The sequence below is a fragment of the Fictibacillus sp. 26RED30 genome, assembly GCF_015903845.1.
GTDB classification, from domain to species: domain Bacteria; phylum Bacillota; class Bacilli; order Bacillales; family Fictibacillaceae; genus Fictibacillus; species Fictibacillus phosphorivorans.
In genome coordinates this window covers 1,844,503-2,492,632 of the sequence record NZ_JACZDV010000001.1, presented here as the reverse complement: position 1 = coordinate 2,492,632, position 648,130 = coordinate 1,844,503, and the positions used below count along the sequence as shown (strand labels likewise).

Genomic DNA, 648,130 nt, shown 5'->3' with positions numbered 1-648,130 from the left:
TTACATATTCGAATCGAGGGTTCTTCAACGTCAAACTTCTATTTCATACCAGAGATGGTATAGCCTTCAATAATGTGCTTTTGGAAGATGATGAAAATGATGACGATTGGAACAACCATGAACGTTGATCCTGCCATCTGCAACGCGAAGTTTCCTCCGTATTGTCCTTTCAAAAGGCTTAATCCGACAGACAGTGTATACAGACTTTCGTCATTCGCGATGATTAACGGCCATAAGAAGCTGTTCCAGCCCGCGATAAAAGTTAGAATACCTTGAACGGCCATAATCGGTTTAGATATAGGCAGGACGAGTTGCATGAACACGCGGAACTCACTTGCTCCATCTAGACGAGCAGCTTCAAGCAATTCGTCTGGGATAGTAGACATGAACTGGCGGAACAAGAAGATGCTGAATGCACCAACTAATCCTGGCAGAACAACACCAGCCATCGTGTTCGTCAAGCCCATCTGGTTTAAGATTAAATAAACTGGGATCATCGTTACTTGTCCAGGAATCATCATTGTTGCTAGTACAAGGTAGAAAAGCTTTTCTCTTCCTTTAAACTTGTACTTCGCAAATGCGTATCCAGCCATCGCATTAAAGAAAAGTCCGACGAAAGAACAGAGGACGACGACGATCGTATTTCGTAAATAAACACCAAAGTTCATGTTCTCAAACAGGTAGATGAAGTTCTCTGTTGTAAAGGTTTCAGGCCACAGAGTCGGTGTGAGCTGAAGGACTTCACTTTCAGGTTTGAATGCAGAAAGGATCATCCAAATAAAGGGGATGGCTACTAAAAGACCGCCAAGCGTTAAGACGATTCCTGCGATCCATTGCTGCATTTTGTATGCTTTTTTCGCATCAGATACTTTTGATTTCATGTTCTCACCTCACGTCCTAAATGTCGGTATCTTTCTTTTGCAATCGGAACTGAATCATCGTGATGATGATGATTGTTACAAACAGTACAAAAGATCCTGCAGCGGCATAACCAAAGTTGCTTAGCTGGAACCCGTTGCGATAGATGAAGAGGGCAACAGATGTAGTGCTATCTAGCGGTCCGCCGTTCGTCATAACGAATGGTTCTTCGAAGAACTGAATCCATCCGATCATCGTTGTGATCGACACGAAGAAGATAGCGTAACGAAGAAGAGGAATCGTAATCTTTGTAAGCTGTTTCCAGTTGTTTGCACCGTCTAGTTGAGCTGCCTCATAATACGTTTTCGGAATTCCTTGTAAAGCTGCTAAGAAAATAATCATGTTCACACCAATCGCGCGCCAAACAGCTAATGCGATCAATGATCCTTTGGCGATCGTTGGGTCTTGTAACCAGGGTATAGCAGGAATGCCGACTAGACCGAGTAGATAGTTGAACAGACCGAACTGTGGGTTGTATAGATACGTCCACACAACAGCTACTGCTACAACGTTTGTGATCGAAGGCATATAAAAAACAAGACGAAAAGCCTTGAAGATACGCGCTGTACCAAAGTTGATCAAAAGAGCGATACCAAGTGAACATGCGATAACGAGAGGAACACCGAATACGACATAAAAGACAGTGTTGCCGATCGATTTTAGAAAAATAGGATCTTTAAAGATATTGATATAGTTTTCGATTCCAATAAAGCTAATATTTGAATAGTCTGCAAGTCCAGCTAGGTCAATATCTGTAAAACTAATCACCAATGCAAGAACAATGGGAAAAAGAGAGAATAAAGCCAATAGTGCAAGCGCTGGTCCAATGAAGAGGTAAGGAGTCGTTTTTGAATAGCTTTTCATGTTTTCACATCCTTCATCGTTACCCGTGTTGATGATAAAAAGGTAACGAGCAGGATAACCTGCTCGTTATACCCCGGATCAACAGGATTTATTTCTTTAAGATCTCTTCAGCTTTTTTGTCGAAGTTATCTAATTCTTTCTGAACATCTGCTCCGCCTCTGTAGATCTTCTCAAAACTCTTTAAATAAGATTGAGCGATTTCTTCCCATTGCTTAATAACAGGCATCGGTTGTGAAGCTTCCATCTGTTCACCGAATGCTTTGTAAAATTCATTTCCAGTAAGAGATTCGTCTTCCCATGCTTTTTGGGTTGCCGGAAGGGAATTTGTCATCTCCATCCATTTTAATTGTGTTTCAGGCTTACTCATATATGCTGCGAATTTTAACGCTTCTTTTTCGTGCTTCGTATGTTCAAATACAGAAAGGTTAGATCCACCTAGTGCTGAAATGTTATTTTCTTTTGCCGGAAGAACAGCCGTACCCCATTTACCTTTAAGCTCAGGAGCTTGATCGTTAATCAGTTTGATCATCCAAGGACCACTGATGAACATTGGCAGAATTCCGTCTCCACGGAAACCTTGAACGATGTCCATTCCTAGTTCTTCTTTTGGAGCTGCTCCACTTTCATAGAAGCTGTTCAAGTACTCAACCGCTTCAACGAACTTAGGATCATTGAATTTAGGCTCATTGTTAGGTCCTAATAGTTCAGCGCCGTTTTGGCGTGCGAACATGAATGACAAGCTTTGTTCTTTAGCATCGATCGAAATTCCATATTTCCCTTTTCCACGATCAGCTAGCTTGTCAGCGGCTTCCTTCAACTCGTCCCACGTTTTTGGAGCTTCTTTAAATCCAGCTTTCTCGAGCAGGTCTGTACGATAGTAGAGCAAGCGAGTATCTACGTACCAAGGTACACCGACCATTTTGTCTTCAAACTTTGTCGTTTCAACAGAACCTTCAAAGAAATGTTTTGGATCTAGTTCCGGGTAATCTTTAACATGAGGTGTTAAATCTTTTAATGCCCCAGCTGATGCAAACTCAGGAATCCAAGTTGTACCCATCTGAACAACATCAGGTCCTTTTTTAGAAGCAACGGCTGTTAAAAGCTTATCGTGTGCTTGATCCCAAGGAAGGGCTTGTACTTTAACGTCAATCTTTGGATTTTCTTTTTCAAATTCTTCAGCGATCTTAGGAAGTGACTTTGCTTCTTCACCCATTCCCCAAACCGTAATTGTTGTTTTTCCGTCTTCTGAACCTGAAGAGCAGCCAGCTAAGACGCCGGATAGTACAAGTGCACCAACCATTGACGTAACCATCGATTTTTTAAACCAACGTTTTTTCATGTGAGTTCCCCCTATAATTTGCCTGTGAAAGCAATCAATTTTTATTATTCCCGAATTTTCTTTGAGATTATTGTTGAAACGTTTCGATAAGCACATTATAATTCAAGTTGTAATCGTTTACAACATGGAATTTTCAAAAAGAGGTTTCCTTCCATAAATTGTTGGAAACATAAGGTTTCATATACTATTTTCCTTGTTACAAAAGGAATAAAGAAGATAACAGTATGAAACTCAAAAACCTAGAAACTCTCTTGAATTTAATTGAAACGTTTCGATATAATGCTTTCATTTATCTTAAAAGAGATGAAAACTTCATGTTTATATCAACAGAATTTACCTTATTACAAAATAGACATCATAAAAGAATTGAGGGATAGACAATGACAACATTAACGAAAGGGAACATCACGATTAAAGCTGGTGACTTTGCATTTGCGTTCTTAAGTACTGGTGATATCTACAAAGCTTCCCACCATGATACGATGATCAACCAATGGATGAGTAATCCGATCGATGGTTCTTTGAACAATCTTTATTTACGTGTGTTCAACAGTGAGGGTATCCATGTAACTCCGCTTTTGGGTAGGAAATCTAACAGCACCGTTTCGTATAATGAGAATCAAGTTTATTGGAGTGGTACGTTTCAAGACATCTCTTATATAGTCACTTTTTCATTAAAAGAAAGTGGTATATGGTTTTGGGATGTTGAACTCGAAGGAAAGGCTGAGAAGGCTGATATTATTTATGGGCAAGACGTGGGACTTGCTCATATCGGAGCTGTTCGAACAAATGAAGCATTCATCGCTCAGTATGTAGACCATGGTGTGTTTGAAGATGAGAAGCTAGGTTATGTGATCTGTTCACGTCAGAATCAGCCTAATGGAAAAGCCTTTCCTTACCTACAACAAGGATCGTTAACGAAATCTGTTGGTTATATAACTGATGGTTTTCAGTTCTTCGGTACTTCATATAAAGAAACAGATGTACCACAAGCACTTTATAACGAGAACTTAGCGAGTGAAGTGTATCAATACGAATTCGCTTATATTGCACTTCAATCAGAGCAATTTGCACTTAATGGTAAACATCACATCAATTTTTATGGATGTTTTAAAGAGGATCATCAGGATGCTGTTACGTCTATTGAATATAAGGATGAGATTGAATTAGCTTGGAATGAAGTTCAAGCTCAGCTAATTGAAGATACGATTGCGCTTGAAAAAGTTAATCGTAATGACCAGTTTGACGGAACATTAAAAACAGTTGATCTTCAAATGGAAGAAGTGGAAGCTCTTTTCCCGGAGCGTATTTTAGAAGAGTATGAAGGAGATACGCTTCTATCCTTTTTTACACCGACCTATGAACATATCGTTTTAAAAGAAAAAGAAAGAATCGTAGAGCGACCTCATGGACATATTCTCGTTACGGGAGATAACGTGTCATTAAAAGAGGACACGATCACGACTACTTCTTATATGTATGGAATCTTTAATTCACAATTAGTAGTAGGAAACACTTCTTTTCATAAGATGATGACGAATGCACGTAATGCGTTGAATGTTATGAAAACATCGGGTCAACGAATCTATGTTGAGTCAGATGGAAAGTTGAAACTATTAACCATGCCTTCGTTGTTCGAGATGGGCTTTAACTATACGCGCTGGTTTTATAAGACGGAAGATGAGACGTTCATCATCACAAACTATACAACAGTCGATACCCCGGAAGTTGAGCTGCATGTTAAGGCTATGAGCGGAAAGGCTTACCGATTCGTTGTGACGAACCAAGTATCCTTGAATAATCAAGAATATGAAGTGCCATTTAAGATGGAAAAAGAAGATGGAGTTCTTTCGTTCTTCGCGGATGCTGCTTCAGACAGTGCGAAAACGTATGAAAATTTAAGTTATCGAATGAAGATTACGGGAACCGAGTGGAGCGTAACAGACGAGACAATCTTTGGTGAAAATATGGATAGTGGTTCTGCTTCTCTTGTGGTTTGCGATCTTGAACCAACAAATGAGTGGGGCATCTCTCATCAGGGATTGATCGAAGGGAAGAAGATTCCGTTTACAAGTAAGACGATTGAAACGGAAATTGAGCGTTACCGTACATTTATACAAAACACGAACCGAGGATTCCGTTTGACGAAGGATGGAGTCGAGACACACGAGCTTCAGAAGATGAACGCGTTAGCACATTGGTATACACATAACATGCTTATTCACTATTCTGTTCCTCATGGTCTCGAGCAATATGGTGGAGCAGCGTGGGGTACTCGAGATGTTTGCCAAGGACCTGCTGAATACTTCTTAGCAACTCAGCATTATGGTGCAGTAAAAGACATCTTGCTTACTGTATATTCTCATCAGTTTGAAGAAACAGGGAACTGGCCACAATGGTTCATGTTTGATCAATACTTCAAAATCCAGCAAGATGATTCACATGGAGATATTATCGTATGGCCACTGAAGTTAGTGACTGATTACCTTGCTGCTACGAATGATTTTGATATTTTACGTGAGGAAGTTCCTTACACGTCTAACCGTGATTTTAACTTTAATGAGAAAAAAGAAACATTATTACAGCATATTCAAAAACAGATCGGTTACATGAGAGAGAACTTTTTGCATGATACACACCTTTCCTCATATGGAGACGGTGATTGGGATGATACGCTTCAACCTGCAAATCCACAGCTTAAGAAATACATGGTAAGTTCATGGACGGTTGCGTTAACCTATCAAGTCATGACTCAGTTCTCCCAGCAATTACAGCATGTGGACGAAGAAGAAGCTGCAAAACTGAGCGAGCTCGCTAAAAACATTAAGGCAGACTATCAAGAACATATGTTAGGCACAGATGTAATCCCAGGATTTGTTTACATGGAGGATCCAAAATCACCAAAACTGATGCTCCATCCTAGTGATAACACGACAGGTATCAACTATCGTTTATTACCGATGACGCGGAGTATGATTGCAGAATTGTTAACACCTGAACAAGCAAAACAGCACCTTGATCTGATCATGGATAAGTTTTATTGCCCAGATGGCGTAAGATTGATGGACAAACCTGCTCATTACAAAGGCGGTGTGAGTACGCATTTCAAACGTGCTGAACAAGCATCAAACTTTGGACGTGAAATCGGACTTCAATATGTTCATGCTCATATTCGTTTTGTTGAAGCGATGGCGAAGCTAGGCAAAAAAGAAGAAGTGTGGAGTGGTTTAGAAAAAATCAATCCTGTTATGATTCAAGAAAAAGTTCCAAACGCAGAGCGACGTCAGAGTAATGCTTATTTCTCAAGCTCTGATGGTGATTTTAAAACTCGCTATGAAGCTCAAGAACGTTTTGGTGAACTAAAAGATGGTGAAGCCAAAGTTAAAGGTGGATGGAGAATTTATTCTTCTGGTCCGGGAATTTACATGAACCAGTTGATCTCAAATTGTTTAGGTATCCGTCCACAAGGGGAGAACCTAATTATTGATCCAATATTAACAGAAGAAATGAATGGTCTAGAATTGCAGTATATGATCGACAACAAACCTGTCAAAATGGTATTCCGAGATCGCGGTGGAGAAACGAAGCGACTCGTCGTTAATGGTCAAGAAGTGGAGAGCAGCACATATCAAAATATCTACCGAAAAGGTGGAGTGAGCGTGAATCGCTCTGAATTTGTAAATAAATTGTCAGCAGACGTGAATACCGTAGAGATTTATTCATAACCTTTCGTTATAATAAAGGAAACGTTTGCAACATGAGAGATAGGAGAGAAGTTCGTTGGTAAGTATTAAAGACATTGCAAAACAAGCAGGTGTATCCATTTCCACGGTCTCCTATGCCTTGAACGGAAGTCCGAAAGTTACGAAGGAAACATCAGCCCGAATTCTAGCGATCGCTAAAGAACTTAATTATATCCCAAGCGCAGCCGCTCGTTCCTTGAAAAAACGAGAAACAAAAATCATTGGTATCTATTTAACGAACTATAGTGGGGCTTTTTATGGTCAGCTTCTGCAGGGAATGATGGAGACATTAAGCGAGAACGGCTATGAATTAATCGTATGTAGCGGAAAAGAGTCACATCGTTTTCTTCCCGAGCGCATGATTGATGGTGCGATCATTCTAGATGCCACATATGAAACGAAAGAATTGTTAAGTCATGCAGAACGAGGACATAAGCTGGTCGTAATGGATCGCAGAATGGATCATCCGAACATCTCTCAAGTACTGCTTGATAATAAAGCTGGGGCTACCCTCGCGATTGATTATCTGGCTGAAAAAGGTCATCGAAAGATCTGTGTTGTTAAAGGTCCAGATATCTCGTTTGATGCGAGGCAGCGATTAGAAGCTGTACAAAAAGCGGTACAACGCTATTCGCATATCGAGTACATCGAAATCGATGGTGATTTTAACAAGCATTCAGGTGAAGAAGCAGGAAAGAAGATTCATCAAGACTTTACAGAACCTGTAGGTGTATTTTGTTTGAATGATGAGATGGCGATCGGTATGTATAATTATTTCAGCCGCACAAATCTACGCATTGGTGAAGATGTTCATATTATCGGTTTTGATAATATTGAAGTGTCTCAATATATCCAACCGAGACTTGCGACGATCAATTATTCAAAGCATAAGTGGGGAGCATTAGCTTCTGAACTGCTGCTGAATTTAATCCAAAAAAAGCAAAGTCCTGAACATGAGAGAATCAACGTAAGCCTGATCGAAGGGGATTCCGTACGAAAACGATAAATAAGGAAGAGGAGCTACGATAAGCTCCTCTTTTTGTATTCAATTATTCAGCTTGTGATTGTGGTGATTTTTCTTTAGAGAGAAACCAACCGCTTACAGCGATCAAGATGAGAACAACATAAAACGTGATTTTCCACTCTGGTGACTTTGCGAAACCTTCAGAAAGGATTGCTAAGTCAGGATGTGCGAGTGTATATACGGCCAACTTAACCCCAACCCAACCTACGATGAGAAAGGCTGCAATTTCAAGGCCGGGTTTCGATTGTAAAAGCTTAACAAAAAAGTTAGCGGCAAAACGCATGATGATGAGGCCGATCAACCCACCGGCAAAGATCACTAAGAACTTTCCACCATCCAGACCGCCGATGTTCGGAAGACCTGAATCGGGAAGTGCCACCGCTAATGCAACAGCTGCTAGGATTGAATCCACAGCAAATGCGATATCAGCTAGTTCAACTTTTAATACTGTAGTCCAAAAACCAGATTTCTTCTTTTCAGATTTAGACTTTTCCGTAGAATCATCTGCTTTTTTAACCACAACTTTTCTGAAAATATGGTTGAGGGCGATAAACAGAAGGTACACAGCTCCTATAGCTTGAACCTGCCATACGTTGACTAAGAATGAAATGGCAAACAGTGATGCGAAACGGAAAAAGAATGCACCAACTAAACCATAGAATAATGCTTTTTTTCGTTGTTCTTCTGGTAAGTGTTTTACCATAATGGCTAAGACCAGTGCATTGTCTGCCGCTAGTAAGCCTTCTAATGCGATCAGCACTAACAAGATCCAACCATATTCTAACAAGATAGATAGTTCCATTTTGGTTCCTCCTTTAAAATGATAGATGCATGAATGAAACGAGAACGATTTACATGAAGCGACCTCCTGATAACAAATAAAAAAGACCTCTACCAATAGCAGGTAAAGGTCTAACATAGAAAAAGACCTTTACCAACCGAACGGTAAAGGTCTTGCTAACAACGAAAAGGTTGCCAATATAGCCGAGAGCACGAAGCTCCGAAATGACGACTATACTGTAAAAGCTACTCCCCTTTAGGAGTTATGAAGTTACTATTATCATATTATGCTCTCTTGGAAATTGTCAATTATTTTATGTGAGGAAAAATGTAGACACAACTAATTGTAGTATCTTTAACATATATACAGGAAAAGAGTGGATGAAAGTTGGACCAACATCAATACATAATAGACATGATAAAAAATGATGATTGGATGATGGAGATTTTACGTGCTGTCAAAACGTTAGCTTTACCAGATTGGTGGATATGTGCAGGGTTTGTTCGATCTAAAGTTTGGGATACACTTCATGACTTTCAAGAAAGAACGAGAATAGCAGATATTGATGTTGTTTATTTCTATCCTGAAGACCTCAAAAAAGAGAGTGAAAGAAAGTATGAGGAAATGCTTTTAGAACTCATTCCAGACTTGCCGTGGTCTGTAAAAAATGAAGCGAGAATGCATCTCGTCAATGATGATTTCGAACCGTACACGTCAACAGTAGATGCGATCTCCAAATTTCCTGAAACGGTAACAGCTCTAGGTGTTAAGCTAAATGAACAGGATGAAGTAATTCTTGCTGCTCCATGTGGAATTGAAGATGTACTAAGCATGGAAGTAAGGCCAACAGACAGCTATAGAAGCACTGACGATCGAAGAAAAAAATATGCAGAGCGCGTGAAAAAAAAGAATTGGGAAGCCGTTTGGTACAAAGTTAGAGTGGTTGAATAGAGAAAAGCTTGAGTGTTAGTGCTCAAGCTTCTTTTTTTGACCTTAGTTTTTCTTCATCCCCGCGTTCCTCTCCCTTAAACAGTACTTTTACTTCTGTATCTTCTTGCGTCAGATGGACCTGAAGGCTTTTTAGGCTCTTTCGGATCACGTTTTTTTCTTGGTCGGAATAAAGCATAACTTAAACAAAAACCAATCGAGCAAGTGATCCCATAACCAAATACAGCAAACGTATTCAGTCCTTCAAACTTAGCCCAATAGAAGATAGTGAAACGGTATATCAAAAGAAAAACAATACTTAGTGCTACATATAAAAGAAGATGAAACCTAAATTTTAACCTCATTCTATCTTTAGAAGATTCAATAATAAATGCAATGGGCAATGTGCAAAAAAGAAAAAAGGGAAGTGCTGTAACAATTCCAAAGAATAGACCGAATAACACACCTTGTAGATCAAGCTTAAATGGATTCCCACCTGGAATAGCAAAAAAGAACAGTGCTCCACAAAGTACCGATATTACTGATGAAATGATGACTCTCATAACTATCTCCTAACTACCTGTCGAAGCTTTTCGTTCAAGGCTTCTGAATCTTTATATTCAAATAATCCTAAGCGGTTTCCCCAAGGATCGGAAAACGTAGCCCATTTAACAGGAACTTCGACACGCTCAAAAATTTCAAACTCTTCAATATGTAAAACATCCATTAATCGTTTTCGCTCAGCATGGAGATCAACAACACCTAAACGAAGAGGTCCGTTTCCAACAGTGGGTGTTCCCTCAGCAACTTGCAACCAACAATTAGGAAGCAGCTCCCATTCAGCAAATCCTTCATGTGGAGTGAAGTCAGGCTGACGATTCAACAGAATTTCATAATATTTTTGACCATCTTCCATGTTCGATACACGAACTTGAACTGTCATTTCATATATCATATGTAATTCTCCTTTACTTCATTTGTTATCTACTAACAACGTTTTTAGTGAGGCAGAGGTTTCATAACGTTTAATTACTTATTCATACCTTTATTCCTTTATTAATAATTGATAACAATAACTTTTTCTCGAAATCAGGAAGATTTTCACTTAATCGTGCTGCCGCTATCGGAATCATCCAACTCTCTAACGTTTTTAAGGAGAACTGGTAATGTCTAGTATAACTTTTTCTATAATACATAGCTAAAAGTTTTCGTACATATAAAGTAGTTCTAAAATTTAGAAAAGATGTGCGATCTTGCAATCCGCCGTAACGCAAGATAAGTAGGGTTCGAGCTAAGTCTGCCATACGGTTGCCACATGTAGCATCAACCCAGTCAATGATTACAGCATTATCCTTTGTGATTAAAATATTGTCAGGATGAAAATCACCGTGACACAGAGATTTGCCTTTAGGCAGTTTTTCTAACTCTTCAAGAATTCTTTTCTTTTGATCTTGAGTTAGTTCTTTCACTGAAGAAATCTTTTGTTTCAACACATCAAATTGTGTGGGAAGAGTAGGTAGCTCCTTTTCATGGACACTTGCTTGAAGAGACGCCATCCTCCTCAAGTGATGAAGTGCTTTTCTAGGTTGAGACTCTAATAAACTCGTTAACGTGGTACCCTCGACCCTTTTATATATCAGCGCTCTTTTTCCAAAAATCGGTTTACTACACCTAACCTCAGGAACCGAAAGCCTTAACTGGTTGATCATTTTATTGACCTTATACTCATGCTCAACAAAATCATCAGATATGTGACCATGAAAAAGCTTAACAACTTCGTTAGGAGAAAAGATAATGACCCGAGCGGTACTACCCTCGCCTATTATTTGCTTGTGCTCCACGTAAGTTTAAACCCCTCTGCTTGAGTATCTATATGGATAATTTTAACACAATTAGCAAGAATTAAAGTTTGAATTTTTCATTTGACTGACTGGTCATGACCCGAGTATACTAACTAATGGTAATCATGACTAATTGGTCATATGATAGATGTATAATAAGTAGTTATAACTCAGTGGTAGTACTTATATAATTGCAAAGTGCATCTCATGACTAACAAAGAAGTCTTTGAAATAGAGGCATGGGCAATACTTAATCATGTGAAGGGTTTAGTTTATGAAGGAAAAAGTGACCATATAAAATGAATTTAAAAAACTTGGACGGGATCTTACGTCCAGCTTAATAAGGAGAAAGATGAACATGGAGACAACGCAAAAGCCATTAAACACAAAATTGATACTAGCTGGTTTGATTATTGGTATGTTTTTTAGTGCCTTAGAACAAACGATTGTTGGTACCGCGATGCCAACGATTATTGCTGACCTAAACGGGTTTTCTATATTTGCTTGGGTGACGACAGCCTATTTGATCACTTCAACTACTGTAGTACCAATCGTAGGTAAACTTTCTGACCTTTACGGAAGAAGAAAGCTATATTTATTAGGGAATTTTATATTTATACTAGGATCTGCACTTTGTGGAACAGCAAATTCTATGGAAGAACTTATCATTTATCGTGGGATACAAGGAATTGGCGGAGGTATGATCATGCCTCTATCTCAAACGATTATCGGTGATATCTTTACAGCTGAACAACGTGCAAAGTGGCAAGGTGTATTTGGTGCGATCTATGGATTAAGTTCAGTAATCGGTCCTTTTATCGGTGGGCTCATGGTCGATCATATTAGCTGGCACTGGATTTTCTTGATCAATGTACCATTTGGAATCATTTCTACAGCAATGATCGTGATCGGAATGAAGAACGAATCGATCAGAGCGGCAGTCGGGAAAGTAAATATTGATTATTTTGGTATTTTTACACTAATCCCGGCTGTTGTACTGCTCTTATTAGGACTTACGTTTGGCGGAGATAAATTTGAATGGCAGTCTACAACAAGCTATTTGTTGTTTGGTGGAGTCATTGTATTATTAGCATTATTTATCACGATTGAAAAACGTGCTGTAGAACCTATCTTAAATCTGTCACTCTTTAAGAATAGAGTGTTTGCAACAACAAATATTTTAGGCTTTTTGCTTGGTTTAGGTATGTTTGGAGCTATCATGTTCGTTCCAATGTACATGCAAGGAATACTAGGGGTGAGTCCGACAAAAGCAGGATCGACGATGACTCCTATGATGATTGCGCTCATTACAGCAAGCATTATTGGTGGCCGTTTGTTATTAAAGCTTAAATTCAGAACAGTACTAACATCTGGTATGGTGATAACAGCTATTGGGTTCTTTTTAATGAGTACGATGGATGTGGATTCTAACGAATTTACGGCATATGCTTATATGGTTATTCTCGGTTTTGGTATGGGTTTAGTTATGCCAACGCTCATGATCGCTGTACAAAACGAGTTTCCAAAATCTCAGCTCGGAGAAGTAACATCTGCTTCTACTTTCTTCCGTTCTATTGGAGGAACGATTGGGATTACGATCTTAAACGCAGTCATGAACCATTCACTAACAAATAAAATCAGTGAAGCGGCAAGTGATGCTTCAAATCCGGTTCTTGGAAAAGCGCTCGAAGAGATTGGGAAGAAAACAGATGCGATGTTTGGTATCTTAATCAATCCTGATTTGTTGCCACTTCCGACTGATTTAAAAACACCTGTCATTGAAACGATTAAAGACGTGTGGTCAACTTCATTCTCAAGCGTATTCTTAACGGGACTTATCTTTATCGGAATTGGAATTTTTGTTGCTTTATCGGTAGGGAACAGCCGTATCAAGAAAGAACCGGTCGACCCAAACAAGGAAAGCGAGCAAATGTCGTCTAACCAGGCAGTTACAGAATAAACAATAAAGAGCTGATCCATGATCAGCTCTTTTCATTTTGATTTCAATCAATTGTGCTTACCGTTGTTTATTCACCATCATATCTAAAAGCACAGAATCGGTTGTACTAGATGTTTCAGCACCTAATCGGCAAAAGTTTTCAATCGTCTTTTCTACATCTTCTTCAATAAATCCATTTGTGGAAGGGATACATAATCCGTTTGATGCAAGGACAGCCGATTGGACAGCGGCACTTGAACAAGTAGCAACCTTCATAGCGCATCCGGCTTTTGCGCCGTCACATACCATTCCACTAACGTTGCCTAGCGTATTCTGTATAGCAGCTTTCATTTTTTCTAGGTTATCATCAAGTAAGTAGGTGATAGCTGCAGATGCACTCGCACCTGCGACGGTCACACCGCAAAGTGCAGACAATCGGCCGAATTTTGATTTCATATGAATCGATAGAAGGTGGCTCAATGTCACGGCTCGTAACATCTTTTCTTCAGTTACACCTAGTTTTTCTGCAGCTGCAACAACAGGCATCGTAACCGCGATTCCTTGATTTCCGCTGCCCGAATTTGCCATTACCGGCATAGTCGAACCAGCCATTCGTGCGTCAGACCCTGCAGCAGATAACGCCATACTATACGTAGCTAAGTCATCTGAAAGAATACCCTTTTTTGTTTGGTCGTATAACGTTCTACCGACTCTTAAACCATAGTCATTTGAAAGGCCTTCTTTACAGATTGCAGAATTCAATTCGACACTTCGTTTAACAAGATCCAATCGATGAAGTGGAACTTCAGTAATGAACGTATAAAGGTCTTCGATCGTTAACTCAGGATTATCAGCTTTTTTAGAACTTGAGGACGGACCTGGCCGCGATTCATCTACTAACACTTTTCCGTTTTGAGAGATAAAGCTTATGTTCGTATGGTCACCAGAGATCACAACAGTCGCTTTCTCTGTTGCGGTTTTCACTTCGACTTTAATATATAATTTTTCAGGACCGTCTGCAGTTGCAACTGAAACAATGCCTCTCTGGACTAAATCAATAGCTTTATCTTCCTCATTACGCGTAACACCTTCAAGTACTTGAAGTCCTTTCGACGGATCTCCTGCAATCATACCGAGAGCTGCAGTAAAATCGATACCTGTATGATTCATGCCGGGAATCCCTACAGATAAAGCGTTCTTGATAACATTTCCGCTCGCTTTGACAGAGATTGATGTTACCGGTTCACTAATATATTTTTTGGCAGTAGCTGATGCGAGAGCGATTGCAACAGGTTCTGTGCACCCAAGTGCAACAACGAGTTCTTTTTCAAGAAGTCTACAGATGTTTTCGTTAATCATGAATTCCACCTCATTCCGCTATATTCTCTTTCTTTACAATAACTGGTGTGAGAGGTAAAAAGAAAGAGGTAAATCTTATAAATTACAAAGTAAACGCTTAAAATAATAATTTTGAAGGGTCATAAAAATGATTAAAGGAGAAAATTGTAATTGAAAACAATTTTAACAAAGATTTTACTAAAATATTTTAATGGAATTGATGGAATATCCATAGAAGAAGAACTGCACAAAACGAGTTGGCACAAAGATCTTCATTATAAAGTTAGGATCAATGGCAGGTTGTTTGCTGCTCGTTTTCTTCCGAATGATCGTTCACCCAACCAGGAATTTGGTAAGCTTACTAATGATGATTTATTAGAACAATTAAATTTTTGTCTCTTCCTTAATATGCACGAAGTACCATTTATGAAGTTACGAACAACAGTAGAAGGAGAATTGTTCACAATTGTTGAGATTGAGCATATCATATATCGATTTGTCCTTTTTGACTGGATAGAGGGTCATCATATTACAAGTTATGTTGGTACAAGTGCAGAAAAATTCGGACGAGCTGCTCGGGAATTTCACGAGATAGCTAGTCAGTACACATCAGATATTTTTAGTAAGACGTCTCATACCGTTGGCTATACATCATTTTATGACCAACTCAATAAAAAAATATTAAACGTTGAATTGTCGATACACGATTCACCACAAATGAAATACTATTTAGAGATGTGTAAATTCCATTTGGAGAACGCAAGCACTAGAGAATTGGATTTTATTGTTCAATCAGATTTAAATCCCCTTAATGTGCTTTGGGATGACGAAGAGAGCGTTAAAGGGTTTGTTGATTTTGAGTCTATTGGATATACCGATCGAATCGAGGGATTAGCATGGTTAATTAAGTGGTACTCGAGAACGAATGGCATCCATTCTCGAAAGATGTCTTCAGAGGTAGCAGCAGCATTTCTGAAAGGATATGAAATAGATAGAGATATTCTACGATCTGAAAAAGTAAGATTATCTTCATTATTGTGGCTATCGGGCTGCTTAAATTGGAATTTTGTAAAAAGAACGATACAGATTTTAGAAAATCAGCCTGAACTTCTCAATGACCACCTTACATGGTATAGAGAAAGAGGTGATTCACTTACTGACTTACTACATTTTGTTTGAAAGAAAACGATTTCTATTAAAGAAGTTTGATTTTACTGTTTAGGAATATATCGATTTTCCCTCTCAATAAAACCTTGTTTTACTGTTTTCCAATCTTCTTTTGTAATAGAATACAAAACAGCATTGCGAATATAGCCATTTGAGAGAATGCGTTCGTTCCTAATAAGTCCCTCTTTCACAGCACCTAATCGTTCAATCGCTTTTTGCGAGCGCTCATTTCGCTCGTCAGTTTTAAATTGCACACGAATAAAACCTAAAGTTTCAAAGCAGAACGTGAGAAGCAGTTGCTTACATGAAGCGTTTACGAATGTACGCTGATAATCTTTTCCGTACCAAGTGGAGCCTAACTCACACGAACGTTGAGTAGGATTTATTTCGTAAAGACGAGTAGTACCTACAATTTTCTCGTTTCTCTTGTTCACAATAGCAAATGGTAGAGCTAAACCTTCTTCGCGAAGTTGTATCGCATTATTAACCCATGTATTCATTTCCTGTTGAGTATCGATTGTAGTTACCATATAAGCCCAATTTTCAGAGTGATTAATTTGAAATAGTGGTAAAGAGTGTTCCAATTCTAAAGGAATTAGCTTAATATCGTTACTTTCTAAAGTAGGTGGATTTGTAAATAAAGTCTGGTAATTCATTTTTATCTCTCCTAAAAAAGTGATACATATATATGTTAATATTTAGTTATTTCATACAAAGAGGTGACTAAAATTTATGGAGTTTTTTATTTTTATAATATTAATCGTGTTTTTGTTCGACGCTGCAAAAATCCGTAAGCAAAATGAAACCGTTATTTTGCAGAATGAAAAAATGATTGCACTACTAGAAGAGATAAAGAATAAATAAATTACTCTTCTTTATAAAGGTTAAAAAATTGATAATGATCTTTACCGGTAATCTTTAATATGAGTTTTTTATTTTCTTTTAGACGATGAACTTCCCCATCAAAAGTTAAGCTTATTTGGTTTGGAAACTGATTCATCGAAAAGGTATATTCGCCAATCTCTGTTTGCTTTTTTTCTTGACCATAGGCTGTACTAAGCGTGAACGTTAGTTCTTTCGGCAGATTGTTTTTATCGTCAATATGTGTGAGCTTAAGTGAATTTGTTTTATCTACAGAGAACCTTGCTCGCCAGTAGTCATTTTCTCCAGAATAAATGATTGCGTCATTTTTGGATGTTGGTCCCTTGGTACTTGAAGTTGGAGCTGAGTCTTTAAAGAAGATCGTTAAAACAGAAACAAATCCTATTAATAAAACAGCAGCTAAAATCAGCTTCTTTTTCATCCTCCACCGTTCCTCTCATCCACTACATAACAGTGTATTCTTTATTTAATGGTGAATTCCTTGTTTCAATCATTTCTAGAACGGAGGCCGATTCGTGAAAATTAGAATGTATGAGAGTAAGGATTTTCAGTCTGCAATGGAGTACTGTTTACCACCAGAACAATCATTATTTACGTCTATGCCTGACGAGGTACTGAAAACGTTTCAAAGTGATATCTTCAATCAGCCTTTTGTGATTTATTTTGATCAACAACTTGTAGGTTGGTTTGCTTTATACACAGATCAATCAGGTAATATTTATACGAATAATAAGCAGGCCATTTTATTAAAATCATTTTCAATCGATGTCAGATTTCAGAAAAGAGGATTTGGGCTCGATTCTCTGAAACTACTACCGAATATTGTGAAACAGCAGTACAAAGGTAAGAATGAAATTATATTAACCGTTCATGAAACGAACGATGCCGCAATATCTCTTTACAGAAAAGCGGGATTCATCCATAAAGGTGAAAACTATAATGGGGAATATGGCATAGAAATGATTTTTCGTATGGGTATTTAGACCTTTACAAACTCTTAACCAAACCTTTACACCACTCCTTAGTAAATATTGTAATAATTTCTATACATAGACAAAAGGGGTGGCAAGTTTGAAGAAGGTTTTTCAACAAATGCGTTCACAAATTAAGAGTGTAAAGATTTCTGAACAACTGAAACGAATTACATCACAGAAATTAAAGCTTCATTTACAGACAAAGCTATTATTGATGATGCTATCGTTATTTATCTTAACCATTTCGATCGTAGGTCTTTTTAGTTATAACAAGGCATCTGAAACTACTAAAACAATTATTGAAAATCGTTTAGAACGTGAAACAGAAACTACATATGACATTGCAAAGAATCTTAAATTTAGTTTTATAAGAGATGAAGAAATGTTTAATCAGCGTGTGGCTGAAAGTATCAATTCACAGTATGTAGGCCTTCAGCAAGATGATATGAAAGCAACTATTTTCTTACTACAAAATGGTACGGTGATTCCGTATAAGACGAGCGGTAAAAAGCCTGTTGCTTTATCCTCAGGAAGTATGAAGAAAATCAGCGAACTAGAAAATGGTGTTCTTCACACGCATATTCAAGACAAGCCGTATACACTAGCAATAAAACAGATCCAAGAGCTGAATGGCATCTACGTGATAGCTGTGGAAACAGAAAGTTACATGCAACCCGTTTATGAACTCAGAAACTTTATAACGGTTGCTGTAGTCATTAGCATTCTTTTAACTGCATGGGTAATTATCTTCGTTATCAGAAGCATTACTTCACCGTTATCAGCGCTCAACCAAGTTATGAAACGTGTTCAAAAAGGCGATTTTAAACATAATGTGGATTATCGTTCTAGACATATTGAGATTCAGAGACTCATTGATAGCTTTAACCAGATGATGTTGTTTATTAGAAATATACATGATCAGATTCAACAAATATCAGGTGAACTAACTGTTCAAGGCAATAAACTTGAACATACGTACAACGAGGCAAACCAATATAATGAACAACTTGTGAAAAAGATAGAGAATGTGATGATAGGTGCGAAAGAAACGGCAATAAGTTCAGAGCATAGTGTGCGACTATTCACAGATATGCAGGAAAAAGTGAGTGATTTGAACAAAACGGTGATGACTGTAATGGATGAGTTTTTATCTATGAATCATAATGCTGTTGCAGGTCAAGAAAAAGTAGAGAAGTTAGTTGGTGAGATTCATGATAACCATGACCGTTTCTTCCAACTAAACAAGATCATTGATGAGATGGGTACATACTCGAGTCACTCTCAAAATGTCATTTCTACGATTAAAGAGATTTCGGAACAAACAAAACTGCTAGCATTAAACGCTCGAATTGAAGCGGCACGAGCAGGAGAAGCAGGAAGAGGTTTTGCAGTAGTTGCTGATGAGGTAGGAAAATTAGCAGACCAATCGAGTAAAGCAGCGGCAGATATCATTGCGACAGTAAACCAAATGAACCAAACAGCTTTACAGGCGATTCAGGAGTCTCGCCTTCTTGGGGAAGCGAATCTATCACATGTGCAAAAGGTGAAGGATACAACTGGATTCATTCAATATTTAATGAACTCAGTCTTAGACAATAATGAGCGAATGGGTGAGATGAGTGTAGCTCTGCAACAATTAAAAGTAGCATTGCCTGAGATTGAAACAGCTGCTATTCAATTTTCAAGCATTTCTCAAGAAACTTTAGCAAGTTCAGAAGAGATGTCTGTAACTTCTGTTAAACAAAATGAAAAGATTAAACAAGCCTATCTCGTTGGAGCAACGTTATCTAGCCTGTCTCATCAATTAACACAAGAAAGTCAGTATAAGCGTGTAAGTGAAGGTAAAGAAACAGCATAAATGAGGAAAGTGACGGGGGATGGTGATTCGTCACTTTTTTTGTTTGGCTTTATAGAGGTAGACTTGTAGATATAGAGACAATAATGATTTTTTCTGGAGTAGGTATAGAAGAGATTGTTATTATTCACTCTTAACTAGATTCTTTAATAAAGTGATAAATACTCGTGATATACTTAATGCATAACGTTATCTAAATCACGTACATTTACATACATCCTAGATTAGGGAGGAATAAATCATGTTTAATAGTGAAGCTGAATTAGTTCTACCTGCAAAAGCATCTTTAGGTGAAGGACCGTGCTGGGACTCGGAACAAGGCGTCTTGTATTGGGTTAGCATTTTAGATAAAAAAGTAAACATCTACGATCCACGCTCCCACCAAAATCGAGAGATTCAACTAGATCAGATGGTAGGAACGGTTGTACCGAGGGAGTCAGATGGTGTAGTAGTAGCTCTTCAGAACGGATTCTTTTTTCTAGATCTTAACACGGAAAAACTTACACCTATTATTGACCCTGAACAAGAGCTTCCTGAGAATCGCTTTAACGATGGGAAGTGTGACCCGTTCGGTAGGTTTTGGGCAGGAACGATGAGTTTAAGTGAAGAAGCTGAAAAAGGCTCTCTTTATTGTTTAGATCACGATCTTCAAGTGGAAAAGAAGCGAGAAAATTTAACGATTTCGAATGGTTTGGCGTGGTCGCCTGATCAATCCTATATGTATCTAATTGATACACCAACGAAAAAAGTAACGAGATTCCAATATGATCTTCAAACGGGCCATATCCAAAATGCAACAGAAGTGATTTCCTTTCCAGAAGGAGTAGGTGCTCCAGATGGAATGACGATTGACGAAGAGGGCATGCTTTGGATCGCTCATTGGGGCGGTGCGCAAGTCTCCCGGTGGAACCCAGAAACAGGCGAACAGCTATATTCTATTCCCATCCCATCCTTAAATGTTACATCATGCACGTTTGGCGGAGAAAATATGGACGAGTTGTATGTAACAACAGCTAGGAAAAATACAAGTGCAGAGAACCTAGAAAGGTTTCCAGAAGCGGGCGGGTTGTTTAAAGTAAGACCAGGTGTGAAAGGAATGCCATCATATTCTTTCAAAGGGTAAAAGCAGGACAGCGTTATTAAACGCTGTTTTTTTTTGATTAACAAAAACTTGCAATCATCGTTTGTCGTCTAATAATAAGAGAGGGGGGAATTGGTATGGAAAACATGTTAGTTGATGTGAGTTCTGTAGAAGATAAAGAGCACATTTTAAACGAAGCCATGAATGAATACGGACAAGACTTGCTGCAGCTCGTTTATTCTTATGTGAATCATACAAGCGTTACTGAAGATTTAACACAAGATATCTTTGTAAAGTGCTATAACGCACTGCATACATATAACGGCAAATCTAAATTTAAAACATGGCTATGGCGAATTGCCATTAACCATTGTAAGGACTTTTTGAAAAGTTGGTACAACAATAAAGTAGTAACCACCGATGATGAGTCTTCTTTTCATCGAACTGAGGTGGATGTCGTTGAGCATGAAGTCATACAAAAAGAAGATGATGAGAATTTAATCCATGCAATTATGCAGCTGGAAATTAAATACAGAGAGGTTATCTATCTTTTTTATTATGAAGAGCTTCCTATTAAGGAGATCGCTTTAGTCACTGAAGTGAGTGACAATACAGTCAAAACAAGAATGCGCCGAGCTAAAGAACTATTGAAAATATGTTTGGAGGGTTAGGGATGGAGAACCGTTTAAAAAACTTAAAGAAAATCATGGACGAAAAAACCTTTTCGCAAGTAAGGTTCACCGAAAAGCATCGCGAAATCATACAGAATAAATGGATTAATCAAGAAGATAAGGAACAGATTGTATTAAATATTTTGCAGTTGTTGAATCAAGAAAAGACAGGTTATCAGTTAGCGAACTTACTTCTTGCACGTGGGGTAAAACAATTTGATGACAATGAAGGATCTCTCTATGTATTGTTGCACCGTTTAGAGAGTAAAGGAGTCGTTCAATCTGGATGGCTATCGAAAGAGAAAACCAAGTATTATCAGTTAACAAGTAAAGGGAAAAGATTATTGAAGCAAGCAGATCATAAGGAAAAACGGTCATCAGTCATTCTGCAGCAGTTGATAGGAGGAGCGGAATGGAAAATCGCAGAAAGTCGTTTCTAAACGAAGTTACAAATCAGATTCGTTCAAAGGAAGCAAAAGAACAAGTTTCTGCTGAGTTGAATTACCATATGAAAGAAGCAAAAATGCGATGGGTAAATAAAGGATACTCTGATGTGGATGCTGAACAAAAAGCCATTGAGCAGATGGGAAGTCCGATCACGCTAGGTATTCAGTTAAACAAGATTCATCGTCCAAGAATTGATTGGATTTTGCTCGCGTTATTGACTTCTGTACTCTTGCTAGGTTTTTTACCTGTACTTTCTTTGGGAAATGATAGCAATCATTACTTTTTAATGAGAAAGATGATATTGGTTGTCCTTGGTATGATTGTGGCTTTAGGCCTCATGTTTGTTGATTATCGAAAGTTAGTAAGGTGGGGATGGGTGTTTTATGGTGTAGGTATTTTGTTGCTACTATCTTTGCTCTTCTTTTCTAGTGGTACGATTAATGGGAAGCCATTCTTACTAATCGGAGGGCTAACAATAGAAAGCATTGCTGCACTTCCATTCTTTATGATTGCCTGGGCGTGTTCCTTTAATCGAGATACCTTCAAAGTCTATCAATTTATATTATTATTCTTTGTTTCGCTGTTATTATTCTTTATGATTCCAAGTATTGCAACCACTTACTTGTATCTTGCCATGGTGCTATCCATGTTATGGTGGAGCAAATTTTCGACTCGTCAAAAAGGTGTTGTTTCAGGGATTACGATGGGTTCTTTACTATTAATTGGTATTTTCTCTTGGAACTATCAACCTTATTTTATAAAAGATAGAATGCTAGGTTTTCTGAATCCTGGAAAAGTAGCTGATGGAGCAGGGTATCAGGTGCTTCAAATTCAAGAGTTACTGTCTAAAGCGGGATGGTTTGGAGGAAATAAGAGTATTCAACAGTTCATACCTGAAGCACACACTGATTTTGCATTTGTTAGCATCACGTATCATTATGGCTGGATAGCAGCGATTTTTCTTATACTTATCCTTTTATTAATACTTACAAGAGTGGTTATCGCCACACAGCATGTAAGAGATTACTTTGGAAAACTTCTGATCATAGGCAGCTTATCTTTATTACTTTTTCAAATGGTAAGTAATATTGGAATGGCGTTCGGATTTTTCCCTCTTACTAGTATGTCACTGCCGTTTATTAGTTACGGGTTAGTTCCCATTCTATTAAACGCTGTATTGATTGGAGTTGTGCTGAGCGTTTATCGTAGGAAAGAATTAACCAGATCAGCTCTTTAAATTTCTTTAGTGGCTTTGTCGATTTTGAGGGTTTCCGTTCGTTGTATACTTAAAAGAAGAAAAAATAGTTTTTGCATACAAGGAGGAAACGGCTATGCTATTCATGCTGATTGTTAAAGCTTCAAAAAACTCGGAAGGTGGTAACCGTCCAAATGAAGAGCTTAATGAAGCGATGCGAAAGTACAATGAAGAATTAGTTAAAGCTGGCGTTCGAGTTCTTGCTAAAGGATTGCATCCAAGTTCCAATGGTATGCGAATTTCTTATCTACATCCAGGAGAAAAACCAGTGGTTACGGACGGGCCTTTTACGGAAACGAAGGAATTAATCGCTGGGTTTATTCTGATTGATGTGAGCTCTAGGGAAGAAGCCGTAGAATGGGCGATGAAAATGCCTGATCCACAAGGAAACGGAGAAGGTCAGATTGAATTAAGGCAAGTATTTGAGTGATTTATTCATGCTACATTTTAAATGGATAGATTGCAAGAGAACCTCTTCTATATTGGGGTTCTTTTTTTATTAATAAAAATTATTGATTTTATTTATTTTTGAAAGTAATATAGACTAAAATAATACGAAATGAAGGTTTTATGTTATGGATACGTATGATAAGAAATTAATAGAACTGTTACAGAAGAACGGAAGAATGAAATGGGCAGACTTAGCTACTCAGGTAGGTCTATCCGCCCCAGCTACCGCTGAACGTGTTAACCGCTTGGTGGAAAATGGTGTGATCAAGGGATTTGCTGCAAGAATTGATGCTGAGAAAGTGGGAAGTGAAATAACAGCTTTTGTTGCCGTTTCACTAGAGCGTCCAGAGCATCGCGCTCCATTCTTAGCACGTATTGAAGAGTTGATAGAAGTGATGGAATGTCATCATATTGCGGGAGAAGATGATTATTTATTAAAAATTCGATCACGAAATACGAAGGATTTAGATCGAATCATCAGCTATGAAATAAAAGGACTAACAGGGGTTGTTCGTACCAAAACAACAATTGTGATGGATACGACAAAAGAATCGATCGAAGTTCCTTTGCAACCGCATTTCTTTTCAGGTGATAAAAGGTGCTTTACGAACTTTATTTAAAAGGCTTAATTATGGGGATTTCAATAGCGGCTCCAGTTGGACCAATCGGTGTATTATGCATGCAGCGCACATTAACGCAAGGTCGTGTGGTGGGAATTGTATCGGGATTGGGTGCTGCATGTGCAGATGTTATTTATGGTTTGATTGCAGGGCTTGGTCTCACGATGGTTTCTCAATTCATAATGAGCCATAAATTGTGGATTCAACTAATTGGGGGAGTATTCCTATTGTACTTAGGTCTGAAAATCTTAACTTCTAAAGCAAGACCTATGGATGGCACACCCCAAAAGAGTAGTAGTCTTACTTCCGCTTTTTTTACAACCTTTCTACAAACCTTAACGAACCCCATGACCATATTATCCTTTGCTGCCATATTTGCGGGGTTAGGTATCGTTAACACTCACACAAGTACTATCTCTTCCATCACATTGATAGTTGGCCTCTTTTGCGGATCTACTGCCTGGTGGTTGTTCTTAACATTTATAGTGAGCATGATGAGTAAAAGAATGAATCAGCAGCACATGGTTATGATTAATGTTATATCAGGAATTATTATAGGTTTGTTCGGTGTTTTTTCACTTATACGTTTAATGATTGGATAGTGAGTTTTGAATGTTATTACTAAAGAGTATTATTTTAGGTTTTTCTATATCCGCTCCAGTTGGGCCGATCGGTTTGCTTTGTATACAAAGAACACTCTCCCAAGGAAAGTCGGCGGGATTTTTAACTGGTTTTGGAGCAGTAACAGCTAATATTGTTTATGCGAGCATTGCAGTATTAGGCTTTTCAGCTGTGTCATCATTATTGATTCAATACGATATGTTGCTAAAAATTATCGGTACTCTTTTTTTACTCTACCTAGGGGTGAAAACATTCTTAAAGAAAGTACCAACTCAAGCCGCTCATTTAGCAGGGGAAAGCAAGTTGATGATGTTTGCTTCTACGTTCTTCTTAATGATTACAAACCCTGTTACGATTTTAAATTTTACAGCAATGTTTGCAGGTCTTGGGTTTGGTGAGAGTGAGATGTCATTACAAATTGCAATCCTCTTAATAAGCGGTGTGTTTATCGGCGCTACCTGTTGGTGGATGTTCTTAAGCATAGTGGTAAGCCTGTTAACAAAAAGTATTCAGCCGCACTTAGCTACTATCAATAAAGGAGCAGGATTAATAATTATTGGCTTAGCTTTAGCGAATATCCTAGCGTAATAATTAATATATAAATATTCGGAAAATTATATTTACTTTTACATCCATTTATTTTACAATACAAGAGGTAAGGAAAAAATTTCAAGATAAGGAGGCGTTGGACATGATTAAATTTTTAGACACTACACAATCAACTTTATATTGTCCAATACACAACCTTCTTTTTGAGAACTCGATCTAACCATTGATACGTGAATCAGAGCCTCAGGATGTGTATACATTCTGGGGCCTTTTTATGTATTTTTGTACCTAAAAGTCACCCATCTATTTCTGGGTGGCTTTTTATTTTGAAGAAGCTGAGTAGAACGAACAACGGTACGATATTGAATATTGAAAAAGCGGAGGTTAGAAAAAATGGAAGTATTGAATACGCACATTACCGATCAGATTACGATAGTAGAATATGATCCGAGCTATGCCGCAGCAGTCGCTGAAATGTGGAATAAGAGCCAAGATGGCTGGGGCGGCGGAAACTCAATCATGACGGAAGATCAAGTATTGAAGAAAGAATCGAACTCATCAAACCTCCATTTATATCTCGCACTCGATGGAGACAAAGTCGTCGGCTACTGCAGTCTGGGCGAATATCGGGAAGATGAAGGAGCACTCTACATTCCGTTGTTAAATGTTAGAGGAGATTATCATGGTAAGAAGATCGGCAAAAAGCTTGTACTAAAAGCGCTACAAAAAGCGGTTGAAATGAAGTGGCCACGTTTGGATCTCTATACATGGCCAGGGAACACGAAGGCAGTGCCGTTGTATAAAAAATGCGGCTTTTTTTGGGAAGATCGGGATGACACGACACACCTTATGAACTTCATGCCTTCTGTGATGCAAACAGAAGCGGTTTTGGGTTATTTTACAGATGGAAAATGGTATGAAAATAGTACGCGTACCATTGAAACGACCCCTGATGGAAACAACGAAAATGAATTTCATTATTATGAGTATGCTTGGAATCACGAGACTCTGGGTAACTTGAAGATGCAATTCGAGCGTTTCGGAAGAGGGCTTCGCTACATTGAAACAGATGACTATAAAATCTCAGCAACTGTTGAACACTTTAATCTTGTTTTTGGCTCTGAATACAAGATTCGATACCACATGACGAATAAAACAGGTAAGCCATTAACCGTAGAGATTCAAGGTGTGGATGATAAGAACATTCAGTTTGCGACTTCAAAAAAAATCACTGTTCAAAAGGAAGAGGAGATTGAGATTCCTTTTGTGGTAAATCCGATTACTGAAGATCAAAGTGTATGGAGAACGCACCCAGCTGTTACTTCTCAATTACTAATCAATGGGAAGAAAGCGGAATTTAGAGTAGGTATTCGTCCTAAGTATCCCGTTAAGTTAAGCTGTAACACGCCAGGTAACCTTAGTTTTGTTGGTAGTTCTTCTCATCTTTATTTTAACTTTGAAAATAACTTTGATGAACAAGTAACGTTTAGCTTTGAACTTCCGTCATCAGAATTGGCTACCATTCAAGATCGTAAGGTGAGTGTTACACTAGCACCGAAAGGAAAGCAATCGGTATCTGTTCCTTTCACGCTAGTAAAACACGGATTTTACTCGGCTGACATTGAAGTCTCGGCAACTAAAATTAATGGAGATATCGTTACTTTTACGAAAAAGCTAGGTGTAGCACTGCAGGGAATTGGAGCTAAATTTGCTGGCGAGTGTGATGATTTTTATCACGTATGCAACGGGCAATATTCAATAAGACTAGATAAGTTCAATAACTGGATTGCTCCTGGTAAAGGTGATGTGGATTATAAATTGGCTTTCATGGTGCCTCAACTCGGCAAACCTTTCTCTGAGGAAATTACACGACTTCGTCCAGAAAAAATTGAACCATTGGTGGAAGATGGTTACTCAGGATTAAGAGCAACTTTCCAATCACAAGCGTTTCCAGAATTGCAGCTTGCAACTGTTGTGAAATTGTACGGTGAAGGTCTAGTAGAAAGATACGATGAAGTAACAAATATTAGCGATGTAGAATCTGCCGCAGAAGTATGGCTGAATACACCGATTATGTGTCCGATGTTAGACAAGGGTGTATTGCCTTACGAGGGAAGATACGTTGAACTCAATGATTCAATGGGATCTGGTTTATCCTATTGGGATCCTAGTAAAATTACGGAAAACTGGCTTTTTCTTCGTGGAAATGATAACCCTAGAGGCATCTCATGGCCGAGAGAAGGGAAGGTGAATTTTTCCGGTTGGTTCATGTATTTTGAAAATAAGTTAGGCAAGATTGCTTCTCAAGAAACAGTTGCGACAAAACCAATCACGATGACAATTGGTGCTTTCCGTGATTGGCAATCATTCAGAGAATTTGCGACGCAAAAGAATGATAAACCAGCCAGTTTGACCAATCATATGAACGTATCGGTTAACGGGGGAAATCCTTTTGTTGATAATGGTAAGTTTAAGGCAGTTGTTAGAGATTATAAGTCCTCATTTTTCAATGGCTTTATTGAGATGAAACTAGAGGAAGAGATTCTGCAGAGTCACCTATTCGCTTCAGATGAAGAGCTAACACATGCCGAGTTTGATATTGAATTACTTGACGATAGAGGCATACATGTCTTAACTTCCAAAATGAATTTAGGTGCTGTTCATATTACACGGCAATCAGCCGCTTTTGTGATGAAGAATACACCCGTTCAGTTGGAAAAGTCGATAAAAGAAGGTCTCGAAGTGTATACCGTAGATAATGGAGAAATGAAGATTTCTGCTTCAGCACAGTTCGCACCATCATTGTTCTCTCTTCAATACAGAGATCAAGAGTGGATGGATTCACCGTTTCCAAAGCCGACACCTAAATCGTGGTGGAATCCTTGGTTCGGCGGAATCGCAGGCCTTCTGACAGGCACGAGTCTTCATTCCTTATTAAAAGAGGAAAGCACTGTTGACTTTGTAGAAAAGGAAGATAGCAAAGGGAATGTGTGGAAAGGTTTCAAAGTCTCTACCATCTACAAAAAACACGAGACGTATAAAGGGGTTCAGATTCATAAATACTTCTTGATGCTGCCAGGAGTTCCGGTACTCTGCCATACAACGGAAATTGTCCAGAACATGAAGAGTTACTTGGATGGTAAGAACTTTTACACAGGATGTTTTTTAAATCCAGGAACAGAGCCTGCGAAGAGCTGGGGAAGCTTCCAGGCTGAAAATGGGGATTGGACCATGGTTTCTGGTGCGAAAGGTGAGCAGGAAATGACTGTTGAACGTAGCGTAATTTACGGATCTGATGATCATGAAAACAAGCTTCAAATTGTAGCGGACCAAAACGCTACACAAGTTGATTCTTATATCAATTTAGAAGTCATTGAGCTTGGGTACTCAGAAAAGATGAACCTTGAGCACGGTGCTAAGCAATTCACTTCCCCTGTGTTTTATGTATTCAATGATAAAGTTATTCCAGATACAGCTTTAGAAGATCTGAAGAAAATAAAATTCAGCTAGAAAGGGCAAACTCATGAAAATTATCGATGCACACATGCATTTTTCAAACATTGAAAGCTTTAAACATACGGCAATAAATCTTTCTAAACTTGACTATTCGTATGAAGGAATTATCAAAGAGTACCGAGAATCTGGCGTTGTGCTTGGCATCGCGATGGGATTAACAGAAAAAGAGGTAGAGGGTTTTCCTGACCCTCTAGCTCCAACTCCAATGGGGATTGATCTGGATAAGCACATACCTGAAAACGTCGTGTATTGTGCTGGCATCAATCCGTATCATTTAGGTGAAAGTGAAATGATACAGCTTGAAGAAACGGTTCAGCTTCCTGAAGTTGTTGGTATTAAAATCTACCTCGGTTATTACCCGTACTATGCGTATGATGAGGTGTATCAGCCGGTTTATAAGCTAGCTGCTAAATACGGATTGCCAGTTGTTTTTCACACAGGTGATACTTATTCAGAGCGCGGTTTGTTGAAATACTCTCATCCCCTGACACTAGATGAAGTAGCGGTTATGCACCGAGACGTAAATTTCATGATGGCGCATTTCGGCGATCCGTGGACATTAGATGGAGCAGAAGTTGTTTACAAGAATCGTAATATGTATGCCGATCTGTCAGGGCTCGTTGTAGGAACAAAAGAAGATATTGCAAGATACAAAGATTCACCACGCTTCTTTAATCACTTGCGCCATGCCTTAACGTTCACGGATAACTACGAAAAGTTTTTGTTCGGAACAGACTGGCCACTTGTGCCAGTAGAGCCGTATATTGACTTTATAAAAGAAATCATTCCTGAAGAGCATCATGAAGATGTCTTTTACAACACAGCGGTAAAGCTTTTCCCGAAGATTAAGGCGTTTGTAAAATAAACAAATACTTGTGAGAGGGGTGATGCCAATGGTACGTGTCTGTGGTTTTTATAAGGCGTATTTTAATAGATTACGAACTGAAAGAAGGGATCACCACTATGATATCCGGTAAAAAAGTAGAATTACGACCTGTTTCACTTGAAGATCATAAGCGAACATATCACTGGCGAAACGATGAAGAAACCGCTACATTTGATGCGGGCTCTGGTTATTATCGATACAGTCACATGCCGCTTGAACAGATCGAAGCAAGCTATGAAAAAGATATTCGTACGATTGATAAACGTGAAGTAGGAGAATTCTCGATCTATACAAGAGGGGAAGACGCGCGTCATATTGGTTCGATCGGATACCGCAGCCTAGATATAATCTCACGTCGGTGTGTAGTAGGAATCGGAATCGGTGAGAAAGAGCTTTGGGGCAAAGGATATGGAACCGATGCATTAAAAGCTTTGCTTCATTACCTATTTCATACGATGAATTTAAAACGCGTGCAACTGGATACATGGAGTGGTAACGAACGCGCGATACGCGCCTATGAGAAGTGCGGTTTTGTGATTGAAGGCCGTCTCAGAAACGATGCTTTTATCAATGGCAAATACTATGACACGATTGTTATGGGCGTTTTGAGGGAAGAGTTTGAGTATAATAATGAAATAGTAGTTAAATGTTGATTTAGCTAGGAGTAATCATGATAGAGTTATTCAGAATTGGTCTAGTAATGATACTAACTTGCCAAGGATCTTATTTTATATTACTTATTTTACTATATGGGACCATGATGCACTGGTACGAGTGGGGAACGTTTCCGAAACCAAGTAATATATTTGAGAAGACTGTTAATTTCCTAACTGCTCTAGTCTTTGGTGTCGCTTATTGGGCAGGTTTAAAAGTGAAAAAGCGGAAATGGTTTTTGAGACCAGTGCTACTAAGCGGTTATTTATTTCTTTATATTATCCTTGCAATGATTGCCTTTAAACTGATAAATTCTGTTCTCATTTACCTCGAGAGGAATGTTTACTTGCCATGACTGAACTAGTAAGAATTGGCTTAATGGCAATATTGGGCACGCAAGGAGCTTACTTTTTAGCCATATTTTTAGCAGGAAACACAATGATTAATTGGTACGAATGGGGAACGTTTAGGAACGTGGATACCGTTTTTACTAAAACGGTGAATGTACTCTCAGCTCTGTTTATGGGAATCGCTTATTGGTCAGGGAAAAGAGTTGATCATCATAATTGGTTTGTAAAAAGAGTTTATCTTTTAGGATATGCATTTCTCTATACAATTGCAGGAATAATCATTTATGAATTATGTGACTATGTTTTAAGGTTCATTGAGAACCATTAAAGAATGCGCTAGATGGCAACCTCCAATCAACAGGATTGGAGGTTCTTGTTTGTTATAAAAAGTTTTGACAACTTCCATAAAACTGATTATACTAATAAAAATTTAACAATTTATGGCTATGAAGAGAAAAGTAGTTAAGTAACATTATTTTCAGAGAGCTCTTGGTTGGTGTGAAAGAGCAATAATACCTTAACGAAAAAAGACTCTGAGCTTTGTACGGATGCAAAGATATCTTTGCTGATACTACAACGGGATCTCCCGTTATAGAGATAGGGTATACGCAAGTGATTATTTTTCATTGCCGTACCTGAAGAGGTTGATATGGTGACATATGAACAAACTGAGGTGGTACCGCGAACGCTAATAAGCTCTCGTCCTCAAGATGAATAATCTTGGGGGTGAGGGCTTTTTTGTTTTTCTTTCATAAATAATGAGGAGTGATTTAAACATGCATTGGGCATTTCGAATAGCAGAAGAATTATTAAGAAAGCACCCAAATCGTGAGACGTATGTTTGTGCGTCAGGCATCAGTCCATCGGGCTCGGTTCATATCGGAAATTTTCGAGAAGTGGTTACCACATACTTCGTTGTAAAGGCATTGCAACAGCTTGGGAAGAAAACGCGTTTTATCTTTTCATGGGATGATTTTGATCGTTTTCGTAAGTCCCTAAAAATGTGGATCCTACTTTTGAGCAATATATTGGAATGCCATACTCAGAGATTCCATGTCCCTTTGGATGCCACAGTTCTTACGCTGAGCATTTTGAAAAAGAGTTTGAACAGTCACTGAGAGAATTTGGGATCGTTCCTGATTTCATCTATCAAAGCAAGGAGTATGGGGCTAGAAGGTATCAAGCTCAGATCGTCTATGCTCTTCAAAATCGCAAGCAGATTTATGATATCTTAATGAACTTTAAATCTAGTGAACACAATATGGAAGAGCGAGAGCGCTTTTATCCGATAAATGTGTATTGTGAAGTTTGCAGGAAAGACACAGTAAACATTCACAGATTTCAAGATGAGAGATTAAGTTACACTTGTTCATGTGGTCATTCAAATTCTATCAAAGTAGAAGAAGCGACAAACATCAAGTTGAATTGGAAAGTGGATTGGCCGATGAGATGGCAGGCTGAAGAAGTGGTGTTTGAACCAGGTGGAAGAGACCATTCTTCTGCGACTGGAAGTTTTAATGTTTCCAAGGAGATCGCATTAAACATCTATAACTTTCAAGCACCAGAGTATGAACCGTATGATTTTATTAGTATTAAAGGATCTGGTGAGAAGATGTCGAGTTCTTCAGGCAACAATATTACACCCGGAGAGTTGTTGAAGATCTATACACCTGAAGTGATCCTTTTCATGTTTGCAAAATATCAGCCGAATGCGCCCTTTCATATCGGGTTGGATGAAGATGTGATTCGAAACTATATGGAATTTGAGAGGTTTAGTCAGGCAGATCAGGGTCTGCTGAAAGAGGAGATCAGATCCGCGCTAGATTTGTCAGCTGTGAATTCTGGAACACGTCGAGTGCCAAGGTTTAGTCATGTGGCGAGCATCTTGCCACTTGTAAATTTCGAAGCTTCTTTAGTTCGTGACGTATTAGGAAGAACAGGTGAGGAGTATGCGTTGGAAGAGGTAAGAGAAGTTTGTGCGCGAGCGGAATATTGGCTGAGAAACTGGTGTCCTGAGAAAGTGCTTGGAGTTAATGAACAAAAGAACCAAGAATATTATGCTTCACTGACTGATACGGAGAAGGAGTGGGTTGTAGGATTTGTAGGCGTGCTGCAGGATGAATTACAACTACAGGATGATGAGTTTATGAGAAAAGTTTACAATATCTGTCATGTGGATGATCCCAAAGTGAAAAGAAACAACCAAAAAAGGTTGTTCAGCATCATCTATCAGCTTGTTTTGAACCACAATAGTGGTCCGCGCATACCTTTACTTCTTCATTCTGTAGGGAGAGAGCGGTTGGTTGCTTTACTGCAACATTAATACTGTCCACTTTGGGAGGGTTACTGTCCAGTTTTTAAAAAATACTGTCCACTTCTGAAGATTTACTGTCGACTTTTACCAAAATACTGTCCACTTTCAAATAAATACTGTCCATTCGACAATTAAGCCATTATAAAAGGTGACGCCACCAAAGCGTCACCTTTCCTTATCATCATTTCTTCAATTCCTGCCCCATGCCTTTCAAAAAGTGAAGACCAAAGCCGATCGCTCGATTAATATCAGGGTCTTTCAGCGACTTCACAAGATCGAACGCCCCAACCTTCTTTTCGCTCTCCACAAAATCTTCCCCTTGCTTCAAGCCAGAAACAACACTATCAAGCAACTTAGCGGTAACTTCAGGATCCATTTTCGTCAAGATGCCTGCTGCACCCATCAGGTTGTTGATCATGTTCGTAACGGGTTCCCGGGTTGCTTGGCCAAGTGCGATGCTTGCAATTTTATCTTTTGCAACAAGCATGGAGTTTGCCGCTTCCAATGCGCCGATTTTGTCTAGCTCCCCAATAAAATCAAGTGCCTTAGTAAGTGCAGCATCTTTTTCAGCTAATGCTTTTTGCAGTTCAGTTAGCTTCTCTTGTTGAATCTGCTCTTCGGTTTTTACACTCTTTTTTATAACCGTAGTTGGTTGTGCCATATGAATTCCGCCCCCCTTACACTTCGTCCGTCAGGTGAACATAGCCCGGACGGTTCCATTTACGCTGTACTTCAACACCGTTCTGCGGATAGCGTTTTTTGTTTCTTGGATTGTTGCCAGGAAGTTTCACTTCACCTTCACGGCTAATAATCTCCATACGTACTTTAGTCTGCTTGTAAGCCGGTGTATGTGTACGATGATCAACAGCTGGACCGGTTAAAAAGTTGATAGCTGTCTCGTTATTCACGGAGTTCATCGGAAGATACAGTTCGTTGTTTTTTACACGATCTGTAACGAGTGCGTTTAACTTCACAGCTCCAAACGGCGAGATCAACCGAACGACGGATCCATCGATCACACCGCGTTCTTCTGCAAGACTAGGTGAGACTTCAACAAAAACATCAGGCACTTTATGCTGAATGCCTTTCGATTTGTTCGTCAGATTGCCTTCATGAAAATGTTCGAGCATGCGCCCGTTGTTGATATGAAGGTCGAACTCTTCTGGAAACTCTGCCGGGTGCATCCAGTCTGATAGTGCAAATCGTGCTTTTTTATCAGGGAAGTTAAAGCCATCTGTGTAAAGAAGCGGTGTGCTTTTACCACTAAAGTCTCCCCAAAGGAAGCTGCCCCAGCCTTCTAATACATCATAGTTTGCTTCTCCAAACAGGGGAGCAAGTCCCGCCATCTCTTCAAAAATTTCACTCGGATGACTGTAGTTCCAATCTGCACCCATTCGAATGGCGATCGCTTGGATGATTTCCCAGTCCGGTCGCGACCCTCCTGTTGTTGGCAAGGCTTGATACAAACGCTGCACACGACGTTCCGTATTTGTAAATGTTCCTTCTTTTTCTAAAGAAGGAGCTGCAGGCAGAACGACATCCGCGTATTGTGCAGTTTTCGTTAAGAAAATGTCTTGGACCACAAAGAATTCAAGCTGACTGAGCATCTCATGAACATGGTTGGAGTTTGAATCAACGAGCGCCATGTCTTCACCGACTAAATACATCGACTTAATCTCGCCTGTTCCGATGCCCTCGACCATCTGGATGTTGTCTTTACCAGGTTTGCTGCTGATCGTAACACCGTATGCTTTTTCAAACTTCGCTCGAGCGAGGTCATCTGTAATATGCTGATACCCCGGAAGCCAAGCAGGTAACGTCCCCATATCGCAAGCGCCTTGAACGTTGTTGTGGCCACGAAGCGGGTAAGCACCTGCACCCGGACGACGATAGTTGCCGGTAGCTAACAATAAGTTCGAGATGGCAGCAGAAGTGTCACTTCCACCCGTGTTTTGCGTTACACCCATTCCCCAAAGGACGCATGTGCCGTCAGCGTCGCGAATCATTTTTGCCACGTCTATGATTGTTTCTTGTGAAAGACCCGTAATTTCTTCTGCATATTCAAGCGTATACTTTTCAAGTACTTCTTTAAACTCTTCTAAGTAATGCACGTTCTCATCAATAAATGTCTGATCGTGCCAGCCTTGATCGAGCATGTATTTCGTAACGGCCATGAGCCATACTTGGTCTGTGCCTTGCTTTGGACTCATGAAAATATCTGAGCGTTCAGCGAGTTCATGTTTACGAAGATCCGCTACGATTAATTTTTGTCCGTGTAGCTTATGTGCACGCTTTACACGAGTGGCAAGAACGGGATGTCCTTCTGTCGGATTCGCACCAACGACAATGACAAGGCCAGCTTGCGCGATATCCTGAATCGTTCCTGCGTCACCACCCATACCAACCGTACGGAACAATCCGTCGGTTGCAGGAGACTGACAATAGCGAGAGCAGTTGTCAACATTGTTCGTGCCGATGATTTGGCGCGCGAACTTTTGCATCAAATAGTTTTCTTCATTTGTTATTTTAGATGACGAAACAAAGCCAAGCGCGTTGCTTCCGTGTTTTTCTTTTATCGTGCTCATCTTATCAGCTATTACTGTAAGTGCTTCGTCCCAAGTGGATTCTACAAAAACACCGTCTTTACGAATAAGTGGTGTAGTGAGGCGTTCTTCGCTATTTACAAAATCCCAGCCGAACTTTCCTTTGACACAGGTGGAAATCGCGTTTACAGGACCTTCACTTGGTTCTACTTTTAAAATCTTTCTGCCTTTCGTCCAAACTTCGAACGAACATCCAACACCACAGAACGTGCAAACCGTTTTTGTCTTTTTCGTACGTGTTTCACGCATAGCGGCTTCCACTTCAGAAATGGCAAAAATACCACTATAGCCAGGCTCAACTTCTTTTACGAGTTCGACCATCGGCTCAAGTAGATCTTCTTTCAATCCTGTCATGAAGCCCGCTTCACCAAGCATTGACTTTTCCATTAGAGCGTTACACGGGCAAACGGTAACACATTGTCCGCAACTGACACATGAGGAATCGTCGATACTTGAACCGGCATCCCAAATTACACGTGGACGTTCGCGTTCCCAGTCAATTGAAAGGGTCTCGTTCACCTGCAGGTTTTGACACACTTCAACACACTGACCGCAAGTGATACATTGATTGGCATCATAACGGTAAAACGGGTGAGACATATCAAGGTCCACCGGCTCTTCTTTTGGCGAGTAAGGAACCGCTTGATGTTCAATCTCCATCAGTTCTGCTGTGTTATGCAGCTTACAATTGCCATTATTGTTATCACAAACCGTGCAATAGAGAAGGTGGTTCTCAAGTAAGCGATCCATCGCCTCATTCTGTGCATCCTTTGCTCTTGTAGAAGAGCGCTCGATCGCCATACCGTCGAGTGCCATCGTTGAGCATGAACGCATCAGCTTGCCGTCAACCTCTACGATACATGTATCACACGTTTCGATCGGATCAACTTGTGGGGTGTAACAAATTTGAGGGTGAGTTAGTTCGTTTTTATTTATTATATCGAGAATGGATGTGCCAGAAGGAGCTTCGTACGTGTTGCCGTCGATTTTAATTTGAATCATCTTATCCATTAAGAATCTTCCTTTCGTTTGATACTTCTAATATCGTAAACGTATGATCGTACAAAAAAATCCACCACGAAAGCACAAATTCTATAGACGTACAGAAAATGTGAGTTCATGGTGGAATAGTGTAATAGCAGGTCATACCATTAGGCCAATCCAGCATTGGATCTCTTTTATTTGGAATAAAAGATAGATCATTATGTAATTTAACAAGATGGAAGAAAAAACAGTGTGAACGATCTTCTCTACCAACTTTTCTCTTTTATTATAGCGTTTACATCATCAAGAAACAACAAGACTTGTATTCTAGCTTTTCATTTTAATCACGTGCGAAAAGTAAGTACATCATGTATGATTAGTAAAAAATGGAGAAATAGTGGTGATGTTCGAATGACGAAGAAAGTGCATGACTTCAACGATATTATTCGTAAGCTTCGTAAGAACTTATTAGGAAAAGGACCTGAGAAAATTCATACGGTCTTTGTGGAAAACATGGCGATCTCAACCATGTACGGAAATTTAACACCAACTGAAAAATTCATCGCCCGAACGGCTGAAGGCAAGGAGATGGTGCATGCTGCAAGGACTCGCCTGATTCAGGACGTTTACGCAACAGCTCCACCCGAAGGATTAGAAGATGTGACCGGTGCAAAATTCGTTCATCTGTTCTCAGATTTTAAAGTGGATGAAGACATGGCTGTGTCTGTCTTTGTTTTTGATAAACCGATTGCATAGCGAAAGGGTGATTGTCTTATGAAACCGATTGTGACTAAGCGCAGCATTCTGCAGATTAAGAACGGACATGCAGTGAACATAGAAGACACTATCGTAACCGAGCTTCCTGTAACGATCAAGATCAATGGGGAAGAATTTGTTACTATGGTATGCAGCCCTGAGTACATTGAGGATATGGTAGTAGGCTATCTCGCCTCTGAAGGAATCATCCGAAACTATAAAGATATTAAAGACCTATGGGTGCAGGAAGACGGTGGCTTTGTACACGTGACAACAGATCGCTTGAACCCTGTGTATCAAAATCTGCAGAATAAAAGATACATAACATCATGTTGTGGCATGAGCAGGCAAGGCTTTGTTTTTGCGAATGATGCTCGTACGGCGAAATCTATGAATGAAGTCAGGGTGCGAGTTACGCCTGAGGACTGCTTCCGTTTGATGCGAGAGATGCAGAAAGGAGCAGGCATTTTTCAAGAAACAGGCGGTGTGCATAACGCGGCACTTTGTGATCTGAACGGAATTGTGCTGAGCCGAATGGACATCGGGCGTCACAATGCACTCGATAAAATTTATGGATACTGCTTGAAGAATGATATTTTCATAGGGAATAAGATTCTCGTGTTCAGTGGGCGGATTTCTTCTGAGATTTTGTTAAAAGTAGCGAAGATTGGCTGTGAAATCGTCCTCTCTAAATCAGCTCCCACAGAATTTGCGCTGCAATCAGCGGAAGAATTAGGAATTACTACAGTTGGTTTTGTAAGAGGGGATTCTATGAATGTGTATACACGTCCTGAGCGGATTGTTGTACATAAATAAAGCAGTTCCGCCGATTATAGCGAAACTGCTTTCTTGTTTTACCAACCGCGTTCTACCCATTCGTTTTGAACGATTGTTAATCGCTTCTTCTTTCCGCGCCGGTCACTTCCATATACATCATCTACATACCATCCTCTACCGTTTACAGAAGCATCGGTTTCATAGAGGAAGCGTACAAACTTTGTTCCTTCAGGGAGCTTTACCTTTTCGCGATCCCATGTTTCTTCTTTTCCAGTATATGTGTTCGGTAGTGTTGTCCACGTTTCATTGTCACTTGAAACTTGAACGGAACCTCTGTCACTTCCATCTTCAATACTGAACCAATGGTTAAAATGAAGAGTATCCTGATTTTTACCGACTTCAAAAGTTATTCCTTTTTTCAGGTTATCGCCATATCCGGCAAACCAAGCTTTATCTCTGTGATGAAGCGGCACTGAGATCGTATCAGCTGTTAGTTGTGCGACTTTGCGTCGTATCGGATTCATAGAGACCGTCGCTCGAGAAGGGTGGACGCGATTCGTTAAGGTAAGTACAATCGTTTTATTCTTAGGTGAAACAACCATTGAGGTTCCGGTATATCCAGTGTGTCCGAGTGTTTCTTCATTGCTGAGAGCATCCATGTACCACCCTTGATTCAACTCCCAGCCTAGTCCGTGTGAGTTTGATGGAAACTGTGGCAGCTGGTTTTCCGTTAATAAGGAAACCGTTTCAGGCTTTAGAATCTGTGTTTTACCATACTTACCATTCTGTAAAATCATATGGCCAAAAATAGCGAGGTCTTTAGCGGTGGAAAAGACACCGGCATGTCCTGCAACGCCATCTAAACTCCACGCGTTCTCGTCATGCACACTGCCCCAGACCATGCCACGGCCGATTGCTGGCTGATATTCAGTAGCAGCGATTCTGTCACGAAGATCTGCCGAAGGGTTGTACATTGTATCTTTCATTCCGAGCGGTTCAGTGATGTTCTTTTTTACATATTCATCAAGATGGTATCCTGACAATCTTTCAACTAAAACTCCAAGTGTAATTAGATTTAAGTCACTATATGTATACGTTGTGCCAGGCTCATTTTTTAGTGAATATTTTAATGCGATCTGCAGTCGTTCCTCGCGATTTGCTCCCATACTGTATAGAGGAATCCATGCAGTAAACCCTGAAGTATGCGTCATGATCTGCCGGATGGTTACGCTCTCTTTTCCGTTTTCATTGAACTCTGGAATGTATTTTCCGACAGGATCATCTAGATGGAATTTTCCTTGTTCATAAAGCTTCATTGCAGCTGTTGTTGTGAAGAGCTTGGAGATTGAGGCGATATCAAAAATCGTGTCTTTTTTCATCTCAACAGGCTGATCCATTTCTGTGAACTGATCGTCTATGTAGCGCGCGGAATAGCCGTAAGCATCATGCTTTGCGATACTTCCACTTCTAGCGATGAGAACTACAGCGCCTGGCATGGTTCGTTTCTCAATCTCACTCTCAATAAACGGACCGATTTGCTCTAGTGGTTCTCGTTTTAGTGAAGCACTTTCTGGTGTTCCCGGATGTAGAACAGGTGATGATTTAGAGGGCTGGTTCCAGTCACCGTGGTGCGTTCGATTATGATGTTGGGAGGAGGAGCCCTCTGCAAAAATGGCAGGAGTAAAACTGGATAACAACATGGCTGTACTAAGCATGGTACAAACTAAAACACGTTTTCCTCTCATAAGTCATTCTCCTTATTCTGAATATTCTTACACTTACTTACAGTAGCAATCTGGAGAAAAGGTGTCTATCACTCGGAAGTCCCACAGCATTTTGTACTAGTTAAATTGTATAGAAATTGTAGGGGGTCTGACCCGGGTCAGACCCCCTACAATTTAAAGGAACTTTTCATCTTTTCTCGAATAGTTACAGTGGACAAATAAGAGAGGAGACTACAGTCGTGTTGTTACAGCTAGCACCTGCTTTTATCACATTTTTATTAACAGTAATATTTGCGCCTCTGTTGATCATGACGTTAAAAAAACTAAAGCTCACACAGCCCATTCGAGTAGAACTTCCACAAGATCATCAGGAAAAGAAGGGGACACCCTTAATGTTAGGTAGTGTGTTTTTTGTAGGGATTTTCGTTGCGCTTTATTATTACACGACAAGTCCCATCATGCTCTTTTTAATAGCAACGTTTATATTGTTTAGTTTTATTGGTTTTTTAGATGATTTTTGGAAAGCTTCAAAACAAGATCCTGGCGGGGTATCAGGAAAAACAAAACTAAAATTCCAGTTCGCGTTCACCATTCTTCTCTTATATGTTGGCATCGATCTTTTTGACATTGATACAAGCATTCGGGTGACGGAATCATTTAACATTGTTCTCCCTTACATCATTTACCTTATCCTGATCACATTGTTTATTGTCGGGACGGCAAATGCGATTAATTTTACAGATGGTATGGATGGACTTCTAGGCATGGTTGCGATTCCTACTTACTTCTTTTTCTTTGTAATCACAGAGTATACGGAAGTGAAAGTCTTTTGCTTAGTCATGATCGCTACGATTTTAGGATTCTTAATCTATAACTTGTATCCGGCAAAAGCGTTTATGGGTGACACGGGATCACTCGCTATTGGAGGAACCTTATCGTTTCTCGCCATCATCGAAAACGTAGAGATTTTAATACCTATCCTGTTCATTATCTATCTCGCAGAACAGCTTTCTGTCATCATTCAAGTCGCTTATTTTAAACGAACAAAAAAGAAGCTGTTCCGGTTCACACCCATACATTATCACTACGGAATAAAATATGGATGGTCAGAAAATATGATCGTAACCGTGTTTGCGATGGTTTCGTGGGCTGCGTGTGGCATTTGTCTCATCTATTATGAGTTATTACTGTAAAACTAGTTTATAGGGGTTACACTCTGCCCTTTTAAGCTAGTTTTACTTTGTTATTTTAAGGATTTGCTGTGGAACACGGCCCATGAGGTGGAAAAGAGGCGTTTACAAGTGGAACGAGGTTGCTTACAGGTGAAAGTAGAGGCATTAGCGGTTAATTCATGTGAATCTCAGGTGAAAACAAAGCATTTACCGGTGAAAGTGTAACAAAAATAAAAACACGTACCGTAACGTAAACCTTGCATCTTCCTCCATCACATAACGAAACAAAGGGCAGACTCTAAAAATGGAGTCTGCCCTTCGATATAGGGATTGGCGTCACAGCCAATTTCCTACCAAATTTCCTCAGCCCATTCTGGGTGATCGATGAACGGGTTACGATTATGCTGATAATCTTCATAGATGATGTTGTTTCGGTTTCGCTCCCAGTTATCAACCGGATCCTCTAAGTGCCATTGCAGCAACACAGACATCTTACCGTGATAAGGAGCCGTACCATTATTAACGTTGTTGTTCAATTCTAGTTGTGGTTCACCGCTGTCCCCTTCATAACGAACAGCCATGTAAAACAACATGCGGGCAACGTCGCCTTTTACTGCATCCCGTGGTTCCCATGAGTCGCTGTCGTAATAGTTGCCAAGTGCCTCAGAATGCTGCGAGCCGCCATTATCAAAATCAAGGTTTCCGCGAGAGCTGTTAACACTTACATCAGTTGGACGCAAGTGATGGATATCTGTACCTGGACCCATCGCTGTTCCAAAGTCTCCATGTGATTTTGCCCAAACGTGCTCACGGTTCCAATCGTTTACGTTCCCACCGTTAGTGGTTTTGCTCTGCGAACGGCCGGTATATAGAAGGATGACATTGTTGCTGTTGTTTGGATCTTGATCGGTTACTTTAAGTGCGTTCCATACGGCATCATAAGAGAGTTCAGTATGATCGTCGATAATATTGTGAAGAGCCGTCTTTAATGCTGCGCCAGTTTTTCCTTGAGCAGGATCATAATACGATTCATCAAAAGTTGGTGGGTCAGTAGGATCTGTAGGCGGATCTGTAGGTGTTGTACCAGATGCTTTCTCCATAGCTGTTGGATTTTTTAGGCCAGCATGCGAGAAGTAAGCCGCCAGACTGCCTGTTACTTTAATGGATTGACCTTTTAAAGTAGGGTTTGTTTTTAGACCAAACTGTGATCGGTAAGATGTTGGAATCTGAACATAAACCATATTAGCTGTGTTTGTTTCAGTGGGACTGTCTGCTAAAGCAAGTGCATAATCATTTGGATAATTGCTTGTTACTACGGTTGTTGTTGCGGTAGGTTGTCCTACTACATAACCTTGAACAGTCTTTGCAGAATTGTTCTGATTCGAGATACTTTGAGAAACTGAATAAGGACTGGACCACGATCCATCTCCAGCCGCTTGAAGAGCTGGTATAAATGCTAACGTGCTGACCACTAACGCAATTACTACTGAGAAAAGCGAAAGAAACTTTTTGTTTTCATGCCTTTTCATCATCAACGCCTCCACCCATTTAATTTTTACACCTTGCACTTTGTATTTCTAGTTGTTTCACATATTTCAAAATGTTGGTGAAACAGGTTTTATTCTACAATACTTTTATTAATTTCATTTTACAGATTTGTAAAACGAGAAAACTAGCTACAAAGGGAGGAACTAAAGAGGCGTTGAAAAACAGTTATATGGACCTAATAAATGAAAAGAAGTTAATTACTTCTTACTTTCTTACTGCGTAGAACCGAGATGAAACCGTCTAATATCTCATGACTGACTGTAAATCCTTTACGTTGATAAAAGGATAATGCGTCATCGTTCCCATTGGAAACGTAGATAAAGTAATCATCCACTTCATCAAAAAGAGAAAGCCAGTTCATAGACATGTTAAATAATTTAGAACCCACTCCATATTGTCTGTACTCATCCTTAATATAAAACTGTGAAAGGCAACCGACGGCTTCTTTCTGAACGGAATTCATATCAAAAAAGGTGGCAAAATCGTTGCGATACACCTCTTTCGGAGAAATGTTAACATATACGTATCCAACAGGTTCATTTTTATCTTTGACTACGACGATATAGTTATGCATTGCTTTACGTACGGACGGAATCAAGCGCGTTTCAAAGTTCATGGAGTCAAATAATTCAGGACTTATGTTGGCTATTGATTTTTGATACTTCATGAGCTCGTTACAGAGTTCTCGGCAAACCTCGATCTCATGATTAGGAATAATCTCGTATTTTAATTCCATATTAATCACTCCCCTACGTAGTTCATTACGCTATAATTTTATTACATTGAAAATGGAAAACAAGTATGCAGTAATTTCTTACTAAGTCAGTAAAAACTGAGTAAAGGAGCCGTAAAATGAGTGAGGAAGAATATAAAAGAAAAGAAGATTGCCCGTTAACCTTTGCTCTAACACTAATCGGTAGTAAATGGAGACTCCCTATCATATGGGCATTGTGGAAAAATAAAAGAATTCGTTATAACGAATTGAAGCGTCAGGTAGATGGAATCACAAACATGGTTTTATCTCAGTCTTTAAAAGAGATGGAAAAACAAGGTCTGATCGTGCGAACGCAATTCATGGAAATACCTCCTAGAGTGGAATATTCATTAACAGAGGCAGGAGAAGCTTTAATTCCATCACTAAAATCTTTGGCAGAATGGGGAAAAGAGATGCAGATAAAGGTGAAAGCTCATGTCTGAGTGCCCGTTATGTAAGGGAGATAATGTCTGTGCAATTTCAAACGGAAAGAACCCAGAAACGTGTTGGTGTATGAACGTTCAGATTTCAACTCAACTTCTTGAATTTGCTGCATCAGAACGTGAAACGTGTATTTGCCAAACGTGTGTGGATGAATGGAATAAGAAGAGGTGCTGAAAATAAGTGGTCAGCACCTAGGTTTTTTACAGGTTAAAAGTCTTTATATGAATCCCTTAACTTTAACATCTTGGAAAGTAAATCTTCTCCAATCTCACTTTTGAAATCTCGGTACACAGTCTCCCAACGATTCGCCCACTCTCTTTTTTCTTCTTTTGTCAGATAATGAATATCAATTGAAGAGTTTTTCTCAATCAATGCAAGCTGTTCTTCGTTCATCGCGAAGGATTGAGTCTGGTTCCAGGAAGTGGATTCGTTCAAAGCTTCAGATATAATGTTCTGTTGCTTGCTACTAAGGTTATTCCAATACTCACCATTCATGATTACGGCATAACCTAAAAATCCATGATTGCTTATCGTAAGGTGGCTTTGTACATCAAAGAACTTTTTAGAATAAATATTAGAGATCGTGTTCTCCTCACCGTTCAATTCTCCAGATTCCAATAATCTGTACGTATCGTTAAAATCCAATCCAACGGCTTTAGCTCCGACTTCATCAAATTGATTCTGGAGCACTGTACTAGGCATGATTCGCAAGTTTTGCCCTCTTAGATCATCGGGGTGAACGACTGGCCCGTCGTTTGTTGTAATCTGTTTAAAACCATTGATCCATAACGTTAGGCCTTTCATATTTTTCTCTTCTAGTGACTGAAGCAACGTGTTCCCAATGTTTCCGTTTAACGCCTTTATAATGCTTTCGGAAGTAGGCATGGCATAGGGGAGATCAAGAACTTGCCATTCTGGTGAAAAAGAGCTTAGTTTTGTAGTAGCTGGTGCGATCATCTGTACATCACCACGCTGCAGAGCTTCGAGTTCTTCTTGGTCGGAATAGAGTCCACCGTTTGGAATCACTTCTATTTTTATCTGACCACCTGATTTCTCGTTTACCCGTTTTGCAAAACGCTGTGCAGCGAGGCCTTTCGGTGTGTTCTCTGCAACCACGTGACTGAACTTGATGACGACCTGGTCCTTTATTCCTTTTTGATCATCGTCATAGGGAAGTGTTCCTTCTGACATTTTTGTATGAAAACCAATCCAGATCGATACTGCTAAACCTACGATTAGTATCAGCGCGATCCCAATGAACGATTTCATCATGAATTCCCCAAATCCGTTACTTTTTTAAATAGTCTAACATATTGAAGTTGGAATGATACAATAGGAACAATGAAAAGGAGGATGCTAGTAAATGACGATAAAACGATTACCCATTCGAACAAAAATAATGATACTTACGTTGGGAATCGTGCTCTATGCTATCCTTATCGGCGGAGTCGTCATAATTGGTAAGATCCTCGATATCCAAGAAGAAGAGCTCGGTAAGCGGGCAATGATTACTTCACGCACGGTAGCGCAGCTTCCAGAAGTGAAGAAATACATTCAAGTAAATAAGGGCTGGAACGAGATAGAACCAGTCGTTGAAAAGATTCGTGTCATTAATGAAGCAGATTATGTCGTGGTCATGGACATGGATCATATCCGGCATTCCCATCCTGTTAAAGATATGATTGGTACGGTGTCTAAAGGAAGTGATGAAGGTGCAGCGTTTGCTGACCATACGTTTATTTCAAAAGCTAAGGGAGAGATCGGTACAGCCGTAAGGGCGTTTGTTCCTATAAAAAATGATGAGTTGGAGCAGATCGGCGTTGTGGTGGTCGGTCATGTGATTCCAGGATATTATGAAGTGTTTCACGATCTGACGGATGAGATGACTCTCATCTTACTCTTAGTTCTCTTGTTTGGTGTGATCGGCTCCTATCTGTTAGCTCGTCATCTTAAACAGCAGATGTTCTATTTGGAACCGCACGAGATCGTTCGAATGTTCGAAGAAAGAACAGCAACGTTCCACTCCATGCATGAAGGTGTGATCGCCATTGATAATCAGGAACACATCACGATCTTTAATGATAAAGCTAAAAGTATATTCTCCGTGAGTGGAGACGTCGTAGGAAGGCAGATTCGTGAAGTGATTCCAGATACTCGTCTGCCAGAAATTATAGAACTAAGTCGTCCTGTTTATAATCAAGAGATTCGTGTAAGTGGAAAGGTCATCATGAGTAATCGTGTACCGATTAAAGTGAAGGATCAAATTGTTGGAGCTGTTGCTATTTTTCAAGATAGAACAGAGGTTGCGAAAATGGCGGAAGAACTGACAGGTGTAAAGGCATTTGTGGAGGCGCTGCGTGTTCAGAACCATGAACACATGAACAAGCTTCATACGATTGCAGGGCTTCTGCAGTTAGGAAATATGAAAAAAGCGATGCAGTATGTTTTTCAAATATCAGAAGAAAAAGGATCACTCACTCGTTTTTTAAATCAAAGGATTAAGAATGAGAGTCTAGCAGGTCTATTGTTAAGCAAAGTCGGACGTGGTAAAGAGCTCGGAATAAAAGTGGTCATTGATAATGAAAGCTTACTAAAAACGTTTCCCGATCAGCTTGATCAGCATGATTTTGTTACGATTATTGGTAATTTGATAGAGAACGCGTATGATGCTCTAAAAGGAATGCGGGATGGCAGGATTGATGTTTCCATCGCGCAGGATTCTGAAATATGTGCTATTTTGGTTGAAGACAACGGTTGTGGAATGAGTCAGGAAGTTCAGCAACACATGTTTGAAAGAGGATATACGACAAAAGGAAACAACGGGTCTGGAATTGGGTTGTACCTAATTCGTCAGATTGTAGAAAAAGGTAATGGAGAGATAGAAGTAACATCACACGCAAATCAGGGAACAAGTTTTGTTATCGTATTTCCGATGAATGATAGAGGTGAAGAAGATGAGGGAGATAAAGGTTCTATTGATTGAAGATGATCCGATGGTCTTAGAAATCAACAAAGCGTTTATAGAAAAAGTCAAGACATTTAAGGTAATTGAGACGGCATCAAATGGAACAGAAGGGCTGAAGCTGATAAAAAAACATAAGCCAGATCTCGTCGTGCTTGATATCTACATGCCAGAGCAGGATGGTGTCGAGACACTTCTACAGATCCGAGCGGAAAAAATTCAGGTAGATGTAATGATTATCACTGCCGCAAATGACTTAGAGACGATTCGTTCTATGATGCAGAACGGTGCGTTCGATTATATTATCAAACCGTTTAATTTTGAGCGCATTGAAAAAGCATTAAGTAAATATAGAACGTATCACTCTACAATGTCTCCATCAGGAACCGCTACACAAAAAGATCTGGATAACCTCTTCTTTTCTGAAATACGCGAAGTTCCTGCTACGATGGAACTTCCTAAAGGATTAAACGAGCTTACGCTAAAACAGATCGGCAGCTTTATAAAAGTACAAACAGAGGCCAAGTCCGCAGAAGAGGTAGCTGAAGGAATAGGAATCGCACGAGTGACAGCACGAAGATATCTCGATTATTTAGTGAAGAGCGGCACGATTCAAATGGACATTCAGTACGGTACGGTCGGAAGGCCAGTGAATCGTTATCTTCTTAAAAAATAGTTCAAGACCAAAAAGACCAAAACGTCCAATAAGTTCTTAATATTCTAACAAAATACTGAAAGCGTTATCATTACCTTTACAAATGATAACGCTTTTTTCTATGGCTTGTTTAAATTGTGTGGAAATTGTCTGGGGTCTGACCCCGGGTCAGACCCCAGATAATTTAACTCTTAGAAGTTCATTTTCAAACTCGAAAGGAGAAGAACAATGAAAAAGTTATTTAAGAACTTAACGTTTCAGGTTTTAACCGCTATCGCCGTAGGTGTACTAGTAGGACTCTTCTGGCCAGATTTCGGGAAACAGATGAAACCTGTAGGAGATACATTTATTAATGCCGTCAAGATGGTGATCGCGCCAATTATCTTCTTAACGATCGTACTTGGCATCGCGAAAATGGGTGACATGAAGAAGGTAGGTAAGGTGGGAGGTAAAGCTTTCATTTACTTTGAAATCGTTACGACCCTCGCACTCGTTATTGGGTTGATCGTTGTTAACGTGTTAAAACCTGGAGCGGGATTAGACTTTGATAAGCTGGAAAAGGGTGATGTTTCACAATACACGTCTGAAGAAGGCGGTAAGATTGATTGGATCGAGTTCGTTACACATATCGTTCCAAGCAACATGGTCGATGCATTTGCTAAAGGTGATATTCTGCAAGTGCTATTCTTTTCCATTCTATTTGGTGTAGGACTTACAGCACTCGGAAATAGTGGGAAGATCATTATCGAGTTCTTCGAAAAGTTGCTCAACGTCTTTTTCAAGATTGTCGGATATATCATGAAAGCTGCGCCACTTGGTGCGTTCGGTGCTATGGCGTTTACAATAGGAAACTATGGTCTAGAGTCACTCGTACCGCTCGGCAAGTTAATGATTGCGGTTTACACGACAATGTTCTTCTTCGTTTTTATCGTATTGAATTTGATCTGCAAGATGTATGGATTTAGTCTGTGGAAGTATTTGAAATTTATAAAAGAAGAACTCTTAATTGTACTTGGAACGAGCTCTTCAGAATCTGTATTGCCAAGAATGATGAACAAGATGGAGAAGTTTGGATGCTCGAAGTCTGTTGTAGGTCTTGTTATTCCAACCGGCTACTCCTTTAATTTAGATGGAACGTCCATCTACCTCTCGATGGCAGTCGTCTTTTTAGCTCAAGTTTTTGGCATCGATCTCAGTATCACGCAGCAGCTAACGATCATCGCTGTATTGATGTTAACGTCAAAAGGTGCAGCAGCCGTTACGGGTGGCGGATTCATCGTTCTTGCGTCAACGCTAACAGCTATGCAAGTTATTCCTGTTGAAGGACTAGCACTGCTATTAGGAGTTGACCGCTTCATGAGTGAAGCGCGTGCCATTGTGAACTTAATCGGAAACGGAATTGCAACGATCGTTGTGTCCAAAAGTGAAAATGAGTTTGATGAAGGTAAAAGTGAAGAGGCCATTCAGGCGATGTACGAAAATAGAAAAATTGCGGTATAACGTTGGAAGGAGCTTTGGTCGGAACAGACTAAAGCTCTTTCTTTTTGATATGCTTATTTAAAAGATAAGAAATGGAGGAAGTTAACTTATGATCTGTAGCATGCTCAATATTAATTATCCTATTATACAAGCAGGCATGGCAGGTGGACCGACAACACCTGAATTAGTAGCAGAAGTAAGTGAAGCGGGAGCATTAGGAACACTAGGTGCAGGATACATGACTCCTCAACAAATTGAAGTTGCGTTACGAGAGATTCATCAACTTACACAATCCCCAATTGCAGTTAATTTATTTCTTCCCCAGACTTACGAAAGAGATGAGAATGCCATTCTAGCGATGCAGCAATACTTGAATACTTACCGCACAAAACTTGGGATTCCTAAGATTAATAACATTCCAGACATGGAGGATCTATTTGAAAAACAACTCGCTACAGTGATAGAAGCAGGTGTAAAAATAGTAAGTTTTACATTTGATGCACCGACTAAGAGATTAGTAGAGAAATTACACGCTTCAGAAATCATAGTTATCGCAACAGCAACTTCTGTTAAAGAAGCGGTTCAGCTTGAGTCCAATGGTGTAGATATTATCGTTGCACAAGGTGCTGAGGCAGGTGGACATAGAGGGACGTTCTTAAATGTTGAAAATGAATCTATGATTGGTACATTGGCCCTCGTTCCACAAGTGGTAGATGCTGTCTCCTGTCCTGTTGTAGCAGCGGGAGGCATCATGGACGGCAGAGGAATGGCGGCAGCACTAGCTTTAGGTGCCGCAGCCGTTCAGCTGGGTACAGCATTTTTAACAGTTAAAGAGAGCGGAGCGAACAATATTCATAAAGAAGCCATTCTAACTAGTAGCGAAACAGACACGAAAATCACGAAAGCTTTTTCTGGAAAAAGTGCGAGAGGTTTTAAGAATAAGATGATGGTAGAATTGGAGAGTCGTATAGAAGATGATCTGCCTCCATATCCATTGCAGCACATATTAACATCTGATATTAGAAAAGAAGCAGCAAAGCAAGGAAATAAAGAGATGATGTCGATGTGGGCCGGGCAAGCATCAGGTCTAGCGCAAGTGAGATCTGCGAGGAATTTGGTTGGGAATTTGGTTGATCAATGTGATGAAGCACTCCAAAGAGCTTCATTGAATTGAAGTTTTCCTTAAACAGCTAAGGAAAATGGTCTTTTTTCATCCGAAATATAATAAGATTTGTATAAGTTATACAAATTTTATCGATTGGGGTGAAAATCATGGATTTTATGACCGATTTTGCGCCGTACGTTGGTTTAGCTGTGATTTTATATGCAATTCGTCATACGGATCGGTTTTCGAATAAGTATATCCCCATTGTTGCTGTTGTCTTAGGTGTTCTTTATGCTTTTTGGGAAGCTGGTGGAGCTACACCAGAGGCTACATTGATCGGGTTAAAATACGCACTTTTAGGAATAGGAACCGTCGCAGGTATAAAATATTCATTAGAGCAAAACTTAAAAAAATAAGAGTAAACAATAACAGTGCTAAAAATACAGCGCTGTTTTTTTGTTGTACAAAAGCTATATAATTATTTGACTGAACGTGTATTAAATGTTTAACATATTTAACTTATGGGAAATGAAAAATATCAAAGGAAGTAAACAGGAGGGTGTTGCTATAATGAACATACGACATGACCTTGAGAGTAAGGGTTTAAGCCGATTGCTCCAAAAGGATACAAAAGCTTTAAAACAGATGGTCGATTCATATAGCGCACTACTATTTCAAGTTGCCCTCCGAATTACAGGTGATAAGCAAGTAGCTGAACAGATTCTGTGCGAAGTATTTCGTGACTTATGGGAAAATCCAAACCATTACACTAAAGTGAAAGACAAATATATTTCAAGTTATCTAATAAAATTATGTAAATTAAAGTGTGTTGATCGCGAGGAGGTACATATCACTCGGTTATTGTCTAAAAAGTCAAAAAATTATGTTGCGCATAATGCGACGATCTGATATTATAAAAACGCTTACAATAATATAAATAGTAATGGAGAAAATACAAGATCTGTACTTTTTCTATTCTACTTTAATGATGAATGAACGCTCTGCACGAGTATGTAGAGCTTTTAGGCAACATTCTACAAAGACTTATTTGAGAAAATAAGTACTTTTGAATGTTGTCTTTTTATTTGTCTCACATTAGGGTAAGTTTCAAGAATGTTTAACTTCATTAACTTTTTAGGGGGGAATTAAGAATGAAAAAGTCTAAAAATCGTTGGCTCATTGCTCTATCAGCTGTAGGGATTCATATTTCTATCGGCTCCGTGTATGCTTGGAGCAACTTTACAAATCCATTGATTGAAAAATTCGGTTGGACAGCTTCTCAAGTACAGATGACATTCAGTATCGCTATCCTATTCTTAGGTCTGTCGGCAGCTTTTTTAGGACATTTTGTTGAAAAACATGGTCCCAAGAAAGCGGGTCTGCTTGCAGCCATTTTCTTTGGTGTTGGAATTGCAGGCTCAGGGATTGCAGTCAATATAGGTTCGTTAACTCTGCTCTACATCTTTTATGGAGTGCTTGGTGGAATCGGACTCGGGGTAGGTTATATCGCGCCTGTATCTACATTGATTAAATGGTTTCCCGATCGTCGTGGCTTAGCAACAGGACTTGCTATTATGGGATTTGGTTTTGCAGCAGCGATCAGTTCACCAATCATGGATGCACTTATTAAATCGGCAGGTATCGCTAACACGTTCTTTATATTAGGGGTTGCGTATTTTGCTGTTATGACTTTGTCCTCTCTTTATTTAGAAAAACCAGAAGAAGGATGGCTTCCTGCTGGTTTTAAAGAAAATGTAGAAAGTGGTAAAGTGAAAATCAAACAAGACCTCTCGCAACTAACAGCCAACGAAGCGGTAAAAACACGACGCTTCTATTATCTGTGGATCATGCTGTTTATCAATGTGACTTGTGGCATTGCAATACTTTCTGCCGCTAAACCTCTTGCTGAAGAAAGTATTGGATTAACTACTGCAGAAGCTGCAGCACTTGTGGGTGTACTAGGATTGTTCAACGGTTTTGGTCGAATCGGATGGGCATCCATTTCAGACTACATCGGGCGACCTAATACATATACAACATTCTTTGTCTTGCAGATCGCTCTTTTCTTCATGCTGCCACAAACTTCATCATCGATTCTTTTTCAAGTCATGCTCGCAGTCATCTATACTTGTTACGGTGGAGGATTTGCATCAATTCCAGCATATATTGGTGACCTTTTCGGAACAAAACAAGTTGGAGCGATTCATGGTTACATCTTAACAGCATGGGCAGCAGCAGGTCTTGCAGGTCCGTTATTCGCGGCATGGATCAAGGATACAACGGGATCTTACGCGAACAGCTTAACTTTCTTTTCTGGACTGTTTATTCTTGCACTCATTGTGTCCATACTCGTCCGTTTTGATATGAAAAAACTAGCTGAGAAACAAGAAAAATCCGTAGCATAATCTACTGTAATGCAGTGTCTTTATTAACGGGAAGGCACTGTTTTTTATTATTGTGAATTTGAGAGCAATCTGCCTATTATTCATATGTTATAATATGGTAAACGAAAGATGTAATTTACATTCAAAGGAGATACTATGACACAAAAACAAGTTACAATCGCAGAATTAAACGCAGAAAATTGGTACGAATGCTGCTTTTTAGAAGTTGCAGACAATCAAGTGAGTCATATTGAACCTAACGCAGTTTCCATTGCACAATCCAAATTTGAACCAAGCTTAAAGCCTTACGCTATCTTTTTCGAAGGTAAAACAGTTGGTTTTCTTATGTTCAACTCAATGGAAGAAGAATTAGATGGGTATTGGGTCTATCGTATTATGATCGATAAAAATTATCAGCAAAAAGGAATTGGAAAGGTCGCAACACAGTTGATGATTGATGAAATGAAGACATTGTTGAATGCTAAACGAATTGTAGTGGGATATCATCCGGAGAATAAGGGTGCACACCAATTGTATGCGAGCTTAGGATTTGTGGATAAAGGTGACAGATTTGGTAAAGAAATGGCTGTTGTTCTAGAAAATTAATACATAGTTCTACGTTGGTAAATACTTCTGAAATCTCATGCCACCCTCAAATTTTTAATAAATGCTTTCGAATAATTAATGTTGAGTATATAAAAGTTTTGTAGAATTATTGAACTCCATGTTTTAATGGAGTTCTTTTTGTTTTGTTTCATCACAAAAGGGAACGTTTGATACGAAGGAGTGAATTAAATAGATGAGAAGGTCAGAACGCAAAAAGTCAAATAAGAGAAATGTGGTTTTATTCAGTGCATTAGGAGCTGTTCTTTTAGCATTATTATTCTTACCAAAAGATGCGCTGCTTATGGGCGGTGAAGAGAAGTCTGCTACAAAAGAAAAAAATCAAGAACCAAAACATAAAGTGGTCAAACTTCAGCCAGACAACGAAAGTGCTTATGAAAAAGATGAAGATAAAGAAGCAAATAGTGGGGACAAAGCAAAAAAACAAGAACCTTCTGAAGAAATCGGAATAGATCCTGAAAAAGAAACGGATAAAAAGAAAAAAGCAGAAAAAGCAAAAAAAGCTGAAGCAGAAAAGAAAAAACAGCAAGCTTCCGGTGACAAACCTGTTCTAAATAAGCCGATCGGTACGTCTCAAACAGGACCACATACTTCTAGTTATGATGAAGGCAGCGTGGACTGGAATGAAAAATTGAAAGCGATTCGTCTTGCCACAGGACTTGATGAAAACATGACGGTGTGGAAGATTGGTAACGGTGGCAGTCCTCAAAAATCAGTCGCAGAAGTAAGTCCGAATAAACAGCCGAACGAAAAATACACCGTTAACCTCGAGTGGGTTGATGAAAAAGGCTGGATGGTGACGAGTGTTCAGAAGTAGTCTCAAAACAAGTGGACAGTAAAATGTTGAAAGTGGACAGTAAAAAGCGATAAGTGGACAGTAAAACATCAAAAGTGGACAGTAAATTTAGAAAACTGGACAGTAAATCTTTATCTTCCTAACAATCCACCAGAACATTCTCAAGAAAAGCTGGCTCAGCGCGTTCAAATTGAACGATCGCCGGGCCAGCTTTTTAAATTTCCTTACTTTTTCCTCGCTTTTAGTAGAAAACGATGCTGTTTCACTTCAAAGTATCCATTATTTTGAATCATCTCATGAATGTGATGTAGCTTCTCCACAGAATCTTCAATTTTAAAATCTGGCACCTGCCAAGGTATGGCATCTAGGTAATAAAGCAGGGCGCCAATATCATAAAAGCGCTGAATAGGAAATTCTTCTTTTGCTTCTAGTATTTCGAATCCACTCTCACGTAATTCATGTTCAGCAAAACGCAAATTCCAATGTGAAAATTCTTCATTAATTGGATAGCCGATCATTGTATTAATTTCAGCACAGTCCGAACCACCAACTTGTTGTGTAAGAAAAATCCCGTCCGCAGTTAATACGCGTTTTACTTCAAGTGGAGAATAGGATTCGTGTTTATTAATGATAAGGTCAAACGTATGATCTTCAAATGGAAGAAGATCGTCGTCACCAATTTGAAATACATTTACACCTAGAGGTTCAAGACGTTCTTTTGCAATTGGGACGTTTGGAGGGTATCCTTCTGTTGCACAAACCACTGCGGGAAATGGCTGAAGCTTGGACAAAAGTTCTCCACCTCCAGTGCCCATGTCAAGCATCGATGGCACTTTGCCGATAAGAGGGGTCACCATACTTCCATAAGACCAAGAAAGCATTCCACTTGCCATTCGACCAGACTCAGTTATATATGAAAAATCCCATCCTGAAAATGGTTTGTTAACTTCTTTAATATACATTTCAAAATCTACATCACGTTTCATACGTGCACCTCCAAAAATTTATGTTTCATTATGATGAGTCTTTAAGGTTCTGTTGGAGGTCCCCTTGATAAGTAGCAGTTTTATATCTCGTGTTCAAAATAATTCATAATGTTCTCCTTATAACAAGAGTAATTGTATCTTCTGTATTCAATTCTTCAAAACAATTCCAACTCCTCTTGAAACTTCACAAATAGAGGGAATCATATCGTGTTGTCGAAAATAGGCAAAAGGCTGAAGAATGAATTAAAGGGAGAGGACAATATGACTCATCACGCAATAAAAATGTACGAATATCACATATGGGCGAACAAGGAGATATTAAATCGTTTATTAGAACTCGGAGATGAGGTATATCACCAGGAAATGCAAAGTGTTTTTACATCCATCTCTAAGGTGGTTTCACACATGTACATCGTTGACCAGCTTTGGTTTCATATCGTCTCAGGCACGAGTATGACAGAAGCGCTCGAAATCGAAAAAGTAGAGTCTGATACAAAGAGAATTGAGGAGATCATTACGATGTTCAATGTTTTAACGATACAATATAAGGACTTTCTTAATAGATATGATGATTTGGACAAAATGTTAATACTAGATACACCTTGGGCAGGAAGAAGAGAAACGAGTATCTCTGAGATGGTGATGCATATTACGACTCATGGTGCCTATCATCGAGGTAATATTACAGCTATGCTGCGTCAAAATGGTTACAGCTCGGTTACGACAGATTTAACGAGTTATTGGTATTCTGACTAACAAATCGCTCTATACATAAATGAGGAGAAATAAATGAAGAAAATAGTCATATACGTAAGCGTTGCGATCATTCTATTAATAGGATTGGCATACAGCGGTTTAAAGTTAAGCAGTTCTAGGGACTTTCAATTTTTCGGAGGTTTAGTAACAAGTGCAGATACTACTGAAAAAGTAGTTGCCCTTACATTTGATGATGGCCCTACAGATAACACTGATGAAATTTTAATGATTTTAAAAGAAGAGGAAGTTAAAGCTACTTTTTTTGTAACTGGCAGAGAGATAGAAGAGAACTTGGAAGATGCAAAAGAAATAGTTGCAGCAGGACATGAGCTCGGAAATCATTCCTATTCTCATGAACGAATGGTTTTGAAAACACCTTCTTATATAAAAAGTGAGATTGAAAGAACGGATGATTTAATCCGCAAAGCAGGATATAAGGGAAATATTCAGTTTCGCCCGCCGTATGGTAAAAAGTTAATCGGGCTGCCTTATTACTTAGATAAACACGATCGAAAGACAATTCTTTGGGACATAGAGCCAGAAACATATCCAGAAGTTGCATCTGATTCTACCAAAATAGTGAAGCATGTGAGTCGAAATATTCAGCCTGGTTCGATAATTCTGTTGCACGTTATGTATGACAGCCGCACAGAATCGATGAAATCTGTTAAAGGTATCATCAAGGATTTAAAGGCAAAGGGATATACGTTTAAAACGGTGTCTGAAATGATTCAATAAAATAGAGGAGCCCATCTTTTAAAGAGGCGCTCCTCAAACAAATTAATTGTTATTTAGAAACAAGTACAGGTTGGTGCGCGTTAGAAACAACCTTTTGACTAACGCTTCCTAAGAAAAGTTTTTTAAATCCGCTATGGCCACGATTACCAATGACGATGAGATCGATGTTATGGCTATCCGCATAACCACAAATGGTGGTAGTCGGGTCACCATGCAAAATGGCTGTTGTTGTCTTTATTTGATGATCAACACGTCCTAACGCTCTGTTTAGGATTTCTTCACCATGACTTTGCTCCAAAATTTCTGCTTTTCTTACTTCTACAGTTGAACTCGCTACTCCGCCTGGGTGTACGCCACCATACAAAGGCAGAACCAGCTCATTGGTCACATAAAGTAACGTTAACTCAGCTCCTGTATGCCGTGCAATCTCATTACCATTGTGAAGAGCGGTGTAACTTCCTTCAGAGCCATCAAAAGCAACCAGAATCTTGGTATATAACATCACGTTGATCTCCTTTCTTGCAGATTTGGCAACTCGTATGAACATGTTACCTTATAAAAACATTACCCCTTGATATTTTATGTAAACAAAATACAATTTTCTGTCACAAAGCAAAAGCCAGAATCGTCATGTTTGTAAAATCAGAAAGTGGTGATTACACATGAATACATTTGATGTGGCGATTGTTGGTGGTGGTATTGCCGGTTTGACGTCTGCGGTGTATTTAGCACAAGCAGGAAAGTCTGTCTTAGTACTTGAGAAAGCTAGTCAATTAGGAGGTCGTGCACAAACCATCTCTAAAAACGGAGCACTATTCAACTTAGGTGGGCATGCATTATATAGAGGGGGAGCGGCTGAAGAGATTTTAAATGAGTTAGAAGTAAATGTTTCTGGAGCAGTTCCTGATACCAATGGATACGCGATCTGGAATGATAAACTTTTTGAACTGCCAGGATCATTAGGTGCAATGTTCAAAACAAAACTTTTAACATGGTCTAACAAGACGGAATTGGTAAGAGTGATGTTAAAGCTTAAAACGATTGACGCTGCATCGATCCCTCATATGAGTTTACGAGAATGGGCTGAGAAAGAAATTAAAAATCCCATGGTACGTAACATCTTTTACTCATTGACCAGAACATCAACATATTGCATAGATTACGATCAACTATTAGCGAATGCAGCTATCCAACAAGTTCAACTAGGTCTGAAAGGAGTCCTCTATGTAAACAATGGTTGGCAATCCATCGTTGAAAGTCTTCGCAATAAGGCTTTGACTGCTGGAGTAACCATTTATACAAACAAGAAGATTTCTTCTATTGATTATGGGATTACACATCAACTCTTCTGTTCAGATGGAGATACATTCGAAGTTTCAAATGTCCTACTAACAACAGGACCAGAGCAATCAATGAAACTGGTGAAGAATGCAGTAGGGACATTACTAGAAAAGTGGAGTCAGCAAGCTTCTCCCGTATATGCTGCATGCCTAGACGTAGCTTTGAAAAGACTCCCTAAATCAAATCATCATTTTGCGATAGGAATCGATCAGCATATTCTGTTCTCTAATCACTCTCGAGCGTGCTCGTTAAGCGAGGATGGGAAGAATGTTATTCAATTAATAAAATATTTAGGTACTAATAAAGAGGGCAATCCAGATTGTCATAGAAAAGAGCTTGAAAGTATTCTTGAGCTCATGCAGCCGGAATGGAGAAAAGAACTTGTAGCTCAACAGTTTTTACCAAGAATGATAGTGGTGCAAGATATGATCAGCATCAAAGACACTCAATATTTTGGTCCGAGTATACCTGAAATACCAGGACTCTACATTGCAGGAGACGGTGCAGGACATGGAGAAATGTTGGTGGACGCAGCATTTGCTAGTGCTAAAAGAGCAGCAAAAGCTATTGAACAAAATATAGGATTAAATCGTTTGCGAAAGGAGGCTTAATGGATGAATGATGTTCAAACTGAGCTTCTATTTACAACATATAAACCCCTCTTGTTTTCATTAGCATATAGAATGCTAGGAAGTGTGCAAGATGCGGAAGATATCGTGCAAGATGCGTATTTTACTTGGAGTGAACAAGAAATGGATCTTGTTCAGAACCCAAAAGCTTATCTTTGTAAAATCGTCACGAATCGCTGTTTGGATCTGCTTAGGTCTGCTCGTAAACAACGAGAAACATATGTAGGACCCTGGCTTCCAGAGCCTTTATTAGCAGAGAATAAAGAAGACCCAGCGTTACAATATGTAATGAAAGAATCTCTTTCTACCGCATATTTACTTTTATTAGAGCAGCTATCAGAAACGGAACGTGCTGTATTTTTACTTCGTGAAGTTCTAGAGTATGATTATCGTTTTATCTCAGAAATGGTCGGAAAAAGTAGTTCAAACTGCAGACAAATTTTTCACCGTGCAAAAAAGGCGATAGGCAATCATACTACTTCTACGATGTCACCTCCAAAAGCTTCCGCACTAACTGAACAGTTCGTAGCAGCAGTAGTTTCAGGAAATGTAAGTAATCTATTAAATCTGCTTGCCGTAGATGCAAAGCTCATTTCAGATGGTGGAGGGAAAATAAAAGCTGCTCTCGTTCCAATCCTTGGAGCAGAGCGGATCTCACGCTTCTATATGGGAATCATGGCAAAAACAACGGAAGACTTTTCATTCAAATATACGAATGTTAACGGCGAACCAGGCATTGTACTGTATGTGGAACAACAAGTATATGGTGTTCTGTCCTTACAGATTAAGAATGACTTAATACAAACGATATATTGGGTAGTAAACCCTGACAAACTTACTCACATTACCTAACAGATACTCGGAGGTACACTTTGAAACCAATTTTAATAAATTTCCCAACTGAATTTACAACAGATCGACTGCTAATTCGTATGCCAAAGCCTGGAGATGGCAAAGCGATGTTTGAAGCTATTCATGCTTCACTAGATGAATTAAAGCCTTGGCTACCTTTTGCCCATTTTGTTCAAACAGAGGAAGATGTAGAAGTTAATATTCGGGAAGCGCATTTGAAGTTTTTAAGCAGGGAAGATTTAAGATTGCTCGTATTTTTAAAGGACAGCGGGAACTTGATTGCTTCATCAGGATTACACCGTATTAATTGGGAAATTCCAAAGTTTGAGATTGGATATTGGATTGATACTCGCTATGCAGGAAAAGGATATATGACAGAAGCCGTTAATGGAATTACTGATTTTGCTGTTAAGGAGCTTAAAGCACGAAGGGTTGAGATCCGTTGTGACACACGTAATACGAAAAGTGCAGCCATCCCTGAACGGTTAGGATTTACATTGGAAGGTATTCTACGCAATGATTCATTGGAGATTGGTTCAACAACAAGCCTTCGAGATACTAGTGTATATGCAAAGATTTTTTAATAGGGGGAGAAACCTTGGTTAAAGCAGTTTTCTTTGATCTGTATGAAACGTTGATTACGGAATGGAAAGATGGATATAAGAAAGCCAAGTATTCTATCGAACCTTTAGGATTAGATAAAGATATTTTTAAAGCAGAGTGGGATCTAAGAAGAGAGCTTAGAATGAATGGAACGTTTCCAGATCACCAGAGTGTGTTAAGAGATATTTTAGATTCACATGGGATTACACCAAACGTAGAAGCTATTGAGTACGTTCACCTAGAAAGATTGTCAGCTAAGAGCATTCCTTTTCAAGAGATCGATCCTCAAGTGATAGAACTGCTTCAAACTTTAAAATCTAATGGCCTGAAGCTCGGTCTGATCTCAAATGCTGCTCCAGAAGAAGTGGTTGCCTGGGAAACAACTGAACTGCCAGACTACTTTGATGAAGTGATTTTCTCCTATGAGGTACGAGTAGCGAAACCGCAAAAAGAAATCTATCAACTGGCTTGTGAAAAGCTTGGTGTAATACCGCAAGAATCAGTATTTATTGGTGACGGTGGATCTGACGAATTAAGAGGTGCTACAGAAGCAGGAATGACAGCACTTCAAGCAACTTGGTTTTTGCCAACAGTGATCAGTGAGAGAACGACAGGTTATCCAAAACTCAAAAAACCACAAGACTTACTGCTTCATGAGAGCATAAAATCAATTACAATCTATTAATCTAAAGCTAGCACTAATTAATGTGCTAGCTCTTTTTGTTTTGCATCTTTATGATAATTTTCTTTTTTATTGTGATAAAAGTACATTAATACATTAAGTGTTACGGCAAAACAGATGATGAATAGAGATATTCCGATGACAACTTCTTTAACATTTAACCACTCACTTAAGAAACTAGCAAATAGGATGATAACGATAAGACTTATACTTTGAAAAAACCCTAACATAGCTCCAACTCTTCCCATTTTGTTAGACGGAATACTTTGTTGGAAAAAAGTTTGGAATCCGGTGTTAGCAAATGATGAAAAGAAACCTAGAATAATAAAACCTATACATGCGGAAAAGAATGAATGAGAGAAGGCATAAATTCCATACCCTAAACTAAAAAGCGTGGAAGCAAAGCCAATAAGGTAGGGAACAGGAAATTTATTAGCCATTACAGCGAGAAGTAAAGATCCGGTTAAATAGCCAATTCCAGTTATACTCACAAGCAAACTATATTGACTTTCTGAAAGACCAATAATAGTTTGTGTAAAAACCACTTCTTGAGAATCTAATGCAATGGCTAAAGTCATGATCATTTGAAAAAGGATGTATGTAGTTAAGAATAATCGTTGTTTCTTTAAAAAATCACCTACTATCCTCCAGTCATTTATCATTAATCTTATTTTGCTAGAATAGGAAGAAGAAACCCCTTGTTTATCATATAAACTTGGTAGAAAAGAAAGAATGCATGCTGATAAAAGAAATGAACCAGCATTACACCAGATCGCAAAGTTATATGAACCAAAATGGACGAGTGCCCCAGCAATAGCTGGTCCTATAACAAGTGCACCAGTCGTTAGAACAGAAGAAATTGAATTATAGCGCAGCCTTTGTTCTTTCGGTACGAGTTGAACGGTGTAGGCTGAAGATGCTGGATTAAAGAATGAACTACAGAGGCTAACGGCAAACAAGATCGTATAAATCATCCACAATTCTGTTAAGAAGGGGATACAGGCAACGAGTAGCGCGCGCATAATATCAGTGATCATCATGATTGATTTTTTATTTAATCGATCGATCAAGCTGCCAGACCATAAGCTTGTCACGATTCCAGCTAGAGGGCCGATTAACCATAAACCAGCAACTGCTGCAACAGATTCCGTTTTTGCAAAGATAAATAAATTTAAAGAAACTAAGTAGATAAAGTCACCAATATATGAAATACCCACCGCAGATAACAATAGGGCGGGAAATTTCCACTCGCTGTTTAGTTTCCTCATTACGCATTCACCTGAAACGTGCAATAGACCTTATATTCTTTTTTAGTGCTATCATTTGTGACTTGGCTTTCCCATCGAACGAAAAGCTGTTCTAACTCTAGTAGGAACTGCTTCTTCTCTTCATCATCAAGTAAAAGGTTGGTTGAAATAGACGAGGGTTTAGTGTTATCTTCGTCAATTAATTCAAAACGAGTGGATTTAGAGCGGTAGTATTTTTCTATGATTCCGCCTTTCTTTTGTTCTTTTACAAGTTCTAATATGCCGCCGTTATAGAGAAGCTGGATGTGGTAATGAATCGTACCAGCTGTTTTTCCCAGTTTAACTGCAACTTCTTTAGCCGTTAATTCCTCATTCTTTAACAAATGGATAATTTGGATGCGAGTTGCATTTGCAATTAATTTTTGTTGATCAGCTGATATGGAAAGTGAGTTAGTCATCTGTTATGCCTCCTTAATCTAATAATATAAATCATTCTATTTTTTTAGAACATCTCCTTCTTTTTATTTAACAAATTTTAGGTAAAAAAGAACTACAAAGAAAATATGCCATCAGACACTGTGATTTTATTTCCTATTTTTTACTCTAGTAACAACTAATTAACTTTCTGAAAATTCATATAAATAGAGTTCGAGAGGTGATATGATGTTGCAAACAAAGTAAATAAAAGGAAATTGGAGGCGTGACAATGACAAAGAAGAAGTGGGTTGCAATGGGGATTGCGGCAACATTAATCGCAGGTGCGTTCGGACCATCAGCAATGGCTGCCACAGAGCAAGTAAAGGTAAAAGTAAGCAGTGATTCTGGGACACCAGCTTTTTTAGCAGGTAAGTTATCTTCTAAATCAAAAGCTTCTGCACAAAAGGTACTATTCAATTATGTGAACAGTCATAAATCGATCTTCAAACTAGGAAATACAACAGCAGAAGATTCCTTCTCTATTTTAGAGAGTACAAAAGAAGCGAATGGAAATACGGTACTAAGACTTCAGCAAGAATACAACGGTGTTCCAATCTGGGGTTATACCCAAGTGGCGCACATTAATAAAAACGGTGAACTAACTGTAATATCGGGTGAAGTTGCTCCAGAAATGGACAAGCAATCAAAGTTAAATAACGCAAAGCAGATCAGTGGTAAAAAAGCGGTAGGCATCGCAACTGCTGCACTTGGTCTAAAACCGCAATATGAGAAGGAGCCAAAAGCGGATAAGATCGTGCTAATTAAAGAAGGTAAAGCGCACTTTGCTTATCTTGTAAACTTAAACTACTTAACACCTGAACCTGGAAACTGGAACTATTTTATTGATGCACAGTCAGGTGAAATCCTAAATCGTTATAACGACATGCACGAAGTAACAGGAACGAACACGACCGGAACAGGAAAAGGTGTACTAGGTGATTCAAAAACACTTAAACTCACATTATCTAGCGGAAAGTATTATATGCAAGACAACACGCGTGGAAACGGAATCTTCACTTATGATATGAAGAACCGTACGTTCCTTCCTGAGTTCTTCTTGCCAGGAACGCTATACAATGGAACGGATAACGTATTCGACAGCTCATACGATCAAGCAGTTGTTGATGCTCATTACTTTGCCGGTTTAACTTACGATTACTATAAAAATACACATGGACGTAATTCTTATGATAATAGAGGAGCACAGATTAAATCGTCTGTTCACTTTAATAAAAACTACAATAATGCTTTCTGGAACGGTTCGCAAATGGTATATGGCGACGGTGATGGCACGAACTTTATCGCCTTCTCTGGGGGGATTGATGTAGTTGCTCATGAATTGACACATGCAGTAACAGATACAAGTTCAGACCTTGTCTATCAAAACGAGTCAGGTGCACTGAACGAAGCGATGTCTGATATATTTGGTACATTAGTTGAGTACTATAACGGTAAAAATCCTGACTTTGAGATCGGTGAAGATGTATACACGCCTGGAGTAGCGGGAGATGCACTTCGCTCGATGTCAGACCCTGCGAAATACCAAGATCCAGACCACTATTCTGTTCGTTATACCGGAACAGGTGACAATGGTGGCGTTCATATCAACAGTGGTATCATCAATAAAGCAGCATATCTATTAAGTGAGGGTGGCAGTCATTATGGCGTGTCAGTAACCGGAATCGGACGGGACAAACTAGGTGCGATCTTCTACCGTATGAACACGGTGTACTTAACGTCATCATCAAATTTCAGTCAAGCGAGAGCAGCGGCAGTACAGTCTGCAACAGACTTATATGGTGCATCTTCACAAGCAGTTACTTCAGTAAATCAAGCATTTAATGCAGTAGGCATTCAATAAATTTTGATGAGCTAGAACCATGTTCGTGGTTCTAGCTTTTTTGAAGAAGACACTTGAGGAAAATATCGAATGTTGAGGATTACCGACTCGTGGATTGGGAGCCGAAACTTGTGGATTGGGAGCCGAAACTCGTGGATTGGGAGCCGAAACTCGTGGATTGGGAGCCGAAACTTTTGAATTGAGAGCCGAAACTCGTGGATTGGGAGCTAAAACTCGTGGATTGGGAGCTAAAACTCGTGGATTGGGAGCCGAAACTCGTGTATTGAGAGCTAAAACTCGTGGATTGAGAGCCGAAACCCAGGGATTGAAAGCTCAATCTCATGAAATTAACCCTCATAGGAGGACTGCTCCTGTCGATATAGAATAAGTAAATCGATAACTTAGCAAAAAAGGTTAAGAACGAATGAACGTTCGTGTATATGATGGAAGTAGGGTAGGTGATGGAGATGGATTATGAAGTTTGTATTCAGCGGACACTTGACTATATTGAAGAGAATTTGCAGAACCGCATCACATTAGAGGAGCTTGCAGAGCTCGCTTGCTTCTCGCCTTTTCATTATCATAGAGTGTTTCAGTTTCTAGTCGGCGAATCCGTTATGGATTATGTGCGGAAAAGAAGACTCTCACACGCGGCAAAGCGATTGTTGCAATCAGACGATAAAGTGATCGATATCGCTTTTGATCTAGGGTTTCACTATCATGAATCGTTTAATAGAGCATTTAAAAAACAGTATGGCCGATCGCCGCGAGAGTACCGTAATGCATCCGTTCATCCCGTCTCACTTCATCAAAGGACTTACCTGAATATGAACCGTTATACAGGAGGAATAAACATGGAAATGAAAATCATTAAAAAACCAGCTTTCCACATCATCGGGTATGACTTAAACACACGAAACACAGATGGACAAAATAATGTAGATATTCCAAAGTTTTGGCAAAATTATATTCAGAATAAATTAGGAGAAAAGATTCCAAACCCTCTAAACAAGAACCAAGAACTGGGGTTGTGCACAGAATACAATACAACAACCGGTGAGTTTGTTTATATGATTGGAATGGAAGTGGATAAGGGTACACCTGCTCCAGAAGGAATGTCCTATAGAAGTTTTCCAGAGATGGAGTATGCTGTTTTTACAACGCCAAAAGCTTCAGAGGAGAACTTCGTACAATCGATCCAGCAAACATGGGTTGAAATCTTCTCCAAATGGTTTCCTGATTCAGGATATGAGCATAATGGAAAGTTAGAATTCGAGCTTTACGATGAACGTTGCTATGGAGATGAGAACAAACAGATCGACATTTACATCCCGCTCGTTAAGAAAGCTGAAAAAGTGAAATAAATGGTGTGTGGCCCTTTTTGCTCCATGAGCTGAAAGGGTTTTTTAAATCTGAGAAATTGGAATTTTGTGTTAAACTAATAATCTGAATATTAATGAAAATCCAAGCAGATAAACGAGGAAGGATACATCAAATTATGAAGTTTACGGTTGATCAAAAAGTATTTAGTAAAGCTCTTTCTGATGTGGGAAGAGCCGTTACTAAAAAATCACTCGTTCCCATTCTTTCCGGCATAAAAGTGGTAGCAGAGGATGAGGGGATAACGCTCATAGGCACAAACTCAGATATTATCATTAAACGTTTTATTTCTAGAGACATAACGTCCCGAAATATCAGCATTGATCAAGCAGGAAGTGCAGTCGTTTCAGAGCGATATTTTACAGAGCTCATTCGCAAGCTACCTGAAGACGTTCATATCGAAGTAAGCAATACTCAAGTGTTAAAGGTTAGATCGGGGGACATCTTCACTCAGCTGAATGGGTTTAGAGCGGACGAATATCCACAGTTACCTGAGATTGATCAAATAAACTTTATTGGTATGGATGCAAACGAATTAAAAGAGATTATCAAACAAACAGTTTTTGCAACAGCTAAAAATGAAACGAGGCCAGTACTTACTGGTGTTCATTTTACGTTCTCAAACAATAAGCTAACGGCAGTTGCCACTAATTCACAACGTTTAGCTTCTAGAATAAACGAAGTTCACGTATCGAATGAGACCTCGTTTATTGTTCCAAGCTCCAGCCTGAATGAACTTGTAAAACAAATCAGTGATTATTCAGGTATCGTAAAAATGTACTCAGCAGACGGTTACATCCTTTTTGAAACAGATGAGATTTCACTGTATTCTAGATTAATTTCCGGGCAGTATCCGAATACGTCCAAACTCATTCCGAATGAACAAAAAACAGTATTGACTCTAGATAGAGAGATTCTTGTAAAAGGAATTGATCGCGCCTGTTTGTTTGCTATTGAATGGAAAAACAACAATATTACGTTAAGTATTAAAAATCGTAAACTGTGCATCTCATCAGGCTCTTCAGAAATGGGTCACATTGAAGAATTACAAGAAATTAAGGACCTAGCAGGTGACGATGATCTTAAGATTTCAATTGATGGTCACTTTTTGAAGGAAGCCTTACATACGATTATGGACGAAGAGATCAACATAAAATTTAACGGCTCGATGAGACCAATCGTAATTGAATCCACACATCAAAAATCAAGTTATCTTCATCTCATTTCACCCGTTAGATCTTTTTAGGGAGTGTGTTCCATGAAGTACAAAGATGGAGAAAAACGAATCACATATGTTTTAGACCAGGATTTGTGCGTTACAAAATTCCTCTCGTTAGTGAATGCTGTATGGCCAGGTGAGTACCATGAACAGTTTACAAAAGAAGCTATACAAAAAACATTAAACATCACAGCATGGGATGATAAAGAACTCGTTGGCTGTGTTCGAATTCTCACTGATGGCTATTTCTTTGGAACCATCACTGAAATTCTTATTAGGCCAGACTATCAAGGCAGGAAGATAGGCAAACATCTAATGGAAATAGCTTGGAAACAAAGTCCAACATCCCTCTTTATAGGTGCTCAGCCAGGGAAAGAACATTTCTTTGAAAAGTTAGGTTATACAAAGTCCATTCAATCTTTTCAAAAGAAAAAACAAAGAAAATAGGTGAAAACATGCAAAAGGTACTTCCAAAAGTACAACTTAGAGATCTTGTTCTAGAGGATGCTGAAGAACGTTATGCGTGGTGTTTGGACGTAGAAGTGACAAAGCACCTAAACATGCCTGACAAATATCCACCATTTAGTATGGAAGAAACAAGGAATTGGATAAGGCAGTGTATCGCTAAGAACAGCGGTTATGAGCAAAAAGCAATACTTAGTGAAACAGGCGAACATATTGGATGGGTCGATCTGAAAAATATAGATCGATTGAATCAACATGCCGAATTAGGCATAGCCATTGGTGAAAAAGGTTATTGGGGCAAAGGCTATGGTATTGCCGCTATGCATGAGATGCTAAAGTATGGTTTTAATGAACTCTCCCTTAATAAAATCTGGCTTAGAGTCGAGATCGATAATAATAAAGCCATCTCCTCCTATAAAAACGCAGGTTATGTAGAAGAAGGCATTCTAAGACAAGACCGTTTACGTGGCGGCATGTTTGTTGATCGGTTACGAATGAGTGTGATAAAAGATGAATATTTTGCAAATAGTGTTTCGCATCTTTAATTGTTGTATTCCATATTCATACCTGTAAAATTTTATAAGATAAATGGAATAATTACTCATTTTAAGGAAAATCTAAAACTATACAAAGAACAGGTTTGCCACTTGTTTCACACAGGACGATACTCAAATTATCGTCCTATTTTTTTATTAACAAATACTACCTTTTTCTGTCGCGCATAAGAACGATTCATTGTGGGATTATAATCTTAATTCAACAAGGAGGTGAAAATAACATGGCTAACCAAAACCAATTAGTAGTACCAGGTGCACAACAAGCTATCGACCAAATGAAGTATGAAATCGCTTCTGAGTTCGGAGTAAACCTTGGACCAGATTCAACTTCTCGTGCTAACGGATCTGTAGGTGGAGAAATCACAAAACGTTTAGTTGCTCAAGCTCTTGGCGGAAAGCGCTAATTAAATTAAATATCATGGCTTGGCTATCTGTTCATCGCAGATAGCCTCTTTATTTTTTTACATAAGAAACTCTTCTGTTTGACATTTGAAACAAAGTATTTTATATTAGTTGACGTATCAATTATTGAGCTATCAATTATCCGAAGGAGGGGGATGCTGTTGTCCAACTCATATATAGATGATGAGAAGATTATTAACCGATTGTATGAGATACATCGCAGAACGGTTCCTAAGTTTGAAAGCTGTACAGGGATCAGTCAGACTCGCTTAGAGCTTTTGCATGAATTATATGAAGTGGAAGAGATTAGTCAAAGAGCTCTTCAAAAGAAAGTGAATATTGATCATGCTGCCGTAACTAGGCATCTGAAACAACTCGAAGATAAAGGAATGGTGATCCGCAGGAAAGATCCTAAAGATCAACGATTTACGTATGTTTCTCTATCAGAGGAAGGTCGTTTGAAAATCATTCATTACCTGGAAGAAAAGGAACGTTTTATTTCTGGTGTATTACATGATTTTTCTGCTGAAGAAAGAAAAACTTTGCTTGAGATGTTAACACGTATTCAGCACAATATTGTACATTTTGAGTAATCACAATCAAGCACAACCAAGACTATTACACATAAAGGAGAATGTATGATGCAACAAACTAAAATCAACAACTTCAACGAAATTATCACTGGACGTCGATCCATTCGCAACTACGACCCATCAGTAAAAATCTCTAGAGAAGAGATGAAAGAAATCTTAACAGAGGCTTCTCTTGCTCCATCTTCTGTTAACTTACAGCCTTGGCGCTTTGTCGTAATTGATACACCTGAAGGAAAAGAAACGTTAGCACCTCTAGCTAAGTTTAACCAACGTCAAGTAGAAACATCATCTGCTGTAATTGCTGTATTTGCAGATAACAACAGCTTGGATTACCTTGAAAAAATCTACGACAAAGCCGTAGACGAAGGACATATGCCTCAAGAAGTTAGAAATCAGCAAGTGCCAGCTATTCGTGGACTGTTAGAACAAATGACTCCAGAGCAATTTAAAGATATGAACTTGATCGATGCAGGACTTGTTTCCATGCAACTGATGCTTGTTGCTCGTGCACACGGATATGACACGAACCCGATCGGTGGATACGAAAAAGCTGAAATTGCTGAAGCGTTTGGTTTAGATAAAGAACGATATTTCCCAGTTATGCTGCTTTCTATCGGTAAAGCAGCTGATGCAGGATATCAATCTGTTCGTCTATCAGTAGAAGAAACAACAGAGTGGAGATAAGGAAAGGGGAATAAATAAATGATTATTATTCACGCAGGTTTAACGGTTCAAAAGGATAAGGAAGAAGCATTTTTAGCTGAGGTGAAAACGTTAGTAGAGGCTTCGCGCGCTGAAAGTGGTAACATTCAATACGATCTTAAAAAAGATACAGAAAAAAAAGCAACGTATATGATGGTAGAAGTTTGGGAGAACCAAGAAGCGGTTCAAAATCATAACACAAGTGAGCACTTTGTGGCGTTCGGTCAAAAAGCAGCAAGCTTTATGGCTGCTCCAATGGATGTAAAAGTGTACGCTGGAGAACAAGTAAAATAATGATGAAAGGAAGGCGCATTAAATGTGCCTTCCTTTTTTTGTGGTCCTATTCTGCTTTCGTATACTTTCGCTCTTGCTCAGCGATTAGTTCGTCATCCTCCGCGTTATCACGAGTAACTTTTTGCGTAAGGATTGCGCCTACTGCGACCAATATCATCACGGCAATATAATACCCTTTTTCGTTCAGTTGCAAATTGTCTGCATTGTAGAGTCCGATACAAAACATGGACACTCCAGCAATGAACGTGAAATAAGCTAAAACGGTAAAAGCAGGTGTGTTTCTTCTTCTATGACGTTGCATATGTAAACCTCCTTCATTTTCTTTAATATGGATAAAAATATATATGCCAAAAGCTATCTTCATTATAATCAATAAATAGTCTTATTTCCTTATTTTTCTTATTTCCATCCTTTAAAACATATACGGCCCAACAACAAGCGATAAAAAGAAAGTATTTAATACAGCAAAATAACAAATAGCCGTTAATTTGCCCCAATCTTGTTTTCTTCCATACCAGACTGCGGCACCACTAAGTAGTGCCACTACCACAGGAATAACAATGGAACTCCCTGCAAACGCCAAGTAATCGGGAGCATACATGTAATAATGCGTATTAAACAATTTCTGAATAAAGATGAATTGAACACCGAGGAACAGAGCTAAGATGGTGTACAAAATGCGCTTATCTTCATCTTCCATCCATTTAATCTTTACTATGTAGATAACTAATGCAAAAAGGACTGCAGGAGTGATCCAATACACCGAACTCATCACAAAGATTAATCCTTGAAAAAGAGATAATACCGTTGCAGAAACAGCTTCCTTAATATCTATCTTTGTTATTTTAAGACTCTTTTCAATAACATCAGGATTTTTAGAAGCTCCACTAAATTTGTACTCTTTGTAACCCACTAAGTTTGACCACATAACTGAATCTTCACCAATCCAGTAAGGGTGAATGGACTGATAGTTTGTTGTACTCCGTAGTTCAGTTTTCCAAACATTTTCATCAGCTCGTGCTTCATATACATTAACAGCTTCTTTTTCGTTAGATTTTAATGCACGAGTAGTAAACAGTACTTTTGCTTGACCATTCTCATCAACGCCATATTGAATAAACTTTGGATTTTCAAGCTTCGTTCCTTTATTGTCTATGAATGTCATGATAGAAAAATCCCAATCAGTATTTGCATTCAATTGGTTGGTCCCTTGATAGATCTTATATGACTTACCTCCAGAATTATTATTAAACAGAGAATAATAAACCGTCACATCATTTCCATTCTCAATAAAGTAAAAGCCAAAATGATTTTCATGAATCTGTTCATCTATATTTAAAATTATGTATTCCTTAAATCCAGAGTCAAACTGATTATCAGGTTGGTGAAAAGTAACCTTAACTTGTTTAGTCGTTTCCTTAGAAGATTTTCTAACACTAATAAACGAATCAGATTTGTCGTTTAGAACAACTGAATAAATTTGTTCAGGCACTTTCTTTAAAGATTGAACACTCCATGAACTCTTATCTACTGCCAAAATTTCGTTTTCTTTAAAATAAATGATGTTGTTTGGATTAGAATCCATACCTCTAACGTCTTGATCAAGAACGTTTTCATTCTTCCCGTCATAGTAAATGAGCTTCTTGTCCCTTACGAATACGTACTGATCACCTTGTACCCAGAAGTCTTGGGGACTTGGAATAGAAAGAGGAACGGTTTGTTTATTTTTCACTTCTAATTTTTCAGTAACTTGAAAACTCAAAACTTCATTTTCTTTCGGAACATATACACGCTGCATTCCGTTTTGTTCTTGAAATACAGGCTTAACTTCACCTATCTTCTCTGTTTGTAATGGCAGTGACCGGCTCCAACCTTCAATAGGTAGTTTTTGTTCAGTCTTTAAATTTTCTAAAGTGAACGAAATAAAAATAACCAAGAAGAATAGAAGTGGAATAACAAAAGGCTTTATTTTATTCATTTTATTTCCCCCTTATTCCAAAATTCGACGAAAGTCCATATTTTTCCTTTTTTTGAATTAAGTATACAATAAAGTTAGGAGGAGTTTATCTTGGAAATCAAAGATATTTTTACGAACTTACCAACATTAGAAACAGAGCGTCTTCTTTTAAGGAAAATAACAGTAGGGGATGCACAAGATATGTTTCAGTATGGATCGGATGCAGAGGTTTCACGCTATGTTACTTGGGATGCTCACAAAACAATAGAGGATACGATGGAATTCATCGGTTTCGTGTTAAGGAGATATGAAAGTGCTGATTTAGCCCCTTGGGGAATTGTTTTAAAAGAAACCAACCAACTGATTGGTACGATCGACTTTGTCTCATGGCAGATCAATCATAAAACTGCTGAGATCGGTTATGTGATCGCGAAGAACTATTGGGGTCAGGGCATTACGACTGAAGCAGGTAAGGAGCTTCTGAATTACGGTTTTAAAAACATGAATTTAGTACGAATTCAGGCAAGATGTTTTATAGAGAACGGTGGATCTGAAGGGGTTATGAAAAAGCTAGGGATGAAATATGAAGGTACGTTAAGAAAAGCGATGTTTACAAAAGGAGAGCATCGAGATCTAAAGATGTACGCTGTCTTAAAAGAAGAGTTTGAAATGAAGCATAGCCTTTAAAACTTGATAAACGTATCGAGATAAGATCTTCTACCCACTCCTAAATTACTAAATTTACCTTTTATTAATTATTTTTACAAATTTCGTAGTTATTATGATGGGCTTTTTAACTCTCTTTGTACATCCTTAAGTATGATTGAATTTTCTGATAATAAAGTTACACTTACCTTATATATACATAGGAGGTGTGCTTGTTATGAAAAGAAATAAGAGATGGCTATCTTCTGCACTTGTATTATCAACTGTTGCAGGGATTACTTTTTCAACAATGGATTCAGGTATAGCGCCACCGGTTGCTGAAGCTTCATCCCTTAAAATACAGCCAGAAGAATCTGTTTCTCTCGTTCAGCTTGCTGTTCCTAACACGAAGGAAGCGATGAGGAAGATTGAAGAACTTGGTATCGATCTGACACACAGGATGCACGTTCATAATGGACAAATTGAAGTAGATGCGGTCGTAACACCATCTGAAGTTGCGATGCTGAAGCTCTATGGAATTAACGTAAAAGAAACGCTGATTACTGAAAACCAACTCAACCAGCGTGCCTCAGAAAGAAGAATGGCAGTTAAGCAAGAACAAAAGCTAACAGCTGCTGAAGAAACAGTAACGATCCTGAGAGCAAACCACTTCACGAATCAATCGGACACTTTCCTTTATGTTGAAGCAAAATCCACATCTGGTGCTGTTTCGAGCACAATCCTTACTGCTAAATGGACAGAAAATGGAGAAGAGAAAACCACAACACTGCAACAGATTCAGGATGCTGGAGAGTATCTCTATCATTCCTTTATGCTGCCAGTAACAGCGATACCGAAAGACATAACAATTGAAAGCTCATTAGGAGGATCAGCCACATCTAAAGTAACCGAATGGCTTGGTGAAGGAAAGCCGGACAAGCCTGGAAAACATTATGTAAAAAACTTTGTTGACCATTATATGGATCCAACAGAAATTAACGCGAGAATTGAGAACTTAGTAAAAGAATACCCAGAGCTTGCTGAAATTGTGGAGATGCCGAACAAGACGAACGGATATCGCAGACAAGCACAAGCGACTCTAGGAGCGATGCAGAACACAGCTGTTGTTGTGACGTCTAGAGACTGGGGACATGAAGGCGGAAATGCAATCAGCATTGAATTGAAAAAGGCATCAGCTGCAGGTGCTCCTCTTTCTGTTGGAACAAGCGGGAACAAAATCATCGTTACGCTAGCGACAGATGCCGCAGGTAACGCAAAAAGTACGGCTAAGGAAGTTGTAGATCTTCTGAATGCAGAAGCGAGTAATCTTGTCTCTGCTACGACTTACCGTGGAAATACAGGTAACGGAATTGTTGAACCTGCTATATCTAACCTTTCGGATAACTTAAAAGCACCTGCCACCGTATCGCGTGATCCTTTTACTGTTAAAGCGATTCGGATCGGAAAGCACCGAGATGGTACTAAGCCTGGTGTACTCGGTTACTCACAAGAACATGCTCGTGAATGGGTAACACCGCTAGTTTCCGTTGAAACCGCTGAACGACTTTTACGAAATTATTCGCATGATAAAGAGACAAAGAAACTTGTTGATAATCTTGATATCTTTATTATTCCGTCCATGAATCCTGATGGAGGGCACTATAGTTTCTATGACTTTAATTCACAACGTAAAAACATGACGAACCATTGCTCACCTCATCAGTCTGATAATGGTTATCGCAATTCATGGGGCGTTGATTTGAATCGTAACCATGATGTGGGTTCTGCATTTGATGGGTATGTTGGAGCATCAACAACGAATTGTTTAAGTGGCACATATGCGGGACCTAGCGAGCATTCTGAACCTGAAAGCCGAAATCTAGTTTGGTTAACGGATGAGAATCCAAACATTAGATTTGCAATGAACATTCATAGCTATGGTGGTTATTTCATGTGGTCACCAGGTGCGTATACGCCAGAACGTGAAACATTGCCTCGCCCGTCTGCTGGGGAAGAAGCTTATTATTGGCAAGCATCTGACCATATATTAAAAGAGATCAAAAAGCATCGTGGAACGGTTATTTTACCGAGTCGAACAGGGCCAATTCCAGACGTACTTTATTCTGCTGCAGGAAACTCAGCAGATCACCTCTGGTATGAAAAAGGAATCTACGCTTGGAACTTTGAAGTAGGGGCCGATCTTTGGAACAAAGAAACAAAACGTTGGGAACTGGTTGGTTTTCAGCCTCCGTTTGAAGAAGGGCATGAAGAAGCCATGGAGTTTTCAAACGGATTATTAGGACTTATTGATGTGGCGTATCAATATTCTAAAGATAAAAAAGCGCCAAAATCAAGTATCACACCAAATGGCGGAAAACACGAAGATAAAGTTGAAGTCAGCTTCAAAACGAGTGAACCTGCTACAATCTACTACACGTTAGATGGCAGCCGTCCAACGTTTGATTCTCAGAAATTGCAGTTGAGCGGTACACGTGAAGGACCGGAAACATTAACGTTTGAAAAGACGACAACGTTAAACTGGTTCTCAGTCGATGCGAGCAAAAACGTAGAGAATCGATACGAACCAGGAAACAACAAGAAGTACAACACGAAAACTTTCTTTATCAAATAATGTATGAAAGGAAGAGGCAGAAGGCTTCTTCCTTTTGTCTTTTAGAACAGTTTGATGCATGCGTTGACATTTAATGTTTACGACCATATACTAACAATTGTAAGTAGAAGTCATTTTGGAAAGGAACGGTACTACGCTGATGTGGAAAACTCTTATTTTCTTAGGCTAACTCAATATTGAGACCTGGAGAATAGGATAAGTCTGCCCATTTTGCGTATACACGTAAATATCCCTTATGATTTCACACAAAGAACATGATGTTCTTGTGTTTCTTTGGATACGTGTTATTACCATATTTGTGCGAACTCACCAACCTCTCTGGGTCTCCAGGGAGGTTTTTTTGCGAGCCTCCTTTACGAACAAGAAAGAGGTGAGCTGCATGACGACTGTATTACAAGTTAAACGATTGCAGAAAAAATTTGGAGATAAAGAAATATTAAAAGATATCTCATTTGATATCAGGCAAGGTGAAAAAATTGGTTTAGTAGGTTGGAATGGCAGTGGGAAAACAACGCTCGTTAACATCCTTATGAAATGTATTAACCACGATCATGGATCAATTACGACCTGGCCGGCAAATCTGCACATGGGGTATTTACCACAATCAACAGATTATGTGTTAGATGTTGAACGGGAGTTGATGGAAACAGGTGAAGATTTGCTGCGAACAAGTAAGCAGTTAGGGCTTCAAAAACATTTACTTCAAAAGAGTGAATTACAACATTTGAGTGGTGGAGAACGATTAAAGGTATCTATCGCCAAAATATGGGCGAATCATCCAGAGTTCCTTATTTTAGATGAACCGACAAATCATTTAGATCTTCAAGGAATCACTTGGCTTACAGAAGAGGTTCAAAACTATAGAGGAGCAGCCATTATCATCTCTCACGATCGTTATTTTCTTGATAGAACGGTAGAGAAGATTTTTGAACTGGAAGACGGCATTCTCACCATTTACGAAGGGAACTATTCATCGTATAGAAAAGAGAAACAACGTCGTTTTGAACAACAACAAAGAGATTATGAGAAACAACAAAGAAAAATACACATGATTCAGCAGCAAGTGAACACGTTAAAAACGTGGTCTGATAAAGCTCACCGGGAAGCAGGTAAGGGTGGAACCGCAGCTGAGAACAGACAGATGGGGCTGAAAGAATATGAACGGATGAAAGCAAAGAAAAAAGATAATCAAATTAAATCAAAATTAAAGCGCTTGAATCTAGAACTCTCGAAAACAGGGATCGATAAGCCCAAAGAAGAAAGTGACGTTTTCTTTCAATTTGATTCCACTGGAAAGAGAGGAAAAAGACTCATCGAAGCCCGTGGTCTAACGAAACAATATGGAGATCGAACCCTCTTTAAAGAAAGTCACTTTTACATTAAACACGGTGAAAGAATAGCGTTGCAGGGTCCGAACGGATCGGGGAAGACAACATTTATTAAAATGTTGCTTGGCGAGGAGTCTGTAACGAAAGGATCCATCTGGAAAAGTGAATCGATGAAAATTGCTTATCTATCCCAAGATGTGAGTGATCTGCCAGAAGAAAAAACGGTGTATGAATATTTTGATTTAGAGGAGAAGCATCAAGTGACGCAGGCAAGAACAATCTTTGCCAACATGGGGATCGAGGACCGAAAACTTTCGAAGCCAATCTGTCACTTGAGTTTAGGAGAGCGAACACGCGTTAAGCTGGTCCTGATGATTTTGCAGGAATATGATGTACTCATTCTGGATGAACCCACAAACCATTTGGATCTGCCGAGCCTGGAGCAGTTGGAGGAAACATTGTTACAGTTTTCAGGCACACTTATCATCGTCTCGCACGACAGATTCTTCGTTGAAAAGCTGTGTGATAAACTGCTAGTGATTGAGAATCAGCAGCTCAAGAGGATAGAGATTGGCCTTAGTGAACATGAAGAACAAAGTAAACGTTCTACAAATGAAGGTGCTCAGCATCTAGCTGAAGAATTAGCTTTAGTAGAAAACAAGATTACAGAAATGCTTGGAAAAATAAGTTTTTGTAAAACGGGGACGGATGAGTACAGAGCGGTTGATGAAGAGTTACGACTATTAATGAGTAAAAAGCGGCAGCTCGTACAAAAAATATCTCTGTAAAACAAAGTCAGGTGGAAGTATCCGCCTGGCTTTGTTCAGTTGGATGAGCCTGAAAATTGATAATCACATAAATATTTGAAGGAATCACATAAAAAATGGAGTCGATCATATAAAAGTAAGACCTCATCACATAAAAAACACATATAATCACATAATTCTAAATTTTTAAGCAATAACCATTGAAATTTCAGATAACTCGTTTATACTCTCTTAAAAAGGAGAGTGACAACCATGAGATTTTTAGAGAAAGTAAGTAAGACAGCGGGCAACACCTTTGCGATTTGGGTGATTCTTTTTGCCATTGCAGCATTTTTGATTCCAGAAGGCTTCACATGGATCGCTCCCTATATTCCTCTATTATTAGGAATTATCATGTTCGGGATGGGGCTGACCCTTTCGCTGAATGATTTTAAAGCAGTGTTTCAAGCTCCAAAGAGTGTTTTTATTGGTGTGGCAGCACAGTATACGATCATGCCGCTTCTTGCGTTTGGACTAGCAACGGCATTTCAATTACAGCCAGAAGTGGCAGTTGGAGTTATTTTAGTAGGATGCTGTCCTGGTGGAACGGCATCAAACGTGATGACTTTCCTAGCAAAAGGTAACACCGCTTTATCGGTTGCGGTGACATCTGTGGCAACACTGCTCGCACCGATCTTAACACCAGCTCTAACGCTGCTGTTTGCGAGCAAATGGCTTTCAGTATCTGCGGGCAGCTTGCTGTTATCAATCGTTCAAATTGTAATCGTACCAATTGTATTAGGTCTAGTTGTAAAACTCTTATTCCGTAAACAAGTGGAAAAAAGCGTGGCTGCACTACCACTAGTATCAGTAGTTGGAATCGTAGCTGTAGCATCAGCTGTTGTAGCAGCAAACGCAAAACAAATTGCTGAGACAGGATTATTAATCTTATCCATAGTGGTTCTTCACAATGTGCTGGGACTTTTAATCGGTTTTCTGATCGCGAAAGGTTTGAAGTTGGACTTTGCCGACCAAAAGGCCATTTCCATTGAAGTCGGAATGCAGAATTCTGGTCTAGGTGCGGCGCTTGCAGTGGCTCACTTTTCGCCGTTGTCTGCTGTGCCGAGTGCAATTTTTAGTGTGTGGCACAACATATCAGGACCATTGCTTGCAACATGGTGGGGAAAGAGAACGGAACGTGATGCCGTACAAACGAGCACTCACACTACATCATCTAAAGTGGTTTAACAGTGAGAGAAGCAAACCTTTATACATTGTGGGGTTTGCTTTTTCTTTTATTAATTGGTCATTTCAAAAACCATGTTAGATAATCTTACATGGGTGTAGAATCTGCGCCAGAACTGTATAGAATGAAAGAAACAGTTCAGTAGGGGGCGTTCAGATGGAAGATATCATGTTTTCATTAAACAGTGTTTGGCTTGTGCTAGGTGCACTTCTTGTCATTTTAATGCAAGGCGGGTTTATCTTACTTGAAGCGGGATCGACTCGAATGAAAAATGCCGGCCACATTGCCGGAAAGACTGTCTTTACGTTTGGTTTAGCATCAATCGTATTCTGGGCAGTTGGATATGGATTTATCTTTGGAGGTAACTCAAACTTTTTTATCGGGTTGTCTGATTTTTTCTATTCAGGTGATCAAGCTGAAGGAATGGCCTACTCGACAGCGGCATTCTTCATGTTTCAGCTCGCGTTTGCAGGAATCTCCTTAACAATTGCGTTCGGAGGATTTGCTGAACGAGCGAAATTATCAGCCTATCTCGTGTTTGCTATTCTTTTCTCTGTAGTGGTCTATCCGGTTGTAGCTCACTGGATTTGGGGCGGAGGTTGGTTGGCAGAACATGGTAAGCAGGATTTTGCAGGGTCTACGGTAGTTCACTTAACAGGTGCGATGGCAGCCTTTGCAGCGACACTTCTCTTAAAACCGCGTATCGGAAAGTTCAATAAGAACGGTACATCTAATAACATTTTCGGTCACAACCAAGTGTACACAGCTTTAGGGGTTATCGTCCTTTGGGTAGGATGGTTTGGGTTTAATGGAGGAAGTACCTTTGTAGTTGATGATGGATTCTTTGGATTTGTTGCGTTAAATACAAATCTTGCTGCTGGGGCAGGTGCGGTTGCCGCCCTGATTATTTCATGGATGGTCCTTGGTAAATCGGACATTCCGACAATATTAAACGGTGCGTTAGCAGGTCTGGTTGCGATCACAGCTTCTTGTGCATTCGTTGAAACGTGGGCAGCAGTTCTGATCGGATTTGTTGCAGGAATCTTAGTATTCTATTCTGTTAAATTTTTCGATAGATTAAAAGTAGATGATCCGATCTATGCGTTGAGCGTTCACGGAGCAGCTGGAGTATGGGGGACATTATCTACAGGGTTATTCGCTACGCCAGAACTTGCTACAGTAGGAAAGCCCGGATTGTTCTATGGCGGTGGATTTTCTCAGCTTGGCGTTCAAGCGATGGGTGTGTCTGTGTCAGCGTTATACGCATTTGTTGTTTCCTTCGTTCTTTTATACGCTATGAAAAAAGTCATGAAAGGTCTTCGAGTTTCTGAAGAAGAAGAAATTATCGGTCTGGATGTTAGTGAACACGGAAACTATGGTTATCCAGAGGCGTTCATCGCAAACGAAGAAAAGAATAGAATAGCAAATTAATAGTGGATAAAAGCATTGGGGTCTATTCCTCAATGCTTTTATCACATAGGATGTGTAAAAATGCCTTATTCACAGATAAAAAAATGGCGTGATGATAAATGGAACGACCATCAAGATTCATCTCATGCTTTAAATGATTTTCATGATGAACTGATGTTGAAAGTATTCGAAGCAGCTCTTGAAAGGCATATCTCAGAGTTTGGTCCTGTTCCTTGCCGTTATACGTGGTTTGTAATGGGGAGTGCAGGTAGATTTGAACAAGCGATCATCTCAGATCAAGATCATGGTCTGATCTATGAGGAAAAAAACGAAAAAACGAATCGATACTTTATTACATTCGGAAAAGAATTAGCGAATGGGTTAAACGAAGTTGGTTATCCGTATTGTGATGGAAATGTAATGAGCTCAAATCCTGTTTGGAGTAAATCAATAATAGAGTGGGAAGAGCAGCTGTCAAAGTGGTTAACTGAAGAGAGCTTTGAAAGTATACGATTTCTTCTGATCTTCTACGATGCGCGAGTGCTTATTGGTGAAGAAGCATATTGCAAGAAACTTAAACAAATCGTACATGATTACATTAAGAAGAATCCGCGTTTTCTAGAACGCTTGTTAGAAAATACACAGCATGTAAAAAAAGCGGTCGGGTTCTTTCATCAATTTTTAACAGAACCACATGGCGCACATGCAGGCAGTATTGAGCTAAAGCAATCAGGTTTCTTTCCGTATGTTAATAATGTGCGTTTGCTTGCAATGAAAGAAAGTCTAGAAGCTACTTCAACTCTTGCAAGACTAAAAGCGCTTAATAACATGTCTAAATACAAACAAAATCTTAGTTGGTGCGCTAAAGAATTTGAAAAATTGCTTCATTACAGGCTGCAGTATCATAAAAAAAATACAGAAAACTATGATGATATACACTACTTAAACATTAAAGAACTCAGTAAAGACGAGAAAAAAGAGATGAAACATATTCTATTAAACGGTCAAAAACTCCAAGAATATACTCAATCCGTCATTAAAGGAACGATAGAAACATGAGGATGAATCCGCTTATTCAATTTATGAAGCAAGTACAGGGGAAAATAAACTCAAGTGTTTATGCGTCGTTACAAGGGCAATCTAGTCCTCAACATGTCGCATTTTTAAGGCAGCTTGAAAAAGAGTTGAAAAGGGAAGAGAGTTTAACTGTACCCCTCAATGATTTGAATGTAGTGGTTTTTGATCTAGAAACTACTGGTTTTTTTCCTGAGCAAGGAAACCAGATTCTATCAATCGGTGCTGTGAAAGTAAAAGGTGGAGAAGTGAGGCGTGAAGAAACTTTTTATTCTCTCGCGCATTGTAAGGGTGAGCTTTCTCCTGAGATCAAAGAGCTTACAAGAATAGAAGAGAGTGAACTTGAGAATGCGCCTCAATTATCCAAAGTGCTAGTAGATTTTTATGATTTTGCAAGGGGTCATGTCCTCGTGGCTCATCATGCAAGTCACGAAAAGAAGTTTCTGCAACATTATAATTGGAAGCTATTTCGAAGTCAGTTCAAACACCGAATAGTAGATACTTCATTTTTACTAAAAATTGCTGAGCCAAACGTTAATCTTGTTACTTTAGAAGATTGCTGTAAGCATTGTAACGTGCCTGTGATTGATCGACACCATGCCTTAGGAGATGCGAAGATGACGGCTGAGCTTTGGAGTGTTTATGTAGCGCGCGTTCAAAAGTTAGGAATTAAGAATTTGAGAGAGGTATATGAACGACTCTCCAGATAAAACAGCTGGCACCTTGAAATGTGGAGCCAGCTGTTTTTTAATTTCTCATATTAAATTGCGCGTTAATCTGTCCGCGAATCATTTTATTACGTTCGTCACGTTTCTGTCTTTTCGTAAGTTCTTTTTTAATCTCAAATGTTTGCACACCATCTTCAATTTGATCAGCAATTTCCATAAGACGTTCGACATCCGAAAAAGAGTATTTACGCGTGCCTTTACCTGTTCTTTCTGGAAAGATCAGTTTTCTTTCTTCGTAGTAACGGATCTTCCGCTCTGATAAACCAGTAAGTTCACTGATGATACCGATAGACATGACCTTTTTATCTTTATAAGATGATTTATCAACAGGCATTTTGAGCCTCCTATCCTAAGAAGTGAAGAACCAGACAATTCTAATTATTGTTACTTATTATACCATATTGATGTTAGATTTTCTTACATATATTTTATTCCAATACATTTTTCTTGGTGAATACAATTTTATACCGTTGTTTAGTTTCTTATAAGTATGAAAGAAGTCCTTTTCTAAAGAGCTATTTTAAAGAAGGAATGGGTACAAAAGGAGTTGATAAAATATTCAGACATATGACATAATTAGCAGATGTTCTATTGAAAGCGTTTTATTTAAGGGATAAGGAGGAGCTGAATTTGAACAATGAAGTGAAATTAAACAATGAACTTAATACTGTTGCTGCTAGTGAACCAGTACCACCTCAAACGATGGGTCAAAAGCTGAAAATGATCGGTCCTGGTTTCGTAGTAGCGGCAACTGGTGTAGGTACAGCAGATTTAGTAACTGCCATTGTAATCGGTACCTCATTCGGGATGACTTTTGTATGGGCGATTGTTATCGGTTCTATTTTAAAGTATTTCTTAAACGAAGGGGTCGGACGCTGGTATCTCGCGACAGGTCAAACCATTCTACAAGGTTGGCATTCATTAGGGAAGTGGGCGACTGGCTATTTTGGTGTTTACTCCGTTATCTGGGGTTACATTTACGGTGCCACCGCAGCGATGACATGTGGACTAGGTATGCATGCGATGCTTCCGATCATGCCGATCTGGGCTTGGGCAATCGTTCATTCCCTATTAGGTTTTGCACTTGTTTGGACAGGCCGTTACTTGCTTTTTGAAAGAATCATGACGGTATTAATCGGTGTCATGTTCATCACAATTATTGGTACCTCATTGCTCTTTTTGCCTTCAATTGGTGAATTTGCGGGTGGTTTTGTACCCAGAATGCCAGACGGATCGCTCATGTTAGCTCTTGGATTGATTGGAGGAGTAGGCGGTACGATTACTATGGCTTCTTATGGATATTGGCTAAGAGAAAAGAATTGGAAAGGAAAAGAATTTGTTCCCATTATGAGACTTGATACGAAAGCAGCCTATGTAATTACAGGAATCTTCACTATGGCCGCACTCGTAATCGGAGCTAAGTTCTTATTTGGAACGGATGTAAAGTTAGAAGGAGACCAAGGTCTTCTTAATCTTGCAGAACTGTTAGGTCAAGAATTCGGAACACCGTTACGTTGGTTATTCTTAATCGCGTTCTGGTCTGCTGCTTTTACTTCACTCCTTGGCGTTTGGAACGGTGTGCCTTATCTGTTTGCGGACTTCTTAAGAACAATCAAGACGAACAAGGAAGACTTACATTCGGTTAAGCCGGTTACGGAAAAAGATAAGTCATATCGTGCTTATTTAGCGTGGCTGACATTCCCTCCAATGCTTATCTTTTTTTTAGGAAAGCCTGTTCAGCTGATTATAATATATGGTGTGCTAGGTGCATTGTTCATGCCATTTCTTGCAATCTCACTCATTATCTTATTAAACTCTAAAAAAGTTGATGTTGAGTATCGCAACAAGTGGTTAACTAATGCAGTCTTGATCGGGTGTCTTCTCATGTTCGCCTTTTTAGGATTAAATGAGCTGCAAAAGCTGTTTTAAATAGGGAGGACTTTGCTATGAAGAAGAATATCGGAAAAGTTGTAGGTTTTGAACTTAGCAGTCAAGAACCTGAAAAGGCGGTAACTTTCTATCGCAATGTATTTGGGTGGCAGATTGCAGAACCTCAATGGGATTATTGGGCAGCTACAACTACTGAAGGTGAAAATAAGAGTGTTAATGGTGGAATCGCAAAAGGTCCTCAAGATTTTCCACATGGAACTCGTATTCAAATCGAAGTTGAAGTTATTGATGATGCGATTGAGCATGCCGTTCTTAACGGAGCGACTATTGTAAGAGAAAAGATGGAATTTGAAGAGTTTTATCTGGCTTACCTTAATGATCCAACAGGTATAGGTTTTGGACTAATACAGAATAAAAAATAAAATACGAACAAATAAAGCTCAGAGGCTGCTCTGAGCTTTTTAAAAATTAATGGACGATAGATAATAACACCCGACTAGAACCATTACGGGTTAAAATAAGGTGTTTTGTATGTGAATGATCTATTATCTCACCATCTGCTTGACGAGTTCGCGATTACGTTCTTTAAACACCTCATTATGTGAGGATACCATCGCAACTTTTTGTGCATCAGGCTGGATGAACTGCTTTGCTTTATTTACTGCATTTGCAGCGTCTTGAAAAGCACCAGAGATTAAATTTAGCTTTCCGTCATGTTTGAGGATATCCCCAGCTGCATACAATCCTGGAATAGAAGATTCACTATTAGCATTTCCTGCGATATAAAAATTGTCCGCTAGTTCAATGTTCAATCCGCTGTTACCTAACAGAGATGTATCTTGTTCATAGCCATGGTTAATGATGACTTCATCTATAGGAAGGTAAGAGATCTCACCTGTTTCGTGATTCGTTAACTCAATCTGTTCAATAACTTCATGGTTGGGACACGCAAATAATTTTGAGATCGATGTGTTAAAAATGCAATCAGCACAGCTGTTCATCAATTGTGTTACTTGCGCTTCATGTCCAGCTAGATTTCCTTTTCGATAAGTTAGATACACTTTTTTAGCGATCGGAACTAATTCATTCGCCCAATCGATTGCAGTATTTCCGCCACCTGATATAACAACAGTCTTATCTTTAAAATGCTGAAGGGATTTAACCGTATAGTTTAAGTTTGACACTTCAAACCTTTCAGCACCTTCGATATCTAGTCGTTGAGGGTTCAAGATACCGCTTCCAACCGCAACGATAACCGTTTTAGAAAAATGCTGCTCACCGGAAGAACCTTGCAAAATAAAAATTCCATTCTCATCTCGTGAGAGAGATTCTACTTTTTCATTTAGTGCTACTTCAGGATGAAACGTAAGTCCTTGTTCCACGAGTTTTTCAATAAGTTTTGCACCAGGAAGTGGAGTATGTCCTCCAACATCCCAAATCATCTTTTCTGGATATACATGAATCTTTCCGCCTAACTGCGGTTGAAATTCGATAATTTTTGTTTTCATTTCACGAAGACCACTGTAAAAAGCTGAATAAAGGCCTGCTGGACCGCCGCCGATAATGGTAACATCGAAAACGTTATGTTGATCCATAATGTTCGCTCCCTTATTGGAACATAATATTGATTATCATTCTCAATTAGTAGTATACAATCAGTTTTAAAACTTTACAATCAGGAAATTGAAAGTGTTAGAAAGAAAGGGGATTAGCCGAAGATGTAGAAGGTTTAGACATAAGAAGGTTTTTCTTCAAAATTCACATTAAAAAGGAGCAATTTATGTACGAGCAAAAGACAAAAGAAACAGATCAGAGTGTCGTGGAGTTTATTGAGAGTGTAGATCAACCAAAAAAGAGAGAAGACGCATACAAGCTGCTTGATATATTTACACAAACAACTGGATTTGAAGCGAAGATGTGGGGACCGAGCATTATTGGATTCGGCTCCTATCATTACAAATACAAGACAGGCCATGAAGGGGACGCGCCTCTTGTTGGCTTCTCACCAAGAAAAGCAAAGACTAGTCTGTATTTTGCCCCAGGGGACCCAGGTCGAGCTGAGCTGCTTCAGCACTTCGGTAAGCATACAACGGGTGCCGCTTGTGTATACATTAATAAACTAGCTGATGTTGATGTGGGTGTGTTAAAAAAACTAATCAACAATTCTGTTGAGTTTTTGTTAAGAACGTATCCTCAAGAATAGGTATCTGTACGGAGTAACAATCGTCAAGAATTTGTGCGTGCTCTCAGGTTCCTTATTCGTAAAGGAGGTGAGCCGATTATGAAGAAAGGTACTAAACCTAATAAAAGCGGAATGGCAATCGGAATTGCAATTGGTGTAGCAATCGGCATTGCACTTAAAAACGTTGGATTAGGTATTGGTATAGGCATTGCATTAGGAATTGCTTTTGGTCTTGGATCAAAATAGAATGATATTTGAAAAGGAGCCCGATAGGACTCCTTTTTTAATTAATGTTTTTTATGACAGCCGCAGCTTTTCTTCTTCTTTTTCTTGCAACGCTTACATTTTAGATAGATATAGTGTGAAGAAGACTCACATTTGTCTTTTTTCCAACAACCCATTTAAATCACCCCATTATTTTCACAACACCTTTGTTTGGTGCTGGTAATACATCATATGCAGAAAAAGGACAAGTTGATTAGACGTCAAGAGGAGTAAAAACGTACATTTTTTTGTAATTCAGCAATATGTAATGTTTTGTAAAACATGCTATCATAAAGCAAAACACTAGGAGTTGATTGAAAATTGAAACAAGAAATAATGGATCGGTTTATTACATACGTAAAAGTAGATACACAATCTGATGGAAGAAGTGATACGACTCCATCTACAGAAGGTCAGTGGACTCTGGCAAACATGCTTGTTGAGGAACTAAAAGAAATTGGTATGGAAGAAGTAACAGTCGACAAAAACGGATATGTTATGGCGACATTACCATCCAATTCCGATAAGGAAATCCCGGTCATCGGGTTTCTTGCACACGTAGATACAGCTACTGATTTTACCGGAACGAACGTTAAACCACAGATTGTTGAAAACTATGATGGAGAAACGATTATCTTAAACGAAGACTTACATATCGAATTGTCTCCAAATGACTTTCCTAGTTTAAAAGATTATAAAGGGCATACATTGATCACAACAGACGGCACAACATTGCTCGGTGCAGATAATAAAGCGGGCATCGCTGAAATCATGACTGCGATGAAGTATTTGATCGAACACCCAGAGATTAAGCATGGAAAGATCAGAGTGGCTTTCACTCCGGATGAAGAGATTGGACGCGGTCCTCATAAATTTGATGTGGCAGCGTTTGGAGCAAAGTATGCCTATACGATGGATGGCGGCCCTTTAGGTGAATTAGAGTATGAGAGCTTTAACGCGGCTAGTGCTAGAATTCGTATCTTAGGAAAGAACATTCACCCTGGATCTGCAAAGAATAAGATGGTTAATGCAGCGAAAATTGCGATGGAACTGAATGGTAAGCTTCCTGTTGAAGAGGCGCCCGAGCATACGGAAGGCTATGAAGGGTTCTATCATTTAACGGGTCTGAAAGGTGACGTAGAACAAACGGATATTTCATATATCATCCGCGACCATGACAAGGAACTTTTTCAAAAGAGAAAAGATAGAATGCAAGAGGTCGTGGACGAACTGCGAGAAAAGTATGGACAAGATAAGATTCAATTAGATATGAACGACACGTATTATAATATGAAAGAAAAGATTGAACCTGTAAAAGAGATTGTTGATCTCGCTTCTCAAGCGATGAAAAAGCTAAACATAGAACCAAACATCAAACCCATTCGAGGCGGTACTGACGGATCACAGCTGTCATTCATGGGTCTGCCGACTCCAAATATCTTTACAGGCGGAGAAAACTACCACGGCCGTCACGAATATATCTCGGTCGATAATATGATCAAAGCAACTAAAGTTATCATTGAACTTGTGCAGTTGTTTGAGCAGGAAGCGTAACCTATAAAGCTAACCAACTTTGTATTGGTTAGCTTTTATCTTTCACTAGGGGGAGTAAAGATGTTAGCGCAAGGTGTTGTTATTTCTGATGGAAAGGTGCTATTAGTAAAACAAAAAGTAAAACGCGGGGACATTGTATGGAACTATCCGGGTGGGGGAGTTGAACCTGGCGAGACTTTCGAACAAGCATGTATACGAGAAGTATTGGAAGAAACGGGCTATACCGTAAAAATAATAAAACCACTGATTCAAAGAAAAGAAAAACAAGCATTTCTTTGTGAACTAATCTCAGGAACGCTTACAATCGAGGACGATGAAGACATACTTGCTGTACGCTGGATCGACCTACAAGATGATATGTATTTTGATGATGTTTCAAGACCTGTGGTTGAAATGGTGATAAATAATAGGGAGGTTGTGTAAATGAGCTATCCTATTCGTGTTAGAGCAGGTTCTTTAATTATTGAAAATGATGCGATTCTTTTAATTGAGTTTCATGATGAGAATGGACTACATTATAATTTACCGTCAGGTGGTGTTGAAGCAAATGAATCTGTAAAAGAAGCAGCAAAACGTGAGGCGAGAGAAGAGGCATCCATTGATGTAGATGTTGGTCCACTCGCGTTCACTTATGAGTATGCGCCGCATCTGACAAAAAATAGATACGGAACGATACATTCACTAGGAATGATGTTTGAATGTAACAGGGTTGGAGACTCCGAACCTAGATTACCGGATAAGCCAGATCCGTACCAAACTGGCGTAAAATGGATTCCTCTAGAAGATTTGGAACATATCATTTTGTATCCGAGAGTACAAAATCATATTCAGGAGTATGTTAAACACAAACAGATCAATTCTTTTATTGAAGAACATTTGTTAGATACCTATCAGAAAGTATAGGTAATGCATTTATAAAATTCTGAAAAAAGCTGTTAATGCTATGGAAAAATCTTTATACTATAGATATATATAAATAAACTAATCAGTCGATTTTAATTATTTTAAGGAGGATCCACATGGAGTCTTATTTTTTTGAACGTAATCGTAGTAGATTAAAAGAATTGGTGCCGAATGAATCATTAACCATTCTTTTTGCAGGAAAAGCTCCGCAAAAATCAGCAGATGAACAATATCCGTTCACACCAAACCGAAATTTTTACTATCTAACTGGGATTTCGGAACAAAACGTGATCCTCTTGCTAAAGAAGAGCGGTGGGAAATTTGAAGAAACACTTTTTATCGTAAAAGCTGATCCAGTCATGGAAAAGTGGGTCGGGAAAACCGTGTCTAAAGAGGAAGCAGAACATCAATCTGGGATAAAAGATATTAAATATGTGGATAGCTTTGAGTCGTTTGTTGCCAGTCAATTCTTTACAAATCAAGCTCAGCACGTTTGTTTAGATCTAGAACGCCGTGGATGGTCGGGTGCCCCAACTGAAACATCACAATTCGCAAAACATATTCGAGAGCATTATCCGCATTTGACGATTCACAACGTATATCCTGAAGTCGCTGAACTGCGTGTGTTCAAAACGACAGAAGAGATTCAAAAGATTAAAGAAGCGATCTCCATTACGAAAGAAGGCATCTATAATGTGCTGAAACACGCGAAAGCTGGAATGAAAGAAAATCAACTCGAAGCACATTTTGACTTTACTTTAAAATCAAACGGTGTGCGTGATTTCGCATTTAAGACGATTACGGCTAGCGGAAAAAACGCTACGATCCTTCATTATGAGCATAACAGCGCGCAAACGAATCCCGGTGAGCTCGTTCTTCTCGATCTAGGAGCACAAAAGAATTATTATAACGCGGATATCAGTTATACTTTCCCAGTAGATGGGAAGTTTACAGAACGTCAAAAGGTTCTCTACAATATCGTACTTAAAGCGCTAAAAGAAACGACGGCTATCATTCAGCCAGGTCTTGCCTTTGCCGAACTTAATAATCATACGAAAAAAGTGTTAGCAGAAGAATGCAGACGTATCGGTTTAATCCAAAATGATGATGAGATCTCTAAGTATTATTATCATGGTGTGAGCCATTTCCTTGGACTTGATACACATGATGTGGGTTCTTACAAAGACCGCATTTTAGAGCCTGGAATGGTGATTACAATTGAGCCTGGGCTTTATATCGAAGAAGAAGCGATCGGTATTCGAATTGAGGATGACATCTTGGTAACAGAAGATGGATTCGAAAACTTATCTAAAGATATTTTCCGTGAGGTAGAAGAAATCGAGGAATTTATGGCTACTCAAGGTGCTCATACGGTAAAAGCTTAATAGGTTTTGAAAAAAGAGGTCCTTTGTCAAAGGCCTCTTTTTTTATGCTCTTTTCTAAAGGCTGTTTTCGTATTCATTGTTGCTTTTGACAGTTTTTGATTTCCGTTGCAGATGCTCGCTTTCCGCGGGGCAGGCGGTGAGCCACAGTCGTACGTTTCACTTTTAAGTGTCTCACCTGGCTAGTTGCAGTGGCTAGCCCCTCGAGGTCAAAAGGTGAACGGTCAATAAGGCAAAATGCGCCTTCCTAGCCCATTCACCTTTTGCTTGTCGGGGCTGGACGAGCCACTTCCACTTTTCTGACTGCCCGACTTAAGAAGTTCCTTGCTCCTGCGTCTACAAGTGATGCTTCGTAGTAAGCTTCCTCGTCGCATGCCTTGCAAGGAGTATCTCATGTGGTAGGCACGCACCTTCCACTACAATCAATGTCAAAGAAGAAAATAATAATGACTTAAAAGCAACAATTTTAAGAAAATAGCTTTTTTTTTATCATTTTTTCGAGATTCATAGCTTTCAATACATACATAAAAAATAATACAAAATTTCTTCAATATTTGTACGTGAGTTGGACAAAAAAAGGGAAACAATAAATTACCAATAAAAAGAATGAACCAAACGAAGAGAAGTAACGTTAGCTTAGTGGAGGGTGAGTATACGATGAAAAAAATGAGATTGTTGGTTTGGATAATGCTGTATTTATTCGTGTCAGCATGTTCCCCATCAACGGATGCAGCAAAAGAATCTAAAGCCATATTGAAAAAAGATTGGCGAGAAATTGAAGAGACCACTAAGAACAAGACAGTCAGAATGTACATGTGGGGTGGAGACACAGGGATCAATCGTTATATGGATGATTGGGTCGCTCCACGGTTAAAGAAAGAATATAACATTGCATTGAAGCGAGTACCGATGGATGCACCAGAATTCTTAAAAAAGCTATCAAATGAAAAAAGAGCAGGGAAAGATGAAGGAAACATGGATATCATCTGGATCAATGGCGAGAATTTCAAAAATGCAAAAGACAATGGGCTATTATTTGGTCCCTTTGTCAATAAGTTGCCTAACTACAAAAAATATGTGGATGCTGAGTCATTAGATATTCAATATGATTTTGGAACAAAAACAGAGGGCTTAGAAGCACCATGGGGAAAAGTGCAGTTCGTTTATCAATATGATGAAGAAAAGGTGCCAAATCCACCTCAATCATTTGAAGAATTAGCTCAATGGGTAAAAGAAAATCCAGGAAAATTTACATACCCTGATCCTGCAGACTTTACAGGTAATGCTTTTGTTCGTCAATTATTTTATGAATCTAGTGGAAACGTAAAGAACATTTTGGACAATGGCTATGAAGAGGATTTTGCCCAGAAAAATAGTGTGAAGATGTGGGATTATTTGAACGAGATCAAACCTTATTTATGGAGAGAAGGGAAGACATATCCGAATAATTTAACAGAACTAGATCGTTTGTACAGCAAAGGCGAAGTATATATGACGATGGGTTATAACGAGGCGCGAGCAGAGAAATTAATGAATCAAAGTGTATTCCCCGCAACAACGAGATCGTTTGTTATGAAATCAGGTTCTTTAGGAAATGCTCACTTTTTAGCGATTCCTTTTAATAGTCCCAACAAAGAAGGTGCGATGACGGCTATTAACTTTATGCTATCTCCTGAGGCTCAGTTAACAAAGTTAGACTCGGAATTTTGGGGTGAAAATATGTCCCTTGATCCAGCTCGACTTTCAGCGGCAGATCAAAAGAAACTTCAAACCATCAAACGTGGAGAATCTGTATTACCCGCTGAAACTTTAAAAAAATATTTGCAGCCAGAAATAGATTCAGAGTACGTTGCTTGGCTGAAGGAGAATTGGGTTAATGAAGTGGTTCAGAACAAGTAATCCTTATGTACTTTTGGCTCCAGCTGTTCTAATAACCATTCTTCTCCTCGGCTATGGAATAGTAATGGCGTTTCTAGAGAGTATTAAGTACTATAATCAACCAACTTTAAGCGTTTATCGAGAGCTGTTTAGTGATGAAATCTTTATCACATCTATCCTATACAGTCTTCGAATTGCTTTTATATCAACGATTCTTTCCATTCTAATCGGGCTGATCATTGTCAGATCACTATATCCGATTCTAAAAGATAAGTTTCCAAAGTTAATCGCCTGGATGCCAATGGTCTTTCCACATTTCATTTGGGGATATATGCTGTTTCTTCTCTTTTCCCAAACGGGGTATATTTCTTCGTTATTAAATGGAATGGGGCTAATTGACCTGCCCAATGAGTTTCCTGTTCTGTTTAAAGATTCTTTTGGAATAGGTATCATTATCACTTACGTGTGGAAAGAGGTACCTTTTGTCATTCTGATGCTTCTTCCCGTATATGAACAACTATCGAACGCTCAAAAAGAGCTAGTGTATACACTTGGAGGGAGAAGATGGGATGTCTTCTGGCATGTTGAGCGGCCGTACGTTTTTCCTGTCATGTTAGAGACGTTTTTTATCATCTTTGCTTTTGTTGTTTCCGCTTATGAAGTTCCTGCACTCCTAGGAGCAACCTACCCTAAGATGATTCCTGTCATCAGCTATGACTGGTTCTTTGGATCAGATTGGACAAAGCAGCCGTACGCTTTTGCGGCAATGTTTCTTTTGACAATATTTATCGTTTTTATTGTCTTTTTGACATACGTGTTCACTAGGAAAGGAAGGATCCACTTATCTCAAAGCGCTGGATCATTTCACGATGTAAAAGCAGAAAATAGTAAGTATTCAAGAGTCCTGTTTTTTACTATGTTAGGAATGACGTTTCTGCCTATATTCATACTAGTTTTGACTAGTTTTGTTCAAAGATGGGGATATGGCGAGCTCCTTCCAAGCTCATTTACGACCCGAGGCTGGTACGAAATACTATGGCATGGCTCAAAATTTACAGAGGCGATCTATACTTCGTTAGGCATAAGCTTGCTAGTATTATTGCTAAATCTATTGATTGGACTGCCAGCTGCTAAGGGTCTCGCGTTTCATATCTTCCAAGGTAAAAGTGTGGTAGAGACGTTATTATTGTCACCTATCTTAATACCTTCTATTGTAATTGCGCTTGGTGTACATCTAACTTTTATTAAGCTTGGAATTGCTAATCATTGGACAGGAGTAGTCATTGTCCACCTATTACCAACTCTTCCTTACACGATAAAAGTGTTGCGCGCAGGATTTGAGCAAATCGGCAAAAGACAGGAAGAAATTGCGGTTTCTCTTGGTGCTGGTGCATGGGGGATATTTCGAAATGTTTATTTGCCGCAGCTCATTCCAAGTATCCGAAGTGTTGTTTTTCTTGTTACTGTGATTTCACTCGGACAGTATTTTTTAACCGCACTTATCGGCGGTGGAGAAGTTAACACGATGGCAATCTTATTCTTTCCTTATTTTCAAACAACAAATGATGCAGTGATCGCAAGTTTTTCGATTTTATTTGCCATGATACCTATAGCTGTGTGGCTGTTAATCGAAGGTGTTTTAAGACTACTTATTCCAAAACAACCGAGGTGAAGAATGGGATCTCATTTTATTGAATTAAGTGACATCAGAAAAGTTTACAAAGATAAAGAAGTACTGAACGTGAACCAACTGAGTGTAAAAAGGGGAGAGATTATTTCCGTAGTCGGTCCTTCGGGTACTGGGAAATCTACTTTACTTAGACTGATAGCTGGATTAGAGAAGACAGACACTGGAGAGATCAAGATTGATGGTGAATATTTAACAAACGTACCTCCACAACAAAGGCCGGTAGTCTATATGTTCCAAGAATCACTTCTATTTCCACACATGAACGTCTTAGAAAATGTAGCTTTCGGACTAAAGATGGCAAAAGTCAGTAAAAATAAGAGATATGATAAAAGTAAAGAAATGATGAAAAGAGTGGGCTTAGAAGGTTTAGAATCTCGTTTTCCTCATGAGATTTCTGGTGGTCAGAAACAACGGGCAGCTTTGGCACGGTCTCTGATCGTACATCCTAAAGTTCTTTTATTGGACGAACCTTTCTCAAGTCTTGATACGGAACTTCGAAAAGAGACGAGGAGATGGATCAAACATCTATTAAAATCGGAAAACATAACCGTTTTGTTCGTCACGCATGATTTGGAGGAAGCGATGGCTTTTGGAGATCGTGTAGCCGTGTTAAATGAAGGTAAGCTCGAACAGCTCGACAGTCCACATGTTTTATATGAATCTCCAGTTAATTCATTTGTAGCTTCGTTTCTTCAAGGTGGCATATGGACAAAAGAGCGCTTCATCCCCGTAAACTGTCTTAAGATGGGACGAAATGATGATCGAAATGGAAAAAGTGCTGAAGTGATAGAAACGTATTATCAAGACGGAAAGTTTAATAGTGTTTTATCTATCGAGCATTCAGAGGCTGTTATTACACTAACAACTGAAGAAAAGGTGAATGTTGGTGAACGAGTAAAGGTTTACGAAGGATAAGTGGTGTTAAGATTGGAGAAATAAGAGATGAAGAAGACGACTTTCTCTATTATATTTTTTGTTATTTTGGTTGTTTCACTCATTGTTTTGAATCAAACGGTTCTAGACGTTACTCCTCGATCAGTTCGTAGATGGATCGTAACAATGGGAGCTGTGGCACCTTTCGTATATGTTTTATTGTATTCCGTTAGACCTTTTGTTTTGTTTCCTGCTTCTGTTCTTTCTTTGACAGGAGGTTTAGCATTTGGGCCGGTGTGGGGATTCATTCTTACTCTTACTGGAGCTACGATTGGCGCTCTTCTTGCCTTTTTTGCTGCAAGAAAGATAGGGGCTCGTCGAATTGAATCTAGATGGGGAAGGAAATTGCACAAATTACAGAACGTGCTAGAAAAGAATGGATTTTTAGTTATCATCCTACTTCGGCTTATTCCGATTTTTCATTTTGATCTGATTAGTTATGCAGCGGGGATGTCTAAAGTAAAAAGCATCCAATTCTTTTTCGGGACATTAATAGGCATTGTTCCAGGAACTTTTGCTTATACGTTTCTAGGTGCGAGCACGGCAGCTGATACTTCAACTATCCTTTATATTGCAATAATTTTATTTATTATCATTACAGTTCTTCCCGTACTATATAAAAAACAGATCAAGCGATATTTATCGGTGGAAGATCAGAAGTGAGGAGAAGTATATGCTAGATACTCATGCAAGAAAGTATGTGCAGCCGACTATTCTGAGTACGGCAAAGCTATTATTGAAAGCGGGACTTAGTGCGAATCAAGTTACTTGGATCGCTTTTATCATTGGGACTTCATCCGGTGTTTGGATCTATTTTGATAGACCAATCCTAGCTGTATGTGTCCTATGGTTTTCAGGGTTTCTCGATGCAGTTGATGGTTCGATGGCACGACTTACAAAACCATCTCCTTGGGGAACTGTATTAGATATTACGTTCGATCGGATTGTAGAGATTAGTGTGATCATTGGGTTAGCGCTTGCGTTCCCTGATTCACAGCTAGCACTTTTGCTCTTATCCGTGTCGATTATCGTTTCGATGACAATCTTTCTTACAGTAGGGGCAGTGAGTGAGAAGCAAGGCATGAAGTCATTCTACTATCAAGCAGGTTTAGCTGAACGGACAGAAGGCTTTATCTTGTTCAGTCTAATGATCTTATTCTCTAATTATTTGACGCTCATAACATTATTATTTTTTGTGATTGAACTTTATACAGCATTGCAAAGATTGCTTGAAGCTAAGAAAATCTTGCAACACAAGGAGAGAGAGATGTGAAGAAGTATGATGTTGTCATTATCGGCGGAGGTGCTGGAGGGCTTACAGTAGCTTCTGGAGCTAGTTCTCTTGGCGCGAAAGTAGCACTAATTGAAAAAGAACGGCATCTAGGTGGTGACTGTCTTCACGTTGGCTGCGTACCTTCAAAAGCTCTTATACAAGCTTCAAAGGATATTTTTACTGCTAGAACCAAAGCGAAGGAACTTGGTCTTGATGTTTCTGGATCTGTTGACTTAAGAAAGGTAAATGAGCGTGTACAGCAATCCATACGTGCGATCCAAAAGCATGATAGTGATGAACGGTTTACGTCACTAGGTGTCGATCTGTATAAGGGAGCGGGAGCATTCACTTCGGCAAACACTGTAAGAGTGGATGATCAAGAGATATACGGGAAAAGGATTGTTATTGCTGCCGGTTCACGACCTCTCGTACCGCCGATCGAAGGTTTGAAGGAAGCGGGGTTTTGGACGAACGAAAACTTATTTGAGCAAAGAGAATTGCCAGAGAAGCTTGTTGTGATTGGCGGTGGTTCCATAGGGCTGGAACTATCACAAGCTTTATCACGATTAGGCTCCAAAGTTACTATAGTTGAAAAGGGAAAGAAACTCCTATCAACTGAGGATGAAAGTATCCAAAAAGCAGCGCTTTCCATATTGGAGAAGGAGTTAACGATTCAGTTAAATTCAGAAGTCAAAAAAGTAGAAATAACATCAAACGGAAGAAAAAGAGTCACGATACAAAAAGGTAATGAGCAATATACAGAGGAATATGACCAGATTCTTTTGGCTGTCGGTAGAAAACCAAATAGTGAACGTTTGAATCTGAATGTTGCGGGGGTATTTCAGGATGAGCGAGGATTCATCCCAACAAATGAAAAGTTGCAGACGAATGTACCTCATATCTTTGCAATCGGAGACATTAACGGTAAATTCGCATTTACACATGTAGCTGGGGAAGAAGGAAAAGTTGTCGTTCAGAATGCAATTCTTGGTGTACCAAAGAAAATGAGCTATGATCACATCCCCTGGAACATTTATACGCAACCCGAGATTTTTCATATGGGCATGACGGAACAAGAAACGCGAAAGTTAGGAATTAAGTTTTCGGTTTATGAAGTTCCTTTAACAGATGTTGATCGGTTTATCTCAGATCAAGAAGCGGATGGATTGATAAAAATTATTACCGACCAGAAGGGTAAGATCCTAGGTGGGCATGCGATAGGAAATGGTAGTGCTGATTGGATGCAGTCTGTTATTTTTGCAATGAAAAAGGGGAGCAAAATTGGAGACCTTTCACAGATGATCTATCCATATCCTAATCATGCCGCTGCTATTCAACGAACCGCTGATTTATACTGGAGGAGCAAGTTGTTTAGCGGAACATTACCAAAACTAACAAAAAAGTACATCAGTTGGTTTAGATAGAGTGGTACGAGCAGAAAATGTTCTGCTCGTTTTTTTGAAGACTTAATCAAAAGAATTTCATAAATAAATTGCGGCTTGAATTAAAGGTGTTTGTTCATGAATTTTTGATCAATTCTATTCTTTAAGCTCCATGCCCATTTTCCATAAGTGACAAAATCACCATAAGTAAATAAACCGTGCTTTTCACCGGTCGAAAGGATAGAGACGAACTTTTTTTGTGGTTTGAACGGTACTAGTGGTCTGCCTGTGATTAAACGCTTAATATTTTTCCATAAAACAGGTCCTTGTCTAACCGCATAGACACCATTCTTCGGAAGATTAGGATAACCAGCCAAAGAGACACAATCACCAGCTCCAAACACATACGGATAATCAGCGTTCTGTAGTGTGTCATCAACGAGTAAATACCCTTTTTTGTCAGTCGAAAGCAATGCTTGTTTAAATAGAGAGCTTGCTTTTGGTCCGGTTACGGGCAGGATTGCTGAATACGCTATCTCTGTATCCTTATCAGTAATGATGATGTTGTTCTTCAATTTCTCTATCTTTTCATTTTCGTAGTATACGAGATTATGGTCATTAGCAATTTCTCTAATTTTCTGTGTCGCTTTGTTTCCATAAGAATGAAGAAGCGGAGAGGAGCTGATCAAGGTTACCGGGTTTTTCAAACTATGATTTTGTCGCCAAGCAGATGTCGAAAGGGCAAGCTCTACTCCAGCAGAACCACCTCCGACAATAACAGGGCTTTCGCTTGAACGAAAGTCTTTGATCTGCTCTGTAAAGCGGTAGTTCGGTTTAATGTTCAAACCAACAGTTTGGATTAAGTCCGATGAGATCCCAGAACCAATATCAAAAGAAATCACATCAAAGTAATAGATTCCTCCAGAAAACCCCAATAACACTTTCTGCATGGGATCAAATGAGATGATGGTGTCCTCTATAAACGAGACAGAAGCTCGAGTGCATAACGACTCTAGATCAATACGGATTTCTTCTTCGTCATAAAGACCTTCTGTAAATCCTGAAAACATCCCTGAATAATATTGATATTTTGACGATGTAATAAGTGTAACTTCTAAATCATTAATTTCTTCATGCAAAAGACTACGGAGAATGGAAAGGTGAGCATGTCCACCACCGATTAATAAAAGCTTTGTCAATATGAACACTCCAGTTAAATTGATGAGTATTTTTACTTAATCATATAAGGATGATGTAAATCGTGCGAATGATTTGTTTAATTAAAGGTAAAAAAAGAGAAATGTAACAAATGAGTTGGTATTAATGTTAGTTTTTGGATGTATTATATGGTATTTTACTAGATGGTGATAAAAATGATAATTGTTAAACAGCTTTTTGCTAATCTTGCAATCTTAGTCGCACTATTGTTTCTGTATACCCAAATTAAGAGAGATCCACCGCTTAGAATGAATTCTTCTATAAAGAAAAAGCTCACAACAGGAGTTGCAGGGGGATTGTTCAGTAATATCCTCATGCAATACAGCATTCCGATCGGTACAACTCTGATTGATCTTCGACATATCCCGATTATTCTACTAGCCTATTTTGGTGGAGCAGTGCCGGCATTAGTAGGTATGGCTTTGGTTATTGTGGGGCGTTTTTTAATTGGGATAAACATCTCATCTTATACTTCAGGTTTGTTGATGATCGCTATTACATTGTTTGCTATCATAATTGCAAGAACGAACTTGAGTCATCAGATAAAAAAATGGTCGATGCTAACTTTTGCAAATCTATTAACTACCCTCTTATTTTTCTATCTGATTAAAGACCCGCAGTTGCTACTTTACTTAATTCCTGGCTATTGGTTCGTGTCGTTTCTCTCAGGTTATGTAGCGTTTCAGGTACTACATATTTTATTTAAGAGTCAGATGATGTTTGATAAGTATAAAGCAGAGTCTACGATCGATCCATTGACGGGGCTAAACAATGTAAGAAAATTTGATGAAGTATTTAACAGTTGTATGGCAGATCTTGAAAAGAAGAAAAAGCTGTCATTACTGTATATTGATATCGATTTCTTTAAAAAAATTAATGATACTTATGGGCACTCAGAAGGTGATGTAGTTTTAAAAGATTTAGGATTAATCCTTAGATCATGCGCACGGCCAACGGACATTGTCAGCAGGAACGGCGGAGAAGAATTTACTGTTTTACTCGTAGATTGTTCACTGGATCAAGCAAAAAAAATTGCGGAAAGAATTAGGACAACCGTGGAAGAGCATGCATTCCTCTTAAACAGTGGCACAGAAGTGAACATTACGGTTTCAGTTGGATTATCTAACTTTCCTGAAACAACAACGATTGGAAGCTTGGTGATTAAAGACGCAGACAAAGCACTATATGAAGCAAAGAGAACAGGCAGAAATAGAGTTTGTATTGCTAAACAATAGAAGATATAAAGAAAGGAACGAGGATTATGTCGTTCCTTTTTTTTCTAGAATGAAACAGAGTTGTTATTGTCGTTGACTCCTGGGGGTCCGATGGCGACGACGCTAATATTTCTGCAATCAATAATAAAAGTGCGTGTAATTCCTAAATCGTCTATATAAGAAAAGTAAGCGCAGCAGGAATTCGAATCAAACTTCAACAGTTGAAATATAGTGGAGCCTTCTTGCAACTCTCCTGTAAGTTGAATAGGGTCCCGTGTTCCTTTATTTAAAAGAAATATAGATGGATTCATACTGGCATCACAATTCGTGGAAAGTTTCTCTGCTAGTTCCTTTAAAACACAACATGCACATCCACTGCATTTTGAATGGCTTGAACAGCCACAGTTTTTTAGCATAAGTGCTCCTCCCCTTTATTGAAGCGGTACGATTCCACTGATCTCGTGACAGTCAACTGCGACTTGCAATGTAACAGTATTTTGTTCAATTCTGATTTCAAAGAATGTACAGCAACTTTCTGGATCAAACCTAAGAAATCGAAAAGGAATTGGTGTTTCGCCGACTGGTTGATTTTGACCTTTAGGAAGAATGTAGAAAAACTGATTATTTGCCGTACATCCATCTGTACATTCTTCGTTTATTCTCCTGAAAATTTCACATATACAGCTATCACAGTTATTAAAATCAATCTTTTTTTCCAAATGTGACGGATGATGCTGTGAGAATAAGCTGTTTTTTGATTGCTTCATCATCAGAGCCTCCCCCTAATATAATCTCGAGAATAATATATGCATAGGCAACAGCGGAGTGACAAAGATAATGGGATTACAAGTATTCAACAAGAGGGAAAAGGCTATGAATTAGTGAATTAATATATATATAATGATCGATTTGTTCGTTTTTTTCGTATTCTTTCTATAGGTTCTTTTACGACATTCATAAGTTTAGATTGCATCTAATAAATCATGCTAAAGAAGGAGAGAAGGGTAGAATGAACATTAAAGGCTTATTTCAGCAGAACATGAATTTTGGTAAGAAGTTAATCCGCCTGCACCATATAAACGCTCTCCTTTTTTTAGTTTTAAGTGTAACGGGCTTTGTTTTATTTTCATCTTCATTCCGCTCAACACTTCCAACATTCAGAGTATGGATAAAAGATATCCATATCTGGATCGGCATCGTTTTTTGTTTGCCCCTCCTTTTTTATATACCTAAAATGCGAAAACACCTTAAAACTTTAAGTAAAAAGAAAGAACACCGTGTGAACCTGTATGTTGTACTTAGTATTGTAACGGTACTGATCATAACCGGACTGCAGCTTACGTTTCATCGCCAATTTCCACCAGTCGTAAGTTCTGTATCATTATTTTTTCATGATGCTGCAACATGGTTCGGGGTTCCTTACGCCACGTATCACAGCATAACGCGAAGCAAGTGGTTTAAACGATTAACTGCAAACAAGACTGTCGATCTGCCTCAGGAAGAACCGATGATTATTAGTGAAGAGAATCCAATCTATAGAAGACGGACATTTTTAAAACTTTTAAGCGGAAGTATTATTGCGGTGACGTTTCTGCCTTCATTCTTAAAATGGATCAAACCATTTTTGCCTGAGAATACAGGACCCAGTGAACAAGCTTTACCGGATGGAAACAACTTAAATCCGCTGCCAAGTCCAAGTCCAAAGTCTGCCCCTCCTGTTGGTGGTGGACGAAGAGGAGAATTCCGCTATTACACCGTGACGGAGATTCCAGAGATCAATAATGATAATTTCAGCTTAGCGATTGATGGACTTGTAGAAAGAAAACAAAAGTGGAATTGGAATCAGTTTGTGAACGTACACCGTGACGTGCAAGTTAGCGATTTTCATTGTGTGACAGGGTGGAGTGTATATGATGTTACATGGGAAGGGATTCCGCTCAAGAAATTGTTACAAGAAGCAGGTGTGAAGGAGAAAGCAAAATATGTGAAGTTTTATTCGGCTGATGGTGTCTATACGGATACGCTTACGGTTGAGCAGGCGATGATGGATGACATCATGGTGGCTGTGTTGATCGATGGTAAACTGATTTCACAGAACAATGGAGGACCAGTCCGATTAATCGTACCTAAAATGTATGCATACAAATCCGTAAAATGGCTGAATCGAATTGAGTTAATACAAAAGGAGCACGTTGGGTATTGGGAAAAAAGAGGATATGACAAGAATGCCTGGGTAAAATCAATCTAAAGTGCTGACAGCTAAAAGGATTTAGTCACTTTTTAAGAGGTGTATTCTACATGTGGACAATCATGTTTTCATTGTACATATCGCGCGAACATCTTGTCCTGAAGTTAAACAACCTCCATTAATTCACGGTAACTTCTCATATATTCACGGATAGCGTTAATAATTTCACGGATAACTCTCATAATTTCACGTATAAAATATTTTATCCGATTTTCGACAAATCCCCTTTCTTTTCCATGAAAATGAGTATTAAAATAAATGAAAAGCAATGTGATGAGGGGGTAAAGGGAATGGAAATTGTTGAGATACGGAATGTAGACGAATGTAAAGACGAGCTGTCTGATCTATTAATAAAAGTAGTAGAAGAAGGAGCTTCTATCGGATTCTTGCCTCCGCTAAAAAAACAAGAAGCTGATGATTTTTGGAAAAACTGTGTTAGCCCTGACATCATGTTTTGGGTTGCAAAAATAGATGGTGCGATCGCAGCGACCATTCAGCTTCACTTGTGTAAAAAACCAAACGGCACTCATCGGGCAGAGGTAGCGAAGCTGATGACACACCCAGCGTTCAGACAAAAAGGAATCGGGCGAAAACTGCTGCTTCACGCAGAACAAAGAGCAAAAGAAATTGGACTGTCGCTGCTTGTCTTAGATACAAGGGAAGGGGATCCGTCAAATCTACTTTATCAGTCGTTTGGTTTTCAAGAGGCTGGGCGAATACCCTTTTTCGCTAAGAATGAAAAAGGTGGATTAGACACAACCGTCTTGTACTATAAATCGATTTGACTCATAACGTTTTGCCGTCACTTTTCGAGTACGGCTTTTTTTGTTCTTAATGTTACTTAACGTGTGTTATAAATAGCGAATTCAATCCTGATCCCTTCCATTTAAGAGGTAAGTTAACGAATTCGCCATAAAATTGTTACGAAAGTATGAATACCCTTATTTTCCCTATTAATTATTTCCCAATCCTTTACAATTGAATTGAAGAATATGGTGAAGGAAGGGAGAGGTATTTATGGATCGCCAACTATTAATCTCAATTGTCATTATCATCATTTTATTTGAGAGTTTGCTTATTTACTTATTTCTTATGTATAAGAAAGGAAACATAGATCAGAACCCTCTATTATTACTCATTAAAAAGGAGTGGAACATCTTATATCATGCTCTCTTTAAATGGAGAACCAAAAAACATATGATGATTCAGAATGATAGTTACCTCTTTCATAAAAACTCCAACTATTTTTATCTATTTCTTGCATTAATCCACGAGCAGATCATTGAAATGATCGTGTTTCATATTTACTTAAAAAAAGAAGAGCCTGATATAGCTCTTATTATGCTAGTTTTACATATTTACAGTGTAATTTACATGTTGGGTGATTATAACTTATTGAGAAATACCCCATTTCGTATCACCAAAGATAAAGTAGTGATGAAAATTGGTGCTAGACGATCTCTTTATTTCGATTTAAGCCAGATTGACTATATACAGCCTGCCTCAATAAAATACAACAAAAGTGGAAGTATCATAAATGAAAAGAAAGTATTCCATGCTACGGCTTTTCCAAGAATACTTACAATTATTTTTGGGATTAGCGACGAGCTGAAATATGAGATCGTTTTTAAGGATCCAGTACATGCAAGAGGTTACTTTGGACAAAAAGAAGAGATTAATAAAGTGCATCTTTATTTTGACCATGCGGGAGATTTTGTAGAGTCACTTCAAAATAGAATGGTGAAAATAGAAGGCGCAGTTAAGAGTAGTATATAAAATCGTTACGCTATTAACTTTTGGAAAACTTCTAAACTTCTAGAAAAACAATATAGTACGTCTCTCTTATGTATAATGGTAATAATTCTAGCTTGAGGAGTGATGAAGGTAATGAACGTAGCTCTACTCAGTAAATGGCACGTGCATGCGGTTGATTACGCACGAGAAGCAATGGAAAATGAAGCGATCACTATAAAAACGGTTTGGGATGAAAACCAAGAGCGGGGTACCCAGTGGGCGGAAGAATTAGGGGTATCGTATGAAGCGGACCTACAGAACGTCCTAGATGATTCAAACATCGACGGAGTCATTGTGACAACGGCAACCAACCGTCATAAAGAGGTCATTATAGCCGCTGCGAACCATGGGAAACACATTTTCACTGAAAAAGTCCTCGCTTTTACTGTAAAAGAATGCGAAGAAATTTTAGAGGCCGTAGATAGAAATAACGTACAATTAATGGTCAATCTACCAAGACTGACAGAAAGCTTTTATCTCTACGCCCAACAAGCTTTGGACAAAGGACTCCTTGGAGATATTACATACATCAGATGCCGTGTTGCACATAACGGATCTGTACCTTCAGAAGAAAATCCAAAAGGATGGCTTCCACCGCACTTTTATAATAAAGAAGAGTGTGGCGGAGGTGCGCTGATCGACCTTGGGGCACACCCGATCTATTTAACGAATCGTTTAGGGGGGAAAGTAAAAGCTGTAAGCGGTAAACTAAATGAATTATACAAATTAGGTGTAGATGATAACGCTGTCGTTATGGTGGAGTATGTATCAGGTGCTATGGGTATGATTGAGACGGGCTTCTTATCTTATGGAAGTCCGCAGCAACTTGAACTTTACGGCACGGAAGGTACAATCATGGTAGAAGGGCAAGATGTAAGGATTAAAAGTAAGCACCTTAACACAGAGGATTGGGTAACCCCAGAGCTGCCGAACCCGATTTCTTCTAATATGGAGCAATGGGTTGATGCCATTGAAAAAGGTACAAAGTCGACGATTTCAAGGGATGATATCGTAAATTTAACCGCCATAAATGAAGCAGCAGCAATTTCAAGTAAAGAAGGTCGTCGTGTACAGTTATCAGAACTAGAAGTGAAGCAAAATATTTGAAGTTAATAAAAAGGAATCCAACCTCCTGGTGCAGAATGTATGTTCGTAAACAGTTCTGCACAAGGAGGTTTTTTTATGTATCAAAAAACGATTTTATTAAATCAAATGGCAGCCAACCATAATGAACCAAACTGGTTTGTCCCCGTTGATCTGGCACTTGAAGGACTTACGGCTGAACAAGCAAGAGAAAAAACAGGAGATAGCAACTCCATATGGGAGATCGTCAACCACTTGATTTTCTGGAACGAACGCTACTTACAGAGGTTTAAAGGAAATTCGCCCCAGCAAAAGATTGAAAGCAATGATGATACGTTTGAGAACGAAAACAGTCATGACTGGGAAACAGCTAAGAATCAATTGTTTGCTGTACTAACGGATTGGGCCACTGTTGTAAAAGAAGCGGATGAGAGTATTTTTGAGATTTCTGCTCATGAAGACCGTCACGATCCTTGGTATTCTGTGCTTGCCAATGTAAACATCCATAATGCCTATCATATCGGGCAGATCATAGAGATCAGAAAATCTAAAGGGAACTGGGATTCTAAAAAAGGTGTTCATTGAGGAGGCGAGAATGTGGAAAATCTGAAGTTTGTATATGTTACTTACATAGAGACTTCTACTAAGAAAGTGTGGGAGGCTCTGACTAATGGAGATCTAACAGAACAATACTTTTTCGGCAGTCGAGTGGATTCAGAATGGAAAGAAGGTTCACAGATTACGTATTCACGGGGCAGTAAGGTTACTGATTGGGGAGAAATCTTAACGTGTGAGCCAGAAAAGAGGCTTTCCTTTACTTGGATCAATAAGTGGGATGAAGAAGAGCGACAAGAGCCAACTATTGCGACATTTCTGCTAAAGGAGATGAACGGTACAGTGCGATTGACACTGCGTCATGAGAATTTGAAGGATGCAGATCTTGTAGAGGATGAAGATACGTTCGTAGGATTTAACAACGGCTGGCCAGCGATCTTGAGCAACTTGAAAACAATGCTAGAAACTGGACGAACATTGCCACCAGTAATTTCTTGATTACTACTTAAAAAGGGGAGAGAGATTCGCCCTTTTTTTATGTATTGAACCATTCACCTTTAAGCGCAGCGATTATTATTAAAATAAAGGCCAGGTTGTTCGCTCACAATTTTATTTCTGTAATTACCAGAGCAAAACATCTCATCTAATGTTGTCCACTCTTGACTCTTAGGATAAATGTATTGCTTTTCTTCTTTTACAGATTACACATTCATCTAGTGAAGTAGAAGATTTAGGATAATTGTACGAATGTTGTACATAGAAATTCTTCCACATTGTTGTGCCCCCTTCTAAAATATTAAAGGCTAAGTCTAGTAAAGAAACTATGGAAATTATTGTTAAATCACTTAACAGTTCATAGGTCTCAGTTTTAAAAAATTGGAGAAGGGAATTATTAAACAAAACATAAAGGAGGTGGCTAGCATGTCTGTTTATGACCAGATCAGCTCTTGTTGCAGCAGGATCGAGAAAGCAGACACAAAGGAAGATGTACTTCGCGAAGTAGATAAGCTGGACAACTACGCCTCTTATCTAAACGCAGAGAAAGCAAAACGACTTCATATTTATTGTGATAACATTCGTAAATTAAATGTTGATGTTCGAACAGAAACGGTCAACCAAGCAGGGTTTATTCGAAATTTATTTGCCTAACATAAAGATCCCTCATGATTTTTTCATGAGGGATTCGTACGTTAATCGTACCTTGTTTCCTGCAGTGCAGCTTGCGTTTCATGAAGATGTCTCAAATATTCTTTGGCATGATGAATGTGTTTCTTTTCTTCATCTGACATTCCTTCACCTGCGTCATGTATGGATTGCTGAGCAGTTTCGAGCCTTAATTTTGCTGTTTGAAAACAAGAGGGCGTTTGGTTTGCTTGAGCTTCTATCATAGCTTCATCCGCACGTTTTACATGGTCTAGTGCTTCTTGAATCTTTGGACTTATTTGATGATCCATTTCTATGATCTCCCATTCATTATTTGATTTTAGGTCTGTTTAGAATTCCCTCCGAATAAGATTTAAGACAAGCATGAGTTGTCCATCTTATACGTGGAGGTCTTCAATGATTATATTTTTTAAATATGTACTGCTAGGTCTATCTCTGGCGGCTCCCATTGGTCCGGTAAACGCTGCACAGATGGACCGTGGAATCAAATATGGATTTTGGCAAGCTTGGATGGTCGGGTTAGGTGCAACCGTTGCAGATGCATTCTATATGCTCATGGTGTACATGGGGCTTGTTAGCTATATCAATACTCCGTTCATCAAAACTTTTCTCTGGCTCTTTGGCAGCTTTGTTCTCCTTTACACTGGAATCGAGACATTCAAAAAAGCTTCAATGGAAAGAAAGAGCAGTCAGCAAGATTACACAGTACATAACAGCAGGAGCTTTCTGGCTGGTTTTCTAATGTCTCTTACCAATCCTCTTACCATCTTATTTTGGTTAGGAATATACGGTTCTATACTCGCAGAAACTGCAACGAAGTATTCGCTGGAAAGTTTACTTCTCTATAGTATGGCCATATTTTCAGGCATTCTCTTATGGGATTTCGCGATGGCTGTTGTATCCAGCAGTTTCCGGAAAATGCTGGCTGATCGCATTTTACATGGAATTTCAAAATTATCAGGATTATCACTGATCGGATTTGGATTTTATTTCGGGTATAAAGGTATATCGTTTTTATTATCGTAAACAAACAGCTTTGGAATTTTTCTAATGCTGTTTTTTTCTTACGCCAATGAATATTCAAACGCTTAAGTAAAACAATAATACTTGTAAAGCAGGAGGGTATTATTGTGAAGAAATCTAGTTGTAATGGACCGGTTCAACCAAATCTTGATCAATCAGAAGCAAAGGATATGGCTTGGTGGCAGCTCTCTCTTGTTGGAGTAGGATGTACAATTGGGACAGGTTATTTTTTGGGATCCACAATTGGGATTCAACTTACCGGCCCTTCAATTGTTTTTTCTTTTATATTGGCAGCTATAGGAACTTATATCGTGTTTCAGTTGCTAGCCAAAATGACAGCGGCTGATCCTCAAAAAGGTTCGTTTTGTTACTATGCCACTCATGCTTATGGAAGATGGGCGGGTTTTAGTTGTGGCTGGAATTATTGGGTCTCGAGCATATTGATCATGGGGAGCCAGCTTACTGCGCTCTCGATCCTTTCTCAATTTTGGTGGCCACATGTTCCGCTTTGGATCTTTGCAGCATTCTACGCGGTGTTAGCCATTATTGTTGTTTTAGCAGGTACGAAGAAATTCGATCAAGTTGAAAATTTGCTGGCTGTCATAAAAGTGGCAGCTATCGTGATGTTTATTATTTTGGCGATTGCAGGATTAATCGGTTTTGTGGACGGTAAAAGCTATGACTTGGATATACCAAGAACGTACAACGGTTATTTTACAGGTGGGTTAAAAGGATTTTGGTCCTCTCTAATCTATGCGTTTTATGCATTTGGCGGAATTGAAGTGATCGGCATGATGGCGATGCAATTGAAAAAGACAGAAGAAGCTTCAAAAGCGGGAACGATCATGCTTTTTATCCTTACCATCATCTACGTTCTATCGATCGGACTTGCCGTGTCTACTGTCGCTATAGAAACATTTGATCATAAAGAAAGTCCGTTTGTTACGGCGATGGAAAGGTATCATCTAGGTTTTTTCCCTCATGTATTTAATGGTGCCATCATCGTAGCTGGGTTTTCAGCGATGGCGGCAGCTCTATTTGGAGTGACCAACTTATTAAGGACGCTTGCAGAAGATGGAGATGCTCCAAAATTGTTTGCGAAAACCATAAAATTTAAAAAACTGCCGCTTCCTGCAATGGGTTTAGGAGCAGGAGGGCTTTTAGCAAGTATTATCACAGCCCTACTTCTCCCAGGGAAGATCTATGAATACATTACAACCGCAGCTGGGATTTTACTTCTATTCAACTGGTTGTTTATCATTATGTCTTCGATGAAGATGTTGCAGCAATCCTTATGGCTGAAGATGATTTCGATTGTTGCTATCCTATTAATTTCTTTAGCCGTTACAGGAACTTGGTTTGAAGAAACAATCCGGCCGGGGCTATACGTTAGTATCGGAATCTCAGTGATTATAGGGATCGTTTCAATGATTATACAAAAGAAACGAAACGATCAAGAAGGTAATATGATTTAATTCTGCTAATTTAAATCACTCGCTTCTCTTTAAAGCATTAACACCTAAATTTTTGAAGGATTATAAGCCTATTTACTCATATTGATACAAAAAATGATCTGATTCGACATCCACTTCGTTAGCTTAGTGCAAGACAAAAAAATTACAGGAGTGTGATGAATCATGATGAAGAAATTTGCGAGTACAGGACTAGCTTTGGGATTGTTATTAGGTGGAGGTACTGCATCCTTTGCTCAAGATGACAACACCACTGTAGATCTTAGCGCGAAGCTCAATGCTGCGATTGAAAATAATGAAACCGTAACTTCCGCTGAATTTGTAGCCTGGGCAGAAGCGAATCATTGGGAGATGTCCGATCTTCAAGCTTGGGCAGAAGCAAAAGGAATGACAGAGAGTGAAATTCAAGCTTGGGCAGAAGAGAATGGCTGGAGTGAGGAAGACAGCGCTTCTTTAGATTTAAACTTAGATGCTAGCCTAGATCTGGACAACATTTTGGATCGTAATGACAACGACCACTGGGAAGACGATGAAAATGATGACGAAGGAATTCTTGATGATATCCTTGGTGATCTATTATAAGAAATGTGAACAAAGAAAGCCGTTCCCGAGGGAGCGGCTTTTTCTTTATACTCAGAATGTATATCTTGTTTGCACGATCAACCAAAACATACGAAGTTTCGAATCTGGGAAAATTGGTATCGTACACGTTGTCTGCGGCCGCCTATCCAAATATAGCCGGTAACGCTGTTTTGACGAATTGCTACAGGGAAGAACCAAAAATCACGACCAAACTGACCTGGGCGACGAAGCCCTAAGAGTCCCCAATTTCCTAAACAGCTGCACAACCGGGCACGAATTTGAGGAGGTTGGAATGTTTGAGTGAAAAAAGGTTGTGGTATTTGGCTTTGGGCAAATTGTTGTGGCGGTGGAGAAAATGGACCTGCTTCATCTTCTTCCGTTTGGCGTTCTAAATAGTGTGATTCATCTATGGAATGCTGATGTTGATGATAATATGGGTGATTGTTCATCGGATTATTATTCATAAGTTTGTTTCCTCCTTCCACTAAACAGTTTGTTCGATATATGAATATGATAGCTGTTCCTTTTGAGTAGCTTGTTCGTTGTACATAATAGTAAAATCAGAATGAAATGGGCTATATGATGGAGGTTTAATGTGAAGAATGAAAGCAATGACAATCGATCGTTACGGCAAGGACGTAGCATTACAAGAAACAGAAATGCACAAACCTGAAATGGGTGATCAGGATCTTTTAGTCAGAATACATGCCGCAAGTATTAATCCAATTGATTTTAAGATTAGAGATGGAAAAGTAAAAATGCTGTTATCTTATGACATGCCACTAATTCTCGGTAATGATTTTTCAGGAACCGTCGAGCAGGTAGGGAGTAAAGTTTCTACGTTTCAACCGGGAGACAAAGTGTATGGAAGGCCAAGAAAAGATCGAATTGGAACATTCGCCGAATTTATTTCGGTACACGAAGATGATGTAGCAATCGCACCAAGTAACATTTCTTTGATTGAGAGTGCTTCTCTGCCGCTAGTTGGCCTGACCACTTGGCAAGCGCTTCATGATGTAATTCAATTGAAAGAAGGACAAAAAATTTTAATCCACGCTGGTGCGGGTGGGGTTGGTACATTTGCGATACAGCTTGCAAAAGCCATGGGGGCATACGTAGCCACTACAGCTAGTGAAAAAGGATACGATCTTGTAAAGTCTTTGGGAGCTGACGAGATCATTAATTACAAAGAACAAGCTTTTGAGAAAGTCCTTAAAGGTTATGACGCTGTTTTTGATACGTTAGGTGGACCTTCTTTAGAAAAATCATTCGAAGTGTTGAGACCAGGTGGAAAGATCGTTTCAGTTTCTGCCGTTCCGAATAAAGAATTTGCAGAACAAAACAACATGGGTTTATTCAAAAAAGTGATTTTTTCTATCGTGAGCAGAAAGTTAACGATGCTTGAAAAGAGACACAACGTCCGCTACCATTTCCTATTTATGAAGCCGAGCGGAGAACAGTTAAGAAGGATTGCTCATTTGGTAGAAAAAGAAGATATCGTACCTGTGATTGATAAAGTCTTTTCATTTGACGATGCACAGAAAGCAATTGAATACGTGGAAACAGGGAGAGCGAAAGGTAAAGTTATCATCAAGGTGGAATCACCTCTAATTGCAAAAGGTTGAAGGAACTCTTACTTACTTTGTGGAAGTTTAGTGGACACAGAAAAATACAAAAAGTAGGATGATTTCAGATGATTAGATATCCATTATTAAAAGAAGAAGCATCAATCGGAGTAACTGCCCCTTCATCAGGTGTACAATCGGCTTTTCATGACATGTTCAAGCAAGCCTGTCTGCGAATGGAGAATAGAGGCTATGAAGTAACTTGTGGTGATACGGTATGGACGCAAAATAAGGCGAAGTCTGCACCAGCAAAAACACGAGCTGTTGAATTTAATGAGATGGTAAGAGACCCAAAGATAGATGTAATCATCCCTCCTTGGGGTGGAGAGCTATTAATCGAAATGTTAGAGCATGTTAATTTCACGAATTTGCCGAATAAGTGGATTTTAGGTTATTCAGACACAAGTACTCTTCTCCTTCCCATCACTTTGAAAACAGGAATCGCCACAGCACATGGCACAAATTTTGTCGATTTAAGAGGTGAGTACTCTGATGAAACCACAGCAATGTGGGAAAAGGTACTCTCTACAAGAGAAAATGATATCGTTCTTCAGAAGTCTTCTGAGAAATATCAAAAAGAGTGGCAACACGACGCACCAACACCATTCGTGTTTCATCTAACTGAAGATACAGAGTGGAAGACGGTCTCAGGTAAATACGAAAAGATTTCTGGACGTCTGCTTGGAGGTTGTATTGATGTGATTCGTCATCTGGTAGGAACACCTTATGGCGACGTCGCTCATTTTAATAAACAGAAGATTAATGGAGAACCCATCGTTTGGTACTTAGAGAATTGTGAAATGAACACAGCTGATTTGAGAAGATCACTTGTTCAAATGAAGCTAGCCGGCTGGTTTAATAATTGTTCCGGTATTCTGTTTGGCCGAAGCCCTGCAAATGAGCCTGTTAATCATTACACAAAGGAAGACGTGTATAGAGAAATGGAAGATGAGCTGAAAATACCTATTATTTACGATGTGGACTGTGGACATGTACCACCTCAGATTACTTTTATAAACGGGGCTTACGCAGAAGTTGAGGTTGAAGGTGGTAGAGGGAAGGTTTCACAGCATTTTCGTTCATGATAGCGTCTTATATCATTAGTACAGTTGAAAATTTGAATAAAGAATAATTTAGAAGTTGTCTCCTTAGTGAAGGGGACAACTTTTTTTCTGACCACAATTATAGATGAGATGGTAAATTGTAAAAAATTTAAAAATATGGTTTAAGTTTAAAGTTTAAGTGGTACATAGATTATACAAACATATTACATTTATTGTGCATTTGTTTGTATACCCTTTGTGAGGAGAGATGAAATGAAAAAGTTTTTTGGGTCTGCACTAGCTGCAATCATGATGTTTGCTTTGATGGCATCGGGGGTTTTCGCTGAGTCTAATGATGCGATGGTTCGTATTGTACATGCTTCGCCTGATGCACCTGCAGTTGATGTCTATGTAGATGGAAAACCAGTAGTTGAAGGGGCTGAATTCAAGGCAGCAACTGATTACATGCCATTGCCAGCTGGCGAACATAAAGTTGAAGTCTTTGCAGCAGGAACAAAAGATAATGCAGTCATTTCACAAAGCTTAACGGTAGAGGCAGGTAAAGCTTATACGGTAGCTGCGGCAAACATGTTAGAAATGGTTGAGTTGGTAGTAGCAGAAGACTCCATGCAAGCAACTGAAGGAAAAGCAAAAGTACGTATCGGGCATCTTTCTCCTGATGCGCCAACAGTGGATGTTGGTTTAATTGGTGGTGATGCTTTGTTTAGTGGAGCTTCATTCAAAGCATTCACAGATTATAAAGAATTAGATCCAAATACGTATGATCTAGAGATCCGTACTTCAGACGGTACACAAGTGCTTGACCTCTCAGGAACAAAGCTTGAAGCAAATATGGTATACAGCGTGTACGCAATTAATACTGCTGATAAACTTGAAGTATTAGTTCTACAAGACTCAATGGTGATGCCATCAGAAATGCCTAAAACAGGAATGGGTGGAGCATCTGATGAGTCATCATCAAACTATACAGCAGGAATCATCGCAGCAGTGGCTGGGTTTGGAGCAGTAGCGTTTGTCCTATATCGCAAACGTACAGCTCAATAATGATGAAGAAACAAATAATCTTATTTACAACCATATTCCTGCTGAGCAGTTGCTCAGCAGGATATAACTCTGAAAGTGATGAGAAACAAAAGTATAGGCAGAACGAGATTCTAGTTTCATCACAAGAAGAAAGAGGGAAAACAAATTCAAAATCAGCCCAACAAACCGAGTCTATGATGAAAATGAATAACGAGGATACAAAAAAAGATCGGCCAGATGAGACTGAATCTATAGGTATTGTTCCAACAAAAATAGAGATTCCAGCTTTAAAAGTTAGCGCTTCTGTAAACGGACAGGGACTAAACAAAGACGGACAGATGGAAGTACCAGATAACGGGGAAGATGTTGGTTGGTATGAACTGGGTGCTAAGCCGGGTGCGAATGGAAATGCGGTTATAGCTGGCCATGTGGATGATTATACGGGACCTGCTGTATTTTATTATTTAAAGAACTTGAAAGCTGGTGATCTCATTCACGTTTATGGAAAAGAAAATGAAAAAGTTTCTTTTCAAGTGGAAAAGGTTGTTTCCTATAAAAAAGACGAAGCACCTTTACGTGTGATTTTTGGACCTAGTCAGCAGCCTAGGTTAAACCTCATAACATGTACAGGTGTATATAACAGGAAAAACAATGAACATGAGAAACGGTTGGTCGTTTATGCAAAGCGAATCAAACAATAAAAAGAGCAGAGACCATCTACTGAAGATGATTCTGCTCTTTATTTGTAACTATTACATCTGTTTAACGCTCATCTTCTCAATCAATCTCCATTCAACATGCCGAACACGCCTTTAGCAATGCTGCCTTCATCGCTAGATCCACCTCTATGAGGAGCTGCAGCAAAGACACGACTTGCTAAGCGACTGAATGGAAGAGATTGAATCCAAACCGTTCCCGGTCCTCTTAATGTGGCAAAGAACAAGCCCTCACCACCAAAAAGCGCTGTTTTCACGCCTTTAACCATCTCGATATTATAATCGACACCGCTTGTCATCGCAACCAAGCATCCTGTATCTACACGCAACACTTCTCCAGGTGCCAATTCTCTTTTATGAATGGTTCCACCGGCATGGACGAAAGCCATCCCATCGCCTTCAAGCTTCTGCATGATAAAACCTTCACCACCGAAGAAACCTGCTCCAATTTTACGTTGAAATTCTATGCCGACTGTTACACCTTTCGCAGCCGCTAAAAATGCATCTTTTTGGCAGATCACTTTACCACCAAGCTCACTTAAGTCCATTGGAATGATTTTCCCAGGGTATGGTGAAGCGAATGAAACGTGTTTCTTTCCGCGCTCTTCATTCGTAAATGTTGTCATAAACAGACTCTCGCCTGTCAGAACGCGCTTACCGGCATTAAAAAGTTTACCCATTAAACCGCTTCCGCCTGATGAACCTGAACCGTCCCCAAAGATGGTTTCCATCTCGATGCCGTCTTCCATCATCATTAATGCACCAGCTTCAGCGATTACCGTTTCTTTTGGATCTAACTCTACTTCGACGAACTGCATATCATCGCCGTAAATTTTATAATCGATCTCGTGGTTATTCATGTTCTGTTCCCCCAATAATGTTTAATCTGTGTTTCCTGAGACCATTTCAAAGTTTGAAGATTTACCGTTTTTGTATAATTGAATGGTTTCATAGGCTTTGTTTAATTCTACCTCATACAATAGTTGTTTTTCTATGTTCTTATCTTCATAATCAGCAATCGTCTCTTCTTCATCGAAGGCTCCTTAAGATTACTGAATGCACAAGTTATTACGCGTTAATAATCTTTTAGTTTCAATTAGTGTTTAAAAAAATTTTGTCACACCTGTTAAGGCTTGAAGGATATGAAAACGTAAGTGAGATAATCTAACAGCTTTGTTGAAAGAAAGATTCATTGAGATATAGTAAAAAGAGGGGGTAGGGCGAAGGAGTGGCTACACTATGTCTTTTGAAAATACACCATATAAAGATAAGAAGGTTATTTCAATAGGTATTGTAAGTGAGTTAACAGGATTGTCATTCAGACAGATTCGTTATTACGAAGAAAGAAAATTGATCTTCCCAGAACGTACTGAAAAAGGGACGCGGAAATATTCGTTTTCGGATATTGAGAAGCTGGTTGAGATTGCAAATAAACGAGAAGACGGAGTACAAACACATGAAATTAGAACTGAGATGAAAAAGGGGAAAGAAAAACAGTCAGAAAAGAGTTTGCTTAAAGAGATGCTTCGTGGCCAATTTAATGCTCATTTTAAGAGCAATCATGATCGAACATCATAAAAAGGCAGTCTCGGGTGACTACCTCTTTTTGTTTCCTACTAATCTCATTGTAATTAACCTTTCTAGTATCTTCCATGGCAGGATGCTTTTTAGCCATAACGTTAATCTCACACCTTTGCCAATCGGATAACGGAGTTTAGGAGTTTTTGTAGAGATAGCAAGTTTAGTCACAAGGTTTGCGACATCAATAGGGTTTCCATGACCTGCCTTGCTGCTTTCCATGTTTTTCAGGAGTGCATCCATATAAAAGGAATAAGGAGACTGAGAATCGATAGTCAAGTTGTCGATCGAAGACCAAATGTTTGTTTGATAAGATCCAGGTTCTATAAGAACGACATCTATTCCGAACGGTCGCAGTTCCAAACGCAAACTTTCGCTGTATCCTTCCAACGCGTGCTTAGATGCCGTATAAGGTGATAGACCAGGAAACCCAAACTTTCCAGAGATGCTGCTCATATTAATGATGCGCCCTCGCTTGTTTTTACGCATGAAGGGAAGGACGGATTGGGTAACTGCCATAACACCAAATACATTTGTCTCAAACTGCAGACGATATTCATTGATTGATAGCTCTTCTGAAAAACCGCCAAGTGCATATCCCGCATTATTTACTAAAAGATCAATGTTAGGAAGCTCTTTGATATAGCCTTTAAATGTTTGGATAGAATCTGTTGATGTTACGTCCAGAGCATGAAGAAAAATTTGGTCACTTACCTTGTTTTCGTCTGCCAACTTTAAAAGAGCTTCCGCACGCCCGACATTTCGCATCGTACTCACTACATTAAAACCGGCCTTTGCAAGTTCAATTGCACAATACATACCAAACCCGCTAGAAGTGCCTGTAACAATGGCTGTTTTTCTGTTCATTTCAATCTCCTCATGATAAAAAAGTTCGTTAAGTTATGTACTAAACGTAAACGAACTTTTCTAAGCAATCAACTATTTATACGGATTGTTTGGCCGCTTATCTCGATAGTTGTAAATGACAAACACGAAACCTGAGTATGATCCAACCGCAGCTACTCCATAGATGATTCCCATTACGATTCCAGTCCAAAGACTATGTGGGTGTGCAATTAAAACAGATATGATTAAGCCTAGCATGCAGGCGATCGTTGGTATCCAAGCAGAGATGTAAGGAAAGAAGATCTTGAGGATTTCAATCATGATAATGATGGCGGGTATAGCAATCAATGCATCCCAAAAGTTAGTAAGAATGAACGGGAACTCCAAATAGATGCCTCCTTACCCTTTTTTGCCCTTTATATACTCTATACAGAATACAGCTAATCTTTCCTTCTATTTGTCCACATTCCCCAAAAATTTATTTGGATGATGTTTGTGCCGTTTATAGTCTAGTTACGTATGGTACTACTTCATACCTACCTCTTATTTCCTTTACCTTTTCAAATATTACAATGTGTAATTTCTCATACATTCTGCAGAAAATTGTTAAACCGCTGTAACTCCCTCACAATGTCTTTGTCATCTCTGCCTGTTAGTATGAGACAGGTCAGATTAAATAAGAAAAGGGGATGTTACTTTGAAAAAAGCAGCAGCAGGATTAGCAATAGCAGGTGTCGTGGCGTTCAATCCGATAGTGGGTGAAGCCGCTCTTGGAGATCAAATGCTGAAACCTGAGACGCAGCATTCAGACGTACAAGACCTCCAACAAACGTTAGATAAAAAAGGATATTTTTCATATAGCAAAACAACGGATTATTACGGTGACTATACGACAGATGCGGTAAAGAAATTCCAAGCAGATAAAGGTATCACAGTGGATGGCATCGCAGGTGATGAAACATTTAAAGCGTTAGGAATCGATACTTCAGAAAGTGATTCTTCAATTGTTGATGTAGCTAAAAAGTACGAAGGAATAGCTTATCAATGGGGTGGAGCGTCACCAGATGGTTTTGATTGCAGCGGATACTTACAATATATCTTTGACGAAGCAGAGAATGTTGAGTTACCTCGTACAGTGGATGATATTTATGCAGAAGGAACAAAGGTTGATTCACCAGCAGTAGGAGACATCGTATTCTTTGATCTAGAAGGTGACGGGCCGAGTCATGCTGGTGTATATATCGGGAACGACCAGTTCGTACATGCTTCTTCTTCAAAAGGCGTAACAACTTCTGAACTTAATAGCTCTTATTGGTCAGAAAGCTATATCGGAGCAAAAAGTTACGAATAAATTTCATAAGCATGTGAAAACGTCCACTTCAAGTGGGCGTTTTTTTTATGGTGAAGAAGCTTTAGCGGCGAAACTGATTGAAACTCAGGTGTCAATCACTTTGTTGCAGGTGGAACTTGGGCACTTGTAGGTGATCATTAATGTGTTACAGGTGAAAAACACCACTTAAACGGCGACCATGTAATAAATATAATATCACGTACCGTAACAGTAATAGAGACGCATAAAAAAAGATGACCACGTTAGAAAACGTGAATCATCTCTCGACAGATGCACTTTGCTTTAGCGTATGCTTAACCACCTTTGTGACTTTAAGGTGTTCAGCGCGACTTCCACCAAACTTAAACATGATAACGCCACCGATAATGACGAGCACCCCTAATAACTGCTGAGAGGTAAACGGTATTTTTTCGAGACCGAACAAACCGAGTGAATCCCACATGAGTGCAGAACCTAGCTGTGACGTCAGGACGATTGATATCGCAAATGTTGGACCGAGCAGTCGTGTACCTTGTACTAAACAAACAACAACCCCGACACCAATCAATCCGCTGAACCAAAACCATGTCTCCATGTTCTTCAGTACGAACAATTCTTTTCCTTCAAAAACAACACCTAGTGTCATGGAAGCAAGAAACCCTAAACCTAACACAAGAGCTGTAGTCGACCAAGTTCCTGCGTGGTCATTGACTCGGGTATTAAAAATATTTTGCAGACCAACAAGTATGCCTGCCAGAATTGCAAAGAGTAAACCGATAATCATGTTGCACGCTCCTTTATTTTTCGTATATATTCCGGTGATTAGCTAGTTCACTTAAGCCTTCTCTATTCTTCACTTCAATGAACCCTTTATGCCGTTCCACAAGGCCATCTTTAGAAAGGTGTTGGATGACTCGGTTCAAGTGGCGATAGCTCGTTCCGATCAAGTTAGCGGCATCTATAAGATGACTCGTGCTCAACTTACCGCTATATAAAGCATCGGATTCGTCAAAACAAACCGACAAAAGATAGCTCGCAAAACGAACTTCGACCGGATACAGAAGATTAAAGCTTAGAGAACTTGATTTTACATAAAACTTCTTGGTGATCACGTTCAACAGAAATTTTAAGAGCGGAGTATGATCGCTACCGTATTTTTTCAACCAGCGGTGATGAATAGCGATCATATGCACTTCAGAAACGGCTTCAACCGTATTGATAAAGTCAGTTCCTTGAACGTACTCAATATCACCTACAACATCTAGAGGTGTTTTAAATGAAAGAATGAGTGTTCTTCCTTCAGGTGAGGTGTTGAAAATCTTCAGTTTTCCTTTTACTAACAAATAGAGGTGGTTGTAAGGATCACCTTGTGTACAGATTAATTCACCATGATCATAGCGGTATAATGTTAGATAAGGTAGAAGCTCATCATTTAAAATAGGTTTGATTTCAAAAGTCTGCAAATAATTCTGAAGCAGCTCAGGATCGTGAATTTCTCTCAATTTTCAAACACCTCATCTCATTCTTCCTTAAAATTTCAAGATGACAACTCCCGCGATCATCATCGCGATTCCAATAAATTGTGGAAGCTTCATCTCTTTCTTCAATACACCAAACCAGCCTTTGCCATCGATTAAGAACGTGATCGCTAGCTGTGAGATCAAGATTACCGCGATCGTTAATGTCACACCTATAGAGTGGATTCCATAAATATTTCCATAGATGACGACTGCAGCAAATGATCCTCCCGTTAAATAAATCGGTCGTACTTTCTTAAATTCTTTCCATTTTTGATCTTTTACGATCAAAACAATTAAGATGGCTGCGACAAAACCAGTCAATTGAGTAATCGTGGCTGCTTGCCATGAGCCAATATCCTGGCTGATCCGTGCGTTCGCTACACCTTGCAGAGTAATAAAGGCGCCGGCAAAAAAAGCAAACATTATTCCTTTCATTTCATCACTTCCCAATACAAAATTCTATAACCATTAAAGAATAAGAGAGGATATGTTGGGAAGGACATATGTCCTAAAACTTTAAAATGTATGTTACGCACATGATAGTTACATGATGAAATGTTCCTTTTCCTTTCCACTTTTACATATTTCGTTTAAAATAAAAAGCTGCACGACAATCTCTATGAAAGAGGTAAGAATATGAAACGATTAAAGAATTTATCAAATAATACTAATAAAAACAATGAACAATCAGCAGAATTTAAGAATCGTGAAAGCTGGTTAAAGATTATTATCATCGGTGCTTTTGCTTTATTGATCTTTTATAAAATAGCCACGGCACCATTCGTATTCCGCTTTTCAGATTTTATTTCCGTATTTAGTTCGTTGTTCGCTATAACCATATCTCTAATCTATTTTAACAAGGTCAGCAAGTTAGAGAAGATGATTGAGTCTTTCACGTCCAAAGAGAGGGCTGTTCAGACTTATGAAACATCTCCGGCAGCAGCTGCAGTAGTTGATGAGCCTGAACAAGAGCAATTAGAGCTGTTCGAGGAAAAGGAAGAATTGATTGAAGCTCCTGTTTCTGAAGTAGAAAAAGATGAAGTAATTGAAGAAGATGAAAAAGAACAAGAAGGAAAAGAAGAAGTAATAGATGAAGAAGAAATCTGGGAAACACAGCGAATAAAAGAAGAAGAGCTAGCCAAGATTGAGATGGATAAAACACAGATCTACAACGAGCTCTTTACACGTGCACAGTTAAGCAACGAAGAAATGACATACTTTAACGAGAAAATCAGAGAAAAAGAAACGGAAAGCTTTAACACAAAACAAGAATTGAATCAGTTTAAAGATCGTATTCAAAATGTGTTCAAGAAAACTCCGCAATTTTTCCAAAAAAGAGATTCACGGATCGAAGGAATTGTTCGCATGATGAATCCAGTCACCCTCAAGAATGCGTCTCTTGAAGACTTAAATCAGCGTATGGATCAAGTGATTGATGTTATTCCTGAAGAAACGCTAAATTCCTTAATTAGAGATGGATTATTAGATGAAACATACCACCTGACACGCTCTGGTTACCGTGAATTCATGCACGTAAGTAAAACATTTCAATAATAAATGATAGAAAAAAGGTGTGCCTTTGGATTAAGGGCATACCTTTTTGTATATGTGTAAAGCTAGGCAGGACAATATATACAGATTGTTCGTTCAGAAGAAACAGGAAAAATAATTTCACGGTAATTCAGATTATATTCACGGTAATCAGCAATAATTTCGCGGATAACTAGCATAATTTCAGGTATAAATTAATTTAAACAACTTTCGACAAAACGACATCCTCACCACAACAAACAAGTTCTCACAAATTTATTTTGCAAAAAGGTGATTGCCGATCTTCGTAACCGAAGCTCTTGAAAATATCCAGGTATCCGTTGCAAGTTCAGGGTTGTAGTAATAAACAGATCCGTAAGTCGGATCCCAGCCTTTCATTGCGTCAAGCACTGCACGATATGCATAGCTGGACGGCTTTAAGTGATATTGCCCATCATGAACGGCTGTAAATGCGTTTGTCTGATGAATAACATCACTTACATGACTAGGGAATGCAGGATCTTCTAAACGATTTAATATAACAGCGGCTACAGAAACTTTGCCTATGTAGGATTCACCACGTGCCTCACCGTGAACAACACGTGCCATTTGTTCTACATCTTGTAGCATTAAAAAGGTAGCAGGACCAGCAATGCCATCTGATGAAAGATTCGTCTCATACTGAAAGTTAGCAACTGCTCGTTTAGTAATAGGGCCATAATATCCAGTAACAGGTCCATAGAATAAACCAAGTACTTTTAGTTTTTCTTGTAGGATGGAGACCTCATAGCCCTGACTTCCTTCAGTTAATAGTCCATGCGCTTGAACTTTAGTCGGAACGAACAAAAACGCCAATGCCACAAAAAAGAGTACCAGCTTACTTAGTAGGTTTCTCATTGTAATCACCCTTCCCTTCATGATTTCTATATATTATCAATAAAGGATGATTTAAACATGAAGCGCATTCTCTATTTTTTTGCAGCAGTACATGTCCCTCTAAAGTAGGGAAATATGACAATTCATGTTACAAAACTACTAACTCGTTATATAAGCGTTTCAATGCAGAGTGAACGGGTAAATAAATGGATTGGTTAAGAAACGATCCTTACATAAAAATAAACCCATTTAACATTTTGTTAAACGGATATTGTCAATCACTCACAAATCGTGGATTCAGGAAAGAAGCCCGGATATTTGTTGCAAAGTTTTTTGTATTCAATTGGATATTGCTTGCTTAAAAAATGAATATAACAGAGGATTCTATGATTTTGGATATATTTTCTGTTCTTAAAATTCAGTTGATATTCCTGTCCAATAGGGAGGTTTAAAAGAGGCTTGTTCTTAAAAAAGAGAGGAGTCATGCAATTTGAGATGGCATCGTGCACATTTACAACTCGGATACTGTTTATCACTTCTTCATAGAACTTTTTAGTAAAATCTTCATTAGCGATCGGCAAACTAGCAAAACTATAGAGAATAGGATTTATAAAATTAGTGTTAACTGCCGCATCAAGTGTGAATAATGCAGCTAGACTGCCACCAAGGCTATGACCTGTCACGAGTAGCTGTTTATCACCTGTATATAGCTGGTTGATATCCGCTAAGAGAGCATCTCGAAATGTACTATAAATCTTTGTGATTCCTCGATGAGTTAACCCGCTATCCGTAACATAGATATATGGGACTTGTGAAACATCTAGGTATGAGCTTACGTTATCGATGGTCTTTGTTCCCCGAAAAGCCACAACGAGTGAATCCTCAGATTCAGCAATAAATCCAAATGTTTCTCCTGAATCTGAGACGATTGCACGTTTCATCTCGTAATGCTTCGGTAATTCAATCGTGCTAAGTTCGTGAACGATATAGGCTTTGTAAGACATCACTGCCAAGAATAGAGCCATTTCTCCATCGAACACAAATAACTCTTTTGTTATTTTCATACAAAATCACATCCTTCACTTATCCGATTTAATAGTATATGAAGGAAGCAGTGGACAAGTATAGACGCGTACACTGAGAGAATTAACTATTTTTCTTTAAAGTGGATGTCGTGGTTTATTAAAAGAGGAGATCGATACATACTAGTTGAGTGTACTTATTTGATAGTGGGAGAGGAGTTTGTAGATGACAAAAACAGTTCTTAGTTTCATATTTGTAATCGGGTTTGCACTTGTCCATTTAAGCTCTAAGTACTTAAGTTTTATTAAAGACTCTCCACGAAGTAAATTTTTATCTTTTTCAGGGGGCGTAGCTGTTGCTTATGTTTTTCTACATTTGCTCCCTGATTTAAACTACTATCAACAAAAGGTAGGGGAATCGCTTAAAAAAGGGATTGGACACTACGTAGAGGACCATATTTATTTAATTGCGATGCTCGGTTTGGTACTTTTCTATGGGCTAGAGCGGTTAGTCAAGAATTCAAAAAAGAAAAAAGATGCACAGTCAAACTCTGAAGAAGTTGCTGTTTCTTCAGGTGTATTCTGGATACACGTGACATCGTTCTTCCTATACAATGCGGTTATTGGCTACTTGCTCATAAGAGAAGAGTACGAGACGAAATGGGGAATGTTTTTCTTCTTTTTGGCATTGAGCATTCACTTTGTCGCCAATGATCATGGCCTGAGAAAGGATCACAAACAAAAATATGACAAGTATGGAAGAGCGTTGCTTACAGTTGCGATTTTAATTGGTTGGGCAGTCGGAGCTATCACCGTAGTTCATGTACTGATCGAATCTATATTAGTTGCTTTGTTAGCTGGAGGTATCATATTAAATGTCCTAAAAGAAGAACTTCCAGAGAATCAGGAAAGCAGTTTTGTCGCGTTTATCGCAGGATTAACTGGTTTTTCGATACTGATGATGTTGGTTTAGAAGATTAGTCATTAATTTTCTTGAAAAGCTCGTTTAACTTTGTAAAAGAAAGCTTTTCTTCAGATGTTAATGGTGAAAGTGATGAAGAAATAATTTCGTTTTTTTTAACCAGCAACCTAGTGATTTCCTGTGAACCATTCTCTGTTAAAGATACATAGACTTTTCTGCGATCAGATTCTGTATATTGCCGATGGACCATTCCTTTTTTAGCAAGTCGATCAATAAGAGTAGAAGTTGAAGCTGGAGTTGTATCGATTTTTTTAGCAAGTGCAGTTATTGTTTGATTTTGATTCTCAAGCAAATAAATCATCGTTTCTATTTGAAGATAATTCAGTTTTTCATCATGAAGAAATGATTCTTTAAAATTTTTAACAAATTTAATCAGTTCGTAGATCTCAAAGTTGTTATTGTTATTCATAATCATTCTCCTAAAGTAAATGAAAAGACGACACTTCTTATTAAGTGTCGTCTCATTTTACTTGATTTTTAAATATTAAAACTTTATATTTTTAACTTTATTAACTTATTGCCTACTGTAACATAGTGTATACACGTGTTCAATTTGAAATAAATGGATGAAGGCTTGCCGAAGCCTTCATCATTGACAACTAAAAGAAAAAAATAATTTATCGAATGCTAGAAGAATGAATCTGTTCGTTCTGTTCATTTCTATATTTCAGTAGTAGAAATGAGATTCCAATCCCGATTACGGTTAAAAGAAGCGTAACACCGTAAATAGCATGAACCCCAGAAGCAATTATTTCTTGAAGTTGATCCAATTGGCTAGCTTTTAGTTCACCACCGTGTTCAAAAGAAGCGTTCAAATCAAGGTCTTGTCCCGCTTTTTCAGCTTTAGAGATGGTAATCAAGTTAAAAATCGTTCCGAAAACAGCAGATCCGAGCGTCTGGCTGAATGTATTCGTAAATGTATTTGAAGCTACAGCTACTCCGCGTTTGTTGGAGGGTACAGAAGCTTGAATGATTAGCATGTAAATTGGCGTAATGAGTCCCATCCCAAGGCCAAGAACACCTGAGGCAATATAGATTAAGTATGTTGGAGAATGAGCATCTAACAGATAGAAAAGTAATGAAGCCATGCTTACTACGCTAATTCCAAGAGTAATAATCCAATTATCCTTTAACCGTCCTACTAAGTTGCCAGCAAGAAGTGAACCTAAAGTCCACATAACAGGAAGTGGCATCAAAACAAAACCAGCTTGTGTAGCCGTTTTCCCCATAACTCCTTGGCTCCATATCGGTAAATAAATCGTGATACAAATAACGACAGCACCAGATATCAATGTGAGTGAGTTTACGATCAACACACTCTTATTGGTGAAAAGGTTAAGTGGAATGAGTGGTTCAGGTGATTTTTTTTCTATATATACAAACAGTACATAAAGCAGGATCGCAGTTAGGAATAGTCCGATAATGATAGGGTTGCTCCACTCTTGAGTTTGGCTGCCTGTTAGAAGTGCATATAGAAAAGCGATCGTACCAAGGGAAAACGTGACAGCTCCCCAATAATCAATATAAGGTTTACCTTTTGTAAGCTTTTCTTTGTAATTTGCTGCGAGCATGAAGAAAGCAAGAAGTCCGAACGGGATATTTAAGAAGAAAATATATCGCCATGATAGCGTGTCAACAAGAAAACCACCAGCTAAGGGTCCAAGAACACCAGCAACTCCCCATACTGCTGAGATCCAGCCTTGTGCTTTCGCTCTTTCCTTTGCCTCAGCATACAGATCTCCAATGATCGTCATCGTAATCGGCATAACTGCACCAGCACCGAGCCCTTGAATAGCACGGTAGAAGATGAGTTGTTCCATTGACATGGCGATTCCGCAAAGAGCAGAGCCTATCAAAAATAGAATAATACCTGCAAGAATTACCTTTTTCCGGCCGAATAAATCCGCAAGCTTTCCATAGATCGGAGTCGATACGGCAGTAGCCAGCATATAAACCGCGTAAACCCAGCTCACCAGTTCAATGCCGGAAAGATCGCTCGTGATACGTGGAATGGCTGTACTCACAATCGTACCTTCCATCGCAGCCAGAACAGTTACTAGCAATAAAGCGGTCATAATTTGTTTTCTCATATATGTCCTCCTTCGTAAAAAAAATGACAGAATCATAAGTAGTTCACTTTGTTAAATGAATAATAAAAAAGAGGCTAACCAAGAAATTAGTTTATCACGTCATTGGGGGATTAGCTATCTTGCAGTATTGCAGAAAGGGGATGGATTAGGCACTGAGCTGTAATTGGACAGATTATTCCCATGTTTGGACAGATTCCTCTTTAGATCGGACAGATTATCTCAGACATTGGACAGATTAGCCTCTAGATCGGACAGAATATCTCAGACATTGGACAGATTATCCTCTAGATCGGACAGATTATTCCCAAGTTTGGACAGTTTCCTCTTTAAATCGGACAGATTATCTCAGACATTGGACAGATAACGATTATAATCGGACAAATTATGACTGAAAGCGGTGAACGGCTGATCTCGTTTGTTATACTTTTTAATAGGTGATGCTAATGTTTTTAAAAAGAATAAAGCTGTTATGTGATGAAATTAAATCATTTGAAGAGTTTCCGTTCACTATTCCTGCAATCAGTAAACTGGATGAGATACATCTCGAAAAGAACGTGACTTTTTTTGTAGGAGAGAATGGAACGGGGAAATCGACGCTGTTAGAAGCGATCGCGGATAAGTGTGATTTTCATACAGCAGGTGGTGGTCGCAACAATATGTACGACGTGTACGCTTCGGAATCAGATCTAGGAGATTATATTCGCCTTTCGTGGTTGCCGAAAGTATCGAACGGGTTCTTTTTACGTGCAGAATCGTTCTACAGCTTTGCTACTCATCTTGAGGAAGTAGACAATACAGGATTCCGTGATTATGGAGGGCGGTCCCTTCATGAACAATCTCATGGTGAATCCTTCCTATCTCTTTTTTTGAATCGTTTTAAAGGAAAAGCGATCTATTTACTAGATGAACCTGAGGCGGCCCTTTCACCTTCAAGACAACTCACTTTCTTAAAGATTATTCATGATTTAACAACCCAAGGTGATACGCAGTTTATAATTGCGACTCATTCTCCGATTTTATTAGGTTATCCGAATGCAGATATACTAAGTTTCGATGATGGAAAGATATCTACCATAGATTATGAATCTACAGATCACTTTCAAGTAACCAAGTACTTTTTAAATAATAGAGAGAAAATGATGAAAGAGCTTCTTAAAGACGATGATGATTAATTGAATTTGAAAATGATGTAAATGAAGCAAGGAGAACTAGTATTTATGTATCTAGTTCTCTATTTGTCGTTAAGCCAAATGGATCATAGATCATTACAAAAGTAGAGAAGGGAATCTCATCACTCGTAATCTCTTCAACGAGTGAAAAACCTAAGTGCTTATAGATTCTCACATTTTGCACTGTTTCTGTTTGAAGCAAACAAAAGGTTCTTTTCTCGTTGGTTTCTGCAACAGCGGCACTCATCATAGTGGTCATGTGACCTTGATGTCGGTGGAGTGGGTCTACGCATACTGAATCTACCAACAGAAAGTTTTTATAGTTATTCTTATAATAGTTAAGTTTGCTGTTAGATGATTGTAAACGGCTCGCTTTTCTCAAAAAATCTACTATAGATAGTTGTATGAAAACACCGGGCAGACGAAATGCGCATGATAGAGCAGCAAGTATTGATTTTCCTAGCTTTGTTTTCTCTCCGTGCTGAGATACACAAAAGAGTCCCTCTACATGATCAGAAGTTACATATAGTGAGCCGTTAGATTGCAGAATACGAAGGACCATAGGGAAGACAGAACGTAAAATTTTTCTCCTTTTATTCGGGATAGGAAAAAAGTACACAAACATTGGATTATCATTAAACGAATTCGTTAAGACTTCACTTGCTTTTGTGAGGTGTTTTTTTTGCAGTTTTTTTAAGTGATCATACATGAAGTAAACTCCCTTCAATGATGAAATCCAACAATATGTCTGCGAGCCTAGCATTACTCTAATGAATATCATTTACTGGGAAAAATCAAACTTCTATGTTAACTTATGTGAATATTCTAAAAAGGTGGTTGAAAGATGATTAATTACGACGGAAAAATATTCGTGTCAGTTCAAAACTCTTCGAACGGTGAAGTATCCTCACAAACAACGTTTCACTACAAACAAGAGGGGAATATCGTGACTGCTTCCTAAGGAGGTGGAGATATCTTAAAAGGCACGTTAATCGGAATAGCTAATGAAGATGGCAGCTTGAACTTCAGATACAATCATGTGAACACATCTGATGAAATATGGGGTGGGGCATGTGTTTCACAACCTGAGATCTTGAGTGATAGAAGGATTAGATTGTATGAAAAATGGAGATGGGTTGAGGGAAGCTCTGGTGAATCCATAATTGAAGAAGTAAAATAACTACCTTTTATATGATCGGAAAATCCCGTTGAAATGGGATTTTTAAGTGTTTTCCCTATCTGACACCGTAACAAAAACTCGAAAATAATAAATAAATGTTATAAAAAGTGATCCAAACTGAAAAACCTCCCGTTATCTAGATAAGAAAGTTAGCTAACTTCAAAAATTTCTAGAGACAAGGGAGAGAACTTATAATGAACTTGAAAAAACTAATCGTACCCGCATTAAGCGTATCCTTACTGATTCCTACTGCTGGAAATGTACAAGCAGCTGAGAAACCAACGGTGAACACACCAGCTTCTCAGTTAAGAGCTGACTTGGATTATCTATTATCTGAACACTTTGTCTTAGCTGTTACAGCTATGACTAAATCGTACGATGGAGCGAAGGATGCTGAAGCAGCGAACAAAGCTCTAGATCAGAACGCTCTTGATATGACACCTGCAATTGCATCTGTATATGGTGAAGAAGGTGCAGCTGAATTCGAGAGAATCTTTAGAGAACACAATAACTACACAGATGATCTTGTAAACGCAGCAAAAGAAAAAGATGAAAATGCTCGTGCAGATGCTGAAAAAGAAGTAGCGGAATTCGTTGAAGAGTTCTCCACGTTCTTAAGTACAGCAACAGAAGGTAAACTTCCAAAAGAAGCTGCTACAGAAGCAGTAAAAGTACATGAAGCTCAAGTATTAGAAGTGTTTGATAATTATGTAGAAGGCGATTATAAAGAAGCGAACGAAACGTTCCGTGAAGGTTATAAACACATGTACGTAATTAGTGATGCTTTATCAGGAGCAATCACTACACAAATGCCTGAGAAATTTGAAAACACGAAATCTGACACACCAGCAGCAGATTTACGTTCAGCACTGAACAGCTTAGCTGCTGAACACTTTGCATTAGCTGCGACAGGCATGCAAAAAGGATTTGATCAGAAAAAAGACTACGATTTTGTAAGCTGGGCGGAAGATGCTCATACAAGTGATTTCAAAGCAGCTATCGCTTCTATCTATGGTGAAGAAGGAGCAGCACAGTTTGAAAAAGTTTGGCAAGGAAACCATATTAACGCACAATCTGAAATCGTTGCAGCAACACTAGAAGGTGATGAGGCAAAAGCAAAAGAAGCAAAAGCAAAACTTGATCAGTTTGCAATGGATTTCGGAGCATTCTTAGGAGCGGCAACGGCTGAAAATCTGCCAGCTGCTGATGCTGAAAAAGCGATCAAAGCACACGAAGACCTAGTAAGACAAACATTTGATCAATACGTGGCAGGAGATTATGATGCATCATACGCTTCATTCCGTGAAGGATACAAATACATGTTTGGTGTAGGTCAAGCATTGGGTGGTGCGATTGTAACTCAAATGCCAGACAAGTTTGCAGGAAGTGAAATGCCTTCAGATATGCCGAAGACAGGATTTGGTGGAGCGAGTGAATCTACATCTGCTTCTGCAATTGCTCTGACTGGTCTTGGCTCACTATTAGCAATGTCAGCACTATTCTTATTCAGAAGAAAGTCAACTAATCAGTAATTAAAACATATATGGAGAGGGGGAAACCTCTCTTCTTTTTTTATAAAAGAGGTGTAATGATCACATGAAAAAAATCATCTTTCTTTCCATCAGCAGTCTGCTTTGTTTTGTCCTGGCAGCTTACAATTACGGAATCTTTCCATCTCAAGCTTCTTCTCTACAAGAGAAATCTAAAGGAGAGCGTATTGAATCCAACCTGGAGAATGCAACACAAACACCTGATACAACTAAGAGTCCTTTAGCAAAAGAGTTCACACTTTTAAAGTCTGAAGTAAAAAAGCTGACTGAAGCTCAAGCAAAAGAGTCTGCGGAAATGAGAGGCATTGTTCCTGTTCGCATTGAGATTCCCGCAATCAATGTTAAAGCACCTATTGAGCAGGTAGGTATTTTAGAAAACGGACAGATGGGTGTTCCAGAAGATACGAATAGTGTAGGATGGTTTGAACCGGGTGCAAAACCTGGTGGAAGAGGAAGCTCAGTTTTGGCAGGACATGTTGATAGCAAAACGGGGCCAGCTATTTTCTTTGATCTCAAGAAATTAAAGCAGGGTGATGAGATCATTATTACCGATAAAAATGGAGCAGCACTGACGTTTGTGGTGAACAAACAAAAAAGCTATCAGAGAAACTCAGCCCCTATCAATGAGATCTTTCAAACTACTAGTGGCCAGAATCTGAATCTAATTACTTGCTCTGGCGTTTTTGATCGAACAGAAGGTACACACGAAGAACGACTTGTTGTATTTGCTGAATTAAAGAAAGAAAACTTTGAAAAACCCGTTACACCGCCTGAAGCTCCTGAGAATGTGGAGGTTAACGGAAGCTTTGTAACCTGGCATGCTGTTCGAAAGGATAACATCGTTGGTTATCGAATTTATAGAAGTGAACAAAAAGATGGGAAGTTCGAACAAGTTGGAAGCATCTCTGCTCATGAAAGAAAGAATTTCACAGATGAAAATGCTGAGAGTTACTATTATTATGTTACATCCATTGATACTTTAGGAAAAGAATCGAAACCTTCTTCAATTGCTAAGGTAAAATAATGACCTCATTAAAAGTACTGCGCATTTAGCAGTGCTTTTTTTGTTTTAGGTAAAAGTGCAGTGATTGTAACGTTCAAGAATAATTATCATTGACTCGTGTGATGAAGTGATGATATTATTTAAAAATTAAATCGTAATAATTACGATTTACAATAAAGTGTATGGAGGTTCTAGTGAAAGAGAGATTTCAATTATTACTATCTTTGAAAGTCACTGAGTATGAGATCAATGAACTTTCAAAGTTTGCCAAAGAATGTGATGAGTGTTATGAGCTATTAAAAGTAAAACTTGATAGTCTTCATCATTTTATGAGAGATCCTACTAACCTGCATCGATGGCGAGAGTGGGGTGAAGATAAGGACATAGTGTCTTTATCTGAAAAGCTGCGGGAAGCTTCCGTACAAGCTCTTTGTGAGATGGAAAAATATCAGAGTTTGCGAACATGTAATCATCAATTGAATGCAAGTGAATACATAACTACACTTTCACAAACGGTGAAACAAGAATTAGATGAATTACATATTAACGAGAATTCAAAAGTGTTATTTATAGGTTCAGGAGCGTTTCCCATTTCCGCTCTTACCATTGCGAGTGAAAAGAATGCAGAAGTTCATTGTATAGACATTGACGAAGAAGCGGTTGAGATGGGCAGAAAAGTTTCTGAGATTACAGGACTTCAAGAAACTGTTAGATTTTCTAAGTCCGTTCGAAACGATGTGCCTTTTGCTAAAAGAACGACTCATGTAATAATCGCTTCTCTAGTTAGAAACAAACGGGAAGTACTAAATGAAATAAAGGATTTGGTACAGCCTCATACAAAAATTATACTCCGATACGGAAACGGTTTAAAATCAATCTTTAACTATCCGTTAGAGATGAAGTTGACTAACGATTGGGAACTGAAGAGTGTAAAGAGATCAGAAGGTATCTATGACACGATGGTCTTAGAGAAAATGAATGTATGAATGTAATGAAGGAAGTGAGTGAAATCATGAATGATATTAGGCCAAGCGACTTAGGGAATACCCTAATCGCAGGCGCTGGGCCAGCTGCTATTCAGACAGCCGTCCAACTATATTCAGGTTTTAGTGAAAGGATAGGACTGTATAATCGCCCTGGTGTACATGCGCAACGTATAAAAAAAGAACTGATTCATAATAATTTTGAAGTTAGCCTGACTATCCAAGGTAAAGAGGCGGAATCAACTGCAAAGATTGATTGTTTTTTTGATGATGTATCCAATTTACCTGATGAATGGGACACCATAATTCTAGCAACTCCCTGTACGAGTTATGCAAATGTAATGAAGTCTCTTCAAACTGCAGAATTAAAGCGAGTAAGAACTATAATCCTCTTAGCTCCTAACATTGGTTCAAACGATTTAGTAAAAAGTTTGATAGCAAAAGAAACAGTTGAAGTAATCAGTATGTCAACTTATTATGCTGCAACTAAATTTCATGCTGATTCTGCAGTCACTGCTCATACGAAAGCATTTAAAAAAAGGATTTACTTAGGTTCTTCAAAAGGCAAAAGCCGTATGGAAGGTGTCCTGAAAGAATTTCTAAAATCGTTGAATATTGATGGGGTGATCGTTGATCATCCGCTCGACGCGGAATGCAGAAATATTACAACCTATGTGCATCCAGCCTTCTTTTTAAATACATTTACTTTAAATGAAATATTCGATGTTCAACCTAAAGATAAGAAGTATATGTATAAGTTGTATCCTGAAGGGCCAATCACACAGCAAAGAATAAAAACAATGGTACGGCTCTGGAAAGAAATCTCAACTTTAATAAAAGAATTAGGAGCGGATCCCATAAATTTATTAAAGTTTTTAAATGACGATAATTATCCAGTACCAATCGAATCTATACCAAGAGAAGATATTGATAACTTTTCAGAATATGAGGAAGTCAAACAGGAGTATCTGCTCTATATACGCTATGCTTCTATTCTAATCGACCCATTTTCAAAGCCTGATCATGAAGGAAGATATTTTGAATTCTCAGCAGTTCCCTTTAAAAAAGCAGAAGAAGAAGAGGGAGTATGGAGTAACCCTAGGATACCCTTTGAAGACTACCAAAAATTAATCCTAATCTATGGTCTTGCAGAAAGGTTAGGGATATCAATGCCTGAGATGAAGATGCTCATAAAGAATTTTGAAATAGAGTGTCAACAGATTGAAAAGATGTTAGGAATAACAGAGTCATTGATTGAAGCTAGAAGACTATCTTCATTGCGAGAAGTAACAGACATCGTGAAGGAAAGAGAGAGGCGTTATTCATGAAAAACGGTGTTTTGCTCGCCATCCTATCTTCCTTTGTTTTCAGTATTATGAACGCTCTCGTTAAGGCAGTAAGTCTAAACATCCCTTATTCAGAAAGTGTATTCTTTAGAAGTTTGATAGGCACAATCATTATCTACATTATTATGAAAAAGAAAAAGGTAGCCTTCTCAAAGACAGGTGTACCAATGCTTATGGTTCGAGGAGTCTTTGGCGCGTTGTATCTATTAGCCTATTTTTATACAATCGCAAAAATTCCATTAGCAGATGCTAGTATCCTGGCCCATCTGTCTCCCATTTTTGCCGTAGTATTAGCAGGTTTGTTTTTAAAAGAAAAACTAACGAAAACGCTTCTATATATTCTTCCTGTCGTGTTAGCAGGGGCGCTCTTGCTGATTAAACCACAAGATTTCTCGTCCTATTCCATGTATGCGCTAATTGGTGTAGGAAGTGCTTTTTTCGCAGCTTGTGCGGCCACTTCTATACGCTATTTAAGCAACAGACATCATGCTTATGAAATCGTATTTTATTTTCTCGCTACAGCAACGATAGTTAGTATACCTTTAATGTGGAACCAATTTGTAATACCTTCACCATTAGAACTGTTTTATCTGATCTGTATCGGAGTTGTATCTTTAGTAGGACAGTTATTCTTAACAAGTGCATTTACGCATGAAAATGTCGTTGTTGTAGAGGTTACCCGTTACATTGGAATCGTCTTTAACGCTTTTTGGGGCTTTTTATTCTGGTCAGAGATTCCAGATGGTCAAACGGTTCTAGGAGGTATGTTGATTATTGCTTCATGCATCTTCTTATCTCGAAGACGATCACTGGAAACAAAGGTTGGTAAACTAAAGTTAAATAAAGTAGCGATGAATACAGGTGCGAAAAGGTAAGGAGAAAACGCTCGGTTACGAGCGTTTTCTTTTGTTAACTCACCATCTTTTCTTGATTCGGGTTAAGTGATTTTCTTCTAAACACATACGTTGCACTTATCAATAAATAAATGCCTAGGGTTACACTAGTGATTATAATTGAAGTGGTGAGTACAATGCCGATCAATATAGCAAGTAAAGACAGAATAGCAATCCAAGTGGTATAAGGAAACCATCTTACATAATAGCCGGAAAGCTGTTCATTCTTATTTCGTGACTTTAAATGTGCAAAGGCAATGATTAACCATATAAACAATACGGTATAGCCAAGTGATCCCATAAGATAGTTAAAGGTTTTGTCGCCTGCAAAAATAGAAATGAGTACACCTGCATATAGAGAAGCTGTACACATCAGAATAGCGATAAAAGGAACTTTTTTAGATGAAAGTCGAGCGAAAATCTTAGGAACACGACCATCAACGGCTTGTGTATACAGCACACGTGATGAACCATATAACCCTGAGTTCATGGATGAGATGATCGCAAGAAGAATCACACCATTCATCACATGATCTGCACCAGGAATTCCGATCATCTGAAACACCATGACAAAAGGACTTTCATTCACGCCATTTACTTGATTCCAAGGAATTAAGCCAACAATGATAAAGAAAGGAAACAAGTAAAACGCAATGATACGAGTTAATGTACTGCGAACAGCTTGTGGTACTACTTGTTCTGGATTCTTCGTTTCAGCTAAGGTTACACCGATAATCTCCGTTCCACCATACGAATAGATCACGACTAACATAGCTGTCATAAGACCGGCTGAACCGTTCGGGAAGAATCCCCCCTGCTCTGTTAAGTTCGTAAAATTCGGTGCAATATGATCACCAAACGACACGAATAAAAGCAAAAGTCCTGAAAGAATAAAGATGACGATGACACTAATCTTAATAAGTGCTAACCAATACTCCGTCTCAGCAAATATTTTAACGGATAATAGATTTACGATGGTGACGGCGATTGAAACCAAAAAGGCTAGCAGCCAAATTGGCGTATCCGAGAACCAATATTGAAGAAATATCGCTGCCACCACAGCTTCTGCCGCAATGTTTAGCACCCACATCTTCCAATAAATCCAATCAAGAAAATAAGCGGGGAACATGCCTAATACAGATTGAACAAGGTCACGAAACGTTCGGGCACCACTGTTTTGAACAGCCATCTCTGCTAAACCTTGCATCACAAATAATAAAATGATTCCGCCGATCAAATAGGCTAGAACAACAGAGGGACCAGCTGAATCAATAGCCGCACTGCTGCCTTTAAAAAGTCCAGCTCCGATACTGCCTCCAAGAGCCATCATCATAATATGACGAGAAGTCATCGTTCGTTGTAAGTTCTCTGTGCTTTTTTTCATCTTCATAACCTCTCTTAAAGTGATGTTAGAATCTATAAAACAAATAACAAAAAAAGGCTTACCATCTCTGATCTCATTTGTGAGAAAAGAGACGATAAGCCTTTGGCTGACCGCGGTACCACTCTTGTTGATTCGTCATAGAATCCTGCTTGTAGAACCTGTTAACGAAGGTTAGTCGTCAAAACATAGAGAACGCGTTCTTTTTGTCTTGCTGCTCCAGGGCGAGTTCAAAGTTTTCATAGACTGCGTTCCACCAACCCGCAGCTCTCTAGACTACAAAATGACTTTTACTACTCCCGTTCGTTGCTTTTATCAAAATGATTATTCAGAATAATATGGATTACTATAAAGGCTGTATCTTGGGCTTGTCAACACATAAATTTTAAATGAACCAGCACAAGGTAGTATGGAAACGGTATCATTTATCCACTTTCTGAAGTTATTTCTAGCTGTTCTTAACATGTCATGAGGTGAAGAATGCTAAATAAAAAAAGGGTGCAGGAGGATTTGAAATCCCCTAGCACCGTTACTTATTTCTTTATAGCTAGCTTTTGAAAATAATATTTTCCTACATGGTTCACTTGCGCGTTAAAATCATTTCTTCCATTTTCTTTAAAAGAAGGACCACAACTAGAAGACGTTACTTGAATAACGGAATACTTAATATCTTCACCGTTTCTACCTGAAAAACCACCGTTTGATCCAAGACTGATACACTGGTCGTTGATTTCTTTTCGTTTGCCGTTTTTATCAACATAATAATATTTATCATTCACAACCCCATAGATCATGTCCTTCGTTGAGGTGAATGAAACACCATACTGACTGATCTCAGTATCTTTTAGTACATCCAAAGTCTTTTCTTTTACAGGAATTACTGTGTAATCATCTTCTTTTTTTAAAGCGGGTTCGTCTGGCATGTTATAGAACGTAAAGATAGAGCCCTCAAAGCCTTCTGGAATTAAAAAGATGTTGTTTGTAGTCTCTTGTTTGTTATAACTACAGCCTGCTAAAAACAATATAGATATCGCAACAATTATATATTTTTTCAAGTGCATTCACTCTTTCGATTCATTTTCTTTATTGTATCATTGTATCCAAAATTCCAATAACAACTAACAAGCTTTCCACAGAATTGTAACGAGTTAAACAAATTTTTCCAAAAATAAACCTGTATTATACCATCTTTTTGTATAATGAAAATATAGAAATACAAAATGGGGGTAGAAAGATTATGACTACTTTGTTCCAAAGCGACAAAACCGTTGAAGAAAGCGAATTATTAAGGCTTTTGACTTCAATAAATAACAAGGAAAAGACATGGGAAGATGTAGATCAGGAAGTTGTTTTAGATGCGATGATTCTACATATTGGGTCACCTAATAGTGATCTACGAGAGATGGTTTATCGATCGTTTTATATGTCAATTATCCACGATCAACTCGACTACGAGACATTAAAGAAACTTCTAGATTATAGTGTAACGCACCTTTTATTTAAAGGAATCGGCGAAAGTGGGACAGATTCTGTTTTCACACGAGCTTTCACGACGATATTAATTGCTGTGATCATCCATAAAGATATTGAAGTGGACTTTCTTTCAAAAGAAACACTTATTGAAGTGAAAAATGAAATCAAAAAGTACATAGAATTGGAACGAGATGTTAGGGGTTATGTACCCGTAAAAGGTTGGGCACACAGCATTGCTCATGTGGCGGATACATGTGATGAATTGATCAAGAGTGAAAAAATTGCCGAAGTTGAATACTTTCTTATCATCGAAATTCTTTTGAAAAAATATTGTACGACTCCGACTGGATTTTTGCATGGAGAAGACGATCGTGTTGTTATTGCTGTTCTAACAATGCTCAAAAAAGAGGTTGGATTAGAAGAATTAAAAATGTTTGTCGAAGGTATTCCTGGTTTTTTAAAATCTCAAAAAGAAGAATTGTCATCTGAAAAGTATTGGTTCGTTATGGCTAACTGTAAGTCCCTGCTAAAAAGCCTCTTCATAGGAATTAGTGATGATCCAATATGTAACTCATTACAACATACGATTCAAAAATGCTTATCACAAATTTAAACAAGCTAAAGGAGGCAGGCCATTGGTTTAGAGCACTGAACCTCCTTTTGTTATGCTAAATCTCCGTGCTCTGTTCCCCATTCATGCATCTGTTTTAAAATGGGCATTATTGTCGAACCGAATGCAGTCAATGTATATTCTACCTTCGGAGGTACTGTATTGTACGATTTCCGATCAATGAATCCGTCTTCTTCAAGTTCCTTTAATTGCTGAGAAAGAACTTTATGTGTCACTCCTGACAACAGGTTTCTTAATTCGTTGTATCGTAAAGTACCATCTACACCTAAGTGCCATAGAATAACCGTTTTCCATTTACCACCGATTTTTTGTAATGTATATTCAATTGAACATTTTAGCTTGCCATCGTCATGTGTTGATATTTTCACGAAACTAACATCCTTTCTTACTTCTAGGATAGTATGTCACTTTAAAGTGCGTTCTTACATAGTAGGAGAGTGTCTGGGTATAATGATTCCTGTAATCAACAAAAACAGGGAGGAAGATGAATATGCCAATCTATCCAAGAACATTTTCTCATATTGGATTGTCCGTGCCAAATCTAGAAGAAGCGATTAAATTTTACACAGAGGTTTTCGGATGGTACGTTATCATGGAGCCTTCAGATGTAGAGAATGACGATACACCAATCGGTCAAATGTGCCGTGATGTTTTCGGTGATGACTGGGAAACATTTCGAATTGCACATTTAGCAACAGGTGACAAGATTGGAGTAGAGCTTTTTGAGTTTCCTCATAACGAAAAGCCTGAAAACAATTTTGAATATTGGAAAACAGGTTTGTTCCATTTCTGCATCCAAGATCCGGATATTGAAGGAATTGTAGCTAAAATTAAAGAGTATGGCGGCAAACAGCGCATGCCAATTCGTGAATATTATCCGAACGAAAAGCCTTATAAAATGGTCTATGTAGAAGATCCATTCGGCAACATCTTTGAAATCTATACGCATAGTTATGAGCTTACCTACTCTCAAGGAGCATATTAATATACAAGAGAACCGCTGACTATTTTTGTTCAGCGGTTTTTTCATTGCACAGAAAATCAAAGAAAAGAAAAGACTACTATTTATTTTTTTACTTCTGTAAGCTTGATTTAATGAGATTACGTAATGGAGTGAAGAAAATGACAAAGAAATTCAAGGTGAATCTGCCTAAAATTCAGGGAGATTTAGAAGAAGCAAGATTTCGGGATTTGTATTTGGAGGAAGATCCTTATCTTCATGACTGCTCGATAACGGGAGCTTTTTTAGAGAATGAAGAAATCGACAAACTCATCCTATCCAAAGTGAAATTTAATAATGTGACACTAATCCACTCCAGTTTTTATAAAGTGGACATGACCGATGTTGTATTTGAAAACTGTGATCTTTCCAACACAAATTTTAAAGAAGGTATCCTTTACTGCGTTCATTTTAAAGAATGTAAGCTGATGGGTGTAGACTTCGAAAAGGCGAATCTTAGAAATGTAACGTTTGAGAACTGCATGTTAGACATGAGTGAGTTTGTAGAAACAGATCTTAAACCCGTTTTGTTCGATCAATCTTCGCTTAAGAATGCTAACTTTTATGAAACAAAACTTAATAAAGTGAAATTTGAGACGTGTAATATCGAGGAAATCGATTTTACAGAAACAGCATTAAACGGGATTGATATTAGTACTTGTAAATTCAATAACATTAATGTGGACATCTCAAGTTTAAAGGGATGCACAGTATCTCGAGAACAGGCAATCGTGTTTTCAACATTGTTAGGATTAAAGGTAAAAGAGGAATAAAATTAATATTAACGACCAATTGGATAATTATGTTAAAATTAAAGTGTAGGCACATATGGCATTACTTCATGTATAAAATCATTTTCCGCTAGGAGAGATGAAATGAAGGAGAACCTTACACTAGCTTGGATTGCTGCGTTATTTGCTCTTATAGGACAGCTGTTGTTTTTTATAATAATCGCTATTTATTCCGGTGAATGGCGCTTCGTGATGTGGAGTTTCATCGTGAGTATGAGCGTTGGGGTTCCTAGTATGATCCACGTTTGGCAGGCGCAAAAACGTACGAATCTAAACAGAAATTAAGAGAATTCTGGTACACTATAAAGCTCATTTCCCATTTTGAGGGAAATGAGACTTTTTTGTTTTATTTTCTTTAACAAATGAAAAAGAAGGTACCATCCTCCTTTAAGAGGAATATGAAATGAAGATGATAATAGGGAGATGGTTTTCGATGAGTGGGATTTGAAGCTTTACGGAATTTTTATCAGAAGAGGGATGGAGAACTGCCGTTACAGCGGAAAAAATTAATGAGAACTATAGAACAAGACCTAGTGGCAGATAAAAATGTTTTAGCCGTTTTTTATGGCGGGTCGATCGGAAAAGAAAGCACAGATCTCTATTCAGATATTGATCTTCGTGTTGTCGTGCGAGACGCAGTTTTTGAGAAGTTTCGAGAGAATAAAAAGAAAAGAGCGGCCAATTGGGGGCAAGTTCTTTTCTATGAAGATTTTCCTTGGACAAACTATTCTATCGCTCATTATGACTTCTTTATTAAAGTGGATACTTTCTATTACAAGAAAAAAGATCTTCAGCCTTCTATATGGATGCAGCATTTAAAAATAGTTTACGATCCTGAAGGTCATGTAAACTCAATAAAGCAACAATCACTTCAGCTATCCTACTCACCAACGATAGAAGAAGTAGAGATTTGGCGTACTAAATTCTTCGCATACGTTCATGAGTTCTATAGGCGAGTCATGCGTGGTGAACTCTCATACGCAAAACAATGTTTAGAAAACGGAATCTATTCTATGGTGTCTGGATGGTATATGATGGCAGGTCTACAGCCAAATAACTTTGCTGATTGGTCTAAGGTTGAAGGAATGAGGAGTCCGTTAGCTAACTGGCAGCGTATGCTTCTATCTGAATGGCGCTACAATTCAAACGAAGAGGACATGTTACGAGTCTTAATAAACATCTTACCTCAATTTCAAAAGTTGCATAAAGAGTTATGTGAAGTTGTTGAAATTACGTATGACCAGAATTGGGAAGAAGATATTTTGAGAAAGGTCCTATTTAATTTTTAAACTTGAATGAGGTGGTGAGTGTATGGGTGGGGCTTCAGGGCTAGCGTTTATGGGCTTATTTACTTTTATTTTTCCAATAGCTGTAGGAACCTTTGTGTTGGTCATGCTGTATCGAATGAATCAATCACTTAAAAGAATACCAGATCGACTAGATGAGAAATAATAGTCAAACAAAAAATAGCTGTCCCTGTGTGGACAGCTATCTTTATTTATATCGCTTTTCTATGATTATTCTCTAAAGAAGTATGTTTTTTGAACTTAGGTATCTTTAAGTAGACGACCAAGCGTACAAGATATTCCATTGGACCGATGGGTAGATGTTTTAAATAAATCGAACTAAGGAATGCTTGAGTTCCGAAGATTATAACACCTACTACAGTGGCCAGAATTACACCAAGATCACCAAACCAACCTAAACCATAGCCGTAAAAAAGAAATGTACAAATCATCGATTGCATTAAATAATTTGTTAATGATAGTTTTCCCATACTCTCAAAACCACTTAAAAAGCGTTTGAACTTCTGATGGTTGTAAATGTAAACGAACAGACTGATATAACCGATAGCAAGCATACTTCCTCCGATCATACTCATATCTAAACGATAATCCCACTGCTTGCTGAGGAGAGGGGTAGCTTTTAGTAAGAGACCGATTGGTATAAATAAACCACTTAGGATTGTGAACTGTTTGATCTTAGAAGACGTGTTTTGCAGCCATTTTCGATGTGCTGCATACATACCAATCAGAAACATCGGACTAAGAACAAAAGGAGTTAATAATAACATGAAGGCGGCTTCACCACCACTCATATCAAGCATTTCGTCATTAAGACTGTGTGCTCTTATTTCTGAGTACGTTCCTGATCCATAGATCTCTTGTGTTTGTTTCATGTATAAATCTATCTTATCAGCACGAATCATTTTGATTTCTTCTGCCTCAAACAGAGAGCCAATGAAGAGAAGAGAGAATAGTAGAACAGCCCAAATCAATAGTGTCTTTGGTTTGCGATTTACCATGACCAAAAGCAGAAGACCCATAAGCCCATATACAAAAAGAATATCTCCTTCCCATAAATACGTACTATGCAAGATCCCAAGAGTCATCAGTAAAGCAAATCTTCTGAACAGATGCCACTTTACGCGTTTGTTATTTTCCTTTAACTTGTTACGCATAAGAATGAGAGAGTACCCAAATATGAACATGAAGATGGGAAGGAATGCGCCTTCAATCACCACTTTTGTGAAGTAGTAAGCATATGTATCAACGATTGATAATTGATAATAATGAATTTCATCCTTTCCAAAGATTCCGAACTGGAAAATGAGTAGGTTTGCTAAAAGAATCCCTAATAAACTAAATCCCCTAATACCATCGATGATGTTAATTCTCTGTTTGACCAATGACATGTTAATGATCCCCTTTTTCTACATAATTACCAATACCTAACAAATGCGTCGACGACATAACTATAACAGCGCATTTTATAAAATTCAACAATTATTTATTGTTTTACGATAAAAAAATAATGATTATTGAGATTTTATCCTTCTTTTATGGTATGTTAAATTTATGAAATTAAAGAAGAGGAGCAGAAAGATGAAGTGGAAAATTTTTTATAAATATGGAGCGAAATTATGCTCAGTTCTTTTTTATGTTATTGGTCTTATTGGTATTTTTACCTTGGTATATCATTTGTCTTATTTAATGAGTCCAACAGGGGAATTGGCAAAGTCTTTCGGTGCATTTGATCCTGTGTACAGCAACTTAACGTTAGTTTTTGATACTCAACCTTTACTTTATAAGGATGAAGAATTCATCGTCCTCTCATTGGTGACCTCTATCATTATGTTTGTTTTTGCATTAATTTTCTTAAGACTCATGAGAAAATTGTTACAGAATTTACACCAAGAGAGTTTATTTATGATGGAGAACGTTAAGGTTTTATTCAAGATGGGTATCACCATTCTTGTACTTGGGTCAGCTTTTACCTTTATGGACGAGCTTTTAATGACAAAAGCACTTAAGGAAATACATGTAACGAACGCTTCTGTAACATATACAGGATTAGCTTATGTTGATACGTTTTTCACAGGGATTTTCGTAATGATTCTAGCCTCTGCACTAAAGGTTGCCGTAGAGGCAGTAGAAGAAAATAAACACACAATCTAAAAGTGGAGTAGGGATTGCAATGATTAGAATAAAATTAGATGTTATGATGGCACAGCGAAAAATGTCATTGAACCGATTGTCTGAACTGGTTGATATCACCCCTGCTAATCTTTCTGTACTTAAAAATGAAAAAGGAAAAGCGATTCGTTTTTCAACACTAGATGCCTTGTGTAAAGTACTAGAATGTCAGCCAGGCGATCTCATCGAATATATTGAAGACTAAAATAGAGGGAGAGAGGATTTTCACATGAAAAAAGTAGCTGTTAGCTGGAGCGGCGGGAAAGACAGCTGCTTAGCTCTATATCGATTGCTTCAAGAAAAGCATGAAGTTGTATGCTTGATATCCATGGTTTCTGAAGAAGATGTCCGAAATCATGCCCATGGTATTCCATTAGAAATATTACAATTACAAGCAGATGCGATCGACCTTCCTTTAATTATGGTGGATTCAGCTGGGGAGTATGAAGTTTCTTTGGTAAAGTCTTTAACTTCTATAAAGGAACAGTTTGGGATAGATGCGATCGCATTCGGCAGTTTGTATATGGAAGAAGACCGGAAATGGAATGAACAGGTTGCGGAAAAAGCAGGTCTGGATGCTCTTTTCCCCGTATGGATCTTAAAAGAACAAGCCTCTGAACTATTGGAAGAATTTATTTCATTAGGTTTTCAGTCGATTGTTTGTCGAGCTTCAGCAGATATCTTGGACTCGACTTGGACAGGTCGCGAGTTGAATACAAGTTTTTGTGAGGATATTGAAGTTACCAAGAGCTGCTCTATGGGTGAACATGGAGAATATCATACATTTGTTGTAGACGGACCAATCTTCGGAAAAAGGCTTGAGATTGTTCACTCAGATGTTATCTTAAATTCAGGATTATGGTCGCTCGACATACATTCATGCAGGTTCATAGATAAGGATACGGAGGCTGTTATGAAATGAACATTCACTTTAGAAAGATGTTAAAACCTGAAGAAAACGTAGTAGAAGCTTTAAATCGTTGGGAGAACGACACAAAGCTTGTTCCATTAACACGACCGAATAAGGATAGAGTAGAACTCGTAAGTAAACGAATTATCACGATGGAAGACTTGTATCAACGTTTAGAGTTTCACGAGATTTATTTGATCTTTGTAGATGATCAATTAGTAGGTGAGATGAACTATATGGTCGATCCTCCTCACCTTTTTAAGAGAACGGAAGGAACGGCATGGTTAGGTATTACAATAGGTGAATCGGTTGGAAGAGGTAAAGGAATTGGTTACCAAGCGTTGTCGTACTTAGAGAATGAAATGAAAAGAAATGGTTTGAAACGCATTGAGCTTGGTGTATTTGAATTCAACACCACCGCACAAATGCTTTATCAAAAACTGGGATACTCAGAAATTGGTAGGGTCGAGGCATTCACGTATTATCAAGATCGAATGTGGGCGGATATTCGAATGGAAAAGATGATCAAGTAGTAAAAAATAAGACTATAAGCTGTCCAATAGGGCAGTTTTTTTAATTTAAAGGAATTTTATGGATTTTATTGAATTGTGAAAGCAAGAAGGATAAAAAAGAGGGATCATAATGAAAATTATTGATACTGTTCCATTTTTTCTAGAAAACTATCAACCGTCCATTTCATTTTTAAAAGAATATTATAAGAGGAATCCATGTATCTTTCATGAATATTTTTCTTATCACTGCAAAGACACAGAGGAAAGACATAATTCATCAATTGAAAAGTATCAAGACTCTTGGTCGTCTATACAACGTGTTCACGAGATGATAAAGCCGATTATTCAGGAAGTTGTTCAAGCTTATGAAGAAGCATATGGTGTAATTTTTCCTGTTGAAGTAAATCTAATCGTTGGTGGTTATGGCTCTAATGCTTACACGCATAGACAGATTATACCTAATATTACGTTTGCGTTAGAAAGGTTGTCTCCAGACTGCCATCATTTAAAAACCATCGTAGCTCACGAATTTGGGCATGCCACACAAAATATTTTGACAGATAAAACAATTATGAATTGGGAGAGAGTGAATTGGAGCAGTCCAATGACCTGGTTGAATCAAGAAGGCGCTGCAACCCATTTTTCTCAACAAATTGTAGCAGGACTCCATCCCTCCGTATACTTTTCTTTTGATAATCATGGATGTGATTGGTTTGAGTTTGCTCAAAAAAATGAAGATAAAATCTTACTTGCATTTGCAAATGATTACAATTCATTGCCCTCTCAAACGATCTTTTCTGAATGGTTCTCCATAAATGGTGGAAAGAAATTTGGTTACAGTAGATTTGGCTATTACTTAGCGTATCTGTTCTTTCAAGACCAAGTCAAAATGCTGGGTGAGCGAGATGCGATAACGGCTTGGAAAGATGATGATTTCATAAAGAAAGCTGAAACTTGGGTTCGCCAACGCTCAGGAATAAGAAATAATCATTTGGAGCTGATGTGATGAGCATGAAACAAGAGAAACCCTTGATTATGATAGTAGGTACTTTTCATATGAGATACACACCGGACCTTCAACGTATGGACTTAGATGATTTATTAGCTGATTCCAGACAACAAGAAATTCTTACGGTGGTGAAGCAATTAAAGAAGTTCAAGCCATCAAAGGTTGCATTAGAGGTGGTGAAAAGTGAAGAGGATAAATTAAATCGGGAATTTCATCAATACAGAGAAGGTGAACTGAAACTAGAGGTTGATGAAGTTCACCAGCTTGGGTTTCGAATAGCTTCAGATCTTCAACATGAAAAAGTTCATGCTGTGGATTGGATGGATACAGTAAGGAATAGAGGATTGGGTCAGGTTTTTGAGTGGGCAGAAAAGAATCAACCTGAGCACTTTCGTTATATAAATGAAAACTATCGTTCTAATCATGAGCTGTCAATAGGGAAAAAGAGTGTATATGATATTATCAAATCACAAAATCATGAGTCATTTATAGAGAAACAGCATGAGATGTATATGGCGATAGCACGAATTGGCTCTAACGTAGAATACATTGGCATTGATTGGATCAGATGGTGGTATCAACGAAATCTAATTCTTTATTACAATTTAACTCAGATTACATCGACATCAGATCGTACCTTATTAATTATCGGTGCGGCTCATGTACATCTAGTTACTCAATTTTTAAAAGAGAGTAACTCATTTAGTGTTGTAAATCCTTTAGACTATCTTGCATAATGTTGAGTATAATCAACTATTATTTATTCTTTCAATCAACGAAATCGTTAAGAATACGGTAAGAGAAGCTACTATAATGAAGGCTGCAGTGTTAGAAATATAATTAAAATCTAATTCATGAACGATTTTAGATTCTTCACCATAATAGTTTAGTAATTCCATTGTTTGGTTTTCATAGTCTAATAGAAAATAAGAAAGAACACTTCCGATGATTGCTCCGAAAATTAGTGAGAGCAATGTTTTATTCATACAACTTAGCACTCCCATTCATATATTTATTTATCGAGTAACATATGTATTATTGTACCATTATATTCCATCAAGGAGGAGCTTATGAATTCAGGTGCTGTGTTCGGAATTGTATTGACTCTAAGTCTTTTTGTGTTTAACTACTTTCCATATACTTTGAAAGAAAAGCTCAGACTGCCTTATTGGGTTTCAGGTATCCTCATTTGCTTTTTAGGACCACTGGTTGCAATGGGGGTAGGATCTTATCTATTAGATGAAGCTCATCGGGATGGTAGCGACGGGTTCGGAGCAGGAATAGCAGGAGCGATTATAGCTATAGTCCTTATTGCAAACGGTGCTCTCTATATAATCGGAAGTGTGGTTTCTGCCATAGAACAATATGTTACACGACGAAAGAAAGACAAAACGTATAATTAGCAAATAAAAATAAACGAATTCCACTTGTTATACTACTTTGACTTTGAGATATCTATAGATAAAAAACACTGCAAAATATCGCAGTGTTTTATTTATTGTTATCATTCAAAATATATTGGTCTGATATATTGAATTTCTCGTCTATAAGTATATAAGGATGTGTTTTCAATAAACTTGTCTGTAAATGTTCTGGCATCCTTTCACCTTCATATGCACAAATGAGTGGGAATGCAAGTTCATTTACCGCACCATCCACGACTCTCTCAAGATCCTCGACCAGATGAAGGGGATCTTCCATCGTGCCCCATTCAACATGTGCCCATGAGCGAAAAGGTTGGTTATTATCTACATATGATTTAACCGTTTTGAAAAAGTAATCAATTATTGCAGGCGGATGATAACTGCCGCTTGAATAGTAAAAATCGAAGTTATTTACATGATGGACAAGCTTCATTTGTTCTGGTGTTAAACAAGTAGTAAGCTCTTTATGAACCATTCGATAGATTCGTTCGTTTTCTATAACCACAACGTATTCTCCTAGAGAGGTACCTTCTTGTATATAACTAACAATTTGTTCCATGTAATTTTTCATTCCATTGTAAGAATAAAGCACATGAACACTTCTTCTTTGTTTAAACAACTCGTTCATATTCATTTTAAATCATCACAACTCTCGGGTATGTATTTCTATTAGTGTACTAGTTTTAAAGGATAAAAGCTAAGGGAAGTATTGTAAAAGCTAAAGTTGTTTTAAATGACATTCAAGTAGCGGTTTTATCACTTTATTTTTGGGCTACTATAAGAGATGTAGCGATAGAACAATAATTTATATTGTTGTTGATCAATGTAAAAATATGTATTGAAAAGGAATTGATGATATGAAAGCCGTTCAAGTGACTGGTTATGGGGATGTAAACAAATTAGAAGTTGTTGAAATAGACATTCCAGAGCCAGGAGAAAATGAAGTATTGGTACAGGTAAAGGCTTGTGGCATCAATAATACTGAAATTTGGATGAGAGAAGGAGCATATGGGAAGGATTCCAAATCCGGATGGCGTCCAGAAGGCGTTCAATTTCCGAGAATTCCGGGATCCGATATTACAGGTACAGTTGTGAAAACAGGTAAACAAGTTGCGACTTCTATAATAGGAAAGGATGTTGTTCTGTTCCCTTTTACATCAACTGGAGAAGACGGCTTCGAACATATTTCTGATGATATGTCTTTTATAGGGTCAGAGTATGACGGAGGATATGCTGAATACGTAGTGTGGCCAGCTGAACTGTGTTTTGATATGCCTTTACAAAGTTTCACAGAAAGTGCAGTTTTCTCAGTGAGCGGTTTAACTGCTTGGCACATGGTTGAACAGATACAAATTCAACCGAATGAGACCATCCTTGTAACAGGTGCCAACGGTGGTGTAGGCTCACTGAATGTACAGATTGCTGCTAAAGTTTTTGGTGCTAAAGTAATTGCAGTAGTAGGTGACCTAACGTTAGAGGGAAAACTAAAAGAACTCGGTGCAACTCATGTCTTGTCATATAAATCGAGTGACCTTGCAAAAGAGATTCAACAAATAAACGGGGGTCCAATTGACTCTGTATTAGATGTAGTTGGGGACGCGTTGTTTTCTATTTCTCTCCAAGCATTAAAAAATGGAGGCAAGTACTGTATTTCAGGATCTGCCGGTGGACAGAAAACAGAACTTGATTTTAGAACCTTATATTTAAAACACATAACACTTTATGGTTCTGTCTTAGGAACAAGGACTGAATTTGTTCGAATGCTTCAAGCGATTTCTCAAGGCAAGATTGTGCCAGTTATAGATCGAACGTTTCCTCTCCAAGAGGCGAGAGAAGCTCAAACGTATTTTAAGAAAGCTGGAAAGTTAGGAAAGATTGTATTAATTCCTTAGTTCATATGTCTTGAAAAAGGAAGTAAAACTAGTTCACACCAAAAGTGAAGAATGGGCTGCCCAAATTAAGTGTTCTTAATTTTTAGGCAGCCTTTGTCATTTAACTTGTTCTTTTTACTTGATCCTCTATAGCATTATCGTCAATCTGCAAACGGGTACGTATTAAGTAATATATACCTGGAACGGCAATAATCACTCCAATAAGAAGGTAAGTCATGCGCGTACTCATTCCTAAGAAACTGGAAGAAGCAAATAAAATTCCGAGTGGCATGGTTATACGTAGAAAAAGTAACCTTACCGCGCTTAATTGTGTTAAGCGTTCTCTAGGGGCTTTCTGTTGAAATAGAGCAGAGCTTTGCGCATTGAACATAGGGAATAAGATTCCTCCTAAAAGCTCGCATCCCCATGCAATATAAATGGTAGGTGCAAAGTATAACGCGATGAAAGACAATCCACCGCCTAAAAGACCAGCGTACATGGTTTTGTTGTTCTTAGGTAACTTTGTAAGAAGTAGCATGCCAAGCGCATATCCGATCGGAAACATTCCCGCGAAAATGGCATATTCCCAAGCTTCTCCGGATAATTCTCCTCTTATAAAAGGCACGTTTAATACCAAAGTAGCTCCCACTGCAAATTGCACAGAAGATGATAATAGAGTAAGTCTTAATAGCTGTGGAAATTGAATGAAAGTTTGATACCCAGCTTTTGTTTCTTGCCACCAGAACTTTTTTGACCATGTCGCTACTCTTTTTGTGCTTACTTGAGGAATTTGAGAAAGCGATATTGAACTAAGTAAGAACATAAGACTGGATAACCCATAGATGATATATAGAGGACTGACTAAGAGAAGTAAGGATGTAACGCCTGGTGCGATAAAACTCATGAGGCGCATAGTTCCGTCGAGTATGCTGTTGGCTGAAACTAATTCTATTTCTTCACAAAGGTCGGGTAGTAAGGAGAACGAAAGACTAGCGTAGATCGGCTGCAAAAGTCCCAACACACATTGCAATACTACTAATCCAGCTATCGTACCCATTTCTGTACCACTTACGTATCCGATCAAAGGAAGGATATAAGCAAATGAGCGGACCCGTTGAATATTTTTAAGCATTCGTTCTTTGATAACGTGATTTAAGAACGGAGCACTAATGCCTTGCAGAATTAAGGAAGGAAGAAAGTAAACTAGCCAAAGTGCTCCCATCCACTCTTTTGAACCAGTTATCTCAAACAATAGAAGTCCGTTTATGATTCCACCGGCAGCACCTCCGAATTCGGATATGATTTCTCCGATCCAGAGAGCTTTAAATGGTCTGGATAATGACTTATTTTTCATTTGTCTATTCTCCTAAATAGTGCTGAAGTTGGTTGGAGAACGAATGAATCTGGTGTGTGTTAGCTGAATAAATACCTCTTTCAACCTTAACAAATTTAGCAGCTTTTAAAAGTGAAAGCTGGTGATGTAGAGTTGTTTTTGATACGTTGAACTGAATGGTTAATTCTTGAAGAGAGAGTGGTCCTCTCATTAGTTGATACAATACCTTTAATCGCAGCTCGTCACCTAGTGCCTTATGACCTCGTACAAGCTCGTTTGGAGGAGAACCGGGCTCTAATAATGCTTCATCAGTTAATGGATAGAAGATCAGCTTTGTATCTGTTGTTTTTTGTTCCAAAATCCATGGTCTGTACGAGACATGTGGAATGAGTTTTATGTTCCACACGGAAGGTTCTGGTACGTATTTTGCGCCTCTTGTAATACGTTCAATTTCTTCTAATGGTTTTTGGTTATCAAGAAGACCATGCTGTTTTTTTTCAAATGAGAGAGCTTGCATCCATTTTTTCCAATCCGTATTTTGGCTGAGCCAGTTGTACCATTCCGAAAGTGTATCAGTTAGCAAGGAGTGCAGTTCATCGCGGCTAATACTCCCAAGCGTTCGTACATATCCCTCTAAATAATCGTGTTCTTTAAATAGAGACGCATATTGATAGAAAGCATCAGGCTGTTCATAACTTTTCGCTGTCTCAGTTCTGTGCGACTCATATGAACGATTTTTATAAGGTAAAAGTGTTTCATAGAAAACGGTAGATGGTAATTCAGAAACCTTTACTGAAAATTCTCTTATTGAAGAAGCTGAAACCTTGTTCTGCAGCATGATCATTCCATACCACAAATTTGTCTGCTCAATTTTATCTAGATTGTTCTCCAAGGATACAGTCATTAAGGACTTTCGATTCGTCCACTGTTCATCTTGCTCAAATGTGTGACGCAGCTTCGCATATGTATAACCCGCAATTCCTAAAGCTAGCTCCCATATCGGTGAACTTTCGATTGACAGTGATACCGTTTCATGAGAATGAGGAGAATGGATATTTTTCATGTCGACCTCCTAAATGTAATGAATTCTAGTTTTTATTCTAATTCAATGAAACTTAAAATTCAATATATTTAGAATATGTAATTCGAAGTAAATTGAAACTTTTCTTAAAATCAGTAAAACCTCTTTTTTGCCTATCTATGTGCTAAAATTAGGAAAAAAAGGGGTCGGAGGTTATGTTTGTTTATAAAATTGACGAGGAGCTATCTCTTCGTATGTTCAATGAAAAAGATGCAACAGAGTTCTTCCAACTAACCATACAATCTAAAGAGTATTTGAAAGAATGGTTAGGCTGGTTAGATTATACAAATGAAGAAGAGGACTCTTTAGCGTTTATAAAAGCAACCTTAAACGGAGTAAAAGAAACAGGGGGCTATCCAAAGACTACAGCAATCATCTATAAAGGAAAAATCGCTGGAATTATTGGGTTTAACGAAATTAGTAGGTTACATAAGATCGGTGTTATGGGTTATTGGCTCGGTCAACAGTTTCAAGGAAAAGGAATTATGATGAGAGCGTGTAAAGCTTATATAAAATATGGCTTCCATGATCTCGATCTTAATCGAATTGAAATACGAGTAGCTGAAGAAAATAAAAAAAGCCGTGTGATTCCTGAGAAACTAGGATTTCAGGAAGAGGGCAAAATTCGCCAAGCAGAATGGCTTTATGATCATTATGTTGATCATGTGATATATGGCCTATTGTCTGAAGAATGGAAACAAAATAACTAGGATGTTAATGAAAGTTGACACGAAAAGGTTTTAACTTACCTTTTTGCTGTCGGCTTTTTTGTTTTAAGTGGGATTATTTAAACAAATGTTACTAGAAAGTGCCTATCGTACTTGAAAGTGCGTACTATTAATTTTAGTTAAAGAGCGTATGATTACAATCATAAACGAAAATTTTTTCATAGGAGGGCACGACCAACAATGAATCCATTCATAAATCATCGTTCTTACAATCGAATGTATAAAGAGGGTGAATTGACACTTGGGTTACACATACCTCTTGAAAATTATAGATTTGCCACACCGACGATGGAACAACAAGTTGAACTGTCGCAGTTAGCTGAACAATTAGGTTTTACAAGTTTATGGTTTCGTGATGTTCTGATGGAAGATCCGAATTTTGGAGATCCAGCGGTAGGACAGATTTACGATATGATGATCTATATGACTTATTTAGCAAGTCAGACAAAGGAAATCGCTCTAGGAACAGCAGCTGCAGTCTTACCGTTAAGGCATCCGTTGCGTGTTGCAAAAGAGATCGCAACATTGGATCAATTGTTCCCAGAACGTGTATTACTCGGTGTATCTTCAGGTGACAGGCGTGCTGATTTTTCTGCATTAGGCGTAGCGCACGAAACAAGAGGGGAAGCGTTTGTGGAGGCTTTTCAATATCTTAACGAGGTGCTATACAAAGAGTATCCTAGTATCCGTTCATCTCGAGGAATCGTGCAAGGATCGAACCTTGTACCTAAGCCAACAAAACGAATTCCAACATTTATTACAGGCTATGCACAACAGGAAATGGAGTGGTTTGCAGAGCATGGAGATGGGTGGATGTACTATCCTCGCAGTCCAAAATATCAAGAAGTAACGATCAAGAGATGGAGAGAATTAGTAGAGGGTTATCATCCTGATACGTTCAAACCATTCACTCAGCCGATGCATCTTGATCTAGCAGAAGATCCTAATGAAGCTCCGAAACCGATTCGATTAGGATTTAGAATTGGCCGCAATCCATTGATCGAGCTGTTGCAAGTGTATAAAAAATCTGGAGTAAATCACTTGTTCTTTGCGCTTTTTGATAGTGAAAGACCAGCGAAGGAAGTTATACAAGAACTAGGTGAAGAAGTGATACCGCATTTTCCAGCTTTAAAACATTAACTCGTAACAATAAAGCCAAGCTAGCTGCTAGACGCAGTAGCTTGGCTTTTGCTTAGTATAGAACGTCTTGAAGAAAATTTTTCTAAAGCGTAAATATGTTGAAACTCCAAGCACTCATGGCTGTCCGTTGCATGACTCCTGTGCAAACATAAAATGGCTGATCGGAAGGAATACACCGACCAGCCTTCTTCTTTAACTCAGATTTCTTAAAAAGTACCATACCAAATTAGTAAACGTTTGGGCTTGAGAAGAAATAGGTGATTCTTCAAAGCACTTTTGAAATGGCTTCAATAATGGCTGAAGAACAATCTTACGAATACGCTCACGTTGAAGTTCACTCATAATCGCATCAAAAAGGTCTTGCTGTTCTTCTGTAAAGGTATAATCCTGCTGTAGTTGATCAGCGAGTGATAGAATGTCATCTATTTTAACTTGTTTTTTATTTGCATTTGTACGAAGTAAATCAATAGCTGAAAGAGGGATGAGAACAGATTCGTTCGTCATCATCTTCGGTACGATCAATTCAATATAAGAAAGAAGTGTATCAACGACATGCTCTAAGGAGTATGTCGTATTTGTAATTTTTAATGTAAACAACATATGGTGCATCATTCCGAAGAACAGGATGGTAGCTTCAAAAACATGCTCCCGAACTTCGTCGCCTAAGATCTCAATAAATCGATCGGATATCCATTCCATCTCGTATAACCGGTGCTGCATAACGAGTTTTTTGAGGTCAGCTTCATTAGAAGATAGAATCGCTTCAAAAAGTGGCTGAAGGTTTCTTTCCTGGTTTAATCGCATAATGATTACAATTTGTTCGATGAAAACATCCCGATCGCCTGTATCCTTACCAATCTGAACGGCTATTCGCTGTTGACTGGCGTCATAGCGTAAAAATTCTAATATGTCTGCAATACAGTCACTCTTTGATGAGAAATAGTTATAGAACGTACCTTTAGATATATTGGCTTTATCAATGATTTCCTGTATAGAAGTCTGCTGAATACCTTTTTCTATAAAAAGCTTTAAAGCGGTGTCAGCAACTTTTCTTTTCCTGTTATTCATTTGTTCCTCCTAAGTCCAACCCTTATAGCTAGTATAAATTTCTTCAGATGGAAACACAACGCTTTTAGACTGACGGTATAAAATAGTTGATATTTTTATACTGAGGGTATAAACTTAATAAAGTTAAGTAATTATTTTAATACAGAGGAGAAATGACATGGGGAATACAGATTCCACTTTACAACATAAAAAACCGCCCTATTTGATGCTTGCGATCTTGTTCGTTGGAGCGTTCGTAGCTTTCTTAAATAATTCATTGCTGAACGTAGCATTGCCTACCATCATGGTGGATTTAAATGTTAAAGACTATTCGACCGTTCAATGGTTGGTAACCGGATTCATGCTAGTGAGCGGTGTTTTGATACCTGCTTCGGCATTTTTAATCACTCGATTCTCAAATAGAATGTTATTTATTACAGCGATGGCTATCTTTACAATCGGTACAGCGCTATCGGCTTTTGCTCCTAACTTTGGTTTGTTATTAACTGGACGAATGGTGCAAGCTGTAGGTTCATCTGTGATGGGACCAATCCTAATGAACGTTATGCTCGTTAGTTTTCCACGCGAAAAACGAGGTATTGCCATGGGGATTTTCGGGTTGGTCATGATAACTGCTCCAGCGATCGGTCCAACTTTGTCGGGGTATATTGTAGAATACTACGACTGGCGTCTGCTTTTTGAAATGATTCTGCCTTTAGCTATCTTGAGTTTACTATTTGCAGTGTGGAAGCTTGAAAACGTGATGAAGCAAAACAAAAATGTTTCACTAGATTATCTTTCACTCGTGTTGTCTAGCATCGGTTTTGGTGGCATTCTTTACGGATGTAGCACAGCGAGTTCGGACGGATGGACAGATACGGTTGTTCTATCAACACTAATCATTGGTGGTATAGCGTTAATTATTTTCATCCTACGACAACTTAAGTTAGATGAACCATTGTTGAACATTCGAGTGTATAAGTATCCAATGTTTGCTCTTGCATCTGTAATTGCGATTGTTAATGCAGTTGCCATGTTTTCAGGCATGATTTTAACACCAGCTTACGTCCAAAGCGTGCGAGGCATATCGCCGTTAGATTCAGGGTTGATGATGCTTCCTGGAGCAATCATTATGGGTATCATGTCTCCGATTACTGGTAAACTTTTTGATAAATTTGGACCGCGTGCTTTAGCGGTTGTAGGACTTTCAATCACTGCGGTTTCAACTTATATGCTCGCTCACTTACAAGCTGATTCGGCTTATTCTTACATCATACTGATCTATTCCATGCGCATGTTTGGATTATCAATGGTTATGATGCCGATTATGACGAATGGTCTTAATCAGCTTCCAACGAGCTTAAATCCGCACGGTACAGCCGTTAATAATACAGCACAGCAAGTTTCAGGTTCGATTGGTACAGCGATACTAGTTACGATTATGAACACTGTTACGAAAACTGAAGCAGAAAGCTTAATGAGCGGAGTAGATCCAGCGACGATTACCGAAGCCTCAACCGCTGCTTTAACACAACAGGCTCTTCTGTCAGGTATTCAATACTCATTCTTTGTAGCATTCGGAATTAACATTGTTGCTTTAGTGCTAGCCTTTTTCGTTAAACGCGTAGATACAAGTGCTGAAGCAGTAAATAAGATTGAAAAAGGTAACAAAACATCAACTAAGTCAGTTACAGCTTAAAATATACTTATAAAACCGACACTAAATTGGGTACGATTAATACCCAATTTAGTGTCGGTTTTTTCTTTTTCTTTAAGAATTAGGACCAGAATGTAGTAGCTGAGTACGCCTGCAACATTAAACAGTATATTTACAGGTGAAGGTGCCTTGATCTCAGGTGAATAGGTTAACATTATCAGTGAAAGTTAAGTGTTTACCGGTGCTCAAAATAATTCTTAGGTGATTACACTCCTTTTATCGGAGAACGTGTAACAAATATAAAAACACGTACCGTAAAACACTTTAGATCAACTAGTCATGTGTAGTATCTATATGTATTTGGGTAAAGTAATAAGCAGATTGATTTACATCGTCTAAAAATAGGAGTAAGGTCTTAACTAATCTTTTGTAAGTAAAAGGAGTGGAAATGAAGATGAATAAAATGAACACCGATTTTTCAAATATATATATTAACGGCGAATGGAGAAAAGGAAGCAGTGATAGCTTCATGAAAAACACAAATCCGTTCACAGATGAGGAGCTTGTTACGATTCAAGCTGCGACGAAAGAAGACTTGGACGAAGCTTATGAAGCGGCGAGAATTGCTCAAGCTGAATGGGCAAACGAACTTCCACAAAACAAGCGTGCTGTTTTAGAAAAAGTAGCTGACGTTATGCAAGAGAATGAGGAGCTTATTATTGATTGGATCATCAAAGAATCAGGCTCAACGTATATGAAAGCTATCTCAGAATTTCGGGCATCTATCAATATTTTAAAAGAATCAACAACATATCCTTATCGTATGGAAGGAAAGATTCTTCCATCACAAACAGCAGGGAAGGAAAATAGAGTGTACCGTAATCCATTAGGTGTAATTGGAATTATCAGTCCTTGGAATTTTCCGTTCCATCTGGCTATTCGATCCATCGCACCTGCTATCGCGACTGGAAATGCTGTCGTAATTAAACCAGCTACAGACACACCGGTAACAGGTGGATTAATCTTTGCGAGTATTTTTGAAGCGGCTGGCCTTCCAAAAGGTCTGATAAACGTTATTGTAGGACGCGGTTCAGAAATTGGGGATGAAATTGTTACACATCCAACTCCGCGTCTGATCTCGTTTACAGGTTCAACGGAAGTCGGCAGACACATCGGTGAACTTGCTGGTAAGAACTTAAAGAAATCTGCTCTTGAATTAGGCGGTAATAACGTATTTATCGCGTTAAAAGAAGCAGACATTGATCAAGCAGTAGATTCAGCCCTGTTTGGAAAGTTCTATCACCAAGGGCAAATATGTATGGCAATCAATCGTATCTTTGTTCATCAAGATATTTATGAAGAATTTGCAGAAACCTTTGTTCAACGTGCAAAAAACCTAAAATTTGGTGACCCGTCCAAAAAAGATACGAACGTTGGTCCATTAATCAATAGAGACCAAGTTGATCGAATCTTAAAAGATATTGAAGACAGTGTTTCACAAGGTGCGAAGATTCGTATTGGTGGAGATGCCGACGGAAATGTTTTAGAACCTACTGTAATAACAGATGTGAATAACGAAATGCCTTTAGCGAAGAATGAAATTTTTGGACCAGTAGCTATTCTTATTCCGTTTGAAAAGGATGAAGACGTTGTTCAAATGGCAAATGCTTATCCGTACGGACTGAGCGGAGCCGTTCATTCTAAAAACATTGAACATGCAACAAACATAGCTCATGACATTCATACAGGTATGATTCACATCAATGACCAATCTGTTAACGATGAACCTCACATGCCATTTGGTGGAGAAAAAGATTCAGGACTTGGTCGATTTAATGGTGAGTGGGTGTTAGAAGAATTCACTACTCTAAAATGGTTATCTGTGCAACGTAATCCAAGAAATTATGGACCTTTCATTAGCCAATTAAAGTAAATAAGTACAAAAAGCATCCGGATGTCTACATTCGGATGCTTTCTTTATTTGAAGCAATTTTATGATGTTTTTCGAAATGGGTAAAAACTCAACTTATTTTTACCCGTGTTCTTTGAAACGTATAGTGCCTCATCTGCATATTCAAGTATGGTTTGTGGTGAAACGTCCTGAGCTACCCATTCAGCTGATCCCATGCTGCATCCAATTTTTATAGAATGTTCCTGAATAAAAAATGGTCGGTTAAGAGTGTCTATGAGGAATTGTGAGATCTCGGTTATTTCATTCAGATAATTCTCCTGAATCGGAAGTACAACTACAAATTCATCTCCACCCAAACGTGCTGCAAAATGTTCCTTCTTTATTAATGAATCAATGATACGCTTACCAACTTCTATTAAAAGTAGATCTCCTGCATGATGTCCATGTGAATCATTGATTGATTTAAAACCGTCCAGGTCCAAATAAAGCACCCCATAGCTACCATTAGAACAATCAAAGCGAACTGAATTCATGTACTCTAAAAGAGCTAACCGATTCGGCATACTTGTCAGATAGTCGGTATGTGCCATGTTCTCCATCTTGTCTAACTGTTTTTCTGTTTGTTTTAATGATGAGATTAAGCTTCTAAAAGAAGAACTTAGAACTTCTATATCTTTGATTCCTCGCAACAAAGGAATCTCTACGATCTCACCATCTTTCAACTTGTCAGCGGAAATAGCCAAGTCAAAAAGAGGACGAGAAACTCTCTTAGTGATAAACCATCCTATTACAGCCATAAGTAGAGAAATCACAATACCACAGACTAAAATGAATGTTTGCAGATATTGGACGGATGCATAAGCCGCTTGTTCTGATTGACGAATGACAACCGTCCAGCCTAATCCTGGATAATTTTGATATCCGTCGCCAAAAGCATAGCCTGTCACATACTCTTTTCCATCTGGCCAACGTACAAAATTCCACTCGTTTCTCTTTCCTTTATTATCGAGATCACTTATCTTTATTTTTTTACCTAGATCATTTTTATGGCCTAATAATACTGTATCTTCTTTACTGATTATGTACACTTCCACATCTTTTTTCTGCTCTTTTATGGGCTTTAGAATCGCGGCTTCCACTTCTTTAGACCATTCCCAGCTGAGATGGGCGGCTAACACACCTTGGAAAACACCATTTTTATCTGTTAATGGTGTACTGATATCAACTAATTGTAAGGGTGAACCATCCTTGGTTGGAATCAGTTTGGATAACAAAAGTGCATCATGAACATCACCGATAAAAGGCTGTTCAGTTGCTTTTTGAAAAACGGGACGAGCAGATATATCTTGGTTGATGAGAAGTTTCTTTGTTGAAGCTTGAATGACTCCTTGTTGATTCGTTATTCCAACCCAAGAGAAGGAGGGAATTTTATTTTGAAGCTGATCGATCAGAAATTGTGCTTCATTTATTCTTCTTGGGTCTTTCAGAACTTCCTGTTCACTCAAAACTTGTAGTTCCTGGTATCTGGACCACATAAAAGAATCAAGGTTGTGGGATAGTTGAAAAGCTGAAGAAGCTAAAGAATTACCTATTTCTTTTTCTAATAATTCGCTAGATTTATCACTGATAAAGATACTAAGAAATAATGATGTGGCTAATATGATCAATGAGATGCTCACGGACAGATACGTTTGAATTTTGATAGACATAAAACGTGACTCCTATAATAATTAAATTTATTTCATCAAGAACCCTTTGTTATATCGGAACAAGTATTGAAATGATTAGGAATCTATTAGATAAACGATTAGATAAAGTTCTCAAACGAGAATTATGGCAGTTGATTATGCTACACTACGAGGACAAGTCATATACATTAAAGGTGATGATGAGATGCTAATTAATGATAAGATACGCCAAGATTTGTTTGCAGAAGTGGAAGGAATAAATGACGAAAATCTAAATCAAAAACCTTCGGAAAATGAATGGTCCATTAAGCAAATTTTGGAACATCTATATTTAATGGAAGGTGGAATCGCAAGAAACATTAACCATCAACTCCAAAATGGTAAAGTGGTAAACGCAGACAAGAAGCCGATCGAAGCAACAATCAATAGAGATATTAAGGTAGATGCTCCAGAATTTGCAGTGCCAACTTCAGAATGTGCATCTATTGAAGAGCTAAAAATGAAATTGGCTGCGACGCATAAAAATTTACTAGATATCGAGAAGACTGCTGATGCAAAAGATTTAGAAGCAAAAGGCTATCCCCATCCTATCTTCGGTGACATAAGTTTAAAACAATGGATTCCATTTGTGGCCTACCATGAACAACGACATATCCTTCAAATTAAAGAAGTGAAAGAAAAGTTAAGTCTTTAAAATAGATAACGGTCAGTACATTCTCCAAGGAGGAGGATGTACTTTTTTTATTGAATGAAATGAGGATAACAAGAATGAAAGTTTCGGTTTAGGTGCAATACTGATTGAAAGAATGAAAAAAGGAGGACTGAAGATGTTGTTGAAAAACAAAATCGCAGTCGTTTATGGTGCTGGTGGTGCAATTGGCGGTGCTGTTGCACGCGCTTTTGCAGAAGAAGGAGCTTCTGTATTTCTGGCAGGAAGATCTATGGATTCACTTCAAATTGTAGCAGATGAGATAACAAATGCTGGAGGCAAAGCAAAAGTTACAAAAGTAGATGCTCTGAATCAAAATGAAATAGTAGGACATCTGGATCGAATCGTTCGACATGTGGGACAAATAGATATTTCCTTTAATGCAATAGGAATACGTGGGGACCTTCAAGGAACTCCACTAATTGAAATGTCAAAGGAAGACTTTATGACTCCTATTCTAACAGGTGTCCAAACTCATTTTCTAACAAGTACTGCAGCGGCAAAGCATATGATCAACCAAAAATCAGGGGTTATCCTAACTCTCTCTGCTTCAACTGCAGCATTGTCAGGCAGAGACCGAACCTATCATTTAACAGGAGGTTTTGCGTCCGCATGTTCAGCCATTGAAGGATATACACGTAGCTTAGCCGGTGAGCTCGGTTCAAAAGGCATTCGTGTCGTAGCTATAAGATCAGACGCTATTCCAGAAACATGGAAACCAGATTATAATGAGATTCAGGCGTATATGGAGGAAGGAACAGCACTAGGACGTCTTCCAAAATTAAAGGAAGTTGCAGATGCAGCAGTATTTATTGCTTCTGACCGAGCAAGCGCAATAACGGGTGCCGTTATGAATGTAACGTGCGGTTCAATAATGGACTGAGTCATTTATTGGGTTTTTATGTTAAAATTAACTCTATTGGAATATGAAAGCTAAAGGAGCATATAAGAATGTCACATACAAATTGTGTAACATGGTCTCATGAGTAGACAAAGATGTTTATTCATGAAGGGTTAATGTTTATTTTCACCGATTCTCTATGAATGATGTCTCTGTTTACTCCCTTCTAATGATAAAAAAATAGAATGGAGAGATAGCATGATTCATTTAAACCTACTAACTGAGCAAGAATTTAAGGAATATCAAACATTCATGATTTCAGATTATGCCCTTGAAATCACTAAGAACTTTAACCTATCGTTACAGTCAGCATTAGAAGAATCAGAAATGATGATGAAGGACCTATGGAAAGATGGGTTGTTTACTGAAGGTCAGTATTTATACAAAATTAAAGACTCCAAAACCAATGAAAAAGTAGGAATCCTCTGGTATGGATTGATACCAGAAATCAATCAAGCCTACGTGTATCATATTTTCATAGACGAGCTCTATAGAAGAAAAGGATACGGAAAAGGTACATTAGAAAAGCTTCAAAGTATGTTAAAACAGTCAGGTATAGACTCTATTGGGTTAAGTGTTTTTGGGGAAAATGAAGCCGCTTATCAGTTATATAAGAAATTAGGGTATAAAAATACAAGAATATCAATGGAATTCATCTTATAGAACATTATTAAATATAGGTTTGTGGTAAAGCTTAGGGTCATGGTGACTCTGAGCTTTTTTCATTCTAATAAATGTGATTTACAGTAACAGGAATTAAATTCCAGAAGGAGAATATAGAGAATTAGAGGTGATTGTATGAAAAAAATACTTGGCTTTTTACTTTTAATCATGTTGGCAGCTTGCAGTGAAAAAGGAGCCGTAGAAAAGCTGAAAATGAATTATCCGAGTGTAAAGAAAGAGATAGAGCAAATGTCGACAGAGGTGCAGAATAAAATGGCAGCTCCAGAAAAACTTCCTTTTCAGCCAAAAGATGTCCAATTAACATATGCTGCAGAACCGGCGGGAGATCCAAAAGGGGATATCTTACACACTGAATTTATTTATGGTAATGAAAAAGGTTCTGTCCTTCATGTAACCACGTTTCAAAATAAAAAGGCAACTTTTAATGATGAAGGTGAGAAGAAGACAACAAAATTGAAAGATGGAACTGAGGTTGTTATTGAAGCTGAATCATCTGAAGTTATAGCCATTCGTTGGAGGAAAGACGATGTTTATTACGGGATGATGTTAATGGGTTCTGAATTTAAGATGGAGGATCTTTTGAAATCAGCAAATTCGATGGACTATTAGGAGGTGTTTATTTTGAGTGAAAAATACAGTTATATTTCGTTACTCTTAAGTGCTTCTACAGTCGCTTTCTTTCTTTTTATACAAACATATGCCTTTTCTATAGAGTATTTGCGGTTTATCTTGTGGGTAGGAGTACTCTCTGCCATGTATTTTGCATTTCGGTCACCTAAAAAGATCGGTATTCGGGGATTGGCAATTACAGCAGCACTCATTCTCGCAGTTCCTCTTTTACTTATGGAGTTGGTCGGATTAGCTTGGCGTAATGGTGGATTCGGAAATTAAGTGAGACATTTGTAAAAAAAGTAATAAGTTATCTCAAGAATTCTCAAACTATGGGGGACTAAATGATTTTACATACTGAAGTTATAGGAATTGGAGAACCTGTAATCTTCCTGCATACAGGTTTACAAACAGGTAATACAGATTATGAATACCAAAGTGAATATTTTAAAAACAACTATAAAGTAATTAAACCTGATTTAAGAGGTCATGGAAAGTCATATACAAATGATTGTTCTAATTTCTTTCAAGACTCTGCCACTGACCTCCTAGAAACAATGGAACATTTACAAATAAAAAAAGCGCACATAGTTGGTTGCTCGCTAGGTGCATTAGTGGGTTTGATTCTTTCACAAAATTATCCCCATAAAGTTCAGTCATTAACAATTTCAGGTGTTTTACCAGAAAAGCCTTCTAACTGGTTAGAACTACATCAAAAAGACGTAGAAAATCAATCGAGTATCTTAGAGAATCAAGAAATAATCGATTATTTTAATAATCTCCATGGTGAAGGATGGAAGCAGTTTATTCTTATGGGTAGAAAAGAAGATTGGTATCCTTTTAAAGAAACTAGTGGATTGAAAGAGATGAGTCTACCTATTTTATTTTTAGTTGGAGAAGGTAATGTTAATGAAACAAAAGGGGCAATTATCTATCCAAAGTTAAATAAACATGTTCATGTTTCAATCATCCCTTACGCATCTCATTTAGTGCATTCAGAGCAACCAGAAATATATACAAAGATTTTAGAATTATTCTTAAATAAACATATAATCATTCAGCTTTAGATAACGATTACCGAAACTTTCCATCACCTATAACGTATTAAATAATAAGACAAAAAATCGGGGTGGAGAGTAATGATTGAGGTTAGTGTAAAAAAGATAGATAACAACTTTATTATTCGATGGCAGCTATTAAGGGTAGAGATTCCTGCCGATGAAATTCTTAATGTAGGATTAGACGATACATATGGTGGAGAAAATAAGGAAGCTATCCGTATTGGTTTCCCGTATGGAATGACAGATCGGGTTTTTATTGAGACAAAAAAACAAACCTATATTTTGTTTACTTCTAATCCATCAGCTATTATGAAAAAACTAAGTGCTTAAGGAATGATATCATTTAGACAGAACTCGGATTAAATTTTTCCGAGTTTTCTTATGATCAATTACTTTCTAATCAGAGTAATATACAGATAACAAACAAAGACAGATCTAATATGTTAAGGTGGAATTAGAAATCAAGGATATAATCATATAAAAGAAGGTGTTCTTCTCATGACGAAAGTAAAAGGGTGGAATTTAGATAACAGTTATGCTGAACTTCCAGATAAATTTTTCTCTATCATCGACCCAAATCCAGTTGTTTCACCAAAATTAGTTGTGCTTAATGAATCGGTGGCTATGTCTCTTGGATTGAACGCAGAATTCCTTCGAGATGAAGATGCTGTAAACGTATTTGCAGGTAACGAGCTTCCGGAAGGTGGATCTTCTATAGCGCAAGCCTATGCGGGACATCAGTTTGGTTATTTTAATATGTTAGGTGATGGACGAGCATTAATGGTAGGAGAGCAGATCACTCCTGATGGGAAACGTTTTGACATTCAACTAAAGGGTACAGGAAAGACTCCCTATTCTAGAGGAGGAGACGGACGGGCAGCTCTTGGTCCGATGCTTCGTGAATATATTGTGAGTGAAGCGATGCACGCATTAGGCATTCCAACGACCCGAAGTCTAGCGGTTGTGACGACTGGTGAATCAATCATGCGTGAAAAGGCTCTTTCAGGAGCAATCATGACCAGGGTAGCGTCAAGCCATCTACGAGTGGGTACGTTTGAGTTTGCATCAAAATGGGGAACACTCGATGAATTGAAAGAGTTAGCAGATTATAGTTTGAAGCGTCATTATCCTGAAGTGGAAAGTGACGGAAATCCATATTTGAGCTTGCTCAAAAAAGTGATTGAACAGCAGGCGTATTTAATTTCGAAGTGGCAGCTCGTTGGTTTTATCCACGGTGTTATGAACACCGACAATATGACAATCAGCGGAGAAACGATTGATTATGGCCCTTGTGCATTCATGGACAAATATGATCCACTAACTGTTTTCAGTTCAATTGATAGAGAAGGGCGTTATGCTTACGCTAACCAGCCTCGAATAGCTGGTTGGAATCTCGCTCGATTTGCTGAAACCTTATTGCCACTCTTACATGATGATCAAGAAAAAGCGGTTGAATTGGCACAAGAAGTTCTATATGGTTTTTCTGATCTGTATCATGGTAACTATTTTAGAGGAATGCGATCAAAGCTTGGACTATATAATGAAGAGAAAGAAGATCTATCTCTGATAGAAGAATTACTTTCACTCATGGCTCATCATAAAGCAGACTATACGAATACATTCCGTTCCTTAACGCTTGGCAACAAAGATTGTTCTGATCTTTTTGAAGGGGAAGATTTTAAGACTTGGCATCAAAAGTGGGAAGAAAGAAAAACGAGACAACCAAAGTCCAAGGAAGAAACATTGCAGTTGATGCGAAACAACAATCCATCCATCATTCCAAGAAATCATAGAGTGGAAGAGGCTATTCAAGCAGCTGAAAATGGTGATTACAGCGTACTGGAAAGACTTCATCATGTCTTATCTATGCCTTACGATTATTTACCAGATCAAGAAGAATACACGCAACTACCACCTGAAACAGAAGGACCGTACCGAACATTTTGTGGGACATGATCACATAAAAAAAAATGAAGAACATATAGATAAAAAGCTGCTCAGAAGAGTAGCTTTTTCTGGTATGCATAATATCTCATGGAAATAAAGGAAGGTATGTTTCGTTGACTTTTTAGTTAATAAGGTGTACTATTTTTTATATTGTTTTCCACGAAAGTAATTGATAATGAACTAAAAATAAACTAGAATGATAGATTGGTTACCGAAACTTTAGAGGTGAGAGAATGATTAACCAAAAACAAATATTGAACAAACATATGGGATTTTTCCTGCTTACAGTTGTTTTAGTTTGGATTAAATCTTATGCCGCTTATAAAACGGAATTTAATCTGGGAGTCGAAGGTGGATTTCAAGAATTCATCTTGTTTATCAACCCAATTGGCTCAGCACTCTTATTTGTAGGATTTGCCTTGTTTGCAAAAGGTAGAAAATCATACGTTTGGATGATTATCATCAATACGGCAATGACCTTAATGTTATTTGCAAATATGCTTTATTACCGTTTTTTCACAGATTTTATCACGCTGCCAACTTTAACGCAGACAAAAAATGCTGGAACGATTGGAAACAGTATTGGAGCACTTTTCAATCCGTATGACATACTGTTCTTTCTAGATATCGTTGTACTGTTAGTATTAGTTTTAACAAAGAAAATTAATCCAGAACCAATCAGAGTAAAACGAAAAAGTATCTTAACGGTTGGTCTAGCTGCAGTTATTGCATTATCTGCAAACTTATTGTTAGCGGAGATGGATCGCCCGCAGTTGTTGATTAGAACGTTTGACCGAAACTATATCGTAAAATACTTAGGGATGTATAACTACACGCTCTATGATGCTGTACTAAGCTCGAAATCTTCCGCACAGCGTGCACTTGCAGACACAGATGATGTTACAGAAGTAGAGAACTATGTGAAGGCTAATTATGCTGAACCTAATCCGGAATATTTCGGAAAAGCAAAAGGCATGAACGTCATCTATCTTCACTTAGAGTCGCTGCAAAATTTTGCGATTAATTACAAATTGAACGGACAAGAAGTAACACCTTTCTTAAACTCGTTAACACAAGATAAAAACACGTTGTATTTTAACAATTTTTATCATCAAACATCACAAGGTAAAACAGCTGATGCTGAGTTTATGATTGAGAACTCGTTATATGGATTACCACAAGGAACAGCGTTTACAACAAAAGGCGAAAACACTTATCAAGCAGCACCAGCCATTATGGAGCAACAAGGTTATTCAACAGCTGTCTTCCATGGTAACTACAAGTCGTTCTGGAATCGAGATGTGATCTATAAGCGCTTTGGTTATCAAAAGTTCTTTGATGCAGAACATTACGATATGAACGAGGAAGATGTTGAGAATTATGGTCTAAAAGATAAGCCGTTCTTTGAAGAATCTATGCCGATGCTTAAATCGTTAAAGCAGCCGTTCTACTCTAAATTCATTACACTATCGAACCATTTCCCTTATCCGATCACAGAAGAGGAAGCTACGATTGAGCCTCACACAACAGGAGATGGAACGGTAGACCGTTATTTCCAAACGGCAAGATATATGGACGAAGCTCTTCAACAGTTCTTTACGGACTTAAAAGAAGCGGGATTATATGATAACACTATGGTCGTGATGTATGGTGACCATTACGGGATTGCCGAAACACGTAATAAATCAATGGAAAAAGTACTCGGAAAAGAGATTACACCTTTTGAGAACACACAACTTCAAAAGGTACCATTATTTATTCATGCACCAGGTTTAAAAGGTGGAACCATTGATAAAGTTGGAGGTCAGATCGACATTCGTCCAACGCTAATGCATTTGTTAGGAATGGATACGAAAGAGTACATTCAGTTTGGTACTGATCTATTGTCTAAGAATCATGACCAAGTCCTTCCGTTGCGTAATGGAGATTTTGTTTCACCTACTGTAACCGGAATTGATGGCAAATATTACGACTCTAAATCCGGTGAGTCTGTTAAGGAAACAAAAGAAATTAAAGCCATCGAAAAAGAAGCAGAGACGAAGTTGGACCTATCTGACCGAACCGTTTACGGTGACTTGCTTCGATTCCATAAAGTAAAAGGGTTCAAGCCAGTTGATCCTTCTAAATATGATTACAACATCAAAGAAGAAGAAAAACCTAAAAGTGAAACAAACGACTAACATAAAAAAGCCGTCCAGATTTTGGATGGCTTTTTTGCTTTAAAAAGACAAGAAGCTCAACATGTATAAATGTTAAGCTTCATTTATAGAACAGTCTTAAATTTCTTCTAGTTTTTCACCCAAAAGCTGAATATCGCGTACTAACTTTTGTTTGTGTTTTTCACATTTACAGCATTTATATTCTTCAAACAATAGACCTAATTTTTTTATTATTTTTATTGCTATTTGGTCATCACACATCTTTAAAAACATCCTAGTCTAGTTATATTATCCTATATAAGAGCGTAGCACATAGTGATTAACTAGGAAACCTTCTACTGTAAACTTTTTATTAAATTTTATAAATATATTAAGAAAAACCTGGATAGCGTTAGAATAAACTTGCACACCCATATTGTAGAATTAATATTTTATTGATACGCCATTTAATAAATGGTCCCAAGTATCATTATGTGTAATGGGATCTATTTTTACAGGTACATAAATGACACACACATGCTTCATACCCCAATTTACTTCTGTTAGTTGTCCTACCTTGTCTGTAGGATAAATCATTAGAATGATAAAATCACCTTTTACACATGTGGATAATACCATCTCTAATTCAGCAGTTTCTTTTTTCAGTTGCTCTTCATCGATATCAATAAGCGACCATCTAATAAATAATATAGAAGAGCTCTTTCTAAACCATTCGTACATTCTCTGCACTCGTTGCTTGATGGTACGTCTAAAGTTTAGATAATTTAACTTACAATGTTGTTCTGGAATAATGGGGCTCTCTGTTTCAATAATTCTTGTAAAAAAACAACCTTCGCAAAGAAGGTTGTTTCTATATCGTTAATCGCTTACCGCAACCCCAGAGAAGCTTTCAGGTCCTACTCGGACAACGCCAACTAAACTTACTGAAATATAAGCTGAATATGTTTGTTGAATATCCGCTGGAGGATTAAAATCAAGCGCGTTAAATGCAAAAGTCTGTGGTCCTAAAATATTTAAGTCCATATTTTCACTGGCAGAATAAACTAGAGGAGAGTTTGGGCTTGTACCCCGCACGACTTGAATCGTTATCGTAGTGACGGCAGGAAGTAATGGCAGCTGCAGCGAAACGGCACCTTGTAAGAGCACCCTAATATTAGGGCCAGCTCCAACTGTACCTAAACCGATTCTTCCGAATAATTGGGGAGCACCTGCTACAGTAATCGGTTGGGCAATCGAGTTAGAGTAACTTGCATTTTGACTTGTTCTTAAATCAAGAAATTTAGCCAAGTAATCACCTCCCCTCTGTTTCAATATATGGTTCTTGGTGAAAATGGCTTGTACAACAGTACAAAAAACAAGAAAATTGAGGGAAAAGATTCAGCAGTATCGTCGTTGAAGTTAAATAAGACAAATCTTTTAGTGAAAAAAGGTTGGTGTACGTCCTTAATCGTTGTATACTGATATGAAAAACTAAAGGCAGGCGTTATCAAATTCATGAAAGTTGCATACTTAGGTCCACAGGGAAGTTTCTCGGAAGAAGCTGCCTTTCGTTATTTTGCAGATCAAGAGAATGAATGGCATAAATGTGATTCTATTGTAGATGTACTTGAAGCCGTAGAAGAGGGTATAGCAGATAAAGGGATCGTACCCATTGAAAACTCAATTGAAGGCACGATTAATATTACGGCAGACGGATTGTTGAGACATGATCTCTTTGTAGAAGCTGAGATCATCTTTCCCGTTTCCTTGCACCTTCTGGCATTAAAAGGAGCTCATTTAGAAGAGATACGTGAAGTATGGTCAATCGTTCCTGCTCTCGCGCAGTGTAGAGATTTTATTCGAGAAGCAAAAGTAAAGAGCAAGCATTATGATAGCACATCTGCAGCGGCACAAGCTGTTAACAATCAAGAAAGAAAAGATGTTGCCGCCATTGCATCCAAATATGCTGCCGAAGTCTTTGATCTAGAAATCATTAAAAGTGGGATTCAAGACAACAGCAATAACCATACGCGCTTTGTTGTGATCAGCAAGGAGAATAAAGAAATTCACCCCGAGAACACAAAAACGATGTTGTTGATTTCACCAACATCAGATTATTCGGGTGTCCTTTCATCCATATTGAACGTATTTACGGCGCTATCTATCAACTTAACGTGGATTGAATCGAGACCCACGAAAAAGCAGCTTGGGACGTATCATTTTTTTGTAGAAGCTCAAAATGGTTTTCATGAAGAGAAAATGAACAAAGCAATTACGATACTTGAAGCCTTCGGACATGATGTACGAGTATTGGGAAGCTACAGAACTACAAAGCTATAACTGGGAAAGAGCTCCGAGAATGTGGGGGCTCTTTTTATTTGGTCACTTATTTTGTTTTCAGTAATAATACAATGCAGTAAAGCATAGCGATCCCTACGATAAGCCATGTGTAAATCAACGAAAGGCCGAGTCCTAAAGGTGTACTAAGATTATCCCGAGGACTAGTCAAACCTGCAATAATAAGGGGGAGTGCTCCGATTAGGTAAAGGAATAGAGTCGTACATACGTTTTTAGAAGTGTGTTTTCTTAGAAAGAGAATAAGTATAAACGAGGTAAATAAAAATAGTTCACTGACAAAAATAACGCTTTCCAATTCATAACCTCCTTAACATGTTAACGGTGCTAATTGATGATGATATACTTAATTGTAAATATATAGTATGAGTGTAAGGGGGGATTTTAGGTGTATCCAACACATCATATTCTTGAAACGTGGAAGAAGTTCGATTCTTTTCCTATGGAAACCTTAACGAAGGCTTGGTACTTCCATAAGGAAACGGCAAAAAAACAAAGAGACGTCTCGTTGATGAAAGAGCATAGGATTCAATACGGCAATACGGGAAACTGCTTTGATCTAGCACTATGGTTATTAGATGAATGTAAACAAGATAGAATCAAAGCCTATCCAATTGGTTCAAAGTTTCATTCCGATGAAGCACATGTAGCTGTTGTGGCATTAGACGAGAATGGTAACCGCTATTTGTGTGATTTAGGTGATCAGTGGCTGGAGCCCATCCTCGTTGAAACAAATAGTAAAGACTTTTCAAATGAAAAGTTAAAAGGGTTCTTTCCTGCGGCTGAAATCCAAGTCCAGTCTAGAAATCAAAACCAGATTGAAATCCTTTATCATAGACCAAATGGCAAAGTTTCAAATCAAATATTTGATCTGACTCCTATTGATACTGATATCTTCTTAAGAGGAGCTGAATATTCGCAGAATCTTATATATCCAAAGCCTCTCTTTGAATGTAGAGTACCTTATAAAGATGAGACTGCACACTGGGAGTTCTTCGATTGGGAAAGTTTTTTAAGTACGAGTGAAGGCTTGATTAAGGGAGATCAAACCGATTCAATTGAACATTGGGTGGAAGTCATTCATCAGAAAAGCGGCTATCGGAAAGACTTTTTAAATGAAGCGTTGTGCAGGTATTGATAAGTTGTTTAATAGGGAAGTGAATAAAATAAAATTTAAGGCGATAATTAACAAACCTGTCCTGCTAGTTCTAATCATTGTTACAGGTTTATATTGTGTAGTGCATATCATATTTGATCTTTCTTTTAATCCCACAATAAAACTTGCTACAAATATCATCGAAGCTTTGCTTTTTCTTTTTTCATTCATTTATGTAAGCGTTGATTTTGAAAAATGATTAAATATGGCCGTCTTATCATCGACCTATCATCACGAAATCATGGGAATAACTTCTAATTGAACCTATGATGAAATAGGGTAATAGAAATCTATTTATTGGAGGTCATAGTGATGATAATGCCAACTCATATTGTGGCAGTGGCAGGATATGTGGAAGATGGTAAAGGGAATGTATTATTAGTAAAAACGATACATAACGGCTGGGTGTTTCCTGGAGGACAAGTAGAAGCAGGAGAAAATTTAATCGACGCATTGGTTCGTGAAATAAAGGAAGAGAGCGGTATTGATACTACCGTTTCATATCTCTCGGGTGTGTACTCGAACACGGCACAATATACATGGCATGATGGAGTCACGAACGTTCCAACGAAAGTGATGTTTGATTTTGTGTGTAAACCGATTGGCGGGGAACTAGGGGTGTCTGATGAAACGACAGATAGCCGGTGGGTGCCAAAAGAAGATGTTTTAGGCATGTTAACAGGAGAGGCATATCTGACACGTTTTAGTGATTACTTAAAAAATGAAGGAAAAGTTATCTACAAGGAATATGTGACCAAACCTAATTTTGAATTGAAGGTCGAGAGAAGCGTATAAATCTAGATTTTGGCTCAGATGTAAAAGGCTTTTTAATCTTAAGCGTTATAGGGGATAAGTTTGATGATAGGAATAAGTATAGCGACGAAGTGGGAATATGAAGCGACCTTAGAATATTTCAGCATAAAAGAGACAGAACGCTTCGAATATCCTTATGGCGAGTATTTCATGAGAATAATGAATGATTCCGAACTTGTTTTTTATCGTACAGGTGTAAGGAAAGTAAATGGTGTTGGTGGTAATCAGTATATGATTTCAAGATTCAACTTAACGAAGGTAATCGTAGCTGGAACATGTGCAGGCATAGACGATGCGTTTAGTAATTTGGATATCTTCGTACCCGATAAAGCCGTTCAATATGATTGTACAGTAAAAGAAGTTGAACCTTTTATTAAGCAATCCTTCATCGTTGATATTGATTTATCGAAATACGGAAATGATTTTAACACGGGAATAATTGGCACAGCTGATAAAGCAGTCGTTATGTGGAAGGACTATTTAGAGCTTAAAGAAAATCAAATAACAATCGCCGATACAGAAGCGAGTGCAATTGCTTATATCTGTAAGAAGAATGACGTTGAATGTATTATTATCAAAGGTATATCTGATTTTCCAACAGATGAAAGAAACTCTGATAAATTCGTATCAAACAAGGAACAGATTAATGTTTATTTTGAAAATACTCCCAAAGTGATGAACAAAATATTCGGTGAATATTTAAAGAGGTTTATATAATTAAGGAATTATGGCTTTAGTGAAAAAACGCAGAGGATACTAATCCCTCTGCGTTTTTCTAATATGCGATTTGCCATACTAATGCTCTGCTATTTCTTGGGAATTTCACAGCCATCATCGTCGCAGCTCATTCCATCTTCATTGTTTAGTATCGTGATTTTGTTTTCAGCTATGATTTTGTTCAACGCTTGTACAAAAACATCTGTCGGCTGTGCACCAGTAAGCGCATATTTTTTGTCGATGAGATAGAAGGGTACACCTGTTACTCCATAAGCTTTTGCTGTTTCTTCATCAGCTCTAACCTCATCAGACAACTTATCGCTTGAAAGCATCTGTCTGACAGCTTCTCTATTTAAACCAACATCTTCTGCAAGATTTGCTAATGTTTCATGATCTCCAATATGTTTGGATTCTGTAAAAAAGGCATATAAGATGCGTTCTGTCATCTCCTGCATCTTACCTTCTTTTTTAGCAAGCATCGTCAAACGGTGAGCATCAAAGGTATTGGTTAGAATCATCGTATCCATGTGATACTCTAGTCCGGAATCCTTTGCCATTTGTATCACGTTTTGCGTGTTTGCTTTAGCGGCGTCAATACTCATGCCATACTTTTTAGATAATTTTTCATAGATGTTTTCGTTAACGTCACGTTCCATTGTAGGATCCAGTTCGAAGCAGCGATACGTTACTTCAACAGGATGATTTATCTTTTTAATAGCGTCCTCCAGACGCTTTTTGCCAATATAGCAGAATGGTCAAGCAAAGTCTGTCCACATTTCAATGTGCAACATAGGTATCCCCCCAATTTATTATTTCACCTATAGTATATAAGGATTCGATTATTTTTACACGTTGTTTGATCGGTCAGCTGGATAAGCAAGTCCAACCTGTCTTCTAGCCTCATCCATAATCTTCATTACTGCAAGTGAATTCGCATGTGAGTTCACTTTAGACTCAAGTTCACCACGTTCGACCAGCTCGATAAATTCTTTTGCTTCGTAATACATCTTTGGTTTGTTCTGCTCTACTGTAATGTCCTCCGTACTTCCATCACGGTAGCGGATTTCAATCTTTGTCATGTCCTGTATATGATCGATCAAAATACTTCCGTTCTCTCCTTGAATTTCAGAAGGTACGTAAGAGTTTGAGATTTTGGAGTACATCACAACGGCTTCACTTTCGCCATAGTTTAAGAGTATACTCCCTTCACCATCGACGCCAGACTCTAGCAGGTAGGCGTTTGCTTTAATATCTGCAGGTTCTCCGAAAAGGACGACCATTGGATACAAACAATAAATTCCGATATCCATTAACGATCCATTTGAGAACTCAGGTTTGAAAGCGTTAAGAATCGTGCCTTCTTTATATTTATCGTAACGGGAAGAATACTGGCAGGAGTTTGCAAAATAACGGCGGATCTTACCGATTTTATGCAGGTTCTCTTGAATGCTCTTAAAGTTCGGTGTCACGGTCGAACGCATAGCTTCCATCAGCAGTACGTTGTTTTCTTTAGCGACAGCGATCATTTTTTCTACTTCTCGTGCATTCGATGCCATAGGTTTTTCACATATTACATGCTTGCCATGGTTCATGAGCGTGATGGCATACTCTGCATGGAAAGAGTTCGGGCTGGCAATATACACCGCATCAATTACATCACTAGCTGCCATCTTTTCTAAATCTGTAAACGTATGTTCAGCACCATTCTTCTCAGCAAATTCTTTCGCTTTTTCTTCTGTACGCGAATAAACTGCGCTCAATGTAAAACCTTTAACTTCTTTAGCGGCAGCAATAAAGCTCTCTGTAATCCAATTCGTTCCAATAACTCCAAATTTCAAGATGACTCATCCTTTCACACGCTGTAGGCAGTACCTGTTGCTTATCATAGTATGTATTCTACTCCTATAGTCATGATTTAGACAAATAATGAGGACTGTCGCACTATTTTTGTAGAAAAAGGTTTCTTACTATAACATACGGGGTAAATAGAAGTTAAAACCTGGTAAGGAGGGATGAGTTATGCTTACTATGACCAATCATAACCAGCAAACGATAAAGCCTTTGGATTTGCCAGTATCACGATACGTGCTTAAAGAACAGTCTGTAGTTGAACAAGAAAAGCGCAAGCCAGAATTTGAATTAACGCCTTTGAATCCGAAATAAAAGACGCTATATATGAAATATGAAGAAAGCGAAGACCTTAGGGGATCTTCGCTTTTTTTGTTTTATTTTTTTGGATTATCCTAAAACAGACAACGAGATTCCGATTCCGTTCACAACTCCATGAATGATGATCGCTGGAATAATGGAACCCGTCTTTTCATATACCCAGCAAAAGACAAGACCTGATGCAAAGTTTACTGGCAATGTGTTATACGTAGGTATGTGCACAATCATGAAAATGAACGAACTTAAAATCATCGCCTTTTTAACACCCCATCGTCTGAACCATGTATACAAAAAACCACGGTAAAAAATCTCTTCATAAATAGGAGAAACAACAGCAGCGGATAGGAAACCAATCACAAATGTAAATGGTGTAAGATCAGCCTTTAAACTGTCTGTCTTAGCATTATTTGTTCCTATGGTGAGGAAATCCATCACTACGACAATTGCGATACTAATGAGTATAAGAAGTATTGTCCATAGAACAATTGTTTTCCACATTTTTTTTGTGAGTGGTGCAATACCCACTGCACGCCATCCTAACTTGTTTGGTTTTAAAGCGATCCAATAAACACCTAAAGTAAATACGATTGCCATGCAGAAACCAGTTAATGTTCCCGCGTACAATGTGCTATCCAACCATTGAAGCAACTGATCATAAAGTACATTCTCTAATAGAATGGGTACGCCAACTAAACAAAGACTCAATAAAAGTATGAGTTCACGACCATTCCATTTTCTCTCTGTAGTAACTATCATTGTATTGTTCCTCCTGATTAACTTGTTATAATATGTTAATAGTAAGTGGTGACGTAACGTAACCTGCAAGAGAAAAAGGAGAGTTTATTAATCATGAGCTTATTTTCAACAGGAGAGGTTTCAAAACAATATGGCGTTTCGGTAAGAACACTACGATACTATGACCAAATTGGACTGCTTTTACCGAGTATCAAGAGTGATAGCGGTACAAGAATGTATACGAAAGAAGATCTGCAACTATTAGAAAAGATTACACTCTTAAAATCTTTGTCTCTACCTTTAACAGAGATAAAAAAAATAATAGGTGAAGTAACGATAAAAGATATTCTTGCAGCTCAGAAAAAAGATGTACAGACACAGCTGAATCAGCTTCAATCAGCGTCTGAAAAAATAAATACACTCCTACATATCCTAGAGCTTCAGGGAGAGTTGGATTGGGAGCATATCCTTTCCCTCGTTCAAGCAAATGAAGATACAAAGATCGCTGAGAGAAATCAAACCTGGGAAAAGTTCTTCTCTGATAATGAGAGACAGATGCTTCAAACCTCCCTCCCAAAACTTGAGGATGCAAGTACAGCAAAATGGGTGAACATCATAAAACGAATAGAGATCTGTTTGCAAAACAAAAGAGAACCATCGTCCGACGATGGTCAATTGATCGCTTCAGATGTATTACTCTTATCGCATGAAATGTTTCAGGGAGACACCGAGTTAGAGGGAAAATTCTGGACCGCTAGAAAATCAGAAACTTCATCACAATCATTGAATTTATATCCTGTTAGCAGCGAAGTCTTAGAATTTTTGGATAGAGCTATTATCAGTTATCAAACGATTAACCTATGACCAAAGTTTTATAAAAATGTAAAACTTTGGTTTAATAACCTGTGGGTAAAGGGTATCAAGAAATAGACTCCAAAATTATCCATGAGGTGAAAAGAAATATGAAAAAGTTATTGGTGATGGTAGTAGCGCTAAGTGTAATCGTTTTAGGTGGTTGTAACATGTTGATCGAAGATGATTTTAATACGTATTTGGATGATCGCAATAAACTTATAAAAAAAGATATGGAATTATCTAAACAAGTGGAAACTGACTTTGAAAAAATGTTACAAGACCCTACTGCGAAAGAAGAACTAGAGACCACAATTGCCGATTATGAAGCATTGGCAAAAGAAGCTGAAGGAATAAGCTTGAATGAATTAGACGATTTAAAGAAATCACAAGATCTTTTTGTGAAAAATATAAAGACTAGAGCAGAAGCAATGAAATTAAGTTTAACTGCAATAGAAGAACAAGATGTAGAATTAGATGAAAAGTCGTATACAATGCTTGAGGAAGCAGAAAAAATGAGCGAAAAAAGTCAGAGTGAATTAGAGAAGTTTGCGGAAGACAACAACTTTACATTAGAAGAAACAGATTTAAAATAATTGGGTTTGAGGAGCTGAACATACTCAGCTCTTTTTTAATTCTGTAATAAATTCTGGAAATAAAAAGGGTATTACAGGTAGACTAGAGAATGTGTAGGGTGGTCTTGATGGATTGTAAGGTAAGGTTAAGTTAAGGGGTTGTACTAATGAACGTTCATATAATGTTTGGAGAATCTTCGGCTGGCGCGATGAAATGGATGCTAAGTAAGGAAAAAATCCAGGAACATGTTATAGGGTTTCCTTGCCAAAAAGGTTCTTAAATAAGAAACGGAGAGAATGTATGATGAATCAAATTGTGGAAACAAATGTTAAATTAACAGGAGACAATATCTATATTAGGTTATTGACCGTTGAGGATGCAGAGGATATGGTGAACCTTCAATTAGAGAACCGGGAGTTCTTTAGTCAGTTTGCTATGGAACGCAGCGATGATTTTTACTCCCTTGAAAATCAGCAAAAACGTATTCAAATGTTAGTAGAGAATGCAAAACAAGATTTAGATTACTATTTTGGTATTTTTACAAAAGATGGAGAGATTTTGATCGGAACAATCAATTTGTTCGCCGTGATGCGCGGATCAATTCAAAGTGCGTTTGTCGGTTACTTTTTAGATCAAAAGCACAATGGAAAAGGCTATACGACAGAAGCTGTACGTTTGATCGTAAAATACGCATTTGATGAACTTAAACTTCATCGAGTAGAAGCGGGTGTGATGCCGCATAACATTGGTTCTATTCGAGTGTTAGAAAAAGCTGGTTTTGAGAAAGAAGGACTAGCACGTAAAAACGTGAAGATTAATGGAAAGTGGGAAGACCATCAACAAATGGCTATTATCAATCCTGCTGATTGATGAAGGAAGCGATCAAGTGATGAGGGAGTCTAGGTGATAGGTTCTTGTCCTGCGGGAAGTTCCAGTGTATGGAAGGTTTAGTGAGTTGAGCAGGTAGTATGCTTGCATGCTTGTTGATAAATGTAAAAAATCTTTACATTCTTTATTTGTTATATCCGTTGAAATGATAAGAGCGTAATCCCTCAATGCTCCAACATGTGCAGTCTTAGAGGTATGAAAACAGGCTGCACACTCCCATTTAGCGTTTATCCGATTCATTTGAGTGTTACATTTTGAGCAAAGCACCCCTGTTATCAACTCACTTTTATCAATTCCATAATAGCTTAAGATATCGGGATTATATGGTTCGTTTAGCTTCATCAATAATTTTTTGATCTTTTTCCTTTCTTTCATCAAGAGCACATCCTTTTTATATTGAGCATTGAATTCTTCATACTTACTAAGTAACATCGGGCTTTTAATTACTAACTTTAATGCATTTTTATATGTCTCTGAACTATCAACAAAAGTTCGTGAGTTAGTAATAACAACTAATGTTTCAATGGGGATCTTAGGGATTTTGTGCTGTTCTAGCACCTGAGTTAAATGGAAAGATTGTCTTTTTACTTGTTGAATAGGGTCTTCAAAGATTTCTCTTCCTTTACTTGAGGTCCGAATGAGTTGTCCATATTTATCATCAAAGAACAGTTCTCCTGTATAGTTTTTTATCTCTAACAGAATAAGAAATTTAGAAGTAATAATAAGTGTATCGATCTGAAAAAAGAATTCCATGTGCTTAATTCGAATATTATGGATAATGTCAGCCTCTTGTTTTGGTAGATACCGATAAAAATACTGTAGGGATTTTTCACCGTTATGGCCAGCCATATATTTTGCCAGATTTCCTTCCAATTTTGAACGTTTTTGATGACAGCTTTCTAATCTGTCAATAACTGTGCTGAGTTTTTGTATGACATAGGGGATGTGCGGTTGTTTTTTTATAAAATAACCTCCTTTAGGCTTATGAACTCATTATAGGACTCCATAATTTGGCTTTCAATAAACGAGTTTCTGAATAACTGAACCTTAAAATAGTGTGAATCAAATAATTTCTTAGGGAAATCACATAAAAATTTGCACTCATCACATAAAAAATGGGGATTATCACATAAAAAATGGGGATTATCACATAAAAAATGGCATCCATCACATAATTTTATAATCCAGAGATATTAGTACTGCCTACGGAACTATCGCCGCCGCCGCTAATGTAGTATAATTCAAATTACTGCTTGAAATAAGCACAAGAACGGTCATGGAGTGATTAAAATGAGTAAAGCAAAAGGCAAGAAAAGCGGCGTAGGGCAAGGAACTGGGAAAAAGGGATGGAACCGTTGGAAATCCAGCAGTAAGAAAAAAGGTCCAAAGCCTTATGTGAGTAAAGGTAAGAATAAACCAGAGAACGAAAGTGGAACAGAAAACAATTAACAAAAATAGAACAGCCCAATGCTGTGAATGAGCCATCTACTACTAAAGTTAGATGGTTTTTATTTTGGAATAAATCACTCAAATCTACCATAAGATGAACTATTCATTGGTAAATGGGAGGGACGAGCTTTGACTACACAAAATACGAACTATACCATATCAGAAGACTTGATCATAAAATATAACAAACTTAACGAGAAGAAAAAAGAATTAGAAAAAGAACTAGATGAACTAAAAAAAGTCTTTCATATTTATTTTGATCATTTAGTTGGCCAAAACGAGAAAGGTGAAGTAACAGTAAACAACTACAAATTGCAGCGGCAGATCCGAAAATCAGAGAAGCTTCACGAAGAAAAGACAGTGAACAGACTCACTCAGTTGAATATGACAGATCTCATTCATCATGTACCAAAACCAGATGAGGAAAAGGTAAAGTCTGCGATCATGCTCGGCTTGTTAAGTGAAGGAGATTTGGAAGGGTGCTTAATTAAGAGTGCTTCACAAGCGATTGTTGTTAAAACACTTAAAGCATAAACGGTAAAAAGCAGCTCCCTAAAAGGGAACTGCTTTTCTTATTCTGCCTTCTGCAGGACACCGACAGCTTTTGAATTTCTGATTTTCTGCAGAATACCTTGAATGGACGTGTATTCGTCATAGAGGAAAACAAGTGTATCACCAGGCTCTGAGCATTCCCATGCTTGGATCAAGGCCTCAGCTTCTTTAGGATAAACAGAAACGGATGTAATGCCCTCCGCTTCTTTTACACCTGTATATAGGTGATGAACCGTTTCTCCAGGAATCCGTCCCCTTAGGTTTACATCTTCTTTGATGATAAAAATATCAGAGTGAGCTCCAAAGATTCGGCCCATCTCTTGTATCGTTTGGTCTTGTCTGTCTCCAGCTGCTGATCCAACCGTTATTACTCGACCACTCTTTAGTTGATCTACCGTTTCAAAAAGTGCCTTCAAGCCAGCAGGGTTATGCGCATAATCTACTACAATTGTACGATCATGAATGTTTAGTACATTAAAGCGTCCTCTGTTTTGATTTTCCGATGAAAGAAAAGTGATCACTTTGCTTCTTAATTCAGACAAAGGTCTTCCTAAAGAATGAGCGGCTGCGAGTGCGCCTAGGACATTTGCGATATTGTGTCGGGCAGCGCCATTAATCGTAATCGGAATGTGTGATACAGGAAGGAACCTTTCCGCTTTACCGTTCTCGTTAAATACCACCCAGTCATCTTCTAGATACCAAACTTTTAACCCTTGCTTTAACTGATCTTGAATAACTGGATTCAATACTGATAGGGAGAAAAAGATTACTTTGCCATTTGTATGATTCGCCATATCCACACATCGTGAATCGTCAGCGTTCAAAACACATGTACCTTCAGGAAGAACAACTTCAGCAACTGTTTGCTTTAATTTCTTCAAATCGTCTAATGTTTCTACCCCATTTAAGCCAAGATGATCTTCACTAACGTTTGTTACGATTCCAACATCACAATAGCGAAACGCAAGGCCTTCGCGCAGCATTCCACCACGAGCGGTCTCTAAGACGGCAATATCGACAGAAGGATGAGATAGAACTTTACGAGCACTTCTTGGTCCGCTGCAATCTCCTTCGTCTAGTTGCTGATCACCAATCCAAACCCCATCAGAGCACGTATATCCAACCGTGATGTTTTCCTTTTGTAAAAGATGTGATACAAGACGAGTGGTCGTCGTTTTTCCATTTGTACCTGTTACAGCCACAACGGGAACCGCAGCTTCCTCACGAGAACCAAACAGATAGTCCACGATTGCTCCACCAGCATCTCTACTTTTTCCTCGTGATGGATGAAGATGCATACGGATACCAGGAGCTGCATTCACTTCAAGAATGGCAGCTTCACCTTCAATAAAGGAAACCGTTACATCGGGCGATAAAATATCGATTCCTGCAATATCAAGACCTACTGCAGCCGCAGCTTCAATGGCCATGTTACGGTAGTCAGGGTGAACGTCTTCTGTCACATCGATTGCCGAACCACCTGTAGACAGGTTTGCGTTACCTAATACTTCTAGAGACTCTCCTTTGTTCAATACGGATTGAAGAGAATAGCCACTCTTCTCAAGATGAACGACCGTACGTTCATCTAAAGGAATCTTGCTCATCGCTTTTTCATGACCATCACCGCGCAATGGATTTAAGTTTTCTTCATCAATAAGTTCAGCTATCGTCTTATATCCGTCACCGATTACGAATGGCGGGAGACGAAGACTTGCTGCAACTAACTCGTTATTTACAACGAAAAAACGGTAATCGTTGCCTGCATAATATCGCTCTAGAATATATGAAGTACCTTCGCTGAACACACAGCGGAAAGCAGCAATTAAATCTGTATCATTTTGAATATTTGTTATGATGTTCTGACCCTGTCTCCCATTAAGCGGTTTAATGACAAGCGGATAACCAATTTTTTCAGCAGATTGCAGCAACTCATATTCATTGGAAACTACATCACCTTTCGGAACTGGGAGCCCAGCACCTCTTACTAATGTTTTGGTCATATCTTTATCACAAGAATTTTCTACTGCTAAATATGACGTTTGGGAGGAGATGGTTGCCTGGACGGATTTTTGCTTTTTACCTGTTCCGATTCTTAAGTAGCTGTTTGTTCCGATACGCTCTACTGGAATCTTTCGTTTTCTAGCAGCTTCATAAATGGCCTCTGTACTCGGACCTAATTTATGTAGATGGTACAGGTCAGAGGTGTGCGAGATGTACGAGTCAGCGCTGATTTCATCTCCTGCTAAGATAGCGGTTACAATTTCAAGTGCAGCTTCGAAAGCGTATAGACCTGATTTCGGTTCTGCATAATCATAGGTTACAAAATAAATTCCTTTTCGTTCACTTGTGATCGTTTTGCCACGTTTGACTGTGATACCAGCAAGATGTTGAATCTCAAGGGCGATATGCTCTAATATATGGCCAATCCACGTTCCTTCATGAAGGCGTTCTACGAACCCGCCCGCATAACCCCTTGAACAAGTATGTGTGTGAAGGGATGGAATGACTTTTAACAATGAATCTACAAACCCTGGTAATGTATTAGAGGGTTTTTCCTCAAATTCTTCTATATCAAGCTCAATCCATATAGTAGGTTTAAAGCTGTAAAGGTTCGGTCCTGTTAAATAATTGACGCGGTTGATTTTCATTAAGACGTTCTCTCCTTAAGTGATGATTAATTCTCGTTTGTATAAGTCAAAAACAGCACCTGCTCCTAGTGTATGGAAACGGATATCGGAAATCGTCATATTTCCTTTATTCTCAGCGATGTCTACGTAAGTCGAGGTTTTGCCATCAAATATGCTGACGTTGTACTCACCGATTACCTCAAACTGCTTACCGTCGTTATGAACCCAGATTGCCGTGTTTTCATCAATTCCGATGCCAATGATCTGAGGATTTAACGCGATAGCTCGCATGAGACGACTAAAACGGTCACGCTGAGAAAAGTGCTGATCAATAATTACGTCTTCTAAAAATCCAAAGCCTGAACCTAACTCAAGTATGGAAACATCTTCTTTTTCAAACAGTTTTGATGATATTATCATCAATCTGCTCATTACAGCAGCACCGGCACTCGTTCCACCGATGATCAAACCGTCTTTCCATTCTCGAAAGAGGTGTTTATAAAAAGATGTCCCACCTAAAATGCTTGTTAATCGTAATTGATCGCCGCCTGTCATGAAAAGACCAGACAGGGAAGAAAGCTGTTCGGGTAATTCAGGATCTTCCGCTTTTTCACGGGAATCTAAATGGAAAAGTAGTGGCTTCGTACCATGCAATGTTTGAAACAGTTGATAGTATTCACTGCCTACTTCTTCCGGATAGCCGGATGCAGTTGTCAGGATTCCGATCGGTCCCTGACGATTTTTACATAGTGCAGAGAATCTAGATAAGATTATTTTCTTTTCGCTCTTGTCCTCATTGCCACCAATGATCAGCAGATCACCTTTTGCCATCTTTCATCAGCCTCTTATTCATTAAGTAGTAGGAAAAACAGGTCGAAATAATCGTCCATTTCGCCCTGTTATGTATTCCACGATCCGCTAGTATTCAAACCTATTTGAGGAATTATTTAACTATTTATTTAAATAGTTAAAATTTTTGTAAAATTATATAGATTCTTGTCAAAACAATTAGTATAATTTACCTATTGGGAGTATTTTACTTTCTAATTTTTTAAAGGGGAGGAGTTATGATTCGTTTAACTATTTAAAGGGAGGATGTATAAATGGAAAAAACATTACTTCTTCGATCCTACGAAATTAACACGAGCACGATGGCACTCTTACCGTTTTATAACGAATACGGAGAGGTTCAAACCGAGATATTAGAAAGCGAAAAAAACGAAAGAGTTGCACTCAGTCCAATCAAGATCATTAACGAGAGCTGTTTGTTCTTTGGATCTAGCTATGAAGGCAGGCGTGAAGCAGTGCGTCGTTCAATGGGCTATGTTAGTCTATCTCCTATCATGATTAACCTCGAACTTGGCATTTTCTTTTTTCCTGTAGAATCTCCTAAGAATGAAACGTGCATCTGGTTATCCCAATCACATGTTCAACGGATAGATTCTATAGATTCCGACACATGCAGTGTCCACTTTAAAAACACCGCAAATTTAATCTTACCCCAATCTAAATATGCATTAGAGGCTAAACTTTTCCGAACAGCACAATATAGATATATTCTTAGTGAGCGAGTGAGTGAAAGAATAATAAGATATTAAGAGAAGTAGAATAATAGAATCACGCCCGATGCAATATGCATGGGCGTTTTTTCATTCAATGTTTTTCATTTATCTGGAACTTTCTTCCTTGTGATGCGTATAACCAGTTAAGGAGGGGATGTTATGAAACACGTAATAAGCTGCATCGTAACCGTAATATTAATGCTAGTCGTTAATTATGTGGTTGCAAATCTATTAGGAGTGGCGTTTATTGATACTTCATTATTTGTTGGTTTGATTTTTGCTCTCACGATTCGATTTTTCACTTCGAAAGGTGGACTTTCATCAAACATGGTTCGCATGCAGGCACAAGCTATGACCGGAATCAAGATTGAAGAAGAAAAAGCTACGTTCAAACCAAGTTATCCTTATTATACAGCTATTATTTATACGCTTGTTTCGTTAGTCTCCATCTTTGTTTATTATAAAGATTATTTTATTTAGTAGATAGTTGATTTTTGATATAAAAATGGCAACAATGGATATTGAACTTCATTTGAAGAATTTAAACAGGAGTGTGCCATATATTGAATCTGCGTTTTGGTCGTTTATCATTATGGTTTTGCATAGCGGGAATTGTTCTTGCTGGCTGGCCATTCATCGTTCGAGATGATGTAGCTCAACAGGTTGCTGTCTTTCTTTTTAGTGGAATCATGTTGTATTTTATCGGTGTCATCTTTAGCGTTATAGCTATTGTAAAGAAAGAAGCTGGAAAAGCTAAGTTTTTTGGACTGTTTTTTATCTTGTTCATGGCTTTGATCTCTATATTCGGTCTGCTGTTGTTATCGTTAGGAATCGGTGGTAAATAATCTTATGCATTAGCTATTGAAATTGTTGGATAAAAAGAGAAAAGCCTTTCCCGAGGGAGAGGCTTTTCTATATTTAAGCTTGTTTTCTTCCTTCTTCTACATCATCAAGTGCTACATCTTCATCGAAAGGTGTGTCGAACTCAGTTGAAATTGGAGCGGTGAATAAGGAAATACCCACTATACTCACCAATCCAGCAGACATACCATAAAGAATGGGATTCGTAGCTGTAAGTCCTTCAATAAACAATCCTGCTAGTACAACAACTGTAGAAATTAAGATAGCGTAGAATCCTGAATTAGGAGTCGCTCGTTTCCAAAAGAATGTCATAACAAGTGGGATGAAGATTGCTCCAGATAGTATTGCATAAGCCACATCAAGTGCAACGAGTACATCTTGAATCCATATGGAAAAGGTAATGGCGATTAAACCGATAATAAGCGTTGTGATCCTTGATGCTCTAATCATTTGTTTGTCAGTAGGAGATTTTAAGAAATACTGTTTTAGGATGTCGTTCGTTATTAAAGTAGAAGACGCAAGTAACGAACCAGATGCGGTTGACATAAGTGCTGAACACACACTTGCAAGTACAAGTCCTAAAATACCAGTAGGGAGAATGGTAAGAGCCATCTCAGCAAACGTGTTCTGCGGATTATCTAGGGTAGGCAGCACCAAGAATGCACACATTCCAATGATGCTTCCTGCAATCGCGTATGCAAAGCTATAAACACCCGCGAAGATAGAGCCGTTTCTAGCAATCTTACTAGATTTTGCTGTGAATACTCGTTGCCAGATGTCTTGTGATACGACCATACCAAGTGCAAACAACAAAAAGTATTGGAAGATCTGCTGATAACCGATACCTGTGAAATCTAAGTGAGACTGAGGAAGTTCTGTTAATAGATTTCCTAACCCATCGACTTTTGAAAGACTCATAGGAACCATAATGAAGAAGACACCGACCGTCATTACGATAAATTGAATAATATCCGTAACTGTAACACTCCACATTCCGCCAAGGATTGTGTAGAAGAGAACGATTCCTCCGCCTACTAACATGGAAGTCGTTAAGCTCCAGCCTAAGAGTACATTAATGATCGTTCCCATCCCGATTACTTGGGTAACTGCAATCATCAAAGTATATATGGATGCCACGATGGCACTTAACAGACGTGTTTCGGATTTGTATCGTTTTCCTAATAATTCACTGATTGTTGTAACTTTTAATGAATCGATCTTTTTTATAAATATAGTACCTAAAAGAATAATGCCTAAACCGATCATAGATACAAACCAAATGCCGGAAATTCCAAACTGATATCCTAGCTTTGTCGTTCCAATCGTAGCTGCACCGCCTAAAATAACGGCAGACAAACATCCAAGATACATAAACATGCCAAGGTTTCGTCCTGCAAGAGTAAAATCTTCAGAAGTCTTTGCTTTAGTAGAGCCAATGATTCCTGCACCGATCAATACGGCAAAATACAAAAGAATAATAACAGTATCAAAAGTTTGCATAATAAAAAACCTCCTTTTTAGTGTAATGCTTTAACCGTGTCATTTAAGTGTTTTGATAGTTTTCCGAGAGTTGAGCATGAACCTCATCCAAATATTCTTCAAGTGACTCTTCAAGGACTGCAAGACCTTGATCAATCTGCTCATGATTGATGGTAAGAGGAGGGATCATTCTAATTACTTCACCATGATTTCCACAAAGATAAAAAAGAACGCCTTTCTCTAAACACTTGTCTAGAATTTTCATTAGTGCTTGACCGTCTGGTTTACCTGTAAAAGGATCGATGATTTCAATTCCAATCATAAGTCCTACCGCACGAATGCTGCCGATCAACGGTGTACGTTCCTGAAGTTTTTTCAATTTTGCACATGCATAATTTCCCATGTTTTTTGAGTTCTCAATGAGCTTTTCTTTTGTTAGGACATCAATAGTAGCGAGCGCTGCTTCACAAGCGATCGGATTTCCACCAAATGTTGTACCATGACTGCCGAGGGGCCATTGTTGCATCAGTTCTTTAGAAGCAACCGTTGCACTTAGTGGCAGTCCTGAAGCAATCCCTTTTGCGATAGCCATGATGTCTGGTGTAACTCCAAATGTTTGAGCAGCGAACCATTCACCTGTTCTTCCAAAACCGGTCTGAACTTCATCGAAAATCAGCAGAATGCCATGTCTGTCACAAACTTCTCTAATTTTCTTCAGCCAGCCACTCGGTGGAACGATGTAGCCTCCTTCACCTAGAACAGGTTCCACAATCATACAGGCGACTTCTTCTGGTGTTACTTGATGGTTGAACAATGTTTCAAAATCTTTCTCAAGCTTCTCGATGACATACGTTTCTGGATCTTCACCAGCTGGAGCACTTTTTACATCGGCATACGGAACTTGATAGGCAAGACCGTTCGGTTGTAGAAACTTGCGGTATTTACTTTTGGAAGTTGTCACGCTCAACGCACCTAGTGATCGACCATGAAAGCATCCTGTAAAAGAAATAACGTAAGGTCTTTTAGTCACGTGCTTAGCGAGTTTCAGAGCACCTTCTATGGCTTCGGTTCCACTGTTGGCAAAAAAGAAACAGTCCAAATCACCTGGTAGAACATGAGCTAGTTCCTTTGAAAGTCTCAGGATTGATTCATACATGATGACCCCAGATGGCCCGTGCATGAGGTGATCTGCTGCATCTTTGATAGCTTGGACCACCTTTGGATGACGATGGCCAGTATTGGCTGTTGCGATACCAGATGTGAAATCAAGATATTGCTTTCCATCCAATCCATAATAGTAGCAGCCTTCTGCTTTTACGACGGGTAGGTTCGGATGATCTTTTGCCATACTAGGCGCTAAAAGGTTAGGCATTTCGGTTACAAGGTTGCTCCAGTTGTTCATTGACACGTGTATTACCTCCTTGATATTCCATTCTCATGTTGTATAAATAATTTCTATATAGAATATCCATGCAAGGATCATGCCAAAAAACTAAATAATCTGATATTTTTTCATTTTTCTTACGATTGAAGGCTGACTAGTGCCGAGTGCTTCTGCCATCCGTATGGTCGTTTTAAATTTCTTTCTTGCTGTTAATAAAATTTGTTTCTCTGTTTCATCTAACATTTCTTTAAGTGTTTGTTCTGCATGAATAGTTGGCGAGGGTGTAGATGTACCTTCTTTTACATGATCAGGAAGATGTTCATCCGTAATGAGAGTCGTAGGGGAGAGTACCACTAATCGTTCCATGATGTTGATTAGTTCTCGTACATTTCCCCTCCAATCATAGTGCAGAAGATGATGAATGACAGCTTCATCTAACCTTTTCTTCTTGTTATATTTTTCTTCGAATTGCTGTAAGAGCATATGTATAAGTGGTACGATATCTTCGGTTCTCTTCCTGAGTGGGGGAATCGTTACAGGTACTACGTTTAAACGAAAATAGAGATCTTCGCGAAACTGTTTCTCATGGATCGCCTTCTGCAGATCTTTGTTCGTAGCTGAGATCAAACGGAAATCTACTTTGATTGGTTTCGTTCCTCCAACACGATAAAACTGTTTTTCTTGTATGACTTTTAACACTTTTACTTGGTGCTGTAGGGGAAGTTCACCGATCTCATCTAAGAAGAGTGTGCCTCCGTTCGATAGTTCAATAAGACCGACTTTGCCTTTTTGATGTGCACCTGTAAAAGCGCCAGGTTCATAACCAAATAATTCAGCTTCAAATAATGAATCTGGAATAGCACCACAGTTAACCTCAATGAATGGACCTTTTGATCGGTGACTTTTATTGTGAATGAATTTAGCTAACAATGATTTCCCGACACCAGATTCTCCTAAGATGAGTGCATTCACATCTACTTCAGACAACTGAAGTGCTGTTGAAACAGCTTTTTTCATATCTTCACTTTTAGCGATGATTCCAGCATCATGAAGCTGTTTGTTTCTCAATAGTCCAAGCTCCGTTTTTACACGCTGCATCTCTTCTTCCATAGCAAACAAAAACTCTTTATACTGAGCCAGTTCTGTAATGTCGTGTGAGTAGCTTACAATTCTATATAATTCGCCTTGTTCGTTATAAACAGGGATTCCTGTAACAAGCAGTTTTTTTCCTTTATTCGTTGTTTGAACAAACGTAATCTTTTTATTTTCTTTTACAACCATTGGAGTGAGAATCGGTGTAAATAATCCTTGAGTTTCTAGATCATAAACGGATTTTCCGATTAAACTATCTGATTCTACTCCGTAGATCTTTCCTGTAACTTCACTTACTTTAAGGATTATACCCTCTACATTCGTAACTAAGATATCGTCTTTTAAAGAATGAAGAATTTGTTCATTTTCGTTCCAATCTTTTGATTGATTCAAGTTCATCAGTCCTTTTATCAGTTAAATAATATTCATTTCTGAATAATTATTTATTTATGAATAATTATACGACTACTCACTGTGATTGAATATAGAAACTGAGAATATTTTAATTTTAAAAGAGGTGATTTGAAGAAAGGAGAGGGGGATACAAATAAAAAAAGGACCAAAATGAATGGTCCTTTAAACTTTAATTATAGAAGTTCAGTTTTCAACTCTACGTCAATGTTGCCGCTTGTTGCTTTAGAATATGGACAAACACCGTGAGCTGTCTTTACTAATTCCTCAGCTTCTTCTTGTGTTACACCGTTAACACCAACGTTTAGTACTACTGCTAGCTTAAACCCGCCATCTGTATCTTTTCCGATAGAAACTTCAGCAGTAACCTTCGATTCAATTCGTTTTTTGCTTTGACGCGCAACAAGGTTTAGTGCTGAATCAAAGCAAGCGGCATATCCTGCTGCAAATAGTTGCTCAGGGTTTGTTGCGTTCTCACTTCCAGATCCTCCAAGTGCTTTAGGCATAGCTAACTCATGATTTAGAACACCGTTATCACTCTTTACTGTACCTGCTCTTCCACCTTCAGCTGTTGCTTTTGCTGTGTATAATGCTTCCATTCCAAACACTCCTTTGTGTAAAATTAAATTGTGTACAACTTAATGACTCGTAATCATCATAACGTATCCTTTTTGTAGAGTCAAACAATTTAATTGTGTAAAACTAAATTGTGTTATAATGCAATTACCCTTTACAAAAAGAAAGGAAACATCATGAAAAGTGAAACGTTAAAATTAGAAAATCAGATATGTTTTAAAATCTATACAGCAGAACGTGAGATTACAAAGCTTTATCGAGAGTTGTTAAAAGAACTCAACGTCACATATCCACAATACTTAGTTTTGCTTCTTTTATGGGAAAAACATTCATTGTCTGTAAAAGAATTAGGCCAGCGCTTGTTTTTAGATTCCGGAACTTTAACACCAATGTTAAAACGCATGGAGCTAAATGGTCTTGTTGAAAGAAAACGATCAGAACAAGATGAGCGCAGTGTAATTGTTTCTGTGACTGAAAAAGGAGAAGCACTAAAAGAAAAAGCGGAGTGTATACCGGATCAGCTTGTTGATAATATTCCGATGGGAAAAGATGAACTCACAATATTGAATAAAACATTGACGAGTATGTTAGAACAGTTGCAAGATCATTCAAAATAATAAACGAAAAGACGCTTAGCATTGGTTCTAAGCGTCTTTACAATTTTTATCCTAACTAAAACACAATTCTATTCACATGAGTGATGTAACATAGATATTCGATATTCAGAGTCATTGAAAATGATGACAAGTGATCTACAAAATTAAAAATACCTTGGCAATTGTAGCCAAGGTATTTACTATAAATTAGTTATTGTTATTCGCTTCATCATCTCGCATTAACCAGCCCTCAAAATGGCGCTTCACGTAATTTTCCGCTGCTTGATACGTATCGAAAATTTCATCGACCGGATGTGTCTTATGTGTGATCAGCCATGTTTGATTATCTTCTGAATAGATCTTAGATACTTCACGATGATTGTTCACATATAAGCTGCCATCAGGATTTTCCTTCACGTTGTGCTCGTTTTTCGGTGCATCGATTCGTCTAGGTTGTTCATGGAATGCAGCAACAACAAACTTTTCAAATGCTTCAGAAGTCATGTTTCCGCCAGAAGCTTTTGGATGCCCGCCGCCGCCATATTGTTTGGCGTAGATCGAACAATCCACCTCTTCATGAATGGTACGAAGACCGATCCGTTTGTTAGCGATATTTAGAATTACAATCAAGTCTAAGTGAGGATTCTCACGATTGATCTCGTTCCCAAGCTCAGAGTGATAACGTTCGGCATGAAGAATACCAACCTTATACGTTTTCTCTTCAAATCCTTCGCCTAAAGACCAAGTATCCCAGATTTCGACCATCTGACGTTGTTTCTTTTTAATATAATCTGCAATATTTTCTTCTTCAAGATCCAGAATCGTTGTTTCTGTTTCTGAAAACTGAAAAGAATCACCTTTTAAACGATCCATGATCTGATCCTCAAATTTATCAGGAGGAAGGATAAAGAATAAGTCGTTAAGACGCTTAGCTTCAACTTTTTGGTCAAACCATTCCCACGTATCATATAAACGCACAAGTTCTACATATTCATCGAGCGCACCTGTTGGTTTAAGCTTACCGTTCTCGATCAAATATTCATAGAAAAGGGAAGTAGCACATGTTAAACGTTCATCATCATAACGAACTTGAACATGCCCCCAATCAAACCCATTGAAATGAAGCGCTGTTGCATGGTGGTCGATCAGCTTTACTTTTCCACCTGCATTAGATCGTTCATCAAGTCGCATCATTAATTCTTCGTTAACCGCAATATCTGTAATGATAATTTCTGTTTTTCTTTCTCTCGGATTATCAAGCAGCATCTCTACACGGTCATTAATCGTTCCATGTGAACAATACGATATTTTACAGTTGTCTCCAAATGCTAGTTGTGCTAAATAACCGCACGATTTTCCGTCTAAATCGTTGTGTGAAAATAAATGAATCATGTTAGTATCCTCTCTATTATGCTCTCTGTCTAGAGTATCGTCATAAAGCATAAAGTTCAACCTTTATATCGTAGTATTCTTTTCATTTACAAATTCAGCTGATTTTAACACCGAAACCGGATGAATATGCTAAATAATTCTTGTGAAATTTCACAAGAATTTATTTACAATTGATTTCATTAGGTAGAAAATGGTAATGATGAAAATTATTTAAAGTTGGGGGTTATGATGTGAAGGAGTTTCTGAAAGTGTTTCAGAATAAAAACTTCAGCAAGCTGTTTTTTGCTGGTTTTACTTCAATGATGGGAAGTATTATCGGCGTTACAGCTTTTATGTTTTATTTGTTGGATAAGTTCGGTGAACAGCCGTTTTATGCCACACTTGCAGAATTGATGTATTCTCTGCCAACACTAGCTGTTTTCTTTATCGTAGGGGTATTAGCCGATCGAATGGATCGTCAAAAAATCGCGCTTTATTGTGATTGGATTTGTGCAGGGCTGTGCCTCTTATTAATGGGTGCTATATGGCTAGACTGGATGCCTTTGATTTTTGCTATCTTATTCTTAAGAAGTGCAGTAGGTAAATTCTTTTTTCCTGCTGATCAAGCGATGGTACAAGGTGTACTCTCGAAAGAGGAGTATGCAATTGCAGCTGGATTGAATCAAATGGTAGGTAGTTTATTTATGCTTTTTGGGAACATGATCGCCATTTTTATTTATTGGAGTATAGGAATACAAGGAGCAATTGCATTTGACCTTATTACATATGTTATATCAGCATTATTAATTATGAGTATGAGAGTTGATGAAGATGTTCGTCTGCCGAACGGACAACACAGGTTCAAAGATATTCGTGTAAAGATGGTATGGAAGGATTTTGTTGCGGGGTTCAATTACATTAAACAATCTAAGCTTCTACTTTCATTAATCTTTGGTTTTTTCTTGTTTGGTATAGTAAATGGTGGATTGTCAGTTATGCCGGCTTTTATCATGAAATATAAACTCGCTCCAGATAATTACGAACAAATGATGATGTGGATGGGTGTGGTGTTTGGTGTATCTATCCTTACAGGGAGTGTTATTTGTTCGATGCTCGCTAAAAAGATCAGACTCTCGTATGCGATTGTTCTTGGACTATTCGTAAGTGGATTGTCACTTGGTTTATGCGCCATCGCGCCAAATGTGTTGACATTCTTTATTTTTACAGGATTGGCTGGGTTTAGCATTCCATTAATCAATATTGGAATCGGTGGCTGGTTACCTAAGATCGTAGATCCTAAAATGATGGGACGTGTTCAAGGATGGATTACACCGATCAACATGCTATCTCACACCATGACACTCGGTTTAATCGCTGTGTTTTTCCCGAAAATTCTAACCGTAGAAATGCTGTTCTGGGTTGTGGGAGGATGTCTGATTCTTGTTGGACTATTCTACATGTTCACTCTACCCAGGTATGATATTGAAGAAAATGATAACAAAAATGATTTGGAATTAGAAAAAGTACCAGTTTAAAGCTGGAGATTATGGCGAAGCCCTTTTATAATGAAAAGCGGAGGGGAAGTCATGGCAACTTTTCAAAACGTACTATTCTGGATTTTTTTAATCTTACCAATTATTTTATTCTTTGTAGCTATAGCGAGAACTTCATGGGTGTTGTTGCTTGTTAACTTTTTTTTAGCTCTACCGATCATTTGGTTTGTGAGCTGGATTACAGAAAGTTATGGAGCTGTCTTTGTAGTGTTTGCGATTCATCTGTTCACAGGCGTATGGCTCTGGACTAAAAGACAGAGATTGGATTTTAGATCGTTTTAACCAAGCTAAGCAAAGTAAAATTTGCTTAGCTTTTTTATTTTTAAAAAAAAATTTAAGTTCAGTACTTGGTTTTTTTAGAATATTACAACTATTATTTTGTTTGAAATGTATCGAAAAATTGAGAAAGTAAAAGAAAAAAGATGATTTGTTTGTTTTTTGTTTCTTAAATAAGTTTATTTAATTCGTTTTTATACGAAATATGAATATTTCAGAGTTTTTAATGGATTTACAACGGCTGAAACCAGGAGTAATATATTGCTTATCGTAAAACTTTAAATTTTTTCCATGACCGCTGAATCCAAATTTGGAACGGAGGAACCATCGGCAGTTTCCATTGCCTGGGGTGAAACTTATAAAGTCGGGCGACTTCTGCCGTCCGAACCCGTCAGCTAACTTCGTAAGCGTGGTAGGAGAGGGAAGGTGAACATTAAAAAAGAGTAATAATAACAATTTTACAAATTATGATTATTATATCATGCGTCTTTATCGCTTAATTCCTAATTTAGGGAGCGGGGGAACCAATCGCAGGCCATTGCGTCTGCATGGGGTGAATCTCGAGAGATCGAGTAGGGCTACTCTCAAGCCCGAATCCGTCAGCTAACTCCGTAAGCGTACAGAGAGAGGCAACAAATTTCGTGTATTCACACGCTTATTCAAGTATGCGTAGAAGCCGCGAGAAGAGTTCCTCTTCCGCAGGCTTCTTTTTTGTTGCCTTTTTTTCACTATCTAAAAGTATAACTTGTCGGCACGATGGTTTTCGACGTAGCAACAAGTTTAAGACGATAGTATAAGCGCAATTAAGGCTGACATGAGAGGCTAGAATTCAGCCTATTTCTTTACGAGATGGAGGGTGGAACGATGGAGAAATCATCTGGGAACGTGCTCATTATGTTTCCTGATCTAGTTTCAGATGTATTTATTTCAAAACTAAGATTGTGTGAAGACTATCAATCTCTTGTTCTCTGTGTTCCTAACCGAGAAGAAGCAGATAGACTCTCACAAGTTGGGTTTCAACATGTATATGTTATGAATTATGGTGACAAGCGTAAAGTTATCGAGATGGTAGGTCCTTTTGTTCAAAAAATCATTGTTGTTGAATCTGGATTTTTAGAATGCTGCCAAACGATTGAACTCATTCGCAGCATTTATAACATACCTGTTTATGTTATCAAATCAGACACACGGTATATTTCCAGAGTTTATAAGGAGTTAGGTGCCGATTACGTAATCTATAACAAAACCGGAAATATTCAATTCTTACTTTCTTCATAAAAAAAAGAGCGGAGGAATTCATTTATGAGATTAAGTCCAAACGAAATTGAACAGATTTTGTTAAAAGCAAAAAGAGATCAATTGAATGCTTATTATGCAAGTGTGATTCAACATAGTCTCTCAAAATGGATCATACAAGACACGCTTAGAAGTAAAGGTTAAACCATTACAGGAGGGAACCCATCAAAGATAAGATGTTCCCTCTGTAAATCCATACCAGTGATAGGCAGGGTGAAAACATGGGGACAGAGTCAGTTGTTTTATTGCCAAAAAGGTTGTCGATCGGACAGATCAATGAATTTGTCAATGCTGCTGGTTCTTTCGAAAGTGAGATTCTATTCTTTTATCAAGGCATACAGATTAATGCGAAAGGCTTACTATCCGTTAATCTATTCTTTTTGTCACACTATTCAAGAAATCAAAACGAACCGATCACACTTAGAATAGAAGGTTGTGATGCTCAAGAGGCTATCAAAAATTTATCTCTAATGCTGAATGGTTACTTAGAACAATGAACTAATAAAAAGAAGGTGTAAAAATGTTAGATGTGATGATGGTTTTATTGATGGTAGGAATGCCAGTCTTAATGATGGGTCTAGCAAAATGGTCATCAAGTGTTGTTGATGAAGGAAGTGTAAATAAATGATGACTGTCATGTTTGGAGTAGCCGTTTTAACAACGGTGTATCTTCTTTACGTATTATTGAATCCAGAGAAATTTTAGGAGGTTTTTCCGTTGATAGTCAGTTTACTCTCTATAGCTATAACTCTACTTATAGCTCTTTTACTTGCAAAACCAGTAGGAATTTATTTAGCGAACTCGTTCAATTATTCGAATAAGAACAAACTCTTTTATCCTTTCGAAAATCTGATTTATTCCATTAGTGGAATGAAAAATAAAAATCAATCTTGGAAAGTTTATGCTTCATCAGTAATCGTGATCAATGCGATTATGATTCTATTAGTTTACTTAATCTTCCGTTTTCAAGGCAGTTTGCCTCTGAATCCGAGTAAGATAGCAAACATGGATCCAAGTCTTGCGTTTAACACAGCAGTAAGTTTTATGACGAATACGAATCTGCAGCATTACAGTGGTGAAAGTGGTTTATCCTATCTTTCACAAATGATTGGCATTCTTTTCATGATGTTTGTTGCACCAGCTACAGCATTAGCAGTAGCAATCGCATTCATTCGTGGGCTATCTGGCAAGTCTTTAGGAAACTTTTTTGTGGATATGGTTAGGGGTATCATTCGTGTGTTACTACCGATCGCTTTTGTAACAGGACTCATTTTCGTTGCACTTGGAGTACCGCAGACATTAGATCCAACGGTTACAGTCACTACAGTTGAAGGTGGAAAACAAAACATAGCAGTTGGACCAGTTGGTTCGTTCCTATCCATAAAAGAATTAGGAAATAACGGCGGTGGGTTTTTCGGAGTTAACTCAGCGCATCCGTTTGAAAATCCGAACGGACCGAGCAACTTTATTCAAATCTTATTGATGCTACTATTACCGATGGCATTACCGTTTACGTACGGAAAGATGGTTGGAAATCCAAAGCAGGGACGTATTCTTTTCGTTTCCATGACGATGATGTTTATTATGTTCCTTGGCATCTCCCTGAGTGCGGAATATCAGGGAAACCAAGCAATCAATGCTCTAGGTGTGCAACATGATCAAGGAAGCATGGAAGGAAAGGAAGTACGATTTGGTGTCGCTCAGTCTTCACTTTACTCGGTTGTTACAACGGCTTCAGAAACGGGGGCTGTTAATACGATGCACGATACACTGACTCCGCTTGGCGGATTAGTTACATTATCCAATATGATGTTAAATACCGTTTATGGCGGTGTAGGGGCAGGCTTTGTCAACGTCTTAATGTATGCGATTATTGGTGTTTTCTTATCTGGATTAATGGTGGGGCGTACCCCGGAATTTCTAGGTAAAAAGATTGAAGGGAAAGAAATGAAGCTGATTGCAGCGACGTTGTTAATCCACCCGTTCCTTATTTTAGGAGCATCTGCTGTAGCTTTCTTTACACCACTCGGACATGAGGCCATTTCGAACTCAGGTTTTCATGGTATTTCACAAGTAATCTATGAATATACCTCTTCAGCAGCAAATAACGGCTCTGGTTTTGAAGGATTAGGAGATGCGACAAACTTCTGGAATATTTCTACCGGAATCGTTATGTATCTTGGAAGATTCTTTTCCATTGTAACGATGCTTGCGGTTGCAGGATCATTGGCTGTAAAACGAACCGTTCCAGAAACGATCGGAACGTTCAGAACAGATAACGGGCTATTTGCAGGTGTGTTTATTGGGGCTGTATTTATTGTTGGGGCTTTAACATTCTTCCCAGTATTGGTATTAGGCCCGATTGCCGAATATTTAACATTATAGATGCTGTAGAGAGGTGAAAAAATAATGGGTGCTCAAGGCTTAAGGACCAAAAAAGAATTATCTCAGTACGTTCCTCCCCAAAAAGGTGGGAACGGACCTATGAAAAAGAATCGTGAGGAAGTACAAATGAATAAAACAATGATGAATAAAGAAATCGTGAATCAGGCGATAAAGGAATCTTTTATTAAACTAGATTCAAGGGTAATGATTAAAAATCCGATCATGTTTGTTGTTGAAATTGGTTTTGTAATTACATTATTATTAACCTTTTTTGGAGATCAAACTCAAGTTGGTTTCAATATTGCTGTAACCTTCATTCTGTTTGTAACCCTCCTGTTTGCAAATTTCGCTGAAGCAATAGCTGAAGGAAGAGGGAAAGCTCAGGCTGATTCATTAAAGAAAACGAAAAAAGAAGTTTATGCAAACCTTGTGCTGGAAAACGGTAAACACAAAACAGTTTCATCAGCTGATCTTCGTAAAGGAAACATCGTTATTGTAAAACAAGGTGAAATGATTCCAGGAGACGGTGAAGTCATATCTGGTCTTGCCTCTGTTGATGAGTCGGCGATTACAGGAGAATCAGCTCCTGTAATTAAAGAAGCTGGCGGTGACTTTAACTCCGTAACAGGAGGAACACGTGTAGTAAGTGATGAAATTAAAGTACGAATTACAGCAGATCCAGGAGAATCATTCCTTGATCGCATGATCTCCCTCGTAGAAGGAGCGAAGCGTCAAAAAACACCGAATGAAATTGCGTTAAGTACTGTTTTAACGAGTTTGACACTTGTTTTTATGATTGTAGTTGTAACACTTCCATTCTTTACAAAGTATCTAGGTTTTGACATACCAGTACCGGTCTTAATCGCATTACTCGTTTGTTTGATTCCGACAACAATCGGTGGACTTTTATCCGCGATCGGTATTGCTGGAATGGACCGTGTTACGAGATTTAATGTAATCGCTATGTCTGGTAAAGCGGTTGAAGCTGCAGGTGACATCAATACGATCATCCTAGATAAAACGGGGACGATTACATTCGGTAACCGTATGGCAAGCGAATTTGTACCAGTAGGATTCGATACGAAAAAATCAGTTGGGGAATGGGCTGCCATCAGTTCATTAAAAGACGATACACCAGAAGGTAAATCCGTTTTGGAACTCATGAAAAAAGAACACTTATCGTTTGATCAATCTCTTGGTGAAGATGGAGAATTTATTGAGTTTAAAGCCGAAACGCGAATGAGCGGAATCGACTTAAAAGATGGAAAAAAAGTACGAAAAGGAGCGGTAGACGCAATTAAAAACTGGGTACTTGCAACTGGTGGAGAAGTGCCACATGACCTTGAAGAAAAAGGAAACCGAATTGCATCTGAAGGTGGAACGCCGCTGGCAGTAGCTGTGGATCAGCATATATACGGACTGATTTATTTAAAAGATACCGTAAAGCCTGGAATGAAAGAACGTTTTGAACAGTTACGAAAAATGGGAATCAAAACGATCATGTGTACAGGTGATAACCCGTTAACGGCTAAAACAATAGCAAGAGAAGCCGGCGTGGATGACTTTATTGCTGAAAGTAAACCGGAAGATAAAATCGCTGTAATTAAGCGTGAACAAGCAGAAGGGAAATTGGTTGCGATGACTGGTGATGGAACGAATGATGCACCAGCACTTGCACAAGCGGATGTAGGGCTTGCCATGAACAGTGGAACGACTGCAGCGAAAGAAGCTGCCAACATGGTAGACTTGGATTCCGATCCGACGAAAATTATTGAAGTGGTTTCCATTGGGAAACAATTGCTAATGACTCGTGGTGCGTTAACAACATTCAGTATCGCGAATGATATTGCGAAGTATTTTGCCATCATCCCAGCGATGTTCATGCTGGCGATTCCTGAGATGGAAGTACTCAATGTCATGAAGCTTGGCTCACCGATGTCGGCCATACTGTCTGCGTTAATCTTTAATGCGATTATTATTCCATTGCTCATTCCTCTGGCTATGAGAGGAGTAGCTTACAAACCGATGAGTTCAAATGCATTATTGAAACGTAACCTCTTAATCTATGGTTTCGGTGGTGTAATCGTACCTTTTATCGGAATAAAATTGATTGATCTGATTGTTCACTTGTTCGTGTAACCGTTAGAAAAGAAAGGAATTGATTGATATGCAATCACATTCATTAAATCAACATAATGAAAAAGTATTTATCTTTAACAATATCGTTAAGATGCTTCGCCTTTCCCTTGCTTTAATGGTGATATGCGGTCTTGTATATCCTGTTGTTGTCACAGGAATTGCACAAGTCGTTATGCCGAAGCAAGCGGATGGAAGCCTAATCTATAATGAAGATAAAGAAGTAATAGGTTCTGAACTTATTGGTCAAACGTTTACGAAACCCGAATACTTCAGCGGGCGTGTTTCCAGTATCGAGTACGACGCGGCTGGTTCTGGAAGTCCAAACTATGCACCTTCAAATGAAGATATGATGAAACGAATGAAAGAAAGCATAGCTGCATGGGAAAAGGCTAACCCAGCTGTACCTGTTAACGAGCTTCCGGTTGATTTAATCACAAACTCCGGATCCGGACTTGATCCGCATATTACTCCTGAGGCTGCAGCTGTACAGGTTCCAAGAATTGCAGAAGCAACAGGAATAAATAAAGAAAAACTTAAAAAATTGATTAAAGAAAATACTCAAGGAAGAGAGCTTGGTCTGTTTGGTGAAACTCGCGTGAATGTACTGACACTTAATATTGCTTTAGAGAAATTGTTACAATAGTAGAAGACAAAGCCTTTACTCTAAACTTAGGGTAAAGGCTCTTGCTTATTGGTTTGTAGTCGATGATGATGATAACGAGGTGCGTAAATGTATGACAAATACCCTCAACTTAAAAGGAAAACGCCTGAAGAATTTCTGCAGGAAATCTATCAAGATGAAAAGGGAAAGTTAAAGCTATTCGTTGGAGCAGCACCAGGTGTAGGTAAATCGTATAGAATCCTTTTAGAAGCTCATGATTTAAAAAAACAAGGAGTCGATATCGTAATCGGCTTAATTGAAACCCATGGTAGAAAAGAAACAGCAGAAAGAATTAAAGATCTTGAAATCATACCTAAAAAAATCATTGAATACAAAGATAAAAAACTAGAAGAGTTAAATATAGAAAAGATCATTGAACGCCGACCAGATGTGGTCATAATTGATGAATTGGCCCATACCAATGTTCCAGGTTCTAAAAACAAAAAGCGATACATGGATGTGGAAGAAATACTTGATGCCGGAATTAATGTTGTATCAGCAGTAAACATCCAACATATTGAAAGTGTTCATGATATTGTTCAGCATATTACAGGTGTAGCAGTTCGCGAACGAATACCTGACAGGATTCTGGATATTGCACATGAAGTAATCTTAATTGACGTGACACCAGAAATGCTGAGGCAACGTTTAATAGAAGGTAAAATTTATGCGCAGGAAAAAATAGACCAGGCATTGAACAACTTTTTTACTAAGAACAATTTAGGTGCACTGCGTGAATTATCTCTCCGTGAAATTGCAGATGATGTAGATGAAAAGCTCTTAAAATCCGATATCGTCTTTACCGATAGTGGTCCAACAGGTGTGGCAGAAAAAATTTTAGTCTGTGTACAATATGGTCCAAGTGCAGAAAAGCTGATCCGAAGAGGCTGGCGAATAGCCAATCGTTTAAATGCAGAATTATATGTTTTAAATGTGTTGATCGATCACAGAGGGAACATTTCTCAAGAACAGCGAAAAAGAATCAGAGGCTGGAAAAAACTTGCTGTAGAATTTAACGCTAAATTTATTCTAGAAAGATCCAGACAAAGAAAAATACCACAAGTTATTACAGATGTCGCAAAAGAACATCATATCACTCAGATTATTTTAGGCCAATCTGCAAGAACGAGATGGGAAGAGATTACAAAGGGTTCTATTGTTAACAGTATAATGAGAAATTCAAAAAACATAGACATACACATCGTTTCTGAAGAACAGTCATAATTAATACGAATAAAATTTCAATCAAGAGGGGATTTACAAGTTATGAATATTGCATTCTTTCTTCTTCCAAAGAAAGAAGTGATCTGTTTACATGCAAAATCAACCATTCGCCAGGCTATGGAAAAGATGGAGTATCACAGATACACCGCTGTACCTGTAATTGATGAAAAGGGACATTATATAAAAACGATCACAGAGGGTGACCTTTTATGGAAAATTAAAAACACAGAAGGTCTTTCTTTTCAAAATAGTGAGCATCATTATATTAAGGACATAATGGTAAACAGGGACTATCAGCCTGTTCATATTGATGCTGAGATGGAAGACTTAATGTCGCTTGTTGCAGTTCAAAACTTCGTACCAGTTGTGGATGACAACGAAGTATTTATCGGTATCATACGTAGAATGGACATCATTCATTATTTGAGTAAGGTATAAGATTTATGAAAAAATGACCGGCTGGGTAGGCCGGTCTCACTGGTGGGGAGGTAGGCTGTTGGTTGACCTAACCTGAAATAATCATAACACGAACATGTGTTCTTGTAAATGTATAATACTTATTTTTTCCATTCTATTAAAAAAGTGCTTCCTGCAGTGGAACTTTTTTTAAGAACTAGTTCTGCACCTAACGCTTTTGCTAGCATTTTACTAAATGGTAGTCCAAGGCCAAGCCCACGCACTTTTAACTTTTTCTTTTCACCACGAAAAAACCGTTCAAAAATATAGGGCTGTTCATTTTCGGGAATCCCTGACCCTGTGTCTGTCACTTCAATCGTATTTTCGTACAAGACAACGCTGATCATTTTTTCATCTCCTAAAGCTTGATAAGCATTGTTTAAGAGGTTAATGATGATCTGCTGTAAACGAAGTGGATCAACTTCTCTATATATGAAGCTTTCTGGAACAATAGTCTTACACATAACTTCTTTGTTCTTGGTCATACTCCATTGGTGAACGATATCTTGAACAAGCTCGTTCATGTTGCATGTTTCATTACGCATCGTAAAAGCTCCGGCGGAAAGAGAGTTATAATCTAATAAATCTTCAATCATCCTTTGCAATCTATAAATTTCCTTCATTGTAATCTGCAGAAATTCTTCTTTTTCATCTCCTGAAACAATCCCGTCTTTCACAGCTTGCACGAGACCACTAATGGACGTAACAGGTGTTTTTAAGTCATGTGTAACTCCTGCCAGTAATTCTGCTCGGAGCTTTTCTAAATGCTTCAACTTCGTACTCATCTGTTCAAAGGAAGTTAAAAGATCATAAATTTCTTGTTCTTTAGCATCTGTAGCTAATTGAATGTCGTAATTTTCATCTTTAATCTGAGAAGCAGCATGTGCCACATCTTGGATGGGTTTTAGAATCTTTTTTAATAGAATATAGATGATCAACCATCCGAGAAGACCAAGGCTTATCAATAGGAAGATAGGAAGACGATAACCTTGATCCACATCTGAGAGGTTTGAGGCAGATTGTATGATAATTACCCAACCTGCTTGGACTCCAGCGTATATTAAAGGTTTTTTTACTGCATAGGCAGACTTGCCATTCACTTTAAATTTGTTAGTTGTTTTTTCACTGTTTACTATTTCAACCGGGATAGCATTCAATTTTAATGTAGGTTTATTTGCATCTGGACCCTTTTTTATAGATTTTAGATTAAGAATGTTACCATTCAAATCCGTAATATATAGTTCAGGTGGCTTTTCCATCTGCAATAGTTCTGCGCGATCATCTAGTTTACGATTGAACCGACCTAAATCATTCTTTCTGTCTCCGGATTCGATACGATCCGCTGTATCAGCTGCCATGTATTCCATGAGTGTTAAACGATTTTCTAAAGCCGTATGCCGTATCCACCACAAAGAACATAAACCTAAGATTACAAGACCAATAAAGAGGGTGAGGACATATCGGGTGGTCCAATACTTTAATAAAGTTGTTCTGTCTTTTTTATTCGTATACACAGAATTGATACCCCAGTCCTCTAAGTGTTCGGATTTCTCCTTGTGTGTCTGGCCATGCAGCAAGTGCTTGACGAACACGTTTGATCGATAAGTCTACAGCACGTTCGCTGCCATAATAATCTAAGCCCCATATTTGTTCAATTAATATCTCTCTTGTGTAGGTGCGGTTTGGATGATTGGCCAAAAAGAGCAATAAGGAGGTGTCTTTTGGTGTTAGAATGATAGGCTCACCATTTATTTTTACAGAATGAGAGTCGAAGTTGATGCTCAGACTTCCATATTGTTTTGTGTTCTCGGTTTCTAGTACATTCGTAGATCGACGAAGGACTGCATGAACTCTCGCAATAACTTCTTCGCCGATAAAGGGCTTTGCTATGTAGTCATCTGCTCCTTGATTTAATCCTTTCAAGCGATAATCGATGTCTCCTAAGGCTGTGAGCATGATAACAGGGCATGAACTATTTCGACGAATCTCTTGAAGGATTAACCACCCATCCTGATCGGGAAGCATTACATCAAGCAATACTAGGTTAAAGGAAGTTTCTTTGAACTGTTGAAGTGCGGTCTTACCGTCAAATGCTTGAACAACATCAAAGTTTTCGTGTTTTAAATAGACAGTTAATACTCTTGATATGGTTACTTCATCTTCTACTAGCAATATACTTTTCATGTTCATACCTCCTGTTAACCCATACTATACTGTAAAAATCCCCAGTTTTATAGACTGGGGATCATAGACTTTACATATCGTTTCCGAATTCGGCCTGCTCATTCATCTGTGGTTGCATCTTATTGTTTGACGGAGGTGCTTCACCTTCAAAACGCTGTCCTTTTTTATGATGTTTAGTAGAGTGACCACCTGGTCCAAAGCCTCCGTAACCTTTACCCATCAGAGGGAAAAAGCCTTCATCTTTTAATGCTTCTAGTTTATTTGGATCCTTCTTTTCAATAGCTTCAATTAGTTCTTTTGTTGATTGATTTTTTGTTGAAATTCCTAATTCTTTTGCTAAATTTTCTATCTTTTTCTTTTTGATTTCTGAAGCAATTTCTGGAATAGTTTTTCCGTCAATCGTGATGCTAAGCTTCTTAGCATCAGCTTTTACTTTTGCACGTGTAACTTCTTGAGCAACTTCACGAATATCTTTTCCGTCCACAGTAATACCTAATGATTTAGCTTCTTTTTTAATCGAAGCAGTCAACACTTCCTGTTGAAGCACTTTTTGCTCTTTGCCATCAGTAGAGATGCCAAGCTCTTTTGCTTTTTTATTTAGAGTGGCTTGTTTGATTTCTTGTCTTAATGTTTGTTCATCTTTTCCATCAGTTGCAATACCTAGTTTTTTTGCTTCCTTCTTAATCTTTGCCATATGAATTTCATCGCGAAGAACTTCGGCATCTTTCTTTGTGGTAGAGATTCCAAGTTCTTTAGCTTTTTCTTTTAGTTTAGCTAGCTTTACTTCTTCAACGAGTGTATCAATCTCTTTACCAGAAGTCTTAATGCCTAATTCCTTTGCTTCCTTTTTGATTTTTGCGTCACGAATTTCCTTCATGAGCGTTTCAGCATCTTTCCCACTTGTAGCAATTCCAAGTTCTTTGGCTTTTTTGATTAATTCTTCTGAGTTTCCTTTAAGTAAACCTCTGAAATGTTCGTGGCCAAACCCTTTGTCTTTCATCTCCCATTTTTCTGAAACTGAATTCGAACTAAAACGATCATTATCTGCTGCAAGAGATGTTGTAGCATAACCACCAACTAGTAATGCACCTGCAATTGTAAATCCGATTACTTTCTTTTTCATTGAATGTTCCTCCTACTAAGTTTCTAAAGTGTTGTGTTTCTTTCCTTGTACCAATAATGTAACCATTGAACGTGTCAGCATCATGTCAGGCGTAGTAAAAATATAAAAAAATTTATAAAATCTACTCAACATTCAATTAAGCTCATATATTCTTCTAAAATAAGCTATTTCATATAGTGATTATGAAGGTTTAATGTGTCAGTAAGATGTCAAAGGGGAATTATGAGACTAATACCTTGCCGTTTTTTATGTAAAGGGCATACACTATTTTTAAAAAACATAGTGTTCTGATTTGTAAAGAAAGGATTGTCGTCGTATGGATTATTTATATGAAAGATATATACAAACAAAGAAACAGCAAGAATGGTTTGATAAGATTGATGCTCTTGCTGGTGGATTTGCTAAGAGAGCGGACACATATGACCAAAAAAGTGAATTTCCATTTGAAAATATAAAAGAGTTAAAAGAAGCGGGGTACCTATCATTAACTATTCCGACTGAGTTTGGTGGAGAAGGATTAAGTTTGTACGAGTTTGTTCTATTACAAGAGAAAATTGCGACTGGTGATGCAGCTACTGCTTTGTGTCTCGGTTGGCACCTTGGCTGTTTTTTAGAACTCGCAGAAGAGCGAACTTGGGATGATGCAATATTTAAGATGCTTTGTGAAAAGGTAGTGCATGATCGAGTTTTAGTGAACCGTGCAGCAACGGAGCCAGCAACAGGAAGTCCTACTCGTGGAGGAATGCCACAAACAACAGCATTTCAAAGTGATGATAAGTGGATTATTAATGGTAGGAAAACCTTCACTTCTATGGCCCCAGCCCTTGATTATGCAATTGTTTCGGCACAGGTAGGAGATACGGGTAAGAAAGGGAATTTCATGATCTCTATGAAATCCGAAGGTGTATCAATTGAAGAAACGTGGGACACTGTAGCGATGCGTGGAACTCGAAGTGATGATCTTATCATGAAGGATGTAAAAGTTGAAAACAATGCTTTAGTCGAACAAGAACGAGGCAAAAGCGAATTGCCAAAAGCGTGGCTGCTTCATATACCAGCGTGTTACATTGGCGTTGCGGTTGCAGCTCGCAATGAAGCCGTTCACTTTGCAAAAACGTACAAACCCAATAGTCTGAGAGGACCAATCGGAGAAGTACCAGAAGTGCAACGAAAGGTGGGGGAGATGGAGCTTGAGCTTTTTCATGCTAGAGAGCTATTATACAGTGTTGCTCTAAGATGGGTAAATGAACCTCATCGCAGAATGCAAATGGGTCCAGAATTGATGGCAGTGAAGCACGTTGTAACGAATGCGGCTGCAAAGGTGGTTGATCTCGCTATGAGGATTGTTGGAGCAAGAAGTCTAGCTATGTCAAACCCCCTACAACGACATTACCGGGATGTTAGAGCAGGGCTTCATAATCCTCCGATGGATGATATGGTTATTAGTACGCTAGCCAAAAGAGCGTTAGATAAATGAAAAAAGGCACCTGGAGTTTTAACTCGAGGTGTCTTTTTTCTCGTTTTCTGAAAACATATTACAGTGATTCAATCCGTTCTACAAAACAAAATTCGTTACCGAACGGATCCCCTACTCTAACTTCTTTAAAGCCATGTGCCTCTTCTAGTCCAGGTCTAGCATACTTATACTTTTTTTCTGCCAAAAATTGATGGTAGGCTTCGATTCCTTCAACATGTATCCTTACTTTTATTCCAGGGCTCGAATCACCATGATGTTCAGATAGGTGTAAAGAGCAATCCCCTAGAGAAACCTGCATATAGATGGGGAAATCTTCTTCGTAACGATGTTCCCAATCTAATGAAAATCCAAGGAAATCAAAGTAGAATTCTCTTGCCTTATCTTCATCAAATATTCGAAGGACAGGGATTGTATTTTTAAATTGATAATGATTCATGAAGTAATCACTCTCCAAGTATTTTGTTATAAGACTATTTCTGCTACGCATGACGAGTTCCCTTGTTTTCTAGGAGGATTTTTCTTTTAATAGAAGAATTTTTTATATTATAAATCTATTTTATGAGGAGGAGATATCCTTGAATAAAAAACTAATCCGTGTAGGTACGACCTATGTGCCTGTTTTGCATGTTGATCATTCAGCTAAATGGTACGCTGAAGAGCTTGGTGCAACGATCAACTATTGTGATGAGGAAAAAGCCATACTAGATCTAGCAGACCAAAGTTTTTTTCTAGTGAGGTCATTAAAAGATGAGACTTCAAACTTTACAGACTACAAAGGGGAAAAAAGATTTTCATTAACATTTGAAGTAGACGGAAAGGAAGCACTGTATAACTTGCATGCTGAATTTAGAACTCAGGGCATACAAACAGGAGATATTGAAGATCGTGGACATAACGGTGAGAATTTCGTTTTTTTCGATCCTGATGGAAATTGTTTTGATGTTTGGAGTGTCCTGAGTCCAAAGTATAAAACTTTACGGAAAGAAACTGTTTCAGAGATTGAAAGATGAGGTGGTTAATAGGTATCTTTTTTTCTATATTAGGTATCTTATTGTTAACCTATGGACTAAATCTAAGGGAGGTTGCTGAAACCCAGGTCGACGGAGACGGCATTGGTGTGTACTTTTTAGGAATAGAAATCAACGAGAGGGTTCCAACGGTAGATATACCATCCTATTCAAATGGTTTTATGGGTTCTGGCATTATATTTTTAATTCTTGCTGTTTGCTTGTTCGTCATTCTATTAAGTGAAAAAAGCACACTAAAACCGATCACACCAAAAAAACAGGCTTGAGACTGTGAGAATATTGGGTAATGTATATTATGAATCTCGAGGATAAATGAAGATTTAAAGTGAAGAGTGGGAGGTGAGTGTATGAAGAAAGTGAATATATTTGTCATCATTTGTTTGCTCATTGCTATTAGTCCCGCTGCTAAGGTAATGTCACCGACAACAACTGATCCTAATGTTCAACTTTCTCACTTTACCCCCGAACCTCAAATACTAGTAGAATAAAACAGAACCCGTTTCCTTAGAAAGCGGGTTCTGTTTTTACGTTATCTTTTTCCTGTAAGACCATACATAATAAACGCCACGATTTGATCAATTTCTTTTTCATCATCCCATTCTTTATCAGAGAAGAGAAGAAAGCGTGGCAGGATATAGCCTATGATACTTGATGCAGTCATGCGCATAATCGTTTCCGGAGGAAGGGGAACAATCTCCCCTTTTTCTTGGAAGTGCTCGATGGTTTTCTTGAATTTTTGATAAACATGTTCAGTGAAAAGCTTTTGAAAAGGCTCGCGTAATTCATCGTGAAAAGCAATCTCTTGAATAAAAATTTTTAATACAGGAAATTGCTTCCGAACGAATTCAAGCCTGTTTTTAGCAATCACTCTTATAAAATCTTCATAATGTTCATATTCGTTTTCAAATACCTCTTTAGTGAAGGACTTGATGAAGAAGGGAGCTACAAATTTTGCTACTGTTGGTGTAACAATAGCAAGCAACAGCTCTTTCTTCGTTTTAAAATGACGAAAAATCGTGCCTTCAGCAACTCCAGCTTTTTTGGCAATCTCACTCGTAGAAGAAGCGGCATATCCCTTTTCTGAGAATGTATCGATGGCTGCTTCTAAGATTTTTCGCTGTTTATCACTCATAGTTGGGACATCGTGGTCGTTAATTAGGTCGTTGATCCACTCTGAATTGGACATTAAAGCTACTCCTTTTAAAACGTACATTTTCTTTATTATAGACACTAAAGTCAGGCAGTACAAACGCTTAACTTATAGTCTGCGGTGTTTTTTCAAAGCGAGCACGTTTAATATCATAAATAAAAGAGAGAACCCAAGGAGCACTAGCACGTTTCCGTAAATATCTCCCCAACCGTCACCTTGAATCATTATATCCCTAATCGCTTCTCCTCCGTATGTTAAAGGCATAATATAGCTCAAGGGCTGAAGCCAATCTGCCATTGTTTCAATGGTAAATAAACCAGAGAAAAACACTTGCGGTACCACGACGAGCGGGATGAATTGAATCATCTGCAGTTCGTTCGTTGCAAAAGCAGAAAGTAATGTTCCGAGTGTGAGGGCCGTTATAGCAAGCATAAGTGTAATCAAAATTACTAACCAAAGAGACCCAGCCATCATAATATCGAGAACATAGATGGCAAACGAAACAATAATGGCTGATTGTAGAATCGTGAAAATGCCAAAGCCTAAAACATATCCAACTACCATTTCCCATCGACGCATCGGAGTAGCGAGCAGCCGTTCAAGTGTTCCAGTCGTTCTTTCGCGTAGAAATGAAACCCCTGAAATTAAAAAAACGAAAAAGAAAATAAAAAATCCTATTAAAAATGGACCGATATAGTCGAAAGTTTCCATATCAGCTGAACCATGCAAATAATGAATCTCCGGATTTAATTTTATTTTTTCTGTGTCTTGATCCGGCATTGTTTTCAATGTCTTTTCAATCATCATAATAGAAGCCTTGTTTGCTGTCGGATTGCTTCCTTCTAGAGTAATAGTAGTTGAGGGAAGTTCGACTTCAAGTACGGCATCAAGTTTTTCTTCTGATAAGTCTTGATGAGCTTCTGAACGCTTTTGATAAACTATGAAAGCTTTATCTGATAATTTCAGTTTGTCTACCACCATTTGTTGATCACTGACAACGCCTATCTTTGGTTCATAGTCATTGCTTGAAAAAACGAGGTTCACAAGCGTTAAGATTAGAAGAGGGGCAATGAACATCATCGCGAGTGTACGTTTGTCCCGCACGAATTGTCTGATTATCCGGATCACTAGTGCCTTAATTCGCATGATTAACACCTCCATAATAAAGAAATGCTTCTTCGATTGAAGTGCTTGAAGTGTTATCCTTTAGTTCTCTTGGTGAACCAGATGCAATTAGCTTTCCATCACGAAGCATTCCCAGCTGGTTGCATTTTTCTGCTTCATCCATTACATGTGTTGTGACTAAGATCGTTGTACCACTCTTGCTTAGCTTATACAGTTCATCCCATATAGATTGCCTGAGAACTGGATCGATTCCTACAGTAGGTTCATCTAGAATGAGGATCTTAGGGTCATGCAAGAGTGCAGCAGCTAAAGATAATCTCCGTTTCATGCCCCCGGAATATTGATTAACGGGTTTTTGCAGGAAGTTTGTAAGGTTTACGAGGTCTGATGCCTGATCGATCCGTTCTTTTTGTTTTTGTCCCTTTAAACCATAAATAGAGGAGAAGAATTCAAGATTTTCCTTTCCGCTTAATTCTCCATAAAGGGCATCAGATTGAGCCATAAATCCAATTTGTGTCATGGTGTTAAGTTTTGGCATATCCGAATCAAGAACACTTATACTGCCAGTTGTTGGGGTTTCGATCCCTGCAATCATCTTAACAAGTGTTGTTTTTCCAGCACCTGATGGACCGAGCAATCCATAGATTTCATTTTTGTTCACCGTTAAATCAATGTTCTGTAACACATGATGAGATCGATAATTTTTAGAAACATTTTTCACTTGAATTACGGTTTGCATATGGAAACCACCTCCAAAATTTAAAGTGAGTAATCACTCATTTATAAATATCATACGCGGTAGGATTTAAATCGTCAAGTGAGTACTCACTCATTTTCATGTGAGGTTATAGTAGAAAAAATTGTAATCAAATTACTGTTAACTGAAAAAGGTATACATTTAGAAAAATAGGAACACTTAAGATTTGATTTTCCAGGGAGTAAGGGAGTCGTTATCTCGATAGGATTTAGACAAAGCTTTGTATTTGAAGCGATAAAATTGGAAAGAACCATTCACAGGTAAAGGGAATGGTTCTTTTTTATGCTTTAGTTAGAGTCTTGAGCTTTTTTGTAACGATATTGCTGCCATCTGAACCTGATAAAGCACCCGATACAAAAGCCAAGTATGGCTACGAACGAAGCTGTTGCAACCATTATAGTAGCAATCCAAGCTATAGTACTCCATCCCATTAAATGACTTAAAAATCCTACAGTAAGGAGTGAGATCGCAATCAATTGATTAAACTGTTGCTGATCTTTATCTTCTGGAATGTATTCAGAAGGTTTCTTTTTCAAGAATAATTTAGCAGCTCTCATTATAGGATTGTAATCGAACAACATACCAAGAAGTCCAGCGATTAAAGGCAGCAACAAAAACCAAGTTTGACCAGAAAGCCATGTTGCTAGCGTTGATAAAAAAATGAACCACTGATTTGTTCGCACTAAAGGTCTTGGAATTGAAATGGAGGAGTGGGACATGGAAATCCGACCTTTCTCATAGGTTTAGTTATCTTATTGTAAATGTATTCGTCAGTAATGTGAAGTGTTAATCCTTATTAATGAAAGAAGGGGATTGTTTGTTATAACAAGAATGTCTTATAGCGAGGTGAGAATAATGAAGATAAAAAGAAACGATCGTGATGTGCATTTTCAGTATGCGAAGGAGATTGAGGAAAAGCTAAAGAATGATACTTTTGCAGAGTGGTTAGGTATTGAATTAGTAGAGGTTGGACCAGGAACGGCAGTAGCACAAATGACAATTTCTGAAAATATGCTCAATGCTCATGGTACAGCACATGGTGCTGCATTATTTGCTATTGCTGACTTTGTCTTTGCTGTAGCATGTAATTCCTATGGAAAAACATCAGTAGGACTTTCTGTAAATATTGGATATCTCGCTGCATGTCAAAGTGGTGATAAAATTACAGCAAGAGCTATAGAGATTAAACGTAATCATAGAACTTCTTGGTATGAAGTGAGAGTGGAGAACGATAAAGAGCTTGTTGCTCATGTGAGTGCTCTATCTTATCGGAAGAATGAATATTTTGTAGGGACAGAAGAAGGGTAAGTGGATTCACAAACCTGAAAACAACAAACGACGAAGTGAGGTTGGTACTGCCTCGCTTCGTCGTTTTCTTATATTATCTTAACGTTTTTTTAATATATTTTATTGTCTTTCTTAAATCTTCTGCTGTTGGTCGTCCGAAAGGTCCTGTTTGAATATCAAAATAGACAACTCGTTTTTGATCATCAACTAAAAATAACGCTGGTTCTCCATGTTCACCATGATCGTCATATAATTTTCCGTTATGGTATTGAACCCCATATATTTCTCCCGCCACACGCTCTGTATCACTGAAAACAGGAAAAGAAAGGGAATGTTTGTCCTTCATCTTCTTTAGGTTTTGTTCTTCATCAGTAGAAATCGCGATGATGTGAGTATTCAATTCTTTGAATGTATCAATATTTTGCTCTAACTCTTTCAATTGATCATTACATACCGGGCACCATTCACCACGGAAGAAGACAAGTAAGTGAAAACGATCATCTTTTTCAAGGTGATTGTAAAAGGAGAAAGATTCTCCGGTTTCGGATTTAATAGTAAAGTCAGGTGCAGTGTCTCCTGTTTGTAACATGTGAACATCCCTCCAAAATAAGTTTCTTCTTTAGGTATTCCTCTTGCAGAAAATTTTAAACTCTTAAGCTTTTTAATTCTAAAAAAATCACTCTTCATACTAGGTCATAGCTACGTCTAGATGAGGAAAGAAGTAATAAAATAAGAGTCTAATTAATGACTTTATTCCTATTTTAAGTTAAAACTTTTAAAAATTAGTAGTTTATATTTGTTTTTGTTAGAATAGTAAAATTCTTCTTTATTTTCTGTAAATTGGGCTCTATATTAGAAATTGTAGTTCAACACCAAATTAGAGGAGTGAAGTAAATGATTAAGAAGATTGCCACGATGGCAGCGGTTTTACCATTAGTAGTTTCACTTGCAACACCAGCGGCAGCTGCAAAAAGCACAGAGGTGAAAGCAAAGGTTACACCTCAAGAAATTATCGTAAAATTTAAAGACAGCGTGTCAGAGTCAAAAGTAAAGTCTCTAGCAGTAAAAGGAAAAGATGAAGTTAAAGAAAAAGGCTCTAAGTTTCATGTAATCAAAGTAAAAGACGGAAACGTAGATGCAGCCATTGCAGAATATGAAGCGAGTGGAGATGTAGAGTATGCAGAGCCAAACTATACATACCATGCGAGCTGGACTCCAAATGACACGTATTTCTCAAACGGAGTACAATATGCACCTCAAAAAGTAAGTGCTCAATCAGCTTGGGACATCACACGCGGTTCATCTACTACAAAAATAGCAATCATTGATACAGGTGTTGATTACAATCACCCTGATCTAGCTGGAAAAGTCATTAAAGGGTATGACTATGTAAGTGATGATTGGGATCCAATGGATCAGAACGACCACGGAACACATGCTGCTGGTATCGCAGCAGCTGCAACGAATAACGCTAGAGGTATCGCAGGTATGGCACCAAACGTATCTATCTATGCTGTGCGTGTACTTGATGCGAACGGAAGCGGATCTCTTGATGATGTTGCGAACGGAATCTACCATGCTGTAGATAACGGAGCAAAAGTAGTTTCACTAAGTCTTGGCGGACCTGGATCTGCAACGTCATTACAAAACGCAGTAAACTATGCGGTCTCTAAAGGAGTAGTTGTAGTTGCCGCAGCAGGTAACGAAAACACTTCAGCACCTAGCTACCCAGCATACTATTCGGGTGCCATTGCAGTAGCTGCAACTGACCGCAATGACCTTCGTGCTTCTTTCTCTAACTATGGATCTTGGGTTGACGTTGCTGCTCCTGGTGTAGACATCGCTTCTACTGTACGTAATGGAGGATATGCTTACATGTCTGGTACATCCATGGCTTGTCCTCTAGTAGCTGGTGTTGCAGGCTTACTTGCTTCACAAGGAAGAAGTGCTTCTAATATCCGTGCTGCAATCGAGAACACTGCAGATCCAATCTCAGGAACAGGATCTTACTACTCTAAAGGCCGTGTAAACGCAGCAGACGCAGTACGCTACTAATCTTTTATTTATACTTTCAAACTTCCAAGGCTAGATTTGTTCTAGCCTTGGAAGTTTTTTGTTTGCCATAGTTTAATAGAACTAGCAATTCTTGTCGAATTGTGTTGGAATTTAAGGATAAGGACATATGTTCGCATTGCGTAAAATGTCGATGTAGACTTATTAGCTCATTTTAAATACAGGACTTGTGGTAACTTTTAACAATTTGGTAGAATAGTAATATAAATCCTCAACAAGAATCTTTTTTCTTACGTGTATTACATTCTATAAGAAGGGAGGTTCAGAAATTCCACTTGTATTTCCTAGCGTCACTTTCTTTACAAAACATTCTTTTTAAATAAAAAGGAGGTAAAGATGATGAGTGAAGTTTGCTTAATCCCGTTTGTGTTAGAAGAAGTCATAGAAGAATCAAAAGAAGAGATTCCATACGGAGTCGAGATGATCAATGCACCAGCTTTTTGGCGTGAAGGTGAAAAAGGAAAGAGTGTGGTTGTTGCCGTACTAGATACAGGTTGTGACACGAGCCATCCGGAACTTGCTGAAAGGGTCATTGATGGACGGAATTTTGTTGATGGGAATGAAGAAGATTATCAAGATGCCCACTATCACGGAACACATGTTGCAGGTACGATTGCAGCTACTTTAAACAATGCCGGTGTAGCTGGTGTGGCTCCAGATGTGAAACTCTTGATCTGTAGAGTTCTTGGTAAAGATGGCGGTGGATCATATCAAGGAATCATCGATGCTATTGATTACTCAGTCAGATGGAGAGGAGAAAACGGAGAAAGAGTACGTGTGATCTCGATGTCTCTTGGTGGACCGACGGATGTACCTGAGTTACACGAAGCGATTCAGCAAGCAGTATTGGAAGATGTGCTTGTGGTATGTGCTGCAGGTAACGAAGGGGATAACAAAGAGAATACGAATGAGCACGCTTATCCTGGGGCGTACAAAGAAGTAGTACAAGTTGGTGCAGTAGATGCGAAAATGAAACTTGCTCCATTCTCGAACACGAATGATGAGATTGACCTTGTTGCTCCAGGCGTAGATGTGGTTTCTACTTATCCAGGAAATAAATACGCCAAGTTGTCCGGAACTTCGATGGCGACGCCTCATGTATCGGGAGCAGCTGCATTACTGATTGAACGAGAAGAAAAATTGTTTGGCCGTGAACTTTCAGAAGCGGAGGTTTACGCTCAATTGGTAAAAAATACGTTAAGTATCGGATTAACAAAGAAAGCAGAAGGAAATGGATTGCTAGTTTTAAATGCACAAGAAAAAGCAGTTTGCGATCAGGAGAATTTAAGAGCGATGAGAACTCCTATTGAAACGGCTGCAGCGAAAGAGTCAGAATCATAAAGTTTGCCCCGTTTCTTAGGAAGAAAGGGCGTGTATGGGGATGGCGTACAAAATTATTGCGTTGCTGATCAGCTTTGCGACACTTTGCATTAGAATCTATGAAGAGATAAGCAGACGAGCAAAGAATCGGGCAAAAGAAGAAGAGCTTCAAAAGAAAAAGAAAAGAAAGCGAAAGAAAGCAGTAAAGAAAAAGGAAAAGGAAAGTGCTTAAATGAATAGATGGAATAAAAGCTGATTCAGTGAGATGAGGTATTTTCACATGGATTAGCTTTTTTGTCGTTTTTTTAAGTACTCAGAAGAATGTGTTCGTATTTATTGATGCTCTTTGAAAGTAGTTGATTTCTGCTCCAGGTTGTTCGCTTTTCATAGGGAGAAAAAGTACTGGAAAGTTGCTTCTATGATTTGAAAAGGAGTAATATATGAGCACTACTGTAAAATAGAGAGGAACGTAACTATGCTTTTATTAGGCATTCTACTTGTAATTGTAGCTGCTGTATTTTTATTTATGATGTTTCATCCTGTTTTTGGAAAGAAACCTTCAAAACATGATAGGAGCACCTATGAACCAGTTGAACACTATCAAAAAGGTATTTTTACCAATCAGATAGAAACAGTGATGACTTCCGACCTACGCTCTATGCTCCCTGTATTAAAAGAATTTTTAAGTGGAAGCCCGAATCGTCAGCCTAAGAAAGCAATTCCTATACAGTCGTTTCAGTTACCTGAAAAAGCAAATCATGAAACAAGGGTAACTTGGTTTGGACATTCTGCATTATTGATAGAGATGAAAAAAAAACGCATACTTATCGATCCTATGTTCGGCTCCGCGCCATCCCCGGTTCCCTGGTTTGGAAACAAACGTTATAGCAAAGAACTGCCTTTTAAAATTGAAGAACTTCCCCAAGTGGATCTAGTGGTTTTGTCACATGATCATTATGACCATCTGGATTATGAAACCATCAAACAACTCAAACATAAAGTGAAACAGTTTGTTGTCCCGCTTGGTGTTGCTGGACATTTAAAGAGGTGGAGAGTGGAACCAGAACGTATAAAGGAATGTAATTGGTGGGATGAAATAAAAGTCGGTGAAATTTCATTAATCTGTGCGCCAGCACGCCATTTTTCAGGAAGAAGCATAACTGACCGTAACTCAACTCTATGGTGTTCTTGGATTATTCAAGGAAAGCAATCTAACATTTATTTTAGTGGAGACAGTGGATATGGGCCACACTTTAAAGAGATTGGAGATCAATATGGACCATTTGATCTCTCTTTAATGGAATGTGGACAATATCATGAGAAGTGGGCTGCGATACATATGATGCCTGAAGAAACAGTACAAGCACACATTGACGTAAGAGGCACAGTCATGATTCCAATCCATTGGGGAGCTTTTACACTATCTTTGCACGATTGGACAGACCCTGTTGAAAGAGCTGTAAATGCTGCAACAAAAATGAATGTTAAAATATGTACACCTCAGATTGGTGAGACAGTAACGATTGGCTCAGAGTTACGATCTAGCTCCAAGTGGTGGAGAGAGAATTCAAATTTATAAAAAAGAGTGCTCTTCACTTTGGAGGGCACTCTCTGCATGTATTCATTAACTTTTCCACAATTCCATCAGAGGACCATCACTTCCAAAAAGAGGATCTTTATCAGGTAAAGGTACGAGCATAATATCATCTAATACAGCAGGTCGATCAGCAGGTTCACCCTTTTTTAAGTTGTGCTCCATACCGTTTGGGTAAGCTCCAGCTACTTTGAAATCCGTGCTGCTACCGATACACTTATGTCCAGTACCAGCAGGGAGTACGATGACATCCCCTTTTGAAACAGTAACTGACACGCCATCCTCTCCTCCAAGAAGAAGGACAGCCTCGCCGCTCATAACTCCGAGAACTTCATGTGTATTGCTATGATAATGATGATAATCAAAAACACCGTTCTTCCAACCATTTGTCCAGCCGTTTTGTTCAAAAACGTCTAATGCATCCTGTGGCTCTTTTAATTTACCTACGTATAGCAAAACTGGCCAGGAAGGATGATTCGGAATCTTCCCATCGTCTGTAAAGAATAAAGTTTTGACATCTTCGCTAAGCATTTTCATACCATATAACCCCTCCCCTGTTTTAGTATCCATTCCCTTATTTTTATGAAAAGAAACCCGTCTTCTTTCGGAAAAAATTATAGGAGAAAAAAGAAAATAAGAGCAATAATGCGAAATTCCTCAATAAATGACGAAAACTTATGTGTTAAAAAAAGTTTTCTTTTATGTGAAAAGAGGTATTAGATAGTTACAGTATGATAAATGCTAGTGAAAGGTGGAAATCAGTATGAAGTACAAAGCGAAGGACTGGCTCCGGTTAACGCCGAATGAGAGATACCTGCTTTTATTCGCTGTTTCCCAACTCCAGAAAAAGCTGAGAGCAGGTTAAAAGAACCAAAAAAATAAATTTAAGGCGTTTTCGTTGCCACAACTCCCCCTTGTTTGGTTAAAATAAGAATACAAGATAAACAGGGAGGAACACAGGATGATGACTGACCTCAATACATGGTTCGATAAAGGCATGACACGCTATGCATATATCCATTCAATGAAAACGCACAAGGAAAACTTGCTTACGATATATAATTCATTCGTACTGCCTGAACCTATGAAAGATGCGTTGCAAGGCATCCAAAAAAACCGGTTGAGAGCGATCGTTATTACCGAAGATTGGTGTGGCGATGCGATGTTGAATCTTCCTGTTTTTATGCGCATGGCAGATGAAGCACTTATAGATATCCGCTTTATCTTACGCGACCAGCATCCGGAATTAATGGATCGATACTTAACTGCAAAAGCAAAATCAATTCCCATCATCATCTTTATTGATGAAAAGGGCAAAGAGGTTGTAAAGTGGGGGCCGCGTGCACCAAAATTGCAGCAGATCGTCGAAGAACGCAAAAAGAAGATACCTTCTAAAGAAGATCCACGATATGAAAAAGCATTTAAACTATTTGCTGATCGTATCTCTAGTTTGTTTACGACTGACCATGCTCTTTGGGAAGAAGTAAGCCTTGATATCATAAAAAAATTATTAGCTAAACTTAATGTTAACAGCCTGTAAATAGGCTGTTTTTTGTTTTGTGTTAAAATGAAGAAATTGATGCCATATAAAAGAACTAAGTTTGAGGTGTACGATGAAAAAGAAAGCAAATGTTATTATTCTCGCTGGCTTTTTAGGAAGCGGAAAAACAACGTTACTCAAACGGCTGCTAGCGTATGAAAAAGAACATAATCATAAAACGGCTGTGTTGATGAATGAGATCGGGAAAGTTTCAATAGATTCTGATAGTGTTCCAGAAGATGTGCCACTAAAAGAACTTCTCAACGGCTGTATATGCTGCTCTTTATCAGATCAGCTTGAAAAACAGCTTTGGGGACTTTGTAAGGAAAATGAACTGGATACTTTGATCATTGAAGCAACAGGTGTAGCTCATCCTATAGATGTTCTTGATGCCTGTTTGTCACCGTATCTAATCGACGATTTACAGATATCAGGAATTATTTCAGTCATGGACGCGCCTCGATGGTTGGATCGTGAGGGAATGAATGTTCAGGCGAAAATGCTCATGATGGAGCAGATCAAACACGCCGATTACATCGTGTGGAACAAAACAAGCGCTTTGACGGAGAAACAGAAGAGGCAACTTACGAGTGATTCAACAAGGTTGAATGAAGGAACTCCTTTTGTATTAACAGATTTTGCAAAAGTAGAACTATCCCAACTTTTTTCACTTTCGGTAAAGCAACGATCAGAACATCAATCTGTGTCAGCAGAAAAACTAAAAGTGAAAACATTTATGTATAGGTTTGAAGCACCTGTGAATAAAGAGTTGTTTGAACACTGGCTCAGAAATGTACCTTCATCAATCTATAGAATTAAAGGGTATATTCAATTTATAGATCAAATTTATCTCTTTCAGTACTCATATGGATTGCCTACATATGAAAAAGAGTTGATGAAGATGCCGCTAAGACTTGTTTTTATTGGTGAAGATCTTGATTCTGATCAGTTAACAAGAGGGCTGAGTGAAGTTGAAGTAAGAAGTAAATAGAGAAAAAGAGAAAACACTTGTGACTTTAGGGGAATAAGTGTTTTTTTGCGTTTTTAAAGCTTTCTGATGAGAAAAAGAGGATGCACGAATCACTGCTTCTGACAAATTTGTTCCATGAACACAGGTTGGTCCATCATCTTAACAATACCAGGGTCACTTTCAGACAGTTGAATGAAGCTATCAATTATATTCTCTTCATACGTTAATAGGACAGCTTCAAGATGATGATTCCCGCAATTCCCTTTTAGCCGATATATATTTTGTTCAATAGTGCCCTTTTCTAAACCATGAAAATTAACATCGGCAAGTTGGTATGTATGCCGGAACTCAGGCTGAATAGGAATCACAAATACTTTCTTACGTGGAAGAAAAACGTCTGCTTTCCAGCCGTATCTTTCTATCCATTCCATGTGTTTTTCTGGTGTCACAGCTAAGAAGTAAGTATTGAAAAGCATGAAGATAATCCCAAAGGAAAGCAAAAACATTCCTAATCCTATTAGCCACTTTTTGTACAATTGAATCTCTCCTTTGTAAAGAAATTCGGTTTATTTTATGCTATTCTTTTATTATCATTATTTTCCAATCCTTATTGAAGGAGGTGCTATGATGAAAACGAACTTAATGACTCATGACCATCGAAACATTCATTCTGAGATTTATAAAATGAAGATGGGACCAGTTGCTGTTCGTGAGATACCAGCTATGAAGTATGTTACGCAAGAGATGAACACGAATTATCAAATGGATTGGGCAGGTAGACCTGAACCAGTTGATGAGCAATGGATCGTCTGGAAAGTCGTAAATCAGCTTAAACATTTAACAAAAAATAAGTTGAGATATAAATTTACTCTTATGCCTCACGAGATTTTATGGCACGAGAAGAATGACAGCAGATCTCTTACAACTCAAATGATGCAAGTACCTGATTGTATAACCGAAGAATTATTTGAAGAAGCATGTTTTCACGTTGAAAAGAGATTGGGAAACAAGCTTTCTACACTACAACTCATTTCTAATGAGTCGCTCACTTGTGTTCAAAAGTTACATAGAGGTCACTATCGAAACTCAATTGAGACTTTAAGTGAAATCATGAACTTTGCTGATCAAGAGAGTCTTTCACTGAAATCAAGTTATAAAGAAATCTATTTAACTCCTGCAATGAAATGTCATAAACCTGAAACATGGCAAACAGTTGTGAGTGTGGAGATTAATAAAAGTCAGCCAGGAGTACGAAATGAATGAAGACAAAATTAAATTTAAATTGGAATTAAAAGAAGATAAGGAATCAATCTATGCATTTCATTTAATATTTACTTTCTTGATCGTTTGTCTTTTGTTTGTTCTTGTTGTAGATATAGATGATCAAAGTGTTGAGACACAAGGAATTGCTAGACAGTGGGGAGAGGCCAAGTTAATAAATAATGAATCAATGCAATACACTTTGCTCTCCGATTCAGAAAAAATGAAGTACGTGGATATTATTTCAGAAACTAATAAAGAAGAACAACCTACCTACTCATTTAAAGAGTTAGATCAGTTTGAATATCGTATAAACAGTAAGGAATATATTTACAAGCTTCACTACTACAAAATGGAATCCTGTGCAGATTGTCAAAAAGATGTATGGGTTCGTATAAAGAAAGAGGATTCCGGTTGGTTTGTATCTCATACGAACTATTCAGAATCTAAAGCTGAAAAGAAGATTCGTAACGTGCAAGGAGAGCAGATTCCTACTTCTGAAAAGCAAGAAAAAGAATTGGAAGAAAATAAGTCTTTTATCATGAAGTGGCTGAATTAACTTTTTAAAACAAGGAGTGCTTATATTGAAATATCGATATTGGGGAATTACGTTCGTTATTATAGGTGCACTAATTATGCTAAGTTCTTTTATGATAGATACTGAACATGAGAGGCTTATTCGCATAGGTGGGGGTAGTTTATTCTTCATAGGTACTTTGTTAATACCGGATTATGTAGTTAATTCTAGAAGTCATACGAAGGATAGGTAAGAGCTGCATCGTTATGAGTGCAGCTCTTTTTCTTTCAACAAATCATTGAGGGAGGCAAATATATAATGAGGAGTTACACCTAAAACATCCATTGGCTGATTTCCTCGATTGATCCATGCAGTCTTAAAACCATATGTTGTTGCACCCGTTATGTCCCAATAGTTAGAACTCATGAATAAGATTTCATCTCGGTTTACCGCTAACGTCTCTTGAGCATACTGATAGGCAGCAGGTGCAGGTTTATATTGTTTAACATCCTCAATTGAAAGTAGATCTATAACATCAGTGAGCTCTCTTTTTTCAATTAATGGCTTTAACATTTTATAAGTTCCATTAGAAAAAATAACCTGCTTTACATTATTCTGTTGAATTTTATGAAGAGTTTCGGGAACTTCTTCATACACTTGGAGCTCTAGATAAGCCTCCATTAAGGAATCAAGTGCATCTTCTTTGCATTGTAGAGAGAATTTTTTTAAAGTATATAAAAGAGCATTGCGTGTGATTTCGGAAAATGGAATGTATGTTCCAGTTAGTTGGTGAAGCATGAAATACTCTACTTGTTTTTTTCGCCACTCTTCACTAATGGCAGCACCATGACCACTAAAAAGAAATTCGGCTTTTTCAGTAACTGAATGTACATCGAAAAGCGTTCCATATGCGTCATAAACATAGGCTTTAATCGTCAATGAAGCACCTCCTCATAATACAAGGTTACCCGAAATCATAACTGATTAACTTCAAAAAAAATTTTATAAAAATTTAGGTGAATTTCCCTGTCATTGAGGGAATAGATAACAATGAGGTGATAATAATGAAAATGCAATTGTATCTATTATTTGGTTTTATCTTCGCACTGATCATAGCAACATTCGCGGTCATAAACGTTGGTGATGTAGAGATCAACTACCTCTTTGGAACTGCCAACTGGCCATTAGTACTCGTCATTTTAGGATCAGCCGTAATCGGTGGCCTATCAGTCGGACTATTTGGTCTGATTAAAGTAATTCAACTGCAGCGACAAGTGAAAAAGTTGCACCAGATCCATAATGAAAAAGAATCTTGGAAAGAGGAACGTATTATTGAAAATTCTACTGAAACTGGAACTCCAACAGAAGAAATTCCTCATGAAAAAGTAGAAGAAAACAAGTAGATGCTAAGAAACCCTGTGATTAGTCTTAAGAGACTTCTCTCAGGGTTTTTAAATGGTTACTAACTTATACTTGAAAGCGGTCACAAAAAACGTTAAGATAACAACTAATCAATTCCAAAACGTTTTGGAGGATGCGGATGGCTACAATTAGAGATGTTGCGAAAAAAGCAGGTGTATCTGTTACAACGGTTTCGAGAGCGTTGAACGGCTACTCTGATGTAAACGAAAAGACAAGGGAAAAAATTAAGGTGATCGCTCAAGAACTTAATTATAGTCCGAGTTTGCTAGCTCGAAGTCTTGTGATGAAAAAGACGAAAACCATTGGATTACTCGTATCTGGACTTCGAATTGAAGGAAGTAAAGATAATTTTACCTTTGAAGTACTCTGCGGTGTTAATGACTGTGCTGGAGAGCTTGGATATGAACTAGTATTAATCAGTACAGATTCAAAAAAACAACAGGAAAAAACGTATAACCAGCTATGCAATGAAAGAAAAGTAGAAGGGGTGATTCTGCAAGGAATTAAAACAGACGATCCTTATTTGGATGAGGTATTAAAAAGCGATATTCCTTGTATTCTAATCGATATACCGATTGAAAGTGAATCAGTTGGATATGTTACAACCGACAACAAAGGCGGGGCACAAACAGCGGTAGAGCATCTCACTGATCTCGGACATAAAAACATTGCGATGATTAATGGGCACAGTCAAGCTTTTGTTAGCCGGGAACGGTTAGCAGGCTATCAGGAAGCATTACAGAATAAAGAAATTCCTTTCAACGAAGAGTATGTTGTAAACGGTGCTTTTTTAGAGGAATCGGCAGAACTTGAAACAACCAAACTATTAAGTAAACACCCTGAGATTACAGCGCTGTTTTGTGCCAGTGATCTAATGGCGATGGGGGCTATGAGAGCCGCTAAAAAGATGGGTAAGAAACTACCAAAAGATCTATCTGTTGTTGGCTATGACAACATTATCCTATCCGCTTATTCAACGCCTTCTCTATCTACGATTGCACAAGATCGCTATAGATTAGGGTTTGAAGCTACTACACTTCTAACGAAATTGCTAGAAGGAAAGGAAGTTGAAAAGAATAAAGTTCTTCAGACTGCATTCATAAAAAGAGAATCAACAACCGAAAACCACAGATAGTGGTTTTTACTTAGACTAAGACCGAAAACGTTTTGGAAACAACCATTCTTAAAAAAACAGGAGGATTTAGCAAATGAACTACCGTGTAATCAAAGAAAACGATCTATTTTTTTTAACAGATGACAAAGGTAATATCCCGAAAGAGAATGATTACGGACTAGGTTTGTATACGAAAGACACCCGGTTTCTTAGCAAGTTCGATATCAAAATAAACGGTCAAGATCCCATTCTTCTTTCTTCATCTGCGGATGAGAATTATGAAGCTGAAATCCTGCTAACCAACCCTCACATGGAAGAGGACGGAAAACTCATCCTATGGAGGGAATCTGTTGAGATCGAAAGAAAGCGCTTAATTTATGATGGAGTTTTATACGAAACACTTAATCTGAAAAGCTATTATCCAAAGCCGGTAGATTTTGAAATTAGTGTTCATGTTGATGCTGATTTTACAGACATGTTTATTATTCGCGGGTTTCAATATGGTGAAATTGGAAGAAGGACGGGCGAAGAAGTTACTGAGAACTCTATCAATTATTTTTACAGCGGCGCAGACGATATTGATCGTGCGACGAGAGTTCAATGGGATCGAGATGCAAAGTCAGTTGATAGGGACGGATCTATCGCATTTGATTTTCATTTGAATCACGGTGAGACCGAGACGGTTACGTTTTCTGTAACTCCAGAAATAAACGGGAAATCAGGAATAGTTATGAATCCGGAGAAAGCGCTTCAACTACTTAAGACTTCATACAAAGATTGGGAAAGAGACACAACAAAAGTTCAAACAGATCATAAGCCTCTTCAAAGACTTGTTGACAGAGGAATTATGGATCTTCGCGTATTGCTAACAGATATTGGGCATGGAGCATTTCCGGTAGCGGGGTTACCTTGGTTTGGTGTTCCTTTCGGAAGAGATAGTTTGATCGCTGCGCTTCAGATGCTTGCCTTTAATCCTGAAATCGCAAAAGGCACTTTATTAACCATGGCATCTCAACAAGGTACTAAGGTGGATCCATGGCGGGATGAGCAGCCTGGAAAGATTATGCATGAAATTCGTTACGGAGAACTAGCTTCTACAAACCAAGTTCCTTTTACACCTTATTACGGGACGATTGATGCAACACCTCTGTTTTTGGTTCTTTTATCTGAGTATACAAAATGGACAGGTGATTTAACTTTGGCAGATCAACTGCAGCCGAATGTAGAGGCAGCACTGAATTGGATCGATGAATATGGTGATCGTGATGGTGATGGATTCGTAGAATATCATCAAGAATCGAGTAAGGGAATCGCGAACCAAGGGTGGAAGGATTCCGGAGATTCTATCGTGCATCGAAACGGAGATTACGCTGAAACACCGATCGCGTTATCAGAGGTTCAAGGTTATGTATATCAAGCTAAAAACGGTATCGCCGCCATTTTCGAAGTACAAGGAAAAGTGGAGGAAGCAAACAGACTTCGTAATGAAGCTGAAAAGCTAAAGAGATTGTATGATGAGAAATTCTGGATGGAAGAGCAAGGGTTCCATGCGATTGCGTTAGACAAGGATAAAAAACAGGTAGGTACATTAACGACCAATCCTGGTCATGTCCTTTTTGCAGAGATGCTGGACGATCATAAAGCAAGTAAGGTGATAGAAAAACTTGTTTCACCTCGTTTTTTCTCTGGTTACGGTATTCGAACGATGGCAGAAGAAGAAGCCGGGTACAACCCGATGAGTTACCACGATGGTAGCATATGGCCACATGACAACAGCATGATCCTGCTTGGAATGAGTAAGGTTAACCACCAAAGGGATGCAAACACTGTGATATCAGGATTGATTAAAGCTGCTAGTCACTTTGAATACGACAGACTTCCTGAGCTTTTCTGTGGATATGGTTCTAAAACAGGAAGAGCAGTAAAATATCCGGTCGCGTGTTCGCCTCAAGCTTGGGCTGCAGGAACACCATTAGTTTTCATCCAAACCATTCTTGGTTTATTTCCAGATAGTTTAAATAAAGTCGTTCACCTCTCTCCACACCTGTTGGAGAACATGAATGAGCTTAGAGTAGATGGAATTAAGATTGGCGAAGGACATCTTTCTGTTCATGTTCGACGTGAGAAAGAAAAAACGATAGTGGAGATTAAAGAGAATACGACAGGATATCAAGTGATTCAAAAATAGAGTGATTCATCAACTTAGTTTAGTTAAAGAAGGGAGCTTGAGAAAATGAGGCGTACAAAGTGGCTGTCTACGTTAAGTATATCTTCATTGCTTCTAGCAACGATATTATCTGGCTGTGGAAATGAAGAAAGTCAATCAGAAAAAACAGAGATCGTACTGAGTGGATGGGGAGGGAATCCGACTGAGAAGAAACTTTTAGATGAAGTCCTTTCAGATTTTGAAAAAGAACATCCTCACATCGATGTGAAATTGAATACAATCAGTGATCAGTACATGGACGTACTAAAGACCCGATTGATCGGAGGTACTGCAGCAGATGTATTCTATCTTGATGCTTTTGAAGCCCCTGCTTTAATCGAGACAGGCGCTGTTGAACCGCTCAACAAATATGTGACTCAAGACTTTGATCTAGCAGATTTTGAAAAGCCGATGCTTGACGCCTTTAAAAAAGGTGAGGAGCTTTATGGTTTACCAAAGGATTACTCAACACTTGCTCTTTTTTATAACAAAAAGATGTTTAAAGAAGCCGGTATTACAGAACCTCCACAAACGTGGGAAGAAATGGAGTTAGCGGCTAAAAAGTTGACCGATCAAGAAAAGCAAGTATACGGACTTGGTATGCTTCCACAGATTGAACGGATGTATTATATGGCAGAATCCCGTGGTGGACAGGTCATCACAGACGGTCGAGCCACTTTTGCTGACGATAAAGTCGTGGATGCCATTCAGCCAGTTGTTGATATGCACGTGAAAGATAAGACTGCAGCAACACCTTCAGAAGTGGGTGCAGGGCAATCAGCTGGTGAGATGTTTGGTCGCGGCAATGCAGCAATGGTAATGGAAGGAAATTGGAACATCCCGTTTTTAGAAGACACGTTTCCAGAGCTCGATTATGGAACAGCTGAATTGCCGACTATAAACGGTAAAAAAGGAACGATGTCCTTCACGGTCGGATACGCTATGAATGCAGAATCAGAGTATAAGAAAGAATCTTGGGAACTGATTGAGTATCTCACGGGTAAAGAAGGTATGAAGAAGTGGACGAGCAAAGGTTTTGCACTTCCAACAAGAAAGTCTGTAGCCGCTGAACTAGGATTCGATCAAGACAAACTACGCGGTCCGCTTGTTAGCGGAGCAGAATATGCAACTGTATGGCAGGATGGGCCAACATTGCCAATCGTGATGAACAATTTTAACAATCAATTCCTGAGTGCGTACTTGGGTGATCGACCTTTAAAAGAAGCATTAAATGATGCAGAAAAACAGGCGAACAGAGAGATAAAAGTAACAGAATAATAACTTATGAATCGAGGTGAACCATGTGAAGATGTTATCAAAAAAAGATAGAAGAGAAGCAGGGCAAGGGTATCTATTTCTACTGCCAGCGCTGCTCGTTTTAGGCGTATTTGTAATCGCACCGATCCTTTATGCTGTGTTTCTTTCCTTTCATAAAGTAGAACTGATCGGCGGAGCCACCTACGAGTTTAGAGGTCTTGATAACTTTATGAAAGTAACATTTGATGATCGAGCCATTATTGCACTCAAGAACACGGCTATCTATGTTGCAATCGTAGTGCCAACCCAGACGTTCCTAGCTTTAGTATTAGCAGCTTCATTGAATGCAGGGCTCAAAGGTCAGAAGTTCTTTCGCATCGTATACTTCTTACCAACGTTAACTTCATCTGCTGTGTTAACACTTATTTTTATGTGGATGTATAATCAGAACGGATTGATTAACTATGTTCTAAAGTTCTTAAATCTACCAACGTATAACTGGATTGGTGATCCAGACGTAGCTCTTATCGCTATCATGATTATGAATATCTGGGCAACAGCACCGTTTTTCATGGTTATTTATTTAGCTGCTCTTCAAGACATTCCAGATAGTCATTATGAAGCTGCTGAACTCGACGGAGCAGGTCCGATTCAAAAGTTTTGGCATATTACGGTTCCAAACTTAAGACCGGTAACATCCTTTGTTGTGATCATGGGACTGATCGGGACATTCCAGCTTTTCGATCAATCTTATATTTTCTCTGGAGGGTCAGGCGGACCGAACAATTCCACTCTAACGGTCGTTCTTTTAATCTATCAATATGCATTTAAGACACTAGGAACGATGGGTTATGCTACAGCTATCGCTTTCATGCTTGCCATCATCATCTTAGTTGCAACCCTTTTACAGCGCAAATTTTCAAAAGAAGAATCACTATACTAAGGAGGAGATACCATGAAAAAACGTACGGCTGGAAGAAAAGCTTTGTATGTAATCCTTGTCGTTTACGCAATCATCACCGTTATTCCGTTTTTGTGGGCACTGTCTTCTTCCTTTAAAACACTTGGTGAGATCGTAAGTGGATCGATTAATTTTATTCCAAAAGACTTTACACTTGATAACTATAAACAGATCTTTACGAGGGAGCCACTATTCGGAAGATGGTTGTTTAATAGTTTGTTCATTGCAACAATCGGAACCCTATTAAACTTATTGTTCAATTCTATGGCTGGATATGCACTCGCAAGATTAAGCTTTCCAGGGAAAAAGAGCATTTTCTTAATGATCTTGGCCGTATTGATGATTCCTTTCCAAGTAACGCTCATTCCAAACTTCTTAATACTTAAAGAACTTGGATGGCTGAACTCGTATCAAGGAATGATCATTCCAGGTGCGGTGAACGCGACGTTTATCTTTATGATGAGGCAGTTCTTTATCAATTTTCCAAAAGAAGTCGAAGAAGCAGCTGCGATCGACGGGCTTGGACGCTTCGGGACATTTTTCCGTATCGTTTTGCCTCTTGCTAAACCGGCACTTGCAGCTCAGACGATTTTCGTATTCATGGCGTTCTGGAACGATTTTATGAGACCACTCATCATTTTGTCCGATCAAGACATGTTCACTCTACCACTAGGACTGAACTCATTCAAAGGCCAGTTCATCTCATTTTGGAACTATATAATGGCCGCATCGATGGTCTTTACTTTACCGATTATTGTCCTGTACGCTTTCTTTAACCGATATTTTGTAAAAGGAATCAAGTTTACAGGAGACAAATAAAATGATTGAAGTGAAACTGGCTTGAGGTGTGGGAACTAAGCACACGAATAGCCAGTTTTTTTGCTAAAAAACCACTAATTTCACGGTAATCTCTTTTTTATTCACGGTAATCAACATTTTATTCACGGTAACTGCACACAATTTCACACATAAAATAATTTAAACGATCTTCGACGATAGTCGACAAGCTCATTTAGTGTATTAATGGAGTAAACCATTCCAGTCTATTGAATGGTTTACTTATAACATAAATGTTAACCTAATTTTATTTTAAGTTGACGTAATTGTGAACCTTCGCTATTCTAAATCGTATATAGAACATATATTGGAGGTTTATTAAAGATGACAGCACAAAGAAATGGCTTGAAAACGATCGATATTACGTTAGTCGGCATGTTTGTTGCTCTTATGGCAATAGGTGCAAACATCACGACCATGTTTCCTTTCATGGTGGTTGGGGGAGTGCCGATCACGCTGCAGACCTTTTTTTGTATTCTGGCAGGAGCCTTGTTAGGAAGTAGATTAGGTGCCATCGCGATGAGTGTATACGTATTAGTCGGATTAGTCGGAGCACCTGTCTTCGCTCAATTTAAAGGTGGCTTTGCAACAGTGATCAGCCCGACTTTTGGATTTTTACTATCGTACATTTTAGTGGCATATCTTACGGGTCTGATCATTGAAAAGTATGGCGGAAAAACTTCTTATATTGTAGCAACACTTGTAGGAACAGCGATTAACTACATTGTAGGGACAAACTTAATGTTCTTGGCGTATAAAATGTGGGCAGATGCACCAGAAGGTTTCACATATTCTATGGCATGGGCGTGGATGATGGTTCCACTACCTAAAGATATCATTCTAGCCATTTGTGCAGGTATGTTAGCTCCGAGAATTAACTTTGCACGTAAAAAGACGATTTCTCAACGAACAAAACATGCATCATAAAGGAGTGCAATTTAGATGATATGGAATGCTCTTGCAAAAAAAGTTTTGAGTGGTGAAGAGATTACGAACGAAGAGGCACTTGATATTTTGAATTGTCCAGATGAAGATTTGCTATTGCTTCTGCATGGGGCTTATCAAATCAGAAAGCATTATTATGGTAATCTAGTGAAACTCAATATGATTATTAATACAAAGTCAGGCGCATGCCCAGAGAACTGTGGATATTGCTCGCAATCTATTGTTTCAACTGCACCTATTGAAACTTATCGAATGATGGATAAAGATGAGATGGTTAGAGGTGCTGAATCAGCCTATAACTTGAACGTTGGAACATATTGCATCGTTGCGAGTGGTCGCGGACCCTCTAATCGAGATGTAGATAAAGTGGTTGAAGCTGTCAAAGAAATCAAAGATACATATGGCTTAAAAGTATGTGCTTGTCTAGGAATCTTAAAACCAGAACAAGCAGAGCGTCTAAAAGAAGCGGGTGTCGATCGATACAATCATAACTTAAACACTTCAGCTCGGAATCATAAAAATATTACAACGTCTCATACATATGATGATCGAGTGAATACGGTAAACATCGTTAAGGAAAGCGGAATCTCTCCCTGCTCAGGAGTTATCGTTGGTATGCGAGAGACGAAACAAGATGTTATTGATATGGCAAGAAATCTTAACGTACTAGACGCAGATTCTATTCCAGTGAATTTCTTGCATGCGATCGATGGAACGCCGCTAGAAGGGACAGACGAGTTAGATCCACGCTACTGTTTAAAGGTACTTGCATTATTTCGTTATATTAACCCTACAAAGGAGATTCGCATTTCAGGGGGACGTGAGGTGAACTTGAGAAGTCTGCAGCCACTCGGTTTATACGCCGCGAACTCCATATTCGTAGGTGACTATCTGACGACGAGAGGGCAAGAGTCAACAACAGACCATAAGATGTTAGAAGATATGGGCTTTCTGATTGATCGAACTCCAGTTATAGCGCGATAGTTTTTGTTAAAGATTGAAAAGCCACTCGAAGCTTTGTACAATAAGGAGTATTCTATTGTATATAGTGGGAGTGGTTTTTTTGGAAAAATGGCAAAATTGGATGGGGAAAATAAACTGGGCTGAGATTATGCTAGCAGCTGGTTTATGGGCGGCGAAATTCTTATTGATCATCGTCATGTTCTTGGTTATCCGTTCAATCGGTAGACGTGTGATCAACCGAATGTTTGATAAAGCAGCAACACATAGAAAGATGTCTTCAGGAAGAATCATTACGTTGCAAAAGCTTGTGGTCAACCTATTTTCATACGTATTAATCTTTGTTTTTGCTGGTATCTTATTCAAGCAGTTCGGACTTGAAATTGGTACTCTTATTGCGGGGGCTGGAGTAGTCGGATTAGCCATAGGTTTTGGAGCACAGGGACTTGTAAGTGATGTTGTTACCGGATTCTTCATTCTCCTTGAAAAACAGATGGAGGTCGGAGATTACGTAACGATTGGCGGTGTTGATGGAATTGTAGAAGAAGTGGGTTTACGAACGACTCACATACGTGCATTTGATGGTACATTAAACTATATGCCGAACCGTGAGATCAGTACGATCGCAAACCATACACGCGGTAATATGCGAGCACTCGTTGATATTGGGATCGCATACGAAGAAAATATAGATAAGGCTCTTGTTGTATTACAAGATGCTTGCGACAAAGTAAAAGAAAAGAACCCTAGCATTATCGAAGGACCGAACGTGTTAGGTGTTCAAATGTTAGGATCCTCCGACGTTGTCATACGTATTATTTCTAAGACGATAAACGGAGAACAGTGGGCGGTCGAGAGAGAGTTGCGCAAAGCTTTAAAAGAAGCTTTAGACGCAAACGGCATCGAGATTCCGTATCCTCATCAAGTAAATGTAGAAAAAGGAGCATAAGAAAAGCCGGGCGAACGTTCCCCGGCTTTTTTTAATTCTTTTCGATATTCTGTTTTGATAAATATTCGGTCACACTCTTCAGTTTGCTTTTATGAGCCATAATATAAAGTATATCGTGAGCGTGAATCTCGGTTCTTCCTGTTGGTGTGATCAATTCGTCACCACGGATCATAGCACTAACGGCCGATTCTTTTGGTAATGAAATTTCTTCAAGTGTCTGTCCAATGATTTTTGCATGTTCTGGTACAAAGAACTCTACGATCTCTGCGTTTGCTTTACCCATTGAAACAAGTTCCAATACATGTGGAGAAGTAGGTTTTTCTTTTTCAGTTAATTTTAATTTCTGAGCTACCCAAGGAATAGTAGATCCTTGGATGAGAGCCGAAGTAAGAACAACGAAGAATACAAGATTAAAGAGTAATTGGCTGTTCTCTACACCTTCAATGAGTGGGAACGTCGCTAGAACAATAGGAACAGCGCCACGAAGGCCGGACCATGAGATAAATAATTTTTCATTTATTGTAAAAGCAGAAGTAGGCATACTTAGAAAAACACCTATTGGACGTGCGATAACAATAAGTACAAAAGAGATCATTAAGCCTTTTAGCATGATATCAACATGAAACAGCTCACTTGGAAAAACAAGAAGACCTAATATGGCAAACATTAAAATTTGCATCATCCATGCGAAACCCTCATTAAATCGTACAATTGAGTTTCTGTATGTAAGGTGACTATTTCCCATTAAGACAGCCGCAACATATACCGCAAGCAGTCCACTTGCTCCGGCAAGCATCGTGACCCCATATGTTAAGATTGCAAACGAAAGAGCAAATACGGGATAGAGCCCACTTGATTCAAGTCGTATACGGTTGATGGCATAAACCGCAAGTTTACCAAAGAGATACCCAAATACAGCTCCCATTCCCATCTGCCAAAAGAATGAAAGAATGAGTCCAAGAATTGAAGTGGAATCTTTTGTGAGCAGTTCAATAAAGGTAATCGTTAAAAATACTGCCATTGGATCATTGGAACCAGATTCTGCTTCAAGCGTTGAAGAAAGCTTTTCTTTCACATTTTTTCCGGCTAATACAGAGAAAACCGCTGCAGCATCTGTTGAACCAACGATTGATCCGAATAGAAAAGCTTCAAGCCAATTAACATCTAATAACAACTTAACAGATACAGCTACAACAGCAGTTGTAAGGAATACGCCAAAAGTTGCGAGTGAAAGTGATGTGGTCAAGATAAGTTTTACGCTTCCCCATTTTGTCTGTAGCCCACCTTCAAATAGAATAATAATCAGAGCAATTACTCCAACAAGCTGACTTAAGTGTGGATCATCAAAATAAATAAAATTAAGCCCGTCACTTCCAACAAGCATCCCTATTCCAATAAATAGAACAAGAGCGGGTACTCCAAAACGAGAAGAAAATTTTGTAGTCACCACACCTAGCAGCAGTAAGATTGCAAGTAATAAAATAAAATAATCTACGTTAAGACCACCTTCGAACATAACAACTCTCCTTTATTTTTTACAATTATGTAGCCCTCCAGTATTCAACAAATCGTTTTACAGTAACAACGACAATTATTGTCTTGTAACAATTGACATTTTAACCAAAAGCGGGTAATCTTGACGGAAGATAATGGTCGTAAAATTACATCACCTTCGTCATTTTTTTACATAAACTATTAATGGAAGTTTTTTCTCCATCATTTCAGGGTAAGTAAAATGTTGAAGAGATTTACAGGAGGGATTGAACGTGTCAGCGGACCATCAAAAAAGAGAAAATTTAATTGCTGATCTATTGTTACATAATATTTATAAGACAGCAGATGGACGTCATTTATACGAGCTTTCTTTGCAGGATCTTGAACAACAATTAAAGGATTTACTATCCCCGCCTGCAGAAGAAAAAGCCACTTAAAATAAGTTGAGTGATAAATGGTAACTAAAACTGGCTGCTATGCCAGTTTTTTATTTTTTTAAGCTTCAGTTATTTTAAAACTAACATAAATAAAAGAAGACTTCACTCAGGAAGTCTTCTTTTATTTTTATTTATCTGAAGAAACATCTTCTTCCCATGCCTCTGTGTTTTTTAGTCCGATGCTAGACGGACGGAAAATAGGATCTTTTCCTTCTTTCTTTTGCTTCATATAGTCACCAAGTGCATCAAAGGCAATTTTTCCAAGCAGTGAAATAGCAATTAAGTTGATGATCGCCATAAGTCCCATGAACATGTCAGCTAAACTCCAAACAAAATCAAGTGATGCTATTGCACCGTAACCAACCATAGCTACAACAGCTATTCGGTAGATGAACAACCAAGCTTTGTTCGTACTGATAAACTCGATGTTAGACTCACCGTAATAATAGTTTCCAACTACGGAACTGAATGCAAACAACATAACGATTATCGCTAGGAAAGGGCCACCCCAAGATCCAAGTAAAGTGTTTAAAGCTTCTTGCGTTAAAATAATGCCATCTGCTTCCTTAGAATCATACATCCCGGACAATAGAATGATAAAGGCAGTAGAAGAACAGATCAATAGGGTATCAACAAAAACACCTAGGGATTGGATTAAGCCTTGCTTGACAGGGTGGCTGACATCAGCTGTCGCTGCTGCGTTCGGTGCACTACCCATACCCGCTTCGTTTGAGAACAGACCACGTTTGATACCGTTCATCATCGCTGCACCTAGTGCTCCGCCAGCTACTTCCTCTACACCGAAAGCACCTTCGAAGATCATGCTAAAAACAGCAGGAAGTTCTGTAATATTTGTGATCATCAAAAACAGAGCTACGAGTATATAAAGACCTGCCATGATTGGAACGATGATCTCAGATACTTTCGCAATACGTTTGATGCCACCAAAAATGATAATTGCTGTTACAACGGCTAAGAAAATACTTACATAAACAGGTTTTATATCAAAAGATTGTCCAAACGCACTTGCTATCGTATTCGATTGAACAGAATTAAAGGCAAGTCCGAACGTGATAGAAATTAAAATGGCAAAAATAACACCCATCCAGCGAGCATTCAATGCTTTTTCCATGTAATAAGCGGGTCCACCGCGGAATGCAACGCCATCTCTAACTTTGTAGATCTGAGCTAATGTACTTTCTACGAATGCAGACGCAGATCCGATTAATGCGATCAGCCACATCCAAAACACTGCACCGGGTCCACCTGCCGTAATGGCGAGAGCCACCCCAGCTAAGTTACCAGTACCTACGCGTGAAGCTGTACTGATACAAAAAGCCTGGAATGAAGAAACGCCTTTTTTATCAGCTCTTGCTCCTTCACCTAAAAGGCGGATCATCTCTCCTAACATACGGAACTGAACAAATTTTGTTCTGACCGTAAAATAAAGTCCTAACCCAATTAGCATGACAATTAGGATATAAGACCATAAATATGTGTTAACACTTCCTATGAAATTGTTAATCCAATCCATACATACACCTCATTTATTCTTTTGTCTATCTCAGCTGTACACCATTTTTTAATGTAACAAAACCTTACATAATTATCAATTATAATTTTTTCCACTCTCTTTTAGCATGTAAGGTTAGCTGATAAACATTGATGAGCTCCGTTTATTTCTTCCAAATAAATATTCCCTGAAGTATGTAGGAACAAACGGTATAAATGGAAAAAGATTTCAAGAGTCCAGTATTTTCACCAACCTATATTTCATGAATATACTAGATAAAATTGATTGTAATAATCGGAATTAAAGTAGGTGTTGAGGGTGGATGGCGGAACCCCTTTATTTATACAAAAGTTTTTTCAATCACCAAAACAAGTAGGGAGTCTGTTTCCAAGCTCTCTTAGTTTAGCTAAGAGAATGACGGCTCCTCTATGCTGGGATCATATAGACATCGCTGCTGAATTAGGAGCAGGCACAGGTGTAATAACGAAGGAAATAATACGCAATCTAAAGCCAGGCTCAGAGCTTTATATATTCGAAAAAGATGAAGAGATGAGAAAAAAACTCAAACTTGAATTTTTTAAAAATACCGTATGTGAAGATGCTCGTTATATCTTATCTAGTACTGGAAAAGATGAGGAAACACTCGATGCGATTTTCTCAGGGCTGCCTTTTGCAAATTTCACACGCGAATTACAAAACGAGATTGTCGAGGAAGTATACAGGTCGCTACGGCCCGGGGGAATATTAGTAGCATTTCAATATTCTACTCAGATGAAAAGAACATTTCAGAACATCTTTCATACCGTTGAAATATCATTTGTAGCGAAAAATTTCCCTCCAGCTTTCGTATATATTTGTGAAAAATAAATGAAAGACAAAAAAATGATCAGCACGGTTAAGTGCTGATCATTTTTTTGTTTAACGATAAGAATGGTCCAAGTGATCAGAGATTAAATGCTTATGAACCATCGCCTCCATACATGTTATCAGGATGGCAATAAGAAACGAGCCCCACAAAGTGATACTTACACCAGGTAAAGCAAGTCCCAATAAGTAGACAAGTACAAAACTTGAAGCAAAATCGACCGTAAGCTGCTTGCTGTATGAAATGCGAGGAACCATAATATATTCTAGCAATACACCTAGAGGGGCTAATATGGCCGTGATCCAAATATAAGGTTGGACAAATTCAAAATCTACACTTTTAAATATAAAGTTGGCTAATATAAGTGCGAGTGGAATACCTAAAATTTTTATCATCAAACTTTGCATACTCATTTACTCCTTGTCCTGATTAAATTGATAGGGATTCTTATGTTTTTCGAACGCTCTTTTCTAAAAGATTGTTGCTTTGAACTACTTGTCACCTTTGAAAATTGATTGGAGTGGAAGGTGTGAGACTCCTACGGGACAGGCGGACAGCTGAGACACTTAAGAGTGAAACGTACGAATGTGGCTCAGCGTCTGCCCCGTGGAAAGCGAGCAGCCTGGAACGGAAATCAACACTTCCTAAAGCAACAAAGCTTACGAAAACAGCCTTTTCGAATGATGCTAAATCCATCGTAAAAGACCTATAACTGCAATCTTTAACAGAATGAACGTTACAGCCATGTTTTATACCTTGTTTAAAAACTTCTTCCTTGAAGTGTCATAAAACATGAAGAGAGTGGGTATTACTTCTGTAAGAAAGTAATTTACAAGGAGGCTAGAAAGGTGGAGTATTCACTATATAAAAAGGACGGAAAGTTTCCATGTGATGTTACAGTTGATTATGACAATATGGTCTTTACAGTACGGGATAGTGATACGACAGGTGAAGTCTTCAACAGTGCTAGTGAAGTTGCTCAGTGGATTAAACAGCATTGGTCTGTTGAACAGTTTCAAAGACCAGATGACTATTACGATTTAATGAAGCACCTTGAAAGTTCATTAGAGGACGAAACAAAATAAGTGCAATCGGTATGGCCAAGTTTAAATACTTGGTCTTTTCTTATAGAATCATATGGGAAAACATGTAATAATGGTTGAAACAAAGAATTGGAGATGCCGTTATGAATACTGGAGATTTCGAGATATTGATGACACAGCTTTTTGGAAGGTGGATCAAGGAATTTGAAGACGAGGGTGAATACGGCTTTACGCATAAGGTTGAGAAAGAGATTAAAGTAATCGCTTATGCGACAAATTTAACCCCAGAGACTGTGGAGAAAGCGCATATTAGCAGAGCAGATCTATTGATCACTCATCACGATGCTTGGGATTTTGTTTACGGAATGAAAGAAGTGTGTGTGGATGCGTTAAAGAAACATCATATATCGCATTACTTTACTCATTATCCACTTGATTTTGTGGAATTTGGGACGAGTACAGCTTTATTCGAACGGATAGATATTGATGAGATTACGAGTTTATCCTCATTTAAGGATAATCAAGAGTTTCCAGGCATCGGCATTTTTCATGAGCCACTTACTTTTTTGGAACTAAAAGAACGACTTGAACATGTAATGGAAGAACCAGTAAAAGCATGGAAAAATCACGATCGGCGGATTAACAAAGTAGGTATCCTTACTGGTGCAGGAAATAATACAGCACTCCTTGAGTATGCGAAGAAACAGAACTGCGATGCATTTATTACGGGAGAACGAACGTTATATTCTGTTCAGTATGCAAATTTTGCAGGCATTTCCTTATATGTTGGAAGTCACACATATACTGAAATCTTCGGTGTAGAGAACTTAGTTTTTCGAATTCAGAAACATTATCCAAATGTAAAAGTGGTTAAGATAAACGAAGAACATATAGAATCATGTTAAATGTTAAAAACCTTCTATTCTAAGGAGGTTTTTTTCTTTATGAAAGCAGAGATTAATAAAGGAGTAACTTTGAGCATATATTTTTAATGTTACATAACCGTTTGATATAATAGTATTAAGTAACATCATATAAGGTGGATATTCAGATGGAATATGTTGAAGCTTTAAGAGATATTAAAGAGATCAATGCGATTAAACGTTATTTAAAGAAAAACTCGGTACGTGATTATGTTTTATTTGTTTTAGGAATCAACACGGGTTTAAAAATTACTGAATTACTTTGCATACAAGTAAAAGATTTACTTTCGGAAGATCTCATCGTTCATGATTTTTATTCTGTCCCTAATAAAGAGGGGAATAAAGAGGTATTCTTAAACGAAACAGTTAAAAAGATCATTATTCAGTATGTTGAATGTGCAGATCTAAAGCGAGAGGATTTTTTATTTCTATCTAAAAAAACAAAGTTGCCGATTACTCGACAGCAAGCTTATCGAGTCATTCATCAAGCTGCAGAACATGCGGGGATCAAAGGTAAAATTGGCACGAACTCGCTGCGTAAAACATTCGGCTACCATGCCTATAAAAGGGGAGTAGCCATATCTCTATTGCAAAGGCATTTCAACCATTCAAGTCCTTCTGAAACACTTAAATATCTTGGGATCTCTAGGGAAGATCCCATTAAAACGCAGATTGACGTAAGATTATAAGGGAAAGTGTGGAGGTACTTATGACAGAAGAAGCGATAACAAATGCACAGGCCATGGACCAGATAAAAAAACAACACAAGAAATTAACGAAAGGAAAACTTGCTACAAGAGCGATCCTCATAACGTTCGGAGCCATACTGATGGCAGTTGGATTAGAAATATTCTTAGTACCAAACAATGTTATTGATGGTGGCATAGCTGGTATCTCGATCATGCTATCTCACATCACAGGATTAAAATTAGGACTCTTTCTATTCACATTAAACTTACCGTTTATTTTTGTTGGTTATAAGCAGATCGGAAAAACATTTGCGATCTCAACATTATATGGAATCATCGTTCTTTCAATCGCAACAACATTATTACATCCTGTTCCACCTTTTACAGACGATTTATTATTAGCGACTGTTTTTGGAGGCATATTTATCGGTGTCGGAATTGGAATGGTAATCCGAAGTGGTGGATCTTTAGATGGTACAGAAATCTTAGCTATACTCTCAAATAACAAACTGCCTTTTTCTGTTGGTGAAATTATCATGTTCTTTAATATTTTTATTCTTGGAGCAGCAGGTTTTGTTTTCACTTGGGATAGAGCTATGTATTCACTAATCGCTTACTTTATTGCATTCAAGACGATTGACTTAACGATTACAGGTCTCGAAGAATCGAAGTCCGCATGGATCATTAGTGATAATCATAAAGAGATCGGGGACGCCATCCTTCATCGCTTAGGACGTGGAGTTACCTATCTAAAAGGTGAAGGCGCGTATACAGGTGACGAAAAAGGTGTTGTATTCTGTGTGATCACTCGTCTAGAAGAGGCAAAGCTCAAAGATATTGTCGATGAATTTGATACGAGTGCCTTTCTAGCGATTGCTGATATTGCTGAAGTAAAAGGCGGAAGGTTTAAGAAAAAGGGAATTCACTAAAATAGAGGGAGAGTGTAACTTGTTCGGTATTTTGAAAATTGCTTTCTCTGCAGTCGTTTTATTGCTTGCTGTATATGGGTTATCTACAGGAAATCATGATTTAACACCATATACGTCTCTTGGAGTTGCATTATTATTACTTGTTATAGGATTTGAAGAGTGGCAAAAAAAGAAAAAATGGATAAGTTATCTCTGCTTTTTTGCATTTGCTGTGAACTTTTATGTTTCTGTACAATCCTTTATCGTTTAATGTTTTAATGTTAAAACGCCTCGTCTTTTTTCGAGGCGTTTTTTCTTTTGGTTATTTTCGTGAAAAAAAAGGATGTGAGAGTAAATATCTTTTAGAAAGGAGCGCTTCTTCTTTTTTCTTGGTCGATGATTGTTTGTTCAAACAACCATTCCACTCCTTCTTTTAACGTTGCAGCGACATGATCAGGTTGAATATTAGAAGAAGTATGATTTTGATTCCACGAAGCTTTTCCAGAGCCAGTTTGTACTAATATTGCTATGCAACCAGCAGATTTGGCAGCAAGCATATCTGTCCACCGGTCACCAATCACGATACACTTTGATAGATCAAGATTATGATCACTTGCCGCCTCCTTCAGCATGCCGATGGCAGGCTTTCTGCAATCACAGCTCTCTGTATGGTGATGCGGACAAAGATAAACATCATCAAATCCAAACGCACTTAATTCACTGATAAAATCTTCTACGCATGCATCACCACGACTGATTCCAGGCTGATTAGTGAAAGAAAAGACGGAAATATTATGAAATTTGAGTGTTTGAATCACTTCTTCAGTAAAATGAAAAAGTTTAAAATCCCCTGGATATTCTATCTGGTCTGAACCGCCAATCGTTCCGTCACGATCTAAAAAAACAGCTTGAAAAGCTCCATTCATCTATATCAGCTCCTAATCAAATTTGATTGTTGCATTCGGACATCGTTTACTAAGTTCTTGTAAAAACTCATCCCTATTCTTAGGGGAGATAAGAGCCATTCCAAACTGATACGTAATATTGATACGTTTTAAGGATAGAGCTGGGCTGGAAATTGGATTCAACGTTTTATGGGCAGATGAAATTTCACGATATGGGATTCTTTTGTGGATCGGACCACATCTAATGATCAGTTCTTTTTCTGCTAAAACGTAGTAGGTTGTAAACCAAAGCCAACTGATAAACGCGATTAAGGTAAGATTAATGATGATTGTAATCAGTATTCCTAACAGATTTGCTTTTTCTGAAAGTAAGGCGTATGTACTGATATAAGCGCCATAACCGGTGGCGCCAAAGAGAATCAATCCAAGCCACCAATCTTTTTTTGAGGGGTATTTCATTTTGTGACAACTCCTTTAAAAAAAATAATAGATAAAGGAACTTGTATGCTTTTAGGTAGATAATAATTAATCAAAAAAGGAAGTAGGTTAGGGAACAAAGTAACGATTAGTACAGAATAGCCTATCAATCTAAGGAACGAGGAAAATACATCCTTTTTATTCCATTATAATGGAAGTAGAGTTGAATCTGGAGACTTATTGTTTTTAGGAAGTTAAATTTCTCGTATTGTATTTGTTATGGAACTTTTTACATATTCAGTCGTATTGATTAATAGGGTAAAGAAGTAAATGTTAAAAAAGGGGATAGTTTATGAACATCTTGTTATTTTCCATCATTGTGGGTCTAGCCGCAGCATTAGTGATCTTTCCGATCTCTAGCGGCAAAAAGCCTGTAAAAAAAGAAAAGAAAAACAACCTTACTGGTACTATGATTAGTGTTACTATTTGTACCATTCCTGCAATATTTGTTTTCTATTATATAACGAATCTGGATCGCAATTTTTCGTCAATCTGGATACTTGCGATTATTGTTACAGCCATTGGTGCGTTTTTTGCGACAGGCAAAGAAAGATTGATCAAGCTGGCTTTGTTCCTTATTAGCTTGATTATTGGTATCTTTTTTCTGTCTGCTGGTTTATTTAACGCTAGTGAAAAGTATCAGTCATCCAAAATGGCAGAAAAGACAGAGATCGAGTCTTTTGATGAGAAAGAAACTCCGGCAAGTGTACCGCCCAAGTTTGCAAGAAATAAAATGAGAAAGTCTTTCGGGCAAGTGCCAAACACAAGCTTTTATGAATTAGGAAATCTACAGATTCAAAAAGTGGACGGAAAATACGTCTATATTGCACCTGTTGAATTCTCTGGACTTTTTAAGTGGTGGAATGGCGATGTGACCCCAGGGTATTTTACATTGAGTGCTACCGATTCTTCGGCCAACCCGAAGTTTATTAAATCAGAAATGACTTATACACCATCTTCTTATTTTAATAAAAACGTTGAACGACATATGCGCTCAAGTTATCCAGAATACATTTTCTATGGCGATCCACAACTAGAGATCGATGATGATGGAAAGCCGTTTTATATTCGCTCCTATGGAGAATTCATATCTGCGCGTAACGGATTTAAAGTAAAAGGTATTGTCGTAACAGATCCTGAAAATGGAAATACAAAAAATTATCACATCAAGGACATTCCAGCCTTTATTGATGGCGCAGTATCTCCAGAAACAGTTAGCCTGCAAAACAGTTACTTTGGTAACTATGTGCATGGATTCTGGAACAGTAAATTCGGTAAAAAGGATGTGAAGCTTCCATCTGATGAAGGAACGGAAGCTAATGTAAGCCCAATCTTTGATGAGAATGGTGATATGTTTTACTTTACCGACTTCACAAGCCCGAAAGAGGGAGTCGACTCTATGCTCGGTTATTCATTAACAGATGCAAGAACGGGGAAGGCGACCTATTTTACTGGTAATCTTGAAGAGTCTTATATGGATTCTGAAGGAGCTTTAGAGATCATAGAAAAGAAGTTTATCGAGAAAAAATGGGACGGTGAGATGCCCGTATTGTATAACTTCTATGGAGAAGCAAGCTGGCTGACCCCTGTTCTAGATTCGAATGGATTTCTACAAAACTATTTTATCGTCTCTGCCGCAAATCCAGAGATCTCGGTATATGCAAATACACCGAATGCTGCAATAAAGCAATACAAAACCGCTTTACAGCGAGGTGGAGGTACAGTTGATGGAACATCAAATGCAGAGGAAAAACAGATAACAGGTGCCGTGCTTCGCGTTTATAAAGAAAAAGTAGGGGATTATACGATTGTATCCTTCTTGCTGGATAACCGTAAGAGCTACATCGTATCTTCAGAAAACAGTCCTCTAGCTATCTATTTAAAAGAACAAGATAAAGTTAACGTTACTTATCAAAATACGGGAGAAGCATTTTTACCTGTAACAGAAATGACAATAGAAGGTTTAGAATAATTGATGATAATAAAAAGGCAGAGCACATTTCATTGTGCTCTGCTCTTTTGTTAAGGTTGTGGAATATATCTTCGTGCTCCTGAGAATTCTACAGCATAAGCAGGTGTTGAGATCGGATCGAGTCTTACTGTAGATGCTGTATTTGGAGAGTGGATCATCATACCGTTCCCGGCATACATCGCTACATGATGAACGCGTCCTTTTCCTTCATCATAAGCAAAGAACATGAGATCCCCAGGCTGCAGTTGCTCTTTATCAACGATCAGCCCTTCCTTAGATTGTGGGCCAGAGTCTCGTGGAATTGTTATGCCGTTTGCTTTATGGATGGTGTGTGTAAATCCAGAACAATCAAAGCCAAACCCTGAAGCTCCAGCCCATAAATAAGGAAGACCTAGAAATTTCTTAGCTTCTTCTACGAGTTCTTCGCCTGTTGGAACCGGAATATCACTTTCACTTCTATACACTTTTGCATCTTTCGCATTAAGCCAACGAACTTTTCCTTGAGGTGTTAAAACGGCAATCGTTTTTGCTAGTTTCTTAATAACTGGCAACTTCGTGTTGTAGCTTAATTCAAGATCTTTTTTATGTCCAAATGGTCCTTTAGTAAGCCAAGCAGTTGGACTTGTAATCAATGCAAATTGTTTTCCTTCAGCTTTTTTAAAGTGCTCAGAATAAGTTAATTGTGCTAGCGGCATCCACCCTGGATATCCAAGCTCATTTCTAGGGGTAGGCTGGCCATAGACCGCAACTTTTACCCAATCACCTTGTTGTTCCAAAATATGTACTTTTTGACCATATAGCGCTTGTGTTTCAAGTTCGCCTACTAACCAAAGCTTTTCTTCATACGTCATACTGGTTGTCCAGCTTCTTAAGTCAACGGGGTAAGAAACCGATGGATCATCAACAGGTCTTGCTGCATCTGGTCCTACCCAAAGGGTTGCTGCAGCAACATTCACATACATATCTTTCCCAACAATATCTTTGTTTGTTGCTCCTTTTTCAGCTGAAACTGTGTTTGAAAATATACCAAGTAACACAGCAAGTGAAAATAATATTTTTACTATTTTTTTCATAGCACCTTCGCTCCTTTTCTATTTTTCTACATCATTCGTGTTTTTGGTTTGGCATTCCTTTTATACTTGCAAAAGATAAGTCGAATAGCCTTATGTATGTTTTGGATCATCTGTAGCTTATGTACTAGAAATGAAAGATTGCAGGTAAAAAGAGGGATGAAAAAAACACCTCCTTTAAGAGGTGTTTGATAGGTCTAGCTTATTAAAAAACGGTTTGCATCCATAAGCTGATTTCCGTAAACAACAAAAGCAGACAAGACTCCTGCTAACAATAGATACATGATCAACACGATCACTTTTGTTTTGGTGTTTGAGACGTAATAGTTTTTAGTTTGTTCAAATTGTTTCTCGATGTTTGCTTTTTCAGTTAACAAGCTTTGTTCATACGCTTCAAACAAGCTGCTGTGGCTAAAGTTTGAGAGCTCTGGTATAGTTGCCAACTCTTCAGGATCAGCTTCTTTATACATGTTATGAATATATTCTTTCTGACGTTGATTGCTCTCATATTCTTCTAAGAGTGTTTGTAGGAACCGTTCTCGGTTGTTTAAAATTTCTATTTCCACTAATGTACGATGCTTACGAATTTTCTTTTTATCCTGCAGAACAGGGAACGAATACCCGGTGGGCATGTTTCGCTTTAGTCTATCTTTTGCAACGCGCACATCTTCTAAATACGTACCGATGATATAACCAAAGTTCGGCATGTCCTTGTATTCATCCATCTCCTGATTAATCTCAGTGAGTTTATCTTGTTCTGATTGAAACAAAGTAAGTGTTTCTTTCAGTTTGTTTTGTTCAAAGTCTTCACGAACTCGTTTCCACCATGTTAGGATACCGAAAATGAAGATTAAGAAAATGATTGGGTCAGGTGATATGAACAAGTAAGGCAGAACAAGTAATAAACCAATAAACCAGATCTTAGTAGACAGAACTCCAACGATTCTTCCGCCATCGAGTGGTGAGACAGGGAACAAATTAAATAAGTTGATCAGAGCCCCTAAAAAGATGACCAAGCCCCAGAATGGTTCTGCAGTCGTTTCATACAGAAACACAGCTGGTAAGAAAGATAATAACCCGAACAACGGTCCTGCATAAGCGATATAGGCTTCATCTTTAGCATTTTTAGGCAACTCTTTCATACCGATCGCGGCACCCATAAAGGGGATAAATATCGCGGGCGATGTTTTTATTCCTTTTTGTTTAGCAGCGACTAAATGGCCCATCTCATGCACAAAAATTAGATATACGATCGCTACTGCGAATTTCCAGCCATAAAATGCCGCGTATGCACCAAGTGATATAAACATGGAGATGAGTGTTGCGAATTTCCCTAATTTTAGTAGGCTGAACACCCACTTTAATTTACTTAACAGAAACAAACCTATTCCCGCTATGACGGTCCATATACGGGATTGGTTTTGTTTTTCAGCTTTTTGAGCCATGTATGAATCCCCCAACTATAGTTTCTTATTTCTATCTTAAAGGAAATACGTTAAAAGGGGAAAGAAGTTTCTCTTTTAAGAAAATTCCTTTATAGACGGTTTTTTGATTGAAAAATAGGGGTATACGACATTTAAGTACCCCTCTATTGATAGGAAAGTGTTGCGAATGCTGTTATAGATAAGAAGGAGTGATGAGTTTGGCTCTACATGACCATCCATATATTAGTGATGCATTTGTAATGAACAAAGCAGAAGTGATTAAAGCAGTAGAAGGATATTTATTACGCGAAGGCTATGAGACTGAAACGTGCAATGAGATTGACGGCGTAGATTTGACTGCAACAAATGAATATCATACACTTCTGATCGCAGCGGAAGGGAATATGTCTGAAATAACTGGCTATCAAAACCAGAATGAATTTTGTCTGAAATTTGTAAATCTGCTAAAAAGTCATGAAAAAAACCCTGCTAAGACATTAGTACTTGCTCATCCCGACACTCCAAGTTATCGTGAAAAAGCAAATACGATCAGACATGCATTGGATGATTTAGGAATGGTAAGGTTTTGGATTAAAGAAGATGGAACGATAGAGTGGGAATAGAGTTGCTCAACAAGAAAAGGCACCGGAAAAATTCCGGTGCTATTTTACTTTTTCGATTGTATCATGGCTAGCTTCGTATAATTCAGACAAAACTTCCATCTCTTCAATTTCTCGCTTCGTTTTTTCAGTTCCTAATAAGTAGAGGTTCCTAAACAGTTCGTACACAAGCTTACTGTCTTTTCCTCGATGGTATTGGGCATGTGATTCAGAAAAGTGTCTTTTCGGTGAGAAAATATCCAATCCTTCTTGTTTATTGTTAGCGTGCATTTTAGCAAACAGATGCTCTAGCTGTTGCTTTTCATCATAAGAAGCTTGAATCTCAAAATAATGCACATGATCATCAGTAGGAAGGGGCTCCATATCGCCTTTAGCTGTTACATAAAACGTTCCTTTTTGCTCCATTCTCGAATACCTCCTTTTTCCTTTTCATACCTCTAGTAAGCTATTTTGAAACCTATTACGTAGAAAAGAAAAAAAGAAGCTAAATACTCTTAGCTTCTTGTCCATATAGATCAGCGTTCTTTTTTAGTAAGGAATAGATGTACATATCATAATAATGATCTCCAACTCTTTGGTGTTCGTGAAGTAATGCTTCTTCTTGAAAACCAAGTTTAGTTACAAGTGAGCGTGAAGAATTGTTTTCCGGTCTGATCACAGCAGCAATTCTGTTAAATTCGATCCCATTGAAACCATAATGAAGAATCGCTCGTAATGCTTCATTCATGAATCCATTATGCCAATATGCACGATTTAGTTCATAGCCGAGTTCTGTTCTTCTGTCTGCTTTGCTCCAATTATGAAATCCGCATGTTCCGATGAGTTTATCTTGTTCTTTTAGAATGATTCCCCAACGGATGGAGCTTCCTGTTGTAAATCCTTTTTCGAACGCTTGAATAAGCTCATAAGCTTCTTCCTCTGTTTTTAAAGGTTCCATCCCATAGAATTGAAGTGCGTCACCATCAGAGAAGGTTTCGTATATTTCCTTTACATCTGATTGAATAACAGGTCTTAGTCTTAGCCTATCGGTTTCAATGACTGGAAAATGATCGTATGTATTCAATAATTACCTCCTGTATTAAGAAATAGATTTTAACGACATCTCTTCTATAAATAGTTGGGTTAAGTATGGATCCCATTGTGTACCTTTTCCATCCTCTAAGATAGCCAATGCTTTTTCATGGGTCATCCCTTTCCGGTATGGTCTATCAGATGTCATCGCATCATAAGCATCGGCTACAGCAATGATTCTTCCGAAAATAGGGATGTTTTCTCCAGCTAGCTGTTCAGGATAGCCGTTACCATCATAGCGTTCATGATGATAACGAACACCAGGAAGCAATGGTTGCATCGCATCATAAGGCTGAACTTGCGCTAGGATGTCAGCACCTATTACTGGATGCTTTTTTATTTGTTCAAATTCTTCTGAAGTTAATTTAGATTCTTTCAATAAGACGACATCGGGTATACCGATTTTTCCTATATCATGTAAAAGAGCTGCTTTTCGAAGTTGTACCAATTGTTGAAACGGCAGTCCTGCCATCTGACCGATCTTCATTGCATAATCGGCAACTCGTAAGCTATGCCCCGCTGTGTAAGGATCACGTGCATCCAAAGTGGCAGCCATCGTCGCGAAAAAACTTTCGAGCAGCTGTTTATTTTCATGTTCACGAGATTGTATAGCTTGAGCCATATGATTAAAGCCTTTTATAAGTTTAGAGAACTCATCTGAATACAGATCGTTGACTTTCGCATTAGAATTTCCAGTGCGGACCTCATGCATGCCTGTTTGAAGTTCGTTCATAGGCTGTTGAATATCTTTAAACAATAAGTATGCTCCATAGATAGCAAAAGAAATACCGATCAATAAGATGAAGAAAGCCCAACTCCAATAAGATCCGTTTACAGGTGCGGATAAATGATATAAGCGTACTTGATTCGCGAGTGCGAACAACAGCAATGGAAATGTTCCAATAAATAAGGTGCTCCATTGAATTTTTCGTTGAATAGATATGTGTTTAGAGGTTGCTAAAGACAATATCTTCCCATGGTCCTTAAGCGTTCTTTCCTGAATGTTTCGAAGCACAGGCTGAACAGCTTTCGTCGTCAAAAAGAATTCAATGATCGCATGCATACCTGCCACTAAGATAGCTCCGAGTGATGCGAGATACATGTAATAATAGGGGAGTGACAAATAACCTGACGAGATCGCAATAGCTGTTAGACATAGTGCAGGTATAGATAACCCGAATAAATGTGGACCAAGAATTCGTTTAACCGTTCTTATCGGGAAATGGTGCGCGTGAAAATATGCTTTTTCTGCGAGCTGTATGGCAGGTTGTTGTTTCGAGAAATAATTTTTAAAAACGGCTGTATGCATACGGAAAAAAACAAATTCAAGAGAAAACATAATCATACTAGAAATAAGGAGAATACCACACAAAACTAAAAATTCGAAGGTTGATAAACGGAGTGTGGTAAAAACAAATACCCCTCCGACTCCTAATACGGCAGCGGTTGAACCAATCACGTAATTTTTTAATAAACGTTTTTCAAAATTCTCATATATCTTCATGTTCCCCCGCCTTTCTTACTATGACTTTTAAAAGATATTATTAGCATACCTTACAAAAAGTTGGAAAAAAAGCGATTTTTCAACACTTTTTAACATTTTTTGATAATAACTAGGTATTACGCTTCATTTATGAGTTATGGGTTCAGAAGAAATGAAAATTATTGATAGTAATTGACTGGAGAACAAGAAGGTTTGGCACTAAGTATAGCATGTATGATAGTGGTGCAAAATACACAGGATGGATAATTATTAGTAATAACGGGTATGAAATGGTATACGGAAGTAGGAAGGGAGATTGAATCATGGCATTATCTACACAAGAAATGGACCATTTTAAGCAAATTTTATTATCACGAAAAGAAGAGATAAAAGGAATGAGGGAAAGAAACGACTCATTTGGTAATGATTCAGAATTTCCGAAAGAATCAACAGGTGAACTTTCAAATTATGATAATCATCCTGGTGATCTTGGCACTGAATTATTTGAAAAAGAAAAAGATATTGCGTTAAATGATCTTCATGAAAAAGAACTTGAAGATATAGATGTAGCTTTAAAAAGTATTGAGACAGGTGATTACGGAGTTTGTAAAACGTGTGGCCAAGATATTTTAAAAGAGCGGTTAGAAATTGTACCTTATACGCTTTATTGTAAAGAACATAGCCCTGCACAAAACTCATCAGATGATCGTCCGATTGAAGAAGAGGTAATTGGACCTGATTATAAAACAAGAAGCAATGACAATAAGGATGCGACTTTTTTTGATGGAGAAGATACATGGCAGTCCGTGGCCAAGTATGGAACGAGTGAAACTCCATCAGACTTCACTGATCCTGATAAGAGAGACTACAACGAGATGTATGAAGATTCAGATGATGATGAAGGATTTGTAGAAGATTATGAAAGTTTTGTTGCTACTGACATTACTGGAAAAGAAAGAAGTATTGTTCAAAATAAAAATCATGAAGAATATGAAGAAGAGTTGGACAGGGAAGAGGGCAAGCAGTCAGATAGAGAAAAGTATGATAAGTAAAAAGACACGAGGCGCTGACTATATATAGGCAGCGCCTTTTGGTTTATAAAAACAATGTGAATAATTTATAGGTAAGGAAGCTAGAGAAGGCAAGTAAACCGATTCCAGCTAATCTTGCTAGCCACCTTATTGTAAAATCATTAATGAGCGTACGAAAAAAATGAACGGTAAAGGCTACGTTAAGGTTCCATAGAATAATTCCTACTATTATACAAAAACTTAACCCAATTCTTAACAATGCACTTGTTGCAGAAGGTATGCTTTGAAGTGAACCACCATAAACACCAAACCAAAACATAAAATTATATGGATTCATAAGAGCGATGACAAAACCTGTCCAAAAAGGTTTTTTGACGCCTTTTTTATTTTCTTCGAATAAAGGCAAGGATGTAACGGAATTTCTGATGGATGAAATTCCTAAGTAACTAAGCATCATAATACCGGTTATCAACATGCAGACTGTAATCCATCTCTCGTGTAGGAAAGGCGAGAGTCCTAGGAAGATAAATGACATAAACAATATATCTGCACAAACTGCCCCGATTCCAACGAGCCAAGATGGCCAAAAACCACCGTATAATCCATGCTTAATCATCTCAAGTTTAACAGGGCCGATTGGAATAGCTAAACTGATACCAAGCGTAACGAAATGAATACTCAATATCATGATTTCGTTCAAAGGGTGCCCCCCTTTTCATGTGGCTTGTCTAAGGTACTTACAAAATATGAGATTTAGATCAGAAATAGTACGGAAGGAAAAATTAAAGTCACATCGAAAATGTAATGTAATAGGAAGCACAGTCTGAATATAAGGAGATTGTAATGTGAAAAAAGCAGGTTTGCTTATTGTTGATGTTCAAAAAGGATTTGATGAAACAGATTTCTGGGGAGAACGAAATAATGCAAATGCTGAAGTGAATATGCTTATATTACTTGGTGCCTTTCGAGAGGTAGGATTGCCTGTCTTTCATGTCCAGCACCAATCAGAAAATGAACACTCTCCATTGCATCCTTCAAAATTAGGTTATCAGTTGAAAACAGGATTTGAACCTAAAGAAGATGAACTTCTTTTTATTAAGAATGTTAATAGTGCATTTATTGGTACAGAGCTTAAAGACGCATTAGAAAAAGAGGGTATCGAACACATTGTGATAATAGGTTTAACAACAAACCACTGTGTATCTACAACCACAAGAATGGCAGCAAATTACGGTTTTGGAGTGTCTTTAATCCATGATGCAACTGCTGCATTTAAAATTCATTCTTATGATGAAAAAGTGTTCTCAGCTCAAGATGTCCATGAGTCTGCTCTTGCTCACCTTCATCAAGAATTTGCGGAAATAATAAGTACAGAAGAAGCTTTAACACGATGGGTTAGGACTTCTCCTTACATGCAATAACAGACATAGACAATATTCCCCAGGAAATGTCGTATACTGCTAATGGTTTATAGGATTTTATTTAGGGTAAAAATGTATATACTAAATTAATCAGAGTAATCTAGAGGTGTCTTACAGATGAATAGTGATCAAATAGAAAAATTGATGAACAATCCAGAACAAGAATTGGAGTTTTGGAGAGAAGAAGATCAGCAGCCTGAACTTGTTAGAATGCGGTATGTTCCACAAGGAGAAAGTGGTTATTTCCAAGTCACTTTCTTAGATGAGGAAGAGGGAATCATCGGATCACAAGTGTTAGATGAAGTAGAGGATGCTTTGCGTTTTTTAGAGAAAAACAACAATATGAACAAATAGATGAAACCAGAGGGATATGCCCTCTGGTTTTTTAATAATCTCTTTGATTAAGAAAATTTTTTTGCTTGTTTCCATTCTGTAGCATGCTCAATGCATGTTTCTAGTTGTTCAAACTTGCCTTCTTTATGCATTGAAATAATCTTTTGAGCCGTTTCATGTGCAAGTTTCATTTGCTCTTCATTGATATCCCCTTTTTGAAAGGCTTTCATCAATTCATCATCATCTAAAAGAAAGAGCTCTTTTTCAGGAAGAATAACGATATCTAAATAAAGGTCATCAAACCAAGGTATACCTCTATCATCAACTCCATGATCCCCACACATATCAATATAGAATTGTACAACCTCGCCGTTATCGTCCAATACCGTGGTGATCGTGTATTTTTCTCCCTCAGGAAAATGTTGCATCCATGTATAGCCAGAGTCAGCAATACATATCTTATTCTCTTTATAGTTTACAACTAATGGTTCAGAAACTTGTTTCAAATGAATCGCTGTAACTTTCCCTTTAAAGCAAGAACTTTCTTTATGCGTTACTTCAAAATGTTTGTCTGTTACTCTTTTCCAATTTGGCCGATCTGCTGTTTTATGTTCCATAGTGAACCTCCATATTCGGTAATATTATAACCTACATTTATTGATTGTAAAAAAGGTTTATGTAAAATTGTGGAGAAATATGTAGATAGAATGGTTTTAAACGGAGGGGTTGTAAATCATGAAAAGCATGCATAAAGAGTTAGAGGATTTTCAACTGCAAAAAGGATGGGAGATTAGTCAAGATGGTGCTGGCAAAAGCACGGAATCCCTTTTGCTAAATCACATGCTATTAACGACAGAGATAGCGGAGATTGCTGAAGAATTAAGAAGAATGTTAAATAGAGCGTATGAGATGAAAGAAGAAGGTGTTGAAGGGGAGAAGGCTTTTAAACTCGCAAAGGAAGAAGTTGCTGAAGATATTGGGAAAGAAATTGCTGACAGTATTGCTTATCTTTGCAAGTTTGCAACGTTCTTCCAAAGAGATATCGAACAAGATATTCGAAATAAACTGAACGAAATCAATACTCGTTCAAAATCAAATTTACAGAAGCGTATGAAAGAGGAGGTGAAATAGATGGATATTCCGTTTGATCAACATAAGATACAATCACATGATGGAACAATGCTTACAGGTTATGATTATGGCGGTTTGGGAAATCCGTTGATTTTAATTCACTATCTTGGTGGTACAGTGAAAGCCTGGAATCCAGTAATTCCATTCTTGAGAGATCATTATAGAATAATAAGTTATGATCTTCGTGGACATGGGAAATCTGATCAACCCGATTATGGATACTCTTTCGAGGATACCGCGAAGGATTTAGAAAGTGTAATGAATCATTTTGAGATTGAAAAATCACATCTTGTAGGAAGCTCTTACGGGTGTATGGTAGGGTTGTATTTTACAGCGATGCGTCAGGATAGAGTTCTGTCACTCGCAAACATAGACGGCGCGATCATTAACGATACAGGTGAGAATGGTCTTAATGATGAGACGTTAGAAGAGCACCTTGCTAAATTTGAAGGACAACTAGATCCGGATTACGAATCGATAGAAGAATTTCAACAGGTCTATAGAGAGCAATGGTTGCCATGGAATAAGGAACGGGCCAATTATGTAGCAGAATATGAACCACGCATGAAAGAGAACGGAAAAGTAGGTAATATTACTACAGGCCAAACGATGCAGAAGATTATATCCGAAATCTATTATATAGATTTCTTAACTTGGTATAAGAAGGTTCAATCGCCTGTTCTATTTCTACCCGCAGAAAATGAAGGACATTTCCAACAATCATTAAAGTTCATTGGTCAGGCAAAGGTAGGATTGCCTTACAGTGAGACTGTGATTATCCCTAATTCAACACATCTAATGATGTTTGATCATGCCAAAGAACTAGCAGCGGCCATATTAAAGTTTCACTCGGAAATACCTGTTTCAGAGAGATCTTTTAGATGATTGCTAGAAAAGGGCTCCCTACAATGAGGGAGCCCTTTTCTATTTATTAGTCTTCTTTCTGCACATGCTGATGCGAATTTCTTCGTTTATAGAACTGTTCAAGAATCATACATGTTAGCATCCCCATGATCAGGCCGTTGCTTAATAGCGTTACGATAATATTTGGCCATTCTTTTAAAGCGGCAGCAGGAATGAAGAGACTCCCGATTCCAACCATAAGAGAAGTACTGATAATAAAGAGATTATTTTCCGACTTTAGCTCGGATCTATATTCTTTGAAAGCTAAACCAATCATACTAGAAAAAGGGAGGAATATGGTTGCATATCCTACCGGAGCAGGAATACCAGCAAAGAAAAAAGTAAGTGGCGGAAAAAAACTAATCAAGATAATAAGTGCGTTTCCTATAATGAATGCTAGTTTGCTGAACATTTTTGTAGTTAGTATAAAGCCTGCTGAACCTGAGATGGGTACACTTGCAACTGCTGAAAATAGACCAGCTATCCACGTGTTTATACCCATCATGATTGATGATCGATTATAATTGATAGGTTCATAATCTTTTTTCTCTGTTTCATACGCTTTTTCGACGACGTTAATACTAGCTACCATGTTCGTAAGTAAGAGCATGCCTACGAATAGAGAAGTTATTATCGTTCCGGAAGATAGTTCTGGCATCCCCCAAGCTAGTAACTCTGGAAAAGCAAAAGTCGTATTGCTATGCATCGTTTCTTTTGTTAAGTTCAAGATTCTGAACAATCCCCAACCAAGTAACAAAGAGATCAAGATGGAATAACTTCTTAACCATTTCACACGAGACTTTCCTAGAACGATAGATAAAATTAAGATGAAGAGTGATGTGAGAGCCACTTTGCTATCTGCACCTTCCTGCAGATATCCAATCCCGAGCATACCTTTAATAAAAGAACCACTCAACTGTGAGACGAGAAGGATTAAGTAAGTGCCGGTAACTAAAGGAGTAAAGAGAGCTCTGACCGAACTTATGATGCGAAACATTCCAAGCAGTAGAAAAAGAACGCCGCTGATCAGCATTCCCGCTGTAAGTTGCTGCAGCCCGTCAGCAACCGTTAATGCCCCTGAAGCTACAATCCCCGCGTAAACGGTAAAAACACCCCACCATAATCCAGCAGGTCCTTCATTGATCGGAAGCTTATGTCCGAAAAGTGCTTGCAGAATCGCAGACACTCCAATAATTAAGAATGAACGTTGTAAAAGATCTGCAGTCTCTGCTTGTGTCATTCCAAATGCATCACCAATAGCGATAGGAGCTACTAAACTACCCGCAAGGATAAAAACCATCCATTGAAGAGAAGAAAACGTTAATTTCATGTAAACACCTTCTGTTATGTATTTCGTCACTATTCATTATAGACCTTTCACTTGATTCGTAGAAAGGAAAGATGTTTATAAATGTAGGTATAGCGGGTAAAACTCCATAAAGCAAGAAAGTATTGATAACGAACATTAGAAAAAAATGTGAATTATTTTATTTGTATACCCTCAAAAAAATGGTAGTGGCCGAATTATATAGATACAGGTTAAGACGACCACAAACAAAGGACGATTCTAATGATGCATAAACTTACACATGATGATGTCATTCAATTGTTAGAGAAACATCTATTAGACTTTGAACAGTTTACGCCTTACTTGTTTACTTCACAGTGGATTCATTCTTTTTGTAAGGATAAAGAAAACGGAAATGAGTTCGAAGTAAAATGGGATACATCAGGACAAGAATTGTTCTTCCGACTGTTGGACAACTTGGATTATGATGATCAATGGAAATGGCTTGGCACATTTCAATACACAGAAGAGGTGAAATCATGAGAATTGATGGACAACAACCCGTTCAGCGAAAATATGATGTGAATAAAGTGTATCAGCAGCCTTCTGTAAAGCCGCCATCATTTGCTAAAGACGAACTATACATATCTAACGAGGCAAAAGTGCTGCATGAAAATGCTCAATTAAACATAAGAGAAAAGAAATTATTAGATATTAAAAAACGCATTGATGCTGGTGAATACCAGATCGATGCGCAAGCGATCGCAAAAAAGATCTCACAATTTTATTCCAATTAAACATTACTTATTTTGATTGTCGTTTTTCTGTCTTAACAGAGAAACGGCATTTTTTATGAACTCAGGAATCGGAACATTCATTCTTCCTGCATTCTCAATGATTGATAACAATTCATTAGATAAATAAAAAAAGATAGTAGCGGAATGAATGTAATTTCCACCTAGCAATTGGTCGAGAGAATGGGCTGCTGCGACGATCGCAAATATGATCATTTTTTTTAGTATTCCTCTAAAGCCCTCTTTGCTGTTTAATCTGCCTTCGTAGGCTGAAGCAGCCATACCAGTTAAATAGTCTAATACAATAAATAAGACAAGTGTCTTAAATAACATGCTTGGTGTACCAAATAAGAAGCTGGCAACTGCTCCTAGTGATACTACAGTCATGTTGTATAGCATGGACCATTTTTCCACTCGATCGTTCCCCCTTTGAACTCCAATTTGTATAGTATATGTTTGTACAAACCAATTCGATTTGGCGATTACCTACTACTCGTCCCCTAATTTTTTGAAGCTTTATTTCAAATGTGTTAAATAGTCGAAAAATTAAAAAAATATAGAGTCAGACACGCACTATATCTGTTACAATAAAACAAATCCGGAAAGGGAGGAAAGAAATGCAATGAATAAAATTACGTTAGGCTTGCCTCCACATTGCCACAAAGTAACTTGTGACGGAAGAATGATTAAGATCAAGGATCCTGGTAACAACAAATGGGCGTTTCCGCTCTCTGGTACTGAAAATGCAGTTGTTGATCAAGTGAACGATGAGACAGGGTTACTTACCATTCATGGAAAGGATAAGATACTCGCGACACTTGAGATGCCGATTCGTTTTTGTGAAGTGGGCAGAGGCTGGCTCCTTGATAAACTACCTAAAAAGAAACGTGTGAAAATAAAATAAATAACCTTAAAATAACCGCACAGCAGATTCATTTTGCTGTGCGTTTTTCGTTTTATATGTGTAGGATTTTTTTAAAAAAGAGCCATGTGTTGGAAAAGAAATAATATAGAAAATAAAATGAAAGAAGGAAAAAAATGTTATAATGATTTTGGATACGTGTAGATGAGGTGAATGTATTGGGGAAAAAACACCTGCCTGCACACCTAAATCACATTGCTTGGAATCGAAAAATCATAAATGTATTTTGGGTTGTAATCTTTGTGTCAGTGTGTGTAGAGGTCATTAATAGTTTTTTTACAGCTAGGCCATTACAAGAATTTATTGGGATGTACATTATTCTGCCGACAGCGCTTTTGATTTCTATGGTTAGTTTGGCTGAATGGAGTTTTATAAAGAAAACAAAATACATAGATTACATCATTATTTGGACAGCGAGTATGTTCTCCGCAATTTTAATCAGCGTGCACTATGAAATGTATGTCATGTATACGAGTCTGTTTTTCCCTATGTTGATATCGACCATTTATTTTAAAAAGAAGAAAGTGTGGCTGTCGTTTGCTCTTAGCTCACTTACCTATCTGCTGATCTCCAATTTCCATCCGGTCATAAGAAATATGAATGCTGTCATGGATCAAGTCTCAATGATATGCATTCTCTTAACATCAACAGCAATCTGTGTTGGAATTATGAGTAGAGGTTATGAGATGGCAAAAGAGCTTAACAAAGCGCAGGCAGATCATCAAGATTTAATGGTTAAGTCAACAATTATGGAGAAGCAAGTGAAAACAGATGCACTAACAGGGCTGTATAATCATATGGCGTTTTATGAATATATGGATGTGTTGTTGCTTCAAGCAGAAACATACCATTATCCCGTCCATTTAGCGGTGATGGATATTGACAATTTTAAGAAGATCAACGATACATATGGTCACGGAATTGGAGATGTCGTCTTAAAACGAATTGCGAAAGCGATAAAAGATAATGTCACTACAGATGATTTTGTCGCACGCTACGGCGGAGAAGAATTTGTTGTTATCTTAAATGATATAAATGAGGAAGAAGCCTTTACTTTATTAGAAAAAGTACGATTGGTCATACAAAGGCTTGAACACCCTGAAGTTAAGGAAGAACATATAACAATTAGTACAGGGTTGCAAACGTACAGAAGAGGCATGCATAAACAGGCATTCTTTGAAGGTGCCGACAATAGCTTGTACGTTGCAAAGAGGCAAGGGAAGAATAGAGTCATTACTGAAGGATACAGTGAAGCTATACATATTTAATAAGTCACTTATTTGCAGCAAGAGATATCTTGCTGTTTTTTCTTTTTCTTCTAAAATCCTTGTCCATGCATATGTTTGTAAAAGATATGGCCATGGAGGTGAGGGCATGAGTAGTCGAATGAAACAAATACTGCAGATAGCCGCCACTTACATCGGCACTGTTGTCGGTGCTGGGTTTGCTACTGGAAGAGAAATCGTTGAATTTTTTACTAGATACGGCTCAGCTGGATTTGCCGGCATTCTGATCAGTGGCTTCCTTTTTATCATGATTGGTACAAAGCTAATGATCATGGCAAAGCGACTAGGTGCAACTTCTTTTGATGAGATGAATCAATACTTGTTTGGAGCGATTGCCTCAAGAATCGTCAACGTTTTAATGATGATCATGCTCTTTGGAGTCACTGGAGTCATGTTATCAGGTGCAGGAGCATTGTTTTGGGAACAACTTCATCTTCCGTTTCAATTGGGAATTGTTTTTACACTACTCGTAACCTATTTAGTTATGAAAAAAGGCATAGAGGGGATTCTTTGGACAAACTCATTGATTGTCCCCATCATGATATTCTTTTCTATCGTTTTGTCGGTATCAATGTTTGATCTATCTGAAGGTAGGCAGCTTTTTGTTGAAAGTGACTTTGTTGGAGATTGGAGATGGCTTGTAAGTTCATTTGCTTATGCAGCATTTAACTTAACCCTTGCACAAGCTGTCCTTGTTCCTTTATCACGAGAAGCTAATGATGAATCGGTTATTAAGTGGGGCGGCTTTTTAGGTGGCTTAGGATTAACTTTTATTCTATTAAATAGCCACTATGTCCTCTATTCTGTTCCGCGTGTATTGAGTTATGAGATACCAATCGCGGAAATAGTAGGAGGTCTTGGCGTAGCTGTACATTATATTTTTGTGATTGTGATCTATGGGGAGATTTTCTCAACATTAATAGGTAACATTTTCGGACTTGCAGGTGCATTGCAAAGAAATGTTAGGATATCCAATCAAGTTGTATTGATTACTTTGATGACAGGAAGTTACTTGTTGAGTCAAGTAGGCTATTCTGAGCTTCTTCATTATTTGTATCCAGTATTTGGTATAATCGCAATTATTTTTTTAGGTGTTGTTTCTGCTAAAAAACTAACTTGATGCATATCGTTTATATAGGATTGTTTTTTTAGGTGTTGTGAAATTGTTGGAAGGGAAAAGAGCCGATGGCGTATTACAATAAATTAGTGCGAGATAAAATACCAGAACTGCTTGAACAGGCTGGGAAGAAAGGAACTTTTCGGATTCTTGGAAATCAGGAGTTCGAAACAGAACTGAAGAAAAAGCTAACAGAAGGTGTGAAAGAATATCGAGAAGCCAAAAATGAAATAGATGCTGCGGAAGAACTGGCGGAGCTGTTTGAGATCTTGATCGCATTAACGAAAGTACATGATCTTACTCTAAGAGAATTGGATGAGATCAGGCAGGAAAAGGCTCAAAAACAAGGGCGTTTTCACGAGCGTCTCTTCCTGATCAAGGTAGAAGACTAAAGGGGTCTGACCCCAGACAAATACAAATTTAAAGAATTTGTATTTGTCAGAAATACATACTTTGACAACACTGTATACTCGTAATTTATATTCCTATCAAAACGGGCTAAAACAAGCTAATGAACTGCTTGTTTTAGCCCGTTTTCATATAAAAAAAGAGAAAGCATGCAAAATAAGTTTGACAAACAAGCATGAAACAGCATAAGATTAGAGTACCGCGTGGAAATAAGAGGTAACGGAGGAAATTATTATGTTTTCTGAGGAAAGAAGAGAAAAGATTTTAGAAGTGCTTAAGAATGAAGGTCGAGTGCTTGCAAAAGAATTATCTGATGCCCTCCAAGTTTCGATTGATTCTATTCGCCGGGACTTATCATCTCTAGAGGATAACGGGCTACTTAAACGCACGCATGGTGGCGCAATTCCTGTGACAGAAGTAAAAAAAGGACCTACATCAAACGCAGTTCGTTTTGGAGAAGGATCTAAGTATGAGAGAGCAATAGCGAAGGAAGCTGTGAAGTACATCAAAGAGAACGATACTATTTTCCTAAGTGGAGGCGGAATGCACCATGAGATTGTAAAGCATCTTCCACACTACCGATTAACTGTTGTGACAAACTCTCTTGTAACAGCTGAAATACTTCGCGAAAAAGATAACATCGATCTTTATGTGGTCGGAGGAAAAGTGAAGAGATCAGGAAATATGACGGATGCACTAGTAACAAATCTAATCGGTCAGTATTCGTTTGATGTTTCATTCGCAACAGGTGGCGGGATATCTGAGAGAGGTATCAGTACGGCGACGCCTGAAGTAGCTGCTTTTATGAATGCAGTTGGAATGGTATCCCGTAAAAGTATCGGTGTATTTCCACATTACAAAATAGGGGTTAACGCGTTTGCGAAAGTTGGGCCAGTTTCCAATCTAGATGTTGTAATCACAGATGATGATGCAGAAAGAGACCATCTGTCAGCCATTGAACAGCAAGGAGTTAGTGTAGTAATTGCTCAATCGGAATTAAGCCAGCAGCACTCAGCTTCAGAAACAGAATAATTTTCTTATAAAAGACCCCCAAATGTGGAGGTCTTTTTATTATTCGTTACTCATCATTAAAGCGAGGTCTCCTACTTCTGACGAAAGGAATACAAGTGGTCCACCTGTTCCTATTGATCCATTTTTTGAAGAAGGTAACGTTATCTTTTCGTCACCTATCGTATTTCGAAGATCCGTTCGTAATTGATCGGGTTCATTTTTTGTTTTAATCGTAATATCACCAAGATTGGATTTAGCGATAATATCTTTCTTTATATGAAGAAGGTGTATGTCGATATCACCAACGTCTGACTTTGCTGACACAACACCTGTTACATCTTCAAGAAGGATATCTCCTAGATTTGTTTGAAGATGGATGTTATTAGCTTTAATAGCGTGCATCTTGATGTCTGATGTATCTGAGTTTACTTGAAGTCGTTTATACTCAGCTTCGGGAAGTTTAACGAGTAATTCAAGCCTGAATTTGGAAAATTTAAAAGTAGACTATAAAAAGATTTGGCTTTCAAAAGTAAACATCTTATAAAAATTGTGACAATGGAATTCACATCTGGAAATAGAGTGTTAGATTTTATTACACATGAAAGGTTATGGATGTGAGATTAACTTATCCTAATAAATAGAAGGAAGTTCAGTGAATCAAATCTGAAATGAGGTGATTACGTTGTTGCATTCTTCTCATTTTTCATCAGAAGAAAAGCTCATGATTCGTGAACTGAAGAAGAAAATAAGACATGAATCGAATGTAAAAGAAAAAATGGAACTTGAACGACAGCTCAATAATCTGATCGAAAAAGCTTTTATCAAAAAACAGTTATTACGGCGAAAGGAACTCTGAATTTTTCTGACTCTATAGAACACACTTTCAAAAAACTGAATTAACTGTCTTTTTAGCGAGGTAGTGACAGCTTGATGCTGTATGTGTTAAAGTGACACTAGTCTTTTTCGGATGGACATTTTGTTTTGTAGGTTTTTTTAGGGAGTGAACACAACATGAATCAAGACACAGCATTGAAAAAAGATATTGGGCTTTCCGTAGCCATGTCCATCGTTATTGGAACGGTTATTGGATCAGGGATTTTTATGAAACCTGGAAGTGTGCTTGAGTATACAGGAAATTCCAACCTTGCACTATTAGCTTGGGCTCTTGGAGGGTTGATCACGTTAGCTGGCGGGTTAACGATCGCTGAAGTGGCAACGCAGATTCCAAAGACGGGTGGTTTGTATGTCTATATGGAAGAAGTTTACGGTAAGCTTTGGGGATACTTGAGTGGTTGGGTTCAGACTGTTATTTATGGACCGGCGGTGATCGGTGCTCTAGGATTATATTTCGGTTCGTTAATGGTTCATTTATTCTCGTGGAAAGAATACTTAGGACCTTGGATTGGAATAGGAACTGTACTTTTTCTCACCGTCGTTAATAACTTTGGAACAAAGTATGGAGGTTTTATCCAAAATATATTTACGATAGGAAAATTGGTTCCGATCGTGCTGATCATTGTTTTTGGATTAACGCAAGGAAATGAACAGATCTTAAATGCTTCAAGTGGGGCAGTTGTTGAAATATCAATGGGTGCAGCGATTTTAGCAACACTTTTTGCTTATGATGGCTGGTTGATGGTTGGATTCGTAGCAGGTGAGATGAAGGATCCCGGAAAAACGTTACCTAAAGCTATTATTGGTGGAATCTTGGTCGTTATGGCAGCATATCTGTTAGTTAACATTGCACTGTTTCACATTTTACCTGCTTCAGAAATCGTAAGACTAGGAGAGAATTCTGCATCAGCAGCAGCAACGATTCTATTCGGACCACTAGGCGGAAAGTTAATAGCAGTTGGAATCGCAGTATCGATTTTTGGCTGTTTAAACGGTAAGATCTTAACCATTCCACGTGTTCCTTTTGCAATGGCAGAACGAAATCAGCTTCCGATGTCAAAAACGTTTAGTCAGGTTAGTGAAAAATATGGTACACCTATTGCTGCTACGTATTTACAAGTCGTGATTGCGATCATCATGATGATCGTAACTGATCCAGACTATCTATCAGAAATGGCGATATTTGCTGTATACATTTTTTATATTTTTGCGTTTTATGCTGTGTTTATACTGCGCAATCGGAATCGTGATAAAAAGAGAACCTACAGTGTTCCGTTATTTCCTGTCGTTCCTATTTTTGCGATCTTAGGCTCTTTGTACATCGTAGTATCAACGATACTCAACGATCCTTTAGATAGTTTTACAGCTATCTTTATTACAGTTGCGGGACTTCCCGTTTATTATTGGCTAGAGCGAAATAACAAACAGGACTCTTTTTAGAGAGGGTCTTGTTTTTTTTATGAAAAAACCCACCTGAGGCATCAGGCGGGTTAGTGAAAAAAAGTTTATACGCTTAATAGTTCTTTCATCTCACGATATCGTGAGGATAGACTAGCAGGTGAGACACCATATTTTTTAGCTGTTTCTGCTTGAGTAGAAGCGATTCCTCGAATATCTTTTGAAACGAGATAGTCAAGTGCAGCCGCATAAATCTCTTCTTTACGAATAGCAGGTTTGCTTTCTGTAACGTACTCACTCCAAAGCTTTTCTGCTTCTTCTACAACTTCTGTTTCGGCATTCGCTTTAACGAGCTCGGTTACAGCATTGTATTTTTCATCTTTAAAATCCGCTGTTTCTTCTGGTTTTTCAACTTTGGTAGATGTAGCGTCAGTTTCCTTCTTCTCAACTTGAGATTGAGGTACACCAGCACTAATATCGATCAAAGCGAGTTGCAGAACAGCAGGGAATTCGTTCTTGAATGTAACTTTTGGATCTTGGTGAGGCTGAATCTTTTCTATCGCTGTTTTTAGCGGCGGAAGTTCAGTCATCGGCATTTCTACATATCCAACGTAAAACTCATGGTTGATTCCGTTTGAAACGAGTGTTCCAAGTAGTGCACTTTCTGTTTTTGGCTTTTCAGCAGCATTGATCGTGACATCATACACCGCCTCTGTCCAAATATCCTGAACGGTAAAGATGAATCCTGTCTTTTGCTCTAAAACTTTATATAGTGAAGGTGCAGCAGTTGTCCAGCCAGCTAGAATTTCAGCTACTTCTGGTTTAACAGAACTTTTCACTTTTTCTACATAAAGTTGAACAGGGGTCTTGTTTTCCTTAATCTCGGAGCAAAAGATCTCCCAACAAACGGCAATGTTTGCGTATGTTTGTTCTTGCTCTTTAGCAACAGGGTATTTTTTCACATACTTAGAAGTACGTGCAGCTAAATCCTGCTGATAGTTCTCTAGAGCATATTTGATGAGTCCTTCTTGATGAAAGGATACTTCACGTGTTTGCTCTTCTTTATGTAAGCAACATTTTTTATATTTTTTTCCGCTGCCACAATAGCACGGATCATTTCTTCCTATCATTGACATGCTATTCCTCCAGTAAACCACTTACTTATCCTGTACATACTAGCATAAATCGGTTTTTTTTCAAACTACAAATCATCAGACACTATTTTATCACAAAAATGTCTCGGAAAAAATCATTCAATAGGTTGGTTTTTTTGGGAACTGAAACCTTTTTCTTGTAGAGAGCGTCTAAGCGAGAAAGGGGGAATTACGATATGTGGAAGAGATGGAAAATGTGGGTATTCATAACTGTGTTTTTGTTGAGTGCATGCAGCAGCGATAGCAGTTCAAAGAGTGATAAAGCAATAGACCGAGATAGTGGCAGCAAGTCTGAAGCAAACATGGATACCTCTACAGAAGAAAGTCAGAGTTCTGAATCTGAAAAAGGAAAAGATGAGCAACAAATGAAGAACCAAAGAAAAGTGATCTATCACGCTGATCTTGAGATTACAGTAGATAGATTACAAACCTCTATGGAAGCCGTTCGGAAAAAGTTAGAGACAATGGACGGATATATGGTTGAGTCGAACACGAGTACAGGAGAGAAAGATTATGAATCTGGTGTGATGGTTGTTCGTGTACCGATGAAAAATTTTCGTCCTTTCTTAGACGAGGTTCGAGGTTTGAGTAAGGGGACTCCAAACGAAAATATTCGTGGAGAAGATGTTACGGAAGAATACGTTGATCTATCTTCACGGTTAAAAGCCAAACAACAAGTAAGAGAGCGGCTTGAAGCATTCATGAAGAATGCTCAGAAAACAGAAGATTTGTTGAAGATATCGGGTGATCTGGCTGCTGTTCAAGAAGAGATCGAACAGGTAGAGGGTCGTTTGAATTTTTTACAAAACCAAAGTGATTATTCAACTGTTACGATACAATTTGAAGTGAAAAATTTAAATGCGAAAGCACTTGAAACAGAAGGTTTAAATACGTGGGCAAAAACAAAGGTCCTATTTATGGATACAGTTAACTTTTTAATGTCTGCTATTTCGTTTGTTGTAGTAAGTTTATTGGGTCTTGCGCCGATCTGGGTGATCGTAGTCATTGTGATTTATATGTGGTGGTTGAAACGGAAAAAAGAGCAAAAGAAAAAGCCGGAATCACCGACAACTTTGACTTAAAAAATAGGTTTTAACCTGTCAGTAACGGGGACGTCAGAAACACCCTCTGCAGCACGGATGATTCCACCGTTTGCTGAAAGGGTGTTTTGGCTTTTACGGCACCTTTTTAGAGAGTGTGCCGCCCAAAAGCACTAACTGAGAAACGCTTTGTACTCTGCGCTCAATTTCATGAATCGTTCTTTATCTTTTGTATCCAAGGCATTGTCAATTTCTCTTTCATAATATTCTCTGTAATAATTGTGAAGGGCCTCATCCAGTACCATTTGGGCAATAAGGCTGAAGGCAAATGGGTCTCTTTTTTGTTGTTTGTACTGCACCATTTCATTTTGGTTCTTGTTAAAAGAAGCATTTTTGTCTTTCATCCTGTTTCCCTCCTTAAATTATCTCCCTATCCAATTAACCTTTTATGTTTCTAGGTTTCTACTAGTATACTGAGCAAGATGCCTAATGACAACCATTTTGTTTGAAAATTCAGAAAAAATTTCTTTATTGCTTCTAAAGTACCTTTCTTTCACCACCTTCTGGGAAAAATGTTAATGAATTGTAATTTTTATTTCTGGTAAAAACTATTTGTTACGAATGTTTTATTTCTATGTTTTTTATGTTGTAATTCTGTGTTAGTTATTATTTCCCCGTATTTCAAGAGGGTTAAACTTTTTGAAACCGATAACCTAAAAAATATTGACATTATTGTTTATGTATGAGTAGGATTGTGTTAACTCAATATTGTTATTTCGCTAGGGGTGCTTATTCTAAGCTGAGAGAAGGTTATGACTTTCGACCCTTTGAACCTGATCCAGTTCATACTGGCGTAGGGAAGCGGCGTGGATAAACTATCGTTTCCTTTATGATTTGAAAATTTAAGCCACCCGCTAAATAAGCGGGTGGCTTTTTTGCATAGACAACTAGGAGGTAGAAGTTATGGCACATTTGATAAAAGTTAGTAAAGCCCTCACGATCGCAGGATCAGACAGTGGCGGGGGAGCAGGCATTCAGGCTGATTTAAAAACGTTTCAAGAATTAGGTGTGTACGGTATGTCGGTTCTTACTGCAGTTACTGCTCAGAACACAACAGGTGTCCAAGGGATATTTCCAGTCGCAATAGAGGGATTAGAAGCTCAGTTGAAGTCAATAGGGACTGATCTGACGCCGGATGCCATTAAGACAGGAATGCTTTTTTCAGGTGAGTATATCGAGAGAACAGCATATATGATAAGGGAATTTCAATGGGAGAACGTAGTCGTTGACCCAGTCATGATCGCAAAAGGAGGCGCAACGCTGTTAGGTGAAGAAGCACTTCATGCGATGAAAACATGCATGCTTCCACTCGCAAAAATCATCACACCTAACATTCCAGAAGCAGAAGCATTAACAGGGATAAAGATAGACTGCATTGAAGCTAGAATTGAGGCGGCAAGAGTTTTATTTGACGCTGGTGCTGATCATGTTGTTGTTAAAGGTGGACACTTTGGAGATGGTGAATTTGTATCAGATCTTGTCTTTAATGGCATTGAAATGATCGAACTTGTAGAGAAGCGGATTCAAACAAAAAATACACACGGAACAGGGTGTACGTTCTCAGCGGCTATAGCAGCTGAGCTTGCCTCTGGCAAGAAAGCAGAGAATGCGATAGTGTGTGCAAAAAAATATATACAAACCGCTATCGAACATGGAATTGATGTTGGTTCAGGTCATGGACCGGTCAATCATTTCGCTTATAGGAGGGTTACACATGAACAATACTAGAATACAAGAATGGAAAACGTTCGTATCACAGATCAGAGAAGAAAAGCCGCTCGTTCATCATATAACGAATAACGTAACCATGAACTTTCTAGCTAATGGTGTCCTCTCAGCAGGAGGAAGTCCAATGATGGTGCATGACGCATGTGAAGTAGAAGAAGCAGTAAGTGTGGCCGATGCTTTAGTACTAAACATCGGTACTTTAGATGAAGCATCAGCGAAATCTATGATACTCGCTCTACGAAGAGCAATGCATGCAGAAGTGCCAGTAGTCCTCGATCCAGTGGGGATAGGATTATCATCATTCAGGCAAGAGCTTGTAAGGAAGTTATTGTTTGAATATTCAGAATTGAAGGGGGTCAGACCCCAAACAATTCTGACAATTTGCGGTAATGCTGCTGAGATGCAGTTTTTGGCTGAAGGCGCATGGGAAGGCAGAGGAGTAGATGGTGATCTAGCTAACTCAGAAGAGGATCTCATCAAGCTTGCTAGAGCTGCTGCGAAGCAAACAGGCTGTCTTATCGCCATGACTGGAACTAAAGATGTTATTTCAGATGGTGAAAGAGCAATCGTACTTTCTCATGGAGATCCGATGCTCTCCTATGTCACCGGGACAGGATGCTTTGCTACATCAATGGTAGCTCTCTATCAGGGAAATCGGAAAAAAGAAGTTACAAAAGCTAAAGTTGACCTTCCGATACTAGAACGAACAGCACTTGCGCTATTGATGCTCACTAAGGCGGCTGAAGAGGCTGTGAAAACGGCCAAAGGCCCTGGAAGCTTTCAGCAAAACCTTCTCGATCAGCTCTATAGTTTAGAATCTACTCATGAGATATTTCACGGATCCATCCACTGGCAAGATCACGTGTTGAAGGAGGGAGCGAACCGATGAAAACTCAAGCAAAGACACGTTTACAACAAGATCTATCACTCTATTATGTAGCAGGGACGAAGAACTGCTGTTCACCAGAAGATTTTTATCGTATTCTTGTGCAAGCGATTCAAGGTGGAATTACCACGTTTCAGTTTCGTGAAAAAGGTGTTAACTGCTTGAGTGGTAAGAAACAGTTAGAAATGGCAAAGCGTGCAAAGGAAATATGCCACAAACATGATGTGCTATTTATCGTGAATGACGACCTAGATTTGATGAAAGCTGTTGATGCGGATGGACTTCATGTTGGTCAAACAGATGGTAATCTGGCGTATATTCGTAAAGAAACAGAAGGTAAACTTTTAGGTGTGTCAGCTCACACACTTGCTGAGGCGAAGGATGCCATCGAACATGGAGCCGATTATATTGGTGCTGGCCCGATCTATCAGACGAGTACAAAACCTGATGCGAAGAAACCTGTAGGCGTTGATCTAATCGCAGAACTTCGCAGCAATCAAGTGAACATTCCGCTTGTTGGTATCGGCGGGATTACGCTGCAAAACGCGAGTGAAGTCATTAAGGCAGGTGCGGATGGTGTAGCTCTAATCTCAGAAATAAGTGGTGCAGTTGATCCTTCTTCCGCTTCAAGCAACCTGCTTTTTGCTATTCAAACAGCGAAAAGAGAAGTGAAGTGAAGATATCTGTTCAAAAACTTACTGTAATGGCTATGTTAGTCGCGATCGGGACGATCTGTTCACATTTGTTATATATTCCTGCTGGAGTAGCAAAAGCGTTTCCCGTTCAGCATGCGATCAACGTGATGGCTGGTGTGATGCTCGGACCCATTCCGGCGGTAATCGTCGCATTCAGTATCGGTTTGCTTCGTAACTTAATTGGAATCGGCTCTCTGCTTGCTTTTCCGGGGGGAATGATCGGTGCATTTTTGGCCGGTTACCTTTATAAAAAAGGAAAAAAATACACGTTCGCAGTAATAGGGGAATGGGTTGGAACTGGAATTATAGGAGCTGTTATAGCAGTGCCGGTTGCTACTGTTTTCTTAGGATCAAAAACGGGTGCATTCTTTTTTGTCACTCCTTTTTTGGTTAGCTCCATCATTGGTGGAGTGATCGGGTTGCTAATTTTCCGTCTTCTTTTTAAAAATGCAGCGGCAAAAAACTGGCTAGGATCGAATGAAGAAAAAGCTCTATGAAGTTATGCACCGGATAGGCTCACATACCGTACAATGTGTACTATCAACCTGAATAGGGGGAAGATCGGATGAAAAAACGTCCAAAACCCTGGGTGTATACAGAGATGGTTCTTATGTTTTTTGGACTGCTTTTAGCTATTTATAACGGTAAGACTTGGGAAAATCCCACTGTATTATTTTCAATCTTGATGGTGATCTTTATCTTTCGTGCAGTTGAGCGAAAAATTTTTAATCAAAAAACTGAGTTTTGGTTGAACACAGGAATGGCCACGGTCTTTTTCATTCTTGGAATCGTACCGTTTGTATAAAAAGGATAATGTATAGAAAGCAGGCTGAAATGAAAATCAGTCTGTTTTCTTTATTTTTAGGCAAACGTATATTTTTTTCAAATCTTTGACAAAATGATACTGAACGTAATAAAATAATTTTACGTAAAGAAATATTTTTATGTAACGAACATATATTATTGTGAAGTGAGGTGATGAGAGTGAAGAGGAATCAAAGAATGCCAGAGACGTTTATTGTCACAGAACCGGAACAAGCAGCTGCACTATTGCATCCTGTAAGATCTGAGCTCATAAGTTTGTTAAAAGAGCCGCGTTCTGCGACAGAGCTATCAAAAAGAATGAACGATTCCGCTCAAAAGATTAATTATCATCTTAAAGCACTTGAAAAAGTGGGCCTTGTGGTTCGCGCAGGCACAAGGAATGTTAGGAACCTTGTAGAAGTTCTATATGTAAGTGCCGGCCGTTCTTTTTTATTGTCAGATTCATTAGGTCTCTCTTCTGATACGATAAAAAAACTCCAAGATCAAACCGCTCTTGCTCATGTGTTATCCCTTACAGAGAAGATGAAGCGGGATGCCATTTCTTTAATGGAGCAATCGGAGGAAGAAGAGATACCAAGCGCAGTAGTAGAAATGGAACTAGCACTTTCTACCATGGAACACCGCAATGCATTTTTACAGGAATATGCAGATATGCTCACCACTCTCATACAAAAACACCACAGACCAAACGAAGAGAACGCAAAAGTGTATCACGTTTCAATGGCGATGTATCCAAAACCTGAAGGAGGCGGCACAACGTGAATAAGAAGAGCAAAGGTACTGTTATCCCGATCAATTCTGAAGTGGCAAATGAGGGTGCGAACATCATTCCTATGAAAACGGAAGTACAGGTGAAAGAAACAGAAACGGTGCAGGAGCCGGCTAAGATCATTTTTATCACGTCAGGATTTGGTAAAATACATGTTTCACCAAAAACAAATACAAACCCAATGGCAATTGCAGCCTAACTAGGAGGAAAACAGATGAATTTAATCCCTATGGTAGTAGAGTCGACAAATCGTGGAGAGCGATCTTATGATATTTATTCGCGTTTATTAAAAGACAGAATTATTATGCTAGGAAGTGCGATCGATGATAACGTGGCAAATTCTATCGTTGCTCAATTGCTCTTCTTAGCTGCTGAAGATCCGGATAAAGATATCTCCATCTACATCAACTCACCAGGAGGTTCTGTTACAGCAGGTCTCGCAATCTACGACACGATGCAGTTCATCAAACCAGATGTTTCAACGATCTGTATCGGGATGGCGGCGTCAATGGGAGCTGTACTCATGGTAGCTGGTGCAAAAGGAAAACGCTACGCGCTTCCGAACGCAGAAGTGATGATACACCAGCCATTAGGCGGAACACAAGGGCAGGCATCCGATATGGCAATTCACGCGAAGCGCATCCTGCAGACTCGTGAGTTGTTGAATAAGATCATCTCTGACCGTTCGGGTCAACCGATCGAGAAGGTAGAAAAAGACACTGACCGTGATTATTTCATGTCTGCAGAAGAAGCATTGAAATACGGGATCATTGATAAAGTGATCGAGAAGATCTAAGAGATAGAAGAGAGATAAGTGCATGGTAGCCAGTCGTGATCAACGACTGGCTTTCTTATGTACTGATGGGGTCAGTCCCCAAACAATTTATTTCCCGTCTTGGTTTAAGATTTTCTCTACGGGTGTTTGTTTCATTTTGAACTTCAGATGCATGCCATTTCGTTCTGATCAGGCTGAATATGGTAATCTAATGTAAGTTGCATTGTTCAACAGTATATGAGTTTGCAAAGATAAACGAAAGAAGGAATGAAGCATGTCAGCTACCACAGGCAAGTCAACAGATACTTCTAACCAACAAAAAACGATCTATTCTATTCTTTTTGCGATAAGTTTTGTGCATTTATTAAATGACTCTATGCAGGCGGTTATTCCAGCCATCTTTCCAATTTTAGAGAAATCAATGAATCTTTCATTTACTCAGCTTGGTTGGATTGCTTTTACTTTAAACATCACGTCTTCTATCATGCAGCCAGTGATTGGTTGGTATACGGATAGAACGACATCACCTTATATCCTACCTGTTGGTATGATGGCGAGTTTAATAGGTATGTTAGGCATCGCGTTTGCAGATTCCTTTTACATGATCATATTCTCGGTAGTTGGAATCGGCTTAGGGTCTGCTGTCTTTCACCCTGAGGGCTCTAGAGTCGCGTATATGGCAGCAGGAAACCGCCGAGGTCTAGCTCAATCCATCTATCAAGTAGGAGGCAATACAGGCAGTTCGCTCGCTCCTGTGATGACGGCACTTGTATTCGTCCCACTCGGACAGTTTGGAGCTGTATGGTTTACTTCACTGGCGGCTATCGCCATTTTTGTACTGTTTTATGTTTCAGGCTGGTATGCTAAACAGCTCGTGCATTTTCCTCGCGTTCAAAAGCAAACTGGCGAGAAGAAAAAGATTGATAGAAAGCGAAAAAAACAAGTAATAGGAGCGATGGCATTACTCGTATTTTTAGTATTTGCTCGTTCATGGTATTTCTCTGGAATCGGAAACTATTATCAATTTTACTTGATCGATGATTATGGTTTAACGATTAGACAAGCTCAAGTTTATTTATTTGTTTTCATGGCCTCCGGTGTACTCGGAACATTCTTTGGAGGACCGATCGCAGACCGGCTAGGAAAGAGAAACATGATCTTTTGGTCGATGGTCGGAACTGCTCCACTCGCTCTCCTTCTTCCACACGTAGGACTGTGGGCGGTTATTCCTTTGTTCTTCTTAATCGGTTTCATTTTGAACACGAGTTTTTCGGTGACGGTCGTGTATGCTCAAGAACTAGTACCAGGCAGAATAGGCATGGTATCAGGTTTGATCGTAGGTCTGGCGTTTGGTATGGGAGCGCTCGGATCGGTAGTACTTGGTAAGGTCGCTGACGTTACAAGCATCTCAAACACGATGTTTTTGATCAGCTTCTTGCCGTTAGTAGGATTGTTAACTGTCATGCTGCCAAAAGATAAAACGCTTAAGAAATGGTCTTCAGGGGTCTGACCCGGGTCAGACCCCCTAGAAAGACATTTTTTCGATTATGTCTTTCCCACAAAGACAAAGGCCACGGTCTCATATGAGACCGGGGCCTTTATCTAGTTATTCAATCGTCTATATCGAGCACTTGCGAACATGAAAATACCGTACGATATAAAGCCGATTGCTACGATGGCGAGAAGCACTGGACCAAACGGCTGTGACGCAAGCTCTAAGAGTGCGCCATCCAAACCCCGAGTTTCTTTTGGATCAGCAAGTATAGCCGTACGAACTAGAAAGAATGCAATAATCATAAAAACGATACCGCGGGCAGCCATTCCAAATGTTCCAATATAACCGCTCCATCGCCATTCTTTTTTATTCATTTCATTCTTCTTTAAGTCGCGTTTAAATCGGTGTGTAAAGGCTCGAAACATAAATACGATTCCTGTTATGGCAAAAACAATACCTCCAATAGCGACTAACAGTTGACCAAAAGGCTGTGAGAGCATTTGTGCAGAAAGCGTTTGGTAAGTTTCATCAGAAGATTTTGCTCTTGCACGAAACAATATGCGTAATGAAATGATACACATTGCAATATAAATCCCCGCAATGATTAAAAAATTTAATCGGTTAAACCATCTTTTCCAATCGTGTTTTGCACACTCAGGATCGAAAAGAGCTTTAACAATCTGCCAAAAAGCGAATGCACTCAAACCTAAGGAAAGCACGATTAATAATGCGGGGCCGAATGGCTGTTGAGCGATTGTGTATAGCGCTCCGTTTGAACTCGCTTCATTCGGGTGTTTTCCTATAGACATGATTAGCGCTAGAATGCCGATGATGATATAAACGATACCTTTTGAAAGATACCCGATACGAGCAGAACGATGTACCCAAGGGCGATACGATTCATAATGAGTTTTCATTTTATCTTTGAATGTTGGTTCTTTTACAAAAGGCTGTTTCACGATAAACACGTTTCTCCTTTCAGAGTAGATTACTTCTAGTCTCTGGTGGGTTGTATAACAAGTAGATTCGGTACACGTTACTGATGATCGTCTTCAATACCGCATAAGTAGGGATGGCTAAAAGCAGACCGATAAATCCAAATGCTGCACCTGCCATGAGTACGACTAGGATGATGGTGAGCGGATGGATACGAAGCTGTTTTCCCATGATTTGAGGAGACAAAATATTTCCCTCTACTTGTTGTACAACGAGCGTTACGATAGCGACTTTTACAGCCATAAACGGGTCTTGGATCAAACCTACTAAAAGAGCTGGAAATACACCGATAAATGGTCCTAAAAAAGGAATCACATTTGTTAGAACTGCAAAAAGAGCAAGCACTAAGGCAAACTTTAATCCGATCAATAGATACCCCGCAAACATAAAAATACCTACAAACCAAGCAACGAGAACTTGACCTTTTATGTAGGAGGATAGGGTAGAGTCTATGTCTCTAACAATCGCAGCGACATCATGCTCCATGTGATGAGGAGTAAACCTTAAAAAATAATTAAAAAATTTCTTATCGTCAAGCAACAAGTAAAAAAGAATAAAAGGGACCACTAACAATACTAAAGCGATGTTTGTCAATGTGGCTAAAAGAGCAATAACATCTTTTGAAACGGTACTTGTAAACTTTTCAAGCCGTTGTGTAGCTAATTTTGTTATATGTGTGCTATCGACGAATGATTTTTTGCTTCCAGTAATCATCGTACCTGTTTTTTCAGTAGCTTCTCCAATCTTTTTTGGGAAATCATCAGTGATACTAGAAAGCTGATCTGCTACAACGGGGACGGCTAGCATGGCAACACTAGATATCGCTACGATTAAACCAACCATCACTACCATGATGGCTACAAACTTAGGGACTTTTTTCTCCATTAAAAAACGTATGACCGGTCTAAGCAGATAATAAAGCAACCCAGCGATAAACAAAGGAAAGAAAACGCTAGATATAACAAGATAAAGGAAGTCAAGCAGGTAATCAATTTTCCCTAGTAAATAAAGAATCATTAATAGTAAAACTGAGCCTGCGGCGTACTTGAAAAATGAGTGCTGATACCACATTAAATCTGACCTCCATTTCATAATAGTAGTCTTTTCCCTTTTTAGTAATTCGTAATCTTATTTTGATAATAAAATAATTGACTTTTTCTAAGAGCGCTGATAGATTGTAAGTGTAAATGTAAACGTTTACGTAACAAGAAAGCAGGGAGATGTTTTGAATCCGACAATAAAAGATGTTGCCAAGCATGCAAACGTTTCAATCGCTACAGTATCTCGGATTGTAAACGGATTGCCTGGCTATTCGGAGGAAACAAAGAAAAAAGTTCAGCAATCTATTGAAGCACTCGGTTATCAGCCTAACGCCATCGCACGCGGGCTCATCAACAAGCGGACACAGACGATAGGGGTTCTTTTTCCGGATGTATCCGGAATGCTCTCGTCAGAAGTATTAGAAGGTGTAGAGAATGCGGCGCATGACGGAGGATTTAGCGTAATCGTCTGCAACACGACTTCAAGTGGGAAGAGAACCGTGAAGTATTTGAGGCTGCTGCAAGAAAAACGAGTAGATGGAATCATCTTTGCTTCAGAAGATGTTAAAGAAGAGTACTATAAAATCTTTCAAGAGATGAAAGTACCTGTTGTCCTTGTTTCTACGGCGTCATCCAAATACGATCTTCCGTTTGTTCGGGTAAATGATTTTGATGGAGCTTTTCAAGCTACAGAGTATTTAATTCGAAAAGGTCATAAAGTGATTGGCATGATCGGTGGAAGCGATGAGGATCCGATTGCTGGAGTACCAAGAATGCAAGGATTTCAAAAAGCTCTTGAGAGCAATGGTCTTTCATTTACTAACAATCACATAACGAAAAATGAAGGCTATCGTTTTCAAAACGGAAAAGAATCGCTGCCACTTCTGCTAAAAAAACTTCCTGACATGACGGCACTATTCGCAGCAAGTGATGAGATGGCCATTGGTGCAATGTCTGCTGCACATCAGTTAGGAATAAGGGTGCCAGAGGAACTATCAATCATCGGTTATGATAATCTGAAGATTGCTGAGATGTGTTATCCGCCACTAACGACTGTATCTCAGCCGTTAAAGGATATGGGACAAACCTCAGGTGAAATGCTAGTCAGTTTGATTAAAGGTGAACAACAAGAAGCAAAAAGCCGTTATATGCCTTTTACTATTGTGGAAAGGCAATCAGTCAGTGAATTTCGTGACAAGTAAAAAACGGGTTACCTCAAAGCTTCATTTTTATTTGGGATTTACGTAAACGTTTACGTAAAACGCTTACACACATAGGAGGAAGTTATAAATGATTAAAGTTACAGTTTGGAATGAAAACCGCCATGAACAGAAAAATCCAGTAGTAAAAGAAATATATCCAAAAGGAATTCATGGTGCTATTCAAGAATTTCTAGAAAAAGCAGGGCATGATGTTAACACAGCAACACTTGATGAAGCTCAACATGGGCTAACAGAAGAAGTATTAGACAACACGGATGTGTTAGTTTGGTGGGGACACTTAGCTCATGATGAAGTAGAAGATGAAATCGTAAATAAAGTTTATCAACGCGTTCTTGATGGAATGGGTCTACTCGTTCTTCACTCTGGTCACTTCTCAAAAATATTTAAAAAGCTGATGGGAACATCCTGTGACCTTAAGTGGCGTGAAGCTGATGAAAAAGAACGCATCTGGATTGTTAATCCAAGCCATCCGATAGCAAACGGACTTGGTGAATACATCGAGCTTGAAAAAGAAGAGATGTATGGGGAGCATTTTGACATTCCTGCTCCAGATGACCTAGTATTTGTTAGCTGGTTTGAAGGAGGAGAAGTATTCCGATCAGGAGCGGCTTACAACCGTGGTAAAGGAAAAGTGTTCTATTTCCGTCCGGGACATGAGACGTATCCGACATATTATAACGAAGATGTACAAAAAGTAATCACGAATGCTGTATCTTTCTTAGCTCCTTCAGGCAGTGAAGCGCCAAAGTACGGAAATGCTAAGCCGCTTGAAGCGATCGGTGCAAAGTAAAAATAAAAGCCTTTTTTGAAAAACTATGAAGTTATTGAGAGTGTTTGATCTCCACTCCATGTTGCTCGCTTTCCGCGGGGCAGGCGGTGAGCCACATTCGTACGTTTCACGTATAAATGTCTCACCAGCCAGCTTGTCCCACAGGAGTCTCGCACCTTACGCTACAATCAAACGAGCAAGGAAGTTTCTTTAAATCTGAGTCTCAGGCATAAGGCATACACCTTACGCACCCATCTACGTGTAAATGAAGCCAATTTAAAAGTCTGTAAAACAACAATCTTTAATAAGGGTTAACAATAAAAGGAGGAACTAAATATGACAATTAAAGTTGGAATTATCGGTTGCGGTAGTATCGCACAACATCGTCACCTTCCAGAATATGCGGCTAATGGAGACGTAGAGATCGTTGCTGTTTGTGACATCATAAAAGAGCGTGCTGAATCAACACAGTCGGTATACGGAGGAAAGATCTTTACGGATTATAATGATCTTCTTGCACTTGAAGAAGTTGATGCAGTAAGTGTTTGTACGCCTAACTTTCTTCACGCACCGATTTCAATTGCAGCTTTACATGCTGGAAAGCACGTTTTATGTGAAAAACCGATGGCAACATCGCTTCAAGAAGCAGAGGAAATGATCGCAGCAGCAGAAAAGAGCGGAAAAACGCTAATGATTGGTCATAATCAGCGCTTTGTTCCGGCACACCAAAAAGCGCGTGAGCTAATTGCCTCTGGTGATATCGGGAAAATTTACAGTTTCCGAACGGCTTTCGGGCATCCAGGACCTGAAGGCTGGAGCGTAGATGGTGTGAACAGCTGGTTCTTTAAAAAGGATGAAGCATTTATCGGCGCAATGGGAGACCTTGGTGTTCATAAAACAGACTTGATTCGATACATTCTTGGAGAAGAGATCGCTGAAGTTGGTGCTTTTGTTGAGACGAGTGCAAAAGAGTTTGCTTCCGTTGATGATACAGCTGTTTGCGTGTTGAATACAGAGAGTGGAATTATCGGAACATTGGCGGCTAGTTGGTCTTACACGGCAAAAGAGGATAACTCTACAATTATTTATGGTGAAAAAGGAATCCTTCGATTAGAAGATGATCCGAAGTATTCTTTAGTCGCACAATATACGAACGGAAATGTTGTACGCTACGAGATGGGTGCGATCCAAACGAATGATAACCAGTCTAACTCGCATGTGGTAGATCATTTTATTGAAGCGGTCGACTCTGGTAAAGCTCCACTAATCACGGGCGAAGAAGGAAAACGTTCATTGGCAGTCATACTAGCTGCTTTAGAATCAAACGAGAAGAAAACGATCGAAAAAGTTAAAACAGGAGTTCACGCATGAAACTAAGAGTTGGGATCATCGGGGCAGGCGGAATCGCACAAGGCCGTCATATCCCCGCTTTTCAAAAGTTAGGAGAAAAAGCAGAAGTTACTGCGATTAGTGATGTGAACGTGTATGTTGCAAAAAGTGTTGCTGAAAAATTTCACGTACCGAACTATTTTACGAGTTATGTAGAGATGTGGCCTTATGTAGATGCTGTTGTTATCTGTACACCTAACAAGTTTCATAGAGAGATTACAGTTGCAGCATTAGATGCAGGCAAACATGTTTTATGTGAGAAACCGATGGCAATGACCGTTGAAGAATGTGCAGAAATGGTAGAAGCAGAAAAACGATCAGGAAAAGTATTATCGATCGCCTATCACTATCGATACATGAAAGAGTCGCAGGCTGCAAAACGAATAATGGAGGCAGGAGAAGTTGGTAATCCTCTTGTTGTTCGTGTACAAGCACTTAGAAGAAGAAAAGTTCCGGGTTGGGGCGTATTTACAAATAAAGAACTTCAAGGTGGCGGTAGCTTGATCGACTATGGCTGTCATCTACTGGATCTAACGCTTTGGCTCCTAGATAACCCGATTGTGAGTGAAGTAACTGGACAAACGTATAACACAGTGAGTCGTGAAGCAGAACAAGTGAACCAATGGGGTTCGTTTGATGCAGAAACGTTTGAAGTTGATGACCACGTAACGGCATATATTCGTCTTGCAAATGGGGGATCAATTCTGTTTGAAACATCGTGGGCGGCAAATATTCCGAACGATGCAGAACTGCTTCGTATTTCGGGTGACAAAGGCGGGCTAGATGTCTTTCCACTTACGGTAAACAAAGCAGTAAACGGGATGATGACGACAACTAAAGCAGATTGGATTCTTGGAGAAGATGATCCCGGTCTTCCTCAAGCAGAGAATTTTGTGGACAGCTGTTTAGGTAAAGCAGAACCACTTGTGAAAGCTGAAGAAGCGATGAATACTTCACGCGTAATCGAAGCGATCTATGCTAGCAGTCTTATGGGAAAAGGTATTCAACTAGGAAATGAAAAAGGAGTGAAGTAGCATGAAATTAGGTGTGTTTACGGTTTTGTTCTCACAAAAATCATTTACAGACATGCTTGACTATGTGAAAGAAGCGGGAGTGCAAGCTGTAGAGATTGGAACTGGAAACTATCCAGGAAACGCTCACTGTCCGCTTGATGAACTACTTCAGAGTGAAGAGAAGCGTTCACAATATCTTCATGAAGTAGAAAAGCGAGGTTTGACGATTTCAGCATTCAGTTGTCATGGTAATCCGTTATCTCCAGACGAGGCTTTTGCAAAAGAATCTCATGATACTTTTGTAAAAACTGTTGAACTGGCTGAATTGATGAATGTACCAGTGGTAAACTGTTTCTCTGGTGTACCGGGTGACTCTGAGAATGCAAAGTATCCAAACTGGCCTGTTTCACCTTGGCCGAATGAATACAGCGATGTGTTGAAGTGGCAATGGGAAGAGAAGTTGATTCCGTATTGGCGCACGTGGGGTCAATTTGCAAAAGAACATGGAGTGAAGATTGGCTTAGAGCTTCACGGTGGTTTCTTAGTGCATACTCCATATACGTTACTGAAGCTGCGTGAAGAAACATGTGACGCAATCGGTGCGAACCTTGATCCATCCCATCTTTGGTGGCAAGGCATCGATCCTGTGGCAGCAATCAAAATTCTTGGAAAAGCTGGAGCAATCCACCACTTCCATGCAAAAGACACATACTTAGATCAAGACAACATCAACATGTACGGATTAACGGACATGCAGCCATATGGAGCTGTTCAAAACCGCGCATGGAGCTTCCGTTCAGTAGGCTGTGGTCATTCTGTTCAAGACTGGTCAGACATGATGAGTGCCCTTCGTACGTATGGTTATGATTATGTAGTAAGCATCGAGCATGAAGATCCGATCATGTCGATCGACGAAGGATTCAACCGCGCGGTGAAGAACCTGCAGTCGATCCTCATCGCCGAGCAGCCAGCCGAGATGTGGTGGGTCTAGGGGTCTGACCCCACACAAATACAAATCTACTAAATTTGTATTTGTGGAGTGAACACTCTCTAGCGGTTAACATTCAAGTCTCACAAGCTCTGATAAAACCTGTATCCCAGTTAATGGGATACGGGTTTAGTGTTTATGAAATTAAATGTTGAACCTCATTAATTAAAAAAAATTTGACAGTTCATACCAATATCACATATAATTTCAAAAACATATGAAGTAGAAAACGAAGAAGAGGATTAGTAAATCGATTCTGTCTTTCTAGAGAGGAAGCTGTTTGGCTGCAAAGCTTCTACTGACAAACGATTGAACCTGCCTCTGAGTTCTGTATCTTATTCCCATAATAAGATATCCAGCGGTTAAATACCGTTATCATGAAAGAGTGTAAAGCTAAGCTTTGAATTAGGGTGGTACCGCCATGAAATTGGTCCCTAATGAAAAAGTTTAGCTTTTTTTATTTTCTAATAATAGTGAGGAGTGCAACCTATGGCAAAAGAATTTGTAAAAGATGTAACGAGTATGCAAGATGATTTTGCTCAATGGTATACAGATGTTGTTACAAAAGCTGAACTTATCGATTATTCAAGTGTTCGAGGGTCTATGATTTTAAGACCCTACGGATACGCAATATGGGAGAACATTCAAAAGGAACTTGATAAGCAGATCAAAGCGACAGGTCATGAGAATGTGTATATGCCGCTTTTCATACCAGAAAGTCTGCTTCAAAAAGAAAAAGACCATATTGAAGGATTTGCACCTGAAGTAGCATGGGTAACACATGGTGGAGAAGAAAAGCTGACAGAACGTCTTTGTGTTCGCCCCACATCTGAAGTTCTTTTTGCCGAGCATTTTAAAAACATTATCCATTCTCATCGTGATCTTCCAAAGCTTTATAACCAGTGGTCGAACGTTGTGAGATGGGAAAAAACCACAAGACCTTTTCTTCGTACCCTTGAATTCCTCTGGCAGGAAGGACATACGTGCCATGAAACAGATGAAGAGGCACACGAGGAAACGGTTCGTATGCTTAACGTATACGCTGATCTCTGTGAGGAATTCCTTGCAATACCGGTCGTGAAAGGTCAGAAAACGGAGAAAGAAAAATTTGCTGGAGCGAAATACACTTATACGATTGAAAGCCTAATGCATGATGGGAAGGCGTTACAGTCTGGAACTTCTCATCATTTAGGAGATGGATTTGCCAAAGCGTTCGGTATCGAATTTACGAACAGAGAAGGTAAACTGCAGACGGTTCAGCAGACATCATGGGGCTTCACAACTCGTATTATTGGAGCGATGATCATGGTTCATGGTGATGACCGCGGGCTAGTCGTTCCTCCAAAAATAGCACCAACTCAACTCATGATCGTTCCGATTGCTCAACACAAAGAAGGTGTTCTCGATTTTGCATACGATTTAAAAGATAAGCTTTCACAGACCATTCGAACTGGAATTGATGCAAGTGATAAAAAACCAGGGTGGAAATTTAATGAATATGAGATGAAAGGAATACCGCTTCGTCTTGAGGTTGGGCCGCGTGACATTGAGCAAAACCAAGTCATATTAGTTCGTCGGGATACAGGAGAAAAAGAAACAATATCTCTGCAAGATTTAGAATTACACATACAAAATACATTAGTTGATATTCAGAGTAACTTATTTAAAAAGGCAAAGGCTCATCGAGAACATCAAACAACGACAGTCACTACATTTGATGCATTTAAAAATGAACTAACTGATAAAGGCGGGTTCATTAAAGCGATGTGGTGTGGAAATGAAGCTTGTGAGAATTTTATTAAAGATGAAACAGGTGCAACATCAAGGTGTATACCATTTGAACAAGAAAAGCTCTCAGAAAAGTGCGTTTGCTGCGACCAAGAAGCTAAACAACTTGTCTACTGGGCAAAAGCATATTAAAGGAAAGGGGTCAGACCCGGGGTCTGACCCCTTTCTTTATTTTTAAATATGATAAATTCCATAATATTAGTAACTTTACATTACTGTATGACATACACTATACTATAATCGAGGTGATTGCATGAGCGAATTAATTTTCTCTCTAAAGACAGAACTGCGAAGAGGAACTTTAACTTTAGCAGTTTTAAGCCAGCTCCAAACACCGCAATACGGGTACTCACTCGCACAACGGTTAGAAGAGAACAACGTATCTATTGATCAAAGCACATTGTATCCACTTCTTCGAAGGCTCGAAAAGCAAGAGCTGCTGACGAGTGAGTGGGATACAACCGAGAACCGACCTAGAAAATATTATCTTCTGAGCGAGTTTGGTCAAGAAGTGTTCAGACAGCTGAAAGAAGAATGGCAAAAAACGTCCATGCAATTAAATTCGATGTTATAAGGAGGAATTCCAAATGAATTTGATTGAAACGTATATCAGTGAAGTGACACAAAGACTTCCCGAAAAAATAAGGGATGACATTGCGATGGAATTAAGGTCTACTATCGAAGATATGCTTCCAGATCAATACACAGACAAGGATGTTGAAGTGGTTCTAATGAAACTGGGAGATCCTGTAAAACTTGCAGACGAATACAATAATAAGCCTCGTTATCTCATAGGTCCTATGTTTTATGAAAGTTATATCAATGTCTTGATCGTAGCAGCGATCATTTCTGTTGTAATCAGCAGCCTTACGCTTTTTGTAAACGGTATGATCACGTTTGAGGGTGATAAATCTCTATTCACTGTAATGGCTTTTATCGGTCAACTTTGCTTGAAGATGCTCTTATCCAGCTTGAATGTTTTGTTTCAAGTTTTCTTCTGGGTAACGATTGTATTTATCATGTTAGAGCGATCAGGAGTTTCAAATGGTGATCTTTACACGAGAAAAAAGAAAACATGGTCTCCATCTGATCTATATCAACTTAAGAAAGTAGTTGCGAAAAGACAGATTCCAAAAGCGGAAGTTTTCTTTAGTTTGTTCTGGACAGCAATTTGGGCAATAATCCTATTTAAGTCGTCTGAAATGATCGGCTGGTATGAGCAAAGTGGAAAAGGATTAGAAGGACTTACGCTCAAAGCGCCACTATTTAATGAAGAAGTTTTGTTCACGTATGCTCCTTTTATAGTTTTGCTTATTCTTATTGAAGTGGGTCTTGCTATCTATAAATTTTTCATTGGAAGATGGACGAATCTGCTTGCTTCATTGAACTTAATCTATCATTTTATTTCGGTAGGATTACTTTGCTTTATGCTAACGGATGAAACTCTTTATAATAAGTCATTTACTCAAAAACTATATGACACCGTCCCGGATGTTCCGGCATTTTGGTTTGTATCCACAATAGCAACACTCATGGCTGTATTTTCCATCATTGATATTATTACGGGTTTCAATAAAGCAAATAAATCAAACGCTGTCATCGACCAATGGATGAAAAATGGATAAGAAAAAGGCTTCTAAAAAGAAGTCTTTTTATTTTTGAAATGGAACAATATGTTAAAATTTAATAGTAGAAAAATACGAAGGAGGAATAACGTGTTTACGATAGTAAAAGCAGATTCTTCAAAAGCGAAAGAAATCGCAATCTTCATTGCAAACGAAAACAGAATCACCTCTAACTATTGCGGTTATTGTGGTGAAGAAGAGCATGAAATTCTCCATTCACTAATTGAAGACGTTTCAGATGTTCCTTACAATGAATCCTTCGCATTGGCTTATGAGGAAGACCTCCTTGTAGGAGTGATCGGATTTGATGCAGATCTCGAGAACGGAAACGCAGAAATATGGGGACCTTTTATCCGGCATAGTGAGCACCAGCAAATTACTAAACAGCTTTGGGAGTTTTTACTTCAGCTCATTCCCAAAACGATTAACACGGTTCATTTCTTTATCTCTACAGAAAATACAAATCAGAGAGAGTTCCTACTACATAATGACTTTATGGATCAAGAAAGTAAACATACAATACTTACGGTCAATAAGGAATCCTTAATAGCCGCAGCTTCAGTAAAGAACATAAAAGAACTGACAGAAAATGATAAAGATGTTTTCAAAAATCTCCATGATACATATTTTCCTTCTACTTACTATAATTCACAACAGATCATTGAACGAATTAACGAGTTTCATAAAGTGTTTGTTTATGAGACTGAGAATGAGGTGGTCGGTTACATTTATGTGGAAATACAACCTGAGTTTGCAGAGGGTTCTATTGAATTTTTCGCTGTAGATGAAAAGCATCGAGGAAAAGGAATCGGCGTACAGCTATTAACGTATGCCGTCAAATGGATACTTAGTAATCCGCACATGAGACGTATTGATCTATGCGTAAACCATGATAATAAACAAGCGATTAACCTATACCAGAGAATCGGGTTTGTTATTCAAAAAGAACTATTTCATATTAAGAAGCAACTTTCAGCAGAAACATATTCTAGAAAATAGTACTATTTTTACTTCACCTCTATGAAAAATATTTTTTCCGTATAAAATAGATAGAGTGATTATGAATCTATTTAAGGGGAGAATGTTATGAAAAACACTTGGAAAGCCTATCGTTCACCGATTATATTGCTCCTCGCAATTATTGCCGGAAGCATCATCGGTTCGACGATGGGTAAGGACGCTGCAGTCCTTAAACCGTTCGGCGATCTGTTTCTAAACGTTATGTTCATGATTGTCGTTCCACTCGTTTTCTTTTCGATCTCATCGAGTGTAGCGAGTATGGCTGGAACTAAACGTTTTGGTAAGATTATCAGCTCTATGCTGATCGTCTTTTTATTCACAGGAACGGTTGCTGCTATCATCAGTATGGCTGGAATTAAAATCTTTCCGCCTTCAGAGGGTGTGAAGATCGACTTAGTGAAGCCTGATACAACGGGTGAGGAAGTATCGATTGGTGATCAGTTAGTTAGTACAGTCACTGTGCCAGATTTCGTAGATCTATTAAGTCGTGCCAATATGTTAGCACTAATCCTTTTTTCTGTGTTGTTAGGTCTTGCAACTTCAAAAGTAGGAGAAAAAGCAAAGCCGCTGGCGAACTTCCTTTCAGCGGGAAGTGAAGTTACCCTTCAGATGGTGAAATATGTGATGTATTATGCACCGATTGGTTTAGGAGCATACTTTGCTGCACTTGTAGGTGAATTCGGCCCAACGCTGCTCGGTTCATACTTTAAAGCAGTCTTATTCTACTATCCGTTCTCTATTCTTTATTTCTTTGGTTTCTTTACGCTATACGCGTTCATGGCTCATGGAAAGCTTGGTATTCGTGTGTTTTGGAAAAACATGCTTTCGCCATCTGTAACGAGTTTAGCAACGTGCAGTTCTGCTGCGAGTATTCCTGTTAACTTAGAAGCTACTAAGAAAATGGGAGTACCTGACGATATTAGTGAAACGACGATTCCGCTCGGTGCAACGCTGCATAAAGACGGATCTGTTATAGGTGGGGTATTAAAGATCACGTTCCTTTTTGGAATATTTGGAATGGACTTCTCCGGATTCAATACTTATCTTCTTGTTGGAGGAGTTGCTCTACTAGTCGGTATGGTAATGGGAGCGATCCCTCAAGGTGGACTGATAGCGGAGATGCTTATTCTATCTCTGTTCGGTTTTCCTCCTGAAGCTCTTCCAATAATTGCAGCGATCTCTGCCATTATTGATCCTCCAGCTACTTTATTGAACGCTACAGGTGATAATGTCGCAAGTATGATGACAGCGCGTTTAGTTGAAGGTAAGAACTGGCTGATTAAAAAGACAGGTTCGTTAACAGAACAAAAAGGCGCATAATCTATTTAAATCTCTAACTCATCCTATGTTGAGTTAGAGATTTTTTTATGGAAAAAATGTGTATCTACACATCCTCAAAACATATTGTAAATGTTACTCTTAATTTAACAAGAATTAACATGATTAGGTTGGAAAAGGAAGTGAACAAATGAATTCTTCATTACAAGCTGACTGTGCTCGTTGTTTTGGTCTTTGCTGTGTGGCTCTCCCTTACGCAAGATCTGCAGATTTTGCTTTTGATAAAGATGGAGGCACTCCTTGTAGGAACTTGCAAGACGATTTTCGTTGTGGAATTCACCAGCACTTAAGAGATAAAGGATTTAAAGGTTGTACGGTATATGAATGCTTTGGTGCGGGGCAAAAAGTCTCACAAAACACTTTTTCTGGAATGGATTGGGCGACTAATCCTAAGTTAGCGAAAGAGATGTTTGATGTCTTTCCCATCATGCAACAACTTCAAGAAATGTTGTATTACCTAACTGAGGCGGTGAACCTCAATGAAACTAGACCTATCCTCCATGAATTAAAAATGGCTATAGGTGAAATTGAAAAACTAACACAACTTAGAGCAGCGGAGATCAAACAGATTAACATATCAAACATCCGGATGAAGATAAAGAAGTTACTGATTCATACAAGTGAATTAGTAAGAGCGGAATTCATTCATAAAACATATAAAGTAACAGGTAAAAGAAGTGACCTAATAGGCGCTAAACTTCGAAAAGTAGATTTAGTTGGTGCAAATTTACAGGGTGCTCTTCTTATAGCGGCAGACTTAAAAAACGCGGACTTAAGAAAATCAGATCTAATAGGTGCTGATTTACGAGATGCTGATTTAAGTGGTGCAAACTTAAGAGGGAGTATATTTTTAACGCAAGCTCAGGTGAATTCAGCAAAAGGGAATGGATGATACAAAGCTACCTGTTTTGTTATCGCATGCCAATCATTGGATGACAGTAAAAGCAAAATAAAAAGAGCCTTCCGCTAACTAATAACGGAAGGCTTAAGTGTAACTAAAAGATTAAGTTTAATACGAGATAAGATAGAGCTGCTAATGTCGCAGAGATCGGAAGTGTGATGAACCAAGTGATGATCATTGTCTTAGCAGTTCCCCACTTAACCCCTTTTAAACGGTGAGACGCACCAACTCCTAGGATAGAAGAAGTGATAACGTGCGTTGTACTTACTGGTATACCTAAGAAAGATGCTCCAAAGATAACTGAAGCTCCCGTTAAATCAGCAGATACCCCGTTAACTGGACGAATCTTCATGATCTTTCCGCCAACCGTCTTAATAATTTTCCAGCCACCTACAGATGTACCAAGACCCATTGCAAGTGCACAGGAAATCTGTACCCAAAGCTGAATATCAGTGCTTTCCGTGTAGCCGTTCGCGATTAGTGCCATCGTGATGATACCCATCGCTTTTTGCGCATCATTCGTACCGTGGGAATAAGCTTGAAGCGCAGCAGTAGCTACCTGCACTTTACGAAAACCGTTATTTGTTTTCGTTAGGTTCGTATTTTTAAATATCATCTTAATAACGTTATAAAATATAAAACCAACAATAAATGCTAGAATCGGAGAAAGAAGTAAACCATAAATAATTTTTAGAAAACCAGAATAATGAAGTGCTTCAAAACCAGCAGCTGCAATCGCAGCACCAGCGATAGAACCGATAATCGCATGTGAAGATGAACTTGGAATTCCGTAGTACCAAGTAATTAAGTTCCAAGCGATTGCCGCAACAAGAGCAGCAAGGATAACAACTGACCCGTTTGGAAGTGTAAATGGGTCAACAATATCTTTTGTGATCGTTTTTGCAACACCAGTGAATGTCATGGCTCCGACAAAGTTCATGACAGCAGCTAGAATAATAGCTCTTCTTGGTGTCAACGCTTTTGTTGAAACAGATGTTGCAATCGCATTCGCCGTATCATGAAATCCATTGATAAAATCAAATGCAAGCGCACCGATTACAACAAGAATGGTAATGAGTAATACTGTATCCATACCAGCCACCCGTTACGCGTTTTTCATGATGATAGATTCTAAAGTATTTGCAACGTTCTGGCAGCTGTCGGCAATGCCTTCAAGCACTTCGTACATTTCTTTATACTTAATAACTTTGATCGGATCTGTTTGTGTTGAGAACAACTCACGCTGTGCTTCACGGTAAAGATCGTCACATTTTGATTCGTAATCTTTAATTTTGATAGCATGTTCACGCATATCAAGAAGTTTTTTCTCTGATAACAAATTAACAGTAAGCAGGATTTCTTCCGCACTCAATTTAATGTATTCTACAAATTTAACCATGTATTGATCTGGATTTGTGATTGCGTAAATATCAAACAATGCAGAAGATTGCTCGATACCATCTAAAATATCATCCATGCTCATGGCAAGTGATAAGATGTCTTCTCTTTCAATGGGTGTAATAAATACTTTGTTCAGTTCCATGATAACGGTATGAACATAAGAATCACCTTTAGATTCTAGTTCTTTTAAGTGGTCCGCAAACTCGCGAAGATCATTTTCGTTATTAATCTTAAAATCGTGGAAATAACCAGCAGAGTCCTTCAAGTTGCTTGCAATATCCGTTAGCATGACCATGAACTTGTCCTTTTTCTTTGTAAACATAGTACCCTCCAAAAGAAATGTCTTTTATCCTTTTTCTTTTACGTTTTTTATAGTGGTTATTTTTTTCTATTTTTTAACCACCCAACACATTATACAAAAAAATAAGAGTTTTTGTCGAAAAAGAATGAATTGTAATCAATTATTTACAAAAGATTAACAAGGTTAACCTATCTTTTTATAATTTACACACACAGAATTTACAATGTAAATGATTTGAAATGTTTTCTTTATATTCTTCTAACTCATCATCACGTAACGTATTATTTAGAATCTAGTGGGACAGAAAGCCCATAGAAGAACATTTGTAAAATATCTGTTGCTAGCTTTTTTCCATTCTCTCCGGTGATCATTGAGATAAGCATATCGTTATTGAAAAGTTGGATGTATACCATTATCGATTCTAAAGAAAGATCAGGATTGATCTCACCATTATTTTGAGCACTTCTAATCAGGTCAACTATTAAAGGAATTGCATACTTAGATTGAAATTCCGTTAAGTAAATTTTTAACTCCTCATCGTTTAGCATCATCTCTTGAATAACTTCTGGATGAATGTTCAGTACGTTATTCGTCTTTTGATGGATGCTTGCGGTCATTTTTTCTTTAAAAGAAAGATCCTTCTGAAATAGCTTCTTATGAAATTTGTATTCTTCTTCAACAAATTCTTTAATCACTTCACGAAACAAAGCTTCCTTGCTGCCGAAATGATTATAAATGGTTACTTGAGATACCCCAGCATGTTTTGCGAGATCTTCTATTTTTATTTCTTTAATTCCTTGTTTTTGAAAAAGCGAGAAAGCAGCTTGTTTAATATCTTTTTTCTTCTGTTCCTTACGACGTTCGTATCCGTTCAAATTTCTTCACCTCTTTACTAGGATAAAACATTTTTTGAAAAATAACAAATCACATATTTCAAAAAGTATTGCTAAGTACGACGAAAAAGGTTATGATTATTTTGAAATATAATAAGTTAAATATTTCAAAAAGGTGGGTGTGACGATGATTATCGTAAAGGGACTGTCAAAACGATTTACTGCAGAAAAAGGTTTGTTTGACCTGAACTTTGAAGTGCAAAAAGGTGAGGTGTTTGGATATATTGGTCCGAATGGAGCGGGCAAATCAACAACCATTCGTCACTTGATGGGTTTTATGAAACCAGATAGTGGGCATTCTTCAATCGATGGAATGGACTGTTGGAACAACGCTGCACGTATTCAAGAACAAACAGGATACCTGCCCGGAGAGATTGTTTTTTTAGAAGGGATGACAGGGCTTGGTTTTTTGTCACTCGTTCAAAAGATGCGAAAGCAAACCTCTACAAAACGGAGAGACGAATTAATTGAAAGATTTCAGTTAGATGTAAAAGCACCAATAAGGAAGATGTCTAAAGGGATGAAACAAAAAGTGGGAATCATAGCAGCGTTTATGCATGAACCTCAAGTTCTTATATTAGATGAACCTACATCGGGGCTAGATCCACTCATGCAGCGTGTTTTTATCGATCTTATCTTGGAAGAAAAACAAAATAACAAAACGATACTTATGTCATCACATAGTTTTCAAGAGATTGAGCGGACTTGTGATTCGGCAGGGATCATAAAAGACGGAAAATTAGTAGCGCTAGAAGATATGCATAGGTTACGTACGGTTCAACGACGTGTATTTGAAGTGAAAGTTAAGTCTGAAAATGATATGAACACCATTCTTCATTCCAATTTGGATACAGAAGTAAAAGGGGAAAGAACAGTTCATGTTACGGTTCAAGGGAATGATCAGGAATTTCTTCAGTTGTTAAGCGGCTGTGACGTTCAACATATCGATACACGGCCACAGGATTTAGAAGATATTTTTATGCATTATTATGACAGAAGGGAAGTGGCGAAATGAGCTTGCCTTTATTCCTTGCGATGATGAAAAGTCACGGAAAGCTGATTGCCGGGTTCATATACGGTGCTGCAGCTTATATTGTCCTGATCATTTGGATATATCCTTCTATTGCTGATATGAAAGGATTTAACGATATGATTGCAGCTCTGCCAGAAGGCATGCGAAAACTGATCGGTATGGAGAATGGCATAAATTCCCTATCAGACTATGTAGCGGGTGAATTTTACGGTATGTTGTTTTTGATCATATTGATGGTATATGTGATCTTGACTTCAACTCGGGTGATGGCACGCCTGATCGATCAAGGTTCAATGGCCTATATGCTCGCTACACCTAATTCAAGAGTTAAGGTTGCTATCACACAGGCAGCAGTATTGCTTACCGGACTTGCATTGATCGTAGGGTTTACAACGCTTAGTGGCATTGCAGCAAGTGAATGGTTGATTCAAGGGTATCAATTGGATATTCCTTCTTTTATTAGAATGAATGTACTGACCTTTCTTATCTTCTCAACGATTGCAGGTTATTGCTTTTTTATCTCATCGGTAAGTAATGATGAGAAAAAAGCGCTCGGAATTTCTGCTGGGATCACGCTTTTGTTTTATATGTTGAACATGGCAGGTAAACTAAGTGAGAAAACAGAATGGATGTTAAACTTTTCGATCTTTAAATGGTACGACCCGGTTAAGTTGATCAACAATGAAACGGACGCGATCTGGATCGGTTGTTCTCTAAGTATCTCAACATTTTTATTGTTCATGGTTAGTGTGATCGTGTTTAAGAATAGAAATCTTCCGTTATAAATATTCTAAATAGTTCGACTAATGTGTATAATATAAATAAACAAATTCACCAAAATGGAAATTCCACATACAATGTTAGTGCTAGGAACCGAATATTGGATAGTTTTCAGGCTGCTGTCGTAAAAGACGGCAGCATTTCTGCTTTTTAAGGGTACTTGAGGATGATAGTTATTATCAATACAGCAGGAGGGGAAGTCCAATGGAACTCTCTGCACGAACACAACTGTTAATGGCAACGACGTCTGGCATCTTCATATTAACGGCATGGATGATGGAAAAGTATTCAGAGTCTCCTTTTTATGTGCTCTTTTATCTGTTAGCTTTCATCGTAGGAGGCTATGCAAAAGCGGTTGAGGGGATTCAGGAAAGCATTAAAGAGCGACAATTGAATGTTGAACTTCTTATGATGTTTGCCGCAATTGGATCAGCTGCGATCGGCTATTGGGGAGAAGGCGCTGTTTTGATCTTGATCTTTGCTTATTCTGGTGCGCTAGAGATGTACACTTTACAAAAAAGTGATAAAGAAATCAAAGCATTGATTTCTTTGCAGCCGGAAGAAGCATGGCTTTTATTGGAGGAAAAGGAATATAGAGTGGAAGCTTCCTCCTTAGAACCTGGTAACCTTATAAAGGTTAAGCCAGGAGAACGGGTTCCTGCAGATGGAATTATCGTAAAAGGGAACTCTTTTATTAATGAATCCGCTCTAACAGGTGAGCCGCTTGCTCGAGAGGTCTACGCATCATCGGAAGTATTAGCAGGAACGTTGAATCAATCTGGATTATTAGAGATTTCTGTGACGAAACACATGAAAGACTCTGTGTTTCAAAGAATGATAGATTTAGTGAACAACGCTCAAAGTGATGCTCCGCCAGTGCAAAGGAAGATTGAAGAGTTTGAAACAAAATATGTTCTTTTCGTATTACTGGCAGCAGCCTTAACGTTTCTAGTGCCTGGATCGATTGGTATTTGGAGTTATTCCGAATCTTTATATCGAGCTTGTGTTCTACTAGTTGTTGCTTCTCCTTGTGCACTTGTAGCATCGACAATGCCAGCATTACTTGCTTCGTTATCTAACGCAGCGAAGAATGGGATTCTATTTAAAAGTGGTGTATTTTTGGAGAAGTTGAGTTTAGTGAACGTAATTGCTTTTGACAAAACAGGTACTTTAACAAAAGGCCGTCCCACTGTGAAACATGCTGAGTTTCTCCATTCTTCTTGGGCAAAAGAAGAGTTGATCTCAATCATTCATGGAATTGAAAGTAATAGCATACATCCTCTTGCAAAAGCTGTTAATGAACATCTTAAAATTCATCAAGAAATAAAACCTATAGAACTGAATGCGTTTGAGGATGTTCCAGGAATGGGTGTGAAAGCTCACATCCAAGATACTATATGGAAAATAGGCAATCGTGAGTGGACTGATATAACAGAAAAGCAAGAGTGTGAGCTGTTGATGAGGATAGAGGACAAAGGAGAAGAAACAGGACACACTGTTGTCTATGTAACAGCTGATGATCAGCTCGCAGCCTATTTTCTACTAGGAGATACTGTAAGGGAAGAGACCATTCAAGCGATAAAAGATCTACAAGAAAAACAAATTTTAACGATCATGCTAACTGGTGACTCTAAACGTGGAGCAGAAATGATCGGAAGAATCGCGAAGGTCGACGAAATAGGTTTTTCTTGCATGCCTGAAGATAAAGTTAAGACCGTGAAAAAATGGAAAGATAAAGAAGCGGTGGTAGCTATGATCGGTGATGGTGTGAACGATGCACCTGCTCTCGCTATAGCAGATGTTGGTGTAGCGATGGGAATGGGAAGCGATGCTGCCATTGAGACTGCAGATGTAATCCTCGTAAAAAATGATCTAAGCAAGCTGCTTTATGCCATGCAACTATCTGAACGTTTATCAAAAATTATTAAACAAAATATCATTTTTTCAATCAGTGTTATTTTATTTTTATTATGTGCGAATTATTTACAGTTCCTCACGTTGCCATTTGGCGTGATCGGGCATGAAGGAAGCACGATACTAGTGATTTTAAATGGGCTACGCTTATTAAAATAGCAACAGAAAAAAGCCGGACTTAACGTCGCGGCTTTTTATCTGAATTAAAAAGTATTATTGTTTATATCACTTTGTTTTTTTTCATAGCTAGAATCTGTTCCTGTCTTTTGCTGTGTATCAGTGGAAGAAAGGGTACGAGGCGTTACAACAGCTTTTGTTTGCGTGTTGGTTTGATAGTTGTCTTTTTCAGCCTCTTGTTTTGCTTCTTCTATCGCAGATTGTGTTTCACTTTTTACCTCAGTCGCCGTATTCTTCGCTTCCTGCAGCTTTTGACGAGCAGAAAGAGAAAGGTTTCCGGATTTTTCTTTTATAGATGCAACTGTATCTTTAGCATCCATCGTTCCAAGTTTTGCTTTTAGCATTGTTTCATCTTTCATCTGTTGCGTGCGTTCTTTCAATTTGATAGACGAATCACGAAGATCGTTTCTAAACTCATTTCCGTTTTTAGGAGCATATAATAATGCTGCAGCAGCCCCTACAAGACCTCCCACTACTAAACCTGTAGCAAAACCAGAAGCATTACTTTTCTTGCTAACGTTAGTATCAGCTGAATCTCGTGTTTGGAAATCGGAATGTGTAAAGACCGGTTCCGCAGTAGTCGTTGTTGTGTTTGTATGGTTAGGCATAGTATTGAATCCTCCTTTTAGTCTGTATAAAACCCTACCCGGAACCTATTGATGATAAACATGAAGCATGTAGGCGTGATGAATATTAATAGAACCAGTTTTATCGGTTAGGATGGCATGATGAAATGTAAATAGTATATTTACTCTACATACGGTTGATGGAGAATGATAACTCCAAAACGTTATATATTTGAATATAGAAAAAGCCGGGCAGCAATCACCCGGCCGATTTCTATTTATTTCATTAACTCTTTAATTCTGGAAGCATACGAATTTCTTCATTCATTGCTGATTTGCAAATGGGGCATTGCGGTTCTTTTTGCAAAGAATAGTCAGCGCGCATCCAGCATGAGCATCCATCACTCGTACATGCCCAAACCTTCGTTTCTACGTCTGGAATCGGCTCTGCAGGTTGTTTTGAAAAAAAAGCCATAGATATCCCCCTTTTCTGTTCTACTTATAGTATACGCCTAAAAGAGGAAAAATATGTATCAATTTGATTACATATTTAAAATAAGTTCATATTGAGCAGAGATTTCCCTTGCCCAGCGTGCATGAATCTCTTTAATTTCTCTAGGAGATTTTATTGAAATGTTCGTTTTCAATGGCCATAAATACTCGGCAGCTTTTTCAACATAAGTTGCCAAAATATCTCCTGTCAGACTGTATAAACCATCTTGTTTCATAGTAATAAATTGCTTAAGAAAAGGGTGAGACTCACAATAAGTTAATTCTTCTAGTAATAGATCTGCTTCGAGTCTAACATAGTTTCTTGGTGAGATTTGAGATGCCCAGTTATGAATAGTTACCTCAGTAAAATCTTTTACTTCTATTGGTTCATAATTTATTACAGCATGCTTGATATCTGATAGTTTAAAAACGTGATAATCCATGAGCGAGTAACAATATGCTGGACAGTACCATTCACCATTTTCACTATACAGCCCAATCAGTTGAATGTTGCTATACATTTTTTGTTCTTTCATCGTATATAGAATCGTGACAATCTTTTGTTTGATTGAAGCTTCAAGAATAATTGGCGCAACCTGACTTTTTGGAGGTAATGGTAGCTGCACCAAAAGTCGTTTTTGAATTTGTGTCCAATTGTCTTTAGCATCTTCTGGCATGAATTGATGCAGTTTATGTAGAATAGATTTACTTTGGGTTTGAAAAGGAAAACTTGATTCAGTGTATGCTTGCAAACTAAATAGAATAGAGGAAGCCTCCATTTCGGTAAATCCAATCGGAGGAAGAATACGATCGTTCTCGATGCGATATCCGCCGTGTGGTCCGAATTCAGATACGATTGGAAGGCCCATCTCGATAAGATTTAATAGATCACGTTGAATGGTTCTTGTAGATACTCCAAATTCATCAGCTAATTCCTTTAAGGTAAAATGCTTTTTAGAGTTTATGGAAAGCAGTAACCGTTCCAGTCTTTTTATTTTTGACATGTTAGACCCCTAATTGAAATATTCATATATTAAAACTTTTGTACTAGTCTTTGTATGTTATATCGTACAAATATGCTGAAATGTTAGAGTTTATCCAAATAAAGTAAGAATAAATTAAAAAACACGTTAATCCATTGGATAACGTGTTGATTTCGTAGTATGAAAGGTAGGAAAACTAATCTGCGGTCATTGTTATAAGCAGTTTTTTAATATTAGTTCTTTACTATTGAAGAAAGGCGTTCAATGCATTGAACCATATCCGCAAGCTGTTTATCAGTGAGCTGTGACATGTACTTGATCAGTACACCGTTTCTTTTTTCTTGAATTGCATGAAATGCCACTAAACCAGTTTCATTTAATTGCACATATACAATTCTTCGATCGAGGTCAGAGCGATAACGATCTACTAATCCTCTTTTAACGAGTCGATCGATGATAACGGTAGTAGCACTTGCACGTACTTTCATAGCGTCAGCAATCTCGGAAACCGTCCATTTTTCACGAGATGATAAAGTCTTTAATATTTGGAATTGAGTAGAAGTAATCTCTTCTTCTTCCCATATCTCAGGCTTTATCACGTCCATGATCTCATTAAACGCTTTCTCTATACGCTCTACTTCCATTAATACATTTCTACTATCTGCCACCACTTTCACAGTACTGCCTCCTTAGCTTACATTACTCCTATTTTAATATAAATTTCCGATAAGTTCCATTAAAGAGTAGTATAAAGTATCTAGTTTTCAATGTGTATCTCTGTGCTAGTATTTAAACTATTGAAATATAGGTTTAATTTAGAAATAAAAATATATTTCCTGTTAAAAGAGGAATTCACTTGTTACTATCTAATAAAAAATAGAGAGATAAAGGGGGATGTGCAAGATGGCACGTATTGCTTGGATTACAGATAGTACAAGCTGCATAACACAGGATGAAGCGAAAGAACTTGGCATTCATATTATTCCTGTATCTGTCATAATGGAAGATAAAATTTATAAAGACGGTGTAGATATTACCCCGGATGAATTTTATGCAAAACTTGAAAGTGTTTCTGAACTTCCAAAAACGAGCCAGCCAACAGTTGGAGAGTTCTCAGACTTTTATGAAGTTCTGAAACATAACTATGATTGTGGAATTGCCATACATGTTTCTGAAAAATTCAGCGGCACGATCAATGGTTCTAGACTTGGTGCGGAAATGGCAGATTTTCCAGTACATATTGTAGATTCAAAGATTTTATCTGAATCAATGAAACAACTTTTGTTAAAAGGAAAGAAACTTGAATCTGAAGGATTGGAAGCTCAGGAAATTGCTGCGATGCTGCGTGAAACAGCAGATCATGTAAAAGGCTATGTTTGCATCGGGAGTCTTGAGCAATTGAGAAAAGGTGGTCGATTATCTGGTGCAAGCTTCCTTGTTGGAAATCTTCTTCAGATCAAACCTATACTTACCTTTGACGATGGTTCACTCGTACCATTTGAAAAGATCAGAACGTTAAAAAAAGCAGAATCTCGCGTACTCGCTTTGTTTGATGAAGCGGCAGAAAATAAAGGTGCTTATGGTGTAAGTGTCGTATACAGCGGCTCCTCAGAAAAAGCTGAGGAATGGCTTCACCTGTTAAGAGAGAAGTATCCACACATTACATTCAATCTAGGGCAGCTGAGTCCTGCAATCGGCGTCCACGTTGGCGCAGGCACCCTCGGCCTCCTCTGGTTTGAAGAATAGGGGTCTGACCCCACACAATTACAAACAGGCAAAATGTCCATCCATGATGGACATTTTGCCTGTTTTATTATGATCTATACTGTACTGCTTTTCTTAAGCTTTTTTTCGAACTGCATAGATGATCAACATACTCCATAGAAGAAGTAGGGGCACCAAAGCTGAAATTTCTGTAAACAAATCTATAGAAAAAAATTCGTTCATAATCGTTCTTAAGTTCGTTACGATTATTAAACCACCAGCTAATACACCTAATAGCGCTGGCTTTAACTTTTGTACGAGCCACGCTGCGAAAGGAGCTGCAATGATCCCACCTAGCATCATCGCAACAACGACCTGCCAAAGCAAAGTTTCCCAACCGATAAACAAAAAGAAACCGATAGAAGCAGATAATGATACTGCGAATTCACTAAAATTTACTGAGCCGATCGCTTTATTAGGAGTAAGGTTTTTCTGTGTAAGCAGAATAGGAGTTGTTATCGGTCCCCATCCTCCGCCACCTGTTGCATCCATAAACCCAGCGATTAGCCCTAATGGACGATACATCATTTGCTTAGCACTGCTCTCTGTAGAATCTGTCTCTGCATCCACCTTTACTTTTATCAGTAAAAAGCGGAACAGAACATAAAAGCCAAGACCTAATAAAAATAACGAGATGTACGGTTTGATAAATGCAGAAGGAATGTAACTTAAAAAAGCAGCACCTAAGAATGCACCTATAGCGCCTGGGATGACGAGCTTTTTGACCGTTTTCATATCTACATTTCCGAATTTGAGGTGTGAGTAGCCTGAGACAGCAGATGTCACAACTTCTGATAAGTGAACAGAAGCAGAGGCTAAAGCGGGCGAGAACCCAACTACTAAGAGAAGAGTTGTAGAAGTAACTCCATAAGCCATGCCTAGAGAGCCATCTATGAGTTGAGCCATGAGACCAATCAAAGCCAGCATTACAATTTTTTTCATAAAAGGTCCTCCAACAATAATGATGCTATAGATTATGTGGACAAAATGAGAAAGGTTCAGGTCAAATGTTTATGATTTTATAATTTTTCTCTGTTATTTCATATAAAAAGAACTGAAATAATTGTTTTTTTGTTCATTTTTAGATACTCTAATAGACAGTGTTGCAAGTAGAGGTTAATCGCCTTTATTTTGTGGAATAATACAAAACAGTTATAAATACATAAATTGGAGTGATATGTACAATGGAAATCGGTTTAATCGGCCTTGGGAAAATGGGCTTCAATATGGCACTGAATATGAATGATAAAGGAAATACTGTTTTCGCTACAGATGTAAACAAAGATACAGTGAAAGAGATCTCAGCAGAAGGTGTTAAAGGTGTTGACTCGATCGAAGAGCTTGCTAATTCTTTTACAGGAAGAAAAGCGGTTATTCTTTTAGTTCCAGCTGGAGAGATCGTTGACCAAGTAATCGAACAACTGAAGCCACATTTAACAGAAGGCGATATTATCGTTGACGCTGGTAACTCCATGTACAAGCACACTCTTCGCCGCTATGAAGAACTAAAAGCATCAGGCATCCATCTTGTAGATGTTGGTACGAGTGGAGGAACTGATGGAGCGCGTTACGGTCTTTGTGCCATGATGGGTGGAGATGACGATGCTGTTAACTACCTTGCTCCTCTATACGAAAAAATTTGTGTAGAAAAAGGATTTATGATTACAGGGCGTGCAGGTTCTGGTCATTTCTTGAAGATGGTTCATAACGGAATCGAGTACGGTATGATGCAAGCAATCGGAGAAGGTTTTGAGATCTTAGATAAAAGTGATTTCGATTACGACTATGAAGCAGTTTCTAGAGTATGGAATAACGGATCAGTTATCCGTAGCTGGCTGATCGAACTGATGGAGAACGCATTCAGCAAACAGCCAAAACTTGAAGACATCCGCGGTGTGATGAATTCTTCAGGTGAAGGGATCTGGACAGTTGAAGCTGCTCTTGATTATCAAGCGTCAGCTCCAGTTATCGCACTATCTCAATTCATGCGTTTCCGTTCATTAGAAGACGACACGTTCCACGGTAAAGTCGTTGCGGCACTTCGTAACGAATTTGGTGGCCATGCAGTCGTGAAAAAATAATAAAATGCCTTAATAAAGACCTCATTGCTTATACGTTTAAGCAGAGGTCTTTCATTAATTTTTGGACATTCAACATATACTAGTGATGAAGAGATAAGAATAGGAGTTTTGATCATGGAAGAAAAATTTGTTCGTGAATCTCGAACAGTAAAATCCTCAGTAGTACTTCCACCGGATACAAATAATCATGGTACGTTATTCGGAGGGAAATTAATGGCTTACATCGATGATGTTGCAGCTATATCAGCGATCCGCCATGCACGAAAAAATGTGGTTACAGCTTCAACGGATTCGGTTGACTTTTTACAGCCGATAAAAGAAGGACATTCTGTTTGCTTAGAATCATTTGTGACGTGGACGAAAACAACTTCAATGGAAGTTTTCGTAAAAGTGATCTCAGAAAATTTATTGTCTGGAGAACGAAAAGTTTGCGCGGTTTCCTTTCTAACTTTCGTAGCATTAGATGAAGGTGGAAAACCAACCCCAGTGCCGAAAGTAATACCTGAAACAGAAGAAGAAAAATGGCTACATGAACATGCGCCAGAACGAGCAATTGCAAGGAAAAAGCGCAGAGAAGAAAGCAAGAAATTGGCCAAAGAGTTCGGAGTAAAAAAACCTTGGGATCCAATGTGAGTATAAAGATATATTTTTAGTGTTTTGCAGTTCATAAGATTCGCATTTTTAAAAGAAGATGCTATAATAAAATTACCTTTTTCCAGCCAGGGATACAGAACCCTGGCATTTATACTGTTAATTTGTTAAAGCCCCTGACCGTTTTCATCAATGAAATCGATCAGGGGCTTTTTTGTGTTTAGAGTGTGTAAACGAATCGTTAGTACATAACCAAGTCGTGTTGTGCAAATGCTAAGAAAAGTTTGGTAAAAAGGCGGATGGTTATGCGGAATAGAAGAAAGCGTCCAATCATTAGAACTCATAAAAAGTTAACAGATATGTTAGCAGATAAAAAGCATGATGATCATTCTTCTCTTCAATCTAATACCATTTCTATGGATACATCAATACAACAGAAGAAACAAACAGAAAAGCGTGTTGGAAAACTTAGTCCGGTTCTGCATGTGGTGGTTGATAGAGTAAAGACACTCTTAGGTAACCCGATGGATTTAATCGTTCGTGAGTTTGAATTTGAGTTAGAACACAAGGTTACAGCTACATTATTATTTTTAGAAGAAATGAATGATTCTCAAGTGTTAAATGAGTTCATTCTTTCACCATTAATGTCACTGTCATCAGACAAGCAATCTTCTCCAGTGCCAGTAGACCATGCATTACATTACATCAAACAGAATGCTTTAGCACTTGGAAGAGTATTGGATGTCGAAACGGAAGATGAATTAGTTGAAGCCCTTCTTGCTGGTTTAAGTGTTCTTTTAGTTGAAGGGAATACAAAAGGTCTTAAACTAGGAACGAACGGCGGAAAAGTTCGAGGAATCGAAGAGCCTACATCAGAAGTTGTTATTCGTGGTCCTAAGGATTCATTCACAGAGTCAATCAAGACGAATATCTCATTAATAAGACGAAGAGTAAGATCAAAAGATATTAGAATTGAAAAGTTCAAAATAGGAGAAGTCACACATACAGATGTTGCGGTTGTTTATCTAGAGAATATCGCTGATCCATTATTGATCCAAGAGATTAAAGAGAGAATTGAAGAAGTGAAGACAGATGGCTTGCTAGAATCCGGTCAACTTGAAGAGTTTATTCAAGACGAGACAGTTACTGTTTTTCCGCAGTTTCTAAATACTGAACGACCAGATGTTGTTATCGGAAACCTGCTCGAAGGTCGTGTGGGTATAATTATTAATGGAACACCGTTTGTTTTAATCGCCCCAGCACAATTTATACAGTTCTTTCAGTCATCAGAAGACTATTATATGAGGTATGACATCAGTACATTTCTTCGTTTGTTGAGATTTTCGGTCTTTATTATTTCCTTGATCGCTCCATCGATTTATATTGCCCTTACCACTTTTCACCAAGCCATGATTCCAACGACTCTTTTGTTTGGAATCGCTGCTCAGCGTGAAGGAGTACCGTTTCCGGCAATAGCAGAAGCGTTAGTGATGGAGATTACATTTGAAATCTTACGTGAAGCAGGAATTAGGATGCCACGGGCGGTAGGCGTCGCCGTTTCGATCGTTGGGGCACTTGTATTAGGTCAAGCAGCAGTTCAAGCAGGACTTGTTTCACCTGCGATGGTTATCGTTGTGGGAATCACTGCAGTAGCCAGCTTTGCGATCCCATCGTTTGCTGTCGCCACATCAGCACGATTATTACGATTTCCGTTAATGCTGATCTCATCAGTTTTCGGCTTCTATGGTCTTACACTAGCTTTGATTGTAATCATCGCACATTTATCAAGCTTAAGATCTTTCGGTTATCCATATTTAAGTCCTTTTGCTCCGTTACAAACACAGGATTTAAAAGATAGTCTGTTTCGATTTCCGATTACCAAATTGTTCAAAAGACCAGAAAAGCTATCGAAAAAAAACCAAACACGTACAAAACCTTATTCGGTTAAGAAGAAACGAGAGGAGGAGACAACACGTTGAAACTTTTAAAAAGTTGCCTTCCTCTCTCACTCTGCCTTCTATTTCTAACAGGCTGCTGGGATCAAAATGAGCTGGATGAGCTTTCAATCGTAATGGGAATTGGAATTAACATTGATAAAAAAGGAAATTTAATTGTGACCTATCAAGTGGTGAACCCAACAGAAGTTGCTCCGGGGATTACCGGAGCGGGAGGAGGAAAACAGCCCGTCTTCACCGTCTATGAGACAACAGGAAGAAACTTGATGGAAGCAACGAGAAAAGCAAGTAAACAAACATCAAGACGCTTGTTTTTTGCGCATGCGAGGATGCTTGTTTTTAGTGAGAAAATTGCAAAAGAGAGTATCTATCAAGCGGTTGACATGATTTCTCGTGACCCTGAAGTTCGTTCGACCATTCAAGTTGTTGTAGCTAGAGATACGACGCCATCAAAATTATTAAGAACGTTTACTGCCATCGATAAAGTTACTTCCGATGAAATAGCTACTATTTTGAAGATTTCAGAGAAAAATTGGGGAGAAAATATGCAGCAGGATATTAATGAAGTTCTTCAATCCATAATCGATGAAGGCGGAGAACCGATAATCAATGGCATTAAAATTACGGGTGACCATAAATTGGCAGTGACAGCACAAAACTATGAAGTGGGCGATCCCGCGAGAGTTCAGTTATCAGGCATGGGGGTATTTAGAGATGGCAAGCTGCAGGGGTGGTTGGATGGACCTGAAGCTAGAGGCGTTCTGTGGATAAAGGGAAAGCTTGTTAGTTCAGCGATTACGGTACCTTGTATGGGTAACGATAACGGATATTCTATCGAGATTGTTCGTTCGAATACTGAACTGTCGGCAGATACAAAACAGGATATACCAACGATAACACTCGATGTGTTTCCTGAAGCAAATATTGCAGAAGCAAACTGTGCAGTGAACTTAGAAAAAACTTCTGAAATCCTTAAAATTGAAAGTAAATTAAACCTTGTAATTGAAAAAGAAATTCAAAAAACGATAAACGCATCACAAGACTTTAATAGCGATGTACTTGGATTTGGTGAATTGTTGTATAGAGAAAATCCGAGTAAATGGCGCAATGTTTACAAAAAGAACTACAAAGAAATATTTCCGAAGTTAGAAGTGAAAGTGAATGTCGATTCTCGTATTAGAAGATCAGGTGTTCGAACTTCACCGTTTTTATTTGAGGAAAAGAAAGAGGCTCCAAAATGAAGACCATCAAGATCGACATTCAACAATACTTTATTATCATCGTCTTATTTGAACTCGGAAGTGCGATCCTTGTTGGTTTAGGAATGGATGCTGGCAGGGATGCTTGGATCGCTATCCTGCTCGGTATGACAAGCGGTATGTTTCTATTTGTAGGTTATTATTATCTCTATAAACAATTTCCAGAGCAATCGTTAACACAATATTTGCAGATCTTGTTCGGTAAGTATATAGGAAAATTATTTGGTTTCTTGTACCTAATGTACTTCATGTATTTAGCTGCTCGTGTTTTGCGTGACTTTGGAAGCCTTCTGCTTTCAGCTGTTTTTGTACAAACACCGATTATCGTTGTAAATGCGCTAATGATTGCTACGATCGTTTATGTTTTAAAATTAGGTTTCGAAGTTCTAGTAAGAACAGGGGAGATCATTTTTTTTCTAGTCGTTCTCTTAGGAATAATTCTTGCTGTACTTGTTTTATCAGCAGACTTAATGAAATACAATTATCTTCTTCCTGTTCTAGGCAAGGGGTTCTTGCCGGTCTTAAAGGCGGCGTTCCCAGTAACACCGACTTTTCCTTTTGGAGAAATGGTGGTTTTTACAATGTTGTTGCCATATTTGAAAACAACAAAGAAAAGTAAAGCACTAACAGTTGGGTTATTTGCCATTATGGTGAGTGGGATTATCTTAAGTGTAACGGTCGCGATGGACATTGCGATATTAGGAGGGCATGTTGCTACTCATGTCTACTTCCCATTGCTTGCTGCAGTTGCGAAGATTAACTTAGGAGAATTTATTCAAAGGTTGGATGCGTTAGTGGTATTTACGCTCATTATAGGAGGATTCTTTAAGATCTCTGTATTGTTTTATGTTGCAGTTAAAGCAACCCAAGACATCTTCGGAGTAAAAGAAGAAAAAAAGCTCATAGGACCAATCGGTATTGTATTGATTCTTTCATCTATCGTCATAGCAGCAAATTATGTGGAACATATTACAGAAGGTTTAAATATCGTTCCTCATTTTATCCATTTACCATTTCAAGTTGTTTTACCGAGTCTGTTCATTGTTGTATTCTTAATAAGAAGAAAGAAGCTTAAGCCTTTTGCTTCTTCTCCATCCACTTCGACAGAATAAACGTTAGGATGGGTAAAATCATCAAAGTGATCACTAGAACATATTCAACCTTGTCCACATAGTGAAAGAAAGACATAAACGATTTTTTTATAACCGTTGCTGGAGCGATCCCTAGAAACCAATCAATGACAACGAGTAAAGAGAACATACTGAATAGTAATATGGTATAAATAACAACAGGATTCTTCATGACATCCACCTCCTGTTTTTAGTTTTTGCATGATTGACATCCTTATCCATAAGTTGAACCGAGGTGATGTGTTTTGTGTGGCAGATATATGCTTTACTACGAAAAAGATGTGATTATTGATGCTTTTAACTTAGAAAACGAATTTGATTATGATAAACGCTTTAACATTGCCCCGAGTCAGCAAGTTCTTTCGATTATTAAAGCGAGCTCAGGAAATAGAGCAGGATATATGAAGTGGGGGCTTGTCCCAAGTTGGGCGAACGATCCGAAAATAGGAAACAAATTAATGAACGCGAGAAGTGAGACAGTTTCTGAAAAACCAAGCTTTAAAAACTCTTTTGTTCAAAAAAGATGCTTGATTCCTGCAAGTGGATTCTACGAATGGGTTATTGAAGAAGGTGTTAGCAAGAAGCAGCCCTATAAGTTTACATTAAGAGATAAAAAGCCGTTCGCATTTGCCGGGGTCTGGTCTAGATGGACAGGTGAAGTCGAAGGACAGCAAGAAGAAAGAATTACCTGTTCCATCTTAACAAAAGCATCTAATGACTCTATGAAAAAATATCATCACCGTATGCCGGTAATGTTAGAGCCAAACGTTGGAGAGAACTGGTTGGATCGCTCAGCAAGTAAGGATAAACTTTTTTCTATTCTCCAAGACAACAACCCAGAACTATTTGCAGAACAAGTCACTATGGATTTGAACGTTCATAGAACTAGCTGACAGTTTCTTTTGATCTGTATTTGATCAGGTGAAAGTGTCATTTTTTTTACGAAAAATAATCCAAGAGTACTATATTGTAAATTTTTTGTAAGTCTTTCTGACTGTTTTAATATAAAACTAACAATTGAATCGACAGAATTGTGTTATATTTTTCATGGATTTACATGTTTTACATCCTATTAGTGAGGCAGGTGGAACGATATGTTCATGAAAATGACGAAAAGGCTTACAAATATAAGTATCATGCTAGTAATGGTGCTTAGCATGGCTATACCACTGCAGCAGACTGCATCTGCAGCTGACGTTCTAACGGTTAGCGAAGCATTGGTTAAGCAGGATAAATCAACACAGATGGTTGAAGGGTATATCGTAGGAACTGTTCATGGAGGTAGTGGGTCTTCTATCTCATTCAAACATGAAGGACCATTTACTGCGAATACCAACTTGGCCATCGCAGATTCAGTGAACGAAACAGACAAAACGAAAATACTAACTGTTCAATTACCTAATAATGCTGCAAGATCTGCATTGAACCTCGTTGATCACCCTGAGAATTTAGGGAAAAAAGTTCAACTTGAAGGAACACTAGAGGCCTATTTTAGTGTGCCAGGACTTAAAAATGTAAACAAATATCAGATTATTGATGGTGCTCCTTCTGAACCACAAGTAGAAGAAGTAAAGTCTTCGGTTGAGGGACAGGTTGTTTCTAAAGGGACTTCAGTCGTACTCTCTACTGAAACAACAGATGCTGAAATTTTTTACACTTTAGATGGACAAGATCCGACTACAGATAGCACACGTTATACATCTCCTATTTCAGTAGAAGAAGATGTTACCATTAGAGCTGTCGCTGTTAAAGAAGGATTAAAGAATAGCAACATATCAGAGTTCAAATACCAAGTTGCTCTATCCGGGCTTCGTATCCATGATATTCAAGGTGCAAGTCATCAATCTCCTGTTTCGAATAAAGCAGTAGAGGGTGTCGAAGGAATTGTAACAAAAGTTGTAGATAACAATAATTTTTATATGCAGGACGCTAAACCAGACAAAGACTATAGAACGTCTGAAGGTATTTTAGTCTACCAAAAAGATCACGGTCAGGCTAAAGGAAATCTTGTTTCAGTTGATGGGCTTGTAAAAGAATGGGTACTTGAAGGATATTCAGATAAATTAAAAACAGATCTAGCTGTTACAGAGATCAATGCAAGTGAAATTAACAAACTACAAGAAGGACAAAAACTTCCAAAGTCAACAATCATCGGTTTGTTTGGTCTTGAACAACCAACTAGAGTGATTGATAATGATAACTTTGGGTTGTTTGATCCAAAAGAAGATGGCATTGATTTTTATGAGAGTTTAGAAGGTATGCTTGTAGAAGTGAAAAATCCTGGTGTTCTTGCACCTCAAAAATATGGAGAACTTGTTGTTGTTCCAGATTTTTGGAAGCAAAAAGAATTTAACTCATCAGGTGGTCTAAACATCAAGGAATTTGATTACAACCCAGAACGCATTTTTGTCGATATGAACGACGAATCGTTTGTGGCAAAAACAGGAGACTTCTTCTTGGGCTCAATTACTGGAGTTGTCAGCTACGGATTTGGTAACTATAAAGTGTTAGCTGACCGAGAAGAACTTCCAACGTTTGTTGAAGGAAGAACAAAACCGGAAGTTACAAAGATTCATGAAAAACATAAAGAGTTAACGATCGCGAGCTTTAACGTAGAGAACTTTTCTGCACTTGAAGAAGGGCGTGACAGTACGAGCGATGAAAAAGTATCGCGTATCGCAAAATCGATCGTTCGTAACCTGAACGCACCAGATATCGTAGGGCTTGTCGAGATGCAAGATGGAAATGGTCCAACGAATGATGGTACGACAGATGCAAAAGCAAGTGCAGATCGATTAATCGCTGAGATTACGGCGCAAGGTGGTCCACAATATGTGTATACAGATATCGCACCAGTTGATGGAAAAGACGGCGGAATTCCTGGTGGTAACATTCGTGTAGGATTCATCTACAATCCTGAACGTGTTTCACTTGCAAAAGGAACTAAAGGAACAGCAACAGAAGCGGTAGGCTATAAGGACGGGAAGCTTACTGTAAATCCTGGGCGTATCGATCCGACAAACCCAGCATTTGAAAACAGCCGTAAGCCAGTCGCAGCACAGTTCATGTTTAAAGGTGAGAGCGTAATTGTGGTTGCGAATCATTTTAACTCAAAAGGCGGAGATCAGCCGCTGTTTGGGAAAAATCAGCCTCCTTTCCTTGGAAGTGAAGCGCAACGTTTAGAAATCGCGGGAATTGTAAATCAGTTTGTTAAAAATGTTAAGAGTGAAGATAAGGATGCAAAGGTCGTGCTGCTTGGAGATTTCAATGATTTCGAGTTTACGAAGACGCTGCAGAAAGTTAAAGGCAAAGAGTTGACGAACATGATCGAGAAAGTTCCATACAAAGAGCGCTACACATATTCTTACCAAGGGAACGCTCAAGTTCTTGATCATATTTTAGTAACAAACAATATGGCGAGAAAGACAAAAGTTGATATCGTTCATATCAATTCGCAGTTTATGGAAGAACACGGTCGAGCAAGTGACCATGATCCTGTGTTAATTCAAGTTAAACTAGATAAAGTCAGATAAATAAATAAAAGTCATCCGCATATTGTGGATGACTTTTTCATGTTAACTGCAGTTTAGCGTCGGTATCCGCCACCTAGCTGTTGTTCAGCCATTTGAACAAGACGTTTAGTGATTTCACCACCAACAGATCCATTCGCACGGGATGTTGTGTCTGGTCCTAGTTGAACACCAAACTCAGAAGCGATTTCATACTTCATTTGATCCAAAGCTGCTTGTGCTCCAGCTACTACTAATTCGTTAGAGTTATTGTTACGTGCCATATGTATCACCTCCTTGTATTACTAGTTTGTATATATTTAACAATTTTATGCGCATGATGGAAAAGTTTTTTTCGGAAGAAGAGATCGATAGGTATTCGCATATTTTTGCTTTAACCGACACCAAAACCCGTAAGTTTCGTATGATACATCATCCCCCTATTTTTATTTTCAAGATAAGCGCTGAGCTGGTTTGTTAAGCTCAGTGCTTTCTGTTTTTATGACGCCTGTTGATACTATGGTAGGTAATTGATTACTAGCTGATTGATACATAAAAAGATAAAATTGTAGAAATTAGAATAATAAAATATATTTGATTTTAACGCATTCGTTTTATAATGAATGAAGGATATAGATTCAATAGTAATATGAATAGATGAAGGATCAGAAACGTTAGAACTTCATGCAATTGGGAGAGCGGGTGTAGGATGGGGAATAAAAAAGAGTATTCCCGGTGGAAAGGTATAGGACTAGCCTTAGCAGGAGCTTCTCTTTGGGGGTTTTCAGGAAACGCAGCAGAATGGATCTTTTCACATTCAGCAATGACCGCAACATGGTTAGTTTCAGTCCGTATGGTAATGGCTGGAGCGCTGCTATTATTTCTAGTCTCTTTTCATCACAATATATTTGAAGTTTGGAGAAATAAAAAAGACCGAATGGATTTAATAGTATTTTCTTTAACGGGTATGCTTGGGGCACAGCTTACGTTCTTTTTGAGTATAGAAGCGGGTAATGCACCAACGGCTACACTGCTTCAATTTTTAGGCCCGGTGTTTATTACGATCTATTTTGCGTTAAAGTTCTTAAAATGGCCAAAACGAAAAGAATGGATCGCAGTACTAATGGCTCTTTCAGGAACTTTCCTGCTCTTAACAAATGGAAGTTTGCAAGAGATAACGGTTTCCGAAAAAGCTATATTCTGGGGAGTTCTCTCAGGTATTTCAGTAGCTATATATACCGTCTATCCAGTGAGACTGTTAAAACAGTATGCATCTGCTACGATCGTAGGTTGGGCTATGTTGCTTGGTGGATCTGCTGTTTCTATTTTTACTCAGCCGTGGCAGGCGAATGCAATCGATTGGTCATTCTCATTATTTGGGATGCTATCATTTGTAGTAGTATTCGGAACACTATTGCCTTTTTATCTCTACTTAGACAGCTTAAAGTATATAAGCTCGACAGAAACGAGCTTACTTGGAAGTGCAGAACCTTTAGTAGCAACTCTTGTATCTGTCATATGGCTTGGTACTGCGTTTGGGAGTTTCCAAACAGCAGGTGGCATGCTCATTATTTTGACAGTATTCTTGTTATCTATGCCAGAAAAGGGACTATTACAAGTGAGTCAATCAATAAAAAAGTAAAGCGAAACGCATGATTTGACATTTATACGGAATCGTACCACTATGGTAGGGAAGAACATTCAACAGGAGACGATGCGGATATGAATGACAAAATAGTATTTTTTGATATAGACGGAACGTTAGTAAACGAAGAGAAAACAATTCCTGACAGCACGCGAGAGAGTATTTCACAGTTAAAAAAGAATGGCGTGCATGTAGCAATTGCTACTGGGCGGGGTCCATTTATGTTTGAACCTATCCGTGAGGAACTAGAGGTTGATTCATTTGTAAGCTTTAACGGATCATATGTTGTTTTTAAAGATGAAGTGATCCACAAGACGCCATTATCTAGAGAAGCTATTTTAAAAATAGAACAAGAAGCTGAAAATGCGGGTCACCCACTTGTGTACCTTGATCATGAACGAGCAACAAGCAATGCTGATAATCATGAGATCATCAAGAATTGTACGTTTAATCTCATGCCGAGTTATCCCGTTTTCCACCCAGGATTCTATAAGGAGAATGAGGTTTACCAAGTTTTATTATTCTGCCAGGAACAGCATGAACATGTCTATCGTGATGGATACAAAGGCACGTTCGATTTTATACGCTGGCATGAAAATGCATTAGACATTTTGCCAACTGGTGGTTCTAAAGCAAAAGGAATTGAAGCTTTTATGAACCAGATGAACATGAAACCTGAGAATGTGTACGCATTTGGTGATGCGTTAAATGATATCGAAATGCTTAAAGCAGCGGGAACAGGAATTGCGATGGGCAATGGTTTAAAAGAAGCAAAAGACGCGGCAGACTTTGTTACAAAATCAGTTGATGAAGATGGTATCTATCATGGACTTAAACATTTTGGATTAATTTAATCATGGAGCACCCTAGTTGATTTCAGCTAGGGTTTTTTTTGTTCTGAAAATTGCAGTGAAAAAGGTAAAGGAGCAACCTTTTAATGACGATATAACACGTACAGCAAGTAAAGAACTTTTCAAATAGGAGTTGAAACGTGTGAGATTGAATGTAAAGGTGATGTGTTACTTTTTAATCGCTGTCTTTTTAATCGTAAGCTTTCCATTTAGACCTGCCTCGGCAGCAGGAAAAACGGCTACAGTGAATGCAACAAGCTTGAATGTTCGCACAGAACCCTCCTCAGCGTCAAAACAGATCGGATCATTAAAAAAAGGCTCGAAAGTTACGGTGTTCCAGATAGAAAAAGGATGGGCAAACATATCTTTTCAGGATAGAAAAGCTTGGGTTAGTTCAGCGTACATAAAGGTAAATAACTCAACCAGTTCCAAAACACCATCTCAAAAGGAAGCAAAAAATATTAAAACAGCAAAAGTAACAGCAACTTCTCTAAATGTGCGGAGTGGTGCAGGAACTCAATATAAGACGGTAAGCTCGCTAAAGAATGGAGCGGTAGTTTCTGTAATTAAAGAAGAAGGCAATTGGGCTAATATAACATACGGTTCAATTAAAGGATGGGTAAGCAGTGCGTATCTATTGAATCAAACAGGTACAACTCCTCCTAAACCTCCTACAAACAAACCTGTAAACAATGGAAAGTGGGGAACAGTAACAGCGACGTATTTGAATTTTCGATCATCCGGAAATTTATCTTCACCGATCATCGGCTCTCTCAAATATGGTACTTCTGTTCAGATTTTGTCAGAGTCAGGAAGCTGGCTTTTCATTCAAACGTCCGATGGAAAGAAAGGTTGGGTATCTAGCCAGTACATATCACTAAAAATGGGAGGGTCTCCAATCGTTACAAACCCTAAGCCTGCAACGAAACCTCCCGTTGCTCCACCTTCTTCAATAGCCAAAAAAGTTGTCATCATGTCAGATGGCGTAAATATTAGGCAAGGTCCTTCTACTGCCTACTTAATAGTGGGTCATGCAAATCAAGGGGACGAATTCGCATTTCTTCAATCTAAGAACGATTGGGTACAAATTAAGCTGCCAAATGGTAAAAGTGCTTGGGTGGCAGGATGGCTTGTAGCTGTTCAACAATCATCCTCAAACAATCCTTCAACTCCTAAACCATCTTTGAAGGGATTAAAAGGAAAAAGGATTGTTATAGATCCTGGTCATGGTGGAAATGATCCAGGAGCTTCAGGAAAATCATCTGGTACACAAGAAGCCGCTATGACGTTGATGAGTGCGAGGTTATTAGCCACACAGCTTAGTAATGCAGGTGCAAAAGTCAACTTAACTCGAAGTGATAATACGTATATATCTCTTAATAAACGTGTGGAGATTAGTCATTATCATTTTGCAGATGCTTTTGTTAGTCTACATTACAACTCAGCTTCAGATAGATCCGCTACAGGACTGTTAACCTTCTATTACGGCCAGAAGGACCTGAAATTGGCGAACTCGGTAAACACCGGATTAATTGGAGCAAATACGGGATTAAAAGGTGGAAATGTTAGATATGGAAACTTTCACGTTCTCCGTGAAAACAAACAACCTGCCGTATTAGTAGAGCTTGGTTTTTTGTCAAATCCATTTGATGAAAGTATAATCAAGAGTAATTCTTTTCAAACAAAAGCAGCAACGGGTATTACGAAAGGATTGGCTCAATATTTTCAATAAGGTGAAGAGGCGGTGATTAAAAGTGTGAACTTTTAAACGGTGCCTCTTTTGTTTCAGTAAGTATCTTTTCCTATTCTTAATTCGCTTGACTGGATTTTATGTTCACTTTATTCATATAATTAAAATCATAAATAATAAATGTAGTTAACAATAGGTGGTGCCAAATTTGGAGAACTCTGGACTTATTCTTGAAGGTGGCGGAATGCGCGGTGTTTATACGGCAGGGGTACTCGATGTTTTTATGGAGAACGACCTTTACTTTCCGTATGTGATCGGGGCATCTGCTGGTGCTTGTAACGCTGTATCATACTTATCACGCCAGCACGGAAGAAATCGCACGGTGAATCTAGAATATAGCTCACATCCTGAATATATTTCTTATAAGAATTGGTTGTTTAAGAAGAAGGGGTTGTTCGGTATGGACTTCATATTTGATGAACTTCCGAACCGCCTAGTTCCCTTCGATTATGCTGCATTTAAACAATCGAAAGAAAGATTTGTAGTCGTTGTAACAGACGTAAGAACAGGCCAACCCGTTTATTTGAATAAAGAAGATTACGAAGAGATGGAGATCTCAAATGTTCTACGTGCATCATCATCCATTCCTTTTATCGCACCAGTAGTCGAGCTTGCAGGAGGTCAGATGATGGACGGAGGGATTGCGGATCCCATACCTGTTCATAAAGCTTTGAAAGATGGCGTCCAAAAAGGAGTCGTAATCCTCACTCAGAATGAGGGTTATCGCAAGAAAAAGCCTAAAATGACGTGGGTAACGAAAAAATTCTATCCTGAATACACAGGTCTCGACGAAAGTTTACGTGGACGCTACATCAAATATAATGAGACGCTTGATTTTATAGAAAAAGAAGAGAAAAGTGGAAACTTATTTGTCCTTCGTCCCATGGAGAAAATGATAGTAAAAAGAATTGAACGCGATCCTAAACGACTTGGAGTTCTGTACGAACAAGGAAGAATAGATGCACTTAACCAATTGGATAACTTAAGAAGTTGGTTATCCAATTAAAATCAATCCACTTTCCCGTATCATTTCATGCCATAAAAATAGAAAAGCTTGCAATAGAAGTCATGAAACAGATCTCTATAGCAAGCTTTTTTCATTTAGTATATCTTTTGAATAACTTGTTCAATATCTGGTTCTTTCATCTGAATATCGACCGGTTCTCCCCATTGTGTGACTTTTTGAAGTAATAGAGGTGAAGATAGAAGAGAGCGATCATAATCGATAATTAACTTTTCGTCTTCCCATGTCATTCTTTCAATTCCTTCTAATTGTATGTCATCCGTGTTTGGTTTTACACGATACTGAATCTCCATGACGCTTGGTAATCCAATATTCTTACGTAAATCTTCCAGCGTTCCATCTAAAACCATTTGTCCGTGATTGATCACGATCACGCGGCTGCATAACCGTTCAATATCATCCATATCATGTGTGGTTAACAGGATGGTCTTCTTCTCGTTTTCGTTCAATTCTTTCAAAAAGGCTCGTATACTTGTTTTTGCATTAACATCTAATCCGATCGTAGGCTCATCTAAGAAAAGGATGTCAGGATCATGAATCATGGCTGCAGCAAGGTCCCCGCGCATCCGTTGCCCTAGAGATAGTTTTCGAACAGGCGTGTCCATAAACTTTCCAATTTGAAGCATATCATCATACAACCTCAAAAACTGGCGATATTTTTCGTCAGGTACTTTATACATTTCTTTTAAAATATCAAAAGAATCACGTAACGGGAGATCCCACCATAGTTGTGTACGTTGTCCGAATACAATGCCGATCTTTTTGGCTACTTCTTTTCTTTTTTTCTGCGGGCTTAATCCCCCCACTGTAATTTCACCGCTAGTTGGATGAAGAATACCTGATAACATTTTAATCGTAGTGGATTTTCCAGCTCCGTTCGGACCGATATAACCTACGAATTCACCCTCTTCAATAGAAAAAGAAATATCATCTACAGCTCTTACCACATGATGCTTTGTAGAAAGAAGAGAACTAAACGACCCGATAAATCCTTTCTTTGTTTCATAGATTTTAAAGTGTTTATTTAATTGCTGAGCTTGAATCATGTATAGCCCTCCTCAACTTCCTGTACTATGGTAATGGCGGATTCCAAACATCCAGAATCGTAACGCTATGAAAAGAAAAACGATTGAAACGAGTGGTGGTAATGCTAGGTTCCAAACGTCACCACCTTTATTTAATAGAAACAGAACAGGTGTATAGTTCATGAATCCTACTGGGATGACTGTGAAAAAAATGATTTTGAGCCAGCCGGGATAGATGTTCATCGGATAGTTTGCTGCATTAAAAGGAGCATATAGAGTAAAGGTTTGGAAATCTTTGATCCTCTGTGTCCAAAAGGCAATGGTAGCTGTGATCAACCCTAGAGAAAAACAAATAAGTACTCCAGAAATGATAGTTACAGGTAAATAAATTAACAAAAGAAATAATTCAACGTTATTAAGTTTTAAACCGATAATAGAAATAACAAGGATCAGGATACCTTGTATCGTTCCTCCTATTCGGGATAGGTCTATGTTTTTAGTCAGAAGCAATGATAACGGAGAGACAGGTCGAATTAGAAGACTATCGAATTCACCTTCGACCATATAACGTTCAAAATTATGTACCTCTACACAAAATACTCTGTACAGAGTAATGGCAACAGATGAAATTCCATAGAGAAGCCCCACTTCATAAAGATTCCAGCCTTTTACATCGTCAAAACGCTGCAGAATGGCTGCGAGCAGCACAAAGTCCACCGCCATGATCAAACCGTATGATAAGGAGGATACGAGAAAGTTCATCTTATACTGCATACGTGAACGCAAACTTCCTGATAATAGTTTCAGATAAAGGTTCATGACTTATCCTCCTTGAATTTCCAACTTATGGCGTGCCTTCTCAGTTAGCCATAGGTTGAAGCATGTTAAGACCACGACCCAAACCAACTGGATAAGAATAACTTCACTTGAACTCTTCTCAAGGAAAATCATGACAGGGTAATAGATGGCTCCTGCAAAAGGTAAATAGGGTGTGATAGAAGATAGGGGAGTTGGAAGTAAATCGATAGGTACAAGTTGTCCTCCAAGTCCAACCAATAAAGTAAAGTTTACAAAATGCGCCCAATCGATCTCAGTCGTCCAGCATGCACTTATCCCTACTAGGTAGTGCAGGTTAATAGAAATGATCATGGCAAAAAGAATAGAAATACATAAGAAAAAATAAGTCAGTATGTGTTGAGGAATATAAAAGCCTACCGTTAAGGAAAAAACAAGCCCAATAGGAAGAGATCGAAAGAACAAGTTATATATTAATCTTCCAGCTTCTTGAGAGGTAACATAGAGAAAAAAGTTTGTTGGTCTTGCGAGTTCTAAAGAGATTGCACCATTTCTTATTCCGTTATGAATATTGAGTCCTGCCGTTAAGAAACCGGATAACCAAAGGATGCATTGTACAGCCGCAATGTAAAAGGTCATATCTAGGGCAGTGTAGGGACTGTCATTCTCTTTTCCTTGGAGTACACCGACCCATATGGCGATGAAAACAAATCCGAAGATCGCACTCGCTGCATTATTGATCAGATGCGCCACCTTGTATTGCATGTTACGCATAAAGCTCTTTTGTAAAAGAATCCAATAAACCATAAGTCCCCCTTTATGAAGTTTTCATTTTTTAGCGCAGAAATATAAAATAGCAAATTTTACAAAAGTTTGCAATTCTTTTTTTGGAGGTTATTTCTATGTCATGTTCACAGTGTCGTCCAACAGGAGATTTTCCGGAGAGTGGCTTTTTTCATATCCGTACCGATCATCCCGTTCTTGTGGAAAGTTTGATGAATTTATTTAAAGAGCACGGTTTGGTAGGCATTCATTCTGGAAATGTTGCATCAGCAAAATATAGCAATCTTATAGAACTGCAAGTTTTCATGGAAAAGTCACTTGAAACATTTAACGAAATGGCTGTTGGGTCATTTTATTGTTCAGTTACTTCTGCATTGGAAGAAATGAGCGTCTTCACACCTTGGATTTCATTTCAGCAATTTTATGAAAGAATGAAGCATATCGATCTGTATGACATTATTCAACAGCAGCTCTTCACTACACACTCGCAGCCGATTGTTTCTTTACAAAACGAAGAGATTTATGGATATGAGTTCTTACTTCGTCCATCAACTGAAGAATTTGAATTCAAACCTTATGAACTTTTTCAGTTTGCTGAACGAGCAGGTCTTCAGGCGCTGTTGGACGGAAATGCTAGGATGACTTCTATTCGAAACAGCGCTGGAGCCGTTTCACCAGGCTTGAAACGATTCATTAATTTCCTTCCGTCATCGATATACGACCCAAAGCATTGTCTGGCTACAACATTTAAAGCAGCAGCTGACGCAGGAGTAGACCCAAACGATCTCGTCTTTGAAGTGGTGGAGACAGAAGAAATCGCAGACATCGATCATTTAAAAAGTATCCTTCAAGCTTACCAAGAGCAAGGAATGAAAGTAGCATTAGATGACTTGGGTGCTGGTCATTCAACACTTTCTGTATTAAAAGAGCTGAAACCAGACTATGTGAAGATTGACCGTAAAATTGTTTCTTTCTGTGATGAAGACGCATCTAAGGAAGATATGATACAAAAAATCGTTGAGGTGGCAAGAGAAATAGGTGCTGTCGTACTTGCTGAAGGAATTGAAAGAAAAGAAGAAGCAGATATCGCACTTAAATGCGGAGTTGAGCTTGCACAAGGTTACTTTTTTGGCCGTCCAGTTCCAACAAAATCTTTAGCTGCAGCTGTTCAATAAATTTACAGGAACCTTATCAAAAAAAGATAAGGTTTTTTTACCGAATGACTTGGAATAGTGACCAACTTCTAGTAATCTATAGGTAGATGCTTTTGTAATATAATTGTAAAATTAACGGGAATATTTCCAAAAGGAGCGGAATGATGGTAACGAAAGCGGATCCGGAAAAAAAGAGGAAAAAATCGCAAGTGCCCTTTCGTTTAAATGTCTTGTTTTTGGTCGTCTTTTTTCTTTTCTCAGTCCTTATTTTAAGGCTTGGTGTTCTCCAAATCGTAAATGGAGAGGAAAAACGGCTAGAGTCTGAAGCAGTTGAAGAAGTTATCGCAAGGAAAGAAGCGCCACGAGGAAAGCTGTTAGACAGCAACTTCCGTGAGGTCGTAGGGAATGAACCTTTCTTTTCTTTAACATATACGAAAACAGTAGATACAAAAGCAAAAGACACGATGCGAATTGCAGAATGGCTAGCTGATCGCCTTGGGGTTACAGAAGATCAGATTAAAAAGATCACAGAACGCGATAAAAAAGACTATTTTATCGCGAAACAAGATGTGACGAAGATGATTGAAGAGCGTCTTAGCAAGAAGGAAAAGAAATTAAGTGACAAAGATCAATATATCGCACTCGTCAATAAGATTACAGAGGAAGAAATCAATAGTCTAACTGATAAAGATATTAAGATTCTGGCTTATAAACGTGCAATGGATACGGGTTATGCGTATTCAGCGCAACGAATTAAAACGAACTTGAACAACGAGGAAGTTTCGGTTATCTCAGAAAATTTAGGTGACCTTCCTGGGGTAGATATTATGGCGGATTCAAAAAGAATCTATCCGTACGGCGATTCTACCATTTTTGGACAAGTTAAACAGATTCCAAAATCCAAAACAGATTACTTTATGAGCATGGGATATGATCGAAGCGATCAAGTGGGAATCAGTGGTCTTGAAGACCAATACGAAAATGTATTAAGAGGCACAAAAGAAAAATCCGTTTACCTGACAAATCCAAAAACAGGTGCAACGATCGGTGAACCTAAAACGATTCCAGGTCAACGTGGAAAAGATATCGTATTAACTTTGGATATGGAGCTGCAATTCCATTTAGAAAAAATTCTTGAGGAAGAAATCTTACGAGCTAAGCCACTAGGAGGAAATGATCTTCTAGACTCAGCTTACATCGTTATGATGAACCCTAAAACAGGTGAAATAAAAGGGATTGCAGGTAAAAAGTACAAAGATGGAAAATTTACGAATGATTCTTATGGGGCATTGTTTGATGCTTATGAGATGGGGTCAACAGTAAAGGGAGCTACCGTATTGACTGGTCTTCAACAAGGACTGATTCATATGGGAGAAGTTATTGTAGATACACCTTTCACAAAGAATGGAATGAATAAATCTTCTTGGAGAACGATGGGACCTATTACAGATTTACAAGCTTTAATGATGTCCTCCAACGTTTATATGTTTAACATCATGGATCGTATGATTGGTCCTGAACATTGGACACAAACGTATGCTGAAGCGCGTTATTCTTTTAATCAATATGGTTTAGGTGTAAAAACAGGAATTGACTTTCCAAACGAAGCTGTTGGATATGAAGGAAAACCGCCTGAGGGAGAATCAGCTACTCTATATGACTTAGGTATCGGTCAGTTTGATACATACACAACTATGCAACTTGTTCAATATGTATCAACCATTGCGAACGATGGATATCGTGTTAAGCCACATCTTGTTCGTGAAATTAGAGAACCAGCAACAGATGAAGAAAGTCATGGTAAACTCTTAAAGCGATTTGAGCCAGAGATCCTAAACAAGATTGATGTTGAACAGAAATACATTGAACGCGTTCAAGATGGATTTTGGCAAGTTATGCATGGATCTAGAGGTACTGCTAAAGGCTATTTCGATGACCAAGAAAAATATCATAATCCAGCAGGGAAAACTGGAACGGCTCAACGTATTATAAGACATCCTCGTACGGGGAACATTGTGGAAAAGCATAATCTTACGCTTGTAGGTTACGCACCATTTGAGAATCCTGAGATTGCATTTGCCGTAGTGGTTCCAGAAGGTACACCACAGAACGGAAACCAGAAGATCAACAAATACATCGGCCAACGTGCATTAGAAGCGTATTGGAACTTAAAAGAAGAATACGGTGAGAATGCAGCAGCAGTAACCGGTAATTTAGAAAAAGTCAGCGAAGAAGACTCAGCAGAATGATGCTGAGTTTTTCTTTTTAGTCAGTTTGTTTTTTTAAAAAGGTTCTTTTTAAAAGTTTGTTGCTTTTAAAACTTTTTTATTTACGTCTATGACAGTTGATTGGAGCGTAAGGTGCGAGACTCCTGCGGGACAGGTGGGCAGGTGAGACACTTAAATGTGGCTCACCGCCTGCCCCGCGGAAAGCGAGCAACCTGGAGCGGAAATCAACTACTTTCGGGAAGTAAATTTGTATACGAAAACAGCCTTTATAAAATAGAAAAAACCGGCACATGGCCGGTTTTCTCCCTTCACACTATTCATTATTAGCAGAAGCAAGCTGCCCCAACAATAATCAATAGAATAAATAACACTACTACCAATGCAAAAGAATTGCCATAAGAATAACCCATCGATTTTTCCTCCTTTAATTCTTGCAATTGTTAATTCCATATATCCTATGCCTGTTTTCATAATTGAAGTGGGCAGGAGCCCAGATTCCATTAAAATAGGCGTTAAATGTATGTTTGACCATAAAAGTGTCAACGATTTGTAAAGACTGGATACTTGTGAAGAACATATCTTCTTTGTTTTAATGAAAAGAGAAAGAAAATACGTAACAGGGAGTCAGCTTATGAAAAAATTACTTTTACCTTTAGTATTATTATTTACGATTGTTTTCCAACTGCCTTTATCGGCGTCTGCTCATTCTAAACTAGAAACTTCTACTCCTGCAGAAGGTGAGAAGGTTACAACAGATCTTGAAGCGGTTGTTTTAACGTTTTCAACGAAGATTGAGTCGTTAAGTACGATGACGTTAAAAAACGGTGAGAAAGAGATTCCTTTACAGATTAGTGTAGAGGACGATCAAATGACAGGAGCGATCACAAATCCGCTTGAAAATGGAAACTATACAGTAGCGTATAAAATCATTGGCGCTGACAGTCATGTGATCGAGGGGAACTACTCATTTTCTGTAGATCGCCCTAAACAAGAAGAAACATCAGAAGAGGGTACAACAGATAAAGGGACTGAAGAGAAACAAGAAGACAATAGTGAAAAAGCATTGGATGATCAAGAAAAAAATGAAAAGCCGAATAATCCATCATATTTTGCACCATTAACCATTGGTTTAATTATCATTATTGCTATCGTGTCATTCTTTGCATTTAGAAGAAAGCGTTAAAGGAAAAGCCTCGAATATATCGAGGCTTTTTTTCGTACTATAGGAAAGATAACAAAGTGAATTATTTATTTTGTTTTTAGTAAAGAATATGAGCAAATAGATAGTTTTTTCTAACTATTCTGTTATATGATGTATATTGTCTTTTAATTTTCAGAAGGGGGTAGGTGATAGGGTGGATACATTTAAGAGATTAAAAGATTTTTATTGGCCGTATAAAAAGTACTTTTATTGGTCGATCTTGACTTTGATTCTAGTGTCAGGAATTACAGTTGTTTATCCGATGGTCTTACAATTTACCATCGATGAAATCATTATCAAAGGGGAATATTCAACCGTCCCATATGTTGCATTAGGCTTTGTACTTCTGATGGTAATAAAAGGGGCAGCTACATACACTCATCAGTTTTATGGAGATCTGTTCGGTATTCGTTCTGTTTATGAACTTCGTGAATCTTTATACGAAAAGCTGCAGTTTCTGCCATTCGATTATTATGATAATGCAAAGACTGGAGATTTAATGTCGAGGTTAACTGCTGATGTTGAAGGTTTTCGTTTTTTTCTTTCTTTTGGCTTCTCGCAGCTAATAAATTTTGTTTTAATCATAGGTTTTAGTCTCTCCGTAATGTTCTTCTATTCAGTTCCATTAGCACTCATTACACTGTGCATGATGCCTTTCCTCGCACTCGTTGTTTACAAGTTTGATAAAGAAGTTCATCCGGCTTTCCGGGGAATTCGGAAATCTATGGCGAATCTCAATACGAAGGTTCAGGAGAATATTAGCGGAATCAACACTGTTAAATCGTTATCACGCGAAGATTTTGAGATTAATAAGTTTGATACGTCTAATGAAGATTATAAGTCTCAGTACTTAAACACGTCTCATATTTGGGCTAAGTACTTTCCGGTAATGGAATTGATCGGAAATCTGTCGGTCGTTTTACTGCTTGCTTATGGTGGTTATCTTGTTATTCAAGGGAACCTGACAGCTGGAGAGCTCGTGGCGTTCTTTAGTCTTGTTTGGTATATCATGGGACCCATTATGAATCTTGGGTTTATCATGAACACTTTCTCTCAATCAAAAGCATCAGGAGAGCGTTTGTTGGAAGTGTTAGACGAACCTCTTGAGATGGAAGGGAAAGATCGCGAACTTGAAATGGTTCGCTTTCACGGAGAAGTGACGTTCGAAAATGTTACACATCGTTATAAAAACGAGAAAAAAGAAGCACTCAAAGATATTTCTTTTACAGCAAAACCTGGTCAGACGATTGGATTGATCGGTGCCACGGGTTCTGGGAAAACATCCATTACCCAACTACTATCTAGGTTTTACAATCCTGAATCGGGAACCATCTTAATAGATGGTAAACCACTCGAAGATTATTCGTTAAGAACGATCAGGAAAAACATTGGGACCGTTCTTCAGGAGTCCTTTTTGTTTTCGTCAACGATAAAAGATAACATCTCTTACGGTAACTCATATGCAGATATGGATGATATTATCGATGCAGCAAAACGAGCTCAAGCGCACGACTTTATAATGGAGCTTCCTGATGGTTACGATACAATATTAGGAGAAAGAGGACTAGGACTATCTGGAGGCCAAAAACAAAGGATTTCAATAGCTAGAGCGATCCTTATCGATCCAACAATCTTAATACTTGATGATGCGACGAGTGCTGTAGATATGGAGACAGAATTCAGAATCCAAAAGGCTTTAAAAGAAGTGATGAGCGACCGAACAACATTTATTATTGCTCATCGCATCTCTTCTTTAAAACATGCTGATGAGATACTCGTCCTATCAAAAGGGAAGGTAATTGAACGAGGTACACATGAAGAGTTGATACAGCAAGAATCAGGAGCGTATCGAAAAATTTATGATATTCAGTATCAAGATAAAGATAAAGTCTTTCAAATGAACGGGCAGGGGGTATAAAGAGGGATGCAGCATTCAAAGAAATTAAAAACGAAGAATTCGCCTCGTTTTAAATATTCTTCTGAACAAGTGATCGATAAACCGTTCAACTGGGGACAGATTATTCGGTTGTTTCAATACATGAAGCCTTACAGCAAGAACTTGTTGCCAAAAGCGATCATCGCGATGATGGTTTCGACTGCAGTAAGACTTGTAGTTCCTATTTTTATAGGTGTTCTTACATTTGATCATGCGATCAAGAATAAAGATACGAACTTACTTGTGAAATTAATCATTGCGATCGGGGGCCTCTACCTCTTATCCTGGGGTGCGAATACTTTGCGGATAAAATGGATGAACTATCTTGGGCAATATGTGATCTACGACATACGTCAGCATCTGTTCAAGCATATACAGCGCCTGTCTCATCGCTTTTTTGATCAGCGTTCTGCAGGATCTATTCTTGTTCGCATCATTAACGACGTAAACTCTTTACAAGATCTGTTCACGAACGGTGTTATCAACGTATTGATGGATATCATTCTTCTGTTTGGTATCATCGTCATCATGTTCATCTACAGCCCAGAGCTGACACTAGCGATCATGGTGATCTTGCCTCTTATGTTCTTCATCTCGACAAGTTTACGAAAGAAGATCAGACGCTCTTGGCAAGTTGTACGTATTAAACAAGCTAAGCTCAACTCACACCTGAATGAAAGCATACAGGGGATACGAGTGACTAAATCGTACACACAAGAAAAAGAGAACATGAGCTTCTTTAATGGAGTTAACAACGAAACGTATGATAGCTGGAAAACGGCGACACAACAGAATGCATTGTTCAGACCGTTTGTTGAAATGTCTAATGCGATTGGAACAGCGATTCTATTGTGGTTTGGTTCCTACTTGATACAAGGTGAGGCACTTGAAATTGGGGTATTTGTTACGTTTGCTTTTTATCTCGGTATGTTTTGGGAGCCGATCTCTCGACTTGGGCAAGTTTACAATCAGCTTTTAGTAGGAATGGCTTCATCTGAAAGAATCTTTGAATTTTTAGATGAAAAACCGAATGTTCACGAAAAAGAAGATGCTTTTTCGTTTTCAAAAATTAAAGGGGAAATTCAGTTTAAGGACGTTGAGTTCTCCTATAACGCTGATCGAAAAGCATTAAAAGGCATCGATCTAACGATTCAAGGGGGTCAGACCGTCGCACTGGTCGGCCATACTGGGTCAGGTAAGACTACAATCGCGAACTTAGTCAGCAGATTTTATGATCCGACATCGGGTTCGGTACAGATTGATGGAAAAGATTTGAAAGACGTCAATCTAGCGAGTCTTCGTGAAAAAGTAAGTGTCGTTCTTCAAGATACTTTTATCTTTTCAGGAACGATTAAAGAGAATATTCGCTTTGGGAGACCTGGTGCTTCCGATGAAGATGTTAAGAATGCTGCAAAAGCAGTTGGAGCACATGCATTTATCGAGAGACTGTCGAATGGCTATGAAACAGAAGTAGAGGAAAGAGGAAATGTTTTATCAGTTGGTGAAAGGCAACTTCTTTCATTTGCAAGAGCACTTCTTGCAGATCCTAATATTCTGATTCTGGATGAAGCAACGGCAAGTATCGATACCGAATCTGAACAAAAGATACAACAAGCCTTAAAGACGCTTTTAAAGGGAAGAACAGCGATCATCATTGCACATCGACTTTCTACGATCAGAGAGGCAGATAATATCGTCGTTCTCGATCACGGTGAGATTATGGAGCAAGGAAGTCATGAGGAGCTTATGCATGCAGAAGGCATTTATTATCACCTTGTCGTATCTCAGTTTAAGATGCTTGATGCGATATAAAAAACGCCTGGGAAATTTTTTTCCTAGGCGTTTTTGTTTATTGTAATGCTTTTGAAAGTGTATCAATGTTTTGGTTCATGATGGATAGATAATCTCGCTCTTTTTTAATGTCGTCTTTCGTTAATGTCTCTAAGTTATGAAGAGTCAATGTTTCCGCACCGACTTCTTTTTTGATCATCGCAGCTACTTTATTATTCACGTTCTCTTCAAATAAAATATAGCTGGTCTTTTCTTTTTTTGCGTTTTCAATAATCTTCTCGATCTGATGCTGACTTGGCTCATGTGATGGTGAGAGACCGCTGATTGCTATTTGTTCAAGGCCGTAGCGTTCTGCCCAATATCCGTATGCAGCATGAGATACGATGAACGAATTCTTTGGTGCTTCTTCCACTTTTGTTTTAAACGTTGAATCCAATTTCTCTAAATCAGCAACTAGTGCTTTATGATTCTTTTTAAATTCAGCTTTTGCATCAGGATTTAATTTTACGAGTCCGTTATAAATATTATCTGCAATCTGCTGTGCGAGAACAGGATCAAGCCAAATATGAGGATCTAAAGAACCATGATCATGATGTCCTTCTTCCTCATGAGCATGATTTTCTTCTTCATGAGCATGCTCTTCGCCTTCATGTTCTGCAGATTCATGATAGGATATTCCTTTTGCGCCATCAATGATAGGCATATCTTCTTCTTTTAATGTATCTGCAACGGAAGATGAGAATTCATCAGACGGGAGTTTGTTGTAAACGAAAGCATCACCTTCAGTCATTTCAACCATCTTTTTTGTAGAAGGTTCATACGTGTGTGCATCAGCACCAGGAGGTATAATAGAAGATACTTCTACATGTTTCCCTCCAATTCTTTCAGTGAAATATTCTAATGGATACATGGTTGTATAGATCTTCAATGTACCCTCTTTTTGATCAGATGTGCTATTATTACCGCATGCAGCTGATAGAATTAACATTATCGTTACGCTTAATAAGCTTATCGTTCGCATTTTAGCTTTCTCTCCTTTCAAACAATCCTTACTCATTATAAACGTAATCATTACGATTTGTAAAATATTATTTCTTGTATTGGAAGATTTTTTACTAGATGTGAAATATATAGTCTAAAACGAAAACTCTAAAGGGTAGTGATTTTACAAGCAGGTAGAAGTCATTTTTGGTATAATAAAGAAGATGTTTTTTAACTAAGCGTTTTAATAAGCGTGAATCAGGCTTAAAAAGGAGAGCGCGTACTAACATGAATATTGCTTTTTATTTGTTGCCTAAAGATGAAGTGAAGTATTTGAACCCAGAAGCAACGATGAGACAGGCACTTGAAAAGTTATCTTACCACAAGTACACCTCTGTGCCTCTCGTCTCAGAAGAAGGTCGTTACATAGGAACGTTAACGGAAGGCGATCTGTTATGGAAACTTAGAGAAGCCTTTGACAAAGGGTATGATGACGTATTAAAGACGAAGTTAGTGAATGTACCTCAGCGGATAAATAATATCTCTGTTTCCATCAACTCTAACATGGAAGATCTTATTACTTTGTCTACCGATCAAAATTTTATACCCGTTACAGATGATGACGGCCATTTTATTGGAATTATTAGAAGACGGGATATTATCAAGTATTGTGCAAATTTAATCTGGAATAAAGAAGTTACGAAAGATTAAGGCTGAATGTCTTAATCTTTTTGTACATATAGGAGGATTATTTTAGGTGAAAATACTTGCAGTCGCATTTGGAGGAATAGTTGGAGCACTGCTGCGATTTTGGTGCGGTCTTTTTCTTTTCCACCCACAGGGGTCTTTTCCGTTTTCTACTTTTTTGGTTAACGTAATTGGCAGTTTTATTCTAGGCTGGTTTGTTGTTTTTGGTGTGAAACGTATAAACAACAACCATTTAATAGTAGCTCTACAGACTGGTTTAATCGGTTCTTTTACAACATTCTCTACTTTCAACACAGAAATATTATTACTGGTTGAGGATCAGCTGTATACAATGGCATTGTTATATTTTTCTGCAAGTGCTGTTACAGGTGTTATCGCTATCTACTTGGGAATGAAGTTAGGTTCTATTTACTATGGCAAAGCAGGTGAAGAACAATGATCGCACAAACAATAGCCGTAGCAGCAGGTGGGGCCGTAGGTGCAGTTGTTCGTTTTTTAATTAGTCAACGGATAAATAGAGGTTTCCCATGGGGAACGTTGGCTGTTAACGTCGCTGGATCGCTTCTGTTAGGGTGGTATGTGGCAGAGGCAGATGAAGGAGACGGTCTATTGAGTTCACTGTATGCGACTGGTTTTTTGGGAGCTCTCACCACTTTTTCCACCTTGCAATTTGAAGCAGTTACTATATTGAAGAGTAATGCTAAAAGAGGTATAACGTATTTGTTCCTTACATATATATTAGGACTACTAGCAGCTTGGACAGGCTTTGTTATCGGCATAAAATGAAAGATTTTCAAAAGGCTGTTTCCTAAAAGATTGTTGCATTAAGTATTATTTCCTTCTTTGACTTTTGATTGTAGTGGAAGATGTGAGACTCCTGCGGGACAGGCGGGCAAGTGAGACACTTATACGGAAACGTACGAATGTGGCTCACCGCCTGTCTCGCGGAAAGCGAGCATCTGTAACGGAAATCAATTACTTTCATAAGCAGCATCGAATACAAAAACAGCCAATGAAAACATTAAAGGAGATATAATGAAAGATTTAGTAATTTCTTTATTAGAATGGATTATGAGTTTAGGACATCTTGGGATCGCACTTGGTTTGATGGTCGAAGTGATCCCGAGTGAGCTGGTTTTGTCTTATGGAGGGTATATGGTGTCACAGGGGCACTTAAACTTCACGCTGAGTGTTATTGCTGGAACGATCGGAGGAACGATTGCACAGCTCTTTTTGTATTGGATGGGATATTACGGTGGCCGTCCGTTTCTTGAGAAGTATGGAAAGTATGTCTTAATCTCAAAGAAGCAGATCGACTTGTCTGAAAGATGGTTCAATAAATATGGAACAGGTGTCATCTTTTTTGCACGATTTATTCCGGTTGTGAGACATGCTATCAGCATTCCAGCGGGAATCGCAAAAATGTCATTCGCGAAGTTTACGTTGTTCACAACATTAGCTGTTATTCCATGGTCAATTTTCTTTATTGAATTAGGCAGCCGTCTTGGTTCTAACTGGGAGGATATTAAAACGATTGCAGCTCCTTATACACGCGGAATCATGATCATAGCTGTTGTTGTCATCTTTTTGTTTATTCTTTATAAAGTAAAGAAGAAATAATCATCGCTGTCATATTGTCTTACACGTAATGGCCTGGTATTTATGTACCGGGCTTTTTTTATTATTCTTCAAATAACGTATAGACAAATTCTAACGAGAGTTGTACACAACATATATATCGCTACCGCAATATAAAACGAAAGGGGAGGAATTGAGATGGATACATTTATTAAGAGTTATCATGAAACATACAATGCAGCTAAAGTTAATGAGTTGCTTCTGCGCATTAAAGAACACCAAGGGAAAGAAAATATCGCTGCGAAAGTGACTGAAGCGATGGAGATCTGTGGATTCACCCCTGGAGACATTGAGCAAGTGCTAAAACAACTGCGAGGGGGGGACAGACCCTAGACAATTACACTTTCACTAATTTTGTACATCTACAGTGGACACGATTGGATTATACCACCATTGCATTTGGTTTATAAGTGGAATGGATCAAGCCCTTTCTTAGACGATAACCTCACTTCTGCGTTATACTTCTTGTAAGAGGTGATGGTTATGGATATAACATTAAGCGCAAAGAAGTATATTGAAGAAGTGCTTGAAATGAACAACGCCAATGGAATAAGAGTTTACTTTTCAGGAATGGGCTGAGGAGGTCCTAAGCTTGGCCTGGCTCTGGATGAGCCGGAAAACTCTGATATTATCGAAGAGATCAACGGGATTCGTGTAGCGTTTGATCCAAGGATCAAAGAGCAGACTTCTGCGTTAAAATTAGACTTTGAAGATTCTAAATATGGATCAGGTCTCGTGATGCTTGGACAGGACGATTGTTGTTAACAAATCAAACCGCTGATGACTTTTTAAAAGTCATCAGCGGTTTTTATTATTGTTTAGATTTTCTAAATCCCGAATCCATCGCTTCTTTTTCTGTGCAAAACCATAATTCGGGCTTTGTCACTTTATAATAACGGCCACTCTCCAGATGATAAATTTTATCTCCAGAAGAGCTGATGTTACCTTTTATCGTACAATCTTCATTTTGTGATTTGTGTTGTGGTTTCTCTTCACCATTATCTGAAACATAACCTTCTTCTTGAACATAGTTCTCTAAGCTCCAAATACCAACACCATCTTTCTGGGCTTGCTTTTGAATACTTTCATACTGATCTACATACTTCGTATTCGGCTCGAACACATAGGCTACACGTGCGAATCCTTTCTTTAGCAGGCTTTCTTGAACGCTTTGTCCATCTGCATAGACATAAGCGAGAAGACGACCGTACTTATCTCGTTCTCCTATTCCAAGCTCTAACTGAACATCAGCTTCTTCTAGCATATTTTCTGTGTGTTTACTAGCTTCTTTGCTAAAAGGCTGTACGGGTTTAGAAGGATGAACACTTTCTGGTGTATCAACGAGCAGAAAGCGAACCGTTTCTAACTTACCATCTACTCGAACTTTTATCGTATCTCCGTCAACAACCTTTTCAACTTTTACAGGAATTCGTTGTTCATCGTTAGAAGTCAAATAACTACAGGCAGACATAAGGAACACGATACTAATAATAGAGACTAGCAATTTCTTTTTTAACATATAAACATCCTTCATATTTAATTGATTGAATATGCTTTACCATTTACTATTATAATAAATGATAGGTCGTAGAGATTACAGATTATCATAAATCATTCTTTTGAAACGTAAGAAAGGGGATTCACTTGAAAAAGATATATAGAAATCTCAGTATGTGTGTAGTAACTATTCTAATGCTTGTTACAGCGGGATGTGGAAACGATTCAAAATTAAAAGAAGCAAAGCTAGAGAATCAAAACAGTGAACCTGTAGTTGTTTTCCCATCTGACAAACCATCACTCATCTTTTTATTTACTACAGCTGGCTGAGGTCTCTGCCAAAAGCAGCTGGTTCAGCTGAATGAAAATATAGGTAAATTTAAGGATATGGATGTAAATATCTATGCGGTAAGCTCTGATACGGTTGAGCATCTGTCTTTCCTTCACAAAGAGATGAAACCTGCTTTTCCGTTTTTATCTGATCCGGAATTTAAGCTCATTGACCATTTGGATATGAAAGGGGACAGTGTAGCTAAACGTGGTTACGCACTGATCGATAAGGAAGGAAAGGTTATCGTTACAGAGGTGAACGACCATTGGGGAGAAGAGATCAAAAAAACGTCTAAACAGATTCATGAAGAATATAAGAAGTTAGAGAAATAGTCTGGCAACCAACGGCCTATTTTTTTCAGAATTCGTTATCTGTCACAGTTTCTCCATACTAGTTGTTATAAAATGGGGTTATAATGATAGTAGAAACACTCTAGGAGGGATTTTCCATGCTTAAAAAATCTTTTTGGCTTGCAGCGATCGCAGTTCTTGCTATTGGCATACTGGCAGCTTGCGGTGGAGGAAAAGACAAAGAAAAAAGCACTAAGAATGCGGAAGAAACGATTACAATTGAAGCTACTAATTTTAAATTCGATAAAAAAGAGTATGAGATACCAGCAAATAAAGACGTAGCTCTTAAACTAGAAAACGTTGATGGTAACCACGCGGTCATGATTGAGGGAGAAGACGTGAACGTAACAGGTGGTTCTTCTGATGTCGTAAATTTAAAGCCTGGTGAATATACATTACGATGCAGCGTTCCTTGTGGAAACGGTCATGCAGATATGGTATCAAAACTAGTTGTAAAATAAATAATCAGCCTCTAGCTATAAAAGCTAGAGGCTTTCATTATATCTTTTTAATCTGCAGAACCGCCTTATTGTAAGGAACTTCATTTCCTGTAGAAGCCCACAGATTACCTAATAATCTTGGCATCATCTGGTCTGAAGGAATCGCACCTCTATGATGGCGAAAATGTTCATAATACAAAAGATAGAGCCAAGAAGAAGTAGGAATAAGTATATTTTGAGCAAATTCGTGACTTTCCGTTATCGTTGCAAAAGAATGGGATTCCCATCCTGAAATGAAACGTGTGCGCTTACCGTTCAGCTTAGATTCTATGTAATGAAGAGAGTGTGCCACTTGTGGATCATCATCACCATCAGCGTGTGCCAATCTTGATTGGAATTCTAGAGGCACGGAATCAATGTCATCTACTACGGCGACGACATGGCATAGCGCTTTATCGTAATGCGCGTTTAACGGGGTCCATTTATATCGCTGCAGCAACTCTACAAAAGGTAGTTGTTCAATGGGAATATCCGTGTAAGGCGGTGGAAAGAGCTGTCTGCCATATTTGATCTCGTGAAACGTTTTTCTTTCGAAAGAAGCACACACATACCACGTATCGTTTTCGTCCTTAATTAACCGTTCACCAGACTCCAAGGAATATAGGGTGTACAACCCTTTTTTTGAGATTTCATAAGAGGGCAATTCTTCCTCGTACAATTCACTCAATATTTCATCACCAGGCTGTTCGATCGCAGCCATTACAAAAGTTGTAATCCGCATGGTTATCATATTCCTTTAGTTTTTTATTTTCTTAAAGGTATCTTTTAAATCTGTGAATCCTTCTTTAACAGCTGAAAAACTATTTTTCTTTTGGTAGATGTCATATCTTAAGTAATCTTTCTTTTCTTGAAGAAGTTGCTGCTGTGTTTTTACATCGTTCATACGAGCGGTAATGCTGTCACCGGTGCTCTTCATTTGTTGAACGGTACTCATTGACTCCTTCATAGCCTTAATTCCTGGAATTAAAATAAATAGAGCTGCAGCTGCGCATATAGCTAAGAAAATCCATAACCACATCAATACAATCGCCTCCAATCAATCTATCTATACTAAATTACCCGTAATTGATAAAGAAAAAACAAAAAATCGAGGACAGAAAGTCTCGATTTTATCGCTTTGGACATGTAGAACAGCAAGTCCCGTTATCTGTTTTGTAATAAAGGCAGCAAGTCTTACGGGTCTTAGTAGGTCCGCAGCCAATAGGAGCTGCAAAGCGATGGAAAGGGTTTTTCGTTAACCCAAAATGAAAAGCATGAGCTTCCATAAAGAATGCATAATCTTCTTGGATTCTTTTCATAACTTCTGCTGGATGTTCTTCATTTAACCACGTTTCATAAACCCAGCGTATGTAGATCCACGCGTTCTCCCAAAGAGTTGCTTTTGAAATGCGTGCAGTGCTTGCGATATGATTCAACATGACTGACATGTTCTCTTTAAAAAGTGTTTCAATAACTGAAGATCGCCAATCTGCTCTATTTTCGTCAGCAATGCGAGCAGATGCATCTTTCAGTGTGAATGATGGAAGCCACATGCTGTCAGAGTTGTGATCGATAAGATAGACATTTTTTATGTTCATATCAAATGACTTGTTCAGGATGGTCATCCCATATAAACAGGAAGTTAAACTGCAATACGCATAGCGTTTAAAGAATAGAGACGCTGTTACAGGGCGTTTGTTTGAACCGATACGAGGTCCTGTTTGATCCAAAAATTGAAGCAGATTATCAGAGCTCAACAGTTGTTCGGCAGAAACGACAACTTCATTCTCATACGGCGCTTGAAAAGAGAAGCGATAGTTCGAACTGATATGCTTTTTTTCTTCTGCTGTCCAACCGTTTGACTTAGGCGTACTGAGGAGTATTGACATGTCGAACGACTCGCCCCTTTCCATATGGAATACACATTGGTGTGCCGAAAACTGGATCAGGAATCACAGAACTCGCCATCTGAAATACATCTTCTACTAATTGTTCGTTCATAATTTCTTCAGGTGCACCCTGTGCGTAGACGGTTTTATCTTGAATCGCTACAATATGATGAGCATACCGGCAAGCAAGATTTAAATCATGAAGTACCATAACTATTGTTCGCTTTTCTTTTTCATTTAACTCAAAAAGCAGGTCGAGAATCTCAATTTGATGTGTCATGTCTAAGTAAGTAGTAGGTTCATCTAAAAGAATGGTTTCTGTTCCTTGCGCTAATGTCATAGCAATCCACGCTCGTTGACGCTGACCACCTGAAAGTGAATCGACTGATGTTTCCATAAAAGGAAGAAGGTTTGTAGCATCAAGTGCGTTCATTACGGCTTCTTCATCTTCTCGTGACCATTGCTGCAGCCATGATTGATAAGGGAATCGTCCTTGTTTAACGAGCTGCAGTACAGTTAATCCTTCAGGAGCAATTGGTCCTTGCGGCAAGATTGCTAGTTCTTTTGCTACTTGTTTTGTAGAACGTTTCGCAACGTCTTTACCGTTTAGCAATACATGACCACCTTTAGGGTTTAAGAGTCTTGCCATAGAACGTAACAGAGTGGATTTTCCACAACCATTGCTTCCGATCAAGACGGTAATCTTACCTTTAGGAATCTGTAGGTTCAACTCGTCGATAATCGGTTCTTTTCCATAAGCTAATGTTAGGTTAGAGGTTGTTATTACAGCCATCTGTCATCCACTCCTGTTATTGGTTTTTAAATAAAAGATAGATAAAGTAGGGAGCACCGATCGCCGCTGTAAAAACACCGGCGGGTACTTCTAAAGGTGAGAATAAGGTACGTCCGGCAAGGTCTGCCAATACGACCATGATACCCCCGATCAAGGCTGAAGCTGGAAACAAGCCGCCGAACGATGATCCTGAAATTCTTCTAGCGATATGTGGTCCGATAAGACCAACAAACCCCATCGCCCCTGCAAACGCGACTGCTGAACCTGCAAGAGCTGTACAGACCATTAAAAGTAAGAAACGTTCACGATGAACGGAGATTCCTGCTCCTTTTGTAAGGTCATCACCGAATCCTTGAATGTTCAAACGGCGGACGAGAAGTACTAAGATTGGAATCAATCCAATAAACCAAGGCAGCAATGCTTTTACTTCGTTCCAAGAAGTACCGTACACCGTTCCAGTAAGCCATATTGTGGCCTGACTCGCTCTATAGATTGGTCCCATAAGCATCATGAGCGTTGTTAGAGCCTGTAATAAAGCCATGAGTCCGATTCCTATTAATATGAGACGAATAGGTGTAACTCCGTCTTTCCAAGCTAATGCATAAATTAAGAAAGCAACGATAGTAGCGCCACCAAAAGCAAACAGTGGTAAATAATTAATACTTAATAAAAGGTTGTTTGAATCATCACTGAACATCGTTAGAAAGGCAACTGCAGCAAAACCTGCACCACCTGTTATTCCGATCATATCGGGAGAGGCTAGTGGGTTACGAATAATACCTTGCAAGATAGCACCCGAAAGAGCGAGTGAGGCTCCTGCAATAAATGCGACTAATACCCTCGGCAGCCTAAATTCAGTAATGATGAGCTGGTTAATATCTAGCCCTGTTCCGATTAATGCATTGAATACATCCCACGGTGCGATATACATATCACCGACACCGATACTTATTAGCATGGCAGCTATTGCTGCTAGTGTTAAGGCAATTATGCTAACAGTCGTTTTTTTATCAATTAAAAAAGAAAATGATTTACGCTGTAAGACCCAGTACTTTCTCATTTTTGAAAAATTCCTTTTCGAACAATATAGATGAAGAATGGTGTACCGATCAGGGCTGTTACAACTCCAACAGGTGCTTCTTCAGGCATGATGATATAACGTGCGCCAATATCTGCAACGACGAGCATAATGCCACCTATAATAGCAGAGTATGGCACAATCCAGCGGTGATCATTTCCTACAAGATACCTAGCAAAATGAGGAACAACAATTCCTATGAAACTGATAGGGCCAGCAATTGCAACTGATCCTCCAGCTAGTATGATAACCATGAGAGCGGCTGCTAGTTTAAAAACTACTGTTTTTTGACCTAAACTGATGGCTACTTCCTCTCCAAGCGCAAAGGCATTTAACTGCCTTGATAATAAGAGGGAAATCACCCAAGCGATAACAAGTGCAGGTAAGACCGCGACTAGCATAGAAAGTTTTCTTCCTTCTACTGAACCAGCTAACCAGAATAGAACCTCATCTAGTGCTTTTTCATTGGTAACGAGCATACCTTGCGTGAGTGATGCAAAAAGAGCGGCCATAACAGCTCCAGCAAGTGTCAATTTAACAGGTGTAAGTCCACCTTGGCCAGAAGAACCTAATGCATAAGCCAATCCTGCAGCAACTGCAGCTCCTAAGAAACCGATCCACATAAATTGTTGTATGGATGATACTCCTAGGAAAGTAACGCCAAAAACAATAAAGAATCCAGCACCGGCATTAACACCAAATATATCCGGAGATGCAATTGGATTTCGAGTGAGCGCTTGCATGAGAACGCCGGCGATCCCTAAAGAGATTCCAACAGCCATACCTACAAGTGAACGCGGGACTCGAGATAGTTGAATAATTAAATGTTCGTTCGAACCGTTAAAAGCCGTATACGCTTCAATAGCTTGTTTTAGTGAAGTGTTCGTATAACCCAGCACAACACTCAAGACCATAATAATGAGCGCGATTAGTATGCCAACGATAAGCCCGGCAGTCTTCAATTTATTTCCGTATAATATTCCGTTCATTAGAGCCTCTTTTATTAATGAAAGTTATTCTCATTTATCAGTTTAAAAGTAAAGTAGGTTTCTGTCAATGACTTTGAAAATCATTATCATTTAGTTGTTGACAACGTATTCATAACATATTATGATACGAATTGTAATTGATTCTCATTATCATTTACATTATAAAAAGGGGAGAGAAAATAGAATGAAAAAAATTACATACAAATGGCTTGCGCTCGCAGCGGTGTTAACGTTAATGCTTGCATTGGCAGCATGCGGCGGGAAAGATAAAGAAAAAGAAGAAAAATCAGAAGGATCTTCTGAGAGCTATAAAGTAGAACATGCAATGGGGACAACAGAAGTTAAGGAAAACAAGAGAGTGGTTGTCTTAACAAACGAAGGTACTGAAGCAGTACTAGCTCTTGGGGTAAAACCAGTTGGAGCTGTTAAATCTTGGTTAGGTGATCCTTGGTATGATCATATTAAGAGTGACATGGATGGCGTTGAAGTAGTAGGTGACGAAAGTGCTGTGAACGTTGAGAAGATCGCAGCTTTAAAGCCTGACTTAATCATCGGAAACAAACAGCGTCAAGAGAAACAATATGACGAACTAAACAAAATTGCACCAACTGTATTTTCAGAAGAGCTTCGTGGTGATTGGAAGATCAACTTCGAACTATATGCAAAAGCATTAAATAAAGAAGAAAAAGGAAAAGAAGTTCTAGCTGCATTCGACAAGCGTATTGAGGATATGAAGAAAAAGGCAGCGGATCAATTAAAAACAGAAGTTTCAGTGGTTCGTTTCTTGCCTGGAACATCTCGTATCTATCACAAAGATTCTTTCTCTGGTGTAATTCTTGATCAAGTTGGATTTGCACGTCCTGGTGATCAGAACAAGGATGATTTTATGGAAGAAGTAACACAAGAACGTATTCCTGATATGAATGGTGACATTCTGTTCTACTTTACGTACGAAGCTGGAGATGGAAAAGCGACTGATACAGAAAAAGAATGGACAGGTAACCCGCTTTGGAAAAACCTTGATGTTGTTAAAGCAGATAAAGCGTACAAAGTAAGTGATGCAATCTGGAATACAGCTGGTGGAGTAAAGGCTGCAAACTTAATGTTAGATGATCTGGAGAAGTACTTCTTAAAAAAATAAGTGTGTAATAAAGAGGGAGCGAGCAGTCGCTTCCTTTTTTCTTCTTCAAGTCAACTCTAGTTTTTACTTAAAAATTGAACATGGATGAAGATAACCAGGAGGAAAGGCGTTCTTAATTTGTACACAAATTCGCAATAAATCTGCCATAAGTTTTCCAAGGGAAAAGGGATAAAAAACATAAAGTATAAGTGTAGACAAAATTTATTCCTGGAGGTTTGTGTGATGGAAAAGAAAACGTCGCTTGAAAAGGAACTGCAGCAACGTGAGATCTTAATGAAAGACGAGCAAACAAATGCTTGGTTTTACGAAGATCACATCACAGCCATCGTTAACCGTGCACGTAAAGAAGGTGCATTCGATAATCTAGATGGATTAGGGAAGCCACTCCAGCTTGATGAAGATCTTGCTTATAATCCTGAAAAGCGCCTTCATAAAGTAATGAAAGATAATAACATTCTCCCGAATTGGGTGAAACTTGGTCAGGAGATAGACGTACTAAAAGAGGAACTAAAAACGTACACAGTAGAATTTAACATCAAAAAGACAGTAGAGACCATTAACCAAAAAGTCTTTCAGTATAATTTAACTTGTCCGCCTAGTGCACAAAGGATGAAGATAAATCTGGAGGACGTTTTGAAGAAATAATTGGAGGGTGTATGTCAAAGAAAAGTACATTAAATGCTGAACATTATCAATGGGGAGATGCATGTGATGGCTGGCACCTTCTAAAGCAAGATAACCTAAGCATCATACAAGAAAGAATGCCCCCTCAAACAGCTGAGGTGAGACATTATCATGTGTTTTCACATCAATTCTTCTTTGTGTTAAACGGAGAATTGTTGATCGAAAAAGATGGAGAAGAAATTACACTTACCGCGCATCAAGGAATAGCTATTCCGGCAGGAACAACCCATCAAGTTCGTAACGAGACAAGTTTGCCTGTTGAGTTTCTTTTAACTTCTCAGCCACCTGCGCAAGGAGATAGAGTTGTAGTGAAAAAAGTAAAAAGTATTAGTACAGTGACCCTTTAACCTCTAATTGGATAAAGGGTTATTTTTTTGTCATGTGAATCTCATCTTATGGGAAAGATAGAAGAAAAAGCGCAGGAGTAATGAGATGTTAATGTATAAAGAGACCACGAATCAATCTGTACGCATTGAACACTTTGTAATGCCAAAAGAAGAAGAAACGATTTGGATGTTTTATCAATCTCCTGAAGAAATGAATCAAGACGAAATATTAGAGCAGCTTGATCTTCATCCGTTAGCCAAACATGCTTTTATGAGTTTTTCGGAACATCCACAATTGAATGTCTATGCAAATCACGCTGTTGTTTCAACGTTTTATTTAGCAACAGAAAATTATGAACCAATAAGGCTTAACCTATTAATCGGTAAGAACTATTTAATTGTCATGAGTGAACATGAAATATCTTTTAGGGAACAACTTGTTAATGATTTCACGAGCAATCCCGAGCACATGAAGCATGTTAGTTATATGTTGTACTATCTGATGAAGGATATTGTAAGTTCTTATCTAGAAGTAGTAGATCAACTTTCGGATGAGTTTTTAGAGCTTGAAAAAAGTGTGTTTATCGACCCACAGAAACGTGAGATCGGGCGAGATGTCTACCGCTGGAAGACTCGTTTGCACAAGCTTAGACAATATGTTGAAGCTGAAGAGAGCATCATTCAGAAAATGGGACATGATGACTTTGAATATGCAAATGAAGAGTCAGGTTTTTACTTTAAGGATTTGCTATCCTCTTTTTCAAGGGTAACTGCTGCTTTTGACAGTTTTAAAGAAAATCTAAAAGGTATTCTAGATCTTCAAATGTCTTTGAAGTCCGATCACATGAATAGAATCATGAAAACTTTGACCTTGGTTAGTGCGGTATTCATACCTCTCACATTTATTGCTGGTCTTTATGGAATGAATTTTGAATATATACCTGAACTTAAATGGCGATATGGTTATTTCTACGTGTTAACTCTTTGTTTAGCTCTCGCTATCATAATCATGAGCTATTTTAGAAAGAAAAGATGGTGGTGATTTTACATAAAAATGTATGAGCTGAGGAAAATAAAGAAAAAAGGAGGACGTGTAGAATGGAAAAAAGACCGTATTACATTAATGTTGAAACTGGTGAGATCCTTCCCATCAAAACTGCTTCTACTTTTCAGTTTGAAATTTCTGCTTCTGATGAAGACGTAAGACATCTTGAAAGAAAGTTTAGTGAGCTGGACAGTACGGCAAATGATACTTTTGTGAGGTCACACTTACCATACGTACCTTATTCAAACGACTCAGACAACGACAGGTATGATGAAAAACTAAGAGAAGCGTATCAGATGATTCATGATCTCGGTCAAGAGGAAACAAGACAATTTATTGAAAGTATGAGTTTTTGGAATCCTGAGAAACCACAAGATTTAGAAAAAAGACCAAAAGACTAAATGTCTTTTGGTCTTTAAGTTCTTAGTAGACAAAATAGGCAATGTAGATGATGAGGCCAATCACGAGTGTGAAGCCGGCGAGTGCAATAAATACAGGATTCAACAATGCAGTATGTCTTGATACAGCAGGATTTACTTCATCTTCCGTATACATTTTTTGTTTTTTTGCGATTTTCATCGTCCACCAGAGACCTACTGCAGCTACAAGGACAGATAACAAAATAAAGAACAATGTAAACAATTTGTGTTCACTCCTTAAACCTTGTTTGTCCTAATAGTGTTTGTGGTTTTATAGGCTTTCATGCATAAGAAAAGAAGGTTGCTTCAATGAATCCAGTCGTGCCAGTTCATTCTTTACAAGTGTAAGAATCTTATCCTGATCATTTGTATCAAAAATGTTGTACTGATCGCTCTCAATCATCAATACAGGCGTTTTATCGTAGGCTTTAATCCATTCTTTGTATTTAGCATGAAGTGTTCGATAATATGCCAAAAGTTCTGGGTTTTCATCAACTTGTTCGTATGAACGACCTCTTTGACGGATACGACTTAATACAGTCTCAATATCACTATCCAAATAGATAAGTAAATCAGGACGTGATTTTGGTGTTTTGTCGATCTCGTTCATCATCGTTTCAAGTAAATCTTTATACGTGTCAAATTCAAGCTGTGTCATGTTTCCGGAATCAAAATTCAGTTCGGCAAAAATTAAATCTTCATAAAGGCTACGATCAAGAACGTTATCTGAACTTGTACGAGCTTCTCGGATGGTCTTAAAACGTGTGTTCAAAAAATAAATTTGAAGCGGGAAAGCCCAGCGCTTCGGGTTTTTGTAATAATCGGGTAAAATAGGATTGTCAACGACGCTTTCATAAAAGATAGAACTCCCAAGCTGCTCGCTCAAAAATTCAGCATATGTAGACTTGCCTGTACCGATCATACCTGCCATTAAAATCACGGTATATCCTCCTAAAATGGTGCATCATCTGCTCTGAAATCAGTGATGCGGGACTAGTGTAAAACGTATGTATTCATAAGTTCAAAAATCAATATATGGTATGTAAGTAATAAAGCCTTTCTAAATATATCATGTAATACAAAAGGTGAACAGAGGTTGTTTCATTAAGAAATAAGACTTAATGGGGGATTTTCTGATCAAACACGAATACGTACTGCTGTAGGATGATATGAGATTTGAAAGAGCGGTGGAGATTAAGACTTATTGCTTGAACTATGATCATTATGTAAATATCATAAGCTTCAAAAGTGAAAACATATTAAAAAGCAGAACTGAGGTTTAACTAAAGGGGATATAAACATGACCATTCATATAAAAGTATATTCTGATTTTGTGTGTCCATATTGTTTCTTAGCTGAAACGCCGCTATTAAAAGCAACTGAAGGTAAAGATGTTGAAATTGAGTGGATGCCATATGAACTCAGACCATTTCCGCAAGAAACGTTACGAGCTGATGAAGAATATCTACAGCGTTCGTGGCAGGAGTCCGTTCAGCCTTTATCAAAAAAAATGGGTGTTAATATGATTTTGCCAGATGTGTCACCTCAACCACATACTTTCTACGCACATGAAGGACTGTTATTTGCCAAAGAATACAACAAGGAAAGAGAGTATGCACATCTTGTTTTTAAAACTTTTTATCAAAAGGGTGAAGATATCGGAAAGATCACCGTACTTCGTAAGATCGCCGAAGAAGTGGGTCTCGATGGGAACGCATTTCAACACGCTTTGGAATACCGTGAATTTAATCAAGAAAGAGAAAAGTATTTAAAAGAAGCTGTAGAAGATCTGAACATCACTGCTGTTCCTACCATTATTATTGGTGAGCGAGTACTAAAAGGCCTGCATCCTCAAGCAAATATCGAACGTGCATTAAGAGGTGCAATTAGGGATGCGAAATTTGAATTTTGTGATGGCGACGAATGTGAATGAAAGTGAAAATAATGAAAAAAGAGCGCTTAGAAGGTCGTCCTTCTTAGCGCTCTCTTTCGTTCTTAACAATGAAAAAAGGGGGTTGTTGATAGGGATGTCTATAATATATCAATCTCCAATTCATTATGGACGAATATGTGATTTTTTTGATAAACGTTATCACTTTGTGACAAAGTCGCGCTGACGGACTAAAGGCATTCATTTAAAAATGAAAAAAGCCCTTAATTAGGGGAGGGCTTTTTTCGGGAAAGGGGGGTACACCTATATATGACGAAGGAAAAATAGAAAAGTTTCAAAAAATGTAAATTTTCTACGCTATCACTATAAAAAAATGATAGAGTAGGTAACAGAAATAGAAGAGAGAAGGAATGGAGATGAGGGGTTTACTTAGAAAGTGGCATCCTGCAGTAATCGTAATTGTTGCTGGAACACTATTTACACGAGCGGCATTCTTTATGACAATGCCATTCTTAGCCATTTATTTGTACAATGAAAAAGGAATCGATCCAGCTATGGTTGGATTGATTATAGGAGTAAGTGCTTTAACTGGCACGTTCGGTGGTTTCTTCGGAGGCTATCTATCCGATCGTATAGGAAGACTGCCTGTGATGACAGTTGCTATATTTACATGGAGTGCCGTCTTTGTTGGGTTTGCTGTAGCCGATCTAGTATGGCATTTCTTTTTATTGAACATGTTAAACGGGCTTTGTCGCTCATGGTTTGAACCAATATCAAGAGCATTGCTTGCGGATGTAACGACAAAGGAAAACCGGCTTCATGTCTTCAATGCTCGTTACTTTGCGATCAATGTCGGTGCTGCGATTGGTCCGGTTGTAGGGACACAGCTTGGTACATCAAATTCAACTCAAGCTTTCTACATTACGGCTGTAGCATATTTATTGTATGCATTATTGATTGTATTCACATTGAGAGGCTACTCAACTGAGTTGAAAGGTGGAGAAGAAAGGAAGTTTTCCATCAAGTCTGCCATTGGTGTTCTTTCAAGAGATAGAGTGCTTGCTTTTTTTCTAATCGGCAACACAATTGTTATGATGGCACAGTCACAAATGGATACTACGCTAGCGCAATATATAGGGAATGCTCCTCAATTTGAAAATGGTGTTAAGCTATTTGCCTACCTAGTCGTTACAAATGCAATTACTGTGCTGCTTTTACAGTTTCCGGTCACTAACTATGTAAGACGATTTCAGCCCATGAATGCACTTCGATTTGGAAGTTTTGCATTTAGTCTAGCTTTGCTTGGATTCGGACTTTCAACGAATTGGATTTTTCTCATGATTAGTATGATATTTCTTACAGTGGGAGAAATAATTGTGTTCGTAATGAGTGATGTATTATTAGATGATTTAGCACCTGAGCATATGAGAGGTACATATTTTGGGGCGATGTCTTTTCGATCGATTGGCTTCAGCGCGGGACCTTGGATTGGTGGTTTACTGTTAAGCACGTTTGGATTTGAACAAGGATTTTATGTGTTTGGCATTCTTACGCTTATCTCCTTACTTTCCTTACCGTTCTTTCAATATGGAGAAGGCATCCGCAAAACGCTTCTTGAACAACAATCTGCTTCAACATAAGAAAGGGGAAAACAACAATGATTACTGGAATTGAACATACGGGAATTATGGTTTCTAACATGGAGAACTCTATCAAGTTTTATACCGATGTACTTGGCTTAGATCTATTAGATCGTTTTGACCATACTAGTGTACCCGTTGAATTAGCATTCTTAGGGGTAGACGGAAAAGTGCTTGTTGAGCTGATCGCTGGATATACCGGACCAGTTACGAATGAGGGGAAAGTGCATCACATTGCGTTTTCTGTCAATGACATTGAAAAACAGTATGAGTTGTTGCAGAAAAAAGACGTAGTCATGAAAGATAAAGAAATTACAGAGCTTCCAAACGGAAAATATTTCTTCTTTTACGGACTAGACGAAGAATCACTTGAATTTTTTGAGAGCAAATAGAAATGAAGACTGCATGAATTGCAGTCTTTTTTTATTTCTTTGTAAAGAGTACTTCGAGGTAGAAGGTGATGAGACAGCAGTAAAGAAGTCTATGAATGGGAATTAAATGCCTGGCAGTGTTTCTTTTAAATACTGGTTTGAACAATATTCAACACCATACTTGTAGCGACTTTCTCTGACATTCCGTGCTTTCTTCGGATCGATATGAATCCGTTTGATCTCAGGATAGGTTTCCATGATTTTTGAAGCTATTTTGTCACCGGGTTCATCTGGGTCAGTTAATACATAAACTTCATCACAAAGGATTAATGCTTCTTCAATCGCTCTTCGTTCTTTATGTCGAAACGATATTCCATTTAATATGACAAAATGGGCGTGAGGATGAACACTTTGTACTCTCAGTTGATCACTTTTGCCTTCAACAATGTATCCGGTCATTGCGCCTCCTGTAAAACTAAGATTCATTATCATTTTATGGAGAGCATATCGATAATAGTACGACTTCTACAAAATATTTGGACAAAGGAAGTGTAATGATTGAAGAAGCTAATATCTTTTATAAGAAATATTTTTCTTAGCTTCTTTTCACTTTTGATGGTTTACGGATTGTTTTTACTGCTCAGTGATATAGAGGGTTTATTTGTAGGGGTGATTCTTCTTTTAGTATGCTTTTTCTTATTCAGCATCCGATTCATAGAAATCCTTAAAGGAAGAAGAGCAACTTTTCTTAAAGCACGAATTCAGCCAAATCTCATTATTACTATTGTTATTGCATTCGCTACCGTAATTTTATCGATAAGCAACTATGCGCTCGAAACTTCTTTGCCTAATTCGTTAACATCAAGAGTAAAAAATCAATTTTATTTGGAAGCAATTTTAGTAGAAAAAGATAGAATATTTGAGCGCGTATCCTTCTTAAAAACTTTAAAAAATGTAAATGAGGAAAGTGCTACGGTTTTTTATGAACCGCAAGATGAGAAGTTTGCAGGATCTGCAATTCGGCATATCCGTAAAATGCAGTCTTATCACAATGAATGGATTGATGTTCATCAAGCTCTTCCGGTTACGCTCATCCTCTATCGAAACCCATTAATCTTTCAGCAACATTTGCCATTTCATTCTTATGAAAATCTGCAAGCATTGTACGTCCCTGCTCAAGAAACAATTCATCTGCTTGTTACTGACGAAATGGATGAGAATCCTGATAAATTTCTAGAATTGGTGGGACATGAATATACACATCATTGGATTGTAAGTTACTTGTTTGAAAATAAATTGGATAACCGGCATCTTCCTAGGTGGTTTGAAGAAGGGATTGCAGAATATGCAGGAAAACAGAGTGTGAGAGAGGTGCCTATCTTTGTACCTCTAAACTTCATTCCCTTCACAAGACTGCACTCAGTCGAAGAATGGGCTTATGAGAATCGAAGAAAATCTACTCATCGTCCATACAGACAGAGCTACTATGCGATCGACCAATTGGTTAAAGACGGAAATAAATCTAAAATCAAATCGTTATTACTTAATAAACAGCAAAATTTTTATCGTATGTTTGAGAAAGAAACAGGTGAATCACTCATTGAGTTTGAAGTACGTTTCTTAAGAGAAGAGTTTATGAACATGAAGCGGTGAAATTGATCTGTTCAATAAACGGGTGCCTAAACAAAAAGAACTCCTTAGGAAAGGAGCTCTTTAGTTATTATCTGCTTTTTAGCTTTCGTTTAATAATTGGCAATAACCTTTTCTTACCTTGTTTTATTAAAAAAGCAACCGCCATTCCTTTAATGCCTTTTTTAATACGTCCCATTTTCATCCTCCTATAAAAATCATAGTTGTTTCATGTAATATACCCGAAATCAGCATGCAGCAATCCTTTTATATTTTTACGGGTTACTTGTCTATACGTCTCAGCACGATATGAATAATATGAACCGAATACAATTTTATAGGAGTTGAATGTATTGAGTATGAATAGAAGTTTTCCACCTTTTCCAGGTCAAGGCGGCGGGCAAGGTGGAGGGCAAGGGTTTGGCCCACCAGGTGGACCTCCAGGCGGACCACCAGGAGGCGGCGGTGGCGGTGGAATGGCACCAACATCAGCACCTCCTACGTTTACACCATCTCAATCACAAGGTTTTAGTTTGCAAGGTGGAGGCGGAGGCGGTGGAAGTCAGCCAGGAGTTTATGCAGTTGATCCGGGAGCGATTAGACCTTGTTTGTACCAATATGTCTACATCTGGCCAACATGGGGACCAGGATTTTGGGCATGGCTTACCTTTGCAGGTCGTAGATCGGTTGCAGGATTCCGTTGGACCGGCAATAGATGGATCTATTTCGGCATGGATACACGCCAAATTAGTTCATTTTATTGTTACTAAGAACAGCCGCCTCTGTGCGGTTGTTTTTTATTCTAAAGGTATAGTGGTTCTTTCAGAACACTCCATGTTTCATATATTTTAATATCAGAGGAAATGTGTTTTGTTAGTATATATTGAGCTGCTTCCCAAACAAGAGGAGAGCACCAATCACTTCTAAGATTATTAGGGTGTATCCATCTTGTGCCTTTAGAATCTTGATCAGGAATATCTGCTAAAGTGGCTTGTGAAGTTTATCTAGCGTACATTCAAAATATATAGCTGTATGCTGTGAGTAGGTCCATTGCTTATAGATCCATGGAAGTTCGTAACAGCGTTCGCCTAGCTTAATTCCTTTCTTTACAACAAATCCCGTCTCTTCTAATACTTCACGGATAACCGTTTCGTATTCAGTTTCACCAACGATAGGTGTGCCTCCAGGAAGATCGAACCGATTTTTATAAGGTCCTCCGTTTTTTTCAATTACGAGCAGTTCTCCAGTTTCGTTATAAGAGATAGAATAGATACCTCTGTGTGTATGCATCTTATACAGCCTTTCATAACAAAAATACCTCTCCAATATACATGAAAAGGTATTTTATCATTTTTATTTCTTTACGAGTGCATTTAGTTCTGAGGTTAATGCTTCAAACTTGTTGAAACTTTCTACCACTTCTTCTACACATCTATGTTGCTCTTCTACCGATGCGAGAACCTCTTCCACAGAACCACTAGATGTTTCTGCGATTCCTGAAACCGAATGAATTTCTCCTACAATATATCCGGTAGATTCATACAATTGATTAATCAATTCTTGTACTTCAGAAGACTGTGTTGCAACTTGATCAGTGTTTACTAAAATTTGAATAAAATTGTTTGCAGTCTTCTCAGTCGCTTCAAGACTGGATGTGACGACACCTTGCGAACCATCTACAAATTGAGCTGCTTGTTTGGCTTTGTTACGGATTTCACCTAAGATTGCTCCAATCTGCTTTGTAGAATGTTGAGAATCTTCAGCAAGGCGGCGAACCTCGTCTGCAACAACTGCAAATCCTCTACCTTGATCCCCGGCACGCGCTGCTTCAATTGCAGCATTCAATGCAAGCAGATTCGTTTGAGAAGAAATTTCTTCAATTGTCGTTAAAATTCCTTCTATGGATTCACTTTGCTGATTTAATTCATACATAAGAGTGTTTGTTTGCTGCATTAGTTCGCTCACTTCTTTCATCTTAGAAGAGAGTTCTAGTACTTGGTTTTCTCCTGCTTTTGTAACAGTTGCTGTTTGCTCTGAAAGTTTTTTCATATCGCTGGAGTGTTGAAAAAGGCCTTTTGCTACGTCGTTGGTACTTGTGACAGATTGACTCATTCCACCTACACTGACAGCCTGAGATTCCACACCTTTTGCTACTTCTGTAAAGGCGAAAGTAATGTTGCTCGATATTTCACCTGTTCGTTTTACGTTTTCCTTTACCGATTGACTAAAGTGATGCAAATTTTCTGTTGCATCCTTAATCTTAGTCAACAACTGTTCCAATTTAACTCTATCATTTTCCGATTGTTTTTCAGCATCCCTAATATTTTCATGCATACGCTGACCAATTCTCGCTTGTGCTACTAAAGCTGCAGTAATTACGGTTAAGAAAACGTTTAATGAGATAATGATCTTAGGGTCTTGTCCGGCAAACATCGTTTCTTTATATTGAAAAAAGAAGAAATTAGTTAACAATAATCCACTAATACCCGATAGTAAGATAGAAAGATAGTTATGATACAACGTGATAACTGCCAAGCATACATATGTCATAAGATAAGTTGAAATCTTCGGGTTCGTGTCCGCCATGATAACCGTCAGAATCGTTAAGCCGATAACAACAAAATATTGAACGGCGTATGGAGCCCATTTTCGGTACGTCCAAATCGATAGTGAGAGAAGTATAACTAGTCCAGCTATACCATAAAACATGACACTGTCTATGGTTTTCGTACTAGCGAAAGTACTTGCTAGACCAAGGAAATACATACCCCACAGCATTTTTGTAACTAGTTTATTCGTTTGTAAATTTGAGGCAAATGATGGATTCAAATTTCGTCATCTCCGTTTTAAAATGTATAAGTACTATTTATATATCGTCAGGATTCTCATAGCATTTAAGGTGTTTACCAAAATTTGTTTTATATGTCTGAATACGTAGTTCATTACTATCAAACTTTTAATTTGAGGTGTTTAACAATGATAAAAAAAACGTGGATATTTGCAATCATACTAATGCTTGCAGCTTGTAGCAGTGAATCGAAAAGCACCGATACAACTGAAGAACCAGCTCCGAAAACAGCCGAAACTTCACCAACTGAAAAGAATGAAGAAGTAAAAGAAGAACCAGTTAACGAAGAAGTTACTTCTATTGAAGAAGAAGGAACGTATATTGGTCTGATTGACAATAATTCTATTGAAGTAGAAGCTGCAGGTGAAACATTAGTTCTTCGACTTACAGACGAAGTAAGGGATGACGTTGAGAGTTTGGAGGAAGGAGCCAAAGTTAACATCATTTATAAGAAGAATGAAGAAGGACAATGGCTGCTTGAGCAGATTACAGAAAAAAGTGTGCCAGAAGCTGCTCCATCGAAAAAGCTAACGTACATAGTGGATGGAACCTCTATTGAAGAGGACGCCGTTTTAACAGAGAGTGAACTGAATTACCACTTTTATAAGCTACCAGATTTTGAATTTACAGCAGAGGAACCACGAAAAGATTTACTATTTGCTACGAAATTTGCTGAAACATTCGTTAGAATAGAGCCGTTGTCAGAGGAGTCGTCCATTGATGATCTAAAAGAATGGGCGAATGACGAGCTTAAAGCGGTTGGAGAAGTAAGTGAAGTGAACGGAAAAGAGATCGCTGGACCGGCATTTGAAAACACTGCGTTATTTATTACAGCTTCAAAAGATTCTTACAAAAAATACATTGTGATTCAAGATTTAAGCAACGGAGATCAAGTCAAATATACGGTTAACTTGCCTGAGCATAAGAACGCTGCTAAATGGGAGCAAGCCATTTGGGCAATGCTTTCTACAATTCAAACCAAATAGTGAAAAAAAGCGTATCGTATTGGTGCGCTTTTTTTAATGTGTAGCAACTTTAAAATAAAGAACAAATCATTATCATAAAAGTGGCAGATGGCATATAATATTTACAAAGGTTTAAAAAGTTTCCTCAAGGAAAGATAGGTGAATGTTATGTGGTATAAAGAGAGTTCATTGTTTAAACTTCAGCAGTACACAATAATTCTACACAAACTTGGAATCTTTTCGAAGGAAGATAAGGTAGATATATTAGGTAAGATACAAAAGTACAAATTAAAAGTTGGTTTAAAAGACTAGGCTGCCTCAGTAGGGAGCCTCTTTATTTGTACATATATTTGCATACAGAAAAAACCCGGCAGTTACTGCCGGGTTTTTATATATAATCCGAACTTATTTTTTAGTTACGTTAGCTGCTTGTGGTCCGCGAGCTCCGTCAACAATTTCAAATTCTACTTCTTGACCTTCGTCAAGTGATTTAAAACCTTCTGATTGGATAGCAGAGAAATGTACGAATACGTCGTCTCCACCTTCAACTTCGATGAATCCAAAACCTTTTTCAGCGTTAAACCATTTTACTTTACCTGTTTGCATGTAAATGCCTCCTAGAACGTTTGCACTTTTGTGCTCTGTAATTACCAAACCACTTTCAAACTCTTAAGTTAAGATGTAATCCAGTACTGAATGGTTGTCACAAATATATCACAAGAAAAAAGCTCTCGCAAGGAACTTTTCTGAAAAATAGGAATAAAGAGTCAGGATATTTGTTCTTATGTAAATTTCAATTGAATGTTATGGTTTTTAGGTATACTTAACGAAATAAACATGATTGATTGTACAGTAAATAAAAACCATCTGCCTTCTATTCGCTAGCAGGAGATGGTTTTAAATCGTGTGATGGTCGAGTTGCTACAATACCTGTAGCTTTTACAATCTGGTTTAAGATGTTGACTCTGGATTGATCATCAAAGTTTTGAGCTTTGACAAAAGCGTATCCATCTTCATTTGATACATAGCGGGGTGGTAAATTGTTAAGTGTAATCGCAAAGACATCAGCTTTACAAACTTCGCATTTGCAAGGCAGCTGAAGTTGTCCCCAATAATTTTTTAGTGCTTCTTCTACTAGAATCTCCATGGCGTTTTTTACATTCATGGGCTTTTTACCCCTTTATACACAATCTATATGAATAGAATAGCTTATTCTTACTACATATGTAAACTTCTAGTGTGTGTAACAAGACTATTTAACTATAATTATTTTTTCATAAAACACTATATGTTACTTTTTTACTAAATTAACAATAATATATGATTTTTCTGATAATTAGCTTGAAATCATATATGATTTGCGATTAACATAGGATTATGAAGACTAAACATAAAACAAACAAACAGCAGTATGCTTATCAAGTCATCCGTTCTCGTATCTTAGATGGCAGGTATCCGCCTGGTCACAAACTTGTTATTGACCAACTGGCAAGAGAGCTTCAAACGAGTGCTATCCCGGTTCGTGAAGCGATTAGATTGCTGGAAGCGGACTCCTTGATTTCATTTAAGCCATACTCAGGAGCGATTGTTACCCCCTTCGATGAACAAGCATATTTAGAAACTTTATCCGTTCTAGCCGTATTAGAAGGTTTTGCGACTGCAGAATCATCCGTCCACTTTCCTCACGAAAAACTTGAAGGTTTAAGAGAGTATACAAAGCTTATGGAAGATGCACTTGAACATCTTGATTATTCTCTTTTCTCCAACTACAACAAAGAATTTCACAAACTCTCCTACAGATATTGCACCAATCAATTTCTGTTAGAACAGATTCATACAACATGGGAAAGGCTGGGTACTGTTCGCAAACAGGGGTCAACAATGAAACCTGTACGTATGAAGCGCTCAGTCACAGAACACTATCAACTAATTGAAATGATAGAAAGAAGAGAAGATCCAAAAGTAATAGAATCTTATACAAGAAACCATAAGTTAAACACGCTAAAAGCTTTTCTTGAGGATTCGAAACAAAATACATTTTGAGGAGATGAAGGCATGAAAGTAGAAGAGGTAAAAAAGTCTTTAAGAGGATCAATTGCTCCGATCATCACCCCGTTTCATGATGATGAGTCGCTGGATCTCGAAACGCTAAAAAATTTAATTGACTGGCATATCCAGTCTGGAAGTCACGGGATTTCCGTCACCGGGACGACAGGAGAACCATCGTCGCTGACATTAAAAGAACGTGAGCTTGTCATGGAAACAGCGATAAAAGCAGTAAATAAAAGAGTGCCTATCGTACCAGGAACTGGATCAACGAACCATCAAGAATCACTACATTTAACGAAATTAGCTCAAGAAATGGGTGCAGATGCCGCTATGGTCATTGTCCCATACTACAACAAGCCCTCTCAGCATGCGCTATACAAACATTTTAAACTTATCGCAGACTCAGTAGACATTCCTCTAATCATTTATAACATCCCAGGAAGAACAGCAGTAAATTTAGAAGTGAAGACACTTGCACGCCTTAACGAAGACTGTCCGAATATTATCGGAGTAAAAGAATCCAATAAAGACTTTGAGCATATTAACCGAGTGCTATTAAACTGTGGACGTGACTTTTTGCTGTTTTCAGGCATAGAACTTCTTTGTTATCCGATGCTTGCAATTGGTGGTGCAGGATACATATCAGCAACAGCAAATGTGCTTCCTTCTAAAGTGGCAGAAGTATACAACGCCTGGGAGTCTGGAAATGTAGAAGAAGCACTTAAGCTTCACTATGATTTAATGCCTCTAAATGATGTTCTTTTTAAAGATACGAATCCTGCTCCACTAAAAGCTGCGTTAGGCATGATGGGCAAGATCAATCCAAAATTAAGATTACCAATGGACTTGCCGGCAGATTCTTTGCAAAAAGAAATAAGAAGTGTACTTGCTGATTACGGGTTAGTAGAAAAAATAGGGAGTGAAGTATAAATGAAACATGCTCGTGTGATTTTTGAAGGAAGAGAACAAAAAGGAACTGTAGTGGATGATGTGATCACATTTTCATCAGGGAAATCAGCTAAGGTTAGTGAAATCAAAACGTGGCTTCCTCCATTTAAGCCGAATAAGATGATCGGGTTAGCGCTAAACTATGCCGATCATGCCGATGAGCTGGGACTGGAGAAACCTGCTGAACCTGTCCTTTTTATTAAACCAAACTCATCATTAGTGGGTCATAAAGGGCAAGTATTCTATCCAGATGGTGCAACATACATGCACTATGAAAATGAACTAGCTGTGGTCATTGGTAAAGAGGGAAGAAATATTAAAGCTGAAAACGCGATGGATTTTGTAAGCGGTTACACAATTGCGAACGATGTAACAGTCCGTGATTTTGTGAACAACTGGTACCGTCCTCCAGTACGCGCAAAAGGGCATGACACGTTTGGTCCGATGGGTCCTTATTATGTTGATGCCACAGATATCCCAGATGTTACGAACCTAGAACTACGCACATATGTGAACGGTGAATTGAGACAGCAGGGTAACACCAAAGATCTTATGTACTCTATCCCGGAGATCATTGAATTTGTTTCATCGTTCATGACGCTTGAACTAAATGATGTGATTTGGACAGGTACACCAAAAGGAATATCACACGTTCACCCAGGTGATGTGGTTAGACTTGAGATCGATTACTTAGGCTGTTTAGAGAATACGATCGCTGATGGTCGTACAGAAAAAGTTCCAACTGGAGGGAAGGATCATGAAACCGGAAATTAAAGAGTTGGTTCACCATTATATAGATGGTCAGTTTGTAACGGGACACAAAGGTGATTTTTTTGTAAACGTAAACCCTTTTACGAATGAAAAGATCAATACGGTTAGTGAAGGTACGATCGAAGATATTAATCGAGCTGCAGCTGCTGCAAAAAAGGCCTTCAAGCAAGGACCATGGGGCAAGATGAAGCAGGAAAAGCGACTGCAATACATCTATAAGGTTGCTGATTTAATCGATAGGGATGTAGAAGAGATTGCGTTGTTAGAGTCCTATGATACGGGACTTCCTATTGCTCAAACCCGAAAGATGGTAGGGCGTGCTGCGGATAACTTTAGATTTTATGCAGAAATGGTAAAGAACCGTATGTCTGGTGAAGCTTATCATGTGGATGATGAGTTCATGAACTATACGATTCAAAAGCCGGTCGGCGTTGCAGGGTTGATCACGCCATGGAATGCACCTTTCATGCTTGAGACTTGGAAGATCGCACCTGCACTTGCCACGGGAAACACGGTCATTTTGAAACCAGCTGAATGGTCGCCGTTAACTGCTAATAAACTAGCTGAACTTGTGGATGAAGCAGGACTTCCTGCAGGTGTTTTCAACATCGTTCATGGTTTTGGAGAGACAGCTGGAGCATCTCTTGTTGCTCATGAAGATGTACAGCTTATCTCGTTTACAGGTGAGACAAAGACAGGTTCAGAGATTATGAGAAACGGCGCTGCATCTTTAAAGCGTTTTTCAATGGAACTGGGCGGAAAGTCGCCGATCATCGTATTTGATGATTGTGATTTTGAACGTGCTCTCGATGCTTGTGTATGGGGAATCTTTTCTTTTAATGGAGAAAGGTGTACGGCGAACTCCCGCTTGTTCATTCAAGAATCGATTAAAGACGAGTTCGTAACACGTTTGAAAGAAAGGGTAGACAACATTATCGTAGGTGACCCGTCAGATCCAGATACAGAAGTCGGGCCACTCATTCATAAAGAACACTATGAAAATGTAAAACGATATTTACAGATTGCTAAAGACGAAGGTGCAGAAGTATACAGTCAGCCTATCTCTGAAACTCACAAAAAAGGAAACTTTGTTGCTCCGACACTTTTATTAAATGTGAAAAATGATATGACTGTAGCCCAAGAAGAAATATTCGGTCCAGTATTATCTGTGATGACCTTTAAAGATGAAGAAGAAGTAATTGATTATGCAAATGATATTAAATATGGTCTAGCGGGCTATGTGTGGACAAATGACATGAAAAAAGGTCTACGCGTCGCAAACGCGGTTGAAGCTGGGATGTTATGGGTGAACTCGCAAAACGTTCGTGATCTTCGTATTCCTTTCGGAGGCTCTAAGAATTCCGGGATCGGTCGTGAAGGCGGACACTATGCGTTTGAGTTTTATACTGAGATGAAAGTAGTGCATGTTGCACTAGCTGACCATCACATTCAGCAGTTCGGAAAGAAAAAACAGTCGCTTCAAACCGAAGCGAAACATTAGGAGGGATTTCTTTGCCTGCACGCACGGGGGAACAATATATCCAAGGGATTTCAAAGGCTAAGAATAACGTTTGGATTCATGGTGAGAAAGTGGAAGATGTTCCTTCTCATCCAGCTTTTCGAAACATTGTAAGATCCATTGCTAACCTGTATGACCTCCAGCATGAAAAAGCAGACAAGATGCTCTATACCTCTGAACAGACAGGAGATAAAGTGGGGCTTTCTTTTATTGCTCCTAAAACTGTAGACGATCTCATTCGCCGACGTGAGATGATTTCTGAATGGGCGGGATACACAGGCGGAATGATGGGGCGTACACCAGATTATTTAAACACGAGTGTTATGGCATTCGGTACGTCAGGTAACTTTTTTGCACAAAACGATCCAATGTTCGCAGAGAACGCAAGAAAGTATTATGACTATTGCCGGGAAAATGACATCAGCTTAACTCATACTCTGATTCATCCACAGACGAATCGTTCGAAAAAGCAGTCTGAACAAAAAGATCCATATTTATCCGCTCGCATCGTTGAAAAGAATAAAGACGGTATCGTAGTTAAAGGGGCGAGGTTGTTAGCTACACTTGGTGGGGTAACGGATGAGATCGTCGTGTTCCCATCAACATTGAACAAAGCTTCGTCTGAAGATGATCCGTATGCGATGGCTTTTGCTATTCCGAACAATACAGAAGGCTTAAAGTTCTTATGTCGAGAATCGTTTGATACGGGGCGAAGCCAATGGGATCATCCGTTAAGCTCTCGCTTTGAAGAGAGTGATGCGATTGTTGTTTTTGACAATGTTCTTGTACCTTGGGAGCGCGTTTTCGTAAGCGGCAGTTCAGATATTTGTAACCGTACGTATGTGGAGACGAACGCCATCGTTCATATGGCTCATCAAGTAATCGCAAAGAATACGGTAAAAACTGAATTTGTGCTCGGCGTCATCCTAAATATGATGGAATCTATCGGTATTGATGTGTTTCCACATGTCAAAGAAAAAGCATCTGAAGTCATGCTTATCCTGGAAACGATGCGTTCTCACCTTTACCGTGCAGAGCACAACGCTTCTCTTGATAAGTATGGAAACATGACACCGGACTTTGCACCATTGAACGCAGCTCGTAACTGGTATCCAAAAATGTATCAGCGCATTGTTGAAATTGTGAAGATCCTCGGTGCTTCTGGTTTGATGGGAATTCCAACAGAAGCAGATTTTAACGCTGATGACATCGGAGAACTTGTTCATCGTTATACACAAGGGGCTAACATTGATGGGTACGAACGCACTCAATTGTTCCGTTTAGCATGGGATATTTCAATAAGCACGTTCGGCGGTCGCCAAGCTCTTTATGAATATTACTTCTTTGGAGATCCGGCACGTATGTCGAACATCTATTATGATCAATTTAACAAAGAGCCTTATAAAGCGATGGTAAAAGATTTTCTGCAGCGCGTGAATTCTAAAAGCCATAATTACAGTAGTGTATAGGAGGAGCCGTCATGGATTTTAACATTATTCGAATTGCGCGTGTTGTCATGAACGTAACCGACCTTCATGCTTCCCGTGATTTTTACGTAAATGCTCTTGGATTCATCGAAACAGCCTCTTCATCAGAATGGATGGCATTACGTGGACTGGAGGAGCACTCTCATCACAGCCTTTTGTTGAAAAAAGCTGATAAGCCTGGCGTTCATGTTGTGAGCTACAAGGTGTGGGAAGACAGCCACTTAAATGCACTCGAATCCTTTTTTAAAGGGAAGGGCGCAAAAGTGCTATGGAAAGATGCAAATCCTGCAGTTGGAATCGGTAAAACGTTATGTGTAGAAGACCCTTCAGGCATACCGCTTGAGTTTTTTGTAGAGATGGAAAGTGTGGAGCGCTGTATCCAGAAGTATGATCTCTACCGCGGTGCACGTGTCCAGCGTATTGATCATATAAACTGTATGGTTCCAGATGTGGAAGCAGCTGTTCAATTCTATACAGATGAACTCGGATTTAGAATTTCTGAATATACAGCAACAGAAGATGATCGAACATGGGCGGCATGGCTTCATCGTAAGCCGACTGTACATGATGTTGCGTTTATGAACGGAGAAGGACCTCGTCTTCATCACGTAGGCTTTTGGCTGTCTGATCCGATGAGTCTCATCCATTGCTGTGATGTGATGGCGAGCATGGGATATGCTGACAATATCGAACGTGGGCCAGGACGTCACGGGTTATCGAACGCCTTCTTTTTATACGTTCGTGATCCGGATGGAAATCGCATTGAGTTATATAATGGAGACTATCTGACGAGTGATCCTGACTTTAAGCCGATCAAGTGGGATATTAACGACCCGAGGCGCCAGACGTTCTGGGGACATAAAGCTCCTGACAGCTGGTTTAACGAAGCAACCTCTTTTTTGAGTTTAGAAAAAGGTGAGCCGGTAGAGCTGAGAAGTCCGACTCTAGCGCAGCGCAAGCCTGATTTTGTGACTTGATTCTTAGATATAATGTTTGGAAAAGTAAATAAATTGAAGCCGGCTCCTGCTTTCAGTATGCAGGAGCCGGTTTTGTTTGAATTTTTGGGGAAATGTAGGAGGATTCTAGCTCGTCCAGCGGCATGATATGCACGATGGACGATAAGACCTCTACAATTCATTCTTAATATAAAGTAGTCCTCTCTCAGTCAGCCTTGTTCCTTTTCGCCCTTTTGCTTTCACGATAAATCCTTTTCTCTCCAAGAGGTCTAAGCGCAATCTGATTTGGGCTTCCGAAAGCTTAACGCCTTGTAATTCCAAGTCCAGCAGTAAGCTCTTTCGGCTGGATGCTTTACCAGAAAGATGATTGCGATAGATGCAGCTCATAATCGCAGCTTCTTCATTTGGTGCGATAAGCGGCAGTTCCTCCGAGGTGACTGAAATCTCCTTAATCGCCTCTCCTGCAAAAGTACTCTCAAAACTACTTATTCTCATCACTTCCTGAGGCAGATCCCAAACAGTAATCTTCTCTTTGTCGCAAACAGCAAGCATATAATCAATGGCGTTCTTTAATTCTCTAATATTACCCGTCCAGGAGCGGTTTATAAGATGGCCAACGACTTCATTCTCCACTTTCATTTTTTTCGTAGTACGCATCGCTAAAAAATGATTCAGTAAAAGTGGGATATCGCCTTTTCTCTCACGAAGTGCCGGGATTTTTAAATAAAGAACATTTAAACGATGATACAGATCTTCCCGGAACAATCCTTGCTTTATGTCAGATGCCAAGTCCTTGTTCGTTGCAGAAATAACCCTTACGTCAATAGGGAGTACACGAGTTCCTCCGACTCGCCTTAATTCTTTTTCCTGCAGAACACGTAAGAGGCGTGTCTGAAGTTTGACGCTAATATCACCAATTTCATCGAGAAAAATGGTACCACCTTCTGCTTGTTCAAAAAGACCTTGTTTTCCGCCTTTTTTTGCACCTGTAAATGCACCTTCTTCATATCCGAATAGTTCACTTTCTAATAAGTCCTCAGAAAGAGCAGAACAGTTTACTGCTAGAAAAGGGCCGTTTCTTCTGCGGGACTCGTTATGAATGGAGCTTGCGAAGAGTTCTTTACCCGTGCCGCTCTCCCCTTGTATGAGGAGGGAGAGATCTGTTGCAGCTAGTTTCTTCGCAATATTTTTTGTTCGAATAATTTCCTCGGAGTCCCCGATGATATCACTGAAAAAATACTTTCCAATATAACCTTTTCGCTTTAGTTCATGTCGTGCGGCTTTCTCCATCGAGATTGTAGTGCTCGTGTTTTTAAATGTTGCAATCATTGTGTTTTCCGCCGGTAATGCGAAACGATGAACCATAACATTTGTATCATTAATCGTGAAAAATTGATCTGATTGTTCACTTGTTGTATCTGTTAGAAAGTTCAGCAGGTCTTTATCTTTCATAATTTGTTTAATATGTTTTCCGACAGCTTGTCTTGAATCGGTTGAAAATATGCTTTTCAATTCTTCGTTAAATACGGTAATCTTTCCCGTATGATCAAATGATAAAATACCATCATTCACTCCATTTAATACTTTGTCCAGGTGTTCGTTAAGTTGAAGTGCCTTTTGATTAGCAAGTGCAAGCTTCTTAGACAACTGAATAATTTTTTCTGTAAAACGTTCAGAAATGCCTGTTGCCCGGTCATCTAAGACACCAAGTATGCTCAAAATCTCTGTTATGGTAGTAATGTCGATCAGACGTACGCCGATATTAATAATTCTCTTAACCTCTTTTGGCACGAGATGCATCTCGCCGGGTGTCACAGCGATATCTGCATGTTGGTAGTGAGGAATGCCAGGATAGTAGGGAAGGTAATTCAAGTGATTGATTCCTAGATGTTTGAGAGTTTGTACCGACTGTTCTACCGTTTGAGGAAAATCGTTCACATACATAACATCTGTACCCTCTGGCAGTTGTAAAAGCTGATCCATAAATTCATAGTTGACGGTGCGTCTTGCCGTAATCACTCTACAAGATTTACTCAAACAGTGAGCTACCTCGCGTTTTATCAGATAAGAAGATAGAATTACGATTTCATTCTCCAGTCGTGTAGGAAGAATCTCTTCGGAAGAATAGCTTCTAATATGAAAATAGTCGCCTAATATGGATTGAAGTTGGCAGGATAAAGCAATACGAGTTTCCTTTGTACCTGCTAATAGAACAATCTGTTTTTTAGTTTCCATCATATACACCTTCTTTTAATGGTCTTTTTTAGGTCGTTTTTTGGTTATGAAACTATTATCTTATAACCAGCCATTAAATAAAACAAAATATTTAAAAACCTTTAACAAAGGGAGACGGAATGTTGGCATAATTCTTGCAAATGATGAATGGTGAATTATAGAAAAGGGGGAAGTAACGTGGATAAGAAAAAAGGTATTACGATGCCGGACACGTTTGTTATCGTGTTTTTTGTTGTAGCATTAATGGCTTTACTAACGTATATCATTCCGGCAGGTCAATTTGAGACAAAAGAAACAACCTTTATGCAGGGTGGCGAAGAGCAGACTAAAACAGTACTTGTTCCTGATAGCTTTTCGTATGTAAAAGGGGAGGACGGAGAGCCAGCTACTCAAGGGGTAAGTCTGTTTGAAGAAGGCGGTGGTGCCGGTTTTTTAAACTACATTTTTGAAGGTTTAGTTTCTGGGGATAAATGGGGGTCAGCAGTTGGGGTTGTTGCCTTTATACTAATCATCGGCGGCGCGTTCGGTATCATTATGAAAACGCGTGCGATAGAAGACAGTATATTAAAAATGATCGACCATACTAAAGGTAGAGAAGCACTCATTATCCCGCTCATGTTCTTATTATTCTCTCTAGGCGGTGCTGTTTTTGGGATGGGTGAAGAAGCGATCGCATTTGCGATGATTCTTGTCCCCGTTGTGATAGCACTCGGTTATGATGCCATAACAGCCATTATGATTACATACGTTGCAACACAGATTGGTTTTGCAACATCATGGATGAACCCGTTCGGTGTCGCGATTGCACAAGGTGTTGCTGGCATTCCAGTACTATCTGGTGCACCATTCCGAATTGGGATGTGGGCTTTCTTTACATTAGTAGGAATTGTATATACATGGATATACGCATCAAGAATTAGAAAAGATCCAAAGCGTTCCTTATCTTATGATTCAGATGCATACTTCCGTGAAGATTTTAAACATACAGATATTAAATCAAACTTTGGAACAGGCCATATCTTAATTCTTCTTACTATTTTAGCGGGAGTTGCCTGGATCGTTTGGGGAGTTGTAGAAAGAGCATATTACATTCCAGAAATTGCGACTCAATTTTTTACGATTGGTTTAGTTGCGGGTATAATTGGTATTATATTCAAGATGAACGACATGACAGTGAACGGAATTGCTGATGGCTTTAAAGAAGGGGCAAAGGATCTTCTTCCAGCAGCACTTATCGTCGGTATGGCAAAAGGTATTGTGATCATCCTTGGTGGTGACAATCCTGCTGAAGCATCAGTATTAAACACGATTCTACATGCGGCAGGTGGAATTGTTGAAGATGTGCCTACAGCGCTATCGGCTTGGATTATGTATGTATTCCAATCTGTGTTTAACTTCTTTGTTGTATCAGGTTCAGGTCAAGCGGCACTGACAATGCCGTTAATGTCTCCGCTTGCTGATCTTGCGGGAGTTACAAGGCAAGTCGCAGTTCTAGCTTTCCAACTTGGTGACGGTTTTACGAACATGATTGTACCAACTTCTGCGGCTTTGATGGGAACACTAGGAGTTGCACGTCTAGATTGGGGAAAATGGTTCGAGTTCCAAATTAAGTTTCAAGCGTTGTTGTTTACTTTTGCCTCAATCATAATTGTAATTGCTGTACTAATTGGTTTTAAATAATCTATCTTTGAAGAATAAAGGAATGATTTACATGTTTACTCTTATCAAAGGCGGTGAGGTATATACGCCTCATTATCTTGGTAAAAAGGATATCTTACTAGCTGCTGGGAAGATTGCCAGCATCTCAGAAAATATTAATTGGCCGGCACCTGCTCTAGATATTAATATTATTGATGCAACCGGAAAAATTGTGACACCAGGATTTATTGATGCACATGTTCATATTACTGGTGGCGGAGGAGAAGGCGGTTATAAAACGAGAACTCCTGAGATCTATTTTTCAGATGTTACTAAAGCTGGTGTGACAACCATTGTTGGTGTGATCGGGACAGACGGAACAGCTCGTACGATGACTAATTTAATCGCGAAAGCAAAAGCGCTTAAAGAGGAAGGAATATCGTGCTTCGTTCATACTGGATCATACCAAGTACCTGTTAAAACGTTAACGGGGAATATCGAAACAGACATTATGATGATTGATGAGATTATTGGTGTAGGTGAAATTGCTATTGCTGATCATCGATCCAGCCAGCCGGTTGCTCACGAAATCGCAAGGCTTGCGTCACAAGCAAGAGTTGGAGGTATGCTTTCAGGAAAAGCGGGTGTAGTGAACATTCACCTTGGCGACAGTAAACGCATGTTGTCTTTAATTGAGGAAGTTGTAGAGACGACTGATCTGCCTATTTCTCAATTTTATCCGACTCATATTAACCGAAATTCTTATTTATTTGAAGCAGGTATCGAATATGCAAAAAAAGGCGGTATCGTGGATTTTACAACGAGTACGACAAAGCAGTTTTTAGAAGAAGGCGAAGTCAAATGCAGCATTGGGTTAAAGAAAATGCTTGATAGAGGGGTTGCTATCGAACAAATAACCTTCACATCAGACGCGCAGGGAAGTTTGCCTGCATTTAATGAATTTGGAGAATTTACTGGGCTGCGTATCGGTAAAGTGAACTCGCTGTACAGCGAAGTGCGTGACGCAGTTAAAACAGAAGGTGTTGCATTTCAAACAGCATTGCAAACAATCACTTCTAATCCCGCTCGCGTTTTAAAGCTTAAACAAAAAGGAAGGTTGCAAGAAGGACTTGATGCTGATCTTGTTCTGCTTAATGAAGATCTTAGCATCGATTCAGTTATTGCGTTAGGGCAAGTGGTGGTTCAAAATGGAGAAGCTTTGGTCAAGGGAACTTTTGAAGAGTAAAGGGAGCTAATTATTGGCTTCCTTTTTCACTTTTAACTTATGAAATATATGGTAAAATAGGGAACATACATAATTTTTCTAAAAGGTGGCGATCATGTGGCAAAACAAGAAATTCCGACAGCATTAAGTCCAGAATTGTTTGAACACCTGCAAGGCGAACAGCTTGTCCTCTTAGGAACCGTTGACGTAGAAACGAAAGCTCCATCTGTTAACGCAATATCTTGGGTAAAGAGCTTGTCAAAAGAAAAGATTCGATTTACGGTTACGAACAATTCACGTATCGTAACAAACATTAAAGATAATCCAAATGTGGTCCTTACGGTGGTAGGGCTTGAAACGGTGTATTCTATTAATGGAAGAGCGAATATACTTCAAGATACCATGGAAGGTGTACCATTAAAGCTTGCGAAGATTGAAGTGGAAATTGATCATGTTTTTGAAAGCATGTTCTGGGGTGCAAAGATCGTCCAAGAACCTGTTTATGAAAAAACGTATAATGAAAAGAAAGCGAAAGAGTTAGATGTACAAGTGTATGACGCTCTAATGAAATAAGGTGGCTTTCTACAACTAGAAGAATCATACAAACCGTCAAAACATTATGTTGTGGCGGTTTTTTGTTTATTTATAGATTTGTTCTTAGAAAGGAAGTCATGAAAAAACAAGGAGGAGATCACATGCCTATCGTATACAGATTGTTTTTCTTATCTGGTCTAATTTCAATGTTTGTAGGCATCTTGCAGATCACGAGTCTTGTGGAAACAACTGATGGATTGAACGTTTGGGGATATTTTCTTCTGCTGTGGGGGATTGCTGCATTTTTATGTGCGTTAAACCGCTTTAATATTGGGTGGATAAACAAACTGTTGGCTGTTGTGGGAATTTTAATTCACGGGACAGTAGTTATGTATGGTCTTTTGTTTCCGGTTGACGCAGAAACAAAAGGAGTACAGGTTATAATTATTTTGTCTCCATTATTCTCATTTATCTCCGTATGCTGCTGTGGATTTATTGTAGGACAAAAAAGTGATAAAACACATTCAAATACGTTAAGCAAATAGTGAACTTTTGTCTCTTTGTGATAAAATTAAATGATTAACTCCTTGTTTTTCCTAAAGTCGGTTTTAAACAAGTTAACTGTGGCAACGATGAGGGTATGAGGAAGAAAAGGGTGAACGATGGATGGACTGGCGAAACTGGGAACGCTATTTTACTGAAAAAAATATATTAGAGCTGCTTGATCAATACAAAGATCTAGGTTTTTTGCCAGGAATATTGCTGCCTATGCTTGAATCATTTCTGCCGATTCTTCCGCTCTTTATCTTTGTAGCGGGAAATGCAGCAGCATACGGATTTTGGTTAGGTTTTCTCTATTCATGGATTGGGGTTTGCGTAGGTTCTATCATCGTATTCTTGCTAGTACGGCGGTATGGACAAAAGCGTTTTTTGAATTTCTTAAACAGGCATACAAACACTACACGAATGCTAGGCTGGGTAGAGAGGCATGGTTTTGGTATGCTATTTCTTATTTATTGTTTTCCGTTTACTCCTTCCGCTCTAGTAAATGTTGTAGGCGGATTATCGAGGATAAATATTAAAACCTTTTTGCTTGCATTAACTCTCGGTAAATTGGTGATGATCGCGATCGTTTCTTTTATCGGGTATGATTTTATCGATGTGTTGAAAAGTCCTTTAAAACTTGGGATGATTGCTTTTGGCATATTTGTATTGTGGCTAGGTGGAAAAATAGTCGAATCAAGACTTAAAGAATCAGAGCATCGGGCGTGATAAAACGCCAGGTGCTTTTTTACTTTCACGAAGATCTTTTTCCTTGAATATAGTTAAAAAGAGGAAGGGAGACTTTGTATTGATTAAGATTAAGTCACAAAAGCAGATTGAAAAGATGCAAGAAGCGGGAAGGCTGCTTGCTTCATGTCACAGAGAATTAAGCAAGCTTGTTATACCTGGAACAACAACATTTAAAATTGATCAGTTTGTTGAAAGTTTTTTAACAGCTCACGGAGCAAAAGCTGCTCAAAAAGGATATATGGGGTATCCTTTTGCGACATGTGCTTCTGTAAATGATGAAGTATGTCACGGGCTTCCAAATAAAAATGCGTTAAGAGACGGAGATATCGTAACGATTGATTTTGTTGTGAATTTAAATGGATGGCTGGCTGATTCCGCTTGGTCATATGAAGTAGGAAAGGTTTCTAAAAAGTCTCGTGCTTTGTTGGCAACAACTAAACAAGCACTATATAAGGGGATAGAACAAGCTCGGGTTGGTAATCGTATAGGTGATATCGGTCATGCGATTCAATCTTATGCGGAGAATAAGGGCTATTCGATTGTTCGAGAGTTTATTGGGCATGGTATAGGTCGCTCCATACACGAAGAGCCTCAAGTTCACCATGTTGGAGAGCGTAACACAGGAATCACTTTAAAAGAGGGTATGGTCATAACCATTGAACCTATACTCAATGGAGGGCGGCCGCACGTTAGTTTATTGGAGGATGGTTGGACCGCCGTCACTTATGATGGAAGTCTTTCAGCACAATATGAACATACTGTTGCCATTACAAAAGAGGGACCAATTATTTTAACAGAACAAGCTTAAAATAAACATTGCCGCATATTCTTTAAAGAAGAGCGGTAATTTTTTTTGCTCTTAAGGTTATTTTTTTAAAGTAACTTGACATAGACAAGTTGCTCATTGTAATATACTAACATAAAGTAAGTTAAATTCATGAAGAGAAAGAGGGATAGGGATGTTATCATTAGGATTACTGATTATTCGATTAGTAGTAGGTCTAGCATTAGCAGCACATGGAGCTCAAAAGTTGTTTGGGTGGTTCGGCGGTTATGGATTAAAAGGAACTGGAGGCTGGATGGAATCTATCGGTATTAAACCAGGCTATACGATGGCTCTATTAGCAGGTCTGGCTGAATTTGGCGGAGGACTTTTGTTTGCCGCAGGTTTGTTCACCGAAATTGGTGCTGTGCTGATCGCTGGAACGATGCTTGTGGCTGCAGTTAAAGTTCACTTGCAGAACGGGTTCTGGGTAACTTCGAACGGCTATGAGTTTAACCTAGTCTTAATCGCAGTAGTGATAGGAGTCGCCTTAACAGGTGCAGGAGATTATTCTTTGGATCACCTTTGGTTAAAATAGAACTGAATACAGAACAAAAATGACGAAACCACTTTATGCTAAGTGGTTTTTTCTTTTGCCTAAGTAATTAAGATCAGAAGAAAAGATTCAATACGATACCATAGTCACAGTTAGAAAAATCACTTATAATGGTGAAGTACTTTTATAAGGAGGTGACGTTCCTTGTTTAAAGAGATGTCAGAGAACCAGATATTATTATATGTCATAAAAAACTTAAAAGAGTTACGAAAAAAAGAATTTCAGCTCTTAATCGATGAACTTCACCCGTATGATATCGCAAATGTTTATAAAAATTTGCCGGAAAAGCACAGACATAAGTTTGTTACGTTTTTAACCACAAGACAGATCGCTTCCTTGATTCAAGAGCTAGAAAGTGACCTTCAGATGGAAATTCTGAACAAACTTGGCATTGAGCGCTCATCTCACATCATGAACTTAATGGAGAATGACGATTTGGCCGATCTTCTCGGCAACTTGGATGTTAATGAGATCCAAGATTTTCTGTCTTCCATGAAAGCAGATGAATCGAAGACGGTTCAAAGTCTTATGCAGTATGATTCAGATACCGCTGGTGGAATCATGACTAATCGGTTTGTATGGATTCCGCAAGTGTATACAGTCAGAGATGCGGTTGAAAAGCTAAAGACATTTGCCGGGTTTGCAGAGAATATTTATTACTTATATGTAATTGATGATGATAGAAGGCTTGTTGGTGTTGTCTCTTATCGTGATCTGTTATTAGCAGAGATGGATGAGAAGATCGAGGAAATCATGTACAGCAGGGTTATCTCCGTACCTGCAGAGACAGACCAAGAAGAAGTAGCGCGTACCATTGAGCGCTATGACTTTATAGCTGTCCCTGTAACAGATGAACATGATCGTTTGATCGGGATTGTTACAGTCGATGATGTCCTCGATGTATTAATTGAAGAAGCGAATGAAGACATCGAGAAGTTATCGGCAACAGGTAAATCCATTGATTTTCAGACGAGTGCTCTTGTAGCTTCCTATAGAAGACTACCTTGGCTTATTTTACTTCTTTTTATTGGTATCTTATCCGGTAGTATCATTAGCACGTTTGAAGGCACGATTGAACGCGCAGTTGCACTTACGTACTTTATGCCAATGATTGCAGGTATGACAGGAAATACAGGCACACAGTCACTTGCAGTAGTTGTTCGTGGACTTGTATCGCATGACATCGATCGGCCGACCATTATGAAATTAATACTCCGAGAATTTGGTGTTGGTTTTATTATAGGAATTACATGCGGAATTTTAATCTCAATCGTGGCTTTCTTATGGAAAGGCAATCTAATATTGGGGCTTGTTGTGGGCAGTTCCTTGTTCTTCACATTAATAATTGGAACGCTTGCTGGAACGCTTATTCCGTTATTGCTATACAGATTTAAGATTGACCCAGCGGTAGCGTCGGGACCTCTTATCACAACATTGAATGATATTTTTTCACTCTTGGTTTACTTTGGTACAGCAACAATGTTTTTGTCTCATCTTCTATAGAAATAAGAAAATCAGTCTTCTGACTGGTTTTTTATTTTTGAAAAAAATGTTGCATTTTTCCAATTCGCGGATACAATTAAACAAAATAAGGAGGAGTATAGAGATGATAGTTAAGATGGATCAAACGTGGCATGAAAAAGTTATGAACTATTTGAGTGCAGAACCTGCGCTAAACTTATTCATCATCGCTGATATTGAGAATTTTGGTTATGAAACAGATTCTCAAGACATCTGGGCAGATGTTGAAGAGAACGGAGCGATCACAGGAATTCTTCTTCGTTATAAAGGAAACTACCTTCCTTACGCCAAAGGGGGGATTAATGCAAAAGCATTCTCAGAGATTATCAATAAAGATAAAAGTTATGAGATGCTTTCTGGTAAAAAGGAAATCACGGAGCAGTTTACTCCTTATTTACAGTTTGAGCGAACAAAAGAACTGTATTTTGCTGAGCTAAAAGATGCAACATCATTAAAGAAAAATATATCAAGAGAAAGCATCTTACAAGCAGAGCTTAAAGATGTTGATAGCCTCATGGAATTAAAATATTTGATCAAAGAATTCTCAATTGGAAAAACAGCTAAAGAAAGCTTGGAGCAAGCATTATCCACCAAAACAGGGCGCACTTATTTTATTAGAGAAGAGGATACCGTTGTTTCTTGTGCATCCTCTACGGCTGAAAATTCATTATCAGCGATGATTGTCGGCGTTTGTTCACACCCTGAAAAAAGAAACAAAGGGTATGCCTCACTTTGTATGGAAGCGCTATGCTACGATATTCTAGCTGAAGGGAAAACGCTTTGTCTTTTCTATGATAATCCTAAAGCAGGGTCGATATATAAGCGTTTAGGCTTTAAAGATATTGGATTTTGGAGTATGAACTATTCAGTCCAAACAACAGAAACCCAAAAAAACCAAGAAGTAGTGAAATAACTTTCAAATCTTTTTCTCCTCTGACAATTGAATGAAGTGAAGATGCGTAACTCTCGGCTAGGACGTTGAGGGCAGCCCGAAGAATGATGTGCCCAATAGCGAAAAAAAGACGGCAGAATCAACTCTAGCGATTCTGCCGTCTTTCTCTTTGGCACTTTTCTAAAAGATTGTTGCTTTAAACTCTTTGTCACCTTTGATAATTGATTGAAGTGGAAGGTGTGTGCCTACCACCTGAGATACTCCATGCAAGGCATGCGACGAGGAAGCTTACTACCAAGCATCACTTGTAGACGCAGGAGCAAGAAACTTCTTAAGGCGGGCAGTTTGAAAAGTGGAAGTGGCTCGTTCAGCCCCGAAAAGCAAAAGTTGAATGGGCCATGAAGGCGCACTTTGCCTTCTTGACCGTTAAACTTTTGACCTCGAGGGGCTAGCCACTGCAACTAGACAGCTGAGCCACTTAAGAGTGAAACGTACGAATGTGGCTCAGCGCCTGCCCCGTGGAAAGCGAGCAGCCTGGAACGGAAATCAACACTTCCAAAAGCAACAAAGTTTACGAAAACAGCCTTTTCTTTTGTTAACTAACCAAGCTTCCTTTCTTCGGCTTGTTCACTTGAGGCATTCTTTTCTTCATTTGAAGTTCTTAGTGGTATTTCTCTTAAGAAGAAGAAGGTTAATATGAATGCAGTGCCAATAACGATTGCGCCGGTTAAGAAAACGCCGTTTAAAGCATGACTCAATGACTCACGCAATATCCCAAGTACTTGTTTAATAACGTTTAACGATTCCGGTGGTAAAGCACTAAATTTTTCTAAAACAGCTTCTTGGTTCAGCAGCACTTGAGGATTTGCAAGCTCTTTAATCTGCTCGCTCATCTCAGGTGTAACACTGGGAGAAGAGGCGACTAACTTTTGGGACTCTTTGTTAAAGTGATCGGCTAGAGAGTTATTCATAACACTTCCCATGATTGAAACACCAATCGTACCACCAAGCTGTCTGAACAGCTGAACAGAAGAGGTCGCAACACCTAAATATTTATGTTCAATTGCGTTCTGCACAGTTAAGGTGAAGATGGGAAACGCGATTCCAAGTCCTGAACCTACGAGGATCATATTCATGATTGCTGTCGAATTAGTCGTTTGCGTATCCATAAAATGCATGCTTGTCATACCACTGACCATGATGAACAATCCAAGCATAGCCAATTTCTTGTACTTGCCTGTCTTAGTTATAATCTGCCCACTTATCGTGCTTCCTGCAACCATGGCAAGTGTTAATGGCATCATTACAAATCCTGATTTAGTAGCAGATGTTCCCATCACTCCTTGTATAAAGAAAGGCATATACATGATGGATCCAAACATGCCTGCTCCTAAAAAGAATCCGATTATATTAGAAACGGTGAACACTTTATTTTTGAACATATCAAGTGGTAGTACAGGACTTGATACACGCTTTTCTGTTAGCACAAACAAAAAGAAAGCTACGATCGTTACAGTGAAAAGTCCGATGATCTCTGGAGATACCCAATCGTATTCATTTCCTGCCCAGGTGAATGAAAGGAGAAGAGGAACCATTGTTAACGTTAGTAGCAGAGAACCTGTGTAATCAATAGATTCTTTCTCTTTTCTTTGTACAGAAGGAAATAAAAAGTAGATAGCAGCAAAAGCGACGAGGCCAAAGGGAAGAAAGATCCAGAATACCCAGTGCCAATGAAAGTGGTCGACGATGTATCCGCCTAATGTAGGACCAAATACGCTAGCTAAACCGAAAACACTGCTCATAATTCCTTGCCATCTGCCGCGTTCGCGAGGTGGAAATAGATCGCCAACTGCTGTGAAAGCAGTTGACATGATCATACCGCCTCCAAAGCCTTGAATACCTCTGTATAAGATGAGCTCAAGGATGCTTCCGGATATGCCGCATAAAAGCGAACCTGCCGTAAACACTCCAATCCCTAAAAGGATAAATGGCTTTCTTCCGTAAATGTCTGATAGTTTTCCAACTAAAATAGCAGTGATACTTGAAGTGAGCATGAAAATCGTGAAAACCCAGCTGTAGTATTCTATTCCTCCAAGATCAGCAATGATTTTTGGTAAGGACGTACCAACAATTGTTTGGTTTAACGCAGCAAAAAGCATAGCAGACATGATGGAAAGCATGATAATAACTTTCCGCCGCATTTCAAGATGTTCCATGCATCATCCTCCTATTCATGTTGTAAATAATTCACAATGTGAATTATTCGTTAAAAAGAAAACTGCTCTATTAATCAAGCAGTTTTGTTGAAGATTCTATCATTCGTTTTATGTCTCCATCTGTTAAAGCAGCAAACTTTTTTTCTAGGTAGTTATTTTTAATGTTATCCATTTTTCGTGCAATTTCTCTACCATCTTCAGTAATTTCCAAATAGACGATCCGACGGTCTGAATCTGATCGTACACGCTGAATATAATTCTTTCCAACAAGCCGATCCGTAACCGCGGTAATATGGCTTGATGAAACTTTTAATTCGTTTGCGATTTCGGAAGCCATCAGAGGACTTTGAATAAATAAAGTCTGAAGAACTGCAAACTCATTGCTTGGGATATAATCTGAGTACACTTCGTTCAAACCTTTTCTTAACGTGCGAAAAAGTCTGCGTAAACTCATTTCCAATTCGCGCTCTAAATCATTTCTTAATGGGGTTTGTTCTCTATTTTTCATTTTAACACCCTTGCTTTTTGTTTCTTCTTCTACTAGTATATGATAATTTATATTTAATAAGAAAGAAAGCAAAAGGTTTGGGGAGACACGGATTATGAAAAATTCAACATTATTTTTTGTGCTTTTAGGCTTTGGATTTTTGATCGGAGCAGCTTACTGGGTTTGGGCAATCACAACACAATCACAACCAGGTGGAATGTAAAAAAATGAGCCGTAATGGCTCTTTTTTTGTATAAACAAACACTTCTAATTTAAATAAATGGGAGGTGTTGGTATGAAAGTAAAGTATCAGATTACAACTAAACTTATTAAGAAAGATTGGAAGCAGCGTCCAGGAGGTAATCGTATACCACGCTATGCGGTTGCGCACGATACTGGTAACCCTAACTCTTCGGCTCAACAGAACCATAAATATTTCAATAGCAGACAACTAGAGGCTTCTGCACACGTATTCATAGATGATAAACAGATATTGATGATCATTCCATTGCAAGAAAAAGCTTGGCACGTTCGCTCTGACGTATCGGATGCTAATGAATGGGCGATTGGTGTAGAGTTATGCTATGGACCTTCCATAGATTTTAACAAAGCTTACAGCCGTTATGTATGGTTTTTTGCGTATTTATGTGAGATGTACCAATGGGACCCTGCGCGGGCCATAAAAGGGCACTTTCAGCTAGACCCAAAAAGAAGGACAGATCCTTTAAACTGTTTTCATCAATATGATAAAACATTTCCATTTTTCATTGAGGATGTTAAGTATGAGCTAAAAAAGTTTGTTGTTAACCAGAACGAGTTTAAAGAACTTGTCACTGCAGAAGAAAAGCTCTATAAGGTGCAGATTGGGGCATTCACATCTAGAGAGAATGCCGAAAACCTTTCTCGAAAAGCTAAATCTGCAGGATTTGCTGTTCATATTGATCACTCTTAAAACAATATATGGCAAAACAGCCTTGCGATGTGTTGATTTTTGATTCCAGGTCGCTCGCTTTCCGATCGGCAGGCTATTTTTTTGTGAGAATAGGTTTTAAGTACACAAATTAATGGTAAATAAGTTGGAGGTATGCCATTTTTTGTGTACATAGGGGGAAGCAGTAGAACATGGAGCAACAATTGAGGGTATTAGGTAAAAAAATCATTGAGCATAAATATGATCTATCAAAGAAAATTGATGAGGTGCGCGTATCACTTGGTGAGCATCCTACAGAGCAAACGGAATTTGTGTTAAACCTCCGTGGAGAACTATTTTCATACTTTGGAAAAGCTCTTTACGAAGATAAGAAAACATCACAAGAACATTTTATTAACTGGGGAAGAAAAAATGGCGAGCTTGCTGTTCAGCATGAAGTTCCGCTGGACAAAGCATTAAGCAGTACCAGATACTATAGAATGGTGCTTTGGGATTTCATACGTAACGAAATTAGTAATGAAAAATTCAGCGTTGAAACCATTTTGAAAGCCGCCTCTATCATCGACCCATTTCTAGATGAAACGGTCCATGCTTTTAGTGTCGCATATGTTGAGAATAATAATCGTGTACTTGGATTGGCTAGAGAGGCAATTGAAGAGTTGTCTGTTCCCGTTGTCAGGCTGACAAGAGCGGTTGCGGTTCTCCCGCTTGTAGGAACGATTGATACGCATCGCTCTAAGTTAATTATGGAAACTTCTCTTCAAAAATGCATGGAATTACAGATTGAACATCTATTTATCGATCTATCTGGTGTAGCCGTGATTGATACGATGGTCGCTCATAATTTATTTAAGGTAATAAATTCTCTTAAGCTTTTAGGTGTAAATGTAACCTTAAGCGGGATGCGTCCTGAACTTGCTCAGACTGTCGTTTCGCTAGGAATTAGTTTCGAAGGATTTTCAATTGCTGGAAACTTGTATCAGGAGCTTGAAGCAATGGGGATTCGACCTCAAAAAAATAAATAAACCACAAATACTTGCCTCTTAAGTAAGGCAGGTATTTTTTTCTAGTATAAAAAGAACGTTTGTTCGCATATAATATAAAAAAGGAGGTTGCTTCATGACTAACTTATTAATGAGATGCATTCAAGAACGGGTTGGAATAGAAATGATCTACCTCTCGCAAAAAGGTGATATCTCGCACCGTTTTGTAATTCCATACTCTTTCGACGGTCATACAATAAAGGGATACTGCTCGGCAAAAAAGCAGATTCGAAGTTTTCACATAAGAAACATATTATCCTTACATTCACGTTTTTTGTCTTCTTGAGATTGGGGGGATTGTCGTGCAATATGGAAGCGAAGAAGAGCGTTCGCTTATTGAAAAATTTGTGATGTATCCGATTTTACTTACAGTGTTTAATCGCGATCTGCAGATTATTTGCGGCTCTCCATTTAAATTGAGACAGCCATACGTTGCATTAGTAGAACAAATTATGAATCAAATCAGCAAAGATCTATTTGATGTACGAATTGAATTGAGAAAAAGAAGAATTAAAGTTATGGATGCACGCCGTGAGGAAGATATTACAGAATATGAAATCTTTATTAGGGGTTATCGTGAAATTATGAGGTTTCCAAACATTCATCTAAAAAACAAAGCAGAAACACTTATGCTTTCTTATCTACAAGTGACCGTAAAATAATGGATAAAGCATGCCAGTTTCATTTTCGATAACATCTGTATACAATGAACGTATTGCAGAAACATAAGATGATGATAATAGGATTAGAATTTGAATTGAGGAACCTTATGGAACACTTTATCCAGCTAGCTAGACAATTGAACAGAGAAATAATGATTGAAAGCCGCAGCCCATTTGATCCGGTATGTCCGGTGAATACACCACACCCTTGGCAGATGCTGGGCTGTGGGAACTATGCAGCGGTGTTTTCACATCCTGATCATCCAGCATATGTAGTTAAGATTTACGGCAGGGATGAGCATGGATTGTTAGAGGAAAAAAAGGTTTATGATCGACTAGGAACACACCCTGGATTTTCTGTTTGTTATTATTCCGAACAACGTTTTTTAATCTTAAAACGTATTGAGGGAATGACTCTGTACGACTGTGTGCATAAAGGTGTTAAAATTCCTGAAAATGTGATTTATGACATCGATGAAGCAGTGAGGCATGCAAAAGACAAAGGATTGTTTCCTAACGATGTACATGGAAAAAATGTCATGATATCCAATAATACAGGAATTATTGTAGACGTATCTGATTTTAGCCGATACGAAACTTGCAGGAAATGGAAAGATTTGAGGAAAGCTTATTTTACATTTTACAAGAAAACGCTGTATTACTTTCCAATAAAGATTCCTTATATTGTTTTGAATGGAGTAAGGATTGGGTATAGGTACTATAGAAAGTTAAAAATATCCAAAAAACAAAGCCTAAAATAATAGGATTAAAGAACTATTAAAATCATTGGCACAAATTACCTTAGTAGGATATAATAACTATAAATCAATAGAAACCTTTGTTATTAAGGGCAAACCAGTTGAAAAGCTGGGACGCAAAGCTATGGGCCTAAAGTATGGTGAACATGCAATGGCAGCCGGTTGCCAAAGGGAAACGGACTCGTGTTTAGACACAAGCGTTTCTATGAAGCTTTATTCTCGTATTTTGTAGTTTCTCTGCAGGAATAATGTGTTCCATAGAGGTTAAAAGTATCTAAAACATAAATTGAAGCCATTCCCTTTATTAGGTGATGGCTTTTTGTATGTAATTTTTGAGGGATTTGAGGGGTTGTAGAATGGAAAACTTCCAACTAGACTTACGCGCACTCAAAAGAAACTTGTTACCAGAATTTATGAAGTCTATTCCAGCCATGATACATACACACAAAGAACATCTAAGAAAAAATGAAGACTTTCATACGTTTCTAAACGGTTTTGTTGAGCAATACGAGAAGATACTAGAGAAATTTTTACGCGGGATTGTGCATGCAGTGTTTTTAGAAGAAGAACGATTTAAATCCTTTTTAAAACAAGGAGAGCAGAAAGCGTTTCGATCAGGTATTCATTTTTTAAGGCATCAACGAATTCCTCATCAAGCACTTGCGTGTTTTACAACGAGTATTAGTGAATCCGTTTTATTTGAAGTAAAAAAAGCAACGTCCAACGAGCCGTTAGTGATACAACTATTTATGTTAGATCGCTGGAACCGGATTTCTCACCATGCTGTTACAGGTTTTCTAAGCGGTTTCTCTTCTCAACAGTTTAAAGATCTTAAGGAGATTAGCATTCGTGATCCATTAACAAATCTGTATAATCGTCGTTACTTTTATGATTGTTTAGAAAAGGAGCTAGAAAAGGCAAATAGACTTAAGCTTCCTCTTACACTTGTCATGTTTGATATCAATAACTTTAAATTAATCAATGACGAGCTAGGGCATCACGCGGGTGACGAGATACTTCAGCAGATCGCAGAACTTTCAAAGCGACTAAAATTGTTCTCTGGATTTAGATTCGGTGGAGATGAATTTGTTTTTCTCTTACCAGGAATTAATGAAGATGAAGCATACATCTTAACTGAAAAACTAGAGAGTCAGCTTATCGTTTGGAATGAATCCATCTCATTAGCGTATGGTGCAATAGAATTACTTGCAGATGCATGCGAAAACATAGACTATTACCTGCAGCTTGCTGATGAGCGTATGTACACGAACAAAAGAGCTAGAAGTGAGAATAAATCACTGATTTGATCATGTAAAATAATGGGCCTTTCTGCTATGTTTTTCGCAGATCGTATAACGTAAAGGAAGTTGAATGCATGAAAGATTCATTTACGATTACGGAACACCGTTCTGAAACCATATCATCTTTGTTACGGTGGTTCTTTTTAATTCTTTGTATACCTGTTTTTTATTATCAACCTATATCAAGCGTCTTGAATTATGAAACGGAAACTTTTCCGATCCTTTTTATAATCGGCATTATATATATGACATCCACACAAGTTGTATTACACCGATTGCCAGAGACGTCACTGTACTACCGTGTTTTTACAAGAGGTGGAATTGTTTTTGATTGTCTTGCTTATGCATGGTTGATGCAGCTTACTGGTGGAGCTGATAGTCCGTTTGTTGCTGTTGGTTACCTAATCGTTATCCATGCTGCTCTGTATTGGAGGTTAAAGGGCGCTTTTATAGTAGGAACAGTGAGTTTTACCATTCTCTGTTACTTTTTTATAAGAGATAGTGGGTATTTGAACACGCTCTCTTCCTTTGAATTTTTAATGAAGAGCATCTTCTTATGGTTGATCGCTTTTTACGGCGGTGTGATTGCCTCAAAAGAAAGACAATATTATTTCGAGAAGAATATGTATCAGCTTCAATCTGAACAAGACTATTTAACAGGTTTGCTGAATCATCGGAAATTTCAAGAGGACGTATTGGAAAAAACAAAACAGAATAAACCTTTTACACTTGTATTATGTGATATTGATCGGTTTAAAATGTTTAACGATCAGCATGGCCATTTAATTGGTGATGAGGTGCTCAAGCTTGTAGGTGCAACGTTTAAACGCTTCATTTCTTTAAAAGAAGGAGAAGCTTATCGTTACGGTGGAGAAGAGTTCGCCTGGATTCTCCATACTACATGCAGAACAGAAGTGAAAAATACGATTGAAACGATCAATAAGCATTTAGAAACCTTTCCGTATATATCAGGTGATAATGAGTTACCTGTTACACTTAGTTATGGCATTGCGAGTTATGTAGAAGGTGAGAAGCCTTCGCAAATGATTCAAAGAGCTGATGTGCTGCTATACGAAGCAAAGGCGGCAGGAAGAAATACGTTAAAATTGGATACGGTCACAATGGAGGAAAATCAGCTATCAATATAGCGGTTTTCCTTTTTTATGATTTTCGTTCCTTGGTGCACTCTCGTCTACCCGAAATGATGGTATGTGCCTTTTACCAATATTATTCGTTTGCGTAACTATCCTATAACTACCAGGAGGATGTGCTTCTTTTTAAAGGTCGTAGCCTTTGATGTCATAGTAGATTATGAGATAATGAAGTTAGAATTCAAGTGCGGAACAGGGGATGAACATAATGAGTTTGCAATTTATTTTGGGACGATCCGGCTGCGGAAAGTCCCACTCTGTATTTAAGGAGATCCAAAGAGAACTTACAGAACGTCCTTCAGGAAATCCGATCATCTATCTTGTACCAGATCAGATGACCTTTCAATCGGAGTATAAGCTTGCATCAACGCCAGAATTATCCGGAATGATGCGTGCGCAAGTCTTTAGTTTTTCAAGGCTTGCTTGGCGTATTCTTGGTGAGACCGGTGGTTTGACAAGAATGCACATCACATCTACTGGAATAAGGATGATGCTTCGGAAAATCGTCGAGCATAAAAAAGAAGATCTTAAAATCTTTCGAAAAGCCTCTGAACAAAGTGGTTTTTACGAATTACTTGAGTTGATGACTACAGAACTTAAACGATATTGTGTTAGTGCAGAAGATCTTTCGTGGAATGCTGAAACACTGCTTTCTCTCGGTCAAAAAGAAAATAATAAAAAAGTGCTTCAGGATAAATTATCAGATCTGAGTGTCATTTCGAGCTCCTTGGATGAGGCACTGATTGGGAAGTATGTAGATTCAGAAGATTATTTACGTTTGCTTCAAGCAAAGATTCCTTTATCCGAGAGCATTAATGAAAGTGAAATTTACATAGATGGATTTCATTCGTTTACTCCACAAGAACTTGAAGTTATAGCGGGATTACTGGCACACGCCAAAAAAGTGACCATTGCACTCACTGTCGATGAATCTTTTACTACGGAGTCAGAACCTCATGAGCTAGATTTGTTTTATATGACAAAAAAGACGGCTCAGACGCTAACAGCACAGGCCAAAGAACTTGGTGTATTCGTTGAGGAACCAATCTATCTTCATGAAAAGCCTAAGTTTAATTCAAGTGCTATCGCTCATATCGAAGAGCAGTATGATCGAAGGCCGTCCATACCATCTTCCAAACATGAAGGTGTTGGAGTAGCGGCAGCTGTCAATGTTCGGTCAGAAGTTGAAGGAGCGGCAAGGAAAATCGCAGAACTCGTTCGTGACCACGGATATAGGTATCGCGATATCGCAGTTACAGTCCGAAATGCTGGTAGTTATCAAACACTGATCGAAACGGTATTTACAGATTATGAGATACCTGTTTTTCTTGATCAAAAAAAATCTATGCTTCACCATCCACTGATTGAGCTTATACGTTCTTCACTAGATATTGTCTTAAAGAATTGGCGCTATGAAGCCGTTTTTCGAGCTGTTAAAACAGATATGCTCTATCCGCTTGATGAGATAAGAAAAACGACTTCTGAGATGAGACGTTGTATGGATGAACTTGAAAATTATGTGTTAGCACTTGGTATTCAAGGCAGAAGGTGGACAGATCCTAAACCTTGGAAGTATAAAAGATTTAGAGGATTCGAAGCAGAAGATTTTGGAAAGACAACTCGTGATGATGAAAAAGAACAGCTGATTAACGATATGCGGGACATGATTGTATCTCCTTTGAGTCGTTTATCTAAAAACCTATCAAACAGTAAAAGTATCATCCAATATTGTAAAAGTCTTTATCAGTATCTTGAGGATTTAAATGTACCGATGAAACTTGAACGCTTGAGACTTCATGCGGAATCAGCAGGTAAATTACGGTCAGCATCTGAACATGGCCAAGTTTGGAATGCGGTTCTGGGTCTCCTCGATGAGATGGTAGAGTTGACTGGTGAGGAAGAACTTTCTAAAGAAACGTGGATGCAAATGCTTGAAACAGGGCTTGAGAGTCTTAAATTTGCTCTTGTTCCTCCTTCTCTCGATCAAGTACTAGTAGGAACGATGGAAAGATCTCGTTTCACAGATGTAAAAGTGAATTTTGTTCTTGGCGTAAACGATGGAATCATTCCGTTAAAACCTAAGGACGATGGATTGCTTTCAGAAGATGAAAGAGAGGCTCTGGATCGAAACGGTGTGGTGCTAGCACCGACGGCACGCAGAAAGCTGCTTGATGAACAGTTTATGATCTATCTGGCTTTAACGAATGCTAGTGATCATCTGTTTGTTTCATATGCCCTAGCAGACGAGGAAGGGAAAACGATGCAGCCTTCTATGGTCATACAGCGATTGCATGATCTTTTCCCTGATTTAAAGGAAGAACTATATCAAAATGAACCAGCTTTACAAAACGATTTGGATTTTGTGCAGCATCCAATAAAGAGTGTATCTTTTTTAAGTACGCAGCTCAGAGAATGGAAAAAAGGTTATCCGATTTCTTCCGTTTGGTGGGATGTATACAATTGGGTGGTCAGAGATAAGGATTATGATTTCTATGCAAAGCGAGCTCTGTCTTCTCTCTTCTATTTTAATAGAGAAGCACCTCTCAGTTCATCTGTATCAAGAGATCTTTATGGTGATAAGATTTTAACGAGCATCTCGAGAATGGAGCTTTTCCAATCATGTCCATTCTCTCAGTTCATGTCGTATGGTCTGAAGCTTAAAGAACGGCAAATGTACAGACTTGAAGCTCCAGATATCGGACAGCTTTTTCATGCTGCGTTAAAACAGATGAATGATTCGCTTCAGCAAAGAAGCGTAGCCTGGAGTGATCTTTCAAAAGGGGACTGTTATCGTTTGGCAGGAGATATTGTAGAACTCTTGGCACCACAGCTTCAGCATGAGATTCTGTTAAGTTCTAATAGACATCTTTATATCAAGAAAAAGCTAAAAGAAGTAGTCGGAAAAGCTTCTCACATATTAAGTCAGCACGCAAAGGCGAGCGGGTTCACTCCTGCAGGTCTTGAACTAGCATTTGCTTCTGGTGCAACATTGCCGCCATTAACGTATAAATTGCCGAATGGAACGACTATGGAAGTGATCGGACGTATCGATCGTGTTGATACAGCAAAAAGTTCAAAAGGACTTCTTATGCGCGTAATTGATTATAAATCAAGCTCAACTGGTCTCAACTTGGCAGAGCTGTATCATGGAATTGCTCTGCAGATGCTGACTTATCTAGACGTTGCAGTCACACATTCAGAAAGTTGGCTTGGTGAAAAATCCGTTCCAGCAGGCGTTCTGTATTTCCATGTACACAACCCACTATTGAGTCAAAAGAAACTGCTTAGTGTGGAAGAAATCGAAAAAGAAGTGTTAAAGAAGTTTAAGATGAAAGGTTTAGTACTTGCTGAAGAAGAGGCCGTTCAACTTATGGACAGTACAATGGATAAGCGTTCTTCTATCATTCCAGTCGCTCTAACTCAAAAAGGATTTCATAAGTCACATTCCTCGATCGCCTCAAGTGAGCAGTTTAACACGATGCGTAATCATGCGCGTAAGATGGCTGTAACGAGTGGAGAAGGAATTACAAACGGAGTGATCGATATCTCTCCATATGAGATGAAGAAAAAAACACCATGTACGTTCTGTTCATATAAGCCTGTTTGTCAGTTTGATCAAACCCTTGAAGAGAATCAATACCGTCAACTTCGTTCAGAAAAAGATGACGTCATCCTAGAAAAAATGCATCAGGAAGGAGGAACTGTCAATTGAAGACTTTAATCCCAAAACCAGAAGGTGCCACTTGGACGGATGAACAGTGGCAGGCTATTCAAGCCAGAGGAGAAAACGTTCTCGTTGCTGCAGCAGCTGGATCAGGAAAAACGGCCGTGCTTGTCGAACGAATCATCACGATGATACGTGAAAAGATTGCTGATGTAGATCGGTTGCTTATCGTTACGTTCACAAACGCTGCTGCTGCTGAAATGAGAAAAAGAATTGGAGAAGCAATCGATAAAGAGCTGTCTTTAAACCCTTCATCTCTACACTTAAGAAGACAGCTTAACTTGTTAAACAAAGCATCGATCTCTACTCTTCATTCTTTTTGTATTGAGGTGCTTCGTAAACACTATTACGAAACGAATCTCGATCCTGGCTTTCGTGTAGCAGAAGAAACAGAAGCAGAACTTATTCGCCAAGAAGTGATAGAAGATTTATTTGAAGAAGAGTATAGCAAGGGAGAAGACCATATTTTCTACCAAGTGGTCGATGCTTATAGTTCTGACCGAAATGATATAGAACTCCAAAAATTGATCTTATCTCTCTTTGATTTTGCTCGAAGTCACCCTGATCCGAACGGCTGGCTAGACCAGATGGCAGAAACATATCAGGTACAATCAGCAAGCATTGATGATCTTCCTTGGACGAAAGAGCTTCTCTTTGATATCTCGCTACATATAGACGGGCTTCGTTCTTTGGCATTAAGAGCGATAGAGCTGAGCGAGCTTTCAGGAGGACCTCTTGCATACGCAGAAACACTTCAAGAAGATCTCGTCTTTATTGAACGATTACTTCGTGCAAAGAATAGCTGGAGTGAGCTTTATGAGGAGTTTCAATCCTATGAGCCTCCGAAATTAAAGGCTATTCGTGGGAAAGATGTAGATGAAGAACTGAAGAATAAAGTAAAAGCTATGAGAGACAACATTAAAAAGCGGACGAGTGCATTAAAGGAAGAATATTTTGAAAGACACCCCGATTCGTATAACGTTCATATCGAAGAGATGGCTCCAGTCGTAAAAGAGCTTTCTTCCTTGGTGAAAAAGTTTGGTGAACGTTATTTGGAAGCAAAGCAGGAAAAGTCTCTTGTTGATTTTGGTGACCTTGAGCATTATTGCCTTGGAGTTTTAAAAGGTGTAGGGTCTACGATGGATGCACCGGTTCCATCAGAAGCGGCTCTAGAATATCGCGAAAGATTTGTAGAGGTACTAGTCGATGAGTATCAAGATACGAATTTTGTTCAAGAATCCATTGTACGCCTAGTATCAAAGGATGAGGAAGCAGGAAACATGTTCATGGTAGGTGATGTAAAGCAATCCATCTATCGATTCAGACTAGCAGAACCACTTCTTTTCTTAAGCAAGTACAAGCAGTTCACGAAAGAAGGCGGAAACGGATTACGCATTGACCTTGCCAAAAACTTTAGAAGCAGAAATGGAATCTTGCAAGCTACAAACTATTTGTTCAGACAGATCATGAACGAAAAAGTAGGGGAAATTGAGTACAACGATGATGCTGAATTAAAGCTTGGTGCCACTTATTACCCTGAGCAAGAGGGAAATGAACCAGAACTTTTACTTATTAATAAAAGTCAGCCTGTAACAAATGAAGAAGGTCTTGAGAGTGGAGAAGTAGAGAAGTCTGAGCTTGAAACCGTTCAGTTAGAGGCAAGAGTCATCGCTGAAAAAATAAAACAGATCGTTGGAACAGCGGATAATTCTCCTCATCTCGTTCTTGATAAACATACGAAAAAATTACGTCCTGCAAAATACAAAGACATTGTCATGTTGTTTCGTGCAACCTCCGTATGGGCACCAGTCATACTAGAAGAGTTTAAACAGCAAGGAATACCTGCGTATGCTGAACTTTCAACTGGCTATTTTGATGCGACGGAAATTCATGTCATGATGTCACTATTGAAAGTGATCGATAATCCACTGCAAGACATCCCGCTTGCTGCCGTTCTTCGTTCGCCGCTAGTCGGAATGACAGGCGAAGAACTTGCAGTGATCAGATTGAAACAAAAACAAGATAATTATTTGGGAGCCGTAGAACTGTATCGTGCTGAAGGAGAAAATGCTGCAATTCAAGAGAAAGTCTCTGCGTTTTTAGACCAATTGGAAAAATGGCGTCATCAAGCGCGACAAGGATCTCTTTCTGACCTGATCTGGGAAATTTATCGAGAGACAGGTTATTTTGATTATGTAGGCGGATTAACGGGTGGCAAACAGCGACAAGCGAACTTAAGAGCTTTATATGACCGTGCGAAAATGTATGAAAGTACATCTTTTCGAGGGCTTTTCCGCTTTCTTCGTTTTATTGAAAGAATGCAGGAACGAGGCAAAGATCTAGGAGCTGCAAGAGCGCTAGGTGAGCAAGAAGATGTAGTTCGTGTAATGACGATTCATAAAAGTAAAGGTCTAGAGTTTCCAATCGTTTTCGTTGGGGGTATCAATAAACAGTTCAATACAAGAGACCTGAACGAAAAAGTTCTTCTTCATAAAGAACTAGGACTAGGAACTCAATATATAAATCCCGAGTACCGAATCGCCTATCCGACACTGCCGAAGCTTGCGATCGCGGGAAGAAAGAAAATGGAATTGATCGCAGAAGAGATGCGAGTACTATATGTCGCTCTTACACGCGCTAAAGAAAAATTGTATTTAGTCGGCACAGTAAATGATATTGAAAAATCTGTGGATGCGTGGAGTGATTCTCTTTATGAAGAAAATTGGATTCTACCAGACTTTGAAAGAGCTGGAGTAAAGAGTTATCTCGATTGGATCGGGAGAGCAGTCATCCGCCATAAGAACGCTGACCCCCTTTTATCGCTGCTAGGAACAAGTGAAAGAGGTAGAGGTGAAGTTTATCTGGATGAAACAGATTGGAAGATTACCGTCCTGCAAGCGAGTCAATATGAAGAGTTGAAAGTTGAAGAGAAAGAAAAACAAGAAGAACTGCTGAATCGTCTAGAGAACTATGAAACGGTGAATCTTGTTACGAATGATTTTGATGAAGTTAAGCGGCGACTGGAATGGAATTATACACATAAACAATCAACATATACCCGTTCTAAACAATCTGTTACAGAAATTAAAAAACAATATCAAGCTGATGAGTATAGTTCTACCGAATTAGTAAAAGCAGCCCAACAAGCTATACACGAGCGGCCCAAATTTATGCAGGAAGAACAGTTGAACGCTGCTGAAGTTGGAACAGCCATGCATATGGTCATGCAGCATGTTGACTTTAGAAGACCAGCTACACTAGACTCTCTTCAAAACCAGCTTGCAGAAATAGAAACGAAAGAGCTGCTTACAAGAGAACAAGCTCAGTATATCCAGCTTCCACAAATCCAGGAGTTTATGGAAGGACCACTTGGCGAGAGAATCAAAGAGAACGAGAATTTAAAAAGAGAAATTCCGTTTAGTATAGCGCTCCCGATATCAGAAATTCAAAGAGAGTGGACCGGCGAAGAAGAGTATGTTCTCGTACAAGGTGTTATTGACTGTCTCATTGAAGAGGAAGACGGTTATATACTGATTGATTATAAAACAGACAAAATCACGAACCGCTTTACAAATGGCTTTACAGGAGCAAGAGACATCCTGTTCAACCGTTACGAGTTGCAGCTTAATTTGTACGCAAAGGCTATTGAAAGAATACTAAAAAAGCCTGTTAAAGAAAGTTATCTTTACTTTTTTGATGGTGGACACATTCTTCAAGTGAAATAAGGAGGGATACGATGCGATTACTTCATACGGCTGACTGGCATCTTGGGCGCTCATTAGAAGGACGAAGTAGACTTCAGGAACAACAAGATTTTTTAGACGAACTAGTAGAGATCGTACAGCGTGAAAAAATAGATGCGGTATTAATGGCGGGAGATGTTTTTGATACGGTAAATCCTCCAGCTGCGGCAGAGCAAATGTTTTATGATGCACTGTCACGGATCAATAGAAAAGGAGAATGTCCATTCATCGCGATAGCGGGAAACCATGATCATCCAGAGAGACTAGCAGCATCTTTCCCGCTTTTAAGAGAACTGGGCATAACGCTAGTAGGTCTTCCAACGTTAGACCTTCAACGTGTCCCGATAAAGAGAACGGGAGAAATGCTAGAAATCGCAGCATTACCTTATCCTTCTGAATCAAGGCTGAAAATGCTTTTGAGTGAATCAGCTGAAGAATTAGATGTTAGAACCCAATACGATGATTGGGTAGACTCTTATTTTAAGAAGATCACATCTCAATTTAGCCCAGGAAATGTGAATGTTGCCATGAGTCATCTTTATGTAGCAGGAAGCAAGGAGACTGACTCAGAGCGCCCTGTACATATTGGTGGTGCTTATACGGTTGCTGCTGAAAGCCTTCCGAGTGCAGCACAATACGTGGCATTAGGCCATCTGCATCGTCCACAGCGAATTAAACGAGCAAAAACAGACGCAAGGTATTCAGGTTCTCCACTTTCTTATAGTTTCTCAGAAAGCGGTCAAGCAAAATCCGTATCCATTATTGACGTGCAACCAAACGGTATAGCAGAGGTAGAAGAGATTCATTTATGTGCAGGAAAACCACTTGTAGCATGGGAAGCTAGAAATGGTGTGTCAGAGGTTTTTCAAGGAATTCAAGATGGAATGTATCAGAATTGCTGGATTGATCTATCCGTACATGTTCAAGATGCACTGTCGATGGAAGAGATTCAACGGCTTAGAAAAGCACATGATGGTATTGTTCATATCAAACCTGTGTTTCAAGAAAAGTCCGGAGAACAAATTGCGGTATCCGCTCAAAAACTACCTGTAGATGAACTATTTACAACGTTTTATGAGCGACAAACAGGTGGAGCGGTTCCTGACAATGAGTTGATCTCCTTATTTCTTGATCTTGTTGGAGAAGAGGAAACAGAAGGAGAGGAACGCGAATGAGACCTATATCATTAAACGTTTCAGGCTTGCAAAGTTTTCGAGAAGCACAAGCCGTTCCTTTTCATGAGCTTTGTTCTGGCGGAGTCTTCGGTATCTTTGGACCGACCGGCAGTGGTAAGTCCACGATTCTTGACGCGGTGACACTTGCTCTATACGGGAAAGTTGAGCGTGCAGCTGGTGGAACACACGGAATTATGAACCAGGCTGAAGATAAACTGTCTGTTTCGTTTACTTTTCAATTAGGTGAAGGTGCTCAGCAAAAAGAATATAGCGTGGAACGTACGTTTAAAAGAAGTGGCGAACATTCCATTCGAACAAGTACGTGCAGATTAATTGAAACCGTGGATAATGAATCTGTCGTTCATGCAGACAAAGAACGGGATGTTACACGTCTTGTGCAAGAGCTGATCGGTCTAACAATCGATGATTTCACGCGTGCAGTCGTGTTGCCTCAAGGTAAGTTTGCTGAATTTTTATCACTAAAAGGTGCGGATAGAAGGCAGATGCTGCAACGGTTGTTTCAGCTTGAAAAATACGGAGATAAACTGAATCAAAAGTTAAAGAAGCGGTCGGATGAACAAAAAAATCGCTTAAATGAAATCACTGCTGAACAAACGGGTCTAGGAGAAGCTTCCTTAGAAACTCTTCAGCAGGCAACCGTTTATCTGAAGGAAAATGAAAAAAAGTTAGAACAGATATCCAAACAGTACAAAGAAAAAGAAGAGAACCTCAAAAAGCTTGAGGTGTATTGGGATGCTCAAGTTCAAAATGAAAAACTGATCCAAGAGAGAAACGAACTGAAGAAACTGGAAATCTCTATGGGACGTGTTCAAGGGAATCTAAAGAAAGCTATTTCTGCAGACAAAATTTATCCTTATGCAAACGAATGGAAGCATTCGCTCAAAGATGAGAAAAAAATCCGTGGAGAGCAAGAGGAACTAAAAAGACAAACTGAAAAGCTTAAAACTATTCTTGAAGAGCTAGAAAAGAAATATGAATTAGCCAAGAAGGCAATCAATCTGGAAGAGCCTGTTCTTATCGAAAAAAGAAGCGGCTTAAAAGAAGCGGTTGACTGGGAAAAGGATCTTGAGAGTAAAAATGAACTTTTGCAAAACGAAACCCAAAAGCATAAACAATTAGTGACATTGTACGAAAAATGCGAAAAAGCTGAGTATGATGCCACGCAAATACTTAAGCGTGGGAAGGATAAACAATCTGCGTTAAAGAAAGAATTGTCTCAAATTGAAATAACACAAAAAGACCGGATTAAATTTCAACAAGCTATCTTGCTAAATCAACGATTAGAAGATGTTCACGATGAAGAGAAAAAGATACAAAAAGAAATCTCCGTTTCAGAAACTGAAATGATTTCTGCAGAAAAAACAAAAAAACAGATCAGTTCAACAATAGCTGACAGTTACGATGCAGGAAAGAAACTGCTGAAACATATTCAAGAAATGTATGCAGAAGTGGAAGAAGCTCTGCGTTCGAATGAAGTGGTCTCAAAAGATTTAAAGGCTAACCTTCGTGAATTGAAAAACGAACAAGAAAAAATGAGGATCAACTATTTAGCTGCACAGCTTTCTGCAGAATTAAAAGAGAACGAGCCGTGCTCTGTATGTGGTTCAACAACCCATCCTTCACCGAAGCGAATGCATGAGACTTTTGAACATGATAACGAGCGTATTCAAGAATTAGAAGAAGCGAATGAAAGTCTGAAAGAGCATTATCATGTGCTGAAACATCTTAGTGAAGGACTTGAAAAGGATTCCCAAACGCTATGGAAAAAGCTAAATCTTGCTGAAGCGGAAATTGCAGCAGCAGATCTGAGTATGACTTTGGTGGAGAAAGAAAATATCAGCGTGTTTTCTTTGGAACAATTCAAGGATCATGTAACGATAGTAAAAGGTATTCAGCAAGATAAGCTTCAAGTGGAAGAACGCATGCAGAAGTTATTGTCCAAATTAGAAGAAGATCAAAAACAATATGAACGGATTTCTATTTCTGTTGAAAATGGTGAAGAGACAACGAACAAGTTAAGTCAACAGCTTTCTTTAATATCAACAAAAATGGAACAGATTCATTCGGAATGGAAGCAATCTGAGATACCTTTTTCATCAACAGAGCTGAAAGAGCAGCTAGAAATTTTTCAGCAAAAAGAAAGTCGTCATGCGGAAATCGTAAAAAGCTTGAACATTGCGGAAGAATTTCTAGAAACACAAACGAAAAAAATGGAATCTGCCAAAGAGCAAAAATCTGAGTTGAAGATGAGTTTATCGGTCTCTTCTAATCAACAAGAGATGCTTCAAAAAGAAATTCAAAATTTAAAAGAAAAGTTATATAACAGAGTAGGCTATGAAAAAGTTCAAAAAGTTCTTGTAGAAACACAGAATGAGTTGCAGAATCTGAAGACAGCATACATTGATTCAGAACGGGAGTATGACATTGCCAAGAAGCAATATGTAGAAAGTGATAAAGTATACCATTCTTCTGTTCAACGGATGAATGATGCTGTATCAAGAGTAGAAAAAGCAAAACAAGAATGGAACAAACAGTTAAGAAGGTCAGATTTCCAATCGTATGAAGACTTTGAAAACTGTTTGAAAGATGAACAAGTTCAGATGGAATGGGAAAAGCAGATCGCGGATTACCATGATCGGTGTAAATCAAATGCTTTGGCTTTAGAAGCGATAAAAGAAAAGCTCCCTGAGGAGATTCTTTCAGATCAACATGTTGAATCTGCGAGAAGCCAACTATTAAGTCTCAAGCAAGAAATGAATCATACGCATGAGGCTGTTGGTGAAGCGCGACAAAGATATATGATGATTGAGAAAAATCATAAACGTTTCAACGAGTTGGAAAAGGAAAAGAAAAAGGTTTCTAACTTATTAGAGCAATTAGGTAAGCTTCAAGGTGTATTCCGTGGAAATGCTTTTGTTGAATTTATGGCAGAAGAGCAGCTGCATCTTGTAACACGCGATGCATCTGGCAGACTCGCGAAACTTACTCGTGGACGATATGCGATCGAAGTAGATTCAGCGGGTGGTTTTGTTATCCGGGATGATGCTAACGGAGGAATCAAACGCCCCGTAACCTCTTTATCTGGTGGAGAAACCTTTTTAACATCACTCGCACTCGCGCTTTCGCTTTCTGCTCAGATTCAATTAAGAGGAAAGTTTCCTCTTCAGTTCTTCTTCCTAGACGAAGGATTTGGCACACTTGACCAAGAGCTGCTAGATACAGTTGTAACTGCGTTAGAAAAAGTTAGGATGGAAAACTTTTCGATCGGAGTAATATCTCACGTTCCTGAGTTAAAAGCAAGGTTAACGAAACGACTGATCGTCGAACCTGCTGAACCTTCTGGCAGAGGAACTCGGGTTAAATTAGATCAGTTATAAAAAGGATGCAGGGCGTTTAAGCCTTGCATCCTTTTGTTATTCGATAATTCCATGACCGATGACTTTAACCTTAACTGAAGCGGTATAATCGATGTTTGGATACTCTTTGTTCCAATCTAATTTTTCCCATGTTGGGTTGTGAAATGCAATTAGCTTTCTGCCAACGCCAAATGTATCGCTGTTCATGTCTTGTAGTTTTTTAATAATGATGTTAGCATCCTTTGTTAGTGATTTGGTCAACGCGTTTTCGATATTTTGTATTTTCTTTTTTGAAGTGAGGTTGTCTCCAGGGTACTCTGTAATAACCACTTTCATATTGAGTTTAATATGTGCCGATATCTCACCATCAGGTGAAACATGCACATTGAACGTTCGTTTATTTCTCTTCACTTTTATCGAAGCATAGTTCAGAATCTTATCCTTATGTTTATCGGAAATCTTTTTTGTCAAAGACATAGAGATCGTCTTCTGTTTTCCGGTAAGCAACGTAAACAGTACCGCCTCAGCACCATGCATCTTACCTACCATCTCATAACCATGAAAAATTGCGATTCCATTCACTGAAACGGCATTCTTTTTGGGTACAAGATAAGGTAAAGCAAAATCCTGACCAGGATCAAACATTACTGGACATACGGTCTGAATGTTTTCCGCTGGCACTGTTGAAGCACCTTCTGCAGCACGAATTGATTCACTCAGATACTTACCAATTCCTATGGAGGATTTTGTTTCTTCAAACCTTGCACTGATCACATCTGATGCTTTGCCTTTCGCTACTGCTATCCGAGCATTAAGAGCTGACTTTGGATCTCGATAGAAGACATCTAAAATGTGATAAATGTCCTTCTTTGCTGCCTCTTCTCCTAACACGACAATTAAGTTTTTAGAAGCTTCCACTCTTTCGGAAACCTTTCTATCTAAACGTATTCGACTTTGTCTTGCCGTATTTCCCTTAGCGGAAAAAATCTCATTAAATACTTTCCCGGTCCCAGTGTCAGCACTCATTGCCTGCGGTACAGCTGCGGTTGTCAGGATCTTACCATCCTTCGTATAATCAAATCCTGCAGCTCGGATCAGCTTCGATTCGTTAAGCTGTGCTTGATCCCAGCAACCTGATAACAATACTAGGCAAGAAAAGAAAAGGAGTAATTTTTTTAGTATCATGTTGAAGCAGCTCCTTTTTCTTTTCTTTTCCTGATAATGGCGATCAGCAATAATAAGATTGGGAATAGAGCAGAAAAGATCATTGCTGTCATTCCGATTGTCTTGGACCACATTTGAACATCTAACTTACTTCCTGGTATTGAAGCTATTAAAGCACAAATGATACCTACATATGGTGCTGCAGATTTGTGATGGTGAAGCTTAAATAAGGTCTGAACGCCTTTTGCCGTAAAGAATAGATAACTGATCAAAGACGTTGTAACAGAAACGATCCATATCGTTAAAAAGATTAAGTCAGTACGTTCCAAGAATTTAAAAGAGAACGCTTTTAACATGTAAAGGACTGGTTCCGGTACGATTACAATCTCTGCAGGGTTAAAGAATATATAAGTTGTAAATGTTACAAAGCAATAAAAAAGAGTAACACATAGTGAGGTATACGACATCGCTTTTAGCTTACTAGTAGACTTTCCTTCCGTATAAGCTAAAAAGACTAAAGCGGTATCAAAGCCAAGTAATGCGATCACCGCATCAGTCGAAGTAGAGATAATGGTTTTAATACCAGTTGCTCCTACTGGAAAAGCGTAAAGAAGATGTACATCTGTATACGCGTAACCAACAAAGAAAAATAAGATGAGTAACAATGGTGAACAGAGCATTAAAAATCTTGCAATTTCTCTTGCTGTACATGTAATACAATAAACACAAGTGAGAGATAGGATAATGATGACTATGAATCGCGGCGTCTGAAAAAATATCCATTTTGATACAATGTTATTATAGAGAATTAAGATTACGATACATACTGAGAACAGATGAACGATAAAAAGAATATTTAATAGTAAACCGAGTTTAGTGCCTAAGATCTTAGGCATGAAATCAAAGATTGTCTGTTTTGGATACATCTCGCAGAGCTTCCAAATCGCAAGGATGGAAAACTGTATAAAAATACCTGCTAACAGTAGAGAAATCCATCCATCTGTCTTTGCTTTAGCAAATAACATGTATGGTAGTGAAAGGACTCCGACTCCGATCTGGGATTGTATGAGAACAAAGAACAGCTGTCTATGAGTAATTGTATGGCTGCTATTCATTGTTTTTCCCACTTTCTGGTGTGATTATCTTCATCTTTCTTTAACGGCTTAATATCTTCAGGGCGGGAGTTCATTTTGAAAAAGGGTAAACGAATGATTGTATCCTTTAAGTCTCCCATTCTAAATGGCGCAAGCGGTGCGAAATAAGGTGTTCCAAAAGAATAGAGACGACATAGATGAAAGAACATAATGATTAAACCAAAAATAATGCCTAGAAACCCGAAAGTTGCAGCAGCTACCATGAAAGGAAAACGTAGTAAACGAACAGCTAAGCTCATCTCGTTTGAAGGTACGGTGTAGGCAGCGATTGCCGTTGTAGCCACAACGATAATCATTAGGTTCGAGATCAGCCCAGCTTTAACTACCGCATCTCCAATAACTAAACCACCAACAATGGCAATGGTAGAACCAATTCTTGTAGGCAGACGGATTGCCGCTTCACGGATTAATTCAATCGTCAGCTCCATCACTAACGCTTCAAATAATGGTGGGTAAGGTATATTCTCTAGTGAACTCTTCATCAACAATACTAACGCAGATGGGATGACCTCAAAATGGAAGGAAACGACGGCAATATAAAAAGCCGGGAGTCCTATGGCAATGTAAAAGCTAAACAATCGGATCAGTCTATAAAAGCTTCCTAACATCCAGCGTTTGTTATAATCATCCGGTGTTTGATAGAAGATAAAAAAGTTTACGGGCGCAATGTTTACAGTCGGTGAACTATCATACAACAATGCTACTCTTCCTTCCATAAGGTTTGCAGCAACACGGTCAGGCCGCTCTGTACTTAAGGTTTGCGGAAACAGACTAAATGTTTTATCTTCTATGCTCTCCTCAATATTTCCCGGAGTCATAACAGCGTCAGCTTCTATTGAAGTAATTCTCCTTTCCATCTCATGTAGTAGTTCTGGATTTGCGATATCCGACATATAAAGCATGGCAACATTCGTATGTGTCTCTTTACCAACTTTTAAGTATTTTACAACCAACTTTTGACTTTTTAGCCGTTTCCTAATAAGAGCGATGTTCGTAGACATACTCTCAATAAAACCTTCGTGAGAACCGCGAATAACAGCTTCGTTATCTGGTTCGGAAATGTCTCGTTCTGTTTTAATCGGTGTGAATACTGAATAATAACAGGTTGTATCCTTTGTAAATATGATCGTATAAGATTGTAAGAGTAACTCTTGTATTTTGGTAAAGTCTGTTTGTTTCCTAAAATCAATATTGATTACTTTTTCGAATGTTCTAATGTCAATGTCTTTGTCCAGTTCAAATAAGGGATTAAGGATCAAATCCTGAATTCTTTGTTTATCGATGATAGAATCTAAAAATATTAAAGCAACGTTACTCTTATCAGAGGGCATTTCTATCCAATGCGTCTGCAAATCTTGTGATGAAGAAAAACTCTCCTCAATTTCAGCCAACAGTTGATTTATTGTCTTATTTTGATTGTTGCTCTTCTCCTGTTCAAACTGTGAATTTTGAGATGAATTTGTTCTAGCGGATGGATTAGGTTCTTGGTGTTTTTCTGTACTTTTTTGTTCTAGTAATTTTTTTGGTTTTTTAAAGAAAGTCATGATGTACATCATCCCGATTCGCAATAATTTGCTTTAGTTTTTGCTACCCTAATTTATTTATGCGGATAAGGTACTATTTTTCAAAAATGAGTCAGAAATTGTCATTATGAGTAAAAAATTGTGATAACATAGACAGAGATAAAGAGAGAAGGGGGCGGCACCATGACAGGAAGGGCACAATTTATTCCTGCTTTAACTAAGCCGAATACATATTTTGCGTTTTATAATGAATGGAAAGATAAAGAGGGTTTTTGGATCCGTTTTTTTGCTATATTAGTTGCTAGCGGGTTGCTGCATGCACTTTCTTTTTTTGCAGCGTTTCCATCGTTCAAAACTATTTCATTTGTAGAAACAGCTAAACTAAGTGGAGCGGAACTTGAGCTCTTGCGATACCTTATCGCTTTAGTAGGTGGTGCTTGGGGATTGATCGTACCATTCATAGTAATAAATTCAGGAGCATTATTTTTGTATGTTTTTTTTCGGGACATCGGATATAAAGCACTTTTTTATGTAATGACAGCGGTATATCTTTTATTTATTCTTGGGCTGCTATTCGAACTACCGATCCAGTTTGTAACAGGTGCTGAAGAAGTAGTTCAGCCTTTAGGTTTCGGTTTTGCTGGTGTACTATTCTTTAAGCATGGATTTTGGCAAGAATGTTTAAACGCCATCAATATCTTTACAATCTGGGGTTCTGTTGTTTTGTATTTTGCACTTCGACAATTATCGTTTAAAGAAAAGAATTACTGCCTGATTGTTACAATAGGATTTTTTGTTGTTTTCATTTTATTATCTTCACTATACGCTGCATTAACTAGTGGACAGCTGGTTTAAGGAGGAGACAAGCTTATGAATAAACTAAAATGGGTTGCTGCAGCTATTATGGTCATCCTCCTTGTCGTGATGAACATCGTGATTTTCGATAAAAAGGAATCAGCCGCAGTTGAAGCACCTAGAGTTGAAACGGGTCTATCTACACAGAAAGATTTTACAAAAAAACACGAAACAACAGGTGTTGCTCAGTCAAAGAACACATTTGAGATTTTTGAAAATGCATCCCTAGGCTCGATTAAAGAAATAATGGTATCAAAGGGGGAGACCGTTACATCTGGTCAAACTTTAATTACATATGAAAATGCAGAGATTGAAAAAGAACTTCGCAACTTGAAACGAGACCAAGAAGCAGCAGATGTTCGAAGCAGCCATTATTCTGGACAAATAAGTGAATGGAAAAGTGAACTCTCGGATTTTGATGAAGAAAAAGACAGCAAAGATGCTAAAGTACTTCTTCAAGAAAAATTAGCAGAAGCTGAGTTACAAAATGAGCTAGCTGAAAACGAAAGTTCCGTCTTATCAGATGAAATATCAGATCTAGAAAAACAGCTTGATGATCTTAGTGTAAAAAGTCCGGCTGACGGTGTAGTTTCAGAATTAAATGGTGTAGGCGATGATGAACCACTTCTATCCATTGTAGGGCAAGGAAACTTTGAACTTGTTTCTGACATCGATCAGAAAATGGCGTCTCTCGTGAAGACAGGAGACTCGGTTCTAATCAAGTCCAACGGTGAAAAGATGTTGAAGGGTACTGTTCAAACTGTATTACCAGCTGATCAGAATAATTTTAAGTTAACCGTTCTCGTAGAGGATGAAGCGGCTTGGGTTGAAGGACAAACTGCTCAGATCATCGTAACAGAAAAACTTGCAGAAAAAGCGATTAGTGTGCCAAAACAAGCAATCTTAAAAGATGATGGGAAAACGTATGTGTTAACGATTGTGAAAAACAAATTGTATAAGCTGAAGGTATCAGCGGGTCTTGAGCAAAAGGGTAATGTTCAAATTACCAAAGGACTTAAAAAGGGTCAGGTGGTCGTACTTAATCCTTCTCCTGTTTTTGTTTCAGGGCAGCCGGTCTTAAAGAAGTAATTGCTATTTAGATCTTAAATTTTTACCAATAAAAAACAAGTGGGATTACACTAGTGTTACGTTTTTTTAGAAGAAAAAGGGTTTCGCAAGTATATTACTTGCGAAACCCTTGTTTTTTTACTTAGCTTTTTTTAGTTAGTGCCTTTAATCTTTTTCGTGCTAACTTTTAGGGATTGGAGTGGGAGTGGAAGGGTACTGACTCCTGCGGGACAAGTGGGACAGGTGAGACCACTAAAGGCGTGTAGCGGCAGGGGGCTCACCGCCCGCCCCGCGGAAAGCATGTACCCTGAAACGGAGATCCCCGCTTTCACAATTTACGAATTTTTTGTTAACAATGACTTTTTAGATGTTGTGAACACTTTTGTTACTTGTTGTTTAGGATCAAATAATGCGATGAGCAAGAAATCTTTTTCACCTTTTGGCTCTAGCTGATCTGATAGTGGGTCGATTGCTGTTTCTGTGACAAAAGCGTGTTTATGCATATCTTTTTCAGAAAGAGCTGGAAACCCATCGATCATTTCAGGGTATTGAGAGAGCAGCGAAAGCACTCTAGATGTTTCTTCTTTGTTCTGTGTGTTCTCCCACCATGGTTTACGAGGTTTGAACTGTTGTCTTTCTAAATAATCAAGCTTCATCAGGCTTTCAGCAACAGGAAGTGCATGTGGTGCAGCTTCCGTTAAGAATGCGATCAAGCGCGTGTATAAGTCTTCTAATTGATGGCCGATTCTTGACCAACCGCGCGTTTCCCAATAAGTCCCGAATTCTTGGAAGAAATCAAAAGGCGATTGGAATACATGGTGTATCAGGTATTTAACGGTATGATCCATTCGATGGTCGTTCCAATATTTTTCTAATACGTCTTCAACTTGTTTGATACGAATAATCTCATCAAAAGTAAGAACATTGTTTCCTAAGATCTCATATGGAGAGTGATCCATATACACGTAGTCATGTTTTTCAGCTGTTAATCGTAGACCTGTCCCTCTTAACATCTTTAAGAAACCTAACTGAACTTCTTCGATGCCAAAAGCGAATACATCGTTAAATGTTTTTCTGAACGAGTTGTAGTCTTCCTCAGGCAATCCAGCGATTAAGTCCAGATGCTGAACGATCTTTCCGCCATCGCGCACAGTTGTTACCGTACGAGTCAGCTTTTCGAAATTCTGTCGGCGTTGTACCAGTTCGTTAACCGCGTCATTTGTAGATTGAACACCGATTTCAAAACGGAAGAGCCCTTTTGGTGCATGTTCGTTCAAGTAATCGATGACTTCTGGTCTCATGATATCTGCTGTGATCTCAAACTGAAAAACAACACCTGGTCTTCTGTTTTCGATCAAGAACGAGAACATATCGAGTGCATAATCTCTGCGAATGTTAAACGTTCTGTCCACAAACTTAATGATCTTTGCTCCGTTATCCATCAAAAAGATCAAATCATCTTTAACGAGTGTAGGGTCAAAATATCGAACACCAACTTCAATCGAAGACAAGCAAAACGCACATGAATAGGGACAGCCACGGCTTGTTTCAAAATAAGTGATCCTTTTTGATAGTGACTGGATATCTTCTTCGAAGCGGAAAGGTGATGGTACGGCCTTTAAGTCCAGTTTTTCACGCGGACCATTAATCTTTGGCTTTCCGTCTTTTCGATAAGCAAGACCAGCTACGGAATCAAATCCAGCACCGTTCTGAATTTGAGTCAACAAATGCTTAAATGTTTCCTCCCCTTCATTAACAACGATAAAATCCACTTCTGGAATGCTCTCGAGCCAATGCGCCACATCGTAAGATACTTCAGGTCCACCTAAGACAATCTTCGTTTCTGGCTTGATCTTTTTAAACATCTGAATTACTTTTATCGTCTCTTCAATGTTCCAAATATAGCAGCTGAATCCGAGAACATCAGGCTCTTGGCTGTAAAGATCAGTCACGATATTAAGAGAAGGATCCTTAATCGTGAACTCTCGAATCGTCACAGGGAAATCAGGCTCGCTATAGGCCTTTAAATAGCGCAGCGCAAGACACGTGTGTATATATTTAGCATTTAACGTACTTAGTACAGTTTTCATAATTTGATAACCTCATTACTGTTACCCATTCAATTGGGCGTTTTAGATGACAAACTATTTTACCATATTTTAAAAAGAATCAAAAATGACTATTGTGTTTTCATACAGCAAATTTCTTTACGGTACAAAGTCAGAACCTATATAGTAGTAATAATTACTTTGTAAGCGTTTGTTAAAAAGGAGGAATTCGTTATTGTGAAATGGGTTACAGCTGTTAGGAATGAAAAGACGTTTATAGGCATCGTAAAAGAAGAAAAGGTATTCAATTTAACAGCACTTGCTAAGAGCAGTGATGTGAAGTTTCCATCAACATTAATTGAAGCTATTTCACTTGGAGAATCAGTTTTTGAGCAAGTCGAGACTTTGATTCATTCTGATTCTGCACAGAACCATACATATGAGTTAAATGAAGTCCAGTTAAAATCACCTATCCCGCGTCCATGGAAAAATGTATTCTGTATCGGGAAAAATTATCGCGATCATGCGATAGAGATGGGAAGCGAAGCAGACATTCCTGAAGATATCATGGTATTTTCAAAAGCTCCTACGTCTGTGATCGGTCATGGAGATGGTATTCCAAATCACTCGTCTATAACCAATCAGCTTGACTATGAAGGTGAACTTGCCGTAATTATCGGCAAAACGGGTACAGGTATAAAGAAAGAGAACGCGATGGATCACGTTTTCGGCTATACCATCATCAACGATATTACAGCACGTGATCTTCAGAAGAAGCATAAGCAATTTTTGCTCGGGAAAAGTTTGAATGGAACTTGCCCGATGGGTCCATGGATTGTTCATCATTCTGATGTACCAAACCCGGAAAACCTATCGATCGTTACAAAAGTAAACGGAGAAGTAAGGCAGAACGGAAACACATCTGATTTTATCTTTGATATACCGACGATGATCACTGAGCTTTCAAAGGGCATGACGCTTGAAGCGGGAGATATTATCGCAACAGGTACACCTGCTGGAGTAGGTAAAGGAATGAAGCCACCTGTTTTTTTAAAGCCAAGAGATATTATCGAGATTACAATTGAAGGAATCGGGACACTTCGTAATGAAATAGTAGAATGAAGTCGAATTAACTAGTTACATAGAGGAGGAATTCACATGGAAAAGCTGCTTTATATTAACGGTTCATGGACAGGAGATTCTCTCGAAAAAATAGAGGTTTACAACCCTGCTAACGGTGAAGTGGTAGGAACTGTGGCATCTTGTGGAAAAGAAGAAACAGATGCTGCAATTGATGCAGCTCACAAAGCATTTCCGAGCTGGTCTAAGTTAACAGCTTATGAACGCGCTGACTATCTTATGAAACTGCATGACTTAATGATCGAACAAAAAGAAGAATTAGCAGAACTAATGACGCTTGAGATGGGAAAACCGTTAAAAGAATCTGTAGGCGAAGTGATGTATGCTGCCTCCTTTATTAAGTGGTATGCAGAAGAAGGGAAGCGCATCTACGGCCGTACGATTCCTTCAAGTGCAGAAAATAAAAGAATGCAAGTATTACGTCAACCTGTTGGGGTGGTAGCGGCCATCACGCCATGGAACTTTCCAGCAGCAATGATTACAAGAAAGCTCGGTCCAGCGCTCGCAGCAGGTTGTACGTTTATTGTGAAGCCACCAAAAGAAACACCATTAACTGCGATTAAATTAGTAGAATTAGCAGATCAAGCAGGCTTTCCAAAAGGTGTAATCAATCTCGTAACAGGATCTTCTTCAGTGATCGGCAAAGCGATTATGGATTCTGAGAAAGTTCGAAAAGTGACCTTTACAGGCTCTACAGAGATCGGTAAGAAATTGATCGAGCAAAGTGCCGCAACTGTGAAGAACGTTTCTATGGAACTAGGAGGACATGCTCCAGCAGTTGTACTAGAGGATGCAGACATAAAAAAAGCAGTAGCTGGTATTGTAACTTCTAAGTTTCGTAACGCAGGTCAAACGTGTATTTGTATCAACCGAGTATACGTGCAAGAAAGTGTTTATGAAGAGTTTGTAGAACGAGTAGCTGCTGAAGCAAAGAAACTAAAAGTAGGAAACGGTTTAGAAGAAGGTACAGATATCGGTCCGATCATCAACAAAGACGGATATGAAAAAATCTCCGAGCACGTGGAGAATGCTGTTTCAAATGGTGCAGAGTGTGTAACAGGAGGAAAAGGAAGAGCAGATAACGGGGGGTATTATTACGAGCCGACAGTCTTAAAGAATGTTTCACAAGATATGCTGATCATGAATGAAGAAACGTTCGGTCCAGTCATTCCAATTCACAAGATCAGCAGTGTTGAAGAAGGTATTCGTCTCGCAAACACGAGTCCGTTTGGTTTAGCCGCATATGTTTATACAGAGAGCATGTCCAAAGGAACTCAAGTTGTTGAAGGACTAGATTATGGAATCATCGGCTGGAACGATGGTGTTCCTTCCGCTGCACAAGCACCTTTCGGGGGGATGAAAGAGAGCGGTCTTGGTCGTGAAGGTGGCGTAGAAGGTATGGAAGCTTATCTGGAAACGAAGTACGTAAGTTTCGTATTATAAAATCTCTCTAAGAAACCAGGTGATTGTGAAATGGATCTAGGATTAAAAGGGAAAAATGTACTCGTCCTTGCTTCAAGTAAGGGGCTCGGAAAAGCTTGTGCATTGGAATTTGCCCGTGAAGGTGCGAACGTGATGTTGACAAGCCGAGATGAAGATCAGCTTTCTCTGACTGCAGAAGAGATAAAGCGTGAAACAGGTACGGATGTTCATTATAAAAAATGTGACATCACACAGCGTAATGAGATCGATGAACTCGTTGCAGCTGCCGTAGAGAAGTTTGGCAGTGTGGACGTGCTTGTGAACAATGCAGGTGGTCCTCCTGCTGGTAATTTTAATGATTTTGAGGATGAGCATTGGCAGGGAGCATTTGAGTTAACGTTGCTTAGCCTTGTACGTACCGTACGAGCCGTTACGCCTAATATGATTAAAAACGGAGGAGGACGCATCGTAAATATCGCTTCTTCGTCTTTTAAACAACCAATCGACGGACTCATCTTATCAAACACTTTTCGAACAGCTATTAATGGATTATCAAAGAGTCTTTCTCAAGAGTTGGGGAAAGACGGCATATTGATCAATACGATCGGACCGGGACGAATCGGAACAGATCGAGTAGGTGAATTAGATCAGATGATGGCTGATAAAAAAGGAGTTTCTGCTGAAGACGTTAGAACTTCCATGGAAAGCGGAATTCCACTTGGACGATACGGTAAACCTGCGGAATTTGCTAAGATGGTCGTATTCCTTTGCTCAGATGCAAACACGTATATAACAGGGCAGTCACTGCTGATCGATGGCGGTATGGTGAAAGCACTATAAAGGGAAGAAGCAGCTCATGGCTGCTTCTTTTTTTTGAGTTAAGTGAGGGGTATCAGATCCAGTATAGATGTCGATATTTGTAGACTCGTGGATAAACAGTGAAAACTTTTGGATTGAGAGCTAAAACTTCTGGATAAACCGCTAAAACTTTTGGATTGATCCAAAAAAGTTGTGGATTCATCTATTAAAAAGCGGATTAATACCCTAGTCCGTATATGAAATTGAGCTCAATTGTAGCCCTAAAAAAAGCTGACTCCAAAAAGAGTCAGCTCTCAATAAATCAAATTAAACAGAAAGTACGTTTTTAATGCGTTCGATCGCCCAATCTAGATCTTCATCAGAAATGATTAATGGCGGTGCGAAACGAATAACGTTTTCGTGTGTTTCTTTACATAACAAGCCTTGCTCTTTTAAGCGCTCACAATATGGACGAGCTGGTTCGTTCAGTTCAACACCAATGAACAGACCTTTACCGCGAACTTCTTTGATCACTGGATTATCAATCTTCTTTAACTCGCCTAAGAAATATTCACCCAGTTTAAGCGAACGCTCAACTAAGTTTTCTTCTACAAGCACGTCTACAGAAGCGACTGATACCGCACAAGAAAGCGGGTTTCCTCCAAAAGTTGATCCGTGTGATCCAGGATTGAACACGCCAAGTACTTCACGGTTTGCTGCTACACAAGAGATTGGCATTACGCCGCCGCCAAGTGCTTTTCCTAAGATGTACATGTCTGGCTCGATCTCTTCCCAGTCACAAGCAAACATTTTGCCAGAACGGCCAAGTCCAGATTGAATCTCGTCTGCAACAAAGAGTACATTTTCAGACTTACAAACGTCAAGCGCTTCTTTCAAGAAACCTTCACGTGGAATAACGATTCCTGCTTCACCTTGGATTGGCTCTAGAATGAATGCAGCGGTATTAGGTGTAATAGCTGCTTTCAGGGCGTCTAAGTCACCGTAAGGAATCACTTTGATTCCTGGTAGCATAGGACCGAACCCACGTTGGTAATCAGGATCAGATGACATCGAAACGGCAGTCATCGTGCGTCCATGGAAGTTTCCTTCACATACGATGATCTCTGCTTGATTATCCGCAACACCTTTAACATCATATGCCCAGCGGCGAACAGCCTTAATAGCTGTTTCAACAGCTTCTGCACCGGTGTTCATCGGTAACACCATATCTTTTTTTGTTAGACTTGATACTTTTTCATAAAAGTCACCAAGCTGATCGTTATGAAATGCGCGTGATGTTAATGTAACTTTGTCTGCTTGGTCTTTTAGTGCTTGGATGATCTTAGGGTGGCGGTGACCTTGGTTTACCGCAGAATATGCACTAAGCATGTCCATGTAGCGGTTACCTTCAGGATCTGTTACCCACACACCTTCAGCTACCGAGATAACGATAGGAAGCGGATGATAGTTTTGTGCACCATATTGTTCCGTTTTAGAAATTACAGTTTCCGTATTTCTCGTTTCTGTCTGTTTCAAAGGAAACACCTCTATTCTGCAAGATTTCTCACATTGCTATTATAGCAATGAAAGTGCTTACTTTACAGAGGGAACTCTTTTGATTGCCTAGTTCATAGCAGTTCATGGTATAGTAATATGGAGAATTATACATAGGAGGATATATTTATGATTCATGCTCATGTAACATCGTGGTTTCTGGCATTAATTTTGTTTTTTGTAACGTATATGCTATACAAAAAAAATGCAGGAAAAAAATCAAAAATTTTGCATATGATTCTGCGCGTTCTGTACTTAGCGATTCTGGCAACAGGTGGTCACATGCTTGCTGGTTATTTAACCGATCCAGGAATTGTTAATCAAGGGCCGATAATTATTAAAGGAACTTTAGGAGTAGTCCTCATTGGTTTAATGGAAATCATCCTTGTTCAAAGAAAACGTGGTGAAAGCCGCCTGCTCAATTGGGTGTTTTTCTGGATTACTTTATTGTTAGTACTATTTTACGGTTATTCCGTACTTGGTTAATGCGTTTTAAGCCGCCCTTGCAGGACGGCTTTTTTTATTGGATAAAATAACCAATCTTTGTTTTGTTAACAATGCCTCCTGTACACCGATATAAATGATAGCAAGTATCACTTTATAAATTGGTTCATTGGACAGATGAGGTGTAAGAATGAAAGAGATGGATGAATATTTAGCGCTATCTCATTTAATCAAGATGAATACGAAAGAGATGGAAGAGCTTAGTGATAATCTAATTGAATCTGAACAACGTTATAAATCGTTGTTCAATCATAATCCTGATATGATCTATTCTATGGATCTACAAGGTTATATAACGAGTGTAAACCATGCGCTCGTTCAGTCTTTAGCATATTCAGAAGAAGAGTTACTCTCAACCCACGCTCTGCAATTTGTGTGCGATGAAGATCATAAACGGGTTGTTGAACACTTCAGGCTAGCCGTACATGATAAACCGCAAAATTTTATAGCGAGTATCAAGAAAAAAGATGGAGGACACATTTTAAGCAGCATCACAAACATTCCAATCGTCGTAAACGATCAAGTAGTTGGTGTATATGGGATCGGAAAGAACATTACCTGGCAGCAAAAAGCGGAAGAAGAGATCGAACAGCTAGCGTTCCACGATTCGTTAACCGGTTTACCGAACAGAAGTTTATTTGAAAAAAGGCTGAGAGAACTCGTTTCTGAAAGTGATTCTGGAACCCACTTATTAGCTGTGATGTTTGTGGATATTGATCATTTTAAGATCATAAATGAGAGTTTTGGTCACCATATCGGAGACGTTGTGTTGAGGCATGTAAGCAATCAGCTTAGACAAGTAATCCATAGTCAAGATTTGCTATGCCGGTTCGCTGGGGACTTATTTACGTTAATCTTGACGATTGAAAAGCCAGCAGACGTGATTGATACAGCAGATCGGATAGAAGAAGCACTTCAATTGCCGATCTATCTCGATGGCCAAGAGTATACGGTTAGTACGTCAATTGGGGTCAGCATCTACCCAAATGATAGCACGAGTGCCGATGTTCTCATTAAGAATGCCGACACCGCTCTTCATAAAGCAAAAGAAAAGGGCCGTGGGAAACGTGAATTCTTTACCGGTGATATGAACGCATTCACGCTTGAACGGCTCAAGCTAGAAGGCTTTTTGCGTAAGGCGGTTCAAAAGGGTGAGCTAGAACCCTATTTTCAACCTCAATTTTGTTTGAAAACGGAAATGGTCCTCGGATTTGAGGCGCTTGTAAGATGGAATCATCCTGACTTAGGTCTGGTATCTCCGATGCAGTTCATACCTTTAGCTGAAGAGATCGGACTTATTGATGAGATCGGTCGGTTTGTTCTATTCGAGTCTTGTAAGCAGCTAAAAAGATGGCATGATGATGGCGCGCCTCATCTTTCTATCTCTGTAAATGTTTCAGGCAGACAGTTTCAAAGGTTGTCATTTGTATATGAAGTAAAAGAAGCGATAGAAACAGCAGGAATATCAGCTGAATATTTACACCTAGAATTAACAGAGAGTACAATGATACAAAACGTCCAATACAGCATCAGCATCATGCAAGAATTAAGAGAGCTAGGTGTTCGTTTATCGATCGACGACTTTGGTACAGGTTACAGTTCTCTTAGTTATTTAAAAGATTTTCCGGTCGATTATTTAAAAATTGATCAAAGCTTTATCAGACATCTTAGTGATGACTTTTTTAATACGAGTGATGCAGCAATCATAAAAGCGATCATCATGATGTGTGAAGGTCTTTCTCTTTCTACAGTGGCAGAAGGTGTAGAAACATATGAACAGATGAAATTACTTCAAGAATATGGCTGTCATACAGCACAAGGCTATATAATCAGTAAGCCTATGCCTGCTTATGAAGCGAGTGAGTTCTTAAAGAAGTTTCTTGCAGAAAAAAACAGCACAACTCCGTAAAGGAAGTGCTGTTTTTGTTCGTGCTATTTTTTCTTTTCATAATACATAAATGCTAGGGCACCAATCAGTATAGAACCTTTTACGATATCTTGTGCATAGTACGGAACGTTTAACATCGTTAAACCATTTAGTAGTATACCGATCAAAACAGCACCAACAAAAGTGCCGATCACATTCGGTTTCCCTGCACCAAATACGGAAAAGCCAATAAATGCAGCTGCAACACCGTCCATCAACAAAGGAGCACCAGCAGAAACTTGGCCGGTTCCGATTCGTGCCGCTAATAGAATACCAGCAAGAGTGGCAAAGAATGCAGATAAAAGATAAGCATACATCTTGTAACGCTGAACAGGGACACCAGATAGACGAGCTGCTTCTTCATTTCCACCTGTAATATACAATAATCTTCCAAACCGAGTCTGCTGTAGAATGATATGAACGACAATAACGGCGATCAGCATGATAATGACGGGAACTGGAACCGACCATATTTCACCTTGACCGATAAATAAGAAAGAAGGAAGAAAAACCCCAGGAGCTGTTCCACCTTCTGACAAAGGCATGTTGTTGTAGATCGAAAATCCTTTTGTGAAGGTAAGGTGCAATCCATTGATTATATACATAACTGCAAGAGTTGCGAGCAGATCTGGAAGTCTTACTTTTACAACGAAGAACGAGTTTAATAGTCCTACTAATAAACCGATAGCAATAGGAATGAGAATGGCGATAATCGTTTCTTGGCGATACAGAACAAGAGCCGCAGCACTCGTAACGGTCGCAAGGCTTGCCGTTGATCCAACAGAAAGGTCAAAGCCACCAACGATTAAAGAGATGGTTACACCGATCGCAAGCAATGTAATAATGGAAACAGAGCGTAAAATATCCGTAAAGTTTTGATAGCTTAAGAACTTGTCGTTTGCTAGACTAAAGCCGATTACGGTTAATAATATGACAAGAAGCGTGCCGTATCGGTAAAGAAAAGGAAAGACCTTTTCTTGAAGTGAGAGTTTAGTAGTGTTTATGTCGTTCTCTACATGTTCTTTATGAACGTACTGTGCCATAATGACCTCCAGTTGCATAGTGCATAATTTTTTCAGTGGTAGCTTCGTGTTTGTTTAATTCTCCAGCAATATTACCATCGTACATAATGAGGATCCGGTCACAAAAAGCGAGTAGTTCTTGTATCTCACTCGTGAAATAGAGAATTCCTTTTTTGTTTGCAGCTAAGTTTTTGATGCATTGAAACACATCTTGCTTAGCACCAACATCGATTCCTTTTGTCGGCTCATCGAAAATAAATACATCTCCGTCCGTAAGAAGCCATTTACCGATCGAAGCTTTTTGCTGATTACCTCCGCTTAAATGGTTCAGAAGAAGAGACGATTTTTGTGTCTTGATACCGAGCTGTTTGATCCATTTCTCAGCTTCTGTTTTTTCGCGTTTTCTTTGGATAAACCCAAACTTGGTAAACTGTTTTAAGACGGGTAGTGTTAAGTTCTCAATCACATTGTAATCCACGAGTATCCCTTCTTTACGGCGTTCTTCTGGAACAAAACCGATACCAGCAGAAATGGCTTTTTGAGGGTTAGAGATTCTAACTTTTTTTCCTTTCATGTAAATAGAGTCTCTAGAGGGATCTGCACCAAATAATGCTCTCGCCGTTTCGGTCTTTCCTGCACCTACTAATCCGGCAACTCCAACAATTTCACCTTCTCGAACGGAAAAAGATACAGATTCATTGGTAGCAGGAACACTGAAATGTTTGGCTTCTAAAAGGGTAGCGCCTAGTATTCTGTCTTCTTCATCGTTTAAGAGTTCAACCAATTCATTGCCTAGCATCGCGCGAACTATTTCTTCAGAAGAGCAGTCAGACGTTTCTTTTTGAAGCGTCACATACCCATCTTTTAAGACGGTTACTCTAGTCGACAACTCCATGACTTCAGGTAAACGGTGTGAAATATAGATAATGCCAACACCTTGCTTTTGAAGTTCACGAAGTACAGAGAAAAGATGCTGAGCTTCTTTCGTACTAAGTGCGGCTGTAGGTTCATCAAGAATAATAAAAGATATATTCCGAGAAATGGCTTTTGCAATGAGAACTAACTGTTTTTCAGCTAAAGAGCAATGAGAAAGAGGAAGGGCAGGGTCAATATGTAGACCAACTCTGTTCAAAAGCTCTTGGGCTACTTTATATCTTTTTTTCCAAGAAAAAAAAGCAGGTCCTGAGATAAAAGTATTCATTGTAACGTTCTCAGCGATACTTAATGAGGAAACGAGGGCGGTATCTACTTCTTGAACGACCATTTCAATGCCTGCTTCTTTTGCATGAGCTGGTGTTTTAATAATCAGCTCTTTTTCATTCAATGTGATAACACCGCCATCCCGTTCATAATCACCAGACAGTATTTTCATAAGGGTACTTTTACCTGCACCATTGGCTCCTAAAAGAGCATGGACCTCACCGCTTTTTACGGTAAAGTCCACCCCTTTTAATACAATCTGTTCACCAAATGATTTTTGTATAGAAGTTAATGAAAGTATCGTCATTGTTTGGTATCCTTACTTAAGTTTTCCATCCATGGAGATGTTCCCGCGTCAGATTTGCCCCATCCTTCCACGTACTTACCGATTTCATCCATGGATACCTTAGATTTTGGCAGATCCTCTTTTTCAACAAGGTGAGGCTGTACACTATAGATCTGAGGTGTTTCTTCACCGGCTACTTTTTGGTAGAGAAAGCGTACTTGCAGCTTTCCAACGTCAGCAGGATCTGTTGCTGCTGTTGAAACCCATGGACTGTTTTCTTCTTGCATCAGTTGTAGATCTTCGTCACTTAAGTCGATTCCATATACTTTAATCTCGTCACGTCCAGCTTGTTGGATCGCACGCGTTACGCCTTTAGCAAATTCGTCCCAAGGAGCGAATACAGCGTCAATATCACCTTTTTTCGGATATTTCTGTAGTAAAGCTTCCATTTGTGACTGTGTATCAAGTGCAGTGTTTTGTGTCGCTGTACCGAATCGAGCGATTTCTTTAATAGAAGGATAACGTTTCTTAAAAGCTTCATACATAACGTTTCTTCGTTCCATCGGTGTAAAACCGCCTACCCAAACGTATACGATCTCACCTTTACCATTTAAGTCTTGGGCCATGCTTCGTAAAGCATTCCAAGAAAGGCTATAGTCATCCTGATCGATGACAGTTACTCCTGGAATGTTGATATCACTATCAAAAGCGACAACTGGTATTCCTGCTGCAACTGCTTTTTTCACACTTGGAGCGATCGCATCTGCACGACCATGATCGATTAGTATTCCATCAACTTGTTGGTTAACGGCTGTTTCAACATATGCTGCCATTTTTGAAAGATCGTTATCAGCGTTATAAATTTGCACTTCACCGCCAAACTCTTCCACTTGCTTTTTAACGCCACTAATATATTGAGAAGAAAAAGTACCGATAGAGAACTGATTAATTGAAGCGATCTTTAAAGGCTTCTGAAGTTGTTTTGGAACTTTGCTTGACGTTGAAGCAGTTTTTGTAGAATTTGATTGTGACTCATTTGCTGCAGCAGGTTTTGTTTCTGTCTTATTGGAAAGAGCATCTTGCTCATTGGTACATCCTGTTAAGAACAAGGCTGATGTTAGGCAAGCGGTTGCCAAGATTCTAAAAGGTCTCAATGCTTTTCTTCCTCCTTAAGTGTGGATAGTGCTTCTTTATAATTGCCATTGATGATTCCTTTTTCAGTTATGATCGCTGAGATGTATTCAGCGGGAGTTACATCGAAAGCGGGATTGAACACTTTTATTCCTTCTGGTGCAATGCGAACACCGTTTAGATGCGTGACTTCTTCTTCCGGACGTTCTTCGATCGGAATATCATCACCGCTTGTTGTACTGAGATCTAAGGTAGAAAGAGGACAAGCGACATAAAAGGGAATACCAAGCGCTTTTGCTTGTAGCGCAAGACCAAAAGTTCCGATTTTGTTAGCTGTATCGCCATTCGCTGCCACTCGGTCACATCCAACGATCACCGCTTTAATGTTCTTTGTTTTTAGCGTGTGGGCTGCCATATTATCTGTGATCAAGGTCACATCGATATCGTTTGCTTGCAGCTCCCATGCTGTTAAACGAGAACCTTGTAAAACAGGACGAGTTTCGTTCGCGTAAACAGAGAGGTTCCAGCCTTGTTCTTTAGCAAGATGAAAAGGAGCTAATGCTGTTCCATATTTGCTTGTCGCGATGGCACCTGCATTACAGATCGTCATGACAGCGTCTCCGTCTTGGAGAAGTGACAAAGCGTACTCACCGATCTTTCTGCATGTATTCTCGTCTTCTTCTTGAATTAAAAGTGATTCAGCTTCAATTCTACTTTTCGCCTCTTCTACTGAAGTTGATTGTTGAGCAGAAGCAACAACACGATCTAATGCCCAGAATAAATTGACAGCGGTAGGGCGGGAAGACGCTAAGTAATCTCTTTGTCTTTGCAATTTAGTTAAAAACGAGGAATGATCCACCTCTTTTTCAGAATTACTCCATAGTGCGAGTCCGAATGCAGCAGCGATTCCAATTGCTGGCGCGCCTCGAACTTTAAGCTTAGAAATTGCGTCCCATACGTGTTCAATCGTGGTTACATTTAAGTAAACCGTGTGATGGGGAAGTTGTTGTTGATCTAATATAAGAAGATGGTCACCTCTGTATCGAACAGAAGGAACCCATTTTTCTGCTACAGTCATCATTTAAGCACCTCTAATCCAGTCAGTAAGTTCTGTGATGTTTGTAAGTTTCCTTTGATTTTTAACAAGTTTTGCCCCTAACGCTAGTGCTGTTTTTTTATAAAAGAGCTCGACCTCTTTTTGGGGGATAGTGTCTAGATCAGCAACGTGTGCAAGTCCAATCGTTCTTCGAATAATCTCACAACCAGCAAAACCGATAGCTTCTTGGAAAGTCTTTTCCAAGAAATTATCAAGTACACCGTCGATCTTTGCAAAAGGATCAGTCGCTTTCTCGTTCCATAGTTGTGAGAACGTTTCTCTGTATGTTTCCCAAGTCTTTTCGATCGTTTGTAACAGGTAGGATTGTAAAGATTCGCGATGAAACGGCTCTTTTGCATGTGCATTCTGAGAAAGATGATTAAGAGCAAGGTTAGCTATGAAGTGAGCGATATCGAATCCGGCTGGCCCATAGAACGCAAACTCAGGATCGATCACTTTAGTAGAATCGCTTTTTACAAAAATACTTCCAGAATGTAGATCTCCATGAAGAAGAACTTCTGCTCTTGTTAAGAATGATAGTCGCAGTTGAGCTACCTCTTGTAAAAGCTCTTTGTCATTCCAAATTACATCAACTTCACTTTGGAGTTCAGCAGGGAAGTCATTTGTATCATGATTGAAGAATGGATCAGTGAACACTAAGTCTTCCGTGATCTTGCAAAGTTCAGGGTTTGAAAATTGTTTAACTTGTTCTTTTTTTTCAAAAGGATGCAGGTAGAAATCACTTGAATAAAAAGCAGTTTTAGCAGCAAATGTTCCAATGTCATCAGCAAGTTTGGGATAAATTTGACCATCAATAAGTCCTTTTCGAAGGATGACATGGTCAGACAAATCTTCCATAACTGTGACAGCAAGTGTTGAATCTGAAAATAAAACCTTCGGAACTAAGTGAGGAACGAATTCAGCTTCTTTTAATAACGCATCGCTCTCGATTCGTGCACGATCTAGTGTGAGAGGCCAGCTTTCTCCAACTACTTTTGCATAAGGAAGTGCTTGTTTAACGATTACAGCTTTTTTGGATAGTGCGCTTTCTATATGAAAGACAAGGTTTAAGTTGCCATCTCCAATCTCCCTAACATGCAGTTGGTCTTGTTCGGATGCATCAAAAAATGCTAAAGGTTTTACCACATCAAGGACTGTCAGTTCGTTTAACGGTTCATATATAGGTCTTACTTGTACGCTCATTTTTGTTCCCCCCGGAAAGTTTTTTACAAATAAAAAGAGCCTCTTTTCGTATAAGAAAAGAGGCTCGGAATGATGATTTCCCGCGCCTCTTATCTTAGCAAAACAAAATGTTTTGCCGGAATTAGCACCGTGCCATACGCTGAATTAATCAGCGGCTCCCCGTATAATGCGGGCGCCCCATCTTACAATGGTATTACGGTCGGTTGCTGGGTTTCATCGGGCCATATCCCTCCACCTGCTCTTGATAAGAGACCAAAATTATTCGTTTTGTTAATGCGTAACAATATTCACGCAATTCATAATCGTTATACTACAACGTTGAATGGAGATCTGTCAACACTAAATTTTCGAAATGGATTTAATACAGATCTGTTCGACGGTCGTTAAATACAGGAACCTTTACACGGACTTCGTCTACTAATTCAGGTGAGATCTCTGCTGTAAGGATCTCCTCTTCGTGCACAGATCCTTCAGCAATGATATCTCCCCATGGGTCGATAATTAGTGATTGACCAGCGAAGGTGTTTTTAGGGTCGCTTCCAACTCGGTTACAAGCAATAACGTAGCATTGATTCTCTATAGCACGTGCGATAAGCAATGCTCGCCAATGAGATTGTCTTTGAATCGGCCATTCGGCAGGAACGAACAATATTTTTGCCCCTTTTAAGAAAGGAGCACGGATCCATTCAGGAAAACGGATGTCATAACAGATAGCAAGAGTGGAGAGGTTACCGTCGATTGTAAACAGATTGCTATTACTGCCGGGGGAGATATATTTTTCCTCTTCCATAAGTGTAATGAGGTGAGCCTTTGAATAGGTGCCAACCTGTACACCGTTTCTGTTGTAAGTGAATGATGTATTGTAAACTGTGTTGCTTTTACGATACGCGATAGACCCACCGACAATATTAATATCCAGCTCTTTAGATAATCGACTTAACCATTCCTTTGCTTTTTTACCATCATGATCGCTAATCTCACCTAATCGGGTAAGATCATACCCAGTATCCCACAGTTCTGGTAGTACGATCGTATCAGGATTATGATGTTTAACGGCTTTACGAATTTTATTTTCGATGTGTTTATAATTTTCATCAGGTTTCCCATATTGAATGTCAACTTGTATGCAGGCAATTTTCATGATTGTACCCTCCAGGTTGTAAAAAAAGTCTTTACAGAATTTCCTTAAGCGTATAACATAACTGATTAGAATTTCAAGAACATTCAAATTAGACTGGAAGTGATCGTCGTGAAACGTTTTGAGCAGGCAGAAGTGATGGGGAAACTGCCAGAGCAATTTTTCGCCAAGCTTGTAAAAAAAGTATCTTACTATGTAGAGCAAGGCTTTGATGTTATTAATCTAGGACAAGGGAATCCTGATCAACCAACTCCACAGCATATTGTTGATGCATTAAAAGATGGAGCTGATAGACCTGATTTTCATAAGTATTCACCGTTTCGCGGACATGGATTTTTGAAGCAGGCAGCTGCCGATTTTTATAAACGAGAATATGGAGTAACACTCGATCCTGAGAAAGAAGTAGCCGTACTCTTTGGCGGGAAAGTAGGTTTAGTAGAGCTATCGCAGTGCTATTTAAATCAAGGAGATGTTGCACTCGTTCCAGACCCGGGATACCCTGATTATTGGTCAGGTGTTGCAATGGCTGGTGCTACTATGGAGACGATGCCCTTAAGAAAAGAAAATGACTTTCTCCCGAAGTATGATGAAATAGATAAAGAGGTACTGGAAAGAGCAAAGCTTATGTTCTTAAACTATCCGAACAACCCGACTGCAGGTGTTGCCACTGAATCCTTTTTTAAAGAAACAGTGGAACTCGCTAACAAACATGATATTCTCGTGTGCCATGATTTTGCTTATGGAGCAATCGGATTTGATGGACAAAAGCCGGTCAGTTTTCTACAGATAGAAGGAGCAAAGGACGTAGGTATAGAGATTTACACCCTTTCTAAAACGTATAACATGGCAGGATGGCGCGTTGGATTCGCGGTTGGAAACGAAACTGTTATTGAATCTATTAACCTTCTTCAAGATCATTTTTATGTAAGCTTGTTTGGAGCTGTCCAGCACGCAGCGGCTGAGGCATTGAACGGACCACAGCAATGTGTGGATGAACTGGTAGATACATATGAACGTCGCCGAAATGCATTCATCGGACGTTTGAACGAAAACGGCTGGAAGGTAGCATCGCCAAAAGGTTCATTTTTCTGCTGGCTGCCTGTACCTGAAGGGTATACTTCTGAAACTTTCGCAGACTATTTACTTGAGAAAGCACACGTCGTAGTCGCGCCAGGAATCGGATTCGGAAGCGAAGGCGATCGGTATGTACGTGCTGGCCTTTTAACGTCTGAAAAACGTTTGATTGAGGCTGCAGATCGAATTGCTAAATTAATTTAAACCACTCCTTTGAGAATTTATTGGTAACTAGTGTTTACCTCCACTGACATTTGATTGTAGTGCAAGATGGGAGACTCCTGGGGGACGAGTGTGGCAGGTGAGACCCTTAAGGGCGCAAAGCGGCAAGGGGCTCACCGCACGCCCCCCGGAAAGCGAGCATCTGGAACGGAAATCAAATCACTTTCAATACACTGAAGAAAGAAGATAGGGTTGACAGATCCTTCATACCCTGTCATAATCACAATTAAAATTATATTCTAACAATTTGCACTCTTATTAAGAGCAGGTGGAGGGACTAGCCCGATGAAACCCGGCAACCATTCAGTTAATTTTGCTTAACTGAAAACGGTGCTAATTCTTGCAGTCGAACGTTGACTGAGAGATAAGAGGAAGTGGAACTGTCAATATGTAGACACCCCTTCCTCGTGAAGGGGTTTTTTGTGTTTTTGAAAGGAGAACGACAAACATGAGTAAAATTACAGCGACGTACTTAGTACATGATAAGAAAGAGAACTTACAAAAAAAAGCGGAAGGAATTGCACTAGGACTTACAGTAGGTTCTTGGACAGATCTTCCTCAACTTGAGCAAGAACAGCTAAAAAAACATAAAGGGATTGTGGAAGAGGTCATTGAACTTCCTGAAGATCCACGTGCTGATCAATTTTTAGGAAGTAAAAGAACTAAAGGCTTGCTTAAGATTTCCTATCCATCAGCGAACTTTTCAAATGATATTCCAGCAATTCTAACGACGGTTTTCGGTAAACTTTCGTTAGATGGTGAGATCAAGCTCGTAGATTTAGAGTTTGATAGAGAGCTAGAAAAACAATTTCCCGGTCCGAAGTTTGGAATAACAGGAATTCGAGATATCTTAGGCGTACATAACCGTCCACTTGTTATGAGTATTTTTAAAGGGGTACTCGGAAAAGATCTTTCATTCTTCAAGCAGCAATTATATGAGCAGGCCATAGGTGGGGTAGATCTTGTAAAAGATGATGAAATTCTTTTTGAGAATCCACTCACTCCTTTTGAAGAAAGAGTGAAAATCGCTAAAGAAGTATTAAAGTCTGTTCACGAGCGAACAGGCGAAAAGACGCTCTACGCAGTTAACTTAACAGGCAGAACGAGTGAACTTCAAGATAAAGCGAGGCGCGCAGCAGAATTAGGAGCAAACGCATTACTATTTAACGTTTTATCTTACGGACCAGATGTATTGCAAGAACTGGCCGAAGATAAAGAGATTCCACTACCGATCATGGCTCATCCTGCACTATCCGGAGCTATAGGGTCATCATCACTTTACGGAATTGGTTACTCAGTATTATTAGGCAAATTGCTTCGTTATGCAGGAGCAGATCTTGTGTTGTTCCCATCTCCATATGGAAGTGTAGCACTTGATCGTCAAGAAACATTAAGCATTGCGGATGCCTTAACAACAGATAGCATCTTATTAAACAAATCGTTTCCAGTCCCTTCAGCTGGTATCCATCCAGGACTAACTCCGGTTTTATACAATGACTTTGGTTTGGACAGTGTTATAAATGCAGGTGGAGGCATACATGGTCACCCAGATGGAGCTGCCGGTGGAGCACGTGCTTTCCGTCAGGCGATAGATGCCGTTGTTAAAGGAGAAGACTTTGAAAGTTTTGCTGAAAAACATGCAGAACTTCAAAAAGCATTAGAGCTTTGGGGTGGTGTTCCTGTAAAATGACAACTCAACACCGATCGGTAATCTTTTGTGATTTTGATGGGACAGTTACCGAAAAAGATAACATCGTCGCCATCATGGAAGAATTTTCACCTGAGGGATGGCAGCCGATCGTAAATGAAATCTTGAATGAAACGATCTCGATTCGAGAAGGTGTAGGAAAAATGTTTTCCAGAATTCCTTCGGATAAAAAGAAAGAGATTATTGAATTCGTTTTAACACGTTCTAAGATTAGAGATGGCTTTCAGGAATTTATTCAATTTACTCAAAGCGAGAGAATTCCGTTATACATCGTTAGTGGCGGCATTGATTTTTTTGTTCATCCTGTTTTAGAAAACAAGCTAGATTCACAATACGTATTTTGTAATGCCAGTGACTTTACCAGTGACACGATAAAAATCACTTGGCCGAATGCGTGTGATGATCAATGTGACAATGATTGTGGGTGTTGCAAACCGTCTGTTATCAGAAGACTTGAAGAGAAATATTCCCAAGCAGAAAAGATTGTGATCGGTGATTCAATTACTGATCTTCAAGCTTCTAAGATGGCTGATGTTGTTTTTGCAAGAGATTATCTGATTGAAAAATGCGAAGAAAACCAAATACCATATACTTCATTTGAAACGTTTCATGACATCATTCATGTCTTAGAGAAAAGAGGTGTGAAAAGTTGAGTAAACAACAGCGTTGGAATGAGCTTGCTGATGTAAAGGATGAGCTGGCTTCACGGAACTGGTTTCCTGGAACAAGTGGTAACGTATCGATTAAAGTAAGTGACTCACCGCTCAACTTTTATGTTTCTGCAAGTGGAAAAGATAAAACAAAGCGTACCTCTGAAGACTTTCTTTTAGTAGATCAGTATGGGGATCCGGTAGAAGAAACGCATTTAAAAGCTTCAGCAGAAACAGGCATTCATTGTGAAGTCTATCGATTAACGGATGCAGGCTGCTGTTTACACGTTCACACCGTGGATAATAATTTAATCTCTGAGTTATATGGTGATGTAGGGAAGATTACGTTTCAAGGTCAAGAACTGATAAAAGCTTTTGGAATATGGGAAGAAGAAGGAAGTATCACGGTTCCTATCGTTGAAAATTACGGTGACCTTTCGAAGCTGTCAGAAGCGGTAGGTGCTGTTATAAATACGGATACCAAAGCTGTCCTGATCCGCAATCATGGTATTACCGTATGGGGCAGAAATGCTTTTGAAGCGAAGAAACACCTAGAAGCTTTCGAGTTTCTGTTCTCTTACCATATCAAATTACAAACTTTAAACGTTTTAAATAAAAATCAATCATTTGGAGGCGTTAAAAATGGCACAACTACGATTTCATGATAACAACGAAAGAATTGAAAAACAAAGCGAGGTAGAATCGTACTTAAACTCACAGGAAGTTATTTACGAAAAGTGGGACATTGAAAAACTTCCATCACACCTTCGTGAAAATTTTTCGTTAAGTGATGAGGACAAAGAAGAAGTGATTCAAACCTTCCGCAGTGAGATCGATGATATTTCTGAGCGTAGAGGGTATGTAACAGAAGATGTTATCTCCCTTTCTGATGCGACACCAAACTTAGATGAGCTTTTGAAAAACTTCTTAGCAGAACATCATCACACAGATGATGAAGTACGATTTATCGTTTCTGGACATGGAATCTTTGCGATCGAAGGACCTAATGGAAGGTTCTTTGATGTAGAGCTTGAGCCGGGAGATCTAATCTCCGTTCCAGAAAATTTCCGTCACTATTTCACGCTGCAAGAAGATCGTAAAGTAGTAGCGGTCCGCATCTTCAAATCAAAAGAAGGCTGGGTACCGATCTACGATAAACAGCCACAAGAAGCAAAATAATAAACCTTTCACACCATTTTACTTGAATGAAATGGTGTGTTTTCTTTTGTAATGAGAGAGTAGTTGGCGGGTAAGAAGCTCGTCCGGCGGCAGACAAGCAGGCTGGACGAGCGCCATACAGAAAATACGAGCAAAGAAAAAGCATCGGACTTTAATATTAAGTAGTTCAGTTATTGTGGAAAAACTTTAAAAAACAAACTAAATAACATTTGAGTTTATTGCTCTGAGCTTTTTTAGAGAATTTTTTTCTTTAAAGCCCCCATAAGTAAATCTTCACTTATTTTTACCTTTTCGAAAATGTCTTTTATCAGCAGCACTTAGTATAAATAAGGTGGCAACACCCCATACAATCGCTTGTATTAGTATTGTCATCAATTCACCAAATGACATTAAAAGTAATATTATTGGACTAAATAAAGTTAAAGATAAGCCTATAAAAAATGCCAACTTTTCAGGTAATTCCTTTATTTTATTTAACATTTTTTCACCATCCCCCTTAAACAATCTTGCCCTTTTACGGAACAAGACTAATATCTCTCCAATTAAATTGCAACATAAATTACCTAATCCTTTTGTTATTTTTAGTACAACAAATAACAACTATAATCACACCCAAATAACGGAATGACAATAGTTGTTGTCATTCCGTTAATTCATATGAAATTTCACTTGTTAATTCGGCATTAAAAACATGAATAACCCTTACATATCAATAAAAAATCGAGTATAAAATCTTTGCGATTTCATACTCGATTTCCTATGCTAAATCTTTTGTTTCTCCACGTTATCTGAACTACGTACTTAATATCCGATGCTTTTTCAAATTCCTCATTATTTTAAAGCTCTTTTGATTTTCTTAGATTGATTAAACGATAGGTGTGCAGGGCGATAACCTTAAGAACCGCATATACTGGAACGGCTAGAATCAATCCAAGGAGACCACCTAGACTTCCTGCTACAAGCAAGATAGAAATAATTGTAAGCGGATGGATATCCAGCTTTTTACCCATAACTTGAGGAGAGATTACATTACCTTCGATCTGTTGAGCGATAACCATAACAATTAGTACTTTGATCACCATCGCCGGCGAGTCAACGACCGCTACGATCAGCGCAGGAACGACTCCAATAATCGGTCCAAGGAACGGAATAACATTTGTGAACATCGCGATAATGGCTAAGATCAGTGAATACTCGATTCCAATTACGAGATAACCGATATATAGCATGGTTCCAACACAAACACTGACGAGGATTTGACCTTGGATGTATGAACTAAGGGCGATGTCCATGTCTTTTAGAATTTTTGTTCCATTCGTACGCTGTCTTTCCGGAAGCGTTTGAAGTACCATCTGTGGAGCTTTTTCACCCTCTTTTAACATGTAATAAAGAATGAAAGGAACGGTAACAAAAATCATAATAATGTTTGTGATGATTCCAATAAAGTTTGCGATGTTCGTACCGATTGTTTGAACACTTGTAGATAAATAGGCAGTTACTTTATCAGAGATTTCTTTTACATCAAACTGGTCACTTTCTTGGAAACGGCTGACCCATTCATTTTGCTGTAAATCATTTAGCTTAGAACGAATAGCATCGATTAAAGCGGGTGTATTCTCGATTAAATTACTTACCTGTCTTTGTAATATCGGACCAATAGAATAGAACAGCAATACGAATAATCCGATAGCAAGCAAGTAGATGAGAAGGATGGATAACACCTTCGGCACATTTCGCTTATGCAAAAATTGAACGACAGGCCGGAACAGATAGTAAAGAACACCGCCAAGTAAAAACGGGAAGAATAGCGTTTGAACAAGAACGACGATCGGCCTGAAAATAAAATCAATCTTTGTTCCTACTAAAATAATTAGAAAAATGAGGAGAAATCCGTAACCGATACGAAAAAACTTCGACTGTGGCATTTAATGATCACCTTTATCTTCTGAAATATGTATTCATTATATACAACTTATAAGAACATACACAAATTTTAAAAAAACACCTGTACAAGGATAAAAGCATATGCTGAGTAATGGGCATAGATACTAGAAATGGAGTTTGTACAGAAAGGATGAAACCAATGTGCGGAATAACGGGTTGGGCAGATTGGAATCGTAACCTCACACATGAAAAGAATATATTAATTAAGATGGCCTCTCCATTATCAAAAAGAGGACCAGACGCACTTAATGTATGGAGTACCACACATGCAGGTTTTGGTCACGCAAGGTTAGCAGTTGTAGATATTGAAGGCGGCGTTCAGCCGATGACAAGAACGAAGAACAAATTGAATTATACACTTTGCTATAACGGAGAGCTGTACAACACAGAAGATCTCCGGAAAGAACTTTTACAAAGAGGGTACACGTTTGATGGGCATTCCGATACGGAAGTTTTACTTACTTCTTATATGGAGTGGGGAGAGAGTTGTATCGATCGGTTTAATGGAATATTTGCATTTGGAATTTGGGATGAAGAAAAGGAAAGCTTGTTTGTAGCTCGTGATCGATTAGGGGTAAAGCCATTTTTCTATACTGAAAAAGGCGGTATGCTGTTATTTGGATCTGAAATAAAGTCCATATTAGCTCATCCAGATGTCAAGGCTGAAATAGATCGTGAAGGACTACAAGAAGTCTTCGGTCTAGGACCATCTCGTACCCCAGGTAACGGAGTATATAAAGGGATAAAAGAACTTCGTCCGGCACATGCTGCGACGTATTCAAAAAACGGGCTGAAAATTTGGCGGTATTGGAACGTAGAAAGTAAACCACATCAAGACTCTTTAGAAGATACAGTTGAAAAAGTGAAATATCTCGTGAATGATGCAGTGACGCGACAACTGATTGCAGACGTACCAGTAAGTACTTTTCTTTCTGGCGGTCTCGATTCAAGTGCGATCACCGCAATCGCAGCGAAATATTTTAAAGAAGAAAACAAGGGTGACCTCCATACGTTCAGCATTGATTATGTAGATAATGATAAGTATTTTAAAGCGAGTGATTATCAGCCGAATTCAGATGCGTATTGGATCAATCAGATGGTTGAAGCTACAGGCTCTGTTCATCATAGCTGCGTGATTGATAACGAACTATTAATCAATCATTTGCGTGAAGCTGTCACAGTTCGGGATCTGCCAGGAATGGCTGATGTTGATTCTTCACTTTTATGGTTCTGCCGTCAGATTAAACCTCAGTCAACAGTTGCACTTTCAGGAGAATGCGCAGACGAAATCTTTGGTGGGTATCCATGGTTTCATAAAGAGAAACTCTTGAATCGTCCAATGTTTCCGTGGATGCGTTCAACAGAAGCGCGCCAAAATCTTTTACAAGACTCATGGGCTAGCAAGTTGAATCTAGCTTCATATGTTCAGCAACGATACGAAGAAACAGTGAATGAAACGCCTGTTTTAGAAGGAGAATCTAAAATAGAAGCGAGAAGACGTGAAATCTTCTATTTGAATATGATTTGGTTCATGACGACACTGTTGGATCGTAAAGACCGAATGAGTATGGGAGCTTCATTAGAAGTGAGGGTACCCTTTGCAGATCATAGAATTGTAGAATACGCATGGAACATTCCTTGGGACATGAAAATGCTGGATGGAAGAGAGAAGGGAATACTTAGAAAAGCACTTACTGGGGTACTTCCGAATGATGTACTGTATCGAAAAAAGAGCCCTTACCCGAAAACGTTCCATCCGGATTATACGAACGGCGTAAAAGATTGGTTAACAAGCATCGTCGCGAAAAAGAACTCACCATTGTTTGAAGTATTAAACCGAGCACGTGTTCAAGAAATTATTCAAACGAATGGTGAGACGTTTAAAGAGCCTTGGTTTGGTCAACTTATGACCGGCCCACAATTAATGGCTCATCTTGCGCAGATCGACAGCTGGCTGACCGACTATAATATTAATATCGTAGATTAAACGAAAAAACCGGAAACATTTCTGTTCTCCGGTTTTTTAATTTATGCAGTTGCTTCATGTTTGACGACTAATTGTTTTTGCCATTTTCTTTTTCGCCACCTCGACAGCATAAAGAGTCCCCGCAGCCATTCATCTGCAGTGAAGGCGAGCCAAATTCCTATTAAACCAAGATCGAAAGTAATCCCTAACAAGTATGCGAGTGGTACACTAACTCCCCACATAGAGATGACACCCATAATGACGGGAAACTTAACATCACCTGCAGCTCTCAAACTTGAAATGATAACAAGATTAAAAGAACGGCCAGGTTCGAGCAGGAGCGTTAAGTATAAAAGAATAGTACCCTCCTTAATAATCTCAGGATTATCTGTGAAAATAGATAGAAGTGGCTTTGCGAATAGTGAAGCTATACCTGCCATAAGAAAACTTATGATCATGGCATACGTCTGACTTTTGAGACACATCTTATAAGCAGAGTCGTACGATTTAGCACCGATTAAGTGACCAATTAATATCTGTGTACCTTGGCCGATCGCTACAGCGAAAAGGAAGATAAACATCATAATATTAAAGGTATATACCTTTGTAGTAAGTGCCGTTGTACCAAGCAGCGTGATGAAGAACGTAATCAGCATCTGAGATCCACTATAAGATAGATGCTCTCCAGCTGATGGCAATCCGATTTTTAATACACCCTTTATATGAATAGGAAATAATTTGAATGAGCTGGAAAAAGGTAATGGTATAGAAGAGCGCTTAAACAACAGATACAGAATTACAAGTAAACCTAAAAATCGGCTAACAGATGTTGAAATCGCTACACCTTCAACACCCAATACCGGAAAACCGAAAGCACCGAAGATAAATAAATAGTTTCCAAATACGTTCAAGATGTTCATCCCGATCGTGACATACATGGCATCTTTCGTAAAACCGTAGCTTCTAATGGCAGCTCCGATCGTCATGATGACCGATTGGATAAATGAAAATCCACCTACGATCATTAAATAGCTTGATGCTTCAGCCATTAACTCTGGTGGCGTATTCATCCATGTTAAAAATACATCGCCAAAGACAAGTAATGCAGCGCTTAAGAGTACCCCAAAAAGCAAGTTGCCTAAGATGGCAACTACTGCTACTTCAGCAGCTGTACGTTCAAGTTTAGCACCTATTGCCTGTGCAATAACTACACTCGCTCCTGTTGCAACAAATCCAAACATAACGATTACAATCGATAACAGTTGATTAGTGAGTCCGACAGCAGCCACTGAATGATCAGAATATTGACTGAGCATAAGAGTATCAGCGTTCCCCATCAACATATGAAGCATTATTTCTATAAATATTGGCCACGTTATGGCAAAAAGGGAAAGCTTAGCAGCTTTGTTGCCTTTCATGTAAATCCCTCTCCATCGTGTTTATATTGTATGGTTATAACATTTACCTATTGTATCAGGTATGAGTAGTTACTGAAATAAAATCCCCTCACTTTTAACAGTGAGGGGGAACATGTTTATTTTCTTCTATATATACTAAAGCCGTATCCAGGCAAAGATCCTGAGAATGATGATCCCAAAATATGTGTGTAGCCTTCAGGGATATCAATGGAAAGGTCAGCGCTTTCTTCACCCGCATTTAAAAGGATCCATACATTTTCCTCATTTGATGAACGCTCATATACTAATGTTTTCTCATTTACCTTGATAAACTTCATTTCGCCGTCATTGGCTAGAACTTTATGAACTTGACGAAGAGTTAGCAAAGATTGAATATGTTCAAACAGATCTAAATCTTGTTTGTTTTCATCCCATTCCATACATTTTCTGCAACCTGGATCATTACCACCTGTCATACCGATCTCGTCTCCATAATAGATACATGGAGTTCCTTTAAAGGTTAACATCAATAGAAACAATAACTTCATCTTATCCTTATTCTCATCACAGAACGTTAGAACACGTTTTGTATCATGTGAACCTAATAGGTTAAACGCAGCTTCGTTAACATTTTCAGGATACATATGAAGTACAGCCGTCATTTTTTCCGCAAACACTTTTGCATCAATCGTTTCTTTTGCTACAAAATCAAGAGCCGCATTTGTGAATGGATAGTTCATAACGGCGTCGAATTGATCTCCTTGTAGCCAGTTCATGGAATCATGCCAGATCTCACCTAAGATATATGCATCTGGTTTGACAGACTTAACAGCTGTTCTGAATTCTCTCCAAAATGAATGATCAACCTCATTGGCAACATCTAATCTCCATCCATCAATATCAAACTCTTCCACCCAATAGCGAGCGACCTTGAGTAAGTATTCGCGAACCTCTGGGTTTTCAGTGTTCAGTTTCGGCATCGCTTTTTCGAAAGCAAACGTATCATAATTAGGGCGTGGTTCAGTCTGGATTGGAAATTCTCTTAAATGGAACCAATTCTTATAAGATGAATTCTCTTGATTCTGAAGTACGTCCTGAAATGGTTTAAAATAGTATCCGCTGTGATTAAACACAGCATCGAGCATAACTTTAATTCCGTTTTCATGGCAAACTTTTACTAATTGCTTAAACGTTTCTTTATCACCGAATTGTGGATCGATCTCTAAATAATCAATCGTATCGTACTTGTGGTTAGACTTCGCTTTAAAGATCGGTGTGAAATAAATACCAGTCACACCTAGTTTAACGAGATGATCGATATGATCGATCACACCTTGAAAATCTCCTCCAAAAAAATTGTTGAACTTCGGCTCTTCACTAGCCCACGGAAGAGAACCTTCAGGATCGTTGCTCGTATCTCCATTCGCAAAACGTTCAGGGAATATTTGATACCAAACCGTATCTTTTACCCAAGAAGGGGCACGAAATACATCAATTCCATTTAAGAATGGAAAACAAAAATAATAAGCTGTGTCATCGAACGGAGCTTCATTATAGAAGCCTTTTTCAGTATATACCAACGTCTCATCACCATTCTTCAGTTCAAATCCATAGCGTAAACGGCGAAACGGGGGAGAGATAGCAATAAAATAGTAATCAAAATATTCATCTGTACCTGATAGAGTCATCAGTGACCGAGACGTCTGCCAGCCATCCTTCGTCCAGTCATAAGGATCACCGTGAATTAACGTTACAGAATCAACATCACCTTTTTTGGTACGAAGACGGATGTGGAGGGTAGTTTCGTCATAAGCATAAGCAAAATTGTTACCTGCTCTGTGGTAGATTGCTTCTTTTAACATAGTTTGATCTCCTCTCAGTTTCAGCAATAAAAAAGGGGCACAACCTATAAAAACTAGGTTGTACCCCTAAAGGAACGTACATTGCCTTCAACTTGTAATGGTGATAGTATAAACCGCTTTCAGCGATAAAATCAAGATAAATGAAAGCGAAACCAAAAATAATTAAAAAAGTATTGTAAAAATTCAAAGCATAGGTATAATGAAATTGAGCAGGTAATGCAATCGTTTTCATAAACGGCAAAAAACTTCATAAGAAGACAGAAAAACATTTTTTTTGCTAATCTGTGCAAACGTTTGTATGCTTTGATCTTTTAACAATAATGGGGGGTACAATTGATGAAAAAGTTATTAGCATTGCCTTTAACTTTTGCTCTAGCTGCAAGTGCGTTAGCTGCTTGCGGACCGCAAGAAGATAGTTCTTCTACAGGCGGTAAGAAAGAATCTGGCTCAGACAAGCCTGAAAAATTAGTTATGTGGGAAGACCAAGAAAAAGGTGCTGGAACAAAAGATGCTATTAAAAAGTTCGAAGAGAAATACGGCATCAAAGTTGAGCTAAAAGAAATTCCAATGCTAGACCAGCAAGAGAAGCTTCGTCTTGATGGACCAGCTAAAAAAGGACCGGATGTTATTACAACTCCGCATGACCGTATTGGACCATTAGCGATCGAAGGTCTGATCGCACCGATCGAAGTATCTGATGATGTAACAAAGCTTTACACTGAATCTTCAATTAACGCATTAACATATGATGGGAAACTTTACGGACTTCCTAAGTCAACAGAAACACCAGTATTTATCTACAATAAAAAACAGATGCCTGAAGCACCAGAATCTTTAGAAGATGTTCTTGCATTCTCTAAAGGTGATAAAGGTGGAGCGCAATACGGTTTCCTAGCAAACTGGACTGATTTCTACTTTGCAAATGGTGTGCTTTCTGGATATGGAAGCTATGTATTTAAAGACGACAACGGAACATTAGATCCTAAAGACCTTGGCCTTTCTAACAAAGGTGCAGTTGAAGGACTAGATTATATCACTAGCTGGTACAAAGATGGCTTGTTCCCAAAAGGAATCATCGGTGAAAAAGCAGGACAAACAATCGATGGTCTTTTCCAAGAAGGTAAAGTTGCTTCTGTAATGAACGGACCTTGGTCTTTCCAAGGCTATAAAGATGCTGGAATCGATATCGGTGTTGCACCAATGCCTAAACTTCCAAACGGTGAAGATGTTAAAACATTCATCGGAGTTAAAGGTTACAACGTAAGTCAGTTCTCTCCTAACCAAGAATGGGCTGCTAAACTGGTTGAGTTCATTACAAACGAAGAAAGCGCTAAGACTCGTTTTGAGAAAACAGCAGAAATTCCTCCAGTTGTATCTTTAATGGAGGACCCAATCATTGCAGACAACGAAGCAGCTAAAGCTGTAGCAGTTCAATCAGAACGTGGAGTTCCAATGCCTAACATTCCTGAAATGGCAGAAGTTTGGGCTCCAGCTGCAAATGCACTTCAATTATCTGCTACTGGCAAGTCTGAGCCAAAAGCTGCTCTAGAAAGCGCAGTTAAGACGATTGGACAAAACATTGAAGCGAACCATGGTAAATAATAATAAGCAATAAGTGGAAAGCGGTACCCAGACGTCGCGGGTACTGCTTTCTCTAACTATTGTGTGTGTTGGAAAGATTTCGCTTATGTATGGGTCCTAAAATCTTTCGAACTACACACAAAACAGTTAGTGGGGAAAAGAAAGGGGAAACCTGTAATGACACACCGTAAGACGGCAGCTTTGCTGTCCATCATTCCAGGAATGGGGCAATTCTATAACAAGCAATTTGTTAAAGGTTTCGCATTCTTGTTTTTAGCGATATGTTACTTTATTGCATTTCTTGATTTTCTGAATATCGGACTTTGGGGAATCGTAACACTAGGTACAGAAGTGCCTAGAGATCATTCCATCTTCTTACTTGTGAACGGCGTTATTTCCATACTAGTAGTAGGCATCGGTTTAGGGTTTTACTACTTTAATATCTATGATGCGTTCCAAAATGGGAAAAAACGTGATAACGGCTTGAAACTTAACTCACTAAAAGAGCAATATCATAATGTTGTAGACAAAGGATTTCCTTATCTAATGGTGGGACCTGGATTCTTACTGTTGATCTTCGTTGTCATTTTTCCGATCATCTTTATGTTGTTGTTAGCATTCACAAACTATAATCTATACAACTCTCCACCAGCGAAGCTTGTTGATTGGGTTGGGTTTAAGAACTTTATCGAAATCTTCTCACTAGACATTTGGCGTGAAACGTTTATCTCTGTATTTGCATGGACGATTATATGGACATTTACAGCTACTACACTTCAAGTTTCTGTTGGTATTTTCTTAGCAGTTGTATTGAACCAGAAAGAAATTAAGTTTAAAGGGATTATTCGTACACTTTTAATCTTACCTTGGGCAGTGCCAGCATTCGTTTCGATCTTAATTTTCTCTGGATTATTTAATGACACGTTTGGAGCAATCAACCAATCTATTTTAGCACCTCTTGGAATCGATTCCATACCTTGGATGACTGATCCTTTTTATACAAAGATCGCTTTGATCTTCATCCAATCTTGGCTTGGTTTCCCGTTCATCATGGCTATGACTACAGGAGTACTTCAGTCTATTCCTGGTGAACTTTATGAAGCTGCAACTGTAGATGGGGCATCAAATTGGGATAAATTCCGTAAGATCACACTGCCGATGGTCTTATTTACAACAGCACCAATATTAATCACACAATACACGTTTAACTTTAATAACTTTAACGTTATCTATCTATTCAACAACGGTGGACCTGCAGTAGCTGATCAAAATGCAGGAGGGACAGACATCTTGATCTCTTGGATCTACAACTTAACGATGACTTCAGCTCAATATAGTAAGGCAGCAGCTGTAACTGTATTATTATCGTTGATCATCGTGTCACTTGCATTGTGGCAGTTTAGAAAAACGAAATCATTTAAGGACGAAGGAATGATTTAATATGAGTATAAAAACAGCAAGAAGAATACGATTAACTCTGTCCTATCTAGTACTATTGTCAGCAATTGCGATTGTGGTCTACCCAATTCTTTGGGTAATTGGATCTTCATTCAATCCAGGTAACACTTTATCAAGTTCGACGATCATTCCAGAGAATGCAACTCTAGCTCACTATAAAGAGCTGTTCGCTGAAACGGATTATCTAATCTGGTATTGGAACACGCTAAAAATCTGTTTTATAACAATGGTACTTTCTGTAATCTTTATTGGCTTAACGGCTTATGCTTTCTCAAGATATAAGTTTGTTGGTCGTAAGAACGGATTGCTTCTTTTCCTAATTTTGCAGATGATTCCACAATTCGTAGCGATTCTTGCAATCTACATCCTAGCTTACCAAGTAGGATTGCTTGATACACACTTTGCCTTAATCCTTGTTTATGTCGGTGGATTGATTCCGATGAACACATACTTGGCAAAGAACTATTACGATACGATTCCAAAAGAACTAGACGAATCTGCGCGAATTGATGGCGCTGGTCACTTTCGTATCTTTTGGCAGATCATCCTGCCGCTTTCAAAGCCAATCTTAGCGGTAATCGCACTTTTCAGTTTCATCTCACCGTTCGCTGATTTTATCTTAGCGTCCATTCTGATCAGTTCAGATGAGAAGATGACACTTGCGGTTGGACTGTTTAACATGATTAAGAACGAATTCGGTAACAGTTTTACATTGTTTGCAGCGGGTTCTGTATTAGTAGCGATTCCGATTGGTCTATTATTCTTATCACTGCAGCGTTACTTTATCTCTGGCTTAACTGCTGGTGGTACTAAAGGTTAATCACAGCACCTTACTATAGGAGGAACGGCGATGGGCAAAAGAATGATATTCTTAGCTATGTCGTTTCTTCTTTTTTTATCTGTTCAAAATAAAGCGCTTGCAGAAAAAAAGGAAGAACGATCATGGAAAGACGAGACAATCTACTTTATTATGGTGGACCGGTTTAATAATGGAAACAAAGATAACGATTTTGATGTAGATCTTAATGACCCCACAGCTTACCATGGGGGAGACTTCAAAGGGATAATGGATAAGCTTGATTATCTTGATGATCTTGGGGTTACGGCGATATGGCTAACACCTGTGGTTAAGAACGAACCCGGTGGCTATCACGGTTATTGGACGGAGAATTTCTATGAAACGGAAGAACATTTTGGTTCAAAGGATGAGTTGAAGCAACTTGTTAAAAAAGCGCATGATCGTGATATAAAAATTATATTAGATCTAGTCGTAAATCATACAGGCTATAAACATCCTTGGTTAGATGAGGCGTCAAAAAAGGCTTGGTTTCACCCAGAGATGGAGATCGGGAACTGGGATAACCAACAAGAAGTTGAGAACGGCTGGCTTGCTGGCTTGCCCGATCTGAACACAGAGAACAATGAAACACGTAAGTATTTACTCGACATGGCTGAATATTGGATTAAAGAAACAGATATAGACGGCTACCGCTTAGATACTGTTAAACATGTGCCCAAAGACTTTTGGATAGATTTTTCTGAACGAGTGAAGAAAGCAAAGCCTGGCTTTTATTTAATTGGTGAAGTTTGGCACAATGATCCAAAATATATTGCTGAGTACAATAAAGCAGGAATTCAATCGTTTGTAGACTATCCTTTGTTTAATGAGATGGTTCGTATCTTTAGACAAAGTGGTCAATCACTTTCAGAGCTGAACGCTGTATGGGAGCGGAATAAATTCTATTATAAAGATCCGTATACGTTAGGAAACTTTATTGATAATCATGATAACATTCGATTTGTACGTGAAGTGCTGTTGAAGCAAGAAGATCCCGAAAAAAGGCTGAAGCTTGCTCTTACCTATCTTTACTCGGCACCTGGTATTCCTATCCTCTATCAAGGAACAGAGCATATGATGGACGGAGCCAAAGATCCGGACAACCGTCACATGATGGACTTTACTCAAAATAAGGAGTTTGAAACGTTCACTTCTAAATTAGGAAAACTTAGACAAAAACATCCTGCACTTAGACGGGGCGATTATTCAATGATTGTTGATAAAGATGGGAAAGCGGTCTTTAAACGAAAATTTCAAAATGAAACATTATTTATCGTGTTTAACAATGATAAGAAGAAGTCGGGTATTTCTTTTTCAGATAAAAGCCTTCATAATAAAAAGCTTGTGAGTCTTTTATCAAACGAAGAGATAAAGGTGCATGATACTTCTGTTGAAGTGAATATGGCTGGGGAAACGGCTGAGATATATGCTGTTCAAAAAGCAGATTCACAATGGAAGCTATATACGATTGTTGCTGTAGCAATTGTTGTAGTAATAGTGAGCTCTTTCTATCTGATCAGAAGAAGAAAACAACGCTAATAATAACCAGCTAGTAGCGGAATAAAACGATTTAAGCCTTATAGTCTAAAAGAAACCGTTCAATTTACAAAAATAGTGAAAAACATTAAAAGTGGAAAGGAATTATTATTTCTTTTTTCCTACGAATTCTATACAATTATTGATGGAATTAAGTAAGCGTATACACTAAGCCAAATAGTCTGAAAGGAGGACTATACCATGTCAGTTACTATAAAAGATGTAGCAAAATTAGCAGATGTTGCACCCTCAACCGTTTCAAGGGTAATCGCGAATAATCCTCGAATATCAGAAAAAACAAAACGAAAAGTAAAAGAAGCGATGGACTATCTTGGCTATCATCCAAACTTTAATGCGAGAAGTTTGGCAAACCGAAGCACACAGGCGATCGGACTTGTCATGCCTAGTTCTGCTGACAAAGCCTTCCAGAATCCGTTTTTTCCAGAAGTAATCAGAGGCATCAGTACCATTGCACATGAGCAAGAATACGCTCTATACATGTCGACTGGAAATACAGAAGATGAAATATTTGAAGGTGTTGTTCGAATGGTACAAGGACGTCGAGTGGATGGAATCGTTATGTTGTATTCACGTGTAGATGATCGGATCATGTGCTACTTACAAGAACAGAAATTTCCTTTCACGGTAATCGGAAAGCCGTTTAAGAACGCTGAAACTATCACACATATAGATAATGACAACTTCAAAGCTGCTCAAGAAATGACTGAATATCTCATATCACTTGGTCATGAACGAATCGGGTTTGTAGGTGGAAATTTAAATCTAGTCGTAACCATCGACCGGTTATTAGGCTATGAAAAAGCGATCCGAAATGCGGGTCTGCCTTATAAAGATGAGTACATCGTTCATGAGGAGTTCTTAAAAGAAGGCGGGCAGGAAGCAGTTAAAGAGCTCCTCGCGCTAAATGAGCCTCCGTCGGCACTTCTTGTTATTGATGACGTTATGTCCTTCGGTGTGCTGAGCACATTAAACGAGTTAGGAGTGAGCGTACCAGATGACATCTCATTACTAAGTTTCAACAACGTTATGCTATCTGAACTCTCATCCCCTTCACTAACATCAGTAGATATCAATATCTTTAAACTTGGTTATGAAGCGGCTAAGGGACTTCTAGAATGCATTCAATGTCCAGAAAAAGAAGCAAAACGAGTAGTCGTACCTTTTCAATTGATCGAAAGGCAGACGTGCAGTAAAGTTAGCGAAAAGTAATGATCTGCCTATGGAACGAGCTGTCAGGTGGAGACTCCTTATGGTGTTTAGGGGCTGGAGGCTCATCGCATCCCCTTGGAAAGCGTGTTACATTGAGCGGAACGATAGCAACAAAGTATACAAAAAAAGCCTCAAGAAGATGTGTTGAAATCTTCTTAGAGGCTTTTTTCTTTAAGAGCATTAATAACAGGTAGGATAGGCTGTTTACTTTTACAAGAATAAAAATTTTTAAACGGGTCACCTACATCGTTTATACGATCGATGATGGTGGTAAGGGGAAATTGCTCAGGCTTTAATGCAGCGTTCACTTCTTCCCAGTATAAAGGAGTGGCAACTAAAGCATCATCATTTCCTCTTACAGAATAGGGAGCAATGATTGTTTTGCCTTCTGCGTGTTGAATATAATCAATGTAACAACGGTTGCCTCTGTTCTTTTTTAAACGTTCAATTGTAAACCATTTCGGCTCTCGTTCGATTAAATAATGGGCTAGAAACGCTGTGAATAGTCGTGAGTCTTCGAAGGTAACGGCTTGTTCAGGTAACGGAATGTATATCTGCATGCCTTTATTACCGCTTGTTTTGATAAATGTAGTGAGATGTAACTTGTCACACACTTCTTTTATCAATAGCGCAGCTTCGACAGAAAGATGAAATTCCTTTCGAGATGGAGGATCTAAGTCCATCACGATCTCAGATGGATGACTATTCTTAACTGTTCGGTATGGAATATGAAACTCAAAGGCAAGCTGGTTTCCAAGCCAAAGTAGTGTAGGTAAGTTATTACAAACAATATAATTAATATCTTCTTCTATACTCGTATGTACATAGTGTGGAGCATAATCAGGACAATTCTTTTGATAAAAGCGCTCCTCACCAACTCCATGAGGATATCTGATTACCGTTAAAGCCCGGTTTGTTAAAAAAGGCAGCATATAAGGTGCAATTTGGGTTAAATAGTTAATATATTCGACTTTTACAATTTCAAGATCTGGCCAAAGTGGTTTGTTAGGGCTTGTTAATGTTACGATCTCGTTGTTTACGTTGAGATCTACTTGTTCTTTTGTAGACTTTCCCATGTACAATCCTCCCAATTTGTATCAAAACGGAATGAAACAAACCTTGGCTGTCTCAATTGATTTTTATATAGTTCTAAATAAGAAAGTTCTACGCAGATTGACGGCTCTATTAAAATAAGAGATCCGTTCCTGCTGGCAATATTTTTCTTTATAATTTGTATCAAAGCTTCCTTCTCTTGAGGGGAAATGCCATGAGAGAATAACCCCACGAATTGAACAGAACGATCTTTAATAACGCCAACATGAAAAAACCCGTTCTCTGAATCGTAACCTAATAAAATAAAAGGATGGAATTTAAGATTTTTAACTTTGATCCATTCGTTCGTTCGGATGCCAGAAGACCATTTACTATAAAGCTTCTTCGCCACAATTCCTTCGCTATTACTTCCTTTCACATCCTCCATGATTTTAGATTTTTCAGAAGTGAAATTGATAAAATTAAGACGGCGATCGGGTGATATTTTAATGTTAGGAATACCTGTAGTACCTGTAGTCTGAAGCAGTTTTCGCAATTTTTCTTTGCGATCCAAAAAGGGTAGTGTATTCATATATTCATTCTCTATGGCAAGCAGATCAAACGCGCAAAAAGAAGAAGGATATTGTTTAGAAGCTATCACAATTTTATCGAGCTGTTTTAGTCGGCCTCTTTTTTGAATCTGTTCAAAGTTTGCTTTATTTTCATTTTCTAGAATACATAGTTCTCCATCTAAAAGTATGGGGAACAAGTCTTTGACTTTATTCTCGATCGTTTTAAGGTGATCTACAACCTCAGGGAAAATGGTATGCAGAGGATGACCATTTCTAGATGTCATGATAACATTCGCGTGATCCCAATAAAGTAAACATCTAAAACCGTCGTATTTCACTTCATATACCCAATGACTCTCTTCCGGCAATTCGTTTGAAAGAGAAGGGAGCATGGGCTTTAAAAAGTGTTGAATCATGAACTAGCTTTCTTCTTTGCAGATGTTTTTTTCTTCTTAGGTTTTGGTTCATCCGCACTTTTACTGTTTTTAGACGAGGTATCCTTTGTTTTCTTATTGTTATCAGTCGATTCTTTTCCTTTACTCTCATTGATAGAGGCCTGAAGTGCTTCCATAAGATCCACGACATTTGTTTTTGGCTTTTCTTTAGCAACTTTCACTTCATCACCAGAAATCTTGCTGTTGATCAATTCGAGAACCGCTTCACGATATTCGTCTTCATACTTTTCAGGCTCAAACGGAGCTGTTAATTGTTCGATAAGCTGTTTAGCCATCTCAACTTCTTTTTCATTTAATGACACTTCATCTGTTAAACCAGGAACATGGTCAACATTTCTTACTTCGTCCGGGTAGAAGATAGTTTCTAGAACTAAACCGTTCTTGTACACTCGAACAGCTGCAAGATGTTCCTTTGATCGAAGTGTAAATTTAGCAAGTCCGATCTTTCCGGTATCTTCCATAGCTTTTTTCAAGAGTGCGAAAGATTTTGTCCCATTCTCGCCAGGTCCAACGAAATAAGAACGATTATAAAAGATAGGATCAATCTCTTCTAATTTAATAAAATCAATGATCTCGATCGATTTATCAGATACACCTGCTAATTCATCAAGTTCTTCTTTCTCAACAACTACGAATTTACCCGGTTCATACTCATAACCTTTAACGATTTCTTTTGAATCCACAGTCTCTTCACATACAGGGCAGATTTTTTCATACTGAACAGGACTATGGCACTTTTCATGTAAATATCTCATCTTAATATCTTTATTCTCAGTTGCAGCAAACAGCTTGATCGGTATATTCACAAGACCAAAGCTAATCGCACCTTTCCACATCGTGTGCATCATGACCATCCTTCCAAACTCATTTACAAATAGTTTCTCCAGACGTATCAACATCATGTATATTTTTCCATAGTTTATACAGATTTCGACAATGCATTGTAGAAACATGCAATATCATTCATAATGAGAATAGAGATTTTCAATAGGCTCTTTTCTAATGATTGTTGCTTTTGATTTCGAATAATTACACATCATTGACAAGTTGTTTATAGTAAAAGGTTCGAGACTCTTATGGAACGAGCGGGCAGGTGGAGACTACATGCACGCCCCATGGAAGGCGAGCAACCTAAGAGCGGAAATCAACAACTATCGAAAGCAACAATGAAAACGAAAACAGCCGCTTTCAATAAAAGGGTGATAACATTGGATAGCAGTACAAACATACAAACAAATACAGAACTTGCTCAATTCTTGAAGATGCAAAAAACAAGCATTGTTGAAAAATGGCTGGAGAACGTACTGTTGCCTCAAAATGACCCTTTCTTTGAAGAAGTGAAAAAGAACGGCCATCAAACGATCATAGAATTAATTAATTATTTAGAAACAGGGTCACTCGAAAGGCTAAAGGCTTTAACAAGCAAGATTGCCAAAGAAAGAATCGAAGCCAAAGCGAACGTAGGCGATTTCGTTCACAACATCAACGTTGGACGAAGCATCGTTTATGAACTTTTAATGTGTTCACTTTTAAATGATCAATTAAAAGGTGATGGGGTATTAAAGATGCAGCGGTATTTTGATCAGCTCGTCTTTTTGAGTGTAAAAGAATACACAGCACTTAAGGATTCAATTATTGATCGGAAAAATCAGTTCATTCAAGAGATGCATCACGATCGATTAACGATGCTTGGGCAGATCGCCGCCAGCTTTGCTCATGAATTCAGAAATCCGCTGACTTCAGTTAAAGGATTTATCTACCTTCTACAAAAGGAATTAAATAAAACAGACCAATCAGAGTATTACTTTGAAATTATTCAAAATGAGATGCAGAGTCTTGAAGAAAAGATAACGCAATTTTTATATTTATCAAAGATGAGAGGCTTAGAAGATAAGCTTGAAAAAGTCTCTTTATCATCCCTCTTGAAAGAAATGCTTAATTTTATGTATCCGCGTTTTACTGAAGCGAATATCGTAACCATCTCACAAGTCGAAAATTCCGTATATACCGAAGGAGACAGTTCACAGATCAAACAAGTGTTATTAAATATTCTAGTGAATGCAGTCGAAGAATTGAGCGGTTGGAACGGTGAGAGAAAGATTAAAGTATCACTAAGGAAAAACGAAGAAAACATGGCAGAATTATCAATCTGCAATAATGGTAACCCGATTCCTGATTATTTACTCGAGAACGTGTTTGAACCTTTTGTTACGACAAAGTCACTTGGAACAGGGCTTGGGCTTTCTGTGTGTAAACAGATCGTTGAAAAGCATAATGGTACGATTGAAGTATCTTCAACGAAAGACGATACTTGTTTTACGATTAAATTTCCAATCATCTAAACGGTGATGATAAATGTTAAATAATGAAAAAAAAAGCTCCCTTTCAAAAGGGGGCTTTTCCTGTCTTTAAAGATGATCAGGTTTTTTAGAATAAGGTTGTTTTCCGTTTTGTTTACTTTGGAGCTCTGCTTCATTTTTCATTTGGTTCATAGCCTGATTATCTGCTGGTCGTTTATTATTGTCTTTCGTATTACGGTGTGTCATAAATATCCCTCCTGATTCTAACATCTGTCAGAAGGGGTTCCATTATTCATCATGTTTTAAGATACATTTTTAGGTGTATTTAAGAAGAATAAAGCAATTGTTCCTGGCCCTGCATGAGCGCCTATCGCACAGCCGATCATTGTAACTAAAATATTTTTGTTTCCTGTTTCTTCAATAATTAAATCTTTTAATGCTTTCGCCGTTTCAGTATCATCTGCATGACTGATACCGATCGTTATGTCATCAAGAGAAGAAGCTCTTTCCTTCATGATTTCTACCATGCGTCCTAAAACTTTTTTCTTTCCACGTAGTTTTTCGAGTGGAAACAATTTTCCGTCTTCCATATGAAGAACAGGTTTTATTTTTAAGAGTGTTCCCATGACTGCCGCCGTTTTACTCACTCTGCCGCCACGCAATAAATATTCAAGGTCATCTACGGTAAAAATATGTTCTAGATGGTTTTGGTAATGTTGAAGGGTTTGAAGGATTTCATCAAAAGATTTTCCTTCCTTCGCTTCTTTAGCAGCTTCATGCACCATTAATCCATATCCTAATGATGCAGATTGGCTATCAAAGACTTCAATCTGAGCGTTTGGAAATTCTTCAAGTACTTCATTTTTCATAAGAACAGCTGTCTGATAGGTTCCGCTGATTCCTGAGGACAAAGTAATATAAATGGCAGGTTGGCCATTCCTTGCAAATGAAGTTAAAGTTTCTTTAATAATAGATGGAGGGACTTGAGCCGTTTTAGGAACAGCGCCTTCCTTCATATATGTATATAACTGTTTTGGTTCGATATTAGATCGATCTAAATACTCTTCATCATTTACTTGAACGATTAAAGGAAGCATAATAATCTCGTATTCATCCAAAAGCTGTTTAGGTAGATCAGATCCTGTATCGGTTATTATCGTAGTCATTATAGTTCACCTGCTTGGCTTTTTTCTATAGTTTAACTTGTGTTGGAATGAAAAGGCAATGATCATGTTTGAAAAATAGCTCTTATGACTATTGACTCGGGGTATCTTTATCTGTTAAAAATAAATCTTGGATTAATGAAAAAAGGAGGGACTCTCACTTATGACAGAACGTTTTCGCTTAAGCGACTTAGGTATAACTGAACTAAAAAAGATCTTTTTTATCATTGTAGGAGCCCTGCTTAATGCCGTATCTCTTAACATGTTCTTAATACCGGCAAAAGTTTATGCTAGTGGATTTACTGGGGTTTCCCAGTTGATTTCATCCTTACTCGTTAACACTGCTTTCCCGATCAGCACTGGTATTTTGTACTTATTGTTTAATATTCCTGTTACGATTTTAGGCTGGCTGAAAGTAGGAAAGTCTTTTACGGTATATAGCTTCTTGAGCGTTATCATGATCACGGCATTTCTAGAGATCATACCCATAACCGTTGTTTCTTCTGATATTTTGCTGAATGCTGTGTTCGGCGGAGTTATAGCAGCTTTAGGTGTAGGCGTTACCTTAAAGTATGGAGCTTCAACAGGTGGACTTGATATCATCGCTATGATCTTATCGAGAATGAAGAACAAACCGATCGGTGGTTATTTCTTTATCCTAAACGGCTTGATCATCCTCGCTGCAGGTTTCCTATTTGGATGGGAGAAGGCGTTATATACGCTTGTAGCTCTCTATGTATCATCACGTGTTATTGACGCGGTACATACGCGTCACGAAAAGCTTACGGCAATGATTGTTACTAAGAAGGGGAATGAGATCCAAGAAGCGATCCACGGTAAGATGGTTCGAGGAATAACGATCGTACCTGCAAAAGGAGCTTTCTCTAAGCAAGATAAAGAGATGCTTATCATCGTTATCACACGATATGAACTATATGATTTAGAACAGGTTCTTAAAGAAGTTGATCCGAAAGCCTTCACAAATATCGTGCACACAACGGGCATCTACGGCTTCTTCAGAAACGACTGAGGGGGGTCTGACCCCACACAATTACAAAACTTTACTTTTGTACACACGGTATGGACAAGGTCCATACCGTGTGTTTTTTGCGAATGTTTTCAATAAAATCACCATATAAAGGTAAGAATGAAAGTGAGGTGATTTGTTAACATGAAGCACTATAAAACGACCGTTATAGTCTTTCTAACCGTTTGTGCAGTTATTTTTCTAATGTCAGCTTGCAGCAAGGAAAAGGAGAAGCCTAAAGAAAAACACGGTGAAGTAGCTTCTCAGCTTAATCCCGTTCTATCCATCCAACAAAGAAACGATGGCATTGATATACTGGCTGTTCTCGAGAACCAAAGCAATCATACTGTAACTTTATCATTCAACAGTTCCAAGATGTTCGATGTTTCTATAGTGGATTCTTCAAGTAAAGAAGTTTTCAGGCATTCTAAAGGGAAAAACTATGAGAAAAAACAAGAGGATGTACAGATAAAAGCAGGAGCAAGTCACATTTGGAAAACAAAGTGGAAACTCTCTGCTGCAAAAAGAAAAGCCGGGATCTATAAAGTGAACGCAACCTTTCTACCGAATGAAATCTCACCTGGTTCATTGAAGACTGAGAATATAACAGTGAAAGAAACGCTCACTCTTCAAGGAGGAACTGAAGAACTGAGAAATAATTCTTTTCGAAACATACACTTTTCAGGAAAAGACGGTAGTTACAAAGTTTCAGGAGAGGCGAGAGTATTTGAAGCATCTTTTGCCTATTCAGTATCTGATGGTCATAACGTTTTTATTGAAAGACATGAACAAACAGCTGAAGGTGCACCAGCTTGGGCTCCATTCTCGTTTAACATTAACATTCCGGAGGAAGATTTACCTATAAACGGCACCCTCATGCTTGAATTGTTTAACTACAATCCTAAAAATGGGGGGAAATCAGATACACTAGCGGTGCCGCTTCAATCATTCAAATAGACGTTAGTCATGTGTACAAGTTTATACCAACAAAAAAACCAGCCTAATCATAAAGGCTGGTGTGAAAATTTAAGCATTCTCTTCTAGTGCTTTTTGAATTTCTGGCATTAATTCGTTCCAGTCACTGTCGTTCGTTTTATTTACTGTAATAAAGTTTTCAAAACCAAAAATTGATTCTACTCCATCAATGGATAATAGTGCTTTTGCAAGTGGTGAATCTGATTCATCACCTACGCGTGCAGAAAGTCTGCCTTCTAAAAATTTCTCTGAACCATCAAATTTAATTGCGTTTGGATTCGGTGTTGGTTGGATTGAAAATTCTACTGCCATTACAAACACTCCTTTAAAGTATAGTATTAAAAATGAAATGCATATCTTTTAGAGATGATATCATGGAAATCCAATGAATTATACAGATGCTTCGTAACTGAGTTATTGATACCCGTTTCGAGTTCAATGGATTTAATGCCATCTCTTTCGGCCCAATAGATCAAGTGTAGCAAAATTTTACGGGCGATTCCTCTGTTACGGTGTTTTTCATGTACATAAAGCTCATTTAACCAAAGATATGGTCCACCGATACGAAGACTTACTCCCAAGTTGAAGAAGGCTAGTCCAATCACGGAATTTTCTTCTTCGGCAATGATAATTCCGCTTTTATCTGGGTTTTCAAGTGCCATCTTAATACCAGCAAACGTTCTGGATTTGTCTTCTGGTTCACCGTCCATCGTACGCTGCTGTAAGAATAAATGCGCAATTTCTTCAATGATATGAGATTCAGCTTCATTCGTTACACGATATATTTTCATACAATGCCCCCAAAATTACTCTAAAACATATGGTATCTCGCTTACATAACACATTATAACAAAAATAATAAGAGTTTGACGTTTGATAAATGGTAATTTCTTTCGAATAGTTTAAATAGAGAGATTTAAAAGAGGAGATGAGTAAGAAATGAAGACTCTTGTTTGTTTTGGAGACAGCATCACTTCAAAAGAAAAGAGTAAAGATGGCTCACTTAGATTAACTTCCCGTTTAAGGCAAGAACTAACCGAATGGGTAGTTATGAATGCTGGAATACCTGCAGAAACAACGAGAGCTGCTCTAGTTAGACTACAAGATGACGTTCTAAGGCATCACCCTGATTTTGTAACTATTCTTTTTGGCGCGAATGATTCAAGTGATCATAGACTTATTCCATTAAAAGAGTATGAAAAGAACCTGACTTACATGGTAAATAAAATTGGGGCAGAAAAAGTGATATTGATCAGTCCAGCTCCTGTGTTTGAGAAACAGCAAATGGCACGCACAAATGATAGAATGAAAAAGTATGCACAAACGGTTAAAAAGGTAGCGAAACACGAGGGAACATCATATGTACCTTTGTTCGAAACACTAGTGGAAAAGAACATTCAAAAATACGTGATAGATGATGGTCTTCATTTTAATAAATTCGGATATGAAGAATTAAGTGAACTTGTGCTAAGAAAAATCAAAACATTGACAGCCATTACATTCCCAAAAAAACAGCTTTCTCCGTGAAAAGAGAAAGCTGTTTCTAGTTCTATTTTAGGCGATCGGGATTGTCTTCCAATAAGCTTTCAGCGTCTTCTAAACTTAAGCCAGTGGCTTGAGTAAAAGATTGAGGCTGACCTGACTCTGTATGTTGGTTATCTGCATGTTCAGATATAGAATTGACAGAAGACGAAACACCAGCGTGGCCATCCAATTCTTTTTGAAACTCAGCCAACTGAGCTCGCTCTGCATCAGACGAATTAGCCATTGCAGAAGAAAGAGCATTCTGTGCAACTTCCTTGTCATGACCAGAAAGTTCAGCATGAGGGGCATGTTCACTGTTAGATATCTTGTTATTTAAATCATGTGTGGAATGTTGTACCTTTCCAACAGCCTGTTGAACAGCATTTCTCGCGATTTGAAATAATCTGTTTGCCATCGTTATATGCCTCCTAATGAATTTCTTTCTTCTTTTTCACGTTTGCGATCTTGTTGCTCATCTTTACTGAAAGCCATAGTTGTTTCCTGACTTACCATATCGGCTCCTTGCTTAGTTGCTCGTTTGGAACGACTCTTTTTACTCATTATAAATTCCTCCTTTTCTCCCGTATCTTTAGTTTTTACCGTAAGAAGTACAATATGTAGCTAGAAGCTTCAAACGTTTTAAAAAAGAAATGGAAAAAAAGATCTCCAGCTGACATTCAGCAGAAGATCTTTATCGTGATTAAACAAGTTTTAATATATTTTTTAAGTAATGAGCAATACCTTCTTCTTCGTTTGTAAGGGTTACATAATTCGCTCGTGATTTAAGTTCATCGATCGCATTTCCCATTGCCACTCCATGCCCTGCGTATTCAATCATTTCAAAGTCATTGTCTTCATCGCCAAAAGCTACAATCCGATCTTGTGGAATGTTGTAGTATGCAGCGATTTTTTCTAAGCCAGAGGCTTTGCTGATACCAGAACGAATAACCTCTATAATGTTCCATGGAGCTGCCCAAACTCTTTGGTCGACAACTTCAGCATGCTCCTTTTCAAGCATCGCTCTTAACTCTGGAATATGATGATCCTCTGGATGAACAAGAATTGCGGTAGGGTCATCTTTCAAGGTTTTATGAAGGTCGCCAATTTGAAGAGGATTTTCATTCATGATGAAAGTATTAACAATCACTTCATCAGGTTTTTTTAAATATACATCATCAAGAACCTCCACCATAATATTCTTAACTTTAAACGTCTCACAGGCTGAAATGATACGTTTAGCAACGTCAAGTTCAAGTGGGGAATGGTGAATACCAAAACTTGCATCATGTGGGTGATGAACAAAAGCACCATTAAAGTTCACAATGGGAGTGTTGAGTTCTAGCTCCTCATAATACATGTTTGAAGAACGAAAAGGACGACCAGTAGAAATGCAAACATGGTGACCATGATCGATCAATTGAAAAAGTAGTTCTTTTGTTTTTCTAGGAATTTTTTTCTCATCGTTTAATAAAGTTCCGTCAAGATCTAATGCAATTAAGTAAGGTTGTGTCACGAAAGTACCTGCCTTTTTTAGGATGCTTATATAAAGTGTATTATTTTACTTACAAAAAGTCTATTCATACAGGGCGTCTTTCATGAAAAAGAAACATGTCTCATGATAAGATGGAAAAAAAGAGAAAGAGGAGATACACACATGGTATGTATACAAAAAGGAACGATCGGCGATATTCCTTTCTTACTTGCGGAAAAAAAAGAAAATGCGGGTAAACCGTTGCCGCTTTTTATTTTCATACACGGATATACGAGTGCAAAAGAGCATAATTTACATTTTGCATATTCACTAGCTGAAAAAGATTTTCGAGTCATTTTACCAGATGCACTTCATCATGGTGATCGAATCGTTGCAAACCCTCCTAAGTCGATGGAGTATGATTTCTGGAATATCGTTCAACAAGGTATTCAAGATGTGAACAATATAATGGATTGGGCAAAAGAAAACGAATTTGTTTTGGAAGATCAAATTGCGGTAGGTGGAACTTCTATGGGAGCTATCATTACTTACGGTTCACTCGTAAATAACCCGATGATCAGTGCCGGATGTGCACTCATGGGAACACCAGCTCATCAAAAGTTTGCTAAATGGCAGATCGAAAGAATTCAGAAGGCAGGTTACGATATTCCTCTTACACTAGAAGAGCTTGAAGAATCAATTTCTACATTGAAGGATTTCGACCTTACATTAAATCTTGATAAGCTTAATAACCGTCCATTATTCATTTGGCATAGTGAGGCTGATGCAGTAATACCATATGAGTTTGCAAAACCTTACGTACAAACCTTAACCGAAAAGAATAGTTCATCGGTGTATATGAACGACAAAACCTCCGGACACAAAGTTTCACGTGCTGCCTATTTAAACGCAGTAGAATGGATTGCACAACAATTGAAAGTAAAAAAAGAAACGGTGTAAAGATTACCCCGTTTCTTCAAGCTTAAGCCTATATGTTCTTTTTGGCTGATACATATGGTCGATTTCGTCAATTTGCTTTTGTAGAGAATGCATGATGCGAAGGGACCAAACTCCCTGTTCGTTAAATTCTTCTGGGATGTCGGTTATGGTTACTTTATAGCCGGATCGGTGGTAATATTCATAAGAAACCTTCATTCGATCAACATCCTTTCCATAATTTAAAAAAATAATAACAAAGAAAAAGAAAAAAGTAAACTGAAAAGTGTATATATTCTGAAAATTAAAGGAGTGGGAATTTTGCCAGTCACAAAAAGAACACCACTACCTATTGCTGAGGCAGTAAATAAAATCATGGAACACACCCGCCTATGGGAAATTGAAAAAGTTTCAATCATGGAGTGTGATCATCGAATATTGGCAGAGGATCTTACAGCTACCCATGATGTTCCTCCTTTCAATCGGTCACCATATGATGGTTTTGCAATTCGTTCTGATGATACGAAACATGCATCACTGGATAACCCCATTACATTAAATGTTGTAGAGACGATAGGGGCAGGACAAGTTGCAACTCGTGAAGTGAAGAGCGGGATAGCAGTTCGCATTATGACAGGTGCACAAATCCCGGATGGTGCTGATGCAGTTATCATGCTGGAACTAGTAAAAGAGCTTGTTAACGATAATCAAATCATCATAAAACGATCTGTTAAAAAGGATGAAAACATTTCCTTTCAAGGGGAAGACACACAAAATGGAACACTCTTAGTAAGAGCAGGAACGAAAATCACTCCAGGAATAGTAGCGATTCTCTCAACGTTTGGTTATCACACCGTTTCTGTGTACAAAAGGCCTATCGTAGGTATTCTTTCAACAGGAACAGAACTTCTCGACGTAAATGAAGAACTGCAGCCAGGAAAAATAAGAAACAGCAATGCATACATGTGTGCAGCACAAGTTAGAGCGATGGGAGCAGAAGTAAAGCTCTATCAACATCGTGAGGATAACTTTGATTCTTTATATAAAAGTATTAAAGCAGCACTGCAAGAAACTGATGTTTTGATTACAACAGGTGGTGTATCTGTTGGTGATTATGATTTTCTTCCAGAGGTATACAAAAAGCTTGGTGCAGATGTTCTTTTTAATAAAATTGCCATGCGTCCAGGCAGTGTTACTACCGTTGCACGTTATGAAGATAAATGGCTTTTTGGCCTTTCAGGAAACCCGTCAGCTTGCTTTGTTGGAGCTGAACTTTTTATAAGACCTGTAATTTTAAAAGGAATGAACATGTTAAAACCACACTGCACAGTTACAAAAGCAATACTTTCGAGTGATTTTCCAAAGCCTAATCCGTTTACTCGATTTGTTAGAGCTGTAATAACTGAAGTAGGCGGTGGAAAAATCGTAACGCCTGCTGGTCTTGATAAATCAAGCTCTGTTTCCTCTTTAGTTGAGGCAAACTGTCTAATTGTTTTGCCTGGAGGTACAAGAGGTTGGGAAAAAGGAAACGAGGTTGGTGTAATCACATGGCACGGCGAAGGGAGCGAATGGCCGTGGAATCACCCGTTATTCTCCAAGTCGTCGGTTATCAAAACAGTGGAAAAACAACACTAATAAAAAAATTGCTCAAAAGGTTGGCGGAACTCCATCTACAAACAGGAGTGATTAAGCATCATGGTCACGGAGTTCGGGTAGACCATAATGATTCTGGAAAAGATACAGAGCAACATCGAAACGCCGGTGCGCATGTAACATGTGTGATTTCATCTGAGAACTCAATATTGACTACGAATTCAGAATTACCATTGAATAAAGCAATCGCTATATACGAAACCCTTGAAATGGACTGTATTCTAATAGAAGGTTATAAAAATATACAATTTCCGCGAGTCGTACTTTTACGAAACGATGCAGAAGATATTGATCTATTGATTCATTCTCGTGATGTGATCGCAACGATCCATTTGAACAAGTCTTTAGCAACACCAATTCAGAGAACAGGCAGTCCTAGTCCCAGATTTACAAGGGATGATGAAAAGAAGTGGATGGATTGTATAGTAACATACATCATTCAAGAACATCGCAAGGAGAGTGGGTCATGAAAAAATTTAATATCACGGAGAAGTCTATAAACAATCAAGAAGTCATTGATCAAGTGGTCCATCACAATGCAGGTGCCATTTCTGTCTTTATCGGTACGGTTAGGGAAATGACTGGAGAAAAACAAACGAAGTTTCTTCATTATGAAGCATATGTACCGATGGCAGAAAAGCAGCTTGAAAAAATCGGAATCGAGATTCAAGAAAAATGGCCGAATGCGATCACGGCTATAACACATCGAATCGGAACCCTCCAAATATCTGATATCGCGGTTTCGATTGCTGTATCTACTCCTCATCGGCAAGATGCATTTGAAGCAAGTCGATATGCAATTGAGCGTATCAAGGAAATAGTGCCCATTTGGAAAAAAGAGCATTATGCAGATGGAGAAGAGTGGGTAGGCAACCAAAAAGGTACAAAAACTTATCCTGCTGGACACCCAGAGGGAGTGAAGAAATGATGATAAAAATCTTATTGTTTGCAAATTTGGCGCAGCAAGCCGAAACAGAAAGAGTTTCTATTGAAGTAAAATCTCCTCTTTCTGTAGAAGAAGTAAGAAACATGCTTCAAAATCAAGTCGGAAAACTATCTGGAATCGAAAATGCACTCGTTGCTGTAAATGAGGAGTATGTAGATTTAACGGATCAAGTAAACGATGGGGACACGGTTGCTTTCATACCACCTGTTAGTGGGGGTTAATGACTAGTGATTGTTAAAAACCGAGAAGTATTATTTTGAAAGTAGTTGATTGGAGCGAAAAATCAACTTGCATATGTAGAGAACTAGAAACATGCAAAAGCAAAAAAACTTATAGAAAAAATGAAGGAACCTGCCTGACTCGTCACTCTGTAGGTTCCTTTTTGTTTTGTTTAAAACAAGATATACAGAGATTTTGATTATTTACGATGTGACCTTGAAAAAAACCGTCCACACAATATAAATTCTTAGCGCAGATTGCACAGTTTCCTACAAGTTCCTTCATTCCTTCATCTCCTTCGCTTTAAACGGTTTGATTTTTTCATTCGAGGTAACGCTGATGAGGGCTGTTTACGCAGCCATTTTAAGAATTTTTTTAGTTCTGGAGCATCTCTTAACTTTTCAACGGTGTTGTATAGTGACGCTAGCTCAGAATTTGTATACAAAAAGTGAATCTGTTTATGACAAGGGATACATAGGTTTGCGGTGGCAGAGAATCTGCCGCCTTCTTCTTTAGGTATTAGGTGATGAACGGTTAATTCGAGTGGTTCTCTTCTACAAAGCTCACATGTGCCTTTCTCCAAGGTTTTTCACAATCCCTTCAACTTAGAATATCTGTCTATAGATATATGTACCATCTTCTTTTCCTTTGAATAGGATGTGGTAGAAGGAGGGGGTAATATGTATCCGCAACCATATCCGTATGGAGGATCACAAAATTTTGGTGGGCAATCGGCGGGAATGGGTCGATCCCCATTTAAAAAAATGTATAAAACATGCTTAAAAAACAGAAATCAGCATGTGCAATTAATGTTGATGGATGGTGCAACATATACAGGATTTATTGAATATGTCGACCAACAAAACGTTTATTTTGCTATTCCATATGTAGAAGAAGCTCAAGAAAATCGCAACTCAGAAGCGCAATATGATGTAAGAGGATATCAGATCTATCGATGTATGTTTCCGCTTCATGCTGTGGCAGGAGTAAACGGAGCGTTTTAAGGGAAATTTTGATGGAATCCTTCTTTTTTTAGCAAGAGTTATCAGTGTAAGCGCGGGTAACCTATAGAAGAAAGGAGGGTACATCAACGTATGGGGCAAAATAAACATTTTAAACATGGCCAGAAAGCACCAAATAACGGGATGTATGTAGAAATTGGTGAAACAGGAAGTATGGTAAATGATCCGCAACAGGTCCATTTATCAGCTGGTGACCGATTTCCAGAGACAACGAATCATAACAGAGTTTGGACATATAAAAGAAAGCCATAGCAAAAATAAAAACCCGGTAACTAACCCGGGTTTTTATTTTATATTTCTTCACTTTTTGCTGGTAATAACTCACCAAGAATAGAAATAATGACTGTAAATACTACTCCAAAAATACAAGCTGTTACGAAATCGAATGTTCCGCCTTGCATTGAAACGAGCACATAAAAAATCATATTACTTAATAATAAAGACCAGATTAACGTCCAAATATAACGCATGCCACATTCACCTCTTTATGTAAACGAATTCTTTACCCTTCTGTATAGTAACAAAAGTTGAGATAAAGGGAAAGATTCTTTGTGTAAATAATCGATCAATAATCCATAAATGTTAGAAATTTTCATAAATTGTTCAAGCTTAACAGGATAAGGAATGAGTACGAAGAAGAAAGTACATATAAAACAGACATTAATATTCGGAGGGATGAAAGATGGAAGAAAAGTTGGATGAATTGAAAGCATTAGAAGAACAAGAAGAAAAGAATTTGACTTCTGAAGGAAAACAAACGTTAGAACAATTGAAAAAAGAACTTAATTCTTAGGCAGATAACTTTAGCTAATTTGTTTCCCCTGCATACATTGGTTAAGAAAAGCGAATTCGAGGGGAGAAATGTGAGTATCGACAAACGCACTTTCCAGATAGACAATCAATGGAATATTATACACCTACCGAAGCAGCCGAACGGTTTTGGCGTCATGATCATCGGCGATTGCAGTCATTATGTTGATGAGCATACAAGTCTTTGGAAACAAAACACTGAACGTGCAAATCTCATTCAAGCCCTCAAAAATCAAGGATATACCATCTTTTATTCTAACTTATACGGAAGACATTGGGGCAGTCCGAGAGCAGTCATTCTTGCAAAGCGACTATACCACTATGTTATGAAGCATGAAATATTAAACCCGAATATTCATTTGATCGCAGAGGGTATGGGATCACTTGTTGCACTGCAGCTTATGGAGGATATGGAAAAAAATATTCGCTCCGCCTTATTTATAAATCCTTGTATAGACCTGCAGCATCATTTTAATCATGAAAGACAGAACCGGTTATTCTTTAAACGGCTGAAAAGAGAAATTATTTCTGCTTACAACTCGGAAGAAGATATTGATTCATTTATAGATAAACTACCTCAAACAGAACAACTTACAGCGAAAACTCCGGTTCAGATATGGCATGCGGCACGCGGTGTTGCATTTAATTTTAAAGAACACAGCAGGCCATATGAGAAGAGAAGACAAGAGATTGATGCGCCTATATCATTATCTATTCATGTACCTGAAGCTACGTTTAATCCGGCAAGGGCCTTTCAAGAATATTTTAAAAACCATGAAAAAGTGTTATAGAAACTCCATTACCGTAGTACGTGATGGGGTTTTTGTGTGCAAAAAAAGTATCGTATTCTCTCGAGTATCACCATAGGATAGTAAGAGGAGAAAAATGGACTGGAGGCTCTTACATGAAAAAGGCATTTGTAACAGGAGCGGCAGGGTTTATCGGTTACCATTTGTGCAGCCGTTTGTTGGATGAAGAAGTGGACGTCGTCGGCATTGATATGGCAGAATCTCCAGACCGGATTGATTTTATTGCACGTCATGCCGGATTTCAATATCTTCCTTATGATATTAATGAAACGGATCTTCAACCACATACAAACGGCTGCGATGTTATTTTCCACCTAGCTTGCTCAGTCAAACCAACAGCACCGTGGGCGAATATTGAAGATGAAGTGCAAAGAAACGTATCCGTTCTTAAAAAAGTCGCTTCATTAGCTAATAGTGAAACAAAATTAATTTATGTATCTTCCTATGATGTATATGGTAAAAGACAAGGTGATGTTTTGGAATCTTCACCAAAAAATCCAGAATCCCTTTTTGGTCTAATAAAGCTAACGGAAGAAAATATCGTAAAACAACTTGCTGAACAGCATGATTTTCCGTTCGTAATCATGAGACTTCCTACTGTCTATGGACCCGGACAGCCCGAACATCATACGTACCAACAGGTGATTTCAATAGAGGACCAAGACCAGAATAGGAATGATTCGATCTCCAAAGATTCTGTTACAGAAGACGTATTGTTCGTTGATGACGCAGCTGAGGCATTATTCTTGGCAGGTAAATCAACCGCGAAAAATGAGATCTATAACATATCTAGTGGCAACCAGAACCAATGGCTAGAAGGATTAACAGAATTAAAAGCAGATCAATTAACATTTAAAGAAAAAAGAAAGATGCGGATTAAAGGCGAAAAAGCGGAGACTGAGCTCGGGTTTCGTGCGAAAACGAAAATAAAAGAAGGCATCATGAAACAAATAATGCATTTTAGAAATAGAAATAAAAAATCAAAGCCGAATTCTAAAGAGATTTAGCTAAAAAAGGTGGTCCTGAAGATTTTCGGGAGCACCTTTTTAGATGTTTAGGGAAGTTTACGGACTAAATGAATCGTAGTGGGGGATAGGGTATTTTGTAGTTTATCATTGTCGAGGTATGTCACCTCGCCAGTAAATGAGAAAAACTCGCCGGAATAAGTTCCACATTTCTAGGATTATTCCAAAAATTTCTTGAATTAATTGTATGGATACCTAGCTACTATAATCGAAATCATAGTTGGCTTGAAAATTAATCACAAAACGTTTTATCCACCGAACATTTTTCTTTATAATAGAAAATGGGTTAAAAGCCGTTTACATAATGTAAGGGAGGAACTTAAGAAGATGGATACAGAACGCAATATGAAATTTATGCAGATCGCTATGTCACATCTGCCAGAAGCACAAGCTTTTTTAGAGAGAAAAGGAATTGAGCTTGGCATGGAGGATGTGCAGCCGATGCTTCAGCTTTTGATGAACGTAATGAACGATGCATACGAACTCGGAAAAGAAGAGGGTAAGTAAACAAAGAAAAGCCAACCAGCTCGGGTTGGCTTTTTTTACTTCTTCTTAAACGCAGAAAAGATAGGTGAGATCTGTTGTGCGACTTTTACTGATTGGTCGATAACAGCAAAAATTTTATTATAGTCTAGAGAACCTTCCTGCGTTCGAAAAGAATGTAGAAATGGTCGAGGCATCGGTTGATGAAACGGTGGTGCCGGCATGCCTCTGAATCCAGGGCCGCCAAAATGTTGAGGTGGTGGAAACCCTTGCTGCATATGCTGCTGGTTTTGGCCCATTGGAAAACGTCCAGGAAACTGCGGAGGATACATTGGTTGCTGTCTAGCTTGAGGATTATGCATGTTGAACCACTCCTAATATCAATTTCACTAAACTTACATTTTTCTTCCATACAGGATATGCCCTACGGCTTATATTGGTGAAAAGAAAAGAACTTTAACTAGACAAAATATAAGAGATATCATAAAATTAGTACCAGGTCATAATATTTGATTATAAAGATTTTACAATTACTTCTTTCCTTTTAGGAAGTAATAAATTGAAGTGGCAAGTTGCTCACCTAAACAGGAGCGATGGAAAAGATTTTCATTGAAAATAAACTAAAGCCAAAGGGGTAATGTTATGAATGCAGGAATCATAGGGATGGGAAGTTATATCCCTGAAAAAATTCTAGCGAACTCCGACCTGGAAAAGATTGTTGATACAAGTGACGAGTGGATTCGAACTCGAACAGGAATCGTAGAACGTAGAATTGCGGAGGAATCGGTAAAAACGTCTCATATGGCTAGATATGCAGCGGAAGAAGCGATAAAAGATGCTGGCATCTCTGCAGAAGAAATTGATCTTATCGTTGTTGCGACGGTTACACCAGATAATCCTTTTCCATCAGTTGCATGTCAATTACAAGAATCACTAGGTGCGAAGAATGCCGTAGGTATGGATGTAAGTGCAGCTTGTGCAGGATTTATTTATGGTTTGGTGGTAGGAAAGCAATTTATTGAAACGGGAACATATAAAAATGTTCTAGTCGTTGGTGCTGAAAAGCTATCTAAGATAACAGATTGGAAAGATCGTAATACAGCTGTGCTTTTCGGAGACGGAGCTGGAGCGGCTATCCTTTCAAATGTTAGTGAAGGTAGAGGCATCCTTTCATTTGAGCTTGGTTCAGACGGAACAGGAGCAAAACATTTGTACCAAGACGAATTTATCCATATGAATGGCAGAGAAGTTTTTAAATTTGCTGTGCGTCAGATGGGTGAGACTTCATTAAATGTTGTTCATAAAGCAGGTTTGACGAAAGAAGACGTTGATTTCTTAATTCCGCATCAAGCGAATATAAGAATCATGGAAGCTTCACGAGAACGTTTAGAGCTTCCGAAAGAAAAAATGGTCATGACGATTGACAAGTTTGGTAATACATCATCTGCTTCAATACCAATGGCATTAAAAGAAGCCCTGAAAGATGGTAGAATAAAAGAAGATCATACAATCGTACTTGTTGGATTTGGTGGAGGACTAACCTGGGGTGCTGTTGCGCTTCGTTGGGGACGATAAATCATCAATTACAACAATGTGTACAAAGGAGAGTTGGTTTTACAATGAAAAAGAGAGTAGTCGTAACCGGTCTAGGAGCCGTAACACCTCTTGGAAACAGCGTAGAAGAAACATGGAAAAAGATTGTTGAAGGTCAAAGTGGTGTAGGTCCACTTACAAGAAGAGATAAAGAAAAGTTTCCGGTTAAAGTTGCTGCAGAAGCAACAGAATTTAATCCGGAAGATTTTATGGATAAAAGAGAAGCACGCCGTATGGATCGTTTTACGCAGTTTGCGGTAGCAGCATCTATTATGGCTGTTAAAGATGCGAATTTAGATATCACGGAAGAAATTGCACCTCGCGTAGGAGTATGGATTGGTTCTGGTATTGGTGGAATGGATACTCATGAAGAACAATTCCGTATTTTTGAAGCGAAAGGTGTAAGACGCGTTAGTCCATTTTTCGTACCGATGATGATTCCGGATATGGCATCTGGTCAAGTTTCGATTACAATTGGTGCTAAAGGTATGAACTCATGTACCGTAACGGCTTGTGCATCAGGTGCAAACTCAATCGGAGATGCATTCAAAGTGATCCAGCGCGGAGATGCAGATGTAATGGTTACAGGTGGAACAGAAGCACCGATCACAGACATGGCACTAGCAGGATTCTGCCAAGCAGGAGCACTATCAACGAATCCAGATCCAAAAACAGCTAGCCGTCCGTTCGATAAAGACAGAACTGGATTTATCATCGGTGAAGGAGCTGGGATTCTAGTTCTAGAAGAATACGAATTTGCGAAAAAACGGGGAGCTAAAATTTACGCAGAAATCGTAGGGTACGGAGCTACAGGTGATGCTTATCATATCACTCAACCTGCTCCAGGCGGTGAAGGCGGAGCACGTGCCATGAGACAAGCTGTTGAAGATAGCGGTCTAGCTCCAGAAGAAATCTCTTACATTAACGCGCATGGTACAAGTACGGATTACAACGATAAGTTTGAAACAGCGGCCATTAAAGCTGTGTTTAACGAGCATGCTTATAAGATTCCGGTCAGCTCTACAAAATCAATGACCGGCCACTTATTAGGAGCTGCAGGTGGAATTGAAGCAATCTTCTCTGTAAAAGCGATTCAGGAAAGTATTCTTCCTCCAACAATTAACTATGAAACACCAGATGAAGAGTGCGATCTTGATTATGTTCCAAATACGGCAAGACAGGCAGAAGTGAAAGCTGTTCTTAGTAACTCACTAGGTTTCGGTGGACATAATGCATCATTAGTCTTTAAAAAAATAGAAGAATAATTCGTTGTCAAACCCCGTTTTCTTTTGAAAGCGGGGTTTTGCATACTTCGAGTTAATTACCTTAATTTAGAATAAAAAGGACAACCTCTGACTATACTGATTTTAAATACAAATCGGCAAAGAAGTGAGGGGTACAGATGTTATATTTACGTGATGTTTGGGTCAACTGGTTTGAAGGAGAAGAGAACGGCTATAACGTTTGTGAGTTTCATGAATGGAGAAAAGACGACTATATTGAATTATTGGATCAAGTACCCATTATTAAAATAGAATCCACACTCTTTCATTATATCGAGAATGATTTGAATGATCTGCCGGATTCCCTGCTTGAAGAGGTACACCAGAAAGCTTACGTTAGAAAGAACAACCAAAGGGTGCAACTCGAACATTGCTTTATCATCACGGATGAAAAGAAATCTCTCATCATAGATACGATGGGTTATAGAATACCAATCCGTAAGAGCAGACTCATACCAAGACAAGAACAGCTAGTATTTGAGATGGCAGAGCAGACGGAGACAAACGTCTATACGTTCAGTGAGAAGCAGTTAAGTAAGGAATATCACATCCTATCTCCGAATCCAGACAGCATGCGAGGCTTAACTCGTAAAGAGAGACAGTTGAAGCAACTCTTATTCATGGCTTTAGATCAGCTTCATTCAACAAAAAATGTCGCTGAGATGAGATATTGGTGTACAGAGTGGATGCCAGAGCAATACGGTAGAATTCAAAGGATGGATTTTGACGAAGCATGGGATGCTTTATACTGTGAATTAAAAAGCGGATGGTCCAAACAACATGTGGATATGTGTGAGAGGCTAGTAAAAGGACAACCGTATTTTGAAAAGATCTGGGAGCTTGAGAACGGTACACAAGTGAACTAGGTATCGTTTCTAAAATAAGAAAAACCAGCAGTTGATCAAAGAATCAGTTCTGCTGGTTTTTTTGTGTGTTCAATTTTTTATAGAGTTCGAAAAATCGATAAAATTAAACACGTTTACGAGCTAATCCCATTGCTCGCTCCGCTTTGTTCAACGTTTTATTCGCCACACGATTTGCTTTTTCTGCACCAGAATCAAGAATGTCATCTAATTCAGTCGATGCTAAATATTCTTTATAACGTTCTTGGATAGGTTTAAGAGCGTTAATGACAGCTTCTGCCACACCTTGTTTAAAGTCACCATACCCTTTGCCCTCATACTTTTCTACGAGCGATTTGATGCTTTCTCCTGATAACTGTGAATAGATCGTTAATAGGTTTGAAATGCCTGGCTTATTTTCTTTGTCATAAGCAACTACACCTTCTGAGTCAGTAGTAGCACGCTTAATCTTCTTTAAGATTACAGATTCGTCATCAAGCATAGAGATAAATGAATTTTGATTAGGATCAGACTTGCTCATCTTTTTCTCAGGATCTACAAGTGACATGATTCTTGCACCTTCCGAAGCAATACGAGGCTCTGGAACCACAAAGACTTCACGATACTTCTTATTAAAGCGTTCAGCGATATCTCGAGTTAACTCAAGATGCTGCTTTTGATCATCTCCAACTGGAACGATACTCGTGTTATAAAGAAGGATATCTGCTGCCATAAGAGGTGGATAGGTTAGTAACCCAGCAGATACAGCTTCTTTTCCAGTTGATTTATCTTTGAACTGTGTCATGCGCTCTAATTCACCAATATACGTAACACATTGCATCATCCATCCCATTTTCGTGTGAGCTGGAACTTCAGATTGAATGAAAATTGTCGATTTTTCAGGATCGATTCCTGCTGCTAAATACAAAGCAGCTAAATTTCTGCTGTTTTTTTTCAATTCAACAGGATCTTGTGCCACCGTAATGGCGTGCTGATTAACAACGCAGAAATAACATTCATGTTCATTTTGAAGTTCAACAAAATGCCTCATCGCTCCAATGTAGTTACCGATCGTTAAATTTCCGCTCGGCTGAATGCCTGAGAAGATTACAGACATGATTCATCTCTCCTTTATTTTTAAAAATCAATATAAAAAGGCCCACTCGTCGCCTCATGCAAGGGACGAATGGACCGCGGTGCCACCCTTATAATTTTCATACATACCGAAAATCTCTTTGACACGTACAGGTAAAGTACCGATACGCTGTCCATTATATCGTGCGGACATCTACACGCCTGAGCCTACTAGTAAGGTTCGGTCAGAATGCTCAAAAGCCCATTCCATCATGATTCACTACCTGTTCTCACCAACCACAGGCTCTCTGAGAGCTTCACATCATGTACTCTTCTTTCTCATCGCATATAACATTTATTTTTTGTAGTATACACAAATTATAGAAGATATGCAACGGCAATCGTGATGAAAGTTAAAAGAAGGCCACTGTATAAAAACGACTTCATATATGAGACATTTATTCGCTCTGATACTTGAAAGTTTGTCTTAAATGAAACCACATCATCGATCTCTGGATGTCTTGATAATGATCGAGCCACTTTTTTAAAGCTGTACGTTATAAAATCAAAGAATCCACCTTTGGCTACGTATAAAGCAATGCCAATAAGCGCAACCGATAATGAAAAATAAAATAAAGTATTTACGTATTTTTCAAGGGTAAAAGGTCCGGAAGATATCAAACTAACGCCAAATGCTATCACGACAGGGAACGCTGATATGATCAGGATTCTCTTAAAAAGTATGTTCATCTGTAGAAGCCTCCATCTAGTAAGAATTACACCATAAACATAAAGAAATGTAACATATTTTTTGAATTATACCGTCAGACTTTACTCCTATTGTAACAAATGAAATATAAAAATGACGAATTATCTTACAAAGTGAAGCATGTCTTATCCTCACAAAAAATCGAGAATGTAATATTCATGCTAGTTTACACATAATTTTGGTAAAATTTGTAGAATTATCAGAAAATAAACCCTGTTTAGTAATAGGTATATATACCTATTTTTTGTTAAGGAAAAGTAAATATAATGGGCTTTTTGTAAAACTCTTAAAAAAAATAAATGCACAATTGTTTGAAAACTTGTATAATCGAACTTGTAGATGAAAATGTCTGATAATTCTTGATGCTTTTATCTGCTAACAATTTAACAGGATAAAAAGGGGAGGTCGACTCATGAAGAAGTCAAAATGGTCATTGCTTCTTACATTAGTACTTGTACTAAGCATGTTCTTAGCTGCATGTAGTGGCGGAGACAAAGACAAGGCAAGCGATTCTAAAGGCGGCGAAGGCGAGAAAGCAACTGAAAAGCCAAATGAGCCACAAGTACTTAATCTTGTTGATTCAACGGAGATTCCATCAATGGATTCTTCACAAGCAACAGATGCAGTTTCATTTGAAGTAATGAACAACGTGTTCGAAGGATTATATCGTCTTGATAAAGACAATCAACCAACTGAAGGTGTTGCTGAAAGTCACAAAGTAAACGAAGATGGCACAGTTTACACGTTCAAATTAAATCCAGACGCTAAATGGAGCGATGGTTCTCAAGTAGTAGCGAAAGATTTCGTTTACGCTTGGCAAAAAGCATTACACCCAGATACTCTTTCTGAGTATGCTTACATCATGGGACCTGTTAAGAACGCAAACGCGATCCAAACTGATGGTGATCCATTATACGGTAAAGTAGAAGAGTTAGGTGTTAAAGCAGTTGATGAAACGACTCTTGAAGTAACTCTTGAAGCTCCAGCTCCTTATTTCCTAGGACTAACTGGATTTGCAACGTTCTACCCGCAAAAAGAAGAATATGTTAAATCTCAAGGTGATAAGTTCTCCCTTGAAGCTAACACTATGATCTACAATGGTCCTTTCGTTCTTTCTGAGTGGAAGCATAACGAAGGATGGCAAATGAAGAAGAACGATCAATATTGGGACAAAGACACTGTGAAGCTTGACGAAGTTAACGTAAAAATCGTTAAAGACGTAGCTACAGGTGTTAACTTATATGAAACAGGTCAAGTCGATACGGTTGGATTAAACTCTGAGTTTGTTGATCAGTTCCAAGGTAACGAAGATCTTTACACTCGTGGTGAAGCAACTGTGTTCTTCCTACGTATCAACCAAAAAAGAGAAGAACTTAAAAACGTAAATATCCGTAAGGCAATTGATATGGCTTACGATAAAAAAGCTCTAGTTGATGTATTACTTAACAACGGATCTACTCCAGCTTACTACTTAGTACCTGGTGAGTTCACGTTCAGCCCTGAAGGTAACGAAGATTTCCGTAAAACGAACGGAGACTTTGGTAAATTTGATCCTGAAGAAGCGAAAAAGCTTTGGGAAAAAGGACTTAAAGAAATTGGTAAGAAAGAAGTTGCTATTGAGTTCTTGAACTATGATTCTGATGGTGCTAAGAAAGACGGAGAATACATTAAGAACCAATTAGAAAAGAACCTACCTGGTTTGAAAGTTTCTATTAAAGCTCAACCGTTCAAGCAAAAACTTGAGCTAGAGTCTAAAGGTGAGTATGACATTTCTTATGCTGGTTGGGGTCCTGACTATCAAGATCCAATGACTTTCATCGACATGTTCGTAACTGGTGGAGCTCATAACCAAATGGAATATTCTAACCCTAAGTATGACGAGCTAGTTAATAACGCGAAGAAAGAAACTGACGTTAACAAGCGTTGGGATATGATGCTTGAAGCAGAAAAAGTACTTTTTGAAGATCAAGCAATCTCTCCAATTTACCAAAGAGGTGTAACTGGACTTCGTAAACCTTATGTAAAAGGTGTAGTTAACCACTTATTTGGTGCAGATGTTTCTTACAAGTGGATCTATATCGATGGTAAACAGTAATAATTGTACTATTGAAAAATAGTAAATAGTTTTTCTCAGGAGAGTACATGTGTTCCTGACATGTACTCTCTTTTTTGCCATGAAAAGGGCAGTTGGGAATTTTTATAATGTAAAAAGAAATCAGAAAATGTCGAAAAAAGAATATTTTCTATTGATATAAAATATTTTGTCCCTTAAGATAGATATTACAGAAAGATTTCAAAATATTAAGGCTTGAAACATTTGGGGGAGGTGTTTGTAATGTTGCGCTATATTACACAGCGAATTCTATATATGCTTTTAACTTTGCTGATCATTGCAACGATTACATTCTTTTTAATGAAGCTGTTACCGGGTTCTCCATTTAACAATCAAGATAAGTTAACGGAAACTCAAAGGTACGCATTAAATGAAAAATACGGGTTAAATGACCCGGTGCCTGTTCAGTACATCAACTATATTACGAAATTGGCACAGGGTGATTTAGGATATACGTTTCAGTTTGATGGACGTACCGTCAATTCATTGATTGTCAATGGTATGGGACCATCAGCTACTGTTGGTTTTGAAGCGTTATTGTTCGGGACTATTGTCGGACTGTTGCTGGGTATTTTGGCTGCGTTAAGGCATAATACATTCTTGGATTACGGGGCTATGGTTATAGCTGTATTCGGAATAGCAATACCATCGTTTGTATTTGCAGGACTTTTGCAATACTACGTAGGTGTTAAACTTGGATGGCTTCCAGTTGCATTCTGGAACGGTCCGGAATACCACATCATGCCAGCATTCTCTTTATCCGTTGGAGTTATTGCTACAGTAGCTCGTTTCATGCGTACTGAAATGCTAGAGATACTAGGAACAGATTACATCCTTATGGCACGTTCAAAAGGAGTAAGCAAATCCGCTGTAATATTTAAACACTCAGTAAGAAATAGTTTAATACCTATCGTAACAATTCTCGGGCCAATGGCAATCGGTCTAATTACAGGATCTTTAGTAATTGAAAATATTTTTGCGATACCTGGTATTGGAGAACAGTTTGTTAAAGCTATCACGGTAAATGATTACCCAGTAATTATGGGTACTACTATTTTTTATAGTTTCTTAATCGTTTCCATTATTTTAATTGTAGATATCTTATACGGCATCATTGATCCACGTATTCGTGTAGCAGGAGGCAAATCATAATGAGTATGTCAGAACGCAAACTAACACCAGATTTATTCCGCCCAGCGAATCTTAATTCAGACAAAGCAGAAGAAATTTCTAAACCAAGCTTAAGCTTTTGGCAAGATGCCTTTAGACGTCTTAAACAAAACAAAGGTGCAATGTTAGGCCTTTTCGCTATCGTGTTCATCATAGTGTTTTCATTGATTGCACCTACATTTACAAAGTATGGAATAGATGATCAAGAACTAATGAGATCTAACTTACCACCCAAAATTCCTGGGCTTGAAAAAATTGAGTTTCTTGGAGTAAATGGTGTAGACATTAGAGATGTGAATCAATATGAAATGAAGAATGTTCCGAAAGATGACTACTTCTGGTTCGGTACAGATAGCTTAGGACGAGATCAGTGGACTAGGGTTTGGAAAGGGACGCAGATTTCTTTATACATTGCATTTTTAGCATCAGCAATTGAATTAATTATCGGAGTTGTTTATGGTGGGGTTTCTGCATTTTACGGTGGAAGAACAGATGACATCATGCAGCGTATCGTAGAAATTTTATATGGTATTCCTAACTTGGTGGTAATCATCTTGTTCATCATCATACTAGACCCAGGGATACTCTCTATAACACTCGCATTAGTAATTACAGGTTGGATAGGTATGTCACGTATCGTACGGGCACAGATCATATCATTAAAGAATCGTGAGTTTGTTTTAGCATCCAGAACACTCGGATCAACTAATGGTAGATTAATTTCTAAGCATCTATTACCAAACACACTAGGTGCAATTATCGTTACAAGTACGTTCACTATTCCTGGGGCAATATTCTTTGAATCATTCTTAAGCTTTATCGGTTTAGGAATTCAGCCGCCGATCGCTTCCCTAGGATCGTTGATTGCGGATGGGTTTAGATCCATTAGAATCTATCCTCACTTAGCAATCTATCCTGCTTCAGTATTATGTATACTGATGATCAGCTTTAACCTTCTTGGTGATGGTCTTCGTGACGCGCTTGATCCTAAGATGAGAAGATAGGAAGGGGATTATATAAATGGAAAAACTATTAGAGTTAGAAAACATACATGTCTCCTTCCAGACGTATGGGGGAGAAGTTAAGGCCGTTCGTGGCGTTAGCTTTACATTAGATAAAGGTGAATCACTTGCTATCGTTGGTGAATCTGGTTCAGGTAAATCAGTAACATCTAAATCAATCATGAGACTTTTACCAAATAAAATTGGTTCGATCAAGCAAGGGTCGATTAAGTTTCAAGGGAAAGACCTTGCAAAAGCATCAGAACGTGAGATGGAAAAAATTCGTGGTGCTGAAATCTCGATGATCTTCCAAGATCCTATGACATCTCTTAACCCGACGATGACAATCGGTAAACAGATTATGGAAGGTCTACGTAAGCACCAAAACATGAGCAAGAGTGAAGCAAAAGAACGTTCTATCAACTTACTAAAACTTGTTGGTATTCCTAATCCTGAGCTTCGTGTGGATGAATATCCTCACCAATTTTCAGGTGGAATGCGTCAGCGTGTAGTTATCGCAATTGCACTATCTTGTAACCCAAAAGTATTAATCGCTGATGAACCTACAACAGCGCTAGATGTTACTATCCAAGCTCAGATTCTTGACTTGATGCGTGATCTACAAGATAAAACAGGTACAGCGATTATCCTGATCACACATGATCTTGGAGTTGTAGCTAACTTAGCTCAACGTGTAGCTGTAATGTACGGTGGTATGATCGTTGAGACTGGAACAGTTGATGAAATCTTTTATAAGCCGAAACACCCGTACACTTGGGGATTATTGGCTTCAATGCCGAAGATAAATGCAGAATCAAAAGAACTTTTAGCGATTCCAGGAACACCGCCTGATCTAATGAATCCTCCAAAGGGATGTCCGTTTGCAGCGCGTTGTCCATATGCAATGGAAGTTTGTTTGGAGAATATGCCTGAAGCTACAGATGTATCTTCTTCTCACAAAGCAGCTTGCTGGTTATTAGATGAGCGGGCGCCAAAAGTTGAACCGCCGGAAGAGGCATTAGTTGGGGGTGCTCGATAATGGCAGTAGTAGAAAGAGAAAAATTATTAGAAGTAAAAAATCTTAAAAAGTATTTCCCAGCTGGAAAAAAGGGCGTACTAAAAGCTGTAGATGATGTTTCCTTTGATATTTATAAAGGAGAAACACTTGGACTTGTAGGTGAGTCAGGTTGTGGTAAATCTACAACTGGACGTACAATTATTCGTCTATATGATGCTACTGATGGTGAAGTTTTTTACGAAGGCGATGATGTTCATGATAAAAAGTCTCGTTCTGAATTAAAGAAATTTAACCGCAAAATGCAAATGATCTTCCAAGATCCATACGCTTCTCTTAATCCGCGTATGACCGTTAAGGATATTATTGCTGAAGGTATCGATATCCACGGATTGGCGAAAACAAAGAAAGACCGTGAAAATCGAGTTTATGAACTACTTGAAACAGTAGGATTAAATAAAGAACACGCAAACCGCTACCCGCATGAATTCTCAGGTGGACAGCGTCAACGTATCGGTATTGCTCGTGCACTAGCCGTAGATCCAGACTTTATTATTGCCGATGAGCCGATTTCAGCTCTAGACGTATCGATTCAAGCGCAAGTTGTTAACTTGATGATGGAACTGCAAAAAGAACGTGGACTTACTTACCTATTTATTGCCCATGATCTATCTATGGTTAAACATATTTCTGATCGTGTAGGTGTAATGTACCTAGGTAATATCGTAGAGCTAACAACAAGTGATGAGCTTTATGAAGAGCCGCTTCACCCGTATACACAAGCTCTTTTATCAGCGATTCCAGTTCCAGATCCTGAACTTGAAAGAAGCCGTGAACGTATCATCTTAGAGGGAGATGTTCCGAGTCCGATCAATCCTCCAAGTGGCTGCCGTTTCCGTACTCGTTGTCCACATGCAATGGATGTGTGTGCAGCAGTAAAACCTAAATGGCAAGAAGCTAGAGAAGGTCATTGGGTAGCATGTCACCTTTATGATGAAGAAGCTGTAAAGCAACAGAATTAACACATTTAAAACGATCTCCTATAATACAGGAGGTCGTTTTTATGTTAAACTAATAGAAGTGTGTAAAGCGTATACAATTCTTTATACATCCCTAATAATTGATCGAGAAGCAGAAATGGGGTAGAACAATATGAACCTTAGTTTTATAGTAGATAGCGCAAGTGACCTTAAAATAGATCTTGAGAAACTGGATTATTCGTTAACCGTTGTACCTTTGAATGTACAATTTGGAGAAGACCATTATTTAGATGGCGTGAACATTACTGAAGATGAATTTTATAAACGTATGAGTATGGAACCAGAACTTCCTAAAACAAGTCAGCCCTCTCCACAATCTTTTTATGAAGCCTTTCAAAAAGAAGTAGATAAAGGGCATGATGTCCTATACATCGGCATCTCATCTAACTTAAGTGGAACGGTTCAAAGTGCTACGATCGGTAAGAGCATGTTAACTGAAGAAGAACAAGAAAAAGTGATCATTCTAGATTCCGGTATCGCTTCAGGTGGTGTGCAAATTTTACTAAATGAAGCGATTCAATTAGCACGTGAAGGAAAAGCTTTAACTGAAATCGTGAGTAACTTAGAGAAGACGAAGTCGGGCATTAAAGCGTATGTACTGCTTGAAACGTTAGAAAACTTGAAAAAAGGTGGAAGAATATCTGCTGTTCAAGGTGCTATCGCAGGAATGCTAAATATTAAACCGATGATTTCAATCATTGATGGTGTTGTTGAAACCATTGGAAAATTTAGAGGAAGTAAGAAGGGTCTTTCGAAAATGAAAGAATATATTTCTGAATGGAAAGCAGAAAATCCTGAGAAAACACTTTACCTCATTCATAGTTTTCCTTCTACTGATGAAGTGATAAAGGAATTTGAAGAATTATTCTCATTATCTAGTTTCCCAAAAGTGATCTATACTCGATTTGGAAGCACGATCGGAACATATTCGAGTGAAAAGGCTATTGGATTTGTAGCTTACTAAAAATAATATGTAAGAATGTTAAAAACACTCTTTTCCTTTCTTAGGAAACAGAGTGTTTTACTTTTTCTTCTTCATGATATTCATCTACCATTTCATCTAATTTTTTGATCATGGTTATAGCTTTCATATCACTAATCGTACGATAGTGGTGGCTTCCGCCTGGTTCTTCATCTGCTTCGTCAGCTAAAGCAACAACTTTTTGCAACGGATTAAGGTTTAGCGAGCCAGCAGGGAGATAAGAATCGGTGTGCAGTAAGATGGCAAGAGCAATTTCCTTTGCATTTTTACGGTCTTCACCTAAAGATACTAATATACGATGTGCGCGTTCTGCACCTTTAATCGCATGAATATCATTTTCTTTGTACATGTCATAGTCCCAATGACCATTCTTATACCATGTATAGTGACCGATATCATGAAGAAAAGCAGCCTTTGTCGATAAATCAGGATTCACATCATATTTTTGAGACAAACGGTATGCATGATAAGCTGTTGAGATGGCATGAACCATTCCTGACCGCTTTACATATTTTTGAACATGAGGATGATTATATAGATCAAGTAAGCTAATATTTCGCATATGATTTCTCCTTTCTCTAAAAATGTATATTGTTATATACATTAACACCATTTGGACAATTTATCAACTAAAACAACCAAAAAAAGAAGCGAAATCGCTTCTTCTTTTGTTGCTAAGCTATAGAGAGGATTACTTTTTAAAGTACTCATCCCAACGATCTGTCACTAATTTATCAATATCCTCACGAGTTTCAACCACATCCGGATAGAATGGCTTCATTCGCGCATCAATAATAATTGTACCTTCATATTTAATACGATTTCTGTCTATCGTGCTTTTTGCATAAACATCATAAGCTGGATCAAATCGTGTAAAGGTTGTCCACAAAAATTCAGCCTGTGTTGCTGCAATGGATGCATCATCAACTAGAAAAACTAACGGCCAATCTTTGAAAGAGTCGTGACCATTCTCAAGCAGTTTTTCTGCAAAGTCAGGTGCTTCTTCAAATGATGGTCCACTTACCGTTAAACACCCACCACAAAATACGCCAACGTCATGGATGCCTGAAATGGTACCACCATCATAAGTGCGTTTAAGTTCGCGGACAGGTTCACCTAATCCAGTCATGATTGCTTTTGAACCTGTATTGAACTTACGGCCGGTATAATCAAGTGTATCCATAGAAGTATCATGGATAATCAAAAGGTCACGTTCAGGAAGAAACCTCTCAAGTACCCCTTCTGCAAGTTCTGCGAAATTTTGAAGGTTTACAGGCTTATTTGTTACCATCAGAAACTTAGTAAGCGTCAGCTGCCCTTCACCCATGATACGGAAAGCGTGCGCTAAACCTTCTTTATAGTAGGATTCACGAACAACAGCCCCTGCGAGCGCATGAAAGCCTGTTTCTGCATATGTCCAAAGATCTCGTACTCCGTTCATAACAACAGGGAAAAGTGGACTCATTAACCTTTGGAGGTATTCTCCAATGAAATAATCTTCTTGTTTTGGTTTTCCAACTACCGTTGCAGGATAGATGGCATCTTTTCGCTTCCACATCTTATCAACATTGAATACTGGAAAATCATGTGCCCATGAATAGTAGCCATAATGATCTCCGAATGGTCCTTCAGGTTCTCGAACATGTGGTGGAACAACTCCACCAAACGCAAACTCAGCCTCTGCAATTAAAGGATGCGGATGGCCATCAACATGCGCAAGACTTAACTTCTCTCCCATTAACATCGAAGAAAACATAAGTTCAGGAACTGCTTCAGGAAGTGGAGCGATGGCTGAAATCATTAGAGAAGGAGGTCCGCCTAGAAACAGTGTAACAGGTAATGCTTCGTTTTTTTGTTCAGCGGCATAATGATGGAAGCCTCCACCTTTATGAATCTGCCAGTGAATACCCGTTTTGTTTTTCTCTTTGATCTCAATTCTGTACATACCGAGATTATGCTCATGTTTATCTGGATGTTCCGTATACACGAGTGGCAGAGTTACGAACGGATTGCTGTCTAAATGCCAGCCAGTTAATGCAGGCAAGTCTTCCATGTTAACATTTGTTGTAAAAGTTTCTAATAAAGGAGCTTTATTTTTTTTCACTGCTTTCGTGCCAAGTGATAATACATCTTTGATCATGCCTTTTTTCTTCCATAAGACAGAAGGGGAGGGAGGCATTAACTCATCGATCGACCCTACTAGTTCTTTTACTAACTGCTCTGGTTTTGGACCAAAAGCCATGTCTACTCGTTTTATTGTTCCAAAAAGATTTGTTACAACAGGAATATTCTTACCTTTAACATTTGTGAACAGAAGAGCTGGTCCTTCTTCTGAGATCACACGTCTATGGATTTCAGGGATTTCTAGATAAGGATCAACTTCTGTGTGGATTTCTACAATTTCTTTTTCAGCTCTTAACTGGTTGATGAAAGTTCTAAGGTTTTTATGCATTTGAACACCTCTATTATGTATGCTACCCTTATATTATAAAGTAGTTCGGACTTGAAATGTAAAAAACAACCCAAAATTCACGGGTTGTTCGCATTTTATCTTCTTTTAACAGGTCTCCAGTTTTCTTGAAAAGACTTCGATTTATCCACAAAATGAAAAACTTTTTTACCGCCGAACAATTTTACAGCAATGAATTGGGAGATGCTTCCCATGAGTGCTGTGATTCCAACTACACAAAGTGCCAGCAACGTTAAATCGGTAAAGAATGAAATCAAATGAGGACTCCTCCTTTTCGCAACGAGTTCACCACGTACTTCTTTCTTTATTGTATCTCATGATAACAAAGGAAGAAAGAGGGAAAACTATATAATATCACCAAAAATTTAAGGAGCTGATGGGGAAAAAATGAACTGGTATGAGAAGTTAAATCAATATTTTCCGATTGAAGAGATGAAATCTAAAGAGCATATGGAATTATTACTAGACGAAAAGAGTGACATCTATCACAAAGATGAAGGTCAGTATCACGTACTGATGTATGTTGAATTAACCGACTTTGTATTTATTGATTATTTATTTGTGTCAAAAGATGCTAGAGGGCAAGGACTCGGTCATAAGCTTATTGAAAAGTTAAAAGAAAAGGGAAAACCAATCATTTTAGAAGTTGAGCCAGTCGATTATGAAGATACGGATACAGAAAAGAGATTGCGATTCTACACGCGTGAAGGATTTGAACATGCCTCTAGCATTGGATATAGAAGACGTTCACTTGCTACGAATGAAGTAAATGAGATGGAGATCCTTTATTGGACACCAACAGAAGAATCTGAAGAAACTATTTATGAAAACATGAAAAAGACGTATAATGAAATACACACGTACAAGGATAGTGAATTGTACGGTAAGTCCTATCAGCCTGCAAGTGAAGTGCTAACTTTAGATACAGAGAATTCAGTACCTAAACCTGAGATCGTTGATGATGAGTCATCAGATGCTTCAGGAAAACCTGCTTCCGAGTAATAATATTTTCCTTTTTGAAGGAGGATGAGGCGTTATGAAACAAAAGGACAAAAAGAAAAAAACAAAACGAGAACTATGGAAAGAAATGCTTAAGAAAAATCTTAAGAGATTCAAACCAAGCATTTCTAGAAAAGGCCCTGCTTCACAAGTAAAAAAAACGATCGCATAAGATAGGGCTGTTAGAAGGAAGGTAAACTTTCTTCTAACAGCCCTCATTTTTTTATATGAATGATTAAGTTTTTTCTATTTCTACTGAGACTAGTATTAAACTCATCTTAAGTAAACATTCAAAATATTAATTCATAAAACTTATTATTTTTTATGTTTTATGAAACTTATTCTTGGGTAATACGTCTATATATATGTTGAAACGGAAAAGTTGTGTAGAATATTTGTAGATGTATTACATTTGTATGACAAATTCGTAAAAATGTACAAAAGTCTGTATAACCTCTACCGAAAATGTAAAATGTGTAGTATACTATTAATGATGATTTAATAACTTTTTTAAAGTACCTAAATCAGAGAGAGGGGAAGGAGAGTTCCACTATGGTCACACTATTTACTTCGCCGAGCTGTACATCATGCCGTAAAGCAAAAGCATGGTTAAAAGAGAATGACATTCCTTATCAAGAAAGAAATATCTTTTCAGAACCTTTATCAATAGAAGAAGTTAAACAAATCTTGAGAATGACAGAGGACGGTACTGACGAGATTATTTCTACTCGTTCTAAAACGTTCCAGGAACTTAACATCAATCTCGAATCCATGCCTTTGCAAGATTTATACCAATTGATTGCAGATCATCCTGGATTATTACGCAGACCTATTATCTTGGATGAAAAACGTTTGCAAGTTGGATATAACGAAGACGAAATTCGTCGTTTCTTACCAAGACGTGTACGTACATTTCAGCTTATGGAAGCACAGCGTCTTGTTAATGAATAATAGAAAAACTTCCACTATCTTATAGTGGGAGTTTTTTATTGTTTTGTTCCAAAAAAGGAAGTCCGTGCGCTATCGCAAGGACTTCCTTTTTACCTATCTTGCACGTTTCTTTTTAAACGTATTCGTCAGAATTCCTGCAAGAATTACTCCAACAACTAAAAATACGTATAAGCCGTATTTCAGTATATCATTTCCTTCAAATACAGAATGAATCATCCGCTCTTCTACGATCATTCCTGCTGATGTAAAGGCAAGTACTCCAGCACCAATGTAAATTAAAACAGGGAATCTTTCCATAAAGTGCAATATTATTTTACTTCCCCATATAATAATAGGAACAGATACTAACAGACCGATAACAACCAAAACGATATTCCCATGTGCAGCACCAGCAACGGCGAGTACATTATCAAGTCCCATTGCAATATCAGCAAAAACGATGGTTTTTACAGCGTCAGATAAGTTCTTGCCGGCTTTGACATCAAGCTCATCATCTTCTTCTAGGATTAGCTTATAAGCAATAATTAGAAGTAAAATTCCTCCTGCTAAATATAAGAAAGGAATATTTAATAAATAAACAGCTACAATGGTTAGTACTACACGAACAACAATAGCAAGTCCAGTCCCTAAGAAAATAGCTTTATTTCTTTGAGCTTCTGGTAAGTTTCTACTGGCAAGGGCAATTACTATAGCGTTGTCTCCGCCAAGAAGGATATCAATTGCGATGATCTGCAACAGTGATATCAGAAATTCTGTTTCCAAACGTAAACCCCCCGTAAATAATGAAATTTCACTTGTGTTATGGTACAATATGTTAACCTTAAAGACCTTTGAATTATAGTCCAGCTTGACCTGCTCCGTCAAGTTGAGAGCTTGAGATTCATCGCGTGCACAGGTTCAAAAAAGGGCAGTTTATACAGGCCTTTTTTATTTCCATATTTTCCGTTTTGTCATAGAATAAGGTACAAGAGGTTTAATTGTGATTGATGTAATTTTCGACGGAGAACATTTGGAAATAAGATTTGCTTTTTTCTAGGGGTATTTATCCCTTCACGAACAAACCGGAGAGAAGGGAGAGAAGCAGGATGGAAATTGAAAGAGTGAATGAGTTCACCATTAAATTTTTCATTACGTACAGAGATATTGAAGACCGCGGTTTCGATCGTGAAGAAATATGGTCTGATCGCGAAAGAGGAGAAGAACTCTTTTGGGAAATGATGGACGAAGCACATCAGCAAGAGCAGTTTCCATTAGAAGGTCCACTGTGGATTCAAGTTCAGGCTCTGGATAAAGGTCTCGAAATTATTGTAACTCGTGCTCAAATGTCCAAAGACGGAAAAAAAATTGAGCTTCCTATAGGCGATGATAAATTGGATTTACCGGTTGATCAAAATATTGAACAAATATTGGATCAACAGTTTCAAGCGGAAGAAGACTTTGATGAATTAGAAGAAACAGAAGAAGACTATTTATCCTTCCTCATTTCTTTTGGAGATTTTGAAGATGTTATCTCTTTAAGTCATACCATTGATTCTTCGTCTTTTGAGAATTCGCTGTTTCATTTCGAGGGTAAATATTATTTGTATGTGACATTTAATGTAGAAACTTCAGATCGAGAACAAGACGACCTACTAGCCCAACTATTGGAATACGGTAACGACTCTGATCTATCTGTTTACCGCATACAAGAGTATGGAAAGACGATTGTCGCAGAAGAGGCATTAGATCACGTACAACAATATTTTAAATTATAAGAGATCACCGATTTCAGCTATTTTGAAATCGGTTTTTGTTTTTTTTATAAGAAGTTTTGAACAAAAATGATAGAGATTCATAACCGATTAGAGAAAGTGAAGATGTGAAGTTTCTACAATCTTCGTTCATCATGATGATTATGGAGGTGAGACGGATTGTTAGTCGCTCTTTTTAATGATCAGTATGTTGATATGGTTGGAGAAACGACGAAGGAAGAATGGTATCAAAAAAAGAAGTCTGGAAATTTACGCTGTCCAGTCTGTCAAAATAAAGTCATACCGAAATGTGGAACCAAAAAGACATGGCATTTTGCTCATCATTCTTTTAAAGAATGTAATGGATATCATGAAGGAGAAACCGATTATCATCTGCTAGGAAAAAAAGGATTATATAAATGGTTTATTAATGTAGATGAAGAACCAATTCTTGAATATTATTTACGGGATATTCATCAGCGTCCAGATTTGTTTCTCGAAAAATATCAGCATGCTATTGAGTTTCAATGTGCAACAGTCACAGGCAATGATCTGAGAAAAAGAATAACAGGATTTGAGTCTCTAAACATGGAATCCGACTGGATTTTTGGTATGAAACGTATAAAGCAAAAAGGACCAAATTTATTCTATATTCAAAGCTCTGATCTATCCGCAGCAAAAAAGGATGACAATGGCCACTTATATCTCAATTACTATTGTCCCCTTAAAGAACAATTTCTGCTGCTTAGAAATATAATTCCTCTTTCACAAACAAAAACTGCTGCTTATGCACATGCGTTCTCAACGAAAAATTTCACGGATATACAATGTTTATCAAAAACATTTACGAATTTAAAACAGGATAACTTAAATTATAACGCTTTATGGAATAAACAAAAAACGACATGGAGAATGACGGCTTTTAAGAATAATTCTCCTAGTGTTATGTATTTTAAAAAAGTTTTATATTTTAATCACCGTTCCTTAACTGTGTTTCCCTCTATTGCGGGTATCCCTTCAAAAGATTACTATCACATCGAAACATCATCTTACTTGTGGCAAACGTATATGCTGTTCTTGATTGAACAGTTGCCGACTTCACTATTCTCCTTAAATTTTATACACTTGGAATTTCAAAGATTGCTGCATAAACGAATTCTGCAAAATAGAGATTTTCCTTATCTTAATGAATCTTGGAAAGATGCAATCCATGGCTACCTAGATTTTTTAGTCAACCACCTGCTCATAGAAAAAGTGTCAGAAGGAACATTTAGAAAGCTGCAGCGTGTTCACTATCCAAAAACGTTGGATGAGGCGTTTAAACTAGACGAAATTTTCAGTGAAAAGTTGTAATTTTTGACTTTGCTTAAGCATTTTCTGGTAATATGTAGATATACATGAGGAGAAAGTATTCCTACTATTCTCTTTAATTTACTTGGAGGTGTATGTATGTCTCAAACTAAAATGAAATCATTGCCAAAACGTAATGAAGTCCCTGTTTCAGATACGTGGGATTTAGAAGCAATATATGCGTCAGATGATGTATGGGAAAAAGAATTCAATGAAACGAAAAACCTGTTGCCTGAACTAAAATCTTTTCAAGGAAAACTTGGAGAATCGGCGGAAACCCTTTTTTCATATCTTCAAAAACAAGACGAAGTAACGAAAAAGCTTGGTAAACTTTATACATATGCTCATATGAGATACGATCAAGATACAACGAACTCCATGTACCAAGGTTTGAATGACCGTGCTTCGAACTTAGCAACTCAAGTAAGTAGTACAGTCTCATTTGCAGTACCAGAAATTCTATCTCTATCTGAGGACGCGTTGGTTCAATTCTTACAAAGTCACGAACCATTAAAGTTATATAAACAAGCGTTAGATGAGATTAATCGTCAGCGTCCTCACGTACTTTCGAAAGAAGAAGAAGCACTCTTAGCAGATGTTAGAGAAGTAGCTAATACTTCAAGCAATACATTCGGTATGCTGAATAACGCTGACCTTAAATTCCCGGTTATTAAAGACGAGAACGGGGAAGAAATCGAAGTAACACATGGACGTTATATCCGCTTTTTAGAAAGCTCAGATCGTAGAGTAAGAGAAGATGCTTTCAAAGCTGTATATGGCACATATGATTCTTACAAAAATACATTTGCAAGCACTCTTGCAGGAACGGTAAAGCGAGATAATTTCTTTGCAAAAACTAGAAAGTTTAGTTCAGCTCGTGAAGCAGCATTGAACAACAATAATATTCCTGAAGCAGTTTATGATAATTTAGTAAAGACAGTAAATGATAACCTTGGATTATTGCATCGTTATGTTCGTTTGCGTAAAAAAGCGCTTGGACTTGATGAACTTCATATGTATGATCTTTATACGCCACTTGTAAAAGATGCAAAAATGGAAGTGAGCTTTAAAGAGGCTCAGCAGCTAGTATTAGACAGTTTAGATCCGATGGGCGATGAGTATAAAGAGATCGTAAAAGAGGGCTATGAGAAGCGTTGGATAGATGTACATGAGAACGCAGGTAAACGAAGTGGTGCCTATTCATCTGGTGCTTATGGAACAATGCCATATATTCTAATGAACTGGCAAGATAACGTAAACAACTTGTTCACACTCACGCATGAGATCGGACATTCTGTTCATAGTTACTACACACGTGAGAATCAACCTTATCCTTATGCGGATTACTCAATCTTTGTTGCAGAGGTTGCGTCTACTTGTAATGAAGCTTTGTTGAATCATTATATGTTAGAGAAAACATCTGATAAAAAAGAAAAGTTGTACTTGTTGAATCACCATTTAGAAGGCTTTAGAGGTACTGTTTTCCGTCAGACGATGTTTGCAGAATTCGAACAAGAGATTCATGTTCGGGCAGCGAATGGTGAGCCGCTAACGCCAGAACTATTAACGAAGATCTATTACGATCTAAATGTTAAATATTTCGGTGATGATCTAGTGATTGATAAAGAGATTGGTCTAGAGTGGGCTAGAATTCCTCATTTCTATTACAATTTCTATGTTTATCAATACGCAACTGGATTTAGCGCGGCAGCTTCCTTGTCTAAACAGATATTAGATGAAGGAAAACCAGCTGTTGATCGTTACCTAGATTTCTTAAAAGCAGGAAGCTCTGATTATCCGATCGAAGTATTGAAAAAAGCTGGTGTGGATATGACTACACCAGAACCAATTGAAAATGCTCTTAAAGTTTTTGAATCCATTCTTGATGAGATGGAAGAACTGCTTTTTGAGAAGTAAACACAAAAAATCCTGTCCAGAACTCTGGGCAGGATTTTGTTATGTTTGTTCTAGCCTATTCTTCTTAGTTTTGATCGGTAGTTATAACACAGTGTTGTTAAAAGTACGGCGATAAAGAGTCCTGGAATCGCTAAAATTTTTGGTGCCATGTTTAACAGAGAGAGCACAAAGAAATAAAAACTCCCTGCAAGTGAAAGTAAACTCACCAAAATCATAATCAAATACATAAAATTCTCCCTCCCTTTGTACATGTTTATTCATGTAGAGGAAGGATATGCAAAGCGTGTCCGAATATTAAAGGCTCTTCTCTACAAACTGTTGCTCTCCTCTAGGTATTTTTCATTTCTCTTCCTATGCAAGTTGATTAAAGCGCAAGGTTGCCGACTCCTATATGGATCGAGCGATCAGTCTGAAATGAGGAAGTGGCTCGTTCATCTCGACAAGCAAAAGTAACTCAAATAAAAAAAAACCGCTGAACATGATCAGCGGTTGGGGAGGTATCTCCAAAATGTTCCGTACTTTACAGGGACTCGTTCAACCTTTTGCTGCAATACGAGACGTTTTAATCTCTTTTCTGCTTCTTCACAACTAATCTGATATACAACTGAAACCTCTTTTGTTGCTACAAATGAGTAAGAAGAAAGAAAGTCTTCTAATTCAGGAAGCGGTGCAGGCTCCAATGGAACCTCAGTCATTTCTTTAAGGATCTGCACATAAACATCATAGGAATAACAGCCAGATATTTTAATTCCATCATCATCTGTTTTGTCATTAAAAACAATGAGTGTTGGGATTTGAGTAACATCCATTTCTTGTGAAAATTTCAAATCACAGCGAAGAGCTTTAATCGTAGCTTCAGATGAAAGATCACTTAAAAATTCATCTTCGTCTAAGTTAACAGAGCGAGCTATATCTAATAATACGTCATCGTTTCCAATGTTTTGTTTGTTTAAGAATAAATTTTCTCTGAGCTTTCTTAAGAACTTCATTCCTTGCTGCTTTCCTTGTAACTCAGCAGCTTTAATAGCTAGCGTTGCTTTATGAGGGGCAGAAATGGGGTTTTCCAACCATACATCTCCATCACAGCTCATACCAGAAAGGGAAGCTGTTTTTTCCCACTTCTCAGCAATTTGTTCAGCGGTGTTAATTCCCTTTTTTCGAGGTACGTACGTATTGAGTGATTCCAGGCTGCCACTAACAAAATGGCGTAATGTGAAATAGTGGCCGTATTGGACTTGTAATTTTTTAATAACAGGCTCTAATGACCAGCATTCTGGGCATAGCGGATCGATGACAGAATAGATTTCCAATGGCTTTTGACAGGCATGGTTTTTGTTGTTCTCTTGTTCGTCATAAAAGGAATTGGAATTATACAGTGTCAGCATTCTCGCCCCTTTCTGAATCCTCCGTATTAACCATATGAAAAGCAGTCATTTTTAATCGGCTTAACAGTATGTTTTGCAATTCAGGTTCTATTTTTTGAATCGTCATCGCTTTTTCCATACAGGCTATCCATGCTTTTGCGTGCACATTTGTTATGGGAAAAGGCATGTGACGCGCTCTAAGCATAGGATGTCCATGTTCCTCAGTATATAGTGGCGGCCCGCCAAAAAACTGGCTTAAAAATTGTGTTTGTTTATAGGCAGTCTCTGTTAAGTCGTCAGGAAAAAGTGGAGAAAGCAATGAATCTTGACTGACTAGATTGTAAAAAGTAGTAACAAGTTTTTCAATACCTTCCTTTTCTCCTAACAGATCATATGGTGTTTTTGATTCGTCAAACATGGTCCAAAAGCTCCTTGCGTCAATTTGTAATTTTATTGTAGCAAGGTTCATGAATAGTAAGCAAACAATATGAATAGAGAAGGATGTTCGTAAGTTTGTAGATCTCCGTAATGCCGCTATAAAACGGAGTAACGAATCCAATAAAAAAACCCTCAGAATTAGAGGGTTATACGAGTGATTGATACGTATTCATAATTTTATTAACGTAGGAAATCGTTTCTTTAAAAGGGGGAATACCATTATATTTTGCTACGTTTCCAGGACCAGCATTATAAGCGGCAAGTGCAAGTTTCTGATTGCCATCATATTTATCAAGCATCATCTTTAAATATTTTGTTCCGGCTTCCACGTTTTGTATAGGGTCGAATGGGTTAGTAACTCCTAACGACCTTGCCGTTGCAGGCATCAGTTGCATCAGCCCTTGAGCACCTGCATGGCTTTCTGCAGTTGTTTTAAAATTAGATTCGTGTTTAATGACTGAACGAATAAGGTTAGGATCCACTTCAAATTTCCTAGCTGTGTTTTCAATCAGCTCATCTAGGTTTTTAGAAGGTATGCTTAACTTTTCACTTGTAGTCGGTAATGCTGGTGTTACTGGTAATGAGTAAGGTGTACTTGTATACGCAGTGAAAGGTTGAAGCGTTTGTCCAAAGTTGGGGTTAACATTAGTTTCCAGATCACTTGTTCCTCCAACATGTGAATAGGCTTCTTGCAACAATGCTGCAAAAGGACTTGCTGATGTATTTTTCATACTAGAGAAAGAAGAAGACGAAGCATTTACATTCAACTGCTGTAGTGCTTGAATTTCCATAAGTGCCTTATATGATTGAATATTCAAGAGATATCCTCCTAAATGGATTAACGTTTTACTTATTTCTACGGCTCTCATTAAAGAATCGAGCAATTTTGCTTTCTGTATCTCTAACAGGAATCTGTTTAATAGAAAGCAATTCATTAAAAGTATTTAGTCCACTAGTATAATCGGCAGATTCGTATTCTATTTCATAGTCGATTTTACCTAAATAATGATTTTCATCTAAAACAAGAAGGCCATCTTTATACGGAAACTCAACACGAAATGTAGTGAGCTCTCCTAAATATGTAATTTGCTTTACATCAATATTCATTTTACTAATTTGATCAGAGACTTCTCCTGAGGGCAGCGGTTCTCCTTTTAATAATTCTTCAAAAATATGATTAGAAACATTTTGGTGGGTTTCAAGAATATGTTTGTCTAATTTTTGTTTAAGCGTTAGCGTGTTTTCGTTATTTTTTGTTCGAACTCGTAAAGCACTTTTCTGGTGTTTAAGTTCAAAGTATTGGGTATCAAAATAATAGTTGGTCTGTTTATGAAAATCTTCTTGCTGAACATCAAACTCATCGATAAGTCTTAAGAATTCAAGCTGTGTTAGCAAATTCTTAAACTCAATTTCAATTTCTTGAGACACTTGGTTTATCCCCCTGTAGCTATACTTAAGTTAACTTATTATCTCATAGTGATTACTGCATCTCAATTTCTTATTAAACTCCTATTTTGTGTTACACTAAACAAGAAGAAACAGGAGGTTGTTAACATGATGCCACGACGATTGAATGTGCAGTCAACTGCATGGAATGAAAATAAGCTGATTTTGCTTGTTCAAAATGAGTCTAACAAAGGAATTTCTGACTGGAAAGACAGTGAAAGAATGCTGGTAGATTCTGATGGGTTAGCATTCATCTATGTTCTTGAGGATGAAGAAGGATTCATTTATATCTCAATTGATAATAATCATTGGAACGAAGTGAAGAGTGCACTCCAAAAAGATGCGGTTTTCGTTGTTCAAAATGAAAAGAGAGAAGAGCTTGAACTTACTGCTTTCTCTAGAGAAATGGACTTTTTGACAGACAATATACAAGGAAATGCCAATTATGGTCAACAGATGGAAGACGAAGTGATCAAGATTTTTGGAACTGAGGAAAAAGCCCAATGAGCATGGACTGGGAAGCGCTATTAATTCCGTACAAGCAAGCAGTTGATGAGCTTAAAATAAAATTTAGAGGTATGCGGGAGCAATTTGAAAAGTCAAATCAGCATTGTCCGATTGAGTTCGTTACGGGAAGAGTGAAACCCATTAAGTCAATCGTGAACAAAGCTTATCAAAAAAACATTCCCGATCTACATCTAGAAACGGAAATTCAAGATTTAGCGGGACTTCGAATCATGTGTCAGTTTACTGATGATATTAAGACAGTGATCAATCTTCTTAGGCAGCGCAATGATTTTACGATTGTTGAAGAACGCGACTATATTACACATAAAAAACCAAGCGGTTATCGTTCGTACCACATCGTTATTGAGTATCCCGTTCAAGTATTAGATGGAGAAAAGAAGATTCTTGTGGAAGTTCAAGTCCGCACACTGGCTATGAATTTTTGGGCTACAATCGAACATTCTATGAACTATAAGTACCAGGGACAAATTCCTGAAGATATCCGTCAAAGGTTGCAAAGAGCTGCAGAAGCTGCAAATAGACTAGATGAAGAGATGTCTCAGATCAAAGGGGAAATTCAAGAAGCTCAGCTTGTGTTTTTGGAACGCAATGATAAATCCAATGAAACTAATTTAGGATCATAAAGGATGGAGAGAGAATGAAATTTGCCATCGTATCAAAAGGAGATAACAAATCAAATATTTTAACGGAAAAAATCCGGGCATATTTGGAAGAATTTGAACTGGTTTATGAAGAAAAAGAACCAGAGATTGTAATAACAGTAGGTGGAGATGGAACTTTGCTTCATGCATTCCATCATTATGTGCATCGCATAGACAAGACTGCTTTTGTTGGTGTTCATACCGGTCACCTTGGCTTTTTTGCAGACTGGCTGCCTGAAGAGGTGGAAAAGCTCGTTATACATATCGCAAAAACACCTTTTCAAATTGTTGAATATCCATTACTTGAAGTTACAGTAAGATATATTGATGGTTTAGATGAAAAAAGATATTTAGCTGTTAACGAATGTACGGTGAAAAGTGTTGAAGGATCCCTCGTTATGGATGTTGAGATCAAAGGAGAAAAATTTGAAACGTTCAGAGGCGATGGTCTTTGTATTTCAACTCCTTCAGGAAGTACGGCTTACAATAAAGCATTAGGTGGAGCGATCATCCACCCGTCTCTTGCATCTATTCAATTATCAGAAATGGCATCTATCAACAATCGTGTATTCCGAACGATAGGCTCGCCGCTCGTTCTTCCGCAGCATCATACTTGTATATTGAAACCAGTAAACGATGTAGATTTTCATATAACGATTGACCATCGATTCTTAGTTCAGAAAAAAGTGAAGTCGATACAATATCGAGTAGCTGAAGAGAAAATTCGTTTTGCTCGTTTTCGTCCTTTTCCATTCTGGAAAAGAGTTAAAGAATCATTCGTCGGAGATTAATATGAATAAATTTACAATTACATGGTATGTGCAAAATGAAGAAGCTCCCACTCTTTTACGGGAGTATTTAAAAAACAAACAGATTTCCAAAGCAGCGCTGACCGATATTAAGTTTCACGGCGGCGCTCTTTTTGTTAACAAAAAAGAAGTAACAGTCAGAACCGCTCTTAATGGTGGTGATGAGGTCACAGTATGGTTTCCTCCAGAAACAAAAAGCTCTTCAATGGAAGCGGAAGATATACCATTAGACATTATTTTTGAAGATCAACATTTTATTGCTGTTCATAAACCAGCTGGAATGCCAACGATTCCTTCGCGTTATCAGCCAAACGGGTCACTAGCTTCAGCCGTTTTATACTATTATCAGCAACATGATATCCCGGGTACATTTCATGCGGTAAACCGCTTAGACAAAGATACATCAGGTATTGTATTAATAGCGAAACACCGATTCGCCCATTCGCTCATGTCTAAACAGCAAAAAGATAAAGTGATAAAGAGGGAATATATTGCATTTGTTCACGGAGAGTTAAAGGATGAAAGAGGAACGGTGGATCGTCCAATCGCAAGAAATCCAGAGAGTATTATTGAAAGAATGGTAAGTGGAGATGGCCAGCGATCAATCACTCATTATGAAACAATAGATTATGTGGAAGGAACAAACTTTACCGTTGTCTCATTACGATTAGAAACAGGCAGAACACACCAAATCAGAGTACATATGTCTTCAATCGGTCACCCTCTACTTGGAGATGACTTATATGGTGGTTCATTAGAACTGATTCAACGACAGGCTTTACATAGTGAGAAAACCTCATTTATCCATCCATTTTCAGAGAAGCTCATTACGTTAAAAGCTGATTTACCTTTAGACATGAAAAATCTATGGAATCAATGATAAATACGCGCTAAAACGTTAAAAGAGGAGTGTTGCCCATAGGCTCGGCACTCCTCTTTTTTAATCGTGAAAAGACCGAAACTTTTCAGGAACATATGGCATGGCTGACGGTACGCTAATTGTCTCCATTTCAGGATAACGAAGGGCGCTAAGCTTACCACCGAAGACGCATCCTGTATCTATATTCCACGTATTTTGAATATGACGCACTTCTTCAACAGGTGTATGTCCATAAACGATGGTGATTTTTCCAGAGTGATTTCTTGCCCAATCTCTTCTTACGGGGGTTCCATCAGGGTTTGACTTCCCTGTTATATCTCCATATAGAACGAATGTTTTTACTTTATCATGAGTTTGGCCAACATAATCTTCTCGTATTCCTGCATGAGCAACGACTAACTTACCGTGATCGAGATGCAGATAAAGAGGAGCACTTTCGTAAAGGGTACAAAAATGATCTCTGACTTTTTGTCTTTCAACAGGATTGAGCGCGTTAAGTTCTGCAACAGTTGTTTCGAGTCCATGTTTAATCTGAACGTTGCGTCCTAAAAAGTATCGATACAGCTTGTTACAATGATTGCCTGGTGAGTATAGGGCTAGATCATTTTGTACAAGTTCATATACATGTTCCATTACTTTTATTGATTCTGGGCCACGATCCATCAAGTCACCTAAAAATACGAGTTTTCGGTTGTCTTTATGTACAGGAAGGTTGTTATTCCATTGGTATCCCAGCTTCGTTACAAGTTCTTCGTATTCCTTAAAACATCCATGAATGTCACCGATAATATCATATTTCATGTCCATCACCTCATAAACATTAGGATACTTCAAAGTCAAAAGAAAAACACCTGATAAATATCAGGTGCTATTCAAACATATATTTAGTCGTTCTCGATCGAACGTTTAATACGAGCCCAAAGGCAATCATGTATGCGAGTATCGAACTTCCTCCATAACTGATGAACGGTAGGGGAATACCTGTGATCGGCATAACTTGAATGTTCATTCCAATGTTCTGGAACACTTGGAAAGTAAGCATACCAATTACTCCTGCACATAAGTAACTTCCAAAAGCTTCATTACTCTCAAGAGCGGTATTGATCATTCTGTAAACCATCAAGAAGAATAGAGAAATAACGATACTTGTTCCGAAGAAACCAAATTCTTCACCGATGATCGAGAAAATAAAATCAGTTTGTGCTTCTGGCAAATAAACAGAACCTTCTGTGAAACCTTTTCCAAAAAGCATTCCGCTGCCGATCGCGAGTAGTGCGTTTCTTGTATGATATCCCGCATCTTTATGTTCATACGGTTCCAGCCAAGCGTAGAAGCGATTAAGCTGATACTGATCGAGAATATGATCCACAAAAAATTGTGGAAAGGTAAAATATATCCAAACTAGGATTGATATGAACAAGATAAAGGAAAGAATAAGGATAACAATAATTCTCCATCTAATTCCGGATACTAATAAAAGACTTCCTGTGATCGCCATAAATACAAGACTCGTACCTAGGTCAGGCTGCATAAGGACAAGCAGTGTAGGGAAACCAGCAATTAACGCAATTTTACCAAGCAATAACAGGTCTTCATGCAATGTGCGAACAATATACTTTTCATTGTGAGTAGCAATTGTATTGGCGATGGCTATGACTAGAGCCACTTTTACAAGTTCTGAAGGCTGCAAGGCGAAAGGACCAAATCTGTACCAGCTCTGCGCACCATTGATATTTGGAACGATGCTCTCAGGAGCGACTAGAATACCAAGCAGTAACAGGATACCGAACCCATATACGTACCAAGATAATTTTCTAAACTGATCAAAATCTAATACCATAACACCGACTACAGCAATTCCACCGATAACGTACCAAACGAGCTGCTTTATGACGAAGTTGCTGCCGTATTGATCCATCATCTGCGCGCTATAGATGGCAACACAGCTCGTGATGACCATTAAGAACAAAAGAAACAAAAGATTGTAATCGAGTTGCTGCCATGGTGACTTGTGGTTATTCTGCATGTGGATCGACTCCTTAAAGTAAAACAATAACATGTATTATCTTACCTAAAAATAAAGTGTTTGCAAATCATTTTGAGTATAATCGTTTGACATTTCTTTTTCTGCTTTACTATAGTAAACCAATAATATAAAGAAACGACGGAGGTTTTATGGAAGAACATGCATCGTTTACTTCATTAGTATTAGTCATTCTTACAGCATTTTTCGTTCCTATTCTGCTAAACAAATTTAGGCTGCGAGTAATACCTGTTGTTGTAGCGGAAATCATTGTAGGTATTATTCTAGGAAAGAGCGGCTTGGATGTCGTCCATTCTGACGCATGGCTTGAAATCTTATCCGTACTCGGCTTTATTTTCTTAATGTTTTTAAGTGGTCTAGAAATTGATTTTAGTATCTTTGCAGGCGAGTCCAATTCTAAGAAAAAGAAAGCAGAGAAGAAAGAACCGAATCGTTTATTCGTTTCAAGCATCATTTTTCTTTTCATACTGATCCTGTCATACGGATTATCTCTTCTTTTTGTTTGGGGTGGCTTTACAGAAAGTGCGTTCTTTATGACGCTTGTTATCTCAACCATCTCACTAGGAGTAGTTGTCCCAACATTAAAAGAAGAAAAGTTATCAAAGACAACCATTGGTCAAATCATCTTATTAGTTGCGGTAATTGCTGATCTTGTAACCATGATTTTACTTGCTCTCTTTGTTTCAATGGAATCAGGAGATCCAAGCAGAATGTGGCTGTTACTTATCCTTTTTGCCGCAGGAGTTCTATTATATTTTGTCGGGAAACAAATGAGACATAGATCATTTCTCGACACGATGTCAAAAGGAACGATACAGCTAGATACACGGGCTGTCTTTACTTTAATCATCGTTTTGGTCGGACTTTCTGAATCGGTTGGGGCAGAGAACATATTAGGAGCTTTCTTAGCTGGGGTTCTCGTTTCTCTACTTTCACCCAATAAACAACTGGTTCATAAACTCGATTCTTTTGGATATGGATTTCTAATTCCTATCTTTTTTGTAATGGTAGGGGTTGAACTGGATATTCGTTCGATATTTGCTGATCCTAAAGCATTAGCACTGATACCGTTATTATTGATCGCGTTGCTTATTTCTAAGTTTTTGCCTATTTTGTACCTTCGAAAGTGGTATGACTGGAAAACGGTAACGGCTGCAGGGTTCTTATTAACTTCTACACTGTCGCTGGTGATCGCTGCTGCTAAAATTGGAGAACGAATCAATGTAATTGATGCTCGAACATCATCAGCATTAATCTTAACGGCTGTTATTAGCGCAATCATTACACCTATATTCTTTAAAAAACTGTTTCCGAAAAAAGAGGAAGCGGAAGCGGGTAAAGAACAACTTGTATTTGTTGGTGCCAATCAATTTACACTGCCGTTAACGACAGAGCTTGATCAAACTCGTTTTGAATATCGACTATATCACACGAAACAAGAAGAAAAAGACCAAAAACAACTGGATAGCTTTAAAATACAAGAGCTTGATGATTACGAAACGACAACATTAATGCAGGCAAATGTTTTTGATACAGATATTATTGTATTAGCAACAGGAAGCGATGAAACAAATGAAAACCTTGCTCTGATTGCAAAAGAGGAAGGGGTGGAACGAGTTGTTGCTCGTATTGAGGATCCACTAAAGAGGGATGCACTTAAAGACAAAGGGATTGAAGTATACTCTGTTTACTTTTCTTCTCAAGTGTTACTAAAAGCGTTAATAGAAAATCCTGCGGTAGTGGATATCCTTACAACTTCAGATAATAGTCTGAATGAAATTCTTGTCGAAAACAGTGCTTACCACAGAACAGCTTTAAGAAACTTTCCTTTTCTTGGGGATAGCATTATCGTTCGTATCTACCGAGGAAAAGAGTCAATCGTTCCGCACGGTGACACCGAGATTTTATTAGGAGATAAAATGGTTGTGACGGGAAGTAAGCAACAAGTGCTGCAGATGAGACAAATATTAGGTTAACTCAAAAAGCACTGACTTTTAGAAAGTCAGTGCTTTTTGGTTGCCTATAAAAAGATAAGTCCTAAATTACTATAAAAATGAGCATGCTAAGCGTAACGATAAAATATAGGGAGTTGAAATGATATGATGCCAGTTGTTCATTGTCCAAAATGCGGAAAAGAACATGCTCTTAATGGAGAAGTCTTAATCGCTCAATCGAATCAAAATGTGATCTATCGCTGTGATTCATGCGGTTTTGAAGTGAAAGATATTCAGACGAGTAAAGGTTAATAGTGTAAATCCTCTCTACTTCTGTTATACTAATTAGGACTTGGTACTAATAACAATTACTAATAAATAAAATGAACAGATTGATGGGGAGGAAGCTTTATATGTATCAGCTATCATTAGAAAACAAAACGTTTGTCGTAATGGGTGTTGCAAATAAGAGAAGTATTGCTTGGGGAATTGCACAATCTCTTTCAAACGCAGGTGCCCGCCTAGTATTTACATATGCAGGCGAAAGATTAGAGAAGAATGTTCGAGATCTAGCAGAGTCACTAGGAAGAAATGATTCAATCGTCCTTCCTTGTGATATTACAAATGATGAAGAAATTAAGAAGACTTTTGCTACATTAAAAGAAGAAGTTGGCGTAATCCATGGACTCGCTCATTGTATCGCTTTTGCCAACACAGAAGAATTAAAAGGTGAGTACTTGAACACAACGCGTGAAGGTTTTCTTCTTGCTCATAATATTTCATCGTATTCATTGACTGCTGTAGTAAAAGAAGCTCGACCTCTTATGACAGAAGGCGGAAGCATCGTAACGTTAACGTATCTTGGAGGAGAAAGAGTAGTTTCCAACTACAACGTTATGGGTGTGGCAAAAGCTTCACTAGACGCCAGTGTAAAGTATCTAGCAAGTGATGTTGGGAAAGACGGAATTCGCGTTAACGCTATTTCAGCAGGACCGATCCGTACCCTTGCTGCAAAAGGAATCGGAGACTTTAACTCTGTACTAAAAGAGATCGAAGAAAAATCTCCTCTCCGCAAAGCAAATACGCAGGAAGAAGTAGGAGATGCAGCTTTGTTCTTGATGAGTGATTTGGCTCGCGGGATTACGGGTGAGATTCTTCACGTAGATAGTGGATACAACACGATTGCGAGATAATTAAATTGATAAAAAACCCCTTCGAAGGCTCACAATGGGCTCCGTAGGGGTTTTTTTGACGTTTTACCTTGCTCTCAATGGGAAGGTAAACCGTTTGGTAATTGCAGTCTCTATTAACCTAGAGCTCCTGCGCCGTTTCCGTTAGTAGTTTGTGGTACGCATACGATACCACAAATGCAGCGACAGTCGATTACAAACGTTTGGTTTAACGCAGTCGTTGCATCCAAGTAAGAGAATACTGCACAGCTGCTGTCTTCGTCAAAACGAACTAATGTAAAGATAGTAGGTGTAGTTTCTCCACCAAGAGAAAGAGGTGTAGAAGCACCTTTCAATACGATTAGAAGTCGTTGCTGAGCAGCCATGCTGCAGAAATTACCGTTTGTGTTTGCGATGTTATTTAACAACTCACATACACAAGACTTGTTTCTTGACCGTGATCCACCTGCAGCTTCTCCATTTCCGCCACAGCAAGATCCTTTAAATAGGCTAGACATTAAATTGCCTCCTTATAGATTAGATACATGTACCTGACCGTTTCATCAGGGTTAATATACTATATTAAAGCAGGCTAGTATTTGCATGAGACATGTACCTAGTTAATGCCCAATCTTCTATAAATAGGTCTTAGCCCTTTCTTATAAACTTTCAAAATTTCCGCGCTTTACTAGTCGATTCATCTATGCACAAGTTGTAATATTTCATATCTATATATAAAGCTAGTACAAATTTTAGCTGGCTTGTTTTATTCCTGAAGGGAGAAAGATTTATATGGCGATTTTTGGAACACAAAACTTAAGAGCAAGATTGATTCAAGCTGCGAGAGCTGCGACATCATTAGATCTTGTCTATGTACTAGACCCGCAATTTGCAGATGGTTTACCAAACTTAGCGAATGTAACTGTAGTTGAAGTTCAAGCTGATTTCATTGTTTTAGCGCAAGGTGCAGCTCGTTTCTTAGTACCAATTGACAAGATTGTAACAATTGACGATCCAGCAGTTTAATATCTATCTATAGTAAAGGGGGGTGCTGACTTTGGCATTACTTTTAAGAAATCGTTTAGAGCTTTATTTAGCGGCAAACACTGTATTCACGCAAGTATATACGCGTTGTGAAGAGACGAATTTGTTTGGTGTAACTATTTCTGAAATTCAAACAGACCATGTTGTATTCGTTGGAGCTGGTTCTGGTGCAGCAGGAACGTTTATTATCCGTACGAACGATATCGTTGGATTAGAAATATAAGTGTTTTAGACTCCATGATTTCATGGAGTCTTTTATTCTTAAAAAGGAGCTTTAGAGTTCATTGAAAGTATTATTTATTTCGAAAGACACAAGTCAATTTATTGAAAAGAGCAGTCATTACTTAATGGAAGAAATGAAAAAAAGTATTGATGTAGAAATATGGAACCAAGATGCATCTATACAGTATATTCTTTCTCATGTGCAATCGAAACCGGATTTTATTTTATTTAATGATATTCATAAACATTATAGTCCGATCATTCATGGCATTGATAAGTTAGATATTCCTTCTGGGATGATTGTTCATGATCTACACTATAAACCAAAGTATCGGAGCAAATTGATGCAAAACTCTTGTTTTAAAATTCTTCTTCCACATTATAAAGAGGCATTCTTAAAGCTTTTTCCATCGTGTGAACAAAGCATGTACTGGTTTCCACATCATGTAAACGAAGAGGTATTTAAAGATCATGAATTAGTTAAAAATATCGATGTGCTAATGGTTGGTGCGGAATTTGAACATTTATATCCAATGCGAAGTGCTATGCTCAAGGAACTAAATATGATGAAAGGTTTCAAAACATATCGGCATCCAGGTTATCGTCAAATCGGAATTAATGAAAAAGATATTATTACAGGCATCGGATATGCAAAAGAAATTAACCGTTCCAAAATATTTGTAACCTGTCATTCGATCTTTAAATATCCTTTACTAAAGTATTTTGAAGTCCTAGCATGCAACACACTACTATTAGCACCAGGTTCAAAAGAACTTTCCGAACTTGGATTTATAGATAATGAAACTTTTGTTGAAATCGATAAAAATAATTATAAAGAAAAGATAAATTATTATTTAATGAATGAAAATGAAAGAAAAAGAATTGCTTTGAACGGATACAAGCTTATTCATTCAAGGCATACTACTAAAATTAGAGCAAACGAACTAATCAATCAGATTAAAATTGTGATAGATAGGAGTAGGTGAATATGGAAAAAATTTCTATTGTAATCCCGTTTTTTAACTGTCCTTTTGTTACTAATGCAATTGAAAGTGCTATAAATCAGACACATTCTAATATAGAAATAATTTTAGTTGATGATGGATCTTTTCTACACAAGGATAATTTAATAGAATACAAAGATAAGGTAACTATTATTACTAAAAAAAATGGTGGTACTGCGAGTGCTTTAAACGCGGGTCTAGAAGCTGCAACTGGAGAATATTTCTGCTGGCTGAGTTCCGATGATGTTTTCCTTCCCAATAAAGTGGCATTACAGCTAGAGTATATGAAAGAAGTAGGGGCATGCATAAGCAGTACCAATTTTAGGCTGATAAATGAAAAAAATGAGGTGACGAGTGCTACACTAGGTTTTGATACAACTGATTATTTATCGTTTCTAAAGGTAATGAGAAGAGGTTGTGTAATTAATGGCTGTACAGTGATGATGAAAATGGATCTCATTAAAAGCATTGGATACTTTGATGAGCAATTACCCCATACACAGGACTATGATTTATGGCTGAGAGTTATTAGTTCGGATAAGAAATTTTATCATTTAAATCAACCGTTGACCCACTATCGAGTCCATAAAAACATGGGATCGCTCATTCACCAAAGAACTATCAAACGTGAAGTCAAACATGTATCTCTCAAGCACAGAATTGCTATAAACCAAATCATAATTAACCATTTACAAATAAAATAAAAAGCCATAATGGCTTTTTTATTTTAATATATTTATGAATTCTCTAGCATACGTATCCAAGTTAAAAATATTTAAATGGTTGTATGCTTGATTAATGATTCCTACTCTTACTTCAGCATTATCAACAAGTTCCAATGCCTCTGGAATGGCTGTAGCTATTCTTTCATTCGTATAAAATTTCCCCGTTGAATTATGAGTTATGAATGCCTTTACACCATCTGAATCAGAAGAGAGTACAGGGCATCTGCAGCTCATCGCCTCAATGACTGCGTACCCGAATCCTTCTACTTTAGAAGTGGATAATAAGAATCCTCCAGAATCCCCGATCATGGAAAAGAAGTTGGCCATCTGTTTATGAGGGATGTTCGCATGCAGCTTTAATGAAGTGCTTAACCCCATCTGAGTCACCAGTCTATTAAACTTCATTCGCTCCTTTTGATCGCCTAGTGTATCGTCTATGAACATCCAAAATTGAGTGTCAGGTCTATGCTTTAAGAAGCGAAAGGAAAACTCTAAATAATCTTTCCAATTTTTATTCTCTTCAATTCTCCCAACCCAGCCAACGATCGGAAAGCTCGGTTTTTCCATTGAAACATAACAAAATTCATCTTTATCAAAACAATTATGAAAGCAATATTTAGGTGTGGAAGGATAGTAGGCATGAATCAAGTTGATTAGATGAGGTGTATTTGGAAAAAGGATTCCGTTAGAATATGTTTCCACGTTCGGCTTTGCCTGAAGCAGAATTTTTTCAGCGTTTTGGTAACTACCTAACCCTTGCACCTCATATATAAGTTTACCTGCAAACCCAAGCTTTCTTATACGCTGAAGTAAGTTAATGTCTGAGCAAACGAAGATGGCATCAAAGTCATCCATTATTATTCTTTTAATCTCTTCATCATTATTTGTGATATAAGTAGTAATCTCAGAAATGTTCTGCATGCCTGTACCATTCTGAAGGTAGAGAAGATGACAGTCGATGCCGTGGTTCTTAAGGGCTTTACAGCGTTGACGGTTCAATGTTTCCATGCCGCCGCTAGGTAAATAAAAAACAAACAAAATTTTAGCTGTGATCATACGGTAGCTCCTTTTAAATTCTATAAGCCATTGTATGAATTCATAGAAAAGATGTTCTAAACACTCACTCTGAAGGGGTGCCTTTTTTTGTTTGTACAGGGTAGGGGTCTAGTCCACATTGGGAATACAATCATAGTTTAATATAAAGTATTAATTTTAATTATGGAAGGAGAGTTTCATTGAAAATAGTAACTATTCTTGGAACACGTCCGGAGATCATACGGCTAAGTTTGATCATCAAAAAACTAGATCAATTAGCAGATCAACATGTTTTGATTCACACAGGTCAAAACTTCACACCTTCATTAAATGACGTGTTTTTCCAAGAGTTTCAACTTAGAAAGCCAGACTATATTTTAATGAGACAACAATTTTCTTTCGGAAATCAAATTGCACATCTGTTTTCAGAGCTGGAGAAAATATTGTTACACGAGAAGCCGGATAAAGTTTTGGTTCTAGGTGATACGAACAGTGCTCTTTCTTCAATCGTTACAGAAAGGTTGAACATACCAGTTGTTCATATGGAAGCGGGTAACAGATGTTTTGACCTAAATGTACCAGAAGAGAAAAACAGAAAAGTAATTGACGCCATCTCTACCTTTAATCTGCCATATACAAAATACAGCAGAGAAAACTTAATAAGAGAAGGTGTTCCTGTTAACCGAATCATGGTTTCAGGTAACCCGATCTATGAAGTGTTAACTCAATTTGCAGAACAGATTGATAATAGCAGAATTCTAGAAAAATTAAATGTTTCAAAAGGAAAGTATATGTTAGTCACAGCCCATCGTGCTGAAAACGTGGACAATCACGTTCATTTAAAAGAGATATTGACAGGTTTAAATTTAGTTGCAGAACATTTTAAAATGCCGATCATCTGCTCTATCCACCCACGCACAAAGTCAAGGATTCTAGAAAGCAGCACAGTACAGATGAACCCATTCGTACAATTTCATGAACCATTTGGATTCTTTGATTTCGTAAAGTTAGAAAAGCACGCATTTTGTGCACTAACAGATAGCGGAACCGTTCAAGAGGAATGTTGTTTATTTCAAGTGCCGACTGTAACGATGAGAAATAGTACCGAGCGGCCAGAAACCGTTGAGTGCGGCAGCAATTGTGTATCGGGTGTTTCAGCAGAACAGATTTTGGCTTCAGTAAAAGTAATGACAAATCAAAAGAAGCAATGGTCCATTCCCGAAGGCTATGGAGATTTAGATGTTTCAGATCGAGTCGTAAAGTTTATTTTAGGAGGAAATAGTATTGTTTAATAAAAGAATTTTAATTACGGGGGGAACGGGGTCTTGGGGTCATGAGCTAGTCAAACAGCTTCTGCCAAAAGAACCGAAAGAAATAATCGTTCTCTCGCGTAATGAAGCAAGTCAAGTAGCTATGCAAAGACAGTTTGATTATAATCCCAAGCTTACCTTTATGATTGGTGATATCAGAGATAAAGATTCCTTGATGAGAGCGAGCGAAGGCATAGATTATATCTATCATCTTGCAGCATTAAAGCATGTGCCGATCTGTGAGCTTCAACCTTATGAAGCACTAAAAAGTAATATTCAAGGAACACAAAATGTAATCGAAACAGCCATTCATCATAAGGTGACGAAAGTGATCTATATTTCAACTGACAAAGCAGCGAACCCTTCTAATCTTTACGGAATGACGAAAGCGATCGGTGAAAAGTTAATCATTCATGCAAACCTTTTGAGCAAACATACAAGATTTGTATGTGTAAGAGGTGGGAATGTTTTAGGTACGAATGGCAGCGTTATTCACGTGTTTAAAAGTCAGATTAAGAACAAAGGACAAGTGGGCATTACTGACTTTGAGATGACACGTTTCTTCTTAACTTTAGAAGAAGCGATCAGTCTATTATTTAAAGCCACTTATGAAAGTGTAGGTGGTGAGATCTTTGTTATGAAGATGCCTACGTGCAAGATTACAGATCTAGCACAAGTTCTTATTGATGCTTCAGGAGAAAAAGGGGTAAAGATGATCGAACTTGGAAAACGTCCAGGAGAGAAGCTTCATGAAATCCTGTTATCTGAATATGAAAGTACAACGACAGTCCTTTTTGATAATGAATACTTTGTAATTCTACCTACTATTGATATAGATGGATTGAATGAACACTATGCATCTTTCGATAAAGTAGAGCTTGAAAGTTATAGTTCTGAGACGGATTTAATGACGAAAAAAGAGATTCATCAGATGCTCGTTGAAGGTGGATTTCTGTCTTGAAGATCATGATTTTAGGGGCGAATGGGATGGCTGGTCATATGATCGCCTCCTATTTCAAAACAAAGACAACACATGAGCTCCTTCTGACTTCTAGAGATGGAACGGAGGGCCATATCCAGCTGGATGCAACGAATCTAACGCAGATTGCAGAAGTTGTTCAGCATCATAAACCAGATCTTATTATTAATGGCATCGGTCTATTAAACGAATATGCTGCCATCCATCAAAGAGACGCAATCCTTGTAAATAGCTTACTTCCACACGAATTAGCTAAACAACTCAATGGGTATGGAGGCAAGTTGATCCACATTAGTACAGATTGCGTGTTTAGTGGACATCAAGGTAATTACAATGAAGAATCGGTACCAGATGGATTATCGATGTATGCTAAAACTAAACAGCTTGGAGAAATAAAAACAGAACCTCATCTAACGATTCGAACATCTATTATTGGTCCCGAGTTAAAAAATGGTATCGGCCTTTTTAATTGGTTTATTCAGCAAAAGGGAATCATTAAAGGTTTTACTCATGTGAAATGGAACGGTGTTACAACATTAGAACTTGCTAAATTTATTGATCATACCACCACTAATCCAATAACAGGTCTTTATCATTTAACCGCTCCAGAAGTTCTTTCAAAGTATGAACTTTTAAAGATTATCAAGGATATCTATCAGAAGGATGATGTTGAAATTTACCCGCATACCGAGCCACGATTAGATCGAACACTCTTTAACACAAGGACAGATTCTACATTTAAGGTCGCATCTTATGAAAAACAGGTACAAGATTTAAAAGATTGGTTGAAATGAAAAAAAAGATCGTAATAACAGGTGCAACTGGATTTACAGGGCTTCATGCCTGTCAGTACTTTGTGGATAAAGGATATGAAGTAATAGGCATTTCAAGAAGTTCCTTTTCTATTTCGAAGGTGCATGCAGAAACATGTGATCTTTTAAACAAAGCAAGTATTTCGGAAATCCTAAACAAGCATAAACCAAACTTCTGCCTTCATTTGGCAGGTGTGAATTCTGTACCTCATTCATGGGAAGACCCGATCTCGACGATTGAAGCAAATGTTCTAGGAACACTTTATTTACTTGAAGCTATTCGTTCATCAGTCCCATCGTGCCGAACAGTAATTGTTACCTCAGCACTTTCGGGAAAGGATCATCCGTATGGAGTGAGTAAACAGCTTCAACAAAACCTAGTGATGGACTGGACGCATCTGTTTGATCTTCAAGTTATGGTAGCAAAACCATGTAATTTAATCGGACCAGGCACATCACCTGGTTTCGTTTCTTTTTTAGCAAAGCGTATTATCCACAGGGAGAATACTGGTGATGTAAGTGCTATTAATATCAGTCATCTTGGAAACAAGCGAGAGTTCTTAGATGTAAGAGATGCGATATCTGCTTATGAAGTTCTGTTGAAGAAAGGCCATCATAATAAGACCTACGAAATAGGATCAGGAAAGATGACAACACTGTTAGAGATAGCTGATATCTTTCAAACGTTTACGAAAGAAAAACTGACTTTGTTAGAGACAGCCGCTTCTCCAGAAAAAAGTCCCAATGTCATGGATTCAAAACTCTTACAAGAACTCCATTGGCAGAAAAAATACCCATTAGAAATTTCGATACAGCAAACTCTTACATTTTACAGATCAATCAGGTAATGTAACAAGTTAATACACTAAAAAAGCGTCCCTCATTCATGGGGACGCTCTATTTATTTCATTCGCTTATGGTATAGAGCCATATTCATCCAATGTGTATTTCCAGGTTTAATATGCTGGCTATAAAAGTGAGTCTCAACTTGATTGTTTGAGACGCCACTCAAACTTTTATGAAGAGATCTTAATCGATACAAAACGGCGTATGGTTGAATGGTTTCGTTTAACGAGGATTTACCATACCGAGTACCTCTAATAATTGCTCCTGAAGTCAAACGTCCTCGACGGTCGTACCAAATTTTATGATTCGTTACCAACAGATCTGTTTCTGACGGTAAGGATTCCATTTTTAACACCATCTGCTCTAGCGCTTGTGGATCAAGCCAGTCTTCACCTGTCATAAAAAGAACATACTCTCCAATGCAATAATCAAGAGCAATTTCAATGGTTTCCGCTTTTCCGCGATGATTTAGCAATAATGGAATCATTCTAAAGTCGTGTGTTCTATGAATTGAATCAGGAGTGAAATCGGTCGAACCATCATCCACAATAACAATCTGAAAATCGCTCAACGTTTGTTGAAGAATGCTGTTCAATGCAAGATCGATTGTTTTCACATGATTGTGTGAATAGAGGACAACACTTACTTTTGGTACCTTTCCGAGACTTTTTTGTATATCGATACTGCTAGCCATACTTTCCATCGTCAGCTGTTCGGGTGGGATGTTTGTTGTAAGTGCAAATCGTCCATTAAAACGATATTCCATAATATATTCCCGGAGCAGTACAAAATCGCCATGCTGAAGCAAACGAATCCAAAAATCATGGTCTTGTACGTTAGGGAAATCTACCCGATAGCCTCCAGCTTTTGAAAAAGCTTCACTCGTAAACATGAAAGATGCTCCAATAAAACAATTCTGGAAAATTTCTTCTCGTTTCCTCGTCATAAAATGCTCAACATATTCGTACCATGCTTTTGTATAAGTGATCGGTGTACCATGTTGATCAATCCGCCTATAAAATGAATACACCAATACGGTTTCCTTTGGAGCTTGATCCATCGTATCGACTAACCGCTCTAAAAAGTTTGGATCATGTCTGTTATCACTTGAGATCCATGTCAGATAAGGACAATCTTTAACAAGTTCAAAGCCCTCATTTAAAGTAGGAGAAATTCCAAGATTCACCTTTCGATCAACGATCTCATATGGAATGGTTAAAAGTTTACTAGCTTCTTTTATTGCGGTGACCGTTTCATCATTAGGTCCGTCAAGAACGATTACAAGTTTATAATCACGAAAAGTTTGTCTTTCCATCGATTGTATACATTCAAAAATATACTCCCTTTCCTGGTGATATACAGGGAGTACTACGCCTACTTTCACTAAAGTTCCTCCTAAGTTCAATTACTCTATGATTTAATGTCATAGTGCGATACAAGCATTCTATTCATTTATACAAGAATGGGACTGGTTATTTTGGTAAATAAATTTTCTGTTTAGACTGCTTCTAAAATAAATGATGTCTACATGCTGAAGTGCTCTTGAATGTAGTTGTTTTCCGTTTCAGGAGTCTCGCACCTTACACGTCAATCAACTTATCAGGGAAGTACAAAAATTAAGGCGTAATGAGAAATTTCATTTGTAGTGTAAATGATTTTACTCACAGAACTTGTCTAACCTTCATACACTAGTAATGATTAGCAATGGCTAATGAATGAATAGTTGAGGTGAAATCGATGCTCCTTCTTCCTCATGGTGGAAGTTTAGTCAATCGACAGTTTACTAACGTCGATTACAATCAAAACCTAATTAAAATTGAGTTAGATCCAATCAGTTTATCTGATTTAGAATGTCTTGCTAACGGTGCATTTAGTCCTCTTGATTCTTTTATGAACAAAGGAGAATACGAAGCTGTAGTACGTCATATGAGGCTAACTAACGGACTTCCTTGGAGTGTTCCAATAACGTTACCTGTTACTGAAGACAAAGCTAAACAATTAAAAAAACAACATGAAGCTTTACTGAAATATGAAAATATGATTTATGGAAAAATAGAAATCACAGATATCTTCAAACCTGACAAACTTCTAGAATTTAGGCATGTCTATCGTACGGAGGATCAAACGCATCCAGGGGTACGCAATGTGATGAATAGAGGAAGCTGGTACGTAGGGGGAAAAGTTACTTTGGTGAACAAACCTCCTCGAAAAGTTGGTTCATCTTATTATTTAGACCCTAAAGAGACAAGGGAACAATTTAATAAGAATGGTTGGGAAAAAATCGTTGGTTTCCAAACGAGAAATCCCATTCATCGTGCACACGAATATTTACAAAAAACAGCGCTTGAACAGATGGACGGGCTTTTATTACATCCTTTAGTAGGGGAGACAAAACAAGATGACATACCTGCAGAAGTTAGGATGGAGTCTTATGAAACGCTTCTCCAACATTATTACCCGAAAAATCGTGTCCTGTTGAGTGCGTTTCCTGGATCGATGAGATATGCGGGTCCACGTGAGGCGATCTTTCATTCCATCATAAGAAAGAATTATGGATGCAGCCACATTATAATAGGAAGAGATCATGCTGGTGTCGGAAATTTTTATGGTCCTTATGATGCGCAGCATATTTTTGCAGAGTTTGATCTGGAGGAGATAGGAATAACACCTATATTCTTCGAGAATAGTTTTTATTGCACGAAATGTGGAGCTATGGCCACGATTAAAACGTGTCCACATGACGAAATGGACAGACTTACTTTATCAGGAACGAAAGTAAGAGAAATGCTAAAAAATAACGAGCCGATTCCAACTAATTTTAGCAGGAGTGAAGTCATTTCAATATTACGGAATTATTATGCTAAATAAAAAGGTATGGAGGCTAAAGATTTGAGTCAAGAAGATAAGAATATAACATGGCAACAGCATAATGTGACCAAGGAAATGAGACAGAAACTTCATGGTCATAAGAGCTTTGTGCTTTGGTTTACAGGTCTATCGGGTTCTGGAAAATCAACGATAGCTTCCGAAGTTGAGAAAATGTTATACCAAAGACAGTACAGTACCATGTTGCTTGATGGAGATAATGTAAGACACGGATTAAATCGAGATCTAACTTTCTCAAAAGAAGCAAGAACAGAAAACATCAGGAGAGTCGGAGAAGTTACAAAGTTATTTGTAGAAGGCGGATCGATTGTTTTAGTTGCAGCTATTTCTCCTATTGCTGCAGATCGAGATGCTGTTAGAAGTTTGTTGTCGAGAGAAGAATTTGTTGAAGTCTATATAGATTGCAGTCTTATAGAATGTGAGAAACGAGATCCAAAAGGGCTATATAAGAAGGTAAGAGAAGGATTGATTACTAATTTTACGGGTATCTCTGATCCGTATGAAGCACCAGTTTCTCCTGAAATTACTGTAAAAACAGATCACCTGGAAGTAAAAGAATGTGCCGAACAAATCATAAAATATTTGGAGGTAAATCAATATATTTCTTAAAGGCAAAAGCTGCACCCTAGGGTGACAGCTTTTTAGTTAGATTTATTAGGTTTCCATGTTACTTTGCCGCAAGAACTGCAGCCTTTTTTTACAGGGGGGTTAATTAGAGATTGGTTCTTCCCTGCATTGTTCAGTTTCTTTGTTTTGATCTCAGCATAAAGCTTTTGTAAATCCTCTTTATTCACTTCTAATCTCTCCTCTTAATTGAATATCTTGGCGCAATGCCATTATATTCTCAATCTGAGGACGGGGTGTTCTTATTTGGTTGAAATGGACGAATGACTGAAGTTCTCTTTGATTCAGCAGTATTCTTATTAAAAGGTTGGATCGTTTTTTCAGTAGGGCTGTTTGATTTAAAAGGACTGATTGGACTTGCATTTCTTGATAAAACTTTACTTTGCTCATAGGGTTTTGGAATCTGGTTGGTGATGAGCGAACCAGCAGATGAAAAGGGTCGAATTTGGGGAACAGTTGCTTTTGGTGCATCTAATCTTCTATTAACAGGCTTTTGTTCATTTGCCTCATAAAAAAGATCTTCCCTCTTGTTTTGTACAGGAGAAGAAGGGGAGGACTTTAGCTTAACTTCTACATTTGGTCTTTCTTCAATTTCTTCCTTTACCGGAATTTGAACAGCTGCAAAATGTGAATTAATAGGCTTTAAGATTTTGTTTGCGCATGAAAAGAAAGTTGCTTCTGATACAGATGAAAGAGATTCAAATGAAACACGTAAAAAGGTTTGTATGACTAAATAGCTGATCCACTCTACAATCTGCTCTTCATATGAAGGTTGAACAGCTAAGAAGAGAGGTCCATCTTTTCTTTTTAATGTTATTCCTTTGTGTATGCCGGCTTGAACGGGCAACCTGAACGAGGGAGAAGGATTTAGATAATACAGTTGCTTTTCAGGTGTATTCAGAGCAAGTGGCATTGGATGACCACTATGGAAATCCACATAAAAACGATGGTCACATTTTACATGATCATCTGTTGTAACTCTAATTCCTGTATGGCTTAAAAGCTTATCAAGTTCTTTAACTCTCTTTTGTGATAGCCCTTGTATACCAAACATAAATGTAGAAAGAGCTCCTGTAATGGTTTCTCCGTCCTCGGAGATCTGCAATCCCCAATAAGGCAATAAAAGACATAAAGCCTCATATTCTATGGATGATAACTCACATACCTTCTGATCTTGATACCAGATTGGTCTCATGATAGCTTCCTCCTTAACGCTTATCTATAAAAATAGGCTTTCGTTCTTGTGTCATAACCCACTCTATTTCCATAGTATGTATGGAATCTTCAGATCATGATGAGGAAAGGAAGGGAAACAATGGGAAATAATCATAAACACTTGCAGGATGAGTGTATCCGCGTTCAGAAAGTTTACGACTGGGTGACTGATACACTAAACGTAAGAAAGACCGTTTCTTTTACTCCTGAACAAATCGCAGCTATAGAAGAAGCATTGGATGATCCTTCACGCCGACCGTTAAGATTGGTTACGAAAGTACCTAAAACTCCTCCAGCATTCCCGCTAACAGGTGAAACAACTGAAGCGGCAGCATGCCCTGAACTATATCTATGCGAGCAAGTTGGAGATAAGAGAGATGTTACAGTAGCGCTTAACGGAGGTTTTGCTGAAGCACAGCTTGTAGAGCTACTCTTTACAACAGATATCAAAGTTCAAGTTGTAGACCGTAACGGAGTAATCGTTGTAGAACAGTTGGTTAATGCATCAGTATTTGAATCTTTCGTCTTGTGTTATCCAGATGGAACAGACTTATACTGCCGAATCACTAAAATCTTTGCTCGAATCCCAACAGGGACTGTGTTGTTGAATAGTCCATCACCAACTTCATTCGTTGTAGACATTACATTCTGCGTTGATATCCAAGTTGAAGCAGAAGTTAAATTAGAGGTATTGGCGAAGTTCTGCTCGCCTCGTGAAAATGACCTAAATGCAGAGGAAAGCGAGGGAGAAATGTGTCCAGAGGTAGTGTTCCCACAACAATGCCCGGACATATATCCCAGGCCAGGCTGCCTGTGTAGATCACGAGGAACTGCTAGCGGATTAACGTGTGAAGAGGATGGAGCAACAGAAACTGGCAGGGCAACGATATCCGTTGAAATCTGTCCGAATTACAACCTGTCAGGAAGCAGATTCCAATTATCTCTAAACGATACAGGATATACAGCTACAGAATTCACACAAGAAACACTTAGCTGTGATGAGTATGCTGGTGGACTAAGATTGACTGTTTCAGGAAGAGGAATAATGGACGCTTCAGGAGAACAGTATCAGTTTAACCTGGCTATTGTTGAGACAGAGCATGGAAATCAATTTGAGGTAGAACTTATTGACAGAGCAGGAACTAAAGTATTTACTACAGGTGTTGTAAAAGCAGATTCTGGAGAAATCGCTATAGAAAACTGCCTTCAACACCAATAATTAATGGATCTGAAGAACAGAAAGACCTGAGGCGATTTGCCTGCAGGTCTTTCTTGTTTATGAAAAAAAGGTGAACGAATAATTGTAGCTTACATACAATAGGGAAAGAGCCTAATTATGCAAGGGGGAAGATGCATGGGGACGAAGGATAAATTAAGTTATGAGCGGCTCGTTTCTAGGGTGGACTATTACAAGGACAAAGCACTTGATCTTGAGAAAAAGCTCGTCTTTGCTGAAGAAACCATTGAACGACTCGAAAATGAGACGAACAATGATCGATCACTTAAAATAATTGAAGAGAATGAAAAAGAACTTCAAGGACTAAGAAAACAAGTCGAAGACCTCACAAGGAAATTAAAACGGCTAGAAGAACATGAGATGGAAAAAAGGATGCAGAGTTACGAAGAATTGTTGAAGAGCATACAAGATGAAATGAACGATAAAGACCAACAGATCGATCTGTATCAACAGCGCATAAAAAGTATGGAAAAGCGAATTAACATTAACCGCACTTCTGAACCGGTTTTTGAAGAGCTTGATTCAGATAATAGTAAATCAGAACCACAGAAAAAAGAAGGCTTGAATAGTGCATGTTATTTCGACTATTCGGTAATTTTTACAAAAGATAAGAAGGGCTTTATTAGAGGTTCCTTCTTTATCGAAAACACTGGAACAGAAACGTTGGAAAATCCTTATATTTGTTTCAGATTCCAACCTGCTGAAGCTTGCGCATTAAAAGGAAAAATTATATCGTTGATCGCGTCACCCTCACAGGAAGAGATGACGCAGTCTATTTGGATGTATATGGATAATGAGTGGGCGGAAAAAGCAAAAGAACGTGGAGAGATGTGGATCTGTCCACTACGTGAAACCACATTTAAAAGTGGTGACAAACTCGCTTTGGATGATTTCCAGATTCCATTTAAGAGTGGTATTGATGAAAACATTACGGTAGAAGCGTTCGTTTATTTTCATAAACAAAACTATCGAACAAAAGCAGTTAATCATATAGCTATTAATTTTTAGTGAGACAGCCTATAACCAACTCGTCAGACTTGCATATGATGTACTATACGAGGAGGTTGTAACATGGAAGATTGTTATTATTGTAAAAGGAAGAAGAAGCATAAAAAACATAAGAAGGTTTATGCTGATAAAGTAATCATTAAAGCAGATAAAGTTATTATTCATGAAAAGAAGGTAGAGTGCGAATCAAGCTCTAGCAAATGGGAGTCTAGTCATAAACATGAGTCTAGCCACAAACATGAGTCATCTTCTAAACATGAATCTAGTCATAAACATGAATCTAGTCATAAACATGAATCTAGTCATAAACATGAATCTAGTCATAAACATGAATCTAGCTCAAAGCATGAATCTTCTTCAAAACATGAATCTTCTTCTAGCTCAAGCTCAAGTTCCAGCTCAAGCTCAAGCAATAGCTGCCACTATGATCCTTGGGTGTAAGCAATCCAAATGTTTCTTTAGAGTACTCTCAACAGAGTGCTCTTTTTTTTAGTATTACACTTAGAAAACATAGAATTAGAAGGAATAGGGTAAGAAATATAGAAGTAATGATAAAGGAGAGGATATCGATGGGGTATATCTTGCCGTACCTACCAATTCAGCAGATGCAATATGCTAGTCGGATGGAAAAAGCTGAGAGAGGATTGCCTGTTGTTGCTAGTGTTCCTCCAATTCAAAATGATGATGTACGTTCATTTCAGCACAAGAAGAGATTGACATTTGAAGAAAAGCGTTCTTTTGATCAGATTTTAAGTGAAATGGAAGGCAAAGGGAATATAATTAACGAAACCATCTGATGGTTTCTTTTTTTGTTCATAACATATGACTTGGAGGTTTTATAGTGGAATTTATTGAACTTTCGACTGACTGTTATTACTTCAAGGGTGCTGTTAACATAGGGTATATTGTAAATAATGATAAAAGCAAAGGAATGTTAATAGATGCTGGTCTGGAAACATCAGCAGCCAAAAAAGTGATAAAGCAACTTCAAAAAGAAAAGCTTCCGTTAACTCATCTATTTATTACTCATGCACATGCAGACCATTTTGGAGGAGCTTTGTACATACAACAAAACTATGATGTACATACAATCGCCCCTGCTCTAGAAGAAGCAATTATGAGGAATCCTGTACTAGAACCGATCTACTTATCTCATGGAAATTACCCGCTAAAGGAAATGCGGAACAAATTTTTAGAAGCACCAGCTATACGTGTTGATGAAATTTGCTCGGAAGGATATATAGAACGATTTCCAGAAGTTCACTTAATTCATCTTCCAGGTCATAGTTATAATCAACATGGCATCTTGTTCCGCGGTATTTTATATGCTGCAGATGCTTTTTTAGGTATAGATGTACTTGCAAAGCATAAGATTCCTTTTATAGTTGACGCACGTCAGAATATAGAGACATTACAAAAACTTAAAGAAATTGAAGTGGAAGGTATGGTCCCTGGACATGGAAGTTTTGTTACCAGATACCAGGAAGTTATTAAAGACAACTTACTTATACACGAAACCATCACTGCGAAAGTACATGAGGAGATCAAACAATCAAGCAGATCTGGAATATCATTAGAGAATTTAGTTGCTGTCATGCTAAAAAATTATGAAGTGGACCCTCCTAACTTAGGAGCTTATTCATTGTTTCGAACGGCAATCTCTGCACATATTATTCAATTGCTAGAGGAGGGAAGTGTAGCATATAAGATTACAAACGGAGTGCCTGTTATTTTTTCGGCTTCGTACATGGCATGACTAACAGTTCACCTTCTGAGAATTCTGCATAAACAATACCTTCCACATTGGAGTAGCCTTGTTGCTGTAGCAGCTCATAAAGTTCGCTTTGTGAAAGTCCCGCTGTTGAAAGGTTATCATGATTAAGCTCACCGTCTAGTATGAGAGTTACAGGGAGTTCAGGCTGTTCTTCAGATCGCAGGTTCAAATCCTGTCTGTTTGGTGGCCCATATTGATACTTAGGCAATATGCTTAAAGATCCATTAGATTCTAATATGGCATATTCAACTTCTCTTAAACCGAAAAATCCTTTTTGTCTGACTAAGTTTTGAAGTTGGTTGATATCGAGCTTGCTCTTTTTGAGCATGTCTCGATCGATCAGTCCGTTACGAATAACGATAGTAGGTGCGCCTTCCAGAAATTTTCGCGTTCCTTTAAATTTCTGAGATATAATTTCAACTACATAGACCATAGAACCCCAGATTACAATAGCATACAAAATAACGAATATAGAAGTCTCATCATCATACATAGCATTACCAACTAATTCACCCAAAAAAATAGACGATATAAAATCAAAAGGTGTTATCTGAGAAATTTGCGTTTTTCCTAAAACTTTTGTTAACAAAAAAAGGGCGATAAACCCTACGATTAATTCGGTTGTCAATTGTCCAACATGAATGTTCATCAACCTTAGTCTCCTCAACGTACGTTTTATTGTACAGTTTTGACGAGATTAGATCGTAATAAACAAAAAAGCATTGAAATCGTCATGACGATTTCAATGCTTTTTTCATAGCTACATGCGGGATGTTAGCATCCAGGAAGGGTTCCTTTGATGTTGTAAGGTACCCTAGTTTTTTGTAAAAGTCTTCTGCTTGTGTTTGTGCATATAATATAAGGCTCGGTAAAGAACGTTCGATGGCTGCTGTTTCCATAGCGTTCATCAGTTCTTCACCTAATCCTTTTTTACGATGTGAAGACAATATACAAACTCGTTCTACTTTTCCCTCTCCGTTCACTTCACGAAGCCTTGCCGCACCTATTGGTTTATCTCCATCGTAAAGAACGAAATGCAGGGAGACATCTTCGTTGTTGTCGATTTCTTCTTTTTCATCAATCTGCTGCTCGCTAACAAAAACATCTTTTCTTACAGTTAAAGCATCTTGAAATCCTTGTTCGCTCGTTGTATACGTCTTAATCAATCTAATTAAACTCCTTTTCCAAGTCGAAATGTTTCATAGACTGTCCATGAGCCGTTATCAAGTTGATAGAGCAGTTGAAAACGATCGATACGTTCTTCATGTTCAATATCAATCATACGCAAACGTTCTAAAACGTCTGAATGCTCTTCATCCGACAGCTTTTGTCCGAGTGTTAAGTGCGGTACAAAGTTGTAGGGCTGCTGATGTTCGAGTGGACCGGAATATAACTGCTCATGCAGCGATTTTATCTCTTCAGCTTCATTCACCTTTAAAAAGATAACATTATTAACAGGATGGAAAGATCCTACTTTATTAATCATGATTGAAAACGGGTCTATGTTCTTTGCAACAGAAGAAATATAAGAGATATGTTCTTGAATTTCTTCCTCTGTTGCCTCATAAGGCTCCTTAAGTGTGATATGAGGTGCGATAAGGGCATAATGCGGATCATAACGCTTTCGGTAGGAATTCACTTTATCTTGTAGATTTTTTGATGGAAAAATTGCAATGCCGTATTTCATATTTCTTCCTCCCTCATATTTTAAACTAGTATACCAAATATTCTATTTATTTCCCACAGTTACTGGTCGCTGTAAAGAAACCTTAAAGCGGGAATTAGGTCTTTCTGCCAATTTACCCAGAGATGATTTCCTTGAAACTCAGCGTATTCATAATCGAGAGCTAAATTGTTTAAAAGCTTACTCAGCTGTCTGTTTGGAGTTAAGAAATCTTTGGTAATTCCTTCAGGATTCGTAAACTGTTCTTCTTCATCACCTATAGAGTGGTAGATGGTTAACGTTTGCATATGTTCTATGGATTCAACGGTTTCAATAAGGCTCTCTGGAACATAAGGAGATTGTACAATCACTTTCCCGAACGTATTCGGATACAGAATACTCAGCTTAAATGCTATGTAACCACCTAGAGAATCTCCGATTAAGCCCATGCCTGCACCAAGTTGGAGCGTGTTAAACTTCTCATTAAGATAAGAGGTAAGTTCAAAAGCCATGAATCGGATGTAATTCTCGTGCTTCTCTCCTGTGGGGTCATATTTTGCTTTTCGATCTTCGATTCCTTTATGATTTACACCAACAATGATACAGCTCTGTAAATTTTCTTCTTCCATTAGCCGATCGGCGGTTTTCGCCAACTTTCCTAACTGAAAGTAGTCTCTGCCATCTTGTGCGATTAGAATAGGGTATTTAACGAGTGGAGTAAACTTAGAAGGCAGGTAGATGAGCAAGTCAATCTCCTCATCCAAGTAGTTGCTGTATATTTTATCATCTGTAATAGAACCTTTAAGTATGGCCATAAAAAGTACCTCCTGTGCTGACTGATCTTTAAATTATAAGCGTTTTCATTCAACTCGTTTTATTGTATCACATAATGATATAATGAAAGAATCAAATCGTTTTGCCATAAGAGATCGAACATTAAGAAGAGGTGAAGTCTGTTGAATAATAGAGTGCACAGTCGAGAAGTTGAAGCAGCGGCTAGAAGGCTGTTGAATGAAAGAGGCGTCACAATTCCTGAAATCGCTGAGATCGTATATGAAATGCAGATCCCATTTTCACCTGGCTTAACGAAAGAAGAGTGTATAGAAAGCGTCGATGCTGTTCTCATGAAGCGTGAGATTCAGCATGCTATTCTAGTCGGAGTAGAACTTGATATACTTGCGGAACAAAGAAAGTTATCTGAACCACTACAAAGTATCGTTGAACAAGATGAAGGATTGTTTGGGGTAGATGAAACCATCGCACTGGGTGCGGTTTTCGGATATGGCTCTATAGCTGTTACAACGTTTGGACACCTAGATAAATTTAAGATGGGAATTATTCAAAAACTAGATACAAAGATTGCGAATGGAAAAGTGCATACATTCTTGGATGACCTTGTTGCAAGCATTGCAGCGAACGCCTCCAGTCGACTCGCACACAGACTCCGAGATAAGCAGGAGCGTCTTGATTATGAAGAGATTAAGATTCGTGATGAGGAAGAGAAGATTGGTTAAATACCAAGCAAAAACACGCCTAAAGGTTGGGCGTGTTTTTATATTGTTATCAATTAAAATATATCGACAGAAACAATATCTAATAGTGGGAATTTTGTTTGGGCAGTATTATTAATCCGTGCGTAATCTGATTGTACTTCATCAATCTGGACATTAAGAAACACTCTTCCAGCTACGATTAAATCTACAACTACATCTCCATTTGCTAGTGTAATAAGGACTGATCGAATGGTACGACTTGTAACTGTTGGGGTATTTGTTAAAACCAAGATTAAATTTTGATCTATAGCAGCAATAGTTGTAAACGGAATATATCGGTCAACAGTCGCGCTAGTCACTCGGATATAATCCGAGCCAACTTCTCTAATGGTTACATTTGTAAGGAATGGGGCTGCCAAACCAGGAACATAAATATCCACAGTGAATACTCTGGCAAAATCAATTACGCGAGTTCTAAAATCAGTACTGTTTACTTCAGGAGTGATCCCAGCGCCTATTGCGTTATCGATGCTTCCCACCGCAAACAAGTTAATTAGAGCGTTTATAGTCGTTCCATTACTAACACGAAAAAAATTACCACCAACTTCTCTAATTGAAACACTAAAAAAAGGCGTTACCGCATTACCCGTGATGTAAACATCTACTAGATTTTCACTGGCTAGAGAAATGATTCTGCTCCTTAGCGTGCGGCTTTGGATGATCGCCATATGATTCACCTCCTTGCCGGAACAAACTTTTATAGCAAGACGATGCTCATTATAAAGATTCCATACTATAATCTATTAATTAAGAACGAAAGTGTGTGGTGTATTATCTTGCGTTTAACATAGGTAAACGCATATTTATTGATTAATAGGCTAGTATCCTATCATTTTTGAAATAAATTAATATGCTATTTAGTATCTGGTATACAGATTGATTTATTTCAAAAATGGATGGGAGGTCAGTAATGATGGGTGACTCATTATTCCACGGAAAAGAAAAATGTTCAAAGCATGATCACACAAGCGGGTGTGACAGCTGTGTTTGTGATTTCTTTCGTGATCTATCCGATGACATTGATTTTTGCAGCCAAAACATAAACAACTTTCTTGTTATCGTTTTAAAAGGAATTGGACCATTAAGCTTGAACGGGACGACAGATCCTACATTGTTTAGATTTGTACGTTTTGAACACACAAAGTGCTGTGTAGTGCTTTCCTATGAAGTAACTACGGCAACGGGAACAGCTACTCGTAATCTATTGGTTAACTGTAAAGACATCATAGCAGTAACTTGTGTTCAAGACGGCGATCTTGCTGCAGGTACGTTTAACTAATCGTTGATTCAGCCGGGATTCTTTCCCGGTGTTTACATAAGAAAAGCTGAAGACATCATTGGTTTTTTACAGAATTAGAAGAAAAGTGTTGTCAAAACTCGTAAAAAGCATATATAATAATTTTTGTTAGACAAAGGCATTGATTCGATAGCTCAGCTGGGAGAGCGCTACCTTGACAGGGTAGAGGTCGGGGGTTCGAACCCCTCTCGAGTCACCATACATAATAAGCAAACCTCCTTAGCGATAAGGAGGTTTTTTTGATGCTTTTTTTGTTGGATTTTAATGTGTTATAGCAACAAAAACACGCCAGAGATAAAGACCCCTGTAATGATCATCATAACAAGACCGTATCCCATAATGTCTTTTGCTTTTAATCCAGCAATAGCTAAAGCAGGAAGCGCATAGAATGGCTGGATCATGTTTGTCCATGCATCACCCCAAGCTACAGCCATAGCCGTTCTTGATAACGAAACGCCTAAGTTTTGTGCTGCTTCTAACATAACAGGTCCTTGAACCGCCCATTGCCCACCGCCAGACGGAACAAAAAAGTTAACGAGGCCAGCACTCCATAAAGTAAATAAATGAAAAGTATGTTCGTTTGAAAAGGAAATAAGCATATTGGATAGGACCGCCACTAGTCCCGATGAAGTTACGATTCCCATTAGTCCTGCATAAAAAGGGAACTGAATAATAATTCCGCTCGCATTTTTCACAGCGTCCGTAACCGCTTTCAAAAATAACAGCGGTGTTTTATGTAAGATGATACCGATAAAAAGGAATAAAAAGTTTACGATATCTAGATTTAAGCTAATTCCATTTTTCGTGAAATAATAGACTAGGTATGAGATTCCTAATAGCCCTATGAGAATAGATAATAACTGACTATTTTCAAGTCGATCAGCAGGTGTTTGAAGTGTTTCTTCTTTACTTGCTGCCTCATGTGATTGCTTGTCCTCTAACAAAGCGGGATCGATTACAAACGCTTTTTCAACAGGAGGAACCATTAATCTGTTAATGAGCGGTACCATTATGAATAAGCCAGCTAGGATAATTAAGTTGAACGATGAAAAGATTGTCTCACTCGTCGGAACAACTCCCATAATGTTTTCGGTAAAGTGTCCCGGTGTAGCGATTGTTAAAACAACCGATCCTGATAGACCTCCACACCATATGATAAAACCACTATAAGCACTTGCGATTAATAACCGGTAGTCGACACCTTTTACTTTCATCGCAATTTCTTTTGCGAATAGAGCACCTATTATAAGTCCGAACCCCCAATTGATCCAGCATGCGACGAGCGCGACTAACGTTACGAGTATGATAGCTTGTCCAGGTGTTTTTGGGATTTTTGCTAAGTAACCTAATAGTTTTTTAAATAGCGGGGAGCTTGCCATAACGTGGCCGGTCACTAATATTAACACCATCTGCATGGAAAACGTTAATAAACTCCAAAAACCTGTACCCCAATAATTAACGATTTGCACAGGGGTGCTATCTGTAGCAAATAGTGCTAAACCACATACGAAGAATGTCAGTAAGATGACCAACAGAAAAGGATCGGGCATATACCTTTGCATTAATCTGTTTGAAAATGAAATTAAAAGTCTCAAATTTCTTCTTCCTCTCCTCATAAATGATATTTGAATAGTATGTATTTCAAGTACAGTTCGATTAATTTCTACAAAATCCTTTTAATACTTATTGATAAATGGACGAACTTTTTAAGTCGTCCTACATAAAATATAGAGAAATAGGATATAAGGTTTTTGAAAGGAGAACATTTTTTTGGCTTTATTTAAACGCCCTGGCATTTTTGCCAAAAAGGGAATGGTTCCTAATATGGGTGCAATGGGACCTACGATGGGAGCAATGGGTCAGATGGCGCCTACTATGGGAGCTATGCAACAGATGCCCCAGATGGGTGGATGTGGATACCCAGCAGTATCACCATCTCAATATTATCCTCCACAAGTTATGCCTGCACAGTTTAGCCCTACGAACCAACAAGTTCAGTATAACCAGCAAGATGTATATGTTCCGATGGTTCATCCAACTCAAACGACTCAAGTCAACCAGATGAACTATAAATATGTACATTATTTCCCTCAGAACACGAACGTCGTAAACCAAGCAACGCAGCAAAACCTTTGTGGAACGGTCCAACCCATCATGGCACCTTGTCCCCCGCCATGCCCTCCTCCATGTGGTCCATGTGGTCCTTGGAGAAAGAAGTAAAAGTGAAGCTGTCGACAGTGTCGGCAGCTTTTCTATTCTACTTTTGTATGAATTTGTGTGAAATTAATATGGTATGGGGAATGAATAGATTAGTACACATAAATTTCTGGAGGTTATGAAGATGAGTCGTGATACAAAAGTTGTAATCGTTACAGGAGCAGCAAAAGGGATAGGTAAACAAATCGCAATTGATTTTGCCAAAGGAGGTTATATTCCTTCATTAATAGATTTTGATAAAAATGAACTTGAATCAACTTTGTCTGAGGTTACATCGATTCAAAAGGATGCAATCGCGATAACATGTGACGTTAAGAATCCCGATGAAATCATTCAAGCAGTAGCAGAAACACATGATAAATTAGGTGACATTCAATGTTTGATCAACAATGCTGGTCTTTCGAAATGGAAATCCCCCTATGAATTAACAGTAGATGAATGGGATGATATTTTAAACACAAACTTAAGAAGTGTTTTTCTTTTTTCTAGAGAAGCGGCTAAGTACATGTCCCAGTCTGGAGGAGGTTCTATCATCAATATGGCTTCCACTCGTGCGGTAATGTCTGAGCCTCATTCCGAAGCATATGCGGCAACTAAAGGCGGAATTGTTGCTTTAACTCACGCCTTGGCTGCATCGTTCTCTGAAGATTTTATTACCGTGAATTCTATTAGTCCTGGTTGGATACATACAGGAGATTATAAAGAGCTGCGTGAAGTTGATCACGATCAGCATCTCTCAAAAAGAGTGGGTATGCCAGCTGATATTTCAAGGGCATGCTTATTCTTAGCGCAGTCTGACAATAATTTTATTACCGGGGAAAATCTTACGATCGATGGCGGGATGACTAGAAAAATGATCTATGAACATTAATGTTTCCTATAGGGAAAAAGATTGCTCTAGACCCACCCGGAATCCATTCTTTATGATGTAAAAGGTATTATTTAACGAAGGAGAATAGAGAATGCAATCTGATCAGCAAAAAAGAGTGGAACGCGGTGTTTATCTTAGTCTAGGAGCATATATTTTTCTATCAATAGTTAAACTTGTGTCAGGTATTTTTTATAATTCCGATGCATTAGTTGCTGACGGATTAAACAATGCTACTGACATTATCGCTTCTATCGCAGTATTAATAGGATTGAAAATTTCAAGGAAGCCAGCAGATGAGGATCATCCTTATGGACACTTGCGTGCAGAAACGATTGCATCGATGGTTGCTTCATTTATTATGGTAGTCATCGGTATTGAAGTATTGATTTCATCTATTAAAAAGATGTTTAACGGAGTGGAAACGGAGCCTTCACTTACGGCGGCCTTGATCGCTCTGTTCGGTGCAGCTGTAATGTTGATCGTTTATTTGTACAATATAAAGGTTGCAAAAGAAACAGACAGCCAAGGGCTGAAAGCAGCCGCTCTTGATAACCGTTCAGACGCATTTGTCAGTATTGGAGCAGCAGTCGGAATTCTTGGCGCACAGATCGGCTTACCGTGGCTAGATCCAGCAGCAGCAGTTCTTGTTGGTCTGATCATCATCAAGACAGGTTGGGAGATTTTCACTGAAACCTCCCATAACCTTTCAGATGGCTTTGATTATGAAGAAGGCAAGGAAATGGAACACAAGATTTTAGATGTTGAAGGTGTAGAGAACGTGGGAGACCTGAAAGCTCGTAAACACGGTAACCGAGCTATTATCGATGTAACGATTAAAGTTGATCCTTCCCTTAATGTAGTGGAAAGTCACGAGATCACAGAAAAGATAGAAGACACGATTAAAGAAGCTTATAATGTCGAGAGTATACAAGTTCACGTTGAACCAGAAGACGGAAAGAACAAAGATAATTCATTAAAGTGAAGAGGGCTGAATGAATTCTATACGATTTCCGAAGGGATCTCGTATCGTAAAGCGTGAAAATCCAGGAAACGGCAGTTCTTGTTGTATCGGTACTTGATGAAGAGCCAAATGATCTTTGAAACTTGTGAGGTCATCGACTAAAAAGGCCGGGTGATGTTTACCTTTGTAAACCTGATCTTCCACTCCAATGTGTAGTTGTTGATGACCGAATTGGAACCATATCCCTCCATTTTTTCGAAGAGCATCTGGTTTTGGAATTTCTTCAAGTTGCAGGATTCCTTTATAAAAAGCTCGTGCTTCATCTTCCTTTTCTCGTGGAATACATATTTGGACATGATGGATACCTGTTATTTTCATGGTTTATTACCTCCATTGAATAATTAATTGAATAATTAGCAGAACAGTTACAGTCCTCATAAGGATTGTAACTTGTTTTGTTTTTAAATGAGGTGCAAGTTTTACCGCAACTTGAGCACCGCATATACTTCCAATCGTAAGCGGTATAGCTACACTCCACATATAATGTCCTGCCCATAAATAAGTGAATACAGCCCCTGTACAGCTTAAGAACGTATTGAATCGTGTAAATGAGACGGTGCGAATATAGGAAAAGCCGTTTCGCATAAAAAGCTGCATCTGCAAGGTACCTTGACCTGGACCGAATAAGCCGTCATATGCCCCGATGCCAAAAAGGTAAGGATACTTACTCGGAGGGAGCTGTTTGATCTCATCATTAGGATCTTTTTCTCTTTTTGTTTTTAGAAAAGTTAAGAAGAGTGCACACGTGAGTAAGAAAAGTGCGATGATGGTTAAATTCTCTCTAGAGATTAAGGAAGCAGTCAAGCCACCTGCAATTCCTCCTAGTAGACTGATAACACCAGAAATGAGGTAAGGGGTAAGCTTTGTATCATTTTTTCGTAAGAGAACAAAAAAGCTTGAAAAAGAACTGAACATATTGGCAAATTTATTCGCTGCAATCGCAGAGTGGACTGGAACACCTAACAATAACATGATAGGAAAATTGATCATGCCGCCACTTCCAGAAAGAGTGCCGATAAAAGTCGCTACAAACCCAACGAATATTAGGATATACATTGTTTTCACATCCCTTCATTTTCCCTTTACATATCTATCCTATGTTAAGGTATACTTAAAATAAATTACATAAAATAGATATTTTTCAATAAGTAAAACTTATCATAGTAAAAGAAGGAGAAATGATGCAGTTATCTGAATTTCGTATTTTAAAAGTTCTTGCTGAAGAATTAAACATGAGAAAAGCATCTGAGCGGCTATATGTATCTCAACCAGCTCTTAGTCAGCGACTTCAAACGATTGAAAATAATTGGGGAACCATCATTTTTATTCGTTCTCAAAAAGGATTGAATTTAACGCCCTCTGGAGAAAAGATTCTTGCTTTTGTAACGGAAGTTCTTCAAAAAGAAGAACTTGTAAAAGAAGAACTTCAATCTCTTTCAGAGCATGTTCACGGTACATTAAAGCTTGCGGTTGCCTCAATCATAGGTCAATATTGGTTGCCCCATGTGTTAAAGGAGTATGTAAATCTATACCCTCATGTAAATATATCACTTATTACGGGTTGGAGTTCTGAAATCATTAAACACCTTTATGAAGATAAGATCCATCTTGGCATTGTAAGAGGAAATCCAGAGTGGAGAGGCAGTAAAGAGCATATTTTGTCAGATCATTTATACTTAGTAGATACGACGATTGCATCCATTGACGAGCTTTCTGATACGACTAAACCATTTATTCAATTCAAGAGCCATTCAACATATTATCAAGAAATACAAGATTGGTGGCACACTCATTTTAAAACTACACCGCAAAAGACGATTGTTGTTGACCAGATTGAAACGTGTAAGCAGATGGCGCTAAATGGAATTGGTTATGCGATTCTCCCATCGATCAGTCTTCGACCAGAGGATGATATGTTTAAGATTCCATTAACAGATAAAAAGGGTAATGCCATTAAACGAGATACTTGGCTCATTCATCACGGTACGGGATCGGAGCTAAAACAAGTGAATGTGTTTATGGATTTGATTCGAAAACTAACCAATGAATAACGTTTGAATCTTTCTATATTTAGTGGTTTAATACAATACAGAATGACTTTTAAGGAGGAACTACCAAACATGAAAATGATGGATGCAAACGAAATTATCTCATTTATCCAAAACGCAACAAAATCTACACCCGTAAAAGTTTATGTAAAAGGAAATCTTGAAAATATCGAATTCGGACAAGATACGAAAGTGTTCCCTTCAGGCAACACGGCTGTATTATTCGGCGAGTGGAAAGATATTGAAGCTGCGTTAAAAGCAAATGAAAGCAACATTGAAGACTTCGTGATCGAAAATGATCGTCGTAATTCGGCGATTCCATTGTTAGATATGAAAAACATTAAAGCTCGTATTGAACCAGGTGCCATCATTCGTGACCAAGTCGAGATCGGTGACAATGCTGTAATCATGATGGGTGCTTCCATTAACATCGGAGCAGTAATCGGTGAAGGAACGATGATCGACATGAACGTAGTACTTGGTGGACGAGCTACTGTAGGAAAGAACTGCCACATCGGTGCAGGAACTGTGCTTGCAGGTGTAATCGAACCACCTTCAGCAAAACCAGTAGTTGTAGAAGACGATGTAGTCATTGGAGCGAACGTAGTTGTTCTTGAAGGCGTTACGGTAGGTAAGGGCGCAGTTGTAGCTGCAGGTGCCATTGTGATCGAAGACGTAGAACCATACACAGTGGTTGGTGGAACTCCAGCTCGCGTATTAAAAAAGATCGACGAAAAAACAAAATCAAAAACAGAAATCAGACAAGAGCTACGTCAGTTAAACGACTAATTTTTAGTGTAGGGGATGAGAGAAGATGAAATCATTGCTTGAGATAAGAAAAGACTTGCACCGTATACCGGAGCCAGGATTTTTAGAGTTTAAAACGCAGAGATATATCCTTGATCTCATCTCCACTTTTCCTCAGGACCATTTAGAAATTCATACGTGGGAAACAGGCATATTTGTAAAAGTAATCGGAAGAAATCCATCTAAAACGATAGCTTATCGAACAGATATGGATGGTCTACCTATCAGTGAAGAAACTGGCTATGAATTTTCCTCTCTTCACGAAGGAATGATGCATGCTTGCGGTCATGATGTTCATATGACGATTGCTTTAGGGCTAGTGGCACATTTTGCGGAGAACCCAATAGATGATCATCTGTTATTTATCTTTCAGCCTGCTGAAGAAGGACCAGGGGGAGCTCTCCCAATGCGAGAGAGTGAGCTGTTTAAGCAGCTAAAACCCGACATGATCACAGCGCTTCACATTGCTCCGGAATATCCGGTCGGCACGATCGCTGTAAAAGAAGGATTATTATTTGCTAATACATCCGAACTTTTCATCGATCTGATCGGAAAAGGCGGTCATGCTGCTTATCCCCACTTAAGCAATGATATGGTAGTTGCTGCAAGCCATCTTGTTACACAGATGCAATCGATCGTTTCACGTAATATTGATCCACTGGATTCTGCAGTTGTTACGATCGGCAAGATCACTGGTGGAACGAAGCAAAATATCATTGCAGAAAAAGCAAGACTCGAAGGCACTATTCGAACGTTATCTCCAGAAGCGATGGAAAAAGTGAAAAAGAGGATCGAAGCTTTAGTTGAAGGTATTTCGCGCGGGTTTGAATGTGAAACAGTGATTGATTATGGTTCGAATTATCGCCAAGTGGATAACGAACCGGTCTTAACCAGAGAATTCATGGAATTTGCAAAACAGCAAGAAACTGTGAATGTTATTGAATGTAAAGAAGCTATGACCGGGGAAGACTATGGATATTTTTTAGAAAAAATCCCTGGATTCATGTTCTGGCTAGGGGTTGATACCCAATATGGTCTTCATCATTCAAAGTTAAAACCGCAAGCAGAAGCCATTCAGCATGCGGTAGATCTATTAGTTCAATATTTTATCTTCAAAGGGAATAGAAATTAGAAAAGCGGCCAAGTTTGGCCGTTTTTTTTGCTCTTTTCTCTAGTTTCAGTCTCCTAATGATACTCAATCCACGAATGTTAACCTCCAATCCAGAAATTTTAACCGTCAATCCAAAAGTTTTAATACACAATCCAAAAGTTTTTATGATTTATCCGCGAGTCGACACGTGACGTCATATATCGACATGCGTGTCTCAACAGCAACACTTCATTTCTGCATTACATATTCCCATTATGAGTTGGAAACATTAAGAAAGGTAAGGAGGTGGGAATATGGCTAGAATTGGTGTAGAACAATCGTTATCAAATGTATCAGATGCTTTGCGATCAAAGGGATATGATGTTGTAGAACTTCGTCAAGAACAAGACGCGAACGGCTGTGATTGCTGTGTAATTTCCGGACAGGATCAGAACGTTATGGGCATTCAAAATGCAGCAACACAAGGTTCTGTATTAAATGCTCATGGCATGTCAGCTGATGAAGTATGTCAGGCTGTTGAAAGCAGATTACAATCATAACACTCCTGGGGACAGCCACGCTGCCCCTTTATTACTGTTTAACGCACGTTTTAACAGGGAATTAATTGACCAATCACAAAAATATATGTTGTATAGCAGCAGATGGGGAGGTCCATATGCCAATCTTTAATGTAATCATGATTATTTTACTTATCGTCTTAACCGCATTTTTTGTAGTTACTGAATTTGCCATTGTTAAAGTACGTAGGACGCGAATAGACCATTTAGCTTCCGAAGGTAATAGTAAAGCGATCGCTGCACAAAAAGTTATCGGAAATCTTGACGGCTATTTGTCAGCTTGTCAGTTAGGGATAACCATTACAGCACTAGGACTAGGTTGGTTGGGTGAGCCGACTGTTGAGATCTTTTTACGACCATTGTTTGAAAATGCAGGATTGAATGAAGGACTAACGCATACGCTCTCATTTTCAATCGCTTTCTTCTTAATTACCTTCTTGCACGTGGTACTAGGAGAATTAGCACCTAAAACAGTCGCGATTCAAAAAGCTGAAATGGTCTCGTTGGCTACAGCAAAACCAATAATCCTATTTTATAAGGTCATGTATCCTTTTATCTTCTTACTAAATGGTTCAGCGAATCTTTTAACACGAGTCTTCGGTATAAGTCCAGCTAGTGAACATGAGGTCGTACATACGGAAGAAGAGTTACGTCTTATCCTTTCAGAAAGTTTACAAGGTGGAGAGATCAATCAATCCGAATACCGTTATGTGAACAGAATTTTTGAATTTGATGACCGTGTAGCGAAAGAGATTATGATACCGCGAACTGAAATGGTCTGTTTATTCTTAGAGAATAGTTGTGAACAGAACATGGCGATCATGCGTGAAGAAAAGTTCACGAGATATCCTGTTGGGCATGATGATAAAGATCACATTGTAGGGATTGTAAACATTAAAGAATTCTTTAACGAAAATTTCAGCAAAGAAAATTTTGACTTAAATGATTATATACGTCCCATTATTACCGTCCATGAATCTATACCGATTCAAAAACTATTAGTCAAAATGCAAAAAGATCAGACACATATGGCTGTGCTCGTAGACGAGTACGGAGGAACTGCAGGAATTGTTACGGTTGAAGACATCTTAGAAGAAATCGTTGGGGAGATCAGAGATGAATTTGATATCGATGAAGAACCTGAAATTCAACAACTCGATCAAAATCAAACCGTAGTTGATGGTAAAGTGCTCATCTCACAGATCAATGAATTATTTGCACTCGATATTGATAACAGTGAAATCGATACAATCGGTGGGTGGGTTCTAACAAGGTCTGTTGATTTAGAATCAAACCATTCGTTTAATTACGAAAGTTATCGATTTACGATTTTAGAGCTAGATGGCAGACAGATTAAAAAAATCGGAATTGAAAAGATATCAGAAGAAAAGAATGTCGATACAAATAAAGACTCCTGAACGATGTTTCAGGAGTCTTTGCTTTTCCATTGTCCATTTTTTGTTTTTTCGTATTTGTGTTTTACTGCGCTCCATGCTACCTTGTGTGCGGTTTCTTCTTCTTTATACTCTTGGAGTGCAGAATTAAAAGCCTCTTTATAGATTTCCTGACCGTGGTGGGGGAGATGATCTCTTACTCCCTCAGGTAGATCTTTAAGCGAATCATACGGCATATTTATCCCTCCTATACGATAAAGCGTTCCCGTGGAATCCTCAATGTAAACTCTTTATTGAGAATGAAAAGCATCTAAAATGAGCGGATAATTTCACATTTATAGTTTAAGTTGCTATGATTAAGGAGAAATTAAGTCGTGGGAATACCTTTCCTTATTTAAATTAATTATTATTTAACATTGACTAAAAATAAGGACTGTACTATAATTACCCATGTAAATAAAACAGTTTTTTTTGGAGGGATTTTCACCTATGGCAGAACGTATGGTAGCAAAACAAGCACCTAGATTTGAAATGGATGCAGTATTACCAAACAAAGAATTTGGAAAAGTTAGCTTAGAAGAAAACATGAAGAATGACAAGTGGACTGTTCTTTTCTTCTATCCAATGGACTTCACTTTCGTTTGTCCTACAGAAATCACATCACTTAGCGACCGTTTTGACGAGTTCGAAGATTTAGATGCTGATGTAATTGGTGTTTCTACAGACACAATCCACACTCACAAAGCTTGGATTAACACACCACGTGACATGAACGGTCTTGGTGAGTTAAAATACTCTCTAGCAGCTGATACAAACCACACTGTAGCTCGTGATTATGGTGTTCTAATCGAAGAAGAAGGTATTGCTCTTCGCGGTTTATTCATCATCTCTCCAGAGGGTGAATTAATGTACTCTGTTGTTAACCATAACAACATTGGCCGTGATGTTGATGAAACATTACGTGTACTTCAAGCACTTCAAACAGGTGGACTTTGCCCAGCAAACTGGAAGCCTGGTCAAAAGACTCTTTAATCGTCAAATCGTGTATATTTCATAACCCAAGACGTTGTTCTTGGGTTATTTTTATAATTAATAATGAAAACGTGAACATATTCTGTATTTTTTACATAAGAGGTATTAGTTAGATATTGATTTGTAAATAATGTGGTAAAATAAGGCTATACCGCGAAAGATTGGAGTGAGGGACTTTGAAAAAGCAATATGCTGTAATCGGACTAGGTCGTTTTGGCGGTAGTATGTGTAAAGCGTTGGCCGATCAAGGAATGGAAGTTCTTGCGATTGATATTGATGAAGATCGTGTGAATGAGTTTTCAAACGTTGTGACGCACGCTGTAATTGCAGATTCTACAGATGAAGGGGTATTGAAAAGTCTTGGGATACGGAATTTTCAGCATGTAGTGGTCGCGATTGGTGACAATCTTCAGTCGTCCATTCTTACAACACTCATTTTAAAAGAGATGGGTGTAGAAAAGATTACGGTTAAAGCTCAAAATGATTACCATGAAAAGGTGTTAAGAAAGATCGGAGCAGATAAAATTATTCACCCTGAGCGAGACATGGGTGTTAGAATTGCTCATCAAATCGTATCAAACAACGTTCTTGATTATTTAGAGCTATCCGATGAACATAGCATCGTTGAATTAGTAGCAAGTAAGAAGATGAACAATAAATCTTTGATACAGTTAGACATTCGAGCAAAGTATGGCTGTAACGTTGTAGCTGTTAAGAGGGGAAAAGACATCTTCGTTTCTCCACAAGCTGATCAAAACATTCACCAAGGAGATGTATTGATTGTAATCGGTGGAGATAAGGACATCAACCGCTTAGAAAAACAAATGGCTAATGAAGAATAAAAAAACCGTTACCCTTGAATAGGGAACGGTTTTTATTATGAAACTAAATTTCCATGATGATAGGTAGGATCATTGGACGTCTTTTTGTTTTTTCATATAAGAAAGGAGCCAAAGTATCTGTGATTTCATTCTTGATCTCAGACCACTGTGTGGTTCTTTTTTCGTTCATGATCGTCTCTAAATGTTTGCTAAGAAGACTTTGAGCATCGTGAATCAAGTCTCCAGACTCACGCATATAAACAAAACCTCGTGAAATGATATCAGGTCCTGCCTCTATTCTAAACTCTTTCATGTCCATGCTTACGACAACAACTACAAGGCCTTCTTCTGAGAGAATTTTTCGGTCTCGAAGTACGATGTTCCCGATATCACCAATTCCACTTCCATCTACATAGACGGAACCTGAAGGGATCTTACCAGCAACCATAGCCTCATTTTGTGAAAGAGCTAAAACTTCGCCATTATCCATTACAAATGAATTCTGAGATGGAACATCACAATCAGAAGCAAGCTTCGTGTGCATCTTAAGCATTCTATATTCACCATGAATCGGCATAAAGAATTTAGGCTTCATAAGACGTAACATAAGCTTTTGTTCTTGTTGTCCGCCATGACCGGAAGTATGGATATCGTTTAATGACCCATGAATCACTTCTGCACCTGCACGGAACAACTGGTTGATCGTCTTACTGACACTAAGAGCATTTCCTGGGATAGGTGAGGATGAGAAGACAACCGTGTCTCCAGGAATGATTTGTATCTGTCTATGAGTTCCGTTAGCAATTCTTGAGAGAGCAGCCATTGGTTCACCTTGGCTTCCTGTACATAGAATCGTAACTTGATTATCAGGCAAACGATTAATCTGATTTGCATCAACAAACGTATTCTTAGGAGCTTTAATAAATCCAAGCTCTTGTCCAACGGTTATCGCAGAATCCATACTACGTCCAAACACAGCAATTTTTCTATTGTTTGCAACAGAAGCTTCAACGACTTGCTGCAATCTATGAATGTTCGAAGCGAAGGTAGCGAAGATCACTCGGCCTTCCATTTTTCTGAAGATGTCTTGTATGCTTTCTCCGACACGTCTCTCAGAAAGAGTGAACCCAGGAACTTCACTGTTTGTTGAATCAGAAAGTAAGCAGAGTACACCTTCTTTTCCGATCTCAGCCATTTTTGTTAAGTTAGCAGGTTCACCAACAGGCGTGAAATCAAACTTAAAGTCACCTGTATGAACGATGTTACCAGGTGGTGTTTTCACTACCAATCCATATGAATCTGGAATACTGTGAGTCGTTCTGAAGAAACTTACAGATGTTTTACGGAATTTAATCACATCGTCCTCAGTGATTTCATGTAATTGTGCACGACGAAGCAAACCGTGTTCTTCTAGTTTGTTCTTGATCAGAGCAAGCGCGAGTTTACCACCATAGATAGGGATGTTCACTTGTCTTAAAAGATAAGGAATACCGCCAATATGATCTTCGTGTCCATGTGTGATAAATAGCCCTTTGATCTTTTCTTCGTTCTTAACAAGATACGTGTAATCTGGTATTACGTAATCAATTCCTAGGAGTTCATCTTCTGGAAATTTAATTCCTGCATCAATAAGGATGATCTCATCTTGAAACTGAACGGCATACGTATTTTTACCGATTTCTCCTAGACCGCCAAGTGCGAAAACAGCGGCTTGATGATTTTTTACAAATTTCATAAATTATACATTCTCCAATTCCAATGAATTCGTGTCTTTTTCATACTCAAGAAATTTACCGTTAATTTCTTGTATGTATTCAATGTTGTATTTGCGGTCAGCTAGTTTTTTACGTACGTCGTTGATCGTTTCCGCTTCTACATATACTGATTGAGTGTGTTCACGAACAGGAACCTCTGTTAAGCTAGTTTGAAAAAATACTTTATAAATCATATTTCATGTCTCCTTACCGGTCTGTAGTTTTTGAGTTTCTTCGTCCTATTATAAAGGAAAGTGACATGTTTTTCATGTTTTTTCATAATGCTTCATTGGAAAACCACAAAAATATAAAAATAATAACTGTTAAGCTATAGGTATTATCCTTTATAATTACTTTAGTTAAGAGAGAAACTTAACCTAGTTAAGAATTAATTTCCCGTTATTATTTTGTTGTCTTACCCATTTCCTAAGTCTTTTTAATAAGCGTGTTCTCATCTTCATTTATTGCCCTCCATGCCAATTTTTATTACTAGTATGTGTATTTGAATCGATATTGCTAGAGGGAAATTGTTACAATTCTTTATTTGCGGTGTTTATATGAACGGGGGTGAACAAATGAAGCTATATTCAGCGCTTTTTGTTTTAAGTTTAATATGGGGAATGTCTTTCTTATTTATAAAAGTCCTGCTCGGTGTATTCGATCCTTGGCAAATTGTATTTATTCGCTGTTTGTTAGGAATAATGACGATCGTTCCGTTGTTCATGATAAGCAGGCAGACAGTGAACTGGAAAGCACTTCCCTTGAAGAAGTTACTTTTCGTAGGTTTCTTGAACGCTGGTCTTCCTTGGGGGCTTATTGCTTGGAGCGAAACCTTCCTAGATAGCGGGTACACCGCTATATTAAATGCTACTACACCGATTTGGACGTCAATAATGGGCGTATTCTTTTTTTCCATTACATTGCGATGGAAACAATGGATTGGTGTAATAATCGGTTTTGTTGGTATTCTATTGCTAATGGATGTTGATGCTCCTGGATTGACAAAGAGTCAGCTCGGTTTAGGGATTGTTTTAATGTTAATAGCTACGTGTTGTTATGGATACAGTTCACAGTACGCAAAAAAACATCTACAAGAAACGACGGTTTGGATCACGGCCTCTTCTACACTTTTTGCAGGTATGCTTTTAAGTGCCATGATGATGTTATTCACGGATGGATGGCATTTACCTGAAGACTCCTTAAATTACTATTCTTTATTATCTATCGTCGGTCTTGGAGTCTTTGGTTCAGGTATTGCATACTTGCTTTATTATTATATGATATCTGCAGGTTCGGCAGAGTTTGCTACTCTTGTTACCTATCTAGTCCCAGTTTCAGCGGTTATATGGGGAAGCGTATTATTAGATGAAAAAATTCATCTCAGTGCATTTTGGGGCTTGCTGCTTATTTTTACCGGAGTCTATTTAACAGGCAAGAGGGGAAAGAAAAAGAAACCTTTACAACTTCAACATGACAGAACAGCCTAAAAGCATTCAATTGAAAATTGAGTGTTTTTTTTATTTCGTGTAGAATGTAAGCGTATACAACGTGAGGAGGAATCTGGTTGATTACATTCTTAGTTTCAATCGTGTTATTGGTCGTTGGTTATTTTACGTATGGAAAGTACGTTGAAAAAGTGTTTGGAGTAAAACAGAAAAGAAAGACTCCTGCATATGCGCAAGAAGATGGTATTGATTATGTCCCGATGGGTACAAAAACGAATTCTCTGATCCAGTTATTGAACATTGCCGGAGTGGGTCCTATTTTTGGTCCCATTATGGGGGCGCTATACGGTCCGGTTGCATTTCTCTGGATTGTACTTGGTGCCATATTTGCTGGAGCTGTTCACGATTATTTGACTGGCATGATATCCATTCGTAATAGAGGGGCACATTTACCACAACTAGCTGGTAAATTTTTAGGGAATGCGATGAGACATGTTGTAAATGGCTTTACTCTTTTACTCTTGTTGTTAGTAGGGACTGTTTTTGTTAGTGCTCCAGCAGCATTGATTCATGATCTTACTGGAGACTGGTTAAGCATAAGTCTCATCATTGGTTTGATCTTTGTTTATTATATTCTAGCTACACTCTTACCGATCGATAAGATAATAGGTCGTGTCTATCCAATCTTTGGTGCATTGCTTGTTATAAGTGCTATTGGTATAGGTGGGGGTCTAGTAGTTACAGGGGCACCGATCCCTGAACTCTCATTTGAAAATATGCATCCAGATAATGTTCCTATATTTCCACTCTTATTCTTGACGATTTCTTGCGGAGCACTTTCAGGATTTCATGCTACCCAATCTCCTATCATTTCTCGCACGACTAAAAATGAAAAAGAAGGTAGAAAAATCTTTTATGGCATGATGATTGCAGAAGCTGTAATCGCGATGATCTGGGCAGCGGCTGCAATGAGTTTATTTGATGGAAAATCGTTATCTGGAATTATTGCAGAAGGTGGACCAGCTGCAGTTGTCAGTGAAGTGTCAGTAACGATGCTAGGAGCAATCGGAGGGACGCTTGCGGTAATCGGTGTCATCATTTTACCGATTACTTCGGGAGATACCTCTTTCCGAAGTGCTAGAATGATACTAGCTGATTACTTTAACATTGGTCAAAAGAAATTATCTTCGAGGCTTTGGATTGCTATACCAATGTTTGTTATTTCTTTTCTTTTAACTAAGATTGATTTTACATTATTATGGCGTTATTTTTCTTGGGCGAACCAATCAACGGCAATGCTAGCTCTTTGGGTAGGAGCTATGTATTTGAAAAGATCGAAAAAAAATCATTGGATCGCTACGCTTCCTGCAATTTTTATGACGATGGTGACTGTTACTTACATTTGTAATGCTCCAATAGGTCTTGGGCTGTCGAATGGGATATCCTACACGATTGCTACAATAACGACTGTATTTGTATCAATCTTATTCATTCGAAGTAAAACAAGCGATGAAGATGTAATGCTCGTTGATGATGATCGTGATGTAGCTTAATGAAAGTTGTAACTAATTCCGGTAGCAAGTTATGCGTAAAAACAAAAAACTCACTATGTCGCTCTTTCGACTTAGTGAGTTTTTTTAGTTAATCGTTATCTGATAACAACAGAATTTGCAGGAGGTTCAAATGGTTGTTTTTCATTGATTCGATCATAGAACATGATACCGTCTAAATGGTCAAGTTCATGTTGAAAGCAAATGCCAGGAAGCCCTTTTAACTTCAAGCTAACTTCTGAGCCGTCAGGTGTGAACCCTTTTACAGTAACCTTGGCATATCGAGGTACAAGTCCAGGCACATCTCTGTCTACAGACAAGCATCCTTCTCCTCCATCTAAATAAGTCATTTGAACCGAATGACTAATAATTTTCGGATTCAACAGTGCATAACTGTATAGATTTCCGTTTTCATCTGATACATGAAAAGCAAAAATTCGTTTTGAGATTCCGATTTGAGGTGCAGCAATCCCTATACCGGGTCTTAAGTTGTATTTTGCCGCAAGTTCTGGATCTTGGCTGTTCTTTACAAATTCCAGGAGCTGATTAGCTGTTTTAATATCTTCATCTGAAAAAGGAAAAGGTACTTCGACCGCTTTTTCTCTAAGTGTTGGGTGACCTTCTCTTATAACATCTTTCATTGTTAACACAAGCAAAACCTCCGTGCCGATATACTTTTAAGTTAATTTAGTTTCCCCTTATCATAACATAGAGGATTTTTAATAAAAAAGAACGGGAATAAAATATTTTGCTTCATCTTCTATTTTGCCCTTCGTCTGTAAGCGTATCTATATAAGTATACAATGACTGATACAGCAGAAGAATTATAATGAAACAGTTACTGGGATGAGAGTTGTAAACGTCATATGAACGAAGTCAAAAAGATGTGGCAACTATATGTAACCTATAGATTGACTGTGTATGAGCAGTGGTGTAAACTAATTTACGTGAAAAGGATTGTTGTGTTACTCTAGATATGTAAATTAGTAATACAGTTAGGATGCCGCAAGATGGTTTAGCTCTTTGATACAAGGGAAAACTTCAGTGGGTATACAAAGGCATACCTAAAAGCCTTTTAAAAATATAAACCTGTCTTAAAAATGTTTCACTTTGGGCAACCTATTAAATATGTGCATGTTTTTAAGATCAGGGAAAATTGACAGGGTAAAAGAAAGGAAGAGGTGACTTTTCATGACGAAAACAATTGATGCAGTTCAAGATCAATTTGAAACGTTCCAGATTCTTTCTGAAGATGGAGAAGTTGTTAACGAATCGGCAATGCCGAATTTGTCTGATGAAGATCTGCAAGAACTAATGCGCCGCATGGTTTACACACGAATTTGGGATCAGCGTGCTATCTCTCTAAACAGACAAGGGCGTCTTGGATTCTATGCTCCAGTAGCAGGACAAGAAGCTTCCATGCTTGGAACTCACTATGCTTTAGATAAAGAAGACTGGATTCTTCCAGGATACCGTGATATCCCTCAAATGGTTTTCCACGGCTTCCCATTAACACAAGCATTCTTATGGTCTCGCGGACACTTCCAAGGTGGACAGATTCCTGAAGGTGTAAACGTGTTGATGCCTCAAATCATCATCGGTGCTCAAATCATTCAAGCGGCTGGTGTTGGTTTTGGACTTAAGAAACAAGGTAAAAAGAACGTATGTATCACTTACACTGGTGACGGTGGAGCATCACAAGGTGACTTCTACGAAGGTTTAAACTTTGCAGGAGCATACCGTGCTAACACGATCTTCGTTGTTCAAAACAACCGTTTTGCAATCTCTGTTCCAGTTGAAAAGCAATCTGCAGCAAAAACGATCGCTCAAAAAGCAGTTGCAGCTGGTATTGAAGGAATTCAAGTTGATGGAATGGATGTTCTTGCAGTTTATGCAGCGACTCAACAAGCTCGTGAACGTGCCATTTCTGGTGAAGGTCCTACATTAATTGAAACTCTTACTTATCGTTACGGACCACATACGATGGCAGGAGATGATCCTACTCGTTACCGTACAAAAGATCTTGATAACGAATGGGAAAAGAAAGATCCACTTGTTCGTTTCCGTAAGTTCTTGGAAAAGAAGAACCTTTGGTCTGAAGAGCAAGAAAACAAAGTTGTAGAAGAAGCAAAAGAAGATATTAAAGCTGCGATCAAGAAAGCAGACGGAGCGCCTAAGCAAAAGGTCACTGACCTTATCGGCTTCATGTTTGAAGACCTTCCGTTCAACCTTCGTGAGCAGTTAGAAGAATACACAGCAAAGGAGTCGAAATAATATGGCTCAAATGACTATGATTCAAGCAATTACAGACGCTATGCGCAATGAATTAAAAAGCAATGAACAAGTTCTTGTTTTCGGTGAAGACGTAGGCCAAAACGGTGGAGTATTCCGTGCTACTGAAGGACTTCAAAAAGAATTTGGAGAAGATCGCGTTTTTGATACTCCGCTAGCTGAGTCTGGAATTGGGGGACTTGCAATAGGTCTAGGGCTTACAGGTTTCCGTCCAGTAATGGAGATTCAGTTCTTCGGTTTCGTATTTGAAGTATTTGATTCAGTTGCTGCACAAATGGGTCGTATGAGATACCGTTCAGGCGGGGTTTACACTTCTCCAGTAACGATCCGTTCACCATTTGGTGGAGGCGTTAAAACACCTGAGCTTCATGCAGACAGCCTTGAAGGTTTAATGTACCAAACTCCTGGTATCAAAGTTGTTATACCTTCAACTCCTTATGACGCAAAAGGTCTATTAATCTCTGCAATTCGTGATAATGACCCAGTAGTTTATCTAGAGCATATGAAACTATACCGTTCTTTCCGTGGCGAAGTGCCTGAGGAAGAATACACGATCGAACTTGGAAAAGCAGATGTGAAACGTGAAGGTAAGGATGTTTCTATCATTACTTACGGTGCTATGGTTCACGCATCACTAAAAGCTGCTGAAGAATTAGAAAAAGAAGGCATCTCTGCTGAAGTGATCGACCTTCGTACAATCAGCCCGCTTGATATCGAAACGATCATGGCGTCTGTTGAAAAAACAGGTCGAGCGATTGTTGTACAAGAAGCACAAAAACAAGCTGGTATTGGAGCGTTCGTTGTAGCTGAAATTAACGACCGTGCAATCCTTCACTTAGAAGCACCTGTACTGCGTGTTACTGCACCAGACACAGTGTTCCCATATGCTTCTGCAGAAGATGTTTGGATTCCAGATCATCGTGATATTGTAGACAAAGCAAAGAAAGTCTACAATTTCTAAAAAAAAATGAAGGTTAGCTGAAAGAGACGTCTGTACTAGACTGTTTCTTTCAGCTCTTTCACATCAGTGACGAAAAAAGATTGTTATTAACTAGGAGGCGTTAATCGTGGCATTTGAATTTAAGCTTCCCGATATTGGAGAAGGAATTCACGAAGGAGAGATCGTAAAGTGGTTTGTAAAAGCAGGGGATGAAGTTAAAGAAGACGATATCCTGCTTGAAGTACAAAACGATAAAGCTGTAGTTGAAATTCCATCACCTGTAGACGGTAAAATTCTTGAACTAAAAGTAGACGAAGGAACAGTATCTGTTGTTGGTGATGTTCTAGTAACAATTGAAGCAGAAGGTGAAATTCCTGCTGATGCTCATGGTGGTGGCGAGGAAGCTCCAGAACAACCTAAAGCTGAAGAAGAAAAGAACGTAACTGCTGATCAAGCTAAAGAAGCTGACAAATCAGAAGCTAAAACAGATAAAACTGAAGATACAGCTAAAGAAGAACCAGCAGACGAATCTAAGCGTGTAATCGCAATGCCTTCTGTTCGTAAATATGCGCGTGAAAAAGAAGTTGATATTCGTAAAGTACAAGGTTCTGGAGATAACGGACGTGTACTTAAAGAAGACATCGACAAATTCGTAAGCGGCGGCGGAGCAGCTGAAGCAGCACCACAAGCTACTGAAACCGAAGCAGCTCCAAAAGCTGAAGCGAAGAAAGAAGCGCCTAAAGCAATTCCTGCTGGAGAAATGGAAACTCGTGAAAAGATCAAAGGTATTAGAAAAGCGATCTCAAAAGCGATGGTTAACTCCAAACATACAGCTCCGCATGTTACACTAATGGATGAAGTGGACGTTACTGATCTTGTTGCACACCGTAAGAAATTTAAGCAAGTTGCTGCAGATAAAGGCATCAAGCTTACTTATCTTCCATACGTGGTAAAAGCATTAACTTCTGCATTGCGTGAATACCCTGTGCTTAATGCATCTATCGACGATGCGAACGAAGAAATCGTATACAAGCACTATTACAACATCGGTATTGCGGCAGATACAGATAACGGACTAATGGTACCAGTTGTTAAAGATGCTGATCGTAAATCCATCTTCAAAATCTCTTCTGAAATCAATGAACTAGCTACTAAAGCACGTGATGGTAAGCTTTCTGGTGAAGAGATGAAGGGCGGATCTTGTACGATTACAAATATCGGTTCTGCAGGCGGTCAATGGTTCACTCCAGTAATCAACCACCCAGAAGTAGCGATCTTAGGTATCGGCCGTATTGCTGAAAAAGCAGTTGTTAAAGACGGAGAAGTAGTAGTAGCTCCTGTTTTAGCTTTATCTCTTAGCTTTGACCACCGTCTGATCGATGGTGCAACAGCTCAAAATGCATTGAATCACATTAAGCGTTTATTGAACGATCCACAACTATTAGTAATGGAGGCGTAATTCGATGGTAGTAGGAGATTTTCCAATTGAGTTAGACACACTTGTCATAGGTTCAGGTCCTGGGGGATATGTTGCAGCAATCCGTGCAGCACAGTTAGGACAAAAAGTGGCTATTGCGGAAAAGGCAGAAATGGGCGGCGTTTGTTTGAACGTTGGTTGTATTCCATCAAAAGCTTTAATTAATGCAGGTCACCGTGTAGAACATGCTAATCACTCTGAAGATATGGGGATTACTGTTGATAACGTAACAGTAGATTTCAGCAAAGTTCAAGACTGGAAAGCAGGCATCGTTAAGAAGCTTACTGGCGGGGTTGAAGGACTTTTAAAAGGAAATAAAGTTGAAATCATTCGTGGTGAAGCTTATTTCGTAAATGAAAACACTGTACGTATTATGGATGAGAAGAACTCTCAAACCTATACGTTTAAAAATGCGATCATCGCTACGGGTTCACGTCCTATTGAAATCCCAGGTTTCAAATGGAGTGACCGTATTATCTCTTCTACAGGAGCTCTTGCTCTTAAAGAAATTCCTAAGAAGATGGTAGTTATCGGTGGTGGTTATATCGGTATGGAGCTTGGAACAGCTTATGCCAACTTCGGTACTGAAGTAACAATCCTTGAAGGTGGAAAACAAATCCTTCCAGGTTTCGAAAAGCAAATGAGTCAAGTCGTTTCTAAACGCTTAAAGAAAAAAGGCAATGTGGAAGTATTTACTGAAGCAATGGCAAAAGGCGTTGAAGAAACAAAAGACGGAGTTACTGTAACTGCTGAGATCAAAGGTGAATCTAAGACATTTGAAGCTGACTATGTTCTTGTTACTGTTGGACGTCGTCCAAACACTGAAGAACTAGGTCTTGAGCAAGTTGGTGTTGAAATGACTAAACGCGGTCTTATCAAAATCAATAAGAAAGCTCAAACAAGTGTTAACGGCATCTATGCAATCGGTGATGTCGTAGAAGGTCCAGCTCTTGCTCATAAGGCTTCTTATGAAGGTAAAGTAGCAGCAGAAGTGATTTCAGGACATGCGGCAGAAATTGATTACTTAGCGATTCCGGCTGTAGTATTCACAGACCCAGAACTAGCTTCTGTTGGTTATGATGAAAAATCAGCAAAAGAAGCAGGATACGAAGTGAAAGCTTCTAAATTCCCGTTTGCAGCAAATGGTCGTGCTCTATCTATGAACGAGACAGATGGTTTCATGAAACTAATCACTCGTAAAGAAGATGGACTTGTACTAGGAGCTCAAATTGCTGGTGGAAATGCATCTGATATGATCGCAGAATTAGGATTAGCAATCGAAGCAGGTATGACTGCTGAAGACATCGCTATGACTATTCACGCTCATCCGACTTTCGGAGAAATTTCTATGGAAGCAGCTGAAGTTGCGATTGGACTTCCTGTACACATTGTAAAATAAATAAGTGAAAACCCCTTGTGACTGTTTTTACAGCTCACAAGGGGTTTTTTTCTGTTCAATCATATATAAGTAAACGCATCATAATCTTTATTTAGAAGCACTTGTCTAAACAGATGAATGTAGACAGTGGTTTTTTCTAATTTGATTAAGCCCTATCAAAATAATTCATATCGTTAAAATGGAGGAAGCGATGAGAGTTTTATTATGCACTTTCATTCAGATTGTAATGTGGTGCGGTTATTCAATCGTACTGTTTCTCTCACATCATGACCATAATTTTTTTGAAACAATATTAATGTTGATGTTTGGGTATTTTAATTTTCTGGTAGCACAGCGTTTAAACATAAACAAATCAGTAGCTTTAAACATGACGATATCTTTAACTCTTATTTATGTTACCGGTAAAATGATGATTGGATAGCTCATAGATGCTTCCTAAGCATGCTGGTTATAGCGCAATGTGGCGAGAGACTCCTATGGCAGAAAGCAGCAGGAAGCTCACCATAGGCCGCATGGATAACGAGTTAGTGTGAGCTTAAATTATACTTTCAGAGCAACATTGAATATGATAAACAGCTTATTTTAATTTTGTCTCTTCAGAAAGTGCCTTTTTAAGAGAGATCATCATAAAGATCAGTACGAATGCAAACGGGAAAGCTGCTATAATCGATGCAGTTTGCAATCCTTCTAATCCGCCTGTGTACAATAGTATCGATGAAGCTGCTGCGATAACGATACCCCAAATGAATTTAGTCATAGAAGTAGGATTCAATCGACCGTCACTTGTTTGCATACCTAGAACGAACGTAGCAGAATCAGCAGATGTAATGAAGAACGTACTGATTAAGAAAATAGCTAATAAGGACATGATCGTTCCGAACGGAAGATGTTCAAAGAGTGCGAAAAGAGCGACCTCTGTACCTTTGTCCGCAATGATCTTGTTTAGACCGACATTATTAAAAATTTCTAGATGCAAGGCTGCTCCGCCGAAAATAGAAAACCAAAGTGCACCAAAAACAGTCGGGACAAGCAATACACCCATGATAAATTCACGAATTGTTCTACCTTTTGAAACACGAGCGATAAATGTACCAACGAATGGTGCCCATGCGATCCACCAAGCCCAATAAAAGACTGTCCAACCTTGAATCCAGCCTGCTTCACTAGGTCTGAAAGGACTTAGTTTTAAACTCATGCTTGGAAGGTATTGCAGGTAGTTCCCAAGAGATTGTACGAAAACATCCATGATGAAGTTTGTTGATGACGCAAAAAGCAAGAACGCCATTAACAGAACAGCTATAATAATGTTCAGGTTACTTAAGTATTTAATCCCTTTGTTTAATCCTGTTTGAGCAGAAAGCGTAAATAAGACAGTCACAATGCCAATGATGATCAATTGTGTCGTAAAGTTATTTGCAATGTTCGTTAAATAAGATACTCCACCGCTTATTTGGACAGCTCCAAGTCCTAAGGAAGTTGCTACTCCAAAGATCGTTGCAAATACGGCGATTATATCAATCGTTTTACCAATTGGTCCATGAACTTTGTCACCTAATAAAGGAGTAAAGATTGCACTGATTAATCCAGGTGCACCTTTTCTAAATTTAAAATAAGCAAGTGACAACCCGATTAACGTGTATATCCCCCAAGGGTGCAATCCCCAATGAAAGAAGCTGTAACGAAGCGCAGCTTGAGCAGAGGCGGCATTTCCTCCTTCGCCTGATGGTGGAGTATAAAAGTGGCTGATTGGCTCAGCTACACCCCAAAAGACAAGCCCTATACCCATACCAGCACTAAACAGCATTGCAAACCACGTGATAGTAGAGTATTCAGGTTTATCATCTGGTTCTCCAAGTTTAATTTTTCCGTACTTACTAAAAGCTAGATAAAGTACAAAAATCAAAAAGCTTGTAGCAGAAAGTAGATAGAACCAGCCGAATTTCTCTTGTAAGAAATTTTGAATGACGGTAGCCTTAGCTTGGAATTCGGTAGGAAATAAACTTCCTATGATAACAAAAACGACAGAAATTATTAGTGAAACGATAAAAACAGTATTTGGTTGTTTTTTCATTTCTTCACATCCTTTCATGATATGTATCCATTTTATTTTTCCCTAAGGGCCCGAAAGTTTACATTGTAGTAAAAATAAAATAGGAAGTCCAATCATATGATTGGACTTCCTATAGAAAATTACCTATACTTTCCTTATTTTTTGGGGTAATAATACATTACTCTGCCATTAAAAAGGTGAAGTTCGCCTTTTAGTTTTGAAGCGATAAACTTACAGAACTCATTGGCCTTACCTTTGTCACCGTGAGTTGAAATATCGGTTAGGGTAAATTGTATGTAATGTTTTTCAAGATCTGAGTCACTTTCTTTTTCTGTTCCGATACCAACTAAAATATATTTATTTTTCCTTTGATCTAAACCTTTTAAATAAAACCATCGCCCGTCAGCTTCTGCTTTTTCCTCGATCGTATACGGAAACGCTGCATCTTCATAGCCCCATGATAATTGTTCACCTGTTTTAGTCGTGATGGAACGGTAATACAGCAGAAGGTCTTTCAGTTCATCTATTGTGATCACTTGTTTTTCAGATGCGGGAACAAGTTTTACATAGGCGCTTTGAGACATGTAATCCACTCCAATTTGTCATTTTTAACGTCAACTAAACATACTAATAGTATATCATATTTTAAGAATATTTTGACAAATCGAGTTTAAAACTTCTTAAATTAGGGAATTACTCTTACATTCAATGACACTCTTATTAGTATAACTTATTTAATTCCAGTAATAGACGACCCGATCGATGAAAGAGGCAATCATACGAGGAGGGGTAATATGGAATGGTTTGAGAAATTGTATGACGAGAGTGAATCCGTTAATGTCAGGTTTGTAGGTTTTACTACAGATACTGTCAGGTATGATTTTGGTATTGTTTATACGAATATGTTCTTCGGTAAACCATTAGTAGTATGTATGCAAACGGGAAGATCGGCTTTATTGGACTCGAACGATATGAGGAATTTGGAATACATCAAACAGGTTTTTCATATTAAAACCCTTAAAGAAGCGGAAGATCTAGCCCTTTTTTTTGAAGAGGCTGTTCCTAATATCCATACCATTGAGCAATATGATTAAATAGCATATTTTTTTAATGTGTTATACTAAATGTGTTGACAAAGTTAATGTGACATAATAATATAAGATTACAAACGTAAGCGCTTTCAAAATGTGAAGGGAGATGGAACGGATGGGAGTAATCATTTGCCAAACGTGTGAAACAACAATTGAACATTTTGAAGAGGAAAAAGTGACCACATTATATTCAAACACATGCCCGCATTGCCACGAACAAACGAACTTAGATAAGTAAGAAAAAAAGAAGACCTCTTAAGGTCTTCTTTTTTTGAGAAAATCAGCGTATAGCAACTTGTTCTTGAATAACCTTCAAGTACTTTAAATCTGCATTTTCTGGACCTTGAACGGGTAGACCGGCTTCAAGGTTTTCTTTAATATAATCTAAGTTTTCTTTTGTGATGATTTCACCAGGAATGAAAATCGGTATTCCAGGGGGATAGACCATTACGAACTCTGCTATAATCCTGCCGGCAGATTCTTCAAACGGAACACTCTCTGTATTTGCGTAAAATGCATCACGTGGTGATAATGCAAGCACAGGAATATCTGGAACGTGTACAGGTATTGATTTGATCTCCTCATTCTTTGAATGGCTTAACTCATCAGAAAGTTGAGATAACGCTTGAACGAGTACCATTGTATCTTTTTCATGATCTGCCGTTGTGATCAAACAAAGGATGTTGTAGAGATCAGATAATTCCACTTCAATATTAAAGTTTTGACGAAGCCAAGTTTCCGCGTCATATCCTGTAATGCCTAAGTCTTTTACTGATATTAAAAGCTTTGATGGATCATAATCAAAAGTTGCAGATGTGCCAAGCTTCTCTTCACCTACACAGTATAGGTTAGGGATATCATTGATCTTTGCTCTCGTTTCATTAGCAAGTCGAATTGTTTTTTCAATTAGTGTATACCCTTCAGTAGCAAGACGGCGACGAGCCGCATCCAAAGAGGCAAGAAGGATATAGGATGTAGATGTCGTAGTCATCATACTTAGAATGGTTTGCACGCGCTCAGGTGAAACAAGACCTTCCCTCACGTTTAAAATGGAGCTTCCTGTCAATGACCCGCCCAGTTTATGAACGCTCGTTGCTGCCATGTCTGCTCCAGCTTGCATGGCAGATAGTGGCATGTGATCATGAAAGTGGATCAAAACACCGTGTGCTTCATCTACAAGTACAGGTACGTCAAATCGATGAGCAATATCGACGATTCCTTTTAAGTCAGCAGCGAAACCGAAATAAGTTGGGTTGATAACAAGCACAGCTTTTGTGTCTGGATGCTGATTTAAAGCCTTTTCTACACTGTCTGGTGTTATTCCGTGTGAGATCCCTAGTTCAGGATCGATCTCAGGGTGGATAAAGATTGGAGTTGCGCCTGAGAATACGATTGCTGTCATAATCGATTTATGAACGTTTCGTGGTACAAGAATCTTATCTCCTGGTGACACAACAGACATGATCATCGTCATGATGGCACCGCTTGTTCCTTGTACAGAAAAGAAAGTGTGATCCGCACCAAATGCTTGTGCAGCAAGTGCTTGTGCTTTTTTAATCATTCCTTTTGGATGATGCAGGTCATCTAGTGGTGTAATGTTAATAAGGTCGATTGATAATGCGTTCGGTCCAATAAAATCTTTAAATTCTTCATCCATTCCTTGTCCTTTTTTGTGACCAGGAATGTGAAACTGTAATGGGTTCTTGTTTGCATGTTCACGCAAACCAGTAAATAAAGGAGTTTCGTGTTGAGACAATGTATTCTACACCTCATCTATCGTTAACTGATAATAAATTTTATCTTTTTATAAAACAAAAGAAGTATAACAGAAAATGCATGAAGATGTAAGTAAATGATTTAATTTTCAAGGAGGAAATGAGTTGAACACTAGACTAACAGAACTATTACATATTAAGTTTCCAATTATTCAAGGAGGGCTCGCATATCTGGCATATTCTGAACTTGCTTCAGCGGTTTCTAACGCGGGTGGTTTAGGTCAGATTACAGCTATGTCATTAGCAGATTCAAAGTCATTAAAGTCTGAAATTCAGAAGACAAAAAAATTAACCTCAAACCCTTTTGGAGTTAATTTTGCAATCGGACAGCATGGTAGGCCATATGAAGACATGCTTGAGACTGCAATTGAAGAAGGTGTAAAGGTAATCAGTGTAACGGGAGGCAATCCAGCACCAGTATTAGAGCGACTAAGAGATACAGGTATTCAAACATTAGTCCTTGTATCAAGTGTCAGACAAGCTATAAAAGCAGAACAATTAGGCGCGGATGCTGTAATGGCGGTTGGTCAAGAAGGCGGTGGCCATATCGGAAAGGATGACATGGGTACAATTGTGTTAATTCCTGGAGTAGTTGAAAATGTTTCGATCCCAGTAATCGCCTCTGGAGGAATCGGGGATGGAAAAGGACTGATGGCAGCGCTGGCTCTAGGAGCGGAAGGTGTTGAGATGGGTACAAGATTTATAGCTACAAAAGAATGTGTTCATGCACATTCAGCATATAAAAAACTTGTAGTTGAAAGTTCGGAACTAGATACCGTGGTTATTAAAAGAACGCTAGGGGCCCCCGGTAGAACGCTCAGAACAGATTTCACACTCAACATTTTAAAAGAAGAAGGTATGGGTGGAACGTATGATCAAATAAAGAATTACATTAGTGGTGCGGCCAATCAAAAATTTATTTATGAAGGAAAAAGTGGAGAAGGCTTTGGGTGGGCTGGACAAATTATCGGAAGGATTAAAGATATACCTTCAGTAGAAGAATTATTCAATAGGATGAATACGGAAGCTGAAACCATTAAACAAAGATTAAACAACCTATTCTAACACTTTTCTAACAATGATGATACTTACCCATACATTTCTGTTGTACGGCAATATACTAGTGGTAAGAAGCAGCGTACTCTCTGCTTCCTGCCACTTTTTTTCATTACAGTTTTTTCTTTAATTCGTATAGAGGTAAAAGCGTCTTAAACGTTTCATCAATTCGTTCGTACCAGTCATTCTCACTCATGTTTGACGCTTCGTCTCTTTCAATGCGAACGCCACAAAGCAATTCAGCTTTTTTCACAGTGCTAAGACGGGTTGCCATTTCTTCTAGTCGTTCCTTTTTAACCTCACGATGTGGAAAACTATCCGGCTTCATATGATCATCAGACCATACGAAATCGTTAGGTATATTCTTCTTAATCTTGTTTAGGTTCTTAAGGATCAATTGGCCATAAGCATCCTTTATTGGTGCTTCGTAAATTAGCGCGAACCACAGAAATACATGTGTTTCCCAAAGTCCTATTTGAAAATGTGGCAACATTTTATATCCTCTTTTGTTAGGTGCAAAGGCTACCCAAGTATCCTTTGGAGGATTTACAGTCCTTCTTGCATGTTTTGCTACATGAAAGAACATTTCTTCTCCAGTAAGAACAGTAAGTTCTTCTGCATATTTATTACCTAAGGACTCAAGTTTTGGCCGAATCTGGCTGATGATTTGCTCCATACGCTCATCAAGACCTTGCGTTTGAAAAACATTGAAGTCTGAATCATTAAATCCGTTAAATTTCATTTGAAAAATCCTCCTGATGATCAAGTGCTACAAAGAATTTTACCATACGAAAAGCTTTATAAAAAAATGTTTGCATTAGATTCCGCAAAGTGCCGTTTCCATATACATGGTTGCTTCATAAAATGAAGAAAAGAAGAAAACGAAAAGAAAGGATGTGCCCGTGAAATGAAACAAGTAATGAACACTTTAAAAAGAACGGATGCAGAAAGAAGAATTCCAGTATTAAAACTTGAGATTGATTATGAACTAGCTACTTTGTTTGATGCTTTAAAAGCGAAAGATCAGAAACAGATCAACGAATCGAAGCGTAAGCTCGAACGATTAAGGCTGGAGCTCGTGAGATTAGAAGCATGATCCAAGCTGATAGCGGATAACAAAAACGAATCCATCATGAACGGATGGTTCGTTTTTTTGTGAAGAGAATGAAATTGCCTTATACTATAGTAAAGGTAAGGAGTGAAAACATGACGAACGAAGAAATGATAACCATAGAGAAACACATGAAGACATGGACACTTGAAGCCGCACAGCTCTTAAAAGATTCTTTTCAGAGCACATTAACGATTACATATAAATCTCATATCGCAGATCTAGTCACGGATATGGATAAGAGTATTGAGAAATTTTTTATTAATAAAATACAACAAACCTTCCCAGACCATAAAGTACTTGGGGAAGAAGGCTTAGGAGATGAGATAAAAGGGAATTCCAATGGTGTCATCTGGATTATTGACCCGATCGATGGCACAACAAATTTTATCCATCAACAAGCTAATTTTGCGATTTCAATTGGAGTTTATGAAGATGGAATCGGAAAACTAGGATTGATATATGATGTGGAGGGAAGTAACCTTTATTTTGCTAAAGATGGTGAAGGTGCTTATTTAAACGATAAGAAATTACCGAAATTAGAGGAAGTCACATTATCAGAATCTGTTGTTGGTGTTAATGCAACGTGGGCGGGTCCGAACAGACGAATCAATCATGAGCATGTCCAACAGATCATCAGAAAATCTAGAGGGACTCGATCATACGGCTCTGCTGCAATTGAACTTGCTTATGTTGCATCAGGAAGACTCGATGCCTATATGACACTTCGACTTTCCCCGTGGGATTTCGCAGCAGGTTTAATCCTTTTAAATGAAGTAGGTGGGATTGTAAGCCGGACGGACGGAGAACCTGTACAGCTTCTTGAACAAAACAGTATTCTCGCTGCAAAGCCAGGATTGTATAAAGAAATATTAGACCACTTATTATAAAACGCAACGAAAAAAAAGAGAACGTCCGATTAGGAACGTTCTCTTTGCTTCTTTTTAAGAGTAAACCCGTATCCCATAAGAAAAAATACAGAAACGGTCGATATAAGAAAGATCAACCAGCTTTTTTCACCAATAGCTATTCCAATGCCACATATTGCAAATGCCGTTAGTAGAGCTATAAAAAAGAAAATGATATTCATGATGACCTCCAAGCCAAAAACTTGTCTATACTGTATAAGTGTACCGAATTTACATAAAAAGAAAAAGCCTTTCTGTAAATTTGTGATATAATAGTCAAGTTGAACAAAAAATGATAAGAAAAAGAGATAGGATATAAGGAGAGAATACACTTGAATAGAAGAGATGATTTACGCAATATAGCAATTATTGCCCACGTTGACCATGGTAAAACGACATTGGTGGACAAATTGTTACATCAGTCAGGAACTTTCCGTGACAATGAACAAGTTAATGAACGTGCTATGGATTCCAATGCTTTAGAACGTGAGCGTGGAATTACAATTCTAGCTAAAAATACAGCGATTAATTATAACGAGAAACGCATTAACATCATGGACACTCCAGGACATGCCGATTTCGGTGGTGAAGTAGAACGTATCATGAAAATGGTTGATGGTGTTCTACTTGTTGTAGATGCATATGAAGGTTGTATGCCGCAAACGCGTTTTGTTTTGAAAAAAGCACTAGAGCAAAAGTTAACGCCAATCGTAGTTGTAAACAAAATTGACCGTGACTTTGCACGCCCAGAAGAAGTAGTAGACGAAGTAATCGATCTATTCATTGAACTAGGTGCTGAAGAAGATCAATTAGAATTCCCTGTTGTTTATGCATCTGCGCTTAAAGGGACAGCTTCAATGGATCCTAGCAAGCAAGATGAAGATATGACAGCTCTTCTTGATACAATTATTGACACGATTCCTGCTCCAGAAGATAACAGCGCTGAGCCACTTCAGTTCCAAGTTACGATGCTTGATTACAACGACTACCTTGGACGTATCGGTATTGGTCGTGTATTCCGTGGAACGATTAAAGTTGGTCAAGCCGTTTCATTAATGAAGCTTGATGGATCAGTTAAAAAGTTCCGTGTTACAAAGCTGTTTGGTTTCTTAGGTTTGAAACGTATTGAGATCAATGAAGCAAAAGCTGGAGACTTAATCGCTGTATCTGGAATGGAAGAGATCAACGTTGGGGAAACAGTTTGTCCTGAAGGTCAAGAAGAAGCACTTCCTGTTCTTCGTATCGATGAGCCAACATTGAAGATGACTTTCTTAGTTAACAACTCACCGTTCGCTGGTCGTGAAGGAAAATATGTAACAAGCCGTAAAATTGAAGAGCGCTTAATGTCTGAGCTTGAAACTGATGTAAGTCTTCGTGTTGAAAACACGGATTCTCCAGATGTTTGGACAGTTTCTGGTCGTGGTGAACTTCACCTTTCAATCTTGATTGAAAACCTTCGCCGTGAAGGATTTGAACTTCAAGTATCAAAGCCAGAAGTAATCGTTCGTGAAATTGATGGTGTTAAATGTGAGCCAGTTGAACATGTTCAAATTGACATTCCTGAAGAGTACACAGGTGCGATCATGGAATCTTTAGGAGACCGTAAAGGTGAAATGAAGAACATGGTGAACAACGGTTCTGGTCAAGTGCGTCTTGAGTTCATGGTACCTGCTCGTGGTTTGATCGGTTATACGACTGAATTCTTAACACAAACTCGCGGATACGGAATCCTAAACCACACGTTCGACAGCTATCAGCCTATGGTTGCTGGAAACGTTGGTGGACGTCGCCAAGGTGTGCTGGTTTCAATGGAAAACGGAAAAGCATCTCAATACGGAATCATGGGTGTTGAAGACCGTGGTACGATCTTTATTGAGCCAGGAACAGAAGTATACATGGGTATGATCGTTGGGGAACACACTCGTGAGAATGATATTACGGTTAACATCGTAAAAGTGAAGCAGATGACAAATATGCGTTCTGCGAACAAAGACCAAACGGTTAGCATGAAGAAGCCTCGTATCATGTCATTAGAAGAAGCGTTAGAATACTTGAACGATGATGAGTATTGTGAAGTAACACCTGAAAGCATTCGTCTTCGTAAAAAAGTACTTGATAAGAACGAGCGTGAAAGAGTAGAAAAGAAAAAGAAACTTGCTCAAGGCTAAACGTATTTCTTAACAAAACGATCGGGAGTGGGAATCGTGGAGGAACAAGAAATCATGAAAGCGACAGGGGAAGATTCATCCTCCATGGCATTGTTGCTAGGAATTGAAAACGACCCTGTCAGAGCTTTTCTGCTGTTATATCTCATCATAACAGTGTTAAGTATCATTGTTTTTAAGTTAGGTTTTGCAAAAAAACTGCCGCCGCTAAAAGCGATAGTCATCTATTTGTTTTTGATTATCGGATGTCTGCCACTAGCATTTTTCGGCATCGGTTTGCCTGTTGCTGAAGGTTTGATGGTAGCCGCACTCATCTTGATCATCTATAAAGTCCGGCTTCATCAGAGCAAGAAAGAAAAAAGCTGATAGGGGGTTCATTATGCAACTTGTTGACGCTCTATCCAATTGGTTGAGCATTAAGAAAGTACATGAAGAGAGACCCCGAGACCAAGCAGCTAAGGAGACTTTTGAGTTTTTTACTGAGATTCTCACAGAGGATCATCATGTAAACATCTCTACTGTATCGACTTCAGGTCCGTTTTATGTCGTTTTGTATGAAGTTAACGGCATTGAAAACTCCGAAAAGTTTTTTATCGATAGTATCGATGCTTTATATGAAGGAATTCAAAGTGAACCAAGATTTAACGAGGAGTACTGATTAATCAGTACTCCTTTTTTTTTTTTAGGAGTGTAACAAAATAAGCTATGATTATCGCGAAGAGTATATGGCCGAGCAGCCAAATGATAAAAGGTAAGGTTAGTGGGGCTGAGAATGGCTTTTCAACAGCTAGGTGGTACAGAGGAAAAAATGTAAAAGACATGATCACATTTATGATTAACGAAATCTGATAGGTATGATAATAAATTCTGCAGAACAGATCTACGAATGCAATCAAAATGATCGCTATGATAATATGAAGAACAAATTGAAAAGGTTCATTATAGATAACGGAATCAGGAAGAGGCAGGAAATCAATATTTAATAAGAATGTGTAAAGATTCAATCCAAATAACACTTCTGGAACGTAAAAAAAACAAGCCAGCAGAATGCCGGCAAGGGTACCAAATAAAATCCATGAAATAATTCTTATGTTATTACCAATCATTGTTTGTATCCGGACTTCGATATAATGTGAAATTACCGGTAGCTTCACGCTGAGCGGTTTTTCGCGTTATGCGTTCTCTGCAAGAATCGCACATAAACGTGTGTATGGGACGGTTTCTTAATTTTTTTGCAAGTGAGCATTCATTTTCAATTACTTCGATCGTATCACATAATACGCATTTTACACGCATCGTATTTCACCTCTTTCAAATAGTATACCATAAAGAAATTGGAAAATTAAACGAACGATGCTTGGGATGCGAGTAGAGTGAATGTAACGGATCGTTTTTGATCGAATGCAATGTACGTAATCATCAGGTGAACAATATTAACCGAGTGTCTTTCTATAGCAAACACATATCGTTTTTTACGAGGTAATTTGTATTTTATCCGGAGAAAGCTGTCTTCATTACGAGGTAATTCTGATTAATTACGAGTATAAAATTTTTTATCCGATTTTCGACAAAACATCTGTGTTTAACAAATGTAAAGAAGACTCATGAGCTAAGGCGCCATGAGTCTTTTTTACAAATCTCAAAAAATCACGTTTCATTCAATCGTTGAGGCTGATTTTTATCTGATTTTTCTTGTTTTTGTTGTTGGTTTTTAAGCTCTTGTTGTTCTCTTTCTGATAATTGAGTATCGTTTGTTTCTGTTGGAGACGGCTTTTTCGTTTGTATACTGTGAGGTACTTGTGGCATCAGACGTCCAACGATCCCTGCAAGCTCCTTCATAATTCCGCCGATTGGATGACCTTGTCGGATTTGTTTGCCCATCTGACGGAGTCTTTCTACCGTATCAGGATCAGCTGTAACGAGTGCATTCTTTCCATTTGGATCATTTTTTAGAGATTCTGCTACAGAATACTTTATAGAACCCACCTTTGAATTATCAAGCTTGCGATCTACATCTATCCCTACTACTGCATATGGGCCTAATACTACTGCAGTTGCATCTTCAACACCTGGAATACCTGTAGCGAGTCCTACAAGGTGTCTCGATATTTCTTGAGATCCTTTTGGCTGGTGAGGCTTCTTACTATTTGCAGTTTGGTTGACTTTAGTAAGCCTCGGGGTGTTTTGGTCATTTTGAGCGTTATCATTATTATTGTTCATGCAGCCAAAAAGTACGAATATAGCACTAAGAACGGCTACGATACGAAATATTTTCAATGACATTCATCCTTCCAGTTCATTTTCCTTATTTTTTGTACATTCTTCTAACTTTATTCCTTTGTACATACATTTTTAATAGGCAGTCCATAAAGACGCTAAATGAACAATGACTAGAACACATTAAGTCAGGAGGCTGAATGTTGAATAAACGATACGTCCTAGATACGAACGTGCTGTTGCAGGATCCATATTCCATACAATCCTTTGGTGATAGTGAAGTGATCATTCCTGCAGTCGTGTTAGAAGAAGTGGATTCAAAGAAACGTTATATGGACGAAATTGGAAGAAATGCACGTGAGGTTTCTCGTTTGATCGATAGAGTCAGACAAAAAGGACAGCTTCATAAAGGAGTTCCTCTAGAAAATGGAGGTACGCTTCGAGTAGAACTCAACCATAAATCCTTTAAAAGACTTCAGGAAACCTTTGTTGAACAAACAAACGATAACCGAATACTGGCAGTTACCTTAAACCTAAAACAAGAAGAAGAAGAGAAGAAAAGCGGAATAAAAGTTATACTTGTTTCAAAAGATGTGCTCGTCCGAGTAAAAGCAGACGCACTTGGAATAGAAGCTGAAGATTTTCTGAGCGATCGCGTTATAGACAAGAATGATCAAACGTACACAGGCTATAAAGAAATTTATGTACAAGGTGATCTGTTGAATAAATTTTATGAAAAAAATGAACTTCAACTGATCGAGTTGACAGGTCACTCATTTCATCCTCACCAATTTGTAATCTTAAAGGATGTGTTCCGATCTTCGGTTTCTGCTCTTGGAAAAGTTGATGAATTCGGAAAGACATTAAAGCCGCTTCGATATGATTCAGAACAAATATGGGGAATTCGAGCAAGAAATGTTCAGCAAAAGATGGCGTTTGAGTTACTTCTTAGAAAAGATTTGCCACTCGTAACTCTGATCGGTAAAGCTGGAACTGGAAAAACACTGATAACGCTTGCTGCAGCACTGCTACAAACGGAAGACTTAAAGGATTATATCAAGCTTTTTATCGCTCGCCCGATCGTTCCTGTTGGAAAAGATATCGGCTATCTGCCAGGGGAAAAAGAAGAAAAATTAAAACCGTGGATGCAACCTGTCTATGACAACTTAGAATATTTATTTAATACAAAAAAATCAGGTGAACTGGAAAAGATTTTAGCTGGTATCGGTTCAATTCATGTTGAAGCACTGACTTATATTCGAGGAAGAAGTTTGCCGGACCAATTTATCATCATAGATGAAGCCCAAAATTTAACGAAGCATGAAGTAAAGACCATTTTAACACGTGTCGGAGAAGGCAGTAAGATCGTTCTCTTAGGAGATCCTCAACAGATCGATCATCCGTATTTAGATGAATTTACTAACGGATTAACGTATGTAGTAGAGAAATTTAAAGATCAAGCATTGAGTGGGCATGTTCGCTTAGAAAAAGGAGAACGTTCATCGCTAGCTCAGATTGCGGCAGATCTATTATAAATTTGTATGGTCATTAAAAAAGACAGCCCAATTTATGAGCTGTCTACATTTTCAATTAAAGAATCGTTACTGCTGAAATGTGTTTGATCGGATTTTCTTTGTTGCGACCATCACCAAAATAAAAATGTACAGGACCGTCTTCTTTTAGCGGTTTTCCACTGTTAGAAAAAGCAAAGTATCCGTTTTGTGCTTCCTCAAGTGTGATTTCAACGCTACCGTCCCCTGACTCTAGCCTAACTTTTTCTGCGTCAGGGAGCGGTTGTGCATTATAGATAAAATAGGATAGAGAGATTGCAAATGAACTTGATAATAATGTTTCTTTTAAAGTGGTTTTTGAACTTTTTTTCTTTTGCTCTTGCTCTGAAGGGGGAACGGCACCCTCTTGTAATTCGCGGTCCCAATGTGCAGACACTTCTTTTAAGTATTTTTCTTGCTCGTTTTCCTTCGATTTATCTAAATCGAACAATGTGTGTAAATCCTCTTTTCTATCATCAAAAATCCATACTCCTGGATCTAATGTAAGGGGATAGTTTACTTTTCCGTTTAATGCAACGATGAACTCCATATAAACCTCCTTGAATTTGAAAACGCTATAAAAAGCATAGCACGATTATAAGAATACTGTAATATGTTGATTTTTTTTATGCAAACCTTTATATTTAAAGGTAGAAATCGTGTCGAACGGAGGGATGATCATTGTCAGCTGAGATGGCAACTGGACATCGGGAAAGGGCATTTGAACTATTAAAAGCAGATGCAGACAAAATCCTGAAACTAATTGAAGTTCAAATGGAAAACTTAACAATGCCACAATGTCCCCTCTATGAGGAAGTATTGGATACGCAAATGTTTGGTTTATCCCGTGAAATAGATTTTGCAGTCCGTTTAAACCTGGTCGAAGAAGAAGCAGGTAAGAAATTATTAGAATCACTTGAAAAGCAGTTAACTGCTTTGCACGATGCCTCAATGAAAAAATGATCGACACCCAGTCCGAGAATGTAAATTGGACTGGATTTTTTTATATATATAACTAAGTTTGTATTTTAATAATAGGCTGTTTTCGTAAATTTTGTTGCTTTTGGTCCTGTCATCTTAAAGGAAGCGCTCTTGCTCCTATGTCTTCAACTTGATGTGTTCGCAGTAAGCTTCTTTGTCTGAGGACTTGCAAGAAGTTTCTAATGTGGTAGTCACGCACCTTCCACTCCACACAACTGTTCAAAGAGGACTATGAAAATGAAAAGCAACTATTCTGTAGGTTAGAGCCTATTCAAAAACAAGATAAAACCTTCGAAATAGTATAAGAAGCTGAAGCTGTAGTGTTGTATCATAAATAAAAAAGGTTTATGTGATACAATATCTAATAATTATAAAGATGCAGTTTCAAGACTTCAGAAGAGAGGAGAAAGGTGAACAACGTGAAAAAAGCAGTAAGACCCTATGACTATTCTTTGATAGTAGCCGTACTATTATTGTGCAGTGCTGGATTAGTCATGATCTACAGCGCGAGTATAGGGGTAACGATTAATAAATACGATTACAGCAGTAGCTTTTTCTTTTCAAGACAACTTGTCTTTCTGCTAGTTGGGATAGGGCTCATGTATTTTACCATGAGGTTCAATATACAAATCTACAAAAAGTTAATGATGCCTATCGTCGTCTTTTCAATTCTCATATTGATATTTGTCTTATTGTTCGGACGAGAAGTGAACAATGCAAAAAGTTGGCTATACATAGGTCCGATCGGTATTCAGCCTGCTGAATTTATTAAGCTAACACTAGCTATCTACTTAGCGGCAATCTATTCAAAGAAACAAGGGAAGATGCAAGATTTCAAAAAAGGAGTCATTCCTCCACTAACGATTTTCGCCATCATGTTTCTATTGATATTGAGACAGCCAGATTTAGGGACAGGCATTATCGTTTCAGGTGTTGCTGGAGTTATTCTGTTCTGTTCAGGTATAAAGTTTAAACATATTTTTTCAATGGCAGCTTTAGCGGGTATCGTAGGGTTAGGTATATTCCTTCGTTTAACCCCAGAACAACTTTCCCGTTTCGATGCAGCGTTTGCGCCCTTTAAAGATCCTGCGGGCGACGGTTATCAGCTCGTTAATGGATATATTTCTATCGCTGCAGGGGGAATGACAGGTTCAGGTCTAGGTGAGAGTATTCAGAAATATGGATTCCTCCCAGAACCACATACAGATTTTATTATTGCTATCATCGCAGAAGAACTAGGTTTTATTGGAGTATTTTTGATCATCGCCTTGTTAGGGTATATCGTTTTAAAAGGATTTTATATTGGCATGCAAAGTAATGATACATATTCAAGCTTATTAGCTTTTGGTATCGCTGGAATGATAGGTATTCAAACAGTGGTCAATCTAGGTGCAGCAGTAGGGTTATTGCCGATTACTGGTGTTCCGTTACCATTTATTTCGTATGGGGGCTCATCCCTTCTTTTGTTTCTAACATCGATGGGGATTCTTATAAATATTTCTGCAAAAGTAAATCTGAACAAGAAAGTCCCAGATAAAAAGCCCGAAGTAAACAGAAAGATAAAAGCTATCATGTAACGGTAAAAGGAGAGGAACTTGTATGAGTAGAAAAATCAGCAAAGTCTTAGTAGCAAACCGTGGGGAAATTGCAATTCGGATTTTCAGAGCTTGTACCGAACTAGATATACGAACAGTAGCTATTTATTCGAAAGAAGATACGGGATCTTATCATCGTTATAAAGCAGATGAAGCCTATCTAGTAGGCGAAGGAAAGAAACCGATCGATGCTTATCTGGATATTGAAGGTATTATCGAGATTGCAAAAGCAAATGGGATCGACGCGGTTCATCCTGGATATGGTTTTTTGTCAGAGAACAAGGAATTTGCAGAACGATGTAGTGAAGAAGGCATCATTTTTATAGGACCGAACGAAAAACATCTTGATGTATTCGGGGATAAGGTTAAAGCTAGACAAGCTGCTATTGATGCTAACATTCCAGTAATCCCAGGTAGTGATGGACCTGTTAACAGTCTTTCAGAAGTGAGAGACTTTGCTCTAAGTAATGGTTTTCCAATCATCATCAAGGCATCTATGGGTGGCGGTGGACGCGGAATGCGTATCGTCAGAAGTGAAAACTCCCTTGCAGAAAGTTACGATCGTGCTAAATCAGAAGCAAAAGCCGCGTTTGGTAAAGATGAAGTATATGTAGAAAAATTTGTAGAAAACCCAAAACATATTGAAGTACAAATACTCGGAGATCATGAAGGGAACTTAGTCCATTTATACGAGCGTGACTGTTCTGTACAAAGAAGGCACCAAAAAGTAGTCGAAGTTGCACCAAGCGTCTCGCTATCTGATGAGCTTCGTCATGATATCTGTAAATCAGCTGTATCGTTGATGGAGCATGTAGGGTATATCAATGCAGGTACCGTTGAGTATCTAGTAACGCCAGACGGCAAATTTTATTTCATAGAAGTAAATCCGCGCGTTCAAGTGGAGCACACGATTACTGAGATGGTTACTGGAATCGATATTGTCCAATCGCAAATCCTTATCGCAGAAGGATACCCGTTGCATGGAAAAGAGATTGGAATTCCAAAGCAAGAAGATATTTATTGTCATGGCTATGCGATCCAATCGCGAGTAACGACAGAAGATCCTTCTAATCAGTTCATGCCTGACACAGGTAAGATCATGGCGTATCGTTCAGGTGGAGGTTTTGGAGTTCGATTGGATGCTGGTAATGGATTCCAAGGTGCGATTATCACTCCTTTCTATGATTCTTTACTCGTTAAAGTGTCTACGTGGGCTTTATCTTATGAGCAAGCAGCATCTAAAATGTTAAGAAACTTAAAAGAGTTTCGTATTCGTGGGATTAAAACAAACATTGCTTTCCTTGAGAACGTTGTAACACACCAGAAGTTTTTATCAGGTGATTATGATACTTCTTTCATTGATACAAGCAGTGAACTCTTCGTCTTTCCTAAGCGTAAAGATAGAGGAACGAAGATGCTTTCCTATATCGGTGCAACAACAATTAATGGTTTCCCGGGACTCGCTAAGCAGGAGAAACCTAATTTTGCTAAACCTCGTATTCCAAAAATAAAGCACTCAGAACCGATTCCAAATGGAACGAAGCAATTGTTAGACGCTGAGGGGCCAGAAGCTGTGTCTCGCTGGATAAAGGATCAAAAGAAACTCTTACTTACGGATACAACCTTCCGAGATGGTCACCAATCATTGCTAGCAACTCGCGTTCGTACGAATGACCTTTTGCACATTGCTGAACCGACCGCAAGATTATGGCCAGAAATGTTCTCACTTGAAATGTGGGGAGGAGCAACGTTTGATGTTTCTTATCGTTTCCTTAATGAAGATCCATGGGACCGCTTGATTAAGCTGAGAGAAAAAGCTCCGAACGTGTTGTTCCAAATGTTACTTAGAGCTTCAAACGCAGTAGGTTACAAAAACTATCCAGATAATGTCGTTGAAGAGTTCGTTAAAAAGTCATCAATGGCAGGAATCGATGTGTTCCGAATCTTTGATAGCCTAAACTGGGTGGAAGGGATGAAAGTGGCAATCAGAGCTGTTCGTGAGACAGGAAAAATTGCCGAAGCAGCCATCTGCTATACAGGAGATATTTTAGACCCGAACCGCACGAAATATGATCTGAAATATTATGTGAATCTCGCGAAAGAACTTGAAGCGGAAGGAGCACATATACTAGCTATTAAAGATATGGCTGGACTATTAAAACCTCAAGCTGCTTATGACTTAGTATCAGCGCTTAAGCAAGCGGTCGAAATTCCAATCCATCTTCATACGCATGACACGAGTGGTAACGGAATCTATACTTACGCAAAAGCGGCTGAAGCAGGTGTTGATATCGTAGACGTTGCTGTAAGTTCTATGGCGGGTCAGACCTCTCAACCTAGTGCTAATTCACTCTACTACGCGTTAGCAGGGAACGAAAGACAGCCAGATTTGAACATTGATCATGTTAAAGATCTATCTTCTTACTGGGAAGATATCAGAAAATATTACTCAGGGTTCGAAAGCAATTCGGCTGCACCAGATCCGGAAGTTTATGAGCATGAGATGCCAGGCGGGCAGTTTAGTAATCTTCAGCAGCAAGCAAAGGCAGTCGGTCTTGGAGACCGCTGGGATGAAGTCAAACAGATGTATCGCAGAGTGAATGATATGTTTGGCGATGTGGTTAAAGTTACACCATCGTCAAAAGTTGTAGGTGACATGGCTCTGTATATGGTTCAGAACAATTTAACGGAAGATGATGTTTATGATCGAGGAGATTCATTAGATTTTCCTGATTCTGTTGTAGAATTCTTTCAAGGGTACCTGGGGCAGCCGTACGAAGGTTTTCCTAAAGAGTTGCAGCGTATCATCTTAAAAGGAAGAGAACCTTTGTCAGAGAGGCCTGGAGAGCTTTTAGAAGCTGCTGATTTTAATGACATTAAGGAAACGTTATTCCATAAGATCAATCGCCAAGTAACAAGTTTTGATGTTTTGGCGTATGCGCTATATCCAAAAGTATTCTTAGATCGTGAAAAGATGTATTCACAATTCGGTGATATCTCAGTTCTTGATACGCCAACATTCTTTTATGGAATGAAGCTAGGGGAAGAGATTGAAGTCGAAATTGAACAAGGTAAGACTTTAATCGTGAAGCTCGTTTCAATCGGTGAAGCTCAGAACGATGGATCTAGAGTACTTTACTTTGAACTTAACGGTCAATCGCGTGAGATCGTAGTAATCGATGAAAGTGCAAAAGTAACCGTATCTGCAAAACAAAAAGTAGATCCTTCAAACCCATCTCAAATTGGTGCAAGTATGCCAGGAACGGTGATAAAGGTTTTAGTTGAACAAGGAGAAAAGGTTAAAAAAGGTGATCATCTGATGATTACTGAAGCCATGAAGATGGAAACAACCGTTCAAGCTCCATTCGATGGAACCGTTAAAGAGATCTCTGTTCAAAACGGAGAAGGAATCGCTGCTGGCGATCTTTTAATAGAGTTGATCAAGTAAAAATAAAAGCTGTTTTCGTAAACTTTGTTGATCTTGAAAGTGTTGATTTCCGTTACAGGCTGCTCGCTTTCCACGGGGCAGGCGGTGAGCCACATTCGTACGTTTCACTCTTAAGTGTCTCACCTGCCCGCCTGTCCCGTAGGAGTCTCGCGCCTTCCATTCCAATCAATTGTCAAAGGTGACAAGGAGTTAAAAGCAACAATCATTTAGAAACAGCAAAATAAAAAAACCAAGGTGCAAAACGTGCACCTTGGTTTTTTTGATTTACTTTCGATAGACGATTAACGCTAAGTAGCTCAGCGTTCCAAACAAGAAGGAAATGATCAATCCATGACCAAGGGCCACGAATAAATTTAAGTTGGAATAAACGATCAATGCTCCAGATACACCTTGGAGAATGACGAAAAGTAGAGCGAACTGAAATCCTTTTGTTACTACTTTTTGATCGCTATAGTATTTTCGAGCATGATACCAAGCATATACGATCCAAATAAACAGGACGATAGCTGCAATACGGTGCAACAGATGAATGCTTGCTTGAGAACCTATCGTTGCGAATATGGTTCCGTTACATAAAGGGAACTCAGGACCACAGCCCATGCTTGAGCCAGTATGCCTTACGAGCGCACCCGTGTATACAACAGCATACAGATAAGCGAATAACCAGTAGATGTTCTTTTTAAATGCGGGTGATACTTTTGCAATAAATGGACGATCAGGATCTTCAAAAGAAAGAATCGCTATCAAGAGAACACTCGCGAACGAAACTAGTGAAAAGCCGAAATGAGATGCAAGAACGGCTGAAGATTGGCTCCAAATTACTGCAGCGGCTCCTAGAAGGCCTTGAAGGATAATAAAGAATACAGCTGATCCAGCTAATATCTTTATTTCTTTTCTATGTGGTTCTCGTCTCCAAGCCCAAATCGCGAGTATGATAACGAGCAGCCCAAGCCATGCTGATACAAACCGATGACTTACTTCAATTATGGTTTCAAGTTTTGGTGCAGTAGGTAAGATTTCTCCATAACAGAGAGGCCATGAGTTACCGCATCCGTCACCAGAGCCAGTTTTTGTTACAACAGATCCCATCAGTAATACGAGCAACATACCTAGTGAAGTAATAATAGAATAAATTTGATAAAATCTTTTCAAATCAATCACCTGCTTTTTTTGTCCTATAACCGTTCACAAATTTGTAATATTTTCAACAAGTATTACAGACACCCACATCGTACAAATAATATAAGATACTGTCTATATTAGTCGAAGTATACAAAGCACTATATTTGTTTTATAATGTTAGAGGACATTTTCTTTATATATCACTATCCTATCATATAGGTAAAACGTTCTACTTTACATATTGTGAACAGATGAAGACATTTTTTTACCGTTGATTTTAGAGTCAAGCCCATATAGAATGAATGAGGGCTTAAATAACAGCAAAAGCAAGATTTGGAACATTTTACTCTAAAAGGAGGTGTATCTGTTGAGCAAAACTCCAACTGCATATGAAGTCGCTAACAAAGTAATGGAACCCGGACCTCTATCTGAAACGAACCCTACAGGCACCTGGAAAGATTTTTTGACCATCGCGAAGCTCGGGATCGTTATGAGTAACTTGATTACAACATTTGCTGGATTCTTTCTAGCTTTAAAATATAACAATCATTTGTTCTCTGACAAGATTGGTGCTTTAGTTCTTTGTATTCTGGGTGCTGCACTAGTTATCGCTGGTGGATGCTGCTTGAATAACTATATTGATAGAGATATAGACCAGCTGATGGAACGTACGATTGAGCGCCCGACAGTTACGGGCAGGATCAGTGCGAATCAAGTACTTTGGGTAGGTATTATTCTTTCCGCAATCGGAACAGTTATGCTTGCGATGACTACCTTAACGGCAGCGGTTATGGGGTTGATCGGACTTTTCGTATATGTTGTCGTTTACACGATGTGGCTGAAACGAACTCATTCTATTAATACCGTTGTTGGGGGAATATCTGGGGCAGTACCGCCTTTAATCGGTTGGGCAGCTGTAGATGCTAACCTTCATTGGGTGGCATGGATCTTATTCTTAATCATGTTTTTATGGCAACCTCCACATTTTTTGGCGCTTGCGATGAAAAGATGTGAAGATTATCGAAAAGCGGGAATTCCGATGCTTCCGGTTGTATCCGGCTTCGCATTAACGAAGCGTCAGATGATCTGGTATGTAGCTGCATTACTTCCTGTGTCTCTTTACCTGTTTGAATTTGGTATCGTCTACTTGATATTGGCTGCTGTGTTAGGAACAGGTTGGCTGATTCTAGCGTTATCAGGCTTAAAGACAAAGGATGACATGAAATGGGCTCGTATGATGTTCGTTTATTCGTTGAATTATATGACCATTATGTTTGTTGCGATGATCTTAGTGAACATATAGATTTTATACTGGAACAGCGCGATCGTGCTGTTCCTATAATCGCCATTACATAAAAGGGCTTTCATAAAAAAAGTATAGATGAAGGCTGATCGTTTGTAATCACTCTTAAGAGTGAACCTGTTGTATAAAGAAAAAAGTTTAAATTTTTCGTAAGATCTACTTTTGCTATTTCCATTCAAATAACATATTTATTTGAATTGAATAGATAGAACATTCAGTCAAAACAGACTACAACGAGAAAGTGGGGTATATGTAGTGATGAAAAAATGGCTACAAAAAGGGCGTTTTCTTTCCTTATTTGCCATGTTGGCTCTTCTTTTGATGGGGTGCGGAGATCCGACTCTATCAACTTTGATTCCGCAAGGTGAAGTTGCTGACAAACAGTTCCAGCTGATGCTGATCTCTATTAGTATTATGATTCTGGTTCTGGTGGTAGTTTTCGTTCTTTATGCATTCGTATTATTGAAGTTTAGAAAGAAAAAAGGTGACAATTCTACACCTAAGCAAGTGGAAGGTAACCACATGCTTGAACTATTATGGACAGTTATTCCAATTCTTTTGCTTATCATCTTAGCTGTACCAACTGTTATGAGAACGTTTGAATTCTCTGCAGATGCAAAACCAGCTTCAAAGAACGAGTTAAGCATAAAGGTTACTGGACACCAATATTGGTGGGAGTTTGAGTATCCGAAAGAAGAATTGATCACATCTCAGGAATTGGTTCTTCCGGCAGATACGAAAGTACACGTTGAATTATCATCTGCTGATGTTATTCACTCATTCTGGATTCCTTCACTAGCTGGTAAGACAGATACAAACCCTGGTGATAAAAACAAGAACTATATGTGGTTTGATACGGGAAGTCAGACAGACGTAGTGTACAAAGGGAAGTGTGCTGAACTTTGTGGTGCATCCCATGCTTTGATGGACTTTAAAGTAAGAGTTGTTTCTAAAGAGGACTACAAGAACTGGGTTGCGGGCTATAAAGCGGCTGACGACAAATCTTCTGCTAATGCTGATGGACAACAAGTCTTTGAAAAGAACTGTTTATCTTGTCACGCTGTTGGACAAAACGGCGGGAACACAGGACCTAGCTTAACTGGTTTTGGGGATAAAGACCGTGTAGCAGGTATCTTAGAACATGATAAAGAAAATCTGAAAAAGTGGATCAAGGACCCTCAAGAAGTTAAACCAGGCAACAACATGCCTAAAGTAAATCTTTCTGACGAGGAAATTGATGCCGTTTCGGATTACTTGTTAGGTCTAAAATTGAAATAGTCTTAAGCATTGCAAAAAAGGAGGTTACACCGTGGCAACTCACGAAAGTCACAAAAAGAGAAGTGGGTTAATGGATTGGCTCACTACCGTTGACCATAAAAAGATCGGTATTCTGTATCTTTTGGCTGGTGGCTTCTTCTTCTTAATCGGAGGACTTGAAGCAGTTTTAATGCGTATTCAACTTATGGAACCAGACAGCAAGATTTTCACTGGTGAACTTTATAATCAATTATTAACGATGCATGGAACAACGATGATCTTCTTGGCAGCCATGCCGATTATCTTTGGTTTCATGAATGCGATCGTTCCTTTACAGTTAGGAGCTCGTGACGTAGCGTTTCCTTATGTAAACGCAGTCGGGTTCTGGTTATTCTTCTTCGGAGGAGTGCTATTGAACTTAAGTTGGTTCTTAGGCGGAGCTCCTGAAGCTGGATGGACAGCATATGCTCCGCTATCAACTGTAGCAGAAGATACAGGTGTTGACTTTTATGTACTTGGTCTTCAAATTGCCGGAGCTGGTACTCTTGCAGGAGGAATTAACTTCCTTGTAACGATTATCAACATGCGTGCACCTGGTATGACATTTATGCGTATGCCATTGTTCACATGGGCTTCATTTGTTACTTCTGGGCTTATTCTTTTCGCATTCCCTGCACTTACAGTAGGCTTCTTCTTACTGATGTTCGAACGTGTATTTGATGCTAATTTCTTTAATCCAGATATGGGTGGTAACATTTTGATCTGGGAACACATTTTCTGGATTTTTGGTCACCCGGAAGTATATATCTTAATTCTTCCAGCATTCGGTATTATCTCTGAAGTTATTTCTACATTCTCAAATAAGCGCTTGTTTGGTTATAGCGCAATGGTATTTGCAACAGTGCTTATCGGATTCTTAGGATTCATGGTTTGGGTTCACCACATGTTCACTGTTGGTTTAGGACCTGTAGCAAACTCAATCTTTGCTGTAGCAACTATGGCAATCGCGATTCCAACTGGTGTTAAGATCTTTAACTGGATCTTCACGATGTGGGGCGGACAGATTCGTTTCTCTACAGCTATGCTTTTCGCAGTTGGATTTGTTCCAACTTTCGTAATGGGTGGAGTTACTGGGGTAATGCTTTCTGTACCTGCTGCTGACTACCAATATCATGACAGTTATTTCGTAGTAGCTCACTTCCATTATGTAATCGTTGGTGGTTTGATTTTAGGATTGTTCTCAGGGTTATACTATTGGTACCCTAGAATGTTTAACCGCGTATTGAATGAAACACTTGGTAAGTGGAATTTCTGGTTGTTCTTTATCGGTTTCCATTTAACGTTCTTCCCTCAGCACTGGTTAGGACTAATGGGTATGCCTAGACGTGTTTATACATATATGTCTGGACAAGATCTTGATGGAGCAAACTTTGTAAGTACGATCGGTGCGATTCTTATGGGTGCAGGTACCATTGTACTTTTAATCAACATCATCATTTCTGCATCATCTAAATATGCAACAACAAAAGATCCATGGGATGGCCGTACACTAGAATGGGCTATGCCAGTTCCAACACCAGAATACAATTTTGCTCAAACACCACTAGTACGTGGTCTAGATGCATTGTATGTTGAGAAGACAGCTGGTAATGGAGATATGACACCTGCAGAACCTGTAGGAGAAATTCATATGCCGAATGGATCGATCCTGCCGTTTATTTTATCTTTAGGAATGTTCATTTCTGGTTTTGGTTTTATCTACTCGAACTGGTACGTAGCAGGAGCAGGTCTAGGGCTTGTATTGATCACCATGTTCTTACGTTCTATTATTGATGATCACGGGTATCATATTCATAAAGAAGAAGTTGAAGCAGACATTAAAGGGGGTAGAGCTTAATGAATGCTGGAGAACGTTTAACAGATGCGAATTTCCCTGCTCATCCTGAAAAAGCTACCCTTGAAGGTAAGAACAAATTTTTAGGATTCTGGTTATTCCTTGGTGGAGAAACGGTATTATTTGCAACGCTTTTCGGAACATATCTTGGTCTTAGAAATATGCATTTAGACGGCCCTTCTGGGGCAGAACTATTTTCACTGCCATTAGTATTTCTAGCTACAATGCTGCTACTAACTAGTTCACTTACGAGTGTGTACGCAGTACTTTCTTTAAAGCAGAACAAAGTACGTTCATTGCAAGGCTGGTTCCTCGTAACATTATTATTAGGTCTTGGATTCTTAGGTCTAGAGATTTATGAGTTCATACATTATGTTCACGAAGGACATACGTTTACAAGCTCTGCGTTTGGTTCAGCTTTCTATACGTTAGTAGGTTTCCACGGAGCACACGTATTGTTTGGAATTCTTTGGATCACAACATTGTTAGCAAGAAACTGGAACAGAGGGATTACATTATCTAATGCTCCAAAATATTACTTGTTTGCTCTATATTGGCACTTTGTCGATGTTGTATGGGTATTCATTTTTACCGTTGTTTATCTAATGGGAAAGGTAGGCTAAACTCATGGCTAATCACACACAAAACCCTGAAACTACCGTTCATCGTCACGAAGAGATTCAGCGTAAGCTTGCCTTGAAAGAGGAGCGTAAGCATCATAACGTTTCTTTTGTCATGATGATTCTTTTAACGATCGTTGCATTCTTTGCGATCTGGAGTGACAAGATTAGTGATTCATTTGCTGTTTTGTTTATCCTTACACTGGCAGTTGTTCAAGTTTTCTTCCAGCTATATGTTTGGATGCACTTAAGCCACAAAGGACATGACTTCCCAATCTGGGGTATGGCAAGTGGTATATTGGTTGCAGCTATTACAGTAGCTTCCTTAATGGGACTTATTTGGACATCGTAATCAAGGAAAGGCTGCATCTCGTATGCAGCCCTTTTTATTTGTTACAATATTACGAATTGTCACTATTATTCCGTACAAGTACCAACTATGATTGATATAGTATTTATGGGTACTTTTATAAAGGAGATGACAGACATGCATCATAATCATCATGTTCATCATACTAGTTTAAGTGATTATAACTGGTACGAGCTTTTTCCGCCTTCTATATATGTTTTAGCCATCATTCTTGCGTTCGTTTACTTTCGGTTCGTTGCGAGAGATAAACAGGGGAAGAAGCTTGCAACAAAATGGCAGCAGACTTCAATGATCGCTTCACTTTTGTTGATGATCATTATAAAAGGGACGCCTGTTCAGGTTTTAGGACACAATTATTTATTCAGTGTTCACATGGTACAGATGGCTGTTCTTTATTTAATGATCGCACCTCTTATGATACTTGGGATTCCTGAGGTGAGATGGAAAAGTTGGTTAAGTAAGAAAACAATTCTTACTCGGATTTTTCATTTCCTTACTAAACCGTTGCTAGCGTTGCTTATCTTCAATGCAGTATTTTCTTTGTATCATATTCCTTTAGTGTTTGATGCAGCCGTTTCAAATCCTGTTATTCATTATGGGTATCATGCTTTATTATTAATTACGGCTTACACGATGTGGTGGCCGGTTCTTTGTCCGGTTAAAGAGCTTGATACGTTGTCAGATATCAAAAAGATCGGATACGTGTTTGCTAATGGTGTATTAATGACTCCAGCTTGTGCGTTGATCATGTTTGCTGATTTTCAGCTTTATGAAACATATAGAAATGTGCCACAATTGTTTGAAACGATGACGCCGAAAGAAGATCAGCACGTAGGTGGAGTAACGATGAAGATTTTCCAAGAAGTGATCTATGCCTTTGTACTCGGATTAATCTTTACGAGATGGGTGAAAAAAGAACGATTGCGTGATAAAGCGGACTTGGAGTTAATTAAGAGACAAAACAGTCAATTGAAACCCGAATTAAAGTAACCGGCATTTTTGCGGGTTATTTTTTTTGTCTAAACCTAAGTTTATACTTGCAAACAACATGATCTCAGATGCATATAATCTCCTCATGGCACTGGAAAGCGAATCTTACGAAATGTACCTAAAAAAGACAAACAAAATCACAACAGAAAAAAGAAATTGCTCGTTGGTGTCGAAATATATAGTAAAGCCGAGTAGAAAGGAAAGAAAAATCATGAGAATCAGTGCCAGACAAGCCGCTAAAAAATTTATAGAGTCTCATTATCCAAACTGTGATGTAGCCTATCTGGCTGGCAGTGTTGTTAGGGGAGAAGAAACAGAAAGCTCTGATTTGGATATCATCATCATAGACAGTTCTATCAGTGAGTCATATCGTGAATCACTTACCGAGTATGACTGGCCGATTGAGGTTTTTGTTCACAACATGTTTACTTACAAACGCTTTTTCAAACAAAATATCGACAGAGCCAGACCCTCACTTCCACAAATGTGTGCTGAAGGCATCATTCTTCGTGACTCAGGGCATGCGTCACGGATTAAGAATGAAGCTTTACAGTTATTAAAAGCAGGGCCTACTCCGTGGAAGACGATTGAAATCGAGCAAGCACGATATTTCTTAACCGATCTATTAAACGATCTAGAAGGTTCTACCAACGTCTTAGAGGATCTATTTATCGTTTCAAAACTTGCTGATCGTACACATGAATTTGTTTTACGTGTTAATGGACATTGGATCGGGGAAGGAAAGTGGATTCTTCGGGCTTTAAAAGAGTATAGCGAACCTTTTGCTGAACAATTCGCTTCTGTATTTGATGAATATTATTTCAATCGCTCCAAATCAAAAGTCATTGAATTTGTTGATGAAGTGCTCGCTCCATATGGTGGCAGGCTATTTGAAGGGTATTCCTCTCAATCTCCAGAAAGAGCTGCTGAATAAGAAAAAACCCCTCATGCAAGAGGGGTTTTTTTAAACGTGTAACTCACTATGCAGTGCTTCGATCAATTTGTTGCATTGATTAACTACGTGTTTTGGGAATACTTCGTCGTATTCTACACCATGCGGGTAGTAATGTTTCCCTACATAAGGTGTTCCAAGTTCAACTTTAGCATGTGGTGTTTCTGTTTCTGCTTCAATAACATGACAAGGGAAACGGAAGTAGTAAACGTCACCATTCGTCATATCTTCAAATTTGTAATCATATGTAATACGTTCATAATCCCATTGGCCAGCACGGATCATGCCATGGTTATCCATCACATGCTCTAAAAGTGAAAACTCAACAACCTTCCCGTTTAAGCCGCTTTCTTCAAATTTCATTGTGAAACCTCCTAGGAATTCAATAAAAAATAATAATCACTTCTTAATGATATTATGAAAGCGCTAAAGATGCAATCATTGTCAAAAGTGCGCATATTTGTTTTTCTTTCGTAAAGCATAAAGAAGTATAGATTTAAAATAACGAGGAGGTAATGTTTGTGAAAAAAGTAAGTGACATCATGACGAGGAATGTAGATTATGTAACACCACAAGACAATGTTTACGAAGTAGCCGTAAAAATGAAGCAGGATAATGTAGGTGTTATTCCTGTTTGTGAGAATGATCAAATTATCGGAGTAATCACGGATCGAGATATTGTCGTCCGGGGAGTTGCTGAGAAACGTCCAGGGTCTACAAAGGTATCCGATGTTATGAGCGATAATCTGTTTACAGGTTCTGCAGATATGACAGTTGAAGAAGCAACGGAACTTATGGCAGACAAACAAGTAAGAAGACTTCCAATCGTAGAGAACAATAAACTTGTAGGGATTATCTCGTTAGGAGATCTTTCCCTAGCTAAAGAGAGTGACTCCGCTGCAGGACATACCCTTTCACAAGTTTCTGAGCAAAGAGATCAGATTCAATAATTGATGTTGATTATATAAAACAGTTCCTTTTATAGGGGAGCTGTTTTATTTTTGAAAGGTTTCATCCAAACACATACCCTCTATGCTAAACTAAGAAGAGAAGAAAGATATAGGGGGAACCATTATGCGAGGATTGGTTACTTTTTTCCTATCCGTTTTTATTTTGATTGGCTTATTTTTTTATGATGTACTACCAGAATTCACAGTCGAGAAAGAAAAGCCTGATACAAAAGTAGAGTACATAGAAGAAACATTAAAGATTCCTGATGATGCTGTTTCTAACTGGGTTGGTAAAGATATATCTGAATTTAAAGAGCAATGGGGAGAACCTGAAAGGATAGATCCATCTAGCTATGGTTATGATTGGTACATATATGGAAACAAGAGTCCCAAAGGATATCTGCAAGCAGGTGTAGAAAACGGAAAAGTAGTTACGTTGTTTGTCATTGGATCTGATGTGAATACATCACCATTTACGATTGGAGAGAATTCAAACACGATCATCCAAAAGTTTCCGATTGAGAGTGACATCACTATTAACGACGGAGAAGATTTCTTTAGATTTGAACTGTCTGAGCAAGAAGTTATGCTGCGTCCACTGATTAAATTGAAAGATAACATTTGGGTACAGCTTTATTTTGATAAGTTTACGAATCAGCTATCCAGTGTAAGATATACTACTTCGGATGTCTTGTTAAAACAAAGGCCATACTCGATCGTTTATCGAGGAGATCTTCCCCCGCTTGGGCAGTTAAGCGATGATGAACAAAAAAAGGTAGATCAATCTGAAGAACAGCAAGTTTTTGAGTTAACGAATATTATCCGTCTTAAATACGACAAAAATCCGTTGCAGTGGGATGAGAAAACTTCGGAAGTAGCGTTTTTGCATTCAAAAGATATGTTAGATCAGCAATATTTCTCTCATGAGAGTAAGGATGGACGTACGCTTTCAGATAGGCTGCAGCAAAAGCAAGTAAAGTTTCTGCAAGCGGGAGAGAATATAGCTGCAAACTATACGGATGGTATAGCAGCTGTAGAAGGCTGGATGAACAGTGAAGGGCATAGGAACACACTTTTAAACAATGAGTACACTCATTTAGGAGTGGGTGTAGATAATAAGTATTACACACAGAATTTCTTAGTACCTATGAAGTAAATAGAGATAGTAAAGCTGAACCTCAAAAGGTTCAGCTCTTTTTTTTGAGAAGGTATTTTTGAGGAATTTTCGGTTATTCGGCAAGTTTAAAAAATGTACCTGATGCAGAAGCGATTAAAGTACCTTTTTCATTACGTACTTTTCCATCCATACGGACCAATTGTCTGCCATTATGTACGACTTCAGCACGGCAAATGAACAACTCTCCAACGCCAGGAGTTAAAAAGTCTACTTTTAATTCGACAGTCACAGCACCTCTTTTGTTACCTGGAACAAGGCTGGCCATCGTGCCCATTGCTGTATCTAAAAGTGTTGCGGTTAAGCCGCCATGTAAGATTCCGATTGCATTGTCGAGTAAGGGAGAATTGGGCATCTCCATCTCTAACGTATGATCATTGATTCTAGTTGTTTTAAAATCTAATAAAGAAGCAATGTGTGTCTTATGCTGCTTTTCTCTTTTCGTTTTCAAACTGTTTAAGAAACGTTTCATGACTTGTTGCTCTTGTTCAGTACTGGTTTCGAAATACTCGTTCCACTCGTCCTTAATGTTCAATAGTCTCTCCCTCAATCTTTTTTTATTTTTATTGTACCTTTTTGGGCGGATGAGAATAAAGTAAACAGAATTAACTTTGCATGAATAATAAAAAATGGGCGCACCAATTTATGGGCACTTATGTATCATGTAGTAAACATCATTCGTCAGTGGATGGCTGGGGGTGGATTCTGTGGTAAAGACTGATATAGAAAGTTTCAAGGAGTTCGTTCATAAACATCCTGATTTAATTAAGGAAGTAAAGAAGAATAAGAGGCCTTGGAAAGAAGTTTATCAGGATTGGATTGTTTTGGGAGAAGAACATGAAAGCTGGAATCAGTATGCAAAAGATAAGGATAAAGATAAAAAACAAGAAGATCGCTCTAAGTCTGAGAAGACAAGAACAGAACTTACAGTTGGAGATATTGTTACTGGTTTAAGTAAACTGCAAATAACGGATGTACAAAAATATTTATCCCAATTTGGTAGTCTGATGGATGCGGTTCAAGAACTATTACAGCAATTTAACAATCAGTCTGACAGACCGAACCAACAGCCGGAAAATAGAATGAATGATTATCCTTCATATAGGGATTAAAAGGATGTGTGCGGTGTGCGAAGAGAAATTCTCGAATACTTAAATACAAGACCTGACTTGAAATATTATATAAGAGAAAAACCAGAGTGGTATAGAAAGCTGAGTAGAAACCCTTTTTCAGTGTCTGAGCTGGAAGAGGGTGCGAAAGTGTTTTACGGGCGTACCTTCGGGCAAAGAGTGGATCGTTTTCATCAACAGGTACAAAACTTTGGTTTATTAATGGAATTGATCTCTGTAATGGGTGATGAAGTAAAGGGAAGCGATGCTCCTATGCCGAATGATTTTCAGCCAATGCCAGACTCGCTAAACAACGGTTAAGAGTTTTTGAGGGATAATAAGAATCAATAAGGAAAAAACTACTTCTATAAGGAGTGGTTTTTTTATGAAAATAAGAAATAGACGGATTTATGCAGGTGGTCTATTAGTGATTATCGTGCTCACACTATTTACGATTACCAAATTCCACGAAGAAACTTCTGATCCCAAACCAAAAGCTGTAGAGGTATCTGCTTCATATCCAATCATGGATAAAGACTGGGCAGTCAATTATCATGTGAAAAAGCAGCGGATCTATTTTGAGAATATTATTTCAAGGTTTTCCTTCCAAGGTGGTCTTACGAAGACACCAGGAAATAAGGATGGATACATTGCTGTTTTTGTAAACAATAAGTGGAAGATGAATGCTAATCAATCCATGTTCATCTTAAAGAATATGAATTCTGGTAAGCACAAGATTACTCTGCAGCTGAAGAAGAAAGATGGATCTGATTACGGATTAAAGAAAAATATAGTCGTTCAAGTTCGATAACTCTTCAATTTATGAAGAGTTTTATTTTTTGTAAGAAGTCTGCTATGCTTTTAAGTCTATTCAATATCCGCTATAATAGATTAGAAACCTCATACCTAAAGGGAGGTGTGACGTATGAGTTTAGACCAAAGTGTATTGCTGGAAGAATCATTAGCATTAGCAGAGATGGTTGCTGATTCCAGTGTTGCATTAGCATATAGAGAGTCAAAATATAACCTAGAGCAAGATGTTGAAGCACAGAAAATGATTGCTCGTTTCGCAAAAATGAAAGAACAGTATGAAGAAGTACAGCGATTTGGAAAATATCATCCTGATTTTCATACCGTTTCAACACAAGTTCGTACTCTTAAACGGGAGCTTGATTTTCATGAAAATATAGCTCAATTTAAGAAAGCAGAAAAAGAACTTGAAAATTTATTGATGGAATGCAGCAAAATCATTGCTTACAGTGTATCTCAACAGATTAAAGTTCCTACAGGCAATCCGTTCTTCGATGAGAGCTCTTGCAGTGGTGGATGTGGTTCAGGCGGATCCTGTGGCTGTGCTTAAACTTAGTCTCTAAACCGAATGCAGTCAAAACATAAGTTTCCGCAGCAGAACATTTTTTCTTGCGGTACTAAAAAACGCATCCGGTATACATGAAGATTTTCTTCTGATCTTACAAATGTAAGGTTCAATGTTAGCCGTTTCCCTTTCATAGCTTTTACGGCATGTTTTTTTACAGAATCAGTTGAGTGATCGATTGAAAACTGCGAAGAAACCGTTACATATATGAAAGGGATACCGGCCATCATTTTTTTTTCAACATGAATGATTGAAGGGTCTTGTTTCATTCGATTCAAAAAATGTTCCCAAACGTTGTTTAAGTCCAATCTACATCACTTCCTAACAGGGAGTATTCATTTATTTGATCAATACAGTATATAAAAGGGGCTTTAATTATGATAGGTAATCGTCGTGGGCTATCTGTTTTTCTCCATTCATTAAAGTTTTCAAAACAGTTAAGACGTTATGGTAATGTGCATTATGTTTCTCGAAGATTGAAATATGCTGTTTTGTACTGTGATGGAAACAAAATAGATGAGATCGCAGCAAAGCTTGAATCTTTGCATTTTGTAAAAGAAGTAAAAAGGTCTCATAAACAAGAGATCAAGACAGAATATGAAAGTAAAATTGTTGATAAAGCGAAAGAGTATGACTATAAGATGGGGATTTAAGAGACAGGCCGCTAATAATAATAGCTGCCTGTTTTTTTTATGTTTGTTTTTTGTCAGTAATTCCATTTATAAGTCTTCAAAAGAATTTATAAGTCTTGAAGAAATTTTATAAGTCTTCAAATTTTTTTATAAGTCCTCAAAAAAATTTATAAGTCTTCACCTATTTGGCAAAAAATTATTTTATAACAAAGGCGGAATTAGATAATTTAAACGAAGAATCCCTGTTAGATAGTGAAAAAAGAGTTCTGTTTCAGCAAAATCTGTTGATGGCTTTACATCAAATGTAATCACTTCTTTATTTAATTGTGCGGCCTTTGCCTCGAATAGATCAATTCGTTTAGAAGGATAAGGTACTCCCTCTCGGCAAATGTATAGTGGCTGAAACTTTCCCTCTGAAGCTGGGTTCAGGACAGCAACAAGAGACGCATACATTTTATCTTCTTTCTTAACTTTTAAACATAATAACTGTGAGATACGATCTTTGTTCGTTTCCATGATCTCAAGTAGTTCATAAAGATCAGAATACCCTTCTCCAAGCTCAATAAATCGTTGAATCATCATTCAATCCCCTTTCTATAAAACAATGTAGCATAATCATCTATCTGCTTAAAGGCTTTTAAGCATGAAAAAAAACCTGCAGCAAAAACTGCAGGTTGCCTTTAAAACAAAAATCACTTCTGTTTAAAGGCGATGGGAGAGGAGAAACCGGATGAAGAACTTATGGGGAGTAAGTCTTCTCCGCGGTTGGCAACAACATCGTTCGTTGATGTTGTTACAAATAGTATGACCGCATTTAATTTGACTTATACTTATAAGAAAAAGATTTGATGTTTGAATACAGGAATACTTGTGATAGGATAAGTAAGGGAAAACGGATAAAGAATTGAGTGAATAACGTGAGAGTAATAGCTGGAGAATGCAAAGGAAGACCACTTAAAGCTGTACCAGGTACGAACACAAGGCCGACAACTGATAAGATTAAAGAATCTATCTTTAACATGATCGGTCCTTTTTTTGAGGGAGGTACAGGTCTCGACTTATATGGTGGAAGCGGTGGCTTAGGTCTAGAAGCTTTAAGCCGGGGCATGGAGCACTTCATTTTCATTGATAAAGATCAAAAAGCCATACATACGATTAAAGAGAATATCAAACAATGCAACTACGAAGACAAAACAGAAGTCTTTCGAAATGATGCAAAAAGAGCATTGAAAGCGCTTCATAAAAGAGAGATGCAATTCGATATGATTTTTCTTGATCCTCCTTATGCGAGACAGATGTTATTAAAGGATATGGAGGAGATCGACAAGCTGGAACTACTCTCTCCAGAAGGAAGTATTGTGACTGAACATGGTACGGATGTAACACTACCTGAGGAGATCGGAAACTTTTATCAGGTCAGACAGGAAACATACGGAAAAACAACTACAATAACAATCTATAAACGCGATTAACATAAAGTATGAGGTGAAAAAAATGCCAGCAACTGCAGTCTGTCCTGGTAGCTTTGACCCCGTAACTCGTGGTCATCTGGACATTATTAAACGTGGAGCAACAGTATTTGATGAAGTAATTGTAGTGGTAGCCAATAATCAAAGCAAAGACCCTTTGTTCACAGTTGATGAGAGAATCGTCCTTTTAAAGGAAGTTACGAAGCAGTTTCCTAATGTGAAAGTAGACTCTTTTAACGGCCTTCTGATCGATTACGTAAAGAATATCGGAGCAAATGTGATACTTAGAGGATTACGTGCAGTATCAGATTTTGAATACGAGATGAAAATTGCTTCGATCAACAAAAAATTAGATGACGAAGTCGAAACATTCTTTATGATGACAAACAATCAATATTCCTTCCTGAGCTCAAGCATCGTTAAGGAAGCAGCAAAGTATCATGCGAATGTTTCAGATCTTGTTCCGGAAGTTGTGGAAGAAGCTTTAAAAGAAAAATACAACAGCCCCCGTTAAGTACGGAGGCTGTTTTTTTTCATAAGACTTCTATTCCACAACAAGATTGAAATCATTAAGAATCCAAGTGTGACATAATGGCTATGCATTAGGGCTAGCATGCCAAATTCACTTATGTGCACGGTTTTTTCTGCAAGAAATGCAAATGCTGGAGCAGTAGTGCTTTTAACGTGATACAAATAAGGGAATACTAATAGACAAATGATCGCAGATAAGAATCCATGAAGTATTCTTGCAAAAAAGAAAGGCTTGAACTTGATATCTGTATCAGCAAGTATACTAGCGACTTGTGCTTGAACGGAAAAACCGCTAAAAGCTAATATAAAACTTACGATGACGGCTTGCTGTAAAATGGGTGATTGTGCGAGACTCGTTAAATTACTTCCTAACGTAATCTCAAAGATTCCTTTAATCAGAGGAAGACTTAATTGTTCGGATAGGGAAAGCATAATAAATAAATAATTGATAAAGTTTGAGAGAAGTTGAGCCACATGAAGAAGATCCATCATCTTACTTAGTACGGAGAAGAGAATAATGAACCCACCGATCATAAGCAGTGTCTTTGTAGATTGCTGAACAGCATCTCCAAGAAGCTGTCCGATGGGACGATTGTCTGCTAATCTAGCTTCATGCATATGTTTAAACGCATTGGTAAGACCTTTTCCTCTATAACGTACTTCTTTATTAACTGGTTCTTTTTTCCATCCATGGAACCTCATGATAAGTCCAACGAAAATGTTGCCCACATAGTGGCTGACTGCGAGAACGATTCCGAGAGCTGCGTTATGAAAAAAGCCTACTGCAATCGCGCTGAACATGAATAAAGGGTTCGAACAATTCGTAAAAGACACGAGGCGCTCTGCTTCTAGTGTCGTGATCTGCTTTTGGTGCCATAATCGTGCCGTCAGCTTTGCACCGGCAGGAAATCCTGAAGAAATGCCCATCGCCCAAACGAATCCCCCAGCACCCGGTACACGGAAAAGCGGTCTCATAAGAGGTTCAAACAATACACCTATAAGATGTACGACGCCAAACCCCATCAATACTTCTGATAATATAAAAAATGGCATTAAAGATGGGAAAACAACGTCCCACCACATTTTCAAACCGTTTACGGACGCCATATATGTTTCTTTTGGGTATATGATTATTGATATTGCTATGATAATAGCCGATGCTGACAATACAAGTGTTTTGAAATAAGCTTTGTTCATAAAGGGGAGCGCTCCTCTCACGTAATTCCACTATACTTACTTGTCCTCATCCTTATTTATACGTATAGCCTTACTCTTTAGACCATATGTTAAAAAAAGACGGTGCTTCTAAAGGAGGAGCAAAGCATGAAAGAACCAAAAATCGGACTTGCTCTAGGATCTGGCGGTGCTAGAGGGTTTGCTCATCTAGGTGTTGTTAAAGCAATAAGAGATGCAGGAATACCTATAGATATGATAGCTGGAAGCAGCATGGGAGCTTTGGTCGGTGCGATGGTGAGTATGGGTCATAGCGATGAAAACCTTTACCGGATGGCAACGCTCTTTAAACGTAAATATTATATGGATTACACGGTCCCTAAGATGGGATTTATCACAGGGAAGAAAATCAAAGAACTCGTAAGGCTTCTCACAAAACAAAAACAAATTGAACAAACGAATATTCCTTTAGCAATCGTGGCAACTGATCTACTACTAGGTGAAAAAGTGGTTTTTAGAACGGGACCTATTGCAGATGCTGTTCGTGCAAGCATCTCGATCCCAGGCATATTAGTGCCTGAAAAAATAGATGGAAAACTATTGGTGGACGGTGGAGTTATTGACCGCGTACCTGTTTCTGTGGCACGAGAGATGGGAGCAGACCTTGTAATCGCAGTTGATATTTCGCATTTTAAAGCAGAACTTCAGGTTTCTTCTATTTTTGATGTTATCATTCAAAGTATCGATATCATGCAGCGTGAAATGGTGCGCTGGCACGAAATTTCCGCTGATATTATGATTCGTCCAATGGTTGAGCAGTTCAGTTCTACAGCATTTAAGGATGTAAATGATATAATTGCTATAGGAGAAGAAGCAGGAAGAAAACAGATACCAAAAATTTTAGAAAAGATCGACAACTGGAAGGAGTCTATGCATGACCACTGAAAAAACAACGAAACGAAGTAACTTTTTCTCAAAAAATAAATTCATTATTCTTTTTTTACTGGTGTTTGCTTTTATAGCATTCTATCCACTCCCTTACTACATTACCTCTCCTGGGGATGCCAGAGTGTTAGATCCCATCATTAGCGTAGAGGGAGGAGACGACGATAAGGGAGTGTTCATGCTAACAACAGTGTCGGTAGGTACAGCAAACATTCCGCAATACATATGGGCAAAGCTAAGTGATTATCGTGAAGTCATCCCTGCTGATCAGATCAGAGGAGAAGATGAGACGGATGAAGAATACAATCAAAGACAACTGCAGATGATGGAAGATTCACAGCATGCGGCCACCATTGTTGCCTATCAAGAGGCAGGAAAGAAAGTAGACATCGAATACCATGGTGTTTATGTAACAGGAATCATGTCTGGAATGCCGGCAGAAGAAAAGTTAAAAGTTGGAGATAAGATTATTGCTGTTGACCGTAATCCAGTTATGGAAACAAAGAAACTACTCGATACGCTCGCTCCTAAGAAAGCAGGAGATGCGGTTGATTTAACGGTTCTACGCGGCGATAAAAAATTAAATGTGAATTTAAACATTGAAGAGTTTCCAAAGAAATATATTCAAGATCAAGGACCGAAAGCGGGTCTTGGCATTACTTCTCCTGTAGCAGATGTATCCATCGTAACAGATCCGAAAGTGAAGATTGATACATCACAGATCGGAGGACCTTCAGCTGGGTTGATGTTCACGTTAGAAATTATGGATCAGTTAACACCAGATGATCTTACACACGGGAAGAAAATTGCAGGAACCGGAACGATGGACCTTCAAAAGAATGTAGGGCCGATCGGAGGTATACAACAAAAGATTGTTGCAGCTGATGAAGCAGGTGCTGAGATTTTCTTTGCCCCTGTTGATGGAAATAATTACAATGATGCCGTGAAGGCTCAAAAAGATATAGGGTCTAAAATGAAGATTGTTCCAGTTAAGACACTGAACGATGCACTCGACTATTTGAAAAAATTGTAAAGAAAAAGGATGCAGAAGCCAGAAATGGCTTTTATGCATCCTTTTTTTGCTCGTCTTGAGCGGGTGTTAAGCACGCTACGACTAGCGCCATATCAAGAACACGAGCGCAATTTCAAAACAGACCAAACTTTAAGTCTTAATCATCACACCATAACTGGCGGAGTATTGAATTCTTCTTTCTCAGCTCGTAAAATATTCCGAGCAGCACCTTGGGCATAAACTAAAGAAGTTCTCGCTTCCATCCTCAATCCAGCAAAATCATGCTTAGAGACAGTAGTGACAAGAGGAAGGTCTAAAGATTTTTTGACAGTACTTAAATAATCTCTGCCTTTACTTGTCATCCCTAACACGCGAATGTATGAGGGTGGTGAGTCTAGAATGGCAAACATCTCGTCTTTTTGGACCTTATTTAAAACGTGTAAACAAGCGCGCTGCAATCTTGTCCATGTATAACGTTTTGTCTTTAAATGATTCATGAAAGTCTCGAAGGAGTCAGATCTCTTCATCGCTTCGATCATCCTGTATTCTAAACCCTCTTCAACTTCATAATAACGGTTTATTTCACTGGGACTTGTAGATAATAGTTGATAACGAAGAAGAGGATAGAATCGCTCCCAATTCATAAGTGTACCTTTTTCACTTTGTTCTTCAGCTAATAACTCAAGTGTGTAACGGGGCATATAAGTTGCTGCTTGATCAGGTTCTCTTGTGAAAATAGCTTCTCTGATAGCTGTTGCACTAGCAATATTACCTTTGCCTAGCATTACATCATGGTAATCAGCATTTTTCCTCTTTATCGTAAAAGGTCGTATATGAAAACCTAACTCACGGCTAGCTCTTACATACTCAAACCCTAAAATATTATTCGGTTTACTGAGATCGAGAGCCAGTGGAATATCAAGTGATTCGTATGCTCGTGAAGCAGCTGATGGATATGATAGACCTTTGTTCATAAATGACCGAACAAGTTCTTGGTAGGTTTCCTGTTGAGCGTTTACCGATTCATGAGTCTGGTTGAAAAGTTCAGCATCTCCAGATTCACTTCCAAAGCAAAAGGACTCTGCACCAAGAGATTGCAGCAAAAAAATGCTACCGAATGCAAAACGCGGCGCATGGCTAGTTGCGAATGAATAAGGAAGTTCAATGACAATATCTGCTCCACCTAATAGCGCCATCTTTGTTCTTTTCCATTTTGATAAAAGAGCAGGTTCTCCACGTTGAAGGAAATTACCGCTCATCACGGCGATTATACAATCAGCGCCTGTAGCTTTTTTCGTTTCTTGTAAATGATAATAATGTCCATTGTGAAACGGATTATATTCTACAACAACTCCAGATGCTTTCAACTGTTCCACTTCCTTTTAAACGTTCGATTATACTTGTTTACATTGTACTAAAAAGAGTTTAGAATCAAAAGTATCAGTGTAAAGATAAAATATTGACATTTTATTTGATGACCGATATAATTACTACTGTTGCCTTGAGGTGATAAAGACATGAAATGGTCACTACAAGAAATTAAAAATTTTTACCGTAAACCGTTAACGTTTGAACAAAATGTTGATGCGAGCGGAGTGATGGAAAAAGACCCGGAGATCAGAAGCGTTGATCCTGTTCACGTAGAAGGACATGCAGATGTAACTCAGCAAAAAGCCACTTTTTACTTAAACATAAAAGGAAAAATGGTGTTGCCATGTGCCAACACTTTGGTAGATGTGGAATTTCCATTCTCGGTAAAAACGACGGAAATTTTTATTTTCGATCCGAATTATACGGAATACGAAGATGAAGAGAGCCTTCACAAAGTCGAAGGACATTACGTTGACCTTCTCCCTGTCATCGAAGAGCATATTTTGCTTGAAAAACCGTTAAAAATTACGGCTGCTGATGTGACAGACAGTCCCGCTCCTAAGGAAGGAAAAGGATGGCAGAGGGTTACGGATGAAGACATGAAAAACCGGATTGATCCGCGTTTGGAAGGTCTGGCTAAATTTTTTGACGAAGACAAAAAGTGAAAGAATAGGTTATAATGATTCTTTCTAGAACCTTTAAGGAGGTGGATACAAATGGCAGTACCTTTTCGCAGAACTTCTCAAACTCGCCAAGCGAAGCGTCGTACACACTACAAGCTTTCCATGCCTGGTATGGTAAAGTGTCCACAGTGCGGAGAATACAAGTTATCTCACCGCGTTTGCCGTGAGTGTGGATCTTACAAAGGAAAAGAAGTAGTAAGCAAGTAATGAGAAACAGGAAGCTATAGGCTTCCTGTTTTTTCATATACATAAATAAAGCGTTTTCTTTTGTATCGGAGGTGTATATAGTGAACGAGCAACCTGTTTTATGGGAAAAAAAGAATGGAATAGGCTGGATAACGTTAAATCGCCCATCTGTACGTAATGCTATTAATTACGATGTGATGAAGAATTTATCTACTCTTTTAGATGTGGCAAAAAAGGATGATGAGATAAAAGTTCTAATTATAACGGGAGCAGGCACAAAAGCGTTTTGTTCGGGAGGTGACCTCAGTGCTTTTCACTCATTAAAGACTGAAGAGCAGGCGTACGGTATGTTATCTAAAATGGGAAACGTTCTTCATGATCTTTTCTTTTTTCCAAAACCTTCTGTAGCTCTTCTAAATGGATCAGCAGTTGGTGGAGGATGTGAGATAGCATCAGCGTGCGATATCAGACTTGCTCGTGCAGAAGCAAAAGTAGGCTTTATCCAAGGTCGTTTAGGCATTACAACGGGTTGGGGTGGAGGAACTTACCTCCTAGAAAGAATAAACCTTACGAGAGCGATGGATCTTTTGTACAGTGCTACTCCAGTTACAGCTAAGCAAGGTATGGATTACGGATTCATCCAATACGTCATTAAAGGAAACAGCTTGAAAGAAACTGAACGCTATGTAAGTAGGTTTACATCTCAACCTGTTGGCGTCATCGAGTCTTATAAAGCACTTCAGCTTGAAAGATTCGATAAGGGGAAGATGAAGCAGAGCGTACAAAATGAGATCGAACGATGTGCAAAGTTATGGGCGACAGATGAACACCATAAAAGAGTAGAGGCATTCTTAAAAAAATAAGTTTTCCCCATTTTAGTAGAATATAAAGTCTATCTTATCTAGCACTAGCATATTTATATTACAAACCACTAAAATGGGGGGATCTAAATGACAAACTTGCGCCAGGATGCCTGGACAAAAGATGAAGATGCTATTCTTGCTGAGGTAACACTTCGGCACATTAGAGAAGGTAGTACACAGCTGGTTGCCTTTGAAGAGGTAGGAGAGAAATTAACGAGAACACCAGCAGCATGTGGATTTAGGTGGAACTCACTCATTCGTAAACAATATGATAAAGCCATAACTGAAGCTAAGAAAGTACGTAAAGAGCGAAATAAACGAAAAGTTAAACAGTTTGCTTCAATCATTGAGAATCATAATGAGGTACTTCATGATATCCCTTCAAACAGCGCGAAAAGCGATACGCCTCTCTCTTTAAATGACATCATACATTTTTTACAGCAACTTCAAGCTGAAAAACCAGTTTCAAAGAACTTAGAAGCTGAAAATAAAGCGTTACTGTTGAAGCTTCAAAACCTGAAGAAGGAAAACGGAACACTGAAAAGTAAACTTAGCAAAGTGAATAAAGAATATGAGACAGTGTACCGTGATTATAAAGATGTTTTGCAGATTATGGACAGGGCGAGGAAGCTAGTAGAAATACCAGTCCGAAACTAAAAAAAAGATGGCAGATGCCATCTTTTTTTTGATTATGCAAGGCGCTGTTCACTGACCCCTGTTGGATACCAAACGTAAGGATTCTGACCGCGATCACGATCTTGATTGTATGTTACAGCTTCAAAGCCCATCTTCTCCCAAAACCCGCCAGATTGTTGTCTGCCATTTGTTTTGATCGGGAGTTGGAACGTTTTTGCGAACTCTACTAAAGCTTTTCCTAGTCCTTTTGTTTGATGGTGAGGCAATACTTCAAGTTTCCAAAGTTCCAAATAATCTTGTGGAGGATCAAAATATTGATCATAAGCAGATTCGATCTGATATAAGCTCATGCGTGCTACTAGTTTATCACCATAATAAATTCCGTAGAATGGAGACTCACTGTCGTTTTCAATCATATTTTCCTGAAGATCCTCGAGCATTGACAATTCTTGTACGCCGTATTCCTTGAACTGCTTAAATTCTTCAAGCGTTTTATAGTTAACTAATAATTTCTTTACTTCATACTTTAACATATGATCTCCCCCAGTCTTTCTGTACTTTTCTCTATAGATATAGTATATACTAATTATGCAAAAAATTCTTTAAAAATAAAATATTCGTTTAGTTTACGCTTTCAAAAAGGATTTTTGGTTTTTTATGTCGAAAAAGGTAATGTTGACATCAGGAAGGAGGATGAACATGAAAAAAATATTAATCGCTAATCGTGGTGAAATCGCACTGCGGATTATCAAAACGTGTAAGGAAATGGACATTCAAACGGTTGCTGTATATTCTGAAGCAGACAAAGACCTCCCTTTTGTAAAAGCTGCTGATGAAGCGGTACATATTGGTGAACCTCCGGTAGCGAAATCCTATCTGCAGAGTGAAGTGATCCTAGAAGTCGCTCTCAAACATAAGGTAGACGCTATCCATCCAGGTTATGGACTTTTATCAGAGAATGATGACTTTGCCAAAAAGATAGAGAAAGCTGGAATAGCTTTTATAGGTCCCGCGCCTCAAACCATCGAGTGGATGGGTGATAAGATCATGGCAAGAAAAACAATGCAGCAAGCGGGTGTTCCGATCGTACCTGGAACGATCGAGCCTATCGAAGATGTTGAAGAAGGTGTAAAACTTGCTGAACAGATAGGATACCCTGTAATGCTTAAAGCAAGCAGCGGTGGCGGGGGAATCGGAATGGTAAAATGCGATAACAGTGATGACCTTCGCAAACATTTTGTTTCATCCCAGCAGCGTGCTAAAAACTATTTTGGATCTGGCAGAATGTTTATTGAAAAATGTATCGAGAATGCCAGGCATATTGAAGTTCAAATCATGGGTGATACTCATGGGAATATCGTACATCTCTTTGAGCGGGATTGCAGTGTTCAGCGAAGAAATCAAAAAGTTGTAGAAGAATCACCGTCACCATTTTTAACAGAAAGCCTTCGTTCTAAAATTACAGATTCGGCAGTTAAAGCAGCTGAAGCGGTAAACTATGTGAATGCGGGAACAGTTGAATTTGTCGTAAGCGAAAACGGAGATTTCTATTTTCTAGAGATGAACACGAGACTTCAAGTTGAACATCCTGTTACAGAGAGTATCACGGGACTAGACCTTGTAAGATGGCAGATACAAGTAGCAAGAGGTGAGAAGCTGCCATTGACTCAAGCAGAGATTATGAGTAAAGGTCATGCGATAGAGTTTCGACTTTATGCGGAAGACCCGATCACCTTCTTCCCATCACCAGGCAAGATTGAAGGACTAATATGGCCGAAATCTGAGAATGTAAGGATTGATTCGGGTTATGAAAGTGGAAATGCAGTTACACCTTTTTATGATCCTATGATCGCGAAGATAATTGTAAGCGATTCCAACCGAGAAGGATGTATGAAGAATGCGGTTGAATTCTTTGATGCGTTAGAGATAACCGGACTAAAAACGAATACACCTCTTTTTAAAATGATCTTGAAAGAAGAGGATTTTATAAAAGGTGACTATACCACTAGTTACTTAAGTAAAAGAAAAGTTTCAAAACCTTAATTAAACAAAGGAGAGAGAGAAATGAAAGAAATTACAGCATCTATGGCGGGCACAGTTTGGCAAGTATTGGTTAGTGAAGGTGATGAGGTAACAGCAGGACAAACAGTAATTATTTTAGAATCTATGAAAATGGAAATACCCGTTGACGCTGTTGATGCAGGAACGGTAGATAACATTAAGTTTGCATCTGGAGACTTTGTGAATGAGGGCGATGTACTCGTTACACTTAAATAAAATTAGCATGCAAACAATCTGAACGAGCGCTCACTCTCTTGAAGGAGGTATATCATGGTAGCAAAATTAGAAAACGTATTAAAAGATAAGATCGACCAGATTGAAGCTGGTGGTGCACAGAAATATCATGAGAAGAACAGTTCTCAAAACAAGATGTTCGTCCGCGACAGACTAAGACTGCTTTTTGACAATGGTGAATACAGTGTAGAGGATGCTAAATTTGCAAACAATCAAGCAGGAGACCTACCGGCAGATGGAGTTGTGACTGCGATAGGAAAACTTGGCGGGAAAACAGTATGTGTTATGGCCAATGATTCGACTGTAAAGGCTGGATCTTGGGGAGCTAGAACAGTTGAAAAGATTATTCGCATACAGGAGACCGCACAAAAGTTAAAAGTTCCGATGCTTTATCTTGTCGATTCAGCAGGTGCTAGAATCACGGATCAGATCGATATGTTTCCGAACCGCCGCGGAGCGGGTAAGATCTTTTACAATCAAGTAAAAATGTCTGGAATGATTCCGCAAGTTTGTATTCTCTTTGGTCCATCAGCGGCAGGTGGAGCATACATCCCAGCTTTTTGTGATATCGTGATCATGGTCGATCAAAATGCATCCATGTATTTAGGAAGTCCACGAATGGCTGAAAAAGTAATCGGTGAAAAAGTGACGCTTGAAGAAATGGGCGGAGCAAGAATGCATTGCTCTGTTAGTGGATGTGGTGATGTTTTGGCAGCGGATGAAACAGAAGCCATTGAAGAAGCGAAAAGATATCTATCCTACTTCCCGAGTAACTATAAATTAAAAGCTCCAGTTGTTGATGCTATTGCTCCTAAAGCGGGAAGAGAGTTAGAAGCGATCGTACCAGAGAATCAAAATGTCCCGTTTGATATGTATGAGTTTATTGATGGACTCATTGATGAAGGTAGTTTTTTTGAGATGAAAAAGCTATTCGCGCAAGAGATCGTGACTGGTTTTGGACGTATTGATGGAAAACCAGTAGGGATTATCGCGAATCAACCGAAAGTAAAAGGCGGCGTACTGTTTGTTGATTCTGCGGATAAAGCGGCACGTTTTATCACACTATGTGATGCATTCTCAATTCCTCTTCTTTTCTTATCAGACGTTCCTGGCTTTATGATCGGAACAAAAGTAGAGAGAGCTGGAATTATACGTCATGGAGCAAAGTTAATCGCGGCGATGAGTGATGTTACTGTACCAAAGATTTCAGTGATCGTCCGAAAAGCTTATGGTGCTGGTCTATATGCGATGGCTGGTCCTGCCTTTGAACCAGATTGTTGCCTTGCGTTGCCTACGGCTCAAATTGCGGTTATGGGTCCGGAAGCGGCAGTGAACGCTGTATATTCTAACAAGATTAATGAGATTGAAGACGTGAAAGAACGTATCCAATTTGTTCAGCAAAAACAGCAAGAATATAAAGAGCATATTGATATTTATAAGCTTGCTTCTGAAATGATCATAGATGATATTGTTTCACCTTCAGCCTTAAGAGATGAACTTAAAAACCGTTTTGCATTTTACGAAAACAAAGAAATGGTATTCAGTGAGCGAAAGCATCCTGTTTATCCTGTTTGATGCATGAACCTCCCTAACTTGGGAGGTTTTTTTAGTATATTTAAGAATATGATACTATCGAGTTAAACATTAAAGAGGTGAGCCTTAGTATGAAAATAAGCGTCATTGGCGGCGGGGCAATAGGGTTATTAGTTTCTTATTTTTTAAAACAAAATGGGAATGAACCTGTCATTTATACAAGAAGCGTAGCTCAAGCAGAGGAACTATGTAAGTCGGGGCTTACATACAGAAATTTGAAAGGTTCAGAGACAACAATAAAGGTCGATGCAAAGCCTTTTGCTGAATATAATGCTGAAGAGTCATACTGTATGATCGCAGTTAAACAAACAGCGATGAACGAGTTGATAGGATTGACGAAATTTAGAGAGGTTTCCTTCCTCTTTTTACAAAATGGAATCAGTCATCTCTCTTTTCTAGAGGGGTTGCCTCAAAAACAAATAAGCATTGGTGTTGTTGAACACGGCGCGCTTAAGAAAGGTTATGCAACAGTACATCATCTCGGAGAAGGTAGGATTAAACTCTCTTCCTATAGTGGGGGCTCTGATCAGACATGGCGCGATTTTCTACATTCGACTCGTTTTCCGATCCTAATAGAAGAAGAGTGGCAACAGATGGTTTATGAAAAACTTATTATGAATGCATGTATCAATCCGCTTACAGCTTTATTAAGAATAACGAATGGAGAACTTTTGACGAATTCATACGCACACTCCATGATGAAAGAACTTTTTGAAGAAACGACTTCTGTACTAAATATGATAGAACAGCGCGAAGTGTTATGGAAGGAATTGTTAGTCCTATGCAGAAATACTTCATTAAACCGATCCTCTATGTTAAAAAGCGTAGAGAGCGGTAAGCAAACTGAAATTGAGAGTATTACGGGTGAGATTATTAAGCGAGGGATCGAATTGAAGATTCAAACTCCTTATTCTAGGTTTGCTTATGAAGCAATCAGTGCATTGGATTGGAGAGGATGAATGATTGGCTAGTGTTGTAGGTGCGATTATTGCTACATTAATAACCGTGCCTTATATCGTTTTTTTTCTTGTCAATAAAAGTATGTTAAAGCTCACGAAGAAAAGAAGAAAAGCCTTTAAGGCGGGTGTTGATTGTACAACGTTTTTTTTGTTTTTTGCTATCGAAAGAATGACTGTTGAAATCTGGGGACAATCTTATTATTGGATTCTTTTATTGTTATTTTTATCAGGCTGTTTACTTTTTACATATGTGATTTGGAAAAATGAATTAGATCTGTCTATCAGAAAGATACTTAGGTTAAATTGGCGATTACAGTTCCTTGTTTTGTCAATCGGTTACTTTTCATTGATGACATATGGAGTCATTTCACGTATTTTGGACATTTAGAGCATATTTTTTATGTTCTCTATTCGTTCTTTGCTATACTCGTTAAGGATGTAATTGATACGTAGAAAGGAAGTTCATAAATGAGACTGGAGGAACTGCAGCTTCATACATCGCCTTTTTTAGAAGGGTACTCCAACGGAGATAAGGATGTTGTCCGTTTTTTTGATTATAAATCACCTTATGATAAACATGAATGGGCAAAGAGACAACAGGAATTGAAGCGTTATTCGTTTCCTAGAAAGGGTCTTACGGATTATCTGACTTCTTATAATCAAAAGATAGGATCTTCGGCCAAAACAATTAAAAATATACAAAAGCTGAATGCAGATGAAAGTTTAGCTGTCGTTGGTGGACAACAAGCAGGACTTCTTACTGGACCGCTTTTAGTCATCTATAAGTGCATCAGTACCATTCAACTAGCTAAAGAAGCTCAAAAAGAATTAAATGTTCCTGTTGTTCCAATTTTTTGGATAGCAGGTGAAGATCATGATATGGATGAGATCAATCATATTATAGTTCCTAAGAATAATACTGCAAAAAAGATATCCTTAAAGTCAGCAAGCAGCGTGAAATCTTCAGCCTCTCTTTGGGAATGGAATAGAGATGAAGTTCAGCCATGGTTGAAGGAAGTATTTCATTCTTTTGGTGAAACAGCTTACACAAGTGATTTACTCGCAGAGACTGAGCGTATCTTGAACGAATCAGATTCTATCGTTACATTTTTTGCAAAACTTCTTTCCAAATGGTTTTCTGAAGAAGGGTTGATAGTATTGGACTCTGGAGATCCTTCGTTTAAAAAACTACAATCGACGATGTTAAAAGAGATGATCGTTCATAATAGTGAGATTGATCATGCTTTTAATGATCGAACGGTAGAACTTTGCAGAAGTGGATTTTCAGCTCCAATAGAAGTGCAAGAAAACAATGCTCATCTATTTTACACGAAGAATCAAGAGCGGATTTTATTGTATCGTGATGAAAATGGTTTTTCCTCTAAAGAGAAAGACTTTAAGATCTCTGAATCAGAACTTCTTGAAGAAGCGGTTAAACACCCGGAAAAATTCTCAAATAATGTTGTGACACGTCCGTTGATGCAAGAGTTTCTTTTGCCTGTGTTATCGTTTGTTGCTGGCCCTGGTGAGATTGCATACTGGGCTGTCCTTGGAAAGGTTTTCAACCAATTCAACAGACTGATGCCGATATTGACACCGAGGCTATCTTTTACTCTCGTGACCGACCAAGTAAACAAATTGGTCCTATCGAAGAAATTAACGGTGCAACAAGTTTTAGAGAATGGAACGGATGGTTATAAACGCGAGTGGTTTGCTTTAAACCGGCCCATCGAGACTTTTGAGACTGTTCAATCCGTAAAAGCAGAGTTCACTTCTTCTTATGAAAAGTTGATAAAGTTAGCAGAAGATATAGATTCAAAGCTTCTACCCGTCGCTGATCAAAATATGAAAAGAATTCTATCAGAGATCGACTATATGGAGAATAAATTAGAACAGCGCGTTCGAAAAAAAGTAAAAGAACCTCTTGCTGAATTTGATGAGATCATGCTCCAATTAAAACCTACTGTGATCTTGCAAGAAAGGATTTGGAACATCTATCAATTTGTAAATGAAGAAGGTCCTGAACTTGTGAACAAACTTGTACAATACCCTTATCAATTCAACGGAAAACATAAGATTGTTTACTTATAAAAACGTTAAAATATTTCAGAAAAAATCCTGTGCTACAGCAGGATTTTTTTTTTTGTGCACGAATAATACTTGTAGTGGTGAAAAGTGGAGCGTTGTGGTAGATTTAGGGGAGAAAGTGGGGTGATCATATGTTCATGGGAGAGTATCAACACAGCATCGACGAAAAAGGACGTATGATCATCCCCTCCAAATTTCGTGAAGAACTAGGCACAGAGTTTATCTTAACTCGCGGGTTGGATCAATGTGTATTCGGATATCCTTTAAATGAGTGGAAAGTCATCGAAGAAAAGCTGAAGAGTTTGCCATTTACTAAAAAGGATGCACGTGCATTTACTCGTTTTTTCTTTTCTGGAGCTGCTGAATGTCAGTTAGATAAACAGGGAAGAGTAAACATTGCTTCTCCGCTCAGAGACTATGCAAAACTAGAAAAGGATTGCGTAGTGATAGGTGTGTCGAATAGAATTGAAATTTGGAGTAAATCAATTTGGGAAGAATACTTCTCAAAGTCAGAAGACTCATTTGGAGAAATTGCAGAAAGTCTAATGGACTTTGATTTATAACCCTTAAGTTTATAGCAGAGAGGAATTTTCCATGTTTGACCATATAACCGTTTTAAAACAAGAATCAGTAGATGCTTTACACGTAAGACCAGATGGAATTTATGTTGATTGTACGCTAGGTGGGGCAGGCCATAGTGCGCTAATACTGTCTCAATTAGAAACTGGCCACCTATATGCATTTGATCAAGATGACATAGCAATTGAAAACGCCCGTCAGGTACTAAAGGAACATGAAGGAAAGTATACGATTATTCGCAGCAATTTCCGTCATATTAAAGAAGAGCTTTCTAAACGCGGTATACATAAAGTGGATGGTATCCTGTTCGACTTAGGTGTCTCATCTCCGCAACTAGATGAAGCGGATAGAGGGTTTAGCTACCAACATGATGCTGAACTTGATATGCGAATGGATCAAACAAGTGAGCTTACAGCAAAAGAAGTTGTGAATGAATGGACGTTCAATGAGTTGATGAAGATTATCTCAAGATATGGCGAAGAAAAATTCGCTAAACAGATCGCTAGAAAGATTGAAGCGGCTCGTGAGAAAAAAGAGATTCAAACAACTGGAGAACTTGTCGAAATAATAAAGGATGCTATACCTGCTCCTGCAAGAAGAACAGGCGGTCATCCTGCAAAACGAACATTTCAAGCCATTCGAATCGCTGTAAATGATGAATTGAACGCTTTTGAAGATGCACTGCAAGATTCCATTGAACTATTAGATGTCGGTGGCAGGATTGCAGTTATCACATTTCATTCTTTAGAAGATCGTGCGTGTAAAAATATACTTAAAAAAGCAAGTACAGGTCCGGAACTCCCTCCAGGACTGCCGGTTATACCAGAAGAATACAAACCAGAACTAAAACTCATCACAAGAAAACCAATCGTACCAACTGACAACGAGCTTGAAGAAAACAGAAGATCACGCTCAGCGAAATTGAGGGTCGCTGAAAAACAAAAATAGAGAGGAGAGCTAAAGTGAGCAATTTAGCCTATCAAGTTCAAAAACAACAAGTACAGTTACAGCCAGAAAGAAACCCAAAGCCGGTACAGCAGCCATCCCGAAAAATATTTACAAAAGGTGAAGTCGTATTGTGGGGAGCTATGGGGGTCGTCTTAATTGCCGGATTGATTTGGCTCATTTCTCTATACGCGTCTGTTTATCAGGCAACTGCTGAAGTTGAGAGTATTCAAAAGGACCTAACTGCAGAAACGAAGATCGTTGAAGATTATCACCTTCAAGTTACAGAATTAAGTAATCCAGAACGCATCATGAAGTTGGCAAAAAAACAAGGGTTCATCTTTGACGATAAGAACGTAAAAGTGGTTCAGGACTAAAAAGCAGGTGTTGTTATGAAATTAATAAGAAAAAACGTTGGAGCGGGTATTCTGATGGTTGTGTTTACCTTGCTCTTTTTTGTATTAACGAGTAAATTCTTTCTAGTGGCTTCTTCTCAATCTGCAGAAGGAGTAGACTTAATCGAATACGGGAAAAGAAAATGGTTGAAGAGCGATGTTTTAGATGCGAAGCGTGGAACGATGTTTGATCGGAACGGTGAAGTGATTGCGCAAGATATTCCGTCGTACAGCGTAATTGCCATTCTTGATAAAAAGTATCCAAACCATATAAAAGATCCTGAAGCTGCTGCTGAAAAACTATCAAAAGTACTAGATTCTGATAAGGATGACCTAGAAGAACTTTTGAGTAAAGAAGGCAGGTTCCAAGTAGAAGTTCCTTCTGGAAGAAAAGTTTCTTATCGTAAAAAAGAACAGATCGAAAAGATGAAGATTCCTGGTGTGGATTTTATAAGAGAATCAAGACGATATTATCCTAATCAAAGCTTCGCTGCTCATGTTTTAGGGTACACTGGAAACGGTGAAGAAGGTGTACAGACTGGTCTGATGGGACTTGAAAAGTCGTTAGATAAGTACTTACAAGAAAAAGATGGCAAGATCTCCTTTGTCGGTGATGCATTCAGCCGAGCAATTCCAGCAAATAAAGAATCGATCACGCCACCAAAGCACGGACAGGATGTTTATTTAACGCTAGATGAGAAGATTCAACTTTATTTAGATGAAGCGGTGCAAGAAGCTGCTAAGAAATATAAACCAGAAAAGATCACCGCAATTGTTGCTGATCCGAAAACAGGAAGAATTCTTGCAATGAGTAATTCACCTAGTTTTAATCCGAACAAAAAGGATATTACTAACTATACGAACTTTGCTGTTTCTTATCCTTTTGAACCAGGATCAACGATGAAGATCTTTACTTTGGCAGCTGCTATTGAAGAAGGTAAGTATAACGGTAACGAGGTGTTCCAATCTGGTTCGTATAAGCTTCCGAACATCGGAAGACCGATCTATGATCATAATAAAAGAGGATGGGGACCCATTACTTATAACGAAGGGGTTCAAAACTCTTCTAACGTAGCCTTCTCTAAACTTGTACGTGAAAAGCTAGGTTATGAGAAATATAGAAGTTATCTCTCGAAATTTGGTCTGGATCAAAAGACGAATATTGATTTGCCGAATGAGAAGAGCGGATCAGTTCTCTATAACTATGAAATAGAGAAAGTTACAACAGCTTTCGGGCAAGGAACAACGATTACGCCAATTCAGCAGATTCAAGCGGCAACAGCGATTGCGAATGGCGGTAAGATGATGAGACCATACGTGATCGACAAGATCATGGACCCGGAAACGAAGAAGACGGTGCTATCAAATGAACCGAAAGTTGCAGGTAAGCCGATCTCTGAAGAAACATCAAAACAAGTAAGAGATATTTTAGAAACAGTAGTAACAGATGGAACGGGTAAGCCTTATATGATCGACGGTTATAGTGTAGCTGGAAAAACAGGAACAGCACAGATCGTAGGAAAAGACGGCAAGTATATCTCTGGTTGGGGAGAAAACGTATTTTCTTTCTTAGGTATGGCACCTAAAGATGACCCTAAACTACTAGTTTATGTGGCTGTTGAGCGACCAAAGGTTGAGTTCCCTGAGATGGGTTCTACACCTGTTGCGAATATTTTTACAAGTGTTATGAAAAGTGGGCTGCAATATTTAAACATTCAGCCTGAAGCGAAAGTCAACGATAAGTCTACCAAAGTAAAGAAATCTTATGGTAAAGAATTACCGGATTACACAGGTCAGTCTGCTGAGAAAGCAAAAAGTGACTTAGAAAAACTAGGCATGCAAGTTTCCGTCATCGGTTCAGGTAACGATATAACAAACCAGGAACCTTATGAAGGGGCTTATGTTATGAAAGGTGAAAGAGTCATCTTGAGAACATCTGGTGATGCCAAGATGCCTGATGTAAAAGACTGGTCTTACATGGATATTTTAAGGATTAGTAAACTTCTTGGGTTGAAAGAAACAATAACAGGAAGCGGTTTTGCAGTAAAACAAAGCATCAAACCTGGTAACCCCGTCAAAGAAGGAGATTTCTTTGTTGTTCAATTAGAACCACCAAAAGTAACAGGAAGAGAGACGGATTCCGAAGAACAAGAGAACGGTGAAGAAACCGAATCTACGAATGAAGACGCTCAAGAAGAGTTACCGGTAACAGACTAAATGTTCTAGGCGCTTGTGTACAAGCATATATTTGAAACGAGACATACAAGGGAGGTATTGTGTGTGCGAGTTTCGAATGTAACTGTACGCAGGCGCTTAATTTTTGTTCTTGTTTTTGGAATAGCTTTCTTTTTTGTCATTTCTGTAAGACTAGGCTACGTTCAATTTGTGCTTGGAGATATGTTGACAGATCAAGCGCTTGATTCTTGGAGCAGAGATATTCCCTTTGAACCAAAAAGAGGAAAGATCTTAGACCGTAATGATGTGGTACTCGCGACAAATATTAGTGCTCCTACTGTCTTTGTCGTTCCAAGACAGATCAAAGAACCAAATGAAACAGCTGAAAAGTTAGCAGCACTGTTAAATATATCAAAAACAGAAGTGTATCAACGACTCACTAAGAAAGCTTCCATCGTTAGGATTGATAATGGAGGAAGAAAAATCAGCAATACGAAAGCAAAAGAAGTTGAAGCGTTGAATCTGCCAGGTGTTTTTGTTGCAGAAGACAGCAAAAGGCATTATCCATACGGATCTTACCTATCTCATGTATTAGGTTTTGCTGGGATCGACAGTCAAGGGCTTACGGGTCTAGAACTTTATTATGACGAACAGCTCAATGGTGAAAAAGGTCATATATCCTTCTTTTCAGATGCACGAGGACGCAGAATGCCTTCATTATCGGACAAGTATGAAAAACCAAAAGATGGATACGACCTTAGGTTAACAACAGATTCACGTGTTCAAACGATAATTGAAAGAGAGCTCGATATCGCACAAGCCACCTATGACCCTGATGGCGCAATCGCCATTGCGATGAATCCGAATACAGGAGAAATTCTTGGCATGAGCTCTCGGCCAGATTTTGATCCAGAAGAGTACAAGCGTGTATCACCAGAAGTATACAATCGGAATCTGCCAGTGTGGGCTCAATATGAACCAGGATCTACCTTCAAGATCATTACGCTTGCTGCTGCTCTTGAAGAAGATAAAGTGGATCTAGATAAAGATCGTTTTCACGACCCTGGCTCTATTGAAGTTGCAGGGAGGAAGCTTAAATGCTGGAAAGCAGGAGGGCATGGCAGTCAGACCTTTTTAGAAGGTGTACAAAACTCTTGCAACCCCGGTTTCGTTATCCTTGGTCAACGTTTAGGAAAGGATAAACTTTTTGAGTATATAAAAGATTTTGGGTTTGGAGAAAAGACTGGTGTTGATTTGGCGGGTGAAGGAAAAGGGATCTTATTCTCTTTAGATCGTGTTGGTCCACTTGAACTTGCAACAACCGCGTTCGGACAAGGTGTTTCTGTGACTCCGATTCAGCAAGTAGCTGCTGTGTCTGCGGCCGTAAACGGAGGCTATTTGTACGAACCATATATAGCTAAAGAATTAGTTGACCCTATCACTGGAAAAGTAGTTAGTAAGCAGACTCCAAAACTCAAAAGAAAAGTGATCTCTGAAGAAACGTCTAAAGAAGTAAGGCGAGCACTTGAAAGTGTTGTAGCTCAAGGGACTGGGAAGAATGCATTCGTAGATGGTTATCGTGTCGGAGGAAAAACGGGGACTGCTCAGAAGGCTGAAGGCGGTGTCTATTTAAAGAACAACCATATTGTCTCCTTTATCGGCATGGCTCCTGCCAATAATCCAGAGATCGTTGTTTATGTGGCTATAGATAATCCAAAAGAAACCCTTCAGTTTGGTGGAATTGTGGCAGCACCAATCGTAGGAAATATTATTGAAGACAGTCTTTCTGCCATGGGTGTCAAAAAGCAAAAAGATCAGATCGAAAAAGAAAAGACATGGCTCGATGCTCCTGAAGTAGTCGTTCCAGATTTAGTAGGTAAACAAACAAAAGAGTTAACAAATTTGTTGTATAATCTCAAGATAGAAACTTCCGGAAAAGGGAATTATATCGTACAGCAAGCTCCTAAAGCTGGCGTAAAGCTAGAAGCTGGCAAGACGATACGTTTATTTTTGGGTGACAAAAAAGAAGTGGAAGATTAAAATAAAGAATGTACACATAGCCAAGCGCGGAATCTTGCCTTGGCTTATTTTCTTTAAAGATGCATATAAACAGCTCTTTTATAGAAAGATGATACTTTTAGCGTACTCATTCAAAGCCAAAGAAGATAACACGGTTAAGAGACCCTTTCTATGAGCAACAGCATATGCGATAACAACACTTTTTTTATAATATAGGCTTAACGATGATTAGAGGAGAGATCAGGATTAATGGAATTAAAAGAACTGCTTACATATTTAGTGAACTATGAAATGGATATCCAAGCCAATCCTGAAATTACCTCCATTGAAATGGATTCCAGGAAAGCTGGGAAAGGCTGCCTTTTTGTTTGTATGGAAGGACTTTTGTTTGATGGCCATGATTTTGCCCAAACAGTGGCAAATAACGGAGCTGCTGCTATATTAGCAGAGAAAGATATCGATGTTAACATTCCTGTTATAAAAGTGAAAAACACAAAAAAAGCACTATCGGTTTTAGCGGATGCCTTTTATGGACACCCTTCACAAAAACTTCATTTGATCGGAATAACTGGTACGAATGGTAAGACGACAACTTCACATCTCATTGAAAAAGTTTTACGAGATGCTGGGAAAAGCACTGGAATGATCGGTACGATTGAAATGAAAATAAAAGATCAAAGCTTTAAAGTAGCAAATACTACACCTGATTCATTATTTTTGCAGAATGCTTTTTATCAGATGACCAAAGAAAAAGTAGAAGCAGCTGTTATGGAGGTCTCTTCGCATGCCCTTGTTCAAGGAAGAGTTTGGGGATGTGACTTTGATATTGCTGTTTTTACAAATCTGACACAAGATCATTTGGACTACCATAAAAATATGGAAGAATACCAGTTTGCAAAGAGTCTTCTATTTTCACAAATGGGCAACACTTATAGCAGAACAGATCGTAAAGTAGCTGTACTTAATAATGATGATCCAGCTTCAAGAATGTTTGAGAGAGTTACTTCCGCACAGGTTGTTTCTTATGGGATCGACAACGACAGTGACGTTCGAGCAACCAATATTATGATTGGATCACAAGGCACTACGTTTACTCTCCATACACCTATTGGTACAAGAGAAGTTACATTGAAGCTTATAGGAAAGTTCTCCGTCTATAATGTGCTTGCAGCAACAACGGCGTGTTTGTTGTCTGGATTAGATTTGGATCAAATTCTTATAAGTTTAAAAGAAGTATCTGGAGTTTCAGGCAGATTTGAACCCGTACTAGCAGGTCAAGATTTTACTGTGATCGTTGATTACGCACATACACCTGACAGTTTAGAAAATGTGTTACGAACCATTAAAGAATTTGCTACAGGGAAAATAACAGCGATCGTTGGGTGTGGCGGTGACCGTGATAAGACGAAGCGCCCACTTATGGCAGGAATTGCAGCAAACTTAGCTGATCATGCTATCTTCACAAGTGATAATCCGAGAACAGAAGATCCTCTTCAAATCTTAAAAGATATGGAAGAGGGTGTGGATGGTGGGAATTATGTGACCATCCCTGACCGAAAAAAAGCAATAGAACATGCGGTTGAACATGCTAGTGCAAACGATGTTATACTTATAGCCGGTAAAGGTCACGAAACATATCAGATCATTGGTAAAGACATATTAGAGTTTGATGATAGAGTCGTAGCAAGGGAAGCAATTAAGGCGGTGAAAAAATGAAATTAGATTTTAAAGAACTGGTCTCATTAGCAGATCGTGCGAGTGGAAAGTATGAGAACCTTATATTAGAAGGTGTTTCAAAAGATACAAGACTTAAAAGCGAGAATGCTCTATATCTACCGATAGCCGGCGAGCGCTTTGATGGACATGATTTTTTGCTTAATGCGATTCAACAAGGATGCACAGCTACAATCTGGCAGGAAGGAAAAGATCTTCCTGAAGGATTGCCAGAAGATTTTCCGATTCTATACACAACAGACACTGTGAAGTTTTTACAGGAAATATCAAAATATTACTTGAAGAAAATCAACCCTGTCGTTGTAGCTGTAACGGGCAGTAACGGAAAAACAACGACAAAAGATATGATAGAAAGTGTTTCGTCAGCAAACTTTAAGACATTTAAAACACAAGGAAATTACAACAATCATATTGGAATGCCTCTAACCATTCTTGCGATGGAAGAAAATACTGAAGTACTAATCCTGGAAATGGGTATGAGTGATTATGGAGAGATCTCTCTTTTAAGTAAGATCGCAGAGCCAGATGTTGCTGTTATCACGAATATCGGTGAAAGCCATCTTGAACAACTTGGTAGTCGTGAAGGAATCGCTAAAGCAAAACATGAGATTGCAGATGGATTAAAACAAGGCGGGCTGTTTATCATCGATGGAGATGAACCGCTTCTTTCACATGTCAAAGGTGAGAACGTGTTACAAGTCGGTTTCGGTGATTCAAATACACTGAAGTTATCTAACCTTAAGACAGATGTACATGGCGTAACGTTTACTTTAGAAGAAGGTACAACTGTGTATCGGATACCAATGCTAGGACGTCATAACATAAAAAATGCTGCATATGCCATAGCTGTAGGGCATTACTTGAATATAGAAGAAAATAAAATATTAGAAGGACTTGAGAGCCTTAAAGTTACATCCATGCGTCTTGAAATGAAAAGCGGCAAGAAGGATACACTACTTATCAATGATGCCTATAATGCTAGTCCAACTAGTATGATTGCTGCTCTAGAGACACTTGCTGACCTGAAGGATTATTCTCAAAAAGTCGCGGTTCTTGGAGATATGTATGAATTAGGCTCAAATGAGGAAGAGATGCACCGAAACATGGCTAAGCATGTGGATGATACGATCTCTCATGTGATATGTGTGGGGCAAAAAGGTGCTTGGATTGCAGATGAACTAAAAAAACAAAAACGTAAAGACCTTGAGGTTATTCAATGTCTAACAAAAGAAGAAGCGGAAGAACCAATAGCTAGTTTATTATCAAAAGACACTGCTATTCTTTTTAAAGCATCAAGAGGGATGGTATTAGAAACCCTTGTCTCGAAATTTGTAGAGAAAGAACAGGAGTCGAAAAAATGATTGAGCAAGTCTTATTATTTACATTAGTTGCATCCTTCTTAATCGCGGTATTAAGTTCACCCTTTTTTATCCCGTTTTTAAGAAGATTAAAATTTGGGCAGAGCATACGTGATGAAGGTCCAAAATCTCACCAAAAAAAGCAAGGTACACCTACTATGGGCGGGATCGTAATTGTCTTAGCCCTTGTTATTGCAACATATGCGATGACTGCGAAGTTTTTTGCAGTTACAGCAGAAACCCATTTACTTATCCTTGTCACTTTAGGATACGGACTTATTGGATTTTTAGATGATTTTATTAAAGTTGTTAAGAAACGAAATCTCGGTTTAACATCGAAACAGAAGTTAGTAGGTCAATTGATTATTGCAGCTCTTTTCTTCTTTGGTTTAAGAGCCATTGATTTCTCGACTGAAATTTCAGTTCCCGGAACAGATTTTTCATTTGATTTAGGATGGTTTTATCCTGTTTTGGTGGTATTCATGTTAATCGGAGCTTCTAATGCAGTAAACCTTACGGACGGATTAGATGGATTGTTGGCAGGAACAGCTGCTATAGCTTTTGGTGCATTTGCCGTGTTATCTTCTACCATTCTTCAATTTGAAGCTGCCATTTTCTGTGTGGCTGTGGTTGGTGCTGTACTTGGCTTTTTAGTTTTTAATGCACACCCTGCAAAAGTATTTATGGGAGACACAGGCTCACTCGCGCTAGGAGGCGCGATTAGTGCCGTTGCGATACTAACGAAGCTTGAGATCTTACTTGTTATTATTGGTGGTGTGTTTGTAATCGAAACGCTTTCTGTAATGATTCAAGTAGCCTCATTTAAACTAACTCGTAAGCGTGTCTTTAAAATGAGTCCGCTTCATCATCATTACGAACTATCCGGCTGGAGTGAATGGCGTATCGTTGTTACGTTTTGGCTTGTAGGATTGGTATTTGCAGCATTAGGAATTTATTTAGAGGTGTGGGTATAAATGAAAGACACTACATTTTTTAAAAACAAGAAGATATTAATCGTAGGATTAGCCAAGAGCGGTTTTGCTGGTGCAAAACTGCTTCATTCGTTTGGGGCCAAATTAACGGTGAACGACAAGAGTCCTAGAGAAGGAAATGTGGAAGCAGAAAAACTTGAGAAACTTGGGATTAAAGTAGTTTGCGGAGATCATCCGTTGGCATTATTAGACGACCAGTTAGATTTCATTGTTAAGAATCCAGGAATTCCTTATCAAAATCCTTTGATTGAAGAAGCGGTAAAACGAAACATTCCTGTTTATACAGAAGTGGAAATAGCAGGTATGATCTCAGACGCATCGATTATTGCGATTACAGGATCAAACGGAAAGACAACAACCACTACCCTTATTGGTGATATGTTGAAAAACAGTGATAAGACACCAATCGTAGCCGGGAATATAGGCACTGTATTCTCCGAAGTTGCTGCGGAGTCTACTGAGAACGATATACTAGTAGCGGAACTTTCTAGCTTTCAGTTGATGGGAACAGAGCGATTTAAACCACAGATCGCTGTTTTTCTGAACTTATTCGAAGCACATTTAGATTACCACGGTTCTCTTGATGAATATGGAAAAGCAAAAGCTAAGATCACTGAGAATCAAGATTCCTCTGATTATGTGATCTATAACGCAGATGATGAACGTGTCACACGTTTAATGAAAGATTCCAAGGCTCAACATATTCCTTTTTCTGTGACGAAAAAAATTGAGAGCGGCGTTTATGTTGAAGAAGGTGCGCTTTATTTTCAAGAGCGAAAAGTTATTATGTTGAGTGAAATCGTGTTACCAGGTAATCACAATCTCTCAAACATTATGGCAGCTGTAGCCGCATCGTTATTAGCGGGTGCAACTTTAAGACAAATTCATCAGGTTCTAACTACGTTTCCTGGGGTTAAACACCGTTTGCAGTATGTAGGTGAGTTTAACGGCAGACGTTTTTACAACGACTCAAAAGCCACCAATATATTAGCGACGAATGCAGCGTTGTCTGCATTTGAACAACCTGTAATCTTACTAGCAGGTGGACTTGATCGTGGTAATTCTTTTGATGATCTGCTACCGTCACTAAAAAATGTAAAAGCAATCGTTACTTTTGGTCAAACAGCTGACAAACTAGCTGAAACAGCAAAACAGGCAGGAATAGAAACGATAAAACGTGCTGATAATGTGGAAGATGCTGTTCCCCTTGCGTACAGTTTATCTGCTGAAGAGGATGTTATATTATTGTCTCCTGCTTGTGCAAGCTGGGATCAATATAAGACATTTGAACAAAGAGGGGACATGTTTATCAACTCTGTGCATAAACTTAAATAAGGTTTGTACAAATAAGAAGAGTTGAGGTGTTTCCCTTTGCCTGCAACGAAATCAACCCCTGATATCATAATGATTGTAGTTACGCTTATGTTGTTATCGATCGGTATAATAATGGTTTATAGCGCTAGTGCAGATTTAGGACTATATAAGTTTGATGATGCGTTCTTTTTTGCAAAGCGACAATTGTTATTTGCCGGTGTAGGTATTGCAGCGATGTTTTTTATCATGAACATCAATTACATGACGTGGAGAGTCTGGTCTAAGATTCTTCTGATTATTTGTTTTGTATTATTGATCGCAGTTCTTGTCCCAGGTATTGGAATGGTTCGTGGTGGTGCTAGAAGCTGGATTGGTGTAGGTGCTTTTTCCATACAGCCGTCTGAATTTATGAAACTAGCCATGATTACATTTCTAGCTAAGTATTTATCGGAGCATCAAAAAAAGATCACTTCTCTAAAAAAAGGTTTAGTGCCTACTCTTGGATTAGTGATGATCGCTTTTGGAATGATCATGCTTCAGCCCGATCTAGGAACAGGGGCCGTGATGGTAGGAACAAGCATCGTGATGGTCTTTGTTGCAGGTGCGCGTATCTCTCATTTTGTAGGTATGGCTTTGATCGGTCTTATCGGACTTGCGGGATTAATTATTTCTGCTCCATATCGGATTAAGAGGATTACCTCTTTTCTCGATCCTTGGAGCGATCCTTTAGGGAGCGGGTTTCAGATAATCCAGTCTCTCTATTCGCTCGGACCTGGTGGTCTGCTAGGATTAGGTTTAGGTCAGAGTAGACAAAAATTTGGTTATCTCCCAGAACCGCAAACGGATTTTATATTTGCGATTCTCTCAGAGGAACTTGGTTTTATCGGCGCTGTTTTTGTATTGATCCTGTTTAGCCTTCTCTTATGGCGTGGAATCAGAATCGCTTTAGGTGCTCCTGATTTATTCGGTAGCTTTTTAGCCATTGGAATTATTGGGATGGTCGCTATACAGGTGATGATTAATATTGGAGTAGTAACAGGTTTGATGCCCGTAACTGGAATTACGTTGCCGTTTTTAAGTTATGGAGGATCTTCATTAACACTCATGCTCGCTTCAATTGGAGTAATCCTAAATATTAGCCGTTATTCAAGGTATTAAAACTTGAGTTTCAAAGGAAATTCTCTTATTCTAAACATAGCGATTTAAAGACGTTACCCTGTCAATTATGGCAGGGTAACTTCTTTTTCTATATTTGTTTTTTAATGTAATTGTTTCTTATTCGCTAGTCTCTGCTCTTAAATTCTCCTGTCTCCTAAGACAGTTGATTGTAGTGCAAGGATGCGAGACTCCTGTGGGACAGGCGGGCAGTCCTAAAAGTGGAAGTGGCTCGTTCAGCCCCGACCAGCAAAAGGTGAATGAGCTAGCAAGGGGCACTTTGCCTTGTGGACCATTTAGCTTTTGACCTCGAGGGGCTAGCCACTGCAACTAGTCAGGTGAGACACTTATACGAGAATCGTACGAATGTGGCTCACCGCCTGCCCCGCGGAAAGCGAGCATCCTGTAATGGAAATCAACCACTTTCAAGAGCGACAATGATAATCAGATTTTTCAAGAATAAGAAACAAAATCGTTAGTTCTGACGAATACTACTTTGTCGATGTTTAAGGACATTGAAAACATGGAAAAGATTAACGCATAGCATATAAATAGAACGATGCGTATGAACGTAGGGGGTTTTTAATGATGTATAGCCAATTAGCTGAGAAATTAAAAAGTGAAGATCTAGGTACTGTCCTAGTAAATGAGCCATTAAAAAATCACACCACATTAAAAATTGGTGGGCCAGCTGATCTTTTTTATGAACCAAAAAATATTGACTGTCTAAAAAAAGCATTAAGTTATATAAAAGAAGCAAACGCACCGATACGTGCAATCGGTAGAGGGTCTAACCTTCTTGTTGCAGACGGAGGAATCGAAGGGGTTGTCATCAAGGTAGGGGAGGGGATTAACCACCTTGAAAAAAATGACAACACGATTAGAGTTGGCGGAGGATATTCGCTTATTCCGCTTGCGACTGTAATGTCACGTGAAGCTTATACGGGCCTTGAATTTGCTGCTGGTATTCCAGGGTCAGTTGGTGGAGCTGTGTTCATGAATGCGGGTGCGCATGGATCTGATATGTCAAAGATCGTTGAGAAAGCTTTGATTTTATTGCCTGACGGTGAGCTTAAATGGCTTTCTAACGAAGAATTGCACTTCTCTTATCGTACTTCTGTCCTTCAAGAAACAGGTGGAATCTGTGTAGAAGTCATACTCGTATTGGATAAAGGTGATAAAGAGACCATCATGGCAGAGCTTAAGAAAAATAAAGATTATCGCAGAAACACTCAGCCATGGAACTATCCATGCTGTGGAAGTGTGTTCCGTAATCCGCTGCCGAATTATGCAGGACATCTCATAGAGACATCGGGGCTTAAAGGAACACAAGTAGGCGGTGCACAAGTTTCTGAGATGCATGCTAATTTTATTGTGAATACTGGAGATGCAAAAGCAAAAGACGTGCTGGATCTGATCAGCTATATACAAAAAACGATCAAAGAAAAGCATGGTGTTGAGCTTCATACGGAAGTTGAGATCATTGGTAGAAATGATTAACAAAAAATTGGATAAATAGTGCTGAATTGCGGCATATCCGTGCTATAATACAAAGAACAAGAAAAAATTAACTATTGACGTTTCAAAACGGATTTTACATTTCGTTATCTTCTGACAGTTGGACTGTTATCAGTACCTTTTTGAAGACTTGGCGTCTATCTGCCAAGTTCTTTTATTTCTGTCAACCGTTAATGTTTCTTGTACTAACTTATAAAACGGAGGAAGAGGATGGACAAGGTAAAGGTTGTCAAGATTGAGGACCGAATTCCGAAGCTGAAAGAACATCGCAAACAAAAAGCAAATCGTCGTCTTATTTATTACTTGTCCTTTTTCTTCCTGTTATTGTTGGTCGTCGTTTATTTTCAATCTGATCTTAGTCATGTGAAGAAAATTACCGTCTCAGGCAACTATTTTGTAACCGACAATGAGATTCTTGAAAAAAGTGAAATTACTACAAAGACAAAGTATTTGAATGTATCTGAAGAAGAAATTATGAAGCGGCTCGAAGGTATTTCAGAGGTGAGCTCAGTTTCAATCCAAAAGAAGTTTTTTAATCAAGTTATAATTAAAGTGAGTGAATTTCAGCGGGTCGGGTATTTCAGGAAAGAAAACATATACTATCCGATGCTTCAAAACGGGAAGATGTTAGAACCTCTTAAGAAAAATGAGAGACCTGTAAATGCACCAGTTATTGTAAGCTGGAGTGACCCTGAACAATTAGAGATGATGGCTCAGGAACTGCAAAAGCTACCAGAAGGAATCATTCACCGTATATCCGAGATCACACATACACCTTCATCCAACAATTCAAGTCAACTCACATTGTTTATGACGGATGGAAACAAAGTAGTGACAACGATCTCTAAGTTTTCAGAAAGGCTGAATGCTTATCCGTCTTTAGTGAGTGAGCTAAAGCCTGATGAAAAAGGTACGTTCTATTTAGGAATCAGCACACGTTTTGAACGATACAACCAAGTGGAGGAAAGTAATGAGCAAAATTAAAGGGACGCATCTTTTCCTATCTTTAATCCTTCTCGTTACCGGGTTCATATTATCTTTCTCCTATCAGAGAGCACAGATTGAAAAGCAAAATGTTGTAGAGAACAATGAATGGAAAAAAGAAGATTCATTGAGAAGCCAAATTTTAAATCTTCAAAAAACGAATAGAGAATTAGCAGGCGGTCTTCAAAATCTGCAGCAAAATGTTGAGAAGAAAGAGAATAAGCTGGCTGATCAAGAGGAGATATCTTCTAAACTAGTAGAAGATTTAAAAGAGCTCAGAATGGTAGTAGGAAACGTAAAGGTGAAAGGGGAGGGGGTAGAAGTTACTCTGCAAGATTCCTCCTATATACCGGAAGGGGAGAACCCTAACGATTATATCGTCCATGAAGAACATATAAGAAGTGTCATTGACGAACTTCACGTCTCAGGTGCAGAAGCAATTGCGATAAACGGTCAGAGGATCTCTCATGATACGTATATCGCTTGTATCGGTCCGGTCGTTTCTGTGGATGGTAACCAATATCCTGCACCTTTTGTTATAACAGCAATCGGGAATTCAACAACCCTAGAGAAATCTTTGAATCTGTATATCGTCGATAAAATTGTCAATGACGGAGTAGAAGTAAGGGTGGAGCAAGAAAGCGCGATCGAGATGGAGCCATTTATTACGGAAGAGGGATGAGTTAGTTGAAAGAAAGACAATTCATGTTCGCAACAATTGCCCTCATACTTGGCGGAATGCTGGCGATCCAATTTGAGACCACAAACAATCCTGTCGTTCGGGATACTAGAGATTTATGGGAGTTAAGAGCTGATTTGGAAAAAGAAAAACAGCGTCAGCAGGAGCTTAATGAGGAATTTGAACGCTATAGTGAACTCCTGAACCAATACAAAGGTGAAGGGAAAGACGAAAAAATCCAAGCAATGGAAAAAGCGCTATGGGATTTAAAAAAACAGGCAGGATTAACGACGGTTAGCGGACAAGGAATCGTAATAACGATCGAACCTTTTAATGAAGAGCTAATTGGAGTAGATCAACCTGTTCCTAAAATAGATCCTGATATGCTTAGAAGACTTGTAAACGAATTAAATCGATACGATGCAAAAGAGATCAGTATAGATGGACAGCGTGTCGTATCTAAGACCCCGATCCGGGAAGTGAATGGAAACATTTACATAAACAATGAGCCTGTTTCTTCTTTTCCAATTGAAATCAGAGTTTTGGCAAAAGACAATGAAAAACTTCATCAGAAGATCATTGCTTCACCAGCTGTTGAGGAGTTTATCCGTGAAAATTTTCTTGTAGAATCTAAACAAACAGCTAAAGTTATTTTGCCAGCTTTCGATAAAGATATGAAGGTGAAGTTTATGAAACCGGCAAAGGAGGAAACGTAAGATGTGGTTGCCGGTACTTGGACTGTTATTAGGTCTACTATTAGGTTTCATGTCTGATATCCGGGTCCCTCCAGAATATGCAAACTATTTATCAATCGCTGTCTTAGCTGCACTTGATACCTTATTCGGTGGTATACGTGCACATCTTCAAGGCAGTTTTGAAGATAAAGTGTTCATTACAGGTTTTTTCTTTAATATTTTATTGGCTGCAGGGCTCGCGTACTTAGGGGTTCACCTTGGTATTGACTTGTACTTAGCTGCAATTTTTGCATTTGGTGTTAGGCTGTTTAATAATATTGCGGTTATTAGACGCTTAATTATTTCTAAATGGTCAGATTCACGCAAAAAGGCCTAAAAAATTTGAAAAAACGGTAAAAAAAAAGAGGGATAACCCGTTGTTTGTGGAATTTATTCCATAATTAAGCGCAAATCAAGGGATTTTTAAAAATTAGAAGATTTATTGGATGAAAGGTAAGGAGGTGCCACAGAATGAACAGCAATGAAATTTATGTAAGTTTAGACATCGGTACATCCAATATTAAAGTGATCATTGGAGAAATGACTAGTGAGTCCTTTAATGTTATTGGTGTTGGCCATGCAAAATCAGCTGGAATCAGAAAAGGTTCCATTGTAGATATTGACGAAACTGTTCGTTCCATAAGAAAAGCCGTAGAGCAAGCTGAAAGAATGTTAGGTATTCCTATAAATGCAGTAATCGTAGGTGTAAAAGGGAACCATATTCAACTTCAGCCATGCCACGGTGTAGTTGCGGTATCAAGAGAAGACCGAGAAATCGGTGATGAGGACATCGCTAGAGTAATAGAGGCAGCTCAGGTTATGTCAGTGCCTCCAGAACGCGAAATTATAGATGTGATTCCTAGACAATTTATTGTTGACGGTACAGATGAGATTATTGATCCCCGAGGCATGTTAGGTGTTCGCCTTGAGATGGAAGGAACAGTGATTACGGGTTCCAAAACGATCTTACATAATTTATTACGATGCGTAGAACGAGCTGGACTAACAGTGGCGGACATTTGTTTAGAGCCATTGGCAACATCATCGATTGCACTTTCACGTGATGAGATGGAGCTTGGTGTAGCACTAATTGATATTGGTGGGGGGTCTACTACACTATCTGTATTCGACCAAGGTACCATGCAGTTAACTTCAGTCCTTCCGATTGGTGGAGACTTTATCACAAAAGATATATCCATTGGATTAAGAACTTCTGCTGAAGATGCAGAAAAGATTAAGCTGAAGCATGGTCACTCTTTCGTGGATTATGCGTCAAAAGATGAGACATTTACAGTATCGCAAATTGGTTCTTCACAAGAACAAGAAATCTCGCAATACGAGCTCTCATTAATCATTGAAGCTCGTATGGCTGAAATATTTGAGATGATTGATGATGAATTGCATCAGCGTGGATATTCCGAACTTCCTGGCGGTTTTGTTATCACAGGTGGAGTTGCTGCAATTCCAGGAGTACTAGAACTCGCTCAAGATATCTTCCAGCAGAACGTACGCGTTTCATTGCCGGATTATATCGGGGTTAGAGAACCGAAGTTTACAGCTGGTGTTGGATTAATCCAATTCACTCACAAAAATATTAAAGTTCAAGGAAAAGAAGTTGCCACTGCGTTAGCTGATAACGCTGGAGAACCTTTACCTAAAAAGAAACAACAATCCAGCCAAAAATCGGGCCAAGAAAAACAATCCGGTGGCATGAAATCAAAAGTCAAAGACTGGTTTGGTTTATTTTTCGAATAACACTAAGGAACTAGTCATTAGGAGGAACGCTCATGTTAGAGTTTGATATGAATATGGATCAATTGGCGACAATTAAAGTTATTGGTGTTGGTGGCGGAGGAAGTAACGCTGTTAACCGTATGATCGAACACGGTGTACAAGGTGTAGAATTCATCTGTGTAAATACAGATGCACAAGCCTTGAATCTTTCTAAAGCACCTGTGAAAATGCAGATCGGAACGAAATTAACAAGAGGACTTGGAGCAGGTGCAAATCCTGATATCGGTAAAAAAGCAGCTGAAGAAAGCCGTGAACAGATCGAAGAAGCACTTAGCGGTGCTGATATGGTATTCGTAACAGCTGGAATGGGTGGCGGTACAGGTACTGGTGCGGCACCTGTAGTTGCAGAGATCGCTAAAGATCTTGGCGCTCTTACAGTTGGTGTTGTCACAAGACCGTTCACTTTTGAAGGTCGTAAGCGTTCTACGCAAGCGGTTGGTGGCATCTCTGTATTAAAAGAAAAAGTTGACACATTAATTGTAATCCCGAATGATCGATTACTAGAAATCGTTGATAAAAATACTCCGATGTTAGAAGCTTTCCGTGAAGCGGATAATGTTCTTCGCCAAGGTGTACAAGGTATTTCAGATTTGATCGCTGTACCAGGACTGATCAACCTTGACTTTGCCGATGTAAAAACAATCATGACTGAACGCGGATCTGCTCTCATGGGTATTGGTGTAGGTACTGGTGAGAACCGTGCGGCTGAAGCTGCGAAAAAGGCAATTTCATCTCCGCTTCTTGAAACATCTATCGATGGAGCAAAAGGTGTATTGATGAACATTACTGGTGGAGCTAACTTGAGTCTTTATGAAGTGAACGAAGCAGCAGATATTGTTTCATCTGCTTCAGATCCTGAAGTAAACATGATCTTTGGTTCCGTGATTAACGAGGAATTGAAAGATGAGATCCTCGTTACGGTTATTGCGACTGGATTTGACGAAACGGAGAAGATGGTTAATAACCAACAGAGAGCTGAGCGTCCTAGAATGCAGCAAGCTCCTACTTCTAATCAGTCTCATTCTTCTCAAAGTCAATCTCAACCACAAAGCCAGTCACAACAAGGGCAAACTCGTGAAGAGAGCCAAGAATCAAGAAATACTTCTTATACGAACGCTGATTCAGATACGCTTGATATTCCAACATTCTTGCGTAACCGCAGCCGAAACAGAAGAAGATAAATACAAAAATGAAAGCATGTTCTCTATTTTAGAGAGCATGCTTTTTTGTTTTGTTAGTAGTTGATCTCCGCTCCAGGTTGCTCGCTTTCCACGGGGCGAACGGTGAGCCTCCTGTCTAGTTGCAGTGACAAGCCCCTCGAGGTCAAAAGGTAAACGGTCAAGAAGGCAAAGTGCGCCTTCCAAGCCCATTTCCCTTTTGCTTGTCGGGGCTGAACGAGCCACTTCCACATTTCGTACTGACCGCTCGTCCCGTAGGAGTCGGCAACCATACGCTCCAATCAACATGCAAAGGAAGAGAATAAAAATAGATAAAAACATTTAAAGCAATAACTCTATGGAAAACAGCCTTTCAAAAAATTATTCCCCTTGTCTTTTTCTACAACAGGCATATTGACAAGTAGAATGATGCTACAAAGAGATTTATAAAATGCTTCATTGAACAGTTAATTGGAGTGGAAGGTGGGAGACTCCTGCGGGACAGGCGGGCAGGTGAGACACTTATACGTGAAACGTACGAATGTGGCTCACCGTCTGCCCCGCGGAAAGCGAGCACCTGAAACGGAAATCAACCACTTCCAAAAACAACAAAGCAAACGTAAAATGTTTTAGATTTTGTCATATTCTTGTCCGAAAAGCGTATACCTAACATATAAGTTATTTTGACAAAAATAGAGAAAATAAGAACTATACTTCTCTCATAAACTGACAGACTTTCAAACAACCTATACGTTATACTGATTTCAAATTTAAGAAAGGAGAAAACCAATGACCCTTTATTTGGATGTCATTTGGTTTCTTAATTTCTGCATTGATTATTTTTTAATCTCTCTGACAGCGTATGTGCTCAAGCGCAATGCATCGAAAAAGAGAATCCTATTCGCTTCGTTATTAGCTTCAAGTTATGTGTTTTTAGTAATCTTTCCAGAACTAATGTTATTTTCACAGCCAATCATGAAATTTATCTTATCGATTTTTATTATGATTGTGGCGTTTGGCTTTAAGCGTTTCAAGTTTGTCATGAAAAATATCGCTATGTTTTATTTTGTTTCTTTTGTAACGGGTGGAGGTATTTTCGGTCTTCACTATTTTATGCAAAGTGATGCTGTGATTATGAATGGTGTTATCACGACAAAAAGTTCAGGCATGGGAGACCCTGTCAGCTGGCTTTTTGTAGTAGCAGGTGTTCCTCTTCTTTGGTACTTTTCAAAGAAAAGAGTAGATGATATTTCTGTGGAAAAAATGGATTCCAACAGTCTTGTCAAAGTTACTATCAAAATAGACCAGATCTTGATATCTGCAAATGGACTTATTGATACAGGTAATAAATTATACGATCCCATTTCTAAAATGCCTGTCATGATCCTTGATATGAACAAACATGGTGATTCTTTTCCGGAAACCATTCGAACTGCTGCCAAAGACGTGCTTGCCATGAATACAGATGACAATGAGCATCCTTGGCTGAACAGACTTCGAATCGTACCGTACCGTGCAGTTGGACATCAGCAGTTTTTAGCTTGTATCAAACCAGATACTGTTGAAATTGAAAAGGATGGAGTATCGGTAGCATCTCCGCAGTGTCTCATAGGCTTGAGCTGGACGGTATTATCTAGCGAAGGTCAGTTTGATGCAATCGTTCATCCTAAGATGTATCTGCAACATGTACAAGCGTCCTAACAACAGCGATACGTGAAAGTACTTAAAAGAAGATAATGTGAAAGGGGAGTTAACATGTTCAACAAGTGGCGTCTTAAGATGACAATGTATTGGTATAAGTTATTATTTAAGTTGGGGCTCAAGTCAGATGAGATCTATTATATCGGAGGAAACGAAGCCTTGCCGCCTCCACTTAGTAAAGAAGAAGAAGCGGTTTTGCTTGAAAAACTTCCTTCAGGGGATCAGGCTGCAAAATCTCTTTTGATCGAAAGAAACCTCCGTTTAGTCGTATACATTGCACGAAAGTTTGAGAATACAGGGATTAACATTGAAGATTTAATCAGTATTGGAACGATTGGCTTGATTAAAGCAGTAAATACGTTCAATCCAGAAAAAAAGATCAAGCTCGCCACCTATGCTTCAAGGTGTATTGAGAACGAAATCTTAATGTATTTACGTCGTAACAACAAAACGCGTTCAGAAGTATCGTTTGATGAACCATTGAATGTGGATTGGGATGGGAATGAACTTTTACTCTCAGATGTTCTAGGTACTGAGGACGACATTATCACGCGGAGAATTGAGGCAAATGTAGATCGAAAACTTTTATTGAAAGCACTGTTTACATTAAACGATCGTGAAAAACAGATCATGGAACTTCGCTTCGGTCTTTCAGGCGGTGAAGAAAAAACACAAAAAGATGTTGCCGATATGCTCGGTATATCTCAGTCTTATATTTCAAGGTTAGAAAAAAGAATAATAAAGAGACTTCAAAAAGAATTTAATAAAATGGTTTAGCACATATTTTATATAGGTTTTGATTCAATACTATCTTTTTTTCCAAAATGACAATTGCATAAATTTCCCTCCGTTCGGTGATACTTAATTTGAAATTAGCTCCCGGCAGGAGGGAAAAGACTTGACAAGAAATAAAGTTGAGATTTGCGGAGTTGACACATCAAAGCTTCCTGTTTTAAAAAATCCAGAGATGCGAATTCTTTTTGATAAGATGCATAAAGGTGATCCTGATGCACGCGAAACTTTGGTTAACGGAAACCTCAGACTTGTTCTGAGTGTCATTCAAAGATTCAACAACCGCGGAGAACATGTAGATGATTTATTTCAAGTAGGTTGTATAGGGCTGATGAAGTCCATAGACAATTTTGATCTAGGTCAGAATGTTAAGTTTTCTACCTATGCAGTTCCGATGATCATTGGTGAGATTCGCCGGTATCTTCGAGACAATAACCCGATACGAGTTTCTAGAAGCTTAAGGGATATCGCATACAAAGCACTGCAAGTTCGAGATCAGCTTATGAACAAACTATCTCGGGAGCCGACAGCACAACAGATTGCAGAAGCTTTAGATGTACCGAAAGAAGAAGTGGTCTTTGCACTTGATGCCATCCAAGATCCAGTGTCATTATTCGAACCCATTTACAATGATGGTGGCGACCCGATCTTTGTTATGGATCAAATCAGCGATGATAAAGCAAAGGACATGCAGTGGATTGAAGAAATTGCATTAAAAGAAGGAATGCGCCGTTTGAACGATCGAGAGAAAATGATCTTAACGATGCGTTTCTTTCAAGGGAAAACGCAAATGGAAGTAGCGGATGAGATCGGTATATCACAGGCACAAGTGTCAAGGCTTGAAAAAGCAGCCATCTCTCAAATGAATAAAAATATCCAAAGCAGTTAAAACCCGTTTTTTTACGGGTTTTTTATTTTTGGACAAAAAACATGAAACAGCTTTGTCCTTCATATACTGTTGTAAGAGAGGCGGGGATTGCAGATGAATAAAATATCAGATTTTCAAGTGAAAGATGTTGTTAACGTAGCAAATGGGAAAAAGCTCGGTCACATAGCTGATCTTGAAATCAATTTAAATACTGGAAAGATAGATGCGATCATCATCCCTGGTGCAGGAAAAATGCTTGGTTTTTTTGCAAGAGAAAATGACATCGTGATACCTTGGAGAAATATAGTTAAGATCGGCGCAGATGTTATTCTTGTAAGACATATGGAAGCAAGTGAATTAAATGAATATGTTAAAGAACCGTTTGATCAATTGAAATAAACGGTTCTTTTTTCTTTCTTATCTAAAAATGTGGTAAAATAAAGATAAAACTTTCCAGGAGGAATACATACATATGAACACATTTGAACGATCTGGAAAGCATCTTGCAATACAGAGTTGGCAGAAGTTGAATCCTAAACTTTTTTCGGGTTTCACAACGCGCGAAGGCGGGAATAGTACAATGGCCTTTCATTCTATGAACATGGGTTTTCATGTAAATGATGATCCAGATAAGGTCCGACAAAACCGCAAATTATTTTCAAAAGACATCGGATTTCCCGTTGAAAATTGGGTAGGATCTAAACAAGTTCATGCTGAGAATATTGTAAAAGTATCTAAAGAAGACAGAGGATTAGGTTCCCTAGATTTTGATACGGCAATACCTGATACAGATGGATTATATACATCAGATGAAAATATTCTTTTAACGTCTCTTTATGCGGATTGTGTTCCTCTCTATTTTTTTGAACCGAATAATAATTTAATCGGACTTGCTCATGCCGGATGGAAAGGGACGGTTGCAAAAATTGGACCAGCCATGATCAACATTTGGCAGGAAAAAGAGAGTGTTGACGTGAAGTCAATTTTGGCCGCAATTGGTCCTTCAATAGGGCATTGCTGTTATGAGGTAGATGATAGAGTAATAAATGAAGTAAAAGTAGTTTTAGATGGAGATACTGTAGACACTGTTTATAAAAAAAATGCAGCTGGGAACTATCAATTAAACTTGAAGAAACTGAATGAAATCCTTCTCTTAAGAGCTGGAGTACTGCCTGAAAATATTATCGTTTCAGATCAATGTACGAGCTGTCAAAATGATGTGTTCTTTTCGCATCGTAAAGACAAGGGCAAGACGGGAAGAATGATGAGTTATATAGGCAGGAAAGGGGATTAATCAAGAATTGAGTATCAAAGAAAACAAAGAACATATCTTTAATGAAATTCAAAGAGCATGCGAGAAAAAAAACAGGTCTTCAAAGGGCGTTAATTTAATCGCAGTGACGAAATATGTGAGTAATGAGACAACAAAAGACGCTGTTTTAGCGGGTATTGAACATATTGGTGAAAACAGGATAGAAGGATTGTTATCCAAAAAAGAATTTCTGAAAGATCTACCTGTTAAATGGCACTTTATCGGAACTTTACAAACAAGAAAAGTAAAAGATGTTATCGAGCACGTGGACTATATTCATTCATTAGACCGTTTGAGTTTAGCGAGTGAGATTCAAAAACGAGCAGACAGAACCGTTTCTTGCTTTGTACAAGTTAATGTAGCAGAAGAAGATTCCAAACATGGTTTACCAGTAAAAGATGTAGTGGCTTTTGTCGATAAATTAAAAGACTACGATCGTATTCAGGTTGTCGGGCTTATGACTATGGCACCTTTTACTGAGGATGAAACCTTAATCAGAAACGTGTTCTCAACATTAAAGCAACTTCAATTGGAGATACAGAACCTAGAATTGGTTCATGCTCCTTGTACAGAGCTATCTATGGGAATGTCTAACGATTTTTCGATTGCTGTTGAAGAAGGTGCAACATTTATTAGAATAGGGACGAGTTTAGTAGGAAAAGAATTCTAGGAGGTGGAACAGATGGGAATCAAAACAAAATTCAAGCGCTTTTTTGATCTAGAAGATGATTATGAGTATGAAGATGATTATGAGGAAGAAGCAATGCCTGAAGAAGAAGAAATCACACCTTCTCATACGAAAAAAGGTAAACCGAACGTAGTCAGTCTTCAAAGTATTCAACAACAAGTAAAGGTTGTACTCGTAGAACCTCGTGTATATGCGGAAGCACAAGATATCGCAGATCAATTAAAAAATCGACGAGCTGTTGTTATGAATTTGCAAAGAATTCCGCATGATCAAGCAAAAAGAATCGTAGACTTTTTATCAGGGACTGTTTATGCAATCGGTGGTGACATTCAAAAGTTAGGACCGAATACATTTTTATGTACTCCTGAAAATGTTGACGTTTCTGGAACGATTTCAGAAATGATGGAAGAAGATTAAATCAGGCAGGTGAAAATTATTGAATATGATCTATGCAGTTGAAGACGTAGTACTAACTCTTATTCAAATCTACTATTACATGATTATCGGGTACATACTATTATCTTGGTTTCCGAACGCTCGTGAGTCATCCATCGGTCAAGTGATCGCAAGACTCGTTGAACCGTATCTAGCTCCTTTCCGAAAGATTATTCCACCTCTTGGCATGATTGACCTTTCGCCGATCGTAGCTCTAATGGCACTGCACTTTGCTCGTTTTGGAGTAGCTGCGATTGCAGATATGATTGCTCGTTCGATATAGGTCTTATTATGAGCATCTATCAGCATTACAGACCAGAAGAGCATGAATTTGTGGATCGTGTTTTAAACTGGAAGTCTGAGGTGTTGGAAAGGTATAGTCCAAGGCTGACTGACTTTCTTGATCCACGAGAACAAGAAATCGTAAAAACAATCGTTGGAAACGATACAGAAGTACGCCTCTCGTTATGGGGAGGCTCTTCTTTTTCTGAACGGAAAAGAGCGTTGATCTATCCTGATTACTTTGAAGTTCAAAACGATGATTTTCAATTAGTCTGCTACGACATTCAATATCCCGCTAAATTCTCCACCATCGAACATAGAGATGTTTTAGGGGCTTTGATGAACATCGGCGTTAAACGAGGGAAGTATGGTGATATTTTAATTTTAGGAGATCGTGTTCAGTTCATATGTGCGACAGAGATCGCTGGATTTATCGAGTTAAACTTAACGAAAGTCGGAAAGACAGGTATTAAGTTACATACGATCCAAGAAAACGAATTGACAGAAGTAAAGACTGAATATAACGAAAAGAGCGGGACTGTGTCCTCTCTAAGACTAGATGTTATTGTCGCCGAAGTGTACAACCTATCTCGCGCAAAAGCATCTCCCTTGATTCAACAAGGACGGGTTAAATTAAATCATAAGATCGTCGACCATGTTTCAACAGAAATGATGGAAGGTGATGAGCTATCTGTAAGAGGATTCGGCAGGAGTAAGCTCATCGCGATTGAGGGAACAACAAAGAAAGAAAAGTGGCGTATTCGTTACGGACTATTAAAATAATTTCCTTAAATAGAAGGAATGACAGAAAATTTGTCGAAATTAGGTAAAAAATAATGCATCTATGGAGGTGGCCGTTGTGCCTTTAACACCACTGGATATTCATAACAAGGAATTCACAAGAGGTTTCAGAGGTTATAGTGAAGATGAAGTGAATGACTTTTTAGACCAAGTCATCAAAGATTATGAAACAGTGATCCGAGAAAAGAAAGAACTAGAGGAAACGGTAGAGAACCTTGAAGAAAAGATCTCATATTTTAAAAACATTGAGGAAACTCTAAATAAGTCGATTCTGATTGCTCAGGAAACTGGCGAAGAAGTTAAGCGCACAGCAACGAAAGAAGCTCGCTTAATTGTAAAAGAAGCAGAAAAAAATGCCGATAGAATCATTAACGAATCACTATCTAAATCTCGTAAGATTTCAATGGAAATCGATGAATTGAAGAAGCAGTCTTCCGTTTACCGAACGCGCTTCAAAATGTTGATTGAAGCACAACTTGAAATGTTAAAGAATGATGATTGGGATTCTTTAAATGCACCTGATAATCTTGAAGGCTATGAACTTCAAGAAGTAAAGTCGTAAGCTTGACATTACTTTGAAATATCGCATATACTTTTCTAAGATTAATATGTGACGAAGACGGGGACAGTAAATTACTTTTATCTATTCAAGCGATCTAGGAAATGGTGCGAGCCTAGTATAGAGATGTATTTGAAAATCACCCCTGAGTTCCTGGACTGAAAAAAAGCAGTAAGTTCAGGCGCTTCATCCACGCTACGGATGACTAAGCGGGTTTCGTGTTATGTCATGAACCTATTAGGGTGGTACCGCGGGATAACCTTCTCGTCCCTACTGTGAAAATGCAGTAGGGGCGAGAAGGTTTTTTGTTTTAACACGGTACTTTTGGTCATCTGTCACGTTTTATCGTAATGAAGGAGGAAAGATAATGAATTATAAAGACACGTTATTAATGCCGAAAACAGAGTTCCCGATGCGAGGAAATCTTCCTCAAAGAGAACCTGTTGTTCAAGACAAGTGGAAAGAACTAGACATCTACAATTTGGTGTTAGAAAATACGAAGGATTTACCTCCGTTTATCCTGCATGATGGACCACCTTATGCCAATGGTGATATCCACATCGGACACGCAGAGAATAAAATTTTAAAAGATATCATCGTGCGCTTTAAATCAATGACAGGACACTATGCTCCTTATGTTCCCGGTTGGGATACTCACGGGTTACCGATTGAAACTGCACTAACGAAAAGCGGTAAAGTAAAACGCAAAGAACTAACTGTTGCAGAGTTCCGTAAGCTTTGTGAAGAGTATGCGCTTAAACAAGTCGATCATCAGCGTGAGCAGTTTAAACGTCTAGGTGTTCGTGGTGATTGGGAAAACCCATATATCACGTTAGATAAAGGGTACGAAGCTCGACAGATTGAAGTATTTGGTGAAATGGCCAAAAGAGATTTAATCTACAAAGGTCTAAAACCAGTATATTGGTCTCCTTCATCTGAATCTGCATTAGCAGAAGCAGAGATTGAGTACCAAGATAAACGATCAGCTTCTATCTATGTAGCGTTTGATGTGAAAGATGGAAAAGGTGTTCTTGATGCAGATGAGAAACTTGTCATCTGGACTACGACGCCATGGACGATTCCAGCAAACTTAGGAATCTCAGTTCATCCAGAATTAGATTATGTTTCCGTTCAAACTGAAAATGGAAAGTATGTTGTTGCTGAAGCACTATTAGAATCACTTTCGAAAGAATTTGAGTGGGACCAAGCCGAAGTAGTGAAACGCTTTAAAGGTGCTGACATTGAGCATGCAGTAGCTAGTCATCCTTTATATGACCGTAATTCATTAGTCATGCTGGGAGACCATGTTACAACGGATGCAGGTACTGGGTGTGTTCATACAGCTCCTGGTCATGGTGAAGATGACTTTTTAGTTGGTAAAAAATACGGTCTAGAAGTATTGTGTCCAGTTGATGACAGAGGTGTTATGACCAAAGAAGCACCTGGGTTTGAAGGTATGTTCTACGATGAAGCGAATAAGCCGATTACTGAACAATTACAAGAAAAAGGTGCTCTTCTAAAGCTTTCATTCATCACACACTCTTATCCACATGATTGGAGAACGAAAAAACCGGTAATCTTCCGTGCAACGGCTCAATGGTTTGCTTCGATCAAAGGAATCCGCGAAGATATGCTTTCTGCGATTGAAGAAGTAAATTGGGTTCCGAATTGGGGCGAAACACGTTTACACAACATGATCAAAGATCGTGAAGACTGGTGTATTTCTCGTCAAAGAGCTTGGGGTGTTCCAATTCCAGTCTTTTACGGTGAAGATGGTGAAGCAATCCTTACAGAAGAAACGATTAGTCACGTTGTAGAATTGTTTAGAGAGCATGGATCAAACATTTGGTTTGAAAGAGAAGCAAAAGATCTCCTTCCGGAAGGATTTACTTCACCTCATAGCCCGAATGGCCGTTTCTCAAAAGAGACGGATATCATGGACGTGTGGTTTGATTCAGGTACATCTCACTGGGGTGTTCTTGAAGAGAGAGAAAATTTAGTAAGACCTGCTGACCTTTACCTTGAGGGATCTGACCAATATCGTGGATGGTTTAATTCTTCACTTTCTACATCTGTTGCAATCACTGGTAAATCTCCTTACAAAGCAGTCTTAAGCCATGGTTTCGTTCTCGATGGAGAAGGACGTAAGATGAGTAAGTCAATTGGTAATACACTAGATCCGATCAAGGTGATGAAGCAGCTAGGTGCAGATATCATCCGTTTATGGGTATCTTCTGTCGATTATCAATCAGACGTACGTGTATCAGACGATATTCTAAAACAAGTTGCTGAAGTATACCGTAAAATCAGAAATACACTTCGTTTCTTGTTAGGTAACCTGCATGGTTTTGATCCGAATAAGCACTCTGTGAAGTTTGAAGATATGCCAGATCTAGAAAAATACATGATGGTAAAACTTGATAAAGTAGTAGCTAAAGTGAAAAAAGCTTACGAGGACTATCAATTTATCACGGTATATAATACGATTCATAACTTCTGTACGATTGAGTTAAGTTCATTCTATTTAGATATGGCAAAAGATACTCTATACATCCAAGCAGAGGACAATCATAAACGCCGCAGCATTCAAACTGTGCTTTATCAATCATTAACGGCACTTACTAAGCTATCTGCTCCTGTTCTTTCTCACACGGCTGATGAAGTATGGGAATACATTCCAGGTGTTGATGAAGTAAGTGTTCAATTAACTACAATGCCAGAAGTGCAGAACTACCAAGGTACAGAAAAGCTTGAAAAAGACTGGGATGTATTCATGGATGTTCGTGACGAGGTATTAAAAGCACTTGAAGAAGCAAGAAGCCAAAAAACAATTGGTAAATCACTAACGGCTTCAATCAAACTTTATCCGACCGAAGCTTTAAAACCATGGTTAGAATCAGTAGAGGATTTAAACAAACTCTTTATTGTTTCTAAAGCTGAAGTAGGGGGAGTGAAATCAGAAGCTCCTGAATCTGCAGGAGTATATGAGCATGTTGCTGTTTCAGTTAGCTCTGCAGAAGGTGAAACATGTGAACGCTGTTGGGTTGTTTCTGAAGATGTTGGGCAGAACGAGAGCCATCCAACACTTTGTGCAAGCTGTGCAGAGATCGTTGAAAAGCACTATGCTTAAAAGTTTCAGTTATTTGAACAGATAAATCTATTAAATGTTCTTGTACTTTCTTTTTCTTCTTTGAAAGTTGATCGGAGTGTAAGGTGCGACACTCCTGCGGGACGAGCGGACAGGTGAGACACTTAAGGGCGCGTAGCGTCAAGGGGCTCACCGGTCGCCCCGCGGAAAGCGAAGCAACCTGAAACGGAGATCAACTACTTACAAGAGCATCAAAGTTAACTCAAACTATTTAATCCCGCATTTTGCGGGATTTTTGTTTGTTATGGTGTACTTCATTGATGTTAGACACAAATTAAATTGTAGAACGTCCGATGGCTGTGCTACAATTCATAAAGACATTAATTTCTGTATCGGAGGAGTTCTATTGTTTTATTATCTTGTAGCTTTGTTCATCTTGGTAATCGACCAAGTGACAAAGTGGCTAATCGTAAAGAATATGGAATTAGGGCAATCTATTCCTGTTATTGATCAAGTATTCTACATAACCTCTCACCGAAACAGGGGAGCCGCTTTTGGTATTCTCCAAGATCAGCGATACTTTTTTATTATTATTACCGTTATTGTTGTAGGTGCAGTAGTTTATTACCTACAAAAACACGCACATGATACACTCCTTAAAACGGCGCTTGCTCTCGTATTAGGGGGAGCTATTGGTAATTTTATCGATCGTTTGCTTCGCGGAGAAGTTGTTGATTTTCTGAATGTTTACATCGGCAGCTATGACTTCCCGATTTTTAATGTGGCTGACTCAGCACTCGTAGTAGGTGTTGGTTTGATTTTTATTCAAAGTTTTATGGAAAGCAAAAAGAAGGAGCCAGAAAATGAACAAATTTGAATATACGGTAACTCCTGAACAAGCAGGAAACCGTATTGATAAAGTTTTGTCTGATGTACAGGATGATTGGTCACGTTCACAGATTCAAAACTGGATCAAAGATAAGATCGTATTGTTAGAAGGAAAACCCGTAAAGTCTAATTATAAATGTGCCGCTGGTGATGTGATCGAGATTGAAATCCCAGAACCAGAAGTACTAGATGTTGTTCCAGAAGAGTTGAATCTGGATATCGTGTATGAAGATTCTGATGTGCTTGTTGTAAATAAGCCTCGTGGGATGGTCGTACACCCTGCACCTGGCCATTACAGTGGAACACTAGTCAACGGACTTATGGCACATTGTAAAGACCTATCTGGAATCAATGGTGTACTTCGTCCTGGTATCGTGCACCGGATAGATAAGGATACATCTGGTCTATTGATGGTCGCAAAGAACGATAAGGCTCATGAATCACTTGTTGATCAACTTAAAGCAAAAACAACAACACGTGTTTATAAAGCGATCGTTCATGGAGTGATGCCACATGACCAAGGTACGATCGATGCACCGATCGGAAGAGATAAAAGTGATCGTCAAAAAATGACGGTAACAGATGAAAACAGCAGAGATGCTGTTACACACTTTAACGTGATTAAACGTTTTACAAATTACACATTTGTAGAGTGTCAGTTAGAAACAGGACGTACGCACCAGATTCGAGTTCATATGAAATATATTGGATTCCCATTAGCAGGAGATCCAAAGTACGGTCCCTCAAAGACTTTGCAAATTGAAGGTCAAGCGCTTCATGCACAAACTCTAGGATTTGATCACCCAACAACAGGTGAATATATGGAGTTTGAGCGTGAAATACCGGCTGATATGGTCGAACTATTAGATCTATTAGAGAAAAGAAGTTGACAAACGTTTAAGGGTTTGTCATAATCAAAATAACTTAAATAGTCCTTTAACTTTAGTCCCGTGAGGCTGAGAAGGAAACGTTATTCATGAGAATTTCTGTACAGAATTTCTCTATCCTCTCGTCATGTGACGGGAGGATTTTTTTTGGAATTAACGGTTAAAGGCAACAAGATTTAAAGGAGGGTTTGTTATGTCAAAGACAGTATTAATGGATGACCAAGCAATCAGAAGAGCACTTACCCGAATCGCGCATGAGATTATCGAGCGTAATAAGGGCGTTAAAGACATCGTATTAGCTGGCATAAAGACCCGTGGTGAATTTCTTGCAAAGCGTCTTGCTGAACGCATCGAACAGATCGAAGGAAATGCGGTTTCAGTAGGTGTCATTGATATCACATTGTACCGAGATGATCTTAAGATCAAAACGGACAATTCTGAACCCGAAGTAAAAGGAACGGATATTCCGGTTGAAGTGACAGACAAAAAGATAATCTTAGTAGATGATGTTCTTTATACAGGTAGAACTGTAAGAGCGGGAATGGATGCCATCATGGATTTAGGACGAGCTTCTAATATACAGCTTGCGGTCCTCATTGACAGAGGACATAGAGAGCTTCCGATTCGTGCAGATTATGTTGGAAAGAATGTTCCAACATCGAGTGAAGAAATTATCTCCGCTTCTTTAATAGAAGTAGACGGATTCGATGAAGTATCTATTTCAACAACTAAATAAGTCCCTTTAAATTCAGTCCAGAGAGGCTGGCAAGGGAGGTATCAATTAAGTGACACGACTCGTGTACACTTGTGCCTCCGCGGCCTCTTTTGCAAAATGCAGAAGAGGTTTTTTTATTGCAAGTGTAACTCATACACCTTTGCAAAAATAAGTGTTACGAAACAGGAGGTCAATAGTTATGGAAAACCAGACAAAAGCGATTTTAGATGTACATGATAAACCATCACCCGTTCAGTGGTTAACGTTAAGCCTGCAGCACTTGTTCGCGATGTTCGGCGCAACAGTGCTAGTACCATTCTTAGTAGGTCTTCATCCAGGTGTAGCCCTCGTATCAAGTGGACTTGCAACGTTAGCTTATCTCTTAGTAACAAGAGGACAAATTCCTGCTTATCTCGGATCGAGTTTTGCTTTTATCACACCGATTTTAACGGTAAAAGCTTTTGGTGGCCCAGAAGCAGCCATGCTAGGAAGCTTTTTAGCGGGTTTGGTTTACGGAGTGGTAGCTCTTTTGATCAAAGGGTTCGGTTTTAAGTGGCTGATGAGAGTGTTACCACCTGTAGTAGTCGGTCCGGTTATCATCGTGATCGGTTTAGGATTAGCAAACGTAGCAGTAGGTATGGCGATGAACGATCCGGCAACAGAAAAATATAGCTTGATGCACTTTACGGTAGCTTTATTTACTCTCGCGGTAACAATCGTTTGCTCGATATTTTTTAGAGGAATTTTAGGAATCATCCCGATTCTGATTGGAATCATTGCTGGCTTTACCTTTGCATACTTCAGAGGAATCGTAGATTTTACGAAAGTAGCAGAAGCAAAATGGATACAGGCACCGGATTTCTTCGTACCTTTTGTAAACTATACACCTGACTTTACTTGGAGCATCGCAATGATCATGATGCCGGTTGCCGCGGTAACGATCGCAGAACATATCGGACATCAGCTCGTGCTTTCAAAAGTAGTCGGACGAAACTTTATTGAAAAGCCAGGACTTCATCGCTCGATCTTAGGCGATGGTATGGGGGTTATCATCGGATCCTTAATCGGAGGACCTCCCGTAACAACGTATGGTGAGAATATAGGGGTGTTAGCGATCACTCGCGTATACTCGGTCTTCGTGATCGGAGGAGCAGCAGTAACAGCGATTCTGTTCGGATTCTCTGGAAAAGTAACAGCACTGATCAGTACGATCCCAACTGCTGTTATGGGAGGAGTTTCCATCCTATTATTCGGAATCATCGCTTCATCAGGTTTACGAATGTTAGTAGACAACAATATCGATTTTGGAAACAAAAGAAACTTGATCATCTCATCCGTTATTTTAGTAACAGGTATTGGTGGAGCAGCATTAAAGATTAATGCAAACTTTGAAATTGCCGGGATGGCATTAGCAACTCTTATCGGTATCGTTTTAAACCAAGTGCTCCCTGGACGAGAGAATGACAAAGATCTGATTAACAAAATGTTCAAAACAAACGATAACGACACAGCTGCATAAAACGCCTTTTAACTAAGTACGAGAGACTTAAAAGGGTGACGACAAGAGAGGAACCATTTTCTTCTTCTGTTAAGAGCACCCTGAAAAACTTCAGGGTGCTATTTTTATGTCAAAAGGAGAGATTAGGATGAACCATTTACTAACAATGAATGAGTTATCGATTGAAGACATTCAATTCATAATGAGAAAAGCAGAAGCGTTTAAAAGCGGAAAGCAAGATGAGAACTTCGAACAAAAGTTGATCGCGAATTTATTCTTTGAGCCAAGTACAAGAACAAGGTTCAGCTTTGAAGCTGCAGAACACAGACTTGGCATGAAACCTTTAAACGTGGAAGTGAACGGCTCCTCCGTGCAAAAAGGAGAGACGCTTTACGATACGTTACGAACGCTAGAGGAAATAGGCGTGGAAGCATTTGTTATCAGGTATCCTGAAGATCGCTATTTCGACGGCTTAGCTGAAAAAATAAATGTTCCGATCATCAATGCTGGTGATGGCTGTGGCAATCATCCGACTCAATCTTTGTTAGATCTAGTAACGATACAACAAGAATTTATTGTACTGCAGGGATTAACAGTTGTCATCGTAGGTGACATCCTACATAGCCGTGTGGCTCGGTCAAACGCTGAAGTCTTGCGGAAGATGGGAGCTAGAGTATTATTTTCAGGACCTGAAGAATGGTTTGTAGACGAATGGAAAGAAGACTTCATCTCAATTGATGAGGCAGTCGAACTAGCTGATGCACTTATGATGCTCAGAATTCAACACGAAAGACATAGCGCTTCCATGAATCTCGCGAAAGAAGATTATCATCAGCAATATGGTTTAACGGTTGAAAGAGAAAAAAGGATGAAAGCACACAGCATTATCATGCACCCAGCTCCTGTAAATCGAGGCGTTGAAATCGCAGATGAACTTGTTGAGTGTGAACGCTCAAGAATATTTAAGCAAGTACAGAATGGTGTTTTTATTCGAATGGCGGTATTGAGATGGGCATTGAATACGAATCAGGAGGCTATTAACGATGAGCTACTTATTAAAAAACGCTAAGATCCTTGACGGAAACAACAATCTTATCCACAGAGATATCTTAATTGTTAAAAACAGAATTCAAAAGGTAGAAAAAGATATAGCGATTGAGGATCATGAAATACTTGATGTAGAAGGAAAATTAATAACACCAGGATTTGTAGATCTACATGTTCACTTAAGAGAGCCTGGTGGAGAACATAAAGAGACTATTGCAACAGGTACGAAAGCTGCAGTGAAAGGTGGATATACAACTCTTGCTGCGATGCCAAACACGCGACCCGTACCAGATAGCAGAGAAACATTAGAGCTTGTACAGAGTAAGATTAAAGAAACGGCAAGCTGCAGAGTACTTCCTTACGCATCGATCACAACGAGACAGATCGGGAGTGAACTTACAGACTTTGAAACTCTTCTCGCGGGTGGCGCATTCGCTTTTACGGATGATGGTGTAGGAGTGCAGTCAGCTGGAATGATGCTTAGCGCGATGAAGGAGGCAAAACGCCATGGTGCTGTTATCGTAGCACATTGTGAAGACAATACGCTTCTTCCTAAAGGAGGCGCTTTCCACGAAGGTGAGTTTACGAAAAAAGAAAGTCTGCCTGGAATTCCGTCCGTTAGTGAATCTGTGCACATCGCACGTGATGTATTACTCGCTGAAGCGGCAGATGCTAGATATCACGTTTGTCACGTGAGTACGAAAGAATCAGTTCGAGTCATTAGAGATGCGAAACGATCAGGAATTAAAGTTACTGCAGAAGTCACGCCTCATCATTTGATTTTAAGCGATAAAGACATTAAGGCAAACGATACACACTATAAGATGAACCCACCTTTAAGAAGTGAGGCTGATCGAGAGGCATTAATAGAGGGACTTAAAGATGGCACGCTCGACTTTATCGCAACAGACCATGCTCCACATAGTGAAGAAGAGAAAGCACAGAATGTTGAACTTGCACCTTTTGGAATCGTAGGCTTGGAAACAGCTTTTCCTCTTCTTTATACAGAGCTTGTTGTGAAAAAGAACTGTTTCACACTGCAAGAACTTGTAGACAAGATGACGAAAAAGCCTTCTGAAAGCTTTAATCTGCCATATGGCAGACTAGAAGAAGGTTCACTTGCAGATCTTACAATCATCGATCTAGAAAAAGAAGAAACAATCAATGCTAAGGATTTTGTATCTAAAGGGAAAAACACACCGTTTGACGGTTGGAGCTGTAAAGGGTGGCCGGTTGCAACCATTTTTAGTGGGAAACTTGTTTATCAACGAGAGGAGAGCTTAGTATGAAACGCTACTTAATATTAGAGGATGGAACGATTTTTACCGGATTGGCTTTTGGTTCACAACGTGAATCAAGTGGTGAGGTAGTATTCACAACAAGTATGACAGGATATCAAGAAGTAATGACTGATCCTTCATACTGTGATCAAATTATCTGCTTTACGTATCCACTTGTGGGGAACTACGGAATCAACCGGTCAGATTATGAATCGATCCGTCCTGCAACGAGCGGGATCATTGTGAATGAACATGCTGAGTTTCCCAATCATCATGAAGGCATGCAGTCTTTAAGCAGCTGGCTGACAGCAAAAGATATTCCAGGTTTATATGGAATTGATACACGCAAACTCACAAGAAAAATTAGACAACACGGAACGCTAAAAGGCAGAATGACAAACTCAATTGAAAATGCTGAAGAAGTAATAAAGAACTTGAATGCAGAAGAACGAATTACCAATCAAGTGACAAAAGTATCAACAAAAACACCATATCACTTACCGAACAGCGGTTATCGAGTAGTGGTCGTAGATTTTGGAGTGAAAAGCGGAATGTTAAGGGAGCTTTCTAGACGATTATGTGATGTGATCGTTGTTCCACATAACACGTCTGCAGCTGATATTATCCGTCTTCAGCCTGATGGTGTACTTTTGAGCAACGGACCTGGAGATCCAAAAGATGTGCACTCAGGAATAACAATGATTCAAGAGCTTTTAAATCATAATATTCCAATCTTAGGAATCTGTTTAGGGCATCAGCTATTAGCTCTGGCAACAGGTGCTGATACCGAAAAGCTAAAGTTCGGACACCGAGGTTCTAACCATCCGGTAAAAGATCTTGAGACTGGTAAAATTGCGCTCACTTCACAAAACCATGGTTATGCAGTAACTGAAGCGTCTCTACAGAACTCAGAGCTCGTTCTAACACATATAGCAGTAAACGATGGAACAGTTGAAGGGTTAAAACATAAAGTGAAGCCAGCGTTTTCTATTCAGTATCATCCAGAAGCATCACCAGGACCACAAGATTCGAATCCAATCTTTGATGATTTCATGAACATGATTAAAACAACTAAGAAAGAAGGTTTGATGCAATATGCCTAAACGACATGACATCCGAAAAATTTTAGTGATTGGTTCAGGACCAATCGTGATTGGACAAGCTGCAGAATTTGATTACGCTGGTACACAAGCTTGCCAAGCTTTAAAAGAAGAAGGATATGAAGTTGTTTTAGTAAACTCAAATCCTGCAACAATCATGACTGACCCTAATATGGCGGATAAAGTTTACATCGAACCATTAACTCTTGAATTTGTATCACGCATCATACGTCAAGAACGTCCTGATGGACTGCTTGCTACGTTAGGTGGCCAGACGGGTTTGAATCTCGCCGTTGAACTTTTCAACTCAGGTGTCCTCGAGGAATACAACGTGGAACTGTTAGGAACAAAACTTCCTTCCATTCAGCAAGCGGAAGACCGAGATTTGTTCAGAGAACTTATGAGAGAGTTGAACGAGCCAGTTCCTGAGAGTGCAATCGTTCATAATATGGAAGAAGCTAGAGCATTCGTTACTGAGAACGGTTTTCCGGTAATCATTCGCCCAGCGTTTACACTTGGTGGAACGGGAGGCGGAATCGTAACAAATGAAGAAGAATTCTTAGAGATTACGCCATCTGGGTTGCATGCGAGTCCTGTAGGTCAAGTATTGATCGAAAAGAGTATCGCAGGATTCAAGGAAGTTGAATATGAAGTGATGCGTGATAAGAATGACACGGCAATCGTTGTGTGTAACATGGAAAATATCGACCCGGTAGGAATTCATACCGGTGACTCAATCGTAGTAGCACCTAGCCAAACACTTACTGACAGAGACTATCAATTGTTACGAAACGCATCTTTAAGAATTATAAGAGCACTAAAAATCGAAGGAGGCTGTAATGTACAGCTTGCTCTAGATCCTGACAGCTCTCAATATTATGTGATCGAAGTAAATCCGCGTGTAAGCCGCTCATCTGCTTTAGCTTCTAAAGCGACAGGATATCCGATCGCCAAATTAGCAGCAAAGATTGCAGTAGGATACACGCTAGATGAAATAAAAAATCCAGTGACGGGAACCACGTATGCATGTTTTGAGCCGGCACTTGATTATATCGTTTCGAAGATTCCGAGATGGCCGTTTGATAAGTTTGAAGGAGCGAACCGTAAGCTTGGAACACAGATGAAAGCGACCGGAGAGGTTATGGCGATCGGACGCAACTTTGAAGAGTCTCTTTTAAAGGCGGTACGATCTCTTGAAATTTCAGCTTTCCACCTTGATGTAAAAGAGAAAAACCTAACTGAATCTGAAGTACAAGAAAAAATCTTGAGAGCTGATGATGAAAGGTTGTTCTACATCGCTGAAGCATTAAGAATGGGAATTACAGTAGAACAGATACATGAATGGACAAAGATTGATTATTTCTTCTTAGAAAAGCTCCATGGAATCATCCTTTTAGAGAAACGAGTAAAAGAGCGTAAGAAAGATGAAGTCATCTTAAAGAAAGCAAAAGAAAAAGGATTTAGCGATCGCTGGATTGCAGAAGCTTGGGAAATGGACGAGTATGAACTTTATCAGTTCAGATTGAACGAGAGAATCAAGCCAGTCTTCAAAATGGTTGACACGTGTGCAGCAGAGTTTGAATCCGCTACACCTTATTACTATGGAACTTACGCAGAAGAAGATGAATCAATCATTACAGACAAAAAGAGTGTGGTCGTTCTTGGATCTGGTCCGATCAGAATTGGACAAGGCATTGAGTTTGATTATGCGACCGTGCATACGGTGTGGGCGATTCAAGAAGCAGGCTATGAAGCGATCATCATCAATAACAATCCAGAAACGGTTTCTACCGACTTTAGCATGTCAGATAAACTTTATTTCGAACCGTTAACAGTAGAAGATGTAATGCATGTGATCGATCATGAAAAGCCTGAAGGCGTTATCGTTCAATTCGGTGGACAAACAGCGATAAATCTCTCAGAAGAGCTTGAGAGAAGGGGGATTAAGATCCTCGGGACATCCCTAGATAGCATGGACCTAGCTGAGGACAGAGAGCGCTTTGAACAAGTGATGAAACAGCTTGAAATTCCGCAGCCAGCTGGAAAAACGGCGTTTTCTGTTAAGGATGCCGTGGCTATCGCTAACTCAATCGGATATCCTGTACTCGTTCGTCCTTCATACGTGCTTGGCGGAAGAGCAATGGAGATCGTGTACCAAGAAAGTGAGCTTCTTCAGTATATGGAGAACGCTGCTAGAGTAAATCCTGAACATCCAGTATTAGTCGATCGATATCTTGAAGGAAAAGAGATCGAAGTAGACGCGATCTCAGACGGGAAAGATGTTTTCATCCCAGGGATGATGGAGCATATAGAGCGTGCAGGTGTTCACTCTGGAGATTCTATCGCAGTCTATCCTCCGCAAACTTTGCCTGAAGAGATCAAGCAGAAGATCATTGACAGAACGATTTCAATCGCAAAAGGTTTAAAGATCATCGGACTTTTGAACATCCAGTTCGTTTGGCATAAGAATGAAGTGTATGTACTTGAAGTGAATCCACGCTCAAGCCGTACAGTGCCATTTTTAAGTAAGATAACAGGTGTACCGATGGCTAACGTCGCTACAAAAGTCATACTAGGTGAGAATCTAGTTAGTCAAGGCTATGAAACAGGTTATCAGAAGGAAACAGATGAAGTCTCGGTTAAGGTTCCTGTGTTCTCGTTCGCAAAACTGCGTCGTGTGGATACGTATTTAGGGCCTGAGATGAAATCAACTGGAGAAGTAATGGGAAGAGATAAGAATCTTCAAAAAGCACTATACAAAGGCTTGATCGCATCGGGTATGAAAATTCCAACGCACGGAACTGTACTCTTTACAGTAGCAGATAAAGACAAAGAAGAAGCACTTGAGATGGTAAAGAGATTTTACGAGATCGGTTACACGATCATGGCAACGGAAGGAACAGCGAGCATTATTGAACAAGAAGGAATCCCAGTCAATGTCGTTGGCAAGATCGGATCAGAAGGGAGAAATCTTCTAGATGTTATTCGTAAAGACGAAGCACAGTTTGTCGTTAACACGTTAACAAAAGGGAAGATACCTGCGAGAGATGGATTCCGCATTCGAAGAGAATGCGCAGAGAACGGAGTCGTATGTTTGACAAACTTAGATACTTCAGTCGCTCTATTAGAAGTACTTGAGTCCATCTCGTTCTCAGCACATGCACTTTCAGCATTCACAAAAAAAGACAAGGTGCTCGTATGAAGAAGCACTTGTTGAACATTACATCAAATATAGAGATCGCAAGAAATATATTTGAGATGAAATTGACTGGCCCTGGTGTAGGCAGCATGACTACACCTGGTCAGTTTCTCCATGTCTCTGTAGGAAATCAATCTTCAAAACTATTGCGCCGCCCACTTTCGATCTGCGATGTAGATTTAGAGAGAAAAGAAGTAACACTTTTGTACAGAGCACAAGGTGAAGGTACGAAACAGCTCAGTCACAAACATGAAGGTGAAGTTGTAGATGTATTAGGTCCGCTTGGTAACGGATTTGAACTTGCTGAAATGGATAAAAACAAACATGCACTGCTCATCGGGGGAGGAATTGGTGTACCACCTCTATACTACCTTGGTAAGCATCTTAAGAAAAAAGGAATAGAAGTAACATTTATTCTAGGTTATCAATCGATTGAAGACAGCTTTTACATCGAAAAGTTCAAAGAGATCGGAGAAACCATCGTGACTACTGTTGATGGATCTCTTGGAATAAAAGGCTTTGTGACAGACGCGATGATGAACGTTGTTGAAAATGAACCTGTCATCTATTCTGTTGGACCTGCGATCATGCTAAAAGCAGTAGAAGAGAGAGCGGTTGGTCTTCGGGGATATCTTTCATTAGAAGAACGAATGGGCTGTGGGATTGGCGCTTGTTTTGCCTGTGTATGTCCAACTAAAACGAGAGAATCAGGATATGTAAAGATCTGCAGTGATGGACCGGTATTTAAGATGGGGGAGGTTGTATTATGAGTAGGCTGCATGTTTCATTGCCAGGATTAAATATGAAAAACCCTATTCTTCCTGCATCAGGCTGTTTTGGATTCGGAAAAGAATATGCCAAGTGGTATGACTTAAGTGTACTTGGAGGTATTACGATTAAAGCAGCTACTCTAGAGGGACGTTTCGGCAATCCTACCCCTCGAGTAGCTGAAACAGAAAGCGGAATGTTAAACGCTATCGGCCTTCAAAACCCAGGTGTAATGAAAATTTTAGAAAATGAAGTTCCGGCTTTGGAGCCTTATAACATACCGATACTAGCTAATATTGCAGGATCTACTGAAGAAGAGTATATCGAAGTGACAAGGCAGATCTCATCCTCGCCTCAAGTGTCTGCTGTAGAGCTAAATATATCTTGTCCGAACGTGAAAGAAGGCGGGATCCAGTTTGGTACTCACTACAAATCTGCGGCAGATCTGACAAGAAAAGTGAAAGCCGTATCAAAAAAGCCAGTATATGTGAAGCTCTCGCCCAATGTCTCAAACATCGTAGAGATGGCACAAGCAGTCGAAGAAGCGGGCGCTGATGGTCTTTCGATGATCAATACACTAGTTGGAATGAAATTAGATTGGAGAACCGGTAATCCGATATTGGCAAATAAGACGGGTGGGCTTTCAGGACCCGCAATAAAACCTGTAGCTATCCGGATGATCTATGAAGTAAGCCAGAAGATATCGCTTCCTATTATCGGTATGGGCGGAGTAAGCACAGCTGAAGATGTTCTCGAGATGATGTCTGCTGGTGCATCTGCTGTTGCAGTCGGTACAGCAAACTTTGTGAATCCATACGTTTGTCCTGAGATCATAGAGCAACTTCCAAAGCTGCTAGATGAGATTGGTGTTGAAAATATTAGTGAGATGACAGGAAGGAGTACAAAGCAATGGAGAACCCCGTTATCATCGCGTTAGATTTTAAGAATGCCGATCAAGCCAAATCCTTTTTAACAAGTTTTGAAGGACAATCTCCTTATGTAAAGGTAGGTATGGAGCTTTTTTATGCGGAAGGACCTCCTTTTATTAAATGGTTAAAAGAAAAAAACTTTCGCATCTTCTTGGATTTAAAACTACATGACATACCAACAACTGTTCATAAAGCCATGAAGGTCCTCGGTGGACTCAATATTGACATGGTGAATGTTCATGCAGCAGGTGGAACTCATATGATGAGAGCTGCTAAAGAAGGTCTACTAGCAGCTGGTGCTCATCATACAAAATTAATTGCCGTTACACAGCTTACAAGTACAACAGAAAAAGTATTAAATGAAGAGCTCTTAATCAAGAATGTCGATATGAAAGAGTGTGTAACTCATTATGCAGAACTTGCTAAAAAGGCAGGATTAGATGGTGTCGTTTGCTCCGTGCAAGAAGCTATGAAGATCAAGGATGTTTGTGGAAAGAACTTTTTGGCTGTTACTCCAGGCATTCGTCCGAGTGGCTCTGATACACATGACCAAGCTCGAGTTGCGACACCCAGAGAAGCTGCGTTAAAAGGCTCAGATTATATGGTGATCGGCAGAAGTATCACTCAATCAGAAACACCCGTTACAACTTATTATGAAATATTAAATGAATGGAGAGATAGTCATGAAAACAACAACTTCCCAACATTTGCTTAACATTGAAGCCGTAACTCTGTCACCAGAAAATCCATACACGTGGTCCTCTGGGATGAAGTCTCCCATTTATTGTGATAACCGGTTGATTATTGCATATCCTGAGATTCGTAAACAAGTAGCTTTAGAGCTTTCAGCGTTAATAGAGAAGCATTACCCGGAAGCTGATCTTATCGCCGGAACAGCAACAGCAGGTATTCCTCATGCAGCGTTCGTAGCTGATCAGATGGAATTACCGATGTGTTACGTAAGATCAAGTGCGAAAGCTCATGGAAAAACGAATCAGATCGAAGGATTAACGAATAAAAGTAAGAAGGCAGTAGTTGTTGAAGACTTGATCTCAACCGGAAAAAGCTCTATTCAATCCGTACTAGCTCTTCGAGAAGCAGGGATTGAAGTGCTTGGTGTTGTAGCCATTTTTAGTTATGGTTTGCAAAAGGCAGATGTAGAACTCGGTGAGTTGGGTATTTCTTTTCAAACCGTAACAAACTTTAGTACATTAATAGAGGAAGCACAAGAAAGCGGAAAGATAAATGAACAAGGGCTTTCTTTATTAAAAGAATGGCAACAAGACCCAGAACACTGGGGAGCTGCCTCTTTTTCCAAATAGTTTCTTAAGGAGATTAACATTTTGAGAAAAATGAATGGTGAAGAATTTGATGAGCTTGTTTCCTTTTTTGATAGTATGGCAAGGACGACATGGCTTAAGAAAGTTCATGATCATTTAAAAGAAGTAACAGGGTCATGGAGTGAAAAAGACGTTCTAGATGTGGGGTGCGGAACGGGAAGATTGCTGTTGCGTGGAGCAGAGGAAGCGAATAGGCTTGTTGGCGTTGATTTGTCTTCAGAGATGGTCAAGGCTAGTATTCAGCAGTTCTTTTATCATGAATTAAGTGGTAAAAGTGAGTTTATTGTTGCTGATGCAGAGAATCTTCCGTTTTCAGATCATTCGTTTGATCTAGCATTATCCACTTGTGTAATGTTTTTATTGCCCGATCCAGCTAAAGGAATCAGTGAGGTTCATCGCGTTCTAAAAGATGATGGTCAAATCGTCATGCTGAATCCGAGTGGAAAAATGAGTCAAGAAAACGCTGCTTCTTTCGCAAAGGAAAACGGTATCTCTGGGTTCGAACGAACAGCACTCTTAAAATGGTCTAATGTGAGTACGAGAAGACATCGCTATTCAACAGATGAAATGACAGAATTACTACACAAGCTTCATTTTACAGATGTGCAACATCAAGAAGTATTAGGTGGCCTTGCGATTATCAGCAAAGCAAAAAAAACGCAGAACAGCTAAAATTAAGCTGCTCTGCGTTTTTTAATTGGTGCTTTCTGAAACGTGTTTTTATGGTCATAATCTACTTCTGATAGATGCAAAAGAGTTTTAGAGTATTTAAAAAGCACGGTTTAAATAACATCCTGTTTTTAGACTTCAAATGTATTAAAATACTTCACTGAATACTTGATTGGAGCGTAAGGTGCGAGACTCCTGGGGGATTAGCGGGACAGGTGAGACTCTTAATAGCGCATAGAGCTAAGAGGCTCACCGCACGCCCCCCCGGAAAGCGAGCAACCTGAAGTGGAAATCAACACATTCAAAAACATCATTGCATACGGTCTTTCCAAAAAAGGCTACTTTTTTAAACGGAAAACCAGATCTTCATCCGGCGTAACGAAAAGCGTCTGCTGATTGTCATAAATAACAAATCCAGGCTTTGCCCCATTAGGCTTCTTCACATGTTTTACTAACGTAAAGTCAACAGGAACCGAACTCGAATTTTTTGCTTTGCTGAAAAATCCTGCTAAAACAGCTGCTTCTTTAATAGCTGTTTCACTTGGACTAGACGAGCGGATCAAAACATGAGAACCTGGAATATCCTTCGTATGAAGCCATGTCTCATTTGCTCTCGATAACTTAAAGGTTAGATAGTCGTTCTGTTTATTGTTCTTACCGACTAAAATTTCTGTTCCGTCCGTAGATGTGAATTTTTCAGGCTGTGGCGTCTTGTTTTGTTTTTTCTTGTTCTTACTTTGTCTATGTTTTAAATAACCGCCTTCACCGAGTTCTTCTCTGATTTCTTCAACATCCTTCATGGATGCTGAATCCATCTGAACGATCAGACGCTCAAAATACAGCAATTCATTTTTAGCTTTCTCTATCTGATCTTTAATAATAGAAACCGACTTTTTTAGTTTCCCATATTTTTTAAAGTAGCTTTGGGCGTTATCTGCAGGTGACTTAAGAGGATCGAGTGTAATTTTCACCAGTGGCTGATCTTCAGTGAAGTAATCCTCTACCTCAACTTCTTTATCTCCCTTTTTCGCCAAATACATATAAGCGGTGAGAAGCTCGCCTTTTCGTTGATACTCCTCGGCATTATGCGTTTGTTGAAGTTCTTTTTCTAGTTTTCCTATTTTTTTCTTAATCTTTTCGTATTCGTTCGAAAGATATTTTTCAAGATCGTTTGCTTGTTGTTTGATGCGGTCACGATCGGCTTTTCCGTAAAAATAACGATCGAGCATCTGGCTAACCGTGTCAAAGGATCGACTTTCCCCTGAAACATGATGTAGTGGCAGAACTGAAAAATACTCTTTCTTATCGTTTGTGATCATTTGAGGTTCGTATTCTTGATTTGATAACTGCTTCATCACACTAAAAAAGGCGTCCGCAACTTCGTTTTTAACCGATAGTCCGGATCTATGCACGATTTCTTTTGCGATCAAGGGAGAGAACCCGCTGAATCTGGTTACAAGTTGTTTATCCAATTTACCTTCGTTCCAAGAAATCTTAGAAACAAATTCATCTGCATTGGTTACTGTAAATGGATCTGTTTTTTCTTGTGCTGGAGGCATGATGTACTCAAAACCTGGAAGGATAGTACGATGGCGATTCTGAAAGCTAGGAATGTGCTTAATGCTGTCAACGATCTTCTTTGATTTTTCGTCGACTAAAATAATGTTGCTGTGTCTTCCCATGATTTCGATATAAAGTACTTTGGTCGTTTCGTCACCGATTTCATCTCTATTCTTCACGGTAATCGTTATAATTCTCTCAAGATCAAGCTGTTCTATTTTTTCGATAAAAGCGCCTTCTAAATGCTTTCTGAGAAGCATACAGAACATTGGAGGAGTATCTGGATTCTCATACGTATGTTCAGTGAGATGTACTCTTGCGAAAGAAGGATTTGCAGATAATAACAGTTTATGATTTTTTCCATTTGCACGGATTGTAAAAACAAGATCTGTTTTATGTGGCTGATAAACCTTAGATATACGTCCTGAAGTAAGTGTGTTTTGTAGTTCAGTTGTTATGGCACGTGTCATTATTCCATCAAAGCTCATGTTATGTTCACCTCTTATTTCTGATTCATAGTATAGCATTTTTGCGGACATGCCTGCATATAAATGCTATTAACTAATCTTATCAGAGGTGGAAGCTATGAATTGGTACCAGCTGCCGCAAGACGAAATTGAATCCATTCTTAACAGCAGGATGGAGAGTGGGCTCTCAAAAAGCGAGCAAGAACGAAGGTTGAAGTTAGATGGACCGAACCAACTTGAAGAAGGAAAGAAGCAGTCTGCCATTTTAATGTTCCTTGCACAATTTAAAGACTTTATGGTCCTTGTCCTCTTAGCGGCTACTTTGTTATCCGGTTTCTTAGGAGAATATCTAGACGCGATCGCAATCATTTTAATCGTAGTGATGAACGGAGTTCTTGGGTTTATCCAAGAGAGAAAAGCAGAGAAATCCTTAGCGTCACTAAAAGAATTATCTGCTCCCAGTGCCCAGGTTTTAAGAGAAGGCAAGTGGGTTTCTATTGCTGCGAAAGACGTCGTAACGGGTGATGTTATAAAAGTTAAAAGCGGCGATCGAGTTGGAGCAGATATTAGACTTTTAAAAACATCAGGATTGCAGATCGAGGAATCAGCACTCACAGGAGAATCTGTTCCTGCCCAAAAACATAACAACCTGATTTCTGCTGAAGATCTAAACCTTGGTGATCAGGAGAACATGGCGTTCATGGGCACAATGGTCACAAGAGGAACCGGACAAGGTATCGTCGTAGGGACAGGCATGAAAACCGAGATGGGCAAGATCGCACATCTCATTCAAACTGCTGAAAACATTGCAACGCCTCTTCAGATGAAACTTGAACAGCTTGGAAAAATTTTGATCGCCCTTGCGTTGCTTTTAACTGTTTTAGTAGTTTTAGCAGGTGTTATGCAAGGACATGACCTCTACAGCATGATTTTAGCAGGTGTGTCTTTAGCTGTTGCGGCCATTCCAGAAGGACTTCCAGCGATCGTTACGATTGCACTCGCGCTAGGTGTTCAAAAAATGATTCGAAAACGAGCGATCGTAAGAAAGTTACCGTCTGTTGAAACATTAGGCTGTGCAACGGTCATCTGTTCTGATAAAACGGGAACACTTACTCAAAATAAGATGACGGTTACACGAGTTTGGTCTCAAGGCAGACAGTGGAGTGTTAATGAAGAGGGTTTTGAAATCGTAGGCGGCGGGATTCAAGAAAACAATAAGAGAGAAGATAAGCTCACAGAAGTTTTGGCATATGCGGCACTTTGTAACAATGCCACGATAGAAGAAGGCAAGAAGGGCACTTTGTTAGAAGTTGGTGATCCAACAGAAACGGCGTTATTAGTCAGTGCTTACAAAGCGGGAATCACGAAAGAATCATTAAGGGAACAATTTACGATTCAGCATGAGTTTCCTTTCGACTCTACCCGTAAAATGATGAGTGTTGTTGTACGCGATACTGAAGGAAATCACATGCTAGTAGTAAAAGGGGCACCAGACGTATTACTCGAGAAAAGTGATTATATTGTGTGGGATGATAAAAAACAATTGATCAAACAAGCACATAAAGAAAGAATAAAAGAAGCCATCTATGCACTCGGCAGTCAAGCACTGCGGACCATTGCGGTTGCGATTCGTCCTTTAAAAGAAGGAGAGCACTACTCACAAGCTTCTTTTGCAGAAAGAAGTCTAACGTTTATTGGATTACAGGGAATGATGGATCCTCCTCGTCCTGAAGTTGAAGAAAGTATCAGAGATTGTCAGACTGCTGGTATCAAAACCGTCATGATTACGGGAGACCATGTTGTGACAGCAGCAAGTATCGCAAAAAAACTAAACATGTTACCTAACGGTGGAAGAGTGATGGAAGGTGCTGAGCTCGCTCAATTAAGTGACGATGAATTGGACGAAGTATCAGAAGATGTGTACGTATACGCGCGAGTTTCTCCAGAGCACAAGTTGAAAATCGTAAAGTCTCTTCAGCGAAGAGGCCATGTTGTTGCGATGACAGGTGACGGAGTAAATGACGCGCCAGCCATTAAGTCAGCAAATATTGGTATTGCGATGGGGATAACAGGAACAGACGTTGCGAAGGAAGCTTCCTCTCTTGTGCTTGGTGATGACAACTTTGCTACGATTCGTTCAGCGATTGAAGAAGGAAGAAACATCTATGAAAATATTAGAAAGTTTATTCGTTATCTTCTAGCATCCAATGTAGGTGAGATCTTGGTTATGCTTTTTGCGATGATCATGGGTTTACCCCTTCCATTAGTTCCGATTCAGATTCTTTGGGTGAACTTAGTGACAGATGGTTTGCCTGCAATGGCATTAGGTGTTGACCAGGCAGAAGAAGATGTTATGAGAAGAAAACCAAGGCAAGCGAAAGAAGGAGTGTTCTCCAGAGGGCTAGGATGGAAGATCGTTTCAAGGGGATTCTTGATCGGTGGGGCGACAATACTTGCTTTCTGGGTTACCTTAAAAGAAAATCCAGATCAACTGATCGTCGCGCAATCCGTAGCTTTTGCAACACTTGTTATGGCACAGTTGATCCACGTGTTTGATTGCAGAAGTGAGCGTTCTGTTTTCCATAGAAATCCGTTTCAGAACGGCTACCTAGTCCTTGCAGTTATTTCATCTATTTTATTATTGCTAGTGGTCATGTACGTAGAACCATTGCAAGATATTTTCCATACGGTGCCGCTCTCTATAAGACAATGGCTGCTCGTTCTTGGCATGGCTTCTATTCCAACATTTGCTCTAGCAGGCTTTCAGTTATTTAAAAAAGAGGCAAGATAAACAAATAAAGCTGGTTCCCGTATGTTTGGGTACCAGCTTCTATTATTTTAGCAAGACAAGAGGTTTCTGCGTTCGTCCAGCGACTGTGAAACACGCTTGACGAGCGTTCTAGACTTTTATGAGCAATTCTAAAACTCTGCCCAAAATTCAAAGCTGAACATGGTCGAAGATCTCGCTAGCAACTTTTTTTCGCTATTTCCTTAAAAATAGGGAAATTAGTTTAGATTTCAGGATTTATGTGCTAAAATATAAGAACATGTGTACAGTTTTTCACAATATCGTACAATTAGCGTATGACCCGTTATTCCATTTGGCTAGAATAGTAGCAGGTTAGGGGCGTTTAGAGATGAAATTAATTAATATTGGGTACGGAAATATTGTTGCTGCTCACCGAATTATTGCGGTAGTCAGTCCTGAATCTGCACCGATAAAACGATTAATCACGGTAGCACGAGAGAAAAACATGCTGATTGATGCTACATATGGCCGCAGAACGCGAGCGGTTGTTGTGACTGACAGTGATCATGTTATCTTGTCAGCTGTTCAGCCTGAAACAGTAGCTCACAGACTGATGTCGGTTGATGAGGGCTCAGAAGAAAGTTAGGTTGTGGAGGTTTTTATGGAAAAAGAAAGAGGCATTCTGTTTGTTCTTTCCGGTCCGTCAGGTGTTGGAAAAGGAACTGTGTGTAAAGCGCTTCGTGAACAAAAGCTGGACATTCAATATTCCGTTTCAGCAACGACAAGAAAGCCGCGTGAAGGCGAACGGCATGGGGTAGAATACTTCTTTAAAACAAAAGAAGAGTTCCTTGATATGATTGAAAATAAACAGCTGCTCGAATGGGCAGAATATGTTGGCAACTATTATGGGACACCGATTGAATATGTGAATAGTACGCTTGACGAAGGAAAAGATGTTATTCTAGAGATCGAAGTACAAGGTGCGCTTCAAGTGAAAAACATATTTCCAGAAGGTGTTTTCATCTTTTTAACACCGCCAAGTCTGGACGAATTAAGAAGTCGTATTGTTGGACGCGGTACAGAGACGGAAGATTTGATCAACAACCGCATGTCCGTAGCCAAGGAAGAAATTGAACTCATGAGACACTATGATTATTCTGTAGTGAATGATGAGATCGAAGCTGCTTGCAATCGAATCAAAGCAATCATTACCACGGAGCATTGCCGCGTGGATCGAGTTCGTCCAAAATACGAAAAAATTTTAGGAGATGACCAATAATGCTATATCCATCCATCGATTCTCTTATGGAAAAGATTGATTCAAAATACTCACTAGTTACTCTTAGCTCAAAGCGCGCTAGAGAAATTCAACAATATGATAATCAGCAGATCGCAAAACCTGTATCACACAAGTTTGTCGGTAAAGCACTTGAAGAAATTCAATCCGGTGTACTAATGAAAGTCGGAGAAACACCAGAAGATTAATAGAACAGCGAAAAAATATACAACCTTGACTAAAGGTTGTTATTTTTTTGTTCTGAATAGATTTCAATCAATTTTTTAATACATATAAATGCTGTAAAATAGAGTTAGCATGTATAAGTCAAGAGCGGCGGAAGGGGTTTATTATGGAAAAGAAGAGAATATTGCTTGCTGTTTCAGGCGGAATTGCTGCATATAAGGCGGCAACAGTAGCAAGTAGATTATATCAAAACGGATTCGAAGTAAAAGTGATCCTGACTCAATCTGCACAAAAGTTCATCACACCACTTACCTTTCAAACGCTGACAAGAGAAGAAGTTTATACAGATACGTTTGAAGAAAAAAATCCTGCAGTTGTTAGTCATATTGACCTTGCAGACTGGGCGGATCTTGTTTTGATCGCACCGGCGACTGCAAACTCTATCGGCAAACTTGCTAACGGAATTGCAGATGACATGCTCACAACAACACTGCTCGCTACAAAAGCAGACGTACTGATCGCACCTGCAATGAATGTAAATATGTTCAATCATCCTGCAGTTAAGAAGAACATGGAAACGTTAGCTTCATTCGGTTGGCGTTTCATAGAACCGAACGAAGGACTTTTAGCATGTGGATGGATCGGTAAAGGAAGACTTGCTGAACCTGAAGAATTGATAGAATCTGTTCATGCTTATTTTAATGAGAATAAGGATGGAAATAAGCCGTTAGCTGGGAAGAAAATACTTGTAACAGCTGGTCCAACTAGAGAGGAACTGGATCCTGTTCGTTACTTTACAAACCACTCTTCAGGCAAGATGGGATATGCGATTGCGTCAGTTGCAAAAAAACTAGGTGCAGATGTGACTCTTGTTACAGGACCAACCGCATTACCAGAACCTCAAGGCATTACTATTGAAAAAATCGTTTCCACTAAAGATATGTTTGAAGCAACAATGTCTCGTTTTCATGAACAAGATGTTGTTATTAAATGTGCAGCGGTAGCAGATTATACACCTGTCACGGTTCATTCAAAGAAATTCAAGAAGAAAAACGATCTTTGGACGATCGAGATGAAAAAGACGATTGATATCCTGCAATCTCTTGGTGAGAAAAAAGAACATCAAGTTTTAGTTGGATTTGCGGCAGAGACAGAAAATCTTGAGAACTACGCAAAAGATAAGATGATTCGAAAAAACCTAGATATGGTTGTAGGGAATGATGTATCAAAAGAAGGATCAGGTTTTGGGAGCGACACGAACGAGATCATGATGATAAAAAAAGATGGAACTAAGAAGGTACTGCCGATTCTGTCAAAGGAAGATGCAGCACATGAAATATTAGTAGAAGTTATGGAATTGATGAAAAGATGATCGCGGCAGTCGTAGTTGATGTTCCTTCAGGAAGTGTAAACAAAACTTTTGACTATAAGATTCCAGCAGTTTGGGAAGGTTGGGCTGAACCTGGGATGCGTGTTATCGTTCCGTTTGGGCCGAGAAAGCTTCAAGGTTTTATCTTAGAGATAAAATCAACTTCTACGGTAAAAGGAATGAAAAATATAACGGAGATTCTGGACCCATTGCCTGTGTTAACGTCCGAACTGATCGAGTTAGGAAGGTGGCTGGCTGAGAATACACTTAGTTTTTACATTACGGCTTATCAAGCCATGTTGCCAGCTGCAATGAAAGCTACTTATGAAAAGTCATTTCAAGTGATGAGATCTGATAAACTACCTGATTCGATACGTCCCCTTCTTTCAGTCAACAACGAGATTACTGTAAGTGATGTGACAAAATCAAATCCTGATCTGTTACCACTCTTGCAGTCTTTGGCGAAAGAAGGAATTCTAGATGTTGTTTATAAAGTGAAAAATAAAGCGAATAAAAAGAAGAAAAAATTCGTTTCTGTTACAGACCGGGCTTTAGCAGAAGAACTGATTCGAAATTTAAATAAGAATGCTGAGAAACAAAAGGCGATTCTTATAGAACTCTTACATCGGCCAGATGGAGAGTACGTGTTGCAGGAAATTTTAAAGGAAACAGGAGCTACTCTCTCAACAGCACAAACACTATCTAAAAAAGGTATTCTACTTATAGAAGAAAAAGAGATCTATCGTGACCCGTTCCAAGGTCGTACGATGAAACGAACACAGCCTCTTGCGTTAACAGAAAATCAAGAAAGTGCGATCAAACCGATTCTGCATTCTATCGAGAACAATATACACGAAACGGTACTTCTCCATGGTGTCACAGGAAGCGGGAAAACAGAGATCTATCTGCAGTCCATCCAAAATGTATTGGATAAAGGAAAAGAAGCTATCGTACTCGTACCTGAGATCTCGCTCACCCCGCAGATGGTAAACCGCTTTAAAGGTCGTTTCGGTAGTGCAGTTGCGGTACTTCATAGTGGATTATCGATAGGAGAAAAATATGATGAATGGCGAAAGATTCTTAGAAAAGAAGTTTCCGTCGTTGTAGGCGCGCGATCCGCGATCTTTGCTCCGTTCCAAAACTTAGGAATCGTCATTATAGATGAGGAGCACGAAACAAGTTATAAACAAGAAGATCACCCGCGCTATCATGCACGAGATGTGGCGATATGGAGGGGGAACTACCATTCATGTCCAATCGTCCTTGGAAGTGCGACACCGGCACTTGAGACATATGCAAGAGCGCAAAAAGGAAGGTATCAATTAGCAGAGCTAGCTAACCGCGTACATGCTAATCCGATGCCAGAAGTCACCATAGTAGATATGAGAGAGGAACTGAAGAACGGGAACCGCTCTATGTTTTCCCTAGCTCTGATGGACAAGCTGAAGAGCGGACTTCAAAAAGGAGAACAGTCGGTCTTGTTCTTGAACAGAAGAGGCTATGCTTCTTTTATTCTTTGCAGAGATTGTGGCTATGTAGCACAATGTCCTCACTGTGACATTTCTTTAACCTACCATAAGCGTCTTGGTGAATTAAAATGCCACTATTGCGGTTATAAAGAGAGTACACCTTCTGTTTGTCCGAGTTGTACTTCCGAACATATCCGTTTTTTTGGAACTGGTACTCAGAAAGTTGAAGAAGAACTTGCTAAAGTCCTTCCTGAAGCACGTGTGATTCGTATGGACGTTGATACGACTTCAAAGAAAGGCAGTCACGAAAAGCTCTTAACGGCATTTGAAAACGGTGAAGCTGATATCCTGCTCGGGACACAGATGATCGCAAAAGGGCTGGATTTTCCAAAAGTAACATTGGTAGGCGTTTTGGCTGCTGATACGATGCTTCATCTACCCGACTTTAGAGCTTCAGAAAAAACCTTCCAGCTTCTTACGCAAGTTAGTGGCCGTGCAGGCAGACACGAACTAGAGGGAAAGGTTATTGTACAAGGATACGATACTCAGCATTACAGCATTCAATTAGCATCCAAGCACGATTTTCACTCCTTTTATAATCAAGAGATGCAAACCCGAAAACTTCATCAATATCCACCCTTTTATTATTTAGGTTTGTTAACGTTCAGTCATCTCGATCTCATGCAAGTGGTTGAAGCGAGCGAGAAAGCAGCAACCTACCTATCGAAGAGGTTATCACCGGATAGTCTACTTCTTGGACCTGTAACTTCACCCATTGCACGTGTGAAGGATAGATATCGCTATCAGGTCATGATAAAATACAAAAATGAGCCGGAGCTAAGAACCTGGTTTGAAGAGATTATTGCTCATTTCCAAAACGATAAAGAGAATAAAGATCTTCAGATAACGGGTGATTTAAACGCCCAAACACTTATGTAGCTAGTTAAGGAGATACAAAATGACCATTCTTAAAATTGTAGAACATCCACATCCAGTGTTAGAAACAGAATGTGAACCAGTTAAAACATTCGATAAAAATTTAAAAAAGTTAGTTAAAGATATGTTCGAGACGATGTATGAGGCAGAAGGAGTTGGACTCGCTGCACCTCAGGTTGGCATTGCAGAACAGATCGCAGTTGTAGATATCGGAGATGACACGGGTCAGCTAGTTCTGATAAACCCGGTTATAAAAAAAGCTTCTGGGCGCCAAAGTGGGCCTGAAGGCTGTTTAAGTTTCCCGGGATTATTTGGTGAAGTCGAACGTCCTTATGAAGTTAGCGTTACAGCTCAAGACGTAAACGGAAAAGAGTTTACATTAAAAGCAAATGATTTTCTTGCTCGTGCCATCCAACATGAAATCGATCATCTGCATGGTATCTTGTTCACATCAAAAGTAATTGAATATTACGAGACGGAAGAACTGGAGGGATAAAACATGAAAGTATTATTTATGGGAACACCTGATTTTTCCGTACCCGTTCTTCGCCAACTCGTTGAAGATGGCTACAATGTCGTTGGTGTTGTCACACAACCTGACAAGCCAGTTGGCAGAAAAAAAGAGATCAAGCAGACTCCAGTTAAAGAGGAAGCTTTAAAACATGGAATTTCTGTGTATCAGCCTATTAAACTGCGAGAAGACTATGAAGACATCATCGCCCTTCAGCCAGATTTAATCGTCACAGCAGCATATGGACAGATTTTACCAAAAGCGATTCTTGAAACACCTCAGCATGGATGTATCAATGTTCATGCATCATTGCTTCCGAAGTATCGTGGAGGTGCTCCGATCCACAAAAGTATCATGGACGGAAACGCCAAGACGGGGATCACGATCATGTATATGGTTGAAAAATTAGATGCAGGTGATATACTTACCCAAGTTGAAGTTGAAATCGAAGAAAATGATCACGTTGGTTCGATGCACGATAAGTTGAGTGCAGCCGGTGCAAAGTTATTGTCTGAAACCATTCCTCAACTTGTTGAAGGAAAACTAACCCCTGTGCCACAAGTGGCTGAGGAAGTTACATTTGCATGGAACATCACGCGAGATCAAGAGAAGATTGATTGGACATTGTCAGGTGAAGAAATTTATAACCACATTCGCGGGCTACATCCATGGCCGGTTGCTTATACGTATTTGAACGGACAGCCACTTAAAGTATGGTGGGGTGAAAAGAAAGAAACAAGTACTGATGGTGAGCCTGGGACTGTAATCGGTGTTCACGAAAAAGGTCTTCAGGTCGCAACAGGAAACAAAACAAGCATTATCATTACAGATTTGCAGCCCTCTGGGAAAAAGAGAATGTTAGCAAGTGATTATCTTAAAGGAGCAAGCGTTTCAAAAGGCTTGAGATTAGGTGAGTAGAGTTGGATAACAACATTAGAGCGATTGCCCTGGACGTTTTACTTAAAATAGAACAGAACCAGGCTTATAGTAATTTACAACTGAATCAAACATTGCAGAACTCGAATTTGAAGAGTGTTGATAAAGCACTCTTAACAAACATCGTGTACGGAACGATACAACGAAAAAACACGATTGATTTTTATTTGGATCAATTGTTGAACAAACCGATCAAGAAAAAAGACCGTTGGGTTCTTTCTTTACTGAGGCTATCTATTTTTCAGATGCTATATTTAGATAGAGTTCCTGATCATGCGATCATTCATGAGGCTGTAGAGATAACGAAAGAACGAGGAAACCAAGGACTAGCCGGTCTAGTAAACGGTATCTTACGTAAACTTCAGCGAGAAGGAACAGAAGCCATGGATAAGAAAGCTTCAGAAGGTGCGGAAAAAGAAGCTCTTTCTTATAGTATGCCTCAATGGTTGTTTGACCGCTGGAGAGATCAGTTCGGACTAGAAGATGCGGAGAAGATGGCACAATCTAACTTATTAGCTTCTCCTGTGACTGCAAGGGTGAACACGAAGAAAAGCAATAGAAAAGACGTTTTGGAGCTTCTCTTAGAAGAAGGAATTGTAGCTGAAGAAGGAGAATTGTCTCCTGAAGGTATCATCATTAAAGAAGGCTATCTTCCAGCAACTGATGTTTATAAACAAGGTCTTGTAACAATCCAAGACGAAAGTTCAATGTTAGTGGCACGGGCTGTTGATCCTGTTTCTGGAGAAACGATTCTTGATACTTGCGCCGCGCCAGGTGGGAAGTCAACTCATATGGCAGAACTGATGCAAGGAGAAGGAAAGGTAGTTTCATTAGACCTTCATTCTCATAAGATTGACTTGATCAAAAGACAAGCAGAACGTCTTGGACTTGAAAATATTGAAGCATCCGTGTTAGATGCACGAAAAGTATCTGATCAGTATGAAACAGGAACATTTGATAGAGTTCTCGTAGATGCGCCTTGCAGCGGTTTCGGAGTTATTCGTAAAAAGCCTGATCTGAAATGGTCTAAAACAGAAGAAGATGTGACAAGATTGACGAACATTCAAAGAGATATTTTGCACGCTGCTTCAGATATGGTCAAAGATGGCGGACTGCTCGTATACAGTACGTGTACAGTTGATAAAGAAGAAAACGATAACGTTGCAGATTGGTTCTTATCAAACCATCCAGAATTCGAGTGGGATTCCCAATTTGCGGAAAAAATGCCGAATAACATAAAATCCTATATAATAGATGGTAGATCAGATATTCAGATCATGCCTCATTATTTTAATAGTGACGGATTCTATATAGCAGCATACAGAAAAAAGACAACAGGTGGTGAGAAACATGCTTAAACCTTTAACAGAGAAACAAACAAAACCAAATATTAAACCTTCTATCTTTTCTTTAGAACTTCATGAGTTAGAAGCGTGGCTTACTGATATAAGAGAACCAAAGTTCAGAGGAAAACAGATCTTTGAATGGCTGTATAAAAAACGTGTGTCTTCTTTTGAGGAAATGACGAACCTTCCTTTAGGTCTTCGTGAAAAGCTCGAGAAAGACTTTTATATCAAACCATTAAAAGAAGTCGTACGTCAGGAGTCTTCGGACGGCACGATTAAGTTTTTATTCGAGCTTCAAGACGGTTATTCGATCGAAACGGTTCTTATGAGACATGAATATGGAAATAGTATTTGTGTAACTACTCAAGTAGGATGCCGCTTAGGTTGTACGTTCTGCGCTTCCACATTAGGCGGACTTAAACGTAATCTTCTAGCTGGTGAGATCGTAGCTCAAGTGCTTCAAGTTCAACGCGCGCTAGATGAAACAGAAGAAAGAGTAAGTTCAGTAGTTGTTATGGGTATCGGTGAGCCTTTTGATAACTATGAAGGGCTCATGTCGTTTCTGAAGATTATCAACCACGATCAAGGCCTTAATATCGGAGCTCGCCATATTACGATCTCCACGAGTGGTGTTGTACCTTACATCTACAAGTTTGCGGACGAGGGCATGCAGATCAATTTTGCAATCTCCCTGCATGCGGCGAACACAGAGACGAGAAGCCGATTGATGCCAGTAAACAGAATGTATCCGTTAAACGAATTGATGGATTCTATTCGTTATTACATTAAAAAGACGGGACGCCGTGTGACGTTTGAATATGGTTTGTTCGGTAAAGTTAACGATTCCGTAGAACACGCGAACGAGCTAGCAGACTTAATCAAAGATATTAAGTGTCACGTAAATCTTATCCCAGTAAACTATGTACCAGAAAGAGACTATGTCCGAACACCGAAAACACAAATTTTCAAGTTCTTAGAGACGTTAACCTCCAGAGGCATTAATGCCACCATCAGAAGAGAACAAGGACATGACATTGATGCTGCATGCGGTCAGCTGCGTGCGAAGGAACGTAAAGAAGAGACGAGGTGACGGGAAGATGCAAATTGCCTTTCAAACAGACGTTGGAATGGTAAGGAAGCATAATGAAGACAGCGGGGAAGTGTTCACAAAGGGTGAACACTTTCTTGCAGTTATCGCAGATGGAATGGGTGGACATAAAGCAGGAGATATCGCTAGCCAAGAAGCCCTTAAAGTGATGAAAGATGCATGGTCTCAATTTGAAGAAAACATGGAAAACGTAAAAGACTGGATCCAGAACGTTTTAAAAGATACGAATAAACATATCTTTGATTTTTCTCAGGAGAATCCTGAAACTAGAGGTATGGGAACTACGGTTGTGGCTGCTTTAGGTACGAATAAAGAAATTACAGTCGCACATATCGGTGACAGCCGATGTTATCTGTATTCGAATGGGGAACTGAAAAGAGTAACGGATGATCATTCACTAGTCCAAGAACTAGTGAAATCTGGTCAGATTACAGAGGATGAGGCAGAGATTCATCCAAGAAGAAACATGATCATGAAAGCTGTCGGTACTGATGAAACCGTAGAAGCTGAGTTTAATACGATCACTTGGCACAACGGTGACTATCTTTTGCTTTGTTCGGACGGTCTATCAGATAAAGTATCTTCTAAACGTCTTCAAGAAGTGTTTGAAGATCAAATGGAATCCGTTACCGAGAAGGTAGAACGATTGATCACTTGGGCAAAAGATGCCGGTGGAGAAGATAACATTACTGCTATCCTTATACAGAACAGTGCTGACACAGAAACAAAAGGGGAAGCAATAACATGATAGGAAAAAGAGTCAGTGGCCGCTACAAGCTTTTAGAAGTTATCGGTGACGGCGGAATGGCCATCGTTTATAGAGCAAAAGATTTAATATTAGATAGAGATGTAGCAGTAAAGGTTCTACGATCTGAGTTTAATAAGGACGAAGATTTCATCAGACGATTTAAAAGAGAAGCTGAATCAGCAACGAGTCTTAACCATCCGAACATTGTGAGTATCTATGATGTTGGAGAAGATGAAGAGATCTATTTTATCGTGATGGAATATGTGCAGGGAAAAACACTAAAGCAATACATAAAAGAACATGGCAAGATCTCGGTAGAAGAATCTCTGCATATTATGAAGCAGATCGTTTCAGGTATGGCGGTCGCTCATGATCATGGAATCATTCATCGCGATATTAAACCGCATAATATATTAATTACTGATAACGGTACAGCAAAGTTAACAGACTTTGGAATTGCGCTCGCTATTACTTCAGCAACGATCACGCATACAAACTCTATTCTTGGATCTGTTCACTACTTTTCGCCTGAACAAGCAAGAGGCGGTATCGCGAACGCAAAATCTGATATCTATTCTTTCGGAGCAGTACTCTATGAAATGGTTACAGGAAGAGTTCCGTTCGTTGGAGATTCGCCGGTGTCGGTTGCTTTAAAACATCTCCAAGAAAACGTGATCGAACCACGAAGATTGAATCCTGAAATCCCACAGAGTGTGGAGAATATTGTTTTAAAGTCGTTGGCGAAAAATCCTTTAAGAAGATATGACAGTGCTGATGAACTGTTGAGGGATATGAGTTCAGCGTTAGATCCAGACCGTATGTATGAACAAAAGTGGAACGAAGAAAACGAGGAAGATGAGAAAACAAAGTACATTCCTCCTATAGTCGTGCCACCAATCGAAACACCTGTGAAGAAAGCAGAAGAAGAAAGAGAAAAAGAAAAAGAGAAAAAGCCCGAAAAACCTAAGAAGAAAAGAAACTGGTGGCTTATTTTACTTATATCACTTCTTTTGTTAGGCGGTGCGGGAATAGCTGCTTTCACGATGATGCCTTCTATCTTTTATGTTGAAGAAGTCAGTGTTCCAGATGTAGCGGGAGAAGAATATGTAGATGCTTTTGATAGCTTGAGAGCCGAAGGGCTTGAAGTGAAACGGCAGGAAGTATTTGATCCCGAGATTGAAGAAGGTCTTGTAGTAAGGCAAGATCCATCTCCAGGAACAAAAGTGAAACAGCAAGCAATCGTTACGTTATTCGTATCAAAAGGACCTGAAAAGGAAAATATGCCTGATCTAGAAGGCTATAATATAGAAGATGCGAAAGAACGTTTGAAAGAAGATGGCTTCTCACAGATCAATATCGACTATGAAGAATCAGACACAGAGCCAGAAGGTACTGTGCTCGAACAAAGTCCTGATCGTGATGAAAAAGTAACACCTGCAGAAACTGAAGTTACACTAACAGTTAGTTCTGGAACACCAACCGTTCAAGTTGAAAACTTAATAGGTGCGACAGAACAAGATGTAAATACGTTTGCTAAGAATGCTGGTCTTACCGTTGAATTTTCAAAAGAGTTTTCTGATACGGTCGAAAAAGGAAGAGTGATCTCACAAGAGCCATCTCCTTTTACGCAAGTAGAAAAAGGAGCAACGATCTCTGTCGTTCTTTCTGATGGCCCAGAAGAGTCAGAAGAGCCTCCTGCTGAAGAGGAACCACCCGCCGAAGACCGTACAGTGACAAAGGATATCGAAGTTAAGCTAGATAAGAAGAACAGAAGAGAACCAGTTACAGTAAGGATTGTATATTCCGATAAAAACGCTTCAAATGAAGTTTTTGTTGAAGAACAGATTACAGACAAAAAGAAATATCAGCTGCCTCTGACGATCGCTGAGGGAGGTTCTGCTTCTTACGTTGTATATATCAACGGAAAAGAAGAGGAATCGGAGACGATAAACTATGATGATGCTAAAAGTGCTAACGCAAGAATGAGTAATGATAATAATGATGATGAGGAAGGGGACGATGGTGATTAAGCATGCCTGAAGGAAGAATTGTTAAAGCGCTCGCTGGTTTTTATTACGTTAAGGAAAATGGTAAGGCTGAAGTTTTCCAATGCAGAGGAAGAGGTAATTTTCGCAAAAAGAAAGTAAATCCATTGGTAGGGGACTGGGTAGAATACGAGTCAAGCAACATTACAGATGGATACATTCTTGATGTGAAGGAACGCAAAAACGAGCTAGTTCGTCCTCCTATCGCGAACGTGGATCAAGCCATTCTAGTTTTTTCAGCTACAGAACCAGATTTTAGCACGCTTTTATTAGACCGCTTCCTTGTTCATATTGAAGCGAACGATATCTTACCTGTTATTTGTATCTCAAAAATGGATCTTATACAGAAACCTGAAGAGATCGAGGAAATCAACCATTATATAGAGGCGTACAAAACATTAGGTTACGAAGTCATTCCAACTTCGACGAAAACAGATGATAGTCTTGAAATGTTCTATCCACTTTTCAAAGATAAAGTTACCGTGTTTGCAGGGCAGTCTGGAGTTGGTAAATCTTCCCTTTTGAATGCGATCAATCCAGAGCTTATGCTTGAGACAAATGAGATTTCAAGCCATTTAGGCCGAGGGAAGCACACGACTCGTCATGTGGAACTCATTCTCTTTGGTAATGGCTTAGTTGCTGACACGCCTGGGTTCAGCTCGCTAGATTTCTTAAATATTGAAGCGGAAGACTTATCGATGTACTTCCCAGAAATGGACGAGCTTCGGGGCGATTGCAAATTTAGAGGGTGCTCACATACGTCTGAACCGAAATGTGCAGTTAAAAAAGGGGTAGAGGACGGAGTCGTTCCAAAGTTCCGCTACGACCATTACGTAAGTTTTTTACAAGAAATTAAAGATCAAAAACGGAGGTACTGATGATTAAAATAGCTCCATCTATTCTGTCGGCTGACTTCTCAAGGTTAGGCGATGATATAAAAGCTGTAGAAGAAGCGGGTGCTGATTATATTCATGTTGATGTGATGGATGGCCATTTCGTACCAAACATCACGATTGGACCACTTGTTGTTCAAGCGATCCGACCTGTTACAAAACTTCCGTTAGATGTACATCTCATGATTGAAAATCCAGATCGATACATTGAAGAGTTTGCAAAAGCAGGTGCTGATATTATTTCTGTGCATGTTGAAGCATCACCTCATCTACATCGAACGGTTCAACTTATTAAACAACAAGGTGTAAAAGCGGGTGTGGTGATTAATCCAGCAACACCAGTCGATTCTATCAAACACATAATACAAGATGTTGACCTTGTATTGCTAATGACTGTTAATCCTGGTTTTGGTGGACAAGCGTTCATAGAGAGCGTAGTGCCCAAGATCAAAGAAGTGTCCGATCTCGTACAAACACAAGGATTGAACGTTGAGATTGAAGTTGATGGCGGCGTAAATCCAGAAACAGCTCGTCTTTGTGTGGAAGCTGGTGCGAATGTATTAGTTGCTGGTTCTGCCATTTATGGGAAGAAAGATTTAAAGGATGCAATAAAAGCCATTCGTGGTGTATAATTGATTAAAGAAAATTAAATAAGCAACCACAGGGGGAGTCCTTTAAAGGGCTGAGAGGGGAGTGTTCTCCCGACCCTTTGAACCTGAAGCTGGATCATACCTGCGTAGGGATGTGGAGTCGTATGACTTTTTGAATGTATATCTAAAAAGCAACCGAGCTCACATGCCGGTTGCTTTTTTTGTTTTTCTTTTAGCATAGAAAATAGGGGGTTATCATGTATGAAAACAAACAACATATCATTATTAACAGAAATCGCTATCATGTCTGCTTTATCATTGATTTTAGGTTTAATTAAATTTGCTGGTCCTTGGCCACAAGGTGGTTCTGTTTCGTTAGAGATGGTTCCAATCTTTTTAATGGCTTTTAGAAGAGGGCTAAAGGCAGGGGTGCTTACAGGCTTAGCTGTAGGACTGCTTCAGCTTCTTGTGAATCCTTACGTTATTCATCCAGCACAGATGATCTTAGACTATCCGTTAGCGTTCGCTCTAGCGGGCGTTGCGGGGGCATTTGCACCGTCTATCACTCAAGGTGCCAGCAGGAGAACGTTCTTGATGGTTATAGGAATTTTCGTAGGTTGCTTGTTAAGAACGATCTCACATGTATTATCAGGGGTTATATTCTTTAGTGATCTAGCAGAAGAGATGAACATATGGCTCTATTCGTTCTTATACAACGGGTCGTTCATGGTCGTTATTTTCGGGATTACTGCTCTAGTCGTTATACTACTAACAAACACAGCTCCTAAACTACTGCACGCTGCTCATAACGGTCGCCATCAAGCAGCATGAAGATAAGCATAGTTGCAGGAGGTCCGGAGCATTTGATTCCTGATTTGAAGCCATATGATCTATCATCGGATCATATTTGGATCGGTGTCGATAGAGGAACCCTCTTTTTATTGAGAAATGATATCTTTCCACTGTATGCATTTGGTGATTTCGATTCTGTTTCAGATGATGAGAGAAGAAGTATAATGAACTCTTCGATAAAAGTGAATCAATACCGATCAGAAAAAGATTCCACTGACATGGAGATCGCATTAGAGTGGGCGTTGAAACAGAATCCAGAACAAATACTCATATTCGGTGCGACTGGTGGAAGGTTAGATCACGAACTGATGAACATCCAACTTTTATTTAAAAGTCGGAACAATCATGCAGATGTAAGGATTAAGGATACAAGGAATGAGATCTCACTTCATCTACCTGGATGTTATGAAATTGAGCAAGATCACAGATACTCATATATCTCATTTCTAGCTCAAAGTGAAGCAGTAACAGGCATCACCTTAGAGGGATTTAAATACCCGTTAGACCAAGCTAAACTTCAGGCTGGTTCATCGTTATGTGTTTCCAATGAGCTTGTAAATAAAAGTGGTACTTATTCTTTTGACTCCGGCATAATATTGATGGTAAAGAGCCGTGATTAAAAAATCACGGAATACAGGCCCCAAAGCACCTTTTTATAAAAAGGGGAATAAAGTATTTATTGTTTAGCTCTTATCATTTTTTATGGGCCTGGAGGAGGGGTAAGATGAAATTTTATACCATTAAACTTCCTAAATTTTTGGGAGGCTTCGTACGTGCCGTCTTAGGTTCTTTCAAAAAAGGATAACAAACAAAAAAAGCGCCTGTGCGCTTTTTTTGTTTGTTTTTTATGAGTGGTTCTATGAAAGTAGTTGCTTTCCGCTCCAGATTGGATGATTTACTGTCCAGTTTAAAGAAAATACTGTCCGCTTGAATCTATTTTGGTCATCAAAGAGCTTTTTGGGCAAAGAAAAAAACAGCAGCGGTTGCTGCTGTTTTTATTTATACACGTTCAACTTTGCCAGATTTAAGGGCACGAGCAGATACGTATACGCGTTTAGGCTTTCCGTCCACAAGAATACGAACCTTTTGGACGTTAGCTCCCCAGCTTTTCTTTGATTTGTTCATTGCGTGAGAACGCTTGTTACCAGTTTTAGGTCCTTTTCCAGTAATAAAACATTTACGAGCCATGTAGGTGAACCTCCTTTACAGCAAAAAAGCTTTGCATCAATTCAATCGTATGTTAAATACTAAATAATATTAGCATGACTTCAGTAGCAATGCAACATATTCGTAAAAGGTTTTCAAGTAAATTTCCTTGACAATACTATTTACATAGTGTGAAATGTAGTAGTCCTTTCAAAATAGGCTGATGTATAGTAAAATATTTGTTAGCCATTTAACAAATTAAAGGGGGATATAAGCATGTCCATTGAAATGAAAACAACCTATGGTCAAATTGATATTTCTAATGAAGTAATTGCCACTATAGCCGGTGGAGCAGCAATTGATTGTTACGGAATTGTTGGCATGGCATCAAGGAAGCAATTAAAGGATGGAATAACTGAACTTTTAGGACGTGAAAATTTCTCCCGAGGGATCGTTGTTCGACAAGAAGAGGATGAAGTACATATTGACATGTACATCATCGTTAGTTATGGAACAAAGATTTCTGAAGTGGCTCATAACGTTCAGAACAAAGTGAAATATACCCTGGATCAAATGCTTGGTTTGGCGGTTGACTCAGTCAATATCTACGTTCAGGGTGTCAGGGTGACAACCCCTTAGTTAGGAGGAAGTTTTGTGTCTTTAAAAGTATTAGATGGAAAAAAGTTTTCAAAAATGGTACTCGAGGGTGCTTCAAACTTAACACGGAATGCAGCAATGGTCGACGCACTTAATGTTTTCCCTGTACCAGATGGCGATACAGGAACGAACATGAACTTAACGATTACTTCTGGTGCAAAAGAAGTAGAAAAAAACACGTCTAGTCAAATTGGCGCTGTTGCCAGTGCTTTTGCTAAAGGCTTATTAATGGGAGCGCGTGGAAACTCTGGTGTTATTCTTTCACAGTTGTTTAGAGGATTCTCTAAATCAATCGAAGGAAAAGAGACGATTAACGCTGCTGAATTTGCCAATGCATTTGATAAAGGTGTAGAAACTGCTTATAAAGCAGTTATGAAACCAGTAGAAGGTACGATTTTAACTGTAGCTAAAGACGCTGCAAAAAAAGCAGTTAAAGAAGCTAAAAAATCAGACGATATTCTATACATTATGAAAGAGCTTGTTAAAGAATCGAAAGCTTCCTTAAACCGTACTCCTGATCTACTTCCGGTTCTAAAAGAAGTTGGCGTTGTTGATTCTGGTGGACAAGGGTTAGTCACTGTTTATGAAGGGTTTTTAGCTGTACTTGAAGGCAAAGAGCTGCCGAAAGTATCTGTTAACGCTCCTTCGATGGGCGAACTTGTTAACGCAGAGCATCATAAAGCACAGATGCACATGAAGACGGAAGATATCCATTTCGGATATTGTACAGAGTTCATGGTAAGGTTCGAAGATAAAAAGATAAAAAGTAATCCATTCGATGAGATCAACTTCCGTAATGAGTTAAGTCAACATGGTGATTCCTTACTAGTCGTTGCTGATGAAGACGTGGTAAAGGTTCACATCCATACGGAGCAACCTGGTAATATGCTAACACTTGCACATCGTTATGGCAGCTTGATCAACATCAAGATCGAAAACATGCGTGAGCAGCACTCAGCGATTTTAGAGAGCGAGAACGAAGTTATCCCTTCGTACTCACAACCTGTTTCTGAAAAGAAAAAGGAATACGGAATCGTTACTGTTGCAATGGGTGAAGGAATCGAAGAGATGTTTTCATCGATGGGCGCATCAGTTATCCAAGGTGGACAAACGATGAACCCAAGTACTGAAGATATCGTAAAAGCAATTTCTGAGGTTAACGCAGAGAAAGTGTTCATCCTTCCGAATAACAGCAATATCATCATGGCATCTGAACAAGCTGCAAGTGTTGTTGATGAAGAAGTTGTGATCATCCGCACAAAAACAGTGCCACAAGGTATCGCTTCTATATTAGCTTTCAATCCTTCTGCTGATATGGCAGAGAACGAAAAGAAGATGAACGAAGCCATTACTTCTGTTAAGTCTGGCCAAGTTACTTATGCAGTTCGTGATACATCTATCGATGGTGTTGAAATTGCTAAAGGTGACTTTATGGGAATCTCAGAAGGAAAAATTCTAACTTCTAAGACAGACAAACAAGAAGTAACGAAAGAACTACTCTCAAATATGCTCGATGAAGATTCAGAGATCGTTACGATCATCTATGGTGAAGATAGCTCTGAGGAAGAGGCACAGGAACTTGCTGAATTTATTGAAGAAAAGTATCCCGATGCGGAAGCTGAAATTCATAACGGTAAGCAGCCGATCTATTCATTCATCTTATCAGTAGAGTAAAAAATGAAAAGTATTCTCTCTTAAACTTAAAGTATGATAAAGTTAAGAGGGAATACTTATTTTTATGGGAAAAAACGCAACTTGAAGGAGAACGTTATGAAATATAAAAGTGTGTTTGATATTATCGGTCCCATTATGATTGGGCCTTCTAGTTCACATACAGCCGGCGCGGCGCGCATCGGTCGAGTAGCGAGAAGTCTTTTCGGAAGGAAACCTAAATATGCAACCATATCGTTCTATGGCTCTTTTGCAAAAACCTATCGTGGTCACGGAACGGATGTTGCGATCGTTGGCGGAATCCTAGATTATGACACGTTTGATACTCGAATTGTGGATGCGCTTACAATCGCGAAGCAAGAGGGTATCGAAGTAAAGATGACCGCCGAAGATGCTATCACGGACCATCCAAACACAGCTCGTGTAATTATTGGGGATGACGACGATAAAATTGAAGTAGTTGGAATTTCGATCGGTGGCGGGAAAATTGAGATTACAGAGCTTAATGGGTTTGTACTGCGTTTATCTGGAAATCACCCAGCTCTTTTGATCGTTCATAATGATAAATATGGAGCGATAGCAGGAGTGGCAAATATATTAGCTAAGCACGAGATTAATATTGGTCATATGGAAGTATCAAGAAAAGAAAAAGGGAAAGAAGCTTTGATGGTTATTGAGATCGATCAGAATGCAGATGAGATCATCATTAACGAACTAAATTCTCTCCCGATTGTTCAACAAGTAGTAAAGATACACGATTAAGAGGTGAGAAGTATGTTTCGTAATGTAGCTGAATTAATAGAATTAGCTGAGTCGAAAAATTGTAAGATCTCAGAGATTATGATACAGCAAGAAATGGATGTTACTGGGCGTTCTAGAGAAGAAGTTCTAGGGTTCATGGATCGAAACTTAAGAGTGATGGAAGAAGCCGTCATGCGCGGAATTACAGAAGATGTGAAATCACATTCTGGTCTAACCGGAGGGGACGGAAAGCTTCTTCAAACGTATATTAAATCTGGTAAATCTCTATCAGGCGAACTTATGCTTGATGCCGTAAGCAAAGCAATGGCAACAAATGAAGTGAACGCGGCAATGGGTACGATTTGTGCAACGCCTACTGCAGGTTCTGCAGGAGTCGTTCCTGGTACTCTGTTTGCGTTAAAAGAAAAATTAAATCCTACCCGAGAACAAATGATTGAGTATTTGTTTGCTGCAGGTGCGTTTGGTTTTGTAGTCGCAAACAACGCTTCTATCTCTGGAGCTGCAGGTGGATGCCAAGCTGAGGTGGGTTCTGCTACTGGTATGGCAGCAGCGGCGATCGTCGAACTTGCAGGAGGATCACCTTCGCAATCAGCCGAAGCAATGGCGATCGCACTAAAGAACATGCTAGGACTTGTTTGTGATCCTGTCGCTGGATTAGTAGAAGTTCCTTGTGTGAAACGAAACGCGATGGGTGCAAGCAATGCTATCGTAGCGGCTGATATGGCACTTGCTGGGATCGTAAGCCGTATTCCTTGTGACGAAGTGATCGATGCGATGTACAAGATCGGTCTTTCAATGCCGTCTGCACTGCGTGAAACTGCACTTGGAGGCTTAGCAGCTACACCAACAGGAAGAGAGCTTGAAGCAAAAATCTTTGGCATCCCGCTAAACGAGAAATAAAGATGTTGAATCAATCCATAACAACAGTAAATGGCATTGGAGATAAGAAAGCTGAAGAGCTGGCTAGCATGGGTATTCATTCTGTGGAAGATCTTTTAGAATATCTGCCTTATCGATATGAAGATTACCAAAAGAAAGATCTCGCGGAAATTGCACATGATGAAAAAGCAACGATCGAAGGGAAGGTTCATTCTGAACCTTCTCTGCGTTATTTTCCGAAGAAAAAATCACGTTTAACTTTTAGGATGCTGATCGGTAAATACTTAATTACAGCTACGATCTTTAATCGCCCATTCCTTAAGAATCAGATCGCTTTAGGTCAGACGCTTACGGTGACGGGTAAATGGGATCGAAATAAAATGACGTTAACCGTTAGTGATGTTCATTTTGGAACATTCAGTGACGATCATAAAATTGAACCGGTCTATTCAGTAAAGGGCTCACTGTATGGCAAAACGATGCGTAAGATTATAGATTCCGCATTTCGTCAGTTTTCTGGTGGGATCGAGGACCCTCTTCCTGAAGAAATTCGGGAATCATATCGACTTCCAGATCGAGAATCAGCGCTTAGGATGATGCATTTTCCTGAAGATTTTAAAGCATTAAAAGCAGGAAGAAGAAGGCTGGCATATGAAGAGTTGTTGTATTTTCAACTAAAGATGCAGATTTTTAGAAAATGGAACAGACAGCAATCTGAAGGAGCAGCTTTACAGTTTGATCGAAACCAAATAGACACGTTTATTCATTCTTTACCGTTTCAGTTAACGGAAGCACAGCAGAGGGTAGTAGAAGAAATATTAAGAGATCTATCAGGTTCAAGCCGAATGAACAGGTTGCTTCAAGGTGATGTAGGCTCTGGTAAAACAGTAGTTGCAGCTGTAGCTTTATATGCCGCGGTTACGGCTAACAGGCAAGGGGCGTTGATGGTACCTACAGAGATCCTTGCTGAACAGCATTTTCAATCGTTAAAAGAGCTTTTTGCTCCGTTCGGAATAAAGGTAGCTCTTTTAACTTCTTCTGTTAAAGGGAAAATGCGTAGGGAAACATTAGCGCTTTTACAGCAAGGCGAGATTCAGATTATGGTTGGTACACATGCCCTCATCCAAGAAGAAGTGAACTTTCATAGTCTCGGTCTAGTGATCACAGACGAGCAGCACCGGTTTGGTGTTAACCAAAGAAGAGTGCTAAGGGAAAAAGGTGAGAGTCCGGATGTTCTCTTTATGACGGCGACTCCTATTCCTCGAACACTTGCGATATCGGCGTTTGGTGACATGGATGTTTCTACGATCGATGTAATGCCTGCAGGAAGAAAACCGATCATCACACATTGGGCAAAACACGGTATGCTAAACCGTGTTCTTGATTTTATAAAAAAAGAGATTGAGTCTGGCAGACAAGCTTATGTTATCTGTCCATTAATCGAAGAATCAGAAAAGATAGATGTGCAGAATGCTATAGACGTTCATGCTCAGCTAAGTGCTTACTTTCATAATTATCAAGTAGGTCTGATGCACGGAAGACTGCATTCGACTGAAAAAGATGAAGTGATGAGAAAGTTTGCAGCGAATGTTTGCCAAATCCTTGTGTCTACGACGGTTGTAGAGGTCGGTGTAAATGTTCCGAACGCTACCATCATGGTTATATATGACGCTGAAAGATTCGGACTTTCTCAACTTCATCAGTTAAGAGGGCGAGTAGGTCGTGGCAGCGAACAATCCTATTGTGTACTCATCGCAGATCCGAAATCTGAAGAAGGTCAAGAACGGATGAGGATTATGACAGAGACGACTAATGGGTTTGAGCTTTCAGAAAAAGACCTCGAGCTTCGTGGGCCAGGTGATTTTTTTGGAAATAAGCAAAGTGGTGTTCCGAACTTTAAAGTAGCGGACCTCGTGCATGATTATCGAATTTTAGAAACAGCTAGAAATGATGCGGCTAGACTTGTTCAATCAGAAGAGTTTTGGAAAGATGAAACATATCGATCGATCCGAGAAGTTTTAACAAGACAAGGTGTCCTCGATAAAGAAAGACTAGATTAATCTTGAAAGAAGAGAATTGATACTATATACTACTATTAGTACCAGCTCTTAATAGCAGAAAGATAAATTGGCAGGTACGCTGTAATAGCGTTACCTGCTTTTCTACGCACTGCATCTTCACTCACTATCTTTCTCATATATGAGACCTTTGTATGGAAGAAGGAAGAAACTATGAAAAAATCAAAAAAAGAGAGACAAGAGCTGTTAAGGGAAACGATTAAGTTAACCCCTTTTATAACAGATGAAGAATTGGCAGAAAAGTTCAGTGTCAGCGTTCAGACGATCAGGCTTGACCGTTTGGAACTTTCCATTCCAGAGCTTAGGGAAAGAATAAAGTCTGTGGCTGAAACAAAACTGGATGATGTAAAAGCACTGCCGCTTGAAGAGGTCATCGGAGAAATCATTGACCTTCAGTTAGATGAATCAGCTATTTCTATATTAGACATAAAAGAAGAACATGTTTTTTCTCGTAACAAGATCGCAAGAGGTCATCACGTTTTTGCTCAGGCGAACTCTCTGGCGGTGGCGATTATAAATGATGAACTGGCTTTAACTGCAAAAGCTAATATTCGGTTTTCTCGTCCTGTTCGAGTAGGTGAGAGAGTGGTTGCAAAAGCCAAAGTAATAGAGACGAGTCAAGAGAGAACCATAGTAGATGTTAACAGTTATGTAGAGAATGAGCCTGTCTTCAAAGGTGAATTTACAATGTATAGATCTGCACAAGATCCAAAGGAAGGAAGTTAAATCAGCATGAATATCGCAATAGATGCAATGGGTGGCGACAATGCACCAGAAGAAATCGTTAAAGGTGCAATGCTAGCTAAAGAGCAATATCCAGAGCTTTCAATTACATTAGTTGGAGATCAGGATCAGATCTTGAAACATTTGCCTGAAAAGCACGCGTTTACGATCATTCATACCGATGAAGTGATTGAAACATCAGAAGAGCCAGTTCGAGCTGTTCGCCGTAAAAAGAATGCCTCGATGGTAATCGCGGCGAATGAAGTGAAATCAGGAAAAGCGGATGCCTATATTTCAGCGGGTAACACGGGTGCATTGATGGCTAGTGGCTTGTTTTATGTTGGCCGTATTAAAGGTATTGATCGTCCAGCACTTGCTCCGACACTTCCAACTTTGAACGGCGACGGATTTTTGTTTTTAGATGTAGGTGCCAATATGGATGCGAAGCCAGAACACCTTTTACAATATGCATTGATGGGCTCTGTGTATTGGAGAGAAGTTCGAGGTGTTGAAAAGCCGCGTGTAGGATTGTTAAACGTTGGAACAGAAAGTGAAAAAGGAAACGCTCTTACTAAGGCTGCATTTCCACTCTTACAGGAAGCTGATATTAATTTTGTAGGTAATGTTGAAGCGAGAGATCTCTTAATGGGTGCCGCCGACGTAGTAGTATGTGATGGTTTTGCAGGAAACCTCGTTCTTAAATCTATTGAAGGTACAGCTATGAGCATGTTTTCAATGATTAAAGAACAGCTAACATCAAGTTTAACTTCTAAACTTGCAGCTGGGGTATTAAAACCTAAATTGAGAGGCATTAAAGATAAACTTGACTATACAGAGTATGGTGGGGCTGGTTTGTTCGGACTAGCAGCACCTGTGATCAAAGCACATGGTTCATCAAATGCCAATGCGATGTTGAATGCAATCAGACAAACAAAAAGCATGATAGAGAAAAATGTGGTACCTACGATTCAAAATCATGTACAATCCCAAGATAACAAGGAGGAGTAAGAAATGGGGAAAATCGCTTTTCTTTTTCCAGGACAAGGCTCTCAAGTAGTAGGAATGGGTAAAGAGCTAGTATCTCAGGAGGCATCAGCAAAAGCTATTTTTGACAAAGCTGATGAAAAACTTTCTATAAAGCTTTCAGATATAATTTTTGAAGGACCAGAAGATGTCCTCAAAAGAACAGAAAATACACAGCCGGCGTTATTAACGGTTTCAACAGCTGTTCTCGAACTGTTAAAAGAGCGTGGAATTCAAGCGGATTATGTGGCTGGGCATAGTCTTGGTGAGTACTCTGCACTTGTTGCAGCGGGCAGCCTTTCTTTTGAAGATGCTGTTTACGCCGTTAGAAATAGAGGGTTGCTCATGGAAGAAGCTGTTCCTGCAGGCGTAGGGACGATGGCTGCTGTGATTGGATTTGATCAAGAACGATTAGAAGCGATAACTACAGAAGTTTCTAACAGTGAAGAGAGCGTGCAAGTTGCAAATCTTAATTGTCCCGGGCAGATCGTTATTTCTGGAACCGTAGGCGGAGTTGAAAAAGCTAGTGCTCTTGCTAAAGAAGAAGGAGCAAAAGTGATTCCACTTCAGGTGAGTGGACCGTTTCATTCCTCCCTTATGAAACCTGCTGCGGAGAAGTACAACGAAATTTTAAATCAAATTGTGATAAATGAAGCAAAAACACCTGTAATCGCTAACGTAACGGCGAAAGCTATTACCGATAGTGATGAAATTAAAGGAAAGTTGATCGAACAGCTTTATTCACCAGTTCGTTGGGAAGAGACGGTTCGTGAGTTAATGGATTTAGGTGTTGATACGTTTGTAGAGATCGGACCTGGAAAAGTACTCTCAGGATTAGTTAAAAAGGTAAATCGAAGAGCTAACGTAATCGCTGTAAGTGATCTGGAAACGATTAACATGGCCGTTGAGAAACTAAAAGGAGAGTCTGTCGATGCTTAATGAAAAATCAGTTTTAGTTACAGGTGCATCTCGTGGAATTGGACGAGCGATCGCTTTGTATTTTGCAAGAAACGGCGCTAAAGTAGCGGTGAATTATTCTGGTAGTGAAGCTAAGGCTAATGAAGTCGTGAATGAGATAAAAGAAAACGGAGGGACTGCTTTTGCCATTAAAGCGGATATCTCCTCGTCAGAAGATGTGACGAATATGGTAAAAACAGTTGTTGAAGAGTTTGGAAGTCTTGACGTTCTCGTAAATAATGCTGGGATCACTAGAGATAACCTTTTGATGAGAATGAAAGAAGAAGACTGGGATGCGGTTATTAATACAAATCTTAAAGGTGTATTCCTGACTACAAAAGCTGTTACAAGACAGATGATGAAACAAAGAAAAGGTCGCATTATTAATATTGCTTCAATCGTTGGTGTATCTGGTAATGCTGGCCAAGCTAACTATGTAGCTGCAAAAGCAGGCGTGATCGGGCTAACAAAAACAGCTGCAAAAGAACTATCTTCAAGAGGAATCACGGTTAATGCGATTGCACCAGGTTTTATCGAGACGGATATGACGGGTAAACTAGAAGAAGGAATCAAGTCTGAAATGCTTCGAAACATTCCACTTGCGCGTTTTGGACAGCCTGATGATATCGCATCGGCAGCAGCTTTCTTAGCGAGTGATGCAAGTTCATATATCACTGGCCAAACACTCCATGTCGACGGCGGAATGGTGATGTAGTAAACATAAACTTTAAATGAGGCTGTTTTCGAACTTGAAGTGGTTGATTTCCGATTCAGGTGCTCGCTTTCAGGGGAGTGCGGTGAGGTATCTAGGGGCATTTCGCCCTTAGGTGTCTCACCTGTCCCGCTGATCCCCAGGGGTTTCGCACCTTATACTACAATCAACTTTTCAATGATGCCTTTTTGGAAGTACATCAAAAGTTGAAATCATAAGAAAAGAACCTTTAATGACTATAAATCCCTCTAGTTTTTTAATGGGAAAAAGAATATACTATTGAAAGGAGGTGACACACAAAATGGCAGATGTTTTAGATAGAGTTTCAAAGATTGTTGTGGACCGTTTAGGTGTTGATGCATCTGAGGTTAAGCCTGAAGCTTCCTTTAAAGAAGATCTAGGTGCTGACTCTCTTGATGTAGTTGAACTAGTAATGGAACTTGAAGATGAGTTCGAACTAGAAATTTCTGACGAAGATGCTGAGAAGATTGCAACTGTTGGTGACGTTGTAAATTACATAAACAGCAAACAATAAGTGTAAGACGGATAAAGTCCCGTGCAAAATAGCGGGGCTTTCTTCCCTTTTTAACAGGAAAAAAATTAACAGCAAAATAGCCCTTTTACGAGATTTTTGGAGGAAGTTTATGAAAGGTTCAAAACAACATTCAACTCAAAAGAAAACAGTGAAAAATCGGTTTAAATCTGCTTCCAAAAAGGGCATGGATGATAAGGTGCGCATTCAAAAAGTAGCCCCGATACAAGAGCGTTTAAACATTAAGTTTCAGAATGAAAAATTGTTAGCTCAGGCATTTACGCATTCATCATATGTGAATGAGCATCGAGGAAGAACGTTTGAGGATAATGAAAGACTTGAATTTCTAGGTGATGCCGTTCTTGAATTGACCATATCTCAATATTTATACAGCAAATTTGCAAATATGAGTGAAGGTGAGCTTACGAAACTTAGAGCAGCTATCGTATGTGAGCCATCATTAGTTCTTTTTGCAAACGACTTACACTTTGGTGAGTTTGTTTTATTGGGAAAAGGTGAAGAAAATACTGGAGGAAGATCAAGACCAGCCCTTTTAGCAGATGTTTTTGAAGCATTTATTGGAGCGCTATATCTAGATCAAGGACTCGAAAAGGTAAAAGAGTTTTTAAATCAGTATGTGGTACCACGAATAAACGAAGGTGCTTTTTCTCATGTGATGGATTTTAAAAGTCAGTTACAAGAATACGTTCAGCGTGAAGGGTTAGGTCATATCGACTATCGTATCATTCAAGAAAAAGGACCAGCACATAATCGAGAGTTTGTGTCTGAGGTAAGATTGAATGAAGCGAGTTTCGGAATCGGGTATGGAAGATCCAAAAAAGAAGCTGAACAGCATGCGGCACAAGAAGCGATAGAGAGAGTTTCTAAAAAGAGCTAAACAAAAAACCCCCTTAACATTAGGCGATAAGCCGTGTGAGGGGGTTTCTGTTACTTTGTTTTAAGGGAAGCGAGTTCTTCAACGATGCCTTCCATGTCCCGAATGCTGAAAGATGGCATCTTCATGACCATATCATAAAGTTCTTTAATGTCTTCGTACTTTGAGAGTTCATAGTCTTCTGGTTGGATGAGGCCGCTGTTAACTAGTTGCAGTTTCTTTTTTAATCCTTCGATCATAAATGATAAGTTCTCATGATTTTGAGTCGTCAAGTCCATGGTGGGCTCCTTTTTTATCCACATATCTTCATGTGAGATTTTACTAAAATGCATATATTAAGTCCAAACACATTTCATTTTAGCACACTGTAATCTTTGTGACTATGGATGAGTGAATCTATGATAAAATATAAAGGTTAAAGAATACAATACATACGCCATTTAAAAATAGAGCGCCCGAAATTATAGTTACGGGAAAGCATAATGTGAGAAGTAAAGGGGGATTTAATGATGTTCCTCAAACGAATTGATGTAGCAGGATTTAAATCATTTGCAGAGCGGATACAAGTTGAATTTGTACAAGGGGTCACAGCAGTTGTTGGCCCGAACGGTAGTGGTAAAAGCAACATCTCAGATGCTGTACGCTGGGTGCTGGGTGAACAGTCAGCGAAGTCTTTGCGCGGCTCTAAGATGGAAGATATCATCTTCGCAGGTAGTGATAACCGTAAACCATTAAATGTGGCTGAAGTTACACTTACGTTAGATAACGAGGATCAGCATCTGCCGCTTGATTACAATGAAATATCGATCACGCGAAGAGTGTATCGTTCAGGAGACAGTGAATACTTAATCAATAAACAACAGTGTCGTTTAAAAGATATAGTAGAGCTGTTTATGGATTCTGGACTTGGACGAGAAGCATTCTCTATAATCGGACAAGGTCGGGTAGAAGAAATATTAAGCAGCAAATCTGATGAGCGCAGAAAGATCTTTGAAGAAGCTGCAGGTGTTTTAAAGTACAAGACTCGAAAGCAAAAAGCGGAGGCGAAACTCACTGAAACACAAGAAAACCTGAATCGTGTAGAAGATATACTACACGAATTAGAAGGTCAAGTAGAGCCTCTCAAAATCCAAGCTTCCATTGCAAGAGATTACCTTGAGAAGAAAGAAGAGCTTGAGGTCGTTGAAACGGCTGTTCTTGTTCAAGAGATCGAAGAATTGCACGTTCGATGGGAAAAGCAGAAAGAACTTGTTGCAGAACTACAGCAGCAAGAAGCAATTCTTTCAGCAAAAGTGAAACAAGGCGAAACCAAGATCGAAAGAGCAAGACTTGATATGCAAGCGATGGATGAATCGATCGACGAACTGCAAAATGCCCTTCTTTTAGCGAGTGAGACGTTGGAAAAGCTAGAAGGAAAGAAAGAAGTTTTAAAAGAACGTAAAAAGAATTACGATCAAAATAAAACGGCACTTTTAGAACAAATTCAGCTTTACAAGGTAAAAAAGGAAAAATTAGGAAAACAGCTTAGTGTTGAAAAAGACTCATTACGAGATAAAGAAAAACAACTAAAAAGCATAAAAAAGCAAGTGAAAGACG

Annotated in this window: 680 protein-coding genes, 1 tRNA gene, 5 pseudogenes, 7 riboswitches and 5 other annotated features (1 of these 698 cut by a window edge); of the genes and pseudogenes, 481 read left to right on the top strand and 205 right to left on the bottom strand. The window is 38.7% G+C overall.

The genetic code is table 11. The features are described 5' to 3' along the window. Nucleotides 1-38: 38 nt before the first annotated feature. The 3 genes from IHV11_RS12815 to IHV11_RS12805 all read right to left on the bottom strand — a co-directional run bounded on the left by IHV11_RS12815 (nt 39) and on the right by IHV11_RS12805 (nt 3,121). A complete protein-coding gene (locus IHV11_RS12815; protein WP_197127118.1) occupies nt 39-881 on the bottom strand; it encodes a carbohydrate ABC transporter permease in 843 nt (280 codons plus the stop codon). A 16-nt stretch (nt 882-897) separates the two neighbouring features. Then, nucleotides 898-1,782, bottom strand: a complete 885-nt coding sequence (locus IHV11_RS12810) for a carbohydrate ABC transporter permease (protein WP_197127119.1) — start codon at nt 1,780-1,782, stop codon at nt 898-900. An 88-nt stretch (nt 1,783-1,870) separates the two neighbouring features. Beyond that, nucleotides 1,871-3,121, bottom strand: a complete 1,251-nt coding sequence (locus tag IHV11_RS12805; protein ID WP_197127120.1) for a sugar ABC transporter substrate-binding protein — start codon at nt 3,119-3,121, stop codon at nt 1,871-1,873. Between the two features lie 380 nt (nt 3,122-3,501). Between IHV11_RS12805 and IHV11_RS12800 the strand changes: the two genes are divergently transcribed. Beyond that, nucleotides 3,502-6,846 (top strand): GH36-type glycosyl hydrolase domain-containing protein, encoded by a 3,345-nt coding sequence (locus tag IHV11_RS12800; protein ID WP_197194878.1) that lies wholly within the window; start codon nt 3,502-3,504, stop codon nt 6,844-6,846. A 55-nt stretch (nt 6,847-6,901) separates the two neighbouring features. After that, complete coding sequence (locus tag IHV11_RS12795; protein ID WP_144702152.1) at nt 6,902-7,870, top strand: LacI family DNA-binding transcriptional regulator; 969 nt, start codon at nt 6,902-6,904, stop codon at nt 7,868-7,870. Between the two features lie 43 nt (nt 7,871-7,913). Here the strand turns inward: IHV11_RS12795 and IHV11_RS12790 are convergent, their stop codons facing one another. Continuing rightward, a complete protein-coding gene (locus IHV11_RS12790) occupies nt 7,914-8,690 on the bottom strand; it encodes a TerC family protein (protein WP_197194877.1) in 777 nt (258 codons plus the stop codon). A gap of 366 nt (nt 8,691-9,056) precedes the next feature. On the opposite strand from IHV11_RS12790, the gene IHV11_RS12785 reads away from it, so the two are divergent. Beyond that, nucleotides 9,057-9,620, top strand: a complete 564-nt coding sequence (locus tag IHV11_RS12785) for a nucleotidyltransferase family protein (protein WP_231620246.1) — start codon at nt 9,057-9,059, stop codon at nt 9,618-9,620. Nucleotides 9,621-9,694: 74 nt separating this feature from the next. Here the strand turns inward: IHV11_RS12785 and IHV11_RS12780 are convergent, their stop codons facing one another. The 3 genes from IHV11_RS12780 to IHV11_RS12770 all read right to left on the bottom strand — a co-directional run bounded on the left by IHV11_RS12780 (nt 9,695) and on the right by IHV11_RS12770 (nt 11,437). Next, on the bottom strand, nt 9,695-10,159 hold the full coding sequence (locus tag IHV11_RS12780) for a hypothetical protein (protein WP_137790281.1): 465 nt from the start codon (nt 10,157-10,159) through the stop codon (nt 9,695-9,697). 2 nt (nt 10,160-10,161) lie between these two features. Next, nucleotides 10,162-10,551 (bottom strand): VOC family protein, encoded by a 390-nt coding sequence (locus tag IHV11_RS12775; RefSeq protein WP_197194876.1) that lies wholly within the window; start codon nt 10,549-10,551, stop codon nt 10,162-10,164. 82 nt (nt 10,552-10,633) lie between these two features. Next, nucleotides 10,634-11,437 (bottom strand): phosphotransferase, encoded by an 804-nt coding sequence (locus IHV11_RS12770; protein WP_197194875.1) that lies wholly within the window; start codon nt 11,435-11,437, stop codon nt 10,634-10,636. A gap of 358 nt (nt 11,438-11,795) precedes the next feature. On the opposite strand from IHV11_RS12770, the gene IHV11_RS12765 reads away from it, so the two are divergent. Then, on the top strand, nt 11,796-13,397 hold the full coding sequence (locus IHV11_RS12765) for an MDR family MFS transporter (RefSeq protein WP_197194874.1): 1,602 nt from the start codon (nt 11,796-11,798) through the stop codon (nt 13,395-13,397). 57 nt (nt 13,398-13,454) lie between these two features. On the opposite strand, the gene IHV11_RS12760 is transcribed toward IHV11_RS12765, so the two are convergent. After that, nucleotides 13,455-14,735, bottom strand: coding sequence for a serine dehydratase subunit alpha family protein (locus tag IHV11_RS12760; protein WP_197194873.1), 1,281 nt, complete (start codon nt 14,733-14,735; stop codon nt 13,455-13,457). Between the two features lie 150 nt (nt 14,736-14,885). On the opposite strand from IHV11_RS12760, the gene IHV11_RS12755 reads away from it, so the two are divergent. After that, the gene (locus IHV11_RS12755) at nt 14,886-15,893 is read left to right on the top strand and encodes a phosphotransferase enzyme family protein (protein ID WP_197194872.1); all 1,008 of its coding nucleotides are present in this window, start codon (nt 14,886-14,888) and stop codon (nt 15,891-15,893) included. 32 nt (nt 15,894-15,925) lie between these two features. Here IHV11_RS12755 and IHV11_RS12750 read toward each other — a convergent pair whose 3' ends face one another. Further along, nucleotides 15,926-16,537, bottom strand: coding sequence for a GNAT family N-acetyltransferase (locus tag IHV11_RS12750; RefSeq protein ID WP_197194871.1), 612 nt, complete (start codon nt 16,535-16,537; stop codon nt 15,926-15,928). Between the two features lie 76 nt (nt 16,538-16,613). Here IHV11_RS12750 and IHV11_RS21390 point away from each other — a divergent pair, with 76 nt between their 5' ends. Continuing rightward, the gene (locus tag IHV11_RS21390) at nt 16,614-16,745 is read left to right on the top strand and encodes a hypothetical protein (RefSeq protein WP_255520063.1); all 132 of its coding nucleotides are present in this window, start codon (nt 16,614-16,616) and stop codon (nt 16,743-16,745) included. Between the two features lies 1 nt (nt 16,746). Here the strand turns inward: IHV11_RS21390 and IHV11_RS12745 are convergent, their stop codons facing one another. Continuing rightward, nucleotides 16,747-17,184 carry a hypothetical protein gene (locus IHV11_RS12745; RefSeq protein ID WP_197194870.1) on the bottom strand — a complete coding sequence of 146 codons (438 nt, stop codon included), beginning with the start codon at nt 17,182-17,184 and terminating at the stop codon, nt 16,747-16,749. Nucleotides 17,185-17,278: 94 nt separating this feature from the next. On the opposite strand from IHV11_RS12745, the gene IHV11_RS12740 reads away from it, so the two are divergent. From IHV11_RS12740 to lysS, 16 genes and pseudogenes are all read left to right on the top strand, one after another. Continuing rightward, nucleotides 17,279-17,746, top strand: coding sequence for a GNAT family N-acetyltransferase (locus IHV11_RS12740; RefSeq protein WP_197194869.1), 468 nt, complete (start codon nt 17,279-17,281; stop codon nt 17,744-17,746). An 88-nt stretch (nt 17,747-17,834) separates the two neighbouring features. Beyond that, the gene (locus IHV11_RS12735; protein WP_197194868.1) at nt 17,835-19,595 is read left to right on the top strand and encodes a methyl-accepting chemotaxis protein; all 1,761 of its coding nucleotides are present in this window, start codon (nt 17,835-17,837) and stop codon (nt 19,593-19,595) included. A 238-nt stretch (nt 19,596-19,833) separates the two neighbouring features. Further along, on the top strand, nt 19,834-20,715 hold the full coding sequence (locus IHV11_RS12730; RefSeq protein WP_197194867.1) for an SMP-30/gluconolactonase/LRE family protein: 882 nt from the start codon (nt 19,834-19,836) through the stop codon (nt 20,713-20,715). A 95-nt stretch (nt 20,716-20,810) separates the two neighbouring features. Then, the gene (locus IHV11_RS12725) at nt 20,811-21,344 is read left to right on the top strand and encodes a sigma-70 family RNA polymerase sigma factor (RefSeq protein ID WP_197194866.1); all 534 of its coding nucleotides are present in this window, start codon (nt 20,811-20,813) and stop codon (nt 21,342-21,344) included. A 2-nt stretch (nt 21,345-21,346) separates the two neighbouring features. Further along, nucleotides 21,347-21,784, top strand: coding sequence for a PadR family transcriptional regulator (locus IHV11_RS12720; protein ID WP_197194865.1), 438 nt, complete (start codon nt 21,347-21,349; stop codon nt 21,782-21,784). Then, complete coding sequence (locus IHV11_RS12715) at nt 21,757-23,028, top strand: FtsW/RodA/SpoVE family cell cycle protein (protein WP_197194864.1); 1,272 nt, start codon at nt 21,757-21,759, stop codon at nt 23,026-23,028. The genes IHV11_RS12720 and IHV11_RS12715 overlap by 28 nt, the downstream gene beginning before the upstream one ends. A gap of 94 nt (nt 23,029-23,122) precedes the next feature. Further along, on the top strand, nt 23,123-23,476 hold the full coding sequence (locus IHV11_RS12710; RefSeq protein ID WP_197194863.1) for a YciI family protein: 354 nt from the start codon (nt 23,123-23,125) through the stop codon (nt 23,474-23,476). Between the two features lie 145 nt (nt 23,477-23,621). Beyond that, nucleotides 23,622-24,116, top strand: coding sequence for an Lrp/AsnC family transcriptional regulator (locus tag IHV11_RS12705; RefSeq protein WP_197194862.1), 495 nt, complete (start codon nt 23,622-23,624; stop codon nt 24,114-24,116). Further along, nucleotides 24,095-24,718, top strand: a complete 624-nt coding sequence (locus IHV11_RS12700; protein ID WP_370568657.1) for a LysE family translocator — start codon at nt 24,095-24,097, stop codon at nt 24,716-24,718. The genes IHV11_RS12705 and IHV11_RS12700 overlap by 22 nt, the downstream gene beginning before the upstream one ends. A gap of 10 nt (nt 24,719-24,728) precedes the next feature. After that, nucleotides 24,729-25,325 (top strand): LysE family translocator, encoded by a 597-nt coding sequence (locus IHV11_RS12695; RefSeq protein ID WP_197194861.1) that lies wholly within the window; start codon nt 24,729-24,731, stop codon nt 25,323-25,325. A gap of 354 nt (nt 25,326-25,679) precedes the next feature. Further along, nucleotides 25,680-28,796 carry a GNAT family N-acetyltransferase gene (locus IHV11_RS12690; protein WP_197194860.1) on the top strand — a complete coding sequence of 1,039 codons (3,117 nt, stop codon included), beginning with the start codon at nt 25,680-25,682 and terminating at the stop codon, nt 28,794-28,796. Between the two features lie 13 nt (nt 28,797-28,809). Continuing rightward, on the top strand, nt 28,810-29,667 hold the full coding sequence (locus IHV11_RS12685) for an amidohydrolase family protein (protein WP_197194859.1): 858 nt from the start codon (nt 28,810-28,812) through the stop codon (nt 29,665-29,667). Between the two features lie 98 nt (nt 29,668-29,765). Further along, nucleotides 29,766-30,341 (top strand): GNAT family N-acetyltransferase, encoded by a 576-nt coding sequence (locus tag IHV11_RS12680; RefSeq protein WP_197194858.1) that lies wholly within the window; start codon nt 29,766-29,768, stop codon nt 30,339-30,341. A 17-nt stretch (nt 30,342-30,358) separates the two neighbouring features. Beyond that, a complete protein-coding gene (locus tag IHV11_RS12675) occupies nt 30,359-30,697 on the top strand; it encodes a hypothetical protein (RefSeq protein ID WP_197194857.1) in 339 nt (112 codons plus the stop codon). Then, nucleotides 30,694-31,020 (top strand): hypothetical protein, encoded by a 327-nt coding sequence (locus IHV11_RS12670; protein ID WP_197194856.1) that lies wholly within the window; start codon nt 30,694-30,696, stop codon nt 31,018-31,020. The genes IHV11_RS12675 and IHV11_RS12670 overlap by 4 nt, the downstream gene beginning before the upstream one ends. A gap of 109 nt (nt 31,021-31,129) precedes the next feature. Continuing rightward, nucleotides 31,130-31,402 (top strand) — a binding site (T-box leader). A 66-nt stretch (nt 31,403-31,468) separates the two neighbouring features. Beyond that, nucleotides 31,469-33,015 (top strand): annotated as a pseudogene (gene lysS, locus IHV11_RS12665) (lysine--tRNA ligase). Nucleotides 33,016-33,187: 172 nt separating this feature from the next. Here lysS and IHV11_RS12660 read toward each other — a convergent pair. Continuing rightward, on the bottom strand, nt 33,188-33,667 hold the full coding sequence (locus tag IHV11_RS12660; protein WP_197194855.1) for a DUF1641 domain-containing protein: 480 nt from the start codon (nt 33,665-33,667) through the stop codon (nt 33,188-33,190). Between the two features lie 16 nt (nt 33,668-33,683). Then, nucleotides 33,684-36,611, bottom strand: a complete 2,928-nt coding sequence (gene fdhF / locus IHV11_RS12655) for a formate dehydrogenase subunit alpha (protein WP_197195011.1) — start codon at nt 36,609-36,611, stop codon at nt 33,684-33,686. 393 nt (nt 36,612-37,004) lie between these two features. Here fdhF and IHV11_RS12650 point away from each other — a divergent pair, with 393 nt between their 5' ends. Then, a complete protein-coding gene (locus tag IHV11_RS12650; protein WP_066392122.1) occupies nt 37,005-37,349 on the top strand; it encodes a DUF2294 domain-containing protein in 345 nt (114 codons plus the stop codon). Nucleotides 37,350-37,367: 18 nt separating this feature from the next. After that, nucleotides 37,368-38,165, top strand: coding sequence for a formate dehydrogenase accessory sulfurtransferase FdhD (gene fdhD, locus IHV11_RS12645; RefSeq protein WP_197194854.1), 798 nt, complete (start codon nt 37,368-37,370; stop codon nt 38,163-38,165). Between the two features lie 38 nt (nt 38,166-38,203). Here fdhD and IHV11_RS12640 read toward each other — a convergent pair whose 3' ends face one another. Beyond that, a complete protein-coding gene (locus tag IHV11_RS12640) occupies nt 38,204-39,871 on the bottom strand; it encodes a serine hydrolase domain-containing protein (protein WP_231620245.1) in 1,668 nt (555 codons plus the stop codon). A 218-nt stretch (nt 39,872-40,089) separates the two neighbouring features. Between IHV11_RS12640 and mraY (IHV11_RS12635) the strand changes: the two genes are divergently transcribed. Continuing rightward, nucleotides 40,090-41,043, top strand: coding sequence for a phospho-N-acetylmuramoyl-pentapeptide-transferase (mraY, locus tag IHV11_RS12635; protein ID WP_197194853.1), 954 nt, complete (start codon nt 40,090-40,092; stop codon nt 41,041-41,043). Nucleotides 41,044-41,372: 329 nt separating this feature from the next. On the opposite strand, the gene IHV11_RS12630 is transcribed toward mraY (IHV11_RS12635), so the two are convergent. Both IHV11_RS12630 and IHV11_RS12625 read right to left on the bottom strand, forming a co-directional pair. Beyond that, nucleotides 41,373-42,551, bottom strand: coding sequence for an endonuclease (locus IHV11_RS12630; protein ID WP_197195009.1), 1,179 nt, complete (start codon nt 42,549-42,551; stop codon nt 41,373-41,375). Nucleotides 42,552-42,763: 212 nt separating this feature from the next. Next, nucleotides 42,764-43,306, bottom strand: a complete 543-nt coding sequence (locus IHV11_RS12625; RefSeq protein WP_197194852.1) for a GNAT family N-acetyltransferase — start codon at nt 43,304-43,306, stop codon at nt 42,764-42,766. 116 nt (nt 43,307-43,422) lie between these two features. On the opposite strand from IHV11_RS12625, the gene IHV11_RS12620 reads away from it, so the two are divergent. Further along, the gene (locus IHV11_RS12620) at nt 43,423-43,767 is read left to right on the top strand and encodes a winged helix-turn-helix transcriptional regulator (RefSeq protein WP_197194851.1); all 345 of its coding nucleotides are present in this window, start codon (nt 43,423-43,425) and stop codon (nt 43,765-43,767) included. Continuing rightward, nucleotides 43,760-43,942, top strand: a complete 183-nt coding sequence (locus tag IHV11_RS21510; protein ID WP_197194850.1) for a cysteine-rich CWC family protein — start codon at nt 43,760-43,762, stop codon at nt 43,940-43,942. Before IHV11_RS12620 ends, IHV11_RS21510 begins: the two co-directional genes overlap by 8 nt. Before the next feature lie 33 nt (nt 43,943-43,975). On the opposite strand, the gene IHV11_RS12610 is transcribed toward IHV11_RS21510, so the two are convergent. Then, nucleotides 43,976-45,037: a DctP family TRAP transporter solute-binding subunit gene (locus tag IHV11_RS12610; RefSeq protein ID WP_197195008.1), complete on the bottom strand. Its 1,062-nt coding sequence runs from the start codon at nt 45,035-45,037 to the stop codon at nt 43,976-43,978. A 94-nt stretch (nt 45,038-45,131) separates the two neighbouring features. Between IHV11_RS12610 and IHV11_RS12605 the strand changes: the two genes are divergently transcribed. The 9 genes from IHV11_RS12605 to IHV11_RS12565 all read left to right on the top strand — a co-directional run bounded on the left by IHV11_RS12605 (nt 45,132) and on the right by IHV11_RS12565 (nt 53,794). Further along, the gene (locus IHV11_RS12605) at nt 45,132-46,751 is read left to right on the top strand and encodes an ATP-binding protein (protein ID WP_197194849.1); all 1,620 of its coding nucleotides are present in this window, start codon (nt 45,132-45,134) and stop codon (nt 46,749-46,751) included. Beyond that, a complete protein-coding gene (locus IHV11_RS12600) occupies nt 46,723-47,406 on the top strand; it encodes a response regulator (protein WP_197127157.1) in 684 nt (227 codons plus the stop codon). Before IHV11_RS12605 ends, IHV11_RS12600 begins: the two co-directional genes overlap by 29 nt. A 207-nt stretch (nt 47,407-47,613) precedes the next feature. Continuing rightward, the gene (gene dctP / locus IHV11_RS12595; RefSeq protein WP_197127158.1) at nt 47,614-48,885 is read left to right on the top strand and encodes a C4-dicarboxylate transporter DctP; all 1,272 of its coding nucleotides are present in this window, start codon (nt 47,614-47,616) and stop codon (nt 48,883-48,885) included. A gap of 88 nt (nt 48,886-48,973) precedes the next feature. Continuing rightward, nucleotides 48,974-50,038: an NAD(P)H-dependent flavin oxidoreductase gene (locus IHV11_RS12590; RefSeq protein ID WP_197194848.1), complete on the top strand. Its 1,065-nt coding sequence runs from the start codon at nt 48,974-48,976 to the stop codon at nt 50,036-50,038. Between the two features lie 98 nt (nt 50,039-50,136). Then, nucleotides 50,137-50,385, top strand: a complete 249-nt coding sequence (locus IHV11_RS12585; RefSeq protein ID WP_191752959.1) for a phage holin family protein — start codon at nt 50,137-50,139, stop codon at nt 50,383-50,385. A gap of 154 nt (nt 50,386-50,539) precedes the next feature. Next, entirely contained in the window at nt 50,540-50,878 is a 339-nt protein-coding gene (locus IHV11_RS12580; protein ID WP_197127161.1) for an RNA polymerase sigma factor, read from the top strand. A 242-nt stretch (nt 50,879-51,120) separates the two neighbouring features. Further along, on the top strand, nt 51,121-52,374 hold the full coding sequence (locus IHV11_RS12575; RefSeq protein WP_197194847.1) for an L-lactate MFS transporter: 1,254 nt from the start codon (nt 51,121-51,123) through the stop codon (nt 52,372-52,374). A gap of 135 nt (nt 52,375-52,509) precedes the next feature. Beyond that, on the top strand, nt 52,510-52,959 hold the full coding sequence (locus IHV11_RS12570; RefSeq protein WP_197194846.1) for a GNAT family N-acetyltransferase: 450 nt from the start codon (nt 52,510-52,512) through the stop codon (nt 52,957-52,959). A gap of 193 nt (nt 52,960-53,152) precedes the next feature. Next, on the top strand, nt 53,153-53,794 hold the full coding sequence (locus IHV11_RS12565; RefSeq protein WP_197194845.1) for a YrrS family protein: 642 nt from the start codon (nt 53,153-53,155) through the stop codon (nt 53,792-53,794). 203 nt (nt 53,795-53,997) lie between these two features. On the opposite strand, the gene IHV11_RS12560 is transcribed toward IHV11_RS12565, so the two are convergent. After that, on the bottom strand, nt 53,998-54,759 hold the full coding sequence (locus IHV11_RS12560; RefSeq protein ID WP_197194844.1) for a class I SAM-dependent methyltransferase: 762 nt from the start codon (nt 54,757-54,759) through the stop codon (nt 53,998-54,000). A 261-nt stretch (nt 54,760-55,020) separates the two neighbouring features. Here IHV11_RS12560 and IHV11_RS12555 point away from each other — a divergent pair, with 261 nt between their 5' ends. Next, nucleotides 55,021-55,515, top strand: a complete 495-nt coding sequence (locus IHV11_RS12555; protein WP_197194843.1) for a DinB family protein — start codon at nt 55,021-55,023, stop codon at nt 55,513-55,515. A gap of 33 nt (nt 55,516-55,548) precedes the next feature. Next, on the top strand, nt 55,549-56,253 hold the full coding sequence (locus tag IHV11_RS12550) for a polysaccharide deacetylase family protein (RefSeq protein WP_197194842.1): 705 nt from the start codon (nt 55,549-55,551) through the stop codon (nt 56,251-56,253). A 49-nt stretch (nt 56,254-56,302) separates the two neighbouring features. On the opposite strand, the gene IHV11_RS12545 is transcribed toward IHV11_RS12550, so the two are convergent. After that, nucleotides 56,303-56,755: a universal stress protein gene (locus IHV11_RS12545; RefSeq protein ID WP_197194841.1), complete on the bottom strand. Its 453-nt coding sequence runs from the start codon at nt 56,753-56,755 to the stop codon at nt 56,303-56,305. Between the two features lie 160 nt (nt 56,756-56,915). On the opposite strand from IHV11_RS12545, the gene IHV11_RS12540 reads away from it, so the two are divergent. Genes IHV11_RS12540 through IHV11_RS12525 form a run of 4 tightly spaced genes read left to right on the top strand, consistent with a single transcriptional unit; the run spans nt 56,916 to nt 60,363 of the window. Further along, nucleotides 56,916-58,205, top strand: a complete 1,290-nt coding sequence (locus tag IHV11_RS12540; protein WP_197194840.1) for a phytoene desaturase family protein — start codon at nt 56,916-56,918, stop codon at nt 58,203-58,205. 3 nt (nt 58,206-58,208) lie between these two features. Next, nucleotides 58,209-59,075, top strand: a complete 867-nt coding sequence (locus IHV11_RS12535; RefSeq protein WP_197194839.1) for an RNA polymerase sigma-70 factor — start codon at nt 58,209-58,211, stop codon at nt 59,073-59,075. Between the two features lie 20 nt (nt 59,076-59,095). Beyond that, nucleotides 59,096-59,659 (top strand): GNAT family N-acetyltransferase, encoded by a 564-nt coding sequence (locus IHV11_RS12530; RefSeq protein WP_197194838.1) that lies wholly within the window; start codon nt 59,096-59,098, stop codon nt 59,657-59,659. 14 nt (nt 59,660-59,673) lie between these two features. Beyond that, a complete protein-coding gene (locus IHV11_RS12525) occupies nt 59,674-60,363 on the top strand; it encodes an HAD family hydrolase (protein ID WP_197194837.1) in 690 nt (229 codons plus the stop codon). Between the two features lie 17 nt (nt 60,364-60,380). On the opposite strand, the gene IHV11_RS12520 is transcribed toward IHV11_RS12525, so the two are convergent. Together IHV11_RS12520 and IHV11_RS12515 are read right to left on the bottom strand one after the other, a co-directional pair. Next, complete coding sequence (locus tag IHV11_RS12520) at nt 60,381-61,628, bottom strand: MFS transporter (protein ID WP_197194836.1); 1,248 nt, start codon at nt 61,626-61,628, stop codon at nt 60,381-60,383. After that, nucleotides 61,628-62,065 (bottom strand): ArsR/SmtB family transcription factor, encoded by a 438-nt coding sequence (locus tag IHV11_RS12515; protein WP_197194835.1) that lies wholly within the window; start codon nt 62,063-62,065, stop codon nt 61,628-61,630. Before IHV11_RS12515 ends, IHV11_RS12520 begins: the two co-directional genes overlap by 1 nt. Before the next feature lie 248 nt (nt 62,066-62,313). Between IHV11_RS12515 and IHV11_RS12510 the strand changes: the two genes are divergently transcribed. From IHV11_RS12510 to IHV11_RS12470, 9 genes are all read left to right on the top strand, one after another. After that, the gene (locus IHV11_RS12510) at nt 62,314-63,945 is read left to right on the top strand and encodes a M4 family metallopeptidase (RefSeq protein ID WP_197194834.1); all 1,632 of its coding nucleotides are present in this window, start codon (nt 62,314-62,316) and stop codon (nt 63,943-63,945) included. A 446-nt stretch (nt 63,946-64,391) separates the two neighbouring features. Beyond that, nucleotides 64,392-65,288, top strand: a complete 897-nt coding sequence (locus IHV11_RS12505) for an AraC family transcriptional regulator (RefSeq protein WP_370568674.1) — start codon at nt 64,392-64,394, stop codon at nt 65,286-65,288. 134 nt (nt 65,289-65,422) lie between these two features. Then, the gene (gene dnaN / locus IHV11_RS12500) at nt 65,423-66,550 is read left to right on the top strand and encodes a DNA polymerase III subunit beta (RefSeq protein ID WP_197194832.1); all 1,128 of its coding nucleotides are present in this window, start codon (nt 65,423-65,425) and stop codon (nt 66,548-66,550) included. A 12-nt stretch (nt 66,551-66,562) separates the two neighbouring features. Continuing rightward, nucleotides 66,563-66,970, top strand: coding sequence for a GNAT family N-acetyltransferase (locus IHV11_RS12495; protein WP_197194831.1), 408 nt, complete (start codon nt 66,563-66,565; stop codon nt 66,968-66,970). 8 nt (nt 66,971-66,978) lie between these two features. Then, entirely contained in the window at nt 66,979-67,533 is a 555-nt protein-coding gene (locus IHV11_RS12490) for a GNAT family N-acetyltransferase (protein ID WP_197194830.1), read from the top strand. A 233-nt stretch (nt 67,534-67,766) separates the two neighbouring features. Continuing rightward, a complete protein-coding gene (locus tag IHV11_RS12485; RefSeq protein WP_191752941.1) occupies nt 67,767-67,949 on the top strand; it encodes an alpha/beta-type small acid-soluble spore protein in 183 nt (60 codons plus the stop codon). Nucleotides 67,950-68,102: 153 nt separating this feature from the next. Continuing rightward, nucleotides 68,103-68,540: a MarR family winged helix-turn-helix transcriptional regulator gene (locus IHV11_RS12480; RefSeq protein ID WP_370568656.1), complete on the top strand. Its 438-nt coding sequence runs from the start codon at nt 68,103-68,105 to the stop codon at nt 68,538-68,540. A 45-nt stretch (nt 68,541-68,585) separates the two neighbouring features. Further along, nucleotides 68,586-69,224 carry a nitroreductase family protein gene (locus IHV11_RS12475; RefSeq protein WP_370568655.1) on the top strand — a complete coding sequence of 213 codons (639 nt, stop codon included), beginning with the start codon at nt 68,586-68,588 and terminating at the stop codon, nt 69,222-69,224. A gap of 18 nt (nt 69,225-69,242) precedes the next feature. Then, nucleotides 69,243-69,536 carry a putative quinol monooxygenase gene (locus IHV11_RS12470; RefSeq protein WP_197194828.1) on the top strand — a complete coding sequence of 98 codons (294 nt, stop codon included), beginning with the start codon at nt 69,243-69,245 and terminating at the stop codon, nt 69,534-69,536. Nucleotides 69,537-69,582: 46 nt separating this feature from the next. On the opposite strand, the gene IHV11_RS12465 is transcribed toward IHV11_RS12470, so the two are convergent. Next, nucleotides 69,583-69,837: a YiaA/YiaB family inner membrane protein gene (locus IHV11_RS12465; RefSeq protein ID WP_066392185.1), complete on the bottom strand. Its 255-nt coding sequence runs from the start codon at nt 69,835-69,837 to the stop codon at nt 69,583-69,585. 111 nt (nt 69,838-69,948) lie between these two features. Beyond that, the gene (locus tag IHV11_RS12460) at nt 69,949-71,514 is read right to left on the bottom strand and encodes a hypothetical protein (RefSeq protein WP_197194827.1); all 1,566 of its coding nucleotides are present in this window, start codon (nt 71,512-71,514) and stop codon (nt 69,949-69,951) included. A gap of 90 nt (nt 71,515-71,604) precedes the next feature. Here IHV11_RS12460 and IHV11_RS12455 point away from each other — a divergent pair, with 90 nt between their 5' ends. From IHV11_RS12455 to IHV11_RS12425, 7 genes are all read left to right on the top strand, one after another. Beyond that, a complete protein-coding gene (locus tag IHV11_RS12455; RefSeq protein WP_197194826.1) occupies nt 71,605-72,180 on the top strand; it encodes a GNAT family N-acetyltransferase in 576 nt (191 codons plus the stop codon). A gap of 196 nt (nt 72,181-72,376) precedes the next feature. After that, entirely contained in the window at nt 72,377-74,770 is a 2,394-nt protein-coding gene (locus IHV11_RS12450; RefSeq protein ID WP_197194825.1) for a M14 family metallopeptidase, read from the top strand. A 379-nt stretch (nt 74,771-75,149) separates the two neighbouring features. Then, nucleotides 75,150-76,886: a ribosomal protection-like ABC-F family protein gene (abc-f, locus tag IHV11_RS12445; protein ID WP_197194824.1), complete on the top strand. Its 1,737-nt coding sequence runs from the start codon at nt 75,150-75,152 to the stop codon at nt 76,884-76,886. Nucleotides 76,887-77,117: 231 nt separating this feature from the next. Next, complete coding sequence (locus IHV11_RS12440; RefSeq protein ID WP_197194823.1) at nt 77,118-78,092, top strand: bile acid:sodium symporter family protein; 975 nt, start codon at nt 77,118-77,120, stop codon at nt 78,090-78,092. Nucleotides 78,093-78,246: 154 nt separating this feature from the next. Next, nucleotides 78,247-79,521: an ammonium transporter gene (locus IHV11_RS12435; protein WP_197194822.1), complete on the top strand. Its 1,275-nt coding sequence runs from the start codon at nt 78,247-78,249 to the stop codon at nt 79,519-79,521. A gap of 60 nt (nt 79,522-79,581) precedes the next feature. Next, the gene (locus tag IHV11_RS12430) at nt 79,582-80,559 is read left to right on the top strand and encodes a DUF294 nucleotidyltransferase-like domain-containing protein (RefSeq protein WP_197194821.1); all 978 of its coding nucleotides are present in this window, start codon (nt 79,582-79,584) and stop codon (nt 80,557-80,559) included. After that, nucleotides 80,556-81,284, top strand: a complete 729-nt coding sequence (locus IHV11_RS12425; RefSeq protein ID WP_197194820.1) for an exonuclease domain-containing protein — start codon at nt 80,556-80,558, stop codon at nt 81,282-81,284. The genes IHV11_RS12430 and IHV11_RS12425 overlap by 4 nt, the downstream gene beginning before the upstream one ends. A gap of 37 nt (nt 81,285-81,321) precedes the next feature. Here IHV11_RS12425 and IHV11_RS12420 read toward each other — a convergent pair whose 3' ends face one another. Further along, on the bottom strand, nt 81,322-81,636 hold the full coding sequence (locus tag IHV11_RS12420; RefSeq protein WP_197127192.1) for a MerR family transcriptional regulator: 315 nt from the start codon (nt 81,634-81,636) through the stop codon (nt 81,322-81,324). 296 nt (nt 81,637-81,932) lie between these two features. On the opposite strand from IHV11_RS12420, the gene IHV11_RS12415 reads away from it, so the two are divergent. Further along, nucleotides 81,933-83,231, top strand: a complete 1,299-nt coding sequence (locus tag IHV11_RS12415; protein ID WP_312035167.1) for an Nramp family divalent metal transporter — start codon at nt 81,933-81,935, stop codon at nt 83,229-83,231. A gap of 29 nt (nt 83,232-83,260) precedes the next feature. Continuing rightward, nucleotides 83,261-83,614 (top strand): VOC family protein, encoded by a 354-nt coding sequence (locus IHV11_RS12410; RefSeq protein ID WP_197195005.1) that lies wholly within the window; start codon nt 83,261-83,263, stop codon nt 83,612-83,614. Between the two features lie 123 nt (nt 83,615-83,737). Here IHV11_RS12410 and IHV11_RS12405 read toward each other — a convergent pair whose 3' ends face one another. Continuing rightward, a complete protein-coding gene (locus IHV11_RS12405; protein ID WP_197194819.1) occupies nt 83,738-84,787 on the bottom strand; it encodes an NAD(P)/FAD-dependent oxidoreductase in 1,050 nt (349 codons plus the stop codon). A 185-nt stretch (nt 84,788-84,972) separates the two neighbouring features. Between IHV11_RS12405 and IHV11_RS12400 the strand changes: the two genes are divergently transcribed. From IHV11_RS12400 to IHV11_RS21505, 12 genes are all read left to right on the top strand, one after another. Continuing rightward, the gene (locus IHV11_RS12400; RefSeq protein WP_197194818.1) at nt 84,973-85,395 is read left to right on the top strand and encodes a DUF1801 domain-containing protein; all 423 of its coding nucleotides are present in this window, start codon (nt 84,973-84,975) and stop codon (nt 85,393-85,395) included. Nucleotides 85,396-85,473: 78 nt separating this feature from the next. After that, nucleotides 85,474-85,620, top strand: a complete 147-nt coding sequence (locus tag IHV11_RS12395) for a hypothetical protein (RefSeq protein ID WP_197194817.1) — start codon at nt 85,474-85,476, stop codon at nt 85,618-85,620. 339 nt (nt 85,621-85,959) lie between these two features. Beyond that, the gene (gene pepT / locus IHV11_RS12390) at nt 85,960-87,192 is read left to right on the top strand and encodes a peptidase T (protein ID WP_197194816.1); all 1,233 of its coding nucleotides are present in this window, start codon (nt 85,960-85,962) and stop codon (nt 87,190-87,192) included. 60 nt (nt 87,193-87,252) lie between these two features. Next, complete coding sequence (locus IHV11_RS12385) at nt 87,253-87,615, top strand: NUDIX hydrolase (RefSeq protein ID WP_197194815.1); 363 nt, start codon at nt 87,253-87,255, stop codon at nt 87,613-87,615. Further along, the gene (locus tag IHV11_RS12380; protein ID WP_197194814.1) at nt 87,616-88,095 is read left to right on the top strand and encodes an NUDIX domain-containing protein; all 480 of its coding nucleotides are present in this window, start codon (nt 87,616-87,618) and stop codon (nt 88,093-88,095) included. 116 nt (nt 88,096-88,211) lie between these two features. Continuing rightward, nucleotides 88,212-89,480, top strand: coding sequence for an aminopeptidase P family protein (locus IHV11_RS12375; RefSeq protein ID WP_197194813.1), 1,269 nt, complete (start codon nt 88,212-88,214; stop codon nt 89,478-89,480). Between the two features lie 654 nt (nt 89,481-90,134). Further along, nucleotides 90,135-91,376 carry an ABC transporter substrate-binding protein gene (locus IHV11_RS12370; protein WP_197194812.1) on the top strand — a complete coding sequence of 414 codons (1,242 nt, stop codon included), beginning with the start codon at nt 90,135-90,137 and terminating at the stop codon, nt 91,374-91,376. Then, complete coding sequence (locus IHV11_RS12365; protein WP_197194811.1) at nt 91,354-93,027, top strand: ABC transporter permease subunit; 1,674 nt, start codon at nt 91,354-91,356, stop codon at nt 93,025-93,027. Before IHV11_RS12370 ends, IHV11_RS12365 begins: the two co-directional genes overlap by 23 nt. A gap of 3 nt (nt 93,028-93,030) precedes the next feature. Then, a complete protein-coding gene (locus IHV11_RS12360) occupies nt 93,031-93,960 on the top strand; it encodes an ABC transporter ATP-binding protein (protein WP_197194810.1) in 930 nt (309 codons plus the stop codon). Nucleotides 93,961-93,987: 27 nt separating this feature from the next. Then, nucleotides 93,988-94,641: a TVP38/TMEM64 family protein gene (locus IHV11_RS12355; RefSeq protein ID WP_197194809.1), complete on the top strand. Its 654-nt coding sequence runs from the start codon at nt 93,988-93,990 to the stop codon at nt 94,639-94,641. A gap of 10 nt (nt 94,642-94,651) precedes the next feature. Beyond that, nucleotides 94,652-95,251 carry a CDP-alcohol phosphatidyltransferase family protein gene (locus tag IHV11_RS12350; RefSeq protein WP_197190581.1) on the top strand — a complete coding sequence of 200 codons (600 nt, stop codon included), beginning with the start codon at nt 94,652-94,654 and terminating at the stop codon, nt 95,249-95,251. Beyond that, nucleotides 95,248-96,675: a dihydrolipoyl dehydrogenase family protein gene (locus IHV11_RS21505; protein WP_197194808.1), complete on the top strand. Its 1,428-nt coding sequence runs from the start codon at nt 95,248-95,250 to the stop codon at nt 96,673-96,675. The genes IHV11_RS12350 and IHV11_RS21505 overlap by 4 nt, the downstream gene beginning before the upstream one ends. Nucleotides 96,676-96,755: 80 nt before the next feature. Here the strand turns inward: IHV11_RS21505 and IHV11_RS12340 are convergent, their stop codons facing one another. Further along, nucleotides 96,756-97,832 carry an FAD-dependent oxidoreductase gene (locus IHV11_RS12340; protein WP_197194807.1) on the bottom strand — a complete coding sequence of 359 codons (1,077 nt, stop codon included), beginning with the start codon at nt 97,830-97,832 and terminating at the stop codon, nt 96,756-96,758. Nucleotides 97,833-98,006: 174 nt separating this feature from the next. Between IHV11_RS12340 and IHV11_RS12335 the strand changes: the two genes are divergently transcribed. Continuing rightward, a complete protein-coding gene (locus tag IHV11_RS12335; RefSeq protein WP_197127207.1) occupies nt 98,007-99,086 on the top strand; it encodes a diguanylate cyclase in 1,080 nt (359 codons plus the stop codon). A gap of 410 nt (nt 99,087-99,496) precedes the next feature. Here IHV11_RS12335 and IHV11_RS12330 read toward each other — a convergent pair whose 3' ends face one another. Continuing rightward, complete coding sequence (locus IHV11_RS12330) at nt 99,497-99,835, bottom strand: hypothetical protein (protein WP_197194806.1); 339 nt, start codon at nt 99,833-99,835, stop codon at nt 99,497-99,499. A gap of 239 nt (nt 99,836-100,074) precedes the next feature. Between IHV11_RS12330 and IHV11_RS12325 the strand changes: the two genes are divergently transcribed. From IHV11_RS12325 to IHV11_RS12295, 7 genes are all read left to right on the top strand, one after another. After that, a complete protein-coding gene (locus IHV11_RS12325) occupies nt 100,075-101,313 on the top strand; it encodes a molybdopterin-dependent oxidoreductase (protein ID WP_231620243.1) in 1,239 nt (412 codons plus the stop codon). Nucleotides 101,314-101,603: 290 nt separating this feature from the next. Then, nucleotides 101,604-102,098: a GNAT family N-acetyltransferase gene (locus tag IHV11_RS12320; protein ID WP_197194805.1), complete on the top strand. Its 495-nt coding sequence runs from the start codon at nt 101,604-101,606 to the stop codon at nt 102,096-102,098. 232 nt (nt 102,099-102,330) lie between these two features. Then, nucleotides 102,331-103,089 (top strand): hypothetical protein, encoded by a 759-nt coding sequence (locus tag IHV11_RS12315; RefSeq protein ID WP_197194804.1) that lies wholly within the window; start codon nt 102,331-102,333, stop codon nt 103,087-103,089. Between the two features lie 111 nt (nt 103,090-103,200). Then, nucleotides 103,201-104,214 carry a Gfo/Idh/MocA family protein gene (locus tag IHV11_RS12310; RefSeq protein WP_231620242.1) on the top strand — a complete coding sequence of 338 codons (1,014 nt, stop codon included), beginning with the start codon at nt 103,201-103,203 and terminating at the stop codon, nt 104,212-104,214. 75 nt (nt 104,215-104,289) lie between these two features. Continuing rightward, nucleotides 104,290-104,775, top strand: coding sequence for a DinB family protein (locus tag IHV11_RS12305; RefSeq protein WP_197194802.1), 486 nt, complete (start codon nt 104,290-104,292; stop codon nt 104,773-104,775). Nucleotides 104,776-104,787: 12 nt separating this feature from the next. After that, nucleotides 104,788-105,243: an SRPBCC family protein gene (locus IHV11_RS12300; RefSeq protein ID WP_197190571.1), complete on the top strand. Its 456-nt coding sequence runs from the start codon at nt 104,788-104,790 to the stop codon at nt 105,241-105,243. A 423-nt stretch (nt 105,244-105,666) separates the two neighbouring features. Next, a complete protein-coding gene (locus tag IHV11_RS12295) occupies nt 105,667-105,894 on the top strand; it encodes a hypothetical protein (protein ID WP_197127214.1) in 228 nt (75 codons plus the stop codon). 41 nt (nt 105,895-105,935) lie between these two features. Here IHV11_RS12295 and IHV11_RS12290 read toward each other — a convergent pair whose 3' ends face one another. Continuing rightward, a complete protein-coding gene (locus IHV11_RS12290) occupies nt 105,936-106,199 on the bottom strand; it encodes a hypothetical protein (RefSeq protein ID WP_197127215.1) in 264 nt (87 codons plus the stop codon). 106 nt (nt 106,200-106,305) lie between these two features. Between IHV11_RS12290 and IHV11_RS12285 the strand changes: the two genes are divergently transcribed. From IHV11_RS12285 to IHV11_RS12275, 3 genes are all read left to right on the top strand, one after another. Beyond that, nucleotides 106,306-106,935, top strand: coding sequence for a LysE family transporter (locus IHV11_RS12285; RefSeq protein ID WP_197194801.1), 630 nt, complete (start codon nt 106,306-106,308; stop codon nt 106,933-106,935). Between the two features lie 167 nt (nt 106,936-107,102). Further along, nucleotides 107,103-108,407, top strand: coding sequence for an amino acid permease (locus tag IHV11_RS12280; protein WP_197195003.1), 1,305 nt, complete (start codon nt 107,103-107,105; stop codon nt 108,405-108,407). A 162-nt stretch (nt 108,408-108,569) separates the two neighbouring features. Continuing rightward, on the top strand, nt 108,570-108,986 hold the full coding sequence (locus tag IHV11_RS12275; protein ID WP_197127217.1) for a hypothetical protein: 417 nt from the start codon (nt 108,570-108,572) through the stop codon (nt 108,984-108,986). 77 nt (nt 108,987-109,063) lie between these two features. On the opposite strand, the gene IHV11_RS21225 is transcribed toward IHV11_RS12275, so the two are convergent. Beyond that, the gene (locus tag IHV11_RS21225) at nt 109,064-109,450 is read right to left on the bottom strand and encodes a hypothetical protein (protein WP_231620241.1); all 387 of its coding nucleotides are present in this window, start codon (nt 109,448-109,450) and stop codon (nt 109,064-109,066) included. A 138-nt stretch (nt 109,451-109,588) separates the two neighbouring features. On the opposite strand from IHV11_RS21225, the gene IHV11_RS12265 reads away from it, so the two are divergent. The 4 genes from IHV11_RS12265 to IHV11_RS12250 all read left to right on the top strand — a co-directional run bounded on the left by IHV11_RS12265 (nt 109,589) and on the right by IHV11_RS12250 (nt 113,399). Further along, nucleotides 109,589-110,611 (top strand): NADP-dependent oxidoreductase, encoded by a 1,023-nt coding sequence (locus tag IHV11_RS12265; RefSeq protein ID WP_197194800.1) that lies wholly within the window; start codon nt 109,589-109,591, stop codon nt 110,609-110,611. Between the two features lie 68 nt (nt 110,612-110,679). Further along, nucleotides 110,680-111,696, top strand: coding sequence for a S66 family peptidase (locus IHV11_RS12260; RefSeq protein ID WP_197194799.1), 1,017 nt, complete (start codon nt 110,680-110,682; stop codon nt 111,694-111,696). 231 nt (nt 111,697-111,927) lie between these two features. Continuing rightward, nucleotides 111,928-112,719, top strand: a complete 792-nt coding sequence (locus tag IHV11_RS12255; RefSeq protein WP_197194798.1) for a DUF4397 domain-containing protein — start codon at nt 111,928-111,930, stop codon at nt 112,717-112,719. Continuing rightward, nucleotides 112,719-113,399: a class F sortase gene (locus tag IHV11_RS12250; protein WP_197194797.1), complete on the top strand. Its 681-nt coding sequence runs from the start codon at nt 112,719-112,721 to the stop codon at nt 113,397-113,399. Before IHV11_RS12255 ends, IHV11_RS12250 begins: the two co-directional genes overlap by 1 nt. A gap of 80 nt (nt 113,400-113,479) precedes the next feature. Here the strand turns inward: IHV11_RS12250 and IHV11_RS12245 are convergent, their stop codons facing one another. Further along, nucleotides 113,480-114,274 carry a TIGR00266 family protein gene (locus IHV11_RS12245; RefSeq protein WP_197190565.1) on the bottom strand — a complete coding sequence of 265 codons (795 nt, stop codon included), beginning with the start codon at nt 114,272-114,274 and terminating at the stop codon, nt 113,480-113,482. A 379-nt stretch (nt 114,275-114,653) separates the two neighbouring features. Between IHV11_RS12245 and IHV11_RS12240 the strand changes: the two genes are divergently transcribed. Then, entirely contained in the window at nt 114,654-114,992 is a 339-nt protein-coding gene (locus IHV11_RS12240) for a MerR family transcriptional regulator (protein ID WP_197190563.1), read from the top strand. An 18-nt stretch (nt 114,993-115,010) separates the two neighbouring features. Here IHV11_RS12240 and IHV11_RS12235 read toward each other — a convergent pair whose 3' ends face one another. Both IHV11_RS12235 and IHV11_RS12230 read right to left on the bottom strand, forming a co-directional pair. Beyond that, a complete protein-coding gene (locus tag IHV11_RS12235) occupies nt 115,011-115,859 on the bottom strand; it encodes an SDR family oxidoreductase (protein WP_197194796.1) in 849 nt (282 codons plus the stop codon). Nucleotides 115,860-115,931: 72 nt separating this feature from the next. Then, the gene (locus IHV11_RS12230; RefSeq protein ID WP_197127226.1) at nt 115,932-116,225 is read right to left on the bottom strand and encodes a hypothetical protein; all 294 of its coding nucleotides are present in this window, start codon (nt 116,223-116,225) and stop codon (nt 115,932-115,934) included. Between the two features lie 310 nt (nt 116,226-116,535). Between IHV11_RS12230 and IHV11_RS12225 the strand changes: the two genes are divergently transcribed. Beyond that, complete coding sequence (locus IHV11_RS12225; RefSeq protein WP_197194795.1) at nt 116,536-117,189, top strand: C40 family peptidase; 654 nt, start codon at nt 116,536-116,538, stop codon at nt 117,187-117,189. Between the two features lie 256 nt (nt 117,190-117,445). Here IHV11_RS12225 and IHV11_RS12220 read toward each other — a convergent pair whose 3' ends face one another. From IHV11_RS12220 to IHV11_RS12210, 3 genes are read right to left on the bottom strand one after another with little or no spacing between them, the layout of a single operon-like run. Beyond that, nucleotides 117,446-117,952: a DMT family transporter gene (locus IHV11_RS12220; protein ID WP_197194794.1), complete on the bottom strand. Its 507-nt coding sequence runs from the start codon at nt 117,950-117,952 to the stop codon at nt 117,446-117,448. 13 nt (nt 117,953-117,965) lie between these two features. Then, nucleotides 117,966-118,670 (bottom strand): Crp/Fnr family transcriptional regulator, encoded by a 705-nt coding sequence (locus IHV11_RS12215; protein ID WP_197190559.1) that lies wholly within the window; start codon nt 118,668-118,670, stop codon nt 117,966-117,968. A 27-nt stretch (nt 118,671-118,697) separates the two neighbouring features. Further along, nucleotides 118,698-119,123, bottom strand: coding sequence for a DMT family transporter (locus IHV11_RS12210; protein WP_197194793.1), 426 nt, complete (start codon nt 119,121-119,123; stop codon nt 118,698-118,700). Nucleotides 119,124-119,324: 201 nt separating this feature from the next. Here IHV11_RS12210 and IHV11_RS12205 point away from each other — a divergent pair, with 201 nt between their 5' ends. After that, nucleotides 119,325-120,242 (top strand): hypothetical protein, encoded by a 918-nt coding sequence (locus IHV11_RS12205; RefSeq protein WP_197194792.1) that lies wholly within the window; start codon nt 119,325-119,327, stop codon nt 120,240-120,242. Nucleotides 120,243-120,494: 252 nt separating this feature from the next. Here the strand turns inward: IHV11_RS12205 and IHV11_RS12200 are convergent, their stop codons facing one another. Both IHV11_RS12200 and IHV11_RS12195 read right to left on the bottom strand, forming a co-directional pair. Continuing rightward, a complete protein-coding gene (locus IHV11_RS12200; RefSeq protein ID WP_231620240.1) occupies nt 120,495-121,115 on the bottom strand; it encodes a cell wall hydrolase in 621 nt (206 codons plus the stop codon). Between the two features lie 257 nt (nt 121,116-121,372). After that, on the bottom strand, nt 121,373-122,158 hold the full coding sequence (locus IHV11_RS12195) for a lipase family protein (protein ID WP_197194790.1): 786 nt from the start codon (nt 122,156-122,158) through the stop codon (nt 121,373-121,375). A gap of 184 nt (nt 122,159-122,342) precedes the next feature. On the opposite strand from IHV11_RS12195, the gene IHV11_RS12190 reads away from it, so the two are divergent. Next, the gene (locus tag IHV11_RS12190; protein ID WP_197194789.1) at nt 122,343-123,089 is read left to right on the top strand and encodes a ZIP family metal transporter; all 747 of its coding nucleotides are present in this window, start codon (nt 122,343-122,345) and stop codon (nt 123,087-123,089) included. 4 nt (nt 123,090-123,093) lie between these two features. Here IHV11_RS12190 and IHV11_RS12185 read toward each other — a convergent pair whose 3' ends face one another. Further along, nucleotides 123,094-123,507, bottom strand: coding sequence for a MarR family winged helix-turn-helix transcriptional regulator (locus IHV11_RS12185; protein WP_197194788.1), 414 nt, complete (start codon nt 123,505-123,507; stop codon nt 123,094-123,096). A 208-nt stretch (nt 123,508-123,715) separates the two neighbouring features. Continuing rightward, nucleotides 123,716-125,188, bottom strand: coding sequence for an MDR family MFS transporter (locus IHV11_RS12180; RefSeq protein WP_197194787.1), 1,473 nt, complete (start codon nt 125,186-125,188; stop codon nt 123,716-123,718). Nucleotides 125,189-125,631: 443 nt separating this feature from the next. Here IHV11_RS12180 and IHV11_RS12175 point away from each other — a divergent pair, with 443 nt between their 5' ends. Next, a complete protein-coding gene (locus IHV11_RS12175; protein WP_197194786.1) occupies nt 125,632-126,360 on the top strand; it encodes an AAA family ATPase in 729 nt (242 codons plus the stop codon). A 43-nt stretch (nt 126,361-126,403) separates the two neighbouring features. On the opposite strand, the gene IHV11_RS12170 is transcribed toward IHV11_RS12175, so the two are convergent. Continuing rightward, complete coding sequence (locus IHV11_RS12170) at nt 126,404-127,066, bottom strand: GNAT family N-acetyltransferase (RefSeq protein WP_197194785.1); 663 nt, start codon at nt 127,064-127,066, stop codon at nt 126,404-126,406. Between the two features lie 665 nt (nt 127,067-127,731). On the opposite strand from IHV11_RS12170, the gene IHV11_RS12160 reads away from it, so the two are divergent. From IHV11_RS12160 to IHV11_RS12140, 5 genes are all read left to right on the top strand, one after another. Further along, a complete protein-coding gene (locus IHV11_RS12160; RefSeq protein WP_231620239.1) occupies nt 127,732-129,069 on the top strand; it encodes a copper amine oxidase in 1,338 nt (445 codons plus the stop codon). A 64-nt stretch (nt 129,070-129,133) separates the two neighbouring features. Then, nucleotides 129,134-130,111: a class F sortase gene (locus tag IHV11_RS12155; RefSeq protein WP_197194784.1), complete on the top strand. Its 978-nt coding sequence runs from the start codon at nt 129,134-129,136 to the stop codon at nt 130,109-130,111. 173 nt (nt 130,112-130,284) lie between these two features. Then, entirely contained in the window at nt 130,285-131,076 is a 792-nt protein-coding gene (locus IHV11_RS12150; protein WP_197194783.1) for a nicotianamine synthase family protein, read from the top strand. After that, nucleotides 131,073-132,401 carry an opine metallophore biosynthesis dehydrogenase gene (locus IHV11_RS12145; protein WP_197194782.1) on the top strand — a complete coding sequence of 443 codons (1,329 nt, stop codon included), beginning with the start codon at nt 131,073-131,075 and terminating at the stop codon, nt 132,399-132,401. The genes IHV11_RS12150 and IHV11_RS12145 overlap by 4 nt, the downstream gene beginning before the upstream one ends. Beyond that, nucleotides 132,398-133,294 (top strand): DMT family transporter, encoded by an 897-nt coding sequence (locus IHV11_RS12140; RefSeq protein WP_197194781.1) that lies wholly within the window; start codon nt 132,398-132,400, stop codon nt 133,292-133,294. Before IHV11_RS12145 ends, IHV11_RS12140 begins: the two co-directional genes overlap by 4 nt. A gap of 34 nt (nt 133,295-133,328) precedes the next feature. Here the strand turns inward: IHV11_RS12140 and IHV11_RS12135 are convergent, their stop codons facing one another. Together IHV11_RS12135 and IHV11_RS12130 are read right to left on the bottom strand one after the other, a co-directional pair. After that, entirely contained in the window at nt 133,329-134,696 is a 1,368-nt protein-coding gene (locus tag IHV11_RS12135; RefSeq protein WP_197194780.1) for an amino acid permease, read from the bottom strand. A gap of 84 nt (nt 134,697-134,780) precedes the next feature. Next, nucleotides 134,781-135,009: a binding site (T-box leader), on the bottom strand. Nucleotides 135,010-135,226: 217 nt separating this feature from the next. After that, complete coding sequence (locus IHV11_RS12130) at nt 135,227-135,748, bottom strand: DUF6843 domain-containing protein (RefSeq protein WP_197194779.1); 522 nt, start codon at nt 135,746-135,748, stop codon at nt 135,227-135,229. 182 nt (nt 135,749-135,930) lie between these two features. On the opposite strand from IHV11_RS12130, the gene IHV11_RS12125 reads away from it, so the two are divergent. Then, nucleotides 135,931-136,779: a DUF2785 domain-containing protein gene (locus tag IHV11_RS12125; RefSeq protein WP_197194778.1), complete on the top strand. Its 849-nt coding sequence runs from the start codon at nt 135,931-135,933 to the stop codon at nt 136,777-136,779. A gap of 50 nt (nt 136,780-136,829) precedes the next feature. Here IHV11_RS12125 and IHV11_RS12120 read toward each other — a convergent pair whose 3' ends face one another. Continuing rightward, nucleotides 136,830-137,159: a winged helix-turn-helix transcriptional regulator gene (locus tag IHV11_RS12120; protein WP_197128174.1), complete on the bottom strand. Its 330-nt coding sequence runs from the start codon at nt 137,157-137,159 to the stop codon at nt 136,830-136,832. A 128-nt stretch (nt 137,160-137,287) separates the two neighbouring features. Here IHV11_RS12120 and IHV11_RS12115 point away from each other — a divergent pair, with 128 nt between their 5' ends. The 5 genes from IHV11_RS12115 to IHV11_RS12095 all read left to right on the top strand — a co-directional run bounded on the left by IHV11_RS12115 (nt 137,288) and on the right by IHV11_RS12095 (nt 140,040). After that, on the top strand, nt 137,288-137,782 hold the full coding sequence (locus tag IHV11_RS12115; RefSeq protein WP_197127247.1) for a lactoylglutathione lyase family protein: 495 nt from the start codon (nt 137,288-137,290) through the stop codon (nt 137,780-137,782). A 137-nt stretch (nt 137,783-137,919) separates the two neighbouring features. Then, complete coding sequence (locus IHV11_RS12110) at nt 137,920-138,570, top strand: pentapeptide repeat-containing protein (protein WP_197194777.1); 651 nt, start codon at nt 137,920-137,922, stop codon at nt 138,568-138,570. A gap of 102 nt (nt 138,571-138,672) precedes the next feature. Continuing rightward, a complete protein-coding gene (locus tag IHV11_RS12105) occupies nt 138,673-138,873 on the top strand; it encodes a hypothetical protein (RefSeq protein WP_197190547.1) in 201 nt (66 codons plus the stop codon). 224 nt (nt 138,874-139,097) lie between these two features. After that, nucleotides 139,098-139,877 carry an aminoglycoside 6-adenylyltransferase gene (locus IHV11_RS12100; protein WP_197194776.1) on the top strand — a complete coding sequence of 260 codons (780 nt, stop codon included), beginning with the start codon at nt 139,098-139,100 and terminating at the stop codon, nt 139,875-139,877. A gap of 22 nt (nt 139,878-139,899) precedes the next feature. Beyond that, nucleotides 139,900-140,040: a hypothetical protein gene (locus tag IHV11_RS12095; RefSeq protein WP_197194775.1), complete on the top strand. Its 141-nt coding sequence runs from the start codon at nt 139,900-139,902 to the stop codon at nt 140,038-140,040. 46 nt (nt 140,041-140,086) lie between these two features. Here IHV11_RS12095 and IHV11_RS12090 read toward each other — a convergent pair whose 3' ends face one another. Next, on the bottom strand, nt 140,087-141,283 hold the full coding sequence (locus IHV11_RS12090) for a DUF418 domain-containing protein (RefSeq protein WP_197194774.1): 1,197 nt from the start codon (nt 141,281-141,283) through the stop codon (nt 140,087-140,089). 190 nt (nt 141,284-141,473) lie between these two features. Here IHV11_RS12090 and IHV11_RS12085 point away from each other — a divergent pair, with 190 nt between their 5' ends. The 6 genes from IHV11_RS12085 to IHV11_RS12060 all read left to right on the top strand — a co-directional run bounded on the left by IHV11_RS12085 (nt 141,474) and on the right by IHV11_RS12060 (nt 145,232). Next, entirely contained in the window at nt 141,474-142,046 is a 573-nt protein-coding gene (locus IHV11_RS12085; protein ID WP_197194773.1) for a DUF2975 domain-containing protein, read from the top strand. A 19-nt stretch (nt 142,047-142,065) separates the two neighbouring features. Further along, a complete protein-coding gene (locus IHV11_RS12080; protein ID WP_066392329.1) occupies nt 142,066-142,269 on the top strand; it encodes a helix-turn-helix domain-containing protein in 204 nt (67 codons plus the stop codon). 24 nt (nt 142,270-142,293) lie between these two features. Further along, nucleotides 142,294-142,986, top strand: coding sequence for a diphthine--ammonia ligase (locus IHV11_RS12075; protein WP_197194772.1), 693 nt, complete (start codon nt 142,294-142,296; stop codon nt 142,984-142,986). Then, a complete protein-coding gene (locus IHV11_RS12070) occupies nt 142,983-143,507 on the top strand; it encodes a GNAT family N-acetyltransferase (RefSeq protein ID WP_197194771.1) in 525 nt (174 codons plus the stop codon). Before IHV11_RS12075 ends, IHV11_RS12070 begins: the two co-directional genes overlap by 4 nt. Before the next feature lie 109 nt (nt 143,508-143,616). Continuing rightward, entirely contained in the window at nt 143,617-144,492 is an 876-nt protein-coding gene (locus IHV11_RS12065) for a hypothetical protein (RefSeq protein WP_197194770.1), read from the top strand. Then, nucleotides 144,492-145,232, top strand: coding sequence for a DUF5694 domain-containing protein (locus IHV11_RS12060; protein WP_197194769.1), 741 nt, complete (start codon nt 144,492-144,494; stop codon nt 145,230-145,232). The genes IHV11_RS12065 and IHV11_RS12060 overlap by 1 nt, the downstream gene beginning before the upstream one ends. Nucleotides 145,233-145,244: 12 nt before the next feature. Here IHV11_RS12060 and IHV11_RS12055 read toward each other — a convergent pair whose 3' ends face one another. Then, nucleotides 145,245-145,481 (bottom strand): hypothetical protein, encoded by a 237-nt coding sequence (locus IHV11_RS12055; RefSeq protein WP_197194768.1) that lies wholly within the window; start codon nt 145,479-145,481, stop codon nt 145,245-145,247. Nucleotides 145,482-145,565: 84 nt separating this feature from the next. On the opposite strand from IHV11_RS12055, the gene IHV11_RS12050 reads away from it, so the two are divergent. Then, a complete protein-coding gene (locus tag IHV11_RS12050; RefSeq protein ID WP_197194767.1) occupies nt 145,566-145,898 on the top strand; it encodes a hypothetical protein in 333 nt (110 codons plus the stop codon). Nucleotides 145,899-145,986: 88 nt separating this feature from the next. Here IHV11_RS12050 and IHV11_RS12045 read toward each other — a convergent pair whose 3' ends face one another. Then, on the bottom strand, nt 145,987-146,553 hold the full coding sequence (locus IHV11_RS12045; RefSeq protein ID WP_197194766.1) for an MEDS domain-containing protein: 567 nt from the start codon (nt 146,551-146,553) through the stop codon (nt 145,987-145,989). A gap of 223 nt (nt 146,554-146,776) precedes the next feature. On the opposite strand from IHV11_RS12045, the gene IHV11_RS12040 reads away from it, so the two are divergent. Then, complete coding sequence (locus IHV11_RS12040) at nt 146,777-147,811, top strand: zinc-binding dehydrogenase (protein ID WP_197194765.1); 1,035 nt, start codon at nt 146,777-146,779, stop codon at nt 147,809-147,811. Between the two features lie 100 nt (nt 147,812-147,911). On the opposite strand, the gene IHV11_RS12035 is transcribed toward IHV11_RS12040, so the two are convergent. Next, a complete protein-coding gene (locus tag IHV11_RS12035; protein ID WP_197194764.1) occupies nt 147,912-149,144 on the bottom strand; it encodes an MFS transporter in 1,233 nt (410 codons plus the stop codon). A 4-nt stretch (nt 149,145-149,148) separates the two neighbouring features. After that, nucleotides 149,149-150,186, bottom strand: a complete 1,038-nt coding sequence (locus IHV11_RS12030) for an ArsR/SmtB family transcription factor (protein ID WP_197194763.1) — start codon at nt 150,184-150,186, stop codon at nt 149,149-149,151. Between the two features lie 173 nt (nt 150,187-150,359). Between IHV11_RS12030 and IHV11_RS12025 the strand changes: the two genes are divergently transcribed. Beyond that, nucleotides 150,360-150,914: a GNAT family N-acetyltransferase gene (locus tag IHV11_RS12025; RefSeq protein ID WP_197194762.1), complete on the top strand. Its 555-nt coding sequence runs from the start codon at nt 150,360-150,362 to the stop codon at nt 150,912-150,914. A 198-nt stretch (nt 150,915-151,112) separates the two neighbouring features. Then, complete coding sequence (locus IHV11_RS12020) at nt 151,113-152,072, top strand: LLM class oxidoreductase (protein ID WP_197194761.1); 960 nt, start codon at nt 151,113-151,115, stop codon at nt 152,070-152,072. Between the two features lie 192 nt (nt 152,073-152,264). Here the strand turns inward: IHV11_RS12020 and IHV11_RS12015 are convergent, their stop codons facing one another. Continuing rightward, complete coding sequence (locus IHV11_RS12015) at nt 152,265-153,140, bottom strand: TetR/AcrR family transcriptional regulator (RefSeq protein WP_197194760.1); 876 nt, start codon at nt 153,138-153,140, stop codon at nt 152,265-152,267. A gap of 157 nt (nt 153,141-153,297) precedes the next feature. Between IHV11_RS12015 and IHV11_RS12010 the strand changes: the two genes are divergently transcribed. Both IHV11_RS12010 and IHV11_RS12005 read left to right on the top strand, forming a co-directional pair. Further along, the gene (locus tag IHV11_RS12010) at nt 153,298-154,818 is read left to right on the top strand and encodes an MDR family MFS transporter (RefSeq protein ID WP_197194759.1); all 1,521 of its coding nucleotides are present in this window, start codon (nt 153,298-153,300) and stop codon (nt 154,816-154,818) included. Between the two features lie 421 nt (nt 154,819-155,239). Next, the gene (locus IHV11_RS12005) at nt 155,240-156,709 is read left to right on the top strand and encodes an aldehyde dehydrogenase family protein (RefSeq protein ID WP_197195000.1); all 1,470 of its coding nucleotides are present in this window, start codon (nt 155,240-155,242) and stop codon (nt 156,707-156,709) included. A 59-nt stretch (nt 156,710-156,768) separates the two neighbouring features. On the opposite strand, the gene IHV11_RS12000 is transcribed toward IHV11_RS12005, so the two are convergent. Then, on the bottom strand, nt 156,769-158,397 hold the full coding sequence (locus IHV11_RS12000; RefSeq protein WP_197194758.1) for a diguanylate cyclase domain-containing protein: 1,629 nt from the start codon (nt 158,395-158,397) through the stop codon (nt 156,769-156,771). Between the two features lie 184 nt (nt 158,398-158,581). Between IHV11_RS12000 and IHV11_RS11995 the strand changes: the two genes are divergently transcribed. From IHV11_RS11995 to IHV11_RS11955, 9 genes are all read left to right on the top strand, one after another. Then, a complete protein-coding gene (locus IHV11_RS11995; protein WP_197194757.1) occupies nt 158,582-159,070 on the top strand; it encodes a DinB family protein in 489 nt (162 codons plus the stop codon). A 133-nt stretch (nt 159,071-159,203) separates the two neighbouring features. Then, the gene (locus tag IHV11_RS11990) at nt 159,204-159,968 is read left to right on the top strand and encodes an SDR family NAD(P)-dependent oxidoreductase (RefSeq protein WP_197194756.1); all 765 of its coding nucleotides are present in this window, start codon (nt 159,204-159,206) and stop codon (nt 159,966-159,968) included. 216 nt (nt 159,969-160,184) lie between these two features. Further along, on the top strand, nt 160,185-160,649 hold the full coding sequence (locus IHV11_RS11985; RefSeq protein WP_197194755.1) for a GNAT family N-acetyltransferase: 465 nt from the start codon (nt 160,185-160,187) through the stop codon (nt 160,647-160,649). A gap of 135 nt (nt 160,650-160,784) precedes the next feature. Beyond that, nucleotides 160,785-161,279: a hypothetical protein gene (locus IHV11_RS11980; protein ID WP_197194754.1), complete on the top strand. Its 495-nt coding sequence runs from the start codon at nt 160,785-160,787 to the stop codon at nt 161,277-161,279. Between the two features lie 12 nt (nt 161,280-161,291). Continuing rightward, on the top strand, nt 161,292-161,561 hold the full coding sequence (locus tag IHV11_RS11975) for a hypothetical protein (protein ID WP_197194753.1): 270 nt from the start codon (nt 161,292-161,294) through the stop codon (nt 161,559-161,561). A 62-nt stretch (nt 161,562-161,623) separates the two neighbouring features. Continuing rightward, nucleotides 161,624-162,346 (top strand): alpha/beta fold hydrolase, encoded by a 723-nt coding sequence (locus IHV11_RS11970; protein ID WP_197194752.1) that lies wholly within the window; start codon nt 161,624-161,626, stop codon nt 162,344-162,346. A gap of 72 nt (nt 162,347-162,418) precedes the next feature. Continuing rightward, nucleotides 162,419-162,670, top strand: coding sequence for a hypothetical protein (locus IHV11_RS11965; RefSeq protein WP_197127275.1), 252 nt, complete (start codon nt 162,419-162,421; stop codon nt 162,668-162,670). 168 nt (nt 162,671-162,838) lie between these two features. Continuing rightward, nucleotides 162,839-164,296 carry a protein adenylyltransferase SelO gene (locus IHV11_RS11960; RefSeq protein ID WP_197194751.1) on the top strand — a complete coding sequence of 486 codons (1,458 nt, stop codon included), beginning with the start codon at nt 162,839-162,841 and terminating at the stop codon, nt 164,294-164,296. Nucleotides 164,297-164,520: 224 nt separating this feature from the next. Then, on the top strand, nt 164,521-166,467 hold the full coding sequence (locus IHV11_RS11955; RefSeq protein ID WP_197194750.1) for an LTA synthase family protein: 1,947 nt from the start codon (nt 164,521-164,523) through the stop codon (nt 166,465-166,467). A 96-nt stretch (nt 166,468-166,563) separates the two neighbouring features. Here IHV11_RS11955 and IHV11_RS11950 read toward each other — a convergent pair whose 3' ends face one another. The 3 genes from IHV11_RS11950 to IHV11_RS11940 all read right to left on the bottom strand — a co-directional run bounded on the left by IHV11_RS11950 (nt 166,564) and on the right by IHV11_RS11940 (nt 167,757). After that, complete coding sequence (locus IHV11_RS11950; RefSeq protein WP_197127278.1) at nt 166,564-166,707, bottom strand: hypothetical protein; 144 nt, start codon at nt 166,705-166,707, stop codon at nt 166,564-166,566. A 162-nt stretch (nt 166,708-166,869) separates the two neighbouring features. Further along, complete coding sequence (locus tag IHV11_RS11945) at nt 166,870-167,166, bottom strand: hypothetical protein (protein WP_197194749.1); 297 nt, start codon at nt 167,164-167,166, stop codon at nt 166,870-166,872. A gap of 138 nt (nt 167,167-167,304) precedes the next feature. After that, nucleotides 167,305-167,757: a hypothetical protein gene (locus tag IHV11_RS11940; protein WP_370568654.1), complete on the bottom strand. Its 453-nt coding sequence runs from the start codon at nt 167,755-167,757 to the stop codon at nt 167,305-167,307. A 183-nt stretch (nt 167,758-167,940) separates the two neighbouring features. On the opposite strand from IHV11_RS11940, the gene pheA reads away from it, so the two are divergent. From pheA to IHV11_RS11920, 4 genes are all read left to right on the top strand, one after another. Then, nucleotides 167,941-168,765, top strand: coding sequence for a prephenate dehydratase (gene pheA / locus IHV11_RS11935; RefSeq protein WP_197194748.1), 825 nt, complete (start codon nt 167,941-167,943; stop codon nt 168,763-168,765). 403 nt (nt 168,766-169,168) lie between these two features. Next, on the top strand, nt 169,169-169,918 hold the full coding sequence (locus IHV11_RS11930; RefSeq protein WP_370568652.1) for a hypothetical protein: 750 nt from the start codon (nt 169,169-169,171) through the stop codon (nt 169,916-169,918). A gap of 330 nt (nt 169,919-170,248) precedes the next feature. After that, nucleotides 170,249-170,731 carry an NUDIX hydrolase gene (locus IHV11_RS11925; RefSeq protein ID WP_197194747.1) on the top strand — a complete coding sequence of 161 codons (483 nt, stop codon included), beginning with the start codon at nt 170,249-170,251 and terminating at the stop codon, nt 170,729-170,731. A gap of 63 nt (nt 170,732-170,794) precedes the next feature. Then, on the top strand, nt 170,795-171,466 hold the full coding sequence (locus IHV11_RS11920) for a permease (RefSeq protein ID WP_197194746.1): 672 nt from the start codon (nt 170,795-170,797) through the stop codon (nt 171,464-171,466). An 89-nt stretch (nt 171,467-171,555) separates the two neighbouring features. Here the strand turns inward: IHV11_RS11920 and IHV11_RS11915 are convergent, their stop codons facing one another. Beyond that, the gene (locus IHV11_RS11915) at nt 171,556-172,209 is read right to left on the bottom strand and encodes a DsbA family oxidoreductase (protein WP_370568673.1); all 654 of its coding nucleotides are present in this window, start codon (nt 172,207-172,209) and stop codon (nt 171,556-171,558) included. A 102-nt stretch (nt 172,210-172,311) separates the two neighbouring features. After that, complete coding sequence (locus IHV11_RS11910; RefSeq protein ID WP_197194998.1) at nt 172,312-173,307, bottom strand: Gfo/Idh/MocA family protein; 996 nt, start codon at nt 173,305-173,307, stop codon at nt 172,312-172,314. Nucleotides 173,308-173,485: 178 nt separating this feature from the next. Between IHV11_RS11910 and IHV11_RS11905 the strand changes: the two genes are divergently transcribed. Then, the gene (locus IHV11_RS11905) at nt 173,486-173,629 is read left to right on the top strand and encodes a hypothetical protein (RefSeq protein ID WP_197127283.1); all 144 of its coding nucleotides are present in this window, start codon (nt 173,486-173,488) and stop codon (nt 173,627-173,629) included. A gap of 75 nt (nt 173,630-173,704) precedes the next feature. On the opposite strand, the gene IHV11_RS11900 is transcribed toward IHV11_RS11905, so the two are convergent. Next, the gene (locus tag IHV11_RS11900) at nt 173,705-174,391 is read right to left on the bottom strand and encodes a CPBP family intramembrane glutamic endopeptidase (RefSeq protein ID WP_197194745.1); all 687 of its coding nucleotides are present in this window, start codon (nt 174,389-174,391) and stop codon (nt 173,705-173,707) included. Nucleotides 174,392-174,484: 93 nt separating this feature from the next. Here IHV11_RS11900 and IHV11_RS11895 point away from each other — a divergent pair, with 93 nt between their 5' ends. The 4 genes from IHV11_RS11895 (at nt 174,485) to IHV11_RS11880 (ending at nt 176,668) form a co-directional block, all read left to right on the top strand. Continuing rightward, nucleotides 174,485-175,234, top strand: coding sequence for a MerR family transcriptional regulator (locus IHV11_RS11895; RefSeq protein WP_197194744.1), 750 nt, complete (start codon nt 174,485-174,487; stop codon nt 175,232-175,234). Between the two features lie 98 nt (nt 175,235-175,332). Further along, entirely contained in the window at nt 175,333-175,818 is a 486-nt protein-coding gene (locus tag IHV11_RS11890) for a hypothetical protein (RefSeq protein WP_197194743.1), read from the top strand. 146 nt (nt 175,819-175,964) lie between these two features. Continuing rightward, nucleotides 175,965-176,078, top strand: coding sequence for a DUF1835 domain-containing protein (locus IHV11_RS11885; RefSeq protein ID WP_197194742.1), 114 nt, complete (start codon nt 175,965-175,967; stop codon nt 176,076-176,078). Nucleotides 176,079-176,098: 20 nt separating this feature from the next. Continuing rightward, nucleotides 176,099-176,668, top strand: a complete 570-nt coding sequence (locus IHV11_RS11880; RefSeq protein ID WP_231620237.1) for a GNAT family N-acetyltransferase — start codon at nt 176,099-176,101, stop codon at nt 176,666-176,668. A 12-nt stretch (nt 176,669-176,680) separates the two neighbouring features. Here IHV11_RS11880 and IHV11_RS11875 read toward each other — a convergent pair whose 3' ends face one another. Continuing rightward, nucleotides 176,681-177,559, bottom strand: coding sequence for a nuclease-related domain-containing protein (locus tag IHV11_RS11875; protein WP_197194741.1), 879 nt, complete (start codon nt 177,557-177,559; stop codon nt 176,681-176,683). A gap of 417 nt (nt 177,560-177,976) precedes the next feature. Here IHV11_RS11875 and IHV11_RS11870 point away from each other — a divergent pair, with 417 nt between their 5' ends. Together IHV11_RS11870 and IHV11_RS11865 are read left to right on the top strand one after the other, a co-directional pair. Continuing rightward, nucleotides 177,977-178,135 carry a DUF3934 family protein gene (locus tag IHV11_RS11870; RefSeq protein ID WP_082861310.1) on the top strand — a complete coding sequence of 53 codons (159 nt, stop codon included), beginning with the start codon at nt 177,977-177,979 and terminating at the stop codon, nt 178,133-178,135. A 129-nt stretch (nt 178,136-178,264) separates the two neighbouring features. After that, nucleotides 178,265-178,669: a hypothetical protein gene (locus tag IHV11_RS11865; RefSeq protein ID WP_197194740.1), complete on the top strand. Its 405-nt coding sequence runs from the start codon at nt 178,265-178,267 to the stop codon at nt 178,667-178,669. A gap of 38 nt (nt 178,670-178,707) precedes the next feature. On the opposite strand, the gene cphA is transcribed toward IHV11_RS11865, so the two are convergent. Beyond that, a complete protein-coding gene (gene cphA / locus IHV11_RS11860; RefSeq protein ID WP_197194739.1) occupies nt 178,708-181,335 on the bottom strand; it encodes a cyanophycin synthetase in 2,628 nt (875 codons plus the stop codon). Between the two features lie 15 nt (nt 181,336-181,350). Continuing rightward, nucleotides 181,351-182,145, bottom strand: a complete 795-nt coding sequence (locus IHV11_RS11855; RefSeq protein WP_197127290.1) for a cyanophycinase — start codon at nt 182,143-182,145, stop codon at nt 181,351-181,353. Nucleotides 182,146-182,417: 272 nt separating this feature from the next. Between IHV11_RS11855 and IHV11_RS11850 the strand changes: the two genes are divergently transcribed. From IHV11_RS11850 to IHV11_RS11840, 3 genes are all read left to right on the top strand, one after another. After that, nucleotides 182,418-182,912 carry a competence protein ComK gene (locus IHV11_RS11850; RefSeq protein WP_197127291.1) on the top strand — a complete coding sequence of 165 codons (495 nt, stop codon included), beginning with the start codon at nt 182,418-182,420 and terminating at the stop codon, nt 182,910-182,912. A 123-nt stretch (nt 182,913-183,035) separates the two neighbouring features. Further along, nucleotides 183,036-183,356 carry a hypothetical protein gene (locus tag IHV11_RS11845; protein WP_197194738.1) on the top strand — a complete coding sequence of 107 codons (321 nt, stop codon included), beginning with the start codon at nt 183,036-183,038 and terminating at the stop codon, nt 183,354-183,356. 83 nt (nt 183,357-183,439) lie between these two features. Further along, nucleotides 183,440-183,721: a hypothetical protein gene (locus IHV11_RS11840; protein ID WP_197194737.1), complete on the top strand. Its 282-nt coding sequence runs from the start codon at nt 183,440-183,442 to the stop codon at nt 183,719-183,721. A gap of 73 nt (nt 183,722-183,794) precedes the next feature. On the opposite strand, the gene IHV11_RS11835 is transcribed toward IHV11_RS11840, so the two are convergent. From IHV11_RS11835 to IHV11_RS11820, 4 genes are all read right to left on the bottom strand, one after another. Further along, nucleotides 183,795-185,237, bottom strand: a complete 1,443-nt coding sequence (locus tag IHV11_RS11835; protein ID WP_197127294.1) for a sodium:solute symporter — start codon at nt 185,235-185,237, stop codon at nt 183,795-183,797. A 43-nt stretch (nt 185,238-185,280) separates the two neighbouring features. Beyond that, on the bottom strand, nt 185,281-186,618 hold the full coding sequence (locus IHV11_RS11830; protein ID WP_197194996.1) for an aspartate aminotransferase family protein: 1,338 nt from the start codon (nt 186,616-186,618) through the stop codon (nt 185,281-185,283). Nucleotides 186,619-186,708: 90 nt separating this feature from the next. After that, nucleotides 186,709-188,091 (bottom strand): sigma-54 interaction domain-containing protein, encoded by a 1,383-nt coding sequence (locus tag IHV11_RS11825; protein WP_197194736.1) that lies wholly within the window; start codon nt 188,089-188,091, stop codon nt 186,709-186,711. Between the two features lie 188 nt (nt 188,092-188,279). Further along, nucleotides 188,280-188,702: an organic hydroperoxide resistance protein gene (locus tag IHV11_RS11820; protein WP_066392468.1), complete on the bottom strand. Its 423-nt coding sequence runs from the start codon at nt 188,700-188,702 to the stop codon at nt 188,280-188,282. 153 nt (nt 188,703-188,855) lie between these two features. On the opposite strand from IHV11_RS11820, the gene IHV11_RS11815 reads away from it, so the two are divergent. Further along, nucleotides 188,856-189,296 carry a MarR family winged helix-turn-helix transcriptional regulator gene (locus IHV11_RS11815; RefSeq protein ID WP_197127296.1) on the top strand — a complete coding sequence of 147 codons (441 nt, stop codon included), beginning with the start codon at nt 188,856-188,858 and terminating at the stop codon, nt 189,294-189,296. 186 nt (nt 189,297-189,482) lie between these two features. On the opposite strand, the gene IHV11_RS11810 is transcribed toward IHV11_RS11815, so the two are convergent. Next, on the bottom strand, nt 189,483-190,667 hold the full coding sequence (locus IHV11_RS11810; protein WP_197194735.1) for a DHH family phosphoesterase: 1,185 nt from the start codon (nt 190,665-190,667) through the stop codon (nt 189,483-189,485). A 230-nt stretch (nt 190,668-190,897) separates the two neighbouring features. On the opposite strand from IHV11_RS11810, the gene IHV11_RS11805 reads away from it, so the two are divergent. The 12 genes from IHV11_RS11805 (at nt 190,898) to IHV11_RS11750 (ending at nt 200,618) form a co-directional block, all read left to right on the top strand. Next, the gene (locus IHV11_RS11805; RefSeq protein WP_197194734.1) at nt 190,898-192,181 is read left to right on the top strand and encodes an MFS transporter; all 1,284 of its coding nucleotides are present in this window, start codon (nt 190,898-190,900) and stop codon (nt 192,179-192,181) included. Nucleotides 192,182-192,232: 51 nt separating this feature from the next. Beyond that, nucleotides 192,233-192,481 carry a hypothetical protein gene (locus IHV11_RS11800; RefSeq protein ID WP_197127299.1) on the top strand — a complete coding sequence of 83 codons (249 nt, stop codon included), beginning with the start codon at nt 192,233-192,235 and terminating at the stop codon, nt 192,479-192,481. 280 nt (nt 192,482-192,761) lie between these two features. Next, a riboswitch (cyclic di-AMP (ydaO/yuaA leader) is annotated at nt 192,762-192,901 on the top strand. A 57-nt stretch (nt 192,902-192,958) separates the two neighbouring features. Continuing rightward, nucleotides 192,959-193,109: riboswitch (cyclic di-AMP (ydaO/yuaA leader) on the top strand. A 230-nt stretch (nt 193,110-193,339) separates the two neighbouring features. Next, nucleotides 193,340-193,753: a hypothetical protein gene (locus IHV11_RS11795; protein ID WP_197194733.1), complete on the top strand. Its 414-nt coding sequence runs from the start codon at nt 193,340-193,342 to the stop codon at nt 193,751-193,753. Nucleotides 193,754-193,777: 24 nt separating this feature from the next. After that, nucleotides 193,778-193,915 (top strand): hypothetical protein, encoded by a 138-nt coding sequence (locus IHV11_RS11790; RefSeq protein ID WP_197127301.1) that lies wholly within the window; start codon nt 193,778-193,780, stop codon nt 193,913-193,915. A gap of 77 nt (nt 193,916-193,992) precedes the next feature. After that, on the top strand, nt 193,993-194,268 hold the full coding sequence (locus tag IHV11_RS11785) for an HPr family phosphocarrier protein (RefSeq protein WP_066392488.1): 276 nt from the start codon (nt 193,993-193,995) through the stop codon (nt 194,266-194,268). Nucleotides 194,269-194,291: 23 nt separating this feature from the next. Further along, nucleotides 194,292-194,399 carry a hypothetical protein gene (locus tag IHV11_RS11780; protein ID WP_156499132.1) on the top strand — a complete coding sequence of 36 codons (108 nt, stop codon included), beginning with the start codon at nt 194,292-194,294 and terminating at the stop codon, nt 194,397-194,399. Further along, nucleotides 194,396-194,476, top strand: coding sequence for a potassium-transporting ATPase subunit F (locus tag IHV11_RS21500; protein WP_082861312.1), 81 nt, complete (start codon nt 194,396-194,398; stop codon nt 194,474-194,476). The genes IHV11_RS11780 and IHV11_RS21500 overlap by 4 nt, the downstream gene beginning before the upstream one ends. A 15-nt stretch (nt 194,477-194,491) precedes the next feature. After that, the gene (kdpA, locus tag IHV11_RS11770; RefSeq protein WP_370568672.1) at nt 194,492-196,156 is read left to right on the top strand and encodes a potassium-transporting ATPase subunit KdpA; all 1,665 of its coding nucleotides are present in this window, start codon (nt 194,492-194,494) and stop codon (nt 196,154-196,156) included. Between the two features lie 126 nt (nt 196,157-196,282). Beyond that, nucleotides 196,283-198,295, top strand: a complete 2,013-nt coding sequence (kdpB, locus tag IHV11_RS11765; protein WP_197194995.1) for a potassium-transporting ATPase subunit KdpB — start codon at nt 196,283-196,285, stop codon at nt 198,293-198,295. A 91-nt stretch (nt 198,296-198,386) separates the two neighbouring features. Further along, the gene (gene kdpC, locus IHV11_RS11760; protein ID WP_231620328.1) at nt 198,387-198,938 is read left to right on the top strand and encodes a potassium-transporting ATPase subunit KdpC; all 552 of its coding nucleotides are present in this window, start codon (nt 198,387-198,389) and stop codon (nt 198,936-198,938) included. A gap of 87 nt (nt 198,939-199,025) precedes the next feature. Continuing rightward, complete coding sequence (gene kdpDN / locus IHV11_RS11755; RefSeq protein ID WP_197127304.1) at nt 199,026-200,180, top strand: KdpD-like non-kinase potassium sensor; 1,155 nt, start codon at nt 199,026-199,028, stop codon at nt 200,178-200,180. Between the two features lie 42 nt (nt 200,181-200,222). Continuing rightward, nucleotides 200,223-200,618 (top strand): CBS domain-containing protein, encoded by a 396-nt coding sequence (locus tag IHV11_RS11750; RefSeq protein WP_197194730.1) that lies wholly within the window; start codon nt 200,223-200,225, stop codon nt 200,616-200,618. Between the two features lie 119 nt (nt 200,619-200,737). Here the strand turns inward: IHV11_RS11750 and IHV11_RS11745 are convergent, their stop codons facing one another. The 3 genes from IHV11_RS11745 to IHV11_RS11735 all read right to left on the bottom strand — a co-directional run bounded on the left by IHV11_RS11745 (nt 200,738) and on the right by IHV11_RS11735 (nt 203,943). After that, the gene (locus IHV11_RS11745) at nt 200,738-202,150 is read right to left on the bottom strand and encodes a sensor histidine kinase (RefSeq protein WP_197194729.1); all 1,413 of its coding nucleotides are present in this window, start codon (nt 202,148-202,150) and stop codon (nt 200,738-200,740) included. Beyond that, complete coding sequence (locus IHV11_RS11740) at nt 202,137-202,820, bottom strand: response regulator transcription factor (protein ID WP_197194728.1); 684 nt, start codon at nt 202,818-202,820, stop codon at nt 202,137-202,139. The genes IHV11_RS11745 and IHV11_RS11740 overlap by 14 nt, the downstream gene beginning before the upstream one ends. Nucleotides 202,821-202,890: 70 nt before the next feature. Then, nucleotides 202,891-203,943: a hypothetical protein gene (locus IHV11_RS11735; RefSeq protein ID WP_197194727.1), complete on the bottom strand. Its 1,053-nt coding sequence runs from the start codon at nt 203,941-203,943 to the stop codon at nt 202,891-202,893. 316 nt (nt 203,944-204,259) lie between these two features. Here IHV11_RS11735 and IHV11_RS11730 point away from each other — a divergent pair, with 316 nt between their 5' ends. After that, a complete protein-coding gene (locus IHV11_RS11730; protein WP_197194726.1) occupies nt 204,260-205,420 on the top strand; it encodes an acyl-CoA dehydrogenase family protein in 1,161 nt (386 codons plus the stop codon). Between the two features lie 58 nt (nt 205,421-205,478). Here IHV11_RS11730 and IHV11_RS11725 read toward each other — a convergent pair whose 3' ends face one another. Next, entirely contained in the window at nt 205,479-205,856 is a 378-nt protein-coding gene (locus tag IHV11_RS11725; protein WP_197194994.1) for a glyoxalase superfamily protein, read from the bottom strand. A 139-nt stretch (nt 205,857-205,995) separates the two neighbouring features. Between IHV11_RS11725 and IHV11_RS11720 the strand changes: the two genes are divergently transcribed. From IHV11_RS11720 to IHV11_RS11710, 3 genes are all read left to right on the top strand, one after another. Next, on the top strand, nt 205,996-206,430 hold the full coding sequence (locus IHV11_RS11720; RefSeq protein WP_197194725.1) for a VOC family protein: 435 nt from the start codon (nt 205,996-205,998) through the stop codon (nt 206,428-206,430). Continuing rightward, on the top strand, nt 206,427-206,714 hold the full coding sequence (locus IHV11_RS11715) for a hypothetical protein (RefSeq protein WP_197194724.1): 288 nt from the start codon (nt 206,427-206,429) through the stop codon (nt 206,712-206,714). Before IHV11_RS11720 ends, IHV11_RS11715 begins: the two co-directional genes overlap by 4 nt. Nucleotides 206,715-206,795: 81 nt before the next feature. Continuing rightward, a complete protein-coding gene (locus IHV11_RS11710; RefSeq protein WP_197127312.1) occupies nt 206,796-206,936 on the top strand; it encodes a hypothetical protein in 141 nt (46 codons plus the stop codon). A 41-nt stretch (nt 206,937-206,977) separates the two neighbouring features. On the opposite strand, the gene IHV11_RS11705 is transcribed toward IHV11_RS11710, so the two are convergent. From IHV11_RS11705 to IHV11_RS11690, 4 genes are all read right to left on the bottom strand, one after another. After that, nucleotides 206,978-207,634: a TetR/AcrR family transcriptional regulator gene (locus IHV11_RS11705; RefSeq protein ID WP_197194723.1), complete on the bottom strand. Its 657-nt coding sequence runs from the start codon at nt 207,632-207,634 to the stop codon at nt 206,978-206,980. A gap of 72 nt (nt 207,635-207,706) precedes the next feature. Beyond that, nucleotides 207,707-208,744 carry an ABC transporter permease gene (locus IHV11_RS11700; protein WP_197194722.1) on the bottom strand — a complete coding sequence of 346 codons (1,038 nt, stop codon included), beginning with the start codon at nt 208,742-208,744 and terminating at the stop codon, nt 207,707-207,709. Continuing rightward, nucleotides 208,734-209,462, bottom strand: coding sequence for an ABC transporter ATP-binding protein (locus IHV11_RS11695; protein WP_197194721.1), 729 nt, complete (start codon nt 209,460-209,462; stop codon nt 208,734-208,736). Before IHV11_RS11695 ends, IHV11_RS11700 begins: the two co-directional genes overlap by 11 nt. Before the next feature lie 305 nt (nt 209,463-209,767). After that, nucleotides 209,768-210,199 carry a DUF4395 domain-containing protein gene (locus IHV11_RS11690; protein ID WP_197194720.1) on the bottom strand — a complete coding sequence of 144 codons (432 nt, stop codon included), beginning with the start codon at nt 210,197-210,199 and terminating at the stop codon, nt 209,768-209,770. A 136-nt stretch (nt 210,200-210,335) separates the two neighbouring features. Here IHV11_RS11690 and IHV11_RS11685 point away from each other — a divergent pair, with 136 nt between their 5' ends. Next, a complete protein-coding gene (locus IHV11_RS11685) occupies nt 210,336-210,788 on the top strand; it encodes a PaaI family thioesterase (RefSeq protein ID WP_197194719.1) in 453 nt (150 codons plus the stop codon). A 73-nt stretch (nt 210,789-210,861) separates the two neighbouring features. On the opposite strand, the gene IHV11_RS11680 is transcribed toward IHV11_RS11685, so the two are convergent. Next, nucleotides 210,862-211,356, bottom strand: a complete 495-nt coding sequence (locus IHV11_RS11680) for a peroxiredoxin family protein (protein WP_197194718.1) — start codon at nt 211,354-211,356, stop codon at nt 210,862-210,864. Between the two features lie 305 nt (nt 211,357-211,661). Between IHV11_RS11680 and IHV11_RS11675 the strand changes: the two genes are divergently transcribed. From IHV11_RS11675 to IHV11_RS11660, 4 genes are all read left to right on the top strand, one after another. Further along, the gene (locus IHV11_RS11675) at nt 211,662-212,822 is read left to right on the top strand and encodes a S8 family peptidase (protein WP_197190481.1); all 1,161 of its coding nucleotides are present in this window, start codon (nt 211,662-211,664) and stop codon (nt 212,820-212,822) included. Between the two features lie 354 nt (nt 212,823-213,176). Next, nucleotides 213,177-214,181 carry a S8 family peptidase gene (locus tag IHV11_RS11670; RefSeq protein ID WP_197194717.1) on the top strand — a complete coding sequence of 335 codons (1,005 nt, stop codon included), beginning with the start codon at nt 213,177-213,179 and terminating at the stop codon, nt 214,179-214,181. A 40-nt stretch (nt 214,182-214,221) separates the two neighbouring features. After that, nucleotides 214,222-214,392, top strand: coding sequence for a hypothetical protein (locus IHV11_RS11665; RefSeq protein ID WP_197190479.1), 171 nt, complete (start codon nt 214,222-214,224; stop codon nt 214,390-214,392). 243 nt (nt 214,393-214,635) lie between these two features. After that, the gene (locus IHV11_RS11660) at nt 214,636-215,739 is read left to right on the top strand and encodes an MBL fold metallo-hydrolase (protein ID WP_231620236.1); all 1,104 of its coding nucleotides are present in this window, start codon (nt 214,636-214,638) and stop codon (nt 215,737-215,739) included. Between the two features lie 45 nt (nt 215,740-215,784). Here the strand turns inward: IHV11_RS11660 and IHV11_RS11655 are convergent, their stop codons facing one another. Then, entirely contained in the window at nt 215,785-216,291 is a 507-nt protein-coding gene (locus tag IHV11_RS11655; protein WP_197127322.1) for a cupin domain-containing protein, read from the bottom strand. A 424-nt stretch (nt 216,292-216,715) separates the two neighbouring features. Here IHV11_RS11655 and IHV11_RS11650 point away from each other — a divergent pair, with 424 nt between their 5' ends. Continuing rightward, nucleotides 216,716-217,294, top strand: coding sequence for a thioredoxin family protein (locus IHV11_RS11650; protein WP_231607455.1), 579 nt, complete (start codon nt 216,716-216,718; stop codon nt 217,292-217,294). A gap of 73 nt (nt 217,295-217,367) precedes the next feature. Continuing rightward, nucleotides 217,368-218,285 (top strand): CobW family GTP-binding protein, encoded by a 918-nt coding sequence (locus IHV11_RS11645; protein WP_197194716.1) that lies wholly within the window; start codon nt 217,368-217,370, stop codon nt 218,283-218,285. Nucleotides 218,286-218,374: 89 nt separating this feature from the next. Here IHV11_RS11645 and IHV11_RS11640 read toward each other — a convergent pair whose 3' ends face one another. Continuing rightward, the gene (locus tag IHV11_RS11640) at nt 218,375-218,800 is read right to left on the bottom strand and encodes a hypothetical protein (protein WP_197194715.1); all 426 of its coding nucleotides are present in this window, start codon (nt 218,798-218,800) and stop codon (nt 218,375-218,377) included. An 88-nt stretch (nt 218,801-218,888) separates the two neighbouring features. On the opposite strand from IHV11_RS11640, the gene IHV11_RS11635 reads away from it, so the two are divergent. Both IHV11_RS11635 and IHV11_RS11630 read left to right on the top strand, forming a co-directional pair. Further along, nucleotides 218,889-219,527: a hypothetical protein gene (locus IHV11_RS11635; RefSeq protein ID WP_197194714.1), complete on the top strand. Its 639-nt coding sequence runs from the start codon at nt 218,889-218,891 to the stop codon at nt 219,525-219,527. Continuing rightward, nucleotides 219,520-220,083 (top strand): hypothetical protein, encoded by a 564-nt coding sequence (locus IHV11_RS11630; RefSeq protein ID WP_197194713.1) that lies wholly within the window; start codon nt 219,520-219,522, stop codon nt 220,081-220,083. The genes IHV11_RS11635 and IHV11_RS11630 overlap by 8 nt, the downstream gene beginning before the upstream one ends. 222 nt (nt 220,084-220,305) lie before the next feature. Here the strand turns inward: IHV11_RS11630 and IHV11_RS11625 are convergent, their stop codons facing one another. After that, nucleotides 220,306-220,980 (bottom strand): haloacid dehalogenase type II, encoded by a 675-nt coding sequence (locus IHV11_RS11625; protein ID WP_197194712.1) that lies wholly within the window; start codon nt 220,978-220,980, stop codon nt 220,306-220,308. 125 nt (nt 220,981-221,105) lie between these two features. Here IHV11_RS11625 and IHV11_RS11620 point away from each other — a divergent pair, with 125 nt between their 5' ends. The 9 genes from IHV11_RS11620 to IHV11_RS11580 all read left to right on the top strand — a co-directional run bounded on the left by IHV11_RS11620 (nt 221,106) and on the right by IHV11_RS11580 (nt 230,692). Beyond that, nucleotides 221,106-221,444 carry a LapA family protein gene (locus IHV11_RS11620; RefSeq protein ID WP_197194711.1) on the top strand — a complete coding sequence of 113 codons (339 nt, stop codon included), beginning with the start codon at nt 221,106-221,108 and terminating at the stop codon, nt 221,442-221,444. Nucleotides 221,445-221,581: 137 nt separating this feature from the next. Next, nucleotides 221,582-222,598 carry a LacI family DNA-binding transcriptional regulator gene (locus IHV11_RS11615; RefSeq protein WP_197194710.1) on the top strand — a complete coding sequence of 339 codons (1,017 nt, stop codon included), beginning with the start codon at nt 221,582-221,584 and terminating at the stop codon, nt 222,596-222,598. A 73-nt stretch (nt 222,599-222,671) separates the two neighbouring features. Then, on the top strand, nt 222,672-224,765 hold the full coding sequence (locus tag IHV11_RS11610) for an amylo-alpha-1,6-glucosidase (protein WP_197194709.1): 2,094 nt from the start codon (nt 222,672-222,674) through the stop codon (nt 224,763-224,765). A gap of 45 nt (nt 224,766-224,810) precedes the next feature. After that, nucleotides 224,811-226,061: an ABC transporter substrate-binding protein gene (locus tag IHV11_RS11605; protein WP_197194708.1), complete on the top strand. Its 1,251-nt coding sequence runs from the start codon at nt 224,811-224,813 to the stop codon at nt 226,059-226,061. 31 nt (nt 226,062-226,092) lie between these two features. Then, entirely contained in the window at nt 226,093-226,983 is an 891-nt protein-coding gene (locus IHV11_RS11600; protein WP_144703621.1) for a carbohydrate ABC transporter permease, read from the top strand. 12 nt (nt 226,984-226,995) lie between these two features. Continuing rightward, complete coding sequence (locus IHV11_RS11595) at nt 226,996-227,820, top strand: carbohydrate ABC transporter permease (RefSeq protein WP_153238839.1); 825 nt, start codon at nt 226,996-226,998, stop codon at nt 227,818-227,820. Between the two features lie 342 nt (nt 227,821-228,162). Next, nucleotides 228,163-228,765: a biotin transporter BioY gene (locus IHV11_RS11590; RefSeq protein ID WP_197194707.1), complete on the top strand. Its 603-nt coding sequence runs from the start codon at nt 228,163-228,165 to the stop codon at nt 228,763-228,765. Nucleotides 228,766-228,780: 15 nt separating this feature from the next. Then, nucleotides 228,781-229,767 carry a biotin synthase BioB gene (bioB, locus tag IHV11_RS11585; RefSeq protein WP_197194706.1) on the top strand — a complete coding sequence of 329 codons (987 nt, stop codon included), beginning with the start codon at nt 228,781-228,783 and terminating at the stop codon, nt 229,765-229,767. Between the two features lie 100 nt (nt 229,768-229,867). Beyond that, nucleotides 229,868-230,692: a mechanosensitive ion channel family protein gene (locus IHV11_RS11580; RefSeq protein ID WP_197128185.1), complete on the top strand. Its 825-nt coding sequence runs from the start codon at nt 229,868-229,870 to the stop codon at nt 230,690-230,692. Between the two features lie 31 nt (nt 230,693-230,723). Here IHV11_RS11580 and IHV11_RS11575 read toward each other — a convergent pair whose 3' ends face one another. Beyond that, a complete protein-coding gene (locus IHV11_RS11575) occupies nt 230,724-232,208 on the bottom strand; it encodes a potassium/proton antiporter (protein ID WP_197194705.1) in 1,485 nt (494 codons plus the stop codon). A 250-nt stretch (nt 232,209-232,458) separates the two neighbouring features. On the opposite strand from IHV11_RS11575, the gene IHV11_RS11570 reads away from it, so the two are divergent. Further along, nucleotides 232,459-232,623 (top strand): Fur-regulated basic protein FbpA, encoded by a 165-nt coding sequence (locus IHV11_RS11570; protein ID WP_312035158.1) that lies wholly within the window; start codon nt 232,459-232,461, stop codon nt 232,621-232,623. A 127-nt stretch (nt 232,624-232,750) separates the two neighbouring features. Here the strand turns inward: IHV11_RS11570 and IHV11_RS11565 are convergent, their stop codons facing one another. Beyond that, complete coding sequence (locus IHV11_RS11565; protein ID WP_197194704.1) at nt 232,751-234,157, bottom strand: alanine/glycine:cation symporter family protein; 1,407 nt, start codon at nt 234,155-234,157, stop codon at nt 232,751-232,753. A 297-nt stretch (nt 234,158-234,454) separates the two neighbouring features. Between IHV11_RS11565 and IHV11_RS11560 the strand changes: the two genes are divergently transcribed. Then, the gene (locus tag IHV11_RS11560; RefSeq protein ID WP_370568651.1) at nt 234,455-235,003 is read left to right on the top strand and encodes a class I SAM-dependent methyltransferase; all 549 of its coding nucleotides are present in this window, start codon (nt 234,455-234,457) and stop codon (nt 235,001-235,003) included. Nucleotides 235,004-235,054: 51 nt separating this feature from the next. On the opposite strand, the gene IHV11_RS11555 is transcribed toward IHV11_RS11560, so the two are convergent. Beyond that, entirely contained in the window at nt 235,055-235,408 is a 354-nt protein-coding gene (locus tag IHV11_RS11555) for a DUF2512 family protein (protein ID WP_197194703.1), read from the bottom strand. Between the two features lie 122 nt (nt 235,409-235,530). Here IHV11_RS11555 and IHV11_RS11550 point away from each other — a divergent pair, with 122 nt between their 5' ends. From IHV11_RS11550 to IHV11_RS11525, 6 genes are all read left to right on the top strand, one after another. Further along, the gene (locus IHV11_RS11550; RefSeq protein ID WP_197190466.1) at nt 235,531-235,713 is read left to right on the top strand and encodes a hypothetical protein; all 183 of its coding nucleotides are present in this window, start codon (nt 235,531-235,533) and stop codon (nt 235,711-235,713) included. Between the two features lie 136 nt (nt 235,714-235,849). After that, on the top strand, nt 235,850-236,086 hold the full coding sequence (locus IHV11_RS11545) for a hypothetical protein (protein WP_197194702.1): 237 nt from the start codon (nt 235,850-235,852) through the stop codon (nt 236,084-236,086). Between the two features lie 101 nt (nt 236,087-236,187). Continuing rightward, nucleotides 236,188-236,949, top strand: coding sequence for a Nif3-like dinuclear metal center hexameric protein (locus IHV11_RS11540; protein WP_197194701.1), 762 nt, complete (start codon nt 236,188-236,190; stop codon nt 236,947-236,949). A 146-nt stretch (nt 236,950-237,095) separates the two neighbouring features. Further along, entirely contained in the window at nt 237,096-237,656 is a 561-nt protein-coding gene (locus IHV11_RS11535) for a tyrosine-type recombinase/integrase (protein ID WP_197194700.1), read from the top strand. Between the two features lie 20 nt (nt 237,657-237,676). Beyond that, nucleotides 237,677-238,585: a YitT family protein gene (locus IHV11_RS11530; RefSeq protein WP_370568650.1), complete on the top strand. Its 909-nt coding sequence runs from the start codon at nt 237,677-237,679 to the stop codon at nt 238,583-238,585. Nucleotides 238,586-238,604: 19 nt separating this feature from the next. After that, nucleotides 238,605-238,835 (top strand): DUF3953 domain-containing protein, encoded by a 231-nt coding sequence (locus tag IHV11_RS11525; protein WP_197194699.1) that lies wholly within the window; start codon nt 238,605-238,607, stop codon nt 238,833-238,835. Nucleotides 238,836-238,926: 91 nt separating this feature from the next. Here IHV11_RS11525 and IHV11_RS11520 read toward each other — a convergent pair whose 3' ends face one another. Both IHV11_RS11520 and IHV11_RS11515 read right to left on the bottom strand, forming a co-directional pair. Continuing rightward, nucleotides 238,927-239,490 (bottom strand): HAD-IIIA family hydrolase, encoded by a 564-nt coding sequence (locus IHV11_RS11520; RefSeq protein ID WP_197194698.1) that lies wholly within the window; start codon nt 239,488-239,490, stop codon nt 238,927-238,929. Nucleotides 239,491-239,502: 12 nt separating this feature from the next. Beyond that, nucleotides 239,503-239,928 (bottom strand): PH domain-containing protein, encoded by a 426-nt coding sequence (locus IHV11_RS11515; RefSeq protein WP_197194697.1) that lies wholly within the window; start codon nt 239,926-239,928, stop codon nt 239,503-239,505. Nucleotides 239,929-240,238: 310 nt separating this feature from the next. Between IHV11_RS11515 and IHV11_RS11510 the strand changes: the two genes are divergently transcribed. Next, entirely contained in the window at nt 240,239-241,918 is a 1,680-nt protein-coding gene (locus tag IHV11_RS11510) for a hypothetical protein (RefSeq protein WP_197194696.1), read from the top strand. Between the two features lie 50 nt (nt 241,919-241,968). Here IHV11_RS11510 and IHV11_RS11505 read toward each other — a convergent pair whose 3' ends face one another. Together IHV11_RS11505 and IHV11_RS21495 are read right to left on the bottom strand one after the other, a co-directional pair. Next, nucleotides 241,969-242,991: an NlpC/P60 family protein gene (locus IHV11_RS11505; RefSeq protein WP_197194695.1), complete on the bottom strand. Its 1,023-nt coding sequence runs from the start codon at nt 242,989-242,991 to the stop codon at nt 241,969-241,971. Nucleotides 242,992-243,871: 880 nt separating this feature from the next. Continuing rightward, nucleotides 243,872-244,433 (bottom strand): annotated as a pseudogene (locus tag IHV11_RS21495) (site-2 protease family protein); the annotation flags it as partial. Between the two features lie 197 nt (nt 244,434-244,630). Here IHV11_RS21495 and IHV11_RS11495 point away from each other — a divergent pair. Beyond that, nucleotides 244,631-245,035 (top strand): hypothetical protein, encoded by a 405-nt coding sequence (locus IHV11_RS11495; RefSeq protein WP_197194693.1) that lies wholly within the window; start codon nt 244,631-244,633, stop codon nt 245,033-245,035. A gap of 39 nt (nt 245,036-245,074) precedes the next feature. On the opposite strand, the gene IHV11_RS11490 is transcribed toward IHV11_RS11495, so the two are convergent. The 3 genes from IHV11_RS11490 to IHV11_RS11480 all read right to left on the bottom strand — a co-directional run bounded on the left by IHV11_RS11490 (nt 245,075) and on the right by IHV11_RS11480 (nt 247,607). Further along, nucleotides 245,075-245,437, bottom strand: coding sequence for a hypothetical protein (locus tag IHV11_RS11490; protein WP_197194692.1), 363 nt, complete (start codon nt 245,435-245,437; stop codon nt 245,075-245,077). 79 nt (nt 245,438-245,516) lie between these two features. After that, nucleotides 245,517-246,095, bottom strand: a complete 579-nt coding sequence (locus tag IHV11_RS11485) for a GNAT family N-acetyltransferase (RefSeq protein ID WP_197194691.1) — start codon at nt 246,093-246,095, stop codon at nt 245,517-245,519. 15 nt (nt 246,096-246,110) lie between these two features. Then, the gene (locus IHV11_RS11480; protein WP_197127350.1) at nt 246,111-247,607 is read right to left on the bottom strand and encodes an HD domain-containing phosphohydrolase; all 1,497 of its coding nucleotides are present in this window, start codon (nt 247,605-247,607) and stop codon (nt 246,111-246,113) included. 302 nt (nt 247,608-247,909) lie between these two features. On the opposite strand from IHV11_RS11480, the gene IHV11_RS11475 reads away from it, so the two are divergent. After that, nucleotides 247,910-248,638: a TraR/DksA C4-type zinc finger protein gene (locus IHV11_RS11475; protein WP_197194690.1), complete on the top strand. Its 729-nt coding sequence runs from the start codon at nt 247,910-247,912 to the stop codon at nt 248,636-248,638. Between the two features lie 43 nt (nt 248,639-248,681). Here the strand turns inward: IHV11_RS11475 and IHV11_RS11470 are convergent, their stop codons facing one another. Then, nucleotides 248,682-249,317, bottom strand: coding sequence for a LysE family translocator (locus tag IHV11_RS11470; RefSeq protein WP_197194689.1), 636 nt, complete (start codon nt 249,315-249,317; stop codon nt 248,682-248,684). A 145-nt stretch (nt 249,318-249,462) separates the two neighbouring features. Between IHV11_RS11470 and IHV11_RS11465 the strand changes: the two genes are divergently transcribed. Beyond that, nucleotides 249,463-250,038: a cysteine hydrolase family protein gene (locus IHV11_RS11465; RefSeq protein ID WP_197194688.1), complete on the top strand. Its 576-nt coding sequence runs from the start codon at nt 249,463-249,465 to the stop codon at nt 250,036-250,038. A 117-nt stretch (nt 250,039-250,155) separates the two neighbouring features. Next, the gene (locus tag IHV11_RS11460; RefSeq protein ID WP_197127354.1) at nt 250,156-250,392 is read left to right on the top strand and encodes a hypothetical protein; all 237 of its coding nucleotides are present in this window, start codon (nt 250,156-250,158) and stop codon (nt 250,390-250,392) included. A 47-nt stretch (nt 250,393-250,439) separates the two neighbouring features. On the opposite strand, the gene IHV11_RS11455 is transcribed toward IHV11_RS11460, so the two are convergent. Further along, the gene (locus IHV11_RS11455) at nt 250,440-250,988 is read right to left on the bottom strand and encodes a DUF402 domain-containing protein (protein ID WP_197194687.1); all 549 of its coding nucleotides are present in this window, start codon (nt 250,986-250,988) and stop codon (nt 250,440-250,442) included. Between the two features lie 118 nt (nt 250,989-251,106). Between IHV11_RS11455 and IHV11_RS11450 the strand changes: the two genes are divergently transcribed. Continuing rightward, nucleotides 251,107-251,502 carry a hypothetical protein gene (locus IHV11_RS11450; RefSeq protein WP_197194686.1) on the top strand — a complete coding sequence of 132 codons (396 nt, stop codon included), beginning with the start codon at nt 251,107-251,109 and terminating at the stop codon, nt 251,500-251,502. Beyond that, nucleotides 251,503-252,387 carry an alpha/beta fold hydrolase gene (locus IHV11_RS11445; protein WP_197194685.1) on the top strand — a complete coding sequence of 295 codons (885 nt, stop codon included), beginning with the start codon at nt 251,503-251,505 and terminating at the stop codon, nt 252,385-252,387. It begins immediately after the preceding gene. A gap of 46 nt (nt 252,388-252,433) precedes the next feature. Here the strand turns inward: IHV11_RS11445 and IHV11_RS11440 are convergent, their stop codons facing one another. Next, a complete protein-coding gene (locus tag IHV11_RS11440; protein ID WP_197127358.1) occupies nt 252,434-253,735 on the bottom strand; it encodes a purine/pyrimidine permease in 1,302 nt (433 codons plus the stop codon). Nucleotides 253,736-253,975: 240 nt separating this feature from the next. Between IHV11_RS11440 and IHV11_RS11435 the strand changes: the two genes are divergently transcribed. Beyond that, a complete protein-coding gene (locus IHV11_RS11435; protein WP_197127359.1) occupies nt 253,976-254,236 on the top strand; it encodes a hypothetical protein in 261 nt (86 codons plus the stop codon). Next, the gene (locus IHV11_RS11430) at nt 254,233-254,490 is read left to right on the top strand and encodes a flagellar biosynthesis anti-sigma factor FlgM (RefSeq protein WP_171005494.1); all 258 of its coding nucleotides are present in this window, start codon (nt 254,233-254,235) and stop codon (nt 254,488-254,490) included. The genes IHV11_RS11435 and IHV11_RS11430 overlap by 4 nt, the downstream gene beginning before the upstream one ends. Before the next feature lie 3 nt (nt 254,491-254,493). On the opposite strand, the gene IHV11_RS11425 is transcribed toward IHV11_RS11430, so the two are convergent. Further along, nucleotides 254,494-254,901 carry a phage holin family protein gene (locus tag IHV11_RS11425; protein ID WP_312035156.1) on the bottom strand — a complete coding sequence of 136 codons (408 nt, stop codon included), beginning with the start codon at nt 254,899-254,901 and terminating at the stop codon, nt 254,494-254,496. A 208-nt stretch (nt 254,902-255,109) separates the two neighbouring features. Between IHV11_RS11425 and IHV11_RS11420 the strand changes: the two genes are divergently transcribed. The 5 genes from IHV11_RS11420 to IHV11_RS11400 all read left to right on the top strand — a co-directional run bounded on the left by IHV11_RS11420 (nt 255,110) and on the right by IHV11_RS11400 (nt 259,252). Beyond that, nucleotides 255,110-255,391: a hypothetical protein gene (locus IHV11_RS11420; protein ID WP_191752768.1), complete on the top strand. Its 282-nt coding sequence runs from the start codon at nt 255,110-255,112 to the stop codon at nt 255,389-255,391. Between the two features lie 176 nt (nt 255,392-255,567). Then, nucleotides 255,568-256,677 carry a GGDEF domain-containing protein gene (locus IHV11_RS11415; RefSeq protein WP_197194684.1) on the top strand — a complete coding sequence of 370 codons (1,110 nt, stop codon included), beginning with the start codon at nt 255,568-255,570 and terminating at the stop codon, nt 256,675-256,677. A gap of 106 nt (nt 256,678-256,783) precedes the next feature. Continuing rightward, nucleotides 256,784-257,815 (top strand): YkvI family membrane protein, encoded by a 1,032-nt coding sequence (locus tag IHV11_RS11410; RefSeq protein ID WP_197194683.1) that lies wholly within the window; start codon nt 256,784-256,786, stop codon nt 257,813-257,815. A 65-nt stretch (nt 257,816-257,880) separates the two neighbouring features. Continuing rightward, nucleotides 257,881-258,204: a nucleoside triphosphate pyrophosphohydrolase gene (locus tag IHV11_RS11405; RefSeq protein WP_197127362.1), complete on the top strand. Its 324-nt coding sequence runs from the start codon at nt 257,881-257,883 to the stop codon at nt 258,202-258,204. A 250-nt stretch (nt 258,205-258,454) separates the two neighbouring features. Then, on the top strand, nt 258,455-259,252 hold the full coding sequence (locus tag IHV11_RS11400; RefSeq protein WP_197194682.1) for a DeoR/GlpR family DNA-binding transcription regulator: 798 nt from the start codon (nt 258,455-258,457) through the stop codon (nt 259,250-259,252). 39 nt (nt 259,253-259,291) lie between these two features. Here IHV11_RS11400 and IHV11_RS11395 read toward each other — a convergent pair. After that, nucleotides 259,292-259,675 (bottom strand): annotated as a pseudogene (locus tag IHV11_RS11395) (DUF4097 family beta strand repeat-containing protein); the annotation flags it as partial. A gap of 238 nt (nt 259,676-259,913) precedes the next feature. On the opposite strand from IHV11_RS11395, the gene IHV11_RS11390 reads away from it, so the two are divergent. Further along, nucleotides 259,914-260,087: a hypothetical protein gene (locus IHV11_RS11390; RefSeq protein WP_197194681.1), complete on the top strand. Its 174-nt coding sequence runs from the start codon at nt 259,914-259,916 to the stop codon at nt 260,085-260,087. 155 nt (nt 260,088-260,242) lie between these two features. Next, on the top strand, nt 260,243-261,565 hold the full coding sequence (locus IHV11_RS11385) for an APC family permease (RefSeq protein ID WP_197194680.1): 1,323 nt from the start codon (nt 260,243-260,245) through the stop codon (nt 261,563-261,565). Between the two features lie 65 nt (nt 261,566-261,630). On the opposite strand, the gene IHV11_RS11380 is transcribed toward IHV11_RS11385, so the two are convergent. After that, entirely contained in the window at nt 261,631-262,659 is a 1,029-nt protein-coding gene (locus tag IHV11_RS11380) for a YecA family protein (protein WP_197194679.1), read from the bottom strand. A 194-nt stretch (nt 262,660-262,853) separates the two neighbouring features. On the opposite strand from IHV11_RS11380, the gene IHV11_RS11375 reads away from it, so the two are divergent. Next, nucleotides 262,854-263,759, top strand: a complete 906-nt coding sequence (locus tag IHV11_RS11375) for a DUF4349 domain-containing protein (protein WP_197194678.1) — start codon at nt 262,854-262,856, stop codon at nt 263,757-263,759. Nucleotides 263,760-263,890: 131 nt separating this feature from the next. On the opposite strand, the gene IHV11_RS11370 is transcribed toward IHV11_RS11375, so the two are convergent. Next, the gene (locus IHV11_RS11370; RefSeq protein ID WP_137790020.1) at nt 263,891-264,121 is read right to left on the bottom strand and encodes an IDEAL domain-containing protein; all 231 of its coding nucleotides are present in this window, start codon (nt 264,119-264,121) and stop codon (nt 263,891-263,893) included. Between the two features lie 367 nt (nt 264,122-264,488). Continuing rightward, a riboswitch (TPP riboswitch) is annotated at nt 264,489-264,594 on the top strand. 98 nt (nt 264,595-264,692) lie between these two features. On the opposite strand from IHV11_RS11370, the gene thiD reads away from it, so the two are divergent. The 9 genes from thiD (at nt 264,693) to IHV11_RS11325 (ending at nt 270,965) form a co-directional block, all read left to right on the top strand. Next, nucleotides 264,693-265,505, top strand: coding sequence for a bifunctional hydroxymethylpyrimidine kinase/phosphomethylpyrimidine kinase (thiD, locus tag IHV11_RS11365; RefSeq protein ID WP_186320625.1), 813 nt, complete (start codon nt 264,693-264,695; stop codon nt 265,503-265,505). After that, on the top strand, nt 265,492-266,394 hold the full coding sequence (gene thiM / locus IHV11_RS11360) for a hydroxyethylthiazole kinase (RefSeq protein WP_231620233.1): 903 nt from the start codon (nt 265,492-265,494) through the stop codon (nt 266,392-266,394). Before thiD ends, thiM begins: the two co-directional genes overlap by 14 nt. Continuing rightward, on the top strand, nt 266,391-267,068 hold the full coding sequence (thiE, locus tag IHV11_RS11355) for a thiamine phosphate synthase (RefSeq protein ID WP_197194677.1): 678 nt from the start codon (nt 266,391-266,393) through the stop codon (nt 267,066-267,068). Before thiM ends, thiE begins: the two co-directional genes overlap by 4 nt. 2 nt (nt 267,069-267,070) lie before the next feature. Next, a complete protein-coding gene (gene thiW, locus IHV11_RS11350) occupies nt 267,071-267,583 on the top strand; it encodes an energy coupling factor transporter S component ThiW (protein ID WP_370568671.1) in 513 nt (170 codons plus the stop codon). A 68-nt stretch (nt 267,584-267,651) separates the two neighbouring features. Beyond that, entirely contained in the window at nt 267,652-267,891 is a 240-nt protein-coding gene (locus IHV11_RS11345; protein ID WP_137790017.1) for a hypothetical protein, read from the top strand. A gap of 197 nt (nt 267,892-268,088) precedes the next feature. Continuing rightward, the gene (locus IHV11_RS11340; protein WP_197194676.1) at nt 268,089-268,673 is read left to right on the top strand and encodes a winged helix-turn-helix domain-containing protein; all 585 of its coding nucleotides are present in this window, start codon (nt 268,089-268,091) and stop codon (nt 268,671-268,673) included. Next, nucleotides 268,670-268,879 (top strand): hypothetical protein, encoded by a 210-nt coding sequence (locus tag IHV11_RS11335; protein ID WP_197194675.1) that lies wholly within the window; start codon nt 268,670-268,672, stop codon nt 268,877-268,879. The genes IHV11_RS11340 and IHV11_RS11335 overlap by 4 nt, the downstream gene beginning before the upstream one ends. 15 nt (nt 268,880-268,894) lie before the next feature. Next, complete coding sequence (gene clpP, locus IHV11_RS11330; protein ID WP_066392681.1) at nt 268,895-269,476, top strand: ATP-dependent Clp endopeptidase proteolytic subunit ClpP; 582 nt, start codon at nt 268,895-268,897, stop codon at nt 269,474-269,476. Between the two features lie 253 nt (nt 269,477-269,729). Then, complete coding sequence (locus IHV11_RS11325; protein ID WP_197194674.1) at nt 269,730-270,965, top strand: MFS transporter; 1,236 nt, start codon at nt 269,730-269,732, stop codon at nt 270,963-270,965. A 92-nt stretch (nt 270,966-271,057) separates the two neighbouring features. Here the strand turns inward: IHV11_RS11325 and IHV11_RS11320 are convergent, their stop codons facing one another. After that, complete coding sequence (locus IHV11_RS11320; protein ID WP_370568649.1) at nt 271,058-271,909, bottom strand: DUF1206 domain-containing protein; 852 nt, start codon at nt 271,907-271,909, stop codon at nt 271,058-271,060. Between the two features lie 19 nt (nt 271,910-271,928). Continuing rightward, the gene (locus IHV11_RS11315) at nt 271,929-273,017 is read right to left on the bottom strand and encodes an AI-2E family transporter (protein WP_197194673.1); all 1,089 of its coding nucleotides are present in this window, start codon (nt 273,015-273,017) and stop codon (nt 271,929-271,931) included. Between the two features lie 154 nt (nt 273,018-273,171). On the opposite strand from IHV11_RS11315, the gene IHV11_RS11310 reads away from it, so the two are divergent. The 11 genes and pseudogenes from IHV11_RS11310 to IHV11_RS11260 all read left to right on the top strand — a co-directional run bounded on the left by IHV11_RS11310 (nt 273,172) and on the right by IHV11_RS11260 (nt 285,092). Further along, nucleotides 273,172-274,188 carry a LacI family DNA-binding transcriptional regulator gene (locus IHV11_RS11310; protein ID WP_197194672.1) on the top strand — a complete coding sequence of 339 codons (1,017 nt, stop codon included), beginning with the start codon at nt 273,172-273,174 and terminating at the stop codon, nt 274,186-274,188. Between the two features lie 88 nt (nt 274,189-274,276). Then, nucleotides 274,277-274,999, top strand: a complete 723-nt coding sequence (locus IHV11_RS11305; protein ID WP_197194671.1) for a ThuA domain-containing protein — start codon at nt 274,277-274,279, stop codon at nt 274,997-274,999. A 315-nt stretch (nt 275,000-275,314) separates the two neighbouring features. Continuing rightward, on the top strand, nt 275,315-276,349 hold the full coding sequence (locus tag IHV11_RS11300) for a Gfo/Idh/MocA family protein (RefSeq protein ID WP_197194670.1): 1,035 nt from the start codon (nt 275,315-275,317) through the stop codon (nt 276,347-276,349). Further along, nucleotides 276,346-277,401, top strand: coding sequence for a Gfo/Idh/MocA family protein (locus IHV11_RS11295; protein WP_197194669.1), 1,056 nt, complete (start codon nt 276,346-276,348; stop codon nt 277,399-277,401). Before IHV11_RS11300 ends, IHV11_RS11295 begins: the two co-directional genes overlap by 4 nt. Before the next feature lies 1 nt (nt 277,402). Further along, nucleotides 277,403-278,371: a sugar phosphate isomerase/epimerase family protein gene (locus IHV11_RS11290; protein ID WP_197127382.1), complete on the top strand. Its 969-nt coding sequence runs from the start codon at nt 277,403-277,405 to the stop codon at nt 278,369-278,371. Between the two features lie 220 nt (nt 278,372-278,591). Next, nucleotides 278,592-278,807: a binding site (T-box leader), on the top strand. Between the two features lie 50 nt (nt 278,808-278,857). Further along, on the top strand, nt 278,858-280,288 hold the full coding sequence (proS, locus tag IHV11_RS11285; RefSeq protein WP_197194668.1) for a proline--tRNA ligase: 1,431 nt from the start codon (nt 278,858-278,860) through the stop codon (nt 280,286-280,288). Nucleotides 280,289-280,409: 121 nt separating this feature from the next. Then, nucleotides 280,410-280,730: a PadR family transcriptional regulator gene (locus tag IHV11_RS11280; protein ID WP_191752745.1), complete on the top strand. Its 321-nt coding sequence runs from the start codon at nt 280,410-280,412 to the stop codon at nt 280,728-280,730. A gap of 13 nt (nt 280,731-280,743) precedes the next feature. Then, nucleotides 280,744-281,781, top strand: coding sequence for an HAAS signaling domain-containing protein (locus IHV11_RS11275; protein ID WP_197194667.1), 1,038 nt, complete (start codon nt 280,744-280,746; stop codon nt 281,779-281,781). Nucleotides 281,782-281,871: 90 nt separating this feature from the next. Further along, nucleotides 281,872-282,780: a GNAT family N-acetyltransferase gene (locus IHV11_RS21490; protein WP_197194666.1), complete on the top strand. Its 909-nt coding sequence runs from the start codon at nt 281,872-281,874 to the stop codon at nt 282,778-282,780. An 87-nt stretch (nt 282,781-282,867) separates the two neighbouring features. After that, a complete protein-coding gene (locus IHV11_RS11265; RefSeq protein WP_197194665.1) occupies nt 282,868-284,121 on the top strand; it encodes a dicarboxylate/amino acid:cation symporter in 1,254 nt (417 codons plus the stop codon). 148 nt (nt 284,122-284,269) lie between these two features. Further along, a pseudogene (locus IHV11_RS11260) lies at nt 284,270-285,092 on the top strand (pentapeptide repeat-containing protein). A gap of 42 nt (nt 285,093-285,134) precedes the next feature. Here the strand turns inward: IHV11_RS11260 and IHV11_RS11255 are convergent. From IHV11_RS11255 to IHV11_RS11245, 3 genes are all read right to left on the bottom strand, one after another. Further along, nucleotides 285,135-286,133 (bottom strand): inorganic phosphate transporter, encoded by a 999-nt coding sequence (locus IHV11_RS11255; protein WP_197127387.1) that lies wholly within the window; start codon nt 286,131-286,133, stop codon nt 285,135-285,137. 12 nt (nt 286,134-286,145) lie between these two features. Continuing rightward, on the bottom strand, nt 286,146-286,763 hold the full coding sequence (locus tag IHV11_RS11250) for a DUF47 domain-containing protein (RefSeq protein WP_153238795.1): 618 nt from the start codon (nt 286,761-286,763) through the stop codon (nt 286,146-286,148). 260 nt (nt 286,764-287,023) lie between these two features. Beyond that, nucleotides 287,024-287,617 (bottom strand): TetR/AcrR family transcriptional regulator, encoded by a 594-nt coding sequence (locus IHV11_RS11245; protein ID WP_197127388.1) that lies wholly within the window; start codon nt 287,615-287,617, stop codon nt 287,024-287,026. A gap of 145 nt (nt 287,618-287,762) precedes the next feature. On the opposite strand from IHV11_RS11245, the gene IHV11_RS11240 reads away from it, so the two are divergent. The 3 genes from IHV11_RS11240 to IHV11_RS11230 all read left to right on the top strand — a co-directional run bounded on the left by IHV11_RS11240 (nt 287,763) and on the right by IHV11_RS11230 (nt 291,521). Continuing rightward, nucleotides 287,763-288,650 (top strand): ABC transporter ATP-binding protein, encoded by an 888-nt coding sequence (locus tag IHV11_RS11240; protein ID WP_197194664.1) that lies wholly within the window; start codon nt 287,763-287,765, stop codon nt 288,648-288,650. After that, nucleotides 288,647-289,453 carry an ABC transporter permease gene (locus IHV11_RS11235; protein WP_197194663.1) on the top strand — a complete coding sequence of 269 codons (807 nt, stop codon included), beginning with the start codon at nt 288,647-288,649 and terminating at the stop codon, nt 289,451-289,453. The genes IHV11_RS11240 and IHV11_RS11235 overlap by 4 nt, the downstream gene beginning before the upstream one ends. 199 nt (nt 289,454-289,652) lie before the next feature. After that, nucleotides 289,653-291,521, top strand: a complete 1,869-nt coding sequence (locus IHV11_RS11230) for a heavy metal translocating P-type ATPase (RefSeq protein ID WP_197194662.1) — start codon at nt 289,653-289,655, stop codon at nt 291,519-291,521. Between the two features lie 44 nt (nt 291,522-291,565). Here IHV11_RS11230 and IHV11_RS11225 read toward each other — a convergent pair whose 3' ends face one another. The 4 genes from IHV11_RS11225 to IHV11_RS11210 all read right to left on the bottom strand — a co-directional run bounded on the left by IHV11_RS11225 (nt 291,566) and on the right by IHV11_RS11210 (nt 294,257). Beyond that, nucleotides 291,566-292,147, bottom strand: a complete 582-nt coding sequence (locus tag IHV11_RS11225) for a YtxH domain-containing protein (protein ID WP_197194661.1) — start codon at nt 292,145-292,147, stop codon at nt 291,566-291,568. A 244-nt stretch (nt 292,148-292,391) separates the two neighbouring features. Next, a complete protein-coding gene (locus IHV11_RS11220; protein ID WP_197127393.1) occupies nt 292,392-292,580 on the bottom strand; it encodes a cold-shock protein in 189 nt (62 codons plus the stop codon). A gap of 67 nt (nt 292,581-292,647) precedes the next feature. Further along, on the bottom strand, nt 292,648-293,601 hold the full coding sequence (locus IHV11_RS11215; RefSeq protein WP_197194660.1) for a helix-turn-helix transcriptional regulator: 954 nt from the start codon (nt 293,599-293,601) through the stop codon (nt 292,648-292,650). Between the two features lie 212 nt (nt 293,602-293,813). After that, nucleotides 293,814-294,257 carry a MarR family winged helix-turn-helix transcriptional regulator gene (locus tag IHV11_RS11210; RefSeq protein ID WP_197127395.1) on the bottom strand — a complete coding sequence of 148 codons (444 nt, stop codon included), beginning with the start codon at nt 294,255-294,257 and terminating at the stop codon, nt 293,814-293,816. A 226-nt stretch (nt 294,258-294,483) separates the two neighbouring features. Between IHV11_RS11210 and IHV11_RS11205 the strand changes: the two genes are divergently transcribed. Next, the gene (locus IHV11_RS11205; RefSeq protein ID WP_197194659.1) at nt 294,484-295,326 is read left to right on the top strand and encodes a DegV family protein; all 843 of its coding nucleotides are present in this window, start codon (nt 294,484-294,486) and stop codon (nt 295,324-295,326) included. Between the two features lie 93 nt (nt 295,327-295,419). Here IHV11_RS11205 and IHV11_RS11200 read toward each other — a convergent pair whose 3' ends face one another. After that, nucleotides 295,420-296,286 carry a sulfite exporter TauE/SafE family protein gene (locus IHV11_RS11200; protein WP_197194658.1) on the bottom strand — a complete coding sequence of 289 codons (867 nt, stop codon included), beginning with the start codon at nt 296,284-296,286 and terminating at the stop codon, nt 295,420-295,422. A gap of 242 nt (nt 296,287-296,528) precedes the next feature. On the opposite strand from IHV11_RS11200, the gene gnd reads away from it, so the two are divergent. From gnd to IHV11_RS11175, 5 genes are all read left to right on the top strand, one after another. Further along, complete coding sequence (gene gnd, locus IHV11_RS11195; RefSeq protein ID WP_066392738.1) at nt 296,529-297,425, top strand: phosphogluconate dehydrogenase (NAD(+)-dependent, decarboxylating); 897 nt, start codon at nt 296,529-296,531, stop codon at nt 297,423-297,425. A 114-nt stretch (nt 297,426-297,539) separates the two neighbouring features. After that, nucleotides 297,540-298,058 (top strand): acyl-CoA thioesterase, encoded by a 519-nt coding sequence (locus tag IHV11_RS11190; protein WP_197194657.1) that lies wholly within the window; start codon nt 297,540-297,542, stop codon nt 298,056-298,058. A gap of 263 nt (nt 298,059-298,321) precedes the next feature. Then, a complete protein-coding gene (locus IHV11_RS11185) occupies nt 298,322-299,995 on the top strand; it encodes a spore germination protein (RefSeq protein WP_197194656.1) in 1,674 nt (557 codons plus the stop codon). Then, on the top strand, nt 299,992-301,212 hold the full coding sequence (locus IHV11_RS11180; RefSeq protein ID WP_197194655.1) for a Ger(x)C family spore germination protein: 1,221 nt from the start codon (nt 299,992-299,994) through the stop codon (nt 301,210-301,212). Before IHV11_RS11185 ends, IHV11_RS11180 begins: the two co-directional genes overlap by 4 nt. Next, entirely contained in the window at nt 301,209-302,342 is a 1,134-nt protein-coding gene (locus tag IHV11_RS11175) for a GerAB/ArcD/ProY family transporter (RefSeq protein WP_197194654.1), read from the top strand. The genes IHV11_RS11180 and IHV11_RS11175 overlap by 4 nt, the downstream gene beginning before the upstream one ends. On the opposite strand, the gene IHV11_RS11170 is transcribed toward IHV11_RS11175, so the two are convergent. Continuing rightward, complete coding sequence (locus tag IHV11_RS11170) at nt 302,302-302,532, bottom strand: hypothetical protein (protein WP_197194653.1); 231 nt, start codon at nt 302,530-302,532, stop codon at nt 302,302-302,304. The genes IHV11_RS11175 and IHV11_RS11170 overlap by 41 nt on opposite strands. Before the next feature lie 73 nt (nt 302,533-302,605). Here IHV11_RS11170 and IHV11_RS11165 point away from each other — a divergent pair, with 73 nt between their 5' ends. Further along, a complete protein-coding gene (locus IHV11_RS11165; RefSeq protein WP_255547349.1) occupies nt 302,606-303,253 on the top strand; it encodes an SOS response-associated peptidase in 648 nt (215 codons plus the stop codon). A 207-nt stretch (nt 303,254-303,460) separates the two neighbouring features. Beyond that, the gene (locus IHV11_RS11160; protein ID WP_305069357.1) at nt 303,461-305,893 is read left to right on the top strand and encodes a DUF6359 domain-containing protein; all 2,433 of its coding nucleotides are present in this window, start codon (nt 303,461-303,463) and stop codon (nt 305,891-305,893) included. A 53-nt stretch (nt 305,894-305,946) separates the two neighbouring features. Here the strand turns inward: IHV11_RS11160 and IHV11_RS11155 are convergent, their stop codons facing one another. Then, on the bottom strand, nt 305,947-306,153 hold the full coding sequence (locus IHV11_RS11155; RefSeq protein ID WP_066288466.1) for an alpha/beta-type small acid-soluble spore protein: 207 nt from the start codon (nt 306,151-306,153) through the stop codon (nt 305,947-305,949). Between the two features lie 425 nt (nt 306,154-306,578). Between IHV11_RS11155 and IHV11_RS11150 the strand changes: the two genes are divergently transcribed. From IHV11_RS11150 to IHV11_RS11135, 4 genes are all read left to right on the top strand, one after another. Then, a complete protein-coding gene (locus IHV11_RS11150) occupies nt 306,579-307,511 on the top strand; it encodes a DMT family transporter (RefSeq protein ID WP_197194650.1) in 933 nt (310 codons plus the stop codon). Nucleotides 307,512-307,591: 80 nt separating this feature from the next. Then, the gene (locus IHV11_RS11145) at nt 307,592-308,368 is read left to right on the top strand and encodes a Cof-type HAD-IIB family hydrolase (protein WP_197194649.1); all 777 of its coding nucleotides are present in this window, start codon (nt 307,592-307,594) and stop codon (nt 308,366-308,368) included. 139 nt (nt 308,369-308,507) lie between these two features. Continuing rightward, a complete protein-coding gene (locus IHV11_RS11140) occupies nt 308,508-310,097 on the top strand; it encodes an SH3 domain-containing protein (RefSeq protein WP_197194648.1) in 1,590 nt (529 codons plus the stop codon). A 166-nt stretch (nt 310,098-310,263) separates the two neighbouring features. Beyond that, nucleotides 310,264-311,121, top strand: coding sequence for a patatin-like phospholipase family protein (locus tag IHV11_RS11135; RefSeq protein WP_197190418.1), 858 nt, complete (start codon nt 310,264-310,266; stop codon nt 311,119-311,121). A gap of 95 nt (nt 311,122-311,216) precedes the next feature. Here the strand turns inward: IHV11_RS11135 and IHV11_RS11130 are convergent, their stop codons facing one another. Genes IHV11_RS11130 through IHV11_RS11120 form a run of 3 tightly spaced genes read right to left on the bottom strand, consistent with a single transcriptional unit; the run spans nt 311,217 to nt 313,766 of the window. Then, the gene (locus IHV11_RS11130) at nt 311,217-312,185 is read right to left on the bottom strand and encodes an ABC transporter ATP-binding protein (protein WP_197194647.1); all 969 of its coding nucleotides are present in this window, start codon (nt 312,183-312,185) and stop codon (nt 311,217-311,219) included. Nucleotides 312,186-312,197: 12 nt separating this feature from the next. Further along, entirely contained in the window at nt 312,198-312,983 is a 786-nt protein-coding gene (locus IHV11_RS11125) for an ABC transporter permease (RefSeq protein ID WP_231620232.1), read from the bottom strand. A gap of 3 nt (nt 312,984-312,986) precedes the next feature. Continuing rightward, the gene (locus IHV11_RS11120) at nt 312,987-313,766 is read right to left on the bottom strand and encodes an ABC transporter permease (RefSeq protein ID WP_197194646.1); all 780 of its coding nucleotides are present in this window, start codon (nt 313,764-313,766) and stop codon (nt 312,987-312,989) included. A gap of 95 nt (nt 313,767-313,861) precedes the next feature. Between IHV11_RS11120 and IHV11_RS11115 the strand changes: the two genes are divergently transcribed. After that, nucleotides 313,862-314,917, top strand: coding sequence for an EAL domain-containing protein (locus tag IHV11_RS11115; protein ID WP_197194645.1), 1,056 nt, complete (start codon nt 313,862-313,864; stop codon nt 314,915-314,917). Nucleotides 314,918-315,057: 140 nt separating this feature from the next. After that, nucleotides 315,058-317,145 carry a peptidoglycan D,D-transpeptidase FtsI family protein gene (locus IHV11_RS11110; protein ID WP_197194644.1) on the top strand — a complete coding sequence of 696 codons (2,088 nt, stop codon included), beginning with the start codon at nt 315,058-315,060 and terminating at the stop codon, nt 317,143-317,145. Between the two features lie 302 nt (nt 317,146-317,447). Here the strand turns inward: IHV11_RS11110 and IHV11_RS11105 are convergent, their stop codons facing one another. Next, nucleotides 317,448-317,534 carry a YjcZ family sporulation protein gene (locus tag IHV11_RS11105; RefSeq protein ID WP_082820548.1) on the bottom strand — a complete coding sequence of 29 codons (87 nt, stop codon included), beginning with the start codon at nt 317,532-317,534 and terminating at the stop codon, nt 317,448-317,450. A gap of 221 nt (nt 317,535-317,755) precedes the next feature. Here IHV11_RS11105 and IHV11_RS11100 point away from each other — a divergent pair, with 221 nt between their 5' ends. From IHV11_RS11100 to IHV11_RS11090, 3 genes are all read left to right on the top strand, one after another. Beyond that, nucleotides 317,756-318,307 carry a copper resistance CopC family protein gene (locus tag IHV11_RS11100; protein ID WP_197194643.1) on the top strand — a complete coding sequence of 184 codons (552 nt, stop codon included), beginning with the start codon at nt 317,756-317,758 and terminating at the stop codon, nt 318,305-318,307. 172 nt (nt 318,308-318,479) lie between these two features. Continuing rightward, complete coding sequence (locus IHV11_RS11095) at nt 318,480-320,243, top strand: ABC transporter ATP-binding protein (protein WP_197194642.1); 1,764 nt, start codon at nt 318,480-318,482, stop codon at nt 320,241-320,243. A 6-nt stretch (nt 320,244-320,249) separates the two neighbouring features. Continuing rightward, entirely contained in the window at nt 320,250-322,073 is a 1,824-nt protein-coding gene (locus IHV11_RS11090; RefSeq protein ID WP_197194641.1) for an ABC transporter ATP-binding protein, read from the top strand. Nucleotides 322,074-322,110: 37 nt separating this feature from the next. Here IHV11_RS11090 and IHV11_RS11085 read toward each other — a convergent pair whose 3' ends face one another. Further along, nucleotides 322,111-323,073 (bottom strand): metal ABC transporter solute-binding protein, Zn/Mn family, encoded by a 963-nt coding sequence (locus IHV11_RS11085; RefSeq protein ID WP_197194640.1) that lies wholly within the window; start codon nt 323,071-323,073, stop codon nt 322,111-322,113. A 248-nt stretch (nt 323,074-323,321) separates the two neighbouring features. Here IHV11_RS11085 and IHV11_RS11080 point away from each other — a divergent pair, with 248 nt between their 5' ends. The 6 genes from IHV11_RS11080 to IHV11_RS21485 all read left to right on the top strand — a co-directional run bounded on the left by IHV11_RS11080 (nt 323,322) and on the right by IHV11_RS21485 (nt 326,144). Next, nucleotides 323,322-323,744, top strand: coding sequence for a CBS domain-containing protein (locus tag IHV11_RS11080; RefSeq protein WP_191752712.1), 423 nt, complete (start codon nt 323,322-323,324; stop codon nt 323,742-323,744). A 46-nt stretch (nt 323,745-323,790) separates the two neighbouring features. Continuing rightward, complete coding sequence (gene crcB, locus IHV11_RS11075; protein ID WP_197194639.1) at nt 323,791-324,180, top strand: fluoride efflux transporter CrcB; 390 nt, start codon at nt 323,791-323,793, stop codon at nt 324,178-324,180. Continuing rightward, on the top strand, nt 324,177-324,527 hold the full coding sequence (locus IHV11_RS11070) for a fluoride efflux transporter FluC (RefSeq protein ID WP_197194638.1): 351 nt from the start codon (nt 324,177-324,179) through the stop codon (nt 324,525-324,527). Before crcB ends, IHV11_RS11070 begins: the two co-directional genes overlap by 4 nt. Before the next feature lie 249 nt (nt 324,528-324,776). Next, the gene (locus IHV11_RS11065; RefSeq protein ID WP_197127418.1) at nt 324,777-325,361 is read left to right on the top strand and encodes a DedA family protein; all 585 of its coding nucleotides are present in this window, start codon (nt 324,777-324,779) and stop codon (nt 325,359-325,361) included. Between the two features lie 156 nt (nt 325,362-325,517). Next, the gene (locus tag IHV11_RS11060) at nt 325,518-325,712 is read left to right on the top strand and encodes a hypothetical protein (RefSeq protein WP_191752709.1); all 195 of its coding nucleotides are present in this window, start codon (nt 325,518-325,520) and stop codon (nt 325,710-325,712) included. A 150-nt stretch (nt 325,713-325,862) separates the two neighbouring features. Further along, nucleotides 325,863-326,144, top strand: a complete 282-nt coding sequence (locus tag IHV11_RS21485) for an adhesin (RefSeq protein ID WP_197190408.1) — start codon at nt 325,863-325,865, stop codon at nt 326,142-326,144. A 46-nt stretch (nt 326,145-326,190) separates the two neighbouring features. Here the strand turns inward: IHV11_RS21485 and IHV11_RS11050 are convergent, their stop codons facing one another. Beyond that, nucleotides 326,191-326,898, bottom strand: a complete 708-nt coding sequence (locus IHV11_RS11050; RefSeq protein WP_231620231.1) for a thermonuclease family protein — start codon at nt 326,896-326,898, stop codon at nt 326,191-326,193. Between the two features lie 125 nt (nt 326,899-327,023). Between IHV11_RS11050 and IHV11_RS11045 the strand changes: the two genes are divergently transcribed. The 3 genes and pseudogenes from IHV11_RS11045 to IHV11_RS11035 all read left to right on the top strand — a co-directional run bounded on the left by IHV11_RS11045 (nt 327,024) and on the right by IHV11_RS11035 (nt 328,018). Beyond that, complete coding sequence (locus IHV11_RS11045; RefSeq protein WP_197194636.1) at nt 327,024-327,206, top strand: hypothetical protein; 183 nt, start codon at nt 327,024-327,026, stop codon at nt 327,204-327,206. Between the two features lie 15 nt (nt 327,207-327,221). Continuing rightward, nucleotides 327,222-327,539, top strand: a pseudogene (locus IHV11_RS11040) (redoxin domain-containing protein); the annotation flags it as partial. A gap of 116 nt (nt 327,540-327,655) precedes the next feature. Beyond that, nucleotides 327,656-328,018 carry a cupredoxin domain-containing protein gene (locus IHV11_RS11035; RefSeq protein WP_197127422.1) on the top strand — a complete coding sequence of 121 codons (363 nt, stop codon included), beginning with the start codon at nt 327,656-327,658 and terminating at the stop codon, nt 328,016-328,018. Between the two features lie 37 nt (nt 328,019-328,055). Here the strand turns inward: IHV11_RS11035 and IHV11_RS11030 are convergent, their stop codons facing one another. From IHV11_RS11030 to IHV11_RS11005, 6 genes are all read right to left on the bottom strand, one after another. Then, on the bottom strand, nt 328,056-328,778 hold the full coding sequence (locus tag IHV11_RS11030) for a hypothetical protein (RefSeq protein WP_197194635.1): 723 nt from the start codon (nt 328,776-328,778) through the stop codon (nt 328,056-328,058). A gap of 15 nt (nt 328,779-328,793) precedes the next feature. Beyond that, a complete protein-coding gene (locus IHV11_RS11025) occupies nt 328,794-329,078 on the bottom strand; it encodes a hypothetical protein (protein ID WP_197127424.1) in 285 nt (94 codons plus the stop codon). Nucleotides 329,079-329,166: 88 nt separating this feature from the next. Continuing rightward, a complete protein-coding gene (locus tag IHV11_RS11020) occupies nt 329,167-329,925 on the bottom strand; it encodes an IucA/IucC family C-terminal-domain containing protein (protein WP_197127425.1) in 759 nt (252 codons plus the stop codon). Further along, the gene (locus IHV11_RS11015; protein ID WP_197194634.1) at nt 329,900-330,718 is read right to left on the bottom strand and encodes an ABC transporter ATP-binding protein; all 819 of its coding nucleotides are present in this window, start codon (nt 330,716-330,718) and stop codon (nt 329,900-329,902) included. The genes IHV11_RS11020 and IHV11_RS11015 overlap by 26 nt, the downstream gene beginning before the upstream one ends. A gap of 16 nt (nt 330,719-330,734) precedes the next feature. Then, nucleotides 330,735-331,778, bottom strand: coding sequence for a FecCD family ABC transporter permease (locus IHV11_RS11010; RefSeq protein ID WP_197127427.1), 1,044 nt, complete (start codon nt 331,776-331,778; stop codon nt 330,735-330,737). Continuing rightward, the gene (locus IHV11_RS11005; protein ID WP_197194633.1) at nt 331,775-332,785 is read right to left on the bottom strand and encodes a FecCD family ABC transporter permease; all 1,011 of its coding nucleotides are present in this window, start codon (nt 332,783-332,785) and stop codon (nt 331,775-331,777) included. The genes IHV11_RS11010 and IHV11_RS11005 overlap by 4 nt, the downstream gene beginning before the upstream one ends. A 184-nt stretch (nt 332,786-332,969) precedes the next feature. Here IHV11_RS11005 and IHV11_RS11000 point away from each other — a divergent pair, with 184 nt between their 5' ends. The 5 genes from IHV11_RS11000 to IHV11_RS10980 all read left to right on the top strand — a co-directional run bounded on the left by IHV11_RS11000 (nt 332,970) and on the right by IHV11_RS10980 (nt 336,382). After that, a complete protein-coding gene (locus IHV11_RS11000; protein WP_197194632.1) occupies nt 332,970-333,926 on the top strand; it encodes an ABC transporter substrate-binding protein in 957 nt (318 codons plus the stop codon). Nucleotides 333,927-334,148: 222 nt separating this feature from the next. Next, the gene (locus IHV11_RS10995; RefSeq protein ID WP_197190402.1) at nt 334,149-334,571 is read left to right on the top strand and encodes a DUF1992 domain-containing protein; all 423 of its coding nucleotides are present in this window, start codon (nt 334,149-334,151) and stop codon (nt 334,569-334,571) included. Between the two features lie 11 nt (nt 334,572-334,582). Next, the gene (locus IHV11_RS10990) at nt 334,583-334,957 is read left to right on the top strand and encodes a cupin domain-containing protein (protein WP_197194631.1); all 375 of its coding nucleotides are present in this window, start codon (nt 334,583-334,585) and stop codon (nt 334,955-334,957) included. A gap of 85 nt (nt 334,958-335,042) precedes the next feature. Continuing rightward, nucleotides 335,043-335,978: a magnesium transporter CorA family protein gene (locus IHV11_RS10985; RefSeq protein WP_197194630.1), complete on the top strand. Its 936-nt coding sequence runs from the start codon at nt 335,043-335,045 to the stop codon at nt 335,976-335,978. 56 nt (nt 335,979-336,034) lie between these two features. Next, nucleotides 336,035-336,382, top strand: coding sequence for a hydrolase (locus tag IHV11_RS10980; RefSeq protein ID WP_197127433.1), 348 nt, complete (start codon nt 336,035-336,037; stop codon nt 336,380-336,382). A gap of 22 nt (nt 336,383-336,404) precedes the next feature. On the opposite strand, the gene IHV11_RS10975 is transcribed toward IHV11_RS10980, so the two are convergent. After that, complete coding sequence (locus IHV11_RS10975; protein WP_197127434.1) at nt 336,405-336,623, bottom strand: hypothetical protein; 219 nt, start codon at nt 336,621-336,623, stop codon at nt 336,405-336,407. Nucleotides 336,624-336,671: 48 nt separating this feature from the next. Next, nucleotides 336,672-337,331, bottom strand: a complete 660-nt coding sequence (locus tag IHV11_RS10970; protein WP_197194984.1) for a deoxynucleoside kinase — start codon at nt 337,329-337,331, stop codon at nt 336,672-336,674. A gap of 369 nt (nt 337,332-337,700) precedes the next feature. Between IHV11_RS10970 and IHV11_RS10965 the strand changes: the two genes are divergently transcribed. From IHV11_RS10965 to IHV11_RS10955, 3 genes are all read left to right on the top strand, one after another. Beyond that, the gene (locus IHV11_RS10965; protein WP_197194629.1) at nt 337,701-338,333 is read left to right on the top strand and encodes a DsbA family oxidoreductase; all 633 of its coding nucleotides are present in this window, start codon (nt 337,701-337,703) and stop codon (nt 338,331-338,333) included. 374 nt (nt 338,334-338,707) lie between these two features. Then, nucleotides 338,708-339,931 carry an MDR family MFS transporter gene (locus IHV11_RS10960; protein ID WP_197194628.1) on the top strand — a complete coding sequence of 408 codons (1,224 nt, stop codon included), beginning with the start codon at nt 338,708-338,710 and terminating at the stop codon, nt 339,929-339,931. 17 nt (nt 339,932-339,948) lie between these two features. Next, nucleotides 339,949-340,323, top strand: coding sequence for a VOC family protein (locus tag IHV11_RS10955; RefSeq protein ID WP_197194627.1), 375 nt, complete (start codon nt 339,949-339,951; stop codon nt 340,321-340,323). Between the two features lie 102 nt (nt 340,324-340,425). On the opposite strand, the gene IHV11_RS10950 is transcribed toward IHV11_RS10955, so the two are convergent. After that, a complete protein-coding gene (locus tag IHV11_RS10950; protein WP_197127438.1) occupies nt 340,426-340,761 on the bottom strand; it encodes a toprim domain-containing protein in 336 nt (111 codons plus the stop codon). Between the two features lie 99 nt (nt 340,762-340,860). On the opposite strand from IHV11_RS10950, the gene IHV11_RS10945 reads away from it, so the two are divergent. Continuing rightward, on the top strand, nt 340,861-341,955 hold the full coding sequence (locus IHV11_RS10945) for a hypothetical protein (RefSeq protein WP_197194626.1): 1,095 nt from the start codon (nt 340,861-340,863) through the stop codon (nt 341,953-341,955). A 335-nt stretch (nt 341,956-342,290) separates the two neighbouring features. Next, nucleotides 342,291-342,701: a collagen-like protein gene (locus IHV11_RS10940; protein ID WP_197128195.1), complete on the top strand. Its 411-nt coding sequence runs from the start codon at nt 342,291-342,293 to the stop codon at nt 342,699-342,701. 211 nt (nt 342,702-342,912) lie between these two features. On the opposite strand, the gene IHV11_RS10935 is transcribed toward IHV11_RS10940, so the two are convergent. Both IHV11_RS10935 and IHV11_RS10930 read right to left on the bottom strand, forming a co-directional pair. After that, the gene (locus IHV11_RS10935) at nt 342,913-343,221 is read right to left on the bottom strand and encodes an NUDIX domain-containing protein (protein ID WP_197194625.1); all 309 of its coding nucleotides are present in this window, start codon (nt 343,219-343,221) and stop codon (nt 342,913-342,915) included. Nucleotides 343,222-343,284: 63 nt separating this feature from the next. After that, on the bottom strand, nt 343,285-344,760 hold the full coding sequence (locus IHV11_RS10930; RefSeq protein WP_197194624.1) for a methyl-accepting chemotaxis protein: 1,476 nt from the start codon (nt 344,758-344,760) through the stop codon (nt 343,285-343,287). A 147-nt stretch (nt 344,761-344,907) separates the two neighbouring features. Between IHV11_RS10930 and IHV11_RS10925 the strand changes: the two genes are divergently transcribed. Next, nucleotides 344,908-345,765, top strand: a complete 858-nt coding sequence (locus IHV11_RS10925) for a hypothetical protein (protein WP_197194623.1) — start codon at nt 344,908-344,910, stop codon at nt 345,763-345,765. A gap of 384 nt (nt 345,766-346,149) precedes the next feature. Here the strand turns inward: IHV11_RS10925 and cspD are convergent, their stop codons facing one another. Both cspD and IHV11_RS10915 read right to left on the bottom strand, forming a co-directional pair. Next, complete coding sequence (gene cspD, locus IHV11_RS10920; RefSeq protein WP_066237152.1) at nt 346,150-346,350, bottom strand: cold-shock protein CspD; 201 nt, start codon at nt 346,348-346,350, stop codon at nt 346,150-346,152. Nucleotides 346,351-346,618: 268 nt separating this feature from the next. Next, complete coding sequence (locus IHV11_RS10915) at nt 346,619-346,909, bottom strand: late competence development ComFB family protein (protein ID WP_197127444.1); 291 nt, start codon at nt 346,907-346,909, stop codon at nt 346,619-346,621. Between the two features lie 212 nt (nt 346,910-347,121). Between IHV11_RS10915 and IHV11_RS10910 the strand changes: the two genes are divergently transcribed. Genes IHV11_RS10910 through hpaD form a run of 6 tightly spaced genes read left to right on the top strand, consistent with a single transcriptional unit; the run spans nt 347,122 to nt 353,495 of the window. Continuing rightward, entirely contained in the window at nt 347,122-347,787 is a 666-nt protein-coding gene (locus IHV11_RS10910; protein WP_197194622.1) for a GntR family transcriptional regulator, read from the top strand. Between the two features lie 12 nt (nt 347,788-347,799). Then, nucleotides 347,800-348,723: a 2,4-dihydroxyhept-2-ene-1,7-dioic acid aldolase gene (hpaI, locus tag IHV11_RS10905; RefSeq protein WP_197127446.1), complete on the top strand. Its 924-nt coding sequence runs from the start codon at nt 347,800-347,802 to the stop codon at nt 348,721-348,723. Next, nucleotides 348,724-349,515 carry a fumarylacetoacetate hydrolase family protein gene (locus tag IHV11_RS10900; RefSeq protein WP_197194621.1) on the top strand — a complete coding sequence of 264 codons (792 nt, stop codon included), beginning with the start codon at nt 348,724-348,726 and terminating at the stop codon, nt 349,513-349,515. It begins immediately after the preceding gene. After that, nucleotides 349,499-351,013, top strand: a complete 1,515-nt coding sequence (gene hpaE / locus IHV11_RS10895) for a 5-carboxymethyl-2-hydroxymuconate semialdehyde dehydrogenase (RefSeq protein WP_197194620.1) — start codon at nt 349,499-349,501, stop codon at nt 351,011-351,013. The genes IHV11_RS10900 and hpaE overlap by 17 nt, the downstream gene beginning before the upstream one ends. 11 nt (nt 351,014-351,024) lie before the next feature. Beyond that, entirely contained in the window at nt 351,025-352,500 is a 1,476-nt protein-coding gene (hpaB, locus tag IHV11_RS10890) for a 4-hydroxyphenylacetate 3-monooxygenase, oxygenase component (RefSeq protein ID WP_197190391.1), read from the top strand. A gap of 11 nt (nt 352,501-352,511) precedes the next feature. Next, nucleotides 352,512-353,495: a 3,4-dihydroxyphenylacetate 2,3-dioxygenase gene (hpaD, locus tag IHV11_RS10885; RefSeq protein ID WP_197194619.1), complete on the top strand. Its 984-nt coding sequence runs from the start codon at nt 352,512-352,514 to the stop codon at nt 353,493-353,495. 150 nt (nt 353,496-353,645) lie between these two features. Here hpaD and IHV11_RS10880 read toward each other — a convergent pair whose 3' ends face one another. Further along, nucleotides 353,646-355,712, bottom strand: a complete 2,067-nt coding sequence (locus IHV11_RS10880) for a sigma 54-interacting transcriptional regulator (RefSeq protein WP_231620229.1) — start codon at nt 355,710-355,712, stop codon at nt 353,646-353,648. Between the two features lie 174 nt (nt 355,713-355,886). Between IHV11_RS10880 and yfcC the strand changes: the two genes are divergently transcribed. The 9 genes from yfcC to IHV11_RS10835 all read left to right on the top strand — a co-directional run bounded on the left by yfcC (nt 355,887) and on the right by IHV11_RS10835 (nt 364,212). Beyond that, complete coding sequence (gene yfcC, locus IHV11_RS10875; protein ID WP_370568648.1) at nt 355,887-357,389, top strand: putative basic amino acid antiporter YfcC; 1,503 nt, start codon at nt 355,887-355,889, stop codon at nt 357,387-357,389. Nucleotides 357,390-357,420: 31 nt separating this feature from the next. Then, entirely contained in the window at nt 357,421-358,593 is a 1,173-nt protein-coding gene (iadA, locus tag IHV11_RS10870; protein ID WP_197194617.1) for a beta-aspartyl-peptidase, read from the top strand. Between the two features lie 96 nt (nt 358,594-358,689). Further along, nucleotides 358,690-359,145 carry a pyridoxamine 5'-phosphate oxidase family protein gene (locus IHV11_RS10865; RefSeq protein ID WP_312035142.1) on the top strand — a complete coding sequence of 152 codons (456 nt, stop codon included), beginning with the start codon at nt 358,690-358,692 and terminating at the stop codon, nt 359,143-359,145. A 122-nt stretch (nt 359,146-359,267) separates the two neighbouring features. Further along, complete coding sequence (locus tag IHV11_RS10860) at nt 359,268-359,651, top strand: hypothetical protein (RefSeq protein WP_197194616.1); 384 nt, start codon at nt 359,268-359,270, stop codon at nt 359,649-359,651. Nucleotides 359,652-359,772: 121 nt separating this feature from the next. Next, nucleotides 359,773-360,378, top strand: coding sequence for a TVP38/TMEM64 family protein (locus IHV11_RS10855; RefSeq protein WP_144701277.1), 606 nt, complete (start codon nt 359,773-359,775; stop codon nt 360,376-360,378). A gap of 79 nt (nt 360,379-360,457) precedes the next feature. Continuing rightward, nucleotides 360,458-361,207 carry a type I methionyl aminopeptidase gene (gene map, locus IHV11_RS10850; protein ID WP_197194615.1) on the top strand — a complete coding sequence of 250 codons (750 nt, stop codon included), beginning with the start codon at nt 360,458-360,460 and terminating at the stop codon, nt 361,205-361,207. Between the two features lie 151 nt (nt 361,208-361,358). Further along, nucleotides 361,359-361,760, top strand: a complete 402-nt coding sequence (locus IHV11_RS10845; protein ID WP_197194614.1) for a DoxX family protein — start codon at nt 361,359-361,361, stop codon at nt 361,758-361,760. A gap of 162 nt (nt 361,761-361,922) precedes the next feature. After that, nucleotides 361,923-363,281 (top strand): magnesium transporter, encoded by a 1,359-nt coding sequence (gene mgtE / locus IHV11_RS10840; RefSeq protein WP_197194613.1) that lies wholly within the window; start codon nt 361,923-361,925, stop codon nt 363,279-363,281. A 103-nt stretch (nt 363,282-363,384) separates the two neighbouring features. After that, nucleotides 363,385-364,212 carry a GNAT family N-acetyltransferase gene (locus tag IHV11_RS10835; RefSeq protein WP_197194612.1) on the top strand — a complete coding sequence of 276 codons (828 nt, stop codon included), beginning with the start codon at nt 363,385-363,387 and terminating at the stop codon, nt 364,210-364,212. A gap of 578 nt (nt 364,213-364,790) precedes the next feature. Here IHV11_RS10835 and IHV11_RS10830 read toward each other — a convergent pair. After that, nucleotides 364,791-366,407, bottom strand: a complete 1,617-nt coding sequence (locus IHV11_RS10830; protein ID WP_197194611.1) for an MDR family MFS transporter — start codon at nt 366,405-366,407, stop codon at nt 364,791-364,793. A gap of 70 nt (nt 366,408-366,477) precedes the next feature. Then, entirely contained in the window at nt 366,478-366,915 is a 438-nt protein-coding gene (locus IHV11_RS10825; RefSeq protein WP_231620228.1) for a MarR family winged helix-turn-helix transcriptional regulator, read from the bottom strand. A 274-nt stretch (nt 366,916-367,189) separates the two neighbouring features. Here IHV11_RS10825 and IHV11_RS10820 point away from each other — a divergent pair, with 274 nt between their 5' ends. The 10 genes from IHV11_RS10820 (at nt 367,190) to IHV11_RS10775 (ending at nt 384,780) form a co-directional block, all read left to right on the top strand. Then, nucleotides 367,190-367,846 (top strand): peptidoglycan recognition protein family protein, encoded by a 657-nt coding sequence (locus IHV11_RS10820; protein ID WP_197194610.1) that lies wholly within the window; start codon nt 367,190-367,192, stop codon nt 367,844-367,846. 170 nt (nt 367,847-368,016) lie between these two features. Continuing rightward, complete coding sequence (locus tag IHV11_RS21425; RefSeq protein ID WP_197194609.1) at nt 368,017-368,850, top strand: STAS domain-containing protein; 834 nt, start codon at nt 368,017-368,019, stop codon at nt 368,848-368,850. Between the two features lie 320 nt (nt 368,851-369,170). Next, nucleotides 369,171-369,530 (top strand): hypothetical protein, encoded by a 360-nt coding sequence (locus IHV11_RS10810; RefSeq protein ID WP_197194608.1) that lies wholly within the window; start codon nt 369,171-369,173, stop codon nt 369,528-369,530. 107 nt (nt 369,531-369,637) lie between these two features. Further along, nucleotides 369,638-370,291: a serine/threonine protein kinase gene (locus IHV11_RS10805; protein WP_197194607.1), complete on the top strand. Its 654-nt coding sequence runs from the start codon at nt 369,638-369,640 to the stop codon at nt 370,289-370,291. Between the two features lie 78 nt (nt 370,292-370,369). After that, nucleotides 370,370-370,458, top strand: a riboswitch (cyclic di-GMP riboswitch). 186 nt (nt 370,459-370,644) lie between these two features. Next, nucleotides 370,645-371,595, top strand: coding sequence for a GGDEF domain-containing protein (locus IHV11_RS10800; RefSeq protein ID WP_197194606.1), 951 nt, complete (start codon nt 370,645-370,647; stop codon nt 371,593-371,595). 68 nt (nt 371,596-371,663) lie between these two features. After that, nucleotides 371,664-372,737, top strand: a complete 1,074-nt coding sequence (locus IHV11_RS10795; protein ID WP_197194605.1) for a GGDEF domain-containing protein — start codon at nt 371,664-371,666, stop codon at nt 372,735-372,737. Between the two features lie 211 nt (nt 372,738-372,948). Continuing rightward, the gene (gene addB, locus IHV11_RS10790; RefSeq protein WP_197194604.1) at nt 372,949-376,452 is read left to right on the top strand and encodes a helicase-exonuclease AddAB subunit AddB; all 3,504 of its coding nucleotides are present in this window, start codon (nt 372,949-372,951) and stop codon (nt 376,450-376,452) included. After that, nucleotides 376,449-380,189 carry a helicase-exonuclease AddAB subunit AddA gene (gene addA, locus IHV11_RS10785; protein WP_197194603.1) on the top strand — a complete coding sequence of 1,247 codons (3,741 nt, stop codon included), beginning with the start codon at nt 376,449-376,451 and terminating at the stop codon, nt 380,187-380,189. Before addB ends, addA begins: the two co-directional genes overlap by 4 nt. Nucleotides 380,190-380,200: 11 nt before the next feature. Then, nucleotides 380,201-381,382, top strand: coding sequence for a metallophosphoesterase family protein (locus IHV11_RS10780; RefSeq protein WP_197194602.1), 1,182 nt, complete (start codon nt 380,201-380,203; stop codon nt 381,380-381,382). Next, nucleotides 381,379-384,780, top strand: coding sequence for an SbcC/MukB-like Walker B domain-containing protein (locus IHV11_RS10775; protein ID WP_197194601.1), 3,402 nt, complete (start codon nt 381,379-381,381; stop codon nt 384,778-384,780). The genes IHV11_RS10780 and IHV11_RS10775 overlap by 4 nt, the downstream gene beginning before the upstream one ends. A gap of 36 nt (nt 384,781-384,816) precedes the next feature. On the opposite strand, the gene IHV11_RS10770 is transcribed toward IHV11_RS10775, so the two are convergent. The 3 genes from IHV11_RS10770 to IHV11_RS10760 are packed head-to-tail and all read right to left on the bottom strand — an operon-like array spanning nt 384,817 to nt 388,621. Further along, nucleotides 384,817-385,944 carry a Ger(x)C family spore germination protein gene (locus IHV11_RS10770; RefSeq protein ID WP_197191309.1) on the bottom strand — a complete coding sequence of 376 codons (1,128 nt, stop codon included), beginning with the start codon at nt 385,942-385,944 and terminating at the stop codon, nt 384,817-384,819. Further along, nucleotides 385,941-387,038, bottom strand: a complete 1,098-nt coding sequence (locus tag IHV11_RS10765; RefSeq protein WP_197194600.1) for a GerAB/ArcD/ProY family transporter — start codon at nt 387,036-387,038, stop codon at nt 385,941-385,943. Before IHV11_RS10765 ends, IHV11_RS10770 begins: the two co-directional genes overlap by 4 nt. Continuing rightward, nucleotides 387,035-388,621 (bottom strand): spore germination protein, encoded by a 1,587-nt coding sequence (locus IHV11_RS10760; RefSeq protein ID WP_197194599.1) that lies wholly within the window; start codon nt 388,619-388,621, stop codon nt 387,035-387,037. The genes IHV11_RS10765 and IHV11_RS10760 overlap by 4 nt, the downstream gene beginning before the upstream one ends. 162 nt (nt 388,622-388,783) lie before the next feature. Between IHV11_RS10760 and IHV11_RS10755 the strand changes: the two genes are divergently transcribed. Both IHV11_RS10755 and IHV11_RS10750 read left to right on the top strand, forming a co-directional pair. Further along, nucleotides 388,784-389,455: a hypothetical protein gene (locus tag IHV11_RS10755; RefSeq protein WP_197194598.1), complete on the top strand. Its 672-nt coding sequence runs from the start codon at nt 388,784-388,786 to the stop codon at nt 389,453-389,455. A 15-nt stretch (nt 389,456-389,470) separates the two neighbouring features. Continuing rightward, on the top strand, nt 389,471-390,544 hold the full coding sequence (locus IHV11_RS10750; protein ID WP_197194597.1) for an efflux RND transporter periplasmic adaptor subunit: 1,074 nt from the start codon (nt 389,471-389,473) through the stop codon (nt 390,542-390,544). A 314-nt stretch (nt 390,545-390,858) separates the two neighbouring features. Here IHV11_RS10750 and IHV11_RS10745 read toward each other — a convergent pair whose 3' ends face one another. After that, nucleotides 390,859-392,613, bottom strand: a complete 1,755-nt coding sequence (locus IHV11_RS10745) for a B12-binding domain-containing radical SAM protein (protein WP_197194596.1) — start codon at nt 392,611-392,613, stop codon at nt 390,859-390,861. Nucleotides 392,614-392,808: 195 nt separating this feature from the next. Between IHV11_RS10745 and IHV11_RS10740 the strand changes: the two genes are divergently transcribed. From IHV11_RS10740 to IHV11_RS10730, 3 genes are read left to right on the top strand one after another with little or no spacing between them, the layout of a single operon-like run. Then, a complete protein-coding gene (locus IHV11_RS10740; protein ID WP_197194595.1) occupies nt 392,809-393,693 on the top strand; it encodes a fumarylacetoacetate hydrolase family protein in 885 nt (294 codons plus the stop codon). Nucleotides 393,694-393,729: 36 nt separating this feature from the next. Further along, the gene (locus IHV11_RS10735; protein WP_197194594.1) at nt 393,730-395,154 is read left to right on the top strand and encodes an NAD-dependent succinate-semialdehyde dehydrogenase; all 1,425 of its coding nucleotides are present in this window, start codon (nt 393,730-393,732) and stop codon (nt 395,152-395,154) included. 30 nt (nt 395,155-395,184) lie between these two features. Beyond that, a complete protein-coding gene (locus IHV11_RS10730; protein ID WP_197194593.1) occupies nt 395,185-395,973 on the top strand; it encodes an SDR family oxidoreductase in 789 nt (262 codons plus the stop codon). 285 nt (nt 395,974-396,258) lie between these two features. Here IHV11_RS10730 and IHV11_RS10725 read toward each other — a convergent pair whose 3' ends face one another. Continuing rightward, nucleotides 396,259-397,467, bottom strand: coding sequence for an ornithine--oxo-acid transaminase (locus tag IHV11_RS10725; RefSeq protein WP_197194592.1), 1,209 nt, complete (start codon nt 397,465-397,467; stop codon nt 396,259-396,261). Between the two features lie 147 nt (nt 397,468-397,614). On the opposite strand from IHV11_RS10725, the gene IHV11_RS10720 reads away from it, so the two are divergent. Next, the gene (locus IHV11_RS10720; RefSeq protein WP_066392958.1) at nt 397,615-397,971 is read left to right on the top strand and encodes a DUF1516 family protein; all 357 of its coding nucleotides are present in this window, start codon (nt 397,615-397,617) and stop codon (nt 397,969-397,971) included. A gap of 148 nt (nt 397,972-398,119) precedes the next feature. Then, nucleotides 398,120-399,898 (top strand): sensor domain-containing protein, encoded by a 1,779-nt coding sequence (locus tag IHV11_RS10715; protein ID WP_197194591.1) that lies wholly within the window; start codon nt 398,120-398,122, stop codon nt 399,896-399,898. Between the two features lie 23 nt (nt 399,899-399,921). Here IHV11_RS10715 and IHV11_RS10710 read toward each other — a convergent pair whose 3' ends face one another. From IHV11_RS10710 to IHV11_RS10685, 6 genes are all read right to left on the bottom strand, one after another. After that, nucleotides 399,922-400,959, bottom strand: coding sequence for an ABC transporter permease (locus IHV11_RS10710; RefSeq protein ID WP_197127481.1), 1,038 nt, complete (start codon nt 400,957-400,959; stop codon nt 399,922-399,924). Continuing rightward, entirely contained in the window at nt 400,940-402,445 is a 1,506-nt protein-coding gene (locus IHV11_RS10705) for a sugar ABC transporter ATP-binding protein (protein ID WP_197194590.1), read from the bottom strand. Before IHV11_RS10705 ends, IHV11_RS10710 begins: the two co-directional genes overlap by 20 nt. Next, on the bottom strand, nt 402,442-403,578 hold the full coding sequence (locus IHV11_RS10700; RefSeq protein ID WP_197194589.1) for a sugar ABC transporter substrate-binding protein: 1,137 nt from the start codon (nt 403,576-403,578) through the stop codon (nt 402,442-402,444). The genes IHV11_RS10705 and IHV11_RS10700 overlap by 4 nt, the downstream gene beginning before the upstream one ends. Further along, nucleotides 403,575-404,633: an S-methyl-5-thioribose-1-phosphate isomerase gene (gene mtnA / locus IHV11_RS10695; protein WP_370568670.1), complete on the bottom strand. Its 1,059-nt coding sequence runs from the start codon at nt 404,631-404,633 to the stop codon at nt 403,575-403,577. The genes IHV11_RS10700 and mtnA overlap by 4 nt, the downstream gene beginning before the upstream one ends. 3 nt (nt 404,634-404,636) lie before the next feature. Beyond that, complete coding sequence (mtnK, locus tag IHV11_RS10690; protein WP_197194587.1) at nt 404,637-405,854, bottom strand: S-methyl-5-thioribose kinase; 1,218 nt, start codon at nt 405,852-405,854, stop codon at nt 404,637-404,639. Nucleotides 405,855-405,940: 86 nt separating this feature from the next. Beyond that, nucleotides 405,941-406,105, bottom strand: a riboswitch (SAM riboswitch). A 107-nt stretch (nt 406,106-406,212) separates the two neighbouring features. Continuing rightward, nucleotides 406,213-407,082, bottom strand: a complete 870-nt coding sequence (locus IHV11_RS10685; RefSeq protein ID WP_370568647.1) for a carbon-nitrogen family hydrolase — start codon at nt 407,080-407,082, stop codon at nt 406,213-406,215. A 21-nt stretch (nt 407,083-407,103) separates the two neighbouring features. On the opposite strand from IHV11_RS10685, the gene IHV11_RS10680 reads away from it, so the two are divergent. From IHV11_RS10680 to IHV11_RS10660, 5 genes are all read left to right on the top strand, one after another. Then, the gene (locus IHV11_RS10680) at nt 407,104-408,270 is read left to right on the top strand and encodes a pyridoxal phosphate-dependent aminotransferase (protein ID WP_197194585.1); all 1,167 of its coding nucleotides are present in this window, start codon (nt 407,104-407,106) and stop codon (nt 408,268-408,270) included. Nucleotides 408,271-408,540: 270 nt separating this feature from the next. Continuing rightward, nucleotides 408,541-408,659, top strand: a riboswitch (SAM riboswitch). A 77-nt stretch (nt 408,660-408,736) separates the two neighbouring features. After that, the gene (locus IHV11_RS10675) at nt 408,737-409,978 is read left to right on the top strand and encodes a 2,3-diketo-5-methylthiopentyl-1-phosphate enolase (RefSeq protein ID WP_197194584.1); all 1,242 of its coding nucleotides are present in this window, start codon (nt 408,737-408,739) and stop codon (nt 409,976-409,978) included. Further along, nucleotides 409,975-410,649: a 2-hydroxy-3-keto-5-methylthiopentenyl-1-phosphate phosphatase gene (locus IHV11_RS10670; RefSeq protein ID WP_197194583.1), complete on the top strand. Its 675-nt coding sequence runs from the start codon at nt 409,975-409,977 to the stop codon at nt 410,647-410,649. The genes IHV11_RS10675 and IHV11_RS10670 overlap by 4 nt, the downstream gene beginning before the upstream one ends. Next, the gene (locus IHV11_RS10665; RefSeq protein WP_197194582.1) at nt 410,646-411,311 is read left to right on the top strand and encodes a methylthioribulose 1-phosphate dehydratase; all 666 of its coding nucleotides are present in this window, start codon (nt 410,646-410,648) and stop codon (nt 411,309-411,311) included. The genes IHV11_RS10670 and IHV11_RS10665 overlap by 4 nt, the downstream gene beginning before the upstream one ends. Next, nucleotides 411,289-411,825 carry a 1,2-dihydroxy-3-keto-5-methylthiopentene dioxygenase gene (locus IHV11_RS10660; protein ID WP_197191292.1) on the top strand — a complete coding sequence of 179 codons (537 nt, stop codon included), beginning with the start codon at nt 411,289-411,291 and terminating at the stop codon, nt 411,823-411,825. Before IHV11_RS10665 ends, IHV11_RS10660 begins: the two co-directional genes overlap by 23 nt. Nucleotides 411,826-412,098: 273 nt before the next feature. Here IHV11_RS10660 and IHV11_RS10655 read toward each other — a convergent pair whose 3' ends face one another. Both IHV11_RS10655 and IHV11_RS10650 read right to left on the bottom strand, forming a co-directional pair. Further along, nucleotides 412,099-412,425, bottom strand: coding sequence for a hypothetical protein (locus IHV11_RS10655; protein ID WP_197194581.1), 327 nt, complete (start codon nt 412,423-412,425; stop codon nt 412,099-412,101). Between the two features lie 236 nt (nt 412,426-412,661). Further along, a complete protein-coding gene (locus IHV11_RS10650) occupies nt 412,662-413,750 on the bottom strand; it encodes an AI-2E family transporter (RefSeq protein ID WP_197194580.1) in 1,089 nt (362 codons plus the stop codon). 158 nt (nt 413,751-413,908) lie between these two features. On the opposite strand from IHV11_RS10650, the gene asnB reads away from it, so the two are divergent. After that, a complete protein-coding gene (asnB, locus tag IHV11_RS10645; RefSeq protein ID WP_197194579.1) occupies nt 413,909-415,756 on the top strand; it encodes an asparagine synthase (glutamine-hydrolyzing) in 1,848 nt (615 codons plus the stop codon). Nucleotides 415,757-415,797: 41 nt separating this feature from the next. Here the strand turns inward: asnB and IHV11_RS10640 are convergent, their stop codons facing one another. Together IHV11_RS10640 and IHV11_RS10635 are read right to left on the bottom strand one after the other, a co-directional pair. Beyond that, the gene (locus IHV11_RS10640) at nt 415,798-417,153 is read right to left on the bottom strand and encodes an MATE family efflux transporter (RefSeq protein ID WP_197194578.1); all 1,356 of its coding nucleotides are present in this window, start codon (nt 417,151-417,153) and stop codon (nt 415,798-415,800) included. A gap of 116 nt (nt 417,154-417,269) precedes the next feature. Further along, nucleotides 417,270-418,994, bottom strand: coding sequence for a glycoside hydrolase family 13 protein (locus IHV11_RS10635; protein ID WP_197194577.1), 1,725 nt, complete (start codon nt 418,992-418,994; stop codon nt 417,270-417,272). A 336-nt stretch (nt 418,995-419,330) separates the two neighbouring features. Here IHV11_RS10635 and IHV11_RS10630 point away from each other — a divergent pair, with 336 nt between their 5' ends. The 5 genes from IHV11_RS10630 to IHV11_RS10610 all read left to right on the top strand — a co-directional run bounded on the left by IHV11_RS10630 (nt 419,331) and on the right by IHV11_RS10610 (nt 425,637). Continuing rightward, nucleotides 419,331-420,596, top strand: coding sequence for an extracellular solute-binding protein (locus IHV11_RS10630; RefSeq protein WP_197194576.1), 1,266 nt, complete (start codon nt 419,331-419,333; stop codon nt 420,594-420,596). A 156-nt stretch (nt 420,597-420,752) separates the two neighbouring features. Next, nucleotides 420,753-422,015, top strand: coding sequence for a carbohydrate ABC transporter permease (locus tag IHV11_RS10625; protein WP_197194575.1), 1,263 nt, complete (start codon nt 420,753-420,755; stop codon nt 422,013-422,015). Between the two features lies 1 nt (nt 422,016). Beyond that, nucleotides 422,017-422,853, top strand: coding sequence for a sugar ABC transporter permease (locus IHV11_RS10620; RefSeq protein WP_197127498.1), 837 nt, complete (start codon nt 422,017-422,019; stop codon nt 422,851-422,853). 30 nt (nt 422,854-422,883) lie between these two features. Beyond that, nucleotides 422,884-424,410, top strand: a complete 1,527-nt coding sequence (locus tag IHV11_RS10615; protein ID WP_197194574.1) for an alpha-amylase family glycosyl hydrolase — start codon at nt 422,884-422,886, stop codon at nt 424,408-424,410. A 198-nt stretch (nt 424,411-424,608) separates the two neighbouring features. Next, a complete protein-coding gene (locus IHV11_RS10610; RefSeq protein WP_197127500.1) occupies nt 424,609-425,637 on the top strand; it encodes a LacI family DNA-binding transcriptional regulator in 1,029 nt (342 codons plus the stop codon). 155 nt (nt 425,638-425,792) lie between these two features. Here IHV11_RS10610 and ligD read toward each other — a convergent pair whose 3' ends face one another. From ligD to IHV11_RS10600, 3 genes are read right to left on the bottom strand one after another with little or no spacing between them, the layout of a single operon-like run. Continuing rightward, a complete protein-coding gene (gene ligD / locus IHV11_RS21210) occupies nt 425,793-426,713 on the bottom strand; it encodes a non-homologous end-joining DNA ligase (RefSeq protein WP_231620227.1) in 921 nt (306 codons plus the stop codon). After that, a complete protein-coding gene (locus IHV11_RS21205; RefSeq protein WP_231620226.1) occupies nt 426,686-427,657 on the bottom strand; it encodes an RNA ligase family protein in 972 nt (323 codons plus the stop codon). Before IHV11_RS21205 ends, ligD begins: the two co-directional genes overlap by 28 nt. After that, on the bottom strand, nt 427,654-428,541 hold the full coding sequence (locus tag IHV11_RS10600; RefSeq protein ID WP_197194981.1) for a Ku protein: 888 nt from the start codon (nt 428,539-428,541) through the stop codon (nt 427,654-427,656). Before IHV11_RS10600 ends, IHV11_RS21205 begins: the two co-directional genes overlap by 4 nt. Before the next feature lie 363 nt (nt 428,542-428,904). On the opposite strand from IHV11_RS10600, the gene IHV11_RS10595 reads away from it, so the two are divergent. After that, entirely contained in the window at nt 428,905-430,038 is a 1,134-nt protein-coding gene (locus tag IHV11_RS10595) for a histidine kinase N-terminal domain-containing protein (RefSeq protein WP_197194573.1), read from the top strand. A 66-nt stretch (nt 430,039-430,104) separates the two neighbouring features. Here the strand turns inward: IHV11_RS10595 and IHV11_RS10590 are convergent, their stop codons facing one another. Next, nucleotides 430,105-430,242 (bottom strand): DUF3941 domain-containing protein, encoded by a 138-nt coding sequence (locus IHV11_RS10590; protein WP_197194572.1) that lies wholly within the window; start codon nt 430,240-430,242, stop codon nt 430,105-430,107. 56 nt (nt 430,243-430,298) lie between these two features. Next, nucleotides 430,299-431,162, bottom strand: a complete 864-nt coding sequence (locus tag IHV11_RS10585; protein WP_231619416.1) for a DegV family protein — start codon at nt 431,160-431,162, stop codon at nt 430,299-430,301. Between the two features lie 160 nt (nt 431,163-431,322). On the opposite strand from IHV11_RS10585, the gene IHV11_RS10580 reads away from it, so the two are divergent. After that, nucleotides 431,323-432,189 (top strand): YitT family protein, encoded by an 867-nt coding sequence (locus tag IHV11_RS10580; RefSeq protein ID WP_197194571.1) that lies wholly within the window; start codon nt 431,323-431,325, stop codon nt 432,187-432,189. 141 nt (nt 432,190-432,330) lie between these two features. Then, complete coding sequence (locus IHV11_RS10575) at nt 432,331-433,143, top strand: BsuPI-related putative proteinase inhibitor (protein WP_197194570.1); 813 nt, start codon at nt 432,331-432,333, stop codon at nt 433,141-433,143. 69 nt (nt 433,144-433,212) lie between these two features. Here IHV11_RS10575 and IHV11_RS10570 read toward each other — a convergent pair whose 3' ends face one another. Both IHV11_RS10570 and IHV11_RS10565 read right to left on the bottom strand, forming a co-directional pair. Further along, the gene (locus IHV11_RS10570; RefSeq protein ID WP_197194569.1) at nt 433,213-433,473 is read right to left on the bottom strand and encodes a NifU N-terminal domain-containing protein; all 261 of its coding nucleotides are present in this window, start codon (nt 433,471-433,473) and stop codon (nt 433,213-433,215) included. Between the two features lie 26 nt (nt 433,474-433,499). Then, a complete protein-coding gene (locus IHV11_RS10565; RefSeq protein WP_197194568.1) occupies nt 433,500-433,952 on the bottom strand; it encodes a GNAT family N-acetyltransferase in 453 nt (150 codons plus the stop codon). Between the two features lie 148 nt (nt 433,953-434,100). On the opposite strand from IHV11_RS10565, the gene IHV11_RS10560 reads away from it, so the two are divergent. After that, the gene (locus tag IHV11_RS10560; RefSeq protein WP_197191284.1) at nt 434,101-434,688 is read left to right on the top strand and encodes a GDSL-type esterase/lipase family protein; all 588 of its coding nucleotides are present in this window, start codon (nt 434,101-434,103) and stop codon (nt 434,686-434,688) included. A 22-nt stretch (nt 434,689-434,710) separates the two neighbouring features. On the opposite strand, the gene IHV11_RS21480 is transcribed toward IHV11_RS10560, so the two are convergent. From IHV11_RS21480 to IHV11_RS10545, 3 genes are all read right to left on the bottom strand, one after another. Beyond that, nucleotides 434,711-435,100, bottom strand: a complete 390-nt coding sequence (locus tag IHV11_RS21480) for a DUF3813 domain-containing protein (protein WP_197194567.1) — start codon at nt 435,098-435,100, stop codon at nt 434,711-434,713. Between the two features lie 2 nt (nt 435,101-435,102). Then, the gene (locus tag IHV11_RS10550; protein ID WP_186320544.1) at nt 435,103-435,246 is read right to left on the bottom strand and encodes a hypothetical protein; all 144 of its coding nucleotides are present in this window, start codon (nt 435,244-435,246) and stop codon (nt 435,103-435,105) included. A 139-nt stretch (nt 435,247-435,385) separates the two neighbouring features. Further along, nucleotides 435,386-436,198: a Cof-type HAD-IIB family hydrolase gene (locus IHV11_RS10545; RefSeq protein ID WP_197127509.1), complete on the bottom strand. Its 813-nt coding sequence runs from the start codon at nt 436,196-436,198 to the stop codon at nt 435,386-435,388. 141 nt (nt 436,199-436,339) lie between these two features. On the opposite strand from IHV11_RS10545, the gene IHV11_RS10540 reads away from it, so the two are divergent. Continuing rightward, the gene (locus tag IHV11_RS10540; protein ID WP_197194566.1) at nt 436,340-437,116 is read left to right on the top strand and encodes a prolyl oligopeptidase family serine peptidase; all 777 of its coding nucleotides are present in this window, start codon (nt 436,340-436,342) and stop codon (nt 437,114-437,116) included. A gap of 3 nt (nt 437,117-437,119) precedes the next feature. Here the strand turns inward: IHV11_RS10540 and IHV11_RS10535 are convergent, their stop codons facing one another. Next, entirely contained in the window at nt 437,120-437,311 is a 192-nt protein-coding gene (locus tag IHV11_RS10535) for a hypothetical protein (protein WP_153238689.1), read from the bottom strand. Nucleotides 437,312-437,413: 102 nt separating this feature from the next. On the opposite strand from IHV11_RS10535, the gene IHV11_RS10530 reads away from it, so the two are divergent. From IHV11_RS10530 to moaD, 4 genes are read left to right on the top strand one after another with little or no spacing between them, the layout of a single operon-like run. Next, nucleotides 437,414-438,727: a molybdopterin molybdotransferase MoeA gene (locus tag IHV11_RS10530; protein WP_255547341.1), complete on the top strand. Its 1,314-nt coding sequence runs from the start codon at nt 437,414-437,416 to the stop codon at nt 438,725-438,727. Then, complete coding sequence (gene mobB / locus IHV11_RS10525; RefSeq protein WP_197194565.1) at nt 438,667-439,215, top strand: molybdopterin-guanine dinucleotide biosynthesis protein B; 549 nt, start codon at nt 438,667-438,669, stop codon at nt 439,213-439,215. The genes IHV11_RS10530 and mobB overlap by 61 nt, the downstream gene beginning before the upstream one ends. Further along, the gene (locus IHV11_RS10520; protein WP_197194564.1) at nt 439,212-439,673 is read left to right on the top strand and encodes a molybdenum cofactor biosynthesis protein MoaE; all 462 of its coding nucleotides are present in this window, start codon (nt 439,212-439,214) and stop codon (nt 439,671-439,673) included. Before mobB ends, IHV11_RS10520 begins: the two co-directional genes overlap by 4 nt. Then, entirely contained in the window at nt 439,670-439,912 is a 243-nt protein-coding gene (moaD, locus tag IHV11_RS10515) for a molybdopterin converting factor subunit 1 (RefSeq protein ID WP_231620224.1), read from the top strand. The genes IHV11_RS10520 and moaD overlap by 4 nt, the downstream gene beginning before the upstream one ends. A gap of 287 nt (nt 439,913-440,199) precedes the next feature. Here the strand turns inward: moaD and IHV11_RS10510 are convergent, their stop codons facing one another. Continuing rightward, nucleotides 440,200-440,493 (bottom strand): HNH endonuclease, encoded by a 294-nt coding sequence (locus IHV11_RS10510; protein WP_197194563.1) that lies wholly within the window; start codon nt 440,491-440,493, stop codon nt 440,200-440,202. A gap of 97 nt (nt 440,494-440,590) precedes the next feature. Here IHV11_RS10510 and IHV11_RS10505 point away from each other — a divergent pair, with 97 nt between their 5' ends. Beyond that, the gene (locus tag IHV11_RS10505; protein WP_197127515.1) at nt 440,591-440,914 is read left to right on the top strand and encodes a hypothetical protein; all 324 of its coding nucleotides are present in this window, start codon (nt 440,591-440,593) and stop codon (nt 440,912-440,914) included. 90 nt (nt 440,915-441,004) lie between these two features. Then, entirely contained in the window at nt 441,005-441,184 is a 180-nt protein-coding gene (locus tag IHV11_RS10500; protein ID WP_137789873.1) for a YjzC family protein, read from the top strand. 38 nt (nt 441,185-441,222) lie between these two features. On the opposite strand, the gene IHV11_RS10495 is transcribed toward IHV11_RS10500, so the two are convergent. Beyond that, nucleotides 441,223-441,402 carry a YjzD family protein gene (locus IHV11_RS10495; protein WP_197127516.1) on the bottom strand — a complete coding sequence of 60 codons (180 nt, stop codon included), beginning with the start codon at nt 441,400-441,402 and terminating at the stop codon, nt 441,223-441,225. A gap of 393 nt (nt 441,403-441,795) precedes the next feature. On the opposite strand from IHV11_RS10495, the gene IHV11_RS10490 reads away from it, so the two are divergent. The 3 genes from IHV11_RS10490 to IHV11_RS10480 all read left to right on the top strand — a co-directional run bounded on the left by IHV11_RS10490 (nt 441,796) and on the right by IHV11_RS10480 (nt 444,083). Continuing rightward, nucleotides 441,796-442,533 carry an alpha/beta hydrolase gene (locus IHV11_RS10490; RefSeq protein ID WP_197127517.1) on the top strand — a complete coding sequence of 246 codons (738 nt, stop codon included), beginning with the start codon at nt 441,796-441,798 and terminating at the stop codon, nt 442,531-442,533. 113 nt (nt 442,534-442,646) lie between these two features. Continuing rightward, the gene (locus IHV11_RS10485) at nt 442,647-443,558 is read left to right on the top strand and encodes an NAD-dependent epimerase/dehydratase family protein (RefSeq protein ID WP_197194562.1); all 912 of its coding nucleotides are present in this window, start codon (nt 442,647-442,649) and stop codon (nt 443,556-443,558) included. Nucleotides 443,559-443,903: 345 nt separating this feature from the next. Beyond that, nucleotides 443,904-444,083, top strand: coding sequence for a ComZ family protein (locus tag IHV11_RS10480; RefSeq protein WP_197194561.1), 180 nt, complete (start codon nt 443,904-443,906; stop codon nt 444,081-444,083). 35 nt (nt 444,084-444,118) lie between these two features. Here IHV11_RS10480 and IHV11_RS10475 read toward each other — a convergent pair whose 3' ends face one another. Next, nucleotides 444,119-444,421: a YppG family protein gene (locus tag IHV11_RS10475; protein ID WP_197127520.1), complete on the bottom strand. Its 303-nt coding sequence runs from the start codon at nt 444,419-444,421 to the stop codon at nt 444,119-444,121. A gap of 280 nt (nt 444,422-444,701) precedes the next feature. Between IHV11_RS10475 and IHV11_RS10470 the strand changes: the two genes are divergently transcribed. From IHV11_RS10470 to IHV11_RS10460, 3 genes are all read left to right on the top strand, one after another. Beyond that, nucleotides 444,702-445,634, top strand: coding sequence for a beta-ketoacyl-ACP synthase III (locus IHV11_RS10470; protein ID WP_197194560.1), 933 nt, complete (start codon nt 444,702-444,704; stop codon nt 445,632-445,634). Between the two features lie 44 nt (nt 445,635-445,678). Next, a complete protein-coding gene (gene fabF, locus IHV11_RS10465; protein WP_144701151.1) occupies nt 445,679-446,917 on the top strand; it encodes a beta-ketoacyl-ACP synthase II in 1,239 nt (412 codons plus the stop codon). Between the two features lie 137 nt (nt 446,918-447,054). Continuing rightward, nucleotides 447,055-447,801: a YjbA family protein gene (locus IHV11_RS10460; protein ID WP_197127522.1), complete on the top strand. Its 747-nt coding sequence runs from the start codon at nt 447,055-447,057 to the stop codon at nt 447,799-447,801. 103 nt (nt 447,802-447,904) lie between these two features. Here IHV11_RS10460 and trpS read toward each other — a convergent pair whose 3' ends face one another. After that, nucleotides 447,905-448,894, bottom strand: coding sequence for a tryptophan--tRNA ligase (trpS, locus tag IHV11_RS10455; RefSeq protein ID WP_197191277.1), 990 nt, complete (start codon nt 448,892-448,894; stop codon nt 447,905-447,907). 58 nt (nt 448,895-448,952) lie between these two features. Continuing rightward, nucleotides 448,953-449,203: a binding site (T-box leader), on the bottom strand. 26 nt (nt 449,204-449,229) lie between these two features. Next, complete coding sequence (locus IHV11_RS10450) at nt 449,230-449,601, bottom strand: DUF3899 domain-containing protein (protein ID WP_197194559.1); 372 nt, start codon at nt 449,599-449,601, stop codon at nt 449,230-449,232. A gap of 431 nt (nt 449,602-450,032) precedes the next feature. Between IHV11_RS10450 and IHV11_RS10445 the strand changes: the two genes are divergently transcribed. The 6 genes from IHV11_RS10445 (at nt 450,033) to IHV11_RS10420 (ending at nt 456,923) form a co-directional block, all read left to right on the top strand. Beyond that, on the top strand, nt 450,033-451,715 hold the full coding sequence (locus IHV11_RS10445; RefSeq protein WP_197194558.1) for a peptide ABC transporter substrate-binding protein: 1,683 nt from the start codon (nt 450,033-450,035) through the stop codon (nt 451,713-451,715). Between the two features lie 240 nt (nt 451,716-451,955). After that, entirely contained in the window at nt 451,956-452,885 is a 930-nt protein-coding gene (gene opp3b, locus IHV11_RS10440; protein WP_197127526.1) for an oligopeptide ABC transporter permease, read from the top strand. Beyond that, nucleotides 452,885-453,907: an oligopeptide ABC transporter permease gene (opp3C, locus tag IHV11_RS10435; protein ID WP_197127527.1), complete on the top strand. Its 1,023-nt coding sequence runs from the start codon at nt 452,885-452,887 to the stop codon at nt 453,905-453,907. The genes opp3b and opp3C overlap by 1 nt, the downstream gene beginning before the upstream one ends. 16 nt (nt 453,908-453,923) lie before the next feature. Next, nucleotides 453,924-454,943, top strand: a complete 1,020-nt coding sequence (locus tag IHV11_RS10430) for an ABC transporter ATP-binding protein (protein ID WP_197194557.1) — start codon at nt 453,924-453,926, stop codon at nt 454,941-454,943. Next, nucleotides 454,943-455,941: an ABC transporter ATP-binding protein gene (locus IHV11_RS10425; RefSeq protein ID WP_197127529.1), complete on the top strand. Its 999-nt coding sequence runs from the start codon at nt 454,943-454,945 to the stop codon at nt 455,939-455,941. The genes IHV11_RS10430 and IHV11_RS10425 overlap by 1 nt, the downstream gene beginning before the upstream one ends. 130 nt (nt 455,942-456,071) lie before the next feature. Beyond that, nucleotides 456,072-456,923, top strand: coding sequence for a DegV family protein (locus tag IHV11_RS10420; protein WP_197194556.1), 852 nt, complete (start codon nt 456,072-456,074; stop codon nt 456,921-456,923). A gap of 40 nt (nt 456,924-456,963) precedes the next feature. Here IHV11_RS10420 and IHV11_RS10415 read toward each other — a convergent pair whose 3' ends face one another. The 3 genes from IHV11_RS10415 to IHV11_RS10405 form a co-directional block, all read right to left on the bottom strand. After that, nucleotides 456,964-457,503: an HD domain-containing protein gene (locus tag IHV11_RS10415; protein WP_197194555.1), complete on the bottom strand. Its 540-nt coding sequence runs from the start codon at nt 457,501-457,503 to the stop codon at nt 456,964-456,966. Nucleotides 457,504-457,632: 129 nt separating this feature from the next. After that, nucleotides 457,633-459,393: a UbiD family decarboxylase gene (locus IHV11_RS10410; RefSeq protein ID WP_197194554.1), complete on the bottom strand. Its 1,761-nt coding sequence runs from the start codon at nt 459,391-459,393 to the stop codon at nt 457,633-457,635. Nucleotides 459,394-459,488: 95 nt separating this feature from the next. Further along, on the bottom strand, nt 459,489-459,668 hold the full coding sequence (locus IHV11_RS10405; RefSeq protein ID WP_144701128.1) for a hypothetical protein: 180 nt from the start codon (nt 459,666-459,668) through the stop codon (nt 459,489-459,491). Nucleotides 459,669-459,798: 130 nt separating this feature from the next. On the opposite strand from IHV11_RS10405, the gene IHV11_RS10400 reads away from it, so the two are divergent. The 3 genes from IHV11_RS10400 to spxA all read left to right on the top strand — a co-directional run bounded on the left by IHV11_RS10400 (nt 459,799) and on the right by spxA (nt 461,361). Continuing rightward, nucleotides 459,799-460,413: a GNAT family N-acetyltransferase gene (locus IHV11_RS10400; protein ID WP_197194553.1), complete on the top strand. Its 615-nt coding sequence runs from the start codon at nt 459,799-459,801 to the stop codon at nt 460,411-460,413. Nucleotides 460,414-460,447: 34 nt separating this feature from the next. Continuing rightward, on the top strand, nt 460,448-460,582 hold the full coding sequence (locus IHV11_RS21385; RefSeq protein WP_255520066.1) for a hypothetical protein: 135 nt from the start codon (nt 460,448-460,450) through the stop codon (nt 460,580-460,582). Nucleotides 460,583-460,962: 380 nt separating this feature from the next. Then, nucleotides 460,963-461,361 (top strand): transcriptional regulator SpxA, encoded by a 399-nt coding sequence (gene spxA / locus IHV11_RS10395; protein WP_066245987.1) that lies wholly within the window; start codon nt 460,963-460,965, stop codon nt 461,359-461,361. A 93-nt stretch (nt 461,362-461,454) separates the two neighbouring features. On the opposite strand, the gene IHV11_RS10390 is transcribed toward spxA, so the two are convergent. Continuing rightward, complete coding sequence (locus IHV11_RS10390) at nt 461,455-462,123, bottom strand: TerC family protein (RefSeq protein WP_197194552.1); 669 nt, start codon at nt 462,121-462,123, stop codon at nt 461,455-461,457. A 323-nt stretch (nt 462,124-462,446) separates the two neighbouring features. Between IHV11_RS10390 and mecA the strand changes: the two genes are divergently transcribed. The 3 genes from mecA to pepF all read left to right on the top strand — a co-directional run bounded on the left by mecA (nt 462,447) and on the right by pepF (nt 466,358). Next, complete coding sequence (gene mecA / locus IHV11_RS10385) at nt 462,447-463,115, top strand: adaptor protein MecA (RefSeq protein WP_197127535.1); 669 nt, start codon at nt 462,447-462,449, stop codon at nt 463,113-463,115. A 156-nt stretch (nt 463,116-463,271) separates the two neighbouring features. Continuing rightward, nucleotides 463,272-464,444 carry a competence protein CoiA gene (locus tag IHV11_RS10380; RefSeq protein ID WP_197194551.1) on the top strand — a complete coding sequence of 391 codons (1,173 nt, stop codon included), beginning with the start codon at nt 463,272-463,274 and terminating at the stop codon, nt 464,442-464,444. Nucleotides 464,445-464,540: 96 nt separating this feature from the next. Then, nucleotides 464,541-466,358, top strand: coding sequence for an oligoendopeptidase F (pepF, locus tag IHV11_RS10375; RefSeq protein WP_197194550.1), 1,818 nt, complete (start codon nt 464,541-464,543; stop codon nt 466,356-466,358). A 50-nt stretch (nt 466,359-466,408) separates the two neighbouring features. Here pepF and IHV11_RS10370 read toward each other — a convergent pair whose 3' ends face one another. The 5 genes from IHV11_RS10370 to IHV11_RS10350 all read right to left on the bottom strand — a co-directional run bounded on the left by IHV11_RS10370 (nt 466,409) and on the right by IHV11_RS10350 (nt 469,588). Further along, nucleotides 466,409-466,585, bottom strand: a complete 177-nt coding sequence (locus tag IHV11_RS10370; protein ID WP_197127538.1) for a hypothetical protein — start codon at nt 466,583-466,585, stop codon at nt 466,409-466,411. A gap of 255 nt (nt 466,586-466,840) precedes the next feature. After that, the gene (locus IHV11_RS10365) at nt 466,841-467,743 is read right to left on the bottom strand and encodes a ClpXP adapter SpxH family protein (RefSeq protein WP_197194549.1); all 903 of its coding nucleotides are present in this window, start codon (nt 467,741-467,743) and stop codon (nt 466,841-466,843) included. Next, complete coding sequence (locus IHV11_RS10360) at nt 467,727-468,140, bottom strand: globin (protein ID WP_197127540.1); 414 nt, start codon at nt 468,138-468,140, stop codon at nt 467,727-467,729. Before IHV11_RS10360 ends, IHV11_RS10365 begins: the two co-directional genes overlap by 17 nt. A gap of 166 nt (nt 468,141-468,306) precedes the next feature. Continuing rightward, nucleotides 468,307-468,978 (bottom strand): lytic transglycosylase domain-containing protein, encoded by a 672-nt coding sequence (locus tag IHV11_RS10355; protein WP_231620223.1) that lies wholly within the window; start codon nt 468,976-468,978, stop codon nt 468,307-468,309. 28 nt (nt 468,979-469,006) lie between these two features. Further along, nucleotides 469,007-469,588, bottom strand: a complete 582-nt coding sequence (locus IHV11_RS10350; protein WP_197194548.1) for a CYTH domain-containing protein — start codon at nt 469,586-469,588, stop codon at nt 469,007-469,009. A 126-nt stretch (nt 469,589-469,714) separates the two neighbouring features. Between IHV11_RS10350 and IHV11_RS10345 the strand changes: the two genes are divergently transcribed. From IHV11_RS10345 to IHV11_RS10330, 4 genes are read left to right on the top strand one after another with little or no spacing between them, the layout of a single operon-like run. Further along, nucleotides 469,715-470,113: a hypothetical protein gene (locus IHV11_RS10345; protein WP_197194547.1), complete on the top strand. Its 399-nt coding sequence runs from the start codon at nt 469,715-469,717 to the stop codon at nt 470,111-470,113. Beyond that, nucleotides 470,110-470,757 carry a GTP pyrophosphokinase gene (locus tag IHV11_RS10340; protein WP_305069356.1) on the top strand — a complete coding sequence of 216 codons (648 nt, stop codon included), beginning with the start codon at nt 470,110-470,112 and terminating at the stop codon, nt 470,755-470,757. The genes IHV11_RS10345 and IHV11_RS10340 overlap by 4 nt, the downstream gene beginning before the upstream one ends. A 14-nt stretch (nt 470,758-470,771) precedes the next feature. Further along, the gene (locus tag IHV11_RS10335) at nt 470,772-471,566 is read left to right on the top strand and encodes an NAD kinase (RefSeq protein ID WP_191754855.1); all 795 of its coding nucleotides are present in this window, start codon (nt 470,772-470,774) and stop codon (nt 471,564-471,566) included. Between the two features lies 1 nt (nt 471,567). Continuing rightward, nucleotides 471,568-472,464, top strand: coding sequence for an RluA family pseudouridine synthase (locus IHV11_RS10330; RefSeq protein ID WP_197194546.1), 897 nt, complete (start codon nt 471,568-471,570; stop codon nt 472,462-472,464). Nucleotides 472,465-472,524: 60 nt separating this feature from the next. Here the strand turns inward: IHV11_RS10330 and prpE are convergent, their stop codons facing one another. Beyond that, the gene (prpE, locus tag IHV11_RS10325; protein WP_197191261.1) at nt 472,525-473,265 is read right to left on the bottom strand and encodes a bis(5'-nucleosyl)-tetraphosphatase PrpE; all 741 of its coding nucleotides are present in this window, start codon (nt 473,263-473,265) and stop codon (nt 472,525-472,527) included. Nucleotides 473,266-473,332: 67 nt separating this feature from the next. Continuing rightward, nucleotides 473,333-474,490, bottom strand: coding sequence for an FtsW/RodA/SpoVE family cell cycle protein (locus IHV11_RS10320; protein ID WP_197127546.1), 1,158 nt, complete (start codon nt 474,488-474,490; stop codon nt 473,333-473,335). A 149-nt stretch (nt 474,491-474,639) separates the two neighbouring features. On the opposite strand from IHV11_RS10320, the gene IHV11_RS10315 reads away from it, so the two are divergent. The 3 genes from IHV11_RS10315 (at nt 474,640) to fabI (ending at nt 477,635) form a co-directional block, all read left to right on the top strand. Beyond that, a complete protein-coding gene (locus tag IHV11_RS10315) occupies nt 474,640-476,484 on the top strand; it encodes a monovalent cation:proton antiporter family protein (RefSeq protein ID WP_197194545.1) in 1,845 nt (614 codons plus the stop codon). Nucleotides 476,485-476,607: 123 nt separating this feature from the next. Further along, a complete protein-coding gene (locus IHV11_RS10310; protein WP_197127548.1) occupies nt 476,608-476,754 on the top strand; it encodes a hypothetical protein in 147 nt (48 codons plus the stop codon). Between the two features lie 101 nt (nt 476,755-476,855). Continuing rightward, the gene (gene fabI, locus IHV11_RS10305; protein WP_066393169.1) at nt 476,856-477,635 is read left to right on the top strand and encodes an enoyl-ACP reductase FabI; all 780 of its coding nucleotides are present in this window, start codon (nt 476,856-476,858) and stop codon (nt 477,633-477,635) included. Between the two features lie 113 nt (nt 477,636-477,748). On the opposite strand, the gene IHV11_RS10300 is transcribed toward fabI, so the two are convergent. Continuing rightward, nucleotides 477,749-478,129 carry a hypothetical protein gene (locus IHV11_RS10300; RefSeq protein ID WP_197194544.1) on the bottom strand — a complete coding sequence of 127 codons (381 nt, stop codon included), beginning with the start codon at nt 478,127-478,129 and terminating at the stop codon, nt 477,749-477,751. A gap of 274 nt (nt 478,130-478,403) precedes the next feature. Here IHV11_RS10300 and IHV11_RS10295 point away from each other — a divergent pair, with 274 nt between their 5' ends. From IHV11_RS10295 to IHV11_RS10280, 4 genes are all read left to right on the top strand, one after another. Then, a complete protein-coding gene (locus tag IHV11_RS10295; protein ID WP_197194543.1) occupies nt 478,404-478,637 on the top strand; it encodes a hypothetical protein in 234 nt (77 codons plus the stop codon). Between the two features lie 31 nt (nt 478,638-478,668). Then, nucleotides 478,669-478,878 carry a hypothetical protein gene (locus IHV11_RS10290; protein WP_197194542.1) on the top strand — a complete coding sequence of 70 codons (210 nt, stop codon included), beginning with the start codon at nt 478,669-478,671 and terminating at the stop codon, nt 478,876-478,878. A 61-nt stretch (nt 478,879-478,939) separates the two neighbouring features. After that, nucleotides 478,940-479,863 (top strand): glycosyltransferase, encoded by a 924-nt coding sequence (locus IHV11_RS10285; RefSeq protein WP_197194541.1) that lies wholly within the window; start codon nt 478,940-478,942, stop codon nt 479,861-479,863. A gap of 2 nt (nt 479,864-479,865) precedes the next feature. Then, nucleotides 479,866-480,585, top strand: coding sequence for a glycosyltransferase (locus IHV11_RS10280; protein WP_197194540.1), 720 nt, complete (start codon nt 479,866-479,868; stop codon nt 480,583-480,585). Between the two features lie 18 nt (nt 480,586-480,603). Here the strand turns inward: IHV11_RS10280 and IHV11_RS10275 are convergent, their stop codons facing one another. Further along, on the bottom strand, nt 480,604-481,662 hold the full coding sequence (locus tag IHV11_RS10275; RefSeq protein WP_197194539.1) for a glycosyltransferase family 4 protein: 1,059 nt from the start codon (nt 481,660-481,662) through the stop codon (nt 480,604-480,606). 179 nt (nt 481,663-481,841) lie between these two features. On the opposite strand from IHV11_RS10275, the gene wecB reads away from it, so the two are divergent. From wecB to IHV11_RS10255, 4 genes are read left to right on the top strand one after another with little or no spacing between them, the layout of a single operon-like run. Then, the gene (wecB, locus tag IHV11_RS10270) at nt 481,842-482,933 is read left to right on the top strand and encodes a non-hydrolyzing UDP-N-acetylglucosamine 2-epimerase (protein ID WP_197194538.1); all 1,092 of its coding nucleotides are present in this window, start codon (nt 481,842-481,844) and stop codon (nt 482,931-482,933) included. Then, the gene (locus IHV11_RS10265; protein WP_197127556.1) at nt 482,926-483,912 is read left to right on the top strand and encodes a polysaccharide biosynthesis protein; all 987 of its coding nucleotides are present in this window, start codon (nt 482,926-482,928) and stop codon (nt 483,910-483,912) included. The genes wecB and IHV11_RS10265 overlap by 8 nt, the downstream gene beginning before the upstream one ends. 5 nt (nt 483,913-483,917) lie before the next feature. Further along, entirely contained in the window at nt 483,918-484,724 is an 807-nt protein-coding gene (locus tag IHV11_RS10260) for a dTDP-4-dehydrorhamnose reductase family protein (RefSeq protein ID WP_370568669.1), read from the top strand. After that, nucleotides 484,721-485,590, top strand: a complete 870-nt coding sequence (locus IHV11_RS10255; RefSeq protein WP_197194536.1) for an NAD-dependent epimerase/dehydratase family protein — start codon at nt 484,721-484,723, stop codon at nt 485,588-485,590. The genes IHV11_RS10260 and IHV11_RS10255 overlap by 4 nt, the downstream gene beginning before the upstream one ends. A 53-nt stretch (nt 485,591-485,643) precedes the next feature. Here IHV11_RS10255 and IHV11_RS10250 read toward each other — a convergent pair whose 3' ends face one another. Then, nucleotides 485,644-486,972: a glycosyltransferase family 2 protein gene (locus IHV11_RS10250; RefSeq protein WP_197194535.1), complete on the bottom strand. Its 1,329-nt coding sequence runs from the start codon at nt 486,970-486,972 to the stop codon at nt 485,644-485,646. A 353-nt stretch (nt 486,973-487,325) separates the two neighbouring features. On the opposite strand from IHV11_RS10250, the gene sat reads away from it, so the two are divergent. Beyond that, nucleotides 487,326-488,456, top strand: a complete 1,131-nt coding sequence (sat, locus tag IHV11_RS10245) for a sulfate adenylyltransferase (protein ID WP_197194534.1) — start codon at nt 487,326-487,328, stop codon at nt 488,454-488,456. A 21-nt stretch (nt 488,457-488,477) separates the two neighbouring features. Further along, a complete protein-coding gene (cysC, locus tag IHV11_RS10240; protein WP_255547336.1) occupies nt 488,478-489,083 on the top strand; it encodes an adenylyl-sulfate kinase in 606 nt (201 codons plus the stop codon). Nucleotides 489,084-489,115: 32 nt separating this feature from the next. Here the strand turns inward: cysC and IHV11_RS10235 are convergent, their stop codons facing one another. Both IHV11_RS10235 and IHV11_RS10230 read right to left on the bottom strand, forming a co-directional pair. Next, nucleotides 489,116-489,268, bottom strand: a complete 153-nt coding sequence (locus IHV11_RS10235; RefSeq protein WP_153238649.1) for a hypothetical protein — start codon at nt 489,266-489,268, stop codon at nt 489,116-489,118. A gap of 50 nt (nt 489,269-489,318) precedes the next feature. Further along, nucleotides 489,319-490,293, bottom strand: coding sequence for a hypothetical protein (locus tag IHV11_RS10230; RefSeq protein WP_197194532.1), 975 nt, complete (start codon nt 490,291-490,293; stop codon nt 489,319-489,321). A gap of 120 nt (nt 490,294-490,413) precedes the next feature. Between IHV11_RS10230 and IHV11_RS10225 the strand changes: the two genes are divergently transcribed. The 5 genes from IHV11_RS10225 (at nt 490,414) to IHV11_RS10205 (ending at nt 494,314) form a co-directional block, all read left to right on the top strand. Further along, nucleotides 490,414-491,532: a hypothetical protein gene (locus IHV11_RS10225; protein WP_197191245.1), complete on the top strand. Its 1,119-nt coding sequence runs from the start codon at nt 490,414-490,416 to the stop codon at nt 491,530-491,532. A 135-nt stretch (nt 491,533-491,667) separates the two neighbouring features. After that, nucleotides 491,668-492,558, top strand: coding sequence for a hypothetical protein (locus IHV11_RS10220; protein WP_197194531.1), 891 nt, complete (start codon nt 491,668-491,670; stop codon nt 492,556-492,558). 63 nt (nt 492,559-492,621) lie between these two features. Then, entirely contained in the window at nt 492,622-492,999 is a 378-nt protein-coding gene (locus IHV11_RS10215; protein WP_197194530.1) for a hypothetical protein, read from the top strand. A gap of 128 nt (nt 493,000-493,127) precedes the next feature. After that, entirely contained in the window at nt 493,128-493,355 is a 228-nt protein-coding gene (locus IHV11_RS10210) for a hypothetical protein (RefSeq protein WP_197194529.1), read from the top strand. Between the two features lie 44 nt (nt 493,356-493,399). Beyond that, the gene (locus IHV11_RS10205; protein WP_197194528.1) at nt 493,400-494,314 is read left to right on the top strand and encodes an MBL fold metallo-hydrolase; all 915 of its coding nucleotides are present in this window, start codon (nt 493,400-493,402) and stop codon (nt 494,312-494,314) included. Here the strand turns inward: IHV11_RS10205 and IHV11_RS10200 are convergent. From IHV11_RS10200 to IHV11_RS10185, 4 genes are all read right to left on the bottom strand, one after another. Continuing rightward, a complete protein-coding gene (locus IHV11_RS10200) occupies nt 494,286-494,981 on the bottom strand; it encodes a YetF domain-containing protein (RefSeq protein ID WP_197194527.1) in 696 nt (231 codons plus the stop codon). The genes IHV11_RS10205 and IHV11_RS10200 overlap by 29 nt on opposite strands. Before the next feature lie 82 nt (nt 494,982-495,063). After that, the gene (locus IHV11_RS10195) at nt 495,064-495,498 is read right to left on the bottom strand and encodes a GNAT family N-acetyltransferase (RefSeq protein ID WP_197194526.1); all 435 of its coding nucleotides are present in this window, start codon (nt 495,496-495,498) and stop codon (nt 495,064-495,066) included. 5 nt (nt 495,499-495,503) lie between these two features. Beyond that, a complete protein-coding gene (locus tag IHV11_RS10190) occupies nt 495,504-496,019 on the bottom strand; it encodes a YjcG family protein (RefSeq protein WP_197127570.1) in 516 nt (171 codons plus the stop codon). A 59-nt stretch (nt 496,020-496,078) separates the two neighbouring features. Next, on the bottom strand, nt 496,079-496,810 hold the full coding sequence (locus tag IHV11_RS10185; protein WP_197194525.1) for an alpha/beta hydrolase: 732 nt from the start codon (nt 496,808-496,810) through the stop codon (nt 496,079-496,081). A 141-nt stretch (nt 496,811-496,951) separates the two neighbouring features. On the opposite strand from IHV11_RS10185, the gene IHV11_RS10180 reads away from it, so the two are divergent. Continuing rightward, nucleotides 496,952-497,509 (top strand): phosphatidylglycerophosphatase A family protein, encoded by a 558-nt coding sequence (locus IHV11_RS10180; protein WP_197194524.1) that lies wholly within the window; start codon nt 496,952-496,954, stop codon nt 497,507-497,509. Between the two features lie 53 nt (nt 497,510-497,562). Here IHV11_RS10180 and IHV11_RS10175 read toward each other — a convergent pair whose 3' ends face one another. Further along, nucleotides 497,563-498,216 (bottom strand): hypothetical protein, encoded by a 654-nt coding sequence (locus tag IHV11_RS10175; RefSeq protein WP_197194523.1) that lies wholly within the window; start codon nt 498,214-498,216, stop codon nt 497,563-497,565. Nucleotides 498,217-498,458: 242 nt separating this feature from the next. Between IHV11_RS10175 and IHV11_RS10170 the strand changes: the two genes are divergently transcribed. Further along, nucleotides 498,459-498,827, top strand: a complete 369-nt coding sequence (locus IHV11_RS10170; protein ID WP_197194522.1) for a hypothetical protein — start codon at nt 498,459-498,461, stop codon at nt 498,825-498,827. Between the two features lie 141 nt (nt 498,828-498,968). Further along, nucleotides 498,969-499,044: transfer RNA gene (locus IHV11_RS10165), tRNA-Val, on the top strand. Between the two features lie 70 nt (nt 499,045-499,114). Here the strand turns inward: IHV11_RS10165 and IHV11_RS10160 are convergent. Then, a complete protein-coding gene (locus IHV11_RS10160) occupies nt 499,115-500,440 on the bottom strand; it encodes a short-chain fatty acid transporter (protein ID WP_197194521.1) in 1,326 nt (441 codons plus the stop codon). A gap of 175 nt (nt 500,441-500,615) precedes the next feature. On the opposite strand from IHV11_RS10160, the gene IHV11_RS10155 reads away from it, so the two are divergent. The 3 genes from IHV11_RS10155 to IHV11_RS10145 all read left to right on the top strand — a co-directional run bounded on the left by IHV11_RS10155 (nt 500,616) and on the right by IHV11_RS10145 (nt 502,915). Next, nucleotides 500,616-501,065 carry a CotD family spore coat protein gene (locus tag IHV11_RS10155; RefSeq protein ID WP_231618128.1) on the top strand — a complete coding sequence of 150 codons (450 nt, stop codon included), beginning with the start codon at nt 500,616-500,618 and terminating at the stop codon, nt 501,063-501,065. 121 nt (nt 501,066-501,186) lie between these two features. Next, nucleotides 501,187-501,933, top strand: coding sequence for an SDR family NAD(P)-dependent oxidoreductase (locus IHV11_RS10150; RefSeq protein ID WP_197194520.1), 747 nt, complete (start codon nt 501,187-501,189; stop codon nt 501,931-501,933). Between the two features lie 91 nt (nt 501,934-502,024). After that, nucleotides 502,025-502,915, top strand: coding sequence for a cation diffusion facilitator family transporter (locus IHV11_RS10145; protein WP_197127589.1), 891 nt, complete (start codon nt 502,025-502,027; stop codon nt 502,913-502,915). Here IHV11_RS10145 and IHV11_RS10140 read toward each other — a convergent pair. Next, nucleotides 502,907-503,272 carry a VOC family protein gene (locus tag IHV11_RS10140; RefSeq protein ID WP_197194519.1) on the bottom strand — a complete coding sequence of 122 codons (366 nt, stop codon included), beginning with the start codon at nt 503,270-503,272 and terminating at the stop codon, nt 502,907-502,909. The genes IHV11_RS10145 and IHV11_RS10140 overlap by 9 nt on opposite strands. A 6-nt stretch (nt 503,273-503,278) precedes the next feature. Beyond that, nucleotides 503,279-504,010: a sulfite exporter TauE/SafE family protein gene (locus IHV11_RS10135; protein WP_197194518.1), complete on the bottom strand. Its 732-nt coding sequence runs from the start codon at nt 504,008-504,010 to the stop codon at nt 503,279-503,281. A 125-nt stretch (nt 504,011-504,135) separates the two neighbouring features. Here IHV11_RS10135 and IHV11_RS10130 point away from each other — a divergent pair, with 125 nt between their 5' ends. The 5 genes from IHV11_RS10130 (at nt 504,136) to IHV11_RS10110 (ending at nt 508,895) form a co-directional block, all read left to right on the top strand. Continuing rightward, complete coding sequence (locus IHV11_RS10130) at nt 504,136-505,005, top strand: LysR family transcriptional regulator (RefSeq protein ID WP_197194976.1); 870 nt, start codon at nt 504,136-504,138, stop codon at nt 505,003-505,005. Between the two features lie 69 nt (nt 505,006-505,074). Continuing rightward, a complete protein-coding gene (gene dapD, locus IHV11_RS10125) occupies nt 505,075-505,791 on the top strand; it encodes a 2,3,4,5-tetrahydropyridine-2,6-dicarboxylate N-acetyltransferase (RefSeq protein ID WP_197127592.1) in 717 nt (238 codons plus the stop codon). Nucleotides 505,792-505,816: 25 nt separating this feature from the next. Next, the gene (locus IHV11_RS10120) at nt 505,817-506,941 is read left to right on the top strand and encodes an N-acetyldiaminopimelate deacetylase (protein ID WP_197194517.1); all 1,125 of its coding nucleotides are present in this window, start codon (nt 505,817-505,819) and stop codon (nt 506,939-506,941) included. 272 nt (nt 506,942-507,213) lie between these two features. Then, nucleotides 507,214-507,459 (top strand): YkuS family protein, encoded by a 246-nt coding sequence (locus IHV11_RS10115; RefSeq protein ID WP_137789798.1) that lies wholly within the window; start codon nt 507,214-507,216, stop codon nt 507,457-507,459. Between the two features lie 116 nt (nt 507,460-507,575). Beyond that, nucleotides 507,576-508,895 (top strand): hemolysin family protein, encoded by a 1,320-nt coding sequence (locus IHV11_RS10110; protein ID WP_197194516.1) that lies wholly within the window; start codon nt 507,576-507,578, stop codon nt 508,893-508,895. An 8-nt stretch (nt 508,896-508,903) separates the two neighbouring features. Here IHV11_RS10110 and IHV11_RS10105 read toward each other — a convergent pair whose 3' ends face one another. Further along, nucleotides 508,904-509,107, bottom strand: a complete 204-nt coding sequence (locus IHV11_RS10105; protein ID WP_197191225.1) for a ChaB family protein — start codon at nt 509,105-509,107, stop codon at nt 508,904-508,906. A gap of 253 nt (nt 509,108-509,360) precedes the next feature. On the opposite strand from IHV11_RS10105, the gene IHV11_RS10100 reads away from it, so the two are divergent. Both IHV11_RS10100 and IHV11_RS10095 read left to right on the top strand, forming a co-directional pair. Further along, nucleotides 509,361-509,903 (top strand): peroxiredoxin, encoded by a 543-nt coding sequence (locus IHV11_RS10100; protein ID WP_066393264.1) that lies wholly within the window; start codon nt 509,361-509,363, stop codon nt 509,901-509,903. Nucleotides 509,904-510,079: 176 nt separating this feature from the next. After that, entirely contained in the window at nt 510,080-510,745 is a 666-nt protein-coding gene (locus IHV11_RS10095) for a potassium channel family protein (protein ID WP_197127597.1), read from the top strand. 43 nt (nt 510,746-510,788) lie between these two features. Here IHV11_RS10095 and rnjA read toward each other — a convergent pair whose 3' ends face one another. Together rnjA and IHV11_RS10085 are read right to left on the bottom strand one after the other, a co-directional pair. Continuing rightward, nucleotides 510,789-512,459 carry a ribonuclease J1 gene (gene rnjA / locus IHV11_RS10090; RefSeq protein WP_197191224.1) on the bottom strand — a complete coding sequence of 557 codons (1,671 nt, stop codon included), beginning with the start codon at nt 512,457-512,459 and terminating at the stop codon, nt 510,789-510,791. Between the two features lie 3 nt (nt 512,460-512,462). Next, nucleotides 512,463-512,672: a DNA-dependent RNA polymerase subunit epsilon gene (locus IHV11_RS10085; RefSeq protein ID WP_197194515.1), complete on the bottom strand. Its 210-nt coding sequence runs from the start codon at nt 512,670-512,672 to the stop codon at nt 512,463-512,465. 381 nt (nt 512,673-513,053) lie between these two features. On the opposite strand from IHV11_RS10085, the gene IHV11_RS10080 reads away from it, so the two are divergent. Both IHV11_RS10080 and IHV11_RS10075 read left to right on the top strand, forming a co-directional pair. Further along, nucleotides 513,054-513,965: a DMT family transporter gene (locus IHV11_RS10080; RefSeq protein ID WP_197194514.1), complete on the top strand. Its 912-nt coding sequence runs from the start codon at nt 513,054-513,056 to the stop codon at nt 513,963-513,965. Nucleotides 513,966-514,042: 77 nt separating this feature from the next. Then, nucleotides 514,043-515,476 carry a carbon starvation CstA family protein gene (locus IHV11_RS10075; RefSeq protein WP_197191222.1) on the top strand — a complete coding sequence of 478 codons (1,434 nt, stop codon included), beginning with the start codon at nt 514,043-514,045 and terminating at the stop codon, nt 515,474-515,476. A 95-nt stretch (nt 515,477-515,571) separates the two neighbouring features. Here IHV11_RS10075 and def (IHV11_RS10070) read toward each other — a convergent pair whose 3' ends face one another. Continuing rightward, entirely contained in the window at nt 515,572-516,123 is a 552-nt protein-coding gene (gene def, locus IHV11_RS10070) for a peptide deformylase (RefSeq protein WP_197191221.1), read from the bottom strand. A gap of 541 nt (nt 516,124-516,664) precedes the next feature. Here def (IHV11_RS10070) and pdhA point away from each other — a divergent pair. From pdhA to lpdA, 4 genes are all read left to right on the top strand, one after another. Beyond that, nucleotides 516,665-517,747 (top strand): pyruvate dehydrogenase (acetyl-transferring) E1 component subunit alpha, encoded by a 1,083-nt coding sequence (gene pdhA / locus IHV11_RS10065; protein ID WP_197127603.1) that lies wholly within the window; start codon nt 516,665-516,667, stop codon nt 517,745-517,747. Nucleotide 517,748: 1 nt separating this feature from the next. After that, on the top strand, nt 517,749-518,726 hold the full coding sequence (locus IHV11_RS10060) for an alpha-ketoacid dehydrogenase subunit beta (RefSeq protein WP_144701024.1): 978 nt from the start codon (nt 517,749-517,751) through the stop codon (nt 518,724-518,726). 106 nt (nt 518,727-518,832) lie between these two features. After that, nucleotides 518,833-520,164 carry a dihydrolipoamide acetyltransferase family protein gene (locus IHV11_RS10055; protein WP_197191220.1) on the top strand — a complete coding sequence of 444 codons (1,332 nt, stop codon included), beginning with the start codon at nt 518,833-518,835 and terminating at the stop codon, nt 520,162-520,164. Between the two features lie 4 nt (nt 520,165-520,168). Beyond that, nucleotides 520,169-521,581: a dihydrolipoyl dehydrogenase gene (lpdA, locus tag IHV11_RS10050; RefSeq protein ID WP_197194513.1), complete on the top strand. Its 1,413-nt coding sequence runs from the start codon at nt 520,169-520,171 to the stop codon at nt 521,579-521,581. 577 nt (nt 521,582-522,158) lie between these two features. On the opposite strand, the gene IHV11_RS10045 is transcribed toward lpdA, so the two are convergent. Then, nucleotides 522,159-523,652, bottom strand: a complete 1,494-nt coding sequence (locus IHV11_RS10045) for a glycine betaine uptake BCCT transporter (RefSeq protein ID WP_197127606.1) — start codon at nt 523,650-523,652, stop codon at nt 522,159-522,161. 134 nt (nt 523,653-523,786) lie between these two features. Further along, entirely contained in the window at nt 523,787-524,215 is a 429-nt protein-coding gene (locus IHV11_RS10040; RefSeq protein WP_197127607.1) for a DUF1885 family protein, read from the bottom strand. Nucleotides 524,216-524,425: 210 nt separating this feature from the next. Between IHV11_RS10040 and IHV11_RS10035 the strand changes: the two genes are divergently transcribed. After that, nucleotides 524,426-524,725 (top strand): DUF3055 domain-containing protein, encoded by a 300-nt coding sequence (locus IHV11_RS10035; protein ID WP_197127608.1) that lies wholly within the window; start codon nt 524,426-524,428, stop codon nt 524,723-524,725. A gap of 112 nt (nt 524,726-524,837) precedes the next feature. Then, on the top strand, nt 524,838-524,960 hold the full coding sequence (locus IHV11_RS10030; RefSeq protein WP_082861350.1) for a GapA-binding peptide SR1P: 123 nt from the start codon (nt 524,838-524,840) through the stop codon (nt 524,958-524,960). 42 nt (nt 524,961-525,002) lie between these two features. Here the strand turns inward: IHV11_RS10030 and IHV11_RS10025 are convergent, their stop codons facing one another. Beyond that, entirely contained in the window at nt 525,003-526,478 is a 1,476-nt protein-coding gene (locus IHV11_RS10025) for an aminotransferase class I/II-fold pyridoxal phosphate-dependent enzyme (RefSeq protein WP_191755264.1), read from the bottom strand. A 124-nt stretch (nt 526,479-526,602) separates the two neighbouring features. On the opposite strand from IHV11_RS10025, the gene IHV11_RS10020 reads away from it, so the two are divergent. Beyond that, a complete protein-coding gene (locus tag IHV11_RS10020; RefSeq protein ID WP_197194512.1) occupies nt 526,603-527,562 on the top strand; it encodes an NAD(P)H-dependent flavin oxidoreductase in 960 nt (319 codons plus the stop codon). A 103-nt stretch (nt 527,563-527,665) separates the two neighbouring features. On the opposite strand, the gene IHV11_RS10015 is transcribed toward IHV11_RS10020, so the two are convergent. Continuing rightward, entirely contained in the window at nt 527,666-528,295 is a 630-nt protein-coding gene (locus tag IHV11_RS10015) for a YktB family protein (RefSeq protein ID WP_197194511.1), read from the bottom strand. A 165-nt stretch (nt 528,296-528,460) separates the two neighbouring features. Here IHV11_RS10015 and IHV11_RS10010 point away from each other — a divergent pair, with 165 nt between their 5' ends. Both IHV11_RS10010 and IHV11_RS10005 read left to right on the top strand, forming a co-directional pair. Next, nucleotides 528,461-528,649 (top strand): hypothetical protein, encoded by a 189-nt coding sequence (locus IHV11_RS10010; RefSeq protein ID WP_066393326.1) that lies wholly within the window; start codon nt 528,461-528,463, stop codon nt 528,647-528,649. Between the two features lie 110 nt (nt 528,650-528,759). Then, nucleotides 528,760-529,554 (top strand): inositol monophosphatase family protein, encoded by a 795-nt coding sequence (locus IHV11_RS10005; protein WP_197194510.1) that lies wholly within the window; start codon nt 528,760-528,762, stop codon nt 529,552-529,554. 29 nt (nt 529,555-529,583) lie between these two features. Here IHV11_RS10005 and IHV11_RS10000 read toward each other — a convergent pair whose 3' ends face one another. Further along, nucleotides 529,584-529,754, bottom strand: a complete 171-nt coding sequence (locus IHV11_RS10000) for a DUF5325 family protein (protein ID WP_231618129.1) — start codon at nt 529,752-529,754, stop codon at nt 529,584-529,586. A 150-nt stretch (nt 529,755-529,904) separates the two neighbouring features. Between IHV11_RS10000 and typA the strand changes: the two genes are divergently transcribed. The 3 genes from typA (at nt 529,905) to IHV11_RS09985 (ending at nt 532,395) form a co-directional block, all read left to right on the top strand. Next, nucleotides 529,905-531,740, top strand: coding sequence for a translational GTPase TypA (gene typA / locus IHV11_RS09995; RefSeq protein ID WP_197194509.1), 1,836 nt, complete (start codon nt 529,905-529,907; stop codon nt 531,738-531,740). A gap of 84 nt (nt 531,741-531,824) precedes the next feature. Further along, nucleotides 531,825-532,103: a YlaH-like family protein gene (locus tag IHV11_RS09990; protein WP_231618199.1), complete on the top strand. Its 279-nt coding sequence runs from the start codon at nt 531,825-531,827 to the stop codon at nt 532,101-532,103. A gap of 13 nt (nt 532,104-532,116) precedes the next feature. Further along, nucleotides 532,117-532,395, top strand: coding sequence for a hypothetical protein (locus tag IHV11_RS09985; RefSeq protein ID WP_197127612.1), 279 nt, complete (start codon nt 532,117-532,119; stop codon nt 532,393-532,395). Nucleotides 532,396-532,399: 4 nt separating this feature from the next. Here IHV11_RS09985 and IHV11_RS09980 read toward each other — a convergent pair whose 3' ends face one another. The 3 genes from IHV11_RS09980 to IHV11_RS09970 form a co-directional block, all read right to left on the bottom strand. Further along, nucleotides 532,400-532,843, bottom strand: coding sequence for a hypothetical protein (locus IHV11_RS09980; RefSeq protein WP_197194508.1), 444 nt, complete (start codon nt 532,841-532,843; stop codon nt 532,400-532,402). Beyond that, a complete protein-coding gene (locus IHV11_RS09975) occupies nt 532,833-533,033 on the bottom strand; it encodes a YlaI family protein (protein ID WP_197194507.1) in 201 nt (66 codons plus the stop codon). The genes IHV11_RS09980 and IHV11_RS09975 overlap by 11 nt, the downstream gene beginning before the upstream one ends. A 351-nt stretch (nt 533,034-533,384) precedes the next feature. Next, nucleotides 533,385-534,014, bottom strand: a complete 630-nt coding sequence (locus tag IHV11_RS09970) for a YhcN/YlaJ family sporulation lipoprotein (RefSeq protein ID WP_231620222.1) — start codon at nt 534,012-534,014, stop codon at nt 533,385-533,387. A gap of 140 nt (nt 534,015-534,154) precedes the next feature. Between IHV11_RS09970 and IHV11_RS09965 the strand changes: the two genes are divergently transcribed. Next, nucleotides 534,155-535,489, top strand: coding sequence for a PhoH family protein (locus tag IHV11_RS09965; RefSeq protein WP_197127616.1), 1,335 nt, complete (start codon nt 534,155-534,157; stop codon nt 535,487-535,489). Nucleotides 535,490-535,544: 55 nt separating this feature from the next. Here the strand turns inward: IHV11_RS09965 and IHV11_RS09960 are convergent, their stop codons facing one another. After that, nucleotides 535,545-536,054: a peptidyl-prolyl cis-trans isomerase gene (locus IHV11_RS09960; RefSeq protein WP_197127617.1), complete on the bottom strand. Its 510-nt coding sequence runs from the start codon at nt 536,052-536,054 to the stop codon at nt 535,545-535,547. 143 nt (nt 536,055-536,197) lie between these two features. Between IHV11_RS09960 and IHV11_RS09955 the strand changes: the two genes are divergently transcribed. From IHV11_RS09955 to pyc, 3 genes are all read left to right on the top strand, one after another. Further along, complete coding sequence (locus tag IHV11_RS09955) at nt 536,198-536,467, top strand: YlaN family protein (protein WP_370568668.1); 270 nt, start codon at nt 536,198-536,200, stop codon at nt 536,465-536,467. 428 nt (nt 536,468-536,895) lie between these two features. Continuing rightward, a complete protein-coding gene (gene ftsW, locus IHV11_RS09950) occupies nt 536,896-538,062 on the top strand; it encodes a putative lipid II flippase FtsW (RefSeq protein ID WP_197194505.1) in 1,167 nt (388 codons plus the stop codon). A gap of 22 nt (nt 538,063-538,084) precedes the next feature. After that, nucleotides 538,085-541,528: a pyruvate carboxylase gene (gene pyc, locus IHV11_RS09945; protein WP_197194504.1), complete on the top strand. Its 3,444-nt coding sequence runs from the start codon at nt 538,085-538,087 to the stop codon at nt 541,526-541,528. Nucleotides 541,529-541,792: 264 nt separating this feature from the next. On the opposite strand, the gene IHV11_RS09940 is transcribed toward pyc, so the two are convergent. Then, a complete protein-coding gene (locus tag IHV11_RS09940) occupies nt 541,793-542,680 on the bottom strand; it encodes a COX15/CtaA family protein (protein ID WP_231620221.1) in 888 nt (295 codons plus the stop codon). A 379-nt stretch (nt 542,681-543,059) separates the two neighbouring features. On the opposite strand from IHV11_RS09940, the gene cyoE reads away from it, so the two are divergent. The 7 genes from cyoE (at nt 543,060) to IHV11_RS09905 (ending at nt 550,018) form a co-directional block, all read left to right on the top strand. Continuing rightward, on the top strand, nt 543,060-543,953 hold the full coding sequence (cyoE, locus tag IHV11_RS09935) for a heme o synthase (protein WP_197194973.1): 894 nt from the start codon (nt 543,060-543,062) through the stop codon (nt 543,951-543,953). A gap of 258 nt (nt 543,954-544,211) precedes the next feature. Next, on the top strand, nt 544,212-545,231 hold the full coding sequence (gene coxB, locus IHV11_RS09930) for a cytochrome c oxidase subunit II (RefSeq protein ID WP_137789773.1): 1,020 nt from the start codon (nt 544,212-544,214) through the stop codon (nt 545,229-545,231). A gap of 31 nt (nt 545,232-545,262) precedes the next feature. Next, nucleotides 545,263-547,107, top strand: coding sequence for a cytochrome c oxidase subunit I (ctaD, locus tag IHV11_RS09925; protein ID WP_312035128.1), 1,845 nt, complete (start codon nt 545,263-545,265; stop codon nt 547,105-547,107). Then, nucleotides 547,107-547,727, top strand: coding sequence for a cytochrome c oxidase subunit 3 (locus tag IHV11_RS09920; protein WP_144700988.1), 621 nt, complete (start codon nt 547,107-547,109; stop codon nt 547,725-547,727). Before ctaD ends, IHV11_RS09920 begins: the two co-directional genes overlap by 1 nt. Before the next feature lie 4 nt (nt 547,728-547,731). Continuing rightward, on the top strand, nt 547,732-548,076 hold the full coding sequence (locus tag IHV11_RS09915; protein WP_066393364.1) for a cytochrome C oxidase subunit IV family protein: 345 nt from the start codon (nt 547,732-547,734) through the stop codon (nt 548,074-548,076). Between the two features lie 135 nt (nt 548,077-548,211). Then, nucleotides 548,212-549,084, top strand: a complete 873-nt coding sequence (locus tag IHV11_RS09910; protein WP_197194503.1) for a cytochrome c oxidase assembly protein — start codon at nt 548,212-548,214, stop codon at nt 549,082-549,084. Nucleotides 549,085-549,301: 217 nt separating this feature from the next. After that, entirely contained in the window at nt 549,302-550,018 is a 717-nt protein-coding gene (locus IHV11_RS09905) for a nucleotidyltransferase domain-containing protein (RefSeq protein ID WP_197194971.1), read from the top strand. Nucleotides 550,019-550,048: 30 nt separating this feature from the next. On the opposite strand, the gene IHV11_RS09900 is transcribed toward IHV11_RS09905, so the two are convergent. Continuing rightward, complete coding sequence (locus IHV11_RS09900) at nt 550,049-550,399, bottom strand: YugN family protein (protein ID WP_197127622.1); 351 nt, start codon at nt 550,397-550,399, stop codon at nt 550,049-550,051. Nucleotides 550,400-550,557: 158 nt separating this feature from the next. Between IHV11_RS09900 and IHV11_RS09895 the strand changes: the two genes are divergently transcribed. Together IHV11_RS09895 and IHV11_RS09890 are read left to right on the top strand one after the other, a co-directional pair. Continuing rightward, nucleotides 550,558-550,986, top strand: coding sequence for a CBS domain-containing protein (locus IHV11_RS09895; RefSeq protein ID WP_197194502.1), 429 nt, complete (start codon nt 550,558-550,560; stop codon nt 550,984-550,986). A 124-nt stretch (nt 550,987-551,110) separates the two neighbouring features. After that, a complete protein-coding gene (locus IHV11_RS09890) occupies nt 551,111-552,142 on the top strand; it encodes a CAP domain-containing protein (protein WP_197127624.1) in 1,032 nt (343 codons plus the stop codon). 73 nt (nt 552,143-552,215) lie between these two features. Here the strand turns inward: IHV11_RS09890 and IHV11_RS09885 are convergent, their stop codons facing one another. Next, nucleotides 552,216-552,695 (bottom strand): PaaI family thioesterase, encoded by a 480-nt coding sequence (locus tag IHV11_RS09885; protein ID WP_197194501.1) that lies wholly within the window; start codon nt 552,693-552,695, stop codon nt 552,216-552,218. 172 nt (nt 552,696-552,867) lie between these two features. On the opposite strand from IHV11_RS09885, the gene ylbD reads away from it, so the two are divergent. The 4 genes from ylbD to IHV11_RS09865 all read left to right on the top strand — a co-directional run bounded on the left by ylbD (nt 552,868) and on the right by IHV11_RS09865 (nt 554,629). Further along, nucleotides 552,868-553,272: a YlbD family protein gene (gene ylbD / locus IHV11_RS09880; RefSeq protein ID WP_197194500.1), complete on the top strand. Its 405-nt coding sequence runs from the start codon at nt 552,868-552,870 to the stop codon at nt 553,270-553,272. 15 nt (nt 553,273-553,287) lie between these two features. After that, nucleotides 553,288-553,590 (top strand): YlbE-like family protein, encoded by a 303-nt coding sequence (locus tag IHV11_RS09875; protein ID WP_197191212.1) that lies wholly within the window; start codon nt 553,288-553,290, stop codon nt 553,588-553,590. 64 nt (nt 553,591-553,654) lie between these two features. After that, a complete protein-coding gene (locus IHV11_RS09870) occupies nt 553,655-554,080 on the top strand; it encodes a hypothetical protein (RefSeq protein ID WP_197194499.1) in 426 nt (141 codons plus the stop codon). A gap of 114 nt (nt 554,081-554,194) precedes the next feature. Continuing rightward, a complete protein-coding gene (locus tag IHV11_RS09865; RefSeq protein WP_197127629.1) occupies nt 554,195-554,629 on the top strand; it encodes a YlbF family regulator in 435 nt (144 codons plus the stop codon). A gap of 2 nt (nt 554,630-554,631) precedes the next feature. On the opposite strand, the gene IHV11_RS09860 is transcribed toward IHV11_RS09865, so the two are convergent. After that, nucleotides 554,632-554,952, bottom strand: a complete 321-nt coding sequence (locus tag IHV11_RS09860; RefSeq protein WP_197127630.1) for a hypothetical protein — start codon at nt 554,950-554,952, stop codon at nt 554,632-554,634. A gap of 69 nt (nt 554,953-555,021) precedes the next feature. On the opposite strand from IHV11_RS09860, the gene IHV11_RS09855 reads away from it, so the two are divergent. Further along, nucleotides 555,022-555,297 carry a YlbG family protein gene (locus IHV11_RS09855; RefSeq protein ID WP_066245799.1) on the top strand — a complete coding sequence of 92 codons (276 nt, stop codon included), beginning with the start codon at nt 555,022-555,024 and terminating at the stop codon, nt 555,295-555,297. A gap of 180 nt (nt 555,298-555,477) precedes the next feature. Here the strand turns inward: IHV11_RS09855 and IHV11_RS09850 are convergent, their stop codons facing one another. Continuing rightward, nucleotides 555,478-555,855, bottom strand: coding sequence for a DUF7147 family protein (locus IHV11_RS09850; protein ID WP_197194970.1), 378 nt, complete (start codon nt 555,853-555,855; stop codon nt 555,478-555,480). 338 nt (nt 555,856-556,193) lie between these two features. Here IHV11_RS09850 and rsmD point away from each other — a divergent pair, with 338 nt between their 5' ends. Both rsmD and coaD read left to right on the top strand, forming a co-directional pair. Beyond that, the gene (gene rsmD, locus IHV11_RS09845; protein ID WP_197191351.1) at nt 556,194-556,748 is read left to right on the top strand and encodes a 16S rRNA (guanine(966)-N(2))-methyltransferase RsmD; all 555 of its coding nucleotides are present in this window, start codon (nt 556,194-556,196) and stop codon (nt 556,746-556,748) included. A 22-nt stretch (nt 556,749-556,770) separates the two neighbouring features. Beyond that, nucleotides 556,771-557,259, top strand: coding sequence for a pantetheine-phosphate adenylyltransferase (coaD, locus tag IHV11_RS09840; RefSeq protein WP_197127631.1), 489 nt, complete (start codon nt 556,771-556,773; stop codon nt 557,257-557,259). Here the strand turns inward: coaD and ylbJ are convergent. Further along, the gene (gene ylbJ / locus IHV11_RS09835) at nt 557,256-558,473 is read right to left on the bottom strand and encodes a sporulation integral membrane protein YlbJ (RefSeq protein WP_197194498.1); all 1,218 of its coding nucleotides are present in this window, start codon (nt 558,471-558,473) and stop codon (nt 557,256-557,258) included. The two genes, coaD and ylbJ, sit on opposite strands and share 4 nt — an antisense overlap. Before the next feature lie 126 nt (nt 558,474-558,599). Between ylbJ and IHV11_RS09830 the strand changes: the two genes are divergently transcribed. Both IHV11_RS09830 and IHV11_RS09825 read left to right on the top strand, forming a co-directional pair. Further along, a complete protein-coding gene (locus tag IHV11_RS09830; protein WP_197127633.1) occupies nt 558,600-559,394 on the top strand; it encodes a patatin-like phospholipase family protein in 795 nt (264 codons plus the stop codon). After that, a complete protein-coding gene (locus IHV11_RS09825; protein ID WP_197194497.1) occupies nt 559,384-560,427 on the top strand; it encodes a SepM family pheromone-processing serine protease in 1,044 nt (347 codons plus the stop codon). The genes IHV11_RS09830 and IHV11_RS09825 overlap by 11 nt, the downstream gene beginning before the upstream one ends. A gap of 143 nt (nt 560,428-560,570) precedes the next feature. On the opposite strand, the gene IHV11_RS09820 is transcribed toward IHV11_RS09825, so the two are convergent. Then, the gene (locus tag IHV11_RS09820; protein WP_197194496.1) at nt 560,571-561,773 is read right to left on the bottom strand and encodes a nucleotidyltransferase; all 1,203 of its coding nucleotides are present in this window, start codon (nt 561,771-561,773) and stop codon (nt 560,571-560,573) included. A 150-nt stretch (nt 561,774-561,923) separates the two neighbouring features. Here IHV11_RS09820 and IHV11_RS09815 point away from each other — a divergent pair, with 150 nt between their 5' ends. The 4 genes from IHV11_RS09815 (at nt 561,924) to IHV11_RS09800 (ending at nt 564,166) form a co-directional block, all read left to right on the top strand. Next, nucleotides 561,924-562,442: a YceD family protein gene (locus tag IHV11_RS09815; RefSeq protein ID WP_137789755.1), complete on the top strand. Its 519-nt coding sequence runs from the start codon at nt 561,924-561,926 to the stop codon at nt 562,440-562,442. 51 nt (nt 562,443-562,493) lie between these two features. Beyond that, entirely contained in the window at nt 562,494-562,667 is a 174-nt protein-coding gene (gene rpmF / locus IHV11_RS09810) for a 50S ribosomal protein L32 (RefSeq protein WP_066240492.1), read from the top strand. An 80-nt stretch (nt 562,668-562,747) separates the two neighbouring features. After that, nucleotides 562,748-563,509: an enoyl-CoA hydratase/isomerase family protein gene (locus tag IHV11_RS09805; protein WP_197194495.1), complete on the top strand. Its 762-nt coding sequence runs from the start codon at nt 562,748-562,750 to the stop codon at nt 563,507-563,509. An 87-nt stretch (nt 563,510-563,596) separates the two neighbouring features. Further along, entirely contained in the window at nt 563,597-564,166 is a 570-nt protein-coding gene (locus tag IHV11_RS09800) for an RsfA family transcriptional regulator (protein WP_197194494.1), read from the top strand. A 32-nt stretch (nt 564,167-564,198) separates the two neighbouring features. Here the strand turns inward: IHV11_RS09800 and IHV11_RS09795 are convergent, their stop codons facing one another. After that, nucleotides 564,199-564,678, bottom strand: a complete 480-nt coding sequence (locus IHV11_RS09795) for an N-acetyltransferase (RefSeq protein WP_197127638.1) — start codon at nt 564,676-564,678, stop codon at nt 564,199-564,201. Between the two features lie 166 nt (nt 564,679-564,844). On the opposite strand from IHV11_RS09795, the gene IHV11_RS09790 reads away from it, so the two are divergent. From IHV11_RS09790 to IHV11_RS09560, 47 genes are all read left to right on the top strand, one after another. Then, nucleotides 564,845-566,188 (top strand): acetyl-CoA carboxylase biotin carboxylase subunit, encoded by a 1,344-nt coding sequence (locus IHV11_RS09790; protein WP_197194493.1) that lies wholly within the window; start codon nt 564,845-564,847, stop codon nt 566,186-566,188. 21 nt (nt 566,189-566,209) lie between these two features. Next, on the top strand, nt 566,210-566,422 hold the full coding sequence (locus IHV11_RS09785; protein ID WP_197127640.1) for an acetyl-CoA carboxylase biotin carboxyl carrier protein subunit: 213 nt from the start codon (nt 566,210-566,212) through the stop codon (nt 566,420-566,422). Between the two features lie 54 nt (nt 566,423-566,476). Continuing rightward, nucleotides 566,477-568,015 carry an acyl-CoA carboxylase subunit beta gene (locus IHV11_RS09780; protein ID WP_197194492.1) on the top strand — a complete coding sequence of 513 codons (1,539 nt, stop codon included), beginning with the start codon at nt 566,477-566,479 and terminating at the stop codon, nt 568,013-568,015. Between the two features lie 89 nt (nt 568,016-568,104). Then, nucleotides 568,105-568,992: a ketopantoate reductase family protein gene (locus tag IHV11_RS09775; RefSeq protein ID WP_197194491.1), complete on the top strand. Its 888-nt coding sequence runs from the start codon at nt 568,105-568,107 to the stop codon at nt 568,990-568,992. 4 nt (nt 568,993-568,996) lie between these two features. Then, nucleotides 568,997-569,380, top strand: coding sequence for a DUF3397 domain-containing protein (locus IHV11_RS09770; RefSeq protein WP_197127643.1), 384 nt, complete (start codon nt 568,997-568,999; stop codon nt 569,378-569,380). Between the two features lie 80 nt (nt 569,381-569,460). Further along, the gene (gene bshC, locus IHV11_RS09765) at nt 569,461-571,083 is read left to right on the top strand and encodes a bacillithiol biosynthesis cysteine-adding enzyme BshC (protein WP_197194490.1); all 1,623 of its coding nucleotides are present in this window, start codon (nt 569,461-569,463) and stop codon (nt 571,081-571,083) included. A 128-nt stretch (nt 571,084-571,211) separates the two neighbouring features. Next, nucleotides 571,212-571,643, top strand: a complete 432-nt coding sequence (gene mraZ / locus IHV11_RS09760) for a division/cell wall cluster transcriptional repressor MraZ (RefSeq protein WP_066393436.1) — start codon at nt 571,212-571,214, stop codon at nt 571,641-571,643. Between the two features lie 31 nt (nt 571,644-571,674). After that, nucleotides 571,675-572,607 carry a 16S rRNA (cytosine(1402)-N(4))-methyltransferase RsmH gene (gene rsmH, locus IHV11_RS09755; RefSeq protein ID WP_197194489.1) on the top strand — a complete coding sequence of 311 codons (933 nt, stop codon included), beginning with the start codon at nt 571,675-571,677 and terminating at the stop codon, nt 572,605-572,607. 14 nt (nt 572,608-572,621) lie between these two features. Continuing rightward, nucleotides 572,622-572,981, top strand: a complete 360-nt coding sequence (gene ftsL / locus IHV11_RS09750; protein ID WP_197127646.1) for a cell division protein FtsL — start codon at nt 572,622-572,624, stop codon at nt 572,979-572,981. A 15-nt stretch (nt 572,982-572,996) separates the two neighbouring features. Further along, a complete protein-coding gene (locus tag IHV11_RS09745) occupies nt 572,997-575,216 on the top strand; it encodes a penicillin-binding protein (RefSeq protein ID WP_197194488.1) in 2,220 nt (739 codons plus the stop codon). A gap of 63 nt (nt 575,217-575,279) precedes the next feature. Further along, nucleotides 575,280-577,214: a stage V sporulation protein D gene (locus IHV11_RS09740; RefSeq protein ID WP_197194487.1), complete on the top strand. Its 1,935-nt coding sequence runs from the start codon at nt 575,280-575,282 to the stop codon at nt 577,212-577,214. Nucleotides 577,215-577,442: 228 nt separating this feature from the next. Next, entirely contained in the window at nt 577,443-578,909 is a 1,467-nt protein-coding gene (locus tag IHV11_RS09735) for a UDP-N-acetylmuramoyl-L-alanyl-D-glutamate--2,6-diaminopimelate ligase (RefSeq protein WP_197194486.1), read from the top strand. Next, complete coding sequence (locus IHV11_RS09730) at nt 578,906-580,288, top strand: UDP-N-acetylmuramoyl-tripeptide--D-alanyl-D-alanine ligase (protein WP_197127650.1); 1,383 nt, start codon at nt 578,906-578,908, stop codon at nt 580,286-580,288. The genes IHV11_RS09735 and IHV11_RS09730 overlap by 4 nt, the downstream gene beginning before the upstream one ends. Further along, complete coding sequence (gene mraY / locus IHV11_RS09725; RefSeq protein WP_197127651.1) at nt 580,285-581,259, top strand: phospho-N-acetylmuramoyl-pentapeptide-transferase; 975 nt, start codon at nt 580,285-580,287, stop codon at nt 581,257-581,259. The genes IHV11_RS09730 and mraY (IHV11_RS09725) overlap by 4 nt, the downstream gene beginning before the upstream one ends. Beyond that, a complete protein-coding gene (gene murD / locus IHV11_RS09720; protein ID WP_197194485.1) occupies nt 581,260-582,612 on the top strand; it encodes a UDP-N-acetylmuramoyl-L-alanine--D-glutamate ligase in 1,353 nt (450 codons plus the stop codon). 36 nt (nt 582,613-582,648) lie between these two features. Continuing rightward, nucleotides 582,649-583,749, top strand: coding sequence for a stage V sporulation protein E (spoVE, locus tag IHV11_RS09715; RefSeq protein WP_144700917.1), 1,101 nt, complete (start codon nt 582,649-582,651; stop codon nt 583,747-583,749). A gap of 582 nt (nt 583,750-584,331) precedes the next feature. Then, complete coding sequence (gene murB / locus IHV11_RS09710; RefSeq protein ID WP_231620218.1) at nt 584,332-585,246, top strand: UDP-N-acetylmuramate dehydrogenase; 915 nt, start codon at nt 584,332-584,334, stop codon at nt 585,244-585,246. A 228-nt stretch (nt 585,247-585,474) separates the two neighbouring features. Then, on the top strand, nt 585,475-586,248 hold the full coding sequence (locus IHV11_RS09705) for a cell division protein FtsQ/DivIB (RefSeq protein ID WP_197194484.1): 774 nt from the start codon (nt 585,475-585,477) through the stop codon (nt 586,246-586,248). Next, a complete protein-coding gene (locus IHV11_RS09700; RefSeq protein ID WP_197194483.1) occupies nt 586,235-586,930 on the top strand; it encodes a DUF881 domain-containing protein in 696 nt (231 codons plus the stop codon). The genes IHV11_RS09705 and IHV11_RS09700 overlap by 14 nt, the downstream gene beginning before the upstream one ends. 5 nt (nt 586,931-586,935) lie before the next feature. Continuing rightward, the gene (locus IHV11_RS09695; RefSeq protein WP_197127655.1) at nt 586,936-587,643 is read left to right on the top strand and encodes a DUF881 domain-containing protein; all 708 of its coding nucleotides are present in this window, start codon (nt 586,936-586,938) and stop codon (nt 587,641-587,643) included. A 1-nt stretch (nt 587,644) separates the two neighbouring features. Continuing rightward, entirely contained in the window at nt 587,645-587,998 is a 354-nt protein-coding gene (locus IHV11_RS09690) for a small basic family protein (RefSeq protein ID WP_066393455.1), read from the top strand. Nucleotides 587,999-588,132: 134 nt separating this feature from the next. Next, nucleotides 588,133-589,416 (top strand): cell division protein FtsA, encoded by a 1,284-nt coding sequence (gene ftsA, locus IHV11_RS09685; RefSeq protein ID WP_197127656.1) that lies wholly within the window; start codon nt 588,133-588,135, stop codon nt 589,414-589,416. Nucleotides 589,417-589,448: 32 nt separating this feature from the next. After that, nucleotides 589,449-590,636 (top strand): cell division protein FtsZ, encoded by a 1,188-nt coding sequence (gene ftsZ, locus IHV11_RS09680; RefSeq protein WP_197127657.1) that lies wholly within the window; start codon nt 589,449-589,451, stop codon nt 590,634-590,636. A gap of 765 nt (nt 590,637-591,401) precedes the next feature. Further along, nucleotides 591,402-592,313, top strand: coding sequence for a sigma-E processing peptidase SpoIIGA (gene spoIIGA, locus IHV11_RS09675; protein ID WP_197194482.1), 912 nt, complete (start codon nt 591,402-591,404; stop codon nt 592,311-592,313). Nucleotides 592,314-592,367: 54 nt separating this feature from the next. Then, nucleotides 592,368-593,090, top strand: a complete 723-nt coding sequence (sigE, locus tag IHV11_RS09670; protein WP_137789730.1) for an RNA polymerase sporulation sigma factor SigE — start codon at nt 592,368-592,370, stop codon at nt 593,088-593,090. A 121-nt stretch (nt 593,091-593,211) separates the two neighbouring features. Beyond that, nucleotides 593,212-593,994: an RNA polymerase sporulation sigma factor SigG gene (sigG, locus tag IHV11_RS09665; RefSeq protein WP_066240567.1), complete on the top strand. Its 783-nt coding sequence runs from the start codon at nt 593,212-593,214 to the stop codon at nt 593,992-593,994. A gap of 93 nt (nt 593,995-594,087) precedes the next feature. After that, nucleotides 594,088-594,372, top strand: coding sequence for a YlmC/YmxH family sporulation protein (locus tag IHV11_RS09660; protein WP_066289211.1), 285 nt, complete (start codon nt 594,088-594,090; stop codon nt 594,370-594,372). 73 nt (nt 594,373-594,445) lie between these two features. After that, entirely contained in the window at nt 594,446-595,267 is an 822-nt protein-coding gene (gene pgeF, locus IHV11_RS09655) for a peptidoglycan editing factor PgeF (RefSeq protein WP_197194481.1), read from the top strand. Nucleotides 595,268-595,274: 7 nt separating this feature from the next. Continuing rightward, complete coding sequence (locus IHV11_RS09650) at nt 595,275-595,955, top strand: YggS family pyridoxal phosphate-dependent enzyme (RefSeq protein ID WP_197194480.1); 681 nt, start codon at nt 595,275-595,277, stop codon at nt 595,953-595,955. 12 nt (nt 595,956-595,967) lie between these two features. Beyond that, nucleotides 595,968-596,390 (top strand): cell division protein SepF, encoded by a 423-nt coding sequence (locus IHV11_RS09645; protein ID WP_144700902.1) that lies wholly within the window; start codon nt 595,968-595,970, stop codon nt 596,388-596,390. Between the two features lie 25 nt (nt 596,391-596,415). Next, nucleotides 596,416-596,691: a YggT family protein gene (locus IHV11_RS09640; protein WP_231618205.1), complete on the top strand. Its 276-nt coding sequence runs from the start codon at nt 596,416-596,418 to the stop codon at nt 596,689-596,691. A gap of 8 nt (nt 596,692-596,699) precedes the next feature. After that, nucleotides 596,700-597,473: an RNA-binding protein gene (locus IHV11_RS09635; protein ID WP_197194479.1), complete on the top strand. Its 774-nt coding sequence runs from the start codon at nt 596,700-596,702 to the stop codon at nt 597,471-597,473. Between the two features lie 76 nt (nt 597,474-597,549). After that, nucleotides 597,550-598,053, top strand: a complete 504-nt coding sequence (locus IHV11_RS09630) for a DivIVA domain-containing protein (RefSeq protein WP_197127662.1) — start codon at nt 597,550-597,552, stop codon at nt 598,051-598,053. Between the two features lie 45 nt (nt 598,054-598,098). Further along, nucleotides 598,099-598,325: a binding site (T-box leader), on the top strand. Nucleotides 598,326-598,417: 92 nt separating this feature from the next. Beyond that, nucleotides 598,418-601,180 (top strand): isoleucine--tRNA ligase, encoded by a 2,763-nt coding sequence (ileS, locus tag IHV11_RS09625; RefSeq protein ID WP_197194478.1) that lies wholly within the window; start codon nt 598,418-598,420, stop codon nt 601,178-601,180. 364 nt (nt 601,181-601,544) lie between these two features. Further along, entirely contained in the window at nt 601,545-602,015 is a 471-nt protein-coding gene (gene lspA, locus IHV11_RS09620) for a signal peptidase II (protein WP_197191194.1), read from the top strand. Further along, nucleotides 602,002-602,916: an RluA family pseudouridine synthase gene (locus tag IHV11_RS09615; RefSeq protein WP_197191193.1), complete on the top strand. Its 915-nt coding sequence runs from the start codon at nt 602,002-602,004 to the stop codon at nt 602,914-602,916. Before lspA ends, IHV11_RS09615 begins: the two co-directional genes overlap by 14 nt. Before the next feature lie 190 nt (nt 602,917-603,106). After that, nucleotides 603,107-603,649: a bifunctional pyr operon transcriptional regulator/uracil phosphoribosyltransferase PyrR gene (pyrR, locus tag IHV11_RS09610; RefSeq protein ID WP_197127665.1), complete on the top strand. Its 543-nt coding sequence runs from the start codon at nt 603,107-603,109 to the stop codon at nt 603,647-603,649. A 178-nt stretch (nt 603,650-603,827) separates the two neighbouring features. Next, the gene (locus tag IHV11_RS09605; RefSeq protein ID WP_197127666.1) at nt 603,828-605,147 is read left to right on the top strand and encodes a solute carrier family 23 protein; all 1,320 of its coding nucleotides are present in this window, start codon (nt 603,828-603,830) and stop codon (nt 605,145-605,147) included. A 127-nt stretch (nt 605,148-605,274) separates the two neighbouring features. After that, on the top strand, nt 605,275-606,195 hold the full coding sequence (locus tag IHV11_RS09600; protein WP_197194477.1) for an aspartate carbamoyltransferase catalytic subunit: 921 nt from the start codon (nt 605,275-605,277) through the stop codon (nt 606,193-606,195). Next, nucleotides 606,170-607,462: a dihydroorotase gene (locus IHV11_RS09595; protein WP_197194476.1), complete on the top strand. Its 1,293-nt coding sequence runs from the start codon at nt 606,170-606,172 to the stop codon at nt 607,460-607,462. Before IHV11_RS09600 ends, IHV11_RS09595 begins: the two co-directional genes overlap by 26 nt. Next, entirely contained in the window at nt 607,459-608,556 is a 1,098-nt protein-coding gene (locus tag IHV11_RS09590; protein ID WP_197191190.1) for a carbamoyl phosphate synthase small subunit, read from the top strand. Before IHV11_RS09595 ends, IHV11_RS09590 begins: the two co-directional genes overlap by 4 nt. Next, a complete protein-coding gene (gene carB, locus IHV11_RS09585; RefSeq protein ID WP_197194475.1) occupies nt 608,549-611,755 on the top strand; it encodes a carbamoyl-phosphate synthase large subunit in 3,207 nt (1,068 codons plus the stop codon). The genes IHV11_RS09590 and carB overlap by 8 nt, the downstream gene beginning before the upstream one ends. Next, nucleotides 611,752-612,522, top strand: coding sequence for a dihydroorotate dehydrogenase electron transfer subunit (locus tag IHV11_RS09580; RefSeq protein WP_197194474.1), 771 nt, complete (start codon nt 611,752-611,754; stop codon nt 612,520-612,522). The genes carB and IHV11_RS09580 overlap by 4 nt, the downstream gene beginning before the upstream one ends. Next, on the top strand, nt 612,519-613,457 hold the full coding sequence (locus IHV11_RS09575; protein WP_197194473.1) for a dihydroorotate dehydrogenase: 939 nt from the start codon (nt 612,519-612,521) through the stop codon (nt 613,455-613,457). Before IHV11_RS09580 ends, IHV11_RS09575 begins: the two co-directional genes overlap by 4 nt. Further along, nucleotides 613,430-614,164 (top strand): orotidine-5'-phosphate decarboxylase, encoded by a 735-nt coding sequence (pyrF, locus tag IHV11_RS09570; protein WP_197194472.1) that lies wholly within the window; start codon nt 613,430-613,432, stop codon nt 614,162-614,164. Before IHV11_RS09575 ends, pyrF begins: the two co-directional genes overlap by 28 nt. Then, nucleotides 614,133-614,771 (top strand): orotate phosphoribosyltransferase, encoded by a 639-nt coding sequence (pyrE, locus tag IHV11_RS09565; RefSeq protein ID WP_197194471.1) that lies wholly within the window; start codon nt 614,133-614,135, stop codon nt 614,769-614,771. The genes pyrF and pyrE overlap by 32 nt, the downstream gene beginning before the upstream one ends. A gap of 30 nt (nt 614,772-614,801) precedes the next feature. Further along, a complete protein-coding gene (locus tag IHV11_RS09560; protein WP_231620309.1) occupies nt 614,802-615,461 on the top strand; it encodes a class I SAM-dependent methyltransferase in 660 nt (219 codons plus the stop codon). Nucleotides 615,462-615,796: 335 nt separating this feature from the next. Here the strand turns inward: IHV11_RS09560 and IHV11_RS09555 are convergent, their stop codons facing one another. After that, nucleotides 615,797-617,506 (bottom strand): Rqc2 family fibronectin-binding protein, encoded by a 1,710-nt coding sequence (locus IHV11_RS09555; protein WP_197194469.1) that lies wholly within the window; start codon nt 617,504-617,506, stop codon nt 615,797-615,799. Between the two features lie 97 nt (nt 617,507-617,603). Here IHV11_RS09555 and IHV11_RS09550 point away from each other — a divergent pair, with 97 nt between their 5' ends. From IHV11_RS09550 to spoVM, 17 genes are all read left to right on the top strand, one after another. After that, nucleotides 617,604-620,276, top strand: coding sequence for a calcium-translocating P-type ATPase, SERCA-type (locus tag IHV11_RS09550; RefSeq protein ID WP_197194468.1), 2,673 nt, complete (start codon nt 617,604-617,606; stop codon nt 620,274-620,276). Nucleotides 620,277-620,622: 346 nt separating this feature from the next. Continuing rightward, nucleotides 620,623-620,880 (top strand): extracellular matrix/biofilm regulator RemA, encoded by a 258-nt coding sequence (gene remA, locus IHV11_RS09545; RefSeq protein WP_066240628.1) that lies wholly within the window; start codon nt 620,623-620,625, stop codon nt 620,878-620,880. Nucleotides 620,881-620,895: 15 nt separating this feature from the next. Further along, nucleotides 620,896-621,513, top strand: coding sequence for a guanylate kinase (gmk, locus tag IHV11_RS09540; protein ID WP_197194467.1), 618 nt, complete (start codon nt 620,896-620,898; stop codon nt 621,511-621,513). Beyond that, entirely contained in the window at nt 621,513-621,719 is a 207-nt protein-coding gene (gene rpoZ, locus IHV11_RS09535; protein ID WP_197127679.1) for a DNA-directed RNA polymerase subunit omega, read from the top strand. The genes gmk and rpoZ overlap by 1 nt, the downstream gene beginning before the upstream one ends. A 140-nt stretch (nt 621,720-621,859) precedes the next feature. After that, on the top strand, nt 621,860-623,068 hold the full coding sequence (coaBC, locus tag IHV11_RS09530; protein ID WP_197194968.1) for a bifunctional phosphopantothenoylcysteine decarboxylase/phosphopantothenate--cysteine ligase CoaBC: 1,209 nt from the start codon (nt 621,860-621,862) through the stop codon (nt 623,066-623,068). After that, a complete protein-coding gene (priA, locus tag IHV11_RS09525) occupies nt 623,065-625,473 on the top strand; it encodes a primosomal protein N' (protein ID WP_197194466.1) in 2,409 nt (802 codons plus the stop codon). Before coaBC ends, priA begins: the two co-directional genes overlap by 4 nt. Before the next feature lie 19 nt (nt 625,474-625,492). After that, nucleotides 625,493-625,966 (top strand): peptide deformylase, encoded by a 474-nt coding sequence (gene def / locus IHV11_RS09520; protein ID WP_197194465.1) that lies wholly within the window; start codon nt 625,493-625,495, stop codon nt 625,964-625,966. 3 nt (nt 625,967-625,969) lie between these two features. Next, the gene (gene fmt / locus IHV11_RS09515; RefSeq protein WP_197194464.1) at nt 625,970-626,899 is read left to right on the top strand and encodes a methionyl-tRNA formyltransferase; all 930 of its coding nucleotides are present in this window, start codon (nt 625,970-625,972) and stop codon (nt 626,897-626,899) included. Nucleotides 626,900-626,901: 2 nt separating this feature from the next. Next, complete coding sequence (gene rsmB, locus IHV11_RS09510; protein WP_197194463.1) at nt 626,902-628,275, top strand: 16S rRNA (cytosine(967)-C(5))-methyltransferase RsmB; 1,374 nt, start codon at nt 626,902-626,904, stop codon at nt 628,273-628,275. Next, nucleotides 628,268-629,353, top strand: a complete 1,086-nt coding sequence (gene rlmN / locus IHV11_RS09505) for a 23S rRNA (adenine(2503)-C(2))-methyltransferase RlmN (protein WP_197127684.1) — start codon at nt 628,268-628,270, stop codon at nt 629,351-629,353. Before rsmB ends, rlmN begins: the two co-directional genes overlap by 8 nt. Then, nucleotides 629,265-630,119, top strand: a complete 855-nt coding sequence (locus IHV11_RS09500; RefSeq protein WP_231620216.1) for a Stp1/IreP family PP2C-type Ser/Thr phosphatase — start codon at nt 629,265-629,267, stop codon at nt 630,117-630,119. Before rlmN ends, IHV11_RS09500 begins: the two co-directional genes overlap by 89 nt. Further along, on the top strand, nt 630,116-632,149 hold the full coding sequence (gene pknB / locus IHV11_RS09495; protein ID WP_197194461.1) for a Stk1 family PASTA domain-containing Ser/Thr kinase: 2,034 nt from the start codon (nt 630,116-630,118) through the stop codon (nt 632,147-632,149). The genes IHV11_RS09500 and pknB overlap by 4 nt, the downstream gene beginning before the upstream one ends. 2 nt (nt 632,150-632,151) lie before the next feature. Further along, a complete protein-coding gene (rsgA, locus tag IHV11_RS09490) occupies nt 632,152-633,042 on the top strand; it encodes a ribosome small subunit-dependent GTPase A (RefSeq protein ID WP_197127687.1) in 891 nt (296 codons plus the stop codon). Then, nucleotides 633,042-633,689, top strand: coding sequence for a ribulose-phosphate 3-epimerase (gene rpe, locus IHV11_RS09485; protein ID WP_197191178.1), 648 nt, complete (start codon nt 633,042-633,044; stop codon nt 633,687-633,689). Before rsgA ends, rpe begins: the two co-directional genes overlap by 1 nt. A 21-nt stretch (nt 633,690-633,710) precedes the next feature. Then, a riboswitch (TPP riboswitch) is annotated at nt 633,711-633,817 on the top strand. Nucleotides 633,818-633,908: 91 nt separating this feature from the next. Further along, nucleotides 633,909-634,478, top strand: coding sequence for an energy-coupled thiamine transporter ThiT (gene thiT, locus IHV11_RS09480; RefSeq protein ID WP_197194460.1), 570 nt, complete (start codon nt 633,909-633,911; stop codon nt 634,476-634,478). Next, nucleotides 634,475-635,119: a thiamine diphosphokinase gene (locus tag IHV11_RS09475; protein WP_197194459.1), complete on the top strand. Its 645-nt coding sequence runs from the start codon at nt 634,475-634,477 to the stop codon at nt 635,117-635,119. The genes thiT and IHV11_RS09475 overlap by 4 nt, the downstream gene beginning before the upstream one ends. A 104-nt stretch (nt 635,120-635,223) precedes the next feature. Continuing rightward, nucleotides 635,224-635,304 (top strand): stage V sporulation protein SpoVM, encoded by an 81-nt coding sequence (spoVM, locus tag IHV11_RS09470; RefSeq protein WP_007202502.1) that lies wholly within the window; start codon nt 635,224-635,226, stop codon nt 635,302-635,304. 194 nt (nt 635,305-635,498) lie between these two features. Here the strand turns inward: spoVM and rpmB are convergent, their stop codons facing one another. Next, the gene (rpmB, locus tag IHV11_RS09465; RefSeq protein ID WP_066240673.1) at nt 635,499-635,687 is read right to left on the bottom strand and encodes a 50S ribosomal protein L28; all 189 of its coding nucleotides are present in this window, start codon (nt 635,685-635,687) and stop codon (nt 635,499-635,501) included. A gap of 234 nt (nt 635,688-635,921) precedes the next feature. Here rpmB and IHV11_RS09460 point away from each other — a divergent pair, with 234 nt between their 5' ends. The 11 genes from IHV11_RS09460 to rnc all read left to right on the top strand — a co-directional run bounded on the left by IHV11_RS09460 (nt 635,922) and on the right by rnc (nt 646,537). After that, nucleotides 635,922-636,284, top strand: coding sequence for an Asp23/Gls24 family envelope stress response protein (locus IHV11_RS09460; protein WP_066240675.1), 363 nt, complete (start codon nt 635,922-635,924; stop codon nt 636,282-636,284). 15 nt (nt 636,285-636,299) lie between these two features. Then, nucleotides 636,300-637,976, top strand: a complete 1,677-nt coding sequence (locus IHV11_RS09455) for a DAK2 domain-containing protein (RefSeq protein WP_197194458.1) — start codon at nt 636,300-636,302, stop codon at nt 637,974-637,976. A gap of 96 nt (nt 637,977-638,072) precedes the next feature. Then, entirely contained in the window at nt 638,073-638,735 is a 663-nt protein-coding gene (gene sdaAB, locus IHV11_RS09450) for an L-serine ammonia-lyase, iron-sulfur-dependent subunit beta (protein ID WP_197194457.1), read from the top strand. A 12-nt stretch (nt 638,736-638,747) separates the two neighbouring features. Continuing rightward, nucleotides 638,748-639,635: an L-serine ammonia-lyase, iron-sulfur-dependent, subunit alpha gene (gene sdaAA / locus IHV11_RS09445; protein ID WP_197194456.1), complete on the top strand. Its 888-nt coding sequence runs from the start codon at nt 638,748-638,750 to the stop codon at nt 639,633-639,635. A gap of 2 nt (nt 639,636-639,637) precedes the next feature. Further along, the gene (gene recG, locus IHV11_RS09440) at nt 639,638-641,674 is read left to right on the top strand and encodes an ATP-dependent DNA helicase RecG (protein WP_197194455.1); all 2,037 of its coding nucleotides are present in this window, start codon (nt 639,638-639,640) and stop codon (nt 641,672-641,674) included. Nucleotides 641,675-641,845: 171 nt separating this feature from the next. Continuing rightward, nucleotides 641,846-642,418 (top strand): transcription factor FapR, encoded by a 573-nt coding sequence (fapR, locus tag IHV11_RS09435; protein ID WP_197127695.1) that lies wholly within the window; start codon nt 641,846-641,848, stop codon nt 642,416-642,418. 6 nt (nt 642,419-642,424) lie between these two features. Further along, a complete protein-coding gene (plsX, locus tag IHV11_RS09430; protein WP_197194454.1) occupies nt 642,425-643,423 on the top strand; it encodes a phosphate acyltransferase PlsX in 999 nt (332 codons plus the stop codon). Nucleotides 643,424-643,426: 3 nt separating this feature from the next. Next, a complete protein-coding gene (gene fabD / locus IHV11_RS09425) occupies nt 643,427-644,377 on the top strand; it encodes an ACP S-malonyltransferase (RefSeq protein WP_197194453.1) in 951 nt (316 codons plus the stop codon). Further along, a complete protein-coding gene (fabG, locus tag IHV11_RS09420; protein ID WP_197127698.1) occupies nt 644,370-645,110 on the top strand; it encodes a 3-oxoacyl-[acyl-carrier-protein] reductase in 741 nt (246 codons plus the stop codon). The genes fabD and fabG overlap by 8 nt, the downstream gene beginning before the upstream one ends. Nucleotides 645,111-645,408: 298 nt before the next feature. Beyond that, nucleotides 645,409-645,642: an acyl carrier protein gene (gene acpP, locus IHV11_RS09415; RefSeq protein ID WP_066240701.1), complete on the top strand. Its 234-nt coding sequence runs from the start codon at nt 645,409-645,411 to the stop codon at nt 645,640-645,642. A gap of 184 nt (nt 645,643-645,826) precedes the next feature. Beyond that, entirely contained in the window at nt 645,827-646,537 is a 711-nt protein-coding gene (gene rnc / locus IHV11_RS09410; protein WP_231607268.1) for a ribonuclease III, read from the top strand. 50 nt (nt 646,538-646,587) lie between these two features. Here the strand turns inward: rnc and IHV11_RS09405 are convergent, their stop codons facing one another. Then, nucleotides 646,588-646,812, bottom strand: coding sequence for a DUF1128 domain-containing protein (locus IHV11_RS09405; RefSeq protein WP_144700821.1), 225 nt, complete (start codon nt 646,810-646,812; stop codon nt 646,588-646,590). Nucleotides 646,813-647,043: 231 nt separating this feature from the next. Here IHV11_RS09405 and smc point away from each other — a divergent pair, with 231 nt between their 5' ends. Further along, nucleotides 647,044-648,130: the beginning of a chromosome segregation protein SMC gene (smc, locus tag IHV11_RS09400; RefSeq protein WP_197194967.1), read on the top strand. Its footprint extends 2,480 nt past the window's final position; 1,087 of the gene's 3,567 nt are visible here — the first part of the coding sequence; the start codon lies at nt 647,044-647,046; its stop codon lies off the right edge, out of view.

Excerpts from the sequence above, each read along its gene's own strand:
- IHV11_RS12815 (WP_197127118.1), bottom strand. The coding sequence starts at position 881 with ATGAAATCAAAAGTATCTGATGCGAAAAAAGCATACAAAATGCAGCAA.
- IHV11_RS12810 (WP_197127119.1), bottom strand. The coding sequence starts at position 1,782 with ATGAAAAGCTATTCAAAAACGACTCCTTACCTCTTCATTGGACCAGCG.
- IHV11_RS12805 (WP_197127120.1), bottom strand. The coding sequence starts at position 3,121 with ATGAAAAAACGTTGGTTTAAAAAATCGATGGTTACGTCAATGGTTGGT.
- IHV11_RS12800 (WP_197194878.1), top strand. The coding sequence starts at position 3,502 with ATGACAACATTAACGAAAGGGAACATCACGATTAAAGCTGGTGACTTT.
- IHV11_RS12790 (WP_197194877.1), bottom strand. The coding sequence starts at position 8,690 with ATGGAACTATCTATCTTGTTAGAATATGGTTGGATCTTGTTAGTGCTG.
- IHV11_RS12780 (WP_137790281.1), bottom strand. The coding sequence starts at position 10,159 with ATGAGAGTCATCATTTCATCAGTAATATCGGTACTTTGTGGAGCACTG.
- IHV11_RS12775 (WP_197194876.1), bottom strand. The coding sequence starts at position 10,551 with ATGATATATGAAATGACAGTTCAAGTTCGTGTATCGAACATGGAAGAT.
- IHV11_RS12765 (WP_197194874.1), top strand. The coding sequence starts at position 11,796 with ATGGAGACAACGCAAAAGCCATTAAACACAAAATTGATACTAGCTGGT.
- IHV11_RS12760 (WP_197194873.1), bottom strand. The coding sequence starts at position 14,735 with ATGATTAACGAAAACATCTGTAGACTTCTTGAAAAAGAACTCGTTGTT.
- IHV11_RS12750 (WP_197194871.1), bottom strand. The coding sequence starts at position 16,537 with ATGAATTACCAGACTTTATTTACAAATCCACCTACTTTAGAAAGTAAC.
- IHV11_RS21390 (WP_255520063.1), top strand. The coding sequence starts at position 16,614 with ATGGAGTTTTTTATTTTTATAATATTAATCGTGTTTTTGTTCGACGCT.
- IHV11_RS12745 (WP_197194870.1), bottom strand. The coding sequence starts at position 17,184 with ATGAAAAAGAAGCTGATTTTAGCTGCTGTTTTATTAATAGGATTTGTT.
- IHV11_RS12730 (WP_197194867.1), top strand. The coding sequence starts at position 19,834 with ATGTTTAATAGTGAAGCTGAATTAGTTCTACCTGCAAAAGCATCTTTA.
- IHV11_RS12725 (WP_197194866.1), top strand. The coding sequence starts at position 20,811 with ATGGAAAACATGTTAGTTGATGTGAGTTCTGTAGAAGATAAAGAGCAC.
- IHV11_RS12720 (WP_197194865.1), top strand. The coding sequence starts at position 21,347 with ATGGAGAACCGTTTAAAAAACTTAAAGAAAATCATGGACGAAAAAACC.
- IHV11_RS12715 (WP_197194864.1), top strand. The coding sequence starts at position 21,757 with ATGGAAAATCGCAGAAAGTCGTTTCTAAACGAAGTTACAAATCAGATT.
- IHV11_RS12710 (WP_197194863.1), top strand. The coding sequence starts at position 23,123 with ATGCTATTCATGCTGATTGTTAAAGCTTCAAAAAACTCGGAAGGTGGT.
- IHV11_RS12705 (WP_197194862.1), top strand. The coding sequence starts at position 23,622 with ATGGATACGTATGATAAGAAATTAATAGAACTGTTACAGAAGAACGGA.
- IHV11_RS12695 (WP_197194861.1), top strand. The coding sequence starts at position 24,729 with ATGTTATTACTAAAGAGTATTATTTTAGGTTTTTCTATATCCGCTCCA.
- IHV11_RS12690 (WP_197194860.1), top strand. The coding sequence starts at position 25,680 with ATGGAAGTATTGAATACGCACATTACCGATCAGATTACGATAGTAGAA.
- IHV11_RS12685 (WP_197194859.1), top strand. The coding sequence starts at position 28,810 with ATGAAAATTATCGATGCACACATGCATTTTTCAAACATTGAAAGCTTT.
- IHV11_RS12680 (WP_197194858.1), top strand. The coding sequence starts at position 29,766 with ATGATATCCGGTAAAAAAGTAGAATTACGACCTGTTTCACTTGAAGAT.
- IHV11_RS12675 (WP_197194857.1), top strand. The coding sequence starts at position 30,359 with ATGATAGAGTTATTCAGAATTGGTCTAGTAATGATACTAACTTGCCAA.
- IHV11_RS12670 (WP_197194856.1), top strand. The coding sequence starts at position 30,694 with ATGACTGAACTAGTAAGAATTGGCTTAATGGCAATATTGGGCACGCAA.
- IHV11_RS12660 (WP_197194855.1), bottom strand. The coding sequence starts at position 33,667 with ATGGCACAACCAACTACGGTTATAAAAAAGAGTGTAAAAACCGAAGAG.
- fdhF (WP_197195011.1), bottom strand. The coding sequence starts at position 36,611 with ATGATTCAAATTAAAATCGACGGCAACACGTACGAAGCTCCTTCTGGC.
- IHV11_RS12650 (WP_066392122.1), top strand. The coding sequence starts at position 37,005 with ATGACGAAGAAAGTGCATGACTTCAACGATATTATTCGTAAGCTTCGT.
- fdhD (WP_197194854.1), top strand. The coding sequence starts at position 37,368 with ATGAAACCGATTGTGACTAAGCGCAGCATTCTGCAGATTAAGAACGGA.
- IHV11_RS12640 (WP_231620245.1), bottom strand. The coding sequence starts at position 39,871 with ATGAGAGGAAAACGTGTTTTAGTTTGTACCATGCTTAGTACAGCCATG.
- IHV11_RS12630 (WP_197195009.1), bottom strand. The coding sequence starts at position 42,551 with ATGAAAAGGCATGAAAACAAAAAGTTTCTTTCGCTTTTCTCAGTAGTA.
- IHV11_RS12625 (WP_197194852.1), bottom strand. The coding sequence starts at position 43,306 with ATGGAATTAAAATACGAGATTATTCCTAATCATGAGATCGAGGTTTGC.
- IHV11_RS12620 (WP_197194851.1), top strand. The coding sequence starts at position 43,423 with ATGAGTGAGGAAGAATATAAAAGAAAAGAAGATTGCCCGTTAACCTTT.
- IHV11_RS21510 (WP_197194850.1), top strand. The coding sequence starts at position 43,760 with ATGTCTGAGTGCCCGTTATGTAAGGGAGATAATGTCTGTGCAATTTCA.
- IHV11_RS12610 (WP_197195008.1), bottom strand. The coding sequence starts at position 45,037 with ATGAAATCGTTCATTGGGATCGCGCTGATACTAATCGTAGGTTTAGCA.
- IHV11_RS12605 (WP_197194849.1), top strand. The coding sequence starts at position 45,132 with ATGACGATAAAACGATTACCCATTCGAACAAAAATAATGATACTTACG.
- IHV11_RS12600 (WP_197127157.1), top strand. The coding sequence starts at position 46,723 with ATGAGGGAGATAAAGGTTCTATTGATTGAAGATGATCCGATGGTCTTA.
- dctP (WP_197127158.1), top strand. The coding sequence starts at position 47,614 with ATGAAAAAGTTATTTAAGAACTTAACGTTTCAGGTTTTAACCGCTATC.
- IHV11_RS12590 (WP_197194848.1), top strand. The coding sequence starts at position 48,974 with ATGATCTGTAGCATGCTCAATATTAATTATCCTATTATACAAGCAGGC.
- IHV11_RS12585 (WP_191752959.1), top strand. The coding sequence starts at position 50,137 with ATGGATTTTATGACCGATTTTGCGCCGTACGTTGGTTTAGCTGTGATT.
- IHV11_RS12580 (WP_197127161.1), top strand. The coding sequence starts at position 50,540 with ATGAACATACGACATGACCTTGAGAGTAAGGGTTTAAGCCGATTGCTC.
- IHV11_RS12575 (WP_197194847.1), top strand. The coding sequence starts at position 51,121 with ATGAAAAAGTCTAAAAATCGTTGGCTCATTGCTCTATCAGCTGTAGGG.
- IHV11_RS12570 (WP_197194846.1), top strand. The coding sequence starts at position 52,510 with ATGACACAAAAACAAGTTACAATCGCAGAATTAAACGCAGAAAATTGG.
- IHV11_RS12565 (WP_197194845.1), top strand. The coding sequence starts at position 53,153 with ATGAGAAGGTCAGAACGCAAAAAGTCAAATAAGAGAAATGTGGTTTTA.
- IHV11_RS12560 (WP_197194844.1), bottom strand. The coding sequence starts at position 54,759 with ATGAAACGTGATGTAGATTTTGAAATGTATATTAAAGAAGTTAACAAA.
- IHV11_RS12555 (WP_197194843.1), top strand. The coding sequence starts at position 55,021 with ATGACTCATCACGCAATAAAAATGTACGAATATCACATATGGGCGAAC.
- IHV11_RS12550 (WP_197194842.1), top strand. The coding sequence starts at position 55,549 with ATGAAGAAAATAGTCATATACGTAAGCGTTGCGATCATTCTATTAATA.
- IHV11_RS12545 (WP_197194841.1), bottom strand. The coding sequence starts at position 56,755 with ATGTTATATACCAAGATTCTGGTTGCTTTTGATGGCTCTGAAGGAAGT.
- IHV11_RS12540 (WP_197194840.1), top strand. The coding sequence starts at position 56,916 with ATGAATACATTTGATGTGGCGATTGTTGGTGGTGGTATTGCCGGTTTG.
- IHV11_RS12535 (WP_197194839.1), top strand. The coding sequence starts at position 58,209 with ATGAATGATGTTCAAACTGAGCTTCTATTTACAACATATAAACCCCTC.
- IHV11_RS12520 (WP_197194836.1), bottom strand. The coding sequence starts at position 61,628 with ATGAGGAAACTAAACAGCGAGTGGAAATTTCCCGCCCTATTGTTATCT.
- IHV11_RS12515 (WP_197194835.1), bottom strand. The coding sequence starts at position 62,065 with ATGACTAACTCACTTTCCATATCAGCTGATCAACAAAAATTAATTGCA.
- IHV11_RS12510 (WP_197194834.1), top strand. The coding sequence starts at position 62,314 with ATGACAAAGAAGAAGTGGGTTGCAATGGGGATTGCGGCAACATTAATC.
- IHV11_RS12505 (WP_370568674.1), top strand. The coding sequence starts at position 64,392 with ATGGATTATGAAGTTTGTATTCAGCGGACACTTGACTATATTGAAGAG.
- dnaN (WP_197194832.1), top strand. The coding sequence starts at position 65,423 with ATGAAGTTTACGGTTGATCAAAAAGTATTTAGTAAAGCTCTTTCTGAT.
- IHV11_RS12495 (WP_197194831.1), top strand. The coding sequence starts at position 66,563 with ATGAAGTACAAAGATGGAGAAAAACGAATCACATATGTTTTAGACCAG.
- IHV11_RS12490 (WP_197194830.1), top strand. The coding sequence starts at position 66,979 with ATGCAAAAGGTACTTCCAAAAGTACAACTTAGAGATCTTGTTCTAGAG.
- IHV11_RS12485 (WP_191752941.1), top strand. The coding sequence starts at position 67,767 with ATGGCTAACCAAAACCAATTAGTAGTACCAGGTGCACAACAAGCTATC.
- IHV11_RS12480 (WP_370568656.1), top strand. The coding sequence starts at position 68,103 with ATGCTGTTGTCCAACTCATATATAGATGATGAGAAGATTATTAACCGA.
- IHV11_RS12475 (WP_370568655.1), top strand. The coding sequence starts at position 68,586 with ATGATGCAACAAACTAAAATCAACAACTTCAACGAAATTATCACTGGA.
- IHV11_RS12470 (WP_197194828.1), top strand. The coding sequence starts at position 69,243 with ATGATTATTATTCACGCAGGTTTAACGGTTCAAAAGGATAAGGAAGAA.
- IHV11_RS12465 (WP_066392185.1), bottom strand. The coding sequence starts at position 69,837 with ATGCAACGTCATAGAAGAAGAAACACACCTGCTTTTACCGTTTTAGCT.
- IHV11_RS12460 (WP_197194827.1), bottom strand. The coding sequence starts at position 71,514 with ATGAATAAAATAAAGCCTTTTGTTATTCCACTTCTATTCTTCTTGGTT.
- IHV11_RS12450 (WP_197194825.1), top strand. The coding sequence starts at position 72,377 with ATGAAAAGAAATAAGAGATGGCTATCTTCTGCACTTGTATTATCAACT.
- abc-f (WP_197194824.1), top strand. The coding sequence starts at position 75,150 with ATGACGACTGTATTACAAGTTAAACGATTGCAGAAAAAATTTGGAGAT.
- IHV11_RS12440 (WP_197194823.1), top strand. The coding sequence starts at position 77,118 with ATGAGATTTTTAGAGAAAGTAAGTAAGACAGCGGGCAACACCTTTGCG.
- IHV11_RS12435 (WP_197194822.1), top strand. The coding sequence starts at position 78,247 with ATGGAAGATATCATGTTTTCATTAAACAGTGTTTGGCTTGTGCTAGGT.
- IHV11_RS12430 (WP_197194821.1), top strand. The coding sequence starts at position 79,582 with ATGCCTTATTCACAGATAAAAAAATGGCGTGATGATAAATGGAACGAC.
- IHV11_RS12425 (WP_197194820.1), top strand. The coding sequence starts at position 80,556 with ATGAGGATGAATCCGCTTATTCAATTTATGAAGCAAGTACAGGGGAAA.
- IHV11_RS12420 (WP_197127192.1), bottom strand. The coding sequence starts at position 81,636 with ATGCCTGTTGATAAATCATCTTATAAAGATAAAAAGGTCATGTCTATC.
- IHV11_RS12405 (WP_197194819.1), bottom strand. The coding sequence starts at position 84,787 with ATGGATCAACATAACGTTTTCGATGTTACCATTATCGGCGGCGGTCCA.
- IHV11_RS12400 (WP_197194818.1), top strand. The coding sequence starts at position 84,973 with ATGTACGAGCAAAAGACAAAAGAAACAGATCAGAGTGTCGTGGAGTTT.
- IHV11_RS12395 (WP_197194817.1), top strand. The coding sequence starts at position 85,474 with ATGAAGAAAGGTACTAAACCTAATAAAAGCGGAATGGCAATCGGAATT.
- IHV11_RS12385 (WP_197194815.1), top strand. The coding sequence starts at position 87,253 with ATGTTAGCGCAAGGTGTTGTTATTTCTGATGGAAAGGTGCTATTAGTA.
- IHV11_RS12380 (WP_197194814.1), top strand. The coding sequence starts at position 87,616 with ATGAGCTATCCTATTCGTGTTAGAGCAGGTTCTTTAATTATTGAAAAT.
- IHV11_RS12375 (WP_197194813.1), top strand. The coding sequence starts at position 88,212 with ATGGAGTCTTATTTTTTTGAACGTAATCGTAGTAGATTAAAAGAATTG.
- IHV11_RS12370 (WP_197194812.1), top strand. The coding sequence starts at position 90,135 with ATGAAAAAAATGAGATTGTTGGTTTGGATAATGCTGTATTTATTCGTG.
- IHV11_RS12365 (WP_197194811.1), top strand. The coding sequence starts at position 91,354 with ATGAAGTGGTTCAGAACAAGTAATCCTTATGTACTTTTGGCTCCAGCT.
- IHV11_RS12360 (WP_197194810.1), top strand. The coding sequence starts at position 93,031 with ATGGGATCTCATTTTATTGAATTAAGTGACATCAGAAAAGTTTACAAA.
- IHV11_RS12355 (WP_197194809.1), top strand. The coding sequence starts at position 93,988 with ATGAAGAAGACGACTTTCTCTATTATATTTTTTGTTATTTTGGTTGTT.
- IHV11_RS12350 (WP_197190581.1), top strand. The coding sequence starts at position 94,652 with ATGCTAGATACTCATGCAAGAAAGTATGTGCAGCCGACTATTCTGAGT.
- IHV11_RS12335 (WP_197127207.1), top strand. The coding sequence starts at position 98,007 with ATGATAATTGTTAAACAGCTTTTTGCTAATCTTGCAATCTTAGTCGCA.
- IHV11_RS12330 (WP_197194806.1), bottom strand. The coding sequence starts at position 99,835 with ATGATGAAGCAATCAAAAAACAGCTTATTCTCACAGCATCATCCGTCA.
- IHV11_RS12325 (WP_231620243.1), top strand. The coding sequence starts at position 100,075 with ATGAACATTAAAGGCTTATTTCAGCAGAACATGAATTTTGGTAAGAAG.
- IHV11_RS12320 (WP_197194805.1), top strand. The coding sequence starts at position 101,604 with ATGGAAATTGTTGAGATACGGAATGTAGACGAATGTAAAGACGAGCTG.
- IHV11_RS12315 (WP_197194804.1), top strand. The coding sequence starts at position 102,331 with ATGGATCGCCAACTATTAATCTCAATTGTCATTATCATCATTTTATTT.
- IHV11_RS12310 (WP_231620242.1), top strand. The coding sequence starts at position 103,201 with ATGAACGTAGCTCTACTCAGTAAATGGCACGTGCATGCGGTTGATTAC.
- IHV11_RS12305 (WP_197194802.1), top strand. The coding sequence starts at position 104,290 with ATGTATCAAAAAACGATTTTATTAAATCAAATGGCAGCCAACCATAAT.
- IHV11_RS12295 (WP_197127214.1), top strand. The coding sequence starts at position 105,667 with ATGTCTGTTTATGACCAGATCAGCTCTTGTTGCAGCAGGATCGAGAAA.
- IHV11_RS12290 (WP_197127215.1), bottom strand. The coding sequence starts at position 106,199 with ATGGATCATCAAATAAGTCCAAAGATTCAAGAAGCACTAGACCATGTA.
- IHV11_RS12285 (WP_197194801.1), top strand. The coding sequence starts at position 106,306 with ATGATTATATTTTTTAAATATGTACTGCTAGGTCTATCTCTGGCGGCT.
- IHV11_RS12280 (WP_197195003.1), top strand. The coding sequence starts at position 107,103 with ATGGCTTGGTGGCAGCTCTCTCTTGTTGGAGTAGGATGTACAATTGGG.
- IHV11_RS12275 (WP_197127217.1), top strand. The coding sequence starts at position 108,570 with ATGATGAAGAAATTTGCGAGTACAGGACTAGCTTTGGGATTGTTATTA.
- IHV11_RS21225 (WP_231620241.1), bottom strand. The coding sequence starts at position 109,450 with ATGAATAATAATCCGATGAACAATCACCCATATTATCATCAACATCAG.
- IHV11_RS12265 (WP_197194800.1), top strand. The coding sequence starts at position 109,589 with ATGAAAGCAATGACAATCGATCGTTACGGCAAGGACGTAGCATTACAA.
- IHV11_RS12260 (WP_197194799.1), top strand. The coding sequence starts at position 110,680 with ATGATTAGATATCCATTATTAAAAGAAGAAGCATCAATCGGAGTAACT.
- IHV11_RS12255 (WP_197194798.1), top strand. The coding sequence starts at position 111,928 with ATGAAAAAGTTTTTTGGGTCTGCACTAGCTGCAATCATGATGTTTGCT.
- IHV11_RS12250 (WP_197194797.1), top strand. The coding sequence starts at position 112,719 with ATGATGAAGAAACAAATAATCTTATTTACAACCATATTCCTGCTGAGC.
- IHV11_RS12245 (WP_197190565.1), bottom strand. The coding sequence starts at position 114,274 with ATGAATAACCACGAGATCGATTATAAAATTTACGGCGATGATATGCAG.
- IHV11_RS12240 (WP_197190563.1), top strand. The coding sequence starts at position 114,654 with ATGTCTTTTGAAAATACACCATATAAAGATAAGAAGGTTATTTCAATA.
- IHV11_RS12235 (WP_197194796.1), bottom strand. The coding sequence starts at position 115,859 with ATGAACAGAAAAACAGCCATTGTTACAGGCACTTCTAGCGGGTTTGGT.
- IHV11_RS12220 (WP_197194794.1), bottom strand. The coding sequence starts at position 117,952 with ATGATTATCGGTTTACTCTTTGCAATTCTGGCAGGCATACTTGTTGGT.
- IHV11_RS12210 (WP_197194793.1), bottom strand. The coding sequence starts at position 119,123 with ATGAAAGGAATAATGTTTGCTTTTTTTGCCGGCGCCTTTATTACTCTG.
- IHV11_RS12205 (WP_197194792.1), top strand. The coding sequence starts at position 119,325 with ATGAAACGATTAAAGAATTTATCAAATAATACTAATAAAAACAATGAA.
- IHV11_RS12200 (WP_231620240.1), bottom strand. The coding sequence starts at position 121,115 with ATGAGAAACCTACTAAGTAAGCTGGTACTCTTTTTTGTGGCATTGGCG.
- IHV11_RS12195 (WP_197194790.1), bottom strand. The coding sequence starts at position 122,158 with ATGAAAATAACAAAAGAGTTATTTGTGTTCGATGGAGAAATGGCTCTA.
- IHV11_RS12190 (WP_197194789.1), top strand. The coding sequence starts at position 122,343 with ATGACAAAAACAGTTCTTAGTTTCATATTTGTAATCGGGTTTGCACTT.
- IHV11_RS12185 (WP_197194788.1), bottom strand. The coding sequence starts at position 123,507 with ATGAATAACAATAACAACTTTGAGATCTACGAACTGATTAAATTTGTT.
- IHV11_RS12180 (WP_197194787.1), bottom strand. The coding sequence starts at position 125,188 with ATGAGAAAACAAATTATGACCGCTTTATTGCTAGTAACTGTTCTGGCT.
- IHV11_RS12175 (WP_197194786.1), top strand. The coding sequence starts at position 125,632 with ATGTTTTTAAAAAGAATAAAGCTGTTATGTGATGAAATTAAATCATTT.
- IHV11_RS12170 (WP_197194785.1), bottom strand. The coding sequence starts at position 127,066 with ATGTATGATCACTTAAAAAAACTGCAAAAAAAACACCTCACAAAAGCA.
- IHV11_RS12160 (WP_231620239.1), top strand. The coding sequence starts at position 127,732 with ATGAACTTGAAAAAACTAATCGTACCCGCATTAAGCGTATCCTTACTG.
- IHV11_RS12155 (WP_197194784.1), top strand. The coding sequence starts at position 129,134 with ATGAAAAAAATCATCTTTCTTTCCATCAGCAGTCTGCTTTGTTTTGTC.
- IHV11_RS12145 (WP_197194782.1), top strand. The coding sequence starts at position 131,073 with ATGAATGTAATGAAGGAAGTGAGTGAAATCATGAATGATATTAGGCCA.
- IHV11_RS12140 (WP_197194781.1), top strand. The coding sequence starts at position 132,398 with ATGAAAAACGGTGTTTTGCTCGCCATCCTATCTTCCTTTGTTTTCAGT.
- IHV11_RS12135 (WP_197194780.1), bottom strand. The coding sequence starts at position 134,696 with ATGAAAAAAAGCACAGAGAACTTACAACGAACGATGACTTCTCGTCAT.
- IHV11_RS12125 (WP_197194778.1), top strand. The coding sequence starts at position 135,931 with ATGACTACTTTGTTCCAAAGCGACAAAACCGTTGAAGAAAGCGAATTA.
- IHV11_RS12115 (WP_197127247.1), top strand. The coding sequence starts at position 137,288 with ATGCCAATCTATCCAAGAACATTTTCTCATATTGGATTGTCCGTGCCA.
- IHV11_RS12110 (WP_197194777.1), top strand. The coding sequence starts at position 137,920 with ATGACAAAGAAATTCAAGGTGAATCTGCCTAAAATTCAGGGAGATTTA.
- IHV11_RS12105 (WP_197190547.1), top strand. The coding sequence starts at position 138,673 with ATGAAGGAGAACCTTACACTAGCTTGGATTGCTGCGTTATTTGCTCTT.
- IHV11_RS12100 (WP_197194776.1), top strand. The coding sequence starts at position 139,098 with ATGAGAACTATAGAACAAGACCTAGTGGCAGATAAAAATGTTTTAGCC.
- IHV11_RS12095 (WP_197194775.1), top strand. The coding sequence starts at position 139,900 with ATGGGTGGGGCTTCAGGGCTAGCGTTTATGGGCTTATTTACTTTTATT.
- IHV11_RS12090 (WP_197194774.1), bottom strand. The coding sequence starts at position 141,283 with ATGTCATTGGTCAAACAGAGAATTAACATCATCGATGGTATTAGGGGA.
- IHV11_RS12085 (WP_197194773.1), top strand. The coding sequence starts at position 141,474 with ATGAAGTGGAAAATTTTTTATAAATATGGAGCGAAATTATGCTCAGTT.
- IHV11_RS12080 (WP_066392329.1), top strand. The coding sequence starts at position 142,066 with ATGATTAGAATAAAATTAGATGTTATGATGGCACAGCGAAAAATGTCA.
- IHV11_RS12075 (WP_197194772.1), top strand. The coding sequence starts at position 142,294 with ATGAAAAAAGTAGCTGTTAGCTGGAGCGGCGGGAAAGACAGCTGCTTA.
- IHV11_RS12070 (WP_197194771.1), top strand. The coding sequence starts at position 142,983 with ATGAACATTCACTTTAGAAAGATGTTAAAACCTGAAGAAAACGTAGTA.
- IHV11_RS12065 (WP_197194770.1), top strand. The coding sequence starts at position 143,617 with ATGAAAATTATTGATACTGTTCCATTTTTTCTAGAAAACTATCAACCG.
- IHV11_RS12060 (WP_197194769.1), top strand. The coding sequence starts at position 144,492 with ATGAGCATGAAACAAGAGAAACCCTTGATTATGATAGTAGGTACTTTT.
- IHV11_RS12055 (WP_197194768.1), bottom strand. The coding sequence starts at position 145,481 with ATGAATAAAACATTGCTCTCACTAATTTTCGGAGCAATCATCGGAAGT.
- IHV11_RS12050 (WP_197194767.1), top strand. The coding sequence starts at position 145,566 with ATGAATTCAGGTGCTGTGTTCGGAATTGTATTGACTCTAAGTCTTTTT.
- IHV11_RS12045 (WP_197194766.1), bottom strand. The coding sequence starts at position 146,553 with ATGAATATGAACGAGTTGTTTAAACAAAGAAGAAGTGTTCATGTGCTT.
- IHV11_RS12040 (WP_197194765.1), top strand. The coding sequence starts at position 146,777 with ATGAAAGCCGTTCAAGTGACTGGTTATGGGGATGTAAACAAATTAGAA.
- IHV11_RS12035 (WP_197194764.1), bottom strand. The coding sequence starts at position 149,144 with ATGAAAAATAAGTCATTATCCAGACCATTTAAAGCTCTCTGGATCGGA.
- IHV11_RS12030 (WP_197194763.1), bottom strand. The coding sequence starts at position 150,186 with ATGAAAAATATCCATTCTCCTCATTCTCATGAAACGGTATCACTGTCA.
- IHV11_RS12025 (WP_197194762.1), top strand. The coding sequence starts at position 150,360 with ATGTTTGTTTATAAAATTGACGAGGAGCTATCTCTTCGTATGTTCAAT.
- IHV11_RS12020 (WP_197194761.1), top strand. The coding sequence starts at position 151,113 with ATGAATCCATTCATAAATCATCGTTCTTACAATCGAATGTATAAAGAG.
- IHV11_RS12015 (WP_197194760.1), bottom strand. The coding sequence starts at position 153,140 with ATGAATAACAGGAAAAGAAAAGTTGCTGACACCGCTTTAAAGCTTTTT.
- IHV11_RS12010 (WP_197194759.1), top strand. The coding sequence starts at position 153,298 with ATGGGGAATACAGATTCCACTTTACAACATAAAAAACCGCCCTATTTG.
- IHV11_RS12005 (WP_197195000.1), top strand. The coding sequence starts at position 155,240 with ATGAACACCGATTTTTCAAATATATATATTAACGGCGAATGGAGAAAA.
- IHV11_RS12000 (WP_197194758.1), bottom strand. The coding sequence starts at position 158,397 with ATGTCTATCAAAATTCAAACGTATCTGTCCGTGAGCATCTCATTGATC.
- IHV11_RS11995 (WP_197194757.1), top strand. The coding sequence starts at position 158,582 with ATGCTAATTAATGATAAGATACGCCAAGATTTGTTTGCAGAAGTGGAA.
- IHV11_RS11990 (WP_197194756.1), top strand. The coding sequence starts at position 159,204 with ATGTTGTTGAAAAACAAAATCGCAGTCGTTTATGGTGCTGGTGGTGCA.
- IHV11_RS11985 (WP_197194755.1), top strand. The coding sequence starts at position 160,185 with ATGATTCATTTAAACCTACTAACTGAGCAAGAATTTAAGGAATATCAA.
- IHV11_RS11980 (WP_197194754.1), top strand. The coding sequence starts at position 160,785 with ATGAAAAAAATACTTGGCTTTTTACTTTTAATCATGTTGGCAGCTTGC.
- IHV11_RS11970 (WP_197194752.1), top strand. The coding sequence starts at position 161,624 with ATGATTTTACATACTGAAGTTATAGGAATTGGAGAACCTGTAATCTTC.
- IHV11_RS11965 (WP_197127275.1), top strand. The coding sequence starts at position 162,419 with ATGATTGAGGTTAGTGTAAAAAAGATAGATAACAACTTTATTATTCGA.
- IHV11_RS11960 (WP_197194751.1), top strand. The coding sequence starts at position 162,839 with ATGACGAAAGTAAAAGGGTGGAATTTAGATAACAGTTATGCTGAACTT.
- IHV11_RS11955 (WP_197194750.1), top strand. The coding sequence starts at position 164,521 with ATGATTAACCAAAAACAAATATTGAACAAACATATGGGATTTTTCCTG.
- IHV11_RS11950 (WP_197127278.1), bottom strand. The coding sequence starts at position 166,707 with ATGTGTGATGACCAAATAGCAATAAAAATAATAAAAAAATTAGGTCTA.
- IHV11_RS11945 (WP_197194749.1), bottom strand. The coding sequence starts at position 167,166 with ATGTACGAATGGTTTAGAAAGAGCTCTTCTATATTATTTATTAGATGG.
- pheA (WP_197194748.1), top strand. The coding sequence starts at position 167,941 with ATGAAAGTTGCATACTTAGGTCCACAGGGAAGTTTCTCGGAAGAAGCT.
- IHV11_RS11925 (WP_197194747.1), top strand. The coding sequence starts at position 170,249 with ATGATAATGCCAACTCATATTGTGGCAGTGGCAGGATATGTGGAAGAT.
- IHV11_RS11920 (WP_197194746.1), top strand. The coding sequence starts at position 170,795 with ATGATAGGAATAAGTATAGCGACGAAGTGGGAATATGAAGCGACCTTA.
- IHV11_RS11905 (WP_197127283.1), top strand. The coding sequence starts at position 173,486 with ATGCTTACTATGACCAATCATAACCAGCAAACGATAAAGCCTTTGGAT.
- IHV11_RS11900 (WP_197194745.1), bottom strand. The coding sequence starts at position 174,391 with ATGATAGTTACTACAGAGAGAAAATGGAATGGTCGTGAACTCATACTT.
- IHV11_RS11895 (WP_197194744.1), top strand. The coding sequence starts at position 174,485 with ATGAGCTTATTTTCAACAGGAGAGGTTTCAAAACAATATGGCGTTTCG.
- IHV11_RS11890 (WP_197194743.1), top strand. The coding sequence starts at position 175,333 with ATGAAAAAGTTATTGGTGATGGTAGTAGCGCTAAGTGTAATCGTTTTA.
- IHV11_RS11885 (WP_197194742.1), top strand. The coding sequence starts at position 175,965 with ATGAACGTTCATATAATGTTTGGAGAATCTTCGGCTGGCGCGATGAAA.
- IHV11_RS11880 (WP_231620237.1), top strand. The coding sequence starts at position 176,099 with ATGATGAATCAAATTGTGGAAACAAATGTTAAATTAACAGGAGACAAT.
- IHV11_RS11870 (WP_082861310.1), top strand. The coding sequence starts at position 177,977 with ATGAGTAAAGCAAAAGGCAAGAAAAGCGGCGTAGGGCAAGGAACTGGG.
- cphA (WP_197194739.1), bottom strand. The coding sequence starts at position 181,335 with ATGAAAATCAACCGCGTCAATTATTTAACAGGACCGAACCTTTACAGC.
- IHV11_RS11855 (WP_197127290.1), bottom strand. The coding sequence starts at position 182,145 with ATGGCAAAAGGTGATCTGCTGATCATTGGTGGCAATGAGGACAAGAGC.
- IHV11_RS11850 (WP_197127291.1), top strand. The coding sequence starts at position 182,418 with ATGGAAAAAACATTACTTCTTCGATCCTACGAAATTAACACGAGCACG.
- IHV11_RS11845 (WP_197194738.1), top strand. The coding sequence starts at position 183,036 with ATGAAACACGTAATAAGCTGCATCGTAACCGTAATATTAATGCTAGTC.
- IHV11_RS11835 (WP_197127294.1), bottom strand. The coding sequence starts at position 185,237 with ATGCAAACTTTTGATACTGTTATTATTCTTTTGTATTTTGCCGTATTG.
- IHV11_RS11830 (WP_197194996.1), bottom strand. The coding sequence starts at position 186,618 with ATGAACAACTGGAGCAACCTTGTAACCGAAATGCCTAACCTTTTAGCG.
- IHV11_RS11825 (WP_197194736.1), bottom strand. The coding sequence starts at position 188,091 with ATGAACTTGAATCAATCAAAAGATTGGAACGAAAATGAACAAATTCTT.
- IHV11_RS11820 (WP_066392468.1), bottom strand. The coding sequence starts at position 188,702 with ATGGAAGCATTATACACAGCAAAAGCAACAGCTGAAGGTGGAAGAGCA.
- IHV11_RS11815 (WP_197127296.1), top strand. The coding sequence starts at position 188,856 with ATGAAAAGTGAAACGTTAAAATTAGAAAATCAGATATGTTTTAAAATC.
- IHV11_RS11810 (WP_197194735.1), bottom strand. The coding sequence starts at position 190,667 with ATGATTCATTTATTTTCACACAACGATTTAGACGGAAAATCGTGCGGT.
- IHV11_RS11800 (WP_197127299.1), top strand. The coding sequence starts at position 192,233 with ATGGCAACTTTTCAAAACGTACTATTCTGGATTTTTTTAATCTTACCA.
- IHV11_RS11795 (WP_197194733.1), top strand. The coding sequence starts at position 193,340 with ATGGAGAAATCATCTGGGAACGTGCTCATTATGTTTCCTGATCTAGTT.
- IHV11_RS11790 (WP_197127301.1), top strand. The coding sequence starts at position 193,778 with ATGAGATTAAGTCCAAACGAAATTGAACAGATTTTGTTAAAAGCAAAA.
- IHV11_RS11785 (WP_066392488.1), top strand. The coding sequence starts at position 193,993 with ATGGGGACAGAGTCAGTTGTTTTATTGCCAAAAAGGTTGTCGATCGGA.
- IHV11_RS11780 (WP_156499132.1), top strand. The coding sequence starts at position 194,292 with ATGTTAGATGTGATGATGGTTTTATTGATGGTAGGAATGCCAGTCTTA.
- IHV11_RS21500 (WP_082861312.1), top strand. The coding sequence starts at position 194,396 with ATGATGACTGTCATGTTTGGAGTAGCCGTTTTAACAACGGTGTATCTT.
- kdpB (WP_197194995.1), top strand. The coding sequence starts at position 196,283 with ATGAATAAAACAATGATGAATAAAGAAATCGTGAATCAGGCGATAAAG.
- kdpC (WP_231620328.1), top strand. The coding sequence starts at position 198,387 with ATGCTTCGCCTTTCCCTTGCTTTAATGGTGATATGCGGTCTTGTATAT.
- kdpDN (WP_197127304.1), top strand. The coding sequence starts at position 199,026 with ATGTATGACAAATACCCTCAACTTAAAAGGAAAACGCCTGAAGAATTT.
- IHV11_RS11750 (WP_197194730.1), top strand. The coding sequence starts at position 200,223 with ATGAATATTGCATTCTTTCTTCTTCCAAAGAAAGAAGTGATCTGTTTA.
- IHV11_RS11740 (WP_197194728.1), bottom strand. The coding sequence starts at position 202,820 with ATGAAAAGTATATTGCTAGTAGAAGATGAAGTAACCATATCAAGAGTA.
- IHV11_RS11735 (WP_197194727.1), bottom strand. The coding sequence starts at position 203,943 with ATGAAAAAGAAAGTAATCGGATTTACAATTGCAGGTGCATTACTAGTT.
- IHV11_RS11730 (WP_197194726.1), top strand. The coding sequence starts at position 204,260 with ATGGATTATTTATATGAAAGATATATACAAACAAAGAAACAGCAAGAA.
- IHV11_RS11725 (WP_197194994.1), bottom strand. The coding sequence starts at position 205,856 with ATGAATCATTATCAATTTAAAAATACAATCCCTGTCCTTCGAATATTT.
- IHV11_RS11715 (WP_197194724.1), top strand. The coding sequence starts at position 206,427 with ATGAGGTGGTTAATAGGTATCTTTTTTTCTATATTAGGTATCTTATTG.
- IHV11_RS11710 (WP_197127312.1), top strand. The coding sequence starts at position 206,796 with ATGAAGAAAGTGAATATATTTGTCATCATTTGTTTGCTCATTGCTATT.
- IHV11_RS11705 (WP_197194723.1), bottom strand. The coding sequence starts at position 207,634 with ATGTCCAATTCAGAGTGGATCAACGACCTAATTAACGACCACGATGTC.
- IHV11_RS11700 (WP_197194722.1), bottom strand. The coding sequence starts at position 208,744 with ATGCGAATTAAGGCACTAGTGATCCGGATAATCAGACAATTCGTGCGG.
- IHV11_RS11695 (WP_197194721.1), bottom strand. The coding sequence starts at position 209,462 with ATGCAAACCGTAATTCAAGTGAAAAATGTTTCTAAAAATTATCGATCT.
- IHV11_RS11690 (WP_197194720.1), bottom strand. The coding sequence starts at position 210,199 with ATGTCCCACTCCTCCATTTCAATTCCAAGACCTTTAGTGCGAACAAAT.
- IHV11_RS11685 (WP_197194719.1), top strand. The coding sequence starts at position 210,336 with ATGAAGATAAAAAGAAACGATCGTGATGTGCATTTTCAGTATGCGAAG.
- IHV11_RS11680 (WP_197194718.1), bottom strand. The coding sequence starts at position 211,356 with ATGTTACAAACAGGAGACACTGCACCTGACTTTACTATTAAATCCGAA.
- IHV11_RS11675 (WP_197190481.1), top strand. The coding sequence starts at position 211,662 with ATGATTAAGAAGATTGCCACGATGGCAGCGGTTTTACCATTAGTAGTT.
- IHV11_RS11670 (WP_197194717.1), top strand. The coding sequence starts at position 213,177 with ATGATGAGTGAAGTTTGCTTAATCCCGTTTGTGTTAGAAGAAGTCATA.
- IHV11_RS11665 (WP_197190479.1), top strand. The coding sequence starts at position 214,222 with ATGGCGTACAAAATTATTGCGTTGCTGATCAGCTTTGCGACACTTTGC.
- IHV11_RS11660 (WP_231620236.1), top strand. The coding sequence starts at position 214,636 with ATGCTTTTATTAGGCATTCTACTTGTAATTGTAGCTGCTGTATTTTTA.
- IHV11_RS11655 (WP_197127322.1), bottom strand. The coding sequence starts at position 216,291 with ATGAAAATGCTTAGCGAAGATGTCAAAACTTTATTCTTTACAGACGAT.
- IHV11_RS11650 (WP_231607455.1), top strand. The coding sequence starts at position 216,716 with ATGATGACTGACCTCAATACATGGTTCGATAAAGGCATGACACGCTAT.
- IHV11_RS11645 (WP_197194716.1), top strand. The coding sequence starts at position 217,368 with ATGAAAAAGAAAGCAAATGTTATTATTCTCGCTGGCTTTTTAGGAAGC.
- IHV11_RS11635 (WP_197194714.1), top strand. The coding sequence starts at position 218,889 with ATGATGAAAACGAACTTAATGACTCATGACCATCGAAACATTCATTCT.
- IHV11_RS11630 (WP_197194713.1), top strand. The coding sequence starts at position 219,520 with ATGAATGAAGACAAAATTAAATTTAAATTGGAATTAAAAGAAGATAAG.
- IHV11_RS11620 (WP_197194711.1), top strand. The coding sequence starts at position 221,106 with ATGAAAATGCAATTGTATCTATTATTTGGTTTTATCTTCGCACTGATC.
- IHV11_RS11615 (WP_197194710.1), top strand. The coding sequence starts at position 221,582 with ATGGCTACAATTAGAGATGTTGCGAAAAAAGCAGGTGTATCTGTTACA.
- IHV11_RS11610 (WP_197194709.1), top strand. The coding sequence starts at position 222,672 with ATGAACTACCGTGTAATCAAAGAAAACGATCTATTTTTTTTAACAGAT.
- IHV11_RS11605 (WP_197194708.1), top strand. The coding sequence starts at position 224,811 with ATGAGGCGTACAAAGTGGCTGTCTACGTTAAGTATATCTTCATTGCTT.
- IHV11_RS11600 (WP_144703621.1), top strand. The coding sequence starts at position 226,093 with ATGTTATCAAAAAAAGATAGAAGAGAAGCAGGGCAAGGGTATCTATTT.
- IHV11_RS11595 (WP_153238839.1), top strand. The coding sequence starts at position 226,996 with ATGAAAAAACGTACGGCTGGAAGAAAAGCTTTGTATGTAATCCTTGTC.
- IHV11_RS11590 (WP_197194707.1), top strand. The coding sequence starts at position 228,163 with ATGACAGCACAAAGAAATGGCTTGAAAACGATCGATATTACGTTAGTC.
- bioB (WP_197194706.1), top strand. The coding sequence starts at position 228,781 with ATGATATGGAATGCTCTTGCAAAAAAAGTTTTGAGTGGTGAAGAGATT.
- IHV11_RS11580 (WP_197128185.1), top strand. The coding sequence starts at position 229,868 with ATGGGGAAAATAAACTGGGCTGAGATTATGCTAGCAGCTGGTTTATGG.
- IHV11_RS11575 (WP_197194705.1), bottom strand. The coding sequence starts at position 232,208 with ATGTTCGAAGGTGGTCTTAACGTAGATTATTTTATTTTATTACTTGCA.
- IHV11_RS11565 (WP_197194704.1), bottom strand. The coding sequence starts at position 234,157 with ATGGATTGGATTAACAATTTCATAGGAAGTGTTAACACATATTTATGG.
- IHV11_RS11555 (WP_197194703.1), bottom strand. The coding sequence starts at position 235,408 with ATGCAAAGTTTGATGATAAAAATTTTAGGTATTCCACTCGCACTTATA.
- IHV11_RS11540 (WP_197194701.1), top strand. The coding sequence starts at position 236,188 with ATGAATACTGGAGATTTCGAGATATTGATGACACAGCTTTTTGGAAGG.
- IHV11_RS11535 (WP_197194700.1), top strand. The coding sequence starts at position 237,096 with ATGGAATATGTTGAAGCTTTAAGAGATATTAAAGAGATCAATGCGATT.
- IHV11_RS11530 (WP_370568650.1), top strand. The coding sequence starts at position 237,677 with ATGACAGAAGAAGCGATAACAAATGCACAGGCCATGGACCAGATAAAA.
- IHV11_RS11520 (WP_197194698.1), bottom strand. The coding sequence starts at position 239,490 with ATGAATGGAGCTTTTCAAGCTGTTTTTTTAGATCGTGACGGAACGATT.
- IHV11_RS11515 (WP_197194697.1), bottom strand. The coding sequence starts at position 239,928 with ATGAAATACCCCTCAAAAAAAGATTGGTGGCTTGGATTGATTCTCTTT.
- IHV11_RS11510 (WP_197194696.1), top strand. The coding sequence starts at position 240,239 with ATGAACATCTTGTTATTTTCCATCATTGTGGGTCTAGCCGCAGCATTA.
- IHV11_RS11505 (WP_197194695.1), bottom strand. The coding sequence starts at position 242,991 with ATGAAAAAAATAGTAAAAATATTATTTTCACTTGCTGTGTTACTTGGT.
- IHV11_RS11490 (WP_197194692.1), bottom strand. The coding sequence starts at position 245,437 with ATGGAGCAAAAAGGAACGTTTTATGTAACAGCTAAAGGCGATATGGAG.
- IHV11_RS11480 (WP_197127350.1), bottom strand. The coding sequence starts at position 247,607 with ATGAAGATATATGAGAATTTTGAAAAACGTTTATTAAAAAATTACGTG.
- IHV11_RS11475 (WP_197194690.1), top strand. The coding sequence starts at position 247,910 with ATGGCATTATCTACACAAGAAATGGACCATTTTAAGCAAATTTTATTA.
- IHV11_RS11460 (WP_197127354.1), top strand. The coding sequence starts at position 250,156 with ATGAATAGTGATCAAATAGAAAAATTGATGAACAATCCAGAACAAGAA.
- IHV11_RS11455 (WP_197194687.1), bottom strand. The coding sequence starts at position 250,988 with ATGGAACATAAAACAGCAGATCGGCCAAATTGGAAAAGAGTAACAGAC.
- IHV11_RS11450 (WP_197194686.1), top strand. The coding sequence starts at position 251,107 with ATGAAAAGCATGCATAAAGAGTTAGAGGATTTTCAACTGCAAAAAGGA.
- IHV11_RS11445 (WP_197194685.1), top strand. The coding sequence starts at position 251,503 with ATGGATATTCCGTTTGATCAACATAAGATACAATCACATGATGGAACA.
- IHV11_RS11440 (WP_197127358.1), bottom strand. The coding sequence starts at position 253,735 with ATGAAATTAACGTTTTCTTCTCTTCAATGGATGGTTTTTATCCTTGCG.
- IHV11_RS11435 (WP_197127359.1), top strand. The coding sequence starts at position 253,976 with ATGATGCATAAACTTACACATGATGATGTCATTCAATTGTTAGAGAAA.
- IHV11_RS11430 (WP_171005494.1), top strand. The coding sequence starts at position 254,233 with ATGAGAATTGATGGACAACAACCCGTTCAGCGAAAATATGATGTGAAT.
- IHV11_RS11420 (WP_191752768.1), top strand. The coding sequence starts at position 255,110 with ATGAATAAAATTACGTTAGGCTTGCCTCCACATTGCCACAAAGTAACT.
- IHV11_RS11410 (WP_197194683.1), top strand. The coding sequence starts at position 256,784 with ATGAGTAGTCGAATGAAACAAATACTGCAGATAGCCGCCACTTACATC.
- IHV11_RS11405 (WP_197127362.1), top strand. The coding sequence starts at position 257,881 with ATGGCGTATTACAATAAATTAGTGCGAGATAAAATACCAGAACTGCTT.
- IHV11_RS11400 (WP_197194682.1), top strand. The coding sequence starts at position 258,455 with ATGTTTTCTGAGGAAAGAAGAGAAAAGATTTTAGAAGTGCTTAAGAAT.
- IHV11_RS11385 (WP_197194680.1), top strand. The coding sequence starts at position 260,243 with ATGAATCAAGACACAGCATTGAAAAAAGATATTGGGCTTTCCGTAGCC.
- IHV11_RS11380 (WP_197194679.1), bottom strand. The coding sequence starts at position 262,659 with ATGTCAATGATAGGAAGAAATGATCCGTGCTATTGTGGCAGCGGAAAA.
- IHV11_RS11375 (WP_197194678.1), top strand. The coding sequence starts at position 262,854 with ATGTGGAAGAGATGGAAAATGTGGGTATTCATAACTGTGTTTTTGTTG.
- IHV11_RS11370 (WP_137790020.1), bottom strand. The coding sequence starts at position 264,121 with ATGAAAGACAAAAATGCTTCTTTTAACAAGAACCAAAATGAAATGGTG.
- thiM (WP_231620233.1), top strand. The coding sequence starts at position 265,492 with ATGAACAATACTAGAATACAAGAATGGAAAACGTTCGTATCACAGATC.
- thiE (WP_197194677.1), top strand. The coding sequence starts at position 266,391 with ATGAAAACTCAAGCAAAGACACGTTTACAACAAGATCTATCACTCTAT.
- IHV11_RS11345 (WP_137790017.1), top strand. The coding sequence starts at position 267,652 with ATGAAAAAACGTCCAAAACCCTGGGTGTATACAGAGATGGTTCTTATG.
- IHV11_RS11340 (WP_197194676.1), top strand. The coding sequence starts at position 268,089 with ATGCCAGAGACGTTTATTGTCACAGAACCGGAACAAGCAGCTGCACTA.
- clpP (WP_066392681.1), top strand. The coding sequence starts at position 268,895 with ATGAATTTAATCCCTATGGTAGTAGAGTCGACAAATCGTGGAGAGCGA.
- IHV11_RS11325 (WP_197194674.1), top strand. The coding sequence starts at position 269,730 with ATGTCAGCTACCACAGGCAAGTCAACAGATACTTCTAACCAACAAAAA.
- IHV11_RS11315 (WP_197194673.1), bottom strand. The coding sequence starts at position 273,017 with ATGTGGTATCAGCACTCATTTTTCAAGTACGCCGCAGGCTCAGTTTTA.
- IHV11_RS11305 (WP_197194671.1), top strand. The coding sequence starts at position 274,277 with ATGATTAAAGTTACAGTTTGGAATGAAAACCGCCATGAACAGAAAAAT.
- IHV11_RS11300 (WP_197194670.1), top strand. The coding sequence starts at position 275,315 with ATGACAATTAAAGTTGGAATTATCGGTTGCGGTAGTATCGCACAACAT.
- IHV11_RS11295 (WP_197194669.1), top strand. The coding sequence starts at position 276,346 with ATGAAACTAAGAGTTGGGATCATCGGGGCAGGCGGAATCGCACAAGGC.
- IHV11_RS11290 (WP_197127382.1), top strand. The coding sequence starts at position 277,403 with ATGAAATTAGGTGTGTTTACGGTTTTGTTCTCACAAAAATCATTTACA.
- proS (WP_197194668.1), top strand. The coding sequence starts at position 278,858 with ATGGCAAAAGAATTTGTAAAAGATGTAACGAGTATGCAAGATGATTTT.
- IHV11_RS11280 (WP_191752745.1), top strand. The coding sequence starts at position 280,410 with ATGAGCGAATTAATTTTCTCTCTAAAGACAGAACTGCGAAGAGGAACT.
- IHV11_RS11275 (WP_197194667.1), top strand. The coding sequence starts at position 280,744 with ATGAATTTGATTGAAACGTATATCAGTGAAGTGACACAAAGACTTCCC.
- IHV11_RS11265 (WP_197194665.1), top strand. The coding sequence starts at position 282,868 with ATGAAAAACACTTGGAAAGCCTATCGTTCACCGATTATATTGCTCCTC.
- IHV11_RS11255 (WP_197127387.1), bottom strand. The coding sequence starts at position 286,133 with ATGGATACAGTATTACTCATTACCATTCTTGTTGTAATCGGTGCGCTT.
- IHV11_RS11250 (WP_153238795.1), bottom strand. The coding sequence starts at position 286,763 with ATGTTTACAAAGAAAAAGGACAAGTTCATGGTCATGCTAACGGATATT.
- IHV11_RS11240 (WP_197194664.1), top strand. The coding sequence starts at position 287,763 with ATGATTATCGTAAAGGGACTGTCAAAACGATTTACTGCAGAAAAAGGT.
- IHV11_RS11235 (WP_197194663.1), top strand. The coding sequence starts at position 288,647 with ATGAGCTTGCCTTTATTCCTTGCGATGATGAAAAGTCACGGAAAGCTG.
- IHV11_RS11230 (WP_197194662.1), top strand. The coding sequence starts at position 289,653 with ATGGAACTCTCTGCACGAACACAACTGTTAATGGCAACGACGTCTGGC.
- IHV11_RS11225 (WP_197194661.1), bottom strand. The coding sequence starts at position 292,147 with ATGCCTAACCATACAAACACAACAACGACTACTGCGGAACCGGTCTTT.
- IHV11_RS11220 (WP_197127393.1), bottom strand. The coding sequence starts at position 292,580 with ATGGCTTTTTTTTCAAAACAACCTGCAGAGCCGATTCCAGACGTAGAA.
- IHV11_RS11215 (WP_197194660.1), bottom strand. The coding sequence starts at position 293,601 with ATGTCAAAAATAAAAAGACTGGAACGGTTACTGCTTTCCATAAACTCT.
- IHV11_RS11205 (WP_197194659.1), top strand. The coding sequence starts at position 294,484 with ATGGCACGTATTGCTTGGATTACAGATAGTACAAGCTGCATAACACAG.
- IHV11_RS11200 (WP_197194658.1), bottom strand. The coding sequence starts at position 296,286 with ATGAAAAAAATTGTAATGCTGGCTTTGATTGGTCTCATGGCTCAACTC.
- gnd (WP_066392738.1), top strand. The coding sequence starts at position 296,529 with ATGGAAATCGGTTTAATCGGCCTTGGGAAAATGGGCTTCAATATGGCA.
- IHV11_RS11190 (WP_197194657.1), top strand. The coding sequence starts at position 297,540 with ATGGAAGAAAAATTTGTTCGTGAATCTCGAACAGTAAAATCCTCAGTA.
- IHV11_RS11185 (WP_197194656.1), top strand. The coding sequence starts at position 298,322 with ATGCGGAATAGAAGAAAGCGTCCAATCATTAGAACTCATAAAAAGTTA.
- IHV11_RS11175 (WP_197194654.1), top strand. The coding sequence starts at position 301,209 with ATGAAGACCATCAAGATCGACATTCAACAATACTTTATTATCATCGTC.
- IHV11_RS11170 (WP_197194653.1), bottom strand. The coding sequence starts at position 302,532 with ATGAAGAATCCTGTTGTTATTTATACCATATTACTATTCAGTATGTTC.
- IHV11_RS11160 (WP_305069357.1), top strand. The coding sequence starts at position 303,461 with ATGAAAATGACGAAAAGGCTTACAAATATAAGTATCATGCTAGTAATG.
- IHV11_RS11155 (WP_066288466.1), bottom strand. The coding sequence starts at position 306,153 with ATGGCACGTAACAATAACTCTAACGAATTAGTAGTAGCTGGAGCACAA.
- IHV11_RS11150 (WP_197194650.1), top strand. The coding sequence starts at position 306,579 with ATGGGGAATAAAAAAGAGTATTCCCGGTGGAAAGGTATAGGACTAGCC.
- IHV11_RS11145 (WP_197194649.1), top strand. The coding sequence starts at position 307,592 with ATGAATGACAAAATAGTATTTTTTGATATAGACGGAACGTTAGTAAAC.
- IHV11_RS11130 (WP_197194647.1), bottom strand. The coding sequence starts at position 312,185 with ATGATTCAAGCTCAGCAATTAAATAAACACTTTAAAATCTATGAAACA.
- IHV11_RS11125 (WP_231620232.1), bottom strand. The coding sequence starts at position 312,983 with ATGAACCTTTATCTGAAACTATTATCAGGAAGTTTGCGTTCACGTATG.
- IHV11_RS11120 (WP_197194646.1), bottom strand. The coding sequence starts at position 313,766 with ATGGTTTATTGGATTCTTTTACAAAAGAGCTTTATGCGTAACATGCAA.
- IHV11_RS11115 (WP_197194645.1), top strand. The coding sequence starts at position 313,862 with ATGTCATGTTCACAGTGTCGTCCAACAGGAGATTTTCCGGAGAGTGGC.
- IHV11_RS11110 (WP_197194644.1), top strand. The coding sequence starts at position 315,058 with ATGATGGTAACGAAAGCGGATCCGGAAAAAAAGAGGAAAAAATCGCAA.
- IHV11_RS11105 (WP_082820548.1), bottom strand. The coding sequence starts at position 317,534 with ATGGGTTATTCTTATGGCAATTCTTTTGCATTGGTAGTAGTGTTATTT.
- IHV11_RS11100 (WP_197194643.1), top strand. The coding sequence starts at position 317,756 with ATGAAAAAATTACTTTTACCTTTAGTATTATTATTTACGATTGTTTTC.
- IHV11_RS11090 (WP_197194641.1), top strand. The coding sequence starts at position 320,250 with ATGCAGCATTCAAAGAAATTAAAAACGAAGAATTCGCCTCGTTTTAAA.
- IHV11_RS11085 (WP_197194640.1), bottom strand. The coding sequence starts at position 323,073 with ATGCGAACGATAAGCTTATTAAGCGTAACGATAATGTTAATTCTATCA.
- IHV11_RS11080 (WP_191752712.1), top strand. The coding sequence starts at position 323,322 with ATGAATATTGCTTTTTATTTGTTGCCTAAAGATGAAGTGAAGTATTTG.
- IHV11_RS11070 (WP_197194638.1), top strand. The coding sequence starts at position 324,177 with ATGATCGCACAAACAATAGCCGTAGCAGCAGGTGGGGCCGTAGGTGCA.
- IHV11_RS11065 (WP_197127418.1), top strand. The coding sequence starts at position 324,777 with ATGAAAGATTTAGTAATTTCTTTATTAGAATGGATTATGAGTTTAGGA.
- IHV11_RS11060 (WP_191752709.1), top strand. The coding sequence starts at position 325,518 with ATGGATACATTTATTAAGAGTTATCATGAAACATACAATGCAGCTAAA.
- IHV11_RS11050 (WP_231620231.1), bottom strand. The coding sequence starts at position 326,898 with ATGTTAAAAAAGAAATTGCTAGTCTCTATTATTAGTATCGTGTTCCTT.
- IHV11_RS11035 (WP_197127422.1), top strand. The coding sequence starts at position 327,656 with ATGCTTAAAAAATCTTTTTGGCTTGCAGCGATCGCAGTTCTTGCTATT.
- IHV11_RS11030 (WP_197194635.1), bottom strand. The coding sequence starts at position 328,778 with ATGCGGATTACAACTTTTGTAATGGCTGCGATCGAACAGCCTGGTGAT.
- IHV11_RS11020 (WP_197127425.1), bottom strand. The coding sequence starts at position 329,925 with ATGTCAATACTCCTCAGTACGCCTAAGTCAAACGGTTGGACAGCAGAA.
- IHV11_RS11015 (WP_197194634.1), bottom strand. The coding sequence starts at position 330,718 with ATGGCTGTAATAACAACCTCTAACCTAACATTAGCTTATGGAAAAGAA.
- IHV11_RS11010 (WP_197127427.1), bottom strand. The coding sequence starts at position 331,778 with ATGAGAAAGTACTGGGTCTTACAGCGTAAATCATTTTCTTTTTTAATT.
- IHV11_RS11005 (WP_197194633.1), bottom strand. The coding sequence starts at position 332,785 with ATGAACGGAATATTATACGGAAATAAATTGAAGACTGCCGGGCTTATC.
- IHV11_RS11000 (WP_197194632.1), top strand. The coding sequence starts at position 332,970 with ATGAAAAAAATTACATACAAATGGCTTGCGCTCGCAGCGGTGTTAACG.
- IHV11_RS10995 (WP_197190402.1), top strand. The coding sequence starts at position 334,149 with ATGGAAAAGAAAACGTCGCTTGAAAAGGAACTGCAGCAACGTGAGATC.
- IHV11_RS10990 (WP_197194631.1), top strand. The coding sequence starts at position 334,583 with ATGTCAAAGAAAAGTACATTAAATGCTGAACATTATCAATGGGGAGAT.
- IHV11_RS10985 (WP_197194630.1), top strand. The coding sequence starts at position 335,043 with ATGTTAATGTATAAAGAGACCACGAATCAATCTGTACGCATTGAACAC.
- IHV11_RS10980 (WP_197127433.1), top strand. The coding sequence starts at position 336,035 with ATGGAAAAAAGACCGTATTACATTAATGTTGAAACTGGTGAGATCCTT.
- IHV11_RS10970 (WP_197194984.1), bottom strand. The coding sequence starts at position 337,331 with ATGGCAGGTATGATCGGTACAGGCAAGTCTACATATGCTGAATTTTTG.
- IHV11_RS10965 (WP_197194629.1), top strand. The coding sequence starts at position 337,701 with ATGACCATTCATATAAAAGTATATTCTGATTTTGTGTGTCCATATTGT.
- IHV11_RS10960 (WP_197194628.1), top strand. The coding sequence starts at position 338,708 with ATGAGGGGTTTACTTAGAAAGTGGCATCCTGCAGTAATCGTAATTGTT.
- IHV11_RS10955 (WP_197194627.1), top strand. The coding sequence starts at position 339,949 with ATGATTACTGGAATTGAACATACGGGAATTATGGTTTCTAACATGGAG.
- IHV11_RS10950 (WP_197127438.1), bottom strand. The coding sequence starts at position 340,761 with ATGACCGGATACATTGTTGAAGGCAAAAGTGATCAACTGAGAGTACAA.
- IHV11_RS10940 (WP_197128195.1), top strand. The coding sequence starts at position 342,291 with ATGAATAGAAGTTTTCCACCTTTTCCAGGTCAAGGCGGCGGGCAAGGT.
- IHV11_RS10935 (WP_197194625.1), bottom strand. The coding sequence starts at position 343,221 with ATGCATACACACAGAGGTATCTATTCTATCTCTTATAACGAAACTGGA.
- IHV11_RS10925 (WP_197194623.1), top strand. The coding sequence starts at position 344,908 with ATGATAAAAAAAACGTGGATATTTGCAATCATACTAATGCTTGCAGCT.
- cspD (WP_066237152.1), bottom strand. The coding sequence starts at position 346,350 with ATGCAAACAGGTAAAGTAAAATGGTTTAACGCTGAAAAAGGTTTTGGA.
- IHV11_RS10915 (WP_197127444.1), bottom strand. The coding sequence starts at position 346,909 with ATGAATGTAAAAAACGCCATGGAGATTCTAGTAGAAGAAGCACTAAAA.
- IHV11_RS10910 (WP_197194622.1), top strand. The coding sequence starts at position 347,122 with ATGAAGACTAAACATAAAACAAACAAACAGCAGTATGCTTATCAAGTC.
- hpaI (WP_197127446.1), top strand. The coding sequence starts at position 347,800 with ATGAAAGTAGAAGAGGTAAAAAAGTCTTTAAGAGGATCAATTGCTCCG.
- IHV11_RS10900 (WP_197194621.1), top strand. The coding sequence starts at position 348,724 with ATGAAACATGCTCGTGTGATTTTTGAAGGAAGAGAACAAAAAGGAACT.
- hpaE (WP_197194620.1), top strand. The coding sequence starts at position 349,499 with ATGAAACCGGAAATTAAAGAGTTGGTTCACCATTATATAGATGGTCAG.
- hpaD (WP_197194619.1), top strand. The coding sequence starts at position 352,512 with ATGGATTTTAACATTATTCGAATTGCGCGTGTTGTCATGAACGTAACC.
- IHV11_RS10880 (WP_231620229.1), bottom strand. The coding sequence starts at position 355,712 with ATGATGGAAACTAAAAAACAGATTGTTCTATTAGCAGGTACAAAGGAA.
- iadA (WP_197194617.1), top strand. The coding sequence starts at position 357,421 with ATGTTTACTCTTATCAAAGGCGGTGAGGTATATACGCCTCATTATCTT.
- IHV11_RS10860 (WP_197194616.1), top strand. The coding sequence starts at position 359,268 with ATGCCTATCGTATACAGATTGTTTTTCTTATCTGGTCTAATTTCAATG.
- IHV11_RS10855 (WP_144701277.1), top strand. The coding sequence starts at position 359,773 with ATGGACTGGCGAAACTGGGAACGCTATTTTACTGAAAAAAATATATTA.
- IHV11_RS10845 (WP_197194614.1), top strand. The coding sequence starts at position 361,359 with ATGTTATCATTAGGATTACTGATTATTCGATTAGTAGTAGGTCTAGCA.
- IHV11_RS10835 (WP_197194612.1), top strand. The coding sequence starts at position 363,385 with ATGATAGTTAAGATGGATCAAACGTGGCATGAAAAAGTTATGAACTAT.
- IHV11_RS10830 (WP_197194611.1), bottom strand. The coding sequence starts at position 366,407 with ATGGAACATCTTGAAATGCGGCGGAAAGTTATTATCATGCTTTCCATC.
- IHV11_RS10825 (WP_231620228.1), bottom strand. The coding sequence starts at position 366,915 with ATGAAAAATAGAGAACAAACCCCATTAAGAAATGATTTAGAGCGCGAA.
- IHV11_RS10820 (WP_197194610.1), top strand. The coding sequence starts at position 367,190 with ATGAAAGTAAAGTATCAGATTACAACTAAACTTATTAAGAAAGATTGG.
- IHV11_RS21425 (WP_197194609.1), top strand. The coding sequence starts at position 368,017 with ATGGAGCAACAATTGAGGGTATTAGGTAAAAAAATCATTGAGCATAAA.
- IHV11_RS10805 (WP_197194607.1), top strand. The coding sequence starts at position 369,638 with ATGGAACACTTTATCCAGCTAGCTAGACAATTGAACAGAGAAATAATG.
- IHV11_RS10800 (WP_197194606.1), top strand. The coding sequence starts at position 370,645 with ATGGAAAACTTCCAACTAGACTTACGCGCACTCAAAAGAAACTTGTTA.
- IHV11_RS10795 (WP_197194605.1), top strand. The coding sequence starts at position 371,664 with ATGAAAGATTCATTTACGATTACGGAACACCGTTCTGAAACCATATCA.
- addB (WP_197194604.1), top strand. The coding sequence starts at position 372,949 with ATGAGTTTGCAATTTATTTTGGGACGATCCGGCTGCGGAAAGTCCCAC.
- IHV11_RS10780 (WP_197194602.1), top strand. The coding sequence starts at position 380,201 with ATGCGATTACTTCATACGGCTGACTGGCATCTTGGGCGCTCATTAGAA.
- IHV11_RS10775 (WP_197194601.1), top strand. The coding sequence starts at position 381,379 with ATGAGACCTATATCATTAAACGTTTCAGGCTTGCAAAGTTTTCGAGAA.
- IHV11_RS10770 (WP_197191309.1), bottom strand. The coding sequence starts at position 385,944 with ATGATACTAAAAAAATTACTCCTTTTCTTTTCTTGCCTAGTATTGTTA.
- IHV11_RS10765 (WP_197194600.1), bottom strand. The coding sequence starts at position 387,038 with ATGAATAGCAGCCATACAATTACTCATAGACAGCTGTTCTTTGTTCTC.
- IHV11_RS10760 (WP_197194599.1), bottom strand. The coding sequence starts at position 388,621 with ATGACTTTCTTTAAAAAACCAAAAAAATTACTAGAACAAAAAAGTACA.
- IHV11_RS10755 (WP_197194598.1), top strand. The coding sequence starts at position 388,784 with ATGACAGGAAGGGCACAATTTATTCCTGCTTTAACTAAGCCGAATACA.
- IHV11_RS10750 (WP_197194597.1), top strand. The coding sequence starts at position 389,471 with ATGAATAAACTAAAATGGGTTGCTGCAGCTATTATGGTCATCCTCCTT.
- IHV11_RS10745 (WP_197194596.1), bottom strand. The coding sequence starts at position 392,613 with ATGAAAACTGTACTAAGTACGTTAAATGCTAAATATATACACACGTGT.
- IHV11_RS10735 (WP_197194594.1), top strand. The coding sequence starts at position 393,730 with ATGGAAAAGCTGCTTTATATTAACGGTTCATGGACAGGAGATTCTCTC.
- IHV11_RS10730 (WP_197194593.1), top strand. The coding sequence starts at position 395,185 with ATGGATCTAGGATTAAAAGGGAAAAATGTACTCGTCCTTGCTTCAAGT.
- IHV11_RS10720 (WP_066392958.1), top strand. The coding sequence starts at position 397,615 with ATGATTCATGCTCATGTAACATCGTGGTTTCTGGCATTAATTTTGTTT.
- IHV11_RS10715 (WP_197194591.1), top strand. The coding sequence starts at position 398,120 with ATGAAAGAGATGGATGAATATTTAGCGCTATCTCATTTAATCAAGATG.
- IHV11_RS10710 (WP_197127481.1), bottom strand. The coding sequence starts at position 400,959 with ATGGCACAGTACGTTCATAAAGAACATGTAGAGAACGACATAAACACT.
- IHV11_RS10705 (WP_197194590.1), bottom strand. The coding sequence starts at position 402,445 with ATGACGATACTTTCATTAACTTCTATACAAAAATCATTTGGTGAACAG.
- mtnA (WP_370568670.1), bottom strand. The coding sequence starts at position 404,633 with ATGACTGTAGCAGAAAAATGGGTTCCTTCTGTTCGATACAGAGGTGAC.
- mtnK (WP_197194587.1), bottom strand. The coding sequence starts at position 405,854 with ATGAGCGTACAAGTAAGACCTATATATGAACCGTTAAACGAACTGACA.
- IHV11_RS10675 (WP_197194584.1), top strand. The coding sequence starts at position 408,737 with ATGAGTAAAATTACAGCGACGTACTTAGTACATGATAAGAAAGAGAAC.
- IHV11_RS10670 (WP_197194583.1), top strand. The coding sequence starts at position 409,975 with ATGACAACTCAACACCGATCGGTAATCTTTTGTGATTTTGATGGGACA.
- IHV11_RS10660 (WP_197191292.1), top strand. The coding sequence starts at position 411,289 with ATGGCACAACTACGATTTCATGATAACAACGAAAGAATTGAAAAACAA.
- IHV11_RS10650 (WP_197194580.1), bottom strand. The coding sequence starts at position 413,750 with ATGCCACAGTCGAAGTTTTTTCGTATCGGTTACGGATTTCTCCTCATT.
- asnB (WP_197194579.1), top strand. The coding sequence starts at position 413,909 with ATGTGCGGAATAACGGGTTGGGCAGATTGGAATCGTAACCTCACACAT.
- IHV11_RS10640 (WP_197194578.1), bottom strand. The coding sequence starts at position 417,153 with ATGAAAGGCAACAAAGCTGCTAAGCTTTCCCTTTTTGCCATAACGTGG.
- IHV11_RS10635 (WP_197194577.1), bottom strand. The coding sequence starts at position 418,994 with ATGTTAAAAGAAGCAATCTACCACAGAGCAGGTAACAATTTTGCTTAT.
- IHV11_RS10630 (WP_197194576.1), top strand. The coding sequence starts at position 419,331 with ATGAAAAAGTTATTAGCATTGCCTTTAACTTTTGCTCTAGCTGCAAGT.
- IHV11_RS10625 (WP_197194575.1), top strand. The coding sequence starts at position 420,753 with ATGACACACCGTAAGACGGCAGCTTTGCTGTCCATCATTCCAGGAATG.
- IHV11_RS10620 (WP_197127498.1), top strand. The coding sequence starts at position 422,017 with ATGAGTATAAAAACAGCAAGAAGAATACGATTAACTCTGTCCTATCTA.
- IHV11_RS10615 (WP_197194574.1), top strand. The coding sequence starts at position 422,884 with ATGGGCAAAAGAATGATATTCTTAGCTATGTCGTTTCTTCTTTTTTTA.
- IHV11_RS10610 (WP_197127500.1), top strand. The coding sequence starts at position 424,609 with ATGTCAGTTACTATAAAAGATGTAGCAAAATTAGCAGATGTTGCACCC.
- ligD (WP_231620227.1), bottom strand. The coding sequence starts at position 426,713 with ATGGGAAAGTCTACAAAAGAACAAGTAGATCTCAACGTAAACAACGAG.
- IHV11_RS21205 (WP_231620226.1), bottom strand. The coding sequence starts at position 427,657 with ATGATTCAACACTTTTTAAAGCCCATGCTCCCTTCTCTTTCAAACGAA.
- IHV11_RS10600 (WP_197194981.1), bottom strand. The coding sequence starts at position 428,541 with ATGCACACGATGTGGAAAGGTGCGATTAGCTTTGGTCTTGTGAATATA.
- IHV11_RS10590 (WP_197194572.1), bottom strand. The coding sequence starts at position 430,242 with ATGACACACCGTAATACGAAAGACAATAATAAACGACCAGCAGATAAT.
- IHV11_RS10585 (WP_231619416.1), bottom strand. The coding sequence starts at position 431,162 with ATGACTACGATAATAACCGATACAGGATCTGATCTACCTAAACAGCTT.
- IHV11_RS10580 (WP_197194571.1), top strand. The coding sequence starts at position 431,323 with ATGACAGAACGTTTTCGCTTAAGCGACTTAGGTATAACTGAACTAAAA.
- IHV11_RS10575 (WP_197194570.1), top strand. The coding sequence starts at position 432,331 with ATGAAGCACTATAAAACGACCGTTATAGTCTTTCTAACCGTTTGTGCA.
- IHV11_RS10570 (WP_197194569.1), bottom strand. The coding sequence starts at position 433,473 with ATGGCAGTAGAATTTTCAATCCAACCAACACCGAATCCAAACGCAATT.
- IHV11_RS10565 (WP_197194568.1), bottom strand. The coding sequence starts at position 433,952 with ATGAAAATATATCGTGTAACGAATGAAGCTGAATCTCATATCATTGAA.
- IHV11_RS10560 (WP_197191284.1), top strand. The coding sequence starts at position 434,101 with ATGAAGACTCTTGTTTGTTTTGGAGACAGCATCACTTCAAAAGAAAAG.
- IHV11_RS21480 (WP_197194567.1), bottom strand. The coding sequence starts at position 435,100 with ATGGCAAACAGATTATTTCAAATCGCGAGAAATGCTGTTCAACAGGCT.
- IHV11_RS10550 (WP_186320544.1), bottom strand. The coding sequence starts at position 435,246 with ATGAGTAAAAAGAGTCGTTCCAAACGAGCAACTAAGCAAGGAGCCGAT.
- IHV11_RS10540 (WP_197194566.1), top strand. The coding sequence starts at position 436,340 with ATGGTATGTATACAAAAAGGAACGATCGGCGATATTCCTTTCTTACTT.
- IHV11_RS10535 (WP_153238689.1), bottom strand. The coding sequence starts at position 437,311 with ATGAAGGTTTCTTATGAATATTACCACCGATCCGGCTATAAAGTAACC.
- IHV11_RS10520 (WP_197194564.1), top strand. The coding sequence starts at position 439,212 with ATGAAAAAATTTAATATCACGGAGAAGTCTATAAACAATCAAGAAGTC.
- moaD (WP_231620224.1), top strand. The coding sequence starts at position 439,670 with ATGATGATAAAAATCTTATTGTTTGCAAATTTGGCGCAGCAAGCCGAA.
- IHV11_RS10505 (WP_197127515.1), top strand. The coding sequence starts at position 440,591 with ATGTATCCGCAACCATATCCGTATGGAGGATCACAAAATTTTGGTGGG.
- IHV11_RS10500 (WP_137789873.1), top strand. The coding sequence starts at position 441,005 with ATGGGGCAAAATAAACATTTTAAACATGGCCAGAAAGCACCAAATAAC.
- IHV11_RS10495 (WP_197127516.1), bottom strand. The coding sequence starts at position 441,402 with ATGCGTTATATTTGGACGTTAATCTGGTCTTTATTATTAAGTAATATG.
- IHV11_RS10485 (WP_197194562.1), top strand. The coding sequence starts at position 442,647 with ATGAAAAAGGCATTTGTAACAGGAGCGGCAGGGTTTATCGGTTACCAT.
- IHV11_RS10480 (WP_197194561.1), top strand. The coding sequence starts at position 443,904 with ATGGATACAGAACGCAATATGAAATTTATGCAGATCGCTATGTCACAT.
- IHV11_RS10475 (WP_197127520.1), bottom strand. The coding sequence starts at position 444,421 with ATGCATAATCCTCAAGCTAGACAGCAACCAATGTATCCTCCGCAGTTT.
- IHV11_RS10470 (WP_197194560.1), top strand. The coding sequence starts at position 444,702 with ATGAATGCAGGAATCATAGGGATGGGAAGTTATATCCCTGAAAAAATT.
- fabF (WP_144701151.1), top strand. The coding sequence starts at position 445,679 with ATGAAAAAGAGAGTAGTCGTAACCGGTCTAGGAGCCGTAACACCTCTT.
- IHV11_RS10460 (WP_197127522.1), top strand. The coding sequence starts at position 447,055 with ATGTTATATTTACGTGATGTTTGGGTCAACTGGTTTGAAGGAGAAGAG.
- trpS (WP_197191277.1), bottom strand. The coding sequence starts at position 448,894 with ATGTCTGTAATCTTCTCAGGCATTCAGCCGAGCGGAAATTTAACGATC.
- IHV11_RS10450 (WP_197194559.1), bottom strand. The coding sequence starts at position 449,601 with ATGAACATACTTTTTAAGAGAATCCTGATCATATCAGCGTTCCCTGTC.
- IHV11_RS10445 (WP_197194558.1), top strand. The coding sequence starts at position 450,033 with ATGAAGAAGTCAAAATGGTCATTGCTTCTTACATTAGTACTTGTACTA.
- opp3b (WP_197127526.1), top strand. The coding sequence starts at position 451,956 with ATGTTGCGCTATATTACACAGCGAATTCTATATATGCTTTTAACTTTG.
- opp3C (WP_197127527.1), top strand. The coding sequence starts at position 452,885 with ATGAGTATGTCAGAACGCAAACTAACACCAGATTTATTCCGCCCAGCG.
- IHV11_RS10430 (WP_197194557.1), top strand. The coding sequence starts at position 453,924 with ATGGAAAAACTATTAGAGTTAGAAAACATACATGTCTCCTTCCAGACG.
- IHV11_RS10425 (WP_197127529.1), top strand. The coding sequence starts at position 454,943 with ATGGCAGTAGTAGAAAGAGAAAAATTATTAGAAGTAAAAAATCTTAAA.
- IHV11_RS10420 (WP_197194556.1), top strand. The coding sequence starts at position 456,072 with ATGAACCTTAGTTTTATAGTAGATAGCGCAAGTGACCTTAAAATAGAT.
- IHV11_RS10415 (WP_197194555.1), bottom strand. The coding sequence starts at position 457,503 with ATGCGAAATATTAGCTTACTTGATCTATATAATCATCCTCATGTTCAA.
- IHV11_RS10410 (WP_197194554.1), bottom strand. The coding sequence starts at position 459,393 with ATGCATAAAAACCTTAGAACTTTCATCAACCAGTTAAGAGCTGAAAAA.
- IHV11_RS10400 (WP_197194553.1), top strand. The coding sequence starts at position 459,799 with ATGAACTGGTATGAGAAGTTAAATCAATATTTTCCGATTGAAGAGATG.
- IHV11_RS21385 (WP_255520066.1), top strand. The coding sequence starts at position 460,448 with ATGAAACAAAAGGACAAAAAGAAAAAAACAAAACGAGAACTATGGAAA.
- spxA (WP_066245987.1), top strand. The coding sequence starts at position 460,963 with ATGGTCACACTATTTACTTCGCCGAGCTGTACATCATGCCGTAAAGCA.
- mecA (WP_197127535.1), top strand. The coding sequence starts at position 462,447 with ATGGAAATTGAAAGAGTGAATGAGTTCACCATTAAATTTTTCATTACG.
- pepF (WP_197194550.1), top strand. The coding sequence starts at position 464,541 with ATGTCTCAAACTAAAATGAAATCATTGCCAAAACGTAATGAAGTCCCT.
- IHV11_RS10370 (WP_197127538.1), bottom strand. The coding sequence starts at position 466,585 with ATGTATTTGATTATGATTTTGGTGAGTTTACTTTCACTTGCAGGGAGT.
- IHV11_RS10365 (WP_197194549.1), bottom strand. The coding sequence starts at position 467,743 with ATGCTGACACTGTATAATTCCAATTCCTTTTATGACGAACAAGAGAAC.
- IHV11_RS10360 (WP_197127540.1), bottom strand. The coding sequence starts at position 468,140 with ATGTTTGACGAATCAAAAACACCATATGATCTGTTAGGAGAAAAGGAA.
- IHV11_RS10345 (WP_197194547.1), top strand. The coding sequence starts at position 469,715 with ATGATGCCACGACGATTGAATGTGCAGTCAACTGCATGGAATGAAAAT.
- IHV11_RS10340 (WP_305069356.1), top strand. The coding sequence starts at position 470,110 with ATGAGCATGGACTGGGAAGCGCTATTAATTCCGTACAAGCAAGCAGTT.
- IHV11_RS10335 (WP_191754855.1), top strand. The coding sequence starts at position 470,772 with ATGAAATTTGCCATCGTATCAAAAGGAGATAACAAATCAAATATTTTA.
- IHV11_RS10330 (WP_197194546.1), top strand. The coding sequence starts at position 471,568 with ATGAATAAATTTACAATTACATGGTATGTGCAAAATGAAGAAGCTCCC.
- prpE (WP_197191261.1), bottom strand. The coding sequence starts at position 473,265 with ATGAAATATGATATTATCGGTGACATTCATGGATGTTTTAAGGAATAC.
- IHV11_RS10320 (WP_197127546.1), bottom strand. The coding sequence starts at position 474,490 with ATGCAGAATAACCACAAGTCACCATGGCAGCAACTCGATTACAATCTT.
- IHV11_RS10315 (WP_197194545.1), top strand. The coding sequence starts at position 474,640 with ATGGAAGAACATGCATCGTTTACTTCATTAGTATTAGTCATTCTTACA.
- IHV11_RS10310 (WP_197127548.1), top strand. The coding sequence starts at position 476,608 with ATGATGCCAGTTGTTCATTGTCCAAAATGCGGAAAAGAACATGCTCTT.
- fabI (WP_066393169.1), top strand. The coding sequence starts at position 476,856 with ATGTATCAGCTATCATTAGAAAACAAAACGTTTGTCGTAATGGGTGTT.
- IHV11_RS10300 (WP_197194544.1), bottom strand. The coding sequence starts at position 478,129 with ATGTCTAGCCTATTTAAAGGATCTTGCTGTGGCGGAAATGGAGAAGCT.
- IHV11_RS10295 (WP_197194543.1), top strand. The coding sequence starts at position 478,404 with ATGGCGATTTTTGGAACACAAAACTTAAGAGCAAGATTGATTCAAGCT.
- IHV11_RS10280 (WP_197194540.1), top strand. The coding sequence starts at position 479,866 with ATGGAAAAAATTTCTATTGTAATCCCGTTTTTTAACTGTCCTTTTGTT.
- IHV11_RS10275 (WP_197194539.1), bottom strand. The coding sequence starts at position 481,662 with ATGATCACAGCTAAAATTTTGTTTGTTTTTTATTTACCTAGCGGCGGC.
- IHV11_RS10260 (WP_370568669.1), top strand. The coding sequence starts at position 483,918 with ATGATTTTAGGGGCGAATGGGATGGCTGGTCATATGATCGCCTCCTAT.
- IHV11_RS10255 (WP_197194536.1), top strand. The coding sequence starts at position 484,721 with ATGAAAAAAAAGATCGTAATAACAGGTGCAACTGGATTTACAGGGCTT.
- sat (WP_197194534.1), top strand. The coding sequence starts at position 487,326 with ATGCTCCTTCTTCCTCATGGTGGAAGTTTAGTCAATCGACAGTTTACT.
- IHV11_RS10230 (WP_197194532.1), bottom strand. The coding sequence starts at position 490,293 with ATGAGACCAATCTGGTATCAAGATCAGAAGGTATGTGAGTTATCATCC.
- IHV11_RS10225 (WP_197191245.1), top strand. The coding sequence starts at position 490,414 with ATGGGAAATAATCATAAACACTTGCAGGATGAGTGTATCCGCGTTCAG.
- IHV11_RS10220 (WP_197194531.1), top strand. The coding sequence starts at position 491,668 with ATGGGGACGAAGGATAAATTAAGTTATGAGCGGCTCGTTTCTAGGGTG.
- IHV11_RS10215 (WP_197194530.1), top strand. The coding sequence starts at position 492,622 with ATGGAAGATTGTTATTATTGTAAAAGGAAGAAGAAGCATAAAAAACAT.
- IHV11_RS10210 (WP_197194529.1), top strand. The coding sequence starts at position 493,128 with ATGGGGTATATCTTGCCGTACCTACCAATTCAGCAGATGCAATATGCT.
- IHV11_RS10200 (WP_197194527.1), bottom strand. The coding sequence starts at position 494,981 with ATGAACATTCATGTTGGACAATTGACAACCGAATTAATCGTAGGGTTT.
- IHV11_RS10190 (WP_197127570.1), bottom strand. The coding sequence starts at position 496,019 with ATGAAATACGGCATTGCAATTTTTCCATCAAAAAATCTACAAGATAAA.
- IHV11_RS10185 (WP_197194525.1), bottom strand. The coding sequence starts at position 496,810 with ATGGCCATACTTAAAGGTTCTATTACAGATGATAAAATATACAGCAAC.
- IHV11_RS10175 (WP_197194523.1), bottom strand. The coding sequence starts at position 498,216 with ATGGCGATCATCCAAAGCCGCACGCTAAGGAGCAGAATCATTTCTCTA.
- IHV11_RS10170 (WP_197194522.1), top strand. The coding sequence starts at position 498,459 with ATGATGGGTGACTCATTATTCCACGGAAAAGAAAAATGTTCAAAGCAT.
- IHV11_RS10150 (WP_197194520.1), top strand. The coding sequence starts at position 501,187 with ATGAGTCGTGATACAAAAGTTGTAATCGTTACAGGAGCAGCAAAAGGG.
- IHV11_RS10145 (WP_197127589.1), top strand. The coding sequence starts at position 502,025 with ATGCAATCTGATCAGCAAAAAAGAGTGGAACGCGGTGTTTATCTTAGT.
- IHV11_RS10140 (WP_197194519.1), bottom strand. The coding sequence starts at position 503,272 with ATGAAAATAACAGGTATCCATCATGTCCAAATATGTATTCCACGAGAA.
- IHV11_RS10135 (WP_197194518.1), bottom strand. The coding sequence starts at position 504,010 with ATGTATATCCTAATATTCGTTGGGTTTGTAGCGACTTTTATCGGCACT.
- IHV11_RS10130 (WP_197194976.1), top strand. The coding sequence starts at position 504,136 with ATGCAGTTATCTGAATTTCGTATTTTAAAAGTTCTTGCTGAAGAATTA.
- dapD (WP_197127592.1), top strand. The coding sequence starts at position 505,075 with ATGAAAATGATGGATGCAAACGAAATTATCTCATTTATCCAAAACGCA.
- IHV11_RS10120 (WP_197194517.1), top strand. The coding sequence starts at position 505,817 with ATGAAATCATTGCTTGAGATAAGAAAAGACTTGCACCGTATACCGGAG.
- IHV11_RS10115 (WP_137789798.1), top strand. The coding sequence starts at position 507,214 with ATGGCTAGAATTGGTGTAGAACAATCGTTATCAAATGTATCAGATGCT.
- IHV11_RS10110 (WP_197194516.1), top strand. The coding sequence starts at position 507,576 with ATGCCAATCTTTAATGTAATCATGATTATTTTACTTATCGTCTTAACC.
- IHV11_RS10105 (WP_197191225.1), bottom strand. The coding sequence starts at position 509,107 with ATGCCGTATGATTCGCTTAAAGATCTACCTGAGGGAGTAAGAGATCAT.
- IHV11_RS10100 (WP_066393264.1), top strand. The coding sequence starts at position 509,361 with ATGGCAGAACGTATGGTAGCAAAACAAGCACCTAGATTTGAAATGGAT.
- rnjA (WP_197191224.1), bottom strand. The coding sequence starts at position 512,459 with ATGAAATTTGTAAAAAATCATCAAGCCGCTGTTTTCGCACTTGGCGGT.
- IHV11_RS10085 (WP_197194515.1), bottom strand. The coding sequence starts at position 512,672 with ATGATTTATAAAGTATTTTTTCAAACTAGCTTAACAGAGGTTCCTGTT.
- IHV11_RS10080 (WP_197194514.1), top strand. The coding sequence starts at position 513,054 with ATGAAGCTATATTCAGCGCTTTTTGTTTTAAGTTTAATATGGGGAATG.
- pdhA (WP_197127603.1), top strand. The coding sequence starts at position 516,665 with ATGACGAAAACAATTGATGCAGTTCAAGATCAATTTGAAACGTTCCAG.
- IHV11_RS10060 (WP_144701024.1), top strand. The coding sequence starts at position 517,749 with ATGGCTCAAATGACTATGATTCAAGCAATTACAGACGCTATGCGCAAT.
- lpdA (WP_197194513.1), top strand. The coding sequence starts at position 520,169 with ATGGTAGTAGGAGATTTTCCAATTGAGTTAGACACACTTGTCATAGGT.
- IHV11_RS10045 (WP_197127606.1), bottom strand. The coding sequence starts at position 523,652 with ATGAAAAAACAACCAAATACTGTTTTTATCGTTTCACTAATAATTTCT.
- IHV11_RS10040 (WP_197127607.1), bottom strand. The coding sequence starts at position 524,215 with ATGTCTCAAAGCGCCTATGTAAAACTTGTTCCCGCATCTGAAAAACAA.
- IHV11_RS10035 (WP_197127608.1), top strand. The coding sequence starts at position 524,426 with ATGGAATGGTTTGAGAAATTGTATGACGAGAGTGAATCCGTTAATGTC.
- IHV11_RS10030 (WP_082861350.1), top strand. The coding sequence starts at position 524,838 with ATGGGAGTAATCATTTGCCAAACGTGTGAAACAACAATTGAACATTTT.
- IHV11_RS10015 (WP_197194511.1), bottom strand. The coding sequence starts at position 528,295 with ATGAAATTTAACGGATTTAATGATTCAGACTTCAATGTTTTTCAAACG.
- IHV11_RS10010 (WP_066393326.1), top strand. The coding sequence starts at position 528,461 with ATGAAACAAGTAATGAACACTTTAAAAAGAACGGATGCAGAAAGAAGA.
- IHV11_RS10005 (WP_197194510.1), top strand. The coding sequence starts at position 528,760 with ATGACGAACGAAGAAATGATAACCATAGAGAAACACATGAAGACATGG.
- IHV11_RS10000 (WP_231618129.1), bottom strand. The coding sequence starts at position 529,754 with ATGAATATCATTTTCTTTTTTATAGCTCTACTAACGGCATTTGCAATA.
- IHV11_RS09990 (WP_231618199.1), top strand. The coding sequence starts at position 531,825 with ATGGCATTGTTGCTAGGAATTGAAAACGACCCTGTCAGAGCTTTTCTG.
- IHV11_RS09985 (WP_197127612.1), top strand. The coding sequence starts at position 532,117 with ATGCAACTTGTTGACGCTCTATCCAATTGGTTGAGCATTAAGAAAGTA.
- IHV11_RS09980 (WP_197194508.1), bottom strand. The coding sequence starts at position 532,843 with ATGATTGGTAATAACATAAGAATTATTTCATGGATTTTATTTGGTACC.
- IHV11_RS09975 (WP_197194507.1), bottom strand. The coding sequence starts at position 533,033 with ATGCGTGTAAAATGCGTATTATGTGATACGATCGAAGTAATTGAAAAT.
- IHV11_RS09965 (WP_197127616.1), top strand. The coding sequence starts at position 534,155 with ATGTTGAATAAACGATACGTCCTAGATACGAACGTGCTGTTGCAGGAT.
- IHV11_RS09960 (WP_197127617.1), bottom strand. The coding sequence starts at position 536,054 with ATGGAGTTCATCGTTGCATTAAACGGAAAAGTAAACTATCCCCTTACA.
- IHV11_RS09955 (WP_370568668.1), top strand. The coding sequence starts at position 536,198 with ATGGCAACTGGACATCGGGAAAGGGCATTTGAACTATTAAAAGCAGAT.
- pyc (WP_197194504.1), top strand. The coding sequence starts at position 538,085 with ATGAGTAGAAAAATCAGCAAAGTCTTAGTAGCAAACCGTGGGGAAATT.
- cyoE (WP_197194973.1), top strand. The coding sequence starts at position 543,060 with ATGGAACCCGGACCTCTATCTGAAACGAACCCTACAGGCACCTGGAAA.
- coxB (WP_137789773.1), top strand. The coding sequence starts at position 544,212 with ATGAAAAAATGGCTACAAAAAGGGCGTTTTCTTTCCTTATTTGCCATG.
- IHV11_RS09920 (WP_144700988.1), top strand. The coding sequence starts at position 547,107 with ATGAATGCTGGAGAACGTTTAACAGATGCGAATTTCCCTGCTCATCCT.
- IHV11_RS09915 (WP_066393364.1), top strand. The coding sequence starts at position 547,732 with ATGGCTAATCACACACAAAACCCTGAAACTACCGTTCATCGTCACGAA.
- IHV11_RS09910 (WP_197194503.1), top strand. The coding sequence starts at position 548,212 with ATGCATCATAATCATCATGTTCATCATACTAGTTTAAGTGATTATAAC.
- IHV11_RS09900 (WP_197127622.1), bottom strand. The coding sequence starts at position 550,399 with ATGAAATTTGAAGAAAGCGGCTTAAACGGGAAGGTTGTTGAGTTTTCA.
- IHV11_RS09890 (WP_197127624.1), top strand. The coding sequence starts at position 551,111 with ATGCGAGGATTGGTTACTTTTTTCCTATCCGTTTTTATTTTGATTGGC.
- IHV11_RS09870 (WP_197194499.1), top strand. The coding sequence starts at position 553,655 with ATGAAAATAAGAAATAGACGGATTTATGCAGGTGGTCTATTAGTGATT.
- IHV11_RS09865 (WP_197127629.1), top strand. The coding sequence starts at position 554,195 with ATGAGTTTAGACCAAAGTGTATTGCTGGAAGAATCATTAGCATTAGCA.
- IHV11_RS09855 (WP_066245799.1), top strand. The coding sequence starts at position 555,022 with ATGATAGGTAATCGTCGTGGGCTATCTGTTTTTCTCCATTCATTAAAG.
- IHV11_RS09850 (WP_197194970.1), bottom strand. The coding sequence starts at position 555,855 with ATGATTCAACGATTTATTGAGCTTGGAGAAGGGTATTCTGATCTTTAT.
- coaD (WP_197127631.1), top strand. The coding sequence starts at position 556,771 with ATGCCAGCAACTGCAGTCTGTCCTGGTAGCTTTGACCCCGTAACTCGT.
- ylbJ (WP_197194498.1), bottom strand. The coding sequence starts at position 558,473 with ATGAACAAAGCTTATTTCAAAACACTTGTATTGTCAGCATCGGCTATT.
- IHV11_RS09830 (WP_197127633.1), top strand. The coding sequence starts at position 558,600 with ATGAAAGAACCAAAAATCGGACTTGCTCTAGGATCTGGCGGTGCTAGA.
- IHV11_RS09825 (WP_197194497.1), top strand. The coding sequence starts at position 559,384 with ATGACCACTGAAAAAACAACGAAACGAAGTAACTTTTTCTCAAAAAAT.
- IHV11_RS09815 (WP_137789755.1), top strand. The coding sequence starts at position 561,924 with ATGAAATGGTCACTACAAGAAATTAAAAATTTTTACCGTAAACCGTTA.
- rpmF (WP_066240492.1), top strand. The coding sequence starts at position 562,494 with ATGGCAGTACCTTTTCGCAGAACTTCTCAAACTCGCCAAGCGAAGCGT.
- IHV11_RS09800 (WP_197194494.1), top strand. The coding sequence starts at position 563,597 with ATGACAAACTTGCGCCAGGATGCCTGGACAAAAGATGAAGATGCTATT.
- IHV11_RS09795 (WP_197127638.1), bottom strand. The coding sequence starts at position 564,678 with ATGTTAAAGTATGAAGTAAAGAAATTATTAGTTAACTATAAAACGCTT.
- IHV11_RS09790 (WP_197194493.1), top strand. The coding sequence starts at position 564,845 with ATGAAAAAAATATTAATCGCTAATCGTGGTGAAATCGCACTGCGGATT.
- IHV11_RS09785 (WP_197127640.1), top strand. The coding sequence starts at position 566,210 with ATGAAAGAAATTACAGCATCTATGGCGGGCACAGTTTGGCAAGTATTG.
- IHV11_RS09780 (WP_197194492.1), top strand. The coding sequence starts at position 566,477 with ATGGTAGCAAAATTAGAAAACGTATTAAAAGATAAGATCGACCAGATT.
- IHV11_RS09775 (WP_197194491.1), top strand. The coding sequence starts at position 568,105 with ATGAAAATAAGCGTCATTGGCGGCGGGGCAATAGGGTTATTAGTTTCT.
- bshC (WP_197194490.1), top strand. The coding sequence starts at position 569,461 with ATGAGACTGGAGGAACTGCAGCTTCATACATCGCCTTTTTTAGAAGGG.
- mraZ (WP_066393436.1), top strand. The coding sequence starts at position 571,212 with ATGTTCATGGGAGAGTATCAACACAGCATCGACGAAAAAGGACGTATG.
- rsmH (WP_197194489.1), top strand. The coding sequence starts at position 571,675 with ATGTTTGACCATATAACCGTTTTAAAACAAGAATCAGTAGATGCTTTA.
- IHV11_RS09745 (WP_197194488.1), top strand. The coding sequence starts at position 572,997 with ATGAAATTAATAAGAAAAAACGTTGGAGCGGGTATTCTGATGGTTGTG.
- IHV11_RS09735 (WP_197194486.1), top strand. The coding sequence starts at position 577,443 with ATGGAATTAAAAGAACTGCTTACATATTTAGTGAACTATGAAATGGAT.
- IHV11_RS09730 (WP_197127650.1), top strand. The coding sequence starts at position 578,906 with ATGAAATTAGATTTTAAAGAACTGGTCTCATTAGCAGATCGTGCGAGT.
- mraY (WP_197127651.1), top strand. The coding sequence starts at position 580,285 with ATGATTGAGCAAGTCTTATTATTTACATTAGTTGCATCCTTCTTAATC.
- murD (WP_197194485.1), top strand. The coding sequence starts at position 581,260 with ATGAAAGACACTACATTTTTTAAAAACAAGAAGATATTAATCGTAGGA.
- murB (WP_231620218.1), top strand. The coding sequence starts at position 584,332 with ATGATGTATAGCCAATTAGCTGAGAAATTAAAAAGTGAAGATCTAGGT.
- IHV11_RS09705 (WP_197194484.1), top strand. The coding sequence starts at position 585,475 with ATGGACAAGGTAAAGGTTGTCAAGATTGAGGACCGAATTCCGAAGCTG.
- IHV11_RS09700 (WP_197194483.1), top strand. The coding sequence starts at position 586,235 with ATGAGCAAAATTAAAGGGACGCATCTTTTCCTATCTTTAATCCTTCTC.
- IHV11_RS09690 (WP_066393455.1), top strand. The coding sequence starts at position 587,645 with ATGTGGTTGCCGGTACTTGGACTGTTATTAGGTCTACTATTAGGTTTC.
- ftsA (WP_197127656.1), top strand. The coding sequence starts at position 588,133 with ATGAACAGCAATGAAATTTATGTAAGTTTAGACATCGGTACATCCAAT.
- ftsZ (WP_197127657.1), top strand. The coding sequence starts at position 589,449 with ATGTTAGAGTTTGATATGAATATGGATCAATTGGCGACAATTAAAGTT.
- spoIIGA (WP_197194482.1), top strand. The coding sequence starts at position 591,402 with ATGACCCTTTATTTGGATGTCATTTGGTTTCTTAATTTCTGCATTGAT.
- sigE (WP_137789730.1), top strand. The coding sequence starts at position 592,368 with ATGTTCAACAAGTGGCGTCTTAAGATGACAATGTATTGGTATAAGTTA.
- IHV11_RS09660 (WP_066289211.1), top strand. The coding sequence starts at position 594,088 with ATGAATAAAATATCAGATTTTCAAGTGAAAGATGTTGTTAACGTAGCA.
- pgeF (WP_197194481.1), top strand. The coding sequence starts at position 594,446 with ATGAACACATTTGAACGATCTGGAAAGCATCTTGCAATACAGAGTTGG.
- IHV11_RS09645 (WP_144700902.1), top strand. The coding sequence starts at position 595,968 with ATGGGAATCAAAACAAAATTCAAGCGCTTTTTTGATCTAGAAGATGAT.
- IHV11_RS09640 (WP_231618205.1), top strand. The coding sequence starts at position 596,416 with ATGATCTATGCAGTTGAAGACGTAGTACTAACTCTTATTCAAATCTAC.
- IHV11_RS09635 (WP_197194479.1), top strand. The coding sequence starts at position 596,700 with ATGAGCATCTATCAGCATTACAGACCAGAAGAGCATGAATTTGTGGAT.
- ileS (WP_197194478.1), top strand. The coding sequence starts at position 598,418 with ATGAATTATAAAGACACGTTATTAATGCCGAAAACAGAGTTCCCGATG.
- IHV11_RS09615 (WP_197191193.1), top strand. The coding sequence starts at position 602,002 with ATGAACAAATTTGAATATACGGTAACTCCTGAACAAGCAGGAAACCGT.
- pyrR (WP_197127665.1), top strand. The coding sequence starts at position 603,107 with ATGTCAAAGACAGTATTAATGGATGACCAAGCAATCAGAAGAGCACTT.
- IHV11_RS09605 (WP_197127666.1), top strand. The coding sequence starts at position 603,828 with ATGGAAAACCAGACAAAAGCGATTTTAGATGTACATGATAAACCATCA.
- IHV11_RS09600 (WP_197194477.1), top strand. The coding sequence starts at position 605,275 with ATGAACCATTTACTAACAATGAATGAGTTATCGATTGAAGACATTCAA.
- IHV11_RS09595 (WP_197194476.1), top strand. The coding sequence starts at position 606,170 with ATGAGCTACTTATTAAAAAACGCTAAGATCCTTGACGGAAACAACAAT.
- IHV11_RS09590 (WP_197191190.1), top strand. The coding sequence starts at position 607,459 with ATGAAACGCTACTTAATATTAGAGGATGGAACGATTTTTACCGGATTG.
- carB (WP_197194475.1), top strand. The coding sequence starts at position 608,549 with ATGCCTAAACGACATGACATCCGAAAAATTTTAGTGATTGGTTCAGGA.
- IHV11_RS09580 (WP_197194474.1), top strand. The coding sequence starts at position 611,752 with ATGAAGAAGCACTTGTTGAACATTACATCAAATATAGAGATCGCAAGA.
- IHV11_RS09575 (WP_197194473.1), top strand. The coding sequence starts at position 612,519 with ATGAGTAGGCTGCATGTTTCATTGCCAGGATTAAATATGAAAAACCCT.
- pyrF (WP_197194472.1), top strand. The coding sequence starts at position 613,430 with ATGGAGAACCCCGTTATCATCGCGTTAGATTTTAAGAATGCCGATCAA.
- pyrE (WP_197194471.1), top strand. The coding sequence starts at position 614,133 with ATGAAAACAACAACTTCCCAACATTTGCTTAACATTGAAGCCGTAACT.
- IHV11_RS09560 (WP_231620309.1), top strand. The coding sequence starts at position 614,802 with ATGAATGGTGAAGAATTTGATGAGCTTGTTTCCTTTTTTGATAGTATG.
- IHV11_RS09555 (WP_197194469.1), bottom strand. The coding sequence starts at position 617,506 with ATGAGCTTTGATGGAATAATGACACGTGCCATAACAACTGAACTACAA.
- IHV11_RS09550 (WP_197194468.1), top strand. The coding sequence starts at position 617,604 with ATGAATTGGTACCAGCTGCCGCAAGACGAAATTGAATCCATTCTTAAC.
- remA (WP_066240628.1), top strand. The coding sequence starts at position 620,623 with ATGAAATTAATTAATATTGGGTACGGAAATATTGTTGCTGCTCACCGA.
- gmk (WP_197194467.1), top strand. The coding sequence starts at position 620,896 with ATGGAAAAAGAAAGAGGCATTCTGTTTGTTCTTTCCGGTCCGTCAGGT.
- rpoZ (WP_197127679.1), top strand. The coding sequence starts at position 621,513 with ATGCTATATCCATCCATCGATTCTCTTATGGAAAAGATTGATTCAAAA.
- priA (WP_197194466.1), top strand. The coding sequence starts at position 623,065 with ATGATCGCGGCAGTCGTAGTTGATGTTCCTTCAGGAAGTGTAAACAAA.
- def (WP_197194465.1), top strand. The coding sequence starts at position 625,493 with ATGACCATTCTTAAAATTGTAGAACATCCACATCCAGTGTTAGAAACA.
- fmt (WP_197194464.1), top strand. The coding sequence starts at position 625,970 with ATGAAAGTATTATTTATGGGAACACCTGATTTTTCCGTACCCGTTCTT.
- rlmN (WP_197127684.1), top strand. The coding sequence starts at position 628,268 with ATGCTTAAACCTTTAACAGAGAAACAAACAAAACCAAATATTAAACCT.
- IHV11_RS09500 (WP_231620216.1), top strand. The coding sequence starts at position 629,265 with ATGCCACCATCAGAAGAGAACAAGGACATGACATTGATGCTGCATGCG.
- pknB (WP_197194461.1), top strand. The coding sequence starts at position 630,116 with ATGATAGGAAAAAGAGTCAGTGGCCGCTACAAGCTTTTAGAAGTTATC.
- rsgA (WP_197127687.1), top strand. The coding sequence starts at position 632,152 with ATGCCTGAAGGAAGAATTGTTAAAGCGCTCGCTGGTTTTTATTACGTT.
- rpe (WP_197191178.1), top strand. The coding sequence starts at position 633,042 with ATGATTAAAATAGCTCCATCTATTCTGTCGGCTGACTTCTCAAGGTTA.
- thiT (WP_197194460.1), top strand. The coding sequence starts at position 633,909 with ATGAAAACAAACAACATATCATTATTAACAGAAATCGCTATCATGTCT.
- IHV11_RS09475 (WP_197194459.1), top strand. The coding sequence starts at position 634,475 with ATGAAGATAAGCATAGTTGCAGGAGGTCCGGAGCATTTGATTCCTGAT.
- spoVM (WP_007202502.1), top strand. The coding sequence starts at position 635,224 with ATGAAATTTTATACCATTAAACTTCCTAAATTTTTGGGAGGCTTCGTA.
- rpmB (WP_066240673.1), bottom strand. The coding sequence starts at position 635,687 with ATGGCTCGTAAATGTTTTATTACTGGAAAAGGACCTAAAACTGGTAAC.
- IHV11_RS09460 (WP_066240675.1), top strand. The coding sequence starts at position 635,922 with ATGTCCATTGAAATGAAAACAACCTATGGTCAAATTGATATTTCTAAT.
- sdaAB (WP_197194457.1), top strand. The coding sequence starts at position 638,073 with ATGAAATATAAAAGTGTGTTTGATATTATCGGTCCCATTATGATTGGG.
- sdaAA (WP_197194456.1), top strand. The coding sequence starts at position 638,748 with ATGTTTCGTAATGTAGCTGAATTAATAGAATTAGCTGAGTCGAAAAAT.
- recG (WP_197194455.1), top strand. The coding sequence starts at position 639,638 with ATGTTGAATCAATCCATAACAACAGTAAATGGCATTGGAGATAAGAAA.
- fapR (WP_197127695.1), top strand. The coding sequence starts at position 641,846 with ATGAAAAAATCAAAAAAAGAGAGACAAGAGCTGTTAAGGGAAACGATT.
- plsX (WP_197194454.1), top strand. The coding sequence starts at position 642,425 with ATGAATATCGCAATAGATGCAATGGGTGGCGACAATGCACCAGAAGAA.
- fabD (WP_197194453.1), top strand. The coding sequence starts at position 643,427 with ATGGGGAAAATCGCTTTTCTTTTTCCAGGACAAGGCTCTCAAGTAGTA.
- fabG (WP_197127698.1), top strand. The coding sequence starts at position 644,370 with ATGCTTAATGAAAAATCAGTTTTAGTTACAGGTGCATCTCGTGGAATT.
- acpP (WP_066240701.1), top strand. The coding sequence starts at position 645,409 with ATGGCAGATGTTTTAGATAGAGTTTCAAAGATTGTTGTGGACCGTTTA.
- rnc (WP_231607268.1), top strand. The coding sequence starts at position 645,827 with ATGGATGATAAGGTGCGCATTCAAAAAGTAGCCCCGATACAAGAGCGT.
- IHV11_RS09405 (WP_144700821.1), bottom strand. The coding sequence starts at position 646,812 with ATGGACTTGACGACTCAAAATCATGAGAACTTATCATTTATGATCGAA.